We start from the raw sequence: 650,440 nt of genomic DNA, 5'->3' as shown, positions 1-650,440 counted from the left end.
GATCTTTTTCCCAAGTAACTGCGCAATTTTGAACGAAAGCGCTTCAGTTGCGCAGTTACTATATGCCTCGATTCGTTACCAATTTACAAATGCTTAACCAAACCACCCGTTTCCGCCCGCCGAGACGACCGGCGACGTCGGACAGATTTGAGTCGGTGCGAGCCATGCCAATGGTTCGCAATGGTTGACAACACGGGTGACTTTCAAGCCAGCCGGAATTCAAGAAATTCCCCGGATAAATCCAATTTATCAATAGCCTGGACGCTGCCTCTCTATTTTCCGTCGTCCTTCAGGTAGTTGTTGCCGTTGATCACCAGAAGCCCGTCGGAACCTTTGTCCGGTTCGAATATGCTCATGGTCTCGGTCTTGCCGCTGGCGTCGGTCAGATCGAGGCGATAGCCGGAAAGTTTGTAGCGTCCGCTGGCGCCCGGCCGGTTGCTTGACGTGGTGACGCCCGATTTCGATCCGCCGACTTCATTCGTCGTCGAGGCGCCCAACCAGCCTGTGCGTTCGAAAGTACCGTTTCGATGAAGCCTCAGGGTATGGCTGGACGCCACCGATCCCGATGAGGTCGCGGTCATGCCGCTCGAGGCGAAGGTGGATACCCATTCGCCGTCAAGTGTCGTGCTCTCATCAAATGGCGGCACGGCGCGATAGTCTGCCTCGGCAATCACCAGGTCTTCGCCCTTTTTCGAGAATGTCTTCGTCTCTGTCTCGATCGTGCCGTAGGCAGAGGTGACGCTGCGCGTTTCGATCGACCCGGTGGAGGAGAAGAAACCGCCGCCGACAAGCTTGTAGAGGCCGCAATCGGTCGGGGTCTCCTTACAATGTTCGGTGATGCTCCGGCCGCCCTTCGGTAGCTCTGTGCTGAACAGACCCTTCGGGTCGAAGATGGTGATCGTGCTGTCCGAATAAAAATCCATGCCGCCGAAGACATTCGGCCGGATTCCGGTATCGAGATGGGTGAAGACGCCGTCCAGCCCGCCATCGCCGCTCGTCGGCACGAGGTCGAAATCCTTGTCGGAAGGATCAAGCTTCACCGAGCGGACCAGGGCAGCGAAATCGGCCTCGGCGCCACTGCTTCTGTCACCGCTGACATTCGGCAGCACGAGCTGCAGAAAGGCCTGCCGCTTGTCGCCGGCGATGCCGACGACGATCTGGCTGATGCTGACGTTCTTCTGTTGGACGCAGCAGCGTTCTTCCGCGCGGATGTCATAGCCGTTTACCGAGACCCCGTAATGCTTGATCAGGATATCTTCCTTTGCCATGTCGGGCAGCGTCGCAACGAAGGTCTTCATGCCGGCCTGCAGGGAATTGCGCGCTGCCGCGAGCGGCTTGGTGATCTGAATCAGAGCATTGCCGCGCTTGTCGTCCTCCGTTTCCAGAAATTCCTTCTGGAGCATGAAGAGATTGCCCTTTCCGGCTTTCCTCCAGCCGGAAGCAGCATCGGGCAGGGTCACCGTCAGGCCGCCGATATCGGCGGGTGCGGCGAAGGATTGAGCGCTGGACAGTAGGGAAACGAGGACGAGAATGAAACCCAAGCCTGGTCTCACTCGACCGACCCGATCGATCTGTGCGTTGCCCATGTGCGCCTGCCCTCCTTTTCGACTGCTGCCGACGGGATTTGGAGCGGGGTGCGACGAGTTCAACCCTGAGCTTCATACAGGTTTCTTGAATGCTTCGAGGTGATGAACCCCGGCGACTTGGGTGAAAACACCCGAACCTCCAGAGTCGCGCCCCTCGACCTTCCGACGGACGCCGTCCTCAGCATCGGGCGGCAGGGTGCGCCTCAGATCACGGGTCTAAACCGGCCAACGTTGACGTAGCCGGCAAATGAATGTTTGCCATCCCTCGTTTTGCAGTGCACAATATTTGCTGTTAACAGGGATGTGAGCCGTTGAGAATTTGCATCTACAAATCAGATGAAGCTCCTGAAGTGACGCTGTTCTTACGAGAAGGCGTACCGGTGCCCGCACATCCGAAGAGCCAAAAGTGGCGGCACATAAAAGCGGTTGTTGGCGAAGAGGTAAGGGCCGACCTTCTGACCCAGATAGAGATCGGCAATGGATGTCTTTTTGTCAACCTTGGGGCATTCCCGAAGCACTGATCTAGGCGGCTGGGTTAAACGCTGCTCAACCGACACGGAATATGCTCGCTCATTATTGTACCCGCCACCAATCTTTCAGGAGGCAAGCCTTGAAACCCCCGCTCATCTCGATTTAAAGATTGCGGTGAGCCTTTGAGGGTTCTAATCGCAGCCAGATGGACGTTCTGTCGCGGGTCAAAGTCTCCTACCGGCCGGAAGAAAAGCCACATGGCCTACTCCCCCATCGATTGGTAGAGCCAGTCGGCAAGCGTCTGGCGCGCCATGCGCGCACCGGCGCCGGGAATCAGTGCGTCGTCGGTCAGTTCGACGCCGAAATACGACGTGGATCGATCTGCTATCACCTGGCGTTCGTCTTCGTTCGCGGCGAGATAGATCCGGGCGATTTCATCGATGCCGAACTGCTCCGGACCGCCGATTTCGACGACATCGCCAAAGGGAGCACCGGCTGCCAGTTCCGCCAGGAATGCAGCGACATCTCCGGCTGCGACCGGCCTCATCAAGGCCGGTGGCAACCGAAAGACATTGTCTTCTGCACCGATGTCGATCAATCCGTTTATGAACTCGTAAAATTGCGTGGAGCGGAGGATCGTATAGGGTCGACCTGAAGCCCGGATGAGATTTTCCTGCACCATTTTCGCACGAAAATAATCGCTCTCCACGAGGTGCGGCGTGCCAACGACGGAGAGTGCGAGATAGTGCCGGACGCCGCTCTGCGCCGCAACTGCGAGCAAGTTCTTTGTCGACGCCTTGAAGAAATCGAGCGCCGAACTGTCACCGAACGATGCGGCATTGGTCACGTCCACAACGACTTCGGTTCCCGCCATCGCCACGTCCAGTCCCTTGCCGGCAACCGTGTCGACGCCAAGCGACAATGATGCGGCCGCGACGTCGTGGCCCGATTGGCGCAGCTTCTCGCTGAGCCGCGTTCCGATCAGACCGCTTGCTCCCACCACGGTGATTTTCATATCGGCATCCTCTGTTGCATCTCGTCTGCAATGCCTCACGTGGGATCGACAATGACCGGAAAGCCGGACGCCTTCCATCGTGACTGAGGTCAGGCGTCCTAGGTCCTACGGCATAGCGGAACCAGCCCGAAGCCTAGGATGCGCCATCGGGAAAACAGAGCATTCTTCCGATCCGTCGTTTGCCCGAAAATTCCGGCTACATTCCCGCGCAATGCATGGGTTTCCATGAGTTGCGGTTGTGGTGCAGCGGGATTACGGTTCGTAACATGAGCTCGCCAGCCCCGAAATCGAGAATGACTGCTGCAGGAAATGCTGACGATCCGCCGGTTCTCTCTGTCCGGCAGGAGCAGTTGATGCTGAGCGTCTGGTCCCACCGTCCCCGGCTCCTGCATCTGGGGCTTTTCTTCCTCGCCTATGTACTCGCCTGCGGCTTCGCACAGTCGCTGGCAATCGTGCCGGGAACGGGTATTTCCATCTGGCCCCCGGGCGGGCTTTTCGTCGCGACCCTCATCCTCGCCTCCAGGCGCAGCTGGCCATGGTGGATCCTGGTGGGCTGCCTGGCGGAAATGTTCAGCAATTTCCTGTGGTTCTACAGCCCCGTGCCTGCGGCCTTCCTGATCTATGTCGGCAACGCTCTTGGAGCAATGGTCGCGGCATGGCTGGTGAACCGGACCTTGAAACATCCCGTTCAGCTGGAAACTCTGCGGGAAGTTCTCACATTCGTCATCCTGGCCGCCGGAATCGCACCGATCGTGAGCGCGACCGTGGGAAGTGCCACGCTTGCCTGGTTCGCGATCCAATCGCAATCCTTCGCGACGGCCTGGCCGCTATGGTGGATCGGAGACGCAACCGGTGTCCTCATCGTCGCGCCGCTGGCGTTGGTCCTCTTTCACAGCTGGCGCAGCAAGATGCAGTTCTCGGCCGCGCAATGGGTGGAAGCCTGCGTCCTGGGGCTGATCTTTCTTGGTGTCGCGGCTCTTTCGCTGAGCGGCTACCTTCCCTTCGCCTACATCATCATGCCGCCACTTCTCTGGGCCGCGGTCCGCTTCGAGTTCAAGGGCGCCGCGGTATCGCTCGCTCTGCTTGCTCTGATCACGGCGGTATTCACGATAACAGGGGCCAGCCAATTTTCCGGCGATCCCGAGTCCCAGAAACACAATCAGATCATGCTGCAGCTGTTTCTGGCTATCTCGGCATTTTCGGCGCTGATTGTCGCCGCCATATCCCGACAGCACCAGCTGGCCGTGCTGACATTGCACCAAAACGTGGAGACGTTGCGCGACCGGGAACGGGAGCTCTCGCAGCTCGTGGACATGGTTCCGAGCCATGTCTGGCGTCTGACGCCCGAGGGCGAGCCGACTTTCTTCAATAGGCGGATGGTCGACTTCCTGGGTCTTGACGTGGCGGACTCGGACAGGCCGGGCATGAGCCGGCTGGAGGCGGTCCTGCAGGCCACCGTTCATCCCGATGATACAGCCGGGTTCAGGGACGCCCTTCGCCATTGCCTCGCCACCGGCGAGAGCTTCGTCATGCGGTATCGGCTGCGGCGCGCCGACGGTCTCTATCGCTGGATGTCTAGCCGCGCCGAGCCGATGCGTGATCAGGCCGGAAACACTGTCCAGTGGTACGGGCTTTGTCACGACATCGATGATCAGATGCGTGCCGAAGAGGCCGTTCGGCGGAGCGAAAGACAGCTTCAGCAGATGATCGATGCCGTGCCGGTCCGCATATGGAGCGTCGAACCGACAGGCGGATCGACCTACTTCAACAAACGCTACCAGGATCATTTCCGCGCCGTCATCGCCAATTTCGACTCTCAGGCCGAACCGCGCATCGACGAGCTGCTGCAGCAGCTGATTCATCCCGAGGATGCGTCCGCCGTGCAGCGCACGCTGCGCAATTGTTTCGAAGCCGGCAGCGGCTCCGCCATGCGGTTTCGCTGGCTTGAAAAGGATGGCGTCTACCGCTGGGCCGAATGCAGGGTGGAGCCGCGGCGCGATGACGACGGAACGGTCGTGCAATGGTACGGCGTCTCCCTCGATATCGACGAGGAGGTGCGTGCGCTGGAGGCGTTGCGCGACCGCGAACGCGAGCTGTCGCAACTCGTGGACATGGTCCCGGTTCAGATCAGGCGCCTGACGCCGGGAGGCGAACCGGTCTTCTTCAACAAGCGCCTGATCGACTTTTTCGGTCTCGACGTTGGCGATATGGACAAGCCCGGCATGAGCCGGCTCTCCTCGGTCATCCACACCCTCGTCCATCCCGATGACGCATCGAGGTTGCTCGAGACGGTTCACCATTCGCTCGCCAGCGGCGATCCCTTCTCGATAAAATATCGCATGCTCCGTTTCGACGGAGCCTATCGCTGGGTCGATGGCCGAGCCGAGCCGCTACGCGATCAAAGCGGCGCGATCATGCAATGGTATGTCATATCAGTCGACATCGACGATGAGATGCGCGCGCAGGAAGCGCTACGCGACCGGGAGCGGGAGCTTTCGCAACTCGTGGACATGGTTCCGAGCCTGCTCTGGCGGCTCAACCCGGAAGGCGCTCCGACCTTCTTCAACCAGCGCCTGATCGATTTTTTGGGTCTCGACATTGTCGATACAGAAAAGCCGGGCGTCAGCCGGCTAGCGGCGCTCATCGAGGCCGCCGTCCATCCCGACGATGCAGCCGGCCTCGAGCAAGCGCTCAACCATTCCTTTGCTACGGGGGAGCGCTTCTCCAGCCAGTATCGCCTGCGGCGCGCCGACGGCGTCTACCGCTGGGTGAAAGGCAGCGCGGAGCCGCTGCGGGATCAAAGCGGCCGGATCGTCCAATGGTATGGTCTTTCGCATGACATCGACGATCAACTGCGCGTCGAGGAGGCACTGCGGGAGAGAGAACGATCGCTCTGGCAGCTCGTTGAAACGCTGCCGGCAATGATCGATTGCGCAGCACCTGATGGAGAACCGATCTATCGCAGCCAGCAACTGCGCGACTTCCTCGGTTATAATCTCGATGAGTTGGATGGAACAGGCAAAACCCGGCTGGAAGGCACACTCGATGCCGGTGTTCATCCCGACGATGTGGCAGGGGTCAAAGAAAACTATTCCCATTCGTTGTCCTCTGGCGAGCCCTATGCGCGTAGGCACCGTCTGCGGCGCCATGATGGTGAATATCGCTGGGTCGAGACGCGCGCGGCACCGATGCGCAATGCCGAAGGCGTCATCGTCCAGTGGAATGTCATCTGCCTGGATATCGACGGTCAGGTTCACGCGGAGGAAGATCTGCGTCGGGCGCGAGAGGGTCTTGCACGGGCGAGCCAAGTGGCGAGCCTCGCCGAGCTTTCAGCCTCCATCGCGCACGAGGTGAACCAGCCACTTGCGGCCGTCGTGGCCAACTCACACGCCTGCCAGCGCTGGCTCATGGCCGAGCCGCCGAATATGGAGCGGGCACAGAGGACAGTCGAGCGCATCATCCGAGATGCCAACTCGGCGGCAGATGTCGTCAGCCGTATTCGCGCCCTGTTCAAGCAATCCGTGGACAGGAGGATCCCATCGACGCTCTCCGGTATCGTCAACGAAGTGCGCAACCTCATGGCCGACGAGGCCTGGCGTCGTCACGTTCGGATGGAGGTGGAGCTCGACGACACCCTTCCGCTCATCGCAATCGATCGCGTCCAGATCCAGCAGGTTCTGATCAATCTCATCCGCAACGGTATCGAGGCAATGGACGCCACGACAGGCGACAGGGTCGTCGAAATCCGCGTGCGCCAGATCGGGAATATCCTCCAGACCGAGATCAGCGATCGCGGACAGGGCATCGACTTTCCCGAAAAGATGTTCGAGCCGTTCTTCACGACGAAGGAAAACGGCATGGGCATGGGGCTGGCGATCTGCCGCTCGATCGTCGAGTTGCACGGCGGACGATTGTGGGCCGAGAAGAACAATCCGCACGGAGCGACGTTGCTCTTCACCTTGCCCATAGAAACAAAGGCGGCGTCATGACGGCCGACGACCATATCGTCTTCGTCGTCGACGACGATGAACGTGTTCGGGAAGCGCTCAGCGAGCTGCTGGACTCGCACGGCATGCGCGCCATCACCTTCGAATCGGCCGGCGACTACGTGAAAGCGGACAAGCCGGACGTGCCCGCCTGCCTCATCCTCGATATCGAGCTGCCTGACATCAACGGCCTCGACCTGCAGAGACAGATCGCCGACAGGGATCATCCGCCGATCGTCTTCATCACAGGTCACGGCGACATTCCCTCCTCCGTGCGTGCGATCAAGCACGGCGCGGTGGATTTCCTGACCAAACCCTTTAGCGATGCGGACCTGATGGCAGCAATCCACGCGGCGCTCGCTGAGGATCTGGAAAAGAGATCGCAACGCGCCGAACTCGATATGCTGAGGCGACACTATCTCGACCTGACGCCACGAGAGCGCGAGGTGCTGCCGCTGGTCGTCAGCGGTCTTCTCAACAAGCAGGCAGCAGCCGAATTGGGGATCAGCGAAGTGACGCTGCAAATCCACAGAAGAAATGTGATGCAGAAAATGGCCGCGGCATCGCTCGCCGATCTGGTGCGGATCGCGGAGAGATTGGAAATACCGATAACCCACTCGCGCCGAGTGGGAGGGAATTGAACATGAACAAGACAAGACACGTCGTGGCAATTGTCGATGACGACCCAAGGTTGCTTGAATCGATGGGCGACCTTCTTGAATCTGCGGGCTATGTGGCCCGCAGCTTCTCGTCGGCGGGCTCACTGCTCGTCAACGGGCTGTCGGACCTCGACCTGCTCATCACCGATATAGGTATGCCTGGCATCGACGGCTTCGAACTTCGTGACCTCGTGAAGAAGTCACGTCCGGAGCTGCCGGTATTCATGATCACGGGCCGCCACGAGATAGCGGATCAGGGGCGCGCTCAAGGCGCGAGCGGATTTTTCCGCAAGCCCTTCGATGCCCAGGCCCTGCTGGCGGCCATTGCCAACGCTTTGCATAAATCGACAGATGGAGGGTGACATGAGAGTTGACCAGCCGTTGCTGCGGAGATCGGCACCGCTATCATTGCAGTGCAGTTATGAAGAGAACCAGCCGCTCGTCATTATCGTCGATGACGACGCATCCGTTCGCGAGGCGCTGTCAGAGCTGATCCTGTCGGCGGGTTTCCAGTCGACCAGTTTTGCTTCGACCCGTGAATTGCTCGATGCCGATATCTTGGATAGCCCCGGCTGCCTTATCCTCGATGTGCGCATGCCGGGGGCAAGCGGCCTCCATCTGCAGCGTCATCTAGCCGAAAACGGCATTTCCAAGCCGATCATCTTCCTGACCGGACATGGCGATATTCCGATGACAGTCCAGGCGATGAAGGCCGGCGCCGTGGATTTTCTCACCAAGCCGGTGCGGGACCAGACGCTGCTCGACGCGGTGACTGCCGGCATTGCGATGGATGCCGAACGACGAGCGGAAGCCGCGATCGCCGAGCGCAACATAAAGCGCCTGGAGACGCTGACGCAGCGCGAGCGCGAAGTTCTGCATGAAGTGGCGCGCGGCCGCCTCAACAAGCAGATCGCCTTTGATCTCGGCATCAGTGAAGTGACGGTCAAGCTGCATCGCAGCAATGTCATGCACAAGATGGAGGCTGCCTCTATCGGCGAATTGATCCGGGCCTGGGAAACGCTGCCCGCGCAAATGCGCCAAGTCGGCGCGCGCTAGCTTTTCAGCCAAGCGGCTCCAAAGGCGAAGGACGCCAGCCTCGAAGATGACGCTGCCGCCGCTGTCCATTTGATGCGCGGCGTATCCGATTCGCGCCAAAAAAGACGACGAGGCGCCGATAATGGGTTTCGGCTCCACACCCATGCGTTATCTCTAAATTAAAGCTCGGGGATATGACCTGGTGCCCGGCTTTGGTTCCCTAAAGGAGATCTCGCCTTGAACACTCAATCGTCAGCCGCGCCTTCCCCTGAAACCAACGCCTTCGACAACGAAGCAAACTTCCTGTCAGCCATGGGGAATGCCAAACGGCTTCACATTCTGCATCTGTTGGCCGAAGGAGAAATGTCCGTGAGCGTCCTGGCCGACGAGGTGGGATTGAGCCAATCTTCGACTTCCCAGCATTTGGCAATTCTTCGAGAACAGGAACTCGTGCAGACCCGAAGGGCTGCCCAGACGATCTACTATTCACTTCAATCCGCCGCAGCCACGGCGATGCTCGATACGCTCGCCGACATCTTCGGATGGCATCCTCGCTCTCCAGTGGAACGCGTCCAAGCCGTAGGCACCTGACGAAATGACGAAGCGTTGCTCTTGCGGCTCATGATTGGAGCATGATCTTGTAGGCAACTCGGGATCGGCGCAGCGGCAACGAAGAGCAGCGCAATGGCGAAGTCGGCGAAAAAGACAACTGCGGCTTGAGCGCAAGCGCCAAGCTGAGGCCCTTCAGGGGCGTCCTTCCAGGCCGGGATGCGGTGGCGCGGGAGTCCAGCGATGCTTCGCCCACATGCCCCCCCCGCAACGCATCGATCCCTGATGTACGTTTGATGTACGCCTCCTAGACCACGGTGTGATTACGCCTCCATTGCGAATGGAGATAATGAATCACATCAGCAACGGAACAGTCTGGAGGAAGCGGCCATGACTATGGACGTAACGAACGGCCAGCGCCATGGAGGCGATCATGGACGTATATGAGGCAGTCAAAAGTCGACGGTCGGTGCGAGGGTTCAAAGACGAGCCTGTGGACAGGGAGGTGCTTGAGCGTGTGCTGTCCGCCGCAGCTTGGTCGCCGTCAGGATCGAACATCCAGCCGTGGAATACCTATGTGATGACCGGCGCATCGCTGGCAGAGCTCAAGACGTCCGCCGTCGAGCGCGTGGCCCATGGCGACGCCTGGGATAAGCGGCAATACGAGATGTACCCGGCCGGGCTGAAGCCCCCCTACGGCGAGCGCCGGTCCGCCTTTGGCAAGGAGCGCTACAGCGCGCTCGGCATTGCGCGCGAGGACTGGGAGGCGCGCCAGCGGGCAGCAATCGCCAACTGGAACTGTTTCGGCGCGCCCGCCGCCCTATTCTGCTACATCGACCGTGACCTCGGCCTACCCCAATGGGCCGACGTCGGCATGTATCTGCAGACCATCATGCTGCTGCTCCGCGCCGAAGGTCTGCACAGTTGCCCGCAGATGGCGTGGTCGCAGGTTCGCGAGACGGTCGCGGAGGTCCTGTCGCCCCCGGACGGGCTCATCCTCTTCTGCGGCATGTCGATCGGGTACGAGGACCCCACGGTTAGTTACGCCCGTACAGGCCGCGCCCCGCTCGACGAGACGGTCACGTTCCTCGGCGATTAGTGACTTGCGATCAAAGGACAGGAACCCCTTCTGTGATCCTAGCGTATGATACGTCCCTTATCATGCGAGATATTGGAGAACGCCATGACCACGCATAAAGTAGGCTATCTCATCGGCAGCCTTGCCAAGGGCTCGATCAACCGCAAACTCGCCAAGGCGTTGGTGCGGTTCGCCCCGCCGGAACTTGAAATGTCGGAGATATCCTTCAAGGACCTGCCGCTCTACAGCTACGACTATGACGCCGACTACCCTCCGGCTGGCAAGGCATTCAAGGCGGCAATCGCAGCCGTCGACGCCGTGCTGTTCGTCACGCCCGAATACAATCGATCGATACCCGGTGGGCTGAAAAACGCCATCGACTGGGCTAGCCGCCCCTACGGCACCAACTCGTTCACACGCAAGCCGTCAGCGGTGATCGGCACGTCGCCGGGCGCGATAGGCACAGCGGTCGCCCAGCAGAATTTGCGCAGTGTGCTCAGTTTCTGCAACTCTCCCCAGATGAATGCCCCGGAAGCCTACATCCAGTTCACACCGGGGCTGATCACCGATGACGGCGAGGTCACGAACGACAAAACCGCGGATTTCCTTCGCACGTTCATGCAGGACTTCCATGTCTTCATCGCAAGGGTTCGCTCAGTGCTGCCGAAAGATGCCTAGAACTGGATGATTTTAGGCCCGTCGGCCTAAAATCTGAATCCTGTTCTAAATTAAAGAGTTAGAGCATGATGTCACCCGAAAACCGCTCACAATTTTCGGCATCATGCTCTAGAAGCGTCGCCCTGCGGCAGCTGGCCGCGTCCATCCGGGCGGCCAGCTCCTGTTTTTAAAGCGCGCAATGCCCTCAGGCGAAGGCGTAGGAGCCGTCGGGCCGCTTCGGCACGCGCCGCTGCCAATGGATGTAACCTTCTTCCTCCATCGCCTTCTCGTCCATTTCGACGCCCCAGCCCGGCCGGTCGGGACGCAGCTCCAGATAGCCGTCCTTCGGCAGATAGGGATCGACGACGTAACGGGTTTCTCCCTCCCGCTTCTCGATATCGAGGCCGCCATAGACGTAGGCCTGTCCCTTTGGCAGCCGGTATTCGAGGATGCGGAAATTCTGTGCCGCCGCCGAAAAATGAACATTGACCGCCGTCGCAAGCGGTCCCATCGGGTTATGCGGCGCCACCCCGACGAAGAAGGCTTCGGCAAGCGTGGCGATGCGGCGCATTTCGCTGATGCCGCCAACGACGCAGATGTCAGGCTGGATGAGGTCGGCGCCCTTGACCTGCAGCAGCCGCAGGAACTCGTTTCTGTTGTAGAGCGACTCGCCGGTCGCAAGTGTGCAGTTGAGCCCCTGTTTCAGATCGCCCCAGGCCTCGATATTTTCAGGACGCAGCGGCTCCTCGAAAAAAAGCGGATCATAAGGCGCCAGCGCATTGCCGAGCTGGCGAGCGGCGATTGGCTCGAAAATCTTCGCATGGGCATCGAAGGCGATTTCGTATTCGTCATTGACCGTTTCGCGAAGCGAGCGGAAATAATCCGCCGAGGCTTTGACGACATTGCCCCAGCGATTGGAGTGCATGTCGATCCGCCAGGGGCTGAGCTTGAAGGCGGTGAAACCCCACCCCTCCTTCAGACGATCGAACTCGTCGCGGGCCGCCGGCGCATCCGGTGCGGTGTAGACACCGGCATAGACCTTGATGCGGTCGCGCACTTCGCCGCCGAGCAGCTTGTAGACCGGGACATTCACCGCCTTGGCCGCAAGGTCCCACAGGCAGTGATCGAGCGCGGAGATCGCGGCAAGACCGAGCGCCCCCGGCGGAAACCGGCTCTGCTGGATCAGCAGATTGACGAGATACTCCACGCGTGTCGGATCCTGGCCGGACAGAAATTCGTAGAGATAATCCAAGAGCGGCGGAAGCGCCTTGTCGGGGCCGTGATTGTAGCATTCGCCCCAGCCCGTCAGCCCGTCATCGGTGTCGAGCGCGACGATCACGCGGGGACGGTCCTTGTCGCGGGTCATGAAAACCCGCATGCGGTCGATCTTCATCCTTCTGTCCTTCTAGCGATTGAAATAGGTGCGGCGCGACTGGCGCGTCTGCACGTAGAGATGCTCGTTGTCGGTTCCGCTATTGTAGGCACCGGCACTTTGCGGCACCGAGACATTGCCGTTGCTGGGGAAGCGCGCCACGAAGGCCTCGTCGATATCGCAGCCAAGTCCCGGGCCATCAGGAACGGCGATCAAGCCGTCGACCTGTTGCGGATGCGGCACGATCGTCTGGCGGCGGCCGTCCCAGTCGTCGTCGAGGCGCTCGAGGATGAGCGCGTTGGGGATCGCGGCGAGCAGATGCAGAGCCGCATATTCCGCCACCGGTCCGAGCGAACCCGAATGCGGCGCCATCTGGATATGATGGGCTTCGGCCATGGCCGCGATCTTCTTCATCTGGGTGATACCGCCGGCCCGGCCGGTGTCCGGCTGGATCACGTCGACCAGTTCCTTCTCGATAAGCTCACGCTCGCCGAAGATGGTGGCCGAGCGCTCGCCGGCAGCAAGCGGCACATGTGCTGCGTCGCGGATGCGCCGGTAGCCGTCGATATTCTCCGGCGCGATCGGATCTTCCACCCACATCAATTCATAGGGTTCGAGCGCCCGCACCAGCCGGCAGGCATCCGCAGGCGTCAGCCACGGCGGCCCATGCAGATCGATGGCGATGTCCATGTCGTCACCGACGGCGTCACGGAGCGCGGCGACCTTGCGGACCGGATCGGCGACGCCGCCGCATTTGATCGCCTTTATGCCGCGTTCCTTGATGGCAAGCGCGCGCTCGGGAGTATTCGCATGCGAGTAGATCGGAATCCGGTCGCGCATCTTGCCGCCGAGCAGCATCCAGACCGGCACACCGAGCGCCTTGCCTTTGATGTCCCATAGCGCCATGTCGATGCCGGTCATCGCACCGCCTCCGACCGTCCCGAGCATGCCATGTCCCATCATGGCGATATGCATCTTCTGCCATAGCCGTTCGGTATGGGCCGGATCTTCGCCGATAAGGAGTGGGGCGAGATCATGGATCGCTGTCTCGACGACGCGCGGCCACCCTGAGCATTCACCGATGCCGGTGATGCCCTCGTCGGTATCGATCTTCAGAAAGAGCCAGTTTCTGGTGCCGCCGAACTGTTTCGAGGCGCCACTGCTGGACCGTTGGTCGGAAGCCCAGTTCGCGGGATCAGGCTGACCGACATGCATGAGAAAAGTGCGGATTCCGGTGATTTTCATCGCTGCAAACTTCCATTCTTCAAAATCTCCGGCGCGACGTAGCGGAAACGCCTGGAATGGTCGCGATCACGCGGATCAGGGCGCGGGATCGCTGATATGAGCGCCTGCGTATAGGCGTGCTCGGGCGTGCGGCAGACCTTCTCCGCGTCGCCGATTTCGACGAGCTGGCCTTTGTACATGACGCCGACACGGTCGCACATGTAGCGGATAACGCCGATGTCATGACTGATGAAGATATAGGCGAGCCCGAGTTCGTCCTGCAGGCGCATCAATAGATCGAGCACCTGCGAGCGCACCGAGACGTCGAGCGCCGAGGTAGCCTCATCGGCAACGATGACGCGCGGATTGAGCGTGATGGCGCGGGCAATGCCGATGCGCTGGCGCTGGCCGCCGGAGAAGGCGTGCGGGTAGCGTTCGCGCGCCCTCGGGTCGAGGCCAACCTGCTCCATCAGATGGCAAACGCGCTCCTCCAGCGCCCGCCCCTTTGCGACGCCATTGACGAGCAGCGGCTCGCCGATGATTTGCGAGACGGTCATGCGCGGGTTGAGAGAGCCGAAAGGATCTTGAAACACCATTCGCAATTCCCGCCGTGCCGCGGCAAGCGTCTGACCTTTTGCCGTTGCCAGATCGATGATGTCGCCGTCGGCGCGGCGATAGAGGATTTCGCCTGAAGTCGGATCGATCAGCCGCATGATCGAGCGACCCATCGTCGTCTTGCCGGATCCGCTCTCGCCGACGATGCCCAGCGTTTCGCCGGGCAGAAGCGAAATGGACACATCGTCCAGCGCTTTCACCTCGCCGAAATCCATCGATACATTGCGGAGCTCGAGGATCGGTGGCGCCGTCGTGTCGAGCGGCGGGCGCGCCAGCCGGATTTCGGCCTTCGCTTCCAGCTTCAGCACCGAGCCGATCAGCATGCGCGTATAGTCGTCTTTCGGTGCATGAAAGATCTGCTCGACCGGCGCATATTCCTTGGCGACGCCGTTGTGCATGACGAGCACATCATCGGCGATCTGCGCCACGACGCCCATGTCATGCGTGATGAAAAGAACGGCCATGCCCTTGGCCTTCTGCAGCCGGGCGATCAGGTCGAGAATCTCGGCCTGCGTCGTCACGTCGAGGGCCGTGGTCGGCTCGTCGGCGATCAGCAGCTGCGGTTTGCAGGCGAGCGCCATGGCAATCATCGCGCGCTGGCGCATCCCGCCGGAATATTGAAAGGCATATCGGTCCAGCGCTTTTTCCGGCGAGGGAATTTCGACCTGGCTGAGCAGCGATATGGCTTCAGCGCGCGCCTCTGCCTTGCTCATCCGGGTGTGAAGGCGAAGCGCCTCGACGATCTGGTTGCCGACCGTGTGGATCGGCGACAGCGACGACATCGGCTCCTGGAAGATCATGGCGATGTCGCGGCCGCGGATCGCCCGGATCTGACGCCCGCGCGGATTGAGGCTGGTCAGATCGATCGACCCGCCGTTCTGATCGTTCAATATGATCGATCCGCCGGATATGCGGCCAGGCGCATCGACGATCTGCAGGATCGAACGCGCCGTCACCGATTTGCCGGATCCGCTTTCGCCGACGACACAGAGCGTCTTGCCCGGCTCGATCGAGAAAGACAGATCGCTGACGGCGCGGAAGACGCCGGTGCGCAGAGGGAACTCGACCGTCAGATTTTTCACCTGGAGCAGCGGCCTGCCGGCAATAGGAGGGGTATCGGTCATGCCGGCCTCATTTGTTGTAGGGGTCGGCCGCATCGCGCAGGCCGTCGCCGAGAAGGTTGAGCGCCATCACGGCGACCACGACGGCACAGCCCGGCATGAAGAGCCATGGCGCGGTGGCGATCGAGCGAATGTTCTGGGCCTCGCGCAGAAGCACGCCCCAGGAGATGGTCGGCGGCTGCAGACCGAGCCCCAGGAAGGAGAGAGAGGTTTCGGCAAGAATCATTGCCGGCACCGCAAGCGTGATCGACGCGATGATATGGCTGGCAAAGCTTGGCAGCATGTGGCGAAAGATGATACGTCTTTCGCGAACGCCGTCGAGCCTGGCGGCGGCGACAAATTCCTCGGTGCGCAAGGACAGGAAGCGGCCGCGCACGACGCGGGCGAGCTGCGCCCAGCCGGTCAGCGACAGGATGATCGTGATCATCATATATTGTAGCGTCGCAGGCCAGTCCTGCGGCAGGGCTGCGGCCATCGCCAGCCAGATCGGGATCGTCGGCAGCGACAGCACGAAATCGATCACCCGCTGCAGGAAGAAATCGATGCGGCCGCCGTAATATCCCGAGATGCCGCCGAGCACGATGCCGAGCATCAACGAGAAGAAGACGCCGACGAGGCCGATCGACAACGAGATCTGCGAACCCTGCACCGTTCGGCTGAAAACATCGCGCCCAAGCCTGTCGGCGCCGAACAGAAGCAGCGGCGTCGTCTTGTCGGGCGAGGCGATCAAATGGATGTTGGTCCTGAACAGGCCGAACACCGAATATTCATAGCCGCGCCCGAAAAACTGGACGTCGACACGTTTTGTCGTGTCTTCCTTGTAGATGGCGGCCAGCGTTTCCGGATCGCGGGCCAGCTTCATCGGATAATAATGCAGGCCGAACGAGAACCCGTTCTCAGTATCGATCAGATGCAATTTCTGCGGCGGGTGAAAGGTCGCCCGCGCATTTTGCAGGTACGGGTCGTTGATGGCGAAGAAGCCGGGAAGCAGGGCAACGATATACATCAGCACAGTGACGACAAGCGCCACCATGGCCAGCCGGTGCCGGCGGAAAGCCCACCAGATGAGTTGCCACTGCGATGCAACGGCGGCGCGATCCGGGGGAATGTTTGTAACGGTGATGTCGGCCACGTGGGGCTCCTATTCCAACCGGATGCGGGGATCGACCAGCGCAAGCAGGATGTCGCTGATCAGAGAGCCTATCAGCGTCAGCGCGCAGATCAGCAGGACGAAGGCGCCTGCGAGATACATGTCCTGAGCCATCAGCGCCTGCAGCAGCAAAGGTGCCGCCGTCGGCAGATTGAGGACGATGGCGACGACGACCGAGCCGGAGATGAGGTTGGGCAGCAGCCAGGCAATCGTCGAGATGAACGGATTGAGGGCGATCATCAGCGGATATTTCATCAGCAGCCGGAACTCTGAGAGACCTTTTGCCCGTGCCGTGGTGACGTATGGCTTCGGCAATTCATCGAGCATGTTGGCGCGCATGACGCGGATGAGGCTCGCCGTCGAGGAGACGGCAAGGATGATGACGGGAAGCCAGAGATGCGAGAAGAGATCGACCATTTTGGCGAAGCTCCAGGACGCGTTCTCGTATTCCGGCGAAAAGAGCCCGCCGACATCCTGTCCGAATTCGACCGCCGCGACATACATCAGCACCAGCGCCAGCAGGAAGGACGGAACGGCCAGGCCGAAAAAGGTGAAGGCGGTGAAGAAATAGTCGCCGATCGAATATTTGCGCACGGCGGAATAGACGCCGATCGGCAGCGCGATCGCCCAGGTGGCGATCAATGTCGACAGAGCCAGAACGAGCGTCAGCGCCATGCGCTCCCAGATCAGGTCAGAGACCGGCTGCTGCCATTCGAAGGAAATGCCGAAATCGCCGCGTGTGAGAATGCCCCATATCCATTTGAAATATTGGACGAGCATCGGGTCGCCAAGGCCGAAGCGCTCGCGCAATTGCGCCGCCGTGTTCTGATCGACGATCTCGTTGGAGGCTGCCAGCGTCGCAATATAGGTCGTGACATAATCGCCCGGCGGCAGCTGGATCAGCACGAAAGCCAGGAAGCTGACGGCAAACAGCGATGGAATCATCCATAGGAAGCGTTTGGCGATGAAGACCAGCATGGGGCGCCTCTTGCATTGAACGCCGCCTTCCGGGCCTTGTCGGCCGTCAGGGCCGGCAAGGCATCTCGGAGGGCGAACTGAAAGAAAGCGCCGTACCTGATGGTACGGCGCTTATGACGAAAATCAGCTCGTGAAGGTGAATTGCTGCGGCATTGCCGGACCGGGATTGGGCCAGGACCAGCTATCCGGCTCCTTCTCGGGAACATTGCGCAGATTGTTGCGGATGATGCCGAAACCGCCGACGGCAAGGCAAAGGCCGACGGTCTCGAACTCTTCGGCCGCGATGTCGAAGATCTGCTTCATGATTGCGCCGCGCTTGTCGAGATCGGCCGTCGAACGCGCTTCGTCGAAGAGCTTCATGCGCTTCTTCTGGCTTTCTGGCGGTTCTTCGCCGCGTGCGCCGTTGGAGGTGTACCAAAGCGTCCACGGAATGGCGTAACGCGAACCCTGCGGATGGAAGGCGAAGAAATCGCGCGGATCGAGCATTGGATCGAGACCGCCAGGACCCGGCCACACCGCCGCGTCATGGGCGTTGTCGTCGCCGCGGGTGTAGTAGAGCGCCCGCTCGATCGTGTTGACCTTCATGTCGACACCGATCTGAGCCCAATGCGCCTTGACCAGTTCCAGGGCATCGACGAGGTCGGGATAAAGCGTCGGAATGACGTCGATCGAGAAGAACACCTTCTGGCCGTCGGGCCGGAGGCGGAAACCGTCGCCGCCTTTCTTGTAGCCGGCCTCATCGAGCATCGCGCCTGCCTTGTCGGCGTCGAATTCGGTGAATTGGCGCGCGTATTTTTCGTTATACCACGGATGGGTCGGACGCGGCCCTGCCTGGTAGGGCTCGCTCTGCCCGAAATAGACGATGTCGATGAGCTCCTGGCGATTGATGCCGATCGAAAGCGCTTGCCGGAACGCCTTGTCGGCAAACATCTTGCGCATGGCAGGATCTTTGTGGGTGATGTTGAAATAGATCTGGCACTGTTGCGAGGCCGAAGGCACGAGCGTCAGCAGCCGATAATCGCCCTTTTCCATGTTCTTGGACAGCGTCGGCTTGTTGGCGAGAACGCTGATGTGGCGTTCCTGGATGTCGATCTTTCCAGAGATGACGTTCAGCATCAGCGATTCGACGTCCTGTGAGATGCCGAAGTTGATTTCATCGATGTAGGGAAGCTGGTTGCCCTCGGTATCGACCTGCCAGAAATAGGGATTGCGGGTCATGACGACACGCGTCGCACCGCCGGCATAGGGCTCCTTGACCACCCATGGATCGAGCGTCGGCTTGTCGACATTGCCCCATCGCGACGGGATCTCGATGTCGCCGCAACGGCTGCGGAACAGCTCCGTCCAGCTGGTGACGCCGGCCTTCTTCGCATCGGCCTCGATATTGGGATTATATTTCGGCAGGAACTGGCTGCAGTAATGCTTCGGGAACAGCGTCGGATGCTGACCAAGCGGCGTGGCGAGGTTCTCCAGATAAAGCGCATTGGCCGCGGCAAAGGTGAACTTCACCGTGTAATCGTCGATCTTCTCGACGGTCACCGGCTTGCCGGCGACGGCAAGCTGCGCCGGTGTCGAGCTGTAGAGCTCGGTGTTCTTGACGCAGTCTTCGATCGCGAAAACGACGTCATCGGCCGTAAAGGGATGACCGTCCGACCAGCGCACGCCTTCGATCAGATGGAACGTGAATTGTGTTGCGTCGTCGCTGACTTCCCAGCGCTCGGCAAGGTTCGGCTGCACGGCGGTAAAATCGAGATTCCAGCGCACAAGGCTCTGGTTGCCGACCATACGCAGGATGCCGTTATGGTCGGATGAACCGCGAAGGCCACGGCGCAGCGAACCGCCATAGGTGCCGACTTTCTCGAATGGCGTCACGACCATCGGCTTTTTCGGCAGGCGCTCGGCGAGCGGCGGCAGCTTTCCATCCTTGGCGAGTTGCGCAAGTGCCGGCGCTTCACCGCCTGCGGCAGACACGCGACCGGCGATAGACAGCGCCGCGACACCAGCCATGCCACCAAGCACGGCGCGGCGGGTGACGCCACGCGACAGTATTTCTTTGGCCATCGAATTCCTCCCTTTTGCGCCGGCGCAGCCTTTGCACCGGCTGATGCGTCGGGCTCCCGACCCGACGCTGACGCCCTCCTCGGCGCGACGAGCGAAACCATAGACACGTTCTCAAATGATTACAAGAGTTGACAGATAATTACAAATTTTGTAGCCATGCAGCATTGAAACGCCCTGTTGCGCCGCCGAAATGCGACCAACAAGACCAAAAACGTTGAATCTGTCAGATGCTGTGCACCGCCTTGAACATCATGGCCGGCGACAGCCACGGCGCACGCGGCGTTGAGAGAAAAGGACCATGGTGACATTCGCGGTCGATGCCGGTTCGAACAGGGGCGCAACGCGCTTCAGCGACATCATCTACGAGAAGATCGTGGGGATGATCGCCGACGGCAACTTTCCGGTGAACGAACGACTGCCGCCGGAGACGAAGCTGGCCGCTGATTTCGGCGCATCGAGACCCGTCGTGCGCGAAGCGCTCGAACGCTTGAGAGCCGATGGGTTGGTCGTTTCGCGCAAGGGTTCCGGTTCCTATGTCAGGCAAAGGCCGGATTCGTCGATGCTGAAAATGGTGCCGGTCGGCTCCTTGGCCGATGTCCAGCGGTTCTTCGAATTTCGCGCCGGTCTCGAAGCCGAGGCGGCTGAGCTTGCGGCGCGAAACTGGCAACCGGACGACAGGGAGCGGATAATGGCAGCGCTTCTTTCGATCGAGCAATGCTTGCGCGATGGGGAGCTTGGTGCCGAGGAGGACCAGGCTCTGCATGATGCAATTGCCATGGCGACCGGTAACCAGTTCCACATCACCATGCGCGAGTGGTTCAAGCCGCATTTCGCCATCGGGCATTCCGTTACGCGAAGCTTGAGCCTGAAGCGGACGCCGGAACAGATCCGCAGCGTCCAGGATGAGCATGCGGTGATCGTCGAGGCGATCTTCGCGCACCGGGAAACCGAAGCGCACGATGCGATGAAGAAACACATACTGAATGCTCGCGCCCGCATGTTCCAGGGCGTTTGAGCGATAATGGGAGGAGAGACGATGAAACGGGTCGCTGTGACGGGTGCTGCCGGACGTGTGGGGACGCTGCTGCGCCCGCTTCTTCGGTCGCATTTCGAGCACCTCAGCCTGATCGATTTGCAGGAGCCTGACGGGCTTGGCGAAAACGAGACTTTCGTCAGGGCCGACTTTACAAAGCTCGACGAGGCGACGGCTGCGCTGAAGGATATCGACGGCGTCGTCCATTTGGCAGGTATCGCAAGCGGCATCGACATGAACGCCATTCTGCATGCGAACGTGCTTGGGACATACAATCTCTACGAAGCGGCGCGGATCAACAAGGTCCAGCGGGTCGTCTATGCATCGAGCAATCATGCCACGGGCTTTTATCCGCGCGGCCAGCTGGTGTCGCCGCTCGACCCGATGCGCCCCGATAGCCCCTATGGACTTTCCAAATGCTGGGGCGAACTTGTGGCGGGGCTTTATTACGACACGTCAGGCATTCGCTCTCTTTCCATCCGCATCGGCAATGCGGGCACCTATCCCAATAGCGAACGATCGGTTGCGATCTGGATCAGCGCGCGAGACCTGGCGCAATTGGTCAGGATCGGCCTGTCGCACCCGTTGATCGCAGCAACAGTGGTCTACGGCGTTTCGGACACCGAAGAGATGTGGTGGGACAACGGTCTGGCGGCACGATTGGGCTACCAACCACAGGACCGGCCGCGTGATCACGCCCGCATCGAAGAGGGATCCGAAGGGCCGGTCGCGCTGGCGTTCCAGGGAGGCGGGTTCTGTGAGATCAATCACGACGGCACCATCCGCATGCGCGACGCCGAGGGTCTGGCCAAGAGCCTGGAGACGGTTGAATGACGGCGCCTCGGATCATCCGCCCGGACGTCCGCTCCGTGAGCGAGCAGCCGCTGACGGTCGGTGAATCGCCGGTATGGGACGACGAGACCGGCACTTTGTGGTTCGTCGATATTCTGGCGCCAGCACTCGTTCGGCTCTCGGCTGCAGGAAAGAACGACCGCTTTGAGATGCCGGCCGCCATCGGCGCGCTCGGGCTTTGCCGCGATCAAAGGATCGTCGTGGCGCTCCAGACAGGCGTCCATCTCTTCGATCCCGTCTCCGGAGATTTCGAGTTTGTGTCCGATCCGGTCGGACGCGACATCAATTGCCGCCTCAACGATGGAAAGGTCGGTCCCGACGGGCACTTCTGGATCGGCTCGATCAGCGAATCCAAGCCACAGATCGATGAGGCCGCACTTTTCCGCGTGGGCGCCGACGGCAGCACCCGGACCGTGGCCACGAAACTGACGAGCTCCAATGGCCTTGCCTGGTCGCCGGACGGCCGGCGGATGTATCATTCCGACAGCCGGCAATGCTTCCTGCAGGCATTCGATTTCGATCCTGATACGGGCGACCTCGGCGATGGGCGCCGGCTTCGCAGCTTCACGGAAGACGAGGGTCGGCCGGATGGAGCGACAACCGATCGTGACGGGTTCTACTGGAGCGCCGGGGTTTCCGCCGGTCGCCTCAACCGAATTTCGCCTGAAGGCGACATCGTCGAAATCTACATTCTGCCGGTCGCTGCACCGACGATGCCGTGTTTCGGGGGGCCGGATCTGCGCACCCTCTTCGTCACGTGCCTGTCGACAGACCGCACCGGACGTTTCGAGGCGGGGAAGGTCATCGCCTTCGACGTGGATGCAGAGGGCCTGCCGCCGTTTCGCTTCGGGGATCATCCCGTGGGATGACAGCGTGCCGATCACCCTTCGGGTGACGGCGGATTGATGGAAAGATAACGGGGAAGAAAGATGAGCATCGCAACCATGCGCAAGGCGCTTACAGGCGTATCGGGTGTTCCCGTCACCGCCTATGACGGCAAAGGTGAAGTCGAACCACGGATCACGGCGAAAGTCTATGAGCGGGTGGCGGCAGCCGGCATTCACAACATCGTCGCTGCCGGCAATACCGGGGAATTCTATGCTCTGACGCCGCAGGAAATCAGGATCGTTCATGAGGCGGCGGTTTCAGGCGTCAACGGCAAGGCGCCGGTGACGGCGGCAATCGGCCGGTCGCTGCGCGAGGCGATCGGCATGGCGAAAGATGCGGCGACGATCGGCGCATCCGCCGTCATGTCTCATCAGCCCGTCGATCCTTTCGCAGCACCTTCGGCCCAGATCGACTATTTCTGCAATCTTGCGGATGCTTCCACCCTGCCGCTCGTCGCCTATGTCAGGGCAGAAGGTTTCGGCGTCGACGATATCATTCGTCTCGCAAACCACGGCAATATTGCCGGCATCAAATTTGCCACGACCGATCTGATGCTGCTTTCCAGAGCGATCGCTGCGGCCGATCCGGCCGGCGCACTGTTCGTCTGCGGCCTGGCGGAGAGTTGGGCGCCGACATTTACGGCTGCGGGTGCGCGCGGCTTCACATCCGGCCTCGTCAATGTCGCGCCGCATCTGTCGCTTGCCGTTCACAATGCGCTCGAAAGAGGAGACTTCGGCGCGGCCAGGGCTATCGTCAACCAGCTTGAACCATTCGAGAGGATGCGGACAAAATTCCGCAATGGCGCGAACGTGACTGTCGTCAAGGAGGCCGTCACCTATTCCGGCCTCGATGTCGGCCCCGTGCGCGTGCCGGGATTGCCGCTGCTCGATCGGCATGATCGCGAGGAACTCCATCGGCTGCTTCGGGGCTGGGATGCCGCCGGCAACAACCAGATCCGTCCACACCAGCAGGATTCCGCAAAGGCGGCCGGCTGAGTTCAACACGAGAGCGGCTCAACTTTTCATGGAAGCGCAGAGCCGCTCTAACCCTTTGTTTTTACGTAATTCCGAACGGAAAACCGCTTCACACATTTTCTGGAATTGCTCTATTTCCGCCAACAACAGGATTGGGAGGTCTTGAGATGCTGAGACAAGTACTAACAACGATCGCAATTACCGGCGCCATGATGACGGCGCAGCCCAGCTTCGCGGCGTCGCCGCCCAATATGCTGGTGATCGGCACCAATCTCACCGGCATAAGGACGCTCGATCCGGCGCAGAACAATGCCCGCACGGTTTCCGAACTGATCTCGAATATTTACGACAATCTCGTGCAGCTGTCGCCGGACGACCTTAAAACGCTGAAGCCGATGCTCGCGAAGCAATGGAGTGTCTCGGCGGATGGCAAGATCATCACGCTGACATTACGCGACGACGCGGTCTTCCAGAGCGGCAACAAGGTCACCGCCGAGGATGCGGCCTGGTCGATCCAGCGCGTCATCAAGATGGGCCAGGTCGGCTCCACCGACATCGCGCTCTGGGGCTTCACGCCTGAAAACGTCGAAAAGCTCGTTCGCGCAAAAGACGAACACACGCTCGAGATCGAGCTGCCGCAGGCGGTCAATACCGATCTGGTGCTCTATTCGCTGGCGGGCTCGTCGATCGGCATCGTCGACAAGAAGACGGTACTGTCGCACGAGGCAAACAGCGATTTTGGCGGCGCCTGGCTTTCCGCCAATTCCGCCGGCAGCGGCCCATTCAGCCTGGCGCAGTGGCGGCCGAACGATGTCGCGATCTTCAATGCCCAGCCGAAATATTGGGGCGGCAAGCCGGCCATGGCCCGTGTCGTTGCCCGTCACATCCCGGAATCCGGCAATCTCCGGCTTCAGCTCGAAGCCGGCGACGTCGATGTCGGCCAATATGTTTCAAGCGGCGACCTCGATGCGCTCGCCACCAAGAAGGACATGGTCATCGAGAATGTCCCGGGTCTCGGCTTCTACTATATCGCCCTCAATCAGAAAGACCCGGATCTGCAGAAGCCAAAGGTTCGCGAGGCCTTCCAGCATGCCTTCGACTGGAAAGCGATCTCCGGCAACATCATGCGCTATACGGGCTTTCCCTGGCAGTCGATGATCCCGCGCGGCATGATCGGCGCTCCCGGTGAGGCGGCGGTCCGCTACGATTACGATCCCGCCAAGGCCAAGCAGTTGCTGGCGGAAGCCGGATATCCCAATGGCCTGAAGAAGGTGCTCAATCCGTCGGGAGCCGCGACCCTGCCCTTCGCCGAAGCGCTGCAGGCGAGTGCGCGCGCTGCCGGCCTTGATCTCGATCTCGTGCCCGGCGAGTTCACGCCCGCCTTCCGCGAGCGCAAATTCGAAGTGCTGCTCGGCAATTCCGGCGCCCGCCTGCCCGATCCCTTTGCCGTGGCCACGCAATATGCCTTCAACCCCGACAATAGCGACGAGGCACGCCTCGGCAGCTATTACCTCTGGCGCACGGGCATGAAGGTGGACGAGCTCAACACGCTCATCGACCAATCGATGAAGGAGCGCGACACGGAGAAGCGCACCGACATCTTCAAGAAGATGGATGGCATCTATACCGGCATGGCTTCGCCGCTGGTCATCTTCTTCCAGCGAACCGACCCCTATGTCATGCGCGCCAACGTCAAGGGCTATCACGGGCATACGACATGGTCGACGCGCTGGCATGACGTGACCAAGGAGTAGAACGCCGTGGCGAGCGCCGATCTGACATCGAAGTCTGAGAGCAGCCGTGGTTCCACGGAGGGCGGGTTCGCCGAGGCGGCCCCGCACCCGGCGCTGAGCCTGCTGCGGCGCCTGGCGGGACGCGTCGTGGCAGTCGTGACGACGCTGCTTGGCCTGCTCTTCCTGACCTTCTCGATGGGCCGCCTGCTGCCCGCCGACCCGGTGCTCGCCATCACCGGGGCGGAGGTCAGCAAGGATGTTTACGATCGCGTCTATAACGAGCTGGGTCTCGGGCAGCCGATCTGGATGCAGTTCCTCTCCTACGTCGGCAAGATCGCCACAGGCGATCTCGGCATGTCGGCGACGACGGGCCAGCCGATCCTCACCGATCTCCTGACAATCTTTCCCGCAACGATCGAACTTGCGATCATCGCCATGATCATCGGGGCGATCGTCGGCATTCCCTTAGGGATCACCGCCGCGGTCAGGCGGGGAACCGTTATCGACCACATTGCGCGGATCGTCGCCCTTGCCGGCCACTCCATCCCGATCTTCTGGACCGGGCTGATGGCACTCTTCGTCTTTTATGCGAAGCTGAAGCTCGTCGGCGCCTCGGGCCGGATCGATGTCTTCTATGAAGGCCTCGTCACGCCGATGACGGGCTTTCTCCTGATCGACGCAGCGATTCAGGGCCAATGGGACGTGTTTTACAACGCCCTTGGCCACATCATCCTGCCGGCCGCCATCCTCGGCTACTATTCCGTCGCCTATATCAGCCGCATGTCGCGAAGCTTCATGCTGGAGCAACTGAGCCAGGAATACATCATCACCGCCCGGGCCAAGGGGCTTGGCACCCGCAAGGTGGTCTGGCGCCATGCATTCAAGAACATCCGCGTACAGCTCCTGACGATCATGGCGCTGACCTTCGGCGGGCTGCTCGAAGGCGCGGTGCTGATCGAGACCGTCTTCGGGTGGCCGGGGCTCGGCCAGTACCTGACGCGGGGGCTGCAGATGAACGACATGAACGTGGTCATGGGTTCGGTGCTGACGATCGGCGCCGTCTTCCTGACGATCAACATCCTGTCGGACTTCCTTTATCGCATTCTTGATCCGAGGACACGGTGACGCCATGACGATCTCCTCTGAGCACGCAGACAGCGTCAACACCGGCGGCCTCCGCAACTGGCTGCTCGCACCGGAGCCTCGAGGCTGGTTCCAGTCATCGGCGCAGCAGATTCATCAAGGCTGGCGGAAATTCAGCCTGCACCCGCTTGGTCTGGCGGGACTGGCCATTATCCTGCTGCTGATCGCCGTGGCGCTGGCCGCACCCCTGCTGACGAGCTACGATCCGATCGTTCAGGACATGGCCGGGCGGCTTGCCGCGCCATCGGCGAGCCATTGGCTCGGCACCGACAATTTCGGCCGCGACGTCTTTTCCCGGGTGATCTATGGCGCCCGCACGACGCTCTACATCATCATGCTCGTCACGGTCATCGTCGCCCCGCTCGGCCTGCTGATCGGCACCGTCTCAGGTTATTTCGGCGGCCTCGTCGACGAAATCCTGATGCGCGTCACCGATATTTTTCTCTCCTTCCCCGGTCTCGTGCTGGCGCTGGGTTTTGCCGCAGCGCTCGGTCCGGGCATCACCAATGCAATCATCGCGATTTCACTGACGGCCTGGCCACCGATCGCGCGTCTTGCGCGCGCCGAGACGCTCAGCCTTCGCAAGGCGGATTACATCGCCGCCGTGCGCCTGCAAGGCGCGACATCACTCGCGATCATCACTCGTCACATCCTGCCGATGTGCATTCCCTCGGTGATCGTCCGCGTCACCCTCAATATGGCCGGCATCATCATCACTGCCGCCGGTCTCGGCTTCCTCGGCCTCGGCGCGCAGCCGCCATGGCCGGAATGGGGGTCGATGGCCGCCAGCGGACGTGAATTCATGCTCGACAGCCCCTGGGTCATCGCAGCACCCGGCATTGCCATTGCGCTCGTCAGCCTCGCCTTCAACCTCGTCGGCGATGCGCTTCGCGATGTGCTTGATCCTAGAGGTTCGGAATGACTGACCTGATCGATATTCAGAACCTCGAAATCGCCTTCGGCGGCGGACAGGTGCGGGCCGTGCGCGGCGTGAGCTTTTCGCTTGGACAGGAAAAGCTTGGGATCGTCGGTGAATCCGGATCGGGAAAGTCGACCGTCGGCCGCGCCATCATGAAGCTGCTGCCACCGACCGCGATCGTCAATGCCGAGCGGATGCGCTTTCGCGACGTCGATCTGCTCAGGGCGAACGAAAAAACGATGATGACGATCAGGGGCCGGCGGATCGGCCTGATCCTGCAGGACCCGAAATATTCGCTCAATCCCGTCATGCGGATCGGCGAACAGATCGCCGAGACCTACCGCTTCCATCATCCGAGGGTGAGCAAGAGCAAGACCTACAGCCAAGCGCTCGATATGCTCGAAGCCGTCCAGATCCGTGATCCCGAGCGCGTGGCCCGCCTTTACCCGCACGAAATCTCGGGTGGCATGGGTCAGCGGGCGATGATCGCCATGATGCTGATTGCCGAACCCGAAGTGCTGATCGCAGACGAGCCGACGTCAGCGCTCGACGTGACGGTGAGGCTCGAGATCCTGGCACTGCTCGACGAGCTCGTCTTGCGCCGCAATCTCGGTCTGATCTTCATCAGCCACGACCTCAATCTCATCCGGAATTTCTGCGATCGCGTCCTCATCATGTATGCGGGGCGGGTCGTGGAAGTGCTCGAAGCGCGCGATCTCGACAAGGCCCGACATCCTTATACGCAAGGATTGCTGGCATCCCTGCCGACGATCGAAGATCCCCCTGCCCGGCTGCCGATCCTTAAACGAGATCCGGCCTGGCTTGAAGAATTCGCATTGGAGCCGCCGCGGTGATTAAAATCGACAATCTTACGGTCCGTTTCGGACCCGGGCAGCGGCCTGTCGTTCGAGACGTAAGCTTCGCCATCGAAAAGGGAACTGCTTTCGGTCTGGTCGGCGAGTCCGGCTGCGGGAAGTCCACTGTCTTGAGGGCGCTTTCCGGCCTCAACGCCAACTATGACGGCCGGATCGAGCTCCACGGCGAGCCGTTAAGTCAACGGCGCAGTCGGCCATTCTTCCGCCGGGTGCAGATGGTGTTCCAGGACCCCTACGGATCCCTCCATCCCCGCAAGACCATCCGCTCGCAGCTGAAAGAACCGCTGCGCAACCAGGGCCTCGATACGAATTCCGTCGACGTCAACGCCGTCCTGAGATCGGTCGGCCTCGATCCGGCGCTGAGCTACCGATTTCCGCACCAGCTCTCCGGCGGCCAGCGCCAGCGCGTGGCCATCGCCCGCGCGCTGATGCTGAATCCGGACGTTCTGCTTCTCGACGAACCGACATCGGCGCTCGACGTGTCAGTTCAGGCCGAGATCCTCAATCTCCTCCAGGATTTGCGCGTCAATCGCGGTCTGACCTATCTGCTCGTCAGCCACGACCTCGCCGTCGTCTCGCATATGTGCAGCCGCGTCGCCATCATGGAAGCGGGCGAAATCGTCGAACAGGTCGATGTCGGCGCCCTCCGAAGAGGTGCGGTCGAACACCCCTATTCGCAACGCCTGCTGCGCGCGAGCCGGATGTACGGAAGGGCGTAGCTGTTGGTCGGTAGGCCCCTGCCTGCTTCTTGATGCCACAAGCTACCGACCGCAATGGGCTTCGATAGCAGAAGTGATCTCCTGCCAATCCTGGAGATGAATTTCGTGGCCACCGCCTTCGAGCCGAATGAGCTTTGCTCCCTTGACGGTTCGTGCCAGCAATTCGCCGTGCTCAACGGGATAAATTGGATCAGCCGTTCCGTGTATGACAAGGAGCGGCGCGGCAAGTTCAGCCAGTTTGCTCCTTAAGGTCTGGCCGCCCTTCACCATGAAATGATTGGTAGCGCTGACGAAGTTTTGGGCCCGTTTGACGTCACGTTCAACAAAGGCGCGCGCCTGCCGTTCATCGTAAGGGTGCGCCGAACCGGCGATCATCTGGGTATCCTTGACGAGGAATTCGATCACCTGGGCATTGTCTGTCCAATCGACGTTCTCACCCGTCGCTGCGTGCTCCATGTAGGCGTCGGTAGTGTGGGGTAGAGCACTGGTATCAACGCCCACCGGCGTGGTGGAGATCAGTGTTAGTGTCTTGACGCGCTTCGGATTTGACAGTGCCGCGATCTGGGCGATCGTGCCGCCCAACGACATTCCAATCAGATTGGCGCGATCTATGCCGTAGCCATCAAGTACCCTTGTGGCGTCCTCGGCCATGTCGTCCATCGCATAGGGCGGCTCCCCCGGCGGGTAGATCGTTGAGCGGCCGGTGTCTCGATTATCGTAGCGGATGACATAGAACTCGTGATCAGCAAGCTTTTGGCAGAATCCGTCCGGCCACCACAACATGGAAGCCATGGCGCCCATGATGAGCAGGATCGGCTCATGCGCCGGATTGCCGAAAGCCTGAGTGGCAATCTCGACGTCGTCAAACTTGATCATACGTTCAGTCACTTGGCGGCATCCTTTATTGGCTTGGATGAGGCAGCGAAAATCGCAGGCCTTCGTATCTGCAGGCTTCCACGCGAACGCCACTCGACGTCTGCATGTTCCCTATCCTGTGGCTAAGGTGAGTGGTGCCGCATCGGGCATATTGAGTATGACGGTCCCCAAAAACCATTTTCGCGGCATAAGGTGGTCCAAGCGGATTCAGGTCAGGGTTCCGGGGACGGAATATCGCCGGCACGTGGGATCTCCACATCGCTACTCTGCTAGGTCGGGATGACTATGTCTTCATCTCTGCTAATCTCGAACTTCAGGTTTCAGGGTCAGCCGCGACGGCGATGGATGGCACACGTTTTATGCTCGCAGACCAGAGTGATGCACACGTCTTGCAACGTGCCTTGATGTCGATCGATCAAATGACATGCACGCCGAGGGAGCGAAATCAGCAGGCGTCAGATCTTTTGCTGAGGGATGTCTATTGATACCCATGCGTGGCGGTTCTCATCGTAAACCGCCTGCGATGGCTCCAAGTCTCGCTTCTCGTCGAAACAGCCAAGTGCGACTGCTGTTAAACCCGGCCTGAACTCCGGTTTCCAAAGAACGGTCGAACCGCATGTGGGACAAAAATGGAATTCGATCAGCTTCCCGCTATCACCCGATCTCCTGAAGGTCGAAGACAACCCAGTTTCCTCGGTTGTTTCCGATGCAAAAAAGACCCCTACCCCAAAGCTTGATCCTGTCCGGCGTTGACAAGCGGCGCAATGGCAGACGGAAATTTTTAGGGGGTTTCCACGTGCGATGATGGAAAGTGCACCACACGAGCATGAAGCTCTTCTTTCCACGTAGGACCCCACTCTGTTTGAAGCCTTGGCGCCGTTCGCAGCGACAGAGCTAATGGCGGCTATTTCGGCCACCCGCGCGGATAAACGATGTCTGCACGGACGGAAGAGGTTCGAAACATAGTGGCGTCGGAACATTCCGACGCCACATCAGCATTTCTGACGCCGTGTCAGTACCCACGTAATCTCAACTTGCTCGGGCGTGTCTTGCACGGACCGCAGTTGCCAGCGTCTGATGCCGCGACGGTGAAAGAGCGTGATGATGGGTGACGCTGGCTGCAGCAGGATTGCGGATGTTACGCGCTCCTACGTTAAAGCGGGAGATCAGTCCGGAGAGCGTGACGACTTCTTCCGCAAGTCTGCTGGTACTTGCGGTGGCCTCTTCAACCATCGCGGCATTCTGTTGCGTGACCTGGTCCATCTGATTGACGGCAGTGTTGACTTCGGCGAGACCGGTTGCCTGCTCCTTTGCCGCGGTCGCAATTGAGTGGACGTGATCGTTGATTTTGGTGACCTGTGTTTGGATCAGGCTCAAGGCGTCCCCTGTAGCGGTCACCAAGCCTACGCCGGTGCGTACCTCTCCGCTTGAACGGGTGATCAGTTCCTTGATGTCCTTTGCGGCGCGAGCAGAACGCTGAGCAAGCTCGCGGACCTCTTGCGCGACAACTGCGAAGCCCTTGCCAGCTTCGCCCGCGCGCGCCGCCTCGACGCCTGCATTCAACGCCAGCAGGTTCGTTTGAAAAGCGATCTCGTCTATGACACTGATGATCTGACCGATCTCGCCGGAGGCCTGTTCAATACGACCCATGGCGGCAACAGCATCACTGACCACCGCACTCGATTGATCTGTGCTTCGACGCGCTTCGCCAACCATGTGACTGGCTTCCGATGCTCGATCCGTAGAATTCTTAACCGCCGATGTGATCTCCTCGAGCGCTGCAGCGGTTTCCTCCAATGAAGCGGCCTGCTGTTCCGTTCGTTTGGACAAATCGCCGGCCGCATCGCTAAGTTCACCGGTCCCGGAATTGATTGTGTCGATCGCGGTACCGACTTCCGCTATAACCGTTCGAAGACCCTCCATCGTCGCATTCACATTGCGCTTCAGCTCCCCGAAGGCCCCCTGAAATTCGCCTTCCATCTCCTCGGTGAGATTTCCCTCCGCCAGCGCCGCGATCACACGTTGGGTCTCACTGACGCCCCGATGAACAGACGTGACCAGCTCATTGACGCTTCCCGCGAAACGATTGAGGTCCGGACTATCATAAGTCGTCTCAATTCTTTTGGTGAAATCTCCCGCCACCGCCGCCGCAACCACCTTCGAAATATTCGATGAGAGGTCCGCGCTCTTAGCGTGCAGTGCAGTTTCCTGGGCGTTGAGGTGGCGCATCCTAATGCCGTTCTGCTTGAACACTTCCACCGCACCCGCCATAGCGCCGATCTCGTCAGGTCGGCTGGCGAACGGTACGATTGTCTCAAGGTCGCCGTCGGCCAGTTGTTTCATACTGGTGGTCAACGTCCCGATTGGGCCAGCGATCGCCCTGGAGCCAAAAATAGCAGACCCGATGAGGGTCATCACCACTAGACATCCCGCTCCGAGACTAACCTGCATCGCCAAGCTAGATGCTGTCGCCATCTGCTGACCTGCTTCGTCCGCTTTCCCTTTGGCCGCTGTTACACACTCGTCGAGCAACGATCCGATTTCATCGGCAATGGTCAGCAGCTTGACTTGAGCGGACCTTTCCGCGCTGGCAGCCTTGGAGCCGTCGGCTGAGTTGTCCAACTTCGCGTCGATAGCGGATGAAAGCCCCCCGAACTCGGTCATCCACTGACTTGTCAATTCGGAGATCTTTGACACTCGATCCTTATTGGTCTGGAGCGTTATACTGGCGCTCGCGCTTGTCAGATATTTGATGACCGACTCATGGCGCTTGGCGACATACTCGCGCGCCTTCGTCGCTTCGGCCGAGCTTTCCGCGAGGCGCAATTCCATCATTCCCATCATCATGCCGCGTAGCGACGCTTTCGCATCAACCAGGTCACGGGAAATGACCAATTGCATCCGTCCGAAATCGGAGCTCTTGCCGACCGAGGTGCCCCCGACCCAGACCGCCACCAGCAAGATCGCAACCATGAGAATGGCGGCTGCGGACATGGCGGTTAACTTGGCACTTATACGGGTAAAAAGTTTGGGCGGCATTTCGATGCTCCTTGGCGCACGGGACGACCGGCTCCCGGCTGCTGCGATTGGTCAACAAGCTGGACAAACGTGCTCCAGCTGCACTTTGCATTCGGGTTCCCAACACCACCTCCCACACGCAACGACGCTGTGGGTGGTTGTTTAGAATTATAGTAATGAGCTTAAGTTTCTGTTGAGGCTGTGGGCGACGGTCTGTGGTGGGTTTTTCGCGGATCATCGAGGCATGCAAAAATCGGTATATCGCCAGTTGCTACCGATTGAGCCGCGAGAGTGGGAAGAGAAGTGCGTTACGGCTTGGTGCGCGCACCCGAACGTCTAGGGGCACCTACAACCGTCCAGAATTTTGCCGCTTTGGCCGGCCGCTTCCACGCCCGCAGCCGATTGCTCCCACCGATGATGAGGGCGCCCGGTCAAACAGCGGGCGCCATCTTTCTATTTCCAGCTCGTATAATCGTCGGCGACGCAACCAAACGGCGCGCGATCCTGACCAAACCGCTTCTTCAGTTGCCCGCATCCCCACTCGTTCAACGGCGCTGGCATGAGATTGTTGATGTCCATGCCAGGTGATTGGAATGCTGTCGGGGAAGTCGTGACGTACCAGAGCCAGAAGCCGACCACACCGACGACGATCAGAAGCAACACACCGAAGAAAACCTGCAGCCGCTTCCAGATCGATGCCGTCCTTTTGGTGGCTTCGATCAACACCGGAACGCTCCGGTCGCGTTCTTGCTGATATGCAAAGGGTGCAAGAGCTGCGGTGCGCTCATTATCCGTAAGCTCCACACGCTGCAGACGATCGTCGAGAAGCACTGGCAGGGCAGTATTGCCGTGCCTCACGGCCATTCCGATCGCCTTGCCATTGGCTTCACCGACGATCAGAGGCTCCTCTCCATTCTTCATGCGCGTGTAAGCCGATCGCCCTGTTTTGTCGTCGGCAATCTTGTCGTTGTAGGTAATGGAAAGGACGCCGCGTTTGCGGTCGAATGCGGTGATCTCGACCGGGACAGGGGTCAGCATGGCAGGCCGAAGCAACTGGCCCTTGACCCGCCAAATACGGATGGCGAGAAAAATCATCCCCAGGCCCATGCCGCCAAGCAGGACGGCGAACACAGTAAGCGTGATGATCCGGTTCCAGAGCATGTCCAGACCCAGGCTCATCGTCGCAAGTTCCGGGTGATCGGCTGATATCACCAGACCCGTTTCGTAGTCGCCGGTATGGAAATCAACGAACATGACCTCGACTTCGGTATCGTAGTCTCGTCCACCGTAGCTGTAGACCAGGCGTGCCTCGCAATCGGTAAAGACTGCCTTGCGTGTCGTGCATCGCCCGTTTTGCACGTCGCCATTTTCGAGCGTCAAAGGGTTCTGGCTGATCTGGAAATCGCGGATCACGCCCGGTGCTTCCGAGACGAATAGAAAGACAGCCAGTGCCAGGATAATGGGCGTTGCCCAGAAGTAAGCATTCGGCGTGGAGATGACGTTGCGCGCCAACGAGAGCGGGCGACTCGGAAGAACAAGCGAAATCAAAGGCGTCGGCCCCCTCATATGTGACAGCCCCGTGGGCTGGCAAAGTTTCTGTCGGCGGCCCCCTATGCAGCAGTTCAAAACGCAACAACCTCCTTTGCGCATCTCAAGACGCGCGGCGCTGTAGCGGAACTGAAGCCATCCCAGCCGGCTCGCACAATCTCATTGTGCAAGACCGATCTAAAGCTTCAGGCGGTAGATCGGCAATCCCTTTCAGCGTGCGTGGGCATCATTGGCCCGTTGATCTTGTTGAAAACGTGCGCGCCGTGTTGGGAACGCGATCGAATGCCGCCCATACGGAACCAAATCATCGTCGAGCGGTTATATGACACCCTCCTCCTCGAAGAGCCGAGCGTCATGATGCGGATGTTATGCGGCCGGAAAGTTAGCCAGATGTTTAAGATCCTTGCCTGCGCAATCGCCGCTGCGACGGCGTCAATGCTCACGGCCGGCGCCGCCCACGCCGACGAATCCGCCTTCCTCAAAACACTGGCGGGAAATTGGAGCGGTAACGGTACGGTGAAAGTGCGAACAAACGCACCCACCATTAAAGTCACTTGCCGCTTCAAGTCGGACGCGAATGCAAGTTCCCTCGCACTCAATGGACGCTGCACCAGTCTCGTCGTTTTTTCCCGTGTCATCAGCGCTAACCTCAAGGCCAGCGGTGACAGCTACACCGGCTCCTACGTGGGCGCGGGCACCGGCACCGCGGGTCTAGGCGGAAAGCGCGCTGGTAATGCCATAAGCCTCGCGATCAAATGGGCAAAAGAGGTCAATGGCGACCGCCGTGCGCAGATGACGATCGAAAAAACCGGGGCATCGGGCATGCGCCTAACAACCGTCGATACCGACCCCGCTACGGGTCGATCGGTTGTTACGAGCCGCATTGACCTTCGTCGGAGCTGATATCTTTTTACATTCAAAGAGCCGTCGGCGTGCTAAAGGGTTGATAGAGAAGCCCCGAAGCTATAGTTTCGCCTTCGCAAATCGCTGAACGACACAAGGAAATAGTTATCTCATGCCGACAGGTACCGTTAAATTCTTCAATGACGACAAGGGCTTCGGCTTCATCACCCCTGAGGGTGGCGGGCAGGACGTTTTTGTTCACGTGTCTGCGCTGCAGAGCGGCGGGTCGCTCCGCGAAGGCGACAAGGTCAGCTTCGAAGTTGGACAAGATCGCAAGACCGGAAAATCGAAGGCTGAGAACGTCTCGACTCTCTGATCAAAAATGGCCCAACCTGCATTGAGCGGGTTGGGCTCATCATTACGAGCCGCAGGCGCGAATGCCTTCGTACTCTACAGCGCGGCGCGATTTTTCATATTCGCTCTTCGCGCTTTAGGTTTTTGTGCGCATGTCGTTGTCGGAAAACCGCTGCACAGTTGCGCGGTATGCTTTAAGCCGAAACGCCGCCAATCGAGGTCTGGGCGTGTCGTTTAACGTCAGCACCTTGGAAATTCCGAATAGTGACGACCCTCACGCCAGCGCAGTCGCGGCAAACTGAGCATTTTGTCTCTGAGAAAAGGATGTTCCACGCATTCGCTTTAGACAATGCGAGGAGTTCATCACGGCGAAGAGCCCATCACACCCCTGATAGAATGCTTTCCGCGGCCTTCTCGGCAATCATGATCACCGGCGAGTTGGTATTGCCCGACACGATTGTCGGCATGATCGAGGCATCGACCACCCGCAGTTTCGCCAGGCCATGCACCCGCAATTGCGAATCAACAACCGCCATCGTGTCGCTGCCCATCTTGCAGGTGCCGACCGGATGGAAGATCGTCGTGGCGATATCGCCGACACGACGGATCAGGTCCTCGTCGGTCCGGTATTCCGTGCCCGGCAACATCTCCTGCGGCCGGTACTTGGCGATGGCACCGGCCTCCATGAGCCGGCGGGCGTGCCGGATCGATTTCGTCGCAACCATCCGGTCGCCGACGGTCGAAAGATAATTCGGGCGTATTTCCGGCGCCACCGAAAGGTTCGGGCCGCTAACATGCACGCTCCCCCGGCTCTCCGGCCGCAGATTGCAGACGGAGACGGTGACGGCGGGATATTTGTGCAGCGGCTCGCCGAGCCGGTCGGTGCTCAAGGGCTGCACGTGATATTCGAGATCGGCGGTCGCAACAGCCGGATCGCTCTTGGCAAAGATACCGAGCTGGCTCGGCGCCATCGACAGAGGCCCGGACCGGCGCAGCATATATTCAAGCCCCATGCCCGCGCGGGTGAACAGGTTGTGATAGAGCTGGTTCAGCGTCTTTGCGCCCTCGATGCGGAAGACCGTGCGGATTTGCAGATGATCCTGCAGGTTTTCGCCGACACCTGGAAGTTCGTGGACGACGTCCAGCCCAGCAGCCGACAACACATCCGGTCGACCGATCCCGGAAAGCTCAAGGATTTTCGGCGAATTGATCGCACCGGCAGACAGAATGACCTCGCGACCGGCGCGAGCCAGATGACTCCGTCCGTTCAGCCGGAACCGCACGCCGGTCACCATTCTGCCCTCGAATTCCAGCCGCTCGGTTTCGGCGCCGGTCAGCACACGCAGATTGGGCCGCTTCATCGCCGGGCGCAAGAAGGCCTTGGTCGTGTTCCAGCGCAGGCCGCCGCGCTGGTTGACCTCGAAATAGCCCGAGCCTTCATTGTCGCCATCGTTAAAATCGTCGGTCTTCGGGATGCCGAGTTCTTCGGCGGCATCGCGAAAGGCATCGAGGATCGGCCAGGACAGCCGCTGCTTTTCCACCCGCCATTCGCCGCCTGCCCCGTGCATTGGCGACTGGCCACGATAGTTGTCCTCGGATTTCAGGAAATAGGGCAGCACGTCGTCCCAGCCCCAGCCGGAATTACCCGCCTGCCGCCAGCCGTCGTAATCGGCCGCCTGGCCGCGCATGTAGATCATGCCGTTGATCGACGAACAGCCGCCCAGCACTTTTCCACGCGGATAGGGCAGTGACCGACCGTTCAGTCCGGCCTCCGCCGCCGTCCTCATCATCCAATCGGTGCGCGGATTGCCCATGCAGTAGAGATAGCCGATCGGTACATGCACCCAATGGTACCGGTCGCTGCCGCCGGCTTCGAGCAGCAGGACGCGGGTTTTCGGATCGGCCGATAGCCGGTTGGCCAGAACGCATCCCGCCGATCCCGCGCCGACGATGATGATGTCGTAGCTTCCCGCATCAATGGCTGCATCATTCACACGAATATTCACGCCGCTGCCCCCGCTGCCGCCGGGGGGACCGCCGTCAGACGCCGCCAGAGCGGTGCCATCGCTTCGGCGATATCCTGATAGAGAGCGTAGCGCCGCGCGTAATGCGCCTCAAGCGAGACATCCGGACGATAAAGCCTCTCGGTCCGGACCATGGCCGCAGCACCAGCGCCGAAGTCCGCGAAAATGCCGACGCCGGTTCCGGCCGCAATCGCCGCTCCCAGCGCACCGGTTTCACGCGAGCGGGCAACGCTGACCGGAACGCCGAGCACATCGGCAAAGATCTGCGGCCAGATCAGGCTGCGCGAGCCGCCGCCGGAGAGCACCGCTTCGTTGAACACCGCGCCGGCCTTTCGGATCGTCTCGATGTGCTGGCGATGACCGAAGGCGACCCCTTCGAGAAGCGCGCGAACGAGATGCCCCTTGGTGTGCCAACCGGCAATGCCATAGAAGCCGGCGCGTGCGTGGCCGTCCTGCTGGGCGCCATAGAGATAGGGATGGTAGAGCGGGTCGTCTGCCGTGGGCTCGATCGCCCCGGCCAGCGCGCAGCAGGCATCGAAGGGCGACACGCCTTCCGCATGCTCGCCTTCGAAGAACTCCCGCACCAGCCATTCGAGATTGGCCGCCGAGGTGGCGCTGTTTTCCATCGCCATGTAGCGGCTGCGATCGAAGGTCGAGGACATGAAGACCGGCCCGTCGAGGTCGGGACTATCGATAACGACCTGGTTGATGCTCCAGGTGCCGGCGATGATCGAGGCGCTGCCGGTGCGCGAAACGCCCGAGCCGAGCGCCGAGGCGACAACGTCGAACAGCCCGCCGACCACAGGCGTCCCGGCGGCGAGCCCGGTTTGCGCCGCCACCTCTTCCGTTACCGTGCCGGCAATGTCGGCGCTTTCGATGAGCGGCGGCAACAGGTCCATGCAATCGCCCAGCCCATAGGCCTCCATCAGTGCCTTGTCGTAGCGGCGCGCGGCAAGATCGAGCAGACCGGCCCCCGACATGTCGGACACCTCGCTGACGCGGCGGCCAGTCAGGCGGTTGACGACGAAATCCTTGGAGAAGAACACCGTACCGATGCGGTTGAACAGGTCCGACCGGTGACGCTTCAGCCAGGCAAGCAATGTCGGCGTCTGGGATGGCCACGGGCGCTGGCGGGCAATCGGATAGGTCCGGTCTCCAACGCCGGCTTCTCGCCATTCATCGACCAGCCCGGCCGCCCGTGTGTCGAGCGACTGGATGCCGATGAGCGGAGCGCCGTCGCGATCAAGCGCATAGAGACCGTTGCCATGCCCGGCGCAACCGATCGCGGCAATTTCCTCCGGCTGGATCTCTGCCTTTTCGATGCAAGCGCGGATAACCTGCCGTGCATTCGTCCAGAGTTCGTCCAGACCCCGCTCGACATGCCCCGGGCTCGGCATGCGGCTGTGTCCTTCTTCGGACGCAGCTGCGATCTCCTTGCCCGCCCGGTCGAAAATCACCGCCTTGATGACGGTGTTTCCGGCGTCGAGCCCCAAAAGATAGTTTCCCATGCAGAACCCTCCCAAGGTTCGAGATCGCTGCTCAACCCTGCTGATAGACCGCAATGGCCTGTTCGCCGCTCGCATCCTCGTGCACGATCGCCATCAGCCCACGCACCACCGCACTCGGATTGGCGTGCTGATAGATGTTGCGCCCATAAACCATGCCCATTGCGCCCTGTCGCATCAAGGCGGCGGATTTGTCGAAGACGGCACGAAGATCTTCCTTGCCGCCACCGCGCACCAGAACCGGGCAACGGGCTGCTTCCACCACTCTATGGAAATCCTCGGCACTGGTGGTCGGATCCGCCTTGACGATGTCCGCCCCCATCTCGCGGGCAAGCCGCGTCAACGTAACGATCTTGTCTGCATCGCCGTCTACCATGTAGCCACCCTTTTCGGTGACCGGCTGCATCACCAGCGGCTCGATCATCAGCGGCATGCCATACTTGTCGCAATCGGCCCGCACCCGGGAAATGTTCTGCACGCATTGGCGGAACAGGTCCGGCTCGTCCGGCAGCATGAACAGGTTGACGACGACGCAGGCCGCATCCATTTCGATCGCGCCGATCAGCGGCTCGGCCTCGTTCTGCAGCACCGCCCACATGTCGCGATGGCGGATCCGGTTATAGGGATTGCCCATGTCGATGCGCATGACCAGAGCCGGCTTGTCCTTGCCGGACACGTCCTGCAGCAGGTCCGCCTGGCCGTAATTCATCTGGATGGCATCCGGCCCGGCAGAAACCAGCGCCTTGACGACGGCCTGAATATCCTCCAGCCCGTTGAGGAAGGACGGTTCGTTGCACACGCCGTGATCGATCGCCACGTCGAGGCAACGGCCGCCGCCGAACAGCCGGTTCATCCGGACTTTGCTGTTGTGTCGCATTCTATGCTCCTTGGTTCGTTCCTTGCGGAAAGCATGTCTTCGTCGACGCCGTGGCGTTCGGTGAGAAGGGTGAGAAAACGGTCGCGCTCACGGGTGCGATGCGCGAGCGTCCAGTGCTTTTCCTGCGTCAGCAGGTCGAGCACAGCATCCATCATGTCGAGCGAAAGCTCGCCAGAAACAGCCAGCGTCGTGCGCCGCAAAAGCAGGTCGTCGAGATGTTCCACCGCTTCACAGCGGATCAGGAACTGCAATTCGCGCATCGAGTAGCCGGCGTGCGGCAGCGCGGCATCGGGGCCTGCCGCGATGAAACCGGCAATCGTCTCCGCATCCGTACCGTATCGGGCAAACAGCTCGCCCATGCGTGGGCCGGAGAGGCCCTTGCTGGCTGCCACCTGCGTTAGCCAAGCGGGCGCGTTGGCGGGGAATGACCGCCCGCCGCCGATCGGCCGATCGGTTGTCTGAACGCGGCGGCGCCTGCCTAGCCGTTCCAAAGACATGTCGGCCGCCAGTTCCCCGAAGGACCGGAATGTCGTCCACTTGCCGCCGATCATGCACAGAACCGGTGGACCACCCTCGGAAGGCTCCAGCACGGTGCAGAAATGATCGCGGGGAATGCGCCCTGTAAAACTGTCGGTGCTGGCCGGCAGCGGCCGCACGCCGGAAAACTGGAAAACGATCTGTTCCGGCCGGATGACGATATCAGGCAGCACGAAGGCGAGCGATTGCAGGATATAATTCCGCTCGTCTGCCTCGCAGCGCACCGTTTCCGGATCATCGACACGGATATCGGTGGAACCAACGAGAACCTTGCCGAGATAGGGAAACAGGATACAGATGCGCCCGTCCTCGTTCTCATAGTAGATCATGTGATCGGCGAGCGCGTCGCGCAGCTCTGCATTGTCGACGATCAGATGCGAGCCCTTGGTGCCGCCCATCAGTGGAGCCGGCCGCGCTTCCGGCGAAAACAGGGTCTGATTGGCGATGTCGATCCAGCCGCCGGTGGCGTTGATGATCAGCGCCGGTTCAACGGCAACGGACGCACCGCCGATCTGGTCTTCGACACGGTACTGACCATCCTCTGTCAGCCGCAGTTCCGCATAGTTCAGCGCCATTGCCCCGAACTTTGCTGACAGACCGTCCTGTAGAAGCTCGATGCCCAGCCGCTCCGGATGGCTGACCCAGGCGTCGAAATAGGTGGCGGAACTCTTGATGTCGGGATTGAGCGCCGGCCACTTGGCAAGCGTCGTGCGGCGGCCGCGAAACTGGTGGTGCGGCATCAATGCCCGCTTGCGGGTCAGGAAATCATAGATGCTCAGGCCTGCCTTGATGGCGATAGCGCCACGCCGGCTCGGGCGGCGGCTGAGACCCAGGAAGCGGACGATGCCATTGCCGAGGCCGGAAAAGATATCGAACACCGGCACCGTCGTCGGCAGCGGCGCGACGTAGTGTGGCGCATTGCGCAGCAGCCGGTCCCGCTCGACCAGCGATTCCTGCACCAGCTTGAATTCGCCGTTTTCAAGATAGCGAAGCCCGCCATGCACCATGCGCGACAGCGCCGAACTGGCCCCGGAGCAATAGTCGTGTTTCTCGACGAGCAGCACGTTCAGCCCCTGGAGCGACAGCTCCCGAAAGACGCTGATGCCGTTGATGCCGCCGCCGATGACACACACGTCCACCTTCGGGCTCCGGCGGAGCCCGTCCAATATCTCTTGCCGTTTCATGATGGCGATCCGCTACCTGTCCATGTCAGTCAGTTTCGCCGCTATGGCCGTATCGATGGCCGCAAGCTCGGCCGCATTCAGCCGGATGGTCCCGGCCCGCGCATTATCGAGCGCTTGTGCCGGATTGCGCGCCCCGCAAAGTGCAAAAGTGATGCCAGGCTGTGCCAGCGTCCAGGCAATCACGATCTGGGCGATGCTGGCGCCGTGTTTTTCGGCGACCGGCCGGATGGCGTCGGCCAGCGCCGTTGCCTTCCGGCGGTTGCCGACTGAAAAGCGCGGATTGCCCTTGCGCTGGTCGTCGCCGGAAAACACGCGGTCAGGACCGATGGTCCCGGACAGCAACCCCAGCGCCAGCGACGAATAGCTCAGCGTCGCAATGCCGTTGGCCTTTGTCAGCGGCAGAAGTTCCGCCTCGATTTCCCGGTCGATCATGCTGAACCGCTCCTGGATCGCATCGAGACCACCGGCAGCGATATAGCCATTGAGGTCGTCGGGGCTGACATTGCTTGCGCCGATTGCCCGGATCTTGCCCGATGAGCGCAGGTCTTCCAGCGCCCGCATCGTTTCCTCGATCGGGGTCGTCGGGTCCTGCCAATGAGTGATGTAGAGGTCGATATAGTCGGTTCCGAGCCGCCTAAGACTTTCCTCGACCTCGTGCAGGATCGCGTCGCGGCCGAGATAACGGTGGACCGGCTTGCCGTCCTGGTCGAAGAAACGACGGCCCTTCTGCGTATGCCAGACAAGGCCGCATTTGGTAGCGATGACAGCCTTGTCGCGGCGCCCGGTCAGTGCCTTGCCGACGATCTCCTCGGAACGTCCGAGCCCATAGGCCGGCGCCGTGTCGATCAGCGTCACGCCGGCATCGAGCGATGCCTGGATTGCGGCGATGGATTCGGCTTCATCGGTCCCACCCCACATCCAGCCGCCGATCGCCCAGGTGCCGAGCCCCACCGCCGAGGCGGAAACGCCCGATCTGCCGATCTCACGTGTCAGTTGCTGTTCGCTCATGCCCATTTTCCTTCACCATTCGCCAGTGCCAGCACGCGGGCACCCGTCGCCTCATCGGTCACCAACGTATCGAGATGATTGCCGCGCAGAACACTGAGGATGGGACCTGCCTTGTTCGGCCCGCTCGCCACACCGATCTTGGTGGGGATGGAGGCGAATTCCGCCAGCGTCAGCGACACCAGCGAACGGTTGAGGCTGTAGTCGCAGACCTGGCCATGATCATCGAGCAGATGCGCCAGCAATTCGCAGGAGGCGCCGGACCGCTCGATCGCGGCGCGGTCGGTACTCGAGGATGGATGGAGGTCGTAATAGCTCGAATCGTCCGAGAGGATCGAGCCGATGCCGACCACCGCCACCTTCGCCTCACGCGCCCGTTTGAAAACGTCTGCAACGGAACGCATGTTGATCAGCATCGCCCGCTGCTCGGCATCATCGGCAAAGAGCGGTGCATGGATCTGGTAGGAACGCCCCCCAAGCCGGTCGGCCATCAAGGTCGAGACATGATTGACGTCGGTATAGTGTTTACCCTGCACGCAGCCAGTTGCTGGAATGACCTCGACATCAAAACGACGCGGCGGCTGCAGACCGGCAACGACGGCGCTCACCCCTTTGCCGCCGGTGATGCAGATCGTATCGCCGTCGGTGATCTCTTCCAGCAGCAACCTTGCTGCCGCTTCGCCGACGGCTTGAAGTGCCGTCTGCGGATTGTCGGACACTGTCGGCACCACCACGGCGCGGCCGATACCGCCAAGCGCTTGTAGCCGTTCTTCCATATCGACCAGCGGCTCGACCGGCGACTTGATCTTGATCTCGACCAGACCGAGCTGGCGGCCGCGCTTGATCAGCCGGTTGACGGTGGCGTGCGAGATGCCAAGCTGATCGGCAATCTGCGCCTGCGTCAGCCCTTCGAGGAAATGCAGCACCAGAGCCTGGTGCATCTGCCGGGCGATGACGATTTCCTCGCGCGGCGCATTTGCGGGTTTGAGCTTGGCTATCGGCATATCAGGCAGCCTTCCGCTTGTGCAGGAAATGATCGATCGAGACGGCGGCAAGCAGAATGCAGCCTTTGATCATGTCTTGCCAATAGACAGACACGTCGAGCAAGATCAATGAGCTTGTTACGACCGACAGCAGGGCAATGCCGAGAATAGCCCCAAGGATCGTGCCGGAACCGCCATTCAGCGACGCACCGCCAATCACAGCGGCTGCGATTATGTTGAGTTCCATGCCGACACCAAAGGTCGGGGTCGCGGCACCGAAGCGAGACATGTAGATGACCCCGGCAACACCGGACAGTGTGGCGCAGAGCACCGTCACCCAGAACTTCACCTGGTTGGTCTTGATACCGGAATAGAGCGCCGCCTTCTCGTTGCTGCCGGTGTAGAACACCTTGCGGAAGGCGGTTGCCCGGCGCAGCAGGAAATCGAACAGCACGACAACCGCAACAAAAATCAGGATCACATAGGGGACGCCATAGAATGTGCCCTGCCCGACCGCCTTGAACGAGGGCGGCAAGGTGAACAGCGACAGCGGCGTTCCCTTGGTGATGATCAGGCAGATACCACGCACGATGACCATCGCCGCAAGCGAGGTGATGAAGTGGTTGAGCCCGACGACCGTGACGAAGAAGCCCATGGCACAGCCGATCAGGCCGCTGGCAAGAATGCCGATCAGAGATGCGCTCCACGGATCGAGCCCCATCAGGAACAGCGAGCCCGACAGCACCATCGAGAAGCAGACGACCGAGCCGACCGACAGGTCGATGCCGCCGACGATCAACAGGATGGTCATGCCGACGACGACGATCCCTTCCACCGAGAACGACATCAGCATCGCCCGGAAGTTGCCGAGCGTCAGAAAATGCGGCGAGGCAAAACTCATGACGATGCAGAGCGCTAGGATGATCGCGATCAGTCCCGCCTCGCGCATCGTCCCCAGCCGTTTCCAGCCGGGCGCGCGTGCCTGATGTGCCGTTGCCAATGTAGCGTCCGCCATGACCCTGTCTCCTGCCCCTGCTTTTTCCCTATGCGGCATGCTCTGATGCCTTTGAATTGTTGTGACCGCCGATACCCGAGGCGAGCCGCATGATCGCTTCCTCCGTCATCGCCTCGCCCTCGACCTCGCCTGCAACCGTACCTTCGTGGATGACCAGCACCCGATCGCACAGACCGAGAAGCTCCGGCAGTTCCGACGAGATGACGACGATGCCGATGCCGGAGCGCGCGAGATCGCGCAGCAGCCGATGGATTTCCGATTTGGCGCCGACATCGATGCCGCGGGTCGGCTCATCCATCAGGATGACCTTGGGATCGACCGCCAGTTGCTTGGCAATCGCCACCTTCTGCTGGTTTCCGCCCGACAGCGACGAGACCGGCATGTCGATGCCACCCATCCGCACGCCGAGCCGCCGGACCAGGTTGTGGGCACGATCCGCCTCGGCCTTGGAATTCAACAGTCCCAGTGGCCCGGTCAGCGATTTCAAATCGAGAACGGCAATGTTCTGGGCAATGGAAAGATCGAGGAATATGCCGGAGCCTTTCCGGTCTTCCGACAGATAGACGACGCCCGCCTGCGCTGCCTGCGCATAGGAGCGCGCCCGCAGCCGCTGTCCGTGCAGCTGCACCTCGCCGTCGATTACCGGACGCAATCCGCAAATTCCTTCGGCTATCTCGGTGCGGCCCGAGCCGATCAGCCCGCCGACGCCGAGAATTTCCCCTTTGCGCAGGTCGAAGTTCACATCCGTGAAGCGGCTGCCGTCACCGAGATCGCGAACGCTCAGAATGACCTCATCGGTCCGCTCCGCCGGCGCCTGCTTTTCCGGATAGAGCTGGGTGATCTCGCGCCCGACCATGCGGCGCACAACATCATCCGGCGTCACGTCCGCCACCTTCTCCGTCGAGACATAACGGCCATCGCGAAACACGGTGACCCGGTCGCACAGGCTGAAGATTTCGGCCATGCGATGGCTGATATAGATGATTGAAATACCCTGCGCCTTGAGGTCGCGGATGATTGCGAACAGGATCTGCGTCTCCGATTCCGTCAAAGCCGCTGTCGGTTCGTCGAAGATCAACACCCGACAATCGAGCGTCAGCGCCTTGGCGATCTCGACAAGCTGCTGGCTTGATATCGACAAGTCGCCGACTTTGCGGCGCACGTCGATCGGCGCCAGACGGTTCATCACGACCTGCGCATCCCGCTCCAGTCGGCCATAATTCATGAAAGGCGAACGGCGGCGGTTGGTAGCGGCCATGAACATGTTCTCGGCCACCGTCGCATCGGGGCAGAGCGCGATTTCCTGATGCACGAGGCCAAGCCCGAGCGATTGCGCCACGGCCGGCGACGTCACCTTTACCGGCGCGCCGTCGACGAGAACGTCTCCCTCGGTCGGCTGCAGCACGCCGGCAATGATGTTCATCAGCGTCGACTTGCCCGCGCCGTTTTCGCCGCAAAGCGCATGAACCTCGCCTTTTTCCAGCTTGAAGCTCACCTCCGTCAACGCCTTCACCGCACCGAAGTGCTTGCTGACATTGCGGATTTCCAGAACCGGCACCGACGCCATCATCGTCTCCTCCTCACGCTCGCGGTGGCTGTCCGGAGTTTCCTGCGCCCGGACAGCCGGCACAAAGGCTTACTCCTCGATGCCTTTGGTGCCCCGCCGCTTCAGATACTTGTCCCAATAGAAGTCGTCGGCATTATCAGCCGTGACGATCGATAGGCCGTTGTCGACGAACGGAATGCTCATCGGATTAAAGCCGACGCGCTTGGCGTCGTTCATCGGGTCGATGAGTTCGGGATGCCTGGCAAGCCACAGGAGCATGAAGCCCATGTAACCCTGCATGCCCTGGTTCGGGTTGATCGAGCCGAACACTTCGCCCGCCTTGATCATGTCAAGGATATTGGCGTTGACGTCGGCGCACATCACGAGGATCTTGCCGCCGCTTTCCTTATTGGCCTGCGAAGCGCCGATCGCCGAATTCGCTTCCGGCATGAAGACGGCGCCAATGTTCGGATGTGCCTGCACCAAGCTCATCAGGCCTTGATAGGCCTTGTTCGGGTCCTGGTTGGATGCAGCGCGGCCGACTAGCTTCATATCAGGATATTTTTCCTCCATACGGGCGATGAAGGCGGCGATACGCTTGTCGTGGTTGTCCTGGCCCGGATTTTCGAGAACGGCATACTCACCCTTGCCACCCATCTTTTCGGCAATCGCGTCGGCCGCATAGGTGCCTTCGCGGGTATTGTCCGACGTGACGAACGAGATGCGCTTGGAAAGAGGCGCATCGGCTGCGAATGTCACGACCGCCGTGCCCTGGTCGATCGCCCGGTTGATCGGCTCGATGAACGGGTCGGAGTTCATCGGGTGAACGAGAATACCGGCCGGGTTTTGGGCCAGCGCCTGGTCGAACGTGGCGATCTGCTTGTTGACGTCATATTCCGGCGTGCCGGTATAGGCAGTCTCGCAACCGAGCTGCTGACCGGCCTGCTTGAACATTTCATAGACCGGGAACCAATATTCGACGCCCGATACCATGACGTTCATGACGTATTTTTCACCCGGCTTGCAGCGGAACGGATTTTCCGTGTCCGCGCTGGCCGCGCCGGCGAAAAGCGTCGATGCAAGGACCGCCAATGCGGTCGTGCTTAGAAATTTGCGCAAGTTTCCTCCTCGAGGCCGAAGCCCTTCCCAAATATCCGGCGGCGCCTCAGCGGCTGCCGATGATCCATTGAAGACCGGAGTTCCTCCTCGAAGTCCGGTATGGGTAGATAATCGCAACGGCAGAGCGCTGTCAATATAATTCATCATGTGAAATATATTTCACAACGCTCTCTCGCGTGGCGGTCGATGTAAGCCGCCCAGCGCTCGAGAATTCATGCCGATCGTCGTGGCGACTGGTGATATCGCCCAGTTCCGCAAACGACCCCAACAGAGCGCGTCCGCTTTTCCGCGCACCGGGAACGCCTTATCTTTCGGTTTTGTGCAATCCGGGTGCAAGTCCGCGAGGCACTTTGGTGGAATTGCTCTACAGCCGATTGCGCGCAATAGGGCGTCACGGAAACATGACGATCTATGCTTCCGCCTGACGTGGATATACGGGCTGGCCACCGATCGCTTGGAAGGCAACGGAATCTTTGCAAGTATTTTGGGCATGCAACCTCGATCAGACGATATTCAGCAGCCCGATCAGGCAAAGCCCGAGAGCCCCCAGCGCCAACAGCGACAGCGCCGCCGCTGCGAGGACACGACCGCCGGTATGGGCGACGGATCTAACATCAACGGAGAGGCCCAAAGCGGCCATGGCGGTGACGGTGAAGGCGGCGGAGACAGCCCCCATCCTGGGCAGCAGCGGCGCCGGGATCGCGTCGAGGGAACGAAGCGTCGCCATGGCTGCAAAACCGAGGATGAACCATGGGAGAACATGGCGGAGCTTGACTGGCGAACCGCCAGGACGGCGGCCATGAACGGCACCGAGCACGAGGATGACGGGTCCGAGCATCATCACGCGGATCAGTTTGACGAGCATGCCCACCTGGGTGCTGACGGCTCCGGCAGAGGCCGTGGCCGCCAGGACCTGCGGGACGGCATAGGCTGTCAGCCCGGCGAAAACGCCATATTGTACAGCACTGAGACCAAAGAGCAGGTGAAGAAGCGGCAGCGTCAGCACTGCACCGATGCCGAGCAGTGCGGTAAAGGCTATCGAGGCGGCGATATCGTCGGGTTTGGCGCCGATCACCGGCGCCGCGGCGGCAATTGCAGAATTGCCGCAGATCGAATTGCCGCAAGCAACCAACGTCGCCAGGCTGGCCGACAACCCAAAGAGCCGCCCGATAACAAAGCTGCCGGCCAAAGACAGAGCAACCAGAACGGCAATTCCGCCAACAAGCGGCAGTCCGGCCTGCCTGATGGCAGCCGTGCTGAGCGAGGCGCCGAGCAACACGACCGCAATCTCCAGCAGCGTCTTGGCGGCGAATTGGATACCGGGAATGAACGTCTGTGGCAAGCAGATTGAGGAGCGCACGGCAATGCCGATCATAATGGCGAGCACGAGGCTCTCGATCCAATGCGAGCCGAAAACCATCGTCTGCAGCTGTTCAACGAGATATGCAGAGAGCGTGACTGCCGCACACAGGACGAGTCCCGGCAGGACGGCAGGAAGCGACAGGGAACGTGAGGTGGAAACGAGCATCGGCAAGACCTTGCGGAGGGCTCTAATCTCCCACACTCAATTGTCGACTTCCATTGAATAGTCTAGCATGGTTCATTCGGTAAAATCGAACGATTGAATCAATGACGTTTGAACAGCTTTCCATTTTTATCGCGGTTGCAGAACGCGAGCATCTGACCAAAGCCGCCTTTGCGATCGGGCTCACGCCATCGGCCGTCAGCTCGGCTATCCGCAATCTCGAGACCTCCTATGGCGTCGAGCTTTTCCACCGCGTCGGACGCCGCATAGAGCTGACATACGAAGGACGGGTGTTTCTGGGGGAGGCTAGAGCGACGCTGGCGCGCGCAAAGGCGGCAGCGCTCGTCCTGTCCGATCTCGGCGGCTTGCAAAAGGGCGAACTGGTCGTTTTTGCAAGCCAGACGATCGCCAGCTATTGGCTGCCGGCGATGCTGATGCGTTTCAAGATCCGCTACCCCGGCATTGATCTGAAGCTGATGATTGGCAACACGACCACGGCGGCAAAAGCGGTTCTCGATGGATTGGCCGAAGTCGGTTTCGTCGAAGGCAGCGTTGATGAGCCGGCGCTCAATGTTCAGCCGCTTGCCGAGGACGAACTCCTTGTCGTCGTCGGTCCGCGCCATCCCTGGGCGCGTGGCAAACCAATAACACCGGCAGAGCTGGTTTCGGGCGCAAAATGGGTCATGCGGGAGAAGGGGTCCGGAACCCGGTCGGCTTTCGAGGCGGCGATTTCCAGTCTCGGCATAGCCCCCGCAGATCTGGCTGTCGCGCTTGAGCTGCCGTCGAACGAGGCGGTCATATCGGCGGCAAGAGAAGGCCTCTGCGCGACGGTCGTCTCAGGTGCCGTGGCCGCGCCGCTCTTGACGCAAGGTCTGCTGGTAAAGGCGCGCTTCCCTCTGCCGTCCCGCCAATTTGCGATCCTGCGGCATAAACAAAGGCACTCCAGTCGTGCCTCGCTGGCGCTGGAAACCATTTGCCGCGAGGACAAAGCGGCCGAAGTCCAGAATTGGGATGATTGGGCGCTTTAGGTCGGATCCATCGCGCCGGTGGTCAGCTTCATCGCATCATCGAGCGCTTGACATCGGCATTGTTAAGGCAGAAGCCGCACTCGGCCACGCATGCGCGGCTGCTTTGCGAGGATGCGAGAGATGACAACCAAGACTGGCGTAGCCAACGCCGGAAACCTGATCATGACCGGCGTCCTGCTGATGCTGCTTGGCGATCTGCTCTTTGCGCTGAACGATGCAATGGGCAAGTGGTTGGTCGCGAGCTTTGCCGTCGGCCAGGTGCTGGTGATCCGCTCGGTCGGCGCTTTCATCGTGCTCGGGCCAATGATCCTGCGGCAAGGGCCGATGGCCTTGTTCCGCGTCGAGCAGAAGGGCTTGCAGTTCATCCGTGTATTCATGGCGACTGTCGATGTCGCCCTATTCTACGCTGCCGTCGCCTATCTGCCGCTCGCAGATGTGATGACCTTCTATATGGCCGGACCGATCTATATCGCGGCGCTCTCGCATTTCTTTCTCGGAGAGAAGATCGGCTGGCGCCGTTGGCTGGCCGTTCTGATCGGCTTTGCCGGCGTCGTCATCGCGCTGCGTCCATCCACGGCGATGCTGTCGCTTCCATCGCTCTTCGGTCTTGCCGGCAGCCTTGCCTTTGCGCTGTCGCTGGTGATGAGCCGCTATCTGCGCTCGACCAGCGACACGACGCTGGTGACATGGCAGACGATCGCCGCGCTCGTCACCGGCATCGTCTTGAGCATCGGCCACTCGCAGCCGGCAACGCTCATCGACTGGTCCGGCATGCTGCTGCTCGGCATCGTCGCCTCCTGCGCGCATCTGCTCATCACCCGCTCGCTGAAGCTCGCACCGGCATCGCTGCTCGCGCCGCTGCAATATACGCTGCTGCTCTGGGCGATCGTCCTCGGCTACCTGTTCTTCAACGATATTCCCGATGCGCAGATCATCGTCGGCGCCGCAATCATCGTCGTTGCCGGGCTCTTCATCTTCCACCGGAAGAATTTGAAAGAGACGGTTCCGACTGAGGCCGTCCCGCCCGACGGCCATTAAGGGCTACAGCGCTGCTTATCTTTCAGCTTCGCATGGGACGCGGCTGTAACTCCTGGAATTCCTGCATACTTCCATCCTTAAACCGTGCGGGAATAGATCAAACGGATGGGGGCTCAGTCACGCGGGCCTTCCAGGGAACAATTCGGACGCTTGCACGCTACTCCCGAGCATTCAAGCCCGGGAGATCGCAATGGCGTCCATGACCCTCGAAGACCTATCCTCGCAACTGAAGAAGATCGATTTCTGCATGCTGTCGACGAATGCCGGGTCGGGCCGCATCTCGGCCCGACCGATGAGCAATAACGGCGACGTCGAATATGACGGGGATTCCTGGTTCTTTTCCTATGAAGACACCAGGAAAATCACGGAGATCGAAGGCATCGACACCGTCTCGCTGACGTTCACGGCGCCTCCCAGCCTCCTCGGCAAGCCGGGGATTTTCATCGCTGTCGAGGGCTTCGCCTCGCTGGTGCGGGACAAGGCGGCATTCGAAGAACATTGGGTGCCCGATATCGAGCGGTGGTTTCCTGAAGGAGTGGATACTCCTGGGATCGTTCTTATCAAGGTTTCAGCGTCCTCCATCCGGTACTGGGATGGTGAGGAAAACGGCGAGGTCGTCCTGCCTGGCTCAGCGAGTTAAGATCATGGCATAAAGCGTGCCCTATTCTGCGGGCGGCTCCTCCCAGCCGAAGACGCTCCGGCCGCCGAAATCGGCGGATTGGCGGAATTCGCCGGCGATGATTTCCTTGAGGTCGGGACCGGTCACATAGCGTTCCATCTGCCTGGATTGGTCGTCCAGGCGCTTGAGCGCCTGCAACTCCTCCTCGCGTCCGAGCCTGCCCTTCTGCACCGCCGATTTCATCACGGCGATCGTCTCGTCATAGACCTTGAGCGGGACCGGAAAAGGATGGCGGTCCTTGCCGCCATGGGCGATCGAGAAGCGCGCCGGATCGGAAAAACGGCAAGGCGCGCCGTGGACGACTTCCGCCACCATCGCCAACGCCTTCACCGTGCGGGCGCCGACGCCTGGAACGAGCAGCAGCTCTTCGAAATCCGCCGGCCCGCGGTCGGCGGCGGCAGCCAGATTTCCATGCAGGCGCCGCATGTTGACGTCGCTCTCGCGGACATCGTGATGGGCGGGCATGATCAGATGCGGCAGCATCGGCTGTTCGGCGGGTTCGGGCGCCGGCGCTTCGGCACGCAGCAGTGCGGCGGCTTCGCGGATGATCCGGTCGGGACCGAGGGTCGCCAGCAGATCGAGCTGACCGCGACGCGAGCGTTCGGCGCGTCGGTCGGCAAGATTGACGATCTCACCCTGGCTTCTTCCCTCGATTGCCGCATGCGGCGAGTCGACGAAACTCTCCAGCCCTTCGGATAGCCAATGATAGCGCCGGGCCTGCCGCTTATCGCCGTTCATGCCCTGCTGCACGACCACCCAATGGCCGTCATCGGCGACGATGAACCCGTGTAGATAAAGGTCGAACCCGTCCTGGAGGGCGGCGCTGTCGACCTTGGCAATAAGACGGCTCGTGGTCGCGAGCCCCTCGCCGTCGAGACCGACCCGCTCGCCGATCGAGACGAGCTCCTGCGGCGTCTTGCGCGAATGCGCGCCGCGGCCGCCGCAGACATGCAGGCCGAGCTCGCCGGCACGCGGCTTCAGCCCGCGCTTCAGCGCGCCGAGAACGCTGGTGGTGATGCCGGAAGAATGCCAATCCATGCCCATCACCGCGCCGAAGGACTGGAACCAGAAGGGATGCGCGAGCCGGCGCAGGAATTCGTCGCGGCCATAATGATGGACGATCGCCTCGGTGATCAGCGTTCCGAGCCGCGTCATCCTGTCGCCAAGCCAATACGGCACGCGTCCCCCGTGAAGGGGAAGATCGGCGCTGCCTGCTCGTTGTGACATCTCGTTTCCTTGCATTTCGGATCGCCGGGTGCCGCCCGATCAGGTTCGGCAGGGAACCCGGGAAAATCCTGAGCGTTTGTGCTCCAGTTAGAGGCCGAGGCAATCATGACGACATTCGAAACCATCTTCAATAACCCGAGCTTGCCCCAGACAAAATCACAACGGCCGAGCGACCGCCAAAAACAGGATGGCAGCGACTTGCGTTTCCATGGGAGCGCTGCGAAGGCGACCTTCCTGATCAACGGCAATAGCTACTTTGCGGAGTTGGCGCGCGCACTGCGGCAGGCACGGCGCACCGTCTGGATCGTCGGTTGGGATTTCAACCCCGACATCCCGATGGAACCTGATAAATCCGACGAGACCCTGTCCGACCTACTGCATGAACTGGCGGCCGCAAATCCGCAGCTCGAAATACGCATCCTCGTCTGGACGCTCGGCCCCATCTATTCGGACAAGTCGCTCCGGCTGCTTCGCAAGAAGAGTTTCCCAAGGAATGAGCGGATCGATCTGCGCTTCGATCTTCAGCGCGCGGTTCGCGGCTGCCACCATCAGAAGCTCGTCTGTATCGACGATGCCGTCTCCTTCATTGGCGGCATGGACCTGACATCGCGGCGATGGGACACCTGGCTTCATCGCGCCAAAGATAAACTTCGGCGCGATCCCGAGGGCGTTTCATACGATCCCCTGCACGACGTTCAGGCAATGGTCACCGGCGATGCTGCTAGGTTGATCGGCGATATCGCCAGGCGGCGCTGGGAAAACGCCACCGGTGAAAACCACCTGCCGTTGGCCGAAGATGTCGTTTTTTCCTGGCCGGACGATCTCGCCGTTTCGATGAGGGACATCGCGGTCAGCTTCGCGCTGACGGAGCCGTCGACCGCTTTTCGCGCCGGCATCAGCGACGGAATCGCCATGACATTGGACGTCATCGCCCGGGCGCGGCGGCAGCTTTACATCGAGGCGCAATATCTCGCCTCCTTCCGCGTCGCTGACGCCATTGCGGCGCGGCTGCAGGAGGAGGACGGCCCCGAGGTCGTCATCATCTGCACGCGCAGTTCTCATGGGCTGATCGAAAAGCTTGTCATGGGCGGCAATCGCGACCGCGTCATCCGCCGCCTCAAACGCGCCGATCGCGCCGATCGCTTGCGCGTCTATTATGCCGTCGTACCCGGGCCAGTCACGCCCGGAGAGAACGGCGAGGTGGAGGTGCTCGTCCATTCCAAAGTGATCATCGCCGATGACGAGCTGGTCCGCATCGGCTCCTCCAATCTCAACAATCGCTCGGAAGGGCTGGATGGCGAATGCGACATGTTGTTTGAGGCAGGTAGTGACGCGCACCGCGGCGCGATCGCGGATCTGCGCAATCACCTGCTTTCGGAATATCTCGGAACCACCCCGGAAACCTTCGCCGCAGCCTTGATGCAAAGCGGCACGTTGATCGAGGCGGTCGACGCTCTCAATGACGGGCCTCGGGGTTTACGGGAATTCACCGTCGAGCTGTCGGGCAGCATTTCACCGATTTCAGGCACGGCGATCTTCGACCCGGTTCGACCGTTCACAGTTTTAAACCGATTGGGCCTCGGCGCGCTCGTCCGCCGCCTCATTCGCCCCGCCTGACCTCCGTCGGAAAACGACCTCGCTGATGACGAGCAGCGTCGTGCCGAGCGCCAGTGGAATAAAGAAATAGGCGCAGCGGAACGCAATCAGCGCGCCGATCGACGCCTCCTTCGGCACGACATAGGAGACTGTCGCCTCGAGCACGCCGAGACCGCCCGGAACATGCGTCGCGAGGATCGCCGAATTGGCAAGCACGTAAGCCGTCACCGACCTGAAGAAGGCAACGTCGCCGAAGGCCGAAAGCATCTGGTGCAGGCAGGCGGAGACGAGCATGAAATTGATCGTCCCGACCGCAACCTGTGCGACCGCGATCGAAAATGGTGGCAACTGAAACGACCAGCGCCACAGCCCCAACGTGCCGCGGATGAAAAACGCCAGGCCCGTATAGAGAGCCGGCACGACCAGCGCCAGCAAACCGAAGATGCGCACACTTGCCGGGTCGATGCGCAGAAGGCGCCCGGCATCGCCGGGATTGACGATCATGGCGATGCCGCCAAGCGTGATCAGCCCGAGCCCTACCGTGACACCGCAAAACAGGATGATCTTCGCCACGTCCTCCGCCGTCAGCCCCCAGCGTGAATAGAAACGATAGCGAAAGGCGCCGCTGCTCAGCCCGGCAAAGCCGATATTGTGGCCGAGCGAAAGGCTGATGAACGAGGCGAGCAGGATATTCCGGTAGGGCAAGGATTTGCCGAGCGAGCGGATCGCCAGGAGGTCGAAGCAACTGAGGCACAGATAGGACGCCGCCGCAAAGAGAAGTGCAGTGCAAAAGGTCGAAAGAGGTATGCTGCGAACCGATTGGACGATCTGATCGAGGCTATATTGTTGGAATATTCGATAGAGGAGAAAGACCGCAAGACAAAGGGCAGCAACGAGCAGTCCATTCCATATCATGCTTTTCAAGCTCATCGATTGTCCTCAGGAGTGCGAGCGCGATGGTCGATGATCGGGAACGATCAAACGAGTTTTGTGTTCCCTGCAGAACCAGTTCTATGTTTTCCAGGGGAGCTTCTATGTTTCCCCGGGGGGAACGAGTTCAGCAGGGCCTATGCCGGATCAATCAATCAAAATCCTGACCTATAACGTGCACAGTTGTATCGGCGGCGACCGGAAGCTCGATCCCGGCCGCATCGCTTCTGTCATTGCCGAGGCTGAGGCTGATATCGTCGCTCTTCAGGAGGTCGACGTCCTCCGCCGCAGGACCGGCGGCGTCGACCAGGCCCATGCGATCGCCTCGCTTTTGAAGATGCAGGCTCATTTCCATCCGGCGCTGTCGATCGCTGAGGAGCAGTATGGCGATGCGATCATCACTTCGCTGCCGACCGGCGCGGTCAAGGCCGGACCATTGCCATCCATCGGCGAACAGCGCGGCGCCATTTCCGTCGAAATATTGGTCGGCGACAGAAAACTGCTGGTCGTCAACACCCATCTCGGCCTTCGCGGCCGCGAGCGCATCCGGCAGATGACGACATTGCTGAACCCCGGCTGGCTACGCGGCACGACGGATGAACCTCTTCCAACCATCCTCTGCGGCGATTTCAACGCCATTCCGTCATCGGCGACTTACCGACTTGCCGCGCGGTCATTGAAGGACGCCCAGCTCGCAGGCAGCGCCGCGCCGAGAGCCACCTTTCCCTCGCGCTACCCGCTGATGCGCCTCGACCACATCTTCGTCACTGACGATCTCATCGTCAAACAGGCGGCGGTCCTGGAAAACCGCCTGACAAGGATTGCCTCGGACCACCTGCCTCTGCTCGCGGAAATCGGCTTCGCCTGATCAGTCATCGACAATGACGACTTTCACCGGGCAAGCTTCCGGTTCATCACCGCCGCCACCAACGGTAGCGCCGTGGTCGCCACGGCTCCCAGAGGCAAGCGCATGATGCCCCTGGTGGCGACGAAGGTCGCCGCCATTGCACCTGCGAGCTTGAGCCAAGGCTGATTGCCGAGCTGCGCATGGGCGCTGGCATCGGCCCATCGGACGTTCTCCGTCACGACGGTCGCGGCCTGATGTTGGATCACGTGAAGGCGAGCGCGGAGGTTTTCGAGTTCTTCTCGCAGTTCTTGCAGACGGCCTTCCAGCACATGACCTTCGTAGATCGGGAGGGGCTCCTCGACGGTGTCTCCAACGGAAGCATGAGCACCGAGCGTCGCAATATATGCCCGATATTCGGCCTCGCTGGCGAAACCCTCACGTCTGATAAGATCAGGGTTGATGCCCGCCTCTTCGAAGGAGGCCGGCGCGGTTTCCACAGCGTCGCGCATTTCCTTGTTTGTGCCGGTATCCCCGAGTTCGTCCTTGAGCATGATGTGTCTCCAGTTGTTCCTGGCGATAGAACGCTCGACGGCTCAGAAGGATGCATCGGCCTCCGCTCCGGCCTTCATCGTCGCGACGCGCTGAAACGCTCCGGCCGAAATTCCGCCAGCAGCGGATGCCGGCGTCCAGTGACGATCTCGTCCGCCAGCAGTTCGCCGGCAATCAGGCCGAGGGTGGCGCCGCTATGGCTGAAGGCGACGAAATAACCCGGGATCGACGGCAGTTCGCCGAAAACGGGCTCGCCGTCGCCCGGGATAGGCTTGAGGCCGACCCCATAATCTTCGACCTCCAGCGCAGGATTGCCTTCGAGAACCCTGGAAGCCTCGCGCAGCAGCCCGTCCAGCGTCGATTGCCTGACATCATAGCTGCCGTCGGGCTTCACGCTCACCTCTTCCTCGGACCAGGCGGAATCGAGCGCGAAGCCGCCGTTGGGCGTCGGCCGGATGGCGACGCGAGGGGTATTGAGCACGGCCTTCAACGGGTGGCGGATCGGCTTTGTCCTGACGAGAAGGGCGACGGGCGTTGCATCGCCGATATGCTGGCCGGCCTCGGCAACGATTGCGGGAACGTCGCCGCCGGCAGCAAGCAGCACGGCATCCGCGTCGCGGCGCATGCCGTCTGCGGTGATCACGCCACGGGCGCGCCCGCCTTCAATATCGACCGTCGCGCGACCCGCGTCCGTGATGATCTCGCCGCCCAGCGTGCGGAATTCTTCCACAAGCGTGGCGATCAAGGACGGAAGATCGACCCAGCCCTCCCCGGGGTTGAAGATCGCGCCTTGCCGCGTCACCACACTTGCATCGACACCCGGCGTCGCTGCAGCAATTCGTTCGGGGGCGAGCCACTGCGCGTGATAGCCGAGATCGCGCTCATAGTCGAAGATCTCAGCGATCTCGTTGCCGGCATCGTCCGCATCCCAGGTCAGGCCGCCATCGAAGCACAGCCACGGCGCATCGGGATACCGGACGGCCAGCGTGCGGTAGCGATCTATGCCGGCCAACCGCAGCCGGTGATAGGCATCGGTGCGTTTGCGCGCCGAATTGAGCCAAGCGAGCGAACGACCGGAGGCGCCGTTGGCGAGCGGGCCGTCATTGATGAGCACGATGCGGACCCCGAGCCGTGCCAGATGGACAGCCGTCGAGACGCCAAAGATCCCGCCGCCGATGACGACGACCTTCGAAGGTTTGGTGGAAGCATTCATGTCGATAACCTTGTTGTCTGCTCTTGCTAGGTCGAATGAAATCCGGCGCACCCGGCATGAGGACGACCGGGGGCACCATGCGTTGCCTCAGGCGCTTCAGAGAACTTCCGCAAGGAAGCGCTTCAGCCGCTCGCTTTTGGGATTGTCGAAGATCTGCTCCGGGCAGCCGGCCTCGACGATGCGACCCTCATCCATGAAGACGACTTGGTCTGCCACCCTGCGGGCAAATCCCATCTCATGCGTCACCACGGCCATCGTCATGCCCTGTCGACCGAGAGCGGCCATCAGGTCGAGCACGCCCTTCACCAGTTCGGGATCGAGCGCACTCGTCACTTCGTCGAAGAGCATCACCTCCGGATCCATGGCAAGCGCGCGGGCGATGGCGACGCGCTGCTGCTGCCCACCCGACAGGCCGGCGGGCCGATGATCCCTACGCTCTGCGAGACCGACCTCCGCCAGACGCGCCTCGGCGATGCGCTGCGCCTCCTGCCTCGGCATCTTCTTGATCTTGGTCAGCGAAAGCATGACGTTTTCGAGTGCCGTGTGGTCGGGAAACAGGTTGAAGTGCTGGAACACCATGCCCACACGCCGGCGCAGCCTCTCCGGCTTCATCGCCAGGATGCTCTCGCCATCGAGCAGGATGTCGCCGCCTTTCGGCTCGACAAGCCTGTTCATGCATCGCAGCAGCGTCGATTTTCCCGAGCCGGAAGGGCCGATGATGCAAGTGACGGTTCCGGCAGCGATGTCGAGATCAACACCCTTCAACACGTCGAGATCGCCGTAGGCCATGGCGAGGTCTCGGATGTTCAGGGCGCCGCCTTTGAAGCGCGGCGTACTCTCCTCGGCCGTGCCCGTGGGATGGGGGCCAGCGGCCCGCAACTCGCTTACCTCGACCAATCCGCTCGCAACACCCGAGCCGCGGCCTTGTTTTCCGAGCCGCAGTCTCGCATCGATATAGTTGACGAAGTGGGTCAGCGGAACGGTGATGACGAGATAGAAGACGCCCGCCAGCAGCAGCGGTGACAGATTGCCGGTGACGACGGCCTGATCCTGGCCGACCCGGAAGATCTCCCGCTCGGAAGCGAGCAATCCGAGGAAGTAGACAAGGCTGGAATCCTTGACGTTTCCGATGAATTGATTGACCAGCGCCGGCAGAACCCGCCTGATGCCTTGTGGGATGACGATCAGGCGCATGCCCTGCCCATGGCTCATGCTGAGAGCCCGGCAGGCTTCCATCTGGCCGCGCTCGACGCTTTGAATGCCGGACCGGAAAATTTCGCCGATATAGGCTCCGGCAATCAGGCTGAGCGCCAGGATGCCGAGCGGAAATGGAGACGGACCGAAGATCTCGCGCCCGATCCGGGCAAACCCCTGGCCGATGATCAGGATGGTGACGATCGCCGGAAGCCCGCGGAAAACATCGGTGTAGATGCGCGCCGGTAGCCGCAGCCAGCGGGATTGCGAGATGCCCATCACGGCAAGCGCCATACCGATGATGACGCCGAGCACGGTCGAGGCAGCGGCCAGGATCAGCGTATTCTTCAGGCCGACGCTGATCATGCTCGGCAGAACTTCCGCCATGGCGTCCCAGTCCAGGAAGCTGCGGCGCAGATTTTCAAGCCAGTTCATTCAGATCCCCATGAATTCTTGCCCGGCGCGGACGCCGCCGTCCGGCAGAGCCTTGGTAAGCCGCCCGCCATGAGCGGGCGGCTTGCGGCGTCACTTCTTGGGAAGATACTGTTCCGGCATCGGCGAGCCGGGGAACCACTTTTCGTAAAGGGTCTTCCAGGTGCCGTCCTGCATCGCATCGTGAAGCGCGCCGTTGAGCGCCGTGCGAAAGGCGTCATTTCCTTTTCGGACCACGAAGCCAGCAGGCGCATCGAAGGAGGGGATATTCACGGCAACCTTCAGCGCGGGATAGCGCTCGCCATATTGCTTGGCGGCCTCGTAGTCGAGAAAATGCGCATCGACCGTTCCGTTGTTGAGGGCAGCCACGGCAGAATTGTTGTCGGGGAATTTCACCAGATCGGTTCCCCCGAAATTCTTGGCCGCATAGACTTCCTGCAAGGTCCCCTGCACGACCCCGAGACGCTTGCCCTTGAGGCCATCGGCATCCTTGATACCGGCATCCGGGGTCAGCACGGAGAGATAACCGGCAAGATAGCCGTCGGAAAAGTCGATGGTCTTCTTGCGGGCTTCGGTGGTTCCGATCGCCGCAACGGCAACGTCGAACCTTTCGTTTGCGACCGACGGCAGGAGTGCTGAAAATTCCTGGCCCGTAAACGTCACCTTGTCTTTTTGAAAGCCGAGGCGGGAGACGACGTTGAGAAACAACTCGATATCGAAACCGGTAAACTGGCCGTCCGCCGTGGCAAACGTATAGGGCTTGGAATCGCCCATCGTGCCGACGCTGATAGTCCCTGGCTCGATCAGGTTATAGGGATTGTCGGCTGCGGCCGCAGAACCTGCCCCCATCGCAAGAAGGCATGTGACAAGGCCGGCCCGCAACGGGGCCATGATGGCCGGAAAAAATAGAAAAGGCTTCATCGTCGTTCTCCGCTCTGAAAGGAATGCTCTTGTCGGCATTGTCGTCCCACGCTGCCGCGCATCGCGACAGAGATTTGTGGACAAGATACCGGTCTCTGATATAAAGAGACCGGTCTCAAGACATATTTGATATCCGTCAATTGACCTGCCGTCAACAACTCTTGTAGTCCTCGGCCCATGGAAGATTCCGCTCATCCGAAACGTGCAGTCACGGTCGCCGACGTCGCGAAGGCCGCAAAGGTCTCGAAGGCGACGGCCGCCCGCGTTCTCGGCGGCTACGGCGTGGTCAGCGCCAAGATCACAGATCAGGTCATGGCGGCCGCCGCCGCCCTCGAATACCGCCCGAACGAACTCGCCCGGAGCATGAGCACCGGAAGATCCGGTATCATCGGGGTCGTGGTCGGCGATATCGAGAACGCTTTCTTCAGCCTGGCGGTGCGCGGCATCAGCGATGCGGCCCGCCTCGCGGGATTCAACGTCATCATCGCGAATTCGGGCGAAGAGCTCGATGCGGAAATATCGGCCGTCGACCTCCTGATCGGCAAACGCGTCGATGGCCTGATCGTCACTCCGGCCCGCTGCGACAGCATCGATCATCTCCACCACGTCCGCCGCGCCGGCGTGCCGCTCGTCCTGTTCGACCGGGCGATCCCGGAACTCGATGTCGACGCCGTGACCGGCGACGACCGGGATGCGGCCATCGCGGCGACCCGGTATCTGATCGAGCAAGGACATCGCCGCCTCGCCTACGTCTCTGCTATGGATGCCGAGGGCGGCGGGCCCACACATATCGGGCGGATCTCGAATTCCGCCGTGCGCGAACGCGTAGAAGGTTTTGTCAGCGTCCTGACCGAGGCGGGTTTGCCCAACCCTCTTCATTATGTCAGGCTCGGAGCCACGGACCAGCGCCAGACAGACGGCGTGATCAAAAGCCTGCTCGCCGACAGTGCCGCGCCGACGGCGCTGCTGGCATCGGACAGCCTCGTCGGCTTGCGCATCTTCAAGTCGCTACAATCGCTCGGCCTGTCGATCCCCAAGGACGTGTCGATGATTTCGTTTCTCGACGCCGACTGGACCAGCGTCACCGTTCCGCCGATCACCATCGTAGACCAGCGCGTCTACGAGATGGGCAAGCTCGCCGGCGAGCGGCTCATCGCCCGTATCGAACGCACCCCTCTTGCCGTCGAACGTCTGCGCGTCCGCACGAGCCTCGTCCTGCGCGGCTCCGTCGCCACGATCGGCCGGTGAGACCTATTGATTTGGCCATACCCGCTCGCTTGAAGCAGCGAGCAGTGCCGCACTGCGATGTGCAACTGATGTCCATGGTCGCCGATTTGATATTACATGGGGTTGCTGTTGTCTTTACCTGACCAACGTTATTTAATACCGAAAATACTCGCTATGGGATTTTCAGAAAGATCATGCTCCAGTCAAAAGACGCTTCATCTGAGCTGATAGATTTGATCTATGGAAGTCTATTCGGTGAGTGCAACTGGCAGGATTTTCTAGATCGCGTTGCGCAAACCTCGCCGAATGGAAAGGCTGCCCTCCATTACCACGATCTGGCCTCGCCTGTGGCCCATGTTCCCTACGTATCGGGGTTTTCGAGGAATGAGGTCGACCAGTTCAGCAGCCACTTTGCCGCAGTGAACCCCTGGATTCCGAGATTGAGCTCAGTGCCCGTCGGTCAGGGTGTCTGCGGAGACGAGATCTTTCCACGCGAGGACTTGCTCAAATCGGAATTCTACAATGATTGGCTGAAGGGGCAGGCCCAATGCGAGACGAGCATTGGTGTCTCCATCATTCGGGAGGAAACCCGCACCTTCGTCCTATCGACCTGCACGTCGTCAGCGGATCCCGGTTTCAACAAGGAGGCAGCCGGGCGGTACACGATACTCGCTCCCCATTTGAAAAGAGCTTTCGACTTCATCCGGAAGCGCGATTTACTCGCCCCGGAAAGACAGACAACGCAAACCCTGTTTGATAGCATCGGCGTCGGACTGATCTACGTTTCGGAGCAAGGGCGAGCACGCCAATGGAATAAGAGCGCGGAAGCCTTAATGGCGACTGGCTTTCCTATGCATGTCGCCCCAGGCGGCAAGCTCGAACTTCAATGCGAGAGGTCGACCGCTGTTCTCGATTTCCTGACCTCCAGAAAAGGTGTGCAAACAAGGCCGCATACGGCGATTGCAAACGGGAAGGACAAGGCAAGTTATCGCATCACACTCCTCCGGCTCCAGTCCGATGCATTCACTGAGATCTTGGAGGGGCCGACCGTGGCCGTCATTGTCGAGCCGATGGTGGCCACGCCGCTCAATGAGCGGCGAGACTTCCTAATGGAAGCCTACAAACTGACTGCGACGGAGATTCGGATCGCATCAAGCATAGCCTCGGGCCATTCTCCAAAAGAGGTGGCCATAGCCGATCACATCAGCTACGAAACGGTCAGAACCCACCTCAGAAACATCTATTCCAAGCTCGGGGTAAACTCCCGGGTTGGTTTGGTCGCGCTGCTCATGCGCTGACGATAATCTTGCAACTCGTCCCTACCGCCCGCATGGCTAGCCAGCCTTCGCATATTGCGAACGGGTGCCGAGAGCAAAGACATGCAACACTCGAACATTCCGGCAACCCTCGTCCCATCGCGGGGAAAAACCAGTGCTACGCCCACTAATCATAGAGTTCGCCGTGGCCGATCTGGTCCTGCCTGGTGGCTGCGTCGCTGATTGAGGGATCGTCGGCCGGATCGGGATCTCTCTTGTTGGCATCGCTTAAAGACTGGGCGGCCTTAAGCAGTGCTGCGGTTATCTCCTCAGTGCCCCATCCGGCTTCATTGGCGGCTGCAATCAGCCTTTCCAAGGCGTCGCGCGCGGCTGCGGTCGCCTCTTCGAAGCGCTCCGCGGGAGATTCGGTTTTAGGTGGTGGAAAGGTCATGGGCGTTCTCTCCAATAGGTCCGGCTCTTCGGAGTGAACGCAGCCCGGGGGAAATAGATGCACGACCGTGCTGATTAAACAAACCGATGCCCAGCAGCGCCGTACCGGCAAGGGCCGGCAACGTCTTTTACCCCTTAAATGACCGTCTGCAACAGAAACGGAGAGCGCTCCAACGGACGCTGGGCGAGGATCCTCAGCATTGCGGGGCCTTGTATGCCGGAAGTCGTGCGGGAATGGCCGTCGTGATAGACCACCGTCATGATGCGGCTGAGACTATTGTACCTGATCTCTGCGATCGTCCGGGTGTGAACCGGAAAGATGAATTCATGGGGTTGAGATTTCTCCCCCGAGGTTTTCAAGGTCATTGCGATGCCCCAACGAAAAAAGCAATTTTAGCCCCACCGCGCCTGGTCTGAGCCTAACGGTGTCCATCAAGCACATATTGCTGCGACGGTCGCGTGACATCGGCGTGACACGCAGAATCGGCACTGCTAACTCAAAGCGGAATTGGTGACGCGTCAGCTGCCAAAGCGGCCATCAACCGTCAATGCAATGTCCGTCGGATCCCGTGTGCGAGAGCGGCCTGCGGCCAGCATTCGACCGTGCGTGCCAACGATCGAACGGCTTCGTCCACGTTGAAAACCACGTCCCCGAGCCGCTCGATCTCATGATCGAGCTCGTAGACCTCGACTTCGTCGAGGTCGTCATTCTGGAGCATTCGCCTCATTGCCTCGATAAGGCGCTCAGTTCGCCCAACGATATCCAGCGCGCTGCGTATGATGATGTCGAACATGCCGTCCCCTCGCTTCGATAATGAAGGGTCGGCCAGAATCGTGATGCTGACAATCCTGAAATCTTGTCAGATGCGCTCGCGGATCGTGTCGTAGAGATCCCGCAACTCCCGCAGTGCCGGTTGAGGCCGATGGCGCGGCAGGGCGGCGCGACGCCCAGCAAAGGCAAGTGCGCCGGCGACCGCCGCGACGAGCAGCAGCGTTGAGGCCGGGTAGAGCTTCACCGCCGCTTCCGTCTGACGCGTTGCTTTCCCGGCACTCCCCTTTACCGATCGGGCGGCATCGAGGACCTGTTGCTGGAGCGTGCCGATCTGCTTTCGCAACGCGCCGAGCTCTTCGGCCAGGTCATGATCAGACTGTCGGGGAACGCCGACCGATGCCGTATTCGTATCGATGACGGCTTTCGGAACGGGCTCGCCGATCTTAGCTCCCTTGGTGTCGAGGGTCGTCGTCTCAGTGCTCTTGCGGCGCGGCATGATCATTTCTCCTTCCTGGAACATGATGCCGAAAAGTGTGAGCGGCTTTCGGAGAACAGGATTCAGATTCAGGTCGAAGGGACCTAAAATCCTCCCGTTCTAGTCGTCGTCGAGCGAGAAGACCGGCCGGTAGTGGCGCTCGGCGATCAACAAGCTCCGGTCGGGCCGGATGATGTAGATCTCCTCGACCTGGCGCCCCCATTGATCTGTGAAGGTGTGGGGGAAGGAAGAGCCCACCGGCGATTTCGTCAACTTGGTACGAGGCTGCCCATTATACGTGATGCTGCCGGGAATGGGTGCCAGTCCTGCCGACGAATAACTGCCTGCTCCGGTCGTACAGCCTGTCAGCACAACCGCAAAAACCAGCCCAAATCCTATGCTCCGCTTCATCGATCCCTCCAGCTGCCTTGTCTTCACGCGGCACGCGCTTTTATCGTCAATGTAACAGGGGACGACAGACATTGTTCCAGAATTTGGCCGGAGACATCAGAGGAGGCGAGACTTCGCTCGAAACCGGAACGACCGCGGCATCGCGTCGTTCTGTCGAAGCGCATGCAGTCGCCTATCCCCTCACGTTGGCGTTGAACTTTTCGGAGACCGAGTGGTAAATCCGAGAATATACGCGGATATGATGAACGGACGGACCGGGCCAACGCGACTGTGTGAACTAAGGGAAGTTCGGCGATGTTAGCAAGACCAGCCGGATATGCCGGGCGCGATCGCTGCTCTGTGGGCGGCCTGCCAGATCGGCCGACTTTATTCCTCCACCGAACCGTTCGGTCCCGAGCTCATGAATGTCGCAAGAAATCTCGGCATTTTCATTCTGCCAGCGCTCGTTCTTCTCCTGGCGGGGCCTTTCAGGATGTGGCTCGACAGATTTGCGCCGCTGTATCCCTTTGTGCTCGGAGCCGGTATCCTCAACATCTATGTGCAGGACGATGCGCTGGCTGCCGGCTTACCGATGATCGTGCTTGTCTACCCCTTCCTGGTAATCTTTGCGCTCGCCTATTTGTTTCGCGGAGAGGTGTCGGAGATGCGCAATTGAATCCTGCAGTGCCGCGCGTGTTTTCTAACGCGCAAAAGACGCTGTCGCACTTTGAATGGCGGCCGTCACGGGCGACCAGCTGGCGCAATCGCTGAAAGGTGTCGTGCCGATGATGATGGCGCAGCTCAATATGCCCGAGTTGCAAAACCAGGTGGCGGCTGCCGTCAACACTTATCTCGACGGACCGAAATGCCTGACGATCAGCGCCGCCGGAAAAGCCGGTTCCCGTCCCGATGATCATCGGCGCGGCCATGGGCGCACCGAACACCATTTCTTCGCTGCTTGGCGTCAAGGTCACGGCGAACGACTAGCTATTCGCAGAGGCGTTTCACAAACGCCTCTGCCGGAGGCGGGTTTTGCAAACCCGCCTCTGCATCCCTTTTCTGGGAAATCAGAGTAACAAGCCGACGAAAGGCGTCCGCCACCTCGAGCCATTCCAGGAGAAGTGCGAAGCGGTTTTACCGCGAAAGGCTCTAAAACTCGTCGCTGCGACGCTTCACGGCGTGCTTCAACGCCACCATATGCCTTCGCCGCTCCAGCATATAATCGGCATATCCGACGCAGATGAACAGCAATGTCGGGCCGGCGTAGATGATGATCAGAGCCAATGCGATAAGGATGAATGCGCTCGTCATGGTCTTTTTTCCATCAATATAGTCGCCGCATCTCACGCGGCGAAAGCGGACAGGTCCTCATCTCGGTCATCCCCGTCCTTATTCCTTCAAAATTCGCCGGCTTCCTATTCGTTCCCTCCACGATCGATTTCCATATGAGCGCAAGGCCCTATCGAACGACAATGATGAAGCGAACGGCTCGCCCGGCCTTAATCACTCCCGCGGACGTTCCTCCCGCATTGCCGCCGTCACGCTCTTCAGCAGCGGGCTCGACATCAGATCCGCGAGCAAAACCGATAGCTTCGGCTTCCAGTTCGGATAGCTGTCGCTGGTGCCTGGCACATTGGTTGGCCTTTTTTCGTCGGTGAGATCGGCGAGACGGACCGCGGCGAGAAGCGAGGGCGTCCTGGCGATGAAGCGATAAGCGCTGACGGTCAATTCCCTCAGCGTCTCCTCGCTTGCCCGCGCCTGGAAAAGCCTGGCCGGCAGTTCGAGGCCGGCAGCCTTCAGCGCCGCTTTCAGCTTCCTCCGCTCGCGCTTGCGGTCTTCGAGGTGCTTCTTGGTGAGATCGGGCGGCACGATGCCGTGGTCGCACCGGGCCTGAATGTCGGCGCCGCGCCACCAGCCGGCAAGGGTTTGGTGGTCATGCGTCGAAATGCAGGCCAAAGCCAGGGCGGGATAGACGTCCGCCGGCTTGAAGCCCTTCTCGTCCTGTTCATAGGAAAGGATGCGGTAGGAGAGAATGTGGGCCGTCGCAAGATCGTCCTGCAATCCCTTGGGGATCAGGCCCAGGTCTTCTCCGATAACGAGGCACCGATGCTCTGCGGACACTTCGGCGAGGATCTGCAGCAGCCGATCCGCGGGATAACGGACATAGGCGCCGCCGTCCGGCCTGCTGCCCAATGGCACCAGGAAGAGGCGGCGAAGTGCTGCGGCGTGGTCGATGCGGATGGCGCCCGCATATCGCATGGCAGCGCTCAGCATGCGCCGGAAAGGCGACATTTCTCCTGCCGCGATCGCGGAAGGCAGATATCCGGCAAGGTGCCAGTCCTGCCCGTCCACGGCGAATGGATCGGGTGGGCTGCCGATGGTGGCCTTCGAGACATAGGTATCCGGCTCGCTCCATGTCGCCGAACCGTCGACCGCCTCCCCGACGGCAAGATCGAGATAGAGCCCGATCCGCAGGCCTGCCTTCCGCGCCCGGTCCGCCGCCTGCATCAGCTGCCGGTGGGCGAGCCATTGCAGCCACATGTGGAAAAGGACGTCGTCCGCGTGTTCGCGCTCGAATTCGGCAACGGCGGCGCTTTCGAAGCGCTGGAAATCGGCCGGCCAACGTTGCCAGCCGGCGCCTGTCCCGCGCTCGACCATGGAAAACGAGAGGCATTCGAAAAGCGCATGCAGCCGCAGGCTGTTACCACCTTGCGTGATGAAGGCGTCGAAATCGGCCGGATCATAGGCATCGTCGATCACGCTGCTCTGTCGCCAGGCCGGCCAAAGATCGCGCAGGACCCTCAGCTTGATCTGTGCGACGCCGACGTAGTCGACGAGATCGGTTTGGCGAAGGCTTTCCAAATGCCGTTCGAGTTCGGGACCGCAGGCAAAACCCGGCAATCGGTCGACCGCGATATAGAGCGGGTTGAGATGCTGGCGGCTCGACGGCTCGTAGGGACTGCAACGGTCTGGATCGGCGAGAAACGGCGCATGAAGCGGGGTGAGGCCGATGAAATCGGCGCCCAACGATCCTGCGAGATCCGCCATATCCGACAGATCCTCGAAATCTCCTATGCCCCAGTTGCGCGCCGAACGGAGCTCGTAGAGCTGCAGGCTCACGCCCCAGACGCGCGTGCAGGAAAGGAAATCGGGCAGAAATGACCTGGCGATTTTCTTAGCCTCCGGCTTGGGCCGTAACGCGCAGGTCGCGGGATCGGCGGTTCCCGGCACGTCGATCTTGAGTGCCGAGAGGATCTTGCGCTTGGTCTCGGCTGATATCGCCACCTCCCGATTGTCGGGACTGGGCCTGGTCGGGCTGATGCCGTGCCGGCGGGCGAGCTTGTCGAACTCAGCAGGTTTCATCGTTTAATCGCCTTCCTGTCAGCACGCCGTTACGCCTCGCTGATATTCCAAATCACCGTCCAGGGTGCGAGATCGCCGCCGTCGCTGCCGCCGAGACCGAAGATCGTCTCGCCGTCGTCCTGCGGCGAGACGAGCGGCACCGCCTCGGCGCCGAGGTTGGCCTGCAGATGAAGACGCCGGTTCTGCGCCAGGGTCCAATCCACCGCGAGCGCGCTTCCCGCCGAGCGATAGACCGCGGTTCCGGCGCCAGCGCCTTTCAGCAAAGGCACGATCCTGCGGTGCCGGAGGTCGAGAAGCATCCTGTAAAAACCGAGTAACTCGGAAGAGGCGAGTTTCGACCAGTCCAGCTTGGCGGCGGCAAAGGTCGATGGCGCCGTCGGGTCGAGAAGGTCGTCGGCGTCGAAGCCCGGGAGACGGGAAAGCTCCTCGCGACGGCCTTTCCTGACCTTCTCGTTCAGATCCTCGTCGAAATCGCAGAAGAAGGGGAAAGGTTCTCTGGCGCCCCATTCCTCCCCCATGAACAGCATCGGGATCTCAGGCGCCAGCAGGTAGATGGCGGCGACCGCCTTGACGACATAAGCCGGGCTCGAAGCCAGAACCCTATCCCCCAGCGCCCTGTTGCCGATCTGGTCATGGTTCTGGATGAAGGAGATAAAAGCGGTGGGCGGCAGATGGCCGCTCGGCTTGCCGCGGCTTCCGCCGCGATAGGGCATGTGTTCCCCCTGAAACACGAAACCTTCCGCCAGCGCCCGGCCGAGCTTGCCGGCGTCACCAGCGTAATCGGCATAATAGCCGAAGGTTTCGCCGGTGGCGGTGATATGCAGCACATGGTGCACGTCGTCGTTCCACTGGGCGGTGAACAGCTTCACTTCCCCGTTTTCGTCACGCTGCAACAGGTCGCTGTCGTTCTCCTCGTTTTCGACGATCAGATGAACATGCCGGTCGCCGGCCGCGGCCCTGACGCGGCGGGCAAGCGCGTGAAGCAGATGCTCGGAGCTATCGTCCTTGATGGCATGCACGGCATCGAAGCGGAAACCGTCGAGCCTGAACTCGGTGATCCAATAGATGGCGTTCTCGATGATGAATTCGCGGATCATCTCCGACCCGTCGCCGTCGTAATTGATACCGTTGCCCCAGGGTGTCTTGTGATGATCGGTAAAGAGCGGTGCATAGGCCGGGATGTAATTGCCGTCCGGCCCGAAGTGATTGTAGACCACGTCCAGGAAAACCGAGATGCCGTGCTGGTGCGCTGCGTCCACCAACGCCATGAAATCTTCCGGCCGGCCGTAGCTGCTGTCCGGAGCATAGGGAAGCACGCCGTCATAACCCCAGCTGTAACGGCCGGGAAATTCACTCAGCGGCATGATCTGCAGAGCCGTAATGCCCAGCGCCTGCAGATGGTCGAGCCGCTCGATCGCGGCCTTGAAAGTACCCTCCGGCGTGAAGCAGCCGATATGCATCTCATAGATCACCATCTCTTCCCAGGGCCGTCCCGTCCAGTCGCTCGTCTTCCAGCGATAGAAGGAAAGGTCGACCACTTCGCTCGGTCCGTGCACATCCTGCGGCTGAAACCGCGAGGCGGGATCGGGTATTTCGAGACCGTCCGGCAGGACGAAGCAGTAGCGCGTACTGACATTGGCATCCGCGACTGTAGAGTGGTGCCAGCCGTCCCCGACCGCCTGCATCGGCCGCGGATCAGCGCCTTCAATCTTCAACAACACGCTTTCATGCAAGGGAGCCCAGAGGCGGAATAGAAAACCCTCTTCAGTGGATGCCGGTCCGAACGTCATTTGGGTCAAAGGAAAGCCTTCGATGAAATTGGGATGGGATCTGGGTAACTTTTGTCAGGGCAAAAAGTTTCGCACGCACGAAGAGCGCAGAGCGGCCATCGTCGCGAGGTGCCCTCCGGCAGAGACCCAAAGAGTATGATTCCATCCTATCGGGAGAAGGATTTTATCCTATCGCGTGCTATAAACCTGCAACAGCAGGAGTTTATTCGATGCGTTCGACGCAACAAATGAGCATCACGTTGCCCCTGGAAATGGCGAAGCGCGTTAACAGCGGGTGTCCAACGGTTATTACGCCTCGGAGAGCGAAGTCACACGCGAGGGACTGCGGGCTTTGCAGGAACGCGAGAATGCCGTCGAGCATTGGCTGCGAACAGAAGTTACGGCCACCTATGATGCCTACAAGGCCGATATCCGCCTTCCCGATGAGGCGGAATTGGATTGGGCGGGTATCTATAGTCCGCAAGACATCCGCATCTTCTGCCGTCGCCCGCGATTATGTGGCCCGCATCAAGACCTTCGTAACTGGGTTCGAAACGTACCACGAACGCCGCAGCATCCGCGATCATGTCCGACCCGGGTTACGCATTGTGGTTTCGAGCGCCGGGTAAGCGTGGCGTTCGAGTTGAGCCCACCGAATTGTTATCCTCCGCATCCTCTATGCCGGGCAGCGGTTTGAAAGCGACGCGAGTTAGAGCCGACCCAGAACGCAATACCCCAGCACATCCCCACGTCGACCCTCAGGCCGCCGCGACTTTGCCCGAGAGCGCCTGATCCATCGCCGCCTGAAGCTGTTCCTGTGTGAATGGCTTCTTCATCCGCAGCATCCGGCCGAGGCCATGGTCCTCGGAAAACTCGGCATAGCCTGAGGCAAGGATGATGGGCAGGCCTGGAAAGGAGGAGCGAAGGTGACGCGCAAGCTCGGCGCCCGTCATGCCCGGCATGGCATGATCGGTGATGACGAGATCGCAATCCTGCCCGTGGGCAAAGAATTCCAAGGCCTGGGAAGCGGAAGACGCTTCCTGCGGCAGGTGCCCGAGATCCTCCAGCATCGCCACGGTCCCGGTCCTGACAAGGGCATCGTCATCAACTACGAGAATGGCAAGCGGCCGCGACGCCGGCTTCAAAGGCTCCGTCGCCGGCAGCTCGACGGGAGGCTGCACCTTGACGAATGCCTCGGCAACGGGCAGCCAAAGCGAAACCGTCGTGCCTTTGCCCCTAACGCTTGATATCTGGATTGAGCCACCGGATTGCGCCGCCAGGCCATGCACCATCGACAGGCCGAGACCGGTGCCCTTGCCGACCCCCTTGGTGGTGAAAAACGGTTCGGCGGCACGCGAGACCGTTGCCTCGTCCATCCCCTCGCCATCGTCCGACACCGATATCCTGATGTAATTTCCGCCTGCAAGGCTGGCCGGCCGGGCTTCTTCGGCTGCCGCCGCGGCAACCGTCACGGCTCCGCCGCTTTCGAGCGCATCCCGCGCATTGACGAACAGGTTGAGCAACGCCAGTTCCAACTGGTTGCTGTCGACCAGGAGGGGTGCCAGATCCGCCGGGATGCTTTTGCGGATTTCGATGCGCGGCCCCACCGCCTTGGCGAGAAGATCCTCGACGTTTTCGAACAGCCTGAAGAAGTCGACCGCCTGCGGCTTAAGCTCCTGGCGGCGTGCGAAAGCAAGCAGGCGCTGGGTGAGCGCCGTGCCGCGTTCGGCCGCCTGGATCGCGTTCGTCACCAGGCGTTCACTGCGTTCATCGGCCGGAAGCCGCTTCTTGAGAAGATTCAGGCTGCCGAGAACTACCATCAGGAGGTTATTGAAGTCGTGGGCCACGCCACCCGTCAGGTGGCCAATCGTGTCGAGCTTCTGCGCCTCGAACAGCTGTGCGAGCGCCTCTTCGCGCTCCCGCGTCCGTTGATCGATCCGGTGCTCGAGTTCCTCGTTGAGCTCACGCAACTGCGCTGCAGAAGCCTCGAGCTCGGCGGTGCGCTGGTGAACGCGGGCCTCCAGCTCGACGTTCAGGCGTTCGAGTTCCCTCGTCTTCCTGTAGAGCTCGGCAAAGACCCGCACCTTGGCTCTCAGCACCTCGGGGACGATCGGAACAGAGACGTAGTCGACCGCGCCCACAGCATAGCCGCGCAGCCGGTCGGGTTCCGCCAGCATCACGGCGGAAACAAAGATGATCGGCGTGTTCTGATAGCGCGGATGCTGCCGGATCATGCTGACGAGCTCGAACCCATCCTGTTCGGGCATGCAGACATCAACGAGGATCACCGCGATTTCAGTGCGCAACAGGTGCTCGAAGGCTTCGCGAGCGGATTGCGCCTTGATGAGGTTTTCCTCGAGCTCTTCGAGAATGACCTCGTAACTCAGGAGCTTTGCCGGTTGGTCGTCGACGAGGAGGATGTTGACGGGGTTCATGGCGAGGTCCTCAGCGATGCAGCCACATGCGAAGAGCCGACAGAAGCTGTTCGGTATTGACCGGCTTCGCCAGATAGTCGGATGCGCCCGCTTCCAGGCATTTCTCGCGGTCGCCCTTCATCGCCTTGGCCGTCAGCGCCACGATCGGCAGCCGCCGGAACCGGGGCTCCGAACGGATGAGCTGCATCGTCTCGTAGCCGTCCATTCCAGGCATCATGATGTCCATCAGCACGATCGCGACAGAGGGTTCGTTGTTGATGACATCGATGGCTTCGCTGCCGGTCGTCGCGGTCAGGACCTTCATTCCCCGGCGTTCGAGGACGCTGCTCAGCGCGAAGATGTTGCGGGCATCGTCGTCGACGAGCAGCACGGTCTCGCCGACAAGATCCTCATCCGAGCTGTGCAGTTCCTGCAGCGTCGCCTGTTTTGCGGCCGGCAGGTCGGCGACCACCCGGTGCAGGAACAAGGCCGTCTCATCCAGGAGACGTTCGGGCGACTCGACCCCCTTGACCACGACGCTGCGGGCCATGCTGTGCAGTGCCGCGTCTTCCTCGGCGGAAAGCTCCCGGCCGGTGAAGACGACCACCGGCACCTCGCCGATCTCGGCGTCGTCGCGTATCTGCTCCAGCACGTCGAAGCCGGACATGTCGGGAAGGGAAAGGTCGAGCACCACGCAGTCGGCGGCATTCTGCCGAAGGGCTGCGAGAGCCTCCGATCCGGAGCCGACGCTGGTGATATCGATGTCGTCATGTCCGAGAAGGGCGGTGACGCTCAGACGCTCGGCCTCGTTGTCTTCCACCAGCAGCAGATGCTTGCGGCGCGGTTGTGCATAGGCCTTCAATCGCGACAGTGCCTTGCCAAGGCCTTCTGGTGTCGTCGGCTTGCTCATGAAGGCGAAGGCGCCGCGGGTCAGCCCATGTTGGCGATCCTCGTCGAGGCTGATGATCTGGACCGGAATATGCCGCGTCTGCGGATTCTGCTTGAGCTGGCTCAGCACCGTCCAGCCGAGCATATCGGGCAGAAAGATGTCGAGCGAGATCGCCGCCGGCCTGTAGTCCTGCGCGAGTGCGAGCGCATCACTGCCACGCATCGCCACCAGAACCTTGAATCCATTGTCGCGGGCGAGATCCACCAGCACGCGGGCGTAATGCGCATCGTCCTCGACGACGAGCAGCACGGGGTCGCCGGCCTCTATCTGATGGCGATCGTCTTCAACATGTTCGATCGGCTTTTCGGCGCGGCGGTTTGCTGCCGCCTCGGCGAATTCTACGACATTTGCCGACGGAACGGTCTTGGGGGCAGCCGCGCCGGCGCCGACATAGGTGAGCGGCAGATAGAGGACGAAGGTGCTGCCGATACCGGGGGTGCTGCGCAGCTGGATTTCGCCGCCGAGCAGGTTCGCCAGTTCGCGACTGATCGCCAAGCCGAGGCCGGTGCCGCCGTATTTGCGGCTCGTCGAAGCGTCCGCCTGCTGGAACGCCTCGAAAATGATGCGCTGTTTTTCAGGCGGTATGCCGATGCCGGTATCGACGACTTCGAAGGCAATGACCGAAGGCGCGTGCTTGAGGGAGGGATGATCGGACGACCAGCCGCTCGTTGCCGACGCGACGCGAAGTGTCACGCCGCCCTGCGCGGTGAACTTGAAGGCATTCGACAGCAGGTTTTTGAGGATCTGCTGCAGTCGCTTCGAATCCGTGATGAGGCTCTTTGCAACATCGGCGCCGACATCGACCGAGAACGACAGGTCCCGGTTTTCGGCCTCGTGCCGGAATGGCCGCGCCATCATCTCGAGCAGGTTGCTGACAAAAATCTCCTCGGCATCGACCGAGACTGTTCCGGACTCGATCTTCGACAGGTCGAGGATGTCGCTGATCAGGTTCAACAAATCGGTTCCCGCGCCGTGAATCGTCTTTGCGAACTCGACCTGTTTGCCCGAGAGGTTGCCATCCGGATTTTCTCCCAGCTGCTGGCCGAGGATGAGGATCGAATTCAAGGGCGTGCGCAGCTCATGCGACATGTTGGCGAGGAATTCGGATTTGTACTTCGATGTCAGCGCCAGCTCGGTTGCCTTTTCCTCGAGCGCGCGCCGGGCCTGCTCGATTTCCTGGTTCTTCGCCTCGACTTCGACGTTGCGCTCCTCCAGTTGCTGCGCCTTTTGTCCGAGCTGCTCGTTGGTCTGCTGCAGCTCGCGCTGCTGCGTCTGAAGCTCGGCGGCAAGCTGCTGGGACTGCTTGAGCAGGCCTTCGGTCTGCATCGTCGCTTCGATCGAGTTGAGGACGATGCCGATCGATGTCGTCAGCTGATCGAGGAAGGACAGCTGCAACTCGGTGAATTCGCCGACGGAGGCCAGCTCAATCACTGCTTTCACCTGCCCCTCGAAATGCACAGGCAGCACGATGGCGCTCCTCGGCAAGGTCGTGAACACGCCGGAGCTTATCGGAACGACATTGTCGGGAAGGTCGGTGACCAGGATGCGGCGGGCGTCGCTGGCGCACTGGCCGACAAGTCCCTGGCCGAATTCGAGCCGCGCCGGGTGCGCCGCCTCGCCCCCTTTCGCGTAGACAGAGAGCAGCGACAAGATCGGCTGCCGCTCGTCGGAATCCACCTGGTAGATGACCCCCTGATGGGCACCGACCAGAGGCGCCAGCTCCGACAGCAGCATCTTGCCGACCAGCGTCAGGTCGCGCTGCCCCTGCAGCATGTTGGTGAAGCGCGCCAGGTTGGTCTTCAGCCAGTCCTGCTCGGTGTTGCGCTCGGTGGTCAGCCTGAGGTTATCGATCATCGTGTTGATGTTGTCCTTGAGCTCGGCCACTTCGCCGCGCGCGTCGACCTTGATCGAGCGCGTCAGGTCACCCTTGGTGACGGCGGTCGCCACCTCGGCGATGGCGCGCACCTGCGTCGTCAGGTTGGCTGCCAGCAGGTTGACGTTACCGGTCAAGTCCTTCCAGGTTCCCGCAGTACCTGGAACATTCGCCTGACCGCCGAGGCGGCCTTCCACGCCCACCTCACGCGCAACCGTGGTCACCTGATCGGCAAAGGTCGCGAGCGTGTTGGTCATGTTGTTGATGGTCTCGGCAAGGGCTGCCACCTCGCCCTTCGATGCGACGGTGAGATTTTGCTTGAGGTCGCCGTTCGCCACCGCCGTCACCACCTTGACGATGCCGCGCACCTGCTCGGTCAGGTTGGCGGCCATGACGTTGACGGTGTCGGTCAGGTCTTTCCAGGTTCCGGCAACGCCCGGCACCTGCGCCTGGCCGCCGAGCTTGCCTTCGGTGCCGACTTCGCGGGCAACACGCGTCACTTCTCCGGCGAAGGCGTTGAGCTGGTCCACCATCGTATTGATGGTGTTCTTCAGTTCGAGGATTTCCCCCTTCACGTCGACGGTGATCTTGCGCGACAAGTCGCCGCGCGCCACGGCCGTCGTCACTTCGGCGATGTTGCGGACCTGGGTCGTCAGATTGGCGGCGAGCAGGTTGACGTTATCGGTTAGATCCTTCCAGGTGCCGGCGACGCCGGGAACGACGGCCTGACCGCCGAGCCTGCCATCGGTGCCGACTTCGCGGGCAACACGTGTCACTTCGCCGGCAAAGGAGCGAAGCTGATCGACCATGGTATTCAGCGTATCCTTCAAGAGCAGGATTTCGCCGCGCACGTCGACCGTGATCTTGCGCGACAGGTCGCCGTTGGCGATAGCGGTAGCCACCTCGGCGATGTTGCGCACCTGCGCCGTCAAGTTGCCGGCCATGGAGTTGACGCTGTCGGTCAGGTCCTTCCAGGTGCCGGCAACACCGGAGACCTGCGCCTGGCCGCCGAGCTTGCCTTCGGTGCCGACTTCGCGGGCGACGCGCGTCACTTCGCCGGCAAAGGCGTTGAGCTGGTCCACCATCGTGTTGATGGTGTTTTTCAGTTCGAGGATTTCCCCCTTCACGTCGACGGTGATCTTGCGCGACAGGTCGCCGCGGGCCACCGCCGTCGTCACTTCGGCGATGTTTCGCACCTGGCCGGTCAGGTTGGAGGCCATGGAGTTGACGTTTTCGGTAAGATCCTTCCAGGTGCCGGCGACACCTGGCACCTGCGCCTGGCCGCCGAGCTTGCCCTCGGTGCCGACCTCGCGGGCAACGCGGGTGACTTCGGAAGCAAAGCGGTTCAGCTGATCGACCATGGTGTTCAGCGTTTCCTTGAGCTCGAGGATTTCACCCGAGACCGACACCGTGATCTTCTTCGACAGGTCGCCATTGGCAATCGCAGTCGAGACTTCGGCGATGTTGCGCACCTGCGCCGTCAGATTGCCTGCCATTGAGTTGACGCTGTCGGTCAGGTCCTTCCAGGTGCCGGCGACGCCGAGCACGTTCGCCTGGCCGCCGAGCCGCCCTTCCGTGCCGACCTCGCGCGCCACACGCGTCACCTCGCCGGCAAAGCCGTTGAGCTGATCGACCATCGTGTTGATGGTCTCTTTCAGTTCGAGGATTTCGCCCGACACCGTCACGGTGATCTTCTTGGACAGGTCTCCCTGGGCGACGGCGGTCGCGACTTCGGCGATGTTGCGCACCTGCCCGGTCAAGTTGGAAGCCATGGAATTGACGCTGTCTGTCAGGTCCTTCCAGGTGCCGGCAACGCCGCGCACATTCGCCTGGCCGCCGAGCCGGCCCTCCGTGCCCACTTCGCGGGCGACGCGGGTCACTTCCGAGGCAAAGGCGTTCAGCTGATCGACCATCGTATTGATGGTCTCCTTCAATTCGAGGATCTCCCCCTTCACGTCGACGGTGATCTTCTTCGACAAATCGCCATTGGCGATGGCAGTCGAGACTTCCGCGATATTGCGCACCTGCGCCGTCAGGTTGCCGCCCATCGAGTTGACGTTCTCAGTTAGATCCTTCCAGGTGCCGGCGACGCCGCGCACGTTGGCCTGGCCGCCGAGCCGGCCTTCGGTGCCGACTTCGCGGGCCACGCGGGTCACTTCCGACGCAAAGGCGTTCAGCTGATCGACCATCGTGTTGATCGTTTCCTTCAGCTCGAGGATTTCCCCAGACACCGTAACGGTGATCTTCTTCGAGAGGTCGCCGTTGGCGATCGCAGTCGAGACCTCGGCGATGTTGCGCACCTGCGCGGTGAGGTTCGAGGCCATGGAATTGACGTTATCGGTCAAGTCCTTCCAGGTGCCGGCGACGCCTGGCACCTGCGCCTGACCGCCGAGGCGGCCCTCTGTGCCGACTTCACGCGCCACACGCGTCACCTCGCCGGCAAAGCCGTTGAGCTGATCGACCATCGTGTTGATGGTTTCCTTCAGCTCCAGGATTTCGCCCGAGACGTCGACGGTGATCTTGCGCGACAGGTCGCCGCGCGCCACGGCCGTGGTCACCTGGGCAATGTTGCGCACCTGAGCCGTCAGGTTGCCGCACATGGCATTGACGCTGTCGGTCAGGTCCTTCCAGGTTCCGGCGACACCCGGCACCAGCGCCTGTCCGCCGAGCTTGCCTTCGGTGCCGACCTCGCGGGCGACGCGCGTCACTTCCGAGGCGAAGGATCTGAGCTGGTCGACCATGGTGTTGATCGCCTCCTTCAGCTGCAGGATCTCGCCGCGCACGTCGACGGTAATCTTCTTGGAAAGATCGCCATTCGCAACGGCGATCGTCACTTCGGCGATGTTGCGCACCTGCGCCGTCAGGTTCGACGCCATCGAGTTCACGCTTTCGGTGAGGTCCTTCCAGACGCCGGTCACCTCCGGCACCTGCGCCTGGCCGCCGAGTTTTCCGTCCGTGCCGACCTCGCGCGCGACGCGCGTTACTTCCGAGGTGAAGACGCTCAACTGCTTGATCATCGTATTGACGATATCGGCCGAGCGCAGGAATTCACCTTTGAGCGGCCGCCCGTCGACGTCGAGCGGCACGGTCCGCAAGAGATCTCCCTTGGCGACAGCCGTAATCGTGCGCGTAACAGCTGTCGTCGGCCACAGGAGATCGTCGATCAGACCATTGATCGATCCCTCCATTTCAGACCAGGAGCCATCCGACAGGCCGAAGCGTACGCGCGTGCTCGTTCGCCCGTCCCGACCGACCACCTGCCCGACATGCTCGAGCTGCTGGGCCATGCGCTGATTGGCGGCAATGATGTCGTTGAGGGCATCGGCGACTTTGCCGGTGAGACCTGTCAGGTCGGACCGCATCCGTACGGAAAAGTCGCCGCGCCTAACCGCGACGAGGACTTCCAGAAGCGCGCTGGCGTCGTCGAACGCCATCGTTTTGTGGTCATGCCCATTCAGGCTATCTACCGCAACGCTGTCGCGCGCGAATTCGCTAGTTTGGTTGCTCACGAAAATCCCCCTATTCGACGACTGGTAATTTAGTGCTCAACTCAGAAAATGGTATGGGCCGTCCCGCGTTCATCCTAACATGATTCACCACCCAAAATGAGCCTGATAGTTGCAAATATCGGAAATGCTCGCCCGAAACCGCTCCAGTCAAATTTGTGGTTTTTCGTGCGCGGAACACTTTGCTGCCGACTGTCGTTACCGTTCTGACAATGGAGAGCGACATGTCGAACGTCTCAAGGACAGGCAAGGAAGAAATCAATAACGCGACCAGCCCGACCACTTTCGGAAAATCGGTCGAGAGCCAGGCGCAAATCGAGGATGCTGCGCAAGCGTCGTCCGACGTAGGCGGCGAGATGCTCAACATCTACCGGTTGGAGCCGATCGCCGCACCCGACGATCCGAGATGGGACAATTCCCCCGGACACGGCACTGTCGTCGTTGCCGCCAGAACGCCCGGTGACGCCAGGATCGTCGCCGCGTCTCGTGAGCTCGACTTCATGGAAGTGGATGCGGCTCCCGCCGAGGATGTCACCACGGTCAATGCCAGCGCCTTTCGGGACGACAAGCTTTACACCGTCATCGAGATCGACCGGAACAGGCGCGATATTACGCGCGGGATCCTCGAGGGCGCCGTCGCCGTCGATACGATCCGGCCGGTTCAACCGGACTGACGTAGCAATGCCGCGGCGCAATCGGCGATGAGCCGGAGCGCCATCGTCCCATCCATCGTTTCCTCGGAGTTCTCATGAATACGGCCAACCTCCAGCTCAAGGGCCTGATCATGGCCATGGCGTCGATTTGTGATGCGATCGTCGAGAAAGAATTGCTCACCAGCCAAGAACTCAATGCCGCGCTCTCGAAAGCCAAGAAGGCAATCGAAGACGATGACGACCATGAACTGTCCGGTGCCAACCGCGCCGCGATCCTGTTTCCCATCCGTGTGCTGCAGCTCGCCGAGGAGGCAGGCAGGAAAGGCGAACGGCTGACATTTTCGGACTATGCCAAGCTCGTGGGAAAGCTGAGCTGAAGATGTTCGATGGCTTCACCCTGGATGCGATCGACACCGCAGCAGGCTCGCTTCGTGTCCGTCACGGAGGATCGGGGCCAGCCGTTCTTCTTCTCCACGGCCACCCAAGGACCCATATGACCTGGGGCAAAGCTGCAGATTTCTTGTCATCGGGCTACCACGTCGTCTGTCCCGATCTTCCTGGCTTCGGCCGCTCCTATCAGCCGGGCGACGCTCCGGATAGCAGCAATTCCTCTAAGCGCGCCAAGGCTCACGCCCTCGTCGAGCTGATGAAACGATTGGGACAGGAAAGCTTCTTCGTAGCGGGACACGACCGTGGAAGCTTAACGGCGTTCCGCATGGCGATGGATCATCCCGCCTGCGTGCGCAAGCTCGTCATCGTGGACGCCATTCCTGTTATCGAGCATCTGGAGCGCGCCGACTGGACCTTTGCCAGAGACTGGTATCACTGGTTTTTCTTTGCCCAGCCGGAAAAACCCGAACGCGCAATTTCAGCCGATCCGCTAGCTTGGTACGACAAGCTGTCACCCAGGCTGATGGGTTCGGAGGCCTATGATGACCTGCTCGACGTCATCCGTGATCCCGTTGTGATCCATGGCATGATCGAGGATTATCGTGCCGGCCTCAGCATCGATCATCTGCACGACAGCGCGGACCGCGACGCCGGCAGGAAAGTGACCTGCCCCATGCTGTGCCTTTGGTCGCTCAGGGACGACCTGGAAAAGATCTATGGCGATCCTGTCGCCATCTGGCGAAGCTGGGCGGATGATGTGCGAGGTTTCGGCATAGAGAGCGGTCACCACGTGGCCGAGGAAAATCCATATGCGCTCTCCCGGGCGATGAGGGAGTTTTTTGGAGCTCACTGATGAGCGCCGGCTTCGTTACATGGTTGACTTGATATGATCATGAGCCACAAGAATACCTTGTCAACCAAGGAGCCACTCAGTGGACAATCACGTATCCGGTCCCTTCACTGTGCAGGAAGAACCGAACTCCATCAGGAGTGCGTTTCTGCGACGCGCGACGTCGGCGCTGGAGCGCATTTCTACGAATGTCCCGGCAAATGAGCTGGCCGAGGCGCTTTCAGCCACGACGGACGCTGGATCGTTGGCGCAGCTTCTCAGCCGCTCGGACATGGTGGGCGCGGCGATAAACGATCTCGATCCGCTGGTTCCGGCACTGGCTCGCAATGACGAGCATCGCTGCAGTTTAGCGGGTGATGGCACGTAGCCCGGCAGCAAAAGCGCTGCCAATTTTGAGATAAGTTGATTTTATTGGTCTTGTTTTCCGCCCGTTTCTGAGGCTATACGGCGGCCGGATGTACTCACTCACCGGGGAAACTTCGTGACCAGCCTCAAATCGCTTCTGGCCGCCTGCGGCCTTTCCGCCATGATCGGCCTTGCCGCAAATCCGTCTTTGGCCGGTTCGACGACCTATCCGCTGAGCCTGGGAAACTGCGGCGCGCAGGTGACTTTCCAGAAGGCACCCGAACGGGCGATCGGCCTTGGCCAGAACAGCGCTGAAATCCTGCTGCTGCTCGGCCTTCAGGACAAGATGGCCGGCACGGCCTTCTGGCCGAGCAAGGTCCTGCCGCAGCTCGCCGAAGCCAATGCCAAGGTCAAGCTTCTGACCGTCGAGATGCCGACCTTCGAATCGATGCTCGCCGAAAATCCCGACTTCGTGGCGGTGGCCTTGCCGAGCCTGGTCGGGCCGAACAGCAAGATCGCCAAGCGCGAAGATTTCGACAAGGTGGGCGTCGCGACCTATCTCTCGCCCAGCACCTGCCTCAGCACCAAGGACGTCAAGGACCAGTACGGCAGCCGCGCCGAGCTGTGGAACATGGATCTTCTCTACAAGGAAATCGATGAACTCTCGCAGATCTTCGACGTCGCCGATCGCGGCCAGGCACTGATCGCCGACTTCAAGGCGCGCGAAGCCAAGCTTCGCTCCAGCGTTTCGAAGGACGGCAAGAACCTTTCCTACGTCTTCTGGTTCTCCAGCCCCAGCCCGTCGGCCGATGCCTATCTCGGCGGCAAGAACAGCGCGTCCGGCTTCATCGCCGACCTGCTCGGCGGACACAATGCGATATCAGCGGAAGCGGAATGGCCGACACTCGGCTGGGAAGGCATCATCGCCTCCGATCCCGACATCATCGTCGTCGCCAGTCTCGACCGCAACCGCTGGGAGCTCGACAAGCCGGAGGCCAAGATCAATTTCCTGAACACCGATCCGGCCGTCAGCCAGATCCCTGCCGTCAAGAACAAGGCGATCGTGATCATGGACGGCCAGGCGATGAACCCGACCGTCCGCACGGTCTACGGCGCTGAACAGGTGGCCGGCCAGTTGAAGGCTCTCGGTCTGTTGAAGTGACGGAAGCGGGCCGTATCTTCCGGCAGCTGGGAGCCGTCCTCGCACTGCTCCTCGCCTCTTTCTGCCTCATCGCTATCGCCATTGGCGTCAGCGTCGGGATCGGCGACCTGCCGATCCCGCTTGCAACCACGTTTTCGGCCGTCACCAACCGGCTGGGATGGACCACGGTCGAACTGAACCGCATCCACGAGACCGTCATCTGGGATTATCGTCTCAGCCGGGCGCTCGTTGCCGCCTTCTGCGGCGCGGGCCTTGCGCTGTCGGGCGCGATCATGCAGTCGCTGCTGCGCAACCCGCTTGCCGAGCCCTATGTTCTCGGCATCTCCGCCGGCGCCTCGACTGGCGCCGTCGCAATTGTCATTCTCGGGATCGGCGCCGGCGCGGTCTCGCTTTCGGCCGGCGCCTTTGCAGGCGCCTTCGCGGCCTTCTTCTTCGTGGCGCTGCTCTCGAACGGCACGCGCGGCGGCGCGGATCGCACCATCCTTGCCGGTGTCGCCGCTTCGCAGCTTTTCAACGCCACCACGTCCTATATCGTCACCACCTCAGCCAATGCGCAGCAGGCCCGCGATGTCATGTTCTGGCTGCTCGGCAGCTTCGGCGGTGTGCGCTGGCCGGAATTCGCGCTGGTCTCGATTGTCGTCGGCATCGGCCTCATCGGCTGCCTGTTTTACGCCCGCGTGCTCGACGCCTTCGCTTTCGGCGACGAGGCGGCTTCCTCGCTCGGCGTCAATGTCGGCCGCGCGCGCATGGTGCTCTTCGCGCTGACGGCGATGATGACGGCGACGATCGTCAGCATGGTGGGGTCGATCGGCTTCGTCGGCCTCGTCGTCCCGCATGTCGCCCGCTTTGTCGTCGGGCCGCTGCATGTGCGCCTGCTGCCAGCCTGCGCCATAGCAGGAGGGATCTTCATGGTGCTCGCCGACATTGCCGCGCGCGCCCTCATTCCCAACCAGATCTTGCCGATCGGCGTCGTCACGGCCCTGGTCGGCGTCCCCTTCTTCTCTATCATCCTCTACCGGTTCCAGCGCGCATCATGAGCATCAAAGCCGACAACCTCATCTGGAAAATTGGTAAGAAGACCATTCTCGATGGCGTTTCCATGGAGGCGCAGCCCGGCCGGATGCTTGGTTTGCTCGGCCCGAACGGCTCGGGCAAGACCTCATTGCTGCGGCTTCTGGCCGGCCTGAAGCGGCCGCATTCCGGTCGTGTCACGCTCGACCGGAGCGACATCGGCACGATCAGCCGCCGCTCGATCGCCAGGCGCATCGCCTTCGTCGAGCAGCACGCCACGACAAATGCCAATCTGAAGGTGGTGGACGTCGTCAAGCTCGGAAGGTTCCCGCACCGGTCGATGTTTTCGGGCTGGACGAAGACCGACGAGGAAGCAGTCGAAGAGGCGCTGGCGCGCGCCGGCATGGCGCAGAAGCGCGACGATCGCTGGCAGAGCCTGTCGGGCGGCGAAAAACAGCGGACCCATATCGCAAGGGCGCTCGCCCAATCGCCCGAGGAGCTGATCCTCGACGAGCCGACGAACCATCTCGATATTCAGCACCAGATTGGCCTGATGCGGCTCGTCTCCGGCCTGCCGATCACCAGCATCGTCGCCCTTCACGATCTCAACCATGCCGCCATGTTTTGCGACCAACTGATCATCATGCAGCAAGGCAGGATCGTTGCCTCCGGCGCACCGCAGGATGTATTGAGCGAAGACCTTCTGCGTGACGTCTTCTCCGTCGAGGCGCGCATCGAGGCCTCTCCCTATCATGCGCGCCCGCATATCCATTATCTCAGGTGACGGTGAAACCGTCACCGAAATGACAGTTCCTCGGCCGCGCCGTCAAGGCGACGGCCCCTGCAGAAAAATCGTCGATAGCGGCGGCAGCGTCAGCGACAGGGAGACGGGCCTGCCGTGGGCGGGTACGGGCTCAGTCGACACCGCGCCATTGACCAGGCCCGAGCCGCCATATTCCCGCGCATCCGTCGTCATCTTCTCGATCCAGACACCGTCGCTGGGCACGCCGATCCTGTAGCCGTAACGTGGCACCGGCGTGAAATTCGACATGACCAGCACCGGTGAAGCGCGATCGGGCGCATACCGCAGCATGCCGAGGACGGAATTGACGGCGTCGTCGGCTGCCGCCCATTCGAAACCCTCGGGATGAAAGTCACCGAACTGCAATGCCGGCTCGTCGCCGTAAAGGCCGTTTAGATCCTTCACCAGCCGCTGAATGCCGACATGCTGAGGCCGGTCCAGCACATCCCAGGTCACCGACCCATCATGGTTCCACTCGCCAGGCTGGGCGATTTCGCTCCCCATGAACAAGAGCTTTTTGCCGGGATGACCCCACATGAAGGCGAGATAGCTGCGCAGATTGGCGAACTTCTGCCATTCGTCGCCCGGCATTTTCGCCAGCAGCGAGCCCTTTCCGTAGACGACCTCGTCATGTGAAATCGGCAGAATGAAGTGTTCGGAATAGGCATAGATCATGCCGAAGGTCATCGTGCCATGGGCGTAACTGCGGTAAATCGGATCCTTCTCGATGTAGCTCAGGCTGTCATGCATCCAGCCCATGTTCCATTTGATGTCGAAGCCCAGCCCCCCCTGCTCCGGCGGCTTTGTCACCCCGGGCCAGGCCGTCGATTCCTCGGCGATCGTCATCGCGTGCGGGCAGCGCTCGTGAATGATGCTGTTCAGGTGTTTGAAGAATTCGACCGCTTCCAGATTCTCGCGACCACCATATTGGTTGGGGATCCATTCGCCCTCGTTGCGGCTATAGTCGCGGTAAAGCATCGAAGCCACGGCATCGACCCGCAAACCGTCGATATGGTAGCGCTCCAGCCATTCCAGCGCGCTGGCAATCAGGAATCCTTTCACCTCTTTGCGGCCGAGATTGTAGATCAGCGTGTTCCAGTCGCGGTGAAAGCCTTCGCGCGGGTCTTCGTGCTCGTAGAGCGCGCTGCCGTCAAAGCGGGCAAGCCCCCAGACGTCTGTAGGAAAATGGGCCGGCACCCAGTCGAGGATGACGCCGAGCCCGGCGCCATGGCACCGGTCGATGAAATAGGCGAAATCCTCAGGCGTCCCATATCGGCCGGTCGGAGCGAACAGGCCAAGCGGCTGATATCCCCAGGAACCGCCGAACGGATGCTCCATGATCGGAAGCATCTCGATATGGGTAAAGCCCATGTCGCTGACATAAGGAACCAGCCGCTGGCTGAGTTCCACCCAGTCGAGCGACCTGTTGCCATCCTTTTGGTCGCGAAGCCAGGAGCCGACGTGCACTTCATAGACGGAGAAGGCGCCCTCCAGTCTGTCTTGCCGGGACCGTCCCTTCATCCAACCGTCATCGGTCCATCGAAACGGCGTCGACGATGCGACAATGGAAGCGGTCGAAGGGGCGGCCTCGCTCGCCCTGGCCACCGGATCGGCCTTCTGCGGCAGGCAAGTCCCTTGTGCATCGACGATCTCGAACTTGTATCTTTCGCCGGGGGCGAGGCGCGGAATAAACAGCTCCCAGACGCCCGCCGACGGTCTCAGCCGCATCGGATTTCGCCGCCCATCCCAGGCATTGAAGTCGCCGACCACCGAGACGCGGCGCGCATTCGGTGCCCAGACGGCGAAACGAACACCCGATATCCCGTCGATCGACATATCAACCGCGCCAAGCGTCCGGCTCAGACTATAATGGGTGCCCTCCGATATCAGATGAAGGTCGAGCTCTCCGAGCAGCAGGCCGAAACTGTAGGGATCCTCGGTGATCTGCACGGCATCCGGCCATGTGATCCGCAGCCGGTATCCCGTCCTCGACGCGGCTGCTGCCGCGAACAGGCCGGACGGATGGGCGATGCTGAACGGCGTCACCACCCGACCGGTCGCTGCCTCGATGAGATCGACAGCTTCCGCTCCGGGCAGATAGGCCCGCACGATCGTCATGCCGCCGGTTTGGTGGGGACCGAGGATCGAAAAAGGATCGCCATGGCGCCCGTCGATCAAGGCCCATAGCGCATCCTGGCCGATGCCCGCCAGAAGTTCCGAGCGCTCAACATTCATGCCGTGACCCCCGCCAGACGCGATACGATTTCGGTAAGGCCAGATAGCGGGATCGGCAGCCATTTCGGCCTGTTGCGAGCCTCATAGGCGATCTCGTAGGCGGCCTTTTCGAGAAGAAAGGCATCGAGAACCCTGCGTCTTTGATCGGGTGGCATGTCAAGCTCCTTCGATACGGAGACCGCCTGCCAGTAGGCATCCAGAAAGGCCTCCTCGGCATTGCGCCCGAAGCGGGCGATCGCCTCGCGGCGGACCTCGTTGTCGTGTTCGATGACCGCGTCATTATCGAGCTGCGCGGTGGCCACGAGGTAGCTCAGCGACCTCAAAAGCCCGGCGACATCGCGCAGCGGGTTTGTCTTGGCGCGGCGCTCGGTCAGATTTTTCGCAGGCTCGCCCTCGAAGTCGATGATGACGGCATCACCCTCGCTGACAAGGATCTGGCCAAGATGGAAGTCGCCATGCGTGCGTGTCATCAGCGTATGGCGGCAGCTTTCCGCCAGCGTCCCGGCGAGCTCTGCGAGTTCGGAGCGGCGCTCGAGAAGCCGGGCCGCCAGCAGGTCGATTGCAGGGTCGGCATTCTGCTCCCGTTCGTCAAGCTTCGACATGGCATAGGCTACCTCGCCGGAAACGGCCTTCTTCATCGCCTCGACCTCTTTGTCGCCTGATACCACCGGGCTGAAGGCCTCGTCCCCGGTCTTCGCAGCGAGCACGACATGCAGCTCTCCGAGCCTGAGGCCGACCATCGCGACGAAGCTGATCAGCGACTGGAAAACGTCGTCGTCTGGTTGGACCGCCGGATCGTTCAGCACCAGTTCGTCGGCCCCGCGGCGCAGATTGTTCAGCATCCAGTTCCAGGCGTCGCCCTGATTGCGGATTGCGCCCTGGACGATGATCAAGGTCGAACGGCGTCCGCTGGAATCGGTATGCGCGACCTCGCCGAGCAGGGGCGCTGTGTGATCATAGCCGGCGCGGGTGAGATAGCGCGTCATCTCCACTTCCGGATGGATGCCCGGGAAGATGTGCCTGATCAGTTTGATCATCGCTACGTCGCCGACGAGCAGCGAGCTGTTGGATTGTTCAGCCGATAGCCAATGCACCGGCAGCTCGTCTGAAATATCGAGACTGTCGAGCTGTTCTGTCCCAAGGAATTCGAGCGTGCCGGTCCGGCCGGTGGTGCGCGAGCGGTCGCGAAGTCCGTGCAGAATGCCGCGCGCCATTGCCTCCACGGCAAATCCATCTGTGAGGAAACCGACGCGTCTACCTTGGCGAATCCTCCCAAGCGCAAGCTGCTGGGCAAGCGCGGAAGGGTGGGCATCGTCCCAGGCGACCGTGAGCGGCAGTTGGTAGGATTCGCTGTGGTTCGGCAGCACGACCTCCAGCTCGCCGAGGACGACGCCGTCGGCGAATGGGATTGGTGTCGCGGAGACCAGTCGGGCGGCCTGAAGCGGCTGGTCCTTTGCCCCGAACCATCGCCGCCTGGAGAGATAGGCGGGCAAGATTTCGCCGCTCAGGATGCGTGCATGGCCCGGTTCGTCCACGAGGTCGAGCAGGCTACGCCGGATGACCATCGTCAACAGATCAGGAAGCTGTTCGGGCGGTGCGGTGCGCCACGCCGGCGGGTCGGCATCAGCCGTCAGCTGGAACCAGAAGAAACCGTAGGGCGGCAGGGTCAGAAGATAGGTCAACTGGCCGATCGGCGGAAACGGCGACATGCCGGTCAGTTCAATGGGCACGCGCCCCTCGAAGCTCGACAAGTCGAGTTCGACGGCCTGGGGCAGGCGCGAGAGACTTGCAACACAAAGCAATACCTCGCCTTCATACTCCCTGAGATAGGCAAGGATCTTGCGATTTTCCGGTGAAAGAAACCGCAGCGTGCCACGTCCGAAGGCCGGATGCCTGCCGCGCAACGCCAACATTCTGCGCGTCCAGTTGAGCAGCGAATGCGCGTCCGTGCTCTGCGCCTCGACGTTGACGGCCTCGAAACCGTAGAGCGGGTCAGCGACGGGCGGCAGGACGAGACGCGCCGGATCTGCCCTGGAGAAACCGCCATTGCGGTCCGGAGACCATTGCATCGGCGTCCTCACTCCATCCCGGTCGCCGAGATAGATATTGTCGCCCATGCCGATCTCGTCGCCATAATAGATCACCGGCGTTCCCGGCATCGACAGAAGAAGCGCGTTCATCAGCTCGATCCGCCGGCGGTCGCGCTCCATCAACGGCGCTAGGCGCCGCCTTATGCCGAGATTGATGCGGGCACGTTTGTCGGATGCATAGGTCTCCCAGAGATAGTCCCGCTCGGCGTCGGTCACCATTTCAAGCGTCAGCTCGTCGTGGTTGCGAAGGAAGATCGCCCATTGGCAGTTGTCTGGAATCTCCGGCGTCTGGCGCAGGATATCGGTGATCGGAAACCGGTCCTCCTTGGCGATCGCCATATACATGCGCGGCATCAACGGGAAGTGGAAGGCCATGTGGCATTCGTCGCCGTCTCCGAAATATTCGCGCGTGTCCTCCGGCCATTGATTGGCCTCGGCAAGCAGCATCACGCCGGGATGAGTGGCATCGAGCGCGGCACGTATGCGTTTGAGGATCGCGTGGGTTTCCGGCAGGTTTTCGTTGATCGTCCCCTCGCGCTCGACGAGGTAGGGGATCGCGTCGAGACGAAACCCGTCGATGCCGGTTTCCAGCCAGAAGCGCATCACCCTCAGCAATTCCTCCATGACGAGAGGGCTGTCGAAATTGAGGTCGGGTTGATGGGAATAGAAGCGGTGCCAGTAATAGGCGCCGGCGACCGCGTCCCATGTCCAGTTGGATTTTTCCGTATCGATGAAAATAATGCGCGTTTCCGGAAATTTCTGATCGGTATCGGACCAGACATAGAAGTCGCGCTCGGGCGAGCCTGCCGGCGCCTGGCGGGCGCGCTGGAACCAGGGATGCTGATCGGAAGTGTGGTTGATGACGAGCTCGATGATGACGCGGATATTGCGCTGGTGGGCGGCGTCGACGAAAGCCCGGAAATCCTCCACCGTCCCGTAATCGGGGCTGACGCTGCCATAGTCGGCGATGTCGTAGCCGTCGTCTCGACGCGGAGAGGGAAAGAAAGGCAAAAGCCAGATGGCATTGACGCCGAGGGCTGCGATGTGATCGAGCTTCTGGTGCAAGCCGGCAAAGTCGCCGACCCCGTCACCATTGGCGTCGTAGAACGACTTGATGTGCAGCTGGTAGATGATTGCATCCTTGTACCAGAGCGGCTGCGACGCGCTATCTGCATTCATGGTGTCCATTCATGCCTCCGTTGAGCGAATACGCCAGATCGCATAGGGCAGGACCTCAGGATTGAGACTGATGCTCTGCCATTTGCCGGTCCACTTGAAACGATGCCCGCCGATCAGATCTTCGACATCCAGCGTGCCGCCGTCGCCCAGCGACCACTGCCAGAGCGGCAGCTCGACGTCGCTCTGCTGGAAATTGTGGGGATCGAGGCTGATGGCGATCAGCAGGACATTGTCGCGGGCACGGCTCGCCTTCTCGAAAAACAGGATATTGTCATTTCGCGCATTCAGCAGCGTCAGCCCGAGATGCGAATGCAGCGCGGTGTTTTCGTTGCGGATGCGATTGAGCGTCCTGATTTCGGCGATGATATTGCCCGGCCGATCGTAGTCCCAGGCGCGGATTTCGTATTTCTCGCTGTCGGCATACTCCTTGCGCTTGGCATCGGGACGCCCCTCGCAAAGTTCGAAACCGTTATAAACGCCCCACAATCCCGACAGGGTAGCGGCAAGTGCTGCGCGGATCAGAAAGGCCGGGCGCGGCGCGTTCTGCAGGAAATCCGGATTGATATCATGCGTGTTGACGAAGAAATGCGGGCGGAAGAATTCCTTCGGCGCCGTCTCGGTCAGCTCCCGCATATATTGCTCGAGCTCCCACTTGGCATTGCGCCAGGTGAAGTAGGTATAGGATTGGGAGAAGCCGATCTTTGCCAGGCGGTACATCACCTTCGGCTTGGTGAAGGCTTCCGACAGGAAGACGACGTCGGGATGACGGCCCCTGATATCGCCGATCAGCCATTCCCAGAACGGAAATGGCTTTGTGTGCGGATTGTCGACGCGAAACAGCTTGACGCCCTGGTCCACCCAAAGCTGGACGACATCCCTGAGCTCCACCCATAATGAAGGCAGCGCGTCTTTCGTGTAGAAATCGACGTTGACGATGTCCTCGTATTTCTTGGGTGGGTTTTCAGCATATTTGATCGTGCCGTCGGGGCGCCAGTCGAACCAGCCGGGATGCTCCTTCAGCCAGGGGTGATCCGGCGACGCCTGGATCGCGAGGTCGAGAGCAATCTCCAGGCCATGCCGGCCGGCTTCCTCGACCAGCCGGCGGAAATCCTCGAACTCGCCGAGCTCGGGATGGATGGCGTCATGGCCGCCGTCCTCGGAGCCGATGGCATAGGGACTTCCGGGGTCGCCCGGCGCAGCTTTCAGGGTGTTGTTGCGACCTTTCCGGTTGGTCGAGCCGATCGGATGAATCGGTGGGAAATAAAGCACGTCGAAGCCCATGTCGCGGATGGCGGGCAGTCGCGGGATGACGTCGTCGAAGGTGCCGTGCCGGTCCGGATCGCCGCTCTGCGAGCGCGGGAAGATCTGGTACCAGCTGGCAAAGGCGGCCTCCTTGCGTTCGGCATCGACGGCGCTTGCCGTCGAGCGAAGCCGAAACGGCCTGTTGTCCGCCTTGTTCATCAATTCGGATGTTCCGGCATCGAGCAGTATCGCCGTGCGCTCGGTATCGGACGCCCCTTCGAGACTATCACCAAGGGCCTTCAATTCGGCATTGAGCGTTGCGCCGGCATGCACCTCAGCCGAGCGGATGAGGTTCAATCCCTCCTGGAGTTCGAGCTTCAGGTCCAGCCTGGCATCGTTCTTCTTTGTCAACTCGTAGCGAAAGATCGCAAACGGGTTCTTCCATGCCTCGACGGCAAACTCATAGCGTCCGATGCGCTCCAGCAGGAATTCGGCGCGCCAGCGGTCGTTTTCGACCAGCTGCATCTCCGTCTCGTTCCAGTCCGCCGCATCGAGCGGCCGCCAGAGCAGGACCACGGCGATCGGGTCGTGGCCGTCGGCGAATATATCGGCCTCGACGGTGAGGATGTCGCCGACCACCCGTTTGACAGGAAAGCGCCCGTCGTCGACCCGCGGCAGGATATTTTCGATGGCGAGTCGGGGTGAAGCTATCGCCTGCGCGACGTCGAGGATTGGCCGCGATGTGATCGGCGCCGGCGCCTTGCCTTCGACGACAAGGGTCTCCCCTGCCCGCAGCCGCAGAACCGTGCCGTCGGCTGCGACGGGAAGGAAACCGGAGCCCGCTTCGCGCAGTGCTGTTACCGGAGCGGGCGCACTTTTGCGAAGGTCCCTGTTGAGCAGGATGAACCGCACATTTTCGGCGCTGCGAGGGTCTTCCGCCGCCGATTGCAGCAGCGCCGAGACCGGTCCGTTGGCGTTGCGGATGAGCCGAAGCGATGAGGCAAGTGCATGGGGTTCCTTGCCGATCTCGGTGTTCGCAAGGCGAATTTCGGAGGAGATATCGAAAGCCAGATCATGGCGCAGTCCCCGCAAACCCGTTCCATTCCCATGGGTCGGATCGAGCGGCGTGGCTGCGCCATATTCGAAGCCCATCGGAACCATCAGGCCGCCGCCGAGCGAGGCGGCAAGGCGTAGCGCCCTAACGGCGCGCCGTTCGAGGATTTCGCGGCTCTCGGTTCCGTGGGCGATACGCCTGCCGAAGGGCGGTTCCGGAAAAGCGATCTGCCAGCCGAGCGGCTTCTGGACCCGGTGTTCTTCGATGAACCATCTCTCGTCGAAATCCCACCAGGCCATCGATGAAAAACATCCATCGAAGCCTGTATTCTTGACCGCGTCCCTCACGCCGAAATCAGTGCCGGGCGTCCAGGCAAGGAATTGCGCGTCCGTCTTCTCGCGCACCGCCGAAATCAGCGATTTGAAAACCGCCGGCCCAATGCGATCGATCCCCAGGGCCCGATAGCCGGAGAGGCCAAGACCGGCCAGCCCCCGCAGCCGTTCTGTCCATTCTTCCAACAGCCGGGATTGAGACTCCGCCTCCATCGCAGTCATCGGCTCTGCCGGATCCAATGGCGAGCGTCTCGGATCGACAGGGTGAAAGCCCACCTTGAGATCCCGGGCCTTGCCGTCGAGCATCAGGTCCATCATCAAGGCGACGCCGCTCTTACGGGCGGCCTCCGCTAGGCGTCCCACCCCATTTTCGACCGCGCTTCCGAGCGACAGTTGCGGATCAAGGCGCTTCAGATCCTGGGAGGCAAAGATGCTGCGCTCCCCGCCCCGGTCGAAGAGAGGTGCCGTCAGCACGCGGTCGAAACCGGTATCCGCCGCATGGTCGAAAACCTCGCGCCATGCATCGATACCCTGAAGAAGGAGTGGATTGACATAATAGATCCGGGGTGGGGTGCTCAACACACCCTGGTTTGGAGAGAATGACATCGGCCGCCGCTCGAGTTTGCTTTGAAGGCAAACTTCTGTTGCCGGAGGTTGTTCCACCGAAAGTTCCAGTGACGATGCACCAGACATCGCCGGCTGCACTCGCGCAGGATCGATGGGACGCGCTCCATTCGCGCAACAAAGGCGCCGCTTCCGCAGATGGGCCTTGAAGTTTCGTGCCGTCTTTGGATAGTCTTCCGCTTCCCGGAAGGGTGAGCCATGGCGGCTCACGGCACGCCATTGCTTCGATCGACACTCCTTAGCGCCGCCCTGTCGGCTTGCGCGCTGTGCCTCGCTTCCTGGAGCATCGAGACCGATCGCTCCACTGAGCACACCCACCCATGGCCTGTTCGAAATCCGCGAGGAGGCCAAGCGCTTCATTGCGCACGAGAACGCCAAGGGGCATCCGCAATGGGACGTGCTGGAGCCGAACCTGAAGACGCTGGTTCCCCGATGTGCAGTCCCGCTCGAAACACGGTGGACGCCGAGGAGTAATGGCCGCTCGAAATTGAGCGTGATGGTCACATGCACTGCCGCGGTGCCGAACACCGTGATGAGACGTTGGAATGTCCATGTTCCGGTAGAGCGGAAGCCAATTCAGGCGGGAAGCTCGGCACCCTCTGAAAGAGCAGGCGCCCGAACGGGACTTGATGTATCCGAATGAAATCACTGCGATTGCAATAGAGGCGACCAGACATGAATCCATCGGTGGAGTTGTGTTCATATCCCGAACTCGATGATCGTATCGTGATCGTCAGGGCGGGGGACGAAGTTGATGCCGTGTTCGTCCGGACCGAGAGGTTCAATGTGCTGATCGATACGCTCGGAACGCCCGAACTCTGCATGGCCGCACTGAACCTGCTCGAGGCACAGACGAACGCTCGTCCGCTGATCGTCGTCAATTCGCACATGGATTGGGATCATTTCTGGGGAAATGCCGCCATTGCCGGGCGCGCGCCCATTATCGCGAATGCCGCCGCGCTCGACCGTTTGCGCGCCCCTTCCGCACGCGAGGTCCTGAGGGACAAGGCGAGCCAGGAGTCGAGGTTTCGGAACCTCGACCTTATCGGTCCCGATATCACCTTCTCCGCCTCTATGACCCTCAACGGCGGCGATCTGACGCTGGAGCTCATTCATACAGCGGGACACACGCCCGACCATATCGCCGTATGGATTCCGGAACTTCGCGTCTGCCTGGCCGTCGACGCAGTGGAATACCCGATCCCCGAAGTCTGGAGCAAAAATGCAGGCGACCTTCGCTTGATTCGTTCCTCGCTCGAGCGGATCCGTGACCTCAATGCAAGACTGGTCATCCCTGCGCACGGCCGGACGCACTCCCCTTCGGCGGTGGATGACAACCTCGCCTATTTCCAAGCCTTGGCCGATCGGGTCGGCAGTATGAGCGAGAGCCAGTTGGCGGACCCGCAACTCGGCAGTTCAAGCGGCCTGCGGTTGGAAGACTTCGTCCTCATCCCCGACGGAATGGCTTCCGACACGGCGGCATTCTATCGGCAGTGCCATGAGACAAACCTTGGCGCGACGGTTCAGGCCCATCTCGAAAAACTGAAATTCGCCTAGAGAGACTTCAGGAGGCCAAAAATGGAACCATTGGAGGGCGGACGAGCCGGGCAGATCTGGCGTGACGGCAACACCGTGATCAGGCCTTCCGGCGCATGGACGCCGACGGTGCACCGGTTTTTGCGCCATCTCAGGAGCAGAGGCTTTCTGGGAGCGCCGGATCTTGTGGAGATAGCCGGGAACCAGGAAGTCGTCAGTTATGTCAGCGGGCGCGTCTGCGAAGATTTGGGCGACCGGTTTGTCGGATCGGAGCGCATGCTGCTTTCCGCAGCCAAGCTCCTGCGCGATTTTCATTCGGCATCTCAAGGGTTTCTCGAATCGGACCGCGAGATCCAGACATGGATGCTGCCGCCGCGGGAACCGTGCGAGATCGTATGCCATGGAGATTATGCGCCCTACAACATTGCTACGGCAGACGATGAGGCTGTCGGGATCATCGATTTCGATACAGCCCATCCGGCACCGCGCTTATGGGATCTGGCCTATTCGGTTTACCGCTGGGCGCCGCTTTCCGATCCCGCCAATCCGCACGTGACCTTCGGCCTCGACGATCAGTTGCGCCGGGCGGAAATCTTCTGCACGGCATATGGGGCGACAGGGGAAGACCGGCTCCAGCTCCCCGAGATGATCTGCCGGCGGCTTCAGGCGCTCGTCGATTTCATGCTGGTAAATGCCGTGGCCGGAGATGAGACATTCGTGGAGGACGCGGCTGCAGGAGACGCCCGGCTGTATTTGAGCGATATCGACTATATCAGAAGGCATCGGGATCGACTGCTAAACGCCCTGTGCTGACGCGCCTTTGCCAAGCAGGATGTCCGTCTGCCGCATACCCGCCCCCTGCGTCACATATCTAGAGGATGTCGCGCAATGTGCGGCGGTTTTGCGATAATGACATGCGCAATAACAAAGACCTAAAGCGCGAAGAGCGAATCTGAAAGGTCGCGACGCGCTTTAGAGCCACTTCTTCCGACGGAAGAAACCGAAGAGGCCCAGGCACAAGGTGACGATGACGCCGAGTACGACGAAATAGCCGTACTGGGTTTTCAGTTCCGGCATATCGCTGAAGTTCATCCCGTAGATACCGGCGATCGCGGTGGGAACGGCGAGGATTGCCGCCCAGGCGGCGAGCTTGCGGGCGATCGCCGTCTGCTCCGTCTGGCCGATCATCACGCTGGCCTCGAAGGCGAAGGCAAGGACCTCGCGCAACGCATCGATATCTTCCTGAACCCGGCGCACGTGATCGGTCACATCGCGAAACAGCGACTGCAGCGTCGGGTCCATGCCGGGTAGATCGATGTGCTCGTACCGCCGGCAGACGTCCACGAGCGGCACCACGGCATTGCGCAGCCGCAGCAGCTTGCGCCGCAGCAGGTAAAGCCGCTCGATGTCGGACTTTTCCAGCTGTTCGCGCAGCACCAGATCCTCGAGCTTCTCGACCTCCTCCTGCACAACCTCGATGACAGGCATGTAGTTGTCGACGATGAAATCGAGGATGGAATAGAGAATATAATTCTCGCCGTGGGCCAGTGCTGCCGGCGTGGCCTCGCACCGCTGCCGCACCGCCAGATAGGAAGACGAATCCCCGTGGCGAACGGAGACGACATAACCGCGACCGACAAACAAATGCGTTTCGCCGAAGATGATTTCGTCATCCTTCATATGGGCGGTCCGGGCGACGATGAACATCGCGTCCCCGTAAATCTCCAGCTTCGGGCGCTGGTGCGGCTGTGCCGCGTCCTCGATCGCCAAGGCATGGAGATTAAACTCGGCCTGGACCTGATGCAGCAGCACTTCATCCGGCTCGTGCAGGCCGATCCAGACGATGGCATTCTCCCGGCTTCGCCACTCGCCGGCCTCTTCTATCCTGATGTCGCGAATGCGTTGCCCATGCTGGTAAACGGCGGCAGCCACGACGCCGGGCCGTTCATACGGAGGCGATGTGGAACCGCCACCTTCTCGCGCGAGAGCACTATCCAGATCCTTCAGACGTTCCAAATCCTGCCGTCCTCCATTCCGCGCGGATCACATATCCGCAGCCAGCCCCTCCGCCGGTCAGGCGCTCGACCGATCATAATGCTATTTCGTAAAACATGCATCACCGCGTCGGCGCGGGGGTCTAATCGGGTTAACATGCCGCGAGGCGGCATCACGTGTCTGTGGAAATATCGTCCCCAATCCTGGTCCATGTAACCAATCAGCCAGTTGAGGGCGTAGTGGCGTTGCTGCCCTCTCGTAGCGGTAAATGAGGTCGGCAGCGTCGAGCAGCTCTTTGTGCGGGCGCAGCTTGGCACGGCGCATCAGTCCGTCCGTCCCCAGTTCACGCAGCGTGTTCGCAATCGAAGGCGACAGCGGCTTTCCGGAAAACTGGTAAACGACGTTTTTACATACGGAACAAATCGTTAAATTTTTTTCGATACAAAAGTCCTTGGGCCAATCCGGTACGAAGCCGGACGTTCGATGGGGACTTTCAATGCGTCGTCCAAACATAAAATCGAGTTTGCTGTTGATTTTCACCGGCATAGCTCTTCTTTTCGGGCTTGTCGCCTATCTCGCAGTCGACGGTCTTCAAAAGACGAACGGCTCCACCGAAGAAATTGCGACCAACTGGCTACCGAGCGTGCAGGCGTCGCAGGCGATCAATCTCGCCATGACGAATTTGCGCCTCGCCTACCGCGATCACATCATCGCGCAGTCGGATGCAGAAAAGAAAACGCGCGAAGACGCCATCAAAGTCGCCGAAGATTCGGTTGGCAAATCGGTAGACGCCTATCTTTCGCTGGCGTCATCCGACCACGAGCGCGAATTGATCAAGACGATAAAGGAGAGCGTTGGTGGCTATATCACCAGCAGCTCGCAACTGCTCGTCCTTTCCCGGGCCAACAAGACCGAAGAAGCCGGGCAATATCTGGGGGGCGAGATGCGCTCCTATTCGGATAAGCTCAAGGAAGCCACGGCAGCCCTGGTCGAACTGAACGTCAGCGGCAGCAACAAGGCCGCCGAACTCAGCAAGGAGGCCTTCGCCTCGATAGAATTCGAACTGTTTGCCGCGATCGGCTTTGCCGGATTGCTCGTTCTCGGCGCCGTCGTCTTCGTGCTGGCCGGCATTGCCAATCCGGTTACCGGCATCACCGCCGCGATGCGGCGGCTGGCCGAGGGAGATACCGGATCGGTGATTCCGTATGCCGACCGCGCCGACGAAATCGGATCGATGGCGGGAGCAGTGGAAATCTTCCGCCAGGCCGCGATCACCAACAAGCGGATGGCAATCGAAGCCGACGAAAACCGCAACAGGGCGGAGGCCGATCGTCTTGCCGCCCAGCAGCAGGCGGAAGCTGACGCCTCGGAGCGGCTACGCATCGCTACCTCGGGTCTTGCCGCCGGTTTGAAACGGCTTGCAGGAGGCGATCTCGCCTTCCAGCTCAACGAGACCTTCGCGCCCGACTTCGAGGCGCTTCGCCATGATTTCAACCAGTCCGTCACCCAGCTCGGCGCGACTCTGAGAGCAATTTCCGACAGCATCGGCACGATCGACGGAGGCACGCGGGAAATTTCCTCCGGGGCAAGCGATCTTGCAAAGCGCACGGAGCAACAGGCGGCTTCGCTCGAAGAGACGGCCGCCGCACTGGAGGAGATCACGGCGAACGTGTCAAACTCCAGCAAGCGAACCGAAGAGACGCGCACGGTGGCCACGGAGGCAAATCGCAGCGCCGGGGTCTCCGCGGAGGTCGTTTCCCACGCCGAAGAGGCTATGGAACGCATCGAAACCTCGTCACAGCAGATTTCCAACATCATCAGCGTCATCGACGAAATCGCGTTCCAGACCAACCTTCTTGCGTTGAATGCCGGCGTGGAAGCGGCAAGAGCCGGCGAGGCCGGCAAGGGCTTCGCCGTCGTCGCACAGGAAGTGCGCGAACTTGCCCAGCGTTCGGCAAGTGCTGCCAAGGAAATCAAGGGCCTGATCCAGAACTCCTCGAAGGAGGTGGAAGGCGGGGTCAAGCTGGTGCGCGATACCGGCCAGGCCTTGAAGACCATCGGCGGCTTCATCACCCAGATCAATCACCATATGGATTCGATCGCCACCTCTGCGAAAGAGCAGTCCATCGGACTCAGCGAAGTCAACGTCGCGGTCAACCGGATGGACCAGACCACGCAGCAGAACGCCACCATGGTGCAACAGTCGACTGCGGCATCCGATTCGCTCGCGCAGGAAGCCCAGAAGCTTCGCGAACTCATCGCCCAGTTCAGGCTCGACGATGCGGTCAGTCAGTCCTCGGCCCTTCGTTCGACGGCGAGAACGATGGCGCAGCCCACGGCCCGTCCGGCCATGCATGCGGTTGCCGCTCGGCGCTGAAACAGGCCGCAGCAGGAAATCCGACATGAAAGGCGCCCGGCAATTGCCGGGCGCCTTTCATTCTGTCAGGACGCGAAGGCCGGATTACGCCGCGCGCCCATTCTCAACACGAAGTAGATCGCTCCGCCGATGGCGACGCCGAAGAACCAACCGTAGGTTCCCCACCAGTCCGGAAGGATGGTGGTGAAGGTCGGCAGGATCGAGGAGAACAGCACGCCCACCGCAAATGCGATGAAGGCATTGCCGTGCCATCCGCTCTGGAACCGGAACTCGCCATTCTCGTGATAGAGCGCCTCGACGTTCAGCTGGCTTCTCCGGATGAGATAGTAATCCACCATCATGATGCCGAAGATCGGCCCCATCGTCGATCCGATGAAATTGACGAAATGCGCAGCACCCGTCTCCCATGGAGCAAACGGGTACAACACGAGGGCGATCAGGGCGGCGATATATCCCCCGCGTTTGAAGTTGATCTGGCGTGGGAAGACATTGGAAAAGTCGAAGGCCGGCGACACGAAATTCGCCACGACGTTGATGCCGAGCGTTGCGATCGCGAATGTCAGCGCGGCCAGCAGCGCCAGGAACCAGCTGTCGAATTTCGCCGATATCTGTTCCGGATGCAGCAGCACCTCTCCGTAGACGGTGAAGGCGGCGGTGGTCGTCACGCCTGCGACGAGGCAGAACGCCAGGAGGTTGATCGGAAGCCCCCAAAGATTGCCCTTTTTGAGCGCCTTTTCGCTCGTTGCGTAGCGCGAAAAATCGCAGAAATTCAGGTAGAGCGCTGCGAAATAAGTGATCCAGGTGGCGGCTACGGCAGCAAGGGCTGCAATCGAACCAGGCTCGCCTGGCACGCCCGCATCCTTGGTCTTTTCGATCAGCACATCGCGCGGGATTTCGGACCCGAAGGAGAAAGTGCCTGACTTGACGACCAGATAGACCGCGAGCATCAACATCATGATCCAGACGGCCGGACCGGCCCAATCCTGGAACTTGCGAACCGTTTCCATCCCACGCTGAATGATCAGCAACTGAAGACTCCAGACGATGACGTAGCAAATGACCTCAAGCGTCGAGTGGCCGAGCAGGTGGCTGTTCTGGTGAAAGGCGAGCAGGCTCTCGTTACGGATCAGCAAGGCAACGATGGCGCCGGATGCGGCGGCAGTCTGCGCCCCATACCAGAAGCAGGCGACCACCGCCCGGACCAATGCCGGAACATTCGCCCCGAATGTGCCGAAGGAGGCGCGCGCCAGAACCGGAAAGGGGACGCCGGTGCGCACGCCGGCATTGCCGACCAGGCTCATCAGGCAGAAGATGACCAGAGATCCGAGACCGATGGCGATGACGAAATTGACGAAGCTGCCGCACAGCAGGAACAGGCTCGCCGCCAGATAGTAGCCCCATAGGCTATGGACGTCTGATGTCCAGACGTTAAAGATGCTGAATGCACCCCATTTACGCTCCTCGGCGGGTGCAAGATCCTCGTTGTATAACGAGGGAGACGGATTTCGTACGCTCATGAATGCCCTCCCATATCCTTGAGGCCAAATCGACCACAGGCGGAAGTCTGCTCTTCATTTGTGCAGCTGACAATTTAATAGTCACATTATGCACATCTCTTGACGATGCCTCAGGATTAGCCAGAGGCGCGGCTCTTACCTCGGTCTGTTCATTGCGAGCCGACGACACGTCCGGCCAGACGAAATGGACTTGCGACCGCGGCGCCGGCGGCATCGAAGACATAGGCGCCAACCTCGCCGGCGGTCGAACGCTTCCCACTTTCGAAGGAGGCAAGCTGCGCGCCGAACTTGGCGAGCGATGCGTAGCGGTCGTGCCCCATCCCGTCGGACGCCTGGATCGACGTGATGTCGATGACCCGAAGCCTTTCCTTCAAGGCAGCCTCCCTGATGACGGGATCGTCGATATCGAGGCGTCCGACCCGCGCCCGCTCTCCGGCTATGAAGCTCGAGGCCACCAGCGCCCTGTCGTCCTTCGAAACGAGAAGGGATATTGGGATCGGCATCCGCCCGATATCCTTCAACTGCGACCGGAAAACATCGACGTCGATGTCAGGGGCGGCGAGGATCACCGCCAGTTTACCGATGACGTCGTCGCGATGCTGCAGTTTGAGCTCACGCACTGTCTCCATGACCAGGAATCCGCCCATGCTGTGTCCGAAAAGGATGACGCGTTTCACCTTTCCTGAAGCCGAGAGCGAGGTGATAAGCGAATCGAGGTCGCTACGCGAGGACAGCGCCGCATCGCGGTCGGCGACATAGCCGGCGACGGCAGCGGCCGAAGGCCACGAAAACAGAATCGGAGAGCCCGGAATATTGGCGTCCGCAGCGATCTGCGCGGTGCGAAACAGCGCCTCCTGATAGCTATAGTTATAGCCATGGACGAAGATGCCGACAGTGCCGTCGGACTGAACGGAGCCCAGCGCTGCCTGCACGAAGGCCGCCTTTGCAAGCTGCTTGCGCCCGATGACGGCAAATTGCCGTTCGGGATCCGGTCTCGCGGTCGGATATGTGATCGCGGTGTCCTTCCGGTTGGGAGGGACCGAAAACGCATATTGCTCGTAGGTGAGATTGTCAGCCCACGCGCTCCCGAACCCACCGCGCGCAGTGTCGGGGCTCCTGTTTGTCGCAGCGAGCACGCTTACGTGGTTCGCAGCGGCTTTATCGGAATGAAGCGATGCATTCAGATGACCTGGGAGATGAACCGGCAGACGGACCGGGTTCAACACATCAGGCGATGGTCTCGTGGCGCAACCGGCGAGCATCGCCAGGCCGATCGCGACCAGCATCGCCTTGGCTCCCATCGGAGACTCTTTCAAACGCTGTTCCGTCATCGAGTTCTCCCCTTGGAAGCCAGTACGTGCAGCGGCCGCCGACGCGGCCGCATGCGATGGACGTCGAAGCCCATGCTCATGCCTTTGCCGCGGCTTCGGCCTGAACACGCTCATCCCTCGGGATCCTGAACCACGCGACGTAGAGCGCAGGCAGGAACAACAGGGTGAGCGCGGTTCCGACGACGATGCCGCCCATCATGGCGTAGGCCATCGGTCCCCAGAAGATCTCGCGCGAGATCGGGATCAGCGCCAGCGTGGCTGCAGCGGCCGTCAGCATGATCGGCCGCATGCGGTGTTCGGTGGCTTCGACAACCGCCTGCCAAGGCGCCATTCCTTCGCTGCGCAAATGCTCGATCTGGACGACCAGGATGACGGAGTTGCGGATCAGGATGCCGATGAGCGCGAGCACGCCCAGGATCGCGACGAAGCCCATGGGGGCGTTGCTGAGAAGCAGCGCCGCGACGACGCCGATCAGGGCGGTCGGCGCAACCGCGAACACGAGGAAAAGCCGGCTGAAGCTTTGCAGCTGGATCATCAGGATCGTCGCCATCGCAAACAGCATCAGCGGAGCCACAGCCGCGATCGGCCCCTGGGCATCGGCACTGGATTCGACCGCGCCGCCCACTTCCACCTTGTATCCCACCGGAAGGCCTTTCTGGAAGTCTTCGACCTTCGGTGTGAGCTGGTCGACGATCGTGGCCGGTTGCGTCGGACCGACGACGGCAGCCTTGACCGTTATTGTAGGTTGCCGGTCGCGACGCCAGATTGTCGGCTGCTCGAGCTCGTAGCGGAAATTGGATACGGCGGAGAGCGGCACGACCTTGCCGTTGGAGGTGGAGAGCTGCAGGTTCTGCAGCGTCTGGATGGAATCGCGCTCGGATGCCCTGGCGCGACCGATAACGTTGACCAGGTAGATGCCGTCTCGAACCTGGGTGGCCGTCGAGCCTTCGACGATGCCGTTGAGGGCGGTGGCAATGTCTTCTGAGGATACGCCGAGCTGGCGCGCCTTATCCTGGAGCACATCGATCTTCACCACGCGAGAGGGCTCGTTCCAGTCCAGCACCATGTTCGTCAGAAGCGGGTGTGATCCCATGACGCCGGCAAATTGCTGGGAGAGATCGCGGACCTTTTGAATATCGGGGCCGCTGATCCGGTACTGGACCGGCTTGCCGACCGGCGGACCGATGTCGAGAAGCTTCACGAAGGCGTCGGTGCCGGCGAAGGTTTTCGTCAGATAGTCCTGCAGTTCCGCCCGCACCTTGTCACGCACGTCGAGCCCCTTGGTGACGATGATCGTCTGCCCGAACGACACGTTGGGCGTCTGCACGTCGAAGGACAGGATGAAGCGCGGCGCCCCTTGGCCGACATAGGTCGTCCAATGATCGATATCCTTGTTGTCGGCCAGCATCTCTTTTTCGAATCTCGCCATCTGCCTGTTGGTTTCGGCGATCGAACTGTTGTGGGGGAGGTTCCAGTCGATGATGAGCTCCGGCCTGTCCGAATTGGGAAAGAACTGCTGCTGCACCAGCCCCATGCCGCCAATCGAAAGCCCGAAAACGCCGACCGTCAGAATGATGGTGACCCAGCGCCAGCGCATCGCAAGCCCCAGAAGCCAGGAGAAGATGGAGGCAAAGCGGCCCTTCTTCTCATAATGCGATTTCATGGTCTTCGGCAGGATCGTGACGCCGAGAAGCGGCGTAAACAGCACCGCCACTACCCAGGAAACGATCAGCGAAACCGCGATGACGACGAAAAGCGTGAAGGTGAATTCGCCCGCCGCGCTGTCGTTAAGACCGATCGGAATGAAGCCCGCCACGGTGACGAGCGTCCCCGTCAGCATCGGAAAGGCGGTCGACGTGTAAACATGGGTGGCCGCCCTCCTGATATCGTCGCCCGCCTCCAGACGGGCCACCATCATCTCGACGGCGATCATGGCATCGTCGACAAGCAGGCCGAGCGCGATGATCAGCGCGCCGAGCGAGATGCGCTGAAGCGAAATGCCGGAATATTCCATCACCACGAAGGTGATCGCCAGGACGAGAGGAATTGAGATCGCCACCACCATGCCGGCGCGAAGACCGAGACTGATGAAGCTGATGATGAGGACGATGGCAATCGCTTCGAAGAGCGCGCGGGTAAATCCGGACACCGCTTCGTCGACGACGGCCGGCTGATCGGAGACACGGTGGACGTCCACGCCGATCGGGAGATCGGCGACGACGCGTTTCATCTGCGCGTCGAGCCCCTCGCCGAACTCCAGAAGATTGGCGCCCTGCTTCATGCCGATCGCAAGCCCGATCGCAGGCTCGCCGTTGAACCGGAACAGCGCCGACGGCGGATCCACGTAGCCGCGTTTGATCGTGGCGACGTCGGTCAGCGGAAAGAAGCGGTCGTTTATCCGAAGATTGATCGATCTCAGACTGGCCTCGGAGGTGAACTGTCCACTCACCCTCAATGCGATGCGCTCCGGCCCGGCGTCGACGAAGCCGGACTGCGTGACGGCATTCTGCGCCTGCAGGGTCTGGATGACCGACTGCTGGTCGATCCCGAGAGCTGCGATCTGGCGTGTGGAGAATTCGAGATAGATCGCCTCATCCTGGGCACCGACCACATCGACCTTGCCGACGTTGGGCACGGTCAGGACCTCGGAGCGGGCGTTTTCCACGAGATCGCGAAGCTGCCGCTGGGTAAGGCCGTCGCTGGTGAAGGCGTAGATGTTTCCGAAGACGTCGCCGAAGCGATCGTTGAAGAAGGGACCGACGACGCCGGTCGGGAAATCGCCCTTGATGTCGGCGATCATGTTGCGGATGCGCAGCCAGGTGGGAGCGACATCCTTTGCCTTGGTCGTCGGCAGCAGCTCGACGAAGACGGTTGTCTGGCCGGCAACGGTCTCGCTCTTGGTGTAATCAAGCGATTCCAGTTCCTGGAGCTTCTTCTCGATCCTGTCGGTGACCTGCCGCGTCACCTCTTCGGCGGACGCGCCGGGCCACTGGGCGGTGATCACCATCGTCTTGATCGTGAAGTTCGGGTCTTCCTCACGGCCGAGCTTCACGTAGGAGAAGGCGCCTGCGAGAATGAAGACGATCATGAAGTACCAGACGAGCGAACGGTGTTCGAGCGCCCAGTCGGAAAGGTTGAAGGACTTCACTGGCTGATCTCCTGGTCGATCCGGATGGCCTGGCCATCTTCAAGTTTATGCACGCCTGCCACGATCACCCTTTCTCCGGGGGCGAGCCCCTCGGTGACGCGAACGCTGCCGCCGTCTTCGACGTCGCCGTCGATCTGCACGCGGCGAAGCGATACCTTGGCGGCCGGCGCATCGACGATCCAGACACTCGGGCCGTCGCTGCCGATAAGGATTGCCGAGGACGGCAGAACGATCTGCGGATCGGCGGCAATGGTTGCCGAGGCCGTGATGACCGAGCCGAGCCTGAAGGCTTCGGGCGGATCGCTCAGCTCGATCTTGGTCCGGCTCGTGCGGGTGGCGGTCTCTGCCTCCGGGGCGATCTCGCGCACGGTCCCCGACGTGCGGATGGTCGGGTCAAGCTGCAGCGTCACTTCGAAGGGTGCGCCGATCTTCAGTTTCTGGGCGGCGGCCTGGGGCACGTCGACCACGGCGTCGCGCTTGTCCGGCCGTGCGATGGTCACGACCGTCTGGCCGGCCGACACCACCTGTCCGACCTCGGCCGAGGTCGCCGTCACCACCCCGTCGAACTCCGCCCGAAGCTGCGCGTAACCGAGTTGCTCTTTGGCCTTGTCGAGATTGGCTTGCGCCTTGGCGACGGCGGCCGCCGCCGTCCGCCTTGCCTGCTCGGCCTCTTCGAGCGAGGCTTCGGTGCCGGAGCGCGACTCCAGCAGCGCGCGCTGGCGCTGCTCCGTGGTCACCGCGTTCCTGAGCTGGGCGTCGCTGTTCTCGACGTCCGACTGCGCGTTGCGCACGGCAAGCTCCAACGCCAGCGGATCGATGGCGGCAACGACGTCATTCTTCTTGACGAGATCGCCGACATTGACGTTGCGGGCGATCATCCGCCCGAGAATCCGGAAGCCGAGTTCGGTCTCGATCGTCGGCTCGATCGTACCGGTCAGGCTCAAGCTCGAGGCCGACGTCGGCTTGACTGTCATCGACAGCACGGGACGGGGCGCTTCCTCCTTGTTTTCCTCCTGCGGCGCGCAGGAGGAAATCAGGGCCGTACCCATCATCAGAGCGACTATTTTGAGACGAATACTCACTTGGAAGCTTCCTTGACATAAGACACGATTTCACCCGGCCTGAGGAACTTGGTCCCGTCCGTCACCACGATGTCTCGTTCAGACACGCCTGACTTCACGATGAAGCTGCCGGTCTCATAGCCGGCGACATCCACCGCCCTTGCCGACACCGCAGACGATGCGGGATCGACGATCCAGACGGCCGGATTGCCGCCCTTGGACGTCATGGCCGACCAGGGAAGCTGGATGACGTCCTGCGAGACGTAATTGAATCTTCCGATGACAGGAGCGCCGAGAGGGATCGGAGCGTCGCTCGATATCGCGACCTTGACCTTGATGGTTCCGGTGGAGGAATCGATCGTCGGCGAAATCTCTCGAACCTTCGCCGCGATCTTCTGCGTCGGGTCCGACAGAAGGGTCACGGTCCCGTCGCCGTCGATCGGGCGCAGGAACGCGCTTTCGACCACCTCAAAGACGGCATCCCTGTCGCCGTCATGGGCAAGCGTGAAGACGATCTGGGCGGCCTGCGCCACCTGCCCGACCTCGGCATTGCGGGCAGTGATCACACCGTCGGCGTCCGCCTTCAGCTCCGTGTAAGACAAGGTGTCCTGAGCGGTTTCCAACAGCGCCTGCGCCGACTTCGTCGATGCCTGCGCGGTCAGAAGCGCCTCCTGCGCCTGGTCGAGTGCCGCACGCGTCGTTACCTGGGTTCGAAACAGGCTCTGCTGGCGATCGTAAGCGAGCTGCGCCTGGGTCTGCTGTGCCTCAGCCGACTGAAGATTGGCGGCCGCCACACCCAGGTCGGCCTTCTGCTCTTCCGGATCGATCCGCGCGAGGAGCTGCCCCGCCTTCACGGATTGTCCGACTTCCACCAGCCGCTCGATGATCTTGCCGCTGACGCGGAAGGACAGATCGGTCTGAACGCGCGCCCGCACTTCTCCCGTGATCGCGCCGCCCTGAACCAACGGCTCAGACTTGGCGACGACGGTGCCGACCTCCCGTGGGGTTGGCTCAGTCGGCCCGCCCGCATCGCTGCATGATCCGAGACCGATGGCGCATATGATCGCTGCGGCGACCAGAATGGTTCTCATAGTTGACCTCTTGCTCTCAACGGCAGCTGCTATATAATTGACTGACCGATTAGTCAATGAAACTTTGCGTCGCAGGGAGAGAGCGCACGCAACAGGTTGGAGGATCAGAAAATGACAGCCCAGAAGAAGCTCACACGCTCTGAACAAAAGGCGCTGCGGCCCATCCAGATTCTCGATGCCGCCTTCGAGGAATTCGTCAGATGCGGTTTCACAGGCACGAGAGTCGAAGACATCGCCGACAGGGTCGGCGTCACCAAGGGTACGGTGTATGTCTACTTCGAGACGAAGGAGAAGCTTTTCGAAGCCATGATCAACCACTTCTCCGTGCCGTTTCAGGAACTGCTGGGGATCACGGAGGGCCTCAGCGGCAGCGTCACCGACCGGCTGATTTCCATTCTCGGCCTGCTCTACGAACAAATCGCCGAGGATCGCACGACCCGCGAGCTGACGCGGCTGGTCATTGCCGAAGGACACCGGTTCCCCGACCTGATCGACCGCCACCACGATCAATTCATTGAGCCGATCATCGCCAAGGTCGACGCTCTCATTCTGGAGGGTGTGGCGTCGGGGGAGTTTCGCGAAATTCCGGTGGAATTCTCCGAAATCGTGGTCGCGCCCATCCTGACGACGACAGTTCTGCGGCTGATATTCGACGACCGCCGCGTGCCCACTCCCAACAAGGAGGCCTTCCTGCAGGCTTATTTCGACCTGCTGCTCAAAGGCCTGCTGGCCAAACCTCACTGATCGCGGAATGGCGAAAAATACCGCGCCAGGCACGTAGCTTTTCTCAAGTTTTTATGTAAAAACATTGAGTTAGCTATGCCTTCGAAGGCACGCCCTCAATTCGCGACGGAAACAGTGGAACGCAAAGTCAATCTCAAGGATGTCGCGCGCGACGCGGACGTGTCGCTGAGCACGGCCTCGCACGCGCTCAACGGAACCGCGCCGCTGACGATCGAGGTGCGCGAAAGGGTTCTGGATTCGGCCAAACGCCTGGGTTACCTCGACCGCCGAAGGAAGAAGGCGACGATCGCGACCTTGCGCGTCCTGCTTCTCGCCATTCCCGACGATGCCGCGCCCGAGAGCGACCTCAATCTGGTGAGCTGGACGATCCTCAACGGTCTTCGCAGGGAGTGCGAACGCCGCGGCATCAGGATCGTACCCTTCGTCAGCACCGGCCGGCGCATTGACGGCGCTCAGGTCAGGCAGATCGCGCTCTTGGAACGTGCCGACGGCATTGTGGTTCTGAACGACGATCAGCCGGAACTGATTCGAAGCCTCGCCTCGCCTGATATGCCTGTTGTCATCGTCAACGGCGAAGACCCTGCCATGCTGGTCGATACGGTCACCCCGGAAAACCGCTTCGGGGCGCGGCTCGGCATCGAGCACCTGCTGGCGCTTGGGCATCGCCGTATCCTGCACCTGACATGGAAGGGCCGCACGACGATCCAGCGCCGATATGACGGCTTCTCCGATGCTTATTTCGCCGCGCAGCTTCCGGTGCCGGATGGCATGATCGTCGAGGCCGAGGGATATGAGCCGAGGCACGGCGAGGCAGCCATCAACGCGCTGCTCGACCGCGATCCCACGATGAAAGGCGCGACCGCCGTCTTCTGCGCGGCCGACAATCTGGCGCTCGGCTGCCTGAAGGCATTGGCCGATCGCGACATACGCGTGCCGGAAGCGATATCAGTGCTGGGGTTCGACGACATCGTCCCCGGCGAATTCAGCCGCCCGCCGCTTTCGACGGTCAGCGTTCCCACAGACAAGCTCGGCGCTGCCGCTTTGGCACTCATCGAACAGAGGCTGATCGCCAACGATCCGCAGCGGCCGGCCCATCGCCTGGAACTCGGATGCCATCTCGTCCTGCGCGGCAGTATCGCGGCACCGCGCTCCTAGAGCATGATGTTGTCCGAAAACCGTTCGCACTTTTCGGCGTCCTTGCTCATCGCAAGCGCTCAGCCTGCAGGCGCGTATCGCGCGGGCTTTCTCCAAAGGCGCTGCGGTAGACGATCGAGAACCTGCCGGCATGAGAAAAACCCCACGTCGCGCAGATTTCGCGGACGGATCGCTGATTCATTGGATCCCGCAATTGGTCGCGGGCTGCTTGCAGCCTGATCGTGCGCAAGTAACCGCCCGGTGAAGTTCCCCGGAAGGCCCTGAAACCCGTTTGCAGCGCGCGAAGTGAAACACCGACACCATCGGCAACCATCGTCATGGTGAGGGGCTCTGCGATGTTGGCGTGCATATAGTCAATAGCACGCCGGACATGCCACGGCGCGATCAAACAAACTTTCTGTTTTTCCAAATGGTCGGAAAGACGGTGGCGGCCAAAACGGATCACGAGGTTAGCAAGCGTTTCGCTCATCGCCGCCAAGGCCAGAGGTGAAGACAGAAGTGGACCGCCATTGCGCATGCCCTGCACGATCGTCTGCACCAGGCTGCCGATAAGCTGGCCCGACGGCGTTGCGAGATCCACAACCGGCTCAAGGTCAAGCGAGTCGAGGATCGGCATTTCCACCAGTGAAACGAGCATTCGCCTCACAACTTTCCAGTCCAGAAAGAGGGCGTCCGAGCAGTGCGGGCCGCCTAGGATGAGACGATCGCCAGCCTCGTGGTTGTTGGCCATGAGGAGACGACCAGGCCCACTTTCAACCACGGTCTTTCCAATGGACAGCCGGAAGGATCCCGAGTGCGGAATGTAAAACGCAAGGTGTTGCGGCGTCTCATCGAGCGTCCGACTTGTCCAGGAACTCTGATAAACCGAATGAAGCACCGTAAATGCCTCACTTGTTCGCAAGTCCGCGGCCCAGGCAAAGGCCCGATCGTTGCTCAGCGGCTTGGCGCCAAACACCCCGTAGCCCGCCGAATAGGCTCGAACCATCGACTCGAAGTCAGTGCCTTCATGCGTTGGCGCAAACTCGGATGCCTCAGGCTCGGGCGCGCGCGCCGTATTTTCGGATCTCCACGATATCATGCAACTTGGTTCTTTCCCTCTCCACACCCCGCCCCGCTAACCGCCGATCAGGCGCTCCATCTCGTTCGAGACCCGCAACGCCGATATCGTGGCCTTCCAAACGCTCGGACACGATCCCCTTTGAAAGGCCGTCGGCCTGACTGGCTTGGCCAATCTCGATGAGGTAAGCAGGGCCGGCAAAGCGGGGATCGAATTCCTTGTTTGACAGAAGCAGAATGCCCTCCCAATGTGGTTCACACTCACAGTGTAAATCAAAATGAACCGAAAATGAAGTATGATCCGCTAGACCATGTTGCCGCGCATTTTTTGCGAGACACACAACCGATGCGCGTGGCTTCCCGCAACGAGCGCGACCTGTTGCGGCTGATCTGGAAGTCTCCGGGGATCGAACGCTCCGACCTGACAGAGCCGCTCGATCTCACCCAGCAATCGTTGCACAGGATCGTCGCGCGGCTTCATGAGCGAGGAATGCTCGTCTTTTCCCATTCGGAAACCCGGCGGCCGGGACCGCCCAGCCCGGAGCTGACCCTTCGCAAAGACTGGTGTTTAACCCTGGGCATCTCCGTGAATGTCGGTTCGATCGGCCTTTGCCTCATGGGTTTCGGCGAACCAATGGAAAACATGGAAATTCCACAGGCGGGCTCCTCGCTATCCGATGAAATGGAGCGGATCGAAGCGGCGGTCGAAGACATTCTTGCCCGCCGGGGCGCCAAACGGCGTGACGTCCTCGGCGTCGGTCTGGCCGTCGCCGGCCACCGCATGCTGGAGACGGCCTTCAATTGCCCCTTGCCGCTCGCTCATTGGTCGTTGATCGACCTGGCACCTTTGCTTGGAAAGCAACTTGGCCTGCCGGTCTGGGCAGACAATGTCGCCAGGACCGCAGCCTTGGCGGAAGCCATTTTCGGCGTTGGCCGCGATGTCGCAGATTTCGCCTACATCGCCCATCTTCATGGCTATGGCGGCGGCCTGGTTTCCGGAGGCATGCCGTTTCGCGGCAATTTCGGCAACGCCGGCGAATTTTCCGTTCTCTTCGGGCGTCAGGACTACGAGGAACGCCCTGCACTCGGCGTCCTGCTTGAACATCTTCGTGCCAAAGGGCGCATGAACTTGACCCTGAGGGACCTGAAGAACGAGGACCTGATGGACTGGGATGGCGTTGGCGAGTGGGTCGACCGCGTCACGCCGGCCCACAATCGAGCCATCAATGCGATCTGCGCAATATTCGACCCGGCATTGATCGTCCTCGGCGGCGAGCTTCCGCACTCACTCGCGAGAATGCTGATCGAACGGACCGAATTCAACAATCTGCCTCGGCATGGCGTTTTACGCGACGTCCCCAGGCTTGATGTGGCGCAGATAATCGATGCCCCCGGCGCAATCGGCGCGGCCTTGATCCCGCTCTTCGAAACCGTTTTGTGACGTGTGCAGGACGCCGTCGCACTTTGAAATCGATGTCGGCATAGCCCAAAAACGGCGGCCTACCAGGTCGCCGGGGCGGCTGGCCTCGGTGGCAAGCGCTACGCTTGCCGCGGCGAACCTCCCTCAGTATGAGCAACGGCCTTGGGAGTCACGCACAAAGACAACGACCGAAACGCGCCGCATGAACCAGGTTCATTGCGACGCGCTTCAGCCGGGAGGTAGGCGTGGTATGGGTCGTTCGGCGATTGTGAGGAGATCTCTATCTCCACGCCTTGCCGTTCACTTCATGCCTGTTCCGGCGATGCCCGTGGTGATGTACTTCTGCAGGAACAGGAAAACGATGGTGACAGGCAGCAGGCTGAGGAACGTCATCGCCAGGATATAGTGCCACTGCACCGAGAACTCGCCCTGGAACGCATTCAGACCGACCTGCAGGGTGAAATTCTCGCGGCTGTTGAGGACGATGAGCGGCCAGAGGAAGTCGTTCCATCGCCAGAGCACGGAAAATATCGCCAGCACCGCGAGAGCCGGCGCCGTCAGCGGCAGGATGATGCGCCAGAAGATGCAGAATTCGCTCGCCGCATCGACGCGCGCCGCCTCTATCAGCTCGTCGGGTATGGTCAGCATATATTGCCGCAGCAGGAAGACGGCGGTCGGAGAGGCGACCGTCGGCAGGATGACGCCCCAGAGGTTATCGGCAAGCCCGACCCCGACGATGACGAGATAGGCCGGCACCATGACGACGGCGAGCGGAATCATCAGCGTTGAAATGATGATGACGAAGACCGTCGTATCCCCTGCAAATTTGTATTTCGACAGGGCAAATGCCGCCATGGCGTTGACGATCAGCGTCAGCAGCGTTGCGACGAAGGTGACGAACACCGAATTCTTGAGGAAGGTCAGGAAGTTGAAGCGCGTCAGCGGATCGGTGTAATTCTGCGTGGCGATCGTCAGCTTCTGCACCGGCGTCAGCCCCTTGACGTCGACGCTGACGGGCTGTCCCGGATTTGCGGGATCAACCATTTGGGCCTTGAGGCCGATGCGGCGGACCATGGCCATTTCGCGCATCTGACCGTCGATGGTGACCTTCCAGAGGCTGAGCGGTTTGTCGAAGCCGGGTACGGTCTGCTCGACGGCGGCCCGAGGAAGCAGCGTTGGCGGAAATCGGGTGATCTCGGCGGCCGGCTTCAGCGAGGAGAGGCCGGCCCAGATGACGGGAACGAGCACGACGAAGGTTCCGCCGATCAGCCAGACCCACGACAATATGTCGGTGATATCGATGCGTCCGGCCCGGCGTGTGCGCTTGAAAAAGCTGATCGGGTTCATCTCAGGACTCCATTCGCTTGCCGATACGCAGCTGTATGAGGGTGAGAACCAGAAGCACCAGCCCCATGAGAACCGATGCGGCGGAAGCCAGTCCGAAGAGGCGAAGATCGCTGCCGAATGCCATCTGGTAGATATATTGGACGATGAAGCTGTTGGCCGTGCCCGGACCGCCGCCATTGGTCAGAACCCAGGCCTCGTCGAAGATCTGGACGGATTTGATCATCAGAAGAATGAACACGACTAAGAGGTTCGGGGCCAGCAGGGGCAGTGTGATCCTGAACAGCGTGCGGCGCGGCGAGGCGGCGTCGATGGAGGCAGCCTCGTAGAGCTCCTTCGGGATGGCCTGGAGGCCGGCCAAGAGGATGAGCGTGTAAAAGCCCATGTGGAACCAGACCGACACCACGACGACGAAGAAGCGCGACCAGCCGACGTCGAGCAGGAAGATCTCAGGGGGAACGCCGATCATCTGGAAGAAGGCGTTCAGCAGCCCGTTGCGATCGAGGAACCATTTCCAGATCAGGCCGATGACGACGGGCGACAGCAAGACAGGATAGAAGAACATCGCCCTGAAGAAGCCGCGCGCCACGATCGCCCGATTGAGGATCAGCGCCGTGATCAGCGCCACGAGCAATGTGGCGACGACATTGAAGGCCACGAACCAGAGCGTATTCCACACAGCCGTCCAGAACAGCGATTCCTGGCAGGTTCCCGGCTGCAGATAATTGCCGCAGGAAAGCAGCGTGCGGAAATTGTCCAGGCCGACGAAAGGCCGCTCCGACACGAATAGATTGGTGCCACCGGTGAAGGCGTAACCGACCGCGATCGCGATCGGAAGGAACGTGAAGATGGCGAACAGAACGAGGTTCGGCGCCAGGAACAGCCATGGCATACGCTTGCGGCCGAAGATGCGCTCGATCACATTTATCGGGGCTTCGACCACTCTCATCGCCGTTTCCCCTGCCTGGGACAGCAATGCACCTGCCTTGAGCGCCGCCATGTTCAGCGCCTCCCCTGTCCGGGCCGCCGGGCAAAAGCCAGGCCGCTTTCGGGATCGAACAGATGAACCCGCCCCGGGGCGGCATCGATCAGGATGCGATCACCAGGCGCCGGCGCGAAATGGCCGGCCTCGTGAATGATGATCTGCTCGTCATGGCCTGCAAGATTGCCATAGACATAGGTCTCCGTACCGAGGCCCTCGTGATACTGGACGATGAACGGCAGGCCCTGCTCGCTGGAGCGTGAAAAATGCGCGGGCCGGATGCCGGCGAGAACAGCCTGTCCGACCGCAATTCCGGCGGGATCGACATCGCTGACGACCTTGCCACCATTGCCGACATCGATGACGACGCCGCCTTCCTCGATGCCAGCGACCTTGCCCTTGATGATGTTCATGCGCGGCGAGCCGAGGAAGCCGGCGACGAAGAGATTGCGTGGGCTATCGAACAGGTCCAGCGGCGCGCCGACCTGCTCGACCCGCCCGGCGCGCAGCACGACGATCTTGTCGGCCATCGTCATCGCCTCGACCTGGTCATGCGTGACATAAATCATCGTCGTCTTGATCTCGCGGTGGAGCTTGGTGATCTCGGCGCGGGTCTGAACGCGCAGCGCCGCGTCGAGATTCGACAGCGGCTCGTCGAAGAGAAAAATGTCCGGTTCGCGCACGATAGCCCGGCCGATCGCCACGCGCTGGCGCTGGCCGCCCGAAAGCTGCTTCGGGCGTCGGTCCAGGTAGGGCTCGATCGCCAGCATCCTGGCGGCCTCGGCAATCCGCGCCTCGATCTCGGCACGCTTGAACTTCAGGTTCTCCAGGCCGAAAGCGAGGTTTTTGCGAACGCTCATATGCGGATAGAGCGCGTAGGACTGGAAGACCATTGCGATCTTGCGCTCGGCCGGCGAGAGCGCGCTGACATCGCGGCCCCCGATCGCGATTGCGCCCTCCGTCACCTCTTCGAGGCCGGCAATGACACGCAGCAGAGTCGACTTGCCACATCCCGACGGCCCGACGAAGACGACGAACTCGCCGTCCGTGATATCGAGTTCGACGTCATGCAGGACTTTGACCGAGCCATACGATTTGTTGACGTTGGAAAGTTTCAGTTCTGCCATGCCCCACTCCCATCAGGTGCCGCCGTTTCGAAGACGGCGTCGTTTTTGTTCCAGCCTTGCGGCAGCGGTGTCGGCCGTGTGATCCGCACCTCGTTCATCAAGATCCCGGTGACATCAGCCACGTAGACGGCCGGCATTCCTCCCGGATAGTGCTCAAGACCGATCACTCGCCCGTCCGACCCGCGGGTCCAGGCATTGGCGCGGCCGCCGCCATCGGCTTTCGGGGAGAGGTCGGCGTTCGTTGGACGCAGGTCGTAGGACCGTGCCGTGCCGAGCTGCCCCGGCTGCTGATCGATGGCGATGCGTGCCAGCGATGCGTTGCGGATGCCGGCCGGCGAGGTCGAAATGACGGTGATCGCCCCCTCCATCCGGCCGGTGATGTCCTCGACGATGAGATTTTCGATGGCGCCTGCCGCGCGTTCCGTAACACGGTCGACGACATTGACGGTCAGCGCCTCCCCCGAACCCCAGAAACCATCGGGCGTCTCGCGGCACTCCACCGCAATTCGTGAGAACCTCACGTTCGATATCCGGCCGCCGTCGCGGGAGAATACGCCGAGGGCCCTGTTGGAAGATGAGACGCTGCAATCCTCGAACACGACATTGGTGACATCGCCATGCGTTTCCGTGCCGATCTTCAGCGCGCAGCTAAGGCTCTGAACCGAGCATCTGCGGACGAGAATGTTTTCGCAACGCCCGATGGCGACACGGTCAGGACCGATGCTCGTCTTCAGGCATATGCCGTCGTCGGCCGTCGATATCCGGCAATCCTCGATAACGGCGCCGCGGCAGGCATCCAGCACGATCCCGTCCGTGTTGGGAAGGCGGCGGTCGTTGTCGATGATCACGTTCCTGACCGCAACATCGGTGCAGTTGACGAAGTGCAGCGTCCACATCGGCGAGCGGCAAATATGGACGGAGCTGATCTCGACCTCGTCGCAGCCCTCGAAGACGACGACGCGGGGACGAAATTCGGCCGGGATGAAGGTTCCCACCGTCTCGTCGTCTCCCACGATGAAGCTGTCACAACCGGCTTCGATGCGCCCCGCCCCCGTCAGGCTGATTCGCCGCGCATCCTTGGCGACGATCATGCCGCGGTCGGATTTTTCGGCGATCACCGAAACGGTCGTCTGCGCATAGGCCGCGTAATCCGGAACGGGACGCAGGATCGCACCGGCGGCCAGATGAAGGTCGACGCCGGATCTGAGCTGGAGCCCGCGGCAGACATGGATGCCGGCCATGAGCTCAACGCGTCCGCCACCTGAAGCCGACAGGCCGTCGATGGCCGCCTGCAGACGGACCGTATCGTCGCTCTGCGCCGGCTCGATCGCGACAAGAGACACGGGGCTCATTGGCGCTGGCCGTTCTCGAGAAAGACTTCCGTCAGCAGCAGCATGGTCAGCGCCTGGCCATAAGGCGTCGGCACGTTGGGGATGCGCCTGTAGAAATCGAGGTCATGACCCATCGGCGTGCCGTCCGAGACGCCGTGGACGACGCCTTCTTCATCGATCTGCGCCAGCACCGCCGCAAGCGCGCGCTCCGCATAGGCCCTGTCGTCCTTGTCGAGAATGCCGGCATCGATAGCGCGCAATATGCCGTAGGCAATGCCCGCCGTGGCCGAGGTTTCCAGCGGCGACGACGGATCGTCGAGAAGCGTCGTGAACATGCCGTCCGGCCGCTGGTATGCTTTCAAGGAGCGCACCTGGCTGACGAGGACGTTCGACAGAAAACGCCGGTCCTTCTCGCCGAGCGTCGGAACGAGGTCGAAGAGCTCGGGGATGGCGACGGTGATCCAGGCATTGCCGCGCGCCCAGAAGGCATTGGCAAAATTGTGCCGTCCGTTGAAGGTCCAGCCGTGATACCAGAGCCCGCTGACCGGATCGGAGAGATAGCGGGTGTGGATCACGAACTGATAGACGGCCTCGTCGATCCACTCGCTGCGCTCGCAGAGAACGCCGGCGCGGGCGAGAAACAGGCAGGCCATGAACAGCGTATCGTCCCACAATTCGCCGTCGTTGAGGCGCTCCTTGACGACGTGCTGAAAGCCGCCGTCCTCGGTCTTCGGCAGTTCCTTGACGAGCCATTCGGCCCAGTCCTCGACGAGCGCGCGAAAGTCGGGACGGTCGACATGCTGGACCAGGATCGCAAGCGGCAGCATCGGCGCCGTGCTGTTGATCTGGCGCGGCGGCAGGCCGCGTTCAATCTGGCCGGCATACCAGGCGACGAGTTCCTGCAGCGCTTTTTGATCATTGGTGGAAATGGCGCGGCGCAGGAAGCCGTAAAGACCGACGCCGACTTCCCAGTCCCACTCGTCGAACTGGATTCCGGAGGCCGAATTTCCCGTCACGAGACCTTCCTTGATGCCTCTGAGCCGGCTGAAAGCCGTTGCCACGCGATCAATCGTCGTCAGGAGGGCGGCGTTATCGACAGATGTTGTGTTCATGCTGGAGACCTATGTTTTCAGGAGTAGAACGGCCCGTCAGTGCCGGCGCCGGAGGCAGCACTGTCGTAGGTGAGGATCGGTTGCGGCTGATCGTGGGTGAAGGGCCTCGCCTCGCCGCCGATCGAAAGACCATCGGCGTAGGAGAGGTCGATCGCCGGGCCGCCCGGCGGCGTCAGAGAGAGACGCCGAAGCCCGGGATCGAAGGAAACCGTCGTCCGGCCCAGGCGTTCGACGAACGCCTTGAAGGCATCGTCGTTGCCGCATCCGACGATACCAGCCCAGCCGCAAAGCTGCCCGTAGGAGCGCGCCTCGCGGCCGGCGGTCGGGCCGTCGGTGATCAGCTCCAGGCCGTTCGACGCCCAGAGGGCGGAAAATCCCCGGCCCGATCGCGCGATGAGCCACTTGTCTTCGATGATGAGATCGTCCAGCCCGTCGCGGCCGATATAGGCGTGCGTCCATGCGTGGCGTGCGTCGCTTGTGTCCTCGATCAGGAGGGCAACGTCGCGATGCTGGGCAACGCGCGGCAGGATGCCGTTGCCGGCCCAATAGGACGGCCTTTGATTGCCCCAGGGGTCGTCCTCGCCGGGATGGTTGACCCACAGCCTCGCCATCGGATGGCCGGCCAGCCGGATGTCGAGCACATGCTGCTGGTGCCCCTTCTGGCCGGTCTTGTGATCGACGACCGTCGAAAGCTGCGCCGCCTCGTTCTTGAACAGCACGAGTTTTCCGCTCTCGAGGCCCTGGCTGTAGCGCGCCTCGACGCTTCTTGATCGGGTGAGCGGCGCAAGTTCGGCCAGATCGGCGGGCGGCTCATAGCTGCCGGCGCAGAACATGGTCAATGCCGCCACACCATTGTTCAGCCAGCCGGTTCCGAAGGCGACCTGGGCGAAGGGCGCAAGCTCGGTCAGCGGGCCGGCGCGCAACTCCTTGTCGTAGGCACGGCCCTGCGATCCGGCCGGAACGCCTGCGAGCGTGTGAAGGGCGATCATGCGGAAGATGAGATCGATCTGGGCGCGGGCGCGCTGGGCAACGGCCGCCTCAGCCCAGCGCTCCAGCGCCAGCAGGCCGATGAAATCGATCGGGTAATAGGCCGCCGAGTTCCACTCCGCCAACCCATGGGCTTCGACGCTGTCGAACCAGCGGCCGAGCCGCTCGCCGGCAAGTTCCGCCTGCTGCCGCCCCGTGCGGCCCGAGGCCGAAAACACCTCGTCGGGCAAAAGAAGTCCGGCCAGCAGCTGGCTGGTATGAAAGCAGAGCACATGGTTCTCGCTCCAGAACCACATCGCGTCGTTGCCCGGCTCGTCGACCCAGTAACGGTAGGAGCGGGCGGAATGCCGGATGCGAGCGATCACTGCATCGGGCATCCGGTCGGCATAGGCGCCGAGCAGCCACAAGAGCGGCACCATGATGAAATCCGAGCAATCCTCCCGCGCATCGATGGAGGCGAGCGTCGCCTCGATGATGCGGTCGAAGCTTTCCTGGTCGTGGTGACCGGTTTCCATCATCGCAATGAGGCGCCCGACGCGGTTCGCGCCGAAGCGGGCGCTGTATTCCAGCGCCTGCCGCTTGCGGGCGGCGAGCGACGCCTCGGCCGACAACGGCGAAATGCTGCTCATGAAAGCGGCATCGATGACGCGCGTGACCGAGCCCGTGCCGGAGCCGATCGTCATGTGGACGCCGTGATAACCGTCCGGAATGCCGCAGATATCGTCGGCCGTTAGGCTGCTCTGATGGGCCTTGAGCGTCAATCGGGAATGCGCGAGAACGGGCCGCTCGTGACCATGACCGACGACCTTGATCTCTACCGGCAGATCGCGTTCGGGCGCTGTGCCGAAGATGATCTCCAGCGGCTGATTGACGAAGACGTCGCGAGCCGGACGGACGCCGCGAGCAAGGGCTTCCAGCTCGCGGACCTCATCCTGATCCAGCGATACGGGCAGCAGCACGCAGAGCGGCTCCTCGTCCAGCATCTCGAGCTCGAAAAACCACGTCGTGTCACGCTCGGCCAAGTCTTCGGTATGGACGAGGATCTGGTTGTCGCCGGCGTCCAGCGCCAGCCTTATGTCGGTTGCGCTCTCGGTGTTGCGCTTGAAGGGTTCGAAGCGCACCGCCTCCTGTCCGTTGACCCATATGCGAACGCCGCCGCAGGTCTTCAGTCTGAGATTGAGCGTTCGCGCGGTCTCCGTTCTGAACGTGCCCTTCAGCCATCGCCTGAGATGCGTCGGTACGTGCCAGAAGCCGGTGAACTCGACGCGACGGTTCGAGCCGGGAAGATTGAGGCTTTCGGTCGGCCAGGCGGTGTCGGGCAATAGCGGCCGCCCGACCATGGTCGACCAAAAGGCCTTGCGGCAGGGCAGATCTCCGACATCGACGAAACCGTTGATGAAACGATAGTTTACGCGATCTTCGGCCGGCGCGGGCTCGCCGGGAAAATAGCTGGCGATCAGGCCGCAAACGGCCCATGCCGTGATCGTCTGGCCCGTGGCCACACTGTATGCTGGCGCCATCTCGCCCGGCTGCTTGATGCATTCCGTTTTCACAGACCGCCTCCTCCGCAATCCTATGAAAATATTTTCATTAGGTCATTTGTGCGCGCCATTTTTGAAAAATGCCCAAAAACATCGCTATTGCCGCAGAAAATAGCTTGACGCAACGAATGTCAAGTATATGAAATTGATTTATCGATGGCTGAGGCCGCGATTGATGAAAATGTTTTCATGGGAGGATGAAAATGAAAACCTATCTCTCAGGGGCCGTCGCACTGGCGTTGGCAACCGTTTCTTTCGCATGGGCCGGCGCGGCCCTGGCGCAAACCAAGACAATCACCTTTCTGTTCACCGACGACGACCAGGCTTACGTCGAGCGCATGGAAGCGCTCAGCAAGGAATTCGAGACGGCGCATCCCGACGTCAAGGTCAACTTCGTCTCTTCGGGCTATGATGCGGTCGCCAAGCAGCTGCCGGTGCAGCTTGCCGTCGGCGAGGGCCCTGACATCGCCAAGATCACCGACTGGCAGCTTGCGCCCTATTACCTCGACATGCGTCCCTACATGAAGGACCCGGATGGCTTCGCCAAGCTGCACGGCGACAGCCTGAACACGCTTCGCTTCCCCGGCGTCAACGATCCGCAGTCGATCAACGGCTATATCGCCTCGCAGACCTTCAACCTGCCCTTCGTCAACAAGACGCTGTTCGAACAGGCCGGCGAACCGCTTCCCAAGCCCACCGCCACGCTGAAGGATATCGTCGAAGCCTCGGCGCGCGTCGCCAAGGCGACCGGCGCTCAGATCCCCTTCACGATGGACCGCTCGGGCCACCGCTTTTCCGGCGCGGCATTCTCCTACGGTTCGAACTACGTCAAGGACGGCAAGTTCTTCTTCCCCGACGATGCCGCCAAGCGCTACGTCACGGATCTCTACGGTTGGACGAAGGACGGCTCCTTCCCGAAGGAAATGTGGGGTGCTGCCGGGGGAACCCAGTACAAGAACATGGGTGACGAGTTCGTCAACGGCAACGTCGTGACCTATCTCGCCGGCAACTGGATGGTCAATCCGTTCCAGAAGAAGATCGGCGACGCCTTCGACTGGACGGCGATCAGCGCGCCCTGCGGCGATGCCGGCTGCTATGCGATGCCCGGTGGCACCGCGATCGTTGGCTTCAAGCGCACCAAGTCTCCCGAGGCCGTGGCCGCGTTCATCGAGTTCCTCGGCTCTGAAAAGGTCCAGCGTGAAATCGCTGAAAATTACGTCGTCCTGACGGGCGCCGACATCAAGGACCCGCAATACAAGCTTGAGAGCAAGAATGCCAAGGAGGCGATGGCCGTCTTTCTTGGAAGCCGCAATAGCGTGCCGCAGGCAGCCCGGGACCTGGAACGTCTCAAGGGATCCTCCGCCATCTATCAGCTCATCGTCCAGAGGATGAGCCAGCTGATCGTCGGCGAGCTTTCCCTCGACGAGACCTTCAAGGCGATGAATGCCGACGTCGACAAGGTCAACCAGGCGCTCGCCGCCAAGTAACCGGTCACGCGTTGTCCCGCAAAATGCGCGCACGCAGCAGCCACGGCCTCGCAACAGGGCCGTGGCTTTTTCGTTTTTTCTCGAACACTTCGATGCGTTTCGAATTGTCGATGGCCTGAACGACGTTACGTTTCCTACTGCATAATTCCTTCCGGAATTGGCTTAGCGATAAAATTATCGCGGCAATTCAAAATGTTACAGCGTCCTGTGAGCGTCTAAAAAGACGCGCGGCGCTGTAATGGAAAGGCAGCGTCATGAATTCAATCGAACAAAACTCCAGGGCTTACGCACAGTTGAAGCCGGCCTCTCTCGCCATTCTCTGCCTCGGCGTGATCGTGGCGCAGGTCGATACATCGGTCGTTAATCTGGCGGTTCAGCCAATCGGACTCGATCTCAAAGCCTCCGTCACCGAGCTGCAATGGGTCGTCGACGCCTACAATCTCGTTTACGCAGCACTTCTCATCAGCGGCGGCTTGTTCGCCGATCTTTACGGCCGACGTCTGATGTTCGTGATCGGCTGCGCTGTCTTTGCGCTGGCGAGCCTTGGCTGCGCATTCGCCTCGACCATCGCGATCCTCATCGCCGCGAGAGCCTTGACCGGCTTCGGCTCCGCCCTCCTGCTGCCCGCTTCGCTTTCGCTGATCCGGGTCATCTACCGGGATGAGAAGGTCCGTGCCCGAGCGCTCGGGATCTGGGCCGGCTGCAATGGAATGTCGCTTGCGATCGGCCCAAGCCTCGGCGGCTTCCTCATCCGTGATTTCGGCTGGCGATCCGTCTTCTTCGTCGTCATCCCCATCGCGCTGATCGCGGCGGCGGCGGCACGGTTTTTCGTTCCGGAAAGCGCCGATCGGCAAGGCCGGTCCTTCGACATGCCGGGTCAGTTGCTGGGGATAGCATCCCTCACCGTTCTTACCCTCACGGCGATCGAATCATTGCATCTGCCGCCTTTGTGGACGGCCCTCCTGGCCATCGCCGGCGCCCTGCTTCTGCTGCTCTTCATCATCGTCGAAAAGCGCCTGGAGCAGACGGCTCTGGTTCCGATCTCGATGTTTTCGGGCAGGCAGTTTCGCGGTGCGATGGCTGGAACGGCGGCAATGACGTTCGGCATGTATGGCACGCTCTTTCTCTTTCCACTCGCCTCCCTCAGCCTTCGACGCCTGGCCTCGGTGGAGGTCGGGCTGTCTCTGCTGCCAATGGCCATCAGCTTCATCGCGATCTCACCCTTCTCCGGTTCGATCTCGGAGCGCCTGGGGAAGAAACGCACCATATCGGCGGGACTGGCGCTGATGGGTTTGGGCAACCTTCTGCTCGGCTCATCCTTTCTGGCCGATTGGTTCATTGCCGAAGAGGTCGGATTGTTGCTGACCGGGGTCGGGATGGGCATGGCGACGGGGCCTCTGACGGCGGTCGCGGTTTCAACCGTGGCGGCCGATCGCGCCGGCACGGCGAGCGCCCTGATCAATGTTGCCCGCATGGTCGGGGCGACGATAGGCGTCGCCTTACTGGGAGCGATCTTCGCCTTTTTGGGAGAAGCAGAAACGGCCTTCATCGTCGCGATGTCGGTCGGCGGCAGCACGCAACTGCTTGGAAGCCTCGCTGCCTGGCGCTTGCTCTGAACGGTCAGGCACGATCACGCATATGCGGCGGAACGGCGGCGATGTCCTTCGTCAGCGCAACGAAATTCCGCACGATGGAGAGTTTCAGATCACGCCGGTAAGCGATGCAGAGCGGCAAGGGTGAAAGTTGGCCGGGAGCGAGCGCGCGATAGGCAATGGCCTCCGGATGGAGGACCTGCATGGAGGTTGGAACGATCGTGACGCCGCGACCGCCGGCAACGAGGTTGATCGCTGCGACGATGCGATAGACTTCGTCGACGATCGCAGGCGTCACGCCTGCACGATCGAGGGACTGCAAGATACGCTCGAATATGCCTGGGCCGTCGGGTCGCCGGTAAACGACCACGTCCTGCCCCTCCAGCATTTTCAGCGTGATCGGACCGAGGCGTTCATCCGCAAGGGGATGACCAAGAGGGATGGCGACGATCATGTCCTCTTCGGAAAGCACCGTGCTCGCCAGATCCGGAAATCGATTTGCGTCGATGTGCAGCAACGCTGCATCGATACGGCCCTCCTGCAAGGCGAGAATGAGTTCGTAGGTCTCGCTTTCTTCGACGGCGATTTTCACGAGCGGATAGGAAAGACGGAACTGCTGCAGCAGCTTCGGCGCCAGAACATGCAGCGACGCGGAACTCGTAAAGCCGACGGACAACTGGCCAGCCTCGCCTTTGTCGTAGCGGCGGACATTTTCGACTGCCTGACCGGCGCGCTTCAGAATGTCGCGGGCGTCGGCAAGAAAAACCGCGCCGGCAGCGTTGAGCACGATCTTCTTCGGATGCCGATCAAAGAGGGAAAGGCCAAGCTCGTATTCAAGATCGCGGATCTGCTGACCAAGCGGCGGCTGCTGGATGTTGAGACGCGCGGCAGCTCGCGAGATGCTCCCCTCTTCTGCGACGGCCACGAAATAGCGGAGGTGTCTCAATTCCATCGGCTTCCAACATAAACTTAAAAGGTTCCATTCATGGATTATATAAATATTTTACATACTATAGATGCCGGATTACGACTAGCGCCATCTTGATTGCCAAGGGAGGAAAATCGCATGGCTGGAAGTAAACCGAAAATCGCGATCGTTGGTGCCGGCATGGGTGGTCTCGCCGCCGCGGCGACCCTTCGCCAGGTCGGTATCGACGTGAATGTCTACGAGCAGGCACCGAAATTTGCCCGCATCGGCGCCGGCATCCAGATGCTGCCGAATTCGTCGCGCGTCCTGCGCGGTATCGGCGTTCTGGACAGGCTTCAAAAACTTGCGTTCGAGCCCTATTCTCATCTCAACCGCGTCTGGGATACCGGTGAGATCAAGCGCGAGCTTCCGATGCCGGAAAGCCTTTACGGCGCGCCCTTTCTCTGCATGCACCGGGCCGACCTGCATGAAGCGCTTTATTCCGTGCTGCCGCCGGAGATCGTTCACCTCGGCAAGAAGCTCGTCGGCCTGGATCAGACGAAGGGCGGCGTGACGCTCTCTTTCGCCGACGGCACGAAGGCGGATGCCGATGCGGTGATCGGCGCTGATGGCGTGCATTCGCTGGTTCGCGACATCGTCGTCGGCCCTGACAAACCGATCCACAAGGGCCGGATCGCCTACCGCGCGGTCTTCGACGCGAGCCTGATGAACGGCGGCGAGATCCAGGCGTCCAGAACGAAGTGGTGGGGTGTCGATCGCCACATCGTCATCTACTACACCGCCGCAGACCGCAGCTCGCTCTACTTCGTCACCAGCGTGCCTGAGCCTGCTGACTGGCTGACCTCGGAATCCTGGTCCGCCAAGGGCGACGTGAAGGAATTGCGCACCGCCTATGAAGGCTTCCATCCGGAAGTGCAGATGGTTCTCAATGCATGCCCGGACTGTCACAAGTGGGCAATCCTCGAACGTGAACCTCTGGCGCGCTGGAGCGACGGACGCGTGGTGCTTCTCGGCGACGCCTGCCACCCGATGACGCCCTATATGGCGCAAGGAGCTGCGACCTCGATCGAGGACGCGGCAGTGCTGGCGCGGTGCCTTGCCGGCGTCGACAATGACGACATCGAAGGCGCGTTCCGCCGCTACGAGGCAAACCGCAAGCCGCGCACCTCACGCATCCAGGCGATTTCGAGCGCCAATACCTGGATGTCGGGGGGCAACGAAGACACCTCCTGGCTCTATGGCTACGATGCGTGGAACGTGCCGCTCGTGGGCGAAAACGATATGGCGCTTGCCGGATAAGGGAATGTCGATGTCCAACAGTGCAGCAAATGCGCGCGAGACGGCTTCCGGCGTCGCCTATGCGAGAACGTCCGATGGTATCGGCCTTGCTTATAGACGCAGTGGACGGCCGGGTGGGCCGCGCGTCGTTCTGATCCATTCACTGGCGCTCGACGCCAGTGTCTGGGATCGGGTTGTCGGGCGGCTGGAGGATGCGGATATCGTCACGATGGACTGCCGTGGCCATGGCAGGAGCGACAAGCCTGCCGGTCCCTACGATGTCGAGCGGTTCGGCGACGATATCGCCGACCTGATGGGAGAACTCGGGTGGAGTGACGCCGTCGTCGCGGGCTGCTCCATGGGCGGTTGCGTGGCGCAGACCTTCGCGGCGCGGCACCCCGAGCTGGTGCGCGCCATGCTGCTGATCGATACCACCGCCTGGTATGGTGCCAACGCGCCCACGGAATGGCGGGCCCGGGCGGCAAAGGCTCGCAGCGAAGGGCTGGCATCGATGGCCGAGTTTCAGGCAACGCGCTGGTTCGGCGATCGATTCCGGATGGATCATCCGGCGCAGGTTCAGCATGCCATGTCGGTCTTTACCGCCAACGATATCGATGCCTATGCCGCGACCTGCGCCATGCTCGGCGATGCCGATCTGCGCCGGCATCTGGGAGGTTTCCTGTTTCCTGTTTCGGTGGTCGTCGGCGAGGAGGATTACGCCACACCCGTCGAGACGGCCCGAGATCTCGCTGCGGCCATTCCGGGCGCGTCCCTCACCGTCTTGCCCGCCGCGCGGCATCTGACGCCGATCGAATGCCCCGACCAGATCGCCGATGCGATCCGATCGCTGTTCAAGCGGACCAACGGCTAACGCCCAATGCCGGCGCTACGAAGGCGCCGGCCATCATCAAGGTGCTGAATCTGGGAGGATAGAATGCACGACAACACAATTACGCTGGCCGCATCCGCGACCGCAGATGGGCTTGAGGCCCGCGATCCGACCCCGGCATCCGACAGCGGTCGCGCCGCAGCGCTGGCTGCCCGTTTCGAAGCCATTCCCTTTACACCCTGGCACCGCCGGGCGCGGATCGTCATGGGGAGCGCCACGTTTCTCGATGCCTTCGATGCCCTTTCGCTGGCATTCGTCCTTCCGATCCTGATCAAGCTATGGGAGCTTTCTCCGGCCCAGATCGGCTGGATGATCGCCGCCAGCTACATCGGCCAATTGCTCGGCGCCCTGCTTTTCAGCCGTCTTGCCGAAAGTTTCGGCCGCGTCCCCATGGCGGCAGCGGCCACAGCGCTGATGTCGGTCATGGGCCTCGCCTGCGCGCTCACCGGCAATTTTCAGATGCTTTTCCTGTGCCGGCTGATCCAGGGTATTGGCGTCGGAGGAGAAATGCCGGTCGCCGCCACCTATATCAGCGAGCTTTTGCGGGCGAAGGGACGCGGCCGCTATTTCATGCTGTATGAGATGATCTTTCCGGTCGGGCTGATGATCACCGGCCAGGTTGGGACCTTGCTCGTGCCGATCCTCGGATGGACATCGCTGTTCTTCATCGGCGGCATTCCCGGTCTCGTCATCGCCTATCTGCTTTATCGGCTGCCGGAATCGCCGCGCTGGTTGATCGGCCAGCAACGCCTGGACGAAGCGGAAGCGATCATCCTTCAGGCTGAGGCGAGCGCAAGAAAGGCAAACCTCGACTATCAACAGGAGCCGCAACCGGCGCCTGAAGCGCCGGCTGCAGCGCCCGCCCCCGCACAGGTCGCCCGGCAGCCGAGAAGCCGCTGGAGCGAGCTGCTGTCTCCACGCTTCCGCGCCAGGACGTTGATCGCCTGGGTCCTTTGGGCGAGTTCGTTCTTCGTCGCCAACAGCCTCAACAACTGGATGCCAACACTCTATCACACCATCTACAAGCTCGAGCTCGGAAGCGCTCTCCGGGCGGCGTCGATGACCAATGTCGCCCAGGTCGCCATCCTTCTGGTTTGCGCTTTCTGCATCGACCGCATCGGTCGAAGAACTTGGGCCATTGTATCCTTCCTGGTCGGCGCGGCACTGTTGATCGCTTTGGCTGCCGGTGGCGCAGGCCAGCTCTGGTCGTTGATCGTGCTGGCAACGCTTGCCTATGGCGTTGTCGGGTCGATCAATGCGGTTTTGTATCTGTACACGCCGGAGATCTATCCGACGCGGATGCGCGCCATCGGAACCGGTCTTGCGACATCGTGGCTGCGCATAGCCTCGGCCGTCGGGCCGACCACGGTCGGTTATATGATGGGGACGCAGGGCATCAATTCGGTGTTCATGATGTTCGCGATCGTCGCCGCCATCGGTGCGGTTGCGGCTATCGGAATGATCGAGACCGGGGGACGTCGACTGGAAGAAACCTCATCGTAAGGTCAGCATCACCAGTTCAGCGGGTGACAATCGAGCAATGGGCAACGATGTCGCGCAAGCCGCCGACATCGTTGCCCTTTATGGTGACATGCGGTTCGGGAGAGGCTATAGGCGTTGTCAGCCTTCGCCGGCTCGCAGGCGCCATGGTCAACTCACACATGCCGGCAACCCGCTTACATCCGGCGATCCAGCGACTGTCTACCGTATAGAGGTGCATTTCCATGCCGATGGGCTCCGAGCATCCGCTGCGAAGGGAACTTCACAACGAGCTCCACGCGCGGCCGTCGCTTTACTTCGATGGCGACACGGATGTGTGGCACGTCGCCATCGTCGGCGAGAATGCCCCTCCTCAGATACCAACTTCCCTGCCGGGACTAGAAGATGTCTCCACGACCCGCGAGGGCAACCACGGCATCGGCCGCATCGGCGACGGCCGGCTGAAGTGGGAGGCGCATACCGAGTTCCTCACCCTGACTTTCGTCGTTCCCGCATCGGCCGAACCCGGCAGCAATCCGCCGGAAGCCTTTCAGGCCTGCTGCCGTCAGATCGACGGGAAAATCATCGCAGCCGTCCGCGTGCTGGTGCGGGACGAAAAGGACGGGCAAGGTCCGGAAAAACCGAAGCTCGACTATGTCGCTTCACAAGTCGGCGGCGGCGACGCGGAAGTGCATTCGAACTTCCGGCTGACCGATAGCGGTTTCGTCGAATTCCTGTTCTTCAACCGCAATCTCAACGCCTATCGCACCGGCCGCATGGTCAGGCGTTTCCTGGAGATCGAGACGTACCGGATGATGGCGTTGCTGGCGTTGCCGATGGCACGCGAGACGGTGTCGAAGCTTTTCGTCTTCGACCGGCGCCTCGACCTGCTGATCTCGCATATGCAGAGTGCGGTCAAAGTCGACAAGGCCCTGCTTTCCGAGGTCACCAAGCTCTCGTCGGATGTGCTCAATTTCTCCGCTCTCGCTCGTCACCGCTCGGCGCGACGAAAGCCTATGCCGAGATCGTCGCAAGCAGATCGTCGGAGCTGCGCGAGGAGCGCGTCGAGCAGCGCCAGCGGATCGGCACCTTCATCGACCGGCGCTTTCAGCCGGCCGTCCGTGCGGTTCACGCCGCCGAACGCCGCCTCGATGAACTGGCCGAACGTGTGAGCCTGGCCGGAGACCTGCTCAGAACCACCGTGCAGGTTCAGCTCGAAGATCAGAACGCCTCACTCCTGACATCAATGGAAGAGCGGGCGCGCATCCAGGTGCATATCCAGCAGGCGGTCGAAGGCTTCTCCGTCATCGCCATCACCTATTACACCGTTGGCCTCGCAAAGATCTGCCTGGAAAGCATCTCCGAACTGGGCGTCGATCCGCACATCGCAAAGCTCGCCGTTCTCGGCGCCATCCCGCTCGTGCTCTTCGCCGTGTGGACGGCAGTTCGCCATGTTCGCAAGAGCATTGCCGGCCACTCTCACGGTCCCGCATCAGAGAGCCATTGAGGCGACGCCGGCCGATGACCGCTCACCGCCGCCCTTTCGCGGCGGCGGCGTTTTCTTGCCTGCATCGGCAGGACGTCAGGATGCCATCGCGTAGTGGCGATGTTCCGATGCCCGGCCGCTACCCGTCCTGAACCGCCGCAGCAGTTCGGCAAGGCTTTCGGTTTCATGTGTCAGGCTCTGCGCGGCCGCCGTGGTCTCTTCGACCATCGCGGCGTTCTGCTGCGTCACCTTGTCCATCTGGTCGCCGGCAGCCGAGACCTCGCGCAGGCTTGTCGCCTGTTCGCGGGCGGCAACGGCGATCTCGGCCACGGTCGCATTCATGGCGGTGACCTGCTCGACGATCTGTTCGAGCGAAAGGCCGGATTCGCCCACCAGCTGGACGCCGGTCTTGACCTGCGCCGAGGATGTAGAGATCAGCTGTTTGATCTCCCTTGCCGCGTTGGCGGAGCGCTGGGCGAGCTCGCGGACTTCCTGGGCGACGACGGCAAAGCCCTTGCCTGCCTCGCCGGCGCGCGCCGCTTCCACGCCGGCATTCAGCGCCAGCAGGTTGGTCTGGAAGGCGATCTCGTCGATGACACTGATGATGTTGCCGATCTTGGACGACGAATTTTGAATTTCCGTCATCGCATCGATGGCGCGAGCAACGATCTCTCCGCCCTTTTCAGCATTGGTGCGGGCGGTTGCCACAACACCCTGGGCGCGGCTTGCGCCCTCCGCCGTTCCATTGACGCCGCGGGTCACTTCACCCAGCGCCGCGACGGTCTCCTCCAGCGAGGCTGCCTGCTGCTCGGTGCGGCGGGCGAGATCGTTGGAGGCGGTGGAGATTTCCGCAAGACCGGAGCGGATGGTGCCGACCGCGCGAATGACGGCGTCAACCGCCTCTTCGAGGCTTGCGACCGAATTGTTGAAATGATCCCGGATCCTGACATAGCGATGGTCGACTTCGCCGACGCGGACCGTGAGGTCGCCCTTCGAGAGTGCGTCCAGCCCGACAGAGATCTGGCGGAAGGCATGCTCCATCACCTGCGCGTCGCTGAGCCGCTCGGCCTCCTGGCGGAGCCGCTCTTCTTCGGCCGCCAGGCGGGCGCGGTCGGCATTGGCTTCCGCAATCAGCTTGGCGCGCCCCGTTTCCTGGAAAACCTTCAGCGAACGCGCCATGGCCCCCAGCTCGTGGCGATGTTCGACGCCCGTTATCACGATCCCTTCCTCGCCGCGGGCAAGCTGCTCCATGGACTGCGCCATGTTGCGCACCGCCGAGGAAATCAGCCGGCCGACGAAATAGGAAAGGACGAGGCCGATGACGATCAGCAGCCCGCTGATAACAAGCGTCGTGCTGGTCGCGGAGGCAACCGTTGCGTCCACCGAACCATCAAGGGTCTTCTGCGCGCCCGTTACCGTCGCCTGCAGATCCTTGAAGCCGCCTGAGATTTTCGGCGCGAGCACGCTGAGCTGTGTCTGGCGGATGTTGCCCGAGGCCTGCAGCACGTCCTTCATGTCGCCGAGACGGGCGGTGTAATTCTGCATCAGCTGGCCGGCGCCCATCAGGCGCTTCTTCTGCAGCTCGTTCTTTGCGGCTTTCGCGGCCGCTTCGTTGAGCGCGACCGCTTCGGCCAGTGCTGCCTGCGCCGTGTCATAGGCTGCAAAATCATCGGAGTGCACGAAGCGTTCGGAGAAATAAAGGCTGCGGTTCAAGGCCTCCAGTGTCGCCGCGGTCATCTGCAGCAGGGCCACATCGTTCTGGCGCCAGGCGCTGCGCACGACATCGTTGAGCGCAATACTGGTCCAGGGGCCGAATTCGGTGACCTTGGAGATCAAGGCATCACGCCTGGCCTGCAGCGCGACGATCTGTTCGAAAGCCTTGCCATAGGTGGCGATGTCCTGGCGGATCGCCGCAAGGCCGGACTGCAGGTCCTTGTTGCCGGCAAAACGCGGGTCGTCGGCGTCGAACGCTTTCACGCCGGCGCGGAAGCGATCGACGACATCCTGCGTCGGCGTGGAGCGGAAGGCTTCCGCCGACATCTGAATCTCGTTCAGCTGGTCGCTGTAGTCCGAGATGGCGAGACTTTGGCCGGCCGTGGCGCGATAGGAAGAGAAGATCGAGGCGAGCCCGTTCATGCCGGAGATCGCGCTGACCGTGAGCAGGCTCATCAACAGGATCAGCGGCACGAAGCCGGAGGTGATCTGTGCGCGAATGCCGAATTTATTCCAGAAATGCAACATCATAATCCTCTTATGCTCACTGGCTCTTCGGCAGATAGGTGGCAATGTTCTCAGGTGTGACGAGTTCGAAGGGAACGTTGTTTTCGCGCGGCACCTTCTCTTTGCGGATCAGCTTGACGGCAGCGTCGACAGCGGCAGCGCCCTGCCCGACGGCGCTCTGGAGAATGGTCACGTCGAGATCGCCGGCGACCATCGCTGCGAGCGCGTCGTCGGTCGCGTCGACGCCGGCGACGACGACATTTTTCATCGGTATGCCGGCCTTCTTCATGGCCCGGATCGCGCCGAGCGCCATCTCGTCATTGTTGGCGATGACCGCGTCGAACTTGACGCCGGCCGACAGCCATTCCTGCATCTGCTGGTCGGCATAATCGCTCGACCAATAGGCCGCCTGCCGCTCGACGATCTGAAGGCCCCTGCAATCCGGGGTGGCAATGACGTCTGATATATCCTGGGTGCGGGCACGCGCGGCGGCGTGGAATGGTTCGCCCATCAGCACGACGACGCGGCCTTTGCCTTTAAGGAGCGCGCAGACCTGCTTGGTCTCCAGCGTTCCGGATTCCTTCTCGTTGGAGGCGACCACCACCTGATTGTCAGGCAGGTCCAGCAGGTTGGAAGGAACGTTGTTGATGTACACCAGCGGAATGCCGGCATCTGCCGCCATCTTGGTCATTTGCGGCCCGAGGTCGCCATCGGAGACGGCAAGGATGATCGCGTCGACCTTGTCGGCAATGAGCTTCTGCACCTGCTGCTTCTGGAGCTCCTTGTCGCCATTGGCATTCTCGGTGACGAGTTTGAGGCCGGATATCGTCTGCCCATGCGAGACAACGCCGTTTAGAAGCGCCGTCCTGAATTTGTCGAGACCGGACATCGAAACCCCGATCGTCTGGGCATGGGCAGCAGAGATCGATATCGCCAAGGCGATGGATGCAAGCGTGGCCGTTTTCATGAATTCCCCTGCACAATTCGGATCTGAAAGGGTTATTTCAAATTTTGGTTAAATTTTACTTTTCGGCCGGAAGAAAAAGGTTAAGCGCCAGGATATGATTGCGGTGGCAATTCGACCAGAAGGTGGAAGGCGCCGAGCGTGATTTTGTCGGTTCCGACAACCCGCTGACCACCACTATCCTGACGGGACATCTGCTGCAGCTCGGCCACAGACGGATCGGCTTCATCTCCGGGCCGAGCGGCCTGCACACTGCCGACGAGCGTCTGAATGGTTTCATGAACACGATGGCCGGCGCCAGTGTGGACATCGATCCTTCGCTGGTCGTCGAAGGCGGCTACACCAGAACCGGCGGCCATGCGCAGGCGATGCGCCTCTTGACCCGCCGCGACCGACCGACCGCCATCATCGGCGCCAACAACATGACGGGCCTCGCAGCGCTGCAGGTGATGCAGGAGATGGGTTTCCGCTGCCCTGACGACGTGTCGCTGGCGATGGTCGACGACGTGCCCTGGAGCAATGTTATCACGCCTCGCATCACCATGGTGGTGCAGGATGCGCAGAAGCTCGGCGAGCTGGCGGCACAGCGTCTGCTGGCAAGAATAGCAAGCCCGGAGGGCGCCGCAGCACCGCCGCAAGACTTCATCCTGACGCCGAGATTCGTCCGCGGGGAGTCGACCAGGCGGTTGTGAGTGCTTCTACCTGTCCTCACGCGTATGCCAAAGGCGCAAGACATAGATCATCGACTGCTGGATTTCATAGCGCAGCTCGTAACGGCCGACGAGAATACGGCGGACCTCTCGAGGATCGAACTCCTCGAGCCGCTCGCCGAGGCGCGGCTGCTCAAGCAGCCGTGCAGGCGCTGCCGTCAGTGCCCGCACGGTTCGGACCGCCGCTTGCCGGTCGACCGGAGTGAGAAAGTCGTACAAGCGGGAGACGTCCGAGACCGCTTTGCTCGTCCACTTGATCTCCATCACCGAGGCAAAGAGATCGGCTCGTCGCTATCGAGGCTATCGGCCCAGGCTTGAACAGACTGGTGCTCGATAACGTTACCATCATCGACGTCGGCCAACGCCTCGAGCGTCAAACGCCGGCGCTCCTCCTCCTGGTCGATCCATGCCATGAGAGCCTGCTTGACGATCCAGCCACGCGAACGTTCGAGCCGCGACGCGAGTTGATCGACCTTTTGCGCAAGCGGTAGCGGAACATGAGCAGTCAGAACCTTGGTCTCCATCGAAAACTCCTCGTCAATCATTTCTAATCGTAGCGATTAATTTTGATTATATCCAGTCGCATGTACATGGCGAAGTAAAGTCGCGGCATGGCAGTAAGCTAACGCAGCATCGAGAGTTTTGAGAGAAAGCGCATTGCCGAATTTTCGTCGGATCGCAAAAACAGTCAAGGAACAAAGCGCAGGCGCCGCTCGTCCATTGAAAGACCATCAAATTTGTCATACATGTGTGATGAATCGCAAATTTCGGGTGCCGTGAGTTTGGGCGGCATTCGGATCAGAGCCGAGGCGGGGTCAGGCGTGGCTATGCAGATGAAGGATCGCAGCAAAGGCTCCGGGTCGCTGGTCACACAGGTCGGCGAAAGCCTCCGGCAAGCCATATTGAGCGGCCAGTATTCCGTCGGCGACAAGCTTCCGAGTGAACATGAGTTGACCGAAACACATGGCGTCAGCCGGACGGTCGTGCGCGAGGCCGTGGCCGCACTTCGCTCCGACGGGCTTGTCGAGGTGCGCCAGGGGGCTGGGATTTTCGTACTCGGTGCTGATCCGGCGCTCTCCGCGCGGAAAGTCGACAAAGCCCGCGTCGCCTCCGATCTTGAGGTACTTGAGATCAGAACACCTGTCGAAATCGAGGCGGCAGGCCTCGCAGCCTTGCGCCGCTCGCCTGCGCAGGAGGAGGCGATATTCGAATGTCATCGGAAAATCCTCCAATGCATCGAGAGCGACCAATCCATTCGCGATGCGGATCTGGAGCTCCATGCCGCAATCGCCGAAGCCACGAACAATCCGCTGTTCAGGCAGTTCCTGGAGTCCCAGGGTTCGGCGATCATCCCGCAGTCGAGACTCGTTCCGGAAACGAGGACGGCCGAACAGACGGCCTATCGAAAGCTGATCCACAGGGAGCACGAGGCAATCGTCGTCGCCATCTCGGACAGAGACGATGAGGCCGCCCGCAACGCCATGCGCGAGCATCTGGTCGGCAGCCAGGCCAGGTATCGCAACCTGCTGAGAGATCTGCGAAGCTTTACGAGCTGACATCTGATCCAAGAGCTCACACGTTCCAGCCGATCATCAGATGACCATGACGGCCGCGGACAAGTCGTCTCACGATTTTCATGTTGGAGCGGCTACCGAAAAGGCTGAACGCTGCCGATGGAAGGGACAGCGCATCCGGCTTAAGAAATGCAGGCGCGCTCATTGCTCCCGCGCTCTGCGACGGGTGGTGCATGGGCGGGATGGGACGGGCTGCCTGCCCGTCCGCGACTGAAAGCTAGTTGAAAGCTTCGACGTCATAGGAAGGAGCGGCATCGTGGAGGAGACACGGTCAAGGTGGCGAGACGACGATGCCAGCCAAACACAGGAGGAGATTTCCATGCGTTCTTCACGCAGCCTTTTTCACACCGTCGCTTTTTCGACGCTTCTCGCCGCAGCATCTTTCACGACCAGCGCCGCACATGCGGCCGACAAGATCACCATCATGGTCGGCGGTTATGAGAAGCAGATCTATCTGCCCGCCAAGCTTGCCGAATCGCTCGGATACTTCAAGGACGAGGGTCTCGACGTGGAGCTGCTGAACGAAGCTGCCGGCGTCGATGCCGAAAACCAGCTTCTGGCCGGCGCCGTCGAGGGCGTGGTCGGTTTCTACGACCACTGTGTGGACCTGCAGGCCAAAGGCAAATTCGTCGAATCCATCGTCCAGTTCAGCCAGGCGCCGGGCGAGGTCGAGATGGTCTCGAGCAAGTATCCTGACATCAAGTCGCCGGCCGATTTCAAGGGCAAGAGCCTCGGCGTCACCGGTCTCGGCTCGTCCACCAATTTCCTGACCCTCTTCATGGCCTCGAAGGCCGGCCTCAAGCCCGGTGATGTCGTGACAATTCCAGTCGGCGCCGGCGGCACCTTCATCGCCGCCATGCAACAGGATCAGATCCAGGCCGGCATGACGACCGAGCCGACGATTTCGCGCATGATCAAGACCGGCGAGGCGAGCGTGCTCGTCGATATGCGCACGGTCGAGGCGACCCGTCAGGCGCTCGGCGGCACCTATCCGGCCGCTTCGCTCTACCTGGAAACCTCCTGGGTCGACGCGCACAAGGAAGAGGCACAGAAGCTCGCCAACGCCTTCGTCAAGACGCTGCGCTACATCAACACGCATTCAGCCGCCGAGATCGCGGACAAGATGCCGAAGGACTTCTACGTCGGCGACAAGGACGGCTACATCAAGGCTCTCGACGAGGGCAAGGGCATGTTCACACCGGATGGCGTCATGCCGGAAGACGGTCCGAAAACCGTGGTTGCCGTGCTCTCTGAGTTCTCCAAGAACGTCAAGGGCAAGCAGATCGACCTTGCCAAGACCTACACGACGGAATTCGTCAAGAACGTCAAGTAAGGCGTCGCGTCGCTTCCGGTCCCAACCGGAAGCGACCCTCCCGATCGATCCATGGGCATTGCGTGCACGCGCCCAAAGCACGCCTCAGGTATCATCATGCAACATGACAAGAACGAGATCCCGGCGATCGAGCTGATCAACGTCAGCCGCCGCTTCGTCTCGCCGACCGGCAAGTCCCTGACGGCCTTGCGCGATTTCAACATGACGGTCGCCCGCGGAGAGTTCGTCGCCGTCGTCGGCCCCACCGGATGTGGTAAATCGACGACGCTCAATCTTGTGACGGGTCTCGCCCGCCCCAGCGCCGGTGAAGTCCGGCTGATGGGCGGCCCGATCACCGGCATTGACCCGCGTGTCGGCTTCGCATTCCAGACCGACGCGCTCTTTCCCTGGAAGAACGTCATCGACAACGTCATGGCCGGTCCGCTGTTTCGAGGCAAGTCGCGCGCCGAGGCAGAAAAGAGCGCACGCGACTGGCTCGCCCGTGTCGGCCTTTCGAAGTTTCTCCATCATTATCCCCACCAGCTGTCAGGCGGCATGCGCAAACGCGTCTCGCTGGCACAGACCTTCATCAACGAGCCGGAAATCCTGCTGATGGACGAGCCGTTTTCGGCTCTCGACGTGCAGACCCGCACCGTCATGCACGAAGAGCTCTTGAAACTGTGGGCCGAGCGCAAGGCCTCGGTGGTGTTCGTCACCCACGACCTCGAAGAAGCTGTCGCCCTTGCCGACAAGGTCTATGTCCTGACCGCCGGCCCCGCGACGGTCAAGTCGGTCTATACGATCGATCTCCCCCGTCCGCGCGTCGTGTCGGAAATCCGCTACGAGCAGAACTTCATCGACTACTGCAAGACGATCTGGGAGGACCTCCGCGAGGAAGTCGAGACCAGCTACCGCCGCGCGAGCGAAGCGGCCTGAGGGAGGATATCATGGCACACACCACTCTTGAGGCCGGTTCGGCCACCATGTTTCGGCCCGGCACGTCGGACACGGAAATCGAGGCGTCGGCGCTGAAGGCGATGCGCCAGCGCAAGACGCTGGTGCGCTTCTGGCAGATCGCCATCCTGGTCTTCGTGATCGGCATGTGGGAACTGTCTTCCAACATGCAGTGGATCGATCCGTTCTTCTATTCGAGCCCGAGCGGCGTCGTTCAGCGCCTCTACGAATGGGCAGCCGAAGGCACCACGGAAGGTTCGCTCTGGTATAATCTATGGGTGACGATGGAGGAGGCCTTGATCGGATTCTTCGCGGGTTCGATCACCGGCGTCGTCGTCGGCATCGGTCTTGGCCGCAACCGCTTCCTGTCGGACATTTTCTCCGTCTATATCAAGGCGATCAACTCGATACCGCGCGTCGTTCTCGCCCCCATCTTCATCATGATCATGGGTCTCGGCCTGCCCTCCAAGGTTGCTCTCGCCTTCATCATGGTATTCTTCGTGGTATTCGCAAACGCCTTCCAAGGCGTGCGCGAGGCCGACCGTAATATGATCGCCAATGCCCGCATTCTCGGCGCCTCGGACTGGCAGGTCACCCGCACGGTGATCATTCCCTCGGCGATGAGCTGGATCTTCGCCAGTCTGCATGTGTCCTTCGGTTTCGCGATCATCGGCGCGATCGTCGGCGAATTCGTCGGCGCCCGCTTCGGGATTGGTCAGCTCATCTCGATCGCCAAGGGTACGTTCGATGCCGCCGGCATGTTCGCGGCAATCCTCCTGGTCATGGTCGTCACGCTTTTTGCCGAATACATCATGACATTGATCGAGAACCGTCTCGCGAAATGGCGTCCGCAACAGCACCTCGATACCCAGTGATCAAATCGGCCTCCTCCCAAGGCAGATAGAGAAGAAGGCCGGGTGCCATGCCCGGCCTTCTTCATTTGACGCGCTCGAGTTTAAGCGAGCGGAAGCCGTACCGTCACGATGAGCCCGCCGCCGCCTTCCGCATCATCGAGCGAGACTGAACCTCCTGCACCTTCGACAACCTCCCGAACGATCGACAACCCCAGACCGCTCCCCTCAGCTTCGGTCCCCATGATCCGGTAGAACCGTTCGAAAACCTGCTCGCGCTCCCCGCTCGGAATACCCGGCCCGTTGTCCTCGACGGTCACGACGGCATTGCCGTCCGCCTGCCCGACGGCGACGGTCACCCGTCCATTCGGGCGGGTATAGCGGATCGCGTTGTCTATGAGGTTGACCAACATCTCGCGCAACATCGTCGCGTCGCCGTCGACAATGACCGGGCGGACCGCTTCCAGACCGACGTCGATGTTGCGCCTGAGCGCCTCTTCGGCATGCGCTTCCAGGATCTCGCGGGCAGCCTTGCTGAGGTCTGTCGCATCGCTGCGCGGGCGCCGGCTTCCGGGCTCGGCCCGCGACAAGGCAAGAAGCTGGCTGGCGAGACGCGAAATCTGCTTCGTGCTGGTGCGAAGGGCGACAAGCGCCTCGTCACGGCGAGCCGGATCAGCTTCCCGGGCCGCCACGCTCGCCTGCGTCGAAATCAGCGCGAGCGGCGTTCGGAGCTGATGCGCGGCATTCGATACGAACCGTCGCTGCGCGGCCATCTGGTTCTGGACGCGCTCCATATGGTCGTTCAGGGCATGGACGAGCGGCTGCAGTTCGCTCTGCACCATTTCCGGCGGCAGCGGATCAAGACGATGGCGGCCGCGCTGGCGCACGGCGTCCCGCAGTCTCAGAGCGGGCGCCAGACCCCGTTGAAGCCCGAGGATGGTCACCAGGCTCGCGACGAAGACGAGCACGAACTGCTTCGAAAAGTCCGAAAGCCACAATTGCCGTCGCATCGCATACTGGCTGTTATGCGTAACGGCGACGGTCACGGAGATCGTGCCGTCATCGGGCAGGCCGACGACAGGATGGTCGAGCATCATGACACGCACATCGGCACCATGGAACGCGCGATCGGCGCCTGCCCGCTGGACGGCCGGCAACGGCAAGTCGGGAAAGCCGCTGACCAGACTGCCCCACGCGGTGATCACCTGGTAAGATACCCGGTCGCCGAAGCCTGTATCAAACATCTCCAGCGCGGAAGGCGGCACGTCCACCTGGACATTGCCGCCCTCGTCGACGCGGACGGCCTCGGCAATGACGCGGGCCGAGGCCAGAAGTGTTCGATCCGTCACCAGCTTTGCCGTCGCATCCGCCGTCCAGAAGCTGTCGTAAAGATTGAAGCCGATCGCGCCGAACAGGGTCATCAGCACCCAGCAGAGCAATTGTACCCTCAAGCTGTGGCTGAGCCGCGCGATCGCCGCGCCGACCTTTGTAACGAGGCTACTGGACATGTCGGAGGAGATAACCGAGCCCGCGCAACGTCGCAATCTGAACCGAACTGCTCTCCAGTTTCTTTCGCAGCCTGTGGACGTAGATTTCGATGGCGCTCGCATCCGCCTCGTCGTCGAAACCGAAGACGCTTTCAGAAAGCGCGGCTTTCGAAACCGTGATGCCATGCTTCATGACGAGCTGCTCGAGAACGGCATATTCGCGCGGCGTCAATTGCAGCGGCTCGCCTGCGACGAAAAACTGCCGCGTCCCACCGGAAAAAAGCAGGTTGCCGACGGTGATTTCCGACGAAGCCCGATCCTGGCCGCGGCGGACCACCGCACGGATCCTCGCTTCGAGCTCGGCGATTTCGAAGGGCTTGGCGAGATAGTCGTCGGCGCCGCTGTCAAGCCCCGCCACACGGCCGTCCAGGCTGGCATTCGCGGTCAAGATGATGACCGGCAGCTTGCTCCCGGACTGCCGCAATCGCTTTAAAAGCGTTAACCCGTCAAGTTTGGGCAGAGCAAGATCGAGGATCATCGCCGAATACTCAGCCACCTTGAGCAAATGCTCGGCGTCCTCGCCGTCATGGGCAATGTCGATAGCATATTGCGCCTGTCGCAGGGCTTTGCCCAGCCAGGCCGCCAGATCCTTGTTGTCCTCCACCACAAGCAGTCTCATCCGACCTCCTTAGCATGTGCGGACGGTCTGGCGGAAGCGTGACCCGATTTCCTCCGCCGAGGCCTGGCATCCATGGCGCGAATTGTCCGTTATTTGTCCGGCGCGCGCATTTTCCTCTGTCTTCAAATCGCCGAATATGACTTCATGATCAACCTGGATGGAGCAAAAAATGTCCGGCCATGATACTGTCCTTCTCGTTATCGACGCCCAGGAGTCTTTCAGACATCGCGATTACTGGGATGAAAACCTCGCCTCCGCCTATATCGATCGTCAGCAGGCTCTGATCGACGGTGCGGAAGCCGATGGGATACCCATCATCCAAATCTTCCATGTCGATGAAAACGGGCCGTTTTCGGAAGCATCTGGGTTCGTCAGCACACTCGCCCCGCTCAGGATCGCCCCCAAGGCGACGTTCAGGAAGAGGCGCCATAGCGCCCTGGTCGGTTCCGGTCTCGACGTGTGGCTGACCGAGAACGGCGTCCGTCGTATCCTCGTCTCCGGCATCCGCACCGAACAGTGCTGCGAGACCACGACCCGTCATGCCTCCGATCTCGGCTATCAAGTCGACTATGTCGGCGAAGCGACGCTGACCTTCCCGATGACCGACGCCACAGGACGCACTTGGAGCGCGAAGGAAATCCGGGACCGGACCGAATTGGTCCTGTCGGGCCGGTTTGCTCGGATCGCGACCGTCGACCAGGCCCTGGCGGGGCGTGGAAAGTCACTCGCCGCATGACGGACGCCGCGCAGCCCTTCGATATTCCGGTCTTCGTCGTCGTGCCGCCGCGCGTGCTGCTGCTCGACGTCGCCGGCCCCATCGAAGTGCTGCGCAAGGCGAACCTCGAACAGTGCACAGTGCGCTTTACCGTCGCCTATATCGGCCCATCGGCGACGGTCGGCAGTTCGATCGGCCTTGCCGTTACGGGAGTCGCCGCATTGCCGGAGAGCTTGCCCGATACCGCGCTTGTCATCATTGCCGGCAGCGCCGATGCCCCGATGAAAAACAGCGCGCCAGGGAACGAACAGGAGCGCGCCGACCAGGCTGCCATCGTCGCATGGCTGAGGCACTCCATTCGCCCGGGAATTCGTCTGGTCTCGATCTGCTCGGGCCATTGCTCGCTGCCGAGGCAGGCATGCTCGATGGCCGCGATTGCACCACCCATCATGGCTGCATAGAGGATCTGGCGAGGCTCGCTCCCACCGCGCGCGTCCGGGACAACCGGCTCTATGTCGAGGATGGAGATCGCCTCACCAGCGCCGGCATCACCGCCGGCATAGACCTCATGCTGCATATCGTTGCCGAAGCGGCCGGGCACGCGTGTGCGCTTGCGGTGGCACGATATCTTGTCGTCTATCTCAGGCGCGGCGGATCGGATCCGCAGCTTTCACCCTGGCTCGAAGGTCGCAACCATATCCACCCGGTCATTCACCGTGCACAGGATGCCGTGGCCGCCAACCCGTCTGAGGATTGGTCGGTGGTGTCGCTCGCCCGCCTCAGCGGCGCCAGCCCGCGCAACCTTTCACGGCTGTTCAACGAGCAGACGGGCATGAGCGTGACGGATTTCGTCAACCGTATGCGCGTGGCTCTTGCCCGCGAGATGCTCGCCGGTTCACGGCTGGACATGGAGGCTGTCGCGATGCGCGCCGGCTTCGGCTCGGCGCGGCAACTCCGCCGCGCCTGGAACCGTCTGAATGACGGCCCACCGAGTGCGGCACGGTCGAGGCTACCTACAGGCTCATAGCGCAAGAGGAAGGACGGACGGGCCGATGCCCTACACCTCGACTCCCCAGATTTCGATCTGAGTCAGCGCCGGATAGGGCGAGGCGTCTTCGGCCTTGATCAGGCCGTGGAGTTCCACCCATTCGACGATGCATGGTTCTATGGAAAAGCCCTGCGCGGTGCCCGATTTCACCAGCGAAAAACAGGAGGTCTTGCCATTCGAGAAGGTGACGCTGGCCTTTTCCCACCAGGAATCATGCGGAAAGTCGGCCCGGAGATAGAAAACGACCTCGTCTATCCTGACCGGCCTGCCGAATTCCACCGTCAGTGCTGCTTGCGGATCGCGATTGATGCCCCAGCTCGTATAGGGCCAGAAGCCGTGATCATCGTTGGCCTTCTCGCCGTCGATCGCGTTGCGCGCGGCAAAGACCGCTTCGCCGCGGGTCTCGACATTGGCGCGCGCATGCGGAAACAGAGCCCGATTGGCGTGATCGTCCCAGGGGTTGAGGGCGAGATTGCGCCGGCAAATGATCTCGTCCGGCCGTGTGCTTCGCGCTGAAAGCCGGTGGATATCGCCCCTGAAGGCATTCGGCGAATAGGGCTTGCGCTTATCGCCGAAGGGTACGGCGAGCGAATAGACGCATTCCTTCATATAGACCAGGCCGGGTTGGATCGCGCCATCAAGGGAGAGGAAGACATGTCCGGGCTCGGAGACCTCCACGACCACGCGATCGCCTTCGCGATAGCTCTGGCGATAGACCAGGAACGTCTCGTCCCGGCCTATGGAACTCGCCACCACCGCCCCACCGGCATCCACGATCTTCAGCGTCAATTCCATGCTCGCCCTCCCCAGAGCATGATGCCGAAAAGCGTAAGCGATTTTCGGACGACATCATGCTCTAACTCTTTAATTTTAGAACAGGATTCAGATTTTTAAGCCGACCCGGCCTGAAATCATCCTGTTCTAGACGATCCGCAATCTCAGCAGCCTGCCGGCAAACGGCAGGCGCAACCGGTAGATTTTCTCGGGCCAGGCCGATCTCAGCCGGGCGTCCTCCACGACGATCTCGTCGATTTCGATCTCGCCGGCGCCCTCGACGAAAATGCTGCCGAGATCGGCGAGATCGATCCTGTCCGGGCCGACGGTCGGCGCCAGGCATGTCATCAGCGACAGGACCGCCGGCTTGCCGCCGTCATAGGTGTCGACGATCTCGACATGGCGGCCGCGCAGCAGGGAAACGACGCGCCGATAGCTGTGCAACTGCGCTTCAGGGGGATAGGCGTCTGAAATATCGAGCGCTATGCGCGCGCTCCCTTCGTCAAACCCGACCTCGACATCGCGCGCGCCAAAAGCTTCGCCGGCCGACTGCATGACGCCTGCAAATGTCGGCAGGTTGTGGAACGCCGACTGCATCGTCCATATCTCGTAGCGCCGCGCCGAAAAGGTTTTTGCGGTATAGGTCTCGACGCCGACATCGATCAGGAACGGACGTCCGTTCTTGTAGAGCGTCACGCTCCCGACATCGTTGTGATTGTGGCCCTCGCCATTGTTGCCGCCCTTGACGGCAAGCGAAAACTGCTCGTCGCGGGCGATGAACAGGCCGATGCCGGGATAGAAGATGTCGCGCTGGGATGCAGGATGCGGCGGGGCGGCAGCGGGAAGCGTCGGGCCGGCCAGCAGTTCCTGCACGCGATACCAGAGGTTCCATTCCCCGGGTATATGCGAATTGTTGGAAGCGGCTCTGTCAGCTGCGGCGAACTCAGTCAGCATCTCAGAGCCGACCGCCTGTCCGAACAGGTATTCCCGCGCGCTGCAGGGTTCGATCACCGCGGAGGAATCCGCGAAATTGAAATAGTAGCGGCCGGCCACATGCATATGGGCAATATATTCGGCCATGTTGCGGATCTTCGGCTGCTGCCAGACCCCGGCGAACAGGCCGGGCGCCACGGCGTCCAGGATGGTCAACGCACCATGCAGGCAGAGCGCGGCGTGGCGGTAATAGAGCACGCCCTCCTCGCAGGCGCCGTCCTCGGCATAGTCCTTCAGGAAGGCGTCGAGGCTGCCGAGCGCGTTTTTGACGACGGCGTGACGCGTGGGCTGATCTGTTTTCAGGGAGAAAACCGTCAACAGGACGTTCTGGCTTATCCATGCCGTCCAGTTGTTCATCCGCTCTTCGCCGCGGCCCATCCACCAGAAATGCCGGCCGAGATAGGGCGAGAGGATGCGGATCTCGATCTCGCGCTCGACGCGTGCCGTAATCTCGGGGCTGATGGCGTCGAGCTCGTCGCGAAACAATGCGACGACGGTGGCAAGCAGGGCGGCTGTTTCGGCGGCGAAGAGATCGACGACAGGCTGCGAATTGTCGGGAAGCGGCAGGCGCGCGCCGCTTCGTTCATAGGCGTTATGCGCCGGCAGCTGCCAGCCGCTCTCCTCCACGATCAGGAAGATGCCGTCGACGATCTTCCGCAGGAAGCGCGCGCCGCCTTCGACGAGTTCGCCGAGCACCAGATTGTTGAGCATCCGGCGGCGTGTGAAATAAAGCTCCTCGAAGCGCGCGCGGTTGCCGGTTTCGGTGAACTCCCGGTAATCCGAGGCCGCAATCAGCGGCCAGGCGCGCGCAACCGTCTCTTCGGCCTCGCCAATGACCAGTTCCCGTAGCGCTTGCGGCACAGTGCTCCATCTGAGGCGATCGGAGCCGACCGCCCCGGGCGTAAAATCGCCCAGCACATCCGGCAGCTCCCCTGAAATCTCGCTGAACATGTCCCTCCCCGTACCGGAAAAGCATCGATGGTCGTTTGGTCTCTGCATGCTCACCTATCATATGTATTTCGCGCTTTCTATAACATTCGTATGATCTATCCAGAACTTGTTTGACCAATACCCGATATGTGCTATGTGGTTGCGGGAGGAAGAGGAGGCATCGGTGTCCCTATCGAATTCGGTCATCGCGACGGATGGCGCTCCGGCAATCCCAAGCCGAAAAGTCGCGGTCTTGTCCAAGCGGCAGCGCAGGATCCGCAGCGCGCTCGTCGCCTATTCCTTCATTGCGCCGAATTTCATCGGCTTTGCCGTCTTCACGCTCGGCCCGATCCTGTTCGCCTTCGTGCTCGCCTTCATGCATTGGGACGGCTCGAATGCGATCACATTCGCCGGGCTGGATAATTTCTGGCGGCTCTTCGAGGACAAGGCCTTTATCGCGGCGTTCTGGAACACGGTGATCTATACGGTCGCTTCCGTCCCTGCGACGCTCATCTGCGCGCTCGGCCTCGCCGTTCTCCTCAATCAAAAGATCGCGGGACGTGATTTTTTCCGTACGGCGATGTTCTTCCCCTATGTCGCCTCGCTGGTGGCCGTCGCGGTCGTCTGGAACATGATCTTCAATCCCGAGATGGGACCGGTGAACATGATCCTTTACACGCTCGGCCTCGATCCCAAGAACATGCCGGGATGGGCTGCCGATCGCCACTGGGCGATGGTGACGGTGATCCTCTTCGGCATCTGGAAGAACATGGGCTATTACATGGTCATCTATCTGGCCGGCCTGCAGGGTATTAATTCGGAGCTCTATGAGGCCGCCGATCTCGATGGCGCCAATTCCTGGCAGAAGTTCATCCATGTCACTGTGCCGCAGCTCGGGCCGACGACCTTCTTCGTCACAGTGATGCTGACGATCCAGTCCTTCAAGGTGTTCGACCAGATCTACATGATCACCCAGGGCGGGCCTGGCACCTCGACGCTCGTCCTCGTCTACCACATATACAACGAGGCCTTCATTTCCTGGGATCTCGGCTATTCCAGCATGGTTGCGCTCGTTCTGTTCTTCCTCGTGCTCGCGGTCACCGTCTTCCAGTTCCGGCGCCAGAGGGAGGATGGTGAATGAGGATCGCAGGACGCAAGGTGACCGTCAGATCGGTCGCGATCTACGCCATCGTCATCGCAGTCACGCTCATCATGCTGATGCCGTTTGCCTGGATGCTTTCGGCATCGCTGAAGCTCAGCCGCGACGTGTTCGCCTTCCCGATCGAGTGGATACCGTCCGAGCCGCAATGGCATAACTACGTCGATATCTGGACGAAGATCCCGCTCGCGCTCTTCATCTACAACACGTCGAAGCTGACGATCATCGTCACGCTGCTGCAGCTTTTGACCTCCAGCTTTGCGGCCTACGCGTTTGCCAAGCTGAATTTCCCCTACAAGAACACCCTGTTTCTCGGTTACATCGCCACCATCGCCATGCCCTGGCAGGTCTATATGGTGCCGCAATTCCTGCTGATGCGTGAATTCGGCCTCAACAACACCCATCTGGCGCTGATCTGCCTGCAGGCCTTCACCGCCTTCGGTGTCTTCCTGATGCGGCAGTTCTACATGTCGATCCCGACCGAGCTCTGCGAGGCGGCTCGCATCGACGGCATGAACGAGTACCAGATCTGGGCGCGTATCATGCTGCCGCTGTCGAAGCCCGCACTCTCGACGCTGACGATCTTCACTTTCGTCACCACCTGGAACGATTTTCTCGGGCCGATGATCTACCTGACCAAGACCGAGCTGAAGACCGTCCAGATCGGCCTGCGTATGTTCATCTCGCAATATTCGGCCGAATACGGGCTCATCATGGCTGCCTCCGTTGTCGCCCTCATTCCGGTTCTCGTCGTATTCCTCTCTCTCCAGCGTTTCTTCGTCGAGGGCATAGCCTCCACGGGACTGAAGGGTTAAATCCATGAACGCCGTCTCGTCCGTCGCCCCACAGCCGATCACCGATCCGGAGGTCAAAGCCGCGCTCGATCTTGCCGTCGAGCAGATCAGGCGCAACCTCCCCCAATTCACCCATGCCTCGCAGAACCATTCGAGCGTCGGAAATTTCTATCCCGCGGTGGCGAACGACCAATGGACAGCGGGCTTCTGGCCCGGCGAGCTGTGGCTCGCTTTCGAGCACAGCGGCGAGGCGGTTTTCCGCGATGCCGCGCAGGTCCAAGTCCAGTCATTCCTGCATCGGATCGTGAACCGCATCGAGACCGATCATCACGACATGGGCTTTCTCTATTCGCCCTCTTGCATCGCCGCCTGGAAGCTCGTCGGAGACGAGGATGGCCGCAGGGCCGCCATCCTGGCCGCCGACCAGCTGATCGAGCGCTTCCAGCCCGTCGGTCAGTTCATCCAGGCCTGGGGCCGCAAGGGCAAGGCGGAGGAATACCGCTACATCATCGACTGCCTCTTGAACCTGCCGCTTCTCTACTGGGCAAGCCGCGAGACCGGCAATCCGAAATACCGCGAGATCGCGCTCATTCACGCCCGCACAACGCTTGCCAACTCGGTTCGGCCGGATGATTCCACCTATCACACCTTCTATCTGGACCCGGTCACCGGGGCGCCGGTGCGCGGCGCCACCAAACAGGGTTACAAAGACGATAGCGCCTGGGCGCGCGGACAGGCCTGGGCAATCGCTGGCATGGCGCTCTCCTATCGCTATGAGCGGATCGAGGAATATCGCCAAACCTTCGACAGGTTGCTTGCCTTCTATCTCAACCGGCTGCCGGCCGACATGGTGCCCTATTGGGATCTCGTCTTTTCGGATGGCGATGGCGAGCCGCGCGACAGCTCGTCGGCCTCGATCGCCGCCTGCGGCCTTCTGGAGATGGCCGATCTCGTCGAACCGGAACCGGCCTCACGCTATCGCACGCTGGCGCGCCGCATGATGAAGAGCCTTGCGGATCATTATGCGGTCAAGGATCCCACCGTCTCCAACGGCCTGGTGCTGCACGCCACCTATTCGAAGAAATCGCCGTTCAACACCTGCCGGGGCGAGGGCGTCGATGAATGCGTCTCCTGGGGAGATTATTATTACATGGAAGCTTTGACGCGCCTTTCGCGCAACTGGTCTTCCTATTGGTGAATTCAGGAGAACTCGATGGCCAGCATTTCGCTTAAAGAGCTGAACAAGAGCTACGGTGCGCTCACCGTCGTCCACGACATCGACCTTGAGATCGCAGACAAGGAATTCATCATTCTGGTCGGCCCGTCGGGCTGCGGCAAATCGACGACGCTACGGATGATCGCCGGCCTCGAGGAAATATCGGGTGGAGAGCTCAAGATCGGCGGCGACGTCATGAACGACGTCCCTTCCAAGGATCGGGATATCGCCATGGTGTTCCAGAATTATGCGCTCTATCCGCATATGACCGTCTACAAGAACATGGCTTTCGGTTTGCAGCTCAGGAAGGTGTCGCGCGACTTCATCGATGCCCAGGTGCAGGACGCCGCCAGGATCCTCGACATCAGCCATCTCCTGAACCGCAAGCCGAAGGCGCTTTCGGGCGGGCAGCGCCAGCGCGTCGCGCTCGGCCGCGCCATGGTGCGCAATCCGGCCGTCTTCCTTCTCGACGAGCCGCTTTCCAATCTCGACGCCAAGCTGCGCGGCACGATGCGCTCGGAAATCACCAAGCTGCACAAGCGCCTCAACGCCACCTTCATCTACGTCACCCATGACCAGGTCGAGGCCATGACCATGGCGGACCGGATCGTCGTCATGAAGGACGGGCACATCCAGCAGGTGGATACGCCGCAGAACCTCTATGACCGCCCCGTCAACATGTTCGTTGCCGGCTTCATCGGCGCGCCGCAGATGAACATGCTGCCCTCGACCATTCTGCGCCGGGGCGACGGCTACGTCGCCGTCTTCGACGGCCGGGAACTGCCGCTGCCTGCCCATTTCGACAAAAGCAGGATCGCCCCCTACGAGGGCCGCGAACTGGTGCTTGGCATCCGTCCGGAGAATTTCCACGAGCTGCCGCCGGCCGACATCGCGCCCGAGAACCTGGCGCCTATCAAGGCGGTCGTGGAACTTGCCGAACCGATGGGATCGGAAGTGCACCTGAACATGGTAGCAGGGGGTCGCAATCTGATCGCCCGCGTCTCGCCGCGCTACCGGCCTGATATCGGCGAGGAGGCGGTGCTGGTCGCCGATATGACCAATACGCAGCTGTTCGACAAGGAAACGGAACGCTCGATTCTATACTGAGACGCCTGCGGGAGACGGCAATGCAGTGGTTGCGGGACATGTGGACGAGGGAGGGACCGGGCATTCCGAAGGATGCGCCGAAGAGGACCGGCCTTGCCCTGTTCGCCGAGATCCTCGTCCGCGAGTGGTGGGAGATGGTTAAGCTGAACATCCTCTTCATCCTGTCCGCCCTCTTCGTCGTGACGCTGCCGGCAGCGCTCGCCGCCATGGCCCGGGTCTCGGTCGCCGTTGTGGAAGATCGCAACACCTATCTGCTCAGGGACTTCACGGAAGCTTTTCTGCGCTACTTCTGGCGCGCCACCGGCTGGGGCCTGGCGTTGGGCGGCGCCCTCGCGATCGGCATCTATGCGATCGTCACCTATGCCGCAGGCGCGCGCAACAATCTGTTGCTCAGCGCACCGCTGACGATCGCCCTCGTCGCCACCGCTTTCATCGCGGTTCTCGCCTGCCATCTCATCGTTCTGATGGTGATGCGCGATCTACCGGCTCTGAGGTTGCTGCGCCTCGCCGCGCTCGCCTCCGTCATCCGTCCGCTCCCGGCGCTCGCCGCACTCGCCTTTACCGCCGGCCTCTGGCTGGCGCATGTCCTCTTCTATCCGGTTTCGGTGTTCATGCCGGCAACCTTCAATTTTTCACTCGGAATGTTCGCCGTCGCATTCGGCGTCCATCGGGCGGCGGTGACGGTTCTAGACCTGCCAAACGCAACACAGCCGCACAGCGAACCGCATCGACGAGACGCTTCATAGAATAACTGATCCAGAGATGATCCAGGGAAGGAGAACGGGAATGTATTTGGATAAATTCGGGGGGACGGTGAAACTTGCCGTGGCAGGATTCACCTTGGCGGCGATGACGACCGGGGCAGCGTTTGCCCAGGACGCCGTGACGCTCAAATGGGCTTTGTGGGATTGGGACAAGACCGCCTATTACAAGCCTCTGATCGAGGCCTATCAGGCCAAACACCCCAACGTGAAGTTCGAGCCGATGGACCTCGGCTCGCAAGACTACCAGCAGATGATCTCGACGCAGCTGACCGGCGGCTCCAAGGACATCGACATCGTCACCATCAAGGATGTGCCGGGCTACACCAATCTGGTGCGCGCCGGCAACATCGCCGATCTCAGCGGCTTCGTGAAGAATCAGAAGATCGACCCGGCTCCCTTTGGCGGCCTGATCGAGGAACTGACCATCGATGGCAAGATCTACTCCCTGCCGTTCCGCTCCGACTTCTGGGTTGTCTATTACAATAAGGATATATTCGACAAAGCAGGCGTCCCCTACCCCACCAATGACATGACCTGGGCGCAGTTCGACGAGACCGCCGAGAAGCTTTCAGGCGGCATGGGCACCAACAAGACCTATGGCGCGCTTCTGCATACCTGGCGGTCAACCGTTCAATTGCCCGGCATCCTCGACGGAAAACACACGCTTGTCGACGGCGACTACGGCTTCCTGAAGCCCTGGTACGAGAGGGCGCTGACCCTGCAGAAGGATGGCGCGATTCCCTCCTATGCCTTCCTGAAGACGTCGAACACACATTATTCGGCGCTCTTCTTCAATGGCACGATCGGCATGCTGCCGATGGGAACCTGGTTCGTCGGCACCCAGATCACCAAGGTGAAATCGGGTGAATCGAAGAGCAGGAACTGGGGCATCGTCAAGTTCCCGCATCCCGACGGTGTGGCAACCGGCACGACCGCTGCGCAGATTTCCGGCCTGGCGGTCAACGCCAATTCCGACCACAAGGATGCCGCGCTCGATTTCATCAAGTTTGTCACCGGTCCTGAGGGCGCAGCAGTTATCGCGTCGACGGGCACCTTCCCTGCGCTCAAGACGGATGATGTCAGCGCCAAGATCGCGGCAACACCCGGATTTCCTGAGGATGCGGCCAGCAAGGAGGCGCTGAAGCCGTCGAAAGCCTACCTGGAGATGGCGGTCAACCCGAACGCCGCCAAGATCGAGGTCGTACTCAACCGGGTGCATGACGCGATCATGACTGACAGCACCTCCGTCGATGACGGGCTGAAGGAAATGACCGAAGGCGTGAAGGCCATCAAGTAGGCGTCCAGAAATTTCGACGGCCGCGGGCAATATCTGGCCGCGGCCGATCCTGTTTTCCGTGAATTTCGAGCCTGACAATGATATATGATCCCGCCCGGGCCAATCCGCTTTTCGGCAATCCCCTGAAGACACGCGACGACCTCGCCAAGGCCGTCACCGATCTCTTCGAGCCGCTGCTGCCGTATTTTTCCGAAGGCGGCGCCCGTGTGCGCCTCGGCGCAGCCGGCGCGATTTTCGATCGGGCGGCGGCGGATCTGGAGGGATTTGCGCGGCCGCTCTGGGGGATCGTTCCGCTCGTTGCCGGCGGCGGCGCGTTTCCGCATTGGGACCTCTATCGCCGCGGGCTGGCAAACGGCACCAATCCTGCTCATCCCGAATATTGGGGCGATCTTGCCGACCGCAATCAGCGGCTGGTCGAGCTCGCCGCGGTCGGCTTCGCCCTGGCGCTCGTGCCCGAGCACATCTGGGAACCGCTCAACGACGGCGAGAAGAAGACGGTCGCTGCCTATCTTCTTCGAGCGCGCGAGTTGGAATTCATCGACAATAACTGGAAATTCTTCCGTGTGCTCATCGATCTCGGGTTGGAACGCGTGGGCGTGGCGTTCGATCACCGGAAAACCCTCGCCTATCTCGACGAACTGGAGGCCTTCGACCTCGGAGAAGGCTGGTATCGCGACGGGCCGGTTCGGCGGGTCGATCATTACATTCCCTTTGCCATGCATTTCTACGGAATGATCTATGCCGTCCTGGCCAAGGGCGACGAGGCGCGCAAGGATCGCTTCCGCGATCGCGCCGAGATCTTCGCCAGCGATATCCGCCACTGGTTCGGCCCGGATGGGGCAGCCCTTGCCTTCGGCCGCAGCCAGACCTACCGCTTCGCGGCCGGAGGTTTCTGGGGCGCGCTTGCCTTTGCCGGTGTCGAAGCCCTGCCCTGGGCCGAGATCAAGGGCTATTACGTGCGCCATATCCGCTGGTGGGCGGCGATGCCGATTGCCGATCGCGACGGCGTTCTTTCGGTCGGCTATGGCTATCCGAACCTCTTCATGAGCGAGAGCTACAACTCTCCCGGCTCGCCCTATTGGGCGCTGAAATTCTTCCTGCCGCTCGCCCTTCCGGGGGATCATCCCTTCTGGGCGGCCGAGGAGGCGTCGCAGCCGGAATTTCCGGAGCCGGTTGCGTTGAAGCCGGCGGGAATGGTCGCCATGCACACGCCGGGAAACGTGGTCGTGCTCTCCTCAGGGCAGCAGCACGACAAGATGCTCGGTGCAAACGAGAAATATTCGAAATTCGTCTATTCCACCCGCTACGCCTTCAACGTCGAAGCCGACGACCGGAGTTTCTCCGCCGCAAGCTTCGACGGCATGCTCGGCCTCTCCGACGACGGCGTCCATTTCCGCATGCGCGAAACCCTCGAAGAGGCGTTGATCGCAGGCGACCTGCTCTATTCGCGCTGGCGCCCCTGGAGCGATGTCACTATCGAAACCTGGCTGCTTCCTGAAAATCCGTGGCACATCCGCATTCACCGCATCGCCACGCCACGCACACTCAGCACCATCGAGGGCGGTTTTGCGATCGAGCGCGCGGATTTCAATGCCGACCGCTCCGATGCAAGGGATGGCCGGGCTGTCTGGTACGGGCAGACCGACGTCAGCGCCATCGTCGATCTATCGCCCAATCCAAGGGCCGGCCATGCGATGAGCCCGATCCCGAACACCAATCTCATCCACGCCAAGACCCTACTGCCGCAGCTGCGCGGCAACATCGGCGCAGGCACCATCGTGCTGGTGACCGCCGCGATGGCCCTGCCCAGCCGTGAGAACTGGGCAAAAGCGCTCGATAATCCGCCAGCCCGTCCCCGCCTCGACGAGGTAGAGCGGCTCTTCCGCGAGAAAGGCGTACAGGTGCCGGCATTCGCCCTCGGGATGTAGCTTGGAGGCACCGGCTTCCGGGTTTCGACCGCGGGCCAGACGGTTGATTATCGTGCGGTGAACTCGAAACGGTATGCCTCACCAATGCGCTGCGCCAGCTGGGCCATTTGATCGTCAGGGATCTGCAGAACCCCGTGCTCCGCCATCAGTGCATGGTATTGCTGCTTTTCAAGAGGCACACCTGAGGGCAAGGGAACGACATGAAAATGCAGGTGGCTGTTGGCTTGTTGGCTGCCGAGCGAAAGCACATAAATTCGCTCGGCGTCGAACACGCTTTTGAGGGCGCGCGACAAGACATGCACCTTCTCCTGAAGTCGAAGATATTCATCCGTCGACATGTCCCGCGCCAGATCCTCACGGTGCTCCTTCGGACAGACGAGGCAATAGCCCGGTAGAGTGGGATATTTGCTCAGGAAAATGATCGTCTCGTGGTCTTCAAAAACGCGATGATGAAAGAAGGCAGGGTCGTTCCTGACCAAGCCGCAGATAAAGCATGGTGTTGTTCCGATGTCGTGCACATAGGCCTCGAGATCAAATGGTTGGCGTTCGATGATTCTGAACCTCTCCAATGGCGGTCGCAAACTTCCGGAATTTTGGCGCGGCAAACCGGCTGAAGAACATAATATTTTCGGATTACTCAATAGTTATATTTACATCTTCAACTAATGAATAAGAAAAACCCACTCTTCACAACATTGCTGTAATGAAATCCGGCAAAGCGCAGCAGCATACTCAGCTTTCAGTTTCCGAAATCTTGGGAGGAGGACGCAATGCCTACCATAATGATCTGTCACGATGTCAAGGACACGAAACACTGGCTCGCTTCACCCATCCGCAAGCAAGTACTGGAACCCAACGGCGTCACGAACATTCGCACGTTTACGGACTCTCAAAACTCCAACCGCGTCGGCTTGGTCATGGACGTTGCAGACATGGAAAAGTTGATGGCCTTCATGCAGACCAAGGCAGCGGCCGATGCGATGGCGAGTGACGGCGTCTTGCCCGAAACCATGGTGTTCCTCGTTCAATCGTAACACACGTCTTAACGAGTCTTGGAAATGCAACGCGGGAGGATGACATGACGACATTATTCGTGCGGCACGAGGTCTCCGACTACGCCGCTTGGCGCAAGATATATGATACCTTTTCGCCGGTGCAGAAGGCCAATGGGGTGACGGCGCAGGCCGTCTATCGAGCCATCGACAACCCGAACGATATTACCGTCACCCACGAGTTCGCCACGCTTGAAGCGGCGCAAGCATTCAGCAAGCTGGACGAATTGAAGACGGCGATGCGCACGGGAGGCGTGCTCGGCGCGCCGACGGTGTGGTTTACCAACAAGGCGTGACCGCTCTCAGTGCATGACATGCAGGCGGGTAGTGTGCGCTCGGCCGATTGCCGACCTTGATGGCAATGGCTAGCGACTGCAAATTTGTCCGAGTTCCTATTATCCGCTCCTGATGTCGCGCAAGAGATCCAGGCCGCGCTGGTATTTTTCCGTTTTCTTGCCGCTCTGTTCGGCCTGCCGGAGATTGTCTTCAAGATCGGCCTGTTTGACGGACAGGGCCAGCGGGTTTGATGCCGCACGTCTGACGAAGTCGTCATCCGGCTCATCTGGCCGCCGTGTCAAAGCATTCACCGCGGAGATGATCGCCGGCGGAAAGCCTTCTTCTCTCAGCCTGTCGAGCGTCCACCCGCTGCCCTTCTCGACCACATCATGAATGTAGGCGACCGTTCGTGTCTCGTCGCCGGAAACCAGAAGCGCTACCCGCTGGCAGTGCTCGAAGAATGGCCGGCCGGTCTTGTCCGCCTGGCCTTTATGGGCCGTAAGAGCGATCTGGATGGCATGGTCGAGATGCTGCATGGCGATCACGGCCCTTCGGTCTTCTTCACTTTCCGCCGGAAAGGCTTTTCGCCCGTCGTCATCTCGACGTCAGGGACCGGAGCCACGGCTGTTTGGACCGGCCTCGCTCGTGGCCGATCGAAGTCGCCGCTCTCACCGGCGCCTTGAAGCAGCGCCGCATCGTCCCTGTCGTCTTCATCGAGCAGGTCCTGCAGCGTCTCATGCTCATCCTCGCCGGCCAGTTCGTCGCAGGCTTGCAGCCAATGGCGCTCGTCAGCGCCATCGGGGTGGCCCTCGGCCTCCCAGATTTCGTAGGCGCGCTGGCGTATCTGCTCGTGCTTGTCTATGGCCATGATCTCCTCCAAGCGCATTGGGATGAGCCCTCCGAAGAGCGGCCCGGCCGCCTTTCAGGGCGTGTTGATGGTTGGAAGAAAATCCTCCACCTGTTTGCGTTGATCCTTTGGAAGCGTCTCCACCCGTTCCTTCCAGAACCGTTCGGCCTCCGGCGGGTCCTCATCCCATTGGCGGACATCGGTGATATTGTCGTCGATCTTGGAGCGGCGGTGGCCGCCGAGGCTGAGATATTCCCTTGCAAGCTTCAGGCTTGGGGTTTCCGTGCCGCTATTGCGATCTAATGCCGTCCTCGCGTTGCGCCGGGCAGTTTCCAATGCCCTTTTGCGATCGGTCTCAGCCCGTTCTGTATCGGCGGACCGCGCGTCGTCTGTGCCGCTCTCAGGCGGCACGCTGGATTTGAAAGTCGTCATGGATCACCTTTCGATATTGTGATCCAATAACCTTCGCAGACAGTGAGAGTTCCGCGTGAGTGGTGATTGATTTGAGCGGGCGATCCAGGCGGGGCCACGCCGCCGGCAGTCAATGGACAGCCATGCTCACCATCCGATAGGGGTGCACGGCTTCGAATTGCGAGATCATCGCCGCTGCCTGCTGCAATACCAACTCGGCATTCTCAGGATCGTCACGGGCGAGTTCATCGGCATTGACGCGGATCGCTTCAGCCATGTTGTTGGAGAGTGCCGCAAAATGCGTATTTCCTTCGACAAAGGCCTCGCGCGCCGTGTCCTCCAGCGTACGAGCGATATCGACGAGGATTTCCTCGCGTTCCTCGATACTGAGGTCTTTGATGATATTGGTCTTCTCTTCCATGTCACTCACTCCAAAAAGACGTGGGACGATGACCGAGCTTAAGAAAGCCTCGATCACCAAAGATTTGGGAATGCCGAAATCCGGATTCAAGCCTCAATCCTGCTCGAACTCGCCTCCGGCACCACGCCGTCGCCTTCATTATTCGAACGCGGGAGCCGATTTTCTGTTCCCTGCCGAGCGTTGGCACTCACCGGCAGAGAGTGCCAATTTTTCTTCCATCACCTCTTGAATTGTAGAATCATCGAACCAAATCATTCTCGCAAGGCGCGCGCGCGAGCACCCGCCCGGATTGGTCAGTCGGTCCGGTTAGAACAGGATGACTTTAGGCCTGCTCGGCCTAAAATCTGAATCCTGTTCTAATCTAAGAGTTAGAGCTTGATGTCGTCCGAAAACCGCGCACACTTTTCGGCATCATTCTCCAAGGGAACAACGTCATCACTGTTTGTCGATGGAGGAAAGACATGTCGTTCCGACCGCTTCATGACCGCATTCTCGTCCACCGGGTCGATTCAGAGGAAAAGACCAAGGGCGGCATCATCATTCCCGACACCGCCAAGGAAAAACCGCAGGAAGGCGAGGTCATCGCCGTTGGCCCTGGCGCGCGCAACGACGCCGGCCAGATCCAGGCGCTCGACGTCAAGCCCGGCGATCGCATCCTGTTCGGCAAATGGTCGGGCACCGAGATCAAGATCAATGGCGAAGACCTGCTGATCATGAAGGAAAGCGACGTGATGGGCATCATCGAACCGCAAGGTGAAAAGAAGCAGGCCGCCTGAGATCTGCGGACATCAGTCAAGGCCGGAGCGCTTCAGCTTTTCATGGAAACGCAGAACCGCTCCAACCTTTAATTTCTGACGCAATCCGAAAGGAATCCGCGTCGTACTTTTCCTGGAATTACTCTGGCCGCCTATGAAGGAGTGAGGACATGGCTGCTAAAGAAATCAAATTCAGCACCGAAGCCCGCGAGAAGATGCTGCGTGGCGTCGACATCCTGGCCAACGCCGTGAAGGCGACCCTCGGCCCGAAAGGCCGCAACGTCGTGATCGAACGATCTTTCGGCGCCCCGCGCATCACCAAGGACGGCGTTTCGGTTGCCAAGGAAATCGAACTCGAAGACAAGTTCGAGAACATGGGCGCCCAGATGGTCCGCGAAGTCGCCTCGAAGACCAGCGACATCGCCGGCGACGGCACCACGACGGCAACGGTACTGGCCCAGGCGATCGTCAAGGAGGGCGCCAAGGCGGTTACCTCAGGCATGAACCCGATGGACCTGAAACGCGGCATCGATCTTGCGGTCGCCGCCATCGTCGCGGAACTGAAGGCCAACGCCCGCAAGATCTCCAACAATTCCGAAATCGCCCAGGTCGGCACGATCTCCGCCAATGGCGATGCCGAAATCGGCCGCTTTTTGGCGGAAGCCATGGAAAGGGTCGGCAATGATGGCGTCATCACCGTTGAAGAAGCCAAGACCGCCGAAACCGAACTCGAAGTCGTCGAAGGCATGCAGTTCGACCGCGGCTATCTCAGCCCCTACTTCGTCACCAATGCCGACAAGATGCGGGTCGAGTTTGAAGACCCTTATATCCTCATCCATGAGAAGAAGCTCTCGAACCTGCAGTCGATGCTGCCGGTTCTCGAAGCTGTCGTCCAATCCAGCAAGCCGCTGCTCATCATCGCTGAAGACGTCGAAGGCGAAGCCCTGGCAACGCTCGTCGTCAACAAGCTGCGCGGCGGCCTGAAGATCGCCGCCGTCAAGGCTCCTGGCTTCGGTGACCGCCGCAAGGCCATGCTCGAAGACATCGCCATCCTGACCGCCGGCACCGTCATCTCCGAAGATCTCGGCATCAAGCTCGAATCCGTCACGCTCGATATGCTCGGCCGGGCCAAGAAGGTTTCGATCGAGAAGGAAAACACCACGATCGTCGATGGGTCAGGCGCCAAGTCCGACATCGAAGGCCGCGTTGCCCAGATCAGGGCCCAGATCGAAGAAACCACGTCGGACTATGACCGCGAGAAGCTGCAGGAACGTCTTGCCAAGCTCGCCGGCGGCGTTGCCGTCATCCGTGTCGGCGGCTCGACGGAAGTCGAAGTGAAGGAAAAGAAGGACCGCGTCGACGACGCGCTTCATGCAACCCGCGCTGCCGTTCAGGAAGGCATTCTGCCTGGTGGCGGCGTGGCGCTGCTGCGCGCCGTCAAGGCGCTCGACAATGTCAAAACCGCCAATGGCGACCAGCGCGTCGGCGTCGACATCGTTCGCCGCGCGGTCGAGGCACCGGCTCGCCAGATCGCCGAAAACGCCGGAGCGGAAGGCTCGGTCATCGTCGGTAAGCTGCGCGAGAAAAGCGAGTTCTCCTACGGCTGGAACGCTCAGACGGGCGAATATGGCGACCTCTATGCGCAGGGCGTCATCGATCCGGCCAAGGTGGTTCGCACCGCGCTGCAGGATGCGGCCTCCATCGCCGGTCTTCTCGTCACGACGGAAGCTATGATCGCCGAGAAACCCAAGAAGGACGCGCCACCGCCAATGCCCGCCGGCCCCGGTATGGACTTCTAAGGCGCTTGCCGGCCCGCCGGCCTCGCTGGGCGGGCCTTATCTGAGGGAATAGAGATGGTTCAAACGATCAAAACCCGATCGCAGGCACCGCTGGACTCCCGCGATCTCGAAATCTGCCAGCGGGTCTTCGACAAGATCAGATCCGAGTACCAGGTGGAAAAGGACAGCGACGAAGCCGAACGAACGGCGAGCATAATCATCGAGCTTTACCGGCAGGGCGTGCGTGACCCCAATCACCTGCAGTCGATGGTCGAGGCGTCCCGCGGCCTCTTCGAAACGAGCGAACGGTAGGAAATGCCGCGCCTGCGCGTAGTAAGCCGCGCGGAACAGAGATGTGATGGTGTTAGCGCGGATGCCCTCCGGAGGATTTACCCCGAAGAACGGTCATCTGCTCCTGCTGCACTTCATTTTCATCGTTCAAAATGGCTCGCCAAAGCCTGTTGCCGAGGCGAAGCGACACCCGTTTCGTCCCCTCGTGTTCAGCCGTGCCGATTTCCACGGAGCTGACGACGGAGCCATGGCGAATGTGGCGGCGAAGATCGGCGAGCGACAGCCCAAACCGCTGCGCCAGTTCGGATGATTCCAGGATGAAATCACCATTTGAATCGCGCTCGATCAGCACCGACTTTTTCTCCAGCTTCGTCCCACGCCGACCGCTCAGGCCACCGCCGGAATTGCATTGTCTTCCTTTGGCAGCAGCCGCGCTACTGCGCTCAGCAGATCCGTTTGCGATATCAGGCCGAGGATGCGGTAATCGTCGTCGACGATGATGACGGCATGCGTGCGGCCGTCCGTCAGAACGGGCAATAGCGACAGAGCGGCATCGGAAGGTCTGGCCACCGCCGGCCTCGAGATCGCATGCGCGATGGTCTCGGTGCTCATCGACAATTCCCGCAAGCCGACAGCGCCGACGAGGCGGCCTTCGGGGTCCTTAACCGGCAGCGTGCGGATATTATGCTTCAAGAGCAGATGCCGTGCGGCATCCGGTTCCGAAGCTTCGCCAATGGCGATCACGTCACGCGACATGATATCGGCACAGCTGATCTTGTCGGTTGAGCGGATCGCCGCTTGCAACTCAACCTGCTGCAGCAGCCGGCCGAGGTCTGCCCGGTCGATATCGAAGGTTTCGTCAAGCGCTTCGAGGGCCGCGTCGACATCCTCCTCGCGAAAACCCACCCGCACCGCCGATGGCAGGTCGATCGTCTGATGGGTGTTCTCCACGGGTTTCGGAACGACGTGCGGATAATTCCGCTTGGAAAGCTTGTGGAACAGCAGGCCAAGGCCGACGAGAATGCAGGAGTTCAAGGCGACGGGCACGAAGGGAAAGAGAAATCCCCAACCGGCAACGACAGGGCCGCCGAGCACGGCGGTCAGTGCGGCGGCTCCTCCTGGCGGATGAAGGCACCGCGTGAAGGACATCGCGCCGATGGCAAGCGAAACGCCGACACCGGTCGCGATGATCGGATCACGAATGAAATAGGCGGCAATGATCCCCATCAGAGCGGAAATCGTATTGCCGCCGATGATCGACCATGGCTGCGCCAGCGGGCTTGCAGGCACCGCGAAAAGAAGCACTGCGGACGCCCCCATCGGCGCGACGATCAAGGGAAGATGCGGCCCCTGCCCGAACAGATAGCCGCTGATGACGCCGGTGAAACCAATGGCCAGCAAAGCGCCGAGACATGCAATCAATCGCTCTCGTAGAGTCGCTCCCGCCAATATGGGTGAGAACAAACGGAAGCGGCGGAGGCGGCTCGATCCCACCTTCGGGGAAACGGGATACTGCATGACAAGACCAATTTTAAGCGAGGATTATCTGGCGGCGAAGGAGAGGGGCGTGCGAACTAGTTTGTTGTCAGCCTGACATCTCTGCCCTTTGTCGCGCTGAGAACTTCGTGGAACGCGTTGAACGCGCTGGGGCGATCATTCTTGCGATAGACGAGCAGCGTCTCGACAGCACCGAGCTGATGGGTCTGGACCGGTGTCGGCCAGTGCATGAGGTCAAGGACCGATCGGGGCATGACACCCGCCGTGTTCCCGGTCGCAACGCTCGCCAGGATCGCGTGGTATGAACCGAGTTCGCTCGTCGGCAGCGCGCTCGATTTACGCGCCCAGTTTTCGGCGATCCTGCGATAGGTGCAGCCAGGCTCCAAAGCGGCGAGCGACCCGACACGCAGGTCGGCGGCGGATTTGATGGAGGGATGCCCGGATGGCAACACGATCAACAGGTCTTCGACGAAGGTCAGCTCCATTTCGAGCGCCTTGAGTTCGGCATCGAAGCTCGAGTCTTCCTCGCGCATCGTCTTCGGCAGGCGGGCAATCAGCGCACAATCCAGCGCATCAGAGAGAACATCGCGGGTCAGATCGCGGGACGCCCCCATCGTCAGCTGAAGCGACACATCGGGCCACATCTGATTGAATTGCATCAGCGCCGCCGGCAGCCTGCTTGCCGCCGTGCTCTCCATAGTGCCGACCCGCAACGTCCCCGATGGGGCGAGAGGCCGCACGGCCTGGCGCGCTTCGAGCGCAAGCGCCATAAGCCGGTTGGCATAGGCGAAAAACGTCTCCCCCTCCCGCGTCAACGTCATCTTCTTGCCATCACGGCTGAAGAGGGAAACGCCGAGGTCCTCCTCCAGTTGCTGGATGCGCGTCGTCACATTCGATGGCACCCGCCCTACGGCCTTGGCAGCCTTCGTCACGCTGCGGTCGCTGACAACGGCGAGGAATATCTCGATCGATGAAAGGTCCAATGAAAAGATCTCGTTTCCGGAATTAAGACGACAGATAATTCTCTATATAAAAATCATTGCTCCAGCTCAAGCCGGTTTCGGCATTGGACGAGAAACATGAGCCCAAGCAGACGAGCGATTGCCGAAAAAAGGGTCGCGACGCCGAGGAAATAGCCATGCAAGCCGCGACATTGCCTCTATCGGACGACGTTTTGAGGGTTTGAGGCTGGCATGAGGTTTGCATGCATAGGGCTATCTGCGGATCGATCGGCGACGTCCTATGTTGCAACTTGTCTTGACCTGTCTTCTTCTGAGCGTCGCTTCAGGCTTGAGCATGCGCCGTTTTTTAATGCCGTACTTCCCAGGCGGCGATCTCGCCCAGAAATCCGCCCCCGTGACCATCGTCGCCAACGCCGTCTTTCTGGCAGCAATCGCTTTCACCGTCTCCGATCAGGAGCTTTGGGCAAAATCCGTCATCCTGATGCTCGGCCTTGCGCTGGCGGCGATGTTCGACGATGCGAGACCCAGGCTGACAATCGCCCTCTCCGCCGTCAGTTTGGCGGCCTATCTCGGGCTACGTGCGATCACCTGAGGCATCCCGCTTTCACGGGATAATGCAGTCCTGTTGGCGGTACCGAAGCCCTTATCGAGACGCTGCATCCAGAGACGAAAGTCATTCGTCAGCAGCACCACATCGTACAGCCATTCCGTGCGCAAAAGCTCCCAACGACTTGCTTCCGCATTCTCGAGCAAGGCGTGAACTCTTTGCCGCAGTTTTTCGAAAGCCTTATCACGAGGGAAGGGCGTGGGGCAGCGCGTTGCGGGATGAAGTCGGTTTTCCATAAAGCTCGCTCCTCGACAATCGGGCGATCTTGATAATATCGTATTACGACCTATTATCAAGATAACCTGAGTGAGAGCGTCACGGCTTGGCGCAGAGAGAGCAATATTCCTGGATTTCCGCCACGGCGGCTGAAGCCCTCCCTCTGGCGAGAGAGATTTCAGGCCACGCGAAAAACAATCTCTATTGAAGAATAGTACCGCACTGTTATTCTCTAACGTTGAACACGGATTGAGGGGCGACGAACAGAAAAGAAACGCTCCATGAGTGACGATGCCATGAAAAACAATGCCGATGGCTTTTCCTCACCGGCCTGCTTCATTCATGAGGTTGATCCGGCTTACATGGGGCTCGAACCGGAGCCCGAAGTCGTCCGGGAGTGGCGGAAGGAACAACGCCGTCGCCTGATAGACTGCCGGACGCTGCTCGGCGCGAATGAGCGCGAGCAACGAACATCTCTTATCCGTCATCATCTGGATCGGCTGCTGCCGAAGATCGCCGGCCGCAGTGTAAGCCTCTACTGGCCGTTTCTGGGCGAGCCGGACCTCCGCGGCTGGATGCAGTCTGCGGCAGCTTGCGGCGCCACTTGCCTGTTGCCGGTGGTGACGGAAAAAAGGAAGCCCCTCAGCTTCCGCTCGTGGTGCGTCGGCGAAGAACTGACACGGGGCATCCTGAACATCCCGGTTCCGCTTCAAGGCGAAGAGCGCCGGCCCGATATCGTCATCGCCCCGGTCGTCGGATTCGATGCGCAATGTTACCGGCTCGGTTTCGGAGGCGGTTATTTCGATCGAACGCTGGCCGCTCTCCATCCCCGGCCTTTCGCGATCGGCGTTGGTTTCGACTTCCAGGAGATCGAGACCATCCGTCCTCAGGACCATGACATCCCGATGGATGCGATCGTAACCGACGTCGAAATCCGCTTTCGCAAAGGCAACGGCTCCGTTGCCGCGCGGATGTTCCAGGATTAGCCGATGATGAGGAGATGAGCGATGATCATGGACGGGAAACCGGCACGAAAGATCTGGTCGCAGTGGTATGCGTGGCATCCTGTCTTGCCGATCGATGACTCGGTGTTCTGGCTCGAGACAGTGTATCGGCGGGAAAGCCCGGAGGGTGTCTGGCAATACCGCTCGTTCCGGCCCGAACTCGAACGCCAGCAGGCTCTGACCTGCCTCCCCGTCTGTCCCGGAGCCTAATCCACGCGAAGGCCGGTTTGCGTCGGGCGCCCGTGCGGGTTTGCGTCAACCGAGTGCCTGGCTGACGAGTGCATAGGTCTTCGGCTCGGGCGCAGTTGCGCGTCCGGCAACCGGAAGCCAAGCGCCACCGAGCGACATGGTCGTCACGATATCGTAGACAGGAAGACCGCAGCGGGAGAGGAAATCGGAAAAGGCTCCGCCCTGCTCGCGTGTATCGAGGCGCAGGAACGCACCTGCGCGTTCGGCCGCATGCGGGCGGACGACGGCGATCGCGTCGGCGTCACTGCGCGCCACAACAGGACCGATGACATGGCCACGCCCGAACCGCCGGCAAAGCGAGAAAGCCTCGATCCGGCCCGCGCGGGTCAACACGATGCCCTTGGAATTCGCCATGAGCCGGGCCAACAGCAGTTTGCGATCCGTGCCGAAAGCCACACAATCCAATTCGGCGATCGCTTCCAGATCGCCAGCCTCCACTGCCCGTATTGCGGCACCGGACGGCAGCTCTACATCCGGCGGCGACATCGCTTCGCCTTGGCATTGAAAGACCAGCGCCTCCCGAACAAAGTTCAAGGACCGATAAAGGCGGCGCGCTGCGCGCGTCGCATTCAGCCCGAGGTTCCGCCCGGCGACCTGAGTAAGCGCGTGTCCCATCAGCCATTGCCCGGCGCCATTGGTTTGAAGACGCGGCGAGGTGATGACCATACCGACCGTGGCAAATTGCGCGTCATAGGGAAACCACATGGCAGAGCCCAGGATACGGCCGATTTCATCGATCGCCACGATGCCCTGGCCGAACTCCCGCAGGAACTGCCAATCCTCGCCGCGATGCGGCCAGGCGACGGTCATCGAAAGTGCGTGCAACTGGTCGAGAGCAACGCTGTCGATCCCGGCGATATGCGTCTCGAAACTATCGACGAACCTGGATTCGGATATCAGTTCACTCACTCCCGCCCTCCTGCCGCATTGGCCAAGTCTGCGCCCGGAAACTTCTCCGTCCAGACTAGAACAGATCGTTCGATACAATTCACTGGTGAAGCCTGCGCAAACACAACAATCGACCAAATCCCGATGCGCTTTCGGCAAGTAACGCCTGCGTCTCCCGCTAGACTCATTGACAGATCCAGCGGCCGGAGTCGCTGTTCACTGTGAGAGCCCGGAAATGTCCCCCCCCTCAGTCCAGTTGCAAACACCTCTCACATCTCGCTGGGCCGAATTGTCGTTTCCGCCGGCGGCATGGCCGCCGTCTCGGCAAGCAGCATGTTTGTGAGGTCGCCGATGCAGGCCATTGAAATTCTCGAAAGGCTCGTTGGCTTCCCCTCCGTCGTCGGCACGCCGAACGGCGAGATCGTGGCGTGGATCCGGCACTACCTGCAAAGCCACGGCGCCGTCGTCACCGAGCTTCCCGGCCCGGAGGGCGACCGGTCGAACCTCTTCGCCACGATCGGCCCGAAGGAAACGCCGGGCTATATTCTCTCCGGCCATATGGACGTGGTTCCCGCCGCTGGAGGCGGCTGGACCAGCGATCCGTTCCGATTGCGGGCTGAAGCGGACATCCTCTACGGTCGCGGCGCTACCGACATGAAAGGCTTCCTGGCCGCCGTTCTCGCGGCCGTTCCGGCGCTGGTGGCCTCACCGCTTCGCCAGCCCGTCCACCTTGCCTTTTCCTATGACGAGGAGGCCGGCTGCCGCGGCGTGCCGCACATGATCGCGCGCCTGCCGGAGCTCTGTGCAACCCCGCTTGGCGCGATCATCGGCGAGCCGAGCGGCATGCGGGCAATCCGCGCCCACAAGGGCAAGGCCGCCGCCCGACTGACGGTCAGGGGCCGGTCCGGCCATTCCTCGCGTCCGGACCAGGGACTGAACGCAATCCATGCCATCACCGATATTCTGGCTTGCGCTCGCGCCGAAGCCGAACGGCTCACGCGCGGCCCGTATCAGCCTGTCTTCGAACCGCCCTACTCCTCGCTTCAGGTCGGCACGCTGAAGGGCGGCCAGGCGGTCAACATCATTCCCGACAGCTGCGAGGCCGAGTTCGAAGCGCGGGCTATTTCCGGCGTCGATCCGATTACGTTGCTGGCGCCACTGCGGGCATCGGCCGAGGGACTATCGCAGCTTGGCTTCCAGATAGACTGGCGCGAACTCAGCGCCTATCCGGCGCTTTCGCTTGCCGCCGATGCGCCGCTTGCGGCCCTGCTTAGCGAACTGACCGGCATCGAGCCGCTCGCCGCCGTCAGCTACGGCACCGAGGCCGGACTTTTCCAGCGCGCCGGCATCGATGCGATCATCTGCGGACCGGGCGACATCGGCCGCGCCCACAAGCCGGACGAATTCATCCTCACGGGCGAACTGCTCGCCTGCCAGGCGATGGTCGAGGCGCTTGGCCGCCGCTGCGCCTGATGACATCGGATCAAGGAGCCGACGCCATGACCTTCCTCTTCAATTCCGATGCGAAGCGCGGCGCGATATTCGCCGAAGCCTTCGCGCGCGAACTGCCCGACATTGCCTTCTCCATGGATCCCAAGTCGGTCAAACCCGACGCCGTACGCTTCCTCATCACCTGGACCGTACCGGAGGATCTCGCCCGCTATCGCAATCTCGAAATCCTGTTTTCGATCGGCGCCGGCATCGACCAGTTCCATATCGATGCGGTGCCGGCGTCGGTGAAGGTGGTGCGCATGGTCGAAGACGGCATCGTCAGGATGATGCAGGAATATGTGACGCTGGCGGTGCTTGCGCTCCATCGCGACTTGCCGGCCTATCTCGACCAGCAGCGGCGCCGGACCTGGCAGACGATCGCTTCCAGGCAGGCCTCGGAACGCCGCATCGGCGTGCTTGGCCTCGGCATGCTTGGTAGCGCCGTGCTCGAACGGTTGCAGCCCTTCGGCTTTCCGCTTTCGGGATGGAGCCGCAGCCCCCGCGAGATCGACGGCATCCGATGCCTGAGCGGCCGCGACGGCCTCGATATTCTGCTTGCAACCACCGACATTCTCGTCTGCCTGCTGCCGCTGACGGATGAGACGCGGGGCTTCCTGAATGCCGAACTCTTCGCCGGACTGCCGGCCGGCGCCGCACTCGTCCATGTCGGCCGCGGCCCTCAGCTCGACCATCAGGCGCTCATTGACGCGCTCGATGCTGGGCATCTCTCCGGCGCCGTCGTCGACGTCACCGATCCGGAACCGCTTCCCGCGGATGACGCCTTCTGGAACCATCCGAAGATCCTGCTGACGCCGCACATTGCGAGCGTCACCCAGCCTGAAACCGCGGCAGTGGCCGTCATCGGCAACATCAAACGGCACCAAGCGGGCCTCGATCCGATCGGCCTGGTCGATCGCAACCGCGGCTACTGAGTTCTCAACCTAGGAAAGCAAAATCATGTTCCTCCTCAAGACGATCGACACCGACCCATCCTTCGCGCCGCGCGAATCCGGCCCCCTCCCCGAACGGTTGATCTCGGGCAGTCCTGCCTTCAAGACCTGGGCGCAGGACGCTGCCCGCGGCGAGACCGTTCATAGCGGCGTCTGGGAAGCGACACCCGGCGAGACGCGCTCGATCAAGGGCGAGACCTTCGAGTTCTGCCATATCCTTTCCGGCCTGGTCGAACTCACTCCGGAAGGCGGTGAACCGGTGGTCTACAAGGCCGGCGACAGCTTCGTCATGAAGCCGGGCTTTGTTGGCGTCTGGAAGACGATCGAGACGGTGCGCAAGATCTACGTCACCGTGTCGTGATGCCGACGCCGTAGATTTGACTGCCGCAGCGACGAAAACGCAATTTTTCGCCGCTGCGGCATCCCCGGTCGACGCATGCTGCTCGCCTTCGCCAGTTAGGCTTGTCTCAGCCCACCCCGAGGACATGCGATGACACTCAGCTTCGATCCGAACACGATTTCCCTGCCCGTCGGACATTTCATCGGCGGCCGGCTGGTTCCGGCCGAAGCCGTCATCGACATGCACCGTCCATCCGACGGCAAGGCCTATGCCGGCTGCCCGCTGGCCGACGAGGCCCTTGTCGACCAGGCTGTCGAAACCGCCAGAACCGCATTGAAGACGAGCAATTGGGGTGGCGTACGGCCGCGTGAGCGCACCGTGGCGATGCAGCGCTGGGCGGACCTGATCGAAGCAGAGGCGGAGACCCTCGCCAGGCTCGAGGCGCTCTCCTCGACACGGCCCATCGGTCATCTCGTCGCCGGCGATATCGCCGTCACCGCCGAACAGATCCGTTTCTTTGCCGAATTCGCCGACAAGGAAGGCGGCGACCTCGTCCCGACCGACGACGCAAATTTCGGCATGATCATGACGGAACCCTATGGCGTCGTCGGCGCCATCACACCCTGGAATTTTCCCGTGTCCATGGCCGGCTGGAAGCTCGGCCCGGCGCTGGCGGCAGGCAATGCGGTGGTGTTGAAGCCATCGGAAATGACGCCGTTTTCCACACTCTATCTCGCCGAACTTTCGGTGCGGGCCGGCCTGCCGGCCGGTCTCGTCAACATCGTGCTCGGCGACGGCCCGACCACCGGAAATGCGATCACCGGACATCCAGGCATCTCCAAGGTCAGTTTCACCGGTTCGACCGCGGCCGGCGCGGCGATCATGACCAACATCGCCCGCACCGGCGTCAAGCCGATGACGCTCGAACTCGGCGGCAAGAGCCCGCAACTGGTTTTCGCCGATGCCGATCTCGAGCTTGCGGCGGGCGCAATCGCCGGCAGCATACTCTCCAACGCCGGTCAGGCCTGCGTTTGCGGATCCCGCCTCATCGTCGAGGCGAAGGTGGCGGACGCGCTGGCAGCCGCACTTATCGAGAGGCTGGCGGCCATCCGCCCCGGCCCCACCTGGGACGAGGCGACCGATTATTCGCCGGTCATCTCCGAACGACAGATCGCCCGCATGGACGGCATCATCCGTGCCGCTATCGACGACGGCGCCGAATGCCTCACCGGTGGCCGCCGGCTCGACCGAGAAGGTTATTTCTACGCACCGACCCTGATTTCGGGCGTGACCGCAACATCGCCGGCGGTTCTTGAGGAAATTTTTGGACCGGTGCTGACCATTCAGACCTTCGAGGACGAGGAGGAGGCGCTGAGGCTCGCCGACCATCCGGCCTATGGGCTTGCCGCCGGCCTCTTCACCCGCGATCTCTCGCGTGCCATCCGCGTGACCCGCCGCCTTCAGGCCGGCACCATCTGGGTCAATCGCTACGGCCGTTCACGCGACCATATCCTGCCGACCGGCGGCTATAAGCAGTCCGGCATCGGCAAGGATCTCGGCCGCGATGCCTATCTCGCCAACCGCAAGAGCAAGAGTGTGCTCATCAGCCTGTGAGGACCTGCGATGAAAACCTACAAGATCGCCCTTCTGCCCGGAGACGGCATCGGCCGCGACGTGACGGCAGCAGCCTGGGCCGTGCTTGAAAAAACAGCTCGCCTGAACGGATTTTCTCTTGATGCAACCAGCTATCCCTGGTCCTGCGACTACTATCTGGAGAACGGCAGCATGATGCCCGCCGATGGCATCGAGACGCTCCGGTCCTTCGATGCCATCCTGCTCGGCGCCGTCGGCTGGCCTCGTAAAGTGCCGGATTCGGTGTCGCTGCATGGGCTTCTGCTGCCGATCCGCAAGGCTTTCGTGCAGTATGCCAATATCCGCCCGCACCGGCTGCTGCCGGGTGTGCAGGGGCCGTTGCGGTCCGATGGTTTCGACATCCTCTGCATTCGTGAAAATACCGAAGGCGAATATTCCGGCGCCGGTGGCCGCGTCCACCAGGGCACCGACAATGAAGTGGCGGTCGAGACCTCGATCTTCACCCGCACGGGGGTCGAGCGCATCCTGCGTTTCGGCTTCGAGCAGGCGCGGACGCGACGCGGCAAGCTTGCCTCGGTGACGAAGTCCAACGCCCAGAAATATTCGATGGTCTTCTGGGACGAAATCACCCAGAAGCTTTCAGCGGAATATCCCGATATCGAGGTGACCAGCTACCATATCGACGCCATGGCTGCGCGTATGGTCATGGCGCCTGATAGTCTCGACGTCGTGGTCGCCTCCAACCTGTTCGGCGATATCCTGACCGACCTCGGCGCCGCCATCCAGGGCGGGCTTGGCTTTGCCGCCTCCGCCAACATCAATCCCGATCGCTCGGCGCCGTCGATGTTCGAACCCGTCCACGGCTCCGCACCCGATATCGCCGAACTCGGCATCGCCAATCCAATCGCCGCCATCTGGTCGGGCGCGATGATGCTGGAGCACTTGGGAGAAACGGCTGCCGCCGCAAGGGTGATGGCATCAATCGAAGCGACGACGGCACGCGGCATCGGCGCAATTCCCGGCAAGGACAAGACCGACGTGATCACGGCATCGGTGCTTTCGGCACTCGGCTGATCAATGGAGAACAGAATGAACGGATTAAGGGATAGCAGTCTGCTTCGTGAGCTGGGGCTGATCGACGGAGAATGGCGCGGGGCTGAAGCTGGGCGCACGATCGAGGTGATCGATCCGGCGACGCAACATGTGCTGGGCACGGTGCCTGACATGGACGGAGCCGATACGAGGACGGCGATCGCGGCGGCGGAAAAGGCCTTCGGTCCATGGCGCGCAAAGACCAATGCCGAGCGCGGCGCATTGCTGGAAGCCTGGCATGATCTGATGCTCGACAATATCGAGGATCTGGCGCTGATCCTCACCCGAGAGCAGGGCAAGCCACTGACGGAAGCGCGCGGCGAAATCCGCTACGGCGCCTCCTTCATCAAATGGTTTTCCGAGGAGGCACGCCGCATCGGCGGAACGACCATTCCCTCGCCGACAGCGGACCGGCGGATCGTCGTTCTGAAGGAGCCCGTCGGCGTATCGGCGATCATCACGCCGTGGAATTTTCCGAATGCGATGATCACCCGCAAGGTCGGGCCGGCGCTCGCAGCAGGCTGCACCGTCGTCGTCAAGCCATCGGACCTCACCCCTTATTCAGCGCTGGCGCTCGGCGTATTGGCGGAGCGCGCCGGCATCCCCAAGGGCGTGATCAATATCGTCACCGGCATGCCGGCCGGCATCGGCGACGAACTGATGGCGAACCAGACCGTTCGCAAGATCTCTTTCACCGGCTCGACCCGCGTCGGCTCGCTGCTGATGCGCGGCGCGGCCGACAGCATCAAGCGGCTCAGCCTCGAACTCGGCGGCAACGCGCCCTTCATCGTCTTCGACGATGCCGATCTTGATCTGGCCGTGGAAGGCGCAGTTGCCTCGAAATTCCGCAATGGCGGGCAGACCTGCGTCTGCGCCAACCGGCTTCTCGTCCAGTCCGGCGTCTATGAGGCCTTTGCCGCCAAACTTTCCGCGCGCGTATCGGCCATGAAGGTCGGGACCGGCACGGATGCAGGCACGGATATCGGGCCGATGATCAACAAGGCGGCGATCGACAAGATCAAGCGTCATGTCGATGATGCGGTGGAAAAGGGAGCGACGATCCTCGCCACCGCGGGTTCCGTGCCTGAAGGCAATCAATATGCGGTGCCGATGGTGCTCGGCGGTGCGACGACCGAGATGCAGCTTGCCAGCGAAGAGACCTTCGGACCCGTTGCCCCGCTTTTCCGTTTCGACCATGAGGAAGAGGCGATCCGCATTGCCAACGCCACGCCCTTCGGGCTTGCGGCCTATTTCTACACCGGGAGCCTGAAACGCTCCTGGCGTGTCGCCGAAGCCCTCGAATTCGGGATGGTCGGCCTGAACACAGGGGCGATCTCGACCGAGGTGGCTCCCTTCGGCGGCGTCAAACAATCCGGTCTTGGCCGCGAGGGCGCGCAGTGCGGCATCGAGGAATATCTCGAAATGAAGAGCTTCCACATCGGCGGTCTCGCCTAACTACAGGAAAACAAAAGAGCGCCGGGACATCATCCCGGCGCTGGATGATCGGGAGCCACGGTCGATGCTCCCGCTGGAGCAACACCGACACATCGTTCTAAGTACTCCGCAGCCTTTGGCGGATGCCCGCAAAATTACGGTGCCCAAACAACATTTCTTTGACGCTGCTTTGACGGCAGGATGCTACGGCCGGTTTGCGAAGTTACGCAGAGGGATTTCAACCGGTTATGCTTCAGTTCGATCATCGCCATAGCATAGATTTACATTTCGCAATCCCGGTTTCCCTTCCCGGTTGCTTGCCAGGAGCCGAAGTTGTGGCAGACTGGCCCCTGGATGCCAGGTTTTCCGGCCGCCAAACGAGCGTATCGGAGGCAGCGGGGGCGGGGCCGGTGGATCGCATGAACAAGGAGCAATATCCGTTTCGGATGTTCCTGCTCGGGCCCTTTGCCCTTGTGGACGCCGGGGGGCGGTCGGTTGCTCCGAAATCCAAAAAGGCACAGGCTCTTTTGGCAATGCTTGCATTGTCCACCCGGGGCTCGCGCTCGAGAATCTGGCTTAGGGACAAGTTATGGAGCGATCGCTCCGACGACCAGGCGGCAGCCAGTCTACGCCAGGCGCTTTTGGACATTCATAAGAGTCTGGGGCCGGCACGTGATCTCTTGATTGCGGATAAGAATACCGTTTGGCTGGATATGGACCGACTGGCGCTCGATACCGACCTGGTGGTTCGGACGGAGCGGTCTGCGGATCAAGTCACCGACGAATTGCTCGAAGGTATCGACATCCGCGATCCTGAATTCGAGGACTGGTTGGCGCTGGAAAGGCAAAACTGGTATCGCCGTCTCGATGAAGGACAAGTCCACGACGTCTTCGAGCCGCGACAGCAGCCGAGCCGCGATATCGCCAAACATTCCGCCCTGCTGCCGTTAACTGGCGCCCCGGATACGTCGAGAACAGGCAAACCACCCGTGGATATCGCCAGCAGCGGTCCCTCTGGGCGGCGGGTTGGCGGTGACTGGCGATGGATGATGGCTCTTCTGTCCCCCATCGTGGTGGGTGCCGGCGAGGGCGGGCAAATTGCTGCGACACGGTTCCAAAACCTCATTGCAAAAGCCATCATCGATGGGCTGGGCTTTGGCGTCACCGACCTCTCGTTCACCTCGCCGCATATTGAAGAGAGTGAACAGCAAATCAGCCTTCCCCTATGCCTTCAGCTTCGCCTGACGTTTGATGGTGACATGGTGCTGATCGAACTGGTGATGAAGCACCTGATCAACAACCGCATTCATTGGCTGGGAAGTCAGGCAATCAACCGCACGCAGTTCGAGCGCGGCGAGTTCGGCATCGCCGCTGCGCTGATCAGCCAGGCAGTCGATCAACTGGCCTATTTCGAGGAGATCCAGGCAACCGACAGCAGATTGTCGCAAGACGGGCTCCTGATCGACGCCGTCAATGCGATCTTTCGGCTGTCGCGCGACGACCTCGACAACGCGGAACGGCGCCTGGAAGAACAGATCCAGTATCAGCCGCGATCATCGACTTTTGCCTGGCTGTCATTCATTCGGACTTTCCAGGTTGGCCAGCGTTTCAACGCGCTGGATGCCCATCTGATCGAGGAAGCCCAGGCCTATGCACGCAAGGCGCTGGAACTCGATCCGCAGAATTCCGTGTCGCTCGCGCTCGTCGGCCACGTCCATTCGTTCCTGTTCGGCGAATACGACTATGCGGCCAACCTGTTCGAAAAATCGATCCGCCTGAATCCGGCCCTGCCGCTCGGTTGGGACCTCTACGCGATGCTGCACTGCTATGCAGGCCAGCCCGACAAGGCGGTGGCGATGGCGCGTTGGGTACAAGAGCTCGGCGTCTACAGCCCGCATAAATATTACTTCGATACGACCAAATGCATTGCGGCAGCGCTTGCAGGCGATCATGCCGCAGCCATATCTGCAGGCGAAGAAGCCCTGCGGGCACGGCCGAACTTCAACAGCCTGCTGCGCTATCTTGCCTCCAGTCATGCCCATTCCAACGATCTCGGCGGCGCGCGGCATTACCTGCAGCGTCTTGAGGCAGTCGAGGGCGGTTTCTCCATCGACGCCTTCCGCGGCAGCGGCTATCCGCTGCTTGACACAGGCGGCGGGCAGATCCTGATCGACGGCCTGCTCAAGGCCGGCGCCAAGCTGCGCTGAACCCCGGACAATTCTTCACATCATCGCGCAAGGAGGCTGCCATGGAAGCGGACACTGCCCACGAATCGCAATCAAAATTAGTTTTATTTCTAAACAGTTATAAATTCAGGATTGAGCCGGATACGGTCCTTCCATGCGAACCCAGGGACGATACCGGTGCTGATCCTCTCGCCGGTGCGTCGCCGGCTGCACCGGATGCAGCCTCCGAACCTGCGCTGCTCCCCGGCACCGGTGAAGATGCAGCGCTTCTGGCCGGGCCGATGATGGCGACGATGGCCGTAGCCTCGGTTCTCAACAAGAGCGTGGCGAACAAGTCGGTGCTCAACAAGGCGTCGCTGAACAAAAACAAGAACAAAAATAAGAACAAGAACAAGAACAAGTCGACGATGGACGGCGGCAGCCTCGGCGTGTCGCAGCTTATCCCCTCCTTCGAGCTGCGCAGGCTGCACCAGCAGCCGTCACGCAACGCCTATACCGCGGCGCGGCGCTTCACCTGGGAAATGCTGGATATACTTCCGCCACCCGGCCCGGATTATACCCGCCTCGAAACGACGGTACTGCTCTCTATGCAACGCCGCGACCGCGAACGCATGCGGCGCCTGCCCGATATTCAAATCGAGTCGACCATCTCCGTGGGGGAATTCACCCGCGCATTGTATATCGAGGATCTCGGCGGTTTCGAGCAGACGGAAGGCCTTTTTCAGGCGATCCTGACGGCCTGCGAATATGTCGGACTGATCTACAAGAGCCAGTTCAACCGGCAGCGGCCAAACCAGTTCGAGCCCCTGCTGCGGCCGTTGCTGGCCGTGCCCGTCCACGAGTCCTATCCCAGCAACCATTCGTTCCAGTGCTTTTCGATCGCCTTCGCGTTCTCAACAATCCTGCCGGAACATCCGGCCACCGACGAGCTTGCCCGCATCGCCCAGAACGTCGCCGAAAATCGCGAATGGGCCGGCCTGCACTATCCGAGCGACACGCAGGCGGGGCGAGATCTCGCCCGACGCTTCGCTCCCTACCTCCACGACGCGTTCGGTCCTTTGTTCGCGGCCGTACACGACGAATGGGTCTGAATTCTCCAGCTGCTGCTCAACAGGGTGACAACCATGACGGATCAAACACAAATGCCTGAGCCCTCGCCGATCAACTACTATTACCTCTGGCACCTGACTGCTCTTGGCGTAGTCGACGCGGAATACGGATCGGCTCCACCGGCGCCTCCAGCGCCCGATGCGAGCTCCGCACGCGCGCTCTCCGATCCCCTCATCACCGGCACGGTCTGGGATGCCATCGCTTCCGCCGGCCCGCTGCGACCCGCGCGGGTCGCGCTGATCGATGTCGGCGTATCTCCGGATCATCCCAATCTGGCAACCCGGCTTGACCGGGAGGCGTCAATCGATTTGACGACCCATCGTTACGGCGCACGCGTGCTCGAAATTCTCGAGACGACCACATCCTTCGACCGCGAGGAAAGGCATGCCTTCTTTGCCGGGCTCGACATCGCTCCGCTCGGCAATATCGGCCTTTCGAACGACGACCGGGACTATCTCGGTGATCTGGTTGCCGAATACGCCGCGTCGGAGGGTGTTCTCCGGCGGCTCTACAATCCGGAATCGCTGTTTGCGTCGCATGGTACTTGTTGCGCTGGGCTGATCGTCGGCGAACCCGCCGTTGTTGCGGAAGAAGGCACGCCAAGCCTTCCGCCGGAAGGAGCCTTCTACGGGAATGGCGACGAGCTGCGCACGAGCGGCAATCGCAACGTCATCCCCTATTTCGGCGTTGATCCTTTCTCAAGGCTCATCTCGATCAGAACCTCCTTCGAAGACGATGTCAGGCAGTTCATTGCTGCCTTCCTTTATGCCTATCTTCAGAAAGCAGACGTGATCGTCTTGCCGCGCGGTCTGCCTGACCCGAAACACAGTATCGTTGACCCGAAGAACGAACTGAAGGCCGACCTGGAATTATGGAAAAACCAGGATGCCGCCAATCTGTTCACGCGCATTGCCGTTGCGGATCAGGGTGGGCCTGAACTGGAGCCGAAGGCAGCGCAGAAAGGCTCTAATCCCGATCGCCCATGGCATGTCCTCAAACAACTCATCCTCGCCATCAGCCGGCACATCCCGATCGTCTGCGCCGCAGGAAACAGTGGCGAGAGCCAGCTGATCTATCCGGCTAGTCTTGCCGCCGACAACAACGGCATCATTGCAGTTGGAGCCGTTACCGTCGAAGGTTTCCGTTCGGGCTACAGCAATTACGGCGAAGGATTGACGGTTGTCTCCCCCTCTGACGACGGGGAGGTCTTCAACAGGCATCAGTTGCGCCTCGACCGGCTTTCTCCATTTGCCGCGCAGCACGACTACAGCGCTTTTCGAACGCGGGAATACTACTATTCGCACTTCTCGCTGCTGACGACGGACCTGCCGGGGATTTTCGGTTATAATCATGGCTCCGATCCGTGGTCGGCCATCGTGCCGTTCGGTACCAATCCGGGCATCGGGGGCGGATACTACACCCCCTTCGGGGGCACATCAGGCGCGTCGGCGCAGGTGGGCGGGTTATGCGCCCTGATACAGCGGGCCCACAAAAGCCGCCACAATCCCGGTGACCGCCTCTCGGGGCCTCAAGTCAAGTCAATTCTGAAAGCCGCCTCTCGCCTGGACGCCATTGTCGCACCCGGAACGAGACAACTGACGGCAGATTGCATGAACGCCGAAAGCGAGGACGCTCTCGACGCGGTCTATTTCTTCGGGTCGGGCCTGCCGAATGCGCGGGCGGCGGTTGAGGCCGCTCTGGCGATCTGACTGCTGCGGCTGCGTTATCCAGAATTCTAAGCCTCCTCGATCTTGGAGGCTTTTTCTTTGTTTACGTCATTTTTACGGATTTTTAACGCCAAACTGGCGGGCCAATGACGCCCTTGGGGAATAGTGCCTCTCAACCGACGACGCGCAACGTTCCGATGCCGGGCAAAGCCGTCCCGAACTCCGGCATTTTTGCCCGAGATGCAACCTTGATCCGCCCGAAGACAAACTCTCGGAGGCTGCCGATGTCCGCGTCCCGCATACAACAGTTGGCAGATGAGGCGCGCCTCCTGCTCAAGCGCAATCCCCTGATGGCAAGTTCCGTCTCCCTCCAGCGCGTGGCAACACGCAACCTTTTGAAGCGACGCTTCCAATATGGCCGCACGCTTGCGGCGGCTTCGAAGCTCGCCGGTTGTTCGGCTGGGGTAGAGGCACTGTCAGGCTATTTCCCCGACCTTGCAGATGGCCGATACACTCGCCTGCCGGAGCTTCCGCCAGCGGTTGCCGGACCGGTCCGCGCCGACCCTTACCGTTCATCCGTACTTGCGGCCTGGATGGATGCGCTCGCGCGCAGTCTGGAATGGCAGGCAGCCCGCCCCGATGTGCAGGTTGTCGGCCGCTATCTGCAGCCGGATCTGATCGCATCGGATCTTGAACTCGAACGTCAGACAGCGTGCCGGCTCTCTTGCGGCATCGGCCTCATGCACATCGAAAGTCCGGCGCGTAGCCGTATCATGCAAGCCCTCCTGCGCCGATGCATGCCGGACTATCCCCGGCCCGGCTTTCCGATCTCCGACGATGCGCAATTGGATCGAATCGCCGACCATCTGGAGAAGGCCTTCGCATTGATCGCGGACTTGGACGAGTATGGCCATCAGCGTCTGATCGCCGGCCTGCACACGCTTTACGTTGGCGTGCGGCGCGAACCGCAGTGCTCCTTTTCGAGTTCGAACGAATTGCCGGGCAGCGCGCTCATCGTCCTTTCCAGCGAGAGATTACGCGCCGGCGATCATGCCGCGACAGCGGCCCAACTGCTTCATGAGGCGGGGAATATCCTGCTCGGGTTCTATACGACCTCGGCGGCGGCATCCCTGCCCGGCGAGTTCCAATATGTTTCCCCATACAAGAAGGACCTACAGACGCTCGAGAGCATCCTGCATACGGCCTACACCATTCCCTGGGAGTGCGCCTTGCGCATGGCATGCCTATCCACCGAGGCGGATCCTAAGCGCCGCTCCCGGAAAGCGGCATTCATAATCGCCTATGCCGCGCGGCAAGTCCCGCTTATCGACATCGCTCGGAAAGGGATCGAACGTCTCGGCGGCGATGTCCTCCTCGACCTCCCAGACATCGCCGCCATTCCTTCCTGGAGTAGTCGGATCTTGTTCCTCGTCAGCCAGTTGCTTGCCGAAGAACCCATTGCGCACCGGCAGGCGCATCTTGCCGAGCGCCAGCGAGTTCTCGATCGCCAAGCCTGGGATATCGGACAGATGCTGCTGCGCGGCAAGGAGCCGATCGATCCTCGGATGGGCCGGCGAGAGATCGATGACAGCGGCGACAATGTCAGCCTGTGGTACGACGGCAAATTCCACGTGATTGTGAAGACACCCGATTATGCGATGGGCGAGGATTACGGTCACTACGCCGCGACGATCCGCGGAGTTGCGCCCCGCGAGACGGAGGCGATGTGATGGTCAATTATCGGTCCAAACGATTATCGGCGGCTGCCAGCGTATCCGTCGACTTCCCGAACCTTGTCACCCACAGCCTGGGGCGGGGCGGCCGGGGGGCTCTGTTCACCGGCAATAGTGCCGATTCTGTCGAGGAACAGAGCCCCCATGTTACCAGGCCTGCATTCGTCGTCTCGTTGGAGGCTCCAGATATGCCGGCGACGGACGAATATGATCCCGCCGCAGTCGATCATCACGACCCCTTCCTGGCGCCTCTTTGCCATCGGCAACGCGACATCGCACTGTTTGGCGACATCGACTTCGTCATCATCGGATGCGGCGGCTTGGGCTCGCAGATCGCCATCCAGCTCGCGGCCCTCGGCGCGCGTCGTTTCCTTCTCGTGGATGCGGATCGTATCGATGAGAACGACCTGAACCATCTCCCATGGGCATGCGAGGCTGATCTCGGCCGGCTGAAGACGGACAGGCTGGCGACCCATCTGGCCGCGGGTTTCTCGGCCACTGTCTTCGCGCTGCCGGAATTTGCGGAAGGCGCCTCGGCGCTGCGGTTAATCGCAAACTACGCCAATAACCCGTTCCTCATCCTCGCCGGCGGCGATTCTCGTCCAACCCAAGATCTCCTGTCAGCCTGCCTGGCATTGGAAGCCGGCCTGCCGCCTCATCTGCATCTGGGTCGCTCTGCAAACTATTGCATGGCAGGGCCTTTGGCCTTGGTGCATGAGGACGCATGTTCCGTCTGCCATTGCGCTACCCAAGTCACGGCCGACGACGGCTTACGCGCGCCGCAGGCTACCGTCGACAGCCCATTGGTCGCCGGCCTTGCCGTGTCGCAGATTGTCCAAAAATGCCTTTCGAGACACTCGCTCGCCCGGGGACGCCAATGGATATTGGACCTCAAAGGCGACCAGGCCAAGCTGCGCTCTCTCCAAAGAACCCGAATGTAAGGTATGTCCATGATCGCGCTATTTTCCTCGGAATATCATTGCTCCGTTGGGGCAACTGCCGGAAAGAACGATGAGCTGACGATAACCGAAGCTCTTGGTGATCCACTGATCGCCATGGTGATGCGCGCGGATGGCGTAACCTCCGAAGAATTCAAGCGACTTCTTGAGGCGGCAGCCCGCGAGCTAAAAGCCAAGCTTGCTTCCCACCAAAGGGAAGAAAGGCGACGTGATTGTCGAAACGACACCGAAGATGGTTGACGAGCATGTGTGGCCAATCCCGGTCCGAAACCATGGCCCGGCATTGGCACTGGCCGTCCCGCGGAGTTCAGGGGGCAATGAGATTCGATATGTTCAAAAGTTTCCCAACGATAATTCTGGTTTTTGCGGAAGGGAAAGATCGCAAGGTGATCCATACCGCTCGCGAGGCTGCCCAACTGTTGCTGAAGGAATGGCCCACCGACGACGGTGAGGAATTTCTCACGGCGGTGAGCATCTGTTTGGAGGTCCTTACCGGAGAGAGCGAGCCTGAGAAATTGCATGAGGCAATCGTCCGCGCCGCATATGAGGCGGGTATTGCAGCGATCACGACTGATAACCGCCTTGGGATTTTCAGGATTTATCCCGTCAGCGAGGCCAGGTAGTTAACCGCCGCGCGGGCGCTCATCGCAATCCTAGAACAGTGGCAATCGGACTGATCCGGCCCGTTACTGGAAGCGATCGAGCGTCTTGTAATAGAGCCCGACGAGCGGCAGGAACCACGGCTTGCCGAAATGGCCGGGGACGGCGGGCCAGTCGAGCCCCTTGATCGGATTAAGGTCGGCCTTGCCGAGGATGGCGTCGGCCATGATCATGCCGAGATGGGTGGAGAGCTGGGCGCCGTGGCCGGAATAGCCCATGGCATACCAGACACCGTCGACATAGCCGGCGCGCGGATAGCGGTCCTTCGTCATGTCGACGAGCCCGCCCCAGCAATAGTCGATTTCGACGCCGGCAAGCTGCGGGAAGATTTCAGCAAGGCTGGCGCGCAGAATATCGCCGCTCCTTGCGTCCGAGCGCTGATCCGACGTGGCGGAAAATCGCGCACGGCCGCCGAAGATCAGCCGTTTGTCCGGCGATAGCCGGAAATAATTACCGATGTTCATCGACGTCACGCAGGTCCGGTTGCCCGGCATCGTAGCGGCGATTTCGGCGTCGGTCAGCGGACGGGTGGCGATCAGAAAGCTGCCGACGGAAATAATCCGGCGGCGGAAATAATTAAAAAGCGACGGCGTATAGGCGCCTGTCGCGACCAGCACGTGGTCTGCGGTGACGGTACCGCGTGCCGTCGTCAGGCTGTGGCGGCCGTTGCCCTGCCGGTGGGCGGTCACGGCCGCCTTTTCGAAGATGGTCGCGCCGTGACGCGCGGCCGCCGTGGCGAGCCCCACGACATAGCAGCCCATATGCATCATCGCGCTTTTCTTCGAGAGCATGGCGCCATGGAAGGGCGACCCAACCTCGCTTTTCAGGTCACTCGCCGTCAGAAGTGCCGTGTCGGGATCGACTTCTCTGTGAACAGCCTCGAAATTGCGGGCAATGGCGTCGAAATGCTGCGGCTTGGAGGCAAGCTTCAGCTTGCCGGCGCGGCGGAAACTGCAGTCGATCTCCTCTTCGGCGATAATCGCCTCGATCGTGTCGATGGAATCGTCGAACGCCTTGTAGAGGGCGACGGCCCGCTCCACGCCGAGTGCTGATTTGGCAGACAGGAAACTGTGGGCGAGCCCGTTGTTGAGATGGCCGCCATTGCGCCCCGATGCCCCCCAGCCGACCCGTTCAGCCTCCAGCACGACGACCTTGACGCCGGCCTTTGCAAGCTGGCGCGCCGCGGCAAGCCCGGTGAAGCCGGCGCCGATGATGGCGACGTCATAATGTCCTTCGACGGGGCCCTGAGCGCCGCCGGCAAAGGCTGGTGCCGTGTCGTGCCAGTAGGATTCGAACCACATCCGCGTCTCTCCGTCAGAGCCCGACGACGCCAGGCAGGCCCGAGATATCGGGAATTTCGACATAGCCGTAATAGGGATTGGCCGGCTCGTGGCCACGATTGACCCAAACCTTGTTCTTGATGCCGAGGTCGTGGGCCGACATCAGGTCATAGCGGAAGGAGGACGAGCAATGCAGCACGTCTTCCGGCCCGCAGCCCAGCATATCGAGCATATATTCGAAGCCCTTGAAGCGTGGCTTGTAGGACTGCGCCTGCTCGGCGGTATAGACCGCGTGGAAGGGCGCGCCCAGTTTTTCAACGTTCGACATGATCTGCGAATTCATGGCGTTGGAGAGGATGACCAAGGGGATTTCCTTGGCGACCTTGGCGAGACCGGCCGGGACGTCTGAATGTGGCCCCCAGGTCGGAACCCGCTCATAGACCATCCGGGCGGCTTCGTCGCGAAATGTCACGCCGTTGCGCTTGCATGTCCGCTCGAGCGAATTGTGCACCACCTCGGCATAGGGTTTCCAGTCGCCCATGATCTCGTCGAGGCGATAGGCAGCGAAATTCTTGATGAACTCCGCCATGCGTGGCTCGTCGAGCTCTTCGCCGTAGAGATCGCGTGCCGCCTCCGCCATCTGAAAGTTGGTCAGCGTGCCGTAGCAGTCGAAGGTGATGTATTTCGGACGGAACGTCGTCATTTGAGTATCCTTGAGCGATCGGAACTGGGGACGTGTCACAATCATAGGGACCGCTTCACCCACAGCGCGCCTGAATTGCCGCCATCGGAAGCAGAATCTATCGTATCGAAAGCAGGGTTTGGCAGAAGGTTGTGCGCCTGCCCGCCGTCAACGGCCGGCGGAGTGACGCCTTCAATCGCCGTCGTGATCATCATCGTGATGCGACGGAAGGTCGAGGCCGAAGGTGTTGACGAGATCGGCCACCTGCGCCGGGCTGAGGAAACGGGGATTGAGGTTGCGCAACAGCAGATAGAGCTTCGCCGTTTCCTCCAGTTCCTCGGTCGCAAAGACCGCCGCTTCCAGGCTGTCGCCGGCAACAACAGGTCCGTGATTGGCCAGAAGCACTGACGAATACTTGCCCGCCAGTCCGCGGATCGCGTCGGCCACCGCCGGATCGCCGGGACGATAATAGGGCACCAGCGCGGTTTCGCCGGCGCGCATCAGATAATACGGCGTCATCGGCGGCAGGGCGGCGCGCGGATCGATCTCCGGCAGCATGGTCAGTGCCACCGCGTGGGTGGAGTGAAGATGGACGATGGCGCGGGCACTGCCGCGCGTATCATAGAGGGCAGTGTGTAGCGGGATCTCCTTGGTCGGCTTGTCGCCGGACAGGAGCCTGCCTTCGGCATCGAGCCTGGAGATCCGTGCCGGGTCGAGAAAGCCGAGCGAGGCGTTGGTCGGCGTGACCAGCCAGCCGCCATCCTCCAGCCGCAACGATATGTTGCCCGATGAACCAGGCGTCAGCCCGCGCTCGAACAGCGAGCGGCCGTATCGGCAGATTTCCTCACGCAGGCGCGCGTCGGACATGACAGTTCCTCCAATATTACGCGGTTGCCCCTTCGATCAGTTCAAAGCCGAGATCGACGGCCTGCGGCGGCCCATTCGTGACGACCAACTGCGCGGCCATCTGTCCGGTCGCGACACGCGGCGTTCGGATGGTCGATAAGGGTTGCGGTGTTGCCCGGCCGATATCGAGGCCGTTATAGCCGAAAATGGCGAGCTTCGAGGGGATCGCTATCCCCTCGGCCAGACAATGAAAATAGCCGCCCAGCGCCATGTCGTCGTTGGAGAAATAAACCGCATCGAGATCCCTCGTCCGGGCAAGCAGCCGCTCCAGCCCCAGCCTGCCGTTTTCCACGGATGAAGCGCCGGCGAGAATTTCACGGGCGACGAGCGGGGCGTCATGCGCGCCGAGCGTTTCACAAAAGCTGGAAAAACGCTTGCCGGCACGGGTATCGCGGTTCAGGTCGTGACCGACATAGCCGATCCGGCGATACCCCCGCTTGAGCAGGAAGGCAGCGCTCTCCCGCCCGGCCGCGCGGTTCGAGAAGCCGACGGCGATATCGAGAGCATCACCGTCCAGATCCAGCAGTTCGACGACCCGGCACCCGCTGGCGCGCAGCATCTTCACCGTGCCCTCGCTATGCTCGCACCCCGCCAGCATGACCGCCGCCGGCCGCCAGGCAAGCATCGCAGCGGCGAGCGCTTCTTCCTTGCCCGGATCATAGTCGGTCACCGAGAAAACCGCCTGATACCGGTTTTCCTCCAGAACGGCACTGGCACCGCGCAGCACATCGGGAAAGACGATGTTGGACAAAGAGGGAATGACGAAGGCGACAAGACGCGAACCGGTGGAGGCAAGCGTTCCCGCGATCCGGTTCGGCACATAGCCCAGCTGCTCGACGGCGGCCATCACCCGCTCGCGCGTCTTGTCGGAAAACGAACCATGGTTGCGCAGCACGCGCGACACCGTGCTCTCGCCGACACCGGCGGTTTCCGCGACTTCGGCAAGCGTTACCGTCGGCTGATGTTTGAATTCCATCACTACGTCTGACCCAGCTTGCGGCCTGGTTGCCCGGCCTGTCCGCCGATGGCCACTTCCCCATCACCTGTTTCATCGCTCCCGACAAGAAGCAAGACTTTTTTGGCAGCGCTACCATTTGGAGTTGGCAACGCTGCCAAAATGCTCTAATGAAATTGGCAGCGCTGCCAACGTGCGACTGACGTACCTTCTGCCCTCCCAGACCTGACACCCGGAGGCGCAGACCTTTTCTCACAAGACTGGAGAACCTGCTCATGCCACCGCTTGCTGAAAACTCGGGCTCGGCCGTTCTCGCAGCCGTCATCGGTCTTGGCTCCATGGGGCTTGGAATGGCCCGGTCGATGAAGCGCGCAGGTCTCGACGTCGTTGGATATGACATCATGCCGGCGGCAGTAGACCGCTTCATCGCCGACGGCGGACGTGGGGCGGCGACCCCTGCCGCTGCGGCAAAGGACGCCGACATTGTCGTCTCCGTGGTCGTCAACGGCGCGCAGACCGAGGCCGTGATGTTCGGGCCTCAAGGCGTCGCGAGCACAATGAAGCCCGGCGCCGTCTTCATCTCGTCGGCCACCATGGATCCCGCCGTCGCGCGCGATCTGGCGCAGCGGACGGAGGCTCTTGGCCGGCATTATCTTGACGCCCCGATTTCAGGCGGCGCGGCCAAGGCGGCGCGGGGCGAACTGACCATCATGGCCTCCGGCTCCAGACAGGCCTTCGACACCGCGCGCCCGGGTCTCGACGCCATGGCCGCCAAGGTCTACGAGCTTGGCGACGAGGCCGGAAAAGGTGCGGCCTTCAAGATGATCAACCAGCTTCTCGCCGGCGTCCACATCGCGGCCGCCTGTGAGGCGATAACCTTTGCCGCCAAGCAGGGCCTCGACCTCGATAAGGTCTATGAGGTGATCACCGCATCGGCCGGCAATTCCTGGATGTTCGAAAACCGCGTGCCGCATGTGCTGGCCGGAGACTATACTCCGCTCAGCAGCATCGAGATTTTCGTCAAGGATCTCGGTATCGTCCAAGACATGGCCCGCTCCGAGCGTTACCCGGTACCGCTCGCGGCGGCAGCCTTGCAGATGTATCTGGCCGCCTCCGGGGCGGGCATGGGCCGTGACGACGATTCCTCGCTCGCGCGGCTCTACGCCAAGCTTTCCGGCGCTGAATTGCCCAGCTCCACCAAAGAGCCGCAGAGCCTGTAAAAGGAACGCTAGACATGCCGGTTTTCGCCGCCAACCTGACGATGATGTTCAACGAATGGGCGTTCCTCGACCGCTTCGACGCCGCAGCCGATGCAGGCTTTGCCGCCGTCGAATACCTCTTTCCCTATGAAGCCGCGCCCGAGGCGATCGCCGAACGGCTTGACCGCAACAATCTGCAGCAGGCCCTCTTCAATCTGCCGCCAGGCGACTGGGCATCCGGCGAGCGGGGCATCGCGGCCCTTCCCGGACGCTTCGATGCGCTGAAAGCGGATGTCGAGCGGGCATTGGACTATGCGGAGGCGACCGGGGTCAGACGGTTGCACCTGATGGCAGGCATCGCCGACCATCATGACGAAGGCGCCTCCTCCTGTTATCGGCGCTCCGTCACCTATGCTGCCGGGCGGCTTGCGGAAAAAGGCATCGATCTGCTGCTCGAGCCGATCAACGGGCGAAACATGCCTGGATATTTCCTCAACGACTTCGGCGCCGCCGAACGGCTGATTGCCGAATCCGGTCTGCCGAACCTGAAGCTGCAGTTCGACATCTATCACCGTCAGATCATCCATGGCGACGTCACCATGGCATTGCGACGCCTGCTGCCGATCACCGGCCATATCCAGATCGCCAGTGTGCCGTCACGCAATGAGCCGGATGGGGAGGAGTTGAACTATCCCTATCTGTTCGGCGAAATCGACCGCCTGGCTTACGACGGTTTCGTCGGCTGCGAATACATTCCGCGCGACCACACTCTCGACGGTCTTGGCTGGTTCAAACCTTTTGCACGGAGCTAGACGATGGCTATTTTCCTCGGATCAATCGCTGACGACTATACGGGCGCATCCGACCTCGCCAACACCCTGACGAAGAACGGTCTGCGCACGGTACAGACGGTCGGCATTCCCGACCCGTCGCTGGCACTACCGGATGTCGACGCCGTGGTCGTTTCCCTGAAGATCCGCTCCGTCTCGGCCTCGGACGCCGTGACGGCTGCCATCAGCGCTGAGCGATGGCTGCGCCAGCGGGGTGCCGGCCATGTGCTCTATAAGATCTGCTCGACATTCGATTCCACCGATGCCGGCAATATCGGTCCGGTCACCGAAGCCTTGAGGGAGGCGGCGGGCGGCGGCGTCGTGCTGGTGACGCCCGCCTTTCCGGAAACGGGACGCACCGTCTATCTTGGCCATCTCTTCGTCGGCGGACAGCCGCTGAATGAAAGCCCGCTCAAGGATCACCCCCTCAATCCGATGCATGACGCCAATCTCGTTCGGGTGCTCACCCGACAATCGCGCAATGCTGTCGGGCTGGTCGATCTCACGACCATCGGCGCCGGACCCGGCGCCGTCAAAATGAGGCTCGATTCCTTTCGCACCGCAGGCGTCACCGCTGTTATCGCCGATGCGATTTTCGAACGCGATCTGGAAACGCTCGGCGAGATTGCGTTGGAAATGCCGGTGTCCACCGGTGCGTCCGGCCTCGGCCTCGGCCTTGCCCGCGCGCTCGTCCGCTCCGGTCGGATTTCCTCCGGCGGCGCAACGACGGAGGACGCCATTCGCCCGGTGGGCGGGCTTTCCGCGATCGTTGCCGGCAGCTGCTCGAAGGCGACGCTCCGCCAGCTCGACATCGCCGAACGATCGATGCCCGTCCTGCGGCTCGACCCTGAGCGGCTGCTTGCCGGTCCGGATGAGATCGCCGCGGCGATTACCTGGGCCGGAGACCGCATCTCCGCCGGCCCCGTCGTCATCGCCGCGAGTGCTGCGCCTGCAACCGTGTCTCGGCTGCAATCGCTCCATGGACGAGAGGCATCCGGCCACGCGATCGAGACCGCGACATCGATCATCACAGCCGAACTGGTGGAGAGAGGCGTGCGGCGCCTTGTGGTCGCCGGCGGCGAAACCTCGGGCGCGGCCGTCGACCGGCTCGCCATTCCGGCTTTTCTGATCGGCCCGGAGATTGCGCCCGGTGTTCCGGTGCTGCGCACAGTCGGCAATGCCCAGGGCGACATGCTGCTGGCGTTGAAATCAGGAAACTTCGGAGGCGAGGATTTCTTTACGGCAGCGCTGGCGATGATGCATTGACAGACCCGGGATCCGACGAATATCGGTCGGTTCTAGCATAAGATGCGGCCGCCGATGATAGCAAAGCCATAAGATACTGCTTGAACCACGGCCTTCAGACGATCTGCCCGCCGGCGCTCCGGCAGACTGGCGGGCACGACATGAAGGACGCCGCCATGCAAACAAGTCAGATCGAAATCGTCCCGTTCGGCCCCGACCATCTGGAAGCCGCCGTTGCGCTCTCAAGGCAGGCGGGCTGGCCGCATCGGACCGAAGACTGGCAGCTGGCGCTCGCCTTGAGCAACGGGATGGTTGCGGTCGAGGACGGCAAGGTCGTCGGCACCGTCCTCGTCACGCCTTACAAGAGAGATTGTGCGACGATCAACATGGTCATCGTCGACGAGACGATGCGCGGCAGGGGTCTCGGCCGCAAGCTCATGGACGCCGCATTGCTGGCCGCCGGAGACCGGCCGCTGAGGCTGGTGGCGACGACGGCAGGCCTGCCGCTCTACCAGAAGCTTGGTTTCCACGAGACGGGAACCGTGGCGCAACATCAGGGCCTTGCCGGAGACATCGCCGTGCCGGCGGAAACGCAAGCCGCCACCGACGCCGACCTCGCTGCTATCGCGGCACTCGATCGCCGTGCCTTCGGCGCCGATCGCGAAGGGCTGCTCTCTTATTTCGCCGGGATCGGCGCATTCGCCGTCACTCGCCGCGACGGCCACGTTTCGGGGTTCGCTTGCCTGCGTCCCTTCGGCCGTGGCGAAGTGATCGGACCCGTGGTGGCCGCCGACGTCGGCGAGGCCAGGAAACTCATCGAACATTTCATCGCCAGACGGTCCGGACGGTTCCTCAGGGTCGACACCACTGATGAGACCGGGCTTTCTCCATGGCTCGCCGAACAGGGGCTCGCTCATGTCGGCGGCGGAATCACGATGGAAAAGCCGTTGGTTCGCCAAGCTGCCGACCCGGCCGTCACCACCTTTGCCCTCGCCAGCCAGGCGCTCGGCTGATCCGGAGATCTCCATGTACAGCAATTCCCTCATCGAACTCGATCGCGCTCACCTCATCCATCCGGTCGCCTCCTACCGCGGCCACGAAAAGCTCGGCGTGCGCGTGCTGGCCTCGGCCAAGGGCGCGACGGTCACCGACGCCTCTGGCAAGCAGCTGATCGACGGCTTCGCCGGCCTCTGGTGCGTCAATGCCGGTTACGGCCACGAGAGCATCGTCGAGGCAGCGGCCCGGCAGATGCGCGAGCTTCCCTATGCGACGGCCTATTTCGGCCTCGGCTCCGAGCCCGCGATCCGGCTTGCCGGCGAACTCGCCGACCGCGCTCCTGGCGATCTCAACCATGTCTATTTCACGCTCGGCGGCTCCGATGCGGTGGACAGCACGGTCCGCTTCATCCGCTACTATTGGCATGCCCGTGGACAGCCTCAGCGCGATCAGTTCATCTCCGTCGAACAGGGCTATCATGGTTCCTCGACGGTCGGCGCGGGTCTGACCGCGCTGCCTGCCTTCCATGCCGGCTTCGGCGTTCCATTCGATTGGCAGCATAAGATTCCGTCTCACTACGCCTATCGCAACCCGGTGGGCGACAATCCGCAGACGATCATCGACGCCTCGCTTGCTGCGCTGAAAAGCAAGGTCGAGGCGATCGGGCCGGAACGCGTTGCCGCCTTCTATGTCGAGCCGATCCAGGGCTCGGGCGGCGTTCTGGTGCCGCCGAAAGGCTGGATGAAAGCCATGCGCGAATTCTGTCGCGCGAACGACATCCTCTTCGTGGCGGACGAAGTGATCACCGGCTTTGGCCGCACCGGCCCGCTTTTTGCCTGCACCGAGGATGAGATCGTGCCCGACTTCATGACGACCGCCAAGGGCCTCACCTCAGGTTACGTCCCCATGGGCGCCGTCTTGATGGCCGATCACGTCTATCAAACGATCGCCGAGGGCGCGGGTGCTGCCGCCGTCGGCCATGGATATACCTATTCGGCCCATCCCGTCAGCGCCGCGGTCGGCCTCGAAGTCCTGAAGCTCTACGAAAACGGCCTTCTCGAAAACGGCGTCAGGGCCGGCGCACGGCTGATGCAGGGCCTGGAATCGCTGAGGGATCATCCGCTCGTCGGCGATGTCCGCGGCCGCGGCATGCTCGCCGCCGTCGAACTCGTGGTCGACAAGGTGAACAAGACGCCGTTGCCGGCATCCGCCGAACCCGCCCGCCGCATCTTCGATCGCGCCTGGGAGAACGGCCTCGTCATCCGCGCCTTCGGCAATGGTGTGCTTGGCTATGCTCCGCCGCTCTGCTGCACCGAAACGGAGATAGACGCGATCGTCGAGCGCACCCGCGTCACCCTGGACGAGACGCTGGAGGACCCGGACGTGCGGCGGGCGTTGCAGGCCTGAGAATATCGCGAAACGGTCAGATTCGGTATTTTGTGCCGCCTCATGATGCCTATTCGGCGAATCCGGTGCGGTGCAGGTGACACACTGAAAACAACGAAAGGCCCCGGCAGATGCCAGCCTTCAAAAGAGCGGGACAAAGACCCCGCCAGCGGAACAGAATTTTCTTCTTCGAGAAGCCGAGCTCCCATCGGAGCCGAACACTGGGGAATTCACGTGAGCAAGAGCCTTTCGGAATTCAAATACATGACCTTCGACGTCGTCGGCACGCTGATCGACTTCGAAGGCGGCCTCAAGACCTGCCTCGCCGAGATCGCGACCGAGGCGGGGACTGAAATCGACGGCGAGCAGGCGCTTAGCCTTTACCGTGCAGCCCGCTACTCCGAGGATGCCGACCTCTTCCCCGACGACCTCGTGCGCGTCTACCTCTCGATCGCGCCGAAGCTCGGCCTGCCCACTGAGCAAAAATATGGCGAACGGCTGCGGGATTCGGCCAAGGGCTGGAAGGGTTTTGCAGACAGCGCCGCAGCGCTGGCAAGTCTTGCTAGGGATTACCGCCTCGTGGCGATGACCAATGCCCGCCGCTGGGCCTTCGATTTCTTCGAGAAGGAACTCGGCAATCCCTTTTATGCCGCCTTCACCGCGGATGATACCGGGACCGAGAAACCCGATCCCGCCTTCTTCGAGACGGTATTCGACTACGTCGTCTCGGAAGGACATTCAAAGGAAGACATCCTGCATGTCGCCCAGAGCCAGTACCACGACATCGGGATTTCCCGGAAACTCGGGCTGACCAATTGCTGGATCGAGCGGCGACATGCCGAGAAGGGTTACGGCGGCACGATCGAACCGGCCGAGTTCACCAAACCCGATTACCATTTCACCTCCATGGCCGGCCTTGCCGATGCCGTGGCTGCCGCCCGCGCCTGACTTTGAAAGCAGATCGGGCCTGCCCGCAACGGGCAGCCCGCCACACAAGAAAAGGGGAATGAGATGAACGACAAGATCACCAATTGGACCAGATCCGACGACGCCATGGTCGAAAGCGCCATCCGCCGTGGCGCCACTCGTCGTGAGTTGCTGCATATGATGCTCGCGGGCGGCGTGGCCCTTTCTGCCGGCGGGCTCGTGCTTGGCCGTGCCGGCAAGGCGCTCGCCGCCACGCCCGTTTCCGGCGGCTCGCTCAAGGCGGCCGGCTGGTCGTCCTCGACGGCCGATACGCTCGACCCCGCCAAGGCGTCGCTCTCCACCGACTATGTCCGGTGCTGCTCCTTCTATAACCGCCTTACCTTCCTCGACAAATCAGGCACGCCGCAGATGGAGCTTGCCGACGCGATCGAGTCCAAGGATGCGAAGACCTGGACGGTCAAGCTGAAGAACGGCGTTACTTTCCATGACGGCAAGCCGCTGACCGCCGATGACGTAGTTTTCTCGCTGAAGCGCCATCTCGACCCATCCGTCGGCTCGAAGGTCGCCAAGATCGCCGCCCAGATGACCGGCTTCAAGGCGGTCGACAAACAAACCGTCGAGATCACGCTCGCCAGCCCGAATGCCGACCTGCCGACCATTCTGTCGATGCATCACTTCATGATCGTCGCCGACGGCACGACCGATTTCACCAAGGCCAACGGCACCGGCGCCTTCGTCAAGGAAGTCTTCGAGCCGGGCGTCCGCTCGGTCGGGATCAAGAACAAGAATTACTGGAAATCCGGCCCGAACGTCGATTCCTTCGAATATTTCGCCATCAGCGACGACAATGCCCGCGTTAACGCGCTGCTTTCGGGCGACATCCACCTCGCAGCCTCGATCAATCCGCGCTCGATGCGCCTCGTCGAGACCCAGGGCGACGGCTTCACCTTGTCGAAGACCACCTCCGGCAACTACACCAATCTCAACATGCGACTGGATATGGAGCCCGGCAACAAGCGGGATTTCGTCGAGGGCATGAAGTATCTCGTCAACCGCGAACAGATCGTCAAAGCGGCGCTGCGCGGTCTCGGCGAAGTTGGCAACGACCAACCCGTTTCGCCTGCGAACTTCTATCATGACGCAGAGCTGAAAGCGCGGGCCTTCGATCCCGACAAGGCGAAGTTCCACTTCGACAAGGCCGGGGTTCTCGGCCAATCCATTCCGATCATCGCTTCCGATGCGGCGGCTTCCTCGATCGACATGGCCATGATAATCCAGGCGGCCGGCGCCGAAATCGGCATGAAGCTCGACGTCCAGCGGGTACCTTCCGACGGTTACTGGGACAATTACTGGCTCAAGGCACCGATCCACTTCGGCAATATCAACCCGCGGCCGACCCCGGATATCCTCTTCTCCCTGCTCTACACCTCGGACGCTCCGTGGAACGAAAGCCAGTACAAGTCGGAGAAGTTCGACAAGATGCTGATCGAGGCGCGCGGCTCTCTCGATCAAGACAAGCGCAAGACGATCTACAACGAGATGCAGGGCATGGTCGCCCAGGAAGCTGGTACTATCATTCCCGCCTATATCTCGAACGTCGACGCCACGACCGCCAAGCTCAAGGGTCTCGAAGCCAACCCGCTCGGCGGCCAGATGGGTTACGCTTTCGCGGAATATGTCTGGCTTGAAGCCTGATACAGCAAAGGAGACTGGGGCTGCAGCCGCGCGCCAGTTCCTCCATCTGCATTGATGGAACTTAACTCGAACGCAAAGGGAAGACGCCCGTGAACCGCCAGGTCTTATCCCTTGTACTGAGCAGATTGTTCGTCGCCGTGATCACCCTGGTGATCGTCTCCTTCGCCGTCTTCTTTGCGACAACGCTGTTGCCCGGAGATACGGCGACGATCCTGCTCGGCCAAGCCGCCACGCCGGAAGCCGTCGAAGGCCTGCGCAAGGCCATGCATCTCGACGAACCGGCGCTCTTTCGTTTCCTGCGCTGGATCGTCGGATTGCTGCAGGGTGATCTCGGCACGTCCTATGCCAACGAAATGCCGGTCGCCGCTCTCATTGCCGGCCGCTTCGTCAACACGCTGAAACTTGCCGGCGTCACCGCGCTGTTCTCCGTGCCGATTGCGCTGACGCTCGGGATCACCGCGGCGATGCTGCGCGGCACCCTTTACGACCGGATCGTCACCGTGATCACCATCGGCGTCATCTCCGTGCCGGAGTTCATGGTCGCGACCTCCGCCGCGCTCATCTTCGCCGTCTATCTGAAATGGCTGCCGGCGCTATCTTTCGCCAATGAGGTCCACAGTCTGACCGATCTGTTGCGCGTCTATGCCATGCCGGTGATCACCCTCACCTTCGTGGTCTCGGCCCAGATGATCCGCATGACGCGCGCAGCTGTCATCGAGACGCTCAACACACCCTATGTCGAAATGGCATTGCTCAAGGGCGCCTCCCGGCCGCGCATCGTCTTTCGCCATGCGCTGCCGAATGCGCTCGGCCCGATCGTCAATGCCGTTGCGCTTTCGCTGTCCTATCTGCTTGGAGGCGTCATCATCGTCGAGACCATTTTCAACTATCCCGGTATCGCCAAGCTGATGCTGGATGCCGTCGCCACCCGCGACCTGCCGCTGATCCAGAGCTGCGCGATGATCTTCTGCCTGGGCTACCTGCTCCTGATCACCATCGCCGATATCATCGCCATCCTTTCCAATCCGAGGCTCCGATGACCATGAGCAGTTCCGAAACCACCTCCGTCCGGCTGTCCGGAACCCGGTTTGGCTATCGCTTCAACATCGTCGGCGCGATCGGCTTCACTGTGATCCTCTCATGGGCGCTCGTTGCGATCTTCGCGCCGTGGGTCATCCCCTACCCCGTCGGCGAGATCATCGATCTCGACTATTTCGGCCCGATGAGCCGGGAACTCTGGCTCGGCTCCGATTATCTCGGCCGCGACATGCTCTCGCGGATTCTGATGGGCGCACGCTACACTGTCGGTATCTCGCTCGCTGCGGTCACGATCGCCTGCTTCAGCGGCGTCGTGCTCGGCATGATCGCAGCGGTCGCCGGCGGCTGGCTGGACACGATCCTCAGCCGCTTCCTCGACGCCCTCAACTCCATCCCGAGCAAGCTGTTCGGCCTGGTGGTCGTCGCTGCTGTCGGCTCGTCGGTCCCGGTGCTGATCATGACGCTGTCGGTGATCTACATCCCAGGCGCTTACCGTTTCGCCCGGGCGCTCGCCGTCAACATCAATGCGATGGATTTCATCACGGTCGCGCGCATTCGCGGTGAAAGCACCCTCTATCTCATTCGCTCGGAAATCCTGCCCAACATCGTCGGACCGGTACTTGCCGATCTCGGCATCCGCTTCGTCTTCATCGTTCTGCTGCTCTCCGGGCTCTCCTTCCTAGGTCTCGGCGTCCAGCCGCCCTATGCCGATTGGGGTGCGCTGGTGCGCGAGAATATCGGCGGCCTGCCATTCGGTGCGCCGGCGGTGATGTTTCCCTCGCTTGCCATCGCCAGCCTGACGATCAGCGTCAACCTGCTGATTGACAACCTGCCGCAGAAAATTCGCGACCGGAGCACGTCATGAGCAATTTCATCGAAATCCGTGACCTGAAGGTCGAAGCCACCACCGATTCCGGCCGGCGTGTCGAAATCATCAAAGGTGTCAGCCTCGATGTTGCCGAGGGCGAGATCGTCGCGCTGATCGGCGAGAGCGGCTCGGGCAAGACAACCATCGCCCTGACCCTGATGGGCCATACCCGTGCGGGCTGTCGTATCTCCGGCGGCAGCGTTTCGGTCGGCGGCAAGGACATGGTCACGCTCAGCGAGAAGCAGCGCGCCAAGGTGCGCGGCACCGAAGTCGCCTATGTCCCGCAATCGGCGGCTGCCGCGTTCAACCCGGCCACATCGATCATGGACCAGGTGATCGAAGTCACGCGTATTCACCAGCTGATGTCGCCTGATGATGCGCGGGCCCGGGCCGTCGAGCTCTTCCGGGCGCTGTCCCTGCCGGAGCCCGAGACGATCGGCAACCGTTATCCGCACCAGGTTTCCGGCGGCCAGCTGCAACGTCTGGCGGCCGCCATGGCGCTGATCGGCGACCCGACCCTCGTCATCTTCGACGAGCCGACGACGGCGCTCGACGTCACGACCCAGATCGAAGTGCTGCGAGCTTTCAAATCGGTCATGAAAAAGGGCGGCATCGCTGGCGTTTATGTGTCGCACGACCTTGCCGTCGTCGCCCAGATCGCCGACCGCATCGTGGTCTTGAAAGGCGGAGAGACCCAGGAAACCGGCACCACCGACGAAATCCTCAACAATGCCAAGCATCCCTATACCAGGGAGCTACTCGCGGCCTTCGAACCGAAACCGCGTGGCGCAACTGGCCCCGCCGAACCCGCGACGGCTCCCCTGCTGAGCATCGAAGGTCTTGTCGCGGGCTATGGGCAGCGCCAGGCGGATGGCCTGCCGCTCGTTCGCGCGGTCGAGCACGTGAGCCTGAAGGTGGAAAGAGGCCGCAATCTCGGTATTATCGGCGAATCCGGTTGCGGCAAGTCGACGCTCGCCCGCACAATCGCCGGCATCCTGCCGGCGGCGGTCGGCAAGATCGTCTTCGACGGCACGGAACTGCATCGCAACGCGCGCGAGCGCTCGCGTGATGAGTTGCGCGAGATGCAGATCGTCTTCCAATATGCCGATACCGCACTCAACCCGGCAAAATCGGTCGAGGACATCCTCGACAGACCTTTGGTCTTTTACCACCGCATGGATCGAAAGGCGCGGAACGCCCGGATCGATCAGCTGCTCGACATGGTACGTCTGCCCCGCAACCTGCGCCATCGCCGGCCGGGCGAACTCTCGGGCGGGCAGAAGCAGCGCGTCAACTTCGCCCGGGCACTCGCCGCCGATCCGAAGCTGATCCTCTGCGATGAGATCACCTCGGCGCTCGACACGGTGGTCGCCGCCGCGGTCATCGACCTGCTCAAGGAATTGCAGCGCGAACTCGGCCTTTCCTACATCTTCATCAGCCACGACCTCTCGGTGGTGGAGGCGATCTGCGACGAGATCGTCGTGATGTATGGCGGCTGCAAGGTCGAGGAAATCACATCCCTGACGGTGAAGGCGCCGCAACACCCCTATTCGCAACTGCTCTTCTCATCGGTGCCAACGCTCGATCCGGCCTGGCTCGACGGGCTCCAGCAGGATCCGGAACTGGTGCGGGCTTATTGCCGACACTGAGCGCCGATTCCACTGCAAAATTTCTCGGGTCGGATTTGCTTCAAGAAATTGTGCGGCAAACTGCACTCCCCTCCTCGAACCAAGAGTTGCGCGCTTACCAGATCAAGCGCGCACCGGGTCAGGTCGTGCTCGAAAGCCTCGGCTCCGCGGCAGGAGCCCAGCAAGTGGCAGCGAACATGGCTTTGGAAGGTAAGGCCGAAATTATGTCGCAAGTCCTTCCAACCAGAAGAAGCTGATAGTTATAGGGAGAACAACCTGCGACAGAGAGAACCTGTATCCGCGCAGAGAGACGCGAAAAACTGCGCAGTTTTGCTGAAATAGCTCTAATGCGGAAATAGGGTGGTCAGCGGCATGTGGGCCTTGATAATCGGCGATTTCAGGACAACGAAGCTGAAATATTTGTCGATGCCGACGTCCAGGTCGGTCAGCCGCTCCATGATCGTCTGGTATTCGTCTATCCCGGCAGTGACGAATTTCAGCATATAATCGTAGCCGCCCGAAACCAGATGGCATTCGATCACCTGGTCGACCTTCTCGATCGCCGCCAGGAAGCGGGCGAAGTCGATCTGCCGGTGGTTTTTCAGGGTGATCTCGGTGAACACGGTCAGCGTCTGCCCCAGTTTGCTGACGTTGATCTGAGCCGAATAACCTTCGATATATCCCTCCGACTGCAGCTTCTTCACCCGCATCAGGCAGGGGCTTGGCGAAAGATTGACCAGTTCGGCGAGTTCCACATTGGTGACGCGGCCGTTCTTCTGCAGTTCGTAGAGAATTTTTACGTCGATCCGGTCGAGTTTCATCTCACACGCCCTCATTTGCTCGAGATCGCCAATCACGCAGCAGATTATGCTGCTGCTTGCCGGCACCAACCTTAACACATGACGTTGGCCTGTCGATCGCGTTGCAGGACAGGCCGAAGCACAAACGACTGCTGGCATGCTCCCGACACGGAATCTTCTGCTGCCACCAACCGATCTCCGGCAAAGCCGTGGCGTCGGATCCGCTACACTACGCTTAAAACGGAGACTCTCCCATGCCCGCACCGCTCAATCGCGTCGACACCACGCCGGAACTGCCTTCCACCGCTGATGTCGTGGTCATCGGCGGCGGCATCGTCGGCGTTTTCACGGCCTATTATCTCGCCCGGCGCGGATTGAAGGTGGCCCTCGTCGAGAAGGGTCTGATCGGCGCCGAACAATCGAGCCGCAACTGGGGCTGGTGCCGCCAGCAGAACCGCGACGCCCGCGAACTGCCGATGTCGACGAAGAGCCTCGACCTGTGGGAGCGCTTCGCCACTGAGACCGGGGAGGACACCGGCTTCCATCGTTGCGGCCTCTTCTATCTCAGCAATAGCGACGAGGAACTGTCCGGTTGGGCCCGCTGGCGCGATTTCGCCCGCTCGGTCGGCGTCACGACGCATATGCTGAGCAGCGCCGAGGCGACCGAACGCGGGCATGCCACCGGCACTTCATGGAAAGGCGGGGTATTGTCGCCGACCGACGGCACCGCCGATCCGGCGAGCGCTGCGCCGGCCGTCGCGCGTGCGATCCTGAAACTCGGCGGCACGGTGCATCAGTCCTGCGCGGCCCGCGGCCTCGACGTCGAAGGCGGCCGGCTCTCGGGCGTCGTCACCGAGCATGGCACGATCCGGACGAAAATCGCCGTCCTCGCCGGCGGCGCCTGGGCCTCCTCCTTCTGCCGCCAGCTCGGCATTCGATTTCCGCAAGCCTCTATACGCTCCTCGATCCTCTGCGTATCTCCAGGCGCGAGCGGCCTGCCGGATGCATTGCATACATCAGCCGTGTCGGTAACGCGACGCCGCGATGGTGGTCACACGCTCGCGATCAGCGGCCGCGCCCGTGTCGATCCGACGCCACAGCAGTTCCGCTTCGCGCGGCAATTCCTGCCGATGTTCGCCCGGCGCTGGCGCAGTCTCGCACCAGGCGGGCTGGAGGGCTTTCGCTCCGGCCACGAATCTCTGGCCCGCTGGCGGCTCGACAGACCGACGCCAATGGAGCGCATGCGAATCCTCGACCCGACGGTCGACGAGGCCACCATCGCGCTTACGCGTGCGCGGGCGCTCGAGCTTCTCCCTGCCTTGAAGAAAACCGCCATCAGCGCGACTTGGGCCGGCTATGTCGACAGCACGCCCGACGGCGTACCGGGGATCGGCGAGATCGCCACCTTGCCCGGTTTCATCCTCGCTGCCGGCTTCAGCGGCCACGGCTTCGGCATCGGGCCTGGCGCCGGTCATCTGATTGCCGATATCGTCACGGGCGATGAGCCGATCGTTGATCCCAGGTCCTACCACCCCGACCGCTTCGGCGGATCCGCCTGGGGCAAGGTGGCCGATTTTTAGGGCGCGGTCGGTCTTTGCGCGACGTTCGACGACGCGGATCGGCACGACTTGGTACCGGCCATAGGAGCCGATGCATCACGCTTCGATCGCCACGATCACGAAACCGGCGATCAAGGGAAGGTGTATCGCTTCGGTTCCTCACTGGCATTATTGGCAATCAAGGCGCGCAATGCTGCCGCCACAGGCGTGCCGAGGACAGCGAGATCGCGCACCGTGCTCATGTGATTGCCGTCTGCGACCTGCGATGCCCGCACGTCAAGCCCTTGGGCGGCAAGAATGCCCCTGAAGGCATTTGCCTGAATTTTGAACGGACCAGTTTCCTGTTCGCCGGTCATGATGGCGACACGCGTTGCAGGATCGTGCTCATGACGCATGGGCGTAAACCGTCGCACCTCCTCGTCGCTCAGGGCGATCTCGTCCCGCAGGAAAGACGTCTGCAGGGGTTCCAGATCGTATAGCCCGCCAAGCAGGAAAGCAGCGACGACCCCCGAAGGCGCTGAGCGATGAAAGAGAAAGGTTGCAAGATGTGCACCGGCGGAGTGGCCGCTGACGGAAAACCGCTTTGACGTGGCGCCAAAACGATCGGCATGCGCCAGCAGAAAAGCCTTGGCCTTCAGGACCTGACCAACCAGGGCGTCCATTCTCGCCGTGGGCATCAACGAATAATCGACGATGGCTGCGACCGCGCCGGCGCCGGTGATCGTTTCAGCGACGCAGGAATAGTCCTCCTTGGAAAACATCCGCCAATAGCCGCCATGGATGAACATGTGGATCGGCATGTCCGAGCCGGCGCTGTTTGGCAGGAAGATATCGAGCGTCTCGCCAGGCCTATCCCCGTAGGCGATGTTGGCCTCCATGGCGACAGTGCGCCGCGTTGCAAGGCTGCGAGCTCGGATATCGTCAACGATCGCGTCGAAATCTGCGACATGGTCACGAATGCGGAACGGATCGGCGGCCACAGGTTCCTCCCTCAGAAACTTGTCGCAATGTACTTGGCTTCCATGAACTCGGCGATACCGTGATGCTGCCCTCCTTCACGTCCAAGGCCGCTCTGTTTCACACCGCCAAAGGGAGCGGCGGGATCGGAGACCAGTCCACGATTGAGCGCGATCATGCCGGCATCGATCTTGGAGGCGACGCGCATGCCGCGGCCAATGTCGCGGGTATAGATGTAGGCGGCGAGGCCATATTCGGTATCGTTGGCGGCAGCGATGACTTCTGCCTCGCTCTCGAAACGGTAGAGCGGCGCGACGGGACCGAAAATCTCCTCGCAGCCCATATCGGAGGCCGGGGAAACATCGACAAGCACCGTCGGCCGATAAAAAAAGCCGCGGCCTGCCAATGTTCGTCCGCCGCAGAGAGCGCGCGCGCCGCGCGAAATGGCGTCCGCAACAAGGCGCTCGATCTTCTCCACCGCCTTGCGCGTGATCATCGGACCGCATTCCGTATCCAGACCCACACCCGGGCCGACCCTGAGGGCGGCCATGCGTCGGGTAAATTTTTCCGCGAAGGCATCGTGGATACCGGACTGGATATAAATGCGGTTTGCCGCCGTGCAGGCCTCACCCGCATTGCGCATTTTCGCGACCATCAGACCCTCGATCGCCGCGTCAATGTCCGCATCGTCGAAAACAACGAACGGGGCGTTGCCCCCGAGTTCCATGGAACAGGAGATGACATTTTTCGCCGCTTCCGCCAGAAGCATGCGGCCGACGCCGGTCGAGCCTGTGAAGGAGAGTTTTCGCACCCGCGGGTCGGCCAGCATGGCGGCGATGACGGGGCCCGGCGTCGATGTTGTCATCACGTTCACGACGCCCGGCGGCACGCCAGCCTCCTCGTAGAGAGCCGCAAGTGCATAGGCCGTCAGCGGCGTCTCGCTCGCCGGCTTCAAGATGACGGTGCAGCCTGCCGCAAGGGCAGGCGCGATCTTGCGGGTCGCCATCGCGGCCGGGAAATTCCACGGTGTGATGAGAACGCAGATGCCGATAGGCTGGTAATCGACGACGATGCGGTTTCCGCCGGCCGGGGCAAGGCCGAACTCACCAGAGATCCGCACCGCCTCCTCGGCGTTCCAACGAAAGAACTCCGCCGCATAGGCCACCTCGCCGCGCGCGTCGCGCAACGCCTTCCCGTTCTCGAGCGAAATGAGCCGGGCAAGCGTTTCGGAGCGCTCCACCATAAGTTCGAAGCAGCGGCGCAGGATCTCGGAACGCTTTCTAGGCGTCGTCTCGCGCCAGCTTTCCGCGGCGCTTGCGGCGGCCTCCACGGCCGCTGCCGCATCCGCAAGGGTCGCATCCGGCACGGCAGCAATGACCGCCTCGGTCGAGGGGTCGATCACCTCGATCCGACCCTCGCCCGCCGCAGGCCGCCAGGCGCCGCCAATATAGAGGCCGCGGGAGAACGCGCCGAGCTCGAAGGGATCGTGGTCTTTATGCGAAGAATGCTGGTTGACGTTCATGATGGTTTCCCAGGTCAGAGGGCGGAAGCGGCCAGGTCGCCGTCATAGGCGGCGCGCACCAGGCCGCGCATGGCGGCCGCATCGAAGGAGCGGGGGTTATTCTTGATCAGCCGGCCGATGCCGAGCGCCTGCTCTGCGGCCCAGTCGATCCGGTCTTCCGGCAGGCCGAGCCCGGCAAGCGTCGGCGAGATGCCGATCGCGGCGAAGAGGCGGCTCACCTCGCCGATCGCGGCATCGGCAAGCGTCTCGTCGTCCTCCACTCCGGTCGGATCGAGGCCGAGCGCCCTACCGACAATGGCGATGTCCGCGCCCGCGACGCGGCGATTATATGTCATCACATAGGGCAGCATGGTCGCAACCCCGAGGCCGTGCGGCGTATGGGTCAAGGCACCGACCGGATATTGCACCGCATGGGCCGCAGCGGTACCCGCCGTTCCGAAGGCGCAGCCGGCTGCGAGCGCACCCATCATCACATCGGCGCGCGCATCGATGTCGGAGCCGTCGACGAAGGCCTTTTCCAGGCTCCGGCTGAGGAGCCGGATGGCATGCAGCGCGAACTGGTCGGAGAGATCGCTCTTGCCGATGAAGACATGCTGCTGCGCGAGTTCAGGATCGCCGGGGCGGCGCATGGCCGTGAAGGCTTCGATGGCATGCGTCAACGCATCCGCACCGGCAATCGCCGTGAGCCCGGGCGGGCAGGACAAGGTCAGTTCCGGGTCGCAGATCGCCGTTGTGGCGATGAGATAAGGGCTGGAAATGCCAACCTTCAGGGTACGGTCAGGATCGGAAACAACCGCGACCGGCGTCGCCTCTGAGCCTGTGCCTGCCGTCGTCGGCACGGCGATGACCGGCAGGACGGGCGCCGGCACCTTGAACTCACCGTAGTAATCGGCGAGCGCGCCGCCGTGCGCGAGCAGGAGCGAAGCGCATTTCGCCATGTCGAGGCAGCTGCCGCCACCGATGCCGATCACCATATCGGGCTCAAAGCCGCGCGCGGCCTCAACGCAAACCGCGACAGTTTCTTGCGGCACGTCCGGCAGCGTCTGGTCATGAACCAGCACGACAATGCCGGCTGCTTCAAGCGCGGCGATCATTTCCGCGAAGACCGGTGTTGCGGAAAAACGCGCATCCGTGCAGACGAGTGCGCGCCGGCCGGTTCTGCTGGCGACGCTCGCGAGCGCATGGCGCTGGCCGACGCCAAACAGAATTTCCCGCGGCAGCCTCAAGGCGGCAAACAGGCTCATGATCTTTGTCCCTCGAAGGCCAGAATGCGGGGGTGCGAAAGCGCGTTGAGGTCTTCCCACAGGCGCTGGTCGATCTCGAACCCGTTGCGGCTTGCCGCCGCTCGCCGCCGGCGGGCACGGTCGCCCGGGACGAGAACCGGTTTGCCGGCGCTGGCGGGTGGTGAAGCGCGCACGGCATCGAGATAGGTCGACAGTCGCGCCGGCAGTCCCGGCGCCAGACTGGGCTCGATCAAGATGAAGACGTCGCCCTTGTTGCATGGCGACTGGCTGTCGAGCGTGCCGCGCGCATCCGGCGCGAGCGCCGAGCCGGCAAGAGCTGCCACCAGCAGCTCCATGGCGATGCCGAGCCCGTAACCCTTCGCGTCGGCGAAGGGCGCAATCGCGCCGGCCTTCGCACGCCCCGGATCGGTCGTCGGGTTACCGGCCGCATCGCGCGCCCATCCCTCGGGAATGGGCCTGCCGGTCGCCGCGTGATGATGGATGCTGCCCATCGGCACGAGGCTGGTGGCCAGGTCGAGCACGAGCGGTTCCTCGGCCGTCGGCACGGCGATAGCGATGGGATTGGTGCCGAGCATGGCCCGGGTACCGCCGAAGGGGTGGACCAGCGCCTCGCTCGACGAGAGCGCGATGCCGACGAAACCCATTGCGGCGATGGCCTCCACGTAATGCGCGAGCATGCCGAGATGGTTGGCGTTGCGCACGGCGACAAGGCCGATGCCAAGATCCGCAATGTGAGGCGATAGCCGCTCGATCGCGGCCATGGCGACGACGGGGCCAAGTCCCGACGCCCCCTCCACCTCCAGCACCGCATCCGCGCGCCAGCGCTGTGTGCCTTTCGTCTGCGGGTCAATGACCCCGGCCTCGATCCGTTCGACCAGCCGCGGAAGCCGGTACAGGCCATGCGACGGGTGCCCCTTCATCTCCGCCGTCACCAGGACGCGAGCCTGCAGGGCCGCATGGTCACGCGGTGCGCCATGCTCTTCGAGCAGTCGGGTGGCAAGCGCAAGCGCTGCCGCTTCGGATAGACGCATGATTTTTCCTCCCTATATTAAATCGTATAGGATATAGGATTGTCTTAGCCGCAGCATCGTGCTAGCGATTGGACCTGTCAAGAGGCAAGGCAGCGGATGATTTCGACGAGACCGAAGGAACCCTCAACGGGCACAACCCAGATACCGCGCGCCAACAGCCTGGCGGGCGACGTCTACGAGGCAATTTTCAACCAGCTCATGTCGTTGAAGATTGCGCCGGGGACGCGCATCACGGTCGACAACCTGGTCAAGGAGTTCAACGTCTCCCATACGCCGATCCGTGAAGCCCTCGGGCGGCTTGAAGGCGAAGGCCTCGTCGTCAAGCAGCATCTCGTTGGCTATCGTGCCGCGCCGCAGATCACGCGCCACCGTTTCGACGAGCTCTATGAACTGCGTCTGCTGTTGGAACCCGCCGGCGCTGCGAAGGCAGCCGAGGCGATGAACGACGAAAAGCTGGCCATTCTCACCGAGGCCGCGGGCGTGATGACACGCAGCGACAACAGGGACGAACGAGCGAACTATTCGGCCTTCGCGCGCCAGGACGCCATCTTTCACGACCGGATCATGGAATTTGCCGGCAACGAGTTGATCCGCGAGATGCTGACATTCCAGCACACGCATTTCCACATCTTCCGCCTGATGTTTCATCGCCGCGTCACCGAGGAGGCGCTCGCCGAGCATCAGACGCTGCTCGATGCCTTTGCGGCGCGCGACCCGGGCGCGGCTGCGAACGCAATGCGCATTCATATCGAACATTCGCGCGACCGGCTGTTGCCGGCATTCGACGAAGTCTGAGCAACCGCGCCGGGCAAGGACGAGCCTGCCCGACCTGACAACGAGGAGGAGAACCCATGCCAGGCAAGAAAATCCTGATGCTCACCGGCGATTTCACCGAGGAGTACGAAATCTTCGTCTATCAGCAGGCGATGGAGGCGGTCGGCCACACGGTGCACGTCGTGTGCCCGGACAAGAAGGCCGGCGACATCCTCAGGACGTCGCTGCACGATTTCGAGGGAGACCAGACCTACACCGAAAAACTCGGGCACAACGTCACCATCAACAAGACGTTTTCCGAGGCCGAGAACCAGCTCGACCAGTATCATGCCGTCTACTGCGCCGGCGGGCGCGGACCGGAATATATCCGCACCGACAAGCGGGTGCAGGCAATGGTGCGTCATTTCCACGAGCAGAAGAAGCCGATCTTCACCATCTGCCACGGGGTTCAGATCCTGATCGCGGTCGACGGTGTCGTTCGCGGCAAGAAGGTGGGTGCACTTGGGGCCTGCGAACCCGAAGTCACCCTGGCGGGCGGGACCTATATCGACCTCTCGCCAACCGAAGCCTATGTCGATGGCACGATGGTTTCAGCCAAGGGCTGGACGGCGCTCGCCGCCTTTATCCGCGAATGCCTGAAGGTGCTGGGAACGGAGATTCACCACACCTGAGACGACGGACCAAATAACAGAAGGCCCGGCAGGTGACATCTGCCGGGCCTTGTTTGCGGTTGGGCCAGCAATCACGCTCCGCCGCGGTTCCAGCCGCGGCCACGCTCGCCGAACATTTCATAGCCGCCATCGGTGATGGCGAGCGTATCCTCCAACTTGATGAATCCGCGCTTTGGGTGAAGCATCGTCGTCTCGACCGAGATCACGCTCCCGGCTTCCAGCGGCTTGTCGGCATCGATGCCATCATAGGTGACGGGGTGGTTCGTCATGAGGAATGGCGCTTCGTGGGCGATGAGGCCCATGCCATGGCAGAAAAAGTCGGTGAAGGCCGCTGACGGCGAGGCCTTGAGCTCGGCCTCCGCTGCCACGATCATCTCCCTGCCCGCAGCCCCTGCCCTGACATTGGCGAAGGCCGCTTGCTGGATGCATTCGACTTCGGCCAGAAGATCCTCCAGCTCCGCATCCGGCTCGCCGAGCACACCCATGCGGCACAGGTCACCGATATATCCGTGATAGTTGCCGCCGGAATCGATCGACAGGATCTCACCCTCGACCCAAGCTTGCGGCGAGCCCGCGCGGTTGTGGCTGGAGCCGAGCGTCAGCAGGCAATATTCGAAGTGCAGGCCGCGGTTCGTTTCCTCCCGGCGCAGCTGCTCGATGATCTCCATCTTCGTCGAACCGGCGCGGGCCGCCGCGACCGTCGCCAGCATCGAGTCGGTGATCAGTTCGGAGGCGCGTCTCAGCTTTGCCAGTTCATCTGGCGTCTTGACCGCCCTTAACCGCTCCAACACATGCGTGGCATCGACAAATCGGGCGCCATCCAGCCGATCGGCAAGCAGGTCGCGGGCGTCGGATGGCAGGAAGGCTGGCTCGATGCCAATGCGCCCACCGGTCTTGCCGATTTTCTTCAGGTGCTCGACGGCGAGCCCGGCGGCATCCTGCGTGCCCCAGCTCGCCGTATGCACGGCAGGCGTCCAGAACGGATTATTCTGGTGTTCTGCGCCCTCCATGCGGTTGCCCACATAGGCGGAGTGATCGGGCGCGCCTTTCTCATAAATCACCATCGGCAGATACCGGCTATGCCCGATCGCATCCATGGCCGCGAAGAAGATGAACTTGTAGCCGCCCATGAGATATTGCGTGTTGTGTTTGGAGGTGGCGACGATGACGTCGATACCGGCTACCTCCATGAGACGGTCGAGCTTGGCCGTATCGAACGGCGTCACGGCGGCCTGCCTTGTTTGCCCTGCATTGTCGTTCATTGTCTTTCCTCCCAGAAAATGGATGCGACGCCTCAAAAGCCCGGCGGCAGCAGGCGGAAGTCCGGCAAGTCGCGAAGCGCAAGCTCCGGCCCCGCCGGTGAGTAGACCACGAAGAGGAGCATTGGCCCGCCGCCAGTGTTCTTCGTCGAATGGAAGCGACTTTCGGGAACATAGATCGTGCAGCCGCTGGCGACCTTCCTCGTGATCGGATTACCCGTCTCGTCCTCGACCATTTGCTCGCCCTCGCCGGAAATCACAAAAATGATTTCCTCCGCGCCAGGATGATTGTGGCGGGAATGGCCTTCGCCGCTTGGCAGTTCGACGACACCGCCCGAAAAGCGACTGGCGCCGTTGACCTCGGGCGCCACGGTCAGCGACAGCTTGCCCCAGTCGAAGCCGAAGGCGCTCACATCCTTAGGATAGATGAAGTACTTGTCCTTTACCATGAAACGGCTCCTCCACGTCCTTGCTCAGACGACCGCGCCGATGGCGAGCGCCTTGAAATCTTCCGTCTGCTTACGAATTGCCGCCTCTGCCGGCAGGCGCTCCATCGAGCTTGCGCCATAAAAGCCGTGGCAGCCAGGGCAACGCTCGAGAACGTAGCGCGCATCCTCCGGCATCGAGATCGGCCCGCCATGGCAGAGCACAATGACATCGTCGCGCACGGAACGCGCTGCCTTGGCGATCGCGGTGATCTCATCGATGCAGTCATCGAGCGACTTGCCGGAGGTGGCCCCGATCGTGCCGCCGGTTGTCACGCCCATATGCGCCACAATGATGTCGGCGCCGGCGACCGTCATGGCGACAGCCTCGCTCTCGTTGAAGACATAGGGTGTCGTCAGCAGGTCGAGCCCGTGGGCGGTGGCGATCATCTCGACCTCCAGATTGTAGCTCATGCCTGTCTCCTCGAAACTCTGCCGCATCCGGCCGTCGAAGAGACCGATTGTGGGGAAGTTCTGTACGCCGGAAAAGCCCATTGCCTTGAGGTCGGCGAGGAAGCGCGGCATCAGCACGAAGGGGTCCGTGCCATTGACGCCGGCGAGTACCGGGGTCTTTTTCACGACCGGCAACACTTCGAGCGCCATGTCCTTGACGATCTCGTTGGCATTGCCATAGGCGAGCAGTCCGGCGGCCGAACCGCGCCCCGCCATGCGGTAGCGCCCGGAATTGTAGATAATGATGAGATCGATGCCGCCTGCCTCCTCGGCCTTGGCGGAGATGCCCGTGCCGGCCCCGCCCCCGACGATCGGCACGCCGGCTGCGATCATGCCGTGAAATTTTTCGAGGATGGTGTTGCGCGGTATGACTGGCATCGATTTGTCTCTCAGGGGTTGGCGATGTCACGATAGGCCGCGACGGCGGCCTCGGCGAAATCTGGGTCGTTGATATGGAGCGGCAGGCGAATAATACGTCGCGACGCCGTCGGCTTCACCGTCGCCTCGAGCGCGGCGAAAAGCGCGGCGTCGGCTTGCGGATCGAAGAACGCACCGCCTTCGATGTCGAGGGCCGAAACACCCTTTTCGGGAATGAGGAAGCGTAGGGGGCCGTGGCAGAGATTGAGCTTGTCGCCGATCCAGCGACCAATCTGCGCGCATTCGGCCAGCGTCGTGCGCATCAAGGTGACGTTCGGGTTGTGCTGGTAAAACAGCCGACCGGAATAACGCTCCGGAACGGTCGCCGGCGCCCAGAAGTTCACCATGTCGAGCGCACCAACCGAACCGATATAGGGCAAGCCTTTGCGAGCAATGGCGCCGAAACGGTCCGAGGTGGCCGGCAGGACGCCGCCGAAAAGCAGGTCGCAGACCTCGGTCGTCGTGATGTCGAGCACGCCAGAGATGAGCTCGCTGTCGGCAAGCTTCTCCATCGCCCGCCCGCCCGTGCCTGTGGCGTGGAAGACCAGGCAATCATAATCTGCTCGGAGGCGCTCGACCATGGCCGATACGGCAGGTGTGGTAACGCCGAACATGGTAAGCCCGAGGGCCGGTTTGGATGCAGTCACCTCAGCCGGGCGGTGGGTCATGGCGGTGATCGCCTGAGCGGCGTTGTGAAGGATGACGCGGCTCAGCCGGTTCAGGCCCGCCATGTCCGTGACCGAAGGCATCATCACGATGTCTGAAACATCGACAAAGGGAGCCACATCGCCGGATGCGAGCGTCGAGACCATGATCTTTGGCAGACCGAGCGGCAATTGGCGCATGCCTGCGGTAATGATCGAAGTGCCTCCGCCTCCACCTATACCGATGACGCCGGCGATGTCCTGGCGCTCCACAAGGAAGCGCGCGAAAGCAATGCCCATCGCCGCGACCGCACTTCCGCGGTCCCCGCTGGCAAGAACGGCTCCAGCCCCGTCCGGATGGCACGCCGCCACTGCGTCGGCCTTCACATCGACGGCGGTCGCAGGCTCGCCTATGCCGACGTCAACGCGGACAACACCGCCGCCCGCCGCTTCGATGCAAGCGGCAAGATAGGCAAGCTCCTCGCCCTTCGTGTCGGCCGTGCCGACCACGTAGATCTGCTTCATTTCCCCTCCGAGACCGGGTGGATTTCCTCCCGGCATATCTCACGTTGGGACAAAGCGACGGGCCCTTGCAAATTTGTGAGACGTGCGTATCATAAAGACATGGATGTCTCACGTCAACAGAACGAAACAGCCAGGACCGAGCGAGGCCCGCGTGCCCGAACGCGAAAACTGATGCTCGAAACGGCTACGCGGCTCATGCAGTCCGGCATCACGCCGTCGGTAAGTGAAGTCGCCGAGGCAGCCGAAGTCTCGCGTGCGACGGCCTACCGTTACTTTCCGAGCCAGGCCGTGCTCGTGCATGCCGTGGTGGATGAGGCTCTGGGGCCGATACTCAGTTGGTCATCGGATAGTCCGGACGCACGCACTCGCGTTGCCGACCTCTTGGCGACTGCAATGCCGCGCATCGATGAGTTCGAGGCCACCTTCAAGGCGGCGCTGAAACTTTCGCTGGACCAGTGGGCGCAGCGCCAGGCGGGCACGCTCGGCAACGAGCCGCTGTTCAAGCGCGGCCACCGGGTCGACCTGCTGAAGAGCGTCACGGCCCCCCTGCAGGGCACTGTGCCGCCCGAATCCCGGGAACGCCTTGCACAGGCGCTTTCGCTTGTCTTCGGCGTCGAGGTGCTGATCGTATTGAAGGATATATGGGGCCTGACCTCGGAAGGCGCGCAGTCTGTTGCCGAGTGGGCCGCCAGGGCTCTTGTCGATACCGCATTACGGCAGGCAGAGAGCGGGGCATAACGTGGCGCGCCCAGACTTGGCGCACAACTGGTTAGACCAGTGGCAGTAATATGTTCTTGTATTGTGGTCCGGATCGGCGATGATGAATGTGAGGCGGCCCGCCACGACTGCGTCGGCAGGCCCGGAATTACAGGGGAATGACAGCGAAAGCCTGAAGACGAGCCTTTGACGAGAGGTCTCCCAGGTTGCGCTTGACGATAATGGCATTTGGTAATACCAGATCAAGTTAATGACATTCAGGCTTGAGATCTGAAACGAGCTAGGGGTCGAGGAGGACCCCCAGCACGAACACCACCCAGGAGGATCGGGAAGCCAGATCGGGAGGCCCGCGATGAAGCGGGAGGCGTGCATAAATGGGAGGAAACGTTATGCGCAAAACTATGACCGGTCTGTTGGCCGGTGTCGGATTGATGTGGGCGTGCGGAACATCCGCACAGGCCCAGGAACTGACCATCTTCTGGGCCGAGTGGGATCCGGCAAACTACCTTCAGGAACTCGTCAACGAATACGAGGCTCAAACCGGCGTCAAGGTCACGGTCGAGACCACGCCGTGGGCCGACTTCCAGACCAAGGCCTTCACCGAGTTCAACGCCAAGGGTTCAGCCTATGACATGGTCGTCGGCGACAGTCAGTGGATCGGGGCAGCGTCAGAAGCCGGCCATTACGTCGATCTGACCGACTTCTTTACCAAGCACAATCTGACCCAGGTGATGGCCCCGGCAACGGTGAAATACTACGCCGAATATCCGTCGAACTCGAAAAAGTACTGGTCGGTTCCGGCCGAAGGCGACGCCGTCGGCTGGTCCTACCGCAAGGACTGGTTCGAAGACCCCAAGGAGATGGAGGCGTTCAAGGCCAAATACGGCTACGATCTCGCACCGCCGAAGACATGGGCCGAGATGCGTGACATCGCCGAGTTCTTCCACCGTCCAGACCAGAAGCGATACGGAATCGCCATCTACACCGACAACTCTTATGACGGTCTCGTCATGGGTGTCGAGAACGCGATCTTCTCGTTTGGAGGCGAACTCGGCGACTACCAGAGCTACAAGGTCGACGGCATCATCAATTCCGAGAAGAACGTCAAGGCGCTCGAGCTTTATCGCGAGCTCTACGGCTTTACGCCACCGGGCTGGGCCAAGTCCTTCTTCGTCGAGAACAACCAGGCGATCACTGAGAACCTGGCGGCGATGAGCATGAACTACTTCGCCTTCTTCCCGGCCCTGGTGAACGAGGCGTCCAACCCGAACGCCAAGGTTACCGGCTTCTTTGCCAATCCGGCGGGCCCGAACGGCGAGCAATTCGCAGCGCTCGGCGGCCAAGGCATATCGGTCATCTCCTACTCAAAAAACCAGGAAGAGGCGATGAAATTCCTCGAATGGTTCATCAAGGACGAGACCCAGAAGCGCTGGGCCGAACTCGGCGGCTATACGGCAAGCGCCAAGGTGCTTGAATCGCCGGAGTTTCAGAACGCGACACCCTATAACAAGGCCTTCTACGAGACGATGTTCAAGGTGAAGGACTTCTGGGCAACGCCTGAATATGCCGAACTGCTGATCCAGATGAACCAGCGCATTTATCCCTTCGTCACTGCCGGCCAAGGCACGGCGAAGGAAGCGCTCGAATCCCTGGCAGCGGACTGGAACGCGACGTTCGCGAAATACGGACGCCACAAGTAGCAAGCGCGCTCAGCGGAGGGGCCGCGGCCCCTCCCATTTCATTCTGCATCTCCGCGTTGAAGGCGCGGCTCAAGAGGGCGCGGCGCCCGGAATTCACTTCGCGCATCGTGATGCCGTTCCGGCATCCGGCGCCGAACTCTCGGAGGAGGAGAGGATTGGCCACCGCAGTCATGACATCGCTGGACACGAAATCGCGTGCCGCATCCCGCGGCATGAGCGACATCCGGATTCGCAATCTCTTCATCATTCCGACGATCCTGTTCCTGATCGTCTTCAACATCTTTCCGCTGATCTATTCGCTCGGCTATTCCTTCACCGACTTTCGCGCTTCGTCGAACGCGCCGGCCAACTTCGTCGGCCTGCAGAACTACCGCGAGTTGCTGAACGATCCTTTCATCTGGTCGAATTTCGCCATCACCGCGAAATATGTGATCGTCTCTGTGACGGGGCAGGTGATCGTCGGCTTCGGCACCGCGATGCTGCTCAACCGCGATATCCCGCTGAAGGGTCTTTTGACGACGCTGCTGTTGCTGCCGATGATGCTCTCGATGGCAGTGGTCGGCCTCTTCTGGAAGCTGCTCTACGACCCGTCCTTCGGCATCATCAACTACGCACTCGGCCTCGGCTCCTTCGAGTGGCTGTCGAATCCGGACATGGCGCTCTATGCGGTCGCAATTACGGACATCTGGATGTGGTCGCCCTTCGTGATGCTGCTGTCGCTTGCCGGCCTTTCGGCCGTGCCAAAGCATCTCTACGAGGCAGCGGCGATCGACCGGGCGGGGCCGTTTTATACATTCTTCCGCATCACGCTGCCGCTGGTGGCGCCGATCCTGATGATCGCAATCATCTTCCGCACGATGGAGGCCTTCAAGACCTTCGACCTCGCGTACATCCTGACCAGCCAACCGACGACCGAGGTGATCTCCATCCGGCTCTACAAGATGGCCTTCCAGGAATGGCAGACTGGGCGCTCCTGCGCACTCGCCTACATCGTCCTGATCATGGTTCTCGCCATCACCAACATCTACGTCAAGTACCTCAACAAAGTGAAGGAGCGCTGAGATGGCTGCCGTCCAAACCCGCTCCGAACGCGCGCTGAACCGGGTGGCGATCGCCGCCGTACTGGTCATCACGCTGATCTTCCTGGCGCCGATCTATTGGATCACCTCGACGGCCTTCAAGCCGCGCAACCTTGCCACCACCATTCCGCCGACGGTGCTCTTCGAGCCGGAACTCTCGCCCTTCGTGAAGCTCTTCACCAAGCGCTCGCAACTGCGCGGGGCGCCGAGCCCTGAAGAATATGCCGCCGCCCCCTGGTGGGAGCGGATGGTGTTCGACGGCGGCGAGAAGATCGTTCGCTCCGGCCGCGGCGAGGTGCAGCCCTCCGGCTATCCGAACCGCTTCATGAACTCGCTGATCGTCGCCATCACGTCCACGGTGCTGGCCGTCGGCATGGGAACCTTCACAGCCTACGGCTTCTCGCGCTTCAAAGTGAAGGGGGAGGCAGACCTTCTCTTCTTCATCCTGTCGACGCGCATGCTGCCGCCCGTCGTCGTGGCAATCCCGATGTTCCTCATGTACCGCGTCGTCGGCCTCAACGACACGCATTGGGGCCTCATCATCCTCTACACCGCCTTCAACCTTTCCTTTTCCGTCTGGCTGATGAAGGGCTTCATCGACGAGATCCCGAAGGAATACGAGGAGGCCGCGCTCGTCGACGGCTACACGCGGATGGAGGCCTTTTTCAAGATCGTCATCCCGGAAGCAGCGACCGGAATCGCCGCGACCGCGGTCTTCTGCTTCATCACGGCCTGGAACGAATATGCATTTGCGCTAATTATGACCAACCGACGCGCGCAAACGGCTCCACCCTTCATCCCGAGCCAGGTCGGCTCAGGCCTGCCGGATTGGACGGTCATTGCGGCCGGCACGTTCCTGTTCCTGCTACCGGTCGCCATCTTCACCTTCCTGCTCAGGAACCATCTCCTGCGCGGCATGAGCTTCGGAGCGATCCGCAAATGACTTTCCGCGCCTTGAACCAGAAATATCTCGAACCCGCTTCACAGTATCTGATGATCCTCGGCATTATCGCGCTCTGCCAGCCCTGGAACCTGTTTCTGCATCGCTACGGCATGACGATGACGCTCGTCGGACTGATCGCCTTCATGGTGACGACCAAAATCCCGCGGGACGCGCAACCAGACGAAGGCAACCATTCATGACGCAGATCGAACTTCGCGGAATTCAGAAATATTTCGGTGCCGTCCAGGTCATCAAAGACCTTAATCTCGCCATCGCCGACAATGAATTCATCGTGCTCCTTGGACAATCGGGCTGCGGAAAGACGACGACATTGCGCGCCGTCGCGGGGCTGGAAACGATCGACGAAGGCGACATTCTGATCGACGGGCAGCCGGTGCAGCATATCAAGGCGTCCGGCAGGGACATCGCCATGGTGTTCCAATCCTTCTCGCTCTATCCGCACATGACGGTCTACGAGAACATCGCCTTCCCGCTCCGCGCTACCCGGATGAGCCGTGCCGATGTCGATGCGTCGGTCCGCGAGATCGCCGGTGTGCTGCGCATCGCCGGTCTGCTGGCCCGCAAGCCTTCGGCGCTGTCAGGCGGCGACATGCAGCGGGTCGCAATCGGCCGTGCGCTGGTGCGGCGGCCAAAGGCCATGCTGATGGACGAGCCGATCGGTGCGCTCGACGCGAAGCTGCGCGAGGAGATGCGGGCGGAAATCAAGCGTTTGCATATCAAGCAGGGTTCAACCACCATCTACGTGACGCATGACCAGGTGGAGGCCATGTCGCTCGCCGACCGCATCGTCATCATGCACGAGGGCATCCTTCAGCAGGTCGGCACGCCGGAAGAGGTTTACGCGCAACCCGCCAACACGTTCGTCGCCCAGTTCGTCGGAAGCCCGGTCATGAACATGGCGCCGGCGACTATAAGCGAAACGGGCAGCCATACCAGCGTGCAGATTGGCGACGGGACGACTGGCTTCGAGTTCCCCGCCGTGCTGGCCAACCGCCTCTCTGACGCAAGAGCCGAGAACGGCAAGCTGACACTCGGGGTCCGGCCCGAGGGCGTGCTTGTTTCACGGGAGGCCCGCGAGGGCTTCATGCCGGTCGAGGCGCATATCATCGAGCCTCTCGGCTCGCACGACATCGTGGACCTGAAGGTCGGTCGCCAGATGATCAGGGCACGCACCAAGAGCGGTTTCGTGCCTGGTCCCGGCGAAGCCGTCTGGGCGCGCATCGACCCCGCCCAGGCACATTTCTTCAACACCGCGACCGGCTCGTCGCTGGGGATCAGACTCTGATGGCGCATATCGAACTCAAGGGCATCACCAAGACCTTCGGCAACCACACGGCGCTGAAAAACCTGAACATCGACATTGCTGACGGCGAGTTCTTCGTGCTGCTCGGGCAGACCGGCGCCGGCAAGACGACGACGCTGCGCCTGATCGCCGGTCTCGAAAAGCCGACCGCAGGCCAGGTCTTCATCGACGGGCAGGACGTTGCCGACTGGGGTGCCGCGGAGCGCGATGTGGCCCTTGTGCTCCAGCAATATTCACTTTACCCGCGCTATACGGTACGGGAGAACCTGGAATTTCCATTGAAATCCCGTATCCGTCGCGTTGAGCCCGGAGAAATCAAGGAGCGCGTCGACCGCGTTGCAAAGACCCTGCGCATCGAGCATCTGCTCGACCGCAAGACGGACCGGCTGTCGGGAGGCGAGATGCAGCGCGTATCGATCGGCCGGGCCATCGTGCGCAAACCGCGGGTCTTCTTGATGGACGAACCGCTTTCGGCGCTCGACGCGAAGCTTCGCGAAGCACTTCGCACCGAGCTGAAAAACCTGCAGATGAACCTCGGCGCGACCTTCCTCTTCGTCACTCACGACCAGATAGAGGCCATGTCGATGGGCGACAAGATCGGCGTCCTGAACAATGGTCAACTGGTGCAGACGGGTACGCCGCAGGAGATCTACGGAAACCCGGTCAACACCTTCGTCGCGCGCGCGGTCGGCTCGCCGCCGATGAACCTGATCGCCGGCACGCTTGCCGGCGGCGAAGCAGTGGCGAGCGAGGGCTACCGGCTGCCCCTCGGGAAAGGACACGGGATCGCGACAGACGGTCGCCCGCTCACCTTCGGCATCCGTCCCGAGGACATTTTTCTCGACAGCGGCGCGCCCGGCGAAGCACGGGTCCACGACGTGGAAAATCACGGTGTCGAAAAGATCGTGACGCTGCGCACCGGCGAGAGGTTCATCCACGCGACCGTGCCGACACAGACGGCGCTTCGGATCGAGGATGAGGTTCGCTTTTCGTGGAATCCGGAAAAGGTCGTGCTGTTTGACGCCGGAAGCGGTGTAAGCCTGCGGCACGCGGGCTGACCTGATCGGTCCGAAGGATGCCAGCGGCCTCGGCGGCACGGCAGGGGCAGCGAGCGTTTCGAGTTGTCGCGACGAGGCGCTATGCGGGAAAGCGCCGGCGGTAGTGTTCTACCACTTCGGGATTGCACAAATTGACGGGCAAGTCGCCCTTGATGACGCGCAGGGCTTCGCTCGCCGCGCCTGTTCCCATGCGCATCATGCTCTCTTCCGTCAGACCAGCCAGATGCGGCGTGACGATGACGTTGTCAAAGCCGAAATAGGGATGGTCGAGCGGCAGCGGCTGCGTTGCGAAGACGTCGAGCGCGGCTCCGCCGACGCGACCATCGCGCAGCGCCTCGACCAACGCCGCATCATCGATCACCGGGCCGCGCGAGACGTTGACCAGAATGGCCGCGGGCTTCATGCGCCCGATGCGACCGGCGTTGAGCAAGCCGGTCGTCTCCGGCGTCAGCGGGCAGCAGAGCACCACGATGTCGGCCGTCGCTACAAGCTCATCGATCGTCAGGAAACGCACGCCGTCCGGCACGCTTTCCGGCGACCGGCTCGTGGCCACCACCTCCAAGCCGAAGCCGAACTTCGCGATCTTGAAGATCGCCTTGCCGACATTGCCCATGCCGACGATGCCGATGGTGCGGCCGGCGAGGTCGACGGCCGCGTCCGATCGGGCGCGGCCCGCCACCCAGCCGTTCTGACGCAGTTCGCGGTCCATCAGGCGGAAGCGCCGAAGCAGGGCCAGTGTCACAAGGAAGACGTGCTCGGCGACAGTCGAGGCATTGGCGCCCGGGACATTGGCGACAAGCACGCCGGCGCGGGTCGCTGCATCCATCGGCACCATGTCGAGCCCGGCACCATGGCGGATCGCCGCGCGAAGCGCCGGCGCATCCTCGAAGAAGGCCGGCGGGATCGGCGCTCGTATGACGAGGATGCCCGCGCCGCGGCCTTCTCGCAGCAATGTTTCGGGATCGGGCGCGGAAGCGACGCGCAGATCACCCGCAGCCTCGAGCATGGACCTGGCCGCAGGGTGCAGGGGATGTGTGGAAAAGATGAAGCTCATCGGCCCTCCCCGCCGGTTACGCCTATCAAGCTGCCGTCGCTGGACCGCCGATAAGGCCCTTCCAATAGCTTTCCGCACCTTGAAGATGCGCGCTCATCAGCGCCTGGGCGAGATTGCCGTCTCGGGCAAGCAGCGCCTCGTAGATGCGGATATGCTCCTCATGCGAGCGCCGGCTGCGGGCGGCGTCGGCAAAATAGATCGGCAGGCGGTGCTCGCCCATGACGTAATAGACGCTGCACACCCGATGGAAGACGCTGTTCTTGGTGGCCCGGACGATCTCCAAATGGAAATCCCGGTCCTCGCGCGCCAGCCCCTCGCCGGCGGCAAGCTTCGCCTCCGACGCCGCGAGGATATCGCGCAAGTGCTGGTAATTCTCCTCCGTCGCCCGATTGCATGCGAGTTCCGCGGCCTTGATCTCATGGATCTTGCGAAGCTCCACGGTCTCGTAGATCAGGATAGGGTCAAGTGGCACGCCGGCGCGGGCAAAGAGTGCCATTGCCTCCACGCTCGCCTCCGTGGTCGTCAGATAAATACCCGACTTGGCCCGGCGCTCGACGATGCGCATTGCCTCAAGAATGGCCAGTGCCTCGCGAACCTGGCCCCGGCTGACGCCGAAATGCTCCGCAAGCTCTCGCTCCGAAGGCGTACGGCCGTTGCCGCTCGAGTTCGAGAACAGGTGGGCCGCGAGATCGGAGAGGAGGGAGTTTTCTTTCATCGTCACTGTCTTTGCGCGTGAGTCTCCAGGACCCGCTGATTGATCGTGAAGCCCAGGCCAGGCCTGTCCGGGATCTCTACCATACCGTCCTTCACCGACACAGTGTCCTCGACAAGATCGTGGATCATCGGATTGGCGCCGAGCGAATATTCGATGATGAAGCTTGCCGGAGAGGCCGCGCACAAGTGCAGGCCGGAGAAGAAGCAGGGCGCGCCGGCCCATAGATGCGGCGCGAAACGGAGGTTGAAGGCGCTGGCGAGCGAACTGATGCGCATCGCCTCCGTAATGCCGCCGCAGAAGGCGGGATCCGGCTGGAATATGTCGGCGGCCCGAAGCATGGCAAGATCTCGGAAAGCGAAACGCGTCGCCTCGCTCTCGCCCGCAGCGATCGGCACGTTCCCAGCCGCGCGCACCTCCGCCATGCCCGGCTTGTCATCCGCTATCACCGGCTCCTCGAACCAGGCGAGGTCGCAATCGGCGACCATCTGGATGAAGCGCTTTGCCTCCGCAACAGTATAAGTGCCGTGCGCGTCGACCATCAGGTCGACGTCGGGGCCGATTGCCTTGCGAGCCGCCCGCACGCGCGATGCCGAGACATGCAGCGCACGATCCATCGCACCGACACGCATCTTGACCGACTTGAAACCACCGGCCGCGACATAGGACCGGAGCTGTTCGCCGATCCGGTCCACGCTCTCCCAACCGCCCGAGGCATAGGCGGGCAACCTGTCCGCCTTGCGCCCACCCAGCAGCTTCCAGACGGGGACGCCGAGCGACTTGCCGAGAATGTCCCAGAGCGCTATGTCGACCGCGCTGATCGCCGCGACGGAAAGGCCGCGCCGCGCGATCTCGGGCATGGCGTGACCCGAACTCGCCGCCGTCTCGTGGCGTACGCCGTTATAGAGCATCTCCCAAATGGTGGAGATGTCGGCGGGATCGCGGTCGATGAGCTTCGGCCCAATCTCGTGATTGAGCATGTGGACCAGCGTGCCATAGGTGCCCGAACTGCCCGCGGCATTCTTGCCCTCTCCCCAGCCAACGATGCCGTCGTCCGTTTCGATCCGCAGGATCGCACTATCGAAGGTCGTCAGACGGCCGAAGTCGCTGCGGTGCTGACGGCTCGCCTCGATGGGAATTTTAATCCACCAGGCCTCTACGGTCTTGATGCGCATGTCTCGGATCCCCTGCCCCTCACGGCCCGCGAGCCGCAGGGCATTTGTCTTTCCGTTCGTTACTTGATCAGCGGCAGGATCGTCTCGGCGGTGATCCGCATCTGATCGTCGTAGAACTTCTCAGTGAGAAGACTCGAGCCGTGGTCCTGGATAAATTTCAGTTGCTCCGGGGGAATATCGACGGGGTTGCGCTCGACCATGTCCGGATATTTTGAGGCCGGCGTGCGGTCGACCGGAGCGACGAATTCGTTGGTGACGGCGCCGTCGTACCCGATCTCCTTCAGCGTGCCGATGATCTTCGGCCAGTCGAGCTGTCCGAGGCCGGCGGCAAAACGATTGTTATCGGCGACGTGGAAATCGAACAGGCGCTTTCCAGCGAGCCGGATCGCTTCATACATGTCTTCCTCCTCGATGTTCAGGTGGAAGGCATCAAGGCAAACCCCGCATTCGGGGCTGACGGCATCGGCGAGCGCCAGCGCTTGGGCGGCACGGTTGAAGAAATAGGTCTCGAAACGGTTGAGTGGCTCGACGGCAATGCGCACGCCCCTCTTCTGAGCATGGGCAAAACACTCCTTGGTAGCGTCCACCACCCATGTCCACTCTTCCTCCTCGGTGCCATCCGGCACCACCTTGCCGACGGTCGCCGGCACTAGGGTGACGATCTCGCCCTCGAGTTCGCTGACCATGGTGATGACGCTCTTGACATAGTCCACCGACCTGGCGCGCTGGCCTTCATCCCTGGCGGCAAGATTGCGCTCGCCGAGCGTCAGCGTAACGGCGCCCCAGCAGCGGATGCCATGCTCTTTCAGCAGCGCCCGCGTCTCGTTGACGTCGTACTGCGCCGGCTCGCCGGATATCTCGATGCTTTCGTAGCCATATTTCTTGATGCGCTTCAGCGTGACGGCGAGCGGCTCGGCCCGCATCCAGTTATGTGTCGAAAGATGCATGAGGTCCTCCCAGATAGTTGCAGCACGGTCCACCGCCAATCGGGCGGCAAAATGTTGTGTTATCGTTGGCCGCTCTCGCCATCCTCGGCAATCTGGTTTGGCCAATTCTCGTTATTTTAAAGCTCTAGCTCAATTCTTGACCCTCTGCAAGGCGGGGCTTAAAGGTCGATATTTCGTTAGCCGGTCGATATTTAAGACTGATTTTCTCACCTAGGCGCGAATCCGGCATCCCAAGCGTGTAATAAACTGGCTTGACCAGATTCCAAGATTTGGTATGACCAGATCTGGAAGTGATAGGACGTTGAAACCATCTCGGAGTGGCCGCAGGCCAAGTGGAGGGGAGATGAAGATCGGCATGTGCATGTTCCTCTGGACGACAAGTGTCGGCCGGAAACACGAGGCACTGTTACGCGATATCAAGGACACGGGGTTTGACGGTGTCGAGATCCCGATCTTTTCGGGCACACCCGACGACTACCATCGGCTGGCGGACATACTTGACCGGATCGGCCTGGAACGGACCGCCGTTTCCGCCATGGGCGATCCGCAGATGAACCTGATCGCCGCCGACAACGCGACCCGCAGGCGCGGCATCGACTACATGAAATGGGCCATCGACTGCAGCGATGCGCTCGGCGCGACGATGCTGAGCGGCCCGCTACATTCGACGCTCGGCAAATTTTCCGGCAGCGGGCCGAGCGCCGCGGAACTCAAGCGCTCGGTTTACTCGCAACGCGCGATCGGCGATCATGCAGCAAAGCATGGCATCACGATCGGGCTTGAGGCGCTGAACCGCTTCGAATGCTACCTGTTCAACACGATGGACGATCTTGCGGCCCATATCGACGCGGTCGGACATCCGCATATCCGCGCCATGTACGACACGTTCCACAGCAATATCGAAGAAGCCGATCCCATTGGCGCGTTCATGCGAAACAGTGACCGCATCGTGCATGTCCACATTTCGGAGAACGACCGCGGCGTACCCGGGCGCGGCAACATTCCCTGGGCGGAGACGTTCCGGGCGCTACGCGCGAGCGGCTATGATGGGTGGCTGACAATCGAGGCCTTCGGTCGGGCACTCAAGGAACTCGCCGCCGCGACAAAGGTCTGGCGCGACTTTTCCGAGACACCGGAAGCGGTCTATCGCGAAGGCTACCGCCATATCCGCGATGGATGGCACGCGGCGGCATGAATACCAACCGATTCTCGCCGCGGTCGATCAGGGAACCATCGGGCTGAACGCTGCACTGGCAGGCCACGCCTTACGCCTGAGCAATCACCTTCTGCCTGCTCTCATCGAGCGGCCCGATTCCCTTGCAAATCGAAGAGATTTCCGAAGGCGTCCGCTCAGGAGACATCCCGTCAGGAAACCAGGGACATCGGCGGGCGGGCGGCGGGCGATGCCTTGCGGATATCGGTGGTCTGAAAGTGGGAGATTCTTTCGTTCAACACTTCCACCTGATGCCGGAGCCGATGAATCTCCGAGGTGTTTTCCTCCACCATGGCGGCATTGTGCTGGGTGATGTGTTCGACATCACGAACGGCATTGTTGACCTCGTCGATCCCCTTGTATTGCGTGGTCGTCGAAGACGAGATGACTTGCACCAGCCCATTGATCGAGGTGAAGTGTTCCATGATGGATGAAAGCGCCTGGCCGGTCTCCTCGACGAGTTGGACGCCTATGCCGACCTGCGATGCGTCTTGTTACTCAGCTGATGGCAATAAGGCTTGCATTGCCGCCGGCAGCCGCCGTGTTAATCGACATCGACACCTCCTCCAGCAGCCAATTCAAGCAATAGGCTTCGGGATCGCCCGCAATTCCTCGGTCGTCGCGGTGTGGACCAGCAGAAGCGCTCTGGCAGGGGAGCGATGAAGCTCAAACCCCAACGCTGAGGATGCAAGCCCAGAGTCTCTGAGAGGTAGCTTGAGCCTCCTCGAAATCCCTGGTCCGACCCAAACATCTACATCCCAAGCCCCAAGGACTTGCCCCGCTTCAGCGACCGCTTCAACTCCATCTGCCGGGTGAGCTCCGCACGATGACTGCGGTCGGCAAGGCGAGCAACCTCGCGGATACGCTCGACGTCACCATCCCGATCGGGTCCCACTCGCTTCAGCTGATCCGCGAGATCTGCGGGATCGGCGCGACCGAAGCGCGTTTCGATCGCAGTAGCGATGTCCTTTGCCTCGGCAAGCGCCTGACGGCCCTCCGGTGTCGCCGCCAGTCGTTCGACGAACTTTGCCTTGTCGCTATAGGGGAGATCGTCGAGCTGGCGCAGCAGCGCTTCACTCCGGCGGCTCGGCCCCAGAACCTCGACCACGTCCTGCTTATCCCGCTTCCAGCGCTCCGAGCCGCATTCGGCCTCAAGGCGACGCTGCCAGCTATTGGCGGATTGGCGAACATGTGAAGCCAGCGCATCGATCCGCAAAAGCGCGTGTTTGCGTTCAGCGTTGTCTCCGAACAGGCCTGTCTTGCCGGCGAGCGCACCGATCGTCTCGGGCAAAGTGCTGAGTTGACTGGCGAGCGCGACCGGATCTGCATTCTCATCCAGGATGCGGCCGCGCAACACGTCCATGGCCGCTGGCGCGTCGTTGAACACCTGCGGCGCAAGCTGCTTTGCCGCGTCCCAATCACGTTCGAATGCCGGCATCGCCTTTGATCGTCCAACCGCTTCGACGCTCATCGCATAAGTCTTCACGGCCGCAACGAGGACGCGGCGTTCATCGTCGCGTTCATCGCGACGTCCATCGACATTGGGGTCCTGGTGCGAAGAGCCGCCATCGGCGATGCTGCGGGCTGCGTGCGGCCGCGGTTCTTGCATTGGCTTGGGAACCGTCGTGTCCGCGATGCGCTCCGCCTCCTTGGTGATTACCGCAGGTGCGACCTCGCTCTCGCCCTGCCCTTGGCGATCCTCCATGCCGCGCCGATTGGCAAAGTCATGGGTATAGTCAAGCGTCGTCTCCTTCACGCCTGAGCGGCTCAGCGTCTCTGTCAGGGATCGCTCCGTCTTGAACGCATCCAGCCCCGCATAGAGCTGTACCGCCTCGCGATGACGGGTCATCGCCACGTAGGTCAGATGCCGGTCCATCGTCGTCGACGCCAGGACAAAACTCCGGTCGACGGTAGCCCCTTGCGTCTTGTGGATCGTCGTCGCGTAGCCGTGATCAAAGGCCTGGTAACTGTTCACCGGAATGATCACCTGGCGTTGCCCATCTTGCGTCTGCGCCTTGCCGTCAAGCCGAACCTGTATTGCGTCCGGCGCGACGGCGATCACCTCGCCCAACATGCCATTCTTGACGCCGAGATCACGATCGTTCTCCAGGAAGACGATGCGGTCGCCGCGCGCAAAAGATCGCTTCCCATTGCTGGTCTGGTAGCTCAGTTCCTCACCTTTATCGCCAGGCGGGTGGCTACCCCTTGCCAGCTCACCGCGCTCCTGCAACCGAGAGCGAATGCCGGCATTGATGGCGCGGACGTCGTCGCGTCGATGGGCCATGGCAATGCGCGTGTCGTTGGGATTGGCCGATCGGTCAGCGACGTAATCGGCAATGATCGCCTTCAGCACGTCGTCGCGGTTTGCTTTCAGCTGGATGTTGCCATGTGCTTGGTAGGCAGCAAGCCCGTCGGCAGTCCGATGCGAGGCGAAGTCGATCGAGGCCTGCTTTTGCCAATCGGTTCTTTGCCGGCGCACTTCCGACAGTTGCGCGTGACCGACGGCTTCGGCGATCGCCCGAAACGGCGCGCCCGCTCCGATCGCCTGAAGCTGTTCATGGTCACCGACCAGGACGAGCTTGGCGCCGGCCCGTCTGACCTCGTCGACGAAGCGGGCGATCTGACGACTTCCGACCATGCCGCCCTCGTCGATGACGAAGACGTCACGAGCATTCAGCCGACCGCGATCGGCCTGCCAGCTGTATTCCCACGATGCCAAGGTGCGGCTCGATATGCCGGACGATTGCTCCAGGCCTTCCGCGGCCTTGCCGGCCAGAGCCGCGCCATGAACGCGATAACCTTGCGCTTCCCAGGCCTGGCGGGCAGCCGCCAGCATCGTGCTCTTGCCGGCACCGGCAAAGCCGATCACTACGGCGATCTGAGCTGGACCCGTGACATGCTCGATCGCCTGACGCTGTTCCGCCGATAGCCCCTGCCCCGGTGAAGGATTTCCCGCCTGGATCGATCTGTCCTGAGCGGCGATTGCCGCATCGACATTGCGCTTGAAGACACCGTGGTTTTGGCGCGTCTTCATCGCAACAGTGGCTGTTGCCATCGCACCCTCGATCGCCACCATCTCGACCGTCGAATAACGTGCCTCGCCGTCACGGCCGCGAAGGCTTGAACTGTCGGGTCTGAGCTCGACGAGAGCCTTCGACGCCATGACCGCGGCAAAAGCATTCTGGAAGGTCTGCGGATCGTCATTGATGGTGCGATGCAGAGCCCTGGCAATGTCATAGCGGTTGAAGACGCTTTTCTCGTTGGTGATGAGCTTCAATATCTCTTCGGGGCGCCTCCGGATGGTCTCGGCATTTCGCTCGGCCGATTGCGGTGAGATGCGGACGCGCGAGACTGCCCCACCCTGCCGATTGATCTGAGTGGCATGCACACCGACATGTTCGCTCGGCTCGATCGTGATCCCGGCCTCCAGATGCGAGCGATGATCGATGCGGATATCGAGGCCGGCCCTCTCAAGGTGCGTGTTGGCAAGATGCTCCCACGCCTGTCTGAGATCCTTCAGCTGCAGCTGCGATGGCGGCAGGTGATTGGCGAGAAGCCATCTGTTCTCCCGCTCGAGCAGCGTCTTGTCGCCAAGACCGGTTTCCCTCACCTCACGCGTCGTCATCATCAGATGCGCATGGCTGTTGCGGATATCGCTTCCCTCACCCGGCCGATGGATCGCGAAGTCGACGGCAGCGCCATAGCGATTGGCCAGATCTTCGGCAAAGGCCCGCGTCAGCGCCAGTCGCTGGTCGGAACTCAATTCGTGCGGCAGCGCGACTTCGAATTCCCGGGCAATCCGGGCGTCACTTCGCTTCTCAGCACGCTCGGCGGCATTCCACAAGGCCGATCGCTTCATCGCCCAATAGGCGGAAGACTGAGCCGGCAAGACGATCTCGGCATGCTCGACACCTTTCCTGTTGCTAAAATCATGGGTTAGCCCATCACGCTCGTTGGTCAGCCGCTCAGCCGCACGATAGGCGGCGGACGCGACAGCGCTACGGCCAGCGCTGCGGGCGATCGGCTTCATGCTGAGATGATAGATCGCCATCGCTTGTCCCCTTTGTTAGCGGGCCGCCGGCCCGCGCTTTGAGTTGCCCGGCAACTCGTAAGTGCGCCCTTGTGCCTTCGTCGCTTCGCGCCTTCGGGCACTGGTGGGAGCACGCGGCAATCTCCCGATGACCTCGTAAGCCGTTCATCCGGTCGCTTCCACGCGCAGATTTGCGGGTTTCGAAGCGCCGCTCTTCGAGACAACTTCGATCTAGGCACGCCGGCGGCTCTGATCATCCGTTCATCGCCGCGGCCAATGGCTGAACAGGAACAAGGGAGAAATCATCATGGCGCGCAAAACCATCGGCGAGCGGCTCGCCCAGCTGGAAGCGCAGCGAAAGACATTGCAGATCCGTCTCTCGGCAAACAGGAACGCGCCATCGATACGCGCCGCAAGGTGTTGATCGGCGCACTGGTGCTGCATAGGCTGGAGAATGATCGCGATGTGCAGATCGGCGGCGGACTGGCAGCCTGGCTCAGATCCGAACTGCCAAAATTCCTCACCCGCGATGGCGATCGGGATCTGTTCGACGATCTGCTGAAGCCACAGCTACACGAACCGTCGCGCGGCAATATCGGCAATGTCGGCAACGGGAGTGCAGTGTGATGATCCATGCCATCAAGATCAAGATTGCCTTCGCAAACATGATGCGCATGGCGGCCCGCGATCCGCTCTGGGCGATCGTCGCCCTGATCACGTTTCCCCTGCGATATGCCAAGTCGTTTGTCATGGGTGCATTTGGCTATTTGCTTGTCGTGTTCACCGTCTACTTCGGGATCGACTACCTCAGACGCGTGATGCTCGGCGGCCACAGGGGTGACGTCATCTGGCATATCGGCGATTGGGTGGTGATGGCCTTGCGGTCGTGCTGCTCATTCGATTGTTGTCGGTTCCCTTGATCACGCATTTTGGCACAGCGAGCGACGCGGACACGCATGGGTCTGCGCGCTTTGCCGGCCGCAGAGAGATTGCACCTCTGACAAAGGCAGAAGGCGGATTGCTGATCGGCCGTGCGAACAACTCCGGCCGGCTTCTTCGCTACAGCGGACCGGCTCATCTTCTGACCATGGCGCCGACGCGTAGCGGCAAGGGTGTCGGCACCATCATCCCGAACCTTCTGACCGCCGACCGCTCGATCATCTGGATCGATCCGAAAGGCGAGAATGCGCAGATCGCCGGTGATGCACGAGAGAAGTTCGGGCCGGTTCATATCCTCGATCCGTTTGGCATCACCGGCGGACCAACGGCAGCCTTCAATCCGATGGACGGCGTTGATCCAAACAACGTCGATGTCGCCGAGGATGCAACGACACTTGCCGACGCACTGGTGTTCGACGAACCAGGCTTGTCAGGTGATGCGCATTGGAACGAGGAAGCCAAGGCGCTGATCGCTGGATTGCTTCTTCATATCGTTGCCAGCGCGCCAAACGACCAGCGCAATCTCTCGGCGCTCCGGCGCGATCTGACGATGGCGCCGGCGGCATTCCAGAATCTGCTTCATGAGATGCAGGGGACTGGTGCGATCAACGGACTGATTGCCCGGGCTGCCAATCGGCATCTTGGCAAGTCGGATCGCGAAGCTAGCGGTGTGCTGTCGGCAGCCCAGCGACATACGCACTTTCTCGACAGTCCGCGCATGACCGAGGTGCTGTCACGGTCGGATTTTCGGTTCGGTGACCTCAAGGCAGACAAGGCGACCGTGTTCCTGGTCTTACCGCCAGACAGGCTTGCGGCCTATTCGCGTTGGCTGCGTTTGCTGGTGGCCCAGAGCCTAACCGAGATGGCGCGAACCGCACCCTCGCCGCATCCATCGACGCCACCGGTTCTCTATCTGCTCGACGAGTTCGCCGCCCTTGGTCATCTGGCGCCGATCGAACGGGCCATGGGACTGATGGCAGGTTACGGTGTGCAACTCTGGCCGATCGTCCAGGACATTCATCAACTGCGCGCCACCTATGGCCAGCGCGCCGGCACGTTTCTGTCCAACGCCGGCGTGCTGCAGGTGTTCGGCGTCAACGATCACGACAGCGCCCGTCTGGTCTCCGATCTGCTTGGCCAGGAGACCGTGGTGTTCAACACGGCGGCGCGCGCGCTCGATTCGGGAAGGACAGGTCTCTCCTTCGCCGAGCAGCATGTCGGCCGGCCTCTCCTGACGCCCGACGAAGTCCGCAACCTGCATGCCAAGACCGAGCTGTGTTCATCGCCGGCCAGCGGCCCATCGTTGCGACAAAGTTGCGCTATTATTCCGATCCGGAATTCGTCGGGTTGTTTGTCAACCAGGAGAGATGAACCAGGAGAGATAAGGCCGGAGCGACATGCGGTTCACATCACCCCGATGAATCGCTCGGGCCCAACCGATTCACAAATGTCGTTGGACGCCGCCGCCTGGTCTTTGCGATTCTGCCCGCATGGCAGTTCAGCCCTATCGTCTCTATATCGAACGCATCGATCCATCGAAGAACATGGCCCGCTTTTATGCGCTGTCGATCGAGCCGAACCTCTTCGGCGGGACATCGCTGGTGCGCAGCTGGGGACGCATCGGCAGCCGCGGGCAGCAGAAGATCCATGTCTTCGACAGCGAGGCAAAAGCCGTCGATCTCCTGCTCAGCCTTTTGCGCAGGAAGCGGTCGAGAGGCTATCGGGTCCTGCGGTGATCGGCATCCGCGTCTCGCATGCCTGAGCGAAGGAAGAGACAGTTGAGTGAAGGAAGAGACGGCTCACGCCGCCTCCTCCTCGTCGAGTTCCGGCTGCAGGGAATGCAGATAGTCGACGGCGCGCTGCGCATGTGCTGCCGCCGAGAAGATGGCGCGCTTGTCGTGGTCGAGAACCTTCAGCCAGCCATCGAGATAGCTGGCGTGGTCGGGGCGCGGTTCGAGCTCGGGAACGATGCCGAGATCGGCGCAGAGAAACGCGCTGCCGAGTTCGGCAATCAGCTCTTCGCGGGCGCGTTCGCTCCTGTCTTTCGCGTAGCGGCTGAGATCGCGATCAAGCCGTCGCGGTGCGGCGGTCCAGTGCGTGATCTCGTGGCTGAGGACGGCGACATAGGAAGCATCGTCTCTGAAGGCATCCAGGCATGGCATCTGGATGTAATCACGCTGAGCGGCATAATAGGCAGCCGACCCACCGTGGCGGATCAGTGCGCCGGTATTGGCAAAGAAGCGGCCGGCATTGCCGATGCGGCTCATCGGATCCTGGAGAGGTGCGACGTCGTCAAAGCGGCCGTTAAGACCGGCGATCTGATCGATGTTGAACACCGTGTAGGCTTTGAGGAATGGAATATCCTGTTCGATCTCGCTGCCCGTCTCGGTCGTCTCGGTGCGGATGAACGAACTGGCAAAGACCACGGTTGTACCGGTTTCGCCCTTGCGCACCGCGCCGCCGAGTTCGATTGCCTGGCGAAACGTCATCCAGCGTGATGAGGCAAAGCCGCGGGCGAAGGCTTGCGACCAGAGCAGCAAGACGTTGATCCCGGTGTAGGGTTGGCCGTTGTGGCGCAGTGGCCGGCTGACCTCACTTGCCGCATGTCCCGTCGTCCAGGGTTTGGTCCATGGCCGCACGCCCCGTTCGAGATCGGCGATGATCGTGTTGGTGATGCGGCTGTAGATATCCGATCGTTGATTGGATTGTTGCCTGCTCATGTTGGAACCTCCGTTTCGAGGTCGCGGCGATCGCGACCTGCTACGGCGGTCCAAAAGCCGGGCTGCAAGCGGCGCCTGCACCCGCAGGGCCGCAACGCAGTGGAGGACGGCAAAGCCGTTGCCGGCGGCGCGAGCCTGGCAGGACCAAAAGCCGGGGCAGGACGCGATGGTCGCAATCGCAGGGGAGGTTCTGATGGAGGCAGACATGGCAGATCCGCGAGACGGCGTCACATCGCTCGCGTCACAGATGAACCGCAGCGGAGATCGTTTACCTGGCCGGCCGCGCCAATGAGCGGGCGATATCGACGATGTCGTCGCGCGAGGCGGTTGGGTCGTCCTTGCTCCAGGCGACACCCAGCCCGATCCTGAAGTCGATGCCTCTGACCGCCTTCAGCTCGAAGGCCCGGTTTGGCAGGCCCTCGGTCCATTCCGGCGCAAAGCCGATGCCAAGGCCGGCAGAAACCAGCGACACCAGTGAATAGGTATCATCGCAGCTATAAGCGATGTTGCGGGTCAGATCGTATTCCTCGAACTTCTCGTTGAAGTACCGCTCTGTGTAGGAGAGGTTCTTGCGATTGAAGGCGATGATCTTCTCCCCGCGCAGATCGTGGATGCCGATCTCCGCCTGCTCCGCCAGCCGGTTGGTTCTGGCGACCGCCAAGAGATACCGCTCATGGGCGATCGAGGAGAAGCGCAAGGAGCCGATGTTTTCCACCGGCCTGATGAAACCGAGATTCATCTGGCCGTTTTCCAGGCCGCGGATGATGTCGCCGGTATTGCCGCTTGATATATGGATTCGGATATCCGGGTACTTGCGGGCGATCTTTCCAAGGAACGCCGGCAGCACGCCGGTGGTCGCCGGATAGACGGTGCCGATCCTGATCTGCCTTATCGTCTTGCCGGCCACCGCCCTGGTGATCTCGGCACTCAGATCGACCTCGCTCAGGATCCCGACGCAGCGTTCGTGGAAGATCTCCCCTGCCCTGGTCAGTTCCACCCGCCTGGTCGAGCGGATGAAGAGCGCACAGCCGAGTTCCCGCTCCAGCGCCTGCACGTGATTGGAAAGCGCCGGCTGGGCGATGCGCACCTTGGCCGCCGCCCGGCCGAAGTGCAGTTCCTCGGCCACCGCGACGAAGTAGGCAGATTTTCTTTCGATCTTCGCGCCGTCGTCCACCCAGAATATCTTTTTTCGTATAGAATAGCCAGTTATTTAATTTTCATCGTAATGATCAGGTGGGCAGATGACGCCCCGTGATCTGCTAGCTTGGAATGTAAAGAAACTTCGAGTTAATCGCGGGTTGTCTCAAGAGCGCCTGGCGCTCGAAGCAGGACTAGAGCGCGTCTCAATTTCTCAAATTGAGCGGAAGCGGGTAAATCTCGGGATCGATTCTCTCGGAAAGATCGCGAGCGTCCTCGGATGCGACATTCTTGAACTGTTCGTCAAACCGGCGATGGGCGAGCAACAACCGCAGAATTTACGGCGTGGCCGCCGCTCGCTTTAAAATCCAGTGGCGCGGCAGATGCTATCCTTTAGCTCCCCAGATTCAAATTTGAGCGTCTTGAGAAACGAACCGGCGACCTTCACCCTACCCTGTGCGACCGCCATCCTATGCTGCTCCCACGCCTAGTTTTTGAGGTGTAAGCAGATTTATGGAACTGCCACGAAACGTCTATCGATTCTGGCCCGACAACGAGGACGGCATCGTCATGCCATTCCATGCTGTCGAAGATCCGAGCGTTCTTTATTCAGTTTTGAACTGATCGGGTTTCCGTAACCTTCTTCAGGTTTGCGGGTGCATCCGGATTGTGACCTCGCGAACGTGACCAGGCTTCGACGAACACGTAAAATGGCAGAATCAGCACCAGTGCATCGGTGATTGCGTGGCCGGTCTCGACGAAGGGGAGCGGCTTTGCCTTTGTCCCAAGTGTCGACGTGATGTGGACGAAAGCGCCTTTGGCAACCAGTTCGTCAGCCACGGCTGCTATGGAACCCTCCGCAGCATCGCGAGCAGCAAGCGCCAGTATCGGGAAACGCGTGCCGACGATTGCGAGCGGTCCGTGCAGGACTTCGGCCGCGGAAAAGGCTTCGGCATGAATCCCGGTCGTTTCCTTGAACTTCAATGCCGCTTCGTTGGCGATCGCCAACCCCGGGCCGCGACCCAGCACGTAGATGGATTCGGCTTCATCGGCGTCGGCGGCAAATTCCCGCCAATCAAGTTTCGCAGCGGCGGCAAAGTGCCTCGGTAAATCCGCCACCGCCCGCTTAAGCGCAGAATCCCCGGTCCACTCAGCCAGCACCGCAAGGCCTGCGACGACGGAGTTCACATAAGACTTGGTGGCGGCGACCGCATTTTCCGGACCGGCTAGAATGTTGAGGGAATGTTTGCAGGCGTTCGCAAGCGGTGAGGGGAGCGTGTTCGTCAGAGCGATCGATGTGGCGCCCGCGCGCGTGGCTGTTTCCGCCAGGGCGACAATGTCGGGGCTTTTTCCAGATTGCGAGATCGCGATGGCTGCGCCGCGACCAAGTTTGAGCTCGGTGCCGGTGCCGGTGGCGAAGTTGCCGCGCTGCTACGACAAGGTTGAGAACTACACCGACCTGCCGGAAATCTTTGTGAAGCAGATCGAGCACTTCTTTTCGCACTACAAAGATCTGGAGCCCGGCAAGTGGGTGAAGATAGCCAGCTGGCAGGACGTCAATGTCGCAAAGAAGATGATTAGCGATGCGGTCGGCCGCTACAATTCGCAAACGTAATCGCCAATCGAAAGAGCCAAATAAGGTGGCGCCCAGTCTTTGCGCGGCCTTGGACCGGAGGCAACCTCATTATGGTTCCATAAGTATGCTTACGCCACATTCGCATGTAAGGGTGTGGGTTCAAGGATGAAGTGCGACTTGCAATAGAGAACAACGGTTTATCCTTGCAAGGAACGAGACATGAAGCGCACCTACTCCCAGATTGATATCGATGAACGCCGCAAGATTGCCCGCTGGCGCACGGCTGGGATCAGCGTTGACGTGATCGCCGAGAAGCTGCACCGACATCCTCAACCATTTTCCGTGAGCTGCGCCGCAATACGTTTGAGGATCGTGAGATGCCGGACCTCCACGGTTACTACTGCGTGATGGCCAATGACATGGCGCGAGAACGGCGTGCCAAGCTGCGCAAACTTGCCCGGTTCGCGCAGCTCCGCCAGTCGGTGATCGAGCGCATCATGCATGGCTGGTCGCCGCAACAGATCGCCGGCCGATTGCAGCTTGAGCGCCATCCGATCTCCGTCAGCCATGAGACGATCTATAAGTTCGCCTATTCCTCGGACGGTCACGCCATCAAACTGTGGCGACACCTGCAGGAGCATCGTGCCAGACGCCGGCCGCGGCACGCCAGACGCCGCCATGGCAAGCGGTTCACCCCGGATGTCAACATTCTCTACCGGCCAGACGCCGTCGCCGAGCGAAAACAGTTCGGGCACTGGGAGTGCGATCTCATCCAGTTTCGCAAGAAGTTCGGCAAGGCCAACGTGACGTCACTGGTCGAGCGGGTCAGTCGCTTTGCCATTTTCCTGCGCAACAATGACCGGCAATCGAGGCCGGTGATGGACGGCCTGATCCAGGTGCTACAATCCCTGCCCCACCTCGCCCGTCGCTCGATCACCTTCGATCGTGGCACGGAGTTCACCGACTGGCCTTACCTGCAGGCCAGCATCGGAGCGCAGACATGGTTTTGCGATCCGCAATCCCCGTGGCAGAAGGGCACTGTCGAGAACACCAATAGACGGGGCCAGGAAATGGCTTTCGAGAGAGGTCGATCCACTGTCTCTCGGCGACCGCGATCTCACCGAGATCTGCAACCGCCTGAACGCAACGCAAATGCCTCGGCTACAAAACGCCGGCAGAAGTCTTTCGCCAGAAACTTCTCGCCCAAAGTAACCGCCCGATTGCTACCGCGGCGATTTTGCTTTGATGCGAGCGACGAGCAGCTCGTCGTCAACAAAGCTGTCGAGGACAGTCGTTCCATTCTTGGGGTGAGCGGCGGGCATCTTTGAGCATCTGCTCCAATTCGTCCATGCCGTCGTCCGTCAGTGCGGTCACCGATTCGTCGTCTCCGGTGTACACGGAGATGATGCTGCCGTAGCTCAGATTATCATCGTTGGAGACAATTGCCTGAAGAAGCTCCGGGTCCTCTTCGAGGATTTCGGCAACAAATTTGATCGTACGGACGTAGGTGACTGTCGCCATCAGGCTGCCTTCGCGTCGATTGTGGTGATCGCCGACCAGTTCCACGGAAGCAATTCGTCTAACCGATTGATCTTGTGATCGTGGATGCGATCGAGCACGTCTGCCAGATAGGCCTGCGGATCAAGACCATTCATCTTTGCCGTCTCGATGATCGTCATGGCGCGTGCCAAGGTCTCCGCTCCCGTATCGGCTCCCGCGAAGAGCCAGTTTCGTCTTCCCAGGCCTATCGGACGCAGTGCCCGCTCGGCGGCATTGTTGTCGATCGCAACGCGACCGTCTTCGAGGAACAGACAGAGCGAAGACCATCGGCTCAATCCGTAGCGGAAAGCTGTCGCCAGATCGCTTTTGCCCGGAATGCGCGTGAGTTGAGCTTCAGCCCAGTGGCGGAATGCATCGGCCTTAGGCTTGCTCTGCTTTTGACGCGCAGCAAGACGGATCTCAGGAGGCTGCCCATTGATGCCACGCTCGATGTCGTAAAGCGCTCCGATGCGATGAAGAGCCTCTCGCGCGATCTCGGACTTGTTTGATGTCCAGATATCGTGGAAGTCTCGTCGCCAATGAGCCCAGCAGGCGGCTTCCTTGAAGCGAGATTCTCCCTTTTCTCCAGGCGAGTATAGCTTGCCATATCCTTTGTAGCCGTCAGCCTGAAGGATGCCGCTTGATTGCTTGAGGTGGCGGTGGACGTGCTCTTCTTTCCAGTCAGGAGCAAAATAGTAGACTGCACCGGGCGGGGAACTGCCTGCCCATGGACGCTGATCGCGGACATACGTCCAGATCCTGCCCTTCTTCACACCCTTGCCCAACCCCTTGTCTCGCAGCGAGCGATCCAGCACCCTGATCGGGGTGTCGTCCGCATGAAGCAGGTCACTTGCCATGACCGCCGTTTCGATCCGCTCGATGAGAGGCTGCAGAACCTGCATGGCGCGACCACACCAATCAACCATCGTGCTGTCGGGAATGTCGGCGCCCATGCGGGCGAAGATCTCGTTCAGACGGTACAGTGGCAAATGGTCGTCGAACTTCGAGACCAGAATGTACGCCAAGAGGCCAGCGCCGGCCATGCTGCCCGGTATCGGGCGGCTGGGTGCTGCCACCTGCACCATTTTCTCGCAGCAGCGGCAGGACTTCTTCAGTCGAGCAACTTCGATGACTTTCATCTGCGCGGCGATCATGTCGAGGATTTCGCTGACGTCCTCACCGACAAGACGCAATTCACCTCCGCATTCCGGGCAGCAGGAGCCAGGATCGAGCTCTCGGCGCTCGCGAACCGCCTTGTCCGAGACGCGTGGGCGCCGGCGCATGATCTTTTCAGACGTATCCGCCAAGGGAACAACAGACGCCGCCTCATCAGGTTCATCGATTGGCGCCGTACTGCCTTCAGCGGCGGCGATCAACAGATCCTCAAGCGCCAGTTCCAACTGCTCGATTTCACGCTCAATCTTTTCAGACGACTTGCCGAAGACCTGTTTCTTCAGCTTGGCAATGCGCAGCCGCAGCGTTTGGATTAACTGATCATGCGCCTGCAATGTGGCCGACATCTTCGCGTTTTCCGCCTGCAAAGCGGCAATCATTGCCTTGAGAAAGGCTGGATCGTCCGGAAGATTTGTCGTCGCGCTAGACATGATCCTGACTACCACGAGACAGGATAAATTTCCATAAAAACCAGTGGTTTCAGTGGGATAAAATCACCCGACACGGGCCGGTGGCGCACCCCAATCAGGACGACGCCAATCGATCCCTTCCCACAACATCGCCAGTTGGGCCGACGTCAGCCGGGCAGTCCCGTCGGATGCCGAAGGCCAAGGAAACCGCCCCTTCTGCAAGATCTTGTAATACAGGCAGAAGCCCTGGCCATCAAAATACAGCAGCTTCAAACGATCGCCACGCTTGCCGCGAAAGGCGAAGACCGCGCCGCCAGTCGGCTTCTGACGCAAAACATCCTGCGCAAGCGCGGCAAGGCCTTCTACTCCCTTGCGCATATCCGTGATCCCGCACGCAAGATACACCCGAACGCCGGTCCCAGGCCCAATCATGCTGCTTCCACTGCCCGGATAATCTGCGTCAGGACATCGGGAGCCATAGAACTCTCGAAACGAAGCGTGCGGCCGCAGATCAATCGTAGCTCAATCATCCCGGAGCAGCTCTCCCTCAATTTAGGGGCATCGTTCTGCACGGCATTCAGATCGACGGGAATGAACAATGCATTCGAAGACACCGGGAGCAGCCCCTTCTTCTTGAGCTCGCTACGCCAGGCGTATATCTGCTGCCGCGTTACATCATGACGATGAGCAATCTCTGTGATCGTGGCTCCAGAAACCCCAACCGACATGACAATCGCAAGCTTGTCTTCTTCGCGCCACCGCCGTCGACGTTCCTGCCCAAGAATTTCAACGCGCATCGCAATCCTCGCCTAAGACACGTCGCTAACGACGTCGTTAAACACGTGTCTTAGGCCATCAGGGCGCTAGGCGGCAGGCGGTTCCAATCGGGCGGTTACCGCCCAAATCAGGCGCACCGGTTAGCCTCTCAAAACCCGCAAGTCACGGTCCGCCATTAACTCACAACGGCAGAAAGTCGCGCTCGTCGAAGCTGTATGTCATGGCTCAAATTGGATTTGGCATCACGGACACGTCGCTGCCTATTTTGCGACACCGTCCTATCAAAGCATCAGCAGCGTCAGCTTGTCGATCTAGCGCACCAACTCAATCTACAGGCTCTTAAATCTGTGTGACTTAGCGCGCGGGCTAAAAGTCTTCGTTATCCACATGCTCGTAAGTTCTCGATCCCCTACCCCGACACAGCGATAATTCACTTCTATTGTGTTATCCATGTCCATTGATTTTCTACAAGGAATTCACTTGCGTGGCCATGCGTTCCTAGGTGAGGAACTAATCGATCCACCTAAAATGTTGGGATTGTCTAGCAAGACGGAGAACCCATCCGACTGCTTGGGCGGTTGATAAGGGAACATGACCATTAAGGCTTTACGAACCGCCAACTGCCGAATCTTGTTGCTAAACATTTACCGCTGTCTGACTAATACATAAAAAATTTCAATGTTACTAAGTAATTCGGCGGCAGCTAAAATACAAAATCAGACGCTAGTGCGGCAATCCAGAATATCAAAAAATATATTATCCTCATATATTGATCTGTGGCGAGCCGCCGTCTAGATCTGGTCAACACGCGGCGCGGGGGCCTACCCCGGTCAGCGAAGGGAGGCTTAGATGAACCGACGTGACAACATGCACACCGACAAAGCCAGAATCGATCGGCCAGAGATGAAGGACGGCCTTCTCGTTGGAGAACGTGACCGCGACCTCTTGCCCGTGGCATTGAACTCAGCGGCCAGAGAATACGATAAAAGCCAACTGGGGCTGTAATACAGGCCGCCCATTTTCGCTCGAGCCAAAATTCGTGCCGGCATAGGGGCCAAATAGTTCAGCCTTGAATTCGGAACGACGCCCGATATGAACGAATAAGCTCCTGTAGGGTCCTTAAAGGACATCGACAGAGGAAAACTATCAAATGCGGTGTTGCAAGAACGAGCCCCCACGTCGCGGGGTCGATTCAAATTTTGACATTGAACCAGAACCTGCAAAGGCCGATATTGCCTACGATGCTATTCGACGATTGCTCCACAGTTACGGTCGTGTGCCGGAGCAACATCTCAGGGAACAGGATCTGGCGTCTAAGCTCGATATTGGTCGAACCCCAGTTCGCGAAGCACTTCAACGGCTAGCAGCGGAAGGAAAGATCCAATACATCCCTCAAAGAGGTTTTTTCACGAGACCGATGTCAGAAAATACACTGTTGGATTTTTACGTTGTTGGACGCGAGACCCTCATTTCGGCCTTAAATCGAATGCGGCCGCAGGTACCAGAGAGCTGGAGCGTGTCGGACAAATTGTCCCCTGACGAACTCGCCTTAAGGGCAGAAGCGATCTTCTCTAAAATCGCCGAGGAAGCGGCCAATTGTGAGGCCTGCAAAATCGTCCACCGATTCTGTTTTTGTACTCACCCTCTACGAATGGAAATAACCGCGTCCGATCTTCGGCCCGCGTTTGTCAAAAGTCTCGGAAGACTAAGTGCCGCAATGTCTGAACTAGGCATGGCAACGGACCGGGCGCAGTCCGCGTTGATGAACCACCTTGATCTAGAACAGGGTGCCGTCTCAAGGATCGTACAAGAGGTGAACGAACGTGGACTAACAGGATTTTCTCGCCCCGCGTGAGTCTTGTGATCGCATACCGAAGCCCCAAGCCGAGAATTCAATCGACGCCGCTCTGTGGTTTCGAAAGCCCCTCGTAAAGACGATCTCGCAGTTGAGGCGATTTTGGGTGATCGTACTCCGGCAAGCCGGAGGAGCGGGGAGAAAACCTCACTGCTGCAATGCTGCCAGAAGAGTAAAGCGGTCAGATCCTGCGACGGTTCGAGAACATCTTGGCGGACCTTCACTGCCCCTGTGGTCCCCAATCTTACTCCCGTTCGATGCAGAGCTCCGCATAGCCTTCGACGATGACCTGTTCGCCTCACAACTAAGCTGCAGCCACGCCGATGCGGGTTTTCGTGGCCGCGGTCTTCACAAGATCAGCCATCATCTCCTCGCCGGGCTGAAGGCGAACATGATCACAGCCCCTCCCCGACGTTGAAGGTCACGCCCCTCGGCTTAAGCAAAGTCAAAGATGGCCCCGCATAGCCCCGTTGGCGACGGCTCGGCGGTGTACTTCGCGAATGTCCTCTTCCGCAAGCCACGAAATCATCTGGGCGCTCGACTGCGGCCTGCGGTTCCTGCGAAAAGTGTTGATCTGCATCTTCGTGTTTGTCGTTTCAGTGTAGCCATCAGACTGGCGTCCAAGCCCCTTCACGAATGAAACAACCTCGCACATAGTGGGAAAACGCTGGCCTAGTTTGACTTGGATCAAGAGGCCAGCACCGGCTTCATGACAGTCCTGGCGCAAGTACCAGAAAGCCGGCCGGAAAACGGCCGTCTGTGCACTGAGGACGATATCATGAATTACACAACGGAAACGATGGTGATCACGGTCGCGGCGTTTCTGGCGCTGCTAGGAGCTGCATTCGGGCATGACCACCTCTTTGCAGTCCACATGGGTATTCTTTGCTTCTGCCTGCTCGCGGGTGCTGCGCTGCTGATCAGCAAGGTTGATTTTTCACCTGCAGCCCACAGGCGGAAAGTCGATGTCTCGGGCTATTTCGACGAGGTGATCCGATACGGCTTGATCGCCACCGTGTTTTGGGGCGTGGTCGGCTTTCTGGTTGGCGTGATCATCGCGCTGCAATTGGCTTTCCCGGACCTCAATGTAGCGCCTTACCTTAATTTCGGCCGTCTTCGACCGGTGCACACCTCCGCCGTAATCTTCGCCTTCGGCGGCAATGCGCTCATCATGACCTCATTCTACGTGGTTCAGCGAACGTGCCATGCACGCCTTTTCGGAGGCAGCTTGGCCTGGTTCGTGTTCTGGGGCTACCAGCTCTTCATCGTGATGGCTGCGACCGGCTACGTGCTCGGCATCACCCAAGCCCGTGAGTACGCTGAACCTGAGTGGTACGTCGATCTGTGGCTGACGATCGTCTGGGTCGCCTACCTCGCCGTGTATCTTGGTACGATCCTGAAGCGCAAAGAGCCGCATATCTACGTAGCAAACTGGTTCTACCTCGCCTTCATCGTCACCATCGCGATGCTGCACGTAGTGAACAACCTTGCGGTTCCCGCCTCGTTCCTGGGGTCCAAGAGCTATTCTGCCTTCTCAGGCGTCCAAGACGCGCTGACCCAATGGTGGTACGGCCACAACGCCGTCGGCTTTTTCCTGACCGCCGGCTTCCTGGGCATGATGTACTACTTCGTGCCGAAGCAGGCCAACCGACCCGTTTATTCATACCGGCTCTCGATCATCCACTTCTGGGCGCTGATATTCATGTACATCTGGGCCGGCCCGCATCATCTGCATTACACGGCACTGCCCGACTGGGCCCAGACGCTTGGAATGGTTTTCTCGATCATGCTCTGGATGCCCTCCTGGGGCGGCATGATCAACGGTCTCATGACCCTTTCAGGTGCCTGGGACAAGATCCGCACCGATCCGATCATCCGTATGATGATCGTCGCCATCGCCTTTTACGGCATGTCAACCTTCGAAGGCCCGATGATGTCGGTGAAGACAGTCAATTCGCTCAGCCACTATACCGAATGGACGATCGGTCACGTGCATTCCGGCGCACTCGGCTGGGTTGGAATGATCACCTTCGGGGCGATCTACTTCCTGACGCCGAAGCTATGGGGACGCGAGCGTCTCTATAGCCTGCGGATGGTCAACTGGCACTTCTGGCTCGCAACTCTCGGGATCGTCGTCTACGCAGCCGTGCTTTGGGTTGCGGGGATCCAGCAGGGGCTGATGTGGCGCGAGTACAATTCCCAAGGCTTCCTCGTCTTTTCCTTCGCGGAGACGGTCGCGGCGATGATTCCCTATTACGTGCTGCGCGCTGTGGGCGGGACACTCTATCTGGCGGGCGGTCTCGTCATGGCCTGGAACGTGTTCATGACGATCCGCGGCCGCGTGCGCAACGAGGCTGCAATCCCAACCACTTTCGTGCCCCAAGCACAGCCCGCCGAGTGAGGTGAGACATGGCATCGATATTGGATAAACATAAGGTCCTGGAGAAGAACGCGACCCTTCTTCTCGTCGGCTCGCTGCTCGTCGCGAGCATCGGCGGCATCGTCGAAATCGCACCGCTGTTCTACCTGCAGAACACGATTGAAAAAGTGGAAGGCATGCGGCCGTATACGCCGCTCGAGCTGGCCGGACGAAACATATACATCCGCGAAGGCTGCTATCTCTGCCACAGCCAGATGATCAGGCCGTTCCGCGACGAGGTCGAACGTTACGGCCATTACTCGCTCGCCGCCGAGTCCATGTACGATCATCCTTTCCAGTGGGGATCCAAGCGAACCGGACCGGATCTGGCCCGTGTCGGCGCACGCTACTCCAACGAATGGCATGTCCAGCATCTCGCGGATCCACGGGCAGTCGTGCCGGAGTCGATCATGCCAAGTTACGCCTTCCTCAAAGAACAGAGGGTGACGGTCAAGGACGTGGGAATGGACCTGAAGGCCAACGAGGATGTGGGCGTGCCTTATAACGACGACATGCTGGCGAACGCAGAGGCCGACATTAAGGCCCAGGCCGATCCGAACGCAGATACGACGGCGCTGCTCGCCCGCTATCCGAAGGCGAAGACCGGCGATTTCGACGGCGATCCTGCTGCGCTGACCGAAATGGATGCCTTGGTGTCCTACCTGCAGATGCTCGGAACATTGGTCGATTTCTCGACCTACGACGATGCGACCGGCTACCGATGAGGTGATCCATGGAAACCTACACTGCAATGAGACACTTCGCCGACAGCTGGGGCCTCCTGGCAATGGCGGCATTCTTCGTCGGCGTCGTTGTGTTCACCCTTCGCCCAGGCAGCAAGCAGACGGCGAAAGAGGCCGCCGATATTCCCCTAAAGGAAGATTGAGATGTCGGAAAAAGATATCGACGAATTTAGCGGCGTCGAAACGACCGGACATGAATGGGACGGCATCCGCGAACTCAACAATCCGATGCCCCGCTGGTGGGTATGGACCTTCTACGCCACAATTGTCTGGGCGTTGGGCTATGCAATCGCATATCCCGCGATCCCGATGATTACCGACGCCACGAAGGGCATGCTGGGCTTTTCCAGCCGCGCCGAGCTGCAGCAGAACCTGGATCATGCCAAGGCATCGCAGACGACGCTTCATGATCTGATCGCCGCCAAGACGGTACACGAGATCGATTCCGATTCTGCCCTTCGCGAATTTGCGATCGCCGGCGGCGCATCTGCATTCAAGGTGAACTGCGCGACATGCCATGGCTCGGGAGCAAGCGGCGGCCCGGGATTTCCGAACCTCAACGACGACGACTGGCTATGGGGCGGAGACCTGGATGCCATCCAGGCGACGATCGCGCAGGGGATTCGTTTCGACGGGGATACGGACACTCATGCGTCCGAGATGCCGCCGTTTGCCGATGTTCTGGATCCCCTCCAAACAAGGCAGGTCGCGGCTTACGTCTGGGGACTGACCAATACACCGTCGGACCCCGGTCTCGCAGAGGCCGGAAAACAGGTCTTCGTCGATAACTGTGCCGCATGTCACGGTGACGACGCCAAAGGAAAAGCCGAAATGGGCGCGCCGGATCTCGCCGATGCGATCTGGCTGAAGGCACGCGGCGAGGATGCGATCATCCGTCAGGTGGCCGCTCCCAAGCATGGCGTCATGCCTGCCTGGGCAGGGCGTCTCGGCGATACGACGGTCAAGGAACTTACCATTTTCGTGCATTCGCTTGGCGGCGGGACGTGAGGAGAAAAGCCATGGCAGTTCACGGCCACAACCCGATCCTCGATCTCTATTGCACGCCGCGCGCCACCATACGATCGCGTGTGTCGGCGCATGCCAAGACGATGCCCCGTCACCCGAGCAGGACGATCCGACAAAGATCGGCAATTCGACGGTAAGTTTGACCTGTGTCAAGGACCACAAGCAGACGCGCCGTTAGTCCTTAGCTCGTCGAGGATGTCCCAACCGTACCTCTCCTCGGCAGCTCCTGCAGGCCACGCCCTCTGTCCAGGGCGTGGCCTGTTCCTTTTTCAGGAAGATCACTTTCCCACGCCATCGCATTTGGGCATTTCTTGATCTGCATCAAGGAACTGATGTCCCGCAGGTGGGAAAAGGGGAGGTCAAAATCGGACAGAGCCATGAATCTCTCTAGTGCCCCATATCCCAACGACATAAAGCGCGTCGGCGTCGAGCCCGTCAATGCACGCCGTAACAGGCAGCCCCGCTATGCCCCCCGGAAGAAGATTTTTCCCAAGCGCGCCGAGGGGAGGTTTCGCCGGTTCAAGTGGATCGTCATGCTGATTACGCTCGGCATCTACTATCTCGCGCCATGGGTTCGCTGGGATCGCGGTCCGTACGCGCCTGACCAGGCAATCCTCATCGACCTGTGTTCACGGCGCTTCTTCTTTTTCTTCATCGAAATCTGGCCCCAGGAATTTTATTATGTAGCGGGCCTCCTCGTCATGGCGGGGTTCGGCCTGTTTCTCGTCACTTCCGCGGTTGGCCGCGCATGGTGCGGCTACGCTTGTCCGCAAACCGTCTGGGTTGATCTTTTTCTCGTCGTCGAACGTGCGATCGAAGGCGATCGAAACGCGCGAATGAAGCTTGATGCTGGTCCCATGAGCTTTGCCAAGCTGAGGAAGCGTGTCGTCAAACACTCGATCTGGTTGCTGATCGGCGTCGTCACGGGCGGAGCGTGGATCTTTTATTTTGCCGACGCGCCGAGCCTGTTTGTTTCGCTGTTCACCGGCCGCGCTCCTGCAGCCGCCTACACCACCGTCGCCATCCTTACCGCGACGACCTATGTGCTCGGCGGTCTCATGCGAGAGCAGGTGTGCACCTATATGTGCCCATGGCCACGCATCCAGGGTGCGATGCTCGACGAAAATTCTCTCGTCGTCACATACAATGACTGGCGGGGCGAGCAGCGGTCGCGTCACGCCAAGAAGGCTTTGGTCAATGGCCTATCGGTCGGGGATTGCGTGGATTGCAATGCCTGCGTGGCGGTGTGTCCGATGGGAATCGACATTCGCGACGGACAGCAGATGGAGTGCATCACATGCGCGCTCTGCATCGACGCCTGCGACGGTGTCATGGACAAGCTCGGAAAGCCCCGCGGCCTGATCGCCTACGCCACGCTGAGCGAATACTCGAGCAACATGTCGGTTGCCACGGATGAAGGACGAACGGCCGTCCAGCCGTCCAGGGTTCGAAACGAGGATGGGACCTTCGTTCCGGCGATCCGGCACTTCGACTGGCGTATTATCTATCGTCCGAGAACCGTGTTTTACGCAGTCGCCTGGGCGTCGGTCGGCGTGGCCATGCTCGTCCATCTCACCTTTCGGGAGCGCCTTGAACTCAACGTCGTTCACGACCGAAACCCCCAATATGTTCTGGAAAGCGACGGCTCTCTCAGGAATGGCTACACGCTTCGTGTCCTGAACATGGTGCCGACGCCGAGGGATGTGAACATAAGCCTGGTCGGGCTGGAGGGGGCGACGATGCGCATCCCCGAGTTCGGCAAGGAAGACGCTCGCAGCTTTACAGTCCATGCCGAACCCGACGCGGCCACGACGCTCAAGGTCTTCGTTACACGCAAGCCTACCGGAGCCGCGATCAATGAATTTCTGTTCGTTATCGAAGATACCGATCATGCCGATCGGGCAACCTACCGCGCGGCGTTCAATGCACCGGGAGACATCAAATGAAGACCTCCGCTCAAGGTTTTACAGGCCTGCACATGCTGCTTGCGACCTCGGCATTCTTTGGCGTGGTGATCGCGGTGAACGTCACCATGGCCTTCTATGCCTCCTCCAGCTGGAGCGGTCTGGTCGTGGAAAACACCTATGTCGCCAGTCAGGAGTTCAACCGCAAAGCGGCGGCGATGAAGGCAATGGCCGCTTCCGGCATCGAGGGCAACCTCTCCATAAAGGGGCACGAGATCCGCTACGACATTCACGACAAGAGAGGATCGCCTGCGATCGTCGACGACGTCGTTCTGAATTTCAAACGGCCCGTCGGAGACCACGAGGACTTCCTCCTTACGCTCAAGAAGGCAGCCGCGGGGCGGTTCGAAGCGGAACATGATCTAGCCGAAGGTGACTGGATCGTCGAGGCCATCTCGCGCAACGGCGGCGTGGTCGTCATGCATGAGGCAAAACGCATCGATAGCGCGGAGTTGGACCAATGACCTGCTGTACCATGGACGCGGAAAGCGTGCTTGCCCTCAGCACGACATCATTCAGTGCCGAAGAGGTCCGTCTTGCCAGTCAGCCGCTCGGCGAGGGATTGCGTCAGCTGGACCTGAGTGTTCCCGACGTTCACTGCGGTGGCTGCATTTCGGCCATAGAAAGGGCGCTGCTGACACTTCCCTTCGTCAAGACGGCGCGCGTCAATCTCACGGCTCGAAGGGTGACCTGCGTCTACCAGGAGGAGATCGAGACGCATGCCGCCGATCCGTCCGAGATCCTCGCAGCGATCAACTCGGCCGGATATCGCGCGCATCTCTTCACGCCTTCAGCTCCCGAGAACGACAAGACCAGAAATCAGCTTCTCCTCGCGATCGGCGTTTCCGGTTTTGCGGCCGCCAACATCATGTTGCTCTCCGTATCGGTCTGGTCGGGTGCAGATGCCGCGACGCGCGATATGTTTCATTGGATCTCGGCGATGATAGCAGCGCCCGCGCTGGTTTATGCGGGGCGCTTCTTCTTCAAATCGGCCTGGAATGCGCTGCGGCACGGGCGCACCAACATGGACGTTCCGATCTCACTCGCCGTGTCGCTCTCCTATGCCGTTTCCTTGTGGGAGACCGTCCATCACGGCGAGCATGCGTGGTTCGACGCTTCGGTCTCGCTGCTCTTCTTCCTGCTGATCGGCAGAACCCTCGATCATATCATGCGGGAAAAGGCTCGGGCAGCGATCAACGGACTGGCACGGCTGGCCCCGCGCGGAGCATTGCTGATCAATCCGGACGGGTCGCGACGCTACATTGCGGTAGAAGAGATCGCGGCGGGGGATGAAATCTCGATAGCCGCAGGCGAACGGGTTCCCGTCGATGGCATAGTCGTCAGCGGAGAAAGCGACCTGGACCTCTCCATCGTCACCGGCGAGAGCAGCCCCGTCGCCGTCGCCAGCGACAGCGAAGTGAGTTCCGGGGCGATGAATCTGACCGGCTCGCTCGTGTTGCGGGCGACGAGAATTGCCAAGAATTCACTTCTCTCGGAGATCATCGGCCTCATGGAAGCCGCCGAGGGCGGAAGAGCTCGCTATCGCAGGATCGCCGATCGCGCTGCGACACTCTATTCGCCGGTCGTGCATCTGCTGGCGTTGGTCTCCTTCCTTGCCTGGGGCTTCCTGGGCGGAGACTGGAAACAGGCCATGCTGGTCGCCGTAGCGGTCCTGATCATCACCTGCCCATGCGCATTGGGTCTTGCCGTGCCCGTGGTCCAGGTCGTCGCCGCGGGGGAGCTTTTCCGGAAGGGCATCATGGTGAAGGACGGCTCAGCACTCGAAAGACTGGCTGAGACCGACACCGTGGCCTTTGACAAGACGGGCACTTTGACGATGGGCAGTTCGCGCCTTGTCAGAGTGGATGCCATGGACGAGAGCGCCACTGCAATCGCCGGTGGATTGGCAGCGCATTCACGGCATCCTCTTTCTCGGGCTCTGGTGCGGGACACCGAAACTGCCCCCATCTCCTTCGACAGGGTCACGGAAATCCCCGGCGGGGGACTGGAAGCCAGGAACGGAGCGGATATCTATCGCTTGGGCAACGCGGCGTTTGCCTGCGGAACCAGCTTCGTGCCCCGCACCGCCGACAGTCCGTTCTCGGAAGTGGTCCTGTCGAAGAATGGCGTCGATCTTGCCCGCTTCTTCTTCGATGACACGCTTCATCCGGGTGCGTGCGAGGCCATCGACCGGCTCGATGCAGCCGGCCTTGAAACGCTGATCTTGTCGGGCGACAGGCAGACCGTCGTCGACAATACGGCGCATGCCCTGGGTATCGACAGCGCTTTGGGCTCTCTGACGCCGAAACAGAAGGTCGAGGAATGCCAGAGGCTGAATGGCGAAGGTCGTCGCGTGCTCATGGTTGGCGACGGGATCAACGACGCCCCGGCGCTTGCTGCCGCGCATGTCTCGATGGCGCCCGCCACGGCCTCCGATATCGGCAGACAGGCGGCCGACCTCGTCTTCTTCAACGATCGCCTTGACGCTGTTCCGGAAGCGATCGCCGTTGCGCGACGATCCGCCAGCCTCATCCGGCAGAACTTCGCTCTCGCCATTGGTTACAACGTTCTGGCGGTGCCGATCGCCATCGCCGGATTGGCGACGCCGCTGATAGCGGCGGTGGCAATGTCGACATCTTCGATCATCGTCGTGACCAACGCACTGCGGCTGAACGCCCTCAGCAAGCGTCCGGGTATGCACACTCGAGGAGGGATCGGCAGGAGTGCGGAGGTCAAAGCCGCATGAACATGTTGATCTATCTCATACCGATCGCGCTACTGATGGGAGGAATAGGACTCCTGGCATTCCTTTGGTCGCTGAAGAGCGGCCAGTATGACGACCTTCAAGGCGCCGCCTGGCGAATCCTCGCCGAGGACGAAACCGATCAACGAGAACCCTGACCGCACACTGGGTCCAAACACGAAAGGAAGATGGATGCTTGCGAAAAATTCTGTACTTCTGCAGTCTGAACTGTTCGCTGGTTTGGATCAGGCGACTGCGGAGCAATTCACCGCAACGGCTGAGCTTCGAACCTTCGCCGCTGACGAGAAGATCATAACCGAGGGTCAGCAGGCATCGTTCGTCTACTGCGTCATGAACGGGTTTGTCCGACTTTCAAAATCGGAATCCGCCGGGCGCGAGGCGGATATCTGCGTGTGCGAGCCGGGCGACACCTTTGGGGAATATCTCCTCGTGGGGGGCGACTCCTATGCCTATAGCGCGCGGTCCGCCGACGGGGCCGAGGTCGCGCTGTTTGCGGTTACGGACTTGCAGGCGTTCGCCGCGCAATATCCGGTCGTACATCGGAACGTCATGCGCATCATGGTCAGGCACCTGCTCGGCGCGATGGATTGTATTGCGGGAGATCGGCTGTTGACGGCCGCGCAACGGGTGGCAAGCTATCTCATAAGCCGCTGCTCCGCATCGACGACCACCACACGGATCACGTTCCGTATTCCTTATCGGAAGAGAATCCTAGCCGGCAAACTGGGATTGGCACCGGAAGCCCTTTCCCGCGCATTTGCGGCGCTTGCGGCGTCGGGCGTCAAAGTCAGAGGCAAGGCCGTCCTAATCGACAGCGTCGATCTGCTTCGCGAGGCGTGCTAACCTTAACTAACCGGCACAAGATATCCGAGATGAGGCTCAAGCAGAAACGCCTCATGAAAATCGGAAGGCTGCTTGATTTCGATCGATCCCGCCTCTGACACATCTCAGCGATCATAGATCCAGCGTCCGATCACACCCATGCACCCCGCATGACACATTGCCGCCCTCGCAATATGATGCGGGCATTGGGTCTGTGAGGGGTGCCGACTATTGATGGTCACGCAATCCGTCCACTCAGCTGCCTGGAGACGGCTCTGTTTGTTTGTCACGATCAATTTCTCGCGCAGCTTTCCCCGCTAACCGTCGTCCCTGGAACTGGTTCCGTCTAACTGCCGTCGGAACAGAATGAGAGTCACTGGCGTTCGATTTTGTTGCTGATCTCATTTCGAGCCACCGAATTAACATTGGACGGAGGATTGCCAGGACGAGCCGTACCACAAGGGGTTTTGATTTCACCCGAAAGGTACTGGCCGCTATTGCATGGCAGCATGTCGACATCGAGAAAATCGCTCGACTTCAGGGAGTTCTGATACGCTATTACTTCTTTCATGGACAACGGCGTCGAAAAGATCGTCACTCCCTCAAAGCCCGGCAGTGCCTCTACTGGCTCGATCATGGGCGAGCTCTGCCCGGGCACCGCGGCCGCGCCAATAACCCATGGCCCAACCGAGCCGAAAGTGACGGATTTCGGCCGGCCGGTTGGCGTACCAGAGCTGTAGGCAGAATGCGGGAAACCGCTGTCGAGCACTGCCTCATCCCATTGGTAAGCTGTAAACACCAAAAGATAGGTATATGGCGCGAAACGGTCGATGCGAAGTTTGCCGTCTGGAGTGAAGGTGTAGTAAATCCACTCTGTGCCGGAGAATGCGCCTGTTTGCCCCACAACGTTCATATCCCACGGCTTTTGCCACCACGCAGTATCCGCCCTTCCACTTTGAAGCGGCTTTTTGCAAAAGACCACTTTTGACCATTGGCGTTAGGCGTGGCACCTAACGCGAAGGATAGGTAGGCGCCGTTCGAAGTTGAACTGAGTAGCGACAGCGCGCTACCGCCGTTAGGAACGGGATTATCTCGGGTTTTTTCCACCAAAAGGACTGTGAATCCTCGGTCCGGTCTGATCGATGCGGGTTGACTGGTCTCGACTGATCCGTGCGGTGGAAAGTTGAAAGAAGTCTTGTTGGTATAAAAGTCAAATGCCTGCCTCGTATTTTCAGGCACTGGATAATCCAATCCTGCCGCCGAGTCGTGTATGTACACCTTTGGATATCGCCCGAAAATCGGCACGACCTTCGGTGTGAGGGTCTGAGATACTTTGCCGGATGCGCTTCTAAGACAATTGGCTTCATCGATGCATGATGCTGATTGGCCCACGCCAGCAGCAAGACAACCCACCGCAGAAAACAGTAGGAAGATTCTTTGCCATAATTCATAAAACAATCCTTTGTGGACGCGTTGGTCTCGCCTTAGCGGCTGAGTTTGGTTGTGTTGCGGCGCCCCATCTGGCGCAGCATGTCGCCGATTACGTCGGGTAAATCGGTGGTGATGAGATTCGTACGATTGACGATCGCCATCTCCGGATCACCTCGGTAATCGGGAACGATACCTCCTTGCGCGGTCGACCTAGGATCGGTGTTATGCTCGAAGCAGCATTTGCCAGCGCTGTTGGCAACGCCCTCTGGATAGTAGTTACTTTCAAGATAGGTGGCGAAGCCCTGCTTCTGGTCGGTATAGTCGAAATACGCCTGAAGACCGTCGCCCTTGTAGAATTGGTTCATCTCGAATTGAATGAAAAACGGCGCCACATTCCATTGATCGTAGATTGAGTCCTCGTGCGGATCATAGTTGGAATCCTTCACGTTCTGGTCATCCGGGTTCTCGACAATAATCAGCCCACCAATGAGGTCGGGGTCGTAGGTCGTCCGATTCAAGACCGTGCCGACATCCACTGCATCCTTCGCTTTGAGTTTGAATACGACGGCTTTGCTGAGTTTCAGCGTTCGCCTTGGTCGCGAGAATTGTCAAGGCAATGTTGCATGAGCTCGATGGGATTGACCTTGCCCCGTTGAAATAATCCATTTTGAAGTAAGCTCTGGCCCATTTGAGAGGACCAGAGGATGAAGCGCAATCGTTTCACAGACGAACAGATCATCGGCATATTGAAGGAGCACGAGGCAGGCACGCCGGTCTCGGAGCTTTGCCGCAAGCATGGCGTCAGCGATGCCAGCATCTATAAATGGAAGGCCAAGTTCGGCGGCATGGAGGTGTCCGAGGCCAAGCGGCTGAAGACGCTTGAGGACGAGAACACGAAGCTGAAGCGGCTTCTGGCGGATGCGATGCTCGACAATGCTGCCTTGAAAGACCTTTTGGGAAAGAAGTGGTGACGCCCGCGGCCAAGCGGAAAGCTGTCGCGCATCTGATGAGCCATCATGAGATGAGCGAACGGCGGGCGTGTAAAGCCATTGGTTTTTGCCGAATGACGGTCCGTTACGAGACCAGGCGCGACGATGATCATGAGCTTCGCGAGCGAATGAAGGCGTTGGCGCATGAACGTCGCCGCTTCGGATATCGACGCATTCATGTGCTGCTCCGGCGGGAGGGTCACCTCGTGAACCACAAGAGGCTCTTCCGGCTCTATCGGGAGGAGAAACTGACGGTGCGCAAGCGCGGCGGTCGCAAGCGAGCGATAGGCACGCGAGCGCCGATGCTGGTGCCGATGGTGGCCAATGATCGTTGGTCGCTAGACTTCGTGTCGGATCAGTTCACCGATGGGCGCAGGTTGCGGATTCTGACCGTCGTCGATGATTGCACGAGGGAGTGCCTGGCGCTCGTCGCCGATACATCGCTTTCCGGTCTTCGCGTCGCACGGGAGCTTGACCGGATTATCGAGGAGCGCGGCAAGCCGAGGATGATCGTCAGCGACAACGGCAGCGAGTCACCAGCAACGCGATCCTGCAATGGGCGGACCGGACCAAAGTTGACTGGCATTACATTGCGCCTGGCAAGCCTATCCAGAACGCTTTTATCGAAAGCTTCAACGGGCGGCTGCGACACGAGTTCTTGAATGAAACTCTGTTCTCGTCGCTTGCTCACGCCCGGTCCGCGCTTTCAAACTGGCGTAGCGATTACAACAATCAACGCCCGCATTCAGGCCTTGGTTGGCTGACACCGGCCGAATTCGCTCAGACACTCAACCCGCGACGTGATGCGGTGCTGCGCAGCCGAAATGGCTCCGCACCGCAACCCGCCGCTACCGAACCAACAACAGCAACCAAAAACCGCTGGAGCGAACTCAAGACTGGATAAAACTTGGGGGCAAGGTCAGGATCGGTCGGGTCCTGATCATCGACCGCCGCCTTGACATCCACGATCATCACGTAACCACGACCATCGTCGGAAACAAATTGGGCGAGTAGATCGAGCGCGGCAGAGAACGTCAGGAACTTAGCCTTGTGCCCCTGCGAATCCGTAAAAACGCGACCATGCCGGTCCCTTAGATCCGTCCGGCTCAATTGAGAAAAGTTTTGGTTATATAAAAAACCGCTTCCAGTTGACACGCGGTCAATCCTGTAGTCGTGAGATAGAACGACTTCTTTGTCCGCAGTGAAGCGGGCGTCGACTTCCACGCTCTCGATTTGCGAATTCCAGGCGTCTTGCAAGGCGTAGGCAGAATTCTCTGGATAGATCTCCCAGGATCCGCGGTGTGCAGATAAGATGACCAGGTCATCGTCGGGTTCCGGCACCTTAAACATGTTTCTCGTAATCGCACTTACAAGATATGGTGAAGGCTTTACCGGCAGCAGAGCCGCTGCTTCGGCACTAGATGAAACGCCGAAGGCAAAAAAAGAAGTCAATATGAGCGATGCTCGCAGACACGACCGGCCGCAGAGGTGGCCAAAACGCCAGGAGCTAGAATGAAGAGTCGCTGACGCTGCTACGTTGTTGCTGGATTGCATAAAGACTCAGAACCTTTCGATGATAATGTTCGTCAGCTCGCTACGTCGTACCTCTTACACCTGCGGCTTTTTTGCAGCACAAGCATCTCAGCAATGGCTAAGCTGGTGGGAACGGAAGCAGGGTGAATGCCATGGCAGCGACAAGGGACAGTGAGCCAGCGCCTCGGTCGCCGCTGGCGTTTATGGCTGCAACAGCAACATCAAGATGGTCCATAAAATTGGATCACACCAAAGGGGTCGCAATATCGCGTTATCAACGCTGTGGCGTAGGGGTTTTTCAGTCAAGTGGACTCTCCGGCAGAACCTTCGTCATCAAATCTGCTGCGCCGAACGGTGTTTGGACGTAGTTAATTGCCTGCCAGCCACTCTTTTCGTAAAGAACGCGCGCGTCCTCTGTTACCAAGTAGAGGCTTTTGCAACCGAGACGCGATGCCTCCTGCTCCAGCCGCTTAATCAACAACGCGGCTATTCCTTTATTGCGGTGGAATGGATGGACATACAGCGACTTAAGCCATGGAGATAGATTGGATTTTCCGTCGAAGTCACGATCAGCTAACGTGATCATTCCTACGGGCACCGCGTTTTCAATGGCAATAAGTGTTAGCGGCATTGAACCGCTCGTTGCGGCTTCAAACTCACGTCGCGTTTGTTCATATGAGCCATACGATTGACAACCCCATTGTCCGAAGGCCCAGCTTGTGCAAACGGAAAGGAAATTCGGAAATCCTTCTAGGTAATCTATCGTCACCGGAGTTTCAGCTGTCATAGTGTCTCCATGTCTTTAGCGGTCCGAGCAAACAAGCGCGGATAGTCAAATGACGAGCCCGTGCACTACCCTAGTGCTATCGCACGCACCATGAATCTGGACAGTGATACCGGGGCTCAAACGGATCGCTTGCGCGCAATTGGTGATCACAAACGAGCCAAGATTTGTGGCAGTGCCGCCATGTCATTAAACAGCTTTATCGCACCTGCTTCTGCCAGTTTTTCTCCATGCCCAGGTAGGCAATGGGAGCCACCAACAAAGCCAATCACCGTCATCCCCGCAGCCACCGCCGCCTGGGTTCCCGCAACGCTATCTTCAATAACAAGACAACTGCCAGCTGGTTTCTTCATATTCTGTGCAGCAAACAAAAAGAGATCCGGAGCCGGCTTCCCACGAGCAACTTGCGAAGCGCTGAAGACATGGGGCCAAAAAAACTTGTGTAGGTCTGTGACTATGAGTGCCAAGCAGAGCTTTGTAGTGTCACTGTTCGACGCGACGCACTTCTTCAAATTGATAGCTTGCAACGCTTGCCGAACGCCGCTGGTCGCGCGCAGATCACGCGCGTAACGATTTGCGATTTCGGCCATAACGCTTTCATGGTGATCCTCTGGTAGGCGGAGGCCCCGCTCGGATTCTATGACTGAATAACTCTGCTGGTCAGTCATTCCCACGAAACGATCATTATACTCTTCAGCGGATATGATATAGCCACACTTCGCCAACGCTTCGATGTGCACCGCGGTTGCGATAAGCTCGCTATCGACGAGGACCCCGTCGCAGTCGAAGATCAATAATTCCGGTTTTTTTGAGAAAGACATACAAGGGGCCTCGTCGTAGAAATGGCTTTGAGTTTTGTCCCAGTGCTGCTTAGATGTTTGCCCATTGAGCAGAGTGTGCTTAAAACCTGTGGGGTAGACTATTGCGGCCCGGGGAATTGTCGCGACGCGTGGTGCTCAGCTGGGAATTGCTCCAGCTGCGATCTCCGGCCCCTGCTTATGAAGAGCACTCCAAACCTTGTGAAAAGCATCTGCGTAAAGATGCATCAACTCGCCACCATTTGGCGGTGCGATCTCGGAGACGTAGAACATCGTATCCAATATTTTCACGGTGTGTGGAAAATCGGCGGCGTTCCACTTGTTGCGAATTTCCGGGAGATATTCAAAAACGGGCTTCGTGAGCCAAACGCAGATAGGCACACCTTCGGCCTGCAGCGATTTGACGACGAAATCCCTTGCAGCCGGACCTGGCGGAAAGCCAAGCACCTCAGGTTCAATCCGCAAAGGAAAGTTGAGCATCGAATGGTCGCGGTCTGACGGGTCGAAAAGCGGAAGTATACCCGCAAGGTCGCTGATCATCTCCCATAACAGATTGCTATTGTCTCTTCGAATTTCGAGTTGCGCATCCATCTCTGTGACCCGCAGCTTCGCAATAGATGAAGAGAATACGTTGGGCCGGTAATTGTACCCTTGGGAAAGAGGTGAAAATATTCGCGCTCCGCTGCGAGACGAGCTTGACAGCGATACGCGATCAACATGTGCAATTAGGTCGTCGTCCTCCGTTATCACAAATCCCAACTCGCCGGCCCCAAGGTGTTTAGCGCCGTTTCCGGAAAGAGCGAGTGCGTCTGCATCAAGATGAGAGCCGCCGACGATTGCTTTCGCGGCTGCGATCGACTGGCAGATGTCGTCGATCACTGCAATTCCTTGAGCACGCGCAGCATGCCTTCCATCGGGGACGAGAACATTGTTCCCGAAAAGGTGGGTGATCAGAACCGCAGCGACGTTGGGGTTGAACCTCTCAGCGGCCGCCTGCTGATCAATCCCGGCTACGCTCATGTCGACATCGACGAAGACGGGTTCAAGGCCATTGATTGTAATTGGTCCTACCGCTCCCGGCCAATTCAGTGCCGCGGTAACAACTTGCTCCCCGCGCTCCTTGAAGTAGTCGAGTTCAATGTGAATGGCCGCCGTTCCGCTGCCGACAGCCCGCACTTGCCACTTTCCAATCCACCTTGCAAGATTTTGCTCCAGATCGCTGACAATTGGATGATTGACGCGGTGATATTTCCCACTATCCACAACTCCGCGAAGCGCATCCAAGTGCTTTTTCTCTGCCGCGGGCCAAGGTATGACGCGTCCCAGAGGGATCACGGGCTTCCCACCGAAAATGGCGAGCTTCTCGACTGCGCAAGCACCTTGCGCGTTGCGCGTTTTGCGCTCTGGTGCACCAAATCCGCTCATTGCATTGTCCAATCATCGTTCATTGAAATGCTGATCAGCCCTCGCAATCGCTATCACCGTTTTCGGAGATGCAAAAGTTAAAAGTGAGTATAAAATCAAGTATATATGAAGATATATGTGGGGGCATCAATATAAACAAGTACAGACTGCATCTCGAATATGGCTGCGTGGAATAATTGGCGCAGCCATTGGAGCCCCGCTCCGCTTCGGCTCGTCACTTCAATATTTCAATTGTTTTTTAACGATTGCTCGGACATCTGAGGTCATTGAGGAAAGCCTTGTGAGGGGATCTTTCAGGGTTTTCCAGGCGGCACGTGCGGTCATAAGACGCGTTGAAGGAGCCCCAGATGGCCCTAAAAACACGATCCGGTCCGAACGGGGAGCTCCAGTTATCCGGCTGATAGTGCTCACCGCTTAGGCTCAGTTGGATTCGTAAAACAGGATCGGATGAAATGGACTCGTTGATAAGAAGACTTCAAGCTTTCCGGCTTGGAGAGAATGAGAGCAGCCCTGACGATAGCCAAAAAAGCGAAAGCGGTAAGGGCATTATGCTGGCTCAAAAACTAATCTCGACGGGAACTTTAGGGGCCGCAAATCGAGGACGATTGCTACAAGCCTTGTACGACATAGGAGCATCTAGCAGGGCGGATCTGGCCCGCGTTACCGGTGTGACTCGAGGAACTATCGGTGGGATAGTGCAGCCTTTACTCGATCAGGGGGTGCTCGCGGAAGGAGAGGTGATCCCTCCCAATGAAACAGGCGGCAAGCCGGCTACCAAATTGTGGTTTTCCAAGGACGCAAGGCCAATTTGCGCGGTGCTCCTGCTGCACGACCGAGTGAGTGCGTGTTTGGTCTCTTTGGAGGGCGAGGTCTATGCGCAAAATGTCGTCTACTTCCCGAAGAACGTAACAAATGCGGCCGACGCATTCCGTATTATAAGCACCTGTATCGAAAAAGCCGTCGCATTTGGAAAGCCGATCTTGGGGATCGGTGTAGCCGTCGCAGGAATGATCAATACGGAGACTGGCACGATCGTGACCGTCGGCCTTGCGCCTTTCCTCGATGGATTTCCGCTCGAAACCGAATTGAACAAGCGTTTCGGAGTCACAGTCTGCGTCGATCAGGATACGAGGGCGTTACTCGTTGGGGATCGCTGGTTTGGACAGGGCCGCGGTCGGAGAAACTTCGCCTCGGTCTATATCGGAGAGACTTTGGGCGGAGCGCTTTACCTTGATGGACATCTCTATCGCGGACCCGCAGGTGCAGGTGGTGAAATCGGTCATACGACCGTAGACATCAAAGGTCGGATGTGTCAGTGCGGCAGACGCGGATGCTGGGAAACGATCGCCAGCTCGAAGTGGCTAAGGACCGAAGCTAAGGTCAGGCGGTTGCCACGACCTCTCTCCCTGGATGTGAGCCGATTGTCGACGCTGGCCGACAAGGACGTGCCGGGCGCGAGAGATCTCATTCGCGACTACGCGTTCAATATCGCGGTTGGCCTGGCGAACCTCCAGCAGTTTATGGCGCCGAATTTCATTGTTATTCACGGGGACATTGTACGGGGGGGAGGCCCCATTCTTCGTCTGATTCAGGAAAGCTTCCACGATCTGGTATTCCATCGCCCAGGTGATGACATCGCCCTTGTTTTCGGAGATGGCGAATGCCTGGCTGCTCTACGCGGTGCCGCCAGTCTGCTTCTTTCTGAATTGCTGAATTTCGTCATCTAACTGCCTCCGCATGCGATCCTCGGGTATGTATTTTACGGCGCCAAATGGCGCTGCCGAGCTATCTCAATGTTCCGACTGGGTGCGCACCCTTTCCCAGCCTAAGTCGCGGTGGTGAAGACATTGACGCTGTACCGGCGTTTGTCTGATCGCTTAGCTGCTCAGAGATCCCATTGCCGATGTCAATCTGAAACCCAGCGACGATCGACCGCAGCCGCTTTGCCTCTGCGGCAAGTGCAGTGCTTGCAGCCGTGGACTCCTCGGCCATGGCAGCATTTTGCTGCGTAACTTGATCCAGTTGATTGATGGTCCGATTGATCTCGGAAAGAGTTGCCGACTGCTCATTGGAAGCAACCGTGACTGCATCAAGCTGGGTGTTGATCAACACGATTTGTTCCTCGATTATCTTGAGCGTCTCACCGGTATCGCAAACCAGCGTGACGCCACTGCTGACCTCGTCAACGGAATTGAGGATCAGGTCCTTTATCTCCTTTGCTGCGTGCGCTGAGCGTTGAGCAAGCTCCCGCACCTCCTGTGCAACGACTGCAAAGCCCTTTCCGGCCTCGCCGGACCGTGCCGCTTCAACGCCTGCATTGAGGGCCAGGAGATTGGTCTGAAACGCGATTTCGTCGATCACGCCGACAATAGCCGATATCTGCGAGGAAGAATGTTCGATCCGCTGCATTGCTGCGACAGCGCTGGAAACAACTTTCCCGGAATGACGGGCGGATTTGTTCGCCTCGACCGCAACGTGTCGGGCTTCCGCCGTGCGCGTGCTAGAGCTGGCGATATTCTGGGTGATCTGATCGAGGGAGGCGGCAGTTTCCTCCAGAGAAGCGGCCTGATGCTCAGTCCGCCGGGACAGGTCCTGCGCGCTCAAAGCGATCTCCTGCGCGCCATCATTTATCGATCTGGTAGTGTGCGACACGGCTCTCAGGCTTTCAGCGAGTTGAACAACAGCGGCGTTGAAATTTGCGCGCAATGGTTCGAAATCCTCAGCGAAACTGACGTCGAGACTGAACACGAGGTTGCCGCCCGCAAGCTGCTTCAGGCCCTCAGCCAGCCCGGCCGTGGCCTCCGCCATATCACGTGCCCGCTGGCGCTCGGTGTCGGCGAGGCGGGTACGTTCGATCTCGCTTGCCCCACGACTGGCCTCTACATCCTTTTCGAGATCGCGTGTCCGTAACTCGTTGTCCTTAAAGATTTGCACTGCGCGGGCCATGGATCCGATCTCGTCACGGCGGATCGTTCCCTCAACGGACAACGTCAGATCGCCCTCGGCAATGACCTTCATCGTCGAAACCATCTGCTTGATAGGTTTGACCAACCAGGAGCGAATTGTGATGAAACCAAAGCATGAGACGGCGAGCAGTGCGGCAATCGCTGCTCCCAAACTCACTACTGACGTGTCACCGACAACGCGTAAAACATCAGCACGCTTTTGCTCCGCGTCTGAAGCGAGTTCTTCCGTCACGGACGTAAACCTCGGTGAAATGGCAGCGAAGGCGGGTTGACATAAAGTCAGATAGAGTTGCTGTACCATGGCAAGCTCGGCTTCACTGGTCGCGCCGCGGGCCACAGCGATCGCTGCACCACACGTGTCGGTCAGGACAGAGAATCCATCCGCCTTCAACTTCGGCAGTTCACCCTGCTCGGGAACTGCCTGGATGGCCAGATCCATGAACCTGACGAAGTTCTCTCGCGCGTCATTCAGACCTGCTTCTGCCCGCGCCCTCGCTTCTTTCGACCGCGTCATCACCATGTCGCTGATGCTGGCACGCGCCGTTTCGAGACTTCTGTTTGACTGTGTCAATCGAAGCGCTGCAGATGCATCCCGGTCGAGAAGCCCTTGGTAACCGTCGTTTACCGCAAGCATCTGGCGGCTCTGATAGAATGTCAGTCCCAGCGCCGTGACACCAAAAATGGCCATGATGACAAAGAACTTCCCGACAATGGAAACATGTTTCACAAGCCACTCCTCTAAGCTCTGTCGCGGTGCATGAATGTTCAGGTTCTGCATTTCAAAATTCGGAATCCGAAGAAAAAAATGGCTGCCGCCGACCTCGTATTCGACGACAGCTAAGTTGCCTGGGAGGGCAGGAGAAAAGACTTGAATTCCTAGTGTGGCGATAATTTGCGGATGTCCTGTCAGTCTCGGATCGCAGTTCCGGTTACCGGATCGAACCAGTGCAATTTCTCCAGATCGACAGTGAGCGGCAAATGTTGGTTGGGACGCGGTGTGAGCGCCGGTGGGATCCGCGCGACAAGTCGGTTCTTACCTTTGTTTGGAAAGTCTTCGGTATCTTCGGCATCGTTTACGTTGACCGGCGGTGACGCGATGTCGAAAAAGACGAAGGTGTCGGCTCCCAGCGCTTCGGCAACCGGGACCTGCTCGTTGAAGAGGGCTTCAGACGCGGGGCAAACCAGAAACATCTCCGGGCGAATTCCAACGATGACCTGCCGGCCTATATATTCCGAAAGTGCCGGCTTGGCGGCGACGGAGAAGGATATCTGCGTTCCAGTTACCGCAGCTTTGAGTGACCCGGCTTCCGCAGTCAACTCGACGCGCACAAAATTCATCGCCGGCGATCCGATGAAGCCCGCGACAAAGAGGTTGGCGGGCTTGTCGTAGAGCATTTGCGGGGTGTCGATCTGCTGAAGATTGCTCTCCTCGCCATTGAATACTGGCTTCAGCACAGCGACACGATCGCCCATGGTCATGGCTTCGACCTGGTCGTGGGTTACGTAGAGCGTCGTTACACCGAGCCGCTGGTTGAGCAACTTCAGTTCGCCGCGCATCTGTACGCGGAGCTTGGCATCAAGGTTTGAAAGCGGCTCGTCCATCAGGAAGGCCATGGGATGGCGAACGATCGCCCGACCCATTGCCACACGTTGGCGCTGGCCACCCGACAACGCCCCTGGTTTGCGTTCGAGATAGCGGGTAAGGTCGAGCATTTCCGCCGCGTCACGCACCAGCTTATCGATCTTGTCCTTGGGCATTTTGCGCTGCTGCAGACCGAAGGCCATATTGTCGTAGACAGTCATATGGGGGTAAAGCGCGTAGTTCTGAAAAACCATCGCGATATCCCGGTCCTGGGGCTCAGTCTCGGTGACATTAGCGTCATCCATGAGCAACCGGCCGCTGTTGAGCGTTTCAAGACCCGCTGCGATCCGCAATAATGTCGACTTGCCACAACCGGACGGGCCGACCAACACGACGAATTCTCCGTTGGCGACCGAAAAACTTACATTCGCAACGGCAACGGTTCCGTCCGGAAAGGTCTTGCCGATCCCGTCGAAGGTCATGGATGCCATTTTTATTTACTCCCCGTATTTTCAAGCGAGGCAAGCCGCACTGTTCGTCCGGACATGCCCCGCGCTTTTGGTTCCGGCTCTAGCCGATGTTCACAGCCTTGCCGGTCGTGACGGATTCCTCGATGGCTGCCAGGGTCTTGGTGTTCGCCAGGCCGTCCTGTGCATCTGCCAGTAGCGGAGCGTCGCGCACGACGCTATCGACAAAGCGAGCGATGGATTCCAGGACAAAGCCGCCGATGCGCGTCGCGCCGGTTGGTGTTATGCCGATATAGTCATTGTATTTTAGTCCGCCGTCGACGATCTTTCGCAGGCCGCCATTGTGGGTGGGGTCCGCCTGGACCTGGCCCTTTTCACCGACAAACTCGATCTTGAAATCGACGAGCGAAGGATTGTCACGCGACAGGATCCAGCTGTTCTCCGTGGTCACGACCGTGCCCTTGGAAAATTCAAGCACCGAGACATGGAAATCCTTCGTATCCACGCCGCCGGCCGACAGGGTCCCCGAGCGGGCGACGGAATAAACCCGTACGACCTCGTCCGCCAGGATGAAGCGCAGGACATCCACCAGATGACTGCCCAGGAACCAGAGTGCAGAAGACTTCGCGGCCCAGCTCAGCATTTCGAACGGAACGAATGTCGTGTTCGAGAGACGCGCAGTGCCGTGCTTTGCCAAGCCGATCTGACCGCCTTGAATCATGTCACGAACCTGGGCGAGGATTGGATTCACACGATTATGGAAATCAATCATCAGCTTGCCCTTGGACTTTGCGGCGGCCGCAGCAATTTCCTCGGCTTCGCGCACTGTCGTCGCAAGCGGTTTTTCGCTCAATACGTGTTTGTCGGCTTTCAGAGCGGCCAGAATGATCGGCGTGTGGGTAAAGTCAGGTGTCGCAACCGAGATGGCATCGATCTGGTCGCTTGAGATCAGCTTCTGATAGTCGGTAAAGGCCTGCGTTGCGCGGTAGGCTTCCTTCATCTTCAGCGCCCTGCCCTCATCGAGGTCACAGACGCCGACCAGTTCGGTCTCCGGCAAGACATTAAAGGTATGGGCATGATTGCCGCCCCAAAGACCGGCGCCGATGACGCCCATTCGCAGTTTGTTCATTGCATTACTCCATTCATAAGGGAAAGCTCAGCCCTTCACCGAACCGAAGGTGAGGCCTCGAACGACGTATCGATCGAAAACAAGGAAGATGATCATCGGCGGTATCATCGCGAGCACTGCGGCGGCAGCGATGTAGTTCCACGTCACGCCGCTGGTAGCGAAATATCCAAGTGTTCCGATCGGGAGGGTGGCGGTGGAGCGCGAACTCAGCACCAGCGGAAAAGCCGCGTTATTCCATGCGAACACGAAGGCAAACATCGAGGTTACGATGATGCCGGGACGAACGATCGGTAGCGTGATCCGCAACATAATCGTGTACCATCGCGCGCCGTCGACCCGGGCAGCCTCCTCCAGTTCCACCGGCACCTCGTCGATGAAACTCTTCATCAACCAGACGGAAAACGGGATCGTCAGCGTCTGCAGGACGAGGACCATCGAGAAGTAGGAACCCTGGAGACCGATGCGCGTGATGAGGATGAAATAAGGGATCAGGAACGCGACTGGCGGGGCCATCAGCAAGCCGAGGTACCACAACATGATGTTTTTCTTGCCGCGCAGCTTGAAGCGGGACAACGCGTAGGCAGCAGGAACGGAAAAGGGCAGATTGAGCAACACGGCACCGATTGCGACGATCAGGCTGTTGACCAGTTGCGGTGAGTTAGTGCCAGGATCGATGAGGATGTGCCGGAATGCGTCGAGATTGGGCTCGAAGGTAATTTGCGGCGGCATGGTGAAGGCCGTCTCGGCCGGGCGTACGGCAAGAGCGATAAACCATAGGATCGGCCCAACGAAGATTGCCAGGAAGAGGAGGCCGGCGGCGTAGGTGAGTGCCGTGTTGAAGCTTGTGCGACGACGGGACATTTTACCACTCCTCGTTTCTGAACGCGAAGAAGACGTAGAGGGCAACGATGACATTGACGATCAGCACGGTGATCCAGGTCATTGCGCTGACAAGGCCAATGTTGAAGTTGACGAGGCCCTGCTCATAGAGCGAGTATCCAAGGGTGCGCGTCGAGGTGCCCGGTCCTCCGCGGGTGAGCACAAGCACCGTGTCGAAGGTGTTGAAGATCTGCATGAAGCGAAGCATGACGATGATAATCGCGGTGCGCTTGATCAGCGGCAGCTTGATACGCATCAGGATCGTCCACGCGGATGCCCGATCCAGTCGCGCGGCCTCCAAGATTTCGTCAGGAACGGCTAAGAGGCTTGCGTAGAGGACGATTGCAAAGAACGGCGTCCATTGCCAAATGTCGACGAAGAGGATTGCCGTAAGTGCGGTTGAAGGCGAGCCAAGAATTCCCTCTGCCGGCACAGGTAGCCAAAGCGACTGCAACACCCAGCTCAACAGTCCACCGCCTGGATCATAGAGATAGCGGAACAAAAATCCGACGACGATAGGGGCAATCGTGGTGGGGAGGATCAGCAGGGCACGCACGACGTTCATGCCAGGCAGTGCCTTGAGCAGGATGAGGGCGATCGCAAGGCCAAACGTGAACTCAAGTGTCGTGCCAAGGATCGACAGGATCAAGGTGTTGGTCAGTGCGGCGCGAAAGTCAAAGGCGTTAAAGGCCTGCACATAATTCTCGAAGCCAACGAACTGAAGCGGCTCCGGACCGATTTGCAGGTTCCAGAAGTAGAAGCTCGATCGTAGGGCAAACAGTAAGGGGTAGGCGATCAGAGCGAGCAGCATCACGACCGAAGGCGCGATCAGCAAGTATGGCAGGTTTCGTCGGATAAAGCTCTTCCAGGCGGGCCTGAAGGCTCGCGGTGAGCGAACAGTTGTCGTGTGCATTGGCAGATCCAGTTCTTCTTCAAGTAGCTGCCGGCGCGATCGCTGTCGCGCCGGCCCGAGGAGAACTCTATTACCTCTTGGCGATCTGGGCTTTGGCCCCGTCAAGAGTGTCTGCGTAGCTGGCTTTTTGATAAGGGATCATGAGATTACCCTTCAGGATGCTCTCGAACAGGCTGTTGGCACGTTCAAGGCCGGTCTTCGGCTCTTCGCTACCGGTCAAAAGCTGGTTCAATGTGAGGCCCAGCACGCTTTCAATGGCCGTGTAACCAGGTACAGGCGGGCGTGTGACCTTGCCGTTACCCTGCTTCATCATCGCATACTGCACATCGAGGTACGGGTAGAGCGCTTTGACTTCCTCGTCTTCGTAGAGTGAAACGCGCGCAAAGTCGGAGAATTGGTAGTTAAGGTCCGGCCAAAGAGCCATTTTCTTCTGCGTGGTTTTCGAGGTCGCCCATTTGATGAAGGCGTAGCCTGCTTCTTGCCTTTCGGAACTGGATGGGATGCCAAGGCTCCATCCGCCGAGACTGACCGTCTGAGGCACGCCCTCAGCCTTTGGCAAGGCCGCCGTCGCGTACTTGTCCATCACGTCCGACTTCTTGCCGGTCATGTAGCCCGAGTTTTTGATCAGGTAGAAGTACGGCGTCCACCAGTAGAACATCCCGATGTCACCTTTGGCAAAACGGGTGCCGGCGTCGAACCAGACATAGTTGATCGCTTCAGGCGGAGACAGCTTGTAGAGCTGCCTATAGACTTCAACAGATTTGACCCAGGCGGGGCTTGTCAACTGCGGAGAGAAATCCCACGGGTCGGCAGGGAATGATTTGAACCAGTTGGCACCGTGGCTTGCCGACACCTGCGTAAACATGTGGACGATCGGCGACGGTTGGGAGCCGCAGACAACCGTGGGAAACAACGGTTTGCCGCCAAATGACTTGCCTTCCATCAACTTCAGTGTGTCGACATATTTGGTCCAGGTCCAGTCTTCCGAGGTCTTGGTCGGCGGCGCTTCAATGGCGAGTTTGTCAAACACGTCCTTGCGGTACATAACCCCTTGGGCATAGGCGGCGACCGGCAATGTCCCGATCTGGCCGCGCCACATGTTCGAGGAGTAAAGGACCTCCGGGATGAAGTCTGAGAGGTCGAATTCGCTGTCCTTGGCAATAAAATCGTTCAGCGAGATGATCCAGCCATTGTCGAGGTACTGCCCGAGCCACATCTGATCGACAACGATGACGTCGGCGTCTGAGGTCTTGGCGACAAAGGCAGACACGAGGCGCGATTGAAGGGCGTCATAGGAGAGACTCTCCAGTTCGACCTTGATACCGGTTTCTTTCTCGTATTCCGGCACCAACTCCTTCATTGAGAAGAAGAATGGGTCTTCAACGGACAGGACGCGAACCGTGTTCGCATCCTGCGCGGCTCCTCGCCGTGGAATGGCCAGTGATCCCGCGCCAGCCACAAGAGCTGCGACGGAAGCGCTTTTCAGCAGGTCACGTCGCGACATATTTCCGATATCGATTGTCATAAACAGCCTCCTCAGTTGCTTCGTATCCCAACCTCGGCCCTTCAGCGGAGCCACCGGGCTTCCGCTTGTCGATCTGAGATTGTTACCCCTAATTCGCCTTTTGTAGGCGGTTAGTTTGTACCTCGCACAAACTTATGTTAGTGTCAAGAAGTGGTCACCAAAATTTCCGCTGCACCGCGCTTGTCATCGACATCCTGCTTGCGCCACCGGATAGGGCCCTTTGCTGTATGGCCGTTCGATAATGTACGGGCTAAAAGGATCCGGTAGATTGGAGAAGAGAAGTGAAGTTTGAGAGCCAGCCGTCCTATTCGTTGGGCCAGCGCACCCCTGCCACCAGAGAAGTCGCCGCCGGCGAGAACAGCGGCAACGTTACGCTTGTCTCCCAATCGGCACTCGGCGCCATAAATCGCGGTCGCGTACTTCAAGCTTTGTATGATAACGGACCCAAAAGCCGGGCGGATCTCGCTCGACTTGCGGGCGTCAACCGGACCACGATCACCGGTATTGTGCAGCCGATGATCGAAGACCAGCTTCTTATCGAGGGAGATGCGTCGCCTTCCGACGTCAAAGGCGGCAAGCCGGCTCGTCCCCTTTATTTTAACCCCGATGCACCGATGCTTGGCGCAGTCCTCCTTCTGCCCGGCACGATACAATCATGCCTCGTGGCTCTAACCGGCGAGATCAAGGCCGTTACGAAAGCTGAGTTTGATCCGCATGGCGACACAGAAGCATTCATCGCTGTCATGACGAAGACGCTTACTGCCACACTGTCTCAGGCCCAGCGGGCACCGTTTGGCATTGGCGTGGCTTCTGCTGGAATGATCGACAGTGACAAAGGAACAATTCTTACCGTCAACCTTGCTCCCGTTCTAACGGGACTACCTCTTGTAGCGATACTACAAGAACGCTTCTCTCTTCCCGTTGTTATCGATCATCACCCTCGTGCCTTGCTTGTTGGGGACAGATGGTTCGGGCCCGGCCGCGGCCAACAAAATTTTGCCGCGGTCTATACCGGCGAGGTGCTTGGCGGCGCCTTCTTCATCGACGGCAAGGTTTATCGTGGACTCGCCGGATCCGGCGGTGAGCTCGGGCACAGCGTGGTTCAGATCGACGGTGCCCTTTGCAATTGTGGAAAGCACGGTTGCTGGGAGACGGTAGCTGCCCTTCCGTGGCTACGAAAAGAAGCCGTCCGAATGGGCTTACCACATCCCCGAAGCGTCACCTGTGCCAGACTTGTCAAGGAAACAGACGAAGGCTCGAATGCGGCAGAGGAACTTCTCGACCGTTATACACGCAACGTGGCGTTCGGCATCGTCAACCTGCAGCAAACACTGTCCCTCAACTCCTACGTCCTTCACGGAGACGTCGCCGGAGGCGGAATGAAGGCTGCGGAGCTGATCAGACGGCATGTCAAGCAGCTAGTGGTAAAGAGACCTGGTCAGGAGATATCAATCACAGTGAATGGTATCGGCGAAGGCCATACGGCTCTACGTGGCGCCGCGGGTCTGGTTTTATCCAGCCACCTAAAGCTAGTCATTTGAGGTTTTATAGGGAGCCGACCTGCAAGGAAGGGAGGTTCCCGTCTGGGTCTGCCCGGTAGACTCGCGAAGACACTCAGGCGCGCCGTTGAATTTATCTAGGGTCGGGATTTGGGCTTGGGACCGTTAAGGTAGGGACTGCCATCGTCTGCGACGGCGGCTGAAAAGAGAGAGGCAAAGAACGGAAGGTGATGGTTGGCGTCGTATTGGATCGCTCCACACCTGAGAGCTTTGGCGCATTTGAGGGCGCGTCATGGAGCTGAAGGAAGTGCTGGACTGCAGTCTGGTCCCCGGAGATTTCGATTACCTACTGAAAATCCGCGTCCGCGACATAGCCGATTTCAACAAGCTGCATGGCCAGAAGCTGATCGCCCTGCCTGGCGTGCGCCAGACGCGCACTTTTTTCGTGATGAAGGAAGCCAAGGAAAACGCCAGGCTGCCATTCTAGAGTCGTCGGCAGCCATCCGTCTGCCGCGCGTTTTGTGGCTGACCTGGATGCCTTCGGCCGCGAGCATTTCCTCCGCGACTCGGAGACCGGAGTCAGCGCTTCATATCGTGCAGCTGATTTGCTTCAGCCGTAGAGCGGTCGCGGATAAATTCGCGATGAGGATTGGAGCTAAAGCAACGAACGCAATATATACGATAATATATGCAGATTTATATTCTTATAGCCCACTGTTTTCCTACATTATAAACTATAATATTGGATGGCGCACGTTACAACGAAAAATATATCCAACAAGTGCGTTGCTTTATCTACCGCTTTCATCAAATGTCCTGCTACGGCTAACGATATCGCGACAGGACAATCCTTTTACTATGAATGCTGATCCCTTGCAGGCGACATCATTGCCGGTAGGTTTACACAAGGAGCACGATGACATGGAGCGCAAAAAGAAATCAGACAAGTACCTTGCCGACCCGCGCCTGCGAGCAGCGACCGTCGATCACCGGCAAAAGGACTTTGTGTCGAAGAGGAAGACCATCTTTCAACAATTGCTCTTGGATTGGGCTTACGGTTGCGACCTATCTTATCCGATTCAGGGTCATGAACATTTCGCAAAGTATGAGGAGGACGACAAAGGCGCTAAAACCCGTAGGTGAGGTGTCGTCAAGGATCGGAGCAATGATTTCGCATAGGCTGCAGCCGGCAGCCCGGAAAATGAGGAGAAGAGGTACCGAAGATTGTAGAACCTCCGACCTGAAGTTCTTTTGATCGATTTTTGGAAAGCTTATGGGTTTCGCCTTCAAGAATGAGCTCTGGAACAATGTGTTTGTACGGCGTCAGTTCGAAAGGGGTGTTTTGTCACGTCTCTTCATTGGCGATTAGACCGAGCAGTACGATCACAAACTCATCAGATGTGCGTTTGCCTCTCAATGTAAGACCTCCTTTTTCTTCAGTTCCGCGCTGCAGTCGATCAAATCATCACGGCTCGGCGATACTCGAGATGAGGAGGAGTTCGTGACGGATGAAGGTACCGCTGACCTTGTCCTACGGGTCCGCTGGTGCGCGAGCGGGCGGCAGACCTTGGCTCGCCTGAATTATATTGGCAACTTCGAAGATCATGTCGCGCGTTCCTCGATAAAGGATTTTCAATTTATGCTGGCCTCCAATGCGGTCGAAAACAGGGAAACCGACTCGCATCAGTGGAACGCTGAGGCGTTCTGCGGCCTGTCGGCCATGGGAGTGCGTGACGAGCAGATCAGCATCCGCTGCGAGCTGTTCCAGGTCACCAAGATCACCCACCTGGACAGTATCCGCTGATACTGTCTGCAGCACCTTTGGGTGCCCGGTAGTGGTGACCGCGGCTGTAATGACCGCCCCCATGCCGATAAAGAATTGGGCGAACTGCAAGAGCTGGTCCGGCTCGCACGCAATGGCGACCTTCTTTCCTGCAAAATGAAAATGCCCGCTGAGCATCGCCTCCTGCAACTGCATGCGGCCACGACGGACAGCTGCCGGCGCGCTGTCCCGCGAAATCGCTGCAAGGAGCCAGGCGAAACGGTCGGCGTTAATCAGGCCCGTGAGTGATCTGAACATCACGTATGGCAATCCAGTCAGACCCTGCAAAGCTTCAGCCGGTCGGCGCATCTGTTCGCCGACCGCGATGCACTGTGTTGCCGCCCCGAGATCACGGATATGCTCCACCTTCGCGCCACCGCGTGAGATTTGAATCCATCGATCGCGGACAGCTTCGTCAGACCCGCCGGACACGTCAGGCAAAATGAGGGGTATTAAGCCGAAGCTCTCAACCATTTCCCGCAGATGCTCTACATCGGCAACTGTCATATTCGAGCCGGGCAGAATCACGACCCTCCCCGCATCGCGGTCCTGAGTCCCTGGCCGCGTGATTGCCTCGATAATAGCCGTAACAGCCTTCGACCATCCCTCCTCGACCGCCCCTGCGAAGTCGGGAGTGCGTGCGAGTACCACTTCCGTATCAATGCGTCCTCTCAGGCCCGCCCCTGTGGCGTTAAAGATATCAGGTGCGATATCTTCGTCGCGAGTTTCCGCCACAGCGGTGGTGCAGATCCCGATCAGCCGGGGCCACGTGCGAGCTTTTAGTTTGACGAGAGCTTTCTCGAGAAATTCGGCGCCGCCCACCACCGTCGCGATCTGGTCCATTGCAGTAGTCTGCAACGGGACCATATGCTTGAAATGCCTCACGAGCAGCACCAGTGCGAAACTGCTACATCCCTGGCTGCCATGCAGTATTGGCAGCGCACCATCGACGCCCAGGAACGCCAAGGCAGCGCCCAATGGTTGAGACGACTTTAGAGGGTTGATCGCTGCCGTTTTTGTTTGGGTCAGGATGCGAGCCATAATTTTCACCTCAATGGAAACCACCTGTCGCCTCGTCGGCAGATCTCATATTATTGCTTGGTTCCGCCGATCTTAGGGTCGTAATGAACTGCTTCCAAGGCGCCGGTTCGCGCAACTGCGCCCAAACCGGGTTGCGGATTGCCAAATCAATCTGGCGTGCTAGTTCCACCATGCCGTCATAGCCAGCGTAAGCATGCTGGCGTTCCTGGTTGACGTCGAGCCAAGGAATTTTCGCCTCAAGCGCGACGAACTGAGTGCGTCCGCCCGACAGCATGATATCAGGCTTGTGTTCACGTAACATTGCATAGAGCTCGCTCGCTGCCATCGATTGGTGAAGGTGGTTCTCGTCCTTCAGCATCTGCTTGATTCTCTCCTTATCCCTGGCAGTCGATTTCCTGACGGATGTACCGACAATCTCCATGCCGATTTCGATCAGTGCGTGTACGATGGACCAGGATTTCACCCCGCCGGTGTTCAGATGAACGCGCTTCCCCTCAAGCCGACGCCGATACACTTCCAGCTTCCTCCAGGCCCCCTCCTCCTCTTCTGCTAAGAGAGTCTCGACATGATGGAGCAAAGCGAAACCAGCGCCCTTCTTTACGAGCAGTTGGGCGATCCGCCGCAGGGATTCAGAAGTGCTGGAAATGCCGTAGAAGGAGCCTTCGAAAAATGGAATGTTCCAGCGTTCTTCCATCTTGCGAGCAACATTAATGAGAGCAGTGGAGCACACCATCATAGCTGCACGTGAGCGATGGGCAGCAGCCACCTGCGCGTAGCGCGCGTCGCCGGGAATGCAGGCGCGGACACGGATCCCAAGTCGGTCCAAAAGCGGCTTCACCAACCAGAATTCCCCTGAGAGGTTGAATTCGCCGAGTATATTGATGTCGTATAAACCTGGATCATCGGCCTCCACCGTGCCTATGACGTGCTCGAGCAGAGCCTCGCCTGCGAGCCGGTTACCGAGGTTCTTCGAACCGCCGAAGCCTGGCGACTTCACCGGCACCACTGGTATTGAGAACTTCTGCGCTGCGTGCCTGCAGACCGCATCGATGTCGTCACCGATCAGCTCCGTGACACAGGTTCCGTAGACGAAGATTGCGGCCGGCGCATACCCCTCCTTGATCTCCCGGATAGCCTTGAGAAGCTTTCGCTCACTATCTCCCGTCACTATGTCGAGTTCGGTAAGATCAGTGGTGAAACTTGTGCGCCAAAGAACTGGACCTGAAGACGCGGCGCCTCGGTTGTCCCAGGAATTGCCTTCGCATGCGAGCGGCGCGTGGACGAGATGCGCGACATCGGTGATTGGCTGCAGCACGACCTTAGCTCCGTCGAAGGCGCAGCCACCGCCCGCTGCTGATCCCTGTGACGCGTTGTGACATGTCTCCTTGGTTTCCGTGGTGCGGAATACCTCGCCGGAGGCATCTCGCATTTGTGTCTCGATCGATGACATCGCGCAACCTTCCAATGCAGTGGCGGGATGGCCGGCCGACGCCGGCCAAGCATTTAGCGCGTGAGGTCGTACGAAACGCCCTCCCACATGGTCTCCTGATCAAGCTCGTCGAAGATCTTGTCGAGAATGACCGTCAGAAGACGCAATCCGCCTTGGTAGCCCATGAGAGGAAAGCGATGATGATGATGGCGGTCGAAAATCGGAAACGTAAGCCGAACCAGTGGCGTGTCGGTGTCACGCTCGAGATACTTGCCGTAGGAATTGCCGATCAGCAGATCCACTGGTTCCGTCAAAAGAAGCGAGCGCATTGCCCACAGGTCTTTGCCAGCCCACACCTGCGCACCTCCTCCGAAGGGAGAGGACGCGAGCAATTCCTTCATCTCCGCTTCCCAGGCTGCGGTGCCGCTGGTGGCAAGGCAATGTGTAGGCTGACCACCGGTTTCCATGACAAAGCGCGCCATTGAGTATACGAAGTCCGGGTCGCCGTAGATTCCGTATTTCTTGCCATGCAACCAAGATTGACTGTCGGCCATGGCATCGATCAATCGACCTCGATCACGATCGATAGATTCGGGAATTTCCCTCTTGGAAAGCTCGGATATCTTCATCAGGAATTCGTCCGTGCCCGCAATGCCCAGCGGGTAGTGGAACGAGGCAGTCGTCTGACCAAGCTCGCGACAATAGTCCAACGTCTTGCGCGTATTGTAGTGCTGCAGCGATATTGTCGCCTCCGCATGTTTGGCTGCCTTCACGTCCTCGATCTTTGTCCCTCCGTCATACATGCGGTACTCGCCGTCGGAAGGTGTGTCGAACTGGTCCGAGGCGTCTTGAAGGAAAACGTAGGCGACTCCCATCGTGTCGAGCAGGCGCTTGATTTCTCGGTTGTTGCCGACGCAGAAGCCATCGAAGCCTGGAATAATGTTGACGAGTGCTGGCGTCGGCACACGTTCAGTGCTCTTCCAGAAATTTTCGAGAATGCCTTTGACCATGCTGTCGTAACCATCGACATGGCTGCCGACGAAGGCTGGGGTATGGGCGAAGGGCACGTCGAAATCGACCGGAACGGAGCCTTCATTTTTGGCGTTTTCAATGAAGCCGTGAAGATCATCCCCAATGACCTCGGCCATGCAAGTCGTCGAGACCGCAATCATCTTGGGATCGTAAAGCTTATAGGTGTTGGCGAGCCCGTCGATCATATTTTTCAAGCCGCCAAACACGGCCGCATCCTCTGTCATCGAAGATGAAACTGCCGACGAGGGTTCCTTGAAATGGCGTGACAGGTGCGAGCGGTAGTACGCGACGCAGCCTTGACTGCCGTGGACAAATGACATCGTCCGCTCGAAACCAGCCGCCGCGAAAACGGCGCCCAGCGGCTGGCAGGCCTTCGCCGGGTTTACGACAAGGGCCTCGCGGGCCAGGTTCTTTTCTCGATATTCCCATGTCTCGGTGAATTTGCTTTGAGCAGAGACGACCTTATCCGGATGCGGACATTCGAACGTCAACTTCTTACGGGCGAACATTTTCCTGTATTCCGGCTCGCAGAACAGAGGAGCATGATCGAGAACAGTCTCGGCCGATTGCGGCATAGTTTTCATCCTTTTTTGCCGCGAATGCGGCTGCGTGGCCCTTGGGAGACCTGTTACATCTTGTCGCTCGGCAGAGACTATTCGTCTTGTCCGCCGCAACTGCAGGCATGGCTGCAGTGCGCTTCTTTCCATGGCGCGTCGTAGAGGCCCCAGATCGGATTGTTGATGGCAAGATCCATGTCTCTGGCAAAGATGGCGAAGCCGTCATAACCATGATACGGACCCGAATAGTCCCAAGAATGCATCTGGCGAAACGGTATGCCCATTTTTTGAACCGGATATTTTTCCTTGATGCCCGAGCCTACTAGGTCCGGGCGAATGGCCTCGACGAAGTTCTCGAGCTCGTAGCCGGTCACATCATCGTAGATAAGCGTACCTTTTTTGACATAGTGGCTGGTGCGCTCGTAATCGTCGCCATGGCCAAATTCGTAGCCCGTGCCAACGATCTCCATTCCGAGATCCTCATAGGCGGTGATGACATGGCGGGGACGCAATCCGCCAACGTAGAGCATCACAGTTTTGCCATCGAGGCGCGGACGGTATTTCTCCGTCACCGCCTGGACGAGGGGTTGGTATCTGGTGATGAGTGCTTCGGCCCTATCTTGGGTCTCCGGCCCGAAAAACGCGGCGATATTGCGCAAAGAGGCTTCGATCTGAGAAGGACCAAAAAAGTTGTACTCCATCCAGGGAATGCCGTACTTTTCCTCCATATGCCGAGCGATATAATTCATGGACCGGTAGCAGTGAATAAGGTTGAGCGTCGCTTTTGGCGCACGCTCCACCTCCGCGAGTGTGGCATCTCCCGACCAGTTGCCGACCACCCGCAACCCCATGTCCTCCAGCAGAATGCGGGAAGCCCACGCATCGCCACCGATATTGTAGTCACCTATGACGTTGACGTCGAAAAAGCTGGCCTCGTAGTGGGTGTCTTTCTTATCGAAAACCCAGTCGCGTATCGCGTCATTGGCGATATGATGGCCAAGTGATTGAGACACGCCACGAAACCCTTCGCATCGCACCGGCACGATCGTTTTGTTGTGCTCCTTGGCCTTCTTGCGCGCAACAGCTTCTATATCGTCGCCGATCAATCCGATTGGACACTCGGACTGCAAGCTGACACCGTTATTCAGTGGAAACAGTTCCTCAACTTCATCGATGAGCTTCTCGAGCTTTTTGTCGCCACCAAAAACAATATCCTTTTCTTGAAAGTCAGACGTGAATTGCATCGTGACAAAGGCGTTGACACCCGTCAGACCGACGTAATAGTTGCGACGTTGCGACCAGGAATAGTGCCCGCAACCGACAGGTCCATGCGATATATGGACCATATCCTTGATCGGCCCCCACACGACACCCTTCGAGCCGGCATAAGCGCAGCCGCGAACAGTCATCACGCCCGGAATGGACTTGATGTTGGATTTCACCCCGGTCTCACAAAGCGCATCCGAGCCCTGCTCGGCTGCCTCTCTGCCCTTCGCGACCCCGAGGTGCTTTTTGCGGCGCTTGGCCGTCTTATCCGGATACTGCGAGAGTACCGCGTCTATAAGCCTTGCGTTGAAATCACCATCGTTCTCGTAGTCGAGGCTCATAGGGCCTTTCCTCTCTCGAAGGTTCGCATGGAGCCTCGGCTAGGAGGCATGGTTTGTCGATCAACGCGGTGCGTCATCCGTTCCGACTATCTCTAGGATGTCGCCTGCATCTCTTTGGTGAGAAGTTCTTCAAGCATCTGTTCGTCCGACTTCATGATGCCGAAGTCGAGCAGCATGTCCTCCAGCTCCTCCATTGTTATCGGAGTAGGGATAGTGCCCTTTCCCGAGTTGGAGTGGATCTTCTCGGCCAGCCATCGATATTCCGCCGCCTGTTTGGAGCGTGGCGCGTATTGGATCACCGTCATCTTCCTAAGCTCCGCGTGCTGGACAATGTTGTCGCGTGGCACGAAGTGAATGAGCTTCGAATTGAGCTTGGCGGCCAACGCTTCCGCGAGGTCTAATTCTCGATCGGTCTGCCGCTCATTACAGATCAGACCGCCAAGCCGCACGCTTCCGGCGCTGGCATATTTGAGGATGCCCCTCGCAATGTTGTTTGCAGCATACAAGGCCATCATCTCACCGGACATGACGATGTAAATTTCCTGAGCCTTGTTCTCGCGAATGGGCATAGCAAAGCCCCCGCACACCACGTCTCCGAGCACGTCATAGGAGACGTAGTCGACGTCGTCGTAGGCGCCGTTTTCTTCCAGGAAGTTGATCGATGTGATGACGCCCCGTCCGGCGCAGCCGACGCCAGGTTCAGGGCCGCCCGACTCCACACACTTGATGCCGCCGTAGCCAGTTTTGAGCACGTCGCCAAGTTCCAGATCTTCGACTGAACCCTTCGTTGCGGCTAGATCCAGAACAGTGCCCTGCGCTTTGGAGTTCAGGATCAATCGCGTCGAATCAGCCTTTGGGTCGCAGCCGACGATGAGGATTTTCTGCCCAAGTTCGACAAGGGCAGCGAGCGTATTTTGGGATGTAGTGGATTTGCCAATGCCTCCCTTTCCGTAAAACGCGATCTGACGCAGAGCAGCCATTATTGCTTCCTTTTCGTGTTCGAACCGACCGAGGTGATGCCGCGACATCGGACGCGGCTGGTTCCGTCGCGGCCCGAGAACAATTTTCAAGCGTCGTGCCAGACTGGGTGGATTGATGTGGCAGAACGGAATTTGGTGCTGCCGCAAGCACTTACAGGGTTAAAATACCAGACCGAAGAATCCTAAGACGTGTCACTATGTCGACAAAGGAGACGACAATGTCGCACACATGTCATGTTGCTCCTGAAGAGAAAGCAGTGGGTCGGCTTCAATGCGCTACAATTCTCGGTCGAATGAGCTGCGCTTGCTGTAAATGCTGGCAATGGAAAGCGGCGCGGTGCTCTAGCGAAGTCGGTTGCGGTTAAAAATCTTGCCAAGCGCATGCAGCGACCTGTGTCGCAAACCTGACAAAGCTGTCGCATTGCGACTACCAGCCAAGCCGAATCCCCCCGAAATCCGCCAGCCAAACTCCGCGCAGTCGGCTTGGCACGACGAGTGCTAGGACCGACCGAGACACAAAAGCTACATTCGGTTGGAGCCAAAGACAGCATGAATATCGTGGTCTGCATAAAGCAAGTGCCTGACTCCGCACAGATCCGGGTTCATCCGGTTACGAACACGATCATGCGCCAAGGCGTGCCGACAATCATCAATCCTTACGATCTTTTCGCCTTGGAAGAAGCTCTTGAACTACGTGACCGGTATGGGGGTAAAGTCACTGTGCTTACCATGGGCCCGCCCATGGCAAAACAAGCGCTGGAGAAAGCTCTGGCATACGGGGCAGATGAAGCGATCCTCCTTAGCGACCGTCACTTCGCCGGGTCAGACACCCTGGCAACTTCATTTGCTATCTCCCGAGCTATTACGAACCTTGGTCTCCGCCACGCGCCTGAAATCGTGTTTACTGGCAAGCAGACGATCGACGGCGATACAGCGCAGGTGGGGCCGGGGATTGCCAGGCGTCTCGAACTGCAACAACTGACCTACGTAACGAAAATTGTTTCAGTCGATCTTCATGCCCGAGAGATCACGGTGGAGCGCCGTTCGGAAGGCGGCACACAAATGCTGAAGACCCGACTGCCGTGCTTGATCAGTGTCCTTGAAGGCGTCAACGCCATCCGTCGCGGCTCCGTCGCTGACGCATTGCGTGCCGCACGCGCGCAAATACCGACCTGGCGTGCCGCCGACGCCGGTATTGTGGAGATAGCTAACTGCGGCTTGAGAGGATCGCCGACTGTCGTCAAGCGCGTATTCGCCCCGACCCCACGAGCCGAGAAAGCAATCCAAATCGAGATAAACGATGACGAGTGCGGTGCGCTGTCTGACGAAATAATCGCATCGATCTTCGAGCACCAGCCAGCATTGGAAGCGAGCTTTCAACCGAATGCGCTCACGTGAGAAACAAGGAGCATAAATGGAAGCCCGCGAAGCTGAAAGTCAATCTCCAATCGTCAGTCGTGCCAGCGCGAAGAAGCAATTGCCCAGACACTTCCGCGACAATCGGCACGTCTGGGTTTTCGTCGAGCTGGAGCGAGGTCAAGTGCACCCCGTGTCTATTGAACTGCTTGGTGAAGGGCGCAAGCTTGCCGATAAGCTGAGCGTTCAACTGGCGGGAGTGGTCATTGGAACCGCGGAAGGCCTGGGGAATCGGTCTGCCATTGCAGAGGCGTTCGCTTACGGGGCCGATCTCACATATCTCGTCGAATCACCGCTGCTATCGGACTACCGAAACGAGCCCTTCACTAAAGCTCTCTCAGACCTGGTCATCCTTCATAAGCCGGAAATTCTGCTGCTCGGCGCCACCTCGCTTGGGCGAGACCTCGCCGGTTCTGTGGCAACTACCTTGGAAACAGGGCTTACGGCTGACTGCACCGAATTGGATGTCGATGCAGACGGCTCGCTCGCAGCCACCAGGCCCACATTTGGCGGTTCGCTGCTGTGCACGATCTACACTCTCAACTCTCGCCCGCAGATGGCGACAGTGCGGCCCCGGGTCATGGCGACTCCCAATCGCGTGACCAATGGGATTGGACCTATCATTCGACATGACCTGATGATGATTGAGGAAGAGATTGTCACAAAGGTTCTCGGCTTCCTTCCGGATGGGCGATTAGAAAAAATCAACCTCGCCTATGCCGACATCGTGGTCGCCGGTGGGCTTGGTATTGGCACCGCCGAGAATCTGGAGCGTGTAATGGTGCTAGCGAGGACGATTGGCGGTGAATACGGTTGCTCCCGACCTTTGGTTCAAAAAGGTTGGATGGAGGTTGATCGGCAGATTGGCCAAACGGGCCAGACGATCCGGCCCAAACTTTATCTTGCCGCTGGAATATCAGGGGCGATCCAACATCGGGTTGGCGTCGAAGGGGCTGATATGATCGTTGCTATCAACACCGACGGCAACGCCCCGATCTTCGATTTCGCCCATGTCGCGGTTGTGGCTGATGCGGTTGGGCTTCTGCCGGCACTGACCACGGCGTTCACCAGGCGACTAGCGCCGCATAACCAATCGATGCAAGTAAACTGAGGTGCCGCTGATGAAGAACGAGAAATTCGATGCGATCGTGGTCGGGGCGGGTATGTCAGGTAACGCGGCCGCTTATGCGATGGCCATGCGTGGTTTGAAAGTGCTGCAGTTGGAGCGGGGCGAATACCCCGGTTCGAAAAACGTTCAAGGAGCGATACTGTACGCAGACGCGCTGGAGAGAATCATTCCAGACTTCCGCGATGACGCGCCTCTTGAACGGCATCTGGTCGAGCAGCGCTTCTGGATCATGGACGGCACGTCGCACACCGGAATTCACTATCGGTCGGATGACTTCAACGAACGGCGGCCAAACCGATACACGATCATCCGTGCCCAATTCGATAGATGGTTCTCGGCCAAGGTGCGCGAGGCCGGATGCACCGTCCTCTGCGAGACATTGGCCACAAGACTTAACCAGGATTCGAGCGGCAACGTGACAGGCGTATACACCGACCGACCCGGCGAGGCTATCTTTGCCGACGTCGTGGTGCTTGCTGAGGGGGTGAACGGCTTCCTAGGAACACGAGGACGTTTGCGTGAAATTCCCAAACCGGACAGCGTGGCAATTGCCGTGAAAGAGATGCATTTCCTACCGGAGGACGTTATCGCGGAACGCTTCGCCCTGACTGCAGACGAAGGCTGTGTGATCGAGGCAGGCGGGACAATATCACGGGGAGTGCCGGGGCTTGGCTTTCTATATACGAACAAGGAGTCCATCTCGATCGGAATAGGATGCCTCGTTTCCGGTTTGGTCGCGGCCATGGAAAGGCCATACGATATGCTTGAAGCCTTCAAGCACCATCCTTCGATCCGGCCATTGATCGCCGGTTCTGAGGTGAAAGAGTATGCTGCTCATCTCATTCCGGAAGGCGGTTATACGGCTATCCCACAGCTGTTCGGCGATGGGTGGGTCGCGGTTGGAGACGCTGCCCAGTTGAACAATACCGCACATCGCGAGGGCTCGAACCTTGCGCTGACATCAGGTTACCTGGCGGGCAAAGCGATCGCAGAAATACAGGATCGTGGCGGCTCGATGGTGAAAAGCAACTTGGCTCTTTACAAGAGCATGCTCGACTCATCTTTTGTCATCAAAGATCTGATCAAGCATAAAGAGATGCCAAGGTTTCTCCACGCGAACAGCCAGAGTTTGTTTGTTTTATACCCAAAGTTAATATCTAAAGCTGCGCAAAGTTTCGTCCGCGTCGATGGAACTTCGAAAATCGACAAGGAAAAGGCCACGTCTGCCGCCTTCTTGAAAGCACGATCCCGGTGGGGATTAATTTCAGATGCAGTCCGGCTCGCCCGCGCGTGGCGCTAAAAGGAGATCCAGATGAAGGCCATCGTTAAACGGCGAGTCGAGGACAAGCTTTACCAGAACCGATATCTGGTTGACCCGGGCCGCCCACACATATCGGTCAGGAAGCACCTGTTTCCAACCCCAAACCTGATCGCCTTGACGCAAGTGTGTCCGGCGAAATGCTACCAGCTGAACGACAGACGTCAGGTGATCATCGTTTCCGATGGCTGCTTGGAATGCGGGACATGCAACGTGTTATGCGGACCCGACGGCGACATTGAGTGGACGTATCCACGAGGTGGGTTCGGCGTTCTCTTCAAGTTTGGATGAACAGCTTCTTCTGTAGTCGATACAGCCATTCGGTGGCAAACGCAGGGTAAGCAAACAATGACGAACCGGCTGGTGGAACGCCCTACCAATTTGTAATTTTTGTTGACCTTCGAAGTCCAATATGTAGCGCGGAGGACGTTCCATGTCCTGAGTGCCCAAGGCACTCTCAACCATGTGCTGAGTGGAGTAGTCCCGTGGCTGGATCAGATGATGAGAAGATGCCCAAATCTGCAGTGCGGCCGGCTGAAATTGTGGGCGAGAGTGCCGCACTCAAGGAGGTTCTTGAAATCGCCCAGATTGTCGCAAGGAGCAACGCGCCTGTCCTGTTGCGAGGCGAGAGCGGCACGGGCAAGGAATTCTTTGCAAAGCTGATACACGATTCCTCGTCGCGCCGCGAAAAGCCCTTCGTAAAGTTGAATTGCGCTGCGCTGTCGGCAGGCGTTCTGGAATCGGAACTGTTCGGGCACGAGAAAGGCGCCTTCACCGGCGCTACCTCTCAGAAAGAAGGTCGGTTCGAGCTGGCGCACGGTGGAACTTTGCTGCTCGACGAAATAGGAGAAATCTCGGCCGAGTTTCAGGCCAAGTTGCTGCGCGTCTTGCAGGAAGGCGAACTCGAGCGTGTCGGTGGGACGAGAACATTGAAAGTAAATGTCAGATTGGTATGCGCGACCAATAAGAATCTTGAAACGGCCGTGGCGGCGGGAGAATTCAGAGCCGACCTATATTACCGGATCAATGTCGTACCGATCACTTTGCCACCACTCAGGCAGCGCGATGGTGACATCCCGCGTTTGGCCCAAAAATTCCTCCAGCGTTTCAACAGGGAGAACGGCCGTTCGTTAAGCTTCGCACCCTCGGCGCTTGATATACTGTCAAAATGCGAGTTCCCGGGCAATATTCGTGAGCTGCAAAACTGCACACAGAGGACCGCAACTCTCGCCCGTTCGGACGTCATAGTTCCTCAAGATCTCGCCTGTGAACAGGGTCGATGCTATTCCCCGCTCCTCAAAAAGGCCGTTGCCGAGCGAATTGGCAAGGGCGCAGTGCATGGGCACGCTCGAGATGAAACGGTGTCAATGGGACAGCCGGGTGGTGCCGCCTCCTTCGCGCCTGAAACCATAATGGGGCAGTCCGGCCTGATCGGCAAAGAGAGGTTGGAACACGCAATGGCGACGGCCGGATGGGTTCAGGCTAAGGCTGCGCGGCTCCTTGGTCGTACGCCGCGACAGGTCAGTTACTCTCTCCGCCGGCACGGGATCGAACGAAAAGTCTTCTAACAACGGAGATCATTGGCGCAGACCTGGTCCGCCAGGTCGCGCCCAACAGACGCCTGGCGATTCTAGCTTCACCCAACCGGCGAGGTCTGCCAAGTGGCACTGTCGTGTCTCAAACGAAACCCTGTAGAAAAATGGTCTCAAGCGGACAACGAAGAGCGTATCCGGCTGGCAGGGTGACGTTTCTCAGACTGGCATCGCTCTTGCTCGCGGAACTGAGCTTTCAAGCATCATTGGAGTTCGTAATGTCCAGAGGGATGAGTACGTGTAGGATCACCGACACAGCACCTGCCGCATGCGAGTCGGAGGCAACAGCGTTCGGTGACTATCCACCTTCGTCCCGTGGCAGTTCCGAGCCGGATGCTCTGGCTCCAGCGATCCGTGAAAAGATCAAAGACCACCCGTGCTTCTCGCGGGAAGCGCATCTTTATTTCGCGCGGATGCATCTCGCGGTGGCACCAGCCTGCAACATCCAATGCAATTACTGCAATCGAAAATATGACTGCGCAAACGAAAGCAGACCAGGAGTAGCATCACATAGGCTCACTCCCGACCAGGCGCTGCGCAGGGCCATTGCGGTTGCAAACGAAGTGCCGCAGCTCTCAGTGGTCGGCATCGCCGGGCCAGGCGATGCCTGCTATGATTGGAGGAAGACAAAAGCGACCCTCATACCGATCGCCCGCGAAATCACCGACGTCAAGCTTTGCATCTCAACCAATGGCCTCGCCCTCCCTGAACATGTCGACGAGCTTGTCGACATGAATGTCGGGCACGTTACAATCACCATCAACATGGTAGATCCGAAGATCGGGACCGAGATCTACCCCTGGATATTCTATGATGGCCGCCGCTACAACGGTATCGACGCGTCCAGGATCCTCCATGAGAGGCAAATGTTGGGGCTCGAAATGCTGACAGAACGCGGCATACTCACCAAGGTCAATTCGGTGATGATCCCGGGCGTCAACGACGAGCATCTCATCGAGGTTAACAAGTGGGTCAAGGACAGGGGCGCGTTTATGCACAACGTAATGCCCCTGATCTCAGAGCCTTCAAATGGTACTCTATATGGTCTGAACGGTCAGCGTTGCCCTACCCCTTCTGAGTTAATCGCGCTTCGGGACCGGCTTGAAGGCAACACGAAGGTGATGCGCCATTGCCGTCAGTGCCGTTCCGATGCAGTCGGTCTGCTCAGTGATGATCGCGCACACGAATTCACGATTTCCCAACTCCCAGCTGAAGCGACCAACGACAGTGGCAAGCGCCATGCCTATCGCAAGTTGATCGAGCGCGAGCGACGCGGCCAAACATTGGAAGCAAGGGGCGCGGCCATACCGGTCTCAGCTCCATCTGACGAACTTCTCCTTATTGCTGTAACCACCAATGGTGGAGGCCGGGTCAATGAACATTTCGGTCATGCGCAGGAAATACAGATTTTCTCGGTCTGTAAAAAAGGCCTCGGATTGATAGGTCACCTGAAGATCGACCCGTACTGCCTTGGTGGATGGGGGGAGGAGGCTAGTCTCAACAGTATCATCAATGCGCTCGAAGGCTTAGATTTGCTGATTTGTTCTCAGATCGGCAATGGCCCTACGAATAAGCTCGCACGCCGAGGTGTTCGAGCAACGGGCGCTTATGGCGGCTCCTACATCGAGCAGGCAATCGACGCCCATTATAGCGCCGTGCTTCACGACGACGCTTTAGCAGCCGCGATTTGACACACACTTTGACTAAACCAGAGGAGCTGAACCATGGCCTTCAAAATCATCGCCTCACAATGCACCCAATGCGGCGCATGCGAATTTGAGTGCCCCTCAGGCGCAATTAGTTTCAAAACTGACAGATTCGTGGTCGATCCCAAAATATGCACGGAGTGCAGGATTGAGTTCGACGCGCCCAAATGCAGGGCCATTTGCCCGATGCCAAACACCTGCGTCCCCGCCTAAGCAGCCGCACTAAACGCGAGAAAAAGAGTGACAAAAAAGGCTCGCCTGCGGAAGCATTTTCACGCAGGCGGGCACCCTTCATCAGCAGTTCTCGCTAAGGGGAGGTGTTCGAGCGTGGCAGCATCGTCGGGTCGCGCGGGCGTGAAACAGAGCAAATCTCATGCGTGTAAAAGAGGTACAGCCCATGAAAGCAATGATCCGGAGGAATGGGGTCGGCTTGTCGATCTATATGTCCAAAAAGGATGTCGAGGAGCCGGTTGTTGCGGTGGAGAATGAAGATTTGTGGGGCGGTTTTATATTGGTGAGGCATGGATGGCTCCTCGCCCTCCCTGACCTACCGCAGGGCACCCGGTTACCCATCACAGTGCAGGCAATGAAGCAACCCGATCAGGACTGACGCGAAACGCCCAACTTGCGGAATTCGCACGACTGACTTGGTGACGAATAGGCAACGTGGAAAAGTTTGCATCTCCGCCCCGGCCGGTCGCCGCTAACTCTGAAGTCAAATATTATGCAATCGCCCGGACACTTATAAGCCTGCCTTTGCCACAGGGTTGTATCCGCCCCCGATTGCAATATTGAGTACGACAGTAACCGCCCGATTGGCACCGCCTGCCGCCTAGCGCCCTGATGGCCTAAGACACGTGTTTAACGACGTCGTTAGCGACGTGTCTTAGGCGAGGATTGCGACGCGCGTTGAAATTCTTGGGCAGGAACGTCGTTGGCGGTGGCGCGAAGAAGACAAGCTTGCGATTGTCATGTCGGTTGGGGTTCCTGGAGCCACGATCACCGAGATTGCTCATCGTCATGATGTAACGCGGCAGCAGATATACGCCTGGCGTAGCGAGCTCAAGAAGAAGGGGCTGCTCCCGGTGTCTTCGAATGCATTGTTCATTCCCGTCGATCTAAATGCCGTGCAGAACGATACCCCTGAATTGAGGGAGAGCTGCTCCGGGATGATTGAGCTACGATTGATCTGCGGCCGCACGCTTCGTTTCGAGAGTTCTATGGCTCCCGATGCGCGCTGATCGTCAGCGCAATAGTCGGCGCCGCAGCAAGGCTGTCGATAAAAAGAATGGGATGACGATGTAGATGCAAAGTGTGCCGACGTGCAGGCAGACATCGACGACGGTGTGACCGAGCATGATCGGACGTATGAGGTCGATTGAATGCGACAGGGGCAGAAATCGCGCCGCGGTCTGGAAGACAATGGGCAGTTGGTCGACTGGAAAGACGGCACCCGAGAGAAATAATATGGGGGTGATAACCAACGTCTGATAGAAGATGAAATAATCATAGCTCGGAGCAAGGGCGGTGACGACCATCCCAAGGCTTGCAAAGGCCAATCCCGTCAGCGCGATGACCGGAAGCGCATACAGCAGCGACAGCCACTGCGTGTATCCTAGAGCGGCGGCGACCACGCCTATGCCGGCACCCGCCAAAGCGGCCTTCGTCGCCGCCCAAGCCATCTCACCGAGAACAATATCGCCTAGCCTCAGCTGTGTGTAGAGCATCGCTTCCCAAGTGCGCTGCCCCTCCATCCGGCCGAAAGCTGCGTAAATCGTCTCAAACGTTGCAGCCGTCATCGCACTTGTCGCGACCATTCCAGCTGCCAGGAAAGCAGTATAGGAAACGCCCCCAACGCGGCCCACCATCACGCCCAAGCCAGCGCCAAGGCCAAAAAGGTAGATCAGAGGTTCGGCCAAATGCCCCAGAAGCGACGCCAGCGCCGCCTTTTTCCATGCAAGATAATTTCGGCGCCAGACAGCAATCCAGTTCAAGCTGCCGCCCGGCAAAGCCGTTACGGAATCTCCACTCATTGGTACTTCCCCATCTCGCGTCCGGTTAACCGCAGGAAGACGTCCTCTAGGTTTGGCGGCCGCTCCAGGAGGCGCAGACCCCAGTGTCCGCGCAGTTGCGCCCGAACTTGTTCTGGGTCGGGGGTGTAGCAGAACAGGGTCTCGCCGCTGATTTCGATGCGCCGTGCGTATGGCTTGATCAAGAGGCTAAGCTCCTGCGGATCCCCGCCATAGATCTCGATGACGGGGCAGCCGATCTGCTCCTTTATCAGGTCAAAGGGGCGGCCTTCGGCTATCTTAACTCCACCTTCGAGCACGCACAGCCGGTCACATAAGCGTTCTGCCTCTTCCATGATGTGGGTCGTCAACAGGATCGTCTTGCCTTGCGCCAAGAGCGATCGCAAACGCTCCCAGATCAGGTGGCGTGCGTGCGGGTCAAGGCCGGTGGTCGGTTCATCCAATATGAGGATTTGCGGGTCATTGATCAGGGCGCGCGCCAATGACAGGCGCCGCTTCATGCCTCCAGAAAGATCCGCCACCCTTGTATCTGCCTTGTTTTCAAGCCGCGCAAATTCCAGCAGCGAGGGCAAGATCGCTTCGATCTCCCTGGCTTTCATGCGGAAGTACCGGCCGTAGACAATCAGGTTTTCTCTAACGGTGAACTCCATGTCGAGATTGTCGAACTGAGAAACGACACCGATACGGGCGCGCGCCGAACGAGCCTGCCGGGGTACCTGCGCTCCGAGCACCGAAATAGTGCCCGCATCGGGCGACGTCATTCCTAGAATCATACGGCTGATCGTACTTTTTCCGGCGCCGTTTGGGCCTAAAAGGCCAAAGCACTCTCCCGACCCAATGTTGAAAGACAATCCGTCAACCACGGCCTTCCCACGATATGATTTGGTAACGCCGACGAGCTCGATCGCAATAGAAGATATCGCTCCTACTTGGGGAGCGATTGCTTCTGAAATCGAAATGCACGGTAGGTTGCTTCCGCGGCAGAGCGTCTCAGCCACAGCTGCCTGTAGATCCGATTGACCGTTCATGTGGTTCCTAAGGTTTGCAAGACACAGCGATTATTCGCCGCTGAAAGTAGCTTCGGGGGCCGCCAGCATTGGAGCTTCGGATGCCTTCTGCTTTCGAACGGCGCCTGAAGCGGTGACTCCGGAGCCGCGCGACAGCCAATCACTGTTGGACAACGTACAGAGCGCATAAGCCTTCACCGGAAGTAATAGAAAGACGTTCACGAGCGTGTGCAGCGAGAAGCCAAGAAATCTAAGCTGCTTGGCACGATAAGCAGCCACGCCGCATCGTATCAGTGTCAATGATCCAATCGTTCCTATCGTCCACCAGGGCACTGAACCCGTCAGGGCGAACTGTGCAAGACCCGCCAGCACGGACAATGCGAGCAGAAGAGGGCCGGCATTCTGCCCGACGACGTCCAAAGTCAGATACCAGTTCATGCCGCGGAGGAGGTGAAGCCCAAGCATTGTATCTCGGAATGTACTCCGTGCCCAACGCAGTTGCTGGCGCAGATAGGCAGCCAAACCGTCAGGAACAACGGTCGCGGCGATGGCGCTTGGGACATATTCGGTGCGGAAGCCGGCGCTTAGCATTAGGATGGTCAGATGACGGTCCTCGCCAAAGTCACTCGGCTTTCCCCGATAGAGCTGTGTCTCGTATTGATCAAGAAGCAGGACGAAAGCGGACCGGCGGTACATGGCACAAGGTCCACAGCAACACATCACGGCACCGAAGCGCCCCTGCGCGGCGCGCTCCTCATTGCAGGCCAGCCAGTACTCCATGTCGATCAATCGGGTCAGCCACGAGTCGCTCTGATTGCTCGCTACAAGCTGCCCCATCACCGCACCGACCGCCGGATCGCGCATTTTCTGACTCAGTTTTGAAACGACGTCGGAGGCGAGAGTGGTGTCTGAATCCACGTTCAGGATCAGGTCCCCGGATGATCGGGAAATGGCAGCGATTTGCGCTTTGCGCTTTCCGACATTCCTGGGAAGCATGATGAATTCGAATCTCGCGTCGCCCGCATAGGCAAGCTGCTCGGCCACGACGGCGTCGCGATTTCTGGAACCGTCGTCAACCACATAAACGCGCAACACCCCCAGATAATCCTGGTTGGCAAGGGATGCCAGGCAATCTGACAGGACGCGTGGGCTCTCGTTAAACGAAGGAACAATAACGTCCACGCTAGGAAAAGGTCTCTCTTCAACCGTGATTTCAGCTGTTTCCGACGTGAGAGTTCGCCGAGCATGAAGGACCTGCACACTCCTATAGGCGGAGGAAAGCAGTCCATAAACCGAGACGGCGGCGATGCTGGTTGTTTCAAGCAAGGTCATGATTTCTCGTCGATTTGGTTTTATTGGGGAAGTGAACGAAGGGAGAATCCACGGCTATGCAGTGCCGGGATAATTGCCAAGAGCGCCGAAAGTGTTTGATCACGCAGTCCGGTAAGCTTGCAGTTCCCGACCTCATCGGGTGGGCAACCGTCGTGCAAAAGCACGATTGCACCTGGCCGAGCAGCAGCGAGTACCGCCTCCACGATAGTATTGGCTCCAGGACGGGACCAGTCTCTCGGGTCTATCGACCAGTGAACAGGTCGAAGTCCGGCGTTCATCGATCTTGAAAGGACATCCGCGTTCCAAGCGCCGTATGGCGCTCGTAAATGTTGAACCGCAGCTTGGGGACACGCCGAGACGATGGCTTTGTTTGCCTCATTTATCTCTCGTTCGATCGCCTCCGGGTCACAGGCCGTAAGATCGGGGTGGGTCATCGTGTGATTGGCAACCAAGTGACCTTCTGCCGCAACACGGCGGACAAGATCCGGATGGTCTTTGACATACGCGCCGAGGACGAAAAAGGTGGCTGGTACGCGGTGTTCGGCGAGCACATCCAGGATTTGGCCAGTACAGTGCGGATTGGGACCGTCGTCGAACGTCAAGTAGATGCTTCGATCGTCGCTCCACGGCACTTCGCTGATATAAGCGCGCCGCTTCATAGCTCGCAGCCGTTTCGTTCGATCAATGATCCGGAAGGCCACTCGCTCATCGGTCGCCCTATCGGAAATACCAGGACGAGCACGTCTTCGGTGCGCGTGGAGGGCATATCCGGCAGCGCATCTGGAAGGGTCGAGCGTACACGAACCCCCGTGACGATATTGGAGATACCGTCTCGGCAGAATCTCTCCACGTGGTTCCGCATGGCATGTCGGACGGTGCCGAAGGCGAACGGCACCGCCAGCTCCTGCAAAGCCGGTGCCAAAGCGCGGATCGAGTGAGGGATGCCAAGCCCCTCGAGATCCGGCCGCACACCATACAAGCCAAGTTCGGCGACCAGCAAATCGGTGTCACCAACTTTTATGAAACGACGCAGCAACCCCATGTGACTTGCTATGCCTTTTGAATCGTAAGCAATTGCCCGGCGTTCCGGCCTCGCACCTGCCCAACTGCGGCCAGTCTCAAAAGGTTTGGCATTGAATTCGCCAGTCGGACCATAGGTTGCTCGGAAAAATTCAGACAGTTCCGCATGATCCGACGGTTCGAGATCATTTTCCCAAGTTATTTTCCACCGCACTCCAGCAGACATGCAAAGCTCCAATTCGTTTCTCAGCCACAAGTCCAAAGCAGCAAAGATTGGTGCAAGCGCACACGCTGATGGGACAGATGGGACCGCTCGTCGTCAATTTGCGACAGATACGATCCGCCTCCGCTCGCTAGTTTGCTTTGGCGCCTTGATAAGTTCCGGCCTTTCTAATAAGCACTCCGAAAGATTGGTAAAATTGATTGTTTGGATCACAATCATCTACATCATGGATCGAATATGCGTTTTAAGGGCCTGGATCTAAACCTTCTCGTGGCGCTCGATGCTTTGATGACCGAGCGGAAGCTCACCGCGGCAGCGCGCAGCATCAATCTCAGTCAGCCAGCCATGAGCGCAGCCATCGGTAGGTTGCGCGCCTACTTCAATGACGAGCTGTTTGTGATGCAGCAGCGCAGACTTGTCCCGACACCGCGAGCCGAGGCGCTCGCCCCTGCCGTTCGCGAAGCTCTACTGCAGATTCAGCTCTCCGTGATTGCGTGGGATCCACTAGTCCCCGCGGAATCTGACCGGCGCTTCAGGATCGTACTGTCGGATTTCATGACGCTGGTATTCTTCGAAAAGGTCATAAAGCGCGTAGCGCGCGAGGCACCCGGCGTCAGTTTTGAATTGCTCCACGTCAACGATGATCCGGAGGAGCGCCTGCGGAGTGGAGACTTGGATTTTTTGATCCTTCCGGATCAGTTCATGTCAGCCACTCATCCGAGTGCCAAGCTGTTTGAAGACAAGCTCGTATGTGTCGGCTGCCCTAACAATCAGCAGCTGCGCGGGAAGCTTTCCCTCGAGCGATTCATGTCGCTGGGACACGTCGCGGCCATGTTTGGACGTACGTTGAAACCTTCCATTGAACAATGGCTATTGCTGGAGCACGGTTTTAAGCGGCGTATTGAAATAGTGGTCCCGGGTTTCAACTCGATCCCGATGTTACTACAGGGGACTAATCGGATAGCAACCCTTCCCTTGCTACTTGTCAGACATTTCGAACCGACGGTTCCCCTGCAGATCGTAGATCATCCCCTGCCTCCGCTTTCGTTCACAGAAGCACTACAGTGGCCCTTGCTTCACAATTCAGACCCCGGCAACATCTGGATGCGCAACATAATACTGGAGGAGGCTTCGCGCATTGAGTCATCCGCCGAAGGATGCTCCCAAGAGGCCAGAGCGACCTAATCCTCGTCGAGCTACCGTCGCTTAAAGTACTACAATTCAAACGGGACTCGCCTACCTCACGCGTTGACCAGCCGCACGGTTTCTAGGATCGCGATGGATTTGATGAGCAGGTCACGTCGCGAGAGCTGCCATCGGTCCATTTTGGCCGGCAGCCATGCTCGGCTCCATCAGCGTTTGTGCTATGTTGAAAGTCGCGACCCCACGCCAACCTCTCCTCGTCCTGGATCTCGCGCTTCATCTGAGCGCCACATGAACAACGGCGGAAGCGAATGATGCGCGTGGCTCATTGCATTATCCATACTGCGGATGCTTCCGATCCAATCAATCAATTTTACCGATCCTTCAGCATGCTCCATAGCACAGACCAGACGGGGGCCAACCCCTCCCGCAGGAGCATCGAACGCGCTCAAGCCTTGCTCTGCCCGGCTGTGCGCCGCGTTCAGGACTCGCTGGAATGATGGAAAGGAACACGATGGCCGATCAGCTCACAGTAGAAATTATTGCTGCAATCAAAAATCTCGCCCAATCAGAAAATGGCGGGAGGATTCCTGTGGCAATCGGAGAAATCACCGCTGATAGCGAATTGACCTCCCTTGGCATCGATTCACTGGCTTTGGCCGATGTGCTCTGGGACCTGGAGCAGGCCTACGGAATCAGGATCGAGATGAACACGGCCGATGCTTGGTCTAATCTGAAAAATATCGGCGATGTCGTCGAAGCCGTTCGCGGTTTGATCGCGAAGGAGGCGTGATGGACAGGCGCGTCGTAATCACGGGGATAGGCGGAATATGCGGATTAGGAACGAACGCTTCATCAATTTGGAAGGAAATGCGCGACGGCCGCTCTGCAATCAGCCCGATCATCACGACTGATCTTTATGATATGGAAGGCACGGTCGGTGCCGAGATCAAGGCGATTCCAACACACGACATCCCGCGCAAACAGCTTGTCTCTATGGACCGCTTCAGCCTGCTCGCAGTGATTGCTGCAACCGAAGCCATGCGACAGGCCGGGCTTTCCTCCAATGAACAGAATGCCCACCGCTACGGCGCCGCGATGGGCGTCGGCGGGCCTGGCTGGGGAACGATTGAAGAAACCTACCGCAGTATCCTTCTAGACGGAGTGACCCGCGCGCGCATTTTCACAGCACCGAAGGGAATGCCAAGCGCGGCTGCCGGTCAGGTCAGCATTTATCTCGGCCTGCGCGGCCCCGTCTTCGGCGTCACCTCCGCCTGCGCGGCGGGGAATCATGCCATCGCTTCCGCGGTAGATCAGATCAGGCTGGGCCGTGCAGACGTCATGCTTGCCGGGGGAAGCGATGCGCCGCTCACTTGGGGAGTCCTGAAATCATGGGAAGCACTGCGCGTGCTTGCCCCTGATACCTGTCGCCCGTTCTCCGCCGACAGAAAAGGTGTTGTCCTTGGCGAGGGTGCCGGAATGGCTGTCCTGGAAAGCTACGAGCACGCCGCTGCCCGCGGTGCGACTATGCTTGCCGAGGTTGCCGGAATAGGACTCTCCGGCGATGCCTACGACATCGTCATGCCGTCCATCGAGGGACCCGAGGCCGCAATGCGCAGCTGCCTCGCCGATGCCGAGCTGAACCCGGACGATGTAGACTACCTCAACGCGCACGGGACCGGCACCGTTGCGAATGACGAGATGGAGACGGCCGCGATCAAGCGCGTCTTCGGAGACCACGCTTTTCAGATGTCCGTCTCCTCCACCAAGTCCATGCACGCCCATTGCCTGGGTGCCGCCAGCGCACTTGAAATGATTGCCTGCGTCATGGCGATCCAAGAAGGCGTCATACCGCCCACCGCCAACTATCGTGAGCCTGACCCCCAGTGCGATCTCGACGTCACGCCCAATGTCCCGCGTGAGCGCAAGGTGCGCGTGGCGATGAGCAATGCGTTCGCCATGGGAGGCACCAACGCCGTCCTGGCATTCAGACAGGTGTGAAGGGGCGGACGATGTGGCCGTGAATGGTTCCAGCTGCAACCGCGAGGGCCGCTGGAGAGAAGCTAACTGGGGTGCTGTTACTAAGGCAGGTCAATTCGCACCGATGGTTAGCCCACAACGGCTCGCCGGCGATTGCTCGCAAGGCGTGGCGAGGAAAATATGGTTGCGTTCCGTAGTTATGATCATTGAAGCAACCGGCTGGAAAGAGCGCCCGCTCCGGGTTTGGCACTCGGAGCGGCTCTTCAACTCCACTTGCTATCGATTCCGCTTGCCGGCCGGGCTAGTCACTGCCACTTCCAATCCACTGCTGTCGAACGAGCCTCTGGACCACGCAAGCGCCGCGTTGTCGACCGTTTTCGTGCCGGGACTTCTCTTCTGCGCCATGCGATATTGAGCGTCGAGAAGAGGAGCTATCTGAACCTCGTTCAAGCCGGGCGTCAGAGGACTAACAGCTTCATCCATGAACGCGAACTGAGAACAGACAATGACACGCACTCAAAAAGAAAAGATGCTGGCGGGCGACATGTACAACCCCGCGGACGAGGAGATTCAGACGGATTTGTTGGCCACGGGAGCTTGGCTGAAGAGATACAATGATACACTGGGAAGTACGGCCGAGCATTGGAACGCACTTCTTCTGGAGCGACTAGGAGAGGTCGGAACTGGAGCCGTCATCCGTCCGTCATTTCATTGCGACTACGGCTTCAACATCAGGCTTGGTGCCTACGTTTACATCAATTTCAACTGCGTAATCCTTGACGTAGCAGAAGTGACGATCGGTGCTGGGACGGCAATCGGACCGGCTGTGCAGATTTACACCGCCGACCATCCGCATGATCCGGAGCAGCGGCAGGCTGGTCTGCAGCTGGGTCGGCCTGTCCGGATTGGTAAAGACGTCTGGATTGGCGGTGGAGCAATTATCCTCCCAGGGGTGACGATCGGCGACAACGCCGTCATCGGCGCCGGAAGCGTAGTCACCCGCGATATACCCGCAGGGGAAAAGGCCATGGGAAATCCGGCTCGGTTGAAGCGCTGACGCAAGCCTGAGGACGCCATTTCCCAGGCTCTGCATGTCAACCCCACAGTCGGGCTCACATTGCCACCTAGTCGATGCGCGGCTGGGGTTCGGTATATTTCTGGTATTAACGGCAACGCGGCAACCTAAGGTCTTCCGACGAATGCACAGGGTGTGGCCTTTGCACGTCTCGCCGGACCGGTGAAAGCTGGGCTCGGCTGAGAAGACGCAGGTCTCACGATCAATGAAGGGTTGGTGTGAGGACTCGTGATTTTCCGCGAGTACAAATTGCCTAACGGCCTCACGGGCAGCGCATCCATGGTTTGGATGACAGCGATCACAACAATCGATTTTAAATATCTCTGAGAGTGAGATTAGAAGGTCCTCAAATGGGTCGCGATGGAAAGCATCATACCTGCGTCCTTTGGCACACCGAACGGAGACAAATCAATGTGTGGGATTGTGGGCATCGTCGGGCGGCACCCGGTGTCGCAGCGACTGCTCGACGCGCTAAAGCGTCTGGAGTACCGCGGATATGACTCCGCTGGCGTTGCCACGATCTCTGAGGGCAATTTGGAGCGCTGCCGTGCGCAGGGCAAGCTCGTCAATCTCGAGATGAGGCTAAAGCAACAGCCGCTAGACGGGATCATTGGCATCGGCCACACCCGCTGGGCTACTCATGGGGCGCCGACAGAACGAAACGCTCACCCCCATATTGTCGACGGTATTGCTGTTGTTCACAATGGTATCATCGAAAACTTCGCGGAGCTGAAGGCCGAACTGGAGGCGACTGGTGCGGATTTCGAGACGAGCACCGATAGCGAGGTCGTCGCGCATCTCCTCGCAAAATCCTGTCGCGAGGGTATGAGTGGCCAAGAGGCTATGCGTGCGATGCTGAAGCGTCTGAAGGGGGCCTTCAGCCTGGCAATAATTTTCCAAGATGACCCATCCACTATCATGGCGGCGCGCAATGGACCGCCGCTGGTGATTGGTCATGGCGATGGGGAAATGTTTCTAGGCTCCGATCCTATCACGCTTGCTCCCTTGACCAACGAAGTTACCTACCTCGTCGACGGCGACTGGGCCGTGATCGAGAAAACAGACTTCAGGATCTTCGACAGTGAGGGCAAGGTCGTCACACGCCCTCGACACACCTCGACGGCTTCAGCCGACCGAGTGACCAAGGGTGAATATGACCACTTCATGGAGAAGGAGATCTACGAACAGCCCGAGGTCATAGCTGGAGCTCTTGCCCGCTACGTCGATATTGCCAGCCACCGGGCGGTCCAAGTATCAACGGAAATGGATTTTGCAAACGTGAGTAGCCTTGTAATCTCCGCATGCGGCACTGCCTATTTGGCAGGCCTGATCGGCAAGTACTGGTTCGAACGCTACGCACGCCTTTCAGTGGAAATCGATGTTGCTTCAGAGTTCCGCTATCGCGATATCCCCCTGTCGCCACATGCGGCGGCGCTTTTCATCTCGCAGTCCGGTGAAACCGCCGACACGCTAGCATCAATGCGATATTGCAAGGCACACGGGCTGAAGGTCGGCGCCGTCGTCAATATAAGCGAATCGACCATCGCCCGAGAAGCCGATGTCATCTTCCCGATCCTTGCAGGTCCTGAGATTGGGGTCGCCTCGACCAAGGCATTCACTTGCCAGCTCGCAGTTCTTGCTGCTCTGGCGATCGGTGCAGGCAAGGCGCGCGGTACTATCACCGAGGACGAGGAGCGGCAACTGGTCATGAGCTTGATTGAAATGCCGCGCATCATGAGGCGGGTGCTGCGGAACATTCGGCCAAAGATCGAACTCCTGTCAAAGGAACTTTCGGGATACTCTCACGCGCTCTTTCTTGGCCGCGGCACCAGTTTCCCTTTGGCGATGGAAGGCGCGCTAAAGCTCAAGGAAATTTCTTATATCCACGCTGAAGGCTATGCCGCCGGCGAACTGAAGCACGGCCCGATCGCGCTTGTCGATAAAAACATGCCCGTCATCATTATCGCGCCACATGATCGATTCTTCGACAAGACCGTCTCCAACATGCAGGAGGTCGCCGCACGCGGCGGCCGCGTCATTTTTCTCACCGATGAGAGCGGAGCTGCGCGTTCGAAGCTCGATACCATTCACACACTCGTGCTGCCGGATGTCGAGGAAATAATCGCCCCCATCATCTTTTCTCTACCTCTACAGCTGCTTGCCTACTACGTGGCGGTCACCAAAGGAACCGATGTCGACCAGCCGCGCAATCTCGCAAAATCGGTCACTGTCGAATAATTGCGTAGCTCCTGGAGCTAGCACGATTTCGGGCAAATACCGAAACCTTTCCATTGAAATTTAGAATAAGTGAGGTCGTATGAATGAAATTTCGCTCGCGGATGTGTCTGGGCGAGTTGGCCAGGAAGTTGGAAGATCCGAGTGGATCATGATCGATCAATCAACAGTCGATCTCTTCGCGGATGCAACGCATGACCATCAGTTCATTCATGTGAACCCCGAACGCGCTGCGGCGGAAAGCCCGTTCGGCGGAACGATCGCTCATGGTTTCCTGACACTCTCACTGTTGTCGGTGATGAATTTCAGCGGAATGCCAAAAATTCGCGAGCAGTCAATGGGCCTCAACTACGGCTTCGACAACGTGCGCTTCATGTCGCCCGTTAAGACTGGCAGCCGCGTACGCGGCCGCTTCGTATTGTCTGACTGCCGTTTTCGGGGCTCAAGCATGCTGGTGACGACCTACGAGGTGACTGTCGAGATCGAAAACGAGAACCGGCCCGCACTCACTGCCAATTGGATCACGATTGTTCAGTTTGATCCAAAAGATCGGCCAAAGACGTCTCATAGTTGATCCAAGCTATAGGTACTACCCATTGATGTTGTTGACCAACGAGGGCAAACGATCTGACGGGGGATGCCAATGCCGCTCGGGTTTTTATCCGCAGGCGGCATTGGGCGAAATCAGTCACCACGGCGCAAACGGCTCTCTCCCTCGACGACAGGCCATCTGGTCCTCCAGAAGCGGCAATTACACCGTCTTGGCTGCAGACGATTAAGCCGTCCACCGCCACACCTGAGCTCTGTTCTCAATACAACGCCGAAAGGTTGCGCGGCATCTGCCGGCTAATGACATCATGGGACCATCCAATGAACACTCATCCGGCCACCGGAACAACTTTGACCTGTTAAGGCTCTTTGCCGCCTGCCAAGTGATGTTCAGCCACGCGTGGAATTGGCTTCACCTGGGCGATCCTTTGAACGGCACAGCGGCCTTCAATCTGTTGTTTTCGACACCGGGTGTTGCGATCTTCTTTGTAATAAGCGGCTTTCTAGTAACAGATTCTTATATTCGCTCATCTTCTGCGGCCTCTTTTTTTGTTAAGCGGTCGCTCCGGATCTTTCCTGCACTGTTCGTCAACATCGCCCTGATGGAATTTGCCCTGCTGGTAACTGGGGGATTAAATGTCACTGGCACCTTGCAGTATCTGTCTTACTTCACGGTATACATCCTGACCGCTGCACGAATCTGGGCCGTCTACTTCACCTACGAGCCCTACACGATGAGCGGCTTTTACGGCGTCTCGGACCCAAGTGGGGTGCTGTGGACGCTGACGGTGGAACTGACATTCTACCTCACCCTGCCAACGCTGCTGGAATTTTGGCGGCAGTGGAAACGAGCAGGGGCGCTAGTCGTTGCCGTCGCCGCTCTCGGGTCTTGGGTCATGGCGCAGCACTTCAACATAACTGATAGGTACAATCCGTTCCTATCGGTGACAGTGGGCCCGACTTTCTGGATTTTTTCGATGGGAGTCCTTGCTCGGCTTTACTGGCATCGCGTAAGCAGGATCTTTGAGGGGAAGCTCTTGTGGTGGCTGGCAACTCATCTCGCAATCACGTGGTGGGTAGCAGGGACGTCCGCTGCATTCATCTCTATCAACAATGCGGCGCCTGTCGATGCATTCCGAATCGCTATTCTTGCCGGTCTAGTCCTGTCAGCAGCGTACTCAATTCCGCGCCCTAACCTTTTGCGCGGGCAGGATCTGTCTTACGGGATCTACCTCTACCATATGCTCGTCATGCACACGCTGATCGGCATCGGATGGGTCGGCCACTGGTGGCTTTGGATCGTCGAGCCGGTCGGGACCGTGGCATTAGCCGCTCTATCATGGGCGCTGATTGAAAAGCCGGCCATGAAGCTTCGCACATCGTTAGTCGCCAGAAGGCTTTCGGTCGCTTAAACGGAAAGCTCCTGTAAAAGATCGGAACTCAATCGAAGCTGCTACATTGGACGCGCCCAGATCGGGAAAATCGTCGTTCGTCCATGTGAATGGGTTTTTGACTGTCATTCGGCTGTTCCTTCGTACCTATTTCCGGGTCGGGCCTATTCCCGCTGAGTTGGCCATAAGGGAATATTGGCCCCTCCGTGAGGGCCGACCAATATAAGGAGGCCACTCAAGAGGCTGGTGGTCGTCTTGGACGTGTTTTTTGTTCCGCCCTCAACGAGGCAGATTGTGTACGCAACGACATCCATAAGACACAGTATACAAAATTGTCACGACATCCCGCGGCGTCAGCCACTTGGTTTCTTTTTTAGTCTCTTATTTTTTGGCGTCTAAGCAGATGAAATAGCAGCGGACGACAGCTCTTGTCGCTGGAGCATCAGTTCAGAAAAAGCTCTAACGGCTGAAGGAGGTACCATGGCAACGCTCAATGAGACCTGTTTACAGGAAAAGCATCCGTGTCGCACCGTCGATCCCAACGTTTCCGAAACGACTCTCAAGAGCAACGCCATATCCGGCGTTGCCGGAGCAGAACTCACTGCATCGGAGAACACGATGGTGGTTTCATTCGTAAGCCGCGACGGGTCTAGGTGGTTACCCGAATATTTGAGCCGGATAAACGCAAGCTGCATTGGCTGCGGCCGCTGTTTCAAAGTCTGCTCGCGTGACGTCATGCACCTTGGCGGCATCACCGACTCCGGCGATATTGTAGACGCCGGGGATGGCGCAGACGATGAGGTGGAGCGATTGCTGATGATTGTCGATCATCCGGGCCGTTGTATCGGCTGCGGCGCATGCGCCCGCGTCTGCCCCAAGAACTGTCAGAGCCATATCACGTCATCCGACTGAAGAACCTAAACAGCTTGTGTTTTGGCACCCGTTCGCTCGCGTTTTGAAAGCGCCTAGCGGGCAGTGAGGGGTTGCAGGCGGAGAAGACACAGCGCGAAGCTATTCCATTCCAGATCAGGTTCCCTCCGAGTTGCTGAGGAACCGCGATCTGTTCACAGCTTTCGGCAGGGTGCCAACGGCGAACGGAGATACACACGCAACCGTTACTCGCGTCAATGGAGAGCCTGACATTGTTCAATCCTCCTGTAACACAGCAGCCGATTGGCATCCCGGCTGATTTCAGGCGCGCGTGCGACCGCCCCCGAGGCTGGTGACGGAACCGGAGCGGGCTGTCCGTGACTGGACGCTTCAGCGCTCAAACCGCTGCAGCATCCTCTTTAATTGTGTATTCTGTATCTAAAGCTTGCGCGCCAGCTGATCCCGGAGAAGCCGGATTTCTTCATCGAGATTGATTGCATCGTCAGAAGCGGCGGCGCCTCGAGACGGTGCAAGAACAACCGCGATCTCTTCCACTTTCGTGCGCCGCATGCTGCGCTTTAGCGTTTGACCCCCGCCAACTCGAAAGATCTTCGGTGCGGCACGCGCGGCTGTATTGGCCACATCGGGCAAAGCCGGATCAGCCGCTTCCGCCGACTTTGCGGCTTCGATATCTGCGTGATCGTCAACAGTGCTGCCCGCTTTGTCGGCATGATCCGGGTCGACTGACGCCGCCGTGGAACGACTGTCAAGGAGTGGCCTTTCGTCCGCTGGACGGTCTGTGGCGCCAAGCTCGTTTTTGGCTGCTGGTTCAATCGGCTGAGCGATGGCCATGACGTCAGGCTTCACTTCATCGGTCGAGCCGTATTCTTGCCTCTGCTTCCGTTTCGGGGACACCAGCCGGGCAAGAAGTTTCCATGGAGACGCCATTGTAGTCGACCTCGGATTCTACTGCGCATGCAAACAGCGAGCGAAACGCTGGAGGCAGAACGAACCGCCGCCAAAATCCACTTCAATAAGCATGAGAATGCGGCCAGCGCTTGACCGTCTGCTGCCGATCAACCGAGGTTGAGTCGCTTTCGCAGATCGGCATTTTCAGCGCGGAGCTTTTCCGCCAGCAGCTTTCGCAGTCTCTGGTTTTCCTCTTCGAGTTGCAGAAGATCCGCGATCTCATCAACTGCAGCCACCGCCGATGCAGCCGCTGCCTGCACCGCCCTCGGAGCACGATTGACAGGCGCACGTCTGGCGCTTGTCGCACCTTCGTCAGACTTTGCTTTGCGTCCTCTCTTCTGCTTGCCGGGGGTAGCATTCGAAGCCGCAGCCGGTTCCAGAGAAACGGCGGCTGAGGCGGTTTCAGGCACCACCTTCTTGGCGCGAGGTTTGCGGATTTTTTTCGGCACATCGGGCGCCGTGGCGGCCGGCGTGTCAGCATTGATCATCGTAGCGTTTTCGTCGGCCATTGTGGTCTCCTGTAAAGCCGATGCATTTGTCTCGTGCTCAATCGGCACTGTCAATAACGGCCGGGCCTGTTCTTCTCCAGATACAAGCATCTCGCTGCTTATTGCCTGAGGAGTTGATGACATAAACGGCATTGCCTCGTCCTCCAGATCTTGAGCAACGGATTTTAGATCCATGTTTCCCCAGATGGAGTTCGGCTTGGAATTGAGTTTTCGCCCACCTGATTTGTACTCGATGGCAAAGCTGCGCTGCACTTTTTTCACTATGAGAAGCCTTGCTGTATCTGCGATGATGTCTCGGCGAGTTTTAGCCAATGCTGCTTACGTTTGCAAATACCGACTCCCGCGTCACCGGACTAGCCCCTTGGCAACGCTCACCCCAACGCACTCATCATCGAGACGCTGAACCTTGAGATGCAACAGGACGTCATTCACCGAATGTAGTTCTGAAACGGCCCGCTCGATGCGCTCGCGAACCACTGCTGGTGATCTCATAATCCGCAAAATCGGTTTCGGTGGCGTAGATCGACGTCGGCAGCGTCAGGGCGTTGAAGAAACCGAACAGCGGGCGCGCCTGATGTTCAGTCATCAAACCGTGCAACGGTGTGCCGCCTGTGGCAGCGAGAATGACGCGCTTTCCGGTAAGTGCGCGGTGGTCGACAAGATCGAAAAGATGCTTGAGGGCGCCTGTATACGACGCCCGGTAGACCGGCGATCCGCAACCAGCACATCAGCCGCCTCGACCGCGTCGATGACCGCTCGCCCCTCCGCATCCAGGTGATCGGATCGAAGCGCCTTGAAGAGAATGGGGGCAGCGTCAACCAGTTCTATGGTGCGCCCGTCCAGACCCAGCTTTACTGCACTTATCATAACGACATGATGCCAATAGTTCTTTCAATCGTGGAATCTGAAATGGCGCCAACTGGACGAATAAAAACTTCGGCATGCGTTCTATGTGGCGCAACAAGCTTAAGGCCATGTCGAGAGCGAAGAACTGTCAATGCCGAATGGGATGCGCTGATGCTGGAGCGATAACGGAGCTCTCCCAACGATCGGGAGGCATATTTTCGTCCCGCCTCCCGCCCTTTGGACGGAATAATCCGAAAGTCAAAAAGGCCGAAATGCCATAGCAGTTACTTGGCGACCGGCCACCATTCCTAGACTAAAGAGGAGCATGCTCGATGGTATGCCCGAAATGCCTATCTATATGTAGCGCTATCCCGAATAAACGCATAAGCGACACAAGCAGCAAACAATCAGGTCAACCATGACACCTTACTTCACGAGACAGAAGCATGCTGAGGAAAGACTCCGTACAGCGCTTCAACAAATGAATGACGCAATCCGCGACGTACACAAATCCGGCATTGACGTCGATATCAGCACCCTCACCATGCACACGCGGCGTGGCCCGATGGTTCAAGTCGACCTCAAGACGTTCAGCACATATGGCGCGCCGCCAGTGTTGCGATTGGTGGAAAAATAATTTCGGTTAGATCGCTCATTGATCACCGTGCTGCGATGATCGCGTGGCTGGTTTCCACAATTGCGGTCGGCAAGCTGGCGCGCAGGCGTCTCTTCAGAGCAAGAGTGGGACGAATGACTTCAGGCGCTAGCCAATTTATTCGCGCCACCCGAGTAGGCGGAAGCGTCCAACCCGGCTGAGTCTGAAGCTTGGATGGCCTATAAGCTATAGGAGCGTTCAAGGGTTTCCCATTAAGAGCGGCCGTACCCCGGCGAGCTACTGCAGGCACCCCTTATCGCAGTTGCGTAACGACTTCAGCGCGACGCGTGCTTCTAATCTTGTCTAAAACACCTAGAGCGGCTGCGGTCCTTCGGATCCTTGACGCGTCAAAATCCTCGTCGCTCTCAAGAGCTGTCACCTCGGCCACAGTCAGACCAGTGGTTTCTGCGAGGTCGTCCAAAGAATAGCCGCGAGCCTGACGAGCCTCTGCAAGCAGTGCACCAATGGATGGGAAAACAGGGGATTTCGCAATCTTCGAGGCCAAATTCATTTCTTTGAGGTTCCTTCTGGCGGCCGGAAAACAAACGGGTTTCTAGTTCCACCGCTACCGTCCGCCTCCGGTAGCGGACGATTTCTCCAATTTCCGCGGGCGCTCTTTCTAGCAGTTTGTGCGATGGAGTACAGGTCCTAGGTGGTGAAGGAGTGGACGACCCTTGCGTCCCTTCCCTGCGATCGCCATTGGCGTCCGCTAGCAAGTTGACGAGAGGGCCACCCAATTGAGAGCTAACAACTAACCCAGCATCCTGAGAGACATGCGCTCCGGGCGGTTGGGGGAAAAAGCCGGCGCAAGCCGGTTTTTTTATGTCTTAGGGGCAAGGAGTGCCAGCGTTCGAACACGCGTCTATATCGGCGGCTACAATCTCTACTATGGTTGCTTGCGCAAGACCGCCTTTAAATGGGACGTTCTCACCTTGTTCGAACACAAATTCTGCCGTCGATCCGTTACCGGCCAACGCCGGACGCCACGCCTGCAACGATGACGCTCCATCCGGACTGCGCGATCAAATATCTCACCACAAAGATCATCGAAAGTGCGGCGAAGGGTGAGGATTCCGTATCGTCGCAGGCCCAGATCACTATGCCTTGACGACGCATCGCGGCGGTCGGCTCTCTTTCGTGATGGGCCATTATTCGCTCTCCAAGGCCAACCAGCATATCGTTCCCGCAGACGATCCGAGGCGCTGGCCGCGCGACTGCTACAAGATCCAGGTCTGGAAGCTCGAGGAAAAGCCGTCGGATGTGAATCTGGCGCTTGACCCCTACGACGACGCCTAAGCGGCGACTCGACCAGGTGGTGCTCGTCACCAACGATACTGACCTTGTGCCGGCGCTGGAGATATTGCAGGCGCGTTCGTTTTGTTCGCTGAGATATTTGAATGGCGATGCTATAGTTCCGTCATAGGACCTGAAGGGCCTGACGCAGATCGCCGATCAGATCGCCAACATCCTCAAGGCCGACAGAGAGACGGAGGAGGTCTTCCCCGACCCCTTCGACCAAGTGTGCGTCTTTCCTGATCGACTGGCGCGCCCGGGATATGCTGGCTGGATGATAGATGAGACTGTCGGTGTCACCCAGGCTTACAGCGCCATCCTCAAGCAGCCTGAGCTCAAGGGTCCTTCATCTTTGAGGATTGTGGAACTTCGAGCGCCCGAACATAGGATGCGCGCAAAGCCCGCATCCTATGTGGCGTTCGCCCTCAGTTCTTGGTGACGAAGTCCTTGACGTTGGCAGGCGTCACGAGCTGGAAGGGAATGTAGACCTTCTTGTCGATCTTCTCGCCCTTGGCGAGCTTGAGCGCTGCATCGAGCGAGCCCTTGCCCTGACCGGCGGCATCCTGGAACACCGTGACGTCGAGATCGCCCGCCTGCATGGCGGCAAGCGCATCCTGCGTGGCGTCGACGCCGCCGACGACGACCTTGGTCATATCCTTGCCGGCCGCCTTCAGCGCCTGAATGGCGCCGATCGCCATTTCGTCGTTGTTGGAGATGACGGCGTCGAACTCAATGCCGCTGGAGAGCCAGTTGGTCATCAGGTCGGCGCCCTGGGTACGATCCCAGTTGGCCGTCTGCTCTTCGACGATCTCCAGGCCCTTGCATTCATCCGTCTTGATGACGTCATGGACGTCCTGGGTCCGCATGCGCGCAGCCTGGTTGGAGAGCTCGCCCATGATGACGACAGCCTTGCCCTTGCCGCCGAGAATGCGGCAGATTTCCTTGGTTTCCAGCGTGCCGGATTCCAGCTCGTTGGAAGCGACGAAGGCCTGCTTGTCCGGCAGCGTGTCGACGTTGACCGGCTGACGGTTGACGTAAACCAGCGGGATGCCGGCATCGGCCGCGAGCTTCGACATTGCCGTGGTCGCATCGGTGTCGACAGGGTTGACGATGATTGCATCGACCTTGGAGGCGATGAAATTCTGGATCTGGCTCTGCTGCTTGGAAACGTCGTTCTGTGCGTCTTCGACCTGCAGCGTCACACCGCTCAGTGTCTTTGCATAATCGGTCATGCCGTTGCGCAGAACCGTCAGGAAATTGTCGTCGAATTTCGCCATCGAGACGCCGATAGTTTCCGCGTGAGCCACCGTCGACATGACGAGCGCCATCGCAGTGCCCAGGATAAACTTTTTCATTTTACTTCCTCCACAAAGCGGTGCCCGGCTGCACCCTCCTCACGCCGGGTTTTCAGCACGCTGGCCGAAAACAATTACCAGGGCCGCCAGAAAAAGGCCGAACATCTCCATAAGATATCAAGACAATCTCGATGCTGACGACTAGCCTCTCCTTCGCCGCTACATAGACTCGCGCGAATCCCAAATTCTTTGGTGCCTGATTTGATGACTTAAGTGCCCAGTCTCCAACAGCGCCAATGTCGTGGGTCTTTCTTCGAGGACACCACAATGATGCAAACCCGACACATGCCATATTGTCCAATCTCTCCGTCAGTTTCGCGTGATCGCGAGTCAACGTGACGAAGTTTGGCAAGCTTCTATCTATTTCGTTTTGAGGTCCATTCATCGTTGTTTGTGAAGTCTCTCATTCCTGAAAGAATCGTCGCCGTGAATGAGAGAACCCCATCAGTCCCGCGATTTTCTGGAATATCGAATGCGATGGCAGGAGAGATTCACGAGCGGCGGTGCCGCAATGGAGCGGGCATTCGCTGAATTGGGCCGGTCGAGGCGGCAAGTCTACACTCTCGCAGAGCTCCTGGCTCCGGCGCAGACCTCTCTGGATATGTCATTGGCATTGTCATCTCCATTTGTCGATGCAATTTTCATGACCACGTCCAATCGCTGGCGATAGATTGTACAATTACAAAAGGCGTAAAAATGATGGCCGTGCACCTGCCACGACGACTCTTTCAGCGTCAGCTTCGGACTTCTTGAACGACGGTTGAGTTCCGCGCGTTCCTCTCCACGGCCGCTTTAAGCTCCGAAAAGAAGTGATGCATTGAGACAGCAAACTCTACGAAGGCGATCGGCGACGACCGCATTCAAGCCGTCCCGGGCGTTGGTGCACGGATCTGGAATTGAACTGATGGGGGATCATTGAAACGGCTGATCATGCCGCGGTGCCTTGCGGCGGAGGGATTTTGGGCGTGCATAGTCAAGCATGCGATTGAGAACGGCAGCCGATGACGCCTTCAGTCTCCCGACCAGGCCGCGACTGCCCCGAATCGCCGCCCGATGATGGACTTTTATCGCCGATTGCCTTTTCGATCAGCGAGCGTTTGCCGTAGCCGTTAGAGAGCTGCCATTTCATGCGACCGCCAAAGACATGGAGTGCGATATATATAGGAATATATACAATAATTTATTCTATAACTCACGGCTTCCGGCAAGTTAACGTACCACCGGCCAATCTTGAGACGATATACTTTAAAATGTACCCGCCACACCTGTTGCGTTGTTTGTCGTTTTCATCAAGTGTCCTGTTGTGAGGAGTTACGATAGTGTAACAGGCAAGCTATTTTTTCATGAATGCTGAAATCTTGCCGGCGACGTCATCGTCGGGAGGCTTGCACAAGGAGCACGACGACATGGGTCACCAAAAGAAATCAGAGAAGCGTCTTGGCTACTCGCATCTGCGGTTGGCAATCATCGACGGCGTGTCGCTGCCTGGTCTACAATTGTCACTCGACCGGAAGGAGGGCTCTGCGTCGACAAAGAAAACCTTTTTCCAACAATTGCTCCTCGATTTTGCTGTCGGTTGCGAGCTATTTTGTCCGCTCCAGCTATATGAACATTCCGCAATGAGGGAGGGGCGACAAAGGCGCTAAACCGTTAAGCGAGAGTTACGATATTTGATGAGGAGGTTTCGGAACGGCCGCCATGTTCCTCATTTGAAATCCACGTCTATCGGGTTTCCATATTCCAGGATGGAAGCGCCGGCTCAGTCGCCAACGGCTGCAAATTCCAACAACAGGTCGGCGAGCGGATGGAGGATATCATGGACGACCTTGATGCGACGCAAGCAAAGGACGGCTCGCGCACACAGGCTTCAACAGGTGTGAACCAGCACGGCAGGACATCGGAAGTTGGTAAGAAAGTCTATCGGGAACCCGACCGTTAAACGGTACCGCAAGGCGCAGTTCAAATCTTGCTGCTGGCATCAAATACGCTGACACCGCGCGCGCCTGCCAAAATCAAGGAAATTTGACGCGCAGAAGTCAAATTTACTGCAGAAAGGATTCGTTCTCCGTGTCATTTTGTTCTTCGAAACGCTTTCGCATCGCCGCACTTGCAGCGACTGCCATTGTGCTGGGCACCCAGATCGCAATTGCGAAAGAACCGTCTATAGGGTCTCAGTGGCTGAACTCGCCGACATCTCGAGTGGAAGCGCTTGCGGTCCTTCAGACCTTGAATGCCAATCTCCTGAGTAACGCCAGTGCTACGTTGACCCTTGATCGCTGGTGCGCCGCGCACAAGCTCGCACCGGAAGGTTCTAAGATTGTAGCTCAGCGTGTGGGCGGGCAAGACAAGCCGGCCGATGAGCACATCCGTGAACTTCTGACCGTCGGACCCGGTGAGCTGATCGCTTATCGCCGCGTCCGCCTGGTCTGCGGCGACCGCGTCTTGTCGGAAGCCGACAATTGGTATGTACCCGCAAAATTAACTGCAGAGATGAATCAGGCTTTGAAGACCAGCGATATCGCGTTTGGGAGAGCCGTTCAGGCTCTTAATTTCACTCGCACAAACCTGTCTGCCACGTTGCTCTGGTCCCCTCTATCCGAAGGCTGGGACATGGACGGCTTAACAGCTCATGAAACAAGTTCCCTTAGCCTGCCGCCGTTCCTGCTCGAACATCGTGCCGTACTGAAACTTCGAGACGGCACGCCGTTTAGCGCCTTGGTCGAAAGCTACACGGACAAAGTATTAGACTTTCCAGTTCCTTCTCAATAGCGCTTCGGTATTTCGGTAAACTTGCTGAACTGCTCGGAATAAAAAATCGACAGCCACTGCATGCGACAGAGGCGTCTGTCATGCGGAAGAGTGTCGGTCGGGCGATTGCCCTTGTGGATTCGTTGAGCGCGGCGACCACGACGATAGCGTAAGTGTAACCCGAATCCCAAGCCGTGGCAGATTGTCGCTTGATAGTGGCGAGAATAGTGCGTCGGCGGCTCCTCTTCTCTCGTTCCGTCGCTCATCCCGGGCCACCTAGCCGCCATCGTTCCAATTCATATCTCTACACCACGCCGAAGCGCCTGCGCATTTCAGCGGTGCGTAACCACGTGTCACCGGGCAAGCGTTCGATGAATGCCGCAAAAACGCTAGTAAATTACTGGAGGGTCGTTTGGTCGGTCAGCGCTTCGGCCTGCTGTGTCGGAAGCAATGGCTGCATGTCGGTCAGAAAGCGCGGCCGGGCAAGCTTCGCGAACATCCGTTGCTCAGCCTGTGCCCGCGTGATGATCTGGCCCGAAAGTGCGACGTAGCGGCCAAAATAATCAACCACTTTCTCCACATTCAGGCCCTCAAACGTCTCCAGGCCATGCGCCAGGTCATAGAGATCGCGACCCTTCTCCCGCTGCAGCAGCGCGCGCAACTTGGTGGCCAACATTTCCTCACGGGAGAATGTCGGGACGGACGCATTCCCGGTGAACCATGGATTGGCCACGCCAAACGGCAAGTCGATCGGCGGATCATACGCTTCGATCTCGCTGATGTTGGTTTCGACCTTGAGGCGGATGGGGACGCCGCCGCCGTCCTCGGCCTCAATCCGGAATTTCAACTTCGGTGCGACCGGACTTGACTCGTACTGACCGTGTCCAAGCCACGGCTCGAGAACGACACGCAAGGCGTCCAGGACCGGACCGATCGGCCCGACCTCTGTGCGCATGAGATCAATGTCTTCCGAGTGGCGCAGCGGAGCCGGGAAGTGCAGTTTGTTGAGGGCTGTGCCGCCGCGAAACCTCAAGGCTTCGCGCAAGAAGGGGTCGGTGAATATCGCGACCACCGCCCGGCTGATAATCAGATCCTGTTCGATCTGACGTTGATCGGCCCAAGGCGCGACATTGCCCCACGCGACAAAATTCTGAGCTGGTATCATTCATCGGCCTCCGGATAGCGGCGGACGATGACCCGCCAACGCGGGTCGCGCTCGAGCACTTCAGTAGAAAAGTCGGGATCGCCGGCTTCTTTGCGGTCCAGCTCCGTCCAGGGCAGGTTGCCGCGGTCTTCCAAGGCGGTACGCATCGACGCCAGGCGTGGGCCGTGACCCAGCCTGTCGAGAAGGTAGCCGAGGCGCTGCACGACCGGCCGTTCGGTGAGGCGCGACAGGTTGGTCAGGCTTTCGAAATCAATCTGCGGCGCGATATCCCTGAGGACAGTGAAGATGTTATCAAGACCGCCGGCGCCACGAGAATACCGCAGAATGTCGAGCGCTGTGAGAGCTGGTGACGACACTCTCATCGAACCCGTCTCGGTTTTCTTGTCAACAACGCCCGCGGCGACGGTCTCCATATCCTTTCGGTAGTAGAAGACGAAGCGGTTGCGACCGGCCTTGATCTTGGGGAGCCGTTTGGCCGCCACGACTTGAAACTCCATCACGGCCTGATGCGTGGCACCGTGCAGTTCGGCAGCCTTAAGCAGACCGACGTAATAGGAATTCCCCTCATGGCGCATCAGCGCGTCAATGTACCAGGTTGGTGGCGGAGCGCCCAATGACATGAATTGTGGAGGGACCACGATATAGAAGTCGTGGCGCGGGTTGAGGAGTAGTTTTCGACGCTGCAAACGCTCGGCTGAGTCCAGGAACGCGCCACGATTGATGCCCAGCGCTTCGATCGCCTCTCGGCCATCAAAAACCACCCTCCCCTGGGAGAGCAAGTTTGATGTATAGGCGGAAAGCACGGCCCGTTTATCGTAAATCATGTCCAATTATCCGCTTTCTGTGCAGAGATTGCAACACGCTTTGTTTTCCCTGGTAATTCATGTTCAAATATCCGCGCCATATGCGGATTTTCCGACATGATTTCTCTCCATAGCTTGCAAATCCAGCCGTTGCGCGGACCTTCGCTTTGCGCGCCGGAAGGGGACTCCTCGCCAAAGCGAAGGCGTCGCTGCACATGCCGAATTTCAATTCCCTAACGCGGGCTATTTCCTAAGCCGTCAGACGCTCGTTCCCACCCGCCACGATATTCCATCCACCACCATCGAGAATTGCGAGCAACTGCCATCCAAGCATGGCGCCAAATCGCCCGCCTTCGCGCCGAACGAACCAAAGCCTCACTCTCAGATCTTGTTTTCACAGAGTTAAGTTTACGCTGCCGCATCATCAGGACGGCTCGGAGAAAGAGCTGGCTGATCTTGAAGCTGAAAATCGCCATCTGAAACGGCTCATGCTCGTGAAGTTCCGTGAGGAGAACGATAGGCTCAATTCCATGCTTCGCCGTTTTGGCGGCGCATAAGCGCCAAATCCAGAGGTCATGTTATGAGACGTCTTCACGGACGCGCGACGCGTTTTGCTTAGAAGACACGCGGCGATGCGACCTGCGGTAGCTCTGGAAGTCTGCGGAATACCCGCAGCGAAAGCGTGATCCAAAAAGCCTGATCGTGTTCTGAATCGGACGGTAGCAGACCCGAGTTCGATCAAGTTCCGATACTGAACGGACGACACCGGCGGCCGTTTTGGTGATCTGCCCAAAGTGGGATACCTGGTTTTCATTTTGGCGGCGATCGAATTGACTTAGCAATGATCCCAGCTCTTTTCGACCAACAGACGAGGTCTTCACGGAAGGGGTGCAACGGATGCAAATCAGAATGTGTGCGGCGTAGGCGGATTTTCGCTTACGGTTCGCCGGAGATGTCGGCCACGTTTTCTTTTGCCGAATCGGATATTAGCAAAGGTTATGAAGAGCGAACAACGACGCCTTGCCGCGCAAAAAGCCTTTGATCGTCTCCGTCGCGCGGGATTGCCGACGGAGGAGGATCCGCGTTTCCTCGTATGGATCGAACAATGGATTGCCGGCGATATTGAAATGCAAGAGGTTCGGGAACGGTATCTTGCGTTCCTGCGAGAACAAGCTTCCGAACTCAAGCGGCGTGCGCTTGCCAGGGGCGCCAAGTTACCTTCCGATCCCGGACCGCAGCCGATCGACGAAATTGACAATTTCTTAAGCGACTTCACCAAAGGTTAGCCAGTTCGTTATACTCCCTGAACGTACTTTGCTGTGCGCAGCTGCTTGATTGTGGCCCGATGTCCTCGGACGTGGCGTGCGCCGGCTTAGACTTCGGCGACAGAATCGTCCCGCCGGGAAGGCGCAGCAACGATATCGGCAGCTTCTCGACGGACGACGATCTCACCTGAAGGCACGATGACCGTTTCGCGCCTGATGGCACGGGCGCAGGCGTGTGCTGTTCCGACGCAATAAATGAGTCAAGCAACCGGAGGAATGGGAATATTATCCTGAACATTAGAAATCAGCAGAATACCGAAGGTATTCAGTCCAATAGCGGCCAGCGGATTTTTTTCCGAGCGTTTGCGAGCGCTACTCCCTTTGTGTGAATTGCGGGGACAAGTCGGCATCGTCACAGTGTCTTTAAGATTTTTCTGCTGAACTGGGGCGATGAAGAAGCCTCCGAGATCAAAACCGCTCCTTCGTGACGCCGAGGCCCCGATCCGTTCGCGGCCGCGGGCCAAGCGAAATCCAGCCCAGCCACAGTTGCTGTTCGATCCGATGCCTGAGCGTGTCGAGCCTGCGCTGGCGCAATTGATGTCCCGTCCGCCAAAAGGAAGCGAGTGGAGCTGGGAGCTGAAATGGGATGGTTATCGCCTTGCCGTTCATATCGAGCCGCAAGGGATCAGGATCCTCACGCGTGGCGGACATGACTGGACGCACCGGTTTCCGGCAATAGAGCAGGCAGCCCGAGCGCTCGGGCCCGCGACGATGATCATCGATGGCGAAGCCGTCGTGCTCGACGATGAGGGGCAGCCGGATTTCGGGCTGCTGCAGCAATCGCTGGGCGCATCCGGTAAACAAGCTGGCAACCGCGCCTCCATCGCCGTCCTTTACGCTTTTGATCTTATCTACCTTGATGGCCACGATCTGCGCGGTGTCGAATACCGGTCTCGACGACACCTTCTCGAGGACACGTTGAACGGCCAAATGAATGACCAGATCGGCGCCATCAGGCTATCGGAAACACTCGATGGCGAACCAGCTGTCCTTATGGAGCACGTCTGCCGCCGGGGGCTGGAAGGCATCGTCGGCAAGCGTCTCGATCAGCCCTATCGTTCCGGCCGGACCGGTGATTGGGTGAAAGTCAAATGCGTCCAGAGCGAAGCCTTCTTCATCGTCGGCTATGAGAGGTCGACGGCATCCCCTGCCGGCTTCGGCTCGTTGGTGCTCGCCGCCTACCGCGATGCCGATCTCGTCCACGTCGGAAGCGTCGGCACGGGCTTCAAGGAAGCCGATGCGATCCGATTGAAGAAGATGCTGGACACGTTGCGATGGAAGCGAAAGCAGCCGCCCCTGCCCTATTCTGGACGTGCCGATATTGTCTGGGTTGAGCCAACGTTGATTGTTGAGATCGAGTTCCGCGCCTGGACGACGGACGGGAAACTTCGCCATCCATCCTACAAGGGCTTGCGCGAACGGCAAGACAATGCCGATGTCTTCCGGCTCGACTAGCGAAATCAGCGCCATCCGCTAGATTGTCCGCCATTCGAGCTCAAGCGGAGTAGATGGCCCGCAATGTGCAATCTTTATCGCATGGAAGACAGGGACTGGGTGGGGCCCAGGACGCTGAAAGCCTGATCAATCTGATGCCGGCCTACCAGATGAATCCAGATCAGATGGGGCTGATCGTCCGCAACACCGCCGACGGCAAGAAGCAACTGGTCCATGCGCGCTGGGGACTGCACTCGCCGCGCTTCGCGCTGGAGAAGGCGGCGAAAGTCAAGGCCGAGAAACTTGCGGCCAACGGCAAGGCTTTCGATCTGGAAGAACTGATCGGATGGAGGCCGACCGCGGCACGACCAACGTGCGCAAGCTCAATTTTCCGCACTGGAAGCGATGGTTCGGTGTCGAAAACAGATGCCTCGTCCCGGCCACCAGCTTTGCGGAACCCGATCCGACCAGCCAAGAGGATGGCGGAAACGTGCTGAACGCCTGGTTCGCCCGTGTCGAAAGTAAGCCGCTGATGTTCTTTGCCGGTCTTCATGTGCCGCAATGGCTGAGTGTCCGAAAGGTCAGGGACGGCCTGACCACCGATGATCTCTACGGGTTCTCGACCACGGATGCCAACGACCTGGTGAAGCCGATCCATGAGAAGGCGATGCCCGTCTTGTTGCTGACGAAGGCAGAGACCGACACATGGATGCGGGCGCCCTGGGATGAAGCAAAGGATCTCGCTCGCCCGCTGCCGAATGACGCGCTCATCATCTCGTCCCGTGAACCGTACGGATCGACGATTGTCTCGAAATCCGGAGAACCGGTGGAACAGGGCAGTCTGCTTTGACGCCTGGATCTGGAGCTTGAATGTATCGGAAAACGAAAAAGCCTGCCGCGGGAGGAGGTGCGGCAGGCTTCTCGAAATATTGAACAACAGCTGGGAGGAGGAGTGCCGCTGTTCCGTCAGGCTTCCCTTGGGAGGAGGAGTGGGTCGCCTGAAACACGAAGCTCTGCGGGAGGAGGTGCATTGCTTCGTTAACCTAAAGATATCAGAGGCTGCCTCGACGGCCAGCGCTCAGATCGCAGTGCAGCCATGCACTTGCTGCAATGCAATATAGATCCTGCGCTCATTTTTCCGCCATTATGGTCGAGACGCGGCTTTCGCTGTACCGGGCACGAAACCGAGAACGAATTCGACCACCTTCGCGGAGGACATTTCGCACGGCTTCAGTGTCGGCCCAGAACCAGCCAAATGATAGAGGTTGAAGCTGACGATATCGGTTCCGCCAAGCTCCTCGCCGTAGAGCCATGTTCGTTTGCCATCCTCCGACCGCTTGACGGTCACGCCCCATGGTCGATTACCAAAATGTCCGTCGACATAGCCTTCCGGCAATTTCGCAAGCGCGGATTCGAATGACGCAGGAACAGAAGGAGGTGCTTCTCGACTGGAAGTCACGGCGCCAGGCATTCGTCGCAGATCCCGCAGCCGTCCTCGTCCATGCTGGATGCCGGGCGCAACTTTCGACAACACGGACAGGTGGGTGCATCCGAAGCGCACGGCTCTTCGCGGTCCGGCGGAAGAATTTCATAGAATTCCGACAGCATTTCGGCCGCGCTTCGGTCCATGGCGATGCTCCAGTTCGGGGTTACACCAGAGATAGTAAGCTTCGAGGACTGCACAAGCCGGCAGAGATGCCGTGAAGGACGATCCGGTTCGAATACAGCGTCACAATTGAGCGCCTTCTTGACGATCGTCGCCTGACCTTGTTCATTTCGTGAAATGTACAAACCCGCAAATGCCGTGCAGGTCAGACTTTCCATCGACGATGTCCAGCCGGACGTCTGGCGCCGATTGGTCCTGCCTGTGCATTGGAACCTGGAGCATCTGCATCTCGGTATTCAAGCAGCCTTCAACTGGTGGAATTATCATCTCTATGAATTCCGCATCGGTGGCCTGCGGTATGGCGACGTCGAGATCCTGACGGAGGATGCGACCGATGACGATCCTCGGGTCTTCGACCAGAGAGAGGTGCGCTTGCTGGACTTCGAGCAAGGTGCCCTCTTCAGTTACCACTATGATTTCGGGGATGGCTGGCGGCACACCATTGAGGTCGAGGAGTTCTTAACGCTCGCCGCTACGCCCAAACACGGGAGCTGCGTCGCCGGCGAAAGGGCGCGACCGCCCGAAGATGTTGGTGGAGTATCGGGATATGAGCGGTTCCTGGAGATCATCGCTGATCGGGACGATCCAGAATATGCTGAATCCATTCGGTGGTGCGGTGGTTACTTTGATCCGGAATGGTTTGACCTTTCGACCGCGGACAAAGATCTCCGCAATGCTCTACGGCCGAACGTCAAACGGCGTATGTATCAACCTAAGCCGAAAACTGGCTCAAAGAAATGAGTTGGGCGAGTTGCAGGTGGGACGCCTTGAACGGAATCGAACCCAGAACCAGCAAACCCAAAGACCTATCATACTGATATCCCGACCAGAACGAACTTTTTAGCCGACATCATGTGCGGTCACTAAAAGAGTAGAGCAAGCGGCGCAGAGCTTTCAATGACTCTGCTTTATGGATCGGCTCTCGTCTGGATGGGACAATTTATACTGCTCATTGCGTCGTTGACCACGACCTGCTGTTCAACTTTTTACCCTTATTTATCCCAGTGCCAAAGACCGCCGATGATAGTCCTTTTCTCCAGAGGCGCAGATGTTCTGCACCCGTTCAAAGAGGAAAAGGTCATGAAAAAAGCTCTTCTTACCACTGTCGCACTTCTTATTGCCATCTCTCCCGTTGCGGCAGAAGCCCGCTGCGTGCCGAACAACGCAGTCATTGCCGCGAAGGCTGTTCCCGTCATTCAGTACAAAAGCACAACGATCGACGGTGTGAAGCTCTTCTATCGTGAAGCCGGCCCCACGGACGCGCCCGTCCTTCTGCTCCTGCACGGATTTCCGACCTCGTCACACATGTTCCGCAACCTTATTCCGCTGCTCGCGGACCGCTACCGTGTGATCGCACCTGACTATCCCGGTTATGGCCAAAGCGGCGCACCTGATCACACCAAGTTCTCCTACACATTCGCGGACCTGACCAACATCGTCGACAAGCTGACCGAAAAGGTCGGAGCCGATCGCTACAGCATGTACGTTATGGATTACGGCGCACCGATCGGATACCGTCTGGCGCTCAAACATCCCGAGCGGGTTGAATCGCTGATCGTGCAGAACGGCAACGCCTATACCGAAGGCCTCGCCGCATTCTGGGATCCGATCAAGGCCTATTGGGCCGAAAAGACGCCGGAACGCCGGGAGGCACTCTCCGGCCTGGTTACGCTCGAGACCACAAAGTTCCAATATACCGACGGTATGGGCGATGTCGCGCATATCAGCCCCGACAACTGGGTCGTTGATCAGGCCTTGCTTGATCGCCCCGGTAACAAGGACATCCAGCTGGATCTCCTGGGTGACTACGGCAGCAATGTGCCGCTTTACCCGCAGTTCCAGGCCTTCTTCCGCGATCGCCAGCCGCCGACGCTGATCGTGTGGGGCAAGAACGACAAGATCTTCCCCGAGTCCGGCGCGCACCCCTATCTCCGCGATCTCCCGAAGGCCGAGGTACACATTCTGGACAGTGGTCATTTCGCCCTTGAGGACAAGCTCGACGTGATGGCGCCGCTGATCCGTGACTTCCTCGATCGCAAGGTTTGTAATTAATTCAGAACTCATCCACTCCGCGGGGCTAACCGCCCCGCGTCCACCCTCCCCCCAAAGGAAAAGATCATGACCAATCCCATCTCGGGCACCCAGGCAGCTGGGGAGCCAGCGCTTTCGATCGTCCTCGTGCGCGGCGCTTTTGTCGACGGCTCTGGATGGCGGCAAGTCCATAGCGAACTTGTAAATCGCGGGTTCGAAGTGCTTGTCGCCCAACACCCGACGACCTCACTTGATGGTGACGTTGACACCATCGAGCGTCTTATAGCATCAGCTCGCCATCCGGTGCTGCTGGTGGGCCACAGCTATGGCGGAGCGATCATCACGGAAGCCGGCGCCAATCCCAAGGTCAAGTCGCTGGCCTACATCGCGGCTTTCGTGCCGGATGTCGGCGAATCCGTCGCAGCGCTAAATGAAGCGCCGGAGGAGCCCGGCGAAGTGAAGGCGCCGTTGTTGCCTCCGCAGGACGGCTATCTCATTGTGGACGCGGCCCGTTTTTCGGAAGCGTTTGCTGCCGATGTCGACCCCGCCACCACGCGATTCATGGCTGCTGCACAGCTACCCTGGGGCCTGTCGGCGGTCATTGCCCCCCTCACGCATGCCGCATGGAAGACCAAACCCAGCTTCTATCTTGTCGCATCTGCCGACAGGATGGTACCTCCGAGTGCGCAGCGCCGGATGGCCCGGCGCGCGGCAGCAGCGATCACCGAAATCGATAGCAGTCACGCCGTGATGATGTCGCACCCGCAGGACGTCGCAGGGTTCATCGCAGCAGCAGCCGTGAGCACTATTCAGGGAGCCGGACGATGACCCGGCCCGTCACCTACCACCGAACCACCAGCGTTGAAGGCGTGGAAATTTTCTATCGCGAGGCTGGAGAGCAAGGCGCCCCTGTCGTGGTGTTGCTGCACGGTTTTCCAAGCTCTTCGCACATGTACCGCAACCTCATCCCAGCGCTTGCCGACCACTATCATGTGATCGCGCCCGACCTTCCGGGGTTCGGTCTGTCGGCAATGCCGTCTTCCAGCGATTTCGTATACAGCTTTGCCACTTTCTCGGATGTCATCGCCGGTCTCCTCGAACAGCTGGGCGCCGAACGCTACGCGCTCTATGTCATGGATTATGGCGCGCCAACCGGGTTTCGTCTGGCGGTCGCGCACCCCGACCGTGTGACTGCCCTAATCATTCAGAATGGCAACGCCTATGAAGATGGCATGGGGGATTTCTGGGGGTCGACGCGGGCCTATTGGGCGGACAACGGCCCGGTAAACCGCGACGCGCTGCGGCCTTTTCTATCGCTTGACGGGACACGTTTCCAATATCTCGCCGGCACGAAAGATGAGACGCGGATCGATCCGGCAGCATGGTTATACGATCAGCTCTTCCTCGACCGCCCGGGCAGCAGGGACATCCAGCTGGGCATCATCTACGACTATAGGACAAATGTCGCACTCTACCCCGACTTCCACGCCTATTTCCGCGCGCATCGGCCGCCGGCCCTGATCCTGTGGGGCGAAAATGATCCCATCTTCCTGCCGGAAGGCGCACGCGCCTTCCTCCGCGACCTGCCCGAAGCCGAGCTTCATTTTTTTGATACCGGACATTTCGCCCTTGAGGACAAGGCGGACGAAATGATCCCGGTCATGCGCGACTTCCTCGCCCGAATCCTGGCCCGCTAACTGAAACCCAAAAGAGGATAATGACCATGTACAACAGCAAATCCAAGCCGAGCGTCCTTCCGACCGGCGGCGGCGCAGCCCTCATCGATCCCTCCGACACGCTGATCCTGCTTCTCGATCATCAGTCGGGATTGTTCCAGACGGTCAAGGACATTTCCGTGTCTGATCTGCGCCGGAATGTGGAGATGATCGCCAGGCTCGCCACTCTCTTGAACATCCCGGTGATGACCACCGCTTCGGAACCTGCCGGCACCAATGGTCCGCTGATGCCCGAAATCCATGAATTGGCTCCGCACGCCGTCTATGTGGCACGCAAGGGGGAAGTAAACGCGTGGGACAATGACGATTTTGTCGCAACGGTTCGGGCAACCGGCCGCAAAACTCTCATCATGGCAGGCGTCTGGACCAGCGTCTGCGTGATGTTTCCGGCGCTCGACGCCCGTGCCGCTGGCTACGATGTCTATGCGGTCCTCGATGCGTCGGGGGATCCGAGCGAAATGGCCTCTCGGATTTCGCTCGCCCGCTTCGTGCAGGGCGGCGTCAAGCCGACATCGACCAATGCATTGCTGTCCGAACTTCATCGGACCTGGGCACGGCCCGAGGCTACCGAACTCGGCAAGCTCTATGGAATCGTCGCTCCCAATTATGCTGCTGTGACCGAAAGCTATGCCCGCGCGCAGCAGGCCGCGCGAGAGGCAATATAGCCTCGCATTCCCGATGCCTTGCGAACCGACAATACAATGAGGAGACACGATGTGACCTATGGCTTTATGGATATCGCGATCACTCCGTCAGTTCGCAGGGCGCAAGCGGAAATGGGAGCGGATCGTCTGTGGTCGGACTTCAAGGGGCACCGCGAATTCGACAGGTTCTCGGAAAGAGAAATCGCGTTTATCGCACAGCGCGACAGTTTCTACATGGCCTCGGTTTCGGAGACAGGCTGGCCCTATGTCCAGCACCGCGGCGGCCCTCCAGGCTTTCTCAAAGTGCTCGATGATCGCACGCTTGCCTTCGTCGATTACTGCGGGAATCGCCAGTATATCAGCACCGGCAATCTGGCTGAGAACGACCGGACCTGCCTTTTTCTGATGGACTATCCCGCACGCACACGTCTGAAGATCTATGCCCGCGCCGAGAAGCTGGCACTCGATGCGGATCCAGTGCTCACGGCGAACATTACTGACGGTGATTATGGGGCCAAGACTGAGCGCATTTTCAAGCTCAAGCTCGAGGCGTTCGATTGGAACTGTCCGCAGCACATCGAGCCACGCTACACTGAAGCCGAATTTCTTTCAGCCTCACAGCACCTTATCGACAAGATTGCTCGGCTTGAGCGAGAAAATGCGTCGCTGCGGGAGCGCATGGACACGCGAAGAAAAGATTGAAGTGCCAAAGGTCAGCGCACATCTGCCGCAGCCATGGCAAGTTGGGTGCGTTTGGTCGCGGCGCCTGCGCCCATGGCAATCGCGCTAGCCAAAGACTTCTGGAAATAGCGCTTCGCCCGGTGTGGACGGGCTTTACCGACTTCGATCATTCCCGCCACGCGCCAGAGATCAGGATGCCACCAACGTTCCTCGCGAATCCCGATTTCGCCAAGCACGGCGCGTAGGCTGTTCTCGGCAAGTTGCATTTCACCTGCGGCTATATAGGCTTCCGCTAATAGGCTGCGGTAGAAAGGAACGCGAGCACGCCAGCTTCCCCGGAGCAACCCTGTGATGCTGTCCTGCATCACGGCGAAACCTGCTTTGTCACCCCGATCCGACTGGATGGCACCGGCGAAAAACGTGGCTGTCCCCTCGTAAATGCCGACGCTTTCACGTCGGCTGACCTCAGTCAGCTGCCGCTGAAGCTGCGAAGCGGTTTCCAGATCGCCCTCTACGAAAGCGATCGGTAGAGCCGCGAGCGAGATCGCATTTCCCAAGGAAATCATGTGGTCGAGATCGGCGGCACGATCAACGGCACTGCCGGCCAGACTGGAGGCACGCTCAGGGTCACCCTGTAGCCAGGATAAGAATGCCTGAGACAGACGAATAGCAATGGGCAAATCGACCTGAAACCGGGACAATCCACGCCCCTCTTCCAGGCTACCCCAATCGTTCATCAGCGCATGTAAATGGTGCGACGCCGACTCTAACTCGCCGGCGTAAATCTGGATATGCGCCAACAGACGCTTGCCGTCGGGCGCGGTCGTCCAGTCCAAACCCTTTGATGCCGCAAAATCGTTCATGCTGCGTAATGCCGTGCGCGGCCTGCCGGAATAAGCAAGAAAGACGGCCTGTCCGCACACTGAACGTATTTGAAACTCCGCGTCTTGCGACCCGCTTGCATGAAAGATGCTTTCGCGCCAGGCATCACTGGTTTGCGGGTGCATGTGGCGCGCAAGCGTCATGGCCCAGGCCTGCGCCGTGGAAAGTTTTACCCGGCCGAGTGGCGCGAGCGCTGATAGCGCCGGGCTGTTCGCGCTTGCAGTGTCGATAGCAGCCAACATTTCCCTGAACGCCGAGAGCTCTTGCCACAGAGGTAATGCACTGACCACCAGTTCGACCCCCAGTTCAGCGTCGCCCGCAGGATCGAACGCCCATCCGATCGCGGCACGGACATCGTCGATCTGGCTGCGATATTTCCCCAACCACTCGCGAGACGTCTGTGAGGACCATTGCCGTTCGGCAATCTGCAGCTTGTCCCTTATCCGGGTGGCAAATTGTCGCTTGGCTTTCTCTCTGTAGGGTGAACCAAAGAGACGCCGCGCAGCATAGGTGCCGGTGCTCTCGGCCATCCTGTAATGCATAGTGGCGCCGTCGTGTTGCGCGGAAAGCAGTGATTTTGCCACCAGCTGCGACAGGGCATCACGTCCTGCCATCGGTTCAAGGGCGCCTGCGGAATACATCGCTTCTGCGTCGTCGGCGCTGAAACGCCCAGAAAACACCGAAAGCAGGCCGAGCAAAATAGCCTCCCGGTCAGGAAGAAGCCGATAGCTCCAGTCCAGCGTGGCCTCCAGCGACTGGTGGCGCAAAGGCGCATCCCGTGCTCCACGACCCATCGCGTCAAAGCCATCTTTGAACAGGCCTTCAAGTGATGAGGGCGCTAGAACACTAGCCGTGCCGGCAGCCAATTCGATCGCGAGTGCCAATCCGTCAAGTCGTGCGCAGATTGAGACGACACTGCGAACGTAGTCTTCTGTTGGTTCCGAAACTCCGGCGTCACGTGCCTTTGAGATGAAAAGCTGGATCGCAGGAAACTGCATCGCGTCGGTCGTGGAGAGCGCAGTCATCTGGTCCGGATAAGCGAGCCCGGAGAGAAAATGGATCTGCTCGTGTCTCGTCCGAAGTGGCTCGCGGCTGGTCACGAGGATACGGGCACCCGGCACCTCTGCTGAGATCCGCTCCACAATGGTCGCTGCCATTGCAATGACGTGCTCGCAATTGTCGATAATGAGAAGCAATTTGTTGCTTCGAAGGACGTCAATCACGCCCGCGATCGGATCGTCCAATCCAAGCGAGATGCCGAGAGCGGAAGCGATCGCGGGCACCACAAATCGGGGATCCGTGACTGTCGAGAGATCGACAAAGGCAATGGCTTGGTCTTTGCCGCAAGACTGCTGAGCAACGGTGACCGCAAGTGACGTTTTTCCGGCTCCACCTGGCCCGACGATGGTGACATAACCCGGGTGATCAAGCTGTTCGGAGATTTGCCGGATCGCGTCATCGCGGCCGAGGAGCTGCCGCACTTCCGGGGGGGCGGTATGATGACTCGTGATTGAAACAACTTGCCGTGCTACCGTTGGGCGGTCGTTCTCCACCGCGGCGACGAACTTGTAGCCACGGCCAGCGATCGTCGCGATGTATTCCGCGGCGGGATCGAGTCCAGCCAGCGAGCGTCGAAGGTTGCCCACATTGACCTTCAAGTTATGGTCGTGGACGATGTAGTCCGGCCATACGTGCGAGAACAGATCGGCCTTACTCACAACCTCGCCAGCCCGCGCCACGAGCAGGGTCAGTATATCGAACCCTCGCCCACCCAGCGCGACGGACTGCCCCTTGTACAGGAGGGCTTGGGCTTCAGGTAACAAGCGAAAATCGCCGAACTGATAGGCCTTTTGCTTCGGCAAGGCCTGGGAACCGCCATCGTGTGACACTTTGCTCTCACAAACCACAAAAGCTCGACGTTACACTGCCTTAGCCAATTTTCAAGACGTTAAGAGAGATGGTTGCATGCACCACATGCTGCCCGGAGATGATGGATACCACGTCTCTTCTCAGATCCTTGAGGGTGCGTTGGGAAATCGTCAAATGTGCAGGAAGTTGGCGCTGTGATTATTCTGTTTTTATTCCAAGAATTCATTTATCCGCTTTCGGCGAAGTTTCTGCCTCAGGAGCACTCCATTGGATTCTTGTTCTTCCGATTACCCCTGCCCTACAAAAGAAGACGCCATTGAGGCCAAAGCTTTCATTGATCTGCATAACGCCGCCCGCGACCAATTGGCGGACGAAGAACGATTCGAATGCATTTCCATGAATGGTGGATGCACGATCTCTCTTCCGAGCGCGCCTGCGATCGGCCTTAACCGCATCCTCGGCCTCACTGATAGTGAAGACCTAGACGAAGCCTACAACTGGATGAGACAGAGGCTGGGGAAACGGTTTTTGCAGGTCAACACGGACGCTGCATCCGACGAGGTGAGACGTTGGATCCAGTCGAAAGGGTTGATTACCTATGGTCCTGGTTGGGCGAAGCTGAGACGAACCACGGACGCGGTCTCTCTTCCATCGGCAGCCGCTGTGAAAACACGAAAAGTCCGGCCCGATGAAGCCCAGGTATTCGGCGCCATGATGTGTGCCGGTTTTGGCTTTCCGGAAAGCCTAACTGTCCTATGGGCAGCAATCGTTGGACGAGACGGATGGTCATGTTTTTACGCGCTAGACGGAGACACGCCTGTGGGAACGGGGGCGATGTTTGCTTCAGGATCTTTCGCCTGGCTCGGCGGCCGTGCCGAGCTTTCGAAACCGCGGTGCGCAGAAAGCTTTGATTCAAGCTCGCCTGCAAGAAGGCGCGAAACGTGGCGTTTCGACTTTCGTGGTCGAGACAGAGGTGCCATCGGCCGAAAAGGCTAACATCTCGAACGCCAATTTAGCGAAATTGGGTTTCGTGCATATCTATAACCGCAGCAACTTCATTTTATGAGGGCCTTGCTGTTAAGAAAGAGCCAAGTTCTTGCACCGGCTATGTAATTTGGTTCGAGAGCTTAAGGCGACTGACTGTGCGCCTTGCTCTTGAAAGGACACGAACCGGCGACACCCTATTCAAATCTGAGATTGTTCACCTGCAACAAGCTTGGCAGCGCGCCACGCTCATCGTTCAAACCGCTCTAGCATTTTTCTCAACTGCGCGTTTTGCAACGTTAGCTTTCTGGCCAGCTGATCCCTGAGCACCCTGATCTCGTCATCGAGGCTCATCTCGTTTGCAGTGTGGATAACCTGGGGATCGTTCGCAATCGCCACCGCTTCCTTGCTGCGGCTCCTTTGCTCGCGCGGTGCGACCTCGGCAGTTCGCTTGATCCTAGCAGCATCATGTACAGCGGTGACGTCAATACCAGTACCACCGGATGTAGCGGGATCAGCGACCTCCACGATTTCGGCGACTTCGCCGTCGACCTTGTCGTGGACGTCGTTTTCGCCTTCTGCGGAATGCACAGGCTTGAGAGAAATTGCACCGGGTTGACCGTGACGAGGTAGCTCCTCGCCTGCCGGCCGACCATCGCTATTCAGGCTGTCCTCGGCAGGCGTTTCAGTCGAACCAGAACTAGGCAACGCCTCCGGCGAAACCTTCTCGGTCGAGCCGTTTTCTCGCTTTTGTTCGCGTCCCGGTGAGACCAGTCGGGCAAGAAATTTCCAGGGAGACGCCATCTATCCGACCTCGCGTTTTATCCCGCAAGCAGGCTGCAAGTTTTAGTTCCGGCAACAGCATTCACCGTTGCCAAATTGTATCTCTTGATAAGCATGGAAATGCGGCCGGCGGTTGACCGGCCGCTTATATCACTCGAGTTTGAGCCGTTTGCGCAGATCGGCATTTCAGCGCGAAGCTTTTCAGCCAGAAGCTTGCGCAGCCGCTGATTTTCCTCTTCCAACTGCAAAAGGTCTGCCATCTCGTCGATCGCCGTCATCGGTCCGGCCGGAGCCGCCTCCACGGCCTTTGGAGCACGGCGCACAGGTGCGCGTTTGGCACTCGCCGCAGCTTCGACCACCTTTGTCTTCCGCCCTCTCCTCTTCACACCACCGGCGCCGGCCAGAGCAGCTGCTGGCTCTGCCGTAGTGTCAGCTGACGCGGTTTCGAGTGCAGCGGCTTTCTTGGCCCGGGGCTTGCGCTGTTTCTTCGGCGCAATTGGCGTTTCGACAACGGTCGGCACATCAGCCCTGGTTGCAGTATCAGTCTCGTCGGCCATGCCTATCTTCTGTGCATCTGATGCAGTTGTCGGTGGCCCGAGAGGCGGTGTCAACAAGGACTCGGCCTTATCTGGTTTTGGTAAAGAAATTTCGCTGTAGGATTTGCCACTCTGAGAGCTATCCGACAGAAACGGCATTGCCTCGTCGTCTAGGTCGCGAGCGGCGGACTTTAGGTCCACGTTGCCCCAGATCGAGTTCGACCTGGTATCGAGTTTTCGTCTGCCGGTTTTGTACTCGACGGCAAAACTGCGTTGCACTTTTTTCAATATAAATGGCCTTGGAAAATCCACGGGATGACTTGGTGATGGGATGGTACGTCCGGAATAACGATTCCCGGACTGCCCGTCTATAGCCATGCTCCTATCAGATCCACCGCATCGTTTCCGGGCAGAATATATGGCTAGTCAAATGTGGGCTGAGCCGCGTGAGGCCAAATTAGCGAAGTCGAACCGTACTGAATCAAAAGTCGCACGTGGGCGCACGGACTTATCGGCGAGCTTCCTTGTTGCGCATCGTCGAAGTCTTAAAAGATTTTCCGCAACGCCGACGTCGGTCTATGTAGCGCATCCAGAGCTCCGGCGTTGCCGGCGCGCGCGGGCGAAGGCCCGCTCGATCGGCGCCACCGTCGTCACGCATGAACTCCCGAACCCTCATCGAAGAAGCAATGCGCCTGTCAACCTTGTCTTTCTTTGCTCGCCTGTCGGGCCAGGTCCCTTCGATCCATTATGCGATCTTTTTAGCCAAGAACATAAACATCCTAGCAACAAGCCGGGCGGTGGCCTCGAAAGCGCTGTGCTAGAACCTTGTCCCCGCTATCTCAGTGTTGGTGGCGTAACACCGATTTATGGAACTTGCGCTTGGGGCATTGAGGCGGAGCTCGGCGTTGCACGACCGCGGCGCAAGCGCCAACTCTGGTCGGCGAGCGTTTCTTGACGCGGCTCGCGCAAAGGCATTGATTTGTGTTTCCACGCTTCGGGGCGAAAGGGCATCGGATTTGCCCTCCTCGCAGGTTCAGGCGGCTTCGGCTGAGAATCGGTCAAACAGCGGCTTGAGGCGGGGATGACGGGCGGCCTGGGGCGGGTGGATCTCGATGATTCGGCCAGATTAGGTCTCGCGCCGGAGCCCTTCGCTAATCGTCTCGGCGCTGGTGTGATCCATGTCGGGGAATAGTTTTATTGCAGGAGCCAGGGACCCGCTCAATGGTGCAGGCCTTTACTGGGCCACGCCCGCGCGAAAATCGCCCTGCTCCGCTGACAGCACTACCAAAACCTGATTTGCTGTCATAACGTCGCGTCTGTGTATTCATTGAGGTTGATGAGTTCATGAACACTTACGCAAATATTCTACCGGGCGATCCGGCGCCCTGGTTTCATCAGCGATCGATGGCCAATCCCAGCTTTGCATTCGACACCGCTGCGGGACGATACCTCGTCCTCTGCTTCTTCGGGTCAGCCTCGCATCCAGCGAGCAAAGCCGCGATAGAGGCAGCTCTCCGAAAAGCGGACGTGTTTGACGATGTCAAAGCATCGTTCTTCGGTGTTACTGTTGACCCGACCGACGAGATCGAGCAACGCGTTGCCGACCGATATCCAGGCTATCGTTTCTTGTTGGACTTCGATGGCACTGTCAGCCGTCTTTATGGATCGATGCCGATCGATGCCAAACCCGAAGACGGAGAGGTCCCAATCCGCCAGATCTGGATAATGCTCGACCCGACCATGCGTGTCCTGAAGGTCCTTCCGTTTGCGAAGGACGGCAGTGATATCGAGGAAGTATGGTCGTTTGTTGCTGGTCTTCCCGCCATCAACCGGTTCTCCGGCATCGAACTTCAGGCCCCTATCATCGTTCTTCCAAACGTATTCGAGCCCGACCTTTGCAAGAAGCTGATCGGTCTCTACGAGCGGAGCGGCGGCGAGGAATCAGGAGTTATGCGCGAGGTGGGCGGCAAGACCGTCCAGGTCAAGGACCATGGTTACAAGCGACGCAAGGACTACGATATCCAGGAAAAGGATGTCATCGCCGAAACACAAGGGCGGTTCGTGCGCAGGATCGTGCCGGAAATCCAGAAGGTTCATCAGTTCACGGCAACCAGGATGGAACGATATATTGTCGCCTGTTATGCGGCTGAGGACGAGGCGCATTTTCGCGCCCACCGCGACAACACGACCAAAGGGACCGCACATCGCCGTTTTGCTGTTTCCGTGAACCTGAACGATGATTTCGACGGCGGAGAAGTGAGCTTTCCCGAATATGGCAGCAGGAGCTTCAAGGCGCCAGCCGGAGGCGCGGTGATCTTCTCATGTTCCCTGCTTCATGCTGTTTCCAAAGTGACGCGAGGTCGTCGCTATGCGTTCCTGCCATTTCTATACGATGATGCCGCAGCCAAGATGCGTGAGGCCAACAACGCCTTCCTCGCAGAAGGCGTCGGCAGCTACTCTGCGGAGAGCAAGGACGCACCCGCCCAAACGTCTCAATCAAAATGACGCCGTTGGGGCGATGGATTGGCTTGGAAATGCTGTCCCATCGGAAGCTTGTTCATTCGCGGATGATGTTCTTCGCAAGTGTCTTGTCAATGCGCCGCCCGCCGATGTCGATGATCTCGAAAAAACACGTGCTGGAACGTCTTGCCTACGACGGCAAATGCTTCAGCTTGTAGAAGGCGAAGCAAGCGAGGGTGCGAGGCGACCGAACCTGGGCTGCTTGCAGGCCTGTCCCATCCCTCGTCACACCGCGCGTTGGTCGCAGTGCATAATGTGCCAACGCGAGCCTGGAGCGATGGCCTTGCTTGCGACGGCGGGGATGTCACTGAGCCATTTCATGGCCTCTGCACTCGATCTTGCTGACAGTTTGACCGGAGGAACCGGATCAGGCAGCCCGGCGGCTGCCAAACCAGTGTGCAAGCCAATGGTCGATCGACAGCTTTCCCGGTCCCCATGCCATGAGCGACAGCGCCATCGCAGCCCAGGTAATGTGGATCGGCCATCCGTCCGGCACCGTGAGCTCGACGATCAATGTCATGAACAGCAGGCCGGTCGCCGCAAACCGGGTAGCGAAACCCAGAACCAGCAAGATCGGAAAGGTGATCTCGGCAGCGCCGGACAGGAAAGCCATGGTGACTGGCGCCGGATAGGCATAGGGACCGCCCGGCAAATGGAGCATGAATTCGTCGGTGAACAATGTGATCGCCGTATCGTTCAATTGCAGGAAACCATCCCACTTCAGAATGCCCGACTTCCAAAAGGGCACTGCCAGAGCGAGGCGCACAACTGCCTGAACGACGCTCGGCAGCGCAAAGGCCCGAACCAGTCTCTGTGCCATCTCCACAAGTGTCACGATCGGTTGAAACCTGCCTTTGATCGAAGTCTGTTGGGTGGTGGTCGATATCATCATGCGTCTCCGAGAGTGATGCCGCAAAATACCCCCGCTTCGATCATGCCGGCCACGCTGGCCGCGATGTCGAACGACGGGCAAGCATCGATGGCCTTGGCTGCGGCGACACCAAGCGGTTCGCCGGAAATGAGGGAAATCAGGAACTCTGCGCCGCCCAAAGGAAGATGACGCACCGCCACCTCCATATCCGGCCGCGTTATAAGCGCATCTTCCGGGTCGACCACTTCGATCGGGCTTATGGCGCCGTCACCGCGATTGGCGGCAAAGATCGTCAGCGCCGGATAGTCCGACCGAACGATCCTTGTTGCCGGATGCGCTGCAAAGACCAATTCACCGAGACGTTCCGGCGGAACGGAAGCAAGAGCATCAGCGGCAAGCGGCTCGACATCCCTTGCGTGGTAGGCGTCCAGCCAAGCCCGTTCGATCCGGGCGACGTCGGGAAGCCAGGGCAAGGACCGGGCATATTCGTACTGTTCGATGAAAGCAGGAAAATCCCGTCCGTATTCGAAGAGAAGCGGCGATGCCGGTGGCGTGGCGCGCAGGTGAAAGCGCGCCATGGCGCGGAAAAACTCCGTCCCCGTCAGGCGTTGCACCGCCGGGAAAATCCCGGCGAGGGCATCGATCAGACTGACGGTGACGTTGTTGCGGTAGACGTTGTAGCGTTTGATCGCTCCCTTGCCGTTTGGCCCGACAACGCCGTCGGGCGTCCCAGCGTCCGGGTTGGTCAGCGCCGGCGCAAAATCTGCCGCATAAGTCAGGGGCTCTGTGCGGCGAGATGGAGGATCAAGCCGCAGCATGACTTTGATCCTGCAACGCGATGGAACCATGGTGATCCATGATCGCCTGCGCTGCGAGGGCCTCGCCACGCAGTATCGGCCAATCAGGTATGTTGCTGTCCCACTCGATGAGCGTTGGAATAGGGCCACCACGGCCAATGACGATCTCGTAAAGCTTCCAGACGGTATCGGCGACCGGACCGTCATGGCTATCGATCAGCAGCAACTCGTCCTCGTCGTCAGTCTGCTCGGCGTGGCCCGCGAGATGGATCTCACCAACCGCGGCAATGGGAAAATCGGACAGGTAGTCGAGCGCTGAAAACCCGTGATTGGTGGCGGAGACGAATACATTATTGACGTCGAGCAGAAGACCGCAGCCGGTGCGCCGGACGACGGCGCGGATGAATTCGGTCTCGCTCATCGTCGATTGGCGGAACGTCACATAGGTGGATGGATTCTCCAGAAGGATCGGGCGTCTGATGGTCTCCTGCACTTCCTCGATATGCTCGCAAACCCGCGCCAGGCTTTCTCGTGTGTAGGGAAGGGGCAGGAGATCGTTGAGGAAGATCGTCCGATGCGTCGACCAGGCCAGGTGCTCAGACACCAGAGCTGGTTCGTAGCGTTCGACGAGAGAGCGGAAACGTTCAAGATGTGCTCGGTCGAGCGGCTGAGGTCCGCCGATCGACATGCACACGCCGTGGAGCGACACCGGATTGTCACGGCGGATCTGTTCGAGAATACGATGCGGCGGCCCGCCGGCCCCCATGTAATTCTCGGCATGGACTTCGAAGAACCCGCGATGAGGCCCCTCCGCGGCTATGGAGGCAAAATGCTCGTGTTTGAAGCTCGTCCCCGCGAGCCCCCCGATCGGATGGCGGGGAAAGCGGAGAGTAGTTGCCGCAGACGCGGTCGCTGAAATTTGATCGGTGGTCATGGCGTCTCTCCGCCTCCTCATTGTCATCGCTGTCGGGTGTAGAAATTACATTGCCTTCAGCGTGCCGTGCTTGCCGTTAGGCAGGACGATGGAAGTGCAGGTGCCGCCCCGTACGAATTTCCAGGAATCGCCCTGGAAGTCGACCGTCGAGGTCCCCTGGCAGGACGTGCCGGCGCCGGCTGCACAATCATTCTGGCCCTTCAGGGCAACACCGAAGCATTTCTCCTTGTGAGCGGCGGTCGCAGCGGCGCCCTCAGCTTTGGTGAGCGGTGCGGCGCCGGCCATCGAAGCAAGGGCCGTGGTGACAGCGCCGGCGAGGACGACGGAGTTGATGGTGGATTTGATCGACATTGCGTTCTCCCGATGATGGATGGACGCTCTCGTTGAGCGCATACTCAGGTTCGCAATCTCCCCGACATTTGTTACACGCGTCGCCATCACTAGATCGTGATGCCTCGTCACGTCCCCCAGTCCTGCGGTCGCTTCCAGGCCTCAACCGACTGATGGAGCTGCGTTAGAGGTGTATTCACAGCCGACGTATCGTGCCGTCGTCGAATGCATGTCGCGCGCTCGCGAGAAGGCGGCGTCGCATCAGTATCACGAGGTCGGCAAGGGTCACTTGAGACCGAACCATGCGACCGGCATTGGCGCTCATGCTGCAGGAGAGATAGCAGAGAAGAGCTTTCTTCTGAGGTCGTCCGCCCCTCCCTTTGATGAAGGCAGTTACAGCTCAGCGATGGGTTTGAAATATATTGCGAGTAGCCGCCGTTCTGTTTTTCACGTTTTCGTCAACCTCCATGACCGCTTGCCGATCCCCAAGGTGTGTTATGTTTGGGTTTTGCAATGAAGGCATGCAGATGGCAACGTTGCGCCTTCATTCGGCCTGCGAATCAGGAACCAGACATTGACCTCTCCGCAGATGAGATCGAAAGATCCGGAACTGGAACACCAGAGCCGGCGAGGACTACCATCGCTCGTTCTCGCTGCATTGGGCGTCGTCTATGGCGACATCGGAACGAGCCCGCTTTATGCATTCCGAGAGGCTCTGCGCGCCACCGGCGGATCCGGAGCCACTCACGCGAACGTGCTTGGGATCCTGTCATTGATCGTCTGGGCGCTCACGATCGTCGTCACCTTGAAGTACGTGACTTTCGTGCTGAAGGCCGATAACCGGGGCGAAGGCGGCACGCTGTCTCTCATGACTCTTGCTCGCGAAGGTCTAACGGGGCGCCCCAAATGGGTCCTGGTCCTGGGTGTGATCGGAGCCTCGCTTTTTCTCGGCGACGCAATTATCACGCCGGCGATTTCCGTTCTGTCTGCGGTCGAGGGCATCGAGGTGGTCGCACCGGCGTTGTCCAAGTGGATCGTGCCAATCACTCTCACGATCATCGCCATGCTGTTTTTCGTCCAGCGGTTCGGGACGAGCGGCGTGGCGTCGGTGTTCGGTCCCGTAACGGCTCTGTGGTTTATCGTCCTTGGCGTCAGCGGGGCGATCCACATATTTGACGACCCGTCGGTGTTAGCAGCAGTCAATCCGGTCCACGCAGTCCGGTATATTGCAAACCACATCGGCTCAGCCATCGCGGTGCTTGGGGCCGTCTTTCTTGCCGTGACCGGCGCCGAGGCCCTCTATGTCGACCTTGGACATTTCGGACGCCGTCCGATTGTCACGGCGTGGTTTTTGCTCGTCTTCCCCAGTCTGCTTCTGAACTACTTCGGGCAAGGAGCGTTCGTGCTCGCGAACCCGCAGATGGCTGAGCATCCTTTTTTCAGCATGCATCCGGAGTGGGCGCGGATTCCTATGGTCTGTCTGGCCACCGCGGCAACGGTCATCGCCAGCCAGGCCGTGATCTCCGGCGCTTATTCCCTTGTCCGTCAGGCGATGCACCTCAACCTGCTTCCGCGCCTGCGAATCCTCCACACCTCCGAAACTCAGTCCGGACAGATCTTCATGCCGCAGGTGAACAACCTGCTGTTCATCTTCGTGGCTGCTCTGGTGCTCTTCTTCCAAAACTCGAGCGGCCTTTCCGCCGCCTATGGCATCGCCGTGACAGGCGAAATGTTCATCACTTCGATCCTCCTGTTCATCGTGATGCGGCGGATCTGGAGCTGGAAGCTGGCGACGGCTCTTGCCGTCATCGTGCCGATGACACTGATCGACGCCGGGTTTCTAGCCGCCAACATTGCGAAGTTCGCAGATGGCGGATGGGTTCCCGTTGCGGTGGCGACGACGATGGCGCTCGTCATGCAGACATGGACGGCGGGTCGTCGGCTGCTTGCCGCCCGCACCAAGGCCGACGAAATCGCGCTTACGACAATTATCGACAACCTGGCCCGGAAGAAGCCGCCGACGGTGCCTGGGACGGCAATGTTCCTGACGAGCGACATCGAAGGCGCGCCAACCGCGCTCCTCCACAGTCTGAAGCACTACAAGGTGCTCCATGAGCAGAACGTCATTCTCAGCGTCGTGACTTCGACCACGCCGTTCGTGCCGGATGATGAGAAAATCTTTCTCGAAAGCTTCAATCGCCACTTCAGTCGGCTGGTGATCACGTTCGGCTACATGGAGACGCCCAACATCCCTCGTGCGCTCGTTCTCGCCCGCAAGCTCGGACTGAAATTCGATATCATGTCGACGTCGTTCTTCCTGTCCCGCCGAACGATCCTGCCATCGAAGAAAGGCGGCCTGCCATTCTGGCAGGACCGGCTGTTCATCTCGCTTGCTGAAAATGCCAGCAATGCGACAGATTATTTCGGGCTGCCGTCAGGGAGAGTGGTCGAACTCGGGCTGCAGACGACTATCTAGCGGCTGCCGATAAGCGCCGATCTTCTGTCACATTGCGAGGAAGCCCGATCTTGTCCGTCTTCGATCTCATCTCGCTGCTTCTGGTTCTCACTGCCGGGTTCTCCTGGGTCAACCATCGCTATTTCAGGCTTCCCCCCTCGATCGGGATCCTCGTGATGGGACTTGCGGCCTCATCTTTGCTCGTCCTGCTGGAGCTTTCGATTCCAGACGTTTCCATCTACGCGGATGTCGCAGCTCTTGTGCGGCGGGTCGATTTCCAAACGACCGTCATGAACGGGCTTCTCGCCTTCCTCCTGTTTGCTGGCTCGCTCCATGTCGACTTTTCCGCCCTTCGCTCACGGGTCGCGGTCGTGGGTGTGATGGCGACCATCGGCGTGCTCCTTTCAACGGTGCTCGTCGGCGTGGCGATGTGGGGCCTGGCAGCACTGCTTGGCATAGAGCTGCCATTCCTGTGGGCGCTGGTGTTCGGCGCGCTGATCAGCCCTACTGATCCCGTGGCGGTTCTTTCGACGCTCAAGGCCATCAAGGTTCCGCAAGCGCTCGAGACCGACATGGCGGGCGAGTCGCTATTCAATGACGGCGTCGGCGTCGTCGTGTTCACCGCATTGCTCGCGCTGGCGAGCGGCGGCACAGACGTCGGCGCGGCGCAGGTCGCGGAACTCTTCATCGTCGAGGCACTGGGAGGGGCAGTGATCGGCCTGCTATCAGGTTACGTCGCCTACTTGGCGATGAGGGCGATTGACGACTATCCCGTCGAAGTGTTGATTTCCATCGCGCTGGCGATGGGCTGCTATTCCCTCGCCTCCGCACTGCATATGAGCGGTCCGATCGCCGTCGTGGTCGCCGGAATCCTCGTCGGCAACCGCGGACCGAAGGACGCGCTCAGCGACGTGACGCAGCGATATCTCTTCGGCTTCTGGACGTTGGTCGACCAGATCCTGAACTCGGTGCTCTTCCTCCTTATCGGACTTGAGGTACTTGTTCTTCGCTACGAGGCGCCGATCCTGCCGCTCGCCCTTGCCGCGATACCTGTGGCGCTCGCGGCCCGCTTCGCGTCGACCATCATCCCCGTGACCTTGCTCCGCGGACAGTACGACTTCGTTCGCGGGACCGTGATCGTTCTCGTCTGGGGAGGTCTCAGGGGCGGCATATCGATCGCCTTGGCGCTGTCCCTTCCGGAAACGCCTTTCAGGGCGGCTCTGCTTGCCGCCACTTATGCCGTCGTGATCTTCACGATCGTGGTTCAGGGACTGACGTTGGGGAAAGTCGCCAGCCGCTCGTTGCGACCGTCCGGCCCTTGACTGTAAAGAACAACAGTAGCTTGAGTGGACGACGAAATGAATATCAGTAAGAAGCGGCTTTTCTTCGTAGTCGGAGTCCTGGCCCTCCTCGCAGTAGCACAGGTTGCGATCGTAGGCGCGGGGGCGATGGGATGGTTCGGCTCGTAGCGAGATGGCTGTTCAGGAAGATCGCCACCGAGCCGCACGGTGACACTGGCAACATCGGCTATTGAACCAGGCGGAAGCGAGGTGACGGCGCAATGAGGGTAGCCATTCATGCGCTCGGCACGCGCGGAGACGTTCAACCCTATATCGCTCTGGCATTGGGATTGATCGAGCGAGGACATCGAGTACAGCTCGCTGCTCCGGTTCAGTTCGAGAGCATGGTGCAAGACCACGGCATCGCATTTGCCCCCCTGCCTGGAGAGTTTCTCGCTCTTCTCGATACTCCGCAAGGAAAGGCGGCGATCGCCGGCAGCAAGGGCTTCAGTGCGGGTTTGAAGCTGCTAAAGTACGTCCGTCCGATGATGCGAACCCTGCTAGACGCGGAATGGAAAGCAGCGCAGGCCTTCAACCCCGACATCTTCGTGCATCATCCGAAGGCAATCGCGGTGCCACACATGGCGGAGGCGCTTCAGTGCCCATTTATTCTGGCCTCGCCCCTGCCTGGCTTTACGCCGACCGCCACTTTTCCCAGCCCGATGTTGCCTTTCAGAGATCTGGGCTGGTTCAACCGGATCAGCCATATCGCGGCGATCAGGGGCGCGGAACTTCTGTTCGGCACGTTGCTCTCGACCTGGAGGGTGGAACAGCTTGGTCTGGCGCGACGCAGGACGCCAGCTATCGCTTCGAATGGCACGCTCTACGCCTATAGTCGCCATGTCGTGCCGGTCCCTCCGGACTGGGGCAGTGACGTGCTGGTAAGTGGCTACTGGTTTCTCGACAGCAAGAACTGGCGACCTCCAGACGATTTGGCAGCATTCCTCGCGGAAGGGAAGCCGCCAATCTACGTTGGCTTCGGAAGCATGCCGGGCGTCGATCCGGGCCGAATGACAGCCACTGTTGTCGAGGCCCTCGCAAGGCAGGGCAAGCGGGGTATCTTGGCTTTGGGAGGCGGTGCTCTGGCCGCGGACCATAAATCCGGTCATGTCCACGTCGTCCGCGACGCCCCCCACGACTGGTTGTTTCCCGAGGTGAGCGCGGTCATCCACCACGGCGGCGCCGGAACGACCGCGGCCGCTCTTCGGGCCGGCAAGCCTATGATCATTTGCCCATTTTTCGGCGATCAACCGTTCTGGGCAAGGCGTGTAACAGACCTCGGCGTCGGACTGTCACTCGATCGCAGAGCATTGACCGTCGAGAGCCTGACAGATGCACTCGCAGCCATGGACGATCCACATATGCGACGCCAGGCAGATGCCCTTGGCTCTAGGATTCGGGACGAAGATGGGGTTGCGAACGCAGTCGGTTTCATCGAGGCTGCTGCGGACAAACTGCATTGAGGCCCATGAATTCGCGCTACCCAGTCGAGAGGCCATTCGTGCCAAGCGGGCAAAATCGGGAGAAGGCGATAAACTACCGCGATGCCGCAATGTGCGTACGCGAAAGATATGCTCGCCTGCAAAGATCGATGGCTTGCATTTCATGCGCGGTGTTCTCGATATATCTATCGATTGAGATTGAGCGCTCACGCAGCGGAAGGTCAATGAATGCTGTTTAGGAGACGGAAGCCGCTCTCACTGGCTCAGCGGATCCGTGCCGTCGTTTGGCCATCCAAGGGGCTATTGCGGTCCATCCGGTACATTGCCATTCGAGTGCTTCGATTGAAGGCTACTCCTCATGCAGTTGCGGCTGGCGTTGCAGCAGGGGTGGCCGTGTCCTGTACCCCCTTTCTCGGCTTTCATTTCATAATGGCATTTTGTCTGGCCTTCATCCTCAGAGGCAATATGATCGCGGCCGCGCTCGGGACGGCGTTTGGGAACCCTCTTACCTTTCCGCTGATCTTTGCTGCCGCCTACCGGATCGGAATCTTTCTTTTGGGTCGCGCGCCCGAGAGGGTGGGTGAAGCCAATCTGTTCACCCTGCTCCGGCACCTCGATTTTGCACCGCTTTGGCATCCCATTCTAAAGCCGATACTTGTCGGCGGCCTTCCGCTCGCCGCGCTATCCGGTGCAGTCTTTTATGTATTGACATGGCAAGGCGTTCGCCTGTTCCAGCAGCGAGGAAAGCGGCGGAAATCGTAAGATCCAAAAGAGGCGGCGGCGCGAAGACCCTCCGAAGAACTTGATGTCCACGAGTGCCGTCGCCGCGAACTCGTGGATGACTACGACCGGCTGCTTTTCCGCCGGCTCGCCATCAGAACCGCGGATCCGGCCACGCCAGAGATCGCCGAACCGAGCAGAATGCCGATCTTGACCTTGTCCTGTACGGCTGGGTCATCGAAAGCGAGAAGACCGATAAAGAGACTCATTGTGAAGCCGATGCCGCAAAGAAGCGCGACACCGGTCATCTGCGTCCAGTTCGCCATTGCCGGAAGCTGCGCAAAACGTAGCTTGACCAGGAGACCAACGACGGAGAGAACCCCAACCAACTTGCCAGCAAACAGTCCGGCGGCGACGCCAATTGTATGAGGGTCTCCCAAACTCGAGATGGACGTGCCGCGAAGGGAAACGCCGGCGTTGGCCAAGCCAAAGAGTGGGACGATGATGAATGCCACTGGTCGATGAAGCAGGTGTTCGAGCCGGTGCAGCGGAGATTCTTCGTCGCCAGCCTCCGGAGCGCCGGGAGAAAGCTTAATCGGTATCGTCAAGGCCAGCAGCACGCCAGCAAGCGTGGCGTGGATCCCGGAGGTGAACATCAGCACCCACAAGGCGACGCCAAGGCCGAGATAAAGCGTCAGCGTCTTCACGCCGGCTCGGTTCATGAAAAACAGCAGGGCAAGAACCGCGGCGGCTCCGGCAAGGGCCAGGAGGTTGAGACCGTTTGTATAGAAGAGTGCGATGACGAGGACGGCGCCGAGGTCGTCGATAATGGCAAGCGCCGCCAGAAAGATTTTCAGGGACGCCGGAACCCGGTTGCCAAAGAGCGACAGCACTCCGAGCGCGAAGGCAATGTCTGTGGCCGTCGGGATCGCCCAACCGCGGAGGCTAGCTGGCGTCCCGGCATTGAAAGCCAGATAGACGAGGGCTGGAGCGAGCATTCCTCCGGCCGCGGCGGCACCGGGAAGAATTCGCCTGCTCCAGGTCGAGAGCTGGCCATCGAGCATTTCGCGCTTGATCTCCAGACCCACGAGCAGGAAGAACACGGCCATCAGGGCGTCATTGATCCAGTGCTGCAAGCTCAGTGGCCCGAGGTAAAGATGGAGGGCATGAAAATATGCCTCCGCCAGCGGCGAGTTCGCCACCGCAAGGGCCATCGCCGCGGCAGCCATCAAAACGATGCCGCCGGAGGCCTCGTTGTCAAGATATCCGCGGAGAGTGGATTGAATGCGGCCAGTCGCGATCGGCAAGGACATGGTTTCGCGCTCCCTTCTGGAAGGTTGATCTTTGTCTCCGTCGATTTCGGGGAAGCCCGCGGCGCACGCAGCACACGCCATCCGGCGAGGAATAACGAAATGCTAGACGATTATCTAGACGCCCTCGTGCGATATTTCCATGTCTCTCACCACCTACAAACCCTGCCTCGATAAGCAATTATCGGTCGCGCCAATAGAAATTAGTCGTCCGTGTGCAGAAGATCGCTCCACCGGTGCAGGTCACAACGGGAGATGGAACTGTAAAAGCGCGCGTTGTCATGCCTGTCTGCGGTTGCTCCCGCGCCGGCGCAGATCGGTAAAAAAAGCCCGCTCCAGCGGGGGAAGCCAAGGAGCGAGCCAGATGCCCTTAGCGTTCAAACGCCTCAGGAGAGCTCCCCACAATATACGCCCGCTCATGCGAATGTAGATTGTTCGGCAGATCGAGTATGCAGAACTCACAGCTCGTCCGATCTCTCAGCCGCACCTTCATCGCGACTCCAACTGACCAAGGTGCGCCCCCGCCCGCTCCGAGCCAAGTAGCGCGGCTCCATGAAGCTTTCGTCTCGATCAGGGAACCTATGGGTTGCGACAGTTCGTTGAAAGCAGCTTCCGATTACACCGAGGGCGCTCCAAATTTCCAACTTGGTTTTCATATTTTGGCGCGCACAACGACTGCATCGGCTCTGCCCTGTTCCTCATCGTTTATTTCCGCTAAGGCGACCGGCGACCGATGCGAAAAAAAGTCGCAAGGGCATGCGTCCCCAGAAAAACACGCTATTTGCTGTCAGGTGGCTCAGGGAACCCTCCACTATGGAAGTGGTTGCACGATGGGCGATATGCTGGCCGAATGGCTGGCTCGGACGAGATCATTCTGGAGGTCTCCTTCCGAGCCAGCTCAGGGCCTGGGTCGAATTAACGTGTGTGGCGCCGGGAAGATGGGGTTCCCATTTACGGCGCTAAAACCGGAAAAGACTGATTGTGGCCGAAGGATGAAATGGATGGCCCCTTCGGGTGGATTAGGCTACCTGAAGTGGATTCCGCGGCACGAAAGCTTATTCGGCACTCAGCGGGTTAAGTAATCGAAACTAGTCATTGAGAACAGGATCGCCAGCCAGGCGACCGCGCCCAAAGCCGAGAGCCTTGCCAGAGCGGGCTGCTCATCCAGATGCATGTAGCGCCAGGCCACGAAGGCGCTTTTGGCCACAGCGATACCTAATGCAACAACAAGTCCGATTGCTCCGGAAAGCACCGTGCTTGAGATCATTGTCAGTCCAAGCAATACGAGCAAGAGGCCCCAGACGGTTAGGATCGAGAATTCCTTTGTCATCGCTACCTCGCCAGATAAAGGAGTGGATAGAGGAAGATCCAGACGACATCGACGAAGTGCCAGTAAATCCCGCAGACCACCATGATGATGCTGCGCTGAGGCAAAGCTAGCTTTTGGGACAATGTTCCAATGAGGATACCGGCCATGATCAATAGGCCGAGCGACAAGTGAACTGCATGAAGTCCCGTGGAAATCAGATAAAGATCCATGAATAGGCGGTGGCTTGGCTCAGTCAATGCTGCGCCGCTTCCGGATACCGGCAGCAGACCCTCTTGATATTCCACCCGATATTCATAAGCCTTCAGACCAAGGAATCCTAAACCCAGGATAGCGGCCAACGCCACGAACCATGCTGTACGCTTTTCCCGACCGCGCTTGGCGCATTCCACCGCCATCGCCATCGCAGCGCTGGATGTCAATAAAACGGCGGTATTGACGCCAGCCAGCAGCCAATGCATCGTCTTCGACGCAACCACAACCTGCTCCGGATGCTCCAGCCGCAGCCAGGCGATCGTCAGGAAAATACCGCCGAACAGCAAGGTTTCGGTGCCGATGAAGATGTAGACCCCCATCATCACCGCTTCAACCTGGCGGTTAGGATCGTCATAAGGAACCCTCACGCGGGTGATTTCGGTCATTGTTCGCCCTCCCGCTCCACCGGATAATCGTAAGGGGGGCCGCTAACGACCGGCAGATGGTCGAAGTTGTGCTTCGGCGGCGGCGATGGCACCGTCCACTCCAGTCCACGTGCATCCCAAGGGTTATCACCCGCAGGTTGGCCATAACGCATGGAATAGAACAGGTAGACGAAGGGCGTTAGATAGGCGAACCCAAGAATGGTCGCTCCGGCAGACGACAGTACGTGCAGGGTCTGGAACTCGGGCGGGTACACATGGTAGCGCCGTGGCATGCCCCAGTAACCCAACAGGAACTGCGGGAAAAAAGTCATGTTGAATCCAAGAAAAATGAAAATGGCAGTAATACTGCCCCAGATGTGGTTGTAGCGGCGGCCGATGATCTTCGGCCACCAATAGTGCAGGGCGCCGAAGAAGGCGGATACGGTACCGCCAACCATAATGTAGTGAAAATGCGCCACCACGAAATAGGTGTCGTGGACGTGGAGGTCGATAGGCAGCATGGCGAGCATGAGCCCAGTCAATCCGCCGACAACGAACAGACCGATGAAGCCCATGGCAAAGAGAAACGGCGGATCGAGGCCAATGTGGCCCTTATAGAGGGTTGCGGTCCAATTATAGACCTTGATGCCTGACGGAACCGCGACGGCCAAGCTCAGTAATGAGAACGCGGCGCTGGCGTACATCGACTGGCCGGAAACGAACATGTGATGCCCCCAGACAAGGAAGCCAATTGCGGCGATCGCCATGGAGGACCCAGCCACGAACTGATAACCAAACACGGGTTTGCGGGCGGCAGCAGCTATCAGCTCGCTGACTACCCCGAGTGCCGGGAGCACCATGATATAGACCGCAGGATGGCTGTAGAACCAGAACAGGTGCTGGTAAAGCAGAGGATCGCCACCCAGAGCAGGATCGAAGACGCCGAGGTGGAAAAAGCGTTCAGCGACGATCAGCACCAGCGTGACCGACAAAACAGGCGTCGCCAGGACAAGAACGAGCGATGTCGCGTAATGCGACCAGACAAAGAGCGGCAGACGACCCCAGGTCATACCCGGGCATCGAAGCTTGTGGATCGTGACGATGAAGTTCAGCCCGGTTAGAATGGACGAGAACCCGGCGATGAAAACCGCCGTCGCTGCAAGAACAACGTTTCCGTTCGAAAACATGGAGGAGAGCGGCGTGTAGAATGTCCATCCGGTATCGACGCCGCCGGTGACCACCACAATCAATGTGAACAAGCCAGCCAGTACAAAGATATACCAGCTCAGGAGATTGAGGCGCGGGAACGCAAGGTCGCGCGCGCCGATCATCAGCGGGATCAGGAAATTGCCAAACGTGTTCGGAATAGACGGAATGAGGAAGAACCAGACCATGATCACGCCGTGGAGGGTGAAGGCACGATTGTAGCCCTCATTGGTCAGCAAATCTCCCTGCGGTGTCAGGAGATCCGCGCGCACAAGAGCAGCGGCGACGCCGCCGATGAAGAAGAAGAATGTAATTGCGATGAGATAAAGAATCGCGACACGCTTATGGTCCGTCGATAGAAGCCATGAGCGCAGACTGTGGCCTGCCCTCAAATAGCTGACGCGTTCCTCCCGAGTCTGGGAAAGCCCCTCTCGATGGAGATTGGTGTTTAAGTGCGTTGCATCATTGCGTGGCATCGGCCGCGCCCCCTGTTCCAATCGACTTGATGTAGGCGACGAGCTTCAGTACCTCCTCTTCCGAAAGGATGTTCTGGAACGTCGGCATGATCGGCGGATACCCGGCGGCGAGCTGCTTCTGCGGCAGCAGAATGCTGTCGCGGATGTACTGATCATCCGCCTTCACGGTCGTCCCGTCTGAGAGGGGCACCGGGCTACCGTAGACGCCATCGAGCTTCGGTGCGTGCACGCTTGCCGAGGGATCATGACAGCCGCTACAGCCGTGACTGCGAAAGAGCGCCGCGCCTGCAGCCGCCAAAGTTTGGTCGACGGAAAAACGGCTCAGCCACCGGCTATACTGCGCCTGTGTGGTGACGATAATCTGGCCGCCCATTTCGGAATGATCAGTGCCGCAGAACTCGGCACAGGTTAGACGGAAAGTCCCGACCTTGTCCGGCGTGAACCACATCACCGTATAACGGCCCGGAACCACATCCTGCTTCAGACGTAGGGCGGGGACGAAGAGGCTATGGATAACGTCTTGCGAGGCCATGGTAAGCTTGACCGGCTGGTCTACTGGTACATGAAGCTCGTTGATCTCACCCTGCCCTTCAGGATGCTGAAATTTCCACATCCACTGCTTGGCGACGACGTCGATATCGAGCGCATTCGCCGGCGGGAAATAGCGTGTAGCGAAAAGTGCTGTCGACCAGCCGAAAAAACCGAGAAGGCATAAGAAAGGCAGGATAGACCATGACAATTCCAGCCGAAGATCTCGTTTCGGCGGATGAACGCGATTGGCTGGTTTGCCACGGCGATACTTAATGGCAAAGACGATGATAAGGATGAAGACAGGCCCCGCCATGGCGAGGATGAGCGCGGAAAAAGCGATAGCGAAGATGTCGACCTGCTGGCTGTAGGTGGAGCTTTCGACCGGCATCAGAAACGCAAACAGGTCAGCCATCACGCTCCACCTCCTTCCGCCGCTCGCGCATCACGGAAAGGCCAAGCCATCCTAGCAATAGTGCGGCCGTCACGCCGGCGAAGATACGCAACGCGTCCCAGATGATTGGGGAATACTGACCGGTCGTAGGATCGTAATGGTAGCAGAGAAGAAGGAGCTGGTTTGCCCATGAACCTATCTGCCCCTGCCCCGCTTCCGTTAGCGCCAGCTTGAGGTCGTCCGGCGTCGGCGCCAGTCCGTACAACCAGTGGCTAAGATGACCCGCCGGCGTCACCACTGCAGTGGCAGCGACATGGGCATATTGGCCGATTTCAGGGTCCCAGGCGTAGCGATAGCCGAGTGCCTGGGTCACCCCTGCGATGGCTTTCCTGCTGCCGGTCAAGGCATGAACTTTAAGTGCAAGATTGGGATAGCGCTTTCGAAGTTCCACCATCGATTGCTGAGCGTCACTTGGTGTTTCCGCCGGATCGATGCTCATTGCGACGACGGTAAAATCCTCTTCGGGTTGGTAGGGCTGGCTGCGAATAGCGTCCATGAGGCCGGAAAGGGTTACGCCGCAGATGTTGGGGCATCGGTGAAGGAGAGGAACAAGCAGCATCGGCCGCCCGCGAGCAAGGCTGTCGAGGCTGACGTCGCGGCCCGTTTCATCAACAAAACTGCTCGACAGGGGAATCTTTGCATCGGGATGTTGATCTATGCCGGCCTGCTTGAAGGGATCGAAAGCCTGCGCCGAAATCGGTCCAAGGATCAGGCTTACGACCATAGGCGTCAGGACGCCTTTGAGCAAACCCGTCATGGTTGGGCTCCCTCCTTGCTGGCGGGTCCGAGGTCCGGCCACCCCTGCTGTGCCAGGAGCTTCATGGCTTCATCGATCGGAATATGCGCGGAACTGCGAGCCTCGTCATTCCAACCTGCCTGTGCGAGGCGTTCGACCGCCTCGGATTCGATACGGTGATTATCAGCTTGCGGATCGACTTCGAGCCTCACGCCAAGACGAAGCTCACCCTGCTGGGGCACCTGGCTTGCAGGCTTTGCCCAAGCGAGGACTGCCGTGGCAACTGCCACGCAGGCGATCATGAGTATAAAAACGAGCAAAAGCGCAAAGAGGATTCGCCGGGGGGCGACGTCTCTGGTCTCGACTGCAGGAAGATGTTCAAGTGCTTTCATGAGCGTCTCGTTCCTGACGTCGGGCGGTTTCGCGACCAGCTGATCCGATGCCGAAGGCCACCAAGGCCATGCCTGCGCTGGCCGCTGCATAGGATGACCATGCCCAGGCGGGTCGGTCCAGTTCCGGGAGCACGAGCCAGCCAATCTCCAGGAATGTGCCGGCCAACGTGAGCCCCGCAAAAAAGATGAGCCAACGCCCATTCTGTCGGACCGGCGGGAAGAGCAGCAGAAGCGCCGGCACCAGTCTCAGCGTGAGCAGGATCAGGACCAGCCAATACCAGGCGCCTTCGGAGCGGCGCGCAAACCAGGCGGCCCGTGCGGGAAGGTTGCCCGACCAGAGAATAAAATATTGCATGAAATCGAAATAGGCCCAGCACAGCAGAAACGTCAGAAACAATGAACCAAGGAGAGATCGCTCGCTGGCAGCGGGTGACGACCGCAAGCACCGGATGAGGACGATTGCAGCGAACGCAGTTAGCGTCTGTATGGCGAGGAAATAGAGCCCGAAACCCGACGAGTGAAATTTAGGATCGAGGGAAAGCACAAGATCGGTGGCGAAGAAGCCATCCAGGAGAACGAAGAAGACGAGGCCGCCAATTGCCAAAGCCCTGTGCTGCCCTCGTGAAAGATGGAATGCGATCCAAACGCCTCCCCCGACGAAGACCACCAATCTTGCCGCAAGACCCAGAGGCGTCAGATAATCGGCCTGGAAACCGGAAAGACCCTCACCTGAATACCAGGGAAAGATGGTCTTCATGCCAAGAAGGACAGGAAGAACGAAAAGCGCCAGCACCGGTATAAGCCCCGCAAGCAAGCTAGCCGGCGGCCTAATTACCGTACGCCAGAAGCCGGGAACGACGTCGGCGAGCATCAAGAAAAACAGCCCGCCGAGAACAGGCGCGCTTTGGAGAACGAAGGCAGCAAGCCAGCCGGTAAGCGCCTCGCGAGGAGCAGCGAACGAAGCAGCGAAGACAAGCGCCAGTGCGACAGATCCCAGCCCCAGCTGCGGATCCAAGATGATCCGCGTTTTCATGGCTTCGCGACCTTTCCCTCTACCTGCACCCCAGCCAAGGTGGCCGGAGGAGCATTCTGGCTGAGTTGCAGAGCCTTGACGTAAGCAGCAATCGCCCAGCGGTCACGCGGGTCCACCCGGTCGGCATAGGAATACATGACGCCACGCCCATGGGTGATGACGTCTACGACATAGCCGCTGGAAGCATCTCTCAGCCTCTTGGTGTGAAAGCTCGGCGGATGGGGAAACCCGCGGGAGGGGATCCGGCCGTTTCCATACCCAGCTGGATCATGGCAGGGCGTGCAATAAATCATATAGCGCTGCTGGCCACGCTTCAGCAGCGCGAGCGACATTGGCGGCTTGTCTTCCACTGCATTGCGGTAAGCATCGTCATCCCGGGAAATTGCGCCATCTGGCGGCGCTTGCAAGGACTTCCCATCTTCAAAAAGGCCGCTCTTCTCGTAAGAATCATAGCGCGGCTGATGATCCATATTATCGCATGACGACAGCAGCAGGATGGCGGCGCCGAACAGCATCCATTTCATTCCGGCTCCTCCGTCTGGCCCACGATGAAAAGCATCACCGGATTCAGCGAACGCAGGAACTCTGCCGTCGCCTCTACGTCAAAACGCGGGTCGTTTCCGAACACGATCAGAAAGAACCGGTCAGTGCTGACGAGGTTAAACCTGTCAATGTCAAACACCGGGTGGTGCAACCGGGGTAGCCGATTGAGAAGAAGCATTCCCAATACGGCGGCCAGCACAGCAAAGAGCACGCAGGTTTCGAAGGTAATCAGCAGGAAAGGCTGCCATGCAAAAAGCGGGCGTCCTCCGATATCGATCGGAAAATCCCAATTGGTGTAGATCTGCATTGCATAGCCTGCAGCCGCGCCGAAACCGCCGCCCAGAAGTGTGATCCAAGGTACGCGGTTGTCTTCTACGTCCAGGGCCGCGGACAGGCCTGGAAGGGGAAATGGCGAGTAGGCATCCAGCGAGCAGAAGCCTTCTGCGCGGGTCCTTCCTGCTGCCTCGACTAACCTCTCGGCCGCGTCGAATTCCACAAGGATACCGAATGGCTCAATGTCTGCGCTGGGTTCACGCATGGTCCAAGCTCCCCGTTTCCTCATAGGCCTCCTTGACTTCGAAGGCAGAGATGACCGGAAGGAAGCGGACAAACAGGAGATAGGGCGCGAAGAACACGCCCAACATCCCGACGAAAAGCAACCATTCCCAAAAACTGGGATGATATTCGCCATAGGACGAGACAAGCCAGTCGCGGTAAAGCGCGCTGGTCAGCAGCATGAAACGTTCATACCACATGCCGACTGTGACTGAGAGCGCGACCAGAAAGATTACAATGGGCGATCTGCGGCCAGACCGGAACCACAGAAGCTGCAGCGGCACGAAATTCAAAACCACAGCGCCCCAATAGCTATAGGAATAAGCGCCCGCGATCCGGTCGCGCAGGGTTTCCACTTCCTGCACGTCGCTCGAATACAGCGCATTGAAAATTTCGGCGAGGTAGCCGTAGGCGGTCATCAGACCGGTCACCAGCAGGAAGACCGCTAGGAGATCGAGGTGGCGCGCGCGAACGAGTTGGTCGAGGCCGAGAGGATGGCGGATCACCGTAGCGATCATGATAACGACCGCGAAGCCGGAAAAAGCCGCGCCCATGACAAAGTAAGGTGGAAACACGGTTGAATTCCAGCCGGGAATCGGACCTGCGGCGAAAAGAAGGGAGATCTCCGAATGGACGGAGATCACTAGGGGCACGGCAATCGCGGCGGTCAGTCGATAGGCCTGCTGCCATTTTGCCCAGTGTCGCGCGGAGCCTCGCCAGCCAAGCGCAAAGAGACCATAAAAAACCTGCTTGCGCCTCGTTTTTGCCCGGTCGCGCACCGAGGCAAGATCCGGGATAATACCGATGTACCAAAATAGCACCGAGACGGTCAGATAGGTGAGCACGGCGAAAAAGTCCCAGGTCAGCGGGCTCTTGAACTGCGGCCAGATCTGCATCGCGTTAGGATAAGGGGCCATCCAGTAGAACAACCAAGGCCGCCCAAGATGAAGGATCGGATAGAGCCCAGCGCATAACACGGCGAAAAGTGTCATCGCCTCGGCAAACCGATTGAGTGAATTGCGCCAGTGGGCGTTGACAATCAACAGCAGTGCGGAAATCAGAGTGCCTGCATGTCCAATCCCGAGGAACCACACATAGTTGGAAATCGCCAGTCCCCAATTGACGGGAATGTTGTTTCCCCAGACGCCGACACCGCGCCAAAACAGAACGGCAACCGCGACGACGAAACAGCCTAGCAGCAGAAGCGAAACTGCAAAGAGCAGCCACCAGGCGCGCGGGCGCGGGAAATCAAGCGGGATTGACACGATCTCTCTTGTGATTTCCTGATCGGGATCTGCAAGGCGATCGGTCATGTTTTCCCATCCTCCTCCGCCAGATCGGGGCCGATGCGCGCGAGGTAGGTGGTGCGAGGCCTGGTATTGGCTTCCTCCAGGAGTACATAATCTCTCGACTGATCCTTTTTGCGGCTGACGGCTGAGTTGGGATCGGCAATATTCCCGAAGACGATAGCTTCGGACGGGCAGGCTTGCTGGCAGGCTGTTACCACCTCACCTTCCCCAATCTGCCTTCCCTCCTTGTCAGCCGTAATGCGCGCTTGCGCGATGCGCTGGACGCAATAGGTGCATTTTTCCATAACGCCGCGGCTGCGTACCGTCACATCCGGGTTGCGCATCGCTTGCACAGACTGAGGATCGTCAGCTGTAAAATCGAACCAGTTGAAGCGTCGCACCTTGTAGGGGCAGAAGGACGAACAGGTTCGTGTGCCAATGCAACGGTTGTAAACCTGCAGGTTCAATCCATCCGTGCTGTGGACAGCGGCATTAACAGGACACCCCATCTCGCATGGCGCCAGCTCGCAGTGCATGCAGGGAACTGGCTGGAAGCGCGAAGAGGGCTCCTCGCCACTCTCGGCGAAATAATGATCAACCCGCATCCAGTGCATTTCGCGGCCTTCAGCAACGAGGTCACGCCCCACCACTGGAATATTGTTCTCTGCCTGGCATGCGGTGATGCAGGCATTGCAGCCGATGCAAAGATCGAGATCGATCGCCATGCCCCAGCTGGGGTCGGGCATCGGCTTTTCGGGATAGAAGGATGGCTGATCGGATTTCGGTTCAACTTGCTTTTTCGCCGTTATCACGCGGGAAAAATCATGCTCACCCATGTCGTGATCCGGCTGGGTCGTGGCAATTTTCCGCCGAACGCCAGTCTTGGCGAGTTTTGCACCCCTTACCTCCCACGCGGCATCCAGGGTTAGGATGGGCCCAACGTTGTACCCGGCGCCGCTCGAAATTCCGCCGAGCACCGTTCGGCCATAGCCCATGGTCAGGCTGATGGTATCGGGGTCCTGCCCCTTGGCGATCCATGCGGCCCCCGTGATCGCGGCCTCACCAACCGAGAGAGTGACTTCATCGCCATCAAGAATGGCCTCACGGTGCGCAAGCTCCGGCGAAATCTGGATGACATTGTCCCAGACAATCTTGCTCAAGGGGCGTGGCGTCTCCTGCATCCACGCATTTTCCGAGAAGCTTCCGTCCCAGACGCTCGGATCCGGTCGAACAAGGACAGTCGGTTGTGGGCCTTGCGGTGGAGGAAGTGGAAGGCTTCGATCTTGTATCGGAGGTGAAATCGGAGAAGGTTTGGAACCTGGTACAATGCCCTTCAAAAGCGCTTCGCGCCACCTGCTGTTGAAATCGTCACCCCAGCGCACGCGCCATGTGTCTTCGACCAGCGTTCGTTCAGCGATTTGCCCGCCCATCAGGCGATCAAGCACCGCATGCTGGGAACGCACGTCAAAGAACGGCCGGACAAGCGGCTGCAGGATGCATATTGAACCATCTACGGCAACTGCATCGCTCCAGGATTCCAGATCGTGCTGGAGCGGCACATGCCAGTTTGCTGCTTGCGCAGTTTCATCGACATGAAGACCTGCATGAACAACGAGCGGAACCTTCCGGACTAGATCGGCAAATGCGAGCCGCCCGGGCGCAGCATAGACGGGATTGGAACCGAGGCAGACGAGCGTCGTGACTTCACCCGCTTCGATTCTTTGCGCCATCAGCCGCCAAGCTTGCTCCGGATCTCCCTTCAGCAGCGGCGGTTGATCAATATAACCAATCGTACTGCCAATATTGCCAAGCTGCTCATTGATGAGAATAGCCAGACGCTGGAGGCGCTCCGGTTGATAGTCTCCGACAGTGACGAGCGAACGTCCCCTTGCGGAAAGCAATGCCGCTCTGGCGGAAGTCAGCCAGTCCTGTGCCGCCGGTGACAGGTCATCGGTTGCATTTACCTCCAGCCCAACTCCGGCTGCGAGCGCGCACATGAGCGGGTCTAGCGCCTGCGGCGCGACGCCTAGCCGACGGTCGGAAATGGCGCCTGTGGCACTCGGAACCGGTTCAGCGACGAACAGCAGAGATCGCCCCTGTCCGCTCTGCCGTCGCTGCCGGGATCTGCCGAACAGCACTCCATTCCTTGTTTGAAAAGGTCCAGCACCCAGGAAATCATCGTCAAAGCTGACAATCACCTCAGCTGCGTCGTATCGCGGCTGAGGAACAAGGGAGCGACCGAAAAGAGCCTGTGCCGCCTTGGATGAGGCTCCAGGTCGCGCGGGATCAATGCCGAGAATCAGAGCTTGCGGCCAACGCGCTTTCAAGTCGTCGAGTTGGCGTCCAAGCGTGATCGAAGTGGAGGCGCCGATCACAAGACACAGCCCACGCCCCTTTTGACCGTCAAGGCGCGCAGCATTATCAACCATCGCGCCTTCAAAGGCGTCCCACGTACTGAGTTTGCCTTGTTGCAGTGGTGAGCGCGAGCGGTTCGGATCATAAAGGTTCAGCAGCGCCGCCTGGGTAAAGGAATCCGACTTCCCGGCGGATGCTGGATGATCCGGATTTCCTTCAAGCTTGACCGGACGGCCGGTGAAGGTCTTGCCGATAACCGGTTGCGCGTACCCGCACAAAGTAACGGAGGTCGCATACCATTTTGCTATACCAGGTACGACGTTTTCCGGCTGCACGACATAGGGAAGAGCAGCCTCGTCTTCTTCGCCTTTGCAGCCGACCAGGCCGGCCATTGCCAGCGACGCGCCCATTAGTTTCAGGAGCGTTCGGCGGTCGACGCTCGTCTCGCCGATCGGCAAGCGAGGATCTGGTCGTCTTGGATCACGCGCGTTCATTCTCTACCTATGGCAAGTATGACATTCCGTAAGCGTTTGTGGATGACGCGACTTGACGTCATGTTTCAGCTTATCCACCTCTCCCACTGAAGATGGGCTCGGCTTCCATTCCGTCCAGTCCATTCGTGTTACCTCTTCTGGCGGCCGAAGCTGCGGTGTCGGGTTGCGATGGCAGTCGAGGCACCACCCCATTTGGAAAGGATGCGCCGCAGCAAGAAGCGGCATCTCGTCTACCCGTCCATGACAGGTAACGCAGGGAACGCCTTTGGCGACGTGGGCGGAGTGGTTAAAGTAGACATAGTCCGGCAGGCGCGAGACACGTTGCCAAGGAATGGGTTGACCGTTAGCAAGACTATTCCGTACCGGCGCCAGCGCGTCAGCGTTTGTCCAGATTTGCGAATGGCAACTCATGCAGATGTGGGTCGGAGGCAGTCCCGCCCTGCTGCTGACTTCGACAGAGGTGTGACAATAGCGGCAGTCCAGCCCAAGTCCCCCGACATGATGCTGGTGGCTGAATGGCACAGGCTGATCGAGCGCCCAGCCGACTTTGAACCCCGCTCCCTCCATTGCGTAAGCTCCCAGCAAGGTAAACATGAAAACGAGAAAGGCGGCTAAGACCAGAGCTCGCAAGCGTGTGTCAGCTGAAGCAGTGAATACTTGAACCACTTCGCGCCCCTGCTCAGCACGTGGTTGGCAATGACCTGGCACATCCGCCCGCTTCCGAACGTCAATGCCCATGTTTAGTTCCCAAGCACATTCCGACCGGAAGAAGTTCGCAATTGGCCTTCTGACGAGGATGCCAGCGCCCAGGGCTACACACGCTCCATATTAAGTGCCAAACCATTAAATCAAGGGGCACAAATGCTTCCTTGAATCTCGAGGACATCGTTTGGCTGACCAACCCCGCACCGCGATTTGGCTCTGAGCAGGCAAGGCATCGTGGCTCCGGCTCGCCAAAAAATTCTAGATGCGCTCTGGAACCTCACAACCGTCCATTCCTATGACCCGGCTGCACCGCTCGTTCACAATTGACAACATTGCGATTTTATAAAATATCATAGAATGACATAAACGGGAGTGGGAGATGAGAAAATTGCCTTTCCACGAGCAATATTCAGTATCGCTGTGCAATCACGTTGCCGACATTCCTGCGTCTCCGTTGCAACAATCTGCGCGATGCGGTGAGGTGAGAATCAATTGGCTGATGTAAACCGGTTGGCCAGCGCTCTGATGAGTTCCTATCGCGCACGCTCGATCTAATGATAGAGCGATCCAGACCCTCGCAGGCAACGCAGTTCAAGGCCTACGACGCATTTCCCGGGAAGACCGATGCTGCTTGGCAAGATACTCCTGAAATACCTGCTGTCCGGCGCCGCGATTGTATCATTTCACAGTGTTTCAAACGCAGCACCTTCCGCACCGGCATCGTCAGCTTGGATGAAAAAGGGACGCGAAACCGGCCTTCCCATTCCACGATTCGTATCACTGAAGACCACCCGGGCGCGTATGCGGATCGGGCCGGCTTTCGAATACGCCGTCAAATGGCTTTACCAGGCACCCGGTTTGCCATTGGAGATCACTGAAGAATATGGAAGCTGGCGACAGGTTCGCGACAGCGATGGCGTCTCCGGCTGGATGCACCGGTCGCTGCTCTCCAGCAATCGCACGGCCGTCATCGGTCCGTGGCTCAAAGAGACGACAGCGCTGAGAGCCCAAGCACGGCAGAACAGTTTCCCGAAAGCCGAACTCGAACCCCGGGTGCGCGTTCAGATCCTTTCATGCACGCTTTCGTGGTGCAATGTGGCCCTGAACAAGGATCATATTAGCGGCTTCGTCGAGAAGTCCGCTCTCTGGGGTGTTTACCCTCAAGAGGTCGTGAATTGAATGCATTCGAGTAAGAAGGGCAGAGCGACGACTAAAAGCCCGTGCTATCTTCGCCGCTATCGATAGGGAGCCGACGGCATGCCAATGTCGTCCACTGCAATGGCAGTCCACTCGGGAGCCTGGCCAGTCGGGTACAAATGTTTGCGACGTCCGACACCTTGTAGTCGGTGCGCGCTTTTGCTCCTAGCGAAGCGCTCTCGACAGCTTCCCTCTTAGGAATGTCATCTCCTCTTGGACGATTGTATCATCGGCGCCCAAGGCGGCTCGCCAGACCCGATTGCCGAAAGAAACCGAAAGCCTACGGAGACCGTCGCGCTCTTCCGGCCTAGTCTCCATCGTGACGGAAATCAACTGCAGCTTTCGATATCTGCGATAGTCCGAAATCGAAAGGCCGAATCGTTCTGCAACGACCGCGTCGTTCAAAGTCGGTTCGCTGTGAGACACGCTTAAAACCCTCTTCCTTCCTCAAGGACGCTGACCCGTGATGAAAATCGTCCACAAAAAATCGGCTGTGAAGTCGGCGGCTATTGCGTTTTCGATTTAGCCTCAGACAAGGATTGGGTGGGCTTCAGTTCATCCCAATCATCGACCGCGCCAACGACGCCGCTGAAAAAAACATCGCCGCCTTTATTGATCAGCGCACCTCGGACGATCCCGTGCACAATTGCGACGGCTCCGGGTTCAACGACCAAATCGTGCTCGACGACACCATAAAGTTCGAAACTGCGGCCACGAGGGACGGTGACGGTGCCGGCAATTGTGCCAAAGAAACGAACATCCCGCTCAAAGGCTATTGAGCCGTCTATCTTGATGTCCAGATCCACCACTTCAGTTCCTTTCGTCAATGGGGAAGCTCGACAATAGCGACTACGGCCTTTGCGCCCGAAAACTGTGCTTATGATCTAGGTCCGCGATCACAGACACTCACCGACTCATCCTTCAATGCACGGGCTTCAGACGTCCCTTGGCAAAAATTCGATAATGACAGCGAGTGACTCAACTCGATCGCGGACCTCCTCCCAATTACGTTCATTATATATCATGGCGTGATACAAATAAAGAAGAAAATTTTATGGCATCAGGTTTGCGGACTTCGAGCCCTGGCGCCATAGCCTCTAGCGCCTTGCAGCAATGGGCCGATAACCCCTTGCGCATGGATGAACATGGTCGCGAAGGAAATGTCGCAGCACAAGATCCCCATCGGTGTCCTGGCTCTCTCCAGCTTTGGGAGCACCCGAGAGTTGAACAATGCGCTGGATATGATCTCTACGATGTCGAAGGCACGGCCAACGCGCTTGCCAGACCATTCAGTCGAAGAACGCCACGAACGAGGATGATCTGCTTGAATATGATGTATCACTGGTGCGATGGCTCAGGGAGATTTGGCAATGCACGCGCGTTAGGGTAGCCACCGGCGGTGAGCGCTCTTGGACCGCGTTTCGATACATCGACGGGAACCCGCAGGTTTGGCAATGCGTTAGGCCAACTCGGGTTCAGCAACGGATCGGTCGATGACAGGGAAAATATACCTCTGCAGTTTGCCGGCTATAATTTGTCTCTCACTTGCCGCCGATGCAGGGCCGGGACCAGTTGCGAATGCAGACCCCAAGCTTGATGCCATTCGCCAAGCCGACGATGCCAACGTCGGCAAACCTGTTTATATCACCGACGTGTCGGGAAAACGCGTCCGGCTTGTCGGTCCCCGCTTTTATCCGGATCCAGCACGCCGCCTACCCCTTCGCGGCCGATCGTCGACCCTGCACGCCCTTGCTGCCGAGCGGCACTGAGGTACTGCCAGAACATTTTGAGGATGCTGCACTAGTAGAGTCGTCGTGATTTGGCTCAGAAAAACAGCCGTCATTAAGATATCGGTAATCTCGAGCTTTTTGAATGTTTGGGTATGCCGCCGGTCTTCGCAAGGCCAGCACCTCTCAACATTGTCATCGGGAAATTTACCTTATGAAGCGATTGATGTTCGCCCTTATTCTCACCCATTTCTCAGTGGCTACGGCCAATGCTCAGCCAGTCATGCTCAAACAATTCGGCGACTGGGGCGCCTACTCCTATCGTGACGGTACAAAGACCCTCTGCTACATTTTGACCAAGCCGGTTACGTCGGAGCCCCCAAATGTCGACCACGGCAAGAATTATTTTATTGTCGGTCCCGGCCCTGATCCTCTGATAAAATATGAGCCGCAGGCACAAATGGGCTATCAATTGAAAGGCGATTCAAGGATCAAACTCGACATCGGAGATAAAACCTTTTGGCTGTTCAGCAGGGGAAATCGCGCCTGGATGCAAAATGAAACTCGCGAGCCGGAATTGGTCGGTGCGATGCGAGCAGGCAGTGACATGGTTTTGAGTGCAACGTCCAAGCGTGGGACGGCAACGCGATACAGCTTTTCTCTCAGCGGCGTCACCGCAGCATTGAAGCGTATCGCCCAATGTCAGTGAGCTAGTTGCTATACTCCCATGCTACGGCCAGACCAAGGTCGTCAAATGTTGTTTGATTGCGAGTATGGGGCGTTGCGGACGAAGGCCCATCCCTGCCAAGTGCGGCGTCGGCGACTGGCATGCCGCCGCCGCTTAGAGCTTTTGCATACAGGTGAGCTTTTACAGCTCATCAGTGGCTGCGTGGCATTCGCTTCATTGTCGTTCGCAGGACGTCTCGTTGTTAGGGTGGGGCGGCGGGCCAGGCGAAACAAACCATTCCACTGCTGCAATACCAATACATCGTATTTTTTGAAGCAGCGTCCGGAGTCGGCACTGACTCGGCAATCCCTCTGCGGAGGTCCGCAGCAAGCAGAGGAGAATGCGGGGCCACTACTCCTCGACCAATGTCATTATTTGTCTTTCGTTTAATATATGACTCGCCACCGCCAACGGGCCGAAATGGCGCATCATCGACACAAGCAAACAGCAAACTGCCAAAGTGGCACACAGGGAAAATAGGAATATTTTGAGGCTTCGGTTGAGTAGCCGAGACCTGTGTCTCAAGCCCGAGATATCGTCCATCAAGTGCCGTCCCCCAATCGCCCGTTGCTCAAAGATATGCCGGGGAAATCGAGTTTTTGCAACTCGAATTGCGGTTCAATTTAGGAGCCCACTCCTGGGATATCGCGGGCGAATGAAGCGCGCCAAGAAATCAGGAAGAAATAAAGGCCGTCGAAAGACCTGAATAAAAGCCCTTAAGGATGCCAATTTCGATCGCGCGGATTGGCCTGTGGTCGCAATAGTCTCGCGGTATGATTGCGACAGCAAAGCGACGCTCTCATTTGACTGGACTGGCGGCGAGCGATTGTGAGACTTTGTCGGTTGCCGAAGGCACTACATTCGCAATCGGTTGTCCAACAGATGCCGCTTTTTGTTGCCAAAGATCCGCAGAGGTCGCGGGCGCATTGCAATACGACCCAGCTGCGCGCTCGCGAACGTCCTCCTATGTAGACGAGACAAGATATATCACGTTATGATGAAAATCAAGGATTCGAAGATGTCAGCAGTCAGGAGTGTAGCGGTTACCGACGAGGGCTCTCAACTTCCGCAAGGAGTTTTCGAAAGCCTTGCCGGCATTAGGCTTGCCATGCGCCGCTTCCTGGCTTTTAGCGAAGCGCTGCTTTCGCAATGGGATGTGACCTCCCAGCAATACCAAGCAATGTTGGCGATAAAGGCTAGCGCCTCTGGCCAGATGATGGTCCGTGAGCTTGCTGACATCATGCTCCTGCAGCATCACGGCGCGGTTCAGCTTGCAGACAGGCTAGCAGCCGCGGGACTGGTAGTGCGCGTCCCGTCGTCGGAAGATAAACGCAGTGTGCTGATCGCCCTGACATCCGCTGGAGACGAACTTCTTACCTCGTTGGCAAAGGTCCATATGCACGGAATGCTCGCCAACGAACCCCTTCTGGTCGAATCGCTGGCGCGTCTCGGCCGACTTGCGGAGCTTGGCTCGGGACTTGTTTAGTTCCAGGGCCGCATTGGCGATCTAGATCGAGGAACTCTTCTTGAGGTCACGCCGTTCCGGGTTTGACCTTGCGAGTGGAGGACCAATCCGTTGGACCATTTTCGTCGTGGCGAACGAACACCGGAGAACGAGGCGAAGGCTTTGTTCGCATTTGGGACGGCGCTTCCGCGATGGGCAGGTATTGGCCTCTTCATCTATGCATCCATATTTTTTCTCAGCTTTGCCAGAGAATTCCTCGTCCCGATCGTGCTCTCCTTTCTGCTTGCCCTGGTTTTTAGCCCGATCAGACGCTTTCTCGATGAAAGGGGTATGCCGTCGGTTACCACATCCCTGATCATCGTCGGGGCGCTGATAGCGGCGCTTGCCATCATTCTAGGTGCAATAATCGTGCCGGTGAGCGGCTATGTCGAAAGTTTGCCCAGGATAGAGCAAGCCATTCAGGAAAAGCTCGCAGGGATGTCGCAGGCGCTATCAGGACTGTTCGAGGCCAGCAGACGACTGACAGACTTTTTGAGGAGCCATGCCGCAAATGTTCAGCAGGTCGAGTTGCGTGGAAACGGACTGATCACAAGCGCTGCGCTTTTTGTTCCGGCGCTGATCGCGCAGACGCTATTTACGCTGGTTTTGTTGTTGTTTCTTCTGGCGTCGGGAGACATTCTTCACGAGAAACTGGTTGAAATCTTGCCAACGGTGCAAGACAAAAACCGGGCCGTCGAGATTTCGCACGATATCGAGCGTAAACTTTCGCGTTACCTGTTGACCATCACGACGATCAATGTGTGTCTCGGTGGCGTTATCGCGGCTCTCCTTTGGCTGAGCGGGATGCCTAACCCGTTGCTGTTTGGAGTGCTCGCGTTCATATGCAATTTCGTTCCTTATCTTGGACCTCTGGTAAGCATGACGGCCGCCTGCGCCGTCGCCCTGATTTCGTCGAGCGGCGTTGGGTTTGCAGTCGCGATCGCATCGCTTTATCTCTTGGTCATGACGATCGAAGGCCAGATCATAACACCCTACTTTATCGGCAGGCGACTGCGGTTGAATACGGTGGTGGTTTTCGTGGCAATTTCTTTCTGGGCTTGGCTGTGGTCCATTGTCGGCATGCTGGTGGCGGTACCGCTCCTAGTCACGGTTAGCGTTTTTTGTGAGCACGTCGAAAGCCTGCGCGGCCTTGGCAACTTGTTGTCCGCAAGGAATGACCGATAAACGCGCTCGGAGCGCAAGCATGGCTGGGGTGGATATCCAGGTGCTATTTGTCCAACTCCGCTGCAAGGAATTGAGGCGGGAATTAACACTGATTCAGCCTCACGAAATTTTGAACTTGGGGACCGCTTTCGCAGCCGTTGGAATTCCAGTCGCTGCAGGCGCACATTTTCTTGCCGGATCCGCAACCCGTAGCATCGACCAAGGCCGACGATCGCACATACTTTGCAATAACGCCGGGAACGCACATGGAACAAGCTGGCCACAACCGCCTTTGCTCTTACAAGCTAGAAGGAGGCAACAATGCAATCGACGTGTATTTTTGCGAAGTCGGCAGGGTCGCTCTGCGGATTCGTGTTGGCGCTCTCGGTCCTTGGCATGTCTGGCTCGGCAATGGCGCAGACCAACGAGGTCGCGAAAGACTGCAGGGTCAAGCCCGACACGGAGCGAGCGAAAAACCTGAGTGGCCAGTTGGACGACTGTAATGGCGTCTTAAAGCCGCCGAAGATCGGCGACGAGATCGTTACCCCGGCGCCTTCGACCGGGACTATGCCGGTGATAAAGCCTGGCGATCTTCCGTCGAACAGATCCCACGATAGCGGGACAACCGGCAAGTGATGCCGTCGCCGGCTGTGGTTGCGGGCCGATCGCAGGCCGAAGGCAACATAATCATCCCCGGGCGTTCTCTGCGTGGGTTGCAATCGCAGAAATTCGGAGGAAGTCCAAGCATGCCCAGAGCAGGATCCAAGAGTGCCAGCGATTTTGGGTTGCGCTAATCTCTTGATGACTGCCACCTGGCCCGAACTGACCCGATCCTAAGGCAACGCATAGGCGATGAGAGTATCTCCTACCGGGGTCTCCATGAAATGATGACCGCCAGCCATGATGACGACGTACTGCTTGCCATCGACGGAGTAGGTCATTGGCGTTGCCTGACCTCCGGCTGGGAGACGATCAGTCCAGAGGGTCCTCCCTGTCTTGATGTCAATGGCCCTGATCAGATTGTCGGTGCTTGCGGCGATGAAAACCAATCCACCAGCCGTTACCACGGACCCGCCATTGTTGGGTGTCCCGATCGTGATTGGCAGCATGGATGGAATGCCGAAGGGACCATTGGTTCGGGCTTGTCCCAATGGACGATCCCAAAGTGTCTTTCCGGTTTTTAGGTCGATCGCACGGATGCCGCCGTAAGGTGGCTGCTTGCACAGAAGCCCTGTGACCGGCAAACGCCATCCGGCATTGACGTCGATGGCATAAGGAGCGCCCGCTTGTGGATCGCCGGCGCCTTCGGCACCACCAATCTTGCCGCGTGCCTGATCGCGGGGCGCCCAGCCGAGCTTGTCGGCCTCCGCCCTTGGAACCAGTCGGTTGTAATTCGGCATGTCGTTGTAGTTGGCGATCAACACGCCGAGGCGCGGATCCATTGCGACCCCGCCCCAGTCGGAGCCGCCATTATAGCCGGGATATTCAATGCTGTGACGGTCGCTCGTGGGCGGCGTGAAGAAACCTTCGTAGCTCGCCCGACGGAACTGGATGCGGCAGATCATCTGGTCGATCGGCGACATGCCCCACATCATAGCCTCGGTCAGGTCGGGTTTGCGCAACGTGTGGAAGGTAGAGAAAGGCTGGGTGGGCGCGCGTTGTTTAGGCTCAACACCGCCGCTCGGCACCGGGCGCTCCTCAACCGGTGTCAGCGGCTTGCCGGTGCGGCGGTCAAGCACAAAAATGTCGCCGCGCTTGCTCGGCAAGACAAGTGCAGGGACAGGCCCCTGATCGGCTGGATAATCGACCAACGTCGCCTGCGATCCGAGATCATAGTCCCATACGTCATTGTGAACTGTCTGGAAATGCCACACTGGTCTTCCTGTAGTGACGTCAAGGGCCACGAGTGAGGTCGCGAACTCTTTTTCGGCCGGCGAACGGCTGCCGCTCCAGTAGTCGACAGCCGACACGCCGAGCGGCAAATAGACCAGACCGAGATGCTCATCGGCTGACGCCGTCGTCCACATGTTGGGAGTGCCGCGCGTATAGGTTTCATGCTCTGGCGGCAGGACGGTGATATCAGGCCGCGCCATGTCCCATGCCCACCGAAGCTCGCCGGAAACCGCGTCATAGCCTTGAATGACACCCGAGGGCGCATCGCGCTTCTGCCCATCCAGCACTTGATGGCCGACCACGACAATTCCGCGCACGATAGTCGGCGCAGAGGTTATGGAGAACATGCCCGGATCGTGTTCACCAATGCCGGTCGTGGTATCGACGGTGCCCGCTCGGCCGAAGTCGGGGCAAGGTTGTCCGGACTTGGCATCGACGGCGATCAAGCGCGCATCGAGAGTCCCTTCAAGGAGGCGGTTTGCGCAGAGCTGTGCGGAGTTCACGCCTGGAACGCTATAATAGGCGAGGCCGCGGCAAGCCGCCGTATAGGGAATATTCTCGTCGGGCACTTCGGGATTGTAGCGCCAGTTCTCCTTTCCGGTCCTGGGGTCAAGTGAGATGATGATGTTCTTTGGCGTGCAGAGATAAAGGGAATCTCCCACTTTCAGTGGGGTAGTTTCCGCCCCATAAGTCCCCTTCGCGTGCTCACTCGGCAAATCGCCGGTATTGACGACCCAAGCGCGCTTGAGCTGCCCGACATTGGCCGGCATGATCTGCGCCAGCGGCGAGTAACGCCGAGCGCTGTAGCTGCCGCCGTAAGCTGGCCAGTCGGCTCCTGGCTGGAGAGGAGAGGGATCAGGCATCTGCCGAGCCGCCATCTCGGGAACAGAATTCGCGCCTTGACGAGGCGCAAGCAAGGCAATTCCCGCTGCTCCCATGGCCGCGATCATGGTCAATCCGGCAAGAAGGAAAACCGCTGCACGCCAGCTGCTGACGGGGCGCAAAAATGGCAAGGTCAGGAGCAGGACGGCAAGAAGCACGAGAGGCGCGACAATGCGGGGAACGAGTGCCCAGCCATTCAAACCGGCCTCGTTAAAGGCCCATGCGACCGTTGCCAGTACGATGAGTGCATAAACCCAGACGCTGCTGCGCCTGTGCGTCGCAAGCAATATGCCGGTCGCGATCAAGCCGAGGCCGCTGAGCACATAGTACCAGCTCCCCCCAAGCGTCGCCAGCCACGCGCCACCCGCAGCAAGCACTAAGCCTATCAGAAGAATGATGAGAGCGATGACAAACACGAAAATGCTGCCGCGACCCATGGAGTAGCGGAATTGCAACATGAGCTTGAACTCCTCTGCGCTGGAACTGATGTCCGCCGCATCGAGGCGGATGCCATTATATCATCACGTGACATAGATGACCAAAGGGCATCGGCAAGCGTCGCGGCCGGAATTCACGGCAACGTGTTCCCACTTTAATTGAACTTCTTTCGGGAACTCAACGCCGACAGATCAAACCGACGGTCGAAAAGGCGGTCAAACCCATGAGTTCGGGAGATAGCCAGCCATAGCCAAAGCCTTCTCGTAGGTGGCCAAGGCCGCCACAATCTTCGGAATTCTCTCGAATCCAAATTTGACGTTGGAGCAGAGCAATCACGGTTTTTTGAAGTGCTTCTCCGGCGACGCCGCCTGGGCTAAGTCATTATCTTGCTGGCTGAAATTTTCATTTGCGGCTGCGGACGCAGATTATGCGTCTGTTCATCCTATATTCATAATTGACACAATTCGATCTAGATGAATAATATCATGACATGATATTTTTTATTAGCGTTAGGTCCCATCTCCCATAGCGGGATGCCCTCATTCATCATGCAGCGGAGAAAAGCGGTGCTCGAGTTCCTTAAACGAAAGAGATCGGCAATGGACCCTGGTGAGCTCGTTGCCCTTAGCGTGTTGCTTGATAAATGGTGCGAGAGACATGGATATAATCACGCCGATGCGATGACCAAGGCGGCTGTGATACGGATGATCGAGTTGCGCGCTAATGGCGGCACGATAGAGGAGCTTAAGGCCACGTTGTCGCTCCATAATGGTCAGCCTGTACCGCCGATCCAGCCGACCGATCTGGCGACGGAACCGCTCTAATAGTGACTGCCACGCCATTAGACAGGACAAAGAGAATGACGGTTTATAGATTCGATTTGGTTTCCGACGTGTCTGTCGCGAAATATCCAGGCCACGTTATCTGTGTAGGAGGCGATCGCGACCGGACGACTGGCACCCTCACTCCATACGGGCGGGTGCCAGAGCCGTGCGAGCAAGCGTTGGAATCTGCGATCTACCGCGCCCTTTTGTTCCGTCAACGAGATGCACGTCCCATTGGAGTCCGCGACAACGGTCACTTGTGGCCGTCGCGACTGGGAGCCGTCGTTCCGTGGGAACCACCAGAGGGAGCGTAAGTGAATTTCTGTTTCTGCTAACCATAAGATCTCAAACGTGGCCGGCCAATCTCAGAAACTCGGATGGAACAAGGTAAGCATTTGGGTCGCCTTCGATGAAAAGCAGATCAGGCTTGTGTTTCCGGTGAATTATTATATCATGCCATGATATAAGTGAAACAAGGAGAATAGCTACGTAGGACTCTAACGGCTGGGCCTACCGACCTGCCAAGACGCTCTGGATCTGGTCGATCGTCGGGGCTTCTGCCCTGACGGTGGCGGTCGGCTTACAGGGCGAATGGATGACGTCTGGTAGCGCTCGGGTCACGGAAGAAATCCCTTTCCGTAATGCTCGCGCCGAGCTCATTGCCGACATCTGCGGACAGAAGTTCGTTGCTTCTACCGACGCGGAATCCGAGCTTAAAACCTTGAAGGCTAGGTCGTCGTGGGAACGGGATGAATTTAGTCAAGGCGGCGGTTGGACAACGATCGCCGGCATTAATAACACGGTTCTAAACGCCGCGGAGACCTGTGCACATCGGTTGGTTGACATGAAGGATCTTGCTTCGCCGAATGCCCCCGTGACGAATAGCTAAATGTTCGGCTCGACTTGGTGAGATGTCGTGCTGGAGCGGGCCTGTCCGGAATGATTTCGGGCAGGTCCTTTTCGACGCACCACATTGAAAAGCGCTCTTCGCCAACTCGCAGGGCAGCGACATTCCGCAGGCGCACAGGCTGCTCCTCGCCGGTTCGGCCGCGAGTATTGCGCCTGTCTTCATGACCGCTCGTGCATCGTTTCTGCCATATAGAACGACGAGCTCCTCAAGGCTCTTGGCCTCGTCTGCAGCCCATTCGTTCCGCTGTCTGGGATGGGGGTGCTGGCTGCTGTGCCAGGTCTTCAATCCATCGCGCTCGAATTGCCGCTCCTAAACCGACAGGCAGCCAGTACGGCGGATGCGCGGCAGTCTGTCGAAGCGAAGCCTTCCTTTCACATCCGCTCGAGCTTGGATCAACCTCCCGTATCTTGCTCCGCCTTCGTTTCGATCTCCAATGCACACCTTTTAACTCGGCGAGAGCGACCCGACAGGATTGAACCAGGATCTTCAAGCGCTACTTCAATAAAGGAGGAGAATTGCCATGAGTAAACGGTCGAAAATCCTTTTGTTCGCCTATTCGATTTGTGTTTTGATCTGGTCGGGCATCGCTTTTGTCGGGCTGTCGACGCTCAATGACCATGATGATGTGACCTTTGCCTCCAGCGCCGAGCATTGATGTTGCGGCAGGACATCGCCCGTTTCAGCAAAACTGTGATTTTCGACAGATCCATATCCATGTTGCAGCGACATCGGGATCACGATGAGCATTTTCATCGGATTGCTCGCTTTCCGGATGGCATAGTCTCAAGATAGCGGGAAATCGAAATCTTGGTTCGCTCGCCGTGCGTCGCGGGGTCCGTACTGTGGGCTCGGCACGGAGGCGACCGGGGCCCGAAGCCTGGGCGGCCCAGGGTCTCAGGACAGTATCAGTCCGGGGAAGCAAGGAGCTTGCGCAGACGGTTGCGGTCGGTCACACCGGCCTGGAACCACTTGCGCAGTTCGCGCGCGAGGTCGTGCGCTTCTTCGCTGTCCGGCTTTATTGCATTCGTCCGGCAGTGTTCCCTCACCGGGCTTTGAACCATGGTGACGTCGTCCGGCCCGAGGGACGGCGGCCCTATCCCGAATGCGTTGAACATGACACTCTCCGTGCTTTGGCATACCCGCGATCCTACCCACATCGGACATGTTTGAAAATGAGGGGGTGATCTTCCCGCGCATTTGGCATTAGAAGAGTTCCTGATCTGCGTCATGTATTGAGTCCATCATGCCCATTCCCTATCGCTATTCAAAGGTTCTTCGCCGCTCCCGTGTTCTCTGGGGTTCCTTTTCCCTATGGCGGCCGAGACTGGTCTTCTGGTGCGGAGCATTGACAATCGGCGTGATCAGCGTTGGGTTTGCGAAGCTCGCGGATCTGGCGCAGAAGGGCTTTGGATCTCTTACCTCTTCCGGCGAATGGGCCTTTCTGCTGCCCCTGGCGCTGACGCCGGCCGGATTTATGCTGTCGGCCTATCTGGCGGCGACGCTGTTTCCAAATTCTGGTGGTAGCGGTATCCCGCAGGCGATCGCCGCCAGACATTTGAGACACGACGAAGACCGGACGCGGCTGCTGTCGCTGAAGATCGCCTGCGGTAAGATCGTACTGACGGTGCTCGGGCTCTTCTCCGGCGCCTCGATCGGCCGCGAGGGACCGACTGTCCAGGTCGGCGCATCGATCATGCTCGCTGTTGCCCGGTTCAGTGGCATGGCGCAGGCGCGCGGGCTGATCCTTGCCGGATCGGCGGCGGGCATTGCGGCCGCCTTCAACACGCCGCTTGCCGGTATCGTCTTCGCGATCGAGGAAATGAGCCGGACCTACGAGTCTAGGGCGAACGGTCTGGTGCTGACCGCCGTCATTCTCTCCGGTCTCGCGGCACTCGGCCTTTCGGGCAGCTACAACTATTTTGGCATGGCCTCGGCGGCTCCGACGGAGTTTCGCGACTGGGGACTGGTTCTGATCTGCGGCATCGGCGGCGGCGCTCTTGGGGCGGCCTTCAGCGGCTTTGCGCTGCATTTTGGTCAGCGCATCCGCCGCTGGGCACAACCGCAGCCACTGAAGCGCATGCTGGCCCTTGCTGGTGTTTGCGGGCTGGCGATCGCGGTGATCGGCGTCGCAGCCGGCGGTACGACGTTCGGCACCGGCTACGAGCAGGCGAGAAGCGCAATCGAAGGCAACCCCCTTCCGCTGCTCTTCTTCCTCGAAAAACTTGCCGCCAGCTTCCTGTCGATGATCTCAGGCATTCCGGGCGGCATCTTTGCGCCGTCGCTCGCCGTCGGCGCCGGTTTCGGAAGCACGGTCGGATCGCTGCTCGGCACCAGCATTGCGTTGGCGGCCATCCTCGGGATGGCAGGCTATTTCGCGGGCGTCGTGCAGGCGCCGATGACCGCCTTCGTCATCATCCTTGAAATGACCGGCGACCACCAAGCGGTTATCCCGATCATGGCGGTTTCGATGATCGGCTACGTGACATCGCGGATCCTGTCGCGCGAACCGCTTTATCACGGTCTTTCGCGCGTCTTCATCGCAGCGGCTATCCGAGCGCGGCGTGCTGTCGAAAGGGAATCCCAGTAGCGTGCCTTGACACACGCACATCGATCCTGCGCAGTTCTGTGGCTGGCCAGGTATGCTCCCGGCGCCAAAAACGCCTCGTGGGCTGCGCTCGATCCGTCCACCGGTCTCGTGGGGTCGACGACGGAAGGCCTGACCAGTCCGGCGTCTCGCACCCCACTCCCATCGAGCAACGGAAGCGGCAGACGCCGAAGTAGCGACCGTGGCACAATAGGAGGAGCACGAAATGCGGCGAGTGGCAATTGTTCATGCGGCGAGCTTTCAATAGCCGCCGACGGAGAACCCGTCAAAATCTCTGCCTGTCATTGCCGGGCCTGCCAACGTCGCACCGGCAGCGCGTTCGGAGTGGCCGTCTTCTTCCACGCCGATCAAACGGAGACGTCCGGCGTGTCGACGAGCTACATCCGATCAGGCGACAGCGGAAAATCGGTCGAATTCAGGTTCTGCCCTTCATGCGGTTCGACGGTTTTCTGGATGGCGGAATTCAGGAAAGAGCTCGTAGCCGTCTCCTTGGGATGCTTCGCCGACCCCTCCTCGCTCGCGCCGACGCAAAGCGTCTATGAGGAAAGCCGTCTGGAATGGGTGGTGTTCGATTTCACCAAGCTTACCTAGGCGAAGGCGCGTTGACAGTTACGGCCTCTTTTCTCGACCGATCGCGAGTGCAACCCTGAACGGTCACTTTGGGCGACCCGCTCGAACCGCTGAGCGGCTACCAGGCCATGCCCGATCGACCACCAGAACCGCTCGAATCCACAATCCGTCGCTCTTCTGCTTCGGCAGTACGATTTTCAGTATTCCACCGCCAAACCAGGGAGCGTTGGCCGTTCCTTTGAAGGCGTCATTCGGTTGATCTGTCTCAGGTGGCGGGGCTACAGACCCAGACGAACGATGATATAATTTTCTCGCGCAGTCACGAAATTGGCACAGTCTTTTTAGCAACATCGGGTGAATATGGCGAGTGAGCTATCCGTCGATGCCCTTGCTATCAATACCTAACGTATCGGCTCAGCTCGGGACCTTTCTTCCAGCGTGCTCCGCCGTTCATATCATGACATTTGAGAAGGACTATTCGCATGCCTCGATCGGGACGCCGGACTTCTGGCCTGACTGACGACGTCTATGAAGGCCTGGCCGGGTTCCGGCTGGCCATGAGGCGCTTCCTGTCGTTCAGCGAGGCGGCCCTTGCCGAGGCTGGTGTCACCTCCCAGCAGTATCAGGCTCTCCTGGTGGTGCGGGCTGCTCCGGGCTGGCAGATCAGGCTTCGCGATCTAGCCGAACAGATGCTCATGCACCACAACAGCGCCGTCCAGCTCGTCGATCGGATGTGCTCGGCAGGTCTCGCCGAGCGGATACCTGCGGAAGACGACAAGCGCAGCGTGCTGATCGGCCTGACCGCAAACGGCGAGCGGACGCTTGAATCTCTGGCGAAGGTTCATGTCGAGGCGATGCTTTCGCATGAGCCGCTGCTGGCTGAATCCCTATCCCGTCTTCGTCAGGTGACGGAACTGGCCTGACTGTCACTCACCATTTCTTGATCACCACGCGCTTGACCTCCGAACATATGATTGTATCATGGCATGATATAAATGGAGGAGAACGGCTATGCAAAGTGGCGAAGGTGGCTGGTCCAACTACCGACCGTCCAAGACCCTTTGGGCCTGGTCTATCGTCGGCGCCTCGGCGTTGACGATGGCGCTTGGCTTCACTTGGGGAGGATGGACGACGTCGGGAAGGGCCAGGGTGATGACCGACATTGCCGTCCGTAACGCAAAGGCGGATCTGGTTGCTGGCATTTGCGTCCACAACTTCGTGACGGCGAGTGACGCACAGGCGAACTTAAAAACGCTGCAGGCGAAATCGTCATGGCAGCGCGACGACTTCATCACCGAAGGAGGCTGGGCGAAGATCGCGGGGATCGACGGTACTATCACGAACGCGGCGGACGCCTGCGCCGACCAGCTCGTGAAGATGAAGGAACTGCCGCTATCGGGAGGAGACGCGGCAGTCACCGACAGCTAGAGTTCAGACCGGAAGTGATCAGTTATCCGGTCCTCGCGAGGCCCGTCCGAAATGATTTCGGGCGGGCCATTTTTATCCTTTGAAATCGATCGCGCCAGCAGCCTCCAGTGCCTGCAGGACCTCTCTGGTCATGAGGCGAGCGGCCATCAGCACCGCAGGCGACAACGGTCTGCCGTCGCGCGCGTCCCGGCATATTTTCAGAAGGCCCATCAGCTCGACCGGGTTCTCAATGAATCCGTCCAGCGCGTCTTCAACATCCTTGGGAAACCGTGATCCGACCTCGGCCACGAGCTCGCCGTCCTCCCTTAACACACCCCGACTGATCAGAATGATTTCCAGCCGCCCTATCCAATGACCGAGTTCGGCGCGTCTATCGATCATCTCGTCCCCTCCCCAGCCTGTTCAAGCGAAGAGCCGCATTCCTCCTGGCGGGATGCCTCGTTCGCCTTCGCGGATTGTCCTCAGATATTCGAGAACGTCCCGGATCAAGTTGGGGTGGGCGGGTTTCGATATCAGCCCGATAACCTTTAAAAGATCGGTTTCAATCAGTTCGGGGCTTCCCGTGACCATGACGACCGCGACGCCGAAATCGCTGGCGAGATATTGCCCGATCCGCGGACCGGTCGCTCCGTCCCTCAGGTTGACATCCACCAGGGCAATCGTGCTGAAGGGTGCAAGCTGCTGCGCGGTCTCAAAGCTGTCGGCTATTCCCGAGATATCATAGCCCAGTGTCGTTACAATATCCTCAAGATCAGCCGCGATCAGCACGTCGTCTTCGACGATCAGTATTTTCTCCCCAGCCATTCGCCCCTCTTTTTGTTCATGCTGCATTCAGGATTGACAATATGGGCGAACAGTTAAAGAATGTCACCACATGATATAAGGAGCGAGCCAATGACCAAGACCGCCTTCCTCTCCGCTGTGTTTGCCTGCTATGTCGCGGTCATGTTCGCCATCGCTTCCATCCCCGGAGAGACGCCTTCGGAGGTTTCGCAGGCTCAACAGCTACAGGCGGTGAATTGATCTCCGGCGCAATGCGGCAGAACCACCCATGACAGCGACGTCGGAGCTTGAGGATGTCACTTGAGAGCAGGCTCTTTCTAGCGGCCGTCGTGCTGTTCGTCACGGCGATATGGGGCGTCGTCGTCTACGTCTTCTTGCAGCTCTGAACCTCCGGTACATCATCACGTGACATTTTCTAACTGACTCGGAACCGTTGCGCGCGGCGGTCATTACTCCTGCGAAGGAGCTACTCTCATGCAACGTTCCCTGATCGAGCCATCACGCACCTACGTTTCGCGCAATGCCAACCGGCCACGCTGCGTATCGCGCATCGAAAACGGCATCGTCACCTACCGTGAATTCCATTTCGGCATCCCCTTCTCCAGGACGGAGACTTTGGACGAGTTCGCCAAGTGGGCGCATGAGGACGTTGAACTGCGAGAGCGACGCGAAATATTCCAGCCGCCGCCGCAAAGCGCCTGATAACCGGAGTCCGGCCATGTTGGTGGCGACTCCGAAAAAAAAAGCTGTTCTCTATCGGATGGTGATGAAGGATCATATCTGCCCGTTTGGGCTGAAGTCCCTCGATCTGCTGAAGCGCGAAGGCTACGAGGTCGAGGACCATTGGCTAAGGACGCGCGAAGAGACGGATTCCTTCCAGAAAGAACATGGGGTCGAGACCACGCCGCAGACATTAATCGACAATGCTCGCATCGGCGGCAACGATGATCTGCGGCGGTTTTTGGGCAAGGACGTCAGAGACCCGCAGGCGACGTCCTATAGGCCGGTCTTGGCAGTGTTCGTCACGACCGCGCTGATGTCCGTCGCCGCCAATTGGGCATCAGGCTCGATAATGACCGTCCGGGTCTTCGAATGGTTCATCGCTTTTAGCATGTGCGTGCTCGCCATTCTGAAACTTCGAGACCTCGAGAGCTTCTCCAATATGTTCCCTGGCTATGATCTGCTCGCGCGGCGCTGGGTCCGCTACGCCTATCTCTATCCTTTCGGCGAGGCGCTCGCGGGCGTGCTGATGGTCGCGGGCGCACTCGTCTGGCTTTCCGCCCCGATCGCATTCTTTATCGGCGCCGTGGGGTCTTGGTCTGTTTACCAAGCGGTCTACATCGAGAAACGCGAACTGAAGTGCGCCTGCGTTGGCGGCGACAGCAACGTGCCGCTCGGCGTCGTCTCGCTTACGGAAAATCTGATGATGGTGGCGATGGCATTGTGGATGATCACGAAAGCCGTGGCGCTGTGACAACGATGAAAGGTTTTGAAATGCTGCCCGAACAAGACGAATCCTTCTACGACGTTCGAAGTCTACGGCGCTGCTATGGCATCGGCCGGCACGAGGCGGAGCGGCTTATTCAGCGGTTTGGCAACTCGAAGCAGGAATTGGATCTGCTCCTTTCAGCCCGTGGGAGGAGTCCCGAGCATCGCCTGAAGGAACTTGCGACGCCCGAGCAGAGAGCTCCGTTTGGAATTGGCTGATTCGGCCTCACTTGCACTGGGCAACGCGCTCCAGCGCCGCCGTCACGCCTGTCAGTGAATAGGCATAGGTCGTACGAGTGCCTCGCGCTGACGTCGCGTGCAGCGTCATCTGGCTGCCAGACCGAAGTGCATCAACGAATTCCGGTTCGAGCGCGGCGTCGGATACCCAGGCGCTGTTCCCCTTCACGAACATCTTGAAGGTCCGCTCTCCGATCGAAGCCTCTACCGTCGAACCACTCTTCAACGCGTATCCGAGGATGGCTTCAGGTTCATTGCCGCCCCCTTTCTCCGCCGGCGCGATCAGGAAATAGTTCTTTCCATGGTCCACATTTGCCGGAGCAGATTCCTTCGGCACCGAAAGCGCGTAGCAAACCAGAGATCCGTTTCTCGAAAAGGAATAGACGCCCCAATCGCCGCTTTGAGACACCATTCTGGCCGCGGCATGGGCGGTCAATGGCATCGATGCAGCGACAACAAGGCTGGCAAGCTTCTTCATTTTTTTCCCTTCTTGAAGTGTCGAAATCAACGTTCGCGGCTCGATCCAACCGTCGGTTTGTCGCGCGTTTCCCGCGCAGCAACCTCATCGAAGATGATAGACCCGTTTACGACGAGGCCTTCCCAGACCCGGTTCCCAAGCTGGTAGGTTGCCCGTGAGGCCGGTTTCCTCTCAGACGGGGCCGCGGACGAAACCGTGACGAGCTTTTGCGTGCGATATCGCTGAAGCTCTCGCGTCGTGACGCCTAGACCGTCGGCAAGTACTTCGTCTGAAAGTAAGGAGTCGGGGTTCGTGACATCGGGCATGGTGAAGTTCGAGCTCGGGCTTCAGTAATATCATGGTGTGATATAATTCATTCCGGCGCGTCGGTTCAACCCCTTGCCGCGGGAAAAGGGCTATCGGCGCGATTTCGATGAAGAGCCCAGCTTCTCCAGCGTCCCATCTGCAGGAAGAACGCGGTTGTCGTCCAATTTCTCCTATTTCTGCTAAGATGTCCCGCCTGAGGTGTCATGTTCACAGCGAGTTAGATTCGGGCGTGTTCTATTGGGCCAGAGCCCTCGAGCGGAGTGTCGCCCGCCTCACTACTGCTCTGGAGGTGCTGGGGAGTGATCAACACGAGATGATCGGCGGTTAGAAATCGTCGCGCATGCGGACCTCCTATGGCCAATCTGTACGTCTGGCGATCGAGTAGCGGCGTGGCGGTAGGGTTTGTTACCTGCGCTGTTTATCGCGATGCTCGCCCCGAGCCGATACACACACGGATCGCATATCGTCCCGTGGCTATTCGGCGATGACAGGGTTCTTCATCAAATGCTTCCGTCATCCATTCGAGTGGGGCGATACGGTTTTTACGATCTCTTCTCGTCCCGCACCTAACCAGGATGCAGCCTTACCACCGATGCAGAGTTCCTTTGGGCGGCCGCCGCCGCGAAAGCCCCGAGCATGTCTGCTCTGCTGAATGGTTTCGAAAGAACTGGGAACTGTGTTCTGGCACCTTGTTCAAGGGCATCGCTGTACCCGGTCATCAAAATGATTGACGTGTTGGGATGACGACTTTGAATCTCCATCGCCAGTTCGAGCCCTGACATGTTCGGCATCATGATGTCGCTCAAAACCAGCTCGACATTCGGCTCCGACGCCAACACGGTCAAAGCCTCCTGACCGCTTGGCGCGGTAGCAACGGTGATCCCCTCCATTTCGAGGAGCATCTTCGATGCTTCGAGTGAAGACGGCGTATCGTCTACAACGAGAACCTTATGCGGCAAAGGATTGGCTACGGTAGCTGAGCTTGACGGAGCGACTTGACCAGCCGCCTTCGGAAGGTAGATGACAAAGGAAGCACCTTGATCCTGTAAGCTGCTTGCGACAACGGCTCCACCTGATCGCTGAGCAAATCCGTAGACCTGACTAAGCCCCAGACCGGATGACCGACCGCCTTTTGTAGTAAAGAAGGGTTCAAAGACCCGGTGAATGTCTGCCTGCGGTATTCCTGGACCGTTATCAGATATGGAAATTGCAACGCAGGGACCGCGAAGCTGTTTTATTTCTCTGGAACTCTCACTTATGTTGCGTCCATGGATACGAAGTCGACCACCGTCAGGCATGGCTTCACGGGCATTGGTCACTAAATTGATGATTGCCACCTCGAATCCCTGGGGGTCTACAGTGACCGGCCACATCTCTGGATCGAGTTCGGTGTCTATAATGATCTGGTCCGTTGCGGCCTGCTTTACCAAATGTTCCAGCGGACCGATCTTGTCTTGAATAAAAAATGTTTCCGCATCGAGATTGGAGCGCCGGGAAAAGGAAAGGAGCCGGTGCGTGATCGCCTTTCCCTTGGACACTCCCTCTGACATCATATCGAGGGTCACATTTAGCTTTCGCTCGTCGTTTTTACGACGTCGGACTCCTTCAATCCCCGCCTGGAAAATCATTAAGAGGTTATTGAAATCATGTGCCACACCTCCGGTTAACTTCCCAAGCGCTTCCATTCGCTGCCCACTGGCAAGGGCGAGATCCTGCCGGCGACGGGCGGCCAATTCACGTTGAAACAAGAACGCTGCTGCGACGAGAAGGCCCACAATCAGGAAGATTGTCGCCAGCAAGATCCGATATTCAGTCCGGCCGATCTCCTGATATTCCGCCAGAGGCATCCCAACGTGGACGGTCCAATTCGAGCCGGCGATTTCAGCGGAGCTTGTTCGGACCTCCTCTCCGCTAACAATCTTCACCCCCGCAATGCCTGACCGTTCTGACCCGATCTCGCGAACAAATGCATTCAAAGGACCCCCGACCAGCGAGGGGGCGGCGCCCGTTGCTGCCACAAGCCTTCCGTCGCCGTCGGCAATCCAAGCCGTCCACGTTTTCGCCAATCCATTAGCGTAGAGAATATTGGTAATCTCTTCGGGTCGGATCAATGCAGTAAGGATAGAGGTAATCGTTCCGTTTCGCTCGACTGGCACACGGATCGGGAAAGTCGGTATTTCCCGTTCTCTCCGCACGACGCTGCCAACGACGGCAGTACGCGATTCAATGACTCGTCGATAACTTTCCATATCATTCACCGTCGAATGCGACGCGCCATCCTCGGGCGTGGGTACCGAGAGCACAATGTTGCCGTGAAGGTCGCTGATATGCAGCATTTGCCAGACCGGTATTCGGCCCAGCAAGCGATGGGCGATCTCCTTGAAAGCCTTCCTTTCAAGCGGCGGGTCCAATCGGGGCGATTCCGAAACCACCGACAACAACTGACGTTGCATCTCAAGCGCACGCGCCAACCCGGTGGCGGAAAAATCTGCGCGTTGGGCGATATCGCGGTCAATCGCCGCGCGCTGCTGTCTTAGGAAATATTCTCCGATGACGACACCGACGACGAGAACCGGGATCGTCGCGCATAGCAACAAAAGCAGACTTGGTCGAAGTCTATTCAAAAAATGCCCGTCCAATTACAATTGAACAATCGCTACTGACCTAGAGTTCCGAACCGAAACGACAATCCCGATGCGCCAAGAACAGAGCATTATAGGTGGAAATTTTCAGGTTAAGCTTGCCATCTCGTGAAATTGCCAGTTTACGATTTTCTGGTAACCTGCGGTTATGAACACTATTGACATCGCTCGTGCTATAGCATGGGCTTCACTGGCTATCATTGGTCTGGTCACGATTGCACCGCCGCGCTGGCGGGCGCCGACGGTCGTCTCCGTGCACGTCGATCGTGTGTTGACTTTCGTCCTACTGGCGATGCTTTTTGCCTTCGCTTACCCCAACAACCGACGGGCAGTTGCGATATTCTGTATTCTTGGCGCCGTTACCTCAGAGTTCTCCCAGCTCATTTCACGCAGGCGTCATCCCAAACTCAACCACGCGCTGCTGAAGGTATTTGGCGCTCTGGCCGGCGTTCTGATCGGGGCCGTCATCATACAATTCATTTCCGTTGAACGTCACTAACAGCTTCAATCTGCACGGCAACGGCTCCGCCCTTTCTCAACGCGTTTGTGTCCATGCGTCTTTCGATGTGATAACGGCCGGTAATGACCGGGGCGTAGCTGCGCAAAGCAAAAACGATGAAGGCAAGCACGATCGAGACAGACACCGGTGCGAATACGGCAAAGCGCGCAATTTTTCTTCCATGGTTCGATCTCCCATCCGTTCTTCCGAAAGAAAACCGGCTTCACCGCCGAAATTTAATGCGGCTCACTCTGATCGGTCACAGGCGAGACCCGAAAGATCTTCTTTTGGGGTGGTTCGCCGTCCCTGGTGATCAACACACCCGGTCGGCATGGGGGCGTATCGACAGCAGGCGTCCGTCCGTTTTCATCAGAATCTCGTCGGCAGCATCGCTACAATCAACGACCTGCGCCTGTGCCTCTGCCAAAAGGACCAACGGCGGACTGGCGGGTTCGGCGAGCGCAATTGTTCCTGATGTGATCAAAATGAGTAATGACATGGAATAGACCCCTTCCGTTGCCATGATATCGGCACACTTGGCGTCATGCAAATATTCCAAGCTGAAAATGGCGATGGCGGGCGCAAACTGGCCGAAGGGCATTCTAGGCAACGACTGAGGGAAACTCCGATGCGACCCATTCTGGCACTGACGGCGATCTTGGTAGCACCATGGTAGATCCGATCGAGGCCAATGCTCTCCATGGGGGGCGGTAATCTCTCACGGACAGCACCTGGTCGCCGTCCAAAACTTGGTGTCGCAGACCGTTGTCGCGTCGGAGTTCGATAGCCCCTGCTTATCGACCTATGCTCGGCGGTGTTGTCGTTGGCCTTCTGGCACTGGTCTCTCCGCAGGTTCTCTCGGCAGGACACGGTGCCCTTCACACGAGGTTGCCATTCCGGTCCTTCCGGGACTGTTACTCTTAAAGTCCGCTGCCTCGGCGTTATCCATTGGTTCCGGATTTCGCGGAGGGCTTTTCTTCGCCTCACTGTTTACGGGAGCGCTTCTTGGCAATCTTTGCCTATTCCAACCCAGATTTCGATCACGCTACACTTACTCCCGTGGTTTATGCTGTTGTCGGCATGAGCTCGCTTGCGGTTGCCGTCATTGGTGGACCGATGACCATGACGTTCCTCGCCTTGGAAATTACCGGCGATTTTCCGATCATCGCTCTCGTTCTCGCCGCGGTCATCGCCTCCTCATTGGTGGCGTGCTCGACGTTCGGCTATTCATTTGCGACGTGGCGTTTCCATTTGCGGGGGAGAGTATTCGGAGTGCTCGCGATGTCGGCTGGATTAGAAGCCTCACTGTCGAAAGGCTCATGCGCGCCGATGTTCGCACCGCAGATGTCGACATGCGCCTTTCGCGATTTCGCCATGATTTCCCGCTGGAATGCACGTAGCGCGTGGTCCTGGTGGGCGATCGGGGGCAGTATCGCGGTATCGTCCTGCTCCCTGACGTTTATCCCAGCCCGGTCGAGAAAGGCGACGATGAACACGGGCTTGGCGGGTTCATCCGCTGGAGGGATGACTTTCTGCTGCCTGAGATGAACTCAAAGCAAGCTGCGGGCCTTTTCGATAGCGCCGAGAGTGAAGCTTTGGCCGTCGTCAACACCCCCAGCGAACGCAAGGTCATCGGTCTCCTGACCGAAAGCCACACGCTCAGACGCTACAGCGAAGAACTTGATCTGCGACGCAGAGAAGCAACGGGAGAGCTTAGACGTAGCACTCTTGGTGGTTGCAAGTTTGCCGGCCAAACACCAGGATGGAATCAGCACCGTCACGATCAGCTCGCACAGCTGGCGCCACTAAGACGGCCACGTTTTCTAACCCCGTACACTGACCATGAAGTGCTATATCGATCCCTGGATCGGCCCCATCGAAGACTTCTTTTTAAAGAATTGCGCTCCTATTGAGCATGAGCATCTCCATCCGTGGATCGCGTCCAACGCATGAGGCAGCGCGGGCCGATTCATGCTCTTCAGTCAAGGAGCCACCGATCTTGCCTTCTGCAGCGAACGGCGGGCATTTCGGTGGCTGGCGGGGCGGCGATATTCAATGTCGGCGCCAGCTGCGGCATGTAAGGCTGTTAGCCTTGATTGGGAATCGTGCACGGCATGCGTTCGCTTTGATGTTACCTTGCCAAACCTTCTCTTACAGAAAATACGCTCTAGCTGCGGCAGTGCATACGATTAAGGGAGAATCACTGTGAAAAAGCTCGGTATTTCAGGTCTCGCCGCGTTTATGGCATTCGCGGGCTTGCAGCCCGTGGAAGCGGGTCCTTTATGGGTCGGCCCGAAGCCAGTAGTATCGCCGCAGATTGAACAGGTGCAGTATCACCATCGCGATCATCGCGGCTGGTATCACGGGCATCGCGGTTATAAACACTACCGCCCAGGTTATCGCCGGCACAGGGACGGATGGTGGTATCCTTTGGCTGCTTTCGGCGCAGGAGCGATTATTGGCGGCGCCATTTCGGGCCGGCCGGCGGTTGGCCTGCCTTCGCGCCACGTCCATCGGTGTGCAGCCCACTACCGGACTTATCGCGCGTCCGATAACACTTATGTTCCACGTATTGGCGTGAGAGCCGTCTGCCACTCGCCTTACAGATAAGTCAAAGTGAAGAGTATTCTGACCGCATTTGGGCTGCCGTATGCACCGCAGCCCAAATCGATCTACATGGTGGATTGGCGCAACGCGAGCCTCACCGAATCGCTGCTTCGATCGCACCGCTCATTCTTCATCATCAGGACAGTAACGAGACCAAGGGCGAGCTCGCTCTTCCTGGTGAATGACCCCGCCGCCATCAAGGCATCGGGGCATCGGAACCGATCGTGAGGGAAGTCGGCTACTCCCTGGCTGCCGCGGTGCAACCCATCTCGATTTAGTCCGCTGTCTAACATTCAGCGCTTTCCCTTCAAGCGCGAATGCGCCTGTGGACGACATGGAGCAAGGTGTCGCTGCTCACGGGAACATCCGTCGACGTGACAGCCGATGCTGGCTTTCCGCCAAAAGCAAGGCTCAGTTGAACAAGAGCCCATCGAAGCGGCAGTGCGACTTAACGGCATCCAATTTTTTGCACGTAGAGACACAATCATGGCTGACAAGCTCAGATTCAACCTCCGCCGTACGCTTTCGGTGCCTACGTCAAAACGTTGGCTTCTGCCGCCGCAGATATAAAGGCCTCCCTGGCCACTTCGATGCGCACCAAGCTGTTCATAGCCTCGACACAACGGCGCTTCGCGGCGTCGAGACAAGGTCCGTCAAGAAACGGCCACCTGTGTTCCAGATAGTCAATCGCCTCTGCAGGACCGTGAATGAATTCAGATGAGCGCCTTCCGATGCGTATTGCGACGGGCGCGGTCCAGCGAAGCTCGTCTGTGTGGCTGCTTGGGTACATTCCAGCCTCCATGTTTTCCAAAGGAGCATTTCGTATATATTTAAGATGCGCAGATCGTCGTTCAACGATTCACAGTGCGAACGCTGTCGATCGCTGCGTCAAATGCTCGTCCGTGCAAAGCAGATTCCAGATGGCTTTGTGGGCACCCGAACCCCCATGTGCTGGAGCGGTGCTCCACCGGACAAGACTGGTGCTTGCCATTCTGATGACGGCTGCGTCCTTTGCCGTTGCCAATGGCTGGGCATTCGTCTGGCAACCGGGGATAGGAGCTGCCCTCATCGCGCTGGCAGTGGGACAGATCGGCGTCCATCTGGTGTTCTTCCTGCATCTGACCCACCGGACCCGACAATACCAACAATGCGCTAGCGCTTGCGTTCGGTACGCTCGTCGTGATCCTGATCGTGGGAGGTTCGCTCTGGATCACGCATAATCTTGATCAGAACATGATGCCGACCATGCCAGCCGTGCCCTGTGCAGGTGTCGAGCAGCGGCGCGAGTTGCGACAGCGCGCCGTCTTCCGGTAACGTCAGATTATCATGGACCTTCCGGCCCATCCTTTTCAGGCCGGGGACCGCAGACCACTTGGGGGTAGCCGTGTCAATCTTCGAACTTTCTGCCATTCTCTTGAGCCTTTCGGCAGTACTCGGCTGGATCAATCATAAATACCTGCCGATGCCGAACACGATCGGGCTTCTGGTGATGAGTGTGGCGGCATCGCTGATCCTTGTCGCAGTAGATGCCGCCTATCCCGAGCGGCACCTCTTCGAGCCGCTGACCCAGACCCTGCTCCGGATCGATTTTACCGAGGTGGTGATGAACGGAATGCTGGCCTTCCTGCTGTTTGCCGGCTCGCTGCATGTCGATCTGGGCAGGATGCGCGAACGCGCCGCGCCCGTGGCAATCCTCGCCCTGTTCGGGACGATCGTGTCCACCGCTATCGTTGGCGTCGGCTTCTGGCTCCTCGCAAAACTGTTCGGACTGGAGATGCCGCTGGCCTGGGCGATGGTGTTCGGCGCCCTCATTAGCCCCACGGACCCCGTGGCCGTTCTGGCGACGCTCAAGAACGTCAAGGTGCCTGCCGACCTTGAGGTGGAGATGCAGGGCGAATCCCTGTTCAATGATGGGATCGGCATCGTCCTCTTCACGGTGATGCTGCTGTTTGCGACCCAGGGTGAGGGTGACACGATCACCGCCGGCTCGATCCTCAAACTCCTCCTGGTGGAAGGCGGCGGCGGTCTCCTGCTCGGCATCGTCACCGGCGGCATCGCCTATTGGGGCATGCGGCTGATCGACGACTATTCCGTCGAGGTGCTGATCTCGCTGGCTCTCGTCACAGCAACCTATGCCATCGCCGAGAGGCTGCATGTCAGCGGGCCGCTGTCGGTGGTCGCCGCGGGCCTGCTGATTGGGTATCACGGGCCGCGCAAAGCCATGAGCGATCGCACCCAGACCTATCTGTTCGGGTTGTGGACGCTGATCGATGAGATCCTCAACTCGGTTCTCTTCCTACTGATCGGGCTCGAAGTGCTCGTCCTCAAATTCGACACGCTGTCACTGGAGATGGCAGCCGTGGCCATTCCGCTCGTTCTGCTGGCACGGCTGGTCGCCGTCGGCGCCCCCGCGCTGGCTGCCTGGTCGAGCAATATAATGTCGACCAGGAACGTGCCGTTCCTCACCTGGGCGGGAATCCGTGGCGGCATCTCGATTGCGCTGGCGCTGTCCGTTCCGGAGAGTCCGGCGAAGCTCGTCATTCTCTCGTCCACCTATGCGGTGGTCTTGTTCAGCATCATCGTCCAAGGTCTCACCCTGAGTGCAGTTGCACGGCGAACCATATTTGCCGATGAGCCCTCCAGCAGCTGAAAAACCTCCTTCTGATTGCATGTGATTGCCTGGTCATCACTAGTCGAATTTTCTGCCTCTTCCGGGCAATGGGCGCGTGCACAAGTTTGTGATGCGCTCCAGGCCTTGCCGTGTACGCACTATGATTTATGTCATGCCATGATGTATTTTGCAGGTCAAATTGGCAAAGGCAGAAGGAAGAGCTTGGATGTTGCAATCTCGCATGTCGACGGGGCGCCGCAGTATCTACCTGTTCGTTATCGCTGCAGTCATTTCACTCATCGGAGCCGTTCTTGGTGTTGGCGGGGGCTGGCTCGCGGCGTTGGGAGGGAGCTGGTACTATTCGATAGCCGGGATATCATTTGTCACAAGCAGTGTTCTCTTCTTCATGCACAGGCGCAGCGGTGTTTTCCTCTATGCGGTTATCGTCGCCGCCACTGCGGTCTGGGCTTTCGCAGAGGCAGGACTGGACGGATGGGCTTTGGTCCCGCGCCTGGTGGCTCCATTGATACTTTTCGCCTTCGTTCTCGCGTGCCTCCCCTTCCTCTATCCGCAGACCAGCTGGCGACAGACCATCAGCAGCTTGGGCATTCTTGTTATCCTATCCTGCGTCGGCGGCTTTTTCGTTTACAGGCTAGCGCCGGACCCGGCTGCCAATCCCTTGCCGGTCGTGGCAGCTCGCGCGATGGCGGATCCCTCGACACTGCAAGCTGGCGTCGAACCGACGGGCGCTATCGCTGCCACCATAGGTCGGTGGAAACGCCGGGTCAGCTCTCAGTGGAAATCAACACCGGAGGCTTGCAAAGTGGCCAGTCGTACTGCAGCATTTGCTTATGGAGACGTTCTTTTCCCACCTCAATTTTTTGAGGGAGTTCGTTGTTGATCCGGAGGGATCACAGTTCCACGACCTGGCAACTGCAGGGAGCGAAGCTAGGCAGGCCATACGCGATATGGCCGCTGAGCGCCTCAAGGATCGAAGACAATTTACACTTTGGAGCATTCGGATATGCGATGACCAAAATCGGCTAGTTGCCGAGGTATTTGCCCCCGAAGCCTTGACGGAGGTGATTTCACCAATGTTCTGGTTTTGAAAAAACCGGATAGGTACATTTAATCCCTTCTCGGCAAGGGCGATCACCGTTCCAGCTGCAACGCCCTTCCCACTTTCCACAAGCTGCTGATTTTGAATTTTGCTTCTCGTGCGCACGCTTAGCGCTCGATGGGCACTGCTCCGGCGAAAGTGTCCTCAAGGGAGCCACGCTGTCTCGTGCGACGGCATGACAACAACATTATGTCTCTCCGCTCCTTCACAAACGCGAAGAAATGTGCGGTTTCTGACCGTTCGACACGGAGGCGATCTAGGCTGCTAGGGTTGCAACAAACCTGTCGCAGTTGAGAGCGCGATATGAACATCTGCGATCGACAACAAATGCGGGATGATCCGTTCGACCCTGGGACCGATATCTATCGGCATATCGTCGAAAGCGCGACTGATTACGCGGTCATCACGACGAGCCTCAATGGCATCGTGACCACCTGGAGCGCCGGCGCCAGTAACCTTCTGGGTTACGCTTCCGATGAGATCATTGGCCAATCCTTGTCGCTGATCTTTACCTTCGACGATCAACTGCAGGGGGCATTTTTCGCCGAGATGCACACTGCGCTATCGGACGGGCGCGCCGAAGACAATAGATGGCACGTTCGCAAGGATGGCAGCCATCTGTGGGCCTCCGGCCTGATCACGCCGTTGAAGAATGATGCCGGGCAGTCCATCGGCTTCGTCAAGATCATGCGCGATCGTACTCGCTCGCTTGAAGAGGACGAATCGGTCCGGTCGAATGAGGAAAGACTGCGGCTCATCCTGAAGAGCGCCACCGACTATGCGATCTTCACATTCGACCAGCAGGGCTTCGTCCTCAGCTGGAACGCAGGCGCACGCCGCATCCTCGGATACGAAGAAAAAGAAATCATCGGACGCGACGCGCGGATCCTGTTTACCCCGGAAGAGCGCGAGGCCGGCGCACTTGAATGGGAAATCGAGACCGCCAATCGGGAGGGACGCGCCGAAAATGAGCGCTTCCACGTGCGAAAGGGCGGATCTCGCTTCTGGGGCAGCGGCCTGACCATGCCGCTCAAGGCCCGGCACGACAAAGTCGGCTATCTCAAGATCATGCGCGATGACACTGAACGGCATCAAGCCGAGGAACATCAGCAGGTCATGATGCGCGAGATGAGCCACCGGGTGAAGAACAGTCTGATGCTGGTGACCGGAATGCTGGCGATGCAAGCGAGAGGGACCGATGTTGCTGAGGTAAAGCGGGCGCTGACCGATGCCGAGGCCCGGGTCGCGACGATTGCAGCGATGCACGATCATCTGTGGCGACAGACTGATCTCGAAACGATCGATTTGGCCGACTTTCTCGAAGGCCTGTGCGAGCGTCTTGCTCAGACATCTAATCAGCACGCGATTGTGTTTGAAGGTACTCCGTGCCGGATCGATGCCGACGGCGCCATCCAGGTCGCCCTCCTCGTCAATGAGCTCGTGACAAACGCGTTCAAGCACGCCTATCCATCTGGTGGTGGCAGGATCGACGTCAAAATCGAGACAGCCGCAGAGGAGATTTTACTCGCTGTTTCGGATCAGGGCGTTGGGCTTCCCCAAGGTTTCGACCTACGGGACAGCTCGCGCAATAGCCTTGGCATGAAGATCATCGGTGGCCTCGTAAGACAGTTGAAGGCGAAGCTCGCCATTGAAGACGCCGCGCCCGGTGCGCGGTTTGCGATACACGTGCCAGCGGCGCTGAAGACTTGACCGCGCCGCCGTCATCAAATCGTTTCACGAACCCGATCTAGCATCATCTCGCAAGCGGTGCAGGCCTGGTAGCGGCATTTTGGTGTCCTGTTCAGTGATCACTTCGACATGGATGGCACTCTTGCTCCGGAACATCCCTTGCCCATCGCGGTGATCCCATTGATCGCCTATGTTACAGTAAATGCCGAGAAGAGCCCGATGCTCCGGCAAATCCCGCTGTCGCCGCCTTCCTGAAAGGGGATCTGAAAACCCTTCTCCAAATGGGCGACCAGGGGCAAGCGGATCTTATCGCTGCGGCCACCGACGGAAAAACAACTAAAGAGGTGGCAGCCAACGTGAGACCGATCCTCGACAAGGAAGTCTCCGAGAAATTCGGTGTCGCCTACTCAAAGTCGACCTCGCCGCATCGTCGAAATCAAGCATAAGAAGAAGGAAGAGCTCACGGACGACGACTACGCACACATGCGAAAGGTTGTCGGGTATGTCCATCGATCTTAAGCAGGGTGGGCCAAAGGACGACAACGAGCATTCGCCGTGGCGGCATGCCTTGGTGAACTGGGGGCACAATCCAATTAAAAAGGACTGATCGTGGGTTGGGAACTTCGACTGCGAGAAGGGGTTTTCTAAAGGTGACCTTACGGTCGAAATCTCAACAATCAGGAAGAAAATCATGACCCTCGAAGGCAAGAAGATTGCGATCCTTATCGCACCCCGCGGCACCGAAGAGCCTGAATTCAAGAAGCCCAAGGAAGCAGTCGAGGCTGCCGGCGCTAAAGTCACCGTGGTCGGCATCGAGGCCGGCGAAGCCAAGACAAATAATAGCGACCTCGACCCCGGTAGCTCGTATGCCGTAGACAGGAAGGTGACGGATGTCGCCGCAAGCAACTTCGACGGCCTCGTCATTCCAGGTGGATGCGTCGGGGCGGACAAGCTGCGAGCCGACGCCGATGTCGTTTCGTTTGTTCGGTCATTCTTTGAGCAGGCGAAGCCCGTCGGCGTCATCTGCCATGGTCCATGGCTGCTGGTGGAAGCAGACGTACTACAGGGTCGCACGGTCACGTCCTACTCGTCGATCCAGAAAGACATCGAAAACGCCGGTGGAACCTGGGTGGACAAGGAAGTGATTACCGACAAGGGACTCGTTACGAGCAGGAAGCCGGGCGACCTGCCCGCGTTCTGCGCCAAAATCGTTGAGGAGTTCGCAGAGGGAAAGCATCCCGAGCAGGCTCGTAGCGCCGTCGCCTAACCTGAGCCCACATAGCGAGGACATTTGTATCCGCGATCATCGAAGGCTTCGAACAACGCCTTGTTCAAGGTAATGGCATCGAGACGACGGTTCGCCATCGGCGCTCACGACAGGGGCGCCTGCGTTGCGTATGGGCTGGCATTCGACCACCCGGAGGCCGTGACCCCGCCTCGCCAGTCTCGATGTGATCCGACCGCGGACATGTGGGCGGAGAAAGCTGTTTCATCACGGCATTGTTGCATGATGGCTCAACCGGAAGGTCTTCGCAGATCGGCGTTGTTCCTTGGGGACGTGCCGTGTACGGAACGCACGCCACTGACCAATTCCGACAGAAGCCGACGACTGGGGCGGCCGGTCGAGGAACATTGGCGGCGAGACGTCGTTTTCCTTGCTTCATCTAAGCAAGAGGAGATGTTCCATGCCCCGCGACAAATCCGCATATACCGATAAGCAGAAGCGCAAGGCCGAGCATGTCGAGGCAGGCTACGAGGACCGTGGCGTCTCCGATAAGGAAGCCGAACGCCGTGCCTGGGCCACCGTCAATAGGGAAAGTGGCGGTGGCAAGAAATCAGGGTCCGGCCGGGGCCATTCCGAAGACCACGCCTCTTCCGAAAAGGGCGGGCGCAAGGGCGGTGCCGCCGCTGCGTCGCGCACCAGGGAAGAGCGCTCGGCCTCAGCCAAGAAAGCTGCAGCCACGCGCAAGCGCAACGAGCACCACGCGCATCATTGATAGGACACGGCGTCACGACAGTGGCGCCGCTTCTTCTATGGAGGAACGTTCGTGCCGAAGGAGAAATCCAAACAGAAATGGTCGCAGGATGTGACCGAAAACAGCGATGCGATGGATCTGAAAGGCGGCGTCTTCAAACGGCGTAGCGCCAAGAAGATCGCCGACTCGCTGCAAGCCTCGGCCGAACATAGCTCCGCCGCAAGGCCAGCCCTTTCCAGTCCGCCATGTCGATGCTGAATTTCTATATCAATCGCGCCGGCAAGCAGCTTTCTAAGTCGCGGTTGGCGACGCTCGACAGGGCCAAGGACGAGCTGCGCAAGGATTTTGGCAAGCAGCCGAAACGTTGATCATCGGGCGGCATAGTCAATTGCCCGTTCACCACTAAGCGATCCGCCGACAGATGAATGAGCACATTGCCTCGCGCGTGTTTCAAACTTACTCTCGAACTTAAAGGGAACCTATCATGCAAGCTGTCCGTATCCATCGCTTCGGCGGTCCGGAAGTCATGGCGATCGAGGAAATCGATCGGCCAACCCCCGCCGCCGACGAAGTCGTCATCAAAGTATTTGCTGCAAGCGTCAATCCGGTCGACGCAAAGATGCGCGAGGGCAAATATCCTGTCGTTACTGAAAAGGATCTTCCCTATGTGCTCGGCCGAGATGTCAGCGGCGAGATCGCTGCCCTCGGCTCTGACGTTGCCAGCTTCCTGATTGGCGACGAGGTTTTTGCGTTCCTGTCGCCGGAACATGGTGGCTACGAGGAATTCGTGCTGGCGCGGGCTGATGAGGTCGCGGCAAAGCCGCAGTCGCTTGATGCGGTCGGTGCCGCCGCCGTACCCTTGGCCGGCATCACTGCGTGGCAGGGCCTGTTCGACCATGGCGGGCTCCAATCTGGCCAGCGTGTCCTTATTCACGGGGGTGCGGGCGGCGTCGGGCATTTCGCTATTCAATTCGCCAAGGCCAAAGGTGCCTGGGTCGCGACGACAGTGTCCTCGTCCGACAGGGACTTCGTGACCGATCTCGGTGCTGATCAGGTGATCGATTACAAGGCGGAAAAGTTCGAAGACGTGATTGAGCCTGTGGACGTGATGTTCGACTTGATCGGCGGCGAGACACAGGAACGTAGCTTCAGCGTCGTCAAGCCGGGAGGAGCACTGATCTCGACACTCCAGGAGCCGGACAAGGCGCGAGCCAAAAAACTGAAGATTCGGGCGGGACGATACACCGCTCAGCCGAACGGCACTCAGTTGCAGGAGATCGCGGCGTTGCTCGATCAGGGCAAGGTGAAGGTCGTCGTTGCCAGCACCTTCGAGCTTCGTCAAGCCGCAGAAGCCCAGTCCGCCCTCAAGGAAAAGCACATCCGCGGCAAAGTCGTCCTGAAGGTCATCGAGCAGCAAGCAAGAACCGTGATTGACGATGACGCACGGAGATTGCGGGCATACCAAATCTGCGAAGACGAAGGGCGACCGGAGGGTCAGGACCTCGCGCACTGGTATAGGGCCGGTGATCTCGACGCGCCAGAGGAACGCCCTGACTATCGGCGATACTCTACCGGTGTCGCGCCTGCTGGGTCGCTAGTGATCAAATTCTATCATTCCGGCGATCGGATTCGCGGATATGTCCGCAAGGTCGCGGACACAGCTGCGGACGATACGATCTTTCCCGGCGAGGAAATGGAGCCGGAAGCAGCCTTCAAACTCGCAGATTCGCATAAAGCCGATAGCAGCGAAACCGTCTTCGTCGAGCTTGTCGAAGGCGTTGAATGGAATCCCGCCTGGGGTCGATTGGGATAACCGAGAAAGGAATCGAAAATGCCGAAACGCGAAACGACGCCGGAGGCGATCCCTCCCGAGACAGATGACGCTCGCTCGATAGACAGCCCCGCCGCCGACCGTCATCGCAACGATCTGGCCAAGGCGGCGGCGAAAGGATTGGACCGGGCCATGAAAGAAACAGACCGGACATCAGAGAATCACACATCGACAACCAAGGAGCACTAGCGACATGGAAAAAAGTAAAAACCCCTCGAAGGCAGAAATCGAGAACGACGCCAAAGGACAGTCCGAAAGCAATCATGCCGGAGGATCCAACAACGGCGTGAGCAGCGCCAAGCCGCGTGTCATCACCCATTCGGACGACGCGACCGTCAATAAGAAGACTCCGGGCAAAGATGGAGATGCCAAGGATTGGGACCTCAACTACGACGAACGTGACATGAACGAAGGCGAATTTCGGGGCTGAGGGCCGCCGGCGGCGGCCGACAATTTGTCGCACAGACCGGGGCTGATTGATTTGATGGCCCGTCTCCGTAAACTTTAGAACTCCCCTTCTCGTTCTTCTCACCGGCTTCGTGACACCAAGCGGTTCAGGGTACTGGAACTCGAGCTTCTCAACGCAACCACTTAACGGCGTCCCCACAGCCGGATTGGCCGCCGATTAGTGAAATGCCGAGTCCCTACGCCCTTTCGCCTTGAAAGGACTCGAACCGGCGACACCTTATTCAAATCTGTGATTGTCCACCTACAACAAGCTTAAAAGGGCAGGCAGCGCGCCACGCTCACCGTTCAAACCGCTCTAGCATTTTTCTCAACTGCGCGTTTTGCAACGTTAGCTTTCTGGCCAGCTGATCCCTGAGCACCCTGATCTCGTCATCGATACCGGCCGCCACGGCACCCTGCCGGCCAGGAACATAGAGCGATGTAAAACTCGCCAGACAAGAAATCGCCACCGCCGCGACGATGGACAGACCGGTTTCCATCATCTGGTACGATACAGGAATACTGTACGACAACATGGCGATGAAGTGTGTTGCCCAGATCGTCCCGCCAAGCACCGTCCCGGCTATAGCAAGCCACAAGTTCCGATGCGCTTTGACGCACTGGCGCGCGCGCGACAGCATGAACACGGCCGCCAGATTTCCGGCGGTGCAAACACAGACCGCAACAAGCAATAGCGCCCAACTATGCTGCTCGGTGATACAGGAAACCAGTCGGATCATCGTTACCTCCGGCCGGCACCATTTCATGCGATGTCTGACGCCGGGGTTAGAAAAGCCGGTACAGTTTTAACGAATGTGCAAAACAAACGGCCACAGTCCGTGCCGCTCCGCCGTGCGGTCGGTCGCTGGGCAGACTGCTGTCGAGCCCTATGCCAAAATGAACTTACCACCGCTCCGCCGTCTCAATCCAGAACAGCCGACTGACTTTTTTGAGTTTCTGTGCGAGGTCGCCCACCGTGGTCTCCCTGTCTATAATGATCGAGAGCAATACGGTCGTCTCTGATAATATCGAGACTTAATTACCTCAATATAATGCGCGAAAGGATCAATCCTCGAACGCGCCCGCCCGGCATGCGCTTGTCGGCGCCATTCCCCAGGGGTCATTCCCATTCTCTCAGTAAATACACGACGGAATGCCGAGACAGATTGATAACGACCGTTTCGGCCACAGTCTCGGTGCTGATTGCTGGCTTCTTTAGCTCGTTGGCGGCCAAACTCATGCGGAGATCGGTCAACAGATCGAGCGCGGAGCAACCCAACCTGTCCTGAAAGTGCCGCATGAATGTGGCGCGTGACATGCCACACAAGTCTGCCAGATCAGGCAGTTTCCATGGCTGGGCCGGATCGGCGAGCAAAGCCAGATCTCTGGTGTTCGCATCCACTTCCCTAGCCCGTAGCGGCCAGGTCATGGCCGGTGATGCGAAATGGCGGCGCGACGATAAGTGGCATCGCCGAGGCCGCCATTCCTTATGACTAAGACGTCACGTCTTCTCACTGAGAACAAGCTTGGCCCTGCGGGGTCGCATCACTCAGACCACCCTGGGTCTGCACAGAACCCGAAGCGGTCGAGCTCGCAGAATCACTGCCGCCACTGCAACCGCCAGGCAATGTGGAGCCCATCGAGCCGTTCGTCGTGCTGCCCGTGGAATTCGGGTCCATCGTCGGTTGCATGGTCTGGGTTCCCCCACCGTTCTCGGTACCGGTCACACCGGTACCGGTCGCGGTTCCGCTTGGGGAATTCGAGGACTGAGCAAAGACACTCGTGGCCATTCCGGCTGCAAGTAATGAGACGCAGATGAGTTTCATTTTCATGATTTGATTTTCCCTTCAGGGTTCGAGTTGCAATTCTCAAACCTCCAGATCGCTCGCCGGTTCCCAGATGATTGTCTGCGGCTATCCCACCCGACCTCCCGGCCTCGGTCTTCAGCCAGCCAGAGAGTTTGTCGGCAAAAGGATCTTGCTCTTACAAATGTTCACCTGGTGGAATGGACAGACCATCGGCACCCGGTACCTGACTTGGAGACATAGCAAGCGGGTTGGCGCGGATGAATTCGGCAACGTCTACTATGGAGGCGGCGTGACCTCTTTCGGAGTGCGCCGACGCTGGGTGATTTACAATGGCTACGCTGACGCAAAAATCCCACCAGGCTGGTTTGGCTGGATGCAGAATAAAACAGATATCGCCTTGTCAATGGAAACATACGTCCCTCGGCCTTGGCAAAAACTACACCGATCGAACCAAACGGGAACCGCACAGGCCTATCGGCCCAAAGGCTCGCTGAACGCCACGGGTAGGCGCGGACATGTCGATGGCGACTACGAACCGTGGGTACCTGGGGACTGAGAAGATCAAACGTCTCTATCCTTCGGGAGCTGGCACTTCTGCTTCCGAACTCGGCCTTCACCTGGCCGGTCTGTTTACTCTGTGTCTTTGCCACCCTTCGGATGATGTTCGAAGCAGCCCAGCAATAGACTTTCACGCAGCAGGTCCGAGATCGGAAGTGGAGGCTTCCGAAGCGAGAACAACACTGGCTTTCGTGAGGCGTTAGCCGTTCCCGTCCGGATCTCCTGTACGGTTCCGCACTGTTCCAGAACGAGGGGGAACGCGTAGCTTCGATGCTCATTCTTCTTCGACCACGAGGAGAGAGAACATGAGCGGACTGGGTGGAACGGGTGCGGAGATCAAAAACGAAATCGTTGCGTTAATGCCGGCGGTGCACCGGTTCGCGATGCGGTTCGAACGATCTGTGACAGATGCGGACGATCTCACGCAGGATACGGTGCTCAAGGCGCTCGCTCACATTGATCAATTTCGGCCCGGGACCAGCGTAAAATCCTGGCTGTTCACAATTGCTCGAAACACCTACTGCACGAAATACAAGATCCGCCAGAGATTTACCCTCTGTGCGGACATGGAAGTCGCTACATCCGGACAGGCGGTACAATCGACCCAGGAATGGTCTTTGCGCACTGGGGAAGTCGATAAAGCCATTTCAGCTCTCGACCCCGACAAGCGCAAGAAAGATCAGGCAGATGGTGCCGAGGATGACTGCCCAGATCAGCTGGAAACCGAAGGCGGCGCCTGCCTGCGCCGACGTCGCGATGAGGCCGGTTTCGAGGAAGCCACCGACGCTGGTAACGATGCCGAGGGAGATCTGCAGGAGCTTCTTCATGCCCTCGGCATCCCGCTCTCAATCTCCGACCTTGCGTGTCGAAGCGCTTCAAGTATGCGTTCGGCCGCGGGTCGATCGCCTTTCGAGGCCGCAGCGGCCGCCGCCTGCAGCAGTGGCTGAATGTTTTTTACGGCCTCCGGCGCTTCATCGCCCAACTCGTTGACAAGGGTTGTGATTTCTTCCCGGCAACGCTCAATGGCCAATCCGCTGTACGTTTCTGGAGCCCGGCCCAGGGTGCGCGCGTCGACGATCATCTCGGCGCTGGCGGTCCAGGACAAAATTCCCTGCAGCGTCTTGCGCTGCTGGTCCTGCTCGCTGGAGCATGATGAAATCAAGACAGTGATCAGAAGGATCGCGGAGCAGCCACTCCCAGCGCGATTTGACATTCGGTGATTGAGTCCCTCGATTTCTATCGATGAGGATTTAGCGGCCAGTCGACCGCTTTCAATAACGCCTCGAGGAACAGTCGGTTTCCGCGGACGTTCATTCAACTCATCCCTTCAACGGAGCGACCATGCCTTCATTGCCCAAGCCTGGAACGCCGGACCTCGGACCTCGCAAGGGCAGCCCGAGCCCTCGGCTGCCCGAGGAGGAATTCAAGCGGCGTTTTCTCAATCAGTTCCAGGATCCGGCCTACGAGGCGCTCTCTGCCGAACTTGCCAAGATCACCGAGGCGGCATGGGACGCCTACGAAAACTCTAGGAAGAGCCCGAAGACGCGCAAGGCAGGCCCGGAATTCGCCGATCCCGACTATGATCTGGCCGTCGATTGGTTGGCCGCCCGGCAAGCGATCCAGGACGCCCAGCGTCGGCATGAAGATCCCGACGGCCCGGTCCGCTTCCTGCTGATCAACGGATCATCACGCAGCGAACATACCTGTCCCGGCGAGCTGTCGAAAAGCTTCCGAATGGTGGAAGCCGCCCGGGGGGTTCTGGAGCAGGAGCCGCGGGTCCATGTGGAAGTGCTCGATCTCAGCCGGTTGGCGTCAGAATACGGACGGCAGATCCATCCGTGCAAAGCCTGCTTTTCGACCGCTGCCGCCCTCTGTCATTGGCCCTGCTCGTGCTATCCCAACTATTCGCTCGGCCAGATCCACGACTGGATGAACGACATCTATCCGCTCTGGGTTGAGGCACACGGTATCATGATTGTCACGCCGGTGAACTGGTATCAGACGTCCTCCCCATTGAAGCTGATGATCGACCGCCTGGTCTGCGCCGACGGTGGCAATCCGGACCCGACCTCCACCCATGGCAAACATGCGAAGGAGGCAAAGGAACTGGAGATGAGGGGCTGGGACTATCCACGACATCTGGAAGGCCGGCTATTCTCGGTTATCGTGCACGGCGACACGGAAGGGGCGGAAAACGTTCGCCGGTCGGTGTCCGACTGGTTGAAGTCGATGGATCTCGAACCCGCCGGGACATTGGCCGAGGTCGATCGCTACATCGGCTACTGGGAGCCCTATGCAACGAGCCACACGGCCTATGACAGGGATCAGGCGGTCCAGGAGGAAGTGCGAAATGCAGCTCGGACGCTTTACCAGGCAGCCGCTTCCAAGCGGCAGGGCCTGCAGGGCGCGGCTGGCTCAGAGCTGAAGCAGCCTCGGCAGAAGTAAAGCGCGGGCCGAAGCGACATGAGCTCATGGAACTTTCGGCGGTCGCACAGGTTCATCGCGCCACATACTGCGACGGTCGTTGGGATGCTTCCCGACAATGATGCCCAGGCCATCCCTCGAACGTCGCGGATAAGGTGCTAGCGACGCGGCTACCGCGCTCTGCTGTATCGTCATCCGAGGACGATCCGACAACCAAACCGAAAGGAGATTTCTGATGAAGGACTATCCAAAGCCCCCCTTCGAGACACCGCGCCAGCCAATGCCCGGCAAGACCAATGCGATGTCACCTGTGCCGGATCACGGCGAGCAGTCATACCGTGGATCGGGCCGCCTGAGCGGCAAGAAGGCCATCATTACCGGCGGCGACAGCGGTATTGGCCGCGCCGTCGCGATCGCCTTCGCGCGCGAGGGCGCCGACGTCCTCGTCGCCTATCTTGACGAGCATGAAGACGCCAATGAAACCAAGCGATGGATCGAAGAGGCCGGGCAGAAGGCGGTTCTCGTTCCGGGCGATATCCAAGACGCGCAGCACTGCCGCAGCATAATAGAGACGGCGCGCGCGGAGCTTGGCGCCGTCGATATCCTCGTCAACAACGCGGCGCATCAGGCGAGCTTTCAGGATATCGGTGAGATCAGCGATGAAGAGTGGGAGCTCACGTTCAGGGTCAACATCCACGCGATGTTCTATCTCTCCAAGGCGGCCGTGGCACATATGAAGCCAGGCGGTGCCATCATCAATACGGCTTCGATCAATGCCGATAGTCCGAGCCCGCACCTTCTGGCTTATGCCACCACAAAGGGCGCCATCCAAAATTTTACAGCCGGGCTGGCGCAGATGCTTGCGGAAAAGGGAATTCGGGCCAATGCCGTGGCGCCGGGTCCGATCTGGACACCGCTTATTCCATCGACCATGCCGGAAGAGGCCGTCAAGAATTTCGGCAAGCAGGTTCCGATGCAGCGGCCGGGCCAGCCGGCGGAACTTGCGACAGCCTACGTAATGCTGGCCGATCCGCTGTCGAGCTACGTCTCAGGTGCGACAGTTGCGGTAACAGGCGGAAAACCGATCATTTGACGTTTGACGGCAGCGCCTCACTTACAAGCTTCCTGCCCGAGCGGCTCAGACGGAGGGGCCAATGGATCCACACTATCTAACAGACCTGCAAGCAAACAGGGCGACATCAGGCAGTGTCGAGAAAACACGAAGGCGGCTCCCAATCGGCGCAGAGGTTTGCTGCAAAGGAGTTTCTTTTCGATTGTGGGCACCGGCAAGGGAGCGCGCTTTCGTTTTAATCGGCAATGGTTCGGAACATCAACTTGCGTCGGAGCAAAACGGCTATTTTTCCCTCACGATCGCAGAAATTGGTGACGGCACTAGCTATCAGTTTCATTTCGGAGACTCGGCCGACTTGCTTGCCGATCCGGCGTCACGCTACCAGCCTAACGGCCCTCTCGGGCCTTCGGTGGTTATCGATCCAGCAAGCTTCCAGTGGAGCGATGATGGATGGAAGGGGGTCGATCCCCGAGGCGTCGTCCTCTATGAGATGCACGTCGGTTCGTTTACCGAGGAGGGGACATTTGCTGCGGCAAAGCAAAAGCTACCGAAATTGGCAGAGATTGGCATAAACTGTCTCGAGGTGATGCCGATCAACGAGTTTGTGGGCGATTTTGGATGGGGTTATGACGGGACCCTTCTCTACGCGCCAACCCGGCTTTACGGAACGCCAGACGATGTCCGATCGTTCGTAGATGAAGCCCACCGCCTTGGCCTAGGGGTAATCCTCGACGTCGTCTACAACCACTTTGGTTGTGGCAATCGCTTCGACGACTTCACATCTGATTATTTCACCGACCGCTACTCGAACGAGTGGGGTAAATCGATCAATTTCGACGGACCGAACTGCCAGCGTCCGCGAGTACGTGAGCAAGAATGGTGCTTACTGGATCGACGAGTTTCACTTCGATGGCTTGCGTATCGACGCGACCCAGGCCCTTTTCGACTCCAGCCCCGAGCACATCGTCACAGCAATCTCGAAAGAGGCCAGGGCCGCGTCCCGAGGCCTTGGGATTTACCTCGTCAGCGAAAACGAGCCGCAGCAAACCGATATGGTGCGGCCTGTGGCGACAGGGGGGCACGGTCTCGATGCGCTCTGGAACGACGATTTCCACCACTCGGCCATCGTTGCTCTCACGGGCCGCAACGAAGCATACCTTCATGACCATCATGGTAAGGCCCAGGAGTTCGTTTCCGCGGCGAAATATGGCTACCTGTTTCAGGGGCAGCGGTACGATTGGCAAGACGGGCCACGGGGGACACCCGGCCTAGACCTGAGGCCGTGGAACTTCATTCACTTTCTCGAAAATCATGATCAGATCGCCAATACAGGGATCGGAGCCAGACTAAGCCAAGTGACATCGCCAGCGCGCCTGCGCGCATTGACGGCGCTTCAATTGCTCGGCCCTCAGACGCCGATGCTGTTTCAAGGGCAGGAATTCGGCTCTTCCCCACCGTTCTATTATTTCGCCGATCGAGACGGCGAGATTGCTGCGTCGGTTCGCAATGGGCGGCGGGATTTCGTCAGTCAGTTTCCGAACCTGACCGATGAACAGCTTGTTATCGCCGACCCTTGCACGCGCGAAACTTTTGAGAAAGTCAAACTCGATTGGTCTGAATGGGAACAGCACGCAGCCACAGTCGCTCTTCACCGTGACCTCTTGGCTCTGCGGCGAACGCATAAAGCCCTTTCCTGGCACCCCCACGCAGCTCCTTCTCAAATCGACGGCAGTGTCTTGTCCAGTGCGGCGTTCTTATTAAGATATTTTGCCGACCAGCCGGATGACCAACGGCTATTGTTCATCAACTTCGGACGCGACCAGGTCATCGACAGTATACCAGATCCGTTGTTTGCGCCGCCGATCCACCATCAGTGGCAACTGACATGGTCAAGCGAAGACCCCCGCTACGGAGGAAGCGGCCGCCGGCCATACGACTTGCAAGACCACTGGGTTCTAAACGCGGACGTTGCACTCCTATTTAGACCGGTACCGGCAGAAGGTCGGCGCGACCGATGGGATGCTCCGATGAATCCGTAGCAAGCTGGTCTCACGCGCCCGAGCCGGTCCGCGTGAGGGTTGGGAGAAAACTTTCGGTCCCCCCACGAGAAGCAAATCGGTTTAGGCGCTTTTGAGCGGATGGCACGGTCCGTCCTTGAAAGATGGAAGAACCTTTGCACCGAAGACCTCGATGAACTCGGTCTGATTACGCCCGACGTTGTGAACATAAATCTCTGTGAAGCCCGCGGCAAAATCGGCTTTCAGCCACTCGACATGCCGCTGAGGATCGGCGGAAATCCGAACATGCTGATCCATGTCTTTCGGCCGAACCTTCGCGCAGGCCTCGTCGAATTCCTCGGGCAGGCGCAGGGTTTCTGACATTGCCGCCGTCACTGCGTTGCTGCGCCACTGATCAAAGGCATTCGCCCTCGCCTCCTCTTCGGACCGCGCGTAGGAAACATGCACCTGCAAGTAAAGCGGCTTGCCATGTCCGCCACCGCGTCGGAAGGCGTCGATGATCTCGACAAGCTTTTCTTGTGATTGGTTGATGGTGATCAAAGCATCTGCCCAGCCTCCCGCCCACTCCGCCGTTGCCGGCGACAGGGCGCCGGCCACGATTCGCGGCAATTTGGCAGGAAGAGTATGAAGGCGCGCCTCATCGACTTTGATCGGTCCCTCCCGGCTGACGAGACGTCCTGCCCAGAGATCCCTGATGATGTCCACGGCGGCCTCTAGCCTCGCGTTTCGCTCCGATTTCGACGGCCAACGCTCACCGGCGATGTGCTCGTTCATGGCCTGACCGCTGCCGACCGCCATCCAGGGAAAGCGCTTCGGGAATAGTTCAGCGATGGTTGCCGCAGCCTGCGCCGTGATGACAGGATGGTACCGCCATCCTGAAGGCACCGTGATCACTCCGAATGGAATTGTGCGCGTCGCCTGGAGCGCTGCCCCGAGCCAGGCCCAGACAAAACCCGATTGGCCCTGCCTCACGCTCCAAGGCGTCAGGTGATCGGACGACATCACCCCACCAAAGCCGGCAGTCTCCGCAGCCTGCACGTAAGTGAGGAGTTGGCTTGGTGCAAACTGCTCGTGGGAAGCATGGTAACCAATGAGCGTCATGAACCGTTTCCTTCGGAAATAAACCAATGGTAGGCATAGGGCTCAAGCTCAAGCCCCGGTTTTCCAGCTCCTTCGAACTCCGCGCCGCCGACCAGATTCCGGAACTTGCGGGGTTGGGTGCCACCGAAGTTGATCTCCGTCCTGATGCCTCGGTTCGCAAAATTGTGGACGAACAACATGAGAGTGCCTGCGTCCTCAAACCCATGCACCAGAACTGATGGATCCTCGGCACTCAGCCTCACCGGCCGGCCCTTCGTGAAGATCGATTGGCTCCTGCGAAGTGAAATGAATCGTTTGATAGCATTCAGTAAAGATCCTGGACGCTCCTGCTGATCCGCAACATTCACTCGCTTGTAGGAGAACGAACCCTGGCCCACGACCGGTTGGCAAAGCTTGGCGCCATTTGCTGCCGAAAATCCGCCATTCTTTTTCCCCGACCACTGCATCGGCACCCGCACGGAATTGCGTCCGTGCTGAGTAAGATCCTCACCGAGGCCGATCTCGTCGCCATAGACGATGAGCGGTGGGCCCCTCAAGGAAAAGATGATGCTGAAGGCGAGCTCTATCCGTTTCTGGTTACCTCTCAGCATAGGCGCCACACGGCGGCGAACACCGCGATCAAAAACCTGCATCTCTTTCTTCGGCGCGAAGGCCTCAAAAACGGTCTCTTTCAGATCCGGCGGCACTCGCGAGAAATCGAGTTCATCAAGGTTACGAAGGAAATTCACCCAACCGCAGCCTGGCGGCGGTTCCGGAAGCAGGCTCAGTCCCTGATTGACCGCAGAAGCATCCTCCTTGGCAAACCCGGCGAAGAGGTAGCAGGCCAGCATGAAATTAAGCAAAAGCTGGAGCTGGTCGCCCTCTCCGAAGAAAGCGTCTGTCGCCTCGGGTGGAAGGTTAACTTCGCCGAGCAGAACGCCGCCCGGTCGTCGGCTTTGCACATAGCTGCCGATCTCTCGCAGGATTCCATGCGGATCGCGAGGGTTGGCGTGCTCGAGACCTTTGTCGGCGATGATGAGTGGAGCGGCATCTAGCCTGAACCCGCTGACGCCGAATGCGATCCAGTAGTCCAAGATGCGCAGTATTTCTTCGCGGACCTGAGGGTTCGCCGCGTTCAGCTCCGGTTGGAATTCATAGAAATTATGGAAATAGTACGCCCGCGCCACGTCGTCATAGGTCCACAGGCTTCCGACCTCACCTGGAAAGATGGATTTGGCGCCGGCGGCGACGGGTGGAGGATCGGCGCTCCAGACGTAATAATCACGGTAGCGGCTCTTGTCGTCTCGCCTCGCCGCCTCAAACCATGGGTGCTGATCGGATGTGTGATTGACGACGAGATCCATCACCACCCGAATGCCATGTTCCCCCGCGCTATGCAGGAATGTCAGGAAATCATTTAGCGTCCCGACCTTCGGGTTGATTGAATAGAAATCGCTGACATCATAGCCGTTATCCCGATCGGGGCTTCGATAAAACGGCAGGAGCCATATACAGGTGATGCCAAGTTCGGAAAGATAAATCAGCTTTTCAGTGAGCCCCACGAAGTCACCAATCCCGTCACCGTTGCCGTCTGAGAATTTCTCGACATCGATGCTGTAGATGACAGCTTCCTCGTACCAGCTGCTGCTTCGGCTCGACACTTGTAAACCTTTCTCCTGCCCGGGAACATTTTCAACGGTTTCCGAAGGAAACATGTTCCCCGCATCTTCTTCCGCTTTCGTCGATTTCCAGGCAGTTTCTCCCAGTTCCGGAACTACCTCTCAGTCCAAGTGTTCGCTCTCTTCAAAGCTGTTTTTCAAGGAACGCTCCCAATGGACCTGTCAGCAACGCCGATGAGGCGGTCTCCGCTCGGACCGAAGTGGTGGCATACTGCGACGATTTATCAAGTGTACCCCCGCAGCTTCTGCGACTCGAACGGCGATGGTATCGGCGACATCCCGGGAGTGATTTCAAAGCTCGATTATCTCAGAAAGCTGGGTATCGACGTGATCTGGTTGTCGCCGATCTATAAGTCGCCAATGGATGACAATGGCTACGATATTTCTGATTATCGCGATATCGCTCCGGAATTTGGCACATTAGCAGACTTCGACCGCCTCGTTGAAGAGGCTAGAAAACATGGGATCGGCATCATGCTCGATCTCGTGGTCAATCACACATCCGATGAATACCCTTGGTTCCAGCAGTCCCGCGAAGCAACCAACAACCCTTTCCGCGACTTCTACATCTGGCGCAAACCCGCGAAAGATGGAGGGCCTCCGAATGGGCTGAAATCCTCTTTTGGGGGACCAGCCTGGACGCTCGATGTCGAGACCGGAGAATACTACCTGCACATGTTCTCCCGCCGCCAGCCAGATCTGAATTGGGAAAATCCGGCCGTACGCCGTGAAATATACGCGATGATGAACTGGTGGTTGGATCGCGGCATCGCCGGTTTCCGCATGGACGTCATCGACTACATCGGCAAGCAACCGGACCAGGAATTGATCAAGGACGGCCCACACCTGCACGACTACTTGCAGGAGATGAGTGCCGAGACTTTCGGAAGTCGCGACATCCTCACGGTGGGGGAGACCTGGAGCGCGACACCGGGGTCGGCACTTCTTTACTCGGGGCGGGACCGTGGCGAACTGTCGATGGTTTTTCAATTCGAGCACGTGACCCAGCAGTGGGACGAGATCTATGGCAAGTGGCGGCCAAAGCCATTCGACCTCGTGGGCCTCAAAACGGTTCTTGGCAAGTGGCAACTCGCACTCGCCAAGGATGGCTGGAACTCGCTATTTTGGGGCAATCACGATCTGCCGCGCGCAGTTTCCCGTTACGGCGACGTCAGCGGTTATCACGTTCAATCGGCCAAGATGTTGGCAACGGTCCTGCACCTTTTGAAGGGAACGCCCTACGTTTACCAGGGAGAGGAAATCGGCATGACGAACATGCCGTTCACCTCGATCGAGCAGTACCGGGACGTCGAGACACTCAACATGCATCGGCTTCACCTGGATGCTGGGCTGTCGCCAGAGGACTTCATCAAAGGTGCCAACCAAAGCGGCCGAGACAATGCCCGAACGCCGATGCAATGGAGCGCAGCCCCGCATGGTGGCTTTTCGACCGGTGTTCCCTGGATAGAGGTCAATCCGAACTACGCGACCGTCAATGCCGAGAGGGCGATGACCGATGAACAATCGATCTGGAACCACTACCGGAAGCTCATTGCACTCCGAAAGACGCATCCCGTCGTCGTGTATGGCGACTACCAGTCCTGGCTCGACACCCATCCAGATCTCTTTGTCTACACGCGGACCCTGAACGAAGACCGAGTCGTTGTGATCGCTAATTTCAGGCCGAAAGCCGTGGCGCTCACACTGCCGTCGGAGCTGCAGATCGAAGGGCCTTGCCTCATTTGCAATTACGGTCCGGTTCAGCGGCTCGGCGACACCATAGAACTCAGGCCCTATGAGGCAATCGCCATCTTGGATCAGGGGTAACGCGCGCAGCCGTGCTCACTGGTTCACCGGATGCTTGAGTCCCGTGGTATCCTGCCGCCAGTTAGTCAGCTTTTCGGCAAAGCAAAAGCGATGACCTCATCGCCGTTGCGAGACTGCAATCCGCCATGCCCGCCGGCTGCGACAACGACGTATTGGCGGCCGTCTTTGCCGAGATAGGTCAGCGGCGTCGCGTTGCCGCCTGCTGGCAGGTGATCCTCCCACAGCGTTTCGCCGGACTTGCCATCGAAGGCGCGGATGTATTGGTCGGTCGTTGCAGCCATGAAGACAAGGCCGCTGCGCGTCGCGACGCTGCCGCCCATGCTGAAGATGCCAGTTGGCAATCCGATGGGGGCACGCAGCCCGAACGGCCCCATGTCTCGCGTCGTACCGATCGGACGCTGCCACACGACCTTTTTCGTCACCAGATCGATCGCCTGCATCTGCCCCCAGGGCGGGCGCGTGCAGGGCAGACCGAAAATATTAAGCCACGGCTTCACCACGATCGAATAGGGTGTTCCGTGCTGGGGGTTGTTCTGGAATTCAGGCTGTGGATAGGGCTCGCTCCAGCCTCCCCAAGGCTTGAACAGGCCCTTGTCGAGCGCTGTCTGATAGGGAAGCATCTGGAGCTGGAATGGCATGAAGGTTGTATTGAGATAGAGCAGTTTTCGTTCGGGATCGATGGTAGCGCCATACCAGTCCGAGGTCCCGTCGAAGGCCGGCCAGCCAATTGTCGACTTTACGCCCGGCGGCGTATACAGGCCGTCATCGCGCATCCGATGAAAGGCGATGCGGCAGAGGAGCTGGTCTATCGGCGTGGCACCCCACATGTCCGCTTCCTGGAGCTTCGGCGCCAGCATTTGCGGCATGCCCGTCGAGAATGGCTGTGTCGGTGAATACCGCTCCCCCGGAATATCACCTCTCGGGACCGGCTTTTCCTCGACGTTGGTGATCGGATGGCCATCGCGACGGTCGAGGAGGTAGAGCTGGCCCTGCTTTGTGGTTTGCAGCAGTGCGGGGATCGTTGCACCATTGGCACCGGGCAGATCCACAAGAGAGGGCCCGACCGGAACGTCGAAATCCCACAGATCATGATGAACTGTCTGAAAGTGCCACCGCTCCTCTCCTGTTGTCAGGTCGAGGGCAACCAGCGAGCTCGAATACTGGTCGTCGAACGATCGGCGCTCTTTGCCAAAATAGTCAAGCGTGGCATTGCCGAGCGGAACGTAGACAAGGTTGAGTTTCGGATCAGCCGTGTAGACGCCCCATCCGTTCGGCGTGCCGCGGGTATAGGTCTCGTCCGGATCGAGCTTCTTATTCGGCGGCGTCTTTCCCATGTCCCAGGACCAAGCCAGTGTCCCAGTGTTTGCGTCGAAGGCACGGATGACGCCGGATGGCTCGCCAACCGTCTGATTGTCATAGACCCAGCCGCCGAGCACGATCTTGCCGTTCAAAACAAGCGGTGGCGAAGAAATGAAGTGGAAGCCCGGCGGGACCGGCCCCATGTGTTCACGAAGATCGACCATGCCATGGGTACCGAAGCCTTCACAAGGCTTGCCGGTTGCTGCATCGAGCTCGAACAGCCGCGGCAGGTCGGACGCAGTGGGAACGATCCGGCTCTTACAGGCGCCCGTTGCGTCTGACGCAGTCGCCTCATAGTAGGAGACACCGCGGCAGGCCTGGTAGACGTTGTGCGACATGTCGCCACCCGGATCGTAGCGCCACTTCAACTGTCCCGTTGTCGCATCAAGGGCGACCACGTCGCGGTGCGGCGTGCAAAAATACAGGTTGTCACCGGCTTTGATCGGTGTCGCTTCAAAGCTGAACTCGCGACCGTTGGAGTTCTCACCGGACTTTGGCAGATCATTGGTTGAAAACGACCACGCCTGCTTCAGATCTCTGACGTTGGAGGCCTTGATCTGATCGAGCGGTGAAAACCGGTCTCCCGACAGAGTGCGTCCGTAAAATTGCCAGTTGCCGATTGCAACTCCATCGCCATCGGCCTGAGGGGCCGTTTCCCGAGAACTCGGTGCCGAAAACACCTTCGTCCTCGCCTCGGTGATCCAATAGCCGGAGCCGAATACAAAGACGACCACCATTAGAGCAAAGCTAAGGTTCGCAACTCTTACTGCGTTGCCGGAGGTCGCCTCATGGCGATACAGCCTGCCCGCAACCCACGGCGACCACATCCACAGGCCGAGCAAAGCTGGACCAATGAGGCGCGGTATCAGGGACCAGCCGTCGAGGCCGGATTCAACGATCGCCCAGATTACGGCACCGAGTAGCGTTACCGTATAGACCCACGGCCCCAGCCGGCTACCGCGCAGCACGAGGCCGCCGGAGATTATCAAGCCGATACCGACAAGCAGATAATACGGACTCCCGCCGAGGAGGAATCAGCCATCCACCAAGACCTGCAATTATGAGACCCAGAAAGACAACAAACAGCGCCGTGAAACCAGCAACGGACAAGATGCGCATGCGAGACTCCAAGGATAAGAAGACTGGAGGTGATAAATCCGAGACCCCCGCGGCTTGGCGGGTTCCCCGAAATAGACGTCACGTCGCGACTGCGGCACTGCCTCTGTCGTCGTGACGTTTGCAAAATCGCAGATCGATCCCAAAACTTGGATATTAATGGACAGCAGCTCGGACGTCCGTTGACTGACGCAGATCAACTTCGGACTTTTTGACGTGAGAGACGGCATTCCAGAACGCTCTTCCGCGCATCTAATGCCGAAAGTTATACACCTAACAGAGACATTATTCGGCGATCGCGATCCTCTTGCCGTCCTGGTACGGGAGCAGGGCCACCTAATTTACTAGGCGCGAAACTTAGTCAGGCCCGGATATGCCTTTGCCGCCTTTGTTCGTCGCGCCCATGCGATCGGCGCCGGCTGTAGGCCCTCCTCCTGGTGACGTCCCGCCAGGTTGCAAATCGCTTGCGATGCCTCCGGCAGTTCCTTCTTGATCAGCCCCCAGTTGGTCGCCGCTTGCGTCCGAGTTGGTTTTTCCATCTTGTTCGGCGCTGATCTCCTGCTCGGCCTGGCTCCAATGGCGTTCGTGATCACCTTCTTTTTTGCCTTCACGTTCCCAGATCTGTTGAGCGCGATCCCGAATAAGATCTTCTCTTCCTTCCTGTTCCATACCTGTCTCCTTAAGTGGAATTCGACCACGCGTCGCGAACTTCTGCGGAGAAGCGAAGTTCCCCGGCTTTTAGAAAATGGGCGCCACGAGCCCTACGGCCAGCAACCCGACCCGACCCGGAACTTTTGGAAGGACGCGTAGTTCGCGCAGGAAGATCATTATGGAGCTGTGCCATGCCCAATGCCGCTGATATCCTCGTTGAAACGCTGATCGCCTGGGAGGTTAAGGTCGTGTTCGGCCTTCCTGGCGATGGGATCAACGGGATCATGGAAGCGCTGCGCAAGCGACAGGATCAGATTCGCTTCGTGCAGGTACGTCATGAGGAGTCCGCGGCCTTCATGGCCTGTGCCTACGCCAAATTTACCGGCAAATTGGGCGTGTGCCTGGCGACGTCTGGTCCCGGCGGGACCCATCTTCTGACGGGGCTTTACGACGCGAAGCTCGACCAGATGCCCGTTCTCGCTATCACAGGCATGCAATATCATGACCTGATCGAGACGTTCACGCAGCAGGACGTCGATCTGACCCGCGTCTTCGACAACGTCGCCATCTACAATGCACATGTCAGCGATGCTGGCCACATGGAAAACCTCGCCAGCCTTGCTTGCCGCTCCGCCTTGGCCAAACGCGGCGTAGCCCATCTCTCCATCGCCAGCGACACCCAGGAGATGGAAGAGCAATCGCGATCAAAACGCAATCAGCCCAGGCACGTGCCGAACCGTTATTTTGCGGGTCGCCAGCTTCCGAACGACGATGAACTGGATCGTGCGGCACAGATCCTGAACGGAGCTGGCAAGGTCGCCATTCTCGCCGGTCGCGGCGCTCTTGGGGCTCACGAAGAACTCACGGAGACAGCTGAGCTGCTGGCCGCGCCTGTCGCAAAGGCGCTGCTGGGCAAGGCGGTGCTTGCAGATAACGACCCCTACACTACCGGAGGGATTGGGATCCTCGGAACGGCCCCTTCACAGGCAATCATGGAGCAATGCGACGCCGTCCTGATCGTCGGGTCGACCTTCCCTTACATCGAATATTATCCAAAGCCCGCTTCCGCTCGCGGCGTCCAAATCGACAGCGACCCACAACGCATCGGCCTTCGTTTTCCGGTAGAGGCCGGTTTGGTGGGCGACGCCAGGGAAACGCTTCGGCTTCTCAACAGTCGTCTGACCCGGAAGACGGATCGCTCGTTTCTCGAACAGACACAATCGGCAATGGCGGGCTGGCGCAGTAAGATGGCCATGCTGGAGAACAATGAGAGTGCTCCGTTGAAACCAGCAGCAGTGGTCCGTGCGTTCGGCCGACGGATCGCTCAGGATGGCGTTCTTGTCGCTGATTCCGGACAGAATACCGAGCTTGCCGCACGACACGTCGATCTCGATATCGGCAACCAGTTTGCCGTCTCAGGCGCGCTTGCCTCCATGGCCTCTGGCCTCCCCTACGCGATCGCAGCTGGCATCGCAGACCCGCAGCGCCCGATTTATGCTGTGGTCGGAGATGGCGGTCTCGGAATGCAGATGGGTGAATTCTCTACAGCTGTACGCCACAATCTGCCACTCAAGCTGCTGGTGATCTGCAACGGCATGCTCAATCAGATCGCCTGGGAGCAGATGATGTTTCTCGGCAATCCACAGTTCGCCTGCGAACTGGCGCCTATTGATTTCGCAAAGGCCGCGGAAGCAATGGGCGGACGCGGCTTTACGATCCGTCAGTTTGAGGAGATCGAGTCGGTCCTGGATGAAGCCTTTTCGTGCGAAGGTCCGGTCATCATCCAGGCGCATGTCGACCAGTACGTTCCGATGATCCCGCCCAAGATGCCAAAAGACTATGCACGCAACTTCCGAAAGGCGCTTCCCGGCACCCCCGGTCACGAGGCGATCGAGGCCAATGTCGAACGAGCTCCGCTCCGCGAGATGATCAACGCGGGCGAGAAGTGAACCAATCGCAACAAGGTCTTTCTGTCGGCACGATCGTGCCAAGGGAGTTATCTAATCGCGGTTGTCAAGTTGATCGCCGAGGGCGCCTCAGGACAGGCCCGTGGTTCTCTTCGAGGTCGGCAGTTTGTCCGCCTCATCATGGCGTTTGGATATGCGATCATGGCCTGAACATCGAATTCTTTGACCACGAAACCGGAGAACAAAATGGAGAACAAGGCGAAGGTGGTGGTGATCACCGGAGCGTCAAGCGGGATCGGGCAAGCGACCGCTGAGGCCTTCGCACGTCAGGGCACCAAGCTCGTGATTGCCGCCCGGAATGCGGCGGCACTTCAGGCTGTTGCAAAGACGTGCCGCGAGCTGGGAGCCGATGTCCTGGTCGTACCCACCGATGTTACCGATGCCGACCAAGTCAAGGCACTTGCAGAAGCGGCGTCGAACTTCGGCGCAATCGACGTCTGGGTCAGCAACGTCGGCGTCGGTGCTGTCGGCAAATTCCAGGATACGCCGATCGAGGCACACGAGCACGTGATCCGCGCCAATCTCATTGGTCATATGAACGATGCTTACGCCGTCCTGCCGATTTTCCTCAAGCAGGATCGCGGCATATTCATCAACATGATCTCGCTCGGCGGATTTGCCGCAGCACCTTACGCCACCGCCTACAGCGCCAGCAAATTTGGGCTGAAGGGATTTTCGGAAGCGCTGAGGGGCGAGCTTTCTGACCATCCGAACATCCATATCTGCGATATCTACCCTGCATTTATCGATACGCCGGGGATCAGCCATGGTGCCAACTATACCGGCCGCGAACTCTCGGCCCCGCCGCCAGTCTACGACGCGCGCAAGGTCGCCGATGCTGTCCTCAGGGTAGCCCGGCATCCAAAGGCGACAACGACAGTGGGTGCCACGGCAGACCTCATACGCTTCGGGCATTTCTTTGCTCCGAGCTTGAGCGCGCGGTTCATGAACTGGTTCATGACGACCTACTTCAAGCAAGCCGATGCAACTCCCGTCACTGACGGCAATCTCTACGCTCCTTCGTCGCGACCCGGCGGCATCGACGGCGGACTGCGATCTGGGAAACAGCGACTGGCGCTGGGTGCGGTGGCTGCCACCGCAGCCATAGCCATCGGTCTCATCGCATTGGCAAACACGTATGGCCGAAACAGCCGTCGTGGCCGATGGCGTTAGCGACCGGAGTCCTGCGCGTGCAATCAAAGCAGATCCCTGAACCTCTCCTCACTCCGGATACAGCATGACCTACGCGCCACTCGACATTGTGAAGCCAGTGGGTGACAGCATCTGGATCGTCGACAGCGGGCCGCTCCATGCTGCCGGAGCCATCCCTTTGCCCGTTCGCATGACGGTCATGCAGTTGGCAGACGGTGGTATCGTCCTCCATTCGCCGACGCGCTACGATCCCGTCCTGCGCCAAGAAATCGAAAGTCTCGGGCCCATTCGACATATCGTCGCGCCGAACAGCGCGCACTGGAGTTTCGTCAAGGACTGGAAGGGACGCGTCCCGGACGCGCTCGCCTGGGCAGCCCCCGGCTTGAGGCAGCGTCGCCAAGTGAAGAAGGCGCGCATTGCGTGGCATGGCGACCTTGGCCCTCAATCCCAAGCGCACTTCGCGCCTGATATCGATCAGATCGAGGTACCAGGGATCGGCGGTTTTTGTGAAGTCTGCTTTTTCCACCGGAAAAGCCGGAGCCTCGTCGTGACAGATCTGATCCAGAACCTTGATGATCATCATCAGTCTGCGATGATGCGACTGTTTTCAAAGCTGATGGGCGCGCGCGACCGCGCACCGATATATTTGAGGGCTGTCGTACGCTTGAAAGGCGAGCTGGCCAAGGCAGCAGCCCGGCAGCTAGTAGCGCTGGAGCCGAAGCGGGTAATCTTCAGTCATGGACAGTACTTTGAAGTGGACGCGCCAGCGCGATTGCGCAAATCGCTTGAATGGTTAGTTTAAGCTGCGTCAGATCCAGTCAATGATACACCAGCATGCGAGTGGTTGCTGGCAAAGTCCTCGACCTTCCGGAATGGCAGCGCCCCGGGCATCGCTGCTCGTTTGGGAAGAGCTTCGATCGCCTTGCTGTAGCGGACCATTGTAGCGAGGTCTGCCGGAAACCGGTCTCGGTCGACGCCAAGCAGATCACCGCGATTGCGGGCGCGGTCGAGCACACCCTGCCAATCCGAAATCGTTGCCTGTCCGACGGCTTCGACGCCGTTCGGAAACACTGTTATGAAGATGTCGTCGAAGGCCGCCCCGTCGTTAAGATAGTCATGCAGCGCATCGACCGACGGTTTGGCATTGAACACAAGCCAGAACGGCACTGAGCCCGTTTTGAGGGCCAGCCACGGGTCGAGCAGCATGAAGGACTCTGCGAGCAATCGCTTCGGCGGGATTCCGATCCTGCCATACCATTCCCTGTAGAAATCGGCGACGAAGACGCTCAGTTGTTCCGGTTGTTCAAAGGACAGCGTGCGAATATTAGCACCCGCAGCCAGGCCGATCGAAAGAAGATCGGGCATCAGCCCCGGCTCGAACCCCCACTCTGCCTCTACGGTCTGATCGTCCGCGTCTGGTGGATCCCACTTCGACCGCTTGTCTCCAAAGCTCTTTAGATAGGCTTCGACGCGATTGCTGCCGTTGTAATATTCATCAAGGCTTGCACCGCCGACCCCACCGAACTGGAACACAGCGTCGTTGCTGATCCGCCGCACCGGCCATTGCAGCTGGCAATCGACGATCAGCAGGGTGCCCCCAGGCTCCAGGCACGTATCGATAAAACGGCGGTATGCAGGCGGCAGTCGTATGAATTTCTGGCGAAACAGGCCCATATGGCGCAGCACCAAGCGGTCCTGGTTGGAATCGTGCATGTAGTGGATCGCGACATTCTTGTTACGCGCGAGGAGCTTCTCGACGACAGGCATGCCGACCTCAAAGCCTTTTTGAGGATCGTCAGGATCGACGCCCGTATGCCGTACCGGCGTCAGGAACGTCTGGGGAAGCCAGGGCGCGCCCAGTGCAGCGCAGAGATGCATCAACGCGCCATTCGACGAACCAATAGCAATTACCGGATAACGCCGTTGCGGATACAGGCCGACAAACCATTCGGCCACTTCATCGCTGCTGACGCTGTTCACCTTCTTCGGAGAGACCGCATAGGTCAGGCTGCTCAAGGCGAAGAAGCCTCGTCTCGCCGGCTTCGGCAAATGGTTGAGCACCGGTGCGAGCCGCCGCATGATCCATGGCTCACCGAGGGACCTGAATGGTCTGCCGTGCAAAAAACTTGCCAATGAGCGCGCCATCGTGGCGGCTGAATCGAACATGGCAATACCTGCCGGTGGCTTCATGCGGCAGCACCCTGCCGATTTGAAAGGCGAATCTTGATTTCAAAGTGATCAAGGCTGCCAGGAAGCTGTTCGGGATCAAGTGATGGTTCGACGACACTGATCGTCGCCTTCGACAGTATCGCACCCATCGCCAGGCTGGCGACCGTGGGAACGAGGTTATGCGCTGGGCAAATCGCGGCCCCACCGCTGAAGGGAACCAGACCCTCGGAGGGCTTCGATTCCGTATCAAACCATGTCGTCGGGGACATTCGATTGGCGATGTCGAGACGCTCGTCGTCGCGGTGGAAGAACGGAGCAAATATGATGATGCCGGTGCCTTTCCTGATCGTCTGGCCGCCGATGATGTGATCCTCGGTCAGCTCTCGTAAAATGGCGGGGGTTGTTGGCCACAGCCGCACGGCGTCGATGAGAACCGCGCGGGCAAAGGGACGATCAGCAGCCGCAGCGTCGGCTTCCTCCACGGCCCTGGCCTGCTCGTCCGGCTGGCACCCAAGCAGAGCAAGAGCTCTGAATGTGGCGATGCCGGCGGCATCGAACGCGAAAAGCCACTGTGCCACCTGGCTTTCAGGCTCAACCTCCGCCCGGTTCGGAAGCCTCGATATCAAACTGTCCGGCTCAGGCTGTCGCAGGTATTCGGCCACGCGCTTTTGATAGCGCTTAAGTTTGCCATTGTTGGCAAAGGCTGCGAATGCCCAGTTGGCTCGCCGGCGTAGATCGTCGAGATCGTTGGTGAGTTGCTCATCTTCGCGCGCGCTGTCGCCGAGCACAATTCTTCGGACAATGCGGAACCATGGTTGGGAAAACTCATCCCAGCTGACATATCGAACACCGGTGTCAGCGAGCGGCAAGAGCGCCTGGAGCTCCTCTCGGACAATACGGTCAAAATGCTCGACGAAGGGATGCACCCGCTCGTTGGTCGCCAAGGCGTGTTCGTGGAGAGGACGGAGTTCAGCCCGTCTTGATGCGTTCGAGATCAGCACATTGCCCGGTTCGAAATGCGCGAGCGCCGATCTTTTCTCTTTCGACGCGGGCGTGAAAGGCATGGGTGTTCCCTCCAAGGCCTCTGCGACATGGTGGGGATCGAGAAGCAAAAGCTGCGGCCGGAATGGCAGTGGCACAAGCAGAGGCCCACGACCGTATGTCTTCCGCAAACGTTGCATCAACCGGACAGCCTTCGTGTCGAGGTTGCGCCGCTGCGCCAAAGCCTCCATCGACGAGCGGCGCTTGATCACGCCTTTGGCGATCGTCGGCGCCATCACCGTCCTGATGATCCTAAATGTGTCGAGGAGGCTAGCCCTTGCCGTCGTCACCGGTTCTACGCGTGCTTCCATGTTCTTCCCTGCCCGCTTCATTTCCTCTGGGAACTTTGGGGACAAGCTTTAGTTCCTCCTCAATGTTCCAAGGAAACACGCCATGCTGACATTCGAGGAAAATGGGCACGGTGAACCGCTCGTCCTGCTTCATGGCCTTGGCGGCAGTGCCCGGTCTTGGGACTTGGTCGTCCCGGAACTGCAGAAGCACCGGCGGCTTATCGTGCTGAACCTTCCGGGCCACGGAGGCTCACCGCTCACGCCAGACGCCGCCACCTTCGACGCCATGGTTGCAGGGGTAGAGGCGTTTCTGGAAACGCGAGGGATCACCTCCGTTGACGTCGTCGGCAGTTCTCTCGGCGGCCGGATCGTTTTGGAATTGGCGCGGCGCGGACGCGTGCGCTCTGCCATTGCGCTTGATCCAGGCGGTTTCTGGCACGGCTGGGAGCGGCATTATGTCTTTGCCAGCCTGATGGGCACGATCAAACTGGTTCGTGCGCTTGGCAATCAAAGAAAAATCCTCGCCAAGCCTGGCATTCGATCGGTTTCGATCCGCCAGCTCTCCCACAAACCCTCTGCACTCAGTCAGCCATTCGTCGAGCAGGAGATCAAGAGCTGCGCTGCGGCGTCAGATTTCGAAGCGATCGTGCGCGATCTTACCTCGATCACAGCGCAGGTCGGGCCGGCCGCAAGCCATGTTCGGTCCGTGGCAATCGGTTGGGGTCGCCAGGATAAACTTTGTTTCCCCGGCCAAGCCATCCGAGCACAGACGGCGTTTCCCGGTTCCATATTGCGATGGTTCGACGCGTGCGGTCATTTTCCAATATGGGACCAGCCGTCGCTGACGGTACAGTTCATTCTCCAATGCCTCGACCTGGAAAGGAACAGCGATGAACAACGAGCTTCAATGCAGCAAGGAATTTGAGCAACGCCTGTGGGACATACGCGATATCCTTCATGGTGCGGTTCAGGATAGCATTGCGCACCAGCAACAGAGCGCAGGCCTCGCCACCAAAAGGGCATATGAGGAACTTGCGGGTCTCCTGGACGAACTTCAAAGCAATCTGAAGAAGCCGGAGCCGTAGGGGCCTCCGGGCCGATCTTTGGAGAAGCTGTGTGGTTTCGCACATTGCCGGACGAAACTTGTTACGCGTTTATAATCAGGACATTCGAAAACGAGACAAGGGTGGCTTCGATGCACACTCCGAATATCCTTATCCTGGAAGACGAAGCTCTCATCGCATTGGATGTCGAGATGACGCTGACCGACATGAAGGCGTGGTCCGTGACGAGTATTGCGTCACGCGCCGACGCATTGAAATGGCTGGCTGAGAACACCCCTGGCATCGCCATCATCTATATTTTCCTGCGGGACGGTGAGTGCATGGAGGTTGCAGACACCCTTGTCGAACGGGGTGTTCCGTTCGTTGTCCACAGCGCGCGAAGGAAAGTCACCCACGACAGCCACCGCATCTTTCTCAAAGGCATTTGGATACCGAAACCTGCGGTTCCGAACGATTTGGCGCGAACCGTCGAAGCTCACCTCTCAAAGTCGCGCTTCGTGGCGGCTTGACACCCGCAACGAAGTGAGGATGAATAATGGCGGGGAGACTAGTCGCACATGCACTATCAGTGAGCCGTCCAGAAGAGTTCATCGACGTCATGGCTGACCGCTACCACCGGCAGCACCATAAACCTGGCCCGTAGCATAGCTTGCTTGCGGGTCGGCCAGCTGAACGTAGATAGAGGCGAGCTCCGCCGGCTGGCCAGGCCGCCCAAGCGGCGTATCGCCGCCGAACTTCTGAAGCTTCTCCATCGTTGCCCCGCCACTGACCTGCAGCGGCGTCCAGATGGGCCCCGGCGCCACGCCATTGACCCGGATTCCCTTGGGCCCAAGTTGCTTGGCCATCGACTTGGTGAAGTTCATTCCAGCCGCTTTCGTGATCGCATAATCGACCAGGTTTTCCGACGGATCGTAAGCTTGTTCAGAGGTGGTCTGAATGATTGCGGAGCCGGGCTTCAAATGCTTGAGTGCTGCCTTGGTCAACCAGAACATCGCGTAGATGTTGGTTTTCATCGTGGCGTCAAAAGCTTCGGTGGTGATGTCTGATAGCGAGGCGGCCTGCTGTTGACGGCCAGCGTTGTTGACCAGAATGTCGAGGCCACCGAGTGCTTTGGCTGCATCCTCGACAAGCCTCTCGCAAAAGGCCTCGTCCCGGAGGTCGCCTGGCAGGGCGATACCCTTGCGGCCTTCCTTTTCGATCAAGGCGATGACTTCTTTTGCGTCCGGCTCTTCGTCGGGGAGATAGTTGATAGCAACGTCAGCACCCTCGCGCGCGTATGCGATCGCGGCGGCACGCCCCATGCCGGAATCGCCACCGGTGATCAGTGCCCTCATTCCCGTCAGACGGCCAGATCCTTTGTAAGACGTCTCCCCGTGGTCGGGCTTCGGTTTCATTTTTCCGGCCAGGCCAGGGAAAGGCTGGGACTGCTTTTCAAACGGAGGCTTCGGGTATTTTGTCGTGGGATTTTCCATAGTGGCTGCTTTCGATAAGGTTGAGGCCGCCTGCGCAACAAAAGGAAATGTCGAAGCGGCAAGCGTTGCAGTCGCGGACGCAAGTACGGAGCGGCGGCTGAGTTTGAGAGTGAATGATTGGGCCATGTTAAGGCTCCTGATTTAGTTTTTGCCTGAACCCGGCTCGGCCATCTTGGCGTGCTGGTGGGCCAGCATGCTCGCGGGCGTGACATTGGCGACGGCGGCTTGCAGCTTGTTCTTCCAGCCGCTGACGACATCACCTTCGCCATCCATCATCGCGTCGTAACCCACCTTGGCAACGTCGGCCGGGTCATCCTTCTTCGCCTGACCGACGGAAGTGTCCGTCAGGTCAGCGCGTTGGAAGAACTCAGTCTCCGTCGGACCCGGCATCAGGCAGCTCACCGTAATGCCGCTGTCTTTCAGCTCTTCGCGCAAAGCGAAGGAGAAGCTGTTGATGAAGGCCTTGGTGCCATTGTAGACGGCCTGATAAGATCCGGGCATGAAACCGGCAATCGAACCGGTCAGCAGGATGCGGCCTTGTCCGCGGCTGCGCATCAGATTGCCGACCTGTTGCACGAGGTAGATGGTGCCGACGATGTTCGTGTCTACGACCTTGCGGGCCTCGGCGAAGTCCTGATCGAGGAAGCCCTTACCAAGTCCCCTGCCGGCATTGGCCATCAACAGATCGACGGAGCGGCCAGATGCCTCGATTTTTTCAAGAAGGCGGTCGACACCTTCCTCCGTAGACAGATCGGCTTCGATCGCATCCACCGAGGTGCCAAACTCCTTCAAGCTGGCTGCGGCCTGATGGATGCGTGCTTCATCGGCTGCAATGATTAGATCGTAGCCGTCCTGGGCGGCACATTTTGCCAGTTCATAGCCGATACCCGTCGATGCACCTGTGACGACGGCAAGGCCTTTTCCGGTTTCGATCGCCATTGGGTATCTCCTTATGCTGTGAGGATGCGATGATGCGGCTACCCGGCGTCGTGCGCGGCGGGGAAACTTTGGCCTGCAAACGACCGTCTTCAGGACTTGTTCCTCGCGGGCGGCGCTTGTACGAAATCGCACGAAACCGAGGAATTCGGACGGAAAACACCGCTTTGCGCTTCCTGTGAGGAACTTCGGCGAGAAACGCGTCGTTTTCTTTGCTTCATCAAAACAAGAGGAGATGTACCATGCCGCAGGGCGACAAATCCGCATATACCGACAAGCAGAAGCGCAAGGCCGAGCATATCGAGGAGGGCTACGAGGATCGCGGCGTCTCCGATAAGGAAGCCGAACGCCGCGCCTGGGCCACCGTCAACAAGGAAAGCGGTGGTGGCAAGAAGTCAGGCTCAGGCCGAGGCCATGCCGAAAGCCACGCCTCTTCCGAAAAGGGCGGACGCAAGGGCGGCGCAGCTGCCGCGTCGCGCACCAAGGAAGAGCGCTCGGCATCCGCCAAGAAAGCCGCAGCCACGCGCAAGCGCAACGAGCACCATGCGCATCATTGATGGACACGGCGTCATGACAGTGGCGCCGTTCTTCTATGGAGAAACGTTCATGCCGAAGAAGAAATCCAAACAGAAATGGTCGCAGGATGTCACTGAAAACAGCGACGCGATGGACCTGAAAGGCGGCGTCTTCAAGCAGCGCAGCGCCAAGAAGATCGCCGACTCGCTGAAAGCCTCGGCCGAACATTGCGATCGCCGCAAGGCCAGTCCTTTCCAGTCCGCTATGTCGATGCTGAGTTTCTACATCAATCGCGCTGGCAAGCAGCTGTCGAAATCGAGATTGGCAACGCTCGACAGGGCAAAGGACGAGCTGCGCAAGGATTTTGGCAAGGAGCCGAAACGCTGATCATCCGGGCGGCATGACAGTCAATAATCCGGTCACCGCAAAGCGATCCGCGCGGAACGATGTATGACCGCATTGCCTCGGCGGTGTGTTTTGGAAATTTACTCTCAAGCTCCCAAAGGAGACCGATATGCAAGCTGTCCGTATCCATCGCTTCGGCGGCCCGGAAGTCATGGCAGTCGAGGAAGTCGATCGTCCGAGCCCGGCCGCCAATGAAGTTCTCATTAAAGTCTTTGCCGCAAGCGTTAATCCAGTCGACGCGAAGATGCGCGAGGGCAAGTATGCGGTCGTCACCGAAAAGGATCTTCCCTATGTGCTCGGCCGCGATGTCAGCGGCGAAATTGCTGCCACCGGTTCCGAAGTTGCCAGCTTCCTGGTCGGCGACGAGGTCTTTGCGTTTCTGTCACCAGAACATGGCGGCTACGAGGAGTACGTGCTGGCGCGGGTCGATGAGGTGGCTGTAAAGCCACAGTCTCTGGATGCGGTTGGTGCGGCAGCAGTGCCGCTAGCCGGCATCACCGCGTGGCAAGGCCTGTTCGATCATGGTGGGCTTCAATCTGGCCAGCGTGTCCTTATTCATGGTGGTGCGGGCGGTGTCGGCCATTTCGCTATTCAGTTCGCCAAGGCGAAGGGCGCATGGGTGGCAACGACCGTGTCCTCGTCTGACAGGGACTTCGTGACTGATCTCGGCGCCGACCAGGTGATCGATTACAAAGCTGAGAAATTTGAAGAGATCGTCGAGCCCGTAGACCTGGTGTTCGACCTGATCGGCGGCGAGACACAGGAGCGTAGCTTCGACGTCGTGAAGCCGGGAGGAGCGCTGATCTCCACACTCCAGGAGCCGGACAAGGCACGCGCCAAAAAACTGAAGATTCGGGCGGGACGATACACCGCTCAGCCGAGTGGCGCCCAGCTGCAGGAGATCGCGGCGTTGATCGATGAGGGCAAGGTGAAGGTCGTCGTTGCCAGCACCTTCGAGCTTCGTCAGGCAGCGGAAGCCCAGTCCGCCCTTGGGAAAAAGCACATCCGCGGCAAAGTCGTCCTGAAGGTCGTCGAGCAGCAGGCAAGAACCGTGACTGACGACGACGCACGGAGATTGCGGGCATACCAAATCTGGGAAGACGAAGGTCGTCCGGAGGGTCAGGACCTCGCGCATTGGTATAGAGCCGGCGATGCCGGCGCAACAGCGGAACGTCCTGACTATCGACGGTACTCTTCCGATGTCGCGCCTGTTGGGTCGCTGGTGATCAAATTCTATCACTCCGGCGATCAGATTCGCGGATATGTGCGTAAGGTCGCGGACACAGCTGCGGACGATACGATCTTTCCCGGCGAGGAAATGGAGCCGGATGCGGCCTTTAAACTGGCAGATTCTCATAAGGGCGATAGCAGCGAAACCGTCTTCGTCGAGCTTGTCGAAGGCGTTGAATGGAATCCCGCCTGGGGTCGGTTGGGATGACCGAGGAAGAAGGTTGACAATGACGAAACGCGAAACGCCGTCGGAAGCGATCCCGGCCGACACAGATGATGCCCGCTCGATCGACAGCCCCGCCGCCGATCGTCACCACAACGATCTGGCCAAGGAGGCGGCGAAAGAATTGCAGCGAGCCATGAAAGAAAAAGGCGGGTCGCCAGACAATCACATATCGACAACGAAGGCAGAGATCGAGCGTGAGGCCAGGGACAGTCCGACAGCAATCATGCCGGACGATCCAACAACGGCGTGAGCAGCGCTAAGCAGCGTGTCATCACTCACTGACGACGCGACGTACGTCATTGGCTTACTTATCGTCTGACAGATAATCATGGATTAATCGTAGATCATCGACAAACCGTCGCTGTTCGTTGGCACGATCATCATGGTCTCGGATACGAAGCAGATAAGACGGATGGATGGTGACGAGTAGCGGCGTGGCGTTCGCTGCCTGCAAGATGTGAGAACGTTCCTTCGTCAATCCAACGGAGCGTCCCATTAACGTATAGAGGGCGGTTGCCCCCAACGCGACGACCAGACTTGGGCGCAAAAAATCGAGTTCGCCGCCCAGCCACCAGGCGCAACGCTGAATTTCGCCGGCGTTTGGTTTCGAATGGATGCGCCGCTTGCCGCGTTGCTCGAATTTGAAATGCTTGACCGCATTGGTGACGTAACAGAGCGATCGATCGATGCCCGCGTCGTGCAGACATTCGTCGAGCAATCGGCCCGCCTGGCCTACGAACGGCCGGCCCGCAATATCCTCTTTGTCGCCGGGTTGCTCCCCAACGAGGATGACCCTGGCGTCCGTTGATCCTTCACCGAATACGGTCTGCGTGGCATTCTTGAACAAATCACAGCGTTCGCAGGTCTCGGCTTGCCCATGAAGCGCCGAGAGGTCCTTGCCTTCCGCATGAGGTTCGATAAACGCCGGTGGCAAGCGGGTCGGGCGCGTAGCGGATGCCTTGACCATCACCTACCCCTCGCCCGCGCAATGTGCTCGCTGCCATGCGGCGGCGGAACATCTCCTGTTTTTTTGATCATCGATATCATCGTTTGAGGGGCCTCAGGCGCTTCTTCCACCGACAAAGCTTGCCAATCCCGCCGCGAAGGCCTCTGCCGCTCCATGCTCCGGTGACCCCCGCATTTTCAAGAAACACTCGGAGATGCTTTTCAAAAGTAAGCGGAAGGCGGTTGCGATTATTGTTGACGGTATGCGCCCCTGGCCATGGCGGTATTGTAAGTTTGTCAGTGTGGAAATTGCTCTCGCACTGTCGCCAGGAACGACCTCATCTTCAGCACGGCGCGTCGACATTCATTCCGATCCCAAGCGAGAGGCATCCTCCTGTTGCTTTACTTCTTTCAAAAGTTTCTCCCGCGGGTTTTCGGAGAGCTTCCTCCGGGTCGCTTCGACGGTCTTTTCTCCGACTTCGACTGGCTGACCGCTATCGTCGGGAAAACCTTCCGCCGTCTTGCCAATAGAAGAGCTTTTTGGGCTGTCGTTCGGTCCATTCGCGAGTTTTCGGTTTGTCATGATAAAATCTCCTTTTTCAAAGAACTCATGGCACGCGGATTTGTGCCGCACGGGGCGATTTTCACAAGCGGGGTGTCGGATCTTGCGACTTCATTGCTCGAACCTTCCAAAACCAAAGCGCTGCTATTACGCCGTCAGACGGACAACGGGCGCTTTTGTAGCTCTTGAGAGTTACATCCCAAACGGAAAGGTGTCTGGCATCTTGCCGGATCCTTTCGTGGGGCCTGCCAAAGGCGTGACCGGAGAAGTCTGATCGAACCAAACGAACGCGTCGAACTGTGATGAAACCGCTGCCTCCATATAATGGCTGAGGCGCTCGGTCTCTGGACGGTAGATCACGCCGATGAACCGCTGCTGTCGGCGCGCGCGAAGCGCATTGTGAAGCGTGTCGCTGCGCCCAAAATCCAGCAGAAAAGAGTGCTTGCCGCTATCATGACACAGGCGTTCGATACTGCCCGGCAAGGAGGGGCTGATGTCCTTAATCTCCATGTCGCTGTCCCAGTCGGAGGCACAGGCGACCCTTCCCGCGTGGGTGCCAAACCCGATCAGCGCCACCTGATCCCCGTAGCGCTCCCGGCAGAGCTGTCCGATGTTCAGTTCGTCGCGTCCAGACCCCATTTCGGTGTGGCGTGCATCTCCGATATGGGAATTGTGCGCCCACACCACCGCCCTGGACTCCGGTCCGCCTGCGCCGAGAAGTTGGTCCAGCGTCTCGAACATATGCCGGTCGCGCAGGTTCCAGGTCGCGGCGCCACCATAATACATGATGCGGTAATATTTCTCGGCCGATGCAATCAGCCTCGCATTTTGCTGCGCATCTAGCAGATCGCCGTCTTCCTGCGAAAGGGAACGTTCGAGAAGTTCGCGGCATTGCTTGATCACTGCGTCCTCGCAGGTCTCGTAACCGGAGCGAAGCGCCGCACGTCCGTAGGTCGAGGGTTCATTCTGCCAGGGCGTCAGGCAGCCATAACGTTCTCGGGCAATGGCAGCCGCACCTGGATCGGTTTCGTCCAGATAGGCGAGAACTGCGGCGATCGATCCGCTCATGTTGTAGAGATCAAGACCATAGAAGCCGACCTGCCGGCTCGCATCCTCGATGCCAGCATTGTGCTGTCGCAGCCAGTCGATGAAGGCCGCGACCTCGGTGTTACGCCACATCCACTGGGGAAAGCGTTGGAACGGCGCCAATATCTCGGACGGTCGGGGTCGGCCCCGCACATAGCGGTTGAGATACGCTGCATCCGGCCAGTCCGCCTCGACTGCGACGATCGTGAAGCCATGCTTCTCGATCAAGTGCTTGGTGATTGCGGCGCGGGCGCGGTAGAACTCCGACGTTCCATGACTTGCCTCACCGAGGAGAATAACCCGCCGGTCGCCGAAGCGATCGAACAGAGCTCCGAAACCCGAATCGTCGATCGCGGGAAGCTCTTCGGCTGCCTCGCCGATTAGCTCCGGAAGAGATTTACGGACCGGGTGAGGCGAAAGTTCGTCGTCTTGCTCGATCCAGCCTTCCGCGCCGACAAGCGGCACGAACATCACACCGCCGAGATCCTCTTCCTCGAACTTCGTGGCAGACATGCGTGTGATGCGGAGCAACCGCTGTTCTTCCGGATGTTCTCCAACCGGGATGACCAGCCTTCCACCAATTTCCAACTGTTCCTGTAAAGATACCGGGACGGAGGGTCCGCCGGCCGCCACCACGATTGCATCGAATGGAGCCTTCTCGGGCCAGCCCAAGGTGCCGTCGCCGGCCTTCACCGTCACATTGCTATAGCCGGACTGGTGGAGACGCCGCTCGGCTTCACTTGCCAGTTCTCCATGACGCTCCATGGTGAAGACCTCGGAGGCCAGCTCGGCCAGAATCGCTGCCGCGTAGCCGGAGCCCGTACCGATCTCCAGGACACGATCCGATGGTTCGATCTCGGCTGCTTCCGCCATTCTCGCGACGATAAACGGCTGGGAAATGGTCTGGCCACTGCCGATAGGCAGCGGACTGTCTTCATAGGCGAATTCTTCGAACCCTTCGTCCACAAAGGACTCACGAGCGACCCGACGCAAAGCCGCAAGAACCCGCTCGTCGCGCACCCCTCTGCGAGCGATGTGCGTTTCAACCATGCGATGTCTGGCGAACGCGAAATCCAACATCGTCAGCCGTCCGCGCGCGGCTTGTGATGCGCGCTTTCCTGGTTTTCGCCGCGGATAATCTGGCGGTCGTCCTTGTCCGTCAGTTCGACACCTTCTTCGTGAAGGTTTGCGCCACCCCGATGGGCATCCCGCTGCTGTTTCGAACGCTTCAGCTCTTCCTCGGCGTTGAAGTCGTCGCCGGCATTGCTGGTGTTTTCGCGCTTCTCGATAATGCGCCGCTGTTGCTCGTGGGTTTTCGGGCCAGCCATATCGGCCTCCTGTTATTTGTTGGTGCGTCCAGTGCGATTGGGATCGACGCCACCTTGCGCGGTGACATCATTCTCGACGTCACCCTTGAACGTGTTGTCCCCGTCAAGGCTTTCGTCCGCGTCAAGGATGTCTCCACCCTTGATCGTGCCCCTGGAAGTGCCGATCCCAGGGTTTTGTCGCAAATCCTTGTCTGACGGCGTTTGAGTCTTTGGGTGCTGATTGGCCATTCGAATCTCTCCTTCACTCTGGTTAGGCGCGCTTCAGTTGCGTCAGGAAATGGAGTTTGGCTGTCGCGGCGTGTCGTATCTCTTGGGGAGTGCTCGCCAGACCTTCGCCGCCTGACCATTGTCGACATGCTCTGCCAACACGAAACACACGACCTGGACCGCTTCCTTGGTGTTAAGGGGCCGGCCGAATTTCCTAATCCTGTTGCGCTCATCGAGGCCTCCTCGCCTTAATGGCCCCTCGCGCGTACGAACTCATGAAGGGGGCGCAGGTTCCGGAACAAATTTCGTCGCCTCGGGTTTCTTGAAAATCATCAAATTTTGGCTCGCCGACGAAAGCGGAGGACTTTGAGATGGCCCACAGCGACAAGAAGCATTTCGGTAAGGGAACACAGGGAAAAGGAGCCGGAGCCGGCGCAATGACCGAGATCGATGGAGACACGGTCGGAGACAACGAGGTTCTTTCGAACCGCGACAAGAAACAGCATTCGAATGAGCGCGGCCAGGACGGCAACGCAATCAAGACAGAGCAGCAGCAGGATCATTCCGCCAATCGCCGGCCATAGGAGAGCATAACCGTGACCCATATAAGCCCCCAAATGCAGGCCTGCGTCGAAGAATGCCTGCGCTGCTATTCAGTCTGCCTGTCGACCGCGATGAACCATTGCCTTGAAATGGGTGGCGCGCATGTCGAGAAACAACACTTCACCCTCATGATGGCTTGTGCCGAAATGTGCCGGACCTCAGCGCATTTCATGCTATTGGCTTCGCCACACCACAGGCATACTTGCGCTGAATGCGCCGAAATCTGTACCGAATGCGCGGATGATTGCGAGCGGATCGGAGATATGCAGGCGTGTGTGGACGCCTGCCGGCGCTGCGCCGAAAGTTGCCGCATCATGTCCTCCTGACGCGCCAGAGCGTCAGGCCCAGTCTGGACGAACAGCGGCCGATGACTTTGCCGGAAACCATGAACACGCCGTCATCCTCCGAGAGAGCCCGAGGCTCCGAACACGATGACGAACCGGGGTCTGGCCGAGCAGTGCTTGGCTGCTTTGATCGTCCATCGTCCCGAAACGGTGACATCGACGAAACCTTCAGAAATAACCACATCCAAAAACCTTCTTCACGTCGTCGTTCATCGCTGCAAGATAGGCAGATCGCCCTAATGTCTTGATGATGAGATACGAGCCGGCGACCTATCGTCGAATGAATGGCGTCGCCTTATGTGACGGTTGACGACACCGGCGCGCGGCATTCCCATAAAAACTATTACACCACACAGATCGGCGGTGCGGATTTTACCGTCTTTCGCACCACGAAATCGAAGTCACGCCTGAACTTTCTGTCCCTGCTGCGCGGCGGCTATCAGGATTATGTGCTGGGTGACGCCGCATTCGATTATCTGAAAGAACGTCGCGGCAATCCGCCCGTAGTCCATGGGCTTCGGACGTTTGAGCCGCAACACTTCTGCAACCAGGTACCGTTCATGGCGCATCTGGCTGACAAAGGTGTCGATATTCTCAACCGCCAGGAGATCGGCACCCTTGCCGAAGCAGGGCTTTGGGGCTCCATCCGCCATCACGGCCTGATGGCAAATACGGTGATCGTGTCCGACGATGCCGGACAGTTCCGTGTCGGCAATCATGCACTGTGTTGGGTCCATACTGAGCGCCTTCTGCAAAAGCTGATGCCGACCACTGCAAAGGAGGAGCGGCTGGTCACGATGGTCCGAGATCTCGTCTGGCGTTTCTATAAAGCGCTGAAAGCCTACCAGCAGTGCCCTTCCCCCCAGTCCGCTCCCGCATTCCGACGACGGTTCGATAGGATCTTCACACTCCGTACGGGTTATGAAGCACTCGACACGCTTCTCGAGCGACTGCATCGCAGGAAGAACGAGCTGCTAAAGGTGCTCGAGTATCCCGGCATCCCGTTCCACACCAATTCCTCCGAAAATGCCTTACGGACGTTTGTCACGAAGCGGAAGATCTCCGGTGGCACAATGAGCCAGGATGGCCGTGTTGCGCGCGATGTCATGCTCGGCCTGATGAAGACCTGCCAAAAGCTCGGCCTTTCCTTCTACCATTATCTCGGTGACCGGCTTGGGATCGGCAGTGAAGATCACCCCATCCCGTCTCTCCCGGCCACCATCCTTGCCCGGGCTTAAACGCTGAAGCCACCAACGGTCATCAGCGCTCGACGCTTCTGCCTGCCAAACCGGCAGCGCCATCGAATCTGCCCCACTTACCCCGCATCAGGGCTGTCATACTGATTTTCGCGAGATCGTAAGACGTTGAAATCATGGTAAACACGTCATTAACCAGAAGCGATATGGATGCTAGCTTCCGTCATCGCTCGGGATTTTCTGAAAAGTTATAACCATCGATAAGTAGCTCTTATCGATGCGAGATTGATTTCAGGGCGCAAATGGGGGCCATGGGGACCGCCACGGCGCCCGTGGGCTCCCTCGCCTCACCTGCCCGGCCGCGCCAATGAGCGGGCGATATCGACGATGTCATCGCGCGAGGCGGTTGGATCCTCTTTATTCCAGGCGACACCGAGGCCGATCCGGAAGTCGATGCCTCTGACTGCCTTCAGTTCGAAGGCCCGGTTCGGCAGGCCCTCGGTCCATTCCGGCGCAAAGCCGATGCCAAGGCCGGCAGAAACCAGCGACACCAGCGAATAGGTGTCGTCGCAGCTATAGGCGATGTTGCGGGTCAGATCATATTCCTCGAACTTCTCATTGAAGTACCGCTCGGTGTAGGAGAGGTTCTTGCGATTGAAGGCGATGATCTTCTCCCCGCGCAGATCGTCGATACCAATCTCCGCCTGTTCCGCCAGTGGGTTGCTCCTGGCCACCGCCAGCAGATAACGCTCATGGGCGATCGAGGAGAAGCGCAGCGAGCCGATGTTTTCCACCGGCCGGATGAAGCCGAGATTGATCTGGCCGTTCTCCAGACCGCGGATGATGTCGCCAGTGTTGCCGCTTGAAATATGAATACGGATATCCGGGTACTTGCGGGCGATCTTTCCAAGAAACGCCGGCAGCACGCCGGTGGTCGCCGGATAGACGGTGCCGATCCTGATCTGCCGGATCGTCTTGCCGGCCACCGCCCTGGTGATCTCGGCACTCAGATCGACCTCGCTCAGGATCCCGACGCAGCGCTCGTGGAAGATCTCCCCTGCCCTGGTCAGTTCCACCCGTCTGGTCGAGCGGATGAACAGCGCGCAGCCGAGTTCCCGCTCCAGCGCCTGCACGTGGTTGGAGAGCGCCGGCTGGGCGATGCGCACCTTGGCGGCCGCCCGGCCGAAGTGCAGTTCCTCGGCCACCGCGACGAAGTAGGAGAGCTGGCGTAGTTCCATCAATCACCGCACATATTGTTCTTAATAGGCACCACGTATCGTACATAGACCCGTGTGGTTTGTCATGAACAAAATGTGGTCATGGAGCCATTCTCTTCAAATCTCAAACGACGCGCTGAACAACTTGGCATTTCGAACGCGGAGGTAGCTCGTCGCGCTGGCCTTAGCGACCGCCGCTACGGAAACTACATTACCGGCCGTCGTGAACCGGACTTGGCAACCCTCGTTCGCATCGCTTCGGTATTGAACGTGAGCATCGACGAGTTGCTTGGTAACAACGCTGAGGAGAACGTCAGAACGACGGATGAGCTGTTCCATGAAAGATTAGCCGTGGCGCTCAAGGCACTTCAAAGCGATGACCTTCGAAGACTGGTCGTGATGATCGAGGCGCTGGCCACCCAAAAATGACGGATGGAGTACTTTTGGCAGCCTTTTCCCGCCGATGAATTGGCTGCGGCCTGGTTTTCTCACCGAGGCAGCCAACCGCGGTATCCCCCTCCCGGAGGCAATGGAACAGTTACGCCATCGCTCGGTTCAGCAGGCATCTAGTTATTTTAACAACGCGACGCGGCGAAGCAGGCGGGCCGCCCGGATGCTGTAGTGCTGATTTCCATAACCAACAAGCATCAATGTTGGCTACGTGAATCGACGGTTGCCATCAGAGTTTTGAACCGTGCCGAGATCGTTCAGCAATGCTGGACAGATCGACTTTCTTGCCCGCGACATCCGCAACGATCCTCAATGTGCCACCGAGTGACTCAACGTAGTCGCGAAGTGTGGAAAGCTTCATATCCGCACGTTTTTCTAGCCTCGAGACGTTCGTCTGCTTAAATCCGGTCCCGGCAGACACCTGTTCTTGCGTCCGTCCGGCGAGCGCCCGCAGTTCTCGCAAATTGTGCGCCGTGACAAGTTCCTCAGCACGCTTTGCAACAGCGTGCTGTTCGGCTTCGGGAAGCGTCTGTATCAGCTTGTCGAGGTCATCCATGTTTCTTCTCCAACTCGCTTAAGTGCTCGTCGTATCGTTTGTCCGCCAGATCAATCAGTCTTTTGTAGAAGAGTTTCTGGCTCATGCCGCTCTTCGCTCCGCCGCAAAGGACGATGGCTTTTCGCTCGGGATCAAAAGCAAAGGCGAACCGCCATTGAACCTCTCCTTTTCATCGAGCGTCGTTTCGACCTGTGCTCTGTCTGGATAACGCGGAAGCCGTCCGAGGATACCAGGTGTTTATCGACGGTCATAGCTTTTTGGCCGTCAAATGACGGACGCGGCTCAGCAGGAGGGGCCGGGGGATCAGTCTATGCGACTGCCTTCGGCGGAGAAGAGGTGGACTTTCTCGGATTTGGGCGCGAGGTGGATTTGATGGTCAGGTTTTAAATCCACCCGCCGGTGCAGCACGATGGTTGCCGTCTGCGTGCCGACACGCACCGAAAGATGGGTCTCCGCACCGGTTGGCTCGACAGTCAACACGGTGGCCGGAATGCCCGTCTTCGCAATGTCGAGGTCTTCCGGGCGGATACCGTAGGTGCGCGCCGCGCTTTGGCTCAATCGCGGCGGAAGCGGCAGGCAAACACCGCCTCCGATACGGAAGCCGCCGTCGCTGATGCCGCCCTCGAAGAGGTTCATCGACGGCGAGCCGATGAAGGCGGCGACGAAGGTGTTATCCGGGCGGTCGTAGAGATCGAGCGGCTTGCCGATCTGCTCGATGCGGCCGGCGCGCATGACGACGATCTTGTCGGCCATGGTCATCGCCTCGATCTGGTCGTGGGTGACGTAAACGATGGTGGTGCCAAGGCGCTGATGCAGCTCCTTGATCTCGCTGCGCATGGTCACCCGCAGCTTGGCGTCGAGGTTGGACAGCGGCTCGTCGAAGAGGAACACTTTCGGATGGCGTACGATGGCGCGGCCCATGGCGACGCGCTGGCGCTGGCCGCCGGAAAGCTGTTTCGGCAGGCGCTCCAGCAGGGGTTCAAGTGCGAGAATGCCGGCGGCCTCGCTCACCAGCCTGTTGATTGTCGCCTTATCGCGCCCCTGCAGCTTCAGGGCAAAGCCCATATTTTCGCGCACCGTCATGTGCGGATAGAGCGCGTAGGACTGGAACACCATGGCGATATCGCGCTCCTTCGGCGCGACGTCGTTCATCACGCGGCCGTCGATGCGGATTTCACCGCCGCTGATATCCTCTAGCCCCGCCAGCATGCGCAGAAGCGTGGACTTGCCGCAGCCGGACGGCCCGACGAGCGTGACGAACTCACCGTCCTCGATATCCGCGGAAACCCCGTGGATAACGGAGGCCGCGCCGTATTGCTTCTGAACCCGGTCGATTGCCACCGATGCCATTGTCTGTCCTCCCTCACAGTTTCAATTGCCAGACGCCGGCCCCGGCGACGGCGCCGGCGAGCGTCGCCGAACGTGCGGCGGCAAAGCTCGGAATGCGTTTGGACCCCGTCCAGCGACCGTTGTCAGCGAAGACCTCGATGGAGCCGGCATCGAGGAAGATGCGCAGGCTCGACGGTTTCGCGCCGGCGGCGACGTAACGCGGCGGCCTCATACCGGTGCGGGCGTCGAAGACAATCGCCAGACCATCGGCGTCGAGTTTCACGCCGAGATCGACATCCGGATGATCGAAGGTGAGATCGAAGGCGGCGCCCGGCGCGGTGAGATCAAGCACGATCTCGACGGCGCCGGTGCCGAGCGGCACGGTCTTGCCGGCGGCAAGCGCGGTGTCGTCCAGCAACCGATGGCGTAGGCCTTCGACGGCTGCGACCGGCGGGGTCAGCACGGTGTCGCCGTCGAGAAACATGCGGCGCGGCAGGGTCATGGCCGTCGGGAAATCGTCCTTCTTGGAAAAATCCGTCCAGTTGGCGAGCCAGGCGATGCCGACCGGCTCGTCGCCATCAACGAAGGCCTGGAAAGCATAGGCATCCGAACCGAAATCCAACTCCTGCACGAATTCCGCGACGAAGGTGCGGCCATCGAAACCACCGACGGTGACGGAGGTGAGGTTGCGGCGGCCGGTGGCCGGGTCGCGGCTGGTGAGCAGACCGAAGATCAGCGCCCAGCGGGTTTCTGCGTTTTTGCCGGAAAGCGGCACCATGCAGGGGCATTCCGCCGCCGTCATGCCGAAACCGTCCTCGCGATGGAGGATGCCGAGGAAGGTCCAGCCATCGGCGCCTTGCGCGTCTGCGGTTTCATAGAGCAGCACGACGCCGCCCTGCCTGTCGCGGCTGCCGAGCAGCATCTTCCAGCGCCCGTCCGGGCCTTTGAAGACATAGGGGTCGCGGAAATCGGTGGTGAGGTTCAAGCCTTCCGGGCGCAGCGGCATCACGATTTCCGACGGGTCGGCGACGATGCCGTCGCGGCTGACGGCGGAAAGCTGGATTTGCTCTTCCGGTAGACGGTCACGCACATGCTCGGTGTAGAAGACGCGGATCTCCTCGCCTTCCGGGCCGGTGCCGGGGATCGCCGAGCCGGAGAAGGCGCCGCCGCGGCCATCGTCCTTTTCCGCTAGATGCGCCGCCGGGAAGAGGAACATGGGCAAATGCGTCCAGCGGACGAAATCCTTCGAGACGGCATGGCCCCAGTGCATAGTGTTCCAGCGCGGCTCATGAGGATAGTGCTGGTAGAAGAGGTGAGCGTTTCCGCCGAACCGTCCAAAACCGTTCGGATCGTTCATCCAGCCGAAGGGCGGGCGGAAATGGTAGCTGTCGGGTACGTCGGGGGCGGAGGTGCGGGCATCGCTGTGCAGGACGCGGATGCCCGCCTTCATCACGCTTTCCGGCCGGAAGGCGTAAGCGACGGAGAGCGCTGTGGTTGTCGCATCGTAAGACAGCGTGGCACGACCGCCTTTCGCGAGCGTCACAGCGAAGAACTCAAATTCCCCTGCGCGGTGGGTCGAGGGCTCGCCGATGTCGTTGCCATCAACGGCGACGAAGAGCTTCGCCTCGCCGCCGGCATGGCGCGCCTTCAGCCAGAGATGCAGCACCGTGCCTTCGGGCAGTTCCGCTTCAATGGTTTCAGGTGCTGACGTTTCGGATATTGCCTGCAGAGACATGATCAACCTTTCACGGCGGAGCCGACGAATGAACTGACGAACCAGCGCTGGAAAGCCAGATAGAGAATGAGGACCGGGATCATCATCAGCACCGAGGCGGCCATGGCGCGGTCCCAGTAGATGCTGTCCTGTCCAAAAAAGGTGGCGATGGCGACGGCAATCGGCCGTGCATAGTCGGTCTGGGTGACCAGCGTCGGCCACAGATACTGGTTCCAGCTTTCGATGCCCATGAGGATCGAGACCGTGGCGAGCGCCGGCAGGCTGAGCGGCATGTAGATCGACCGGTAGATGCGGAAGGTCGACGCGCCATCCATTTCCGCCGCTTCATAGAGTTCTTTCGGCAGTTGCGCGAAGAACTGGTAGAAGAGGAAGACATAGAGCGGGCTTGCCACCCAGGGCAGGATCTGCACCGCGAAGGTATCCGTCAGCCCCGCCCGCGACATCATGACGACGAGCGGCATGATGATGCTTTCCTGCGGGATGACATAGAGCGCGACGACCAGCGCCAAGAGCGCCGCCTTGCCGCGCAGCGAGCCCCAGGCGAGAACGAAGCCCGCCATGGAATTGACGACCAGTCCGGAGACGACAGTGGCGACGAGGATCACCAACGAATTGAAGAGATATCGGCCATAGGCCAGTTCGCCGGAGAAATGGGCGACCTCCTTGTAGTTCGACAGCGTCGGGTCGCTGACCCAGAAGGCGCGGAAGCTGCCCATGTCAGCGAGGATGCGGAAGCGGTCGTCCTTCAGGCTGGCGATCAGCAGCATGAACAGCGGCGAGATCATCACCAGCGCGATGACCAGGATGCAGAGGCTCTGCACGATGCGCAGGCTTCTCTTGCCGTCGCCCCTTGCGATTGCCAGGGGGACGGGCTGGGTCAAAGCGAGATCAGACATCGAAGCGCCTCAGGAGTTTGCGTTGCAGGAGCGCGATCAGAAGAACGATGACGAAGAGGATGACGGACACTGCCGATGCGTAGCCGAGTTTCTGCTCCTCGAAGCCGGCGCGCACCATGTAGTGGACAACGGTTTCGGTGCTTTCGTTCGGGCCGCCCTGGGTGAGGATTGCCACCTGCGTATAGAGCTTGAAGGCCTGGATCGTGGTGATGACCAGCACGAAGACATGGGTCGGGCGAAGGCCGGGCATGGTGACGTGCCAGAAGCGGCGCAGCGCGCTTGCCCCGTCGATGCGGGCGGCATCATATAGTTCTTCGGGAATGCCCTGCAGGCCGGCGAGATAGATGATCATCTGAAAGCCATAGGCCTGCCAGGCTGAAAGCAACACGATCGAGAACATCGCCCAGTTGGGGTCGCCGAGCCAGTCGATCGGCTGAATCGTGCCGCCGGAAAGGAAACCGACGATCTGGTTGAGCGGGCCGCTCGGATACTGGAAAAGCGTGCCCCAGATGACGCAGACCACCACCATGGAGGTGATCGCCGGCAGGAAGAACAGGCCGCGCAGCAGGTTTTGCATCGGCAGCTTCTGATGCAAGAGTAGCGCGGTCAGGAAGGCGAGGCCGCACTGCAGCGGCAGCACCCAGACGGTGAAGCGCGTGACGTTCCACAGCGAGGTCCAGAACAGCGGATCGGTGAAGACGCGCTCGAAATTCAGGAGGCCGACGAAGCGCACCGGCGTCGGGCGCGGCACGAGCGGCTGGTTGGTCATCGCCGTCCAGAAGGACAAGAGGAACGGCGTGATCAGGAATATCGCCATAAGCAGAAAGGCAGGCGCGATCATCGCCATTTCCTGCCAGAGCCGCTTGTTGTCGCGGCGTTTGGCCGGACGTCGCAAAGCGGGCGTGGAGGTCTGTTGCAAAGTCATTGTTTCCTCCTCATCGGTCATCCTCCCGAGATAGTCCAGGGCCGGCAGGACGAGCCGGCCCCGTCAAAACCCCTTACTTCTGCTCGTCGAAGGGCGGGTAACCGGCGTTGTCCTCGATATCCTCGTCGATCTTCTTGGCAGCGGCCGTCAGCGCTTCCTGCGCGTCACCACCGTTGAAGATCTTGTCGACGGCCTGCATGAAGGCCGAGGTGATCGTCGGATAGGCCGGGTGCGGCGGACGGGCGATCGCGGTCTTGGAAGCCTGCTCAAAGGCGACGGCGAGCGGACCGCCTTCCGCATAGAGCGGGGATTCGGCGGCGAAGCTTTTCAAGCCCGGATAGGCGGACTGGGTCTTGGCGTACTCCCGGTACTCCTTGTCCTTCAAAAGGAAGCTCAGGAACTTGCCGGCGATCTCAGGGTTTTTCGAGGTCGCGGAAATGCCCCAGATCCAGGTTCCGTTCGGGCTCACGCCCTTGTCGCCGATCTTCGGCAGCGGCATGACGACGATATTGTCCTTCATCGCTGCCGACGCCTCCGCGTAGAACCAGTGACCGCCCATGGCGAGCGCGGCCGGCTGTCCCTCGGCGTAGAACTGGTTGGTGCCTGACGAAGTCGGTACGACCCAGCCTTTCTTCACCCAGTCCTGCATCATCGTCAGCGCCTTGACGCAGGCCTCGCCATCGAGCGTGCCGCTGGCCTTCCAAGTCTTGCGGTCGATCAGGTCGCAGCCGGCGCTTTCGAGCAGGGGGCCGTAGGCATAAGTGATCCATTCGGTCTTGATGCCGTAACCTCGGAAGGTGTCGATCGGCCACTTCACGCCTTCGAGCTTGGAAAGCTTTTCGAGATAGCCTTCGAATTCCTCGCGGGTCCAGGCATCATCGACCGATTTCGGGATGCGGGCGCCAATTGCTTCAAGATATTTCTTATTGCCGTAGAGCACGACCGAGGAGTCGGTGAGCCCGATCGCATAGAGGTCCTTGTCGATCGGATAGGTGCCCTGGGCGATATTCGAATCCGTCATGTCATCGAGCAGGTCCTTGTCAATCAGCGGCTTGACGGCCTGTAGATAGCCGGACCAGACATAATTGGCGAGGAACGGAGCATCGAGTTCCATGATATCGGGCAGCTGCTTGGCCATGACGGCGGCGCTGAACTTTTCGTTATAGGCATCGTGCGGCGCGTAGATCATCTCGATGTCGACATCGGGATTGACGGCCTCGAAGCGGGTGGCAACGTCGCCATAGGCCTTTACCCAGCCGGGATCACCCTGGTGCATGACGTGGATGACGGTCTTCGCCTCGGCGAAACCGGCGGTCGCGACCAGGGTAGCGGACGCTAGGAGTGCGGAAAGTAAACGATTACCCATCAAAATCCTCATTTCGTATTCTCCTCCTGTTTGGCACTATTCGATGTTCAGACGGATGCCCGTTCGACCAGATGGAACGGCAGTTTATGCAGATGCGGCGGTTCGGGCTGCTCGGCCAGGAGGATCTCCATGGCAAGGCGGCCCATGGCGCGGTGCGGCAGGGCCATCGTCGTCAATGGCGGGTCCAGCCGCGAGGCCAACTCGACCTGGTTGTCGAAGCTTGCCACCGCGATATCATCCGGAATGCGAAGGCCGGCGCGGGCAAGCGCCGCATAGACTTCCATCGCCACACGGTCATTGCCGCACAAGATGGCGTCAGGCCGTTGACCGGATTTCAGAAGCGCCTCCACATGAGAGGCAACAAGGCTTGGCGCGCGGTCGCTGTAGACGCTGCGGCGCACCGCCGGCAACACGCCAGCGGGATCGATGCCCCCCTCCTCAAGCGCCGCACGAAACCCCATCTCGCGTAGCGTGCCGGCGAGAATGCCCGGCAGGTTGATAAAGGCGATGCGACGGCGGCCGGCGACGAGGAGATAACGCACGATCTCCCGCGCGCCGCCCTCTTCGTCCGGGACCAGCGCGGTGACGCGGCCGGTAGCCTCGCGGCAGTTGATCATGACGCCGACGGCGCCCGCCAACTTGTCCGGCAGGGCGACATCCTTGTGGTACATGGCGGCATAAGCAACTGCGCGCGGCCGGAACTGCTGCACCTCGTCGAGCACCGAGCCGATAGACTGGCCGCTGCGGTGGTTGACCGCAAAGACCGCCATGCCGGCGCTGCGGGCCGCCCCGTCGAGGCCACGTAAGATCTCGGTGGCGAAGGGCGACGTGATGAGGCCGTCGGAGACGACTCCGACCAGCGGTAGCCAGCCCTGACGCACGCCACGCGCCGCAAGGTTGGTCACGTAGCCGAGTTCTTCCGCAATAGCCTTGACCTTCTGGCGCGTATCGTCCGACATGCGGGCGGAGCCGCCGTGCAATGCGCCGGAAACCGTCTTCACCGAGACTCCCGCACGTTCCGCGATGTCAGAAAGAGATACTGCCACGATCCTCGCCATCCTCCTTGGGTTATCGATTACCCAATACTCGCGGCGGACGTGTTTTGTCAAGCGGCTTTTACGCGCACTGCTCGGCGTTTCGAACACCTATCTGTCAATCGGCGAACAAAACCATGCGAGCCCAGTTTCGGCTTTCCGATCCGGTCCCTGGCGAGTTAAAAGTGGAAGCAGTGCATGATGCGTCGCGCCACAATCATCGATATTGCACGTTCACTTGCGATTTTAAACGCAGAAAGACGACCGCATTTGGCCGACCGGGAACCGGCGACCGCCAATGCCTGGCTGCTCCAGCAGCCCCAGATCGAGATCGTCGCACGAGACCGCGGTCGTGGATATGCCCAGACGGCCGCACAAGCCCTGCCACACACCGATCAGGTTGCCGACCGCCCGCATTTGATGGAGAACGCCAACCACGCCTTTCTCGACGCGGTGCGCAAGTCGATGCGGCAGGTCGCCGCCCGCCTCGGGTAATCGATAGGCTAACTGGGGTTCTCCAAGCGGTTTGTTTTGCGCCACTCTTCGTATTCTCCGCGGGCATCGTCATGCAGCGGATAGTATCGCTGCAACGACCCGCCCTCCATAAGCTTCACTCGCGAGAACTCCTCCCAATCGTGATGCTTTTGCGACTCTTCGATTACCTTCGCGGCCATTGCGACCGGAAGCACCACAACCCCGTCGTCGTCGGCGACGATGATGTCGCCGGGGATGACCGTGACACCGCCGCAGGCAATCGGAACGTTGACGGCATTGGGGTAGATGCTGGTCTGCACATGGTAGTTGGGCGTCCAGCCGCGCAGCCAAAGGGGGAGATCCAGCTTCTCGACATTGGGCCGATCGCGCATGCAGCCATCGATCACGATGCCAGCGCCGCCTCTGCCTTTGAAATACGTCGACATCATATCGCCGAAGACACCCGAACTCATATCGCCGCGCGCGTCGACCACGACCACATCGCCCTCCTGCGCGTGATAGAGCACGTGCCGGTGCAACTGCGTCTCCGGATCGGCATATTCTCCCTCGGTGAAGAGGTCTGGCCGCTGCGGCATGAACTGGAGCGTCAGCGCTGGCCCAACGATCGACTTCCCGCGGTTCTGCGGCACGGGACCGACCATGTGCGGATTGCGGAAGCCCATGTGGCCAAGCGTGCCGGAAACCGTCGCGGCGCCGATTTCCTTCAGTGCGTCGATCATATCTTTGGGCGGTCGCGTAATGTCGGGAGTATGCGTCATTTTAGACTCCGGTGATGATCTACCAGTTCGTAACAGAACCGTCGCGGCGCTTCAGGTGAGGTGCTTCCCAGAACCGAAAGCTCTCCGCCTTGACCGCCTCTTCGTTGACCTCGACGCCGAGCCCCGGCAGATCGCTGACCGGATAGTCGGGGCCGTCAAGCCGCGGCTGCACGGGGAAAAACTCGGAATTGTCGAAGCCGAGCTTTGCTTCGGGCGCCCTGGTCTCGAGCCAAGCGAAATTCGCCACCGCGGCGGCGAGATGGATGGTCGCGGCCGTGCAGACTGGGCCGAGTGGATTGTGCGGCATCAGGTCCACATAATGCGCCTCGCTCCAACCAGCGACCTTCATCGCTTCGGTGAGCCCGCCAACATTGCAAATATCGAGCCGGTTGAACTGATGGATGCCACGCTCGATGTAGGGCAGGAACTGCCACTTGCTGGCAAATTCCTCGCCGATGGCGAACGGGATGTCGGTCATCGTGCGCAGGGATTCGTAAGCCTCCGGTGTCTCGTCTCGTATCGGCTCTTCGAGGAAATCAATCACGCCACGGCCGAGCTTGTTACAGAAGCTCGCCGCCTCTGCCACCGACAGCCGATGATGATAGTCGATGCCGAGGACGACGTCGTCGCCCAGCGCCTCGCGCGCCTTGTTTAGCATCGTTGCGGTAGCGCCGATCGACTCCCGCGGCTCAAAGAAGTCCTTGCTGTTTTGCCCGATGGGGAAGAAGCGGATCGCCTGCCATCCTTGTGCGCGTAGTTCGCGGGCTCGTTCGATGGCAACATCGCCCTCGGCCTCGTCACCGGTCGAGGCGAAGGTAGGAATGCGGTCGCGCTGCTTGCCGCCCAGCAGGTCGTAGGCCGGCACTCCCAGCGCCTTGCCCTTGATGTCGTGAAGGGCAATGTCGATGGCGGAAATCGCCGCCTGGAGAACGCGTCCGCCTTCGAAATATTGGCTACGATAGACTTCTTGCCAGATCCGACCAATCTGCATCGCGTCGCGGCCGATGAGAAACTCGCGATAGTGCTCGATCGCGCCGGCCACGGCCTTCTCGCGACCGCTCAAGCCGCTCTCGCCCCAGCCGAAGATGCCGTTGTCAGTCTCGACCTTGACCAGCATCTGGTTGCGCGTTCCTACCCATACTGGATAGGGCTTGATCGCCGTGATTTTAAGCTTCGTAGTCATCCACGCCCTCGTTTCACACGCATCCGCTTGGTCTCAGTTGGCCTTGAGGGCCATTTCTGTTTCGCCGTCGAACAGATGCATCCGCTCCTGGTCGAACTCGAGCCAAATCTGCTCGTCGGGCGCAACGGCAATGGTCGGCGGCACGCTGACGTTGACGATGGCGCCAGACAGCAACGCCTGTACGAAGGTGACGTCTCCGGTCGGCTCCACCGTATATGCCTTAGCAGGGATGCTTCCTGGCACCGCACTCTTGTGCAGCTTGATCGCCGAGTGACGTGCGCCGAGCACGACTTTCTTAGTTGTTGCCCTTGAGACCTTCTGGGCGTTGTGTGGCGAGAGCTCGAAGTGCCAGCCCTCCGCGCTGGTCAACACAGTGTTGCCGCTTGCCGTTGATGCCTCCAGCGGAACAAGGCTCATCGCCGGGCTGCCGACGAAGCTGGCGACGAACATGTTCACCGGATGGGCGAAGACCTGCGCCGGTGAATCGTATTGCTGCAGGTAGCCGCCGTTCATCACCGCCATCCTGTCGGCCATGGTCACCGCTTCGAGCTGGTCGTGCGTCACGTAGATGATCGTCGCCTTGAGGTCCTGGTGAAAACGCTTGATCTCTGAGCGCATCTGCACGCGCAGCTTTGCGTCGAGGTTGGAGAGTGGTTCATCCATCAGAAATACCGCCGGATCGCGAACGAGGGCACGGCCGAGCGCCACGCGCTGCTGTTGCCCGCCCGAAAGTTCGCGCGGCTTGCGCTCGAGCAGCTGCGTCATGTCGAGCACGCGCGCTGCTTCCTTGACCTTCCTGTCGATCTCGTCCCTTGGCAGTTTGCGCATCTGCAGCGGAAACGCCAGGTTCTTGTAGACCGATTTCTGCGGATAGAGCGCGTAGTTCTGGAACACCATTGCGATGTCCCGGTCCTTGGGGTCGAGGTCGTTGACCACTCGGTCGCCGATGACGATGTCGCCGGATGTGATGGGGATGAGCCCCGCCACAAGATTGAGCGTGGTTGTCTTGCCGCAGCCTGAAGGGCCGACAAGCGCAACGAATTCGCCGTCGTTGACCGTCAGCGAAACGTTGTTGACAGCTTTGAAGCTGCCATAGGTCTTGACCAGATCGTTAAGGACCACGTGGGCCACCGGCAACTCCTCTAGTGCTTGACTGCGCCTTCCGTGAGGGCGCGTACGAAGTATCGTTGCAGGACGAGGAACAGGACCACGACGGGCACGCTCATCATAAAGCTGGCCGCCATCAGGCCCGGAAAGTCCGTCGTATTTTCCGAAAAGAAGCGCTGGATGCCGACCGGCAGCGTCAACTGCTCGTTCTTGGAGAGGAAGGTGTATGCGTAGATGTATTCGTTCCACGCGCCGATAAAGGAATAGATCGCCGTGGCGATGATTCCTGGCGTCGAGAGCGGCATCACGATCAGGACAAAGGCCTGGAACCGCGTCGCGCCGTCGATGCGCGCCGCCTGCTCGAGCTGCACCGGAATGTTGTCGTAGAAGCCCTTGAGGAGCCAGATTGCCAGCGGCAGGCCAAATGTGAGGTAGGTGAGGACGAGCGACGCATGCGTGTTCACCAGCCCGATCGCGCGCATAAGGATGAAGAGCGGCACGAGAAAGATCACGGCCGGGAACATGTTGCGAAGCAAGACGGCGAAGAACAGAAAGTTTCGGCCCGGGAAGGTGAAGCGCGAAAACGCGTAGGCCGCAGGTACTGCCACGATGACCGAAAGGATGGTCGTGGCGGTGGAGACGAAAAGGCTGTTCCAGAAGAAGCGGAGGAAGTCCTGGCCGACGCTGTTTTGCGGATCGAGCAGTTTCTGGTAGCTGGCAAGGGTGGGTTGGTCAGGCCACCATTGCGGCGGGAATTGCATGGCCGCGAAGCCGGACTTGATCGAGGTGATCAGCATCCAGATCATCGGCAACGCCGTGTAAAGCATCATGAACACGAGGAAGATGCGTCCGCCCCACCGCCATCCGTCTATGCGCATACGGCGACGGGCTTTGACCCGAGGAGCAGTCTCGGCAATCGTGCTCATGCGCTCCCATCCTTCCGCTCGTTACCGCTCAGAGCACGGACGTAAAAGTAGCCGAACGACATCAGGATAAGGAACAGCAGCACCGAATAGGCCGATGCCACCCCCCAGCGCTGGCGGCCGAAGGCGAGCTCATAAATGTGCGTGATCCAGATATGCGATGCGTTCGACGGCCCGCCGCCGGTCATGATCCAGGGGATGATGAATGAATTGAAGTTGGCCACTGCCAGCAGAAGGATCGTCACCGTCGAAACGTTTCTCAAATGCGGGAAAGTGACGTGCCAGAACCGCTGCCATGCATTGGCTCCGTCAACTTTTGCGGCGCGCAGCAGCTGATCGGGAACCGTCTGCAGGCCAGCCATCATCATGATCATGGCAAACGGAAACTCCCGCCAGATATTGACGACGATCAGGGAGGGCAGCACTGTGCTGACGCTGTCGATGAAATTCGGCGGCCTGTCGGCCAATCCGAGGCCGACCAGCACCGCGCCAATGATTCCAAAGTCCGAATGGTAGATCCACTTCCAGATATAGGACGCGGCGACCGCGCTGATGACCCAGGGAATGATCAGGATGGCCCGCAGGATGCCGCGGCCGACAAAGTCGCGATGAAGCGCCAGGGCGCAGGCAAACCCCAGGACAAATGAGATCAAAGTGGATCCTAAAGTCCAGATCAGAGTGTTCGAGGTGACTGTCCAGAACACCGGACTTGTGAGGATGGCAGTGTAGTTGTCGAAGCCGATAAAAATCTTGTCGCGGAGCTGCAGGCCAGGCGGTGTGTTGAAGAACGACAGCTCAATCGTATAGTAGATCGGATAGGCTATGACGATGAGCATCACGGCGATCGCGGGAAGCACGTACGCGTAGTCAGCGCGATGCTCCCAAATCTTTCGCAGCACGCCGTGCCCGTCAGGTTGCAGTCTTCGGCGCGCCTCGGCCTTGCCAGTCAAGATCGTCACTGTGCCCTGCCCCTATTCTTCGGAAGAAACCGGCTGCGATCGAGGCGCAGCCGGTCAGATCGGCAGGCGTGGACTAGAGTCCGCCATCCGTTAGGTCTTTGACCTTCTTGGCTGCGTCGTCCGCTGCCTGGTCGACAGTCATGGCTCCGGTGAGGGCATTCTGCAGCATGTCCGGGACGATGATGTTCATGATCTCGGGGGACTGTGGCAGCGCCGGAAACGGGATCCCGTATGGCAGCATCGAAGTCGTGACATCAAGGAACTTGATACTGTCCAGACGCTCCTTCATCCATTTGGTCTTGAAGCCGTTAAGGTTTCCCGGGTTCGAGCCGGCATAAGCCATTTTCAGCGACCATTCGGGGCTCGCCCACATGCAACTGATAGCCTTTGCAGCCGGCTCGTCGACCTTGCCGCCCTCGACATATTCGGGCTTCAGGATGTGAATGTTCGAGCCGCCAAACACGACGGCACGCTTGCCGTCGGGGCCAGTCGGAATCAGGCCGTAGCGCATATTATCGATGACGGTCTGCGCTTTGTCCTTGTCGCTGCCCGTCGTCTTTTTCTGCAGGTCAAGCATGACGTTGTAGTCGGAGGGGTGCGAGACCATCATGCCGAGCTGGCCAGCGAGGAAGAGGGGCTGGTTATCCGCCTGCTGATTGGTGAGCGCCGAAACCGGAACCGACTTGTCGCGAACATACATATCGTAGGAGGCTTGCAATGCCGCTTTGCTCTGCGGGCTATCGAGCTGGACCTGCTTGTAGGTCGGGTTGGCGGTAGCTTCGTCGAAGACGCCGCCGCCATAGGCCCACAGCTGCGGCATGAAGCGATACGGCGTATTGCCGGCGTTCTTGCGCGCCACGAGGCCGTAACCGGCAATGCCGAGCTTGTCGTGGATCTGCTTGGAATATTTGACGACGTCGTCCCAGGTTGCCGGAGCCTTTTCCGGATCGAGGCCTGCACGCTTGAAGACGTCGGCGTTCCAGATGAACGCCATCGTCTCGTTGTTGGTCGGGATGCCGTAGGTCACTCCCTCCCAGGTTACGGCCTTCATTGCACCGGGCCAGAAGTCCTCGGTCGAATACCCGACGTCCTCGGGTTTGAGCGGTTCCAGATAGCCCTTCGAGGCGAACTCGGTGCCGCCCAGGATTTGTAGGCGCACCGCCATTGGCGCTGCATTGCCAAGGAGCGCGGTGCGAAACTTGTCCAGCAGGTCGTTATAGGTGAGGGCTTGTTCCTCAAGCTGGATGTTTGGATAGGTCTTGCGGAAGGTCTCGAAGAACTCCTTGTAATACTGGCGCAGGAGATCGGGGTCACCCTCGAACACGCCCTGATACCAGAAAGTCAGTCGCCCCTTGTAGTCGAGCGGGGTGACCTTGGCGCAATCGCCCGCCGTGTCAAACTCCTGTGTGCCGGCAATGGAGCGCACATATTCCGGCGACCACTTGCTTAAGTCGACCGGCGCACCCAGAGCGGACGCAGACATCAACGATGCCATCAAAGCAGTGCAGACAGTGCCGCGCAGTACCGCACGGCCGAGTGAAATCCTCGTCATAAGGTATCCTCCAGCTTCTCCCATGCCGCTCTGCGTCGAGGCGAGCGGTCTTGCTCCCTGGCCGCGGGACTTTCCACCCAATGTATCCCTTTGGCCTAATTATACGTTTTCAGATTGTAGATTGCCTGTCAATTGATTAAATCGTACATTGTTTCGAGAAGGCTGGCGTGATATCCGAGCAATGTGTGTATTAATTTGGGGGCAGCCTTGGCCGAAGCAAGCGATTTTAAAGCAAAGCCACCCGAAGGGATCGACGCTATCGGGGCCTCCAGCGAGGGCGCCTCGCTTTATCAACTGATCAGGGAAGACATCATCGAAGGTCGGCTCGCGGCCAACGAGCGGCTTGTGGTCACCGATCTCGCCCGGCGCCACGGTACCTCAACCAACCCCGTGCGCGAGGCTCTGCAACTGTTGCGGGGCGAAGGTTTTGTTACCCTCGTTCCCAACCGCGGAGCGCGCGTGCGGCCCATAGATCAGGATTTTGTTCGGGACATCTACGAGATCGGAGTCTTGATCGAGCCGGCCCTGACGCGATGGTTCGTGAATATGGCCACCGTCGAGGACATTGCTGAACTCGAACGCATCCAAGGCCTGATCGAAGAGAACAACTTCGCCGACACGTTCAGGCACAGCGAGCTGGACACCGCCTTTCACACCGTCATGTACCAAAAGCACTACAACCGCCATGCCGCCGAGCTTTGGTGGAAGCATCGCGAAGTGCTTCGAGCCGTGAGCCGGCGTTTCAACTTCACGCTCGCCCGGCGTGCCGCGATCCTTAGCGAGCATCGCGAGCTGATCGCGCATGTAAAAGCGGGAAATGCGAGCGAGGCAGCCGAGCTCATTGCACGCCATGTCGAGGGCTCCGGCCGGCACATCCTCGAACACATGCGTGCGCGTAACGCCGCTCGGGCAGGATAGAATACATAGCCTGGGATATCGTTATCCCCGACCACTCCAGCAAAGGCAGTCGAGATGAAAATCACCAGCGTTCGGCCGTGGCTAATCAGATCCGATGCTTCTTATTGGGGAGAATTTCTGTTCGTCGAAGTGACGACCGACGAGGGGGTGAGCGGCTGGGGAGAGATCACCACCACGACAAGGCTCGCCAATCGCGCCCTCTGCACGATCCTGCGGCAGATCGGTGCCGCTTTGAAAGGCGAGGACCCCGCGCGTATCGAGTATCTGTGGCACAAGATATTCCGCAGTTTCACCTACATGGGCAGTCGCGGCGCCGCAGTCGAATGTGTCAGCGCCATCGACATAGCCCTTTGGGACATCCAAGGCAAAGTCTTGGGCAAGCCGATTTACGAGCTGTTGGGTGGACCAGTACGCGATGAAATCGCGCTCTACACCCATCCCAACCAGGCCAAGTTTACCAGCAAAGAGGCTGTGGTCCGGGAAATTCGAGACATCGTCGAGTCCGGCCACACTGCGCTCAAGTTCGATCCTTTTCCATACCAAGGCCGCAGCGCCGATGGACAGCCGCGCGAACAGCGGGACGGCTACCTCGATGGCAGCATGACCCGCAAGGATGAGCGCGAAGCCGCCGAACTCACGGCTCTGATCCGTGAAACGGCGGGCCCTGATGTCGACATCCTCATCGATGCGCATGGCCGGTTCGACGTTCCCACTGCCATTCGCCTTTGTCGGAGCCTCGAGGAAGCTGGTCAGATCGATTGGTTCGAGGAGCCCTGTCCACCGGAGAGCCTCAACGCTCTCAGACAGGTCCGTGAGAAGGTCAGCGCGGCTATCTCGTGGGGCGAGCGCGGCCATACGAAGTGGGATTTCGTGCCGGTGCTCGAAAACAGGCTCGCCGACTACATCATGCCTGATGTCACCTGGACCGGCGGCATTACCGAACTCAAGAAGATTTCTGCCCTATGCGAAGCCTACTACATCCCGGTCTCGCCGCATGACGCCGCAGGACCGATCAACGTGGTTGCGGGAGCGCAGGTGATGATGACCGTTCCCAACTTCTATAAACTCGAAACGTCGGAGTGGAACCTCGGCAAATACGATCATCTTATCGACAGACCACTCGATGTTTCGAACGGCAGCCTCAAGCTTACGCCCAAGCCTGGTCTCGGCATTGAAATGAACCGCGACTACCTTCAAGATCACGAGATAGAGCTGGATTAGCAAGTCTCGATTAGCAAGTCTCTATGCCGCCGCAGCCGTGCGCGGCGACGAACCCCGCCGACAGAACGAGGATAGATCATGCCAGAGGCAGATGGAGCCGACGAGGCGCTCAATCGGGTGAACACGCATTCCAAGCCATCCGACCTTCGCATTACCGACATGCGGGTAGCCGAAATTGTCGGCGCGCCGTTCACCTCAGTGCTGCTCAAGATATACACCAACCAGGGCATCGTCGGGCTTGGCGAGGTGCGCGACGGTGCCAGCGCCACCTACGCGCTGATGCTGAAGAGCCGGTTGCTTGGCGAGAACCCTTGCGACATCGACCGCCTGTTTCGCCGGATCAAGCAGTTCGGCGGGCACGGCCGACAAGGCGGCGGCGTATCGGCGGTCGAAATCGCGTTGTGGGATCTTGCCGGCAAAGCCTATGGCGTCCCCATCTACCAGATGCTCGGGGGCCGGTTTCGGGACAAAGTGCGCGTGTACTGCGACACCGATGCCACCGTGCCCAGCGGCACCGAGACCGGCAGGCGCCTCAAGCAGCGCATGGAGCTCGGCTTCACCTTCCTCAAGATGGATCTGGGGCTGATCAGATCGCAGATGTGCCCGGTGCGGTCGTGTCTCCTGCCGGTTCCCTTGAAGGGTACCGCAGCCACCCCGGCCGCGGCCCGCTGAAGACCATTGAAGAGCGGCGCGTGCGTAACGCTACGTATGATTTGCATAACGTCCCGCACCCGTTTACCGGCCTCCACTTTTCCGACAAGGGCCTCGACTTCCTTGAGCAATACATTGCCGAGGTTCGTGAGGTCATCGGCATGGATATTCCGCTCGCCATCGACCATATCGGCCACATCTCGGTGCAGAACGGCATTCGTCTTGCCAGGCGAATTGAAAAATACGTGCCAGCCTGGCTCGAGGATGTGATCCCATGGCAGTATACCGAGCAGTACCGACAACTGCAGGACTCAACCACAGTGCCGATCTGCACTGGCGAGGACATTTACCTCAAGGAGGGCTTCGAGCCTCTGCTCAAGAGCGGCGGTATCTCCGTTATCCATCCGGACCTGCTCACCAGTGGGGGCATCCTCGAGACCAAGAAGATCGGCGACATGGCGCAGGACCATGGTGTCGCCATGGCCATCCACATGGCAGAAAGTCCAATCGCTGCGATGGCCGCCGCACACGTGGCGACGGCGACTGAAAATTTCATGGCGCTCGAATACCATTCCGCCGATGTCGACTGGTGGGACGATATCGTCACCGGCCTTCCCAAGCCGCTGGTGAAGGACGGGTTTATCACTGTTCCGGATAAGCCGGGCCTGGGGATTGACGACGTCGTCGACGAGATGATCCCGCAACATCTGCAGCCGGGCGTCACCGGCATCTGGCAGCCCACGGATCGCTGGGACGACGAATATTCCTGGGATCGCACCTGGAGCTGAGGCGAAAAGGAACGAAAATGAAGATCACCGATCTGCGCTGCGCCGTTATCGGCAAACATCCGATCGTCCGCATCGTCACGGACGAGGGCCTCTATGGCTTGGGCGAAGTCGAGTTCACCAAGTCCTACCTCAAGCCCTTTGTGCTGCATTTCCGCGAAGCGCTGATCGGCGAGGACCCGACCGACGTCGAGAGAGTGATGCTGAAGATCCGCCAACGCGGCTCTTTCAAGCCCTACGGCGCGGCGGTAAGCGCGATCGAGCATGCGCTGTGGGATATTGCCGGTAAGGCGGCGGGCGTGCCCGCCTATAAACTGCTCGGCGGCAAGGTGCGCGACAAGGTGCGCGTCTACAACGGCTCGATCCGCCAGAAACGCACCGGCGACCGGCCGGAGGATTACGCCGCTGACGTCAAATGGATGATGGAGCAGCCGCAGAACTTCTTCATGGTCAAACAAGGGATCTCGTTCCACTCCAACATGAAGGACACCATCGAGGATTTCCACTACGGCGTGACGCAGAAGAAGGCCGGCTATCACGGTGCCATGGATCAGGGCGTAATCAGCGAGCGCGGCTTCAATCACATGCTCGACTGCGTGATCGCGATGAAGGAAGTGCTGGGCGACAAAGTCAGCCTGGCGCTCGACTGCGGTCCGGGCTGGATGCTGCCCGATGCGATCAAGTTCGCGCGCGCGGTAGAGAAGTACAATTTGATGTGGCTCGAGGACATGCTGACCGGCGACTACGTGCCGTGGGTCAATCCGCAGGCCTATCGGGAACTGACAATCTCCACCTCGACGCCGATCCACACTGGTGAGCAGATCTACCTGCGGCACAATTTCAAGGAACTGATCGAGACGCAGGCGGTACGCGTCATCGGCCCCGATCCAGCCGATATTGGCGGTATTGCCGAGCTCAAATGGGTCGCCGAGCACGCCTACATGCACTCGATCCTGATGGCACCGCACGGCACAGCTAACGGCCTGCTGGGGCTCGGCGCATTGATCAATGTCTGCGCCACCTTGCCGGCAAATTATATCGCCTTCGAATATCCGAGCGCCTCCGACCCCTGGTGGGAGGATCTGGTCATCGGCTTGCCGGCGCAGATCGTGAAGGACAGCATGGTGGACCTACTGGAAGCGCCGGGGCTCGGCCTCGATATCGACGCCGAGGCGGCCAGGCGATATCTCAGGGAAGAGGATGCTGGCTTCTTCGACTGAACCTCTCTCCACCTGCATGACGTGAATCGTCTACGCATATTACTGGAATGACACGCTTCCGGTCATGTAGCGCTCAGTAGGGCCCGCCGGTATGGGAAGAGGCCCTCTTTTCCGCCTGGAGTTTCGAGGGCGCATTTTCTGCGCCCTCGTGTTCTACTCAGCCGATGGCCATAAGGCTTGCATTGCCGCCGGCAGCTGCGGTGTTGATCGAGGTCGACACCTCCTCGAGCAGCCAATTCAGGCAATAGGCTTCGGGATCGCTCGCCAATTCCTCGCTCGTCGCGGCCTGGACCAGCAGCAGCGGACCGGGCAGGTGAGCGATCTTCTGATTGACGGCGAGAACCCTGTCGCGATCCCCTTCGACGAGGGCACCTGAGAACGGCCCGTCCTTTTCCCAATCCGAGGTCCAGGAAATTCGGCTGGCGACAGCCGATGGAAGATCCGCCAGCACTGATTTCGATAGGGAACCGGCGTCGACGACGATTTGGTTGCCGGTCGATAGGGCTGCGGCGATCTGGCGATGAAGCCCGCCTTCGGTCTGCGGCACGAGGAGAATACGACCGCGGGGATGGAGCGCATAGAGATTAAGCTCGCCTACCGGACCGGTGAGTTCGCGTTCGAGCCCGAGCGCCGAGCGGCTCGCATATCGACGAGCCACTTCCCCCTCGCCCGACAGGCCCTTCTTGTCGAGCCAGACGATGTAGTCACGAAGGGCGAGGTCCGTATGAACGGAATCCTGCTGCGGCGGCACGGGCGCACGCTGCACCAGCCGGCCGATATAAAGCGGACCGCCGGCCTTCGGACCCGTTCCCGACAGGCCGCGGCCGCCGAACGGCTGCACGCCGACGACGGCGCCGATGATGTTGCGGTTGACGTAGAGGTTTCCAGCCTTGATGCGACTGGTCACATGCGCGATCGTTTCATCAAGCCGGGTGTGAAGCCCGAATGTGAGACCATAACCCGATGCGTTGATGTCGTCGATCAGACGGTCGAGCCCGTTTCGCTTGAAGCGGATGACGTGCAGGACCGGGCCGAAGACCTCCCTCGTCAGGTCTGCCAGGGATTTGATCTCAATGATCGTCGGCGAAACGAAGGTCCCCGCCGCAGCACTTTCGGGCAGCGGCAGCTGATCCACCTTGCGGCCCAAGCCGCGCATATGCTCGATATGCTGGTCGATCTCCGTCTTTGCGCTGTCGTTGATGACTGGGCCGACATCGATGCTCAGCCGATCGGTACGGCCGATCGTCAGTTCGCGGAAGGCGCCCTTCAGCATATTGAGGGTCCTGTCGGCGACATCGTCCTGAAGGCAGAGAACCCTGAGCGCCGAGCAGCGCTGACCGGCGCTGTCGAAGGCAGACGCAATGACGTCGGCCACCACCTGCTCGGCCAAAGCCGAGGAGTCGACGATCATGCCGTTCTGGCCGCCAGTTTCGGCAATCAGCGGAATCGGTTTGCCGCCTGCCGACAGCCGTTCTGCCAGTTGCGCCTGGATCATGCGGGCAACTTCGGTCGACCCGGTAAACATGACGCCTGCCGTCTCCTCCGCCCCGACCATGCCGGCGCCGAGACGGCCGCTGCCGGGCACAAACTGCAAAGCACCGACGGGCACGCCCGCCTCGTGGAGGATCTTCACGCTTTCCGAAGCGATGATCGGCGTGACGCCGGCCGGTTTTGCAAGCACGGGATTGCCTGCCACCAAGGCTGCGGCGACCTGCCCGGTGAAAATCGCCAGCGGGAAATTCCACGGGCTGATGCAGACGATCGGGCCGAGAGGCGCATGCGAAGGGCCGAGCGTCTTGCGCGCCTGCTCGGCGTAGTAGCGCAGGAAGTCGATCGCCTCACGCACTTCGCCGACGGCATTGGCCGCCGATTTACCGGCCTCGCGCATGACGATGCCCATCAGCACCTTGATGCGGGCCTGCATGATGTCGGCGGCCCGCTCCAGGCAGGCGGCACGCTCGGCCGGCGGCACGGCAGCCCATTGCGGCGCATGCTCGGCCGCCATGCGAACGATGCGCGCAGCCTCTTCGACCTTCACCTCGGTCACCGTGCCGACGACATCACGGTGATCGGCAGGATTGAGAACATCACGCGTCACCCCATCCGTAGAGCCGTCGGCAAGGAGCGGAAACGCATGCCAGGGGGCAGCAGCCGTGGAGACGAGCGCCTCAGCCAAATCCGAAAGGGTGGCCTCGTTCGAGAGATCGAGACCATCGGAATTGGTCCGGGCGTTGCCGTAAAGAGCCTTCGGCGAGGCGATCTGCGCGTGGGGCGCGCCAACGACAGGCATGGATGCGACGATTTCGGCGGGATCGGCGATCAGTGCCTCGACCGAGACATTCGGATCGGAGATGCGGTGCACGAAGGAGGAATTGGCGCCATTTTCGAGAAGACGTCGAACCAGATAGGCGAGCAGCGTCTCATGCGTTCCCACAGGCGCATATATGCGGCAGGGCCGGTCGAGTTTTTCCTTTCCGACGACCTCGTCGTAGAGCGGTTCGCCCATGCCGTGCAGGCATTGGAACTCGTATTTGCCGACGGTGAAATCAGGACCCGCCAGACGATAGATCGTGGCGAGCGTCTGCGCATTATGGGTGGCAAATTGCGGGAAGACCGCATCCGGAGCATCGAGCAGCTTGCGCGCGCAGGCGACATAGGCGACATCGGTGTAGATCTTGCGGGTATAGACCGGATAGTCGTCGAGACCGTCAAGCTGGGCGCGCTTGATCTCCGCATCCCAGTAAGCGCCCTTGACGAGACGGACCATGACCCGGCGCTCGGAGCGGCGGGCGAGATCGATGATATGGTCGAGGACGAAGGGGCAGCGCTTGCCATAGGCCTGCACAACGAAGCCCAGCCCGTTCCATCCGGCAAGATCAGGGGCAAAGCAAAGCTCCTCGAGGAGATCGAGTGAAAGCTCCAGCCGATCGGCCTCCTCGGCGTCGATATTGAGGCCGATATCATAGGTCTTGGCGAGAACGGCCAGCGCCTTCACCTTCGGCAGCAGCTCGCTCATCACCCGGCCGGCCTGCGACCTCGCGTAGCGCGGATGCAAGGCCGAAAGTTTGATCGAAATGCCCGGGCCGTCATAGATGCCGCGTCCGTCCGACGCCTTGCCGATGGCGTGGATCGCCTTTTCGTAATCCCGGTAATAACGCTCGGCATCGGCGCCCGTCGTCGCCGCCTCGCCCAGCATGTCGTAGGAATAACGGAAGCCGCGCGCTTCCAGCGGCCGGGCGCGCTTCAGCGCCTCTGCGATCGTTTCACCGGTGACGAACTGCTCGCCCATCATGCGCATCGCCATATCGACGCCGCGACGGATGACCGGTTCGCCGGCGCGCGCAATCAGCCGCGTCAGCGCTGCCGACAGGCTTCGGTCGTTGACTGTCGAGGTGAGTTTGCCGGTAACGACGAGCCCCCAGGTTGCGGCATTGACGAACATGGATTTACCGCCGCCGATGTGGGAGGTCCAGTTGCCCTCGGCGATCTTGTCGCGGATCAGCGCGTCCCGGGTTTCGGTATCGGGAATGCGCAGCAGCGCTTCGGCGAGGCACATGAGCGCCACGCCTTCCTGGCTGGAGAGCGAATATTCCTGCACCAGCCCTTCGACACCGGTCCCTTTATGCTTGGCGCGCAATGCTTCGATCAGGCTGCGAGCCGTGCTGCGAATGTCATAGCGTTTGGCCTCGGAGACGCGCGCTGCCGCAACGAGCGGCGGCAGGCATTCGGTTTCCGGCCGGCGATAGGCAGCCGTAATGGCCTGGCGAAGTTCGGATTGCGGTCGGATCGGTGGGGCAAAGCCGGAAAACGGCGCGCCGTCGGTCGGATTATTGGAGGGGGCGGGGTCGATCGCTGCGTTCACCATGAAAGTACCTATCAATCGATATCTGGTTTAACGGATGAACGAGATGCCGGGCTCGTCGTCCCACTGATCATCGTCCGTGCAGGCGGGGCCGGAATATTCCGTCTCTCGCAGCGGGCGGGCATCCGGTCTGTCGCGCTTGAGGGTGAGCGCCGCGGCCACGGCCCTGATCGCAAGCGGCCTGTAGTAAGCGAGCAAATCCGGCGCCCGATCGTCATCCGCTTCTCTGTTATGCATAAATGATCCCCGTTTTGAGCGCGGCGCCGATACCGATTTCAGCACTCTTCTGCCCGGCCCACAATCTACCACAGCCTCAAATCGCGATCTCACTTGATTTCAGCCATTTACAGGCTGTATGAACTTATTAATTCACACTTGAGAGGTCAAATGGCCGCTGAAACCGACATCTTTAGTGAATTGGACCAGTTCGACAGAAAGATCCTCGCTGCACTCGCCGAGGACGGAAGGCTGTCGATCACCGATCTGGCCGCGCGTGTCGGATTGTCGAAGACACCGTGCCAGATCCGCTTCAAAAGGTTGATCAGCGACGGATATATCGAAGGCTTCAAGGCCATCCTCAATCCGTCGAAAATGCAGCTCGACCATATTGCTTTCGTCGAGGTGAAGCTTTCCGATACCCGCGAGGACGCGCTGAAGAGCTTCAACGATGCCATCAAGAAGATCAGCGAAGTCGAAGAGTGCCATATGATCGCCGGCAGGTTCGACTATCTGCTGAAGATCCGCACCCGCGATATCGGCCGCTACCGCCGCGTTCTCGGCGAGCGCATCTCGACACTGCCCCACGTTGCCAGCACATCGACGAATGTCGCGATGGAAACGGTCAAGGAAGGCTGGGACAAGTCCGGTTCGAGTTTTTCGTGAACTTGTCGTCGGCGATCGACAGCGCCCGGTAACAGCCCTCGGCAACCGTCGATGAGCAAGAGGCGCAGTCTGTCACGCCCCCCGTTGTCCGGCAGAGCCTCTCGACATGAGCGTTGGTTACCGATGCCGGTAGCGAAAGGCTTCGACAAAGGCGGAGAAAGCAGGGGATGGATGGCGCCGGCTGGGGTAATAGAGATGATATCCTTGGAATGTTGGCGCCCAATCCGTGAGCACTTCCTTCAGTTGACCACTGTCACAATATTGCCGGACGAGGTCCCTTGGCACATAAGACAGCCCGGCGCCATCGAGAGCGGCATTGATTGCCGGCCCTATGTTGCTCATCACGAGCTGGCCTTCCACACGAACGCTGAACTCGCGGCCATCCTTTTCAAACTCCCAGGCATAGAGAGCGCCTGACGTCGGAAGACGCAGGTTGACGCAATTGTGGTCCGTCAGGTCATGCGGGGTCGAAGGCACAGGGCGGGCCGCAAAATATCCGGGTGATCCGACCACGGCGTAAGAGATATCGGGTCCAATGCGAGCGGCCACCATGTCGCGCGCAATCGCTTCGCCGAGCCGCACGCCGGCATCGAATTGGCGCTCCACGATATTTGTGAAACCATTGTCGACGATGAGTTCCACGGTGATGTCGGGGTAATCTCGTAAAAATGCCGGCAGCCTCGAACGGAAGACCAGCTCCACGGCGTCATCGGGACATACGAGGCGGACTGTGCCCGAAGGCTTGTCGCGCAGCACGCCGAGGGCACTAATCCCGGCGGCGATGCTCTCGAAATGCGGCTGGATAGTTTCCACCAGGCGCGCACCGGCCGCCGTGGGAGCCACGTCACGCGTCGTGCGGGAGAGAAGCCGGACGCCGAGCCGCGCCTCGAGCGCGCTGATCGTATGGCTCAACGCCGAGCGCGTGACTCCCAACTTTGATGCAGCGCGCGTGAAACTCCGCTCTTGAGCCACCTCCAGAAACGCACGCATTTCCGTGAACTCGTCGCGCCGCATTGTTGAATCTCCTTCATCACGATGTTCAGATTATAGCTTCTAGTCGCGCAAAACCAGTCCGGCTATCTATCTGGCAACGGACAGGAGAACATGAATGACCGTCGAGTTGACATTGAATGAGACCTCACTGACGGCCGACACGGCGACCTCGTGGTCTGCTGTGACCTGTCTCTCGCTTCTCACTTTCCTTCTGGTGGGGTTGGAGTTTCTCCCTGTGAGCCTTCTGACCCCGATCGCCAGGGACCTCTCGGTGTCAGAGGGGCAGGCCGGATTGGCGATCACCGTGTCGGGGGGCTTCGCGGTTGTCACCAGCCTTTTCGGCAACGCCTTCCTGGCGAAGATCGACCGGAAGTCTGTCGTCTTGCTTTATACGGCGGTTCTTGTTGTATCGAGCTTGGCGGTTGCCCTCGCACCCAACTTCCTTGTCTTTCTCGTCGGGCGGTCCCTGGTCGGCGTTTCGATCGGCGGTTTCTGGTCGCTGTCGACGGCTATTCTGGCACGCCTGACGTCAGACCGTGACCTGCCCAAGGCCATTGCGCTTCTTCAAGCTGGCACCGCATTCGCCCTCGTCCTTGCCGCGCCGCTCGGCAGTTTTCTTGGCGGGTTGATCGGATGGCGCGGAACCTTCTTCATCACGGTACCGATCGGAATTGCCGCGCTCGTCTGGCAACTGGTCGTCCTGCCGAGGATGCCGGCGACGTCAACCGTCTCGGTGGCCAGAATATTCGGGCTGCTGCGCAATCGCACATTCGCGATTGGAATGGCGGCGACCGCTCTCGCCTTCATCGGCCAGAACGCGCTGTCCATTTATCTTCGCCCGTTCCTCGAAGGCGTCACTGGACTGGAATTGAATGTTCTGTCCATGGTGCTTCTCGGCCTCGGCGTCGGCGGACTGGCTGGAACCTCCGTCATTGGCTTCGTCGCCCGGCGCCACCTCCTCCTCGTTCTCGTAGGCTTGCCGGCTACTCTTGCGGTCCTTGCCCTGCTGCTGATCGCTCTCGGGCCAATCGCGGCGGTTACCGCATCCCTGCTCGTCATGTGGGGATTTTTCTCGACGCCGATTCCGGTCGCCTGGAACACCTGGATGGCCGCTATCGTCCCCGGTGAGTTGGAAGCGGCAGGTGGGCTGCAGGTGGCGCTGATCCAACTTGCCATTGCCGGCGGCGCTTTCGCTGGCGGCATGCTGTTCGACACCGTGGGATGGTGGAGCACCTTCCTTCTGGCTGCCTGCCTTCTTGCCGGTTCGGCAGTCCTTGCCGCGCTCGCCGGTCGCCGTTCCTGAACCTTCAGAAACCTCATAACAGGAGATCATCATGTCCCAAGGAATCGAAAACAAAGTGGTCGTCATTACCGGGGCAAGCAGCGGACTTGGCGAAGCCACCGCCCGTCACCTTGCCGAACGCGGCGCGTCCGTCGTCCTCGGCGCGCGACGTAGCGACCGCATCGCCAAGCTGGCTGAGGAGCTGTCCGCCAAAGGCTATAAGGCCAAGGCAGTCCAAACCGACGTCACGGACCAACTTCAGGTCAAGACGCTTGTCGACACCGCCGTCAACACGTTCGGCCGCATCGACGTGATGCTGAACAATGCCGGCCTGATGCCACTTGCGCCGCTCGAACGGCTCAAAGTTGACGAGTGGGATCGCATGATCGACGTAAACATCAAAGGGGTGCTCTACGGCATAGCAGCAGCGCTTCCGCACATGAAGGCGCAGAAGTCGGGGCACATCATCAACGTATCCTCCGTCTACGGTCACGTGGTCGATCCGGGTGCCGCCGTCTACTGCGCGACGAAATTTGCCGTGCGCGCCCTCTCGGAAGGGCTGCGGAAGGAAGTGAAGCCATACAATATCCGCACCACGATCATTTCACCCGGCGCAGTGAGCACAGAACTCCTGGAACATATCAGCGAAAAGGACATCCAGGCGGGCGCCAAGGTGTTCGTCAGCAAGATCGCCATCAGCGCGGACACGTTCGCCCGAACGGTCGCCTTCGCGGTGAACGAACCAGACGATGTCGACATCAACGAAATCCTGTTTCGGCCGACGGCTCAACCTGTCTGACGCGAGGCGCGCAATGTCGACGACATCCAAAGTCATGAGCCGTCGCGCGGTGCTGGGTGGAACCTTGGCGGCCGCCGCTCTCCCTCTCGTGGCGCAAGGGCAGAACGACCGCGGCCCGGGGGATCCCGAGGCGACAGACGTCAGGATCAGGATAGGCTTCAACAAGCTAAGCCTGACCGCGACACTCTTCGACAATCCGACTGCGCGCGATCTCGTTTCCATGCTGCCCTTGAACCTCACGATCGAGGATTACAGCAGGAACGAAAAGATCGTCCATTTGCCGCGCAAGCTGACCGAAGAAGGCAGCGGTGCTTTCGGAAACGAGCAGCCGGGCGACCTTTGCTACTTCAAACCGTGGGGTAACCTGGCCCTGTTCTACGCAGATTACCGCTGGGACGGGCTGATCCGGCTCGGCCGCTTCGACAATGGCTTCGAGCCGTTGCTGGTGCGCGGCGAGTATCCGGTCCGCATAGAACGCATCTGACAAGGGTTTTACGGCCGGAGATATCACATCGACTTCCTCCCAAGCATGAAAGAACCCATAGACGATAAATTTCCCAGAACCAGAAAGCCGCGGCCGGCTTAAGCCGGCAGTGGCGACGCGGCGCCTCCGTCTATTTGATGATCTCGACGCAGAAATCTATAAGGGCCCTGACCTTAGCCGGAATATGCTGACGCGAGGGATAGAAGGCGTAGAGCGGGAATGTCTCGTCCGACCAGTCGGGAAAGAGGTTCACGAGCTGCCCATTGCTCAGATAATCCGCCATCCCGAGTGAGAAGACTTGCGCGATGCCTATCCCCGCAAGGCAGGTCGCCAAGGTCGTGCCGGCATCGTTGACTAAAATGCGGCTGCGGGTCTCGATCGAGACGACCTCTTCACCCCACCGAAGCTCCCATTCGAAAGGCCTTGCAGTCAGCGGGTCCTGGAACTGGATACAGGTATGCTCGCTCAAATCCTGTGGACGGCTCGGCCGACCATATCGCTCGATATAAGCGGGAGCCGCAATCGTGATCACGCGCGTCTGCATCAACAGGCGCGAAATAAGCGACCTCTGTGCAGGCTCGCCAAAGCGCACCGCGACGTCCATGCCATCAGCAACAAGATCGCCGATCTCGTTGCGGGTGATGATCTCGATCTGGATATCCGGGTAACGATCGAGGAAGGCGCCGAGCCGGGGGCCGAGCACAAGGCGTGAGAAATATGGATCGACATTGACTCGCAGTCGGCCACGCACCGCCTGTCTGGCGCCAACAGCTGTCTGCGCAGCCTCTTCGATACCGCTCAAGAGTGGGGCTACCTGTTCGTAGAACCGCGCGCCGTCATCGGTCAGCCGCATCGTGCGTGTTGTCCGGTCGAGCAGCCGCAGACCGATCCGCCCCTCCAGTCGGGAAATGGCGCGGCTGACACCCGACGCCGATAGTCCCATTGACTCCGCCGCCCGCGCGAAACTTCCGCTCTGGATAACGGCGGCCAGTACGCTCACGCCATTCAATAATCGTCCGTCAAACATCGGGCATCCGTGATTTTTAGTCACCAATCATGTGACAGAAGCGCGCTTCAGTCAAATGCCGCCAAAGGACATGATTAGCGTAACACACCGCCAACCTGCTGGCGGTGAAGGCAGCAAAGGAGTCCAACCATGTTTGTGATCACCGGAGTAACAGGCCAAGTCGGAGGCATTGTCGCCGCGCGTCTGCTGAAGGCGGGGGTGCCGATACGCGCCGTCGCGCGCAATGCGGAGAAAGCAGCGGAATGGAAGGACAAAGGCGCGGAACTGGCCTTGGCCGAGATGACCGACGCCGATGCGCTCACCAAGGCTTTCGCCGGCGCCGACGGCGTCTTTCTGCTGATCCCGCCGACCTTCGATCCGACCCCTGGCTTGATGGAAGTGCGCGCTGTCATTGCCGCCCTGAAGACCGCGCTTCATTCGTCTCGTCCCGCAAAGGTCGTTTGCCTCTCCACCATCGGCGCGCAGGCCAGGGAACCTAACCTCTTGAGTCAGCTCGGTCTCGTCGAACAGAAGTTATCTGCCTTGCCAATGCCGATCGCCTTTCTGCGTGCCGGCTGGTTCATGGAGAACACGGCCTGGGATATCGCGCCGGCGCGCGAGACCTGTGTCCTCTCGAGCTTCCTGCAGCCGCTCGATCAGCCCTATCCGATGGTTTCTGTCTTCGACGTCGGAGCCAAGGCGGCAGAACTGCTGCAGCAGGAGTGGGTGGGCAAGCAGGTCGTCGAATTGATGGGGCCAGAGGGCGTCACGCCCAACGATATCGCCGCTGTCTTATCGTCCGTCCTCGGCAAACCCGTCCGGGCGGAGCCGGTCGCCCGCGACACCTGGGAGCAGATTTTCACCGATCAGGGCATGCAGAACCCCCTCCCGCGGATGCGTATGATCGATGGCTTCAACGAAGGCTGGATCCGGTTCGAGGGCGAGCCGGTGAAGGGCACGACCACACTGGACACAGCCATGGGCCGTCTGATTTGCCCCGGCCGATAAACAACTCGAAGGCCGTGGCTGAGAGCAACCACGCCCTTTCTCATGCAGCCTCTGATAGGGTCGCCCCGGGTTTGAACTAAACGACTGCCCGAAGACTACCGGATTGGACGGCAGACATGCGGCCTAATGCGGTCTTTGAATTTCACAGTAGACAATGCTGCGGTTTGAGCCGGGCCAAACAGACACCTTCACATCCGTCCCGGTCACGCTTTCACTGGCGATCAAGCCCATCTCTCGTTCTGACCGCAACAGCAGCGCCCAGTTCATGAATGTCTCCATATAGCCATCGACGTCCGTCTCCGGGGAGAAGTTGGCGAATAGGAATGTGCCGCCAGGCCTCAGCATGCTGACGCACTTCTTGGTCAGCCTTACGGCTACTGCGTCTGGCAAATAGTCATAGAGACCCGCGGCATAAACGAAATCGAACATTCCAAGCGCATGCCTCCCACCGAGCAGGGATTTGACCGACCCGTTCACCGCCTCGACGGACGTGCCGGCGAAATCGCGGGCGACGGTTCCAACGCTCATCGGGTCTTGATCCAACGCCACCCAGCGTCTGATCGCGCCGGCGCTGAGCGCGCACGACAAAGGCCCCTCACGAAGATGCCCGGCGGCGATGGCGAGGACTTCGGTGGAACCAGGCCGGGCCGAAGCGATTTCGTCAACGCGGCGAGCCAGAATGTCTCGACGCTCCCTCACCGCGACGGACGACGAAGCATTTCGAGTGTAGGCGTAGATCGAGCGTCCCAAGTTGCTCGATGATAAGACTGCGTCCTCAATCTCAGGTCGGCCGTAGATGAAGTCGAGAAGGCGTGCGTCGCCAGAATAGCCGCGCGGTTTTTCGAACGACCAGCGCGTTAATGGATCTTGATGAAGATAGTGAGCAACCGGATGAGATTGTGCGATCGGAACGATGACATCCCACACCTCCGGATGAAAGCGCCGCCGTATCTGATGCAAGGCTTCGGCAAGACGCTCGATGATCGCATGGGGGGGGACGCCGGATTTGAACTGACGGGTCGACACGTCAAGGCTGAGGGCAAGCTCGGCTCTGGCAACGATCAGTTGGCCGGGATCTGGGGCAGCAACCCTCCTTGCGATCCGACGAATTTCGCCGGGCGCAACAAGACTTTCACCGTCCAAGACCAGGCTTTGTGCCATTTCGAGACCCCCTTGATATAGCGTTAAGCATAATCAACCTCGAAATAGGATGCGACTAGAATCCACACGGGATAAGGGTAATTCTACTCTTGCGGGTCAGATGCTACCCCTCTAACAAAGCTAAGCAATAAGACAAACCGGTTGCAGATTGCCGAACGCGATTTTGGAGGGCGCCGAAGTATGGCTTACTTTTCAACATACTTTAGATGGTTGTCAGGCCGGTGTTATTGCATGATCGCGCCTTACGCTAATGTCCAGCACGACGAATCCACCGCCAGTTTTTCATTCGCTGAGGCCCTCAAGTCTCTGAAAACTGAAAATGATGCTGTCCGAAGGCGGAGCTCACGACATGGTCTTTGGATCGCGGTTGCCGTTTATGTGGCCTTCGCACTTCCCGACCGATGGCTGATCCCCGATGTTGCGCCTGTGACGATCGCCGCGCGATTCGTCGTTGCAACGATCGCGCTGCTGGTTTTCGAGACCCTGCGCCTGGCAAACGCGAAAACCGTCTGGCTTGACATCACATGTGCCACTGCACTTCTTGTGGGCTATGTCGGCTGGCTTTACCCGGCGATTGCCACCCGCGACGTCACCGCCATGTCATACTACATGATATTCGGCGCCATCTTCATGATGGGCGCCAACCTGTTTTTCAGTTTCCCGTTTCGGCTTTCGGTGATCACCTCGGGCCTCGTTCTATGCGCATTTTTTATTACGATCGTGGAATTTTTTCCTTCAAGCGAGACCTACAAGCTTGCCTTCGGCATGTTCTACATTTCGTGCTTTGTCTTCACGTCTTTCGTCAATTGGCGATTGAACGTGGAGCGTCGAAACGTGTTGCTGAACGCGGCGGAAGCTCGCCACCAGCATTGGGAAGCGTCCGAGCGCGGAAGGTCACTGCTCGAGCTTTCACATACTGACTACCTGACAGGCATAGGCAACAGACGCGCGCTGGATCGGCGGCTCGAGGAATGCTGGACCGCCTGGAAAGACGAACGCCGCGACTTCTCCGTGTTCCTCATCGACGTCGACTTTTTCAAACGCTTCAATGATCGCTACGGACATCAGGAAGGAGACCGATGCCTGACTGTCATCGCCAATGCGCTGAAGGCGGTTGTCGAGTCGTCGGATGGCATGATCGGCAGGTATGGTGGCGAGGAGTTTATCGTGGTCATGCCGGCTGCCCTTCCCAAGGTTGCGATGACTCTCGCCGAGAAGATCAGAATGGAAGTCGAGTCTTTGGCGATTGCTCACGACGAGCGACCAGATGATATGTCGACCGTAACCGTCAGCATCGGCGTCGCCTTCACCCGCGAGAAAGTTGGAGAGAAAGTTGAACGAATAGTCCGTGAAGCCGACCTTGCTCTCTACAATGCCAAAGCAAGTGGCCGAAACTGCATTCGCAGTTTTGATCCGTTTTTGCCTCGCCCCGACGACCATGCTGGCAAACTCGTCCCGCTGCTGGCGGCCGCCATCGATCGCAAACTGGTCTCGCTCGTGTACCAACCGATCTTCGACGTGACGAACGGGAAAGCAAGGGCTGTCGAGGCTTTGATGCGCCTCAGGATGCCGGACGGCACCGCGGTTTCGCCGAAGACATTCATCCCGGTTGCCGAACGAAGTGGCGCTATCCTCGAACTGGGCAGGTGGGCGATCGAGACGGCATGCCGGGATATACTGATGACCGATCGCATGGCGACCGTCAGCGTCAACGTGTCGCCGATACAACTGCGTTCCCCCGGCTTTGCTGCCAGTGTCGCTGATATCCTTGATCGGTGCGGGGTTTGCGGGTCGCGACTAGCCTTGGAAGTCACCGAGGGCCTGGACATGGATATGCAGTCGGAGGTGCTTAAATGCATTGCCGATCTGCGGGCACTCGGCGTCGAGATCTGGCTTGACGACTTCGGCTGCGGTTTCGCGGGCCTCTCATGGCTGAGGGCAATCGAGTTTCAGACGGTCAAAGTCGACAGAACCTTCCTGCACGACTGCTCGAACCCACGCGGTCTGACGATGCTTCAGGACATGATTGCTCTCATCCGCAATCGTGGGAATACGATCCTGGTGGAAGGCGTCGAAACCGCGGCACAATTTTCCCTTCTCAAGGATCTTCGCATCGACCGCGTCCAGGGCTTTCATATGGGAATGCCGGTTAGCGCTGAACTTCTGAACGCGGCTTAACTCGACTTCACGGTTTCCAGATGGCTCAGCGCGTTGCCGATGATCGGTGCGTGGCGCATGACCCCTCTTCAAATCGCGAATTCGGCCGCCCACACGGCAAACCGCTATGAGCGCTTGTGATCGATCGGTCGCCGGGAGGCCGGACCCCATTTCAACCAGGGCTGCGCCGCCATTGTCGGAAGTCTTGATTTTCGACGGATCAGGCCGTCTGATGCAGCGAGGCAATGGATCGCTGAGTCAGACGAATATTCTGCGGTTGAACCCGGGAATGAGGAGCAGAATGGATCACGTCAATAGCCCGCAATCGTCAGTGAGCGAAGAGAAGGAAGCGCGCAGGCTTCAATATCTGACCTGGGAACACATTGCGTCTGACCTCCGTCATCCCACTCACCTCGCCCGCAAGGCGGAACTCAGGCGATCATGCAGTGCGGAACTGGCCGAGACGTCCTACATTGCCGAGCATGCCGCAATCTTCACCGAAAGCCTGACGATGGGCGAGCGGTCCTGGATCGCCGGGCACGCGCTCGTTCGCGGCCATGTGATCCTCGGCGACGATTGCACCATCAATCCCTATGCCTGTGTTTCCGGAACGGTGACGTGCGGTCATGGCGTTCGGATTGCTTCGCATGCATCGATCGTCGGCTTCAATCATGGCTTCGACGATCCGACCATTCCTATACACCGCCAGGGCGTCGTCAGCATCGGCATCGCGATCGGCGACGATGTCTGGATCGGCGCAAATTGCGTGATCCTCGATGGCGCAACAATTGGAAACGGTGCGGTGATCGCCGCCGGCGCTGTGGTCACGGGGGACATTCCCGCCATGGCAATTGCCGGTGGCGTGCCCGCCCGGGTGCTGCGAAGCCGAGGTTCGGCGCCGACGAAAACCGGCACCGGCGACATCGAAGATCAATTGGTGAGGCTCGGCCAGAAAGCGAAAGACCAGTGGCCGGACATCCTTGCACGCTGGAAAACGCGAGGGTCCTATGAATCGCTGGAAGCGGACGGCATCCGCAGACCGGCGATCCGGCACCTCTGCGATGCAATCGAGATCGCTGCCGGCTTCGGCCACCTGCCGCCCGATCTCGATGCGGCGGAGACCGTCGAGCGTCTCCAAGGTCTTCAGGACCGAGAGACCGGCCTTTTCCCGGAAGGACATTCGCGCATCCTTGGCAAGGCGCTGAGGGATGATCCAAAGGCGCTCTATAACGTCCTTGCGGTTGGCTATGCACTTGAACTGCTTGGTTCAGGTCCGCGCCAACCCGTCCATGCAGTCGAGCTCGAGGCCGGGGAACTGGATGAATGGCTGAGCGCCCTGCCCTGGTCGACCCGGGCATGGCACGCCGGAAGCGTGGTCGATGCGATCGGAACTGCCATGTACTTCAATGCGAAGTCTTTCGGCATCAGGCATTCACGGCAGGCGCTCTTCGAGTGGCTAAGCCGCAATGCCAACAGCGTTTCGGGGTTGTGGGGTGAACCGACCGCGGCGGAAGGATGGCTTCAACCGGTGAACGGCTTTTATCGCCTGACGCGCGGCACCTACGCCCAGTTCGGCGTGGCACTTCCCCACCCGCACGCCTCACTCGAAACGGTTCATCTCAACTATCGCAACCACAAGGGCTTCGTTGCTGCAAAATACAATGCGTGCAACCTGCTCGATACGATTCATCCTCTGCTGCTGATTGCCCGGCAGACCGACTACAGACGGGCCGACGGCGAGGCGATCGCCCGCAAGGTCATCTCAAGGGCGCTGGATAGATGGCGGGATGGCGAGGGATTCCCGTTTGCCGATGGTGGTGAACCGAGCTTGCAGGGGACGGAAATGTGGCTTTCCGTCATTCACCTGGCGGCCGATTTTCTCGGCCTGTCAGATCGCTTCGCCTTCGTCCCGAAAGGCGTTCACCGGACGGCAACCGTCGGGCTGGGTTTGTGACCACGCTTCGATCACCCGTGCAATGATGCCGTCAGCCAGGCGGCGGCAAGGTCGCGTGCGTTGCTTCGCTTGGCTTTGACGGGCACGATCACGTTGTAGCGATCTTCCGCCGCAAGCTCGCCGCCGTCGACCTGCACCAGGGTTCCATCCTCCAGAAAGGTCCCCACCAGCATGCGCCATCCCAAGGCAATCCCTTGGCCTGCGCGCGCGGCTGCGATGGTTTCGGTATAGTGGTTGAACCGAAGCGACGGCTTTATCTCGAGGTTGGCGCCGGTGAGCGAAAACCACTGCGCCCAGCTATACCAGGAACGATCGAGAACGTCCGTTTCGATGAATTCGTCGGCGGAGCCGAGCGGGCCATCGCCGCGACGCTTGAGATGGTCGGGAGAGCAGACGGGGCAGATGACGTCGCCGTGCGAGGCGATGACGGTGCTATCGCTGAAGGGAGGCACACCATATCGAATTGCCACGTCGACTTCTCCGTCATCGAGAGCGATCGGGCTGTCCTGGGATATCACCCGCACCAGGATGCCTGGGTTCGCACGGCGAAACTCGGCCAGCCGCGGCAGCAGCCAAAAAGAAGAGAATGCAACGGTCGCCCCTATGGTCAACACGTCCTGGCTGCGCGACTGGAGCGCTTCCACGCTTTCGGCAATATCGGCAAAGCTCTTGGCCAGAGTGGCTCCGAGGTTGATGCATGCCGCCGTCGGCTCGATCGCTCGATGCTTGCGCACGAATAGGGGCTGGCCGAATTCCTCCTCCAGCAATGCAATCTGCCTGCTGACCGCCGCCTGGGTGACACCCAGTTCGGTCGCGGCCGTGGTGAAGCTCTTCTTTCTGAGCACCGCCTCCAGGGTCACCAGTGCCGTCAGCGACGGGATCCGTCTTCTAAAGTGCATCAAAGAACCCTTCATCGCATGATAAAAACTTATGCGAACCTAATTTTTTATGCCGTTGAAACATCGGCACTGCAAGGGCAATCTGGGGAAACTCTCGCATAAGAGGTTCTGATGCTAAACAAGCTCCCATCGTCCATTTCCGCCCTTCTCGACGCTCGTGCCAACGGTCACTCCCTGCCGGCCGGCCTTTACGTCAGAGAAGACGTGTTTGAAGCAGACATCGACGTCTTCTTCCACAATCACTGGATCTGTGTCGGTCTCGACTGCGATGTCCCCGAACCCGGTGACGCCACGGTGATCGATATCGGCAAGACGAGCCTGATCCTTCTGCGTGACGACGACGGAGAAATTCGCGTCCTGCACAATGTCTGTCGCCATCGCGGCTCCCGCCTTCTCGATCCGGGCAAGTCGATCGTCTCGAAGCTCGTCTGTCCCTATCACACCTGGACATACGAACTGACGGGTGAGCTCAGCTACGCGCCTCACATGGGCAAGGACTTCGACAAGGAGTGTCGGAGCCTCAAACCCGTCACTTTCAAGTCGATCGGCGGGCTGATTTATGTCTGTCTCTCCGACAATCCGCCCGAGGACATTGCTCTCCTCGAACAGGCCATGACCGAGCGCCTCGCCCCCTACGACATCCGGAACGCAAAGGTTGCCTTCCAAACGGATGTCATCGAGGATGGCAACTGGAAGCTGACGATGGAAAACAATCGCGAATGCTACCATTGCTCCGCGAACCATCCGGAGCTTTGCGTCTCCTTCGTCGATCTCGACTTCGGCTTCGACCCCGAGACGCTGAGCCCGGAGGATCGCGAACAGGCCGAGGAGCATTTCAGGCTGTATGAAGAGCGCACAAACGCGTGGGAGTCCGACGGCTTTCCCTCGGCGGCCGTCGAGCAGCTCGCCGACTGCGCCACCAACTTCCGCACCCAGCGGCTGATCATCGCAGGCGCCGGCGAATCCCAGACCCACGACGCCACCGCCGCGTCCTCCAAGCTTCTTGGGCATATGACCCGCAAGGATCTCGGCGACACGCATCTTTGGGGCCACAACAGCTGGAACCACTTCATGGGCGACCATGCCGTGGTGGCAACCGTCATCCCGCTCTCGGCGGGCAAGACGCTGGTCAGAACCAAGTGGCTGGTCCACAAGGACGCCGTCGAAGGCGTGGATTACGATCTCGACAAGCTGACGGATGTCTGGGTCGCGACGACGGACCAGGACGCCGATCTCGTCGCGCGCTCCCATGCAGGCACTCTCGACCCGGCCTATCAGCCTGGCCCCTACTCCCGCTTTTCCGAGACGAACCTCGACAAGTTCGCCAGCTGGTACATCGATCGGATGCGCGCCCATGGATACTAGGAGCCCGCAGATGCCCGTAGCCAGGGCCGCCCTTCATGACGTCTGGAATCCCGAGGAGGACGACGCGCTCGTCTGCCTCGACGTCCAACAGGAAACCCACGACGTCAAGACATTCACCTTCGCATCGCGCGAAGGCAAGCGGTTCGCGTTCAAGGCCGGGCAGTATTTTCTGTTCGACCTGGAACATAGTGGAGACGCTGAAAACAGGTGCTACAGCATCTCCTCCTCGCCGCATCGGACAAACGCCTTCTCCGTGACGGTGAAGCGCGTTCCCGGCGGAAAGATCTCCAACTGGCTTCATGACACCCTGGTTCCCGGCGCGACCGTCAAGGCGAACGGGCCACTCGGCCACTTTGTCAGGCCTGAGACGTCGGGACGCAAGCTTCTGCTGCTGTCGGGCGGCTCCGGCATTACCCCCGTCATGTCCATTCTGCGGGAGATCGCCGACAGTTGCGAACCCGCCGACGTCGTCTTCATGCACGCCGGCCGGACGCCACAGGATCTGATCTTTCGCGACGAACTAGCCTGCATCGCCCGCAGGCTGAAAGGCCTTCGCCTGCATTTCCTCCCGGAGACCGTGGCCGGCGAGCCGTCCTGGCCCGGTCTGACCGGTCGCATTTCGAAAGATTATATGCGGTTGGCAGTTCCCGATATCGCCGAGCGAACCGTGATGTGCTGCGGCCCCGCCCCGTTCATGGCCGCCGCGCGCGGCATTGCCGCCGAGCTCGGCGTGCCCGGCTCAAACTACCTGGAGGAAAGCTTCGACGCGGCGGTCATCGACGAAGCCGAGATCCCCGCGGTTCAGGAGGCAGCTACGAGGGTCTTTCAGGTCACCTTCTCGAAACAGGCCCGCAGCATCGAGGTAACAGGCGACCAGAGCGTGCTCTCTTGTGCCAAGAAGTCAGGCGTCAGGATCCCGTCGTCCTGCGCGAATGGCGTCTGCGGCACCTGCAAGTCGAAGCTTACGTCAGGCACGGTCGACATGAACCACAATGGCGGAATTCGTCAGAGGGAAATCGACGCCGGCTTCTTTCTGCCCTGCTGCTCCAAGCCGCTCAGCGATCTCGTCATCGAGCGCTGAGCGCCCGGTACGCCGCGTCATTCACCGACAACAGGGGCTCACTGAAATGTTGCGAGAGGAAAGCGATTCCGCCGAGCTGGCCGGCCCGGCAGTCTTCAAGGATGAGCGAAAGCAGGCATATCTCAATCCTGAGGGAGCGGATCGGCCTCTTATCAGTCCTTTGCCGGCCACGACACTCGATCGGGCTCGCCGCTATCGTCTGGGACGCCTGCGCACGAAGATGCGCGAATGGGATTGCGGCGCCCTGCTTCTCTACGATCCCGTCAACATCCGATATGCCTTCGATTCATCGAATATGAGCATCTGGACGATGCACAACGCCTCGCGCTACGCTCTGATCCTGGCCGATGGTCCGGCGATACTTTTCGAATTCGAAGGCGCCGAACACGTCAATGTCGGGCTTCCCGCCATCGACGAGATCCGGCCGGCGAAATCCTGGATATTCTTCACATCAGGCAACCTTATAGAACCCCGCCTGAAAGCCTGGACGGACGAGGTCGCGGATCTCGTGAGCCGCAATGGCGGCAACAAGCGCGTGGCGGTGGACAGGCTCGAACCCGCCGGGGCGTTCGAATTGCGGGAACGCGGCTTCACACTCATGGACGGCCAGGAACTGGCCGAGCGGGCGCGATCCATCAAGAGCACTGAGGAAATCGAGCTGATCAGATGGACGATCCGCGTCTGCGAAGCGGGCATGGCGCGGATGTACGAGGTGTCCGAGCCCGGCCGCACCGAAAGAGAGATCTGGGCCGAGCTTCATTTCGAAAACGCGCGCAGTGGCGGCGAGTGGCTCGAGACCAAGCTCTTGACCGCGGGCCCGAGAACAAACCCCTGGTATCAGGAATGTTCGGACTACGTCATCAAACGCGGGGACATGATATCCTTCGACACCGATATGATCGGACCATACGGCTATTGCGCCGATCTCTCGCGGTCGTGGACAGCGGGACACGTCGCGATGAACGCCAAGCTGAAGGAACTCTACGCCGCTGCCAGGGATCAGATCGAGCACAATCTTTCAATCATCAGGCCCGGGATGACTTTCCAGGAATTCAACGAAGTGTCGTGGCGGATTCCGGAGAAATACCAGCCTTATCGATACACGCTTGCTCTGCACGGAACAGGAATGGCTGACGAATGGCCGGGGATCCTTCTGCATCCGGATTTCGACCCCGATTTCACCGGTATCATCGAGGAGGGCATGGTGCTCAACGTCGAAAGCCTGATCGCCGAAGCTGGATCCGAAAGCATCAAGCTGGAAACTCAGGCTCTGATCACGGCAAGGGGAGCGGAGCGGCTGGACACGTTTCCGTGGGAAGAGCTCTGAATAAGCCTAGAGCATGATGCCGAAAAGTATGAGCGGTTTTCGGACGACATCATGCTCTAACTATTTAATGTAGAACAGGATGATTTTAGGCCGACCCGGCCTAAAATCATCCTGTTCTAGTGTGCTCTCGAAACGGCTGCGCGATGCTGCGACGGCGTTTGCCCAAATGTGCGCTTGAAGGTTCTGGTGAACTGCGAGGCGTTTTCAAAGCCGACATCCAGCGCGATCTCGATCATTGGCGCCTTCGACTGGGCAAGGATCGATTTTGCCCGCTCCATGCGAACACGATTATAGGCCTTGGCGGGAGACATCCCCGTCTTGTCGATGAAGATCCTCTCCAGTTGGCGCCGTGACAGGCCAACCGTGGCGGCAAGCTTCTGTATAGACATGCTGCCATCGACGAACTGTTCCATCGTAATCATTGCCGCCTTGACGCGGGCGTCGTCATAGTCGTCGTAGAGCGGACGCCGGGGCTGTATATCCGCTGAAGTCCGGGCCTTGTCGATCTGAAGGACCTCCAGCGCGTTTCGTTCGGCGTCGCGGCTGATACATTTCCTGACCAGCAACGCCGCCATGTCGGCCGAACTGCTGCCGCCTGCGCAGGATCCGCGCTGGCGATCGAGATTGAAGAGCCGGTCGGAACGAACGTTGAGATCGGGAAACCGCTCCCGAAACTCCTTGTAATGCAGCCAGCTCACACAGCATTCGTGCCGCTTCATCAGGCCTGCCGCAGCAAGAATGAACGAACCCGTACACACGCCGATCAGCGGCACCTTCTTGGCGTCGGCCTGCTTTAGGAAAGCGATGGTCTCCTGGTCGACAGGGTTTTCCACCGTCAGAAGGCCGCCGACGACCACGATGTAATTGAACTTCGACGGATCGACGAAATCGGACGTCGGAGCGACCTGGACGCCGCAGCTCGCGGTGATCAGGTGCCGCGTGCTGCCGATCACCTGCCAGTCGGCAAGGACCCTTCCGGAACGATCCTGCTTGTCGCTGGCGAGCCGCAGCGTGTCCACGAAGAGCGCGAAAGCGGACAGCGTGAAGGATCGCGCAAGAACGAAGCCGACCTTGAGCCGACCAGCCGCCTTCGCGGCGTCGTCTGCCTGTCGATGCTGCTCGGGTCGCATAGTCATCTCCTCGCCGCTCTTACCGCACCGCTCGTCTTTTCAGACGAAAACGCGCTCATCGGATCTGAAAGCCATGCGCTAGCGGATCCCTATCGTCAACGAAAATGGTGTTGTGGCCGATGACGCGTGCCCAGCCTCCAATGCTTGGAAGAATACCGCTATAGGGCCCAATGCGTGCCTCGGCTTCGACCCGGCCCTCGAAGACGGTTCCGATCAGGCTTTCATGCCGGTATCTCGACCCGACGGTAAGCCGTCCCTTCCCATAGAGCTGGGCCATGCGGGCGGAAGTGCCGGTGCCGCCCGGCGAGCGATCGATGGCCTTCTCGCCATAGAAGACCGCGCAACGCCCATCCGAAATGTCGTTGACGGGGCGGTCGCACCAGATCGCATGATGCACGCCGCGGATCCTGGCGTCGTCGGGATGAACGGGATCGCAGATACCGGCAAGTGCTGACCTGAGTCTCTGGCTGCAGCCGACAATGTCGGATGCGGTCATGCCGTCGAGGCCGCTCCAGTTATCCTGTGGTTCGATGACGGCATAATAGTTGCCGCCATAGGATATATCGACGCGCAGACGGCCCATTCCCGGCACGTCGACGTCGACATCAGCCTCATGAAGATAGCTCGCAACATTATGGAGACGAACGGATTCGACATATCCGCCCTTCTCCTCATAAGTGACGTCGACCCTTCCTGCAGGCGTCTCGATGGCAACCCGGCCCGGCTCCCGCGGCTTGACGAGCCCCTCCTCGATCGCGGCGGTCACGGTGCCGATGGTGCCGGCGCCGCACATCGGCAGACAGCCGCTCGCTTCGATGAAAAGCACGGCGAAATCGCAATCCTCCCGATAGGCCGGATAGATGATCGCGCCTGACATGATGTCGTGTCCCCTTGGCTCGAACATCAGCGCCTGGCGCACCCAGTCATGGTCCCGGACAAAAATCTCCCGACGCTCCCCGATCGGCGCATGCGGAAGCAGCGGACCGCCTCCAGCGACGAGGCGGACGGGATTGCCGCAGGTATGCGCATCGATACAGAAGAAGCTGTTTCTCATCTTTTCATGTCCTTGCTCATCCTGCCTTCCGTGGCCTGTCGCGGTCGAGCAGGCCGCGGGACAGCCGGTCGAGCAGAAGGGCGACAGCAACGATCGCCAAGCCCGCCCGCAGGCCAAGCCCCATCTCCATGCGCGTCAGGCCGCGCGTCACCTCGGCGCCGAGACCGCCGGCACCGACGAGCCCGGCCAACACCACCATCGCCAGCGACAGAAGGATGCACTGGTTGAGCCCGACCAGGAGCGTCTGCCTGGCCAAGGGGATCTCGATCTTCCAAAGCACCGAGCTGGGAGGCGCGCCGATGGCGCTGCCGAGTTCCACGAATTCTCTCGGCACCTGGTTGAACGCCAGCGTGGTCAGGCGGAGCATCGGCGGAATGCCATAAACGATGGTGGCGATGATTGCCGGCACCCGTCCAAGGCTGAAGATCATCACCGCAGGAATGAGATAGACCCACGGCGGCACGGTCTGCATTACGTCGAGAACCGGGCGAACCATCGCCTCCAATGTCTTGTGGCGCGAGCACAGGACGCCGATCGGGAAGGCGATAAGCACGGAGATCAGAACCGCGACAGTGACCAGGGAGAGGGTCTGCATCGATGCCGTCCACAGTCCCATGAGGAGACAGAAGCCCAGGCAAAGACCCGCGAGGATCGCGGCGCGCAGACCGACGGCGACGAATGCCAGGACGACGACGATCGCGATAAGCCCATAGGGCGGCACGAAGAGGAGGAGCGCCTCGAATCCGGAAAGGACTGCTTCGATCAGATAGCTGATCGCCGCAAACAGCGGATGCAGGTTGGTGTTGAGCCAATCGACTGACGGCGCCAGGAAAGCGCCGGGCGAAAACTGCAGGATGGATGGGTTCATGACTTCCTCCCCGTTCCCAAGCGAGCCGCGCTCTGGGTTATCCGGTCAAGCACCATGGTCAGTACCACGATGGCGATCGCTCCGTTGATAGAGGTCGCGATGTCGAGCGTTCTGATCGCGCCATAGATCGTTTCGCCAAGCCCGCCGGAGCCGACGATGCCGGCGATAACGACCATGCCGAAGGCCATCATCAGGCTCTGGTTTATGCCTGCCATGATGCTCGGCAGCGCAAAGGGAAGCCGGATCTTGAAGAACATCTTCGCCGGCGTCATCCCGAGCGCCTCTCCAAGTTCGATGAACTCCTTGGGCGTCATCCGGATACCGAGAGAGGTCAGGCGGATCGCCGGCGGCACGGCGACGATCACCGTCGCGATCAGTGCCGTCGCCGGTCCGTAGCCGAGCAGGGCGATCGCCGGCAGCAGATAGATGTATGGCGGAAGCGTCTGGATAAGATCCAGGCCAGGCTCCATGAATCGATCGAGGGCGGGAAAAAAGCCGGCGGCAATACCGATTGGGATCCCGATCGCCAGGGCGAGTGCGGTTGCGGTCAAGACCAGCGCCAGCGTGCTCATCGTCTCTGGCCAGAGGCCCATGGAAAAACAAAGCGCCAGTGCAGCGCCGCTCAGCAGAGCGAACCAGACATTGACCAACCGCCAGCCGATGAGCGCCACGATCAGCGCGACCAGGTAGAAAGGCGGAAGCTGTAGGAGCCAGAGGATCCCGTCATAGAGCCCTTCGAGAAGCTGTCTGATAGAATCGAAAAGGAATTCGCCATTGTCGCTCACCCACTCGAGCGCGGCGTCCGTCCATTCGTCAAAAAGATCGGTGAAGCCTGAACTATCCATGTCAATCAGCTCCAGTTGTGGGACGCCGGCGTGAGATCGTGGGTGGAGGTTCCTTTGACGCCCATCAGAAGGCTGCGTGGCGTCACCACGCCGACGATCTGATCATTGTCGACGACGGCGATGGCATCGCGCTCCGACTGCATCGTCAATGTGATGAGTTCGTCGATATCGGCGTCCGGCGTCGTGCGCGCCAGCGACGCGATGTCGGAATGCGGCGCGCTCTGCTGGAATTCTGCGACGCTGCGCATGACGGAATGCGCCTTGATCAGATGAAGGCGGGATATGCCGGCGACGAATTCGGCGACATAGGCATCCGCCGGGTTGAGGATGATTTCCTCGGCCGTGCCGGTCTGGATGATGACGCCGTCCTTCATGATCGCAATGCGATCGCCGATCCGGATCGCCTCGTCGAGATCATGGGTGATGAACACCGCGGATTTGCCCAAGGCTTTCGTCAGCTGCCGGAATTCGTCCTGAAGTTGACGCCGGATGAGTGGATCAAGAGCGCTGAACGGCTCATCCATCAGGATGATCTCGGGGTCGGAAGCAAGCGCGCGGGCCAGCCCGACGCGTTGCTGCATGCCGCCGGAAAGCTCGTTCGGATATCGGCTCACCCAGTCGGCGAGGCCGACCTTCTCGAGCGCTGCAACGGCGGTCTTGTTTCGCTCCGGCTTGGCAATTCCCTGAACCTCGAGGCCGAAGGCCGCATTTTCGAGGACCGTCCGATGCGGCAACAGAGCGACGCTTTGAAACACCATGCCGATGTTCCTGGCGCGCATCTGCCGGAGATCGACCGGCGACAGGGCGGCGAGGTCGCGTCCCTTGACGAGGACCTTGCCCGAGCTCGGCGTGATCAGCTTGTTGAGAAGGCGGATGAGCGTCGATTTTCCGCTTCCCGACAAGCCCATGATGCAGAAGATTTCGCCGCGCCGGACCTCAATGCTCGCGTCGGACACGCCGACGACGCAGTTGAACTCCTTCAGGACCTCTTTTTTGCCGAGGCCGCGCTCCTTGATCGACTTCATTGCCGCAGCGGACTTGTCACCGAAGACTTTCCAAAGGGATTGGCAGTCGATCAGGACGTCATTGATATCGGCATTTACGGTTTTCATAGCGATCCCCATCGAGCCATTCAGCGCTGGCTTCTTCATTAGGTTTCAGGGTGGCCGCCCGACGGATCGGACGGCCACGACGCGTTTAGTTCTTCTTGATGTTTTCCCAGCGCTTGATCAGGTCGGCATGCGCGCCGATCCAATCCTGCACGGCCTGGTCCATGGTCTTCCCTTCATTCACTGCGCCGTTGATGGCGGTGATGTCGGCAATCGGCACGTAGACACTGGCCATCACTTCACGCGCATGCGGGTTCTCTGCGGAGAAGCCCTTATGGCCGATCCAGTAATAGCTCTGCGGCGGCGGGAATACGCCCTTCGGATCCTTGAGGTACTTGACCTCATACTTCTGGACCATCCAGGACGGCTCCCAGATCGTCACCGCAATCCACTCCTTGCGGTCATAGGCGGACTTCAGCGCCGCCGTCATCGCGGCGGTGCTGCCCTCGACGAGCTGGAGCTTGAGGCCATAATCCTTGATCGCGTTCGAGGTATCGCGCATCAGGCCGGCGCCCGGTTCGATACCGATGATCTTGCCGCTGAACTTGTCGGCGTTTTCATTGAGCTGTTCCAGCGAGTCGATCGGGACATATTTAGGAACCGCGACGCCCTGATAGAGGCCGTGCGAAACGGGTGAGATCTTCTCGAGCCGGTTCTTGTTCTTGTCCCAGTAGTCTTGCGCAACATAGTCCGTCTGCGAGGTGAGGACCTGGATGTCACCCTTGGCGAGAGCGGCATAGGCGATGCCCCATTCGGAGAACTCGGTCACCTTGACCGTATAGCCGGCGTCTTCGAGAACTTTCTTGGTGATACCGGTGATGGGCGTCAGGTCCTCCCACGACATCGTGCCCATGGTGATCGTCTTTTCTTCCGCGCGAGCAGGAAGGATGCTGACCCCGATCATCGCAGCGGCGCAGAGCGCCTTCCACAAAGTCTTCATTGTTCTTACTCCTGTTTTTCGTTCCCATTGTCATTGAAGTCTGCGAGCGGGCAGTCTTCATATTGCGCGGGCCGAGGGATCATCCCTCGCGGCCTGCACGCAATTCCTGAAAGCGGATAACCGAATTGACCCCCAGCCACGCAAAGGGCTCGGGAGGTAATTTGCTCGGTTCCGGCTGGTTCCTGTATCGGTCGAGTTCGGGGCTACCCGCGCCGGCAGCCAGATCGGCCGCCATCATCCCTGCGAGCGTGCTCTTGACAGTGCCGAGGCCATTCTCGCAGCAGGCGGAAAAAAGCCCCTCTTCGACCTCGCCGAATGCCGGCACATGGTTTCTGCTGAGGCAGAGAGCACCCGCCCAGCTATATTCCATCGCCAGGCTTTCCAGTCCGGGAAAGCGCGCGTCGAATGACCGGCGCTGCTCGGCCGCCACGCCGGCGACCCGCTTCTCCGACACCTGGAGGCTCGGGTCGTAGGTGAACCTCGTCCTGATGACGATTCTCGAACGACCATCGGTGGTGATCTTTCTGACCGTCGCTCCCATCGGGTCTGCCGGCAGCAGCGCCCAGCGATCTGCGCCGGTGACATCGCCGCCGAACTCATTCTGGGAAAAGGCTGATGTCATCGACGCGTAGGTGAAGATGTGCATCAGCCGTCCGCGAAAATGGCCGAAGCTTTGAATATGGCCGTTCACGCCCAGAATGACCTTCGGCGCGGAAACAGATCCGCGGCCGGATTTCGCCTTCCAGGACCTGCCCTCGCGCGAAAGCTCCAGCACCGGCGAGTGCTCGTGGATGGCGACCTTTGAGCTAAGTCCGCGCGCCAGGCCGCGGATATAGTCGGCCGGCTGGATCATCACGGCGCCTGGCGTATAGAGCCCTCCGCGATAATAGCGCGAGCCGGTCATCTCCCGCATCTGATCGGCATCGAGAACGCGATGCTCCTCGCCGATCTTTTCGAGCGACTTCCTGTAGTTGTCGTTGAGCCCGAGCCCCCGCTCGGAGGCGGCCGCATTCACCTTGCCCGACGGATCGAAGGTTTCCCCGGACAAGCCGTATTCCGCCGCGACATCGGCTGCGAAGGAAATCGCCAGACGGTTCTGCCTGATCTCGTCCTTGGTCGCCTCTTCGTCGGCCACCGAATATTCGCCTGAGGACAGATTGTGCGGCACGTCGATCATGAAGCCGGAATTCCTCCCGGCCGGTCCCTTGGCGACTTCGCGAGCCTCGAGGACGACGATCTTGTCCTCAGGGCGCAGTTGCGAAAGGCGGCGCGCCGCCGACAGGCCGGCAAACCCCCCGCCGACGATTAGCCAGTCCGCGGTCATGTCGTGCTCAAGCGCTGTTGCGGGAAAGGCGCGTTCGCTGATCGCCTCCCATCCCGAAACGCCGGTATCGATCGGCAAGCGCTTGATCACATGGCGGGTCATCGGATGGTCTCGTCGACCGAGCGTTCCGAGACATCGATCCAGATGGTCTTCAGTTCGCAGTAGTTGTCATGGGCAAAGACCGACTTGTCGCGGCCGCCGAAGCCTGACTCCTTGTAGCCGCCGAACGGCGTGCTGGCGTCGCCTTCTCCAAAGCAGTTGACGGTGACGACGCCGGCGCGGATCTCGCGCGAGAGCTTGATGGCGTTCCTCAGGCTGCCGGTATAGACGGACGCCGTCAGACCGTAATTCGTGTCATTGGCTAGAGCGATTGCTTCGGCAAGCGAATTGAAGGTGGTGACCGAAAGCACCGGCCCGAAGATCTCTTCCTGGAAAAGACGGCTGGCAGGCGTTACACCCTCGACCACTGTCGGTTCGATAAAGATGCCGCCATGCGTTTCACCACCGTGGGTGACCGTCAGCTTCTCCTTCCTGGCGTCGTCGAGGAAGGATTTCACCTTCTCGAAATGGGCCTTGCTGACAAGCGCGCCGATGCGGTTTGCAGGGTCGAGCGGATCGCCTGTCTTCCATTCGCGCATATAGGCGCCGATGCGCTTCAGCAGTTCGTCCTTGACCTTGGAATGAACGATCAGACGCGACGTGGCCGAGCAGTTCTCGCCCATGTTCCAGAAGGCGCCGTTGACGACCTGCTCGGCAACGAGGTCCAGGTCTTCGGCATCGTCGAGAACGACGGCGGGGTTCTTGCCGCCGCATTCGAGCACGACGCGCTTGAGGTTCGAGTCCGCTGCATAGCGCAGGAAGCGGCGGCCGGTGGGCGTCGATCCGGTGAAGGCCACCATATCGACATCCATGTGCATGCCGATCGGCTCGCCGACCTCCTTGCCGCCGCCGGTCACGACATTGAACACGCCGGCTGGAATGCCCGCTTCATGGGCAAGTTCGGCGACGCGCAGCGTGGTGAGCGTCGTCTCCTGTGCAGGCTTGACGATCACTGAGCAGCCGGCAGCAAGCGCCGGGCCGATCTTCCAGGCCAGCATCAAAAGCGGAAAATTCCACGGAAGCACGCATCCGACGACGCCGACCGGCTCACGCACGATCATCGTCAGTGCGTTGGCGCCGACAGGCGCGGTGTTGTCATAGAGCTTGTCGATCAGTTCGGCGTGCCAACGGATCGTGTGAATGGTATCGGGAACATCGACCGTCTGGCATTCGCCGACCGGCTTGCCACTGTCGAGGCTCTCCATGACAGCGAGCTCGTGACGATTGTCCTCGAGCAGCCTGGCGAGCTTGAGGAGCACCGCCTTGCGTTCGCCTGGCGAACGCAGCCGCCAGCGGCCGTCGTCGAAGGCTTGCTTTGCCTTGGCGACGGCGGCGTCGACATCGGTGGCGTCGCATGCGGCGATCTCGGCGAGAACCTCGCCCGTCGCGGGATTCGTCGAGGTGAATGTCTGCCCGGAATTGGCCGGACGAAATGCGCCGTCGATGAAGGCATTCGCTGGAAACTGAAGGCCGGCCGCGATCGCCTTGTATTCGGAGGCGGTCAAGGGTTCATGCATGATTTGCTCCCGAGGTGATCTGGGCGACCGTGCGCTTTAACGTGGCGACGACGGTCTGAAGGGTTCGCTTTTCTTCGGAGTTGAGCGGACGCAGCGGCGCGCGGACCGATCCGACATTCAGCCCGATCAATTCGCATCCGTGCTTGATCGATTGAACGAACTTCCCGCATTCCAGGAAATCCATGAGCGGCAGCATCGCCATCATGATCGCGCGACCCTTGTCGAAATTCTTTTCGAGCACGCAGGCCTCATAGAGGGCGACATGTTCGCGCGGGAGGAAATTGGAGCCGGCGCAGACCCAGCTCTTCGCGCCCCAGGCGAAGAATTCGAGCGCCTGGTCGTCCCAGCCGCAGGACAGTGCAATATGCGGAAATTTCCGGGCAAGCAGGTGCAGATTGCCCATGTCGCCGGAGCTTTCCTTGATGGCGATCACGTTCTTCGACTTGCCGAGGCGGGAGAAATACTCCTCGCCCATCATCACGCCCATGCGGGCCGGATAGTTGTAGAGCATGATCGGCAGGTTTGCCGCGCGATCGACGGTCAGGGCGTGGACCGCATTCTCGCGTTCGGTCGGCAGCGCGTATGGCGGTGACGACACCAGGATCGCGTCCGCGCCGATTTCCTTGGCGGCCTTTGCGTAATCGACCGAATCTTCGGTCCGCGTGGCGCCAGTTCCGATAATGAGCGGCAGCCGCGTGCCGATGACGTCCCTAGCATAGGCCGCGAGCTCGAAACGCTCCTGGCTGCTCTGGGCGTAGTACTCGCCCGTCGAGCCGCCGACGATGATGCCGTGGACGCCCGCCTCGATCAGCGATTCGAGCACGGCGGCAAATCCAGCCCTGTCGATCTGACCATTTTGGTCGAGCGGTGTCACCGCCGGCGTATAGATCCCCTCAAACTTCACGACGATTTCTCCAATAATTGCGTGGCGGGGCCGCCGAGGAAGGCGTCCGCCTTGAGGCCTTGCGGGGCGATGAACATTTCCATGTTCTCGCGGGACAATTCCCAGTGTTCGAAGACGAGGTCGACGACGGCGTTTTCGTCGTGAGCGCCGAGCGCATCGATGAAGCTGTCATGATGGCCGACGGCCACTTGAAGCCGCCGCTTCATGTCCTCGTTCCTCGGCCGGAAGAAGGTGTGGCCGATGCGCGCGTGGTCGATGAGCAGCCGGCCCTGACTCGGCTGCAGATAGACGTTGCCCGACATCTCGCCGAAGATTTCGTGAAAGCGATTGTTCTCGAGGACCATCGCCAGAGCGTCCATGTTCTCGCTCGCGGCGCGGAACCGCTCCTGGGTCTGCTTCAGGTCTGAAAGCTGAGTAGGCTTGAAGTTCTGCACTGCGAGGCGGCCGATCGCCGCGTAGATCATCGGCGCAACAAGAAAGAAATTTCGCAGGGTGGAGTGGTTCATCGGGATGACCCGCGCGCCCCTGTTCTCGCGGATGTCGATATAGCCCTCACCGGCAAGGCGACGGAATATGTCGCGGACCGGCGTCCGAGAGAGGCCGTATTTTTCGCTCAAACTGGCCTCGTCCAGATCGGCATCCGGATCCAGCTCCATCGTCAGAATCTGCCGTTTCAGATCTTCGTAGAGATTGCTCTTCGGTGTCTTCGCCATCGTCGCTCTCCGGCCGCTGGTTGCTCTACACGGTGAAGATGGCACGCCTCTCGCAGGGAGTCAATAATTGTGTACTCTGCGTACACAATTAGTATTTCTTAAATACACAATAATGCCGAGCAAAGCGTCCCGGGTGCGACTCAGGCGTCATTTCAAAGCGCTATCCAGGATCGACGTTGCGCGGCGGCGGCCAACGCGCAGTTTCCCAAGCGGATTATGGTGGCAAGGTCTGTGAGGATTTCTGTGCAGTCGAGGTTGATGCGGTTTTTATACGCATCAACCTTGATCATCAGGCATCGGAAGCCTGGCCGCCGGAAGGCCGGCGTGCGGCATCACGGAGTATCTCGATATCCGGATAGCGGTGGTTTTGTCGGGGAGCGCCGGCTTGGCGTTCCCCGAGCATTTCCGCTTTCTCTCAAGTCACGGGAATGCTCTCTTTTGTTTTTACTCAATCCCGGACGCAAAACCGCTGCGCACTTTTGCTGGGAATTGCTTTAGCCAATCACGCAGCCAGGACGCCGCTCTTCTTGGCCATCCAGGTTGCGATGTAGTCCATCAGGCCAGGGTTTAGGCAATCGTAAGGCTCGAGGCCGGACGTCCTCAACTGCGCCCTGACGGCGTCCATCTTCGCGGGGTCGAAGCCGCTTTCGATGATCGACGACACGAAGGCCGCAAAGCCCGGCTTCGTCCAGCCACTTTCCTGAAAACGTTCCGGATGGACGAACGACAATCCCTGGAACGGATGTTCGCGCACGACCGGCCCATACATATGCACGCCGCATTCCTTGCAGGCGTGGCGCTGGATCAAGGCGGTGGAATCGACGACGGCGAGCTTGTCGCCATTCTCTTGAACTTCGACGCTTTCGGTCGGCGCAACTGCCACGACCGAAAAGACGAAACCCTCGGGCTTCCAGCATTTCGTGCAGCCGCAGGCGTGATTATGGGCGATGTCGCTCTTGATCCTGACCTTCACGGGGTTGCTGGCGCACTTGCAGACGAGCGTCCCGCCTGCGAAAGCTGCGTCAGTCGCCCGAAAGCCTGAATCCACTGCCGGATGTATGGCTATGCTGGTCATGGGTTTCTCCTCCCCTTCTGGGCCGTTTGCGATATGCCCGGCCAAGCTCTGCAATCAGTCTCCCAATCTCCGCGCGTGCCAGCGCAGATGGTCTTCCATGAATGTCGAAATGAAGAAGTAGGAGTGGCCGTAGCCTTCCTGCATGCGAAGCCGCAGGCTGATGCCAGCCGTCTCGCAGGCTTGCCTGAGCTCTTCGGGGCGCAATCCATCCTCCAGGAAGCTATCCGCCGTGCCCTGGTCGACGAGGAATTCCGGGAACCGGTGCCCGTCTTCGATCAGCGAGCAGGCATCATATGCCCGCCAGGCCGTCTCATCCGATCCGAGGTATTTCTGGAATGCCGGCTTTGACCAGCCGGAGACCGAGGGATGGCTGATCGGCGCAAAAGCCGAGCAACTGCCGAAGCGTCCGGGGTTCTTGAGCGCAATCGTGATCGCGCCGTGTCCGCCCATCGAGTGACCGAAGATGCCCTGTCGGTCCATGTCGACCGGAAACTCGGCGGCGATAAGCTTGGGCAATTCATCGACGACGTAGCTGTACATCCGATAGTTCTGTGCGAATGGCGGCTCGGTGGCGTCGAGATAGAAGCCGGCCCCCTTGCCGAACTGCCAATTACCAGGTTCGTCCGGGACGGCATCGCCCCGCGGACTGGTATCGGGGCAGACGATGATCATGCCGAGTTCTGCGGCAAGACGCCGATACTCTCCCTTTTCCATGACGTTCGCATGGGTGCAGGTCAGACCGGAAAGGTACCATAGAACCGGCAGCTTGCGTGCTTTGGCCTGCGGCGGCAGGAAGACCGCAAAGGTCATGTCGCAGTCGCAGGCGTCCGAGCGGTGGAGGTAAACGCCCTGGGTGCCGCCATGAGAATTTTCGGTCGAGATCGTCTTCATGGCTCAGTACACGACCACGCCGCGGATGCTTTCGCCCTTGTGCATCAGCTCGAAGCCCTTGTTGATGTCTTCGAGCGGCATGGTGTGGGTGATCATCGGATCGATCTGGATCTTGCCCTGCATGTACCAGTCGACGATCTTCGGCACATCGGTGCGCCCGCGGGCGCCGCCGAAAGCCGTGCCCATCCAGTTGCGGCCGGTGACCAGCTGGAACGGACGGGTGGAGATTTCCTGGCCGGCGCCGGCAACGCCGATGATAATCGACTTGCCCCAGCCGCGGTGCGAGGCTTCCAGCGCCTGGCGCATCACCTTGGTGTTGCCGGTGCAGTCGAACGTGTAGTCGGCCCCGCCGATCAGATCGCCGTGGCGCTTCGTCAGGTTGACGAGATAGGGCACGATGTCGTCCCCGACCTCCTTCGGATTGACGAAGTGGGTCATGCCGAACTTTTCGCCCCAGGCTTTGCGGTCAGGGTTGATATCGACGCCGATGATCATGTCAGCACCGGCAAGACGCAGACCCTGCAGCACGTTGAGGCCAATGCCGCCGAGGCCGAAGACGATCGCCGTCGCGCCGATCTCGACCTTGGCGGTGTTGATGACCGCACCGATGCCGGTGGTGACACCGCAGCCGATGTAGCAGATCTTGTCGAACGGAGCGTCGGGATTGACCTTGGCAAGGGCGATTTCCGGCAGCACGGTGAAGTTCGAAAAGGTCGAGCAGCCCATATAGTGGTGGATCTTGTCCTTGCCGATCGAGAAGCGGCTGGTTCCGTCCGGCATCACGCCCTGGCCCTGGGTTGATCGAATCGAGGTGCAGAGATTGGTCTTGCGCGAGGTGCAGGAATAGCATTCGCGGCATTCCGGGGTGTAGAGCGGAATGACGTGGTCGCCCTTCTTCACCGAAGTGACGCCCGGACCGACATCGACGACGATGCCCGCACCCTCGTGGCCGAGGATCGCCGGGAAGAGGCCTTCCGGATCGGCGCCCGACAGAGTGAAATCATCGGTGTGGCAGATGCCGGTCGCCTTGACCTCCACCAGCACTTCGCCGGCCCGCGGCCCTTCCAGTTGCACGGTCATCACTTCGAGCGGTTTTCCTGCCTGTATGGCAACGGCTGCGCGTACGTCCATTTTGATATCTTCCTCTTAAATTGAATTCTGATGCTTACATATTCGATGGGGCCGGCTTCTCACCGATTTGCTGCTGCGTCACAGCCGAGATATCATGCTCTCGCCTTCGCGCTTTTCATTCATCTCAGGCTCATTGTCGCCAAGGACCCCATCACCTCTCCCGCTCAACCTGGCACCAGACCGCCAGCAGCGGCCGGGCTGTGCATCTTATCGCGAAGGATTCGCCGGCGTCATTCGCAAAGACCGTACCGATATCGGCGGAGAACCAATGGGAATCGCCAAGGCGGATTTCACCCGGCGAAAGCAGAATGAAGGCGCGGGGCTGCGTCTGAACATGATCGGGAAATCTTGTATAGCGATCCATATAGATCACGCCGATCCTGAGATCGGCGCGTTCCTCCATGCCGCCGGGACCGACCAAGACTGCATGGGAGTGCGTATTGCCAAAATTCAGGCTTGCGAACGGACCGGAGCGGCCGCGTCTCCAGAGCAGCTTATCGGCGAGACTCTGGAACTGGCCGGCGATCGCCTCGTATTTCCGTCCCGATTTTGCAAGATGGCCGATGGCGTCATCCAGCCCGTTGGGCGCGCCGGGAAGAGGCCCGCCCTCCGGACGCACCTTGCCGGTCTTGAGCAGTTTCTGGAGGACCTTGCCCGCGACGAAACTGGCGACGGCAGGAGCCTCGGCCGACAACATCAGCCCGCCGACATCATTGAGGAATTCCTGCAGCGGCCGAGAGCGTCTTTCCCTCCCGATGTCGTGCAGCCGTATGTATGCCGGCTTTTCGTCATCGTTCAAAAGAAGGTCGGCACCAGGTTTGATTGGACGTCCCACGACGCGCGCCACGTTCGGTCTCCCCCGCTAGAGCGCCTTTTGCAATTCCGGCAGGGCGTCGAAGAGATCGGCGACCAATCCGTAGTCGGCGACCTGGAAGATCGGCGCCTCCTCGTCCTTGTTGATGGCGACGATGACCTTCGAATCCTTCATGCCGGCCAGATGCTGGATGGCGCCTGAAATGCCGCAGGCGATATAGAGCTGCGGCGCCACCACCTTGCCGGTCTGACCGACCTGCCAGTCGTTCGGCGCATAACCGGCATCGACGGCCGCACGGCTTGCACCGACGGCAGCACCCAGCTTGTCGGCAAGCGGCAGGATGACCTCCCTGAATTTTTCCGCTGAACCCAGCGCCCGGCCGCCGGAAATGATGATTTTGGCGGATGTCAGTTCCGGACGGTCGGAGGCCGACAGCGCGTCCCTGACAAAGGTCGAAAGCCCCGGATCGGAAACCGCCGGAATTGCCTCGACGGTCGCCGAACCACCCTCCGGTGCGGAGGCGAAGGAGGCGGTGCGCACGGTGATCACCTTCTTGGCATCGCTTGCCTGCACCGTCTGGATGGCGTTGCCGGCATAGATCGGCCGCTTGAAGGTATCGGACGAGATCACCTCGATGATCTCGGAGACCTGGGCGACGTCGAGAAGAGCGGCGACGCGCGGCAGAACATTCTTGCCGACCGAGGTGGCCGCAGACAGGATCGTGTCGTAGCTGCCAGCCAGCGAGACGATCAGATCGGCCAGCGGTTCGGCCAGATTGTTGGCGAGTTCATCGCTTTCGGCCAGCAGCACCTTGGAGACGCCGGCAAGCTTGGCGGCGGCATCGGCGGCAGCCTTGGCAGCTTTGCCGGCGACGAGGATGTGAATATCGCTTGCCTGTTCCTTGGCGATCTTGGCTGCTGCCGTCAGCGCCTTGGCGGTCTGATCGGACAGGCTGGCATTGTCGTGGTCAGCCAGAAGAAGAATGGTCATGATGATGGCTCCTGTTCCAAGCTGATTACAGCACGCCGGCTTCGTTTTTGAGCTTGTCGATCAGTTCGGCGACCGACTTGACCTTGACGCCGGCCTTGCGGCCCGACGGCTCCTCGGTCTTCAACACATTGAGGCGCGGCGTGGTCGAGATGCCGAAGTCGCTTGGCGTCTTCTTGTCGAGCGGCTTCTTCTTCGCCTTCATGATATTAGGCAACGAGGCATAACGCGGTTCGTTCAAGCGCAGATCTGATGTGACGACCGCCGGCAGCTTGATCTCGATCGTCTGCAGGCCGCCATCGACTTCACGGGTCACCTGAGCCTTGCCATCACCGATCTCGATCTTCGAGGCGAAGGTCGCTTGGGCGGTTCCCATCAGCGCTGCCAGCATCTGGCCGGTCTGGTTGCTGTCGTCGTCGATCGCCTGCTTGCCAACGATGATCAGCCCCGGCTGTTCGGCATCGGCGACAGCCTTCAAGATCTTGGCGACAGTGAGCGGCTCGATCTGATCGTCGGTCTCGACCAGGATCGCCCGGTCGGCGCCCATGGCAAGTGCGGTGCGCAGCGTCTCCTCGGCCTTGGCAGGACCGATCGAAACGACCACCACTTCCTCGGCCTTGCCGGCTTCCTTCAGCCGCAGCGCTTCTTCCACCGAGATCTCGTCGAACGGGTTCATCGACATCTTCACATTGGCAAGCTCGACACCCGTGCCGTCCGGCTTCACCCGGATCTTCACGTTGTAGTCGACAACCCGTTTGACTGGCACGAGAATTTTCATGGGCACCCCCCCTTTATTTCCAAACTGCTGGCCGTTCGGCAAGTAATGCCCAGAAGGCGAAGAGCGGCGTGTCGAGCGACCTCATGGCATGCTTGATGTCGGGGACATTGTAGAAGGATCCGCCGATACCAGGCGAAAACCAGTCCCCTTCCCCCTGCTGGAACTCTCCCTCGGAAAGCACGAGATAGACTTCCTCGGGCGCATGATCATGATCCGGATAGCGCACGTGAGGCGCCATCAACGTCACACCGATCCACAGGTCGCTCCGCTCTTCCAATCCTCCCGGGCCGATAATCATGGCATTGGCATGCTCATCAACAAAGTTGTCGCTGGCCGTGTGGTCATACTTGGTGCGCTGACGCCATTCAAGCTTTGGCTCGATGCCTTTGAACCCGTCGATCAATCGCGTCAGCGAAGGATAGGCCGTATCGATCGAGAGCGCCACATCAAGCTGAGCGCAAACCGGCAATCGGCTTCCCTCCCCCACGCGCGCGGCCCCCGGGCGCTCCAGCGCCGCAAAAATCTGACGGATCGAGCGGCGGGCTTCCGGGGCCTTGGCGAACTCGTCGAAAGCCACGAAAGCCGCATCGAGGAAAATCTGCAGGCTTTCCTTGCGTGAACTCATGTCATCACCTCCGGGGACGATCGGCCGGCAAGCGGCCCGCGCTTGCGATCAGATATCTTTTGCGATGCGCAACCCGTCATAGACGGCGGCATGGGTGTTGCGTGCGGCGACCGCATCGCCGATCCGGAACAACTGGAACTTGCCATCAGGATTGCGAATGACGGACTGAGGTTCTCCGGAAAGAAGCTGATCATGCGACATTTCGCCGAGATTGCTCGAGCTGGGTTTCAGCTCGAAATAGAGATCATCGAGCGGAATGGTCCCATGATTGACGACGATCTGGTCGAAGCTCTGCTGCCTGGCGATCCCGCCGTAATCGCTGCCGACATGGGCGACGAGCTGGTTGCCGCTCTTCTCCACGGCTTCGAGACGGTAGGTGACGGTGAAGGTCACGTCATGCTTCTGCAGAGAGCGCATATAGGGCACCAGGTTCATGGCCATGACCTCGGGCGCGAAGGACCGGTCCGGCGTCATGATCTCGACCTTTGCGCCTGCCTTGGCAAGAAACTCTGCCGCCTGCAGGCCGGCATGGTCGCCGGCGTCGTCGAAGATCAGCACATTGGTTCCAGGCTTAATGTCGCCGGAGATGATGTCCCATGACGAGACCACCAGGTCGTTGCCGCTGGCGAGAACCTCGGTATGCGGCAAGCCGCCTGTCGCGATGATGACGACATCGGCATTCTCGGCCTCGATGGTATCGGCTTCCGCCCAGGTGTTGAAGTGGAAGGTGACGTCGTATTTCTCGCACTGGCTCATGCGCCAGTCGATGATGCTGATCATCTCCCTGCGGCGCTCGCTCTGGGCGGTGAGGCGGATCTGACCGCCGGGATTGTTGGCCGCTTCGAAAACCACGACCTGGTGGCCGCGTTCTCCAGCGACGCGCGCCGCTTCCAGACCGGCCGGGCCGGCACCGACGATGACGACCTTTTTCTTGGCGTCGGCCTTCGCCACGATATGCGGCATGGTCAGTTCGCGGCCGGTGGCGGCATTGTGGATACAGAAGGCGGCCCCGCCCTGGTAGATGCGATCGAGACAGTAATTGGCGCCGACGCAGGGACGAATATCGTCTTCCCGCTTTTCGATGATCTTGCGGACGATATGCGGGTCGGTCATGTGGGCGCGGGTCATGCCGACCATGTCGACCTTGCCGGAGGCGATCGCATGGCGCGCGGTGGCGACGTCAGGGATTTTCGCCGCATGGAACGTCGGAAAATCGGTCGCGGCGCGAATTTCGCCGGCGAAATCGAGATGCGGTGAATTCGCCATGCCCTGGATCGGAATCACGTCGGTGAGACCCGCATCGGTATCGATGTGGCCGCGGATCACATTGAGGTAATCGATGAGGCCGCTTGCCTTCAGGCGCCTGGAGATTTCGATGCCGTCGCCCTTGCCGGTGCCGCCGGGAAGACATTCATCGGCGGTGTAGCGCACTCCGAGAATGAAGTCGTTCCCCACCCTTTGCCGGATCGCCTTGAAGACGTCGAGACAGAAGCGCAAACGGTTATCGAGCGAGCCGCCATAGGGTCCTTCGAGCTCGTTGGTGAGCGGCGACGTGAACTGGTCGATCAGATGGCCGTAGGCCTCCAGTTCGACACCGTCCATGCCGCCCGCCTTCATGCGTTCCGCGGCATCGGCAAAATCCTTGATGATGCGCTCGATGTCCCAATCTTCCATCTTTTTCGGAAAGGCGCGGTGGGACGCCTCGCGCTGATGCGATGGCGCCACGACCGGCAGCCAGTCGCCCTTGTCCCAGCGCGTGCGCCGGCCGAGATGGGTGAGCTGGATCATGATCGCCGCCCCCTCTTCATGCACGGCGTCGGTCATTTCCCTGATCCAGGGTACGATCTCGTCCTTATAGGCGAGCAGATTGTTGAAGACCGGCGGGCTGTCTCTGGACACCGCGGCCGAGCCGGCCGTCATCGTCAAGGCCACGCCCCCCTTTGCCCGCTCCACCGTATAGGCGCGATACCTTTCCTTCGGCATGCCGTCTTCCGGATAGGCCGGCTCGTGGGAGGTCACGATAATACGGTTGCGCAGCGTCAGATGCTTGAGCTGGTAGGGCTGAAGAAGGGGATCGTTCGACATGGGCCGTGGTTCCGGATTAAAACATCGGAGGGGACGCTAAGCATAATGTACATATGTGTCAATAATGAAAACAACTGGGTCGTTACTTTAGACACAGATGTACATTTTTCTTGTGCGCCGCCTCGCAATTTGATAGGAGATCATCCATGGATCAGGCTTTGAATGACACTGGCTGGCGCGGATCGCAGGAGGGATGGCTGGAAGCAGCTTACCACTCGCTGCTGGATTCCGGCGTGGATTCGGTGAAAATTCTGCCGCTGGCGAAGAAACTCAACCTTTCGCGCACGAGCTTCTACTGGTTCTTCAAGGACCGGGAGGAACTGCTGGCCGGCCTCGTGGCGCGGTGGCGCGATAAAAACACCGGCAACATCATCAAGCAGTCCGAAGCCTACGCGGAATCGCTTGCCGAGGCGATGCTCAACGTCTTCGACTGCTGGCTCAACAATGAGCTGTTCGACGCCAGGTTCGAATTCGCCGTGCGCAGCTGGGCGCTGCAGTCCGACGAGATTCTCGCCGAGGTCCGGCAAGCCGATCAGCTTCGACTGGAAGCCCTCAAGCTGATGTTTATCCGGTTTGGGCTACCAGAAGCGACATCGGATGTCCGAGCGCGAACAACTTACCTCGTGCAGATCGGATATATCTCCATGCAAGCCAGGGAGGAACTCGCCGTCCGCATGAAACGGATACCCGAATATATCGCGATCTACACCGGCGAAGTGCCGCAGCAGAGGGAGCTCGATCGCTTCTTCTCGCGGCATGGCTACAGGCCGGGTTAGGGAAGGGCGGGATGAGCGTTTCCTTGAGGATCGGTATCATTGGCGGCGGCGGTTGGCTTGGCGGAGCAATCGCCGGCTCGATCCTTGATGGCGGCCTGGTCGAACCTCGAAATCTCTCCCTCTCCTATCGCAGTGAGCAGCCGCGCCGTTTCCCGAATTCTTTCCTGACCACCAACAGTCAGGCGCTTGCCGACCGCTCGGACGTGATCGTTCTTTCCGTCCGTCCTGATGACTGGCGTGCTCTTGATGTCGATGCCGGCGGCAAGCTGGTCATCTCGGTCACGGCGGGCATCCGCCTGGACGCGCTTTCCGAGTGCCACAACACCGGTCGCGTCGTGCGCGCTCTGCCGAATGCCGCTGCCGAAGTCGCCAAGTCCTATACGCCGTGGATTGGCGCGAGCGACGTCACCGAAGACGACCGGGCGCTCGTCCGCGCGATTTTTCAAGCATGCGGATCTGAGGACGAGGTCGCAAGGGAAAGCGACATCGATTACCTCACCGGTCTTTCCGGGTCTGGACCGGCATTCCCGGCGCTGCTCGCCGCCGCCATGATGCGCGACGCCGTCGCCAATGGCCTGCCGGCGGAGATTGCGCGCCGCGCCGTCAACACGGTGATCACGGGCGCCGGCCGCCTGTTGGAGCGCCAAGACGAATCTCCTGACGATGTCGTTCAAACCTTTGTTGGCTATCGCGGCACCACCGCGGCGGCCATCGAAGGCATGCGCGCTGCCGGGTTCGACGCTTCGGTTGCGGAGGGACTGTCGGCAGCATTCAAGAAATCGGTGAGTATGGGAGACGCTTCCTGACAACCGTTGGAGTGGGTCCTGCGGCGCCCCGCTCAGCAAAACCGGCCGCTAAACAGAGGGAACGAGAATGAAAAAACTACTCGCATCGACATGTCTGACGTTCGGCCTGATCGGCGGGGCGTCTTTCGCCAGCGCCGCCGAATGCGGCACGGTGACCATCGCCAGCATGAACTGGCAGAGTGCAGAGGTTCTCTCCAACCTCGACAAGTTCATCCTAAACGAAGGTTATGGCTGTGATGCCGAAATCACCGTCGGCGATACCGTCCCGACGATTACCTCGATGGCCGAAAAGGGCCAGCCTGACATCGCGCCGGAAGCCTGGATCGACCTGCTGCCCGATGTCGTCAAGAAGGGAACGGATGAAGGCCGGATCGTCCAGGTCGGCTCTCCCTTGCCCGATGGCGGCGTCCAGGGCTGGTGGATTCCCAAATATCTGGCCGACGCTCATCCCGACATCAAGACCATCGGCGACGTGCTGAAGCATCCGGAACTCTTCCCCGCTCCTGAGGATGCGAAGAAGGGCGCCATCTATAACGGCCCGCAGGGCTGGGGCGGCACCGTGGTGACCACGCAGCTCTACAAGGCCTTCGAAGCCGATAAGGCCGGCTTCACCCTCGTCGATACCGGTTCTGCTGCCGGCCTCGATGGTTCGATCTCCAAGGCTTACGAACGCAAGGAAGGCTGGGCCGGCTATTACTGGGCGCCGACCGCGCTGCTCGGCAAATATGAAATGGTCAAGCTCGAAGCCGGCGTGCCGAATGACGCCGCCGAATGGAAGCGCTGCAACACCGTCGCCGATTGCCCCGATCCGAAGCCGAACGCATGGCCGGTCGACAAGATCGTCACCCTCGTTGCAAAGCCTTTCTCGGAAAAGGCCGGGCCGGAGGTCATGGACTACCTGACGAAGCGCTCCTGGAGCAATGACACGGTCAACAAGCTGATGGCGTGGATGACCGACAACCAGGCGACCGGCGAGGACGGTGCCAAGCACTTCCTCAAAGAAAACAAGGACCTCTGGACCAAGTGGGTCTCGCCTGAGGCAGCCACGAAGATCGAAGCTGCTCTTTAACGCCGACTACTGCGGTGCGCTTGATGCGCACCGCCTCTCGCTGCCGATAAAATCAAAAAGACTGCCACGGCTCTTTGAAGAAAAAGGGGAACCGAATGGAATGGTTTTATAAATTCCCGCATATGGATGACGATGCCCTTCGCAATCTGAAGAAGGCGATCGATGACGGTTTTCGCGCATTTACCCGCAGCTATGGCGACGCGATCGAAAGCCTTTTCTCCCCGCTGCAGCATTTCCTGATCGCCGCCGACCGCTTCATGACGCAGACGCCGTGGCCGATCATTACGGCAATCATCCTTGTCATCGCATGGTTTGGAAGCCGCAGCCTGAAGATCGTCCTCGGCTGTCTCGTCACACTGCTGTTGATCGGCTATTTCGACATGTGGGACGATACGATGCGGACGGTCTCGATGATCTTCGTCTGTACCGTGCTCTCCATCGCCATCGGCATTCCGATGGGGATATTGATGGCGCGTTCCGACCGGCTGCAGCGCGTTATCAATCCGATCCTCGACGTCATGCAGACGATGCCGAGCTTCGTCTACCTGATCCCTGTCGTCATGCTGCTCGGCATCGGCAAGGTGCCGGGACTGATCGCCGTCGTCATCTACGCCATCCCGCCGATGATAAGGCTGACCGACCTCGGTATCCGCCTGGTCGACAAGGACGTGCTCGAGGCAGCCGATGCGTTCGGAACGTCGAGCTCGCAGAAGCTGTTCAAGGTCCAGCTGCCGCTGGCGCTTCCCACCATCATGGCCGGCATCAACCAGACCATCATGATGGCGCTCGCCATGGTCGTCGTCGCTTCGATGATCGGCGTCCAGGGCCTTGGCCAGCCGGTTCTGAAGGCAATCGCCAACCAGTACTTCACCCTGGGTATTTTCAACGGCCTTGCCATCGTCGGCATTGCCATCATTTTCGACCGGGTCAGCCAGGCTTATGGCAAGCGGCTCCAGAAGCATCGGGAGATCGTCCATGGCTGATCATCGTTTCGGCGGCATCAAGATCCGCCATCTCTACAAGATCTTCGGTCCCAATCCCGGCGCTCATGTCGATGCTGTCCAAAAGGGATTGTCGAAGACCGATCTCAACGAAAAGCACGGCCACGTGCTGGGCCTGAAAGATATCAATGTCGAGATACCCTCGGGCCGCATCCAGGTCATCATGGGCCTTTCGGGTTCGGGCAAATCGACGCTCATCCGCCACATCAACCGTCTGATCGATCCGACATCAGGCGAAGTGCTTGTCGACGGCGTCGATGTGGTGAAAATGAACGAGACCGAATTGCGGACGTTTCGGCGCCACCAGACGGCAATGGTGTTTCAGAAGTTCGCGCTTCTGCCGCACCGGAATGTTCTCGACAACACTATCTTCGGCCGCGAAGTGCAGGGCATGGAGCGCTCGAAAGCCGTTGACGTCGCCATGGGCTGGCTGGAGCGGGTCGGCCTGAAGGGCTTCGAGAGCAAATATCCCAACCAGCTGTCGGGCGGCATGCAGCAGCGCGTCGGGCTGGCACGCGCCCTCTCGAACGATGCGCCGGTTCTGCTGATGGACGAGGCCTATTCGGCGCTCGACCCTTTGATCCGCACCGATATGCAGTCGGTCCTTCTCGACATTCAGAAGGAGATCAAGAAGACCATCGTCTTCATCACCCATGATCTCGATGAGGCCCTTCGGCTGGGCGACCAGATTGCGATCCTGCGCGATGGCGAAGTCATCCAGCAGGGCACCAGCCAGGACATCGTTCTGCGTCCGGCAGACGCCTACATCGCCAACTTCGTCAAGGAGGTCAATCGAGGCCGGGTCATCCAGGTCGATGCCATCATGACATCCCTGCATTCCGGCGCGGTCTCAGGTGGATTGACGATCGCATCAGGCACGACCGTCGAAGACGCCGTCCGGATTCTGGCATCGGAGGCGCACGACGATGCCAGGGTGGTTTCACCATCCGGGGAAGCATTGGGGCTTGTTACCTTCCGCCAGCTCGCGGGCGCGATGGTGAACTCGCACGAGGTGGCTCCCCGACGCGACAGTGCCCTCTCGGTCGCACTTTGACGCTCCAAATGCGGCCGTCTTTCTGGTTCGTTGGCGACGCCGATATCGGGCGCGTCGCCATCGCAGGAGCCTGGAAGTCAGCCGCCTGACGCTTGGGGATCACCATGTCGAAGCTCTTCCCGCGTCTGTTTTCGCCGATCGGCCTGCGCGGACACACCTTGCGCAACAGGATCGTCTTCGGAGCGCATACGGCAAACATGGCGAGCGACGGTGTACCCGGCGAACGCCACGTCGCCTATTATGCCGAGCGCGCGATCGGTGGCGCCGCGATGATCGTGGTCGAACCGATGCCGGTGCATCCCGCGGCCGTGCTGACGCGCGGAAATTTTCTTCCCGGCGACGACAGCGTGATCCCTCAATTCAGCAAGGTCACGACCGCGATCAAGGAAAACGGCGCGGTCGCGATCCAGCAGCTCTACCATGTCGGCGCGCATGGGGATTCCGACAATTCATACCACCCGCATTGGTCTCCTTCCGGCTTGCCCAGTTATCACGACAGCGATGGCTCGCATTCCATGAGCGAGGCTGAGATTTGGGAAACCATCGACGGCTTCGTGCAGGCGGCGCGGCGCTGTCGCGAGGCCGGTTTCGATGGCGTCGAAGTCTGGGCGGCCTATCTCGGCCTGATCGAGCAGTTCTGGACGCCTTGGTCGAACCGGCGAGAGGATCAATGGGGTGGTTCGCTGGAGAACCGGACCCGCTTCTCGCGGGAAATCATGAGCCGCATCCGGGCAGTGTGCGGTCAGGATTTCATCATCGGGCTTGCGATCAGCGATGAGCCCGATCATAGCGTCGCGCTGACGCGGGACGAGCTTGCCGAGATCGTCGCTCTCCATGACGAACTCCGTCTCGTCGACTATGTGACCTGCGGTTCGGGCGGCTATCTCGACTTCCACAAGCTGATGCCGACATTTCTCTACCAGGAGAAGCTCGGCGCCGATCTTGCCGCAACGATCAGGCGATCGGTCAAACATGCGCTCGTCATTGCCGAAAGCCATATCAGAACGCCGGAGAACGGCGAAACCGTTCTTGGAGAAGGAGCGGCGGACCTCGTCTCGATCGTGCGCGGCCAGATTGCCGATCCGCATCTGGCTCGAAAAGCCGGTGAAGACCGCCCCGACGATGTTCGTGGCTGCATTTCGTGCAACCAGATGTGCTGGGGCCGGCGTTCGCGCGATTATTGGATAAGCTGCCTCATCAACCCATCGGCCGGACGGGAATATCAATGGGGCGGCGACCGCTTCGCACCGGCCGGCCAGCCGAGGACGGTGCTGGTGGTCGGCGCCGGGCCTGCGGGTCTGGAAGCCGCCCGCGCCGCCGCCGAAAGGGGCCACCGGGTCATCCTCGCGGAAGCATCCAGCCGGCTCGGCGGCAATTTCCTGCTCGCCGGCATGCAGCCTCGCCGGGCGCAAATCCTCGACCTCATCGGCTGGTACGAGCGGCAACTGACGAAGCTCGGTGTCGATATCCGGCTCAACTCTTATGTCGAGGCATCGGATGTCGAGGCCATCGGCGCAGACGCCGTCATCCTGGCAACGGGTTCCTATTCACCCGAAACCGGCTTCCAGAAGGCTCTGCCCTCAGTTGCGACGCTGCCCGGTATCGAAAAAGGAAACGTCTTCACCGTCGAGGCCGTCATGGCGCGGCAGTCAAGGCCGGGGAAGAGAGTTCTGCTGCTGGACGAGGGCGGCGGCTGGCGCGGCTGCGGAACCGCCTGGAAGCTCGCCGAAGATGGGCACCTGGTGACGATGCTCTCGCCCGACCCGTTCATCGGCAAAGAGCTTCAGCGCACCACCGCCGACGTCCCGCTGCGCCGGACGTTGAAGACGCTGGGCGTCAAATGGCTTCTGGAGGTCAGCGTGCTGGAATGGCACGGTAATGGCGTCACCCTGCTGGATCACAATACCGGCGAGCGTTTCTTCGAGGAAGGCGACAGCCTGGTGCTCGCCACCACCAATGCGGCAGCAAATTGGTTGGGCGATGAACTGCGTTCAAACGATCGTCAGGTGGTGGAGATCGGGGACTGCGCTGCGCCGCGCCAGGCGCCTTATGCCTTCTATGAGGGCAGACGAGCGGCATTGGCGCTGTGATGGCCGGGCAGAAGATGAGAATGCCGATCGACGAGCTCCGCCAACTGGCGCTCGAAGCCTGTCTCGCCTGCGGCGGCGGCCCGGCCATGGCGAAGGCGCTTGTCGATGCAACGCTCTCGGCCGCCTGCTTCGGGCGCACTGAGCTCGGTTTTCCGCATTTCGTCGATTATCTCACCAGCCTGCGCGACGGGCGGATCAATGGCGACGCCAAGCCCCGCTTCAACCATGTGCTGCCGGCCCTGATCCAGGCCGATGCGGACGGCGGCATAGCGCAGCTCGGGTTTGATCTCATTTACGACGACTTCGTAAAGTGCGTGAAAACCTTCGGCATCTCAGTCCTTACGCAAAGAAACAGCTATACCGCCGGGGAATTGGGATACTACGTCCGGCGCCTCGCTCAGGACGGGTTGATATCCATCGCCGCTGCCAACGGACCGGCCTTGATGGCCGCCGCCGAGGGCGGCGAGCGCGTCTACTGCACCAATCCGCTCGCCTTCGGCGTGCCCATGCCGGAACCCTTGCCGCCTGTCGTCATCGACCAGGCGACGAGTGCGACGGCGTTCATAACGCTTGCCGAGGCGGCAAAGGCGCAATTGCCGATCGCTCACGGCATGGCCATCGACGAAACCGGCGCCATCACCACCGATCCTGTTAAGGCGATGCTCGGTGCTCTCCTGCCCTTCGGCGGTTACAAGGGCGGCAATATCGCCCTTATCGTCGAGATGCTTTCGGCGGGTCTTTCCGGGGCCGCGTGGTCGCTCGATGCCGGCCACTTTCTCTCGGGCGAGCACCCGGTGAATGCGGGAATGACGGTGATCGCGCTCTTTCCCACGGCTGCGGATTCGGATTTCCCGGAGCGCGCCAAGGCTCAATTGGAACGGCTGCGTTCCAGGGGAGTCCGTATCCCCGGAGACAGGACGATGCCCGCGAGCGTCGCGGAAACCGATCGTCTTGACGTCGACATAGGCGTGTTGGAAACGATCCGTCGCTTGTGCCTTCAGTGAGAAAATCATTGCTCAACGGAAACAACCGAATGCATCGCGCCCGGCGGCATCATGCCGGCATTCATTGCGCGCAACAGGCGGCTTCAGCGGGACCGGTTCATGTACATTTTGCGCAAGATCAGTCCAGACTGCGTCACGAAAAGCCGGTTGGCCGACAATATCGGGGCCAGACAATTGCTCCATAGCTAAGGAACAGTAAGATGAAACCCGACCAAGGCCATGATGGTTTGCGGTCTAAAAGCCAAGCCCATCCATCCCATGACCCCCCAAAGGATGGAAGGGATCTTACATACGCACTCCATCCCGTGCGTATGCCTGCATGCCTGTCTGCCTGCCGAAGGCCATCTTTAAGCGGTCCACTAAGAACCTTCGGCAGGCGACTGCGCGGCTCTCGAATGGGGCGTTCTCTATAAGTTTCAGATGATGCGCATCTCGGCCAGATCGCCGCGGTCACCCTGCGGCGCGGCGGATACAGCTGTAGAATCGCTCCATCAGCGTGATCGTTTGCCAGCGGGTTGTCGTTATGACCGGCAGCGTGAAGTCTTGCCAATGGCCGCGGGTTCTGTCAGTTCCTGATCTGGATGGGAACTAATGCATTCAACGGGCTGGTCTTTTTGACGTTTACCGTGCCCGGATTCGGCCTGCATCAGCTAGCGCAAGCCGCTGACCTCGATGCCGATAGCACGCGGAGATCCACCTGCTCTGCTGCAAGCTGCTGCACTTTATCCAATAATCGCCTAATATACATCCAAGCCCCGCTCATCCGCTCCATCTGCGGACTCAGATGGAGCGCCGCGGCGGGGGACGACCATCCATGACGACCGGCAAGGCTGGCAGAGGTACGCGCACAAATCCGAGATTCGGGTCGGCCGCGCGTCGCGCTGGCACCTGCGAGCCTTGGAAAAGAGCATGCCGAAACAGCCGGGCCGAACAATGGGAGCAGCATGACTGAAAATAGCCCTCCCCCATTTTCATTTCGATTTAGTGGTTCGTCCTTCGACAACATGGTCGAAACGCTGGGCGGCGCTTTTGGCGCATTTGATGCCGAGCCCGTCGGCCGCGCCAAGGACTTCCATTGGGGATTGGATTTCTCGGTCTGTGACAAAGCCGTCCTGCTCACCGGTTATCATGAGGCGGAGTTTCAGTTCAATATCGAGCCGACCGTCGATACGGCGGAGTATCTGTCGATCGTCGTGCCGCGCAGCGGCGGCATGGGGGTAACCTATGGATCGTCCCGCATCGCCGAGGCCGGGCAAGGAAAATTGCTTCTCTATAACAATTTCGAACCCAACAGCGTCATCATGCATGGGCAATCGAACGTCATCGACGAGTTGCTGATCAACTGGCCTGTCATCCTGCAGACGATCGGCCAGACGTTCGAGATGCCGTTCAGCGGCTCTCTCGATCTGCTGCCCGAACTGGATCTGTCCAAGCCAGCCGGCCGGTTGATCGGCAACCTCACGGAAACGATCATCTCAGGCATGCGCGACGATGGCCCCTTGCTGCAGTCGCCGATCGCCATGGCGCATATGACGCAGGCGCTCGCCGATCTGGTGGTGCGCCTGGTGCCGCACCGGCTGTCGCATTTCCTGGAGAATCGCCCCGCCCTGATCGCCCCCCGGCATGTCCGCAGGGCGATCGAATTCATGCACGCCAATATCGATCAGCCGATCACCATGCCGAAGGTGGCCGAAGCCGCCGGCGTATCCAGCCGGGCGCTCGAGACCGGTTTTCGTGCGTTCAGGGGAACCTCCCCCGCCGCCTATCTGCTGACGCTTCGGCTGCGTGCCGCGCGCCAGGATCTGCTTGATCCCGAGAGCAAGGAGACCATGAAGGCCATCTGCCTCAAATGGGGCTTCTTTCATTTCGGCCGGTTTTCGGCAGTCTATAAAACCACATACGGAGAATACCCTTCCGACACCAGGAAGCGCGTGATCCGTCGATAGCGGCCATGGCTTGCGGCATAGGGGTGTTTACGCCTCATCCGGCGGCGGCAATGTGTAGTGCACTCGCATCGTCCTTAGATCCCGCTTCACGATCTGCAGCACCCCTTCGCGTTCCGCCAGGACGTTGAGCTCCCGGAGCACGAGAGAATGCGCGATCCCCAGCATGCGCGCAAAGGCGCGGCTGTCACCCGCTATCCCCAATTCCGCGGCGACAAGACCGGCCTGTATGGATGTCAGCCTGATATCCCTGCCTTGCGCCGCAGCGACGAGGGCAAGAAAACGATCGGCCTCGGAGGCCTCTTGGCTCACGCGGCTTGTCGCCGGCGGAAGGACACCATGATCGATTTCGAGGTGGGCGTATCGCTTTCCACGCCCGCGCTGCCAAGCGGCACGAGCACGTTCAGCTCGGGATAGTAACCCGCGATGCTTCCTCGCGGAATGTCATAGGGCACAAAGCGGAAATTCTCGGCGATGCGCTCGATACCGTCATCATGCTCGCCGACCACGTCGATCCGATCACCGGCCTCGGCATTCATCGCCTTGAGGTCGGCTGGATGAATGAAGATGACCTGCCGCTCCCCGTAGACGCCGCGATATCGGTCACCGAGACCGTAGACCGTCGTATTGTATTGATCGTGCGACCGGAACGTCTGCAGGGCGAAACGCCCCTCACCCTTTCGCGCCCGCTGATGCACCGTCTCCTCCGGAAGCGCTTCGCAAGAAAATGATGCCTTGCCTGCCGGCGTATCCCACTCCCGATGGGCTGCCGTATTGCGCAGGTGGAAACCGCGCGGTTTGCGCAAGCGCGCATTGTAATTTTCGAAGCCTGGAATGGTCGCCTCGATATGATCGCGGATACGGTCGTGGTCGTCGGCAAGCTCTGCCCAGTCGACCACGGCGGAGCCGACCGTCGCCTGTGCAATGCCGGCGATGATGGCGACTTCCGAGAGGAGATGCGGCGAGGCCGGACGATTGATGCCGGCAGACCCATGCACCATGCTCATCGAATCCTCGACGCTTATAAGCTGGGAGTTGCCCGCCGCGTTCAGATCCATCTCGGTGCGTCCGAGGCACGGCAGGATGAAGGCCACCTCGCCGGGCATGAGATGCGAATGGTTGGGCTTGGTGGCGATGTGCACCGTCAGCTTCAGCCGCCGCAACGCCTTTTCAACGAGCGCGCTGTCGGGCGTGGCGCGGGCAAAATTGCCGCCAAGCCCGATGAAGGCCTCGGCCGAGCCATCGAGCATCGCGCCGATCGCGGCAAGGACATTGTGACCATGTTCGCGAGGAACGGTGAAGCGGAAATGCTTCTCCAGCGCATCGAGGAAATCGTCCGCCGGCTTTTCGTTGATGCCGACGGTGCGGTCGCCCTGCACGTTGGAATGGCCGCGAACCGGGCAAAGGCCGGCACCCGTCCGGCCGATATTACCGCGCAGGAACATGAAATTGGCGATCTCGCAAATTGTCGCCACGGAATGCAGATGCTGGGTCACGCCCATCGCCCAGGTGCAGATGACCCGCTCGGCGTTGATATAGACATCGGCTGCCCGTTCGATCTCCTGCCGGCTCAGTCCCGATTGGTCCTCGATCTCAGCCCAGCTCGTCGCCTCGACCGCCGCCCGGTATTCGACAAAACCCGCGCAGTGTTCGACAAGAAATGCGTGGTCGAGAACGAAGGGCAGGCCGGCGGCGACGGCTGCGTCTTCCGCGGCCAGCACGGCCTTCGCCATCCCACGCACCGCGGCCATGTCGCCGCCGAGCTGCGGTTGCAGATAAAGGCTGGCGATATCGGTCGAGCCGCCGCGCAGCATCTCGACCTTGTCCTGCGGGTCGGAGAAGCGCTCCAGGCCGCGTTCGCGGATGGGATTGAAGACGACGACGCGCGCGCCGCGGATCGCCGCCCGGCGCAAATCGCCGAGCATCCTCGGATGGTTGGTGCCCGGGTTCTGCCCGATCACGAAGATCGCATCGGCCTCTTCGAAATCCTCCAGCAGCACGGTACCCTTGCCGACACCGACCGCCTGGCGCATGGCGATGCCGCTCGCCTCGTGGCACATGTTGGAGCAGTCGGGAAAATTGTTGGTGCCGTAGACGCGCACGAACAGCTGGTACAGGAAGGCGGCCTCGTTGCTCGTCCGGCCCGACGTGTAGAATTCCGCCCGGTTGGGGCTATCGAACCCCCTCAGGATGCTGCCGATCTCGGCAAAGGCGTCCGCCCACGCGACCGGCAGGTAACGGTCGCTCGCCGCATCGTAGCGCATCGGATGCGTGAGGCGGCCATTGAGTTCCAGTTCATAGTCCGTCAACTGGCGAAGCTGCGATACAGTCCTTTCCGCGAAGAAGGCGGGCGTGGCCCGTTTCTCCGTCGCCTCCCAGGCGACGGCCTTCACGCCGTTCTCGCAGAATTCGAACGACGATCCGTGCTCCGGATCGCCCCAGGCGCAGCCCGGGCAGTCGAACCCATCCGGCTGGTTCGCCTTCAGCATCGTCCGCGCCCCTGAAATCGGCATGCCGCTTTGCAGCAAGCGCTTGCCGCAGCTCTTCAAAGCGCCCCAGCCCCCGGCTGCTGCCGACTTCTTACCAATGAATTTTGTGTCCATGCGCCCTGTATTGTCGAAGCGGGGAAAACATCAAGGGCGCACGCGCGATGGCTCGATAGGAAAAACCTATCAAGGATTCAATCTAACCAACGTCCTTGATGGCGTGCCGCTCCTCGGGCGAATGTGCCAGGATGCGATTGCGGCCTTGAGTCTTGGCGTCGTAGAGCGCGGCATCGGCCTCGCTCAGGAGGCGGTTCGGGTTGATCCTCAAGGTGGCTCCCGTCGCACAGGATATGCCGATGCTGGCGGTCACCCGGCCGAATTCGCTGCCGGTATGAACGATATTCTCCTGGCTTAGGAGACGCGCGAACTGTTCGGCAACGATCATCGCCCCTTTCGCACTGGTCGCAGGCAGCAGAACCACGAATTCCTCTCCGCCGTAGCGTGCGACGATGTCGGCCGGGCGGCTTACGGACTGGCGAAGACACCTGCTGACGACACGCAGGCACTGGTCTCCGGCGGGATGACCATAGGTGTCGTTATAGGCCTTGAAGCGGTCGATATCGACCATCAGAAGGCTGAACGGCGTGTTTTTCCTGGCGCTGCCTGCGGTCTCGCGGGCGAAAGCCTCGTCGAAGGCCCGGCGGTTGACCATGCCGGTGAGCCCGTCGGTCTCGGCGAGGGACTTCAGCTGCTCCGCCGACAGCCGGAGGGCGATTTCCGCCTGCTTGGTCGCCGTGATGTCGGAGACAACGGCCATCGCCGTGCCGTCTTCCGCTAACCTTGTCCGGATGCTGCGCCAGTCGCCGTTGTGAAGCTGAACCTCTTCGTCCTTGTTGCTGTGCAACGTCGCACTGACGGACCTGATCCACTCTTCGCGGTCAGCGTCCGGGATACCCGTGCGCTCGCCGGTTTCGGCAACGCGGCGAAGGATGTCGCTGATATGAGCGCCAACCACGCGGGCGTCTCCGGATAGCGGAAAGGCGGCGCGATACTGGTCGTTGCAAAAAACCAGAAAACCCTTGCTGTCGTACATGGCGATGCCATCGGACATGCCGGCCATCGCATGTGACAGCAGGTTCTTGCTCTTGCGCAATTCCCGCTCCAGAGCAGTCCGCTCCGTCACGTCACGCGTGACGCCGGCCAGCCCGATCACCCGTCCCTGCCTATCCTTCAGCGGCACCTTGGAGGCGAGCAGGTATCTGTCTTCGACACGCTCGACGGAGTCGATCAGGGGCACCCCGGTGTCCATGACCTGCTGTTCGAGATAATAAAATTCTTCGGCGCGCGGCCGCGAGATAAGATTGAAATCCGACAATCCGGTCATCTCCGCCGTGGTTCTGAAACGAAAAAGGCGGATCATATTTTCGTTGACGGTGATGAACCGGCTGTTTCGGTCCTTCACGTAGAGATAATCGGGCGACTGCGAAAATGCGGTCACCAGGATGCTTCGCTCCAGCTCCCATTGTTGCGTCTTCAACAGAACGAAACCACACAGCACCGCCGCCAGGCAGTTCAATACCGTCATCGGCAGACCGATGATGGCCAATACGCGGGCGTGGACCAGGGTGGGAAGCACCGCCATCAAAACAATAAGTGCGCCGCCGAGCGCGAGGCTCAGCAGCGCAACGTCTATGAGCTCGGGAGATCTCTTGCGGATCCAGACGTTGGCAGCCAGGCCGATACCGGTCGCGACAGCAATTGCGATCAGACCGTCGATCATTGCCGCGCCGCCGACCCAGAAGCGGAAGACTATCGCCAGCGACGCCGCGAAGGCCGCCGCGATCGGTCCGCCGAACATGCCCGCCAAAGCAAGCGGCGAAAAGCGGATGTCGATATAAATACCGGGATTGACTTCGACGGCCAGCAATATGGACCCGATGGAGGCGCCGCCGGCTATGATTCCGAAGGCGATTTTTTCCTGTGTGACCGAACGACGCTGAAATTGGATCGAGAAATGCGCCCAGAGCGAAATCGCCAGGCACACGAATGACAGGTTGCCACCGAATTGCGTCCAGATGCCATTCACTGCGTTGGATCCACCTTCCAATACATGTACCGAACCAATCATAGGGCAACACTGGTTTGAGCTTCGTTAAATCAAAGACCTATCAAGCCATATTCCTTCGCAGACGCGTCTCCCGGCCGGTCGGCAGCAATGCGACGACAGGAAAGCAGGCGTCCGCCCCGACGATCAGTTATGGGCAGAGAGGCCCGCTGCCAGATTTGGCAACATCTATGGAAAGGTCGCGCTCCAGCACGGCAAGAGACATCATGTCCGCAACGCCCTGCGGTTCAACGGCTAGCAGCCGCTGCATAAGGCATATTTAACAACACCATCCTCTGCGTCGGGACACATATCCCAATGACACAATATAGCGTTATCCGGATAAGCCTGCGCAATCGGGCCATTCGTTGCAAGCAGCCATCCCATGCCGCCAGCAGCCGCGCCTGCCGACGGCATCGTCCAACGCTTCTTCGACTACTTGCAGATCGCCGCCGCCAAGAAGCCACGCATCGCATCGCCATAGGGCGGCCGCATCATGTATTCCGCTTCCACCATCCTGCTCTGGTGATAGACGGCGCGCGGATGCGAGAAGGCGAGGAAGCCGAATTTGCCGTGATAGGAACCCATGCCCGAATGGCCGACGCCGCCGAAGGGCAGGCCTTCCGCCGTGACGTGGCTCATGCAGTCGTTGACCGTCACCCCGCCGGAGGTCGTATTGTCGAGCACGCGGGCCTCCTCCTGCTGATCCTGGCTGAAGTAATAGAGAGCGAGCGGGCGCGGCCTGGCATTGATGCGATCGATGACGTCGGCGATATCGCGATAGGGAAGGACCGGCAGCACCGGTCCGAAGATTTCCTCCTGCAGCACGTGCATCTCTTCCGTGGGATCGAGTATTAAGGTCGGAGGCATGCGGTGGGCCGATTGCTGGGAGAAATTCTCTGCCGCCGGGTTGATCTCGACGATCCTCGCGCCCTTGGCCCTGGCATCGTCGATCAGGCCCTGGATGCGGGCGTGATGGCGAGCATTGACGATCGAGGTGTAGTCAGGATTTTCCTTCAGCGCCGGATACATCGCGCCGACCGCCGCGACCGCGTGGCCGGCAAAGGCTTCGACGCTTTCCTCGGGCACATAGACATGATCAGGTGCAAGGCAGATCTGGCCGGCGTTCAGCGTCTTGACGGTCATGACCCGGCGCGCCGCGTCTGCGAGGTCGCCCGAGCGGCCGACGATGACGGGCGACTTTCCGCCGAGCTCCAGCGTCAGCGGCGTCAGGTTTTCCGCCGCCGCGCGCATGACATGATGGGCGACCGCGGTTCCGCCGGTGAAGATCAGGTGGTCGAAGGCAAGGGATGTAAAGGCCGTGCCCGTCGCCGATCCGCCCTGAACGACTGATATTTCCGTTTCGTCGAAGGCCCCGGCAATGAGTTCCGCCATCAATTCGGCCGAGGCCGGCGTCACCTCCGACGGCTTGATCATGGCGCGATTGCCGGCGGCGAGAATGCCGGCAAGCGGCGCGAGGGCGAGCTGATAGGGGAAATTCCAAGGGCTCAGGATCCCGACAACTCCCTTCGGCTGATAGACCACTTCGGCCACCGCGTCCGGGAACAATGCTTCGTGCTGCTCGGGCTTCAGCCATTCGGCAAGATGGGCCTTGGCATATTTGAGCGAACCGACGCAGGTAAAGACGTCGAGAAGCAGGCTCGCCTCGACGCTGCGGCTGCCGAAATCGTCCGACAAAGCAGCGGCAATCGCATCCTTATGGTCGACGAGAAGGGCGATGACGCGGTCGATGCGATCGATGCGGGTGTCGATGCCGGGCGGCCCTTCCCTCAGGAAAGACGCCCTTTGCCGGCCAAGCAGCGCCTTCATGACATCGGGGCTGGTATCGGTGGCGATTGCGGTGACGGTGTTCATTGTTTCCTCCCTTGAACGGTGTCAGACGGCCGGCTGACGCACGACCGGTTTCAGCACGATGCCCTTTTCCGAATCCTCCACCGCCTGGTTGATATCGGCGAAATCATAGAAGGTGATCAGCCTGTCGAAGGGGAAGCGGCCCTGCCAATGGAGGTCGATCAACAACGGGATCAGCACGTCGGGATTGGAATCGCCCTCGACGATGCCGCGGACCCGGCGCCCGCCGGACAGGATATGGGTGAGGTCGAGCGTCAGCGTTGAGCCCTGGGGCGAGGCCCCGACGATGCCGCAGGTGCCGCGCGGCGCCAGCACCCGCACGCACTGGTAGATGACGGCGGGCACGCCGGAGGCATCGATCGAATAATCGACGCCAGCGCCGGTCAGCGCCATGATCGCGGCAACCGCGTCGCTCGCCCTGCCGTTGATGATGTCGGTCGCGCCGAGTTCCGCCGCAAGCGCCAGCCGCGTCTCGTTGACATCGACGGCGATGATCCGTGACGCGCCGACGATCCGCGCCGCCATCACGGCGGCAAGCCCGACGGAGCCCATGCCGAAAACCGCGAGCACCTTTCCCGGTTCGATCTTCAGCGCATTCATGACCGCGCCGGCGCCGGTCTGGATGCCGCAGGCGAGCGGCCCGAGCAGCGCTAGGTTCGCTTCCTTCGGCACTTTCACGATATTGCGCTCATGGCACAGCGCGTGGCTGGCGAAGGAGGATTGCCCGAAAATATTGCCGTGAACCCGCTCGCCCTCGCATGAGATCCCGCTCGAACCATCGGCGCGCGCGCCGAAGAAGTTGCGCGGGAAGAATTCGTGGCAATAGGTCTCCTCGTGATCGTTGCAGCTCGGGCAATGACCGCAGGAATTGAAGGTCATGACCACGTGATCGCCGGGCTTGACCTTGGCAACGCCCGGCCCGACACGCTCGACGATGCCGGCGCCTTCATGGCCGAGCACGACCGGCTGCGGCACCGGCAGGTGCTGGTCACGCATGACGATATCGGTGTGGCAAACCCCTGTTGCCACGACGCGAACCAGGATCTCACCCTCGCGCGGCTCCTCCAGATCGAGCCTTTCCAGCGAAAACGGCGTATGGCGCGCACGCGCCACCGCAGCATGGATTTTCATTGCTTTCCTCCTCCCGATGATCGGCTCGTCAACGGCTATCAGCGGTCGCGCTTGTAGGCGCCGAGCCCCGGCTGATAGGTCTTGTCGTCGAGGAACTGCTTCAGCCCCTTGTCGCGTCCCTTGGTCTTGTCGAGAAACAGCATCTGCTCCAGCTTGGCGTAGATGTAATCGTCGGCGAGATCCCAGGGCAGGTTGCGCACGCGCTTGTAGGTGTCCTTGGCGGCCTTCAGCGTCACCGGGTTCTTTTCGAGCAGGCTGGCGCAGATCTTGCGGACCCGGATTTCCAGCTCCGCCAGCGGCACCGCCTCGTTGACGAGACCCATTTCGGCGGCCTTGCGCCCGCCGAACAACTCGCCGGTCATGATGTAATAGAGAGCGTCGCGATGGCGCATCACTTCGGCGACCGCGCGGGTGACATTGCCGCCCGGCAGAATGCCCCAGTTGATCTCGGAAAGGCCGAAATTCGCCTCCTCAGCGGCGATGGCGAGATCGCAGGAAACCAGCGGCGTGAAGGCGCCGCCGAAGCACCAGCCGTTGACCATGGCGATCGTCGGCTTTTCGAAATACATCAGCCGGCCCCACCAGTTGCCGGACTGGCGCCGCGCCTTCAGCGTGACGTCACGCGGCTTGTCGTCATTGTCGCGAAAATATTCCTTCAGATCCATGCCGGCGGACCAGGATTCGCCGGCGCCGCGCAGGACGAGGACGCCGCAGCGCTCGTCGCCCTCGAGCTCGTCGAGCACTTCGAGCATCCTGATATTCAGGGCCGGATTCATCGCATTGCGCTTTTCCGGACGGTTGAGGGTCACGAAGGCGATGCCGTTGTCGAACTCGACCCGAACCGGCGATTGCATATCGGTCATGAGATTACTCCATGGGTTTCGGCGTGAATGCCGGGGCCGCGTCACAGGGCCTGTCGTTGAAGGGTTTCATCTGAATGGAACTGGCGCAGGACATGTTTCTGCACCTTGCCGGAGGCGGTGCGGGGAATGGCCTCGATGAAGAGGATGCGGGCCGGACGCTTGAAGGCGGCGAGCCTTACCGCGCAATAGCCGGCGATCTCATCGCCCGTTGCCACGGCACCCGGCCGCAGCACGACATAAGCCACACCGCATTCGCCCCAGCGGATATCGGGAAGGCCGACGACCGCGGCGTCGAGGATATCGGGATGACTTGCGAGTGCGGCTTCGACCTCGGCGGGATAAACATTCTCACCGCCGCTGATGTACATGTCCTTCAGCCGGTCGACGATGCGATAGAAGCCGTTCGCTTCGCGCCGGCCGAGATCGCCGGTGCGGTACCAGCCGTCGGTGAAGGCGGCAGCGGTTTCCTGAGGTTTGTTCCAATAGCCCGGCGTCACCGCCGGCCCGCGCAGCCAGAGTTCGCCGATCTCGCCTTCATCAACCTCGCGGCCGTCCTCGCCGACGATGCGAATGTCGAGCAAGGGTGCCGGAAGACCGACGCTGCCGGGATTGTCCTGCACGGCGCGCCGGTCGATCGGCACGTGCAGCACCGTTCCGGCCTCGCTCATGCCATAACCGTTGACCAGCGCAACGCCGTCGTCGAGATAGCTTTCGATCAGCGCCTGCGTCAGCGGCGCGCCGCCGACAAAGAGCGCATGCACGCCGGCGAGCGCCGCGGCGCTGTAGGCGGGATCGTTGCGCAAGGCGAGCGCGATCTGCGGCACGGCAAAATAATGGGTGATGGCACGCTGCCGGTCGGCAAGGGCAGCGAGCGTGCGCGCCGGCGTGAAGCGATCGGAGACGACGAGCGTGCCGCCCAGCATCAATGTGGTGCGCGCGACGGCAATCAGCCCGATCGTGTGGAAGAACGGCAGGTCGCACAGGGCGACGGATCCCGGCCCGATCTCTCCGACGACGGAAAAATTAATGGCGGCAAAAAAAGCGTTGCGGCGGGTGATGACGACGCCCTTCGGCTGTCCCGTCGTGCCCGAGGTGTAGAGAAGGACGCAGGCTCCATCGGCATCGGCGGACACCGGCGCGGCCGGAAGGCTTGCCTCGATCCGCGCGGCGAGCCCGGCCGGGCCGTCGGCCGTCGATATCACCGCCATCTGAGCATCGGCGCTCGCAAGGCTGGCGACGGTTGCCGCGAACTCCTCGTCGTGAACGAGCAGAACCGGCGCGCAATCGGCAAGGATCGGCCGAAGCTCGGCGGCGTTGAGGCGCCAGTTGAGCGGCACGTAGATGGCGCCGGCACGCTGGCAGGCAAAGGCAAGCACGATCGAATCCATCGAGTTGCGCGCCAGCATGGCGACACGCGCGCCATCGCGGCGCGCTCCGAGCACATCGCTGAGGAAGCGGGTGCAGCGGGCGATCCGCGTATCGAGCTCGGCAAAGGTGAGCTGCCTGTTGGTGGCGATCTCGAACAGAGCGGGACGGTCCGGTGCGACGCGGGCGCGGTAAAGGATCGGATCATCCGTCACCAGTCCGCAATCCGCCGACGAAGCCATCCCGGAAAAGGAATGCGCCATTTTCTCCTCCCATGCCCACCGCTCCCCGCGGCAGGCATCACATTTGTATGTAACACATACTAATATCTTTTCCCGGAAAGATGCAAGAGGCTGTTTAAGACAAATCCGATCGCGCGAATGGCGCGAGGAAATCCGCACTACCGATATTGACTAACCTGCTGATTTTGATGGTTATGGCGCCTGGACGAGGCGAGAACGAACGATGGCGACAAAATCACCGCAGGACGATTTAGAGGGTGAAGATGCTCCCGCGACACCGGGCCTCGACGTCGGCCGGCTTGGCGATCTGCTGGGATTTCATCTCCGCATGGCCCATGTCGCGATCTATCGCGACTTCGCCGAAACCATGGAGGAACTGGCGCTGACGCAAAAGCAGCTGGCGGTGATGGAACTCGTCGCCGGCAATCCGGGCGCATCGCAGATCGACCTTGCCAATACACTCGGCACCGACCGGGCGACGATGATGGCCCTCGTCAATAGGCTGGCAGCCCGCGACCTGATCGAGCGCCGCCCCTCCGCGGCCGACCGCCGCCGCCAGGAACTTCATCTGACGAGGGCGGGACACGCAATGCTCGCGCGGGCGCGTGAGCTGATCGATAGGCACGAGCAGCGTTTCATCGAGCTGTTTTCGCGCGACGAACTGGACGCGCTGCTGGCGGCGCTGAAGCGGATATACAAGGGGAACTGAAACCCGCCTTCGCTTGGGAAGCGAGCAGCATCCAAGCCTTTAGATTTCTATTGCGTAACCCCCGTGTTATGATCCCCATCCTGGCGTCGTCCGCCGTGGGTTCTGCACACGGAGACTTGTCTCATGAGCGAAGTGGACGTACTTTTTGCCTCCCTGCGACAGGCGGCTGACCCGCAGACGGTCGAGTGCATCGAAAACGTCGTCACGCATGGCTCGGATCGTGAGCTCAATCGCATCAATGCGCTCGCTTTCGCCGATAAGCATGATCTCGACCAAGAGAAAACCATCGCCGCGTTTCTGCATGCAGCCCGCATAGGCGCATTCGAGATGACCTGGAATGTCCTTTGCCCGGGATGCGGCGGCGTCCTCGACAGCGGCGCAACCCTCAAAACCGTCGTCCACGAGACCTATCATTGCGCGCTCTGCGCGGCCGGATACGAGCCGACCCTCGACGAGATGGTCGAGGTCACGTTTACAGTCAGCCCGCGCGTACGCAGGATTGCCGGTCACGATCCCGATCGGTTGCCGCCGCTTGAATACTACCGCCAGATCTTCTTCAGCTCCGGGGTCGACCTGCCTGACGATCTCGAAGCGAGGTTTTCACGCATCCAGCTGGAGATGATCGAGCTGGCTCCGGGCGAAAAGGCCTTCGTCTCCCTGCAACTGCCGGCGCAGTTCGTCATCATCTTCGATCCGGTCACACACTCGGCGCAGTTCATCGACGTGCAGGGTGAGCCGACCGACGAACGTCAAAACCTCTCGATGATCATCAGTCGGACGCATGCGCTGAACGAAACGCTGACCCTGCGCCCGGGCTCACTGCGGCTCACCCTCGAAAACCACACCGATCGCAGAGTGGTGCCGAACGTCTGCATCGCGGGAGACGAGCTGCACGACCTCTTGGGCCGCAGGCGGCCTTTCCTGACAGCCAAGCGACTGCTGACGAACCAGAGCTTCCGGGACATCTATCGGACCGACACACTCGACGTCGACCAGCGCCTCAAGATCACCAGCCTGACCTTCCTCTTCACCGACTTGAGGGGCTCCACCGCGCTTTACGAGCGCGTCGGAGATCTTGCCGCTTTCGATCTGGTGCGAGCGCATTTCCGGGTTCTACACGAGATCGTCGCCACAGAGGCCGGAGCAGTCGTCAAGACCATAGGCGATGCCGTGATGGCGACCTTTCCAAGCCCGGACCGTGCGGTGGCGGCCGCACTCAAGATGCGCGAGGCCATGCTTCGGTTAAATGCCGAACACGGCAGCGACGATCTTCTGCTGAAGATCGGCATCCATGAGGGGCCATGCCTCGCGGTCAACCTGAACGACCGCCAGGACTACTTCGGCCAGACCGTTAATATCGCGTCGCGCGTCCAGGGCCTTGCCGATCCCAATGTGATCATGACGACGGAGGCGATCGTCGAGGATGCCCAGGTTTCAGAAATCCTCCGCGACAGCGGCATCACATCGGCCTCCCGAATGGCGGAGCTCCAGGGAATCGGGCGCGAGGTGAGGATTTTTGCGCTGTCGTGAGCTTGCTCTTCTCTTCAGCCTCGAGCCACCTTCAGCGGTTTCCGCTAAGGGGCCAAAGCGGGCAAAACGGTAGGTCGGGAGGGAGCGCCCACCATCACCTAAAAAGCCTTAAAAAACGTCTGGGATGGTTAGGGGGACACGATGTCTCCCTTTAGTGTCTCCGCATCGCATAGGCTCATTGAGCAGGCAACAGACGGCTTTGGATGGAGATGCACGCCAAGCATTATGGGGGCAATTGGCAGAATCCGGCCCGCTGTACGCGTAGTATCCTGCGGATGAGATGGAGCCTCTAATTCCGGATCTTTGATATCGCAGCCTTTAGTTGCAAAGGTTTACGCCATCCTTGACGATCACTGCCCATTTAGGACCGAGTACCTCGCGAGCGGACACTGCTTGATTGCTGCCCGGCTCGCCGTCCTTGAACATCACCACGCCAATAGACTGGTCGTGTGAGCCGCCATAGATGATCGGGCCCGACGTGTAAGTTGTCGTCGCATTGACCGTGCCATAGCCACCATAGGAGTTTATGGTGCCGTAGGTGTTGTAATGTCCTGGCATCTGAGTTGCCGTTACGTTGCTTGCTGCCGCCGCAGACGTGATGATGTAACGATCATAGCCCGCCTTGATGGTCTCGACGGCAGCCTGCTTCTGTGCAGCCTTCGCCGCCCCCACGCTGCCGCACATCGGCTCTGCGCTAGTCTGAATTATCATTTGGTTCTTGGACACTCGCATAGCGCTAGATTGAACGCAGGAACTCAACAGCACGGCGAAAGCCGAGACCGCAACAGTTGTTCTAAACATAAATTTTCCCCAACCTCAACGCGTGCACAATGCCCGGATACATCAACAAGTCAACGGGTTGGCCCGGCTAACTGTCCACACTACCTAGCGTTGACATCTGAAAATATTCGAAAAATTATGGGCGATGAGAGATCGTCCACCATCCGCTGATTGTTTGAGCGTCCGCTTTTGGCGGGGTCCTAAGCGGTCATTAGAGGAAAGCATCCCGGCCCAAGCGTCCTTCACATAGCCCCGCCCCGAAGACGCACGACATCCTTCGAGGGTGGTAGCCCAAATTGCCTGGCGTATTCCCGGCTGAACTGGTTCGGGCTTTCATACCCGACGCCGAAGGCGACCGATGTCGCGGTTCCTTCCCCAGCCATTAGAAGCGTCCGCGCATGCAGCAACCGGACCTGCTTCTGGTATTGGATCGGGCTCAATGCTGTGACCGCCTTGAAGTGACGATGGAAGGCCGAGACACTCAGGGCCGCCATCTCGGCCAGAGCCTCAACACGGAGAGGCTTGGCGAAGTTCTCTCGAATCCAACGGATCGCTGCACCGATCCTTGAGAGTGCAGCATCGGGCGCGGCGATGTCGCGCAGCATCCAGCCAAGCGGCCCCTGCAGCACCCTGAACAGGATCTCCCGCTCGTAGGCGGGCGCCAGCACGGCGATCTCGTCCTGACGATCCACCAGTCGGAGCATCCGTACCCAGGCGTCGAGGAATTCGTCGTTCACCGGCGCGACGGAGAAGCCAGAGCCGAACAGCTTGCTGCAGACCTGCACCGGCAGGTCGCTGATGAGGGCTGCGACCGTTGGCGGATGGAGCGTCAGGCTGACCGCAAGATAGGGTTCTCCCGCCGACGAAGGATGCACCGATCCCACTGCCGGAAGATCAACCGACATGACGAAATACGTCGCCGGGTCGTAGGCGAATGTCCGCTCGCCGACCGTCATCGTCTTCGACCCGGTCAGGATCAGGTTGATCATCGGCTGGTAGACAGCAGAAAGCCGATGCTCCGGGATCTCGCCCTGGACCATCGCGACACGGGGAATTCCCGTTTCTGTCCTACGGTTTTCGGCCAAAGAGGCTAGAGCACGTAGTTCCTGAAGCTGCTTTTCCATGGAGGCCACCGTGACAGTTCGAGAAGGCCTCCGCAAGCGTAAAGCAGAAATAGGCAAGCTTCCGAGAGGAATAGGTGAGCGCGCGAGACGGTGCAGGCCTAGCTTCAGTTCATACCAAACGGACAAGGAAGCAGCCATGAAGATCGTCATCGTCACCGGAGGAAGCCGGGGTCTTGGAGCCAGCACAGCCATCGAATGCGCGGATAAGGGAATGGGCGTCATCCTCACTTATAACAGTAACCCCGTAAAAGCGGACGAGGTTGTGAAGACGATCGCAGAGAACGGCGGCAAGGCCGTTGCCCTGAAACTCGACGTCGGCGATATCGGCGCGTTCCCGGCCTTCCGGGAGGCGGTTGCATCGAAACTGCAGTCCGTCTTCGGTCGGAGCGACTTCGACTATCTCGTCAACAATGCCGGCTACGGCCTCTTCAATCCGATTGCCACGGTGACTGAAGATCAGTTCGACGGCCCCTTCAACGTCCATCTCAAGGGACCGTTCTTCCTGACCCAGATCCTGCTGCCGCTGATGGCCGACGGCGGCCAGATCGTCAACATCACCAGCGCCACGTCGCGCGTGGCGACTGCAGGGGTCGCTCCCTACGCCGCATTCAAGGGTGGTCTTGAAGTCCTGACCCGCTACATGGCCAAGGAGTTCGGTGAGCGGGGCATCCGGGCGAACTCGATAGCACCCGGCGCAATCCGCACCGAACTTGGCGGCGGACTGAACGACGAGTTCGAGGCCATGCTGGCTGGCCAGACCGCGCTCGGCCGCGTTGGCGAGCCTGAAGAGATCGGTGGCGTCGTCGCCAGCCTCCTGTCCTCCGAGAACCGCTGGATCAACGCCCAGAACATCGAGGTTGCGGGCGGCTACATCATCTGAACGAAGGAGAGCAACATGCTCGACCACGTCTTCATTTCTGTCAGCGACGTCGATCGCTCGATCGCCTTCTACGAGGCGGCGCTGGCCCCGCTCGGCATCGTTCACGCCCGCGACTACGAAGGGAAGGACGGCCCTCCCGGTCATCCGGATCTGAAAGGGTTCGGCGCGAACCGCCGGGTCTTCTTCTGGCTCCGTGAAGGCGTGGTCGAAGGCCGCGCAGCCCATATCGGCTTCGTTGCCGATGGCACGTCCCAGGTCGACGCTGCCTTCGCCGCCGCTATTGCGGCAGGCGCCTCGGAAATCCATCCGCCGGGAGCACAGCTCCACTACGATCCCCGTTATTACGCCGCCCAGGTCCGCGATCCGGACGGCTACAGTCTCGAATTCGTCTTCAAGGAATGGCAGCACTGACATGACAAAACTTATGATCTATGGCGCGACCGGCTATACCGGCCGCATGGCGACAGAACACGCAAAGGCGGCAGGTACGCCGATTGTTCTCGCAGGCCGCAACCAAGCCACGCTTTCGAAGCTCTCTGCTGATCTCGGCGCGGAATATCGGGTCTTCGGTTTCGACGGCGCAGATGCGATCGACGACGGTCTGGGCGGCATCTCTGTCCTGCTGAACTGCGCAGGGCCATTCATGCGCACCGCTGATCCGCTGATGAAGGCAGCCATCCGCAATGGGGTTCACTATCTCGACACGGCCGCCGAACTCGACAGCTACCGTCTGGCCGAAATGCTTGACGAAGATGCGAAGGCCGCGGGCGTCATGCTCATGCCGGGCGGTGGCGGCAGTGTTGCCATGCTCGGCAGTCTTGCAGGACATGCGGTCTCGCGGGTGAAAGATCCTCGCAAGATCAGGATCGCGCTGCATGTCGCAGGCGGACTTTCACGAGGATCGGCGATCAGCGCCATGGAAAACGTCACCGTCGAGACCCTGGCGCGTGCAAATGGCGCACTTGTCGCCATTGCAGCCGACGGCATCCGCAAGTTCGATTTCGGCAAGGGCCCGGTCGACTGCTTCCCGGTCACGCTGCCCGATCTCATCACCATCTGGCGGGCGACGGGCGTTCCCGACGTCGAGACCTTCGTGCATGTCACCGGCGATGGATTCCCACAGGGCGATCTGTCTCTCCTCCCGGATGGACCGAGTGCCGAGGAGCGGCTTTCCAACCGTTACCAAGCGGCGGTCGAAGTCACCGACGCAGATGGAAAGACGGTCCATTCTATCCTCGATACGGTCAACGGCTACACTTTCACGGCGATGGCGGCGGCCGAGGCAGGACGGCGTGTTCTGGGTGGCGAATTCCGTCCCGGTTTCCAGACGCCGGCGGCCCTGTTTGGAAGCGGCTTCGCCCAGACCGTTGCCGACACGACGATTGTCGATGTCTGAGGAGCCTTCGCAATGCAGAAGCTCGTCGAGTCCTTCGTCGCGACCGCCAACGCGTTCGACGTCGATGGCGCACTATCCCTGTTCGCAGCCGACGCCGTCATCGACGATGTCTCGGTTGGCGACGCCTTTGTCGGCACTGACGGTGTCCGCCAATATCTTGAGAGGTTTTTCGTCAGCTACAGCACCAAGAGCAGCCTGCTGTCTGTCGTGGAGGTTGATAGCTTTCATTCGGATGTGCGGCTCGATTTCACCGGCGATTTCGGGCACGAGATCGGCATCCTGAAGATTGCGATTAACCCCGACGGCTTGATCGAGCGCATCGACGCCGATCTCGAGTAACCGGCTCAACCGCAGTTCTTACGACCACAACCATTGGCGCCCAGCGCGCCGATGCCGGGGAAGGTGTGCGCCTCGCAGGCCTCCGGCACGACAAGGAGTACGTTCATGACCACATCGCCATCGTTTACACAGGGAGCCGCGGACCGGCTCTCCGTCGTCGAGGCTCTCTATCGCTTCGCCGCGGGCATCGATCTTCGGGACAGCGCGCTTCTGTCCTCTGCGCTTGCGGAAGAAGCAGTCTCAGACTTCCGGCCGGCTGCCGCCAAGGCCGGGTTTGAATACCCCGTCATCGAAGGCCGGGATGTCATCGTCACGGCCCTGATGACATCACTCTCCTCCCTGGACACGACCCATTCCGTCAGCAACCCGAGGGTGACCATCATGGGTGACACTGCGAGGATGGACGTTCTCGTGGAAGCCCAGCATGTGCCCCGCAGCGACCCCTCGCGGCACTATCTGATGAAGAACCGCTACAATGTCGAACTCAAGAGGAGCGGCGACCTCTGGGTCATTACCCGCAACACGGTCGACAACGTCTGGAGGTCAGGTGACATCGGAGTTCTTTCCGGCATCTAGCCTCTACTATGTGTGCTGAAGGAGGACGGCGGCGAGATTTGTCTCGACTGCCGTCATCCAGCGCCATGTCTGCTTCTGGCGCGCATCGCAATCCTACGCCAGCTTGGGATTCCAAGTCAGCATGATTTGCGATCCAGAACAGACAAATTCCAACTTTGCCCAATGTGCTCCAAGCCTAAGGCCAGTCGGCGTAGCCTGAAGACAGCATGCTGTTTCCCGAGCCGGCCGAAGCGCGGGCGATTTCGCGGTAGCTGGCGGGTGAAAGGCCGGTCTTGCGTTTGAAGAAATGGCTGAAATAGGTCGGGTCGCGAAAGCCGAGGCTGTCGGAGATTTCCTGGATATTGCGGGCTGATCGCTCCAATCTGAGCTTTGCCTCCTGCACCACGCGCTCGTGCAGCAGCTGGATCGGTGAGCGGCCGAGCGCCCTATGGCAGGTGGAATGCAGCCGGTCGGCCGTGACGCCCAGCTCCGCGGCATAGTTGCTGATCGGCCGGTGCTGGCGGAAACCGGCCTCGACCAGTTGCCGATATCGCTGCAGGATCGATCCCACTTCGCCCTGCCCGCGCTGCTCGCTTCTTTCGCCATCGGAGCCGCGCCACAACGCCATCAGGATAAGCCTGATATAGGCGGATGCGACCATCCAGGAGGAGCGGGAGGGATCGCCCAATTCCCGCACGAAGCCGGAGATCAGCGGACTGATTTCGGTAACCGTCAAGGGATCCAGTGCCTCGACCAGCTTGCTCTGTTCGGTGAAGATGCGCAGCGAATAGGATTCCACCTTGTCGCCGATCGCATCGACCATGATCTGCGGCGAAGCGCCGACCAGATGAGCCGCGGTTCCGGCTGATATCGACAGGTCGCATCGCGCCTGTGGCGGCAGGAAGGCGAGCAGCGGTCCGTGCAGCGGCCGATGTTCGCCATTGTCGAAGTGAAGTTCCCCGCTCCCCTCGCCGAGCAGAAGGAAATGATGGAAATCGGCATACAGCCCTTTTTGAAAACGGATGCGCCGGTGCGACAGCGACGGAGCGTGCCACTCGCCCCTGGCATAGTGATGAATCCCTCCGTCCGTCGCCAACGCTTCTCCTCCACTCCCAAGTCAAACAATGCTGATATCACCGGATAATTACAATATTAACCCAATAAATCGCATTCCATCCGTGCCAGATCGGCGTAACCTTTTCTCCATCAGCCTTTGGGAGGAGGCACTTCAACAGATGCAGGAACGGTCAGGCGGCCCTCGTGGCGCCGCGTCCGCTCGTTTTCTCCCATGGCAACAATGCGAGCGTCATCACGTGGAACCAACGCGTGGGGAATGGTGGAACGGTGTTTTCGGCAAAGCTGATGATCAACAACGAGGCGATGGATGCTTCCGAAGGGGCCACCTTCGAACGCAGCGATCCGTTGACCGGCGATGTCGCAACGATCGCCTCGGCAGGATCCGTTGCTGACATGACGAGGGCAGCCAATGCGGCGGCAGCGGCCTTTCCGAACTGGTCGCAGACCGGCCCGGGCGAACGACGCAGGCTCCTGAATGCCGCCGCCGACATCCTGGAGGCCCGCACCCCCGAACTCGTTGCCGCCATGACCGGTGAAACCGGCGCCACCGCGCAATGGGCGGCGATCAATTGCGGGCTCGGCGCGGATATTCTTCGCGAGGCTGCGGCGATGACCACGCAAATATCCGGCGAGATCATTCCCTCCGCCATTCCGGGAAGCCTTGCCATGGCGGTCCGCCAGCCGGCAGGCGTCTGCGTCGGCATTGCCCCCTGGAATGCGCCAATTATCCTAGGCACCCGCGCCGTCGCCATGCCGCTTGCCTGCGGCAACACCGTCGTCCTCAAGGCGTCAGAACTTTGCCCGAAGACCCATGGCCTGATCGGCGACATCCTGTGTGACGCCGGCTTTCCGCGCGGCGTCGTCAATGTCGTTTCCAATGCGCCGAGCGATGCCGCCGCCGTCGTCGATGCGCTGATTGCCCATCCGGCCGTGCGCCGCATCAACTTCACTGGCTCCACCCGCGTCGGCAGGATCATTGCCGAGTCCGCGGCAAGGCATCTCAAGCGCTGCCTGCTCGAACTCGGCGGCAAGGCGCCGTTCATCGTCCTTGCCGATGCCGATATCGATGAGGCGGTGCGTGCGGCCGCCTTCGGCGCCTTCATGAACCAGGGCCAGATCTGCATGTCCACCGAGCGGATCATCCTGATGGACGAGATCGCCGACGGCTTCGTCGGCAAATTCCGCGCCAAAGCCGCAACCCTCGTCGCCGGCAATCCCAAGGACGGCAACACGCCGCTCGGCACGCTGATCAACGCTGAGGCCGTCCGGCGTGTCCGGTCGCTCGTCGATGATGCCCTGCAAAAGGGCGCTGTCCTCGTCTGCGGCGGCCAGGTCAACGGCACGCTGATGGACGCGACCGTCATCGATCACGTGACGCCTGCCATGCGCATCTACCGCGAGGAGAGCTTCGGGCCGGTCGCGGCGATCGTCCGGGTCGGCAGCGTCGACGAGGCCGTCACGGTTGCCAACGACAACGAATACGGGCTGTCGGCCGCCGTTTTCAGCGCCGACGTCAATGCAGCGCTTGCCGTTGCCATGCGGCTCGAATCCGGCATCTGCCACATCAACGAGGCGACAGTTTCCGACGAGCCGCAAATGCCCTTCGGCGGCGTCAAATCAAGCGGCTACGGCCGCTTCGGCGGCAAGGCGGCGATCGATGAATTCACCGAGCTCAGATGGATCACCATGGCCTCGGCAAAACGTCACTACCCGATCTGAATCGATCGGCCGTCATGAACACTGGGAACGGGCTGGGAGGCCCGATCAAGAGGGAGGAATGATTTCATGAACGACATTTTCCGCAGCGGAAAAATCAACGCGGCATCGCTGAGCCGCCGCTCTTTCATCGCATCGACCGTGGCGGGTGGTGCGGCGCTGGCGCTTTCCGGCCGCACGGCCTTCGCTCAAAGCGGCGATACGCTGAAGGTCGGCTTCATCAGCCCGCGCACCGGCCCTCTCGGCGGCTTCGGCGAGACGGACGGTTATGTGCTGGAGCTGGCGCGCAAGGCGCTGGCGAACGGCCTGCAGGCAGGCGGCAAGACCTGGAAGGTTGAGATCCTCGACCAGGACACCCAGTCCGATCCCTCGCGCGCCGGCCAGCTGGCGAAGGACCTGATCAACAACCAGGCGATCGACCTGATGCTCGCCGTCTCGACGCCCGAAACCATCAATCCGGTGGCCGACGCCTGCGAAGCAGCCGGCATTCCCTGCCTCTCGACGGTCATGCCCTGGGAAGCCTGGTATTTCGGCCGTGGCGCCAAGCCGGGCGCACCCTCGCCGTTCAAGTGGACTTACCATTTCGGATTCGGCGTCGAAGAGTTCCACAAGGCCTATGTTTCGCAGTGGAACCTGATCGAGACCAACAAGAAGGTCGGCGTGATGTATCCCAACGACGCCGACGGCAATGCGATCCGCACCCATCTGGCGCCGGCGCTTTCCAAGGCTGGCTTCACCATCGTCGATCCCGGAGCCTATGAAACCGGAACCACCGACTTTACCGCGCAGATCGCTCTCTTCAGGCAGGAGGGCGTGGAGATCTTCAATTCGTTCCCGATACCGCCTGACTTCGCCGCCTTCTGGCGTCAGGCCGCACAGCAGGGCCTCACCCAGCAGATCAAGATCTGCCAGATCGCCAAGACGGGCCTGTTTCCCTCCGACATCGAGGCGCTCGGCGACCTCGGCCTGAACATCGGCAGCGCCGCCTATTGGCACAAGGCCTTCCCCTACAAATCCACGCTGACCGGCGTTTCCGGCACCGAACTTGCCGACGGCTATGAAACGGCAAGCGGCAAGCAGTGGACGCAGCAGCTCGGCGCCAGCCTTGCGCTTCTCGACGCCGGCTTCGATGCGCTGAAGGCCAGCACCGACGTCAAGAGCAAGGAGGCCGTCGCCAAGGCGATCAGCACGCTGAAGACCACCACCATCGCCGGCAAGGTCGACTTCACCAGCGGCCCCGTCGCCAACGTCTCTCCCGGACCGATCATCGGCACGCAATGGGTGAAAGCGCCGGAGGGCTCGAAATTCGCGCTCGACTACGTCGTCACCGAAAACGCCACCGACCCGAACGTCCCGGTCGGCGCCAAGCTCACCGCCTATAACGGGTAACGCACAGTGCTGCAGCGGGAAGCTCAAAAACGGCCGGGGGGAGCCTTTCTCTCGGCCAAGGGGATCCACAAGCGGTTCGGCGCGCTGGTGGTGCTGGAGAATCTGGATTTTTCCATGGGCGATGGCGAGGCGATCGGCATTGTCGGGCCGAACGGCGCTGGCAAGACGACCCTGCTCAGCGTGCTCGCCGGCGCCTTCCCGCCGAATGAGGGAAGCATCACCTTCGACGGCGTCGACGTCACGCGCCGGACGGCGGCGGAGCGCTGCCGGTCCGGGCTCGTCCGGACCCATCAGATTCCCAAGCCTTTCGGCGGCATGACCACCTTCGAAAATGTCTTCGTCGCCGCATCGCACGGCAATGCCGCAAGTCGCGACGACGCCTATGAGCGCGTGGTGGATTCGCTTTCGCTCTGCGGCATGCTTGGCGTTGCCAACCGCCCCGCCGACACGCTCGGCCTGCTCGATCGCAAACGGCTGGAGCTTGCCCGTGCGCTTGCCACGCAGCCGAGGCTGATGCTGCTCGACGAGATCGGCGGCGGCCTTACCGATGGCGAGGCGAGCGAACTGGTGGAAACCATCCTCGAACTGCGCCGCCGCGGCATCGGCATCGTCTGGATCGAACATATCGTTCATATCCTCCTGCAGGTTGCCGAACGGCTGATCTGCATGGACGCCGGCAGGATCATCGCCGATGGCGAACCGAAAACGGTCATGAGCGATGCGGAGGTCGTCAAGGCCTATCTCGGAGGGACACCTGCATGAGCCTTCTCTCCATCCGCGACCTCGACGTCCGCCACGGCCTGCTTCAGGCGGTGCGCGGCGTCAGCTTCGATCTTGCCAGGGGCGAGGTGCTGGCGCTGGTCGGCGCAAATGGCGCCGGCAAGACAACGCTGCTCAGATCGATCGCCGGCGCCCATCTGCCATCCTCCGGCCGCGTCCTCCTCAACGACGAAGATCTGGCCGCCGTCCCGTCCCACAAGCGGATCGCCAAGGGCATTGCCCTGGTGCCGGAAGGCCGGCGCCTGTTTTCACAGATGACGGTGGAGGAAAACCTGCTTCTCGGAAAGAGCTCCGGCCGCAAGGGCGAGTGGAACATCGATCGTGTCCTCGACGCCTTTCCGAACCTGAAGCCCCGCCGTCACGCCAAAACAGGACATCTTTCGGGCGGAGAACAGCAGGCGACCGCCATCGGCCGGGCGCTGATGAGCAATCCCGATATTCTTCTCCTGGACGAGGTCTCGCTCGGGCTTTCGCCTCTGGTCGTCGATCGCGTCTACGCTCAGCTGCAAGCGCTGCTCACCTCGGGAACGACCATCGTGCTCGTCGAGCAGGATCTCGCCCGCGCCATGAGCGTCGCAAGCCGCGTCATCTGCATGCTGGAAGGACGCATCGTCCTCGACCGGCCGGTTGCCGCCGTCACGCGTGAACACGTCACCCAGGCCTATTTCGGATTGCACCGGGCAGCCGGCGAAAGGAGCGCATCGTGATCAACACCCTGCTCCAGGGCATTCTGCTGGGCGGCTACTACGCCGTCATCGCCTGCGGCCTGTCCTTCATGTTCTCGGTCATGCGGATCATCAATCTCGCGCATGGAAGCCTGGCGGTCGCAGCCGCTTATGGGCTGTGGCTGCTGGCCGCCAAAGCCGGCATTCCGCCCTTCGCCGGCCTGCTGATCGTGCTGCCGGTCATGGCCGCCGTCGGCTGGCTGTTGCAGCGCTTCATTCTGGAACGCAGCGCCCGCGGCGGCACGCTCCTGCCGATCCTGACGACCTTCGGCCTGTCGATCGTCATCGACAACCTGCTGTTCGAGCAGTTCGGCGCCGATACCCGATCGCTCGCGCCGTTCATCGGCAACCTGTCCTATGCATCCTGGCAACTGCCGGGCCACATCTTCGTCGGCAAGCTTGCCGTTCTGATGATGGTGACGGCTGTCCTCATTCTCGGCGGGCTGCAGTTCTTCCTGAGCCGCTTTGCGCTTGGTCGCGCGATCCGCGCCACGGCGGAAGATCCCGATACGGCGGGGCTGGTCGGCATCGATGCCCGCAGGGTCAACGCCGTTGCCACCGCGATCACCATGGTCACGGTCGGGATCGCCGGTGCTTTTCTCGGGATGCGGGCAACCTTCAGCGCCTATTCCGGCGGCCCGCAGCTTCTCTTCGCCTTCGAGGCGGCCGTCATCGGCGGAGCGGGATCGTTATGGGGCACACTTGCCGGCGGCATTGTTCTCGGTCTTGCCCAATCGCTCGGCGCCCAATTGCATCCGCAAGGCTTCCTGATCGGCGGCCATGCCGTGTTCCTGCTGGTGCTTTTCGTCAGGCTATCCCGGTTCGGCATGCCGGTTCTCGACAAATTCGGCGCCTCTCTCAAACTGCGCATCCGTCTCCGGAGCCCGACATGAGCCCCAACGCGACCCTTGCCTCCACCGGAATATCGATTGAGCGCTGGACGAAGTCGTCGCGGGTGGCGCTCGGCTGCATGGCCGCGGTGCTCGCCCTGCTGATGTTTGCCCCCGCTGTACTCGGCGCCGGCGCGATCGACCGGATGACGGCCCTGTTCATCTACGTGATCCTTGCCGCCATGTGGAATGCGCTTGCCGGTTTCGGCGGGCTGGTCTCGGTCGGCCAGCAGGTGTTCTTCGGCCTCGGCGCCTATTTCACCATCCGCCTGGCGGATGCGGGGCTCAATCCCTTCGTCTCGCTCTTTGCCGCCGCGGTCGTGACCGGCGCGCTGTCGATACCGCTTTCGCTGTTCATGCTGCGCCTGAAGGGCGGCGAGTTCGCAATCGGCATGTGGGTGATAGCGGAACTCGCCCACCTGCTCGTCAACCTCGACCGGCTAATCCAGGGGGAAACCGGCACCTCGCTGATCTCGCTCAACGTCTATGATGGCGCGACGCGGCGGGCAACGATCTACTGGCTCGCCTTGACCGCCATGGCGGCCCTGCTCGGCGCGCTCTTCATGCTGATGCGCAGCCGCGCCGGTGCGGCCATGCAGGCGATCCGCGACAATGAGGAGGCGGCAACCTCGGTCGGCGTGCGCGTGACCGCAACCAAGAGGCTGCTCTTCGTGCTCGCCGCCTTCGGCATCGCCGTCGCTGGAGGCCTGTGGCTGGCGACCGCCACCACCTTCCAGCCGAAGACATATTTCAGTGTCCAATGGACGGCCTACATGATCTTCATGGTGCTGGTCGGCGGGATCGGCAAGTTCGAAGGCGCGATCCTCGGTGCCATCCTGTTCTTCGTGATCGAGACCGTCTTCGGTTCAGCCGGCGTCTGGTACCTGATCGGACTCGGCGCCACCGCCTTGATATTCTCGCTCTACCTGCCGCGCGGCCTTTGGGGCGAAATCGAGCGCCGCTTCGATTTTCAACTTCTGCCGGTCGGCTATCGGCTGAAATTGCCGGGTCCGCATAAAATTAAATGGGAAGAATGAGCCGGGTTATGTCCGGATTCTCTTGCGAAAGGTGACGTTCATGCTTTTTGGTAAAACGATCCTGGTGACCGGCGTGGCTTCCGGCATCGGCGCCCGCACGGCGGAGCTGGCCGGCCAGATGGGCGCCGAGGTCATCGGCGTCGATGTGCGCGAGCCTGCCAGCGGAAGTGCCGCTTTCATCAAGGGTGATCTGTCGACTGCATCAGGCGTAGCCGAGATCGTCGCGCAGCTCCCAGTGCGCCTCGACGCACTCGCCAATGTCGCCGGCCTTTCCGGCAACACAGGTGTCGTCTCGACGCTCGCCGTCAATTTCTATGGCCTTCGCGCCCTGTCGGAAGCCGTGGCGCCCCGCCTGCGCGAAGGTGGGGCCATCGTCAACGTCGCCTCGATCGCCGGCTACGGCTGGCGCGCCAACCTCGAGCGGGCAAAGTCGCTGACATCAATCGAAGGCTTTCCCGAAGTGGCGATGCTCGTCGCCGAACACGGCCTCAAGGATGAGGAAGCCTACCCGCTCTCCAAGGAGCTGCTGCTGCTTTGGACCATGCGGGCGGCCCATCAGCCGCTGTTCAAGAACCGCGGCATCCGGGTGAATGCGGTCAGCCCCGGGCCGGTGGAAACGCCGATCCTCAAGCAGTTCCGCGCCGTGCTCGGCGACGCCAGGGTTGATAGTGACATCACCCGCGTCGGCCGCGCCGGCACCTCCGCCGATATCGCCCCCGCCGTGCTCTTCCTCTGCTCGGATGGCGCACGCTGGATCAACGGCGCCAACATTGCCGTCGACGGCGGCCTCGAAGCTTCCATCAACGCCGAAGTCCTCGGCTTCTAGTTCTTGTCCCTGGAGACCTCCGATGAATATTTCCCTCCTCATAAACGGCGCCGACCGCGCGGCCTCCGGCGGCCGGACCTTTGATCGCATCGATCCCTTCACCGAGAAGCTCGCAAGCCGCGCCGCCGCGGCAAGCCTGGATGATGCGGCCGCTGCCGTCGAAGCCGCCGCCGCTGCCTTCGGCGCCTGGTCGAAGACCGGCCCCGGCCAGCGCCGCGCGATCCTGATGAAGGCTGCCGATATCATGGATTCCAAAGTCGGCGAGTTTACCCGGCTGATGATCGAGGAGACCGGCTCAACCGCCCCCTGGGCCGGCTTCAATGTCATGCTCGCCGCCAACATCCTGCGCGAGGCCGGCGCCATGACGACGCAGATATCAGGCGAAATCATCCCTTCCGACAAGCCGGGCACGCTCGCCATGGGCGTTCGCCAGGCCGCCGGCGTCTGCCTGGCGATCGCTCCCTGGAACGCGCCGATCATTCTCGCCACCCGCGCCATCGCCATGCCGATCGCCTGCGGCAATACCGTCGTGCTCAAGGCATCCGAACAATGCCCAGGCACCCACCGGCTGATTGCCACCGTGCTGACCGAAGCCGGCCTGCCGGCCGGCGTCATCAACGTCCTCACCAACGCGCCGGAGGACGCGCCCGAGATCGTCACCGCGCTGATTGCCCATCCAGCCGTCAAGCGCGTGAACTTCACCGGATCGACCAAGGTCGGCAAGATCATCGCCGAGACCTGCGGCAGGTATCTCAAACCCGCCCTTCTTGAACTCGGGGGCAAGGCGCCGCTTGTTATCCTCGACGACGCCGATATCGACGGTGCCGTCAATGCCGCCATTTTCGGCGCCTTCATGCATCAGGGCCAGATCTGCATGTCGACGGAGCGGATCATCGTCGACGAGACGATCGCCGATCAGTTCGTCGCCAAACTGGCCGCCCGCGCCAGCCAGCTGCCGGCCGGCGACCCACGTGGCCACGTCGTTCTCGGCTCGCTGATCAGCCTCGATGCGGCCAATAAAATGGAAGAGCTGATCGCCGATGCGACAGCCAAGGGGGCAAAGCTCGTGGCCGGCGGCAAGCGCTCGGGGACCGTGGTCGAGGCGACGCTGCTCGATCATGTCACGCCTGAGATGCGCGTCTATGCGGAAGAATCCTTCGGCCCGGTCAAGCCGATCATTCGCGTTACCAGTGAGGAAGAAGCCATCCGCATCGCCAACGACACCGAATACGGCCTGTCATCCGCCGTCTTCAGCCGCAATGTCCAGCGGGCAATGGCGGTTGCGGCGCGGATCGAATCCGGCATCTGCCACATCAATGGCCCGACGGTAAACGACGAGGCGCAAATGCCCTTCGGCGGCGTCAAGGGCAGCGGCTACGGCCGCTTCGGCGGCAAGGCGGCAATCGCTGAATTCACCGACCTGCGCTGGATCACGGTCGAGGATTCCGCCCAGCACTATCCTTTCTGACGTCGACAGCGGCGAAGGGCAGATCGCGCCAATGCAAGCGATAGAGCGTCCTGTCGGACACGCGGCGCTCTATCGCAGTTGTCCCGGTCATTGCGGCCATCACCGGCCTGGACCACCATCCTCTTACTCATCGCGCTTCAGATCTTTGGGAACGATATATTTCGATCCGTCGTAACGCAGCCGGTGTTTGCCAATCGTCGTTTTATCTTCGCTCTGGCAATCACCATCCTTTCCGACAGTGGCAACGGAAGTGGTCGTTTTTTCGGCTACGACTATATCGGCAAACACGCCTTTTGCTGGTGAACCCATTGAAAGCGTGCGCGTGGTTTCATCAAACTCACCGGCACAGGCGGTATCCCATTCTCCGTGGTTCTCGCTGACGACAATATTGTCGAGAACCCGCTTCAGCCCATCAGCGTCAACTGAGAAGAGCCATAAGGTCGTTTCGCCGAATGGATTGGCGCGCGAACTACCTTCCAGCGTAACACGCAATCCAAAAGCCGTTTTCCCAGGAGCGAGTTGATAACGTGCGGTATCGAAGGCGACGCTTTCTACATGAATGGCATCGTCGGACATAAGTCCCTGAAGACGCAGGCGCTGCTTTACATGAAGATTGGTGCTGTCGACCACGAGCAGTTCGATGTCCCCCTCGTTTTCCGAATCCGACTGCTCTGTCATCAAGGGGACAGCAACAAGGGTCAGTTGCGGTTGAGCTGGCCAGATCCGGCAATTCACCCGACGCGGATCGCCGTCGACATTGTCGTCTGTCGGCAATGTGATGGTTGCGCCCCCAAACAGAAAAGCGTCGTCGGCGTTTTTGGCACCCGGATAGGCAAGACGGATGATGTCTGAGGCGCGGCCGGCGCATTGGTTCTGGCCCGCCGATGCCGCTGGAGCGCTGACAGCAACGCCGAGTCCGATCAGAACGATCAGTTCGAAGAATGAAGCGCGGGCGTTCGAAAGCTGCGTCAATGCAAATCCCTCCGCAAAGCCACAGGCATATTCGAAACGTGACATTTGGCAATATTGGGAGAATCGAAAAATATCAGCGGCCAAGGACCGAAGAGCATCAGTTGGCCGCGACAATGCTACAGCAATCGGAGGCGTTCATCTGTGGCCGACCGACAACCTATATTCCTAAGTTGAGTGCGATGGCTGCCTGTGCACGCACCCGATCGAGCTGCGGGCTCGAGCCTGGAACCAAAACCCCGTCACGCGTATTCGTCTAGGTTGGCTTTCGAACTTATGTCGGGTGAACAAATGTCCTTGCACCTCAAACGAATCTACGAGCCGAAAGACGACAAGGACGGCACGCGCATCCTGATCGACCGGCTATGGCCGCGTGGGTTGAGCAAGAAGGATGCAGCAGTCGATATCTGGCTGAAGGATATCGCACCAAGCCCGGCGCTGCGCCGATGGTTCGGCCATGATCCGGCCAAATGGACCGAGTTCCAGCGCCGGTATCAAAACGAGCTGGAGAAAAATCCATCCTCCGTCGAGGAGTTGAAACGCCAGATTCGACAAGAGGACGTGACGCTTCTCTACGCTGCAAAAGACATGGCCCACAATCATGCCATCGTGCTTCAGCGCTTCCTCGGCAAAGACTGACGCGTCGGTGACAAGCTGTTTCTCTGGGTCCCGAAATTTCCGGGAACCTTTTCGCTCGATCTGCATCCAACGTTCGCTTCCCAAGGCGCATCACCGTTGCTGCCGGAAGACATTCGGCCACGACACAAGGGAGACAGATCATGTTGAAACGAATTCTCGGCGCCACCCTGATGGCGGCCTCACTCGGCACCGCTTCGATCGCCGCCGATGCCAAGCCGACCGATCCTCAGATCGCCCACATCGCCTATACGGCGGGGCAGATCGATGTCACCGCGGCAGAGCAGGCTTTGAAGAAGAGCAAGAATGCCGACGTCATAGCATTCGCCAAAACCATGGAGCGCGACCACAAGGCCGTCAATGATAAGGCGCTCGCCCTCGTCAAGAAGCTGAAGGTGACGCCCGAAGACAACGCAGTCAGCCAGTCCCTGTCGACACAGGCGACCAAGGAACTGACGACGCTGGAGGCGCTCGACGGCGCGGCGTTTGACAAGGCCTATGTCGAAAACGAAGTCGCCTATCACAAGTCGGTCAACGACGCGCTTGCCAACACCTTGATCCCGTCGGCTGAGAATAAAGAGCTCAAGTCGCTGCTGGAAACGGGCCTGACGCTATTCAAGGAGCACCAGATGCATGCCGAGCATCTGGCTTCCATGACCAAATAGGCTTGAGGAATGGGCTCGCTGATGAAATCGCTACGGCTCCCGCTGCTGTCTGCACTGCTTTGGGCGGGCAACGGGGTTGCCTCGGCGGCCGACTATCAGATCACCATCACCGGCATGAAATTCGGCTCGCCGCCTGCCGAGCTGCGTGTCGGCGATGTGATCGTCTGGCGAAACGATGATATATTCCGGCACACGGCAACCGCTCGCGACAAGAGCTTCGATATCGACCTGCCGCCGAAATCGGAAGCCCGCATGACGGTCGCCCAAGCGGGAGCGGTCGATTTCTATTGTCGCTTTCATCCCGCCATGACGGGCAAGCTGGACGTCCGGCCATAGGCCGGGCTCCAATCGAAAGACAGGCGAGCGGGGCGGAGGACTCCCTATGACAGCCATTCCGGTTACGGCCGAGCGACACCGGCAGCAGATGTCGATACTGTCCGACACCGATCTCGTGCTCTTGGCAAAAGCGGGCGACGAGCCCGCCATCCGCGCCATCGTTCAACGTCACAATCAGCGCCTGTTCCGGACGGCGCGCGCCGTCATCCGCAATGATGCGGAGGCGGAAGACGTCGTCCAGGCCGCCTACATCAAGGCATTCACCAGCCTGGCGACATTCCGGGGCGAGGCGCAACTTTCGACATGGCTGACCCGCATTACCCTCAACGAGGCGCTCAGCCGTGTGCGGGCCCGAAGGAACACCACCGGACTCGAGGAAATCGACATGCAGACGACGGCGCCGGGTGGCGAAGTGTTACAGTTTCCGTCCTCCCTGTCCGCAACTGATCCGGAAACCGAGCTGTCCAGGAGCCAGGCGCGGCATCTCCTTGAAAACGCGGTCGACGAACTCCCAGACGATTTTCGTGCCGTGTTCGTGCTGCGGGATATCGAGGGCATGAGCACGGAGGAGGCTGCCTCCTATCTTGGCATAAGACCGGAAACGGCCAAGACCCGGCTGCATCGGGCGCGCAAGATGATGCGCCAGTCGATCGAAAAACAGCTCTCCGGCGCATTCTCGGCCCTTTTCCCGTTCGACGGCGTCCGTTGCGCTTTCATGGCCGACCGCGTCATCGCCGCCCTTGGCAACGAGATGTCATGATGTCTCGCACTATTGACGGGAGAAATCCTCCGGCCTTGAGTGTCTCGAGCTCGGTCAGGTCTCCGGCGCAAGAGCAGTGGAAATTAGAAGAACATGCTGCCGAACGTGCGGATCTCCGCTTGGACAGCTAAGGCTGTTGAACGATGACGCTGGAGAGGTCGCGGATGAGGGCCGGGCGTGTGCCCACTTCCGGCCGCACGTATGCGATCCGCTCAGCGTGAAAGGCCATGCGATGTCGTTCCGCGCCTATCCATAATTCGCAGACATATACAATTTGCGCAGGAAATAGCGCGGCGGCGGCCATTTTGTGGCGGAAAACACAGTAATTAACAGAGACTTAAGCAATCCGGATACTTCTTGCATATTAGTATGACTTATTTGACGGTGATCTTTTTGCGCTCGGGTCTTTCATATTCACTTGCTCGGGTCTTCCAAACCCTTCGTGGTCTCGGTAGGGATAGGGGCGGCAATGTCGCGATCGTCGTTGCCCTCACCCTGGTGCCGATGATCGTCGCAGTCGGCGCGAGCTTTGACTACATCCGTAGCTATAATGTCCGCCAGAGGATGCAGAGCGATCTCGACACTGCCCTGATCGCCGCAGTCAAAGAGATCGATACCGACGACGCCGTCGCTCTCAAGCAAAAGGTTTCCGACTGGTTCCACGCGCAGGTGGAAAACAGCTATACGCTTGGCGACATCAACATCGATACGTCAAACCATAAGATCACGGCGACGGCCAGCGGCACGGTTCCGACGACGCTGATGAAGATCGCCAACATCGACACCGTTGACGTCAGCGTGGCAAGCGCCGTCAAGGGGCCGGCCACCTCCTATCTCAATGTCTATATCGTCATCGACACATCGCCGTCGATGCTTCTGGCGGCAACAACGGCCGGCCAGGCGACCATGTATTCCGGCATCGGCTGCCAGTTCGCCTGCCACACGGGCGACGCGCACAAAATCGGCAACAAGACATACAACAACAACTATGAATACAGCACGGCCAAGAACATAAAGTTGCGCGCCGACGTCGCCGGTGATGCCGTCAAGGACGTGCTTGCGCTGATCGACACCTCCGACAGCAATCATCAACGCATCAAGGTCGGATTATATAGCCTCGGCGATACCCTCACGGAAGTTCTGGCCCCGACGCTCAGCACGGACAATGCACGCAATCGCCTTGCGGACGCAAGTTACGGCCTCACCAGCGCGACCTCGAAGGCAGCCACCTATTTTGACGTGTCGCTTGCGACGCTCAAGCAGAAAGTCGGCACTGGAGGGGATGGAACCTCCTCGGGCTCGCCGCTCAAGCTGGTTCTCCTGCTGACGGACGGCGTCCAATCGCAGCGCGAATGGGTGACCGACAAGGTCACATGGTCGAACAACAAGGCAATTTCCGGGACATACTGGAACAAGGTGGCGCCGCTCAATCCAGCTTGGTGCGCCTACCTCAAAAACCAGTCCGCCACCATGGGGGTTCTCTATACCGAATACCTGCCGCTCACATCGGATTGGGGCTACAACGCAACTGTCGGTTCGACCATGGCCAGCGCCAACTGGAAAGGCACCTATGGTGGCATCATGCAAACTGGCGTGTCGACCAGCATCACGAGACGGGATTACATCCCCTATGCGCTTTCCGACTGCGCATCGTCCAAGAGCCTGTTCCTATCAGCATCGTCATCGACCGAGATCACCGCAGGCCTGTCGGCGCTTTTCACCCAATATCTCGCATCCGTCCGGTTGACCCAATGAGGCGAGGGAAACGCTTCGCATCGTTGCGCCGCCTGCTCGGCGATCGCAAAGGGGTCGCTGCGATCGAATTTGCGATCCTGGCTCTGCCGCTCTTCATCATGATATTCGGCATTATCGAAGTGTCGCTGATGTTCTTCGTCAACTCGGCGCTGGACGCATCCGTGCACAAGATCTCCCGAATGATCCGCACCGGCGAGGTTGCGTCCTCCAAGATCACGCTGGCCGATTTCAAGACCAGAATCTGCAACGACATGCTTCTGTCGTTCAGCTGCTCCAGCGGTCTGCTGGTCAAGGTGATCGTGCTTTCCGACCTCTCGTCGGCCGCCAGCACCGACCCCATCGACGACAGCGGCAATCTCACCGTCACCGAGACCTATGACATCGGCAAAGGCAGCGATTACATCCTGGTTCAGACGTTCCTGCCATGGACAGCCGTCGTCAATTTCTTCAGCCTTTCGAGCGCCAAGCTTTCCGACGGCCGCTACCTGCTCGGATCTTCCGTTCTGTTCCGCAACGAGCCTTTCTGAGATGATCATGAAACGGAGCCTGTCCTTCTTCCGCTTCGCCCGATCCCGCACCCGTCATCTCATGCGCGACCGGTCAGCGGCTTCGGGTGTGGAATTCGCGCTGGTGTTGCCGATCCTGGTGATGCTCCTGTTCGGCACCGTCGATCTCGGCCATGCGCTCACAGTCAGCCGAAAGATAGACGAGATTGCCTCCTCCACAGGCGACATGATTTCACAGCAGGGCTCCTGGACGAAGTCCGACGTCGCCAAGCTTCTCTCTGGCGCCAGCTTCATCCTGCAGCCCTATGAGACGACAGGGCTGACGATCACCGTCGCGGTGGACGATATCGCCAAGAGCGGCAGCGCGACGGTCAACTGGTCTGCAGCACTCAACACCTCCGCCCTTAACTCCGGCGCGGCGAGTACAATCGAGGTCCCCTCGGAAATCCAGGATGATGGCGTGCAGGTGGTGCTGACCAGGGTGCAGTACACATTGACGACGCCGGTCTCGGCGTTCTTTTCAAACTTCACCGGGCAGAATGGCTACAGCTTCGATCGCCATTACTTCAATCGCCCGAGGGTCGGCGACAAGATCACTTACAAATAAGCTCCAGGCTTGTCGCAATCGCCTGGAGGCCCCACAGCTGCGACTATCATTATAGTCCTCCACGATTGATCGTCTCCAGGTCCGGCATATCGCCACCGCGTTCGACCGGCCCTTTCCAACCACGGCTTCCGCTCATCCGGCCGCAGAACCGCATGACCCCGGATGTGACTTAGACGGCATTGACCCGGTCCCTGTCGGGTGCATAGTCGCGGGGTACTGGCTTGAAGGTGGCAACGGTCGCCTTTGTCGTGTTGTAGGCGATGTGGCTTGGCCGATGTCGCGTTGGGCCCGCTGCGGGCTGCGGAGTAATCAAATGAAAATCGACAGTATCGGCTTCGTCGGAACCGGCGCAATTACCGAGGCCATGGTTCGCGGCCTTCTGACTGAGCCGGCCTATGCCTCCGAAATTCACGTTTCTCCACGAAGCGCTCACATCGCCGCGACGCTGGCAGAAGAATTCGCCGCCGTCAGAATTGCCAAGGACAATCAGGACGTCGTCGAACGCAGCGACATGGTGTTCCTGGCGATACGGCCGCAGGTCGCCGAGGAGGTCGTGCGCGCGCTATCGTTCAGGGATGGCCAAATGGTCGTCAGCCTCGTTGCGGCGACGGAACGCCAGGCCCTCTCCGAATGGATTGGCGCCGACGTGCATCTGGTGCAGGCGATCCCCCTGCCCTTCGTCGCCGGCCGGCAAGGCGTCACCGCCATCTATCCGCCTGATACCGCCGTCGCGGCGCTTTTCGACACGCTCGGAACGGCCGTCCAATGCCAGTCCAGAAAGGAATATGATCTTCTCGCGGCAGCGAGCGCAATGATGTCGACCTATTTCGGCATCATGGAGCAAGTTGCCGTCTGGCTGGAAAGAAGCGGCCTCGAAAAGGCGAAGGGACAGGCCTACATTGCGCCGCTCTTTGCAAGCCTCGCGCAGAAAGCGAACAGCCCCGGCAATGAACCGTTCAGCGCGCTGAGCCGCGAATTCGCGACCAAGGGAGGACTGAACGAGCAGGTTCTTTCAGACTTCGAGAAGAAGGGCGGCCTTGCCGCACTGACCGCCGCACTCGATGGCGTGCTTGCCCGCATCGAGGGCAAGAATTAGAACGTCGGCGGCGTGCAGGCGCTGATGACCTCGCAGGGCACCGGTCCGACGCAGCGGAAGCGGTGCGGGCGCCTGCTTTCGAAATAGTAGGCGTCACCCGCTCCAAGGATACGCCGCTCGTCGTCGACCGTCACCTCGAGCCTTCCAGAGAGCACGATCCCGCCCTCCTCCCCCTCGTGAACAAGCGGAACCTTTCCGGTATCGGCGCCCGGCTGGTAACATTCCTTGAGTATTTGCAGGCTGCGCCCGAACAGGTTTTCTCCAACCTGCCTGTAGGAAATGGCGCCCTTGCCGATCTCCACCAACTCCTCGGCCGCATAGAAGGCCTTCCTTGGACGCTCGGGCTCGAAGGCGAAGAATTCCGCCAGGCCGATGGGGATACCGTCCAGAATTCGCTTCAAAGCCCCGACCGACGGGTTGGAGGCGTTCGATTCGATCAGCGAGATCGTCGAGTTCGGCACGCCGGTGCGCTTGGCGAGCTCACGCTGGGAAAGCTTATGGGCGATGCGGAGATAGCGAAGGCGGTTGCCGATATCGACTGACATGATGCTACCCGTTTGTGTTGTCCAGAATATCCAAATTAATATCCTTCCGACCATTGAATTTCAATAGCTTGCACCGACAAAGAAAAGGACTTGTTTGAAAGGAAGAAATTGCCATTCTCGGCGCCATCCCAAAGGAGGCCAGGATGGACCAGCTCAGCAAAACGAACGCGCCCGTACTCGAAAATTTCTGGATGCCGTTCACCGCGAACCGGCAATTCAAGGCCACGCCGCGGCTACTCGCAGCCGCAGAGGGCATGTACTACACCGACATCGATGGACATCAGGTGCTTGACGGCACGGCCGGGCTCTGGTGCTGCAACGCCGGCCACGGCCGCAAGAAGATCGCCCAAGCCGTCGAGCGACAGCTTGCAACCCTCGACTACGCGCCGACCTTTCAGATGGGGCATCCGATCGCCTTCGACTTCGCTGCAAAACTGGCTGCGAACGCGCCGGGCGGTCCTGACGCCAAGCTCGACAGGATCTTCTTCACCGGCTCAGGCTCGGAATCGGTCGATACGGCGCTCAAGATCGCCATCGCCTATCAGCGGGCGATCGGCCAGGGCACCCGCACACGGATCATCGGGCGCGAGAAGGGATATCATGGCGTCGGGTTCGGCGGCATTTCTGTCGGCGGTCTCGTCAACAACCGGCGGGTCTTCCCGCAAATACCGGCCGACCATATGCGCCACACGCTCGACATCGGGCGCAATGCGTTTTCAAAGGGCCTCCCCGCCCACGGCGTCGAACTGGCGGACGATCTCGAGCGCCTGGTGCAGTTGCACGGCGCCGAGACCATCGCGGCTGTCATCGTCGAGCCGATGTCGGGATCAGCAGGCGTCGTCTTGCCTGCGAAGGGCTATCTGGAGAAGCTGCGCGCAACCGCCGACAAGCACGGGATTCTGCTGATCTTCGACGAGGTCATCACCGGCTTCGGGCGTCTCGGCACCCCTTTTGCGACCGACTACTTCGACGTCGTGCCCGACCTGATCACCACGGCAAAAGGCATCACCAACGGCACGATCCCGATGGGCGCGGTCTTTGCCAGCCGCAAGGTCTATGACGGCCTGATGGTCGGACCGGAAAATGCGATCGAACTCTTCCATGGCTATACCTATTCCGGCCATCCGGTCGCCTGCGCAGCCGGGCTCGCTACGCTCGAGATATACGAGGAAGAAGGCTTGCTGACGCGCGCATCCGAGCTCGCCGAATACTGGCAGGAGGCCCTTCATTCGCTGAATGGCCTGCCTCACGTCGTCGACATCCGCAATCTCGGACTGGTCGGAGCGGTCGAACTGGCTCCCCGGGACGGAGCACCGGGCACCCGCGCCTACGACATCTTCGTCGACTGCTTCGAAAAGGGCCTGCTGATCCGGGTGACCGGCGACATCATCGCGCTTTCTCCGCCGCTTATCATCGAGAAAGACCAGATCGACACGATCGTCTCGATGCTCGGCGATGCCTTGAAGCGCGCAGCATAGATCCGCATCCGACGTGGTGTTCCCGTCGGCGATCGGACGTCTGGTCCATCGTCGACGAGCCATCCGGCACGCCGACATAGAGCTCAGCGCTTCAAGGTCTGTGACGGCAGTTGGCCGAAACGCTTCCTGTATTCGGCTGCAAATCGCCCGAGATGCGTAAATCCCCATCTGAGCGCGACATCGGCGATGACCTGCTTCCCATCGGATTCCAGCAAATCGCGATGGGCGGCGGCCATCCGAAGGTCATGCAGATAGGACATCGGGGTCGTATCCCTGAATTGCCGGAAACCCTGTTGCAAAGTCCGAACGCTGACCTTGGCTGCCATCGCGATATCGTTGAGCGAAATCGGCTCGGCGACGTGTTCCTGCATGAAGTCGATGGCCCATTTCACATGGCGCGGGGCCGGCGCCGGAGCAGGCAGCGCAAGCTCGTTCGAATAACGATTGGGGCAGGTCTCCAGAAGCAGATAGATCGCCGCGTCGCAGAGCGAACCGGCAGCCAGCGGCGACCGCTGCAGCGGTCCGTTCCCGCTGAGGCCGCGATGGAGGCTCGAGACAATTTGCTGCAATACAAGCCCCGGACCGGTCGTCAGATCGATGTGAGGATGAAAATCGACGTCGCCGCTGATCGTTCTCTCGAACATATGCGTGAGGTGGCTGGTGATCTTGGCTTGGCCGACGAACAGGCCGAAATGACGGCGGGGGCCGAATAGGCGAGCACCCGCGGCACGACCTGCCTCAAGGATCGTGCCACGGGCGGGAACAGAATATATTTGCTCCCGCATGCCTTCGAAGGATGCGTTCCCTGCCATCGGTAGAAAAACGATCATCCTGTCGCTCGGCGCTTCCCGCCTGATCAGGATTGTGCCTTCGTAGGTACAGTCGGCGACGGTTACCTCTTCTCCGACGGAGACGAAATTGCAGTGGTATGCAATCGGCATATTGCCTTCCGCCACAACCTTGATCGGGGAGTTTGGCGTCGACAATATTTCCGAGAGCTCATCCGGGTCCGTTCCACTATGCGCCGTTTCCCGAAACAACATGCTCTGCACAGCCAGCTGTTGGGCGAGGCTGCCATCGTTATGTATATGAGAGTTAACGGACATTCGTGACCTCGAAAGACGATGTACACAAGTGATAATGGATTTTCGCAATCATGTTCGTCTCTGTTTGCGTTGCCGGGCGGTGTCAACCGTAGCGGCTGATTGCGAGATCTCTCACGTCGATTTCCGGCTGGCCGCCGCTGACGAGATCGCCGATGAGCCTGGCCGAACCGGTACTCATGGTCCAGCCGAGCGTGCCGTGACCGGTATTGAGGAAGAGGCCGGCGACCTTGGTCGCGCCGATGACCGGCGTGCCATCAGGCGTCATCGGGCGCAGGCCGGACCAGAAGGAGGCCTTGGAAACATCGCCGCCGGGGAAGAGATCGGTGACAGAATGTTCCAGCGTGCTGCGGCGAGCCAATCCGAGATCGTTGGTATAGCCCGATATTTCCGCCATGCCGCCGACGCGAATACGGTCGCCGAGCCGGGTGATCGCAATCTTGTAGGTCTCATCCATGACGGTCGATTCCGGCGCGCGTGACGCCTCGGTGATCGGGATGGTGAGCGAATAGCCCTTGACGGGATAGACTGGCAGCCTGATGCCGAGCGGATTGAGCAGCAGCGGCGAATAGCTGCCGAGCGCAACCACCACCGCCTCCGCGCTCATCCGCTCACGATCGGTGATGACCCCGCGCACCCGGCCGGCCTCGACATCCAGCGCCTTGATCGTCGTTCCGTAAACGAAGCGGACACCGAGCGCCTCGGCCTTGGCGGCCAGCGCGTTGGTGAACTTGAAGCAGTCACCGGTTTCGTCCTTCGGCGTCAGCAGACCGCCGACAATCTTGTCGCGCACATGTTTCAGGGCCGGTTCGAAGCGGATGCAGCCGTCCCGGTCCAGCACCTCATAGGGAATGCCGTCGGCAGCCAGCGCCTTGACATCCTTTGCCGAGGCCTCCAGTTGCTGCTGCGTGCGGAACAGCTGCAGGGTTCCCTGCATGCGTTCGTCGTAGGCGATGCCGGTCTCGGCGCGAAGATCGGCCAGCGCGATGCGGCTGTAATCGGCAAGGCGCAGCATGCGGCTCTTGTTGATCGCGTAGCGCTCGGAGGTGCAGTTCGACAGCATCCTGGCCATCCAGGAGAGCATGGCCATATCGAGTTTCGGTCGCAGGACGAGCGGCGCATGTTTCATGAACAGCCACTTCATGGCCTTCATGGGAATGCCGGGCGCCGCCCATGGCGAGCAATAGCCGAAGGAGACTTCGCCGGCATTGGCAAAGCTCGTCTCCAGCGCCGGACCAGGCTGCCGGTCGACGACCGTGACCTCATGGCCGGCCTTGGCCAGCTGATAAGCGGATGTGACGCCGACGATGCCGGCTCCTAGAACGATGACCTTCATGATGTTCCCAATGATGGAGCCGCCGGCTCTCGGCGATATTGCCTGTCGTAACGATCGCCGAGGCCGGTTAGGATTTCGTAAGAAATGGTGCCGGCGTCGCGGGCGATGTCCTCGAGTGTCTGATGGCGGCCGAGCACTTCGACAAGACTACCGAAGGTCAGCGCCCCTTCGGGCAGTGCTGATATGTCGACGGTCGCACTGTCCATCGACACGCGGCCGACGATCGGCAGGCGGATTCCCTTGAAATAGACGGCGCCGCGGTCGCCGAGGCATCGCGGCAGACCATCGGCATAGCCGGCTGCAATGGTGGCGAGACGCGTTTCCCGTTGCGTCACATGCGCGCCGCCATAGCCGACCTTTGCACCGGCCGGAACGGTGCGCGTCTGCACGACGGCGACATTGAGGCTGACGACCGGCTCCATCGGGTTCTTCTCGCCGCCGTTCGGAGCGCCGCCATAAAGCGCGATGCCGGGGCGGGCGAGCAGGCCGTGATAGGCATCGTCCAAGAAAACGCCGCCGGAATTGGCGAAGGAAATATCAAAGCCCGGAAACTCCTCGGCGATGCGGGACATCTCGGCAAACTGCTCGCCGTTCTGATCGCTATCCATGTCATCGGCCGAAGCCAGATGGCTCATGATGAACAGGATTTCGACATTGGTGCTGCCGCTAAGGGCTGCCGCCAGCTCCGCCCTTTCCTCCTCGGGAAAACCGAGCCGCGACATGCCGGTGTCGAACTGCAGGACGGCTGGCAGGCAGCGCTTCAGAATGCGCGCAGCCGTCGACCATTGCCGCCACTGCGCCAGTGAATTGAGAACCGGAACGATGCCCATCTCGGCGCAGGCGATCTCGTTACCCGGCTGCAAGCCGTTCAGCACGAAAATCTGGGCATCGTGCGCAAGGGCCGGCCGGAGCCTCAAGGCCTCGACAAACTGGGCGACGAAGAAGTGCCTGCAACCTTCACTGTAAAGCGTTCTTCCGACCCGCTCGGCGCCAAGGCCATAGGCGTCGGCCTTGACGACGGCGCCGGCGCGGACCGACGCCAGCATCGATACGAGCTTGCGATAGTTACGACCAAGGGCGGCAAGATCGACCGTCAGATAGCCCGTGGCTCCCTGCGTGGTCGTCGCAATGCGTGTGCGGGAAACCAAAATATCGCTATCCATGTCCACCCCTTTTCGATCTCAGGAGTTTATGAAAGAATGAGCGAAATTGCCGGCCATTCAGCATTCTATTATTGCATGATTTGCTAAATATCCGCATAATCAATCACAATTTGGAATGATCCACCATGGCTGCCCTCGACGCGATCGATCGCAATATTCTGAGACTGCTGCGTCTTGATGCCCGCATGAGCAATGCCAAGCTCGCCGCCGAAATCGGTCTCTCTCCCTCGGCCTGCCTCAGGCGCATCAAGATCATGGAAAAATCAGGCGTGATCCGCGGCTATACGGTGCTGGTCGACACCGGCAATGCGGATGAGATGATCGCCGTGATCATCAACATCACTCTCGAACGACAAACAGAAGACTATCTCGACCGCCTCGAGGCGGCAGTCCGCCGGCATCCCGAGATCCGGGAATGTTTTCTGATGACGGGCGGTTCGGACTATCTGCTGCGCGTGGAGGTTGCCAATGCCGGCGAGTTCGAGCGGATCCACAAGGAGATCCTGTCGACCTTGCCCGGTGTCCTCAGGATTCATTCCAGCTTCTCGATCCGCAATGTCCTGGCGACGCGCACGAGGGGCCGGCGCTGAACCGCGATACCACCCGCACACCCAGCCGGATCGCGCGCATGACCAGCCTCGCTGTATCGTCAACTTCGGCGCTGGCGCAGACTGGAGACCCCCTCGTCACTCGGATCCTGCGCTCCACTCGCGATAGGCGAGGTGGATCTTTGCTCCGATCGTCGTGAACGGCTGCGGCGGCAATGCCGTCGGGGCAGCCAGGCGCGCGTAGACGCGGCCGAGTTCGGAATCATGTCCGAGCGCCAGCTCCGCAGCCGCGATCCCTGATGCTGTCGAGTTCGACGCTCCAAGGCCGTTGCAGCCGCATGCCGCGAATACGCCACGCTCGATCTCGCCGAATGCCGGAACATGATTGCGTGTGAGCGCCATCGCGCCGGCCCAGCGATACTGCATCCCGACGCCGCCAAGGGTGGGAAAGCGTTTTGAAAACTTGCCGTCGTGGAGGCGGCCGGCCCGCTGGATCGCGGCGTCGCTGACTGCGATGCTCTGATTATAGCTGTAGCGCGAGCGCACCAGGATCCGGTCGCCGGCGCCGGTGCTGATGCGGCGGACGGTCGTTCCCATCGGCAGGGCGGGCGTGGCGGCCCACTTCCGCTCTCCACCGAGGCGCGAGGGGTCGAACGCCTCGGTGAGGGAGGCGTAGGTGAAGACGTGGAGCAGACGTTGCGGGAAGAAGCCGAAGCTCTCCACATGTCCATTGTTTGCCATGATGATCTTCGCCGCCTGCACGGAACCCTGCGGCGTCTTGACGAGCCATCCTGTACCGGAGCGCTCGAACGAGAGCGCCGGCGTCCGCTCGTAAAGGGTGACAGGCTCCTTCAGGCAGTCGGCGACCGCGCGAATGTAGGCGGCGGGCTGCACGATGATCGTGCCGGGCATGAACAGACCGGAGGTGTAAACCGGCGATCCCGTTACTGCCTCGATCTCCCCGGCGCTCAGGAGCCGATGGTCTTCGCCCATGTTCGTGAGCTGCTGCGCATAGTCATCGAGGTGCTTGTCGCCTTCCGCGCTAATGGCGACGCTGTATCGGCCACAGGGATCGAACACCTCCTTGCCCCAGCCATTTTCCGTCGCCATCTCGGTCGCCAGAGCGATGGCCGAGCGCTGAATGAGCACGGATTGCCTGAACCTGGCCTCCGACTCTCCGCTGAAATCGTCGGACGAGACCTCGTGCGGCAGGTCGATGATGAAGCCCGAATTCGCGCCCGCAGGCCCCTCGCCGACAATGCCCGCTTCCAGCACCGCGACCCGCGCGGTCGGGTCCAGGCGCGAGATGCGCCGCGCCGCGGAAAGGCCGGCGAAACCACCGCCGATGATCGCGACGTCGGCAATGACCGGTCCGGTCAGCGCCGGCCGTGGCGTACGGGGCGCAAGCATGGCCACCCAGCCCGAAACGCCTGCGCGTTTCGGCAGCCTGGAAGCGACGAAGACATTCCTTGCGGCCTGGGTCACGTCAGATCGCTTCCCGCTCCATGAGCGTTTCGAGGGAGCGGCGAATGGCCGGAAGCTTTTCTGGGGCAAGACCGCGCAGCGGTTTTCGCGGAACGCCGGCCCCGTAGCCCACCAGATCTGCCGCCGCATAGACGGACTGCACGTAATCGCCTTCCCAGATCAGCCCCATAGACGGCTCCAAGATTTTCCAGAGCGCGCGAACCTCGTCCCACTTGTGCTCGGCGGCGGCCTCGACGAGGGCGACGCAGGTTTTCGGAGCGAAGTTCGCCCCACCCCAGATCAGGCCGTCGCATCCGGCATAGAGCGCATAGGGAACGAGAGGGTCAGCGCCGTTCATGACGAAACGGCCGGTGCGGATAAGTGCTGCCTGCTTTCCAAGGTCGCCGCTGCTGTCCTTGACGGCACAAAAGCCGGGGATTTCGCTCAGCTTGTCGAGAAGTTCGGGCGTGACGGCGACGCCGACCGCCTGGGGAACGTTGTAGCCAATCACCGGAAGACCGGCCTTCGCAACCTCGCTGTAGAAATCGACGATGCCCAGGTCGTCGGTCGGCCCTTCGAAGAAGGGCGGTAGAACCATCACGCCTTCGGCGCCGGCGTCGCGCGCGCGGATCGTGCGTTCGACGACGTCTTCCACCAGAAGCGCGGAGGTCTGCGCAATCACCTTCGCCCGGCCATTGACGATCTGCGCTCCGCGCCGGATCAGCTCCTCGGATTCCTCCTTGGAAAGATAGACGTGCATGCCGGTGCCGGAGCTGAACAGGAAGCTCCTGACGCCCGCTGAGAGATAGCGCTCGACATTGTATTCGAGCCTGCCGTAGTCGATGCGTCCGGCATCGTCGAACGGCGTGGTAATGGCAAGATTCAGGCCTGGAAACTGGAAGTCAGACATTCGTTTGGTGTCCTGCGTTAGGCTGTCGAAGGGTCGAGCCAAAGGTCCTAGAGGGTCGGCGTCTCCAGACCCTCCGGGGCCGCGTACATGGCCATGTTTCGTCGTGAAAGCTCGAGGTGAAGCCGCGCCAGTTCTCCGGCTGCGTCGGGATTGCGTTTCCCGATGGCTTCGATCATCTCATCATGTTGTTGCGTGGCGAGCTCGAGTTCTTCCTGCATGCGAGGCGTGTTCGGGTGCTTGTAGAAAACCTTGCCGATGCGCGCATGGTCGATCTGCAGTCGCCGCAGGCTCGGAACCAGATAGACGTTGTGCGCCATCTCACCGATCTGGCGGTGGAACTGGTCGTTGTAGAAGACGCGCCCTTCGACGTCGCAATTGTCGACGGCCTTTCGAAATGATTGCTGAACCTGCTTGAGCACGTCGAGCTGCCCGCGCGTTCCGTTCTCGGCCGCCAGCTTGCTGGCGGTGATGTAGATCATCGGCGCAAGAAGGAAGAAGTCATGCAGCGACTGGTAGCTCATCGAACTGACCCGCGCAGCACGGTTGGCTTCCAGCTCGATATAACCTTCGCCAGCCATCTGTCGCATCAGCTCGCGAACCGGCGGTCGGGACAACCCAAACTCCTCGCTCAGCGCCACTTCGTCCAACACCGCACCCGGCGGCAGTTCCATCGTCAGGATGCGTCTGCGAAGCGTCAGGCTTAGATTCCTTTTACGGTCGGGGTTGCCGACCTCGGAGATAATTTCATCGTCCATCTCATAATCCTTTTGAAAGACATTATGTAGACATAAGATAGACGTCAAGAATTTCTTGAGACTCCGGAATCGAATCCGCTCGCCCAGTCAGCGAGAAAGAAGGTTCGGGTCAGGAAAAGTTGCCGCCTTCGCGGCACAGCGAATGCTGCGTCGCCAAGGCGACTGGCGACCTCGATTGCTCATCGGCCCATCCGGCAACAGCTATGAGTAATGCGCCGCGCTCTAAAAGGTCAGTTGCACCTTGCAGGCGGCTGCGCGATCGCCGGCGAGCGTGAAGGCGGCGGTGGCTTGTTCGAGCGGCAGGCTGTGGCTGATGATCGGCCGCACATCGATCTTGCGGCTGGAGATCAGCTCGACGGCAGTACCGAATTCCTCGTGGAAGCGCTGCGTTCCGTGGAGTTGAAGCTCCTTGCCGACGATGGCGTTGAGAGGGATCGGGACGTCTCCCGTGACGCCGACCTGCACGATCGTTCCGCGTGGTCTGATGGCGGCAATTGCGCCGCGGATGGCCGGGGCGGCGGCCGAGCATTCGAAGACGAGATCGAAATAGCCCTTTCCCGCCTCGAATTCCGCAAGCGCCTGGGCATTCTTGGAAACATTGACCGTGCGGCTGGCGCCCATCGCTTTGGCTCGGTCCAGCGCTGCATCCGCGAGATCGGTCACCACGATCTCATCTGCGCCGAAATAACTGGCGACAGCAACCGTCAGGGCGCCGATCGGGCCGGCTCCGGTGACCAGCACGCGTTTGCCTGTGATATCTCCAGCGCGCGATGCCGCGTGCAGGCAGACGGAGAGCGGTTCGCTGCAGGCCGCTTCCGCGGCAGTTGTCGCAGCTCCGACCGCGAAGCACTGCTTGGCCGGCACCACCATCCATTCCCGGAACATGCCCTGCTCATGCGGCAGGCGCATCGCACTGCCCATGAAGCGCATGTCCAGGCAGTGGATCGGCATGTTTTTCTCGCAATATTCGCAATGCCCGCAGGGTTGGCTGGGATTGACCGCCACCAGCGTCCCGGCCTTCAGGTCGACCCCCTCACCCGCTTGGCTGACGGTCCCCGAGGCCTCGTGGCCAGGTATGATCGGCTCGCGAACCCGGACCGGCCCGAAGCCACCGTCCTGATAATAATGCAGGTCGGAGCCGCAAATCCCTGCGGCCGCCATTTTGAGAAGCACCTCGCCGGGACCAAGGGCCGCAACCGCGACGGTCTCGATCCTCAGGTCGCCCTTTTGGTAAAGCCGTGCCACACGTGTCCGCATCTTCCGCTCCTATCTCAGCAGCCCGAGTTGCTGCGGCAGCCACAGCGATATGGCGGGCACGAAGGTGATCAGGATCAGCGCCAGGAAGAGCGGCACCAGCCAGGGCAGGATCGCCATGGTCGTGCGTTCGACGGAGAGTTTCGCGACCCTCGACAGCACGAAAAGCACCATGCCGAGCGGCGGATGCAACAGACCGATCATCAAGTTCAGCGTCATGATGAGACCGAACTGGACCGGATCGATCCCGAATTTCAGGACGATCGGCAGAAGGATCGGCACGAGGATGGTGATGGCCGCGATCGTATCCAGGAAGCAGCCGACGAAGAGCATCAGCAGGTTCACGAGGATCAGGAAAACCCATTTATTGTCGGTGATCGACAGGATCGCATCGGAGAGCAACTGCGCCGCCTGGCTCACCGTCAGCAACCATGCGAAGACCGATGCCGCAGTGACGATGAAGAGAACGGACGCCGTCGTCTCGATCGTATCGAAGCTCGCCTTGGCGAGCGTCGAGGGCGTCATCGTCCGGTAACGCACCAGACCGAGAAACAAAGACCAGAGGACGGCCGCAACCGCTGCCTCCGTCGGCGTGAACCAGCCCATCGTCATGCCGCCGATCAGGATGACGGGCGTCATCAGCGCCATGACGGCGGAAAAGCGGAAATACCAGTCGAGGGCGAGAAGCAGGGCAAGGGCAATGCCCGCCGCAACATTCATCGATACGCCCGCCTGCATCAGCAGATAGATGGCCAGCGGCACCGCCAGGACGACGACGATTTCCATCCCCGCCGACAGCAACTGCTTGACATCGAACGGCGCGTCGGAGCCCCAGCGCTTCCAATAGGCAAAGGCGGCGACGGTGATCATCATCAGGAGCGTCATCACAATGCCGGGCAGGATGCCCGCCATGAAAAGAGCGCCGATCGAGACGTTCGCCATCATGCCGTAAATCACGAAAGGCAGCGACGGCGGGAAGATCGGGCCAAGCGTTGCCGAAGCCGCCGTCACGCCGACCGCGGCCTCGACCGGATAGCCATGATCCTTCATTGCCTTGATCTCGATCGTGCCGATACCGGCCGCATCGGCAAGCGCCGTGCCAGACATGCCCGAGAAGATCACGGAACCGATGATGTTAACCTGCGCCAGACCGCCCTTCATCCAGCCGACGAGAGCGACGGCAAAGGAATAGATGCGGCCGGTGACGCCGGCCGAGTTCATCAGATTGCCCGCCAGGATGAAGAAGGGCACGGCGAGCAGCGGGAAGCTTTCGACGCCGGCGATCATGCGCTGGGCGACGATGATATCGGGCGCCACGTCGTAAAGGACGATGTAGAGCACGGATGCGACGGCCATCGAGATGGCAACGGGCACCCCGACCAGCATCAGCACCAGAAACGAGCCAAGAAGCAGTAGCATCAGATCAATCCTCGACGGTCTGGAATTCTTCGGGGCGCTCCAAAACGGAGTAGCCGCGGCGCATATTGGCGATGAAGACGACGATCGCGCGGATCAGCATCAGCACGAAGGCGATGAGAACGCTGTAGAAAACGACGTTGCGCGGCAGGTCGACGGTGACCATCTGCTCGTCCGCGACGATATCGACGTAACGCCACATCAGGTGGCAGCCATAGGCGAAGAAGCCAATGCGAACGATATCGACGAAAGTGGCGAGCACGCGTGCCAGACCTGCCGGCATATAGTGATAGAACACATCCACCTGGATATGCCGCGAGGTGCGCACGCACATGACGGAACCGAGAAAGACGACGCCGATCAGGCAGTTGATCGCAATCTCCTCGGTCCAGGCGTAGCTGTCGTTCAGCACATAGCGCGTGAAGAACTGCAGGAAGACGCAACCCGCCATCAGCCAGAAGACGATCAGCGTGATCCAGTCTTCAATGGCGTAGTCCGAGACGTTTGCGGTCGGCGCGTGCCCTTCGAACTCGTGACCGATTTCTTCGGCCGTGATTTGCGTATGAATTTCTTGCGACATGATCGGCCCTGTTCCAGTTCGGAATGAAGGAGCGCGGCGCCTGCAGCAACCAACGTGTTACTGCATCCTTGCGCGTCTGAAAGACGCGCGGCGCTGTAAGGCGCCGCGCCGCGTGGGTTTACTGGATCGCGCGGATTGCTTCCCAATCGGCCTTCTCGTAGCCGAAATCCTCGAACTTGACCTTTTCCATCACGGTCTTTTCGAAATCGGCCTTGTCGACCTCGGCGACATTCAACCCTTTTTCCTTGAATGTCGCGATGAGGCTGTTTTCCTTGCCGGCGATTGTCTTGCTCGTACGCTCGGCGGCCTCCTGCATGACCTCGCCGAAGATCTTCTTGTCCTCGTCGGAAAGGCTCGCCCACCGCGTCTTCGAGACTACGGTGTTGAGGTGATCGACGATGTGGCCGGTGAGGATGATGTTCTTCTGGACTTCGTAGAACTTCTTCGCCTCGATCGTCGTCAGCGGATTTTCCTGCGCCTCGACCGTACCGTTCTGCAAAGCGAGATAGACCTCGGCAAAGGCGATCGGCGTGGTGTTGGCGCCACAGGCGCGCGGCATGGCGAGATAGGCCGGAACATCAGGCACGCGGATTTTCAAGCCCTGCATATCGGCGCATTTGGTGATCGGCTTGTTTGATGTCGTATGGCGCGTGCCGTAATAGCTGACGGCCGCGATGTGGTTGCCGGTCTTGTCTTCATAGCCTTTGGCAAGACGCTTGAAGACATCGCTCTTGGTATAGGCGATCAGGTGATCGGGACCGCGGAAAATGTAGGGGAAGTAAGTCACGCCGATCGGCTTGTAGTCTCGCGCCGCGAAGCTCGATCCCGAGATGATGATGTCGACGGTCCCTAGCTTGAGGCCCTGGTTGATGTCGGCTTCCTTGCCCAGCTGCGACGCCGGATAGACCTCGATCTTATAGCGCCCGTCTGTGCGCTTGTTGATCTCTTCTGCGGCCCATACGGAATCCGTGTGGAAGGGCTCTGACGTTTCATAGACATGAGCCCATTTCAGCACTGTCTGGGCCTGTGCGATCGCGCTGCTCGCCATGATTACGGCTGCAGTGCAAAGTATCGTTGTCAGTCTGCTTTTCATTGCTCTCTCCTCCCGAGCTTGGGTTAAGTCTTGGCAGTTCCTTTCGGCGGCCGCTTGTTGCGTCCGCGCTCCTCTTCCCCCGAGAACTCCTCCCCGAAGCTTTCGGAAAACCTCTTCTGCGACATGGTCAGATGGGCGCGCATGGCAGCCTTGGCGCCGGCGGCATCGCCGGCGGCGATCGCGTCGCGAATGGCCCGGTGCTCATCCAGAGCGCTGCGCCATGTCGTCGGCCCCTCGAAGTGGCTAGCGAGCCTTGCGAAATAAGGCGTCATGCGCATGTCGAACATCTCGCCCGTCACGCGGATCAATGTCGCATTCCCAATGATGGCGGCAATGCCGGTGTGGAAGGCGCGATCGGCATCGAGCACTGCGATTGCATCGTTGACCACACCACCCATGCGCGTCAGAGCTTCATCGAGCAGAGCGATATCGTCCGGCTTGGCGCGACCGGCCGCTTCTTCGGCGATGGCGCATTCGATGAGGGCCCGCGCCTGGAGCAGTTCGAAAGGCCCCTCCACCGGCTCGCGCTCGGCCCCAGCGACGGTCGCAGCATGCTGGCGCACCACATAAATGCCGGATCCCATGCGGATATTGACGAGGCCTTCGACCTCCAGGACGATCAGCGCCTCGCGGACGGTCGGGCGCGAAACCGACAGTTGCTCCGCCAGATCGCGCTCGGCCGGCAGCCGCTGGCCGACGGCAAGCTCACCGCTGGCGATCATCATACGAATCTGATCCGCGACCTGCCGATACAGGCGCCGTGATTCAACAGGCGAAAACATCGTGGCCTCCCTAGGCGGCTTCTCCTCAAGCGCGCAGCTGGTCAATTGGCCTGACCAATTAAGTTATAGGTAGCATCCCTTGGGTTGTGCGTCAATCCGCCGCATAACTGGAAAAAGATTGTTTATCCAAAGGCAGAGCACGACTTGTTCTCGCCGACGAGGGGCAAGCCCCGATCGCTACTGGTGCAAAGCCTGAGGACGGCGGCAAATATACGACCAATCGACGAACGACAGGTCGGTTAACTAGAAATCCAAGGGCGCCAGCCTCCATACGACGTCGGTGGCCGCCGAGTGTGGCTCGAGAATGCTGTCCAGAAAAAGAAAGCTCCGGATCCGCCAGCTGCGATAGATTTTTCGCTTTTGAACGGTCGTATCGCTCTGCTCGCGTCGTTTGGCGAGAGCACGCCGTCTCCCAGCCGCGAGCGCCATGAAGTCTGCTCGGCGATGCCGAAATTTTGAGCCCCGGGGTGGCCGATTGCAAGGCATTTGACCCACCGTGCCTCTTTAGCACGCGGTTCGCCGACCGGGTTTTGTACGCAATCGCACGCGTCGAGAAATTCCTTTAGCAGATGCTAAAGTCTCACCTACGGTAATCCAGCTGGGGGTCACTGGTATGGACCAATATTCCTTCCCGAGCGGCGAGGATGAAATCCATCGCCACATCGTCGAGAGCGCGCTCGACTATGCGATCTTTGCCATGGATCTCGATGGCACTGTGGCGACGTGGAGTGCCGGTGCGGAAAACCTCTTCGGCTATTCGGCATCCGAGATGATCGGACAGAACGGGGTCATCATCTTTTCATTCGAGGATCAACTCGCCGGAGCGCCGCTCAAAGAGAAGCGGCTTGCGCTGACCACCGGCCGCGCCGACGACAATCGGTGGCACGTCAGAAAAGACGGCAGCATGTTCTGGGCGTCAGGGCTGATGATGCCGCTTCGCAACGACGTGGGTGGGATCTACGGCCTGGCGAAAATCGTCCGGGACCGGACCCTGACGCTTCAGCAGGACGAAGCGTTGCGCGCCAGCGAGGAACGCCTCCAGCTTATTCTTAAAAGCGCGATCGATTACGCGATCTTTTCCTTTGATCAAGATGGGCGGATCATCAGTTGGAACACCGGGGCTTGCCGCATCTTTGGATATCTGGAAGATGAGATTCTCGGTCAAGACGCACGCATTCTCTTCGTACCGGAAGACCGCACCGAGGGCCATGTGGCGCTTGACCGCGAGATGGAGACGGCGCTTGAGCGCGGCCGGGCTGAAAACGAACGATTTCATTTGCGTAAGGATGGATCGACGTTCTGGGGCAGCGGATTGACCATGCCGCTGCGCGCCCATCATCAAAGAGCCGGCTATCTCAAGGTACTTCGGGATGACACCGAGCGTCACTTTGCAGATGAGCACCAGCAAATCATGCTGCGCGAGATGAGCCATCGTGTCAAAAACAGCCTGACACTGGTCACCGCCATGCTTTCGATGCAGGCCCGCTCGGCTGAACAGCAGGAGGTGGGAGAGGCTTTGCGCGATGCCGAAGCGCGCGTCGGCACCATTGCCGAGGTACACGATCAATTGTGGCGCCAACCGAACATCGAAACGGTGGAACTGGCGGATTTTCTGTCAAGCCTGTGTCTGCGCCTGCAGCAGGCGGCATCAAAGCACACGGTTTCGGTCGACGCGGATGCGTGCGTTATCGATGCAGACCGGGCAATCCAGCTTGCCCTTCTCGTCAACGAACTGGTGACGAACGCCTTCAAGCACGCTTATTCCGATATTTCAGGCACTGTCACCGTCAGTGCGCGCGCCACCGCCGACGAAATCCGCCTTGAAATCGCCGATGATGGAAAAGGTTTCCCGGACGGATTTTCCGTCTCTAAAGATGACGGCAAGAGCTTGGGCATGAAGGTCGTGCGCGTTCTGGTGCAGCAGTTGAGGGCCGAGCTTCACATCGAGAATCGGCGGCCCGGCGCGAGTTTTCTGATCCGTCTGCCCCGGAATCCCTGACAGATTTCCCGGGCAGCCCGCAAGTTTTGTCAAAACCGCACAAAGCGCCTTCCAAATATGGATATGGCTGCTGTTTTGACGCATAAGCTGGTCATTACCGCGATCTCATAGCTGCCGGTATGAGCGCGGGCTCCCTCCCGCTGGAGAGGGGTCATGCCCGCACAGGATCAGCGTATTGTTCATAACTTGCTGTTGAAGGCTTTGCCTGCGGAGGCCTTTGACCTGCTGGCCGCCGATGCCCAAGCCGTCGAGCTGCCGTTGAGACATGTGCTGGTCGAGTCAGACCAGCCGAACGAACATGTCTGTTTCGTCGAAAGTGGTCTGGCATCGATGGTGGCGACGAACGCCGAAGACGAAGCCGTCGAGGTCGGACATATCGGATTTGAGGGCATGGCAGGACTGCATGTTGTTCTGAAGACGAATACGACACCCAATCGGACCTTCATGCAGGTCGCGGGATCCGGCCTGCTGGTCTCCGTCGAGACCTTCGGGCGGGTGCTCGCAGCGTTTCCTGCCGTCAACGATCTGTTCCTCCAATATATGCATTGCTGTGATATACAACTGGCTCAGTCGGCTCTCGCCAACGGGCGCTACAACATGCATGAGCGGCTCGCCCGCTGGCTGTTGATGTGTCACGATCGGCTGAATGGCAACGACCTGCCGCTCACGCATGAATTTCTGGCGCTGATGCTCGGCGTACGCCGCTCGGGCGTGACGAACGAACTGCATGTCATCGAAGGAATGAGAGCCATTAGGTCGACCCGCGCCAACGTCAAGGTTCTCGACCGAGAAAGGCTGGAGGAGATCGCCGCCGGAAGCTACGGCATTCCGGAACGGGAATACGAGCGCTTGATCGGACTGCCGATCCGGCGTTCCGCTAGAGCATGAAGCCGAAAAGTGTGGGCGGTTTTCGGACGACATCAATTTAGAACAGGATGTCTTAGTCGGAGCTTCTGATCGTCTCTGACGAAAAGCACAGTCAGAAAAACGGTTCCCTGTTCGTCACCGATGTGTATCTTTCTCGCCGACATGTCTTTTCCCGCAAGCACTGCTGGCTCATCAGCGCTCTCGCATCTTGCACGGCTTGTTGCCTTGCGTCCTCGATCGTCGCCAGTTCGGTGCCTTCCCAGACGGCAGGCGTCGAAGTTCCTGAAACGATGACTTTGGTCTGCTCCTTAGAAAAGGACCAGTTCGCCACTCAACGGCACCAATAGTTGTCCTCTCGCCCCCTTTTGGCCGGCGCCGGATGAATTGGGGGGTCTGGCGGCGCATTTTTAATAACCGGTGTTGGGCCTTGCATGGACGGCATCGCCGGAGTTTTTCAAGTCCAAATGCATACGATATCGGACAAACACGTCGCTTTCATCCGATCCGGCACGTTTCGCGTTGGTGAATCATGCCATCGAGAAAAGAGGGCTAGCGGCCTGAAGCCGTCGTGCCGGCAGCGGTCCTGCCCGACGGACGTGCTTTGCTGAAGTTCGGCCACGTAAAACCCCCGAGGTTGGATGTCCAACTTTCGGGGGTCAGGTCACGATGGGAATTTTCGTGAGGAAGCCGATCAATTGTTGTGAGCCGCGCAGGCTTCATCCATCGGGGTGGCGTTGCTCGTACCGCCCTGTGTCTGAAGATTGGCAGAGTTATTGACCGGATTGGGGCACTTGGTCTTATCCATCTTCATCGTGCCGCTGGTCGTGGAATTCGTCGTGGTGGAATCCGTTGCCATCGGCTTTTTAGTCTTCGTGTCGCTAGTGGCGCCGCCGCCCTGATCGGCTTGATTCTTGTCGATCGTTGCGCCGGCCGGCGCTGGGTTGGACTGGGCGAAAGCGGATGTGGCCATCCCGATAGCGAAGAGGGAAGCTGCTACAAGTTTCATGCGCATTGTGATATCCTCCTTGGGGATCTTTGCGTGCTTGACCCATTCACAACCTCGTTCTTTGATCATTGTTCCGCTGCGGCCGATAAATGCACTGCCGCGTCCGACAGCCGCGACGCGGTCAACAATCGAGGTCTTTTAAGCAGGAGGATGAGCACCCATTGCTCACAAGGTAATCGGCGATTATTTCGCGTAAAGCGCCCGCGACCGCTCAAGATGCTTGAGCAGCGCCGTTTCCGAGCCATCCACATCGTTTGCTTCAAGGCGGTCGACGATTTCGTCATGTTCGGCGAGCGTGAATTTTTCCTTGCCGGTCCAGATCAGCATCTCGGTATGATATTCCTTCAGCCAGGCAAGCATTGCTTCGCTGACGGCAATGTAGATCGGGTTGCCTGATATCTGCGCGATGCGGGTGTGAAACTCCATGTCGGCGTCGATGAACTCTTCGGCCCGGCCAAGTGACATTCGCTGGCGTTCGATGATGTTCCTGAGGTCGGCGATATCGCTTGCCGAGGACCGCTGCGCGGCCTCGCGCGCCATGCCCCGCTCGAAGAAGATGCGCGCGCTCTTCAAATATTCCAGCGAGTCCGACGATTGCGACAGCATGATCTTGGCGGTGAGATCGACCTGGCGGAATATCGATTTTGCCGTCAGCCGGAGAACCTTGGCCCGCTCGCCATGTGAAATGCTGACCAGACCTTTGTTGGCGAGGGATTGCATGGCCTCCCTGATCGCCGGCCGGCCGACGCCGAAGCGTTCCATCAGCACCCGCTCGGAAGGCATTTCGTCGCCGGGCTGGAGCTCGCCCGAGGTAATCATTCGCTCAAGTCGATCAAACACTTCGTCAGAGAGTTTCCGGCGGACGATTTGTTCGAGGGGCTGGGTCATCATATCTCGCTGGCTCAAATGTTTCCTCCTAACAGTTTCCGGGTCGAGAACAAAGCTGTCGGCGAAAATTTGCGGATCCGAAGATTCTACTTTTCATGAGTTGGAATACTCATTATACCAGATCACAAGTTGACGCCATGGTAATCTGCGTGGCGAGAGGAGCAACCGTCCGTTTCATGATAATTACCCTGACCTACCGTATCGAAACGCCCGGCAGCGTCGAGGCGATGGCGGAAAAGATCGCGAGCGACCAGTCGACCGGCACCTTCGTTCCCGTCCCCGGCGAGACCGAAGAGCTGAAATCGCGTGTCGCCGCCCGTGTGCTCGCGATCCGTCCGCTCGAAGGCGCCAGTCATCCGACTTGGCCCGAGGTCGGCCCCGGCACGCCGCTTCATCGCGCCGATGTCGACATCGCCTTTCCGCTGGACGCGATCGGGACAGACCTTGCGGCATTGATGACCATTGCAATCGGCGGCGTCTACTCCATCAAGGGCATGACCGGCATCCGCATCGTCGATATGAAGCTCCCCGACGCCTTCAAAAGCGCGCATCCGGGACCGCAGTTCGGCATCCCCGGAAGCCGCCGCCTCACCGGCGTCGAAGGCCGGCCCATCATCGGAACGATCGTCAAGCCGGCGCTTGGTCTCAGACCGCACGAAACGGCGGAACTCGTCGGCGAGCTGATCTCATCCGGCGTAGACTTCATCAAGGATGACGAAAAACTGATGAGCCCGGCCTATTCGCCGCTCAAGGACCGCGTTGCGGCGATCATGCCGCGCATTCTCGATCACGAGCAGAAGACCGGCAAGAAGGTCATGTATGCCTTCGGCATCTCGCATGCCGACCCCGACGAGATGATGCGCAACCACGACATCGTCGCCAAGGCCGGCGGCAATTGCGCCGTCGTCAACATCAACTCGATCGGCTTCGGCGGCATGAGCTTTCTGCGCAAGCGCTCCGATCTGGTGCTGCACGCGCATCGAAACGGTTGGGATGTGCTGACGCGCGATCCGGGCGCCGGCATGGATTTCAAGGTCTATCAGCAGTTCTGGCGGCTGCTCGGGGTCGATCAGTTTCAGATCAACGGCATCAGGGTCAAATATTGGGAGCCGGACGACAGCTTCGTTTCGTCCTTCAAGGCCGTCAGCACGCCGCTCTTCGACGCCTCCGATTGCCCGCTTCCGGTTGCCGGTTCGGGTCAGTGGGGAGGACAGGCGCCCGAGACCTATCAGCGGACCGGCCGCACCGTCGATCTTCTCTATCTCTGCGGCGGCGGCATCGTCAGCCACCCCGGCGGACCGGCGGCCGGCGTTCGGGCCGTGCAGCAGGCTTGGCAGGCAGCGGTCGCGGACATCCCGTTGGAGACCTACGCGAAAGATCATCCGGAGCTCGCCGCTTCGATTGCCAAATTCAGCGACGGCAAGGGCGCGTGACCGCGATGGATGGACCTCTCGTCAGCTATTACGGGGATGACTTCACCGGCTCCACCGATGTCATGGAGGCATTGGCATCGAACGGCGTGTCAACCGTGCTCTTCCTCGACATTCCGACACCGGAACTGCTCGCGCGTTTTGGGGATTGCCGGGCAATCGGCATTGCCGGGACAAGCCGCAGCGAGACCCCCGCATGGATGCAAGAGCACCTTGCGCGCGCTTTCGAGTGGCTGAATTCGCTCGGCGCTGACATCTGCCACTACAAGGTCTGCTCGACCTTCGATTCCGGCCCCGAAATCGGCAATATCGGCAAGGCGATCGAAATCGGCCGATCGGTATTCGGGCAATCCGTCGTGCCCGTCATCGTCGGCGCGCCGCAATTGAAACGCTACACGGCATTCGGCAACCTCTTTGCCGCTTACCAGGGCCGGATCTTTCGCATCGACCGCCATCCCGTCATGAGCCGCCATCCGGTGACCCCGATGGACGAGGCGGACCTTGCCGTTCACCTGTCGAAGCAGACCCGCCTTCCCGTCCTGGTCGCTGATCTCGTCGCCATCACCGCGACAGACGCCGATGCGCGTGTCGACGAACTGGCGTCGGCTTCAGAAGGGATCCTGCTCATCGATGTCGACTCCGAGGCGACGCAGGAGGCCGCGGGTCGGCAGTTGCTTCGTGTCACCGGCCGTTCCGGAAGTTTTGTCGTCGGCTCCTCGGGTGTCGAATATGCCCTGCTCAGCGCATGGCGGCGGAGCGGTTTCATCGGCAACAGCGGCGCCGAGTTTCCTGATGTCGGCCCGGTCGACCGCCTCGCCGTCGTGTCGGGCAGCGTATCGCCGACGACCGAGCGCCAGATCCGGACGGCTGTCGAGAACGGCTTCGAAAGTATCGCGCTCGATCCGCTTGCACTGGTCTCGGAGCATGGCGAAGGCGCGGTAAATGCTGCGGTGCAGGCGGGCATCCAGAAGCTCAGGCAAGGCAAAAGCGTTATCCTGTACACCGCGCTTGGACCGTCCGCAGACCGCGGCGCCGACATCGACAAGCTACCGGGGGCTCGTCACCGGCTCGGCAGCGCGCTCGGCACGATCTTGCGCCGCCTGATCGAAAACGAAGGACTTTCTCGTGCCGTCGTCGCCGGCGGCGACACGTCCAGTCACGCGCTCAGGCAGTTGAAGATCGACGCGCTGACGACACTTCTTCCGCTGCCCCAGACGCCGGGCTCTCCGCTTTGCCTTGCGCATGGCGACCATCAGCCGACCAACGGCCTGCAGATCGCGCTTAAAGGCGGCCAGGTCGGGACGGACGAGTATTTCGTCCAGATCCGCGACGGAAGGAAGCACTGATGGTTTCCCGAGGTTTCATCGATCAAACGCGCGATCGACCGGCTTCACGCAAAAAACGTGGATCCTAGCACATTTAGTAGTGATATGGTGATTGACTCATCATACCAGTTTGTGATCCTATTGAGAACGGAAAAGGTGAGGAAAACATGACTAAGATTGCCCTCTTCGGCGCAGGCGGGAAAATGGGATACCGGCTCGCCAAAAATCTCAAAGGCTCGCGTTTCGAGGTCCGCCATATCGAGGTGAGCGACGCAGGCAAGACCCGTTTGAAGAACGATCTCGGTGTCGTTTGCGTGCCCGTCGATATCGGGCTCGACGGCGCTGAGGTGGTGATCCTTGCCGTGCCGGACACGGCAGTCGGCAAAGTCGCGGCAGGCATCGTCGACAAGCTCACTTCAGGTACCATGGTGATCGCGCTGGACGCTGCGGCTCCCTTTGCCGGCCACCTGCCGAAGCGCGACGATCTTACCTATTTCGTCACCCATCCCTGCCATCCGCCGATCTTCAACGACGAGACGGACATGCAGGCGAAAAAGGACCACTTCGGCGGCCTCTTCGCCAAGCAGCATATTGTTTCGGCGCTGATGCAGGGTCCGGAAAGCGCCTATGCGCTCGGCGAGGAAATCGCCAAGCTGATCTGGGCCCCGGTCATGCGCTCGCACCGGGTCACGGTCGACCAGCTTGCGATGCTCGAACCGGGCTTGTCGGAAACCGTCTGCGCATCGCTGCTCGTCGTCATGCGGCAGGCCATGGACGAATGCGTGGCACGTGGCGTGCCGGAACAGGCCGCCCGCGACTTCCTGCTCGGCCATATGAACGTGCTCGGCGCGGTCATCTTCAAGGAAGTCGACGGCGTGTTCTCGGATGCCTGCAACAAGGCGATCGAGTTCGGCATCCCGGCGCTGATGCGCGACGATTGGAAAAAAGTATTCGAACCACAGGAGATCGCCGAAAGCATCCGGCGCATCACCTGAACAGGCTTGGGGAGGCAAGGCCTCCCCCTCAACTGCCCCGGGGAGACGGGGTCTAGCCGCCCCAGGGAGACGGGGCTTCATTCACAACAGGGAGGAAATAATGAAACTGACGCGCAGACTGACACTTGCAGCTTTTGCCAGCGCATTGGCGCTCGGAACGGCTCTTCCGGCCTTTTCGGCCGATCTCATCGCCATCATCACGCCGGCGCATGACAATCCCTTCTTCAAGGCCGAAGCCGTCGGCGCTGAAGCCAAGGCGAAGGAGCTTGGCTACGAGACGCTGCTCATGACGCATGACGACGACGCCAACAAGCAGTCCGAAATGATCGACACGGCGATCGGCCGCGGCGCCAAGGCGATCATCCTCGACAATGCCGGAGCCGACGCCTCGGTCGCGGCCGTCAAAAAGGCGAAGGATGCAGGCATCCCCTCCTTCCTGATCGACCGTGAAATCAACGCGACGGGCGTTGCCGTCGCCCAGATCGTCTCGAACAACTATCAGGGCGCCCAGCTCGGGGCGCAGGAATTCGTCAAGCTGATGGGCGAGAAAGGCAATTACGTCGAGCTGGTGGGCAAGGAGTCCGACACCAATGCCGGCATCCGCTCGCAAGGCTATCACGACGTCATCGACGACTATCCGGACCTGAAGTCCGTCGCCAAGCAGTCGGCCAACTGGAGCCAGACGGAAGCCTATTCAAAGATGGAAACCATCCTCCAGGCAAATCCCGACATCAAGGGCGTCATTTCAGGCAATGACACCATGGCCATGGGCGCCATCGCCGCGCTGCAGGCGGCCGGCCGCAAGGACGTGATCGTCGTCGGCTTCGACGGTTCCAACGACGTGCGCGACTCCATCAAGTCGGGCGGCATCAAGGCAACGGTCCTGCAGCCCGCCTATGCGCAGGCTCAGCTGGCGGTGGAACAGGCAGACGCATACATAAAGAACAAGACGACGCCAAAGGAAGAGAAGCAGTTGATGGATTGCGTTCTCATCAACGCCGACAATGCCGGCAAGCTCGAAACCTTCGCCCTGACGAACTGATCAGCCGCGAATTGCGGAGGGCGCAGCGCTGCGCCCTCCGCAATGCATTTTGCAAGACGTCGAGGTTTAAAGCATGTTGAGAATGAAGGGCGCCCTGCTCGCTGCCGTCGTGGCGGCCGCCTTGCCCGGTTGCAAGATCATCAAGACGCCGACGGCTGAGGAAAAGGCTGCGGCAGCGGCCAAGACCGCCTTCGATCCGAATGCAAAGGTCGAGGCGATCTGGCAGTCCGAGGCAGTGCCCTATTTCGAAAAGCGCGCCGGCGACCTCAAGGACGTCATGCAACTGGCCACCTCCAGCCCCGACGCCGCCGGCGAGAAATACGGCAATCCCCGCAAGCAGAGCAGCTCGCCATGGACCTATGCGGTGAAGATCACCGGCAAGGTTGTCGCGGCCGATACGGCCTCGCGCGCGGCAACACTCGATGTCGACGCAGATGGCGACGGCAAGGCCGACGCCAAGGTGCAAATCGGGCCAGCGCTGCGCGGCACGGCGCTGCGCGACACGCTGGAGTTCGTCAATTTCAACGAATTCAAGAACCAGATCGAGTGGGCGCAGTTCGGCAAAGCCTTCAACGAGAAGGCCAATACGGCCTTTCTGTCAGCGGTTCCGCGCGAAGGCCTCGCCGGCAAGACGGTGACCGCGATCGGCGCGTTTCCGCTGCCGAAGAGCGGCGAGCTGCCGCTCATAACACCTTCGGAACTGAAGGTCGGCCCATGACCACAGGAGAGGCAGAAAAGGACGACATCATCCTGCGCCTCGACGACGTGTCGAAGGTCTATTCTGGCATCGTCGCCGTCAAGCGCGCCAATCTCGAGCTGCGCCGCGGTGCAGTGAACGTCCTCGTCGGCGAAAACGGTGCAGGCAAGTCGACGTTGATGAAGATCATCGCCGGTGTCGAGCGTCCGACGCTCGGCCGCATCATCCTCGATGGCAAGCCCGTATCCTTCGACAGCCCGGCGCACGCGCAGGCGAATGGCATCGGCATGATCTTCCAGGAACTCAATCTCTTCGCCAACATGTCGGTCGCCGAGAATATCTTCACCACGCGTGAGATCACCCGTGGCGTCCTCGGCATCGATCACAAGGCGCAGGTGCAAAAGGCCAATGCATTTTTGAAGCGTCTGGATGCCGGGATCGAGGCGGATGCGATGGTCGAGGATTTGCCGATCGGCCAGCAGCAGCTCGTCGAGATCGCCAAGGCGATGTCGTTGAATGCCCGTATCCTGATCATGGACGAGCCGACGTCGGCGCTTTCGGCGGCCGAAGTCGAGATCCTGTTCAAGGTGATCGCGGAACTGAAGGCCCAGGGTGTGGCGATCGTCTATATCTCGCACCGGCTCGAGGAGTTGATGCGGATCGGCGACTACATCACGGTGCTGCGTGACGGCCAGGTCACCGGCGAAGCGATGGTCCGCGATATCGATACGCGCTGGATCGTGCGTTCCATGATCGGCTCGGATGCCAAGGATTTTGCAAAGTCCGTGGACCACGCCGTCGGAGCCGAGGTCTTTCGCGCCGAAAACATTAGCCTGCCGCGGCCGACGGGTGGGCTTTCGGTCAACAATGTCTCCCTGTCGGTCAGGGCAGGCGAAATCCTCGGCATCTACGGCCTGATGGGTGCCGGGCGCAGCGAATTCTTCGAATGCGTGATCGGCCGTCACACGCACTCGACCGGCAAGATCTTCATCGACGGCAAGCATGTTCGCGCCCGCGACACCACGCGGCGTATCCGCCGCGGCCTCGCGCTCATTCCGGAAGACCGGCAGCGGGAAGGTCTGGTCCAGGTGCTTTCCATCGCTTCCAATCTGACGCTGGCGAGCCTCGGCCGCTTCACCCGGCTCTTTCACATCGACAGGGGGGCGGAGAAAAATGCGGTTCGCGATGCAATCCGCGATCTCTCGATCAAGGCGCCGAATCCGGATTTCGAGGTGACCTCGATGTCCGGCGGCAATCAGCAGAAGGTCGTCATCGGTAAGGCATTGATGACCAATCCGAAAGTGCTTCTAATGGACGAGCCGAGCCGCGGCATCGATGTCGGCGCCAAGGCCGACGTCTTTCGCACCATGCGGCGGCTGGCGGCCAATGGGCTCGCCATTCTGTTTTCGACTTCCGACCTCGAGGAGGTCATGGCGCTTTCCGATCGCATCGCGGTCTTGAGCAACGGCCAGCTGGTCGCCGTCTTCGACCGCAACGAGGCGACGGAAGAAGCCATTATCGCGGCTTCGGCCAAGGGACACGGACATCAAGGGAAACTCGCGTCATGATGACGGCTACATCAACAACTCTTGGGCCGAAGGGCGACAACGGCTCGGCGCTTCTGACGCTGATGAAGCTCAGGACGTTCATCGCGTTATTTGCCGTCATCATCTTCTTTGCGATCTTCGCGCCGAACTTCACCTCGACAGCAAACATGATCCTGATGTCGAAGCATGTGGCGCTGAACGCCTTCCTGGCCATGGGTATGACTTTCGTCATCATCACCGGCGGCATTGATCTCTCCGTCGGATCGATCGTCGGGCTTTGCGGCATGGTCGCCGGCGGCCTGATCCTTTACGGCATCGAATTGCCGATCGGCTACACCATCTTTTTCAACCTCTTCGAGATCGTGCTGATCACCTTGTCGATCGGCCTGCTCATCGGTCTGATCAACGGCCTGCTGATCACCAAGCTCAACGTTGCGCCCTTCATCGCCACGCTCGGCACACTCTATATCGCCCGCGGCCTCGCTTTGCTGTCGTCGGACGGCCAGACCTTTCCGAACCTTGTCGGCCGACCTGAATATGCGACGACCGGCTTCGATTTCTTCGGCGCGGGACGCATTCTCGGCCTGCCGGTATCGATCTGGATTCTGATCGTGCTTGCGCTGCTGGCCGCCTATGTCGCACGCTCGACGCAGATTGGCCGTCACATCTTCGCCGTCGGCGGCAATGAACGGGCCGCGCGCATGTCCGGTATCCGGGTCGATGTCGTGAAGATCTTCGTCTACATGTTCTCCGGACTGTGCGCCGCAATCGTCGGCGTCGTCATCTCGTCGGAACTGATGGCAGCCCATCCGGCAACCGGCGAAAGCTTCGAACTCAATGCGATTGCCGCAGCCGTGCTCGGCGGCACCTCGATGTCGGGCGGTCGCGGCACGATCGGCGGCACGATCATCGGCGCCTTCGTCATCGGCATCCTCTCCGACGGATTGGTGATGATGGGCGTCTCCTCCTTCTGGCAGATGGTCATCAAGGGCCTGGTCATCATCATCGCCGTCGTGGTCGATCAGGCGCAGCGCCGCCTGCAGCAGCGCGTCACCCTCATGCAGATGGCAAAGGCAGGTTGAGATGACGGAATTGAAAGGGGCTTTGATCGGTTGCGGTTTCTTTGCGGTCAACCAGCTGCATGCCTGGAACGACGTTCGAGGTGCCGGCATCGTCGCGATCTGCGACCGCGATCCGGAACGGCTGAAGATCGTCGGCGATCAGTTCGGCATCGCTCGCCGCTATGGCGATTCCGAGGCGTTGTTCGCCGATGGCGGTTTTGATTTCGTCGACATTGCCACGACCGTCCAAAGCCATCGTTTTCTCGTCGAAATGGCGGCTCGGAACAAGGTGCCGGCCATCTGCCAGAAGCCGTTCGCCAAGACCTTGTCGGACGCGAAGGCGATGGTCGAGGCGTGTCGCAATGCCGGCATACCGCTGATGGTGCACGAGAACTTTCGCTGGCAGACGCCGATCCAGGCGGTGCGCAAGGCGCTGGAGACCGATGCCATCGGCACGCCCTTCTGGGGCCGCTTCTCCTTCCGTTCGGCCTACGACGTCTTTTCCGGCCAACCCTATTTGGCCGAGGGCGAACGGTTCATCATTGAAGACCTCGGCATCCATACGCTCGATATCGCCCGCTATATCCTTGGCGACGTTCGCTCGCTCACGGCCCGCACCAAGCGGGTCAATCCCAGAATCAAGGGCGAGGATGTCGCGACCATTCTGCTCGATCACGAAAACGGCGCCACGTCGGTCGTCGACGTCAGCTACGCCACCAGGCTTTCCAGGGAGCCGTTCCCCGAGACCTTGATCGAGCTCGACGGTTCTGAAGGCACGATCCGCCTGACCCAGGGTTACGGCCTCGAAATCACCAACGCCAGGGGCACCACCACCACTGACGTATCGCCGAAGTTGTTGTCATGGGCCTCGCGGCCCTGGCACAACATCCAGGAGAGCGTCCACGCGATCCAGCAGCATTGGGTCGATCAGCTGGAGCGCGGCGCGGAACATTCGACGTCAGGGGCCGACAATCTGAAAACTTTTGCGCTCGTCGAGGCCGCCTATGACAGTGCGGCCAGGGGACAGACGATCGATGTCGGAGCGATGCTGCGATGAAAGTCGATGCGTTCCAGCTCTACGGCACCCGCCTCGTTGAAACGCCGCCGGTTCGGCTGAGAGCCGGAAAACTGGAAGCCGATCTCGCCAATGGCAACCTCCGCACCATCCGCTACGATGGGACCGAGGTGCTGCGAGCGATCTCCTACCTCGTTCGCGACCCGGACTGGGGCACCTACAGCCCTGTAATTGTTGATCTCCGCATCGAGCAGAGTGACAATCGTTTCGCGGTCGCCTATCGAGCCCGCTGCGAGGGACCTGATGACACGAGGCTTCTCATTGACGTTCGCATCACCGGAAGCGCGGACCGGCTCGACTTCGAGGCCGAAGCCATCACAGAGACCGGCTTCGAGACCAATCGCTGCGGCTTCTGCATCCTGCATCCGATCGTCGGCGTGGCGGGTTCACCGGCGACGGTCGAACATGTCGACGGCCGGATAGTGGCAACCGGGTTTCCCGATGTCATCGAGCCCTGGCAGCCTTTCAAGGACATGCGCGCCATCACTCATGCGATCATGCCTGACGTTCAGGCGGAATGCCGGATGGAGGGCGACACCTTTGAAATGGAAGACCAAAGGAACTGGTCGGACGCATCCTATAAGACATATGTCAGGCCGCTCGCCCTGCCCTGGCCATACCAGATTGCCGCCAATCAGCCCGTTCGGCAAAAGACGTCGCTTGTTATCAGGGATATCGGCGGTTCGACACGGCATCCTCCAGCTGCGGCGTCAGTCGGCGCCATAAAACTCGAACTCGGGGCGCGAACCAGCACCATGCCTGATATCGGCGTGATCGTTACGCCCGAGGAAGCCGATGCGACACTGTCGGCAAAGTCCGTGCTGTCGGAAATCGCTCCCCAGGAACTGCTCGTCCATTTCGACCCCAGTGCAGGACACGGCGTCGACGCGCTCACGCAGTTCGCCATGCTCGCCGCGGCCCATCTCGGCCGCTCGACGCTGGAGATCGCCCTTCCCTGCACATCGTCGCCGTCAAGCGAGGTGGCCGAAATCGCCCACCAGATGCGGCTGGCGGAATTCAGGCCGGATGCGATCATGATCTCGCCTTCGGTTGACCGGCAGTCGACGCCGCCCGGCAGCAAATGGCCGGAATGCCCGCCTTTGGATGAAGTCTATACCGCCGCTCGCGCCGCCTTTCCCGGCATTCGCATCGGCGGGGGCATGCTGAGCTATTTCACCGAGCTCAACCGGAAGCGCGTCCCGGATGGACAGCTCGACTTCGTCAGCCACTGCACCAATCCGATCGTGCATGCCGCCGACGATCTTAGCGTCATGCAGACATTGGAAGCGCTGCCCTTCATCACACGGTCGGTGCGTGCGATCTACGGTGACAGACCCTACCGGATCGGCCCGTCGACGATCCCGATGCGACAGAACCCCTATGGCAGCCGCACGATGGATAATCCGTCGGGCGCACGCGTTCCCATGGCCAACCGCGACCCGCGTCACAATGGACGCTTCGCGGAGGCCTTCGCGCTCGGCTACGCGATACGGGTACTGGATGCCGGTCTGGAATGCCTGACACTCTCGGCCTTGTCAGGCCCGTTCGGTCTGATCGCCGGTCCAGCCGAACCGACCGAGCAAGGCGGGCGGCGCCCGCTGTTCAACACAGTGCGGACATTGTCTCGATTGGCTGGCGCATCCTGGCAGGCATGCGTCTCCTCCTCGCCCTCCGAGGTGCTGTCTTTCGTTGCACGCGATGCCGCAGGCGCCAGGCTTCACGTCGTCAATCTGACGGGCGAAGAACGAAAGGTCGATTGCGGCGCATGCCGGCCGGCAGATTCGGGCAAAGAGTTGCTGCTCGCGCCGTTTGCGACCGTCGTCCTGCAACTGGCGGATTGACCTCCGGCGCTGCAGCCGCATTTATGCAGGCGGAGCTCGCACTGGGAGGACAGCGTGAAGACGAAGAAGCTTATCAATGCCGGCGCAGATGCCGTCGATGAAATGCTGCAAGGGGTGTTGGCGGCGCATCCGCGCCACCTCTACGCAGTGGGGGACATGCCCCGGGCGATCATTGCCAGAAACGGGCCACGCAAGGGCAAGGTCGGCTTGGTCATCGGCGGCGGATCCGGGCACGAACCGACATTTCTGGGGTTTGTCGGCAAGGGGCTGGCGGACGCGGCCGCGATCGGCAACGTCTTCGCCTCGCCGCCGCCCGATCCGATCATCGCCTGCGCCAAGGCGGTCGATGGCGGCACCGGCGTCCTATTCATGTATGGCAATTATGCCGGCGACGTGATGAACTTCGACATGGCTGCCGAGATGCTGGCGCTTGACGAGATCGAGGTGCGCACCGTGCTTACCACGGATGACGTGGCGTCCGCGCCTGCCGATCAGCGAGACAGGCGGCGGGGCGTGGCGGGCAACGTCTTCATCTTCAAGGCCGCCGGCGCAGCCTGCGATCTTCTCTACTCTTTCGACGATGTCGAGCGCGCCGCCCGCCATGCCAATGCGCGAACCTATACGATGGGCGTCGCGCTTTCCCCCTGTTCGCTGCCCCAGACCCTCCGGCCGAACTTCCTGATCGGCGCAGGGGAGATGGAGATCGGAATGGGCATTCATGGAGAGCCTGGCGTGGCGCGTGAGCCGCTGAGGCCGGCCGACGCGGTGAGCGACGAACTCATGGACAGCATTCTTCGCGAAATGAAAGCAGACCGGGGCGATCGTGTCGCCGTGCTCGTCAATTCGCTGGGTTCGACGCCGCTGATGGAACTCTACATCATGATGCGGCGCGTGAAGTCCCGGCTCGACGATGCCGGGCTCGTCATCCATACGTCGCTCGTCGGAAACTACTGCACCTCTCTCGAAATGGCAGGTGCGTCGATCACGGTCATGCATCTCGACGACGAGCTTCAGCGATTGATCGACCACCCCTGTGATTGCGCGATGTTTGTGAGGTAATCGATGACGTTTACGACCGAAGACCTGCAGCGCATGTTTGCCGGGATTGCCGAGGATATTGCGGCAGAGAGCGACCATCTCTGCGCGTTGGACGGCGCCATCGGCGATGGGGATCACGGCCTTGCCATGGATGCAGGCTGCCAGGCCGCGGCGAAAGCGGTCGGCGAGCTCGACGCCGGGATCGCCCCAACAACCGCATTCAACGTCGCGGCTAAGGCATTCCTGAATGCGGTCGGCGCTTCGTCCGGCCCGCTCTACGCCACGGCCTTCATGCGCGCCGGAGCAGCCGCCAAAGACAAGCAGACATTGAGTGATGACGATTTCCTGCGTGTCTTTGCGGCAATGGCGCAGGGAATCCAGGAACGTGGAAAGGCCGAACCCGGTGAAAAGACGATGGTTGACGCCTGGAGGCCTGCGGCCGACGCAGCACTCGATGCCTGGCAGTCGGGAAAGCCCCTCCCCCAATGCTTCGAGGCGGCCGAGCGGGCAGCGCGGTCAGGCTGTGAAACGACCAGCAAGATGACCGCGACCAAGGGACGGGCTTCGCGATTGGGGGACCGCGTGATCGGGCACATCGATCCCGGCGCCGCGTCCGCAGTCATCATCATCGCCGCGATGGCCAAATTTGCTCAGCATCACGATGGTTAGCTCATCATACCAGTTGACATGTCAATGACTATCTGCAACAAGGGGCCCGGCTTTACAAGAGGAGGACGGTAATGCTGACCCTTTCTGCGAAATTGAAGACTGCGAGCATCGTTGCGATCGCCGTGGCGTCACTATCGGCCACGCCGGTTCTTGCGGAAGACATCACGCTTTGGACCCTCAACTTCGACAACAATGCTGCCAACACGGCTCTGAAAAAGGTGGCGACGGACTTCGAAGCGGCAAACCCCGGAACGCATGTCGAGATCGTTCAGCGCGCCGTCGACGAGCATAAGACCGCCTTGCGCGTCGCTGCTGGCTCCGACAAGGGACCTGACATTTATTTCAGCTGGGCGGGCCTCGGCCTCGGCGGCGAGTATGTGAAGGCCGGTCTGTCCCTGCCCCTCGACAAATACTATGCCGAGTATAAGTGGAGCGACGAATTGCTGCCCTCGGCAGCGGCTTTTGCCGACCTCTATCCCGGCGGCAAGCACGGCGTCCCCTTCACCTTCAAGGGTGAGGCCGTCTATTACAACAAGAAGCTTTTCGAACAGGCCGGCATCAAGGAAGAGCCGAAGACCTACGAGGAATTCCTTGCCGCGGCCGATAAGCTGAAGGCTGCCGGCATTCCCGCCTTCACCTTCGGCGGCACGGTCAACTGGCACGTCATGCGTCTCATGGACGTCATCCTTGAAACGAAGTGCGGTGCTGAAAAGCACGATGCGCTGAAGGCGATGACGCTGGACTGGACCAAGGAACCCTGCGCGACGGATTCATTCGCGGAGTTTGCGAAGTGGACGAAGGACTATACGCTGCAGCCGTTCATGGGCATCGACAACAAACAGTCCTACAGCCTCTTCACCGCGGGTCGTGCAGCGATGATGCTCGAAGGCGACTGGCTGGTCAGCCAGCTTAACGGCTCCGGCGCCAATCTCGACGACTACGGGATTTTCCCCTTCCCGACCAACACCGATCGTCTCTACGGTTTCGCCGAGTACAACTACATCAGCACCAAGAGCAAGAGCCCTGATGTAGCGGCGAAGTTCCTCGACTACTTCCTCTCGACGAAGGTCCAGCAGGACCTGCTCGGCCAGCTGAGTTCAACCTCAGTCAACAAGAACGTCCAATATGCCAACCAGAAGCCGCTCGAGGCGGAATGGCTGGGGATCTTCCAGAAATACGGCAAGGTCTACATGAACGGCGACCAGGCGTTCCCGCTCGACGTCACGACGGAGTACTTCCGGGTCATCAACGATGTTGCTTCCGGCAACACCGAGCCGGCCGATGCGGCCAAGCAGTTGCAGAGCTTTATCGCAAGCCGAACCTGATTCCTCCCGAGGTGCCAGTCGATCGACCAGTTGTCGATCGACCGGCACATTCTTTCATCAGCTGGCAGCCGCTTCACTGCCAGGAGGAAAGCATGTCACTTCGACAATCGACACATGATCCGCGCGTCCAAGCGCTCATCCTGCTCGTGCCAGCCCTGGCGATCTATGCCGTCTTTGCCCTCTATCCGATGCTCAATGTCGTCATCCTGAGCTTCCAGAAATGGAACGGGCTGGACCCGCAGCGGCAATTTGTAGGGCTTGCAAACTACTCGGCGATTTTCACGAAGGATCCGGTCTTCTGGGTTGCGTTCCGCAATACCGTGATCTGGACCTTGATGAGCCTGATCTTCCCGCCGATGATCGGACTGCTGCTGGCGCTGAGCCTCAATCAGAAGATATTCGGCCGAAATGGCCTCAGGGCCATCTTCTATCTGCCTGTTATCATCGCGCCGATTGCCGTCGCCACCATGTGGAAATGGATGTACGATCCGTTCTTCGGCCTTTTCAGCCAGTTGCTCACCTCGTGGGGCATGCAAGGCTGGATCAATGACTGGCTGGGCAACAGGGACATCGCTCTTTATTCCGTTTTCGTCGCCTATCTCTGGCAGACGGTCGGATTCTCGATGGTCCTGTTTCTGGCGGGCCTGCAGAACGTCTCTCAGACGCTTGTCGAGGCAGCGCGCATCGATGGCGCCGGCCGCTGGAAGGTGTTCAAGCATGTGACACTGCCGGCCTTGCGCCCGACGATCACGATCGTTCTCGTTCTTTCCGTCATCTCCTCCCTGAAGGCTTTCGACATCGTCTACGGCCTGACGGGTGGCGGACCGGCGCAGTCTACCCAGATGCTGGCGCTCTGGGCGTTCACGCAGGCGATGCAGATCTTCGATTTCGGACGAGGTGCGGCGATTTCGGTCGTGCTGCTGCTGATCACCATGGCTGTCGTCATTCCCTATCTGAAATGGACCCAGAAGCACGAGGAGGTTGAATCGTGACAGCAGTACCGACCGACCAGACCGCAGTGCATTTGCAGGTCGAACCATCATCGATGAAGCGGGATCCCATTCTGATCGGTCTCTGGATCACGCTTGTTATCGTGGCGCTCGTCTGGGTCGCGCCATTCGTCTTCATCGTCTTCACCTCCTTGAAGACGCCGGCGGCGGTGACCGGCACGGGCGCCTTCGTGCCGCCAACCGAGCTGGCTTTCGAAAACTACAGCGCTGCATGGAGCCGCGGCAACTTCGCAAACTCCTTCTTCAACAGCGTCATCATAACGGTCATCAAGGTGCCGCTCGGGCTGTTCCTTTCGGCGATGGCCGCCTATGCCCTTGCCAAGATCAAGCTGAAGATCACCAAGGCCCTGCTGCTGCTTGTCGTGTTCGGCACGATGATCCCCTTCCAGGTGATGCTTGCGCCGCTCTTTACCCTGGTGAATTCACTCGGCCTGATCGACACCTACCCCGGCGTCATCCTTCCCTACATCGCCTTCGGCGTTCCCTATCAGGTTTTCATCCTGCACGGTTTCTTCAAGAGCATTCCCAAGGAGCTGTCGGAAGCAGCACTGATCGACGGTGCAAGCCACTTCATCATCTTCAGACGGATCTTTCTGCCGGTGTGCCTGCCCGTGCTCGCCGCACTGCTCATCCTCGACTTCGTCTCCACCTGGAACGAATTCGCCATGGCGCTGGTGCTGCTCCAGGACCAGCACATGTGGACCTTACCGCTCGGCCTGATGTCGTTTCAGGGGCAGTTCTCGAGCAATTACGGCCAGCTCAATGCCGCCATTGTGATGACCGTCCTGCCGGCGACGATCGTCTATCTCATCTTCCAGCGTTACTTCGTCTCTGGCCTGACCTCCGGCGCCGTCAAAGGCTAGGGCCACGAAAAGCATTCCACGAGGAGAATATTCTATGTCTGATGCAACGGTCGAAAAATGGGGCGTGTTCGAGGCCTCCTTTGATGGACCCTCCAGCGGCAATCCCTATCTCGACGTGGCATTCGATGCCGTGTTCACCCATAAGAGCCGCGCAGTCCGCGTGCCGGGCTTCTATGACGGCAACGGGACTTACCGCATCCGCTTCATGCCGGACATCGAAGGCGAATGGTCGTTTCTGACCCGTTCCAGGACTGCTGCACTCGACGGCAAGACCGGCGCATTGACTGCGACCGAGCCTTCGGCCGGCAATCACGGCCCGGTTCGCGTGCGCAACAAATTCCACTTCGCCTATGCCGACGGCACCCCGTTCCTGTCCTTCGGGACGACCTGCTACGCCTGGACGCACCAGCCGCTCGACATGCAGAAGCAGACCCTCGAAACCCTCAAGAAGGCCCGCTTCAACAAGATGCGGATGGGCGTGTTTCCGAAGGATTATCCCTACAACGTCAACGAGCCGCTGCACGCCTGCTTCGAACGCGGAGCGGACGGAAAGGAAGACTTCGATCGTCCGAACCCCGCCTCGTTCCGGCACTTCGAGAAGCAGGTCGCAGCGCTCTGCCAGCTGGGGATCGAAGCCGATATCATCATCTTCCACCCCTACGACCGGTGGGGCTATGCCGACATGTCGGCGAAGCAGGATTTTCGCTATGTCGAGTATCTGGCCGCTCGTCTCGCTGCCTACCGGAATGTCTGGTGGTCGCTTGCCAATGAATATGATTTCCTCATCGATACGAAGCCGATGGAGCAGTGGGATCGCTACTTCCACATCCTGGAGGAAAACGACCCCTACCAGCACCTGCGCTCCATCCATAACGGCGACGTGACGGCGAATTTCGATCATCGCAAGCCATGGGTCACGCACACCTGCATTCAAAACCCTGACGTCAAGCGGACCCAGGAATGGCGCGATGCCTACGGCAAGCCTGTCGTCAACGACGAGCCGGAATATGAGGGCGACATCCTGCAGTCATGGGGCAACCTCAATGCGCAGGAACTCGTGCATCGCTTCTGGATCACCATGGCGCGTGGCGGCTATGCCGGTCATGGGGAAACCTATTCTCATCCCGAGGACCTGATCTGGTGGGCCAAGGGCGGGGAACTGCGCGGCGAAGCGTGGAAGCGCATCGCCTTCCTCCGCGACCTCCTGGAAGCCGATGTCAAACACGGCCTCGAGCCGCTCGGCATCATCGGCGAGTGGCCCTGGTCCCGCGTGTCGGGCGCGCGCGACGGCGACGGCGATTTCCGTTTGATCTATTTCGGCGAGCATCAGCCGGTGATCTGGTCGACGGGCCTGCCGGTCGATAGCGATGACTACGATGTCGATCTCATCGACACCTGGGAGATGACGATCACGCCGGTCGAAAAGGTGGCGGCTCCCGTTCCGCATCCGACGCGCCATGGCTCGGTCGTGCGCGGCGGCAAGCCGGACGCGGCCTTCGGCGTGAAAATTCCGCGCAAGCCATTCCAGGCGCTGCGTGTGCGCAGGAAACGTTGAAGGATAGATCCATGTCTGGCTTGAGCATCAGAAACGTCAAGAAATCCTTCGGCACGGTCGACATCATTCATGGTGTCGACGTCGAGATCGCCGACGGTGAATTTACCATTCTCGTCGGCCCCTCCGGCTGCGGCAAGTCGACATTGCTGCGCATGATTGCCGGGCTCGAGGATATCACCGCCGGCCAGATCAGCATCGATGGTCGGGTCGTGAACAATCTGCAGCCGAAGGATCGCGATATCGCGATGGTCTTCCAGAACTATGCATTGTACCCGCAGATGACGGTCTCCCAGAACATGGGATTTGCGCTCGAGCTCGCCGGGGTCAAGCGGCCGGAAATCGAACAGAAGGTCGGTGAGGCTGCAGCAATTCTCGGATTGCAGCCGCTTCTCGATCGAAAGCCGGCGCAGCTGTCGGGCGGACAGCGGCAGCGCGTCGCCATGGGCCGCGCCATTGTTCGAGATCCGAAAGTCTTTCTCTTCGACGAGCCGCTTTCCAATCTGGATGCGAAACTGCGGGTCAAGATGAGGGCGGAGATCAAGGCTCTGCACCAACGCCTGAAGACCACGATCGTTTACGTCACCCACGACCAGATCGAAGCCATGACCATGGCTGACAAGATCGTCGTGCTCCACGGCGGTCGCGTCGAACAGATCGGTAGCCCGCTCGAGCTCTATGACCGACCACGCAATATCTTTGTCGCCGGCTTCCTCGGCTCCCCCGCGATGAACTTTCTCGAGGGAACCCTTGAGGGCGCAGGCGACCCGGTATTGTCGCTGCCGGGTGGGTCACGCGTAACGCTTTCGCGGGCTCCAGCCAATTCCGCCAACAGACCGCTGACGCTGGGCATTCGCCCCGAAGACATCACCTTCGGTGGCGAAAACGGTGTGGATGCCGTGGTCAAGGTGGTCGAACCCACGGGATCGGAAACCCATGTCGCGGTGGAGCTCGAAGGCAGGGAGCTGACATGGGTCGTTCGTGAACGTGTCGAGCTGGTGCCGGAACAGCCGGTGAAGCTTTCTTTCGAAACGGCCAAGGTTCACTTCTTCGACCGGCAGACGCAGCAGCGCCTGAACGCCTGAAGACGAAAGGCCTGGAGCAAGTCCGTCGAACGCGGAACCGGAATGTGACGGCATGCGGAGTTCTTGATCACTCCTCGCCTTCGCAGCGAATTGGCGACTTGTAATCTCTGATCTCGCCGATAGGCTGTACCTCCAAAACGAGGTAGCCAAGGCATGCACATTCGAAGAGCCGTCTCCGCCGACGCGGAGGAGCTGAGCAGTCTCTTGAACGAAATCATTCTTGCCGGCGGAACAACCGCACTCGAGACGCCGCTTTCGGCTGCCGAGTTCGCGGACTGGTTCATCGACGGCGAGTTTCCTCTGACCTGCCATGTTGCCGAGCGCGATCAGTCGCTTGTCGGCTTTCAGTCGCTGAGCTTATACGGCGATCCGCCGAAAGGCTTCGCCGACATCGCAACCTTTGCCCGCTTGAACCCAAGAACCCCCGGCGTTGGCAGCGCTCTCTTCCCCGCAACCCGAGCCGCAGCGGAAGAATTCGGGCTCGAATTCATCAATGCCACCATTCGCGCCGACAATTTCAGCGGCCTTGGCTATTACGCAAAGATGGGCTTCGAGACATATGACCGGTTGGTCCAGGTTCCGCTTCAGGACGGGACGTCGGTCGATAGGATCAAGAAGCGTTTCAGAGTAGGCGCCAGACACCACACGATACCCGACGCCTGAAACGTGTTCGACTGCGCTGAGGCCACACTTTAATGTGCGGCGATGTAGTCAAATTTTGCGGCTAGCGGAATGTTAACCATATGAAGTAAAGCCGTAATTTTCACTAATGGAACAGAATTGCCATTTAACTTCCGTCATGAGTTCTGGTCCCCATTGGTCAAGCAGTCGGGGATAGAGATGGATTTGGAGCCGGAAGGACGTAAAAGAGGAGCAGATCAAAGCCATACCCGGAGATTTGCCGATGCCGACTGCGCTGTTCACGGCCGACGAACTGGCGGTGATCCGCCGCGCTTACGCCCATCAGGTAGTGGCAACTGCCGCAACGACGAACCCGCGGATCGAAGCTGCCTTTGCCACCGTCCCGCGCGAGAACTTCCTCGGTGCGCCTCCATGGCAGATCGCCAATCTGGGCGGCGGATCGCCCCCTCCCCTCCTCCGACTTGGTTCTGGCCTATCAGGACGTACTGTTCGCCCTGCAGTCCGAAAAGGGCGTCAACAATGGAAGCCCGTCACTGCATGCCCGACTCTTGGCGGAACTGGATGTGCAGATCGGCGGCGATCGCATCGTCCATGTCGGTGCCGGCACCGGCTATTACAGCGCCATTCTGGCAGAGTTGGTCGGCACTTCCGGTCATGTCCATGCCGTCGAGATGGATCCTGATCTGGCTGCCGACGCACAAGCAGCGCTTGCTGATCGGGCCAATGTTAGCGTCGTTAACGCCGACGGCAGTCAATGGCCACAGCACGCGGTGGATGCGATCTATGTGAATTTCGCCGTCGCGCGGCCCGCGGAACCCTGGATCGAAAGGCTGCGGCCCGGGGGGCGCCTGGTGTTGCCACTCGGCGTACCGCGCCAGGACCGACCGCCGAAAAGCGGCCGTCATGCGTCCCATGGTGCTGCTCTTCGTATCGAGCGCGGCGATTGTGGATTTGCGGCGCGTTGGATCGGCACAGCTTATTTCGTCTGCGCCAACGGTGGATTGACAACCGACGACAACGAGATCGACGCGCTGACCGCCGCCTTCAAGCGCGGCGGCATCGAGTTCGTCAAAAGCCTGCTCTGGAAGACGGAGCCGCGGATAGGGCGTTGCTGGCATATCGGCGACCAATGGGCGCTCTGCTATGACGACGTCTGAACCATCACGGCCAATTCCGCAAGACCGCGCGCCCCATCTCCGCAGGGAACCAGAGCGACGTAGCGCGCCGCGGCGGCGCGATCCGCTGGCCGCACTTCTGACCGACGACGTCGCAACGCCAAACATCCGGAGCAAAGGGCTTGGGCGGCAACACGCCCAGGGCGCCGAGCTCGGACCTGGTTATCTCGAGCTTAGTGCAGCCTCGCCGCCGGCATCCTTCCCCTGCCCCGCACGAAAAGCCTATTGTCGAAATTTGCCGCCTGCCATCTGTGAGATCGGATCAAGCGCGCCAGGACCCGAGCGGCTGCCCATGCCGGCCGAGATCCAGACGAAATTGATGGCCGCGGCATGCTGAAATGCAGTGGCCAGCGCGCGCCGAATACGGCGCGTAGACAGCCGACGTGATTGACGCTAATACGCTGGCGCAACCTAGCCGAGGCATCCGGCGCCTTTCTTGGATGGCGACGCTCAGACTGACGGTGAAGATCAGCAAGTGGCGGCGATTGAGCCGGTCGGGTTGTGACGTATGACTTGCTTACCCACGATCTCAGGAGACAGCCCCTCGTGGCTCCCTTGTTGGAGGCAATACTGCGGGCCCGACGCAAATCGGTGAAGCGGATAACCCCCCGCCTCCCTGATCGCGGCACGTCTCACCAGGACCAGATCGACACCCATGGAAAGTGAGGATGCGCTGTCTGTCCGGCGGCGGATTGCCAGAACGACAAAAGCCCGGCGCGGGAGAGGTGCGCCGGGCTTCGATAGTGACCGACAGCCTGGGAGGAGGAGTGCTGTCCGTCGGACCGAAGCGGCTCGGAGGGGTTAAGCGCTTCAGTCCATCACGAGGTAGTGCCGCAATGCGGCAAATTCAAGCCTGGCGGCCACGCGGATATCGCAGACGAATCGGTTAGGCATTATAACCTTCCCTCGCAGGCGATAGGGCCAGGCGAGGGGTTGTCCGCGGACAACTTGCTGAGCAGCAACCCGGGCGAAGGGAGCTCTCCCGCTTTCAGCAAAGAGAAACTCCCGCACGAAGTAGTAGTTGATGAGGGCAGCGGGGATCGTACCGCGCGTACGCCGGCAGGCGGACATGCGAGGGAAAACCCCTCACAAAAAGCCCTGGGCTTGCCGTGCCCGGCGCCTTTCACCGATCAAGAGCGCGGCGCTTATCTCCAGCTGACCGTCAGCCGAACTGCGCGAGATATCGATCAAGCCGGCCGCCCGCATTGCCGTCGCCGTCATCAATCCCCGCCTGGTGCGCGACTTCGCCAGGGCCAGCCGTCGCTTGGCCAAAACTGTCCAGGAATTCGCCCGCGTCATCCTCCACTTCGCCAGAGCGATGCGGCCGGCACAGATCCCCCACTTCGACGACTGCGACTTGCTGCGCGTGTCACCCGCCGCCGCCAGCTCATCGACATGGCGGTCGCCCAGAAGAGCCGCCTGGAACATCCGCCTGAGGCCGTCGCAGTGCTGATGGCGAGACCTTCGCCGCCCACAAGGCCGAGCTCGCCCGAGTCCATGCCGCCACCGCTGGGCATCGAGGCCGAGGCCGACAAGGCCGAACGCCGTAATCTGCTGTTGACCGTGCCGGCCATTGGCGAGGTCAGTGCCGCTGTGCTCATCGCCGAACTGCCCATACTCGGCGCAATCGACGACAAGCAACTCGCCGCCCTCGTCGGTGTTGCAACGATGGCTCACGACAGCGGCACCTGGACAACGCTATTTCGCTGGCGGCCGCGCCACTGTCCGATGCGCCCTCTATATGGCAACGCACTCGGCCAACCGTTGCAACCCGGCCATCAAGACGTTCCACAACAGGCTGCGCGACGCGGGCAAACCGCCCAAGGTCGCCATGCGAAAGCTCATCATCATGATCAACACCATTCTTAGAAGGAAGACGAACCCCATCGAACCAGCCCCAACAACACGGTTGCTGAGGCGCACCGCAGAGGCCCCGAAGGATGGGGCTGGCCGCCGCCGCGCCAACACGATCCACCCAGGGATTGCGACCGAAGCCCAGCCTTTGCCAAAAACTTCACCGAGCGACGGGCGACGGGCGACGGGCGACGGGCGAGCTCAATTACTGTCGCGTCAATAAGACACAATAGCAGCAAGGATGACGCCGCCACGGCCGCCTGCCATCCTTGCTGCGGATCCCTTCCGGTGAGCGCAGCTGCTGCGCCAGCAATCCGCGGTCTCGTTTCATGGGCGGGGCTCTGCTCCTCCTTAGACAGCGAGCGGCCTCTTGGTATTGCGGACCTGTCGGCACACCCACGAAGCTCTTCAGAACTCTTGGAGCCGAACATGCCCACGCCTGCCCGGCAAGGCGTATGAGCCCGTTGCTCCAATGCCCGACAGAGCCATCGGGGCAGCCATAATGCCACAAGCGCATCCACCAGCAGGGCGGCATCAGAGATATTTTCACGACCGCTCAAATTCAGTTACTACGGAGATTGGTCCATGTGCAAACGACTTGACGGCTACCATGCTGATCATCCTGTTGTCCGCGGACAACGGCACGATAGGCAACACCCAACCGACAGCTATCGTTCACGGATTCGCTTGGGCCGCGGGGTCGGCTGCCCATCGAAGGCTCGCTGTGATCCGCGGTCGGCTCTTCATGCAATCGAGCAGAGAGTATTATACGGTAGGGGAGGGGCCTCCGATCATGCGGGATCCGAAGCCAGGCCGAAGCCTTCGAGCGATCAGCCCATTGCGAACGGGTAATTGCTTGTCGACCGGCCGTCCGTCGGCGCGGGCGACACAGCGGCGACTGCAGCCGGACTGTTAGCGCCGTAAAGCGAGTAAATGTAGGAACGCTAGCGTCCGGGCCGTTCCGTCCTGGAATAGACAACCGCGGCGCCCGTCGTCGATGCCCGTTATCTGATGACGTGCAGCCCCTCGCTCTCAGCAATGCGGAAGACCTGCGTTAGTTCTGACCGATATGTCAGGAGCCGATCCTGCGCATTTGAGTGGGACGCTGGAGATGCCCAGCGATCAACTGCCGGAGGAAGCGCCTTCAGTGGCGGGGGGGGAGGGGCCGCCGATGGCACATAGCGCCAGGGTGCGGCTGGCCGACGTCTGGAGCAGCGCGCATGATGCCTCAGCCCCCTTGACGGGCAGTTGCTTTCGCGTGCCAACTTGGTCGACTGCGACGCGCGTTCTGCCGGTTGCTGAGACGCCATCAAGCAACCACCATCGAGATCGCGTCCGCAGGCGGGCAGTACCTCGGTCTCGCGACGCATTATGAGGCGCGCCCAGAGAAGGCAACGGTTTGCAGGGCGAACCCAGTATTTGCCCGTTGATAACGTAAACGGCTATTGCAGGCGATTGTCACCACCGCTATTGTTTTATCGGGCTTGCTGCACAACGCATCGGGCTGCACGGTCCGGTCGCTGACAGGCGCCGGCATCAGATAGAAACAGGTGCAATTGAGGTCCAAGTCGCACTCCTTGTACGAGCTGCGCACCAATTTGCCGCCTCGCGGCCGCCAAGCCGGCCTATCGGTAAACGCGTTGAAGCGACTCCCTACCATGCGGTAACGAAACTAAAGTCCAGCATCGCTTCCATATCAGGGAGCAGCCTCAGCAATATCAACGACTTATACTTTTTGAAACTACTTCGGATTTGTGGCTTTCGGCGATACCGAGCTCGGCCGTGGTGGAGTTTGACGAGCTTTCAACCGCTTCCAACTCCCAGCTGCCTGACCCGCGTGTGAAACGGACTGACCTCGGCGCCGGCCTAAATGTCCGCAAGAAAGCAACGGCTTGCATCCTTTAGCGGCACCCGGCGTTATCTCCGCACCAGACCGGAGATCATCCTCATGCCTGATGTGTTTCACCCCAAGAGATTCTCCATCGCGGCGGCATTGATGGCCGCAGCGATTGGTGCACTTGTCTTGATGCAGGCACCCGAGCGCAGGGCGGTCGCCCCGCCTGAGCATACCAACCGCGCAGGTGACGATCGTGGCCGTAGCGCCAGCACGCCCGAGGCTATCCCCTTCAGCGGCCTTCGCGACGTGTTCTGGCGCGTCTTCCACGAGGTCCTCGCCGACCGGGTCACGCTGATTGCCGCGGGCGTGACTTTCTATCTGCTGCTGGCGCTCTTCCCAGCCATGGCGGCTTTGGTATCACTCTACGGGCTGGTTGCAGATCCGACCACCATATCCGAACATCTTCGCGAATTGGCCGGCCTCATGCCATCAGGCGCGTTCGATCTTATTGCCAACCAAATCAAAGAGCTCGTCGGCCGGCGTGATGCTACGCTCGGCGTGACCTTCTTCGTCGGTCTCGGCATCGCTCTTTGGAGCACGCATAGCGGCACGCTGGCGATCTTTGACGCGATGAACGTCGCCTATGAGGAAGAGGAGAAGCGGGGTCTTATCCGGTTGAACCTGATAGGCCTCTGCTTCACCTTGTGCGCGATGCTTTTGACGGTTGTCATGGTGGTGCTTGTCGGGGTCATGCCTGTTATCCTCTCCTATCTCTGGCTCGATCAATTCAAGGAGCACATGGCCCTTCTCATGCGATGGCCGCTGCTTCTGCTGGTCGTCGCGGCGGCCGTTACATCGGTCTACCGTTTCGGTCCCAGCCGCGAGCCTGCCAAGCTCCGCTGGATGACGTGGGGCGCGGTTCTGACCACGATCGCCTGGGCCGCCATGTCCCTCGGCTTTTCCTTCTATCTGGATCATTTCGCCAACTACAATGCGACATACGGCACGCTCGGCGCGCTGATCGGCTTTCTCATCTGGATCTGGCTTTCCGTGGTCATTCTAATCGTCGGAGGAGAACTGAACGCCGAACTGGAGCATCAGACTGCGAAGGACACGACGACGGGAGCGCCGCTGCCGATGGGAGCACGCGGCGCCTATGTCGCTGATACTCTCGGCGAGACCAGGAGTTGACCGCGATGATTGCTCCTCTCGTATGGTTTTGATGTATTCTGACATTTCTGCAGTCCCGACACAGGAGACGATGATGACCGCGCCGCATCCTTCCAAAACCCATATCGGCAATCATGCCCTGCATCCCGAAACACAGATGCTGAACTACGGCTACGATCCGGAACTCTCGGAAGGGGCGGTCAAGCCGCCGGTGTTCCTCACATCCACCTTCGTGTTCAAGACGGCCGAGGATGGCCGCGACTTCTTCGATTACGTGTCGGGCCGCCGCGAGCCGCCAGAGGGGAAGGGGGCGGGCCTCGTCTACTCGCGCTTCAACCATCCAAACAGCGAGATCGTCGAGGACAGGCTCGCCGTCTACGAACGAACGGAAAGCGGCGTGCTGTTTTCATCGGGCATGGCGGCGATCGCCACCACTCTGCTCGCCTTCGTCCGGCCGGGGGATGCGATCCTGCATTCGCAGCCGCTCTACGGGGGAACGGAAACTTTACTGGCGAAGACTTTTCTGAACCTCGGCGCCGCCGCCGTTGGATTTGCCGACGGCGTCAGCGAAGGATCGGTGCAGAAGGCGGCGGAGGAGGCGATGGCCAAGGGCCGCGTCTCCGTCATTCTGATCGAAACGCCTGCCAATCCGACCAACGGCCTGGTCGATGTCGCGATGATCCGGCGCGTGGCCGACCTGGTTGGTGCAAGACAGGGCCATATGCCGATCATCGTCTGCGACAACACCCTGCTCGGACCGGTCTTTCAGCGGCCGATCGAGCACGGCGCCGATATCTCGCTCTATTCGCTGACGAAATATGTCGGTGGTCATTCCGATCTGATCGCCGGCGCCGTTCTTGGTCGCAAGGCGGTGATCAAGCAGATCAAGGCCCTTCGCGGCGCGATCGGCACGCAGCTCGATCCGCATTCCTGCTGGATGCTCGGTCGTTCGCTGGAAACGCTGCAGCTGCGCATGGAGCGGGCAAACAGCAACGCGCGTACCGTCGCCGATTATCTGCGCGATCACCCGAAGGTCGAGAAGGTTCACTACCTGCCTTACCACGATCCGGACTCGCCGGCCGGCCGGACCTTCATAGCGCAATGCACCGGCGCGGGTTCCACCTTCTCTTTCGATATCCGCGGCGGTCAGCCCGCCTCGTTCAAATTCCTGAATGCGCTGCAGATCTTCAAGCTCGCGGTCAGCCTCGGCGGCACGGAATCGCTTGCGAGCCATCCGGCTGCCATGACGCATTCCGGCGTGCCCGCCGATGTCCGCCAGCGCATCGGCGTTCTGGAATCGACGATCCGCCTTTCGATCGGCATCGAGCATCCGGACGATCTGATCGCCGACCTGGAACTGGCGCTGCAGGCGGCCTGAGACACGCCGGGGAAATCGATGCCCGGCGACGCCGGGCATCGGGCATGGGGTCACTTGTCGTCGATCGTCAGTTCCGTCTCGTCGGTATCCAGCACGAACACCGCAAGCAGGCGCGCCGGCTTTGTCTTGCTGGCGTTTTTGCTGACGCTGTGATGATCGCCGGGAAATTCGGGAAAGCTTTCGCCGGCCTTGTAAACCTTCTCTGGCCCGTCATTCACCTTGCTGGTGATCGCACCTTCGAGAACGGTGGCATAGATGAAGGCCGATGCCGGGTGCGTATGGCCGGGCGAGGAACCGCCTGGCGCATATTCGACGAGCACCCCCCGCATGCTCTTGCCGGGAACATTCGGAAGCTTCTGGTCGAAAACGACGCTTACCTTCGCGTCGCCGCCTGCGGCGTGAGCCTGAGTGCCGACGGCAAGGACAACGGCGAGCGCCGCCGCCGAGATCATTTTTCTGAGCATGTCTGGTCTCCTGCGTTGGAATGGGTCGGCGCCCGGTGTCAGGCGCTCTTTTTCTGAGGCGGCTGCCGGCTCAGCCAATCGTCGAAATGAATCTGGCCAAGTCGCGCATTGGCTCCGGTCACGAGCGAATTATCTTCGAGCTCAACGCCGAAGTAGCGGGCGTGCGGATCCGCCATCACCTGCCGCGGATCGTTCGTCGCCTTGAAGAGACGTGTGACGATTTCGGTGAGTCGGACTTTCTCCGGCCCGCCGATCTCGATCGTACCGTTCACAGGCGTGCCGAGCGCCACCTCGGCCATGACGTCGGCGACGTCGTCCGAGGCGATCGGCTGCACATAGGCAGGCGACAGATGCACGGTCTGGCCGACGGTACCCGACTGGGCGATGCCAGCCATGAATTCATGGAACTGGGTGGAGTGCACGATGGTATAGGGTATGCTGGAGCTCTTGATCAGCTCTTCCTGGGCCATCTTGGCGCGCATGTAGCCGCTGCCCTGCAGCCGCTCCATGCCGACAATCGACAATGCGATATGATGCTTCACGCCGGCGGCAGCCCCTGCCTTGAGCAGATTGCGGCCCGACGTCTTGAAGAATTCCAGGACGGCCTTGTCCTCGAACGAGGGCGAGTTTGCGAGATCGAGCACCACCTGTGCCCCGGCGAGTGCTTCCGCCACGCCTTTGCCGGTGATCGTGTCCACACCCGAGTTCGGCGAAGCCGCCAACACCTCGTGCCCCTTGTTGCGCAATCTTTCCACGGTCTTTGAGCCGATGAGGCCAGTGCCGCCGATAACGACGATTTTCATGGGTAGTCTCCTTGTCCTTTACGAGAAATGTCCTCTGGTGACCTGAAGGTGAGCAGGCAACTGCTCGGCATGCCCCCGCGCCCTCGATGAGCGAAGCGACTTCATCGGGACCGTCGCCGGTGCGGCCGGTTGAAACCGATGGGCAGGAGAATGCGCCGGATCGCGGCCCCAAACTATTCTTCCTCAGTCGCTGTCACCCTATGCGAACGCAGTAGGGAAGCTGGCTCTGCGGTCGAGGAATCCGGCCAAAATGGAGGAACATCACGTCGACAGGCATCGGCCTGACCTACCCTTGGGGCAGATGGCCGACCCGGAAAGCAAGGCGTATTCACTGGCCCGCAAGCCGAGGCTTGCGTCATCAATCCTCTCACAATGGAGATAAGAATGATCAAGCGTTTGAACTTCATGGCCCATAGAAGCAGCGGCATCGACGGCCTCGTGGCCGTTGAAGGCTGGATTGCGAAAAGCTTCGATCCGAAGTTGCTCGAACTCGTCAAAGTGCGCGTTTCCCAGATGAATGGATGCGCTCACTGCTTGCACATGCACCGCCAGGACGCGCTGAAGCTCGGCGAAACGGATGACCGGCTGCAGCTTCTGAACGCGTGGCGGGAGTCGCAGCTCTTCACCACTCGCGAGCGGGCCGCGCTTGCCTGGGCTGAGGCTCTCACTCAGATCGCGAAAAGCCATGCGCCGGATGATGTTTATGAAGAGGCGCACGCCAACTTCTCGGATGACGAGCTCGTGGCCCTTTCGATCGGTGTTGCGATGATCAACGCCTGGAACAGGCTGGCGATCGGCTTTCGGCTTCAGCATCCGGCCGATCACAAACGCGCCGCCGCCTGACGGTCTGCGCCTTCGCCGGGTCAGGAAAGCTGAGTAGCCTCGAACATGGCGGTCAGCCCGATACCTCCGCCGATGCCGATCATGGCCAAGGCAGTGGCGCCGGGCGCCCCGACTTCCCCGGTGTTGCGGATCAGCTGGCTGTACAGCCTGGTAACAAGGATTGCGCCGGAGGCCCCGAACGGATGGCCCAAGGCAATTGCTCCGCCGTTCCTGTTGATCGTGTCGGCCGGAATATCGAGCTGATCCCGCGATGCCAGAACCTGGGCCGCGAAGGCCTCGTTGAATTCGATGGCATCGATGTCGGAGAGCGAAAGCCCGGGCTGACGCTGCAGCAGCTTCCTGGTCGAAGCGACCGGGCCGATGCCGAGCAGATTGGGGTCTACGCCGGCAGCAGCGCTATCGATGAAGGCAAGGCCCTTTTCGATGCCCATGCTCCTTGCCATCCCGCGGCTCATGACCAGCACCAGGCAGGCGCCGTCGTTCAGCGGGCAGGCATTACCGGCTGTCACCGAACCATCGGCCAGGAAGACCGGCCGGAGGTTTGCGAGAGCCTCAAGAGATGTGGACGTGCGCGGGCATTCGTCCCGTTCGATCAGACCGTGGCCGGTGGAGATGTCAACGATCTCGGGGCGAAAGATGCCTGCCTCGGCCGCCTGCACGGCGAGCCTATGGCTGCGCAGGGCGAATTCATCCTGTCTCTGCCGCGATATGCCGAATTGACGCGCAACGTTTTCGGCGGCAATTCCCATTTCCGGATCGCCGATCGTTTCAGGCGAAAACCGGGCGCGCCCGTAAAATCGCGGCGGCATCCCGTTCGCCTTTGGTCTTTCGACGCGCCATGGCGCGGTGCTGACGCTCTCGACGCCGCCAGCGAGAAAACACGCGCCGGCTTTCGCCTGGATCAAGCGGGCCGCGATGATGATCGCTTCCAGGCCCGAGCCGCATTGGCGGTCGATCGCAACACCCGGAACCGACATGGGCAGACCTGCTGTGAGCGCTGCCAGCCGCGCGATGTTTCCACCGCCGCCGGCGGCATTGCCCACCAGAACGTCGTCTATCGTGTCGGGTGTAATTCCCGTTTCGGAAAGGATCCGACGAATGATCGGCACAAGCAGATCTTCCGCCGCGACAGTGGCAAGCGACCCGAAAGCCCGGCCGATCGGCGATCGGTAGGCGGCAACCACGACTGGCTGCCAATCCTCGTCAGGCTGAAAGGCGTAGGACACGATCGTCTCCTGAGATCACTGATGTCTCCACTTGCCCCCTCGAGATCTTGCCGCTGCTCGTCATCGGCCAGGACCTTATATGGTAGAATTGCTTGGGGATCTTGTACTTCCCGAGCATCTGCGCGCAATGATCGGCCAGGATCTTCGGGTCCATCGTCTCTCCCGAGATGACGGCGACGATCCGCTGGCCGAAATAGGCGTCCGGCAGCCCGAAGACAACGGCATCCTCTACGCCGGGGCAGGCTTTGAGCGCGCTCTCGACTTCGGCGGGATAAACGTTGTTGCCGCCTGATATCATCATGCCGCCGGCCCTGCCGATCACCCGCAGCATGCCATCGGCATCGAGTTCGCCGAGATCTCCGACCGTCGCTCCGGCTTTTGTGACCCGGAAAGCCTGACCGTCGTCGCCCCAAAGATATCCATCCGCGATCAGGTCGCTGTCAACGAATATGGTTCCCGCCACATCGGTCCCAACGTCGTTTTCATCGGGGTCGCGAATGGAAATTCCCACGCCGGGATAGGCTTGTCCGACCCGGTCGATCGGAAAATCGATCTCGCTCCCGACAAGGGTCGAGACGGTCATGAATCCAATCTCGGATGCCCCGTAATATTCCCGGATACGGGCCTTCGGAAACAGCCGGCGCATGGACTCGACCCCGTTCCTGTCAAGCTTTGCGCCGGCGGTCAGGACGTCGCGCAAGGAGGTCAGAGCGGGTTTGCCCGTCCATGCCCTTGCAATGCCGGCTATATGTGTCGGCACGGCGACCAGCCGTTCGACGTGCCAGAAGGAGAGGGTGCGTGCGACCGCGACAGGGTCCCATTTCCGGACTGAATGGAAGGTTGCCCCGGCATCAAGAGCTTCGACCAGCGCATAAAGCGCCAGGCCATGAGCCAAGGCTCCCGGGCACATTGTCGACGGCGCATCTTCGAGCTCGAAAACGACGCGTCCCCGATCGAGGCTCCGGCGCCACTGCTCGCGTGAGCGATAATAGGCCTTCGGCTCAGCGGTGGTCCCTGACGTGAAGCCGATCAGAAAGATCTTGTCAGTATCGGCCGGCAGCTCGGCTTCACCTTCCGCCGCGGCGAACTCGAAAGCCTGCGCTCCGGCAGCCACCACAGGAATGCCGAGTCTTCGGGCAATTTCAGCACTCGGCCCGACATCGTCGTCGACAAACAGAACGTCAGGCGCCAGCCGCTCGATAATGCGTTCGATCCTTTCCGCCGGCATCATCGGGTCGATGACCGCGCAGGCATTCGGGAAAGCGGTGGCCGCCGCAAAATATTCGGCAAAGCCGATATGGTTGCCAAGGCTGAGAGCGGCAAGCTTCTCCACACCGGGCAGATCGAGCATGCGGCGGTTCGAGCGAGGGAGATCCTGGAGAAACCGATAAATTGCCTTGGCGCGCATATAGAGCTCGCCATAGCTGAGCGAATGCCCGTCGATCACCAGCGCCGGCTTGTCCGGTGTCTCCGTTGCATGTCGAAGAAGCTGCGCATGGATTGGCATGGACACCCGCGGGTTTGAACGATCGGCAATCAGCCGGGAGACAGAGCGGCTCTGGTCGCATCGGGAATCGGCGTCGGGCGGCTGTCGGAAAGGCCGACGCAGACCCAGACGAATTGCGCCGATGCGCAATGGGCGCCATCGCGCTGGCGAAAGAGTTCTATGGCAAAGGACAGGCTCGTGCGCCCGATCTTCTCCACGTCCACCTTTGCCTCGACGACATCGTCGAGATCAATCGGGCTGTGAAAGGTGATCTCCGCCTTCTTCACGTGATAGGCAACGCCCGAGGAGGTGTGACGAAAATGGCTGAGAATTTGCCGTTGCCGCAGAAACTCGACGACCGCATCCTCGCAATAATCGAGATAACGGGAGTTGTGGACATGACCATAGATGTCGATGTCTCGCATCGAGACCCGGAACGATGCTAAAGGCCTGTCGTCAACGCTCATTCGATCACCGAAATTCGACGGGCTGATCTAACCGCAGTGTGTGGGGGATGCAATGCAATATCAGGCGGTCGTGCGAAAATTCGGCCCGGCTCAGGATGTCGTCGAGCTCGAGCAGGCTGCGCTGCCGCCGCTGGCGCGCTACCAGGTGAGGGTGCGCCTGCTGGCGCGGGCGATCAATCCCTCCGATATCATCACCATCTCGGGAGCTTATAGCGGACGCACGACATTGCCTTTCATTCCCGGCTTCGAAGCGTTCGGCGTGGTCGAACAGTGCGGTGAAGAGGTTCATGGGCTTTCCCCCGGGGCACGCGTGCTGCCGGTGCGTAGCGCCGGCGGCTGGCAGGAATTCAAGGATAACGATCCCGGCTGGTGCCTGCGTGTTCCTGACGAGCTCACCGACTTCGAGGCTGCGACGAGCTACGTCAATCCGATGACGGCCTGGTTGATGCTGCATGCCAAGATCGGGCTGAGGCCGGGCATGCGCATCGCCATCAATGCCGCCGCCTCTTCGATCGGAGCGATATTGATCGGTCTCGCCAACGCGGCGGGCGTGGAACCGGTCGCCATCGTCCGCAGCGAAAGATCACTTGAGCGCCTGCGCGGCCGGGTCGAGGCTGTTATCATCGATAGGGAAGAAAGCGAAAGCGATCTGGTTGCCGGGCTCGCCGGCCGGCATGGGCTCGACGCGGTGCTCGATTGTGTCGGAGGTGCGCGCGCCGCAGTCCTCGCCGATGCGCTGCGGCCGGGCGGATGCTTCGTGCATTACGGCCTGCTTTCGGGCCAAAGCATTCCGAATTCATTCTGGGCGTCCCATCCCGATATTTCCTTTTCCTATTTTCACCTCCGGGAATGGGTTCATTCGCAAGCCATGAGCGACGTGCAGCAGGCCTATTCCGAGGTCGCGGCGCAGATCGTTTCGAAGGTCATCGCGACCGAGGTGCGGGAGGTATTCCCCCTGGAAAATGTCCGGCAAGCCCTGCAATCCGCTCTTCCCTTCCGAGCGGGTGGCAAGGTTCTGCTGGCCTGACGGGGCAAGCGCCCGCCTCGAGGCTCCTTGCGGGGCGCCTCAGGATGAGGCTCTCTTGAAGTTCGCGCTAAGCGTTTTCGTGTCGTTGCCGCGCGCTAGCGATTGCCGGGTGGTTCTGCTCGGCCCATCCAATCAGGGTTTTCATAGGAATGAGAAAGGATTGCCCGATTGCGTCAGCTCATATTCCACGCGATCCCGATCAATCAATTCGGGGACGCTCCGATTTCGGCGTTGCCAGCCCGTGTTTGGCAAGCTCCAGGGTCAGGATACGGGTTTCGAGAAGGTTGAAGATGCGCAGGATGGCCTCGATCGCATCGAATGGTTTTGTCAGAAAATCTCTGGCGCCGAGCGAAAGTGCGCGCCTGCGCGTCGGCAAGGTCGCATCGGCAGTGAGCACCAGGATCGGCAGATAGCTGTTTTCCGGGATGAGCCTCGCAAAGGTCTCGAGCAGGGCGAAACCGTCCAGATCGGGCATCATCAGATCAAGAAGAACGAGATCGACAGGATGTTCGCGAAAGAGCCGCAAGGCCTCGCGCGGCTCGGTGGTGCTGATCAGCGCCGTAAAGTCTTCGCGTTTGAGAATGCGCTCCAGCAGCGAGACATTGGCGGGCTCGTCGTCGACGATCAGGATCGTCGATCGGCGCACGATATCGGTGGAATCTGTCATGGACCCAATATTTCGTTGAAGCGATGCCGAACTGATATCAAGCGGCGCGGCCATATCAAAGGTGATGCCTTTACGGCGGGCTTCCCATCGCAACCGGTCTTGCCTCTACCGCTGCAGGCGTGCGTGGCAGATCGACGTGGAAAGTGGCGCCGCCTTCCCGGTTGCTGAAGCCGAGCGTTCCGCCCATGGCGTCGATCAGATGTTTCGACAGCGCGAGCCCGAGACCGGTTCCATCCCGGCTGATCCGTTCCGCTCCCAGCCGATCGAACGGGGTGAACAGCCGGGAGACGCGTTCGGCCGGAATGCCGGGACCGGTATCGCTGACCTCGATGCGGATACGGCCGCCATCCATTGCGCGGTGGCTGACGGTTACCCTTCCCTGGGGGCGATTGTATTTCACCGCATTGGAGAGGAGGTTGAGGAACACCTGCAGCAGACGCCGCCGGTCGGCGAGCACCGAAAGATCCGGCTCGACCGGCTCGACGACCTCGATCGTGATCTGCTGCTTACCGCAGAGCGGTCTTGCAAGCGACAAGGCTTCATCGATCACCTCGGCGACGGGCTGTGCTTCGACAGCGAGATCCATGTGCCCGGCCTCGATCCTCGCCATGTCGAGAACCTCGTCGATGAGGCTGAGCAAATGTCGGCCGGCCCTCAATATCTGCGCGACGCTCTCCCTGGACTCGGTATCGGTGACGTCCATTTCCAGAAGCTGCGCGAAACCGAGCACGGAATTCAGCGGCGTGCGCAGTTCGTGGCTCATGCGCGACAGAAATTCGCTCTTGGCGTTGCTCGCGCGGATCGCATCCTCACGGGCGCCAAGCAGGGCCTCTTCGATTTGCTTGCGCTCGGTAATATCGCGCGTGATCTTGGAAAAGCCGCGCAACCGGCCCGTCTCATCATGGAGTGCGGTCACGACGACGTGCGACCAGAATTGCGACCCGTCCTTGCGAACGCGCCAGCCTTCCGCTTCGGTGCGTCCGCGAAGGGCTGCTTCGGCAAGCTCTTCTGCCGGAAAGGTGTCCCTGGTTTCCGTGGGATAGAAGCGGGAAAAATGCTGCCCGACGATTTCCTCGGCGCCATAACCGGTGATCCGCTCGGCGCCTGCGTTCCAGCTTATCACCCGTCCTGACGTATCGAGCCCGAAGATGCCGTAGTCGCTGACGCCTTCGACCAGTTGCCGAAAGCGCTCCTCGCTCTCGGTCAGGTCCGCCTCGCGTTTTTTCAGAAGGACGCTCGCATCTTCGAGCGCCTGTCCGAGACTGCCGAGTTCATCGCGGAAGGGATCCGCCACCGTCACGACCTCGCCTTGCGACAGCCGATGCGCCTCAGCTTTCAGCGCATGCACACGGCGCACGATGCTTGCCGAAAACAGGAAGACGGCGACGAGCGCGCCGGCAAAACCAAGAAAGCCGGCTGCGATCATCAGGCTTCGCGACAGAGTGCGAACCCGGTCCGCGGCCTCGGTCCTCGCGTGAAGCAGATCCGCCTCCCGCCGGCTCATCGCGTCGATTTCCTGTCTCAGCACATCGAGGACCTGCTTGCCCTCGATGAGCTTGGCCGCAAGGTCCTCGCGTCCGCCGGCGCGCAGGATGTCGGCCTGTTTCAGGAGTTGGAGACGATCGACTTTCGCGACGACGAGAGTGCGGATGCGTTCGAGGCGGTTCTTCTGCTCTTCATCTCGCAATCGCCGGCCGACCTCGTCGAGCACGACAGGCAATCTGTCCTCGGCCCGGTTGAAGGGATCAAGAAAATCGGCTCTTCCGGTCAGCAGATAACCACGCATCGCGGTGGCCGCTTCGGCGATCGAGGCATGGATCTCTTGAATGCCCGACTGGATTTCGAGCGTCACCCGCACCTGATCCTCTGCAATCCGGCTTTGCCGGTCGGCCACGAAGACGGAAGCGAGAGCCGCAAGCAGCAGCGCCAGCGGCACAGTGATGATGACGATACCCTTTGCCCTCAGCGGCAGATCGGCGAAGCGTAGCGCCTGCCGGCGCGTCGTCGCGGTCATTGCTGCTCTTCCCTGGATGTTGACACGAACCCGCCGCGCACAGCCATGACGGCGGCTTGCGTCCGGTCGCCAGCGCCGAGCTTGCCGATGATCCGCTCGACATGGATCTTCACGGTACCAGGCGAGATTTTCAGGGCCCGGCCGATCTCCTTGTTCGTCAGGCCCTCGGCCACCTTCGACAGGACTTCGCGCTCCCGGATGGTCAGCGTCTCCAGAGCGCTGCTGTTGGTTTGCGGCTTGGTGGCCGCGCGGCGCAACAGCCTGGCCACGAGCGGGCCGTCGAAGAAGGCGTCACCCTGAAGGACGCGCCGGATCGTGCGGAGAATGTCTTCCCGGCTGGCATCCTTGAGCAGGTAGCCCGTGGCGCCTGCTTCGATCGCAGCTTCCAAGTAGTCGAGGCTGTCATGCATGGTGATGATCATGACGCGTGTCCCCGGCGACACGCGCCGGATCTCCCTCGTTGCGGCGAGGCCGTCCATGCGCGGCATGCGGATGTCGAGGAGAGCAAGATCCGGCTTGTGCAGCATACAGGCCTCCACCGCTTCGACGCCGTCGCGCACGTCCCAGGCAATATGAAAATCGTCTTCGCCGCCGATCATGGCGATAAGACCTGCGCGGGCGATGTCATGATCGTCGGCGACAAGGATCGATGCCGTCATTCTGATGTCGTCTCCTGCTGAAGAGGGGCGGCGGCGCGGACATGCGTGCCGCCCGAAGACCCGGCCTCGATCTCGATCCGGCCGCCGAGCAGCGCCAGCCGTTCCCGCATGCCGACGATGCCGAGTTGCCCGCCCCGCATCTGGGGATGGCGCACCTCCCCGATGCCTTTGCCATCGTCGATCACTTCGAGATGCGCTTCGCCCTTACCGTCCTCGAAGAGGCGCACGACCAAGCGGCTCGCCTCGGCGTGTTTGATCACATTGGTGATCGCTTCCTGCGCGACGCGATAGAAGATGATCCCGGTCGATGTCGGCCAGCGATCGGCGGCAGCATCGAGATCGGCGATCACCTCGAGATCGTCGATTGCATCGAGACGCGTGCGCAGAGCCGCGGCGACGCCGAGATCATCGAGTTCGGGCGGGCGAAGATCGGCGATCGCCGCCCTGAGATCCGCAACGGAATGGCGCGCCAGTGCGGCCAGCTGGTCGATCTCGGGCTTTAGGACATGCGCCTCGCCGATGCGGGCCGCAAGGTCCTGCAGGCGATAGCTGAGGCCTGCTGCCAGCTGCGCCGAGCCGTCGTGAAGATCGAGCGCCACTCGCTGCCGCTCCTGCTCCTGCGCCTGGATCAGCTGCGCCACGAGGGCTGCGAGCTCGCTGCGCTGCCGTTCCAGATCGCCGAGAAGCGCCTGATTTTCCGCCGCCTGCCGATCAAGATTGTAAGCGTCGGCCAGTTGACCTGCCACCACCTCCAATGTCTGCCGATCGTCGGCGTCGATGGCGCGGCCTCTGGACGGACCGATCAACGTGAGGTGGAAACCGGAGCCGTCCTGCGAGGTAAATAAGATGCTGTCGCTTCCCGGGCTCGTCGACTTGCCGACCATCAGCTGCACCGGCAGATCTCCCTGCAAGGATGGAAAAACGAGCTCGGCAAAGGCTGCTCCCGCGAAGTCGGCGAGCCGCGATAGAACCTCCTGGGCAGCCGTTTCGAAGGCTTGGGTGTCAAGCAGGTTTCGCGCCTCGATGATGAAGCGCAGCCGGGCCGCGCGCGCTTCCGCCGCCCGGTAAAGGGCCCTCAATTCCGTGACGTTCGGCGCATGCGTCGTGCCTGTATCGTGGTTCATGCCTGACGGTACTGCTCCGAGATGAATGACGCGGGCACGATAGTCATTCCGGCAGGAATGTCATCTATGCCGTTCGGCAGACCCGATCGGAGCCACCCGGCAGATGGGGCGGGGGCATTGGGCACCTTAGATGTTGGTCATGCGGTCGACCGATGCGATGTCCGCCGGAACCGCTACATAGGAAAGTCAAAATGCGTACCATCATTGCTGCCGCCCTCGTTCTCGGTTTCGTTCAGGTCCAGTCGGCTGCGGCGGCTACCGAAACCGCAACCTGTGCGCCGACAAGCGAGGCAGAAATCGCCAAGCTCTTCGACCGCTGGAATACCTCACTCGCGACGCTGAGCCCCCAGGAGGTAGCCAAGAACTACAGTGACGACTCCGTGCTGCTCGCGACCTTGTCGGACAAACCTCGCCTGACCCAGGCGGAACGGATCGATTACTTCGAGCACTTCCTGGCGAATGAGCCCAAGGGCCATATCGATAGCCGCGACGTCAAGATCGGCTGCAACTGGGCTGTCGACACCGGCACCTACACCTTCAGCCTGAAGGACGGCTCGAAGATTCCCGCCCGCTACACCTATACCTATGAGTTCAAGGACGAGAACTGGCTGATTACCTCGCACCACTCTTCGATGATGCCGGAGAAGTAAGGCTTCACCAGCCCGCAGATCCGGCAGGGAGATCCCACGTTCACCCCACGTGGGGTCCTCCTGACTGCCAACCACTCGGTCGTCGTTCCCCCGCGCTATTGCCTCCGGTCGAGGGGGGCGGCCACCGCACATCCTCTCCTTGCTCCCCGCAGAGCCCTGAGTAGTTCGCGCCGGAAGCTTTGACGGCTAAGCGGGATCGGGAGTAGCATCCACACGGCAGCGGCAAGGTGGTCAAAGCGGCCGGCCCGATGGAGATGCAATGATGAAACACGAACCTTTCCTCCTGACGTTCGCGGCGCTGGCATTTGGTTTCGCATGCCCAATTTCTGACGCCTTCGCTGCAGCTCAGCCTATTTTCTGGAACGCTTTACGGCCGGCCGATCAGCCCAAAGCGACGGTTCCGCTGTCGGGCAAGGCGGTGAGCGGCCCACAGGGCGAAACACTCGCCTGGCATGGAGAGGAGCATCCGATCGAATTGACGGGCTTCGTGCTGCCGGTCGACCAGGATGGCGATCTTGTCTACGAATTCATGCTGGTGCCTTGGGCCGGAGCCTGCAGTCACATGCCGTCCCCTCCGCCTAACCAACTGGTTCGTGTCGTTCCGGAAGAGCCTTTGCACCTGGCAAGAATGTACGAGACCGTCACCGTGACGGGTAACCTGCGGCCCGGCCTGGATCAGGCGCAATTCTTCATGATCGACGGCGACCGCGTCCTCACCTACGGCTACAGCATAAACCATGCCCAGGTAGCGACGGCAACGGCGACGACTGATCCCGATCTGCTGTCACTTTCGCCTTTCGGCATTTTGCCTCGTTAAAAGCCCCGAGACGGCCTCACGATCGGGGCACACTCCTCATTCCCTTCCTCGCGCTTGGCCCGAGGGACGTCACAGGAATCCAGCCACCGCGCGTCTGCGTGGTGAATGACTCTTATCAAAGCAAGGAAGTCTCCCGCGCCCAAGGACTTGGACGCGCTGGATCCCTGTGACATCACTCGGGCAAAGCACTGAGGGCACAGGGATGACGGAGGAGGGGTAGTCGCCGCCCAATCGAGCATCAGGCGTGCCGAGAACTGGACGGTCGGGCGGTAGGTCCGGTCTCCGATGAAAAAATGCCCGGGCGCAGCCGAAACTGCCCCCGGGCGAAATGCTGTAGATCAGACGAGATCGAAACGATCGGCGCTCATAACCTTGGTCCAGGCCGCGACGAAGTCCCTCACGAACTTCTCCTTGGTATCGGCCTGGCCGTAGACTTCGGCAAAGGCGCGAAGCTGCGAGTGCGAGCCGAAGATCAGGTCGACGCGGGTGCCGGTCCACTTGGCGGCGCCAGTCTTGCGGTCGCGGCCTTCATAGACGCCTTCCTTGCCGGCGAGGGGAACCCACTGCGTGCCCATGTCGAGCAGGTTGACGAAGAAGTCGTTCGTCAACGTCTCGGGACGCGAAGTGAAGACGCCATGCTCGGGCGCGCCGGCCTTCAGCACACGCAGGCCGCCGACGAGGACGGTCATTTCCGGTCCGGTCAGCGTCAGCAACTGGGCGCGGTCGACGAGCGCTTCTTCCGGCTTCATGAACTGATGGCGCTTGCCGTTCACATAGTTGCGGAAGCCGTCGATGCGCGGCTCGAGCGCTGCGAAGGAATGCGCGTCGGTCTGGGCTTCGGAAGCATCCGTGCGGCCCGGCGTGAAGGGCACGCTGACAGCGTTGCCGCCCGCTGCCGCCGCCTTCTCGACGCCGGCTGCACCGGCGAGAACGATCAGGTCGGCGAGCGAGATCTTCTTGGCCCCGGTCTGAACTGCGTTGAAGTCCCTCTGGATGCCTTCGAGAACGCCGATGACTTTGGCGAGCTGGGCTGGCTGGTTGGCGTCCCAGTCTTTCTGCGGGGCAAGGCGGATGCGCGCGCCGTTGGCGCCGCCACGCTTGTCGGAGCCGCGGAAGGTCGAGGCCGACGCCCAGGCGGTCGAGACGAGTTCCTGCACCGTGAGGCCGGTGGCGAGAACCTTTTCCTTCAGGTCGGCAATGTCCTTGTCGTCGACAAGCGGGTGGTCGACGGCCGGGATCACATCCTGCCAGATCAGGTCTTCGGCCGGAACTTCCGGGCCGAGGTAGCGCACCTTCGGTCCCATGTCGCGGTGGGTCAGCTTGAACCAGGCGCGGGCGAAAGCGTCGGCGAACTGGTCGGGATTTTCGAGGAAGCGGCGCGAAATCTTCTCGTAAACAGGATCGAAACGCAGCGCGAGGTCGCTGGTCAGCATGGTCGGCAGGTGCCTCTTCGAGGCGTCGTAGGCATCCGGAATGGAGGCTTCAGCGTTCTTGGCCTGCCACTGATGCGCGCCGCCCGGGCTCTTGGTCAGCTCCCATTCGAAAGCGAACAGGTTTTCGAAGAAGTAGTTGCTCCACTGGGTCGGCGTCTGGGTCCAGGTCACTTCGAGGCCGCTGCCGATGGCATCGCGACCGACGCCGGTGTTAAACTTGCTGGTCCAGCCCAGACCCTGAGCTTCGAGCTCGCCGCCTTCCGGGTCGACACCGACAAACGACGGATCGCCAGCGCCATGGGTCTTGCCGAAGGTATGCCCGCCGGCGATCAGCGCCACGGTTTCTTCGTCGTTCATCGCCATACGGGCGAAGGTTTCGCGGATGTCGCGGGCGGATGCCAGCGGATCCGGGGTGCCGTTCGGGCCTTCCGGGTTGACATAGATAAGGCCCATCTGCACGGCGCCAAGCGGCTCTGCCAGTTCGCGTTCGCCACTGTAGCGTTCGTCACCCAGCCAGGTTCCCTCAGGACCCCAGTAAAGTTCTTCCGGCTCCCAGACGTCGGCGCGGCCGCCGGCGAAACCGAAGGTCTTGAAACCCATGGATTCGAGCGCGACGTTGCCGGTGAGGATCAACAGGTCAGCCCAGGAGATGCGGTTGCCGTATTTCTGCTTGATAGGCCACAGCAGGCGGCGAGCCTTGTCGAGGTTCACGTTGTCCGGCCAGCTGTTGAGTGGCGCAAAACGCTGCTGGCCAGCCCCGGCGCCGCCGCGGCCATCGGTGATGCGGTATGTGCCGGCGCTGTGCCAGGCCATGCGGATGAACAGGCCGCCATAGTGACCGAAATCGGCCGGCCACCAATCCTGCGAATCCGTCATCAACGCGTGAAGATCCTTCTTCAGGCCGTCGAGATCGAGCTTCTTGAACTCCTCCGCATAGTCGAAGGCTTGGCCGAGCGGGTCGGCGCGGCCGGAATTGTGGTGAAGAATCTGCACGTTCAACTGGTCTGGCCACCAGTCGCGGTTGGATCGGCTGCTGCGAGGCGTATTGCCGTGTGGCACAGGACATTTGCCTGCGCTGTCAGTGGGGTTGTCCATGATCGTCTCCTTCATTGCTTGATCTCTCTGCGCGTAAAAAAGATGAGCCGAGCTGGCGCCCCACTCTCCCCTTGCAGTCTTCATATCGGAAGCATGTAATAAATTTAAGTTGGATTTACTGATCGTTGCGATAAGTTGAACTTATGAAGAACCTTACCCTGAAACAGCTACGTTATTTTGAAGCACTGGCTAGAGATGGCCGCTTCCGACGTGCCGCCGACGCCTGTGCGATCTCCCAGCCGGCATTGTCAATGCAGATCAAAGAACTTGAGCAAGAGTTGGGCGGTGAGCTTTTTGAGCGCAACGCGCGTGAGGTGAAGCTGACCGCCTTCGGCCAAAGCGTCGCACTCAGGATCCGCGATATCCTGCGTGGCGTCGACGAACTGGCGGATCTGGCGCGTGCCGCGCGCGATCCTTTCCTGACGCGGCTGCGCATCGGCATCATCCCGACGATTGCGCCCTATCTGCTGCCAGCGATCATCAACGATCTGAACAGGAGCTTTGCCGGCATCCAGATCGAGGTGCGCGAGACGCAGACGTCGAAGCTGGTTCACGAGCTGGCGCAAGGCCAGCTGGACACGGCAATCGTTGCCTTGCCGGTATCCGAGCCCTCGCTGACCGAGCTCGAGCTCTTCCAGGAAGAATTCGTGCTGGTCCGGCGGCCCGAAGACGAGGGCAAGCCGGTGCCCGAACGCGAGGCGCTGCGCGAAATGCGGTTGCTGCTGCTTGAGGAAGGCCATTGCTTTCGCGATCAGGCCTTGTCGTTCTGCAAGATAGGGCCGGCCCGCCCCCGGGAGGTCATGGAAGGCAGCTCTTTATCCACCCTGGTTCAGATGGTCAGCGCCGGTATCGGCATCACCTTGATCCCGGAGATGGCCGTTCCCCTCGAAACGCGCTCGGCGCATGTTTCGATTTCGCGCTTCCAATCTCCGCAGCCGTCGCGAACGATCGGGATGATCTGGCGCCATTCGACGCCTATGGCCAAGCAGCTCGTGCAGGTTTCCGAGGCGGTTCGCCGGTCAGCCGACAGCATGCGCGAACAGTATATCGCGCGGTGATGGAGCTCACATCGCCTCGTCTCAGGATCGCCGTTTGAACGTATGCTCCGCTGCCGGAAACTGTCGCGACCGGACCTCTTCGGCATAAGCGGCGGCGGCGGCCGAAATCCTCTTGCCGAGTTCGTCGTAGCGCTTGACGAAACGCGGGGTGAAATCGCTGAAGAGCCCCAGAATGTCGTCGGAGACGAGAACCTGGCCGTCGCAGGCGGAAGAGGCGCCGATACCGATGGTCGGGATGTGCATGGCGGTTGTCACCTCGCGGGCGAGCGGTTCCACCGTGCCCTCGATGACAGCGGCAAAGGCACCCGAGCCGCCGATGGCGTGGGCGTCACGGCGGATCTTCGACGTCTCGTGTTCGGAATGGCCGACGGACCGATAACCGCCTGCAGTCTGAACCTGCTGCGGCATCAGGCCTATATGGCCCATGACCGGGATCCCCCGCTTGGTCAGAAAGGCGATGGTCTCGGCCATCTCCTCGCCCCCTTCCAGCTTGACCGCATCGCAGCCGGTTTCCTGCAGGATGCGCACTGCGTTGCGGAAGGCGATCTCCTTCGATTCCTGATAGCTGCCGAACGGCATGTCGACGACGACGCAGGCCCTGCCGACGCCGCGCATCACCGCCTTGCCGTGCGCGATCATCATGTCGAGCGTCACGCCGATGGTGCTTTCCATGCCGTAGAGCACCATGCCGAGCGAATCCCCGACCAGCAGGAGGTCGCAATGCTCATCGAGAAGCCGCGCCATGGGCGTCGTATAGGCGGTCAGGCAGACGATCGGCTTGCCGCCTTTCATTGCTGAGATGCGCACTGGTGTAAGGCGCTTCTGAATTCCGGCCGCGCTCATCGGGTCACTCCCTTTCCCGGCAATCTCCGCCCGCCGACAACCCTGTTGTTCCCGATCACTCGGTTGTCACCAACAATTCGGTTGTCACTGACGACCCTGTTGTCGAGAAGCCGTGTCGAGCCGAGCCGAACGAAGAGCGCCACGACGACAGGCTCCGCGATCGACGTGACCGGCTGCAGCGTCGAGGCATCCCTGACGGCGACGACCTCGGGCCTTGCCAGAGGCTCGCGGCTAAGAAACGCCGTGAGCTTTGCCTCGAGTTCCACCGGATCGGTCAAGCCGTCGGCGACCAGGCGCTCGGCCTCGTCAAGGGTCTGAGGGACGATCACCGCGGCACGCCGCTCCGCCTCGCTGAGATAGACGTTGCGCGACGACCATGCGAGGCCGTCGCTATCCCTGACCGTCGGCACCGATATCACGCGCACCGGCAAGGCCAGATCGTCCACCATGCGCTTGATGATGACGACCTGCTGGTAATCCTTCTCTCCGAAATAGGCGGTCTGCGGCTGCACAATGTTGAAAAGCTTGCAGACGACTGTGGCGACGCCGGCAAAATGCCCCGGCCGCAGCGCTCCTTCGAGTTCGCGCCCGAGATCGGGAACGTCGACGACAGCAAGCATCGGGCGGGGATACATGTCCTCGACGCCAGGTGAAAAAAGGAAATTGACGCCGGCTTGCCTCAGCATGGCGGCGTCGCGTTCCAGATCGCGTGGATATCTGCTGAGATCTTCCGCCGGGCCGAACTGCAGCGGATTGACGAAAATCGAGACGACGACGATGTCGTTCTCGGCGCGAGCCCGCGAGACCAGCTCCATATGACCGGCATGGAGATAGCCCATCGTCGGAACAAGGCCGACGGTCCGCCCCTGCCGCTTCAGCGCATCGAGCGTGTGGCGCAGCTCGTCAATGCTCGAGAAAACCCGCATATATCCTCCCTGGGCCGGTCACTCCATCTTGGGCGCGGATAAGAAGTGTAATCGATGCGGCAGGTCAATGCATATTCCGTGATAAAAACGATTAGATGAAACGCCAACCGATTACACCGGACCATATCGGCCCCGGGGGAGCGGCTTTTTGCCACCAGGCTCCTGTTCCGCGTCTCACCTGCTTGCAGTGGAACCGACGATGTGCGACTTCCGTTGCTCGCCCCTGTCCGTCAAGATACCATCACAGTCGGTCGCTATGGACGTAACATGGAGGACGCATGGACAAGCCCTGGAAGATCAGCCGCGGACCGATTGCGGCAACCGAGCTCGACGTGGAGAAGGCAAACGCGATCAACACGCTGTTGATCCGGCCGGTTGGCGTCCTTCCTGCCAAGGCGGGAGATCCGGTCCTGCCTTTTGCCGTCGGCCTTTTCAACGAACTCCGCCCGCTCCTGAAGCCCGATGCCGGCGTCACGACGCTCAGGCGGGCGACCGCGGCCTACGTCCACGGCCGGCGCTACTATTTCGCCAGCGCCCAGCCGGATTCCATGCGCCATGACCTTGACGGTGAACCCGTCGAACCACTGTCGCCCGAAGACCGGCTGGTCGCGCAAAACCGCTTCCTGAGCCTCAAGCAGGCTACCGGCAAAGCCGACGCGCCCGAGCAGACAGCACCGGTTCCCGCTCCGCTGTTGAGCAAAAGCGAACAGATCCGCGCAGCCCTCCTCGGCAAAAGGAACGCCGTCAGCTAGAGCCGGCTGACGGCTTTCTCATAGCAGTGTTCTATAGCGTTTCCATTTGGGGTCGGGGGCGCGGAAAACGCGCCCCCGGCTGGCGCCGGCCGAAGGGGAGGGGCAATCGGCCGGGTCAGTTCAACGGGGCTTCGCCTGATGTGATCCGCTGCTCGTTTCCGGCAAACAGGTGAACCGCATCATGGATTGGTGCAATCCTCAGCACCTCGCCGGGGGCGGCCCTGATCCGTTCCCTGAAGACACAGGTCAGCGTCTGCGTCCCCAGCCGGACGATGACGAGCGTTTCCGAACCCGTGGGCTCGACGACCACCGTCGTTACCTCGATGCCGCCTGGGTCCAACCGGATATGTTCGGGGCGAATGCCGTAGATCGCGGCATCTGCCGGACGGCGCTCACTCGGCAGGAGTAGGCCGTCGGCGGTTCGAAACCCATCTTCCGTCATGTTGCCGCTGATGAAATTCATCGCCGGGGAGCCGATGAAGCCGGCGACGAAAAGGTTGTTCGGACGATCGTACAATTCCAACGGAGAACCCGACTGCTCGATCAGCCCGTCCTTCATGACGACGATCTTGTCGGCCATGGTCATGGCTTCGATCTGGTCGTGGGTGACATAGATGGTGGTCGTCTGCAGCCGTTGATGCAATTCCTTGATCTCCGAGCGCATCTGCACCCTGAGCTTGGCGTCGAGGTTCGACAGGGGTTCATCGAAGAGGAAGACGGCCGGGTCGCGCACGATTGCCCGCCCCATCGCCACACGCTGTCTCTGGCCGCCCGACAGTTGCTTGGGGTATCTCTCCAATAGACTTTCGAGACCGAGGATCTTCGCGGCGTTGCCGACCCGCTGATCGATCTCCGTGCGCGGCATTCGTTTCAGCCGCAACGAAAACCCCATGTTCTTGGCAACGGTCATGTGCGGATAGAGCGCATAATTCTGGAACACCATCGCGATGTCCCGATCCTTGGGGGCAAGCTCGTTGACGATATGCTTGCCGATCTGGATCTGCCCCGAGGTGATACCCTCGAGGCCCGCGATCATTCTCAGAAGCGTGGATTTGCCACAGCCGGAGGGACCGACCAGAACGACGAACTCGCCGTCGCCGATATCGACCGAGACGCCTTTTATGGCTTTGAACGCGCCGTAATCCTTGCGCGCATTGTTGACCGAAACATGGGCCATTGCCGTCCTCCCGAAATCGCTGTCAAAGTCCGCTCAGGACATTTCTCAAATAATCAAGACCGAGGCGCTCGCCGTCTTTGCGGGCGGCTAAGTCCCTGCCCGGCCAGCCATAGGCGGCATCCTCGTGTTCGATCGACAACGTGCCGTCGAAACCACCCCCGCGGGCCTGGCGCAGGAACCTCGGCCAATCGATGAGGCCGAGCCCTGGCAGCTTGTATTGCCACCAGCCCTTGCCGTGATAGCCGACAGCCTGCAGGCTCTCCTTATCGATTGCCGTGTCCTTGGCATGAAGAATGGCGATGCGATCTTTCACGGCCTCCATCGCCTGATAGGGATCGACGCCAATGCGAATGAGGTGCGAGGGATCGAATTCCAGGCCGAAGCGCGGGTCCCTGATCCGCTGAAAAAGCTCCTGCCATCCTTTGGGTGTCGTTCCGATGAAATTATCCTTCGGACCCGGCCAGTTCTCGATTGCGAAGGTGAGGCCATAGGACTGTGTCTTGGCGATCAGCCCGTTGGCGAAATCGGCGAAGTCATCATAATTGGCTTCGTCGCTTGCCGTGTCGTCCCGGCCCGGGAAGATCACGAAGATCGGGACGCCCGCTTCACCGATCGCGCCGGCAAATTCGGCAGTCCTTTCGCGAAGTGCCTCGCGTTTTACGCGGTCAGCATCGAGCTGATTGCCGAAATAGGTGATCGACGACACGAAGAGGTTGCGGCTGCGTGCGAGCGCGACGGCGGCCTCCACGCGATCCGGCGTCTTGATATGGCCGCCGACATCGATTTCGATGGCGTCGAAACCGGCCGATGCGGCGAAATCCACCACTTCCTCGAAGGGGCGATCGTTGAATGTCGAAGTGTAAAAGCCGATCTTCACCAAAATCCTCCCATCTTCACCAAAATCTTCACTATAATCCGTAGGCCTTGCCGGCCGTTTCAACTGTTCAGGCGATCCATGTTCTTGAGTGGCGAACGTGTGCGTTGCGCAGCGTCCGCCGATGCGAGCATGAGGGCTGCTGCCATCGGCATGACCGCCGCCCCCATGGCCGAGGCATCCTCTCCGAGCGAGGCGCGATGAAGCGAGGGCAGGTTGGTGTCCTCGGCATCGAGATGCTCGTGCACATAGCGCAGCAATTCGTCGACGATGCGGATCGGCAATCGGCCGCCGACCAGGACGGCGTCGGGGTCGACGACCATGCCGATATGCTTGACGGCGACAGCCAGATGCGCGCTCATTTCCTTCAGCCACTGCGACACGAGGCGCTTGCCGTGCGCATCCAGCGTCAGGAGATCGTGGGGAACACTCACCTCGACGCCGTGTTTCGCAAGGAAATCATAGAGGAAGAACAGCGAGAATATCTCGCCGAGAAGCTGGACCTTATGGGCCTTCCCGTCCCCGCCATCGGCAATCGGCAGCCAGCCAATTTCGCCGCTGAGGCCCATGGCGCCACGATGACCGTTGCCGTCGAGCACGAGGCCGCCACCCGGGCATGGATTGATGGCGATGTAGAAGAAGCTGCTGCTTTCAGCACCCAGTCCATAATCGAGTTCGGCAAGGGCTGCGGCATTCGCTTCGTTTTCGATGAAGACGGGATGCTGCGTCAGGTTCTCAAGTGCGGCGCGCACGTCGAATGCTGTCCATTCCTGATAGGCCTTGGGCTTGCCGAGAAGCGAAATCTCGCCAAGCCAATCCGGCATCGCCAGACCGATGCCGGCGAGGCGCGCGTCGTCGATGAGCCGGCTGCGCTGGAAATGCGAAATCGCATCGGCCGTGAGCTGCAGGAATTCCGCCGGCAGAATGAAGCGTTTCTCGTGATGCACGCGGGCGCGGACGTTGCCGACGGCATCGACGGCCAGGATCGTCAGATGGTCGCGATCGATGTTGATGCCGATGGCAAAGCAGGCATCCGGATTGATTTCGAGTTCAATCGCCGGCTGACCTCTCAGCCCATGCCGCCGGCGGGCCTCCATGATCAGGCCCTCATCGAGGAGACGATCGACGATCCGGGCGATCGCCGGTTTGGTAAAACCCGTCCGCCTGGCGATTTCGGCGCGCGAAATCGGCGCCTGGCGATGAATACAGCGCAGAACGATAGCCCTGTTGTGCTCACCTGCATCTTCGACATTGGCGCCGGTCAGATCCGGGGACAGCCTGGCGCCGAGTGTCTGGTTCATGCCCGAAATCCTTCCTTGCGCATAGCCTGAACCGCTCGTCATCCCTTGACCGCGCCGCTGGTCATCGCACCGAGGATCAGCCGCTGGAGCGACAGGAAGGCGACGATCGCCGGAACGACCGCAATCAGGCAGGCGGCGGCAAGCAGTTGGATGGACGAGTCGGTTTGCATGCCGCGGAAGTTAAAGATCCCGACGCCGATCGGCATCAGATCATTTTTCGTGAGCAACAGAAAAGGCACCAGAAATTGCGACCAACCGGCAATCACCGTGATGATGAAGACGGAGGCGATGCCCGGCGCCGACAGTGGCAGAATGATGCGCCAGAAGACCGAAAATCGATTGCAGCCATCGATCATCGCCGCTTCGTCGAGGCTGCGCGGGATGCCGTCGACCGAACTCTTCAGAAGCCAGGTCGCCAGCGGAACGCCAAGCGCGATATAGACCATGACGACGGCAAAATGCGTATCCAGCAGGCCGAGGCGGTTCATGTAGCGGTAGAGCGGCACCATGATGACAAGCGGCGAGATCATCTGGAAAAGCAGCAGCCCCATCATCGACAGGCCCTTGCCCCGGAACTGAAAGCGGGAAAAAGCGTAAGCCGCGGGCAGTGCGACGATCAGGACGCCCAGTCCGCTAAGGGCGGCAAGCTTGAGGCCGTTCCAGAGATAGATCGGAAAGTAGCTGTTGTTCAAAACGGTGATGAAATTGTCGATGGTGGGATTGTTTGGAATATATCGCGCCGCGCCGCGATAGATCTCGCGCTTGTCACGCATCGCCATCGACAGGAGATAGGTGAGGGGGCCAGCGAAGAACACGAACATTACCAGCATGAACAGATAACTCATGGCATCGCCGAGCCGCGTTCCGGTCCGTCCGTTCATTGCTCTTCCTCCTTCGGCAGGAACGACGCATAGATAAAGGCGAGCCCGAGGCTGATGATCAGCATGAGCACGGAGAGCACGCTGCCGCCGGACAGGTCGTAGTTTCTAAAGACGATATTGAAGACGTAGAGTGAGATGACCTCGGTCGCGCGCCCCGGACCGCCGCCTGTCAGCGTGATGATCGCATCGAAGGTATTCACCGTCTGGATCGTAATGAGGATCATGTTGACGAGGATTGCCGCGCGCAGTTGCGGAAGCGTGACGAAGAAAAACTGCTGCGATGCCGTTGCGCCGTCGACCTCCGCCGCTTCATAGAGCGAGGGATCGATCGACTTCAGCGCCGCATACATGACGACCATCGAAAATGCTGTGCCGCGCCATATGTTGGAGATGAGGGTGGACCACGGTGCGATTGCGGGGTCCGAGAGCCAGGCGACAACAGGCATGTGCATCAACCTGAGAATGCTGTTCAGCGCGCCATAAGGCGCTTCGGAAAAGAGCATCTGCCAGATGATGCCGCCGGCAATTCCGGGAACAACCCAGGCAACAAGCGCCGTCGTCCTCAAAATGGTGGTGCCGAACAGGCCGCGTTTTTCACCGCGGATGACCACGACGGCGACCGCAAGACCTAAAATCTGCTGGCCGATGACGCTGCCGCCGACGAAGATCAGGGTCGCCCATAAAATGTCGGGCAGCTGCGGCGAGCTCAACGCATTGGTGATCGACCCCAGCGTATAATCCTGATTGTCGCCGATCAGCGTCGCATTGGTGAATGAAAGCCTGAATACATCGATGACGGGATAAAGATAGAAGATGCCGATGACGATGATCACGGGCATGATCCAGGGCAGGGGCGCACCGGCGAAACGGCGCATGAACGATCTGCTTTGAGGCTGGCTGTCAACCTCGATGGCGATGGGGCTCATTGGGCCTCTCTGTCCGGGGTTTCGCAATGTGACGGCGCCCGGGGGCAGGCGCCGTCACGCTCAGAAGCACTAGAGTCGCTTGTAAGCCTCCAGCGCCGCGTTGTAGGCGGCATTCAACGCGTCTTCCGGCTTTTTGGTCCCCGAGAGCACGTCGCCCATCATGATCTGGATCTGGTTGGAGATTTCGGGATAGATCGGCACACCCGGGCGTGCCTGTCCGTCGACCAGAGCCTTGGCGAAGGTCTTGTTGGCTTCGGTAGAGAAGACCTCATATTTGTCGAACAGCGACTTCCTGGTCGGCAACTGCTGCTGCAGCGCGTTTGCCGGCCCCATATAAACCTCGCGGGCGAGGTTGGCGCACATCTCGACCTTATCCTTGTCCTTACTGAAGGAGGCGATCGTCCAACCGCCGGTGCCGGTCGAACGCTGATCGGCGCTGGGCCCGGGGATCGGCGAGAAGGTCCAGTTGTTGAACTCGTCCTCGTCGAGCGTGGCCTTCAACTGCGCATATTGCCAGTTGCCGCCGATGAAGAGAGCCGTCGTCGCCGCGGCGGCCGCAGCATTCAAATCGTCATAATTCGCGATCGTGCTGACGCGCTTGGGCGCGGCACCCGAATCGACGAGATCCTTGAAATAATTCAGGGCCTTCAGGAATTTCTCCTTGTTCTCGCCTTCGCCGAATACCGGCTTGCCTGAATCGTCGACAAGCTTGCCGCCCAGCGCCCAATAATTCGCGAGCCAGTCGAACGTCGTGCCTTCCCAGCGCCCGCCATTGAAGAGGACACCTTCCATGCCTTCCTTGGTGGAGGCGAGCGCGGCCTTTTTCAGGTCGTCCCATGTCTGCGGCGCGTCCGCAACGATCGACTTGTTGCGGTAGAGCACACGAAGATCGGTATCCCACCACCAAGCGCGGACCGTCTGGTCCTTATCGGTGATGCCGCTGCGGATGAAGGGGAACAGGTCATCCACTTCCTCCTTCGAAAAATACGGCGTGAAGTCCGCAAGAACTTTATTGACCATGAACTGCGAGAGGACGAAGGAGTCGACAGCGGCGCAGTCAGGCGCGTTGCCGGCCTTGGCCTGCTCCAGCATCTTGGCCTGTTCGGTGCCGATGTCCGAGGACATGAATTGCATCTGCAATTTCCAGTCCGGATGCTTCTTGATGAAATCGACGAAGAGCTTCTGATAGCCCTCGGCGATCGCCGGATCCGAATTGTTGGGGCTGTCGTTCGTCAAACGGACGACGAGGGATTTGGGCGCATCGGCAAGGCCGATCCTGTCCTTCGTGGCAAGTTCCTGGGCAAATGACGTAGATGCTGAAAATAACATGGTGCTCAGCGCAAATGCGCTGACGGTGGCGCTCTTCATGATGGGTCTCCTCCCCATTTTGAACGGATACAGCCTGGCGGTCAGTTGACCTCTCCTCATTTCCGTGCTGCATTAATTAGATTAAGTTACTTTGATTTGATGTCAAGCCACAGCTTGTAAGGCCAGACCTGGGAGGTTGAGATGCTGGCGACAATCAACAGCAGCTAGCGCACCGTTCCGGAAAATCGAGATCGATTTCCGGAAAAGGATATGCGCCGTGAAAGTGATGGAGCGTCCCGCCGCACGCGCGGCGCATCCACCGCAATTTTCCTGAAGAAGAGCACGAGGCAATCACGGATTGCTGCGATGGCGTGAGTGCGGTTTTGCCCGGCTGAACCGTCGCGGGAAGTTAATTCCATGGAGGATAAGATGCGTCTACTCATTCTCGGTACCGGCGGCATGGCCAACCAGCATGCCGCCAACTTCAAGGCGATTGAAGGTGTCAGCGTCGTGGGCGGCGTCGATGTCGTCCCGGAAAGGCTCGCGGCCTTTTGCACCGAACATGGCATCGCCAACCATTTCACGACCCTTGAGGAAGCTCTCGCCTGGGGCGAGTTCGACGCTGTCGCAAATGTCACGCCGGACCGCATTCACCACCCGACGACGCTACAGGCGATCGCAGCCGGCAAGCACGTCTTCTGTGAGAAACCGCTCGCCACCGATGCGATCAAGGCCATGGAGATGACCGAGGCCATCGAGCGATCGGGCAAGGTCGGCATGGTCAATTTCACCTATCGCAATTCGCCCGCCCTTCAGAAGGGCCGGCAGATGGTGCTCGCCGGCGAAATCGGGCAAGTGCGCCATGTCGAGGCGTCGCATCTGCAAAGCTGGCTGGTCGGTCGGCATTGGGGCGACTGGAAGAGCGAAAGCAAATGGCTGTGGCGGCTGAGCAAGAAGCATGGATCCAACGGCGCGCTCGGTGATATCGGAATTCACATCGTCGATTTCGCATCATACGGTTCAGGCCTTGACGTTGCTCATGTCTTCGCGCGGCTGAAGACCTTCGACAAGGCGCCAGGACACAAGATCGGCGAATATGATCTCGATGCGAATGACAGTTTTACGATGAATGTCGATTTCACTGGCGGGGCAATCGGCACGATCCAGGCGACGCGCACGGCGGCCGGACAGATGGATCAGTTGCGCCTCAGGGTCTATGGCGAAACCGGCTCGATCGAGATGATCTACGACACCGGAAAATCGACGCTTCGCGCCTGTCTTGGCGAGGACGTGCACACGGCGACCTGGCGTGACGTCCCCTTCGATCCGGTCGAGACGAACTACCAGCGTTTCGTCCAGGCAGTGCGGGCGGGCAGGACCCAGGAACCCTCGTTCCGGCGGGCGGCCAATATCCAGAAAGTCCTGGACAAAGCGCTGGCCTCCGATCTCAGCCACGCCGATGAAGCGCTCGCCTGAAGCAACATGCGTCAAGCCGAGGCAGGCGGCAGCAGCAAAGTGTTGAGGAAGGGGAGGAGAGCGGCACCGAGCGCAACGCCGCCGCCGCTGAAGCTCGCAGGTTTCATCGGAGAAATCCAGGGCGTCAGCAACGGTCTCGTCGAGGTGTCGCGCCGCTCGATGGAAAGCTGATGGATCAGCGCTTCGATCACGCCCTGCGGCAGATCGCTGCCGATCATGACGACGCTCGGGGCGAGGAAACCGGCCATGGCGATGATCGGGTCGAGCAGATGGCCAGCGGCTTCCCGTATCCATTGCGACAGTAGCGGCGAGGAGATTTCCTCGCCCTTCAGCAGGCTAGTGAACGCCTGGTCGCCGATCCGTGATCGCAGGGATTCGAAACCGACGACGGTATTGAGCTGGACATTGTCGGGACCGGTCAACATTTCGCCGATGCTGCCCGCCCGGCCATGCACGCCGGAATAGGGAATACCGCGAATGAGAAAGCCGGCCTGAACGTCGTCGTCGATGATGATCATCGCAAGTCCGCCTTCCCTGCCGGAGCTTCCGATCGTGCGCTCGGCGAGAAGGCTCGCCGTACACTCGTTCTCGACATAGGGACGCGCGATCGTCGACATCGCGGCGATCTGATCGCTTTGATCCTCCGTCCAGTCGTTGGCGGCGATGCCGAGCCCGATGATCGGCAACGCGGCGTGGCGATCGACCATATCCCTGACGGCCGCATGCACCAGACCGACTTTGTCAGCGGGGTCCAGCTCGATATAGACCCGGTCATGGAGCTGACCACTCAAATCGATGAGTACGGCCTCGCCACGCCTTTGGCGAAGCTTGACGCCGATCGAGAAAGCACCTTCCGGACGCAAGGCAAACTCGGTGGCGGTGGCCCCTCCGCCAAGGCCATTGCGACGGTTGGAGGTGATAAGCTTTTCCTCGGCCAATCGGCGGAGAATATTGGTAATGCCAGGGCCGGTCAGGCCGCTATGACGCCCAAGCTCCATCCGGGTCAGCGGGCCATGACGGCGGATCGCCTCCAGAATGACGCGAATATTCCGGTCGGCGATTTCACCAGACCGCAGACCGACCATTTTGGTGCGCGGGGCGCCCATGTCCGGGGTTTGAAGCCGACGCGGCCCTGACCGAAGATACCGCATGACTGTCTTTCCTAGAGCACCACCTCGGTTGTGTACTTCATCCGCGGGCTATGGGAAAGCCGGGCTTGGCAGCCGCCTTATGCAGCGTCAGACCGGAAACTACACGGCAATCGGAGCTTCACTCTATCGGTCGTTAATAGCTGCAAGGATGATCGTTGCCAAACCCATCGCGGCAGGCAGGTCTGAGCGAATAGTCGGCGCCGGTATATCCAACCGAGCCGGTCTGCATCGAGTCATTCGAGCTCGTCGTGCAGGATGACGACGATACCGCAACCACGATGACGGCTGTCGCGGTTATCAGCAATTTTTTGCGGACTTGAAGCATCCCACCCTCCCCAGCACTGCCTGAAATCTGCCATATCAGCGCAATACTCGGTCAAATAGGGCCGACCGGGGTTTCGATAACTGTTGTTGTCGATCAAGATCTCGTTATTCCGTGAAGGCCCAAGCGTTTCATTCAATAGCTCATCTTGCGCCAGCACAGCAGCGTTTCGCATCCCTTTCCAGCACCCGCGTTGAAGCGGACGATGAGATTTCCAGGTAATCGGGGTTGATATTCGCGTATCCGCGACGGGTTCCACAAACAGTTCCGCCATCGGCGAAAATCTCGACGATTCCGCAATCATGAAACAGACGAAGGTCCTTTCCGTCGGCAAGCTCCGCCACGTAATGGATCGAGCCGTCGTCCTGGGCGAGCCGGATCGAGAGAATACCTCCAGCGACGCAGACCTCGAAGGCAAGTTCGCCGCCCTGCGTTGCAACGACCTTGCTGCCTTCCAGGGCTCCGGAAAGGCGAATTTCAATGGGTGCCATTGGTAGCGAGAATTTGCCGCATTGTTTCTCGACGATAGGGTCAGCGGCAAAGTGATCGTCGACTTCGATCGTCGGCAGCATGCGCAGCCTCTTCCCGTCCTCACTCAAACTTAGAACACGTGGTAGGGACATCTCTCCGGAATAGGCTGAGCCCTCGGGCTTGCGATATTCCCAATTGAAAAGCCAGGCAAAGGCGATCTGGCGCCCTCCCGCTTCGAAACTCTGCATCGCATAATAATCGGTGCCGAAATCCAGCAATTGCATTTCCGGCATGTCGGCCACGAAGCAGTCGTCTATAAACTCGCCGATCAGGGCATAAAGGAGATTGTGGCGCCGTGTTCGTGGCTCGACATGGCCAACAAAACCCATCACCAGAACCCACTTTTCCTCCAGCCGAAAGAAATCCGGGCATTCAACCGCACGCGCGCCTTCCTGGCGGAAATTAGCCGGTGCACGGTAGAGCGGCCTGAGATATTGCCAATCGAGGCCATCGGCGGAGCCAAACAACAACACTGCGGGATCGCCTTCGATCGATGCGCCGAGTATCATGCGATAGGCGTTGGCTGCGTCATCCCACCAAACCTTTGGATCGCGGAAATCGTGCTCGACCCCATCGGGACGCTCTTCCAACACCGTCACAATGCCTTCTGCCTTGATCATCCTCCGATCCGGGCGCGCTATTTTCTGAATTTCCCGATAGCCCTCGAAAAGGTCATAGGCAGGCAGGCGCTCGGTGTAAAAGAACATCAAACTTCCATCTCGATCCCGAAAGGCGTTGCCGGAGAATGCGCCCCCTGTGGCGCCGAGACGCCACAGGTTCTGTTCTGGATGCAGAAATACCGGCATGTGAAGCCAATTGACCAGATCGCGGCTGGTCGCATGTCCCCAGTGCATCGGTCCCCAATCACTGCCGCTCGGATGGAATTGATAAAAAAGGTGCCATAGCTCGTCGATCTTGCAGAGACCTACGGGGTCGTTCATCCAATGCCGGATTGGCGAGAAATGAAGCGCAGGACGATCCGGATCGGACCGAAGCCAATTTTCAATTTCCGCGCCGGTGCGTTGAAGGATCCCTTTTTGCGAGAATTCAAACACTGTTATACCGGTCTCGTGCACGGTTTGAGGCTGATATCCATAGGCCCACAGAACAGCGTCCGGCGCATTGGTGACAATGGTGACCTCGCAAGCTTCCCTGTGGTGATATTTGAAAAACTCCGGATCGATGGCAAATGACCGAACCTGCCAAACCGTTTTCCCGTCAATGTCGATACGAAAAAAGCCGTCGCCCGCGGCCCAAAATTCCAAGTGGTATCCCGAGGGTAGGAACAGGTTTTGCTGCATCAACGGGCCATCTTGCCGGTCCATTTGGTTCGCCATGAACACAACTCCGAATAGTCACTGGATTTTCGACCGACGGCGTAACTATGTTCGGTCTAGTGAAACTCTGCCGACGATTGCCCGGGAACTGGAGTGCCCCTGAAAGCATTCACTGTTCTGTCCATCTCGACCTGTTCGACACGGCCTGAATCTAGAACTGTATTCCGCACCGAACCCCTTTGCACCCGTACTGCCGTTACCTCGAGCGCCTTCAAATTGTCCGTTGAAAGCAATGCGCCCACTTGCGTTGAAAAACACGCGCTGTTTGGTGCGTCGTTGATTTGCGACATTTCGGTTGTGGCCACGATGTGATTATTGGCGATGTAGTTCCCGCTGCCGGAAACGACATTGATGATCACAGGCTTTGCGGCGAGAGGCTTGATATATTGAGTATCGATCGTTTCTGAAATGTGGTTGGCGATGACCGAATTATTGCTGCCCTCAATGCGCAAAAGTCCGAACAGGTCATCCAGGCCGTTATCGTACTTCTGCATGGGCGCCCACGGCTCGCGATCCCGCAGGAAGTGATTTGAGGAAACCAGGTTTTCGCAGCAATTCGCAGCAAAAACCAGCATTCCGGGATAGAAGGAATGGAATCTGTTTCCTGTGATCGAGGAACGCACCACGCCGGAAAAATAGACGCTGCTGGCACCTCGGGGGAAGACGTTGTTTGAAGAGACCAGGATGCCGCCGTAATTTTCAGCGTAGACGGAGTGTCCCCTATATCCGGCTCCGACAAAATTATTCGCTATCCTCGAGGCCTGCCCCATACCTTTCAATTCGATACAGTTGCCGCACTCTGCAATGAAATTATTGTCTATCGCCAGCGCATCCGCGTCATGAACAGTCACTCCATGTTCCAGATAGATAAGGCCCATCCCCGCTATTCGGAATGAGTCATTGGCGCTGCCCACATAGATTCCCGTTTTGCCATTCCTGTAGGTATTTTCCGCATCATTCTGCCCCGAACCGTCGTCCATGAAGTGCAGGCCATCGATGCAAAAATCGGCAAATTCCACAGAGCTTATGCGAGGATTGCCGGTGCGCTTGACATAAAACGCGGCTCCGGCAGCCTCACCGTCGGCGGCGTCCGGAGACATGTCCACACATACGCGACTTCCGCCCGGCCACACTTCACGCCACTGTGCCAGTTCGTCTGCAGGTGTGTTGAAACGGATGCTCGAAGACGTAAATCCGTGTCCCGAGCCGACAATCTTCAGATAGCTCAGGTCTATCACGACCTGGGTGGCAAGACGATAATCGCCTGGCGGTATATAGATCACTGCTCCAGGCTTTCCGCCCTCATTCTGATCGGGAACCGCTTGCCTGCCTTTAATATCCGCAATGATGCTATTGATGACCGATCCAATGTCCTCATGGGGGTTGCCTAAGGGATATTGTGTTACGTCGTAAAAGTTGTCACTTGCCATGGTTCATGTCTCCTCGGCCATTTCCTACTCCGCAGCGAGAGTAGACCGATGTTCTTGATTGGCTTGTCGTGCGAAAGCCGCCTGGGGAAATGCGTTCAACCGGCTCTCTTGTTCGAGTTTGGAGCAGGATCCTGCGCACCATCACCAGATGCTGGTGCGGATGTCCGGTTCAAAGAAATGGAGTTCGTCGGCATCGACAGCGATGCGCGCGATGTCACCTGCGCGGACTGTACTCTTCGGAGAAAATCGGGCCACAGCAGCCTTTTCGTTGCCGATGTCGACGACGGCGTCCGGGTCGCCGGCATCCACACGGGTTGCGTCGATATTCAGATGCACCATGGATTCAGAACCTAGCGCCTCGACAAGAGTGACCGGGGCCGAGATCTCGGCCGAAGAGGGCCGGATTGCGGCATCGTTCATATGCTCGGGCCGGATACCGACAATGACCTGCCGGTTGGACGCACCGTTGAGCGAAGGGCGGTCTTCGAAAACCCGGTCGGGCATTTCCAGGCTGTTGCTGCCCAGGGTCAGCGTCCTCCCATTCAGAACGGCCTCGTACAAATTCATCGAGGGCGATCCGATAAAGGCGGCGACAAAGACATTGTCAGGACGATTGTACAGGTTTTGCGGTGTGTCGACTTGCTGCAGCACACCGCCTTTCATGACAGCGACGCGGTCACCCATCGTCATCGCCTCGACCTGGTCGTGGGTCACGTAAATCGTCGTGACATTCAGTTTTCTCTGGAGACTGGCGATCTCGGCGCGCATCTGCACGCGCAGCTTGGCATCGAGGTTCGACAACGGTTCATCCATCAGGAAGGCCGCTGGTTTGCGGACGATCGCCCGTCCCATGGCGACACGCTGACGCTGGCCTCCTGAAAGGAGTGCCGGCCTGCGGTCGAGCAAAGTCGTCAGTTCGAGGATGCGGGCGGCTTCGTCTACGCGGCTGGCAATCTCGGTCTTCGGCAGGCCTGCCATCAGCAAGGGGAAGGCAATGTTCTCCCGCACTGTCTTGTGCGGGTAGAGCGCATAGGACTGAAAGACCATGGCGATGTCGCGATCCTTGGGATCGACATCGTTGACTAACCTGTCACCGATTTTGAGTTCACCGCTCGTAATGCTCTCCAGGCCAGCGATCATCCTGAGCGCCGTCGATTTCCCACATCCGGACGGGCCGACGAAAACCATGAACTCGCCATCCCTGATGTCGAAGCTCAGATCGTGCAGAGCGTGAAAGCTGTTTCCATAGACCTTGTTGATATTGCGCAGTTCTATGCCGGCCATGCCTTTGCCTCCCTCATCCCTTCACAGCGCCGAAAGTCAGGCCGCCGACGATTTGTTTTTGCAGTGCGAGCGTTACGATGATGACCGGCAGCGAGTAGAGGACGGCTGCGGCGGTCATCGCCCCCCAGGCAAGCCCGTAGACCGAATTGTATTCGGCGATGACGATCGGCGCCGTTTTGGTCGCCTCCGATGTCAACAGCAGCGCGTAGAGGAACTCGTTCCAGCTTGTAATGAAGGTAAAGAGCGCGGTGACCGCTATCCCCCCTGTCATGACCGGAAGCACGATCTTTCGAAATGCCTGGAATCGCGTGCAGCCATCCATGCGCGCGGCTTCTTCGAGCTCCTTCGGTATGCCCTCGAAGAACGCGGACATGAGCAGCAGTGCCAGTGGTACCGCAGCCGACGTGTGAGCGAGCACCAGGCCTGGAATGGTATCGAGCAGACCCAGAGACTTCAAAAGCTGGAACAGCGGCACTCCGAGCGCCACCGACGGCACCATGCGTGTCACCAGGGCGAAGAGCAGGAAAATGGTGGTGATCCGGCGCCGGTACTGCGTGGCAACGTAAGCGGCAGGCACGGCCACCGAAAGCGAGAGAGCCGTCGTCAGCACCGCGACGGTGAGGGAATTGACGAAGGCTCTCGGCAAAGTGGAGGATCGCAGCACTTCGCGGAAGTTCTCGAACGACACAACGGCCGGAAAGAAGCTTGGCGGGATCTGTTGGACATCAGCCGCGGGCTTGATGGAGGTCATCAGGAGATAGATGTAAGGCAGCGCGTAGGATAGCACCAACACGAGGGCTGCCGCGTTGATCAGGATTCCGCTGAGATTGGGGCGGGGAGCTCTACGCATGGACCGGCCTCCATATCTTCCAATAGGCGACTGCCGCCAAAAGCATCATGACGATGAGGAACAATGTTCCTGACGCGGAAGCCTCGCCGAGATCGCCGAACCGAACCATGCGCTGGTAGATGTTCATCGAGAACACTTCAGAAGCGTGACTGGGACCACCCTGCGTCTGTATCCAGATCAGGTCGAATGTCTTTGCAGCATCCACGCCCCGCACGATCACGACGACGGCGATCACCGGCCGCATGAGGGGAAGGGTGACATGCCAAAAGCGCTTGAGCGCATTCGCCCCGTCGATCCGCGCTGCCTCCAGCAGGTCTTTTGGGATGTTCGTCAGCCCGGCATAGGACACAAGGGCGACAAAGGAAGTCGTCAGCCAGATGTCGGCAAAGGAAACAGAATAGATGACGATATCTTCGCTGGACAACCATGCGATCGCGTCTGGTTCGCTTATCAGACCCAAACGGACGAGCCCGTAGTTCAGGATGCCGATATTGCCGACGAGCAGAAATCGCCAAAGTAGACCCGCGACGATGGGCGGAACCATCAGCGGCAGAGCGAAGATCGTGCGATGCCACCGCGATTGACCGGCAAGCGCCGAAAAAATCAGCGCCGCACAGAAGCCGAACGTGAACTCGAAGAACAGCGCGAAAAGCGAATACTGAACGGTCCGCAGAGCGCTTTCCATGACACGTTTCGACGTCAAGGCATCAACATAGTTCTGCAACCCGACCCATTCGCGGATATGAGGCGTGATCGTATCGACCTTGAAAAAGGAATCGAAGACCAGGAGCCCCACCGGGTAAGCGACCAGCACGCCGAGGATGGCGACAGCAGGCGCGAGCATGCAAAGTACAAATCGGTCTTCGCCCGACATGTCCGTCTCCGAAAGCTAAGGGTGGGGCATATTTTGCCCCACGATGTGGAGGAATGTACGAGGCTAGTTGAGAATGTCCTCGATCGTTTCCTTGGCTTCCGTCAAGACCTCGCCGACATCCGCCTTGCAGGTCAGCGCCTGCTGGATAGCCGGGAGAACAGCTTCATCGACGATTTCCTGATATTTTTCATTGATCGGCCGGCCCTGGGTGGCAGGCGCGCTCAGCGTCTCAAGAAGTGGGGGAAAGTGCTCATAGCCGGCCTTGTCTGAATAGCTCCGATAGGCGGAATTCGTCGCAGCAAGTCCGAGGGGAGCTTCGATACCCAGGGCATTGTTGGCGATAGCAAACGAGACGAATTTTTTCGCTGCATCCTTGTGCTCAGATGTCGAGGGAACGACGTTGTACCAAGGCCCGGGAACAGCTGCGATCCCGGCGTCGCCGGCCAGCATCGGTACCACGCCGACCTTGCCGCTGACCTTCGAATCCGGAGGCGTCATCTTGTAGGCGTGCGCCCAGAACTTCATCATGGCTGTTTTGCCCTGGTAGAACAGGTTCTGCGCCTCGCCCCAGCCGATTTCGTTCACGTTTTCAGGAACGGAATGATCAATGCAGTGTGGCGCGATGTAGAATTCAAGTGCCTTCTTGTGCGCCTCATTGTCGATAATGACCTGCCCGTCCTTATCGAGGATCACCCCTGGCGAACCCGCCTGCAGCACATGTGCCATCCATTCCTCTGAAAATGTGCCGATGGTGTCGGTGCCCCAGAAGTCGGTCTTTCCATCGCCGTCAGTGTCACGCGTGAAGAATTTCGCAATGTCGCGCCACTGCTGCCAGGTTTTTGGCGGCGCGAGAGGATAGCCATACTTGGCCTGAAAAGCCTCTCTTTCCTCAGCCTTATCAAACAGATCCTTGCGATAGAAGACGATCTCGGCATTGGCCCAGGCAGGCATACCGATCAGTTTGTCACCGACCTTCGCGTCGGCAAGCAAGGAAGGCGGCAGATCCGCGCGAACCGCATCGGTGAAAAGAGCCGAGAGATCCTCGACGTGGCTTGCAAACTTCGCATTCCACACGACGTCGATCGTCACGACATCGAACGCGGAAGAGCCAGAGGCGATTTCGGCTGAGAATTTGTCAAAGACACCCTGATAGGGAACGGTCGTGAAGTTCACCTCGATGCCTGTTTCGGCAGTAAACTTCTCGGCGACCGCCTTCTGCAACATTTCGCCGCCGCCTTCGACCAAGATATTGATGGTTTCGGCATTGGCAGTGGCGGTTATGAAAACAAGCGCAAGTGCGCTGGCACCAAGCAATTTCTTCATCGATTCCTCCCATGTGGCCCGCTGCACTTGCACTGAGCCCTCCTTCTTGCTGCGAAAGTAGTCTTCGTATGACGACGTTGTCAATACAGAATGACGACGTTGTCATAAAAATATGTCGACGTTGTCATGCGTCTGGTTTAAAACGAATCCGGCAAGGAGATTGGCGTACATGGTCAGCATAATCAGCGTCGCGAAAGTGGCGGGAGTTTCCAACAAAACTGTGTCTCGCGTCATTAACGGCGAACCATATGTGACCGAGGAAACCAGGGAGAGGGTCGAAAGGGCAATTCGAGACCTCGGATATGTGCCCAATATGGCCGCGCGCCAAATACGCTCAAGTCGCTCCAACACATTTGGTATCATCGCTGACTACGTGTCGACGACGCCTTATTCCGTGGATATCGTTCGCGGGATCCAGGATTGGGCCAATGCCAACGGCAAGACCATTCTGATGGCAAACACCGGCGGTGCGTCCGAACAGGAAACTAAAATTTGGAAAATGTTCCAATCGCACCGCATTGACGGTGTTCTCTACGTAACGATGTACCACCGCATCGTTGACCCCGAAATCGGCGACGTCGGCATCCCCACAGTCATGATCAACTGCCGACCAAAAACGAGCGAGCTGTTGCCGTCGATCGAACCCGATGACTATCAGGGTGCGCGAGATCTTACCCGCTATCTGCTTGAGCGGGGTCATCGAAAGATCGGCTATATCCGGCTCAATCCCATTTTATTGGGGGCGGAACTGCGCCTCGATGCTTTCCGCAAGACCACCGGAGACTTTGGCCTTTCGGAGAGCGACCTAAGTATCCGTCTAGGCATGGAAGGACCGGTAGGAGCAGAGAAGAATTACGTTTTTGCTGCCGCCACCGAGATGCTTCAACAAAGGGATCGACCGACCGCAATCATGAGCGGCAACGACGAAATGGCGATCCAAATCTACATCGCGGCCATGGCATTGGGTCTTCGGATTCCCGAGGACGTCAGTATTGTCGGCTTTGACGATTTCCGGACGGTTTCCCTGGCGCTGAGGCCGGAGCTGACCACTGCCGCTTTGCCGTACTATGATCTCGGTCTGCAAGGGGCGGAATTGTTGAATAGCGTGGTGGCGGGAAGCGAAGCTTGCCCGAGCAGTCGAGTTATGTCCTGCAATTTGGTGGAGCGACTTTCGGTGTCCTCCCTGTAATCTGACCTCATGCACGAGAGCGTCTGGTCGAGCAAGAAAGCTTTTGCAAAGACATGGCGTGACGGTGACAACCGTAAACCGGGTGCGGTTTGCTTCTTCCGGGCTTGACGCCAAATCAAAGTTACTTAATCTAAGACTCTGCAAGCCTGCTTGGAGGAGGGGCCGGGCAATCGCGATGTCGGTCGCGCCATCTTCATCTCCCCCATAACCATGACCACGACCCCAAAAGCATGACGATAAGATTGTCAGCCGTCGATTTTCAACAGGATAAGCCATGCCTCTGACCATTGCCCAGCGCCTCGATCGTCTTAAAGTTCGCATTGCCGAATTGGCTCATTGGCGGGATCGACAAAGTGCTGCGATCGACGGCTGGACTTTCGAGGGCGAGCCGATCGAACATCACCAGGATTGGCCGCACCGCCAGGGGGTGGTGCATTTTGCCGTGATCGCTGAAGCGCCGGAGGCGTGGCCTCTCGAGGATATTCGCCTGCAACTCGATCTTGGTGGCGAGAGCCTGATTACGCTGAGCTACCCCGACGGCGAGACTGAAACATTCGGTCTCGATCCTTATCATCAGGAATTCCCGGTAAAGGGCCGTCGCTTTTCGATCGCAACCGAAACCGTCGCCCGGTTTCCATTCGGCGAGCCCAATCGCGCTCCACGGCTCAACAAGGCCCGATTTATCTGGCTCGATGGTCCCGCTCATCGCATGCATCTTCTGCTGAAGCAGGTTGCCGAGGCAATCGAGGTGCTCGGCGAGCATGAAGTCGTGCCGCATCTGATGGATGCCGCCGAGCATGCGTTGCGCAGCCTCGACTGGCCGTCGGATACGGCGGCCTATATATCCCGCACATCCGGCGCCGTCATGCAGCAGAAGATCTGGGAACTGCCGGAGCTTGAGGTTAATCCGGCAGGCCTCACGGACGAGCAGAGCGGCTCGGCAGCCACGGCCTTCGAGGCTCTGACGGCGCGGTTGAAGGAGTTGCAGAAGCGTTTCCCGCCGAACGGAGAACTGTTGCTGACGGGCCATGCGCATATCGATCTCGCCTGGCTTTGGCCTTATCGCGAGACGCGGCGGAAAATGCGGCGCACCTTCAATACGGCGCTGTCGCTGATGGAGCGCTCCGACGATTTCCGCTTCAATCAATCGACCGCCCATTATTACGCGCAGATGGAAGAGGAAGACCCGGAGCTCCTCGATCGCATCAAGCAGAAGGTCGCGGAAGGAAAGTGGGAAACCGTCGGCGGCATGTGGGTCGAGCCCGACACGAACATGCCGACCGGCGAAAGCCTCGCCCGTCAGGTTCTCTATGGCCAGCGTTATTTCGAAAAGACCTTCGGCACGCGCCATACGGTCTGCTGGCTGCCAGATTGCTTCGGCTTTTCAGGCGCGCTGCCGCAAATCTTGAGGCAGGGCGGCATCGACAGCTTCTTCACGATCAAGGTCAATTGGAGCGAGACCAACCATATTCCATCCGATCTCTTCTGGTGGAAGGGTCTCGACGGCAGCCAGGTGCTGACCCATACGTTCGACAATCCCATGCAGGGTTATAACGGCTTCGTGCAAGCCGATTGCTACGTGCCGACATGGAAGAATTTCCGCGGCAAGACACAGCACGATACCTCGCTTCTGGCCGTCGGTTATGGCGACGGCGGCGGCGGCGTCACGCCCGAGATGGTCGAGCGCGAGGTGCAGCTACGCGATTTCCCGGCTATCCCGCAGGCACGCTGGGGCACCGTCAAAAGCTATTACGAACAGGCGCACCGCACCGCAGGCGAAAAGAACCTTCCGGTATGGGATGGCGAAATCTATCTCGAACTGCACCGCGCCACGCTGACATCGCAAAGCGGCGTCAAGCGCAAGCATCGCCAGGCCGAACGGGCGCTGATCACCGCCGAAACCATCGCTTCGCTGGCGCATATGCTCGGAGCAGACAGGCCGAAAAGCCTCGAAGCGGATTGGCGCGTGGTGCTGAAGAACGAATTTCACGACATTCTGCCGGGCTCGAGCATCCGTGAAGTTTATCAGGATGCCGAGCAGGAACTGGGCGGCGTCATCGAACGTGCTGGAACCGAACAGGCAAATGCCTTGCAAGCGCTGTCGGCCAAGCTGCCGAAAGGCGGGGTTGGCGATGCCCTCGTCGTCGTCAATCCGTCTCTTGCGGCCAGACCGCTCAGCGCAACGCTCTCCGACGGCACGGTCGTCGCGGCCGCCGATCTCGTCGCCCCCTTGTCCGTCGCGGTCTTTGACAAGGGCTCGCTCAAACCGGCGGGTGGGCTGAAGGCAGGCCCCGACCGTCTCGAAAACGACTACCTCGTCGTTGGCATCGGCAAGGACGGGGCGGTTTCGAGTCTCATTCACAAGGCCACGGGCCGGGAAGCGGTCGACGGCTCGGCAAATCAGCTCTGGGTCTATCCGGCCGACAAGCCGCGCAACTGGGACGCCTGGGACATCGATGCGGATTATGCCGAAAAGGCCGTCCGCCTCGAGGCGCCTGACAGTGTCACCCTCGTGGAAGACGGGCCGCACCGCGCGGCGATCCGCGTCGTTTACCGCTACCGGAATTCGAGCGTCACGCAGACCTATGTGCTGACGGCCAACGCCAGGCGGCTCGACATCGAAACGACGATCGACTGGCATGACCGCCGCACGCTGCTGCGAACCCTGAACCCGGTTGCCGCGCAGGCCCGCAAGGCGACCTTCGAATGCGCCTTCGGCATTGTCGAGCGAGCAACGCACACGAATACGTCCTGGGAGCAGGCGATGTTCGAGGCCGTCGCGCACCGCTTCGTCGATATCAGCGAGCCGGACTTCGGGGTCGCGCTGATCAACAATGCCAAATACGGCCATAGCGCCCGCGGCAACGTGATCGGCATGAGCCTTGTGCGCGGGCCGATCTATCCGGATCCGCTGGCCGACGAAGGTGAGCAGAGCTTCACCTATGCGCTGATGCCGCATGAAGGCGCCTGGCATGAAGGCGGCGTCCTCGACGAGGCGATCGATCTCAACCAACCGCTCGTCTCGGCTGAGGCCAGCGGCCTCTCCGCCGGCACTTTCGCGCCTCTTGCGATCACCGGCATCCCCGTCGCGTTCTCAGGCCTGAAGCCGGCGGAAGAGGGCGACGGCCTCATCCTGCGCCTCTATGAGCCAGCCGGCCGGCGCGGCAGGCTCGCCCTCGGGCTACCTTCCGGATGGGCAGCATCGCAGCCGCTGAACATCCTCGAAGAGCCGATGGAGCGGAAGGGACCTGCCGACATCATGCCGTTCGAAGTCAGGACCTGGAAGCTGCAGAATGGCTGATGTTCCTTTCCCGGGAGATCCCGCCTCACCGCTTCGATGCCGGGAGGCGTTGCGGGACTCACCATAGAGCAAAACCCGCTTGGTGGGACAATCTGGACAAATGGGTCATTTGAGACTATATCAGCTCCTGTAAGAACGGAGATAGTTTAGTGGCTGGTTCCCATGTGCAGCTGGATCGTGCTCGTCAGGCGCAGGTCGCCGATCGTGTTGCCGCCAAAGTCGCCGATGTGCTGAAAGCCGACGCTACATTCGAGTCCGGCTCGGTTGCCCTGTCCGCCAGAATTGCGGGAGCGGCGGCGGCGGCCATTGTCGATCTTCCCGTTAGCGTACGACGCGAACTCAGCAAGCGACAGGGCGAACTTGCCCGCCGCATTCGTGGTCTGGTGGAGACCTTCAGCGATGCACCTGATGGCGGCAAGATCGCGCTTGAAATTCCGAAGGCCGTGGAACCCTCCAGGGGCGAAGGGCTTGGGAAGATCGCCACGGCGGAGGAAGGCGAGCGACTGCTGGGCGAGCTTGCGGTTGCCCGCAAGCTCGAGGATTGGGCGGGGCCGGTTGCCGGCGCAAACGAACTCCAGCGCGAATTCGGAATTGCGCGCTCCACCCTCAATCGCTGGCAGCATGCCGGCGAGGTTATCGCGCTGCTGAAAGGAACGAGGAAGCACGTCTATCCGATCGAACAATTCATCGACGGGCGTCCAGCGAAGGGCATAGGAACGATTGCCGCTCTCGTTTCCAATCAGCGGGTGGCATGGCTGTGGCTCAGCCAGCCGAATCCCATGCTGGGCGGGCGCCGGCCCATAAACCTCTTGAAACAGGATCATGCGGATGAGGTCGTCGATGCGGCCCAGACCTATTTCGCCGCGCAATGACGCTCGACAAGGCCGTCCTGCAGCGCCTCGCCGTTCGCGCCGACGTCACCGACTATGTCAGAATCATCTCGCGCGCTCACGCCGCGACGCCTCTCGGTATGGGCTTCGGCAAGACGCGGTTTTCGAGCCCGAGGGATAAGTTCCGGTTGCTCTATCTCGCTCAGGATCCCGCGACGGCGATCGCGGAGACGATCGTTCGTGACCGGTTTCAAGGCAAGGCCGAGCGATTGATACTGCGGGAAGAGTTCGACCGCTATTCGATCGCCGTTATTCGAAACCCCAAGCCGCTTTTCCTTCTCGACCTGCGCTACGAAGGCGCAAACCTGCTCGGGGTCTCGACAGATGCCGTTCGAGCCAGGGCACAGGCCAGCGGACGCCGGCTCAGTCAGGAAATCTACGATCGCACCAATGTCGACGGCATTCTCTACATGTCCCGGATCACCAACAAGCAGTGCGTTGCCGTCTATGATCGCGCTACGGCCAGCATTGAGGCCGACAGCCCCGCATGGGATCTCATCCGCTTGTCCGCGCTCGGCCCCATACTCGATGCCTTGCACCTCACGGTCATAGATAGGGGAATGATGTCCAATCGGTGAGAAAAGACGTGCGGCGCTGTCGTGCCTCGGCGTCCGGCCGATTTCGATCATCGCTACAAACTTGACGCCGGTCGAAAAGCGTCGGGTCGGGCGGCAAAGTTCGCAACTACAAAGTCCACGAAAGCCCGGACTTTTGGTGAAAGCTGACGATTGGAGGGCCAGACGAGCGAGAGCGAGCCGTACGGCACCATGAAGGAGGTCAGGACGGGGACCAAACTCCCGGTTCGCATATGGGGCTCTGCGACGTAGACAGGCAGATGCGCGAGGCCCAAACCGTCCCGTGCTGCCCGCAGACCTGCATCCGTGTTGTTCAATGTAAGGCCTCTCGGCAAAGGCAACCGCTCACATGGCCGGCGGAATGCCCACGGCGCGACACGACCGCTGGATGGGTATTTGAAGTGAATGCAAGCATGCTGGGAGAGGTCATCCGGGGTCTTCGGTCGCCCATGGCGCTTGAGATAATCGGGACTTCCACAAACGACGAAATGCTGATCGCCGAGATGGCGGGCAATCAATCGTGCATCGGCAAGCTCACCGCTCCGCACGACAACATCCAGGCCCTCTGCGACCAGGTCGATGACCTTGTCTTCGAAATCGATGTCCAGTTCGATCTCCGGAAACTGCTCGGCAAAAACGGGCAGGATCGGCATGAGAAGGTGATGCCCGACAATATGCGGTACGCTGACGCGAAGGCGCCCCCTTGGGCGCTCCCGGCTTCGTGAGATTGTGGCCTCTGCGTCGTCCATGTCATCGATGATGCGTTTGTAGCGCTCGTAGAGGACCGCTCCTTCCTCGGTCAGGCTGATACTGCGCGTCGTCCGGTTGAAGAGCCGCACGCCCAGCCGGCTTTCGAGCCGCGCCACAGCCTTTCCGATCGCGGAAGGCGAAACTCCGCCAACCCTGGCGGCTGCGACATAGCTCTGCTGTTCGACGGCGTGGACGAAGGCGATAACGCTTGCGAGACTGTCCACATCAACACCCGATTGAAGATATTTTGTCCTTTATGTACATCCTTGAGCCGCCATTGAGCAATATTGCGTAGGAAATATCCTTTGTCTCGATGCGCGGCCAGCCAATATCAAAGGAGTGAGCGGTATGCGGGACTATGCAAAAGAACGACCCGAGCACACGGAAAAATACGTCGGAGAGAATGACCTATTTCTGGAAATATTTCATGGGCACAGCGATCCAGGGCAGTCCGCTCGGCCGCCGTTGCTCTTTGTTCACGGCGCCTTTACCGGGAGCTGGATGTGGAGCAAATACATTTCTCATTTCACATCGGCTGGATGGAATTCTTATTGCGTCAACCTGCGAGGCCACTACAAAAGCAGGTCGATGGATTTCACAAAAATCCTGTTTGAAGATTACCTGGAAGACATCCGGCTGGTGATCTCCGAAATCGTCGAAGAATGTGGAACTCCTCCCATCGTGATCGCTTTCAGCATGGGAGGAATCCTGAGCCAGAAACTGGCGGAAGGCGTGAAGATAGCCGGGCTGGTGCTGATCGATACCAGCATTTGCAGGCAAGTGCATGCGGAGGCGCCCTATCGCGATCTCGCGTTGCGAATGCCCGGCCTCGTCGTGCCTGCTCCCGTGCGTGACGAGCAAATCAGTACCGATGAAACATTCGAGGATATTGAATTCCAGCGGAAGTACCTGTCCATGGAATCTGCAAAGGCATTCAGCGCATTCTCCTTTCATTTCGGGGCGGAGGGGATTTCCATCGAAGGTGAGAAGATCACCTGTCCCAGCCTCGTCATTTGCGCCGTCAACGACGAATCCGATGATCATCGAGGCCTGGCGACAGCACGCCACATCGGTAGCGAGTATCTAGGTCTCCAGGGTACCACACATACGGGTCTGCTTGTCGGGCAGAGGTATTACGAAGCTGTAAGCCGCATTATGGTCTGGTTGGCACGCTTTGATGGAATGCAGTAAGCCAAGGCTCAGTCCTCTAACCCAAGGCTCGCCAACAGGCGGCTGATATAGGCTTCCAGTCCGCCGACCATATCGAAGCGTGTGGGATCGCGCAGCCAGAGCATCTGAAGGCCGTCCATCACCGCGATCAGCTCGGCCGCCATTGCCCTGCCATCGATCTTGCCGTCTATCGAGCCATCGGCGACGGCCCGTTCGAAGGTCGCAGCGATGTCGTCCTGTAGCTCCGTGACGCGATTGAGAAACCATGCCTTGGCCGGGTGATCCTTCATCAGGCTCTCGGCATTCAGGATGGCGAAGGTCCTGATGACCTCGATCATTTCGGCGTTGCGGCGGAAGACCCCGACCATGCCCTTGAGCAGGCCGCGGAGATCGGAGCGATAGGGGCCGATGAAGCTTTCGCTTTCGAGATCGCGCTTGTCCAGAATGGCAAGCAGGAGATCAACCTTGGTCGGAAAATGGTGCAGCAGGCCGGGCAGCGACAGGCCGACGTCGCGGGCGACATCGCCGATGGCGGCATTCTGGTAGCCGTCTTCGGCAAAGCGTCGCATCGCAGCCGACAAGATCTCCGCGCGGCGCGCTTCGCCCTTGCGGGATCGGCGCCGTCGCTTTTCGTCCTGTCCGGCCTTCGATTCGGAAACCTCTGCCATCGTCTTTTCCGTCTGCCTCTTTTCCCCGCCCTCCATCCATACATTACGGCTCGGCAGTTGACATCTTAAAAATACCGAGTAATCGGTAGGTTTAATAACTGCCTGGTGCGTGGAGAAGTCGGCGTCGCCGCCGGATGAATTGGCACCGGGCATGCTTAGTCAGCACGTCGCAATGCCCGAATTCCATTGAAGGGGAGGTTTGCATGATCGATTCCATTCTCGACAAGATGACGCTCGAGGAGCAGGTTTCGCTGCTGTCTGGCGCCGATTTCTGGACGACTGTTCCCGTCGAGCGCCTTGATGTGCCGAAGATCAAGGTGACGGACGGGCCGAATGGGGCTCGCGGCGCGGGCTCGCTGGTCGGCGGCGTCAAGGCGACCTGCTTTCCTGTCGCCATCGCGCTCGGCGCCACCTGGAATCCCGATCTCGTCGAGCGCATGGGCGTGGCGCTTGCCCACCAGGCGAAGAGCAAGGGTGCCGCCGTGTTGCTCGCACCCACGGTGAATATCCATCGTTCCGGCCTGAACGGGCGAAATTTCGAATGTTATTCCGAGGATCCGATGCTGACCGCGGAACTGGCCGTTGCCTATATCAAGGGCGTGCAGAGCCAGGGGATCGCGGCGACGATCAAGCACTTCGCCGGCAACGAATCCGAGATCGAGCGGCAGACCATGTCTTCCAATATCGACGAGCGGACGATGCGCGAAATCTACTTTCCGCCCTTCGAACAGGCTGTCAGGCGCGCCGGCGTAATGGCCGTCATGTCTTCCTATAACCGCCTCAACGGCACCCATACCAGCGAGCATGCGTGGCTGCTGACCAAGGTGCTGCGGGAGGAATGGGGATTCGACGGGATCGTCATGTCCGACTGGTTCGGTTCGCATTCGACGGCCGAGACGATCAATGCCGGTCTTGATCTCGAAATGCCCGGTCCGGCGCGCGATCGTGGCGAGAAGCTGGTTGCCGCCGTGCGCGAAGCCAGGGTTGAAGCGGCGACCGTGCGGGCGGCGGCGCGACGGATCCTGCTTCTGCTCGAGCGGGTCGGCGCGTTCGAGAAGACGCCCGATCTCACGGAGCAGGCAGTCGACCTGCCGGAAGACCGGGTGCTGATCCGGCGTCTCGGCGCGGAAGGCGCAGTCCTTTTGAAGAACGATGGCATCCTGCCGCTTGCCAAGACGTCGCTCGACCGGATCGCCGTCATCGGACCCAACGCCGCAAGCGCCCGTGTGATGGGCGGCGGCAGCGCGCAGATCGCGGCGCATTATACGGTCAGCCCGCTCGAAGGGATTCGAGCGGCCCTTTCCAATGCCAACAGCGTCAGCCACGCCGTCGGCTGCCGCCACAACCGTCTGATCGAGGTGGCCAAGGGAAAGATCACCGTCGAATATTTCAAGGGGCGTGGTTGCCGGGGCAATCCTGTTCATGTCGAGACCGTCGACAAGGGCGAGTTCTTCTGGTTCGAGCTGCCGTCAGGGGAACTCGACCCCGCCGATTTCTCGGCGCGGATGACGATGCAATTCGTACCGGAAGAGAGCGGCGATCATGTCTTCGGCATGACCAATGCCGGACTGGCGCGGCTCTTCGTCGATGGCAGGCTCACGGTCGACGGCCATGACGGCTGGACGCGCGGCGAGAACTATTTCGGCACGGCCAATGACGAACAGCGCGGCACGGTGGCGCTCGATGCGGGCAAGGCCCATACCGTCACCGTCGAATATGACACGCCGGTGGCGACCGGGGAGGGGATCAACCTCACGGCCATTCGCTTCGGCGTCGAAAAGCCCTTGGGTGAGGCCGATATGCAGGAAGCCGTCGAGACGGCGCTAAATGCCGATGTGGCGCTTCTCTTCGTCGGCCGCGACGGCGAATGGGATACCGAGGGCTTGGACCTGCTCGACATGCGGCTTCCGGGCCGGCAGGAAGAGCTGATCGAGCGGGTTGCGGCCGTCAACGCCAACACCGTGGTCGTGCTGCAGACCGGCGGCCCCGTGGAAATGCCCTGGCTCGGCAAGGTGCGCGCCGTGCTGCAGATCTGGTATCCCGGGCAGGAGCTGGGCAACGCCGTCGCCGATGTCCTCTTCGGCGAAGTCGAGCCCGGCGGACGCCTGCCGCAGACATTCCCGAAGGCGCTTGCCGACAATTCCGCCATGACGGGCGATCCAGCCGTCTATCCGGGTAAGGATGGGCATGTGCGTTACGACGAAGGCGTCTTCGTCGGCTACCGTCACCACGATACACGCGCTGTCGAGCCGCTCTTCCCCTTCGGTTGCGGCCTTGGCTATACGCGCTTCAGCTGGGGCGAGCCGCGGCTCTCGGCCGGCGACATGGGTGCCGAAGGCGTGACTGTCAGCGTCGATCTGACCAATATCGGCGACCGGGCCGGGTCGGAACTGGTCCAGCTCTATGTGCGTTCGCCAAAGTCCAAGGTGGAGCGGCCGGACAAGGAATTGCGCGCCTTCGCAAAGCTGTCGCTCCTGCCCGGTGAGACAGGGACAGCCGAAATGAAGATCATGCCGCGCGACCTCGCTTATTACGACGTCGAGGCCGGTGCCTTTCGCGCCGAACCGGGCGCCTATCAGTTGGTCGTGGCGGCGAATGCCGCGGATATCAGGTTCGTCATCGATCTGCCGTCACCACTCGATTATGTCCTGCCAGCTTCGTATTAAACGCAGGCTGGGCCCAGCCAATAGCGGCTGGCGCGTCTGCGCCAAGCGTTGTGTGGTTCGAGCTGGATCAGGCCGCGTCAGGCTGGGTGCGGAGATTGGTAACGACGCGCCTGTTCTGGACCTTGCAAGAGCGCTCCGTGCAGTCGCGGACTTCGCGGTCGTTGCCGTAGCCCTTGGCCCACATGCGCCTGGCGTCCACGCCCTTCGAGACGAGATAGGCCATCGCCGCATCGGCGCGCTTCTGTGACAGCGTCTCCATTTTGGCTGCGGAGCCGGAATCATCGGCAAATCCCTGCAGCTTGAGCAGCCAGGACGGGTTCCTGTTGAGCCAGGCGGCTTGGTTATCCAGGGTTGCCATGGCGACGGAATCGAGTGTTGCGGAATCCTGCTTGAAGTAGATCCGGCGGCCGACATTAAGGATGAAATCCTCTTCACTGCCCATCGCAACGTTCTCGAAACCGGGTGCTGGATCGTTGGTTTGGCCGATCATCGGCGCCGCAGCAGGTTCTTCCACGGAGGCGATATCGGTGGTGCTGCAGGCGGCGAGCGCCAAGAGCATGGTTGCGGCGGCAAGGCGCCTCACATATCCGGTCGGAGCAGACATCAAGTTGATATTCCTTATTCGACCGTGGTTGTTTGGCTGACCTGCGCGGCACTTTCAGCCTGGTCGGCAATATGCGGCAGAACCTGCACCGCGGTGCCGATCGGGCAACGCTGGTAAAGATCGATGGCGTCTTCGTTGAACATGCGGATACAGCCGCTGGAGGCATCTTTGCCGATGCTCCACGGCTCCAGCGTGCCGTGGAAGCGATAGCCGGTGTCGACGCCGTCGCGATGCAGGTACATGGCGCGGGGACCGAGTGGATTTTTCGGTGAGCCTCCCGCCACGAATTCGGGCAGTTCGGGATGGCGCTTGCGCATCTCCGGCGGCGGCGTCCAGCGCGGCCATAGCGATTTGCTGTCGATCGTGGCGCGGCCAAACCATTTGAAGCCCTCGCGACCGACGCCGACGCCGTAGCGGATGGCCGTCTTGTTCTCCATGATCACGTAGAGAAAATGGTTTCTCGTATCGACGACGACGGTGCCGATCGGCTCGCTGCTGAAATATTTGACGACCTGGCGGTGCCACTTCTTGTCGATCTTGGCGAAGTTGGTCCTTCGAAACGTCACGCCGTTGTCGACCGTGGTGCCGTCGAAAAAGGAAGACGCCGCGGCAAATACCGGTTTCCGGACTGCACCGGCGCCAAGTAATGCCAATCCACCAAGCACAATATTTCTGCGTGTCCACGGCATCGGCAATATCCCCCTTAAAGCCAAGCAGCGAAGTCGCAGTAAATCAGATTTTTCATTTGCCACAACAGAAAATTCTTCTGCTCTTAAAGACCGAGATCGGGTTGTCGGTCTTCTGGATCATATTTGCGCTGGTCGCTACTCCACGCGGAGGATGTGCGGCGCAGCTAAACCACAGATCATTTGAGGGATAGACCGTTGGGGCGACCACAGATCTCGAGATCAGTCAGGATGCCGCGGGACTAGAGTTGTGCAGTTGAGGGCCGGGGCTCATTCCCTCAGCCCGAGCAAAAATCAGAGGAAGAGATCGGGGAGTTCGGCGCGTGCGATACGTCTCAACCTGACCGCTTCTGCCGTGTCTATCGAGCGATAGGGGAACCGCAACCGGGTACCCACGGGTCCCCAATTGCCGATCGCACTTAAAAGTTTGTCGAGAGCGGCGTTCGAATAGCCAAATTCTTGGCGAAACGGGACGATATGCGCGTCCATAAAAGCGCAGATGCGTCGCTCCAGATCGAGTGCGGCGTCGATCTCGTTTCGCATCGAGACCGTCCAGGTCTGAGCACCGCGGGGACTAAGGCAGGCGACATTGGAAAACGAGCCTGCTGCCACACCTTCCTTAGTGCCGGTTGCGAGATGATGGCCGGGGACGAAGAGCGACAGCCCGGACAAATGCCGGCGTGCCTCAGCATACCAGGAGGCGTCGCCATCGGCGAGCTTGATGCCGATCACCTCAGGCACTGCCGCGCAGACCATGCCGAGCACCCTTGGCGCCAGCACGCGTTTTGCATGCGGCGGGTTGTAGAGGATGAGCGGAATTCCGTCGGCAGCCTCGGCCGCTCGTTTTAGGAAGTCGACCGCCTCGGCATCGTTGAGCGGCCACCAGTCCGGCAATATGACCTGAATGGCGCGGGGATCGAGGGCGGCGGCGCGGCGGACGCGATTGAGCATGATCAGCGGGTCGGGCTGGCAGGCGCCGATGACGAACGGCATAGAGGAGACCTTGCAGCGTTCGGCCAGCATTGCCTGGATCCTGTCGAACTCCTCCTCCGTCTGATTGTGGAATTCGCCCGCCGTACCATTTGAGTAAATACCATCGACGCCGGCATCGATGAGGATGTCGATCTCTTCACCGAGCTTGTCGAATTCGATGCTGTCATCGGCTGCGATCGGCAGAAGCAGGCTCGCCCAATTTCCACCGATGGCGGGACGCGGCGTCTTCGCATTCATCTCTTGTTTCTCCGATAGATGACGGATCAGTTGAGGTCGTCGCGGATGCAAGCCTTGAAGTGACCGGGAGCGATTTCCCGCAGTTGCGGAACGGCGCCGGCGCAGGCATCGAGCGCGCTCGGACAGCGCGTGCGAAAAACACATCCGCTCGGCGGATTGGCCGGACTTGGAATATCGCCTTTCAGGATCTGCCTGTTACGGCGAGCATCCGGGTCGGGCGACGGAATCGCCGACAGAAGCGCGCGCGTATAGGGGTGCTGCGGTCTCGCATAGAGATCGGCACTCGGTGCGATTTCCATAATACGGCCGAGATAAAGCACGATCACCCGGTCGCAGATATATTCGACGACGGCCAGGTCATGCGAGATGAACAGCATGGTCAGGCCAAGCTGCTGCTGGAGGTCGCGCAGCAGGTTGATCACTTGCGCCTGGATCGATACGTCGAGCGCCGAGACCGGCTCGTCGGCGACGATGAATTCCGGCGACAAGGTCAACGCACGGGCAATCCCGACGCGCTGGCGCTGGCCACCGGAAAATTCATGGGCATATCGATTGATCGCATCGGCGGGCAGGTCGACCTTTACCAAAGCCGACTGCGCCCGTTCGAGCCTGCCGCGGGCGGTGCCGATCCCCTGGATCTTCAGGCCTTCCGTCAGGATCTCGCCGATCGTCATGCGCGGCGACAGGCTGGCGAAGGGATCCTGGAAAATATACTGCATGCGCGGCCGCTGCCGCCTTAGCGCGGAGGCGGAAAGTGCTGTGAGTTCCGTCCCGTCGAAACGGACGCTGCCGGACGACGGTTCGACGAGGCGAAGGACGGAACGCCCGATCGTGGTCTTTCCGCTGCCGGATTCGCCGACAAGCCCGACGACTTCACCCTTGCCGATATCGAAGGAGATACCCTCGAGAATGTTCAGCCGCGTGCCGCGGGAGGTATAATGTTTCGAAAGGTCGCGGACGGAAAGCAGCGGTGCGCTCATCTAGATCTCCTGCCATCTGATGCAGCGGCTTCGGTGCTGCGGATTGATCTGTTCGAGCGCGGGAACCGCCACGCGACAGGCATCGATCGCGAATTTGCAGCGCGGGGAAAAGGCGCAGCCGCTCGGCATGTTCATCAGGCTCGGGACCATGCCGGGAATGGCGGCGAGCTTTTCGCCGGCCTGTTTCATCCGTGCGGCATCGCCAAGGCGCGGCATGGAGGCGAGAAGGCCCATCGTGTAGGGATGCTTGGGATTGCGGAAGACCTCGCCGACCGGCCCTTCTTCGACGATCCGGCCGGCATACATCACCGCCACGCGATGGGCGATTTCGGCGACGACGCCGAGATTGTGGGTGACGAACAGCATGGCCATGTCGCGCTCGCGCTGCAGCTTGAGGAGCAGGTCGAGAATCTGCGCCTGGATCGTCACGTCGAGCGCCGTGGTCGGCTCATCGGCGATCAGCAGCGCCGGATCGCAGGCGAGCGCCATGGCGATCGTTGCGCGCTGGCGCATGCCGCCCGACAGTTCGTGCGGATATTGGCCGGCACGGCGCCGGGCGTCCGGTATGCCGACGCTTTCAAGCAGCGCGACGGCTGCGTTCATCGCCGCCTTGCGGTCGGCGCCGCGATGGATGCGGATCGGCTCGCCAATCTGGTCGCCGATGGTAAAGACGGGATTGAGGCTCGACATCGGCTCCTGGAACACCATGCCGATGTCGTCGCCCCTGATCCTGCGCATGCTCTCTTCATCGAGCGAGACGAGATCGCGGACGACGCCGTCGCTCGTCGCAAGGCGGATGCTGCCTGCGGCGATCAAACCGATGTTGCGGGTGAGCAGCCGCATGACCGACAGGCTGGTGACCGATTTGCCGGAGCCGGATTCGCCGACGAGCGCAAGCGTCTCGCCGGCGGCAACGGTCAGGTCGATATTGTTGACCGCCGTGATCTCGCCGCCGCGGATGCGGAAGATCGTTCGCAATCCTCTGATGTCGAGTACGGGTTCGGCGGTCTGTTCCATCAACTGGCTCAGTTCAGCAGGCCGGTTGCACGCAGGATCTCGTCGATCCGCGCCGTTTCGGCTTCGTTAAGAGAGGCACGCGGCCGGGGCATGACAGCGGAATCGATGATGCCGAGGCTGCGCATGGCGGTCTTGAAGGCGCCGATGCCGGCTGCGCCGCCGCTGACACGACCCTGCGCGACCCAGATGATTTCGAACAAGCGGCAGAGACGCTGCTGTTCCTTCTTCGCGGCGATCCAGTCGCCACGCTGGGCAGCATCCCAAAGCCGGACATAGCCGTGCGGATCGACATTGGCGATGCCAGGAACGACACCATGGGCACCCATCAGCAGGGCGGTGTCGACGACGATCTCGGAGCCGGTCATCAGGAAGACGTCCTTGTGTTCGGCAAGGTCGAGGAGCGCGTAGCGGAAATTGCCGTCGTCGCCGCTGGAATCCTTGAGGCCGATGATCGCGCCTTCCCTGGCGAGCGTGACCACGGTCTGGCGTTGCAGCTTGACGTGAACGCAGACGGGAATGTCGTAGGCGATCAGCGGAATGTCCACCGCGTCGCGGATATAACGGAAGTGATCGAGGATCTCTGACTGGCTGGTGACCGTATAGAATGGTGCCGTCACCACGACCGCATCGGCGCCGGCCGCCTTTGCCACCTTCGCATGGGCGATGACGCGATCCGTGGTCGGATCGATGACGCCGACGATCAGCGGCACCCGGCCATTCACCACCTTGGCCGAATGTTCGATGATTTCCCGCCGGGTCCTTTCGTCATGGAAGATCACCTCGCTCGTCGAGCCGAGCACGAATACGCCATGACAGCCGGCATCGATGAGATGCTCGAGCACGCGTGTATAGGATAGGTAGTCGACGGTGAGATCCGGATTGAGCGGTGTTACGACGGGGGGGACGACACCCTTGAATTTGGTCATTTTCGCTTCTTTCGATTGTCAGTTCAGTTCGGCACGCGGATCGAAGGCATCTCTGAGGCCATCGCCAATGAAGTTGATCGCCAGGACGGCAAGGATCAGCGCGGCGCCGGGGAAGAGCCATTGCCACGGATATTGTTCGAGCACGGCGGTCGAGCGGGCCGCGTTCAGCATGTTGCCCCAGCTTGCCGCCGGCGGGGCGATGCCGAGACCGAGAAAGGACAGCCCCGCCTCGAGCAGGATGGCATTGGCGATCTGCAGCGTTGCATAGACCACGAGGATATCGATCGAGTTCGGTAGGCCGTGGCGAAAGAGCAGATGTCCGATGCCGGCGCCCATGCCGCGGGCGGCCATGACGAAGTCGCGTTCACGCAATTCCAGCAGCCGAGAGCGGATCATGCGCGCAAGCAGCGGCCAGGAAAGCAGCGAGATGACCAGCACCGTCGGCCAGATGCCGGTGCCGGCAATCGAGGCGAGCACAAGCAGGAAGATGACGGGCGGCAGGGTCATCACCAGATCGACGAAGCGCATCGAGACGGCGTCCGTCCAGCGCCCGGCAAGCGCCGAGATTGCCCCGAAAAGAAACCCGATGACCGCGGAAAGCGCAGTCGATGCGACGGCGACCAGCAGCGAAATCCGGCCGCCTTCGAGCACGCGCGCGAAGACGTCGCGGCCGACACCGTCGGCTCCGAACCAGTGCGTTGCCGTCGGGCCGCTATTCATGGCCAGAAGATCGATGTCGTTCGGCCGGAAAGCCCACCATAGGGGATAGGAGAGGATCAGCAGCAGCATTGGCGTGGCAATGCAGACGCCGGCAACGGCTGCGCGGTTGAGCAGAAACCGACTGAAGGCGCGGGAAAATGGTCCGGGGCTCCGGCGTTCGGACGAGCGTGCCAGCATGGTCAGCCCACCTTGATGCGCGGGTCGACGACCGCATAGGTGATATCAGTCAGAAGATTGACGACGATAACGCAGGTGCCGATGACGAGTGTCGCCCCCATGATGACGGGGTAGTCGCGGGTCTGCACGGCATCGACGAGCAATAGCCCCATGCCCGGCCAGTTGAAGACGCTTTCGATGAAGATGGCGCCGCCGATTGCAAGTCCGATAGTGGAGCCGATCAGCGTCACGATCGGAAGAAGCGCATTGCGCAAGGCATGCTTGCTGATGACCCAGAACTCGCGAACGCCCTTGGCGCGGGCCGTGCGCACGTAATCCTGGTTCAGAACTTCGAGCAGCGAGGCGCGCATATAACGCATGATCAATGCGGCTTGCGCGACAGACAGAAGTGCCGCCGGCAGGATCAGATGGTGGAGGAGATCGCCGAGCGAGAATTCCTCGCCCGGCGTCAGCATGCCGCCTGATGGCATCCAGTGCAGGCGGACGGAGAAAATATAAAGGCCGATCAGCGCGCTGAGGAAGGCCGGGCTGGAAATACCGGCAAGCGCAACCACCGACAAGGACAGATCGGCAAGCGAATTGCGGCGGACGGCGCCGATCACCCCGAAAGTGATGCCTGCGACGATGGCAAAGGCAAGTGCGGTGCCCATTAACAGAACTGTCGGGCCGATCCGTGACAGCACCAGCCCCAGAACCGGCTGATCGAGACGCTTGATCGAATAGCCGAGGTTGCCCGTCACCGCCTGCTGCAACCAGCCAAGATACTGCACCGGCAAGGGCTGATCGAGGCCGAGGCTTCGGCGCAGATCGGCAAGGTCTGACGGCGACATCGGAAGGTTCGGATCGATATAGGCATCGATTGGATCGCCGGGTGTCAGGCGCAGCAGCAGGAAGATCAGCATGCTCAGGGCGACGAGCATGCCTATTCCTATGATCAGGCGTCTGAGACTGTATTGGAGCATCGGTAATCCGTCTTATCGGGCCGTCTTGTCCGGCCGTCTTGTCAGGGTGGCCGAAGCCACCCTCAAGGCTTTCCCGGAAAGCGCCTATTCGGCGATCGACCATTTCTGCGGATTGGCCTGGTAGGGGCCGCCGCCCGGCGCCGGCGTCCAGACGAAATCCTTCACCTTGGTCGAGACGATGCCGTAGCGGTTTGCCACCCAGAGCGTCGCCCAGGGCAGGTTCGTGTTCATCACCTTGCAGACGTCCTGGTAGGCGGCATCCCGCTTGGCGCTATCAGGCTCGGCCAACGCACTATCGAGCGCCTTGGTGAGGTCAGGCATGCGAACCCTGGCGACATTCGGCCCGGCCGGAGGGATCTGCTTCTCGTTGAGGCCGACATTGATGCTTCCGGCATCCGGCCCGTTCTGCAGCCCGGCATAAACCAACTGGAACTGGGCGATATCCGGCGTCGCATTGAGCACGATGCTGTTATAGGTCGGCGCATCGACGGCGCGCGGGACGATGTTGATGCCGACCTGGGCAAGCATCGCCTGGACTGCGGCAAGCACGTTGGTCGCCAGCGGCGTGGTGTAATAGGTCAGAAGGGTGATCGGCTTGCCGCCGTTGATCTGGTCCCAGCCGGCTTCCGTCAACAACTGCTTGGCCTTCTCGGGATCATAGGCATAGCTGTCGATATCAGGGGGTATCAACTGTTCGGCGACATAGGCGCAGTTGGCAGGCTTGGCCGCACCGCCATAAAGGCTCTGGATGATGGCATCGCGATTGATCGCGTACATTACCGCCTGGCGGACGCGCACGTCCTTCCAGAGCGGGGATTCGTGGTTGAAGCCCAGATAGTTGACGACGAAAGAGTTGCCTTCTATGACCTGGAAGTCCTTGTTGTCCTTGAAGGTCGGCACGTCGTTGGAATCGACATAGGTGAACTGGATTTCGCCGGATCTCAGCGCAGCGATTGCTGCGGCCGGGTTGGCGAAATAGCGATTGATGACGCGTTCCAGTGCGGGTTTGCCACCGCGATAATCGGTGTTTGCGGCAAGTTCGACATATTGATCCGAGACGTATTTGGTGAATTTGAACGGACCGGTGCCGATCGGAGCTGTGGACCACCAGGTGTTCTTCGCCAGCTGGTCGGCCGGGATCGAGGAGAGCGCATGCTCGGGCAGCATCATCACTTTGGTCATCGTGTCGGGAAAACTGCTGCTGGGGGCGCTGAGCTTGATGACAACAGTGTGCTCATCCGGCGTCTCGACGGACGATATGCCCTTCAGCCGGGCGGCGAGCACCGAGCCGGTTTTCGCATCCATCGCAAGGCCCATGGTGAACTTTGCGTCCTTGGCAGTGAACGGTTTGCCGTCATGCCATTTGGCGTCCACCAGCTTGAACGTATAGGCCATCTGGTCGGAGCTGACCTCGTAGGAGCTTGCCAGCGCGCCGACGACCTTCTGCAGCTTCTCGTCATAAGTGATCAGCGGTTCGTAATAGACGCTGAGCCAGGTGAAGCCGGCGGTCGCGGCGAGCGGATTGAAGTTGCCCTGGAAACCTCCGGGACCGACATCGAAGCCGCCCGACAGCGTGGCTGCCTGGGCCTCTATTGCAACGCCCGAAACGACAAGAGCTGGAACGGCAGCCGTCGACAGCAGGGCGCCAAGCGCAATCACGGATAATCTAGACAGTCTTTTCATGTGTTCCTCCCACGTTTGAACTTGTCTTGTTGTTGGCAATCACCCGGGCAATGCCTTCGTAGTGACGATCCAGGCGTCTGCGCGCCTCCTCCAGATCTTTTGCCTCGATCGCATCGACGATTGCGGCATGGTCGCGCCACGTTGCCATCGGATCGGCATTTTCAAGGTTGACGAAATCCGACGCCTTGTAGAAGGCGAGCCAGAAGACATCGATCAGCCGCACCAGCGTTTCATTGTCCTGGCAGCGAAACAGCAGTCGGTGGAACAGCTGGTCGTCTTCCGCAAAGGTTTCACCGCGCTCGGCCTGGGCGCGCATCCGATTGACGGTGGCGCGCAATTCGGCGATGTCGTGCTCGCCGATCACGTCGATCGTTTTGCCGATCAATCCCACTTCCAGCGTACGGCGGATTTCGAGGACCTCCTCGATCTGCCGCAGCGCGCCGCCGAGGCCGTAAGCGAGGTTGTCGAGAAGCGGCCCGAAGGAAAAGGCCTTCACGAAGATACCGACGCCGCGCCGCGTATCCAGCACGCCGAGCGATTCTAACGCCTTGATGCCTTCCCTCAGCGAATTGCGGCTGACACCGAGCTGGGTGGCGAGCTCTCCCTCGGCCGGAAGCAGGGTTCCCGGCGCAAGGCCATTGTCGTCGATATAGGCGCGCAGACTTTCCTGCACGGAGACATGCAGCAGTGGCGCGCGCGTCAACGGCTTCATCGATTTCAATTTCATGCCGGTCACTTTCCCGCATCGCCGATAAGATCGATGCTACATATCGACTTGTAGGATATCTGTCAAATGGTCAAGCTGGGAGGGCTGACACAGGACCCAGCTTGCGGCCTTCGTTCTTGCACACCACGATAGCCAAACGGCTTTAGTCTGAGGCTTGGTCGACCTTTGCGGCATGGACCACCACACGGTTGCGGCCGGTCTTTTTGGCAAGGTAGAGCGCCGCATCCGCTTGGCGTTGCATGTGCTCTGCTGACACAAGCTCACTGTCTTGTATCATCGTGGCCACTCCAATGCTGACAGTGACATAAGCAACGACGCGGGAGGTCGGGTTTGGAAGAGACGCAGCTTCCACTCGGCTGCGTATCCGTTCAGCGACGACCTTGGCTTCTTGCTCATCTGAGCCTGGGAGAAAGACGAGAAATTCTTCGCCTCCGTAACGGGCGACCTGGTCCCGCTCGTCTCTCATGCTGCTCTGAATGATGCCGGCAACCTTCACCAGGCAGCGGTCGCCTTCGGCATGTCCGAGATTATCGTTGAGATGCTTGAAGTCGTCGATATCGCACATCAGCATCGCCGCGCCGCTCGTTCGTTTAAGATCCTCGCTCCAGAAATAATGGAGCGTTTCCATCATCGAGCGCCGGTTGGCGACACCCGTCAGCGGATCTGTCCGTGCCAGCAATTCCAGCTGGGAATTGGCGTCGGTAAGCTCCGCGAGGCGACTTCGATCTCGTAACTCCAGCAAGAAAGTCTTCTGAGCGAAGATGGTTGCGGTACGTCGGGCAACGAGGGTCGCAGCCACACCGCTTGCGAAAAACAGCGTCCCGGCCAGAGCACCGCCCACTTCGATGGCTGGATTGCGCAGTTGAAACACAAGGTAGATACCGAGGGCAGAAGCACCGATCGCCATCGCCCAACCGAGTGGAATGGGAAATATGATAATGGCAGTGACGGCCACAAAAAGCATGATGGTCAAATGCCGCTCATAAAACTCGCCACCGGTGTTAACGCCCACCAAGGCGACCGACAGGAGGATGAGAAAAACAGCCGAGAGGAGGAAAACTCCCTGCACCCACAAAGCATGCGGCCGCAGGAAGGCTATCGCGGCGACAAGAGCCGCGGGGGGAAGGATAGACGCTGGCCAAAGCATCGACATGACGGTTTCAGTCGGAAGCAAGATCGCGTTGAGGCCCAACGTCAGGACGTCGAGCACGATAACCCAGACCATCCACGCGCGAATGATCTTGGCAGTCCGCGGCCAGGAGCGTTCGCCAAAAAGCCGAGCCAGTTCCCCATTGAAGCGGATATCACGCGTGCGTCCACCGAGCAGGCGCTCGACTTGCTCGACAATGGCCGGGCTCAACCTCTGCAGAGGTTTCCGCGAAGACGCCCTTACCGATCTGATAGGAGCTGTGGTTCGCTCGGTATCCATGTGTCGGATCTAGGGAGCAGACGACCGGAGGCAAGACGGGCCGCGAATTCCGCCCCAAAAGACGATCTGCTTGCCCTAATGATTTTGTACCAGCGGACGACAGTATGTCGTAAACGTATCATATCGGGCCAAAGTCTCACTCATGCCAGGCCGAATTCACGGTTCGATTCCTGTCAAGGCGATCAATGTAGCAAAGCAATCTAAGTCGGTTCGCAGCGTGGTCCACCCCAGGCAGCGCGACAGACCGCTGATGTTCAAAGGTCAAGATGAGTACGATTAGTCGCGCTTCCTCCTCATTGGTGTAGAAACACTTCACGGAATTGCTCCGGAGCAATCTATTCGGCCGCGGCTGCAAACAATGGCAGTGGTTCGTCGCGCATTGACGTCGATATCGCAAATTCGTCAATGCGTTCTCAGCCCCTGAATGGATCAGCCTCAAATGCAAGTCCAGGTCAAGCGTTTGACACTGAACACCTCTGGCGCCTTGCAGCGGTTCAGGGCATCCTATGATGGCTGAAAATTGTGTTTATGGCAGTTGGAGGAAGGCCGATGCGCTGCTTCACCGTGCTTGGACCCTCGCAGACCGGAAAATCGACAGTCGTGGAAAAGCTCGGCTCCCTGGAGGGGACGCCGAGAAAATCCAGCTCGCCTTATGGATTGAACCTCACAGAATTCACCTTCGGAAACGAGGCGTGGTGTGCACTGGATGCGCCAGGACCCAACGAAGCGTTGGCGCATGCGCAGCACGCGCTTCTTGCCAGCGACGCCTGCATATTGTGCGTTTCATCGGCACCCGCGGAGGCTGTGCTCGCCGCGCCCTATCTGCGGATAGTTGAAGCCTCGGGGACGCCTTGCATCCTCTACGTCAACCGGATGGACGAACCGCGAGGGCGGTTGAGGGACGTGATCGCCGCGCTTCAAGACTACACCAACCACACCCTTTTGCTTCGCCAGATCCCGATCCGCGAGGGGGATAGGGTCATTGGCAGTTGCGATCTGATTTCGGAACGGGCGTGGCGATACCGGGAAGGCCAGCCTTCGGCGCTGATCGCAATCCCCGAAAGCACTGCCGAACGCGAGCACGAAGCGCGCACCGAGCTCCTGGAACACCTGTCCGAATTTGATGACTGGCTTCTCGAGGAACTGATCGAGGACCGCGAGCCATCCAGTGATGCCCTCTATGCCATTTCATCACGGGTTCTAAGGGAAAATAGAATTATCCCGGTCCTGATCGGTGCTGCAATTCACGGCAACGGCATGACGAGGCTGATGAAGGCGCTGCGCCACGAGGCGCCGCCGGTAGAGGGTCTTCGGCAGCGTCTCGCTCATACGGGAACTGTCGATGAAAGCAAGCTGGTGGCCGTGAGCTTCCATGCCTATCATCGCCAGAATGTCGGCAAGACGGTGCTCTTGCGCGCACTTGGCGAGGGACTGCGGCAAGGCGCATCACTGGGCGGCTCCAGCCTCGGCGCCGTACAAACTCTCGCAAACGGGCGGTCCAATTCGGCGGTTCTGCCTGCGCCGGGGGATGTCTTCGCAACGGTCAAGTCCGACCACCTGCCCGTCGCTTCTCTGTTGACCTCCGGCGCGGTGGTCGCCCCGCCTGAGTGGACGGAACCACCCACGCCGATGCTTGAAAGGATCCTAATTCCGGGTGGCGAGCGCGATGAAAACAAACTTTCCGAAACGCTGGCGAAACTTTCCGAGACGGATCGCGGTCTGGAGGTCTTGCAGGAAGAAGGCACGGGCGCTCAACTCGTCCGCGCCCAGGGGCCGGTGCATCTGCGTGATCTCTGCCGAACGCTGTGCGATGTCTTTCATATCTCCGTGACCGACCGAACGCCAAGCCCAATCTACCGCGAGACGATCGCGAAACCATCGGAGGTTCATTACCGGCATCGCAAACAGACCGGCGGTGCCGGGCAATTCGCGGATGTGAAGTTGAGCATTCACCCCAACGAGCGCGGTCACGGCTTCACCTTTGGCGAAACCATCAAGGGTGGCGCCGTTCCGCGCAATTACATCCCCGCCGTCGAAGCGGGCGCGCGCGAAGCGATGGAGAAAGGGCCGCTAGGCTTCGAACTCATCGATGTCGGCGTAACGCTGTTAGATGGTCAGCACCATACCGTCGACAGTTCGGAACACGCCTTCCGGACTGCGTCGAAAATGGGGGTGCGCCAGGCGCTTTCCGAAGGATCGACCGTGTTGATGCAGCCGGTCTTCCACTGCGAGTTCCACATCCCGTCGGTCTTTTCAGGCAGCCTTGTCCAAAGCGTCTCCGCTCTCAACGGTCAGGTTCTCGGCTTCGACCGTGATGAAACCGCCAAGGGATGGGACATCTTCCGGGCGATCGTTCCGGGCGGCGCACTTAACGATCTGGCGCGGGCGCTGCGCTCGGCGACGCAGGGCATTGGTTATTTTTCCAAGACCTTCGATCACTTCGAGGAACTATACGGCAAGGAAGCGGACGCAATTGTGAGGGCAAACGAAAAACCAGGCACCGCACACTGAAACGTTCGCGCCACTTCATGCTCGTTCACAGAGCCGGGCTCACGCCCGCCCTTGCGTGCCTGGAACGTTTGCAGTTGTAGTAGCACAGGCCCGACGGTCCTGCGCCGTCCGGTTTCGGGCCATGACAATATCAAGCGCTTGGTCGAGGCTGCCGGCACGCTCTACGCCTCGCAGCAGCCCACCTTCTACGGTGCGATCGATCAGCGCCATTTCCTGCAATATCAGGCAACACTTTGCAGCGGCCCCGATCGGTGGGGGTCATCGAGCGCGACGAGACGGGGCATGTGCAGCGGGTGACGATGACATTTGCGCCTTTGGACGCCGCGGTGTCACCATCGGCAGAACTGGGCGGCATCGTCGGGAAGGAGCTTGGTGATGATCTCTTTTCCGACGCGTCGGTGAACGAGGTCGCGGCGTCCTGATTGCCAGACCCGCATTCGATCGTAGGCAAAGGCCGCAGGCCTGGCGGCCGCCACCCGGCCTTTGCACGCCATCAACCGCGAAGGAACGCCAGCAGATCGGCGTTCAAGCGGTCCTTGTCGACGTGCAGCAGCCCACGCGAGCCGCCTTCATAGACAATGAGCTTGGCATGTGGAACGAGCTCAGCGGTGAACTTCGCGGAGATTTCCAGCGGCACGATCTGGTCGTCGCTGCCGTGGACCACCAGCGCGGGAACTGTGATCTTCCTGGGTCATCGCGGAAATCAGTTTCCGAAAACGCCCCGAGCGCATGGTAGGCGGCAGGCAAGCCGGTTGCCTGTCCCTGCCGCCAATAGCTCTCCCGCAGGCCTTCCGAGACCTGCGCCCCCGGACGAAAGGTTGCGCATGGATAGTGGATGAGGGTTGCAATTTGTCGCAATTCAAAAAGCGTCATTCCCAAACAACTAGAGGAGTTGTCAGTTGATATCACCTTCCATATATTGATAGCATGACCATCAGTGTTAAGGGAGTGCAAGCGATGGCAGCAGTTACAATACGCAATTTGTCTGAGGAGACCCATCGTGCCTTGAGAGTGAGGGCAGCTCATCACGGCCGCAGTACCGAGGCAGAAATCCGTGACATCCTAGAAACAGCGGTACGGCCAGCTGAGCGCGTCATGTTGGGCTCGTTGCTAGCATCGATCGGGCGCGAGGCAGGGCTTTCCAACACCGATGTGGATAATCTGCAGCTCGTCCGAGACAAAGCGCCTGCGGAACCTATGAGTTTCGAATGATCCTGATCGATACCAACGTCATCTCGGAGCCATGGAAGCCCACACCCGATAATCAGGTGCTGGCGTGGATCGATGCTCAAGCAGTGGAAACACTTTTCGTCTCGGCGATTACAGTAGCTGAGTTACGTTTCGGCATTGCCGCGATGCATAACGGAAGACGCAAGGCCGTCCTCTACGATCGACTAGAACAGGAAGTTCTACCTCTATTTTCTGGACGCATTCTATCGTTCGACATGGCTGTGTCAAAGAGCTATTCGGAATTAATGGCGCAAGCACGCGTAGCAGGGCGGGCAATCGGTAAAGCAGATGCCTATATCGCCGCAACTGCCGCGGCGAACGGATTTATTGTCGCCACCCGCGACACTAGTCCCTTCGAAGCCGCAGGACTTAACGTTATCAACCCGTGGTACGCACCAACATAGCAGCGACAAAGCTTCAGATGATTGCCGAGCCATCCCGCAATCTCGACCCATCCAGACCGGCAGGTTGGCAATTTATCTGCACGGGACGTCATGGCCCCAATTCTACGTGCAACCTATTCGGGTGACTCGAAGGCGTGGATTGCCGCGGATTAAAAGCTGATTAAAATAATCACCTTACGTTGACAAGGCCAATTTCGCTCCATAGGTTCCGCCCAGATCGGTGGTGTAGGGACCAAGCAATGGCGCGTGTTTTTTTGAATGTTTCTAATAATGTATCGCGAATTTATAACGATAGCCTATTTGTCGCGACAGCGATCCTGCTGATCGGTGTTGCAGCATCGCCGGCTTCCGCTCAGAGCGCATCGACAGATGGCAGCGCGACGACACTGGAGCCGATCGTCATTCAAGGTGCATCCTCTGATAGCAAGACCGACCGGACGTCCGTTGCTGCCAAGAACAGTTCGGCTGCGACCAAGATCAACACGCCGCTCGTCGAGACGCCGCGTTCGGTCTCGGTGACCACGGAGAAGGAAATCGAGCAGCGTGGCGCCCAGAGCATCATCGAGGCCGTGCGCTATTCGGCCGGCGTGACAACCGGACCGAACGGGTTCGATCCGCGCTTCGACCAGATCTTCATTCGCGGCTTCAACGTTACGACGGTTGGCGACTACCGTGACAGCTTGCGTCAGCCCTATATCGATTACGGCATGTTCCGCACCGATCCCTATCAGTTGCAGCGCGTCGAGGTGATCAAGGGGCCGGTATCCGTTCTCTACGGCTCCGGATCGCCGGGCGGCCTCGTCAACAAGATATCGAAGCTTCCGACCGAAGAGCCGATCCACGAAGTCGGTATCTCCTACAGCACCAAGGATCGGGCTCAGGCGATGTTCGATTTCGGCGGGCCGATCAGCGAAGGAAATGACGATTTTCTCTATCGCATCGTCGGCCTTGCCCGTCACGGCGACACCAATTTCGATATTGCCGACGACCGCTATTTCCTGGCACCGTCCCTTACCTGGAAACCTGACGAGGGCACGACCTTCACGCTGTACGGTCTGGTGCAGGCCGACGAGACCGACTCCAATGTCGGCGCGATCACGACGCTGGACGGCAGAATACTCGACATTAGGCAGAGCGATCCCGATTACGACTACCAGAAGGTCAAGCAGCAGCAGGTCGGCTATCAGTTCGAGCATGAATTCGACAACGGCCTGACGTTCCGGCAGAACCTGCGTTACTCGCATCTCGATCTTCGCGCTCGCTACCTCGGCGTTTCCAGCTGGACCGGGACCGTCGCGCATCGCAACGCCAGCTCGATCCGGGACGAGATGAACGTCTTCCAGGTCGACAACCAGCTCGAGGCGAAGTTCGATACAGGTCCGATTGCCCACACGATGCTCTTCGGGCTCGACTACACCAATCTCCAGTCGAACTGGGGCTACGGCATCGGCGCCGTCAACCCGGCATTCGATTTCGATATCGCCAATCCGACCTATGGCGTGTCGGGCGCCACGCCGGCCTATAACTTCATCGTTGCCGACGCCGACATGCGGCAGGTCGGTGTTTACGCCATGGACCAGATCGAGGCCGGCAACTGGCGCTTCAATCTCGGCGGCCGCCAGACCTGGGTGAACCAGACGCGTGACACGACCTATCCCTCTTTGGGGTTGAACGCCTCCGAAGACGTCAGCAAGAATGCCTTCTCCTGGCAGACCGGCGCGCTTTACCTCTTCGACAACGGCATCGCGCCATTCGTTTCCTATGCGACCTCTTTCGATCCCGTGACCAACCGGTCGGCATCCGGCAAGATCCTGGAACCGACGGAGGGCGAACAATACGAACTCGGCGTGAAGTACCAGCCGCCCGGCACCGATATCCTGTTATCGGCGGTCGCCTATCACATCGTCGAAAAGAACAAGCCGGTGTTGGCCAATCCCCTGACCCTTGCCTATAACTCGCTCGGCGAGGTGACGGGAACGGGCATCGAGCTTGAAGCCCGCGCGGCAGTCGCCGATGGCCTGGATCTCATCGCAGCCTACACCTACAACCATTCCGAGGTGACCGGAGGTGGTGAAAACGAGGGCAACACGCCGGCTGTGACCCCCTCGCATGTCGCAAGTCTCTGGGCCAACTATACGTTCCAGGAAATCAATCCGTTCAACGGGCTGTCGGTCGGCGCGGGTGTCCGTTACGTCAGCGAGAACTGGACGGATACCGCCAATACTTCGAAAAACCCTTCGGGTTTCTATGTCGATGCGTCCGCCGCTTATGATTTCGGCGCGGTCGACAAGAAATATGAGGGCCTGACGGCCGCCTTCAATATCCGCAACATTGCCGACGAACGCGACACTGTCTGCAATGAGGGCTTCTGCTATCTCGGCCAGGGCCGTAACATTACCGGCACCCTGAAATACCGGTGGTAAGGCACGGCAATGGAGACAAACGGGGCGCTCCAGCGCCCGACCTTGATCGCTGACCATCCTGTCGCCCACCAGACCGTCAACCTCGACGGACTGGTGGGCGACGGACCGTTCTCTTATTGCCGCGGCAAGCTGCTCGATTCCCCGCCGCAGACGGGTATCGTCGTTTCCTGCAGAGATCTTTGCGACCGGGCGATCCTCGACGAGATCATTGGCCGGTATGCGCAAAAATTTCCCGGCAGCGACCGTCGTGCGATCGTCTCGATGTGGACGCTCTACTACTTCAGCATGCTGACCATCGCCCCCAGCGTCCATTTGTTCGTGCACCACATCGGGCTGCCGCTAGAGATCGACCGCCTATCGCTCGTCTGTACCGACCAGACAGGCGAACCGGAAGCATTCGTGATGTCCGGCAGGCCCGAGGTGACGACTGACCCGGCCGGCGAGCTTCACCGGCTGATGGTCGGTCACGCCGAGCCCGTCATCGCGGCGATCGCCGCCAATGCCGGCGTCGCGCCGAAGCTTCTCTGGAACAATGTCGCGGCCTATCTCTCCTGGATTCTGAAGGAGATCGCTCATCGCCATGAGCCCCTCCTCGTCGAAGGTGGCCTGGCGCTGCTGGAAGAAGCTCAATGGCCGGGCGGCGGGCGCAACCCGATGTTCGGCATGATCCGCATTGCGCGCCAGCAATGCGGGCTCGAATTCGTGCGCCGGAAAGTCTGCTGCCTGCGCTATAACCTGCCGGGCGTCGGCGGCTGCGGCGAAGCCTGCCCGCTGCCGGAGGGGCGCCACTAGCTCCTATCGTCCACCGCGCGCAGAGACGGGTGCCCTGCGCGCCAGTTATTGCAAATGCGCGCCAAGCAGAAAATCTCGTCGTCTCAAAGCGTAGCCTCACCTACCTGGACACCAGCGAGCGGCTTGACCATGAACAGGCATGGATGGTCCTCGTGCCAGAGCTTTGCAAAGACCTCAGCCCGCACGAAGCCGTTCCGGTCATAGAAGCGCCGCGTCGCCTCGAACTGCGGTTCGTCGCGGCCGCGCGGGGCGAGCGTCTTGACCGTCAGCAGCCGCGCACCCGTTTCGTGGCCGAAACGTTCTGCCGCATCGACGAGATGGCGTCCGGCGCCGCGACCGTGATATTCGGGTCGCGTCGCAATCAGCGCGATCTCGACGGCGCCCGGCGGGTGCGGCTTCAAGGCCATCAACGCGGTCACGACATCGGCTTCGACATAGCCGAACACCGGCAGGTCTTCGATCGCCGGGGCGCCCGCTTCGATAACCTCAGGTTCTGAAAGCCAATCTGGCAAAGCCCCATGATCGATCGGCAGAGCTCCGCCTTGCCCGTCAGGATCTCTCGTCGCGGACGGCAGGACGGCTGCGTGAGCGGATCGACGTTGCCCTGACGGCGATTGATGTCCAAAGCCGGGTCAATGACGACCGATTCATTCCTGGTACCGAGACCTGATGGCGCTCCCATTTTCGCTCGCCATGGCTGCTATTTCCTTGGATTTCCAGGAACTTTAAGTCGCATGTCGTTTAATTAATCGCGGAAGTATGGATCTGCTCAGAAGATTCCAGGAAAAAGAGCGGGATCATTGTTTAGTTAATACTAAATTATTGAATCTGGCGCGAGATCTTGCATCAGCCGGCATGCCGGTCGTTCCAGACCTTCGAGGAGACCCGCATGAAGCGCCCGAGCATCAAACAAGCCCTGATCTTAAAGCTGTCGATCATCAGTCTGTTCATGGTTGGCCTGTCCTATATCTCGCTGAGCACGATTTCGACACTTCGTGCCAATACCGAGCAGATCGGGACCTTCTGGATGCAGCGGCTTGTGACGGCCCGGGAGATCAAGGATGACTTCCTCGACTTGAAATTGGTCTATGCCCAGTATCTCCTGGAGAATACAGCGGAGGAGCGGAATGTCGGACAGCAAAAAATCGATGCAGCCGGCGCCGCGCTCGACACAGTTGTTGGCGAATACGAAAAAGGCGTCCGCACCGAGCGGGGGCGCGAACTGATCAATCAGATCAAGCCGGAACTCGCCAAATATCGCGCGCTTGCAGAGCAAATGATCGCGTCTGAAAATGACGGGAAGACGCCTGAAGCAATCCGTCTCTTCAAGGAAAATATGGAGCCACAAGCCGAGCTGATGAACAAGGCGGTTGCAGATCTGGTCGCCTTCATTCTCGGCCAGGCCGAAGGTTTCGTGGCCGCGAGCGGTGCTTCCGCACAATCCGCTTTCATGCTGACGGCTACGATCGCAACGCTGGCCGTGCTTCTTGCCGTTGCCGGCATATTCTTTGCGATATCGGGCATTGCTAACCCAATCCGAAGCATCGCTTCGGCCATGAGGCGCTTGTCGGATGGCGATCTCGACAGTGATATTCCCTATGCCGGTCGCACCGACGAAGTCGGCGAAATGGCCGGCGCGGTTGAAATCTTCCGTCAGAATGCCCTAAACGTCGTCAGGCTGGAGAAGGAAGCCGCCGAATCCCGCAGCGAGAGCGAAGCAGCGCGCGCCGCAGCCCAACAGCGCGCCGAACGCGAGGCAGAACAGTTGCGCTTCGCGACCACGACTTTGGGCGGAGGCCTCCGGCGGCTTGCAGCAGGCGACATTTCCTTCCAGCTTTCGGAGCAATTTGCGGCCGAATACGAAGCCTTGCGCGAAGACTTCAACGCTTCGCTCCGGCAATTGGGTGCGACCATCGGGGCCGTGCTCGAGACGGTACACAGCATCGACAATGGTACCGGTGAAATTGCATCTGCCGCGCAGGATCTTTCCAAACGCACTGAACAACAAGCTGCCTCTCTCGAGGAGACGGCTGCAGCCTTGGACGAGATCACCTCGAATGTGACGATGTCGACCAAACGCACCGACGAGGCACGCAACGTGGCCAAAGAAGCCGATATCAGTGCCCAGCGGTCGGCAACGGTCGTCTCTGAGGCGGAACAGGCCATGCGCCGCATCGAAGACAGTTCACAGCAGATTTCGAACATCATTGGTGCAATCGATGAAATCGCCTTCCAGACGAACCTCCTGGCGCTGAATGCTGGCGTTGAGGCTGCCCGTGCGGGTGAGGCGGGCAAGGGTTTTGCCGTTGTCGCCCAGGAAGTCCGTGAGCTCGCCCAGCGCGCCGCTCAAGCGGCCAAGGAGATCAAGGGCTTTATTCAAAAGTCGTCAACTGATGTGGAAAATGGCGTGAAATTGGTTCTCGAAACCGGAACGTCGCTCAAGTCGATCGGTGAATACGTCATACAGATTAACCAACTCATGGATGCGATTGCCACATCGGCGCGCGAGCAATCGATTGGACTTGCCGAGATCAACACGGCCGTCAATCAGATGGACCAAGCGACCCAGCAAAATGCAGCGATGGTCGAACAATCGACAGCTGCCGTTGCCTCATTGTCCTCCGAGGCAGGCCGGCTGCGGGATCTGGTCAATCAGTTTCAATTGGACGGCGACAGAGGCGCGGCGGACGGGCAGCGCAGCGGACGAGCCTTTGAAGGCAACAGCCCCATCCACTTGGTCGCCTCGCGGCGCGTGATACAAAGATGAAGCGCGGCGGACATCAGACTAAGTACCGTGGATATTGAACTGGCGCCTGGACGATCCTCGGCCCCTCCGCGGCGGGTTGTCCCACATCATTCCTCGCAACTTATCATGAGCGGCAGCGATATTCTCATATCCCGCCGCATCCTGTAGGGTCGCGGGATCTACGGACCTATAGGAATTTTAGAGCGATCGATGAAGAAAACCTTCAATCCGGCCTCGGTGCGCCGGCCTTTTGGAAATTATAATCACGGCCTGCTGGTGCCGCCTGGCGCATCGCTGCTCGTCACGTCGGGCCAGCTTGGTATCAGTCTCGACGATGCTGTTCCGAGCGACATCACTGCTCAGGCGGAACTCTGCTTCGAGGCGATCAAGGCGATCCTCGAAGAGGCGGAGATGAGTTTTGCCGATGTCATCCGCATTTCGGGCTTCGTCACCCGCCGCGAGGACTTCCCGGCCTATATGGCTGTGCGGGATCGCTATACGCTCGATCCGAAGCCGGTTTCCACCTTGCTCGTCATCGGAGGCTTTACCCGCCCCGAGTTCCTCGTCGAAGTCGAAGTGACGGCGGCGAAAATCTTCTAAAAGCGCTCCATCGCGTCTCCGACGCGGGCGAGGAATTTTGCCCGCGTCTCCGGCGTGCAATTGTTCATGTCGTAATGGGCGAGGAACGTCACCGGCCTCACCGGATTGATCTGCGCCCTCAGCACGCGCTTGACGATTTTCTTTGGCGGGTTGCCGGCGGCGAAGGCCCGGAAGGGCGTTGCGCCGTAAGTCAGGACGGCTGCGAGCTTGCGGATGTGGCGCAGCCGCGATTCCACCTTGCCGTTAACCAGCTCGAAGGAGACGCCCGGCAGCCAGACGCGGTCGAAATATCCCTTCAGGATTGCCGGAAAGCCGAAGTTCCAGATCGGGGTGCAGATCACCAGCCCCTCGGCCGCCTTGAGCCGTTCGACGTGCAATTCCACCAGCTTCAGGTTTTCCGGATAGTCGTGATAGACGAGCCGGTCGTGGCGCGAGAGCACCGGATCGAACTGCTCTTCATAGAGGTCGCAGGCGTCCACAATATGCCCGGCCTTCTCAAGGCTCTTGACGGTCTGCCGGTAAAGCGCCTTGCCGTAACTTTCCTCGACCGGGTGAGAGTGGAGGACAAGAACCCTCATGAAGCCTCCATGACGGCTGCCAGGCCCGGGAAGAGATAATTCTTGCCGGCGTTGAAATCGAAATCGGGATTGTCCCACGCAATCATCTTGCCGGGATTAAGCAGGCCCTTCGGATCGGTTTCCTGCTTGAAGGCGAGTTGCACCGCGTCGGTGCGCTTCATGCCGCCTTCTTCGAGCGTATAGCGGTGCGGGTTGAAGATCGGGCAACCATTGTCCTGATGGATCTTGATGATCTCTTCCAACCGCTCCTCGGTGGTATAGCGCACCAGTGGCAGACCGGAGCACTGGATCTGGCCGTCGAATTTGATGAATTCGAGATGACCCGGTACTTCGTCACCGAAGATTTCGACCATCTTCCGAACCTTGGCGACATGATCCGGTCCCGGATATTGCACCTGCAGATAGGTGAAGCTCGGATCGACCTTCAGCGCACGCAATGTCGTGTGGTTCCAGGCAAGCTCATAGGCATGCGGGATGCCGCGCATGCTTTCCACCTTGTCGGAGCGGAACATGATCTCGCCCTTCTGCGCCGCCGTGAAGGCAAGAAAGGCATCCATGGAGTGCGGCGCGATCATCAGCACGACGATCGACTGGCCTTGACGGATGTAGGGCTTGTGGCGGGTGAAATAGTCGTAAGGAATGGGAGCGGCGATCGGCGCGATCTCCTTGACGAGAATGCCGTTGCATTTCGCCAGCGCATCGGAGAAGCGCACCGCTTCCATGAAGTCGTCATAACCGACGAGCACATCGACCCAGTCATAGGCAGGTGCAAGCGGCATCTCGATCTCGGTGATGATGCCGTTGGTGCCGTAGGCGTGGCTTACCTTCTGGAGATCCCAGCCGGTAAGATCGAGGACGCGCGGTTCGGCCTCCATGGTGACGACACGCAGGCGCAATATATTGCCGAGGTCGCGCAAGCCGCCCCAGGTGATCGAGCCGACGCCGCCGGAACCGCCGGCGATAAAGCCGCCGACCGTCGCCGTCTGGGCGGTGGAGGGATGGAAGCGCAGCTCCTGGCCGGAATGGGCCTTGGTCTGCTTGTCGAGTTGGGCAAGCACGATGCCCGGTTCGCAGATGACGCGGCCAGGCTGGATCTCCTTGATCTTGTCCATGGCTGCAAGATTGAGAACGATGCCGCCGGAAAGCGGCATGGCCTGGCCGTAATTGCCGGTGCCGGCGCCGCGCGGCGTGACCGGCACGCCATGGGCATAGGCGACCTTCAGCGTCCGGATGACCTCTTCCTCGGTCTTCGGCGTAACGACGAGATCGGCCGTCACATTGTCGAGCTGAGCTTTGAGTACAGGCGAATACCAGTAGAAATCCCGGCTCTTCTGGCGAACCAGCGCCGGATTATCCTCGACGGCGATGCCTTCGAGTTCCTTTTTGATCTTTTGATAATCGGCCATGTCAGGCTCCAACGACGTTATCGAGTTCACGGTAGTCCGGCAGGCTGCGGTCGATCACCTTGCCGCGGCGAAGCACGACGCGGTCAGACTGCGGACGGGACAGGAATTCACTCCAGCGCCGCGCGCTGAAGAGCACGAGATCGGCCGGATCGCCGGCGGCGATGCGACCCTTGTCCGGTCGCCCGACGATGGCGGCGGGCGAGGTGGTGACGACACGGGCGGCGGTATCGAGCGGGTGATCGAGATGCAGAATCCGCACGGCCTCGCGGAAGACCTCCACCGGATCGAGGTCGCCATAGGCATAGAAGGGATCACGGGTATTGTCGGATGCGACTGCGGTCGCGACACCGGCGGCGGCCAGCTCCTTGAACAGGGTGACGCCGCGCCAGCGCGGGGTGCGGCCGGGATAGCGGTCCTGCAGATACATGTTGCACATCGGCAGCGCGATGACCGCGACACCTGCCTTGGCGACCAATTCAACGGTGCGCGCGGCGGTGTCTTCGTCCTGGCGGGCGAGCGAGCAGCAATGGCCGGCGGTCACCTTGCCCTCGAACCCGTTGCGCAGTACGGCCTCGGCGATTGCCTTTAGCGTCTCGGCGCCGCGATCATCCGTCTCGTCGACATGCAGATCGACATCAAGGCCATGCTCCCAGGCAGTCCTGAAGAGCGTGTCGAGCTGCCAGACGAGCTCCGGCCCCATCCTGGTGACGCCGCCAAGCAGGCCGCCGTTCTGTCGGATTGTTGTGACGAGATCGGCAAAGAAGGCGCTGTCCCCCAAGGCATCCAGCGGGAAGAGGGCGACCGCCTGCAGTGCGATCCTGTCTTTCCAGGCATCCCGGATTTCGGCAAAAACCTCGAAGGAGATGCGATGCTGTGGCGCAAGCGAGTCCAGGTGCGTACGGATCAGGCTGGTGCCATGGGCATAGGCGGAGCGGAGCGAGAATTCCATGCGCCGATTGACGTCTGCGGCCGACCAGTTTGCTTCCCGGTCGGCCCTGACGGCATCGAGCGCGCCCATGAAGCTGCCGTCGGGATTGGCCTGGCGCGGCCAGATATGGCCTTTGTCGAGATGAGTATGGATATCGGCAAAGCACGGCCAGACCATGCCGTCCTTGAGATCGATCCTGGCATAATCGGCGGGTGCGGCGCCGGCCGGCCGAATGGCGGCAACCATGCCGTCGCTGATGACGATATCGACCGTGGCCAGCCCTTCGGTGACCGGCACGTCGACATGCTCGACGGTGACGGCGGGCACTGTCGCGTTGCTCAACACGAAGCGGGCCGCATTCGGCGGGGATATGAAGGAATAGGTCATCAGTTTTCCCGTTTGATGCTGCTTTCATGCCAGCGATGAAGGCTCAGCCAGGCAATGAGGGTGGTGAGGCCGAAGATCGCTACGCCAAGCATGGAGAGCATCAAGAGGGCGGCGAAGAGCCGCGGGATGTTCATCCGGTACTGCGCTTCGAGCAGGCGGAAGGCGAGGCCGGAGCCGGCACCGGCGGATCCTGCGGCAAATTCGGCGACGACGGCGGCGATCAGTGCGAGGCCGCCGCCGATGCGAAGACCGGTCATGAAATAGGGTTGGGCGGCAGGCAGTTTGAGAAAGAACAGCGTCTGCCAGCGCGAGGCGCCGTAGAGCTCAAAGAGGTTGATCAGATTATGGTCGACGCTCTTCAGGCCCTGCACCATGTTCGAAAGGATCGGGAAGAACGCGACGAGGAAGGCGCAGATGAGAAGCGCGACCTGCGTGGAGGGAGCGTAGATCAGGATCAGCGGCGAGATCGCCACGATCGGCGTCACCTGCAGGATAACGGCGAGCGGATAGAAGGCGATCTCGATCCAGCGCGATTGCACCAGGAAGATTGCAAACCCCACGCCGCCAATCAGCGCCAGCATCAGCGAGATGAAGGTGATCTTGGTCGTGACCCAGAGGGCCGGCGCCAGCGTGCCCCAATCATTGATGAAGGCCGCAGCCACCGCGCCGGGACCGGGCAGGATGTATGGCGGAACGTCCGAGAGCACCACGTAAAGCTCCCAGGCGATGATGAGCACGGTGATGACGAGGAAAGGCACGGCAATGCGCAGGGCTAACTCACGCCGCCGGGCGTTCGCCGGTCGGGAGCCGGGCGGAGATGCGGCTTCTGCGGTTTCGATGCTTTCGACGCTCATCAGTGATCCTCCGATCCGCCCATCGCCTCGATCAGCGAACGAGACGCTTTTTCGCAGGCCTGCCGATATTGTTCCGAGGTTCGATAATGCGAATCCCGCTCAAGGCTGGTGGTCAGCGGAAAATCGGCATGCACGCGGCCGGGCCTCGCCTTCATCACCACGATGCGGTTCGAGAGATAAGCGGATTCAAATACCGAATGCGTCACGAAGATCACCGTAATGCCGGTCGCCTTCCACAGCCGCAGCACGTCGTCGTTGAGTTTCTGGCGGGTGATCTCGTCGAGTGCGGCGAAAGGCTCGTCCATCAGCAGCAGCTTCGGCTTGGTCACCAGCGCGCGGGCGATCGACACGCGCATCTTCATGCCGCCGGAGAGTTCGCGCGGATAGGCGTCGGCGAAATCCTGGAGGCTGACGGTCGCCAGCGCTTCGGTGATCCGGCCGCGGGCTTCCGCCTTGGAGATCCCGCGCAGTTTCAGCGGCAGGTAGACGTTGCCGAAAACGGTCTTCCACGGCATCAGCGTCGGCTCTTGAAAGACGAAGCCGATATCACCTTCAGGCAGGCCCTTGGAATTGATCCGTGAACTCGGCCAGTCGATCTTGCCCGCGGTGATGTCGCCAAGGCCGGCGATGATGCGCAGCGCCGTGGACTTGCCGCAGCCGGAGGGGCCAAGCAGGCTGATGAATTCGCCACTTTCGACGGTCAACGACATGCCCGAGAGCGCTGTCGTGCCGCTGGAAAAGACCTTCGACACCGACTGCATGACGACCAGTGGCCGCTTTCTCGCCTCCTTGGAAGGCGCCGCCTTGGTTTCGGCTAGGGACATTTTCTCGCTCATTTATCGAAGGAGTGCGGTCCGCCGCCAGACGAGCGGCGGACCTGGCCTGGGAGGCTTATTTCTTCAGCGCCATTCCGGCGCCCTTGCAGACGAACTTCGTCGTGAAGGCCTTGGTATAGTCGGTGTCGGTCTTGAAGACCTTGATAGCAGTCATCTCGTCGAAGAACTTCTTGTAATGGGCGTCGGTGATGCAGCCGATGCCCTTGTCCAGGCTGTCGCCGGATTCGATGATGCCGTATTCCTTCATCTTGGTGACCGAATAGGCGATCTGGCCGTCCGTTATTTCAGGATTGTCCTTCTTGATCAGCGCGTTCGCCTTGGTGTTGTCGCCGTAGAGGTAATTGTACCAGCCCTCGATCGAGGCATCGACGAAGCGCTGCACGACGTCGGGCTTGCCATCGATCGTCGCCTGCGTGGTCGTGATCATCGTCGAATAGGGTGAGTAGCCGTTGTCGGCGAGCAGGAAGACCTTTGGCTCGAAGCCTGCCTGCTTCTGGATCTCGTAGGGTTCGGAGGTCAGGTACCCTTGCTGGGCAGACTCCTTGTCTGCGAGGAAGGGGGCGGGACTGAAGTTATAGGGCTTGTACTGCTCGTCCTTGAAGCCTTTGAAGTTGGCCTTCATCCACTCGAAATAGGTGAGATAGCCGTCCTTGCTGAGGAACAGCGTTTTCAGCTTGGCGAGGTCCTCGAACTTGTCGACGCCGTTGTCCGGATGGGCGATCAGTACCTGCGGATCCTTTTGGAAGATCGCGGCGACATCGACCAGCGGAATGCCCTGTTCGACGGCGGATATCTCTCCCTGAGGGCCGCCCATGTAGAAATCGAGCTTGCCGGAGATCAATAGGGCGCTGTTTGCAGCATTCGGGCCGCCCTGGACGATGGTGACGTCGAGGCCGTATTTTGCATAGGTGCCGTCGGCGACGGCTTGGTAGAAGCCGCCATGCTCCGCCTGGGCAAGCCAGTTCGTCCCGTAGCTCACCTTGTCGAGGGCAAGCGCCGGTGAGGCAGCCGCAAGCATCGAGGCGAGGCCGAGGCAGCTCAGGAATTGCATCTTCGTCTGTGCTTTCAACATGGTCGGCAGTTCCCCTTTTGTGGCCGAGGGAGACCTTAGTGGCTCCCTTTTGAGGGAATTTGAGCCATTGCCATGCGCTTTGAAAAGCATCAAAATTCGTGCGCATTGATGCCTTTTCGGCATCTGTCGGAAAGCTGAAAATAATTTGTGCGCCCTGCGCAAAATTTATGCATCGGAGAGACCATGCTGCACTCCAGACGCCTTCTTTACATCAACGAGATCGCCCGGTGCGGTTCGATCCGCAAGGCGGCCGCGCGCCTCAATGTTGCGTCATCGGCGGTTAACAGGCAGATTTTGGCGCTGGAGGAGGAGATCGGGGCGCCGCTTTTCGAGCGGTTGCCGCGTGGCCTGCGGCTGACGGCTGCCGGCGAACTCTGCATCGAACATATCCGGGACGTGCTGAAGAATTACGAGCGCCTGGAGGGGCGCATCCGCAGCCTCAAGATGCAGCAGGCCGGCAAGGTGCGCATGGTGACGACCGTTGGGCTTGCCGCCGGGCCGCTGCCCGAAATCATCGCGCGCTTTCTTTCAGAGCATCCGCGCGTCTTCGTCCAGCTGCGCAACGATACCGGCGGCACGACGGCCAGCCCCGTTGTATCCGGCGAGGTGGATATCGGTCTCGGCTTCAACATCCCCGCCACTCCAGGCATCCGCACGCTTGGAAATTTCGATATCCCGATCGGTGTCGTGCTGCCGCCAGGGCATCACCTGATCGGTCCCGGGCCGATCAACCTTGCCGATGTCACCCAGGAAAAACTGGTTCTGGCGCAGCCGGGCACCAGCCTGCGCGAGGTGATCAACCTTGCTTTTGCGCGCCTGCCGATCTCGGTCGAGCCGGTGCTGGAAACCAATGCATCGGAGATGCTGAAGCAGCTGGTCAAATGCGGCACCGGGCTGACGCTGCTCAATCCGCTCGACGTCATCACCGAATGCCGGCGCGGTGAACTCGTCTTCCGGCCGATCGCCGAGCCGCATGCGCGTTACCAGCAAATGAAGCTGTTTGCCCGCGCCCGCGCGCCTCTCGACGCGGCCACCAGCCTTTTCGTCGAATATCTGCTCGCCGAACTGCTCGGCCTGGTGCAGGAATTGCAGGCCAAGGGTCATATCCCACCGGATGTCAAACCCGCGGCTGAGCCTATTTCACATAGAGATTCGAAAGCGGATAGGCCTTGAGATCCCGGAGCAGCTCGACAAACCCCTTGACCTGATGGCGGCAGATCGCCTCGCCCTTTTCAGCCGTGGCGATCGAGGCATCGCCGACAACGCCGAGGGGATTGAGGTCATGCGCGATCCAGGCCAGCGAATGCGGCGGCAGAGGCTGAAGAAATTTGGATTGCTGCCGCATCCCTTCGGCCTTGGAGGCAAAGTTCTGCGCCTTGTCCATGCGCACCAGCTCGGGGCGGAAGTGCAGCATCAACGATGTTTCGACATCGCCGCCGTGGATGCCGTATTTGCTCTCGTGATCGCTGACCATGCCTTCGGGGTGACCGAAGCGGCCCCATTGCGTGGAGACCACCGCCATTTGATGGCGCACGCGCAGTTCGCGCGCGACGATGCTCATGATGTCGACATTGCCGCCGTGGGAATTGACGATCACCATCTTCCGCAGCCCGGCTTCGGCAACCTTTGCGCCAATCGCCGTCCAGACGGGGATGAGCAGCTCTGCACTGAGCGACAGCGTGCCGGGGCCGTAGATGTGTTCGTTGGCCTTGCCGACCTCCTGTGTCGGAAGGACCAGGATGTCCAGATCCTCCGACCGCTGCCGCTTCAGCTCCGCCAGCATGCCGGTCGCGATGGCGACATCCGTTGCGATCGGCAGATGCGGGCCGTGCTGTTCCGTCGAGGCGATGGGCAGAACGGCAATCGTGGTCTCGGGGGAGAGGCCGGCAAAATCATATGTATTGAGCTCGTTCCAGTAAAACGGCGTGGGCATGCGGTCATCCCTTTTCGTCACCTGCTTCGATAGGGAGTAGGGAATAATGATGAGCCCGAAAAGCATCATTTTTTGCGCATGGCGCTGCTTTTTTTCGCGCGCATCGACGGGCGTTACTCCGCCGGCGCTTCCACATTCAAGCCAACTTCATTGAAGATGTGGTTCGCGGCATCTTATGACCGCGGCCCGGGGAATTCATGAGCCAGATCGATAACCGTATGCAACGGAAGGGGTCTAATCAGGAGGCGGAGTTGCACTACCTCAGCAGACGGCGTTGACGCGCCCATGTCCAACGAGCAAGGTGGAACAGTTCATGCCAAGCCAGACACAACTGGAACTTTCCCGTCGAGATCTACTTATCTCGTCGGCCGCAGCGATTGCGGTCACCGGAGCCGTCGCGCCCGCGGCGGCGCAGCCCCCAGGAAATGACATGGCCTATACATCGAAAGTTTCCTTCACGGTTAACGGTCAGAACCGCGATCTCGAGGTCGACAACAGAACGTCGCTGCTCGACGCGTTGCGCGAGAACCTGCATCTCACAGGCACGAAAAAGGGATGCGACCACGGCCAGTGCGGTGCATGCACCGTCATGGTCGACGGCCACCGCATCAACTCCTGCCTGACGCTGGCGGTCATGCACGAAGGCGATCAGATCACCACGATCGAGGGCCTCGGCCAGCCTGGAAACCTTCATCCGATGCAGACGGCCTTCGTCAAGCATGACGGCTTCCAGTGCGGCTACTGCACGCCGGGACAGATCTGTTCCTCCGTGGCGGTGCTGGAAGAGATCAAGGCGAACATACCGAGCCACGTCACCAGCGATCTTACGGCTGAGGCGGCGGTCACTCCGGCCGAGATCCGCGAGCGCATGAGCGGCAATATCTGTCGATGCGGCGCCTATTCCAACATTATCGATGCCATTTCGGAAGTCGCGGGGATAAAAGCATGAGAGCCTTCACCTACGAACGTGCCTCATCCGTCGAGACCGCTGCCAAGGCGGCAGCCTCCAATCCTGAAGCCAAATTCATCGCCGGCGGCACCAACCTCCTCGACCTGATGAAGCTCGAGATCGAAACGCCGACGCATCTGATCGACGTCAACGGTCTCGGCCTCGACAAGATCGAGCCCACGCCGGGGGGCGGGCTGCGCATCGGCGCCTTGGTCCGCAACACCGATCTTGCAGCGCACGAGACTGTTCGCCGCGACTATGGTCTGTTGTCCCGCGCCTTGGTCGCGGGTGCCTCCGGGCAACTGCGCAACAAGGCGACGACGGCCGGCAACCTCCTGCAGCGCACGCGCTGTCCCTATTTCTATGACCCGAACCAGCCGTGCAACAAGCGGCAGCCGGGCAGCGGCTGTTCGGCCATCGGCGGCTTTAGCCGCCAGCATGCCGTCGTCGGCACCAGCGAAGCTTGCATCGCCACGCATCCGAGTGACATGGCGATCGCCATGCGGGCGCTCGATGCTGTCGTGGAAACGGTCAAGGCCGACGGCAGTCATCGCGCAATTGCGATCGCCGACTTTCATCGATTGCCCGGCGACACGCCTGATATCGAAACCGTTCTCGAGCGCGGCGAGTTTATCACGGCGGTCCTGCTGCCGCCCCCGTTCGGCGGCAAGCACATCTATCGCAAGGTGCGAGACCGTGCCTCCTATGCCTTCGCACTCGTCTCGGTCGGAGCCGTGATCCAGCCGGATGGTACAGGGCGGGTCGCCGTCGGCGGCATCGCCCATAAGCCATGGCGCATCGAGGCAGCCGAAGCCGAGCTGCCGAAAGGTGCGCGCGCGGCGGCAGACGTCCTTCTTGCCGGCGCCCGTCCTACCGAACAGAACCGTTTCAAGGTCCGTCTGGTCGAGCGCACGCTCGGCGCGGTCATCGCCGAAGCAAGGGGTTGAGCCATGCAGTTCGATACGCCAGCGACAACCAACCCGATCGATAATCTGAAGGTGGTCGGTCAGCCGATCCATCGGATCGACGGCCAGCTCAAGACGACCGGCCGCGCGATGTACGCCTATGAGTGGCACGATCCGAATATGTCCTACGCCTACGGCTATCCCATCGGTGCGGCCATCGCCAAGGGCCGCATCACGTCCATGGACGTGTCCGCCGCCAAGAGGGCTCCGGGTGTGCTTGCCGTCGTGACGACGCTCGACATCGGCGAGCGGAAGAAGGGCAAGTTCAACACCGCCAAGCTTTTTGGCGGCGACGAGATTCAGCACTATCACCAGGCAATTGCGGTCATCGTCGCCGAGACCTTCGAGCAGGCACGCGCCGCAGCCTCCCTGGTCAAGGTCGACTATGCCGAGGAGAAGGGTGTGTTCGATCTCGGCATGGCAAAGGATTCAGCCGTCAAGCCGGATGAATCGCAGCAGCCCGATACAGCGGTCGGCGACTTCGAGGCGGCCTTCAGGTCAGCTCCCGTCACTGTTGACGCATCTTACACGACGCCCGACCAGTCACATGCGATGATGGAGCCGCACGCATCGATCGCAGCCTGGAACGGCGAAGAGGTGACCGTCTGGACCTCCAGCCAGATGATCGACTGGTGGCGCTCCGACCTTGCGACGACGCTCGACATCGACAAGGAGAAGATCCACCTCATGTCGCCCTTCATCGGCGGCGGCTTCGGCGGCAAGCTGTTCCTGCGGGCGGATGCCGTGCTGGCCGTTGTCGGCGCGCGTGCGGCAAAGCGGCCCGTCAAGGTCGCCTTGCCCCGGCCCTTTCTCATGAACAACACCACCCACCGGCCGGCGACGATCCAGCGGATCCGCATTGGAACCGAGCGTGACGGCAAGATCACCGCCATAGCGCACGAAAGCTGGTCGGGCGACCAACCCGGCGGCCAGCTTGAGACCGCTGTCAATCAGACCCGTCTTCTCTATGCAGGGGCGAACCGGATGACCGCGATGCGGCTGGCGACACTCGACCTCCCGGAGGGCAACGCCATGCGCGCTCCGGGCGAAGCCCCCGGATTGATGGCGCTCGAAATCGCCATCGACGAGATTGCCGAAAAAGTTGGGATCGATCCTGTGCAGTTTCGGATCGTCAACGACACGCAGGTCGATCCGGAAAAGCCGCAGCGGCCTTTTTCCCAGCGCAATCTCATCGGCTGCCTCACGCTCGGTGCGGAGCGGTTTGGCTGGAGTAACCGGGGGAAGCCCGGTTCCAGGCGTGACGGCAACTGGCTGGTCGGCATGGGCGTTGCCGCCGCCTTCCGCAACAACCTCGTCCTTCCTTCAGGAGCAAGGGTAAAGCTTGACCGGGAAGGCGTCGTGACTGTCGAAACCGACATGACCGACATCGGGACCGGCAGCTACACGATCATCGCCCAGACTGCCGCCGAGATGATGGGGGTTGCGATCGACAAGGTCGCCGTCCAACTTGGCGACTCGCGTTTTCCGGTTTCTGCTGGTTCCGGCGGACAGTTCGGTGCGAATTCCTCCACGTCCGGCGTCTACGCAGCCTGTGTCAAGCTGCGTGAGGCAATCGCCAAGAAGCTCGGCTTCAACTCCGAAGACGTCATCTTCGAGAATGGCGCGGTCCGCTCGGGCAATCGTTCGGTGCCTCTTGCCGAAGCCGCCGGTCCGGAGGGTCTTGTCGGCGAGGACACCATCAAGTGGGGAGAGCTTACCGAGACGCATCAGCAATCGACATTCGGCGCACACTTCGTGGAGGTTGGCGTCGACATTGCTACGGGAGAAAGCCGTATTCGCAGGATGCTCGCAGTCTGCGCGGCGGGCCGCATCCTCAACCCGATCACCGCCCGCAGCCAGGTCATCGGCGCGATGATGATGGGGGCCGGCGGCGCACTGTCCGAGGAATTGGCGGTCGACACCCGCCGCGGCTTCTTCGTCAACCACGATCTCGCCAGCTACGAAGTGGCGGTGCATGCCGACATTCCGCACCAGGAGGTAATCTTCATGGACGAGACCGATCCGATGTCCTCGCCGATGAAGGCCAAGGGCGTCGGCGAGCTTGGCCTTTGCGGCGTCGCGGCAGCAATCGCCAACGCCGTCTATAACGCGACCGGCGTCAGGGTTCGGCACTATCCGCTGACGCTTGACAAGCTTATCGGCGGCTTGCCGGACGTGGCCTGATTATTTCGGCGGCGGTCTCGAAAGCGGACCGCCGCCAATTCCTGTAGGATTTCCGATGGATCAGACACTTGCGCCCATCACGGCGCCAATTCCCGTCAGGGCCTCGTCCACCGACGATCCGTCGGACCTGCTTCGCTTCGCGATAGACGCCCATGGTCTTGGCGTGGCGGCGCTCGCCACTCTCGTTGACATCCGGGGCGGGGCCGCGCGGGCGCTCGGCGCTCATATGGCGGTTGCCGCAGACGGGCGGTTCTGCGGCTATGTCTCCGGCGGATGTGTCGAAGCCGCCGTCGCTTCCGAAGCGCTTCTGGCAATGGCGGAAGGACGGGACCGCACGGTCAAATTCGGCGACGGCTCTCCCTTCTTCGACATTGTCCTTCCCTGCGGCGGCGGGATCACCGTCGCAATCCATGTCCTCAAAGATGTCAGCGCTTTGCGGGAGGTTCTCGATCGTCTCGAACGGCGGCAGGCAGCCGGTCTTGCCTATTCGCCAGAACGTCAGACGCTCGAAGCGGTAGACCCACTGTCACGGGCGTGCTGGCTCGAGCGAGATTTCCTGAGCGTCTACCGTCCCCGCACCCGCGTCGTCCTTTCCGGGCAGACGATCGAAGCGCAGGCCGTCGCACGACTGGCCGAGGCTTCCGGCTACGACGTGATCGTCAGAGGACAGGGCGAGGGGGGCAGGGTTGCGGCCGACATCATCGACCCCTTCACGGCCGTTGTGCTCCTGCATCATGACCTCGACGCCGAAGCCGCCATTCTCGAGACCGCGCTTCACTCGCCCGCCTTTTATATCGGCGCGCTCGGCAGTAGCCGCACGCATCATCGGCGTGTCGTGCGGTTGACAACCATGGCTTTCGGAAAGGATGACATCGGTCGCATCAAAGCGCCCATCGGGATGTTCGGCCCGACGCGAGATGCAACCTCGCTCGCCCTGTCGGTTCTGGCTGACATCGCTGCGGCAAGACTGGTGGCTTATGCGTAAGGCGTCAGTCGCGATCGTCATTCTTGCTGCCGGCAAGGCAAGCCGGATGGGTGAGGGCGGGAAGCACAAGCTGCTGGCCGAGTTCGATGGCGTGCCGCTCGTGCGGCGGTCAACATTGACCGCGCTCGGTACGGATGCAGCCTCCGTTATCGTCGTCACAGGTCATTGCCGGAGCGAGATCGAGGCCGCGCTCGATGGGCTCGCTCTGACTTTCGCCGATAATCCCGATTACGCCAGCGGCATGGCGAGCTCGCTCATGGCAGGATTCTCATCGAGGGGCGCTGACAGCGCCGACGGCATTCTCGTCATGCTCGCCGATATGCCCGGCATTTCCACGACGCATCTCGATGCCCTTATCTCCGCCTTTCGCAATGTGGGCGGCGACGCCGTCGTGCGCGCGGTCTCGCGAGGGAAACCGGGCAACCCCGTTATCCTGCCACGTTCTCTCAATCAGGCAGTCCTGAGACTTGAAGGCGATGTCGGCGCGCGCGATATCATCGCCACATCAGGATTGCCTGTGCTTGATGTCGATGTTGGCGACGCAGCCTTGCTCGATGTCGATACGCCGGACGAGGTATTGGCAGCGGGCGGCGCATTGAACTGACCCGCGGAAAATACAATGGGATGAGGATGATTTGATGAAACGGTTCGAGCTCGATTCTCCGCGGCTTTGAATTCGCCACTCTCAGCCGCGGATATGCCAAGCCGTCATTCTGCAGCCGATGGATCAGCGCACCGGTCTGAATGCCTCTCGCAGTTCCTCAGCGAAAAGCTGGGGCTGTTCCCAAGCGGCGAAGTGACCGCCCATATCGACACGGTGGTAGTAATGCAGCGTGGGATAGGCCTGCTTGCTCCAACTCTCCGGCGCCTGGTAGATCTCCTTTGGGAATACGCTGATTGCCACCGGGATCTTGATCTCTTTGGTCTTCTGGGCGTCTGAGCTGAAGTTGTTGTTGTTGTTTTCCCAATAGAACCGCGACGAGGATGCCCCAGTGTTGGTCAGCCAGTACAATGTGATGTCATTCAGCATTTCGTCCTTGGAAAAAACACGCTCGGGAATGCCCTCGCTATCGCTCCACTGCGCAAATTTTTCGTAGATCCAGGCAGCCAGGCCCGACGGCGAGTCGGAAAGCGAGTAGCCGATCGTCTGCGGACGCGTCACCATCACGGCCCCATAGGCGGCATTCCGGCCAAAAAAGGTGCTCAGGGATTCATAGGCATCCCGCTCGGGCGCCGACAGCCCTGCGGGAGCCGGGTCTCCACTGTTGATCGCCTTGGTGAGATTGCCCGGAACGGTCGCCGGCATGTTGAGATGGATACCAAGCAAACCCTTCGGTGCCTGGCGCGCCAGCGCGTCGGAGATAACGGAACCATGGTCGCCACCCTGGGAAACGTAGTGCGCGTAGCCGAGCCGCTTCATCAGGATGTCCCATGCCCGCGCAACGCGGTCGGGGCCCCAGCCAAGCTCCGTCGGCTTACCCGAAAAGCCGTAGCCGGGGATCGAAGGGATGACGACATCAAATGCGTCCTCCTCTTTACCGCCATAGGCAGTCGGATCGGTAAGAGGGCCGATCGCCTTGATGAACTCGAAGGTCGAACCCGGCCAACCATGGGTCAAAATGACCGGAAGGGCGTTGGGATGACGCGATCGCACATGGATGAACTGGATATCGACGCCGTCGATCGTCGTGATGAATTCCGGAAGTGCATTGAGCTCCGCCTCGGCTTTGCGCCAATCGTAATCAGTGCCCCAGTAACGGACCAGATCCTGGACGCGCGAAAGCTGGATGCCTTGCGAGGTGTCGCTCACGGTCTCCTTGTCTGGCCAACGCGTTTCGGCAACGCGCTTGCGCAGATCGTCAAGCTGTGACTGCGGAACGTGGATCTGGAACGGGCGGATCGTTTCGTCGGCCTCGATCGGCGTCGCCGGCCCGTCCGATGTGACGTCGGCGGCACTCGCCGGCACAAGGTAACCGGCTGGGAACAGCAACATCGGTCCAACCGCCATCACCATTGCTCCGCGGGCAAGCCGGCGCCAGGCGAAAATATTGTCAAACTTCTTCATGTGGCACTCCATGTTCTTGTCGCCCAGGGCGACATTTCGTGACGGAGTGATGTCTGACGGGTCTGGGTATCTGGCATGTTTCAGGAAATGCCAAAAACGTATCAGAGTGTGGAGCGGTGGCTACACAGCGGCAGGAACGCGATCGTCAAGGGAACGACCCAGGCCCGATGGCGCCTGAATAGAAAATCAAACACCTCCTTGCTGCCTGCGGAGGCTGCCCAACATAGCCTTGAATCCCGCGACCGCCCGCTTCGAAACCGCCTCCGGATTCTCCGCATTGGCGATCCACAGCGCCATATGGCTGCTAGCGCCATTGATGAGGCGAGCGGCGGTTTCGGTGTCGATATCGATGATCTCGCCATCGGCCTTGAGACGGTCGAGGCTGCGGGAGAGGGCGGCGATGCAGCCGGGGGTGTTCTGCCATTGCGAGATATCGCCGAGCACAGCCGGGCCATCGCGAAACATGATACGCTGGATTTCAGGCTCAAGCGCCATTTCGATATAGGCGGAGCACTCGTCGACAAATCCCTGCCAGCGCGTGGGAGCGGCGGCCGAGACCTCGTTCAGCCGGTCCGTCATTTCTGCATCGATTTCGATGATGACGGCCTGGAGCAGGCCCGTCTTGTCACCGAAGTGGTGATAGAGGGCGCCGCGCGTCAGTCCCGCTTCGCCGGTGAAATCGTCCATCGAGGCTTCCGCGTAGCCGATCGTGCCAAAGGCACGCCGCCCGGCTGCGATCAGTTTGCCGCGGGTCTCTGCGATCATCTCCTGGCGCGGTTTGCGCATCTCTTCTCCATTGGCATACGCCGCGTATCTTTTTCATTGACATACGGAACGTATGCATTATCTAAAACACATACGCTCCGTATATAAGCGTTCTATCCGATATCTGGAAGGATCGTCCCATGTCAAATCCGTATAAACAAATATTCGCGGCACCTGGGGCCAAGGGCTTCTCCGCAGCCGGCTTTTTCGCACGCCTTCCTATCGCCATGGCGCCGATTGGCATCGTCGCCATGCTTTCCCAGGCACGTGGCGAATATTGGCTGGCAGGCGCCGTGTCGGCGACCTATGCGCTCACCAATGCTGTGATTTCACCGCAGATTTCGCGAGCGGTCGACCGACTGGGCCAGACGGCAGTCGTCGTTCCAACAACCATGGTATCGGTGATGGCGTTCATCGCGCTGATCACCGCGGCCAATCAGAACTGGCCGGTGTGGACGCTATTTGCCTCTGCCTTCCTCGCGGCGGCCATGCCAAGCATTCCGGCGCTGATGCGGGCGCGCTGGACGGAACTCTTTCGCAACCGGCCCGAACTCAACACCGCCTTCGCGTTCGAAAGTGCCGCGGACGAACTGGTCTACATCGCCGGCGCCTCGCTGTCGGTCGGGCTGGCCGTCGCCCTATTCCCGGAGGCCGGCATGATAGTGAGCACAGCTTTTCTGGCGCTCGGAACGGCCGCCTTCATCGTGCAGCGCGGCACCGAGCCGAAGGTGCGTCATGTCGCCGGCGCGGCTTCGGTTGGCTCTGCGATCCGCCAGCGCCCGGTGCAGATCATCACACTCGCGCTGATCTTCGTCGGCGCGATCTTCGCAACCGCTGAAGTGAGTGTTGTCGCCATCACCAAGGAGCTTGGTCAGCCGAATGCCGCAAGCCTGGTCATCGGTGTCTATGCCCTCGGTTCCTTCCTAGTGGGTTTGACCCTCGGCGCGCTAAATATCCGCATCCCCTTGCACCGTCAGTTGTTGATCGCTGTTGCGATCCTCGCCCTGACCTCGCTGCCGCTGCTCGTCGCCGGCAGTTCGGTAACCCTGCTTGCTGTGGCCGTCTTCGTCAGTGGCATCGCAATCTCGCCGACCTTTATTACGGCCTTCGGACTGATTGAGCGTCGCGTGCCGGAATCGGTGCTGACGGAAGGCGTCACCTGGGTAATGACCGGCATCGGCATCGGCATGGCGCTCGGCGCTTTCGTCTCCGGCTGGGTCGTCGACAGCTACGGTCCCCAGAGCGGATTCTGGGTGTCTGCAGCCGCCGGGGCCGCAACCGTCCTTATCATTGCGCTCGGTCAGCGCACCCTCTCGGGAGAGTGCAACGGCGGGGAAGATTGCGCGATGCTGGAACCGGCGCAGTAGTAGGCGGGCGGTAGGCAGGAGCGACGCAGGAGGGTTCACCGCCAACGGTTCTAAACCGTTCAAGGTGAAGGCAGTGGGTCAACCCACTTTTCGGGAGAACTCACGAGCTAAGTCGAGGAATGCTCGGACGCCAGCCGATAGATTTCGGCGTCCAGGATAGTATAGACATAGCCCTGGATACGGCGGCGTCCAATCTTTCAAAACGCGCACAACGCGCCCCGCCTCTATGTCCGAGAGAATGTCCTGTTCAAAGAGATAGCCCACGCCGGCGCTTTCGATCACAGCAGTCCGCGTAAGACTGGTCTCGTCGAGTGCGATTGGCCCCCGCACGTCGATCTGCAACGACTCGCCGTCCTTTTCGAACCGCCATCGAAACAAGGAGCCGTCTGGCAGGCGAACACGAATGCACCTGTGACTGAGAAGATCCGGAGGCACCGTGGGCTTACCATGTTTCTCGAAATACTCGGGCGACCCAACCACTGCGTGTCGCTGAGGCCGGCCGAGCGAAACGGCAATCATGTCGCTGGGAACGAGGCCTTCTACCCTGACGCCCAGATCGAACCCGTCCTTGACGATATCGACCATTTTACCCTCGGTAACGATATCGACATTCATGTCGGGATAGCGGCGCAGGAACTCCAGCACGAGCGGTGAGACGATGGCGCGCGCCGCAAATGGCGCTGCGTTGATCCGTATCGTACCGGAAGGAGTCTCGCGGTGGGAGCGTACCAGATCCAGAGCAGCATGGAGATCCTGAAGCGTGGGCCCAACCTGCTGCACAAACAACCGGCCGGCATCCGTCAGCGACACACTGCGGGTGGTGCGGTTAAACAACCGCACGCCAAGTCCCGCCTCGAGCCTGCTTATCGTATGGCTCAACGCGGTCGTGGACATACCGAGATCAATGGCCGCTGCTCGAAAAGTCCCGCGCCTGGCAATTGCAATGGCCGCTTCAAGTTCCTTCAGGCTGGATAGCTCCATCGTCCCGATCTGTTCATCATCGCATGCCGGTTTATCCCACTTATTTACGCAATGGTCGAGGGATAAGTATCGGTTAGATTATGAGGAGAACACAATGGACATGCCCGGTATCATAAACACGTACTTTGAAGCAGACCGTCGCAATGACGCGGATGCGCTGCTGGACACCTTTGCGATCGAAGCCGTCGTCGAAGACGAAGGAGCGCACCATCAAGGCGTCGCCGCAATCCGCGAGTGGTGGGTGGCGGCGAAGAAGGCCACCCAATACCGTGCAGAACCCGTGGAATCCGCGATTGACGGCAACAAAGCAATCGTCCGAGCAAGGGTGAGCGGCCAGTTTCCCGGTAGCCCGGTGATGCTCACCCACGGCTTCACCCTCAAGGACGACAGGATCGTCTGGCTGGAGATCCGGTCATGACCGACTTTCTCAACCTGAGGGGCAAACGCGCACTCATTGCCGCTGGAACAAAAGGTACCGGCGCTGCAACCGTCAGCCTGTTTCGGGAGCTAGGCGCAAAGGTGCTGACGACAGCGCGGGGCCGTCCGGAAAGCCTGTCGGAAGAAATGTTCGTCGAGGCGGACCTGACCACGGAAGAGGGATGTGCAATCGTCGCAGAGGCCACGCGGCGGCGCCTTGGCGGCGTCGACGTCATCGTCCATATGCTCGGTGGCTCTTCAGCGGCCGGAGGTGGATTTTCTGCACTGTCGGAAGACGACTGGCATAAGGAGCTGTCGCTCAACCTTTTTCCAGCCGTTCGCCTGGATCGGCAACTGGTTCCGGGCATGGTCGCTCAAGGAAACGGTGTGGTGGTGCATGTGACATCCATCCAGAGAGTCCTGCCGCTTCCAGAATCGACGACCGCCTATGCTGCAGCCAAGGCAGCACTTTCCACTTACAGCAAGGCGATGTCGAAGGAAGTTTCGCCCAAAGGTGTTCGTGTCGTTCGGGTGTCGCCGGGCTGGATCGAAACGGAAGCTTCGGTCCACCTTGCAGAGCGCCTGGCGAAGCAGG

The 650,440-nt window shown here is 59.9% G+C and carries 572 protein-coding genes and 41 pseudogenes (1 of these 613 only partly in view); 312 read left to right on the top strand and 301 right to left on the bottom strand.

What is annotated here, in order from left to right; all coding sequences use genetic code 11:
- Positions 1-272: 272 nt before the first annotated feature.
- On the bottom strand, positions 273-1,586 hold the full coding sequence (locus AC2444_RS27675) for a hypothetical protein (RefSeq protein WP_128449781.1): 1,314 nt from the start codon (positions 1,584-1,586) through the stop codon (positions 273-275).
- A 733-nt stretch (positions 1,587-2,319) separates the two neighbouring features.
- The gene (locus AC2444_RS27670) at positions 2,320-3,072 is read right to left on the bottom strand and encodes an SDR family oxidoreductase (protein ID WP_003562611.1); all 753 of its coding nucleotides are present in this window, start codon (positions 3,070-3,072) and stop codon (positions 2,320-2,322) included.
- A 353-nt stretch (positions 3,073-3,425) separates the two neighbouring features.
- Between AC2444_RS27670 and AC2444_RS27665 the strand changes: the two genes are divergently transcribed.
- The 7 genes from AC2444_RS27665 (at position 3,426) to AC2444_RS27635 (ending at position 11,057) form a co-directional block, all read left to right on the top strand.
- Positions 3,426-7,061, top strand: coding sequence for a PAS domain-containing protein (locus tag AC2444_RS27665; protein WP_003562613.1), 3,636 nt, complete (start codon positions 3,426-3,428; stop codon positions 7,059-7,061).
- Positions 7,058-7,699, top strand: a complete 642-nt coding sequence (locus AC2444_RS27660; protein ID WP_012755521.1) for a response regulator transcription factor — start codon at positions 7,058-7,060, stop codon at positions 7,697-7,699. Before AC2444_RS27665 ends, AC2444_RS27660 begins: the two co-directional genes overlap by 4 nt.
- Positions 7,700-7,701: 2 nt before the next feature.
- On the top strand, positions 7,702-8,079 hold the full coding sequence (locus tag AC2444_RS27655; protein WP_003562617.1) for a response regulator: 378 nt from the start codon (positions 7,702-7,704) through the stop codon (positions 8,077-8,079).
- 1 nt (position 8,080) lies between these two features.
- Positions 8,081-8,773: a response regulator transcription factor gene (locus tag AC2444_RS27650; RefSeq protein WP_003562619.1), complete on the top strand. Its 693-nt coding sequence runs from the start codon at positions 8,081-8,083 to the stop codon at positions 8,771-8,773.
- Positions 8,774-8,989: 216 nt separating this feature from the next.
- Positions 8,990-9,343, top strand: coding sequence for an ArsR/SmtB family transcription factor (locus AC2444_RS27645; protein WP_003562621.1), 354 nt, complete (start codon positions 8,990-8,992; stop codon positions 9,341-9,343).
- Positions 9,344-9,734: 391 nt separating this feature from the next.
- Positions 9,735-10,400, top strand: a complete 666-nt coding sequence (locus tag AC2444_RS27640; protein ID WP_003562622.1) for a nitroreductase — start codon at positions 9,735-9,737, stop codon at positions 10,398-10,400.
- A gap of 84 nt (positions 10,401-10,484) precedes the next feature.
- On the top strand, positions 10,485-11,057 hold the full coding sequence (locus AC2444_RS27635; RefSeq protein ID WP_003562623.1) for an NADPH-dependent FMN reductase: 573 nt from the start codon (positions 10,485-10,487) through the stop codon (positions 11,055-11,057).
- A gap of 184 nt (positions 11,058-11,241) precedes the next feature.
- Here AC2444_RS27635 and AC2444_RS27630 read toward each other — a convergent pair whose 3' ends face one another.
- The 6 genes from AC2444_RS27630 to AC2444_RS27605 all read right to left on the bottom strand — a co-directional run bounded on the left by AC2444_RS27630 (position 11,242) and on the right by AC2444_RS27605 (position 19,557).
- On the bottom strand, positions 11,242-12,429 hold the full coding sequence (locus tag AC2444_RS27630) for a galactarate dehydratase (RefSeq protein ID WP_003562625.1): 1,188 nt from the start codon (positions 12,427-12,429) through the stop codon (positions 11,242-11,244).
- A 12-nt stretch (positions 12,430-12,441) separates the two neighbouring features.
- The gene (locus AC2444_RS27625) at positions 12,442-13,653 is read right to left on the bottom strand and encodes a mandelate racemase/muconate lactonizing enzyme family protein (protein ID WP_128449783.1); all 1,212 of its coding nucleotides are present in this window, start codon (positions 13,651-13,653) and stop codon (positions 12,442-12,444) included.
- Positions 13,650-15,371, bottom strand: coding sequence for an ABC transporter ATP-binding protein (locus AC2444_RS27620; RefSeq protein ID WP_003562629.1), 1,722 nt, complete (start codon positions 15,369-15,371; stop codon positions 13,650-13,652). Before AC2444_RS27620 ends, AC2444_RS27625 begins: the two co-directional genes overlap by 4 nt.
- 7 nt (positions 15,372-15,378) lie before the next feature.
- Positions 15,379-16,500 (bottom strand): ABC transporter permease, encoded by a 1,122-nt coding sequence (locus AC2444_RS27615; RefSeq protein ID WP_003562630.1) that lies wholly within the window; start codon positions 16,498-16,500, stop codon positions 15,379-15,381.
- 9 nt (positions 16,501-16,509) lie between these two features.
- Positions 16,510-17,496, bottom strand: coding sequence for an ABC transporter permease (locus AC2444_RS27610; RefSeq protein ID WP_003562632.1), 987 nt, complete (start codon positions 17,494-17,496; stop codon positions 16,510-16,512).
- Between the two features lie 123 nt (positions 17,497-17,619).
- Positions 17,620-19,557, bottom strand: coding sequence for an ABC transporter substrate-binding protein (locus AC2444_RS27605; RefSeq protein ID WP_012755519.1), 1,938 nt, complete (start codon positions 19,555-19,557; stop codon positions 17,620-17,622).
- A 301-nt stretch (positions 19,558-19,858) separates the two neighbouring features.
- On the opposite strand from AC2444_RS27605, the gene AC2444_RS27600 reads away from it, so the two are divergent.
- From AC2444_RS27600 to AC2444_RS27560, 9 genes are all read left to right on the top strand, one after another.
- On the top strand, positions 19,859-20,572 hold the full coding sequence (locus AC2444_RS27600; RefSeq protein WP_041935769.1) for a FadR/GntR family transcriptional regulator: 714 nt from the start codon (positions 19,859-19,861) through the stop codon (positions 20,570-20,572).
- A gap of 21 nt (positions 20,573-20,593) precedes the next feature.
- On the top strand, positions 20,594-21,424 hold the full coding sequence (locus tag AC2444_RS27595) for an NAD-dependent epimerase/dehydratase family protein (protein ID WP_003562638.1): 831 nt from the start codon (positions 20,594-20,596) through the stop codon (positions 21,422-21,424).
- A complete protein-coding gene (locus tag AC2444_RS27590) occupies positions 21,421-22,311 on the top strand; it encodes an SMP-30/gluconolactonase/LRE family protein (RefSeq protein ID WP_128449784.1) in 891 nt (296 codons plus the stop codon). Before AC2444_RS27595 ends, AC2444_RS27590 begins: the two co-directional genes overlap by 4 nt.
- 60 nt (positions 22,312-22,371) lie before the next feature.
- Positions 22,372-23,325, top strand: a complete 954-nt coding sequence (locus AC2444_RS27585; protein WP_012755517.1) for a dihydrodipicolinate synthase family protein — start codon at positions 22,372-22,374, stop codon at positions 23,323-23,325.
- Between the two features lie 146 nt (positions 23,326-23,471).
- Entirely contained in the window at positions 23,472-25,058 is a 1,587-nt protein-coding gene (locus AC2444_RS27580) for an ABC transporter substrate-binding protein (RefSeq protein ID WP_128449785.1), read from the top strand.
- 6 nt (positions 25,059-25,064) lie between these two features.
- Positions 25,065-26,162, top strand: a complete 1,098-nt coding sequence (locus tag AC2444_RS27575; RefSeq protein ID WP_012755516.1) for an ABC transporter permease — start codon at positions 25,065-25,067, stop codon at positions 26,160-26,162.
- Positions 26,163-26,166: 4 nt separating this feature from the next.
- On the top strand, positions 26,167-27,102 hold the full coding sequence (locus tag AC2444_RS27570) for an ABC transporter permease (protein ID WP_003562648.1): 936 nt from the start codon (positions 26,167-26,169) through the stop codon (positions 27,100-27,102).
- Positions 27,099-27,953 carry an ABC transporter ATP-binding protein gene (locus AC2444_RS27565; protein WP_113547483.1) on the top strand — a complete coding sequence of 285 codons (855 nt, stop codon included), beginning with the start codon at positions 27,099-27,101 and terminating at the stop codon, positions 27,951-27,953. The genes AC2444_RS27570 and AC2444_RS27565 overlap by 4 nt, the downstream gene beginning before the upstream one ends.
- Positions 27,950-28,693: an ABC transporter ATP-binding protein gene (locus AC2444_RS27560; protein ID WP_003562653.1), complete on the top strand. Its 744-nt coding sequence runs from the start codon at positions 27,950-27,952 to the stop codon at positions 28,691-28,693. The genes AC2444_RS27565 and AC2444_RS27560 overlap by 4 nt, the downstream gene beginning before the upstream one ends.
- Positions 28,694-28,735: 42 nt before the next feature.
- On the opposite strand, the gene AC2444_RS27555 is transcribed toward AC2444_RS27560, so the two are convergent.
- The 4 genes from AC2444_RS27555 to AC2444_RS27540 form a co-directional block, all read right to left on the bottom strand.
- Positions 28,736-29,581 (bottom strand): alpha/beta fold hydrolase, encoded by an 846-nt coding sequence (locus AC2444_RS27555; protein ID WP_128449786.1) that lies wholly within the window; start codon positions 29,579-29,581, stop codon positions 28,736-28,738.
- A 443-nt stretch (positions 29,582-30,024) separates the two neighbouring features.
- Positions 30,025-30,549, bottom strand: coding sequence for a GFA family protein (locus tag AC2444_RS27550; protein ID WP_003562657.1), 525 nt, complete (start codon positions 30,547-30,549; stop codon positions 30,025-30,027).
- A gap of 49 nt (positions 30,550-30,598) precedes the next feature.
- Positions 30,599-32,608 carry a methyl-accepting chemotaxis protein gene (locus AC2444_RS27545; RefSeq protein WP_003562658.1) on the bottom strand — a complete coding sequence of 670 codons (2,010 nt, stop codon included), beginning with the start codon at positions 32,606-32,608 and terminating at the stop codon, positions 30,599-30,601.
- 432 nt (positions 32,609-33,040) lie between these two features.
- Positions 33,041-34,153: a hypothetical protein gene (locus AC2444_RS27540; protein ID WP_206615936.1), complete on the bottom strand. Its 1,113-nt coding sequence runs from the start codon at positions 34,151-34,153 to the stop codon at positions 33,041-33,043.
- 372 nt (positions 34,154-34,525) lie between these two features.
- Between AC2444_RS27540 and AC2444_RS27535 the strand changes: the two genes are divergently transcribed.
- Both AC2444_RS27535 and AC2444_RS27530 read left to right on the top strand, forming a co-directional pair.
- Positions 34,526-35,038 (top strand): hypothetical protein, encoded by a 513-nt coding sequence (locus AC2444_RS27535; protein ID WP_050563556.1) that lies wholly within the window; start codon positions 34,526-34,528, stop codon positions 35,036-35,038.
- Positions 35,039-35,150: 112 nt separating this feature from the next.
- The gene (locus tag AC2444_RS27530) at positions 35,151-35,354 is read left to right on the top strand and encodes a cold-shock protein (RefSeq protein ID WP_003550088.1); all 204 of its coding nucleotides are present in this window, start codon (positions 35,151-35,153) and stop codon (positions 35,352-35,354) included.
- Between the two features lie 358 nt (positions 35,355-35,712).
- Here AC2444_RS27530 and AC2444_RS27525 read toward each other — a convergent pair whose 3' ends face one another.
- From AC2444_RS27525 to AC2444_RS27480, 10 genes are all read right to left on the bottom strand, one after another.
- Positions 35,713-37,338 (bottom strand): GMC family oxidoreductase, encoded by a 1,626-nt coding sequence (locus AC2444_RS27525; RefSeq protein ID WP_003562665.1) that lies wholly within the window; start codon positions 37,336-37,338, stop codon positions 35,713-35,715.
- A complete protein-coding gene (locus AC2444_RS27520) occupies positions 37,335-38,864 on the bottom strand; it encodes an FGGY-family carbohydrate kinase (RefSeq protein WP_003562666.1) in 1,530 nt (509 codons plus the stop codon). Before AC2444_RS27520 ends, AC2444_RS27525 begins: the two co-directional genes overlap by 4 nt.
- A 31-nt stretch (positions 38,865-38,895) precedes the next feature.
- The gene (locus tag AC2444_RS27515; protein WP_128449789.1) at positions 38,896-39,738 is read right to left on the bottom strand and encodes a class I fructose-bisphosphate aldolase; all 843 of its coding nucleotides are present in this window, start codon (positions 39,736-39,738) and stop codon (positions 38,896-38,898) included.
- Positions 39,711-41,459, bottom strand: coding sequence for a glycerol-3-phosphate dehydrogenase/oxidase (locus AC2444_RS27510; protein ID WP_003562671.1), 1,749 nt, complete (start codon positions 41,457-41,459; stop codon positions 39,711-39,713). The genes AC2444_RS27515 and AC2444_RS27510 overlap by 28 nt, the downstream gene beginning before the upstream one ends.
- Positions 41,460-41,471: 12 nt before the next feature.
- A complete protein-coding gene (locus AC2444_RS27505; protein WP_003562672.1) occupies positions 41,472-42,467 on the bottom strand; it encodes an aldo/keto reductase in 996 nt (331 codons plus the stop codon).
- Positions 42,464-43,468 (bottom strand): sugar-binding transcriptional regulator, encoded by a 1,005-nt coding sequence (locus tag AC2444_RS27500; RefSeq protein WP_003562674.1) that lies wholly within the window; start codon positions 43,466-43,468, stop codon positions 42,464-42,466. Before AC2444_RS27500 ends, AC2444_RS27505 begins: the two co-directional genes overlap by 4 nt.
- 1 nt (position 43,469) lies before the next feature.
- The gene (locus AC2444_RS27495) at positions 43,470-44,462 is read right to left on the bottom strand and encodes an ABC transporter permease (protein ID WP_003562677.1); all 993 of its coding nucleotides are present in this window, start codon (positions 44,460-44,462) and stop codon (positions 43,470-43,472) included.
- Between the two features lie 28 nt (positions 44,463-44,490).
- Positions 44,491-46,029, bottom strand: a complete 1,539-nt coding sequence (locus AC2444_RS27490) for a sugar ABC transporter ATP-binding protein (protein ID WP_128449854.1) — start codon at positions 46,027-46,029, stop codon at positions 44,491-44,493.
- 69 nt (positions 46,030-46,098) lie between these two features.
- Positions 46,099-47,127 (bottom strand): substrate-binding domain-containing protein, encoded by a 1,029-nt coding sequence (locus AC2444_RS27485; protein ID WP_128449790.1) that lies wholly within the window; start codon positions 47,125-47,127, stop codon positions 46,099-46,101.
- A gap of 502 nt (positions 47,128-47,629) precedes the next feature.
- Positions 47,630-48,691: a YeiH family protein gene (locus AC2444_RS27480; protein WP_128449791.1), complete on the bottom strand. Its 1,062-nt coding sequence runs from the start codon at positions 48,689-48,691 to the stop codon at positions 47,630-47,632.
- A gap of 65 nt (positions 48,692-48,756) precedes the next feature.
- Between AC2444_RS27480 and AC2444_RS27475 the strand changes: the two genes are divergently transcribed.
- From AC2444_RS27475 to AC2444_RS27465, 3 genes are all read left to right on the top strand, one after another.
- A complete protein-coding gene (locus AC2444_RS27475; protein ID WP_128449792.1) occupies positions 48,757-49,680 on the top strand; it encodes a LysR family transcriptional regulator in 924 nt (307 codons plus the stop codon).
- A 120-nt stretch (positions 49,681-49,800) separates the two neighbouring features.
- Positions 49,801-50,718 carry a DMT family transporter gene (locus tag AC2444_RS27470; RefSeq protein ID WP_128449793.1) on the top strand — a complete coding sequence of 306 codons (918 nt, stop codon included), beginning with the start codon at positions 49,801-49,803 and terminating at the stop codon, positions 50,716-50,718.
- Between the two features lie 190 nt (positions 50,719-50,908).
- A complete protein-coding gene (locus tag AC2444_RS27465) occupies positions 50,909-51,358 on the top strand; it encodes a pyridoxamine 5'-phosphate oxidase family protein (protein ID WP_017996313.1) in 450 nt (149 codons plus the stop codon).
- A 21-nt stretch (positions 51,359-51,379) separates the two neighbouring features.
- Here the strand turns inward: AC2444_RS27465 and AC2444_RS27460 are convergent, their stop codons facing one another.
- Positions 51,380-52,624 (bottom strand): DUF763 domain-containing protein, encoded by a 1,245-nt coding sequence (locus AC2444_RS27460; RefSeq protein ID WP_128439724.1) that lies wholly within the window; start codon positions 52,622-52,624, stop codon positions 51,380-51,382.
- Positions 52,625-52,729: 105 nt separating this feature from the next.
- Between AC2444_RS27460 and AC2444_RS27455 the strand changes: the two genes are divergently transcribed.
- On the top strand, positions 52,730-54,241 hold the full coding sequence (locus tag AC2444_RS27455) for a phospholipase D-like domain-containing protein (RefSeq protein ID WP_128449794.1): 1,512 nt from the start codon (positions 52,730-52,732) through the stop codon (positions 54,239-54,241).
- Here AC2444_RS27455 and AC2444_RS27450 read toward each other — a convergent pair.
- Positions 54,188-55,150: a lysylphosphatidylglycerol synthase domain-containing protein gene (locus tag AC2444_RS27450; RefSeq protein WP_128449795.1), complete on the bottom strand. Its 963-nt coding sequence runs from the start codon at positions 55,148-55,150 to the stop codon at positions 54,188-54,190. The genes AC2444_RS27455 and AC2444_RS27450 overlap by 54 nt on opposite strands.
- 139 nt (positions 55,151-55,289) lie before the next feature.
- Between AC2444_RS27450 and AC2444_RS27445 the strand changes: the two genes are divergently transcribed.
- Positions 55,290-56,018 (top strand): endonuclease/exonuclease/phosphatase family protein, encoded by a 729-nt coding sequence (locus AC2444_RS27445; RefSeq protein WP_003562723.1) that lies wholly within the window; start codon positions 55,290-55,292, stop codon positions 56,016-56,018.
- 23 nt (positions 56,019-56,041) lie between these two features.
- On the opposite strand, the gene AC2444_RS27440 is transcribed toward AC2444_RS27445, so the two are convergent.
- From AC2444_RS27440 to AC2444_RS27425, 4 genes are all read right to left on the bottom strand, one after another.
- Entirely contained in the window at positions 56,042-56,548 is a 507-nt protein-coding gene (locus tag AC2444_RS27440) for a hypothetical protein (protein ID WP_128449796.1), read from the bottom strand.
- A 74-nt stretch (positions 56,549-56,622) separates the two neighbouring features.
- Complete coding sequence (locus AC2444_RS27435; RefSeq protein ID WP_128449797.1) at positions 56,623-57,759, bottom strand: NAD(P)/FAD-dependent oxidoreductase; 1,137 nt, start codon at positions 57,757-57,759, stop codon at positions 56,623-56,625.
- A gap of 96 nt (positions 57,760-57,855) precedes the next feature.
- Complete coding sequence (locus tag AC2444_RS27430) at positions 57,856-59,388, bottom strand: amino acid ABC transporter permease/ATP-binding protein (RefSeq protein ID WP_003562728.1); 1,533 nt, start codon at positions 59,386-59,388, stop codon at positions 57,856-57,858.
- A gap of 90 nt (positions 59,389-59,478) precedes the next feature.
- The gene (locus tag AC2444_RS27425) at positions 59,479-60,306 is read right to left on the bottom strand and encodes an ABC transporter substrate-binding protein (RefSeq protein ID WP_003562731.1); all 828 of its coding nucleotides are present in this window, start codon (positions 60,304-60,306) and stop codon (positions 59,479-59,481) included.
- Between the two features lie 177 nt (positions 60,307-60,483).
- Between AC2444_RS27425 and AC2444_RS27420 the strand changes: the two genes are divergently transcribed.
- Positions 60,484-61,554 carry a LacI family DNA-binding transcriptional regulator gene (locus AC2444_RS27420; protein WP_128449798.1) on the top strand — a complete coding sequence of 357 codons (1,071 nt, stop codon included), beginning with the start codon at positions 60,484-60,486 and terminating at the stop codon, positions 61,552-61,554.
- Positions 61,555-61,727: 173 nt separating this feature from the next.
- Positions 61,728-62,831 (top strand): LuxR C-terminal-related transcriptional regulator, encoded by a 1,104-nt coding sequence (locus AC2444_RS27415; protein WP_128449799.1) that lies wholly within the window; start codon positions 61,728-61,730, stop codon positions 62,829-62,831.
- Positions 62,832-62,976: 145 nt separating this feature from the next.
- Here the strand turns inward: AC2444_RS27415 and AC2444_RS27410 are convergent, their stop codons facing one another.
- The 5 genes from AC2444_RS27410 to AC2444_RS27390 all read right to left on the bottom strand — a co-directional run bounded on the left by AC2444_RS27410 (position 62,977) and on the right by AC2444_RS27390 (position 64,897).
- Complete coding sequence (locus AC2444_RS27410; protein ID WP_128406896.1) at positions 62,977-63,240, bottom strand: hypothetical protein; 264 nt, start codon at positions 63,238-63,240, stop codon at positions 62,977-62,979.
- A 134-nt stretch (positions 63,241-63,374) separates the two neighbouring features.
- On the bottom strand, positions 63,375-63,605 hold the full coding sequence (locus tag AC2444_RS27405) for a hypothetical protein (protein WP_128449800.1): 231 nt from the start codon (positions 63,603-63,605) through the stop codon (positions 63,375-63,377).
- Positions 63,606-63,784: 179 nt separating this feature from the next.
- Positions 63,785-64,033 carry a hypothetical protein gene (locus tag AC2444_RS27400; protein WP_012755476.1) on the bottom strand — a complete coding sequence of 83 codons (249 nt, stop codon included), beginning with the start codon at positions 64,031-64,033 and terminating at the stop codon, positions 63,785-63,787.
- 66 nt (positions 64,034-64,099) lie between these two features.
- Positions 64,100-64,507 carry a hypothetical protein gene (locus tag AC2444_RS27395; RefSeq protein ID WP_128449855.1) on the bottom strand — a complete coding sequence of 136 codons (408 nt, stop codon included), beginning with the start codon at positions 64,505-64,507 and terminating at the stop codon, positions 64,100-64,102.
- Positions 64,508-64,606: 99 nt separating this feature from the next.
- Positions 64,607-64,897 carry a hypothetical protein gene (locus AC2444_RS27390; RefSeq protein WP_012755474.1) on the bottom strand — a complete coding sequence of 97 codons (291 nt, stop codon included), beginning with the start codon at positions 64,895-64,897 and terminating at the stop codon, positions 64,607-64,609.
- 316 nt (positions 64,898-65,213) lie between these two features.
- Here AC2444_RS27390 and AC2444_RS27385 point away from each other — a divergent pair, with 316 nt between their 5' ends.
- Positions 65,214-65,552: a hypothetical protein gene (locus AC2444_RS27385; RefSeq protein ID WP_128449801.1), complete on the top strand. Its 339-nt coding sequence runs from the start codon at positions 65,214-65,216 to the stop codon at positions 65,550-65,552.
- 64 nt (positions 65,553-65,616) lie between these two features.
- Positions 65,617-65,863 (top strand): annotated as a pseudogene (locus AC2444_RS27380) (hypothetical protein); the annotation flags it as partial.
- Between the two features lie 162 nt (positions 65,864-66,025).
- On the opposite strand, the gene AC2444_RS27375 reads toward AC2444_RS27380, so the two are convergent.
- The 3 genes from AC2444_RS27375 to treZ (AC2444_RS27365) all read right to left on the bottom strand — a co-directional run bounded on the left by AC2444_RS27375 (position 66,026) and on the right by treZ (AC2444_RS27365) (position 70,029).
- Positions 66,026-66,187 (bottom strand): hypothetical protein, encoded by a 162-nt coding sequence (locus AC2444_RS27375; protein WP_012755472.1) that lies wholly within the window; start codon positions 66,185-66,187, stop codon positions 66,026-66,028.
- A 192-nt stretch (positions 66,188-66,379) separates the two neighbouring features.
- Entirely contained in the window at positions 66,380-68,239 is a 1,860-nt protein-coding gene (gene malQ, locus AC2444_RS27370) for a 4-alpha-glucanotransferase (protein ID WP_128449802.1), read from the bottom strand.
- 29 nt (positions 68,240-68,268) lie between these two features.
- Positions 68,269-70,029 carry a malto-oligosyltrehalose trehalohydrolase gene (gene treZ, locus AC2444_RS27365; protein ID WP_432431630.1) on the bottom strand — a complete coding sequence of 587 codons (1,761 nt, stop codon included), beginning with the start codon at positions 70,027-70,029 and terminating at the stop codon, positions 68,269-68,271.
- A 209-nt stretch (positions 70,030-70,238) separates the two neighbouring features.
- On the opposite strand from treZ (AC2444_RS27365), the pseudogene AC2444_RS27360 reads away from it, so the two are divergent.
- Positions 70,239-70,438, top strand: a pseudogene (locus AC2444_RS27360) (ribbon-helix-helix domain-containing protein); the annotation flags it as partial.
- A gap of 328 nt (positions 70,439-70,766) precedes the next feature.
- On the opposite strand, the gene AC2444_RS27355 reads toward AC2444_RS27360, so the two are convergent.
- Entirely contained in the window at positions 70,767-72,443 is a 1,677-nt protein-coding gene (locus AC2444_RS27355) for a response regulator (RefSeq protein ID WP_128449804.1), read from the bottom strand.
- Positions 72,444-72,453: 10 nt separating this feature from the next.
- Positions 72,454-78,753, bottom strand: coding sequence for a HAMP domain-containing protein (locus AC2444_RS27350; RefSeq protein ID WP_128449805.1), 6,300 nt, complete (start codon positions 78,751-78,753; stop codon positions 72,454-72,456).
- 209 nt (positions 78,754-78,962) lie between these two features.
- Here AC2444_RS27350 and AC2444_RS27345 point away from each other — a divergent pair, with 209 nt between their 5' ends.
- The 7 genes and pseudogenes from AC2444_RS27345 (at position 78,963) to AC2444_RS27315 (ending at position 83,945) form a co-directional block, all read left to right on the top strand.
- The gene (locus AC2444_RS27345; RefSeq protein ID WP_128449856.1) at positions 78,963-79,424 is read left to right on the top strand and encodes a hypothetical protein; all 462 of its coding nucleotides are present in this window, start codon (positions 78,963-78,965) and stop codon (positions 79,422-79,424) included.
- Between the two features lie 74 nt (positions 79,425-79,498).
- On the top strand, positions 79,499-79,780 hold the full coding sequence (locus AC2444_RS27340; protein WP_003562757.1) for a hypothetical protein: 282 nt from the start codon (positions 79,499-79,501) through the stop codon (positions 79,778-79,780).
- Between the two features lie 2 nt (positions 79,781-79,782).
- Positions 79,783-80,646: an alpha/beta fold hydrolase gene (locus AC2444_RS27335; RefSeq protein WP_128449806.1), complete on the top strand. Its 864-nt coding sequence runs from the start codon at positions 79,783-79,785 to the stop codon at positions 80,644-80,646.
- A gap of 79 nt (positions 80,647-80,725) precedes the next feature.
- Positions 80,726-80,992, top strand: a pseudogene (locus tag AC2444_RS27330) (DNA-binding protein); the annotation flags it as partial.
- A gap of 132 nt (positions 80,993-81,124) precedes the next feature.
- The gene (locus AC2444_RS27325) at positions 81,125-82,150 is read left to right on the top strand and encodes an ABC transporter substrate-binding protein (protein ID WP_003562760.1); all 1,026 of its coding nucleotides are present in this window, start codon (positions 81,125-81,127) and stop codon (positions 82,148-82,150) included.
- Positions 82,147-83,187, top strand: a complete 1,041-nt coding sequence (locus tag AC2444_RS27320) for a FecCD family ABC transporter permease (RefSeq protein WP_128449807.1) — start codon at positions 82,147-82,149, stop codon at positions 83,185-83,187. The genes AC2444_RS27325 and AC2444_RS27320 overlap by 4 nt, the downstream gene beginning before the upstream one ends.
- Positions 83,184-83,945 (top strand): ABC transporter ATP-binding protein, encoded by a 762-nt coding sequence (locus AC2444_RS27315; RefSeq protein WP_128406888.1) that lies wholly within the window; start codon positions 83,184-83,186, stop codon positions 83,943-83,945. The genes AC2444_RS27320 and AC2444_RS27315 overlap by 4 nt, the downstream gene beginning before the upstream one ends.
- Before the next feature lie 42 nt (positions 83,946-83,987).
- Here the strand turns inward: AC2444_RS27315 and glgB are convergent, their stop codons facing one another.
- Genes glgB through AC2444_RS27300 form a run of 3 tightly spaced genes read right to left on the bottom strand, consistent with a single transcriptional unit; the run spans position 83,988 to position 92,701 of the window.
- Positions 83,988-86,198: a 1,4-alpha-glucan branching protein GlgB gene (glgB, locus tag AC2444_RS27310; protein ID WP_128449808.1), complete on the bottom strand. Its 2,211-nt coding sequence runs from the start codon at positions 86,196-86,198 to the stop codon at positions 83,988-83,990.
- Positions 86,195-89,476 (bottom strand): maltose alpha-D-glucosyltransferase, encoded by a 3,282-nt coding sequence (gene treS, locus AC2444_RS27305; protein WP_128449809.1) that lies wholly within the window; start codon positions 89,474-89,476, stop codon positions 86,195-86,197. Before treS ends, glgB begins: the two co-directional genes overlap by 4 nt.
- Entirely contained in the window at positions 89,477-92,701 is a 3,225-nt protein-coding gene (locus AC2444_RS27300; RefSeq protein WP_128449810.1) for an alpha-1,4-glucan--maltose-1-phosphate maltosyltransferase, read from the bottom strand. It lies immediately after the preceding gene.
- 693 nt (positions 92,702-93,394) lie between these two features.
- On the opposite strand from AC2444_RS27300, the gene AC2444_RS27295 reads away from it, so the two are divergent.
- Together AC2444_RS27295 and AC2444_RS27290 are read left to right on the top strand one after the other, a co-directional pair.
- Entirely contained in the window at positions 93,395-94,276 is an 882-nt protein-coding gene (locus tag AC2444_RS27295; RefSeq protein ID WP_128449811.1) for an MBL fold metallo-hydrolase, read from the top strand.
- 21 nt (positions 94,277-94,297) lie between these two features.
- Positions 94,298-95,068, top strand: a complete 771-nt coding sequence (locus AC2444_RS27290) for a phosphotransferase (protein WP_128449812.1) — start codon at positions 94,298-94,300, stop codon at positions 95,066-95,068.
- 159 nt (positions 95,069-95,227) lie between these two features.
- On the opposite strand, the gene AC2444_RS27285 is transcribed toward AC2444_RS27290, so the two are convergent.
- Entirely contained in the window at positions 95,228-96,271 is a 1,044-nt protein-coding gene (locus AC2444_RS27285) for a magnesium and cobalt transport protein CorA (RefSeq protein ID WP_003562777.1), read from the bottom strand.
- 151 nt (positions 96,272-96,422) lie between these two features.
- Positions 96,423-96,619 (bottom strand): annotated as a pseudogene (locus AC2444_RS27280) (DUF4272 domain-containing protein); the annotation flags it as partial.
- Between the two features lie 127 nt (positions 96,620-96,746).
- Here AC2444_RS27280 and AC2444_RS27275 point away from each other — a divergent pair.
- Positions 96,747-98,627 (top strand): HAMP domain-containing methyl-accepting chemotaxis protein, encoded by a 1,881-nt coding sequence (locus AC2444_RS27275; RefSeq protein WP_017996338.1) that lies wholly within the window; start codon positions 96,747-96,749, stop codon positions 98,625-98,627.
- A 65-nt stretch (positions 98,628-98,692) separates the two neighbouring features.
- On the opposite strand, the gene AC2444_RS27270 is transcribed toward AC2444_RS27275, so the two are convergent.
- The 5 genes from AC2444_RS27270 to AC2444_RS27250 form a co-directional block, all read right to left on the bottom strand.
- A complete protein-coding gene (locus AC2444_RS27270; RefSeq protein ID WP_012755452.1) occupies positions 98,693-100,144 on the bottom strand; it encodes an NCS1 family nucleobase:cation symporter-1 in 1,452 nt (483 codons plus the stop codon).
- 149 nt (positions 100,145-100,293) lie between these two features.
- Positions 100,294-101,475: an alpha/beta hydrolase gene (locus AC2444_RS27265; protein ID WP_128449813.1), complete on the bottom strand. Its 1,182-nt coding sequence runs from the start codon at positions 101,473-101,475 to the stop codon at positions 100,294-100,296.
- Positions 101,476-101,551: 76 nt separating this feature from the next.
- A complete protein-coding gene (locus AC2444_RS27260; RefSeq protein WP_128449814.1) occupies positions 101,552-104,623 on the bottom strand; it encodes an efflux RND transporter permease subunit in 3,072 nt (1,023 codons plus the stop codon).
- A complete protein-coding gene (locus AC2444_RS27255; RefSeq protein ID WP_128439704.1) occupies positions 104,620-105,705 on the bottom strand; it encodes an efflux RND transporter periplasmic adaptor subunit in 1,086 nt (361 codons plus the stop codon). The genes AC2444_RS27260 and AC2444_RS27255 overlap by 4 nt, the downstream gene beginning before the upstream one ends.
- Positions 105,702-106,775, bottom strand: coding sequence for an efflux RND transporter periplasmic adaptor subunit (locus AC2444_RS27250; RefSeq protein WP_128449815.1), 1,074 nt, complete (start codon positions 106,773-106,775; stop codon positions 105,702-105,704). Before AC2444_RS27250 ends, AC2444_RS27255 begins: the two co-directional genes overlap by 4 nt.
- Before the next feature lie 111 nt (positions 106,776-106,886).
- On the opposite strand from AC2444_RS27250, the gene AC2444_RS27245 reads away from it, so the two are divergent.
- Positions 106,887-107,519 carry a TetR/AcrR family transcriptional regulator gene (locus tag AC2444_RS27245; protein WP_128449816.1) on the top strand — a complete coding sequence of 211 codons (633 nt, stop codon included), beginning with the start codon at positions 106,887-106,889 and terminating at the stop codon, positions 107,517-107,519.
- Between the two features lie 75 nt (positions 107,520-107,594).
- Positions 107,595-108,674: a LacI family DNA-binding transcriptional regulator gene (locus AC2444_RS27240; protein WP_012755446.1), complete on the top strand. Its 1,080-nt coding sequence runs from the start codon at positions 107,595-107,597 to the stop codon at positions 108,672-108,674.
- A 46-nt stretch (positions 108,675-108,720) separates the two neighbouring features.
- Here the strand turns inward: AC2444_RS27240 and AC2444_RS27235 are convergent, their stop codons facing one another.
- The gene (locus tag AC2444_RS27235; RefSeq protein ID WP_128406878.1) at positions 108,721-109,752 is read right to left on the bottom strand and encodes a helix-turn-helix transcriptional regulator; all 1,032 of its coding nucleotides are present in this window, start codon (positions 109,750-109,752) and stop codon (positions 108,721-108,723) included.
- A 267-nt stretch (positions 109,753-110,019) separates the two neighbouring features.
- Between AC2444_RS27235 and AC2444_RS27230 the strand changes: the two genes are divergently transcribed.
- Positions 110,020-111,171, top strand: coding sequence for an ROK family transcriptional regulator (locus AC2444_RS27230; protein WP_128406877.1), 1,152 nt, complete (start codon positions 110,020-110,022; stop codon positions 111,169-111,171).
- A 279-nt stretch (positions 111,172-111,450) separates the two neighbouring features.
- On the opposite strand, the gene AC2444_RS27225 is transcribed toward AC2444_RS27230, so the two are convergent.
- From AC2444_RS27225 to AC2444_RS27200, 6 genes are read right to left on the bottom strand one after another with little or no spacing between them, the layout of a single operon-like run.
- Positions 111,451-112,497, bottom strand: a complete 1,047-nt coding sequence (locus tag AC2444_RS27225) for a carbohydrate ABC transporter permease (protein ID WP_012755443.1) — start codon at positions 112,495-112,497, stop codon at positions 111,451-111,453.
- A gap of 1 nt (position 112,498) precedes the next feature.
- Positions 112,499-113,494 carry a carbohydrate ABC transporter permease gene (locus AC2444_RS27220; protein ID WP_128406876.1) on the bottom strand — a complete coding sequence of 332 codons (996 nt, stop codon included), beginning with the start codon at positions 113,492-113,494 and terminating at the stop codon, positions 112,499-112,501.
- A 2-nt stretch (positions 113,495-113,496) separates the two neighbouring features.
- A complete protein-coding gene (locus AC2444_RS27215) occupies positions 113,497-114,603 on the bottom strand; it encodes an ABC transporter ATP-binding protein (RefSeq protein ID WP_017996347.1) in 1,107 nt (368 codons plus the stop codon).
- Complete coding sequence (gene pglB / locus AC2444_RS27210; RefSeq protein ID WP_012755440.1) at positions 114,591-115,955, bottom strand: polygalacturonase PglB; 1,365 nt, start codon at positions 115,953-115,955, stop codon at positions 114,591-114,593. Before pglB ends, AC2444_RS27215 begins: the two co-directional genes overlap by 13 nt.
- The gene (gene bglB / locus AC2444_RS27205) at positions 115,952-117,046 is read right to left on the bottom strand and encodes a beta-galactosidase BglB (protein WP_012755439.1); all 1,095 of its coding nucleotides are present in this window, start codon (positions 117,044-117,046) and stop codon (positions 115,952-115,954) included. Before bglB ends, pglB begins: the two co-directional genes overlap by 4 nt.
- Positions 117,047-117,063: 17 nt before the next feature.
- A complete protein-coding gene (locus AC2444_RS27200) occupies positions 117,064-119,586 on the bottom strand; it encodes a hypothetical protein (RefSeq protein ID WP_128439700.1) in 2,523 nt (840 codons plus the stop codon).
- A gap of 191 nt (positions 119,587-119,777) precedes the next feature.
- Between AC2444_RS27200 and AC2444_RS27195 the strand changes: the two genes are divergently transcribed.
- Positions 119,778-121,061 carry an ABC transporter substrate-binding protein gene (locus AC2444_RS27195; protein ID WP_128449817.1) on the top strand — a complete coding sequence of 428 codons (1,284 nt, stop codon included), beginning with the start codon at positions 119,778-119,780 and terminating at the stop codon, positions 121,059-121,061.
- Positions 121,062-121,315: 254 nt separating this feature from the next.
- Complete coding sequence (locus tag AC2444_RS27190; protein ID WP_012755436.1) at positions 121,316-122,677, top strand: MFS transporter; 1,362 nt, start codon at positions 121,316-121,318, stop codon at positions 122,675-122,677.
- A gap of 4 nt (positions 122,678-122,681) precedes the next feature.
- Here the strand turns inward: AC2444_RS27190 and AC2444_RS27185 are convergent, their stop codons facing one another.
- Entirely contained in the window at positions 122,682-123,605 is a 924-nt protein-coding gene (locus AC2444_RS27185) for a LysR family transcriptional regulator (protein ID WP_128449818.1), read from the bottom strand.
- A gap of 114 nt (positions 123,606-123,719) precedes the next feature.
- On the opposite strand from AC2444_RS27185, the gene AC2444_RS27180 reads away from it, so the two are divergent.
- The 3 genes from AC2444_RS27180 (at position 123,720) to AC2444_RS27170 (ending at position 127,251) form a co-directional block, all read left to right on the top strand.
- Positions 123,720-124,880: an FAD-dependent monooxygenase gene (locus tag AC2444_RS27180; RefSeq protein ID WP_012755434.1), complete on the top strand. Its 1,161-nt coding sequence runs from the start codon at positions 123,720-123,722 to the stop codon at positions 124,878-124,880.
- Positions 124,881-124,884: 4 nt separating this feature from the next.
- Entirely contained in the window at positions 124,885-125,730 is an 846-nt protein-coding gene (locus AC2444_RS27175; RefSeq protein WP_017996353.1) for an alpha/beta fold hydrolase, read from the top strand.
- A gap of 63 nt (positions 125,731-125,793) precedes the next feature.
- Positions 125,794-127,251 (top strand): MFS transporter, encoded by a 1,458-nt coding sequence (locus AC2444_RS27170; RefSeq protein WP_128449819.1) that lies wholly within the window; start codon positions 125,794-125,796, stop codon positions 127,249-127,251.
- Positions 127,252-127,267: 16 nt separating this feature from the next.
- Here AC2444_RS27170 and AC2444_RS27165 read toward each other — a convergent pair whose 3' ends face one another.
- Positions 127,268-127,474 (bottom strand): hypothetical protein, encoded by a 207-nt coding sequence (locus AC2444_RS27165; RefSeq protein WP_245461270.1) that lies wholly within the window; start codon positions 127,472-127,474, stop codon positions 127,268-127,270.
- Between AC2444_RS27165 and AC2444_RS27160 the strand changes: the two are divergent.
- Positions 127,473-128,734: pseudogene (locus AC2444_RS27160) on the top strand (DUF3422 domain-containing protein). The gene AC2444_RS27165 and the pseudogene AC2444_RS27160 overlap by 2 nt on opposite strands.
- 75 nt (positions 128,735-128,809) lie before the next feature.
- On the opposite strand, the gene AC2444_RS27155 reads toward AC2444_RS27160, so the two are convergent.
- Both AC2444_RS27155 and AC2444_RS27150 read right to left on the bottom strand, forming a co-directional pair.
- The gene (locus tag AC2444_RS27155) at positions 128,810-130,954 is read right to left on the bottom strand and encodes a methyl-accepting chemotaxis protein (protein WP_012755430.1); all 2,145 of its coding nucleotides are present in this window, start codon (positions 130,952-130,954) and stop codon (positions 128,810-128,812) included.
- A gap of 16 nt (positions 130,955-130,970) precedes the next feature.
- Positions 130,971-131,900 (bottom strand): substrate-binding domain-containing protein, encoded by a 930-nt coding sequence (locus AC2444_RS27150; RefSeq protein ID WP_012755429.1) that lies wholly within the window; start codon positions 131,898-131,900, stop codon positions 130,971-130,973.
- Positions 131,901-132,010: 110 nt separating this feature from the next.
- Between AC2444_RS27150 and AC2444_RS27145 the strand changes: the two are divergent.
- Positions 132,011-132,589, top strand: a pseudogene (locus AC2444_RS27145) (substrate-binding domain-containing protein); the annotation flags it as partial.
- 6 nt (positions 132,590-132,595) lie between these two features.
- Here AC2444_RS27145 and AC2444_RS27140 read toward each other — a convergent pair.
- On the bottom strand, positions 132,596-132,871 hold the full coding sequence (locus AC2444_RS27140) for a type II toxin-antitoxin system RelE/ParE family toxin (protein ID WP_012755427.1): 276 nt from the start codon (positions 132,869-132,871) through the stop codon (positions 132,596-132,598).
- The gene (locus AC2444_RS27135) at positions 132,871-133,131 is read right to left on the bottom strand and encodes a CopG family ribbon-helix-helix protein (RefSeq protein ID WP_012755426.1); all 261 of its coding nucleotides are present in this window, start codon (positions 133,129-133,131) and stop codon (positions 132,871-132,873) included. The genes AC2444_RS27140 and AC2444_RS27135 overlap by 1 nt, the downstream gene beginning before the upstream one ends.
- Positions 133,132-133,434: 303 nt before the next feature.
- Here AC2444_RS27135 and AC2444_RS27130 point away from each other — a divergent pair, with 303 nt between their 5' ends.
- From AC2444_RS27130 to AC2444_RS27115, 4 genes are all read left to right on the top strand, one after another.
- The gene (locus AC2444_RS27130) at positions 133,435-134,163 is read left to right on the top strand and encodes a FadR/GntR family transcriptional regulator (protein ID WP_206615938.1); all 729 of its coding nucleotides are present in this window, start codon (positions 133,435-133,437) and stop codon (positions 134,161-134,163) included.
- Between the two features lie 337 nt (positions 134,164-134,500).
- Positions 134,501-135,514 carry an ABC transporter substrate-binding protein gene (locus AC2444_RS27125; protein ID WP_128449821.1) on the top strand — a complete coding sequence of 338 codons (1,014 nt, stop codon included), beginning with the start codon at positions 134,501-134,503 and terminating at the stop codon, positions 135,512-135,514.
- Between the two features lie 96 nt (positions 135,515-135,610).
- Positions 135,611-136,429, top strand: coding sequence for an ABC transporter ATP-binding protein (locus AC2444_RS27120; RefSeq protein ID WP_026157598.1), 819 nt, complete (start codon positions 135,611-135,613; stop codon positions 136,427-136,429).
- 11 nt (positions 136,430-136,440) lie between these two features.
- Positions 136,441-137,322 carry an ABC transporter permease gene (locus tag AC2444_RS27115; protein ID WP_128449822.1) on the top strand — a complete coding sequence of 294 codons (882 nt, stop codon included), beginning with the start codon at positions 136,441-136,443 and terminating at the stop codon, positions 137,320-137,322.
- 80 nt (positions 137,323-137,402) lie between these two features.
- On the opposite strand, the gene AC2444_RS27110 is transcribed toward AC2444_RS27115, so the two are convergent.
- Together AC2444_RS27110 and AC2444_RS27105 are read right to left on the bottom strand one after the other, a co-directional pair.
- The gene (locus tag AC2444_RS27110) at positions 137,403-138,806 is read right to left on the bottom strand and encodes a sensor histidine kinase (RefSeq protein WP_128449823.1); all 1,404 of its coding nucleotides are present in this window, start codon (positions 138,804-138,806) and stop codon (positions 137,403-137,405) included.
- Entirely contained in the window at positions 138,796-139,464 is a 669-nt protein-coding gene (locus AC2444_RS27105; protein WP_003562839.1) for a response regulator, read from the bottom strand. Before AC2444_RS27105 ends, AC2444_RS27110 begins: the two co-directional genes overlap by 11 nt.
- A 157-nt stretch (positions 139,465-139,621) precedes the next feature.
- On the opposite strand from AC2444_RS27105, the gene AC2444_RS27100 reads away from it, so the two are divergent.
- Positions 139,622-140,200, top strand: a complete 579-nt coding sequence (locus AC2444_RS27100; protein WP_017996366.1) for an isochorismatase family protein — start codon at positions 139,622-139,624, stop codon at positions 140,198-140,200.
- Positions 140,197-141,206: pseudogene (locus tag AC2444_RS27095) on the top strand (GlxA family transcriptional regulator). The gene AC2444_RS27100 and the pseudogene AC2444_RS27095 overlap by 4 nt, the downstream one beginning before the upstream one ends.
- A 30-nt stretch (positions 141,207-141,236) precedes the next feature.
- Here AC2444_RS27095 and AC2444_RS27090 read toward each other — a convergent pair.
- Together AC2444_RS27090 and AC2444_RS27085 are read right to left on the bottom strand one after the other, a co-directional pair.
- Positions 141,237-142,022, bottom strand: a complete 786-nt coding sequence (locus AC2444_RS27090) for a carbohydrate-binding protein (RefSeq protein ID WP_128449824.1) — start codon at positions 142,020-142,022, stop codon at positions 141,237-141,239.
- Positions 142,023-142,148: 126 nt separating this feature from the next.
- Positions 142,149-143,945, bottom strand: coding sequence for a heparinase II/III domain-containing protein (locus tag AC2444_RS27085; protein ID WP_128449825.1), 1,797 nt, complete (start codon positions 143,943-143,945; stop codon positions 142,149-142,151).
- Positions 143,946-144,078: 133 nt separating this feature from the next.
- Between AC2444_RS27085 and AC2444_RS27080 the strand changes: the two genes are divergently transcribed.
- From AC2444_RS27080 to AC2444_RS27050, 7 genes are all read left to right on the top strand, one after another.
- Positions 144,079-145,065, top strand: a complete 987-nt coding sequence (locus tag AC2444_RS27080) for a carbohydrate ABC transporter permease (protein ID WP_017996369.1) — start codon at positions 144,079-144,081, stop codon at positions 145,063-145,065.
- Positions 145,062-145,898 carry a carbohydrate ABC transporter permease gene (locus AC2444_RS27075; protein ID WP_003562853.1) on the top strand — a complete coding sequence of 279 codons (837 nt, stop codon included), beginning with the start codon at positions 145,062-145,064 and terminating at the stop codon, positions 145,896-145,898. The genes AC2444_RS27080 and AC2444_RS27075 overlap by 4 nt, the downstream gene beginning before the upstream one ends.
- Positions 145,899-145,902: 4 nt before the next feature.
- Positions 145,903-147,075 (top strand): glycoside hydrolase family 88 protein, encoded by a 1,173-nt coding sequence (locus AC2444_RS27070; protein WP_012755416.1) that lies wholly within the window; start codon positions 145,903-145,905, stop codon positions 147,073-147,075.
- A gap of 15 nt (positions 147,076-147,090) precedes the next feature.
- Positions 147,091-148,200, top strand: coding sequence for an ABC transporter ATP-binding protein (locus AC2444_RS27065; protein WP_128449826.1), 1,110 nt, complete (start codon positions 147,091-147,093; stop codon positions 148,198-148,200).
- 20 nt (positions 148,201-148,220) lie between these two features.
- The gene (locus AC2444_RS27060) at positions 148,221-148,946 is read left to right on the top strand and encodes a DUF624 domain-containing protein (protein WP_017996372.1); all 726 of its coding nucleotides are present in this window, start codon (positions 148,221-148,223) and stop codon (positions 148,944-148,946) included.
- A gap of 40 nt (positions 148,947-148,986) precedes the next feature.
- Positions 148,987-150,261 (top strand): ABC transporter substrate-binding protein, encoded by a 1,275-nt coding sequence (locus AC2444_RS27055; RefSeq protein ID WP_128449827.1) that lies wholly within the window; start codon positions 148,987-148,989, stop codon positions 150,259-150,261.
- A 77-nt stretch (positions 150,262-150,338) separates the two neighbouring features.
- Positions 150,339-152,189 (top strand): DUF2264 domain-containing protein, encoded by a 1,851-nt coding sequence (locus AC2444_RS27050; protein WP_128449828.1) that lies wholly within the window; start codon positions 150,339-150,341, stop codon positions 152,187-152,189.
- Between the two features lie 47 nt (positions 152,190-152,236).
- Here AC2444_RS27050 and AC2444_RS27045 read toward each other — a convergent pair whose 3' ends face one another.
- Positions 152,237-152,743 (bottom strand): HIT family protein, encoded by a 507-nt coding sequence (locus AC2444_RS27045; protein WP_128449857.1) that lies wholly within the window; start codon positions 152,741-152,743, stop codon positions 152,237-152,239.
- A 216-nt stretch (positions 152,744-152,959) separates the two neighbouring features.
- Between AC2444_RS27045 and AC2444_RS27040 the strand changes: the two genes are divergently transcribed.
- Positions 152,960-153,223, top strand: a complete 264-nt coding sequence (locus tag AC2444_RS27040) for a hypothetical protein (protein ID WP_012755410.1) — start codon at positions 152,960-152,962, stop codon at positions 153,221-153,223.
- A gap of 44 nt (positions 153,224-153,267) precedes the next feature.
- The gene (locus AC2444_RS27035; protein WP_003562868.1) at positions 153,268-153,537 is read left to right on the top strand and encodes a hypothetical protein; all 270 of its coding nucleotides are present in this window, start codon (positions 153,268-153,270) and stop codon (positions 153,535-153,537) included.
- A gap of 99 nt (positions 153,538-153,636) precedes the next feature.
- On the opposite strand, the gene AC2444_RS27030 is transcribed toward AC2444_RS27035, so the two are convergent.
- The 4 genes from AC2444_RS27030 to AC2444_RS27015 form a co-directional block, all read right to left on the bottom strand.
- A complete protein-coding gene (locus AC2444_RS27030; RefSeq protein ID WP_003562869.1) occupies positions 153,637-154,053 on the bottom strand; it encodes an HD domain-containing protein in 417 nt (138 codons plus the stop codon).
- Positions 154,054-154,058: 5 nt separating this feature from the next.
- Entirely contained in the window at positions 154,059-154,385 is a 327-nt protein-coding gene (locus AC2444_RS27025; protein WP_026157601.1) for a DUF2934 domain-containing protein, read from the bottom strand.
- A 54-nt stretch (positions 154,386-154,439) separates the two neighbouring features.
- Complete coding sequence (locus tag AC2444_RS27020; RefSeq protein WP_003562872.1) at positions 154,440-154,796, bottom strand: hypothetical protein; 357 nt, start codon at positions 154,794-154,796, stop codon at positions 154,440-154,442.
- Positions 154,797-154,905: 109 nt separating this feature from the next.
- The gene (locus AC2444_RS27015; protein ID WP_003562874.1) at positions 154,906-155,196 is read right to left on the bottom strand and encodes a hypothetical protein; all 291 of its coding nucleotides are present in this window, start codon (positions 155,194-155,196) and stop codon (positions 154,906-154,908) included.
- Positions 155,197-155,224: 28 nt separating this feature from the next.
- Between AC2444_RS27015 and AC2444_RS27010 the strand changes: the two genes are divergently transcribed.
- The 4 genes from AC2444_RS27010 (at position 155,225) to AC2444_RS26995 (ending at position 158,041) form a co-directional block, all read left to right on the top strand.
- On the top strand, positions 155,225-155,425 hold the full coding sequence (locus AC2444_RS27010; protein ID WP_128406107.1) for a hypothetical protein: 201 nt from the start codon (positions 155,225-155,227) through the stop codon (positions 155,423-155,425).
- Positions 155,426-155,657: 232 nt separating this feature from the next.
- Positions 155,658-155,972, top strand: coding sequence for a co-chaperone GroES (locus tag AC2444_RS27005; protein ID WP_003562876.1), 315 nt, complete (start codon positions 155,658-155,660; stop codon positions 155,970-155,972).
- Between the two features lie 149 nt (positions 155,973-156,121).
- Entirely contained in the window at positions 156,122-157,750 is a 1,629-nt protein-coding gene (groL, locus tag AC2444_RS27000) for a chaperonin GroEL (protein ID WP_128449829.1), read from the top strand.
- A 54-nt stretch (positions 157,751-157,804) separates the two neighbouring features.
- Positions 157,805-158,041 carry a hypothetical protein gene (locus tag AC2444_RS26995; protein WP_128449830.1) on the top strand — a complete coding sequence of 79 codons (237 nt, stop codon included), beginning with the start codon at positions 157,805-157,807 and terminating at the stop codon, positions 158,039-158,041.
- Between the two features lie 52 nt (positions 158,042-158,093).
- Here AC2444_RS26995 and AC2444_RS26990 read toward each other — a convergent pair whose 3' ends face one another.
- The 3 genes from AC2444_RS26990 to AC2444_RS26980 are packed head-to-tail and all read right to left on the bottom strand — an operon-like array spanning position 158,094 to position 160,500.
- Entirely contained in the window at positions 158,094-158,372 is a 279-nt protein-coding gene (locus tag AC2444_RS26990; RefSeq protein WP_017996380.1) for a DUF6522 family protein, read from the bottom strand.
- Positions 158,373-158,407: 35 nt separating this feature from the next.
- Positions 158,408-159,538, bottom strand: coding sequence for an HPP family protein (locus AC2444_RS26985; RefSeq protein WP_003562881.1), 1,131 nt, complete (start codon positions 159,536-159,538; stop codon positions 158,408-158,410).
- A 56-nt stretch (positions 159,539-159,594) separates the two neighbouring features.
- Positions 159,595-160,500, bottom strand: coding sequence for a LysR family transcriptional regulator (locus AC2444_RS26980; protein WP_003562882.1), 906 nt, complete (start codon positions 160,498-160,500; stop codon positions 159,595-159,597).
- 259 nt (positions 160,501-160,759) lie between these two features.
- Between AC2444_RS26980 and AC2444_RS26975 the strand changes: the two genes are divergently transcribed.
- A complete protein-coding gene (locus AC2444_RS26975; RefSeq protein WP_017996382.1) occupies positions 160,760-161,071 on the top strand; it encodes a hypothetical protein in 312 nt (103 codons plus the stop codon).
- Here AC2444_RS26975 and AC2444_RS26970 read toward each other — a convergent pair.
- Entirely contained in the window at positions 161,044-161,322 is a 279-nt protein-coding gene (locus AC2444_RS26970) for a hypothetical protein (RefSeq protein ID WP_128449831.1), read from the bottom strand. The two genes, AC2444_RS26975 and AC2444_RS26970, sit on opposite strands and share 28 nt — an antisense overlap.
- Before the next feature lie 261 nt (positions 161,323-161,583).
- Here AC2444_RS26970 and AC2444_RS26965 point away from each other — a divergent pair, with 261 nt between their 5' ends.
- Together AC2444_RS26965 and AC2444_RS26960 are read left to right on the top strand one after the other, a co-directional pair.
- Positions 161,584-162,288 carry a 5-formyltetrahydrofolate cyclo-ligase gene (locus AC2444_RS26965; RefSeq protein WP_017996384.1) on the top strand — a complete coding sequence of 235 codons (705 nt, stop codon included), beginning with the start codon at positions 161,584-161,586 and terminating at the stop codon, positions 162,286-162,288.
- 21 nt (positions 162,289-162,309) lie between these two features.
- Positions 162,310-162,516, top strand: coding sequence for a hypothetical protein (locus AC2444_RS26960; RefSeq protein ID WP_128449832.1), 207 nt, complete (start codon positions 162,310-162,312; stop codon positions 162,514-162,516).
- Between the two features lie 45 nt (positions 162,517-162,561).
- Here AC2444_RS26960 and AC2444_RS26955 read toward each other — a convergent pair whose 3' ends face one another.
- Positions 162,562-163,464, bottom strand: coding sequence for a GNAT family N-acetyltransferase (locus tag AC2444_RS26955; protein WP_012755406.1), 903 nt, complete (start codon positions 163,462-163,464; stop codon positions 162,562-162,564).
- A gap of 330 nt (positions 163,465-163,794) precedes the next feature.
- Here AC2444_RS26955 and argE point away from each other — a divergent pair, with 330 nt between their 5' ends.
- From argE to AC2444_RS26890, 13 genes are all read left to right on the top strand, one after another.
- Entirely contained in the window at positions 163,795-164,916 is a 1,122-nt protein-coding gene (argE, locus tag AC2444_RS26950) for an acetylornithine deacetylase (RefSeq protein ID WP_026157603.1), read from the top strand.
- A gap of 26 nt (positions 164,917-164,942) precedes the next feature.
- A complete protein-coding gene (locus tag AC2444_RS26945) occupies positions 164,943-165,866 on the top strand; it encodes a 2-hydroxyacid dehydrogenase (protein ID WP_128449833.1) in 924 nt (307 codons plus the stop codon).
- A gap of 25 nt (positions 165,867-165,891) precedes the next feature.
- On the top strand, positions 165,892-166,245 hold the full coding sequence (locus tag AC2444_RS26940) for a cupin domain-containing protein (RefSeq protein WP_003562889.1): 354 nt from the start codon (positions 165,892-165,894) through the stop codon (positions 166,243-166,245).
- Between the two features lie 129 nt (positions 166,246-166,374).
- Entirely contained in the window at positions 166,375-167,838 is a 1,464-nt protein-coding gene (locus AC2444_RS26935) for an aldehyde dehydrogenase family protein (protein WP_128449834.1), read from the top strand.
- Positions 167,839-167,847: 9 nt separating this feature from the next.
- Positions 167,848-168,891 (top strand): tartrate dehydrogenase, encoded by a 1,044-nt coding sequence (locus AC2444_RS26930; protein ID WP_128449835.1) that lies wholly within the window; start codon positions 167,848-167,850, stop codon positions 168,889-168,891.
- A 15-nt stretch (positions 168,892-168,906) separates the two neighbouring features.
- Positions 168,907-170,364 carry an NAD-dependent succinate-semialdehyde dehydrogenase gene (locus AC2444_RS26925; RefSeq protein ID WP_128449836.1) on the top strand — a complete coding sequence of 486 codons (1,458 nt, stop codon included), beginning with the start codon at positions 168,907-168,909 and terminating at the stop codon, positions 170,362-170,364.
- 227 nt (positions 170,365-170,591) lie between these two features.
- Positions 170,592-172,550 carry an SARP family transcriptional regulator gene (locus tag AC2444_RS26920; RefSeq protein WP_041935727.1) on the top strand — a complete coding sequence of 653 codons (1,959 nt, stop codon included), beginning with the start codon at positions 170,592-170,594 and terminating at the stop codon, positions 172,548-172,550.
- A gap of 41 nt (positions 172,551-172,591) precedes the next feature.
- Positions 172,592-173,620 (top strand): phosphatase PAP2 family protein, encoded by a 1,029-nt coding sequence (locus AC2444_RS26915; RefSeq protein ID WP_012755400.1) that lies wholly within the window; start codon positions 172,592-172,594, stop codon positions 173,618-173,620.
- A 33-nt stretch (positions 173,621-173,653) separates the two neighbouring features.
- A complete protein-coding gene (locus AC2444_RS26910; protein WP_017996392.1) occupies positions 173,654-175,348 on the top strand; it encodes a S8 family serine peptidase in 1,695 nt (564 codons plus the stop codon).
- A gap of 104 nt (positions 175,349-175,452) precedes the next feature.
- The gene (locus tag AC2444_RS26905) at positions 175,453-177,036 is read left to right on the top strand and encodes an aKG-HExxH-type peptide beta-hydroxylase (RefSeq protein WP_128449837.1); all 1,584 of its coding nucleotides are present in this window, start codon (positions 175,453-175,455) and stop codon (positions 177,034-177,036) included.
- Positions 177,037-177,227: 191 nt separating this feature from the next.
- Entirely contained in the window at positions 177,228-177,980 is a 753-nt protein-coding gene (locus AC2444_RS26900; RefSeq protein WP_260686088.1) for a ThiF family adenylyltransferase, read from the top strand.
- A 9-nt stretch (positions 177,981-177,989) separates the two neighbouring features.
- On the top strand, positions 177,990-178,238 hold the full coding sequence (locus AC2444_RS26895; protein WP_003562903.1) for a hypothetical protein: 249 nt from the start codon (positions 177,990-177,992) through the stop codon (positions 178,236-178,238).
- A 77-nt stretch (positions 178,239-178,315) separates the two neighbouring features.
- Positions 178,316-178,621 (top strand): DUF982 domain-containing protein, encoded by a 306-nt coding sequence (locus tag AC2444_RS26890; RefSeq protein WP_003562905.1) that lies wholly within the window; start codon positions 178,316-178,318, stop codon positions 178,619-178,621.
- A 63-nt stretch (positions 178,622-178,684) separates the two neighbouring features.
- On the opposite strand, the gene AC2444_RS26885 is transcribed toward AC2444_RS26890, so the two are convergent.
- The 4 genes from AC2444_RS26885 to AC2444_RS26870 form a co-directional block, all read right to left on the bottom strand.
- Positions 178,685-179,959: an NAD(P)/FAD-dependent oxidoreductase gene (locus AC2444_RS26885; RefSeq protein ID WP_003562907.1), complete on the bottom strand. Its 1,275-nt coding sequence runs from the start codon at positions 179,957-179,959 to the stop codon at positions 178,685-178,687.
- A 13-nt stretch (positions 179,960-179,972) separates the two neighbouring features.
- Positions 179,973-180,641: a haloacid dehalogenase type II gene (locus tag AC2444_RS26880; RefSeq protein ID WP_003562909.1), complete on the bottom strand. Its 669-nt coding sequence runs from the start codon at positions 180,639-180,641 to the stop codon at positions 179,973-179,975.
- A gap of 171 nt (positions 180,642-180,812) precedes the next feature.
- Positions 180,813-181,487 (bottom strand): 3-oxo-tetronate 4-phosphate decarboxylase, encoded by a 675-nt coding sequence (gene otnC / locus AC2444_RS26875; protein WP_003562910.1) that lies wholly within the window; start codon positions 181,485-181,487, stop codon positions 180,813-180,815.
- A 16-nt stretch (positions 181,488-181,503) separates the two neighbouring features.
- A complete protein-coding gene (locus AC2444_RS26870) occupies positions 181,504-182,502 on the bottom strand; it encodes a LacI family DNA-binding transcriptional regulator (protein ID WP_128449838.1) in 999 nt (332 codons plus the stop codon).
- 254 nt (positions 182,503-182,756) lie between these two features.
- Between AC2444_RS26870 and ltnD the strand changes: the two genes are divergently transcribed.
- From ltnD to AC2444_RS26820, 10 genes are all read left to right on the top strand, one after another.
- On the top strand, positions 182,757-183,701 hold the full coding sequence (gene ltnD / locus AC2444_RS26865; RefSeq protein WP_128449839.1) for an L-threonate dehydrogenase: 945 nt from the start codon (positions 182,757-182,759) through the stop codon (positions 183,699-183,701).
- Between the two features lie 14 nt (positions 183,702-183,715).
- Positions 183,716-184,492, top strand: a complete 777-nt coding sequence (otnI, locus tag AC2444_RS26860; protein ID WP_128449840.1) for a 2-oxo-tetronate isomerase — start codon at positions 183,716-183,718, stop codon at positions 184,490-184,492.
- Positions 184,493-184,495: 3 nt separating this feature from the next.
- Positions 184,496-185,776 (top strand): 3-oxo-tetronate kinase, encoded by a 1,281-nt coding sequence (otnK, locus tag AC2444_RS26855; protein WP_017996398.1) that lies wholly within the window; start codon positions 184,496-184,498, stop codon positions 185,774-185,776.
- A gap of 155 nt (positions 185,777-185,931) precedes the next feature.
- On the top strand, positions 185,932-186,768 hold the full coding sequence (locus AC2444_RS26850) for a GNAT family N-acetyltransferase (protein ID WP_128449859.1): 837 nt from the start codon (positions 185,932-185,934) through the stop codon (positions 186,766-186,768).
- Positions 186,769-186,781: 13 nt separating this feature from the next.
- Entirely contained in the window at positions 186,782-188,158 is a 1,377-nt protein-coding gene (locus AC2444_RS26845; protein WP_128449841.1) for an aspartate aminotransferase family protein, read from the top strand.
- A gap of 213 nt (positions 188,159-188,371) precedes the next feature.
- Entirely contained in the window at positions 188,372-189,085 is a 714-nt protein-coding gene (locus AC2444_RS26840) for an HAD-IA family hydrolase (RefSeq protein WP_128449842.1), read from the top strand.
- A gap of 63 nt (positions 189,086-189,148) precedes the next feature.
- A complete protein-coding gene (locus AC2444_RS26835) occupies positions 189,149-190,759 on the top strand; it encodes an ABC transporter substrate-binding protein (RefSeq protein ID WP_128449843.1) in 1,611 nt (536 codons plus the stop codon).
- Between the two features lie 89 nt (positions 190,760-190,848).
- Positions 190,849-191,799, top strand: a complete 951-nt coding sequence (locus AC2444_RS26830; RefSeq protein WP_012755388.1) for an ABC transporter permease — start codon at positions 190,849-190,851, stop codon at positions 191,797-191,799.
- Complete coding sequence (locus AC2444_RS26825) at positions 191,796-192,662, top strand: ABC transporter permease (RefSeq protein WP_128449844.1); 867 nt, start codon at positions 191,796-191,798, stop codon at positions 192,660-192,662. Before AC2444_RS26830 ends, AC2444_RS26825 begins: the two co-directional genes overlap by 4 nt.
- Positions 192,659-194,314, top strand: a complete 1,656-nt coding sequence (locus AC2444_RS26820) for an ABC transporter ATP-binding protein (protein ID WP_128449845.1) — start codon at positions 192,659-192,661, stop codon at positions 194,312-194,314. Before AC2444_RS26825 ends, AC2444_RS26820 begins: the two co-directional genes overlap by 4 nt.
- Before the next feature lie 323 nt (positions 194,315-194,637).
- On the opposite strand, the gene AC2444_RS26815 is transcribed toward AC2444_RS26820, so the two are convergent.
- Positions 194,638-195,114 (bottom strand): Lrp/AsnC family transcriptional regulator, encoded by a 477-nt coding sequence (locus tag AC2444_RS26815; protein ID WP_003562931.1) that lies wholly within the window; start codon positions 195,112-195,114, stop codon positions 194,638-194,640.
- Positions 195,115-195,347: 233 nt separating this feature from the next.
- On the opposite strand from AC2444_RS26815, the gene AC2444_RS26810 reads away from it, so the two are divergent.
- Complete coding sequence (locus tag AC2444_RS26810; RefSeq protein ID WP_128449846.1) at positions 195,348-196,673, top strand: NAD(P)/FAD-dependent oxidoreductase; 1,326 nt, start codon at positions 195,348-195,350, stop codon at positions 196,671-196,673.
- Positions 196,674-196,783: 110 nt separating this feature from the next.
- Here AC2444_RS26810 and AC2444_RS26805 read toward each other — a convergent pair whose 3' ends face one another.
- From AC2444_RS26805 to AC2444_RS26790, 4 genes are read right to left on the bottom strand one after another with little or no spacing between them, the layout of a single operon-like run.
- Positions 196,784-197,632: an alpha/beta hydrolase gene (locus AC2444_RS26805; protein WP_128449847.1), complete on the bottom strand. Its 849-nt coding sequence runs from the start codon at positions 197,630-197,632 to the stop codon at positions 196,784-196,786.
- A gap of 11 nt (positions 197,633-197,643) precedes the next feature.
- Positions 197,644-199,131, bottom strand: a complete 1,488-nt coding sequence (locus AC2444_RS26800) for an NAD-dependent succinate-semialdehyde dehydrogenase (protein WP_128449848.1) — start codon at positions 199,129-199,131, stop codon at positions 197,644-197,646.
- A 14-nt stretch (positions 199,132-199,145) separates the two neighbouring features.
- The gene (locus tag AC2444_RS26795) at positions 199,146-200,375 is read right to left on the bottom strand and encodes an iron-containing alcohol dehydrogenase (RefSeq protein ID WP_012755383.1); all 1,230 of its coding nucleotides are present in this window, start codon (positions 200,373-200,375) and stop codon (positions 199,146-199,148) included.
- Positions 200,372-201,406 (bottom strand): Ldh family oxidoreductase, encoded by a 1,035-nt coding sequence (locus AC2444_RS26790; RefSeq protein WP_128449849.1) that lies wholly within the window; start codon positions 201,404-201,406, stop codon positions 200,372-200,374. Before AC2444_RS26790 ends, AC2444_RS26795 begins: the two co-directional genes overlap by 4 nt.
- 96 nt (positions 201,407-201,502) lie before the next feature.
- Here AC2444_RS26790 and AC2444_RS26785 point away from each other — a divergent pair, with 96 nt between their 5' ends.
- Positions 201,503-202,201 (top strand): GntR family transcriptional regulator, encoded by a 699-nt coding sequence (locus AC2444_RS26785; protein ID WP_003562942.1) that lies wholly within the window; start codon positions 201,503-201,505, stop codon positions 202,199-202,201.
- Positions 202,202-202,257: 56 nt separating this feature from the next.
- A complete protein-coding gene (locus AC2444_RS26780) occupies positions 202,258-202,851 on the top strand; it encodes a DJ-1/PfpI family protein (protein WP_003562944.1) in 594 nt (197 codons plus the stop codon).
- Between the two features lie 71 nt (positions 202,852-202,922).
- Here the strand turns inward: AC2444_RS26780 and AC2444_RS26775 are convergent, their stop codons facing one another.
- Genes AC2444_RS26775 through AC2444_RS26760 form a run of 4 tightly spaced genes read right to left on the bottom strand, consistent with a single transcriptional unit; the run spans position 202,923 to position 206,634 of the window.
- Positions 202,923-204,113, bottom strand: a complete 1,191-nt coding sequence (locus AC2444_RS26775) for a M24 family metallopeptidase (protein WP_003562945.1) — start codon at positions 204,111-204,113, stop codon at positions 202,923-202,925.
- Between the two features lie 32 nt (positions 204,114-204,145).
- Positions 204,146-204,559, bottom strand: coding sequence for a cupin domain-containing protein (locus tag AC2444_RS26770; RefSeq protein ID WP_003549741.1), 414 nt, complete (start codon positions 204,557-204,559; stop codon positions 204,146-204,148).
- Positions 204,560-204,583: 24 nt separating this feature from the next.
- On the bottom strand, positions 204,584-205,426 hold the full coding sequence (locus tag AC2444_RS26765) for a phosphoenolpyruvate hydrolase family protein (protein WP_003562947.1): 843 nt from the start codon (positions 205,424-205,426) through the stop codon (positions 204,584-204,586).
- A gap of 11 nt (positions 205,427-205,437) precedes the next feature.
- A complete protein-coding gene (locus AC2444_RS26760; protein WP_003562950.1) occupies positions 205,438-206,634 on the bottom strand; it encodes a Tm-1-like ATP-binding domain-containing protein in 1,197 nt (398 codons plus the stop codon).
- 99 nt (positions 206,635-206,733) lie between these two features.
- On the opposite strand from AC2444_RS26760, the gene AC2444_RS26755 reads away from it, so the two are divergent.
- From AC2444_RS26755 to AC2444_RS26725, 7 genes are all read left to right on the top strand, one after another.
- Positions 206,734-207,372 (top strand): TetR/AcrR family transcriptional regulator, encoded by a 639-nt coding sequence (locus AC2444_RS26755; protein WP_017996408.1) that lies wholly within the window; start codon positions 206,734-206,736, stop codon positions 207,370-207,372.
- A 368-nt stretch (positions 207,373-207,740) separates the two neighbouring features.
- A complete protein-coding gene (locus tag AC2444_RS26750) occupies positions 207,741-209,051 on the top strand; it encodes an ABC transporter substrate-binding protein (protein ID WP_003562954.1) in 1,311 nt (436 codons plus the stop codon).
- A gap of 155 nt (positions 209,052-209,206) precedes the next feature.
- Positions 209,207-210,112, top strand: a complete 906-nt coding sequence (locus AC2444_RS26745) for a carbohydrate ABC transporter permease (RefSeq protein ID WP_003562956.1) — start codon at positions 209,207-209,209, stop codon at positions 210,110-210,112.
- 1 nt (position 210,113) lies between these two features.
- On the top strand, positions 210,114-211,073 hold the full coding sequence (locus AC2444_RS26740; RefSeq protein ID WP_003562958.1) for a carbohydrate ABC transporter permease: 960 nt from the start codon (positions 210,114-210,116) through the stop codon (positions 211,071-211,073).
- Positions 211,070-211,273: a hypothetical protein gene (locus AC2444_RS26735; RefSeq protein WP_003562960.1), complete on the top strand. Its 204-nt coding sequence runs from the start codon at positions 211,070-211,072 to the stop codon at positions 211,271-211,273. Before AC2444_RS26740 ends, AC2444_RS26735 begins: the two co-directional genes overlap by 4 nt.
- Positions 211,270-212,379 (top strand): ABC transporter ATP-binding protein, encoded by a 1,110-nt coding sequence (locus AC2444_RS26730; RefSeq protein WP_012755377.1) that lies wholly within the window; start codon positions 211,270-211,272, stop codon positions 212,377-212,379. The genes AC2444_RS26735 and AC2444_RS26730 overlap by 4 nt, the downstream gene beginning before the upstream one ends.
- Positions 212,379-213,455 (top strand): ABC transporter ATP-binding protein, encoded by a 1,077-nt coding sequence (locus AC2444_RS26725; RefSeq protein ID WP_017996410.1) that lies wholly within the window; start codon positions 212,379-212,381, stop codon positions 213,453-213,455. The genes AC2444_RS26730 and AC2444_RS26725 overlap by 1 nt, the downstream gene beginning before the upstream one ends.
- A gap of 79 nt (positions 213,456-213,534) precedes the next feature.
- On the opposite strand, the gene AC2444_RS26720 is transcribed toward AC2444_RS26725, so the two are convergent.
- From AC2444_RS26720 to AC2444_RS26705, 4 genes are read right to left on the bottom strand one after another with little or no spacing between them, the layout of a single operon-like run.
- On the bottom strand, positions 213,535-214,509 hold the full coding sequence (locus AC2444_RS26720) for a hydroxyacid dehydrogenase (RefSeq protein WP_128439665.1): 975 nt from the start codon (positions 214,507-214,509) through the stop codon (positions 213,535-213,537).
- Between the two features lie 25 nt (positions 214,510-214,534).
- Positions 214,535-215,224: a FadR/GntR family transcriptional regulator gene (locus AC2444_RS26715; RefSeq protein WP_003562968.1), complete on the bottom strand. Its 690-nt coding sequence runs from the start codon at positions 215,222-215,224 to the stop codon at positions 214,535-214,537.
- A gap of 2 nt (positions 215,225-215,226) precedes the next feature.
- Complete coding sequence (locus AC2444_RS26710) at positions 215,227-216,396, bottom strand: mandelate racemase/muconate lactonizing enzyme family protein (protein WP_003562969.1); 1,170 nt, start codon at positions 216,394-216,396, stop codon at positions 215,227-215,229.
- Between the two features lie 59 nt (positions 216,397-216,455).
- Positions 216,456-217,343, bottom strand: a complete 888-nt coding sequence (locus tag AC2444_RS26705; protein ID WP_012755374.1) for a sugar phosphate isomerase/epimerase family protein — start codon at positions 217,341-217,343, stop codon at positions 216,456-216,458.
- Positions 217,344-217,686: 343 nt separating this feature from the next.
- Here AC2444_RS26705 and AC2444_RS26700 point away from each other — a divergent pair, with 343 nt between their 5' ends.
- Complete coding sequence (locus AC2444_RS26700) at positions 217,687-218,538, top strand: sugar phosphate isomerase/epimerase family protein (protein WP_017996413.1); 852 nt, start codon at positions 217,687-217,689, stop codon at positions 218,536-218,538.
- Positions 218,539-218,708: 170 nt separating this feature from the next.
- Here the strand turns inward: AC2444_RS26700 and AC2444_RS26695 are convergent.
- A pseudogene (locus AC2444_RS26695) lies at positions 218,709-219,044 on the bottom strand (methyl-accepting chemotaxis protein); the annotation flags it as partial.
- A gap of 263 nt (positions 219,045-219,307) precedes the next feature.
- Positions 219,308-222,607, bottom strand: coding sequence for a Ti-type conjugative transfer relaxase TraA (gene traA, locus AC2444_RS26690; RefSeq protein ID WP_128449850.1), 3,300 nt, complete (start codon positions 222,605-222,607; stop codon positions 219,308-219,310).
- Between the two features lie 286 nt (positions 222,608-222,893).
- On the opposite strand from traA, the pseudogene AC2444_RS26685 reads away from it, so the two are divergent.
- From AC2444_RS26685 to AC2444_RS26675, 3 genes and pseudogenes are all read left to right on the top strand, one after another.
- Positions 222,894-223,213, top strand: a pseudogene (locus tag AC2444_RS26685) (mobilization protein).
- Positions 223,213-224,896: pseudogene (locus AC2444_RS26680) on the top strand (type IV secretory system conjugative DNA transfer family protein). The pseudogenes AC2444_RS26685 and AC2444_RS26680 overlap by 1 nt, the downstream one beginning before the upstream one ends.
- 119 nt (positions 224,897-225,015) lie before the next feature.
- Positions 225,016-225,261 carry a WGR domain-containing protein gene (locus AC2444_RS26675; RefSeq protein ID WP_128449851.1) on the top strand — a complete coding sequence of 82 codons (246 nt, stop codon included), beginning with the start codon at positions 225,016-225,018 and terminating at the stop codon, positions 225,259-225,261.
- 63 nt (positions 225,262-225,324) lie between these two features.
- On the opposite strand, the gene AC2444_RS26670 is transcribed toward AC2444_RS26675, so the two are convergent.
- Positions 225,325-226,245, bottom strand: a complete 921-nt coding sequence (locus AC2444_RS26670; RefSeq protein WP_128449852.1) for an ArdC family protein — start codon at positions 226,243-226,245, stop codon at positions 225,325-225,327.
- A 268-nt stretch (positions 226,246-226,513) separates the two neighbouring features.
- Entirely contained in the window at positions 226,514-227,419 is a 906-nt protein-coding gene (locus AC2444_RS26665) for a LysR family transcriptional regulator (RefSeq protein WP_487762913.1), read from the bottom strand.
- Between the two features lie 67 nt (positions 227,420-227,486).
- On the opposite strand from AC2444_RS26665, the gene AC2444_RS26660 reads away from it, so the two are divergent.
- Entirely contained in the window at positions 227,487-227,747 is a 261-nt protein-coding gene (locus AC2444_RS26660) for a helix-turn-helix domain-containing protein (RefSeq protein ID WP_128408009.1), read from the top strand.
- 244 nt (positions 227,748-227,991) lie between these two features.
- Here AC2444_RS26660 and AC2444_RS26655 read toward each other — a convergent pair.
- Positions 227,992-228,783 (bottom strand): annotated as a pseudogene (locus AC2444_RS26655) (SIS domain-containing protein); the annotation flags it as partial.
- A gap of 4 nt (positions 228,784-228,787) precedes the next feature.
- On the opposite strand from AC2444_RS26655, the pseudogene AC2444_RS26650 reads away from it, so the two are divergent.
- Positions 228,788-228,997: pseudogene (locus AC2444_RS26650) on the top strand (inorganic diphosphatase); the annotation flags it as partial.
- Between the two features lie 180 nt (positions 228,998-229,177).
- Positions 229,178-230,204 (top strand): annotated as a pseudogene (locus tag AC2444_RS26645) (IS30 family transposase).
- Here the strand turns inward: AC2444_RS26645 and AC2444_RS26640 are convergent.
- From AC2444_RS26640 to tnpA, 4 genes and pseudogenes are all read right to left on the bottom strand, one after another.
- Positions 230,182-230,479 (bottom strand): annotated as a pseudogene (locus AC2444_RS26640) (hypothetical protein). The pseudogenes AC2444_RS26645 and AC2444_RS26640 sit on opposite strands and share 23 nt — an antisense overlap.
- Positions 230,479-232,101: an IS66 family transposase gene (gene tnpC, locus AC2444_RS26635; protein WP_128450348.1), complete on the bottom strand. Its 1,623-nt coding sequence runs from the start codon at positions 232,099-232,101 to the stop codon at positions 230,479-230,481. The pseudogene AC2444_RS26640 and the gene tnpC overlap by 1 nt, the downstream one beginning before the upstream one ends.
- Before the next feature lie 63 nt (positions 232,102-232,164).
- A complete protein-coding gene (gene tnpB / locus AC2444_RS26630; RefSeq protein ID WP_003554417.1) occupies positions 232,165-232,512 on the bottom strand; it encodes an IS66 family insertion sequence element accessory protein TnpB in 348 nt (115 codons plus the stop codon).
- Positions 232,509-232,877 carry an IS66-like element accessory protein TnpA gene (gene tnpA / locus AC2444_RS26625; RefSeq protein ID WP_012756395.1) on the bottom strand — a complete coding sequence of 123 codons (369 nt, stop codon included), beginning with the start codon at positions 232,875-232,877 and terminating at the stop codon, positions 232,509-232,511. Before tnpA ends, tnpB begins: the two co-directional genes overlap by 4 nt.
- A gap of 829 nt (positions 232,878-233,706) precedes the next feature.
- On the opposite strand from tnpA, the gene AC2444_RS26620 reads away from it, so the two are divergent.
- The 12 genes and pseudogenes from AC2444_RS26620 to AC2444_RS26565 all read left to right on the top strand — a co-directional run bounded on the left by AC2444_RS26620 (position 233,707) and on the right by AC2444_RS26565 (position 244,471).
- Entirely contained in the window at positions 233,707-233,862 is a 156-nt protein-coding gene (locus AC2444_RS26620) for a hypothetical protein (protein WP_003563084.1), read from the top strand.
- 145 nt (positions 233,863-234,007) lie between these two features.
- The gene (locus AC2444_RS26615) at positions 234,008-234,712 is read left to right on the top strand and encodes a GntR family transcriptional regulator (RefSeq protein ID WP_003563085.1); all 705 of its coding nucleotides are present in this window, start codon (positions 234,008-234,010) and stop codon (positions 234,710-234,712) included.
- A gap of 778 nt (positions 234,713-235,490) precedes the next feature.
- Positions 235,491-237,113: a cytochrome-c oxidase, cbb3-type subunit I gene (gene ccoN / locus AC2444_RS26610; RefSeq protein WP_003563088.1), complete on the top strand. Its 1,623-nt coding sequence runs from the start codon at positions 235,491-235,493 to the stop codon at positions 237,111-237,113.
- Positions 237,114-237,121: 8 nt separating this feature from the next.
- Positions 237,122-237,856, top strand: a complete 735-nt coding sequence (ccoO, locus tag AC2444_RS26605) for a cytochrome-c oxidase, cbb3-type subunit II (protein WP_003563090.1) — start codon at positions 237,122-237,124, stop codon at positions 237,854-237,856.
- Between the two features lie 8 nt (positions 237,857-237,864).
- The gene (locus tag AC2444_RS26600) at positions 237,865-238,017 is read left to right on the top strand and encodes a CcoQ/FixQ family Cbb3-type cytochrome c oxidase assembly chaperone (RefSeq protein ID WP_003549664.1); all 153 of its coding nucleotides are present in this window, start codon (positions 237,865-237,867) and stop codon (positions 238,015-238,017) included.
- A gap of 1 nt (position 238,018) precedes the next feature.
- Positions 238,019-238,882 carry a cytochrome-c oxidase, cbb3-type subunit III gene (ccoP, locus tag AC2444_RS26595; RefSeq protein WP_128408007.1) on the top strand — a complete coding sequence of 288 codons (864 nt, stop codon included), beginning with the start codon at positions 238,019-238,021 and terminating at the stop codon, positions 238,880-238,882.
- 11 nt (positions 238,883-238,893) lie between these two features.
- Positions 238,894-239,078, top strand: a pseudogene (locus AC2444_RS26590) (hypothetical protein).
- Between the two features lie 199 nt (positions 239,079-239,277).
- Positions 239,278-240,846 (top strand): cytochrome c oxidase accessory protein CcoG, encoded by a 1,569-nt coding sequence (gene ccoG / locus AC2444_RS26585; protein ID WP_003563094.1) that lies wholly within the window; start codon positions 239,278-239,280, stop codon positions 240,844-240,846.
- Positions 240,843-241,328: a FixH family protein gene (locus tag AC2444_RS26580; protein ID WP_003563096.1), complete on the top strand. Its 486-nt coding sequence runs from the start codon at positions 240,843-240,845 to the stop codon at positions 241,326-241,328. The genes ccoG and AC2444_RS26580 overlap by 4 nt, the downstream gene beginning before the upstream one ends.
- On the top strand, positions 241,325-243,610 hold the full coding sequence (locus tag AC2444_RS26575) for a cation-translocating P-type ATPase (protein ID WP_128450282.1): 2,286 nt from the start codon (positions 241,325-241,327) through the stop codon (positions 243,608-243,610). The genes AC2444_RS26580 and AC2444_RS26575 overlap by 4 nt, the downstream gene beginning before the upstream one ends.
- A complete protein-coding gene (gene ccoS / locus AC2444_RS26570) occupies positions 243,607-243,765 on the top strand; it encodes a cbb3-type cytochrome oxidase assembly protein CcoS (RefSeq protein WP_003549679.1) in 159 nt (52 codons plus the stop codon). The genes AC2444_RS26575 and ccoS overlap by 4 nt, the downstream gene beginning before the upstream one ends.
- Before the next feature lie 34 nt (positions 243,766-243,799).
- Positions 243,800-244,471, top strand: a complete 672-nt coding sequence (locus AC2444_RS26565) for a Crp/Fnr family transcriptional regulator (protein ID WP_017996964.1) — start codon at positions 243,800-243,802, stop codon at positions 244,469-244,471.
- 352 nt (positions 244,472-244,823) lie between these two features.
- Here AC2444_RS26565 and AC2444_RS26560 read toward each other — a convergent pair whose 3' ends face one another.
- Together AC2444_RS26560 and AC2444_RS26555 are read right to left on the bottom strand one after the other, a co-directional pair.
- Positions 244,824-245,363, bottom strand: coding sequence for a hypothetical protein (locus AC2444_RS26560; RefSeq protein WP_245461320.1), 540 nt, complete (start codon positions 245,361-245,363; stop codon positions 244,824-244,826).
- 571 nt (positions 245,364-245,934) lie between these two features.
- Positions 245,935-246,417 (bottom strand): hypothetical protein, encoded by a 483-nt coding sequence (locus AC2444_RS26555; RefSeq protein ID WP_128450283.1) that lies wholly within the window; start codon positions 246,415-246,417, stop codon positions 245,935-245,937.
- A gap of 168 nt (positions 246,418-246,585) precedes the next feature.
- On the opposite strand from AC2444_RS26555, the pseudogene AC2444_RS26550 reads away from it, so the two are divergent.
- Positions 246,586-247,774, top strand: a pseudogene (locus AC2444_RS26550) (IS3-like element ISRle4 family transposase).
- Positions 247,775-247,941: 167 nt separating this feature from the next.
- Here AC2444_RS26550 and AC2444_RS26545 read toward each other — a convergent pair.
- The 4 genes and pseudogenes from AC2444_RS26545 to AC2444_RS26530 form a co-directional block, all read right to left on the bottom strand.
- A pseudogene (locus AC2444_RS26545) lies at positions 247,942-248,220 on the bottom strand (glycerophosphodiester phosphodiesterase family protein); the annotation flags it as partial.
- Positions 248,221-248,701: 481 nt separating this feature from the next.
- Positions 248,702-249,190 carry a GNAT family N-acetyltransferase gene (locus tag AC2444_RS26540; protein ID WP_012755357.1) on the bottom strand — a complete coding sequence of 163 codons (489 nt, stop codon included), beginning with the start codon at positions 249,188-249,190 and terminating at the stop codon, positions 248,702-248,704.
- A gap of 146 nt (positions 249,191-249,336) precedes the next feature.
- Positions 249,337-250,008, bottom strand: coding sequence for an HAD family hydrolase (locus tag AC2444_RS26535; RefSeq protein WP_012755356.1), 672 nt, complete (start codon positions 250,006-250,008; stop codon positions 249,337-249,339).
- 135 nt (positions 250,009-250,143) lie between these two features.
- Entirely contained in the window at positions 250,144-251,430 is a 1,287-nt protein-coding gene (locus AC2444_RS26530; protein ID WP_017996967.1) for a DegT/DnrJ/EryC1/StrS family aminotransferase, read from the bottom strand.
- A gap of 452 nt (positions 251,431-251,882) precedes the next feature.
- Here AC2444_RS26530 and AC2444_RS26525 point away from each other — a divergent pair, with 452 nt between their 5' ends.
- Complete coding sequence (locus tag AC2444_RS26525; protein ID WP_017996968.1) at positions 251,883-253,157, top strand: ROK family protein; 1,275 nt, start codon at positions 251,883-251,885, stop codon at positions 253,155-253,157.
- Positions 253,158-253,215: 58 nt separating this feature from the next.
- Here the strand turns inward: AC2444_RS26525 and AC2444_RS26520 are convergent, their stop codons facing one another.
- The 6 genes from AC2444_RS26520 to AC2444_RS26495 all read right to left on the bottom strand — a co-directional run bounded on the left by AC2444_RS26520 (position 253,216) and on the right by AC2444_RS26495 (position 260,891).
- Complete coding sequence (locus AC2444_RS26520; protein ID WP_245461321.1) at positions 253,216-255,174, bottom strand: methyl-accepting chemotaxis protein; 1,959 nt, start codon at positions 255,172-255,174, stop codon at positions 253,216-253,218.
- Between the two features lie 128 nt (positions 255,175-255,302).
- On the bottom strand, positions 255,303-256,469 hold the full coding sequence (locus tag AC2444_RS26515; RefSeq protein ID WP_012755352.1) for an ABC transporter ATP-binding protein: 1,167 nt from the start codon (positions 256,467-256,469) through the stop codon (positions 255,303-255,305).
- A gap of 79 nt (positions 256,470-256,548) precedes the next feature.
- The gene (locus tag AC2444_RS26510; RefSeq protein ID WP_017996969.1) at positions 256,549-257,574 is read right to left on the bottom strand and encodes a Gfo/Idh/MocA family protein; all 1,026 of its coding nucleotides are present in this window, start codon (positions 257,572-257,574) and stop codon (positions 256,549-256,551) included.
- A 27-nt stretch (positions 257,575-257,601) separates the two neighbouring features.
- The gene (locus tag AC2444_RS26505; protein ID WP_017996970.1) at positions 257,602-258,435 is read right to left on the bottom strand and encodes a carbohydrate ABC transporter permease; all 834 of its coding nucleotides are present in this window, start codon (positions 258,433-258,435) and stop codon (positions 257,602-257,604) included.
- Between the two features lies 1 nt (position 258,436).
- Positions 258,437-259,366 (bottom strand): carbohydrate ABC transporter permease, encoded by a 930-nt coding sequence (locus AC2444_RS26500; RefSeq protein ID WP_012755349.1) that lies wholly within the window; start codon positions 259,364-259,366, stop codon positions 258,437-258,439.
- A gap of 70 nt (positions 259,367-259,436) precedes the next feature.
- Positions 259,437-260,891: an ABC transporter substrate-binding protein gene (locus AC2444_RS26495; protein WP_012755348.1), complete on the bottom strand. Its 1,455-nt coding sequence runs from the start codon at positions 260,889-260,891 to the stop codon at positions 259,437-259,439.
- 281 nt (positions 260,892-261,172) lie between these two features.
- Here AC2444_RS26495 and AC2444_RS26490 point away from each other — a divergent pair, with 281 nt between their 5' ends.
- The 3 genes and pseudogenes from AC2444_RS26490 to AC2444_RS26480 all read left to right on the top strand — a co-directional run bounded on the left by AC2444_RS26490 (position 261,173) and on the right by AC2444_RS26480 (position 263,533).
- A complete protein-coding gene (locus tag AC2444_RS26490) occupies positions 261,173-262,432 on the top strand; it encodes an ROK family transcriptional regulator (protein WP_012755347.1) in 1,260 nt (419 codons plus the stop codon).
- Positions 262,433-262,617: 185 nt separating this feature from the next.
- Positions 262,618-262,877: pseudogene (locus tag AC2444_RS26485) on the top strand (Lrp/AsnC ligand binding domain-containing protein); the annotation flags it as partial.
- A 371-nt stretch (positions 262,878-263,248) separates the two neighbouring features.
- Positions 263,249-263,533, top strand: coding sequence for a hypothetical protein (locus AC2444_RS26480; protein WP_245461322.1), 285 nt, complete (start codon positions 263,249-263,251; stop codon positions 263,531-263,533).
- 388 nt (positions 263,534-263,921) lie between these two features.
- Here AC2444_RS26480 and nifN read toward each other — a convergent pair whose 3' ends face one another.
- From nifN to nifH, 5 genes are all read right to left on the bottom strand, one after another.
- Complete coding sequence (nifN, locus tag AC2444_RS26475; RefSeq protein WP_012755344.1) at positions 263,922-265,253, bottom strand: nitrogenase iron-molybdenum cofactor biosynthesis protein NifN; 1,332 nt, start codon at positions 265,251-265,253, stop codon at positions 263,922-263,924.
- 10 nt (positions 265,254-265,263) lie between these two features.
- Entirely contained in the window at positions 265,264-266,703 is a 1,440-nt protein-coding gene (gene nifE / locus AC2444_RS26470) for a nitrogenase iron-molybdenum cofactor biosynthesis protein NifE (protein WP_128450284.1), read from the bottom strand.
- Between the two features lie 53 nt (positions 266,704-266,756).
- The gene (gene nifK / locus AC2444_RS26465) at positions 266,757-268,289 is read right to left on the bottom strand and encodes a nitrogenase molybdenum-iron protein subunit beta (RefSeq protein ID WP_128450285.1); all 1,533 of its coding nucleotides are present in this window, start codon (positions 268,287-268,289) and stop codon (positions 266,757-266,759) included.
- 77 nt (positions 268,290-268,366) lie between these two features.
- Positions 268,367-269,878, bottom strand: coding sequence for a nitrogenase molybdenum-iron protein alpha chain (gene nifD / locus AC2444_RS26460; protein ID WP_128450286.1), 1,512 nt, complete (start codon positions 269,876-269,878; stop codon positions 268,367-268,369).
- Between the two features lie 92 nt (positions 269,879-269,970).
- Positions 269,971-270,858: a nitrogenase iron protein gene (nifH, locus tag AC2444_RS26455; protein WP_012755340.1), complete on the bottom strand. Its 888-nt coding sequence runs from the start codon at positions 270,856-270,858 to the stop codon at positions 269,971-269,973.
- A 549-nt stretch (positions 270,859-271,407) separates the two neighbouring features.
- Between nifH and AC2444_RS26450 the strand changes: the two genes are divergently transcribed.
- The 9 genes from AC2444_RS26450 (at position 271,408) to AC2444_RS26410 (ending at position 279,260) form a co-directional block, all read left to right on the top strand.
- Positions 271,408-272,256, top strand: a complete 849-nt coding sequence (locus AC2444_RS26450; RefSeq protein WP_128450287.1) for an electron transfer flavoprotein subunit beta/FixA family protein — start codon at positions 271,408-271,410, stop codon at positions 272,254-272,256.
- Positions 272,257-272,272: 16 nt separating this feature from the next.
- A complete protein-coding gene (locus AC2444_RS26445; protein WP_017996978.1) occupies positions 272,273-273,385 on the top strand; it encodes an electron transfer flavoprotein subunit alpha/FixB family protein in 1,113 nt (370 codons plus the stop codon).
- 10 nt (positions 273,386-273,395) lie between these two features.
- Positions 273,396-274,703: an FAD-binding protein gene (locus AC2444_RS26440; RefSeq protein ID WP_128450288.1), complete on the top strand. Its 1,308-nt coding sequence runs from the start codon at positions 273,396-273,398 to the stop codon at positions 274,701-274,703.
- Positions 274,704-274,715: 12 nt separating this feature from the next.
- Positions 274,716-275,012 carry a ferredoxin family protein gene (locus AC2444_RS26435; RefSeq protein WP_003563205.1) on the top strand — a complete coding sequence of 99 codons (297 nt, stop codon included), beginning with the start codon at positions 274,716-274,718 and terminating at the stop codon, positions 275,010-275,012.
- Between the two features lie 194 nt (positions 275,013-275,206).
- Positions 275,207-276,289: a nif-specific transcriptional activator NifA gene (gene nifA / locus AC2444_RS26430; protein WP_128450289.1), complete on the top strand. Its 1,083-nt coding sequence runs from the start codon at positions 275,207-275,209 to the stop codon at positions 276,287-276,289.
- A gap of 242 nt (positions 276,290-276,531) precedes the next feature.
- Positions 276,532-278,004 (top strand): nitrogenase cofactor biosynthesis protein NifB, encoded by a 1,473-nt coding sequence (gene nifB, locus AC2444_RS26425; protein WP_164902815.1) that lies wholly within the window; start codon positions 276,532-276,534, stop codon positions 278,002-278,004.
- Positions 278,005-278,037: 33 nt separating this feature from the next.
- Positions 278,038-278,232, top strand: a complete 195-nt coding sequence (locus AC2444_RS26420) for a 4Fe-4S binding protein (protein WP_003563211.1) — start codon at positions 278,038-278,040, stop codon at positions 278,230-278,232.
- 184 nt (positions 278,233-278,416) lie between these two features.
- Positions 278,417-278,629 (top strand): putative nitrogen fixation protein NifT, encoded by a 213-nt coding sequence (nifT, locus tag AC2444_RS26415; protein ID WP_012755333.1) that lies wholly within the window; start codon positions 278,417-278,419, stop codon positions 278,627-278,629.
- 361 nt (positions 278,630-278,990) lie between these two features.
- Complete coding sequence (locus tag AC2444_RS26410) at positions 278,991-279,260, top strand: transposase (RefSeq protein ID WP_080518584.1); 270 nt, start codon at positions 278,991-278,993, stop codon at positions 279,258-279,260.
- A gap of 3 nt (positions 279,261-279,263) precedes the next feature.
- On the opposite strand, the gene AC2444_RS26405 is transcribed toward AC2444_RS26410, so the two are convergent.
- Genes AC2444_RS26405 through AC2444_RS26385 form a run of 5 tightly spaced genes read right to left on the bottom strand, consistent with a single transcriptional unit; the run spans position 279,264 to position 283,634 of the window.
- Positions 279,264-280,052, bottom strand: a complete 789-nt coding sequence (locus AC2444_RS26405) for an ABC transporter permease (RefSeq protein WP_012755332.1) — start codon at positions 280,050-280,052, stop codon at positions 279,264-279,266.
- Positions 280,049-281,077 (bottom strand): nodulation factor ABC transporter ATP-binding protein NodI, encoded by a 1,029-nt coding sequence (gene nodI, locus AC2444_RS26400; protein ID WP_012755331.1) that lies wholly within the window; start codon positions 281,075-281,077, stop codon positions 280,049-280,051. The genes AC2444_RS26405 and nodI overlap by 4 nt, the downstream gene beginning before the upstream one ends.
- 30 nt (positions 281,078-281,107) lie before the next feature.
- Positions 281,108-282,388 carry a chitooligosaccharide synthase NodC gene (gene nodC, locus AC2444_RS26395; RefSeq protein ID WP_128450290.1) on the bottom strand — a complete coding sequence of 427 codons (1,281 nt, stop codon included), beginning with the start codon at positions 282,386-282,388 and terminating at the stop codon, positions 281,108-281,110.
- A gap of 20 nt (positions 282,389-282,408) precedes the next feature.
- On the bottom strand, positions 282,409-283,047 hold the full coding sequence (nodB, locus tag AC2444_RS26390) for a chitooligosaccharide deacetylase NodB (RefSeq protein WP_012755329.1): 639 nt from the start codon (positions 283,045-283,047) through the stop codon (positions 282,409-282,411).
- Positions 283,044-283,634, bottom strand: coding sequence for a NodA family N-acyltransferase (locus AC2444_RS26385; RefSeq protein ID WP_012755328.1), 591 nt, complete (start codon positions 283,632-283,634; stop codon positions 283,044-283,046). Before AC2444_RS26385 ends, nodB begins: the two co-directional genes overlap by 4 nt.
- Positions 283,635-283,868: 234 nt before the next feature.
- Between AC2444_RS26385 and AC2444_RS26380 the strand changes: the two genes are divergently transcribed.
- The 8 genes from AC2444_RS26380 (at position 283,869) to fdxB (ending at position 292,916) form a co-directional block, all read left to right on the top strand.
- Complete coding sequence (locus AC2444_RS26380) at positions 283,869-284,816, top strand: LysR family transcriptional regulator (protein WP_012755327.1); 948 nt, start codon at positions 283,869-283,871, stop codon at positions 284,814-284,816.
- Between the two features lie 472 nt (positions 284,817-285,288).
- Complete coding sequence (locus AC2444_RS26375; protein WP_012755326.1) at positions 285,289-285,567, top strand: phosphopantetheine-binding protein; 279 nt, start codon at positions 285,289-285,291, stop codon at positions 285,565-285,567.
- Positions 285,567-286,775, top strand: coding sequence for a beta-ketoacyl-[acyl-carrier-protein] synthase family protein (locus AC2444_RS26370; protein WP_017996990.1), 1,209 nt, complete (start codon positions 285,567-285,569; stop codon positions 286,773-286,775). Before AC2444_RS26375 ends, AC2444_RS26370 begins: the two co-directional genes overlap by 1 nt.
- Before the next feature lie 484 nt (positions 286,776-287,259).
- Positions 287,260-287,811 (top strand): sugar O-acetyltransferase, encoded by a 552-nt coding sequence (locus AC2444_RS26365; protein ID WP_012755323.1) that lies wholly within the window; start codon positions 287,260-287,262, stop codon positions 287,809-287,811.
- 429 nt (positions 287,812-288,240) lie between these two features.
- Positions 288,241-290,067, top strand: a complete 1,827-nt coding sequence (glmS, locus tag AC2444_RS26360) for a glutamine--fructose-6-phosphate transaminase (isomerizing) (RefSeq protein WP_128450291.1) — start codon at positions 288,241-288,243, stop codon at positions 290,065-290,067.
- A 79-nt stretch (positions 290,068-290,146) separates the two neighbouring features.
- Positions 290,147-290,638, top strand: a complete 492-nt coding sequence (locus tag AC2444_RS26355) for a MaoC family dehydratase (RefSeq protein ID WP_012755321.1) — start codon at positions 290,147-290,149, stop codon at positions 290,636-290,638.
- 283 nt (positions 290,639-290,921) lie between these two features.
- The gene (nodX, locus tag AC2444_RS26350) at positions 290,922-292,025 is read left to right on the top strand and encodes a nodulation protein NodX (protein WP_128439771.1); all 1,104 of its coding nucleotides are present in this window, start codon (positions 290,922-290,924) and stop codon (positions 292,023-292,025) included.
- A 597-nt stretch (positions 292,026-292,622) separates the two neighbouring features.
- Positions 292,623-292,916, top strand: coding sequence for a ferredoxin III, nif-specific (gene fdxB / locus AC2444_RS26345; RefSeq protein ID WP_012755316.1), 294 nt, complete (start codon positions 292,623-292,625; stop codon positions 292,914-292,916).
- A 396-nt stretch (positions 292,917-293,312) separates the two neighbouring features.
- On the opposite strand, the gene AC2444_RS26340 is transcribed toward fdxB, so the two are convergent.
- The 4 genes and pseudogenes from AC2444_RS26340 to AC2444_RS26325 form a co-directional block, all read right to left on the bottom strand.
- A complete protein-coding gene (locus AC2444_RS26340; protein WP_128450292.1) occupies positions 293,313-293,822 on the bottom strand; it encodes a hypothetical protein in 510 nt (169 codons plus the stop codon).
- 128 nt (positions 293,823-293,950) lie between these two features.
- Positions 293,951-294,613, bottom strand: a complete 663-nt coding sequence (locus AC2444_RS26335; protein WP_128406349.1) for a transcriptional regulator — start codon at positions 294,611-294,613, stop codon at positions 293,951-293,953.
- An 84-nt stretch (positions 294,614-294,697) separates the two neighbouring features.
- Positions 294,698-295,192 (bottom strand): annotated as a pseudogene (locus AC2444_RS26330) (NAD(P)H-dependent oxidoreductase); the annotation flags it as partial.
- A 914-nt stretch (positions 295,193-296,106) separates the two neighbouring features.
- Complete coding sequence (locus AC2444_RS26325; RefSeq protein WP_012755312.1) at positions 296,107-296,364, bottom strand: helix-turn-helix domain-containing protein; 258 nt, start codon at positions 296,362-296,364, stop codon at positions 296,107-296,109.
- 593 nt (positions 296,365-296,957) lie between these two features.
- Between AC2444_RS26325 and AC2444_RS26320 the strand changes: the two genes are divergently transcribed.
- Positions 296,958-297,149, top strand: a complete 192-nt coding sequence (locus AC2444_RS26320; RefSeq protein WP_128450293.1) for a hypothetical protein — start codon at positions 296,958-296,960, stop codon at positions 297,147-297,149.
- 121 nt (positions 297,150-297,270) lie between these two features.
- Here AC2444_RS26320 and AC2444_RS26315 read toward each other — a convergent pair whose 3' ends face one another.
- The 3 genes and pseudogenes from AC2444_RS26315 to AC2444_RS26305 form a co-directional block, all read right to left on the bottom strand.
- Positions 297,271-297,411 carry a PLP-dependent transferase gene (locus AC2444_RS26315; RefSeq protein ID WP_487762919.1) on the bottom strand — a complete coding sequence of 47 codons (141 nt, stop codon included), beginning with the start codon at positions 297,409-297,411 and terminating at the stop codon, positions 297,271-297,273.
- 160 nt (positions 297,412-297,571) lie between these two features.
- Positions 297,572-298,501 (bottom strand): sugar ABC transporter substrate-binding protein, encoded by a 930-nt coding sequence (locus AC2444_RS26310; RefSeq protein WP_128450294.1) that lies wholly within the window; start codon positions 298,499-298,501, stop codon positions 297,572-297,574.
- Positions 298,502-299,413: 912 nt separating this feature from the next.
- Positions 299,414-299,636: pseudogene (locus AC2444_RS26305) on the bottom strand (IS5/IS1182 family transposase); the annotation flags it as partial.
- A gap of 681 nt (positions 299,637-300,317) precedes the next feature.
- Between AC2444_RS26305 and AC2444_RS26300 the strand changes: the two are divergent.
- Together AC2444_RS26300 and AC2444_RS26295 are read left to right on the top strand one after the other, a co-directional pair.
- Entirely contained in the window at positions 300,318-300,440 is a 123-nt protein-coding gene (locus tag AC2444_RS26300; RefSeq protein ID WP_280114186.1) for a hypothetical protein, read from the top strand.
- Positions 300,441-300,568: 128 nt separating this feature from the next.
- The gene (locus tag AC2444_RS26295; protein ID WP_012755309.1) at positions 300,569-301,270 is read left to right on the top strand and encodes a hypothetical protein; all 702 of its coding nucleotides are present in this window, start codon (positions 300,569-300,571) and stop codon (positions 301,268-301,270) included.
- 376 nt (positions 301,271-301,646) lie between these two features.
- Here the strand turns inward: AC2444_RS26295 and AC2444_RS26290 are convergent, their stop codons facing one another.
- Together AC2444_RS26290 and AC2444_RS26285 are read right to left on the bottom strand one after the other, a co-directional pair.
- The gene (locus AC2444_RS26290; RefSeq protein WP_245461323.1) at positions 301,647-302,414 is read right to left on the bottom strand and encodes a nucleotidyl transferase AbiEii/AbiGii toxin family protein; all 768 of its coding nucleotides are present in this window, start codon (positions 302,412-302,414) and stop codon (positions 301,647-301,649) included.
- Positions 302,411-303,238 (bottom strand): type IV toxin-antitoxin system AbiEi family antitoxin domain-containing protein, encoded by an 828-nt coding sequence (locus AC2444_RS26285; RefSeq protein ID WP_128450296.1) that lies wholly within the window; start codon positions 303,236-303,238, stop codon positions 302,411-302,413. The genes AC2444_RS26290 and AC2444_RS26285 overlap by 4 nt, the downstream gene beginning before the upstream one ends.
- A gap of 977 nt (positions 303,239-304,215) precedes the next feature.
- On the opposite strand from AC2444_RS26285, the gene AC2444_RS26280 reads away from it, so the two are divergent.
- A complete protein-coding gene (locus AC2444_RS26280) occupies positions 304,216-304,503 on the top strand; it encodes a hypothetical protein (RefSeq protein WP_012755306.1) in 288 nt (95 codons plus the stop codon).
- A 239-nt stretch (positions 304,504-304,742) separates the two neighbouring features.
- Here the strand turns inward: AC2444_RS26280 and AC2444_RS26275 are convergent, their stop codons facing one another.
- Positions 304,743-305,006 carry a hypothetical protein gene (locus tag AC2444_RS26275; RefSeq protein ID WP_245461325.1) on the bottom strand — a complete coding sequence of 88 codons (264 nt, stop codon included), beginning with the start codon at positions 305,004-305,006 and terminating at the stop codon, positions 304,743-304,745.
- On the opposite strand from AC2444_RS26275, the gene ligD reads away from it, so the two are divergent.
- A complete protein-coding gene (gene ligD / locus AC2444_RS26270) occupies positions 304,933-305,997 on the top strand; it encodes a non-homologous end-joining DNA ligase (RefSeq protein WP_128450298.1) in 1,065 nt (354 codons plus the stop codon). The genes AC2444_RS26275 and ligD overlap by 74 nt on opposite strands.
- Before the next feature lie 63 nt (positions 305,998-306,060).
- A pseudogene (locus tag AC2444_RS26265) lies at positions 306,061-306,826 on the top strand (SOS response-associated peptidase family protein).
- Positions 306,827-307,120: 294 nt separating this feature from the next.
- Here AC2444_RS26265 and AC2444_RS26260 read toward each other — a convergent pair.
- Entirely contained in the window at positions 307,121-307,447 is a 327-nt protein-coding gene (locus AC2444_RS26260) for a hypothetical protein (RefSeq protein WP_128450299.1), read from the bottom strand.
- Positions 307,432-307,800, bottom strand: a complete 369-nt coding sequence (locus tag AC2444_RS26255) for a hypothetical protein (protein WP_164902814.1) — start codon at positions 307,798-307,800, stop codon at positions 307,432-307,434. The genes AC2444_RS26260 and AC2444_RS26255 overlap by 16 nt, the downstream gene beginning before the upstream one ends.
- Between AC2444_RS26255 and AC2444_RS26250 the strand changes: the two genes are divergently transcribed.
- From AC2444_RS26250 to AC2444_RS26225, 6 genes are all read left to right on the top strand, one after another.
- The gene (locus AC2444_RS26250; protein WP_128450300.1) at positions 307,760-308,383 is read left to right on the top strand and encodes a plasmid pRiA4b ORF-3 family protein; all 624 of its coding nucleotides are present in this window, start codon (positions 307,760-307,762) and stop codon (positions 308,381-308,383) included. The two genes, AC2444_RS26255 and AC2444_RS26250, sit on opposite strands and share 41 nt — an antisense overlap.
- 339 nt (positions 308,384-308,722) lie before the next feature.
- Entirely contained in the window at positions 308,723-309,694 is a 972-nt protein-coding gene (locus tag AC2444_RS26245) for an alpha/beta fold hydrolase (protein ID WP_128450315.1), read from the top strand.
- Positions 309,695-309,760: 66 nt separating this feature from the next.
- Positions 309,761-310,501: an alpha/beta hydrolase gene (locus tag AC2444_RS26240; protein ID WP_128450301.1), complete on the top strand. Its 741-nt coding sequence runs from the start codon at positions 309,761-309,763 to the stop codon at positions 310,499-310,501.
- Positions 310,498-311,370 (top strand): alpha/beta fold hydrolase, encoded by an 873-nt coding sequence (locus AC2444_RS26235; RefSeq protein WP_128450302.1) that lies wholly within the window; start codon positions 310,498-310,500, stop codon positions 311,368-311,370. The genes AC2444_RS26240 and AC2444_RS26235 overlap by 4 nt, the downstream gene beginning before the upstream one ends.
- Positions 311,371-311,396: 26 nt before the next feature.
- The gene (locus tag AC2444_RS26230) at positions 311,397-312,074 is read left to right on the top strand and encodes an isochorismatase family protein (RefSeq protein WP_128450303.1); all 678 of its coding nucleotides are present in this window, start codon (positions 311,397-311,399) and stop codon (positions 312,072-312,074) included.
- 51 nt (positions 312,075-312,125) lie between these two features.
- Complete coding sequence (locus tag AC2444_RS26225) at positions 312,126-312,755, top strand: pyridoxamine 5'-phosphate oxidase family protein (RefSeq protein ID WP_128450304.1); 630 nt, start codon at positions 312,126-312,128, stop codon at positions 312,753-312,755.
- A gap of 11 nt (positions 312,756-312,766) precedes the next feature.
- Here AC2444_RS26225 and AC2444_RS26220 read toward each other — a convergent pair whose 3' ends face one another.
- The gene (locus AC2444_RS26220; RefSeq protein ID WP_128450305.1) at positions 312,767-315,505 is read right to left on the bottom strand and encodes an ATP-binding protein; all 2,739 of its coding nucleotides are present in this window, start codon (positions 315,503-315,505) and stop codon (positions 312,767-312,769) included.
- 247 nt (positions 315,506-315,752) lie between these two features.
- On the opposite strand from AC2444_RS26220, the pseudogene AC2444_RS26215 reads away from it, so the two are divergent.
- Positions 315,753-316,551 (top strand): annotated as a pseudogene (locus AC2444_RS26215) (GNAT family N-acetyltransferase).
- Between the two features lie 167 nt (positions 316,552-316,718).
- On the opposite strand, the gene AC2444_RS26210 reads toward AC2444_RS26215, so the two are convergent.
- Positions 316,719-317,273 carry a hypothetical protein gene (locus tag AC2444_RS26210; RefSeq protein WP_128450306.1) on the bottom strand — a complete coding sequence of 185 codons (555 nt, stop codon included), beginning with the start codon at positions 317,271-317,273 and terminating at the stop codon, positions 316,719-316,721.
- Positions 317,274-317,402: 129 nt separating this feature from the next.
- Positions 317,403-318,076: pseudogene (locus AC2444_RS26205) on the bottom strand (transcriptional regulator).
- A 1,056-nt stretch (positions 318,077-319,132) separates the two neighbouring features.
- On the opposite strand from AC2444_RS26205, the gene AC2444_RS26200 reads away from it, so the two are divergent.
- Positions 319,133-320,293 (top strand): 2OG-Fe(II) oxygenase, encoded by a 1,161-nt coding sequence (locus tag AC2444_RS26200; protein WP_128450307.1) that lies wholly within the window; start codon positions 319,133-319,135, stop codon positions 320,291-320,293.
- 382 nt (positions 320,294-320,675) lie between these two features.
- Here AC2444_RS26200 and AC2444_RS26195 read toward each other — a convergent pair whose 3' ends face one another.
- From AC2444_RS26195 to AC2444_RS26180, 4 genes are read right to left on the bottom strand one after another with little or no spacing between them, the layout of a single operon-like run.
- The gene (locus AC2444_RS26195) at positions 320,676-321,197 is read right to left on the bottom strand and encodes a DoxX family protein (protein ID WP_128450316.1); all 522 of its coding nucleotides are present in this window, start codon (positions 321,195-321,197) and stop codon (positions 320,676-320,678) included.
- Complete coding sequence (locus AC2444_RS26190) at positions 321,197-321,997, bottom strand: HvfC/BufC N-terminal domain-containing protein (protein ID WP_128450308.1); 801 nt, start codon at positions 321,995-321,997, stop codon at positions 321,197-321,199. Before AC2444_RS26190 ends, AC2444_RS26195 begins: the two co-directional genes overlap by 1 nt.
- Entirely contained in the window at positions 321,984-322,910 is a 927-nt protein-coding gene (gene bufB, locus AC2444_RS26185) for an MNIO family bufferin maturase (protein WP_128450309.1), read from the bottom strand. Before bufB ends, AC2444_RS26190 begins: the two co-directional genes overlap by 14 nt.
- Positions 322,911-322,955: 45 nt before the next feature.
- Positions 322,956-323,261, bottom strand: a complete 306-nt coding sequence (locus tag AC2444_RS26180) for a BufA1 family periplasmic bufferin-type metallophore (RefSeq protein ID WP_012760544.1) — start codon at positions 323,259-323,261, stop codon at positions 322,956-322,958.
- A 568-nt stretch (positions 323,262-323,829) separates the two neighbouring features.
- Between AC2444_RS26180 and AC2444_RS26175 the strand changes: the two genes are divergently transcribed.
- The 4 genes from AC2444_RS26175 to AC2444_RS26160 all read left to right on the top strand — a co-directional run bounded on the left by AC2444_RS26175 (position 323,830) and on the right by AC2444_RS26160 (position 329,239).
- The gene (locus AC2444_RS26175) at positions 323,830-325,716 is read left to right on the top strand and encodes a potassium transporter Kup (protein ID WP_487762918.1); all 1,887 of its coding nucleotides are present in this window, start codon (positions 323,830-323,832) and stop codon (positions 325,714-325,716) included.
- Between the two features lie 50 nt (positions 325,717-325,766).
- The gene (locus AC2444_RS26170; RefSeq protein WP_487762912.1) at positions 325,767-327,017 is read left to right on the top strand and encodes a cation:proton antiporter; all 1,251 of its coding nucleotides are present in this window, start codon (positions 325,767-325,769) and stop codon (positions 327,015-327,017) included.
- Positions 327,018-327,256: 239 nt separating this feature from the next.
- Positions 327,257-328,498 carry a glycosyltransferase gene (locus tag AC2444_RS26165; RefSeq protein ID WP_487762911.1) on the top strand — a complete coding sequence of 414 codons (1,242 nt, stop codon included), beginning with the start codon at positions 327,257-327,259 and terminating at the stop codon, positions 328,496-328,498.
- 207 nt (positions 328,499-328,705) lie between these two features.
- Complete coding sequence (locus tag AC2444_RS26160) at positions 328,706-329,239, top strand: DUF2062 domain-containing protein (protein ID WP_487762910.1); 534 nt, start codon at positions 328,706-328,708, stop codon at positions 329,237-329,239.
- Positions 329,240-329,319: 80 nt separating this feature from the next.
- On the opposite strand, the gene nhaA is transcribed toward AC2444_RS26160, so the two are convergent.
- The 13 genes from nhaA to AC2444_RS26095 all read right to left on the bottom strand — a co-directional run bounded on the left by nhaA (position 329,320) and on the right by AC2444_RS26095 (position 343,181).
- Positions 329,320-330,510, bottom strand: coding sequence for a Na+/H+ antiporter NhaA (nhaA, locus tag AC2444_RS26155; RefSeq protein ID WP_487762909.1), 1,191 nt, complete (start codon positions 330,508-330,510; stop codon positions 329,320-329,322).
- A 1,063-nt stretch (positions 330,511-331,573) separates the two neighbouring features.
- Positions 331,574-331,837, bottom strand: coding sequence for a cytochrome C oxidase subunit IV family protein (locus AC2444_RS26150; RefSeq protein WP_128450236.1), 264 nt, complete (start codon positions 331,835-331,837; stop codon positions 331,574-331,576).
- Positions 331,838-331,839: 2 nt separating this feature from the next.
- A complete protein-coding gene (locus AC2444_RS26145) occupies positions 331,840-332,475 on the bottom strand; it encodes a cytochrome c oxidase subunit 3 (RefSeq protein ID WP_012760551.1) in 636 nt (211 codons plus the stop codon).
- Complete coding sequence (locus AC2444_RS26140; protein ID WP_128450235.1) at positions 332,472-334,136, bottom strand: cytochrome c oxidase subunit I; 1,665 nt, start codon at positions 334,134-334,136, stop codon at positions 332,472-332,474. The genes AC2444_RS26145 and AC2444_RS26140 overlap by 4 nt, the downstream gene beginning before the upstream one ends.
- Entirely contained in the window at positions 334,123-335,079 is a 957-nt protein-coding gene (coxB, locus tag AC2444_RS26135) for a cytochrome c oxidase subunit II (protein WP_128450234.1), read from the bottom strand. Before coxB ends, AC2444_RS26140 begins: the two co-directional genes overlap by 14 nt.
- Complete coding sequence (locus tag AC2444_RS26130) at positions 335,072-335,875, bottom strand: SCO family protein (protein WP_128450233.1); 804 nt, start codon at positions 335,873-335,875, stop codon at positions 335,072-335,074. Before AC2444_RS26130 ends, coxB begins: the two co-directional genes overlap by 8 nt.
- Positions 335,872-336,246: a hypothetical protein gene (locus tag AC2444_RS26125; RefSeq protein ID WP_128450232.1), complete on the bottom strand. Its 375-nt coding sequence runs from the start codon at positions 336,244-336,246 to the stop codon at positions 335,872-335,874. The genes AC2444_RS26130 and AC2444_RS26125 overlap by 4 nt, the downstream gene beginning before the upstream one ends.
- Positions 336,233-337,117 carry a hypothetical protein gene (locus AC2444_RS26120; protein ID WP_245461312.1) on the bottom strand — a complete coding sequence of 295 codons (885 nt, stop codon included), beginning with the start codon at positions 337,115-337,117 and terminating at the stop codon, positions 336,233-336,235. The genes AC2444_RS26125 and AC2444_RS26120 overlap by 14 nt, the downstream gene beginning before the upstream one ends.
- Before the next feature lie 158 nt (positions 337,118-337,275).
- Positions 337,276-337,803: a c-type cytochrome gene (locus AC2444_RS26115; protein WP_128450230.1), complete on the bottom strand. Its 528-nt coding sequence runs from the start codon at positions 337,801-337,803 to the stop codon at positions 337,276-337,278.
- Entirely contained in the window at positions 337,800-338,360 is a 561-nt protein-coding gene (locus AC2444_RS26110; protein ID WP_128450229.1) for a DUF3341 domain-containing protein, read from the bottom strand. Before AC2444_RS26110 ends, AC2444_RS26115 begins: the two co-directional genes overlap by 4 nt.
- Positions 338,353-339,690 (bottom strand): NrfD/PsrC family molybdoenzyme membrane anchor subunit, encoded by a 1,338-nt coding sequence (nrfD, locus tag AC2444_RS26105; RefSeq protein WP_128450228.1) that lies wholly within the window; start codon positions 339,688-339,690, stop codon positions 338,353-338,355. The genes AC2444_RS26110 and nrfD overlap by 8 nt, the downstream gene beginning before the upstream one ends.
- Positions 339,687-342,479, bottom strand: a complete 2,793-nt coding sequence (locus AC2444_RS26100; protein ID WP_245461310.1) for a 4Fe-4S dicluster domain-containing protein — start codon at positions 342,477-342,479, stop codon at positions 339,687-339,689. Before AC2444_RS26100 ends, nrfD begins: the two co-directional genes overlap by 4 nt.
- Positions 342,480-342,518: 39 nt before the next feature.
- Positions 342,519-343,181: a cytochrome c3 family protein gene (locus AC2444_RS26095; protein WP_128450248.1), complete on the bottom strand. Its 663-nt coding sequence runs from the start codon at positions 343,179-343,181 to the stop codon at positions 342,519-342,521.
- A 663-nt stretch (positions 343,182-343,844) separates the two neighbouring features.
- Between AC2444_RS26095 and AC2444_RS26090 the strand changes: the two genes are divergently transcribed.
- On the top strand, positions 343,845-344,399 hold the full coding sequence (locus AC2444_RS26090; RefSeq protein ID WP_128450226.1) for an SH3 domain-containing protein: 555 nt from the start codon (positions 343,845-343,847) through the stop codon (positions 344,397-344,399).
- Positions 344,400-344,923: 524 nt separating this feature from the next.
- Here the strand turns inward: AC2444_RS26090 and AC2444_RS26085 are convergent.
- Positions 344,924-345,223 (bottom strand): bactofilin family protein, encoded by a 300-nt coding sequence (locus AC2444_RS26085; protein WP_245461309.1) that lies wholly within the window; start codon positions 345,221-345,223, stop codon positions 344,924-344,926.
- A gap of 1,135 nt (positions 345,224-346,358) precedes the next feature.
- On the opposite strand from AC2444_RS26085, the gene AC2444_RS26080 reads away from it, so the two are divergent.
- The 3 genes from AC2444_RS26080 (at position 346,359) to AC2444_RS26070 (ending at position 349,560) form a co-directional block, all read left to right on the top strand.
- The gene (locus AC2444_RS26080; protein ID WP_128450222.1) at positions 346,359-346,853 is read left to right on the top strand and encodes an invasion associated locus B family protein; all 495 of its coding nucleotides are present in this window, start codon (positions 346,359-346,361) and stop codon (positions 346,851-346,853) included.
- Positions 346,854-347,865: 1,012 nt separating this feature from the next.
- Positions 347,866-348,357 (top strand): MarR family winged helix-turn-helix transcriptional regulator, encoded by a 492-nt coding sequence (locus AC2444_RS26075; protein ID WP_245461308.1) that lies wholly within the window; start codon positions 347,866-347,868, stop codon positions 348,355-348,357.
- Between the two features lie 90 nt (positions 348,358-348,447).
- A complete protein-coding gene (locus tag AC2444_RS26070) occupies positions 348,448-349,560 on the top strand; it encodes an AI-2E family transporter (protein ID WP_245461307.1) in 1,113 nt (370 codons plus the stop codon).
- Between the two features lie 812 nt (positions 349,561-350,372).
- Here AC2444_RS26070 and AC2444_RS26065 read toward each other — a convergent pair.
- Positions 350,373-352,772: a membrane-bound PQQ-dependent dehydrogenase, glucose/quinate/shikimate family gene (locus AC2444_RS26065; protein WP_206615956.1), complete on the bottom strand. Its 2,400-nt coding sequence runs from the start codon at positions 352,770-352,772 to the stop codon at positions 350,373-350,375.
- A 546-nt stretch (positions 352,773-353,318) separates the two neighbouring features.
- Between AC2444_RS26065 and AC2444_RS26060 the strand changes: the two genes are divergently transcribed.
- Complete coding sequence (locus tag AC2444_RS26060) at positions 353,319-353,576, top strand: hypothetical protein (protein ID WP_128450219.1); 258 nt, start codon at positions 353,319-353,321, stop codon at positions 353,574-353,576.
- A gap of 595 nt (positions 353,577-354,171) precedes the next feature.
- Positions 354,172-354,465 (top strand): hypothetical protein, encoded by a 294-nt coding sequence (locus AC2444_RS26055; RefSeq protein WP_245461306.1) that lies wholly within the window; start codon positions 354,172-354,174, stop codon positions 354,463-354,465.
- Between the two features lie 573 nt (positions 354,466-355,038).
- Here the strand turns inward: AC2444_RS26055 and AC2444_RS26050 are convergent.
- Positions 355,039-355,239, bottom strand: coding sequence for a hypothetical protein (locus tag AC2444_RS26050; RefSeq protein ID WP_164902808.1), 201 nt, complete (start codon positions 355,237-355,239; stop codon positions 355,039-355,041).
- Between the two features lie 152 nt (positions 355,240-355,391).
- Complete coding sequence (locus AC2444_RS26045) at positions 355,392-355,601, bottom strand: acetyltransferase (protein WP_128450216.1); 210 nt, start codon at positions 355,599-355,601, stop codon at positions 355,392-355,394.
- 128 nt (positions 355,602-355,729) lie between these two features.
- Between AC2444_RS26045 and AC2444_RS26040 the strand changes: the two genes are divergently transcribed.
- The 4 genes from AC2444_RS26040 (at position 355,730) to AC2444_RS26025 (ending at position 359,089) form a co-directional block, all read left to right on the top strand.
- Entirely contained in the window at positions 355,730-357,073 is a 1,344-nt protein-coding gene (locus AC2444_RS26040; RefSeq protein ID WP_128450215.1) for a chloride channel protein, read from the top strand.
- 207 nt (positions 357,074-357,280) lie between these two features.
- Entirely contained in the window at positions 357,281-357,682 is a 402-nt protein-coding gene (locus tag AC2444_RS26035) for a GFA family protein (RefSeq protein ID WP_128450244.1), read from the top strand.
- 461 nt (positions 357,683-358,143) lie between these two features.
- Complete coding sequence (locus AC2444_RS26030; protein WP_128450214.1) at positions 358,144-358,584, top strand: MarR family winged helix-turn-helix transcriptional regulator; 441 nt, start codon at positions 358,144-358,146, stop codon at positions 358,582-358,584.
- An 88-nt stretch (positions 358,585-358,672) separates the two neighbouring features.
- A complete protein-coding gene (locus AC2444_RS26025) occupies positions 358,673-359,089 on the top strand; it encodes a hypothetical protein (RefSeq protein WP_128450213.1) in 417 nt (138 codons plus the stop codon).
- A gap of 72 nt (positions 359,090-359,161) precedes the next feature.
- Here AC2444_RS26025 and AC2444_RS26020 read toward each other — a convergent pair whose 3' ends face one another.
- Positions 359,162-359,470 (bottom strand): hypothetical protein, encoded by a 309-nt coding sequence (locus tag AC2444_RS26020; protein ID WP_128450212.1) that lies wholly within the window; start codon positions 359,468-359,470, stop codon positions 359,162-359,164.
- A 21-nt stretch (positions 359,471-359,491) separates the two neighbouring features.
- Positions 359,492-359,920 carry a response regulator gene (locus AC2444_RS26015; protein WP_245461305.1) on the bottom strand — a complete coding sequence of 143 codons (429 nt, stop codon included), beginning with the start codon at positions 359,918-359,920 and terminating at the stop codon, positions 359,492-359,494.
- A 63-nt stretch (positions 359,921-359,983) separates the two neighbouring features.
- Here AC2444_RS26015 and AC2444_RS26010 point away from each other — a divergent pair, with 63 nt between their 5' ends.
- The 3 genes from AC2444_RS26010 (at position 359,984) to AC2444_RS26000 (ending at position 361,346) form a co-directional block, all read left to right on the top strand.
- The gene (locus AC2444_RS26010; protein ID WP_012760183.1) at positions 359,984-360,112 is read left to right on the top strand and encodes a hypothetical protein; all 129 of its coding nucleotides are present in this window, start codon (positions 359,984-359,986) and stop codon (positions 360,110-360,112) included.
- A 234-nt stretch (positions 360,113-360,346) separates the two neighbouring features.
- Complete coding sequence (locus AC2444_RS26005; protein WP_128450211.1) at positions 360,347-360,574, top strand: hypothetical protein; 228 nt, start codon at positions 360,347-360,349, stop codon at positions 360,572-360,574.
- 16 nt (positions 360,575-360,590) lie between these two features.
- Positions 360,591-361,346: a MauE/DoxX family redox-associated membrane protein gene (locus AC2444_RS26000; RefSeq protein ID WP_128450210.1), complete on the top strand. Its 756-nt coding sequence runs from the start codon at positions 360,591-360,593 to the stop codon at positions 361,344-361,346.
- A 240-nt stretch (positions 361,347-361,586) separates the two neighbouring features.
- Here the strand turns inward: AC2444_RS26000 and AC2444_RS25995 are convergent, their stop codons facing one another.
- Positions 361,587-362,075 carry an invasion associated locus B family protein gene (locus AC2444_RS25995; protein ID WP_128450241.1) on the bottom strand — a complete coding sequence of 163 codons (489 nt, stop codon included), beginning with the start codon at positions 362,073-362,075 and terminating at the stop codon, positions 361,587-361,589.
- A gap of 872 nt (positions 362,076-362,947) precedes the next feature.
- Positions 362,948-365,005, bottom strand: a complete 2,058-nt coding sequence (locus tag AC2444_RS25990) for a response regulator (protein ID WP_245461303.1) — start codon at positions 365,003-365,005, stop codon at positions 362,948-362,950.
- A gap of 166 nt (positions 365,006-365,171) precedes the next feature.
- Between AC2444_RS25990 and AC2444_RS25985 the strand changes: the two genes are divergently transcribed.
- On the top strand, positions 365,172-365,522 hold the full coding sequence (locus tag AC2444_RS25985) for a VanZ family protein (protein ID WP_128450208.1): 351 nt from the start codon (positions 365,172-365,174) through the stop codon (positions 365,520-365,522).
- A 313-nt stretch (positions 365,523-365,835) separates the two neighbouring features.
- On the opposite strand, the gene AC2444_RS25980 is transcribed toward AC2444_RS25985, so the two are convergent.
- The gene (locus tag AC2444_RS25980) at positions 365,836-366,123 is read right to left on the bottom strand and encodes a hypothetical protein (RefSeq protein ID WP_245461302.1); all 288 of its coding nucleotides are present in this window, start codon (positions 366,121-366,123) and stop codon (positions 365,836-365,838) included.
- Positions 366,124-366,287: 164 nt separating this feature from the next.
- On the opposite strand from AC2444_RS25980, the pseudogene AC2444_RS25975 reads away from it, so the two are divergent.
- Both AC2444_RS25975 and AC2444_RS25970 read left to right on the top strand, forming a co-directional pair.
- Positions 366,288-367,237: pseudogene (locus AC2444_RS25975) on the top strand (chloride channel protein); the annotation flags it as partial.
- A gap of 526 nt (positions 367,238-367,763) precedes the next feature.
- Positions 367,764-368,132: a BA14K family protein gene (locus tag AC2444_RS25970; protein WP_128450240.1), complete on the top strand. Its 369-nt coding sequence runs from the start codon at positions 367,764-367,766 to the stop codon at positions 368,130-368,132.
- A 529-nt stretch (positions 368,133-368,661) separates the two neighbouring features.
- On the opposite strand, the gene AC2444_RS25965 is transcribed toward AC2444_RS25970, so the two are convergent.
- The gene (locus AC2444_RS25965; RefSeq protein ID WP_128450207.1) at positions 368,662-368,919 is read right to left on the bottom strand and encodes a DUF982 domain-containing protein; all 258 of its coding nucleotides are present in this window, start codon (positions 368,917-368,919) and stop codon (positions 368,662-368,664) included.
- Positions 368,920-369,106: 187 nt separating this feature from the next.
- Here AC2444_RS25965 and AC2444_RS25960 point away from each other — a divergent pair.
- The 12 genes and pseudogenes from AC2444_RS25960 to AC2444_RS25905 form a co-directional block, all read left to right on the top strand.
- A pseudogene (locus tag AC2444_RS25960) lies at positions 369,107-369,443 on the top strand (cytochrome o ubiquinol oxidase subunit IV); the annotation flags it as partial.
- Positions 369,444-369,513: 70 nt separating this feature from the next.
- Positions 369,514-370,779 (top strand): cation:proton antiporter, encoded by a 1,266-nt coding sequence (locus tag AC2444_RS25955; protein ID WP_348630199.1) that lies wholly within the window; start codon positions 369,514-369,516, stop codon positions 370,777-370,779.
- Between the two features lie 187 nt (positions 370,780-370,966).
- A complete protein-coding gene (locus tag AC2444_RS25950; protein ID WP_128450205.1) occupies positions 370,967-371,641 on the top strand; it encodes a hypothetical protein in 675 nt (224 codons plus the stop codon).
- Positions 371,592-371,849 (top strand): DUF6894 family protein, encoded by a 258-nt coding sequence (locus AC2444_RS25945; RefSeq protein WP_432431634.1) that lies wholly within the window; start codon positions 371,592-371,594, stop codon positions 371,847-371,849. Before AC2444_RS25950 ends, AC2444_RS25945 begins: the two co-directional genes overlap by 50 nt.
- A 314-nt stretch (positions 371,850-372,163) precedes the next feature.
- Positions 372,164-373,570: a sensor histidine kinase gene (locus AC2444_RS25940; protein ID WP_245461301.1), complete on the top strand. Its 1,407-nt coding sequence runs from the start codon at positions 372,164-372,166 to the stop codon at positions 373,568-373,570.
- 399 nt (positions 373,571-373,969) lie between these two features.
- Positions 373,970-374,156: pseudogene (locus AC2444_RS25935) on the top strand (DUF3140 domain-containing protein); the annotation flags it as partial.
- Positions 374,157-374,240: 84 nt separating this feature from the next.
- Positions 374,241-374,816 (top strand): type 1 glutamine amidotransferase domain-containing protein, encoded by a 576-nt coding sequence (locus tag AC2444_RS25930; RefSeq protein ID WP_128450204.1) that lies wholly within the window; start codon positions 374,241-374,243, stop codon positions 374,814-374,816.
- A 418-nt stretch (positions 374,817-375,234) separates the two neighbouring features.
- Positions 375,235-375,546 carry a plasmid stabilization protein gene (locus AC2444_RS25925; protein WP_128450203.1) on the top strand — a complete coding sequence of 104 codons (312 nt, stop codon included), beginning with the start codon at positions 375,235-375,237 and terminating at the stop codon, positions 375,544-375,546.
- A 111-nt stretch (positions 375,547-375,657) separates the two neighbouring features.
- Positions 375,658-375,893: pseudogene (locus AC2444_RS25920) on the top strand (DUF3175 domain-containing protein).
- A gap of 116 nt (positions 375,894-376,009) precedes the next feature.
- Complete coding sequence (locus AC2444_RS25915) at positions 376,010-377,338, top strand: zinc-binding dehydrogenase (protein ID WP_128450202.1); 1,329 nt, start codon at positions 376,010-376,012, stop codon at positions 377,336-377,338.
- A gap of 18 nt (positions 377,339-377,356) precedes the next feature.
- Entirely contained in the window at positions 377,357-377,545 is a 189-nt protein-coding gene (locus tag AC2444_RS25910) for a hypothetical protein (protein WP_128450201.1), read from the top strand.
- Positions 377,546-377,549: 4 nt separating this feature from the next.
- On the top strand, positions 377,550-377,786 hold the full coding sequence (locus AC2444_RS25905; RefSeq protein WP_245461300.1) for a hypothetical protein: 237 nt from the start codon (positions 377,550-377,552) through the stop codon (positions 377,784-377,786).
- Between the two features lie 316 nt (positions 377,787-378,102).
- Here AC2444_RS25905 and AC2444_RS25900 read toward each other — a convergent pair whose 3' ends face one another.
- On the bottom strand, positions 378,103-378,543 hold the full coding sequence (locus AC2444_RS25900; protein ID WP_164902807.1) for an MHYT domain-containing protein: 441 nt from the start codon (positions 378,541-378,543) through the stop codon (positions 378,103-378,105).
- A gap of 345 nt (positions 378,544-378,888) precedes the next feature.
- Positions 378,889-379,181: pseudogene (locus AC2444_RS25895) on the bottom strand (helix-turn-helix transcriptional regulator); the annotation flags it as partial.
- 611 nt (positions 379,182-379,792) lie between these two features.
- Between AC2444_RS25895 and AC2444_RS25890 the strand changes: the two are divergent.
- Both AC2444_RS25890 and AC2444_RS25885 read left to right on the top strand, forming a co-directional pair.
- On the top strand, positions 379,793-380,167 hold the full coding sequence (locus AC2444_RS25890) for an NADH:ubiquinone oxidoreductase subunit NDUFA12 (protein WP_245461299.1): 375 nt from the start codon (positions 379,793-379,795) through the stop codon (positions 380,165-380,167).
- Between the two features lie 307 nt (positions 380,168-380,474).
- Positions 380,475-380,783 (top strand): annotated as a pseudogene (locus tag AC2444_RS25885) (sigma-70 family RNA polymerase sigma factor); the annotation flags it as partial.
- Between the two features lie 57 nt (positions 380,784-380,840).
- On the opposite strand, the pseudogene AC2444_RS25880 reads toward AC2444_RS25885, so the two are convergent.
- Together AC2444_RS25880 and AC2444_RS25875 are read right to left on the bottom strand one after the other, a co-directional pair.
- Positions 380,841-380,996: pseudogene (locus AC2444_RS25880) on the bottom strand (divalent metal cation transporter); the annotation flags it as partial.
- Positions 380,993-381,487: a hypothetical protein gene (locus tag AC2444_RS25875; RefSeq protein WP_487762908.1), complete on the bottom strand. Its 495-nt coding sequence runs from the start codon at positions 381,485-381,487 to the stop codon at positions 380,993-380,995. The pseudogene AC2444_RS25880 and the gene AC2444_RS25875, both read right to left, overlap by 4 nt.
- A 23-nt stretch (positions 381,488-381,510) precedes the next feature.
- Between AC2444_RS25875 and AC2444_RS25870 the strand changes: the two genes are divergently transcribed.
- The 3 genes and pseudogenes from AC2444_RS25870 to treZ (AC2444_RS25860) all read left to right on the top strand — a co-directional run bounded on the left by AC2444_RS25870 (position 381,511) and on the right by treZ (AC2444_RS25860) (position 385,704).
- Complete coding sequence (locus AC2444_RS25870) at positions 381,511-382,614, top strand: flavodoxin family protein (protein WP_128450197.1); 1,104 nt, start codon at positions 381,511-381,513, stop codon at positions 382,612-382,614.
- A gap of 214 nt (positions 382,615-382,828) precedes the next feature.
- Positions 382,829-383,686, top strand: coding sequence for an SDR family oxidoreductase (locus tag AC2444_RS25865; protein WP_128450196.1), 858 nt, complete (start codon positions 382,829-382,831; stop codon positions 383,684-383,686).
- A 181-nt stretch (positions 383,687-383,867) separates the two neighbouring features.
- Positions 383,868-385,704: pseudogene (gene treZ / locus AC2444_RS25860) on the top strand (malto-oligosyltrehalose trehalohydrolase).
- A gap of 81 nt (positions 385,705-385,785) precedes the next feature.
- On the opposite strand, the gene AC2444_RS25855 reads toward treZ (AC2444_RS25860), so the two are convergent.
- Both AC2444_RS25855 and AC2444_RS25850 read right to left on the bottom strand, forming a co-directional pair.
- Positions 385,786-386,784, bottom strand: coding sequence for a TIGR03885 family FMN-dependent LLM class oxidoreductase (locus AC2444_RS25855; RefSeq protein WP_128450195.1), 999 nt, complete (start codon positions 386,782-386,784; stop codon positions 385,786-385,788).
- The gene (locus AC2444_RS25850; RefSeq protein WP_128450194.1) at positions 386,781-388,478 is read right to left on the bottom strand and encodes an alpha-amylase family protein; all 1,698 of its coding nucleotides are present in this window, start codon (positions 388,476-388,478) and stop codon (positions 386,781-386,783) included. The genes AC2444_RS25855 and AC2444_RS25850 overlap by 4 nt, the downstream gene beginning before the upstream one ends.
- Before the next feature lie 117 nt (positions 388,479-388,595).
- On the opposite strand from AC2444_RS25850, the gene AC2444_RS25845 reads away from it, so the two are divergent.
- Positions 388,596-390,269, top strand: a complete 1,674-nt coding sequence (locus AC2444_RS25845; protein ID WP_128450193.1) for a glycoside hydrolase family 13 protein — start codon at positions 388,596-388,598, stop codon at positions 390,267-390,269.
- Positions 390,270-390,334: 65 nt separating this feature from the next.
- On the opposite strand, the gene AC2444_RS25840 is transcribed toward AC2444_RS25845, so the two are convergent.
- Both AC2444_RS25840 and AC2444_RS25835 read right to left on the bottom strand, forming a co-directional pair.
- The gene (locus tag AC2444_RS25840; RefSeq protein WP_206615955.1) at positions 390,335-392,617 is read right to left on the bottom strand and encodes a membrane-bound PQQ-dependent dehydrogenase, glucose/quinate/shikimate family; all 2,283 of its coding nucleotides are present in this window, start codon (positions 392,615-392,617) and stop codon (positions 390,335-390,337) included.
- Between the two features lie 484 nt (positions 392,618-393,101).
- On the bottom strand, positions 393,102-393,413 hold the full coding sequence (locus AC2444_RS25835; protein WP_080635968.1) for a DUF2934 domain-containing protein: 312 nt from the start codon (positions 393,411-393,413) through the stop codon (positions 393,102-393,104).
- Between the two features lie 173 nt (positions 393,414-393,586).
- Here AC2444_RS25835 and AC2444_RS25830 point away from each other — a divergent pair, with 173 nt between their 5' ends.
- From AC2444_RS25830 to AC2444_RS25820, 3 genes are all read left to right on the top strand, one after another.
- The gene (locus AC2444_RS25830; protein WP_128450192.1) at positions 393,587-395,344 is read left to right on the top strand and encodes a thiamine pyrophosphate-dependent enzyme; all 1,758 of its coding nucleotides are present in this window, start codon (positions 393,587-393,589) and stop codon (positions 395,342-395,344) included.
- Positions 395,345-395,548: 204 nt separating this feature from the next.
- Positions 395,549-396,535 carry an SDR family oxidoreductase gene (locus tag AC2444_RS25825; RefSeq protein WP_128450191.1) on the top strand — a complete coding sequence of 329 codons (987 nt, stop codon included), beginning with the start codon at positions 395,549-395,551 and terminating at the stop codon, positions 396,533-396,535.
- 64 nt (positions 396,536-396,599) lie between these two features.
- Positions 396,600-397,316 carry a DUF4336 domain-containing protein gene (locus AC2444_RS25820; protein ID WP_128450190.1) on the top strand — a complete coding sequence of 239 codons (717 nt, stop codon included), beginning with the start codon at positions 396,600-396,602 and terminating at the stop codon, positions 397,314-397,316.
- On the opposite strand, the gene AC2444_RS25815 is transcribed toward AC2444_RS25820, so the two are convergent.
- Both AC2444_RS25815 and AC2444_RS25810 read right to left on the bottom strand, forming a co-directional pair.
- Positions 397,313-398,704, bottom strand: coding sequence for a hypothetical protein (locus AC2444_RS25815; RefSeq protein ID WP_128450189.1), 1,392 nt, complete (start codon positions 398,702-398,704; stop codon positions 397,313-397,315). The genes AC2444_RS25820 and AC2444_RS25815 overlap by 4 nt on opposite strands.
- Positions 398,701-400,080, bottom strand: a complete 1,380-nt coding sequence (locus AC2444_RS25810) for a cytochrome P450 (RefSeq protein WP_128450188.1) — start codon at positions 400,078-400,080, stop codon at positions 398,701-398,703. The genes AC2444_RS25815 and AC2444_RS25810 overlap by 4 nt, the downstream gene beginning before the upstream one ends.
- A 37-nt stretch (positions 400,081-400,117) precedes the next feature.
- Between AC2444_RS25810 and AC2444_RS25805 the strand changes: the two genes are divergently transcribed.
- From AC2444_RS25805 to AC2444_RS25795, 3 genes are all read left to right on the top strand, one after another.
- Positions 400,118-400,939 carry an alpha/beta fold hydrolase gene (locus AC2444_RS25805; RefSeq protein ID WP_128450187.1) on the top strand — a complete coding sequence of 274 codons (822 nt, stop codon included), beginning with the start codon at positions 400,118-400,120 and terminating at the stop codon, positions 400,937-400,939.
- Positions 400,905-401,099, top strand: coding sequence for a hypothetical protein (locus AC2444_RS25800; RefSeq protein WP_128450186.1), 195 nt, complete (start codon positions 400,905-400,907; stop codon positions 401,097-401,099). Before AC2444_RS25805 ends, AC2444_RS25800 begins: the two co-directional genes overlap by 35 nt.
- A gap of 110 nt (positions 401,100-401,209) precedes the next feature.
- On the top strand, positions 401,210-401,587 hold the full coding sequence (locus AC2444_RS25795; protein ID WP_128450237.1) for a response regulator: 378 nt from the start codon (positions 401,210-401,212) through the stop codon (positions 401,585-401,587).
- 87 nt (positions 401,588-401,674) lie between these two features.
- On the opposite strand, the gene AC2444_RS25790 is transcribed toward AC2444_RS25795, so the two are convergent.
- Together AC2444_RS25790 and AC2444_RS25785 are read right to left on the bottom strand one after the other, a co-directional pair.
- Positions 401,675-402,550: an SDR family oxidoreductase gene (locus tag AC2444_RS25790; protein ID WP_206615958.1), complete on the bottom strand. Its 876-nt coding sequence runs from the start codon at positions 402,548-402,550 to the stop codon at positions 401,675-401,677.
- 141 nt (positions 402,551-402,691) lie between these two features.
- Positions 402,692-403,489: an SDR family NAD(P)-dependent oxidoreductase gene (locus AC2444_RS25785; protein ID WP_128450184.1), complete on the bottom strand. Its 798-nt coding sequence runs from the start codon at positions 403,487-403,489 to the stop codon at positions 402,692-402,694.
- 239 nt (positions 403,490-403,728) lie between these two features.
- Between AC2444_RS25785 and AC2444_RS25780 the strand changes: the two genes are divergently transcribed.
- The 4 genes from AC2444_RS25780 to AC2444_RS25765 all read left to right on the top strand — a co-directional run bounded on the left by AC2444_RS25780 (position 403,729) and on the right by AC2444_RS25765 (position 406,113).
- Positions 403,729-404,043, top strand: coding sequence for a hypothetical protein (locus tag AC2444_RS25780; protein WP_012760518.1), 315 nt, complete (start codon positions 403,729-403,731; stop codon positions 404,041-404,043).
- A 49-nt stretch (positions 404,044-404,092) separates the two neighbouring features.
- A complete protein-coding gene (locus AC2444_RS25775; RefSeq protein ID WP_128450183.1) occupies positions 404,093-404,389 on the top strand; it encodes a DUF3175 domain-containing protein in 297 nt (98 codons plus the stop codon).
- A gap of 127 nt (positions 404,390-404,516) precedes the next feature.
- The gene (locus AC2444_RS25770; RefSeq protein ID WP_128450182.1) at positions 404,517-405,845 is read left to right on the top strand and encodes a zinc-binding dehydrogenase; all 1,329 of its coding nucleotides are present in this window, start codon (positions 404,517-404,519) and stop codon (positions 405,843-405,845) included.
- A 19-nt stretch (positions 405,846-405,864) separates the two neighbouring features.
- A complete protein-coding gene (locus AC2444_RS25765; protein WP_128450181.1) occupies positions 405,865-406,113 on the top strand; it encodes a hypothetical protein in 249 nt (82 codons plus the stop codon).
- A 54-nt stretch (positions 406,114-406,167) separates the two neighbouring features.
- Here AC2444_RS25765 and AC2444_RS25760 read toward each other — a convergent pair whose 3' ends face one another.
- The 5 genes from AC2444_RS25760 to AC2444_RS25740 form a co-directional block, all read right to left on the bottom strand.
- Positions 406,168-406,830, bottom strand: coding sequence for a UdgX family uracil-DNA binding protein (locus tag AC2444_RS25760; RefSeq protein WP_128450180.1), 663 nt, complete (start codon positions 406,828-406,830; stop codon positions 406,168-406,170).
- A 342-nt stretch (positions 406,831-407,172) separates the two neighbouring features.
- Positions 407,173-407,391: a hypothetical protein gene (locus AC2444_RS25755; RefSeq protein ID WP_012760521.1), complete on the bottom strand. Its 219-nt coding sequence runs from the start codon at positions 407,389-407,391 to the stop codon at positions 407,173-407,175.
- Between the two features lie 171 nt (positions 407,392-407,562).
- Positions 407,563-409,536, bottom strand: a complete 1,974-nt coding sequence (locus AC2444_RS25750) for a protein-L-isoaspartate(D-aspartate) O-methyltransferase (RefSeq protein ID WP_128450179.1) — start codon at positions 409,534-409,536, stop codon at positions 407,563-407,565.
- Positions 409,537-409,538: 2 nt separating this feature from the next.
- Complete coding sequence (locus AC2444_RS25745) at positions 409,539-409,784, bottom strand: hypothetical protein (RefSeq protein WP_128450178.1); 246 nt, start codon at positions 409,782-409,784, stop codon at positions 409,539-409,541.
- A gap of 12 nt (positions 409,785-409,796) precedes the next feature.
- Positions 409,797-410,012, bottom strand: coding sequence for a hypothetical protein (locus AC2444_RS25740; RefSeq protein ID WP_003555073.1), 216 nt, complete (start codon positions 410,010-410,012; stop codon positions 409,797-409,799).
- A 416-nt stretch (positions 410,013-410,428) separates the two neighbouring features.
- On the opposite strand from AC2444_RS25740, the gene AC2444_RS25735 reads away from it, so the two are divergent.
- The 3 genes and pseudogenes from AC2444_RS25735 to AC2444_RS25725 all read left to right on the top strand — a co-directional run.
- Positions 410,429-410,575 (top strand): hypothetical protein, encoded by a 147-nt coding sequence (locus AC2444_RS25735; protein WP_487762907.1) that lies wholly within the window; start codon positions 410,429-410,431, stop codon positions 410,573-410,575.
- A gap of 12 nt (positions 410,576-410,587) precedes the next feature.
- The gene (locus AC2444_RS25730; protein ID WP_080518619.1) at positions 410,588-410,920 is read left to right on the top strand and encodes a four-helix bundle copper-binding protein; all 333 of its coding nucleotides are present in this window, start codon (positions 410,588-410,590) and stop codon (positions 410,918-410,920) included.
- 302 nt (positions 410,921-411,222) lie between these two features.
- Positions 411,223-412,176: pseudogene (locus AC2444_RS25725) on the top strand (IS66 family transposase); the annotation flags it as partial.
- A gap of 305 nt (positions 412,177-412,481) precedes the next feature.
- Here AC2444_RS25725 and AC2444_RS25720 read toward each other — a convergent pair.
- Positions 412,482-413,372 (bottom strand): LysR family transcriptional regulator, encoded by an 891-nt coding sequence (locus AC2444_RS25720; RefSeq protein WP_003562162.1) that lies wholly within the window; start codon positions 413,370-413,372, stop codon positions 412,482-412,484.
- Between the two features lie 81 nt (positions 413,373-413,453).
- Here AC2444_RS25720 and AC2444_RS25715 point away from each other — a divergent pair, with 81 nt between their 5' ends.
- Positions 413,454-413,780, top strand: a complete 327-nt coding sequence (locus AC2444_RS25715) for a helix-turn-helix domain-containing protein (RefSeq protein WP_003562163.1) — start codon at positions 413,454-413,456, stop codon at positions 413,778-413,780.
- A 43-nt stretch (positions 413,781-413,823) separates the two neighbouring features.
- Positions 413,824-413,973: pseudogene (locus AC2444_RS25710) on the top strand (integrase); the annotation flags it as partial.
- 57 nt (positions 413,974-414,030) lie between these two features.
- On the opposite strand, the gene AC2444_RS25705 reads toward AC2444_RS25710, so the two are convergent.
- The 8 genes and pseudogenes from AC2444_RS25705 to AC2444_RS25670 form a co-directional block, all read right to left on the bottom strand.
- Positions 414,031-414,357, bottom strand: a complete 327-nt coding sequence (locus AC2444_RS25705; RefSeq protein ID WP_128450176.1) for a helix-turn-helix domain-containing protein — start codon at positions 414,355-414,357, stop codon at positions 414,031-414,033.
- Positions 414,350-414,520 (bottom strand): annotated as a pseudogene (locus AC2444_RS25700) (type II toxin-antitoxin system RelE/ParE family toxin); the annotation flags it as partial. The gene AC2444_RS25705 and the pseudogene AC2444_RS25700, both read right to left, overlap by 8 nt.
- A gap of 140 nt (positions 414,521-414,660) precedes the next feature.
- Positions 414,661-415,707, bottom strand: a complete 1,047-nt coding sequence (locus AC2444_RS25695; protein ID WP_128450175.1) for an ABC transporter ATP-binding protein — start codon at positions 415,705-415,707, stop codon at positions 414,661-414,663.
- Positions 415,708-415,720: 13 nt separating this feature from the next.
- Positions 415,721-417,421 carry a glycoside hydrolase family 32 protein gene (locus AC2444_RS25690; protein ID WP_128450174.1) on the bottom strand — a complete coding sequence of 567 codons (1,701 nt, stop codon included), beginning with the start codon at positions 417,419-417,421 and terminating at the stop codon, positions 415,721-415,723.
- A gap of 2 nt (positions 417,422-417,423) precedes the next feature.
- On the bottom strand, positions 417,424-418,317 hold the full coding sequence (locus AC2444_RS25685) for a carbohydrate ABC transporter permease (protein ID WP_003562168.1): 894 nt from the start codon (positions 418,315-418,317) through the stop codon (positions 417,424-417,426).
- Positions 418,310-419,242 (bottom strand): carbohydrate ABC transporter permease, encoded by a 933-nt coding sequence (locus AC2444_RS25680; protein WP_003550718.1) that lies wholly within the window; start codon positions 419,240-419,242, stop codon positions 418,310-418,312. The genes AC2444_RS25685 and AC2444_RS25680 overlap by 8 nt, the downstream gene beginning before the upstream one ends.
- Positions 419,243-419,315: 73 nt before the next feature.
- Positions 419,316-420,608, bottom strand: a complete 1,293-nt coding sequence (locus AC2444_RS25675) for an ABC transporter substrate-binding protein (RefSeq protein WP_128450173.1) — start codon at positions 420,606-420,608, stop codon at positions 419,316-419,318.
- 47 nt (positions 420,609-420,655) lie between these two features.
- Positions 420,656-421,666 (bottom strand): LacI family DNA-binding transcriptional regulator, encoded by a 1,011-nt coding sequence (locus AC2444_RS25670; protein WP_128450172.1) that lies wholly within the window; start codon positions 421,664-421,666, stop codon positions 420,656-420,658.
- 134 nt (positions 421,667-421,800) lie between these two features.
- On the opposite strand from AC2444_RS25670, the pseudogene AC2444_RS25665 reads away from it, so the two are divergent.
- Positions 421,801-422,119: pseudogene (locus AC2444_RS25665) on the top strand (transposase); the annotation flags it as partial.
- A gap of 26 nt (positions 422,120-422,145) precedes the next feature.
- On the opposite strand, the gene AC2444_RS25660 reads toward AC2444_RS25665, so the two are convergent.
- The 6 genes from AC2444_RS25660 to AC2444_RS25635 form a co-directional block, all read right to left on the bottom strand.
- Complete coding sequence (locus tag AC2444_RS25660) at positions 422,146-422,895, bottom strand: ribonuclease activity regulator RraA (protein ID WP_113547325.1); 750 nt, start codon at positions 422,893-422,895, stop codon at positions 422,146-422,148.
- 19 nt (positions 422,896-422,914) lie between these two features.
- On the bottom strand, positions 422,915-424,078 hold the full coding sequence (locus AC2444_RS25655) for a mandelate racemase/muconate lactonizing enzyme family protein (protein ID WP_128439842.1): 1,164 nt from the start codon (positions 424,076-424,078) through the stop codon (positions 422,915-422,917).
- A gap of 33 nt (positions 424,079-424,111) precedes the next feature.
- Positions 424,112-425,209, bottom strand: coding sequence for an ABC transporter ATP-binding protein (locus AC2444_RS25650; RefSeq protein ID WP_128450170.1), 1,098 nt, complete (start codon positions 425,207-425,209; stop codon positions 424,112-424,114).
- Between the two features lie 11 nt (positions 425,210-425,220).
- Positions 425,221-426,111 carry a carbohydrate ABC transporter permease gene (locus AC2444_RS25645; protein ID WP_128450169.1) on the bottom strand — a complete coding sequence of 297 codons (891 nt, stop codon included), beginning with the start codon at positions 426,109-426,111 and terminating at the stop codon, positions 425,221-425,223.
- The gene (locus AC2444_RS25640; protein WP_012755291.1) at positions 426,108-427,067 is read right to left on the bottom strand and encodes a carbohydrate ABC transporter permease; all 960 of its coding nucleotides are present in this window, start codon (positions 427,065-427,067) and stop codon (positions 426,108-426,110) included. The genes AC2444_RS25645 and AC2444_RS25640 overlap by 4 nt, the downstream gene beginning before the upstream one ends.
- 73 nt (positions 427,068-427,140) lie before the next feature.
- A complete protein-coding gene (locus AC2444_RS25635; RefSeq protein WP_128450168.1) occupies positions 427,141-428,619 on the bottom strand; it encodes an ABC transporter substrate-binding protein in 1,479 nt (492 codons plus the stop codon).
- A 207-nt stretch (positions 428,620-428,826) separates the two neighbouring features.
- Here AC2444_RS25635 and AC2444_RS25630 point away from each other — a divergent pair, with 207 nt between their 5' ends.
- From AC2444_RS25630 to AC2444_RS25615, 4 genes and pseudogenes are all read left to right on the top strand, one after another.
- A complete protein-coding gene (locus AC2444_RS25630) occupies positions 428,827-429,537 on the top strand; it encodes a GntR family transcriptional regulator (RefSeq protein ID WP_128450167.1) in 711 nt (236 codons plus the stop codon).
- A 54-nt stretch (positions 429,538-429,591) separates the two neighbouring features.
- Positions 429,592-430,758, top strand: a complete 1,167-nt coding sequence (locus tag AC2444_RS25625) for a mandelate racemase/muconate lactonizing enzyme family protein (protein ID WP_128450166.1) — start codon at positions 429,592-429,594, stop codon at positions 430,756-430,758.
- A gap of 78 nt (positions 430,759-430,836) precedes the next feature.
- Positions 430,837-432,197 (top strand): annotated as a pseudogene (locus tag AC2444_RS25620) (mandelate racemase/muconate lactonizing enzyme family protein).
- A gap of 17 nt (positions 432,198-432,214) precedes the next feature.
- Positions 432,215-433,414, top strand: coding sequence for a mandelate racemase/muconate lactonizing enzyme family protein (locus AC2444_RS25615; protein WP_017995967.1), 1,200 nt, complete (start codon positions 432,215-432,217; stop codon positions 433,412-433,414).
- 157 nt (positions 433,415-433,571) lie between these two features.
- Here AC2444_RS25615 and putA read toward each other — a convergent pair whose 3' ends face one another.
- Positions 433,572-437,279 (bottom strand): trifunctional transcriptional regulator/proline dehydrogenase/L-glutamate gamma-semialdehyde dehydrogenase, encoded by a 3,708-nt coding sequence (putA, locus tag AC2444_RS25610; protein ID WP_128450165.1) that lies wholly within the window; start codon positions 437,277-437,279, stop codon positions 433,572-433,574.
- Positions 437,280-437,306: 27 nt separating this feature from the next.
- Complete coding sequence (locus AC2444_RS25605) at positions 437,307-437,513, bottom strand: hypothetical protein (RefSeq protein WP_017995969.1); 207 nt, start codon at positions 437,511-437,513, stop codon at positions 437,307-437,309.
- Positions 437,514-437,663: 150 nt separating this feature from the next.
- Here AC2444_RS25605 and AC2444_RS25600 point away from each other — a divergent pair, with 150 nt between their 5' ends.
- Complete coding sequence (locus AC2444_RS25600; protein WP_113547318.1) at positions 437,664-438,158, top strand: Lrp/AsnC family transcriptional regulator; 495 nt, start codon at positions 437,664-437,666, stop codon at positions 438,156-438,158.
- A 117-nt stretch (positions 438,159-438,275) separates the two neighbouring features.
- Here the strand turns inward: AC2444_RS25600 and AC2444_RS25595 are convergent, their stop codons facing one another.
- Positions 438,276-439,172, bottom strand: coding sequence for a LysR family transcriptional regulator (locus AC2444_RS25595; RefSeq protein WP_128450164.1), 897 nt, complete (start codon positions 439,170-439,172; stop codon positions 438,276-438,278).
- Between the two features lie 94 nt (positions 439,173-439,266).
- On the opposite strand from AC2444_RS25595, the gene AC2444_RS25590 reads away from it, so the two are divergent.
- Genes AC2444_RS25590 through AC2444_RS25580 form a run of 3 tightly spaced genes read left to right on the top strand, consistent with a single transcriptional unit; the run spans position 439,267 to position 441,716 of the window.
- Positions 439,267-440,454, top strand: a complete 1,188-nt coding sequence (locus tag AC2444_RS25590) for an MFS transporter (RefSeq protein WP_128450163.1) — start codon at positions 439,267-439,269, stop codon at positions 440,452-440,454.
- A 31-nt stretch (positions 440,455-440,485) separates the two neighbouring features.
- Positions 440,486-441,232 carry an SDR family oxidoreductase gene (locus AC2444_RS25585; protein ID WP_128450162.1) on the top strand — a complete coding sequence of 249 codons (747 nt, stop codon included), beginning with the start codon at positions 440,486-440,488 and terminating at the stop codon, positions 441,230-441,232.
- Between the two features lie 13 nt (positions 441,233-441,245).
- Positions 441,246-441,716, top strand: coding sequence for a cyclophilin-like fold protein (locus AC2444_RS25580; RefSeq protein ID WP_003562190.1), 471 nt, complete (start codon positions 441,246-441,248; stop codon positions 441,714-441,716).
- Positions 441,717-441,846: 130 nt separating this feature from the next.
- On the opposite strand, the gene AC2444_RS25575 is transcribed toward AC2444_RS25580, so the two are convergent.
- Positions 441,847-442,743: a LysR family transcriptional regulator gene (locus AC2444_RS25575; protein ID WP_003562191.1), complete on the bottom strand. Its 897-nt coding sequence runs from the start codon at positions 442,741-442,743 to the stop codon at positions 441,847-441,849.
- A gap of 129 nt (positions 442,744-442,872) precedes the next feature.
- Here AC2444_RS25575 and AC2444_RS25570 point away from each other — a divergent pair, with 129 nt between their 5' ends.
- Entirely contained in the window at positions 442,873-443,730 is an 858-nt protein-coding gene (locus tag AC2444_RS25570) for an NmrA family NAD(P)-binding protein (protein WP_003562192.1), read from the top strand.
- A gap of 123 nt (positions 443,731-443,853) precedes the next feature.
- Here AC2444_RS25570 and AC2444_RS25565 read toward each other — a convergent pair whose 3' ends face one another.
- Entirely contained in the window at positions 443,854-444,891 is a 1,038-nt protein-coding gene (locus AC2444_RS25565) for a class I SAM-dependent methyltransferase (RefSeq protein ID WP_012755284.1), read from the bottom strand.
- A gap of 180 nt (positions 444,892-445,071) precedes the next feature.
- Here AC2444_RS25565 and AC2444_RS25560 point away from each other — a divergent pair, with 180 nt between their 5' ends.
- Positions 445,072-447,069 (top strand): putative bifunctional diguanylate cyclase/phosphodiesterase, encoded by a 1,998-nt coding sequence (locus AC2444_RS25560; protein WP_128450161.1) that lies wholly within the window; start codon positions 445,072-445,074, stop codon positions 447,067-447,069.
- Positions 447,070-447,349: 280 nt separating this feature from the next.
- Positions 447,350-449,002: an acyltransferase gene (locus AC2444_RS25555; protein WP_003562196.1), complete on the top strand. Its 1,653-nt coding sequence runs from the start codon at positions 447,350-447,352 to the stop codon at positions 449,000-449,002.
- Between the two features lie 11 nt (positions 449,003-449,013).
- Here AC2444_RS25555 and AC2444_RS25550 read toward each other — a convergent pair whose 3' ends face one another.
- A complete protein-coding gene (locus tag AC2444_RS25550) occupies positions 449,014-449,901 on the bottom strand; it encodes a LysR substrate-binding domain-containing protein (RefSeq protein WP_128450160.1) in 888 nt (295 codons plus the stop codon).
- Positions 449,902-450,012: 111 nt separating this feature from the next.
- Here AC2444_RS25550 and AC2444_RS25545 point away from each other — a divergent pair, with 111 nt between their 5' ends.
- From AC2444_RS25545 to AC2444_RS25535, 3 genes are read left to right on the top strand one after another with little or no spacing between them, the layout of a single operon-like run.
- Complete coding sequence (locus AC2444_RS25545; protein WP_003562199.1) at positions 450,013-451,266, top strand: aromatic ring-hydroxylating oxygenase subunit alpha; 1,254 nt, start codon at positions 450,013-450,015, stop codon at positions 451,264-451,266.
- A 10-nt stretch (positions 451,267-451,276) separates the two neighbouring features.
- Positions 451,277-452,347: an FAD-binding oxidoreductase gene (locus AC2444_RS25540; protein ID WP_206615954.1), complete on the top strand. Its 1,071-nt coding sequence runs from the start codon at positions 451,277-451,279 to the stop codon at positions 452,345-452,347.
- Positions 452,348-452,393: 46 nt separating this feature from the next.
- Positions 452,394-453,674 (top strand): M24 family metallopeptidase, encoded by a 1,281-nt coding sequence (locus tag AC2444_RS25535; protein ID WP_128450158.1) that lies wholly within the window; start codon positions 452,394-452,396, stop codon positions 453,672-453,674.
- 116 nt (positions 453,675-453,790) lie between these two features.
- Here the strand turns inward: AC2444_RS25535 and AC2444_RS25530 are convergent, their stop codons facing one another.
- The 18 genes from AC2444_RS25530 to AC2444_RS25445 all read right to left on the bottom strand — a co-directional run bounded on the left by AC2444_RS25530 (position 453,791) and on the right by AC2444_RS25445 (position 472,563).
- A complete protein-coding gene (locus AC2444_RS25530; RefSeq protein ID WP_128450157.1) occupies positions 453,791-454,804 on the bottom strand; it encodes a GlxA family transcriptional regulator in 1,014 nt (337 codons plus the stop codon).
- Between the two features lie 55 nt (positions 454,805-454,859).
- The gene (locus tag AC2444_RS25525; protein ID WP_128450156.1) at positions 454,860-455,858 is read right to left on the bottom strand and encodes a 4-hydroxyproline epimerase; all 999 of its coding nucleotides are present in this window, start codon (positions 455,856-455,858) and stop codon (positions 454,860-454,862) included.
- Between the two features lie 16 nt (positions 455,859-455,874).
- Positions 455,875-456,726, bottom strand: a complete 852-nt coding sequence (locus AC2444_RS25520) for an ABC transporter permease (RefSeq protein ID WP_128450155.1) — start codon at positions 456,724-456,726, stop codon at positions 455,875-455,877.
- A complete protein-coding gene (locus AC2444_RS25515) occupies positions 456,723-457,571 on the bottom strand; it encodes an ABC transporter permease (RefSeq protein ID WP_017995985.1) in 849 nt (282 codons plus the stop codon). The genes AC2444_RS25520 and AC2444_RS25515 overlap by 4 nt, the downstream gene beginning before the upstream one ends.
- 5 nt (positions 457,572-457,576) lie before the next feature.
- Positions 457,577-458,683 carry a quaternary amine ABC transporter ATP-binding protein gene (locus AC2444_RS25510; protein ID WP_409565900.1) on the bottom strand — a complete coding sequence of 369 codons (1,107 nt, stop codon included), beginning with the start codon at positions 458,681-458,683 and terminating at the stop codon, positions 457,577-457,579.
- 85 nt (positions 458,684-458,768) lie between these two features.
- Positions 458,769-459,620, bottom strand: a complete 852-nt coding sequence (locus tag AC2444_RS25505) for a glycine betaine ABC transporter substrate-binding protein (RefSeq protein WP_128450154.1) — start codon at positions 459,618-459,620, stop codon at positions 458,769-458,771.
- 79 nt (positions 459,621-459,699) lie between these two features.
- Positions 459,700-461,046 carry an NAD(P)/FAD-dependent oxidoreductase gene (locus AC2444_RS25500; protein WP_128450153.1) on the bottom strand — a complete coding sequence of 449 codons (1,347 nt, stop codon included), beginning with the start codon at positions 461,044-461,046 and terminating at the stop codon, positions 459,700-459,702.
- Positions 461,043-462,560 (bottom strand): aldehyde dehydrogenase, encoded by a 1,518-nt coding sequence (locus AC2444_RS25495; RefSeq protein WP_128450152.1) that lies wholly within the window; start codon positions 462,558-462,560, stop codon positions 461,043-461,045. Before AC2444_RS25495 ends, AC2444_RS25500 begins: the two co-directional genes overlap by 4 nt.
- Complete coding sequence (locus AC2444_RS25490; protein WP_128450151.1) at positions 462,553-463,464, bottom strand: dihydrodipicolinate synthase family protein; 912 nt, start codon at positions 463,462-463,464, stop codon at positions 462,553-462,555. The genes AC2444_RS25495 and AC2444_RS25490 overlap by 8 nt, the downstream gene beginning before the upstream one ends.
- A complete protein-coding gene (locus AC2444_RS25485) occupies positions 463,461-464,177 on the bottom strand; it encodes a GntR family transcriptional regulator (protein ID WP_128450150.1) in 717 nt (238 codons plus the stop codon). Before AC2444_RS25485 ends, AC2444_RS25490 begins: the two co-directional genes overlap by 4 nt.
- A 502-nt stretch (positions 464,178-464,679) precedes the next feature.
- Positions 464,680-465,252: an S-(hydroxymethyl)glutathione synthase gene (gfa, locus tag AC2444_RS25480; RefSeq protein WP_003562213.1), complete on the bottom strand. Its 573-nt coding sequence runs from the start codon at positions 465,250-465,252 to the stop codon at positions 464,680-464,682.
- Positions 465,253-465,306: 54 nt separating this feature from the next.
- On the bottom strand, positions 465,307-466,143 hold the full coding sequence (fghA, locus tag AC2444_RS25475; RefSeq protein WP_128450148.1) for an S-formylglutathione hydrolase: 837 nt from the start codon (positions 466,141-466,143) through the stop codon (positions 465,307-465,309).
- Positions 466,144-466,146: 3 nt separating this feature from the next.
- Positions 466,147-467,274, bottom strand: a complete 1,128-nt coding sequence (locus AC2444_RS25470; RefSeq protein WP_128450147.1) for an S-(hydroxymethyl)glutathione dehydrogenase/class III alcohol dehydrogenase — start codon at positions 467,272-467,274, stop codon at positions 466,147-466,149.
- A gap of 151 nt (positions 467,275-467,425) precedes the next feature.
- The gene (locus AC2444_RS25465) at positions 467,426-468,121 is read right to left on the bottom strand and encodes a dimethylsulfonioproprionate lyase family protein (protein WP_128450146.1); all 696 of its coding nucleotides are present in this window, start codon (positions 468,119-468,121) and stop codon (positions 467,426-467,428) included.
- A 15-nt stretch (positions 468,122-468,136) separates the two neighbouring features.
- On the bottom strand, positions 468,137-469,078 hold the full coding sequence (locus AC2444_RS25460; protein WP_487762917.1) for an electron transfer flavoprotein subunit alpha/FixB family protein: 942 nt from the start codon (positions 469,076-469,078) through the stop codon (positions 468,137-468,139).
- A gap of 25 nt (positions 469,079-469,103) precedes the next feature.
- Positions 469,104-469,853 (bottom strand): electron transfer flavoprotein subunit beta/FixA family protein, encoded by a 750-nt coding sequence (locus tag AC2444_RS25455; RefSeq protein WP_487762916.1) that lies wholly within the window; start codon positions 469,851-469,853, stop codon positions 469,104-469,106.
- Between the two features lie 13 nt (positions 469,854-469,866).
- Positions 469,867-470,478, bottom strand: a complete 612-nt coding sequence (locus tag AC2444_RS25450) for a dimethylsulfoniopropionate lyase (protein ID WP_128406584.1) — start codon at positions 470,476-470,478, stop codon at positions 469,867-469,869.
- Positions 470,479-470,526: 48 nt separating this feature from the next.
- Positions 470,527-472,563, bottom strand: coding sequence for an NADH:flavin oxidoreductase (locus AC2444_RS25445; RefSeq protein WP_128449231.1), 2,037 nt, complete (start codon positions 472,561-472,563; stop codon positions 470,527-470,529).
- A gap of 146 nt (positions 472,564-472,709) precedes the next feature.
- On the opposite strand from AC2444_RS25445, the gene AC2444_RS25440 reads away from it, so the two are divergent.
- The 8 genes from AC2444_RS25440 to AC2444_RS25405 all read left to right on the top strand — a co-directional run bounded on the left by AC2444_RS25440 (position 472,710) and on the right by AC2444_RS25405 (position 482,309).
- On the top strand, positions 472,710-473,339 hold the full coding sequence (locus tag AC2444_RS25440) for a TetR/AcrR family transcriptional regulator (protein ID WP_128406586.1): 630 nt from the start codon (positions 472,710-472,712) through the stop codon (positions 473,337-473,339).
- An 11-nt stretch (positions 473,340-473,350) separates the two neighbouring features.
- Positions 473,351-474,145: a pyrroline-5-carboxylate reductase family protein gene (locus AC2444_RS25435; protein WP_128449233.1), complete on the top strand. Its 795-nt coding sequence runs from the start codon at positions 473,351-473,353 to the stop codon at positions 474,143-474,145.
- Positions 474,146-474,212: 67 nt separating this feature from the next.
- Positions 474,213-475,214 (top strand): ABC transporter substrate-binding protein, encoded by a 1,002-nt coding sequence (locus AC2444_RS25430; protein ID WP_017996001.1) that lies wholly within the window; start codon positions 474,213-474,215, stop codon positions 475,212-475,214.
- A gap of 95 nt (positions 475,215-475,309) precedes the next feature.
- A complete protein-coding gene (locus AC2444_RS25425; RefSeq protein ID WP_012755274.1) occupies positions 475,310-476,197 on the top strand; it encodes an ABC transporter permease in 888 nt (295 codons plus the stop codon).
- Positions 476,190-477,269 carry a quaternary amine ABC transporter ATP-binding protein gene (locus AC2444_RS25420; RefSeq protein WP_128449235.1) on the top strand — a complete coding sequence of 360 codons (1,080 nt, stop codon included), beginning with the start codon at positions 476,190-476,192 and terminating at the stop codon, positions 477,267-477,269. Before AC2444_RS25425 ends, AC2444_RS25420 begins: the two co-directional genes overlap by 8 nt.
- A 104-nt stretch (positions 477,270-477,373) precedes the next feature.
- Complete coding sequence (locus AC2444_RS25415; protein WP_128449237.1) at positions 477,374-479,359, top strand: oxidoreductase; 1,986 nt, start codon at positions 477,374-477,376, stop codon at positions 479,357-479,359.
- Positions 479,359-480,363 carry an Ldh family oxidoreductase gene (locus AC2444_RS25410; RefSeq protein ID WP_128449240.1) on the top strand — a complete coding sequence of 335 codons (1,005 nt, stop codon included), beginning with the start codon at positions 479,359-479,361 and terminating at the stop codon, positions 480,361-480,363. The genes AC2444_RS25415 and AC2444_RS25410 overlap by 1 nt, the downstream gene beginning before the upstream one ends.
- Before the next feature lie 944 nt (positions 480,364-481,307).
- Positions 481,308-482,309, top strand: a complete 1,002-nt coding sequence (locus AC2444_RS25405; RefSeq protein WP_128449243.1) for an AraC family transcriptional regulator — start codon at positions 481,308-481,310, stop codon at positions 482,307-482,309.
- 27 nt (positions 482,310-482,336) lie between these two features.
- Here AC2444_RS25405 and AC2444_RS25400 read toward each other — a convergent pair whose 3' ends face one another.
- The 7 genes from AC2444_RS25400 to AC2444_RS25370 form a co-directional block, all read right to left on the bottom strand.
- Positions 482,337-482,618 carry a hypothetical protein gene (locus AC2444_RS25400; protein ID WP_128449245.1) on the bottom strand — a complete coding sequence of 94 codons (282 nt, stop codon included), beginning with the start codon at positions 482,616-482,618 and terminating at the stop codon, positions 482,337-482,339.
- Positions 482,615-484,909, bottom strand: coding sequence for an FdhF/YdeP family oxidoreductase (locus tag AC2444_RS25395; protein WP_128449248.1), 2,295 nt, complete (start codon positions 484,907-484,909; stop codon positions 482,615-482,617). Before AC2444_RS25395 ends, AC2444_RS25400 begins: the two co-directional genes overlap by 4 nt.
- An 82-nt stretch (positions 484,910-484,991) precedes the next feature.
- Positions 484,992-486,920 carry a diguanylate cyclase gene (locus AC2444_RS25390; protein WP_128449250.1) on the bottom strand — a complete coding sequence of 643 codons (1,929 nt, stop codon included), beginning with the start codon at positions 486,918-486,920 and terminating at the stop codon, positions 484,992-484,994.
- A 411-nt stretch (positions 486,921-487,331) separates the two neighbouring features.
- The gene (locus AC2444_RS25385) at positions 487,332-488,771 is read right to left on the bottom strand and encodes a coniferyl aldehyde dehydrogenase (RefSeq protein ID WP_128449252.1); all 1,440 of its coding nucleotides are present in this window, start codon (positions 488,769-488,771) and stop codon (positions 487,332-487,334) included.
- Between the two features lie 21 nt (positions 488,772-488,792).
- The gene (locus AC2444_RS25380; RefSeq protein WP_128449255.1) at positions 488,793-489,899 is read right to left on the bottom strand and encodes an NAD(P)-dependent alcohol dehydrogenase; all 1,107 of its coding nucleotides are present in this window, start codon (positions 489,897-489,899) and stop codon (positions 488,793-488,795) included.
- 38 nt (positions 489,900-489,937) lie between these two features.
- A complete protein-coding gene (locus tag AC2444_RS25375) occupies positions 489,938-490,762 on the bottom strand; it encodes a p-hydroxycinnamoyl CoA hydratase/lyase (protein ID WP_128449257.1) in 825 nt (274 codons plus the stop codon).
- 41 nt (positions 490,763-490,803) lie between these two features.
- Positions 490,804-492,390 carry an AMP-binding protein gene (locus tag AC2444_RS25370; RefSeq protein ID WP_128449259.1) on the bottom strand — a complete coding sequence of 529 codons (1,587 nt, stop codon included), beginning with the start codon at positions 492,388-492,390 and terminating at the stop codon, positions 490,804-490,806.
- A 202-nt stretch (positions 492,391-492,592) separates the two neighbouring features.
- Here AC2444_RS25370 and AC2444_RS25365 point away from each other — a divergent pair, with 202 nt between their 5' ends.
- Both AC2444_RS25365 and AC2444_RS25360 read left to right on the top strand, forming a co-directional pair.
- On the top strand, positions 492,593-493,078 hold the full coding sequence (locus AC2444_RS25365; protein WP_128449262.1) for a MarR family winged helix-turn-helix transcriptional regulator: 486 nt from the start codon (positions 492,593-492,595) through the stop codon (positions 493,076-493,078).
- 123 nt (positions 493,079-493,201) lie between these two features.
- Positions 493,202-494,608 carry an adenylate/guanylate cyclase domain-containing protein gene (locus AC2444_RS25360; RefSeq protein ID WP_128449264.1) on the top strand — a complete coding sequence of 469 codons (1,407 nt, stop codon included), beginning with the start codon at positions 493,202-493,204 and terminating at the stop codon, positions 494,606-494,608.
- Positions 494,609-494,926: 318 nt separating this feature from the next.
- Here the strand turns inward: AC2444_RS25360 and AC2444_RS25355 are convergent, their stop codons facing one another.
- Positions 494,927-495,409, bottom strand: a complete 483-nt coding sequence (locus AC2444_RS25355; protein WP_128449266.1) for a hypothetical protein — start codon at positions 495,407-495,409, stop codon at positions 494,927-494,929.
- Between the two features lie 221 nt (positions 495,410-495,630).
- Entirely contained in the window at positions 495,631-496,512 is an 882-nt protein-coding gene (locus AC2444_RS25350; protein ID WP_128449269.1) for an AraC family transcriptional regulator, read from the bottom strand.
- A gap of 136 nt (positions 496,513-496,648) precedes the next feature.
- Here AC2444_RS25350 and AC2444_RS25345 point away from each other — a divergent pair, with 136 nt between their 5' ends.
- The 5 genes from AC2444_RS25345 (at position 496,649) to AC2444_RS25325 (ending at position 499,703) form a co-directional block, all read left to right on the top strand.
- Positions 496,649-497,392, top strand: coding sequence for an SDR family NAD(P)-dependent oxidoreductase (locus tag AC2444_RS25345; protein WP_128449272.1), 744 nt, complete (start codon positions 496,649-496,651; stop codon positions 497,390-497,392).
- A gap of 15 nt (positions 497,393-497,407) precedes the next feature.
- A complete protein-coding gene (locus AC2444_RS25340; RefSeq protein WP_128449275.1) occupies positions 497,408-497,803 on the top strand; it encodes a VOC family protein in 396 nt (131 codons plus the stop codon).
- A 1-nt stretch (position 497,804) separates the two neighbouring features.
- Positions 497,805-498,788: a saccharopine dehydrogenase family protein gene (locus tag AC2444_RS25335; RefSeq protein ID WP_128449277.1), complete on the top strand. Its 984-nt coding sequence runs from the start codon at positions 497,805-497,807 to the stop codon at positions 498,786-498,788.
- A gap of 12 nt (positions 498,789-498,800) precedes the next feature.
- Positions 498,801-499,127, top strand: a complete 327-nt coding sequence (locus AC2444_RS25330; RefSeq protein WP_128449279.1) for a nuclear transport factor 2 family protein — start codon at positions 498,801-498,803, stop codon at positions 499,125-499,127.
- A 105-nt stretch (positions 499,128-499,232) separates the two neighbouring features.
- Entirely contained in the window at positions 499,233-499,703 is a 471-nt protein-coding gene (locus AC2444_RS25325; protein ID WP_128449281.1) for a nuclear transport factor 2 family protein, read from the top strand.
- Between the two features lie 175 nt (positions 499,704-499,878).
- Here AC2444_RS25325 and AC2444_RS25320 read toward each other — a convergent pair whose 3' ends face one another.
- Positions 499,879-500,778 (bottom strand): helix-turn-helix transcriptional regulator, encoded by a 900-nt coding sequence (locus AC2444_RS25320; protein WP_128449284.1) that lies wholly within the window; start codon positions 500,776-500,778, stop codon positions 499,879-499,881.
- 266 nt (positions 500,779-501,044) lie between these two features.
- Between AC2444_RS25320 and AC2444_RS25315 the strand changes: the two genes are divergently transcribed.
- The 8 genes from AC2444_RS25315 to AC2444_RS25280 all read left to right on the top strand — a co-directional run bounded on the left by AC2444_RS25315 (position 501,045) and on the right by AC2444_RS25280 (position 509,590).
- Entirely contained in the window at positions 501,045-502,478 is a 1,434-nt protein-coding gene (locus tag AC2444_RS25315; protein WP_206615922.1) for an aldehyde dehydrogenase, read from the top strand.
- Between the two features lie 66 nt (positions 502,479-502,544).
- The gene (locus AC2444_RS25310) at positions 502,545-503,864 is read left to right on the top strand and encodes an ABC transporter substrate-binding protein (protein ID WP_128449287.1); all 1,320 of its coding nucleotides are present in this window, start codon (positions 502,545-502,547) and stop codon (positions 503,862-503,864) included.
- A gap of 9 nt (positions 503,865-503,873) precedes the next feature.
- Positions 503,874-504,626: an ABC transporter ATP-binding protein gene (locus AC2444_RS25305; RefSeq protein ID WP_128449378.1), complete on the top strand. Its 753-nt coding sequence runs from the start codon at positions 503,874-503,876 to the stop codon at positions 504,624-504,626.
- A complete protein-coding gene (locus AC2444_RS25300; protein WP_128449289.1) occupies positions 504,623-505,351 on the top strand; it encodes an ABC transporter ATP-binding protein in 729 nt (242 codons plus the stop codon). The genes AC2444_RS25305 and AC2444_RS25300 overlap by 4 nt, the downstream gene beginning before the upstream one ends.
- Positions 505,348-506,262, top strand: coding sequence for a branched-chain amino acid ABC transporter permease (locus tag AC2444_RS25295; protein WP_128449291.1), 915 nt, complete (start codon positions 505,348-505,350; stop codon positions 506,260-506,262). Before AC2444_RS25300 ends, AC2444_RS25295 begins: the two co-directional genes overlap by 4 nt.
- Positions 506,259-507,296 carry a branched-chain amino acid ABC transporter permease gene (locus AC2444_RS25290; RefSeq protein WP_128449292.1) on the top strand — a complete coding sequence of 346 codons (1,038 nt, stop codon included), beginning with the start codon at positions 506,259-506,261 and terminating at the stop codon, positions 507,294-507,296. The genes AC2444_RS25295 and AC2444_RS25290 overlap by 4 nt, the downstream gene beginning before the upstream one ends.
- 40 nt (positions 507,297-507,336) lie before the next feature.
- Positions 507,337-508,122, top strand: a complete 786-nt coding sequence (locus AC2444_RS25285; RefSeq protein ID WP_012755249.1) for a coniferyl-alcohol dehydrogenase — start codon at positions 507,337-507,339, stop codon at positions 508,120-508,122.
- 22 nt (positions 508,123-508,144) lie between these two features.
- Positions 508,145-509,590, top strand: coding sequence for an aldehyde dehydrogenase (locus AC2444_RS25280; RefSeq protein ID WP_128449293.1), 1,446 nt, complete (start codon positions 508,145-508,147; stop codon positions 509,588-509,590).
- Between the two features lie 123 nt (positions 509,591-509,713).
- Here the strand turns inward: AC2444_RS25280 and AC2444_RS25275 are convergent, their stop codons facing one another.
- On the bottom strand, positions 509,714-510,562 hold the full coding sequence (locus tag AC2444_RS25275; RefSeq protein WP_128449294.1) for a PA3715 family protein: 849 nt from the start codon (positions 510,560-510,562) through the stop codon (positions 509,714-509,716).
- A gap of 288 nt (positions 510,563-510,850) precedes the next feature.
- On the opposite strand from AC2444_RS25275, the gene AC2444_RS25270 reads away from it, so the two are divergent.
- From AC2444_RS25270 to AC2444_RS25240, 7 genes are all read left to right on the top strand, one after another.
- On the top strand, positions 510,851-511,198 hold the full coding sequence (locus AC2444_RS25270; RefSeq protein ID WP_128449295.1) for a DUF488 domain-containing protein: 348 nt from the start codon (positions 510,851-510,853) through the stop codon (positions 511,196-511,198).
- Positions 511,199-511,338: 140 nt separating this feature from the next.
- The gene (locus AC2444_RS25265; RefSeq protein ID WP_003562257.1) at positions 511,339-511,860 is read left to right on the top strand and encodes a DUF4142 domain-containing protein; all 522 of its coding nucleotides are present in this window, start codon (positions 511,339-511,341) and stop codon (positions 511,858-511,860) included.
- Between the two features lie 9 nt (positions 511,861-511,869).
- A complete protein-coding gene (locus AC2444_RS25260; protein ID WP_003562258.1) occupies positions 511,870-512,196 on the top strand; it encodes a cupredoxin domain-containing protein in 327 nt (108 codons plus the stop codon).
- 46 nt (positions 512,197-512,242) lie between these two features.
- Positions 512,243-512,956, top strand: coding sequence for an RNA polymerase sigma factor (locus AC2444_RS25255; RefSeq protein ID WP_128449296.1), 714 nt, complete (start codon positions 512,243-512,245; stop codon positions 512,954-512,956).
- 369 nt (positions 512,957-513,325) lie between these two features.
- Positions 513,326-514,711, top strand: coding sequence for a TadE/TadG family type IV pilus assembly protein (locus AC2444_RS25250; protein ID WP_128449297.1), 1,386 nt, complete (start codon positions 513,326-513,328; stop codon positions 514,709-514,711).
- Complete coding sequence (locus AC2444_RS25245; RefSeq protein WP_128449298.1) at positions 514,708-515,238, top strand: TadE/TadG family type IV pilus assembly protein; 531 nt, start codon at positions 514,708-514,710, stop codon at positions 515,236-515,238. Before AC2444_RS25250 ends, AC2444_RS25245 begins: the two co-directional genes overlap by 4 nt.
- A 1-nt stretch (position 515,239) precedes the next feature.
- A complete protein-coding gene (locus AC2444_RS25240) occupies positions 515,240-515,824 on the top strand; it encodes a TadE/TadG family type IV pilus assembly protein (protein WP_128449299.1) in 585 nt (194 codons plus the stop codon).
- 172 nt (positions 515,825-515,996) lie between these two features.
- Here AC2444_RS25240 and AC2444_RS25235 read toward each other — a convergent pair.
- Positions 515,997-516,095, bottom strand: a pseudogene (locus AC2444_RS25235) (short-chain dehydrogenase); the annotation flags it as partial.
- Between the two features lie 42 nt (positions 516,096-516,137).
- Here AC2444_RS25235 and AC2444_RS25230 point away from each other — a divergent pair.
- The gene (locus AC2444_RS25230; RefSeq protein WP_128406614.1) at positions 516,138-516,920 is read left to right on the top strand and encodes a pyrroline-5-carboxylate reductase; all 783 of its coding nucleotides are present in this window, start codon (positions 516,138-516,140) and stop codon (positions 516,918-516,920) included.
- On the opposite strand, the gene AC2444_RS25225 is transcribed toward AC2444_RS25230, so the two are convergent.
- The gene (locus AC2444_RS25225; protein WP_017996032.1) at positions 516,917-517,465 is read right to left on the bottom strand and encodes a cupin domain-containing protein; all 549 of its coding nucleotides are present in this window, start codon (positions 517,463-517,465) and stop codon (positions 516,917-516,919) included. The two genes, AC2444_RS25230 and AC2444_RS25225, sit on opposite strands and share 4 nt — an antisense overlap.
- 143 nt (positions 517,466-517,608) lie before the next feature.
- On the opposite strand from AC2444_RS25225, the gene aptA reads away from it, so the two are divergent.
- Positions 517,609-518,943: an omega-aminotransferase AptA gene (gene aptA / locus AC2444_RS25220; RefSeq protein ID WP_128449300.1), complete on the top strand. Its 1,335-nt coding sequence runs from the start codon at positions 517,609-517,611 to the stop codon at positions 518,941-518,943.
- An 83-nt stretch (positions 518,944-519,026) separates the two neighbouring features.
- Here aptA and AC2444_RS25215 read toward each other — a convergent pair whose 3' ends face one another.
- From AC2444_RS25215 to alr, 3 genes are all read right to left on the bottom strand, one after another.
- A complete protein-coding gene (locus AC2444_RS25215; protein WP_128449301.1) occupies positions 519,027-520,049 on the bottom strand; it encodes a helix-turn-helix transcriptional regulator in 1,023 nt (340 codons plus the stop codon).
- A gap of 82 nt (positions 520,050-520,131) precedes the next feature.
- Complete coding sequence (locus AC2444_RS25210; RefSeq protein WP_003562272.1) at positions 520,132-521,382, bottom strand: D-amino acid dehydrogenase; 1,251 nt, start codon at positions 521,380-521,382, stop codon at positions 520,132-520,134.
- On the bottom strand, positions 521,379-522,545 hold the full coding sequence (gene alr, locus AC2444_RS25205; protein WP_128449302.1) for an alanine racemase: 1,167 nt from the start codon (positions 522,543-522,545) through the stop codon (positions 521,379-521,381). Before alr ends, AC2444_RS25210 begins: the two co-directional genes overlap by 4 nt.
- 125 nt (positions 522,546-522,670) lie before the next feature.
- On the opposite strand from alr, the gene AC2444_RS25200 reads away from it, so the two are divergent.
- Complete coding sequence (locus AC2444_RS25200; RefSeq protein WP_003562274.1) at positions 522,671-523,135, top strand: Lrp/AsnC family transcriptional regulator; 465 nt, start codon at positions 522,671-522,673, stop codon at positions 523,133-523,135.
- 96 nt (positions 523,136-523,231) lie between these two features.
- Here AC2444_RS25200 and AC2444_RS25195 read toward each other — a convergent pair whose 3' ends face one another.
- The 8 genes from AC2444_RS25195 to AC2444_RS25160 form a co-directional block, all read right to left on the bottom strand.
- Positions 523,232-524,578 carry an NAD(P)/FAD-dependent oxidoreductase gene (locus tag AC2444_RS25195; protein ID WP_012755233.1) on the bottom strand — a complete coding sequence of 449 codons (1,347 nt, stop codon included), beginning with the start codon at positions 524,576-524,578 and terminating at the stop codon, positions 523,232-523,234.
- Between the two features lies 1 nt (position 524,579).
- Complete coding sequence (locus AC2444_RS25190) at positions 524,580-525,467, bottom strand: dihydrodipicolinate synthase family protein (protein WP_003562276.1); 888 nt, start codon at positions 525,465-525,467, stop codon at positions 524,580-524,582.
- Positions 525,468-525,514: 47 nt separating this feature from the next.
- Complete coding sequence (locus AC2444_RS25185) at positions 525,515-526,222, bottom strand: GntR family transcriptional regulator (protein WP_128449303.1); 708 nt, start codon at positions 526,220-526,222, stop codon at positions 525,515-525,517.
- A gap of 222 nt (positions 526,223-526,444) precedes the next feature.
- Complete coding sequence (locus AC2444_RS25180) at positions 526,445-527,479, bottom strand: L-idonate 5-dehydrogenase (protein WP_012755231.1); 1,035 nt, start codon at positions 527,477-527,479, stop codon at positions 526,445-526,447.
- Between the two features lie 9 nt (positions 527,480-527,488).
- A complete protein-coding gene (locus AC2444_RS25175) occupies positions 527,489-528,895 on the bottom strand; it encodes a TRAP transporter large permease (RefSeq protein WP_128449304.1) in 1,407 nt (468 codons plus the stop codon).
- Positions 528,896-528,899: 4 nt separating this feature from the next.
- Positions 528,900-529,472, bottom strand: coding sequence for a TRAP transporter small permease (locus AC2444_RS25170; RefSeq protein ID WP_128438755.1), 573 nt, complete (start codon positions 529,470-529,472; stop codon positions 528,900-528,902).
- A 118-nt stretch (positions 529,473-529,590) separates the two neighbouring features.
- Positions 529,591-530,565, bottom strand: a complete 975-nt coding sequence (locus AC2444_RS25165) for a sialic acid TRAP transporter substrate-binding protein SiaP (RefSeq protein ID WP_128449305.1) — start codon at positions 530,563-530,565, stop codon at positions 529,591-529,593.
- Positions 530,566-530,588: 23 nt separating this feature from the next.
- Positions 530,589-531,347, bottom strand: coding sequence for a FadR/GntR family transcriptional regulator (locus AC2444_RS25160; RefSeq protein WP_017996043.1), 759 nt, complete (start codon positions 531,345-531,347; stop codon positions 530,589-530,591).
- 613 nt (positions 531,348-531,960) lie between these two features.
- On the opposite strand from AC2444_RS25160, the gene AC2444_RS25155 reads away from it, so the two are divergent.
- Positions 531,961-533,346, top strand: coding sequence for a sensor histidine kinase (locus tag AC2444_RS25155; protein ID WP_128449306.1), 1,386 nt, complete (start codon positions 531,961-531,963; stop codon positions 533,344-533,346).
- A gap of 153 nt (positions 533,347-533,499) precedes the next feature.
- Positions 533,500-534,234: a Crp/Fnr family transcriptional regulator gene (locus AC2444_RS25150; protein WP_003562284.1), complete on the top strand. Its 735-nt coding sequence runs from the start codon at positions 533,500-533,502 to the stop codon at positions 534,232-534,234.
- Between the two features lie 91 nt (positions 534,235-534,325).
- Here AC2444_RS25150 and AC2444_RS25145 read toward each other — a convergent pair whose 3' ends face one another.
- The 3 genes from AC2444_RS25145 to AC2444_RS25135 all read right to left on the bottom strand — a co-directional run bounded on the left by AC2444_RS25145 (position 534,326) and on the right by AC2444_RS25135 (position 536,107).
- Positions 534,326-534,427, bottom strand: coding sequence for a hypothetical protein (locus AC2444_RS25145; RefSeq protein WP_458394977.1), 102 nt, complete (start codon positions 534,425-534,427; stop codon positions 534,326-534,328).
- A gap of 477 nt (positions 534,428-534,904) precedes the next feature.
- Positions 534,905-535,225: a hypothetical protein gene (locus AC2444_RS25140; RefSeq protein ID WP_003562285.1), complete on the bottom strand. Its 321-nt coding sequence runs from the start codon at positions 535,223-535,225 to the stop codon at positions 534,905-534,907.
- 177 nt (positions 535,226-535,402) lie between these two features.
- Entirely contained in the window at positions 535,403-536,107 is a 705-nt protein-coding gene (locus tag AC2444_RS25135; RefSeq protein ID WP_026157568.1) for a transcriptional regulator NanR, read from the bottom strand.
- A 176-nt stretch (positions 536,108-536,283) separates the two neighbouring features.
- Here AC2444_RS25135 and oiaX point away from each other — a divergent pair, with 176 nt between their 5' ends.
- The 21 genes and pseudogenes from oiaX (at position 536,284) to AC2444_RS25030 (ending at position 562,718) form a co-directional block, all read left to right on the top strand.
- On the top strand, positions 536,284-537,540 hold the full coding sequence (oiaX, locus tag AC2444_RS25130) for a 3-oxo-isoapionate-4-phosphate decarboxylase OiaX (protein WP_128449307.1): 1,257 nt from the start codon (positions 536,284-536,286) through the stop codon (positions 537,538-537,540).
- 5 nt (positions 537,541-537,545) lie between these two features.
- The gene (locus AC2444_RS25125) at positions 537,546-538,883 is read left to right on the top strand and encodes a four-carbon acid sugar kinase family protein (RefSeq protein ID WP_128449379.1); all 1,338 of its coding nucleotides are present in this window, start codon (positions 537,546-537,548) and stop codon (positions 538,881-538,883) included.
- Between the two features lie 146 nt (positions 538,884-539,029).
- On the top strand, positions 539,030-539,857 hold the full coding sequence (locus AC2444_RS25120; RefSeq protein WP_128449308.1) for a phosphogluconate dehydrogenase C-terminal domain-containing protein: 828 nt from the start codon (positions 539,030-539,032) through the stop codon (positions 539,855-539,857).
- 100 nt (positions 539,858-539,957) lie between these two features.
- Positions 539,958-540,899: a D-ribose ABC transporter substrate-binding protein gene (locus AC2444_RS25115; RefSeq protein WP_128449309.1), complete on the top strand. Its 942-nt coding sequence runs from the start codon at positions 539,958-539,960 to the stop codon at positions 540,897-540,899.
- Between the two features lie 73 nt (positions 540,900-540,972).
- Positions 540,973-541,617 (top strand): DUF2291 family protein, encoded by a 645-nt coding sequence (locus tag AC2444_RS25110; RefSeq protein ID WP_017996051.1) that lies wholly within the window; start codon positions 540,973-540,975, stop codon positions 541,615-541,617.
- A complete protein-coding gene (locus AC2444_RS25105) occupies positions 541,614-543,164 on the top strand; it encodes a sugar ABC transporter ATP-binding protein (protein WP_128449310.1) in 1,551 nt (516 codons plus the stop codon). Before AC2444_RS25110 ends, AC2444_RS25105 begins: the two co-directional genes overlap by 4 nt.
- Positions 543,161-544,225, top strand: coding sequence for an ABC transporter permease (locus AC2444_RS25100; protein ID WP_128449311.1), 1,065 nt, complete (start codon positions 543,161-543,163; stop codon positions 544,223-544,225). The genes AC2444_RS25105 and AC2444_RS25100 overlap by 4 nt, the downstream gene beginning before the upstream one ends.
- A gap of 1 nt (position 544,226) precedes the next feature.
- A complete protein-coding gene (locus tag AC2444_RS25095) occupies positions 544,227-545,261 on the top strand; it encodes a Gfo/Idh/MocA family protein (RefSeq protein WP_128449312.1) in 1,035 nt (344 codons plus the stop codon).
- On the top strand, positions 545,258-547,120 hold the full coding sequence (gene apnL / locus AC2444_RS25090; protein WP_128449313.1) for a D-apionate lactonase: 1,863 nt from the start codon (positions 545,258-545,260) through the stop codon (positions 547,118-547,120). Before AC2444_RS25095 ends, apnL begins: the two co-directional genes overlap by 4 nt.
- A gap of 54 nt (positions 547,121-547,174) precedes the next feature.
- On the top strand, positions 547,175-548,179 hold the full coding sequence (locus AC2444_RS25085; RefSeq protein WP_128449314.1) for a dihydroxyacetone kinase subunit DhaK: 1,005 nt from the start codon (positions 547,175-547,177) through the stop codon (positions 548,177-548,179).
- 3 nt (positions 548,180-548,182) lie between these two features.
- Positions 548,183-548,827: a dihydroxyacetone kinase subunit DhaL gene (dhaL, locus tag AC2444_RS25080; RefSeq protein WP_003562297.1), complete on the top strand. Its 645-nt coding sequence runs from the start codon at positions 548,183-548,185 to the stop codon at positions 548,825-548,827.
- A 71-nt stretch (positions 548,828-548,898) separates the two neighbouring features.
- A complete protein-coding gene (locus tag AC2444_RS25075; protein WP_003562298.1) occupies positions 548,899-550,152 on the top strand; it encodes an ABC transporter substrate-binding protein in 1,254 nt (417 codons plus the stop codon).
- Positions 550,153-550,244: 92 nt separating this feature from the next.
- Positions 550,245-551,144, top strand: a complete 900-nt coding sequence (locus AC2444_RS25070; RefSeq protein ID WP_003562299.1) for a carbohydrate ABC transporter permease — start codon at positions 550,245-550,247, stop codon at positions 551,142-551,144.
- A complete protein-coding gene (locus tag AC2444_RS25065) occupies positions 551,141-552,025 on the top strand; it encodes a carbohydrate ABC transporter permease (protein WP_012755221.1) in 885 nt (294 codons plus the stop codon). The genes AC2444_RS25070 and AC2444_RS25065 overlap by 4 nt, the downstream gene beginning before the upstream one ends.
- Before the next feature lie 34 nt (positions 552,026-552,059).
- Positions 552,060-553,580: a DUF5060 domain-containing protein gene (locus AC2444_RS25060; RefSeq protein WP_003562301.1), complete on the top strand. Its 1,521-nt coding sequence runs from the start codon at positions 552,060-552,062 to the stop codon at positions 553,578-553,580.
- Between the two features lie 11 nt (positions 553,581-553,591).
- Entirely contained in the window at positions 553,592-554,662 is a 1,071-nt protein-coding gene (locus AC2444_RS25055) for an ABC transporter ATP-binding protein (RefSeq protein ID WP_128449315.1), read from the top strand.
- Positions 554,663-554,815: 153 nt separating this feature from the next.
- A complete protein-coding gene (locus tag AC2444_RS25050) occupies positions 554,816-555,325 on the top strand; it encodes a GNAT family N-acetyltransferase (RefSeq protein ID WP_003562303.1) in 510 nt (169 codons plus the stop codon).
- A 241-nt stretch (positions 555,326-555,566) separates the two neighbouring features.
- A pseudogene (locus AC2444_RS25045) lies at positions 555,567-556,461 on the top strand (protein-L-isoaspartate O-methyltransferase family protein).
- 1,213 nt (positions 556,462-557,674) lie between these two features.
- Positions 557,675-558,395: pseudogene (locus AC2444_RS25040) on the top strand (transposase); the annotation flags it as partial.
- 1,886 nt (positions 558,396-560,281) lie between these two features.
- Positions 560,282-561,361: a YihY/virulence factor BrkB family protein gene (locus AC2444_RS25035; protein ID WP_003562306.1), complete on the top strand. Its 1,080-nt coding sequence runs from the start codon at positions 560,282-560,284 to the stop codon at positions 561,359-561,361.
- A 73-nt stretch (positions 561,362-561,434) separates the two neighbouring features.
- Complete coding sequence (locus tag AC2444_RS25030; protein ID WP_128438858.1) at positions 561,435-562,718, top strand: cystathionine gamma-synthase family protein; 1,284 nt, start codon at positions 561,435-561,437, stop codon at positions 562,716-562,718.
- 50 nt (positions 562,719-562,768) lie between these two features.
- Here AC2444_RS25030 and AC2444_RS25025 read toward each other — a convergent pair whose 3' ends face one another.
- Positions 562,769-563,182, bottom strand: coding sequence for a cupin domain-containing protein (locus AC2444_RS25025; protein WP_017996062.1), 414 nt, complete (start codon positions 563,180-563,182; stop codon positions 562,769-562,771).
- 38 nt (positions 563,183-563,220) lie between these two features.
- Positions 563,221-563,985: an SDR family oxidoreductase gene (locus AC2444_RS25020; RefSeq protein WP_128449316.1), complete on the bottom strand. Its 765-nt coding sequence runs from the start codon at positions 563,983-563,985 to the stop codon at positions 563,221-563,223.
- A 384-nt stretch (positions 563,986-564,369) separates the two neighbouring features.
- Here AC2444_RS25020 and AC2444_RS25015 point away from each other — a divergent pair, with 384 nt between their 5' ends.
- Positions 564,370-564,828, top strand: coding sequence for a carboxymuconolactone decarboxylase family protein (locus AC2444_RS25015; protein WP_128449317.1), 459 nt, complete (start codon positions 564,370-564,372; stop codon positions 564,826-564,828).
- Positions 564,829-564,848: 20 nt separating this feature from the next.
- Here AC2444_RS25015 and AC2444_RS25010 read toward each other — a convergent pair whose 3' ends face one another.
- From AC2444_RS25010 to AC2444_RS25000, 3 genes are read right to left on the bottom strand one after another with little or no spacing between them, the layout of a single operon-like run.
- Positions 564,849-566,054, bottom strand: coding sequence for a thiolase family protein (locus AC2444_RS25010; RefSeq protein WP_003562311.1), 1,206 nt, complete (start codon positions 566,052-566,054; stop codon positions 564,849-564,851).
- A complete protein-coding gene (locus tag AC2444_RS25005) occupies positions 566,032-567,561 on the bottom strand; it encodes a class I adenylate-forming enzyme family protein (RefSeq protein WP_003562312.1) in 1,530 nt (509 codons plus the stop codon). Before AC2444_RS25005 ends, AC2444_RS25010 begins: the two co-directional genes overlap by 23 nt.
- 29 nt (positions 567,562-567,590) lie before the next feature.
- Entirely contained in the window at positions 567,591-568,007 is a 417-nt protein-coding gene (locus tag AC2444_RS25000; protein ID WP_003562313.1) for an acyl-CoA thioesterase, read from the bottom strand.
- 52 nt (positions 568,008-568,059) lie between these two features.
- Between AC2444_RS25000 and AC2444_RS24995 the strand changes: the two genes are divergently transcribed.
- Complete coding sequence (locus AC2444_RS24995) at positions 568,060-569,034, top strand: zinc-dependent alcohol dehydrogenase family protein (RefSeq protein WP_128449318.1); 975 nt, start codon at positions 568,060-568,062, stop codon at positions 569,032-569,034.
- Between the two features lie 67 nt (positions 569,035-569,101).
- Here AC2444_RS24995 and AC2444_RS24990 read toward each other — a convergent pair.
- The 5 genes and pseudogenes from AC2444_RS24990 to AC2444_RS24970 all read right to left on the bottom strand — a co-directional run.
- A pseudogene (locus tag AC2444_RS24990) lies at positions 569,102-569,226 on the bottom strand (winged helix-turn-helix transcriptional regulator); the annotation flags it as partial.
- 7 nt (positions 569,227-569,233) lie between these two features.
- Positions 569,234-569,701 carry a response regulator gene (locus AC2444_RS24985; RefSeq protein ID WP_017996068.1) on the bottom strand — a complete coding sequence of 156 codons (468 nt, stop codon included), beginning with the start codon at positions 569,699-569,701 and terminating at the stop codon, positions 569,234-569,236.
- Positions 569,702-569,771: 70 nt separating this feature from the next.
- Positions 569,772-571,715, bottom strand: a complete 1,944-nt coding sequence (locus AC2444_RS24980) for a sensor histidine kinase (protein ID WP_017996069.1) — start codon at positions 571,713-571,715, stop codon at positions 569,772-569,774.
- Complete coding sequence (locus AC2444_RS24975) at positions 571,712-572,374, bottom strand: response regulator (protein ID WP_017996070.1); 663 nt, start codon at positions 572,372-572,374, stop codon at positions 571,712-571,714. Before AC2444_RS24975 ends, AC2444_RS24980 begins: the two co-directional genes overlap by 4 nt.
- Positions 572,371-573,498, bottom strand: a complete 1,128-nt coding sequence (locus AC2444_RS24970; protein WP_128449319.1) for a sensor histidine kinase — start codon at positions 573,496-573,498, stop codon at positions 572,371-572,373. The genes AC2444_RS24975 and AC2444_RS24970 overlap by 4 nt, the downstream gene beginning before the upstream one ends.
- Before the next feature lie 191 nt (positions 573,499-573,689).
- Between AC2444_RS24970 and AC2444_RS24965 the strand changes: the two genes are divergently transcribed.
- Together AC2444_RS24965 and AC2444_RS24960 are read left to right on the top strand one after the other, a co-directional pair.
- Positions 573,690-574,148, top strand: a complete 459-nt coding sequence (locus AC2444_RS24965) for an SgcJ/EcaC family oxidoreductase (protein WP_003562317.1) — start codon at positions 573,690-573,692, stop codon at positions 574,146-574,148.
- A gap of 259 nt (positions 574,149-574,407) precedes the next feature.
- Entirely contained in the window at positions 574,408-574,965 is a 558-nt protein-coding gene (locus tag AC2444_RS24960) for a DUF3299 domain-containing protein (protein ID WP_003562318.1), read from the top strand.
- 338 nt (positions 574,966-575,303) lie between these two features.
- Here AC2444_RS24960 and katG read toward each other — a convergent pair whose 3' ends face one another.
- Positions 575,304-577,493, bottom strand: a complete 2,190-nt coding sequence (gene katG, locus AC2444_RS24955) for a catalase/peroxidase HPI (protein WP_012755205.1) — start codon at positions 577,491-577,493, stop codon at positions 575,304-575,306.
- A 143-nt stretch (positions 577,494-577,636) separates the two neighbouring features.
- Between katG and AC2444_RS24950 the strand changes: the two genes are divergently transcribed.
- Positions 577,637-578,551 (top strand): hydrogen peroxide-inducible genes activator, encoded by a 915-nt coding sequence (locus AC2444_RS24950; protein WP_003562320.1) that lies wholly within the window; start codon positions 577,637-577,639, stop codon positions 578,549-578,551.
- A gap of 21 nt (positions 578,552-578,572) precedes the next feature.
- On the opposite strand, the gene panB is transcribed toward AC2444_RS24950, so the two are convergent.
- Together panB and panC are read right to left on the bottom strand one after the other, a co-directional pair.
- The gene (gene panB / locus AC2444_RS24945; protein WP_003562321.1) at positions 578,573-579,394 is read right to left on the bottom strand and encodes a 3-methyl-2-oxobutanoate hydroxymethyltransferase; all 822 of its coding nucleotides are present in this window, start codon (positions 579,392-579,394) and stop codon (positions 578,573-578,575) included.
- Positions 579,391-580,320, bottom strand: coding sequence for a pantoate--beta-alanine ligase (panC, locus tag AC2444_RS24940; protein ID WP_003562322.1), 930 nt, complete (start codon positions 580,318-580,320; stop codon positions 579,391-579,393). Before panC ends, panB begins: the two co-directional genes overlap by 4 nt.
- A gap of 278 nt (positions 580,321-580,598) precedes the next feature.
- On the opposite strand from panC, the gene AC2444_RS24935 reads away from it, so the two are divergent.
- Positions 580,599-581,072 (top strand): ProQ/FINO family protein, encoded by a 474-nt coding sequence (locus tag AC2444_RS24935; protein WP_012755202.1) that lies wholly within the window; start codon positions 580,599-580,601, stop codon positions 581,070-581,072.
- Positions 581,073-581,187: 115 nt separating this feature from the next.
- On the opposite strand, the gene AC2444_RS24930 is transcribed toward AC2444_RS24935, so the two are convergent.
- The 6 genes from AC2444_RS24930 to AC2444_RS24905 all read right to left on the bottom strand — a co-directional run bounded on the left by AC2444_RS24930 (position 581,188) and on the right by AC2444_RS24905 (position 587,599).
- Entirely contained in the window at positions 581,188-582,249 is a 1,062-nt protein-coding gene (locus AC2444_RS24930) for an ABC transporter ATP-binding protein (RefSeq protein ID WP_012755201.1), read from the bottom strand.
- 22 nt (positions 582,250-582,271) lie between these two features.
- Positions 582,272-583,126, bottom strand: coding sequence for a sugar phosphate isomerase/epimerase family protein (locus AC2444_RS24925; RefSeq protein WP_012755200.1), 855 nt, complete (start codon positions 583,124-583,126; stop codon positions 582,272-582,274).
- 59 nt (positions 583,127-583,185) lie between these two features.
- Complete coding sequence (locus AC2444_RS24920) at positions 583,186-584,424, bottom strand: ROK family transcriptional regulator (RefSeq protein ID WP_003562326.1); 1,239 nt, start codon at positions 584,422-584,424, stop codon at positions 583,186-583,188.
- A 38-nt stretch (positions 584,425-584,462) separates the two neighbouring features.
- The gene (locus AC2444_RS24915; protein WP_012755199.1) at positions 584,463-585,305 is read right to left on the bottom strand and encodes a carbohydrate ABC transporter permease; all 843 of its coding nucleotides are present in this window, start codon (positions 585,303-585,305) and stop codon (positions 584,463-584,465) included.
- Positions 585,302-586,231, bottom strand: coding sequence for a carbohydrate ABC transporter permease (locus AC2444_RS24910; protein WP_128449320.1), 930 nt, complete (start codon positions 586,229-586,231; stop codon positions 585,302-585,304). Before AC2444_RS24910 ends, AC2444_RS24915 begins: the two co-directional genes overlap by 4 nt.
- Before the next feature lie 69 nt (positions 586,232-586,300).
- On the bottom strand, positions 586,301-587,599 hold the full coding sequence (locus tag AC2444_RS24905; RefSeq protein ID WP_003562329.1) for a type 2 periplasmic-binding domain-containing protein: 1,299 nt from the start codon (positions 587,597-587,599) through the stop codon (positions 586,301-586,303).
- A 369-nt stretch (positions 587,600-587,968) separates the two neighbouring features.
- On the opposite strand from AC2444_RS24905, the gene AC2444_RS24900 reads away from it, so the two are divergent.
- On the top strand, positions 587,969-589,015 hold the full coding sequence (locus tag AC2444_RS24900) for a Gfo/Idh/MocA family protein (protein WP_026157573.1): 1,047 nt from the start codon (positions 587,969-587,971) through the stop codon (positions 589,013-589,015).
- 11 nt (positions 589,016-589,026) lie between these two features.
- Here the strand turns inward: AC2444_RS24900 and AC2444_RS24895 are convergent, their stop codons facing one another.
- The 9 genes from AC2444_RS24895 to AC2444_RS24855 all read right to left on the bottom strand — a co-directional run bounded on the left by AC2444_RS24895 (position 589,027) and on the right by AC2444_RS24855 (position 598,117).
- Positions 589,027-590,166, bottom strand: a complete 1,140-nt coding sequence (locus AC2444_RS24895) for an ROK family transcriptional regulator (protein WP_017996081.1) — start codon at positions 590,164-590,166, stop codon at positions 589,027-589,029.
- A 133-nt stretch (positions 590,167-590,299) separates the two neighbouring features.
- Positions 590,300-590,491 carry a hypothetical protein gene (locus AC2444_RS24890; RefSeq protein WP_012755195.1) on the bottom strand — a complete coding sequence of 64 codons (192 nt, stop codon included), beginning with the start codon at positions 590,489-590,491 and terminating at the stop codon, positions 590,300-590,302.
- The gene (locus AC2444_RS24885) at positions 590,400-590,588 is read right to left on the bottom strand and encodes a hypothetical protein (RefSeq protein ID WP_164902314.1); all 189 of its coding nucleotides are present in this window, start codon (positions 590,586-590,588) and stop codon (positions 590,400-590,402) included. Before AC2444_RS24885 ends, AC2444_RS24890 begins: the two co-directional genes overlap by 92 nt.
- A 43-nt stretch (positions 590,589-590,631) precedes the next feature.
- Positions 590,632-592,320, bottom strand: a complete 1,689-nt coding sequence (locus tag AC2444_RS24880; RefSeq protein WP_128449380.1) for a glycoside hydrolase family 32 protein — start codon at positions 592,318-592,320, stop codon at positions 590,632-590,634.
- A 92-nt stretch (positions 592,321-592,412) separates the two neighbouring features.
- Entirely contained in the window at positions 592,413-593,786 is a 1,374-nt protein-coding gene (locus AC2444_RS24875) for a NosD domain-containing protein (RefSeq protein ID WP_128449321.1), read from the bottom strand.
- Positions 593,787-593,927: 141 nt separating this feature from the next.
- Complete coding sequence (locus AC2444_RS24870) at positions 593,928-595,070, bottom strand: ABC transporter ATP-binding protein (RefSeq protein WP_128449322.1); 1,143 nt, start codon at positions 595,068-595,070, stop codon at positions 593,928-593,930.
- A gap of 13 nt (positions 595,071-595,083) precedes the next feature.
- Positions 595,084-595,920 carry a carbohydrate ABC transporter permease gene (locus tag AC2444_RS24865; RefSeq protein WP_017996084.1) on the bottom strand — a complete coding sequence of 279 codons (837 nt, stop codon included), beginning with the start codon at positions 595,918-595,920 and terminating at the stop codon, positions 595,084-595,086.
- The gene (locus AC2444_RS24860) at positions 595,913-596,794 is read right to left on the bottom strand and encodes a carbohydrate ABC transporter permease (protein WP_012755190.1); all 882 of its coding nucleotides are present in this window, start codon (positions 596,792-596,794) and stop codon (positions 595,913-595,915) included. Before AC2444_RS24860 ends, AC2444_RS24865 begins: the two co-directional genes overlap by 8 nt.
- Before the next feature lie 63 nt (positions 596,795-596,857).
- Positions 596,858-598,117 carry an ABC transporter substrate-binding protein gene (locus tag AC2444_RS24855; protein WP_128449381.1) on the bottom strand — a complete coding sequence of 420 codons (1,260 nt, stop codon included), beginning with the start codon at positions 598,115-598,117 and terminating at the stop codon, positions 596,858-596,860.
- A 169-nt stretch (positions 598,118-598,286) separates the two neighbouring features.
- On the opposite strand from AC2444_RS24855, the gene AC2444_RS24850 reads away from it, so the two are divergent.
- The 4 genes from AC2444_RS24850 (at position 598,287) to AC2444_RS24835 (ending at position 604,075) form a co-directional block, all read left to right on the top strand.
- Positions 598,287-599,306 (top strand): LacI family DNA-binding transcriptional regulator, encoded by a 1,020-nt coding sequence (locus AC2444_RS24850; protein WP_012755188.1) that lies wholly within the window; start codon positions 598,287-598,289, stop codon positions 599,304-599,306.
- A 274-nt stretch (positions 599,307-599,580) separates the two neighbouring features.
- Positions 599,581-602,607: an alpha-mannosidase gene (locus AC2444_RS24845; protein ID WP_128449323.1), complete on the top strand. Its 3,027-nt coding sequence runs from the start codon at positions 599,581-599,583 to the stop codon at positions 602,605-602,607.
- Positions 602,608-602,756: 149 nt separating this feature from the next.
- A complete protein-coding gene (locus AC2444_RS24840) occupies positions 602,757-603,479 on the top strand; it encodes an antitoxin Xre/MbcA/ParS-like domain-containing protein (RefSeq protein ID WP_012755186.1) in 723 nt (240 codons plus the stop codon).
- Positions 603,476-604,075: an RES family NAD+ phosphorylase gene (locus tag AC2444_RS24835; protein WP_017996087.1), complete on the top strand. Its 600-nt coding sequence runs from the start codon at positions 603,476-603,478 to the stop codon at positions 604,073-604,075. The genes AC2444_RS24840 and AC2444_RS24835 overlap by 4 nt, the downstream gene beginning before the upstream one ends.
- 53 nt (positions 604,076-604,128) lie before the next feature.
- Here the strand turns inward: AC2444_RS24835 and AC2444_RS24830 are convergent, their stop codons facing one another.
- The gene (locus AC2444_RS24830) at positions 604,129-605,046 is read right to left on the bottom strand and encodes a LysR family transcriptional regulator (protein ID WP_128449324.1); all 918 of its coding nucleotides are present in this window, start codon (positions 605,044-605,046) and stop codon (positions 604,129-604,131) included.
- A 124-nt stretch (positions 605,047-605,170) separates the two neighbouring features.
- Here AC2444_RS24830 and AC2444_RS24825 point away from each other — a divergent pair, with 124 nt between their 5' ends.
- Positions 605,171-606,013 carry an alpha/beta hydrolase gene (locus AC2444_RS24825; protein ID WP_012755183.1) on the top strand — a complete coding sequence of 281 codons (843 nt, stop codon included), beginning with the start codon at positions 605,171-605,173 and terminating at the stop codon, positions 606,011-606,013.
- An 8-nt stretch (positions 606,014-606,021) separates the two neighbouring features.
- Here the strand turns inward: AC2444_RS24825 and AC2444_RS24820 are convergent, their stop codons facing one another.
- Entirely contained in the window at positions 606,022-606,660 is a 639-nt protein-coding gene (locus AC2444_RS24820) for a TetR/AcrR family transcriptional regulator (RefSeq protein ID WP_017996090.1), read from the bottom strand.
- A gap of 203 nt (positions 606,661-606,863) precedes the next feature.
- Here AC2444_RS24820 and AC2444_RS24815 point away from each other — a divergent pair, with 203 nt between their 5' ends.
- Positions 606,864-609,326, top strand: coding sequence for a beta-glucosidase (locus AC2444_RS24815; protein WP_128449325.1), 2,463 nt, complete (start codon positions 606,864-606,866; stop codon positions 609,324-609,326).
- A gap of 67 nt (positions 609,327-609,393) precedes the next feature.
- Here AC2444_RS24815 and AC2444_RS24810 read toward each other — a convergent pair whose 3' ends face one another.
- The 11 genes from AC2444_RS24810 to AC2444_RS24760 form a co-directional block, all read right to left on the bottom strand.
- On the bottom strand, positions 609,394-609,930 hold the full coding sequence (locus AC2444_RS24810; protein WP_128449326.1) for an OmpA family protein: 537 nt from the start codon (positions 609,928-609,930) through the stop codon (positions 609,394-609,396).
- 14 nt (positions 609,931-609,944) lie between these two features.
- On the bottom strand, positions 609,945-610,619 hold the full coding sequence (locus AC2444_RS24805; RefSeq protein WP_017996093.1) for a L,D-transpeptidase: 675 nt from the start codon (positions 610,617-610,619) through the stop codon (positions 609,945-609,947).
- A gap of 291 nt (positions 610,620-610,910) precedes the next feature.
- The gene (locus AC2444_RS24800; protein WP_128449327.1) at positions 610,911-611,846 is read right to left on the bottom strand and encodes a dihydrodipicolinate synthase family protein; all 936 of its coding nucleotides are present in this window, start codon (positions 611,844-611,846) and stop codon (positions 610,911-610,913) included.
- 26 nt (positions 611,847-611,872) lie between these two features.
- Positions 611,873-612,826 (bottom strand): ABC transporter ATP-binding protein, encoded by a 954-nt coding sequence (locus AC2444_RS24795; protein WP_128449328.1) that lies wholly within the window; start codon positions 612,824-612,826, stop codon positions 611,873-611,875.
- Positions 612,827-613,843, bottom strand: a complete 1,017-nt coding sequence (locus AC2444_RS24790) for an ABC transporter ATP-binding protein (protein ID WP_017996096.1) — start codon at positions 613,841-613,843, stop codon at positions 612,827-612,829.
- Between the two features lie 8 nt (positions 613,844-613,851).
- On the bottom strand, positions 613,852-614,769 hold the full coding sequence (locus AC2444_RS24785) for a dihydrodipicolinate synthase family protein (RefSeq protein ID WP_128449329.1): 918 nt from the start codon (positions 614,767-614,769) through the stop codon (positions 613,852-613,854).
- Between the two features lie 18 nt (positions 614,770-614,787).
- On the bottom strand, positions 614,788-615,666 hold the full coding sequence (locus AC2444_RS24780) for an ABC transporter permease (RefSeq protein WP_017996098.1): 879 nt from the start codon (positions 615,664-615,666) through the stop codon (positions 614,788-614,790).
- A gap of 2 nt (positions 615,667-615,668) precedes the next feature.
- The gene (locus AC2444_RS24775) at positions 615,669-616,628 is read right to left on the bottom strand and encodes an ABC transporter permease (RefSeq protein ID WP_128449330.1); all 960 of its coding nucleotides are present in this window, start codon (positions 616,626-616,628) and stop codon (positions 615,669-615,671) included.
- Between the two features lie 84 nt (positions 616,629-616,712).
- Positions 616,713-618,311 carry an ABC transporter substrate-binding protein gene (locus AC2444_RS24770; RefSeq protein ID WP_128449331.1) on the bottom strand — a complete coding sequence of 533 codons (1,599 nt, stop codon included), beginning with the start codon at positions 618,309-618,311 and terminating at the stop codon, positions 616,713-616,715.
- Positions 618,295-619,038, bottom strand: coding sequence for a FadR/GntR family transcriptional regulator (locus AC2444_RS24765; protein WP_128449332.1), 744 nt, complete (start codon positions 619,036-619,038; stop codon positions 618,295-618,297). The genes AC2444_RS24770 and AC2444_RS24765 overlap by 17 nt, the downstream gene beginning before the upstream one ends.
- Before the next feature lie 142 nt (positions 619,039-619,180).
- Entirely contained in the window at positions 619,181-620,467 is a 1,287-nt protein-coding gene (locus tag AC2444_RS24760; protein WP_128449333.1) for a GGDEF domain-containing protein, read from the bottom strand.
- 549 nt (positions 620,468-621,016) lie between these two features.
- Between AC2444_RS24760 and AC2444_RS24755 the strand changes: the two genes are divergently transcribed.
- Positions 621,017-622,978: an elongation factor G gene (locus AC2444_RS24755; RefSeq protein WP_128449334.1), complete on the top strand. Its 1,962-nt coding sequence runs from the start codon at positions 621,017-621,019 to the stop codon at positions 622,976-622,978.
- A gap of 251 nt (positions 622,979-623,229) precedes the next feature.
- Complete coding sequence (locus AC2444_RS24750; RefSeq protein ID WP_245461240.1) at positions 623,230-623,400, top strand: hypothetical protein; 171 nt, start codon at positions 623,230-623,232, stop codon at positions 623,398-623,400.
- A gap of 71 nt (positions 623,401-623,471) precedes the next feature.
- Here the strand turns inward: AC2444_RS24750 and AC2444_RS24745 are convergent, their stop codons facing one another.
- A complete protein-coding gene (locus AC2444_RS24745; RefSeq protein ID WP_245461241.1) occupies positions 623,472-623,615 on the bottom strand; it encodes a hypothetical protein in 144 nt (47 codons plus the stop codon).
- A gap of 320 nt (positions 623,616-623,935) precedes the next feature.
- Between AC2444_RS24745 and AC2444_RS24740 the strand changes: the two genes are divergently transcribed.
- The 4 genes from AC2444_RS24740 to fhuF all read left to right on the top strand — a co-directional run bounded on the left by AC2444_RS24740 (position 623,936) and on the right by fhuF (position 627,827).
- Positions 623,936-624,190, top strand: a complete 255-nt coding sequence (locus AC2444_RS24740; protein WP_128449335.1) for a FitA-like ribbon-helix-helix domain-containing protein — start codon at positions 623,936-623,938, stop codon at positions 624,188-624,190.
- On the top strand, positions 624,187-624,612 hold the full coding sequence (locus AC2444_RS24735) for a type II toxin-antitoxin system VapC family toxin (RefSeq protein WP_128449336.1): 426 nt from the start codon (positions 624,187-624,189) through the stop codon (positions 624,610-624,612). Before AC2444_RS24740 ends, AC2444_RS24735 begins: the two co-directional genes overlap by 4 nt.
- A 239-nt stretch (positions 624,613-624,851) precedes the next feature.
- Complete coding sequence (locus AC2444_RS24730) at positions 624,852-627,035, top strand: TonB-dependent siderophore receptor (protein WP_128449337.1); 2,184 nt, start codon at positions 624,852-624,854, stop codon at positions 627,033-627,035.
- A gap of 9 nt (positions 627,036-627,044) precedes the next feature.
- A complete protein-coding gene (gene fhuF, locus AC2444_RS24725) occupies positions 627,045-627,827 on the top strand; it encodes a siderophore-iron reductase FhuF (protein WP_128449338.1) in 783 nt (260 codons plus the stop codon).
- Between the two features lie 83 nt (positions 627,828-627,910).
- Here fhuF and AC2444_RS24720 read toward each other — a convergent pair.
- Positions 627,911-628,347 (bottom strand): annotated as a pseudogene (locus AC2444_RS24720) (GNAT family N-acetyltransferase).
- Positions 628,348-628,716: 369 nt separating this feature from the next.
- Between AC2444_RS24720 and AC2444_RS24715 the strand changes: the two are divergent.
- The gene (locus AC2444_RS24715; RefSeq protein WP_017996121.1) at positions 628,717-630,594 is read left to right on the top strand and encodes a HAMP domain-containing methyl-accepting chemotaxis protein; all 1,878 of its coding nucleotides are present in this window, start codon (positions 628,717-628,719) and stop codon (positions 630,592-630,594) included.
- 189 nt (positions 630,595-630,783) lie between these two features.
- Positions 630,784-631,173 carry a RidA family protein gene (locus tag AC2444_RS24710; protein ID WP_003562360.1) on the top strand — a complete coding sequence of 130 codons (390 nt, stop codon included), beginning with the start codon at positions 630,784-630,786 and terminating at the stop codon, positions 631,171-631,173.
- Here AC2444_RS24710 and AC2444_RS24705 read toward each other — a convergent pair.
- From AC2444_RS24705 to AC2444_RS24680, 6 genes are all read right to left on the bottom strand, one after another.
- A complete protein-coding gene (locus AC2444_RS24705) occupies positions 631,170-631,751 on the bottom strand; it encodes an NAD(P)H-dependent oxidoreductase (RefSeq protein WP_128449339.1) in 582 nt (193 codons plus the stop codon). The two genes, AC2444_RS24710 and AC2444_RS24705, sit on opposite strands and share 4 nt — an antisense overlap.
- A complete protein-coding gene (locus tag AC2444_RS24700; RefSeq protein WP_128449340.1) occupies positions 631,748-633,157 on the bottom strand; it encodes an FAD-binding oxidoreductase in 1,410 nt (469 codons plus the stop codon). Before AC2444_RS24700 ends, AC2444_RS24705 begins: the two co-directional genes overlap by 4 nt.
- A 1-nt stretch (position 633,158) precedes the next feature.
- Positions 633,159-634,472 (bottom strand): cytosine deaminase, encoded by a 1,314-nt coding sequence (locus tag AC2444_RS24695; RefSeq protein WP_128449341.1) that lies wholly within the window; start codon positions 634,470-634,472, stop codon positions 633,159-633,161.
- Positions 634,472-635,326, bottom strand: a complete 855-nt coding sequence (locus tag AC2444_RS24690; RefSeq protein WP_017996126.1) for an ABC transporter permease — start codon at positions 635,324-635,326, stop codon at positions 634,472-634,474. Before AC2444_RS24690 ends, AC2444_RS24695 begins: the two co-directional genes overlap by 1 nt.
- Positions 635,326-636,150: an ABC transporter ATP-binding protein gene (locus AC2444_RS24685; RefSeq protein ID WP_012755149.1), complete on the bottom strand. Its 825-nt coding sequence runs from the start codon at positions 636,148-636,150 to the stop codon at positions 635,326-635,328. The genes AC2444_RS24690 and AC2444_RS24685 overlap by 1 nt, the downstream gene beginning before the upstream one ends.
- A 67-nt stretch (positions 636,151-636,217) precedes the next feature.
- Positions 636,218-637,234, bottom strand: a complete 1,017-nt coding sequence (locus AC2444_RS24680; RefSeq protein WP_017996127.1) for an ABC transporter substrate-binding protein — start codon at positions 637,232-637,234, stop codon at positions 636,218-636,220.
- A 183-nt stretch (positions 637,235-637,417) separates the two neighbouring features.
- Here AC2444_RS24680 and AC2444_RS24675 point away from each other — a divergent pair, with 183 nt between their 5' ends.
- Entirely contained in the window at positions 637,418-638,407 is a 990-nt protein-coding gene (locus AC2444_RS24675) for a LysR family transcriptional regulator (RefSeq protein WP_003562367.1), read from the top strand.
- Here the strand turns inward: AC2444_RS24675 and AC2444_RS24670 are convergent.
- Positions 638,370-639,236 carry a creatininase family protein gene (locus AC2444_RS24670; protein WP_206615919.1) on the bottom strand — a complete coding sequence of 289 codons (867 nt, stop codon included), beginning with the start codon at positions 639,234-639,236 and terminating at the stop codon, positions 638,370-638,372. The two genes, AC2444_RS24675 and AC2444_RS24670, sit on opposite strands and share 38 nt — an antisense overlap.
- Positions 639,237-639,468: 232 nt before the next feature.
- On the opposite strand from AC2444_RS24670, the gene paoA reads away from it, so the two are divergent.
- From paoA to AC2444_RS24645, 5 genes are read left to right on the top strand one after another with little or no spacing between them, the layout of a single operon-like run.
- On the top strand, positions 639,469-640,116 hold the full coding sequence (gene paoA / locus AC2444_RS24665; protein WP_128438861.1) for an aldehyde dehydrogenase iron-sulfur subunit PaoA: 648 nt from the start codon (positions 639,469-639,471) through the stop codon (positions 640,114-640,116).
- Entirely contained in the window at positions 640,113-641,063 is a 951-nt protein-coding gene (locus AC2444_RS24660; RefSeq protein ID WP_128449343.1) for an FAD binding domain-containing protein, read from the top strand. Before paoA ends, AC2444_RS24660 begins: the two co-directional genes overlap by 4 nt.
- Positions 641,064-641,066: 3 nt before the next feature.
- Positions 641,067-643,265, top strand: coding sequence for an aldehyde oxidoreductase molybdenum-binding subunit PaoC (gene paoC, locus AC2444_RS24655; protein WP_128449344.1), 2,199 nt, complete (start codon positions 641,067-641,069; stop codon positions 643,263-643,265).
- A gap of 55 nt (positions 643,266-643,320) precedes the next feature.
- On the top strand, positions 643,321-644,250 hold the full coding sequence (locus AC2444_RS24650; RefSeq protein WP_017996130.1) for an XdhC family protein: 930 nt from the start codon (positions 643,321-643,323) through the stop codon (positions 644,248-644,250).
- Entirely contained in the window at positions 644,243-644,854 is a 612-nt protein-coding gene (locus AC2444_RS24645; protein WP_128449345.1) for a nucleotidyltransferase family protein, read from the top strand. The genes AC2444_RS24650 and AC2444_RS24645 overlap by 8 nt, the downstream gene beginning before the upstream one ends.
- Positions 644,855-644,977: 123 nt before the next feature.
- Here the strand turns inward: AC2444_RS24645 and AC2444_RS24640 are convergent, their stop codons facing one another.
- Both AC2444_RS24640 and AC2444_RS24635 read right to left on the bottom strand, forming a co-directional pair.
- Positions 644,978-646,315: an epoxide hydrolase family protein gene (locus AC2444_RS24640; protein ID WP_017996132.1), complete on the bottom strand. Its 1,338-nt coding sequence runs from the start codon at positions 646,313-646,315 to the stop codon at positions 644,978-644,980.
- Between the two features lie 186 nt (positions 646,316-646,501).
- Positions 646,502-647,101, bottom strand: a complete 600-nt coding sequence (locus AC2444_RS24635; protein WP_012755140.1) for a TetR/AcrR family transcriptional regulator — start codon at positions 647,099-647,101, stop codon at positions 646,502-646,504.
- 119 nt (positions 647,102-647,220) lie between these two features.
- Here AC2444_RS24635 and AC2444_RS24630 point away from each other — a divergent pair, with 119 nt between their 5' ends.
- On the top strand, positions 647,221-648,447 hold the full coding sequence (locus tag AC2444_RS24630) for an MFS transporter (RefSeq protein ID WP_017996133.1): 1,227 nt from the start codon (positions 647,221-647,223) through the stop codon (positions 648,445-648,447).
- A 78-nt stretch (positions 648,448-648,525) separates the two neighbouring features.
- Here the strand turns inward: AC2444_RS24630 and AC2444_RS24625 are convergent, their stop codons facing one another.
- Positions 648,526-649,428, bottom strand: a complete 903-nt coding sequence (locus AC2444_RS24625) for a LysR family transcriptional regulator (protein WP_017996134.1) — start codon at positions 649,426-649,428, stop codon at positions 648,526-648,528.
- Between the two features lie 94 nt (positions 649,429-649,522).
- Here AC2444_RS24625 and AC2444_RS24620 point away from each other — a divergent pair, with 94 nt between their 5' ends.
- A complete protein-coding gene (locus AC2444_RS24620) occupies positions 649,523-649,846 on the top strand; it encodes a nuclear transport factor 2 family protein (RefSeq protein ID WP_017996135.1) in 324 nt (107 codons plus the stop codon).
- Positions 649,843-650,440, top strand: partial view of an SDR family oxidoreductase gene (locus AC2444_RS24615; RefSeq protein WP_128449346.1) — the 5' portion only. Its footprint extends 182 nt past the window's final position; the window shows 598 of its 780 coding nt (coding positions 1-598); it begins with the start codon at positions 649,843-649,845; the stop codon falls past the right edge of the window. Before AC2444_RS24620 ends, AC2444_RS24615 begins: the two co-directional genes overlap by 4 nt.

The organism is Rhizobium sp. WSM1328 (genome assembly GCF_057653715.1).
This window is presented reverse-complemented; position numbering and strand designations above follow the sequence as displayed.

Coding starts and splice junctions, on each gene's coding strand:
- AC2444_RS27675 (WP_128449781.1), bottom strand. CDS start 1,586: ATGGGCAACGCACAGATCGATCGGGTCGGTCGAGTGAGACCAGGCTTG.
- AC2444_RS27670 (WP_003562611.1), bottom strand. CDS start 3,072: ATGAAAATCACCGTGGTGGGAGCAAGCGGTCTGATCGGAACGCGGCTC.
- AC2444_RS27665 (WP_003562613.1), top strand. CDS start 3,426: ATGCTGAGCGTCTGGTCCCACCGTCCCCGGCTCCTGCATCTGGGGCTT.
- AC2444_RS27660 (WP_012755521.1), top strand. CDS start 7,058: ATGACGGCCGACGACCATATCGTCTTCGTCGTCGACGACGATGAACGT.
- AC2444_RS27655 (WP_003562617.1), top strand. CDS start 7,702: ATGAACAAGACAAGACACGTCGTGGCAATTGTCGATGACGACCCAAGG.
- AC2444_RS27650 (WP_003562619.1), top strand. CDS start 8,081: ATGAGAGTTGACCAGCCGTTGCTGCGGAGATCGGCACCGCTATCATTG.
- AC2444_RS27640 (WP_003562622.1), top strand. CDS start 9,735: ATGGACGTATATGAGGCAGTCAAAAGTCGACGGTCGGTGCGAGGGTTC.
- AC2444_RS27635 (WP_003562623.1), top strand. CDS start 10,485: ATGACCACGCATAAAGTAGGCTATCTCATCGGCAGCCTTGCCAAGGGC.
- AC2444_RS27630 (WP_003562625.1), bottom strand. CDS start 12,429: ATGAAGATCGACCGCATGCGGGTTTTCATGACCCGCGACAAGGACCGT.
- AC2444_RS27625 (WP_128449783.1), bottom strand. CDS start 13,653: ATGAAAATCACCGGAATCCGCACTTTTCTCATGCATGTCGGTCAGCCT.
- AC2444_RS27620 (WP_003562629.1), bottom strand. CDS start 15,371: ATGACCGATACCCCTCCTATTGCCGGCAGGCCGCTGCTCCAGGTGAAA.
- AC2444_RS27610 (WP_003562632.1), bottom strand. CDS start 17,496: ATGCTGGTCTTCATCGCCAAACGCTTCCTATGGATGATTCCATCGCTG.
- AC2444_RS27605 (WP_012755519.1), bottom strand. CDS start 19,557: ATGGCCAAAGAAATACTGTCGCGTGGCGTCACCCGCCGCGCCGTGCTT.
- AC2444_RS27595 (WP_003562638.1), top strand. CDS start 20,594: ATGAAACGGGTCGCTGTGACGGGTGCTGCCGGACGTGTGGGGACGCTG.
- AC2444_RS27590 (WP_128449784.1), top strand. CDS start 21,421: ATGACGGCGCCTCGGATCATCCGCCCGGACGTCCGCTCCGTGAGCGAG.
- AC2444_RS27585 (WP_012755517.1), top strand. CDS start 22,372: ATGAGCATCGCAACCATGCGCAAGGCGCTTACAGGCGTATCGGGTGTT.
- AC2444_RS27580 (WP_128449785.1), top strand. CDS start 23,472: ATGCTGAGACAAGTACTAACAACGATCGCAATTACCGGCGCCATGATG.
- AC2444_RS27570 (WP_003562648.1), top strand. CDS start 26,167: ATGACGATCTCCTCTGAGCACGCAGACAGCGTCAACACCGGCGGCCTC.
- AC2444_RS27565 (WP_113547483.1), top strand. CDS start 27,099: ATGACTGACCTGATCGATATTCAGAACCTCGAAATCGCCTTCGGCGGC.
- AC2444_RS27550 (WP_003562657.1), bottom strand. CDS start 30,549: ATGTTCCGACGCCACTATGTTTCGAACCTCTTCCGTCCGTGCAGACAT.
- AC2444_RS27545 (WP_003562658.1), bottom strand. CDS start 32,608: ATGCCGCCCAAACTTTTTACCCGTATAAGTGCCAAGTTAACCGCCATG.
- AC2444_RS27540 (WP_206615936.1), bottom strand. CDS start 34,153: ATGAGGGGGCCGACGCCTTTGATTTCGCTTGTTCTTCCGAGTCGCCCG.
- AC2444_RS27535 (WP_050563556.1), top strand. CDS start 34,526: ATGTTTAAGATCCTTGCCTGCGCAATCGCCGCTGCGACGGCGTCAATG.
- AC2444_RS27530 (WP_003550088.1), top strand. CDS start 35,151: ATGCCGACAGGTACCGTTAAATTCTTCAATGACGACAAGGGCTTCGGC.
- AC2444_RS27520 (WP_003562666.1), bottom strand. CDS start 38,864: ATGGGAAACTATCTTTTGGGGCTCGACGCCGGAAACACCGTCATCAAG.
- AC2444_RS27515 (WP_128449789.1), bottom strand. CDS start 39,738: ATGCGACACAACAGCAAAGTCCGGATGAACCGGCTGTTCGGCGGCGGC.
- AC2444_RS27510 (WP_003562671.1), bottom strand. CDS start 41,459: ATGAAACGGCAAGAGATATTGGACGGGCTCCGCCGGAGCCCGAAGGTG.
- AC2444_RS27505 (WP_003562672.1), bottom strand. CDS start 42,467: ATGAGCGAACAGCAACTGACACGTGAGATCGGCAGATCGGGCGTTTCC.
- AC2444_RS27500 (WP_003562674.1), bottom strand. CDS start 43,468: ATGCCGATAGCCAAGCTCAAACCCGCAAATGCGCCGCGCGAGGAAATC.
- AC2444_RS27495 (WP_003562677.1), bottom strand. CDS start 44,462: ATGGCGGACGCTACATTGGCAACGGCACATCAGGCACGCGCGCCCGGC.
- AC2444_RS27490 (WP_128449854.1), bottom strand. CDS start 46,029: ATGGCGTCGGTGCCGGTTCTGGAAATCCGCAATGTCAGCAAGCACTTC.
- AC2444_RS27475 (WP_128449792.1), top strand. CDS start 48,757: ATGACGTTTGAACAGCTTTCCATTTTTATCGCGGTTGCAGAACGCGAG.
- AC2444_RS27470 (WP_128449793.1), top strand. CDS start 49,801: ATGACAACCAAGACTGGCGTAGCCAACGCCGGAAACCTGATCATGACC.
- AC2444_RS27465 (WP_017996313.1), top strand. CDS start 50,909: ATGGCGTCCATGACCCTCGAAGACCTATCCTCGCAACTGAAGAAGATC.
- AC2444_RS27460 (WP_128439724.1), bottom strand. CDS start 52,624: ATGTCACAACGAGCAGGCAGCGCCGATCTTCCCCTTCACGGGGGACGC.
- AC2444_RS27455 (WP_128449794.1), top strand. CDS start 52,730: ATGACGACATTCGAAACCATCTTCAATAACCCGAGCTTGCCCCAGACA.
- AC2444_RS27450 (WP_128449795.1), bottom strand. CDS start 55,150: ATGAGCTTGAAAAGCATGATATGGAATGGACTGCTCGTTGCTGCCCTT.
- AC2444_RS27445 (WP_003562723.1), top strand. CDS start 55,290: ATGCCGGATCAATCAATCAAAATCCTGACCTATAACGTGCACAGTTGT.
- AC2444_RS27440 (WP_128449796.1), bottom strand. CDS start 56,548: ATGCTCAAGGACGAACTCGGGGATACCGGCACAAACAAGGAAATGCGC.
- AC2444_RS27435 (WP_128449797.1), bottom strand. CDS start 57,759: ATGAATGCTTCCACCAAACCTTCGAAGGTCGTCGTCATCGGCGGCGGG.
- AC2444_RS27430 (WP_003562728.1), bottom strand. CDS start 59,388: ATGAACTGGCTTGAAAATCTGCGCCGCAGCTTCCTGGACTGGGACGCC.
- AC2444_RS27425 (WP_003562731.1), bottom strand. CDS start 60,306: ATGAAGCCTTTTCTATTTTTTCCGGCCATCATGGCCCCGTTGCGGGCC.
- AC2444_RS27420 (WP_128449798.1), top strand. CDS start 60,484: ATGGAAGATTCCGCTCATCCGAAACGTGCAGTCACGGTCGCCGACGTC.
- AC2444_RS27415 (WP_128449799.1), top strand. CDS start 61,728: ATGCTCCAGTCAAAAGACGCTTCATCTGAGCTGATAGATTTGATCTAT.
- AC2444_RS27410 (WP_128406896.1), bottom strand. CDS start 63,240: ATGACCTTTCCACCACCTAAAACCGAATCTCCCGCGGAGCGCTTCGAA.
- AC2444_RS27405 (WP_128449800.1), bottom strand. CDS start 63,605: ATGACCTTGAAAACCTCGGGGGAGAAATCTCAACCCCATGAATTCATC.
- AC2444_RS27400 (WP_012755476.1), bottom strand. CDS start 64,033: ATGTTCGACATCATCATACGCAGCGCGCTGGATATCGTTGGGCGAACT.
- AC2444_RS27395 (WP_128449855.1), bottom strand. CDS start 64,507: ATGCCGCGCCGCAAGAGCACTGAGACGACGACCCTCGACACCAAGGGA.
- AC2444_RS27390 (WP_012755474.1), bottom strand. CDS start 64,897: ATGAAGCGGAGCATAGGATTTGGGCTGGTTTTTGCGGTTGTGCTGACA.
- AC2444_RS27385 (WP_128449801.1), top strand. CDS start 65,214: ATGCCGGGCGCGATCGCTGCTCTGTGGGCGGCCTGCCAGATCGGCCGA.
- AC2444_RS27375 (WP_012755472.1), bottom strand. CDS start 66,187: ATGACGAGCGCATTCATCCTTATCGCATTGGCTCTGATCATCATCTAC.
- malQ (WP_128449802.1), bottom strand. CDS start 68,239: ATGAAACCTGCTGAGTTCGACAAGCTCGCCCGCCGGCACGGCATCAGC.
- treZ (WP_432431630.1), bottom strand. CDS start 70,029: ATGACGTTCGGACCGGCATCCACTGAAGAGGGTTTTCTATTCCGCCTC.
- AC2444_RS27355 (WP_128449804.1), bottom strand. CDS start 72,443: ATGAACCCCGTCAACATCCTCCTCGTCGACGACCAACCGGCAAAGCTC.
- AC2444_RS27345 (WP_128449856.1), top strand. CDS start 78,963: ATGGAGAGCGACATGTCGAACGTCTCAAGGACAGGCAAGGAAGAAATC.
- AC2444_RS27340 (WP_003562757.1), top strand. CDS start 79,499: ATGAATACGGCCAACCTCCAGCTCAAGGGCCTGATCATGGCCATGGCG.
- AC2444_RS27335 (WP_128449806.1), top strand. CDS start 79,783: ATGTTCGATGGCTTCACCCTGGATGCGATCGACACCGCAGCAGGCTCG.
- AC2444_RS27315 (WP_128406888.1), top strand. CDS start 83,184: ATGAGCATCAAAGCCGACAACCTCATCTGGAAAATTGGTAAGAAGACC.
- glgB (WP_128449808.1), bottom strand. CDS start 86,198: ATGAATGTTGAGCGCTCGGAACTTCTGGCGGGCATCGGCCAGGATGCG.
- treS (WP_128449809.1), bottom strand. CDS start 89,476: ATGGACACCATGAATGCAGATAGCGCGTCGCAGCCGCTCTGGTACAAG.
- AC2444_RS27300 (WP_128449810.1), bottom strand. CDS start 92,701: ATGTCATTCTCTCCAAACCAGGGTGTGTTGAGCACCCCACCCCGGATC.
- AC2444_RS27295 (WP_128449811.1), top strand. CDS start 93,395: ATGAATCCATCGGTGGAGTTGTGTTCATATCCCGAACTCGATGATCGT.
- AC2444_RS27290 (WP_128449812.1), top strand. CDS start 94,298: ATGGAACCATTGGAGGGCGGACGAGCCGGGCAGATCTGGCGTGACGGC.
- AC2444_RS27275 (WP_017996338.1), top strand. CDS start 96,747: ATGCGTCGTCCAAACATAAAATCGAGTTTGCTGTTGATTTTCACCGGC.
- AC2444_RS27270 (WP_012755452.1), bottom strand. CDS start 100,144: ATGAGCGTACGAAATCCGTCTCCCTCGTTATACAACGAGGATCTTGCA.
- AC2444_RS27265 (WP_128449813.1), bottom strand. CDS start 101,475: ATGACGGAACAGCGTTTGAAAGAGTCTCCGATGGGAGCCAAGGCGATG.
- AC2444_RS27250 (WP_128449815.1), bottom strand. CDS start 106,775: ATGAGAACCATTCTGGTCGCCGCAGCGATCATATGCGCCATCGGTCTC.
- AC2444_RS27245 (WP_128449816.1), top strand. CDS start 106,887: ATGACAGCCCAGAAGAAGCTCACACGCTCTGAACAAAAGGCGCTGCGG.
- AC2444_RS27240 (WP_012755446.1), top strand. CDS start 107,595: ATGCCTTCGAAGGCACGCCCTCAATTCGCGACGGAAACAGTGGAACGC.
- AC2444_RS27235 (WP_128406878.1), bottom strand. CDS start 109,752: ATGATATCGTGGAGATCCGAAAATACGGCGCGCGCGCCCGAGCCTGAG.
- AC2444_RS27230 (WP_128406877.1), top strand. CDS start 110,020: ATGAAGTATGATCCGCTAGACCATGTTGCCGCGCATTTTTTGCGAGAC.
- AC2444_RS27225 (WP_012755443.1), bottom strand. CDS start 112,497: ATGAACCCGATCAGCTTTTTCAAGCGCACACGCCGGGCCGGACGCATC.
- AC2444_RS27220 (WP_128406876.1), bottom strand. CDS start 113,494: ATGGCGGCGCTCAAGGCAGGTGCATTGCTGTCCCAGGCAGGGGAAACG.
- AC2444_RS27215 (WP_017996347.1), bottom strand. CDS start 114,603: ATGGCAGAACTGAAACTTTCCAACGTCAACAAATCGTATGGCTCGGTC.
- pglB (WP_012755440.1), bottom strand. CDS start 115,955: ATGAGCCCCGTGTCTCTTGTCGCGATCGAGCCGGCGCAGAGCGACGAT.
- bglB (WP_012755439.1), bottom strand. CDS start 117,046: ATGAACACAACATCTGTCGATAACGCCGCCCTCCTGACGACGATTGAT.
- AC2444_RS27195 (WP_128449817.1), top strand. CDS start 119,778: ATGAAAACCTATCTCTCAGGGGCCGTCGCACTGGCGTTGGCAACCGTT.
- AC2444_RS27190 (WP_012755436.1), top strand. CDS start 121,316: ATGAATTCAATCGAACAAAACTCCAGGGCTTACGCACAGTTGAAGCCG.
- AC2444_RS27185 (WP_128449818.1), bottom strand. CDS start 123,605: ATGGAATTGAGACACCTCCGCTATTTCGTGGCCGTCGCAGAAGAGGGG.
- AC2444_RS27180 (WP_012755434.1), top strand. CDS start 123,720: ATGGCTGGAAGTAAACCGAAAATCGCGATCGTTGGTGCCGGCATGGGT.
- AC2444_RS27175 (WP_017996353.1), top strand. CDS start 124,885: ATGTCGATGTCCAACAGTGCAGCAAATGCGCGCGAGACGGCTTCCGGC.
- AC2444_RS27170 (WP_128449819.1), top strand. CDS start 125,794: ATGCACGACAACACAATTACGCTGGCCGCATCCGCGACCGCAGATGGG.
- AC2444_RS27165 (WP_245461270.1), bottom strand. CDS start 127,474: ATGGAAATGCACCTCTATACGGTAGACAGTCGCTGGATCGCCGGATGT.
- AC2444_RS27155 (WP_012755430.1), bottom strand. CDS start 130,954: ATGTTGCATTTCTGGAATAAATTCGGCATTCGCGCACAGATCACCTCC.
- AC2444_RS27150 (WP_012755429.1), bottom strand. CDS start 131,900: ATGAAAACGGCCACGCTTGCATCCATCGCCTTGGCGATATCGATCTCT.
- AC2444_RS27140 (WP_012755427.1), bottom strand. CDS start 132,871: ATGGAGATCAAGTGGACGAGCAAAGCGGTCTCGGACGTCTCCCGCTTG.
- AC2444_RS27135 (WP_012755426.1), bottom strand. CDS start 133,131: ATGGAGACCAAGGTTCTGACTGCTCATGTTCCGCTACCGCTTGCGCAA.
- AC2444_RS27130 (WP_206615938.1), top strand. CDS start 133,435: ATGCAGATGAAGGATCGCAGCAAAGGCTCCGGGTCGCTGGTCACACAG.
- AC2444_RS27125 (WP_128449821.1), top strand. CDS start 134,501: ATGCGTTCTTCACGCAGCCTTTTTCACACCGTCGCTTTTTCGACGCTT.
- AC2444_RS27120 (WP_026157598.1), top strand. CDS start 135,611: ATGCAACATGACAAGAACGAGATCCCGGCGATCGAGCTGATCAACGTC.
- AC2444_RS27115 (WP_128449822.1), top strand. CDS start 136,441: ATGGCACACACCACTCTTGAGGCCGGTTCGGCCACCATGTTTCGGCCC.
- AC2444_RS27110 (WP_128449823.1), bottom strand. CDS start 138,806: ATGTCCAGTAGCCTCGTTACAAAGGTCGGCGCGGCGATCGCGCGGCTC.
- AC2444_RS27105 (WP_003562839.1), bottom strand. CDS start 139,464: ATGAGACTGCTTGTGGTGGAGGACAACAAGGATCTGGCGGCCTGGCTG.
- AC2444_RS27100 (WP_017996366.1), top strand. CDS start 139,622: ATGGAGCAAAAAATGTCCGGCCATGATACTGTCCTTCTCGTTATCGAC.
- AC2444_RS27090 (WP_128449824.1), bottom strand. CDS start 142,022: ATGGAATTGACGCTGAAGATCGTGGATGCCGGTGGGGCGGTGGTGGCG.
- AC2444_RS27085 (WP_128449825.1), bottom strand. CDS start 143,945: ATGTTCAGCGAGATTTCAGGGGAGCTGCCGGATGTGCTGGGCGATTTT.
- AC2444_RS27080 (WP_017996369.1), top strand. CDS start 144,079: ATGTGGTTGCGGGAGGAAGAGGAGGCATCGGTGTCCCTATCGAATTCG.
- AC2444_RS27075 (WP_003562853.1), top strand. CDS start 145,062: ATGAGGATCGCAGGACGCAAGGTGACCGTCAGATCGGTCGCGATCTAC.
- AC2444_RS27070 (WP_012755416.1), top strand. CDS start 145,903: ATGAACGCCGTCTCGTCCGTCGCCCCACAGCCGATCACCGATCCGGAG.
- AC2444_RS27065 (WP_128449826.1), top strand. CDS start 147,091: ATGGCCAGCATTTCGCTTAAAGAGCTGAACAAGAGCTACGGTGCGCTC.
- AC2444_RS27060 (WP_017996372.1), top strand. CDS start 148,221: ATGCAGTGGTTGCGGGACATGTGGACGAGGGAGGGACCGGGCATTCCG.
- AC2444_RS27055 (WP_128449827.1), top strand. CDS start 148,987: ATGTATTTGGATAAATTCGGGGGGACGGTGAAACTTGCCGTGGCAGGA.
- AC2444_RS27050 (WP_128449828.1), top strand. CDS start 150,339: ATGATATATGATCCCGCCCGGGCCAATCCGCTTTTCGGCAATCCCCTG.
- AC2444_RS27040 (WP_012755410.1), top strand. CDS start 152,960: ATGCCTACCATAATGATCTGTCACGATGTCAAGGACACGAAACACTGG.
- AC2444_RS27035 (WP_003562868.1), top strand. CDS start 153,268: ATGACGACATTATTCGTGCGGCACGAGGTCTCCGACTACGCCGCTTGG.
- AC2444_RS27030 (WP_003562869.1), bottom strand. CDS start 154,053: ATGCAGCATCTCGACCATGCCATCCAGATCGCTCTTACGGCCCATAAA.
- AC2444_RS27025 (WP_026157601.1), bottom strand. CDS start 154,385: ATGGCCATAGACAAGCACGAGCAGATACGCCAGCGCGCCTACGAAATC.
- AC2444_RS27020 (WP_003562872.1), bottom strand. CDS start 154,796: ATGACGACTTTCAAATCCAGCGTGCCGCCTGAGAGCGGCACAGACGAC.
- AC2444_RS27015 (WP_003562874.1), bottom strand. CDS start 155,196: ATGGAAGAGAAGACCAATATCATCAAAGACCTCAGTATCGAGGAACGC.
- AC2444_RS27010 (WP_128406107.1), top strand. CDS start 155,225: ATGACCGAGCTTAAGAAAGCCTCGATCACCAAAGATTTGGGAATGCCG.
- AC2444_RS27005 (WP_003562876.1), top strand. CDS start 155,658: ATGTCGTTCCGACCGCTTCATGACCGCATTCTCGTCCACCGGGTCGAT.
- groL (WP_128449829.1), top strand. CDS start 156,122: ATGGCTGCTAAAGAAATCAAATTCAGCACCGAAGCCCGCGAGAAGATG.
- AC2444_RS26995 (WP_128449830.1), top strand. CDS start 157,805: ATGGTTCAAACGATCAAAACCCGATCGCAGGCACCGCTGGACTCCCGC.
- AC2444_RS26985 (WP_003562881.1), bottom strand. CDS start 159,538: ATGCAGTATCCCGTTTCCCCGAAGGTGGGATCGAGCCGCCTCCGCCGC.
- AC2444_RS26975 (WP_017996382.1), top strand. CDS start 160,760: ATGTTGCAACTTGTCTTGACCTGTCTTCTTCTGAGCGTCGCTTCAGGC.
- AC2444_RS26970 (WP_128449831.1), bottom strand. CDS start 161,322: ATGGAAAACCGACTTCATCCCGCAACGCGCTGCCCCACGCCCTTCCCT.
- AC2444_RS26965 (WP_017996384.1), top strand. CDS start 161,584: ATGAGTGACGATGCCATGAAAAACAATGCCGATGGCTTTTCCTCACCG.
- AC2444_RS26960 (WP_128449832.1), top strand. CDS start 162,310: ATGATCATGGACGGGAAACCGGCACGAAAGATCTGGTCGCAGTGGTAT.
- argE (WP_026157603.1), top strand. CDS start 163,795: ATGCAGGCCATTGAAATTCTCGAAAGGCTCGTTGGCTTCCCCTCCGTC.
- AC2444_RS26945 (WP_128449833.1), top strand. CDS start 164,943: ATGACCTTCCTCTTCAATTCCGATGCGAAGCGCGGCGCGATATTCGCC.
- AC2444_RS26940 (WP_003562889.1), top strand. CDS start 165,892: ATGTTCCTCCTCAAGACGATCGACACCGACCCATCCTTCGCGCCGCGC.
- AC2444_RS26935 (WP_128449834.1), top strand. CDS start 166,375: ATGACACTCAGCTTCGATCCGAACACGATTTCCCTGCCCGTCGGACAT.
- AC2444_RS26930 (WP_128449835.1), top strand. CDS start 167,848: ATGAAAACCTACAAGATCGCCCTTCTGCCCGGAGACGGCATCGGCCGC.
- AC2444_RS26925 (WP_128449836.1), top strand. CDS start 168,907: ATGAACGGATTAAGGGATAGCAGTCTGCTTCGTGAGCTGGGGCTGATC.
- AC2444_RS26920 (WP_041935727.1), top strand. CDS start 170,592: ATGCTTCAGTTCGATCATCGCCATAGCATAGATTTACATTTCGCAATC.
- AC2444_RS26915 (WP_012755400.1), top strand. CDS start 172,592: ATGGAAGCGGACACTGCCCACGAATCGCAATCAAAATTAGTTTTATTT.
- AC2444_RS26910 (WP_017996392.1), top strand. CDS start 173,654: ATGACGGATCAAACACAAATGCCTGAGCCCTCGCCGATCAACTACTAT.
- AC2444_RS26905 (WP_128449837.1), top strand. CDS start 175,453: ATGACGCCCTTGGGGAATAGTGCCTCTCAACCGACGACGCGCAACGTT.
- AC2444_RS26900 (WP_260686088.1), top strand. CDS start 177,228: ATGCCGGCGACGGACGAATATGATCCCGCCGCAGTCGATCATCACGAC.
- AC2444_RS26895 (WP_003562903.1), top strand. CDS start 177,990: ATGATCGCGCTATTTTCCTCGGAATATCATTGCTCCGTTGGGGCAACT.
- AC2444_RS26890 (WP_003562905.1), top strand. CDS start 178,316: ATGAGATTCGATATGTTCAAAAGTTTCCCAACGATAATTCTGGTTTTT.
- AC2444_RS26885 (WP_003562907.1), bottom strand. CDS start 179,959: ATGTGGTTCGAATCCTACTGGCACGACACGGCACCAGCCTTTGCCGGC.
- AC2444_RS26880 (WP_003562909.1), bottom strand. CDS start 180,641: ATGACGACGTTCCGTCCGAAATACATCACCTTCGACTGCTACGGCACG.
- otnC (WP_003562910.1), bottom strand. CDS start 181,487: ATGTCCGACGCGCGCCTGCGTGAGGAAATCTGCCGATACGGCCGCTCG.
- AC2444_RS26870 (WP_128449838.1), bottom strand. CDS start 182,502: ATGGAATTCAAACATCAGCCGACGGTAACGCTTGCCGAAGTCGCGGAA.
- ltnD (WP_128449839.1), top strand. CDS start 182,757: ATGCCACCGCTTGCTGAAAACTCGGGCTCGGCCGTTCTCGCAGCCGTC.
- otnI (WP_128449840.1), top strand. CDS start 183,716: ATGCCGGTTTTCGCCGCCAACCTGACGATGATGTTCAACGAATGGGCG.
- otnK (WP_017996398.1), top strand. CDS start 184,496: ATGGCTATTTTCCTCGGATCAATCGCTGACGACTATACGGGCGCATCC.
- AC2444_RS26850 (WP_128449859.1), top strand. CDS start 185,932: ATGCAAACAAGTCAGATCGAAATCGTCCCGTTCGGCCCCGACCATCTG.
- AC2444_RS26845 (WP_128449841.1), top strand. CDS start 186,782: ATGTACAGCAATTCCCTCATCGAACTCGATCGCGCTCACCTCATCCAT.
- AC2444_RS26835 (WP_128449843.1), top strand. CDS start 189,149: ATGAACGACAAGATCACCAATTGGACCAGATCCGACGACGCCATGGTC.
- AC2444_RS26825 (WP_128449844.1), top strand. CDS start 191,796: ATGACCATGAGCAGTTCCGAAACCACCTCCGTCCGGCTGTCCGGAACC.
- AC2444_RS26820 (WP_128449845.1), top strand. CDS start 192,659: ATGAGCAATTTCATCGAAATCCGTGACCTGAAGGTCGAAGCCACCACC.
- AC2444_RS26815 (WP_003562931.1), bottom strand. CDS start 195,114: ATGAAACTCGACCGGATCGACGTAAAAATTCTCTACGAACTGCAGAAG.
- AC2444_RS26810 (WP_128449846.1), top strand. CDS start 195,348: ATGCCCGCACCGCTCAATCGCGTCGACACCACGCCGGAACTGCCTTCC.
- AC2444_RS26800 (WP_128449848.1), bottom strand. CDS start 199,131: ATGAACGTCAACCAGCATTCTTCGCATAAAGACCACGATCCCTTCGAG.
- AC2444_RS26795 (WP_012755383.1), bottom strand. CDS start 200,375: ATGAGCCTGTTTGCCGCCTTGAGGCTGCCGCGGGAAATTCTGTTTGGC.
- AC2444_RS26790 (WP_128449849.1), bottom strand. CDS start 201,406: ATGCGTCTATCCGAAGCGGCAGCGCTTGCGCTTGCCACCCGACTGCTC.
- AC2444_RS26785 (WP_003562942.1), top strand. CDS start 201,503: ATGATTTCGACGAGACCGAAGGAACCCTCAACGGGCACAACCCAGATA.
- AC2444_RS26780 (WP_003562944.1), top strand. CDS start 202,258: ATGCCAGGCAAGAAAATCCTGATGCTCACCGGCGATTTCACCGAGGAG.
- AC2444_RS26775 (WP_003562945.1), bottom strand. CDS start 204,113: ATGAACGACAATGCAGGGCAAACAAGGCAGGCCGCCGTGACGCCGTTC.
- AC2444_RS26770 (WP_003549741.1), bottom strand. CDS start 204,559: ATGGTAAAGGACAAGTACTTCATCTATCCTAAGGATGTGAGCGCCTTC.
- AC2444_RS26765 (WP_003562947.1), bottom strand. CDS start 205,426: ATGCCAGTCATACCGCGCAACACCATCCTCGAAAAATTTCACGGCATG.
- AC2444_RS26760 (WP_003562950.1), bottom strand. CDS start 206,634: ATGAAGCAGATCTACGTGGTCGGCACGGCCGACACGAAGGGCGAGGAG.
- AC2444_RS26755 (WP_017996408.1), top strand. CDS start 206,734: ATGGATGTCTCACGTCAACAGAACGAAACAGCCAGGACCGAGCGAGGC.
- AC2444_RS26750 (WP_003562954.1), top strand. CDS start 207,741: ATGCGCAAAACTATGACCGGTCTGTTGGCCGGTGTCGGATTGATGTGG.
- AC2444_RS26740 (WP_003562958.1), top strand. CDS start 210,114: ATGGCTGCCGTCCAAACCCGCTCCGAACGCGCGCTGAACCGGGTGGCG.
- AC2444_RS26735 (WP_003562960.1), top strand. CDS start 211,070: ATGACTTTCCGCGCCTTGAACCAGAAATATCTCGAACCCGCTTCACAG.
- AC2444_RS26730 (WP_012755377.1), top strand. CDS start 211,270: ATGACGCAGATCGAACTTCGCGGAATTCAGAAATATTTCGGTGCCGTC.
- AC2444_RS26725 (WP_017996410.1), top strand. CDS start 212,379: ATGGCGCATATCGAACTCAAGGGCATCACCAAGACCTTCGGCAACCAC.
- AC2444_RS26720 (WP_128439665.1), bottom strand. CDS start 214,509: ATGAGCTTCATCTTTTCCACACATCCCCTGCACCCTGCGGCCAGGTCC.
- AC2444_RS26715 (WP_003562968.1), bottom strand. CDS start 215,224: ATGAAAGAAAACTCCCTCCTCTCCGATCTCGCGGCCCACCTGTTCTCG.
- AC2444_RS26710 (WP_003562969.1), bottom strand. CDS start 216,396: ATGCGCATCAAGACCGTAGAGGCCTGGTGGATTAAAATTCCCATCGAG.
- AC2444_RS26705 (WP_012755374.1), bottom strand. CDS start 217,343: ATGCATCTTTCGACACATAACTGGATGCGGGCCGAGCCGCTCGCCGTC.
- AC2444_RS26700 (WP_017996413.1), top strand. CDS start 217,687: ATGAAGATCGGCATGTGCATGTTCCTCTGGACGACAAGTGTCGGCCGG.
- traA (WP_128449850.1), bottom strand. CDS start 222,607: ATGGCGATCTATCATCTCAGCATGAAGCCGATCGCCCGCAGCGCTGGC.
- AC2444_RS26675 (WP_128449851.1), top strand. CDS start 225,016: ATGGCAGTTCAGCCCTATCGTCTCTATATCGAACGCATCGATCCATCG.
- AC2444_RS26670 (WP_128449852.1), bottom strand. CDS start 226,245: ATGAGCAGGCAACAATCCAATCAACGATCGGATATCTACAGCCGCATC.
- AC2444_RS26660 (WP_128408009.1), top strand. CDS start 227,487: ATGACGCCCCGTGATCTGCTAGCTTGGAATGTAAAGAAACTTCGAGTT.
- tnpC (WP_128450348.1), bottom strand. CDS start 232,101: ATGTCTAGCGCGACGACAAATCTTCCGGACGATCCAGCCTTTCTCAAG.
- tnpB (WP_003554417.1), bottom strand. CDS start 232,512: ATGATTGGGCCTGGGACCGGCGTTCGGGTGTATCTTGCGTGCGGGATC.
- tnpA (WP_012756395.1), bottom strand. CDS start 232,877: ATGCGCGTTGAAATTCTTGGGCAGGAACGTCGACGGCGGTGGCGCGAA.
- AC2444_RS26620 (WP_003563084.1), top strand. CDS start 233,707: ATGAACCGACGTGACAACATGCACACCGACAAAGCCAGAATCGATCGG.
- AC2444_RS26615 (WP_003563085.1), top strand. CDS start 234,008: ATGCGGTGTTGCAAGAACGAGCCCCCACGTCGCGGGGTCGATTCAAAT.
- ccoN (WP_003563088.1), top strand. CDS start 235,491: ATGAATTACACAACGGAAACGATGGTGATCACGGTCGCGGCGTTTCTG.
- ccoO (WP_003563090.1), top strand. CDS start 237,122: ATGGCATCGATATTGGATAAACATAAGGTCCTGGAGAAGAACGCGACC.
- AC2444_RS26600 (WP_003549664.1), top strand. CDS start 237,865: ATGGAAACCTACACTGCAATGAGACACTTCGCCGACAGCTGGGGCCTC.
- ccoP (WP_128408007.1), top strand. CDS start 238,019: ATGTCGGAAAAAGATATCGACGAATTTAGCGGCGTCGAAACGACCGGA.
- ccoG (WP_003563094.1), top strand. CDS start 239,278: ATGAATCTCTCTAGTGCCCCATATCCCAACGACATAAAGCGCGTCGGC.
- AC2444_RS26580 (WP_003563096.1), top strand. CDS start 240,843: ATGAAGACCTCCGCTCAAGGTTTTACAGGCCTGCACATGCTGCTTGCG.
- AC2444_RS26575 (WP_128450282.1), top strand. CDS start 241,325: ATGACCTGCTGTACCATGGACGCGGAAAGCGTGCTTGCCCTCAGCACG.
- ccoS (WP_003549679.1), top strand. CDS start 243,607: ATGAACATGTTGATCTATCTCATACCGATCGCGCTACTGATGGGAGGA.
- AC2444_RS26565 (WP_017996964.1), top strand. CDS start 243,800: ATGCTTGCGAAAAATTCTGTACTTCTGCAGTCTGAACTGTTCGCTGGT.
- AC2444_RS26560 (WP_245461320.1), bottom strand. CDS start 245,363: ATGAACGTTGTGGGGCAAACAGGCGCATTCTCCGGCACAGAGTGGATT.
- AC2444_RS26540 (WP_012755357.1), bottom strand. CDS start 249,190: ATGACAGCTGAAACTCCGGTGACGATAGATTACCTAGAAGGATTTCCG.
- AC2444_RS26535 (WP_012755356.1), bottom strand. CDS start 250,008: ATGTCTTTCTCAAAAAAACCGGAATTATTGATCTTCGACTGCGACGGG.
- AC2444_RS26530 (WP_017996967.1), bottom strand. CDS start 251,430: ATGAGCGGATTTGGTGCACCAGAGCGCAAAACGCGCAACGCGCAAGGT.
- AC2444_RS26525 (WP_017996968.1), top strand. CDS start 251,883: ATGGACTCGTTGATAAGAAGACTTCAAGCTTTCCGGCTTGGAGAGAAT.
- AC2444_RS26520 (WP_245461321.1), bottom strand. CDS start 255,174: ATGCAGAACCTGAACATTCATGCACCGCGACAGAGCTTAGAGGAGTGG.
- AC2444_RS26515 (WP_012755352.1), bottom strand. CDS start 256,469: ATGGCATCCATGACCTTCGACGGGATCGGCAAGACCTTTCCGGACGGA.
- AC2444_RS26510 (WP_017996969.1), bottom strand. CDS start 257,574: ATGAACAAACTGCGAATGGGCGTCATCGGCGCCGGTCTTTGGGGCGGC.
- AC2444_RS26505 (WP_017996970.1), bottom strand. CDS start 258,435: ATGTCCCGTCGTCGCACAAGCTTCAACACGGCACTCACCTACGCCGCC.
- AC2444_RS26500 (WP_012755349.1), bottom strand. CDS start 259,366: ATGCACACGACAACTGTTCGCTCACCGCGAGCCTTCAGGCCCGCCTGG.
- AC2444_RS26495 (WP_012755348.1), bottom strand. CDS start 260,891: ATGACAATCGATATCGGAAATATGTCGCGACGTGACCTGCTGAAAAGC.
- AC2444_RS26480 (WP_245461322.1), top strand. CDS start 263,249: ATGAATGCTGATCCCTTGCAGGCGACATCATTGCCGGTAGGTTTACAC.
- nifN (WP_012755344.1), bottom strand. CDS start 265,253: ATGGCTCGCATCCTGACCCAAACAAAAACGGCAGCGATCAACCCTCTA.
- nifE (WP_128450284.1), bottom strand. CDS start 266,703: ATGTCATCGATCGAGACACAAATGCGAGATGCCTCCGGCGAGGTATTC.
- nifK (WP_128450285.1), bottom strand. CDS start 268,289: ATGCCGCAATCGGCCGAGACTGTTCTCGATCATGCTCCTCTGTTCTGC.
- nifD (WP_128450286.1), bottom strand. CDS start 269,878: ATGAGCCTCGACTACGAGAACGATGGTGATTTCAACGCAAGGCTTATA.
- nifH (WP_012755340.1), bottom strand. CDS start 270,858: ATGGCTGCTCTGCGTCAGATCGCGTTTTACGGAAAGGGAGGCATTGGC.
- AC2444_RS26450 (WP_128450287.1), top strand. CDS start 271,408: ATGAATATCGTGGTCTGCATAAAGCAAGTGCCTGACTCCGCACAGATC.
- AC2444_RS26445 (WP_017996978.1), top strand. CDS start 272,273: ATGGAAGCCCGCGAAGCTGAAAGTCAATCTCCAATCGTCAGTCGTGCC.
- AC2444_RS26440 (WP_128450288.1), top strand. CDS start 273,396: ATGAAGAACGAGAAATTCGATGCGATCGTGGTCGGGGCGGGTATGTCA.
- AC2444_RS26435 (WP_003563205.1), top strand. CDS start 274,716: ATGAAGGCCATCGTTAAACGGCGAGTCGAGGACAAGCTTTACCAGAAC.
- nifB (WP_164902815.1), top strand. CDS start 276,532: ATGTCCAGAGGGATGAGTACGTGTAGGATCACCGACACAGCACCTGCC.
- AC2444_RS26420 (WP_003563211.1), top strand. CDS start 278,038: ATGGCCTTCAAAATCATCGCCTCACAATGCACCCAATGCGGCGCATGC.
- nifT (WP_012755333.1), top strand. CDS start 278,417: ATGAAAGCAATGATCCGGAGGAATGGGGTCGGCTTGTCGATCTATATG.
- AC2444_RS26410 (WP_080518584.1), top strand. CDS start 278,991: ATGTCGGTTGGGGTTCCTGGAGCCACGATCACCGAGATTGCTCATCGT.
- AC2444_RS26405 (WP_012755332.1), bottom strand. CDS start 280,052: ATGAGTGGAGATTCCGTAACGGCTTTGCCGGGCGGCAGCTTGAACTGG.
- nodI (WP_012755331.1), bottom strand. CDS start 281,077: ATGAACGGTCAATCGGATCTACAGGCAGCTGTGGCTGAGACGCTCTGC.
- nodC (WP_128450290.1), bottom strand. CDS start 282,388: ATGACCTTGCTTGAAACAACCAGCATCGCCGCCGTCTCGGTTTATGGA.
- nodB (WP_012755329.1), bottom strand. CDS start 283,047: ATGAAGCGGCGCGCTTATATCAGCGAAGTGCCGTGGAGCGACGATCGA.
- AC2444_RS26385 (WP_012755328.1), bottom strand. CDS start 283,634: ATGTCTGCTGGAGTGCGGTGGAAAATAACTTGGGAAAATGATCTCGAA.
- AC2444_RS26380 (WP_012755327.1), top strand. CDS start 283,869: ATGCGTTTTAAGGGCCTGGATCTAAACCTTCTCGTGGCGCTCGATGCT.
- AC2444_RS26375 (WP_012755326.1), top strand. CDS start 285,289: ATGGCCGATCAGCTCACAGTAGAAATTATTGCTGCAATCAAAAATCTC.
- AC2444_RS26370 (WP_017996990.1), top strand. CDS start 285,567: ATGGACAGGCGCGTCGTAATCACGGGGATAGGCGGAATATGCGGATTA.
- AC2444_RS26365 (WP_012755323.1), top strand. CDS start 287,260: ATGACACGCACTCAAAAAGAAAAGATGCTGGCGGGCGACATGTACAAC.
- glmS (WP_128450291.1), top strand. CDS start 288,241: ATGTGTGGGATTGTGGGCATCGTCGGGCGGCACCCGGTGTCGCAGCGA.
- AC2444_RS26355 (WP_012755321.1), top strand. CDS start 290,147: ATGAATGAAATTTCGCTCGCGGATGTGTCTGGGCGAGTTGGCCAGGAA.
- nodX (WP_128439771.1), top strand. CDS start 290,922: ATGGGACCATCCAATGAACACTCATCCGGCCACCGGAACAACTTTGAC.
- fdxB (WP_012755316.1), top strand. CDS start 292,623: ATGGTGGTTTCATTCGTAAGCCGCGACGGGTCTAGGTGGTTACCCGAA.
- AC2444_RS26340 (WP_128450292.1), bottom strand. CDS start 293,822: ATGGCGTCTCCATGGAAACTTCTTGCCCGGCTGGTGTCCCCGAAACGG.
- AC2444_RS26325 (WP_012755312.1), bottom strand. CDS start 296,364: ATGAATTTGGCCTCGAAGATTGCGAAATCCCCTGTTTTCCCATCCATT.
- AC2444_RS26310 (WP_128450294.1), bottom strand. CDS start 298,501: ATGAAAAAGTTTATCCTGGGCACTGCGATGGCGCTCGTCATGTCGACG.
- AC2444_RS26300 (WP_280114186.1), top strand. CDS start 300,318: ATGGACGACCTTGATGCGACGCAAGCAAAGGACGGCTCGCGCACACAG.
- AC2444_RS26290 (WP_245461323.1), bottom strand. CDS start 302,414: ATGATACCAGCTCAGAATTTTGTCGCGTGGGGCAATGTCGCGCCTTGG.
- AC2444_RS26285 (WP_128450296.1), bottom strand. CDS start 303,238: ATGATTTACGATAAACGGGCCGTGCTTTCCGCCTATACATCAAACTTG.
- AC2444_RS26280 (WP_012755306.1), top strand. CDS start 304,216: ATGAAGAGCGAACAACGACGCCTTGCCGCGCAAAAAGCCTTTGATCGT.
- ligD (WP_128450298.1), top strand. CDS start 304,933: ATGAAGAAGCCTCCGAGATCAAAACCGCTCCTTCGTGACGCCGAGGCC.
- AC2444_RS26260 (WP_128450299.1), bottom strand. CDS start 307,447: ATGCCTGGCGCCGTGACTTCCAGTCGAGAAGCACCTCCTTCTGTTCCT.
- AC2444_RS26250 (WP_128450300.1), top strand. CDS start 307,760: ATGTACAAACCCGCAAATGCCGTGCAGGTCAGACTTTCCATCGACGAT.
- AC2444_RS26255 (WP_164902814.1), bottom strand. CDS start 307,800: ATGGAAAGTCTGACCTGCACGGCATTTGCGGGTTTGTACATTTCACGA.
- AC2444_RS26245 (WP_128450315.1), top strand. CDS start 308,723: ATGAAAAAAGCTCTTCTTACCACTGTCGCACTTCTTATTGCCATCTCT.
- AC2444_RS26240 (WP_128450301.1), top strand. CDS start 309,761: ATGACCAATCCCATCTCGGGCACCCAGGCAGCTGGGGAGCCAGCGCTT.
- AC2444_RS26235 (WP_128450302.1), top strand. CDS start 310,498: ATGACCCGGCCCGTCACCTACCACCGAACCACCAGCGTTGAAGGCGTG.
- AC2444_RS26230 (WP_128450303.1), top strand. CDS start 311,397: ATGTACAACAGCAAATCCAAGCCGAGCGTCCTTCCGACCGGCGGCGGC.
- AC2444_RS26210 (WP_128450306.1), bottom strand. CDS start 317,273: ATGGCGTCTCCCTGGAAATTTCTTGCCCGACTGGTCTCACCGGGACGC.
- AC2444_RS26200 (WP_128450307.1), top strand. CDS start 319,133: ATGAACACTTACGCAAATATTCTACCGGGCGATCCGGCGCCCTGGTTT.
- AC2444_RS26195 (WP_128450316.1), bottom strand. CDS start 321,197: ATGATATCGACCACCACCCAACAGACTTCGATCAAAGGCAGGTTTCAA.
- AC2444_RS26190 (WP_128450308.1), bottom strand. CDS start 321,997: ATGCTGCGGCTTGATCCTCCATCTCGCCGCACAGAGCCCCTGACTTAT.
- bufB (WP_128450309.1), bottom strand. CDS start 322,910: ATGACCACCGATCAAATTTCAGCGACCGCGTCTGCGGCAACTACTCTC.
- AC2444_RS26180 (WP_012760544.1), bottom strand. CDS start 323,261: ATGTCGATCAAATCCACCATCAACTCCGTCGTCCTCGCCGGCGCTGTC.
- AC2444_RS26175 (WP_487762918.1), top strand. CDS start 323,830: ATGAGATCGAAAGATCCGGAACTGGAACACCAGAGCCGGCGAGGACTA.
- AC2444_RS26165 (WP_487762911.1), top strand. CDS start 327,257: ATGAGGGTAGCCATTCATGCGCTCGGCACGCGCGGAGACGTTCAACCC.
- AC2444_RS26160 (WP_487762910.1), top strand. CDS start 328,706: ATGCTGTTTAGGAGACGGAAGCCGCTCTCACTGGCTCAGCGGATCCGT.
- nhaA (WP_487762909.1), bottom strand. CDS start 330,510: ATGTCCTTGCCGATCGCGACTGGCCGCATTCAATCCACTCTCCGCGGA.
- AC2444_RS26150 (WP_128450236.1), bottom strand. CDS start 331,837: ATGACAAAGGAATTCTCGATCCTAACCGTCTGGGGCCTCTTGCTCGTA.
- AC2444_RS26145 (WP_012760551.1), bottom strand. CDS start 332,475: ATGACCGAAATCACCCGCGTGAGGGTTCCTTATGACGATCCTAACCGC.
- AC2444_RS26140 (WP_128450235.1), bottom strand. CDS start 334,136: ATGCCACGCAATGATGCAACGCACTTAAACACCAATCTCCATCGAGAG.
- coxB (WP_128450234.1), bottom strand. CDS start 335,079: ATGGCTGACCTGTTTGCGTTTCTGATGCCGGTCGAAAGCTCCACCTAC.
- AC2444_RS26130 (WP_128450233.1), bottom strand. CDS start 335,875: ATGACGGGTTTGCTCAAAGGCGTCCTGACGCCTATGGTCGTAAGCCTG.
- AC2444_RS26125 (WP_128450232.1), bottom strand. CDS start 336,246: ATGAAAGCACTTGAACATCTTCCTGCAGTCGAGACCAGAGACGTCGCC.
- AC2444_RS26120 (WP_245461312.1), bottom strand. CDS start 337,117: ATGCTCGCCGACGTCGTTCCCGGCTTCTGGCGTACGGTAATTAGGCCG.
- AC2444_RS26115 (WP_128450230.1), bottom strand. CDS start 337,803: ATGAAATGGATGCTGTTCGGCGCCGCCATCCTGCTGCTGTCGTCATGC.
- AC2444_RS26110 (WP_128450229.1), bottom strand. CDS start 338,360: ATGCGTGAACCCAGCGCAGACATTGAGCCATTCGGTATCCTTGTGGAA.
- nrfD (WP_128450228.1), bottom strand. CDS start 339,690: ATGACCGATCGCCTTGCAGATCCCGATCAGGAAATCACAAGAGAGATC.
- AC2444_RS26090 (WP_128450226.1), top strand. CDS start 343,845: ATGCTGCTTGGCAAGATACTCCTGAAATACCTGCTGTCCGGCGCCGCG.
- AC2444_RS26080 (WP_128450222.1), top strand. CDS start 346,359: ATGAAGCGATTGATGTTCGCCCTTATTCTCACCCATTTCTCAGTGGCT.
- AC2444_RS26075 (WP_245461308.1), top strand. CDS start 347,866: ATGATGAAAATCAAGGATTCGAAGATGTCAGCAGTCAGGAGTGTAGCG.
- AC2444_RS26065 (WP_206615956.1), bottom strand. CDS start 352,772: ATGTTGCAATTCCGCTACTCCATGGGTCGCGGCAGCATTTTCGTGTTT.
- AC2444_RS26055 (WP_245461306.1), top strand. CDS start 354,172: ATGACGTCTGGTAGCGCTCGGGTCACGGAAGAAATCCCTTTCCGTAAT.
- AC2444_RS26050 (WP_164902808.1), bottom strand. CDS start 355,239: ATGAAAATGCTCATCGTGATCCCGATGTCGCTGCAACATGGATATGGA.
- AC2444_RS26045 (WP_128450216.1), bottom strand. CDS start 355,601: ATGTTCAACGCATTCGGGATAGGGCCGCCGTCCCTCGGGCCGGACGAC.
- AC2444_RS26040 (WP_128450215.1), top strand. CDS start 355,730: ATGCCCATTCCCTATCGCTATTCAAAGGTTCTTCGCCGCTCCCGTGTT.
- AC2444_RS26030 (WP_128450214.1), top strand. CDS start 358,144: ATGCCTCGATCGGGACGCCGGACTTCTGGCCTGACTGACGACGTCTAT.
- AC2444_RS26025 (WP_128450213.1), top strand. CDS start 358,673: ATGCAAAGTGGCGAAGGTGGCTGGTCCAACTACCGACCGTCCAAGACC.
- AC2444_RS26020 (WP_128450212.1), bottom strand. CDS start 359,470: ATGATCGATAGACGCGCCGAACTCGGTCATTGGATAGGGCGGCTGGAA.
- AC2444_RS26015 (WP_245461305.1), bottom strand. CDS start 359,920: ATGCAGCATGAACAAAAAGAGGGGCGAATGGCTGGGGAGAAAATACTG.
- AC2444_RS26010 (WP_012760183.1), top strand. CDS start 359,984: ATGACCAAGACCGCCTTCCTCTCCGCTGTGTTTGCCTGCTATGTCGCG.
- AC2444_RS26005 (WP_128450211.1), top strand. CDS start 360,347: ATGCAACGTTCCCTGATCGAGCCATCACGCACCTACGTTTCGCGCAAT.
- AC2444_RS26000 (WP_128450210.1), top strand. CDS start 360,591: ATGTTGGTGGCGACTCCGAAAAAAAAAGCTGTTCTCTATCGGATGGTG.
- AC2444_RS25995 (WP_128450241.1), bottom strand. CDS start 362,075: ATGAAGAAGCTTGCCAGCCTTGTTGTCGCTGCATCGATGCCATTGACC.
- AC2444_RS25985 (WP_128450208.1), top strand. CDS start 365,172: ATGAACACTATTGACATCGCTCGTGCTATAGCATGGGCTTCACTGGCT.
- AC2444_RS25980 (WP_245461302.1), bottom strand. CDS start 366,123: ATGCCCTTCGGCCAGTTTGCGCCCGCCATCGCCATTTTCAGCTTGGAA.
- AC2444_RS25970 (WP_128450240.1), top strand. CDS start 367,764: ATGGCATTCGCGGGCTTGCAGCCCGTGGAAGCGGGTCCTTTATGGGTC.
- AC2444_RS25965 (WP_128450207.1), bottom strand. CDS start 368,919: ATGTACCCAAGCAGCCACACAGACGAGCTTCGCTGGACCGCGCCCGTC.
- AC2444_RS25950 (WP_128450205.1), top strand. CDS start 370,967: ATGTTGCAATCTCGCATGTCGACGGGGCGCCGCAGTATCTACCTGTTC.
- AC2444_RS25945 (WP_432431634.1), top strand. CDS start 371,592: ATGGAGACGTTCTTTTCCCACCTCAATTTTTTGAGGGAGTTCGTTGTT.
- AC2444_RS25940 (WP_245461301.1), top strand. CDS start 372,164: ATGAACATCTGCGATCGACAACAAATGCGGGATGATCCGTTCGACCCT.
- AC2444_RS25930 (WP_128450204.1), top strand. CDS start 374,241: ATGACCCTCGAAGGCAAGAAGATTGCGATCCTTATCGCACCCCGCGGC.
- AC2444_RS25925 (WP_128450203.1), top strand. CDS start 375,235: ATGCCCCGCGACAAATCCGCATATACCGATAAGCAGAAGCGCAAGGCC.
- AC2444_RS25915 (WP_128450202.1), top strand. CDS start 376,010: ATGCAAGCTGTCCGTATCCATCGCTTCGGCGGTCCGGAAGTCATGGCG.
- AC2444_RS25910 (WP_128450201.1), top strand. CDS start 377,357: ATGCCGAAACGCGAAACGACGCCGGAGGCGATCCCTCCCGAGACAGAT.
- AC2444_RS25905 (WP_245461300.1), top strand. CDS start 377,550: ATGGAAAAAAGTAAAAACCCCTCGAAGGCAGAAATCGAGAACGACGCC.
- AC2444_RS25900 (WP_164902807.1), bottom strand. CDS start 378,543: ATGATCCGACTGGTTTCCTGTATCACCGAGCAGCATAGTTGGGCGCTA.
- AC2444_RS25890 (WP_245461299.1), top strand. CDS start 379,793: ATGTTCACCTGGTGGAATGGACAGACCATCGGCACCCGGTACCTGACT.
- AC2444_RS25870 (WP_128450197.1), top strand. CDS start 381,511: ATGCCTTCATTGCCCAAGCCTGGAACGCCGGACCTCGGACCTCGCAAG.
- AC2444_RS25865 (WP_128450196.1), top strand. CDS start 382,829: ATGAAGGACTATCCAAAGCCCCCCTTCGAGACACCGCGCCAGCCAATG.
- AC2444_RS25855 (WP_128450195.1), bottom strand. CDS start 386,784: ATGACGCTCATTGGTTACCATGCTTCCCACGAGCAGTTTGCACCAAGC.
- AC2444_RS25850 (WP_128450194.1), bottom strand. CDS start 388,478: ATGTTTCCTTCGGAAACCGTTGAAAATGTTCCCGGGCAGGAGAAAGGT.
- AC2444_RS25845 (WP_128450193.1), top strand. CDS start 388,596: ATGGACCTGTCAGCAACGCCGATGAGGCGGTCTCCGCTCGGACCGAAG.
- AC2444_RS25835 (WP_080635968.1), bottom strand. CDS start 393,413: ATGGAACAGGAAGGAAGAGAAGATCTTATTCGGGATCGCGCTCAACAG.
- AC2444_RS25830 (WP_128450192.1), top strand. CDS start 393,587: ATGCCCAATGCCGCTGATATCCTCGTTGAAACGCTGATCGCCTGGGAG.
- AC2444_RS25825 (WP_128450191.1), top strand. CDS start 395,549: ATGGAGAACAAGGCGAAGGTGGTGGTGATCACCGGAGCGTCAAGCGGG.
- AC2444_RS25820 (WP_128450190.1), top strand. CDS start 396,600: ATGACCTACGCGCCACTCGACATTGTGAAGCCAGTGGGTGACAGCATC.
- AC2444_RS25815 (WP_128450189.1), bottom strand. CDS start 398,704: ATGAAGCCACCGGCAGGTATTGCCATGTTCGATTCAGCCGCCACGATG.
- AC2444_RS25805 (WP_128450187.1), top strand. CDS start 400,118: ATGCTGACATTCGAGGAAAATGGGCACGGTGAACCGCTCGTCCTGCTT.
- AC2444_RS25800 (WP_128450186.1), top strand. CDS start 400,905: ATGAACAACGAGCTTCAATGCAGCAAGGAATTTGAGCAACGCCTGTGG.
- AC2444_RS25795 (WP_128450237.1), top strand. CDS start 401,210: ATGCACACTCCGAATATCCTTATCCTGGAAGACGAAGCTCTCATCGCA.
- AC2444_RS25790 (WP_206615958.1), bottom strand. CDS start 402,550: ATGGAAAATCCCACGACAAAATACCCGAAGCCTCCGTTTGAAAAGCAG.
- AC2444_RS25785 (WP_128450184.1), bottom strand. CDS start 403,489: ATGGCGATCGAAACCGGAAAAGGCCTTGCCGTCGTCACAGGTGCATCG.
- AC2444_RS25780 (WP_012760518.1), top strand. CDS start 403,729: ATGCCGCAGGGCGACAAATCCGCATATACCGACAAGCAGAAGCGCAAG.
- AC2444_RS25775 (WP_128450183.1), top strand. CDS start 404,093: ATGCCGAAGAAGAAATCCAAACAGAAATGGTCGCAGGATGTCACTGAA.
- AC2444_RS25770 (WP_128450182.1), top strand. CDS start 404,517: ATGCAAGCTGTCCGTATCCATCGCTTCGGCGGCCCGGAAGTCATGGCA.
- AC2444_RS25765 (WP_128450181.1), top strand. CDS start 405,865: ATGACGAAACGCGAAACGCCGTCGGAAGCGATCCCGGCCGACACAGAT.
- AC2444_RS25760 (WP_128450180.1), bottom strand. CDS start 406,830: ATGGTCAAGGCATCCGCTACGCGCCCGACCCGCTTGCCACCGGCGTTT.
- AC2444_RS25755 (WP_012760521.1), bottom strand. CDS start 407,391: ATGACAAACCGAAAACTCGCGAATGGACCGAACGACAGCCCAAAAAGC.
- AC2444_RS25750 (WP_128450179.1), bottom strand. CDS start 409,536: ATGTTGGATTTCGCGTTCGCCAGACATCGCATGGTTGAAACGCACATC.
- AC2444_RS25745 (WP_128450178.1), bottom strand. CDS start 409,784: ATGGCTGGCCCGAAAACCCACGAGCAACAGCGGCGCATTATCGAGAAG.
- AC2444_RS25740 (WP_003555073.1), bottom strand. CDS start 410,012: ATGGCCAATCAGCACCCAAAGACTCAAACGCCGTCAGACAAGGATTTG.
- AC2444_RS25735 (WP_487762907.1), top strand. CDS start 410,429: ATGACCGAGATCGATGGAGACACGGTCGGAGACAACGAGGTTCTTTCG.
- AC2444_RS25720 (WP_003562162.1), bottom strand. CDS start 413,372: ATGGAACTACGCCAGCTCTCCTACTTCGTCGCGGTGGCCGAGGAACTG.
- AC2444_RS25715 (WP_003562163.1), top strand. CDS start 413,454: ATGGAGCCATTCTCTTCAAATCTCAAACGACGCGCTGAACAACTTGGC.
- AC2444_RS25705 (WP_128450176.1), bottom strand. CDS start 414,357: ATGGATGACCTCGACAAGCTGATACAGACGCTTCCCGAAGCCGAACAG.
- AC2444_RS25695 (WP_128450175.1), bottom strand. CDS start 415,707: ATGGCATCGGTGGCAATCGACCGGGTTCAGAAGCAATACGGCGCGGCC.
- AC2444_RS25690 (WP_128450174.1), bottom strand. CDS start 417,421: ATGTCTCTGCAGGCAATATCCGAAACGTCAGCACCTGAAACCATTGAA.
- AC2444_RS25685 (WP_003562168.1), bottom strand. CDS start 418,317: ATGTCTGATCTCGCTTTGACCCAGCCCGTCCCCCTGGCAATCGCAAGG.
- AC2444_RS25680 (WP_003550718.1), bottom strand. CDS start 419,242: ATGACTTTGCAACAGACCTCCACGCCCGCTTTGCGACGTCCGGCCAAA.
- AC2444_RS25675 (WP_128450173.1), bottom strand. CDS start 420,608: ATGGGTAATCGTTTACTTTCCGCACTCCTAGCGTCCGCTACCCTGGTC.
- AC2444_RS25670 (WP_128450172.1), bottom strand. CDS start 421,666: ATGGCGAGGATCGTGGCAGTATCTCTTTCTGACATCGCGGAACGTGCG.
- AC2444_RS25660 (WP_113547325.1), bottom strand. CDS start 422,895: ATGACGCATACTCCCGACATTACGCGACCGCCCAAAGATATGATCGAC.
- AC2444_RS25655 (WP_128439842.1), bottom strand. CDS start 424,078: ATGACTACGAAGCTTAAAATCACGGCGATCAAGCCCTATCCAGTATGG.
- AC2444_RS25645 (WP_128450169.1), bottom strand. CDS start 426,111: ATGAGCACGATTGCCGAGACTGCTCCTCGGGTCAAAGCCCGTCGCCGT.
- AC2444_RS25635 (WP_128450168.1), bottom strand. CDS start 428,619: ATGACGAGGATTTCACTCGGCCGTGCGGTACTGCGCGGCACTGTCTGC.
- AC2444_RS25625 (WP_128450166.1), top strand. CDS start 429,592: ATGAAAATCACCAGCGTTCGGCCGTGGCTAATCAGATCCGATGCTTCT.
- AC2444_RS25615 (WP_017995967.1), top strand. CDS start 432,215: ATGAAGATCACCGATCTGCGCTGCGCCGTTATCGGCAAACATCCGATC.
- putA (WP_128450165.1), bottom strand. CDS start 437,279: ATGGTGAACGCAGCGATCGACCCCGCCCCCTCCAATAATCCGACCGAC.
- AC2444_RS25605 (WP_017995969.1), bottom strand. CDS start 437,513: ATGCATAACAGAGAAGCGGATGACGATCGGGCGCCGGATTTGCTCGCT.
- AC2444_RS25600 (WP_113547318.1), top strand. CDS start 437,664: ATGGCCGCTGAAACCGACATCTTTAGTGAATTGGACCAGTTCGACAGA.
- AC2444_RS25595 (WP_128450164.1), bottom strand. CDS start 439,172: ATGCGGCGCGACGAGTTCACGGAAATGCGTGCGTTTCTGGAGGTGGCT.
- AC2444_RS25590 (WP_128450163.1), top strand. CDS start 439,267: ATGACCGTCGAGTTGACATTGAATGAGACCTCACTGACGGCCGACACG.
- AC2444_RS25585 (WP_128450162.1), top strand. CDS start 440,486: ATGTCCCAAGGAATCGAAAACAAAGTGGTCGTCATTACCGGGGCAAGC.
- AC2444_RS25580 (WP_003562190.1), top strand. CDS start 441,246: ATGTCGACGACATCCAAAGTCATGAGCCGTCGCGCGGTGCTGGGTGGA.
- AC2444_RS25575 (WP_003562191.1), bottom strand. CDS start 442,743: ATGTTTGACGGACGATTATTGAATGGCGTGAGCGTACTGGCCGCCGTT.
- AC2444_RS25570 (WP_003562192.1), top strand. CDS start 442,873: ATGTTTGTGATCACCGGAGTAACAGGCCAAGTCGGAGGCATTGTCGCC.
- AC2444_RS25565 (WP_012755284.1), bottom strand. CDS start 444,891: ATGGCACAAAGCCTGGTCTTGGACGGTGAAAGTCTTGTTGCGCCCGGC.
- AC2444_RS25560 (WP_128450161.1), top strand. CDS start 445,072: ATGGCTTACTTTTCAACATACTTTAGATGGTTGTCAGGCCGGTGTTAT.
- AC2444_RS25555 (WP_003562196.1), top strand. CDS start 447,350: ATGGATCACGTCAATAGCCCGCAATCGTCAGTGAGCGAAGAGAAGGAA.
- AC2444_RS25550 (WP_128450160.1), bottom strand. CDS start 449,901: ATGCACTTTAGAAGACGGATCCCGTCGCTGACGGCACTGGTGACCCTG.
- AC2444_RS25545 (WP_003562199.1), top strand. CDS start 450,013: ATGCTAAACAAGCTCCCATCGTCCATTTCCGCCCTTCTCGACGCTCGT.
- AC2444_RS25540 (WP_206615954.1), top strand. CDS start 451,277: ATGCCCGTAGCCAGGGCCGCCCTTCATGACGTCTGGAATCCCGAGGAG.
- AC2444_RS25535 (WP_128450158.1), top strand. CDS start 452,394: ATGTTGCGAGAGGAAAGCGATTCCGCCGAGCTGGCCGGCCCGGCAGTC.
- AC2444_RS25530 (WP_128450157.1), bottom strand. CDS start 454,804: ATGCGACCCGAGCAGCATCGACAGGCAGACGACGCCGCGAAGGCGGCT.
- AC2444_RS25525 (WP_128450156.1), bottom strand. CDS start 455,858: ATGAGAAACAGCTTCTTCTGTATCGATGCGCATACCTGCGGCAATCCC.
- AC2444_RS25520 (WP_128450155.1), bottom strand. CDS start 456,726: ATGAACCCATCCATCCTGCAGTTTTCGCCCGGCGCTTTCCTGGCGCCG.
- AC2444_RS25515 (WP_017995985.1), bottom strand. CDS start 457,571: ATGGATAGTTCAGGCTTCACCGATCTTTTTGACGAATGGACGGACGCC.
- AC2444_RS25510 (WP_409565900.1), bottom strand. CDS start 458,683: ATGAAAACCGTAAATGCCGATATCAATGACGTCCTGATCGACTGCCAA.
- AC2444_RS25505 (WP_128450154.1), bottom strand. CDS start 459,620: ATGAAGACTTTGTGGAAGGCGCTCTGCGCCGCTGCGATGATCGGGGTC.
- AC2444_RS25500 (WP_128450153.1), bottom strand. CDS start 461,046: ATGACCCGCCATGTGATCAAGCGCTTGCCGATCGATACCGGCGTTTCG.
- AC2444_RS25495 (WP_128450152.1), bottom strand. CDS start 462,560: ATGCATGAACCCTTGACCGCCTCCGAATACAAGGCGATCGCGGCCGGC.
- AC2444_RS25485 (WP_128450150.1), bottom strand. CDS start 464,177: ATGGCGAAGACACCGAAGAGCAATCTCTACGAAGATCTGAAACGGCAG.
- gfa (WP_003562213.1), bottom strand. CDS start 465,252: ATGACCAGCATAGCCATACATCCGGCAGTGGATTCAGGCTTTCGGGCG.
- fghA (WP_128450148.1), bottom strand. CDS start 466,143: ATGAAGACGATCTCGACCGAAAATTCTCATGGCGGCACCCAGGGCGTT.
- AC2444_RS25470 (WP_128450147.1), bottom strand. CDS start 467,274: ATGGACGTACGCGCAGCCGTTGCCATACAGGCAGGAAAACCGCTCGAA.
- AC2444_RS25460 (WP_487762917.1), bottom strand. CDS start 469,078: ATGACCATTCTTCTTCTGGCTGACCACGACAATGCCAGCCTGTCCGAT.
- AC2444_RS25455 (WP_487762916.1), bottom strand. CDS start 469,853: ATGAAAATTCTCGTGCCAGTCAAACGGGTTGTCGACTACAACGTGAAG.
- AC2444_RS25450 (WP_128406584.1), bottom strand. CDS start 470,478: ATGAGTTCACGCAAGGAAAGCCTGCAGATTTTCCTCGATGCGGCTTTC.
- AC2444_RS25445 (WP_128449231.1), bottom strand. CDS start 472,563: ATGTCGAACGATCCCCTTCTTCAGCCCTACCAGCTCAAGCATCTGACG.
- AC2444_RS25440 (WP_128406586.1), top strand. CDS start 472,710: ATGGATCAGGCTTTGAATGACACTGGCTGGCGCGGATCGCAGGAGGGA.
- AC2444_RS25435 (WP_128449233.1), top strand. CDS start 473,351: ATGAGCGTTTCCTTGAGGATCGGTATCATTGGCGGCGGCGGTTGGCTT.
- AC2444_RS25430 (WP_017996001.1), top strand. CDS start 474,213: ATGAAAAAACTACTCGCATCGACATGTCTGACGTTCGGCCTGATCGGC.
- AC2444_RS25425 (WP_012755274.1), top strand. CDS start 475,310: ATGGAATGGTTTTATAAATTCCCGCATATGGATGACGATGCCCTTCGC.
- AC2444_RS25420 (WP_128449235.1), top strand. CDS start 476,190: ATGGCTGATCATCGTTTCGGCGGCATCAAGATCCGCCATCTCTACAAG.
- AC2444_RS25415 (WP_128449237.1), top strand. CDS start 477,374: ATGTCGAAGCTCTTCCCGCGTCTGTTTTCGCCGATCGGCCTGCGCGGA.
- AC2444_RS25410 (WP_128449240.1), top strand. CDS start 479,359: ATGGCCGGGCAGAAGATGAGAATGCCGATCGACGAGCTCCGCCAACTG.
- AC2444_RS25405 (WP_128449243.1), top strand. CDS start 481,308: ATGACTGAAAATAGCCCTCCCCCATTTTCATTTCGATTTAGTGGTTCG.
- AC2444_RS25395 (WP_128449248.1), bottom strand. CDS start 484,909: ATGGACACAAAATTCATTGGTAAGAAGTCGGCAGCAGCCGGGGGCTGG.
- AC2444_RS25390 (WP_128449250.1), bottom strand. CDS start 486,920: ATGATTGGTTCGGTACATGTATTGGAAGGTGGATCCAACGCAGTGAAT.
- AC2444_RS25385 (WP_128449252.1), bottom strand. CDS start 488,771: ATGAACACCGTCACCGCAATCGCCACCGATACCAGCCCCGATGTCATG.
- AC2444_RS25380 (WP_128449255.1), bottom strand. CDS start 489,899: ATGAAAATCCATGCTGCGGTGGCGCGTGCGCGCCATACGCCGTTTTCG.
- AC2444_RS25375 (WP_128449257.1), bottom strand. CDS start 490,762: ATGACCGATATGCAATCGCCGGTTCGGGTCGAGTTCGACAACGGCATC.
- AC2444_RS25370 (WP_128449259.1), bottom strand. CDS start 492,390: ATGGCGCATTCCTTTTCCGGGATGGCTTCGTCGGCGGATTGCGGACTG.
- AC2444_RS25365 (WP_128449262.1), top strand. CDS start 492,593: ATGGCGACAAAATCACCGCAGGACGATTTAGAGGGTGAAGATGCTCCC.
- AC2444_RS25360 (WP_128449264.1), top strand. CDS start 493,202: ATGAGCGAAGTGGACGTACTTTTTGCCTCCCTGCGACAGGCGGCTGAC.
- AC2444_RS25355 (WP_128449266.1), bottom strand. CDS start 495,409: ATGTTTAGAACAACTGTTGCGGTCTCGGCTTTCGCCGTGCTGTTGAGT.
- AC2444_RS25350 (WP_128449269.1), bottom strand. CDS start 496,512: ATGGAAAAGCAGCTTCAGGAACTACGTGCTCTAGCCTCTTTGGCCGAA.
- AC2444_RS25345 (WP_128449272.1), top strand. CDS start 496,649: ATGAAGATCGTCATCGTCACCGGAGGAAGCCGGGGTCTTGGAGCCAGC.
- AC2444_RS25340 (WP_128449275.1), top strand. CDS start 497,408: ATGCTCGACCACGTCTTCATTTCTGTCAGCGACGTCGATCGCTCGATC.
- AC2444_RS25335 (WP_128449277.1), top strand. CDS start 497,805: ATGACAAAACTTATGATCTATGGCGCGACCGGCTATACCGGCCGCATG.
- AC2444_RS25330 (WP_128449279.1), top strand. CDS start 498,801: ATGCAGAAGCTCGTCGAGTCCTTCGTCGCGACCGCCAACGCGTTCGAC.
- AC2444_RS25325 (WP_128449281.1), top strand. CDS start 499,233: ATGACCACATCGCCATCGTTTACACAGGGAGCCGCGGACCGGCTCTCC.
- AC2444_RS25315 (WP_206615922.1), top strand. CDS start 501,045: ATGATCAACAACGAGGCGATGGATGCTTCCGAAGGGGCCACCTTCGAA.
- AC2444_RS25310 (WP_128449287.1), top strand. CDS start 502,545: ATGAACGACATTTTCCGCAGCGGAAAAATCAACGCGGCATCGCTGAGC.
- AC2444_RS25300 (WP_128449289.1), top strand. CDS start 504,623: ATGAGCCTTCTCTCCATCCGCGACCTCGACGTCCGCCACGGCCTGCTT.
- AC2444_RS25290 (WP_128449292.1), top strand. CDS start 506,259: ATGAGCCCCAACGCGACCCTTGCCTCCACCGGAATATCGATTGAGCGC.
- AC2444_RS25285 (WP_012755249.1), top strand. CDS start 507,337: ATGCTTTTTGGTAAAACGATCCTGGTGACCGGCGTGGCTTCCGGCATC.
- AC2444_RS25280 (WP_128449293.1), top strand. CDS start 508,145: ATGAATATTTCCCTCCTCATAAACGGCGCCGACCGCGCGGCCTCCGGC.
- AC2444_RS25270 (WP_128449295.1), top strand. CDS start 510,851: ATGTCCTTGCACCTCAAACGAATCTACGAGCCGAAAGACGACAAGGAC.
- AC2444_RS25265 (WP_003562257.1), top strand. CDS start 511,339: ATGTTGAAACGAATTCTCGGCGCCACCCTGATGGCGGCCTCACTCGGC.
- AC2444_RS25260 (WP_003562258.1), top strand. CDS start 511,870: ATGGGCTCGCTGATGAAATCGCTACGGCTCCCGCTGCTGTCTGCACTG.
- AC2444_RS25255 (WP_128449296.1), top strand. CDS start 512,243: ATGACAGCCATTCCGGTTACGGCCGAGCGACACCGGCAGCAGATGTCG.
- AC2444_RS25250 (WP_128449297.1), top strand. CDS start 513,326: ATGACTTATTTGACGGTGATCTTTTTGCGCTCGGGTCTTTCATATTCA.
- AC2444_RS25245 (WP_128449298.1), top strand. CDS start 514,708: ATGAGGCGAGGGAAACGCTTCGCATCGTTGCGCCGCCTGCTCGGCGAT.
- AC2444_RS25240 (WP_128449299.1), top strand. CDS start 515,240: ATGATCATGAAACGGAGCCTGTCCTTCTTCCGCTTCGCCCGATCCCGC.
- AC2444_RS25230 (WP_128406614.1), top strand. CDS start 516,138: ATGAAAATCGACAGTATCGGCTTCGTCGGAACCGGCGCAATTACCGAG.
- AC2444_RS25225 (WP_017996032.1), bottom strand. CDS start 517,465: ATGTCAGTCGATATCGGCAACCGCCTTCGCTATCTCCGCATCGCCCAT.
- aptA (WP_128449300.1), top strand. CDS start 517,609: ATGGACCAGCTCAGCAAAACGAACGCGCCCGTACTCGAAAATTTCTGG.
- AC2444_RS25215 (WP_128449301.1), bottom strand. CDS start 520,049: ATGTCCGTTAACTCTCATATACATAACGATGGCAGCCTCGCCCAACAG.
- AC2444_RS25210 (WP_003562272.1), bottom strand. CDS start 521,382: ATGAAGGTCATCGTTCTAGGAGCCGGCATCGTCGGCGTCACATCCGCT.
- alr (WP_128449302.1), bottom strand. CDS start 522,545: ATGGATAGCGATATTTTGGTTTCCCGCACACGCATTGCGACGACCACG.
- AC2444_RS25200 (WP_003562274.1), top strand. CDS start 522,671: ATGGCTGCCCTCGACGCGATCGATCGCAATATTCTGAGACTGCTGCGT.
- AC2444_RS25190 (WP_003562276.1), bottom strand. CDS start 525,467: ATGTCTGACTTCCAGTTTCCAGGCCTGAATCTTGCCATTACCACGCCG.
- AC2444_RS25185 (WP_128449303.1), bottom strand. CDS start 526,222: ATGGACGATGAAATTATCTCCGAGGTCGGCAACCCCGACCGTAAAAGG.
- AC2444_RS25180 (WP_012755231.1), bottom strand. CDS start 527,479: ATGCGGACACGTGTGGCACGGCTTTACCAAAAGGGCGACCTGAGGATC.
- AC2444_RS25175 (WP_128449304.1), bottom strand. CDS start 528,895: ATGCTACTGCTTCTTGGCTCGTTTCTGGTGCTGATGCTGGTCGGGGTG.
- AC2444_RS25170 (WP_128438755.1), bottom strand. CDS start 529,472: ATGTCGCAAGAAATTCATACGCAAATCACGGCCGAAGAAATCGGTCAC.
- AC2444_RS25165 (WP_128449305.1), bottom strand. CDS start 530,565: ATGAAAAGCAGACTGACAACGATACTTTGCACTGCAGCCGTAATCATG.
- AC2444_RS25160 (WP_017996043.1), bottom strand. CDS start 531,347: ATGTTTTCGCCTGTTGAATCACGGCGCCTGTATCGGCAGGTCGCGGAT.
- AC2444_RS25155 (WP_128449306.1), top strand. CDS start 531,961: ATGGACCAATATTCCTTCCCGAGCGGCGAGGATGAAATCCATCGCCAC.
- AC2444_RS25150 (WP_003562284.1), top strand. CDS start 533,500: ATGCCCGCACAGGATCAGCGTATTGTTCATAACTTGCTGTTGAAGGCT.
- AC2444_RS25140 (WP_003562285.1), bottom strand. CDS start 535,225: ATGCGCATGAAACTTGTAGCAGCTTCCCTCTTCGCTATCGGGATGGCC.
- AC2444_RS25135 (WP_026157568.1), bottom strand. CDS start 536,107: ATGACCCAGCCCCTCGAACAAATCGTCCGCCGGAAACTCTCTGACGAA.
- oiaX (WP_128449307.1), top strand. CDS start 536,284: ATGATAATTACCCTGACCTACCGTATCGAAACGCCCGGCAGCGTCGAG.
- AC2444_RS25125 (WP_128449379.1), top strand. CDS start 537,546: ATGGATGGACCTCTCGTCAGCTATTACGGGGATGACTTCACCGGCTCC.
- AC2444_RS25120 (WP_128449308.1), top strand. CDS start 539,030: ATGACTAAGATTGCCCTCTTCGGCGCAGGCGGGAAAATGGGATACCGG.
- AC2444_RS25115 (WP_128449309.1), top strand. CDS start 539,958: ATGAAACTGACGCGCAGACTGACACTTGCAGCTTTTGCCAGCGCATTG.
- AC2444_RS25110 (WP_017996051.1), top strand. CDS start 540,973: ATGTTGAGAATGAAGGGCGCCCTGCTCGCTGCCGTCGTGGCGGCCGCC.
- AC2444_RS25105 (WP_128449310.1), top strand. CDS start 541,614: ATGACCACAGGAGAGGCAGAAAAGGACGACATCATCCTGCGCCTCGAC.
- AC2444_RS25100 (WP_128449311.1), top strand. CDS start 543,161: ATGATGACGGCTACATCAACAACTCTTGGGCCGAAGGGCGACAACGGC.
- AC2444_RS25095 (WP_128449312.1), top strand. CDS start 544,227: ATGACGGAATTGAAAGGGGCTTTGATCGGTTGCGGTTTCTTTGCGGTC.
- apnL (WP_128449313.1), top strand. CDS start 545,258: ATGAAAGTCGATGCGTTCCAGCTCTACGGCACCCGCCTCGTTGAAACG.
- dhaL (WP_003562297.1), top strand. CDS start 548,183: ATGACGTTTACGACCGAAGACCTGCAGCGCATGTTTGCCGGGATTGCC.
- AC2444_RS25075 (WP_003562298.1), top strand. CDS start 548,899: ATGCTGACCCTTTCTGCGAAATTGAAGACTGCGAGCATCGTTGCGATC.
- AC2444_RS25070 (WP_003562299.1), top strand. CDS start 550,245: ATGTCACTTCGACAATCGACACATGATCCGCGCGTCCAAGCGCTCATC.
- AC2444_RS25060 (WP_003562301.1), top strand. CDS start 552,060: ATGTCTGATGCAACGGTCGAAAAATGGGGCGTGTTCGAGGCCTCCTTT.
- AC2444_RS25055 (WP_128449315.1), top strand. CDS start 553,592: ATGTCTGGCTTGAGCATCAGAAACGTCAAGAAATCCTTCGGCACGGTC.
- AC2444_RS25050 (WP_003562303.1), top strand. CDS start 554,816: ATGCACATTCGAAGAGCCGTCTCCGCCGACGCGGAGGAGCTGAGCAGT.
- AC2444_RS25035 (WP_003562306.1), top strand. CDS start 560,282: ATGCCTGATGTGTTTCACCCCAAGAGATTCTCCATCGCGGCGGCATTG.
- AC2444_RS25030 (WP_128438858.1), top strand. CDS start 561,435: ATGACCGCGCCGCATCCTTCCAAAACCCATATCGGCAATCATGCCCTG.
- AC2444_RS25025 (WP_017996062.1), bottom strand. CDS start 563,182: ATGCTCAGAAAAATGATCTCGGCGGCGGCGCTCGCCGTTGTCCTTGCC.
- AC2444_RS25020 (WP_128449316.1), bottom strand. CDS start 563,985: ATGAAAATCGTCGTTATCGGCGGCACTGGCCTCATCGGCTCAAAGACC.
- AC2444_RS25015 (WP_128449317.1), top strand. CDS start 564,370: ATGATCAAGCGTTTGAACTTCATGGCCCATAGAAGCAGCGGCATCGAC.
- AC2444_RS25005 (WP_003562312.1), bottom strand. CDS start 567,561: ATGCCAATCCATGCGCAGCTTCTTCGACATGCAACGGAGACACCGGAC.
- AC2444_RS25000 (WP_003562313.1), bottom strand. CDS start 568,007: ATGAGCGTTGACGACAGGCCTTTAGCATCGTTCCGGGTCTCGATGCGA.
- AC2444_RS24995 (WP_128449318.1), top strand. CDS start 568,060: ATGCAATATCAGGCGGTCGTGCGAAAATTCGGCCCGGCTCAGGATGTC.
- AC2444_RS24985 (WP_017996068.1), bottom strand. CDS start 569,701: ATGACAGATTCCACCGATATCGTGCGCCGATCGACGATCCTGATCGTC.
- AC2444_RS24980 (WP_017996069.1), bottom strand. CDS start 571,715: ATGACCGCGACGACGCGCCGGCAGGCGCTACGCTTCGCCGATCTGCCG.
- AC2444_RS24975 (WP_017996070.1), bottom strand. CDS start 572,374: ATGACGGCATCGATCCTTGTCGCCGACGATCATGACATCGCCCGCGCA.
- AC2444_RS24970 (WP_128449319.1), bottom strand. CDS start 573,498: ATGAACCACGATACAGGCACGACGCATGCGCCGAACGTCACGGAATTG.
- AC2444_RS24965 (WP_003562317.1), top strand. CDS start 573,690: ATGCGTACCATCATTGCTGCCGCCCTCGTTCTCGGTTTCGTTCAGGTC.
- AC2444_RS24960 (WP_003562318.1), top strand. CDS start 574,408: ATGATGAAACACGAACCTTTCCTCCTGACGTTCGCGGCGCTGGCATTT.
- katG (WP_012755205.1), bottom strand. CDS start 577,493: ATGGACAACCCCACTGACAGCGCAGGCAAATGTCCTGTGCCACACGGC.
- AC2444_RS24950 (WP_003562320.1), top strand. CDS start 577,637: ATGAAGAACCTTACCCTGAAACAGCTACGTTATTTTGAAGCACTGGCT.
- panB (WP_003562321.1), bottom strand. CDS start 579,394: ATGAGCGCGGCCGGAATTCAGAAGCGCCTTACACCAGTGCGCATCTCA.
- panC (WP_003562322.1), bottom strand. CDS start 580,320: ATGCGGGTTTTCTCGAGCATTGACGAGCTGCGCCACACGCTCGATGCG.
- AC2444_RS24935 (WP_012755202.1), top strand. CDS start 580,599: ATGGACAAGCCCTGGAAGATCAGCCGCGGACCGATTGCGGCAACCGAG.
- AC2444_RS24930 (WP_012755201.1), bottom strand. CDS start 582,249: ATGGCCCATGTTTCGGTCAACAATGCGCGCAAGGATTACGGCGCGTTC.
- AC2444_RS24920 (WP_003562326.1), bottom strand. CDS start 584,424: ATGAACCAGACACTCGGCGCCAGGCTGTCCCCGGATCTGACCGGCGCC.
- AC2444_RS24915 (WP_012755199.1), bottom strand. CDS start 585,305: ATGAACGGACGGACCGGAACGCGGCTCGGCGATGCCATGAGTTATCTG.
- AC2444_RS24910 (WP_128449320.1), bottom strand. CDS start 586,231: ATGAGCCCCATCGCCATCGAGGTTGACAGCCAGCCTCAAAGCAGATCG.
- AC2444_RS24905 (WP_003562329.1), bottom strand. CDS start 587,599: ATGAAGAGCGCCACCGTCAGCGCATTTGCGCTGAGCACCATGTTATTT.
- AC2444_RS24900 (WP_026157573.1), top strand. CDS start 587,969: ATGCGTCTACTCATTCTCGGTACCGGCGGCATGGCCAACCAGCATGCC.
- AC2444_RS24895 (WP_017996081.1), bottom strand. CDS start 590,166: ATGCGGTATCTTCGGTCAGGGCCGCGTCGGCTTCAAACCCCGGACATG.
- AC2444_RS24890 (WP_012755195.1), bottom strand. CDS start 590,491: ATGCTTCAAGTCCGCAAAAAATTGCTGATAACCGCGACAGCCGTCATC.
- AC2444_RS24880 (WP_128449380.1), bottom strand. CDS start 592,320: ATGCAGCAAAACCTGTTCCTACCCTCGGGATACCACTTGGAATTTTGG.
- AC2444_RS24875 (WP_128449321.1), bottom strand. CDS start 593,786: ATGGCAAGTGACAACTTTTACGACGTAACACAATATCCCTTAGGCAAC.
- AC2444_RS24870 (WP_128449322.1), bottom strand. CDS start 595,070: ATGGCCGGCATAGAACTGCGCAATATCAACAAGGTCTATGGAAACAGC.
- AC2444_RS24865 (WP_017996084.1), bottom strand. CDS start 595,920: ATGCGTAGAGCTCCCCGCCCCAATCTCAGCGGAATCCTGATCAACGCG.
- AC2444_RS24860 (WP_012755190.1), bottom strand. CDS start 596,794: ATGTCGGGCGAAGACCGATTTGTACTTTGCATGCTCGCGCCTGCTGTC.
- AC2444_RS24855 (WP_128449381.1), bottom strand. CDS start 598,117: ATGAAGAAATTGCTTGGTGCCAGCGCACTTGCGCTTGTTTTCATAACC.
- AC2444_RS24850 (WP_012755188.1), top strand. CDS start 598,287: ATGGTCAGCATAATCAGCGTCGCGAAAGTGGCGGGAGTTTCCAACAAA.
- AC2444_RS24845 (WP_128449323.1), top strand. CDS start 599,581: ATGCCTCTGACCATTGCCCAGCGCCTCGATCGTCTTAAAGTTCGCATT.
- AC2444_RS24835 (WP_017996087.1), top strand. CDS start 603,476: ATGACGCTCGACAAGGCCGTCCTGCAGCGCCTCGCCGTTCGCGCCGAC.
- AC2444_RS24825 (WP_012755183.1), top strand. CDS start 605,171: ATGCGGGACTATGCAAAAGAACGACCCGAGCACACGGAAAAATACGTC.
- AC2444_RS24820 (WP_017996090.1), bottom strand. CDS start 606,660: ATGGCAGAGGTTTCCGAATCGAAGGCCGGACAGGACGAAAAGCGACGG.
- AC2444_RS24815 (WP_128449325.1), top strand. CDS start 606,864: ATGATCGATTCCATTCTCGACAAGATGACGCTCGAGGAGCAGGTTTCG.
- AC2444_RS24810 (WP_128449326.1), bottom strand. CDS start 609,930: ATGTCTGCTCCGACCGGATATGTGAGGCGCCTTGCCGCCGCAACCATG.
- AC2444_RS24805 (WP_017996093.1), bottom strand. CDS start 610,619: ATGCCGTGGACACGCAGAAATATTGTGCTTGGTGGATTGGCATTACTT.
- AC2444_RS24800 (WP_128449327.1), bottom strand. CDS start 611,846: ATGAATGCGAAGACGCCGCGTCCCGCCATCGGTGGAAATTGGGCGAGC.
- AC2444_RS24795 (WP_128449328.1), bottom strand. CDS start 612,826: ATGAGCGCACCGCTGCTTTCCGTCCGCGACCTTTCGAAACATTATACC.
- AC2444_RS24790 (WP_017996096.1), bottom strand. CDS start 613,843: ATGGAACAGACCGCCGAACCCGTACTCGACATCAGAGGATTGCGAACG.
- AC2444_RS24785 (WP_128449329.1), bottom strand. CDS start 614,769: ATGACCAAATTCAAGGGTGTCGTCCCCCCCGTCGTAACACCGCTCAAT.
- AC2444_RS24780 (WP_017996098.1), bottom strand. CDS start 615,666: ATGCTGGCACGCTCGTCCGAACGCCGGAGCCCCGGACCATTTTCCCGC.
- AC2444_RS24775 (WP_128449330.1), bottom strand. CDS start 616,628: ATGCTCCAATACAGTCTCAGACGCCTGATCATAGGAATAGGCATGCTC.
- AC2444_RS24770 (WP_128449331.1), bottom strand. CDS start 618,311: ATGAAAAGACTGTCTAGATTATCCGTGATTGCGCTTGGCGCCCTGCTG.
- AC2444_RS24765 (WP_128449332.1), bottom strand. CDS start 619,038: ATGAAATTGAAATCGATGAAGCCGTTGACGCGCGCGCCACTGCTGCAT.
- AC2444_RS24760 (WP_128449333.1), bottom strand. CDS start 620,467: ATGGATACCGAGCGAACCACAGCTCCTATCAGATCGGTAAGGGCGTCT.
- AC2444_RS24755 (WP_128449334.1), top strand. CDS start 621,017: ATGCGCTGCTTCACCGTGCTTGGACCCTCGCAGACCGGAAAATCGACA.
- AC2444_RS24740 (WP_128449335.1), top strand. CDS start 623,936: ATGGCAGCAGTTACAATACGCAATTTGTCTGAGGAGACCCATCGTGCC.
- AC2444_RS24735 (WP_128449336.1), top strand. CDS start 624,187: ATGATCCTGATCGATACCAACGTCATCTCGGAGCCATGGAAGCCCACA.
- AC2444_RS24730 (WP_128449337.1), top strand. CDS start 624,852: ATGGCGCGTGTTTTTTTGAATGTTTCTAATAATGTATCGCGAATTTAT.
- fhuF (WP_128449338.1), top strand. CDS start 627,045: ATGGAGACAAACGGGGCGCTCCAGCGCCCGACCTTGATCGCTGACCAT.
- AC2444_RS24715 (WP_017996121.1), top strand. CDS start 628,717: ATGAAGCGCCCGAGCATCAAACAAGCCCTGATCTTAAAGCTGTCGATC.
- AC2444_RS24710 (WP_003562360.1), top strand. CDS start 630,784: ATGAAGAAAACCTTCAATCCGGCCTCGGTGCGCCGGCCTTTTGGAAAT.
- AC2444_RS24705 (WP_128449339.1), bottom strand. CDS start 631,751: ATGAGGGTTCTTGTCCTCCACTCTCACCCGGTCGAGGAAAGTTACGGC.
- AC2444_RS24700 (WP_128449340.1), bottom strand. CDS start 633,157: ATGGCCGATTATCAAAAGATCAAAAAGGAACTCGAAGGCATCGCCGTC.
- AC2444_RS24695 (WP_128449341.1), bottom strand. CDS start 634,472: ATGACCTATTCCTTCATATCCCCGCCGAATGCGGCCCGCTTCGTGTTG.
- AC2444_RS24690 (WP_017996126.1), bottom strand. CDS start 635,326: ATGAGCGTCGAAAGCATCGAAACCGCAGAAGCCGCATCTCCGCCCGGC.
- AC2444_RS24685 (WP_012755149.1), bottom strand. CDS start 636,150: ATGTCCCTAGCCGAAACCAAGGCGGCGCCTTCCAAGGAGGCGAGAAAG.
- AC2444_RS24680 (WP_017996127.1), bottom strand. CDS start 637,234: ATGTTGAAAGCACAGACGAAGATGCAATTCCTGAGCTGCCTCGGCCTC.
- AC2444_RS24675 (WP_003562367.1), top strand. CDS start 637,418: ATGCTGCACTCCAGACGCCTTCTTTACATCAACGAGATCGCCCGGTGC.
- AC2444_RS24670 (WP_206615919.1), bottom strand. CDS start 639,236: ATGATGCTTTTCGGGCTCATCATTATTCCCTACTCCCTATCGAAGCAG.
- AC2444_RS24660 (WP_128449343.1), top strand. CDS start 640,113: ATGAGAGCCTTCACCTACGAACGTGCCTCATCCGTCGAGACCGCTGCC.
- paoC (WP_128449344.1), top strand. CDS start 641,067: ATGCAGTTCGATACGCCAGCGACAACCAACCCGATCGATAATCTGAAG.
- AC2444_RS24650 (WP_017996130.1), top strand. CDS start 643,321: ATGGATCAGACACTTGCGCCCATCACGGCGCCAATTCCCGTCAGGGCC.
- AC2444_RS24645 (WP_128449345.1), top strand. CDS start 644,243: ATGCGTAAGGCGTCAGTCGCGATCGTCATTCTTGCTGCCGGCAAGGCA.
- AC2444_RS24640 (WP_017996132.1), bottom strand. CDS start 646,315: ATGAAGAAGTTTGACAATATTTTCGCCTGGCGCCGGCTTGCCCGCGGA.
- AC2444_RS24635 (WP_012755140.1), bottom strand. CDS start 647,101: ATGCGCAAACCGCGCCAGGAGATGATCGCAGAGACCCGCGGCAAACTG.
- AC2444_RS24630 (WP_017996133.1), top strand. CDS start 647,221: ATGTCAAATCCGTATAAACAAATATTCGCGGCACCTGGGGCCAAGGGC.
- AC2444_RS24625 (WP_017996134.1), bottom strand. CDS start 649,428: ATGGAGCTATCCAGCCTGAAGGAACTTGAAGCGGCCATTGCAATTGCC.
- AC2444_RS24620 (WP_017996135.1), top strand. CDS start 649,523: ATGGACATGCCCGGTATCATAAACACGTACTTTGAAGCAGACCGTCGC.